Genomic DNA, 913683 nt, shown 5'->3' on the forward strand with positions numbered 1-913683 from the left:
GCGGACCTCGGGACCATCAATTCCCCGATCACGGTCAGCGGCGTCACGGGCAAGGCTCCGGCCCAGCTGGACGTGGAGGTGTACGTCAAGCACCCGGACTCCGGGACCTTGAAGATCGACCTGATCGCACCCGACGGGACGGTGTACCCCATCAAGGACGAGTACACGGACTGGGGCGAGAGCAACCTCGTCGGGCTGTACACGGTGAACGCCTCCTCGGAGACGGCCAACGGGGTCTGGAAGATGCGCGTGTTCGACGCCTTCGCCGGACACACCGGGTACCTGGACGCGTGGGCGCTGCGCTTCTGAACGGCCTGGCGGCGGCGCGCTCCGGGGGCTGAGGCCCCCGGAGCGCGCCGCCGTTCGCACGGGCCGGGTCAGCCGTTGGGGACGGTGTCCACGAAGGCCGTTCCCGCGGTCCGGTAGCCGCCGACCTTGGCGGCCACCTGGGCCGGGGTGAGGACCTGGTCCTTGACGTGCAGGACGTAGTCCACCTTCTGGTCGTAGGCGCGCGCGGTGGATCCCGGCTGTCCGTTGAGGTCGATCAGCCACTGGTTGAAGTTGATCGACATGCCCCGCTCGGGCAGGTACTTGGCGTCGTGGACGCCGAAGACCTGGCCGTCGACGTAGTAGGTGATGGCGTTGTTGTCGATGGTGAGCACCAGGTCGTGCCAGCCCGCGTAGCTCGTCCGGGCCTCGGAGTGCTGGTTGACGGCCACCCACGGGTCGGCCTGGTACGTCTCCCACGACGTGGTGTAGAGGATGTTCGCGGGCTCGCCCCAGCCGCCGTTGGGCAGGTACTCGAAGTCGTACTCCGAGTAGTCGTCGGCCAACGGGGCCTTGAGGTCGTTGATGGGGAAGAAGGTCTGCACGAGGTGGTCCCCGTCCGGGCCGTACTTCGGGGCGTCGGAGAACTTCACCCGCGCCGCGTACGTGCCGTTCTTGAACTTCATCGTCTTGGTGAGGATCTCGGTGTGCTTGGTGCTCTCGCCGGTGCCGGCCGTCGAGGTCTCCAGGTTCATGATGGTGTTGCCGCCCTCGGCGGCGAAGGTGACGTTCTCCGGTGCCCAGGTGGCGCCCGGGACGCCGGGGCCGCCGGCGTTGGAACGCACGCTCCAGCCGTGGGCCCCTATCGCCGGGTCGGTGGAGGAGGTGTACGTGAAATCGTCGAAGAGGGTGGCTCCGGCCGGTCCCGGGTCGGTCGGGGTCGGCGTGGGGCCCGTCGGCGTCGGGGTCGGGTCCGTCGGAGTCGGCGTCGGGTCGGGGACGTTGCCTCCGGGCGCGGTGCCCCAGACGGTGCCGGTGCCCAGCTTGGCGGTCACCTTGTCCCAGTCTCCGTACGCGGTGCGGGACGCGTCGAAGGAGTAGTCGTCGGACTGGCGCAGCGTCTGCCAGTCGGCGCGGTGGAAGCGCAGCTGCATGTCGCCGGTGTCGGCGCCCGGGGCGAGGCTGCCGGCGCCGCCGGTGAAGGCGATCTCCAGGTAACGGTCGGCGGTGGCCGTCGGGGTGGCCATGGTGTGGAAGGTGCCGGTGATGTTGGCGCAGCCCTTGACCGCCCAGGAACAGGCGAACCGGTACTGGGTGCTGGGGCTGTCCGCCTTGAAGTAGTAGCGGAAGCTGACCTGGCTCAGGGAGACGGTGCCGGAGCCGTTGTTGACCACCTTGAACCAGGGCTCCGCCTGGTCGGCGGTGGCCCCGGTCGCGCTGGTGCGGTACTGGACCTTGACGGAGTCGGCCGCCGCGTTGGCGGGCAGGGCCGTCAGGGCGGCCGAGCCGAGACCGGCGGTCAGGGCGATGGCCAGGGCCAGGGCCGTACGGCGCTTGCGCAGGGGGGTGCTGCTCGGGGTGTGGCGCGGGGCACGGGTCGGGGTGCTCATGCTGCGTTCCTCTCGGGGTGGGGGGAGGGAAGGGATCGGCCGCGCACGCCGAGGGCGGCGAGCCGGGTCTGGTGGTGGCCTTGGCGGCGCAGGAAGTCCGGCCAGTCGCGGTGCGCCGACCACGCGGTGTCGGCGAGGGCGCACAGCCGGGGGAAGGCCAGGTATTCGAGCTCGGCGGGGGTGCGCGCGTACTCGGTCCACAGCTGCGCCTGGGTGCCGAGGACGCGGCGCGCGGCCTCGGGCTCCCAGTGCGCGGGGGCGGGGTCGTTGTCGTAGACGCCGCGCAGGTCGAGCACGCCGCCGTCCTGGCCGCGCGGTTCGCCGGGGTCGGCGGACTGCGGGTAGTCGAGGTAGGTGGAGCGGTAGGGGGTCATGATCACGTCGTGGCCGCGCAGGGCGGCGGCCCGTCCGTGCTCCGCGTCGAGCCAGGCCAGGGCCGTGAAGGAGGCGGGCAGTTCGGTGCCGGTCCCGGTCCAGCCGAGCGGGCGGCGGCCGAGCCGGGCCAGGTGCGCGGCGACCTCGCCGAGGAACCAGCCGTGGAGCGCTCCGGGGCCGGCCAGGCCCTCGGCGGCGACCCGGGCGCGGGCGGCCGGGGAGCGTTCCCATTCCACGCGGGGGCATTCGTCACCGCCGAGGTGGACGTAGGGCCCGGGGAACACGTCCGCGACCTCGTCCAGCACGCCCCGGCAGAAGTCGAGCACGGCGTCGTGGACCCCGAAGACGTTCTCGCAGACCCCCCAGCGGGTCCACGTGTCCAGCCGGACGCCGGGCCGGTTGCCGAGTTCGGGGTAGGCGGCGAGGGCGGCGCGGGCGTGGCCGGGCATCTCGATCTCGGGTACCACGCTGACCCCGCGCCGGGCCGCGTAGGCGACGAGCCCGGCCAGTTCCGCGCGGGTGTAGGAGCCCTCGTGCGGGATCCCGTCGCCCTCGGTCTGGGCGCGGCGGCCGCCGGTCGCGGTGAGCCGGGGGTAGGCCTCGACCGGCATCCGCCAGCCCTGATCGTCGGTGAGGTGCAGGTGCAGGACGTTGAGCTTGTGCAGCGCGAGCAGGTCCACGAAGCGGCGTACGTAGGCCACGGGCTGGAAGTGACGGGCCACGTCCAGCAGGGCTCCGCGCCAGGCGAACCGCGGCCGGTCGGTGATCCGTACACAGGGCACCGACCAGCCGGCGGCGGGCGTACGGGGCTGCGCGCCCTCGGCGGCCAGCGCCTCGGGCGGCAGCAGCTGGCGCAGGGTCTGCACCCCGTGGAGCAGCCCCTCGGGGCGGGCGGCGCGCAGCAGGACGGAGTCGGGGCGGACGGTGAGGGCGTACCCCTCGGGGCCGAGGGACTCCTCCCCGGCGGGCGTGTCCCCGGGGGTCAGGAGCAGGGTGATCCGCCCGTCGGGGTCCGGGGCCAGCGGCAACCCGGTGGTGGGGGCGAGCAGTTCGCGCAGCAGGCCGGCCGCCGCCTCGGCGCCGGGTCCGGCGCGCAGTCCGGTGTTCCGGTCCAGGGTGAAGCGGCCCGGCAGGGCGGTGACCGAGTCGGGGCGCGGGACGAGCCCGAGGTCGGGGCGGAGGGAAGCGGCGGCGGCAGCGGCGGTCACGGTCTCGGAGATTCCTCACCTGGTCGTTCCGTCAACTCATCTACCGAGGCGTGGAGTTGACCAACTGACCAATTGGTTAGCTGAGTGGCTAGAAGGTGACACGACCCGAGTGCGCCGTCAACCCCGCACGGCCCGAATAATTTCGACGGACTCCTCGCGCCCCCGCCTCATCGAGTGGTTAGATGCACATGACCAGTTGGACAGGTGAGCAGAGAGAAGAGGGGGCGGGCCATGACGAAGGACGCAACCGACTCGCAAGGATCCGTACTCAAGCGCGAACGGGTCCGTGAGCACCTGCTGGGGCTCATCGACATCCGGCGGCCCGGCGACGCCATCCCCTCCGAACGCACCCTGTGCGCCACCCTGGAGGTCTCCCGCCCCACCCTGCGCGCGGCGGTGGACGAGCTCGTGGCCACGGGGCTGCTCGTGCGCGAGCACGGGCGCGGGATGTTCGTCGCCCCCGCCAAGATCACGCAGGAACTGGCCGCCGACGAGGCGGCCTTCGCGATGCGGCAGGCGTCCGGCCACTGGTCCAGCCGGGTCCTGGAGCACTCCACCGTCCAGGCGGGCGCCCGGATCGGCCGCCGGCTGCGCATCTCCCCCGGTGCGAGCCTGCTCTACATCGCCCGGCTGCGGCTGGTGGACGGCGCCCCGATGGCCATCGAGCACCTGCACATTCCGGCCGACCTGGTACCGGCCCTGACCCCGGCGGAGCTAGAGGCCGGGGACCTCTACGAGCACCTGCGCGACCACCACGGCGTGTACGTGCACGAGGCGCAGCAGTCCATCGAGCCGACGGTGGTGAACGAGGGGGAGGCGGGACTGCTGGACGTCCCGCTGCTCTCCCCCGCCCTGCTCATCGAGCGGCTGACCACCGACTCCACCGGCCGGCCCGTGGAGTACGTGCACTCCGTGTACCGCGGCGACCGCTACCGGATCGTCTCGCGCCTGGCCCTCGGGGTGTCCCCGGGAGCCGGCCGGCCGGGCGGCCACCACCCGGGGATCCCGCCGGGCGACCTCGGCCGCCGGGCGGTCATCACCTCCACCACCACCGGGGACGTCCACACCAGCACGTGACGGTCCCGCACGGGTCGGTACCACACGTGACGGTCCCGGACGGGTCGCTCCCGCACGGGCCGGCACCACACGTGACGGTCCCGCACGGGCCGCTCCCGCACGGGCCGGTCCTCCAACGGTCGGTCAGACGCGGACGAAGACCGCCTTGAGGTCGTGGGCCTTGTCCATCGTGACGTTGACCTGGGCCGAGGTGATCGCGTAGCGCTGCCCGTCGAGCTCCCACGCGGCGATCCGGTACCCGCGCGGCGGGGTGGCCGTCACCTTGATCGAGGTCCCCGGCCGGTACGGGCCCCAGGTGTCGGGGCGCAGTCCCTCGCCCAGGGTCAGGGCGTGGCGCTGGCGCGGCTGCGCGGGGGCGCGGTAGCCGGCGATGACCGGAGCGGTGATCCGCGCGACGGCCGCGTTGTTGTTGTAGGCGTCGCCGAGCGGCTGGCCGTCCCAGGTGTTCTCGGTGTTCGAGTACTGGTTGACGGCCGTGCAGGGACCGCCGCAGGCCGAGGAGTAGGCCATCAGCGTGTGGTGGCGGCGATCGGGCGTGATGTAGCCGGTGCTGTAGGGAGTGGTCAGGTAGGGCCGGTAGTCCTCGCCGCCCATCTGCTCGTCCAGGGTGGCCCGGTCGTGCCACAGCCCGAGGTTGTGGCCCACCTCGTGGCCGAAGTTGTACCAGAGCGCCACGGTCCGGTAGTCGACGACCGAGTACGCCTGGTCGTCGGTCTTCTCGCTCGGCGGCTGCGGGAGGTTGCCCTGTCCGCTGCTCGTTCCGTTCGGGACCTCGATCATCAGGGAGACCAGGTCCGCGCCGTACTTCTCGCGCAGCGCGGCGGCCGGGGCGCCCAGCCGGGGCTCCCTCGGGTTGGAGATCAGGCCGTGGACGACCGGCGCGGTCTCCTGGTCCGCCGGCGCGTAGTAGTTCGCCTTGTAGGTGGCCACGATGTCCACGCTCGCCTTGATGTTGCTGTCGGCGAAGGCGTGGTTGATGCTCGTCTCGGCGAAGGCGATCCGCGCGAGCATCGCCTCCTCTCCGCCCATGCCCCACTCGGCGCGGGGGGTGTAGCCGACCACCATGTCGATGACGACCGGCCCGGCGGACGCGGCGCGGGTCATCAGCTGCCTGCGGGCCTCCGCGATGACCGCGGGGTCGGGGTTCTCGTACTGCGGGTCCGCGTCGTCCTGCGCGGGCTTGACGTGGAGGCCGGGGTCCTCCTCCGTGATCAGCAGCCGGCCCGGTTCGTTGCGGGGCTGCGCGATGCGGTAGGCCCGCTCGCCCAGGTCGAAGAGGGCGTCCACGCCGACGGCGTCCGGTGCGGCTCCGGGGTCGCAGACTCCGGTGGTCGACAGCACCACCCGGCGGTGCACTCCGGGCCCGACCGGGTGCCCGTCGACCTTGACGACCTCACCGCTCCACTTGACGGCTCCCCCCGCCGGGTCGCGCTCGACACCGGACTCCACGACCTCGATGGAGGTGTCGGAGAACGGCCTGAAGGTGTGTCGGCGCGGGGTGCCGAAGGGCTGGTCCGTGCACAGCCAGCGGTAGTCGGCCAGGTCGAGGTCGATGGTGCGGCTGCGCAGCACGTGGCCTGGCGGCGGGGGCTCGGCCGCCGGGTGCGCGGGCGCGGCGGCCAGGGCGGGCGGCAGGCCGAGGGCGGTGGCGGAGAGGGCGGCGAGCAAGCCGGTGGCCAGGCCGAGACGAGAGATGATCATGCGCGTACGAACGCACCTCCACACCGGCCCGGTCCACGCCGACACCCGCTCCCGCGACCGCGTCACCCGGCCACCCCGCCCCGGCTCACCCCGACGGGCCCGGTGGGCACCGGTCGGGCCCTACGTGACGCGGAAGCCGATGGCGGCCGGCGACCGGTCGAAGGTCAGCCGGTCCCAGGTGGGGAAGACGAGATCGGTGACGGCGAGCAGCCGGCCGGCGGCGTCGTGCAGGGTGCGGCGTACGGAGAGCCCGCCGGGGGGCGCGGCCTGCGGCGAGTTGGTCCGGGTCATGGTGATGGTCTCGGCGACCCGGCCGGCCCGCGCGGCCCCCTCCAGCCAGTGGTGCAGGGGCCCCAGGTCCTCGTCCCGGACGCCCGCCACCAAGCGGTCCCGGTAGCGGGCCAGTTCGGGGGTCCGGACGACGGTGCGGGGACAGAGGTACGTCACCGCGTGCCGCCGGGTCTGGCCCGTCGGGCCGCTCTCGCGGTGGTGGTGGACCAGGGTCTGCTCCCCGCCCCGCATGCCGAGCTGCTCGGCGAGCGCCGGAGCCAGGGTGACGAGGGTGAGCCACGCCTGGTCGGTGACCCCGGCGGGCGTCGTCTCCGGCGGGGCCGCCGGGACCGCCGGCGCGGGGGCGAAGACCGGGGTCGGGTCCGGGGCCGGGTCCGGGACCGGGACCGGGACCGGAGCCTGGGCCGGAGCCCGGGCCGGTTGGCCGGCCGGGACCGCCGGGCGGGTGCCGCGCCGGCCGGTGACGACGAGGCCGTCCTGCCTCAGGTGCTGGAGGGCGGCCCGGATGGTCTGCCGGTTGACCTCGTAGCGTGCGGCGAGGCTGCGCTCGGAGGGCAGCCGGGCGCCGGGGGTGAGTGCGGTGAGGTCGAGCTCGCGCCGCAACGCTGCGGCGATCCGCTGGTACTTGGGCATGGCGGCCGGGCCGCCGCCCCGCGAAGGGGAGGGCATGGCTTCTCCTCTGACGGGAGGTCAAGGACTGCGCGGTCTGCTCGACCAACGTAGCATTGGTCTATACCTGTCGGTGAGAGGGGATCCGTTATCCGGACCCTGTTTGGCCGGAACCGCACGCTCCCTCAGGGCCGCAGCGGGTTGGGAAGCGGCAGGTAGCGGGAGTCGGCGCCGTCGGCGCGGGTCCAGCGCAGCAGCAGGTTGGTCTTGGCCGGGAGACTCGGGGCGGCCAGCAGGGCGGCGATCTCGGGAAGGTCGTGGGCGGCGCCGAAGCGCCGGAACTCCGCGCGGGCGGCGGGCCACAGGTCCCCGGCCGCCTCCGGGTGGCTCTGCGCGAGCGCGCCCGCGACCTCGGTCAGGTGGTTGACCACCAGGCAGTAGACGAGGCGCTGCCAGGCGGCCTCCCGGTCCAGGTCCGGGAGGAGCTTCACGCCCTCGGCGTCCCGGAAGAGGGCCTGCGCGGGCACGCCCTGGGCGTCGACGGCGACCAGGGTGTTCTGGAGGTGCGCTTCCAGGACCACGCCGTGCCGGGCGAAGAGGTGCAGCACGGGAGGCACCACCTGGCGCAGGTACGCCCGCCACCACCCGGCAGGGTCGGCCGTTGCCGCCAGCGGGCTGCCCGGATACCCCTCCGCCAGCGCGGCCGCGAGCAGGGGTGTGACGCCGGGCTCCGCGTGCGCGGCCAGCCCGTCGCGGACCAGTACGGCGAGCTCCTCGAAGGCGAAGGAGGCCGTCCGGTACCCCCGGTCGGGCAGCCAGGCCGCACTCGACCCGGACCGGCGCAGTTCCGCGAAGCCCGCCTCGACCGCCGCGTCCGTGCGGCGCAGTTTCAGCAGGTCGTGCCGCCACAGCCTGCGCACGTCGTTGGTGATCCGCACGTCGAGGCTGAACTTCACGAACAGATCGCCGGCGGCGGCGCCCGCCGTGCCCGCGGCGTCTGCGCCACGGCCACTACCGCTGCCGCTGCCGCTGCCGGGAACGTACAGGGTCCGGATCGAGGCGGTCGGCCAGACCGGCACCCGCCCGGCGCCCAGCGACAGCAGTCTCCCGTCCGCGAGGGCCTCGCGGACCGCGGGCCGGCCCGCGACCAGGTCGAGCTGCCAGGGGTGGGCGGGCAGCAGCCGGTAGCCGGCCGGGGCGCGCGGCCCTCCCAGCGCCTCCGCGAGCGAGTCGACCGCGGCGGCCGCGGCCGGTCCGCCCTCCTCGGCGACCTGGTCCTCGCGCACGCCCAGGAAGGCCAGCGGGAAACGGGCGTACGCCTCGGGGGCGTACGGCAGCCAGCCGTTGGCCGGACCGCCGCCCCGGGCCTTGGGGGCCGGGTGATGGGGGTGTCCCATGACCAGGGACTGTTCGGACCGGACGTACGGGTCCGCCGGCGGCGGCGTGGCCGCGCGGGCGGCCAGCAGCGCGGCGATGGTCTCGCGGCTGTCGGCGATCTCGACCGGGAGCTCGTCGTTGGACACGCCGGTGTACTGGCGCAGTTCGTCGGAGACGAGTTTGACCAGCTCGGTATGGGTGAGCGGATGCCAGCCGGCCCCGGTCTCCAGCTCGGGCCGCTCGGGCCTGCGTCCCGCACGCACCCGCAGCGACCGCCCGCTGCCCGACAGCCGGTACGCGCACCAGCCGTCCCCCTCGGAACCCCCCGGCCCGGCGAGCGGGACCGGCTCTGCGGCCTCCCGCAGGAGGCAGTTCAGGAGCGGGGCCGCCGCATAGGCGTCGGCGGCGGCGTTGTCGGTGGCGTTGAGGTCCACGGATTCCATTCGGTACGTCCAGAGCGCCGGAAGTGCGCGGGGGCGTACGACCGGCCGTGATCTTCAGTATCCGCGATGATGAAGTGATCATCACGTCATCCGAGAGGACCGGGGCCCTGGATCCCAGCATGCACCTCCCCGCCACCGCGGCCGAAGAGGCCGTCGCCGCCGAGCTCGCCGCGCTGTCCGAAACCGGTCCCGCGGGACCGGGCCGACCCGCGGGTCCGGGCAGACTCGCCGGACCGGGCGGACCCGCCGGACCGCATGGACCCGCCGGCACGTACCCCGGCAGCCTCGGGTCCGCCTACGCCGCCGCGCTCCCCGGCGCGCGGGCCGCCGTACTGACCCGGCTGTGGCGGGCGTTCGCCTTCGAGCCGCTGCCGTGGATCACCCGCCGGGAGCGGGGTTCCGGTTCGCTCGCGCTCCGGCTCGCCTCCGGCTCCCGGCTGGAGGGCCCCCTTCCCGACCCGTACGCGACGACCTTCTCCGCGGCCCGCGCCTCCGCGCCGCCCGTGGCCGAGCTGCTGCTCGACGGCCGCCCCTACCGGCGGGCCGCCGCGCTGGTGGCGGCGCTCGGGCTGCCGTACGGGGAGGAGTTCGCCGCCGAGCTCGACGAGAGCACGGCCTCCCTCGCCCTGTCCCGGGCCGGCCAGCCGACCGGCCCGGACGACGCCGCGGACCTCGCCGCCTGGGAGTGGGAGCAGCGGGTGGTGGACGGCCATCCGTACCACCCCAACTGCCGCTCCCGCCCCGGTTTCACGGTGGCCGAGCAGCTCGCCTACGGACCCGAGCACCGGCCGGTGGTCACCCTCGGGCTGGCCGTCGTACGGGCCGCGGAGTGCCGGGTGACCGGCGATTGGCCCGACCGGTGGCGGGAGGCCGGGCGGATCCTCGTACCGGTCCACCCCTGGCAGGCGGAGCACGTGGTCAAACAGGGGGCAGCTCAGGAAAGCGGGCACGAGCTGCGGCCCGGGCCCGCCGCGCACCCGCTGATGGCCCTGCGCACCCTCTCTCCCGCCGACGGCGGACCTCACGTCAAGACCGCGCTCAGCACCCGCCTCACCTCCTCCGTGCGGGACATCTCCGTCTACTCCATCGAGACGGCCGCCGCCGTATCCGGCTTCGCCCAGAGCCTGTCCGAGCGGCTCGACGGCCGCCTGCACATCACCCGCACCCTGGGCGCCGTCACCGCCGGCACCCCGGACCTGGCCGCCGTGCTCCGCGAGCCGCCCGAGGCGTACGCGGACCGGGGCGCGGGCGAGCGCGTCCTGCCCGTGGCCGCCCTGGCGCTGACCCCGTACGTGCGCTCCGACACCTGGCGGGCCGGTTTCGCCCGCCTCGCGCTGTCCGTCTGCCTGCGGGTCCTGGATCTCGGGGTGGCCCTGGAGGCCCACGGCCAGAACCTGCTGGTCGTGCTGTCCGCCGAGGGCGCCCCGCTGCGGCTCGTGTACCGCGACCTCGCCGACATCCGGATCAGCCCGGCCCGCCTCGCCCGCCACGGCCTGCCGGCGCCACCTCTGTCGGGCCGGCTGATCACCGATGACGTGACCCTGTTGCGCCGCAAGCTCTTCGGTTCGCTGGTGGCGGGGGCGCTCGGCTCCACGGCCGGTTCGGCCGCCGCGCTCGCCGCGGACCTGGCGGCGGCCGCGCCCGGCCTGCCCGCCACGGCCGACACCCGGGCGCTGCTGACCGGACCGCTGCCGACCAAGGCGCTGACCCTGATGCGGCTGAGCCCGGGGGTGCCTGGCGATCAGTGGGCCGAGCTGGACAATCCGCTGACCGGGGGCTGAGTTCGGGGCTCCGGCGGGCTACTGTCCGGGGGCATGGCATCGACTTCGCACCTGAACTCCGTCCGGTCGTCCTACGACGCCGTCGCCGCCGACTACGCCGCGCTGCTGACCGGAGAGCTGGAGGGCAAACCGCTGGACCGGGCGATGCTGGCCGCCTTCGCGGAGTGCGTGCGCGGGGACGGGCCCGGCGCCGGCCGGGCGGTCGCGGACCTGGGCTGCGGACCGGGCCGGGTGACGGCGCACCTCGACGGCCTGGGGGTACGGGCCTTCGGGGTAGACCTGTCCCCCGCGATGGTGGCGGTGGCCCGCCGGACGTATCCGGGGCTGCGCTTCGAGGTCGGCTCGATGGCCGCGCTGGACATCGCCGACGGGGTGCTGGGCGGGGTGCTGGCCTGGTACTCCACCGTGCACACCCCGCCCTCCGGGCTCCCCGCGCTGTTCGCCGAGTTCGCCCGGGTCCTGGCCCCCGGGCGGGTACCTGCTGATCGCGTTCAAGGCGGGCGACCGGCAGCTCCGGCTGGAACACGCCTACGGGCATCCCGTGGACCTCGACGTGTACTGGACACCGCCCGAGCTGATCAGCGGGCTGCTGGCCGGGGCGGGCCTGACCGAGACAGCCCGCCTGATCCGGGAACCGGACGCCACGGAGAAGTCCCCGCAGGGCTTCCTGCTGGCCCGCCGGGCGGGCTGACCGCGGGGCGGGGGCCCGGACGGAGGCCCGGACGGAGGTCGAGCCGAAGACCCGTACGGAAGCTCGAACGGAAACCCGTACGGAAACCCGGCCGAAGCCACCCGCAGCCGCCCCGGCATGGGCCGTTCGGGGGGCAAGCCCGCCCCCATGGGCCCGCCTTCGCCCCGAACGGGCAAGGCGGTGGCAGGAAGGAGGGATGAGCCTCCACCGCCGCCAGGTCCTCGCGGGAGCCGCCACGGGCGTCCTCGCCTCGATCGGCGCGGCGGCCCCTACGACGGCCCGCACGACGGCCCGCACGACGCCCCGTACGACGACCCGCCGCGCGGACCCGGACTACGGGGCGCTGGCCCGGGCCCTCGACGGCCGGGTGGTGACGGCCGGCGACGGGGACTACGACGAGGCACGGCAGCTGTTCCAGCCCCGCTACGACACGGTCCGGCCGGGCGCCGTGGCCTACCCCGCGCACCCGGGGGACGTGGCCGCCTGTCTGGACTTCGCCCGGCGCTCGGCCGTCCCCGTGGTGCCGCGCGGCGGCGGCCACGGCTACGCGGGCTGGTCCACCCGCGAGGCCGGACTCGTCATCGACACGTCCGCCATGGCGGACGTGGCCGCGGAGTCCGGGACCGGGGTCCGGGTCGGTGCGGGCGCCCGCCTCGGGGAGGTGAACTCCGTCCTCGCCGCGCGGGGCCTGGCCGTCCCGACGGGGCTGTGCCCTTCCGTCGGCATCGCCGGTCTCACCCTCGGCGGCGGGCTCGGCCTCTCCTCCCGCTCCTGGGGCGCCACCTCCGACCGGCTCACGGGGGTGAGCCTCGTGACCCCCGACGGGACGCTCCGCGAAGTCGCCGCCGACCGCGAGCCCGACCTGTTCTGGGCCCTGCGCGGCGGTGGGGGCGGCAACTTCGGGGTGGTCACCGGCTTCCGCTTCCGCACCCACCCGGTCTCCGACTGCGCCTTCGCGGAACTGCGCTGGTCGGCCGCAGACTCCCCCGCCGTCCTGCGCGGGTGGCAGCGCTGGCTGGAGGCGCTGCCCGATCCGTTCTGGAGCCAGGTGGAGTTCACCGTGGACGGCGGCCCGGTGGGCGCCCCGGCGCTGCGGGTGCTCTGCCTGGACGGCGGACGCGCGGAGCTGGAACGGCAGCTGACCCGGCTGTCCGACCTGGTGGGCGCCCCGCCCCGGGACTCGTGGAGCGTCGTACGCGGCTACGCGGACACCGTCCGGGCGATGGCCGGCTGCCTGGACCGGAGCCCCGCCGAATGCCGCCTGCCGGGCACCCTCCCGGGACACGATCCGCGGGGGCGGCTCGGCCGTGCCTCCTACGCCGCCCGGTCCGACTTCTGGGCCCCGGACGGGCTGACCGAAGCGGCCGCCTCGGCGGTACTGGCCGCCCTGCGGCGCTACGCCGGGAGCGTGCCGCGCGGCGGGTTCGGCGTGGTGCAGTTCGACGGGGTCTGCGGCGGAGCCCTCAACCGGATCCCGGCGCGGGCCACCGCCTTCGCGCACCGCACGGCCGGGTTCCTCGCCCAGTACCTCATCTACTGGCCCGGCCCGGCCACGGCCGCCGACATCGGCCGCCACCAGGGCTGGCTCGACGGGCTCTGGCAGGACCTGCGGCCCTGGGCGGGCGGAGCCGCGTACCAGAACTACGCCGATCCGAGACTGACCGGCTGGCGCGAGGCCTACTACGGGCCGAACCTGGCCCGCCTCGAAGAGGTCCGCCGCCGCTACGACCCGGACCGGCTGCTGCGCTTCCCCCAAGCCGTATAGCCCCAGCTCCCAGCCCCTCGCTCTCCCTGCCCATCCCCGAAGAAGGAGACGGACATGCGACGTACGTTGACGGTGGCGGCGGCCACGGCCGCCCTGCTGCTGCCCGGCGGGCCCCTGCCCGAGGCCGAGGCCGGCACCGCCCCGGCGCAGGCCGCGGCGCAGGCCCCGGCCAAGGCCCCCGCCACCGAGCGGTGGTCGGCCCGGGAGGCCGAGTCGTTCTGGACTCCCGACCGGATGGCGTCCGCGGTCCCCATCAGCCGGGGCGGCGCCCCGGCCGCGGTGGACGGGACCGGCCGGGACTTCGACGGCATCCCGGTCGTCGGCCGGATGTTCGTCATGAAGGGCGGCGGCGCGTACTTCTGCACCGCGAGCGTGGTCGCCTCCCCCGGCCGCGACATGGTGCTCAGCGCGGCGCACTGCCTGCTCGGTACGGACGCCCGGCAGGTGGCGTTCGTACCGCAGTACACGGCCCAGAACCCCCAGCCGTACGGGATGTTCCCGGTCCTGCGCGACGCGGCCGGCCGCTCCAAGGTGTGGATCGACCCGCGCTACCGGCAGCTCGGCGCCGACAAGGGCGCCGCCCTCGACGTGGCCTTCGCCCAGGTCGGCCCGGACGCCGACGGCTACCCCGTGGAGGACGTGGTCGGCGGGAACCGGCTGGTCACCGGCGCCCCGTACGCGCACAAGCAGGTCTCGCTGATCGGCTATCCGGCCTCCGCCGCCCGGCCCCGGCTGTGCGTGAACCGGACGACGAAGTTCACCAGCACCGATCCGGGGATCCCCGGATCGTTCCTGCGGATCGACTGCACCGGCTACCCGGGCGGCACCAGCGGCGGCCCGTTCCTGACCGGCTTCGACGAGCGGACCGAGACCGGCGACGTGGTCGGGGTGATCGGCGGCTGGAAGACGGGCGGGGACACCCCCGACACCTCCTACAGCTCCTACTTCGGCGCCGACATCAGGAAGTTGTACGAGAAGGCTCTCGCCGGGGCGCGGGTGGCGTGAGCACCCGCACCCAGCGGGTGCGGCGCGGGTTGCCCACCGTCCTCGGCGTCGCCGGCAGCCCCTCCGCGCTCAGCGGTTCGGCGGGCGCGAGGCCGAACTGCCGGCGCAGGTCCGCGAGGGCGGTGTGCACGGGCCCGAGGATGACCTCGGCCCGCGGATGGGCGTGCGCGAGGGCGTGCGCGACCGTCTCGATGGCCTCGGCGGCGTCCTCGGCGGCGCCCCGGCTCCACCCTCCGGGGGCGGTCCGCCCCCAGGGCGCGAGGGTGTCGTAGAGGTGGCAGGCGGCATCGGCCACGGCGTCGGCCTGTTCACCGACGCCGGGCGCCGCGATCGTCGGGAGCTCCATACCCGCTCAACGAGCGGAGCCCGCCCGGGGAACGAAGGCGGCCCGGACGGCCCGGGTCACGGGGAGAGCGCCTGCAGCCAGAGCGGCAGCAGCAGGAGGCAGACCAGGGAACTCTTGATCACGACGGCGGCTGAGAGGTCGACGCCCACGTCGTAGCGCTGGGCGAAGATGAACAGGTTCTGGGGCGTCGGCATCGCGGCGATCAGCACGAGGTACGTGAGCCACTCGCCCCGGACCCCGAACAGCGCCCCGCACACCGCCCACGCCAGCAGCGGGAAGACCACGCACTTGAAGCCGATGAGCGCCAGCTCCTCGCGGGTGGTCCCCCGGACGTCGAGGCCGATGCCGCCGAGGTGCAGTCCGAGGGCGAAGAGGGCCACCGGGGAGGCGCTGTCGCCGACGAAGGCGGCCCCGTCCAGGACCACCTCCGGGACGTGCACGGAGAGCAGGTTGAGCAGGATCCCCGCGTTGCAGGCGAGGACCAGCGGGGTGACGAGCGAGGCGCTGACGGCGCGTCCCAGGCGCCGGGCGGGGCCGCCGCCGGAGCCGGGGCCGGTGCGGCCCAGTTCCATGATGGCGATGACGACGAGCGACAGCACGCAGACCTGGAAGAGCAGCACCGGGAAGATCGGCGCCGCCGTGCCGAAGAAGGTGATGAACACGGGGACGGCGAAGTAGGCGGTGTTGACCTGGACCCCGGCCATCACGCGCAGCGCCACGGCCCGGGGGTCGCGCAGTCCGGCTGCCGCCGAGACGGCGGCCACCGCCGCGACCGCGAGGGCGGCGGCGGCCGCGTAGCCGCCGATGGCCCGCCAGTCGAAGAGGGCGGAGAGGTCCGCCGCGTAGATGTTGCCGAACAGGTAGCACGGGACCGCGAAGAGGAACGCGTAGTCGGCGAAGGCCTTGGAGGCCTCGGCGGGGACCACCTTGCGCCGCGCGAGGAACACGCCGACGCCGAAGGCCAGCGCCACCGGGATCAGTTTCTCCAGCGCGGCCGCCCCGCCCATGCGTACCCGCTCCCCGCCGTTCAGTGATCTTCCGAGCCGGGCGCAGTCTATGCCGAGCCGGTGCGGCGCCTTGAGCGGGCTTGACCCTGACGTGCGGGTCAGGGTTTAGCTTCGGCGCACCCACCCGCCCCGGCCAGGCGGCGGCCGTCCGCGCCGTCGCCGGCCGCGCCGCTTCGAGGAGCCTCCATGGCCACGGCCGCCCTGCCCCGTACCGCACGCGAGATCCGGCTCGCCGACCGCCGCGAAGGGCCGCCCGAGGGGCCGCGCCTCGCCGTCGTCGAGGTACCGGTGCCGGTGCCAGGTCCGGGCCGGGTGCTCGTCCGCAACCGCCACTTCCTGGTGTTCCCCGGGCTGCTCACCCTGATCGGCGGCGCGGCCGAGGGGCTGCCGCTGCCCCCGCTGCGCACCGGCGACACGCTGTTCGGGCCGGCCGTCGGCGAGGTGGTGGCCGCCCCGGCCGGCAGCCCGCTGCGCCCGGGCACGCTCGTCTCGCACCTGCTCGGCTGGCGGGAGTACGCCTTGGTGGACGCCGCCGACTGCACCCCGCTGGACGACACCCTGCCCGATCCGGTGGCGTACCTCGCCCAGGGCTCGGCCCCGTACGGCGCGCTGACCCGGCTCACCGGGGTCCGGCCCGGGGACACCGTTCTGGTCACCGGAGCGGCCGGCGCGGTCGGGACCCTCGCCGGCCAGACGGCGCGGCTGCTGGGCGCGGGCCGGGTGATCTGCACCACCGGCTCCCCGGAGAAGGCCGACCGGCTGGTCGCGGAGCTCGGCTACGACGCGGTCCTGCTGCGGGGCGCCGGGCGGCCCTTCGCGGAGCAGCTCGCCGGGGCGGCGCCCGGGGGGATCGACGTACTCGTGGACACGGTGGGCGGTGAGCAGTTGTCCGCCGCCCTCGGCGCCGCCCGGCAGGGCGCCCGCTTCGCACTGGTCGGCGCGCTCTCCGGCCAGTTGGCGCCGGGTCGGTCCGGGGGCGAGGCCCCGGTGGAGGTCGACTCGTTCCGCCTGGTCGTCAGGGGCGTCTCGGTGCGCGGGTACCTCGGTACGGAGCATCCTGACGTGGAGGAAGAGTGGACCGCCCGCTTCGGGGCCTGGCTGCGCTCCGGGGAGATCCGTTTCCCGCACGTGCGGATCCCGGGCATCGATCGCGCCCCGCAGGCGTTGGGGGAGTTGACCGGGGGACGGCACTTCGGCGCCGTGGTGGTGGAATTGCCGGAGTAGTCCGGCCGCGCGGGCGGTGCGGTGCGGTGCCGGGCCTCGCGGCGGGGCGGGGCGTGGCGTGGCGTGCGGTACGACTGTGCCGCGTGGCGTGGGGAACACGGAGGTGGCGCGGGATGCGGATCGGTGACGCGGCGGCGGCAGCGGGGACCACGCCCCGGGCGCTGCGGTTCTACGAGCAGCGCGGACTCCTCGCCCCGCAGGGCCGCAGCCCCTCCGGGCAGCGGGAGTACGGGCCCGGGGACGTGGACAGGATCCGGATCATCCGGGATCTGCTGGCTCACGGATTCACCGTCGAGGACCTGTGCGGCGTGGCCGACCGGCTCCACCTGCTCGCGGCCGATCCGCCGCCGAGCTGCGGCTCCGGCGGCGGGGTCGTCGGGCACCGGCTCTCCGTGCTCGACGCGGAGATCGAGCGACTCACGCGCTTGCGCGAGGCCCTCGCCCGGCGGGCAGGGTTCGACGGCTCCGCCGACGCCCCGGAGGCGGAGCCGGACCCGGCAACCGTGCCGGTACCGCGTCCTGTGGCGGTCCAGTCCCCGGATCCGCTTCCGGACCCGGGCGGCCGGTGAGTTCCGGCCGGGGGCCCGGCCGGCCTCGGACGCATACGCTGGGCCGATCATGAGCGAGCGCGCCCGATCCCGATTCCGATCCCTCTTCCGAGCCCGACCCGGATCCCGGTCCCCGTCGGTATCGCCGCATGGATCCCTGTCCGGGTCCCCATCTGGGTCCCCATCCGGGTCTCCGTCCGAACCGCGGCCCGGGTCCCCGTCCGAACCCCGGCCCGGATCCCCGTCCGAACCCCAGCCCGGATCCCCGTCCGAACCCCAGCCCGGATCCCCGTCCGAACCCCAGCCCGGATCCCCGTCCGAACCCCAGCCCGGATCCCCGTCCGAACCCCAGCCCGGATCCCCGTCCGAACCCCAGCCCGGATCCCCGTCCGAACCCCAGCCCGGATCCCCGTCCGAACCCCAGCCCGGATCCCCGTCCGAACCCCAGCCCGGATCCCCGTCAGAACCCCAGCCCGGATCCCCGTCCGAACCCCAGCCCGGATCCCCGTCCGAACCCCAGCCCGGATCCCCGTCCGAACCCCAGCCCGGATCCCCGTCCGAACCCCAGCCCGGATCCCCGTCCGAACCCCAGCCCGGATCCCCGTCCGAACCCCAGCCCGGATCCCCGTCCGAACCCCAGCCCGAGTCCCCGTCCGGACCGCCGCCCCGGTCCGCGCCGGTCGGCCCGGGCACCGCCCCCGCCCCGCGAGGGCCCCGCGCGCCCGGGCGGTTCGCGGTGGCGCTGCGCACCCCCGCGCGGGCCGCCGAACCGCTGCTCGCGCAGGCGCCCGAGGCCTGGCAGCGGCTGTTGCCGTACGCCGTGACCGCCGTGTGCGTGATGACGCTGCTGCCGGTGACGATCGCGGTGCTGACCAACGACTACAAGGCGGGCGGCGGCTGGGCCGGGGCGCTGGGCGTGGCCCAGACCCTGCCGCTGCTGCTCGCCGTGACCCGGCCGCTGCCCGCGTGGGGGATGGTGCTGGTCGCGGACGTCATCGGGGCCGCCGTACTGACCCAGGCCGACCGGGTGGCCGGGCACGCCTGGCCCTGGACGCCGATGGCGATCATCGGCTACCTGGTGCTGATGGCCTGCCTGGGACTGCGCGAGTCCATCCGGACCCTGGTCGGGGTGTGGCTGGCGACCGGCGTGGCCGGGGCGCTGCTGAGCGCCTTCGGGCCGGACGGCGTGACCAACACCGTCGCCCTGCTGTTCGTACTGGCCGGGGTGGTCCTCGCGCTGACGGGAGCGCTGCGCGGGCTCGGCGACGCGCGCCAGAAGATCGCCGAGCAGGAGAGCATCAGCGAAGCCGAGCGGTCCCGGCGCACCTTGCTGGAGGAACGGGCCCGGATCGCGCGGGAGTTGCACGACGTGGTGGCCCACCACATGTCGGTGATCACGGTCCAGGCGGATTCGGCGCCGTACCGGCTGCCCGGCATGGCGGAGCCGGTGCGGGAGGAGTTCGCGGCGATCGCGTCGAGCGCGCGCGAATCGCTGGGCGAGATGCGGCGGCTGCTGACGGTGCTGCGCGGGGACGAGGCGAACGGCGCCGACCGGACCCCGCAGCCGGGCCTCGGCCGGTTGCAGCAGCTGGTGGAGGCGACCGTACGGGCCGGGCAGCCGGTGGAGTTGGCACTGGCCGCGGGCGCGGCCGGGGCGGCGCCGCCGGCCGTGGACCTGTCGGCGTACCGGATCGTCCAGGAGGCGCTGGCCAATGTGGTGCGGCACGCGCCGGGCGCCGCGACGCGGGTCTCGGTGACCTTCGACGAGGAGGAGCTCCTGGTGCTGGTGGTCAACGGCCCGGCGCGGGACGCGGTGGTGGCGGTGGAGACTTCGGGCACCGGGCACGGGCTGGTGGGGATGCGGGAGCGCGTACGGTTGACGGGCGGGACGCTGGACATCGGTCCGCTGCCCGACGGCGGCTTCCGGGTCGCCGCCCGCATGCCCATCAACACCGCTCCCGAGGAACCAAGTTGACCATCCGCGTGATCATCGTCGACGACCAGGCCATGGTGCGGGCGGGTTTCGCCGCGCTGTTGTCGGCGCAGGCCGACATCGACGTCGTGGGTGAGGCGCCCGACGGACGCCAGGGGATCCAGGTCTCCCGCACCGTCCACCCCGACGTGGTGCTGATGGACGTGCGGATGCCGGAGATGGACGGGCTCAGTGCCGCGCGCGAGCTCCTCGATCCCCCGCCGGGGGTGGTGCACCGGCCGAAGGTGCTGATGCTGACCACCTTCGACATCGACGACTACGTGTACGAGGCCCTGCGCGCGGGGGCCTCCGGCTTCCTGCTGAAGGACGCCCCGCCGGCCGATCTGATCGCGGCGGTACGGGTGGTCGCCTCGGGCGAGGCGCTGCTGGCTCCGTCGGTGACGCGGCGGCTGATCGCGGACTTCGTCGAGCGGCGCCCCGCGCCGCGCCGGGACCCGGCGCTGCGGCTGAACGGGCTGACCCCGCGGGAGACCGAGGTGCTGGAACTGATCGCGCGCGGGCTGTCCAACCAGGAGATCGCCGGTCATCTGGTGGTCGCGGAGCAGACGGTCAAGACCCACATCGGGCGGGTGCTGGGCAAGCTGGACCTCCGGGACCGGGCCCAGGCCGTGATCTTCGCCTACGAGGCGGGGCTGGTGCGTCCGGGCGACGGCGGCTGATCCCCCCGCTTCCCCTCCCCCTGTTCTCTCCTCCACCCCCTACCGGGGTATGACATCCGACTTGGCTCCACGGTGCGACGCCCGGTCAGGCACCTCCTTCTTACCTTCCTCCTCGTCACGAGGAGAGGAGAAGGGGCATGGGCCGCTTCGCAAGGACACTGGTCACGGCAGCACTGGCGGCGGCCGTGGTCGCGGGCACCGCGGGATGGGCCTCGGCGGACGCCCAGACCGCGGTCACCGGCCCGCCGCCGGGCACCGCCGCCTGGCGGGCCGACGCGGTGTCCGGGCGGCCGCTGCCGGACCCGGCGCGGGCGACGCCGTCGGAGGTCGCACGGTTCTTCGCCGGGCTGGAGGAGACCCGGGCGCAGGGCCTCGTACGCTCCCACCCGCTGGTGGTGGGCAATCTGGACGGGGCTCCGCTCCCTCTCAGGTACGAGGCCAACCGGCTGGCCGTGCTGGCGACCGGCGAGCCCCGCTTCGCTTCGCTGGCCGCGCCCGGCCGGCAGATCCTGGCCTTCGACCCGCGCGGGCGGGGCACCGTCGCCGAGGTCTTCGGGGACCTGCGGCGAGCCGAGCACGTCTCGGTGATCGTGCCGGGCTCGGACAACGACGCCACCACCTACGACCGCCCGCGGGCCGCCCACACCGGCCCGGCGGGCATGGCCCGCGCCCTGAGGTCCGCGACCGGGCCGGGCGTCGCCGTCATCGCCTGGACCGGCTACACCACGCCCGTCGGGATGGGCCTGGACACGGCCCGGGGGCGGCTGGCGCAGGCGGGCACGGTCCGCCTCGCCCGGTTCACCGAGGGGCTCGGCGCGGTCGGCGCACCCGACCCGGTGCTCTTCTGCCACAGCTACGGCTCGGTGGTCTGCGGGCTGGCGGCCCGGCACGCGGACGCCACCGACATCGTCGCCTTCGGCTCCCCCGGAATGCGCGCCGACAGCGTCGCCGACCTGCACACCGAAGCCCGCGTATGGGCGGCGCGCGGGCCCTCCGACTGGATCTCCGACGTGCCCAACGTGGAGTTCGCCGGGCTCGGCCACGGTGCCGATCCCACCTCGGCGGCCTTCGGCGCCCGCCCCGTCGACGCCGCCGACGTGACGGGCCACACCGGCTACTTCACCCCCGGCACCCGGTCCCTGAAGGCCTTCGCCTCCATCGCGACGGGAGCGGCCCGATGAGCACGCCGTCCCTCCTCACCAAGGCGCGGGCGGCCGCCGGCCGGATCGACGCGAAGACCCCCGCCCACCGGGACCGGGCGATCGACGGGCTGCGCGCGCTGGCCCTGCTGGCCGTGCCGACCGGGCACTGGCTGCTCGGCGGTTTCACCCTCGACCCCGAAGGCGGCCTGCACAACGCCAGCCCCCTCTCCGCCTTCGGCGGCCTGGCCCCGGCCAGTTGGGTGCTGCAGATGCTCGGCGTCTTCTTCCTCGTCGGCGGCTACGCCTCGGCGCTCTCCTTCCGGCGTCACACCGGATCGGCCGGGGCCTGGCTCAAGGGCCGGATCGCCCGGCTGGGGCGGCCGGTGCTCGGGGTCACGGCGGTGTGGGCGCTGGCCGCGCCCGTGCTGTACGCGGCCGGGGTGCCCGAGGCCACCCTGCGGACCGGGGCGAAGCTGGTGATCCAGCCGCTGTGGTTCGTGGGGGTGTACGCGGTGGTGACCGCGCTGACCCCGTACTGCGTGCGCGCCGCGCACCGGCTCGGAGGCTGGGCGGCGGCCCCGCTGCTCGCCTCGGTCGCCGTCGTGGACTTCCTGCGCTACGGGCCCTTCGCGGACTCGGTGCCCGGGTGGGTGGCGCTGGTGAACATCCTGCCGGGCTGGCTGTTCGCGTACCAGCTCGGCGTGGACTGGGGCGAGGGCCGGATCGGGCGGCGCGGAGGCCGGCTCCTGCTGGTGGGCGGTGGCGCGCTGTTCGCGGCCCTGCTGATGCTCTTCCACTACCCGGCGTCGATGGTCGGCGTGCCGGGCGAGGCCCGGACCAACTCGCATCCGCCGTCGCTGCTGGTACTGGCCCTGGCCGCGGCCCAGTCGGGAGCCGCGATCCTGCTGCGGGACCGGCTGGCCCGGCTGCTGGCCCGGCCGCTGCTGTGGGCGCCGGTGGTCGTGATCAACCTGTGCGCGATGACGATCCTGTGCTGGCACCAGACGGCGATGCTGGCGGCCGCCGTACCCGGCTCGTTCGCGGGCGGCCTGGCCGGGCTGACGACGGCGCCGGACAGTGTCGGGTGGATCGTGGCGCGGCTCGCGTGGATGCCGGTGTTCGCGGTGCTGCTGGTGGGCATCGCCCGGTACGCCCGCCGCTTCGAGCAGCCGTGGACACGGGCCTCGGCGACGCGACGGACCGTCGCGGGCCTGCTGGCGGCCGGATTCGCGGTGTTCGCCCTGGGACTGGCGTAGGCCGTCTCTTCCGGATCTTGTTCACCGTCGCAGCTGACCGCGACTGAACGGGCGGACGGCCGGAGCACCCGTATGAAACGAGAGCGCCGCTCCCCGAGGGGAGCGGCGCTCTCGTGCGTTCTCGTGCGCTCTCGGCGAGCCGTCAGGCGATGGAGGCGGCGACGATAGCGGCGACCGCGAGGTTGCAGGATGCCGTCACCCACACGGCGGGGTGCGGCTCGGGGTCGACCACGATGGCGCCGAGCTTGCCCGGGGTCACCAGGTCCAGCACCAGGAAGGCCACGGCCATCAGGATCAGGCCGAGGAGTCCGAAGGCCGCCGTGGAGAGCAGGCCCTTGCCGAAGCTGTCGTACGTGGTCCAGATCGAGGTGAAGACGATGCCGCCGATGCCGAGCAGCGCCGAGGAGAGCATCACGGAGGCGTTCCGGTTGCGCTCTTCCCAGATCTGCTTCGGCAGTTTGCCGGGGGTCAGCACGTCCACCAGGACGATGCCGAGGATGAGCAGCACCAGGCCGACGCCGCCGAATGCGGTGGTGCGGCCAAGTCCGTTGATGATGTCGCTCATTGGGAAGCCGTCTCCGGGGTGGGGTAGGAAGTACGTCGCGTGCCTGTCGTCGCGGTGGCCGAATCTATCGCACGGCACCGCACCCGACCATGGGGAGGTCAGGAAATGGCAGAGCTCAGGGCGGCGCGGCCCGCCGAGGCCGGAGCGCTGACGGAGCTGGTCCTGCGCTCCAAGGCGCACTGGGGGTACGGCGCGGAGTTCCTTGCCGCGTGCGCGCCGGAGTTGCGGATCGGGGCCGGAGACGTGGTGCGGCGGCGGATCGTGGTCGCCCAGGGGGCGGCCGGGGCCCGGTCCGGCGGCGGCCCGGCCGCCGTGCTCGGGCTCGCTTCCCTGGACGGGGAGCCGCCGCTCGGGCGGCTGGGGCTGCTCTTCGTCGAACCGGCCGCCATCGGCTCGGGCGTGGGCCGCCTGCTGTACCGGGACGTGCTGCGGCGCGCCGCCGGGCTCGGCTTCCGCCGGCTGCTGATCGACGCCGATCCGCATGCCACGGGGTTCTACCGGGCGATGGGCGCGGTGGCCTCGGGTCCGGAACCGGAACCGGAACCGGGGCCGGAGCCGGACGCGGGGCCGGATGCCACCGGCGGGCTGGTGCGGTTCGAGGTGGCGCCCGTGCCCCTGGCCGACTGGGCCCGTGCCTGGACGGGCGGCCGGGCGGCCGTGCACGTGGGCAATGTCGCCGAGTACAACGCGCAGTTCGCGGACGCCTCCCTGGACCGGGAGCAGCACGCCGCCCACCACTACGCCTGCCTCGCCGCCTTCTACAGCCCGCGGCCGGCCGCGCTGGTGCTGCCGCGCCCGGTGCCGCCGGGATGGATCTCCTTGCTCGGGCGCCAACTGGACTGGCCCGCCGGGGTGGAGGTGTACGACGGGCTCGCGGAGCGGGATCCGGGCCTCTCGGACGCCGTACGGTCCCGGCCGGCGCTGGCCGCACGGCTGACCGGGACAGCGGCCGAGGCCGGGGCCGACACCGGGGTCGGAGCCGAGGCCGGTGCGCCCCTCGTACCGTGGGGCCTGACCGCCCCCTTCGCACGGCTGGCCCGGCGCCCGTGGCGACCGGACGAGCTGCGGTACGAGTCGAAGTCGGCGGCTCACGGCCTGTTCGGCCGGATCCTCGCGGAGGGCGGGCACCCCGCGATCACACTGCCCGCGCAGTGGCGGGCGGACACCCGGCGGACGGCGGTCCGGCTGCTGGCGTCCCGGACCAAGGCGGGCGAGAGCACCGTTCTGAAATCGGAGCACGGCGTCGGCGGCTCGGGCACCACGGTGATGACCCCCGGGCGGGTCCGCGCGGCCGGCGGCGCCCGGGCGGTGGTGCGGGCGCTGCCGCGCGGACCGCTGCTGGTGGAGGAGTACGTACGCGGTCCGGCGGATCCGGCCGAGCCGCGCGACCTCACGTACGACGGGTTCGTGGACCCGCGGGGCCGCGTGCACGAGGTCGGCGGGGCGGTCATGGACGTGGCGGACGGCGGGTACCGCGGGGCGACGGTGGGTCCGGGGGTGCTCCCCGGGTGGGCGGAGGAACCGCTGCTCGGCTTCGGCCGCGCAGTGGGCCGGGAGCTGTCGGCCGCCGGCTACCGGGGCTGGTTCGACGTGGACTTCGTCGCCGACGGCGCGGGACGGCTCGCCCCGACGGAGACGAACCTGCGCCTGACCGGGCCGTCCGTCGCCTTCGTGGTGGCGGCCCGGCTCGACGAACTGCGGGGCGCGGGGCACTTCGTACGGATCGCGGACCGGGTGGAGCTGGGTGCCCGGCTGCCGGAGGCGGCCTTCGGCGAACTGTGCGAGCGGCTGTCCCGCCGGTGCGCCGGGATGGGCGCGGTGTTCCTCCCCGCCATCCCCACCGGCGCCTTCGAACCGGCGCCCTGGATGGGCGCCCTGGTGGCCGCGACCGGCAGGGAGCTGCTGGACGCGGCCGAACGGCTGGTGCGGGCGGAGGCCCTGTCCGTCGGAGCGATGTTCGGGGAGCCGGCCGGGGCCCGGCCGGCCGGGACTCAGCCGGCCGGATCGGTGGCCCGGGCCCCGTCCCGGTCCGCTCCCTGAGCCGGAACCGAAGCCGAAGCCGACGCTGAAGTCGATGCCGACGCCGACGCCGACGCCGACGCCGACGCCGACGACGCCGGGTCCGGTTCCACGTCGAAGACACTGAGCGGCGGACGTGAGGCGTAGACCGCCACGATCCCGGCGGCGATCATCAGCGGGATGTTGAAGGCGTAGACGAGCGCGGCCTGTTGGGGCCAGTCCTGCTTGGCCGCGAGCCGGTAGAAGTTGTCCTGCGGCCACCACGCGGCCAGCAGGTAGACGATCGCCAGATGGGCGGCCGCGGTGATGCGCGGGCCGCGGCGCCCGTGGCGGCGCATCCGGGACCGGCCGGCGAACAGGAACCACACACCGGCCGCGAACGCCCAGCACTCGAACATGTAGAGGAGGAAGAAGAGCGTCGCGTACGGGTTCGGAACACCGGTGAGGTCCGTGGAACCGGGCCAGAGGATCAAGGTCAGGATCATGGTGAAGCCCGCCACCAGGACCAGCCCGACCGCGATGAAGAAGATGAGGCCGATCCATCCGGCGATGTTGGGCCCCTCGAACCCGCGCACGTACCTGCCGCCGTACTTGCTCCCGCCTCCGCCCGGCTCGTCCCCCGCCGATCCCGGCGGCATCGGGAGCGCGGCCCGCTGCTCGCGGCCGGCCCTGTCCCGGGGAATCCGGGGCAGCCGGAACACGGCACTCGGCATCATGGCCCCCGGAAGCCTGCCCGCCAGGTGCCGGCGCAGTTCCCCGCCGTCGGGGAGGTCGGAGCCAGGGGGCCAGGTGTCGTCCTCCGCGGCCGGGGCGAGGAAGGCGACGAGCATCGGCCGCGCGTTCACCCCCGTACCGGCGCCCTCGACCTCGGCCAGGAGCGCGGCGCCGACCGCCTCGTGGCTGCGGATGGCGGACTCGACGGGATGCGGGTCGAGGACTTTGCCGTCCGCGGTGAGCCGGTCGCGGATCCGGCCCCGGAACTCCAGCAGGCCGTCGGGGCGCAGCACTCCGAGGTCGCCGGTCGGGACCGGTTCGCCGCCGCCGGGCACGGTGAGGTGGATCTCCCCGTCGCGTACGTCCAGTACGCAGCCGGGGAAGGCGGCGCCGATCAGCGAGAGTTCCTCGGCGCCGTCCAAGGGGCCGGCGAGCTGCGGGAGTTCGAAGCGGGCGCCGACACCCGCCGCTTCGGTGGGCCCGTAGACGTTGAGCAGCCGGGCCCCGGGCCGCAGCCGGGCGAGCAGGGCGGCCTGCTCGTCGAGGTAGAGGCGGTCGCCGGTGACCGTGACCATGCGCAGTGACCGCAGCCCTTCGTCGGGGCGGCGCAGGGTCCGCGACAGGGACGCCTCCCGGTCGCGGACGAGGAGCTGGGTGGCGGTGCCGGGGTCGGTGTGCAGGACGGTGACCCGCTCGGCGTCGACGGCGCGGCGCAGCGATTCGGGTGTCCAGCGCGGGTCTTCGGGCAGGACGAGGGTGCCGCCCTCGCACAGGGCCCGCGGCCATCCGGCGGCGAAGCCGGTGAGGTCCGGGGCGGCGGTGATCAGGTGCCGGTCCTCGGGAACGGGCCCCACCACCCGGGCCCACCCCTCGTGGGCGGCGAGGAGCCGGTCGTGGGAGAGGGGGACGGCCCGCCGGTCCGCGCCTCCGGTGAAGAGCACGGCGGCCGTGTTCCCTCGGGGAGTCCGGTCCGGCGGATCGGTGGACAGCCCGCTCGTGGCCGCCGCCTGCTGGGCGTCGAGGCGGATCACCCGCAGGTCGCCGCCGTCGTCGAGGCGGGCCCGGTCGGCGGAGTCGGCGAGCAGGACGGAGGGGCGGGCGGCGGCGAGCTGGCGCTGTCCGGTGCGCGGGTTCTCCACGTCGACGACGGTGTAGGCGGCGCCGGCCTTGAGGATGCCGAGGAGCAGGACGAGGAGTTCGGCCCGCGGGGTGGAACCCACGGCGACGACGGCGTGCTCGGGCAGTCCCGAGCCGATCAGGTGGTGGGCCACCTGGTTGGCCCGTGCGTCGAGTTGTCCGTAGGTGAGACTGCCGGCGCCCGCGGCGAGGGCCTGGGCTCCCGGGGTGTCGCGTACCCAGCGTTCGAAGCGGGAGAGAACGGTGTCGCCGGTGTGCGGGCCGGAGTGCGTGAAGGGCTCTGATCCCTGCGTCATGGACCGATTCTGGCACCGGGCACCGACAGGCACGAGGGCCTCGGAAATCCCTCGTACGAACGATGGTTGATCCACTATCGTCCTGCGCTGGTACGCGGCCGGAGCCGGCCGGTACCGGTGGACAGGTTTCAAGTGGTCGGAGGCAGCAGCATGGCCAAGGAATTCCAGGTGACGTACGACTGTGCCGATCCGGGCGCGCAGGCGGTGTTCTGGGCGCAGGCTCTGGGCTATCGCGTCCAGTCGCCGGAGGGGTCCGCCGACTGGGCGGCCATCTCGGATCCGGACGGCAAGGGGCCGCGGCTCTACTTCCAGCGGGTCCCGGAGGCCAAGACGGAGGCGAAGAACCGCCTGCACCTGGACGTGCGGTCGGCGCCCGGCCTCAAGGGGGACGAGCGGATGGCCGTGCTGGAGGTGGAGGCCGCGAGGCTGGAGGAGCTCGGCGCGAAGCGGCTGTACCGGCTGGAGTCCGACGAGGAGAACGAAGGGATCATCGTGATGGCCGATCCCGAGGAGAACATCTTCTGCCTCGACTGACCTGTCGAACAGGGTTCCTGGTCACCCCGGGGGCATCTGCCCCTTGACCTCAAGTTTGGTTGAGGTCCTACGGTTCGTCTCATGGATATGGAAGTCACCGCCTGGACCTCGCTCCACAGCGCGATCAACGCCCAGCAGGACCGGCGCCCGCTCTCGCGGGCCGGCCTGCGCCGGATCGCCGCCTTCGCCCGCCCGCACCGGCGCGGGCTGACGTACTTCCTGCTGCTCAGCGTGGTGACCGCGCTGCTGGCGGTGGCCACCCCGGTGCTCGCGAGCCGCGTGGTCACCACGATCGTCGAGGGCCGCGAAGGCGGTACGGTCACCCGCCTCGCCCTGCTGATCGCGCTGATCGCGGTCGCGGAGGCGGGGCTGGGGCTGGTCCTGCGCCGGCTGTCGTCCACCCTCGGCGAGGGGCTGATCCTGGATCTGCGGACGGCGGTCTTCGACCACGTGCAGCGGATGCCGGTGGCGTTCTTCACCCGGACCCGGACCGGTGCGCTGGTCAGCCGGCTCAACAACGACGTGATCGGCGCGCAGCGGGCCTTCAGCAACACCCTGTCGGGGGTGGTGTCGAACACCGTGACGCTGCTGCTGACCCTGACCGTGATGCTGGGCATCTCCTGGCAGATCACGCTGCTGGCCCTCGTGCTCCTGCCGGTGTTCGTGCTGCCCGCCCGCCGGATGGGGGTGCGGATGGCGGCGCTGCAGCGTGAGGCGTCGGCGCTCAACGCCTCGATGGGCACGCAGATGACCGAGCGCTTCTCGGCGCCGGGCGCCACGCTCGTCAAGCTGTTCGGGCGGCCCGACGAGGAGTCGGCGGAGTTCGCGGCGCGCGCCGCCCGGGTGCGTGACATCGGGATCCGCACGGCGATGGCCCAGTCGGCCTTCATCACCGCGCTCACCCTGGTCTCCGCGCTGGCCCTGGCGCTCGTGTACGGGCTCGGCGGCCACTACGCGCTCGCCGGCACGCTGGACGCGGGCTCGGTGGTGGCCCTGGCCCTCCTCCTGACCCGGCTGTACGCGCCGCTGACCGCGCTCGCCGGGGCGCGGGTCGAGGTGATGAGCGCGATGGTCAGCTTCGAGCGGGTCTTCGAGATCCTCGACCTGAAGCCGCTGATCTCCCAGAAGCCGGACGCCCGCCGGGTGCCGGAGGGGCCGGTGGCCGTGGAGTTCGACAAGGTCTCCTTCGGCTACCCCTCCCCCGACAAGGTGTCCCTCGCCTCCCTGGAGGAGGTCGCGACCCTCGACGCGCGGGGCGGCACCGAGGTGCTGCACGAGGTGTCCTTCCGCGCCGAGCCCGGGCAGATGATCGCCCTGGTGGGTTCCTCGGGCGCCGGGAAGTCGACCATCGCGCAGTTGCTGCCCCGGCTCTACGACACCGACTCGGGTGCGGTCCGCCTCGGCGGGGTCGACGTACGGGACCTCACCGCGGACTCGATCCGCGAGACGCTGGGCATGGTCACGCAGGACGGCCACCTCTTCCACGAGTCGGTACGGGCCAACCTGCTGCTGGCCCGCCCGGAGGCCGGGGAGGACGAGATCTGGGAGGCCCTGCGCCGCTCCCGGCTGGACGGGCTCGTGGCCTCGCTCCCGGACGGGCTGGACACGGTCGTCGGCGAGCGCGGCTACCGGCTCTCGGGCGGGGAGCGCCAGCGGCTGACCATCGCCCGGCTGCTGCTGGCCGGCCAGCGGGTGGTGATCCTCGACGAGGCCACGGCCCATCTGGACTCCACCTCGGAGGCGGCGGTCCAGGAGGCCCTGGCCGAGGCCCTGTCGGGCCGGACCGCCGTGGTGATCGCACACCGGCTGTCGACGGTGCAGGCGGCCGACCTGATCCTGGTGGTGGAGGACGGCCGGATCGTGGAACGCGGCACCCACGCCGAGCTGCTGGCGGTGGGCGGACGGTACGAGGAGCTGTACCGCACCCAGTTCGCGGCGGCCGGCCCGGACGGGGACACCCCGGCGGCGGATGCCCTCCCGGACGGCGCGGCGGCGGTCTCCGGCGGGTGACGGCCAACGGGGCGGCCGGGGGCGGTATGGGTCCGCTGTGGTGGCCGAACCCCTCGTTCACGGGACGCACTGCGAACACGTCGGAACCACCGGCAGGTGATCGACGGGATTCTTCACCTCGAGCACGCCCGAGCCGTGGCCACCCGATGCGACGAGCGCGGCTACGGCTTCCTCGGCACTGTCACCGCAGAACGCCGCCTGGAGCGGAGACTCCAGGCGGCGGCGATGCGCCCCACCGTTGGCGAGCAGGCCGAGTCCGCGAGGGCGGGTTCAGATCTGGCGGTCGTCGCGATGGCGCCCAAGGGCCCGGCCGAAACGCTCGGAGATGCCCGGCATAAGGCTTTCGCCGTCAGCTGGTCGCTCCAGGCCGAAGACGTAGCCAGGGAAGTCCAGGCCCTTTTGCACGGCCCAGATCGCCTCGTGGTCCTGCGGCGGAAGAATCCGCGCCGGGTCGCCCACGGCCACCCAGCCGATCGGCACCATCGAGTCGGCGGGCAGCACCGTGCGCAGGTGCACGATGCCGTTGATGCGCACCTCTGAGCGCGTCCCGATCCGCGCGCCGTTGAACACCCTGCTGCCGGTTGCCAGAAACACCTCGTCCGCAACCGAGCATCCGGTCAGGTACGAGCCCGGGCCGACCAGGACCTGCCTGCCCAGGCTCAGCGGGTCGCGGCGTGTCCCGCGCAGGACCGCGTTCTCCATCACGATGCAGCCCTCGCCGAGTTCCACCGGGCCGCCTTCGGCGGTGAGCACGGCGCCGAACAGCACCCGGCACCCTGCTCCGACCCGCACGTCCCCGCACAGGGTCGCGGTCGGCGCGACATAGGCCGTGGGATGCACGGTCGGCGAGAAGCCCTCGTGATCGATCAACATGCCCGCGATCATGCCGCAGCCCGGGCCGGCTCCGCGCGCAATTCCACCTGCCGAGATTGCAGACCCCCTGCGCCTGGCTGCTGGGAAAGGAAGGGCGCGTGTGGAGGGAATGGGGGCCGCGTCGCCGGGCGGCCCCTTCACCGATCCTTCGCTTCGAATGCCTGGGCGACGGCCAGGCTGTCCTCGTAGACGTGGTGCCGGGTGACAAGGCCGTCCACGACGGTGAGATGCAGAGCGAACCGCGCCGTGTAGGCACGTCCGGTGGGCCGGGCGGTCTGGCGGATCTCACCCAGCACGACCGCGTCGCTTCCGTCGACAAGGATGCGCTCGACCTCGGTCGCCACACGCTCCGGCACGTGGTGCTCGGCGAGTTCGCGGTAGTGGGCCACGGCGTCAGCACGGGTGGACCGGTGACGGATCCACGGCGTGGCAGTACGGCCGTGCTCGGCCTCCGGCCAGTCGAGCTTCCAATCACCCTGCTCGGCATACAGTTCGGCGATGCGCTCGGGGTCGCCCTCGCCAATTCTGCGCAGCAACTCCTCAACCACGGGGCGCGTGTTGGCAGGTGTGGCTAGGGACATGGCGGACCTCTCCGTCCTGGCCCGCGTCCTGCGACGCGGAGAGATCACCAACCCTGTCAGCATGGGCACGCCGAGACGATTACCTCAGAGGTAAGGGTCCCGGGCCGGAGCACTGGTCGGCCGTCATCATCTGCCTGCACCGGATCACCGGATCGCCGGATCACCGGGGCACCGGGGCACCGGGGCGCCGCTCGGAGTCAGCCGAGAACGTCGCCGGGGGCGAGTCCCGACTCTCCGAGCCAGGTGAAGGTGAGCCCCTCTTCTTCGGCGACGGCGGCGAGCTGCCCCTTGAGACATACGAAGGCGAGCTGGAGGGCTTGGACGGCGTCGATCCCGTGGATCATCCAGACCCTGGATTCTCCGAGCCCGTCGAGCCGGCACGGGCAGACCCAGTCGCCGGCCGGATCGCTGTCACGGCGCGGTGCCCAGAGCCTGACGGCCACGGGGAAGGAGCTCCCGTCCTTGCGGTCGGCGACGACGTCGCGGTGTGCGATGACCTCGCCGAGCTGGATGTCCACCACAGATCCCCCAGTCATTTCGCCCATCGGGTCAAACCATGCTATCGACCGTCAAGTCCGCACCCACTCGTCACCGCGACCACCAGGCGTGCGGCGAGGGGGCAGGGGGACCGACCGGGGTTCCGCTCCGCTCAGCGCGTGCGCTCCTCCGCACCAGTGAGACGGGCGTAGACGACGACGTTGGCCGGGTAGCCGGTCTCCTTCGCGTACGTGCCGCCGCACGTGATGAGGCGCAGTTCGGGGCGGCCCGTGGCTCCGTACACCTGTTGGTCCGGGAAGCCCTTGCGGTCGTGGACCTCGACCGCGTAGACGGTGAACACCGCGGTCGTCCCATCCCGGCGTTCCACTTCTACGCGCTCGCCCTTCTTCATGGCTCCCAGCCGGTAGAAGACGGCAGGGCCCTGCTTGTTGTCGACGTGTCCGGCGATCAGGGCCGTGCCGTCGGATCCGGGGGATGCGCCGTCCGCGTACCAGCCGGCGAGGTTCTTGTCGTCGGGCGGGGGCGCTTGGAGGCTGCGGTCGCTCTCCAGGCCCAGCCCCGCCAGTGGGGCGTCGATGCGCAGCGAGGGTATGCGAACGCGTTCGGGCACGGCCGGGGCCATGGCCTGCGGCCGGGCACTCGCCGTGGGCGCGGGGTCATGCCTGCGGTCGTCGCGCAGCTCTCCGAGGAGGCGGCGTTGAGCACCGAGGAGGCCTTGGCTCTCCGAGGGTTGGGGTGGCGGCTGAGCCGAGTCGTCGGTGGTGATCAGCCAGATCCCCACACCTGCCGCCAGTGCGGTCAGGGATCCGAGCGTCCGGTTGCCCCAACGACGTCCATCCGGCACGTGTGCCCCCCTGCTCCGTGTGCTGTCGATCGATGCTGCGCGGCAGTGCCGGATCCGGGCTCGGGACTCCGGATCCGGCACCACCACACGTGTGCGGCCTGAGCCGCGGACAGGTCAGGCCCGGCCGGATGCCGTCCGGCGGCGTGCCATCCCCTGGACGCGGCCACGGAGCCACCCCCGTGTCAGGCAGGAACCGCGCCTCGGCATCAGCACACGGCCGCCGCACGTACGGCGCATCCCGGAGCACCGTCACCCGTTCGGCGTGTCGTGGACACGGCGAGACGCCGGCATCAACAACCTTGCAGGTGAAGCGATATGTCCAGGCCTGCGATCAAGACCTCGGAAGGTTCGACCGAATGGATGACGGATCTCACCGCCCAACCCGTAGACCAACCCCCTGCGCACGGTGCGGCCGGACTGGCCGTTCATCAGCCCCTTCCGGTCCAGGTCCAGGTCCAGGCCCATCGGCGGCTGCACGGGCCGAGCTCCGTGGAGCAGGGCCCGTACACAGGACGGGGCGGGTCGACGACGGAGCCCCTTCGGGGCGCCGATGTCCCTCTCCCGGGCCTCCTTGGAGGCCGAGCGGATGCGTGCCGGCGGTCAACAACTGCATCCCTGGGGCCCTTTCCAGCAGGCGTCGCAGCCACACACGAGATTCGGCGTCCAGATGGTCGGTGCCGTCGAGAACGAGCAGCATGTCGTGCCCCGCGAGCCACGGAATGGGATCCCCCGTTCCGAACGGCAGAAAGGGCATCCCCTCGACGGAGCCGAGAGCCGTCCACAACTCCGCGAGGCCGCAGGGGCGTTCGATGCCCATCACGGCCACGCCGTCGCTGAAGTTGGAGGCCAGGCGCTCGGCGACTGCCCGCACCAGGCGCGCCCCCGCCCCCTCCGGCCTCGCCACCTCCACGACTCTGGCTCGGCGTACGGCGACGAGCAGCTCGGCCAGCCCTCCCCGGTCTTCCGGTGACCGCCCTGGAGACGGTTCCACTCCCACACGTGCGTGAGTCACGCTTCCCCCCGATATCTACACAATGCTTCGAGCGCGAATGGTCAGGTTCACGCCAATGCAGTGATTATGCGCCACATGGGATCAAGGTCCGTACCTACTCCCAATTCCGGAGAAAGCCCCAATGAACGCGCAGCCGGCATACCGGCACGAGGAACGGCACCCCGCGGACGGCGATTGAGGACCGCTGACCCTGGAGATCCGACCCCGGCGCGATGGGGTCGGATGTTCGGTTTAGGTAGGTCTTAAGGCGGTCGTAAGCCAGCCGGAAGGGCTCCGTTCCCCCGTGGAGCGCTCACTACGTTCGGCGTTCCAGGGAGTCGCATCACGCGGCGCCGACCCCAGGGGACAGGAATCGGCGCCGCTCCTCCCCCGGCTTCCAGCACGTGTGCCACCCGTTCAGGAGATCCGCCAGTGTCCGTTCGCCGTTCAGCCGCCCGTATCGCCACGCTCAGTCTCACGCCGCTCGGCATCGCCGTGTACGCCGCCCTCCCGGCGGCCGCGCACGGCTCGATGACCGACCCGGTCAGCCGGGTCGCCGCCTGCTACGCGGAAGGACCGGAGAATCCGAGTTCGGCGGCATGCAAGGCCGCCGTTGCGGCCAGCGGCAAGCAGGCGTTCTACGACTGGAACGCGGTCAACATCCCCGACGCGGGCGGCCGCAGCAGCCAGATCATCCCCGACGGACGGCTCTGCTCCGCCGGCAACCCCACCTTCAAGGGCCTGGACCTGCCCCGCGGGGACTGGCCCGCCAGCTCGATGACCTCGGGGCAGCGCACCTTCCGCTACAAGGGGACCGCCCCGCATGCCGGCGGCTTCCAGCTCTACATCACCAAGGACGGTTACGACCCCACCAAACCGCTGAAGTGGTCCGACCTCGAAGACGAGCCGTTCGCGAGCGTCAACAGCCCCCAGATGCAGGGCCAGGACTACGTCTTCACCGGTACCGTGCCCCAGCGCACCGGACGCCACCTCATCTACGCGATCTGGCAGCGCTCCGACAGCCCCGAAGCCTTCTACAGCTGCTCCGACGTCGTCTTCGGCGCCGACAACGGCGGCAGCACCACGGGTGGGGCGTCCACCGGAGGGTCCTCCACGGGCGGGAGCGGCACCGGCGGCTCGGGCAGCACCTCGGGATCAGGGTCCACCGGTTCCACGGGGTCCACCGGCGGCACACCGAGCGCCAAGCCCTCGAAGCCGGGCAAGCCCAGCAAGCCGGGCCGCCCCGGGCGCGGCCGCTGGGACCGGATCGGCACGCCCGACTGCCCCTACGCCAAGGCCCCCACCGACACGCAGATCACCCAGGGCGCGCGCATGTCCTCCGTGGAGCACGCGGGCCACGGCGACGACGACCCCGGCACCAACGCCGCGTCCTCCACCCACGGCATCAGGCCCAACGGCGGCTCCGCTCCCCTCGACGGCGAGAACCTCGCCGAAACGGGCGGCAGCAGCACCACCCCTCTCATCGCCCTCACCGGCACCGTCGTCCTCGCCCTCGGCGTCACCTCCAGGATCTTGATCGCCCGACGCCGCCGCACCCGCTGACCGCGACACCGTCCGCCAGGGCCCCCTGGCCGGAGGGAAAGGGACGCGGCCGGGACTGCCCGGAGGGGGCCTCTCCGCCGCTCCCCCGGTGGTGCGTTGGGGTTCCGGTGGCGGGATCGGGCTCCGCACCCGTGGAGACTGTCCTGCAGGGACGCCTGAGGGATCACCGAAGAGGGAGTACGCCATGAGCACCGTCGCGCTGCTGGGGACCGGAATCATGGGGACGGGGATGGCACGGAACCTGCTGCGGTCCGGGCAGGAGGTCCGGGTCTGGAACCGGACCCGGGAGAAGGCGGCCGCGCTGGCCGCCGACGGTGCGGTCGTCGCCGACAGCCCGGCCGATGCGGTGGCCGGGGCGGACGTGGTGATCACCATGCTGGCCGACGGCGCGGCGGTGGCCCGGGCCATGGCCGCCGCCGTGGAGGGGTTGAGCGCCGGTCAGGTGTGGGCGCAGATGGGCACGGTCGGCCTGGCCGACATCGATGAACTGGCCGCCTTCGCCGGCGAACACGGGATGGTCTTCGTGGACGCCCCGGTGCAGGGCACCCGCCAGCCCGCCGAGGACGGGACCCTGGTGGTGCTGGTCGGCGGCCCGGCCGACCCGCGGCTGGACCCGGTCTTCGCCGCCGTCGGGAGCAGCGTGCTGCGGGTCGGGGAGGAGCCCGGGTCCGCGACCCGGCTGAAGCTGGCCACCGTCGGGTACGCGATCACCGTGACGGCCGCGGTCGGCGAGGCCCTGGCGCTGGCCGAGGGGCTGGGGGTGGACCCGGACCTGTTCGCGCGGGTCGTGACCGGCGGCCCGATGGACAGCCCGTACCTCCAGACCAAGATGCGGGCCGTACTGGACCGGGACTTCACGCCGAGTTTCACGGTGCGCGGCGCCGAGAAGGACACCGGTCTGATCGCCGACGCGGCGGAGTCGGCCGGGGTGTCGGTGGACCTGGCCGTCGCCGCGCGGGCCCGTTTCCACCGCGCCGACGCCCTGGGCCACGGCGACGAGGACATGGCGGCCGGCTACTTCGCGGGCTTCCCCGACCAGCCCTGAGCGACGGCCCCGCCCCGGCGTGCGGGGCTCAGCCCTCGTACGGGTGGGGGCGGGTCCGCAGGGTGTGGCCGTGCCGCAGGCCCTCGCGGAAGGCCGCCTCGTACGCCTGGTCGCCGAGCTCCCCGCGTGCCGTGCGCTCGAACTCCTCGCGTACGGAGGCCAGTTCGGGTGTCCCGCGCTGCGGGTGGCCGACGGCCTGCCAGAAGGCTTGGCCCGTGCCGTACGCGCGGGCCGCGCCGGCCCCGTCTCCGGTCGCGGCGCGGGCCGCCGCGAGCAGATCGAGGCCGAGCGCCGTGCCGAAGCTGTCGCCCAGCTCCCGCTTGCTCTCCAGCATGGCGCGGGCGTGTACGGCGGACTCGGCGGGGCGGCCCTCGAAGAGGCAGATCAGGGCCAGTTGGTAGTCGGCGTAGGCCCGGGTCCAGTGTTCGCCCCGCTCGGCGCAGCCGGCGCGCAGCAGTTCGGCCTCTTCCCGGGCGTCGGTGAACAGGCCCGTTCCGGTGAGCGCGAAGACCCGTACGAGGTGGCAGCGGATCCGGGGCCCCGAGTCGAACGGCGTGCCGGGGAAGGCTTCGAGGGCGTTGTCGGAGACGATCCGCGCGGCCAGCGGCCGTCCGGCCAGCAGGTGACTCAGGCCCAGCAGGTACGCGGCGTCCAGCGCCGGGCCCGCATCCCCCTCCGGGCCCTCGTCGAGCCCCGCGGCCAGGGCCTCGCAGCCGATGGCGATCCGGTGGGCCTGCTCCTGTTCGCCCTGGAGCAGCAGGGTCACCCCGAGGGCCCACAGGGCGCGCACCCGGGTCCGCGGGTGCACTTCCTCGGGCCGTGCGGCGGCCAGCGCCCGCTCCAGGTAGCCGCGGGCGGCGTGCAGGTGGCCGCAGCAGGCCCAGTAGAAGCCGGCCCGGGCGGCCAGGTCCAGGGCCCGTTCGGGGGCGGTGGCCAGGTGGTGTTCGAGGGCCGCGCACAGGTCTTTGTGCACCGCCTCGACCCTGCGGTATCCGATCCGCTGGGCGGGCCCGAGCCAGTCCCGCTCGGCGGTGCGCACGAGCTCGGTGAAGTACGCGGCGTGCGCCTCCCGGAGCGCCTCGCGCTCCCCGGCCTCGTCGCGCCACATGGCCCCGTACTCCCGGATCGTGTCCAGCATCCGGTACGAGCCGTCCGCGCCTCGGCGTACGACGGACTTGGCGACCAGCGCGTCGAGCAGCGGCGGGATGTCCGTCTCGGTGAGCGGGGCGGCGCGGCAGACGGCGCGTGCGGCCTCCAGGTCGAAGGAGCCGCCGAAGACGGACAGCCTCAGCCACAGGAGCCGTTCGCGCGGCGTGCACCACTCATGGCTCCAGCCGATGGCGGTGCGCAGCGCGCGGTGGCGCGGCGGCCGGACGGGCGCGGGTGCGGCCAGCGGGCCGATCCTGCGGGCGAGCCGCTCGGCCAGCTCCTCGATGGTGTGGTCGGTCAACTGCGCGGCGGCCAGTTCCAGCGCGAGGGGTACCCCTTCGAGGCGGGCGCACACGGAGCGGGCGGCCTCGAGCCGGGCCTCGGTCCAGGGCGGCGCCTGCCCGGGGGCGGCGGTGGCGGCCCGCCGGGTGAACAGGGATAGGGCTTCCTCGGGGCCCGACGGGTCCGCGGCGTGCGGCAACGGGCCGATGTCCAGCACGTGTTCGTCCGCCAGTCCGAGCGGCTGCCTGCTGGTGAGCAGCAGGACGAGGTGCGGGGCGGCGTCGAGCAACTCCCGTACGAGGCCCCGTACGGCGGTCACCAGATGCTCGCAGCAGTCCAGTACGAGGAGCAGCCGGCGCCCGCCGATCCATTGCCGCACCGCTGCGGCCGGGGTACGGGCGGTGTGGTCGGCGAGGTCCAGGGCGTCGGCCACGGTGGCCACGAGCAGTCGCTCGTCGGGCAGCGGGGAGAGGTCGGCCCAGTGGACCCCGTCGGGGAAGGGGCCCGGCTGGGCGCCGGCCACCGCCGGGCGGCAATCCCCTACCGGGTCGGCGGCGCCCACTGGACCGACGGCGTCCAGTGGGCGCATGGCATCCGCCGGACTGGCGGCGTCCGTTGGACGGGCGGCTTCCGCCGAGCCAGCGGCCTCCAGTGGACCAGCGGCGTCCGGTGGACCAGCAGTGTCGGCCGGACCAGCGGCCTCCGGTGGACCAGCGGCGTCTGCCAGGCCGGCAGGCCCTGGCCCTGGCACGCCGGCCCGGCCGGGGCCGCTCACCCCCGCAGCCCCCGCGAGGTCAACCGCGCGGCGGGCCAGGCGGGTCTTGCCGACGCCGCCCGGTCCGGTCAGGGTGATCAGCCGCCGCTCGCGCAAAGCCCTTTCGAGCAGGGCCAGTTCTGCGGTCCGCCCCACGAAGGAGGCGGAGTCCCCGGCCTCGTACCCGTCGCCATGTCCCAGCACCCGACCAGTGTGGCGTACGGGGCGGGTGCCACGGGTGCGGTCGCTCTCGGCCGGGGTCCCGGCTCAGGGTGCCCGCGGCACGGGGCGTCACCGCTCCGGGCTGCGGATGCGCGGGCGCCCGGGGGGCGTCGCAGGTGACGGCGCGCCCGTTGGTGCCGCAGTGGGTGTGGTGGAGCTTCCCCGTCTTGGTGATGGCCTTGATCTTCACGTCGTTGCCCTGGACGGCCAGGGCGACGGTGCAGACGCCGACGGGGTGGCCGGTGACCGGTGCCCCCGTGAGGTCGGTCCGGTCGAAGTCGCCCCACCGGCCCGCCGATTCGCGGGCCGGACCTGCCCGCGGCCGACGGCCGGCGCTCATCTCACGTGCAGCCCGAAGCCCGTGCGGCCCGCGGGCTCCAGGCCCTCTTTCAGGTGCAGCGAGGGGATCTCGTACTCGCCGAAGTTCTGCCGCCGGAAGGCGATGGGCTCGGTCGACTCCAGGGTGAGCAGCCGCTCCACCCAGGCCTTCGCGACGTCCGCGTAGTCCTCGCCGGACATCCGGTCCGTGCTGTACAGCACGAACGGCGGCAGCGCCTCGATCCCCGGGTAGTAGAGGATCCCGTGGTGGATCGGGAACAGCAGGTCGTCGATGGGGCCGTTGATACCGCGAGCGGCATAGTGCGACTCCGGGCCGCCGACGGTCACCGACAGCAGGGCCCTGCGGCCCGCGAGGGTGCCTTCGCCGAAGCGCTCCCCGTACTGGGTGGCGCTGTGTTCGCCGACTCCGTACGCGAAGCGATAGGTGAACACCCGGTCCACCCAGCCCTTGAGGATCGCGGGCATCGTGTACCACCACAGCGGGAACTGGAAGATGACCGTGTCGGCCCACAGCAGCTTCTCCTGCTCGGCGAGCACGTCCGGGGTGAGCTCCCCGGCCTCGAAGGCCCGGCCCGAGTCCAGGGCGACCTTCAGCGGACTCGATGCGTGGCGGCCGTAGTCCGCGGCGTCCACGACGGCCTTCCAGCCCATCGCGTACAGATCGCTCACCCGCACCTCGTGGCCGGCGCCCTCCAAGGTGGAGACCGCCAGGTCCTTCAGCGAGCTGTTGAGCGACTTCGGCTCGGGGTGGGCGTAGACGATCAGCGTCTTCACGGGAACTCCTCCGGATCGGATGCCTCGATCCTGGGCCCCGCGGCGCCCGGTGTTCAGGGGCGCGCCTTCCATCGGACCGGACTTCCTGGTACCGGCAGGGCCACCTTGGCGGGCGCCGTCGCGGCCATACTGGACCCATGGACGATCTTGCGGGCTTCCTGCGGACCCGGCGCGCACGGGTCAATCCGGCGGCCGTCGGCATCCCCACCGACAGCCGCCGCCGGGTCGAGGGGCTGCGCCGCGAAGAGGTCGCGCACCTGTCCGGTGTCAGCGTCGACTACTACGTGCGCCTGGAGCAGGGCCGTGCGACCCAGCCCTCCGAGCAGGTCCTCGACGCGCTCGCCCGGGTCCTCGGCCTCGACGAGACCGAGCGCGGGCACCTCTACCGGCTCTCCCGGCAGCGCCGCCGCCGCGCGAAGGCGCCGGGCGGGCGGATCCGCCCGGAGGTGCTGCGCGTCCTCGACCTCGTCGCCGGCGCACCCGCGCTGATCATGGACCACCGGCTCGACGCGCTGGCCGGGAACCGCCTCGCCGAGCTCCTCTTCGGCCGGCCGATGCCGGGCCTGAACACCGCCCGGCACATCTTCCTGGAGGAGGCCGAGCGCGGCCTCTACGCGGACTGGGAGCAGTGCACCCTCGACGTGGTCGGGCACCTGCGCCTGGCCGCGGGCCAGTACCCCGAGGACCCCAAACTGGCTTCGCTCATAGGCGAACTGGCGATGGGCAGCGAGCGGTTCCGCCGGCTGTGGGCCCGTGCGGACGTGCGCGCCCGCACCCACGGCCGCAAGGCGTTCCGCCACCCGCTGGTCGGACTGCTGGAACTGCACCAGGAGAACTTCGCGCTGCCGGGCGAATCCGGCATGGAACTGCTGGTCCTGTCCGCGGCCCCCGGCAGCCCCGCCGAAGACGGCCTCCGGCTGCTCGCGGGCCTGGGCGCGGACAGCACCGACGCCCGCCCCCCGGCGAACGTCCCGGTACGGGACTGACCGGGAGGCACTGCTGGAGAGCGACTACGAGGGGACCAGCTCGCTGGAGCGCTTCGCGGCGCGGCCCACCTGGTGGACCCGGTTCTTCGGCACGGTCGGGTGATCCGACCTCCCGGCGGGTCCCTTCGGGGAGATCCGAGACGGACGGACTAGGGAGCGAGTACGTCCAGTTCCTCCAGCGCGCCCACCGCGATCTGCCGCGTCAGCGCCTCCGCGGCGGCCGCGTCGCCCTCCCGTACGGCCTCGGCGACCCGGACGTGCAGGGTGACGGCGGCCGGGTCCGGGTCGTGGAACATCACCGCGTGCCGGGTGCGCCCGGTCAGGACCTCGGCGACGACGTCGCCGAGCCGCGCGAACATCTCGTTGCCGGAGGCGTTGAGCACGATCCGGTGGAAGGCGATGTCGTGGTGGAGGTATCCGTCGAGCTGGTGGCCGCGTGAGGTGCGGACCATGCCCAGGGCAGCCTCGGTGAGCTCGGCGCACTGCTCGGGGGTGGCCCGCAGCGCCGCGAGTCCGGCCGCGACCGGTTCGATGGCCGAGCGCAGCACGGTGAGCGAGCGCAACTGGCGGGGGCGGTCCGCGCCGGCGAGGCGCCAGCGGATGACGCGCGGGTCGTAGACGTTCCACTCCTCCGTGGGGCGGACGGTGACGCCGACCCGGCGGCGGGACTCGACCAGCTGCATCGACTCCAGCACGCGGACCACTTCGCGGACCACGGTCCGGGAGGCTTCGAAGCGTTCGGCGATCTCGTCGGTGCGCAGCACGCTGCCGGGTGGGTGCTCCCCCGCCGTGATCGCCAGGCCGATCGTGTCCAGTACGCGGGAGTGGAGCCCTTGGCCGCCCGGCCCGCCCGCTCCGCCCGGTCCGCCCGGCCCTTCAGTGGTCATGGCGTAAGCGTACGGTGACCACCGAATGGACAAAAGATGTGATGTTTTACCGATGACCCCTTGAATAAGTACTACGTAATGGGCTTCAGTGGAGCCCAGGTCCTCCGGGCCGGTGTCAACGAGGACAAGGACGACGAAAACGAGGTGCGCAATGACGCGCGTCATTGTGGTGATGGGTGTGGCCGGGACGGGAAAGACGACCGTGGGCCGGCTGCTCGCCGACGCGCTCGCCCTCCCCTACGCGGAGGGCGACGCCTTCCACCCGGCGGCCAACGTCGCCAAGATGTCCGCCGGCACCCCCCTGGACGACGCGGACCGCCGGCCCTGGCTGGACGCGATCGGCGAATGGATGCGCAACCGGGCCGGGATCGGCGGCGGGGTCGTCTCCGCCTCCTCCCTCAAGCGGGCCTACCGCGACCGGCTGCGGGCCATCGCGCCGGACACCGTCTTCGTCCACCTCACCGGCGAACGGCCGCTGATCGAGGAGCGCATGGCCGCGCGCAAGGGGCACTTCATGCCCACCACGCTGCTGGATTCGCAGTTCGCCACGCTGGAGCCGCTCCAGCCGGACGAACTCGGCGTCCTCGTCGACGTGTCCGGAGCCCCGGAGGAGATCACCGCGCGGGCGCTCGCCGCCCTGCGCCGCCTCCCGGCGCCGGTCGCGTAACCAGCGGTCGCACGACCACCGGTCGCATAGCCACCGGTCGCGCGACCACCCGGTCCCCCACTCCGTCCCGGCACGTCCCGCCCCCGCCCTACCCCGTCATGCCCTGCCCCAGAACCAGAACGAAGGAACCGTCAACGTGACCAGTCTCAGCGCCGAGACTCTCGCAGCGGCCGCCACCGAGCCGATCACCTCGGCCGGCAACACCCAGCTGGGGATCGCCGTCCTCGCGGGCATAGCCGTCATCGTCCTGCTCATCACCCGCCTCAAGCTGCACGCCTTCCTGGCGCTGACGCTCGGTTCGCTCGCCCTCGGGGTGTTCGCCGGCGCTCCCCTGGCCAAGACCGTCTCCAGCTTCACGGCCGGGCTCGGCGCCACCGTCGCGGGGGTCGGCGTACTGATCGCGCTCGGCGCCATCCTCGGGAAGCTGCTCGCCGACTCGGGCGGCGCGGACGAGATCGTGGACACCATCCTGGCGCGCGCCAAGGGCCGGGCCATGCCCTGGGCGATGGTGCTGATCGCCTCGGTGATCGGCCTCCCCCTCTTCTTCGAGGTCGGCATCGTGCTGCTGATCCCGGTGGTCCTGCTGGTGGCCAAGCGGGGCAACTACTCGCTCATGCGGATCGGCATCCCCGCGCTGGCCGGGCTGTCCGTGATGCACGGGCTGATCCCGCCGCACCCCGGTCCGCTGGTCGCCATCGACGCGCTCCACGCCAACCTGGGGCTCACCCTCGCGCTCGGCGTGCTCGTCGCCATCCCGACCGTCGTCATCGCGGGCCCGGTGTTCTCCCGGTACGCGGCCCGGTGGGTGGACATCCCGGCGCCCGACCACATGGTCCCGCAGCGGCCCTCGGAGGAGCTCGAACACCGCCCGAGCTTCGGGGCGACGGTCTTCACGGTGCTGCTGCCGGTGGCCCTGATGCTGATGAAGGCCCTGGTCGACATCGTGGTCAACGATCCGGCCAACGCGGTCCAGCGGGTCACCGACGTGGCGGGCTCCCCGCTGATCGCGCTGCTCGCGGCGGTGCTCGTGGGCATGTTCACCCTCGGCCGGGCGGCCGGGTTCACCAAGGCGCGGCTGTCCGTGACGGTGGAGAAGTCGCTGGCCCCGATCGCGGGCATCCTGCTGATCGTGGGTGCGGGCGGCGGCTTCAAGGCGACGCTGATCGACGTGGGCGTCGGCCAGATGATCATGGACCTGTCCGAGCACTGGGCGATACCGACCCTGCTGCTGGCCTGGCTCATCGCCGTGGCCATCCGCCTGGCGACGGGCTCGGCGACGGTCGCCACCATCTCCGCGGCCGGACTGGTGGCCCCGCTCGCGGCGGGCATGTCGTCCACGGAGACGGCCCTGCTGGTCCTCGCCATCGGAGCGGGGTCCCTGTTCTTCAGCCACGTCAACGACGCCGGGTTCTGGCTCGTGAAGGAGTACTTCGGCATGACGGTCGGCCAGACCCTCAAAACCTGGTCGGTGATGGAGACGATCATCTCGGTGGTCGGCCTGGGCTTCGTCCTGCTGCTGTCCCTGGTCCTCTGACACCAAGCCGCCCGCTCCCCGGCCGGCTTGCGGTCAGCCCGTCCGCCGGTGCCTGCCCCGCGTCCCCTCCCGGGACCCGGGGCGGGCCAGTTGGGCCGCCGCCAGCTCGAAGCCGCCGGCCGCGGTGGCGCAGCGGTCGGCCAGCGAGGCCACCTCGGCGCGGAAGGCGTCGCCTCCCGGGCCCTGCCAGCGCAGGTCTCCGGCGGCGATGCGGAGCCGTTCGGCGTGCGAACGCAGGGCGGCCGAGTGGGCGCGCAGGCCCTCGGCCGGGGCCGGACGGGTCTCGGCCCGGGGCGCGGGCCCGGCGGTGTCCGTCACTGGGTCCGCCCCGGGACGTAGACGTCGGGATGTCCCGGCAGCCGTACGAGGTGGCTTCCGGTGACCCGGCCGCCGAAGCCCGCGAGGACCGCCGCCGGACCCGGCTCGGGGCCGGAACCCACCCAGGTGACCCGGTACACGGTGGTGAACTCCCGGCTCGCGGCCAGCCGTCCGGCCGTCCGGGCGCCCGGACCGTGGCCGAGCAGGGCGAGTTCGGTCCCGGAGGGCACCAGGCGGCGTACGGTCGCGGCCACGTCCCGGACGTGCGCGGCCGGCTCCTCGTACGGGGCGTCGTTGCGGCCGGACTCCGTTGGCGGTCCGGCGAGTTGGAGCACGCACCGCTCCACCCCGTCCGCGCCGACGACCTGCTGGAGCAGGACCGCGCCCGCGGCTTCACCGATCCGGTCGGCGTTGCCCCGGTACCCGGCCGGGGTGCCGGTGGTGTCCAGCTCGGCGAGGAGGCGGCTGCCCGGCTCGGAGCAGGCGGGGCCCCGGTCGAAGAAGGCCCGCAGGGCGGCGCCGATCCCCAGGAGCGGCTCCGCGGCCACGGGCCTGCCGGTGGCCACCTGCCAGCCGGCGTGATCGTTGAACGGGTTGTCGTCGGTCAGCGCGTTCCAGGCCAGGACGTCGGCGAAGGAGGGGCTGAGCAGGGCGAAGGCGGGACCCTCGCCGCGTCGGTGCACGAGTTCGCGGAACGCCCGGACGGCGTCCGCCTGCCGGCCCTCCTCCGCCGCGAGGAACACCTCGGCGGCGGCCGGGTCCACCGACCGCGCCGGGTTACGGGCGCTCTCGGCCCGGATCCGGCCCCTGAGGCCGCACACCGCGAGGCTGACGGCAAGGCTCTCCCGGCCGGTGAGGACCCCGGCGAGCCACCCGGCCCGCGCCACGCCCCGGCCCCGGGCGGCCCACCCGAGTCCGTCCGGGTCGGTGAGGGCGCGCAGCAGCGTACGCCAGGCCGCGCGGCGGCGACTGCCGAGACCCAGTGCGGTGACCGGCAGCCGGGAGCCGAGGGCCAGCCGGGAGGCGTAGCGGGAGGCTTCGCCGACGGCGTCGGCCGCCTCGGCCAGTTCCCGGCACAGGGCGCCCAGTTGATCGGCGTCCGGGTCGGTGGGCGCGGAGGTCGCGGAGGTGCCGGGGGTCGCGGCGTCGGACATGGATTCCTCGTCGGGTCGGATGAGCGTCGGGCAGGACGGGGCGGGACGAACAGGTCGGTCGGCCATCGGGCGGGCGAGGAGGCGGGCAGGCGGGCCGGGTGGGCCCGATGCCGTGGCGCCGCCCGGGTGCGGGCGAGGCCGGTGCCGCGGTCAGCGGCGGGTCAGGCGCAGGCGGATGCCCTGCGGGTCCAGGGCCGCGGGGAGCGGGCCGTGGGGGTCGAGCACGGGCCGGACGGGCCGGACCCGGTGTCCGCGCAGCACCTCCGCGCAGAGCGCCGCGGTGACCAGCAGCCCCAGCTGTTCGCCGGGGCACCGGCCGCCGGCATGGCTGAACGGGGCCATCCGGACGTCCCGGTCCGCTTCGCGGGAAGCCCACCGGCCCGGTACGAAGACGTGCGCGGCGGGCACGTGCTCGGGGTCGCGCTGGTGGAACAGCACGGGCAGCACCACACAGGTCCCGGCGGGATGCCGCACGCCCCGCCATTCGGTTTCGGCCCGGGTGATCCGTATCAGGTCGGGCACGGCCGGATAGAGGCGCAGCGATTCCCGGACGCAGGCGCGCAGCCGGGGCAGCGCGCCCTGCGCGGAGCCCTGTGTCCATCCGGCGGCGCGGGCCTCGGCGGCGACGGCGTCCTGTTCGGCCGGGTGCGCGCCGAGCAGCAGCAGGGTGCGCAGCAGGACGCCGGGGACGAGGTCGAAGGCGGCCAGCCACTGGCGGACCTGCCCGACCGGGTCCGCCGGTGGCAGGCCCGCCCCGGGCCGGTCCGGCCCGCCGAGGGGGTCCGCGTGGCGGCGGGCCCGCCCGATGAGGGTGTGCGGCTCCGCGAGGTCGGCGTACGCGGCGATCCGCGCGCCGGCCCTGTCGTGGGAACGCCCGAGCCTGCGGCCGAGTTCCGCGTCCTCGGCGGCCGCGTCGCCGAGGACGATGCGCCGGGCCGCGCGGGCCACGGAGTGGCGTACGCGGGCGAGTTCGAGGGAACCCCCCGCCGTCAGGCGCCGGGCCTCGTCGGTGAGGACCGAGAGGAACGCCCCGCACGAGGGGTGCATGGTCAGCCCCGCGGCGAGCACCGACTCGTCGACCGCCCGCCGCCCGGCGCGCGACCCGGCGTGGGCGCAGCTGCCGTCCGCCTCCGCGGCGGGCTGGACGGGGGAGCCGACGGGTTCGGCGTAGAACTGCCGGATGTCCTGCGGATCGAGGATGAGCAGGACGGTGCCGGTCAGCCCCCGTACGAGCACGGGCGCCCCGCCGTGCCGCTCGCGCAGGGCCCGCAGGGTGGCGGCGGACCAGCGCGGCCGGCCGGGCCCCGCGTGCCCGCGCACCGCACGGGGCCGGACGCTCACGAAGCCCCGTACCAGGGCGGGCAGCGCGTGCGCGGCGGCGAACCGGGCGCTCTCGCCGCGCCCCGCACCGGCCGTCATGCGGGGGCCTGGGCGGCCGGGGCCGGCGGCGTGCGCGCCCCGCGGGCGGTCTCGTGGGCCGTACGCATCCGTGTACCTCCACGCAGCCTGGACTCGACGTTCGGTGACCTCGCGCTCACCGTACGTCGACCGTCCCGGGTCCGCGCCCCGAGGACCACGAGGGGGGTACGCAGGGGCCACGGGCGGGCTAGGGGCGCCTCCGGGCGGGCTACGGGCGGGGCGGGGATCCCGGTTCGAGGTCGGCATCGGGGTCGAGTTCGAGATCGACGAGCAGTGCCGCGACCTCCGGACCGGCGGCGAGGTAGTCCGTGAAGGTCGCGTTGTTCAGGGCCCGCGGGGAGCGTCCGAGGCGGACCAGGCCGATGGCGGCGGCCGGCGCCAGGCCACCCTCGACGAGGCACTGGGCGACGACCAGGCCGGAGCGGTTGTAACCGGAATGGCAGCGCACCAGGACCCGCCGTCCGGAGTCGAGTGCGACACGGGCGGCGCGGGCGAGGTGGAGGACGGTACGCAGCTGCGCGCCCGTGAGCGGGCGTCCGGCATCTCGTGCACCAGGTGTTCCACGCGCGGGTCGGGGCCGTGGCCCGGGCGGCTGAAGAGGCTGACGACGAGGTCGAACTCGGCTCCGACGACGACCGGCCGCAGCTCTCCGGCCGGGTCGGTCCAGTAGTGGCCGCCCATCCACAGGCCGGGGGTGATCTCGTCCCAGGGACTCTGCGGACCGGGCATGTCACGGTCCTTCCGGCGGGTCTTCTTCATCGGACTCCGAAGATACAACCACCTTGTGCCGTCCGTGACTTCAGGCGAAGGCCGCTTCCCGGAAGGCCGTACGGAGCGGGGCCGACGGGGTGGTGGGGAGGAGGACCGCCCAGCGGCGCCCGCCCGGGGAGAGCCACAGGGCCGGGCCTTCGCCGTGGGACCAGGACCCGTGTGCGGCGGGGTGCCAGAGGAGGCCCCGGGCGGGTAGCAGTTCGCCGGTGCGGATGCGGAGCGACTGCGCCGTCCAGGCCCGGCTGACGGGGCCGCCCGCCGGGGCGAGGAGGTGACTCAGGAACCGGCCGAGGTCGGCGACGGGCGCACGCAGGGTCCCGTCGGCGGTGAAGCCCGTCCGGGTCATGCCGAGCGGCGCCCAGACCCGCGCGGCGGCGACCCCGGCGAGGGGGCCGCCGCACAGCCGCTCGGCGAGCGCGAAGAGGGCGGGCGACACCCCGGAGCCGTGGGTGAGCAGGTGGTGCGCGGTGGTTCCGGCGGGCAGGCCGTCGCCCGCCCCGTAGGCGGTCAGCGGGGTGTGCAGGGCCAGCTCCCCCGCGTCCACGAGCATCCCGATGACGGGCCACACGGCGAGCACGCCCGCCAGAGCGCCGACATCGGGGGCGGTGTCGGGGTCCCCGGCCTCCACCACCGCGTCCGGACCGTCCGCGCCGCCGACGGCCCAGCCGGCCCCGGGGTCCGCGTCCCGTACGAGGGCCGCGATCCGGTCGACGCCGCCGGCCGGAGCCTGCTGCGTGACCGGCTCGTGCTGCTCGGCCTGCCCGGTCTGACCGGCCCGCCCGGTCTGATCGGCCCGCCCGGTCTGATCGGCCTGTCCGGCCCGGTCGCTCTGGAGCGTCATGGTCAGCCACGGTACGGCGCCCGCCGCACCCGTCCCGCGCGTCGCGCGGTCCGGCCGCGGCGGGCCACCCGAATGCCCCGCGGCCCGCCCGGCACCGCCGGCCCGGGAATGTGGGGCCCCGGCCCGTGCGGGCCGCAGGGGCCCGGATCCGTACGCCCGGTCCCGTACGCCGCCCCCCGCCGCCGGCTGCGACCCGTACGCCGGTTCAGGCCCCGCCCACTGCGCCCACCGCGTCCGCCCCCTCCGCCGGCGGCTCCGCCCGGATGCCCGTGACGACCACGGTGATCAGGCAGAACGCGATGAGGATCTCCGCCCAGAGGAAGGCGAGGTAGTCGAGCAGACAGCCGATCGGCGGTGTGCCCGGGGCGGTGTTGCGAAAGGCGGCCAGCGCGAACAGGGTGGCGGCCATCCAGCCGAGGGCGGGCCAGGTGAGCCCCTTGCGGCGGGTGACGAGGTACCAGCCGCCGATCAGGACGGACACGGCGAGCGCCCACATCGCGATCATCATGAAGACCGCGAACACGAGCACGCTGTTGGAGCGGGCCACCCCGATGTCGAGGACGGCCGCGCCGTCGGCCGCCGTCGAGGCCTCCACCGTGGACGAGAAGAGCACGTCGTTGTTGGAGAACAGGACCCGCACCGGAACCTTCTCGTGGCCCAGTACGGCCGCGAACTCCACGTCCGCCCCGTAGGCGTCGAAGGGGTAGTCCGTGATGGAGCCGCCCGTCATGGCCACCGGCACGTCCAGGGTGGAGATGCGCTGGTGGGCCTTGAAGGACAGGTCGCCGCGGGTGGCCGTCGAGGTCTGGAGGGTGAGGTCGTCGGCGGGTGCGATCCCGCCGGCCTCGGCCAGCGCCCCGCGGGGCGTGACCAGGACCCGCAGCACCAGCTCGCGCCCGGCGGCGTCGACGCGCTGGATGGTCGCCTCCACGTCCACCCGGTCGGGATCGGCCCGGCCCGCGGTGTGGACGGTGTCCTGGGCCTGGCGTTCGCCGAACTGCAGCCAGGCCCCCACGCCGACCGCCGCCACGATCGCGAGCAGGAGCAGACCCGGGAGCAGCGGGAAGCGGCGCCCGGACGGACGGCGTCGCACAGCGCTCACGCGGCGGGCTTGCCGGGCTGGTCGTGGGTCGAGCAGTGGATGCCACCGCCGCCCGAGGCGATCGTGTCGATCACGACGGGGACGATGTCCCGCTTGGGGAAGTGTTCCTGCAGGATGCCGCGGGCCCGGTCGTCGGCCTGGCGGTCCCCGAACTTCGGCATGAAGACGGAGTCGTTGGCGATGTAGAAGTTGGCGTAGGTCGACACGAAGTCGTCGCCCTCTCCCGTGATCTTGTCCAGGTCGGGCTGCGGCAGGTCGATGATCTCGAACTTCCGGCCGCGGGCGTCCGTCGCCTTCGAGAGGACCGACTTCGCCTGGTCGGCGGAGCGGGACCAGGAGTCCTTCGGGGTGTTCGGGTGGGCGCGGTCCAGCAGGACGACACCGGGCGCGGCGAACCGTACGAGGCTGTCCACGTGGGCGTCGGTGATGTCCTCGCCGCGCACGCCGGCCAGCCAGACCACCGTCTCGACGCCCAGGGTCTGCTTGAGCTCGGCCTCGATCGTGTCCCGGCTCTTGCCGCGGTTGCGGTTGTCGTTGACGATCGAGCTCTCGGTGATCAGCAGGGTGCCCTCGCCGTCGGTCTCGAAGGAGCCGCCCTCGGCCACCAGCGGAGCCTGGACCCGGGGGATCCCGTACTTCTGGAGCAGGAGGCGGCCGACCTGGCCGTCGTTCTTGTGCTCCTGCTTGTTGCCCCAGCCGTTGAAGTTGAAGTCGACGCCGATGACCTTGCCCTGCTCCTCGACGAACACCGGGACGGTGTCGCGGGCCCACAGGTCGTCCACGGCCAGCGGGATCACCTCGACCTCGGAGCCGCAGGCCTTCTGCGCCGCGGCCACCTGCTCGGGCCGGGCCATCATGACGACCGCCTCGTACTTCCCGACGGCCCGGGCGATCCGGGCGATGTCCTCGCGCACATAGCGCAGGTCCTCCATCCAGACCGCGTCCAGCGCGGGCCAGGCCATGAAGGTCCGGGTGTGGCTCTCCCACTCGGCGCCGAGCCGGCGCTCGGCACCGGCCGGGGAGGCCTGGGGGGTGCCCGCGGGGGCGTTGGAGCGCGGGGCGCTCGGCGAAGGGCCGCAGGCGGTGGCCCCGAAGGCGAGTGCGCCGAGCCCGGCGAAGGTGCGGAGGGCGGTCCGGCGTGTGGGGGGCAGGTGGGACACGGGGAACTCCGATCGAGGACTGGCGGGACGACTGCGTCCGGCCAGGACGGGCGCGGGAGGCACGGCACGGGCCGACCGCCCCGGGCCCCTGAGACAAGGGTGCGCCCTCCGTCCGCGAAGGGCCGTGACGCGGGGCGGGTGGTGCGGGCACGTGTCGCCCACTCTGGCACTGACTGAAAATTCAGTCAATTCATGGCACGATGCGCGCAGGGCCCCTGCCGCATCGCGGCGCATCTCGCATCGCTTCGTTGAAAGAGCCACCGCATGAGCCACCCCATGTCCGAGCAGCACTCCGGCGCACAGCCGGCCCGTACGGCACTGTCCGCGGACGATCCGCAGGAGATCGGCGGCTACGCCCTGCACGCCCGGCTCGGCTCCGGCGGCATGGGCGTGGTCTACCTGGCCCATACGCCCGGCGGCCGCCCCATCGCGCTCAAGGCCGTCCGCAGGGAGCTCGCCTCCGATCCCGAGTTCCGCCGGCGGTTCGCCCAGGAGGTGGCCAGCGCCCGCCGGATCCACGGGCTGTTCACCGCCCAGGTGATCGATTCCGGGGTCGAGGACCCCACGCCGTGGCTCGCCACCGCGTACGTGCCCGGTCCCTCGCTGCACGAGGTCGTACGGCGGCACGGGCCGCTGCCGGTGCACACGGTCCTGCTGCTCCTGGCGGGCATAGCCGAGGCGCTCCAGGCCATCCACGGGGCGGGCGTGGTCCACCGCGACCTGAAGCCGGCCAACGTGCTGCTCGCGGGGGACGGCCCCAAGGTGATCGACTTCGGGATCGCGCGCGCGGCCGACGCCGCCGCGCTCACCGGTACGGGGCTGCGGATCGGCACGGCGGCGTTCATGGCGCCCGAGCAGGCGCTCGGCCATCCGGCGACCCCGGCGACCGACGTCTTCGCGCTCGGGACCCTGGCCGCGTACGTCGCGTGCGGGATCGCGCCCTTCGGGAACGGGCCGGAGTCCAGCGCCCTCTACCGGGTCGTCCACGAGCATCCCGATCTCACCCGGGTGCCGGACGAGCTGTACGCCCTCGTCTCCTGGTGCCTCGCGAAGCATCCCGAGGACCGTCCGCAGCCGGCCGAGCTGATCGCCTCGGTGCGGGCGCACCCCCTGGTGTGCGGGCGGCCGGAATTCACCGACGGCTGGCTGCCCCGGCAGGTCCGTGAGGAGCTCGGGGGCGGGGGCGACACCGTGTGGCCGTCCGCCCCGGAGCCGTTCCAGGCCACCAGGACGGCGACCGCCCGTCCGGGCCCGGCGGGCCCCACCCCGACCGCCCCCGGGCAGGCCTTCCCCGGGCCGCGCACCGATTCCGGACCCTGGCCGGGCGCACAGGCACCGGCACCCACACCCGCACAGGCACCGGTCCCCGCACTCGCACCCGCGCCCGCACCGGCCCCCGCTCCGGCACCCGCCCCCGTCCCGAGCCACGGCCGGCCGGCCCGCGGGCGCCGGCTCCCGCTGCTTGCGACCCTCATCGTGACCGGCACCCTGCTGGCCGCCGCCGGCGCCGTGTACTACCTGGACGCCCCCACGGACGGGACCCCCGTCACCGGTGGCACCCCCGTCACCACCCCCACCGCCCCCACCGCCTCCTCGCCCACGGCCACCCCCGGCCCCACCCCGCCCGACCCGGCCGCCGGCTACCTGCCCGGCTACACGAAGACCAAGCTCACCGCCCCCGACTCCGGATACGAGTTCGACCTGAAGGCCGGCAAGGTGGTGCCCGCGGAGACGGCCGCCTGGTACCTGGCGCGCGAGGGCCAGGCCCTGGTCCTCTCCGAGGAGTCGGACTCCTTCGTGTCCGACTCCGGGGAACTGACGGTGGCCGCCTGCCTGCACGGCATCGAGACCCGCCCGGCCGCCGATCTGTCCTTCGCCGCACTCGCGAAGTCCCGGCCGTTCTGCGTGCGCAGCCCGGACCGGAGCGAGATCGCGATCGTGAGACTGGTCGAGGCCCCGGCCGACGAATCCGCCACGATCCTGGTGGACCAGTACCGCCGGAGCTGACCGGCCCGTGCGGCCCCGAAACCCGGATGACGGCGGCTCGTGGATTCGGCAGGATCGCCGCATGCCCCTACTGCTCCCGCCCCGTGTCACCGCGTCCGCCGCCCGGCTCCGGGACGCGGCGCACGCGCGCGGGCTGGCCACCGTACAACTGGACGGCTTCGCCGTGCCCGACGGGCTGCGGGCCGACCATCTGCATGCCGGGCCGCGGTTCGCGGATGCCGTGGCCCCCGGGCTCGGGATCGGCCTGCTCGAGGCTCCGTCCGACTGGCTGGCGCGGCTGCCCCGGGAGTTCACCGGGCGGGAGGTCCTGCTGATGCCGATCCGCGAGGCGTACGGGCTGCGCCGGCCCGTCTTCGTGAAGTCGCCGAACGACAAGAACATCCCGGCACTCGTCTACGCCGACGGCTCCCGCCTGCCGGGGCCGGACGCGGTGGATCCGGGGACGGAGGTGCTGGTCAGCGACGTGGTCCGGTTCACGGCGGAGCATCGCGTGTTCCTGCTCGACGGGGCCGTGCACACCGCGAGCCGCTACGCCGAGGACGGCCGCCTCAGCCTCGGCCCGGCCTCGGCCGGCGCCCTCGCCTTCGCGGCCGGCCTGCCCTTCTCCACCCTCCCGTCCGCGATCGTCGTCGACGTCGGCGTCACCGACGGGCGCTGGTCGGTGATCGAAGCCAATGCCGCGTGGGCCAGCGGAACGTACGCCTGCGACCCGGGGCAGGCCCTGGACGTGGCCCTGCGTGCGGCGGCCCCGCTCCGCTCCTTCGCCGACCGCGACCGGAAGTTCCTCCGATGACCACCGGGGGCTGACGGCGAAGGGCGGGGCGCCCGGAGGCGCCCCGCCCGTTGTGCTGCCGCCAGGGTCAGCTCTTGTCCGGGCGGTCCGTCACGCGCAGGGAGTTCAGCAGGGGTTTGCCGAAGCCGGTGTGGGTGACGAAGCGGATGTTCAGGGTGCCGTCGGTGACCGTGACCGTATAGGTGCGGGTCAGGGCCGTGTACGTGCCCGCCTCCAGGGAGACGTCCAGTGAGGGCAGTACCTGGGTGCCCTCCGCCAGTACGTCGAAGACGCGCTTGTTCGGCTTCGTGGAAGAGAGCTCCGCGAAGCCCAGTTCCACGGTGTAGGTGCCGTTCGGGACGGCGTCGAAGCGGTATTCGTACATGCCCTCACGGGCGTTGCGGAAGAGCTTCTGGTCGGCCGTGCCCGCGATCGTACGGCTGGTGGACTGGGCCGAGCTGCTGCCCTGGTAGCCGTACGAGCCCGCCGTGTACTTGCGGTCCGGGGACCAGCCGTCGCCCAGCGAGTCCGTGCTCGCGCCCGTGGCGCCGGCGTCCAGGGCGACCTGGTAGCGCGGGACGACGAGCTTGACGGGGACGGTGAGCACCGGGGTCCGGCCGCTGGCCGAGGTGATCTTCAGGTCGGCCGTGAGGACGGTGCCCGGGGTCAGGCCCGTGGTGTCCACCGCCAGGGTGAGCGGGGCCTTGCCGCCCGTCGGGAGGTCGCCCGAGCCCGGGGTCGCCGTCAGCCAGGCCGCGTCCTCGGCGATGGTGAAGGCCGTGCCGAGACCGGGGTTGGTGAGGTCGAGGGTCCGCGTCCGCTTCTGGCCGGGCGGCAGGACGATCTCCACGGCCGGCTTCGCCGGGGTGACCTTGCCGGTGCGCAGGGACCGGGTGACCGACGTGACGTCGGCCGCCTTGACGTCCACGGTCGCCGACACCGGCTCGTACTGGGCGGCGGTCAGCGCGAGTTCCCGCGCTCCCGACGGGCTCTGGACCACGTACCCGCCGTCGGCCGCCGTGGTGGCGGAGACCGCGGTGGCGCCCGTGCCGACGGTCACGGTGGCTCCGGCGATGCCGTTGCCGTCGTTCGCGTCGAGCACCCGGCCCGCCACCACGCCGCTCTTGGTGGTGCGGAAGGAGACGGACAGGCCGTCCGTGATCACGGGCGTGTTGAAGGAGTACCGGTAGGCGTCGGTGCCCGTCGCGTTCTCCACGCCGATGGTCGCGGTGGAGCCGCCCTTGATGCCGGTGCCGCCGGTCCCCTTGTAGGCGTACCGGACGGTGCCGTCCTCGCCGATCGCCGCCGAGAAGGAGAACTTGTCGGACTGCGCCGACCAGTGCGACACCTCGCGCCACTCGATGACGTAGGTCCGGTGCGGCGCGGTGCCGGTGACCGCCGTGAAGACCCCGGACCCGCTGCCGGCGGCGCCGACGACCAGGTCGTCCCAGAAGGGGTACAGCGCCGCGTTGGGCGTGGCCGCGCTCGGGATGTCCCCGTTGATGTCACCGGTGTTGTTGCCGCCGAAGCTGACGGTGCCGTTCGTGCCGATCCAGGCCTGCCCGTACGTCTTGCCGTACAGCGGCAGCGGGAAGGGCAGGTCGACGCGCTCGGTGGTGTTGTCGCCGGTCAGCGCGAGCTGCCGGTCCCCCGGCTGGTACGGGCCGGCGCTCGAGGTGGCGCAGGCGTAGCCGTAGGTGTCGGTGCGTTCGGGGAGGTTCACCGCGACGGTGGTGTCCCCGGCGAGGGTGACCTTGGCCGTGCCGCCGGTGAGGCAGCGGGAGGAGTGGGTGGCGTTCACGTCGTACGTGCCGTGCGGCAGGGTGACCTCGAAGCGGCCCTGCGCATCGGTGGTCGCGGTCACCGGGGTGTCCGCGACGGTCACCGCGGCGCCGGCCACGGGGCCCGCGGCCGAGGAGACGGTGCCCGTGAGCTTCCCGGAGTCCGCCTGGACCAGGTCGATGTCGCCCGTGGCGGTGGCGTTCTCGGTCACCGACACGGTGGCGCTCTGCTGCCCGTACCCGAACTTCGAGGCGGTCAGCGCGTAGTCGCCCACGGACAGGGTGGTGAAGCGGTACGTACCGTCGGCCGCGGTGGTCGCCGTACGGTCGATCGGTCCGTCGGCGACGACCTTCACGCCGGCGACGGGCTGCCCGCCGGAGCGCACGGTGCCGCCGAGGGCGCCGATCGCGCCGCGCGGGGCGGCGTTGACGGCGGCGAGGACGTCGAGCTTGCCTTCGCCGAAGACGTTGTTGTCGGCGGCGGTGCCGCCGCACTGGCTGCTGTCGGTGTCCAGGGCGGTGCCGTCCAGCAGGGCCGTGGTCTGCGCGATGTCGCCTTCGAGGGCGGGCGCCGCCGACCAGAGCAGGGCCACGGCCGCGGCCGTGTGCGGCGAGGCCATGGAGGTGCCGGAGAAGGACGCGTACGCGCCGCCGGGGACGGAGGAGCGCACGTTCACGCCGGGGGCCGCGATGTTCGGCTTGAGGATTCCGCCGGGGCCCGCGCCGCGCGAGGAGAACGAGGCGATCGCGCCGTTGATGTCGAAGGCGCCGGAGCTGTAGGAGGCGGCGTAGTCGCCGGGCGAACCGCTGGTGGTGCAGCCCGGGCCGGAGTTGCCGTTGGAGAAGGCAGGGAAGATGCCGGCCGCGCGCCAGGTGTCGACGATCTCCTGGTACCAGGTGTCCCCGCCGGGGCCGCCCCAGGAGTTGTTGACGATGTGCGGGGCCAGGTCGGGCCGCGGGTTCTGGCCGTTCAGGTCGGTCGGCGCGACGATCCACTGGCCGGCCGCGAGGAGGGAGCCCTCGGAGCAGGAGGTGGTCTCACAGCCCTTGGCCGCGATCCACTTCGCTCCCGGGGCGACACCGGTCTTGTTGGCGCCGCCGTCGTCGCCGACCATGGTGCCCATCGTGTGGGTGCCGTGGTCGTTGTTGTCGCAGGGAGCCGCGGTGGGGCAGACCCCGGCCGGGTCGAACCAGTTGTGGTTGTGGTCGTAGCTGCCGTCGGCGCTCCTGCCGCGGTACTGATGGGCCACGGCCGGGTGCGTGTGGTCGACGCCGCTGTCGATGTTGGCGACGACGATGCCCTCGCCGCGCACGCCGAGCTGGTCCCAGACCTGCGGTGCCTTGATCCGGTCGATGTTCCACTCGACGGCGTCGGCCGCGGCCTGCTCCCGCTTGCCCTCCGCCGGCTTCGGCAGGTCGACCTTGTCGTCGGCGTCGATCCGGGAGACCTCGGGGCGCTGGGCCAGGGCCCCTGCGAGCTTCTCGGTGCCGACGACGCGGACCGCGTTCACGATCCAGTACGAGGTGTACTCGGCCTTCGCGCCGTCCAGGGCCTTGATCACCTCGGCCTGGCTGCGCGCGGCATGGTCCTTCTTCAGCCGCAGGACCGTTTCCGCCTTCGCCGTGCGGGTCTGCTGTCCGCCTGCGGAGGTGAGGTCGGCGGCGCTGTCGAGATAGACCCAGAAGACGGCCTTCGCGGAGCCGTCGAGCTGGGCGCGGAGAACGGGTTCGATCTTGCGCTCGGCCGCGCCCGGGGCGGGCCCGGGGTCGGGCGCGGCGGCTGCCACGCCCGCACCGAGGGGCAGCAGCAGGGCCGCGGTGAGGGCGGCGAGCCCTGTGCGCAGGGGTCGTAATCGTGAGCGGGAGGCTCGTCGGGTGTCGCTTCGTGCCACGTGTGGTCTCCTCGTACGCCGTGTGCAGGTCGTGCGGAAAGGGTGTGCGTGACGTGCGCGGGCCATGGTGCGGGTGATGTCATGCTCCGTACAAGAGTGCCTAATGAGCCGACCGCCTCCGCCGGGTGGCTGTTCCCGGCCGGGCGGGCCAGCCTGGGGGGATGACCGATCCCGCATCCCCGCCGCCCTCCCCCGGGGTGCGGCTCGGTACCGCGCAGGGCCGGTGGATCGTACTGACCACCGTGCTCGGGTCCGCCATGGCGCTGCTGGACTCGACCGTGGTCAACGTGGCCCTGCCCGCCATCGGGCGGGATCTCGGCGCCGATCTGGCGGTGCTCCAGTGGACGGTCAACGCCTACCTGCTGACCCTCGCGGGCCTGATCCTGGTCGGCGGGGCGCTCGGGGACCGGTTCGGGCGGCGCCGGATCTTCGTGCTCGGGGTGGTGTGGTTCGCGGTCGGCTCCCTGCTGTGCGGGATCGCGCCGAACGCCGGGGTGCTCATCGCCGCCCGCGCCCTGCAGGGCATCGGCGGGGCGCTGCTGACGCCCGGTTCCCTCGCGCTGATCCAGGGCTCGATCCATCCCGGCGACCGGGCCCGCGCGGTGGGCCTGTGGTCGGGTTTCGGCGGGGTGGGCGCGGCCGTGGGTCCGTTCCTGGGCGGCTGGCTGGTGGACGGGCCGGGCTGGCGCTGGGTGTTCCTGCTGAACGTGCCGGTGGCCGCGCTCTGTGTCCCGGTCGCGCTGCGGCACGTACCGGAGTCGCGGGATCCGGCGGCGCACGGGCGGTTCGACGTGGCCGGGGCCGTCCTCGGCGCGGCCTCGCTGGCGCTGCTGACCTATGCGCTCATCGAGGCCCGGTCGGGCGCCGCGCCCGTGGTGGGGGCCGCCGTGGGAGGCGTGCTGCTGGCCGGGGCCTTCGTGGTGGTCGAGCGGCGGCGGGCCGACCCGATGGTGCCTCCGGACATCTTCTCCTCGCGCCTGTTCACCGCCGTCAACCTGGTCACCCTGTGCGTGTACGCGGCCTTCGGCGGCTTCTTCTTCCTCGTGGTGCTCCAGCTCCAGGTGGTGTCCGGGTACTCCGCCCTCGGAGCCGGGGCCGCCCTGCTGCCCACCACGGCCCTGATGCTGCTGCTGTCGGCCCGCTCCGCGCAGCTCGGGGAGCGGATCGGGCCGCGGATCCCGCTCACCTTGGGGCCGCTGCTGTGCGCGGCGGGGATGCTGCTGATGCTGCGGGTGGGCCCCGGGGCCCCGTACGTGCGGGACGTGCTGCCGGCGCTGCTCGTGATGGGCCTGGGCATGGCGGCCCTGGTGGCTCCGCTGACGGCCACCGTCCTGTCCTCGGTGGACCCCGGGCGGGCGGGCCTGGCCAGCGGCATCAACAACGCGGCCGCGCGCGCCGCCGGGCTCCTCGCGGTGGCCGCGCTGCCGCTGCTGGCCGGCATGGGACCGGACGCGTACCTCTCGGCCGGGGCCTTCGACGCGGCCTTCGGGCGGGCGATGCTCTGGTGCGCGGGGATCCTGGTGGCCGGAGCCGCCGTGGCCTGGGCGACCGTACGCTCCCCCGCGCCCGGGGCGTGTCACCCGCAGTGCCGCACGAACTGCGCGGTGACCGCTCCGCCGCTCGAACCCCCGGGAGCGGCGGAGCGGTGACTTCCATCCGCCGGGCCCACCCCTACCAGGGGCTCGGCGCCGGCGGGGTGACGACCGGCGGGCGGTCGTCGCAGGTGATGGTGTTGGGCAGCTCCCAGCCCGCGAACCACGGGCCGGTCGTGCCGCCGCCGTCGTTGCCGCCGCGGTCGAGGAGGCTGAACTCCGAACCGGTGGCGGGGAAGTTGAAGGAGCCGCAGTTGTTGACGCCGACGGCCCCGACGCCCCGGGCGTCGACGTTCTCGAAGCTCGCCGAGCCGGCCACGCGGGCGCTGACCACCGAAGTACCGGTGCCGTCGACCCGGATGTCCTTGAAGTGGACGTTCTCGATGCGGACCTTGTCCTTCACCGGCCAGTCGCTGACCAGCATGATCGCGTTGTAGGTGCTGTCGAGGAAGGAGTTGCCGGTGACCTGGATGTCGGCCTGGTCGATGCTGCGGTCCAGGGCGTAGAACCAGATCGCGCCGAGCCCGATGTTCCAGTTCAGTTCGTACGTGCCGGCGCGGACGGTGGTGTTGCCGTCGAGGCGCAGGCCGCCGGTGAAGGGTTCGGCTCCGAAGCGGGAACCGACGTGCAGGGCGCTGCCCTCGCGGACCGGGTCGGCGACGAGGTTGGCGGTGACGGTGGTGTCGGCGCCGCCGTAGATGGCGATGCCGTTGGCCAGGGTGGGGCTCTGCACGGTGTTGTGGTCGAAGGTGTTGCGGGCGTTCGTGGTCTTCTCGGCCCACATCGCGAGGCCGTCGTCGCCCGTGTTGCGGACGAAGTTGTCCTGGACGAGGGAGTCGGTGACTCCGGTGTGGAAGTTCAGGCCGTCGGCGATCTGGTCGGTGATGACGTTGCGGGTGACCTTCACGTTGCTCATCGGGCCGTCGAACCAGAGGCCGACCTTGGTGTGGTGGATGTAGAGGGAGTCGATGGTGGAGTCGCTCATCGCGCCGCCGACGCCGTTGACCTGGTCGGTGTCCACCCGTTCGCGGACGTCGCCCTCGATGGCGAAGCGGGAGAGGTGGACGCCGCGACTGCCGCCGTCCGCGGCCTCCTTGCCGTAGAAGCCGACGCCCTTGCCCTTGACGGTGGTGTACCAGCTGCCGGCGCCGGTGAGGGTGACCCCGTCCACGATGATGTGGCGGTTGACCTGGTAGGTGCCCGGCGGCAGGTAGACCGGGAGCCGGTGGCGCTTGGCGAAGGCGATGGCCCGGTCGATGGCGTCGGCGGAGTCCCGCCGGCCCGTCGGGTCGGCGCCGAAGAGGAGGGCGTTGGCGGCGGTCGCCTCCACGTGCGGGGCGCCGACGCGCTGCGAGTCGAGCAGGTCGATGACCGTCCAGGCGGCGGGGCTCCCGGCCGGGACCGTGAGCCGGATCGTGTCGCCCGCCCGGTAGGTGCGGCCCAGGAGCAGGCGCTGCTCGTCGTACATGTGGGTGGGGCGGAACGGCTTGGCGATGACCGGGGCCGGGGTGGTGGCCGCCGGGACGCAGCCGCACTCGGTGATCCACCAGTCGGGGTGCAGGAGGTCTGCCTGCGGGTCGTTGCTGAAGGGGTACTGGTTGTACAGCCAGGAGTACTGCGAGGTCAGCGTCATGGAGCGGCGGTTCTTGCCGTTCACGGTGACGTCGAGCGGGGCGGTGATGCCGCCGCCGGCCGGGGCGTCGGGGAGGCTGTAGCGGACGGTGACCGCGTCGGCCGCCGCGGGCAGGGTGAACTCCACGTACTGGCCCGGCACCAGTCGGACCGCCTTGCGGCCGGAGGCTTCGGCGGGCAGCGAGTAGGCGGTGCGGTCGGGGCCGATGAGCGCGCCCGTGGTGACGGCGTTCTCCGCCTCCTGCTCGGCGAAGTCCACCCGGGCGCCGCGGCCCTCGGCCAGTGCGGGGTCGAGGGCGGCCCGGGTGACGGCCGTGGGTGCCGCGGGGTCCGCGGCGGGCCGGGCCGATGCCGGGCCCGCGCCCAGCGCGCCGAGGCCGAGGGCGGACACGGTGATCGCCGCCAGGACGGCGGCGGCACGTGCGGGGACGGCTCTTCTGCTCGCGGCGGGGCTCGCGGCTCTTCTTGGGGGCATGGCCGGGACAGTAGGACCGCAAACGCAAACACGGCAAGGGTCATGCAGGAATCTTCTTGTTTCTGTCGAGTTTTTCCACTGATCCGTGGTGTGGCAGACGCTCGCGCCGCGGCCTACCGTGGAATCGGGAGGGCCTCATGTGCTGGAGCGCGACGGCCGATCTGACGGCGGGCACGGTCATCAGCGCCGTCGGGATCGCCTGCCTGGTGCGGACCCGGCGCGCCCGGGACCTCCCCCTCGCCGCGCTCCCGCTGATCCTGGGAGCGCACCAGCTGATCGAAGCCGCCGTCTGGAACTCCGGGGGCGGCTGCGGCACGGCCACCACCGCCTGGGCGGTGATCGCCCTCCCGCTGCTGCCCGTATGGGTGCCGCTCGGGGTGCTCCTCGCCGCAGAGCCCGAGCTCAGGCCCCGGCTGCGGTGGCCGGCCGCCACCGGCGCGTACCTCTCCTCCTGCCTGGCGACCCGCCCGGTGAGCGCCGAGCTCCGCGGCCACACCCTCGGGTACGGGGTGGACGTCCCCTGGATGCCCCTGGCCCTGGCGGGCTATCTGTTCGCCACGCTCGGCGCCCTGCTCCTCTCGGGGGACCGCCGCCTGCGCCTGCTCGGCCTCCTCATGACGGCCGGGGCCCTCGTCTGCGCCGCGCTGTGGCGGCTGGAGTTCGCTTCGACCTGGTGCTCCTTCGCCGCGGCCGCCTCGACGCTGATCCTGGTCTGGACCGGCGGCCGTGCGCGTTCCCCTTCTGTACGCGCGGACGCCCGGCGGGGTGCGCAGAGCCTGTAACACCGGCCCGGACGCAGAACAGGAGCACCCGCCGAAGGTAAAAAGATTCGGGCGCCGGCCACGGGCCCACCTTGCGGTTTGTCGCTTTTCAGCCTCGGAGCCCACCGGATGCAGCCACGGCGGAGTGGCGGGGTGGGGCGAGAGTCCCGCCGCCTCGGGGCGGCGGGACTTCTCGTAACGCGTTCGACTTCTGACGTGGTGGATTCGGTCGTACACACCTCACCCGAGGGCCGCTTCCGCCGAGCGCTTCCGTCACTCCGGGAGCACCGGCCATCCACAGCGGGTCGTCGTTCCCAGCGTCCGATGGGACCTTCAACTCCCTTCCACAGGGCCCGAATCGGCACCTCGCGCGGCCGCCTCCGACGAAAGATGCCTTGACGTATCTAGTGACTTCGCAAGCGCTCGGCAGTAGAACTCGTTCTCATTCCGCCTAGAGTGAGGAAGCTCACATGAGCGACAAAGGCCTGCACAAAACGAACCAGAACGGCGTCTCGCGCCGAGGATTTCTCGGTAGAACGGGTTCCATCCTGGGCGCAATGGCCCTTGCCGGTCAGATCGCCCCGTCTCAGGCCCAGGCCGCCACGGCCGGCGCGGCCGCCGCCGGCCCCATCGACAACGGAGCGCACGTACCGGCCCTCGTGATCGGTACCGGATACGGCGGTTCCGTCGCCGCCCTGCGGCTCGCCCAGGCCGGCGTGGACGTCCACATGATCGAAATGGGCATGGCCTGGGACACCCCCGGCTCGGACGGCAAGATCTTCTGCAACACGACCACCCCGGACTACCGCGCCTACTGGCTCCGCACCAAGACCAAGGCGCCGCTGAGCAACTTCCTGGGCTTCCCCATCGACAAGGCGGTCCCGCGCTACACCGGCATCCTGGACGCCGAGGAGATGGGCGGGATCATCGTCTACCAGGGCCGCGGCGTCGGCGGCGGCTCGCTGGTCAACGGCGGTATGGCGGTCACCCCGAAGCGCGCGAACTTCGGCGCCGTCCTGCCGACGGTGAACGCGGACGAGATGTACAACACCTACTACCCGCGCGCCAACGCGGGCCTCGGGGTCAGCCTGATCGACCCGGCCTGGTTCGAAAGCGTCGACTGCTACCAGTTCTCCCGCGTCGGCCGCAAGCACGCCCAGCGCGCCGGGTTCCCCTTCGTCTTCGTCCCGGACGTGTACGACTGGGACTACATGAAGCAGGAGGCGGCCGGGACCGTCCCCAAGTCCGCCGTCGCCGGAGAGATCCTCTACGGCAACAACGCGGGCAAGAAGTCCCTCCAGCAGACCTACATCGCCCAGGCCAAGGCCACCGGCAAGGTCACCATCTCGCCCCTGCACAAGGTGACCTCGGTCTCCCCGGCCTCCGGCGGCGGGTACACGGTCGTCATCGACCAGATCAACACCACGGGCGACACCGTCGGCACGAAGACCGTCGTCGCGGACAAGGTGTTCTTCGCGGCCGGCAGCGTCGGCACCAGCAAGCTGCTCGTCCGGCTCAAGGCCACCGGCGCCCTGCCCAACCTGAACAACGAGATCGGCAAGGGCTGGGGCGACAACGGCAACGTCATGTGCGGCCGCGCCAACCACATGTGGGACGCGACCGGCAAGGTGCAGGCTTCCATCCCCTGCGGCGGCATCGACAACTGGGACGCGGGCGGCGCGTTCGCCGAGGTGGCGCCGCTGCCGACCGGCATCGAGACGTACGCCTCGTTCTACCTGTCGATCACGAAGAACCCGAACCGCGCGGAGTTCACGTACAACGCCTCCACGGGCGGGGTCGAACTGAACTGGCAGACGGCCTGGAAGGCGCCGTCCATCGCCATGGCGAAGACCATCTTCGACAAGATCAACTCGAAGGAGGGGACGATCTACCGGACCGACCTCTTCGGCACCAACAAGATCTGGGGCGACCACCTCACCTACCACCCGCTCGGCGGGGCGGTCCTGGACAAGGCCACCGACAACTACGGCCGCCTGCACGGCTACACCGGCCTGTACGTCATCGACGGCGCGCTGATCCCCGGCAACACCAGCGTCAACCCGTTCGTCACCATCACGGCGCTCGCCGAGCGCAACATCGAGAAGATCATCGCCACCGACCTCTAGGGGCGGCGGAGCGCACGAAGACCGGGGCCGTCGGATTCTCCGACGGCCCCGGACCCGTGTGCGCACCGCACGCGCTCCGCGCTCAGTGGCCCGGCAGCACGCAGACGCTGTCGAGGCCCAGCACGTGGTTGAGCCGGCCGAAGGCCAGCCAGGAGCCGATGCTCATCGTCAGCTCCACGATCTCCACCTGGCTGTAGCGGGCCGTCATCCGCTCCCAGAACTCCTCGTCCAGGCCGTGGTGGTCCAGGCAGTACCGCTCCGCGTACTCCGCCGCGAGCCGGGTGCGCTCGTCGAAGGCCTTCGTGGTGCGCCACTCGGTGACGGCCTCGGGGAACTCGTCCTCGACCTTCTCCCCGTCCCGGTCGGTGCGCCAGTCCAGGCAGAAGATGCAGCCGTTGATCTGCGCGACGCGCAGCCGTGCCGCTTCGAACTCCCGCAGCCCCAGGGTGGTGTGGGCGTAGACGGACAGCGAGAAGTTGGCGGCGGCCATTCCGATGCCGGGGACCAGATCGCCCCACACGTACTCGATGGGGTGCTGGCCTTCGGGTATGTCGATCTTCATGACAGTTTCCTTCCGAGTTTGCCGACGGCGGGGCGCAGGGGGACGTCCAGGGCGTCGTAGAGCCCCGGTTCGGCTTCCACCAGCCAGTCGATGGCTCCTACGAGGCGTCCGACCGCGGTGGCGTTGCCGCCGGCGGAGCGGTTCTCTCCCTCGTCGGTGGCCTCGATGGTGACCTCGATGTGCGGGCGGCCCTCGATGATCACCCGGTGGGCGCCGTCACCGCCGTCGGGCGGGGTCGGCCAGTCGGGGGCGCAGGAGGCGTGGATGCGGGTGACGTGCTCGATGACGATGCGGGGTTCGCCCTCGACGATCCCCTGCACCTCGAAGCGGATGGCGCCCTGGGTGCCTCCCTCGAACTCCCCCATCGTGCGCGTGGTGACGGTGGTGTCGAGGGCGCGGCGCTCCACGGTCTCGCGGATGTCGTCGAGTTCGACGCCCAGCGCCCGGGCCATCATCCGTATCTGGCCGCCCCACACCATGGTCGGGATGGAGGGCATGAGCATCATCGGCTCGTAGTCCATGGGCTGGCCCATGCCGATGAGGTAGCGGACGGAGTCCGGCTGGTCGTAGGTGGAGTAGTCGAAGATCTCCTGGCAGCGGATGACGTCGATCCGGGTGCCGAGCCCGCTGAGCAGCAGCGGGAGCACGTCGTTGCCCCATCCGGGGTCGACGCCGGAGGCGAAGAGCGAACCGCCGCCCTCCGCGACCGCGGCGGTCACCGGATCGAGGAACTCCGGCGGGGCGCTGCGGTAGTCGTAGAGCGGATAGAGGGCGGGGCTCACGACGACGGCCCCGGAGCGGATGGCCCGGGTGATGTCGGCGAGCGCGTCGTCGGGGCGGATGTCGCCGGACGCCGCGTAGACGACCGCCTGCGGGCGGGCCGCGAGGACCGCCTCGATGTCGTCGGTGGCGGCGACGCCCGTCTCGTAGTCGAGTTCGCCGAGCTCACCGGCGTCGCGGCCGACCTTTTCTGGATTGTGGACGATGACGGCGGCCAACTTCAGCGCCGGATGGGCCTCTACGGCACGGATGGCCAAACGGCCGACGTTGCCGGTACCCCAGACAACCGTGGAAATCATGCGCGGAGGGTAGCTTCAGGACCTGTAGGTTCCTAGAGCCGTGTACGGAAATTCCGGCCCGCTGTCACTGGTTTTGCGCACCCAGGACAAACAGCAAGTAAACGAAGAACGCGAACAAATGGCCTACGAACAAGTAGGCGATGAGCCGGATGATGAGACCGCGCGGGAACTTCGACTGCTGTGCTTGCGGTGCGTGCTGCGTGTCCTGCGTATCGGGCATGGCGTACGGCTCCTCGCCTATCGGTGGTGTGTGGTCGCGCCCGTGCCGGTGCCGCCGCCGAGGCACAGGCCGGCGAGGCTGCTCTGCAGCAGGGTGTGGACGAACAGCAGCTCCGCCCCGGCGGCCGAGGCCGCGCCGATCCGGTGCGCGGTGAGCGAGTCGAAGTGGGCGCTGTCCCCGGGCTCCAGCAGGTACTCGGTCTCCCCCAGGTGCAGCCGCAGCCGCCCCTGCAGCACGTAGAGCCACTCCTCCCCGGGGTGTACGCGGACCAGCTCGCCCTGGCTGCGGCCGTGCGGGACGTGCACCCGCAGCGCCTGCATCCCGCGGCCGGAGCCGCCGGCCTGCCAGTACGTCCAGCCGTCCGCCTCGCGGGCGCCCGGACCGCCTGCCCGTACGATGGGATCGGCGACGGCCGGGGTCTCCCCGAGCAGCTCCGAGACCGTCGTGCCGTACGTGCGGGCGAGTCCGAGCAGCAGCGGCAGCGAGGGCTGGCGGCGGCCGGTCTCCAGTCGGGACAGGTGCGCCGGCGAGAGCCGGGCCCGGGCGGCGGCGGCCTCCAGGGTGAGTCCGGCCCGGCGGCGCAGATCGCGCAGCTGCGGGGCCACGGTGGGCAGCTCGGCTTCGGCGGGGCCGGGGGCAGGACCGGTTGTCATGCCCCGATTGAGCCAGACTCTTACCTCCCTGGCAATCCGCCTTGCCTCTCAGGCAAAACCCTTACGCGGCGTCGTCGGGTCCGGGTGGCCCGCCGAGCACTGTCTCCACGGTGTCCGCGTCCTGGGCCCGCTTGTCGGGGCGGTGCCGCAGGACGCGCGCGAAGCGCAGGGCGACCCCGGCCGGGTAGCGGGGGGAGCGCTGCAGGCCGTCGTAGGCGATCTCCACCACCAGTTCGGGGCGCACCCGGACCGTGTGGCCGTCGTCCTCGACCGCGAGTTCGCCGAGCCGCTCGGTCTGCCAGCGCAGCATCTCGTCGGTGAGTCCCTTGAAGGTCTTGCCGAGCATGGCGTAGCCGCCGTCGGCGGTCCGGGCGCCCAGGTGCAGGTTGGACAGGAGGCCGGTGCGGCGGCCGTGGCCCCGCTCCACGGCGAGCACCACCAGGTCCAGGGTGTGCACCGGTTTCACCTTGAGCCAGTGTTTGCCGCGCCGGCCGGCCGCGTAGGTGGAGTCGAGGGCCTTGAGCATCACGCCCTCGTGCCCCCGGCGCAGGGTCCGCGTCCAGAACTCCTCCGCCTCGGCGGCCTGCCCCGCAGGGTCCTCGACCACGAGCCGGCCGACCCGCCACTCCTCCGGCACCAGGGCGGTGAGCTCCGCGTACCGCTCGCGCACCGGCAGGTCGAGGAGCACCCGGTCGCCCGCCGCCAGTACGTCGAAAAAGTAGGGGACGACCGGGAGGGTCCGCCGGGCGGCCTCGACGTCGGCGCGGGAGCCGACCCGGCTCGCCACCTCCTGGAACGGCACCGGCCGCCCGTCCGCGGCAGAGCGTCCGATGACCTCCCCGTCGAGGATGAACCGGTCCCCCGGAAAGGACCGCGCCAGTTCGGCCACCTCCGGCAGCCGGTCGGTGATCTCGTCGAGGGAGCGCGTGTACACCCGTACGTCGTCCCCCTCGCGGTGGACCTGCACCCGGATCCCGTCGAGCTTCTCCTCCACCGCACACGGCCCGAGCGCGGCCAGGGCCTCGGCCACCGACTTGGCGGTGTTCGCCAGCATCGGCTGTACGGGCTGCCCCACGCGCAGGGTGACCTCGCGCAGGGCCGCCGCCCCGTCGGCGAGCACGGCCGCCGCCACCCGGGGCAGGGAGCCGTCGAGCATGGCGGCCCGGCGGAGGGCCGCCGCGGGCACCCCTGCCGCGGCGGCCACCCCCTCCAGGGCCACGGCATCGAGCGCACCCTGGCGCACCTCCCCGCCGAGCAGGCTGCGCAGGAACCGCTGCTCGGCCTCGGTGGCCGCGCCGAGCAGACCGTCCAGGATCCGGCGGCGCTCGGCCTGGGCGCCGGCCCCGGACACGGCGGCGAACCGGGTCACGGCCTCGTCGACGGCGGTCACGGTCAGGGTCGGCTCGGCGGCGGGTTCGCTCTCCCCGGCGAGCGCGCGCCAGCCGATCCCCGGGCGGCCCTGGGGCAACCGGCCCGCGAGGTAGGACACCACCAGCGCGGCCTCCTCGGCGGGCGCGGCGGCGAACAGCTCCGCGAGCAGAGCGGTCTTCCCCGACCTGCCGGAGGTTTCGGCAACCGCCCGGGACACACGCGCAACCTCGGCCAGCAACATGCGGCCATCCTCCCGCCGCGCGGCCTGCACCGCAGCCCGGCACAGCCGGCCCCGCCGTCGCTTGAGGCGCAGGGTCCGGGGCGCAGCCCTGCTCATCCACCCCCGCCGGCGCTTGAGACGCAGGGTCCGGGGCGCAGCCCCGCTCATCCACCCCCGCCGGCGCTTGAGGCACGGGATCCGGGGCGCAGCCCCGCTCATCCACCCCCGCCGGCGCTTGAGGCGCAGGGTCCGGGGCGCAGCCCCGCTCATCCACCCCCGCCGGCGCTTGAGACGCAGGGTCCGGGGCGGAACCCTGCTCATCCAGCCCCGCCGGCGTTTGAGGCGCGGGGTCTGGGGCGGAGCCCCAGTTTCGGGAAGGGGCGGGGTGGGGAAGGAAACGCCCCCGGCCCGACCCCGCCGGGCTTTCCACCCCCCCGGTCCGTCCCGGCCCCCGGCCCCCGGCCCGGACTCCCGGTCCCGGCCACCGCACCGGCACGGCACCGGCACCGGCTCCGGCCCGCCGCGTACCGCAGGCGCGGTATGCCGACCGCCCGGCGTAGTCCTTGAGGACGTCCGCAGTTCAGCCTGCGGGAGCGCGGCCGCCGACGGCCTGGCGCTTAGGGTTCCCGTATGAAGCTCCGACTGCCCCGGCGCCGCCGAACCCGCCTGCTCGCGGGCGCGGCCGCGCTCGCCGTCGTCGCGGGGGCGGGCACCCTCACGGCCACCGCCGCGGCCGGCGACGCCCCGTCCGTGCGCCGCGAGGACAAGGTCCTCGACATGCCCGGCGCCGGGATCGACATCTCGTACTTCACCAGTGGGGACACCACGGGGGACGGTGCGGCGAAACGTCCCGCCGTGCTCCTCGCCCACGGTTTCGGCGGCAGCAAGGAGGACATGCGGCCGCAGGCCGAACGCCTCGCCCGCGACGGTTACGCCGTGCTCACCTGGTCCGCGCGCGGCTTCGGCCGCTCCGGCGGGAAGATCGGGCTGAACGATCCCGAGTACGAGGTCAAGGACGTCTCCCGGCTGATCGACTGGATCGCCGCCCGGCCCGGGGTGCGCCTGGACGCGGCCGGGGATCCGCGCGTCGGAATCGCGGGCGGCTCCTACGGCGGCGCGATCTCACTGCTCGCGGCCGGCAACGACCCGCGCGTGGACGCCATCGCCCCCTCGATCACCTACTGGAACCTCGCGGACTCCCTCTTCCCGAACGGCGTCTTCAAGAAGCTGTGGGCGGGCCTCTTCTTCACCACCGGTTCCGCGGGCGGCCTGCAGCCCGGCGCCTCCGCCCAGGGCGCCGCCCCGCAGGCGGCCCCGGCCGCGCCCGGCTGCGGACGCTTCCAGCCGGAGCTGTGCGCCATGTACGAGCGGGTCGCGGTGGCCGGCAAGCCCGACCCCGAGGCCCGCACGCTGCTGGAGCGGCGCAGTCCCTCGGCGGTCGGCGGCGCGATCAAGGTGCCGACCCTGATCACGCAGGGCCAGGACGACTCCCTCTTCCCGCTGGACCAGGCCGATGCCATGGCCCGGGCGATCGCCGCCAACGGCGCGCCCGTCTCCGTGGACTGGGCGGCCGGCGGGCACGACGGGGGCATGCGCGAAGCGGACCGCGTCGAGGGCCGGGTGCAGACCTGGTTCGACCGCTACCTCAAGGACGACGCCTCCGTGGACACCGGTCCCGCCTTCCGCGTCTCGCGCTCCGGCGGCATCGACTCCACCGACGGCCGGGTCACGCTGCGCGGAGCGAGCGGCTCCACCTATCCAGGGCTGCTGTCCGGGCCGCGCGAGTTCGCCCTGACCGGCCGGGAGCAGACCTTCGCCAACCCGGCGGGCGGGGCGCCGCCGGCGCTGTCCGCGCTGCCGGGCATCGGCGGGCAGCTCGCCGCCCTCGGAGGCGGCCTCTCGCTGGACTTCCCCGGGCAGAACGCCCGGTTCGACTCGGAGCCTCTGACCGCCGAAACCCGGATCACCGGGACCCCGACCATCACCCTAAAGGTGAGGTCTACAGCTGAGGACGGTTCGGCCGTCCTGTTCGGCAAGGTGTACGACGTCGGCCCCGACGGGCGCCAGCAGGTGCTGCCCAGTCAGCTGGTGGCCCCGGTGCGGGTGGAGGACGCCCGGCAGGACAAGACCGTCGAGCTGCGGCTGCCCGCGATCGACCACGCCGTCGAGGCCGGGCACCGGCTACGGCTCGTCGTCGCCGCCACCGACCTCGGCTACGCCTCCCCGGCCGCGCCCGCGGCCTACACCGTCTCGGCGCAGGGCCCTCTGGCCGTGCCCGTCGCGGGCGGGGTGCGCACGGCGTCCTCCGGGCTGCCCGCCTGGACCTGGTGGATGCCGCTCGGGGCCGCGCTGCTGGCCGCGGGGCTGGTGGGGATCCGCAGGACCGGCCGGGGGCCGGGCGGGATCCGGGCGGGCGCACCGCAGCCCGACCCCGCGCTGGCCGACGTACCACTGGAGATCACGGGGCTGACCAAGCGGTACGCCAAGGCGCAGGACCGCTACGCCGTACGGGACCTGTCCTTCCGGGTGGAGAAGGGCCAGGTGCTCGGCCTGCTCGGACCCAACGGTGCGGGCAAGACCACGACCCTGCGGATGCTGATGGGCCTGATCACTCCGGATGCCGGGGAGATCCGGGTCTTCGGGCACCAGGTACGGGCCGGCGCGCCCGTGCTCTCACGGGTCGGCGCCTTCGTGGAGGGTGCCGGTTTCCTGCCGCACCTGACGGGGCGCGCCAACCTGGAGCTGTACTGGCAGGCCACGGGCCGCCCCGCCGCGGACTCCCACATGGAGGAGGCCCTGGAGATCGCCGGGCTCGGCGACGCCCTGGAGCGGGCGGTCCGCACGTACTCGCAGGGCATGCGCCAGCGCCTCGCGATCGCCCAGGCCATGCTCGGCATGCCGGACCTGCTGATCCTCGACGAGCCGACCAACGGTCTGGACCCGCCGCAGATCCGCGAGATGCGCGACGTGATGATCCGGTACGCGGCCGGCGGGCGGACGGTCATCGTCTCCAGCCACCTGCTGTCGGAGGTCGAGCAGTCCTGCACGCACCTGGTGGTCATGGACCGCGGCCGGCTCGTCCAGGCGGGCGAGGTCGCCGAGATCACCGGCGGCGGGGACGTCCTGCTGGTGTCGCTGGCGCAGCCGGTGGACGAGGCGGTCGTCGGGAAGATCGCCGCCCTGGAGGGAGTGGAGTCCGTGGCGAGCGCCGAGGACGGTCTGCTCGTACGGCTGGACGGCGCGAGCGCCGCCGAGCTGATCGCCGAACTCGTACGGCTGGAGGTGCCGGTGTCCGGAGTGGGACCGCACCGGCGGCTGGAAGACGCGTTCCTCACCCTGATCGGAGGCGCGGCATGAACACCGTGACGGATGTGGACGCGAACGGGAACGGGGCGGGGAACGCGGACTCGCCCGCGAACGGCGACGTGACGCCGGACGGCATCGGCCGCGAGGTCGCCCACGGCTACCGGGCCGGCCGGACGCTGCCGCTGCGCGTGGAAGCGCTGCGGCAGTGGCGCCGGCGGCGGACGCTGGTGATGGGCGGGATCCTGGCCGCCCTGCCCTTCATCCTGATGATCGCGTTCGCGGTCGGCGGCGGCCCCGGCAGCCGCGGTGGAAACGACGGCCGGATCACCCTCATCGACACGGCGACGGCCTCGGGCGCGAACTTCGCGGCCACCTGCCTGTTCGTGTCCGCCGGGTTCCTGCTGGTGGTGCCGGTGGCGCTGTTCTGCGGGGACACGGTGGCCTCGGAGGCCAGCTGGTCCTCGCTGCGCTACCTGCTGGCCTCGCCCGTGCCCCGGGCCCGGCTGCTGTGGAGCAAGCTGGTGGTGGCCCTCGGGTTCAGCCTGGCCGCGATGGTCCTGCTGCCGCTGGTGGCGCTCGCGGCGGGTACGGCCGCCTACGGGTGGGGGCCGCTGGAACTCCCCGCGGGTGGTTCGCTGCCGGCCGGGGACACGATCGGGCGGCTCGCCATCGCCGTGGCGTTCGTCTTCGTATCGCAGTTGGTCACGGCCGGTCTGGCGTTCTGGCTGTCGACGCGCACGGACGCGCCGCTGGGCGCGGTGGGCGGGGCGGTCGGGCTGACGATCGTCGGCAACGTGCTCGACGCCGTGACGGCGCTGGGGTCCTGGCGGGAGTTCCTGCCGGCGCACTGGCAGTTCGCCTGGGCCGACGCCTTGCAGCCGCAGCTCGAATGGGGCGGGATGATCAAGGGGACGGTGGTGTCGGTGTCGTACGCGGTGGTGCTGTTCGCCCTCGCGTTCCGCGGGTTCTCCCGCAAGGACATCGTGTCCTGAGGACCGGTGGCTGAAGCCCGGGATCCGGCCCGCGGGGCCGTGCGATGACGCACGGCCCCGTTCGGCCGTCGGGGGCCAACCCGGGCGGACCCGCGTGTGCCTGCCGCCCCGGCGGCCCGTACCCCCCAAGAATCGCCTCGGTCAGGACGTACGGACGCGTCCGAACGGCACCGAGGGGTACGACCGATGGACAGAGCAGGACTTCCGCCTCGCAGGTTCGTGCTGACGGGCGGCCTCACGGCCGCCGCGGCCCTGCTCACCGGGTGCTCGGCGAAGAGCTCCCCGAAGCGGACGACGGCCGCGCCGGAGCCTCGGCCCAGCACCCCCGAGGGCGCGTACAGCCGCCTGCTGGAGGGCAACAAGCGCTGGGTGAGCGGCAGTCTCAACCACCCCGACCGGGATCCGGACCGCCGCGAGCTGGTGGCGCAGGCGCAGGATCCGTACGGCGTGATCCTGGCGTGCATCGACTCCCGGGTGCCGCCGGAGCTGCTCTTCGACACCGGGCTCGGCGACCTGTTCGTGCTGCGCACGGGCGGGCAGGCGGTCGGCCCGGTGGTGACCGGGTCGGTGGAGTTCGGGCCGATGACGGCGGGCACCCCGCTGATCCTGGTCCTCGGGCACCAGCGCTGCGGGGCCATCGACGCTTCGTACAAGGCCTTGCGGGACGGCAAGCCGCTGCCCGGCAACCTGCGGGCGATCGAGAAGGCGCTGGTGCCGGCGTACGAGCTGACGGTCAAGGATCCCGGCTCCGACCCGGTCGACACGATGATCCGCAATCAGATCAAGGTGACGGCGGACGAGCTGCGGGCCAACGCGGATCTGGCACCCCTGGTGGAGAAGGGCTCGCTGGCCGTGGTCGGCGCCTACTACTCGCTGGACACCGGTCAGGTGGAGGTGCTGACGGGGGCGCCGACGGGCGGCGCTTCCGCCAGCCCGTCGGCCAGTACGTCGGCCAGTACGTCGGCCAGTACGTCGGCCAGCGCGTCGGCCAGCGCGTCAGCCAGTGCCTCCGGGAGCGTCTCGCCGAGCCCGTCGGAGTCGGCATCGTCCTCGGCGTCCGCCTCCGCGTCCGTCTCCGCGTCCGTCTCCGCGTCCCCGTCGGAGTCCGATTTCGGCAGTCCGTCGCCCGACGCCTCCTGAGGGCGGGACTGCGGTCAGCCGACGGCCCCCGCTACGGCGTCGACCTCCGCCAGGAGTTCGGCGTCGAGCGGCCGGTCGGCGACGGCCGCGTTGGCCCGTACCTGCTCGGCGGAGGTGGCGCCCGCGATGACGGAGGCGCAGCCGGGCTGGGCGGAGAGCCAGCCGATGGCGAGTTCCAGCACGGTGCGCCCGTGCTTGTCGGCGAGCGCCGCCAGGGCTTCCACGATGTCGAGGCGCTCGTCGGTGAGGTAGGCGTCGCGGCCTTCGAGGCGGGAGCCCGCGGGGACGGGGGCGCCGCGGCGGATCTTTCCGGTCAAGAGCCCATTGGCCAGCGGAAAGTAGGGAAGGACCCCGACTCCGTAGTGCAGGGCGGCCGGGACGAGCTCGCGCTCCGCCGACCGCTGGAGCAGCGACCATTCGTTCTGGGCCGATACGAAGGGTGCCGCGCCGGTTTCGCGGGCCACGTGGGCGGCTTCGGCGAGCTGCCAGCCGCTGAAGTTGGAGTGGCCGATGTAGCGGATCTTGCCCTCGGTGACGAGTTCGGTGAGCGCGGCGAGGGTCTCGGCCACGGGAACGGCCGGGTCGGGGCTGTGGAGTTGGTAGAGGTCGATGTGGTCGGTCTGCAGGCGGGTCAGGGACGCTTCGACGGCGCGCCGGATGTAGGCGCGGCCGGCGCGGGAGCCGGCGGCGGGTCCGTAGCCCATGTCCACGCCGTCGTAGCCGAACTTGGTGGCGAGGACGACCTGGTCCCGGCGGCCCTTGAGGGCCTCGCCGAGGTGGGTTTCGGAGCCCCCGGCGCCCCCGTAGATGTCTGCGGTGTCGAGCAGGGTGATGCCCGCGTCGAGAGCGGCGTCGACGACGGTGCGGGTGGCCCGGGCGTCGAGGCGGCCGCCGAAGTTGTTGCAGCCCAGCCCGATCGCCGAGACCTGAAGACCTGAACTGCCCAGGGGGAGATGGCGCATGTCTTTTCGTTCCTCCGCACTCGTCCGGCACATGGTCGACAGGACGGCAGTGTAGATCGCCACCGGTCTCCCCGACCGGGCGGGACGGGACGGGCCCGCGGCACGGGCGGGACGGGTGGGATGGGTGGGGCGGCTGGGACGGGTGGCCCCTGTGCTCGTCGCGTCGCTGACCGGCTGACCGGCTGACCCGATTCGATCGAATCGATCGTTTCGGCTTTCTGTGGTGGAATCGAGCGGCGCGCGCACCACGCGGACGCACCACGGACCACGGACGACGCAGACCGCAGGGGGATCCTTGAGACCACATGTCGACCAGCGCCAGGCCCAGGTGCTCTCCCTCGTCCGGGCCCGGGGCAGTGCCCGCGTCGCGGACCTCGCCAGGGAACTGGGCATCTCCCCCGTCACCCTGCGGCGGGACGTCGAGGCGATGGCGGCGCGGGGCGAGATCCGGCGGATGCACGGGGTGATCAGCCGGCTGGAGTCCGACTCGGTGGGCGCGGAGACCGGCTCCACGGGCGCGCAGGCGGTCTCCGACGCGGCCACGGCCGCGGCCGCCGCCACGGGCCGGGGCGGCGCCGGGCTGGTGATCGGGATGGTCGTGCCGACCACCGAGTACTACTTCGCCGACGTCGTGCGGGGGGCCCGCGAGGTGGTCGAGGCACGGGGCGCGCGGCTCGCCGTGGGGCTGACGCGGTATCTGGCGGGCGAGGACCGCACGCAGGCGGACCGGTTGCTGTCCACGGGGGCCGACGGCCTGCTGCTGACCCCGAACTGGGCGGCCGGGGCGGCCGGACCCGGCGAAGGGGCGTGGACGGCCGAACTGCCCGTGCCCACCGTCCTGGTGGAGCGGTGGGCCCCGCCGGGGCATCCCGCGGCTTCCCTGGACCGGGTGACCTCCGACCACGCGGACGGCGCGGCGCGGGCCGTGCGGCACCTGGCGGAACTGGGTCACAAGCGGATCGCCCTGGCCAGCCGGGAGACCCCGACGTCGGGGCGGCTGCGGACCGGCTACGCGGCGGCCGTGGCCACGCTCGGTCTGGAGCCGGCTCCGGCGTGGCCCGCGGCCGGAGCGGCGCCGCTCGCGGAGGCGGAGGCGTTCGCGCGGACCCTGGACTACTTGTGCGCGGCGGTGGCGGAGGGGGGGGTGACCGCCGCCCTGATCCACAGCGACACGGACGCGATCATGCTGATCCCGCGGCTCCAGGCGCGGGGGGTGCGGGTGCCGGAGGACCTGGCGGTGATCACGTACGACGACGAGGTGGCCGAGCTGGCCGACGTACCGCTGTCGGCGGTGGCGCCGGCCAAGCGCGAGGTGGGGGCGCGGGCGGCCGGAATGCTGCTGGACCGGCTGGAGGACCGCGGGGCGGGGCGGGAGGGGCCGCGGCAGCATCTCGACCTGCTTCCCCGGCTGACCGTCCGGCCGTAGTCCCGGGAGGATGCGGGGCCCGAGCGCTCGCCCCTCCTGCGCGTTTCGATCGAAATGCGGATTCGGTCTTGACGACATGATCGTCCGCACAAAAGGATGAGGCTCGCAACCAGCCCCGGGGCCGCCTCTTTGGGGAGCGGCGGCCCCGGGTCCCATCCGCCCACGCGGGGACCGGGTCGCTCCCGCCCGTGTACCGTTCCCGCCCGCGTACCGTTCCCGCCCCCGTGTCGTTCCCGGCGCCGCGGCCGGGGTTTGTGACCATCGGGACTTCGGATCTCACCGCAGGAGCCGTCAAGTGACCCACCCCGCCTCCGACTCCGTCCCCTCCCCCCTCGCCGCGCCCCGCAGGCCGGTCACCGTGCTCGCCATGAGCCCGGGAACCCGGGCCGCCGTCCTCGGAGAACGGATCCTTCCGGAGCTGGTCCGGGTCGCCGATGTGGACCCCGGACTGCTCGTCACCGACTTCGGCGCCGCCTCCTGCGAGGAGGCCGTGCGGCAGCGGCTGGCCGTGGCCGAGGTCCTGTTCACCGGGTGGGGCTGTCCTGTGCTGGACGCACGGGCGCTGGAGCTGATGCCGGAGCTCCGGGCGGTCGTGCACGCGGCCGGCAGCGTCAAACACCATGTGACCGAGGCTTGTTGGGATCGGGGGCTGCTGGTGTCGAGTTCCGCCGCCGTGAACGCCCTGCCGGTCGCCGAGTACACGCTCGCCGCCATCCTGTTCGCCAACAAGCGGGTACTGGACTCCGCGCACGCCTACCGGGCCGCCCGCGGCCACGTCGACCCGCTGCGGCACTATCCCGCCGTCGGCAACTACCGCCGCACCGTCGGGCTGATCGGCGCCTCCCTCATCGGCCGGCGCGTCCTGGAACTGCTGCGCCCCTTCGACCTGCGGGTGCTCGTGCACGATCCGTACGCCGATCCGGCCGAGCTCGCCGCCCTCGGCGCCGAGGCCGTCGCCCTGGACGAACTGCTCTCCCGCAGCGACGTGGTGAGCCTGCACGCTCCCGAACTGCCGGAGACCCGACGGCTGCTGGACGCGCCCCGGCTGGCCCTCATGCCGGACGGGGCCACCCTCGTCAACACCGCGCGCGGCTCGCTCGTCGACACCGCGGCGCTGACCGGGGAACTGGTCTCGGGGCGGCTGCACGCCGTGCTCGACCACACCGAGCCGGAGGTGCTGCCCGCGAGCTCCCCGCTGTACGACCTGCCCAATGTGCTGCTCACCCCGCACGTGGCCGGTTCCCTGGGCGGGGAGCTGGACAGGCTGGCGGCTTCGGCCGTCGGGGAACTGGAGCGCTACGCCTCGGGCCTCGGCTTCCGCCACGCCGTCGACCGGGACCGGCTCGGCTACTCGGCCTGACGGTCCGTCGCGCGGACCAGCCGCTCCAAGTACTCCCGGCCCGGCCCGAGCCGCTCGGGCAGTTCGCCGGCGCCGGGATACCAGCGCTTCTCGTACTCCCAGCAGAGCCAGCCCCCCGGCGGCAGGAGGGCCACCGCCTCGGCGAGGGGCAGCGCTCCCCCGCCGAGCCCGAGCGGGGTCAGCTCGTGCGCGGACGCCACGTCCTTGACCTGCGTGTACCCCAGGTGCCCGGCGAGGGTCCGGCTCGACTCGGCCGGCGACTCGCCGCCGAGCCAGGTGTGCAGTACGTCCCACAGCGCGCCCGCGCCCGGATGCGCGACCCGGTCGAGGACCCGGGCCGTGCTGGTCGCGGTGCGGTGCGAGTCGTGGGTCTCCAGCAGGATCCGGACCCCGTGCCGCTCGGCGAAGGGCGCGGCGGCCCGGAGCCTGCGGACCGCGTGCCCGTCGGCTTCGGCCGGGGGCAGGTCACCGCCGCCGGGGAAGACCCGTACGTAGGGGGCTTCGAGGTCGGCGGCGAGCCGGACCAGGGCGTGGATCTCGGCGAGGACCGGCTCGTCGGGACCGGGCGCGGCCACCCGGGCGTAGCCGGCGACTCCGAGGACGGTGACGCCGGCGGAGGTCAGCGTGCGCAGGCCGGCCGCACGGTCGCCGGCGGGGCTGTCGGGGTGCAGGGGTTCCTCGGGGTGGGCCCGCAGTTCGAGGCCCTCGTAGCCGTGCGTGGCGGCGAGGTCCGCATTGCGCTCCAGAGGGGTGCCGGGCAGGCCGAGGGTGGAGAAGGCGTACTTCACGGACGGCCCCCTCCGATGGCCGCGGGCGGTCCGGCGGCGGGCGGTCCGGCGGCGGGCGGCGGCGCGGTGGAGGCGCGCACCATCAGCTCGGCGGGCAGCGTGGTGATGCCGCCGGGGGGCAGTGCTCTGCGGCCCGTGACGAGCTGGGCCGCGAGCACCCCGGCCTCCCGCAGCGGCACCCGGACGGTGGTGAGGGCGGGGGCGGTGTCGACGCAGACGGGCAGGTCGTCGAAGCCGGCGACGGAGACGTCCTCGGGTATCCGCAGGCCGGCCTCGCGCAGGGCCGCGGCGACCCCGGTGGCGACGGTGTCGTTGGCGGCGGCCACGGCCGTGAAGGGCGCTCCGCGGCGGAGCAGTTCACGGGTGGCGTCGTATCCGGCGGAGCGCTCGAACCCGGCGTGCACGGTGAGGCTTGCGCAGTGCGCCGGCAGTGCGGGGTCGTGGTCGCGCAGGGCGTCCTGGTGTCCGGCGAGGCGCTCCCGGGTGGTGCTCAGTCCGGGCGGGCCGGCCACGTAGGCGATGTGCCGGTGGCCGAGCGCCAGCAGGTGCTCGGTGAGCCGGAAGGCGCCGCCCCGGTCGTCGAACATGACGGTGGCGACGGGGAGTCCGGCGGGCATGGGCAGCGGGGGCCGCCCGCACAGCACCACCGGGGCGCCGGTGGCCGCGATGCGGGCGAGGCGGGCTGCGAGCGCCCGGGTGTGCTCCGGCTCCTCCACGGCGCCGCCGGTCAGGACGACCCCTCCGGCCCGCTGGCCCTCCAGGAGGGCGAGGTAGTCCAGCTCGGCGGCGGGGGCCCCCTCGGTGTTGCAGACGACGGCGAGCCGCCGTGCGCCGCCCTGGCCGCCGGGGCCCAGGGCGCTCTGCAGGGATCCGGCGAGGATCCCGAAGAAGCTGTCCGCGACATCGTGCACGAGGACTCCGATGAGATCCGAGGTCGCCGCGGCGAGGGCCCTCGCGGGGCCGTTCGCGATGTAGCCGAGGTCCTCGATCGCCCGCTCCACGCGGGTCCTGGTGCCGCCCGCCACCGGGTATCCACCGTTCAGTACGCGCGAGACCGTGGCGGGCGATACGCCCGCGTGCGCCGCCACTTCGGCGAGTGTGACCGCCATCATCCCCTCCTTCCGATCCGTCCCGGGCCATCGTCTCACCCGGCGCGTGGATCTCCATACTCGCCGATGAAGAAAGCGCTTTCTATCACCCGTAAGAGTCTTGCACCGCGACCGTGCGCGGCCCTAGCCTGATCGAAGAGAAAGCGCTTTCTATGCAGCCTTCTCCGTCACGAGACACAAAGAACACGCAACAAGACGAAGGAGGGGGACACCGTGCAGCGCAAGACGATCAAGATCGCCATGAACGGCGTCACCGGGCGGATGGGATACCGCCAGCACCTGGTCCGCTCCCTGCTCGCACTGCGCGAGCAGGGCGGGCTCGACCTCGGCGACGGCACGGTGCTGTGGCCGGAGCCGGTGCTGGTCGGGCGCCGCGAGGAGGCCCTGCGGGCCATCGCGGAGCGGCACGGCCTGGAGCACGTGAGCACGGACCTGTCGGCGGTGCTGGCCGATCCCGAGGTGGAGATCTACTTCGACGCCCAGGTCACCAGCGCCCGCGAGGCGGCCGTACGGCAGGCCGTGGCGGCCGGCAAGCACGTGTACTGCGAGAAGCCCACCGCCCTCACCTTCGAGTCCTCGCTGGAGATCGCGCGCCTGGCCGACGCGGCCGGAGTCAAGCACGGGGTGGTGCAGGACAAGCTGTTCCTGCCGGGCCTGCTGAAGCTCAAGCGGCTCATCGACGGCGGCTTCTTCGGCGAGATCCTGTCCGTCCGCGGGGAGTTCGGATACTGGGTCTTCGAGGGCGACTGGCAGTCCGCCCAGCGCCCCTCGTGGAACTACCGCTCCGAGGACGGCGGCGGCATCGTCGCCGACATGTTCCCGCACTGGGAGTACCTGCTGCACGAGCTGTTCGGCCGGGTCCGCACGGTGCAGGCGCTGACGCGCACCCACATCGGCCGCCGCTGGGACGAGGACGGCAAGCCGTACGAGGCCACCGCGGACGACGCGGCGTACGGGATCTTCGAGCTGGAGGGGGGCGCCGTCGCCCAGATCAACTCCTCCTGGGCGGTCCGGGTCAACCGCGACGAGCTCGTCGAGTTCCAGGTGGACGGGACGCACGGCTCGGCGGTCGCCGGGCTGCGCGGCTGCCGGATCCAGCACCGCGCGACGACGCCGAAGCCGGTGTGGAACCCGGACCTGCCCCTGACCGAGACGTTCCGCGACCAATGGCAGGAGGTCCCGGACAACAACCCCGCCGACAACGGCTTCAAGGCCCAGTGGGAGCTGTTCCTGCGCCATGTCGTGCGGGACGAACCCTGGCAGTGGGACCTGCTGGCCGGGGCCCGCGGGGTACAGCTCGCCGACCTCGGGCTGCGCTCCTCCGCGGAGGGACGGCGGCTGGTGGTCCCGGAGGTGGCGCTGTGAGCATCCGGCTCCCCTCGGCGGACGGCGCGCTGCGCCTGCACGCGCCGGTCACCGCTCCACTGGCGCCGCTCACCTGCGGCCCGGCCCACAGCCGCACCTTCTACTCGGCCGCGCACGTGGTGGCCGACCCCCTTTCCGCCTCGGCCGAATCCGGCCCGGTGATCGACTGGGAAAGCACGCTGGCCTTCCGGCACACCTTGTGGGCGCAGGGCCTCGGAGTCGCCGAGGCCATGGACACGGCGCAGCGCGGGATGGGCCTGGACTGGCCGGCGGCGGCGGAGCTGATCCGCCGTTCGACCGCCGAGGCCCGGTCGGTGGGCGGCCGGATCGTCTGCGGCGCGGGCACCGACCAGCTGGCCGCGGACACCACGCATTCCCTGGCCGCGGTCACCGCGGCGTACGAGGAGCAGCTGGCGCTGGTCGAGGAGTGCGGGGCGACGGCCGTACTGATGGCCTCCCGGGCTCTGGCCTCGGCGGCGCGCGGCCCGGAGGACTTCTCCGAGGTGTACGGGAGGCTGCTGCGGCAGAGCTCGCGGCCGGTGGTCCTGCACTGGCTGGGGCCGATGTTCGACCCCGCGCTGGAGGGGTACTGGGGTCACGCGGACCTGGACGAGGCCACGGACGTCTTCCTGAAGATCATTTCCGAGTATCCGGAGAAGGTCGACGGCATCAAGGTCTCGCTGCTCGACGCGGCGCGCGAGGTGGACATCCGGCGGCGGCTGCCGGCGGGTGTGCGCTGCTACACGGGCGACGACTACCACTATCCGGAGCTGATCGCCGGCGACGGCGAGCTGGCCAGCGACGCCCTTCTGGGCATCTTCGATCCGATCGCCCCGATCGCGGCGCGGGCGGCCCTCGCCCTCGACCAGGGCGACACGGCCGGGTTCCGGGAGCTGCTGGATCCGACGGTGCCCCTGTCGCGGCACCTGTTCGCGCCGCCCACCCGCTACTACAAGACCGGGGTCGTGCTGCTGGCATGGCTCGCGGGACACCAGGAGCACTTCGCGATGGTGGGCGGACTGCACTCGGCCCGCTCGCTCCCCCATCTGGCCACCGCCTACGAACTGGCCGACGATCTCGGCCTGTTCCCCGACCCGGAGCTCGCCGAGGACCGGATGCGCCGGCTGCTCGCGCTGCACGGGGTGGCGTCATGAGCCCGGCAACGACGCCGTCGCCGGCCCGGTTCAGCCTGAACCAGGAGACGATCCGCCAGTGGTCGCTCCCCGAGCTGGTGGCCGGGTGTACCGCCGCCGGGGTCGGAGCGGTCGGGCTGTGGCGCGATCCCGTGCAGCGGTTCGGGGTCCGGGAGGCCGCGAAGCTGGTCGCGGACGCCGGACTGCGGGTCAGCTCGCTGTGCCGGGGCGGCTTCTTCACCGCCGCCGATCCGGTGGGGCGCGCGAGCGCCCTCGAGGACAACCGCCGCGCCGTGGAGGAGGCCGCCGAACTGGGCGCCGACGCCCTGGTCCTGGTCTCGGGAGGCCTGCCGGACGGGGACCGGGACCTGGCGGGAGCCCGGCGGCGGATCGTCGACATCCTCGGCGACCTGGTCCCGTACGCCGCCGGGCACGGGGTGCGCCTGGGGATCGAGCCGCTGCACCCGATGTACGCGGCGGACCGCTGTGTCGTCTCCACCCTCGGTCAGGCCCTGGACATCGCCGAGGAGTTCCCGGCGTCGCGGGTGGGGGTGGTCGTGGACTCCTACCACCTGTGGTGGGACGAGCGGCTGCCTTCCGAGGTGCGTCGGGCCGGTGAGGCCGGGCGGATCGTGTCCGTCCAGGTCGCCGACTGGGTGACGCCGCTCCCTGAGGGCGTGCTGTTGGGCCGGGGACAGCTGGGCGACGGCTCGATCGATCTGCGGGCCTTCCGGGAGCTGACCGACTCCGCGGGGTATTCGGGGCCGGTCGAGGTGGAGATCTTCCATCCCGGGCTGTGGGCCCGCGACGGCGAAGAAGTGCTGCGGGAGGTGATCGACCGCTACCGCGAGCACGTCGCATGAGGTGAAGGGGGGTGCGTGAACCGAAAACCACGGGGGCCACAGCTTTAAAAGCGATGCAGCTTTTCAGGCGATGCAGCGTTTCAGTCAAAGGAGACTGTGATGACAGATGTGTGGAGCCGCCGTGCCTTCCTCACGGCGGTCGGTGGCAGCGTGGTGCTGCTCGGCACCCCCGTCCTCCCGGCGACCGCCGGGACGGTGACCGCTGTGCACGCCGCCATGCGCGCGGTGTGGCAGGGCCTCGTCCTGGGGACCGTGTCCTCCCCCACGGCCGAGCCCTTCCGCACCCGGCTGACCGCGCTGGGCACGCAAGCCGGCCAGTGGCGCTCCTCGATGGCCCCGGCCACCGGCTCGCTCTGGCCCGACCAGGTCTTCACCTCCGACCCCGAGTGGATGGCGCAGAGCTACTACCGGCTGCGGAGCATGGCCGAGGCCTATGTCAGACCGGGGACGGGGCTCACCGGCGACGCCGCGCTGCGCACGGCCGTACTGACCGGGCTGGACCACCTCCACGCCCAGGTCTACAACGCCGGCCAGGCGCGGTACGGAAACTGGTGGTGCTGGCAGATCGGCGCCCCCCAGGCGCTGCTCGACACCGTCGTCCTGATGTACGGCCACTTGTCGGCGGCGCAGCTCGCCGGATACTGCGCCGCCGTGGACCACTTCGTCCCCGATTCGACGGTGGGCTCGTACTCCGGGACCAGCACCGGGGCGAACCGGGTGGACCTGTGCCGGGTGCTCGCGCTGCGCGGTGTGGTGGGCGGTGACGACGCGAAGATCGCCCTGGCCCGGGACGCGCTCACGCCGGTGTTCCCGTACGTCACCTCCGGCGACGGGCTCTACCGCGACGGCTCCTTCATCCAGCACACCTACGTCGCGTACACGGGCTCGTACGGCTCGGTCATGCTCGGCGGACTGGGCATGTTGTTCGGCCTGTTGAAGGGGACGGCGTGGGAGGTCACCGATCCCGGCGCGCAGATCGTCTTCGACGCGGTGGAGCACGCGTGGGCGCCGTTCCTCTACAACGGGCTGATGATGGACGCGGTTTCGGGGCGGGCCCCCAGCCGGGGGGTCCAGGTCGCCGATCCCCTCCAGGCACAGCTGGACGACCACACCCGCGGGCACTCCGTCCTCGCCGCGATCCTGCTCCTCGCCGAGGGCGCGTCCGCCGGCGAACGGACGCGCTGGCGCGGTCTGGTCAAGGGCTGGACGGCGCGGGACTACTACAGCCCCCCGTTGTCGGACGCCACCCAGAGCCTGTCGTCCCTGGCCCGGCTCTCCGAAGTCTCGTCGGACGCCGCGGTCACGGCCTTGCCCGAGCCGGTGGCGCACCGGCTGTTCCCCTCGATGGACCGGGCCACGCACCGCAGACCGGCCTGGGCGGCCTCCCTGTCCATGGCCTCGAAGCGGATCACGCACTACGAGACGGGCAACGGCGAGAACCTGCGCGGCTGGCACACGGGCAGTGGCATGCTCTCCTGGTGGGGCTCCACCTCCGGGAACGGCCAGTACTCGGACGCGTTCTGGCCCACGGTCAATCCGTACCGGCTGCCCGGGACCACCGCCTCCCGCAAGGCGCTGGCCGACGGAGCGGGAGGCGACTGGGGCGCGTCCCGGCCGGACGTCACCTGGGTGGGCGGCACGACCGACGGGGAGTTCGCCTCGGTGGGCCAGCACCTGAAGGGGCTGGGCAGCACCCTCACGGCCCGCAAGTCCTGGTTCTTCCTCGATGACACGGTGGTCTGCCTGGGCGCCGGGATCAGCTCCACCGACGGCGCCGCGGTCGACACGGTCATCGACAACCGGAACCTGGGCGCGACCGGCGCCCACGCCCTGACCGTGAGCGGCACGGTCCAGCCGGCCACGCTGGGCTGGACGGCCTCCTTCCCCGGGCCCGGCTGGGCGCACCTGGCGGGCTTCGGCGGCTATGTGATGTCCGGTTCGGGCACGTTCCGGGCACTGCGGGAGGCCCGTACCGGCCGGTGGAGCGATATCAACCGGAGCGCTTCCACCGCGGTCCTCACCCGGCGCTACCTCACCCTCTGGTACGACCACGGAACGAACCCGGCCGCGGGGAGCTACGTCTACCAGCTGATGCCGGGCGCCTCGGCGGCCCAGACCTCGGCCCGGTCCGCCGCCACCGGTTGGCTCACGGTGCTCTCCAACAACCCGACCGCCCAGGGGGTGACGGTGGGCTCGCTCGGCTTCACCGGGGTGAACTTCTGGCAGCCCGCGACGATCGGCGCCCTGCAGGCGAGCGCGCCGTGTTCGGTCACGGTGCGGGAGCCCGGCGACGGCACGGCCGTGGTCTGCGTCTCGGACCCGACCCGCACCCTGTCGGCACTGACCCTCGTGTGGAACCGGCCCGTCACCCAGGTGCTGTCCCAGCCGGCGAGCCTGGCCTCGGCGAGCACCGGGAGCACCCTCCGGCTCGGCTTCGGCAGCCTCACGGCCCTGGAGGGGGCGAGCCAGGTGGTGAAGGTGAAGCTGGGGTGACCTCCGGACGCTCTCCTGATCGATCTCCGGACCCCCCGCGGGGCGATCGAAGCGGAGCCCACAGGGTGACATAGCGTGACCCGCATGGATCAGGAGCACATATCCGGGGACGGCGAAGGCGCGGGCAGGCGGCGGTTCCTCGCCCTGGCGACGGGGGCGGCTGCCACCGCCGCCGGGCTGGGAGCCGTGGCCGGCTGCGCGAACGGGGACGCCGGGGAGGCGGACGGGGCGGGGCCCGGCGAGAGCCGGGATCCGTCCCGTCCCCCGGAGAAGCAGGAGGGGCCGCGCGGCTTCGACGTCCGGGCCGAGAACGCCCGCCCGGGGAACGCCGACTGGCAGGTCGCCAAGGCCGGCCCGGCCCGCGCCATCGAGGGCTTCACCGACCGGGTCAGCGTGCTGCCCGGCGAGTCCTTCGGCCTGCACGTCTCCACCACCGCGCCCCGGTTCACCGTCTCCGCCTACCGCATGGGCTGGTACGGCGGCGCCCGGGCCCGCCTGGTCTGGCGCTCCGAGGCCCTTCCCGGGGTGCGCCAGCCCGACCACACGGTGGACACCGCGACCCGTACGGTGCGCACCCGGTGGGCCCGTAGCACCACCGTCGAGACCAAGGACTGGCCCGAGGGCTGCTATCTGCTGCGCCTCGACGCGCAGGGCGGGGAGGGCCAGCGGTTCGTCCCCGTCACCGTGCGGTCCGCCGCCACGACCGGACGTACCGTCGTGGTCAACGCGGTGGCGACCTGGCAGGCGTACAACCGCTGGGGCGGATACGGCAGTTACGACGGCCCCAGCGGCGGATACGCCTCGCGCTCGCTCGCCGTGACCTTCGACCGGCCCTACGAGTACGACGACGGCGCGGGCCTCTTCCTGGTGTACGAGGCTCCGCTGCTCGCGCTCGCCGAGCGGCTCGGCATCCCCCTGGCGTACACGACCACCACCGACCTGGCCCGCGAGAAGCGGCTGCTGGAGGGTGCTTCGGCGGTCCTCTCCCTCGGCCACGACGAGTACTGGTCGCCCGAGCAGCGCGCGCACGTCACGGCGGCCCGGGACGCGGGCACCAACATCGCGATCCTGGGCGCGAACTGCTGCTACCGCCGGATCCGGCTGGAGGCCTCCGAGCTCGGGCCGGACCGTACGGTGGTCTGCTACAAGTCCTCCTACGAGCAGGATCCCGGCTTCAAGCGCGGCCACCCGGCCACCGTCGACTTCCGGTCGCCGCCCGCCGCCGACCCGGAGAGCACGCTGCTCGGCGTGATCTACGACGGCTACCCGGTGGACGCCCCGTACGTGGTGACGCACCCGGGCCACTGGCTCTTCGAGGGCACCGGCGCGAAGGCCGGCGACAGCTTCCCGCACCTGGTCGGCGTGGAGTACGACAAGGTCAACACCGGTTTCACCACCCCGCGCCCGATCGAGATCCTGGCGCACTCCCCCGTGGTCTGCGAGGGCCGCCCCAGCCACCAGGACACGGCGTATTACACGACGCCGAGCGGCGCCGCCGTCTTCGCGACGGGGACGATGCGCTGGGTGGAGGCCCTCGACGCGAAGGGCGACGGCCGCAGCGGAGCCAACCACGGCCTGGACGCCCGCTCGGGCGCCCTGACCACCCGGGTGACGGAGAACCTGCTCCGCGCCTTCGCGGCCGGCCCGGCGGGACGGACGCATCCGGCGCAGGACAACGTCAGGGCGGTGTACGGGGGCTAGGGCCCGGTGTACGGGGGGCCGGGCCCCGCCGTACGGGGGCCGGGCCCCACCCACATCGCACTGGACTCCACCCGAAGGGGCTGTTTATGATCATGTCGCGGCATCGCGTGTCGGTCACCGGCTGGGTGAGGCATGGAGGTGCCGGGACGTGCCTTTCGGAGGCATCCACTCATGACGGTTCAGCTCAACCACACGATCATCCACTCCCGTGACCACCGGGAGTCGGCGGAGTTCCTGGCGTACTTCCTCGGCCTGGAGGTCGGAGCCCCCTGGGGCCCCTTCATCCCCATCGAGATCGCCAATGGCGTCACCCTGGACTTCGCGACCATCCCCGCCGAGTCCATCACCGCGCAGCACTACGCGTTCCTCGTCTCCGAGGCCGAGTTCGACGAGGCCTTCGAGAAGATCAAGCGGGCGAGGATCACCTACTTCGCCGATCCGCACGGGCAGCGCCCCGGCGAGATCAACCACAACGACGGCGGCCGGGGCGTCTACTTCGAGGACCCCTCGGGCCACGGCATGGAACTGATCACCGTCCCGTACGGCGGCTTCAAGGAGTAGGACCGGCCCGGCGGCGGGGACTCGCACGCCCCGCCGCCGGATCCCGTGCACACCGCGGTGGCGTTCAGTCGAGCATGCGCCGCATGACCCACAGCGGCAGCGCCGGATTCCGGGCCGCCGCTCCCGCCGTCCGCTCGTCGCCGAGGAGCGCGACCAGCGCGGGCACCGGCAGCCGCGGATGCTCCACGGCTTCCCGGCGGACCGACGGGGACGGGTCCCCGAGCAGCCGCTGCGCCGACTCCCCGGACAGCCGGGGGTCGGTCGCCGCCCGGGCCCGGACCTCCTCGTCCTCGTCCCGGCTGAAGCGTTCCACCAGCTCCGCCGTGGAGTCCGGGTCGTCCAGCGCGAGCTGCCGCAGCCGCCGGTGGGGGTCCTCGGCGTAGCGGAGCAGGTTCCGGCCGGGGAAGTTCGGGTGGCCGTAGGGGCGGTTCGGCGTGGACAAGCTGCCGGTCCACCAGGTGAAGACCTCCAGCAGCATGTCCGCCGGGGCGTCGTCGCACCGCTCCGCGAGGAACAGCCGCACGGTCCGGTCCTCGTCCCGGGCCAGCCGCTCCACGACATCGGCCGGCAGCCGCCGGGCCATCGCCACGCTGCCGCGCAGCACGGGATGCACGGATCCGGCGATCCGCCGCATCGCCCCGGGATCACCGTGCAGGTCCATCACCCACCGTGCGGGGCGGCGCATCGCGTCCAGTTCCAGGCCCGGCAGGAAGCCGGCCCGTTCGTCCTCCGTCAGCTCGGGCCGCAGCGATACGGCGAGGCGTACGGAGCGATCCGGATCGGCGGCGAGTACGGCGACCTGGCCGGGCTCCAGGTACGGGTTCTCCGCGAGGAACCTCCGCCAGGTGGGGTCCGGGCTCCCGCTCAGGCGCTGTACGAGGTCCCGGTCCAGCCGTCTGGTCTCGACGAGGTCGAACGTCACCCTCGCCCTGTCGAAGAGCTCGCAGGTGACCGGGGCCTCCTCGTGCCGGGCCAGCGCGACCGCCGTCCGCACCACCTCGGCGGGATCCTCGGCCAGGCGGGCCCGGATCGCCTCGTCGAAATCCGCCCAGCCCGCCTCGGCCGCCGCCGCGCGCACGGTGGCCGCCGGATCGGCGGCCAGGGCCCGGAGCAGCCGGTGCGGCATGCGGGGCAGGCTCGCGGCGTCCGCCCGGGCCTCGTCGGAGCGGGCCGCCGCCAGCGCTTCGTACACGTCCTCGGTGAGCAGGCCCCCGGCGGCGTCCGCCAGGTACGCCAGCCCGTACCGGCGCCGGTCGTCCGGCTCGCCCCGCACGAGCCGGGACCACTGTTCGGTGGTGAGGGTGACGCAGGTCCGGGTGCCGGTCCTGAGGAACCGCAGCGTGACGCCCCGGTGCTCGGCGAGGCTGCCGCGCACGCGCCGGTCCGGGTGCGCGATCGCGGCCTCCACCACCGCCTGCGGCAGGTCCGCGCGGTACAGCAGCTGGTCGCTGATGCCGAGGAGCCCCACCAGGATCTCGTCGGGCGCGGCCCGGTTCATGCTCAGGCCCTCCCGTCGGTCCTGGCGCAGCCGCCGGCTCACCGCCTCCCCGAACTCCAGGTCTTCCCAACCCGCCGTCACGTCCGTCTCAGTACCCCGTTCGGTCCCCATCCTCCGGAAGGTAGACGATGTTGACCGCGCCCGTCGTCGGGTGGGTGCCGACGCGGGTGCGGACCCCGTAGACCTCGGCCAGCAACGGCTCCGTCAGCACCTCGGCCGGGGTGCCCGAGGCGGCCACGCGGCCGCCCGCCAGGACGTACAGGCGGTCGCAGTACATCGCCGCCAGGTTGAGGTCGTGCAGGACCAGCAGGGCGGTGGCGGGCAGGGCGCGGACCAGGCCGAGGATCTCCAGCTGGTAGCGGATGTCCAGGTGGTTGGTCGGTTCGTCCAGGGCGAGCAGGCCGGGGTCCTGGACGAGGGCGCGGGCCACCAGGGCGCGCTGGCGCTCGCCGCCCGAGAGCCCGTCGAAGCGGCGGCCCGCGAGGGTGCCCGCGCCGACGGTGTCCAGGGCCCGCGCGACGCGGCGCACGTCGTCCGGTCCGTCCTGCTCCCAGAACCGTTTGTGCGGGCTGCGCCCCATGGCCGCCACCTCGCGCACGGTCAGCCCGAAGGTGCCCGCCGCGTCCTGGGGCACCACCGCCACCCGCCGGGCGCGGTCCTTGACGCCCAGCGAGGCCGCGTCCACGCCGTCCAGCAGGACGCGCCCGCCGGTCGGGCGCAGGGTGCCGTAGACGCAGCGCAGCAGTGTCGTCTTGCCGCTGCCGTTGGGGCCGACGACTCCGACCGTCTCGCCGGGGCGGGCGGTGAGGTCGATCCCGTGCAGCAGCGGCTGCCCGTCGATCTCGTAACGCACGGCCTCGACGGCGAGTTCCGTTGCCCCGGCCGTCATCCCACGATCCCTTCGGTACGGGTGGACCTGCGCAGCATCCACAGGAAGAACGGCCCGCCGACGAGCGCCGTGACCACGCCGACCGGAATCTCTTCCGGTGCGGCGGCGGTACGGGCGATCAGATCGGCCAGGGTCAGGAACACCGCCCCGCCCAGGGCGGCCACGGGCAGCAGCGCCCGGTGTCCGGCGCCGACGACCATCCGGGCGGCGTGCGGCACCATCAGCCCCACGAAGCCGATCGCCCCGCTGTAGGCCACCAGTACGCCGATGACGAGCGAGGTGAGGACGAACACGGCGGCCCGGAACCGGCTCGTGTCCAGCCCGAGCGTCCGGGCGCCCTCCTCCCCCGCGAGCAGCAGGTCGAGCGGCCGGGCGAGGGCGACGAGCAGTGCGGTGCCCAGGAGCAGGGCGCCGGCGGGCAGGGCGAGTTCGCCCCAGCGTGCACCGCCGAGCCCGCCGAGGGTCCAGAACAGCACGCTGCGGATCTGGTCGGGGTGGGCTGCCAGCACCAGGATCAGGCTGGTCAGGGCGGACAGCACGTACTGGACGGCGACTCCGGCGAGGATCAGCCGGCCGGTGGTCATGGCGCCGCCGCGCCGGGCCATCGCGTAGACGGCGACGAGCGCGCCCATCGACCCGGCGAACGCGGCGAGCGGTACGGCGGCGCCGCCCGCGAAGCCGAGGAACCCGGCGCCGAAGACGATGACCAGCACGGCTCCGGCCGAGGCCCCGGAGGAGGCTCCGAGCAGGAACGGGTCGGCGAGCGGATTGCGCACGAGGGCTTGGAGCACGGTTCCCGCGACGGCGAGTCCCGCGCCGACGACGGCCCCGAGCAGGACGCGCGGCATCCGGACGTCCCACACGATCGCTCCGAAGGCGCCCGCTCCCCCGCCGGGCCCCGGCCCTGCGAGCACGATGTCGAGCACCTGACCCGGAGGGATCCGTACCGGTCCCAGGGCCAGCCCCGCCAGGGCCGACGCTGCCAGCGCGACGGCGAGCAGGGCCAGTACGACCGGCGTACGGGTGAGCGCGCCGGCGGCCCGCAGCCTCACGCGGCGTCGGGGTGGAGCTGGCCGCCCAGCGACTCGACGGCGTCGGCGATGCGGACTCCGAGCACGGCGGAGGACAGCGGCAGCACGACGAACCGCCGGTTCTTGATCGCGGGTACCTGGGCCAGCGCCGGGTCGTTCAGCAGGCGCTGCTTCTTGGCTTCGACGGTGGTGCCGCCGTAGTCGTAGATGAGGACGACCTCGGGCTTCCGCTCGATGACCTTCTCCCACGACACGTCGCCGAAGGTGTCGTCGAGGTCGGCGAACACGTTGGTCCCGCCCGCCAGCGCGACGATCTCGTTGCCGATGCCCTTGCCGCCCGAGGTGAAGGCGGAGGCCTCGCCCGAGTCGTAGACGAAGACGGCGGGCTTGGCCCGGTCCTTCACGCGTGCGCTGACGGCTTCGATGCGGCGCCGTTCGTCCGCGAGGAGCCGCTCGCCGCGCTCGGGAACGCCGAAGGTCCGCGCCACCTCGGTGATTTCGGTCCTGAGCTGGTCGAGGCCGACCTTGCCCTCGGTGCAGTACTCCACGCTGAGGCGGGAGTTGATGCCGGACTTCGCCAGTCCCTCGCGGTCGCGGCCCTGCGCCTTGTCGAAGGCGCTGGAGTAACCCCCGTACACGAAGTCGGGGTTGGCGCCGAGGAGGATCTCCTTGGAGGGGTACTCCTTCGCCAGGACCTTGATCTTGTCGTACGCGGGCCGGTAGGCGGGCAGTACGGCATCGTCCAGGTAGGCCGTGCCGACCGTCTTCCCCTCCAGCCCGAGGGCCAGGAGGATCTCGGTGGCGTGCTGGTTCATGGCGACCGCACGCTGCGGCGGGGCCTGATAGGTGCTGGTGACACCGCAGTTGGTGACCGTGTACGGGAAGCCGGGCGCGGCTCCCACCGCCGCCTTCGCGTCCTGCGCGGCGGGCGATCCCCCACACGCGGCCAGCGGAATCAGGAGGGGGACGGGCAGGAGCGCGCGCAGCAGCGCACGGGGGTACGAAGACATGGTGAAGCCTCTCCGGGGGATCCGCGTCCCCTGGTCGAACCGAAAGAGGCGGTGCGTCAGTGTCTGACTCCCGGGTCCCCGCGCGGGGGTGTCCGGTCACAGTGGCGGGACCGCACCGGATTCGCACCGGTTTCCTGTCCTGCACCGCCTGGATAACGCGGCCCAGTCTGCCAGAAGGGCGGGGCGTCAGCGCCTCGGGTGCCCCGCGCCGGCCGCCCGCGCCGCTCCCGCCGGCCGGGAGGCGAGGGTCCGCAGCGCTTCGTCGGAGGGTGATCCCGGCTCGGCCGTGTAGAGGTAGAGGGTCTGGTCGGGGTCGTCCGGGAAGGTGAGGGACTCGTACTCCAGGGCCAGTTCACCGACGGCGGGGTGCCGGAAGCGCTTGGTGCCATGAGTGTGTTCGAGCACGTCGTGCCCGGCCCACCAGCGGCGGAAGTCCGCGTCCAGCGCGGCCAGTTCATCGACGAGGGGGCTCAGCGCGGGATCGTACGGGTGCCGGCCGGCGTAGAAGCGCAGCGCGGCGACGGCTCCGCGCGCGGCGCTCTCCCAGTCGGCGAAGAGCGCGCGGGCGGCGGGGTCGAGGAAGAGGAACCGGGCGAGGTTGCGGCCGCGTTGGCCCGGTGTGCCCGACCCCACTGTGACGCCCGACTCCACCGCGTCCAGCTCCACCGTGTCCAGCTCCGCGGCGCCCGACTTCACAGCGTCCGCCCCCACCGCGCCCCCCTCGGGCCCGTCCCCCTCCGGCCCGTCCCCCTCCAGCCCGTCCCCCTCGGGCGCCCCGAAGTCGGCGTAGAGGACCTCCGCGAGCCGGTTCGCGGCCAGGACGTCGAGCCGGCGCCCCATGATCATCGCCGGGGTGCCGTCGTCCAGGGCGTCCAGCACCCGGTAGAGGCCCGCCCGGACCCGCTGCGGTCCGTCGGTTCCCGCGGGGCCCGGGCCGCCGCCCGCCGAGTCGGCGGCGCGCCCCGGGGACCGCTGCGGCCGGGCCAGGTCGAAGAGGTGGGACCGCTCGGTGGCGTCGAGCCGCAGCGCACGGGCCACGGCGTCGAGGACCTCGGCGGATACGTGCAGGGTGCGGCCCTGCTCCAGCCGGGTGTAGTAGTCCACGCTGACCCCCGCGAGCTGCGCGACCTCCTCGCGCCGCAGCCCGGGCACGCGCCGCCTTCCCGGATGAGCGGCGACGCCCACCGCCTCGGGGCCGATCCGGGCTCGGCGGGAACGCAGGAAGTCCCGCAGGTCGGACCGGGGCTCGCGCCCGGCGGTGGCAGTCATTACCCCAGGCTAGGCCGTCCCGTTCGGATCGTGCCGGTCCGCGCCGCCCGGCAGCGCGCCGGGGTGCGGCACCGGACGGCGCGGACCCGACCGGCACGATCCGAACGGGACGGCCGAGGCCGGGCCGTGTCACAGCCCGGTGACAGCGGCCCCACAGGTGCCGGACCCGGGCGATCATGACCCGATGCGCAGACACCATGTGATCATCGCCCTCACCGGCGCCGGACTCCTCGCCCTCACCGGGTGCGGCAGCGACTCCGACGCTCCGGCCCCCGGCAAGACCTCCGCCCCGGCTTCGACCGTGCCGAGCACCGGTCCGAGCGGCAAGCCCAGCGCCGATCCGAGCGCGGCCCGCCCCGACACCGGCCTCCCGCCGAGCCCCGCACCCGCGCAGCGCGCCGCCTACCTGGCCGCGCTCGACGCGATCGACCCCGAGATCGTCAACGGCAAGGACGACAAGGCCGTCTCGCGCGGTCTCGACCAGTGCCAGTCCATCAAGGGCGAGAAGGACCCGGCCAAGCGACTGGCCGGCGCGAACCAGCGCTTCATCGGCCCGAACCACCCCGACGGCTTCGGTCCCGTCAAGTCCGCCCTGATCGTCGCGGCCGTTCAGGCCAACCTCTGCCCGACCTACTGAGCCCCTCCGAGGGCGGGGCGGAATCCGGGCGGTGGCCGGTCGGCCACCGCCTCATGCCGTCTCGTACCGGTCAGCGGCCAGGGTCGCGAGCTCGCCCTCGGACAACCGCAGGCAGCCGGCGGCGACGTTCTCGGCCAGGTGGCCGAGGTCGCCGGTGCCGGGGATGGCCAGAACGTGGGAGCCCTGGTGCAGGGTCCATGCCAGCCGGATCTGGGCTGCGCTCACGCCGTGGGCGCGTGCGACGGAGCGGACTTCACGGCTCGGTCCGGTGGTGGCGCCGGCGGTGCGTCCGGTTCCGGCGATCGAGTAGAACGGCACGAACGCGATCCCCTGCTCACCACAGATGTCCAGGAGCTCCTTCTCTTCGGGGGACGCTCCGATGCCGTACATGTTCTGGACGCAGACCACCGGTGCGATGCTCCGGGCCTCGGCGAGGTGGTGGGTGCGGACGTTGGACAGGCCCAGGTGCCGGATGAGTCCGGCCGTACGCAGGTCGGCCAGTGCGCCGAAGCGCTCGGCGATGGAGTCGCTGCCGACGATGCGCAGGTTCACCACGTCGAGGTGGTCGCGGCCGAGCTGGCGCAGGTTCTCCTCGACCTGGCCGCGCAACTGCTCGGGCGCGGCGTGCGGCAGCCACTGGCCCGAGGGGTCGCGGCCCGGTCCGACCTTGGTGGTGATGACGAGCTCGTCCGGGTAGGGGGCCAGTGCCCGGTTGATCAGCTCGTTGGCCGAGCGCGACGAGGAGAAGTAGAACGCGGCGGTGTCGACGTGGTTCACGCCCAGCTCGACCGCGCGGCGCAGTACGGCGATCGCCTGGTCGCGGTCCCGCGGAACCGCCCCGGCCGCGAATGCCTCACCGTGCTGCGTCAGGCGCATCGTGCCGAAGCCGATCCGGTTGACCGTGAGGTCGCCGAGCGTCCAGGTGCCGGATGCCGCTGCTGTGATCGTCTGTGAGGTCATGGCGCGATCATGTCCGCGCACCCGGCCGGCCTGCCATTGATTAAGGCATGCCCGAATCCGACGCGTCCTCTTCGGTCTTGAAGGTCTGGAACCCTCGGCGGTGGTAGTTGGGCAGCGCGTTCGAGTGGTCGCCCGAGGACGTGTGCAGCCATACCCGGCGCACGCCCGGCACCAGGGTCCAGCCCTGCCGGATCGCGAGCGTCAGCGCGTGGCCGCCGAGCCCCTTCCCGGTGAACTCCGGCAAGAGCCCGAAGGTCCTGATCTCGACGTCGGCGCCCGGATGGAGGTCGTAGCAGACCATGCCGGCCGGCTCGTCCGCCAAGGTCAGCAGCCAGCACGTCCGGCCCGGATGCTCGGCGAACCACGCCTGCCACTCCTGTGGGCCGCGGCGGGCACTGCGCCACTGGAACGGCGCGCCGATCCTTGCCATCAGGTCGGGCACCTGCGACAGGTCCTCGCCCACGGCGACGAGCCGCAAGCCCGGGACCGGAGCGCCGGGGACGAGCTGACTCGGGTCGGTCATCTCCACATAGGTCACGATCTTCGTCACCCAAGGGAGGCTACGCCCCGGGGGCAAGCGAAAAGGGACCCCGGGAGAATCTCCCGGGGTCCCTTTCGATGAAACACCTACGCGAACTTGGCAGGGGCGGCAGGGCTCGAACCTACGACAACCGGTTTTGGAGACCGGTGCTCTACCAACTGAGCTACGCCCCTTCGGTGAGACCAACCATGCCATGGCGCACGCCGAAGATCCACTGAATTCGGTGATCAAACGCGACGAGTCTCCTCCCGGGGTGCGGGCGCCGGCGGACCCGACCCCGTCGATGGGCGGACCGTCTTCGCTGGTCAGGGCGATACCGGAAGGGGCTCATCCCGCCGCGGCCGGTCCGGCTGACGTCCGCACCTTGAGACGAAACGTATTGCGCCGTGGACGGTTGCCTTCGCGACGCGCCCCCGGAGGACGCCGGCGCCCCCCCCTCCGATCACCCCCTGGGGTGCGTCCCCGCGGAACGCACCCTCCCTCTTGTGGCCGTGGAGAACCGAATGCCGTTCCGGGTGCGTGATACCGGCGAACGCGCTGGCGCGCATTCCGAATTGGGGGAAACGGGTGGCATCCAGGACAAGGGCGGGAACAGCGGCGCTCACAGCCGCTGTGGCCGGGACGCTGATCATGGGAACGGCCGCGGCCGGCGCCCAGCCGGCACTGGCCGCGAACTCCACGGCACAGGGCACGCACCAGGACTCGGACCAGGGCACGAAGGCCGCCGCGAAGGCCGGCGCGAAACCGTCGACGGAGGCCACGGTGACGCTGATCACCGGTGACCGCGTGGTCGTCGGCGGCGACGGCGCCGTCGTCCGGATCACCCAGGGTGCCGGCCGCGAGAAGACCACCTTCTCGGTCCGGCGCGAGTCCGGGCACACGTACGTCATTCCGGTGGACGCCCTGCGCCTGGTCGACGACGGGGTCCTGGACCAGCGGCTGTTCGACGTCGCCCAGCTGGCCAGGGACGGGTACGACGACGCGCACCGCGGCGCACTGCCGCTGATCGTCGCCTACCGGAAGGACGGCGCCACGGTGGGTGCCTTCGCGACCGGTGACCCGTTCGCACGCATCGCGCGCGAGCGCCGTCCGCTGCCCTCCGTGGACGGCGAGGCCTTCGACGTTTCCAAGTCCGAGGCCTCGGCCCTGTGGTCGGCGGTCACCGCCGGTACGGACGCCCGTGCGCAGGGAGCCACTCCCACCACGCCCATCGCCCGCGTGTGGCTGGACGGCAAGGTCCGCACCTCCCTCGACACGAGCGTGCCGCAGATCGGCGCACCCGTCATGTGGAAGGCCGGGTACACCGGCACGGGCGTCAAGGTCGCGGTCCTGGACACGGGCGTCGACCAGGCCCACCCGGACCTCAAGGGCATCGAGATCGCCGAGAAGAACTTCAGCGACGCTCCCGACTCCCTCGACCGCAACGGGCACGGCACCCACGTGGCCTCCACCGTCGCCGGGACCGGCGCCCAGTCGGGGGGCCGCTACAAGGGCGTGGCGCCCGGGGCGCGGATCCTGGACGGCAAGGTCATCAACGACGACGGCTGGGGGGTCGACTCGGGCATCATCAGCGGGATGCAATGGGCCGTCGACCAGGGCGCGAAGGTCGTCAACATGAGCCTCGGCGGGCAGGACTTCCCCGGCGTCGACCCGAAGGAGGCGGCGGTCGCCCGCCTCTCTCCCAAGGCCCTCTTCGTCATCAGCGCGGGCAACAGCGGCGATCTGCCCGGAACCATCGCCTCGCCCGGAAGCTCCCCCGCGGCGCTCACGGTCGGCGCGGTCGACAAGCAGAACCTGATCGCGGACTTCTCCAGCCGCGGCCCGACGGCCGACGGAGTCTCCAAGCCGGACATCACCGCTCCGGGCGTCGACATCACCGCCGCCCTGAGCACGCACGCCTGGAACCCCGACGGCAAGAGCTACACCGCCCTGTCGGGCACCTCGATGGCCGCCCCGCACGTCACGGGCGCCGCCGCCCTGGCGCTCCAGCAGCACCCCACCTGGGGCGGAGCCCAGATCAAGGCGCTGCTCACCGGATCCGCCCGGCCCGACCCGGCCCTCAACGCCTCCGAACAGGGCTCCGGCCGGGTCGACCTGGCACGGGCCGCCACGGCCGTCGTCGTCTCCACTCCCGACTCGGTCGACTTCGGTACGCAGCTCTGGCCGCACGGCGACGACAAGCCGGTCGGCAAGCTCCTCACCTACCGCAACTACGGCACCACCCCCGTCACCCTCAAGCTGAGCGCGACCACGACAGGCCCGGGCGGCGGCCCGGCCCCGGCGGGCATGTTCACCCTCAAGGACGCCCAGCTCACCGTCCCCGCCCGTGGCACCGCGACCACCACCGTCACCGTCGACACCCGCAAGGGCACGGCCGACGGCACGTACGGCGGCAGCGTACTGGCCGCCGGCGGCGGCCAGTCGGTGCGCACCGGCCTGGTGGTGGTCCGCGAGGCGGAGGCGTACGACGTCGTCCTGCGGCACACCGATGTCGACGGCGCGGCTCCGACGGGTTACTCCAGCATGTTCACCAAGATCGACCGGGAGATGCCGGGACGCATCAAGTTCCCCTTCTCGGCGAGCGGGACCGTCGTGAAGCGGATTCCCCGGGGTGACTACCAGCTGGAGAGCGTCGTCTTCGGCCCGGACGGCCGCATGGCCGTCTTCGTCCAGCCGGTCGTGAAGGTGACCGCGAAGACCACGATCGCCCTCGACGCCCGGCAGGCCAAGCCGTTGGCCGTCACCGCTCCGGATCCGGCGGCCCGGCTGGTCGGCGGCACCATCGGGTACTCCGATCCGAACGCGCGGGTGGGCAGTTCCTGGAACTTCGACGGGCAGACACAGGTCCGCACCGCGGCGCTCGGCGCGGCGAGCGCCGGTCTGCAGGCGCAGTTCAACGGGCTGTGGAAGAACCCCGGTGCGGCCGGCAAGAACGTCGACTACCGGCTCGCCTTCAACCGCACGGGCAGCTGGTTCACGGGCTTCACCAAGACCGTCACCCGGGCCGAGGTCGCCGAGCTGAAACTCGGCTTCGCGGCGTCCGTCACCGGGGCGAAGGGCCTGATCTGGATGAATCCCTACGACGTGACCGGCACGTCCGCCTTCGGCATGCGCGACCCCATCGAGCAGGACCTGCCGTTGTCCGGCATCCAGTACGTCAGCGCCGTCGGGGTCCGCTGGACCTGGAACGCGTACCAGCTCGATGCCCAGGGTGACACGCGCATGGGCTACGACGTAGGCCTCACCAGCTACAGGCCGGGCGGCAGCAGCGCCGTGAAGTTCAACTTCGGCGTGGTGGGACCCAGCATGGAGGACGAGGGACAGGAGGCGCCCGGCGGGCGGCGGACCGGCGACAACATCTACGCCGATCTCCGGCTGTTCAACGACGGCAGCGGACACGTGGGCGGCTCGGTCGTCACCAGGGGCTTCACCCGGCTGGAGTCCGGCGGCAAGGTCATCGCCGAGGGGTCGGACGGCGGCCAGGTGAACGCGGACGTTCCGGCCGGCTCGGCGGTCTACCGGCTGAGCGCGGAGGCGAGCCGCTCCCCGCTGGACACCACGACCAGCACGAAGGTGGCCGCGGCCTGGACCTTCACCTCGGCCCGGCCGACCGGGGACGAGTCGGTCCGACTGCCGCTGTCCACGGTGCGGTTCGCCCCGACGCTGAGCCTGCGCGGGACGGCCCGGGTGGGAGCCGATCTGAAGGTTCCGCTGCACCTGGGCGGGCCGGCCGCGGGGGCCGGGCAGGTCGCCGCACTGACCGTCCGGGTCTCCTTCGACGAGGGCAAGACCTGGAAGCTCCTCACGGTGACCACCGACGCGGGCGGGGCCCGCTCGGTGAACGTCCAGCACCCGGCGACGGCCAAGTCCGTTTCCTTCCAGGTGGACTTGAAGGACAAGGCGGGCAACACCGTGCGCGAGACGATCACGAACGCCTACCGGCTCGTGCCGTGAGGTGACCGAACCGGTCCGTCTGTCCGTCCGTCCGTCCGACCTGACGTGACGTGACCGTGGAGAACACGGGTGGGCCCTGCCAACGGCGGGGCCCACTCGTGTTGGCCCACCCGTGTTCGCCCACCCCGTTTCGCCCCGCCCCCTTGACCCACTGTGGTCCAGACCAATAGTTTCCGCATGCACAGCGCACGCGCCCCGGCACCACTCACCGCATCCGCAAAGGAAGCCCATGCGCCGCAGCACGCTCGGCAGGCTGGCCGTCGCCGCCTGCTCCCTCTCCCTGCTGACCGCCTTCGCCCCCGCCCACGACGCCGGCCAAGCCGGCTCCGGGCACGGCCGCTCGTACAAGAAGGTCGGCTACTTCACCCAATGGGGCGTCTACGGACGGGACTTCCAGGTCCAGGACCTGGAGAAGAACGGCAGCGCGAGCAAGCTCACGCACATCAACTACGCCTTCGGCAACATCAGCGCGGACGGCAAGTGCTTCACCGGCAACGTCCCCGGTGAGGCCGACGCCTGGGCCGACTACGTCCGCCCGCTGGACGCCGAGAACTCGGTGGACGGCGTCGCCGACGACTGGGTGCAGCCGCTCGCCGGCAACTTCAACCAGCTCCGCGAGCTCAAGGCCAAGAACCCGAACCTCAAGGTCCTGATCTCCCTGGGCGGTTGGAGCTGGTCCACGCACTTCTCGGACGCCGCGCTCACCCCTGCCTCGCGCAAGGCCCTCGTATCCTCCTGCATCGACCTGTACATCAAGGGCAACCTCCCGCAGGACGGCAGCCGGGGCGGCGCGGGTTCGGCCGCCGGCCTCTTCGACGGCATCGACCTCGACTGGGAGTGGCCGGGCTCCTCGGGCGACACCGACACCACCTTCCGCCCCGAGGACAAGAAGAACTTCACCGCGCTGGTGCACGAGTTCCGCACCCAGCTCGACGACTACGCCCGCAGCCAGAAGCGGAAGGCGAAGTACGAGCTGTCCGCCTTCGTCCCGACCGCCCCCGCCAAGATCGACGCGGGCTTCGACGTCCGGCGGATCATGCGCGACCTCGACTTCGTGACCCTCCAGGGCTACGACTTCCACGTCTCCGGTGAGGCGACCACCGCCCAGCAGTCCGCGCTGTACGCGCGGAACGACTTCAGCGTCGACGGCACCGTGGACGCCTGGGAGCGGCGCGGCGCGCCCGCGCACAAGCTCGTGATGGGCATGCCGTTCTACGGGCAGGGCTGGACCGGCGTCAGCGGCGGCGGGGACGGCATGGGCCAGCCCGCGACGGGCCCGGCGCCGGCCGCCTGGGCCAACGGGTACGCGGACTACAAGGAGCTCAAGCAGCTTGCGGCGTCCGGTACTTACAAGCTCCACCGGGATCGCCGCAACGGCAGCGCCTGGCTCTTCGACGGCACCACCCTGTGGACGTACGACGACCCGCAGGTGCTGCGCACCAAGACCCGGTACATCCGCGAAGAAGGCCTCGGCGGCGCGATGTTCTGGTCCCTGGACGCGGACACGGCCGACGGTGAGCTGATGACGGCGGTCGACGAGGGCCTGCGCCGCCACTGACGGCCCGCGCCCCCCGAACAGCGCCGCCGGGCCGAGGAAAACGACCCGGCCCGGCGGCGCCCCAACCCTTACGCTCCCCCGCATGAAGACGAAAACGGTACGGGCGGTCAACGCGCTCACCTCCCGCTGGGCCGGACACGCGGCGGCGGACGGCACGGGCACGGTGTTCACGGCCGCCGGGGTCTGGCCGCTGCTGGCCCTCCTCGCGGACGGCGCCGACGGCCCGGCCCGCACCGAACTGGCCGAGGCCCTCGGCATACCCGCCGACACGGCGGCCGGCGCCGCCCGGGAGCTGCTGACCGGCCTGGACGGCGTACGCGGCCTGAGCTCCGCCACCGGCCTGTGGACCAGTCGGGACCTCCCACTGGAAGAGGCCTGGGCGGCCGGGCTCCCCGCCGGGACCCGGTCCACGCTGACCGGCGACGAGGACACCGACCGCAAGGCCCTGGACACCTGGGCAGCCGAACGCACCGGCGGCCTCATCGAGAGGATGCCGGTCGAGGTCGACCGGGACACCCTCCTCGTGCTCGCCTCGGCACTGGCGCTGCGCCTGCGGTGGATCCAGCCCTTCAATTCCTGGCCGACCTATATCGACGAAGGCCCTTGGGCCGAGGGCGCCGTAGGGGTCGTACAGGGGCTCAGCCGCCGTACGACCCTGCTGGACCGGGTCAGCGTGGCTCACGCGCCGACGGGGCCGGTGACCCTGCTGGAGGTGGTGGGCGACGGCGGCGTGGACGTCCACCTCGTCCTGGGCGAGCCTCAGGCCACACCGGGCCACACCCTCCAGGCCGGTATCGCGGCCGTCACCCGGGCGATCCCGTCCACGGGTGCGAGCCTGCTCCCCGAGGGGAACCCCGGGCCCGGCCTGCACATCGACCAGGTGCCCTCCGTCGACCGCGAACCCTGGCTGAACATCGAGACGGTGGCCTTCGAGGTGCAGGCGGAGCACGATCTCCTCGCCCCCGCCGGGCTGTTCGGGCTGGCGAGCGCCTCGGACACGCGGACGGGACACTTTCCGGGCGTCAGCAGCGAGCCGCTGGCCGTCGGTTCGGCCCGGCAGTCGGCGGTGGCGCGCTTCCACGCGGAGGGATTCGAGGCTGCGGCCGTGACCTCGATCGGCATGGTCGGCGCCGGCATTCCGCGCTTCAAGTACCGAGTCCGACGGGCCCAGGTCGCCTTCCACCGCCCCTTCGGCTTCCTCGCCGTCCACCGGACCTCCCGCCTGGTGCTCGCCGCGGGCTGGGTGGCGGACCCCGTCCTCCACGAGGAGGGGGACCACGCGGCGGAGGAAGCGGAGGCCTGGGCGAAGCTGGATGCCGAGGAGTGGGATTGAGTCGCTTCCTGCCCGCCCGGCCCTTGCCCGTACGCTCCGTTCCATGGACAACTCGACGGTGGGGGCGGTCAACCGCCTGACGGCACGGTGGGCGGCACGATGGTCGGCGCAGTCCGCGGACCGGCCCGAAGGCACGGTGTTCACGGCGGCCGGGCTCTGGCCGCTGCTGGCCCTGCTCGCGGACGGCGCCGACGGCCCGGCCCGCACCGAACTGGAGCAGGCGCTCGGCATACCCGCCGATACGGCGGCCCGCGCCGCCCGGGAGCTGCTGACCGCGCTGGAGGGCGTACGAGGCCTGCGCGCGGCCACCGGCGTGTGGGCGCGGCGGGACCTCCCGCTGGAGACGGCGTGGTCGGACCGGCTCCCGGCCGGGACCCGGTCGGTCCTGACCGGCGACGAGGACACCGACCGCAAGGCCCTGGACGCCTGGGCCGCCGAACGCACCGGCGGCCTCGTCGAGCAGATGCCGGTGGAGGTCGGCCCGCACGTCGACCTGGTCCTCGCCTCCGCACTCGCCCTGTGCCTGACCTGGGAGAAGCCCTTCGCCGAGCGGCAGGTTCAGCCGCCCCACGGCCCGTGGAACGGGCGCCGCCTGCGCGGGCTGGCCGTCACCCACACCTTCCCCGAGCGGCTCCGGGTGGCCCGGGGGCCCGCCGGCCCGGTCACCCTGCTCCGCGTACCCGGTGCCCACGGCACGGACGTGCACCTGCTGCTCGGCGAGCCCGGGGCCGCTCCGGGTGACGTCCTGGCCGCCGGGATCGCCGAGGTCACGGGCGCGCTGGCCTCCTCGACCGCGAGGGAGCTTCCCGACGGCGCCGCGGGCCCCGGGCTGTCGCTCCGCACGGTGGACTCGACCGGCCCCGAACCCCTGGTCCGGATCACCACGGTGGCCTTCGAGATCCGCGCCGAGCACGATCTGCTGCTCCACTCCGAGCTGTTCGGGCTCACCTCCGCGGCCGCGGGCCCCGGCCACTTCCCCGGCATCTCCTCCGTCCCGCTCGCCGTCGGCTCGGCCCGCCAGTCGGCCGTGGCCCGCTTCCACGCGGAGGGGTTCGAGGCCGCGGCCGTCACCGCCGTCGCCTTGCCCCGCGGGGCCGCGAGGGTCAGGTCGCACCGGGTCCGGCAGGCCGAGTTCGAGGTGGACCGGCCCTTCGGCTTCCTCGCCCTCGACCGGGAGTCCGGTCTCGTGCTGTTTGCGGGCTGGGTCACCGACCCCGCTATCCTCCCTCGATGACTTCCGACAAGATCAACGCGGCCGACTCCGGCACCTGGCTCCTCGGCGACCTTCCCGTCCGCCGCATCGGCTTCGGCGCGATGCGGCTCACGCACCTCGCCGACGGCTCCCCCAGCGACCGGGACCGGGTGACCGGGGTGCTGAGGCGCGCTGTCGAGCTGGGGGTCAACCACATCGACACGGCCGCCTTCTACTTCTCCGCGACCCGCTCCGCCAACGAGCTCATCAACCGGGCCCTCGCCCCGTACGCCGACGAGCTGGTCATCACCACCAAGGTCGGGCCGGGCCGCGACACCGCCGGCGACTGGTGGTGGGCCACGCCCGGGCAACTGCGCGGGCAGGTGGAGGAGAACCTGCGCCAGCTCGGCCGCGACCACCTGGACGTGGTCAACCTGCGCGTCCCGCGCCAGGCGGAGACCGGTTCGATCGCCGAGCACTTCGGCGCCCTCGCCGAGCTGCGCACGGCCGGGCTGATCCGGCACCTGGGCGTGTCCAACGTGCGGCCGGACCACCTCGCCGAGGCGAGGGCCATCGCGCCCGTGGTCTGCGTGCAGAACGCCTACGGGATCGGTTCGCCGGCCGAGGAGCACGCCTTCCTCGACGCGTGCGGCGAGCAGGGCATCGCCTTCGTCCCCTTCTTCGCGATCGCGGGCGCGGGCAAGGAGGCCGGAGGGGTCACCGAGGAGGGCCCGGCGGTACGCGACCTCGCGCGGGCCCACGGCGTGTCCCCGGCCCAGCTCCGCCTGGCGTGGACCCTGAGCCGGGGCGCGCACGTCCTCGCCATCCCGGGCACCGGCAACCCGGACCACCTCACCGAGAACGTCGCCGCCGGCGCGCTGCGACTGTCGGCCGAGGACACCGCCCTGCTCGCAGAAGCGTAGGCGGTGGCGTGCCGGTGGCGCCCCCTGTCCCCAGTCCCCGGTCCCCGGTCCCCGACTGCGGCATCACGTCGTCACCCGACCTGTCCTGAGGATGTCTTCGCGGTGCGCGGCCGCGAGGGCGGCCGTTTCGGCGAAGGCGGGGACGTGTCCGGTGCCGCCGCGGCCGGACACGGAGAGGGAGGCCGCCGCCATCGCGTAGGCGACGGCGTCCCCGAGGGTGTCGCCCAGCGCGAGCCGGGCGGTGGCGGTGCCGGTGAAGCAGTCCCCGGCGCCGGTCGCGTCGACCGGGTCGGGGTTGACCGGGACGGGCAGGTACGCCGCCTCCGTGCCGTCGTCCAGCAGCAGCCGGTCGGCGCCCGCGGTGACCACGACGCTGCGGGCGCCCAGGGCCCGGTAGCGGGCGGCGGCCTCGGCCGGGTCGTCGGTGTCGACCATGGCCAGCGCGTCAGCCGGGCAGGAGGTCTTCAGCAGCCCGGCCAGCGGGGCGATGCGGGCCAGGAGGGTGCGTGCCTCGCCCCGACTGGTCAGCCGGGAGCGGAAGTTGGGGTCGTAGGAGAGGTGTCCGCCGGCTTCGTGCACGGTCTCGGCGGCGAGCAGGACGGCTTCGCGGCTGCTCGGCGACAGCGCGCCGGTGATGCCGCTGGTGATGAGGGCGGTGCAGTCCGTCAGCAACTCCCGCCAGGACTCGACGTGTTCCACCGAGAGGGTGGAACCGGCGCTGCCGGTGCGCCAGTACACGAACTCGCGGTCGCCCTCGGTGTCGGCGCAGAGCAGGTAGGCGCCGTTCGGGCGCGGGGAGCGGCGTACGTGGGAGACGTCCACGCCGAGTTCGGCGGCACGGGCCAGCAGCGGGACGCTCAGCTCGTCCTCGCCGACGACCGCGAGCAGGGCGGTGCGGGCTCCGGCGGCGACGGCGGCGGCAGCGGCGTTGAGGGCGTCCCCGGAGAAGGAGACGCGGGCGGGTGTGCCGTCGGCGGCGTCCCGCAGGGCGGTCTCGGCGTGGATCTCGACGAGGACCTCGCCGAGGACGAGGACGTCGTACCCCTGCGGGACGGGGACGGACGGGCTCCGGCTCACGTTCCCGGTTCCGGTTCCGGCCCCGGTCACGGCCCCGGTCACCGTCGCCGCTCCGTGCCCGCGCAGTCGCCGCAGCAGGGCTGGGCGAGGTCGGCGAAGACGGCGGCCAGTTCGCCCGGGTCGGCGGGCAGGCCGCCGCCTATCCCGACGGCGGCGGCCCCGGCGGCGAGCCAGTCGCGGACCTCGCCGGGCTTGATGCCGCCGGTCGGGATGATCACGGCGTCGGGGAGGACGGCCTTGAGGGAGCGGATGAACTGCGGGCCGCCCACATGGGCGGGGAACACCTTCGCCGCGCCGCCGGACCGGACGGCGGAGGCGATCTCGCCGGGGGTGAAGCCGCCTTCGATGAAGGGGGCCCCGCGCTCCCGGGCGACCTCGCGGACCTCGGGGGCCGGATACGGGGAGATGAGGAAGGCGGCGCCCGCGTCGAGTGCGGTCCGCGCGGCCGGGGCGGTGGTGACGGTGCCGACCCCGATGAGGGCGGGCCGCCCCTGCGCGTCGGCGAGCGGCACGGTGCGGGCCACCGCCTCGGCCCAGCCGGGGGTGGAGGTGGTGAGTTCGACGGCGCGGCAGCCGGCCGCGAGCAGGGCGGTGGTGTGGCGGACGGCCTCGTCCGCGTCGGCGCTGCGCAGGACCGGCAGCAGTCGCTGCGCGGTGATGACCGCGTACGGATGACAGGACAAGGAACCCTCCATTTGTTCCACGTAGTGGAACTTGGTATCGTGTAACGGCACACTTCTGGTGCAGACCATACCCACCCATGGAGATCCCTTGCCTACGGACGACAGGCCCGGGAACGCCGGGGCCGAAAGCGGCGCCCGCGGCGGCCGGACCTCCGCCGCGGGTACGGCCCTGGAGAAGTCGATGCGGATCCTGGAGGCCGTGGCCGCGCCCGGCGGCCCGCACCGGCTCACCGACGTCATGGCCGCGGCGGCCGTGCCGAAGTCGAGCACCTTCCGCATCCTGGCCTCGCTGATCGAGCAGGGCTTCGTACGCTCCGAGGGCGAGAGCCGCTACGGCGTGGGCCCCCGGCTGCGCGGGCTGTCCGCCCTGGTCACCGGCGGGGAGCCGGCCAGCATCGAGCGGATTCTGCGGGAGCTGCAGGAGGCCACCGGGCAGGCGGTCCACCTCGCCCTGCACAGCGGGGAGACCATCACCTACATCCGGAAGCTGGAGAGCGAGCAGCCCTTCCGGACCGCCTCGCGGGTCGGCATGCGGATGCCCCTGCACACGACCGCGATCGGCAAGAGCATCCTGGCCCGGCTGCCCGCCGCAGAAGCCCGCGAGCTGGTCGCGGCGGCCGGGCTGCCGCGCCGGACGCCCCACACGCTCACGACGCCACAGGCCCTGGAGGCGGAGCTGGAGGCCGTACGGACACGGGGGTTCGCCCTGGACGACGAGGAGAACGAGGCGACCATCCGCTGCATCGGCGCCGCGATCCTCGACGCCCGCGGCCGTCCGATCGGCGGCGTCAGCGTCACGACCGTGACCTTCCTGGTCTCCCGCACGGAGATCGAGGCCTACGCACCCGCCCTGCTCGCGGCCACCCGGGCACTGGCGCCGCTGCTGTAGCCCGCCGGGGGCGCCGTCAGCCGGGGCCGTGCGCGCGCCGCGAACCCTCCGGCCGGTCGGCGGCAGGGTCCCGGCCGGCGGCAGGGTCCCGGCCGGCGGTCCGGGTCAGCAGCTCCCGGGCCGTCCGCAGGTGGCGGTGGCCCGGTTCCAGGACGGACTCGGCCCGCGCCAGGGCGCCCGCCAGCAGCGCGGCCGCCTCGGGGGCCCGGTCCCGGGCGAGCAGGGCGCGGGCCCATTCCAGGCGGGAGTAGAACACGTGCGGGTGGTCCTCGCCGAGGACCCGGGTCCGGTCGGCGGTGAGTTCCGCCCAGGCCTCGGCCGCCTCCGCGGTGCGCCCGGCGCGGGACGCCAGCGCGGCAAGGCTTCCCCGGATGGCGAGCGTGTGCGGATCGTCGGGCCCGATCCCCTCGGCGGCTTCGGCTTCGGCCAGCAGTCTCTCCAACTCGGCTTTTGCGTGAGCCGGTTCACACGGCCGGAACCAGATCAGGCTGCGCCGGGTCGCCAGCACCTGCGGATGGCCGGCGCCTTGGACCCGTAAGCGGTCGGTCAGGAGCACCTCCAACTGGCCGGCCGGCCGCGCGGGGATCACCGCCCTCTCCGGTGAAGTAGGCCAGCTGGTGACGGGCCGCCAGGGTGTCCGGGTGGTCCGGCCCCAGGACCTCCGCCACGTCCGCGAGCAGTTCCGCGAACTGGGCCGCGGCGGCCAGATGGTCACCGGACTCCCCTACGAAGAAAGCTCGTTGATGCCGCGCCGCCAGGGTGTCGGGGTGCCTCGGCCCGAGCCGGTCGGCGCGCCTGCGGGCGATCCCGGCGAGATCGGCCGCGGCCCGGCGCGGCTTCCCGGAGTCTCCGACGGCGATGGCCAGTGGAAGTTCGGCGCCGGGGACCCCGCCGCGGAAGGCGAGGCCGAGGGCTTCGACGGCCCGCGCGAGACGGCCGTCCTGATGGGCGACGAGCCCCATGTCGTAGGCGTCGGCGGGCTCCACCAGGGGCAGCAGTCCGCGCCACAGATGGTCGGGCACCGGACCGTTGCCCGGCGCGTTCAACAGGTAGTCGAACGCGGTGAATCCGGCGCCGAAGTTGCCGATGAGCAGCCCGCTCGTGGCGTAGGCGGCCGTGCAGGCCCAGTCCATGGCCTCCGCGAACGGCTCGGGCTGCAGGTCCCCGCCGCCCCGGGCCGCCAGGTAGGGGGCGTGCAGCTCGCGCAGCCAGGCCCGGCTCACCGGGCGGCGCAGTCCGGCCCGGCGGCAGTCCACCGCCGCCGCGACCACGGCGGCGCCGCGCGGATTGGCCCCCGGGGCCCAGGCGTTCTCCCAGGCCGCCAGCAGCTCCGGACCGGCCGCCAGCACCTCGGCGACCCCGAACCGCTCGCCCGCGCGCAGCGCGGCCCCGATGCGCGGATCGCCCTGGTGGGCGGCGGCCCGGCCGCGCTCCGCCCTGGACCAGTGCCGGGGCAGCCTGATGACGGCCGCCTGGTGGAGCAGGTCGCGCTGGGCCCGCCAGGCGTCCCGGTCGGATCCGGTGAGCCGGCTCTCCTCGCGGGCGTCGTAGCGCCGGTACTCCTGGACCCGCATCGTCGCGATCACCACGGCCCGCTCCAGGGAGGCCAGTTGTGCGGCGCCGAGGCCGCCCGCGCCGAGGTGGTCCTCCAAGTCGTCGAGCCAGAGCACGGCGCGGCGCCGCCGCCCGGCGATGCGCAGCGCCTCCGGCAGCGCGGCGCGGGAGAGCGGGCGGACGAAGGCATGCCGGGGGTAAAGGCTGCGGGCCACCTCGTAGGCGAGCCGGGTCTTGCCCGCCGTGGACTCCCCGACCACGAGGACGAAGCGGCTCCGCTCCAGGGCGGCGCGCAGCCCCGGTTCGGCGTCGCGCCTGATGTAGGCGGGCGGGGCCGCGGGCGCCTCGGCCGGGTGGGCTCCGGCCAGTTCGGGGCGGTCCACCTGGCGCAGCAGCGGGATCCGGCCCGCCGCCGTGCGCAGCAGCTCCCCCGCGGCCCGGGGGTCGGCGCCCTCCCCGGGAGGCCGCATCCGCTCGGCGGCCAGTCCGGACAGCGTGGTGACGGCCGCGCCGATCCCGGCGGCCCAGGGCCCCGAGGTCCACACCGTCGCCAACGCCACCGCGCCTGCTCCGAGCCCTACCGAACCGAGGTATCCGGCCCAGCCCCGTGCCCGGCCGGATCCCCTGAAGAGCAACGTCGACATGCCGCCCCCAACACGTCCCGTGGGAGCCCCATTGTCACCCCGGACCCGGCCGGGGGAACCCCAACGGAGCCACCCGGAACCGATGTTGATCGTCAGTACGTGACGAAGAGGCGGCGGGCCGGGCCGTCCACCCGGATGCGGCCCCCGACGGGGATCACGATCTGCGGGTCGGTGTGTCCGAGGTCCACGTCGAAGACGGCCATGGTGTCGGGGGCGTACTCGCCGAGGGCCCGCAGGACCGCCTCGCGCTGCTCGTGGCGGTAGCGCTCGCGCCCCTCGGCGTCGAGGCGCTTCTCGAAGGACCAGCTCTTCGCCCGGCCCATCAGGAGGGCGGGGAACTGCCTCAGCAGTCCGCGCTCGCCCATGTTGCGCAGGATCCAGTAGACGTCCTGGGCGCGGGGCATGTCCTCCGAGGTCTCCAGGAAGAGCACCCCGCCCGCGTACTCCTCCACGGGCCGCACGGTGCGGTCGGCCATCAGGAGCCAGGAGATGATCTCCAGGTTGCCGCCCCAGCTGATGCCCTCGACCACCCGGTCGGCGTGGTGCCAGGTCCAGCCCTTGGCCGGGTCCAGTTCCGGTTCGGCGTCGAAGGTACGGGGGTCGTCCCAGGGGCCGTTGACGTCGCCGAAGGCGTCGGTGGCGGTCAACTCGTACTCGCCGGAGGTGAACAGCGCCGCCCGCAGGGACTCGGCCGTCAGCGGGTGCATGGCGCCGGGCCGTCCGAGCTCGACCATCACCGAGCTCCCGTGATAGCCGACCAGCCCGAGGTCCCTGAGGTGCAGGAGCAGGTTGGTGTTGTCGCTGTAGCCGAAGAAGGGCTTGGGGTGGGCGCGCAGGAGATCGGCGTCGAGGTGCGGGAGCAGCGTGATCTGGTCGTCGCCGCCGATGCTGGCGATCACCGCCTTGATCTCGGGGTCGGCGAAGGCGGCGTGGAGGTCGGCGGCCCGCTCCTGCGGCGTCGCACCCATCTTCCGGGTCGTCGGATACTCCACCGGTTCCAGCCCGAACTCCTCCCGGAGCCGGCGCAGCCCCAACTCGTAGGGCTGCGGGAAGAGCGCGGGCAGACCGGCCGAAGGGGAGAGCACCGCGACGCGGTCTCCGGGGCGGGGCTTGGCGGGATAGCGAGGATCCGTCATCCGGTGATCTTAGGAGCGGACCCGGTCGACACCGAAGCGATTTCCCGTTCCCCTCTCCTCCCCGAAACGTCCCCATCATTCCCTATCAGTCCTCATCTGCGTCTCTTGAGGTAAGGTTCGGCTGTATGAGTGATGAAGGACGCGAGCTGTATTCGGTCGGCGAGGTCGCCGAGCTGCTCGGGCTGCACGTGCGCACCGTCCGGAACTACGTGCGCGACGGCCGGCTCAAAGCCGTCCGGATCGGCAAGCAGTACCGGATCAGCCGCGCGGACTTCGAGGCTCTGACCAGCCTGCCCGTCCCGGCCGCCGGGGATCCCTCCGGCGCCGGCCAGGCGCCGCGGCGGCACCTGGAGGTGTCGAGCATCGTGCAGATCGACGCGATCGGTCCCGACGCGGCGAGCCGGCTCGCGAACCTCGTCACGGCGAGCGCGCAGTCCCCGCGGGCCACCCCGGCCGCGCTGCGCGTCCAGACGGTCTACGACAAGGAGCGGGCCCGCATGAAGATCGTGGTCCTCGGCGACGCCACCACCACCGCCGATCTCCTGCAACTGGTCGACGGGGTGCTCGGCCCGGGCAACGGCATGGGGACCGAACCGGACCACGGCGCCGGGGCGGTGCACCGTGACTGACCTCATCCAGGAGCACCACGGCGTACCGGTCCTGGTCTGCGCCGCCGACGGCCCGCCGGTCGCCACCGAGCAGGACGCGCTCGACCAGCTGATCGGCGGCGCCTTCTACCGGACCGACATCGTCGCCGTCCCGGTCGAGCGCCTGGACGCCGGCTTCTTCGACCTGCGCAGCGGGCTCGCCGGGGCGATCATGCAGAAGTTCGTGAACTACCGGGTCCGCCTGGTGGTCGTGGGTGACCTCTCGCACCACCTGGGGGCGAGTCGGGCCCTGCGCGATCTCGTACGGGAATCGAACGAGGGCCGCCACATCTGGTTCCTGCCCGACCTCGACGCCCTGGCCGCCCGGCTCGCCCCGGCCGGGGAAACGGGGCCGGAACCCGGATCGGAATCGGGGCCGGAACCGAGGACGGAACCGGGGCCGGGCGCTCCGGATTCCGCATCCGCGAAACCGATCGACGGATAACCGTTATCAAGGTCCCCCTCGACGGTCTCCCAGGTATTGGGCATCATCGAGCGCCGGTACGGACAGGGACTTTTCTATGAGCACATCGCACACGGCAGCGCTGGTCGCCGCGGCCCGCGCGGGCGATCCCCGCGCACAGGACGACCTGGTCGGCGCCTATCTGCCGTTGGTCTACAACATCGTCGGGCGGGCCCTGAACGGATCCGTCGACGTCGACGACGTGGTCCAGGACACGATGCTGCGGGCACTCGACGGGCTCGGCGGCCTGCGCGACGACCACAGCTTCCGGTCCTGGCTCGTCGCGATCGCCATGAACCGGGTGCGCGCCCACTGGCAGGCCCGCCGGAGCGCCCCCGGCGAGAGCGGCCTGGAAGCGGCCTGGGAGCTCGCCGATCCCGGCGCCGACTTCGTGGACCTGACCGTCGTGCGACTCCAGCTGGAGGGCCAGCGCCGCGAGACGGCCCGTGCCACGCGCTGGCTGGAGCCCGACGACCGGGCGCTGCTGTCCCTGTGGTGGCTGGAGTGCGCCGGGGAGCTGACGCGCACCGAGGTGGCGCAGGCACTGGAACTGTCCGCGCAGCACACGGCGGTACGGGTCCAGCGGATGAAGGCGCAGCTGGAGGCGGCCCGGGTGGTGGAGCGGGCGCTGGGCGCCCAGCCGCCCTGCGAGGACCTGCGGGCGGTGGTGGCGAGCTGGGACGGCCTGCCCTCGGCGCTGTGGCGCAAGCGAATAGCCCGGCACGCCCGTGCGTGCCTGCGGTGCGGCGGGCTGTGGAGCGGCCTGCTCCCGGCCGAGGGTCTGCTGGCCGGGCTGGCGCTGGTGCCGGTCTCGGCGGCGCTGCTCGCGGGCGTACGGGCGGCCGCGGCCTCCGGCTTCACCTCCGCCGGCCTGGCCACCGACGCCTGGGCGTACGACGCGGGCGGCTCCCCCGCCCCGGGCACCGGCCCCACCGGCGGCCCGGCCGACGGTGGCGGTGGCGAGGAGCAGTTCGCCGCGGTGGGCGGCCCCGGGGACGGGCGCGCCTCGCTGCGCAGACAGCGGCGCACCCGTGGCCGGCGCCGGGTGATCGGTGGCGCGGTGCTCGCCGCCTGTGTCGTGGGAGGCGGGCTGACCTACCTCGGCACCCGGCCCGGCGCCTCCCCCGAGCCGCCCGCGGCCGCGCTCGTGGCTCCGGACTCGGGGACCTCGCTGCCCCCGGAGCCGGCCTCCCCCACTCCGAGCCCCTCGGTGTCCCCGTCACCGAGCGCCTCACCGAGCGCCTCGCCGAGCGCCGTCCCGAGCCCGACTCGGAGTGCGCCCCCCACGCCCACCCCGAAGCCGAGCCCGAAGTCCACTCCGCCGAAGAGCCCCGCCCCCGCCCCGCCGGGCGGCAGCACCGCCGCCCAGGTGATAGCCCTGGTCAACTCCGAGCGCGCGGCGGCCGGCTGCGGGCCGCTCAAGGACGACGCGCAGCTGCGTACGGCCGCCCAGGGCCACTCCGACGACATGGCGCGGCGGAACTTCTTCGCGCACACCAACCCGGACGGCGCGGACCCGGGCAAGCGGACCACCGCCGCCGGGTACCGCTGGTCCACCTACGGGGAGAACATCGCGAAGGGGCAGCGGACGGCGGCTCAGGTCATGGATTCCTGGATGAAGAGCCAGGGCCACCGCGAGAACATCCTCAACTGCTCCTTCAAGGACATCGGCGTCGGCATCCACCAGGGCGCCGGCGGCCCGTGGTGGACGCAGAACTTCGGTGCCCGGATGTGACCCGCCCCGCCCGGCCCGGTCCCGTGCCCCGGTCCCCCGCCCCGGCCCCCCGCCCCGGCCTCGTCCGCTGCCCCGGCCCGCTCCACCGCACCCCGTCGGTGCGATCTCCCCGCAATGATTCAAAATGGGGGCAAGATAGGAGCTGGAAGCAAACCGGCAGATCACGGTGGAGGTGGGGCGCATCAGCAGGCAGAAACTCCGTGCGCACCAGCGCGAGGCCGTCGACGCCGCCGTGCGGGCGCTGGAACTGCCCGCCGGGCGCAGGGTCCCACGGACCGGGCTCCGTACGCAGGTGATCATGGCAACGGGCTCCGGCAAGTCGCTGGTCGCCGTGCACACGGCCGAGGAACTGCGGGCCGGCCGGGTCCTGGTCCTGGTGCCCTCCCTGGACCTGCTCGTGCAGACCGCGGCGGCCTGGCGCGAGGGCGGCCGGACCGGCCGCGCCTTCGCCGTGTGCTCGCTGCGCGGCGAGGACGCGGGGGTGCCCACCACCACCGACCCGGCCGAACTGGCCGGCTGGGCGGGCCCGCCCGTCGACCGGGTCACGGTGTACGCCACGTACGCCTCGCTGGGCCTCGGCACCATCGAGAACGCGCACCGCGAGGGGCTGCCCGGCTGGGACCTGATCGTGGTCGACGAGGCGCACCGGACCTCGGGGCGGATCGGCAAGCCCTGGGCGGTGGTGCACGACAACCTCCGGATCCCCTCGGTCCGGCGCCTGTACATGACGGCCACGCCCCGGGTCTGGCAGGACGGCGAGGATTCCGGGCCCGCCGAGAGCGAGGAGCCGGCCGAGGGCTCCGACCGGCCGGAGGCGGTACGCGGCCGGGGCGACCTGGTGGCCTCCATGGAGGACGATCCGGACGGCCCGTTCGGCGCGCGCTGCTACACCCTCACGCTCTCGGAGGCCGTCGACCGGGGCATCTGCGCGCCCTACCGGGTGGTCTGCGTGGACGTCAGCGATCCGGAGTTCCAGGCGGCCGTGCTGCTCGGGCCGGACGGGCGCTCCGACGCCGTGCGCGGGGTGCGGCTCGCGGCACTGCAGACGGCGCTGGTGACGGCGGCCGTGAAGCAGGGGTTCCGGCGCACGCTCGTCTTCCACCACCTGACGAAGGAGGCCGAGGCGTTCGCGGCCGGGCTGCCGGCGGTCGCCGCACGCCTGCGCGCCACGAGCTGGGCCCCGCGGCCGGTGTACCCCCGTACCGTCTGGGCCGACTGGCTGTGCGGACAGCACACGGCGGCGCACCGGCGCCGGGTGCTGGGCGCCTTCGCGGACGACCGGGTCGCGGACAAGGCCTTCCTGGGCAGTGTCCGGGTGCTGGGCGAGGGCGTGGACACCAAGGAGTGCGACTCGGTCTTCTGGGCCGACGTACGCGGTTCCATGCCCGACCTGGTGCAGGCCGTCGGCCGGGCGCTGCGCATCCGGCCCGGGGAGGGCAAGGTCGCCTCCCTCGTGGTGCCGGTGCTGCTGGGGCCGGGCGAGTCCCCCGAGACGATGCTGACCTCACGGGCGTACGGGGACCTCGCGCGGCTGCTGGAGGCGCTACGGGCCCACGACACGCGGCTCGTCGAGTCCCTGGCACAGCCCCAGGCCCCGAGCCGGCGCGCGGCCGCGGGACCGGGCGGCACGGAGTCCGTGGGCGGCCCCGGGCTGCGCGGCGGCGCGCAGTCCCTGCTGAGCTTCTCCACCCCTCGCGACCCGGCGCTGCTGGCGGCCTTCGTCCGGCTGCGCGTCCTGCACCCGGAGCGCGAGCACTGGCGGCGCGGGGTGGAGGCCGCCCGGATCTACGCCTCGGTCGCCGGGGACCTCAAGGTGCCGTTCGCGTTCAAGGTGCCCCGTCCCGCGGCCACGGGCGCGGACGCGGCCGCCGCCGAGGGAGCCGGGGCTCCGTGGCCGCCGGGGCTGGCCCGCTTCCCGCTCGGCCAGTGGATCGCGGATGCCCGGCGCACGTACCGCCGCGGGGCGCTCGGCCGCGTGCGGGTGGCCCAGCTCGACGAACTGGGCATGGTGTGGAGCCACTTCGATGTCGCCTTCGAGGAGGGGCTGGCGGCGGCGAGCGGCTGGGCGGCCGAGAACGGTCACCTGCTGCCTCCGGTGGACGCCACCTGGCGCGGCGCCCCGGTCGGGGTCTGGGTCAAGAACCAGCGGGCGGCGGCCCGCCGGGAGGGTCCCGGAGCGCTGTCCGAGGAACGCCGCGAGGCCCTGGAAGCCATTGACGCGTCCTGGTGTCCGGCCTGGGACATCTCCTGGCAGCGGGCCTTCCACCTGACCCGGGTCCACCTGGACGCGGGCGGCCGGCTCCCTGCGCGCCCCGGGGAGGCCGTCGTCCAGGGCGAGGACCTCGGCGTGTGGCTGCGCGGTCAGCGCGCCTCCTGGGAGCGCCTCGCGTGGGCCCAGCGCTGGCTGCTGGAGCACACCCTCGGGGTGACCCCGGCCGAGGGCCCGGACCGGCCGAAGCCCCGGGTCGCCCACGCGGACGCGTGGGCGGCGCACTTGGAGGCGGCCCGGCGGTTCCACGACCGCGAGCGGCACCTGCGGGTGCCCCGTACGCACGTGGAACGGGTCGGCGACCGGGACCTGCGCCTCGGTTCCTGGATCGCCAACCAGCGTTCCCGCGCCGCGTCCCTCACCCCGGAGCGGACGGCCGCGCTGACGGAGCTGGGGATGCGCTGGCCGGCGCCGTGAGCTCCGGGCCCGCTCGCGGGCGGGCCCGGGGGCCGCGTCAGTGGTGGAAGCCGGACCGGGGCGGGGCCGCGGGCACGGGCTGCGGGTGCGCGATGAGGTGCTCCACGGCGAGGCGCAGGTCGGAGACGAGCAGCGCGATCTGGTCCCGGGTCACCCCGTGCCGGATCAGGACCCGCTGGATGACCGTGTCGTCCCGCTCGGCGGGCAGCGGGTACGAGGGCACCTGCCAGCCGCGCATCCGCAGCCGGTCGGAGAGGTCGTAGAGGGTGAAGCCCGCACCCTGCGGATCGGTGAGCCGGTAGGAGACGGCGGGCAGTGCGCCCTGGCCGTCGTAGAGGAGGGTGAAGGGGCCGATGGTCTCGATCTCGCGGGCCAGGTACTGGGCGGTGTCGGCGCAGGCCTGCTGCACCCGGCGGTAGCCGCCCCGGCCCAGGCGCAGGAACAGGTAGTACTGGGCGATGATCTCGCCGCCCGGCCGGGAGAAGTTGAGGGCGAAGGTGGGCATGTCCCCGCCGAGGTAGTCCACGGAGAAGACGAGGTCGGCCGGGAGCAGGTCGGCGGTGCGCCAGACGATCCAGCCGACGCCCAGCGGGGCGAGGCCGTACTTGTGGCCGGAGGTGTTGACGGAGGCCACGCGCGGCAGCCGGAAGTCCCAGACCACGTCGGGGTGGAGGAAGGGGGCCACGAAGCCGCCGCTGGCGGCGTCCACGTGGATCGGCACGTCCCAGCCGTGCTCGGCCTGGATCCGGTCGAGTTCGGCGGCGATCTCGGCGACGGGCTCGTAGACGCAGGTGTAGGTGACGCCGAGGATGGCGACGACGCCGATGGTGTTCTCGTCGACGTGGGCGGCGAGCTGCTCGGGGCGCAGGCCGGTGGCTCCTGGCTCCAGGGGGAGCTGGCGGAGCTCGACGTCGAAGTACCGGGCGAACTTCTCCCAGCAGACCTGGACCGGCCCGCACACCAGGTTCGGCCTGTCGGTGGGCAGTCCGGCGGCTCGGCGGCGCTCGCGCCAGCGCCACTTGAGGGCGAGGCCGCCGAGCATCGCGGCCTCGCTGGATCCGGTGGTGGAGCAGCCGGTGCCGGTGGTGCCGGCCGGGGCGTTCCACAGATCGGCCAGGATGTTGACGCAGCGGGCCTCGATCTCGGCCGTCTGCGGGTACTCGTCCTTGTCGATCATGTTCTTGTCGAGGCACTCGTTCATCAGCCGGTGGACCCCGTCGTCCGACCAGGTGGTGCAGAAGGTGGCCAGGTTCTGGGCGGCGTTGCCGTCGAGGAGCAGCTCGTTGTGGAGGAGCTCGTAGACCACCTCGGAGGGCGAGTGGTCTTCGGGCATCCGGTACTTGGGGAGGATCTCGCCGCTGAGGGCGGACGCGAACACGTCCGTCTCGGCGTCGCGGGCACGCAGGTCCTTCGTCTCATGGAGAGCCATATCGGGACTATAACGGCCTAGAACCGGACAGATCGCACTTAAGCGGTCTTCCGAATACTTAAGGAAAGGCGCGGAGAAGGTGCAGGGAAGGTGAAGGAGTGCCCCCGAGGGTGGACAGCCGCCCGGGGGAGCCTCACGAGCGTCCGCAACGACCGCCAACCCGGAGGCCCCGGCCGCCCGAACCGGGCCCCGGAGGGCGGTTCCGGCTGCGGCTTCCGGCCGACTCTGCGGTGTGATCCCTCCCATAGCCACCCCGAGCAGCCGCAGGATTTCCCGTCAGTTAAGCTTTTTTACATAGGTCTTCCCGTCCGGGCCGCTGGAGTCGGTCCGGACGGGAAGATCATCCAACAGGTTCAACAGGTGACTTATCCGCGCATGTCCGGATAGCAGCCCTCCGTTCTCCGCGCCCTGATACCTCTTCGGGCCATGAACAAGATCACCCGCCGACAGGCCTTAGGCACCACTGCCGGCGCACTCACCGTCCTCGGCCTCGCCGGCGCCACCGCGCACGCGGCCGTCACCCGGTCCCGCCCCGCCGCACCCGCAGCACCCACCACCCCCGCGGGCACCGTCGACGAGGTCTACCAGGGCCGCCGCATCCGCATAGTCCCCGCCTCGGGCGGGGACGACCACGGCGGCCACCACGGCGGCCACCAGGCCCCCGGCCAGCCGACCGTGCTCATAGACGGCCGCGAACTGCACGTGATGCGCAACGCCGACGGCAGCTGGATCAGCGTCGTCAACCACTACGAGACCTTCTCCGGCCCGCTCCCGCTCGCCCGCGCCGCCGTGCGCGAGCTCCAGGGCGCCTCCCTCGTCCCGATGGGCGGCATGCGATGACCATCCGCAAGAACCAGGCCTCGCTCACCCCCGAGGAGAAGCGGGCGTTCGTCGCGGCGCTCCTCGAACTGAAGCGGACCGGCCGCTACGACCGCTTCGTCACCACGCACAACGGCTTCATCATGGGCGACACCGACTCCGGCGACCGGGTGGGCCACCGCTCCCCCTCCTTCCTGCCCTGGCACCGCCGGTTTCTGCTGGAGTTCGAGGCGGCGCTACAGGCGGTTGATCCGGCAGTCGCCCTTCCGTACTGGGACTGGACGGCCGACCGGACCGCCCGCTCCTCCCTCTGGGCCGCCGACTTCCTCGGCGGCACCGGACGGGCGCGCGACGGGCAGGTCCTCGACGGACCGTTCGCGTACGCGACGGGCAAGTGGGAGATAGCCGTACGGGTGGACGGACGCTCCTACCTGCGGCGCGCGCTCGGCACCGGCGTGGCCCAGCTGCCGACCAGGGCCGAGGTGGACTCCGTCCTCGCCATGCCGGTCTACGACGCGGCGCCCTGGAACAGCTCCTCCGGCGGCTTCCGCAACCACCTGGAGGGCTGGCGCGGGGCCAACCTGCACAACCGGGTGCACGTGTGGGTGGGCGGCCAGATGGCCACCGGGGTCTCCCCCAACGACCCGGTGTTCTGGATGCACCACGCCTTCATCGACAAGCTGTGGGCCGACTGGCAGGCGCTGCACCCGCAGTCGCCGTACCTGCCCGCCGCCGGCACCCCGAACGTCGTGGACCTCAACGACACGATGCGGCCCTGGAACGACGTGACCCCGGCCGACATGCTGGACCACCGGAAGTTCTACACCTTCGACACCGAGCCGGTGCCCGCCCCGGCCGGGGCCGCCGCCAGCCAGCGGTAGTGCAGTTCGGGGCGGCCGACCTGGCCGTACCGGGGGGTGCGGTCCGCACGGCCGGTGTCCACCAGGTGCTCCAGGTACCGGCGGGCGGTGATCCGGGAGATCCCGGCCGCCTCGGCCGTCCCGCCCGCGGTCAGCCCTTCGGGGGCCGCCCGCAGCAGCGCGGCGACCCGGTCCAGGGTCGGGCCGCCGATCCCCTTGGGGAGTTCCGCCGGCCGGGGTGAGCGCAGGGCCGCCATCGCGCGGTCCACATCGTCCTGGCCGGCCGCCTCCCCCGCCGCCGTCGCGCGGAACTCGGCGTAGCGCAGGAGCCGTTCGCGCAGGGTGGGGAAGGCGAAGGGCTTCAGCACGTACTGCACCACCCCGAGGGAAACGCTCTCGCGGACCACCCCCAGGTCCCGCGCCGAGGTCACCACGATCACGTCGGCGGGGTGGCCCGCGGCCCGCAGGCCGCGCGCGAAGCGCAGCCCGTGGCCGTCGGGCAGGGTCAGGTCGAGCAGCAGGAGGTCGATCCGGGTCCGCTCCAGGACGCGGGTGGCCTCGGCGAGGGAGTGGACGACCGCGACGGCGGTGAAGCCGGGCACCCGCCCTACGTACAGCGCGTGCGCGTCGGCGGCCACCGGATCGTCCTCCACGACGAGGACCCGCACCTCGGGCGCGCTCATGCGTCCCCCTCCCCGCGCGCCGGCAGCCGTACGGTGAACCGCGCGCCCCCGTCCGGCAGTTGATCGGCGTCCGCACTGCCGCCGTGCCGGTGGGCCACCTGCCGCACCAGTGCGAGGCCCAGGCCCCGCCCCTCCCCCTTGCCCGACCAGCCGCGCCGGAACACGTCCGCGCCTTCGGGAAGTCCGGGGCCGTTGTCCGCCACGCCGATCAGCATCCCCTGCCCGTGGGGGCCGACCGGTCCGTCGGGGCGGATGGTGACCGAGATCCGGCCCCCGGGCACGCCGGTGAGGGCGTCGACGGCGTTGTCGACGAGGTTCCCGAGGACGGTGACGAGGTCCCGGGCGGGCGGCCCGCCGGGCCCGGCGCCGATGGCTCCGCTGTCCGGGGTCATGACCAGCTCGATCCCCCGCTCGTGGGCCTGCGCGGCCTTGCCGAGCAGCAGGGCGACGAGCACGGGCTCGCCGACGGCGGCGATCACCTCGTCGGTCAGCGCCTGGGCGAGGGACAGTTCGGCGGTGGCGAAGTCCACGGCTTCCGTGCTGCGCCCGAGTTCGATGAGGGAGACCACGGTGTGCAGCCGGTTGGCCGCCTCGTGGGCCTGCGCGCGCAGCGCCCGGGTGAATCCGCGCTCCTGATCCAACTCTCCCGTCAGTGACAGCAGTTCGGTGTGGTCGCGCAGGGTGATCACGGTACCCCGGCGGCCGCCGCCTGCGACGGGCGCGCTGTTGAGCACGAGCATCCGGTCCGCGGTCAGGTGGACCTCGTCCACCCGGGGCCGGTCCGCGAGCAGTGCCCCGGTGAGCGGGGCGGGCAGGCCGAGGTCGGCGATGCCGGCGCCCTTGACCTCCCCGTGCAGGCCGAGGAGTTCGCGGCCCGCGTCGTTGACGAGGGTGATCCTGCGCCGGCCGTCGAGCATCAGGAGCCCTTCGCGGACCCCGTGCAGGGCGGCCTGGTGGTAGTCGTACATCCGGCTCAGCTCGGCCGCGTTCATCCCGTGGGTGTGGCGGCGGAGCCGGGCATTGACGACGTACGTACCCGCCCCTCCGAGGGCGAGGGCGCCGCCGGCCATCCAGGCGAGGGCGGAGAGCCGCTCGGCGAGGCGGGCGCTGACCGCGCGGACGGTGATGCCGGCGGCGACCATGCCGACGACCCGGCCGTCGTCGGTGATCGGGGTGACCACGCGGATGGACGGGCCGAGGGTGCCGGTGTAGGTCTCGCTGAAGGTCTCGCCCCGCAGGGCGGGGGCGGTGTTGCCGAGGAAGCGTTCACCGATCCGCATCGGGTCGGGGTGGGTCCAGCGCCGTCCGTCCGGAGCCATGATCGTCACGAAGTCCACGCCCGCGTCGACGCGAACCCGCTCCGCATAGGGCTGCAGGGCGGCGGTGGGCCCGCCGGGGGCGCCGGCCCCGCGCCCGTTGCCCCGTACGGCTTCGGGGACGGGCTCCCCTCCCGCTGCACGCGCACCCTCCTGCCGCGGCGCGCGCGCCGCGTCCCGTACGGACGGGGCGTCCGCGACCGCGCGGGCCACCGCCCCGGCCTGGCGCCGGGCGGCCTCCTCGGCCTGGTCGCGGGCGGTCGCGTACGCGAAGACGGCGCAGCCGGCGACGACCGCGGCGACCAGCACCACCTGCATGGCGAAGAGCTGACCGGCGAGGCTGCGCGGCGGCCGGAGGAAGCGGAACATGGCGCTCAGTGTGCACCGGGGCGTGAACTCAATGAACGCAAGGGTGACCGGGGTCACAGCGGCGGGCCATGGTCCTCCCGGGACGCCTTCGCCATCGGGGAGGCGAAGGGCACTACCGGGAGGCATCGTGGCCGCCAGGCGCGACAAGACGCATTATCTGTACATCGCGGTGATCGGCGCGGTGCTGCTCGGCATCGCCGTCGGGTTCGCCGCACCCGGCACCGCCGTGGAGCTCAAGCCGCTGGGCACCGGCTTCGTCAACCTCATCAAGATGATGATCTCGCCGGTCATCTTCTGCACGATCGTGCTGGGCATCGGCTCGGTGCGCAAGGCCGCCAAGGTCGGCGCGGTGGGCGGGCTGGCGCTCGGCTACTTCATGGTGATGTCCACGGTGGCGCTGGCCATCGGGCTGCTCGTGGGCAACCTGCTGGAGCCGGGCAGCGGGCTGCACCTGACCGAGGCGGCCCGGAGCGCGGGCGAGGCGCAGGCCAAGGCGGGCGGCGCCGAAAGCACGCCGGAGTTCCTGCTGGGGATCATCCCCACCACGCTGGTGTCGGCCTTCACCGGGGGCGAGGTGCTGCAGACGCTGCTGGTGGCGCTGCTCTGCGGGTTCGCGCTCCAGGCCATGGGCGCGGCGGGCGAACCGGTGCTGCGCGGGATCGGGCACGTGCAGAAGCTGGTGTTCCGGGTGCTCGCGATGATCATGTGGGCAGCGCCGGTGGGCGCGTTCGGAGCGATCGCGGCGGTGGTCGGGGCGACCGGAATGGACGCGCTGAAGTCCCTCGCGGTCATCATGATCGGCTTCTACACGACCTGCCTGCTCTTCGTCTTCGTGGTCCTGGGCACGCTGCTGCGCCTGTGTACGGGCATCAGCGTCTTCGCCCTGCTGCGCTACCTGGGCCGGGAGTTCCTGCTGATCCTGTCGACCTCCTCCTCGGAGTCGGCGCTGCCCCGGCTGATCGCGAAGATGGAACACGTCGGCGTCTCGCGGCCGGTCGTCGGCATCACGGTCCCCACGGGCTACTCCTTCAACCTGGACGGGACCGCGATCTATCTGACGATGTCCTCGCTCTTCGTCGCGGAGGCGATGGGCAAGCCCCTGGCGCTGGGCGAGCAGATCTCCCTGCTGCTGTTCATGATCGTGGCCTCGAAGGGCGCGGCCGGGGTGACGGGTGCGGGACTGGCCACACTGGCCGGAGGACTCCAGTCGCACCGGCCTGAACTCGTCGACGGCGTCGGCCTGATCGTGGGCATCGACCGGTTCATGAGCGAGGCGAGGGCGCTGACGAACTTCGCGGGCAACGCGATCGCGACCGTGCTGATCGGCACCTGGACCAAGGAGTTCGACCGGGTCCGGGCCACCGAAGTCCTGGCCGGGCGACTGCCGTTCGACGAGAGCACGCTCACCGACGACGGACACGAGCAGGCCACGGCCGTACCGGCCCAGCCGGACGGCGCCAAGGACGGCGTCCCCGCCTGACGGGGACGCCCCGCGGACCGGCCGGGCAGGGCTCGCCCCCACGGTGCCCAGCCCGGCCGGACCCGACACGTCGGGCGGGAGTCATTTTTCAGCCAAGATCGGATGAACCGTCTAGCTGTAAAAGGTACTTCCATATCGGGGCACGCTTCTGACATCTTGCGTCCACCACTCGTTTCGTACGGACCGGTAGGTGCCACCCGCACCGCCGGACCGTCTTCGGAGGACGCATTGATACCCCACATATCCAGCCGACCTCGACGCACCCTCGTACTGGCGGCCGCCCTGGGCGCCCTGGTCCTCGGGGCACCGGCCGCGCTCGCCGGCACGGCGCCCGTCTCCCCGGCCGGCATTCCCGGCACCTCCGCCCCCGCCAAGGCACAGGCCCCGGCGCCGACTTCCCAGAGTGCGACCTGGGCTGCCGGCACCCGCGCCTACGTGGTGATCACCGCCGCCGGTGACAGCTCCGCGGTCCGTTCCGCCGTCACGGCGAACGGCGGCACGGTCTTCTCGTACTACGACCAGATCGGCGTGATCGTCGCCCACTCGACCTCCTCGACCTTCGCCGCGACCATGCGCGGGGTCAGCGGGGTCCAGAAGGTCGGCGCGACGCGCACCTCGGACGTACCGGCCGACGCCTACAACCCGGCACTGCCCGCCAACCCGTCCCAGTCGACGACCCCCGCGGGCGAGCCCGCGCGCGTCGACATGACCCAGATCAAGGCCGACCAGGCCTGGGCCGTGACCACCGGCTCGGCCTCCGTCAAGGTCGGCATCCTGGACACCGGCGTCGATGACCAGCACCAGGACCTGGCGCCGAACTTCAACGCCGCGGACTCCGCCTCCTGCGCCTACGGCAAGGCGGACACCCGCGTCGGCGCCTGGCGCGACGTGGACACCCACGGCACGCACGTGGCCGGCAGCGTGGCCGCCGCCAAGAACGGCAAGGGCGTCGTCGGCGTCGCCCCCGGCGTGAAGATCTCCTCGGTGCGCGTGGCCGAGCCGGGCACCTCGCTCTTCTTCGCCGAGAACACCATCTGTGCCTTCGTGTGGTCCGGTGACCACGGCTTCAAGGTCACCAACAACAGCTATTACACGGACCCGTGGCAGTTCAACTGCCCGGACAACATCGACCAGGCCGCGATCATCGAGGGCGTCAAGCGCGCCCAGGAGTACGCGGAGAGCAAGGGCTCGCTCCAGGTCGCGGCGGCGGGCAACGAGAACTACGACCTGGCCAACAAGACCACGGACTCGGCGAGCCCCAACGACTCGACGCCGACCACCCGGACCATCACCAACGCCTGCCTCGACATCCCGACCGAGCTCCCGGGCGTGGTCACGGTCGCGGCCAACGGCACCGGTGTCACCAAGGCCTCGTTCTCCAACTTCGGCCAGGGCGTCATCGACGTCGCGGCTCCCGGCAGCAACGTCTACTCGACCGCTCCGGGCGGTGGTTACAGCACCAAGAGCGGCACGTCGATGGCCACCCCGCACGTCGCGGGCGTCGCGGCGCTCATCGCCAGCGCCAACCCGACCTTCACCCCGGCGCAGATCCGCACCGCGCTGGCCACCCAGGCCAACGACACCGCCTGCCCGTCGGACGCCCGCTGCAAGGGCACCACGGCCAACAACGGGTTCTTCGGCGAGGGCCAGGTCGACGCGCTGAAGGCGGTCGGCGGCTCGACCCCGCCCCCCGGCAAGTACTTCGAGAACCTCACCGATGTCACGATCAACGACAACGCGACCGTGAACAGCGCCATCACCGTCAGCGGAGTGACCGGCAACGCGCCGGCCACCCTCAAGGTGGGCGTGGACATCAAGCACACCTACATCGGTGACCTCAAGGTCGACCTCGTGGCTCCGGACGGTTCGGTCTACGTCCTGAGCAACCGGGCCGGCGGCAGCGCGGACAACATCGTCCAGACCTTCACCGTCAACGCCTCCTCCGAGGTCGCCAACGGTGTCTGGACGCTGCGCGTGAACGACAACGCCAGCCAGGACACCGGCAAGATCGATGCCTGGAACCTGACCTTCTGATCTCCGGGCCCCGCGGCCTTCTGATCAGTGGCGCCACGGGGGCCATCGGGGAGCGGTACGCCGCGCCCCGATGGCCCCTCGCCGCTCACTTGGTCCGCAGTACGCAGTCCCCGCAGAGGCCGCCGCCGGGCACCTTGTAGTACAGGCAGCAGCTGCGGCGCACGAAGGCCACCCCGAGCCCGGGTTCGTGGACGAAGGCGCCGGTCCCGCCGAGCGGGCCGCCGTCGGCGAGGAGTCCGGCGGCCAGCAGCGCCGCCGCCTCGCCCGGTACCCGGTCCGTGAGCACCCGGACGGCGCCGACCAGCCCCGAGGCCGCGTTGCCGCGCAGCACCTGCGGCGAGACGCCGAACCGCTCGCGCAGCGCCGTGTCGAGCACCGCGAGGTTGGCGAGCACGGTGTCCGCCAAGGCCTTCGCCGGGGTTTCCGCGGGGAGTTCGGCGGGCTCGGGCAGCCACAGCTCCAGCGAGCCCTCGCCGGGCAGCCGCCACCGCAGGCGGCCGGGTCCGAGGTCCGGCACCCGCCCGGAGAGCACGGCGCAGCCGAGCCCGAGCGACCAGAGCCGCGAGGCGATCCCGAACTGCGCGGTCGAAGCCGCCACGCGGCCGGGTCCGCTCCCGATCCGCCGGCCGACTTCGCCGACGTAGGCACCGAGGTGTTCCCCGTAGAGCTCGTCGAGCGGCCGGAAGCCGGGGCCGGGCGGTTCCTTCCCGTACGCCACGGTGAAGAAGGGGCCTACGGATCGAAGCTGCCGCAGTACGCCGTCCACCTCAGGCTCCGAAGCCGTCGTCGGGCAGGTCCGGGTCCGGCTCCGGACAGGCGCCGTGGTTCAGGCCGTACGTGCCCGCCTTCTCCAGCGGCCAGTCCGCCGTGACCGGATCCTCGTCGTCGGGCGCGACGAAGACGAAGTCGGCGACGATGCCGGGTACCGGGTCGGTCAGGAGCGTGCGCTGGTCCGGCAGCGTCGGCGACCACTGCGTGCGCCAGGCGATCCCGGCGGCGGTGAGGGCATCGGTGAACCGCGACTCGGTGACCGGCGTGGTGACGGTGTAGCCCGGTTCGCGGCCCGCCCCCGGGATCTCCAGCCCGTCGCGCCAGACGGGTACGAACATCCGGTCCAGCAGGCGGCACCGGCAGAAGACGATCTCCAGACCGCCGTAACAGAACCAGTGCGGCCAGCGGCGCTTGTCCTCGACCCGCCCCGACCACTCGGGCTTGCCCTTCGCCGCGATGAGATCGGGCAACCGGGCACCGACGAAGAAGTCTCCGAACCGGCCGGTGGCGGCGAGGCGGACTAGGTCGGACGACAAGGGATCCATTCCCGCATGATCCCAGGCCGCCCGTGCACGTCCCGCGCCGGGGAGCGGCGCGGGGTGCACCGAGAAACGGACCGCACGTGCCACAGCCCGCGGAATCCGGGGATCCGCGGGCCGTGGAGTCGGTGGCCGGTTGCCTGCGGCCGCGGGTCAGGCCTGGGTGAAGGCCGCGACCTCGAAGTCGGACATGTCGAGGCCGCCCTGCTTGGTGTCGTCGTTGGCGAAGACGAAGGACTCGATCGGGACGTCCCGCTCGGCGCTGAGCTGGGCGACGAGCTCCTGCAGGACCACGGTCTCCAGGACCACCCGGACCGCGTCCGCGACCTCGGGCAGGCGCAGGACCGACAGGCTGTCCGCCGGCTCCGCCTCGGCCGTGGTCATCAGCAGGGTGAGGTGTCCGGCGCCCGCCAGCGAGCGGGCCAGCTCGATCTCGCGGCCGTCGCCGTAGACGAGGTGCAGGGTGTTGCCCGCCGACTCCATCTCGCCGTGCAGGTAGTTGCGGGTGGCCGAGTGCGCCGCGGTCATCCGCACCACCTCGCGCAGCAGCAGCGCACCTTCCTCGGCGGAGGCCCGGGAGGCCCCGGCCGCCACACCGTCGGAGGCGATGCAGCGGGCGCCGCGCTTCCGCAGGCCCGCCACGATCGCGGTGGCCTGCGAGTGGATCGCGGTGGTCTGCTCGGCGATCTCGCCCCACGGGTCGCCCTCGCGGCCCGCGACGGCCCCGGCGATCAGGTCGAGGGCGACGATGGTGCCGGTGTAGCCGATGGTCGAGGCGTACGAGTCGGGCTCGTTGCCGAGGTCCACGGTGAGGTCGGCGAGGTCGCCGAGCGGCGAGGGGACCACGTTCAGGAGCGCGGTCTTCGTGATGCCGGGGGCGGCGCACTCGAAGGCGGCGATGGTCTCGGAGCTGCGGCCGCCCTGGGAGACGGCGATCAGGCAGTCGGTGTCGAAGCCGTCGGTGCCGGTCTCGATCTCGCTGGACAGCACGCGCTGGGTGACGATCCCGGCCTCGCGGAGCTGTTGCACGGGCACGGCGAGGGCGGCGTACGAGGCTCCGATGCCGGTGAACAGGGGGCGTTCGGCGGCGCGCAGCCCGGCGAGTTCCGGGGAGGCGAGCTGGGTACGGACGCGGTCGGCGATCCGGGCGAGGGCTGCGCCCTGGTCGGCCTGGCCTTCGAGGAACGTGATGCGGGATCCGGACATGGTGGGGGGGGTCCTTAGCGAAGTCTGGGGTCGCCCGCCCCCGCCGGCTCGGGCGGGCGGAGGGGGCGGGCGATCGTACGGGGCGGGCGGGCGGAGCGGGGCCTGGTCGGGCGGCCCGGGCGGGCCGGTCGGGTTACCGGCTCGGGCTCAGAGGGAGGCCTCGGTCTTGGAGAGCGGGTTGCCGTCCTCGTCGCGTTCGCGGCCCGGGGTCGGGAGGTCGAACTTCACGATCGCCCAGCGGAAGAGCACGTAGTAGATGGCGGCGAAGGCCAGGCCTATCGGGATGAGCAGCCAGGGCTTGGTCGCGATGCCGAAGTTCACGATGTAGTCGATGGCACCGGAGGAGAAGCCGAAGCCGTCGCGGATGCCGAGGGCGTAGCAGACGGCCATCGAGACGCCGAAGAGGAAGGCGTGGATCGCGTAGAGCAGCGGGGCCACGAACATGAAGGCGAACTCGATGGGCTCGGTCACGCCGGTGACGAAGGAGGTCAGGGCGACGGAGATCATCATGCCCTTGACCATGGTCCGGTTCTCGGGGCGTGCGGTGTGCGCGATGGCCATGGCTGCGGCCGGGAGCGCGAACATGTAGATCGGGAAGCCGCCGGTCATGAACTGGCCCGCGGTCGGGTCGCCGGCGAGGAAGCGGGCGATGTCTCCGTGCACCTCGGTGCCGGTGGCCGGGTTGACGAAGCTGCCCGCCTCGAACCAGGGGAAGACCGAGAAGAAGTGGTGCATCCCGATCGGGATGAGGGCCCGGACGACGAGGCCGAAGAGGCCCGCGCCCCAGGCGCCGGTGCCGACGAGCCACTCGCCGAAGTGGAAGAACCAGCCGCCGACGGTCGGCCAGACCACTCCGAATACCACTCCCATGCCGACGCCCGCGAAGGCGCTGAGGATGGGCACGAGCCGGCGGCCGCCGAAGAAGCCGAGCCACTCGGGCAGCTTGGTCCGGCTGAAGCGCTGGTAGAGGAGGGCCGCGACCAGGCCCATCACGATGCCGCCGAGGACCTTGGCGTCGAGGGGCTCGCCGTCCACGCCCTTGGGGAAGGCGGGGCTGGCGAGTACGGCCTTGAAGACCAGATAGCCGACCACGGCCGCCAGCGCGGTGGAGCCGTCCGACTTCTTGGCGAAGCCGATGGCCACGCCGACCGCGAAGAGCAGCGGCAGGTTGGCGAAGACGGTGTCACCGGCCGCCGCCAGGACCATCGCGAGCTTCTGGACGATCATCGGGAAGTTCTCGCGGCCCAGCAGGTCGGCTCCGCCGAGGCGGGTCAGCAGGGCGGCCGCCGGCAGCGTGGCCACGGGCAGCATCAGGCTGCGGCCGATGCGCTGCATGACCGGCATGATCCGGCCCGGCTTCTTTCCGGCGGCCGGTGTGACCGCGGCGGTGGCCGTACTCATCTGGTGCTCCTCGTCGAGCGGGGTGGTGGGGACGACTCGAAGGTAACCAGTGGTTTTGGATTGGTCAACAGTGGTCTCTTGTGGTCTTTAATAAAATATCAAGGTCGGGTCGTAAGTCCCGGGCGGGTCCCGACGGCCCCCCGATGAATCCCCGCCGCCCCGCGGCCGACAGTGAGGCAAAGTGGTAGCAAGTGGTATGGTTCGAGCCATGACCGACGACGCTGCCATCGCCGCCACCGCCTCGACCGCCCGTGCGGCCGACCCCCTGTGGACCCAGGCCGCGGACCGGATCCGCGAGGAGATCGCCCGTCGCGGACTGTCCGAGGGCAGCAAGCTGCCGCCCGAGCGCGAGCTGTGCACCCGGCTGGACGTCTCCCGCGTCACCCTGCGCCGCGCGCTCGCCCACCTCGTCGATCAGGGACTGGTCACCGCGTCCCACGGGCGCGGCTGGTTCGTTGCGGCACCGGTGGCACCCACGCCCGCCCGCGAATGGCCCAAGGACCTGGAGTCCTTCACCGCCACCGCGCGGCGCAAGCACATGCGCGCCAGCTCGGTGGTCCTGCGCCACGACACCGTCACCGCGTCCCTGGACGACGCCGACCGCCTCGGCGTGCCCGCCGGCACCCCGCTGCTGCGCCTGGAACGAGTCCGGCTGCTCAACGACGTGCGGATCGCCGTCGACCGGACCCTGGTCGTCGCCGAACTCGCGCCCGACCTCGCCCGTACGGACTTCCGCGAGACCTCCCTCTTCGAAGAACTGCGCCGCTGGGGCGTGGAACCCGACCGCGCCGAAGCGACCATCGAGGCGCGCAACGCCGACGGGGAGCTCGCCGGACACCTGGGCATCGCCGAGGGCGCGCCGGTGCTCGTACTCGACCAGACGGTGTACACCAGGGACCAGCGGCCGCTGCTGCTGTCCACGGTGGAGTACAGCGGGGACCGCTACCGGCTGCGCACCACCCTGCAGACAGACTGACACCGGGCGTCCGGCGCCCGGTAGCCCCGTTCGTCACCCTTCGGACAGCCGAAAGCCCCGGCCGGGGCGGTCGTACGCCCGTCCGGGGCCCGGTGGCCGCGCGCGACGCCGTTCAGATTCCCGCGAGGAACTCCAGCAGCGCCCGGTTGAAGGCCTCCGGCTGTTCCACGCCCGGCAGGTGCCCGGCCCCCTCCACCACGGCGAGCACCGAGTGCGGGACCAGCGCGTGCAGGGACTCGGCCTCGGAGACCGGGGTGTAGACGTCGTCCCGGCCGACCACGATCAGGCAGGGCACCTCGGGCGGCAGCGCCGCGAGCACCGGGGCGTAGTCGGGCCGTTCGGCGCGCCCGCGCAGGGCGGCCGCGGCGCCCTCGGGGGCGGTCGCGCACATCATCCCGGTGACCTTGGCCGCCGCCTCCGGCATACCGGTCACGTTGTACGGCGCGAGCATCTTGTCGATGACCTCGTCGGCATAGGGCTTCATTCCCTCCGCGAGGAGCCGTTCGGCAAGGTTCCGGCGGAAGGTTTTGCCGTCCTCGGTTTCCGGCGGAGAGGAGGTGTCGGAGAGAACGAGGGCCCGCACCCGACCCGGGTGGCCGAGCCTCATCTCCATGGCGATCTGGCCGCCCATGGACACACCGCCGACGACCGCCTGTTCGACGTCCAGACGGTCGAGCAGAGCAACCAGATCATCGGCGAAGTCCGCGAGCAGCGTTTTGCCCGGCAGCACCGGACTTTTCCCGTATCCCCGCAGGTCAGGGGTGATCACTCGGTAACCGGCCGTGGTCAGCGCCGCCGCCTGGGGAGCCCACATGGAGTGGCTGAACGGATGTCCGTGGATCAGGATTACGGGTGCTCCGTCACGGGGACCCAAGTCCTCGAAAAAGAGTGTCACGCCATTGCCAATTTGGGGGTTCATGAAAGGAGTCTAAGGAGCTACATTGAGCCACTCGCGTTCACCTGACAGCCCGTTGCCTTTCACTCGTGTTTTGCACGGGGGGCGACGTCAGGGACGCAGACTGTGCAACCACCCCACCGCCTAGAAGGACCGAAGGCTCCGTGCCCGTACCCGTACTCCTCGCCGGCCGCTCCGTGCGGCTTGAGCCCCTCGCCCCCCACCACACCGAGGCCTTGGCCCTGGCCGGGGCCGAGGATCGTACGACTTACGCCTTCACTCCCGTACCCCACGGGCTGCAGGCGTCACACGAGTACATCGACCGTGCCCTCGCCGATCAGGCGGCGGGTCGATCGCTCCCGTTCGCGGTGGTCAGAGCCACCGACGATCGGGTGGTCGGTTCGACCCGGTTCCTGGAACTCGACTACTGGCAGGGGCCCCTGGTGTGGCCCGCCGTGCCGGGCGTCCCGTTCGGCGATCCGGCGACGGCGATCCCCGATGCCGCCGAGATCGGCAATACCTGGCTGTCTCCGGCGGCCCAGGGCACCGGCATCAACACCGAGGCGAAGCTGCTCATGCTCCGCCATGCCTTCGAGACCTGGGGGGTCCGGCGGATCTCGCTGCGCGCGGACGCCCGCAACGGACGCTCGCGTGCCGCGATGGAGCGGCTCGGGTTCACCAGCGAGGGGGTCCGCCGGGCCCATTCGCGGGGCCTGGACGGCGCCGTGCGCAGTACGGCCTTCTACTCGATCCTCGACGAGGAGTGGCCGACCGTGCGGTCGGTCATCGAGCTGCGGCTGTCGGCCGCGGCGCAGCGCAAGCGGCGCCGCAAGACGCTCATCCCGGCGTAACGGTCCTTCGCCGGAATCCGCACGCCCGGCCCCCGGCTGCGCCCACTCCCCCGCCCGCGCCCCTTCGTCCCCGTCCCCGCCCTCCCGGTGTCAGCCGAGGAAGGCGGGGGCGAGGGCCGAGGTCATCAGGCGCGCCGGGGCGCCGGAGCCGTCGGCGGGCAGGGAGTACAGGTCGGCGCCGAAGTCCCCGGGCAGTGAGTAGACGACGGTCCTGTCATCGGTCCACACCACCTGGTCGTCGACGCTGCGCTCCTCCGCGAGCGGGGTCTCGGTCATGGTGGCGAGGTCCAGGACGTGGAGGCGCCAGGGTGCTTCCGGCGACAGGCCCGGCACCCGCTTCTTGAACACCAGCCGGGTCCCGTCGGGCGACAGGGACGGGCATTCCAGGTTCTCGCGCAGCGTGGTCACCGTGCGCGCCGCGAGGTCGCCGCGGACCAGGTGGGTCCGGCCGCCGGTGGCGAGCGTCGCGTAGAAGGTCCGCTCGTCGGCGGCGAAGGTGACCCCCCAGAAGTTGACGTCCGCGTTGCGGTACTGCTTGCCGTCCTTGTGGATGGTGAAGTCCTCCAGCGAGGCATCGTACGTCCCGCTGCGCAGGTCCAGCAGGGAGGTCCGGGTCGAGAAGTTCGTACCGGCGTACGAGTCCCCGCCGACGAAGACCGTCCAGGCGACGAGGTGGCCCCCGGGCGAGACCCGGGCCCGGGTCGGGATGCCGGCCAGCGGGCGGGAGCCGACCTCCTTCAGCCGGGCATCGAGGACCACCGCCTTGTAGCCCTCCTGCACCCCGCCCTTGTCCGACTGGAGGCAGACCCCGGTGCCGGCGGCCGCGTGGAAGCGCAGGCAGCTGACCCCGGAGGCGGTGCGCGGACCTTCGGGTGCGCCGGCCGCCGCGGTGGCGAGCTCGTCGCGGTGCGGTCCCCAGGCCATGTTCCGGAACACGATCCGCCGGCCGCCGTCGCCCGGGGCGAGTGACACCGGGCCGGGGGTGATCGGCGGGCCTCCGGCCTGGACCCGGTTCTTCTCCCCGGCGTGCGAGGAGGCCCGTACGACGGCGAGCGCACCGATGGCGGCGAGCAGGACGACGCCGGAGACGAAGATCAGGATCCGGCGGTGGAGGGGCATACCGAACACGGACGTTACCTCCGGGCGGGTGCAGGGAGCTGGGGGCGGCGCGGGGGTACCGTACCGATCGGCATGTGGAGAGACCAGGGACGGTCCGCGAAGAGACCGGAACCGGGCGCACCCTTTTCGCGCCGGGCAACGCGCTCCCCTACGGAACCCCAAGAGACGTAAAAATCGGGAACCCGTGGGCACGTACGCTCATCTTTCGATCGAAAGCAGTCCCAACCCCGCCCCAACGGGGCAGCACCAGCCGGAGAGCAACCGCACATGTCGCACGCACCCGACGGACAGCAGCAGCCGTACCGCTCGGAAGGGCCCTACCAGCAGCAGCCCTACGGGCCGTACGACCAGCAGTACGGACAGCCGCTCCCGCCGCCCCCGGAGGAGCCGCGCCGGCCGTCCCGGGTCCGGCGGTGGGTGATCGCGGGCGCCTCGGTCCTCGCGCTCGCCGCCGTCGCCTCGCTCGTGATGAGCCACTACGAGATACCGCCCTTCACCGACAAGGGCGACACCGTCTCCTTCGGGCAGCTGCCGCCCTCCGGCTCCGCCGGGGGCGACACCGGTGGAGCGGCCGTCGCCACGCCGCCGCCGAACTCGAAGATGTCGATGCCCACCGGCCCGGCGGCCGACTTCAAGAACTCGATGACCCTGTCCGACGGCACGCACGTCGCCGTCACCACGCTGGACGGCAAGAAGTCCGGCTTCAAGGGCAAGGTCTGGGTGTGGGCGCCCAAGGAGTACAACGACCCGAAGTTCGCCAAGAGCGGCTTCCCGGTCATGATCGCGCTGCCCGGCGGCGCCGGTTACCCGAACAACTACTGGATGGGCACCGACCTCGGCCTCCAGACCAGCATCAGCAAGTGGTACGCGGAGGGGAAGAGCAAGCCCTTCATCCTGGCCATGCCGGTGCTCAACCCGGGCCCGGACGACAAGGGCATCTACTGGGACGGCTCCGACATCCCGGGTCAGGCCAAGATGGGCACCTGGCTGACCGACGACGTCCCGGACCTGATGCGGGCGAACTTCCGCACGGTCAAGTCCCGTGACGGCTGGGCCTACATGGGCTCCTCCACCGGCGGCTTCGCCAGCCTGAAGGCCGTGCTGAAGCACCCGGACAAGTTCAAGGCCGCGATCTGCTCCGGCCCGGACATCGTCCCCGACTCCCCGCTCTGGACGGGCCACGACAAGGAGAAGGCGGAGAACAACCCCGAGCTGCTCGCCAAGGCGCTGATCGCCAAGAAGGGCGGCCCGGACGTCTACCTGGCCTTCCAGGTCGGCACCGACGAGAGCAACAAGAACACCCTGCCGAACGTGCAGAAGTTCATCGCCGCATACGGCAAGGGGCCGATCCACACCAACCTGAAGATCATTCAGGGCGGCAAGCACAACGCCAAGACCTACGTGCCCAACATGGGCGAGGGACCGATCCAGTTCATCAGCAAGGTCATGGCAGGACCCGTCGAGTAGTCGCCGCTCCGACCCGCACCGACTCCTCGCGCGCCGGCTCCTCGCGCGCCGGCTCTTCGCGCCCCGGATCCCCGTGCACCGGCCCGCCGAACACCTTCGGCGGGCCGTCGCCGTTCCAGGGCGCCCAGCCCGGGTCCCCGTCGACGGCGAAGCGCACCCAGGACCCGTGCATCTCCCCGGCCAGTTCCCGCGGGGCGTCCGGCCCGGCCAGCCAGGACGCCTCGGGCACCTCCAGGGTGTCGAAGACGAAGCCCAGTTCCAGGGCGTGGCAGGACCCGAGCCCTTCGACCCCGGACGGCCACGCGAACTCGTACACGAAGCTCGGCGCGCTCCGCCCGGCCGCGCCCGCCAGCACGCGCAGCGGATCGCGCAGCAGCCGGTCGGTGAGCAGGTGGCCGAGGAGGTCGGCCGGTCCCGCGCCGGGCCGCTCCGCGCGCAGCGCCCGTACGGCGGCCCGGTCCTTGCCGGAGCGGACCCGCCCCAGGGCCACGGACAGCGGCCCCAGCCGGTCCAGCAGCCGCATCGCACCGGTCGGAGCCAGCCAGAGCCGGTACTCCTCGGCGGTCCAGCCCAGCAGCAGCGGTACGTCGCCCCGCGCGGCCGCCGCTTCGAGCGGATCGAGCGGCAGCGTCCCGGGGTCCGCGACCAGCCCGAAGGCGGGGCCGCCGAGCAGCGGCGAGGACCGGCGCAGTACCGCCGCCTGGGCGGCCAGCAGGTCGGGCAGGGCGGCCCGGGCGAAGGCCTCGGCGGTGGCGGGCACCTTGAGCAGCGCGGCCATCCGCCGGACCATGGTGCGCACCTTGTCCCGCGGCAGCACCTCGGGGGCGCCGCTCTGCAGGACCGCCTGGCTGAAGAGCCCCGCGGCGCGGGGGGCGGCGAGCAGGGCGCCGATGCTGATGGCTCCGGCGGACTCGCCGAAGACGGTGACCCGGGAGGGGTCACCGCCGAAGGCCGCGATGTTGTCCCGCACCCAGGCCAGGGCGGCGATCTGGTCGAGCAGCCCGCGGTTGGCGGGGGCGTCGGGGAAGAGACCGTAGCCGAGGACGCCCAGGCGGTAGTTGACGGAGACGAGCACCACCCCGTCGCGGGCGAAGGCGGAGCCCTCGTAGACGGGCACGGCCGAGGAGCCGCGGGTGAGGGCGCCGCCGTGGATCCACACCATGACCGGCAGCCGGGCCGAGGGAGCCGGGTCCGGGGTCCACACGTTGAGGTTGAGGCAGTCGTCGCCCGGGAGGTCGGGGTCCGGCAGCAGCGCGGCGAACGCCTCGGGGTAGGGCACCTTGGGCGCGGTGGGGCCGTACGCCCCCGCGTCGCGTACGCCGTCCCAGGCCTCGGGGGGCTCGGGCGCGGCGAACCGGAGGGCTCCGACGGGCGGGGCGGCGTAGGGAACACCCCGGAAGACGGCGATGCCGCCCGGCCCGGTCCTGCCCTCGACCTCGCCGTGGGCGGTCCGGACACGGGGACGGGGACGGGCCCGGTCCGGGGTCTCGCTCGCCGCTGCGGCCATCACGTCCTCCTGGTGTCGGGGATCCCGGGGCAGGGGATCCCCGGGGGTGGGGGCTCCGGGGCCGCCGGGTCCGGTGTTCCGCACAACGCCGGTCGCACGGTCGCACAGGCATGCGCGGGGTGACAAGGCGTGACCCCGCCGGGGGCGCGCCGGGTTGGGCGGGGCATGCGATCCCTGTCTCTCCCCCACACCATTCGGAGCCTCGTCCGGGCCGGATCGGTCCCCGTCCTGCTGCTGGCGGCCACGGCCACCGGCGCGGCGGCGGCCGGCGGCAGTGCCCACGCGGCCGACGGCCCCACCGCCGCCCTCGGGACCCCGACGGCCGTCGGGCCCGCCTTCCAGTACCTGGGCACGGACGACCGCCCGCACGGCATCGACTCCCCCAAGGGCTGCGTGGAGGCACTGGGCGGCGGCGGGCGGGCGGTGACGAACAAGACCGGGAGCTCGGTGGCCCTGTACCGGGAGCCCGGCTGTGTGGGCACCCCGGTGGAGGTGCTGGCGCCGGGCGCGGTCAGGCAGGTGCCCCGCTACTTCTCCTCCGCCCGCTTCTCGGCCGGCTCGTAGCAATTCGAGATCACCAGCGGCCCAGCGGCCGTGACCCCTGGGCGCTCTCCGCGTTGTATGCCATGTCAAACGCCGCAACTTCTGTTTCCTGCGGCACCCCCATTCCTCTCTAGGAGATCTTGATGTCGCGTATCGCGAAGGCGTTCGTCATCACCGCTGCCGCCGGTAGCGCCCTTGCCGCCGGTGCGGGTCTGGCTGCTGCCGATGCCGGAGCGCACGGTGCGGCGGTCGGCTCCCCCGGTGTCCTGTCGGGCAACCTGCTCCAGGTTCCGGTGCACGTCCCGGTCAACGTCTGCGGCAACACCGTCAACGTGATCGGCCTGCTGAACCCGGCGTTCGGCAACACCTGCATCAACGCCTCGGGCGGCGACCACCACACCGAGGGCAACTACGGCGGCTGAATCGCCTGGTGACCCGAAGGGCCCCCGCCGGACGGCGGGGGCCCTTCCTCGTGTCGTCATCTGCGACCGCCCCGCCGGGGCTCACTCGTAGCGGTAGAGCCCCTGGTGGCCGAGCATCTCGCGCGGGGTGACGTCCCACGGCGGCATCGGCTCGTCGAGGGAGACCACCCGGCCGCGCTGGAGGTCGCCGAGCGCGAGCGGGGCCGCCGGCAGGTAGCCGGAAGCCGGGTGCCGCTGCTGCCAGCGGTCCCAGAGCAGGTCCACGAAGGCGTGGTGCAGCCAGAAGGCCGGGTCGTTGGGGGCCGTGCCGCCGGTCATGTGGCCGCCGATCCACTGGTGCACCTTGTTGTGGTTGCGCCACTTCTCGCTCTTCGGGGCGGCCCAGCCCTCCAGCTTGTTGCGGAAGCCGCCGCGCCCGGCCGTCGAGTCCCAGGGCGAGCTGTCGTACAGCGGGTCGTCGAGCGCCCACTGGAGCTCGGCCGGGGTCGGCAGGCTGATCGGATTCGCCGGCCGGCCCAGGTTGCGGGTGAGGAAGGCGGCCTCCGTGATGCCGACGGTGACCGTCCAGTTGCCCGTCCCGTAGGCGAACGGGCCGGTCATCACCTGGCGGTCGCTCTCGCGGCCGGTCCCGCCGAGGAAGTCCTCCGCCCAGAGGGAAGAGGCCGGGCTGGTGTCGGTGGTCCAGTCCCAGTACGGGATGGTGACGCCCGCGTCGACGCTCTGGAGCTGACGTTCGAACTCCAGCAGGTAGCGCCGGTGCCAGGGGAAGAAGGACGGCGACATGTGCCCGACGCGCAGTTTGCGCTCGCGGTCGGGGACGAAGTACTTGTCGTGGGTACGGACGAACGCGTCGTAGGTGCCGTTGCGCTTGAGCTCGATCACGGCCGCCGTGAAGCGCTTCTTCTGCGCGCTGGTCAGGTTCTTCTGGTTCTGCCTGGTGTACACGCCCTGCTACTCCTGTCCCCCGTGGTGCGCGGCGGCGAACGCCAGCTGGGTGGTGCCCAGTTCGTCGACGGCCGCACGGGCCAGCTCCAGCGGGGTCGCGTAGGACTGGAAGTGGTTGATCCCGCTCAGGTACGTGCCGTCGGAGCGGCGCATGACGTGCAGGGCCCGCCCGTCGATGCGGACGGAGGTCCCGGCCGCGTCGACGGCGATGTGCCGGCCCCGGTACGTCTCCTCGCGTCCCGGCAGCGGGGCCGGGGTGAGGGTCTGGCGGGGACGGCGGGCGCGCAGTACGGGGGCCAGCGCCGCGGCCGTGCCGGCGAACACGGCCGCGGTGAAGGCCGTACGGAGGACCGCGCGGCGGGTGAGTGGTGCGGCGGGTGCTGCGTACATACGGTCTCCCTCGCTCGGTGGCCGGTGGCTACGGGTCTAACGCGGCGCGGCGGGCGAGGTCACCGGGAGCACCTACTCCTGTTCGGTGTGTTTGTAGTAGAGGGTGGTCGCCACCAGGCGGCCGGCCGGGTCGGTGGCGTAGTCGGGGATGGAGCCGGCTTCGGTCCAGCCCGCGGCGCGGTACACCCGCTCGGCCGCACTGCCGCTCTCGGTGTCGAGGATCAGCAGCACCACCCCCGCGCGGGCCGCGGCGGCTTCGGCCTCGGCGAGGAGCGCGCGGCCGGTGCCGCGGCCGCGTGCCCCGGGGTGGACCATCAGCTTGCGGATCTCGGCGCGGTGACGGCCGTTGGGCTTCGTCTCCCGGCTCCAGCTGACGGTGCCGTCGACCCGGCCGTCCGGTCCCCGGGACACCCACAGGGCGAGCGAGCCCTCTGCGACAGCGGGGAGCAGGGAGTCCCACCAGGCGGCGGCCGCCCGGTGGTCGAGGTCGGCGAGGAAGCCGATGGAGGAGCCGCCGCGCACCACGGCGAGGAGCAGGTCGGCGAGCTCCTCGCGGTGTGCGGTCAGGGCGGCGGCGTCGTCGATCCGGGTGAGGGAGGGGTTCATCCGCCCGAGGATAGGGATCAGGCGGCGGTGCGCTGCAGCCGGGGCAGGTGCAGGTCGCGGAAGATCGCGGTCATGCGCAGGGCGAAGACGAGGCCGGCCGAGACGGCGATGTTGGCGGTGTCCGGGACGCCGGCCCGGTGCAGGCCGAGGTAGGACAGCGCCCCGGCGAGGGCGGCGGTCGCGTACACCTCTTCGCGCAGGAGCAAGGGCGGGAACTCCCCGCAGAGCACGTCGCGGACCACCTCGCCGGTGACGCCCGTCAGGACGGCCAGGATGAGCACGGCGACGGGGGTGACGTGCGCGTCGATCGCGGCGCGGGCGCCGATCACGGTGACGACGGCGAGGCCGACGGCATCGACGACCATGAGCGCGCGCTGCGGGAGCTCCCGGCGGCGCAGGTAGAGCATGGTGGCGACGGCGACGGACCCGATGAGGACGAGCAGCAGCCAGTCGTGCGTCCAGTAGAGCGGGTGCCGGTCGAGGATGAGGTCGCGCAGGGTCCCGCCGGAGATGCTGGCCGCGAAGGCGAGGACGAGCCCGCCGAAGGGGTCCATGTTGGCGCGGTGCGCGGCGAGGACGCCGGAGGCGGCGAAGGCGGCGATGCCGAGGAGGTAGAGGGCGTGCAGCATGGCGCCTCCTTCGAGGGGCTGGGCGGGGCCGGGGGAGGTGAGCAGGTCTGTGCGACCGGGCTGGGACAGCACCCTGCGAGGGGCCCGGCCGGCCCGGAGAGGTTCGGGGGGACCCGTAGAGGTTGCCGGATCCGCCCGGGCGCCCGCATCGGCCGTTCGGCCAGGACTGCGGCGCGGCCGGGACGGCGACGCCGCCAGGACGGCAGCGCCGCCAAGACGGCGGCGCGCATGCCGCCCGGCCCCCGGACTCGCCCGCGCTCCCAGCCCCGGGCCGCCCGCGAACCGGACCGTGACCCAGCCCGTGCACCCGCCCGTGAGCCGGACCGTCAGGCGTCGTCGCCGAGCCGGTCGCGCTGGATCCGGTGTGCGAGGGTGCGGCGCACGGAGGCCGGGGTGTCCGTCGTGGCGCCCGAGGGGACGTCGAGGCCTCGGGCGATCGCGTCGTACGCCGCGCGGTGGGAGGCGGGCAGCTCCTCGCGGTGCAGCCTGAGGTCCTCCTCGACCAGGCGCCGCAGCTCGTCCACGTCCCGGGGGGTGAAGCGCTTCTTCCCCCGGGCGATGGCGTCGACGTGGCGGGCACAGCGCGCGGTGTCCGGGTACGCCTCTGCGATCTCCTCGGCCAGGCCCCACAGGCGTCCTTCGAGCCATGGCGGGTCGCCCTGGTCGAGGGAGAGTCCGATCGGCGGCAGCGGGTCTTCCGCCTTGTACTTCGCCACCTGCTTCGACACGGCGGGCTGGCTCATGGCGGTGAGCTGGGCGATCTTGTCCTGTGTCCAGCCGAAACCCGTGAACACCTTGATCATCTCGGTGCGCAGCTTGCGCATCTCCTCGCCCGCGCGGATGACCTCGTTCATCTCCGCGAGCATCCGCCCGGCCTGCTCCTCCGTCAGCGACTCCGGGATCCGGCGCACACCCTCTTCACCTGTCATAGCTCGGTTATACACCGGAAGCGAAGGACGGCGGCAGGCCTCCATAACCGGGTTGTATAACTTGGTTATGACTGGCAGGCTGCGTCCATGCCCACCTTTTGCGCACCCGACGGAAGCCGGCTCGCCTACCGCACGATCGGCGCCGCCGACGGCCACGGCGAACCGGTCGTCTGCATCCCCGGAGGCCCCGCGGATTCCCAGTACCTCGGCGACCTCGGAGGGCTGTCCCGGCACCGCCGGCTGATCCTCCTCGACCTGCGCGGCACCGGCCGGTCGGCGGTTCCCGAGGACACCGCCTCCTACCGCTGCGACCGGCTCGTCGAGGACGTGGAGGCGCTGCGCCAGCACCTCGGGCTCGCCCGGACGCACCTGCTCGGCCACTCCGCCGGGGCGAACATCGCGATGGGGTACGCGGCCCGGTACCCCCGCACCATCGGCAAGCTCGCCCTGGTCGGCCCCGGCACCCGGGCCGTCGGGATCGAGGTCACCGGCGAAACCCGGCTCGCACTCGCACGGCTCCGCAAGGACGAGCCCTGGTTCCCGGCGGCCTTCGCCGCCCTGGAGGCCGTTTCCGCGGGCACGGGCGGCGACTGGGACGCCCTCGCCCCCTTCTTCTGCGGCCGGTGGGACAGCGCGGCACGGGAGCACCACGCGGCCGGCCTGCCGGTCAACCGCGATGCCGTCGCCCACTTCGGCGCCGAGGGTGCCTTCACGCCGCAGACCACCCGGGCGGCGCTCGCCGCCTTCGAGGCACCCGTCCTGCTGCTCACCGGGGAGTTCGACCTGAACAGCCCCCCTCGGTCGACGGCCGAGCTCGCGGGACTCTTCCCCGACGCCACTCTCTCGGTACAGCCCGGAGCGGGCCATTACCCCTGGGTCGACGATGCCGAGCGGTTCGCAGCGACCGTCGAGGAGTTCCTGGGGCAATGACCCGCTCGCCGCTTACGGCGCCGGGAGCTCCGCGAAGTCCGCGACCAGGCCGCGGTGGTGCCCGGTCGTGCCCAGGGCCAGGGAGTCGGCCTTGGCCCGCTTGAGGTAGAGGTGCGCGGGGTGCTCCCAGGTCATGCCGATGCCTCCGTGGAGCTGCACGCACTCCTCGGCGGCCCGGACCGCCACGCCCGAGCAGTAGGCCTGGGCCACCGCCACCGTGAGCGGCGCGTCGGCGGCGCCGGCGGCGAGGGCGTCGGCCGCGGCGCGCGCCGCCGCGCGGGCGGAGGCCACGTCGAGCCACAGCCGGGCGAGGCGGTGCTTGACGGCCTGGAAGGAGCCGACGGGGCGGTTGAACTGGTGGCGGGTGCGCAGGTACGCCACCGTCTCCGTCAGGCACCACTCGGCGATCCCGAGCTGTTCCGAGGCGAGCAGCCCGGCCCCGGAGAGCAGTGCTCCGGCGATGGCCGCGCGGGCGGTGGCCGGGTCGGCGAGCCGGGTTCCGGCGGCTGCGTCGAGGGTGACGCCGGCCAGGGGGCGGGTCAGGTCCAGCGCCACGAGCGGGGTCCGGGTGACCCCCGCCGCGTCGGCCGGGACGGCGTACAGCCCGGTGTCGGCGAGGACCAGCAGCACGTCGGCGCAGACGGCGTCGGCGACCGAGGTCACGCTCCCGCTCAGCGACCCCGTGCCGGAGTCGCGGACCGGCGCCGGCAGGGGTGCGCCGGGGGCGAGGGTCAGGGGCAGCGCGGGCACGCAGATGCGGCTGCCCGCCGCGAGCTCCCGTAGGAGGTCCGCGGATTCCGCGCTCTCACAGCCGAGCAGGATCTCCGTCGAAAGGACCGCGCTCGTGAGGTACGGGACCGGCGCCGCGGCCCGGCCGAGCTCCTCCAGGACCACGGCCGCCTCCCGGTGGCCGGCCCCCTGTCCGCCCAGCTTCTCCGGTACGAGGAGCCCCGCCGTGCCGATGTCGGCGGCGAGCACCCGCCACAGGCCGGGGTCGTGGGGGCTGCCGCCCTCGATCCGGTCGAGGACGGCCGCGGGAGCGCAGCGGGCGGCGAGCAGGGACCGTACCGCCGTACGGAGTTCCTCCTCGGCCTCGGAGTACAGCAGGTCCAGCGGGGCTGCGGCGGGAGAGCTCATCGGGCCAGGTCCTTCCACGCGAGGTCCTTGTCGTCGCGCGGCTCGGCGGGCAGGCCGAGTACGCGTTCGGCGACGATGTTGAGGAGGATTTCGCTGGTGCCGCCCTCGATGCTGTTGCCCTTGGCGCGGAGGTAGCGGTAACCGGCGTCGCGGCCGGTGAAATCGACGATCTCGGGGCGGCGAAGGGTCCAGTCCTCGTACAACAGGCCTTCTTCGCCGAGGAGTTCCACCTCCAGCCCGCTGATCTCCTGGTTGAGGCGGGCGAAGGTCAGCTTCATGCCCGAGCCCTCGGGGCCGGGCTGGCCCTGGGCGAGCTGCTGGCGCAGCCGCTCCCCGGTCAGGCGGGCGACCTCGGCCTCGATCCACAGTTCCAGCAGCCGCCCGTGCAGGTCGTGCGTGCGCAGCTCGGGGCGCTCGCGCCAGGCCGCGGCGACCGGGGCGATCATGCCGCCCTCGCGCGGGATCCGCATGCCGCCGATGGAGACGCGTTCGTTCATCAGGGTGGTGCGGGCCACCGCCCAGCCCTGGCCCACCTCGCCGAGGCGGTGGGCGTCGGGGATCCGGACGCCGGTGAGGAAGACCTCGTTGAACTCGGCCTCGCCGGTGATCTGGCGCAGCGGGCGCACTTCCACGCCGGGGGCGGTCATATCGCACAGGAAGTAGGTGATGCCCTGGTGCTTGGGCAGCTCCGGGTCGGTGCGGGCGATCAGGATGGCCCAGCGGGCGGTGTGGGCGCTGGAGGTCCACACCTTCTGGCCGTCCACCACCCAGTCCTCGCCGTCACGGACCGCACGGGTGCCGAGCGCGGCCAGGTCGGAGCCGGCGCCGGGCTCGCTGAAGAGCTGGCACCAGACCTCCTCGCCGGTCCACAAGGGCCGCAGGAAGCGCCGCTTCTGCTCCTCGGTGCCGTACGCGAGGATCGTGGGCGCGGCCATGCCGAGGCCGATGCCGATCCGGCGCGGTTGGTTGTCGGGGGCTCCGGCGGCCTCCAGTTCCGCGTCCACGACGGCCTGCAGGGAGCGGGGCGCACCGAGTCCGCCGAGGCCCTCGGGGTAGTGCACCCAGGCGAGTCCGGCGTCGAAGCGGGCCCACAGGAACGGCCCGCGCGCGGTGGTGGCGGGCGGGTGCGCGGCGAGCAGTTCCCTCACGCGGGCGCGCACTTGGTCGGCGGTGAGCACGGCGGCCGTCATCGGGAACCTCCTGCGGGTGAGCCGAGCAGCACGGTGTCCAGGGCCGGTACGACGACCAGCCGGCCGGTGGTGGTCCCGTCGGCGAGGCGCTGCACGGCGTCCGCGGCGCCGGCGAGCGGCACCCGCTCGCTGACCAGCGGTTTGATGGAGCCCTCGGCGGCGAGCCGGGTGAGCTCGGCGTGGCAGGCGGCGATCGCGGCCGGGTCCTTGGCGGCGTACAGGCCCCAATGGAGGCCGAGGATGGCGTAGTTCTTGACGAGGGCGTGGTTCAGCGCGGGCGCGGGGATGGTGCCGCTCGCGAAGCCGACCACGATGATCCGGCCTTCGAAGGCCACGCACTTGGCCGAGGCGGTGTAGGCCTCGCCGCCGACCGGGTCGTAGACCACGTCGGCCCCGCGTCCGCCGGTGAACTCCTTGACGCGGGCCACCAGTTCCTCGCTGGTGCGGTCGATGACGAGATCGCAGCCGAGCTCTTCGGCGGCGCGCACCTTGGCCTTGCCGCCGACGACCCCGATGACGGTGGCTCCGGCGGCCTTGCCGAGCTGCACGGCCGCGCTGCCGACGCCGCCCGCGGCGGCGTGCACGAGGAGGGTCTCGCCGGCCTGGAGCCGGGCCCTGCGGTGCAGGCCGAACCAGCCCGTCTGGTAGCCAATGTGCAGGGCGGCCGCCTCGGCGTCGTCGAGGGTGTCCGGGGCGGGGAGCAGGGCGCGCGCGGGGGCGGTGACGTACTCGGCGAAGCCGCCGTGCGGCAGGCTCGGATTGGCGATGACGCGGCGGCCGTCATCGGTCTCGCCGCAGATCTCTACGCCCGGGGTGAAGGGGAGCGGCGGGCGGATCTGGTACTGGCCGCGCACGAGCAGCGCGTCGGGGAAGTTGACGTTGGCGGCGAGCACCTTGAGCCTCACCTCGCCCTCGCCGGGCACCGGTTCGGGCACCTCTTCGAGGCGCATCGCCTCGCGGGGCTCGCCGGGGGTGTGTACTCGCCATGCCTGCATCCGGGGCCTCCAGCCGCCGACGGGGAACCACGCCTCGCGGGCATACTAAGCGGTCGCTTGCAGCTCTGGGAACCGGTGGGACGGGATGGAATCCCGGCGGGAGCCCCGACGGGATTCCGAACCGGAACCCGGCGGGAGTCCGGAGCGGGCCCGGTGGACCGGGATCCTCCGCAACCACTCCCGTAAATCCGGCCACTTCCCGCACACCTTCGGGCAGCATGTGGCGTGCACGTGTCATGACTTAACGGGGAACAGCACAAGTCCAGGGGGAACCACCACATGAGAAGAAGCATGTCCGCGACCGCCGCCGCCGCCGTCCTGGCGGGTCTGGTCACCGCGGCGGGCCCGGCCGCGGCCGCCGAGGCGAAGTGCACGCCGAAGATACAGGTACTGGGACATCTGGCGCCCGACACCTACGTCGCGGGCGGTGCACCGACGCAGGGGGTCCTGGATCTCGGCACGGGCAAACTCTCCGTCGGCTTCTCCGGCAACAAGCCGGTGTACTGGACCGGCACCAGGCTCCACCGGGTCCCGCTGGGCGATGCCACCCGCACGGGCGAGGTGATCGCCGTCAACCGGAGCGGTCTGATGCTGGGCCGGGTGACGGGCGAGACCGGTTACCTCTTCACCTACCGGGCCGGGGACGCGGCGGTCACCCCGCTGCCGGGCAGCGGCTGGCCGGGCATCGAGGCCGACGTCAACGACGCCGGATACGTCGTCTCCACCACCGTGCAGGGAATCGGCACGGTCTGGAAGGACGGCCTGAAGGTGCGGGAGCTCCCGCTGCCCGCCGACAGCGGCCCCGGGACGCGGATCAAGACGGTCACCGCCGTCAACACCGCGGGCGACGTCCTGGGCCTGGCGGAGCAGGACTACGAGGTGCCCGAGACGGGCCAGCACAAGTGGTGGAACTATCCGCTGATCTGGCCCGCGGACGGCTCGCCCGCCCGCGCCCTGGCGCCGAGCGGCGGCGGCGGGTTCGAGGACAGCTACGTACAGGACATGGACGAGAGCGGCCGGGTCGTCGGCTACAACTGGCTCGGCCCGTGGTACGAGTACAAGCCGTTCGTCTGGACCCCGCCGCACACCGGCCCCGCCTCCTCCCCCGGGGTGCTGAACACGCACCCGTACGGCACCTTCGAGGCGATCAGCCCGACGACCGGCGTGAGCGTCGGCACGGCCAAGTTCCACCCGGAATCGCAGACCCTGCCCGACCAGGCGCAGCTGTGGCCCGGCTCCGGTCCTGTCCTCGCGCTTCCCCGGCTGTCGGCGAACGGCGCCAGCACGGCGGAGGCCGTCTCCGACGGCGACCGGGTCGGCGGATCGGCCGTGAACGCGAACGGCAAGCTCAGGCCGGTCATCTGGACCTGCGCGAGCAAGCAGGCGTACCTGCCGCAGCCGTAGGGTCCGGCGACGGGACCCAGGCGCAGGGCCCCGCCGTAAGACCCGGCCATAGGGCCCAGCCATAGGGCCCAGCCGCAGGCCCCGGAAGCGGCCGGTGTTGCGGCCATGGCGATCTGAGCGTGCGCACGCTATCGATGGCGCCATGGAAAACGCTCCGCGCGGTCTGCCCGCGCCTCCGCCGCTCGGTTCCGCCGCCCTGCCGCCCGGCACGTTCACCGGCCGGGCGGTGCTCGTGACCGGCGGCGGGACCGGGCTGGGCAAGGCCATCGCCACCGAGTTCGCACGGCTCGGCGCGGATCTGGTGATCGCCGGCCGCCGGATCGAGCAGTTGAAGTCGGCTCAGGAAGAGCTGGCGGCCGTGCCCGGAGCGGGCCGGGTGACGGCCGCCGTCTGCGACATCCGCGACCCCGAGCGGGTCGCGGAGGTCTTCGACGCGGCCGGGGCGGCCTTCGGCGGCGTCCCGGACGTGCTCGTCAACAACGCGGCCGCCAACTTCCCCTGCCCGGCCGAGGACTTGTCCCCCAACGCCTGGCGGGCGGTGGTCGACATCACCCTGACCGGCACCTGGTTCGTGACCCGGGAGTTCGGCCGCCGCCACCTCGCCGCGGGCAGCGCCGGGTCCATCGTGAACATCGGCGCCTCGTACGCCTGGACCGGCGGGCCGGGCTACGCGCACAGCGCCGCCGCCAAGGCGGGGGTGAAGAACCTCGTCGAGACGCTCGCCGTCGAGTGGGGCCCGTACGGCATCCAGATCAACGGCCTGGTCCCCGGGCTGTTCCCGCACGCGGACATGACCGAGGACATCCGGGGCGGGCTGGAGCGGGCCGCCCCGGACGACAAGGACGCCCGGCAGCCCGCCCTGCGGGTCGGCGCACCGCGCGAACTGGGCTGGGCCGCCACCTTCCTGGCCTCGCCCTACGCCCGCTTCATCACCGGCCACACCCTGGTGGTGGACGGGGCGAACTGGCAGCGGCGCTCGCTCGTCAACCCCGAAGTGGTGCCGGTGCGCGAGCAGTTGGGGCGGGGGCCGTTCACTGCGTGAAGTGCCCGCGGAGCGCGGCCAGCCCACCGCCGTAGGTGCCCTCGCCGAAGATCTCCTCGACCTGGGCCGCGACGGCCTCGTCCGCGAGGTAGCGGGCGGACCAGACGATCTCACTGCCGAGCGGGTGGGGGCGTACGGCCAGGGTGGCGACGTACTCCCGGAGCGGGAGCAGGCTCTCCACCACGGCGTACGAGTACGCGCGCGGCGGGGTCCCGGTCGAGCAGCTCCTCGCGGGCGACGACCGTCCCCTCGATGCTGAAGACCCGTACGGCTCCCGGCTGTTCGGGGTCGCTCCCGCCCTCGATGACGGCCTTGGGTACGTACGGGTGCCACGCGTCGAGCGCGCCGAACCGGCCGACGAGCTCCCAGACGGCGTCCGGGGCGGCCGGGACGACGGCGGTCCTGACCAGTTCGCGGGCGGTCACGGCGGGTCCGGAGCCCCCGGACTGCTCGGCGCTCACCAGGCACCGTCCCCGCGCAGCACGGCGTCGGCCCCGCCGTCGATGAAGACGACCTGGCCGGTGACGTGGGTGTTGTCGGGGGCGGTGAGCCAGTCCAGCAGCGGGGCGACCTGTTCGGCGGTGGCGTGGCCGTGCAGGGGCATCGGCACGCTCGCGTCGACCACCTCGCGCATGCCCGCGTCGGCGAGGAGCGGGGCCGTCATGGGGGTGGTGATGGTGCCCGGGGCGATGGCGTTGAGCGGGATCCCCGCGCCCGCCCAGTCGGCGGTGGGCGCGGTGCGGCGGATCCAGCGGGCCACGGCGGCCTTGGTGGATCCGTAGACGAGGTGGCCCTCGCCGCGCGCGACGGCGGCCGCGGCGGCTTCGGCGGCCGCCTCCTCGTCGCCGGCGAGAGCGGCGTCGACGATGGCGGGGTCGGCGGGGTGGATCGAGGCCACGGAGGAGACGACGACGGCGCGGGGGTCGGATCCCGCGGCGAGCAGCGGGCGCAGGCCCTCCAGGGTGGCGACGGCTCCGAAGTGGTTGACCCGGACGGTCAGCGGATCGAAGGCGGCGATGCCGGCGCAGGCGACGACGGCGTCCAGGCGGCCGCCGGTGCGTTCGGTGGTGCGGGCGACGAGCGCGGCGCGGCCGGCGGCGGTGGCGAGGTCGGCCTCTATGTCGGCGCCCTCGAGGTCGGCGCCGATGACGGTGTGGCCCTGGGCGCGAAGCCGGTCGGCGGTGGCGCGGCCGATGCCGGAGGCGGCGCCGGTGACGAGGTAGGTACGAGTCATGGATGGCACGGTACGCCTTCGTGGCACGACATGCCACAGTGCGATCGTGTGGCACATTGGCCCCATCTACCCCTGGAGGTGTTGCGGTGAGCACGGCGAGTACGGGCCGCCCGTCCTTGACGGAGCGGCGCAGGGAGGCGACGCGGTACGAGATCGCGGAGGCCGCGGCCGCACTGTTCTCGGAGCGGGGGTACGAGGCCACGACGGTCGACGACATCGCGCGGGCGGCCGGCATCTCGCTGCGCACCTTCTACCGGTACTGCCCGGCCAAGGAGGACGCGCTGACCCCGGTCCTCACCGCCGGGGTCGCCACCCTGGTGGAGGAACTCGCCCTGCGTCCCGCGGAGGAGCACCTCACCGAGGCCGCACAGGCCGCCTTCACCATCGCGACGGCGGGCGCGCGCTACGAGGAGCCCGGACAGACGGTCCGCCTCATCCAGGTGATGAGCCGCGTCCCGGAGATCCGGCTGCGCTGGCTGGCGGCCGCCCGCGCGATGCAGGACCGCCTGGTGCCGGTCCTCGCCGCCCGTACGGGCCGCCCTGAAGCTGCCCTGGAGACCCGCCTGTTGGCGGCCGTACTCATCGACGCGGTCACCGTCGCCCTCGAACACTGGGCCGCCGAGGACGGCCGCGAACCGCTCCCGGCGGTTTCGGCCCGCGCCCTCTCCCTGCTGCGCCTGGCGGAGTAGCGGGGACCTGCCGTGGGGCGCGTACGCGCCGCGTCAGCCGAAGCTGCGGCGGTAGGCGTGCGGGCTGACGCCGGTGGTCTTCTTGAACCGGTCGCGGAAGGACGTGGGCGAACCGAAGCCGACCTGGGCGCCGATGCGTTCGACGGAGTGCCGGGTGGTCTCCAGGAGGTGCTGGGCCTGGCGGATGCGGGCGCGGTGGAGCCACTGGAGCGGGGTGGTGCCGGTCTGGTCCCGGAAGCGGCGCATCAGGGTCCGGGTGCTGGTTCCGGCGTGGGCGGCGATCTCGGCGAGGGTGAGATCGGAGCCGAGGTTGTCCTGCAGCCAGACCAGCAGCGGTTCGAGGGCCGAACCCCGGGGGGTGGGTGCGTAATCGTGGACGATGAACTGCGCCTGTCCGCCCTCGCGTTCCAGGGGCATGACGGACAGCCGGGCGGCGTCGGCGGCGACGGCCGAGCCGTAGTCGCGGCGAATCATGTGCAGGCACAGGTCCAGGCCCGCGGCGGCGCCCGCCGAGGTGAGGATCTGGCCGTTGTCGACGTACAGGACGTCCGGGTCGACCTCGATGTCCGGGTGGGTCTCGGCCAGGAGGCCGGCCACGATCCAGTGGGTGGTGGCACGCAGGCCGTCGAGTAGCCCGGTCGCGGCCAGGGGGAAGGTGCCCGAGCAGATGGAGGCGATGCGCGTGCCGTTGGCGGCGGCCGCGCGCAGCGCGTCGCGGACGGCGGGGGCGAGCGGGGCCTCGGGGTCGGCGGTACCGGGAACGATGATCGTGTCCGCGGCGTCGAGCCCTTCCAGTCCCCAGGGCGCGCGCAGGGTGAAGGTTCCCGCATCGATCTCCGGCCGCTCGGCGCAGACGCGGATCTGGTAGCCGGGGCGTCCGTCCGGGAGGCGGGTGCGGGTGAAGATCTCGATCGGGGTGGCCAGATCGAAGGGGATCACCCGGTCCAGCGCGAGGACGGCGACGGTGTGCATGGCCAGAAGATACCTCGCCACGGGCGTGCGGACCTGGCCCGGGCAGCTCAGATCCTCTGCTTCGGGCAGCTCAGAGCCCCTGCGCGCCCGCTTGGCGATATTCCGTTGGAAGGTGTCACTAGTGCCACTGGGAGGCGGACCGGCAGCCGATTAGCGTCGGGAACGGCTCCGGCACCGGCCGGACGCCTCCGCCGCATCCGAAGGAACCCCTCCATGCACGCCCAGATCGTCCTGTTCGACGGCTTCGATCCGCTCGACGTCATCGCCCCCTACGAGGTGCTGTACGCCGGCGGCAGCGCCTGCGGCGGTGCGGTGAGCGTGGAACTGGTGTCCGCGGAAGGTCCGCGCGAGGTGGTCAGCGGCACCGGGGGCCTGGTGCTGCGCGCCACCGCCGCTCTCGATCCCCGGCGTGCGGACCTGATCCTGGTCCCGGGTGCCTCGGGCCGCGTGGGAGAGCCCGGCGAGGTCCCCGACCACGACGCGGGGGCCGGGGAGCGGCAGCAGGACGAGTTCATCCCCGTGCTGCTGGGCCGCGCCCTGACGACCGGGCTGCCCACCCTGTTGAAGGCGGCGATGGACGACCCCGGGGTGACGGTCGCCGCGGTGTGCGGCGGCTCGCTCGTGCTCGCCATGGCCGGCCTGTTGGAGGGCCGCCGTGCCACCACCCACCACCTGGGCCTCGACATGCTCGATGCCACCGGTGTCCAAGCGGTGCGCGCCCGCGTCGTCGATGACGGTGACCTCGTCACCGGAGCCGGCGTCACCTCCGGCCTCGACCTGGGCCTGTACCTGCTGGAGCGCGAGGTGGGCCCGCGGATCGCCCACGCCGTCGAAGAGCTGTTCGCCTACGAGCGCCGCGGCACCGTCTGGCGTGATGCGGGCCCGATGCCCGCCGGCTTCTGACCGCGGCTCCCGGCTCCGCACCTCACCACCGCAACCGCACCCGTACGTAAGGAAGAACAGCAGCATGTCCGTAGAAGGCATCTGGGACCTGTCCGTCTCCACCCCCATCGGCCGGATCCAAGCCGTGGTCGAACTCGTGCGGCAGGGCGGCGTCCTGACCGGGTCCGCCCACGGGGCGGGCGAGGGAGTCCCGCTCACCGACATCACCCTCGACGGCGACCGGCTCGCCTGGAAGCAGGCGATCACCAAGCCGGTGCGCCTGAACCTGGCCTTCGCCGTGACGGTCGACGGCGACATCCTGACCGGCACGTCCAAGGCCGGCCGCCTTCCGGCCTCGAAGGTCACCGGACAGCGCCGGACCGTCCACGCCGTCCGCGCCGTCCACTCGGCCACGGAGCACTGATCATGACGAAGCTCTTCCTCTCCCTGCACGTTCTGGCCGCGGTACTGGCCATCGGCCCGGTCACCGTTGCCGCCAGCATGTTCCCCAAAGCGCTGCGGAGCGCCCACGGCAACCCTGGTGACCACGAGGCGCTCGCGACCCTGCCGACGCTGCACCGCATCTGCCGCGTCTACGCCGGCATCGGCGTCGCGGTCCCCGTCTCCGGTTTCGTCACGGCGAGCAGCCTCGGCGTCCTCGGCAGCGGGTGGCTGATCACCTCGATCGTCCTGACCACCGCGGCGGCCGCCACCCTGGCCCTGCTGATCCTGCCCGCCCAGGACGGCGCCCTCGACACCGTGCGGGCGTTGGACTCCGCACAGGCCCCGGGCTCCACCGCCGGCGTCCGCTCCGCCGCCCGCCTCGCCATGCTCACCGGTGTCTTCAACCTGCTGTGGGCGACCGTCACCGTACTGATGGTCGTCCGGCCCGGCTCCACCACGGGAGCGTGACCGGGCGCCTGCGCAAGCCTGCGCGTGCGGGCCCCCTTTGTCAGTGGTCCGGGGCACCATGGACCCCATGTCCCACGCTGATCTGACCCTTGACCGGTGGCGCTCGTTCGCCCTGCCGGACGTACGCCGGTTCGCCCGGGAAGCCGCCGACCTGGTGGGCGGCCGGGTGAGCCTGATCGATGCCGCCCCGCACCTCGGCGGCCCCCTGCACCGCGTGCTCGTCGAGCGGGACGGGCGGGAGTTCGCCCTGATACCCGGGGGAACGGTCCGCCTCGGCTTCGACCTGGACGCCTGGGAGCCGACGCCGGAACAGACCGCCGACTTCGAGCAGAGCCTGGCCGAGGAGTACGGGTACGGCCCCGATCTCAAGTCACACCTCGCCGAGTTGCTGAGCCCGCCCCGGACCGTCACCCTGCCGGCGGTGTTCATGGCCGTGGCGAACGAGCCGCTCACCGCACCCCCCGCCGGCATGCCCGCCGTGCTCGCGGGGCGCGGGCTGCGGATGCCCGGCGCCGACGAGTGGGAGCACGCCTGCGGGGCCGGGGCGCGCACCCTCTTCCGGTGGGGCGACACCTGCCCGATCGGCGAACCGTCCTACGGCAGCGGCTCGGACGGGCCGCGGTGCGAGCCCAACGCCTTCGGGCTGCGCATCGCCTACGACTCCTACGCCGCCGAGATCAGCGCCGACCCGGGCGCCGTGCACGGCGGGGACGGCGGCGAGTCCGTGTGCGGCGGGTACGGGGACCTGTGGGCCTGGCTGACGCTGGCCACGGCGAACCGCAACCCGGCGATGGCCGAGCTCGTGTACGGCACGGAGGGCGAGTCCGCGTGGGAGGCGTTCTCCGTACGTCCGGTGCTCGGCCTCGGCTGAAGTCCGGGCTCGGCCTCTGCTGAAGTCCGTGCTCGGCTTCGGCTGAAGTCCGCGCTCAGCCTCCGGTGAAGTGCGGGGGCCGGCGCTGCGCCTTGGCGGTGTAGCCCTCGCGGGAGTCCTCCGAGGTGAGGGTGAGGGCCGCCGTCATCGCCACGCGGTCGAGGGCCGCGGGCAGGGCGGCGTCCGCGTAGGAGTCGATCGCGCGTTTGATGCCCTGGACGGCGAGCGGGGCGTTGGCCGCGATCTCCGCCGCGAGCGCGCGGGCGACCGGCTCCAACTCCTTTGGCCTCACGACCTGTTGGACGAGGTTCAGGCGCTCCGCCGTCCGGGCGTCGATGCGGCGGCCGGTCAGCGCCAGGAACTTGGCCCACCCGGCGCCCGCCTCGCGGGCGATGCGCAGGTCGCCGCCCGCGTCCACCGCGACGCCCAGCTGGGCCTCGGGCAGGGCGAAGACGGCATCCTCGGCCGCCACCCGGATGTCGGCCATCAGGGCCAGCTCGAAGCCGAAGCCCAGGCAGTACCCCTGCACGGCGGCCACGACGGGCTGGGGCAGCCGGGCCAGGACCGCGAAGCGTTCGTGGACCCAGCGGATGCCCTCGTAGTAGTTGCGGTTGCGCTCGGCCGCCGAGGCACCCGTGATCGCGCCGCCCGGGGCCGTCACGTCGATGCCCGCGCAGAACGCCCGTCCCTCGGCCCGCAGCAGGACCACCCGTACGGCGGGATCGAAGCGGATCCGGTCCGCCAGCAGGCCGAGCTGGCGCGTGGACTCCCAGCTCCAGCCGTTGAGCTTCTCCGGGCGGCAGAGGGTGAGTTCGGCGATCCCGTCCGCGACGTGCAGCCGGATCCGTTCCTCACCCTCCGCGATTTCCGTGCTCAGGGTGTCGATCACGCGGACACCTTAAGCGGTCTCGGGGAAGTGGGGTGCGTTTTCGCGTCGTCCGGTGCGGTGCCTCGGCGCGCTGCCGCATCCCCCGCGTACTGGACGTACTCGGGTGATGCGGCAGTGCGGCGAGGCGCCGTGCCGGGCGGCGCGGAGACGTGGCCCACTTCCCCGAGACCGCTTAGGCGCCCCGTCTAACGCGGGAAGACCTCGAACGGCACTGCCGGACGGCCGCCGAAGCGGGCCGCCGCCTGCTGGGCGTTGCCCGTCAGGAAGGTGCGTACGTACGTCTCCGGGGCCTCGTCCGTCAGCGCGGCGATGTACGCCTTGTGCTCCATCAGGGACTTCACCGAACGCTCCAGACCGGGGCCGGCGTCGGCCGCGTGCGTGGGCGTCGTGGTGCCGGACACCGCCACCCAGCGCACTCCGTTCCACGGCTCCAGGCCCTGTTCCGTGAGGAGTTCGGGGAAGATCCAGCGGTTGCCCGCGTCGCCGGCGGCGTCCAGGGTGGCGCGGCCGACCGCCTTGTGGTCGGGGGTGTTCCAGTAGCCGCCGCCCTCGGCCCCGCCCCACGTGTCGCGGTGGTTCATCGTGATCACCAGCTCGGGGCGGTGGCGCCGGATGGCGGCCGCGATGTCCCGGCGCAGGTCCAGGCCGTATTCGAGGACCCCGTCGCGGTGGTCGAGGAACTCCACCGTGGGCACTCCGACGACGGCCGCGCTCGCGCGCTGCTCCGCCTCGCGCAGCGGGGCGCACGCGGCGGGGTCGATGGTGTCGATGCCGGCCTCGCCGCGCGTGGCGAGCAGGTAGACGACCTCGCGGCCGCCGTCCGTCCAGTCCGCGATGGCCGCGGCGCAGCCGTACTCCAGGTCATCGGGGTGCGCCACGACGGCCAGCGCACGCTGCCAGTCGGTCGGCATGGGCTCCAAGGGGGCGGGCCCGTCCAGTCGTTGGTTCATACCTCGCACAATAGGCGAATGGACACTCAGGGGCAGGTGGTGGCCCTGCTCGACGCCACCGGATCGTTCTTCGAGCCCGCGGCCACGGCCTTCCCGGGGGCGGGCGCCGCCGCCTGGGAACGGGCCGCGCTGCTGGATCCGGGCGCGGCCGGGCCCGAGGGCTCCTGGCGGCTGGACTTCCGGTGCTTCGCCGTGTCCCGGCCGGGCGGCCGCTGGGTGCTGATCGACGCGGGGGTCGGCCCCGCGCAGGGCCCGGCGGCCGGCTGGGCCCCGGTCCCGGGCCGGCTGCCCGCCGCGCTCGCGGAGGCCGGGATCGCCCCGGCCGACGTGGAGTCGGTGGTCCTGACCCACCTGCACGAGGACCACACCGGCTGGACGCAGGACGAGGCCGGCCGGCCGTTCTTCCCCGACGCGCGGTACCTCGTACAGAGCACGGAGGTCGCGGCCCTGGACCGGGCGGATCCCGTGTGGGACTGGACGGTCGCCCCGCTGCGGGCCTCCGGGCAGCTCCGGGAGGTGACCGGCGAGCACCGGCTCGCTCCCGGCATCACCCTGCTGCCGACACCGGGGCACACGCCCGGCCACCAGTCGGTGCTGGTCGAGGGGACGGCCGGGCCCGGCGGCGGGGGCCGGGGCCGGGACGTGCTGGTCACCGGGGACGTACTGGTCCACGCCGTGCAGCTGGCCGATCCGGCGGTCCCGTACTCCCACGAACGCGACCGGGCCGCGGCCCGCACCTCGCGGGAGGAGCTCCTGTCCCTGGCCGTCCGCCGCCGCGCCCTGCTGGCCACGGCCCACCTGACCCGGGCCTTCGTGGAGCCTCCCGGACCGGGTCGTTGAGGTGACCCGCTCAGGCCTCGTCGCGTACGAGCGCCAGCAGCCGGTCCAGGACGCGCGGGCCCGAGGCACGTACGCCGTCGTGCTCGAACTCGTCCGTCACCCAGGTCTTCAGGCCGCGGATCGCCCGGGCGGTGGCGAGGGAGTGCGCGGTGTCCACGTACATGTCGTCGTGGTAGACGGCCGCGGCCACCGGCACCTCGTTGGCGGCGAGGCGCGCCGGGTCGTACAGCGGGGTCCAGCCGGTGCGGGTCGCCAGCAGGTCTGCGGTCTCGCGCAGCGGGGCGAGCGCCGGGTCGCAGTCGAAGTGCCAGGGGTGGATGGTCTCGCCGGTGAAGTACAGCGGCTCCGTGCCCGCGAGGGTCTTCGCGGCGTCGAACCGCGGGTGGCCGGAGCGGACCTCCTGCGCGGCCCAGCCGGTGGGCGCGCCCGGGTCCTGGGCGTAGATCGCCTCGTGGAGCAGTGCGTAGAGGGGGTGCCCGGCGAAGGAGAGCTGGGCGTGCACGGCCTCCAGGAAGGCGTCGGAGAGGGCGGGACCGGCCGGGGTGGGGACGAAGGCGTCCTCCAGCAGGTAGTGCAGCTGGTGGCTGCCGTCGGAGCCGCCGAGGAGCAGACCGAGGGACTGGAAGGCCTCGGCCGTGAGCAGGTACCCGCCGGGGAGTTCGGCCGGGCGCTCGACGAGGTGGGCGGCGATGCGGCGGGCCCGCTCCACGTCCATGGGGTAGCGGGCGTAGTGCGCCCGGTTCTTGCGCTCGACACGGGGGTACGCGGCTTCGTACACCTCGGTGGCGGTGGCGTCGAGGGAGGGCAGTCCGCCCGTGATGAGGGCGGCCGTCAGCCCCTCGGGGGCGGCGCCCAGGTAGTGGGTGACGCAGAAGCCGCCGAAGCTCTGGCCGAGGACCGTCCAGGGCGCGCCGCCGGTGAGGAGGGGGCGGATGGTCTCGGCGTCGCGCACGATGGAGTCGGCGCGGAAGTGGGCGAGGTACTCGGCCTGCTGCGCGGGGCCGCCGCGCAGCGGCAGGGTCTGCCGGTTGACCGGGGTGGAGCGGCCGGTGCCGCGCTGGTCGAGCAGCAGCACCCGGAACTCGGTCAGGGCCCGCTCCAGCCAGGCCTGCCGGCCGATGAACCGGCGGGCGCCGAAGCCGGGTCCGCCCTCCAGGTAGAGCAGCCAGGGCAGGGACTGCGGGTCCTTGCCGGAGGCGACCAGCTCGCGCGCGTACAGGTCGATCCGCTCGCCGTCGGGGCGGGCGTGGTCGAGGGGGACGCTGAAGTGGTGGTCGGTGAGGACGACACCGGGCTGGCGGTAGCTGCCGGCGGCTGCGGTCTCGGAGGTCGCGGGGTTCACGGGGGTCACGGAAGGTCCCAGGGGTCGGCGCGGTGCGGTGGTGTGCGCGGCGGCCGTCCCGGAGCCGGTGGGTGAGGGCGAACCGGGACGACGGGCCCGTCCGAGCTTACGCGAGGCCCCCGCGAGGGGCCGGGCCCCTGGCTCCGCTCCCGCCGGGCTCCGGGCTCGCACCGTGGGGGCGGACCGAGGGGGCCCGGCCTGCGGACGGCTCGACGAGTGCTTCGACTCCGTCCAGCATCCGCGCGAGCCCGAACTCGAAGAGGGTGCCGAGTTCGAGGTCGAACCGCTCGCCTTCGAAGAGGGTGGCCAGGGTCGGATAGGACCCGGCGGTCTGGATCATTTCCATCCGTGGCTCGTTGGAAGCCATCCATTCCTCGGGTGTCATGCCGGTGTCCTGCCGCGCTTGCGACTCCAGCTCCACGGCCGCCGCGACGCCCTGGGCGTATCCGAGAAGCGCGAGGTGGATGTGAATGACCTGGGTCGGTGTCAGCCCCAGGGGGGTCAGGGCGCTGAGGACCCGCTCGGTGTACCGCATCGCGTGGGGCGAGGCCATCGGCCGGGTGAGGGCGGCCATGGCTCGTGCCAGCCAGGGATGGCGCTGGTACAGGCCCCACAACCACCGCGCCTCCCGTTCCAGTCGCGCACGCCAGGCGTACGGTCGCGGCCCCGGCGGTTCTCCTGCGAACACCGTCTCCGACATCAGCCGTACGAGCTCGCCCTTGCTCGGGACGTGGCGGTAGAGCGCCATGGTGGAGACGCCGAAGTCGGTCGCGACCCGGCGCATGGAGAGTGCGGCGAGCCCTTCGGTGTCGGCGAGGGCGATCGCGGCGCGGATGATGCGGTCCCGGGTCAGTGCGTGAGCGGGAGCCGGCCGTTCGTGCCCCGACTCGGCCACGACGGTGCCGACACCGGGTACGGGCCGCACCAGACCCTCCTGGTTCAGGGCGGCGAGCGCCTTCGTCGCGGTCGCCATGGCGACCCCCCACTCCTGCGTGATCCGCCGGGTGGAAGGAACGCGGGCACCGGGCACGAGCTCGCCCGAGGTGATCCGCCGACGGATGTCGCCGGCGATGCGGAGGTAGGGCGGTTCCGTGTCCATGACCGCACTGTACTAGTGCACTTCACGGCATTCAGGCTGCTCGAAGCCCCGGAACGGCGCAGTGCACTAGGTGCCTGTTTGCGGCGTACGCCAGGGCCCCCGTTCCCTCCTGCTCATGGAGAACACACCGGCCCCCCGCGCGGGGCGCAAGGAATGGACCGCCCTCGGCGTCCTGATGCTGCCCCTGCTCCTCGTCTCGATGGACGTCTCGGTCCTGTACTTCGCGATCCCCTACATCAGCCGGGACCTGGAGCCCGGCGCGACGCAGCAGTTGTGGATCCTCGACATGTACGGCTTCGTCCTCGCCGGACTCCTCATCACCATGGGTGCGCTCGGCGACCGGATCGGCAGGCGCGCGCTGGTGCTCGCGGGAGCGGTGCTCTTCGGGGCGGCCTCGGTCGCGGCCGCGTACGCGCACACGGCCGAACTGCTCATCGCCGTACGCGCGCTGCTGGGACTCGGCGGCGCCGCCTTGATGCCCTCGACCCTGGCCCTGATCCGCAACCTCTTCCACGACGAGAAGCAGCGCGGCAAGGCGGTGACCCTGTGGACCGCCGTGATGACGACGGGCATTTCCCTGGGGCCCGTGGTCAGCGGTCTGCTGCTGGAGCACTTCTGGTGGGGCTCGGTCTTCCTGATCAACCTGCCCGCGATGGTGCTCCTGCTGGCGCTGGTGCCTTTCCTGGTACCGGAGTTCAAGTCGGCGCGGCGCGAGCGCTTCGACCTGCCGAGCGCGGCGCTGTCGCTCGGCGCCGTGCTGCTGGTCATCTACGGCATCAAGGAGTGGGCGCGGCACGGGTACGAGCCGCTGCCGGCCCTCGCCATCGGCGCGGGGTTCGTGCTCGGCTCCGTCTTCGTGCACCGGCAGAAGCACCTCGCGCATCCGGTGATCGACCTCGGCCTGCTCGGCCGGCGCACCTTCGGCGGACCGGTGTTCGCCAATCTCCTGGCGATGTTCGCCACGGTCGGGATGGCCGTCTTCCTCACCCAGTACCTGCAGTCCGTCCTCGGCCTGAGCCCGTTCACCGCCGCGCTGTGGAGCCTGGTACCGGCCGCCGGAGTGGCCGTCGCGGCCCCCGCCGGGGCCGTGCTCGCACAGCGCGTGGACCGTGCGGCCGTCAGGCGGCGGCTTCCTCCTCTCCGCCTGCGGGTTCCTCTGGCTGACCCAGGTGCGCACCGGCTCGGCGCTCTGGTTCACCCTCGCCGGCGTCTGCCTCTACGCGGGCGGGCTGGTCTGCGCCATGACCCTCGCCAACGAACTCGCCCTCGGCGCGGCCCCGCCGGAGCGCGCGGGATCGGCCGCGGCGGTCCTGGAGTCGGGCCAGGAGCTCGGTGGAGCCTTGGGCATGGCGATCCTCGGTTCCATCGGGGCGGCGGCCTACAGCCGCGACATGACGGACGCGCTGCCTCCTGGTGTGCCGCAAGCCGAAGCCGTACGCGAAACCCTCGGCGGCGCGACGGCCGCGGCGGCCCGGCTCCCCGAAGGGGTCGCGGACGGCGTACTGACGGCCGCGCGCGAGGCCTTCACCCACGGGATGAACATCGCGGCCGTCGGCGCGGCCGTCGTCATGGCGGGCGCCGCCCTCTTCTCCTTCACGTGGTTGAGGGGTGCGGGCACGGCGAGGCCCCCGGCGGAAAAATCCAGCGACCCGCGGCCCGCGTCCCTCGCCCCGTGACGGGCTGAGGCATCCGGCGGGTGGTCAGACGGGTGGTCAGAACTCGACCACCGAGCGGAGCACCTCGCCCCGCTCCATCCGTTCGAAGGCCGCCTCGACTCCGTCCAGGGCGATGCGCTCGGAGACGAACGCGTCGAGGTCGAGCCGGCCTTGCAGGTAGAGGTCGATGAGGAGCGGGAAGTCCCGCTCGGGCAGGCAGTCCCCGTACCAGGAGGACTTCAGGGCGCCGCCGCGCCCGAAGACGTCCAGCAGCGGGAGTTCGAGCCGCATCTCCGGTGTCGGGACGCCGACCAGCACCACGGTGCCGGCGAGGTCGCGCGCGTAGAACGCCTGCTTGTACGTCTCGGGGCGGCCGACGGCGTCGATGACCACGTCCGCGCCGTTCCCGCCGGTCAGCTCCTGGATGGCCTTGACCACGTCCACCGCGGTGCCGTTGACGGTGTGGGTGGCGCCGAGTCCCCGCGCCCACTCCAGCTTCCGGTCGTCCAGGTCGACGGCGATGATGCGGGAGGCTCCGGCCAGCTTGGCACCGGCGACGGCGGCGTTGCCCACTCCCCCGCAGCCGATGACGGCCACCGAGTCGCCGCGCCCGACGTTGCCCGTGTTCAGGGCGGCGCCCAGGCCGGCCATCACCCCGCAGCCGAGCAGGCCGGCGGCGGCCGGTGAGGCGGCGGGGTCCACCTTGGTGCACTGGCCGGCGGCGACCAGCGTCTTCTCGGCGAAGGCACCGATGCCGAGGGCCGGGGAGAGCGGGGTGCCGTCCTCCAGGGTCATGGGCTGGGTCGCGTTGTGCGTGGCGAAGCAGTACCAGGGGCGGCCGCGCTTGCAGGCCCGGCAGCTCCCGCACACCGCGCGCCAGTTGAGGACGACGAAGTCGCCGGGGGCGACGGAGGTGACGTCCGGGCCGACCGATTCGACGACCCCGGCCGCCTCGTGGCCGAGCAGGAAGGGGTACTCGTCGTTGATCCCGCCCTCCCGGTAGTGCAGGTCGGTGTGGCAGACCCCGCAGGCCTGGACCCGTACGAGCGCCTCGCCGGGGCCCGGGTCGGGCACGAGGATCGTCGTGGTCTCCACCGGTGCGCCCTTGCTCCGGGCGATGACCCCTCGTACGCGATGCGTCACGTGCTACCCCGATCTCGATCACGGTCTCGTCGACTGTAACCGGAGGTCCCTCGAGGGTTCCGCGAGGTTTCCGCCGGTCCGGCCAACGTACACGCGCTGTCCCGCGTGCGGGAGTTGCCCCGCGTCCCGGCGCGGTGTGCTGCCGCCGCGGCGCGCGGTGCCGGTGCGGTGCCGGTGCGGTGCCGGGCAGCGCACGAAAATCCCGTGTGGGGCCGGTGGGGCCGCTGGTCTAATGCACGGATGGACGAAGACCCGAACGCCGCGACCCCGCCCCGCGACCCCTGGCTCACGTACTTCGCCGACCGCGGGCACGCGGGTGTCCGCCGCATCGGCGCCGGCTCCGAGGGCGTCGTCTACGGGCTGGGCGGGGGCCGGGCCGCCAAGGTGTGGAGCGGTCGGCCTCCGGCCGGTCTCGATCTCACCCGCCAGGTGTACGCGGACATGGCACGGCATCAGCTGCCCTTCGCCACCCCGGAGATCTTCGACGTCGAGGACCACGGGGGCGTCCTGGTCACGTACGAGCGCGAGCTGCCGGGAAACCCGATGAGGATCGACTCCGCACACGCCGACTACGAGCGCGAGCTGCCCGCCCGGCAGAGCGAAGCACTGCTTTCCGTTCTGCGCGGCCTGGCCTCCGTCCCCGGCACCGAGGCGATGCGCCGGTTGACCGTCCAGGGTGACGACCGCCCGCTGTGGCGGGATCACGACTCCTTCCGCGACGCGCTCGCGGCCTTGGTCCACCGGGCCGCGGCCCGGCACGGCGACGCCCTGGCCGCCTGCGTACCGGACTTCGAGGCGGGAGTGGAACGGACGCACGAGGCCCTGCTCTCGCTCCCCGACGCCCCGGTGACGGCCATTCACGGCGACCTCGTCCCGCCCAACATCCACACCGACGCGGCCGGCCGGCCCGTCGCGGTGCTCGACTTCGGCTTCTGCACCACCGCGGGCGACCCGGCCTTCGAGGCCGCCGTGACCGCTGCCGTCTGGGACATGTACGGGCCGCACGCCGAGGAGCACACCGCGGAACTCACCGGGCTCTTCGCCCACGAGCTCGGCTACCCGCCGGCGACCCTCACCACCTATCGGGCCGCGTACGCGCTCATGACCTACGACCTCTTCGGCCTGGACGAACGTGACGGGCACTTCCGGTGGTGCGCGCGGCAGCTGCGCCGCAACGCCGTGTTCAACGGCGCACGGACTGTCTGATCGGCAAGCAACCCGCTAGTCCTCGGACAGTTCGGGCGGCAGCGACGTCCGCAGGGCCGCGCTGAAGGCGGCCACGGCGGGGTGGGTCGCGGCGCCGCTGCGGAAGGCCACGTTGGTACGGCGCTCCATGACCAGGCGGGTGAGCGAGACGGCGGGATCCGCGTTTCCGGTGATCCCGAGCTGCGGCACCACCGCCACGCCCTGGCCGGCCGCGACCAGGGCCAGTACGGTGGCGAACTCGTCCACCTGGTGGCGGATCCTCGGCAGGAACCCGGCGTCCTCGCAGGCCCGCACCGTCATGGCGTGGCAGAGCGTGCCGGGCGTGGCGGTGATCCAGGGCGCGTCGGCATGCGTACGGAGCAACGCGCGCTGCCCGGCTCCGCCAGTGCCGGCGGCTGCGGCCGGGGCGCCCCCGGCGGCCGTTTCCGCCGCGCCTCCGGAGGCCGCGGGCGCCCCCGGTGACGGCGTCGCCAGATACATCGCCTCGCGGTAGAGCGGGTCCGTGGCGAGTCCCGGCTCCTGCGGCGCGGGAACGAAGTCGTAGGCGTGGATCAGGGCCACGTCCAGGTCCCCGGCGCGCAGTGCGTGGGCGACCGCCGCCGGGTCGGTTTCGGACACCATCGGCTCCAGTCCCGGGTGCCGGCGGGCCAGCTCGGCCAGGGCCGCCGGAACGATGGCCCGGGTCGCGGTGGGGAAGGAGCCGATCCGCAGGGCGCCGGCCAGTCCGCCGCGCGCCTCCGCGAGCTCGGCGTCGGCCCGTTCCAGCAGTTCCAGCACCGCGTCGGCGTGCCGGACCAGGTTCTGGCCGGCGGGGGTGAGCCGGACCCGGCGCCCGGTGCGCTCCAGCAGCGGCAGACCGGCCTCGCGTTCGAGGACCGAGAGCTGCTGGGACACCGCCGAAGGGCTGAAGGAGAGCGCCTCGGCGACCGCGGCGATGGTCTCCCGGCGGGCGAGTTCGCGCAGCAGGCGCAGGCGTCGTACATCGAGCATCGGATCAGCTTACGGTTCGGATAAGAAACGCGAACTGGATTCGATGCTCGGAGCGGGCCAGGCTCGACCCATGACCCAGACGCCGAGCACGGCCACGTCCTCCCCCGCCGCCCACCGCCCGTTCGCCCCGCACGGGATCCACGTACCGCTGATCACCCCCTTCACCGCCGCCGGCGAGGTCGCCGCCGAGGCTCTGGAGGCGCTCGCGCACGAGGTGCTCGACGCGGGCGCCACCGGGATCGTGGCGCTGGGCACCACCGGCGAGCCGGCCGCCCTCGACGAAGCCGAGCGCGACCTCGTCACCGACGTCTGCGCCCGGGTCTGCCGGGAGCGCGGGGCGGCGCTGACCGTGGGCGCCGGGGCGAGCGGGACCCGGGCGGCCGAGGAGTCGCTCGGCCGGCTGAAGCGGTGGCCCGAGGCGCGGGCCGCGCTGGTGAGCGTGCCCGCGTTCGTACGGCCCTCCGGCGCCGGGGTACTGGCGCACTTCGAGCGGCTGGCGCGGGTGAGCCCCGTACCGCTGATCGTGTACCACGTCCCGTACCGGACCGGGCAGCCGCTGGACGCGGCCCTGCTGCGGGAGGTCGGGGCGCTGCCCGGGGTGGCCGCGGTGAAGTACGCGGTCGGCTCGCTCGACGGGGAGGCGGTGGCACTGCTCGGTGATCTGCCGGACGGTTTCGCGGTGTTGGCGGGCGACGACACCTTCCTGTCTCCCCTCCTCGCGCTCGGCGCGGCGGGCGGGGTCCTCGCGTCGGCCCATCTCGCGACGGCCCGGTTCACCGAACTCGCGACGGCCTGGCGGGCGGGCGAAGCGGTCCGGGCGCGCACCCTGGGCCACGCGCTGGCCCGGCTCTCCGCAACCCTCTTCGCCGAACCCAACCCGTCAGTGATCAAGGGGGTGTTGTACGCGCAGGGCCGTATTCCGACCCCGGACGTACGCCTCCCCCTGCTGCCCGCGAGCACGGAAGCGGTCGCGGCGGCTCAGCGGGAACTGGCGCAGCTGCCCTGACTCGCCCACCGACCGGGGGGCTCGCCATGAGCAGCAAGGCGCCCCCCGGGCGCGGGCCCCCTTGCGCGCACCACATCGTCCGGGGCCCGCTGCCCGGGATCGCCTCCCAGGAGGTCGGCGGCGGGCACCGGTGACGGTGACGGGTGTCGTCCCCGGTCACGTGAGGGTTCCCGCAGGACGCCCGCCACCGCGTGGTGCGGTGCGCTGCGCTGCGCTGCGGTGCGGTGCGGTGCGAGGAGATCGTCTGCACCAACGGGGACCGGCCGGGATCCATCCCGCGATGGACGAGGACGACACGATCACCTTCGAGGGCCGATTGACCCGGGATGGGCGATTCGCCGCCAACGGGCGGCTCGCCCGAATCGGCCCCGGCGACGGGCGACTTGCCCGTATTGGGCCGCCGCCCGCGGGCCCGTGATGTGAGTCACGCCGACGGCGTCAACATCATTTCCCCGCACGGGGCACTTCCCTTTTCCCGGTTGGATATTCGGGAATTCCCGGAGATCTTTTCAAGGTCATCCACCGGGGCGAATGCGGGAAGTTGATCTCCAGGGCGAATTCGTGTCTTGTTCCGGCCCGCCGGACTCGCCTACGGTCGCCTCGTTCCCGGTGGTAACAGCCGAATCCGGTCGCCGCCAGGGATCTCCCGTACCCCCCAGGTGAGGAATTCCGCCATGCCCGCACACGGAAAGCACCGCCGGCCGAAGCAGCACCACGCACTCACCCGCAAGCTGGCCCTCGCCGGTACGGGCGGTGCGGCGCTGGCCCTCCCGCTGATCAGCGCGACCACGGCCGGAGCGGCGGAGGCGACCCTCGCCCCGACGACGTACTCCGTGGTCAGCGGCGACACCCTGAGCAAGATCGCGGCCGAGCACTCCATCGGCGGCGGCTGGCAGAAGCTCTACGAGGCCAACAAGGGCATCGTCGGCGCCGACCCCTCGGCCATCCGCCCGGGCCTGAAGCTGAACCTCACCGCGGCCGCCGCGCCCGTCGCGGCCAAGGCCGCCAAGGCGCCCACCGGCTACGCGAACAACCTCGACGGCTGGATCCGCGAGTCCCTCGACGTCCTGGCCCAGCACGGAATTCCCGGCAGCTACGAAGGAATTCACCGCAACATCATGCGCGAATCCTCGGGGAATCCACTGGCCATCAACAACTGGGACTCCAACGCGGCGGCCGGCATCCCCTCCAAGGGGCTCCTCCAGGTGATCGACCCGACCTTCAAGGCCTATCACGTGCCCGGCACTTCGCTGGATTCGTACGACCCGGTCGCCAACATCACGGCCGCCTGCAATTACGCGGCGGCCCGCTACGGTTCGATCGACAACGTCAACGGCCCCTACTGAGCGAGTTCGCGGCAGGCACACGGGTCGCGTCGCCTCACTCCAGCCCGTAACGCCGCGCCGACTCCTCTTCCTGCGCCAGCCGGTGCAGGGCCTTCAGTACCGGCTGGACGAGGACGACCGCGGCCACCGCCGTCTCGACCTTCTCCTCCTCGGAGGCGTACGTCTCCATGAAGTCGAGGTCGTGCACGGCCGCTCGGTGCATCAGCTCGGCGTACGGAGCCATCCGCGGGGCGTCCCACGGATAGCCGAGCCGGATGAGGGTGGACACCGCCGATACGAGCGAACGGTGGACGGGGGACAGCTCCCCCACCTCCCGGGCCGTCGACCAGCCCAGCGTCTCCAGCAGCCGGTCCACCTCGCGCCGAGCGGTGATCACCGCCGGATCCTCGCCGTCCGGCTCGGGCGCCCGGGGAAGCGCCCACAGCGCCGCGCCGATCCGCATCGTCCGCCCCAGGGACTCGTCGTCCACGTGCGCGAGCACTTCCCGGGCCGTCGCGACCGGAATCCCGCCGACCTGGATCAGCGCGCGGACCAGCCGCAGCCGCCGCAGATGCCCCTCGTCGTAGTCGGCGGTGGTCGCACTGACCCGTCGCCCCGGCGCCAGCAGCCCTTCGCGCAGGTAGTACTTGATGGTCGCCGTGGAGACGCCACTGCGCTCGCTCAACTCCGCCAGCCGCATCCCGTGGACCTTTCCTTGGAGAGCACAGCTATCCAATTGTGCACGGACGGCACGGTTGGCAGGGCCGGGACGGCGACCGTGCTCCGCCTCTCCTGCCGTCAGCTCCGGTAGACCTTCTTGACCTTGAAGTCGGTGCCGGCGAGGACGTAGCCGCCCTGTCCGTACTCGTCGTTCAGGTAGGGCCGGACCGCGGGTGCGTTCATCCAGGGCGAGACGTTGAGATAGCGGAAGCTCGGGTTGTCGACGCCGAGCTCCTTCGTCGACTGGGCCATCAGGGCGGGGAGGGCGTCCCAGTCCAGCACGGCCATGTCCATGAGCGGCGCGTCGGGCTTCACCGTGCCGGACGGTCCGGTGCGCTTGGCGACGCCGCCGCGGTACTGCCAGGAGTCGACGGTCCTGGCTCCGGGCGCGGTGGGAATGTCGGCGAGCACGTACTCGTCGTAGACCTTCATGTCGACGAAGGTGGTGGTGCCCGTCTGCTGCTTGAAGGCCTCGATGGCGGTACGGATGTTGGCCGGGTCGATCAGACTGCCCTTGGGCGGGGTGACCGGCTTCGGCGTGCTCGCCTTCGGAGTGGGCGCGGGGGTCAGGACCACGGCGGTGCCCTGGGCCGGGGAGGCCGGACCGGAAACGGACGGGGTGCCGGAGGACTTGGCGTCCCCGCTCTTGCCCGAGCCGTCGCCCGCGTTCCCGTCGGGCAGCCAGTTGACGAGGCCGACGACCCCGGCGGTCAGGACCACCGCGAGGAGTCCGGCGAGCAGGGCGGGCCGTCGGCGCCGGCGCGGGACGGGCGGCGGCGGCGGGAAGGCCACGGGGACGGTGGACGCGTACGGGTTGCCTGCGCCCGGAACGAACGGCGTCGGCATGGGCGTCGGCGACTGGACGTGCGTCGCCGGTACGGGGCCCAGGCCGAGACCGGCGGCCGGGGTCGCCGGTCCGAAGCTCCCGAGGGCGGTCGGCGGTACCACCGGGGCCGCGCCTCCGAGAGCACTGCTCGCACCGCGGAGCAGCGCTTCCAGCTCCTCGGCGTCGGGCCGCACGGCCAGGTCCCGTACCAGCAGCCGTTCCAGTACGGGTCCCAGCGGGCCGGACCGGACCGGCGCGGGGATCGGCTCGTCGAGCACCGCGACCACGGTGGCCAGGCTGGTGGCCCGGCGCAGCGGGTGCACCCCCTCGGCGGCCACGTACAGCAGCATCCCCAGGGACCACAGGTCGGAGGCGGCCAGCCCCTCCGCGCCGCGCGCCCGCTCGGGCGCTATGTATTCCGGCGACCCGATCAGGGCTCCGGTCGAGGTCAGCCCGGTCGCGCCGTGCAGGGCGGCGATCCCGAAGTCGGTGAGCACCGCGGAGCCGCCCGGCCGCAGGAGCACGTTGGCCGGTTTCACGTCACGGTGCAGCACGCCCTCCGCGTGCGCGGCGCGCAGCGCGGAGAGCAGGTCGAGCCCGAGGCGCAGCACGTCCGCCACCGGCATCGGCCCGCCCTCCAGGCGGTCGGCCAGGGAACCGCCCCTGACCAGCTCCATCACGATCCACGGATGGCCGTCGGAGCCGGGCTCGGGCTCCACGATGTGGTGGATGGTGACCACGTTCGGGTGGGCGAGCCGGGCGAGGGCCCGGGCCTCGCGGACGGCGCGTTCGCGCAGTTGGACGACGAGCCCGGGCTGGGCGGCGGCGGTCGCCGGGTCCGGCGGCCGCACCTCCTTGAGTGCGACCTCCCGGTCCAGCGCGATGTCGCGGGCGAGCCACACCGTCCCCATCCCGCCACTGCCCAGGGGACGGGCGAGTTCGAATCGCCCGTCGATCAACCGTCTGCCGGCCTCACTGCTGTCCATGGCCGGTCATCGTAGGCGCCGCCACCGACGCCGGTGCACCCGTACCGGGACGTGGACAACACGAACCCCGGCCCGCGTGCCGGGCACGGCCCCGGGCCGGGGCGCGTGGCCGGCACGCGGCGTGGGTAGTGTGCCTGCCCGATGTCCCCGAGGGGCCGAGGCCCGGACGGAGGTGGAACGGGGTCCGAGTGGCTCCCGCCCGCCGAGTACGTCAAGACCATCCCCCGGGCGACCGCTTACGCCTGCCTCTACTTCACCGACCCCAACGGCCGCCCGGTACAGCTGCGTGCGACGTACGCCACGGAGACCTGGCAGTGGCCGGGCGGGAACATGGACCACGGCGAGACGCCCTGGGAGTGCGCGCTCCGGGAGTGCCTGGAGGAGACGGGCATCGCCTTCGGGGGCGAGCGCAAGCTGTTGGGCACGCAGTTCCTCGCCCACCGGGGCGAGTCCTGGCCCGCGAACCACATCGGCTTCATCTTCGACGGCGGCACCCTCACCGAGGACCAGATCGCCGCCATCGTCCTCGACCCCGAGGAACACAGCGAGGTACGGGTGCACTCGGTGCGGGAGTGGGAGGCCCTCATGACCCCGTCGAACTTCGCCCGCCTACGGGAGATCGACGCGGCCCGCCGTACCGGCACGGTGGCCTACATGGAGGTCTGACCCACGGCCCCCTGCCCCCTGCCCACGGCCCGCCGGCCCGGCGGTCAGTTTCGGGAGTTGCCGAAGAGGAGGCGGTAGGCGATCAGGAGGACCAGGGAGCCCGCGATGGCGGAGCCCCAGGTGGCGAGGTCGAAGAAGTCGTTCTGGATCGACCGGTCCAGGAACTTCGCCGAGAGCCAGCCGCCGGTGAAGGCGCCGGCGATGCCGATGAGGGTGGTGCCGATCAGACCGCCCGGGTCACGGCCGGGCAGCAGGACCTTGGCGATCCCGCCCGCCAGCAGTCCGAGGATGATCCAGCCGATGATGCCCATGCCCGTTCACTCCGCTTCGATGTGCGCGCGTCTTCGTGCGCGCGACGTCCGTTCAAGTCTCACAGGAGGAGACGCGTGAACAGGCGAAACGGTTCTCAGCCATGCCGCCGGGGCACGGGGGCGGACCGGAGGGCGGCCGCCATCGCCAAGCCCAGCAGCCCCGCTCCCGCCACGCCCGCCGCCAGGAATCCGCCCCGGGAGCGCCGGGACAGCACCGACCACGTCGACTGGGCGGAGGCGAACGAGCCCGCGCTCAGCACGGATCCCACCGAGGCGGCCGACAGCGCCGAGCCGATCGAGCCGACCGACAGCACGCTGCCGACCGATCCGATCGACAGGATCGATCCCACCGAACCGATGGACAGGATCGAGCCCTTGGAGCGGAGCGAGAGGAACGAACCGTCGTCGGCAGCCATGCGGCTCATGCTGCCACACCGGCCATCGGCGCGGCCTGGGGCGCGGCGACCACCGTCTGCTGCGGGGTCCGGGTGAGCAGCAGCACGCCCCGGGCCGCCGCGAGCGCTCCCGCCACTGCCAACAGGACTCCGAGGGCACCGCCTTGGATGCGTTCGCCGAGGAGGATCATCCCGATCGCGGCCGCGGCCAGCGGGTTGGTCAGGTTGACCACCGCGAGCGGGGCGCCCAGCCCGCCCCGGTAGGCCCGCTGGGACAGGAGCATCCCGCCGACCGCGAAGACCACCACGAGCAGGGCCACCGACACGACCCGGACGCTGAGCAGGGAGCCGCCGCGGCCACCCGCCACGGCGACGGTCTGGGTCAGGGCGGAGGCGGCCGCGGAGGCCAGCCCGGACGCCGTCGCGTGGCGCAGCCCCGAGCGGGTGTCGGTCCGTACCGTCAGCAGCATGATCACCGCGGCCGTGGCTCCGGAGACGGCGAGCGCCTCGGCCAGGGTCAGGGTCTCGTCGGGGGACGGGCCGGAGGCGGGCAGCAGGAGCAGGCCGAGGCCGACCACGGTGGCCAGGGTGCCGCGCCACTCGCTGGCCACGACCCGCCGCCCGGCGCCGCGGGCGCCCAGCGGTACGGCGGCGACGAGGGTGAGCGCGCCGAGCGGCTGGACCAGCGTGAGCGGCCCGTACCGCAGTGCGGCGGCGTGCAGGAGCGCGGCGGCGGCGTTCAGGCCCGCCGACCACCACCAGGCGCCGTTGCCGAGCAGGGCCGCGGTGCTGCGGGCGACCGCGCGGCGGGCGAGGCGTTCCTGGGCGACGGCGGCGGCCGCGTAGGTGACGGCCGCGGCGAGGCAGAGCAGGACGGCGAGGAGCGTGGAGTTCACCGGACCGCTCCTACGGGCGCCATGGGATCCGTGGCTGCCGCACCGGCGCCCGCCCCCGGACCCGCACCCGCCTGCCGTGGCACCGGCAGCGCGGGCCGGCCCGGCACGCTCCGCCGGGCGACGAGCGAGCGGCCGGCCGGGCGCGGGACCAGCAGCAGGGCGGCCCCGAGCAGCAGCGTGGCCACGATGGCGTCGAGCCAGTAGTGGTTGGCCGTGCCGACGACCACGAGCAGGGTCACCAGCGGGTGCAGCAGCCACAGGGCGCGCCACCGCGAGGAGGTCGCCGCGATCATGCCCAGAGCCAGCATCAGCGCCCAGCCGAAGTGCAGGGAGGGCATCGCGGCGAACTGGTTGGCCATGGTGTCGGCGGCGGGCGCGGCCCCGTAGACGGTCGGTCCGTAGACCTGACCGGTGTCGACCAGGTGGGCCGCGCCCAGCATCCGCGGGGGTGCGAGGGGGAAGGCCAGGTGGATGACGAGGGCGGCGCCGGTCAGGACGGCCAGGACCCGGCGGGTCCAGAGGTAGTGCGCGGGGCGGCGCAGGTAGAGCCAGACGAGGAAGAGCACCGTGGCGGGGAAGTGCACGGCCGCGTAGTAGGTGTTCGCGGTGTGCACGAGGGCGTCGCTGTGCAGGAGCAGTCGCTGGACCAGGCCTTCGCCGGGCAGGTGCAGGGTGCGTTCGGCGTCCCAGACCCGGGCGGCGTTGCGGAAGGCCTCCTCCGTGCGGCCGGTGGCGAGCGTACGGCCGAACTTGTAGACGGCGAAGAGGCCCACGACGAGCAGGAGCTCGCGTATGAGGCGGCGGCGGGGGCCCGGCCCCGCGCCGGCCCCGGCGGGTGTGGTGTGGGAGGTCATCCCCCGGTCTCGCTTCCTGTACAGCTGCACGGCTCTCAATCGACACACCAGTGTATCGATACATTCTCGTATCGATACGAGTGTGTACCGATACGCTCGCGTTCCCGTAGACTTTCACTAGAGACCGCTGCGGCGCGACCGAAATATCGCGGCGCGGCACCACCTGGCACGCAGCATCGAGGAGAGCCGCCCCATGACGTCGCCGACGCCGGAAGCCGCACCGGCCCCCGCGCGCCGCTCCAAGATCACACCGGAGCGGGAGCAGCAGCTCTACGACGCCGTCCTGGACCAATTGCGCGAGGACGGCTACGAGGCGCTGACCATGGAGAAGATCGCCGCCCGGGCCACCTGTGGAAAGTCCACGCTCTACCGGCAGTGGAAGACCAAACCGCAGCTCGTCGCCGCCGCCCTGCGCGCGGACCGGCGCGGGACCCTCGCCGCGGTGGACACCGGGACCCTGGCGGGCGACCTGCGCGAGGCGGCCCGGCTCGCCGCCTGCACTTCGGGGCGCGACACCCGGCTCACGCAGGCCCTCGGGCACGCGGTGCTGAGCGACGAGGAGCTGAAGGCCGCCCTGCGCGAGGCCCTGGTGGAGCCGGAGCTGGCGGCGTTCGACTCCATCGTGGCGCGGGCCGTGGCGCGGGGCGAGCTCGCCCCCGGGCACCCGGCCGTGGAGTTCTTGCCGGCGCAGCTGATGGGCGTACTGCGCATCCGGCCCGTGCTGGAGGGGCGCTACGCCGACGCCGAGTACCTCGTACGGTTCGTCGACGCCTGCCTGCTGCCGGTGCTGGGCGCGACCCCGCCCGGGGCGGACCGGGCTCCCCGCAGCCAGGCCCCCTGAACCAGCGGACCGCCGTCCCCGATGACCGGGCGGCGACCCGCTCGCGCTGCCTCGTGGGGACGGTGGCAGCGCGGCTCCCGGACCGGACGGCGGGCACTCCCTCGCGGAGTGGCCGCCGACCGGTCCGTGCGGCCATCCCGCGGGGTGGCCGGCCGGCTCAGCTCCGGGCCGCGCCCATCGCCCGCGCGAACTCCTCCGGGTCGGCGTCGAAGCCCCGCAGGACGGGGTCGATCGACCAGACCCCGGCGTCGTCGCGGGTGAACTCGGCCACCGTGACCGCGCTCGCCGCACCGAAGCCCGTGAGGTCGTCCACGGCGAGATCGGTGTAGCCCTCCCGGATGCGCAGTCCCTTTCCCGCGACGTCGGCGAAGGTCAGCGCCCGGCCGCCGCCCGGCCGCTGGATCACCACCCCCACCACGACCCGGGTCAACGCGTCGGCGATCCGGTTGAGTTCGAGGGTCATCACCTCGTCGAAGCCCAGCCCCAGCCCGGTCCGGCTGTCCCGGTTCAGCGTGATGGTGCCGTCGGGCGAACGGCTGCCGAAGTGCACCAGGTGGACGGGCTCCCCGTACGGGTCCGCGGCGGCGTACACCGCCGCCAGCAGGTCGAGGTCGTGGACGGGCGCTCCCGCCGGGCTGGGATCCCACCGCAGCGCGATCTCCACCTTGGCCAGGCCCTTGCGTACTCCACTCACCGAACTCCCCCTCCGAACACCGTGCGTTGCCCTCCCATGCTGTCACGGGCACCGCCCCGGGGCTCGAACGACCGTACGTTCCCGGCCAGTCCCGGGGCGGGGCGAATGCCTGTCGTCACACTCCCGTCGCCGACCGAGGCGGACGGGAGCCTGACGACAGACCCTGGGGCGGCGCCGGCTACCAGTCGCCGTCCTGTACGGGCTTGCCCGGCCGGGGCGCGTTGCCCAGGGGCGCGATCTGACCGGGGGCGGGTTCCGCCCACGGAGCCTCGTCGGCGCCGAGCCATTCGCCCACGGGCTGCACCTTGCCGAGGGTGCCGGAGGCGGCGAGGTCGGCCCCGTCCTCGTCGTAGTAGTCGAACCACGGCAGCCCGGCCTTGGTGTAGGCGGCCCGGTCCACCGGCGAGGGCGGCGGCTCCTCCCCGGTGATCCGGCGCCACTCGGGCGGGGTCACCAGGTGGACGAAGACCCGCGCGGCCGGCTCGGCCGCCCAGTCCTTCGCCTTGCGGTCGTCGCGGTACACCTCCTGCCGCATGGAGCCGCCGACGCCGAGGCCCATCGCCGGAGCCGCCTGCGGGGCGGGCCGGCCGCCCGCGCGCCGCAGCGGGCCCGCGGCCGAAGCCGCGGGCGGGGCCGCCGGCGCCCCGGGAGGCCCGCCCGGCGCCGGGGCCGCCATCGGCGCGGGCATCGCCATCTGCGTCCCCGGGAGGCCTGCGTAACCGCCTCCGTAACCGCCCGCGGGGCCGCCCGGCGGCAGGATCCCGTACGGAACGGCGCCGGTCGGGGCCGCCCCGGCCGTGCGCGCCCGCTCCCGCTCCTCCTCCCGCCACCTCGCCAGCGCCTTCGCTCCGAGCGGGAAGGCCTGGAGCTGCACGCCGCCCGCGGTCTCCTCGCCGGTGACCTGGCCCTCCACGGTGGCCCCGAGCCCCAGCGGGACGGCGACGAACTGGCGGACCGTACCCGTGCCCGAATTGATCCCGTCCAGCCACGGCTGGCGCGGCAGCACGAGGTAGTTCTGCGGCCGGCGCCCGAGCGTGCCCGTCCACCGCTCACCGGAGACGGCGCACACCTTGCCGACCCCGACCTGGAGCGCGGTGGGCTCCCGGGTGCCGCCGAAGCTGAGCCACATCGCCTCGCGCAGGTAGACGGGGAGCATCACCCCGCCCTTGGCGAGCCAGTCCGCCGGAACCGTGTCCGGATAGTCCTCCACCCGCCGCAGCGGAAACTCCCCCAGCCCCGGGGGCAGATTGTGCGTACCGGTCTCCGGGAGCCGCAGCGTCCGCATGAAACGGACCTGCGCCCCCTCGCCCAGCAGCAGTGCGTTCCCCTCGACCCGTACCCCGCCCTTGGCCACCTGACCGGCTCCTCTCCCGTTCAATGCCGGATCCACCGCAGGATCTGCCGCCGTTCCGGATCGTTACCCTCAAGATTTGCTCAGATGTCGTGACACTGCGCCCGACGAGTTCCTAGCTTCCTCATATACGCGCCCACCAGCCTCCGCGGTTCCCCGCGCCCCGGGCCGGTCCCGGTGCTCTCCGCGCGCTCCCGCGCGGCTCCGCTCGCCCGCGACCCCGCGTAACGGCGTACCTCAGGAAAGAGTGCAGCATGAAGGTTCCCAAGGCCGGCGCCATCGCCGCAGTGATCGGTCTCGCCCTGACCGCATCGGCGTGTGGCGGTGACGAGGACCAGAAGACCTTCTCCGTCGGCATCAAGTTCGACCAGCCCGGCGTCGGCATGCGGGAGCCCGACGGCAGCTTCACCGGTTTCGACGTGGACGTGGCGACGTACATCGCGAAGGAGCTCGGCTACCCGAAGGAGCGGATCACCTTCAAGGAGGTCCTCAGCAACGACCGCGAGCTCCTGATCCAGTACAACGAGGTCGAGATCGTGGCGGCCAGCTACTCGATCAACGAGAAGCGCAAGGAGAAGGTCGACTTCGCCGGGCCGTACTTCCTCGCGCACCAGGACCTGATGGTCCGCGCCGACGACCCGAGCATCACCAAGGCCCAGGACCTCAACAACGCCGACAAGCGGCTGTGTTCGGTGACCGGCTCGACCTCGGCGGAGAACGTCAGGAAGAACCTGGCCCCCAAGGCCAGCCTCCTGGAGCTCGGCGGCTACTCCGAATGCGTCGTCGCCCTCAAGGAGGGCCTGGTCGATGCCATGACCACGGACAACTCCATCCTGGCCGGCTACACCGCCCGCAAGGGCAACGAGGGCAAGTTCCGGCTGATCGGGCTGAGCCTGAGCAGCGAGAACTACGGGATCGGCATGAAGAAGGGCAACACCGAGCTCCAGGTCAAGATCAACAACGCGATCCGCAAGATGGTCGAGGACGGCACCTGGGAAGCGGCCGTGAAGAAGAACTTCGGCCCGGACTACAAGTACGAGGCCGCGCCCGCCATCACAACGGGCAGCTGACGACCGTCGAGGCGGTGGCCGGGTCCGACCAGTCCGCGTCGAAGCGGGCGTTGACCACGTAGAGCCGGCCGCCGTACACCGCGGCCGTCGTCGGCTCGTCGAAGCGCGGGTCGGTGATCTGCTTGACGAAGCGGGCCCGGCGGCCGTCCGCGCTCAGGGTGAACACGTCCACGGCGTAAGCCCAGTTGCGTACGACGTACAGCGTCCGCCCGTGCAGCACGAGCCCGTCTCCGTTGCGCACGGAGCCGCCGTCGAGCACGGTCCGGGTGGCGGCGCCGGTGCGCGGGTCCACCCGGAACAGCGCCTCGGCGGTGTCGTGCACCACGAGCAGGGCCCGGCCGTCGGGGGTCCGTTCGATCCCGTTGGCGCCCCAGTACGCGCCGCCGGGCGGGACCGGGTCCCACTCGCCGCCGAGCCGCAGGGCCCGCGGGGCCGCGCCGGGGCCGGTCAGGTCCCGGCCCACGGGCAGGAAGTACAGGACGTCCGCGAAGGAATCGGTGAACCAGGCACCGCCGCAGCCGACGACGGCGTCGTTGACGAAGGCCGCGCCGGTCGCGGCCTGGTGCGTGGCCAGAACCCGACCGTCCCGGGCGTCGATCATCCGGATCTGCCCGCTGGCGCCGCCGGCGACCAGCAGCCTGCCGTACGGGTCGAGCTTGAGCCCCACCGACATGGGACCCTCGCCCCGCGTGATGATCCGCCCGGCGCCGGTGGCGAGGTCGAAGCGGTAGACCGAGCCGTCGATCAGCGAGCCCGTGTAGGCCGTGCCGTGCGCGGAGACGGCGATCCCCTCGGGCTGGAAGCCCGCCGGGATCGCCACCGTGTCGGGCCGCGGCGGCCGGGCCGCCTGCTGCGCCCGAGTTTCCCGCGCCTGGGCGAGCGGCGCCCCCGCACCGACGAGCGCGGCGCCTCCCAGCGCCGCGGCAGCACCGATGAACCCGCGTCGTCCTATGCTTCCCGTCATGACTGACCCTCTCAACTGCCGTGCGCAACAGGTGGGTTGACTCGCACACCCCACCACATCGATGGCGCCCCGGCAGTCTCCGGTCAGGATCTTTCACAAGGGGACGACGAAGCTCACCCTTCCGAAACCGGGGCCTTGACGCGCAGGACGGTCAGGAACTCCCGCATCCAGGCGGAGTGGTCGGGCCACGCGCGGGCCGACACCAGCGTGCCGTCGACCACCGCTTCGGCATCCTCGAACTCGGCGCCGGCCGCCTTCATGTCCAGCTCCAGGGCCGGATACGCCGTGACCCGGCGCCCGTCGAGGGCGCCGGCCGCGGCGGTGATCAGGGGGCCGTGGCAGATCTGCGCGATCGGCTTGTCGGAACCGGCGAAGGCCGCCAGGATCCGCCGCACCTCGGGGTCGTTGCGCAGGTACTCCGGGGCCCGTCCGCCGGGCACCACCAGGGCCGCGTACTGCCCGGGGTCCACGTCGGCGAAGGCGATGTCCGCGGGCCAGGTGTACCCGGGCTTCTCGGTGTAGGTGTCGAAGCCGTCCTCGAAGTCGTGTACGACGAACCGCAGCTTCTTCACCGCCGGCGCCGCGATGTGGACCTCGTACCCCTCCTCGATCAACCGCTGGTAGGGGTAGAGGACTTCGAGGGATTCCGCCGCGTCGCCGGTCACGATGAGGATCTTCGGTGCCATGGGCTGCTCCTGGTAGGGCTGTTCACGGTGTGGCCTCCGTTACCGTGCCCGCGCCGCCCGCTCCTGCATAGGGATTCTTGCGCCAATCACCCGCATGACGCGGTTGATGACGCGCGTAGAAAATCCTGCCTCCGGACACGTGCTTTTTACCTGTAGGGCACATGACAATGTGAACCTCGCTCTGCCACCTGATGCCCCGCCAATTCCCCGGGCGGGAGCGGTGCGTGTGGAGAGGTACCCCCACGTGATGAGAATCTCGCGCCTTACTCCCTGGGCAGCCGGCCTCGCGGCCGCGTCCCTCATACTGCTGCCGGCCTCCGCCTCGGCGGGCCAGCAGAAGGAGGCCGCCCCCACGGCGGCTTCGGCCTCCGTCGCCGTCGACACCTACTACGCCACGGCCGAGGGCAAGACCGGCGCCGCGCTCAAGACGGCGCTGCACAACATCATCAAGACCCAGTCCAAGGTGACGTACGACGGTGTGTGGAACGCCCTGAAGGTCACCGACCAGGACCCCGCGAACTCCAACAACGTCATCCTGGTCTACTCGGGCCGCTCACAGTCGAAGTCCACCAACGGCGGCGGCGTCAACGACTGGAACCGCGAGCACGTCTGGGCCAAGAGCCACGGCGACTTCGGCACCGCCACCGGCCCCGGGACCGACCTGCACCACCTCAGGCCCGAGGACGTCACCGTCAACAGCACCCGCGGGAACAAGGACTTCGACCTGGGTGGCGGCGCGGTCTCCGAGGCCCCCGGCAGCCTGACCGACGCCGACTCCTTCGAGCCGCGGAACGCGGTCAAGGGCGATGTCGCCCGCATGCTGCTCTACATGGCCGTGCGCTACGACGGCGGTGACGGTTTCGCCGACCTGGAGATGAACGACAAGGTCAACAACGGCAGCGCGCCGCTCTTCGGCAAGATCAGCGTCCTGAAGCAGTGGAACCTGCAGGACCCGCCGGACGCCTTCGAGCAGCGCCGCAACCAGGTCATCTACGACACCTACCAGCACAACCGGAACCCGTTCATCGACCACCCGGAGTGGGTCAACTCCATCTGGTAGACGGGCCCACGGCCCTACTGCGCGCCGAGGGCCATCCACTTCTCCGGTGCCGCGAGCGGCTCGAAGCCGGCCTTCGCGTACACCTCGTGGGCGTCCGCGGTCGCCAGCAGGATCCTGCGCAGCCCGTACGGGGCGAGGTGGTCCCGTACCGCCCCCGCCAGGGCGGTCCCGAGCCCCTTGCCCCGTACGCCCCGGTCCACGTACACGTCGCAGAGCCAGGCGAAGGTGGCCCGGTCGGTGATGACGCGCGCGTAGGCCACCTGGAGGCCCGACACGGCGTCGTAGACCCCGTAGTTGAGCGACCCGTCGATGGCGGCGTCCTGCTTCTCCCGGCTCCGGCCGAGGGCCCAGTAGGCGTCCCCGGACAGCCACCGGTGGATCAGCTCCCGGTCCAGGCGGCCGGGGTCGGTGGAGATCTCATGGCCCTCGGGCGAGGGCAGCGCACTGTCGTCCATGCCCGCATCCAAGCAAAGCGGACGGCACCCGGCCAGCGGGTTTCGACAGCCGGGACGCGGCCGGCCCGGCTGCGGGCGGCCGCGATACCGCCGGCCACGTCCAGGCCGGCCGCGCTGCAGCCGGTCGCGCTACAGCCGGTCGGCCAGGGCCTTGAAGGCCGGCCAGTCCAGGGCCGGGGTGCGGGAGTCCCAGACCTTCTGGGACAGGGCGGCGAGCGGGAGCCTGATGCCGGCCGCGACCTGGGCCTGGGTCTGGGCTCCGGCCAGATCGCACCAGACGGCCAGCCGCGCGCCCAGGATCTGCCCGGCGTACCGCGCGGGCACGGCCGCGGTGCCGCGCAGCACGAGCGGGGTCCACCGCTCGTAGATGCGCCGGCCGTCGGGGTACGTGAACTGGTTCGGCTGCCCCAGCACGTAGTAGAGGTACTCGTCGTTGAGGTTGACGACCTTGCGGCCCTCCCGCAGGTACTCCAGTGGCGGCCGGGCCCCGCCCTCCTTGCCCGTCCAGTACTCGACCTGGATGTCCTTGGCGGGCTGGACGAGCCCTCCGGTGAAGAAGCCGTCGTTCCAGGCCGCCGGCGCGCGGCCTGCCGAACGGACCACGTCCGCCCGGTCGTTCAGCCAGCCCGTCGCGAGGTCCTGGACCCGGGCGGTGGGCCCGTACTGCTGCCGGGCGGCGGCCGTCAGCTGCGGGAAGGAGGCCTGCGGATCGCGGTAGACCAGGGCCTGGTACTCGTCTGCGCCCAGGTTCCACAGGGCGCCGGGGAACAACGGCAGGTATTCCCGGAGGAGTTCGTCCACGAGCTTCGCCGCGGCCGGGTTCGCTATGTCGACCGCCCCCTTGACCGCCCGGCCCTGCACGTCGCGCAGCTGCAGTCCGGGGTGGGCGCGCAGGACCGCTCCGAGGTGGCCCGGCGAGTCGATCTCGGGGACGACCGCGATGTGCAGCCGGGCGGCGAGCGCGGTGATCCCGCGCACCTGCGCCTTGGTGAGGTGGGGGGTGGAGACGATCTCGGGGTGGGTGTCGGACTCGATCCGGAAGGCCTGGTCGTCGGAGAAGTGCAGGCCGAGCTGGTTGAGCTTGAGGTCGGCCATCTCGCGCAGCCGGTCCTCGATCCAGTCCGGGGTGAAGTGCTTGCGGGCTATGTCGAGGTTGAGCCCGCGCTGCGGTTTGGCCGGGGCGTCGCGCACGGTGCCCTCCGGGGCCGAACCGCCGCCGCTCACCTCCTGCTTGAGGGTGCGGGTGCCGTAGAACACCCCGGCCTGGTCGGGTCCGGTGATGCGGACCTGCCCGTCGCGCACGGTGAGGGTGTACGACTCGGGCGCGCCGGAGCCCTTCGGCCCGAGGGCCAGCTCCACGTCGCCCTTGCGCGGGGTGGCCGACTCGGCGAATCCGATCCGCAGCTCACCGGCCAGCAGCTTGCCCTCGTCCGCCAGGGCCGCGCTGTCGGCAGGCGGTACGACGACCCGCGCCTCGGGGCCGGGCCGCCAGCCGGGGCCGCGGGCCGCCACGTGTTCCCGTACGGCCGGGACGGTGCGCGGGGCGGTGGACAGCGCAAAGGTCGGCGTCGGCGAGGGCGCCGCGGCTTGCGGGGTGGAGGGGGTGGCGGCGGGGGTGGCCGGGGCGGCGGCGGGGTCCGTCGCGCTCGGCGGGGTGCTCGCCGCGGCCGGGACCCGGGTGTCCGCCGGGCCGGGCGTACCGGACGCACAGCCCGGGACGGCGACAAGGGTGACCAGCGCGACGACCGTTGCCGTCGCGCTGACGTGGCTGCGCCCGTACTGCTTCGTCTGTCGCATCATGCTCCTGTCCCCCGTACCAACGTGGCACGGGGGACAGCGCGGCGCGACCCGGGCGATCGGGCGATCAGGCGAGGGCGCCGAGCGCCGACTCGGCGAAGCCGTGGTCCTGGGCCGGGGCTCCGCCGCCGACGCCGATGGCTCCGACGAGCCGGCCGTCGCGGTGGACCGGCAGCCCGCCCGCGATGAACAGCAGCGGCCGGTCCAGGGCGGTGGGCAGGGTGTGGAAGGGGCCGCCGGGCTGGACGGCGTCGACGAGATCGGCGGTCGGGGCATCCAGCTGCAGCGCCGTGAAGGCCTTGCGGGTACTGGTCTCGCCCGAGATCAGGACGGCCCGGTCGTCGCGCCGGAAGGCGAGCGGGTGGCCGCCCGCGTCGAGCACGGTCACGCTGACGGCGACCCCGGCGGCTTCGGCGGCGGCCGTGGCGGCGGCGACGAGCGTCTCGGCGTCGGCGGTGGTCAGGGGGGCTACGGCGGTGCGGGTGCGGGTGGGGGTGGACATGCGGGTCTCCTGTGACGTGAGGGGAGGTGGTGTGGGGTGGAGTGGAGTGGTGTGGGGTGGACGGTGGATCAGTGGCGGGCCGGTACGGCGGCTGCGGTCACCGTCGGGGCGCCGGCCGCGATGACCCGGCTGCCGCCTTCGCCGCCCGCGCGGGTCCCCGTACGGCGTTCCAGCGCGCCGGAGACCAGGGCGAGGGCCAGGGCGGAGGCGGCCAGTGCCGCGCCGACCCAGTTCGGGGCGGTCCAGCCGAGTCCGGCGGCGATGACGAGGCCGCCGAGCCAGGCGGCGAGGGCGTTGCCGAGGTTGAAGGCGCCGATGTTGACGGCGGAGGCCAGGGTCGGGGCGCCGGCGGCCTGGTCGAGGACCCGCTTCTGCAGCGGCGGCACGGTGGCGAAGCCGAGGGCCCCGATGAGGAAGAGGGTGACGGCGGCGCCGGCCCGGGTGTGGGCGGTGAGGGTGAAGGCGGCCAGGACCACGGCGAGCGCACCCAGGGAGGTGTAGAGCATCGGCATCAGCGCGCGGTCGGCGAAGCGGCCGCCGACGAGGTTGCCCGCGACCATGCCGAGGCCGAGGAGGACGAGCAGCCAGGTGACGGAGGTGTCGGCGAATCCGGCGACGTTGGTCATCATCGGGGTGATGTAGGTGATGGCGGCGAAGACCCCGCCGAAGCCGAGGACGGTCATCCCCATCGCCAGGAGCACCTGGACGTTGCGGAACGCCGCCAGCTCGTGGCGGATCCGTACGCCCTCGGGGCGCGGCAGGTCGGGGACGAGCCGGGCGATGCCGAGCAGGCCGAGGAGACCGAGCGAGGCGACGATCAGGAAGGTGACGCGCCAGCCGAGGTGCTGGCCGACGAGGGTGCCGAGGGGGACGCCGACGACGTTGGCCACGGTGAGGCCGGTGAACATCATGGCGATGGCTCCGGCCTTCTTCTCGGGGGCGACGAGCTCGGCCGCGACGACCGCGCCGATGCCGAAGAAGGCGCCGTGGGCGAGGGAGGCCACGACCCGCCCGGCGAGCATGACGCCGAAGGCGGGGGCCAGCGCGGAGACCACGTTGCCCACGATGAACAGGCCCATGAGGAGCATCAGCATGCGCTTGCGGGGGATGCGGGTGCCGAGGACGGTCATGAGCGGGGCGCCGAGGACGACACCGAGGGCGTAGCCGGTGACCAGGAAGCCTGCCGTGGGGATCGAGACGCCGTAGGTGGCGGCGACCTCGGGAAGCAGGCCCATGATCACGAATTCGGTGGTGCCGATCCCGAAGGCGCCGATGGCGAGTGCGAGGAGTGCGAGAGGCATGAGGGTGCCCTTCAGGAGCTACAGGCGCTCCAGGGGGAGGGAGAGGGAGGCGGCGGGCCCGGCGATTGCCGCAGCGGGTTGCCTGCGTCCACATTAATTGCAGACGCGGGATATTTGCAAGCGCGGGCAATTGCAGACGTGCCCTATCCTGGAGTGACACGCCTTCGAGGAGGAAGCCATGACGGCCACGGACAGCGCACTCACCGCCCTCTCCCAGGGCTGGTGCGCCCTCTCCCTCCTGCACGGGCGGATCGAGACGCACATCGAGCGCGCGCTCCAGGCCGGACACGACCTGAGCGTGCGCGAGTACTCCCTGCTCGACGTCCTCAGCCGCCAGCACAGCGGCCCCGGCGGCCACCTGCGCATGCACCAGGTCGCGGAATCGGTGGTGCTCAGCCAGAGCGCGACGACCCGGCTGGTCAGCCGGCTGGAGGACCGCGGGCTGCTCAGCCGCTACCTGTGCGACACCGACCGCCGGGGCATCTACACCGAAGTCAGCGCGGCCGGCCTGGAACTCCTGGCCGAGGCCCGCCCCACCAACGACACCGCCCTGCGCGAGGCCCTGGCCGAGGCGTCGCACGATCCGGAACTCGCCCTGCTGGTGGCCGCGGTACGGAACACCCCGGCGGCGGACCGGGGGATCCAGGCGAACCAGACGGCCTAGACCCGCCGGGCCAGTACCTGGCCCGGCCAGGTGCCGGAGAGGAAGCCGGCGGTGCGGGTGAAGCCGTTGCGCTCGTAGTACGCGACCAGTTCGCCTGTGCCGCCCGCCCAGCAGTCGACGCGCAGCAGCTCCACGCCGGCCCGCCTGGTCTCCTCCACGGCCCGGGCCAGCAGCGCGGCGCCGATGCCCAGGCCGGCGTGGCGCCGGTCGGAGACCAGCAGCCGCACGTACCGCTCGGGTTCCCCGGCCGGCTCGATCATCGGCATCTTCGGGCTGGGCCCGGAGTCCAGTACCAGGGCTCCGACGGGCATCCCGTCCAGCTCCGCGAGGTACGGGGAGTTCTCGGTCGTGTACCGCTGGACGCGCTCCACCCCGCCGGGAATGCGCGAGTACGGGATCGTCCCCCACTGCTCGGTGTTCCCGCGGGCGTTCATCCAGGCCACCGCGGAGTCGAGCATGTCCAGAACGGCCGGAACGTCCGCCGGACCACCCGGCCGGATCCGTATGCCGTGGGTCGTGGTGTCGTTCATGGGGCGAGCCTAATCGGTGCCGCGGTGGCTCAGCGCGCGGTACTCCGAGGGCGTGAGCCCGTACGCCTCGCGGAAGGAGCGGCTGAAGACCGCGGGTCCGCCGAAGCCCCAGCGGGCGGCGATGGACTGCACCCGGTGGGCGGCGAGTTCGGGCCGGGCCAGGTCGGCGCGGCACTCTTCGAGGCGGCGCCGCCGGATCCGGGCCCCGACGCTCTCCCCCTGCCCCTGGAAGAGCTGGTGGAGCCCGCGCACCGAGATGTTGTGGCGGGCCGCGATGGCGGGCGGGGCCAGCTCCGGGTCCCCGAGGTTGTGCTCGATGAAGGCGTTGATCCGCCGTAGGAGGACCTCCGTGCGGGCTTCGGAGGGGATCCGGTCCTCGGCGTTCAGGTGCTGGGCCAGGCAAGCCGTGGCGAGGTCGACGGCGACCGCGCCGAGCCGGGCCAGTTCCTGCGGCTCGCATTCGGCGGCGTGGTCCTCCAGGGCGGTCATGAAGGAGGCCAGGATCGCCGCGATGCCACGGTCACCCGGTATCCGGCGGGCCAGCAGCCGCTCCAACCGCTCGGGACGCAGCGGCAGCACGTCCCTGGGGAGCATCAGGATCGTCGCCCGCACCTGGCCGCCCTCCGCGAGCATCGTGTTGTCGGAGGGGAGCGAGGTGTCCCACAGCATGAGGTCCCCGGCCCCGACCGTGCACGCGTTGCGGTGCTGGGACATCGACGTGACGCCCGAGCGCAGCAGGGCCAGTTGGTACTGCTCCGGATCGCCGCGCCTGATCAGCGCGGGAGTGCGCCGCGAACGCAGGGGCGACAGGGTGAACTTGGACGCGCGCAGGGGCCCCAGGTCCACTACGGCGGCCTCCCCCTGGAACTCGGCCGGGCGCTCGCTGCTGAGGGCGGCCGGCATCACCTCGCGCGAGATGATGTCGGCGTACCAGTCGAACCGCTCCCCCGCCGGCACCCCGCCCGACGACACCACGTGCCACATCCCGCGCCCCCTGTTCGATCTCTTCGGCCTCTTCGGCCTCTTCGACAGGATCCAAGGATGCGGCCAACCGATCTCCGTCGGCGCATGGTTGGGGCCGCGCGGCGCCCCGCGCCCCGCCCCCCGTCCCGTCAGCGGCGGCTCGGTGAAGCCGTCGGCGGCGGGGACGAAGGCGAGGACGACGGGCGCGACGAAGCGGAGGGGGCGGAACTCGGCTGTGGCGCACTCGTACCGGGCTCCGGAGCCCGCGACGGGCTCACGGTGGGCACGTACGAGTGCGTGGGCGTGGCCGACGGAGCCGAAGGAGGCGTGATCGGCGACGGGGATGCCGACGGGGAAGGAGACGGGGACGGATCGGCCGGGACGGGCCCCGGAGCCGAGCCGGTCGGCGTGGGCGACGGCGGCGCGGCCGGCGGCACCGGTACCGGGCCCGGGCGGACCGAAGCGTCCGGAGCCAGTACGGCGTACCCCACCATCACCGCGGCGGCGGCCGCCAGGCCCGCCAACGGCAGGGTGAAACCGCGCGGCCAGGCCCACGGCACGCTCCGCACCCCCGGCCCGGGCGGCTGCGCCGGGCGCAGTTCGCGCACGGTGATCCCGGCCGCGCGGGCGTCCAGGGCCTGCCGCAGCCGGTGCTCCACCGGCCTCCCGGAGGGTTCGCAGGGCTCCGGCGGCTCCCAGCCCGGCCCCATGGGCGGCTCCTGCCCACGCGTCATATCCGACCCTCCAGAATCCGCTCCAGCGCGTCCAGCCCACGGCTCGCGTTCGATTTGACCGCCCCACGGCTGATCCCCAGCGTCTCGGCGATCTCCGCCTCGCTGAGGTCCGCCCAGTAGCGCAGCACGAGGACCTGCCGCCGCCTCGGCGTCAGCCGCCCCAGCGCGGCGAGGACTTCGCGGTGCGCCTCGTCGAGGACCACGGACGCCTCGGCGGAGGGCACGTCGGCGGGTGCCTGCGGGGTCCACGCGCGGGCGGTCCGACGGCGGCGCAGCACGGACCGGGCGGTGTTGACGACGGCGGTGCGCAGGTAGCCCAGGGCGTTGTCCACCTCGGTTATCCGCTCGCCGTGGCGCCGGTACAGCGCCGTGAAGGCGTCCTGCACCACGTCTTCGGCGGTACCGAGATCGTCGACCAGCAGCACCGCCAGCCGGACCATCCGCAGCCGGTGGGCGTGGTAGAGCTCGGTCACGGTGGGCGGCGGGCCGCCCTCCTCGGAGGGATGGCCGTACGTGTACCCGTGCCGGTACGGCTCCGGCGGCGCGGGCGGGGCCTGCGCCGAGGAGCGCTCACGGCGCAGCAGGAACGACCACAAGCCCCGCCACGGCCGGTCGAAACCGGGCGCGGCGGGGCCGGCGGATGGTGCGAGGTGGAGCACGGGGGTCCTCAGCCGTTGGCGCGGCGCCGCACGGTGTACAGGGTCGCGGCCCCGGCGGTGATCAGCACGGCGGCCCCGGCGCCGAGTGCGGCGTTGGTGGCGGAGGAGCCAGTATGCGCGAGCTCGGACCCGCCGGGTGAGGCGGGGGCGGCGCTCGGAGCCGCGCTCGGGACGGCGGTCGGCGTCCCGCCCGGGGCGACGGTCGGGGACGCGCTCGGGCGGACGCTGGGGGCCGCGCTCGGCGTCGCGCTCGGGGGCCGGCTCACCGAGGGCGCGGGGGCCGAGGGGGCCGCGCTCGGCGCGGTGCTCGGCGCGGGCGCGGGTGCGGTCGCGGTGGGCGTGGCGGACGCCCCTTGTGCGGCGGAGGCCGGCCCGGCCAGCGCGACGGCCACCCCGGCTGCGGCGGCGGCGAGGCCCGCCGCCCTGCGGACGGACAGCGGGGCGCGCTTCAGGTTCTTCACGGTGGTTCTCCACGGTCGGCTGCGGGGGCGCGGGATCACGCCCTTCACCCCCGCACGACGCGCGAGTGCCCGGGAGGTTGCCGCCGTTCCCGAAAAACTTTTCGCGGCCCCCGGCCCCCGGCCCCCGGCCCCCGGCTCCCGGCTCCCGGCTCCCGGCGCCGCCCGCTCAGACCCGGCGCGACGCCCGTGACCCCCGCGAGCCCCGCTCCTCCCGCAGTCGCCGCAGGACCGTGCCGATGACGGCCACCCCCTCCTCGATCTCCCCCACCGTGCCCGCCGCGTAGCCGAGCACCAGGCCCGGCGGTCCCGGGTTCACCCGGTGCCAGGACAGCGGGTGCGCCTTGACCCCGAGCTCCAGAGCCGCGGCGGCGAGGACCGTGTCGTCGAGGGCCGGGGCGTCGGGTGCCCCGCCGCCGAGTGCCCTGTCGTCGAGTGCCCTGTCGTCGATGCCGCCGGGCCCGGGGGCATCCCCGTCGAAGGCGACCATCAGGTGCAGCCCGGCCGCCGCCCCGTGCACCCGCGCGCCGGGCAGTTCGGCGGCGATCGCGCGGAGCATCGCGTCCCGCCGGGTCCGGTGGCGGCGGCGTACGAAGCGCAGGTGGCGCTCCAACTCCCCCGAGGCCATCAGCCGGGCCAGCACCAGCTGGGCGAGAACGGGATTGCCGAGGTCGGCGTAGCGCTTGGCCTCGATCACCGCGTCCAGCCGGCGTCGCGGGACCAGCAGCCAGCCCAGGCGCAGGGCGGGGGCGAGGAGCTTGGAGACGCTGCCGGTGTAGCAGACGGCCTCCGGGAGCAGGGCCCGCAGGGCGGGGACGGGGGCGCGGTCGTAGCGGTGTTCGGCGTCGTAGTCGTCCTCGATGACGACTCCCCCGGCCGCCGCCCAGCCGAGGAGTTCGCGGCGCCGCTCTCCGTCGAGGACGACCCCGGTCGGGAACTGGTGCGCCGGGGTCAGCACCACCGCCTGGGCCGGGCCGGCGGCCAGGGCGGCGGTGTCGATGCCGCCCCCGTCCACCGGTACGGGCAGGATCTCCATGCCCCCGTGCCGCAGCTGCTGGCGCGCCCCGAGCGAGCCGGGGTCCTCCACGGCCACGCGCCGTACGCCCTCCGCGCGCAGCACTTGGGCCAGCAGTCCCAGCGCCTGGGCCACGCCCGCCACCACGACCACCTCGTCGGGGTCGGCGCGGATCCCTCGGTTCAGGGCGAGCCAGCCGACGATCGCCTCGCGCAGGGCGGGGGCGCCCTGCGGGTTCCCGTAGCCGAAGTCGGCGGGGGTGAGCTCGGCGAGGACCCGGCGCTCGGCCTGGAGCCAGGCCGTGCGCGGGAAGGCGGTCAGGTCGGGCGCGCCGGGCGAGAGGTCGATCCGGCACGGGGCGGCGCGCAGCGCGTCGACGGGTCCGCCCCGTGGCCCCGGGGTGAACGGGCCGGCCGGATCCGGGACTCCGGAGGGGCCGGACCGGGCCGGGGTCGGCCGCTCGGTCACCGGCGCGGCGACCACGACGGTCCCGGCCCGGCCGCGGCCGGCCACCTGGCCGGTCTCCGCCAGCCGCTGGTAGGCCTCGGTGACCAGCCCCCGGGAGACCCGCAGTTCGGCGGCGAGGACGCGGCTGGCCGGGAGCCTGCTGCCGACGGCGAGCGTGCCGTCGGCGATGGCGGCGCGCAGCCGGTCGGCGAGCCAGTCGGTGCGGCCGCCGGCCGGGGCGCGGCCGATGTCGAGCTGGAGGAAGTCCGATCCGGCGCTCTCTCCTGGCGCTGCTTCGTTCACCGCTTCTTCGTTCACCGCTTCTTCGTTCACGGCTGCTTCGGACCCCTGGATGGACCCCTGGATGGCACTCTCTTTGGACCTGTCCACGGGTCCATTGTGGCGCCAGGCTCGACGGTATGAGTACCTCGCCCCCTTCGTCCCGGCAGTTGCGCGACCTCGCCCCCGGCATCGCCGGCATGGCCCTGGTCGGCAGCAGCGTCACCGTCTCCCACTCCCTCGTGGACGCCCCGCTCTTCGGCGTGCAGGCCGCCCGGTACGCGGTGGCCGCGCTGCTCCTCTTCGGTCTGGCCCGCCTCGCCCGGGTGCGGGTCAGGGCCCCGCGCGGCCGGGAGTGGCTGTGGCTGGCCGGGGTCGCCGCGACCGGGCTGGTGCTGTTCAACGTGGCCGTCGTACGGGGCGTCGCGCACGCGGAACCGGCCGTCATCGCCGTCGCCGTGGCCTCGGCGCCGATCCTGCTCGGGGTGATCGGGCCGCTGCTGGAGGGCCGCGGGCCCAGCCCCCGGGTGGTGGTGGCCGCACTGGTGGTCGTCGCCGGGGCGGTCCTGGTGGAGGGAACCGGCCGGACCGACGCCGCCGGGGTGGGCTGGGCCGCGCTCGCGCTGGGCTGCGAGGCCGCCTTCACCCTGCTCGCGGTACCGGTGCTGCGGCGCCACGGCCCGTGGGGTGTCTCCCTGCACGCGGTGTGGCTGGGCGCGGTGATGCTGGCGGTGCTCACGGTGTGCGTCGAGGGGCCTTCGGAGCTCGTGTCGGTGAGCCCGCGCCAGTGGGCGGCCGCCGGATACCTCGCCGTCCTGGTGACCGCGGTGGCCTTTCTCCTCTGGTACCGCACGGTGGCCGCGGTGGGCGCCGGCCGGGCCGGGCTGCTGGCCGGGGTGGCGCCGCTCGCCGCGGCGGGCGCGGGAGCCGTCACCGGCGGCGGGGTGCCGGGGCCGGCGGTGTGGCTGGGCCTGGCCGTGGTGGTCGCCGGGCTGGCGGTCGGACTCCGGCCGGAGCGGACCCCGGGCGGGCCGGCGGTCGCACCAGGCGCACCGGTCGCGCCGATCGCACCCGTCGCCCCGGTCGACCCCGGTGCGCCGGTCGCCCCCGGCACGCCGATCGCGCCGCCGGCGCGAATGCCTCGTAACGCCCAGGAGTCCGCGGCCCCTTGAGCACTCCCCGCGTTGTGGATCACAATCCGCAGATGGCAACGCCTCCGTACAGCAGCTGGATGCGGTACTTCTCACCGACCGCCAACCACCGCCGGCTCGGGCTGGTGTGCCTGGGCGTGGGCGTGCAGCAGGGCGTGCTGCCGGTGGTCGGCCCGCGCGCCCTCGACCACCACGTCGCGGTGGTGGTGTGCGCCGGCCGGGGCTGGTTCAGCCACGGTGGACGGGCCCCGCAGCCGGTGACGGCCCCGGCGCTGCTGTGGCTCGTGCCCGGGGTGGAACACCACTACGGCCCCGATCCGCAGACCGGCTGGGACGAGTGCTTCGTGGACTTCGCGGGCCACAGCGTGGAGGCGTACACCGACCTCGGCTACGTCACCCCCGACCGCCCGCTGGTACCGCTCAGCGGCACGGCCGGGGTGCGGCACGTGGTCGACGGGATCGTCCGGGCGGCCCGGCTCGGCGGCCCCCTGCTGGAAGTGGAGGCCGCCGCCGCCGTGCACGGGCTGCTCGTCGCGCTGCGCTACGCCCGGGCCGAGGTGTCACGGCACGGGGACACCGTGATGGACACCCTGGCCCGGGACGCGCTGCTGCCGATCTCGGTGGCCGAGCACGCCGCCCGGCTCGGGATGACCCTCCCCGAGCTGCGCGGCGCGGTGCGGGGCAGTACCGGGGAGGGGGTCAAGGAGTACCTCCTCGGCATCCGCCTGAGCCGGGCGAAGGAACTGCTGGCCCGCACCGACCTGCCGGTCGCCGGGGTCGCCCGGCGGGTCGGTTACGAGGACGCCGCCTACTTCAGCCGGCTGTTCAGCCGCCGGGTGGGCGTGGCGCCCGTCCGGTTCCGCCAACAGCAGTCGGTGCAGCAGCAGTCGCCGCGGTGGCTCCAGGAGCCACCGACGCCCGTCACGGCAGGTAGCCGATGTTGAGCTCCGCGACCGCCGCCCACGGATTGCCCGAAACCTCGCTCGTGGCCTTGAGCTTGACGTAGCGCGCGGTCCGCGCCGTGAAGGCGACGTCCTGCTGCGTGGTGGTGTTGGGATAGGTCCCGGAGGCGGCCGCGGTCCCCCAGGTGACCCCGTCCGTGGACGTGAGGACCTGGTAGTCGGCGATGCGTCCGTTGCTCTGCGTCTGGCGGGGCAGGTAGTGCAGGGCGGAGACGTTGTAGGAGGCGCCGAGGTCGAGGGTGATCTCGTGCGGCATCGCCGCGGTGGCCTGGTACCACTGGGTGTGCCAGATGGTGGCGCTGTCCCCGTCGAGCACGTTGGCCGCGGCGCCGTTCTCGCCGGCGGTCTCCTGGCTGTCGACGGCCTTGATGCTCATCTGCGTCTGCGGGACCAGGAGTTCACCACCGCCCCCGGTGCCCAGGTCGTCGATGGCGAGGTCGTCGAGGATGAAGTCGGCCTCGTTGTGGGAGCCTTCGCCGGTCACCTTCCGCACGCCGATCCAGGCGTCGGTGCCCGCGGTGAAGGTCTTGGTGAAGGTGGTGGGCGTACGGGCCTGGTTCAGCGCGGTGGCCGTCTCGGTGCTGCCGGAGCCGGTGATGAACTGGTAGTCCCCGCTGAAGCCGTTCTCGTAGCCGAAGGTGACCTTGTACGAGCGGCCGGGCGTCAGCCGCAGGGTCTGCGGGAGGGTGCGGTAGACCAGGCCCTGCCGCTCCTCGTGCGATTTGAGCGAGTTCTGCCCGCTGATCACGTCGTCGACCAGCTTCCCGCTCCAGCCGGCCTGGGTGTACGGGGCGTTGCGCTGGGCGATGTGGGTGCGCGGGTCGGTGGCCGCGCCGCCGGCTCCGCCGAAGGCGAAGGGGCCCCAGCCCGCGTCGACGTTCTCGAAGTCCTCCGTGAACCAGTGGCCGTTCAGCGGGGTGCGGGCCGAGCGGACGACCCGTACGTCGTCCAGGTAAACGGTGCCGGAGCCGGAAGCCGCGGACAGCTTGAGGGTGGCCGCCGACTGCCCCGCGGGGACGTCGAAGAGCACCTTCATGCGCTGCATCTTGGTGCCGTTCTTCTCGCTGCCGCCGAGGCTGTTGGTCAGCGTCGAGGAGTCGGCGTAGACGGAGGCGGCCGAGCCTCCGGCGGGGGTCACGGTGAGGGTGGCGGCGCGTCCGGCCGGGGTCGAGACCCAGACGGAGGCGGCGTAGGTGCCGGGGGTGAGCCCGGTGAGCTGCTGGGAGACGGCGGGCGCGGTGCTCGCGGCCATCGTGAGCTCGTTCTGCCCCTGGGCGTTGCGGGTGACGGCGGCGCCGGTCCCGGTGACGGACCAGGCGTTCAGGTTGCCGGAGAAGAAGGAGGGGTCCTTGACGGGGGCGCCCTGGCCCCAGTTCGGGTCGGCCTGGGCGGGGGCGGCGCCGTTGGTGACGACGTAGGCGGTCCTGGCGGCGGCGTTGATGGTGACCTGCCCGCCGGTGACGGCCAGGTCCCCGACCAACTGGCGTCCGGTGTCGGTCAGTTTGTACAGCTTGGGCGAGGACCAGCCCGCCGGCAGGGCCCAGGTGGTGGAGGCGGCCTTGTCGTTCCAGTGGTAGAGCTTGCCGTCGCGCGGGAGCAGGTAGGCGGAGCCGTCGAGGACGGTCCGGCCGGCGGTGGTGATCTTGCGGGTGTTCCCGGAGGTGGTGACGGTGGTGCCGTTGGCGAGGGTGACCGCGCCCGCGGTCCACTTCACGATCGGGGATTCCTGGAGGTACTTGGTCGGCAGGTTCGTCGCGAAGGTGGTGGTGAGGAAGGAGGTGAAGTCCCGCTTGCCCTGCCAGCCCTCGTAGGCGGTGATCTCCGCGCCGCCGAGCAGCGGGTTGGCGGCGATCCAGTCGTCCTTGGTGTGGTTGGCGATGAAGCGGGCGATGTTCGAGTTGATGCCCTTGAGGTCGGTGCCGCCGTAGTTGACGTCGGTGGCCCAGTGGTGCCAGAGGGACTGTCCGGTCATGGAGGCGGGGAACTCGGTGGCGAGCTGGTAGCCGAGGCCGCCGATCTCGCGTTCGAGCTTGCGCGAGAGGTAACCGTCGCCGTACCAGACGTCCACGTAAAGGAAGTCCAGGCCGGGGGCGGCCGCCTTGAGGTCCTGTAGCCGCTTGAGGCGCCCGCCGGACTGGCCGTCCTTGCGGGTGTCCACGTAGTACGACTGGTCGAGCCAGTCCCAGCCGAGCCCGCCGGTCTGGTGCGCCGGGTCGAAGGTGGCCGAGACCGGGTACTCCTCGGTGGCGTTGATGTGGACGCCGAAGTCGGCGTTGTAGGTGTGGCCGACGGTGGTGAGGGTGTTCAGGTCGGTGGCGCCGCCGAGCTTGGAGCCGATGTTCTTGTAGTCCATGTGGGCCGAGTCGTGGCCCTCGGAGGCGTACCCCTTGAGCAGGACGAACTGGCCGAGGCCGTCGGTGGCGAGGTTGACCCGCTTGGTCTCGTCGAGGGTTTCGGAGAAGGGGTGGGTGGCCGCGGAGGCGAAGTTGAAGGGGATGCGCTGCACGACCCGGTCGGCGGTCTGCTGCCAGCCCGTGGGCGCGGTCCAGATGTCGCGGTAGGCGACCGCCGCGTCCTGCCAGTCCACGGTGGAGTCGGCGTTGCGGTCGGCGGTGATCGCGACGCGGACGTAGGGCAACGGCTCGGTGTCGGTGTCGGCTGCGCCCGTGGCCCGGTAGAGCCAGGATCCGCTCCACAGGCCGGCCCGGCGGTAGGTGCCCTTGTCGGTGACCTGCTTGCTGATCCGGCCGTTCTCGTTGGCGGTGCCGCCGGAGGGGGCGTCGTAGTACGAGTTGGAGTCGATGGCCGCGGCCAGCTTGCCGGTGTTGGCCAAGCCGTACATCACGGTCGTGGCGGCGGCGTCCACCGGGGTGTTCGCGGTGACCGGGGTGAAGGTGTCCCCGGTGCCGGTGGTGGCGGTGTGCATCTTCGCGGTGGAGAGCGCGGCGCCGCTCTGGTTGCTGCGGACGCTGACGAGGTTGTGGTGGGGGATGGCGAAGCTGCGGACGCGCAGGGCGGCCGTGTCCTCGACCGCCGTGACCTTGAACTCCACCACCGAACCCGTCACCGAGAGCCGGGACCTGATGGTCACTCCGGAGAAGGCCAGCGCGTAGTCCACGCCCGAGGCGGAGGGGGTGGAGGTGACGGTGGGGGTGTAGGTGGTTCCGTTGACGACGATCGCGCCGATGGTGTCCTCGTTGCCGTTCAGCACGTCCCCGGTGGCGGTGCGGGTGTAGCTGATGACGCGGGGGAAGGCGCTGTCCACGCTCACGGACAGCTCGGGCGAGGTGATCGTCACGGGGCCGGCCGCCGCGGCGGGGGCGGCGGGCACGGCCACGACCAAGGTGGCCACGAGACCGGCCACCGCGGCTGCGGCCGGCCAGAGGGGGGTTCGCATCGGACCTCCGGGAGTCGGCGCTTCCTGGGCGGAAGACCGCACGCCGTGGAGGCAGGCGGTCCGCTCACTGACCTGACAGCCTGCGGACCGCGGCCCGGCAGGCCCATGGACAAAGCCGAACCCCGTCCTGGACTTCTGTGACGGGTGGGTCGGGTGGGCGCGGGGCCGGTGGGCGCACGCGTCACGACCGCACCCGGTCGGCCCCGGTTACACCGGCTACACCGGCTCGACGCCCTCCGCCCCCGCAGGAGTCGCGTACGAGGCCGCGGGCTCGACGCGCCGCATCCACAGCAGGGCGCCCGCCAGCAGCATCGCGCCTCCCGTCAGCCAGGGCAGCGGTCCCCGCGGCAGCACGCCGACGAGCAGGACGGTGAGCGCCCCGGTCAGTTGCATGGCCAGGGACTGGACCGACAGCGCCGTGGCCCGTCCCGCGCTCGGCACCCGGCGGTGCAGGAGCTCGTTCTGGCTCGGTCCCGCCGCGCCGAGGCCGAGGTACACCAGGCCGTAGCCGAGGATCGCGAGCCCCAGGGCGAACGGGCCCGCGGCCGCCGCGGTGGCGCCGAGCAGGAGCAGTCCGCTCGCGCCTGCGCCCAGCCCCAGCAGGACCGCGCGCTCGCCACTGCCCGCGAGCCGGGCGGTCAGGGGTGCGAGGTGGCTGCCGAGCCCCGAGCAGAGGAAGCCGGCGCAGGCGAGGACGGCGTAGAGCATGGCGCCGGACTCGGGCGCCCCGGTGAACGACGCGGCGCGGCCCGGTGTCAGCAGTTCGAGGGCGGCGAGGGCGCCGCCCGCGGCCGCCGCGCTGAGCAGCACCCGGCGGATCAGCGGGTCGCGGCCGCCCAGTCGTACGCCCTCGGCGACGGTGGCCGGTATGCCGTGGAGTACGGAGCGCAGGGTGCTCGGCGGGCGGGGCGGCTCGGGGAGCGCCGCCAGGACGTACAGCACGAAGGCCGTCACCACCACCGCGCCCAGCAGTGGGGGCGTGGAGAGCGGGAGCACCAGCCCGGAGGTCGCCCGGCTCAGGCCGGCGGCGAGCCCGTCGCCCCGGGCGAGCAGCCAGGGGAGCGCGCCCCCGAGCAGGGTGCCCGCCGCGAGCGCGGCCGAGATCGCGGAGCCACCGCGGGCCAGCCCGGTGCGCAGTTCGGCGTCGGGGCCGGAGTGGGCGTGGACCGTGTCCACGTACCAGGCCTCGGCGGGCCCGCTGGACAGTGCGCGTCCCGCGCCCATGAGGGCCATGCCGAGGGCGAGCACCCAGGGCGCGGTGCCCAGGCCCTGGAGGACGAAGGCCGTCAGGTTCAGCAGGCCGGCCGCGGCCAGCACGGCCCGGCGGCCGAGCACGTCGGAGAGTCCGCCCGTGGGCAGTTCCAGTACGGCGGCGGTCACGGAGTGCGCGACGAAGAACGCGGCGACGGCGGCCAGGGACATGCCGCGCTCGGTGAAGAGCAGGATCAGCGGGCTGACGGCCAGGCCCACGGGGAACCAGTAGAGGACGCAGGCGGTCACGTACCGGCGTCCCGCGGTGCGCGGGTCCAGCGGGCCGGTCACTGCGCGGCCCCGGCGGGCGCCCCGGCATCGAGCATGCGTATGAATTCTTCGTGGATCACCACGGGAGGCTAGAGCCTCCTCCCGGTGATCGCCAAGAGTGCTCGTACGGAACTTCCCCGCGGGCCCGGCCCGGCCGGAAAGGCGCTCCCTACGTGCCGGCCGGCACCAGGATGACCGCCGTCCCGTACGCGCACACCTCGGTGCCGAGGTCGGCCGCGTCGGTCACGTCGAAGCGCATCATCAGCACGGCGTTCGCACCGCGCGCCTTCGCCTGTTCGATGAGGCGGTCCATGGCCTGGTTGCGGGTCTCCACCAGGGTCTTGGTGAGGCCCTTCAGCTCGCCGCCGATCATCGATTTCAGGCCCGCGCCGATCTGGCTGCCCAGGTGGCGGGAGCGCACGGTGAGGCCGAAGACCTCCCCGATGACCTGCTCGACCCGGTAGCCGGGGACGTCGTTCGTCGTCACCACCATGACACCGGTCTGCTGCGCGCCGGGGCCGCCGCCGTAATCCTCGATACCCATGGCATCCACTCTGGCGGCGCCGCGCGGTGCCCGCATCCGGAGGAGGGAGCCGGGCCTCCGGCGCAGCCGGACGAAGCCCCGGCCGGCCCCGCACATTGGGCATATCGGGCTAAGTCACGGTGCGTCAGCCGGACCTCCCTGCCCCGCGTCGCCATAGTCATCGGTGGCAACCGCCTGGTTGCCGCCCCGTGCCGCGCGTCGCGGCCGGGAGGACGCTTTCTCGGAGGAGCCGGCTCATGCTGAAGCCCACCAGGACCATCCTCGCCCTCACCGCCGGAAGCCTGGTGCTCGGCCTGGTCGGGGCGGGCACGGCCGTCGCGGCCGACCACTCGGAGCCCCGCGGCCCGGTCCTGACCGCTCCCGTCAAGGACGCCGACGAGGAGGACGACGAGTACGGAGACCGCGATTACGTCCGCGGCGTCGTCATCTCGCGCGGCCCGCTGACCGTCCGCAGCAAGCCGACCACCCACTCCCACAAGGTGGGCCGGGTGCACCCGCACGAGAAGCTCTCCATCGAGTGCAAGGCCCGCGGCGAGCGGGTCGACGGAAACAACCTCTGGTACCTGCTGGAGCAGCGGGACGAGCAGGAGTCCACGGACGAGGACCGCAAGAACGCCATGACCCCGAAGTCGGCGAAGGCCGCCAAGGACCGCGACGACCACTGGGTCTCCGCCCGCTACGTCAAGAACCTGGGCAAGGTCCACTACTGCCGCCTCTAGGCACCGCCCCGCGGGGCCGTACGCGGCACGGCGCCGCCCCGCCCCGCACTAGGTACGCATCTCCGGGCGTACGGTGCGCGGTCCCACGCACCGCGCACCGTACGCCCGTACGCGCATCCGCAACTCCCGGTCCGCCGTGACCACCACGCACCCGCCGCGCTCCGCGCAGGCCGCCGCGAGCTCCACGATCCGGTCGTCGCCGCTGCCCGGCGCCTCGTCCACCCGTACGCCGGGCACCGACGCGACGCCCCGGGCCGCGCCTTCGACGACGAGGACGATCTCCTCGCCCTCGTCGCGCAGCGCCAGCCGGTCGCGCAGCCGCTCGGCGGCGCCGCGCCGGTCCCGCCACCAGCCGTCCGGAACGGACCCGACGACGTTGGCACCGTCCACGATCAATACGTTCGGCTCGTCCACCTCCCCAGTATGGCGAGCCGGCCGGCACGCGCCGCAGCCGGAAGTCGCCGTACTGGAAATCGCCGTACTAGAAGTCGCCGTAGTTGACCTGCCAGGTGGCCAGCCCCATGCGGCGCCAGATGGCAACCACCCGGTCGCGGTCGTCCAGGGAGACCCGGACCGCGTACCGGTCGCGCACGTGCGCGTTGAACAGCTCCGCCTTGACGATGTCGTCGCGGCGCGTGTCGCCCGCCGCCCGCATCCACAGCTCGTCGTACGGGACCTCGTGCTCGCGCAGCCAGGCCTCGGTCGGCTCCCGGTGCTCCTCGCCCCGCCCGGACAGCAGCACGATGGTGTCGCCGTCGGCCCGCCGGAAGGAGTCCAGCGCGTCGCGCACCGGCGCGTTCAGCGTGTCCAGGCCGCAGCGCGAGAAGTCGTACGGGTTGCGGTCGCCGGTCATCGCGAGCGTGCCGTCGATGTCGCACATCACCGCCGTGGGCAGCGCCGGGTCGGCGACGTACGGGGACACGTCCGGCTGGTCGTTGAGCCAGTCCGCGGTGAGCCGCCAGCCGCCCTTCTTGGCCTTCGCGTGCTTGTCCGCGAGTATCCGGATGATCTCCTCGCCGACCTGGCGCTCGCGCGCGGCGTCGCGCCGCAGGCACTCCTCCACGGGCACGTCGGTGAAGTCGTGCACCACGAAGGTGGCCCGTCCCGCGACGGCCGCCTTGAGCCGCTTGGGGATGTGCGAGGTCAGGTGGGTGTTGTCCACGACCACGTCGAAGCCGCCCTCGACGGCCGCGCCGACGGCCGCGTCCTGGATGTCCAGCACGGTCTGCTCGTGCTTGTACGAACGCCCGCGCTCGGGGTCCGGCACGTCGAGCATGGCCCGCAGGTCGTCGAGGTTGACGCGGCGCATCCGGCCGCCGGACTCCGCCTGGAGGACGCGCGCGGCGGTGGTCTTCCCGGAGGCCGGCAGACCCGTCATGACGTGGACCACCGGCAGCGCGGGAGCCACCGGGGACTCGGCCGGGGGCGCGGGGGTCTCGGTTTCGGGTACTTCGGACACGGGTTCAGTTCTCCTCGTCGTGCGTGAAGGGGTCGGACGCCTCGGGCCGCACCTGCCGCCAGGTGACCAACTCGGTCGTCCTGCCGTCGAGACGCTGGAACAGCGCACCGCGGATCCCGCTGTCGCGGATCGTCTTGGTGGCGCGCGCGAACGCGCCCCGGTCGCCGGCCAGGTGGGCCAGCGAGGCGTACGCCTCGTCGATGGCGCGCTCGCGGAGCGCGGCCTCGGCCTCCAGACGTTCGATCACCGAGCGTACCCAGTGGTCGAACTCGTCGGGCACCTGCTCCAGCAGTTCGTCGAGCGGCTTGCCGCCCGAGGCCTCGATTTCGGCGGCGGAGCAGTTGAGGCCCTGGGCGAGCTGCTTGAGGGGCAGGCCGGCGAACCGCTGGATGCCGTGGCCGCGCCAGATGTCCCGCTCGGTCACGCCGGTGAGCACCTTGTGGAGGCGTACGTACTCGGCGATCTTGGCCTTGGCGCGGACGCCCGAGGCGAAGCGCAGGACGAAGCCCTCCGCGTCGGTGCCGGTCGCGGCGGCGCCGCCCGGCAGGGTGCTGGACCCGGTCAGGGCGAGCAGCTCGTCCAGCGGCATGGCGGGCCACACGGTGACCACGGAGCCGATGCCCTCCCAGTGCGCGGCGGCTTCGGCGAGCGGCACCTCGGTGCCGTCCGCTCCGTACGCGGCGAGCAGGACCAGGTCGCGGCGGTCCCCGTAGTCCACGACGATGCGGTTCTGCGGGTACAGGATCTCCGCGAGGTAGGTGGTGCCGGGGACCAGTGCGGAGGTGTCCCGTCCGTCGAGGTGGCGCTGCGCCCAGACGGCCTGGGTGCTGGTGAAGGAACCCTTGGACGCGGCCCGCCACTTGCCCGCGTAGTGGAAGAGGACCCCGAGGCTGCCGTCGACCTTGTCGTACACCTCGAAGGGCTCGTCGGGCAGGGCCGGCGCGTACGGCCGGCCCGACTCGTGCTCGCCGACGTTGAAGAACTTGGGCAGCGGCAGCGCGACGATCTCGCCGGTGACGTCGTCGGCGACGAGTCCGCGGCAGATCGTGGTGACCTGGTTCCAGACCTGCTCGTACTGGGCGGTGCGGGTGTAGCTGTAGAGGGACAGCGGCAGCTGGGGGTGGACCTTGCGGGCCACGTATCCGGCGTCGATGGCCTCGGTCAGCGCCTGCGCGGGCATCAGGTCGTGCAGAGTCAGGCGGTCCTGGCTCATGGGGTTCCTCCCGGTTCGAGATGCCTCATTCTCGGGTGCGGGAGGCCCTGGCCGAAACCGAATATCGGCTCGTCAGCGCGGGTCTCAGTGCTGTGACCGGGAGGGTTTGCCGGGGCGCGGCGTCCGGTGCGGTGCATCGCAAGGCGGAGGGCCGGGGCTCGTACCGGACGTACCTGCCCGGTCCGACAACGCGGCGAGGCGCCGTGCTGGGCGTCGCGACCCGGTGAACCTTTCCGGCCACACCGCTAAGACCCGTGCGGGCCCGCGCCGCCCACCCGGTTGATGTCGCGGGGGCGCAGGATCCGCTGGGTGCCTGCGACGCCGGGACCGGCTTCGGCGACGGCGATCATGGCGCGGCCGATCGCCCGGGTCGTGGTCACGAGGTGGGGAGCGAAGCGCCGCAGGACCGGGAAGAGCGGAGCGGTGACGGCGTACCCGGCGCGGTAGAGCGGGGTCTTGGAGGGAATGCCGCGGTCCGGCTGCACGATCCCCGGCCGGAACATGTACGCCTCAAAGGGGAGCTTCAGCAGGTCGTTCTCGGTCTTCCCCTTGACCCGGGCCCACATGGAGCGGCCGCTCTCGGTGCTGTCGGTGCCCTCGCCGGAGACGTAGGCGAAGGTCAGCCCCGGGTTGGCGGCGGCGAGGGGGCGGGCGGCGGCGAGCGTCAGGTCGTAGGTGATCCGGCGGTACTCCTCCTCCTTCATGCGGAAGGAGGAGATGCCGAGGCAGAAGAAGCAGGCGTCGTACGAGGCCAGGTCCAGGCCGGGCTCCGACAGGTCGGTCGGATCGGCCCGGACGAGCTCGCGCAGCTTGGGGTGGGTGACGGCGAGCGGGCTGCGGCCGATGACGAGCACGCTTTCGACGGACTCGTCGAGCAGGCACTCGCGCAGCACGCCCCGGCCGATCATGCCGGTGGCACCGAAGAGGATGACGTTCACGGGTCCACCCTAGAGCGGGGTGGGAGCGGCGGGCGGCGGCCGCGCTGCGCCTGCCGGAGACTCACCGGGACTCACCGGGAATCACTCGGACGTCGCTTCTCATGGTCCGACGGCCGTTCAGACGGCACCCTGGGAAGCGACGTCTCAGTGGGAGACGCACAGCTCGTTGCCCTCGGGGTCGGCGAGGGTGGTCCAGGTGAAGGGGCCTTGGTTGCCTTCGTGCAGGTGCCGGGCGCCCTTGGCGAGGAGCCGCTCGACCAGGGCCCGCGGGTCGTCCTCGCCGGTGCGGACGTCGAGGTGCACCCGGTTCTTGACGGTCTTGGGCTCCTCGATGAACTGGAAGAGGACGCGGGGCGCCCGCTCGAAGCCCTCGGGGTGGCGGATCCCCTGGCCCGCCTTCCAGACGAGGACACCCCGGTGGGTGGTGGTGTCCTCCTCGGTCGCCCGCCCGGCGGCGATCATCTCGCGGATGAACTCCTCGTCGCTGGGCTCCACTTCCCATCCGAGGGCCTCGGCCCACCAGTCGGCGAGGGCGTGCGGTGCCTCGGAGTCCACGGTCACCTGAAACGTGTAGGCCATGCGGCGACCCTACCCGCGACGGCCCCTGGAACCCGGGCAGGAAGCGCGGCCGCCGGGTCGCTCCTCCGCGCGTGCGCCCGGCATCGCTAGCATTCCCGGGGACGAAGCCCCCTTCGCCCCTGCCCCCTTCCGGGCGCTCGGGCCCCCCTCCGCCCCGACGGCCCGCTCCACTTCCGGCGGCCTCGCCCCCGACGGCCTGCTGCCGGCCGTCGAGGAACGGCCCACGCGATGACCAGAGGTACCCCATGACCTCCACCCCACCCCGGCGACACGGGCTCCTGCGCCCGCTGGCCGCGCGGCTGTTCCCGCCGGAGGCGGCCGGCGCGGAGTCTCCCCACGGGGTGCTGCCGCCGCTGCTGATCGTCCTCACCTTCGTCAGCGGTGTGGTCGACGCGGTGAGCTACCTGGGCCTCGGGCACGTCTTCGTGGCCAATATGACCGGCAACGTGGTCTTCCTCGGCTTCGCGATCGCCGGGGACCGCTCCCTGTCCGCCCCGGACTCCCTGCTGGCCGTCGGCGCCTTCCTGGCCGGGGCCGCGGCCGCCGGACGGCTGCGGCGGACCACCGGGGCGGCCAGGATGTTCGCCCCGCTGGTGGCGGTACAGACCGTCCTGGTGGGCGGGGCGCTCGCCCTGACCGCGCTCGGCGCCGGGCCGCCGGGCGTCATCGCCCTGCTCGCCCTCGGCATGGGCCTGCAGAACGCCGTCGTGCACCGGCTCGCGATCCCCGATCTGACCACCACCGTCGTCACCAGGGCCCTGACCGGCCTGGCGGCCGATCCGTGGGGGCCGGGTCCGCTGCGCCGCCTCGTGACGGTCGCGGCCCTGCTGCTCGGGGCCCTCACCGGCGGCGTTCTGACACTCCGTCATGGTGCGGTGTGGGCAATGGTCTTGGCCGTCGCCCTACTGGCCTGCGTCACCCTCTCCCCGCGGTGGGACGGCACCGGGCGGTAGCCGCACGGAGTGGGGGCCGACTTCGTGACGCGCCGGCCCCACGTGTTCTCCGGGCCCGCAACCACCGCTCCACAGCCCGCCTTTCCGATCCGCAGCCATTCCCCCACGCCATCCCCCGCCGCACACAGCGGCATTCCGGTGGCGGCGCCACGAGAGCGGCATTTTCTGCGGCGGCAATTCAACTCCGCCCTTTCCCTGGCGGTGTTTCCGCGACGGCCTTTCGGTCGTCGCATTCTCCCGCCGGGAAACACGGCTCACTTTCGCGGACGGGGCCCGTGCTCCACGAGGAAGGCCACGAAGGTGAGCACCCAGGCCCCGACCGCCACCCAGAGCAGTACCGTGCCGAGGGGCCGCAGCCACGCCACCCCGGTCGGGGCGGCCGCCGAGAGGCAAGCGGTGGCCGTCATGCCGAGCGGGAAGACGCTCGACCAGCGCCGGATGTCGTAGCGGGGGCGCGGCCGGACCGCTTCGGCGGTGAGGAGCACGGCGTACCAGGCCAGGGAGAGACCGAGGGCCGCCAGGGTGACGGTACGCAGCCCCGTGTGCGTCCACCCCGTCCACAGCGGTGACGCCGTGAGCCCGGATCCGGCGAGGGCGGTGATGGAGAGCGCCCCGCCGGCCACCCAGTGGTCGCCCGCGCCCGAGACGACCTGACGGAAGTCGAAGCGCACCAGGGCCTCGGCGTAGAGCAGCAGGCCCAGGCAGAAGGCGGCGAGCGCGGCCCGCCCCAGCCAGTCGCGGCCGGTGGCGGTGGCCAGGGCGGCCGCCAGGACGGCGAGCCCTTGGGTGGCCACGCAGACGAGGAAGGCCGCACCGGGCATCCGGTAGCCCCAGTGCCGCAGTACGGCGACCATCAGCCCCGGCCAGAGCGCGGCGGCCAACGCCAGCAGCCCGAGGGCCACGGACTGCCATCCGAGGAGGGAGAGCCGGGCGCCCAGCACGGTCGTGGCGGCCACGGCGGTGAGGGCCGCCGGGGTGTCGGCCTCGGCGCGAAACCGGCTTCGGTCCCCCAGGAGCCGGGCGGTGAAGTCGGCGGCGAGCAGGAGCCACAGTGCGGCGGAGACGCCCAGCGCGGTGATCGACAGCGCGTCCCGGCCGATCAGGTGCAGGCCCGCCGAGATGATCCCGGCCGCCATGACGGCGGCGCCGGCGGCCGGCGACAGCTCGGCCCACCACCGGGCACCCGCAATGACTCGCACCCCGCCAAGGGACACCACCGCGCCGCTCCCGGCCGCCGCGGCGCGCCATCGGGGCGGCGGCAATGACCCTTCCGGGCCCGGCGGACACCCTCTCTCCCACCATTCGATATCCGATATTCCGATCCTATTCCCCTCGACTTCCCCTCGACAGGGACGGGAATGGGAATGACGAACACTCTTATGACAACCCGGCCACAGCCCTCCAATTCGCCCCGACACGCCCATCTCCAGGCGGAATTACTCCGATGCGCAGGTACTGTCATCGTCAACGCACCGCTGATTCACGGGCCCTTCAGGGCCCTCTCTTTTTGCACATGGGAGAATGAAATGCAGGCCTTGGCAACGGAGCCCGCACGCCAGGCTCCCCCCGCCCAACCCGCGAGCTTCATCCAGGAAGTTCTGCGCGGCGTCGCCCAGGTCGATTTCATGCCGAGCGCGATCACCGGGATCTTCTTCCTCGCCGCCCTGGCCGCCGCCGGCTGGCAGTACGCCCTCTACGGCCTCCTCGGCGCGGTCGTCGGCACCGCCACCGCCTACGCGTTCGGCATCGACCGCGCGATCGTCTCGGCCGGACTCCGCGGCTTCAACGGCACCCTCGTGTCCCTCGGATTCGCCGTCTTCCTCGGGTGGGACCACCTGTCCACCCTGCTGCTCGCGATCGGCGGCAGCATCACCGTGGTGGTCGTCACCTCGGCGCTGGCCACCATCCTCGGCACCTGGAACATCCCCACCTTCACCGCGCCGTTCTGCATCATCGCGAGCGTCATGACCATCGCGGCGCCCAGCTTCTCCCGGGTGTGGCACACCGGTCCCGACCTGGCGGCGCTGCCCGCGGCCGCCGGCGGAACCACCGCGCTGGACTGGGGACAGCTCTGGCGCGCCTTCTTCGCCAACGTCGGTCAGATCTTCTTCATGCCGCAGTGGTACGTCGGCCTGATCTTCCTCGCCGGCATCTTCGTGGCCAGCCGGGTCGCCGGGGTCATGGCCTGCGTCGGCAGCGTCACGGCCATCTTCGTCGCCTGGGCGATGGGTTCGCCGTCCGAGGCCGTCTCCCAGGGGCTCATGGGCTACAGCAGCGTGCTCGTGGCCATGGCCCTGTGCGGCGTCTTCCTCGTCCGGTCCAACTGGAGCTTCGCGTTCGCCGTCCTGGGCGCCGCGGCCGCGACCGGGCTCACGGCCGCGATGACCGCGTTCTTCGACCCGTTCGGCGGCCACACCTTCACCTGGCCGTTCGTCCTGACCACGGTCGTCTTCGTCGCCGCCGTCCCCCAGATCCCCCGGCTGCAGCGGACCTGACGCCGTCTCAGCCGAAGCCGCGACGCCAACAGCCGGGGCAGCGGCAGCACTTGAACCATCCTGAGAGCCGAAAGTGAGTGACCGATGAATCTCGCTCCCCGTGAGATGGACAAGCTCTGGATCTACGTCGTGGCCGACCTGGCCCGCAAGCGGCGGGACCGGGGCGTCAAGCTCAACTACAGCGAGGCCTGCGCCCTGATCAGCGAGGGCATCCTGGAAGGCGCCCGCGACGGCAGGACCGTCGCCGAGTGCATGGAGCTCGGCAAGCAGATCGTCTCCGCCGCCGATGTAATGAAGGGCGTGCGGGAGATGCTTCCGCTGCTCCAGGTCGAGGCCGCCTTCGTGGACGGCACCAAGCTCGTCTCCTGCCACGACCCCGTCGGCGCCTGAGCGGTGGCGGCCATCGCACCCGAACGGCCCGAACGGCCCGGCCGGGCACCGGAATCGGCGGCCACGGTCATCCTGGCCGGCGGTCACGAGGGCGGCTCCGCGGCAGGCGCCGTGCACACCGGCCGGCCGCTGGCCGAAGCCGTGCGCGCGGCGCTCGCCGCCTCGCCCGAGCCGGTGTGCGTGGTCCCGATGACGCTGGGGCGCGACCCCGGGCTGATCGCCGACTGCGCCCGCGCCCTGCGCTGGCTGAGCCGGGAGGAGGGGCCCGGGCGGCTCGTGCTGGCGCCCCCCTTCGCCACCGTGGACCACCTGACCGCGTGGCTGCGTACCGCCGCCCTCAAGGCGGTGCGCGAGGCGCCCGACACCTCCGCCGTCCTGGTCACCGCGCCCGCGGCGGGTCCCTTCGAGGACGCCGATCTGTTCCGGGTGGCCCGGCTCGTCCGCCAGTACGGCCACCACCGCTGGGTCGAGGTCGCCTTCGACGGCGGTGACCCCGACCCGGCGGAGGGAGCGGAGCGCTGCCGCCGCCTCGGCGCGGGCCACATCTCCCTGGTCCGGGCCGCGTTCGCCCCGCCGGCCGAGCTTCCGGCCGGGGTCCTGGACACCGGTCCGCTGCTGTCCGACGCGGCGATCGCCCAGGTCGTACGGGCCCGCGCGCAGGAGGCGCTGCACCGGCTGGCCCACGGGCAGGACGGCGTGGCCGAGGGCCTGGACGCCGAGCACGGGCACGGGTACGCGCACTCCCACGGCCCGGGCGGCGACCACGACCACGACCACGCGGACGCGGACCCCGACCACACGCACGCGCACGCAGACGGACACGGACACGGCGAGAGCCACCGCCGCGCGCACGGCCGGGATCACGGCCACCCGCACGGCCATTCCCCCCACTGATCCGAAGGAAGGGAAGTACCACCATGTCAGGTGGCGCCACATACCTTTACGGCGAAGGCACCGTAGAGATCAACGCCGGCCGGCGCAAGGCCAAGGTATCCGTCTCCAACACCGGCGACCGTGCCATCCAGGTCGGCTCGCACTACCACTTCTTCGAGGTCAACCGAGCCCTCGACTTCGACCGCAACGCCGCCTACGGCATGCACCTCGACCTCCCCGCCGGCACCGGCGTCCGCTTCGAGCCGGGCGACACCCGCGAGGTCGAACTCACCGCGTACAGCGGCCACGGCCGGCTGATCGGCTTCAGCTCGCTGACCAACGGCGGCCTCGGCTCCACCGACACCCGCATCCGCGCCATGAACCGCGCCGTCGAGCTCGGATTCCTGGGAGCCCGCGTGGAGTCGGCGCAGCAGGCCGCGGCCGCGCAGGCGGCCTCACCGGCCGTGGCGGCCACGGCGAAGCCGTCCCCGAAGTCCGCGGCCAAACCTGCCGCCAAGCCCGCTGCCAAGCCCGCCGCCAAGGCACCCGCCAAGACTGCGGCCGCCAAGAAGGCCAAGACCTCCAAGAAGGGCGACAAGTAGAGATGGCTGTCCTGAGCCGCAAGCAGTACACCGACCTGTTCGGGCCGACCGTCGGCGACCGCTTCCACCTGGCGGACACCAACCTGATCGTCGAGGTCGAGAAGGACCACAACGAGGGCCACTACGGCGACGAGGCCGTCTACGGCGGCGGCAAGGGCATCCGCGACGGCATGGCGCAGGACCCGCAGGCCACGAACCTGCAGGGGGCCCTGGACCTGGTCATCACCAACGTGGTCGTCATGGACGCGATCCTGGGTGTGGTCAAGGGCGACCTCGGCATCAAGGACGGCTTCATCGCGGGTCTCGGCAAGGCCGGCAACCCGCACACGCAGTCCGGGGTGCACCCCAAGCTGGTCATCGGGCCCGGCACCGAGGTGATCTCGGGCGAACACATGATCGCCACGGCCGGCGGCATCGACACGCACATCCACTTCATCTCCCCGCAGCAGGCCGAGCACGGCCTGTCCAACGGCATCACCACCCTCATCGGCGGCGGCACCGGCCCCTCCGACGGCACCAACGGCACCACGTGCACCCCGGGTCCGTGGAACATCGGCCGGATGTACCAGGCGGTCGAGGACCTGCCGGTCAACGTCGGCCTGCTGGGCAAGGGCAACGGCTCACTGCCGGAAGCGCTGATCGAGCAGGTCGAGGCGGGCGTCTGCGGCCTGAAGGTGCACGAGGACTGGGGCACCACCCCGGCCGCGCTCAGCAAGGCCCTCGACGTGGCCGACGCCTACGACGTGCAGGTCGCGGTGCACACGGACACCCTGAACGAGTCCGGTTTCTTCGAGGACACCCGCTCGGCCATCGACGGGCGCACCATCCACACCTTCCACACCGAGGGCGCGGGCGGCGGTCACGCCCCCGACATCATGCGGGTGGCCGGCGAGCCCAACGTCCTGCCGTCCTCCACCAACCCGACGCTGCCGTACACGGTGAACTCGGTCGACGAGCTGCTCGACATGGTGATGGTCTGTCACCACCTGTCGCACGACATTCCGGAGGACGTCTCCTTCGCGGATTCGCGCGTGCGCGCCGAGACGATCGCCGCCGAGACCGTGCTGCACGACGAGGGGGTCATCTCGATCTTCTCCTCCGACTCCCAGGCCATGGGCCGCATCGGCGAGTCCTGGACCCGCGCCTTCCAGACCGCGCACCACTGCAAGGACCAGCGCGGCAAGCTCGACGGGGACACCGAGCGCAACGACAACTTCCGCGCCCTGCGCTACCTCGCCAAGATCACGATCAACCCGGCGATCGCCTCGGGTACCGCCGAGCACATCGGCTCCCTGGAGACCGGCAAGCTCGCCGACATCGTGCTGTGGCCGATCGGCTCCTTCGCCGCCAAGCCGAAGATGGTCATCAAGGGCGGGCTGATCAACTGGGCGCTGATGGGCGACCCGAACGCCTCGCTCCCGACCCCGCAACCGGTCTACTACCGGCCGATGTTCGGCGCGTACGGCAAGGCCAAGCAGGCCACCCGGGTCTCCTTCATGTCGCAGGCCGCGATCGATCTCGGCGTACCGCAGAAGCTGGGCCTGGACAGCAAGGTCCTGCCGGTCCGGCACTGCCGCACCGTCGGCAAGCAGCACATGGTCCGCAACGACGCCCTCCCGGTCATCGCCGTCGACCCGGAAACCTACAAGGTCACCCTCGACGGGGTGCCGGCCACCATCGAGCCGGCCCGCGAACTGCCCCTGAACCACCTGTTCTACCTGGCATGAGCGCTGCCGCCAACGCCCCCGTGGTCAGCCCCGCGGCCGTGACGCCGGTACAGGCCCTGCTGGTCAGCCTCCAGCTCACCGACTCGGCCTTCCCCAGCGGCTTCTACACCCTCTCCCACGGCCTGGAGGGCTACGCCCAGGCCAAGGCCGTGACCCCCGAGGGCGTGCCGGTCCTGCTGGCCGACCTGCTGCGGCATGCGGTGGGGCCTTCCGACGCCACCGCGCTGGCGCTGGCCCACCGGGCCGCGCTGGCCGGTGACTGGGAGGCCCTGGCCGAGACCGACCAGCGGCTGAACGCGGCCAAGCTGAACGAGGGGCTGCGCCGCGCCGCCACCCGCACCGGCCGCCAGCTGCTGGACCTGGCCCGCGAGTGCGTGGGCGGCGAGCCGCTGGAACGGTACGCGGAGCTCGTGGCCGCCAAGCGGGCTCCCGGCTCGCAGGCGGTGGCCGCCGGGGTCGCGTACGCGGCCGCCGGCGTCCCGGCCGAACAGGCTGTCGTGAGCGACCTGTTCGCCTATTCGGCGAGCTTCACCGGGGCCGCGCTGCGGCTGCGGCTCACCGACCACCGCAAGGCGCAGGTGGTGCTGCGCGCGATCGCACCCGTCATCGAGGAGGTGGCGGGCGCGGCCCTGCGCCGTGAAATCTGCGATCTCGGCGGGTGCGTTCCGATGGCCGATGTGATGTCGGGCCGTCACGAGCGGGCCGAGGCACGGCTGTTCGCGACGTAGCCCCTGCCCCACTCCCTTTCATCAAGCTGTCTTTTACTGAAGGTGTGTGACTTTGATGACCGAGGACAACGTCCTGCGCGTCGGCATCGGCGGCCCCGTCGGCTCCGGCAAGACGGCGCTGATCGAGGCCCTGGTGCCGGTGCTCATCGCACGCGGCCACCGGCCCGCCGTGATCACGAACGACATCTACACGCAGGAGGACGCCCGCCAGGTCCGCCGCACCCTGGCCGGGGTGCTCGACCCCGAGCGCGTCGTGGGCGTGGAGACCGGCGCGTGCCCGCACACCGCCGTGCGCGACGACCCGACCATGAACCTGGCCGCGGGCGCCGAGATGCTGGAGCGGTTCCCCGATGTCGACACCCTGCTCTACGAGTCGGGCGGCGACAACCTCACCCTCACCTTCAGCCCGGTCCTGGTCGACCTCTTCCTCTTCGTCCTGGACACCGCCGAGGGCGAGAAGATGCCCCGCAAGCGCGGTCCGGGCATCACCGAGTCCGACATGCTCGTGATCAACAAGATCGACATCGCCCAGTACGTCCGCTGCGACATCAACGTCATGGAGTCCGACGCGCACCGCGTGCGCGAGGGGCGCCCCGTGGTCCTGACCAACTGCCTCACCGGGCAGGGCCTGGAGGACGTGGCCACCTTCATCGACTCCTTCCGCCGGGTGCCGGCGTGAGCGTGGTGGCCGACCCGCCCCACACGCCGCCCCGCGGCCCCCTGCCGCCCGCACGCCTGGAGGCCGCGCACTACGAACCGCCGCGCGTCCCCCTGGAGGTCCTGCGGCACTCCTCGGTGCCCGACACCCTCGGTGTCGGGCGCCCCGGCAAGGTCGGCCTGCTGGAGCTGGCCTTCGAGCGGGTCGGCGACCGGACCGAGCTGGTGCGGCACTACCAGAAGTCCCCGCTCCAGATCATGCGGCCGCTCTACTTCGACCCGCACCGCCCCGACCTGCCCATCACCTTCCTGATGTCCACGGGCGGCGGGGTCATCCAGGCCGACCGGCTGCGCACCGACCTGTCCTTCGGTCCCGGCGCCTCGGGGCACGTGACCACCCAGGCGGCCACCAAGGTCTACCGGATGGAGCACGACTACGCCGTCGCCCAGACCTTCCTGACCGCCGGCCCGGACGCGTACGTCGAATACCTGCCGGACCCGGTCATCCCCTACGTCGATTCCCGGTTCTACCAGCGCACGGTCATCACCGCCGACCCCACCGCCACCGTGCTGGCGAGCGAGACCGTCCTGTCCGGCCGGCTCGCGCACGGAGAGCGCAACGCCTATCAGGTCTTCGCGTCCGACTTCGAACTGCGCAGGCCGGGCGGTGAGTTGGTGGCGCTGGACACCGTACGGCTGGAGCCCGGCGGGGCCGGGAGGTCCGATGGGTCCGAGGGCTGCTCCGTCGACGGCCCCGCCGTACTGGCCGGTCGTTCCGTGATGGCCTGCTTCTTCGCGGTCAGCCCGCTCGCCCCCGCCCGCGAGCTCGCCGACCTGCTGCACGAGGCCCTGGCCGGCCGCGGTCTCCCGTACGGGGTCAGCGTGCTGCCGCAGGACTGCGGGGCCTGGGTGCGGGTGCTCGGCGAGCACACCGAACCCGTGACCCTGGCGCTCGGGGCCGCCTGGGACGCGGTGCGGCGCAGGCTGATCGGCGTACCCGCCCCGGACCTGCGCAAGACCTGAACTCCTCACCCCCTCCAGCCCGTTCACGACCAGAGAGAGCTCCACACATGCCCAGTGGCTACGACACGGGTAATACCGCCTGGATGATGGCGAGCACCGCCATGGTGCTGCTGATGACCCCCGGCCTCGCCTTCTTCTACGGGGGCATGGTCAAGACCAAGCACGTGCTGGTGATGCTCAAGATGAGCTTCGCCTGCCTGTCGCTGGTGACCATCTTGTGGGTCGCGGTCGGCTACTCCCTCGCCTTCGGCAAGGACTCCGGCGGCGGCATGATCGGCAATCTCGACCACGCCTTCTTCCGGGGCATCGGGATGGACTCCCTGCACGGCTCCATCCCGACCGTGATCTTCGCCTGCTTCCAGATGTCCTTCGCGATCATCACGGTGGCGCTGATCAGCGGCTCGATCGCGGGCCGCGCCACCATGAAGGGGTGGCTGGTCTTCGTCGTCGCCTGGACGATGCTGGTGTATGTGCCCACCGCGCACTGGGTGTTCGCCCCCGACGGCTGGATCAACAAGTCCCTGGGCGCGCTCGACTACGCCGGCGGCCTGCCGGTCGAGCTCAGCTCCGGCGCCTCGGGGCTCGCGGTGGCCATCGTGCTGCGCAAGCGCAAGGACTTCGAGCGCGAGACGATCCGCCCGCACAACCTGCCCCTGGTCATCATCGGTCTGGCGCTGCTGTGGTTCGGCTGGTTCGGTTTCAACGCGGGCTCCGCCCTGCAGGTCGAGGGCAGTGCCCCGACCACCTTCTTCAACACCCAACTGGCCGCCGCGGGCGCGATGATCGGCTGGCCGATCATCGAGAAGTGGCGCCTGGGCCACGTGGAGATGCTGGGTGTGGCTTCGGCGGCGGTCGCCGGCATGGTGGCCATCACCCCGGCCTGCGGCGAGGTGTCCCCGCTCGGCGCGCTGATCATCGGATTCACCGCCGGTGTGGTCTGCTGCTTCGCCATCAACATGAAGTTCAAGATCGGCGTCGACGACACCCTCGACGTGGTCGGCGTGCACGGCTGGGGCGGCATCGTCGGTGTGCTCTCCATCGGCTTCTTCGCCACGGCCGCGATGAGCGGCAAGAAGGGCCTCTTCTACGGGGGCGGCCTCGACCTGCTCTGGCGTCAGGCGGTCGCCGTCCTGGCCGTCGGCTCCTTCGCCTTCGCCATGACCTGGCTCATCGCCAAGGTGATCGACAAGGCCGTCGGCTTCCGCGCCTCCGAGGAGTACGAGAACGTACCCGGCCGGGACGAGGAGGTCGCCTACGACAACGAGACCCTGGACGAGATCCGCGACCGGATCGGCGGGGCCGCGGCCGGGGCCCGGGAGCCCGCCGCGGTGGGCGCCTCACAGGCCGCGGCGGAGCAGCAGGACGCCGAACTGCTCGCCGAGATCGTATCCGTGCTGGACCGACGAGAGCGTGACAAGTGACCGCCCACACGATTGCCACCGACGTACCGGCGGTCTGGGCCGCACCCGCCGTCGCCGACTCCGGCAACGCGGCCTGGCTGATGATGGCCACGGCCCTGGTGCTGCTGATGGCCCCCGGAGTGGCCTTCTTCTACGGCGGCATGGTCCGCACCGGCCAGATCGTCGCCATGCTCAAGATGATCTTCTTCTGCATGGTGATCGTCACCGTGCTCTGGTTCGCGATCGGCTACTCCCTGGCCTTCGGCCCCGACGCCGGCGGGCTCGGCGTCATCGGCACGCTCGACCACGCCTTCCTGCGCGGGATCGATGCCGGTTCGCTGACCGGCTCCGTGCCCACGGTCACCTTCGTGGTCTTCCACCTGTCCTTCGCCGTGGTCACCGTGGCCCTGATCGCCGGCTCCATCGCGGGCCGAGCGAAGATGGGCGGCTGGATCGCCTTCGTCATCGCGTGGACCCTGCTGGTCTACATCCCCATGGCGCACTGGGTGTTCGACCCGGCCGGCTGGGTCGCCAAGCAGCTCGGCGCCGTCGACTTCTCCGGCGGCACCGTCGTGGAGATCGGATCGGGAGCCGCCGGACTCGCCCTCGCCATCGTCGCGGGCAAGCGCGCGGACTTCGACCGCCAGGGCATCCGCCCGCACAACCTGCCGCTCGTGGTCATCGGGCTCTCGCTCATGTGGTTCGGCTGGTTCGGCTTCAACACCGGCTCCTCCCTGGAGACCCCGGGCGGCGCGGCGATGGCCTTCCTCAACAGCCAGCTCGCGGCGGGCGCGGCGATGGCCGGCTGGGCGGTGACCAGTTGGTGGCGCACCCGGCAGGTCGGGCTGCTCGACATGTGCATGGGCGCCGTCACGGGCCTGGTCGCCATGACCCCGCTGGCCGGCGGGGTGAGCCCGGTATGGGCCACCGTCATCGGCTTCCTCGCCGGGCTGAGCTGCGCGTTCGCGATCAGCTGGAAGTACCGGCTGGGCGTGGACGACACGCTGGACGTGGTGGGCATCCACGGCTGGGGCGGCATCGTCGGCATGGTCATGGCCGGCCTCTGCGCGACCGGAACCCTGACGGGCCACAAGGGCCTCTTCTACGGCGGCTCCTGGGACCTGCTGGGCAAGCAGCTCACCGCCACGGTGATCCTCGGCCTGTACTCGTTCGTGATGACCGCACTGATCGGCAAGGCCATCGAGGTCACCATCGGGCTGCGCCAGCCCGGCGCGATGGTGGAGAAGGAGCAGGCCTACGCCGACGGCCTCTCCGACAGCCTCGACCAGCTGTCGGGCGACGCCTCCCGCGCCAAGGGCTCCGAGGAGGAGCCGGAGAGCGCCTCCGCCCTGGTCGCCCGGCTGCGCGAGGTCCTGCTGACGGGTGCGCCGGGCGGCGGCGGCCGAAAGGGCGGCGACGACCGCGGCTGAACAGGGTCGCGCGGCCCCACCAGGTGGTCAGGCCCCGTCCGCGATGCGCGGACGGGGCCGGATCACGCGGCCCGCCGGACCAGGTCTCCCGCGTCCAGGGGCCGCCGCCACACGATGCGGCGGCGTACGGCGTCCAGGTCGGCCCGCAGCGGACCGGGCGGCACGGCCAGCACCGGGCAGGGGGCGTGCGCCAGGCAGTACCGGGTCACCGAGGGCCGCAGCGCGCGCAGCAGAGGGCGGCGCGGTCCCGTACCCACCACCAGCAGGTCGCCGGGGTCCCGGGCGGCGCCCACCAGGGCCGCGCCCGGGGTGCCGCGCACCGCCAGCCCGGCCAGGGTCACCCCCGCCGGGGAACCGCCGAAGGCGGTGTCGAGGACCTCCCGCAACCGCTCGACCGCCGCGTCCCGCGAGGCCGTGAGCAGCGGGGTCCCTCCCCCGCCGCGCCGGGCGCCCGGGCCGCCGAGCGGCGGCTGCCAGGCCAGTACGACCCACAGTTCCGCCTCCCGCGCCCGGGCCTCGGCGTGCGCCGCGTGCAATGCCGTCAGGCTCCCGAGGGATCCGTACACCCCCACCACGACTCGTCCCCGCAAGGTGACCGTCCTCCCCGTCCGATGCCGCTCCGTCTCCTCGATGGAACGGCGGCGACGGGGCCTTCGGCCCTCCCCCGGCGGACTCCTGACGGAGCCCTGACGGGGAACGCGGCAGCCCTGACGGGTCCCTGACGCGGGGGCCCGGCGCCCCGCGGGTTCAGCCGGTGAAGCCGAGGCCGCCCAACGCCTCCTCGATGCGGGCGCGGTGCTGCTCCTCCCAGGCGTCCAGGGACTGCCCGGCCTCCTTGGCCAGCTTGTCCAGGGCGGCGCTCAGGACCTCCTCCTGCCGGGCGGCCGGGGTGACCACGATGCCCTCCTCGTCGGCGACGACGATGTCACCGGGGTGCACGCTCACGCCGCCGACCCGGACCGTGCCGCCGAGCGAGCCGAGCTTCTTCTTGGCGCCCGGGATGGGCACGACTCCGCGGGCGAAGACGGGGAAGCCCGCCTCGCGCACTTCCGCGAGGTCGCGCAGGAGCCCGTCGAGCACGAACGCGGCGATGCCCCGGCGCTGGGCGACGGCGCACACGTTGCCACCGGCGAGCGCGTGGTCGAGGTCGCCGGATTCCACGACGATGACCGAGCCGGGCTCGGCGCGGTAGATGGCCGCGTGCAGCATCAGGTTGTCCCCGGGCTCGCACCGCACCGTGTACGCGGGTCCCGCGACGCGCGGGGCGTCCCACAGCGGGCGGATGCCGATGTCCATGACCTGCTCGCGGCCCAGGAGGTCGGCGAGGGTGGTGGGCGGGACGCCCGTGAAACCGTTTGGCATGTCGGTCCTTTTCTTGACTCCGGTTGTCCCGGGCCCGCCGGGCACCGAGATCGTAGAACACGGTGTACGGCGCGTGCTGCGCCGCGTAGCCCGCGGCGGGCACGGGTGCGGGACCGGTCAGGTCCGGCTGACGCAGAGGGAGTCGGGATCGGGTGTTCCCGGGCGGGAGCATTCCGGGGACGGTACGGGCCTCGGGTGACCGTCGGCCGCGGGCTGCCTCACCCACATGGCGGAACCGGCGAGATCTCCGGCCGGACCGGCCTGCACGGTGGGCGCGTACGCCGATGCCAGCGGGCAGTCCTGCCCCGAAGCGGAGCAGCCTCCGTCGGTTCCCGCGCCCGCGCCGGCGGCCGGGCCCGTGTCGCTCGCGGGCATCGCGGGCATCCCCGCCATCACCGGCACCCCGGCCATATCGGCCATACCCGCCATGGGCGTTCCCGTCACGTGCCCCGTGGACGCGGGATGCGTGAACAGCCCTCCGCAGACGAGCAGCAGCACCGCCAGGACGCCCGCGCCGACCGCCGGGACGCGGTGACGGGCAGGGATGGGCTGCATGTCCCGAGATGCTACGACAGGGGCCCGGACACCTCCTGAACAGGGGCTGAACAGTCCGTCCGAGACCCTTCCCACCGGCTGCTTCGCCGTTAGTGTGTCGCCATGGAGACCCCCACCACCGCACCGGCGAAGTCCGCCGGCGCCCACCGTGACCAGGCCTGAGGCCCCGGACATGGACGCGCCCCGCCACGGCGCCTGGCTTCGTACCGGAATCAGCCGGAACGGCGGCCCGCTCCGGGAAACCGAGCACGTCGTATGGCTGCAGACCGACACCCTCTACGCGGACAGCCGCGGGTTCGCCGGAACCACCTCGTACGACGGCCACCAGATCACCTTCCACCACCACGTCGGCGCCCCCGGCCACGACGTCGGAGTCCTGCGTCCCGACGGCGTCCGCCTGATCGAAACGGGCAGCAACTCCGACGGCAGCACGTTCATGGAGGTCTGGTCCCCCCTGCCGTACGCCCAGGGCCCGACCGGATGCTGGTTCGCCGCGGGCACCCAGACCGTGCGCGTGGGCAACCACGTGGTGCACGTGGACGGCGCCGGGCAGGGCTCGCACCACGTCCTCCTGCGCACCGACCCCGAACCGCCCGGACCGGCGACGGATCAGTCCGAGCAGGTGGAGCCGGCGGATCATGCGTGGCAGGCCGGTCAGCCGGACTGACCCGCCCCGGTGTCCCCTGCCGCGGCCGTACGGGCCTGCCCGCGGCCGAGCAGTTCGGCCAGTCCGCGCCGAGTGGAGGCCATGACCACGCGGTCCTGCGGACGCAGGACGTGGCCGGGGCGCAGGTCCCACACCAGGGCGGGCCGCCTGGCCGTGTCGTAGCCCGGCTCCGTGGCGAGTCCGGGGCGGCGGTCCGCCGGGGCGGCGGTGTCCAGGGCGACGACCCGCCAGGCGCCGGGCCGGAAGGATTCCGCGATGGTGCGGCCCTCCAGCTGGGGATGGCCGGCCACCTCCAGCACCGCGAACACCAGCACCCTGCGCTCCACCGGGATCGCGCCGAGCACCTGGCGGCCCATCATCGCCCCGGCGAACGCGGGCGCGGCCAGGTGGGAGACGCTGCGGCTGCGGGTGAGGGCCGCCGGGTGGGCCTCGCGCAGGGTGCGGTAGACGGCGGTGGCGAACTCGTTGTCGTACAGCCGCATCACCACCCGTACGTCGGGTTTCACCGAGCGGGCGTAGAGCGCGGCCTCCAGGTTGGTGGTGTCCGAACTGGTCACCGCCAGCAGGGCGTCGGCGCGATGGATCCGGGCTGCCTCCAGGACCCCTTCGTCGGTGACGTCTCCGAGCACGACGGGCACGTGCAGGCGGCGTGCGAGGGCGATCCCGCGGGCCGTGGGGTCGGACTCCACGCACACCACGGGGATCCCCAGCTCCCGCAGCCGCGCCAGCACCCGGGCGCCGATCTTGCCGAGGCCGAGCAGGACGACGTGGCCGGAGAGTCCGCGCGGCGGCCTGCGCAGCGCCGTGGCGGTCCGGAAGGCGCCCAGTGCTTCGAGCGCCGCCGCGACGAGGACGGGAAGCAGGAGCAGCCCGACGAAACCGGCCAGGATCTGCAGGAGTTGACGCTCGGTGGGCTGGTCGAGGGCGGGGTCGTTGATCGCGAAGACGTCGAGCAGGGTCAGGTAGACGGCGTGCAGCGGGGTGTCCCCCGTGACCAGGGAGGAGGCCACGGCCAGCGCGCCGACGGCGGCCGTGATCCCGGCCAGTGACCAGCGGAGCCTGCGGGAGAACAGCGAACCCACCGGCAGGGAGACCTGGTTGAGGCGGCGCCCTTCCGGTGCGGCGCCGGCGTGGGAGACCGCTTCCAGCGCGACGATCCCGCGCCCGGTCGCGGCCGCCACCGACCGGGCGTCCGGGAGGAGTTGCGGGCCGCGGTCGCCGCCGAGTTCCGATCCGTCGGCGCCGGCCGGGTCGCCGGCGGTGGTGGAGAGCAGGGCCAGGGTGCACAGCCCCGGGTCGGCGACCTCGCCGGGGCCGGGAGGCGTGCGTTCCACCGCGCGCAGGAGCAGCCCGTCGGCCTGGATCACCTTGCTGGTGCCGGCGACGGCGGAGGCGACGAGGGCGGGGGCGGCCGTATCGGCGTCGGAGAGCACGGTCGTGGCGGAGTCGAGCCCCCGCCGGTCGATCCCCGGTTCCGCGACGAGCGCCGCCTGGTCGAGCAACTCCTCCAGGTGCTGGCCGAGTTTGCGGTTGTAGAGGCGGATGACGAGCCGCAGCCTGGGGTTCAGCCGCCGGGCGACCAGGGCGGCCCGTACGTTCGTCTCGTCGTCCTCGTACACGAGGGCCAGCGCGGCCGCCCCGGCCACCCCGGCGGCGGCCAGCGCCTCCTCGTCGGGGGCGGGAGCCTCCAGCACCCGCAGTTCGGGTACGAGCGCCTCCCCCGCGGCGGCCCGGTCACCGGCGGCCGTACGGATCCGCGCGGCCGGGAACCGTCCCAGCAGTGCGCGCCCGGCGCCGACCCGGGCACGGGTCCGGCCCTGCCCGGGCCCCGTACCGGGCCGCACCTCGCGTCCGGCGGGCACGACCAGCGTCACGCGCTCCTCGTACACGTCGCGGAGCTCCGCCGCCAGCCGGTGGGCGAGCCCGTCGTCCCCGCACACGACCATCAGGTCGGCGGAGTCGGTCTGTTGGCGAGGATGCGCGGAAGGAGAGGACACGGCTCCAGCATGCCGTGTCGTCCGGTCCGACCCGCCGTCGGCCCGTCGTCGTCCCGGGCGGCCGCCCGTGCGTCAGTGGATGACGCTGAAGCTGCGCCAGGGCAGTGCCTCGGGGGCCGTGACGTTCGACAGCGTCGTGCCCACATAGGTGCCGTCGCCGCGGTCGAGCTTGCGGCAGTCTTCCGTCTGGTACAGGACGACGTCCACGAGGGTGTTGTTCTCCACGTGGGTCGCCCCCTTGGGCAGGCCGATCTTCTGGCAGCCCTTGACCGAGGTGTTGATGTAGCTCACCTCGAGCGGCGAGTCGTGGCCGCGGAATTCGAGCATCCCGACGGTGCTCCGGCCCAGGCCCGAGCAGGCGGTGGCCGTCAGCAGCAGCGCTGCCGTTCCCGCGATGATGCTGATACGCCTGCTGTGGGACATGGCGCGGTCCTCGTCTGTGCGGTGATGGCGGTCCTACGCACAGAGTGCCCCGGCACGGCGCGGGCGGCTTCCGCTGCTCCGCCGTCCGGGTGAACGCGGCCCCGTGGCCCCGCGGCCCCGCACCCGACGCCCCGCGGCGACGTGCCGGGGGCCCGGAGCCCACGGGCCCCGCCGCAGGTCCGGGCCGGCCGCCGGTCACGGCCGGCCGGCCCGGGCGCCGGGATCAGACGAGGTCGAACCGGTCCAGGTTCATCACCTTGTCCCAGGCGGCGACGAAGTCCTTGACGAACTTCTCCTTCGCGTCGTCGCTCGCGTAGACCTCCGCGAGCGCGCGCAGCTCGGAGTTCGACCCGAAGACCAGGTCGACCCGGCTGCCGGTCCACTTGACCTTGCCCGTGGCGTCGTCGCGGGCCTCGAAGGTGTTCGCGTCCTCGGAGGTCGGCTTCCAGGTCGTCCCCAGGTCGAGCAGGTTGACGAAGAAGTCGTTGGTGAGGGACCCGGGGGTCGTGGTGAGGACGCCGAGCGGCGACTGCTGGTGGTTCGCCCCGAGCACCCGCAGGCCGCCCACGAGGACGGTCGTCTCGGGGGCGCTGAGGTTCAGCAGGTTCGCCTTGTCGAGCAGCAGGTACTCGGCCGGCAGGCGGTTGCCCTTGCCGAGGTAGTTGCGGAACCCGTCTGCGACCGGCTCCAGCGCGGCGAACGACTCCACGTCGGTCTGCTCCTGCGAGGCGTCCACGCGTCCCGGCGCGAACGGCACCCGGATCTCGACACCGGCGTCCTTGGCGGCCTGCTCGACGCCCGCGCCGCCCGCGAGGACGATCAGGTCGGCCAGCGAGACCTCCTTGCCCCCGGTCTGCGCCGAGTTGAAGGACTCCCGGATCCCCTCCAGGGTGCGCAGTACGCCTCCCAGCTCGTCGGGGTTGTTCACCTCCCACCCGCTCTGCGGCTGGAGGCGGATGCGCGCGCCGTTGGCGCCGCCGCGCTTGTCGCTGCCGCGGAAGGAGGAGGCCGCGGCCCAGGCGGTGGAGACGAGCTGGGACACCGTCAGGTCCGAGGCGAGGACCTTGGCCTTGAGGGCGGCGACGTCCGCGTCGTCGACGAGGGAGTGGGTCACCGCGGGGAGCGGGTCCTGCCACAGCAGGACCTCGGAGGGGACCTCGGGTCCGAGGTAGCGGACGATCGGGCCCATGTCGCGGTGGGTCAGCTTGTACCAGGCGCGCGCGAAGGCGTCCGCGAACTCGGCCGGGTTCTCGTGGAAGCGCCGCGAGATCTGCTCGTAGGCCGGGTCGATGCGCAGCGAGAGGTCGGTCGTGAGCATCGTCGGGGCGTGGGTCTTCGACGGGTCGTGCGCGTCGGGTACGGTGCCCGCTCCGGCGCCGGCCTTCGGCCGCCACTGGTGGGCGCCGGCGGGGCTCTTGAAGAGCTCCCACTCGTAGCCGAAGAGGATGTCGAAGAAGGTGTTGTCCCAGGCGATCGGGGTGTTCGTCCAGATCCCCTCCAGCCCGCTGGTGATGGCGTCGCCGCCCTTGCCGGTACCGAAGGAGTTGGCCCAGCCCAGGCCCTGCGCCTCGATCGGGGCGGCCTCGGGGTCGTCGCCCACGCTCTCCGCGGGGCCCGCGCCGTGGGTCTTGCCGAAGGTGTGGCCGCCCGCGATCAGGGCGACGGTCTCCTCGTCGTTCATCGCCATCCGGCGGAACGTCTCGCGGATGTCGCGCGCCGCGGCGAGCGGGTCGGGGGTGCCGTTGGGGCCCTCCGGGTTGACGTAGATGAGGCCCATCTGCACGGCGCCGAGCGGGTTCTCCAGCTCACGGTCGCCGGTGTAGCGCTCGTCGTCGAGCCAGGTGGTCTCGGGACCCCAGTACACGTCCTCGTCCGGCTCCCAGACGTCGGCGCGGCCGCCGGCGAAGCCGAAGGTCTCGAAGCCCATCGACTCCAGGGCGACATTGCCCGTCAGGATCATGAGGTCGGCCCAGGAGAGGCTCTGGCCGTACTTCTTCTTGACCGGCCACAGCAGACGGCGGGCCTTGTCGAGGTTGCCGTTGTCCGGCCAGCTGTTGAGGGGGGCGAAGCGCTGCTGGCCCGCTCCGGCGCCGCCGCGGCCGTCGCTGATGCGGTAGGTGCCGGCGCTGTGCCAGGCCATGCGGATCATGAACGGGCCGTAGTGGCCGAAGTCGGCGGGCCACCAGTCCTGCGAGGTGGTCAGCACCTCGGCGATGTCCCGCTTCACCGCCGGGAGGTCGAGCGTCTTGAAGGCCGCGGCGTAGTCGAACTCCTCGCCGAGGGGGTTGGCCACGGCGGGGTTCTTGGCGAGGATCTTCAGGTTCAGGCGGTCCGGCCACCACTGGCGGTTTCCGCCGCCTTGGGTCGGGTGGGGGGCACGGTCGTGCGCGACGGGGCAGCCACCGCCGCCCTCGGCCTTCGCGTCCGTGACAATTGCATCGTGGTTCTCAGACATGGGAATCCTTCCGGACCGGACCAGGCGGCCACGGTGATCAGGAACTGCATGCAATGGAACATTTTTTGGGGCACGGGACCCGGCAGCGGGCCTCGGTTTCACGGTCGTCCTGACGCCGGGGCGCTCACCTCGCGGACGGTCTCAAGTCCAGCCTCGCGCTGCTCCGGACCGTTCCTGTCCCTTGGCTATCAACACAACCGATCCTACGATGGACGCAATCCAAGTCAAGAACGACACCAAGCCCACATCCTGTCGGATCCCGGACGTCCGCGGGTAGATTCCCGGGTACCCCGCCGGACCGCCCCTGCGAATCTGAAAGTGGTGAGCCGATATGAGTGACCTGTTGGAGCGGCTGCGCGAGCGCGGTTGGCGGATGACCTCCCAGCGGCGCGTGGTCGCGGAGGTGCTCGACGGTGACCACGTGCACCTCACGGCCGACGAGGTGCACGCCCGCGCGGTGGCGCGGTTGCCGGAGATCTCCCGCGCCACCGTCTACAACGCCCTGGGCGAGCTGGTCTCGCTGGGCGAGGTCCTGGAGGTCACCACCGACGGCCGGGCCAAACGGTACGACCCCAACGCGCACCACCCGCACCAGCACCTGGTGTGTTCCGGCTGCGGCCTGATCCGCGACGTCCACCCCACCGGCGACCCGCTGGCCGGCCTCTCGGCCGAGCAGCGGTTCGGCTTCACGGTGTCCGGGGTCGAGGTCACCTACCGGGGGCTCTGCTCCTCCTGCGCATGAGAGGGGCCGGGCCCGCCGCACGGAGCGGCGGGCCCGGCCCGAAGCGCCCGTACGGATGTCCGCGCACGGTGCGTGAAGTGGACGTCGGCCCCGCCGGACGTCAGCCCCGCCGGACGTCAGCCCCGCCGGACGTCGGTGTCGGGCTGGGCCACCTTGAACAGCGCCCGGGCGATCACCGCGGCGTCCGCGTCGCTGAGGTGCGCGGAGAAGTGCTTCTGGATGCTGCGCATGTAGACCGGGGCCGTGGCCCGATGGGCCTCGGCGCCCTCCGGGGTGATGACGGCCCACGAGGCGCGTTTGTCGTGCGGGTCGGGCAGCTTGGACACGAGCCCGGCGCGCACCATCTCGTCGATCAGGCGGCTGACCCGGGTACGGCTGAGGACCACCCGGTTGGCCACTTCCTGCATCCGTAGCCCGTGCTCTCCGGCCGCCTTGAGTTCGAGCAGCACGTCGTACCACGTCAAGGGGATCCGGCCGTCGCGCTGCACGTCGCTCTCGATGGCGCGCACCGCGGTGTTGTGCGCGAGGAGCATCGCCCGCCACGCCTCAAGTCGATCGTCCTGTCCGTTCACACCGCGATCCTAGCCCCATTGCGTGCGCCCGCACATACTTGTTAAGGTGCGTGCGTACGCACTTATTGATCCTTGATTTTCGGAGGCTGGCTACATGGCGGTTCAGAACCTCTCCCGCGACGAGGTCAAGCAGAAGCTCGACAGTGGCAAGGCCGCGGTCGTCGAGGCCCTGCCGGAGCAGTACTACAAGGAGGCGCACCTGCCGGGAGCGCTGCTGCTGCCCGTCGACGACGTCGACGAGCTGGCTCCGGGCCTGCTGCCCGACAAGGACGCCGAGGTCATCGTCTACTGCACCGGTACGACCTGCTCCAACTCGGGGATCGCGGCCAAGCGGCTCGCGGAGCTCGGCTACTCGAAGGTCTTCACGTACAAGGACGGCAAGGAGGACTGGGTCGGGGGCGGCCTCCCGATCGAGTCCGGCGTCTGAGCGGATCCGCGTCCACACACGAGCAGGAGGAACGGACGATGACCTAGGACAGCAAGGTCACCACCCTGCCCGCGCTCGAAGCGGTGCATGCGGCCAAGTCCCAGTCCCTGGAGGCCGGTGAGCGGCTCGACCGCGTGCTGCGCCGCGCCTTCTCGGGCTCGGCGCGGGCCGCCGTGACGGCCCAGTACGAGTCGGCGCGCGAGGGGCGGGTCAACTGCAGCCCGTACGTGTTCCTCCACGACGGCACCGACCTGGCCAACCCCGGCATCGAGGCGCACGGGGTCAACGGCCACTTCGGGCAGGGGTTCCCGGTGATCGACCGGGACCGCCCGGAGGTGTACGAGGAACTCCTCGCGCACGCCGCACGGTTGCTGCCCTGAGGCCCGACCGGTGGTGCCGGGACCGCCTGATGGCGGGCCCGGCACCGGAGCCGGCCGTCAGACGCGGTCGGCCGCGATCAGCACGTACTGGAAGGAGCCGTCCTTGTAGGACTCGATGAACGCCTCCTCGATGCCGGTGACCAGCGAGGACGTGGCCCGCAGCTCCCAGTAGGGCAGGGTCGCGGGGGTCAGGTCGATGACGGCCTGCGGCACGAGGCGGTTGTCGGCCATGGACCGCAGGTACTCCCGGCGGGAGTGGATGTTGCACTCGAAGTGCGCGTTGATCTGGGAGACCCACTTCGAGGGCTGGCCGTAGCGCGGGTTCCAGCAGCCGGTGATGGTCACGTACCGGCCGCCGACCTTCAGGACGCGGGAGTGCTCGGCGAAGAGGTCGTCCAGGTCGACGTACATGCTCGACTCGTTGTTCCAGGACGCCGCGGCCTGCCCGGTCTCGAAGGGCGTGCCGAGCATGTTGCAGACGCGGGCCCGGACGTGGTCGTCGATGCCGAGCTCGCGGGCGCGCTGGTTGGCGAAGTCGGCCTGCTTGGCGGAGAGGGTGACGCCCTCCACCGTGCAGCCGAAGCGCTGGTGGGCCATGACCATCGAGCCGCCGCGGCCGCAGCCGGCGTCCACGAGGGTGTCCTCGCGGCCGATGGGGCCGAGGTGGTCCAGGAGCAGTTCGGCCTGCGCCGACTCCAGCCGGTGGAGCTCGGCGACCAGCTTCTTCTCGTACGCGCTGTCGTCGGTGTCGCCGAGGGCGGAGTGGTCGACGTCGCCGATGCCGTAGTGGTGGTGGTAGAGGCCGTCCACGTCGCCGAGGCGCAGGTTCACGGGCCTGGCCTCGTTGTTCCAGTAGCGGGCGATGTCCCCCTGGTAGGGGGTGGCCGGGCCGGGAATGATCACGGAGGCGGGGGTCGTGCCGTTGGAGCCGGTGGTCAGATCAATGCTGGTCACGAATAGGTCCGTCCTTACCAGAAGTCGGGCAGGCTGTAGCGATAGGTGTTGGTCTGGTGCCAGTAGTGGTTGCCGTCGAGCCAGACGGCGACCCCCCGCAGGAAGCGCAGCACGCTCGGCACGGGGCAGGCCGCGGCCAAGGCGGCGGCCTCCGCTTCGAAGGCGTGCATGAGGTCGTTGTGGACCTCGACCGCCTTCAGATAGCCCTCCTGGTCGGAGGTGCCCTCCCGGTCGGCGATCACCACGGGAAGGTTCATGTGCCGCCCGGGGGCGGCGAGTTCCTTGGTGTACGAGTACAGGTCGTTGACGATGGTGGTGGCGTTCCCCGCAAGGGCGATGACCCGCTGCATGGGCGCCTGGGCGTGCAGATCGGCCGGGAGCTCGTATCCGCCGATGGTGTCGGTGATGGTGGGGCAGGGGCGGAAGTTGTTGAACTGCCGCATGGCCAGGTACTCCCACACCTCCGGGACGTACTCCGTCTGGCTCCAGGCCGCTTCGGCGAGGTATCCCAGGTGCAGCCGGGCCATGTCGTGCCGGTAGCGGTCCGCCTGCGAGGGGCTGGCCTGCGCGAGGAAGTACTCCATGGCGGAGCTGTAGGCGCGCCGGGGCGCGTCCGAACGGAGCGACGCCGCCCACGCGGGCTCGTACTCCTTCGTGGTGTGGAGCGGGTCGATGGCGGTGTGTGCCAGCAGGAGGCGGCCGCCGAGGCCGATGGGCGAGCCGCCGTGGTCCTCGCAGTAGACGTCGTCGACCGCGTTCTCGGCGACCATCAGCCGGGTGGCGACCATCAGGTGCTCGATGGTGGGGGCGTCCGGATGGCAGGCCACCATGTAGCGCCCGACCTGGAAGCCGTCGAACTGCTTCTCCCAGTCCTCGGGGAACAGGTCGACCTCGTCCACCGCCCAGGCCTTGATGCGGCGGCTGACCTCCTCCACGCGCACCGGGTCCGGCTCCGGCACGGGGTGGTGGTAGAGGCCCGGGATCGGGTTTCCGGCCGCCGGCGCCCCGGACTCCGGAGCCGCCGCGGATACGGTCGGCTGCTCCCGGCGGGCCGGGTGCAGGCCCGTCGTACCCAGGCCACTGGGTCCGCCCAGGAGCCGTCGCAGGGCGGGGCTCGGGGCGGGCGGAGCGGGCGGGGCGGATGTGGCCGGCGGGGCCGCCGATGGCGACGGGAAGGACAGGCCGGGCCCTGCCGGCAGGCCCGGCAGTACGGGCGGACCCGGCAGGCCGCCGGACGCGTGGGCCTGGGCGCTGCCGAGGACGTGGGCCCCGACTTGGGCCGCGGCGCCGGGCAGGCTCGACTGCAGAGGGGAAGGCCCGGGCTCGGGCATCCGTGACTCCTTGGTGAGGTGGGTGGTCCGTCCCGGATCCCGGGCGCGCTCAGCCCCTTAGAGGGTCCGGGCCGTCGTCGTACGGGACTTGCGGCCGGTCAGTCGCTCCGGCGGGCGATCTGGACGTTCTCCAGGACGCCGAGGGCGTCGGGCACCAGGATCGCGGCGGAGTAGTAGGTGGTGACCAGGTAGGAGATGATCGACTTCTCGTCGATGCCCATGAAGCGGACCGACAGGCCCGGCTCGTACTCCTCCGGCAGACCTGTCTGGCGCAGCCCGATGACGCCCTGGTTGTCCTCGCCGGTGCGCATGGCGAGGATCGAGCTGGTGTTCTCCTTGCTGATGGGGATCTTGTTGCAGGGCAGGATCGGGACCCCGCGCCAGGCCGGCACCTGCTGTCCGCCCACGTCCACGTGGTCCGGGTAGAGCCCGCGGGCGTTCATCTCGCGGCCGATCGCCGCGATCGTGCGGGGGTGGGCGAGGAAGAGCTTGGTGCCGCGGCGGCGGCAGAGCAGCTCGTCCATGTCGTCCGGGGTGGGCGGGCCGGAGTGGGTCTGGATCCGCTGCTTGAAGGCGGCGTTGTGGAGCAGGCCGAACTCCCGGTTGTTCACCAGCTCGTGTTCCTGGCGCTCGCGCAACGCCTCGATGGTGAGACGGAGTTGCTCTTCGGTCTGGTTCATCGGCCCGTTGTAGAGGTCGGCGACCCTCGTGTGGACCCGCAGGACGGTCTGGGCGATGGAGAGTTCGTACTCGCGCGGCTTGGATTCGTAGTCGACGAAGGTGCCGGGCAGTTCGGCCTCGCCGGTGTGGCCGGCCGACATCGCGATCTCGGCCTCGCCGTGCTTGTTCTGCCGCTGCAGGGGCAGCGAGCTGAAGCGCTGGATGTGCTCCTGGAGGTGCGGCGCCCCGGACACGATGCCTGCGAAGTCGGCGCGGGAGAGCGTGAGCAGGGTGCCGGGGGTCTCGGCGGTGGCGGTGTAGTCCCACCGGGCGTCGGAGTCCAGCAGGGCGTTCTCGCCGAAGCGGTCGCCGTCGGCGAGTACCGCGACGGAGATCTCGTCGCCGTACTTGCCCGCGGAGGTCTGGCTGATCCGGCCGTGGGCGATCAAGTGGATCTGCTCGGCGGGAGCCCCCCGCTCGACCAGCACCTCACCGGCGCGGAAATCGCGCTGGACGCAGCGGCCCGCGATCGCCGCCAGCACTTCCTCGTCGTCGAAGCCGCGCAGCAGGGCCAGCTCGCCGAGTTCGCGCGGGATCACCTGGACGCGGGCACCGTCCTGGACGAACTCGATGCTCCCGTCGCCGACGGTGTAGCTCAGCCGGCGGTTCACCCGGTAGGCGCCGCCCTTGGTCTCCACCCAGGGGAGCATCCGCAGCAGCCAGCGGGAGGTGATCTCCTGCATCTGCGGGGCGGACTTGGTCGTGGTGGCAAGGTTGCGGGCGGCCGACGTGCCCAGGCTGGACTGCTTGGGCGGATCCAGCTGTGCTTCCGGGCTGGTGTCAACGGTCATCGGTCGAGCTCTCCTTCATCGGCGGGGAAGGGAAGGCGAACGTCTGGGCGTCCGTCCGGATCCCGGGGAACCGTAACGGCGCAGATCCCCGCCCCACCGCGAAAAAACGTTGCCGTTGCTTCGTTCTGGTGATCCTGTCCCGCCCGGGGTTTGTTCGGCGGATCGGCGGTATTCAGCCGGGTCCGCGCAGCCTCCGGACGGCCCGCCGCGGCCGGAAAGCCGGGCAGTGTGCCACAAAAGGGCCGGGCGGTCACGTCACGTGATCCCGGGGCGTGCCCCCGGGGTCCGCGGAATGGCGCAATGAGGTCAACGGAAAAGGGCGGACCCGCCGCCCGGCACCCCGAACAAGGAGGACAGCCATGGCTGCCCTGATCCCCCTGCGCAAGTCGCTCCTCATCGCCGTCTCCGCCGTCGCCGCGCTCCTCGGCGCCGGATCGGCCCACGCCGCATCGGGCTCCGCCCACCTGGCGAACGACCCCTCCGGAGCGAAGGTGCAACGCAGCAGTCCGGTGAAGAGCACACTCGGTGGCCAGGACACTTCCACCGCGTACGGCTACTACTACGTACAGGGACGCTAGCCCGTGCTGTCGGCCCGCGTGCCGCCCGGCCCTTCCGGGGCCGGGCGGCACGGCAACAGGCGTGCGTTCGAGCGGGACCGCCTCGGCTTCCTGCTCGACCAGCAGCAGTACGGCGACCTGGTCCGCTTCGACGACGACCTGTACCTCGTGAACTCGCCCGTCCTCGCGGAGCAGGTGCTCAAGCACACCAACACCACCTACACCATCGCCCGCGACCTGCTGGGCGAAGCGACCGACGGAAGCCGCGCCTCGGAAGACCTGGCCCGGTGGATGCGGGCCCGCGCCCTCGCCGGACGCGGCCTGAACCGGACCGGTACGCGGGCCGCCGGCGACCGCCTCGCGGCCACCGTCACCCGGCACGCGGACACCTGGCGCGCACGCGGCAGGATCGAGGCGATCCCCGCACTGGAGGACCTCACCGCCCACCTCATCGCGGAATTCTGCCTCGGGCCCGAGACGGGCGCGGTCCCCGACCTCCTGGCCCGTCTGCAGGACGCGCTGCTGCCTCCCGCCCTGCCCCTGCCCGCGCGCTGGCACGCGCCGCGCCGGCGCCGCCTGAGCCGCGCCTCCCGCGACCTCGCCGAAGAGGTCTCCGCGCTGATGCTCCGGCGCCGCACCACACGGCGGGAGGACTCCCCGCCCGCGGTCGCGGACCTGCTCGACACCGCCTGCGAGGAAGGCGCCCTCACCCGCGAGGGCGCGACCAGCGTGATCGTCGCCAACCTGTTCGCCGCCCACGAGACCACGGCCGCCGCGCTCTCCTGGCTGCTCCTCCTCCTCGACCGGCAGCCGCACCTGCGCCGCCGGGTACGGGACGAGGCCGACCGGGAACTCGCCGGGCGGCCCCCCACCGCGGCCGATGTGCCCGGCCTGGCCGTCGCCGGCGCCGTCGTGAAGGAGACCCTGCGGCTCTATCCCCCGCTCTGGCTCGTCCAGCGGACCGTGGAGGAGCCCACCGAGCTCGCCGGCTACCCGCTCCGCCCCGGCCAGCGGGTCGGTGTCAGCCCCTTCGTCCTCCACCGCGACCCGCACCACTACGACCGGCCCGACGCCTTCGACCCGGACCGCTGGATCGAGCGCCCCGACACCCCCCTGCCCAAGTACGCGTTCATGCCCTTCGGCGGCGGACCGCGCAACTGCCTCGGCACCCACTTCGCCACCACGGTCATGACCATCGCCGCAGCGACCCTCACCCGCGACTACCGGATCAGCCAGTCCCCCGGCACCACGACGACCTTCGACACCCGCACCATCCTCCAGCCGCAGGGCCTCGCCCTCGACGTCGCCGACCGCCCCCGCACCTCCGGCCCCCGGTGACGGCCCGGTCGGGGAACCTGCGGGTCGGCGCCTGGTTTCGCGTACGAATCCGCGCCCCGCACCGTCGCCGGCCTTCGTGGAATCGACCAAGACGTGCTTGACCGATCAATCTTCGGCACGTAACTTCGACCGCACCAACTCGAGAGCCACTGGAAGGAGGCGAAGCCGGATGTCGACCATCTCCGCACTGCTTCGCCTCGCACACCAGACCGCCTGGGCTCCGGGTCGGGTAGCACACGGCTGCTGAACGAGCCCCTTTCCCGGCGTGCCCGATCGCGGCCCCGGAGATTTTCCCTCACCCTGTCACCACTTACGGCGCCTCCTTGCGTGCCGGTTCGCCGCGCTCCGGGTCGTAGAGCCGCGGCCACTGAACGAGAAAGCTCCTGCCATGGCAACTTGGACAGTCCGATCGACCGCGCCCCGGAACGGGGACGTGCCGTGGTAGCCGCGCGGATCACGGTCAACGGGAAAGAAACACCGATCGCTCCGGCCGCAGCCCACACCACGGTGCTGGACTTCCTGCGCGACCGCGGCCTCACCGGCACCAAAGAGGGCTGCGCCGAAGGCGAATGCGGCGCCTGTTCGGTGCTCGTCGCCCGGCCGGGGGTGAACAAGCCCACCGACTGGGTGGCGGTCAACGCCTGTCTGGTGCCGGCCCTGGCACTCGACGGGCAGGAGGTCGTCACCTCCGAAGGCCTCGCCACCGTCGACGCGTCCGGCGCACCCACGGCGCTGCACCCCGTACAGGAGGAGATGGCCGTCCGCGGCGGCTCCCAATGCGGTTACTGCACACCGGGGTTCATCTGCAGCATGGCCTCCGAGTACTACCGGCCCGACCGCTGCGCACACGCGTCCCCGGCTGCCGGGGAGACCGCGGACCCGGCCGAGGGCACCGACCCGGAGCACGGCCCGAACGGCTTCGACCTGCACGCGCTGAGCGGAAACCTGTGCCGCTGCACCGGCTACCGTCCGATCCGCGATGCCGCCTTCGCCGTGGGCTCGCCCACCGAGGACGACGTCCTGGCACAGCGCCGCGAGCAGTCGCCGCCCGAGGCGGCCGCCACCGAATACGCCCAGGACGGGAGCGAGTTCCTGCGTCCCGGCACTCTCGCGGAGACGGTACGACTGCTGCGCGAGCGGCCCGGGGCGGTCGTGGTCGCGGGCAGTACCGACTGGGGCGTGGAGGTGAACATCCGTTCCCGCCGGGCCGATTGCGTGGTCGCGGTCGACCGGCTCCCCGAACTGCGGGAGCTGCGGGTCGAGTCCGGGCACATCGAGATCGGGGCGGCGCAGACGCTCACCGAGATCGAACGCCGGCTCGACGGCAGCGTCTCGCTCCTGGCGGAGCTGTTCCCGCAGTTCGCGTCCCGGCTGATCCGCAACAGCGCCACCCTCGGCGGCAACCTGGGGACCGGCTCCCCCATCGGTGACAGCCCGCCCGTGCTGCTCGCGCTGGAGGCCTCGCTGCTGCTGGCCGGCGCGGACGGTGAGCGCGAGGTCCCCCTGGCCGAGTACTTCACCGGCTACCGGCAGAGCGTGCGCCGTCCCGGCGAGCTGATCCGCGCGGTGCGCATCCCGCTCCCGCTGTCGCCCGTCACGGCCTTCCACAAGATCGCCAAGCGGCGCTTCGACGACATCTCCAGCGTCGCGGTCGCCTTCGCCCTCGACATCGAGGACGGGATCGTCCGCAAGGCGCGCATCGGCCTGGGCGGCGTGGCCGCCACCCCGATCCGCGCCCTCTCCACCGAGGCGGCCCTGGAGGGCAACGCCTGGACGGCGCAGACCGTCGAGGCCGCGGCCCGGATCCTGCGGGCCGAGGGCACCCCGATGGACGACCACCGCGCCAGCGCCCTCTACCGCTCCGCGATGCTCGGCCAGAGCCTGCACAAGCTGTACGCGCGAACCACCGAGGCGGCGAAGTCATGAGCCAGTTGTCCCAGCGTCCCGAGAAGCCCGTCGTCGGGGTTTCGATGCCGCACGAGAGCGCGAACCTGCACGTCACCGGTGCTGCGCTCTACACCGACGACCTGGTCCACCGCACCAAGGACGTCCTGCACGCCTACCCGGTCCAGGTCATGAAGGCCCACGGCAGGATCACGGCGCTGCGCACCGAACCGGCGCTCGCCGTGCCCGGTGTGGTCCGCGTACTGACCGGGGCCGATGTGCCCGGCGTCAACGACGCCGGAATGAAGCACGACGAACCCCTCTTCCCCGACACGGTCATGTTCCACGGCCACGCGGTCGCCTGGGTCCTGGGCGAGAGCGTGGAGGCGGCCCGGCTCGGTGCGGCGGCCGTCGAGGTGGAACTCGACGAACAGCCCTCCGTGATCACCTTGCGGGAGGCGATCGAAACCGGGAGCTTCCACGGCGCCCGGCCCCTGATGGTGACCGGTGACGTGGACGCCGGCTTCGAGGACTCCGCGCACGTGTTCACCGGCGAGTTCCAGTTCTCCGACCAGGAACACTTCTACCTCGAAACGCACGCGGCGCTCGCTCTCCTCGACGAGAACGGGCAGATGTTCGTCCAGAGCAGCACCCAGCACCCCTCGGAGACCCAGGAGATCGTCGCCCACGTACTCGGCCTGCACAGCCACGAGGTGACGGTGCAGTGCCTGCGGATGGGCGGCGGCTTCGGCGGCAAGGAGATGCAGCCGCACGGGTTCGCGGCCGTCGCCGCGCTCGGCGCCAAGCTCACCGGCCGGCCGGTCCGCGTACGGCTCAACCGGACCCAGGACCTGACCATGTCCGGCAAGCGCCACGGGTTCCACGCCACGTGGAAGATCGGCTTCGACGCCGAGGGCCGCATCCAGGCCCTGGACGCCACGCTGACCGCCGACGGCGGCTGGAGCCTGGACCTGTCCGAGCCCGTGGTGGCCCGCGCGCTGTGCCACATCGACAACACCTACTGGATCCCCAACGCGCGCGTCGCCGGCCGCATCGCCAAGACCAACAAGGTCTCCAACACCGCCTTCCGCGGTTTCGGCGGACCCCAGGGCATGCTGGTGATCGAGGACATCATGGGCCGGTGCGCGCCGCAGCTCGGCCTGGATCCGATGGAGCTGCGCGAGCGCAACTTCTACCGGCAGGGCCAGTCGACGCCGTACGGGCAGCCCGTCCCCTACCCCGAGCGGATCTCCGTCATCTGGCAGCAGGTCAAGGAGGACGCCGCGCTGGCCGAGCGGGGGCGCGAGATCGCGGCCTTCAACGCCGCGCACCCCCACACCAAGCGGGCGCTCGCGATGACCGGGATCAAGTTCGGCATCTCCTTCAACCTCACCGCCTTCAACCAGGCCGGCGCCCTGGTGCTGGTCTACAAGGACGGCTCCGTCCTGATCAACCACGGCGGCACCGAGATGGGGCAGGGCCTGCACACCAAGATGCTGCAGGTGGCCGCGACCACGCTGGGCATCCCGCTGCACAAGGTGCGGCTGGCCCCGACGCGCACCGACAAGGTGCCCAACACCTCGGCGACCGCCGCCAGTGCGGGTGCGGACCTCAACGGCGCGGCGGTGAAGAACGCCTGCGAGCAGATCCGCGAGCGGCTGCTGCAGGTGGCCGGCACGCAGCTGGGTACGAACGCCTCGGACGTGCGCATCGTCGAGGGCGTCGCGCGCGCCCTCGGCAGCGACAAGGAGCTGGCCTGGGACGACCTGGTGCGCACCGCGTACTTCCAGCGGGTCCAGCTCTCGGCGGCCGGCTTCTACCGGACCGAGGGCCTGCACTGGGACGCCAAGGCGTTCCACGGCTCGCCGTTCAAGTACTTCTCCTACGGTGCGGCCGCGACCGAGGTGGAAGTGGACGGTTTCACGGGCGCGTACCGGATCCGGCGCGTGGACATCGTCCACGATGTCGGCGACAGCCTCTCCCCGATGATCGACATCGGTCAGGTCGAGGGCGGTTTCGTCCAGGGCGCGGGCTGGCTGACGCTGGAGGACATGCGCTGGGACTCCGGCGACGGACCGAACCGCGGCCGCCTGCTCACCCAGGCGGCGAGCACGTACAAGCTGCCGAGCTTCTCGGAGATGCCCGAGGAGTTCCACGTCAGGCTGCTGGAGAACGCCACCGAGGAGGGCGCGGTCTACGGGTCCAAAGCGGTCGGTGAGCCCCCGCTGATGCTGGCCTTCTCCGTACGGGAGGCCCTGCGGCAGGCGGCCGCGGAGTTCGGGCCCGCCGGGATCAGCGTGGAGCTGGCCTCGCCGGCCACGCCCGAGGCGGTGTACTGGGCGATCGAAGGGGCCCGCCGGGGCGGTGCGCCGCTCGGCGACGGGCCGGCGCCCGAGCGCAGCGGGGTCCTCGCCGACGCAAGCGCTTCGAGCAATGTCTGACATGAGCTGGGTCGCCGCGGTCGCGCGGTTGCGGGCACGCCGGGAAGCCGGGGTGCTCGTGACCGTCGCGGCCGTGCGCGGCCACGCGCCCCGGCGGGCCGGTGCCAAGCTCGTGGTGGGACGGACCGGGACCTGGGGTTCGATCGGCGGCGGCAACATCGAGGCCGTCGCCATCGACCGGGCGCGCGAACTGAGCGGCGCGGCCGATCCGGAGCCGGAGCTGATGGAGTTCGCCCTCAACGACAAGGTCACCAGCCGGCACGGTGTGCAGTGCTGCGGCGGAGCCGTCACCGTGCTGCTCGAACCGCTGCCGGTGGTCCAGGCCGTGGCCGTCTTCGGCGTCGGGCACGTCGGACTGGAACTGGCGCGGATCCTGGCCCGCCAGGACCTCGACCTGCACCTCGTCGACAGCCGCCCCGACATGCTCACCGAGGAACGGCTCAGTGTGCTCGCCGACGCGGTGGCGCAGGTGCACGTGCACCACACCCCGCTGCTTCCGGAGACGGTGCTCGGGGAGCTGCCGCCCGGCACCCACGTCCTGATCATGACGCACGATCACGCCGAGGACGCCGCGCTGTGCGACGCCGCCCTGCGCACCGACGGTCTCGGCTCGATCGGTCTGATCGGCTCGTCCGCGAAGTGGGCGCGGTTCCGGCAGCGCCTGGCCACCGAGGGCGGTCACGACGCCGGCACCATCGACCGGATCACGACGCCGATCGGGCTGACCGAGATCACGGGCAAGGAGCCCGCCACGATCGCGGTGAGCGTCGCGGCGGACCTGCTCCGCACCTTCGAGCGGGACCGTCATTGGGCGGGCCCGGTCCCCGGCCCGGTCCCTGGCCCGGCCCCGGCCCCGGTCCCGGACACGATGGCCGAGGTGGCGTACCCGACGGCGGCGGGCGGCGCATGAGCCCCCCGGCCCACGCGCCGCCGGCCGCCGGGCCGGGCGGTCTCGCGCGCTCAGTTCGCGGCGGCCCGCGCCGGGCGCCTGAGCAGGTAGCCGGCCGCGGTCAGGACGAGCACCGCCATGCAGCCGATGAACACCAGTCCCGCACCCTCCAGCCCGAGGGGGCCTTCCAGTACGCCCACCCCGATCACGGGCAGCGAGATGCCGGTGTACGCGACCAGGAACAGGGTGGAGATCACCGCTGCCCGCTGGTCCGCGGGAGACGCCCCGGCCACCGCGGACAGTGCCCCGCGGAAGGCCAGCCCCTGCCCCAGTCCGCCGACGAGGGCGCTCAGCACCACCAGCGCCAGCAGGTCCCACCACAGCGCGCCCGCGAGCAGCGCCAGTCCGGCGAGGAGCGCGGCGCACCCGAGCGGCAGCGAGCGCTCCAGGCCGACACGGCCGACCGCCAGCTGGCCGGCGGTCGAGGCGAAGAAGGCCAGTGCGACGACCAGTCCGCTCAGGGCGCGGTTGTGCACGTCCAGGGACTGCGCGAGGAACGCCGGGCTGACGGAGGTGAACACGCCGAACAGGGCGAAACCCACGAACGCGGCGATCGCGGCCGGCCCGAACACCGCTCGCACCTGCGGGGGCAGCGCGGGCCGCTGCGGTCGTACGGTGCTCAGCGGCCGCCGCTCACGGACCGTCTCGGGAAGCCGCAGCAGGACCACGGCCGCGACCGCCACGAGCGCGAGGTGCACCACGAACGGCAGGTACAGCGGCCAGGAGGCGTACTGCGAGAGGACTCCGGCGAGCAGCGGACCGCAGCCCAGTCCGCCCATGTTGGCGGCCGTCGCCACGAACGTGGCCCGCGCGGCGCCGCCGGGCGGTGCCAGCTCCATCACGTAGGCCGTGGCGGCCCCGGTGAACAGGCCGGCGGACAGGCCCGACAGCAGCCGGCCCGCGTACAGCCAGGGCATCCCGTCGGCGCACAGGAAGCAGACGGCGCTCAGCGCGGCGAACCCCAGACCCGCCAGCAGGACCGGCCGGCGGCCCACGGCGTCCGAGGCATTGCCCGCCAGCAGCAGTACGCCGATGACTCCGAAGGCGTACACGGCGTACACCACGGTCACCATCAGCGCGGAGAAGCCGAACTTCTCCTGGTAGAGCCCGTAGAGGGGGGTCGGCAGCGTGGTGCCGGCCATGCACACGGCGAACACCGCCCCGCTCAGCAGGCACCGGCTCCAGCCTTGTCGATCAAGGTCCATGCGGCCGACCGTAACCCGGGAGCACCGACTTCGCGTCAGTACACCAGCTTGTACGTCACGTCTTTGGGGACCGGGTCCGGTGCGGTGTCGGTGTAGAGGAGCCGGATCGTGGTGAAGCGCCGGAGATCCGGGTGCTCGGGCCAGGCCTGCGGATCGCTCAGGGTCACCTTGACCGGGTAGGCGTGGAAGCGGCCGGCGGCGCAGTACGGGCGGCAGTCGTTCACCATGTCGGTGCCGGTGGCCGTGGCGCCGGACTGCCCCCAGGTGTCCCAGCGGAGCCGAACGAGCCGGTTGTTTCCGTCGCCGCAGGCCAGGAGGTACTCCTGGGGGCGCATCTGGGCCTGCTCGAAGCAGTCGACGACCACGACCGGGTCCTGTGAGACCGGGGTCCGGGCCGGGGCCGCGGCGCCGGTGTTCGCCGAGGCGGGGAGCACGGCCGCCGTCATCGCCGCCACCGCGCACAGCAGGGTGGCGGTCCGCACCTTGCGCCGGGACGCGGTGCGTCGGGATGCGTCTGCGGGGCGGCCACCTGCGGAAACGTTCACGGAAGACCTTCCTCGCCACTCTGCGTGCCGCCGGCACCACCGGGGTACTCCCAGCTTCCCCCATGGGGGTGAAGCTCGCACCCGCGGGAACCGCGGGTGCGAGCGGCCGGGTCACTTGCGCAGCAGGGCGCAGACGAAGTCCTCCTGGACCTCCCTGACCTGTTCCAGCAGGTCGGGGTTGATGGTCAGGGACGTCTGCGTGGTGATGGAGAAGGTGATCGAGCGCCGGCCGTCCGCCGAGGCCGCCGCGAACTGCGTGTAGCCGGCGGTGTTGCCGGTGTGGCCGTACACCGTTCCGCAGCGCGTGGTGTAGCGGAAGATCGCCAGGCCCGCCTCGGTGCGGCCGGGGCCGGGGGGCTGGGACAGGGCGCCGGGGATGAACCGGAACTGCTGGCGCCGGGTGCGCTCCGAGACGAGGGCGCCGCCCGCGTAGCCCCGGATGAAGGCGGTCAGGTCCTTCGGCGTCGAGACGATGCCGCCGGACGCCCAGGCCCCCGAGGCGCCCACGGCCTCGCTGACGTCGACGGGCCCCTCCTGCGGGTCGATCTGGTAGCCGTGGAGGTAGGGCTCGGGCAAGCGGTACCCCTGGGGCAGGCTCGTGGCCCGCATGCCCAGCGGCTCGTAGACGAGCTCGCGCAGCAGCGTCTCGTACCGGCGTCCGGTGGCGGCCTCGGCCATGAGGGCGATGGCGATGTTGTCGGAGTTGGAGTACGCGTAGCGACTGCCCGGCTGGAAGGCGAGGTCCTGGTCCGCTACGAACTCCAGCAGGCGGCGGGAGTCGAAGCGGTGGCGGGGGTCCTGGGAGATGATGTCGAAGAACCCCTGGGAGGCCGAGTAGTCGGGCAACCCGCTGGTGTGGTTCAGCAATTGACGAAGCGTCACTCCGTGCCACGCGGACGGCTGCCCGGGCAGCACCTCTCCGATCGTGTCGTCGAGGTGCAGCCGGCCGCGGTCGACGAGCCCGAGGGCCACCGCTCCGCTGAAGGCCTTGGCGACGCTGGCGATCCGCATGTGGTCCGTGGCCCGCGGCGGCCGGCCGCTCTCCACGTCGCCGACGCCCGCCCGGTAGACCTCCGTACGGTCGCCGTCGCGCAGGACGGCGATGACCCCGGGGGGACCGTCGGGCCGCTCCACCAGCTCGCGCAGCTCCTTGTGGAGGGCGGACCCGGCGGGCGGATTGCGGTCCGCTCCGGCCTGTGCGGGCTGCACGGAGACGGCGAGCAGGGCGCCGCACGCGGCGGTGGCGGCGGCCAGGCGCAGCGACGGACGGATCCGGCCGGATTGGCCGTGCGGGCGTCGGGACACGGAGGTACCTCCCGGGGAAGACGGACGCGGTGGCCCACGATGACAGGGGCCGCACCGGCGCCGGCGGCGACGCGGCCGCACGCCGGCGGGCCTTGGCCCATCCGGCCCTGGCGGTCCGGCGCGGCGGCGGGGCCGGGGCTGCGGCTCCCCGGGGCCGCCCCGTCACCTACCTCGGCGGCCACGACGCCGGGCCGTGACCGCGGGGCCCCGGCCCGCCCTCCCCCGGCGCGGACCTACCAGACGGGAATGGGCGCGGGCGCCTCCGTACCGAGGTCCGGTGCGTCGCGGAGTTCGACGGTGGTCCCGGACCGGTGGAGTTCGAGGATCACCAGGGTGTTCTCGCCCGCCCGCCACAGGGGGCCCGGTGCGTACAGCGTCTTCTGCGGGCCCCGCTCCCAGAACCTGCCCAGGGCGAAGCCGTTCAGCCAGACCACGCCCTTGGTCCATCCCGGGAGGGCGATGAACGCGTCCGCTGCGGAGTCCAGTTCGACGGTGACCCGGTGGAACGAGGGGCCTTGCGGGAGCGCGCCGTGGCCGAAGTCGAGTCCGGACAGGTCGTCGAGGGGAAGCGGCCTGATCTCCCAGCCGAACTGGTACTGGTTGTCCAGCCTGACCCCGTCGCGGATGCCCTTGCGATCTGCCAGCAGGGGCCCGTAGTTGATCCGCCCCTGGTTCTCCACCAGGATGTCGAGCTCCGCGCCTCCGTCGGGCACGGAGACGGGCAGGGCCGCGAGCGGTTCGTCCCGCTCCAGGAGCCCGATCCCCCGTCCGTCCAGGAACACTTGGGCCCGGTCGGCCAGGCCGTCGATGCGCAGCGCCGCCTCGGGCAGGGGTCCGCGGAGGCGGGTCCGGTAGTGGATCAGGCCCAGGGACTGGCCGGCCTCCTCCATGGTCAGCGGCTCGACGTGGTGCACGGGCTTGGAGAGCGCGTCCAGGGAGTCGGCCAGCGAGACGCGTCCGTCGACGGAGAGGAGCCGGGGAACCACGCGGGGGAGCAGAGCGGGGGGTTCATGGGTGACGGGGCCGGTGTGCCGGGCGATGACCTCGCGGAAGAGGTGGAACTTCCGGGTGAGTTCGCCGGCCTCGCCGACGGGGGCGTCGTAGTCGTAGCTGGTGACGTCGGGCTGGTAGGTGGTGCCGTCGTGGTTGGCGCCGTTCCACCAGCCGAAGTTGGTGCCGCCGTGGCCCATGTAGATGTTCACCGAGGCGCCCGCGGCGAGCAGGCTGTCCAGGGTGGCGGCGGCATCCTCCGGGTCGCGCGTGTGGTGCGGCTCGCCCCAGTGGTCGAACCAGCCGTGCCAGTACTCCACGCAGACCAGCGGCCCCTGCGGCTGGTACGCGCGCAGGGTCGCGAGCGAGCTCTCGGGGCGCGAGCCGAAGGTCCCGGTGGTCAGCACGCCGGGGATGCGCCCGCCGAGCTGGAACCCGTGGTCGGCGCCGTCGGTGGTGAACAGCAGGCAGTCGATGCCCCGTCGGACCAAGCCGTCGCGGAGGTGTTCCAGATAGCCGGTGTCGTTGCCGAAGCTGCCGTATTCGTTCTCGACGCCCACCGCCACCACCGGCCCGCCCCGGCTGCCGAGGAGGGGGGCCAGTACGGGGGCCAGGGTGTCGAACCACGCGTCGACCGCGGCCAGGTAGGCGGGGTCGCGGCGGCGGATCCGGATGGTGCGGTCGGCCAGCAGCCATCCGGGCAGTCCGCCGAAGTCCCATTCGGCGCAGATGTAGGGGCCCGGCCGGACGATGACGTCGAGGCCCAGGTCGCCGGCGGTGCGGATGAAGGCCGCCACGTCGTTGGGTCCGTCGAAGGAGAACGCGCCGGGGCTGGGCTCGTGGACGTTCCAGGCCACATAGGTCTCGATGGTGTTCACGCCCATCGCGCGCAGGCGCAGCAGGCGGTCGGCCCAGAGGTCCGGGTGCACCCGGAAGTAGTGGATGGCCGCGGAGACGATCCGGTGCGGGTGGCCGTTCCGCAGGAAGCCGGTCTCGTCCGTGGCCAGCGTCGTGATCGACGGCGTGACGGGAGTCGCGACCGGCTCCGTGACGGGAGTCGCGGTCGGCGTCTCAGTCGGCGTCGCGGTCGGCGTCTCGGTCGGCGTCTCGGTCGCCGTCGCGGTCGGCGGGTGGGGTGGCTTCACGTGTGCGCTCTCTTTCGGTGACTTCCGGTGGTGCTCGACTCGTCGGCCGACAGGGCCCGGCAGAAGGAAAGCCCCCCATAGAAAGCGCTTTCTACGGGCCTCTGATCACGCTAGGCTGAAGCAGCCCGAGGGGTCAAGGGAGATCGCATGCGGGAGAGGGTGGACGAGCGGCACAAGAGGGCGCTGCGGCTGGTGCGGGAGCACGGGAGCGTGCGGGTGTCCGACCTCGCCACCGAGCTCGGAATCTCCGTGGAAACCGCTCGCCGCGACGTCGCGGCGCTCTCCGACGCGGGGCTCGTACGGAGACTGCACGGGTCGGCGCTGTGGCCGACCGCGCGCCTGAGCCCCCGTGAGGCACGCCTTGCGCGCGAGGCGCCCCCGGTCGCACCCCGCGGGCTCGTGCTCGGGATGGTGGTCCCGGCGGCCGGCTACTTCTACCCGTCGGTCATTCGCGGTGCCCGGGACGCGGCTGCCGATGTCGGCGCCCGGCTGCTCGTCGCGACCACCGAGTACGACAGGGACCGGGACAAGACGCGCATCGACACCCTCATCGAGGCGGGCGCCACCGGACTGCTGCTCACCCCCAGTTGGGGCATGGACGGCCCGGGCCCCGGCGACCTCCAGGAGCTCGCGGACCTGCCGGTCCCCGCCGTGCTGGTGGAGCGGCACGTACCGGCGGGCTCGCCCGGAGCGGAGATCGACCGGGTCAGCTCGGCCCATGCGGACGGCGCCGCCGCCGGCGTACGCCATCTGGCGGCCCTCGGCCATCGCCGCGTGGCCCTGCTGTCCCGCGCCACGCACACCTCGCCCGCCCTGCGGCAGGGGTACCGCGCCGCGGCCGGTTCCCTCGGCCTGCCCGAGGACGACCTCTCCCCGGCCGGAGGGCTGGAGCCCGGCGGGGCCGATCACTTCGAGCGGCGCCTCGACCGGCTGCTCGGACTCGCCTCCGCGGGCGAGGTGCGCGCCGCACTCGTACACCCCGACTCCGCCGCGATCGACCTGCTCCAGCGGCTGACCGCGCGGGGCCTGCGCGTGCCGGAGGACTTCTCGATCGTCTGCTACGACGACGAGTTGGCAACGCTGGCGGACGTGCCCCTGACCTCGGTCGGACCCGTCAAGGGCGCGGTCGGCGAAGCAGCGCTGAACCTGCTGCTGCGGCGGCTGGAGAACCCCGGGGCCGAGAGTTCGCACGTCGCGCTGCTGCCACGGCTGAAGGTGCGGAACTCGTGCGGCGCCCCGGTGACCGCTTCTTGACCGAATGAGAGCGGAGCATTGACTTCCGGTCACCGGAATCGAAGTGTGGCCAACCAGCGAGACCAACGCCGCACCGGATTCCGCCGCACCAGATTGGTTCCTCCATGACTTCTTCCGCCTGGCCCCGCCGTACCTTCCTGCACGCGGCAGGGGGCAGCGCCCTCGCGCTGGGGCTCACGGGATGGGCCACCCTCCCGGCCGCGGCGGCCGAAACGGCCACCACCGGCGAGGAGTTCGCCGCCCTGCGCGCGAAATGGCGGGACCTGATGCTGGGCACCGGATTCAGCCCGACGGCCGAACCCTTCAGAACACTGCTCGCCAACCTCGGCGCCACGGCCCGCGGACACCTCTCCACCATGGCCCCCGCCGACGGCTCCCTGTGGCCCGGCGTGATCTGGACCGACCCGGATCCGGACCTCGACGCGGAGTCGTACGCCTTCTCGGCCCGTATGAACGACAGCTACACCAGGCTGAACGTCATGGCCCAGGCCTTCTGCCAGCCCGGAACCGGGCTCACCGCAGACCCCGCCCTGCTGGAAGCGGTCATCACCGGACTCGAACACGTCCATGACCAGGTGTACAACCCGGCCACCGTCCCGTACGGCAACTGGTGGAACTGGCAGATCGGCTCCCCGCAGGCCCTCATGGACACCTGCGTACTGATCCACGAGCACCTGACGGAGGACCAGAGGGCCAGGTTCTGCGCGGCCGTGGACCACTTCCTGCCCGATTCGGCCGTGGCCTCGTACACCGGAACCAGTACCGGCGCGAACCGTGTCGACCTGTGCCGCGGCATCATCCTGCGCGGGGTCGTGGGCGAGAACCCCGACAAGATCGCTCTGGCCGCCCGGGCCCTGGCCCCCGTCTTCCCGTACGTCACCTCCGGCGACGGCTTCTACGCCGACGGCTCCTTCATCCAGCACACCTCCGTCCCGTACATCGGCGGTTACGGCTCGGTGCTGCACGACGGCGTGGGCCGGATCCTCGCGCTGCTGCGCGGATCCGCCTGGCAACTGGCTGATCCCCACACCCAGCTCTTCCTCGACACCGTGGAATCGGCCGTCGCACCGTTCATCTACAACGGCCTGATGATGGACAACGTCTCCTCCCGGGGCATCAGCCGCCAGGGCGGCAGCGACCACCTGCGCGCCCACGGCCTCCTCGCCACTCTCGTCCTCCTGGGCCAGGGCGCCTCCCCCGAGGAGAACGCGCGGTGGCGCGCCATGGTCAAGGGCTGGCTCCGGCGGGACTACCACTACCCCGCGCTCAAGAACCCGGGCCTGAGCCTGATCCGGGCCTCCCTGCTACAGGCCCTGCAGGACGACACCACGGTCACCGCGGCTCCCGAGCCCGTGGGGCACCGGCTGTTCCACAACATGGACCGGGTCACCCACCGGCGCCGCGGCTGGGCGGCCTCGGTCAGCATGGCCTCGAACCGCATCGCACACTACGAGTTCGGCAACGGCGAGCACGCCCGCGGCTACCACACGGGCGCCGGCTGGCTGTCCTGGTGGGGCAGCGACTTCGGCCTGGAGCAGTACTCCGACGCGTACTGGCCCACGGTCGACCCGTACCGGCTGCCCGGCATCACCGCCTCCCGCAAGCCCCTCGCCGACGGGCAGGGCGGCAACTGGGGCGGTCCCCGCCCGGACGCGGCCTGGGTCGGCGGCACCACCGACGGCGAGTTCGGCGCCACGGGCCAGCACCTCAAGGGTCTGGCCGGCACGATGAGCGCCAAGAAGTCCTGGTTCTGGCTGGACGACTCCATCGTCTGCCTCGGCGCCGGCATCGGCTCCACCGACGGGTTCCCCGTCGAGACCACCATCGACAACCGCCACCTCGGCACCACCGGCGCCCCCACCCTGATCGTCGACGGCAGGCAGCAGCCGGCCACGCAGGGCTGGACGGCCACGTTCGAGGACGCCGGGTGGGCGCACATCGAGGGCCAGGCCGGCTACGTCTTCCCCGCCGGGACCAGGCTCGAAGCCGTACGCGAGGAACGCACGGGCGCCTGGAAGGACATCAACACCGGCGGCTCCGCCGACCCGATGACCCGCCGCTACCTCACCCTGTTCACCGACCACGGCACGGATCCCGTAGCCGCCGGCTACGCCTACGTCCTCCTGCCCGGCGCCAGCGCCCGGACCACCGAGCAGCGCTCCTGCGACCGGGGCCGGCTGAAGATCCTCGCCAACACCGCCGACCAGCAGGGCGTACGCGTCTCCAGGCTCGGCTTCACCGCCGTCAACTTCTGGACGCCGGGCACCGTGGACAAGATCACCACGAACGCCCTCGCCTCCGTCCTGATCCGGGAGAACCGGAACGGAACCGCGACCGTCGTCGTCTCGGACCCCGCCCGGCAGGCGACCTCGCTGCAGGTCCGGTGGAACCGCCGCGTCTCCAAGATCCTCTCCAAGCCGTCCACCGTCACGGGGGCCACGACGGGCGATGCGCTGACCCTCACGTTCGGCGACCTCAGGGGCGCGGCCGGAGCACCGCAGACCATCACCGTCCGACTCGGCTGAACCGCCGGGCAGGTGGGGCCCACCGAGGGCGGCGGGCCCCACCACCGATGGGTTGACAACGTTGCCAGCCCATTCCTTCCACGCCCTTCTCCCCACTCCCCCACTCCCCCACTCCCCAGGAGGACACCATGCAACGAAGCAACGTCCGACTCCTCGCCCCCACCGCCCTGGCCGCCGTGCTCACCGCCGCGACGACGTCACCCGCGCACGCCGCGGTCGAGTGGGACGGCGACGCGGACAACGGAGGGACCGCCGTCTTCGCCACGGTCGTGTGCGACGACCCCTCGTACGTCTACCAGCCCGACTGGAACGACGGCCGCGGCACGATCTTCGCGTTCACCAAAGCGGTGGGCTCCGAACGCTGCGAGGGACTCGGCATCGCCGGCCGGACCCTGACCGAGGACAGAACGTACTGGTTCGGCTGGGAGTCCATGACCAAGACGGGGAACGCGCAGACCGTCTTCCAGTGGAAGTCGTGGGGCACCGATGCGGAGCAGGACCAGAACTACCCCGTGCTGATGAAGGTGGAGGACAGCCTGCTGAAGATCTGGTACGTCGCACCGGGCGAGGAATGGATCGCCGCCGGCAGCATCCCCTGGACCCCGGGCACCTGGAACAAGATCGAGCTCGGCATCAACGCCCGCTCGTCCACCGGCGGTTCCTTCGCCCTCTACGTCAACGGCCAACTCGTGGTCGACCGACACGACGCCCGGACCTGGGACCTCAAGGGCAACGTGCCCCGCTGGGGGACCTACGGCTCGACCATCACCGGCGTCGAGTCGGTCAACTGGGTCGACGGACTCAAGATGGGCACCACACGCGAGGACGTCGACTGAGCGGCTACTGCGAAAGCAGCTGAAACTGCGGGGTGTTCGGCCCGCACCCGGCCCGATCGCTGCCGCGAGCCAGCGCCGGTAAGGAAGCAACGAGCGTTCCACTGTTGGCGCAGTCCGCGGGGCGGTCTGCGATGTGACGCTCGCAGACCGCCCGGTACGCCGGGAAGCGCAGAGCGATCTCGGAAAGCCTGGCAATCATCTCCGTACGTGTGGGCAAGGGGTAGTACTCGTGGTGCAGTGCGATGCTCAGCCGAACGGCGTCGTCTGCCTTCCGTACCCACTCGTCCAGAGTGGACTTCATGGAGGCACCGTTGTCCGTTCCCGACCACGCCGCAACGTTCAGGAACACGATCGCCTGTTCTGTCGACGCCTGGCCGGCCTCCACTGCCGCGGCAACGATCTCGGCGACATCGTCGGCGCCGTAGGCATCAATCAGGTCGTCCACACGGTCGAACAGCTCGTCAGGGAGGTCGACATCATCCCGTTCCGACCATTGCACGGCACACAGCCGGCCAAGCGCCTCGCCCACTACTGACGTCGCCATCAGGCCCCCTGTTGCTCGCCGCTAAGACGGACAGTAGCCGGACCAGCTGCGGGCAACCGCCCCTTTATGACGGCTACCCGCAGTGATCCGAAAGAGCCGGCCCGGCCGTCCCCCTCGAATCTTGCCGGTCAGGGGCCCGGGCCTCACTCGTCGAGGAAGAAGCCGGGATCGCGTACCGCGAGGGACCCGGCCATCGCACGTAGGTCGGCGTCGGCGGAAACCGAGGACGGCAGGATCAGGTAGCCGAAGGTGCCGCTGAACTCGTCGGCCGCCACGAGGTACAACCGGTAGCCGTCCAGGTCGGGGGCCAGCAACGGGGCCTGGGAGAGGGTGAGTTTGCCCATCCTGATACCGCCGCCGTGCTCACACCATGAGTACGGATACCCATCCGCCCGGACCCGGCGGGAGTTCCGCGTGGACGCCCCGACGGGGGACACCGTGGGTACGGCCTCCTTGGCGCCGCGGGAGCGCGAGGGAGAGCCTCCGCAGGGAGCTCAGGATCAGGTGCCGGACGCCCCGGTGCTGCCGAGGTGTTCCGTAGGGCCGGCGAAGGACAGGAACAGGGTCCGGGTGGTGAGCAGCCAGGTTCCGGCCACCCGTCGGAAGGTGTCCTCGTAGTGCCCCACCTGAGTCGGGGGCCGGGGTGGCACCAGGCCCCCGGAGTGGCCGTCGACCCGGTACGTGGCGAAGTAGGCGGTGGCGGTGGCCGTGTCCGGGGAGGTCACGGTGACCAGGACGTTGGTGCACATGCGGCGCGACAGGCGGTCCTCGGGGCGGCCGCCGAAGTAGTCGCGAAGGGCCTCGCGGCCCGTGATGCGGCGGTCCCCGGCGGGCCATTCCCAGATCCCGTCCGGCGTGAACAGGTCCGCCACCGAGCCCGGGTCCCCGAGGTCGAGGCGGTGGACGAACTCGGTGATCAGTCGCTCGCACGCGCGCTCGGCCAGCAGGTGTTCCATCGGATCCAGAGTGCTTTCGACATCCATGATCAACTCTTAGCAGAGCCGAGCGCGGAGGCGAAGCTTCCCCGGACGTACTCGGATGGCCACGGCCGGGGGGCCGCAGGTCCGATGGTCACTCCGTCACGATGCGTCCACGCCGCCGCCTCAACCCGTACCGGATGGCCTAACGTCTCTGGCCCTCGTTCCCGACATCGACCAGCATGGGGGGCGGTGGGACCGGCGGACGGGATGGGCACGCATGCGCGCCACTGATGGCAACCAGGATTCTCCCTTCGCTGTCACGAACACGGCCGCGGCGCTGTTCGACGGTGCCGGGACGGTCGTGGCCTGGACGCCGGCCGCCGAGGCCCTCCTGGGGCGCCGTTCCGCGGACGTGTGCGGGCGGCCGGCGCGGGAGCTCCTCGCGGACCCGGGCAGCTGGGAAGCGGTTCTGGCTCAGGAGAGAGAGCAAGGGGAGGCCGGGTGGGAGGGCCGGGCCGTGCTGCGGCACGGGTCGGGGGGCGAGGTGGAGATCGGCTTCCGCGCCGTTCCGCTGGACGACGGTGCGCGGGGGAATCCGGCCCGCTGCCTCGTGCTCGGCGCACCCCTGGAGCGCGTCGCCCAATGGCGGCAGGACCACGCCTTCACGCAGGAACTGTTCCTGCAGGGCCGAGTGGGCCTGGCCGTCTTCGATGCGGACCTGCGCCTGCTCCGGACGAACACGCACCTGCTGCCGTACTCCGGGGTGCCCGTCGAACTGACCGGCCGGCGCCTCGCCGACTTCTTGCGGGCCGAGGACGCGCGGATCATCGACGACCGGCTGCGGGAGGTCCTGCGCAGCGGGAACCCCTTGATCGGTTTCAACACGACCGCGCGCACCTTGGACGACTCGAGAGGCGGCCGGGTCGTGACCATCCAGGCATTCCGGCTGCAGGAACCGGACGGACGTCCGATGGGTGTGGCGACGGTGTTCACCGACGTCACCGACCACGAGCGCTCGCGCGGGCGCCTGGACCTGCTGTACCGCGCGACCGGGGCGCTGGGCGGTTCGCTGTCCGTCCTGCGTACCGTCGAGGACCTGGTCGGGATCCTGGCGCCCGCGTTCGGTGATCGTGCCGCGGTGGATCTCGCCGAGACCGTTCTGACCGGGGGCGAGCCCGCCGCTGACGGGCATCCCCCGCTGCCGCTGATCCGGGTGGCCGTCGCCGGAGCGGAAGCGGGCGTGCCGCGTACGGGTACGGCGCTCTTCGCCGCGGTGCGGGAGTGCCGGGGAGAGCTGGTCAACGGTCTCGGAGCCCGGTCCACGGGGTCCGAAGGGTCCGGGCAGGAGGCTGCCCCGGAGTGGGCGGCTGCCGTACCGGGTGCGCATTCGGCGATGACGGCGCCGCTGTGCGTTCGGGGCGTCGGGTTCGGCAGGATCACGCTCTGGCGGACGGGGGACGCTCCCCCGCTGGACGGGGACGACCTGGCGCTGCTGGAGGAGATCGCCGCCCGCGCGGCCGTCGCCGTGGACAACGCGCGGCGGTACACCAAGGAACGCCGCACCGCCGTGGGCCTGCAGCGCAGCCTGCTGCCGCCTGCCACCTCGGAAACGCCGGCGCTGGAAGCCGCCGGCCTCTACCTGCCCGCCGACGCGGACAGCGGGGTGGGCGGCGACTGGTTCGATGTCATCCCCCTGTCGTCGGCCCGTGTCGCCCTGGTGGTCGGGGACGTCGCCGGTCACGGGCTGCACGCCACGGCCATGATGGGACGCCTGCGCAGCGCCGTACGTGCGATGGCGGACCTGGAGCTGGAACCCGAGGAACTGCTGGCGCACGTCGACGACATGGTCCTGCAGGTCGCCGCCGAGGCGGAGAGCGAGGACGCGGAGGACGGTGACGCGGGCACGCCGCCGCGCAGCGGGCCGGCCGGTGCCACCTGTCTGTACGCCGTCTACGACCCGGTCACCCGCAGGTGCGTGATGGCGAGCGCCGGGCACCCGCCTCCGGCCGTGGTCGGCCCGGACGGAACCGTGGAGTACGTCGAGCTGAGCCCCGGCCCGCCCCTGGGGGTCGGCGGCTGGCCCTTCGAGCCGGTCGAACGCGAGCTGCCTCCGGGGAGCGTCCTCGCCCTCTACACCGACGGCCTGATCGAACGCGGAGCGGGGGACATCGACGAGGGCATGCGCGACCTGGCGGACCGCCTGCTGCGCGCGGACGTACTCGGCCGGCCGCTGCGGCAGGCCCGGCACGACATCGTGGAAGGGCTGCCGCCGGGGCGGCTGAAGGACGACGTCACCCTCCTGCTGGCCCGTACCCGGGTGGTGGACGGCGGCTCCGTCGCGACATGGCTGCTCGACGCCGACCCGGCGGTCGTCGCCGACGCGCGCCATCTCGTCCTGGAACAGCTCACCGCCTGGGACCTCGACGAGCTGGCCTTCAGCACGGAGCTCATCGTCAGCGAGCTGGTCACCAACTCCATCCGTCACGCCGGTGGCCAGGTCCGGCTCCGGCTGATCCGGGCGGACACGCTGACGTGCGAGGTCTCGGACTCCAGCAACACGCAGCCGAGGATGCGGCGGGCGAGGAGCCACGAGGAGGGCGGGCGCGGCCTGTACATCGTCGCCCAGCTCTCGCACCGCTGGGGCAGCCGCTACACCGTGGGGGGCAAGACCGTCTGGTCCGAACAGGCCCTGCCCCCCGCCTGACGGGCCGGTCGCTACGGAGCGGCCGCCACCGGCATGACGTGTCCCAGCAGGCCCTCCTTCACGTAAGGCCCCTCGCAGTCGGCCCTGTTGGAGACGAAGTGGTCGAACACCGAAGGTGCGTAGCACCGGTAGAGGGGCAACGATCCCGGTACCGCCTTGGTGTACGCGTATCCGACCGCGCCGAGGGGCTGTTGGCCCTCGCATCCCGGGTCGGCGGTCAGCAGCGAGTGGTTCGCCGCCTTGCATTCGTAGAGCCTGACCGTGCCGGGCGCGGGGTCCCGCAGCACCTTCCAGACCCCCTCGTGGGTGAACCCGGCGGGCAGGGAGCGGGAGGACGCCAGGTGCCCGGCGTGGGGGCGGTGGCCGCGGACCAGGGGTACGTACGGGGTGGTGTGGCCGGCGGCTCCCGCCCAGGTGCGCAGGTAGCCCTCGGCTCCCCGCATGAGCTCGTCCACCACGTCCTGGCCGCCGGTGACGCGGATGTCCTCGATCCAGTCGGGTACGAGGCCGTAGTGGGTGCCGCCGCCGTCGGTGTTGACGTCCCAGACCCGCGATCCGGTGACCTGCCGGTCGAGGACCGAACCGCCGTCGGGGCTGCGGAAGGGGTAGCTGACGGGGTTCCCGGCCGCGGCCCGGGGGCCGGGGAGCCAGGCGAAGCCGTTCATGTCCGTGCCGATCCCGTACCCGGCACCGTACTTGGCGCGCAGGGCGGCGTGCCTGCGCGCCTCGGCGGTGAAGGCGGGGGCCTCGTACATGTGGCCCGTGATGAAGCCGCCCAGGCGGTAGACCCGCTCGGTCCAGCTGTCGTCCATCCAGCCGTGGGTGGACAGCACGCCGGAGTAGCGTTCGGCTTCGAGCACGCGCAGCGCCTGGTTGGCCGCCTTGACGCTCATGTGGTCGATCTCCAGCATCATGTTGCGCTGGGTCATGCCCAGTACCGCGTACTCGCCCAGGGCGGTCAGGCCACGACGGTTGCACTGGGCGCCCGCGGCCTGCAAGGAGGCGCCGTACTCAGGCAGTTCGGCCCCCTCCGGCAGGGCTTCCCGGATCCGGGCCTCCGCCTCGGCCTGGGACATGCCGGTGTCCCCGGCCGTCTTCGCGGCGCCCGCCTCCGCATGGCCCGCCTCCTGGCCCTCGGCGGCCAGACCGAAGCCGATCGGGTTGTCGTGCTCGGCGCCGGGGCAGGGCTCCGTGCTCCAGAAGGTGCCCGTCGACAGGAACTGGCCGACGTTGATGGCCATGCCCTGGGTGCCCGAGTCGAACCGGACTCCGCACAGGGCGTTGTCGAACTTGTGGCACAGGAACATGCTGCGCACGCCCAGCCGGTGCAGTTCGTCGAGGCCGCGGTCGATGTCGGCCATGGTGCAGCGGGCGCCGTCCAACACCTGTTTGCAGCCGAAGGGTTCGGAGGTCTCCACCCCGAGGACGACGGCGAGCTTGCCCTCCTGGATGACCTTGCGGGCCTGGCCGGGCTCGGTGACGACCCGGAACCAGCCCTTGCCGGCGCCGCCGTACATGGCGTCGACATGATCCTGGAGCTCGTACGTCTTCTGGATCTGGAGCCTGATCGCGGTCATCTCGTCGCAGCCGCGGTCCTTGAAGAAGTAGAGCGAGCAGATGACGCCGTTGGTGACCATGTCGTTCACCAGGATCCGCTGGCCGCCCCGCCAGGCGCGCTCCACCCAGGCGTAGTACGTCTGCTGGTGGGTGGCGGAGTCGTGGGCCGGCCAGTCGCGGAACGTCGGCCAGCCGGTCGGGTCGTGCCGGCCGTCACCGCCCTTGGTGATCATGTCGAAGAGGGCGAGGACGCCGTTCGGGTAGTGCTCGGGGCAGTCCTTGAGGGCGTCCGCCGCCCCCGCCGCGGAGAAGACCTTTCCGCAGACCAGCCGTCCTCCGAAGCCCTCGTTGGACATCAGGTGGACGTGCCCGTCGACGTATCCGCGGACCCGTCCCTGGGCGTCGGTCCCGGTGAACGGCTCGCCCGTGACGTTGACCTGCGAGTCCGGGGCCGGACGCGCCACGGGCTCCCACCACTGCGGGCCGGCCGTGGCGCCGGCGGTCGACGGGCCGAGCAGCAGGGTGATCAGTGCGAGGACCAGGCCGGTTAACAGGTACCGGCTTCGCCCGAGGGCTCTTCGTCGGTTCATCCCCATCCCTTTCTCCTTCACGATGCGTTCGTGGCATGGCGTGGTGGCGTGCCGCGGCAGGGCGTGGCACGCCACGGGCGCGGGCCGGGGCCGGAGGCCGACCCTAGGAGCCGGCCCGCGGCGCCGTCATTGACTGCGGCGGCCAACCCGTTGACTCTCCGGACCGGCCCCGGTGTCGTCCCGCGGGCGGTGTTGACGGGGGGCGTGCGCCCGCATTGACTGACCGATGTGTCAGCCACCGAGCCGCCCTTCGTCACCGCGTGCTACGCCCTCGCCGTCCTGAGCGCCACGGTGGAGGACTCCGGCGGGGCGGCCGCCCGGACCTTGCCCACGGACCGGCCGGACCAGCCGGATCGGACGGACCAGCCCGACCGGCCGGCGTTCGGCGAGATGCAGGCCCTGTGGGACGACGTGCTCGGCGCCGTGGGCGCCGGCCCGCACACCGGGCTCCTCGCGGGCGACCGCATCAGGCCCGAGGGCCTGCACATCCTGGGCCACCTCGTCCTCACCTGCGCCAGCCTCGCGGACGCCGCGTGGGCGGCCGAGCGCTACCACCCCCTGATGAGCCGGTCGGGCAGGGTGACCCTGCACCGCCAGGACGGCGTCGGCCGGGTCTGCTACCGGCCGACCGTCGACCCGGCGGCCATGCACCCCCAGCGGGTCGAGGCGATCGTCAGCAGCATGGTGCGGGCGGGCCGCTGGATCGCCGGCGACGGCTGGGCGCCCCTGGCCGTGTCGTTCGCCCACCCCCGCAGGGGCTCGGCGGAGCCCTACGCCCACGTCCTGGGCTGCCCCGTCGCCTTCGACGCCCCGGAGACCGCGATCACGGTCGCCGACGAGGACCTCGACCGGCGCCGCCCCCTCTACGACCCGGCGCTCGACGCCCTGCACCGGGCCTACGCCGACCGCCTCCTGCAGAAGCTGTCCGGGACCGTGACCGTCGCCGAGCGCGTACGGCAGTGGCTGGAGGACACCGCGCTCCAGGACGCGGGCCCCGAGGGCCCCGCCAAGGAGCTCAGCCTCAGCGTCCGGACCCTGCGCAGGGCCCTGCAGGCGGAGGGCACCTCGTGGCGCACGCTCCTCGACACCGCCCGCCACGACCGGGCCGGAAGGCTGCTGGATGCCACGGACCTGCCGCTGGACCGGATAGCACCGCTCGTCGGCCTGAGCGGTGCGACGGCCCTGGTCCGCGCCTTCCACCGGTGGGAGGGCATGCCTCCGGGGGCGTACAGGAGCCGGCAGCGGCCCGCGTCCGCGGATCCCCACGGGGCCGGCCGGGGGTGAGGAGGGTCACCGCGGGCGGCGCCCCGGCCCGCCGCCCGCGTTGCTAGATTGTCCGGCGGCCGACCCGATCCACGAGGCCCCGGACGAGATGCGCCGTACCCGGTTACGCACGACGACGCGCGAGGTGCCGCACGAGCGGCGCCTTCCGCTGTCCGCACCCGGGCAGCGTCCTCGTCGAGCAAGATGGGCCTTACGCCATGACCGTGCCACTCACCCGCAGCCTGTACCGGACGACCGCGCACGCAGCCGGAGGCCGTACCGGGTCCGTCCGCACCGACGACGGCCGCCTGGACGTCCGCCTGGCCCCGCCGCGCAAGAAGGTCCCGGGCACCACCAACCCCGAGCAGCTGTTCGCGGCCGGTTTCGCCGCCTGCTTCACCTCCGCGCTCGCGGAGGTCGCCGCCGAGTTCGGGGCGGACGCCTCCGCCGCGCGCGTGGCGTGCGAAGTGCAGCTCGGCACCACGGACACGCCCGCGGGCTACGGCCTCGCGGTGGCCCTCACCGTCAGCCTGCCCGGGTGGCGGGCGGCGGACCTCCAGCCGCTGCTGCACCGGGCGGACGCCGTCTGCCCCTACTCGCAGGCCGTACGGGGCAACGTACCGCTGACGCTCCTGGCCCTGGACGACCTCGCTTCCGCCGACGGGGCCTGAGCAGCCGCTACGGTGACGGCATGAGCGGATCCCGGCGCCTCGTGCGCACCTGGGAGGTCTTCCCCGGCTCGGGTTACTCGACCGCGTGGGTCGACCTCACCCAGGGCGCCTTGACCGCGCGCGGTCGCTCCGTCGGCCTGGACCCCGAGCCGTACTGGCTCACGTACACCCTTGAGACCTCCGATGACTACGTGACCTCGCGCCTCCACGTGACGGTGGAGACGGCGGCGTCCCCCCGCGAGCTGGACCTGCGCAGCGACCGCGGACGCTGGACCGTGGACGGTGCGCACCGCCCCGATCTCGACGGCGCGCTCGACTGCGACCTGGGCCTCTGCCCGCTGACCAACACCATGCCCGTGCTCCGCCACGGCCTGCACCGGCGGCCCGGAACCGGACCGCACCACTTCCTCATGGCCTGGGTCTCGGTCCCGGACCTCGCCGTCAGCCCGAACCGGCAGACGTACACGCCTCTCGCGCGCGCCGAACACGGCGCGCGCGTGCGCTACGAGTCCGGCGGCTTCCGCGCGGACATCGGCTTCGACGAGGACGGTCTGGTCCTGGACTACCCGTCCCTGGCGGCCCCGCTCACAGCATGACGTGCTTGGCCTGGGTGTAGTCCAGGAGGCCGGACAGGGAGAGGTCGCTGCCGTAGCCGGAGTGTTTGACTCCGCCGTGGGGCATCTCCGAGACCGTGGTGCCGTGGGTGTTCACCCAGACGATGCCGGTGTGCAGGGCGCGGGTGGCGCGCATCGCGCGGTCGTGGTCGGTGGTCCACACGCTCGCGGCCAGGCCGAAGCGCACCCCGTTGGCGAGGTGCAGGGCCTCGGCCTCGTCCGTGAAGGACTGGACGGTCACGACGGGTCCGAAGATCTCCTCCTGCACGATCTCGTCGTCCTGGCGGACGCCCGCGACCACGGTGGGCTCGTGGAAGAAGCCGGGGCGCGGGAGCCGGCCGCCGCCGGTGACGATTCCGGCGTGCGCTGGCAGACGGTCCAACAGCCCTCGTACAGAGGCCAGTTGGGCGGCGTTGTTGAGGGGGCCGAAGTCGGCGCCGGCCCGGAGCGCGGCCGCCTCGGCGGCGAAGGCCGCGAGGAACGTGTCGTGGATCCGGCGGTGGACCAGGAGCCGGGTGGGCGCGGTGCAGTCCTGGCCGGCGTTGTAGTAGGCGACCGCGGCGAGGGCGGCTGCGGTGGCCTGCACGTCCACGTCCTCGTGGACGACGACGGGGGCGTTGCCGCCGAGTTCCAGGTGGACCCGCTTGAGGCCGGCCGCGGCGGCCGCCGCGATCTCCTGTCCGGCCCGGACGCTGCCGGTGACGGCGATCAGGGCGACCGCCGGATGGGCGGTGAGGGCCCGGCCGGTGTCGCGGTCCCCGCAGACGACGTTGAGCACGCCCGGCGGCAGGTGGTCCGCGGCGATCCGGGCCAGGAGCACGGACGAGGAGGGGGTGGTGTCGGCGGGCTTGAGCACGGTGGTGTTTCCGGCGGCGATGGCCGGAGCGATCTTCCAAGCGGCCATCATCAGCGGGTAGTTCCAGGGGGTGATCTGGGCGCAGACCCCGACCGGTTCGCGGCGCAGCAGGGAGGTGCGGCCCTCGGTGTACTCGGCCGCGGCGGCGCCCGGGAGGTTCCGTGCGGCTCCGGCGAAGTAACGGAAGGCGTCGGCGATCCCGGGCAGCTCGTCGTCCCGGAACTGCCCGGCCGGCTTGCCGGTGTCCCCGGTCTCGGCGGCGGTGAAGGCCTCCGCGTGCGCCTCGATGGCGTCGGCGATGCCGAGGAGGGCGCGCTGGCGTACCGCCGGGGTGGTGGTGGACCAGTGTCCGTACGCGGCCGCCGCCGCGAAGCAGGCCGCGTCCGTGTCGGCGGGGCCCGAGCGCGGGGCGTGGCGGTGCACGCGGCCGGTGGCGGGGTCGGTGAGGGCCATGGTGGCGCCCGAGGCGGCGGGCCGGTCCACTCCCCCGATGTGGTTGTGCAGGGGCGCTGCGCCGGGGTCGTGCGGGGTGTCAGCCACGGCGCAGGGCCTCCTCGGCGGCGGCGCGTCCGGTGCGTACGGCGCCTTCCATGTAGCCGGCCACCCACTGGTCGGATCCGCAGACGTAGAAGGGGGGTTCGTGGGTGCCGTGCCGGGGGCCGACGGCCATGACGTCGCCGGGGGTCCACTGGGTGACGTACCCCTGGGTCCACGGATCGGTGCCCCACATGCGGATGAACGTGGCGAGCGGCCGGTGCGCCTCGTCGCCGTAGAGGCGTGCGATGTCGGCCAGCAGTTCGGTGGTGCGCAGGGGTGCGGGCGTGCCGAGGAGGACGCCGTAGCGTTCGGGCGGTACGAGGGCCGAGAGGATGCCTTCGCTCTGCGGCCAGGTGCTGCCGAGGATCCCTTCGCTTTCGGAGAGGCCGCTGAGGCCCCGGTCGCGCCAGAAGGGTCTGGCGTACGCGGCGGTGAATTTGGCCGCGAGGGCGTGGCGCTGGCGGTGCAGGGAGGCGAGCCGCTCGTCGGAGACCCCGGTGACGGCGACCGAGCGGAGCGGGCCGGCCGGAAGGGCGCTGACCACGGCGTCGGCCGTGAGGGTCTCACCGCCGGCGAGGCGTACGGAGCTGCGGCCGGGCCGCCGTATCGCGACCTGCTCGACGGGTGAGCCCGTACGGATCCGGCCGCCGAGGGCCTCGGCCATGCGCAGGGCCACGGTCGCCGAGCCCTCGGCGACGCGCAGGCCCTCCCAGGCCTCGTACTCGTAGTGGCCGGTGCCGGGTACGGCGGCGTGTTTGCGCAGGGCCGCGAGCAGGGAGGTCCGCTCGCAGGAGCCGTCGGCGAGGGCGAGTTGGCCGATCTCCCAGAGGCGTACGACGGCCGGGGTGGCGCCCTGGGCGCGGAGCCAGTCGCCGACGGACAGCCGGTCGAGGTGCGCGGCCTCGGGGTGGGACCAGGGGTCGGCCGGGTCGACGGTGGCGGCGAGCGCCGTGAAGGCGGCGGTGACCTTGGTGCGGCAGGCGTCGTCGCCGGGGCCGAACCAGTGGGGCGGGTCGGTGGCGGAGACTCCTTCGGGGGTGGCGCGGACGAGGGCGCCGGGCTCGGCGACGTAGCTGGGGATCAGGGTGAGGCCCAGTTCCGCGGCGAGGCCGGTGTAGGCGGTGTGGGCCCGGCCCACCACCTCCCCGCCGAGCTGGACCAGCCGGCCGTCGGGGAGGGTGGTCTGCTCGACGCGTCCGCCGACGCGGTCGCGGGCCTCGACGACGAGGACGTCGGCCCCGCCCGCGGCCAGGTCCCGCGCGGCGGCGAGACCTGCCAGTCCGGCGCCGAGCACGATGACGTCGTGGTTCATGGGTGTGCTTCCTTCGGTCGGTGACGGAGCCGAACGGCAGTGGGGGGCAGAGGGGCCGGGGGGTCCGGGGACCACCCGGCCCAGGGACCACCAAGGTCGAGTCAGTCGAGGACCAGGCAGTGTTCGGGGTTCCAGCCGATCTCGACCTGCTCGCCGCCGCTCCAGCGGTCCTCCATGCGGGAGCGGACGGTGTTCTGCTCCAGTACGGACACCGTGACCCCGGGGGCCAGTTCGATGAGGTAGGTCGTGGTCGGGCCGGAGTAGACGGTCTCCCGGACGACTCCGCTGACCTGGGCCATGCCCGGTTCGAAGCCGGAGAGCCAGATCTTCTCGGGGCGGATCGAGAGGCTGACCCGGCTGCCGTCGGGGACGCCGGACCGGGGGCCGACGGGCAGGGCGGGGCCCTGGTCGAGGAGGACGCGGCCGGAGCGGTAGGTCCCCGGTACCAGGTTGGAGGTTCCCATGAAGGAGGCGACGAAGCTGCTCGTGGGGCGCTCGTACACGTCCTCCGGCGTGCCGCACTGCTCGATGCGGCCCTCGTTCATGACCGCGAGGCGGTCCGACATGGTCAGGGCCTCGTCCTGGTCGTGGGTGACGAAGACGAAGGTGATGCCGACCTCCCGCTGGATCTGCTTGAGCTCGACCTGCATCCGGCGCCGCAGTTTCAGGTCGAGGGCGGCCAGCGGCTCGTCCAAGAGCAGGACTTGGGGCCGGTTCACCAGGGCGCGGGCCAGGGCGACGCGCTGGCGCTGGCCGCCGGAGAGCGTGGGCGGTTTGCGGCCGGCCAGTTCTCCGAGCTGTACGAGGTCCAGCATGTCGCCGACCCGTTGGCGGATCTCGGCGCGGGGCACGCCGCTGCGCTTGAGGCCGAAGGCCACGTTGTCGGCGAGCGAGAGGTGGTCGAAGAGGGCGTAGCTCTGGAAGACGGTGTTGACGTTGCGCTTGTTGGGCGGCAGACCCGTGACGTCCTCGCCGTCGAGCAGGACGCTGCCCTCCGAGGGGTCGATGAAGCCGCCGATCATGCGCAGCAGGGTGGTCTTCCCGCAGCCGGAGGGGCCGAGGAGGGAGAAGAACTCGCCCGGGGCGATGTCGAGGGTGACGTCGTGGACGGCGTAGGTGTCCGTGGTGCGGTACTGCTTGGCGACCCGGTCGAGGCGGACGGCGGGGTGCGCGTCCACGGCGTTCGGTTCCGCGGGCGGATCAGGGTTCGGGTGCTGCATGGGTGTCACTTCCCCGGAAGCAGATCGAGGCCGCCCCGGCGGCCGAAGAGGCGCGGGATGGCGAGGGCGAACGCGATGAGGGCGATGGAGCCGACGAGCATGAGGGTGCCGACGGCGTTGATGGTGGGCTGGACGCCGAACCTGATCGCCGAGTAGATGCGGACGGAGAGCGGTTGGGGGTCGACGCCGGTGGTGAAGTAGGCGAGGACGAAGTCGTCGAAGACCAGGGCGAAGATCAGTACCCCGGAGGCGAGGATGCCGGGGAGCAGCGCGGGCAGGGTCACCAGGCGCAGGGCCTGCCCGCGGGTGGCTCCGAGGTCCATCGCCGCCTCCTCGACCTCAGGGTTGAGGGCGGCGATGCGGGAGCGCAGGATGACCGTGACGTAGGAGATGGAGAAGGTGATCTCGGCCAGCATCACGGTGGTGGTGGACAGGGTGATGCCGAGGCCCTTGAAGAGCATCATCGCGGCGACGCCGGTGACGATCTCCGGGGTGATCAGCGGTACGAGCATGACCAGGCCGGCGAAGGACCCGAGGCGGCTCCGGCCCCGGACCAGTCCGAGGGCGAGGGCCACTCCGAGGACGAGCGAGACGGCCATCGCGACCAGGGACACCCGCAGGCTCATGCCGAGGGAGCCGATGAGCGCGTCGTCGCGGAGGAACGCGCGGTACCAGCGCAGGCTCACGCCGTCGAAGACGGTGAGGGACTTCTGCGCGTTGAAGGAGAACAGGACGACGACGCCGACGGGGAGGTAGAGCAGCGCGAAGAAGACCGCGGTGACGGCGATGGCGAACCGGGGCCGGCGGTCGGCTCCGCGGCGCCGCCTCCCGGGGCGGCGCGGCCGGGTGGCGGGCCGCTTCTCCGCCTCGCCGGCGGTCCGCGGGGCGGTGGCGCGTACGGTCGGCGCACCGCTCGGCGCGGAAGGTGCGGTACGGGGAACGGGGCGCGGGTTCATCGGACCGCCTCCGCCTCGTCCTTGCGGGTGCGCTTCAGGTAGCCGAGCATCCCGAGCAGCAGGACCGCCATGAGCAGGATGGTCAGGGCCGAGCCGAGCGGCCAGTTCTGGCCCTGGAAGAACTTGTCCTGGATCAGGTTGCCGATCATGATCTGGTCGGGGCCTCCCATGAGCTGTGCGCTGACGAAGTCGCCCATGGCGGGCAGGAAGACGAGGACGCAGCCGGCGGCCGCGCCCTGGCGGGTGGCGGGCACGGTGACGAAGAGGAAGGTCCTCAAGGGGCCGCCGTAGAGGTCGCGTCCGGCTTCGATGAGCGAGGTGTCCATGCGCTCCATGGCCGCGTACAGCGGAATGATCATGAAGACGACGAATCCGTAGACGAGTCCGGCGATGACCCCCGGGGCGGTCTGGAGGATCTTGCTGTCGCCGTCGGCGAGGCCGATCGCGCGCAGGGCCTTCAGCGCCGGCCCGTCGTCGGAGAGCACGACGGACCAGCCGTACATCCGTACCAGGTAGTTGGCGAAGAACGGGACGACGATCGCGGCGATCAGCAGGTTCTTGAAGCGGCCGCCGCGCAGGGCGATGGCGTAGGCGACGGGGTAGCCCACGGCCAGGCAGATGAGGCAGGTGATCAGCGCGTAGCCCAGCGAGCGCAGCAGGACGGTGCGGTAGGCCGGATCGGCGAGCGCGGCGAAGTTCTCGAAGTTGAGCCCGAAGCGCGGATTGCCGAGCGGGTCGGTGGTGCCGAAGGCGAGGGTGGCCACCAGGAGCAGGGAGGCGAGGAGGAAGCCGGTCATCCACAGGGTGCCGGGGAGCATGAACCAGGTCCACAGCCTCCCCTCCGACGCGGCCCGGCCCCTGCGGGGCGGACGGTCCGGGCCGGATCGGTCCTGCGGATCCCGGGGATCAGGTCGTGCCATGTCAGCCGGCCTTCACATCGGTCCAGGCGGCGTCGCGGAGCTGCTCGCCCTTGGCCGTGCCGTTGCGGAAGTAGAGGTCGTTCTTGAGGTCGGCCGCCGTCACCTGGCACTGGGGGAAGGGCTCCACGAGCGCGGCGTACGTGTCCTCGCTGCCGCGGACCGGCATGGGGTAGCCGATGTACTCGATGTTCCTCTTCACGTTTTCCGGGCGGAGCATGTAGTCGATGAAGAGCATCGCGGTCCCGGGGTGCTGCGCGTTGACGGGTATCGCGTAACAGTCGGAGTTGAGGGGAGCGCCCTCGCGGGCGACTTCGAAGCCGAAGACGGACGGGTCCTCCGCCTGGGCGAGCATGGCGGCCATGTCCCCGCTCCACGCCTGGGTCATATCGGCGTTGCCGTTGAGCAGGTTGTTGTAACTGTCGCTGGAGAAGCCGCGCAGGCGGGGGCGGAGCGAGCGCAGGGTGTCGGTGACGCGCGAGAGATCGCCCTGGTCGTCGGTGGTGAGGCCGAGGCCGAGCTTGAGCGCGCCCAGGCCGAGCACCTCGTCGCGGTCGTCGAGTACGAAGACCTTGCCCTTGGCCTGCTCGTTCCACAGGTCGTCCCAGGAACCGGTCAGTTCGCCGAGCCGGTCGCGGCGCCAGCCGATGCCGGTCTTGTACATGGTGAAGGGCACGGTGTGCCGGGAGCGGGGGTCGTACCAGGGGTCGGCGAAGTAGTCGTAGCCGCCGAACACGGCCTCGGCGTTCTTCAGCCGGGTGTGGTCGATCGTGCGCAGCCTGCCCCCGGCGGCGAGGCGCTGGGACCACTTCGCCGTGGGGAAGATGATGTCGTACTGGTTCCCGGAGTTGAGCTTGGCGGCCATGCCTTCCATCGAGTCGAAGTTCGACTGGACGACCTTGACGCCGTACTCCTTCTCGAAGCCTTGGAAGACGGCCGGGTCGACGAAGTCGGCCCAGTTGAAGTAGACGAGGTCGCCGTCGACCTTGACGTCGATCGGCGCCTCCTCGGCCGCTGTGCCGGCCGGATCGTCACCGGACGCGAATCCGCAGCCGGCTGCCGCGAGGCCGAGGGCGGCGGCGGTGCCGGCGCGGAGGAGGGAGCGTCTGGACAGGGGGTGTGCCTCGGGGGACATGCGGGGTCCTCTCCGTAGGGGGCCGTGGGGGGACGGCGGTTGGGACGACGTGCGGGGGGCGGCGTAGCGGGCGTGACGTGGAGGGCGCAGGGCGAACGAAGGGTGTCTCAGGGGTGGTTCAGCGCTCGGCGCCGGCCGCGTCGGCCGCGTCGGGATCGGCGCCGGCGTCCAGGTCCGCCCGGATGCGGCCGGCGAACCAGGCGACCGCCGACTCGCGGCGGGACAGCGGGCCGGGTTCGAAGCCGGGGGTGGAGAGCCCCTTCTGTACGCGGGCGACCAGCTCGACGTCCTCGTCGTTGGTGATCCAGCCGATGTGGATGTTCAGGCGCCGGGCGAGGCGGGTGCGCAGGCCCGTACCGCGCCGGGTGTAGAACGCGCCGGGGACGGCGACCCGGTCCACGGCCGTCGGGATCGCGGTCCAGGCCAGGACGTGGTCGGGGTAGAAGTCGATGAGGGTGTTCGGGTAGATGACCGCGTACCGCCAGATCCGCCGGTCGGCTTCGGTGAGGCCGGGCATGGGGGCGGCGATGCGCTGGTAGAGGCGTTCGGCCCAGTTCGAGGACGGCTTGTCCCGCAGGGGCGAGGCGAAGAGTGCGTAGGACTCCTCGATCTCGCAGGTGTAGGCCTGGTAGTCGAGCAACCGCATCAGGCCGGGGTGGGCCACCGGCACGTGGTAGCCCTCCAGGTAGTTGTCGACCGTCACCTTCCAGTTGGCCTCCTGGACCTCGGCTCCGGCCAGGTCGTGGATCCGGGCGCGGCCGACCGGCACCAGGCCGGCCCCGGCGTAGTGACCGACGGCCTCGGCGAGCCCGGCGCACTGCTGCGCCAGGGGCACGGCATCGAGGTCGAGGTTGACGAAGACGAAGCCGAGGAAGGATTCGACGCGGGCCGGGAGCAGGCCGAGCGCGGGCTTGTCGAGGCAGGGGATCTGCCGCGCCTCCGGGGCTCCGACCAGGCTTCCGTCGAGGCGGTAGGTCCAGCCGTGGTAGGGGCAGCGGATCGCTTTCCCCTCCGGTTCGGGGGCCGTGACCAGGCGCGTTCCGCGGTGGCGGCACACGTTGAGGTGGGCGGCGAGGGCGCCGTCCTCGGTGCGGACCACGAGTACCTCGCGGCCCGCGACGGTGGCGGCGAGCCGGGCGCCCGGGTTCGGCAGGTCGGACTCGTGGCAGACGAGCTGCCAGGCCTTGGCGAAGACCTGGCGGACCTCCTCGGCGGCCGTGTCGGGATCGGTGTAGTAGCGGGCCGACAGGGCGGGCCCGGGGACATCGGGGACCGGCGGGGCGGCGGGGACCGGCTGATCGGTGGGGACCGGCTGGTCGGTGGGGACCGGCTGATCGGTGGGGGGCTTCTCGGGGGCTCTGGAGTGCATCGGGTGACTCCTCCGTACCGGCGGTGCGGCGGTCGGTCTCGGCGGTGGACATCGAGACGACACGGCGGTGGGCAGCGGGCCGGGGCGGACGCCGAGGCCTTGCTGACCGATTGGACAGCCAGATTGCTGGCTGATTTCCGCCGGGTCAAGACTTGTACGCTGACCGATCGGTCAGCTAGCGTAATTCTCGTCGCTGCACCGGAGTTCATCCACTTCTGGGCCCTTTGTCTGGCCGGACGCAGCCCCGCCGCCCTGGCACCCGCCCGGGCCGGCACCCCCTCCTCCATCCCTTCTTGCCGCACGCCGTCGGCGTCCCCCGCGGTGAGCCCGGGGCATCTCCTCCCCGCCCCGGGCTCCCCGTCACCGGCCCGGCGGCCCACGGCACCCCCATCCCTCCCGGAGGCACGCATGAGCGGTCGTCGCCGTCTGGACTGGCTCGGGCTCACCCCCGAACCGGAGCGGGAACTGCCCGCTGCGGTCGCCGCCCTCCGCGCCTCCTCGCGCCATCCCCCTACGAAGCCCACGGGGCCCAGGGAGCCCCCCGGCCCCGCCCGTCCCCTGAATCCCGAACCGCCGGCAGAGCTGGTGGCCTCCGAGCGGCGCCGCCTGGAGCGCCTGATCCTGCGGGGCAGCCGGCGCGGCTGGCTGCGCTACCTGGCCGAGGTCACCACCCTGGTGACCGCCGTTGCCGACGGTGCCGACGGCCCCGGGCAGGGCGACCGCCCGGCCGCCCTCCTCGCCGGCGAGGTGGTCCTCGACCACCACCGGATGCTGATCGGCCTCCCGGGAACGGGCTACGCCACCGCCGCCGGGGACCGCGCCGCACTTGAGCGCGCCGTACGGACCCTGCGCACCAACTCCCCGACAGGAAGCAGCCGATGACCACGATCCGATTCCCGACGGGGCGGCCGACGGGCTCCGTGCTCGGGGCCGCACCGGACACGGCGGAGGACGCGGAGGCGTACCTCGCCACCGGCGGCTACGCCGACGCCACCGGCCCGGACGAGCTGCTGCGCCACCTCGCCGCATCCGGTCTGCGCGGGCGCGGCGGGGCCGGCTTCCCGGCCGCCGTCAAGCTCCGTGCCGTCCGCGAGCACGGCGGGGTCCCGGTGGTGGTGGCGAACGGCGAGGAGGGCGAGCCCGGTTCGGTCAAGGACCGCTGGCTGCTGCGGGCCAGACCCCACCTGGTCCTCGACGGCCTCGCCCGCGCCGCAGCCATCACCGGGGCCACCCGCGGCTACGTCTACGTCTCGGACCCGGTGGCCGCAGCCCGCGTCCGCCGGGCCCTCGCCGAACGGGAGCCGTGGCTGCCCGTGGAGGTCGTCGAGACCGCCCACACCTACGTCGCCGGGGAGGAGAGCGCGGTCGTCCGCCGGATCGACGGCGGGCCCGCCCTGCCGACCGCCAAACCGCCCCGCCCCTTCGAGCGCGGTGTCGGCGGCGCGCCGACCCTGGTGTCCAACGTCGAGACGCTCGCCCGCATCGCCCTCACCGCCACCCGCCCCGGCCTGCGGCAGGCGATCGCCCGCTCCACCCTGGTGACCCTGTCCGGCGGGAGCGCGGTCCCCCTCCTGGCCGAAGTCGCCTACGGAGCCCCCCTGCGCACGCTGGCCGCCTCGCTCGGCGTCCCGGACCCGGCCGGGGCCCTGATGGGCGGACTGTTCGGCGGACTCGTCCACGCCCGCGCCCTGGACCTCCCCCTCGAACCGGGCGCGCTCGCCGCCGCGGGCACCGGGCTGGGCTGCGGAGCGATCCGCTTCCTCGCCGCCGGAGCCTGCCCCGTGAGCACCGCCGCCGACGCCGTCGGCCACCTCGCGGCGGAGAGCGCACGGCAGTGCGGGGTCTGCGTCTCGGGCACCGCGGCGGTCCGCGACGCCGTGTACGCCCTCGCCGCGGGCACCGCCGCGCCCGACATCCCCGCCCGGTTGGAGCGGTGGTCGCTGGGGCTGCGCGGGCGCGGCGCGTGCGGCCTGCTCGACGCTGCCGCCGGCCTCGCCGGCAGCCTGCTGACCGCCTTCCCCGGACCCGTCCGGTCCCACCTGCGGGGGTCCTGTCCGAGCTGCGCCGCCGCCCTGCCCGGGCGTGGCCACGGGGGCCGCCTCGCCGTGGCCGTACCGGAGGTCGCCGGGGCGGCCTTGGACGCCGCGGACGCCGTGACCGTACCCCGCTCGCCCGTGCTGAAAGGAACACCGTGAAACTCCTGCTGGACTCCACCCGCTGCCAGGGCTACGGACTGTGCCAGGAACACGCACCCCACCTGGTCGAACTCGACGAGTGGGGCTACGCGAAGGTCATCGCCGTCGCCGTCCCGCCCGGTGGCGAGGAAGCGGCGCGCGCCTGCGCCGAGAGCTGCCCCAATTCCGCGCTCCGAGTGGAGAAGTGACATGGGACGCGATCTGACCGCCCTCTTCGACCCGTGCTCGGTCGCCGTGGTCGGCGCCAGCGACGATCCGGCGAAGTACGGCCACGCGGTGGCCTCCCAGGCGCTCCGCGCCGATGGCCGGCGCCCGGTGCACCTGGTGAACCGGCGCGGCGGCACCGTACTCGGCAGACGGGCGGCCCCGTCCCTGGCCGCGATCGGCGAACCCGTCGAGCTGGTGGTGATCTCCGTCCCCGGCAGCGGCTTCGAGGCCGCCGTGGAAGACGCCCTGGCCTGCGGGGCGAAGGCGATCGTCGGCATCACCGCCGGCTTCGCCGAGGCCGGACCGGAGGGAGCGGCCCGCCAGCGCGCGGTCGTCGCCCGGGTCCGGGAGGCCGGAGCCGTGCTCGTCGGCCCCAACTGCCTGGGCATCGCCGACAACACGACCGAGCTGTACCTCGCCTCGGACCGTTTCGCGCCCGGCGGCACCGCCCTGCTGAGCCAGAGCGGCAACCTCGCCCTCGAACTCCAGCTGCGCGGCGCTCCGCACGGCCTGGGCTTCTCCCGGTTCGTCTCCCTCGGCAACCAGGCCGACGTCACCCTCGTCGACCTCGTCGAGGACTGCGCCCGGCACGAGGCCACCACGGCGATCGCCGTGTACGCCGAGGACTTCGGCGACGGCAGGGCCTTCGCCGCGGCCGCCGCCGCGGCGGGCAAGCCGGTGGTCCTGCTCACCGCCGGGCGCGGCTCCGCCTCCGCCCGCAGCGCACAGTCGCACACCGGGGCGCTCACCACCTCGGCCGACGTCGTGGCCGCCGCCTGCCGCGACGCGGGGGTGGAACTCGTACGCACTCCACGGGAGATGACCGTCGTACTGGCAGCCGTGAGCAGCCGGCCCGGACCTCTTGGGGGAGGCCGCCGGACCGCGGTCTTCACCGACGGCGGCGGCCACGGGGCGATCGCGGCCGACGCCGCCGAGGACGCCGGGCTCGACGTGCCGGAGCTCGCCGAGGCGACCCAGGCAGGGCTGCGGACCGTGCTGTGGCCGCAGTCCGCGGTCGGCAATCCGGTCGACCTGGCGGGGATGGGCGAGCAGCAGCCCCTCTCGTACGCCGACGCGGTCGGGCACCTGCTCGCCGCCGAGGAGGTCGACGCGGTCCTGATGACGGGCTACTTCGGCGGGTACGCCGCGTCCGAGGGCGGCCTGGGCGGCGGCCAGGCGACCGGCTCCGTGCTCGCGGAGGGCGAGACCCGGGCCGCCGAGAAGATCGTCACCCACCTCGCGGAGTCGCCCAAACCCCTGGTCGTGCAGTCGATGTATCCCGGGTCGCCGAGCTGCCGGGTGCTGGCCGGGGCCGGGATACCGGTGTTCGCCGCCACCGAGGACGCCGCCCGCGCGCTGTCGGCGATGACCGGCCGGGCGGCGGGCTCCGCATCGCGACTGGCCGCGCTGCCCGCACTCCCCGCCGCCGCCGCGCCGCTGCGGGATCCGGGGTACCACGCGGTGCGCGGGCTGCTCGGCGCCGCCGGTGTGCCCTTCCCGGCCGCGCGGGAGGTCACCGACGAGGCCGGAGTGCTGGCCGCGGCCGCGGAGTTCGAGGGTCCGTACGTACTGAAGGCCCTGCACCTCCTGCACAAGTCCGACGCGGGTGGCGTGGCGCTGCGCCTGGCCGGCCGGGAGGAACTCCTCGCCGCCTACCGGGACATGCGCGCCCGGCTCGGCGCCGGCGCGTACTCGGTCGAGGCGATGGCGGACCTCTCGGACGGGGTCGAACTGATCGTGGGCGTGAACCGCGACCCCCGCTTCGGACCGGTGGCCATGGTCGGGCTCGGCGGGGTCCTCACCGAGACCCTGCGCGACGTGGCCTTCGCGCTGGCGCCCGTACCGGCGCGGCGGGCCGAGGAGTTGCTGCGGGGGCTGCGGAGCGCCGCCCTGCTCGCGGGTGTCCGCGGCCGGCCCGCCCTCGACGTGGCCGCCGCAGCCGCCGTGATCGAACGCATCACGACGGTGGCCGCCGCGCATCCCGAGATCGCCGAGCTGGAGGTCAACCCGCTCCTGGTCCGCCCGGACGGCGCCCTGGCACTGGACGCGCGGGCCGTCCTGGGCTGAGCCCGGTACGCCCCTTCCAATCCTCAACTCACCTGCTACTTACGACCCTTAGGCACCGGAGCACGCCATGGACTTCCGCTACACGCCCGAGCAGGCCGATCTCAAGGCCCGCGCCGCCGCCTACGCACGACTCCTGATGGGGTACGAAGACCAGTCCGAGGAAGCGGGCGGCCCGCTGCCCGCCGAGACGGTCCGCGAACTGACCCGCGCCGCCATGGACGCCGGGGTCTACGCGATCAACATGCCCGCCGCCTGGGGCGGGGCCGGCCTGTCCCTGCTGGACCAGGTCATCGTCGAGGAGGAGTTCGGCAAGGTCACCAACTGCCTCTGGGACATCCCCTGGCGGCCCGCGAACGTCCTCGCCCACGGCACCGAGGCGCAGCGCGAGAAGTACCTCCTGCCCGTGATCCGGGGCGAGCGCTTCGATGCGTTCGCGGTCACCGAACCCGGTGCGGGCTCGGACCCCGGCTCGTGCACGAGCACGGCGACACGCACCGAGGGCGGCTGGCTGCTCAACGGTGAGAAGTGGTTCGTGACCTGCGGTGACATCGCCGACTTCCTGCTGGTGCAGGCCGATGCGGGCCCGGAGCGGGCCGCGACCCTGTTCTTCGTGGACAAGGGGGCCGCGGGCGTCGAGATGACGCGGGTCCCCCGGTTCATGCACTCGGCGGTGAACGGGCACCCCGAGTTCACCTTCACCGATGTCTTCGTCGCCGACGAGGACGTGCTCGGCGGGGTCGGCAACGGCTACGAGCTGACGAAGGAGTGGTTCACGGACGAGCGCCTGATGATCGCCGCCCGGACCGTCGGAGCGGCGGAGCGCGCCCTGGAACTCGCCCGCGACTGGGCCGTCGGCCGCCGCCAGTTCGGCTCCCCCATCGCCGACTTCCAGCTGATCCAGGGCATGCTCGCCGACTGCGCCGTCGACATCGCCGTCAACCGCGCCTACACCCACCAGGTCGCCTGGGAGGCCGACCAGCCGCACACCGACCCCAAGACCCTGCACGCCAAGGCCTCGACGGCGAAGCTCGCCGCGAGCGAGGCCGCGGGACGGGTCATCGACCGGTGCGTCCAGATCTTCGGGGGCCGCGGCTACGACCGCTCGTACCCCGTCGAGCGGATGTACCGGGAACTGCGCGTCGACCGGATCTGGGAGGGCACCTCCGAGATCCAGCGCCTGATCATCGCCAACGAGCTCGTCAAGCGGGGTACGGGGGCGCTCGCGCTGCCCGGCCGCTCCTAACGGGCCCCGCGCCACCGCCTGCCACCGCCTGCCACCCCGCAACCACGATCACGATCTCAAGGACGAGGACGAACAGACCATGGACTTCCGCCTCACCGCCCGTCAGGAAGAGCTCCGCGACTCGGCGCGCGCCCTCACCGGGTTCATCATGAAGTACGAGCTCGACTGCGAGGAGAACAACGGACTGCCCCCGCAGGCCCACACCGAGATCCGCGACGCCGTCCTCGACAGCGGCCTCCAGGCCGTCAACATGCCCGCGGAGTGGGGCGGCGCCGGGCTGAGCATCCTGGAGCAGGTCACCGTGCAGGCCGAACTCGGCCGGCTCACCGGCGCCCTGTGGGACATGGTGTGGCGTCCGGCCAACGCCCTGTCCTTCTGCACGCCGGAGCAGCGCGAGCGGTACCTCGTCCCGGTGATCCGGGGACAGCGCCGCGACTGCTACGCGGTGAGCGAGCCCGAGGCGGGCTCCGACCCGCAGAGCCTGCGGACCACGGCGACGCGTACGCAGGACGGCGGCTGGGTGCTGAACGGCGAGAAGTGGTTCGTCACCGTCGGCGACCACGCGGACTTCATGATCGTGCTCGCGGCCGCCGGGGAGGAGCGGGCACCGACCCTGTTCCTCGTCGACAAGGACACCCCGGGCATCGAGATGACCCGGGTGCCCCGCTGGATGCACACCTTCGTCTACGAGCACCCCGAGTTCACCTTCACCGAGGTCCGTCTGCCCGCGGACGCGGTGCTCGGGGAGGTCGGCTCCGGCTACGACATCACCCGCTCCTGGTTCACCGAGGAACGGCTGATGATCGCCGCGCGCACGATCGGAGCGGCCGAGCGCGCCCTGGAACTCGCCCGCGACTGGGCCGTCGAACGCCGCCAGTTCGGCTCCCCCATCGCCGACTTCCAGCTGATCCAGGGCATGCTCGCCGACTGCGCCGTCGACATCGCCGTCAACCGCGCCTACACCCACCAGGTCGCCTGGGAGGTCGACGAAGGCGTCCTCGACCGCAAGACGCTGCACGCGAAGGCCGCCATCGCCAAGCTGTCGGCGAGCGAGGCGTCCGGCCGGGTCATCGACCGCTGCCTGCAGATCTTCGGTGGCCGCGGCTACGACCGCTCGTACCCCGTCGAGCGGCTCTACCGCGAACTGCGCGTGGACCGCATCTGGGAGGGCACCTCCGAGATCCAGCGCCTCATCGTCGCGGGCGAACTCGTCAAGCGCGGCACCGGTGTGCTGCGGATGCCGTCCTCGGTGTGACCCGGAGCGGCGGTCCGGGCCACGCCCGCGGGCCACTGCCCGGACCGCCGCCGCGTCCGCCCGTACGCGAAGCCCCGTACGAGAAGCCCTGTACGCGAAGCCCCGTACGCGAACCGCTCGTACGAGAACCGTCCGTACGAGAACCGTCCGAGTCCGAAGAGGGAGAACCGATGACCGATGTCGAACGCGTCGGGATCGTGGGCTGCGGCCTGATGGGCTCCGGCATCGCCGAAGTCTGTGCCCGCGCCGGGCGGGACGTGGTGGTGGTGGAGACGAGCCGGAGTGCGGCGGACGCCGGCCTGGAGCGGATCACCCGCTCCCTGGCCCGCGCCACGGCGGCCGGAAAGCTGACCACCGCCGAACGCGACGCCGCCGCGGGCCGGATCGCCATGACCACGGACATGGACCGGATGGCCGACCGGGACCTCGTCGTCGAGGCGGTGGCCGAAGACGAGCGGGCGAAGCTGGAGGTCTTCGCCCTGCTCGACCGGACCGTCGAGCGCAGGGACGCGGTGCTCGCGACGAACACCTCCTCCATCCCGGTCATCCGGGTGGCGGCGGCCACGTCCCGGCCGGAGCAGGTCGTCGGCCTCCACTTCTTCAATCCCGTCCCGGTGCTTCCCCTGGTCGAGCTGGTGCCCTCCCTGCTCACCTCCGCGGAAACCGTCCGGCGCGCGCGGGAGTTCGCCTCCGGCGTGCTGGGCAAGCAGGTCGTCCACGCGGAGGACCGGGCAGGGTTCGTGGTGAACGCGCTCCTCGTCCCGTACCTGCTGGCCGCCGTACGGATGGCCGCGTCGCGGACCGCGTCGGCCGAGGACATCGACCGCGGCATGACCCTGGGGTGCGCGCACCCGCTCGGGCCGCTCGCCCTGGCCGACCTCATCGGACTGGACACCGTCCAGGCGATCGCCCGGTCGATGTACACGGAGTACCGCGAGCCGCTGTACGCACCTCCGCCCCTCCTGGCCCGGATGGTGGACGCGGGCCTGCTCGGCCGCAAGACCGGCCGGGGCTTCCACACCTATTCCTGACCTGGGACGGCCCAGGTGCCCCGACAGCCGCGGCCCGGACGCCCCATGCGCGAGGATGGGGGTCCGGCGGGCGGGGCCGCCGGGGCCCTTCCACTTACCCATGCACCCCTTCCGACGGGTGCCGACACGGGGAGCAGCCCACGTGACCAAGGCCGAACGGGCACTCGAAACGCGTGAGCGGATCCTCACGGCCGCGTGCGAAGTGATCGCCGACATCGGTTTCGAGCACGTCAGCATGCGCAAGGTCGCCGAGGCCGCCGGTGTCTCGAAGGCCCTGCTCCACTATCACTTCGAGACCCGCGAGAAGCTCTTCGCCGAGGCGATGACGCATTCCTTCGCCAAGACCGGTACGGATACGGGCAGCGAGGACGATTCGCTCCCGGCCGCCGCCGTGCTGGCCCGGATCGTACGGAGCATGCTGCCCACGGACGAGGAGCTCCGCCAGGACTGGAAGCTCTGGCAGGAGTTGTGGGTGCGCGCCCTGCGCGACGGCACGGCCCGTGACCTCGCCGTCGACCTGTACGACCAACTGCACGCCTGGGTCGCCGGAGTCGTGGAACGGGGCATCGCCTCCGGGGAGTTCACCGACTGCGACGTCGCCGAGGTCGGCACGCTGGTGCTGGCCCTGTGCGACGGCCTCGGCAACCGCCTGATGCTGGAGGACCCCCGGATCGACCTCGCCACGGCCCAGTCGACGATCTGGCGGGCGATCGCGCCGGCCCTCGGGATCGCCCCCGTCTTCCCCGAGGTCGCTCCGGTGGCCCCGGCGGTCTGACGGCGCGGGCGGAACCCGGGCGCCCCGGGCCTGGGTCGCCCCCGGGCCTGGGTCGCCCCTGGCCTTCACCGCCCGCGCGGCCGTCCCGTACGCCGCCGGGAGGCGCGCGGCCCGCGTCCGGACGGCAGGGGCGCCGCCAGGCCGAAGACCACGGTGATCCGGGCGCCGCCGCGGGGTCCGCGGGCGATGCGCACCGAGCCGCCCGTGACGGAGCCGGCCCGGCGGGCGATGTCGAGGCCGAGGCCCGAGGAGCCGCTGCTGCTTCCGCGGGAGAGTGCCTGGTCCGGTTCGGGGATGCCCGGACCGTCGTCCTCCACGACCAGTTCCACGGCCTGGGCGGTACGGGCGACACGTACGGCGAACGGGGTACCGGGCGGGGTGTGCCGGAAGACGTTGCCGATGAGCGCGTCCACCACGGCGGCGACGTCGTCCTCGCAGAGGCCGACGGCCGCGGACTCCTGGGTGAGGTCGAGGGAGCAGGGGCGGTCCTGCTGCTCCGCCAGGACCGCCCAGAAGGCGGTCCTGCGGCGTACGACGTCCGCCGCCTCGCAGCGGGGGCCGGCCGGTCCCGGGCCCGTGGCCTGGTGCGCCGTGCCCGCTTCCGGGCCGAGCATGCCCTGTCCCATGGGGCCCACGGCGAGCGGGGTGCGGGCCGCGGTGATGATGGCCCGGAGTTCCGTCTCCAGTGCGCAGACGGCCGCCTCGACCCTGGCCGACTCCGGTGAGCCGGCCATGCGTTCCGTGGCCAGGTGCAGGGCGGTCAGCGGGGTGCGCAGCCGGTGGGACAGGTCGGCGACCAGTTCGCGTTCGACGGCGAGCAGCTCGGTCATCCGGTGGGCCATGGTGTTGAAGGCGATGCCCGCCTCACGCAGTTCCCTGGGCCCCATGGGGTCCACGCGGGCGTCCAGATTGCCCCGGCCCAGGGCCTGGGAGGCGTGGGCGAGCCTCTTGGAGGACCGGACGACCTTGGCGCCGAGGCGGTCGGCGACCAGGACGGAGCCTCCGACCAGTCCGACGGCGAGGAGGAGCATGACCGCCCAGGAGGCCGTGACCCCGCGGGTCAGCTCCTGTTCGGGGACGAAGTTCTCGATGACGGCGACCTGGTCGCCGGGCAGTACCACCGGCTGCAGGCAGATCCAGCCGCCGGGGATCCGTTCGGATATGGACTCGCGGCCCTGCTGGGCGCGTTCGAGCAGCGCCGCGGGGGCCCGGGACGTGCCGAGGGCGGGGGCCTCCGGCAGGTGGACGACCACGTACTCGGCCGCGTCCAGGCTGGCGGCGGATTCCCGCAGGGCGGACGGATCCGTGGTCAGGGTCAGTACGGGGGCCAGGGCGGCGGCCCGCTGCTCGGCGGCGGTGACACTCTGCTCCTTGACGAGCGACATGACCAGGGCGGCCAGCGGGATGAGGAAGGAGAGGGCGACCATGGACGTGACGGCGAGCGCCACTCCGGCCAGGGAGCGTCTCACCGCGGCGCCACCAGCTTGATGCCGACGCCGCGGACGGTCAGCAGGTAGCGCGGGGCGGCCGCGCGTTCGCCGAGCTTGCGGCGCAGCGAGGACAGGTGCACGTCGACGGTCTGGTCGTCGACGTACGGCTCGCGCCAGACCTCGGTCAGCAGCCGCCGTTTCGAGACGACCTGGCCGGTGTGGTGGGCGAGGAAGGCCAGGAGGTCGAACTCGCGGCGGGTGAGCCGGAGCTCTCGGCCGGACAGGTACGCCGTGCGCGCCCCGGGGTCCACCGCCAGCTCGCCCACGGTGGTGGGGCGCAGCGGTTCGGCCGCCGCCGGCAGCTGGCCCCGGGCGCCGTGCGCGGCGTGGGCGGGCGGCAGGTGGCTGGTGCGCCGCAGGACGGCGGAGAGGCGTGCGATGAGCTGTCCCCCGGAGAAGGGTTTGACCAGGTAGTCGTCGGCGCCCGCGTTGAGGAGCCGGATGATCTCCGCTTCGTCGTCGCGGGCGGTGGCGACCAGCACGGGAACGGAGGAGATGCCGCGGATCATGCGCAGTGCGTCTCCTCCGTCCAGATCGGGCAGCCCCAGGTCGAGGACCACGGCGTCGACGGGCGACTGGGTGACCTCGCGCAGGGCGCCGAACCCGTCGCCCGCGCTGCGTACGGCATACCCGTGCTCCGTCAGGACTTCGATGAGTGACTGGCGGATGCTGGGGTCGTCTTCGACGACCAGGACGCTCGGCATGGGCACACCTTAGGTGAACGTTCGTTCCTATCGGTCCCCGAAGGCCGGGCCCCCGTCGCCGACGCGCAGGTGGACGGGGCGGTCGGAGACCGGAATGGTGCAGCCTTCCTCCGCGCTGCAGCTCGCGTACCCGAGCAGTACGGTCGCGTCGCCGTTGCCGTCCAGGCGGACGGGCAGCGTGGTGGTGACGGGCCCGTCCGGGTAGACGGGGAGCGGGGCGTCGACGCCGGGCACGCTGATCGTCCGTACGTCCGCCGCGGCCGTGAGCTTCCCGTCCGCCCGCAGGACGCCGATGACGTCCATCGAGGTCGGCCGGCCCACGCCGTCGATTCCGGTGGCCGGCAGTTCGGTGCTGTAGAGGTGGAACCCCTTCTCCTCGGGGGTGAAGACCGCGGTCAGGGTGGCCCTCGGCGGATGCCACTCGGACACCGAGAGCGTGACGGTGACCCCGTTCTCGGAGAAGCTCGTCGTGGGCGCGGAGGCGGTCTCGGCGGGCTGCTCGCCGCAGGCCGTGACCGCGGCCAGACAGAGCAGGGCGGCGGCGAGGCGGGCCGTGCGGGAGGAGGGGTGCGCGTACGGGGACACGTTCATGGCCGTGCTTTCGTCAGGGGAGGGAGGGAAGGCGAGGGGGGAGGGAAGGCGGGGGGGGAGGGCCGCGGTCTAGACGGCTGTGGTGTACGCCGCGCTCCACAACTGGAGCCGGTACACCAGGTCGTTCCACACGCCGGTGGCCAGCAGTACGCCGACGAGGACGAGCATGCCGCCGCCGATCCGCAGGACCCACTGGTAGTGCCGTTTGACCAGGCCGAAGGCGCCCAGGGCCCGGCGGAAGGCCAGGGCGGCGAGGATGAACGGCAGGCCCAGCCCGAGGCAGTAGGCCGCCATCAGCAGGGCCCCGCGGGCCGCGCTCGCCTCGCTCCAGGCGAGCGCCTGTACGGCGGCCAGCGTCGGGCCGATGCACGGGGTCCACCCGACCGCGAACACCGCCCCCAGCAGCGGTGCGCCCGCCAGACCGAGCACGGGCCGCCGGTGGCTGCGGAACTCCCGCTGGGTGAAGCCCGGCAGGAACCCCATGAAGGACAGCCCCATGAGCACGGTGAAGACGCCGAGCACCTGCGTGACCACCTCCTGGTGGGCCAGCAGGGTGCGGCCGACGTACCCGAACAGGGCTCCCCCGGAGACGAGGACGGCCGTGAAGCCCAGGACGAACAGCAGCGCGCCGGCCGCCATGCGGCCGCGCCGCCCGCCGCGGGCGTCCGCCAGGTCGGACACCGACAGGCTGGTCACGTAGCTCAAGTAGCCCGGCACGAGGGGCAGTACGCACGGGGAGAGGAAGGAGACGAGTCCCGCGAAGAACGCCACGGGGGCGGCGACGGCCGGCGTGCCGTGGAGGAGGGAGGGGGTCGCGTCGGTGGGGGCGAGCGCCATCGTTTCGGCGACCGTCGTCATGCCGGTGAGCGCCGTCATCTCCATGAGCGCCGCCATGGCGGTGAGCGCCGTCACGACGTCTCCTGCGCCACGCGGGCGACCAAGGGCCGCAGTTGCTCGTCGGTGACCGCTCCCCCGATGCTGACGGCGATCCGGCCGCGGCGGTCGATCACCAGCGTCGAGGGGATGGTCTGCGGGTTGAGGAGCGCGGGCGGGAAGCGGAGCAGGAGCTCGCCGGAGGGGTCGTGGAGGCTGGGGAATCCCAGGCCGTGCGCGCGTACGAAGGACTGCGCCGCCGCGCGGTCCCGGTCGCGGGTGTTGATCCCGAGGAACCGGACGCCCTGCGCCCGGGTCTGCGCGCTGAGCCGCTCCAAGTCGTCGGCCTCCGCGCGGCAGGGCCCGCACCACGATCCCCAGACGTTGAGGACGACGACCTGGCCCCGGAACCCGGCGAGGCCGACCGGCTTTCCGTCCAGGTCGGCGCCCGCCAGCGCGGGCGCCTGCGGTCGGGCGCCCGCGTCCACGACCGCCGCCGCGGCCATGGGTCTGACTGCAACGCTCCCCGGTCCGGACGGCTGCCCACCGCCGCCGTCGCCGTCGTCGTCGGAGGCCGCGCCCGCAGCGGCGTAGAGGCACCCGGCGAGGGCCACCGCGAGCGCGGCACCGGCCAGGGCGGTGGGGCGCGGGACCGCTCGTCTCATGACGCCCACTGGCGGAGGAAGGAGCCGATGCCGTCCGCGGTCAGGGCGGGGTTGCCGGTGACGTGCGTGTCGGTGCGCACGGTGCCGGACGGCGAGACCACGACCAGCACGGGCATCTTGTAGGTCCCGCCCGAGGGGCTGTACTTGCGCAGGAGGGCGGAGTTGGCGGAGCTGTTGCCGCCGATGTCCACCTTGACCAGGTGGTACGAGGCTCCGAGGATCGATGCCGTCTTGGGCTGGGCGAACACCTTGTCGGCCGCCTTGCAGTTGCCGCACCAGTTGGCGCCGAAGTCGAGCAGCACCATCCGCCCGTCGGTCTTGGCCGCGCGCAGCGCGGCGTCGATCAGCTTCTGCGCGTCGGCCGAACTGTCGTAGCCGGGGCCGGGTATCCGGGCCGCCGGGGCGGGCGCGGCGGAGGTGCGGGACGGCTTGGGGGCGGGCTTGGCGGGCTGGGCGCGCGAGGGGGTGGGCGAGGCGCCGGCGGCGGTACTGGCCGACGCGGATGCGGACGGCGACGGCGACGGCGACGCGGACGGCGTGGCGGACCCGGTCGAGGACGCCTCGGCGGACGCCGACTCCGTGCCGGCCGGAAGGGCCTGCGAGGACTGTCCGGCCGTCGTCGGCGCGGCGGCGCCGACGGACTGGGTGGACGAAGGACCGCACGCTGCGGTCAGCCCGGCGGCGAGCACGGCCGCGGTCACCAGGGGGAGCCGCACGCCCAGCGGCACGGCGGAGCGCGGGCTCGTCGTACGGCGGGCTGCGCGGACGGGTCGGAGTATGCGAGAAGTCATGACGAAGACACCCCAAGGCACGGTTCGGACTACGGGAAGCGCGAGACGCCTTCCGGATCGGTGGAGCCGGTGGCGCGACGGCTCGTCGGGCGCCGGGGCAGGTGTGCCCGGGCGCCGGAGGCCGCTCGGCTGACGCGAGCATAGGACGGCCGGGGGCCACCGGAACCGGATGCGCGTGATCTTGAGGTTCCCCTAAGGAACAGCTCACCTTCCGCTTCACCGGGGTCCGGGCGATGGGCGTGCAGAAGGGGGTGAAATCCGTAAAGGGGATCAGGGGGGCGAGTGGTGCGGACCGGTCAGAAGGAGGTCTCGCGCACGCTGGCCCGCGCCGACGGGGTGATCGTCGCCGTGATGACCGAGCGGTGGTTCGCGCTGGTGAAGGTGACGGTCAGGGTGTCGTCCGCGGTCTGCGACGTGCCGGCCTTGTATCCCCGGCCGGGTACGGCCGAGATCAGGCACACGCCGCGGCTGCCGTAGCGCACGGTGACCTTGCCGCCCTCCGAGGGGACGGTGTGCAGGCCCGGTCCGCCCTCGGCGCAGTCGACGGATGGCTTGGGCGCTGTCGGCCGGGGCGTTCCCGGCGAGGCCTTGACCGAAGTGGGCGTCGCGGCCGGGGAGGACGGCCGAATGGTCGCGGAGGGCGAACCGCTGGGGGTGGGGCTCGGGGACTGCGGGCTCGGCGACTGCCCCTGCGACGCCTGCCAGGCCGGCGGAGTGTCGACGACCATGGGGGCGGACCGCGCGACCGGAGGCGTGTGCCTGGTCGAACCGACCACGAACTGGACCGTGGCGAGCACGGCGGTCACGCTGGCGGCGGTGCACGACAGCCATATGAGCAAGTAGCGCGGAATTCGGGGCACGGCCCCATAGTGACCGACCCGGCGGGCCGCCCGTCACCGCCTCCCCCGTAAGAACGCGGCCTGCCGGCCGGACCCCGGCCGGACCCCGATCCGGCCGGGAACGCCGACGTCCTCCCGGCCCGCGTACGGGCCAGGAGGACGTGTTGCCGGGCCCCGTGGGGGCGGGCCCGGAGGAGAGTGGCAGGTGGGGGTGACGGGCGGGAGTGAGGGGTGGGAGCGAGAGGGTGGGAGCGAGAGGTGGGAGTTCCTACCTCGGCGCTCCGAAGTTCTGTGTCCACCAGGGGCCGCCGTCGCCCTTGTGGAAACCTATGCCGATCTCCTTGAACCCGCAGTTGAGGATGTTGGCCTTGTGGCCGGGGCTGTTCATCCACGCGTTCATGACCGCGGCGGCGTCCGACTGCCCGCGGGCTATGTTCTCCCCCAGCCGGGACCAGCCGTATCCGGCGGCTTCCACGCGGGTGGTCATGGTGGAGCCGTCGGGGCCGGTGTGGGACATGACCCCGCTGCGGGCCATCGTGTCGCTGTACGCCCGCGCCGCGGCACTCAGCTTGGCGTTCACGGTCAGCCCACCGCAACCGGCGGCGGCCCGCTCCTTGTTGACCAGGGACAGGACCGCGGACTCCACGCCGGACGCACCGGAGGAGCCGCCCGAACCGCCGGAACCACCGGACCCACCGGAACTGCCCGAACCGCCGCCGCCGGTGGTCGCGGCGGGCGTACGGGTCGGCGGCTTCGGCTTGGCGGCCGGGGTGGATGCCGCGGAGGCCGGGCGGCTCTCCGTCGCCGTCTTCGTGGGCGAGGCCGATCCCGAGGCGGAGGGGGTGGGCGTCGCGGACGGCATCGCACCCGTCGCCGACGCGGCGTCGGCGGAGAGCGTGGGGGCGGCGGACGAGGGACTTGCCGTCGCCCGCTCACCACCGGAACCCGCCGCCGCGGCCTTCGCCCCGGTCGCACGTGCGCCCTCGCCGGAATCGGCCACCGCGACTCCGACCGCCACCACCGCGGCCGCCGTGCCGAGGGACAGCACGATGCGCGTGCGCACCGTCTTCTTCCGTCGCGCCTCGACGCGGGACGGGGCTCCGGGGGTTCGGCTGCGGCTCATGCCTGTGGCACCTCTCGGCGAGAAGGGAGGACGGGTCCCTGAGCGTAGGCCGATGACCAGCGAAAACGGGGGTCCGGAGGCGTTCTTCAAGGTCCCTTAAGGAAGCCCGCAGACTCGGCACAGGAACGCCGTAGGAACTCGACCGTCCGGGCACCCGCCGGCCCGCGCGGCAGCACGGCCACCTCACCCCGCGCGAGGGCCTACGCCTGCGGCGTCATCGCCGCTCACCGGCCTGCTTCGCCTTGGCGGCTATGTCTTCGAGCACCACCTTGGGGTCTCCGCCCGGTTCCACGGCGCGGCCGATGTTGCGCTTGATGGTGTCGCTGACCGCCATCCACGACGGGTCGTTGACCGGGTAGAGCCGGGCGCTGCGCAGCGCGGTGAGGAACTCGGCGTCGGTCTTGTCCATGCCGTCGCTGCCGGCCAGGGCTCGCGAGGCCGAGACGGTCGACGGCAGCAGGTGGTAGCGGCCGGCGAACTCCGACAGGTTCTCGTCCTCGTAGACGAACTCCAGGAACTTGCCGATCTCGGCGCGCTTTCCGTTCTGCTTGAACGCCATCATCCAGTCGGCCACCCCGACCGCCGGCGGTGTCTCGTCGGAGCCGAGGGTGTCCGAGACCGGCATCGGAACGGTGCCGACGCCGATGCCCTTGGCGCGCGCCTCGTGGTAGAGGGAGGGGTAGCCGTTGAGCATGCCGACCTCGCCGCGCAGGAAGGCGGCGAAGGCGTCGGCGCGGTTGAGCTGGGACGGCGGGGTGGGGCCGGTCAGGCCGGGGGTGACCAGTTGGTCCTTCACCCAGTTCCACGTCTTGACGTTGCGGTCGGACGCCAGGCTGTAGTCGCCGCTGCTGTCGGCGTACCCGCCTCCGTTGCTGAGCTCCCAGATCATCGTCTCGGCGTGCGCCTCCTCCGGGCCCAGCGGCAGGGCGTACGGGTACTTCACGCCCTTGGCCTTCAACGCCTTGGCGGCGGCCTTGAGTTCGCTCCAGGTTTCGGGGGCCTTGATGCGGGCCTTGTCGAACAGGGCCTCGTTGTAGAAGAGCAGGCGGCTGCTCGCCACGAACGGCAGGCCGTAGAGGCTGCTGCCGACGGAGCCCGCGTCGGCGAGCGGGGCGAGGAAGTTCGCCTCGGCGTTGACCGAGAGGAGTTCCTCCGCGGAGTAGAGCCGGTCCTGCGCGGCGAAGTCCGAGTAGGAACCCATGAGGGCCATGTCCGGCGCCTTGCCGTCCCTGACCATGGCGGTGACCTCGCGGTCGATGTCGGCCCACGGAAGCAGCCTGACCTCGATCTTGATACCGGGGTTGGCGGCGGTGAAGTCACTGGTCACCTTGGACCAGAAGACCTCGGAACTGGTGGCCGGAGTGTCCCCGTACTCGGCGGCCACCAGGAACAGGGTCCCGTCGTCGCCCGCACCGCCCGGGGAGGTCCCGCATCCGGAGAGTGGTACCAGCAGACCGAGTACGGCCGCGGTGGCGGCCCGCACGAGGATCCTTCGTCGCATGGGTGTGTTCCCTTGATGTTCTTCGGATTCCGTCACTGCTCACGTCGCATCGGGCCGGAGGCTGTTCCGTCGCTACCCGATGGCCGGGATTCTCTCCACGTCATGACGCGTTTGGTGTACCCGGACGAACATGTGTGGGAGATGACCCAAACCGGGCGCTTCCGGATTGTGCGTTCCCACGAGTACTTGACGGATCGGACGCGCGTAGAACACTGGAACACTCGTTTCAGGCAAGCAAGTGGGCTTCGGTGCACCCAGACCCTGGGGCATCAGTCGGTCCAGATGTCCAGCAGTTCGTTTGCCGCACGGAAATGGTCGGGCGCATCCACGTTGCACACGACGGTGACGGCGGTACTGCGGTCCGGGCTCACCTTGAAGGTGCTGTGAAACCCCTCCCAGTCGCCGCGGTGCACCAGGCTCTTGTCGGGGAGGACGAGGATCCCGGCTCCGTACCGCCCTTCCTCGATGCCGCGCGGACGCAGGACGTCGCCCACGCTCACCGATCCCTGCGTGACCCCGGTGAGCAGTTCCGGTCCACCGATGCGACCGGTGCGGTAGTTGTCGGCCCAGCGGACCATTTCCCCGGGGTCGGTCTGGACGGACCCGTCTCCGTACTGTTTCCAGGGGGAGGAAGTGGGAGTGAAGGAGCCGTCCTTCTCCTCGTACGACTTCGCCTTCCCGGGAACGTCCACCGCCGGGGACAACGTCATGCGCAGCTGCAGTGGGGTGAAGAACTCCTGCTGGACGAAGGTGGGGAACGGCTTGCCGGTGACCCGTTCGACGACGTGCGCCAGGAGGATGTAGTTGGAGTTGGAGTAGGAGAAGCGCTTGCCCGGCGGATCTTCCGGCTGCGAGGCGAGGATGGCGGCGATCGCTTCCTTCTGACCGGCCGGATCCGTCAGCTGGACTCCCTTGGCCTCCAGCAGATCCTGGTAGTCGGTTATGCCGCTGGTGTGACGCATGAGGTCGCCCAGGGTGACGTTCCGCATCCAGGCTGGCGGGTCATCGAAGAACTCGGACAGCGGGTCGCTCAGCGCGAGTTGGTGCCGTCCGGCCAGCAAGAGGACGGCATCCGAGGTGAATTGCTTGGAGTTGGATGCCATGTCGAAGACCGTCTTCGAGGTGATGGCGCGCCCTGTCGCCAGATCGGCCTTCCCCTTCCCCGCTTCCCAGACGACGTTCCCCCGCACGCCGACAGCTGCCGCACAGCCCGGGCCGTCAGGAGAAGGCACCAGCTGCCGGAGAACATCCGCGCTGCGCTTCTCCCGGTCATCGCCGGTCGCGTAGGCCTGCTGCGGACTTGCGGCACCGGTCAGCAGGACCACGACCACGGCGCCCCCGGCCGCGCACCATGACGCCATCCGATTCACGGACACCACCTTCTTCTTCCGCCGGGACGTCCACGAGCCACGAGCGGAGCCGCCTTGGCTATCGGAAGGTTCAGCGATGCGGCGCCGCCGAAGAAGGGACGACCGTCACCGGGTCTCCGCCCTGCGGTGGCCGGGGCGCAACACACACCATCAACGCTACCGGGTGGCCCGAAGACGCGCGCGCCTGCAACACGGCCGCGAAGACGTCCTCTCAGGCTGCGGCCGACGTGCGCGCGGGCACGCGCGCGGATGCGCGTACGAGCGCCCCGCAGTAGCGTGGAAGAGGTGCGTTCCGCCCAAAACGCTGCGGCCTGGCCCCGGCAGGGCCGCCGATGCCGGCAGAGGAACGGGATCACATGCCAAAGCACAGCGTCCCCGCGGTGACTGCCGCAGCCGCCCTGCTCTGTCTGGCGGCACTCGGCTCCACACCCAGCAGCGCCGCGCCACGAGCATCCCAGCCCGTTGGGCAGCCCAGCCCGGTGGCCCCGCGCTTCGTACCCGGTGCCTGTCCGAAGACACCCGAGCCGATCGAAGCGCTGAGTACCGCGCAGTGCGGCCGCCTCCAGGTCCCCGAGAACCGCTCCACCCCCGGGAGCCGCACCATAGACCTGGCCGTTGCACGGATTCCGGCCGCCTCCGCGAAGCCCGGCGCCGACCCGGTGGTGTTCATGGCGGGCGGCCCCGGTGCCGATACCTTCGACGACATCCCCTTCCTCGTCGACTCCGGCCTGAACAAGGACCGCGAGCTGATCGTCATGGCCCAGCGCGGCAACCTCTACGACCGGCCGAACCTCGCCTGCCCGGAGGTCGACCGGTTCAACGCGCAGGCCGTGGGCCTGGGTTACGACGCACAGGAGGCGGAACAGCTCTTCCTGAAAGCGGTGAAGGAGTGCCGGGACCGCCTGACGGCCGACGGCACCGACCTCAGCGCCTACAACAGCACCGAGAACGCCGCCGACTTCGCCGACCTACGCAAGGCGCTGGACATCCCCCGGTGGAACGTCTACGGCTACTCCTACGGCAGCAACCTGGCCCTCACGTACCTGCGCCTGCACCCCGAGGGGATCCGCGCGGTGGCGCTCGACTCGGTCGCGCCCTCCCAGTTCGTGACCCTGCCGTGGACATGGGGCAGCACCGCCGAGGGCATCCGCAACATCTTCGAGGCGTGCGCTGCCCAGCCCGCCTGCAAGGACCGGTACCCGGACCTCCCGGGCCTGCTGACGGAGCAGGTGAGCAAGCTGGAGGCCGCCCCCCTGACGCTCGACGTCACACCGAAGGACGGGGGGCAACCGGTCAAGACCGTCCTCGACGGGGGCGCCCTGCTGAATCTGATCGTCGCCTTCACCCCCCGGCCCAAAGACATCCCGGCGGCGCTCGATGAACTGGGCAACGGAAACCCGGAGCGGTTCGCGCAGGCCCGCGCGGCCGGTTCGGTGCAGAAGGTCGGCGAGTTCGCGCACGGCCTGACGAACTCGATAGCGTGCAGCGAATGGGCTCCGGGGTACTCGGAATCCGACGTGCTCAAGGCGGGGCAGAAGGCCTACCCGGGGTGGCCGGACTCGGTCCTGGCCCAGGCGCCGCAACTTCCCTTCCAATATCCGGCATGCGGAGTCTGGAACGTTCCGGATCGCGCGGAGATCCAGCGGGTGCCCACCTTCAGCTCGGTGCCGGCGCTCGTCGTCTCCGGCACGTTCGACGTGAAGACCGGAGCGAGTTGGGCGCAGGGCGTAGCCCGGAACCTGTCCGGCTCGACCGCCGTGCAGGTGCCCGGAATCGGCCACTGGGTGGTCCCGCAGTCGCCTTGCGCGCAAAGCGTGCTGGCCTCGTTCTTCGTCAACCCGACGGCCCCCGACACGAGTTGCGTGGACGATCTGGAGCCCCAGCCGTTCACGATCATCCCGAAGTAACCGGGAGAGCAGATGACACGCCACCACGCGCCCCGTCGTCGGCGCACCGTACGACGACTCCTCGCCCCGTCGGCCGGCATGGCGGCCGGTCTCCTCGTCACCGGCATGCTCACGGCGCCCGCCCAGGCACAGCCCCGCGCCGACGACGGCGCCGGAGCGCCGATCGGCACGGTGGCCCGGACGGTGGGCGACGCCACCTTCACTCCAGGGCCCTGCCCGAAGACCACGGAACCCATCGAGGAACTGAAGGACGCCCGCTGCGGAACGCTCACCGTGCCCGAGAACCGCGCCGAGCCGAGCAGCCGAACGATCAAGCTCGGTGTCGCGATCGTGCCCGCGGTGGCCGACACGCCCAAACCCGACCCCGTCGTGTGGCTCGCGGGCGGACCGGGCGACGACGCGGTGGGAGAGGCGAAGATGGCCGTCGACGGCGGCCTGAACCGCGACCGTGACCTGATCCTCATGTCCCAGCGCGGTACGTACTCCGCCGACCCGGAGCTCCTCTGCCCCAACGTCGACGAGTTCAACGGACAGGTGATCAGCCTCGTCTACGACGCTCCGTCCACCGAGCGCCTGCACGTCGAGGCCACGAAGGCCTGCCGCGACAAGCTGGCGGCCCGCGGGGTCGACCTCAGTGCCTACAACGACACCGAGAGCGCCGCCGACTACGACGCCCTGCGCACGGCGCTGGGCATCAAACAGTGGAACCTGTACGGCATTTCCTACGGCACCCACTTGGCGCTGGTCTCCATGCGCCTGCACCCCGAGGGACTCCGCTCGGTGGGCATCGACGGCATCCTGCCGCCGTCCCGGTCCGGGTCGGCCTCGACCTGGAGCAGCTTCCGGCAGGGCGTCGAGGGCCTGTTCAAGGCCTGCGCGGACCAGCCGGCCTGCAACGAGCGCTATCCGAACCTGCCCTCCACCTTCGAGAAGCTCGTCAGCGACCTCGAAGCCAAGCCGGTCACCACCACCGTCACGCGCCCCGGCAGCGAGGAGCCGGTCAAGGTCGTGATCGACGGCGGAACCCTGGTGAACTGGCTGACCTCCGCCACCCACACGGCCGAGGCCGTACCGCTCTCCCTCGACGAGCTGGCGAACGGCAACCCGCAGCGGATCGCCCAGCAGTGGGCGGGCTGGAGGCTCAACCCCAAGGGCATCGGCGTGGTGTCGCACGGCCTCGCTTACGGCATCTTCTGCAGCGAGTGGACTCCGTACGAGAGCAAGGACGCGGCGCTCCAGGGCGGGCGGAAGGAGTTCCCGTCGTTCCCCGCCTCGGTGCAGGCCCAGGCCCCGCTGCTGACCTTCCTCCCTGCTGACTGCGAAGCCTGGAACGTCCCCGCGGCCGCGCCCTCGATCCGTGACGTCACGACGAGCGACATCCCCACCCTCGCCCTGTCGGGTTCGTTCGATGCCCAGACCGGCGCCGACAACGGCCCGTACGTCGCCCGGACGTTGAGCAAGGCGAAGGTCGTCACGATCCCCTACGAACCCCACGTGGTGATCGCCACGTCGAAGTGCGCCCAGGAGATCGCCGTCTCGTTCTTCGACACCCCCGACACCCCGAAGACCGAATGCCTGAAGGACCTCGCCCCACCCAAGTTCGAGACCACTCCCTAACCACTCCCTGACCACTCCCTGAGGTCCCACCTCGCCGGAGTCACCATGACGCCCACCTGGGAAGCACGTCACCCACCTCGCTCCGGGGCTTCGCTCCTGGCGGTCCTGCTCCCCCTCGCGGTCCTGATCGTGATGGCGGTGGCCCTGGGGTCGTGGTTGCAGTACACCGAGCGGCAGCGGCTCGACACGGTCCACACGGTCGGATCCCAGGCCACCGACCGGGTGGACGTGGAGGCCGACGTCCAACGCGTCGACGCCGCGGCCAGAGAACTGGCGCTACGGGTACGGGTCACCGCGCGCGGGACCCTCGGCGAGGAGGCGGGGACCGCCCCGGTGGCCGATCTCAGCCTCCAGACCTCCGCGCAGACCCTCGGCGACCTGGATTTCACGGCGCACGAGCGGCTCACGATCAGGGACGTGCGGGTGGCGCTCACGGACGGATCGATCAGCGACTATCCGTTCGACACCTACAAGACCGACATCGCCTTCTGGGCGCAGCTGGACGGCGAACAGGTGCCGGTGCGGGTGCTGTTCTCCAACGACGACCCGCTCTTCTCGATCTCCGCGACACCCGCCCCGGCCGGGCAAGAGGCCGCCGGCGTGGCGCTGGGGCTGTCCCGATCGGGCAGCCTGCTCGTCTTCACGGTCTTCATGATGATCGTGATGTGGGCGCTGGCGGCGTCCGTGCTCATCGGCGCCTGGTACGTGACGACCCGCAGGGAAGGCCTGGTCTGGGCCGCCCTGGGCTGGATGGCCGCCACCCTGTTCGCCCTCTCGGCCTTCCGCAACAACGCCCCCGGCACGCCCCCGATCGGCTGCGTACTCGACTGGTTCGCCTTCCTGTGGGCCGAAACCATCATCGCCCTCTGCCTCATCACCGTAGTCATCACGGGCGTCCACACCGCCCTCCAACACGACGACCCCCCATAGCGACTCACGGGACGCGCCGAGGCCCCGCCAGAACGAATTCTGGCGGGGCCTCGGCCTTCGGTCCGGCTGCTCGGGTCATCAGCGATCCCCGCGGCCACGACGGCTCGTACAGCGATCACCACCCGTCCACGACCAACACGAACCCGGCCGCAGGGGTCGGCAGTGCTCAGGGCGCTTCGACCAGCGGGGGCTCCCCCATGGGGATGGTCAGCGCCTCGCGCAGGGCGCCGACCGCGTCGGCGCCGATGCGTTGCGCCAGGACGCCTTCGATGACGGTGAGGGTCTCCCGGGCGCGTCGGTGTACGCGCGCGCCCTCCGCCGTCGGGCGGATCAGGCGGCTGCGGGCGGAGGCGGGGTCGGGTGTCTGCTCCAGCAGGCCCAGGCCGATGAGGGCGTGCACCGCCTGGTGGGCGGTCTGCCGGGTGACGCCCATCCGGCGGGCCAGGCCCGAGACCGTGGTGCCCTCTTCGTCGAGGGCGGCGAAGACGGCCGCCTGCCCGACGGTGACCGGCTGCTCGCCGGCGGCCCGCATGCTGGCCAGCAACGCGTCGTCGAACCAGCGCTTGGCCTCGGTGAGCAGCTGGGGCAGGTTGGGTGCGGGGGTGGTCATGGTTCCTCGGGGGACGGGGATTCGAGGATAGCGACCGTACGGGGACTCCCCCCGAGATTAATGTCAGGTAACCTGACACACCTCGTCCCGTCGTGCCGGAGGTTCTCATGACCATGGAGTTCGCCCGTCCCAGCCGCCCGCGGTCGCACATCCCGGCCGAGCCCGGGAAGCCGTACTTCATCGAGAAGGGCATGGGCGACCGCGCCCACCTGTTCACCGACCTGGTCACCGTCTACGCGGGCGGCGAGCAGACCGAGAACGCCTTCAACTTCTTCACCGTCGAGGGGCCCAGGGGCGAGGTGATCCCCGCGCACGTCCACTCCGACACCTACGAGGTCTTCTACATCACCGACGGCGCGGTGCGGCTGTTCGTCGAGGACCTCGCGGGTGAGCAGCACGAAAGGCTGCTCACCGCAGGCGACTTCGGCTTCGTACCGAAGAACTGCCCGCACGCCTACCGCATCGAGCGCCACCACAGCCGGGTCGTCGGCGTGGCCGCGGGACCCGGCGGCACCTTCGAGCGGTTCTTCGAGAGCCTCGGCGTCCCGACCGAGGAACTCGGCCTGCCCCCCGAGCCGTACGTACCGCGGCCGCAGCAGTTCGCCACCGTGCCGGAGCGGTACGACGTGCGCTTCCTGCCCGGACACCAGTGGCGCACGGGGAGCTGATCCCGTGCCGCTGACGCCCGGCCTCGCCGCGTTCCTCGCGCCGCCCGCCCCCGAGCGGCTGCCGCTTCCGCCCGCCGCGCACCCCGCTCCCGGCGTACGGGTGCTGCGCGGGGTCCCGTACGCCTACCGTGCGGGCATCCGGCCGCTCGAACTCGACCTGTGGCTGCCCGACGGGGCGCACGGGCCGCCCCTGCCGGTCGTGCTCTACCTCCACGGCGGGGGCTGGCGCGCGGGTTCCCGGGCGGAGCTGGGACCGCGCTTCCGGCACTGGAGCCCCGACCCCTTCGCCCGTCTCGCCCGGGCCGGTTTCGCGGTCGCCTCCGTCGACTACCGGCTCAGCGGCGAGGCCGTCCATCCGGCTCAGCTCGACGACGCGACGGCCGCGCTGGGCTGGCTGACCGCCCGGGCCGGCGAACTCGGCCTCGACGCACACCGCATCGTGTCGTGGGGCGAGTCGGCCGGCGCCCACCTGGCCGCCCTGCTCGCCCTCACCGCTCCCGTGAGCGGCTGCGTCGTCTGGTACGGGCCCACCGACCTGACCACCCTGCCCGGCCAGTGCCCGCCCGGCGCCTACGACGCCGCCGACCCCACCACCCGTGAGGCGCTGTTGATCGGAGCCGCGCTCGCCGACGCACCGGACCGGGCCCGCGCCGCGAGCCCGGTCGCCCATGTGCACGCCGGCGCACCGCCGTTCCTCGTCCTGCACGGCGCCGAGGACACGCTCATCCCGCTCGCCCAGGGCGAGCAACTGGCCGCAGCCCTGCACCGGGTGGGCGCCCGGGTCGACTTCCGGCCCGTACCCGGCGCCGACCACGGCTGGGCCGGTCTGCCGGACGAGGAGGCCGAGCGGATCTTCAGCGCGTCCGTGGACTTCGCCCTGGCTTGCACCGCGGGCCCGGCGGGGCCGGCGCACCCGTAGGCCGGGCGCCCTTCAGCGGCGGCGGACCGATCACCGGTCCCCGAAGGCCCGCATGCCCTTCGCGCGGGCGGTCTTCCACGCCGGGCCGGAACCGAGGAAGTCGAGGACTTCGCGGGCCCGGCCCGGCTGGGAGGAGACGGCCAGGACTCCCCCGCCGAACGTCGAGCTGATCGCGTGCTCGCCCGGCAGCGGGCCGACCACGACCACGCCCGGCAGGTCCATCAGCTCGCTGTGCTGCTGGAAGGCCAGGTCCGCCCGGCCGGACGACAGCAGGCTGCCCGCGGGTACGCCGGGTGGCGCCTGCACGAGCCGGTCCCCCAGCGCGTCGGCGAGGTCCAGCCGGGTGATCAGATCGACGAGGGCCGTACCGCTGGGGCCCGTGGAATAGGCGATCCTCTTCGCCGACAGGAGCGCCGCCCGCAGGTCGGATTCCGAGCGCAGTGCCGGGACCGGTGTCCCCTGCGGCACCGCGGCGACGACCTGCGAGACCCACAGCGGGCGCAGCGAATCACCGAGGACGTACCCCTCCTCGGCCAGCGCGGCCAGCGCCCCCTCCGCGAGCACGAGCACGTCGGCCCCGGCGCCCTCGCGCACCCGCCGCGCGATCTCGACGCCACCCGCGGAGTCGAAGCGCACCACGAGCCCTTCGGCGAGCCGGATGTGTTCGGTGAGCTCGGCGAGCACGGGCCGCGTCGCCATCGAGGACAGCCCGGAGATCTCTCGGTCCACGTCTCCTCCTTGGTTTCCGGCAGATGGTACGGCGGATGGTACGGCGCACGGACGGGCAGCTCAACGCGGGTCTGCGAGACTGACCGCGTGAGCGCAACCCGGAACACCGCGGCCGGAAAGGTCCTTCTCGTCCTGTCGGCCTTCGACCGCGAACACCCCTCGCAGACCCTGTCGGAGATCGCCCAGCGGACGGGTCTGGCCCTCAGCACCACCCATCGCGTGGTGGCGGAGCTCGCGGCGTGGGGGGCTCTGGAGCGGGTCGAGGACGGGTCGTGGCACGTCGGGCTGAGGCTCTGGGAGATCGCCTCCGGTTGCCCGCGCACCCAGATCCTCCGGGACGCCGCCCTGCCGTTCATGCAGGACCTCTACGAGGCGACGCACGAGAACGTCCAGCTCGCGGTGCGCGAGGGCCTGGAGCTCGTGTTCGTGGAACGGATCGCCGGACACCGGTCGGTGCAGCTGCTGACGATGGTCGGGAGCCGGTTCCCGATCGGTTCCACCGGAATGGGCCGGGTGCTGCTGGCGCACGCGCCGCGGGAGGTCCAGGAGGAGGTCCTGGAGTCGCCGTTGCGGGCCTGGACCCCGCACACCGTCACGGACCCGAAGACGCTGCGCGCCCAGCTGGACGCCATCCGCCGCGAGCAGGTCTTCGTGAGCGACCGGCAGCTCTCCGAGGACACGGTCGCGGTGGCCGCGACCGTACGGATCGGCCGGACCGGGCCGGTCAGCGCCGCCTTGGGGATCGTCGTGGCGGCGCGTAGTGCGAACCGTGCGCGGGGACTTCGGGAACCGCTGCTCAGGGCGGCGTACGCGATCTCCGACGAGCTCGGCCGGCGGGCCCGCACCGCGGACTGACGCCCGAGGGGCTTCCGCCTGGCGGAAACACCGGCGACCGGCACGGGCTCCGGCTGCCAACGTTCGGGGTGTCCGGAACGTTCGCAGCCGCTCAGGAGATGCCATGGCCGAAGCCCCCGTCGACACCGTCGCCTCGGTACCCGTTGCCGTCATCGGGGCCGGGCCGGCCGGACTGATGCTGGCGCACCTGCTCGGGCGGGCCGGAGTCGAGGCGGTGGCGGTCGACACCCGCTCCCGCCACGAGATCGAGACGACGCAGCGGGCGGGCATCCTCGAAGCCGGCGCCGCCCGCGACCTGGTCGAGACCGGAGTCAGCGACCGGATCCTGCGCGAGGGCCACGAGCACGAGGGCATCGAGCTCCGCTTCGGCGGCCGGCCGCACCGCATCCACTTCAAGGAGCTGGTGGGCGCCTCCGCGTGGCTCTACCCGCAGACCGACGTGTTCGTCGATCTGGCCGATGCCCGGGCCCGCGACGGCGGCACGGTCCATTTCGGGATCAGGGACACCGAGGTCCTCGACGTCACCACCGGCGCCCCCCGGGTCCGTTTCACCGCGCCGGACGGCTCCCGCCACGAGATCCGGGCCCGGTACGTGGTCGGCGCGGACGGCTCGCGCAGCATGTGCCGCGATCTGGTGCCCGAGGAGCGACGGGTGCGCTACGGCAAGGAGTATCCCTTCGCGTGGTTCGGCATCCTGGCCGAGGCGCCCACGAGCGCGCCCGAGCTGGTCTACGCCCACTCCGAGCACGGTTTCGCGCTCATCAGCCAGCGCACCGAGAGCGTGCAGCGGATGTACTTCCAGTGCGATCCCCAGGCGTCCCCCGAGGACTGGCCGGACGACCGCATCTGGGAGACGCTGCAGGCCCGCGTGGCCGGCCGGGACGGCTTCCGCCTCCATGAGGGGCCGGTCCTGGAGAAGACGGTGCTGCGGTTCCGCTCGTTCGTCCAGGAGCCCATGCGCTGGGGGTCCATGGCCCTGGCGGGCGACGCCGCGCACACCGTGCCGCCGACCGGTGCCCGCGGGCTCAACCTCGCGCTGCACGACGTGAAGGTGCTCGCCGACGTCCTGCTGAAGGCGCTCGGCGGCGCCGGCGAGGCCGCGCTGGACGAGTACGAGCCGCGGGCCCTCCAGCGGATCTGGCGGGCGCAGAACTTCTCCTACTGGATGACCCGGCTGTTGCACACGACGGCCGGCGCGACACCGTTCGACCTGCGCCGCCAGCTCGGCGAGCTCGACAACGTGGTGGGCACCCGCGCCGGGCGCACGTACCTCGCCGAGCAGTACACGGGCTGGCCGGCCGGCTCCTCCGGCTGACCCCGACCGCACCACCTGGAGCACGCACATGATCATCGACTGCCACGGACACTTCACCACCGCACCGCCGCAGCTGGCCCACTGGCGGGACCGCCAGATAGCGGCGGTCGGAGCGCCCCAGGACGCGCCCCGTCCCGACGAGCTGGTCATCACCGACGACGACCTGCGCCACGCGATCGAGGACAACCAGCTGCGGCTCATGGACGCGCGCGGCTGCGACCTGACGGTCTTCTCCCCCCGGGCCAGCTTCATGGCCCACCACATAGGCGACTTCGCCGTCTCCTCGACGTGGGCGCGGATCTGCAACGACCTGGTCCACCGCGTCGCCGCGCTCTATCCCACCCGCTTCGCGATGGGCGCGATGCTGCCGCAGTCGCCGGGGGTCGATCCGGCGACCTGCCTGCCCGAGCTGCGCCGCGCGGTCGAGGAGCTCGGCGCGGTGACGGTCAACCTCAACCCCGACCCGTCGGGGGGCAAGTGGACCGCGCCACCCCTGACCGACCGCAGCTGGTACCCGCTCTACGAGGCGATGGTCGAGTACGACGTACCCGCCATGATCCACGTCAGTACCTCGTGCAACCCGGCCTTCCACACCACCGGCGCCCACTACCTCAACGCCGACACCACGGCGTTCATGCAGCTGGTCCAGGGAAACCTGTTCGCCGACTTCCCGACCCTGCGGTTCGTGATCCCGCACGGCGGGGGTGCGGTGCCCTACCACTGGGGACGGTTCCGCGGTCTGGCGATGGCGCTGGGCAGGCCGGATCCCGAGACGCTGCTGGACAACGTCTTCTTCGACACCTGCGTCTACCACCAGCCCGGCATCGACCTGCTCACCCGGGTGGTGCCCAGCCGTTCCGTCCTGTTCGCCAGCGAGATGATCGGCGCGGTCCGCGACATCGACCCGCGCACCGGCCACCACTTCGACGACACGAAGCGGTACGTCGAGGCCACCCCGCACCTCTCCGACGAGGAACGCGCCGCCGTCTACGGCGGCAACGCCCTTCGCGTCTACCCCCGCCTCGCCGCCCGCCTCGCCGCGGCCGGCCACTGAACTCCCAGGAGGAGAAGGCATGGAGCACACCGAGCTGGGTGTCGTCCACACCTCGATCACCCGCGCCGATCCCGAGGCCGTCGCCGCACTGTCGGCCTTCGGTGTCGCCACGATCCACGAGGCCATGGGCCGGGTGGGGCTGATGCGCCCCTATGTCCGCCCCGTCTACCCCGCCGCCCGTCTGTGCGGTACCGCGGTGACCGTGCTGCTGCAGCCCGGTGACAACTGGATGCTCCACGTCGCGGCCGAGCAGATCCGGGAGGGCGACGTCGTGGTCGCTGCCTGTACGACCGAGAGCGAGGACGGCTTCTTCGGCGATCTGCTCGCCACCTCGTTCCGCTCCCGGGGGTGCGCGGGCCTGGTCATCGACGGCGGTGTGCGCGACGTGGCCGACCTGGAGGAGATGGACTTCCCGGTCTTCTCCCGGGCGATCAACGCCAAGGGCGCGGTCAAGGCCACGCTCGGCTCGGTCAACGTGCCGGTGGTCTGCGCCAACGCCCTGGTCAGGCCCGGGGACGTGGTCGTGGCGGACCGCGACGGTGTCGTGGTCGTGCCGCGCGAGCGGGCGGCCGAGGTCGCCGAGGCCTCGGCCCGGCGCGAGGCCAACGAGGAGGGCAAGCGCGCCCGGTTCCGCGCGGGCGAGCTCGGCCTGGACATGTACGCGATGCGCGGCCCGCTGGCCGAGCTCGGTCTGCGCTACCAGGACTGACCGGACGCACGGGACTGACCGCACCCACGGGACTGACGGGACTGAATTGACCGAGATGGATGAGTTGAATGAGATGACGACCTTCGAGAAGACCCCCGGCTGGCTGGACTGGTACGCCGACCCCGGCCGGCCGGAGTTCCAGGTGCCCGACGGCGCCGTCGACGCGCACTGCCACGTCTTCGGACCGGGGGCGCGGTTCCCGTACGCCCCCGAGCGGAAGTACACCCCCTGCGACGCCTCAAAGGACCAACTGCACGCACTGCGCGACCGGTTGGGCTTCGCCCGCAACGTGATCGTGCAGGCGACCTGCCACGGCGCCGACAACAGCGCCATGCTCGACGCCCTGGAGTCGTCGGGGGGCCTGGCCCGGGGCGTCGCGACCGTACGGCCGGGGATCGCGGACGCCGAGTTGCGGAAGCTGCACGAGGCGGGCGTCCGCGGCGTACGGTTCAACTTCGTCAAGCGGCTCGTCGACGCGGCGCCCCGCCAGGACCTGTTGGACGTCGCCCGGCGGATCGCCCCGTACGGCTGGCACGTCGTCGTCTACTTCGAGGCGGCCGACCTCACCGGCCTGCGGGACTTCCTCCTGGCGATCCCGGTGCCGCTGGTCGTCGACCACATGGGCCGGCCCGATGTCACGAAGGATCCGTACGGTCCGGAGTTCGAGGAGTTCCTCGGCTTCCTGCGGGCCAGGCCCGACATCTGGTGCAAGGTGACCTGCCCCGAACGGCTCACCGTGAGCGGCCCGCCCGCCCTCGACGGGGAGCGGCACGCGTACCGCGACGTGATCCCCTTCGCCCGGCGCGTGGTCGAGGAGTTCCCCGACCGGGTGCTCTGGGGCACCGACTGGCCGCATCCGAACCTGACCGGCCACATGCCGGACGACGGCCTGCTCGTCGACTTCATCCCGCACATCGCGCCCACCCCGGCCCTGCAGCGGGGGCTCCTCGTCGACAACCCCATGCGCCTGTACTGGCCGGACGCCGACTGATCCACCCACCACCGGAGACCACCATGTCGCTGGACAAGACCTACAAACTGGTGCCGGGGACCACGGTCTTCGACGCCGAGCAGTCCGCCAAGGGCTACCACCTCAACCAGTTCTGCATGTCGCTCATGACAGCGGAGAACCGCGCCCTGTACCTCGCCGACGAGCACGCCTACCTGGACTCCTGGCCGCTGCGCGAGGACCAGAAGCGGGCCCTGCTCGACCGGGACCTCAACGCCGCCGTGCGCGCGGGCGGCAACATCTACTTCCTCGCCAAGTGGGGCGCGACCCTGGGGCTCTCGTTCCAGCAGATGGCCGGTTCGATGACGGGCATGACCGAGGAGGAGTACCGCGCCATGATGGCCGGCGGCGGCCGCTCCGTGGAGGGCAACCGCATCGACCACGCCGTTCTGGAGGCGGCGCACGCCGACCCGGCGCCCCCGGCCGAGCACGCCGTGGTCACCGGCGCGGTCTTCACCTCCCACGTACCGGCGATCGGCGCGGCGATGGACCACGCCAAGACCGAAGAGCCTTACTGGCGACCGGTCTTCGAGGGGTACGAGTACTCCCGGCGGTGGGAGCGGGAGAACCTCCCCGACGTGATCTTCCTGGTCTACAACGACCACGCCTCCGCCTTCGACCAGTCCCTGATCCCGACCTTCGTGCTCGGGACGGGCGCCTCCTTCCCGACCGCCGACGAGGGGTACGGGCCGCGCCCCGTCCCCGGCGTCGAGGGCGAACCCGACCTGGCCGCGCACATCGCGCACACGCTCATCAGGAGCGACTTCGACCTCACGCTCGCCAACGAGATGGCCGTCGACCACGGACTCACCGTCCCGCTGTCGCTGATGTTCGGCGACGTCGAGAAGTGGCCGTGCAAGGTGATCCCCTTCCACGTCAACGTGGTGCAGTACCCCGTCCCCTCCGGTTCCCGCTGCTTCGAGCTGGGCCGGGCGCTGCGCCGGGCGATCGAGTCGTACGACCGGCCGCTGAAGGTCCAGGTGTGGGGCACCGGAGGCATGAGCCACCAGCTCCAGGGCCCCCGCGCCGGCCTCATCAACCGCGCGTGGGACAACGCCTTCCTCGACCGCCTGATCACCGACCCGGCCGGCCTGGCGCAGGTCCAGCACCTCGAATACGTCGAGGAGGCCGGGTCGGAGGGCATCGAACTGGTCATGTGGCTCATAGCCCGGGGCGCCATGAGCGACGTGGACGGCGAGGGCCGGGCCGAGGTCAAGCACCGCTTCTACCACGTGCCGGCGTCCAACACCGCCGTCGGCCACCTGATCCTGGAAAACCACCCGGGGGCCGAGACGCCCGCCGTGAAGGAGTGACATGACTGACGACCGAACCCTGAGGGTGGCCCTCGCCGGAGGCGGCGCCTTCGGAGCCAAGCACGCCGCCGCGCTCCGGCGGATCGAGGGCGTCGAGGTGGCCGCCGTGGTGAGCGGCTCCCTCGACAGCGCACGGAAGTTCGCCGATGAGCAGGACGCCGGCCGCGGCGTCGCCACCCTCGACGAGGTGCTGGCCATGGACGACATCGACGCCGTCATCCTCGCCACGCCCACTCCGCTGCACGCCGAGCAGACGCTGGCCTGCCTGGAAGCGGGCAAGCACGTCCAGGTCGAGATCCCGCTGGCAGCCTCCCTCGGTGACGCCGAGGCCTGCCTGAAGGCCCAGCAGGGCAGCGGGCTGGTCGGGATGGTCGGGCACACCCGGCGCTTCAACCCCAGCCACCAGTGGGTGCGGGGACGGATCCGGACGGGCGAGTTCTCGCTCCAGCAGCTGGACGTGCAGACGTACTTCTTCCGCCGCACCAACCTCAACGCCCTTGGTCAGCCCCGGTCCTGGACCGACCACCTGCTGTGGCACCACGCCGCACACACCGTCGACCTCTTCGCCCACCAGACCGGTTCGCCGATCGTGCAGGCGAACGCCGTCCAGGGTCCGATCCACCCCGAGCTCGGCATCGCGATGGACATGTCCATCCAGCTGCGTGCGGAGAACGGCGCCCTCTGCACCCTGTCGCTGTCGTTCAACAACGACGGGCCGATCGGCACCTTCTTCCGCTACATCGGCGACACCGGCACCTACCTCGCCCGGTACGACGACCTCGTCACCGGCAAGGACGAGCCGATCGACGTCAGCGGCGTCGACGTGTCGATGGACGGCATCGAGCTCCAGGACCGCGAGTTCGTCGCCGCCATCCGCGAGGGCCGCGAGCCCAACTCCTCCATCGCCCAGGTGATGGCCTGCTACCGGACGCTGGCCGCTCTGGAACAGCAACTCGACCCCTCGGCCCGCCCGGTGGGCTGAAACAGAGACGAGGGAGCGGTACCGACCCGGTGGGTCGGTACCGCTCCCTCGTCTTACTGCCCGGTGTCGTCAGGCGTAGTGGCGGTAGACCGCCTGGGCGACGCAGGCCGGCTTGTCGTTGCCTTCGACCTCGATGGTGAACGTCAGGGGCATCTGCACGCCGTTGCCCTTGACCTCCTCCACGGTGCCGACGGCGCCGTGCAGGCGTATCTTCGCGCCGACCGGCACGGGACTGGGGAAACGGACCTTGTCCAGGCCGTAGTTGACGCTCATCTTGGTGCCGGTGATGGTGAGGAGCTCGCCGAAGAGCGGGATGATCAGGGCGAGGGTGAGGTAGCCGTGGGCGATCGGGCCCCCGAAGGGGCCGTCCTTGGCCTTCTCCGGGTCCGTGTGGATCCACTGGTGGTCGTCGGTGGCGTCGGCGAAGGTGTTCACCCGGTTCTGGGTGATGTCGAGCCATTCGGTGCGGCCGAGGTCGGCTCCGCTGAGGGCTTTGAGTTCGTCGAGGCCGTGGGTGAGCGTGGGCATGGGAGTTCCTTTCGATGGCAAGGGCCTTGGTGTGCAAGGCCCTTGAGGCTGTGCCGCTCGGACTTCCGTTACGGGTGCGGGCGCGCGGTGGGACCGGGTGCGTGGGCGTCGCGCACCGCGGGCTTGATGATCTTTCCGGAGGCCGTACGGGGCAGTGCGCCGGTCACGACGAGGGACCTGGGGATCTTGTACTTGGCCAGCCGGCCCCGGAGATGGCCGAGGATCGCGTCCTCATCGGTGCGGGCGAACGGCCTGAGGACGACCACGGCGCGGCCGACCTCGCCCCAGACCGGGTCGGGCACGCCGATGACCGCGCACTCGGCGACGGCGGGGTGGGTGAGGAGGACCTCCTCCACCTCGGCCGGGTAGACGTTCTCCCCTCCCGAGACGAACATGTCCTTCACCCGGTCGACGATGTAGGTGTAGCCGTCGTCGTCCGTGCGTGCGACGTCGCCCGTGCGCAGCCAGCGGCCGTCGGCGAAGGCGGCCTCGGTGTGCCCGGGCAGGCCCCAGTAGCCGGTCATGACGTGGGGCCCCTCGACCAGGATCTCGCCGCGCTGTCCCGGCCCGGCCGCACTGCCGTCCGGCAGCACGAGGCGGGTGTCGGTGAAGAAGTGCGGCACCCCGGCGGAGCCCGCCTTGGCCGAGGTCTGCTCGCGGTCCAGGAAGAGGACCCCGGGGGACGCCTCGGTCATGCCGTAGCCCTGGCTGAAGGCCAGACCGCGGGCGAGGTAGGCGGCGATGGTGTGGGCGGGCACGGGGGCGCCGCCGCAGTTGACGGTGCGCAGGCTGGAGAGGTCCGCGCTGTGCCAGCGGGGCCGGGCCGCCATGGCGTCGTACATCGTGGGGACGCCGAACATGTACGTCACCCGCAGCTCCTCGACGAGTTCCAGGACGCGGTCGGCGTCGAAGGCGCCGAGGAGGACCACGCGGCCGCCCTTGAGCAGGGTGGGCAGGCAGGTCATGTTGAGGCCCGCGGTGTGGAACAGCGGGGCCACCACGAGGGTCACCTCGTCGCCGGCCAGGTCGGTGTCGACGAGGACGTTGACGCTGTTCCAGGTGATGTTGGCGTGGGAGAGGACGGCGCCCTTGGGCCGGCCCGTGGTCCCGGAGGTGTACATGATCATGCACGGGTCCTCGGGCGCCACGACCTCGTCCAGCGGGCCGCTCCCGGCGCCCGCGAGCAGCGCCTCGTAGTCGAGGGCGCCCTCCTCGCCGGAGCCTGAGCCGGAACCGGAGCCGGAACCGGACCCGCCGACCGCGATCCGGTGCCGTACGCCCGACTCGGCCGCGGCGGCACGGGCCACCTCGGCCTGTTCGGGCGCGTGGATGAGGAGGGTGCTGCCCGAGTCGGCCAGGTTGTACGCCAACTCCGGCGCGGCCAGGCGGGTGTTGAGCGGGACGAAGACCGCACCCACCGTCCCGGCGGCGAACAGGGCCTCCAGGAAGGCCGGATGGTTGGGCCCCAGGTAGGCGATCCGGTCCCCCGGCGCCACTCCCAGCGCGCGCAGGGCGTGGGCGAGGCGCAGGACCCGCCCGTGCAGCTCCCGGTAGGTCCAGGTGCGGCCTTCGTGGACGACGGCGATCCGGTCGGGGGTCTTGCGGGCCCTGCGGGCCGGCCAGGAGCCGATGCCTTGGTTCAACACGAGCTGTTCCTTCAGTCGGTGAGCAGGCCGAGCAGGCGGGCGGCGTTCTCCTTGAGGATCTTCGGCCGGACCTCGGGCTTGATGTCGAGGTTCTCGAAGTCGGCGAGCCAGCGGTCGGGGGTGATGACGGGGTAGTCGGAGCCGAAGAGCACCTTGTCCTTGAGCAGGGTGTTGGCGTAGCGCACGAGTTGCGGCGGGAAGTACTTCGGGGACCAGCCGGACAGGTCGATGTACACGTGCGGCTTGTGGGTGGCCACCGCCAGGGCCTCGTCCTGCCACGGGAAGGAGGGGTGGGCGAGGATGATCCGCAGTTCGGGGAAGTCCACGGCCACGTCGTCGATCAGCATCGGGTTCGAGTACTTGAGCCGGATGCCTCCGCCGCCCGGTACGCCGGCGCCGATGCCGGTCTGACCGGTGTGGAAGAGGGCGGGCACGCCGAGTTCCTCGATGGCCTCGTACAGGGGGTAGGCGAGCGGGTCGTTCGGGGAGAACGCCTGGATGCTGGGGTGGAACTTGAAGCCGCGAACGCCGTGTTCCTCGACCAGCCGACGGGCCTCGCGCACGCCCGCGCGGCCCTTGTGGGGGTCGATGCTGGCGAAGGGGATCAGCACGTCGGCGTGAGCGGCGCAACTTTCGGCGATCTCCTCGTTGGAGATCCGCGGATGGCCGGTGGCGTGCTCGGCGTCGACGGTGAACACCACGGCCGCCATGCGGCGTTCGCGGTAGTGGCCGGCCATCTCCTCGATGGTCGGCTGCCGGTGTCCGTGCGCCTTGAAGTAGGTCTCGGAGGCACCGAACAGCTCGGGGCTGAGCGCCCCGTGGCCGTCCTTGGAGACCTCCGCGTGCGTGTGCATGTCGATGGCGGTCAGCCGCTCGACGTCCAGCGCGAGGGCGCCCATCTCACGCCCCCGGGATCTGGGGCGCGGGAATGCCGTAGGTCTCGGGCTCGGCTCCGACGCCGCCCGGCCATTCGGCGGCGATGGCGTCGGCGCTCCAGCCGCCGCCGGCGAAGGCGACCGCCTTCTCCTGCGGGTGCGTCCAGAGGGCGAGCCGGTCGCCGCCGATGCCGATGGCCTGTCCGGTGACTCCGTCGGAGGCGTCCGAGGCGAGGAAGGCGATGAGCGCGGCGACGTCCTCTACGGTGCCGAGACCCTCGTCCTTGCGCAGCCAGTCGGGCAGCGGCTCGCCGGTGCGCTCGGACTCCTCGATCAGCGGGGCGAAGGCCGGTATGGACTTGGTCATCTCGGTGGCCGCGACGGGCACGACGGCGTTGACGGTGATGCCGGCGCGGCCCAGCTCCATGGCCCAGGTGCGGGCCATGGCGACGATGCCCGCCTTGGCGGCGGCGTAGTTGGTCTGCCCGAAGTTGCCGCGCTGTCCGGCGGGCGAGGAGATGAGGACGAGCCGGCCGCCGGTCCCCTGTTCGCGCATGCGGACGGCTGCCGCACGGGCGCAGGTGAAGGTGCCGCGCAGGTGGACGCGGACGACGTCGTCGAAATCTTCGTCGGTCATCTTCCACAGCACCCGGTCGCGCAGGATGCCGGCGTTGGTGACGAGCACGTCCAGCCGGCCGAACTCCTCGACCGCCGTGTCCACCAGCTGCTGCGCCGATCGGCTGTCGCCGACCGCCGCGACGACGCCGGTCGCCGTACCGCCCTCGGAGGTGATCGAGGCGACGGCGGCGTCGACGACCGCCCGGTCGACGTCGTTGACGACGACGGCGGCGCCTGCCGCGGCGAGGGCCCGGGCGTATGCCAGACCGAGACCTCGTCCGCTGCCGGTGACGACGGCGACCTTGCCGTGGAGATTCATGAGAGGGGCCTCTCGTAGGTACGGGAAGGGGGGAAGGGGATACACCGAGGTGCCGGCCCGAGCCGGGATCGACAGGAATCCTGATGAACGTCAGTCTGTGCAATCAACAGGATTCCTGTCAATGCCCTAGTCTGGGCGTCCTGTCACCACCACGGGAGGACGAACGTGAGCACCTCATTGCTCTACCTGCTCAAGAGGACGGAGCTGGCGGTCCGCGCCCGCCTGGAGGAGCTGGTCAGGCCCGCCGGGATCACGGCGTTGCAGTACACCGCCCTGACGGTGCTGGAGCGGCACGACGGCATCTCCGCCGCACAGCTCGCCCGCGACTCGTTCGTCACCGCACAGTCGATGGCCGACATGGTCCGGGCACTGGAGAGCCGCGAACTGATCCGGCGCGAGCCCAATCCCGCCAACCGCCGCGAACGCCTCATCCTGCTCGCCGACCCCGGGCGGCGACTGCTCGCCGAGTACGCCGAGCCGGCCCGCCTCCTGGAGGAGCGCATGGTGGCCGACCTGAGCGCCGAGGAGATCGGCGTGCTCCGCCAGGCCCTGGTCGGGGCCTGGCGGTCCCTGTCCTAGGGGGTCCCCGCCGATCGGGCCGGGCCCGCTACTTGAGCGCGTACATGCGAATGACCACGGCATTGTCGCCGTCCGGGCGGGCGAGCCCGACGAAGACCGTCTCCGCGAGCCAGCGGTGGGCGGGGGCATCCGTACGGAAGACCGGCGAGGTGCGGTAGTAGTGCCCGGCCTCGGAGACCTGGAGCTCCCCGTCGAACTGGTCCGGGGTGTCGGCCTTGGGGCTGTAGTAGCCGCGGTTGACGATGTCGATCACGGCGCCGTCCTCGGCCTGGAGCAGGTAGCGGGCCTCCAGCTCGCACACCGCCCCGCGCGTACTGCTCCAGTCGCCTCCCCCGGGAAGGACCTTGCCCCGCAGGCGGGGCCCGTCCACGCTGCCCCCGGTGATGGGGGTGAACTCGGCGACCTCCCCGTCGCCGTGGCCGATGTGCAGCGTGTCGGCCACCTCGGCCCGGATCTCGAACGCGAAGTCGAGGGCGGGAGTGAAGGACATGGCGGTTCTCCGATTCTGTGAGGGAGCACGACGGGCCCGCACGGTCGACGACCGAGGGTGCGGGGCCGCGCGACATCGCCGCCGGTCAGGCCGATCGCGGCGCCGGGCCGGGCCAGACGGGGCGAATGCCCGATCCGGGAGAGAGTCGCGCCTTGCTCTTGACGCCCTAGCTCACCAGATGCAAGCGTGACATGCAACAACGTTATATGACGTTCGTTTATGACGGCTCGCGGGCGGCCTCCCCCACACCCCCCGTGTCGAGCGTCCCCCTCCTTCTCACTCCCCTCGGCAAGGAGCATCAGCCATGGCTGCGAAAAGATCGGTGCTGATCGTGCTGACGAGCGCAGGACTGCTGGCTGCCACAGCATGTAGCGGCTCGACGACCGGAAACGGCGCAACCCCCACGGCCTCGGCCGCACGTCTCACCACCACCACGGCGCCCGGCAGCTCCGAGGTGGACCGGATCGCCTGGGCCCTGCCCTACGGCGAACCGACGACCCTCGACCCGGCCAAGATCGGCGACTACTCGCCCCAGACGGTCGAAGCCAACCTCTGCGACACCCTGACCCGGATGAACGCGGACTTCTCCCTGAGCCCCGGCCTCGCCCAGAAGGTCGCCTGGACCGACGACCACAACCTGGTCCTCGACCTTCGCCCGGACGTCACCTTCTGGGACGGCTCGCCCATGACCCCCGTGGACGTGATCCACAGCCTGGAGCGACAGCGGGACCCGAGGACACAGGCCCTCTACGGCAACTACCTGGCCGCCGTGACCTCGATCGAGGCCACCGGCCCCCACCAGGTGACACTGCGGACCGAGAAGTACGACCAGACCCTCCCCAAGGCCCTGTCCACGTCGTTCGGCGCGGTCGGCCAGAAGGCGTACACCGAGAAGGCCGGCGCCGCCTACGGCAGCCCCAAAGGCGGCCTGATGTGTACGGGGCCCTTCAAGCTGGGGTCCTGGAAGTCCGGCACCGGCATCACCCTGGAACGCAACGACGCGTACTGGGACACCGGGCTCAAGCCGAAGGTGAAGCAGATCGAGTTCCGGTTCATCACCAACAACAACACGCTGACCAGCGCCCTGCTGTCCGGCGAGATCGACGGCACGTACGAACTTCCGCCCAGCAGCGCCACCGCGCTCGCCAGGGCGGACAACGGCGAGGTGCACCTGGGCCCGTCGACCCAGAACGTCCTGCTGATCCCCGGCAACGCCGAGTCGCCCGCGGCCGACCGGAAGCTCCTGGACGCCCTGTCCCTGGTCATCGACCGCGACGCGCTGATCAGACACGTCTTCGGGGGCGACGCCACCACCCTGAAGTCCCTCGTCCCGCCCCTGACCTGGAGCGGTGACAAGGCCGCCGCCCAGTTCGACGCGGCCTACGCGGCGCTGCCCGAGGTCCCCCGGCCGGACGTGGAGAAGGCGAAGGCACTGGTCGCACGGGCCCGCCCGGCCGGGCGTCCGCTGGTGGCCGCCATTCCCGCCGGGGACCAGCGCTCGCTGCAGGCCCTGACCTTCATCCAGGCCGCGGCGAAGAAGATCGACGTGGACATCGAGATCAAGCAGCTCCAGCCCACCGAGATGTCCTCGCTCTTCTACGACCCCTCGGTCCGCAAGGGCCTCGACCTCATCCTCACCTTCGGCTACGTCACGATGCCCGACCCGGCGTCCTACGTGGCCGAGAGCGTCACCCCCCGCGGCATCTTCAACTGGACCGGCTACGACAACCCCGACGTGAACCGGCTGCTCGACCAGGCCCGCACCTCCTCCGACCCCGCTGCCTCGGCCGCGGCGTACGCGCAGGCCCAGGCCCTCTTCACCCCCACCACCCCGGCCGTGTTCCTGGCGACCACGCACGAGCGGATGTTCATGAACGAGCGCATCAGCGGTGCGCCGACCTCCTTCGCGTACATGGGCATGCCGTGGGCCGCCCACCTCGGCGGGACCGCCAAGTGACCGCCACCCCTTCGAATCAGGAGACGACGATGACCGACACCACCGGTGGCACCCCCCTGTGGGACCACTCGGCCGCCGAACTGGCCGCCGGCATCCGCGCGAAGACCTTCTCGGCGACCGAGGTCGCGCAGGCCTTCCTCGCACGCATCGAGGAGACCAACCCCGCGCTGAACGCCCTCGTGGACATCCGGCCCGAGGAAGCCCTCGCCCAGGCGGCGGCCGCCGACGCCGCGGTGGCCGCGGGCGGAGAACTGCCCCCGCTGCTCGGCGTCCCGGTGTCCACCAAGATCAACACCTCGCAGCGCGGGTACGCCAGCTCGCACGGGGTCGCCGCCTGGGCCGGCGCCGTCGCCCAGGACGACGCCGTCTGTATCGCCGGCCTGCGCGACGCGGGGGCGACCCTGCTGGGCCGCAGCAACAGCCCGGCCTTCGCCGTGCGCTGGTTCACCGGAAACGAACTGCACGGCACGACCCTCAACCCCTGGGACCCCACCCGCACGCCGGGCGGCTCCTCGGGAGGCGCCGCCGCGTCGGTCGCCGCCGGCATGACCCCCATCGCGCAGGGCAACGACATCGGCGGCTCCGTCCGCTTCCCCGCGTACTGCTGCGGCGCCGTCGGCCTGCGCCCCACCATGGGACTCGTCTCCGGTGTGGAGCCGCGCGGCGCGGAGGAGTTCGACAGCCCGCTGTCCTTCCAGACCATGGCCGTCCACGGGGCGCTCGGCTGGACCGTCGACGACGTCCGGCTCGGCCTGCACGCCATGGTGAGCCCGGATCTGAACGACCCCGTGGGCCTCCCGGTGCGGCCGCCGCTGGGCACCCCCGGCCGGGTCAAGGTCGCGGTCGTCCGTTCCGTCGGAGGCACCAAGCCGCACCCCTCCGTCGACGCGGCCATCGACGACGCGGCCCGGTGGCTGAGCGAGGCCGGCCACGAGGTGGAGGAGATCGAGCTTCCTCTTCTCGGCGAGGCCGCCCGGCTGTGGTCGCTCCTGATCTACCAGGAGCTGAAGACGATGATGTCCGAGATCGAGATGTTCGGCGACGAAGCCGTACGCGTCTCCCTCGCGTCCTGCTTCGCCGCGGCCGCGGAGATGTGGGGCGCGCAGCCCACCCTCGCCGAGTACATCCGCGGGTACGCCCGCCGCGGCACCCTCATCAGCCGCTTCCAGCAGTTCCTGGGCCAGGACCGGGTCGTGCTGACGCCGGTCTGCGCCGAGCCGCCCTTCGAGCAGGACGCCGACCTCGCCGGCGACGCCCGGGTGGGCGAACTGCTGGCCTCACAGTGGCCGATGCAGGCCGTACCCGTCCTCGGGTTCCCCGCCATCTCCGTGCCCACCGGCCTGCGCGACGGGCTGCCGTCGGGCGTACAGCTGATCGGCGGCCGCTTCCAGGAGGACCTGCTGCTGCACGTCGCCACGGCGATCGAGACCCGGGCCACCCGTACCCGGCCGACCCTCTCCTGGGCAACGACCGGCTGACCGACCCGTGTCCCCGGCACACCAACGGCGTGCCCCGGCGGTCTTCCCAGACCGCCGGGGCACGCCGTTTCCCGCTTCCTCCAGCGCGCCGCACGGCTCGCCGGGGGCCTGGAACCTCGCCGGGGAAGGCCTCACCGATACCGGGACCCGGGCGCACGAACCCGAGCGCACGAACCCGGGTGCACAACGACGAAGACGCCCGCCCCCTCACCGGGGCGGGCGTCTTCGTCGTTGTGCGCCGCGTGGCACGCGGGACGTCAGGGGGCGGCAGCCCTGTCCGCCATCCTCCGCGGCTTCCAGCCCGGCTTCGGGATGGAGTCGATGAGGCGCCGGGTGTACGGGGCCTGCGGAGCGCCGAGGACCCTCGCGACCGGGCCTTGTTCGACGACCCTTCCCGCCTGCATCACCAGGACGTCGTCGCTGATGTGCCGGACGGCGCCGAGGTCGTGCGTGATGAACAGCAGGGCGGTGCCGGTGTCCGCACGGATACGGGCGAGCAGGGCCAGTACCTGCGCCTGGATGGACACGTCCAGGGCGGCGATGGCCTCGTCGAGGATCAGTACCCGTGGTTCGGCGGCCAGGGAGCGGGCGATGGCGACGCGCTGGCGCTGTCCGCCGGAGAGGGCCTTCGGCAGCGAGCGTGCCTGCCGCTCGTCCAGGCCCACCATGTCGAGCAGTTCGGTCACCCGGGCGCGCAGCCGGTCGGCGGGCAGCTGCCGGTGCAGCGCGACCGCCTCGGCGACGGCGTCCCCGACCCGCTGACGCCGGTCCAGGGAGGAGTAGGGGTCCTGGAACACCATCTGGATCTGCCGGCCACGGACGTGGCGCTCGCGAGAACGCGCCCGCCCGGCCCGGCGCTCGTCCCCGTCGACGACGACGTGTCCGCCGCTCGGCGCTTCGAGCCCGGCGATCATGCGGGCGGTGGTCGTCTTGCCCGATCCCGACTCGCCGACGATCGCCAGGGAACCGTGCTCCGGGAGCGAGAACGTCACGTCGTCCACGGCGACGAAGTCACCGAACTCCTTGCGGAGGTTGCGTACCTCAAGCACGGCTACCGGCCTCCTCGGTCGAGGGTGTGTGCGGGAAGTGGCAGGCCGCCGTGGCGTCGGCGGTGGTGCTCGGGTGCGGTCGGTCGCTGCGGCACAGGTCCCGTACGCGCGGACATCGTTCCCCGAAGGCGCATCCGTCGGGCGCTTCGAAGCCGGACAGGGGTCTGCCCGGGATCGAGCGGAGTTCCGCGGTGGTGTCGGAGACCGAGGGACGGGAGGCCAGCAGGGCGCGCGTGTAGGGGTGGGCGGCGCCGGAGCGCAGGCGGCCGGCGGGGAGTTCCTCCACGGTCGAGCCCGCGTACATGACCACGACCCGGTCGCACACGGCTGCCGCGAGTTCCAGGTCGTGGGTGATGAACAGCATGGCCAGCCCGCGGGCTTCGCGGGCCTCGCCGATGATGGCCATGACCTCTTCCTGCGTGGTCACGTCGAGGGCGGTCGTCGGCTCGTCCGCGAGGAGCAGGCGTGGTTCGGCGGCCAGCGCGGCCCCGATCATCACCCGCTGGAGCAGACCGCCCGACAGCTCGTGGGGCCGTTGGCGCATGCGCCGGTCGGCATCGGCGATGCCGACTTCCCGCAGGATTCCGGTGACCTTCCGGACCGCCTCGGCGGCCGGCACGCGGCGTGTGGTGGTGAGTCCTTCGATCAGGAAGTCGCCGACGCTGCGGGCGGGGTTGATGTGGGCGCGGGGGTCCTGGAACACCATGGCGACCTCGCCGGCGCGGAAGGCGCGCAGGCGCTCGGGGCTCATCCGCGGGACGGACTCCCCCGCGAACAGCACGTCTCCGTGGATCCGGGCGGTCCGGGGCAGCAGCCCCATGACGGCGCGGGCGGTCAGGGACTTGCCGGATCCGGACTCGCCGACCAGGGCGACGGCCGTTCCCTCGTGGATGGCGACATCGGCGCGGTGGACGACGGTGCGGGCGGCCCCGTCGACGGGCAGGTCGATGCCGAGCGCGTCGATCCTCAGCAGCGGTGTGGAAGTCATGCGTTCTCTCCGAGCAGACGTCGGGACAGGCCCGTCCCCAGCAGGTTGAACGCGATGACGACGACCAGGATGGCGAGGCCCGCGTACAGCGACTGCTCTGGTTGTCCCGCGAGGATGGAGGGGGCCCCGTTGGAGACCATGAGTCCCCACTCCGGGTCCGGGGGCTGGCTGCCGAGTCCGAGGAAGGAGATCGCCGCCACGTCGAGCAGGGCGTAGCCGAATCCGATGGTGGCCTGGACCAGGACGAGCGGGAGCAGGTTCGGCAGGAGGTGCCGCAGCCAGATGCGGGCGGTGGGCGCGCCGAGGAGCTGGAGCGCCGAGACGTAGGGCAGGTGGCGCTCCTTGATCGCGGCGGACCGTACGACACGGGTGATCAGGGGCAGGTAGGCGATCGACAGGGCGACGATCGGTGCGACGAGTCCGGCGCCGAAGACCGCGGCGACGAGGACGGCCATGATCAGCCCCGGGAAGCCGAAGACGATGTCCAGGGCTCCGGAGACGAACCGGTCGAGCCGGCCTCCGCACCACGCCGCCGCCAGCGCGAGGAGGGTGCCGAGCGTGGTGGACACGGCGATCACGACGGCGGGGGCGCAGAGGCTGGCGCGGGTTCCGGCGATCAGCCGGGACAGCAGGTCGCGTCCGGTGTCGTCGGTGCCCAGGAGGTGGGCGGCGGAGGGTCCGGCGTTGACGTTCAGCGGGTCGACGGCATTGGGGTCGTGCGGGGCGAGCAGGGGGCCGAGCACGGCCAGCAGGACGAACAGGGCGACGACGCAGGCCGCCGCGAGCGTCAGGTGGTCGCGCGGGGGGCCGGTGCGCCGTGCGGGCACCGTACGGGTGGACAGGGCGGTGGTCATCGGACCCCCTTCTGCGCGGTTCGGGGGTCGAGCGCGGCGCTGACCAGGTCGACGGTGGTGTTGAGGACGACGAAGACCACCACGAAGACCAGCGACACGGCCTGTACGACGGCCATGTCCTGCTTGGACGCGGCCTCGATCATGAGGGCTCCGAGCCCTCCGGTGCCGAACGCCTGCTCGGCGACGGCCGCGGTGGCGATGAGCCCGGCGACGCCGACGCCGGAGACGGCGAAGACGGGGCCCGAGGCGTTGTGCAGCACGTGCCGCCTGATCACCGTGCGCTCGGGGACGCCGCGGCTGCGGGCGGTCTCGACGTGCTCGGAGCGCATCTCCGCGCGGACGGCGGTACGGGTCACCTGGGCGACGTAGCCGATCCAGGTCAGCGCCAGGGCGACGGCCGGGAGCGTCAGGTGCGTGAGGGTGCCGCCGAAGCCCTCGCCGGAACCGTAGACGGGAAACCACGGCAGCTGCACGGCGAAGAGCCAGATGAGCAGCACCGCCATGATGAAGGTCGGTACCGCCATCGCACCCGCCGTCAGGGTCGTGGCCAGGGTTTCCGTACGTCCGCCGCGCAGGGCGGCGACGGTGCCGATGACGGTGCCGCCGACGAGGACGAGGACGGAGGCGTAGGAGACGAGCGCGAGGGTGTCTCCGGCGCGGGCGCCGATGAGTCCGGCGACGGAGTCGCGGTAGACGAGGGACTTCCCGAAGTCCCCCTGCAGGCAGTTGCTCAGCCAGTGCCAGTAGCCCTGGATGAAGGGGTCGTCCAGGTGGTACTCGCGGTGGATCTGGGCCAGCACCGCGGGGTCGGGGTTCCGGCTGCCGCCGACGAGCAGCGTGGCCGGATCGCCGGGAGTGAGGAACATCGCGCCGTAGATGGCCAGGCTGGAGACGAGCACGGTCACGACGAGCATGCCCAGCCGGGTGGTGGCGAATCGCAGGCTCATCTCGGACCGCCCCCTTCACGGCGGAGCCGCTCCGCGGCCGGGTGGTGCACGGCCGGGTGGTGCACGGCCGAGCCGTCGGGCAGGACGGTCAGGCACAGCCGGGAAGGGTGGGCGGAGCCGGTCCGCAGCGTCTGCAGGCTCGCCTTGGGCGAGGTCGTCAGCCAAGGGCTCTCCAGCGAACCGGAGTTGGGCAGGTGGTTCGGGAAGTCGCTGCCTGCGATCATCAGCGCGAGACGGTGCCCCGGGCGCACCCGGTAGCCGGTGTGCCCGAGGGTGATGTCCAGCTCGCCCGCCCTGTCGGCCTGGGCGCAGCCGCGCACGATCAGGCGCGCCGTGCCGTCCGGGGCCAGGTCGAGGAGACGGACGAACACGTCGAAGGTGGGCGCCGTGCTGTCCACGTGCAGCACCGCGCGTACGGGGCCGGCAAGGTCCAGCGGCCGGTCTGAGGCGGGGCCGGTGAACACGAGGACGTCGTCCCGGTCGAGGGTGCGGCGCTCGTCGGCGTGGTCGCGCAACTGCAGGAAGGTGTCGGCCGCGGCGGACGGCACGAGATCGTCGGGGTCGTACCGCCACCGGGCCGATTGCGGCGGGCCGGCCTGGCCCGGGGCCAGTCTGCCCCCGGGGACCGTTCCGGCCGCCTCGGCCGGATCCGTCAAGTACAGCTCGGCGGACGTGGCTTCGGGCAGCGGCCAGGTCTCCGCGGTGCGCCAGCCCTCGTGGCCGAGCTTCCAGCGCACCCGGGGCAGGGAGTCGGGCCGTGCGGCGCCCTTCAGGAAGATGTCGAAGAACTCGATCGCGGTCCCGGCGTAGGAATCGAGCATGCGCTCAAGGGCGGCATCGCCTTCCCCGTGGTCGGTCTCGGGCGTAGCCGGGGCGTCCTCCAGGAAGTAGTTCTCGTGGTCGATCGTGTCGGCGACCAGGTACTGGACGGCCGCCCACCCGGGGCGCTCGGCCAGCTCCGTGTAGTCGCGCATGTGCGCGATGCCGAGGTTGTCGAACCAGCCCACGCAGTGCAGCACGGGCACGGGGCGGGCGTCGTAGGGGTGCGGACCGTTGTACGGGGCGAGGGGGATGCCGCCGACGATGAGGTCGAAGCCGGCCGAACGCTTCCCGATGGCGGTGAACGCCTCCTCGTAGGCGGCGACGATCGGGCGCCGGGTGAGATCGACGTCGAACTCGTAGGTGTCGTTGTCCGTCCACACCTGCGCCTGATAGGTGGCCCCCTCCAGCCACAGGGGCTGCCGGCCCGAGCCGGAGTCGTAGGCGGCGACGCCGGGGGCGTTCGCGGTGCAGGTCACCCGGGGGACGATGGCGCGCAGCGCGGGATGCTGGCTGGAGACCGCCGACCACTGGGTGAATCCGTAGTACGAGTCGCCGAACATGCCCACGACCCCGTCGGACCAGGGCTGGTGGGTGATCCAGTCGAGGGTGTCGTAGCCGTCGTCGACCTCTCCGGTCCAGCCCAGGGTCCGGCCCTGGGAGCGGAACTTGCCCCGGACGTCCTGGACCACCACGACGTACCCGCGCGCCGTGAACCGCTCCGCGATCCGGTCGAAGAAGACGTACCGGCTGTTCTTGTCGTAGGGCAGGCGGGCCAGGACGGTCGGCGCCGGCGCCGACCCCCCGGCGGCGGCGTACACGTCGGTGGCCAGCCGCACGCCGTCGCGCATCCGGACCATGTGCTGCCGTGCGGACGGAGGGACGGGTTCCGACGTGACCTGTCGGACGGCAAGGTTCATGAAGCCCTCCATGGAAGCAAACCTTTAGAAAACAACGTGATATAACAGCGTTGCATTTAGATGAGTTCAGCGTCAACCCCCTCTGAGCTAGGTTGCTTCCATGCCGATCGACGTCGACGAAGTCCAGCGCCGCAAGGCAATCGCCCACGCGACCCTCGCGGTCGCCGCCCGGGACGGTGCGCGCGCCGTCACCATCCGCGCCGTGGCCAAGGAGCTCGGCGGGTCCACGGCCATGGTCACCAACTACGTGCCCACCCGCACCGAGCTGATCACCAACGCCGTGCGCGCCGCGGAATCCCGCTGGCGCGCCGACCTGGAGGCCCACCTGGGCGAACTGGCCGGCCCGGACCGGCTGCGCGCCACGGTGGAATGGCACCTCAGCACGGAGCCGGAAGACCTGCTGCTCCGTTCGCTCTGGATCGAGATGCTCTCGTCGGCACACTCCGACCCGGGCGGCGTAGACCACCACGAGCCGCGCGAATCGCGCCAGGAGTTCCTGGAGGCGTCCATCGCCGCGGGAGTACCCGACGCCGGCCTCGCGGCCGACCTCCTCTCACTGCTGACCCGCGGCTACTACGTCTCATCAGTGGAAGAGCCGTCCCACTGGACACCGGAGCGCGCGAGCCGCGTCGCCAGGGCCGTCGTGGACGCTCTGATCGAGGCCTGAGCGAGGCTTGATCAAGGCCTGAGCGAGGCCTGACCGAGGCCGGAACCGCCGAGGGGGCACCTGAACCGCCGAGGGTGGTGCCTGAGCTGCCGAGGTCGGGCCTCGGTGTCCGCCATATCGGCCGACACTCAACGGAGTTGGGCAGCCCCGGGACTGCCCGAGCGAGTGGCCGGCGGACCCGTGGTCCCCGCCCGGGGTGCGCCGGCACATCTGACCGGATTGACCGGAAGACCTGGTGCGCCCCGCCCCGCCTGTGGTTCCCTGGGCCCATGACCGTACTCGTGACCCGTCGCCACGTCGACTACGCGCGCGTCACGACCACGGGTTGTCCCGTCACCGGCTGACGCGGCGCCGCGCGGCACAGCCCGCGCTTCCCCTCCCGCACCACGCACCTCGCACCGCTCGCTCCCGCGTACCCGTCGTACGCCGTCCCGTCCTGCCTGGACGCAACGGCCGCCGGGCGGGAGCCGTCGGGCGGGAGCCGTCCGGTGCCGGGGCCTTCGCTCCACGGTGAGCCCCGACGCGCTGCCGCCCACACCGGCTCCCCCGCGCCCGTACCCGTACCGGCCCGCAGGGTGCCGCGCCTCCCTTCCGCGTACCAACGGCCGCCTGCCACCGCTGCCACCGCACCGTTCCGCACCTCCGAGTCACCCGCACCTCCGAGGAGACCCATGAGCCAGCCCATCGACGCCGTCACCGCAGGGCACACCCCCGAGAGCGAGCCCGCCGGATCCGCGACGCCCGCCTGGTCCTTCGAGACCAAGCAGCTCCACGCCGGCTCCGCTCCCGATCCGGCCACCGGCGCCCGCGCGGTCCCGATCTACCAGACCACCTCGTTCGTCTTCCGCGACACCCAGCACGCCTCCGACCTCTTCTCCCTGGCCGAACCCGGGAACATCTACACCCGCATCCACAACCCCACCCAGGACGCCCTGGAGCAGCGCGTCGCCGCCCTCGAAGGCGGCGTCGCCGCCGTCGCCCTCGCCTCCGGGCAGGCCGCGGAGACCCTCGCGATCCTGAACCTGGCGTCGGCCGGCGACCACATCGTCTCCAGCGCCTCCCTCTACGGCGGTACGTACAACCTGTTCCGGCACACCCTGCCGAAGTTCGGCATCGAGGTGTCGTTCGTCGAGGACCCCGACGACCTCGACGCCTGGCGGGCCGCCGTACGGCCGCAGACCAAGGCCCTGTTCGCGGAGACCCTCGGCAACCCGCGCGGCAACGTCCTCGACGTCCGGGCCGTGGCCGACGTCGCGCACGCGGCGGGCCTGCCGCTCATCGTCGACAACACCGTGCCCACGCCGTACCTGCTGCGCCCCATCGAGCACGGAGCCGACGTCGTCGTCCACTCGGCCACCAAGTTCCTCGGCGGACACGGCACCACCCTCGGCGGGGTGGTCGTCGACGCGGGCACCTTCGACTTCGGCGCGCACCCCGAGCGCTTTCCCGGGTTCACCGAACCCGACCCCAGCTACCACGGCCTGCGCTACTGGTCCGCCCTGGGACCGGGCGCGTTCGCGGTCAAGCTGCGCGTGCAGCTGCTGCGCGATCTCGGTCCCGCCATCGCGCCGCACTCCGCGTTCCTGCTCCTGCAGGGCGTGGAGACGCTGAGCCTGCGCCTGGAGCGGCACTCGTCGAACGCCCAGGAGTTGGCCCAGTGGCTCGAACAGCGCGACGAGGTCTCGGCGGTGCACTACCCCGGCCTGCCGTCGAACCGCTGGTACGAGGCGGCGCGCCGCTACCTGCCGCGCGGCGCCGGGGCCGTGCTCTCGTTCGAGTTGCGGGGTGGCGTCGAGGCGGGCCGCCGTTTCGTGGACGGACTGGAGCTGTTCAGCCACCTCGCGAACATCGGCGACGTACGCAGCCTCGTCATCCACCCCGCCTCCACCACCCACAGCCAGCTCGACGAGGCGCAGCTGGCCGCCACCGGCACCACCCCGGGGCTGGTGCGCCTGTCCGTCGGCATCGAGAACCTCGCCGACCTGAAGGACGATCTGGAGGCCGGCTTCCGCGCCTCGAAGGAAGCGTCCTGAACCCCGCCACAGCGGCCCCGGACACCGCGGCCCTCCCTCCGGCCACCGGCGCGTGGCGGGAGGGGGACCCGCCGGGCCGCCGCAAGTGGCACCGGCGCACGCAACCGCTGGCGCTGGAGGCGGGCGGTGTGCTGCCGGAGGTGCGGCTGGCGTTCGAGACCTGGGGGCGGCTCGCACCCGACCGTTCGAACGCGGTCCTCGTCCTGCACGCGCTGACCGGCGACAGCCACGTCGCGGGCGCCGCCGGGCCCGGTCACCCGACCTCCGGCTGGTGGGACGCGCTGGTCGGCCCGGGCCGGGCGCTCGACACCGACCGGTGGTTCGTGGTGGCGCCGAACGTCCTGGGCGGCTGCCAGGGAAGCACGGGGCCCGCCTCCCCGGGCCCCGGCGGGCGCCCCTGGGGCGGTTCCTTCCCGCGCCTCACCCAACGCGACCAGGTCCGTGCCGAGGCCGGGCTCGCGGACGCACTCGGCGTCGACCGCTGGGCCCTGGTGATCGGGGGATCCATGGGCGGGATGCGGGCGTTGGAGTGGGCCGTCGGTGAACCCCGGCGCGTGGCGGCGCTGTTGCTGCTCGCCTGCCCCGCGGCGGCGAGCGCGGACCAGATCGCGTGGGCCACCACCCAGATCCACGCCATCCGCGCCGACCCCCATTGGCGGGGCGGCGATTACCACGATGCCGGGCCCGGGCGGGGGCCGCACGCGGGGCTGGGCATCGCCCGCCGCATCGCGCACATCACCTACCGGTCGGCCGGGGAACTGCAGACCCGCTTCGGCCACGAGGCCCAGGAGGGAGAGCAGCCCCGGCTCGGCGGCCGCTACCGCGTCGAGTCCTATCTCGACCACCAGGCCCGCAAACTCCCCCGGCGCTTCGACGCGGCCAGCTACGTCGCTCTGGCCGAGGCCATGAACACCCACGACATCGGGCGGGGCCGGGGCGGCCCGCGCGCGGCCCTCGGCCGGGTACGGGCCCGCACGGTGGTGGCCGGCGTGGACTCCGACCGCCTCTACCCCCTGGCACAGCAGGAGGAACTGGCGCACGGGATCCCGACCGCGGACGGAGTCCGGGTCATCAGCTCCCCGTACGGGCACGACGGGTTCCTGCTGGAGACGGACCAGGTCGGCGCACTGGTACGGGAGCTCCTCGACGGCGCCCCGGATCCGCGCGCCGGTGTCACGAACTACTGAGGTTTCCGGGTTGTCGTCGGGTGGTGACGGGTCATGATCCCTGCGGTATGACGGTGTGCGGTTCGTGGTGGGTGAGAAGACCGTGGTGATCGCGAAGGATCTGCGGGTGAGTGTCCGATCGGTGGAACCGGCGCCGTGCCTGGCGCGAGGGCGGAATGGAGGCCCTTCGCTCGAGTGGGCCGGCGAACTGCCCGACCGCTGTCGGTGGCGACGGCAGAAATCCGTGGACGGACCCGCGGAAGATCACGTACCGTGTGGCTCCACGCCCTGAGATGAACGGAAGGAGGCGAGTGCCGTGTGGTTCACACCTTTCCAGCGCTCCCTCTTCCAGCATCCCGGCGTGGTTTCTCAGTTCTGACCGGGGGCGCTCCAAGCAGCCTGTATCCCGGAGGAATCCATGACCGATCTGGTCATCCGTACGCTCTCCGCGAGCGACGCACATCTCTTTGACGCACTTCCCGACCCCCTGGGCGCCCGTGAGGGTCATCGGCGTACTCGGTTCCGCCCCCACTGGAAGCGCGTCGCCCTGCGCGATGGCGAAGTCGTTGCACGCGGCGCTTGGTGGGGCGGCCCCGACGACTCGGAGCCCGTCAACATCAACTGGTTCGACGTGGCCGAGGGGGAGGAGGAGGCCGGAGCCGAACTCCTGCGCTCCGCTCCCTGGCAGGTCGAACTCGAGATCAACCTGCCCAGCGGCTGGCGGGACGACCCCGAACTGCGGGCCGGCGCCGAGACGCGCTTCGCCGCCGCACGAGCCGCTGGGTACGAACTCCTGGTGGAACGCTTCCTGTACCGCTGGACCCCGGAGCAAGGTCTGCCCGAGCGGCCCGGACGCCTGCGCTTCAGCGCCGAACCCGACGACGCCGTGTTCTTCGACGCGTTTCGCCGCATCCATTCCGTCACCCTGGACGCCCACGCGCTCAGGGCCATCGAGGAGGGCGGTCTCGACCAGGCCGCCCAGGAGGAACTCGACTTCCTCCACTGGTGCCCCTCCCCACGGGAGTGGTGGCAGATCGCGCACACGCCCGAGGGCGACCTGGCCGGCATCCACATACCGGCCCACAACCCCTCCGGCCCGACCATCGGCTTCATCGGAGTCCTGCCGGAGCAGCGCGGTCACGGCTACGCCTACGACCTCCTCGCGGAGTGCACCCACCTCCTCGTCGAGCACGGCGCGGAGGTCGTCACCGGATCGACCGACCAGGGCAACTTCCCCATGGCCGCCAACTTCACCAAGGCCGGCTTCCCCGTCATCAAGGAACGCATCAACTTCCACGCAGCGGGCCGGGAGGCCTAGCGAGGAGTAGCACCCGGTGCGAGCGGTCCGGTCCGAGGGCAGGTCCGGACCGCTTGCCGTCATACCGAAGGGACCATGAACCGTCACTGCCCGACGCCGAACAGAAAACCTCAGTAACGGGCCGGTCCGCACCTCGCACCCCCCGGAGACCGCGCTCAACTCCGGCAGACGCGTTCCACCAGGTCCTGCCAGGCCTGGGCCATGCGCTCGACGTGATCGGTGGGCTCTTCCTCCGTGGAAGCCGTCAGGTAGAGCAGGAAGGGGCCTTCGAGGGCGGCGGTGAGCTGTACGGCCAGCATGTCGAGGTCCGCGCCGTGGAGTTCCGCCTGCCCGAGCAGCATGCGGATGTGGACCCGGGAGATCGTGCCCTCGCCGGCCGGTACCGGCCGGGATCCGTCCAGGGCGGCGCGGGCGACGGCGTAGTGCCTCAGCTGGAAGTCGATCCGGGTCCGGCCGTAAGCGACCAGCCGCTCCACGGGGCCCGCTCCCGGTCCCAGCGGCGGCGGACCGGACAGCACCTGTTCCTGGAGGGCGCGTTCGTCGTCGTCCAGCAAGGCCTGGAAGATCCCCGCCCGGCTGCCGAACCTCCGGAAGACCGTTCCCTTGCCCAGGCCGGAACGCTCGGCCAGGCCGTCCATCGTCAGCTTCTCCACGCCGTGTTCGGCGATCAGCTCCCGGGCGGTGGACAGCAGCAGAAGGCGGTTGCGCACGGCGTCGGCGCGCTCGGCGCGGGGCGCTCCCACGGGCAGGACGAATCGATTCACAGCATCCACGCTACAACGGGAACGGTAAACGGGGTAAAGTCCGTTTATGCTGGCGTGCGGATGCACCGCCACGATGCCGCCGGGATGAACATCCCGCTGACCTGCGGAGATACAGTCATGAGCTTGCTGCGCCTGGATTTCAGCCTCTTCCCCGACGCCTCGGCCAGTGCCGAGATCGCCGACCTGGTGGAGGCCGAGTGGACCGCCGCCCACCCCGGTGAGCCCGTCGTACGCCGACGCCCGGGTACCGACCCGCTTCCCGCCGACGCCTGGGCCCTGGCCACCGTCGCCGCCTCCACCCCCGAACCCGACCGCACCGCGGCCCAGCGCGAAGCCCTCGCCCTGGCCGCCGGCCTGGCCGGGGAGTTGACCGACGCCGACGCGGTCGTACTGGCCGTACCGCTCTACAACTACGGGGTTTCCCAGCACTTCAAGACCTGGGTCGACCTGGTCATCACCGGAGCCGGCGGCCCCAACCCGATCCTGGAAGGAAAGCCCGCCGTACTGGTCACCGTACGCGGCGGCGGCTACGGCCCCGGCGCCCCGCGGCACGGCTGGGACCACTCCACCGCCTACCTCACCCGCATCCTGGCCGACGTCTTCCAGGCCGACCTGACCGTCATCGAACGCGAGCTCACCCTCGCCGCCACCACCCCGGGCATGGAATCCCTCCGCGACCAGGCCTCCCAACTCCACAAGGAAGCCCTGCAGGCGGCCCGCAAAACCACCCTCACCCCGACCGCCGGCTAACCACCCCACCCCGCCGGGACGCCGCGAACCCCTGCCCAGCGGATCGGATTCCGCTGGGCAGGGGTTCGCGTTGGGAGGGCTCAGCCCCCTGAACACAAAGGTGAAGCGCCCTAAAGCCAGCCGTTCAGGCGGGCCGTCGGCACAAGGTTCCCCACGGTGAGTAGCCTCCTTCGGCGATCAGTCGCACGGGCCGCACAGATACTCGCGCGGCAAGGTGGAGCGGGGATTGGCCACCCCCGGCACGGGGGCCCACCGGCCGCGGCGGGTCCGGTGCGACGGCGGACCGTACGGCGACTGCCAGGCGGGCCGGTCACTTCGGCCCGAGACACCCGGGTCGAGGAGCTTGTGGTGCGCGTTGACTCGGAAGGTGCCGCGTTCCCAGAAGCGCCCGGAGGGGCACCTGTGGCAACGGCGGAGAACGATCGGCAGGCAGGTGGGAACGACCACCCAGGTTCTGGACATGGAGATACACCGGTTCCAGTGAGAAGACCGCAGCGAAAAGGAGCACGGCGCACAGGTGCGACGCGCGACGGTTCAGCGCTCGGGGTGACTCACTTGGTGTACAACGGCACGTCCTTGCCGGGGGCGACTGCGGGCGAGAACACGCTAACGGCCCACGGGAGTACGGCTCCACCGATTTTCGGGCGCGTGTGGCAGGGCCGCCCGCGGGTGGCAGGCGAGCTGCCGGCCCGAGGTGTCGGCTCCCAAAGCGGGCAGACGCGGCGGCGGGCGGGGCGCATGCCCGGATGCCGGCGCGGGCCGGCAGCAGGGAAGCGGGGGCCAGGAGCTCACGCGCCTGCGAACGCAGGAACCCGGCCAGCAAACGAGGCTGGCCGGGCTTCCTACAGGAGCGTCGCTACCGCGGCGCCCCCCATGAAGAGGAAAGGCTTAGGCGGGGGTGATGTTCTCCGCCTGGGGGCCCTTCTGGCCCTGGGTGACGTCGAAGTTCACCTTCTGGCCTTCCTGGAGCTCACGGAAGCCCTGGGCGGCGATGTTCGAGTAGTGGGCGAAGACGTCCGGGCCGCCACCCTCCTGCTCGATGAAGCCGAAGCCCTTTTCCGAGTTGAACCACTTCACAGTTCCGGTAGCCATGTGTCCTCCAAGGGACTAGAAACCGATCCCGCACCATGCGGGAGCCGGAGGTGATCGCCCTGGTCCTCAGAGACTGTGAACAGCAAAATCGCCCGTGAATCCTGCACTCACGGGCGACCGGTACTTCGGAACCATGACAGCTGGCTTTGACGGTACACGCAGAGTGCTCCTCGCACTACAAGAATGTCGGCCAAGAGGAGGACACGGCACGAATCCGCCCCTGGATGGCACCGCCGGCTCCGACGGCCGGAGCGGACTCGCCACCCGGCCTCCGACCCGTCCACGCGCCGAGGTGGACCCCTGCCTTCGTGCCGGAGCGCAGGCGACGAGCAGCGGATGCCGGTTGGTACCGCGGGTGGCGATCACTCGCGGGTGCCTGGCGAATGACCTCATCCACCTCTTGGGTGATCCTCTGATCCACTCAGCTCCCCATGGCCGGATTCCGTACCAGACACCAGTCGCCCTCACAGGTCACGCCTTGGTTCACTGATGCAGGCGCCACCCCGGAACTGCTTGCGGCTCTCGCAGCCTGAGGCGGCGCGGCGGAGAAAGCCCCTGCACGCCGATCGCGGTGTTCGATGTGCAGGGGCTCCGTCAGAGGCGGACCGTTTCGGAGAGGTTGATGGAGCCCCGGCCGCGCGATGGCGGGGGGATGCCACCACGCGGCTCGGGCCCGCTGGGAACTCCGCGCCGCTCACCGCCGCGGACTCCCGTGCCCCTTCGTATGGCCGGTCTCCGGGAGCCCAAACGGTCGGAGTGCAGAAAATCCCGACCCGGCCTGGCGCCCTGTTCAGCAGTAGCGCACCCATGCGTGGGCGTGGGCGTGGACGTAGCGGGCATCGACCCAGCCGGACTTGTCGGCGAGGTGGTACCACGGCGGCCAGTCCGCGTCCGACGAGCAGGACGAGCGCGGAGGGGCTGGGCACGAGGCCGCCTGTTCCCCCGAAAGGGAGGGCTTCCCGGCAGGCGGCCGAACGGGGCTCCGCGCACCCGCCGCCCCCGGAACAGCGGCCGTGCCACCGCTCCGGCCGTCGGGCCGCGCGGACGGTCAGGCGGGGAGGGCGAGCAGGAGCAGAGGACTCGTGGTGGGCTGCGGGGAGCCGCCGGCGGGCTCCAGGGTCAGACCGACGGCGCGAGCACTGCCACGGTCGCCTTGCATGACGGTGGACCCGTCGCCGGGGAGGAGGCCGGCGGGGCGCATGGTGCCGTGGTCGTCGAACCACAGCTGATAGCTCTTGCCGGCCGGCGGGGTCGGCAGGCCCGCGCTGACGAAGACGGCCTTGTCGCGCAGTGCGGAGGTGATCACGGTGGTGGCGGCTCCGTTGGTGGTGCGTCCGTGCACGGTCCGGGCGTCGGGGGCAGCCACGACGGCGGCCAGCTCCTGGGCCTGCCGGCCGGCCTGCTGAGCCTGGGCGCGGGCCTGCTCGGTCTGCTGGTGCTGCCAGGCGGCGAGTCCGCCGAAGGCCGCGGCGAGGGCGATGCTCGCGGCGACGACGAAGGGACCGGCCCTGCGCGTCAGAACGGTGGTGAGGCGGGCAGGGGGCTGAGTGCGCGGGGGCAACTGGCGGACGGTCTCGATGCGGTGCGCGACCGCCTGCCTCATCGGCGCGGGCGCGGGCAGGGCGGCCGCCGCGGCCAGGCGTGCGGCCGTCGCCCGGAACTCGGCGACCTCCTGCGTGCAGGCCGGGCAGTGCCCGAGGTGCGCGGCGAAGGCTTCGAGCTCCTCACCGGTGAGTGCGTCCAGTACGTACGCGCCGGTGAGGGTGTGCAGGTCTTCGTCGTGTTTCATGTGGTCACCCCCATGCAGTCGCGCAGCCGGATCAGTCCGTCGCGCATTCGGGTCTTGATGGTCGGAAGCGGGGAGCGCAGTGCGTCCGCGACCTCGCGGTAGGTCAGCCCCTGGTAGTAGGCCAGGGTCACGGCTTGTCGCTGGAGTTCGGTCAGGCCGCGCAGGCAGCGGCGTACCTGTTCACTGTCCAGGCGGGTTTCGACCTGCTCGGCGACTTCGTCGAAGGGCGTGGGCTGGTCGCGTACGGCGTTGGCGTACTCGCGGTTGGCGGAGGCCTGGGCGGAACGGACGCGGTCCACCGCCCTGCGATGGGCGATCATCGCCACCCAGGTCCTGACGGTTCCCTGCTCCGGGTGGTAGCGGGCGGCCTGGCGCCACAGGTCGATCATCACTTCCTGAGCCACCTCCTCCGACTGCGCACGGTCCCGCACGACCTTGACGGCGATCCCGAAGACCATGGCGGCGACCGCGTCGTACAGGACGGTGAAGGCGTCCTTGTCGCCGTGGCCCACCCGCTCCATCACCTCCTCCAGCCGCGACCCGCCCGCGTCCGCGCCTTCGAACCGCAGCGGCTGCGTCACCGGCATCCCCTCCCGTGTCGCCCGGAGCCGGGCTGTGACCCGACGGCTCGGCAGCCGCGCCCGCACATGTGCCTCGATGCCATCAACCGCTCTTTCGCCGTCGCCGAGAGAAAGACCGGCCCGTGGTCGGGGGCCGGTCATGGTTGCTCTGTCCTGCATCTTCTTCGTAGCGGACCTTTGTACGGATTGCTCCGGTGCGACAACGCCGTACCGCCGGCGCCATCCGATCGAGTGAAACCGGCTTCGACCGCCCAGCCGCCGCAACCACGGTCCGGAAGGTCGCAGGAGTGGTCAAGCCGGACAGGAGTCCTTTCGCGGCGCCCGGCCCACGAGGCCTCCCGTTCCCCGTTCCGGCAGCGGAAACCCGCTGATCCCGACGCGCGACCAATCCGCCGGACGGAGCACAGCGAATGCCGGGTGTGAGGAGCCCACGGGTGACGTCCGCGGACCTTTTCCGCCCCCAGGCTTCTGATTTTTCTTGAAACGCCAGAAACACACGAGGAGATCCTCATGTCCAGCACGCTTCGTTTCCGCCGTACCGCACTCGCTGCCGCCGCCGCGGCAGTCCTGCCCTTCGCTCTGGCCGCCTGCTCCGACTCGGGCAGCGATTCCGCTGCCGGATCCTCGGCGGACAAGAGCGGCAGCACTTCGGCTGCTTCGCAGGCGGCGACGCCGGATGCCTCCACGGCCATGGACACACCGTTCGGCCCGGCCTGTTCCGGCGTTCCCACCGAGGGCGCGGGCTCCTTCGACGGCATGGCCAAGGACCCGGTCGCCACCGCCGCGTCCAACAACCCGGCGCTGTCCACCCTGGTCGCCGCCGTCAAGCAGGCCGGCCTGGTCGACACGCTCAACAACGCCAAGGACATCACGGTGTTCGCGCCGACCAACGACGCCTTCGCCAAGATCCCGAAGGCTGACCTCGACAAGGTCCTCGCCGACAAGGCCACCTTGACCAAGATCCTCACGTACCACGTCGTCGGCCAGCCGCTCGCTCCCCGGCAGTTGGAGAACGGCTCCTTCGACACGCTGGAGAAGAGCAAGCTCACCACCAGTGGCTCGGGCGAGTCCTACAAGGTCAACGGCACCTCCAACGTGGTCTGCGGCAACGTCAAGACGGCCAACGCCAACGTCTACATCGTCGACACCGTCCTGATGCCGAAGTAGCCCCACCACTGGACCGCGGCCCGTTCCGGACGCCCGCCCTGCGTCCCCGAGGCACCCCGGCCGGACGAACCACCTTCGGCATCCGCACTCCCGCGAGGACTCGGCGGGGCCGCCCCCCAGCGGTCTCGCCGAGTCCTCGTTTCGGGCTACCGCTCCTGGCTGAGGGGCAGGGCGATGTCGGTGACCTGCTGCCTGCCCGGGAAGGCGCCCCGGCCGGCGGCCTTGCCGGTGAGCAGGTTGATCTCGTACAGGCCGTAGGAGCTACCCGTGCCGAGGGCGGCGAAGCCCTTGTTCGTGCCGGTCCTGGCGTTGTAGTAGATGTCGAAGCCGGCCTCCGGGCCGGCGTTCGCGCCGAGGTTCCCGGTGGGGGCGAGGGCGCCGCTATTGGCCGGGGACTGCAGGGAGATCCGGTCGGCCATGGTGTCGATGTCGAACAGGGTCGTCGCGGTCGCGGCGTTCAGGTCGTTGTTGGTGTAGGCGGCGCCCGTCACGCCCAGGGCGGTGGAGGGCGGGGTTGTGGGGGTGGTCAGCGTCCCATCGGTGGTGGTGCCCAGGGGTGCGGTGACGTCGTCGATGTTGTGGCGCAGGTTCTGGCCGGTGTCGGAGATGACGCGCAGCCGGTTGGCGGCGGGGTTGAAGTCGACACCGAAGTACGTGCCGGAGAGGGCGACGGTGAGCTGGGAGACCTTCGTTGCCCCGGCGTTGGTGGTGCTGAGCGTGTAAACGCCGCCACGGTCGCCGACTCCGTAGAGCTTCTCGTTCTGTACGCGGAAGTCGATGCCGACGATCTTGGTGTCGCCCTGGAGGCCGGATACCCGGCCCACGGCCGACGTCCTGGACGGCCTGTCGACGTCGAATTCGACGAGCCGCTGGTCGGAGGTGAGTCCGATCGCACTCAGTCCCCCGCGTTCCATGGCCGGCAGGGTCCGCGGCGGCGTATCGGTGGCGGAGGCCGCCGCGAGCGCGGGAGCGGAGCAGACCGCCGCGAGGACGGCGGAGAGGGCGATGACGGTCCTGCGAGTAAGCATGTTCACCTTTCGCGTGGCTGATGGACCTGCCCGAGGTGACGGCGGGTCCGGGCATGGTTCGCAGCCGGCAGCCATGCGGACGTCCTCGTATCGGGAATCCACCCCAACGGCGCAGTGCGGCCGGCCCACGGCAGCCGCCGTCTGCGCCGGCCCCGCGCCCCTTCCCCCGGTCAAGCCCCGCTGCGGGGCAGCAGCGGCAGGCCTCTCGCCGCGCGCTCTCGCTCCGGTCGTGCCCGGGCGGGTCAGTGGGAAGGGGCTCCGAATTCCGCGTGCTGGGTGTGGAAGGCGTACTCCGCGTCGTCGCCTGAAGGCGGGGCGGAGAAGGAGATCCTGCGCACCTCGGCCCGCGCCTGGTCCATGAGCTCTTCGAACTCTTCGTCGGTCATCGTGCTCGCCTCATAAAATCCATCCCCCCTACAGATGATTCGCGGCGAAGCTGCGAGCGGACTGGTGGGTGTGCCGTGGATCGGGGGGCCCTTTCGGAGGAACCCGAAACGGCCCCCCCGATCACCGTCCGTCGTGATGCGGGTAGGACGGATTACCAACTGGGCATGTTAGTAAGCGAATTGTTGGCGAACTCGACATCGGTGGGCGGATCTCGTAGGTACGCTCCCCGGGCGGTTCGGGGAGAGGGCGCCAAGGGGGAGTGTCGGGTGGACGGGGAGACAAGAGTCGTGGAAGAGCCGCGCCTGGCCGTCGGGCGTCCGGTGTCCTCCCGGTGGCCCAGACGCAGGCTGCTGGCGGTCCTGCTGCCCGCGCTGGCGGTCGTGCTGGTCGGCGGAGCGGTGCTGGCCCGGTCGGGGAACGCGGCCCTGCCGACCGAGCGCATCGTCACCCTGGAGGGCCGGATGGCTTCCAAGCGGGACTTCTTCGAGGACCCGGAAGTCCAGCGAATTCTGATGAGGCACCACATACGGCTGCACATCACGAGCTCCGGATCGCGGGAGGTCGCGGTCCGCGACCTGTCCGCGTACGACTTCGTCTTCCCCTCCGGCCAGCCGGCGGGCGACTTGATCACGAACCGGCGCGCGGCGGAGAACAAGTACGCCAAGGTGCACCGGCCCTTCGTCAGCCCCATCGTGCTCGCCACCTACCGCGAGTACGCGGAGACCCTGCGCGACGCGGGGATCGCCATCCCGCAACCGGGCGCCTCCGCCGCGGCCGGCCCGGACCAACCGCTCTACTACGAGCTCGACATGACCAAGTTCCTCGCCGGAATCGACAAGGGGCAGCGCTGGAACGACCTGGGCATCCAGGCGCACGGGATAGCCAACGCCAACCGGATCGTGGTCCAGTCCCCGGACGTCTGCCAATCCAACTCGGCGGGAACCTACCTGGCGTTGGTCTCCTACACCTGGCGCGGAAACGGCAGCGAGGTCCCCACCACCGACCAGGAGGCAGACGACCGCGCCCGGTCCATCAAGCACCTGATGGAGCAGGGATTGCCGGCCGCCGACGTGTTCCGTACGTACATCTCCCCGGAAGGCAAGGGGATCGCCCCGCTCGTGGTGGCGTACGAGCACCAATACCTCACCTATCAGGCCCAGGTGCAGGCCGAGTCGAAGCGGCTGGACACACAGCGGGTGCTGCTCTACCCCTCCACCCAGTTCGTCACCCAGCCGGAGTTCATCGCGCTGAACCGGGACGGCGACCGGCTCGGCGAACTCCTCACCCACGACCCGGGGTTGCGTCGCCGGGCGATGGAACTGGGCTTCAGGATCCTCGACCCGGCGGGCAAGGTGGCGGGCGACCAGCTCACGCACTTCCTGGAGGAGCGCCGCATCCCCGTGCCCTCGGTGGGCGGCAACGACACCCGGTCCCCCCTCCCCCGCATCCGTTACCTGGAGCGGATGATCTCCCTGATCGGCGAATGTCCGGACATCGACGTGGCGGGCGGGTCCCCCGAGTGAGGGGCCGCCGCCGGACGGCCCGGCTGCTCGCGCCGTGCCTGACCTTCCTCTGGCTCTTCGTCGCGACGGCCTGCTCCACCGGCGGGGACGAGCCGGTCACCTTACGGGTGCTGGCCAGTTCGGAACTCGAAGACATGCGACCCCTGTTGGACGAGCTCCGCCGTGACACGGGCATCACGCTGGAGATGGACTACCGGGGTACGGACGACGCGACCCGGGCGCTCGGCGCCGGCCACTACGAGCACGACCTCGCCTGGCTCTCCTCCGACCGCCCCCTCCAGCTGAAGCTGAAGGCCGCCGGCGTCCGTACCGAGAGCCCGATCAGCACCAGCATCATGCGGTCCCCGGTGGTGATCGGGCTCAAGCCGGCCGCCGCGGGCCGGCTGCGCGGGCGTACTCCCGACGGCCAGATCTCCTGGGCCGACGTGGCCGACGCCGCCGCCGACGGCTCCCTGTCCTTCGGCATGGCCGACCCCGGGCACACCGACAGCGGCCTGGCCGCGCTGGTCGGTGTCGCGACCGCCGCCGCGGGAACCGGCGCCGCCCTGCGGCCCGAGGACGTCTCCTGCGAGCGGCTGAACGGATTCTTCACCGGACACCTGCTCACGGAGGACTCCTCGGCCGCCCTGGCCGACGGATTCGTCAAGCGGCAAGGCGAGTTGGACGCGCTGGTCACCTACGAGTCGGAGCTTCTGGCACTCAACGCCGGCGGGCGGCTGCGCGAGCCGCTGGAGATCGTCCACCCGAAGGACGGCATGGTGCTCGCCGACTACCCCCTCCTGCTGCTCGATCCGGCGAAGCGGGCGGCGTACGACCGGCTCGTGGACTGGCTGAAGAGCGGACGGGTGCAGAAGAAGATCATGGAACGGACCCTGCGCCGGCCCGTCGACCCGGCCATGACCCGGATCGCGTCCCTGCGTCCGGCCATCGGCAACGCCCTCTACTTCCCCGACCGGCAGGAGGTGCTCGACCGGTTGCTGTCCGACTACGGCGACGCCAAGAACGCACCCCCTGCCCGGGTGTTCTTCGTCCTCGACTTCTCCACGTCGATGAAGGGCGAGCGCATCGCCGGACTACGCGCCACCTTCGCCGGGCTCGGCGGCGAGGACGGCTCCCCTTCGGGCAAGTTCCTCCGGTTCCACCGGGGCGAGTCGTTCACGCTGATCCGCTTCGCCGGCCGGGTGCTGGACGAACGGACGATCACCTACCGCACGCAGGCGGATCTGGACCTGCTACGGGCGGCGGTGGCCTCCGACGACTTCGGCGAGGCCACGGCGGTCTGGTCCGCCCTCGACCGCGCCTACGGACAAGTGGGCCAACTCGTAAGGGCGTTCCCCGGGCAGGGGGCCTCGGTCGTCCTCATGACGGACGGCGAGAACAACGCCGGGATCGGGCTCGACGCCTTCCTCGAGCGGTACCGCGCACTGCCCCCCGCCGCGCAGGCCGTCCACACCTACACCGTTCGCTACGGTGACGCCGACCCTCAGGAACTCGACCGGGCGGCGCGAGCCACCGGCGGACGCATGGTCGACGCCACCGCCCAGTCACTACTGAGCGCCTTCAAGGAGACCCGTGGCTGTACTGAGTGAGGACTGGTGGGCGGTCTGGTGGCCTTGGATGCTCCTGTGGCTGCTGACGGCGGGCGGCGCGTTGACCCTCCTGGTGCTCGCCGTGTCCTGGTTCACCCGCGGCGGCCGCTCCGCCGGGCAGAGCCTCACGTACAGCATCTGCTTCTACCTGCACGACAAGTCGGTCATGGACCACTACCAGATGCGCGGGTACGCGGCGGCGCTGCGCCGGCAGGTCGAGCAGCGGACCAGCGACAGCAAGGACGGGACGATCCGGACGAGGGTCTTCGGGGTCGGAGCGGACGCGGGCCGGCGGGAGAACCGAGAGATCGTCAGCAGGTACCTGGAGGTCGCCGAGCCCATATCGGTGATCGGCCTGGTCATGGACGTGCTGGAGGAGAAGGACGTGATCGTCCACGTCGATCTCGTCAACCAGACGGTCCTGCGCAACAAGGCACTGGCCAAGGCGCTCGCCGCGGCTCCCGGGGGCGCGGCTCCCGAGGCCCGGACCGGGCGTCCCGGACCGGCGCACCGGGACGTACGACTGCGTGACATCGAGGACTTCGTCCTCATCCGGGGCCGGTTCCGCAAGATCGGCGACACCCCGGAGGGCTCGGTCTTCCTCGCCCCCTACGGGGACCCCGAGGACCCCGCACGCGGACCGCGGGTCCGCGTCACCTGTGCCGCGGAGGGGCTGCGCAACGAGGTGCCGAAGGGCACCTTCTCCGCGCGCTGCCTGGGCAAGGTCCAGGACTGGAACGCCGAGGAGGGGGTTCTCGAAGTCCAGGCCATGGCGATCTTCCGCTGACCGGGGCCGTCATCCCGTCCGGAGGGGCCCTGCGGCAGCCAAGGCGCCGGGGCAGACGGGGCAGACGGGCTGAGCGGTGTCACCCCGTTCGTCGTGGCATCGTGATGCCATGACCATCGCAGTTCACCCCGCCTCCGTCTTCGAGGATGTCCGTACCCTGATCGGCCCGAAGTCGCCCGAGGCCAACGTCTGCTGGTGCCTGAGCTACCGGATCCCGTCCAAGCTCAACAACGAGCTCCGCGGACCGGCCCGCGGTGAACACGTCGCCGAGCTGTGCCGGGTCGGGACGCCCCTGGGAGTGCTGGCCTATGACGGCGACGAGCCGGTCGGCTGGGCCGCCGTGGCACCCCGCTCGGACACCTCCTTCGCGCGCAGCCGGAAGATCCCGTACGTCGACGACCTGCCGGTCTGGTCCCTGTGGTGCATCCGCGTACGCCCCGGTCATCGCAAGAAGGGCATCTCGCATGCCCTCATCGCCGGCGCCGTCGAGTTCGCCCGCTCCCAGGGCGCACCGGCGATCGAGGCGTACCCCCTCGACAACGGGGACGCCAAGGTCGACCTCACGATGGCGTACGCCGGAATCCGGAAGAACTTCGAACGCGCCGGATTCACCCACGCCGCCGACACCACCTCGGTACTGGCCGGTCATCCCAGGGTCCTGATGCGGCTCGACCTGCGCTGACGGGTGACGGCGGGAGACGACGGGAGACGACGGGAGAATGCAGGTGGCGCCGGCCGCCTGGTCGCGGCGGCGGCGCGCGATCCCCGACAGGGCCTCCAGGACGACGCGGTTGGCCAGGGCCGCACGGCGGTCGAGGTCCTCGGGGTGGTGGGCGGTGTGGCGCTGTCTTCGCCGCGGCCGGTGCCTTGCCGGGCCATGGCCTGTTGGCGCCGGGTCTGAGCCTGCCGGCCTAACGGGGCTCTGGAGTGCCGGTCTTCAGGGGGTGTCGCCCTCCCAGAGAAACGGACCCCCGGGATCGGCTTCGGAGGGCTTGTAGAGAGAGCGGCCGCCGGGTCCGAAGAGGCCTCGATCGGTGATCAGGAGCGCTCCTACTGCGCGTTCCTGCGGGGACAGGTCGGTGATGTCGTAGAGCTGGCCGTCGAGGGGGCCGCCGAGCAGGTTCACGTACACGCGTCCGGGCGACGGGCCGGCCCACTGGCCGTCGTCGCCGCAGTACACTCTCGCGTCCATTGTGGTCACCTCACTCGCCTGCCCTCCTCAGGGCCGTGCAAGCAGGTGAACTGGCTCACTCACCCCAGGCGAGCGCCGCTTCGATGCTGTCGGCGACGTGGAACAGGGCGCGGGCTTGCGTGAGTTCGAGTACTCGTTCCAGGGATGTGGGCAGAGGGCCGATGAGGACCAGGCGGCTGTTGCGCCGGAGGCGGAACATTTCGTTGAGCATGGAGGAGTCGGCGAAGGTGACGCGGCTGACGTCCAGGATGATGCGTCGGATGTTCGGATCGGTGATGGCTGCGGTGCCGGCCTCTTGAACGGCCTGCAGGGTCCGCTGGTCGAATTCACCGGCGCAGACGATGACGCGTGCCCCGTCGTTGCGGTCCGGGAGGGCCAGGACCTGCTGCGCTCCTGGTGATTTCTCATGGGCGTCGGGCCTGGGGCCGCTGCTGGCGAGGAGTCCGGCCTGGTTCAGTTCGTGGACGATGATCCAGGCGAGGTCGTCGGGGTTCGGGGCGTCGGGGGGAACCGCGGCGAGGTAGGCAGCAATTCTGGTTGCGACTAGTTTTGCTGTTCCTGCATCACTCATGCGTGCCTGTCTGCTGCTCTTCGGCTGTCCCGAACGCCCTGCGGAGTTGGGGCTGGTGATGGTGTGACGTCGCGTCCGTGCTCTTCAGACGCTGGGTGGTGGTGATGGTCTTCCCACCGCCTGGGAGGGGGGTGATGTCGACGCGTTCGGTGAGGAGCTGGATGAGGGGCCATCCGTAGCCGCCGGGGCGGCCATGGGCCGTGGGGTGGGACCAGGGGTGGTCAGGGCTGGCGTCGCTGGCGGCCAGGTGGAGGACGTCCCCGGTGATGACTGCGTGAAAGTGGGTGATGCCGCCGCCGTGGCGGATGGCATTGGTCACCAGTTCCGAGGTGACCAGGAGCGCGTCTGCGGCAGGAACGCTGTCGGGGCTGATGCCCGCGCGCGCGAGGAGCTCGGCGACCCGGTGGCGGGCGGAAGCCGCCGTGGCAACAGCCGACCGGGCACCGTTCCTGGTGTGCTCCGGACGGGGGGTGTTGTCGGCTGTCGCAGGCGCGTTCATGCCTTCATCGCCTGCCCTTGATGGTGGAGGTCATGCGCCGCACTGATCCGGTCCGGCTGCCGGTGCCGGCAGCCGGTGCCGGCAGCCAGCATGTCATTGCGTCCTCCACGCTGTCCGCCCATCGGCATACGGGCCGAGACCGGTGAGCTGGAAGAAACGGCGGACCCCGCGTTGCAGCGGGCCTGCCAGGACGAGCGTAGTTCCTCGGCGGTACGGGCGCGGGCGAGGTCAGGGGGAACTGTGTCGAGGGTGCGGGACGGCGCGGCGGGGGGCGCGGTTGCCATGGCGATGGATATGGAGGATGGTTGCCGGAAGGCAATTAATCTTCTTCCAGACTATGAGGTGAGGGGTTCGCACAGCGGGCCTCAACGATTTGGTGATTCCCACCCAGGAAGCGGCCCCTTCGGTGCGCGCGCCGTGGAGTGAGGCCCCCTACCCCGTGCTTGTGGCAGATGACCAGGGAACCCTGCTGCTGGTCAACGAGGTTGCCGGTCTGCTTTTCCCTCAGGCCCGCGCGGGGACGCCGATCGCGGACACTGTGCCCGCGTGGCTGTCCGAAGCCCACACCCGCCGTCTTGCCCCAACACGTACCCGGCCTTCGGCCGCTGAAGCCGGCGCCCTGGTGCAGGGCCCGGTCGGCGACCGTTCGTATGAAGCGCATCCGACGTGCCCCGGTGACGGGACGGTGGTGTGGTGGCTCGTCGACGACACCGACCACCGCCTGGCCCGCGAGGCCCTGCGGATGGAGCGCAAGCGCACCGCCTTCCTGGGGGAGGCCTCGAATGTGCTGCTGTCCTCGCTGAATCTGGAGCGGTGCATGGACGTCACCGCCCAGATGGCCGCGGAGCACCTGGCCGACGCAACCGTGGTCATCGCACCCTCACGCGGCCGTGAACTGCCCATCGTGTCCTGCGTGCGCGGCGGGATGCCGGTGGCGTCGAGGGTTGCCGCGCACCCCGAGGCCGTACCGGGGCTGGCGGAAGCGCTGCAGGGGTTCCCGCCCGTCCCGTCGCGCTGGATCGATCCTGCCACCGCCCCGGCATGGCTGGTCCCCGAGGAGTTCGGCACGGTGGGTTCGGTAGTGATCACACCGCTGCCCGGCCACGGCGTCCCCGCGGGAGCGCTGGTCCTGCTGCGCCGCTCGGGCGGCAGCGGATTCACCGAGGGCGAGGAGGTGTTCGCCCGCCTCTTCGCCGCCCGGGCGGGCGCCGCCATGTCGGCCGCGCGCCTGTATGCGGAGCAGGCGTCGATCAGCGAGACGCTGATGCGCGAACTGCTCCCGCCGTCCCTGCATCAGGTGGCGGGGGTCGAGTACGCGGGCGGCTACCGGCCCTCCCTGGACCATGAGCGGATCGGTGGCGACTTCTACGACGTCCACCCCGCCGCCGTGGCGGGTGACGCGTCGCTGGTCGTCCTCGGCGACGTATGCGGCAAGGGTCTGGAAGCCGCCGTGATGACGGGAAAGATCCGGAACACCCTGCACGCCCTGCTGCCCATGGCCGATGACCACCCGCGGATGCTGAACCTGCTGAACACCGCGCTGCTGAGCACGCACAACGCGCGCTTCGCGACCCTGGTCCTGGCCTCCGCGGTCCGCGAGGGCGGCTCCGTCAAGCTGCGGCTGACCAGCGCCGGCCATCCCCCTCCGCTGATCCTGCGCGCCGACGGAACCGTCGAGGAAACCGCGACCTACGGCACGCTGGTCGGAGCGCTGCCGGCCGTGACCGCCGAGACGGCGGAAGTGACGCTCGCCCCGGGCGAGACGTGCGTGCTCTACACCGACGGGATCACCGAGGCTCGAGGCGGACCGCTCGGCGGGGCCATGTTCGGAGACGCGCGGCTCCAGCGAGTGCTTGCGGAGTGCGCGGGGATGCCCGCTGAAGCGGTGGTGGAGCGCGTGCAGATGCTCGCTTCCGAATGGGTCGGCACCGGCCGTCACGACGACATGGCCGTCGTTGCGATCTCCGCGCCCCGAACCAACCACCTCAGTGCCGTAGACGGGCACACGAGGGGCAGGTTCACAGCGTGATAGGAAACGCGACAAGCACGGAACCTCTGGCCGCACGGCTTTGGGACGCGGCCCTGGCCGGCGACGAGCAGGCCGCGGTCACCGCGGTCCGCCAGGCCCTGGAGGACGGAGCCAAACCTCAGGATGTCTTCTTGAACGTGATCGCCCGGGTGCAGGGCCGCGTCGGGGAGCAATGGGCCGCCAATCGGATCAACGTCGCGCAGGAGCACGCCGCGACCGCGATCAACGAGCGGGCCGTAGCCGTCGTCGCCGAGCATCCTGCCGCCCGTACGAAGCCGTCGCGCGGGCGGGTCGTGGTGGCGTGCGTGGACGGGGAGTGGCACGGGCTGCCGGCCCGGCTCGTAGCCGAGGTCCTCAAGCTGCGGGGCTGGCAGGTGGACTACCTGGGCGCCCACGTCCCGACCCCTCATCTCGTCGCGCACATCCACCGCACCGGGCCGGACGTCGTCGCCCTGTCCAGTTCGATCCCCACCCGGCTGCCCACCGCGCACGCCACGATCACCGCGTGTCAGGCGGCCGGGGCCCCGGTTCTCGTGGGGGGAGCCGCGTTCGGCCCGGACGGCGAGTACGCCCGCCTGCTCGGCGCGGACGCTTGGACGCCGGACGCCCGCTCGGCCGCCGACCTTCTCGAGCGCGGGCCGCTGCCGCGTCCGCGGCCCGACCACCAGCCCATCGATGACCTGCCGCACCTGGCCGACCAGGAGTACACCCTCGTCACCCGCAGCCGCCCCCAGCTCGTACGGACGGTCCTGACCGCCCTGGAGAACAGATTTCCGGCGATGCGCGGCTACGACGAGGCGCAGCGGGAACGCACGGCAGAGGACTTGGCTCACATCGTCGATTTCCTCGGTGCCGCCCTCTACACCGGCGACGCCGAGCTCTTCTCCCGCTTCCTGCTGTGGACCGCGGGCATCCTCGAAGCCCGCGGCGTCCCCGCGCAGAGCCTGCCGCCGGCGCTGGACGTACTCGCAGGTGAGCTGAAGGACTTCCCCCGCGCCACCGGCATGCTGCGCCTCGCCATCACGCGCCTGACCAGTACCCCTCTGACCGTTGGCGGAGCCGCCGAATGATCCCCGTACCCGGGCCGCTGCGCCTCACCCGCACCGATACGGCCGGCGCCGTGCGCATCGAGCTGCACGGCGACTTCGACTACCAGGATGCCGACCGCCTCCTGGATGCCGTCACCGAAGTCCTGGCCTGCCCGGGCGGGCTGCGTGATCTGCACCTGGACTGCACAGACATGGCCGGCGTCGACTCCAGCGGGCTGTCGGTCCTGCTGATGATCCGCCGGCGCACGGACGCCGCGGGCGTACGCTTGCACCTGGAGGGGCGGCCGCCGGCGCTGGAGCGGATACTGCAGGTCACCGGCACCCTCAACTACCTCACCAGCGCACACACCGGCAACGCGTCGGCGGCCCCGCCGGCCGAGAGAGCGTCCACCGCCACGCAGGAAGCCATAAAGTCCCGCTCCAGCGGGCAGGACCCCAGCACTTGACCGGCACCGGCGGGCGGGCCGCTCGCACGGAGGGAATGCACATGTCCGTACCGGCCTTCGGGCCCAGCAGTATCGACCCGGACACCGCGCGCTCGGTCAGCGACATCGCCGAACTCCTCGACGTCGTCTACGAGAACGCCCGCCAAGCCGCTACGGCTTCATCGGTCTCCACAACGCAGCTGCGCCTGATGTTCCTCCTCGACCGCCAGCCCGGGATCCGCATGAGCGCCCTGGCCCAGCTCCTCGGCGCCGCAGCCCCCTCCGTAACCCGGCTCTGCGACCGGCTGGAGGCCACCGGATTCCTACGCCGCCACCCCGGCCCCGGCGACGGCCGCGAGCTCACCCCCCGGCTCACCCCAGCCGGTGAGCACCACCTCGCCCAGATACGAGAAAAGCGCCAGCAGACACTCGCCCAGGCCCTCGACACCATGAGCGCCGATACCCGGCAGGCACTCGCCACAGGACTCGCAGCACTCCAGCTGGGCATCACCACGACCGCCGGATCCCCCCAGCAGGACGGCCCCGCCGCCTGAGACCGTGAACGCCATCCTCGCCCGGTAGCTCCGCCGGCGAAGCCGCCCGGGCGGCGAACCGAGCCGTTCGACGTGCGCCCCGCGGCAACAGGTCAGCCGGATGACCGGTGCGCTCCCCGGCCGCACCGGCCCGGGAACGCTCGGCCGACGACCGAACTACCGAGCCAACCGCGCTGCCTGCCCACCAGTTCCTGAAGCCTCGTGATGCAATGAGGCCTGTCCGATGCCGCCTCCGGGCGGATCCTCGCGCATCCGGGACAAGGCCCCGGGGCGGCATCGAGTGGTAAAGGGGTCGCCGTGAGCGCAGGAGAACCAGACAGCGACCGGGGGTCCGGCCCTGACGCGGGCGGAAGCCGCCGGGGTAAGGCGATGACATTGGCGGGCGCGTTGGAGGCTGCTGAGGCCGCCGCGCCCGTGGAGTCGCTGGACGTCGTGGCGCGCATGCTCAAGGACCACCTCCAGGCGGCATCGGTGTCGTTCCTGATCACCGACTTCACCGGCAGTTCCGTCGTACGGCTGGGAACCGCCGACAGCATCGACACCGACGAGCCGCCCCAGCGGATACTGCTGCGCGACACCTTGTACGAAGAGGTCATCCGCACCCAGCAGCCGCAGGTCGAACACCGGGGCGAGGGCCGGCACGTCCGCGTGATCGCCCCGGTGACCAACCGGGGAGACGCCATCGGGCTCCTCGAACTGTTCCTGCCCACCGTTCCGGACGCGGAGGTGATGCGGGAGGTCGGCGAGGCCGCACACGCGTTGGCGTACATCGTCATCGCAAACCGGTCCCACACCGATGTGTACCAGTGGGGCCGGCGCACCAAGCCGCTGAGCCTGGCAGCCGAGATCCAGCACCGCCTGCTCCCCGCGTCCCTGGCGTGCGAGGCGGCGCAGTTCGCGGTCGCCGGGGCGCTGGAGCCCGCCGAACACGTCGGGGGCGACACCTTCGACTACGTCATCGACCGGGACACCGTCCAGCTCTCCGTCACCGATGCCATGGGCCACGACGTCGACGCCGCGCTGCTCGCCACCCTGGTGGTGGGCGCCCTGCGACGGGCCCGGCGGGAGGGCGCCGACCTCGCCGACCAGGCCCGCCAAGCCGACCAGGCCATGCGCGAACACGGCCGCAGCGGCTTCGTCACCGGTCAGCTGCTGCGCATCAGCCTCCTCGACGGCGGGACCGAGTTCGTCAACGCCGGGCACCCCTGGCCACTGCGGATGCGCGACGGAAAGGTCGAGGAGATCGTTCCGAAGGTCGACCGGGCGTTCGGCCTCAACATCCATCCCTCACAGCCCAACACCTACCAGGTGCAGACCTTGGACCTGCGGCCCGGCGACCGGCTGATCATGCTGACCGACGGCATGCTGGAGCGCGACGCCGAGAGCCTCGACCTCTCGGACCTGATCATCCGCACCCGCGAACTACATCCCCGCGAAGCCGCCCGTACGCTCATCAAAGCGGTCGTCGAGGCGGTCAACGGCCACCTCGACGACGACGCGACCGTTATGTGCCTGGACTGGCACGGCGTCCACCACTCCGAACGTGACGCCGCCCACGGCGCTGACGTCACCGACGCCTCGCCACCTGCGACAACGGGACCGCCCGCTCCCTAGTCCTGTGGCCGAGTACGGCCGACAAGGCTGGACCGGTGGCTTTCCCGGCATTCCCGGACTCCTTGCGGCCCGGGGCGGTCAGAAGCAGCTCCGCGACCGGCTGAAGCGCTGCCGCACCCGTGCGGCAAGGGCGATCCTGGCCGACATCGTCAGGGGAGGCGTCCGGCCGGGTCCCCGCCGGGGTCGTCGGCCAGTCCTATCGTGACCTTCACTCGCTTGCCCACGGGCTCGCGCCGCACCTCGAAACTGCGGCACACCGCCATCGCGATCTCCAGGCCGTGCTGCCCGATCCGACTCGGATCGGCCGGGCTCACCGCGGGCAGCTGCGCGTCGGTATCCCACACGCTGATCTCCACGACACCGGCGCCGACCTCCAGCTCCAGCAGACACGGGCCGGGCGCGTACTTGTAGGCGTTGGTCACCAGCTCACTGACGACCAGCTCCACCATGCTCATCGCACGGTCCGACACCGGAATCCCGTGAACACCCTGCACCGCGGTCATGAAACCGCGGGCAGCACGCCTGGCCCCAGCGATCGGTTCGCTGCCGTCCAAGGCCATGGCCGACACGATCGGACCGCCGACTAGCAACTCACCTTGGTGCACCACAGCAGCCATACCGCCACCCTCGTCCTGAGCAAGCCACACGGCCGCTTCCAGCCGGTTACCCCGAAACAGGAGCCATACACGAGAGCACAGAACAAAAATTCGAGCGCCCCGAGCGAAGCCGCTCCGAACCACAGGCCCCGCCGCTCCCGGGCGTGACGCGAACGCTGCGGACAGACAGCCTGCGCGCAGTTCCAGGGCAGGTGTGACGGATGTGTTGACGAGGGCTTTCAGGGGGCCTCCGGGAAGCGTGCGCGGGTCCTGCCGCGCTCTGCCCTACAGGATGCGGGCCGCCTCGACACCCTCTGCGGTCGGGAACAGGGCGGTAGTCCCGGTGAGGTCCAGCAGTCGCCCCATGCGAGGCGGCACGGGGCCGACCAGAACCAGGCGGCCAGTGCGCCGCACGCGCAGCATGAGGTTGAGCATCGCGGAGTCGGCGAAGGTCACGCCGGTGACGTCCAGGACGACCCGACGGACAGCATGATCATCCACAGACGCCACACAGGCTGCTTCGAGGGGTCCAAGAGAGTCCTGGTCGAACTCGCCTGCGCACACGATGACGCGGACGCCGTCCTTGTCAGACAGCACCTGTACCTGCTGTTCCACCATCAACTCCCCAACTCAGCCCGCGGTGCGCTCTCGCACCGCCTCCCCTTCTCTACCCACGACACAACCTCAACCAGAACGCTCCGCCAATCCGAAACACGACCTTCGCCTTGCATGGACGGCCACGGCCCGCCAGCACCGCGCGTCACACCATCCCGGTCGATGGGACGAGCTGCTCCGCGAGCCGCCGGACCCCATCAGGCGGGCGCACCGGAGAGCACGGAGGGGCCCTGGCGCCGATGGCACCGGGGCCCCGAAGGAACTGACTACACCATCCACCGGCCCTGGTGCTGCGCCGGCCCACTATGTCCACACACCCGACTCACGAGCTGCCGGGCCCTACTGTCTCTCCGGACTACGAGAGAAACCATAACCACGCCACAGTCCAATGTCTACTTCAGCCAACACAGATTTTCAGATGCCCGTCACAGAGGTAATCGGGCGTCGTTAGGTTCAACAGCCGCGGGCCCGGGGACAACGCCCGGACAGGCAGGACCCACCACCACGACGGACTGCTTCCCAACCAGAGGCCGGTCCGGCACCGCGGTCGATATGCGTTCGCCGGGGTAGGCGCCCGGCATGAAGAAGCCGACGGAAGACTCCGAGGACCTGCTCGCCGGGTTGAGCGTGGACAACAGCCGCCCGGAGGAACCGGTGCTGCTCGACGCGGGCGGCGCGCCGATCCGGACCTGGCGTGAGAACTACCCCTACGACCGCAAGATCCGCCGGGCGGAGTACGAGCGGGCCAAGCGGATCCTGCAGATCGAACTGCTCAAACTGCAGAGCTGGGTGAGGGCGACCGGTTCCAGGGTGGTGGTCATCTGCGAGGGCCGGGACGCCGCCGGGAAAGGTGGCACGATCCAGCGGTTCACCGAGCGGCTCAATCCCCGCGGGGCGCGCGTCGTGGCCTTGGACAAGCCCACCGAGCGAGAGGCCGGCCAGTGGTACTTCCAGCGCTACACCGCCCACCTGCCCGCCCCGGGGGAGATCGTCTTCTTCGACCGGTCCTGGTACAACCGCGCCGGCGTCGAGAAGGTCATGGGCTTCTGCTCCGACGACCAGTACAAGCTGTTCCTGCGGCAGTGCCCGGCCTTCGAGGCCATGCTCGTCCAGGACGGCATCCTGCTGGTCAAGTTCTGGTTCTCCGTCTCCCGCGCCGAACAGCGCACCCGCTTCGCGATCCGCCGGGTCGACCCGGTACGACAGTGGAAGCTGTCCCCCACCGACCTTGCCTCGCTTGACCTGTGGGACGCCTACACCACCGCCAAGGTCGACATGTTCCGGGCCACCGACACCGACCACGCGCCCTGGACCGTGGTCAAGAGCAACGACAAGCGACGGGCCCGGCTGGAAGCGATCCGCAGCCTTCTCGACCGCATCGACTACGACCGCAAGGACACCACGGCGGTCGGCCGTCCCGACCCCCGGATCGTCGGCGCCGCCGACACGCTCCTGGAAGCCGGCGAGGAACCCGCCGACCTCACACCCACCCCGCTGGCCGGCACGCCCCGAGGACCCGGCAGGCACCCACACCACCCTCTGCCCGCCGACTGCGCTCGGGGAGGAGCATGACGCTCCGGAGGGCCATCTACGTCGCGGTCGGCGAATACCCCAACTTTCGAAACGCTCCACTGGGGGTGAATCAATATCTGCCCCCGCCGCCTGAGAGTTTAACGGGCATCGCGAGGAGAGTTTTTTACCGGAGCACAGGGGGTATATCCATGCGACCCACGCAATCCACTATGACGTGCTACTGTCCATCTCGGTTGCAGTTTTGGTACCCAAAAACTTAAAGCACATCCAGTCGGCCTCTGTGCCGCATGGAAGCGCTTCATATTTCCGGTCAATTTCCGGGCGGGGCATCATCGCGGCGACACGGCGTCCGCACCATGCGGACGCCGGTCTACTGCCCCAAGGAGATATGACATGACTGCTGGCACCGTGAAGTGGTTCAACGCGGCAAAGGGCTTCGGCTTCATCGAGCAGGACGGTGGCGGCGACGACGTCTTCGCCCACTTCTCGAACATCGCCGCGCAGGGCTTCCGCGAGCTGAACGAGGGCCAGAAGGTCACCTTCGACATCGCGCCGGGCCCCAAGGGCCCGACGGCGGAGAACATCGTTCCCGCCTGACGCCGACCCGCGTTTCGCAGTTGGGGCCCGCATCCCTCAGGGTGCGGGCCCCAACTGCACCCACCTCCCGCGGTGCTTCCACCCCGCGGGTCTCAGCAGGGGCTGCCGCCCCCTCGGAGCTGCACCCGAGTTCATTTCTCCGGCTTTCGCATGAAGCCACCCCCGCGACGATCACCCGCATCCGCACACATTCTTCGGGGACCGAATCCGATTTCGCATTCCATTCGACCCGTTCCTCGCATTTTCCCGTGCCGCTCCTACCTGCGGGAATCCCTTGATGCGCGCCGCATCAAGGAAGGTTCCGCATGAATCCCACCCGTACGAACGACCGCATGGAGCGGTAGGCGTTCATCGGCTGGAAGGCACGAGACATGGCTACGGAAACTGGGAAGTGGCCCGGACGCCTTCGCCCACTACTCCGCGATCAAATCCTCGGGCTTCCGTGAGCTCCAACAGGGCCAGGTCGTCACGTTCGACATCACCCACAGGGCCGCGCCGCGTTAGCTGCGCGGCCCTGCTCCACGTCTGGAGCGGGACCGACCGACGGGGCGGCTGACCGGTGGCTGTCCGTCTCGACGGAGGCCGGCGTGCGCCGTGTCCAGGGTCGCGCCCGAAGTCCGCGGCGTACGCACGGCTGGACCGGCTGGACGGCCCCGTGGCCGGCAGGCCGCAGAGCCCGGATTCACCGGGGAAGGGTGGCGGTGATCGCCTTGCCCGTGCCGGTCCCGGCCTGGGCGATGGTGACGTCACGGGCCAAGCGTTGGATCATGGGCCAGCCGAATCCGCCGGTCCGGCCAGTGAGGTCGGGAGTCCGGTCCTGGGGGTGGGCCGGGCTGGGGTCTTCAACGACGACCTGGATGTGGTGGCGGTTCGCGCGGAGCTCCATGGAGGTGACCGTGCCGACGTGCCGGAGCGCGTTGGTCACCAGTTCCGACACCAACAGCACCACGTTCTGAACGGTCGACTCGGGCGGTGGTGGGTTGAGGCGGGCCAGGAAGTCGGATGCGGCCTCGCGGGCCTGTGCCGTCCGCACGGGCCGGCAGGCGGTCTCCAACGGGTGGGCAGAATGACTGTCGGCGTACTCAAAGTGGCGCAAGTCCTTCACCCCGTCCTGCGGCGTCCTCGTGCGGGATCAGTGCCGCTTTGTCCCGCTTACCCCGGGTAGGCAGGGGCACGCAGAACATGGACCGTGAGCCCGGGGAAGCTCGGAGACGTGAGCGGCCGGGATCGGCAACCGCTCGCCGCAGTGGCGTGGCGCACTCGGCGGCGCGTCCGGTGTGCAGGTCCAGCTCGGCAAGCTCAGGGAGCAGCGGACACGTTCGAGCTCGATTTCCTCCTGACCAGCGACGAGGAAATCTATCTTGGCTGGAGTAGACATTGGGCGGTGACGTGGTTATGGTTTCTCTCGTAGCACAGAGAGACCGCAGGGCCGGGCAGAGACGAACTGCCGGGCAGCAGTACGCAGGACGGTGCGGTGGTGGAGTTCCGAAGCCAGGGCTGGTGCAGGACGGCGACGGTGCTGACGACTGGACCGGGTGGCCCGCAGTGATCAGGGGCCACCACGAGTGGTACCCAGCAGTGAAGTCAGTGAGCAGCACCTTGGTGAAGGCGTCGGCTGCGGGCGCGCGCACCGGGAGGTTCGGCAGTGGGGTTCCAAGCCAGAGCAGACGCAGGATGGGCGACGGGGCTGGCTGCCGGAACGTGGCGCCAGGTCGGGCCACGCGCAGCATGAGCAGTACAAGCAGTGAGCAGTACCAGCAGTAGGCGTGACCAGCATGACGCAGTACCCGTTGGGCAAGTAGTTGATCACTGAGGGAAGAACGGAGGAGCTGAGCGCCATCAGGATCGCCCGGGCCGGCAGGTTGGAGCCCGGGTACCGCAGGACATCGATAGTGAGGTGGTCTCCGGTCAAGCAACCGCGATCCCCGCACCCCGCTCACGTATGAGTCGGGTCTGCGGACACAGAGGGCCGGCGCAGTATCAGGGCCGGCAGATGGTGTAGTAGTTCCTTCGGGGCCCTGGTGCCATAGGCACCAGGGCCCCTCCACGCGTTCCAGAAAGAGGTTCAATGACAGCAGGTGACTCGTTCGGCCGTCTCGACGACGACGACTACCCCGCCTACACCATGGGCAGGGCCGCAGCGATGCTCGGCACCACCCAAGGCTTCCTCCGCGCCCTGGGCGAGGCCCGCCTCATCACCCCGCTCCGCTCGGACGGCGGCCACCGGCGCTACTCCCGCTACCAGCTGCGCATCGCCGCCCGCGCCCGCGAGCTCGTCGACCAAGGCACCCCGATCGACGCCGCCTGCCGCATCATCATCCTCGAAGACCAACTCGAAGAAGCCCAACGCATCAACGCCGAATACCGCCGCGCCAGCGAAACCCCCACCCCACCGACCTCGGCCTGAGGTGATCACGCCCGTCGGCATCGACGGCCAGACGATCATCTCGGCCCGCAGACCGGACTCCGGACAGAGTGCTACTCGGGTGCCGAGGCTTCGGCGAGGTCCGCCCCGGCGTCAGCGCTGCGCGTGGCCTCGTGCGTACGGTGCGTACCGTGCCAGTCCAATCCCATGACCGTCGCATCGTCCTGGAGACGGCCGCGAGGAGCAGAGGGTGCCCGGCAGAGCGACGCGCCCAGGGGGCTCGCTGGACTCGACGGGGGAGGCGGATTCCGCTGCCGCGAGCGTGTCCGCAAGATCCATCTGCTCAGGCTGCTGGCCAGACCCTGCACCGCACTCAGGAGATGCCGCCGCAATCGCTGACTGCACTGGCGAGCCGATGTCCGACCACCGGCGTAGCGCGCCCGGAGTGTTCTGCGGACTCGGTTGCGCGACAAGTACGGGGGCATGCGGTCGGGCAGACGCGAACCGGTGGTGCACCGAGCCAGCACGTCCGGTCGTCGAAAACGAGGAGATGGTCTGTGAGCGGAATGTGGATGTACGCGCAGGACAGCGGATACACGTCCGGACAGTCATTGGTGGGATTCACCGTGGAAGCCGCTGACGGTGCCATCGGGCACGTGGACCGCCAGCAGGACCAGTCCGGCATGCAGCACCTGGTGGTCGACACCGGCGTGTGGGTGTTCGGAAAGAGCGTCCTGATCCCGGCCGGCGCCGTCACGCGCATCGATGCCGAAGTGCAGGCGGTGCGGGTCTCGGCCACGCAGGAAGAGATCAAGGCCGCGCCCCGGTTCACCACCGACAGCGAAACAGCCGAGCACGACTACCTGTCCGCGGTCGGCGACTACTACGTCTCCCTCCGCCGCCCGTTCGCGCCCGGATCCGACGCCGGTCGGTAACCCCACCGGCCCCACGCAACGGGACGATCATGCATCGCCACGTCTCGTAATCAGCAGGCGGCGAGCGAGACGGCGACGTAGTACGCGGTGAAGGCTGCCACCGTCAGTGCGGGGAACACCGCGTGGTAGCCGAACCAGCGGGGTGAGGGGTCGGGACGCTGAAGGGCGTACACGACGGCGCCCGCACTGTAGAGCAGCCCGCCCGTCACGATCAGGGCGAGTACGGCCGCGCCACCGCTGTGCAGGTAGCCCACCGCTGCCCAGCCCAGGCGACTTCCTCGACTGCGCCGACGTCATCCGCTTCGTCAAGGTCCAGGCCGCCACCCAGGGCATACGGGTACGCCTGCGCCGACACAGCGGAGTCTCAGAGGCCCAACAGCTCCGCGAGCGAGCGCCCCGCGTCGCGGGCTGACGAGCTACTGCAAGGCGCGGAAGGTTAGCGGGTGGCCTGGGTGGCCTGGGTGGCCCGGGTGATCCAGTCCACATACTCGGCGCGGCCCCCGTCGATCGCGAACGCGATGACCTCCGGCGACTCGTAGGGGAGGACGAGTCCGTGCCTCTCCACGGTAGGACCGTTACAACACTGAGGGCCCGACCCGATACACAGGTCGGGCCCTCAGCCCTGCGGCGGGTGCTCGCCGTAATCTCGGGTCAATTGTCGGAGTAGCTGAAGTCGCCCACGGTCCAGGCGCTGACGTCCTTGATCGAGATGCGGTACATCCCGCCCGTCTCCGGGATGCCCACGGTTCCCTGCAGGATCCGCGCCACATGGAAGTGCAGATGTGTGGGCGGCCCCTCCCTGGGTGTCGTGGCAGTGAAGATGGCGGAGAACTCGCCCAGGCGTGCGGAATCCGTCAGCACCTCCGACACCCGTTCTCTCCACACGGCTTCGGGGGCGAGCCGGCCGGTGATCACAGCACCGCCGGTGACCACGGTCAGGGACATCTGGTTGCTCTGCCCGGACTCCACCAGGGCGGCGACGTTCACGAGCAGCTCGTCAGGCTTCGACATGGAAGTCAATTATATTCCCCACCGCACCCCGGCGTGGCGCCGCCCGTGGTCCCTCTCTCCGCATGCTGAGGCGCCCGGCAATGAATTGGCCGGAAGCCGGCTCCCCATGCCTTGAGTACGGCGGTCGACTTCGCTTGCCGGTTCGCAACGGGGGCGACCGCGGGGACGGTGCCCGGACGTGGAAGCGGCACGCCGGGCCTGAGGCCGGCGCGCCGCGCCGTGACGACACCCTCTAGTGCTCGGGCAGGGGCGCGCGCAGTGCACTTCGTTCGTGGTCCCAGGCCTCTCGGATGTGGCTCGCGAGCCGGTCTTCGAGCAGGACCGTTGCCGCGCATCCGAACGCGATGTCCCCTTCGAGGTCCGGTTCGTCGGCGAGGAGGCCGCCGATGACTTCGTGGCGTACGACCTGCTCGTGGACGGCGTCGGCCTCGACGTGCTCGGCGTAGAAGTGCTCGGCGGCGGGGCCCGCTCCGCAGCGCCGCATGGCCTTGGCCAGGCGGCGGGAGCCGGGTGAGGAGGTGACCTCGACGCAGGCGAAGTGGCCGACGAGCGCTCCTCGCAGGGCCCGGTGCAGCCCGAAGAGGGACATCAGGTTCACAGTGGCGAGCAGCGGCGCCGGGCCTTGCTCGAGGTAGCGGCCGTAGGCGGGATCCAGGTCGAGGTCGGTCATGAGGTCGGCGAAGAGCTGCGCGTGGATGCGGTCGGCATGGCCGGCGCCGAACTCGTCGTACTCAATGGCGACCATCGCGGCCTTCGCCCGGCCGGTGAGCCGGGGGACCACCCACACGTGCGGGTCCGCCTCCTTGAGGTGGTACAGGGACCGCAGAGCCGCGTACTCACGCAGTTGCCAGAGCTCACCCTCGATTTCGAGGCGGTGACTGAGGCTGTCGGAGAGGTCCACGGGCTCGACGAGGAGGGGGGCGAAGGCCTCCTCGACAGTCCGGGGCGCATCGGACAGCTCGGTGCGCAGGGCGTGCAGGAATCGGGCTTCCATGGCCTGGCGCAGGCGGAGCAGGTCCGGGTCCCATTCGCATTCGTCCTCGACTTCCTCGAAGCCGCGGTAGTGCAGTTCGTACAGCAGGTAGAGGGCGAGCTGAAGGTCTTCGCCCCACGGGTCGGCCTTCAGTACGTCGCCGGGGGCGTACACCGGCGGGGTTCCCGTCCGCAGCGCACCGGTGACGGCGTCGGAGAGTTCGCCCCGCCCCTCCACGAGCCGGGGGCCGCCGGCGGTCGCGGTGCTGGTCGGGCTCGTCGGGCTCGGCGGAGGCGTCATTCCGGGTTCCTGTTCTCAGGCGATGGTGCGGCTCGTTCGCGGCGCCGGTGGCTGGTGTCGCACCACGGGTACGTACGGCTGCGGCGGCACATGCAGATGGCGACCATGAAGCGGTCGGACCGGGCGACCGTCCCGTCGTCCAGGACGAACTCGACCGGGCCCTCCACCAGGACCGGGCCGCCGGGCTCCACGGCCACCCGCCGGGCATCCACTGCGCCGGGGACCGGGCACGGCCCGGGATCAGGTTCGCTGGGCACGGATGACCACCAGTTCCTCCCGCTCTTCGGCTTCCGCCGCGAGGCCCTGCTGTTCCAGCCAGGAGCGCCGTGATCGAAGGACGGGGCCCCAGGGTACGGATGCCGTCGCCGTGACCTCGGGGTCCAGCCCTGCCCCCGCCAGCCGATCGAGGGTCTCTCCGGCCCCGCACAACCCCGAGTGCACCATGAGCAGGACTCCGCCGGGCCGCAGCAGTGCCGGGGCGTCCGCGCAGATCCGGTCGATGACCGCCCGCCCGTCGCGTCCGGCGTCCCAGGCCCGTTCCGGGCCGCGCGAGGGCACTCGACCGTCCGGGGCGGGGACGTACGGGGGGTTCGAGAAGACGATGTCGAAGCGTTGTCCGGTGGTGCGTGCTTCGAAATCCCCGTGCAGGACGCGCAAGGGAAGGCGGTGGATCCAGGCGTTCAGTCGCGCTGTGGCAACGGCGGACCAGGACACGTCGACCGCCGTGACCCGGGCTCCCGTGGTCGCGGCGTGCAGGGCCAGGGCGCCGGTGCCCGTACCGATCTCGAGGACCTGGGTATGGGGCCCGAGGTCCTCGTGGGCGAGGGCCGCGGCGAGGAGCCGGGTGTCCGCTTGGGGCTGGTACACGCCCGGCAGGGCCACCAGGCCGCCGGGCAGCGAGGCCAAGGAGAGAGCAGTACTGGGCACCCGTACCTCCATTTTCGCTATGGGTCGCCGAGCTATTCACAGCGATCGATGAGGTAGTGCGCCTGCCCCGTCCCGGTCTCCCCATCCGAAGGCGCGTCGATCTTCGGAGGATCAGACCAAAAATGCACCGCCATTACTGGGGTGGGCTGAACGTTCCGACGGATCCGCCTCGGCGGGCGGTTCCTTTCCGCTTTCGCGACGACACTCCCGCCGCTGGATCCGGCTCTTCGCATCGGCGAGTTCAATAAACCCAGGTGACGCTTGCTATGGTCGCGGATCGCGGGTAAGTGCCGCACATGACTGCTCTCGAAACGCTCGCGGCCGAAGGCCAGGCCTCGCTCTTCCTCATTCTTGCCGGAGTCGTCCTGGTCGTTCTTCTGATCGGTGCGTTCTGGTACGGGAGCCGACGCAGACGCCGGGAGTCACCACCGGCCGAGCAGAATCCCGCCGCGCAGCGCCGCGAGGATTCCTGGCAAACCCCGGAAGAGCGTGTCCGCGATCAAAAAGGCCAGGAGCATCCCCGACCGTGACTCGGATGCAATCCGAGTCACGATGGCTTGACCGGAGGAAATATGTCGCACACAGAGAACGACCGCATCAGCTACCACGATGGGCGGCCGGACCTGCAGAAGGGGCGGATAGAGGAAGTCCGCGACGAGGGCCCGCATGCCGTATACCGGGTGCGTAACGAGGAGACCAACGAGATACAGGTCATCACCCAGGGCCAGATCGACTGAAGCATCCGCCTCCTCGGACCGTCATGAACCCTGAGTTCCGGCGTCCTTGAGTGCCGGCCTGGTGTGGGCCCGATCAGACTCGAGCGGGCCGACACCACGCCGTTCACCTCAGGACCTGCTCCAACAGCGGGTCGGGGGTGTGGTCCGCCGCGTCCCGGATCAGGCAGGCCCCTGGCTTGGCGGCTCTCCCCTGCCGGCGGCCTGTCGTTCGGGTGCAGTCGGGGCCGGCGCGGGATAGCGGCGTGGCAGCGGGTAGGCGTCGTGTATGAACTCACAGACCCTCGACACCTCGCCCACGGCTGGGCAGACCGCGGCCCTCGACACCGCCTCGGCTTGCTGGCTGAAGTCCCTCGACCGGCTCGAACGGGCGACGGCGGCCGATCCGGCCATCAGGGTGCTGCAGCGGGGCATCCGTTCGCTCCCGCTGGGTGGTATGCGCGATCTGTTGCGTGGCAGGCCGCTGGGCCACCCCTTGCACCCCGTGCTGGTGCAGGTGCCCATCGGCTGCTGGCTGTCGGCTTCGGTACTGGACTTCGTGCCCGGGGCACAGCGCGCGACGACCACCCTGACCGCCGTCGGACTGGCGGGCGTCGCCCCGGCAGCGGTCGCCGGCTGGGCGGACTGGGCGGATCTACCGCCGGAGCAGGCCCGGGTCGGTCTGGCCCACGCGGCCTCCAACGCGGCTGCGGTGGCCTGCTACACCGCGTCCCTGACGGCGCGGCTCCGCGGCCGCTCGGCAAAGGGCCGGCTGTGGGCTATGGGTGGGATGGCTGCCGTGGCCGTCAGCGGTGCGCTGGGTGGGCACGTGGCGTACCGACAGGCCGTCGGAGCGCACGCCGCGACGTGAAGGAGCGGAGCTGAAGGAGCCGCCCCCCTGCGGGCCCCCCTTCATCCGCTCCGATGGCCCCCGGTCGGTCAGCGTTCGGGTGGACCTCATGCGCGCCGTAGCCGAGCCGGGCTCCCTCAAGAGGTGGGCGTTGCGGTGTGGTCAGGATGATGGGGGGTACGGCGAGCCGTTTTGAGGCGGGCCTCCAGGAGGTGGTCCCGCCCGCCGGCCAGCTCGTCGACGATGTCGCGTTCCACCGCGGCGAAGGGTTGGTAGTAGGTCTCGTTGTAGGCCTCGATGATCTGGAACGTCCAGTGGCCCGGGATGACGTTGCGGCCCACGATCTCGCGCTCGACCCGGGCGGCCTGCTCCTCGTGGCCGGCCTCGCGCAGGAACCGGACCGCGTCGCCGAGCTCGAAGTCCGCGGTCCCGGTCAGCTGGTGGAACCCGTAGAGGTGGCCACGAGCCCGCTCCGTGGTCTCCAGCGCCTTCGACAGCGCACCCAGAGCGCGCACCGTCTTCTCATCTACGCCGTCCGGAACCTCGTGTGCCGGGTCCATCTCGTGATTGGTGTCCATGGAGGAAGTCCTGCCCGAAGAACGCTTCACCGAGTGGCTGATTGGGCCAGGCGGCGCAAGACAGCCGGGGCGCCACTGCGGAATGCCGGGCAGGATCTCCTGCCCGGCCACCAGGACAGGAAACACATGGAAATCGAATGCATGTCCCGGGTGGGGTCGGGCACACGGTGCTTCGGAGGTTGATAACCATGGTTCCCCTGCTTCTCGTTCTTCTGCTGATCCTGATCCTCTTCGGCGCGGGTTTCGCGGTGAAGATTCTCTGGTGGGTGGCTATCGCGGTCCTGGTCCTGTGGCTGATCGGTTTCGTCGCCCGCCCCAAGAGCGGTAGCGGCCGCTGGTATCGCTGGTAGCGGTACGACAAGGCGCAGTTCCGACACTGCATGGCGGTGGCCGGTCACCCCTTCCCGGGGTGACCGGCCACCGCCATGTCTTCGTCGGCGGACCTTCACGAACGCGGAAGTAATGAAGGCGGGCATCGGGGGCATTCGAAGGGCAGCCGGGGCGGTCGCCGTGACGCAGCAGGGGACCTGCTGACCTCCAATGATCGACGGCCACCCCGGTCCCGATTGCGGATCCGGGTGCGTGAAGCAGAAAAGTCCGGGCAGGCGAGGATCTGGCAGAACGCAGCACGGCTGCCGAGCACGACGTACGGAACAAGGAGGATGGGCGGAGAATTCGTTCTTCGCCCTCCCCCGTTGACCGGAGGAGTTGTTTTCGCGTGACTGAACATGTGTGGAGCTACCAGCCGACCTCGGGCCACCTGGCCGGCACCGATCTGACCGGATACAAGGTCGAGGCGACCGACGGCAGCATCGGCAAGGTCGACAAGCACTCCGACGAGGTCGGTGACGCCTACCTGGTGGTCGACACCGGTATCTGGATCTTCGGCAAGGAGGTCCTGCTGCCGGCGAGCACCGTGGTCCGGGTCGACCCGGAGGACAAGAAGCTCTTCGTCGACCGCACCAAGGAACAGATCAAGAACGCACCGGAGTTCCACCGGGACAAGCACCTCGGCGACGCCGGTTACCGGGAGGAGCTGGGCACGTACTACGGCACCGGCGGCCCCTTCGGCGGCCGCCCCGCCTGATCGCTTCCCCCGCACGGCGACGCCGGTCCCGGCACCCTTCCTGGGTGCCGGGACCGGCGTCGTGCGGTCAGCCGCCCTCGAATTCGAAGGCCTCGGCCAACGCGGCTTCCAGCTGGACTACGTCGGCGGCGCTCCCAGCGATCGCCGCGTACCGCCAGGAACGGCCGTCGGGCGGCACGTCCGCGTAGAGAACCACACCCTCGCCCCGCTCCGGGTCGAACGCCAGGCGTGAAGCACGCAACCGGGCGAGCGCCTTGTCGAAGTCCATGGGACTCAGGGTCCACCCCTTGGACACCGCCCATGCCGGGTGTGCGTTGGCCGATCCATCGGTCAGCCGGATGACCATGCTGTGGGGTGTGGTGGTGGCGGTACGGCGGATGTTGCTCTCACTCGCATGCGCGTCGCCTTCGGTGTCCACCAGCGCGTCGAGCCCGAAGGGCCCGGCGTAGCCGTGGTCGGCCAGGTGGCGGCCCAGGGCCGTCCCCCACTCCTCCAGCTCGCGGGCCACGTGGGCGCAAGACGGCGGCAGCGGAGAGGCGTATCCCGTGAAGGAGCCCTGAAGCGTGCGCATGGCTCCGCTGAAGAGCGCGAGTGTTCCGGAGGCGGTTACCTCCAGTTGGACACTGACCGATTCGGCCACGTCGAGGCACTCCTCCACCACCCACATGCCTTCGGGCCCACCGACTGTTGCGAGCGGCAGGTTCGCCCCGCCCTTCAGGTCGTTGCGGGCCACGAATCGCATACCGTGCCCTCCCGCCGAACGGTCGGGCTTCACCACGACCCGCCCGTGGTCGCGCAGGAGCTCGCGTACCAGGCTCTCAACCTCCGGGCGTCGGCACATCCGCCTACGAGCGGCGTGCTGCCCGAGCCCGTTGCGGCGGAAAGACTCCGCCCTCAAGAGAGGCGGAGTCTTTCCGTACGGAGAGGACGCGTAGGTCAGGCGCGGCGCCTGTTGCCAGTGACCAGTCGGTAGACGGCGAGGAGGAGCATGGAGCCGACGATGGCAGCGATCCAGGTGGAGAGGTCGAAGAAGCCGTCTATGGAGTCGACACCGAAGATGACCTTGCCGAGCCACCCGCCGAGCAGGCCGCCCGCGATCCCGATCAGCATGGTGATGATGATGCCGCCCGGGTCCCTGCCCGGCATGAGCGCCTTGGCGATGAGGCCCGCGAGCAGCCCTATGAGAATCCAGGCCAGAATGCCCATGATGCGTCTCCTACCTCGGGGGATAAAGTTGGTGTTAGCGATCGTCTGCGCCGTTTGGAGATTTCCAAACGCCCCCCGCCCTTGATCATTTCGCTGGGTTCAGGGTGCGCCGATCAGCCGGATTCGTCTGGCCGCCGGCCGCCTTCCACTCCCCTGCGTCAGCTCCCCTGCGTCAGCGTCAGTGGCCGGCTACGACGATCCGCTCATGGATGGCCCTCAGCGAGAAGCCGACGCACTGCGTCCTCCACGGCGCCGTGAGTCGCAAGGTCCCCCTCCGCGGCGCTCGCGCCGAGCGCATCGAGCGCGGGTCGGATCGTCACGCCGTTCTCGAACAGCTCCACCACGCGCGGGTTGATGTAGGACGCACGGCAGACTGCCGGCGTGTTGCCCAGGTAATGGCTCACTTCACGCACGGCCCGCGCCTCCGCGCTCCGTCGGCGGGCAGGAGGTGCTCCGGCCATGTCCTCGGACACGGCGAGGGCCACGGCGGCGAGAACCGTCGCGTGCCACGTGCGGAAGTCCTTCGCGGTGAGATCGGCGCCGGCCCGGTCCCGCAGATACTCGTTCACGTCCTCGGCGCGTACGTCGCGCCAGGCGCCCGCCTGCCGGTAGACGAAGAGCTGCGGACGGTCGTCCCGCCGCAGCAGCGCCCGGACCACCGCGAAGGAAGCCGGGTCCTCGATCGACCGGATCTGCTGCTGCGCGGACTTGCCCGGGAAGTCGAAGCGGACCCGCCCCCGGGCACACCGCGCGTGCTCCCGGAGCAGGGTGGTCAGGCCGTACGCCTCGTGGTCGCGCCGGTAGGAGGCGCCCCCGATCCGGAAGAAGCCGAGGTCCAGCAGCCGCGCCACACAGGCGAGCACGCGGTCCCGTACCAGTCCCCGCCCGGACAGGTCCTCCTCTACGGCCTTCCTCAGGAACGGCAGACGCGCGGACACCTCCACGACGTGATCGTGCTTGGACGCTTCACGCAGCTCGCGGAACCGTTCGTGATAGAGGTACTGGCGCCGCCCGGCGGCGTCCGTCCCCATCGCCTGGATGTGCCCGTTCCCCCAGGGGCAGATCCAGACGTCCTGCCAAGCCGGCGGGATGACCAGCGCCTTCATGCGGGACCGCTCCGCGTCATCCGTGATACGACGCCCTTCGGAATCGACGTACCGGAACCCGCTCCCGGCGCGTCGCCGCGTACATCCGGGCCGGTCGGGGCGACTCGTCCGCAGCCTCACGGCTCACCCCGCTCACCCGAAGGCCCGTACGACTCCTTATTGGACATATCGGGCGCCTACCCGTGGTGTCCGTTCCCACTCCCCCCGCCCGCCGGGACGCCGTGGAACCGTTCCCCGGTGGATGTCCAGGGGAGGGCCCTGCGACGAGAGCGCCCGGCCTGGCTCGCGTGATGCGGCCCGCCCTGGGTACGCGCACCATGACCGTGTCGGCGCACACCACGATGAAGGATCACGTCCTGTCACGCGGATCCGGCGAGCGAGAGCTCAGGGACGTCTTCGGTGTCTGATCGCGGCGGATGCCTGCCCGGCGTGCGCAGCTCCCGTCCGTTTCGGCAGTAGGAGGAGTTCCCATGGCCGTCCGTCATCAACTCATCCGGCGATCGCCACGCACGGTGTGGGCCGTACTCGCCGATCCGAACCGGTACGGCGAATGGGTCGTGGGCCCCTCCGAGTCCACTCCGCTCGACCACACATGGCCCGCCCTGGGGTCCCGGCTGCGCTACACGATCCGGCTGGGGCCGTGGTCCGTCGAGGGCATCACGACCGTCCGCCACCGGGAAACCGGCAAGGAACTGGAGCTGGAGGCGTCCTTCAAGGCCCTCGGCACCGCGAGGATCTTCCTCCAGCTCAGACCCTGGGGGCGAGGAAACCCTCATCGTCTGCGACGAGCACCCCCTGCGGGGTCTGGGAGGAGTCCTGCACAACCCCTTGAGCGAGGCAGCCCTCCAGCTCCGGCACCGGGGCATGCTGGCCCGCCTGGCCAGGGTCGTGGAGGAGCAGCCTGCCGGGGTACTCCGCGCCTGACGCGGTGGTGATCGGCCTTCACGCCGGGTCCGTCGCTGGCCCCCTCCGCCCGCGCCGCTGCAGGTTCGCTGGCGCGTCAGAGGCACCTCAGGGCCACCCCGGCCGGTCCGAACGCGACCGGCCCGTACACCGGCTGACCGGTGCGCGCTCAGGCCCCGAAGGCGTCCTCGACGCTCGGGTGTACAGAAAGGACCGTATCGGCACCGGTCACGGCGAAGAGCCGGCGCAACTGCTCGCCGGGGGCCGCGATGCGCAGGGCCGTCAGATGGTGCAGCCGCAGGAGCAGGTTCAGGAAGGAGGAGTCCCCGAAGGTGATGCCACCGGCGTCCAGAACCACCAGTGGGTACCGGTCCGCAGCGGAGGCGAGAGCCTCCTCCAGCGGAGCCAGGGTGTCCTGGTCCAGCTCTCCGCGGGCCGCCACCACCCACCCGGCCCCTGCCGCGTAGCTGTCGCCGACCACACCTGGCTGGAACGCGTCCCCTGCTCTGATCATGCCCGCCTCCCGGCTCGCCACCTGTAACGTCGTCGTCAAGGGAGTATGCCTGGTCGCTCGATCGACAAGGCCTCCGCAGGGTGCGGACGGCCCCCGGGCGCACGGCGTGGTCCGGGAATCGAAGAGGTTGCCGCGCGAAGGGTGTAGGACCGATGAACCGGGGCACACGCGCCCGGAACGCCATCAGTCAATCGGGAGGGAGTGGCCACCATGTCTCGCTCGGCCACCGTTATGGGACCCATGCTTGCTACAGCCGCACAAGCTCCTGCTCGTGACGGGGGCATCGTGGGAACGCCAATGCCGGACATGGACCGCATCGAGGTCGAGAACGCCCGCGAGATGGCGCCGACCGACGCCCGTGAGCTGTCGCGGCACTTCTTCGCGAGGCTGCGCACCCTGGAGGAGGGCACGCGCGAGTACCAGTACACGCGCAACACCCTGATCGAGATGAACCTCTCGCTCGTACAGTTCGCGGCGCGGCGCTTCCGTGCCCGCGTGCTCGGCGGGGGCCTCGACATGGACGACATCATCCAGGTGGGAACGATCGGCCTGATCAAGGCCATCGACCGCTACGACCTCGAGCGGGAGGTCGAGTTCTCCACGCTCGCCCTCCCCTACATCATCGGTGAGATCAAGCGCTATTTCCGCGACACCACCTGGGCCGTGCACGTACCGCGCCGGCTGCAGGAGCTGCGTACGGAACTGGCCAAGGCCCAGGAGGCCCTGAGCGATGTCCTGGGCAGGGCGCCGACGGTCAAGGAGCTCGCCCTCCACCTCGAATTGTCCGAAGACGAGGTCATAGACGGGCTGGTGGCCGCCAACGGCTACACGAGCAGCTCCCTCGACGCCGCCGTCGACGGCGACGAGGCGTCCTCGGCGGGCCGGAGCGCACGCCCTGCGGCGGAACGCCACGGAGCCGTCGATCCCGGCATGGAGCTGTTCGAGGAGTTCCACACCCTCGCGCCCCTGCTGGGACAGTTGGAGGAACGCGACCGGCTCATCCTGCGGATGCGATTCGGCCAGGAGCAGACCCAGGCCGAGATCGGCGCCGAGCTGGGCATCTCCCAGATGCAGGTGTCACGCATTCTGTCGCGCACGCTGGCCCGGCTGCGCACCGGCATGCTCATGGAGTAGGGGATGGACCCCGCAACGCCCACGGCGCCGTCGACCGCCCAGCCGCCTGCGCGACTGGCCCCGGGGCGCAGCTGAGCGGCAGCTGCGACCGGGATGCCCGGCCCCGTCGTCCACCTCGACCTCTCCGCCGTAGTCCTCCTGGACACGGCCGCGGTCGCCGCCCTCGTAGGGGCGGCGGCCGCCCTCAGCGGGCAGGGCCGGCGCCTGTTGCTCCACGACCCGCCCTACTCGCTCCGCAAGGTCGCGGAGATGTTCCCGGACGAATGCGCCGCGCTGGAGGTCGCAGCATGATCACCGTTCCTGCGCCCGCCGCACCCGGGGCCTCCGCGACGGTGGCCGCCTGGCCGACCCCCTGGCGGGGCGCCGCCGGCCCTCCCTCGCATCGGCGAACGGCGGCCGCGGCCTGTGGATGATCCACCAGCTCTGCGATCTGGTCGGGGTCCGCGCCACCGACACGGGCTTCGCCCTGCGGCTCCCCATGGCAACGCCGTGAGAACGGCGGCCACCTAGACTGTCACGGGGTGGGGCCAGAGAGCACAGACCAGTACCAACGATGGGGGTGAAGGACTTCGGTGGAGACCATCGGACCTGAAACGGGTGATTCGTTGAGCGCGGGCCCTCCTACCGCAGGACAGCGCCGCAGGCTCGCCCTGAAGGGTGTCCGTGGAGCTGTGGCCAAGGGCCGCGACTTCACACGCGAGGCCCTGCGGGACTGGGGCTGGGACGGGACCGAGACCGCCGAGGACACCCTGCTCCTCGTATCCGAGCTGCTGACCAACGCCTCCCTCCACGCGGAAGGCTGTCACGAGCTCGTACTCACGGCCGGGGAGACCCTGCGCATCGAGGTCTACGACGGCTCGACCACACTTCCCAGCCGCCACCCGGCCCCGCAGCGCGGCATCCCGGGCGGGCACGGCCTGCACATCGTGGAGCGCCTGTCCGACCGCTGGGGCTCGCACGCCCACGAGGGCGGCAAGGCCGTATGGGCGGAGATCGAGGCGTCCCGGCTGAAGTCCGGCAGGCCCACCGGTCGATGACCGGTCCGGCGCACTCCCGCTCGCGCGCTCGGGCGTCCGCCCGAGAGGGATTCGATCGCCGCCGTCCGTGGGGACGGAAGTCGGTTCGGCGCTGTTGAGCCCCGCAGGGTCCCACCGGGTTGCGGGTGCCGCCGCCCGACGCGATCACCTCCGTCGCCCCGGAGAGCCGGACGGCGACGGCGTCAGCGACGGTCCGTGCCGCGGCGAGGGCCCGGCTCGTCAGGCGGTGGACACGCGCGCGGCGGCATCGCGGCTGTCCGCTTCCCAGGGCGGGGCTGCGGCCGAGTCGGTCCAGGCGGCCAGGGCTTCGCCGTCGACGCAGACGATGCCGCAAGCGGCGGCGTACTCAAGGGCGGGGGCGGTGTAGGAGCTCGTGGTGACGACGATCGCCACGTCGGCGCCGTGAACGGCGAAGCAGGTGCCGCCGAAGCGCTGCAGGTCCTGCGAGCCGACGCGATGGGTGTCGGCGTAGTGCTTGCACTGAACGACGACACGCAGTCCGTCCGGGGTCGTGGCGATGACGTCGGCCCCCAAGTCGCCCGCACCGCCCACCACTTCCACAGGCGTGCAGCCGTCACGCGCACACAGCGCGGCTATCGTGTGCTCGAAGCCGTCGGCGTCGGCCGCGGCGTGGTCCAGCGCACTGGAACCGACGTCGGGCACCTCTCCGGCGGCGGGCACGTCCCGTACCGCCGTCGCCTCGATCGGGTACGGATCCCCGTGCGCGGCCGGGCCGGGAGCCCCAGGGGTGGTGGAACGCCGGCGGACGGGCGAGACGCTCCACTTGGCCAGCGCCACCCCAACCGCGAGGACCACCGCGGCGGCGACGGGTACGACCCACACCTCCGCCCCGGCCCCCGCTGCGGTCTTGAGGAAGACGGCCAGACCGCCGACACAGATCCCCACGAGCCCCACGGCCAGCACCACATCGCGCCCGAACGGCGCGGAACCGCCCCCGGCCTTCCTTCTGCCTTCCCCCGGCAACGTCATGCGGGAGCCCTCTCTCGATCGGTTCGGACGCGCCGCGGTCCCGGACCCGTGGGGGTCCGGGACCGCGGCGGTGGACGCCGGGCGTGCGGGTCAGTGCTTGAAGACGTCCTTGATCTTTTCCTTGGCCTGGCGGGCGTCGCCCTTTGCTTGCTCCGCACGGCCCTCGGTCGTCAGTCGCTTGTTGCCCACCAGGCGGCCGGCCGTCTCCTTGAGTTTGCCCTTGGCCTGCTCGGTCCTGGCCCGGCTCTTCTCGTCCTTCGACACAGCTGATCACTCCCTGAGGGACGGGGAACTCCTTGCCCTCCTCGTCTGACCCGGATCGCGGCCCGCAAACGCACAGGCCGACTCCTGCGGGAGCACCCGCCCGCCACCCGAAAGCGTGCCTGCCGGCTCAGGGTCGGCGTCGAGTGCTCAGTCGGACTGCCCAGCGCTGGTGATCAGTCCTATCAGCGCCGGCAGCCCGCCGTCGGACACTGCGCGGCGCTGACGGTCTGCCGGGGTGCCTTCCTGGAGCAGCCGGTGCGCGAGGGCGCTGACCTCCCGGAGGTCACCGGCCTCTTCCAGGGCCGGTGAGATGTGGCGGATGAGAGAGCACAGGACGTCGCCGCTGCTTCCGGGGCGGCCGTCCGGCCCTAGGAGGGTGCCGTTCAATCCGTATCGGGCGGCGTGCCAGCTCGAAGCTTGGAGAAGTTCCGCGTCCGCCGCAGTGGCCGGCGGGGTGCCCGCCTTCTCCTCGGCGATCGCCGTGGCGACCAGGGCGCGGACGATGCCGGCGAGCATCACGGCGTCGTCCGGCCTCAGTTGTACGTCCAGGCAGCGCACCTCTACGGTCGGGTAGCGGTCGGACAGCCTTGCCTGCCAGTAGACCTGTCCTCGGTCGGCGATCACTCCGGAGGCCACCAGTGCCTGCAGCCTTCGCTCGTAGTCGGCGATCCCGTCGAAGTGCGGAGGCAGGCCGCTGACCGGCCAGCGGCTGAAGACGATGGTCCGCCAGCTGGCAAATCCAGTGTCGCGCCCGTCCCACAGGGGCGAGTTCGCCGACATGGCCAGCAGCGTCGGCAGCCACACCCGGATGCGGTTCAGTACGGCCACGCCCGTCTCGGCATCGGGAATCCCCACATGGACGTGCATCCCGCAGATGAGGTGCTCGTCCACCAGTTGGCGCGCCTCCCCCTCCATCTTCAAGTACCGGGGTGTCCGTGTGACGGGCACCGGCAGCGCCCCTCGCACCGGCGCCGCACCGGTCGCCGCAACCCGGCAGCCGCTGGCCTCTGCAGCTGACGCCAGCGCATGGCGCAGCCGAAGCAGGTGCCCTCCGACTTCCTCGAGGTTCCAGCAGACGGGAGTGGCCACCTCGATCTGCGCCTGGAGCAGCTCGTCCTGGACTTCGCCCTGTTCCGTGAGGGCGCCGAGGCCAGCCCTACGGCGCACCTCCTCGACCAGCGGAGTCGGGACGGCGGTGTCCGGGTCCAGCAGCAGATACTCTTCTTCGACTCCGAGGGTGATCACCTCCTGCGGCTACCCGCACGTCCCATGATCACCCCCACCTGCCCGGTCGGATCCCGCCACTGGCCAGGGCAGGGGCGTACGCAGGGCACTGTGCCCGTGAAGTGACCTACGAGCGCGCCGCAGGGTTACGGTGAACGGGTGGGCCCGGCTCGGGGAGCGGTTCTCCCTCGCTTTCCGCGAGGGTGCTCCGGTCGCCGGTTTCGGGGTCCCCGCCAGTCGCCGCGGAGGTCTACCCCGGCCAGGTGCCCGTGACCCGCCGGGTCGCGAGGGCCCCGGACCGGTCGACGGCCGCCTTGACGACGGCGAAGATCGCGCCTTGGAGGGCGGCGGCAATCAGGATCTCCTTCCAGGAGCGGTCCTCATCTGTGGCATCTGGGGCATCCCCCTCCCCTTCGATCACCTTCCAGGCCTGCCTGAACGCCATCCCTGCGAGCATGCCGCTCGCCGCCCCCAGCACCAGCCCGACCGGCTTGTACGCGACCTTGGACGCCTTCACTTTCGCCCCCGGCCACGACGCACCAGCAGGATGACGATCAAGGCCGCTCCGATGGCGATCAGCGGAGTGCGGTTGGCCCATGCCCTGGTGGCAACCCGGTCTGCTTCGTCGAGTACCGGGTCCGGTGTCTTGTCCTTCGAAATTCGCGGTCTGCTCCGTCATCACGGACGCCTTCTCCATGGCGTGTGCCGTGAGGTCCTGGGCCTGAGCCTTGGCGTCGGCCGCCACGTCCATGGCCTGCGCCTTGATATCGGCTGCCTTCTCCTTGGCCTGGGCCTTGACGTCGGCCTTGGCCGCAAGTGCTTCGACGGTCTGGCCGAGCTCATCGCGAGTGTGCTCGATCCGGACGCGCAGTTCCTCGGACGAGGGGGTGGAGTCGCTCTTGTGGGAGTGGCTCGGCTGGTTTGGCAGGTTCGGCTGGTTTGGCAGGTTCGGCTGGTTCCTCATCGGTGGGCCCTCTCCTTGATCTCGGCCACATCGGCCTTGACGCTGTTCACGGTCTGCTCGGGCACGGGTGGGACGGACCGCGCGATCCGCTTCTTGCCGACCACCGCCGGCGCGGTCGCCGTTCAGCCGGATGGCGCCGGGCAGGACGCCATCGACCCTTGCCGGGGAAATGCGTGAGGGGGCCCGAACTCGCGGAGTTCGGACCCCCTCACGCGGGGAGTCAGGCGGGCCGACCGCCGAAGGGGGCGCCGGTGCCGTAGTACGTGCCCAGCTCCTCGTGGTATCCCGCGTCCCCGAGGTGCTTGTCCCGGTGGAACTCGGGAGCGCTCTTGATCTGCTCCTTGGTCCGGTCCACGTAGACCTTCTTGTCCTCCGGGTCGACCCGGAGGACCGTGCTCGCCGGCAGCAGGACCTCCTTGCCGAAGATCCAGACCCCGGTGTCCACGACCAGATGGGCGTCACCGACCTCGTCGGAGTGCTTGTCCACCTTGCCGATGTCACCGTCGACCGCCTCGACCTTGAAACCGGTCAGATCGGTCCCGGCCAGATGGCCCGAGGTGGACTTGTAACTCCACACATGCTCAGTCACGCGAAAACAACTCCTCCGGTAAGCGGAGGACGGCAAAGGGATCACCCCTGCCGCCCCTCCATTTCCGATGCCTTGCAGCGGACGGCGTCGCCTTCCGCTTGGACTCCCGCCTGCCCCTGTCCCGGAACCCCATGCCTGCGTCACTGAAGAGAATTCGGAACGGCAGCCGCAGGTGCGTGGCATCAGCCGGTATCGAGGCCACCGATCAGGCCGCTGAGGAACCGGATGCAACCACTGGCCGGGCCCACGCCACGCGTACGGGGAAGGAGGGCTGGTCAGTCCTTGAGAAACGGCCTGGAGCAGGTCGCCGACCTTGGCTCCTCCGCGTCGAACGGACGGACCCCGGCTCGGTGAAGGCTGGTGGCCTCGCCCAGGGCAAGGCCGTCACCATCGGCGCCGACGAACCACCCCAGGCCACGTCTGCCCCGTACTTCAGCGAGCCGCGCACCGGCCTGAGGACGGCCAGGCCACGATGGTTGCCCGCAGGCGCGGACGCGTGCGGACAGCAGAGGAGAAAACCTTGGTCACTGTCGACGTTCAGCACTGCGGCAGCTCGGTCCTGGTCAGAGTCACCGGCGCACTCGACGGGGCCGCGGACGAGAAGCTCCAACAAGCGCTGGACGGTGTCACTGCTTACCAGCGGGACCTTCTGGTGGACCTGCACGGGGTCGCGGTCATGGACGGTGATGGCCTGCTGCACCTCTTGGACCTGCACCGGCGCGCGGAGTGCCTGGGCTTGCGGGTGCTGGTCACCGGCTGGCAGTCGCAGCCCCAGCAGTGCATGGCCGAGGTGGTCGGCATCCCCGGGCCCGGCTCGGCGACCGGAGAGCGGTACGCGCTGGCGGGGTTCCGCCGCCTCATCGAGGACCGGGCGCAGCGCGCCCGGGACCGTGCGGATTCCGCTGCCGGGTGGCCGCCGCTCGCCTAGTGCGGGTGGCCCGCCGGCGTCGCATTCCGCCGCCAAAGAATCGTCGATGTCACGTGATGGACCTCCCCTCGTGCCGCCGATCACGCAGCCCGCTCTTAGCCGAGATGGACGTACTCGGCGTGCCCGCGGCGAAAGGAAGGCGAAGGCTTTCCCCTGGGGCATGACTGCCGCCTGCCGGGTGGACGGCAGAAGTTCTCGCTGGCCCCGCAGGCCGCCCAGGAGGAGACGTAACGCATGGTGCAGAAGAAGGCGACCAAAGCCACGGCCAAGAAGGCCGCGCCTGCCAAGCCGAAGAAGCAGGCCGGCTCCCCCGGCGTGTCTGGCCGAACCGCCCCGCGACCGCACGAGCCATTGCCTGCGAAACCGGACCAGGACGGCCCGGACACCCTCAGCCCCACGGGACAGCCCACCGGCGCGCCCCAGGCCGCGGTGGCGCAGGGCGGTGCGTACCTGACGACCGCGCAGGGGGCCCGGCTGTACGAGAGCGATCATTCGTTGAAGGCGGGTGCGCGGGGGCCGGTGCTGCTGCAGGACCACCACCTGCGGGAGAAGATCACGCACTTCGACCACGAGCGGATTCCCGAGCGGGTCGTCCACGCGCGTGGTGCCGCCGCCCACGGGATCTTCCAGGGCTACGGCACCGCGGGGAAGGTCACCAAGGCGGCATTTTTGGCGAAGGGCGCCGAGACGCCGGTCTTCGTACGGTTCTCCACGGTCCTCGGATCGCGCGGCTCGGCGGACACGGTGCGTGACACGCGCGGGTTCGCCACGAAGTTCTACACCGGTGAGGGCACCTTCGACCTGGTGGGCAACAACATTCCGGTGTTCTTCATCCAGGACGCCGTCAAGTTCCCCGACGTCATCCACGCCGGCAAACCGCACCCCGACCGGGAGATCCCGCAGGCGCAGAGCGCGCACGACACGTTCTGGGACTTCGTGTCCCTGCACACCGAGGCCACCCACCACACCATCTGGAACATGTCCGACCGGGCGATCCCCCGCTCGCTGCGGATGATGGAGGGCTTCGGCGTCCACACCTTCCGCCTCGTCAACGCCAAGGGCGCCACGACGCTGGTGAAGTTCCACTGGAAGCCGAAGCTCGGCGTGCACTCCCTGGTCTGGGAGGAGGCGCAGATCACCAACGGCATGGACCCGGACTTCCACCGCCGTGACCTGGCCGACGCGATCGAGGCGGGCGCGTTCCCCCAGTGGGAACTGGGCATCCAGACCTTCCCCGACACCGCGGACCAGACCTTCGAGGGCATCGACCTGCTCGACCCCACGAAGATCGTTCCGGAGGAACTGGCCCCGGTCCGCCCCATCGGGCTGATGACGCTGAACGCCAACCCGACGAACTACTTCGCGGAGACCGAGCAGGTCGCCTTCCACCCCGGCCACCTGGTCCCGGGCATCGATGTCACCGACGACCCGCTGCTCGCAGGCAGGCTCTTCTCGTACCTCGATACGCAGATCAGCAGGCTCGGCGGCCCCAACTTCGGCCAGCTCCCCATCAACCGCCCGCACGCCCCCGTCAACGACATGCTCCGCGACGGCATGCACCAGACCGCCGTCCACGCCGGGGCCGCGCCGTACCGGCCCAACAGCCTCGACGGAGGCTGCCCCTTCCTCGCCGGTGCCGATACGGGCGCCTTCATCGAGGTACCCGTCGCCCTGCCCGCGGCAGCGAAGGTCCGCGAGGCTCCCGCCTCGTTCGCCGACCACTTCTCCCAGCCGCGCCTCTTCTGGCTGAGCATGACGCCGGTCGAGCGCGAGCACATCATCGCCGCGTATACCTTCGAGCTCACCAAGTGCCACGAGCAGGCCGTCAAGGAACGCGCACTGTCCGTCCTGGCGAACATCGACCCGCAGCTGTGCGAGGAGGTGGCCACCGGGCTCGGACTTCCCGCGCCGGCCCCAACCCAGCCCCTCACCGAACCGGCACCGAGCCCGGCGCTGTCCCAAGTCGGCGGCACCTGGCCGCTCGACGGACGGGTCGTCGGCATCGTCGCCGACGCCGGTTCCGATCTGAAGGGCGTCCGTACCGTGCGGGACGCCGTCCTGAAGGCCGGAATGGTCCCGCTCGTGATCGCCCCCACCGGGGGCACGCTCGGAACCGGGAAGAGCCCGGTCACGGTCCAGCGGACGTTCGCCGCCACGCGTTCCATCGAGTTCGACGCCCTCCTCCTCTCCGGCACGCCCGCGGCCGCGGCCGACGCCCGCGGCGCCCGCGACTCCAAGGCCGGAGCCCCGTACTCGAACGGCCCCGACCCCCGAGTCCTCCTGCTGCTCGCGGAGGCCTACCGCCACGGCAAGGCCATCGGCGGCTGGAACGACTCGTCCCGCATCCTGAACGCGGCCGGCATCCGGGAGGGTGACCCCGGCATCACGTTCGCCGGCAGCCCCACCGCCGCCTTCAAGGGCATCGCCCAGGGGCTGACGGAACACCGCGCCTGGGACAGGTTCCCCACCTCGGTCTGAACAAGGCCCACCGGGTCCGCACGGCCCAAGGAAGCCTCGGCCTCTGCTCCCCTGAAGCAGGGGCCGACCGACGGTCATCGTGCACCGAAGCCGCAGGGATGTACTCGGGCTGCCCGTTGCAAGATCGGGTAGGCGGAAAGGGCTCGTCCCGCGCGGTGGGCCGCGTGCGGCCTGGCGCCGCGCCCGGCGCGTCGGCCGCCCCTCGTGCCGGACCGTGGTTCAGGGGGTAGCGGTGAGCGGGATGAACGCTGTGATCGTCTTGCCGTCGCCATACGGCCGGATCTCCGTATGGTCGGCGATCCGGTTGACCAGCAACCAGCCGAACCCACCCGGTACATCAAGGGGTGTTCCCGGCGTGCGAGGGAACAGCGAAGATCTGTCCGACACTGCGACCGCCACACATCCCGCGAGAGGCACGACGCGGAAGTCGCTGACGCCGCCGGCGTGGCGGTCCGCGTTGGAGACCAGCTCGGAAACGACCAGCAGCACGTCGTTCACCAGGTGGTCCCCCACACCGCTCGCCACCAGGACATCGCGGGCGATCGACCGGGCGTCCTCACATCTCAGACCGGCCGTGCGACGTGGCGCATCCGACATCACCTCTCGCTTCATGACTCGCTTCTTCCCCTTCTCGCCCACTCAACCCACCAGGACGCCTGCGACACATCTCTTCGTCGACTCCGAGCGGGGGCCTTGTCGAGCCGGCGCCGCAGGAACGGGGTGGGCACCCGCCGTTCTCCACCGCCGCCGATGATGCAGCCCTCGAAGGTCGCGCATACCGGTCCCAGACGCGGGCATCCGCACGATATCCAGTCGAGGTGATCATGAGGACAAGGAGTGTCCGTGCTGCCCTTCAACGTGACCGAGAGCGGTGTGCTGATCATCCGACTGCCGGCCGATCTGGATATCGGCGGCCGGGCCGCAGCCGCCTGGGCGATCGACGGATACCTCGCCGCCCACCGGTCCGCACCCGTCATGCTGGAGCTCTCGGACGCGCCGCTGAGTACCGCCGCGGTGAGCACGGTCGTACGAACCCACCGCATGTGCCGCTCGTCAGGAGCACCGCTGGCCGTCCTCGCGGCGACCGCCGAAGCTCGCCGGGCGCTGGAGGCACAGGCGGGGGCCGAGGGGTTGGCCGTCCAACCCACCCGAGCCCTGGCCGCCTCCGCGCTCTCGGCCACCTCGTCGGCGGTAGCCACAGCAGCGTAGGCCGCACCCTGGCCCTGCCGGGGGCTCGCGCCACCCGGCGGCCCGCGCCCGTGAGGAGGCGCGGCTTGCGTACTCCCCCATTGCACGAGGAGATCCCTTCATGAGTACCACCCCGGTCCTGGAAGTCACCCCTCGCCGATCGGTGCACGCAGCCGCCCGTATAGCCGTTGGTCGCCCGCATTCGGCGCTCGACGCGATGCTGGATGCCGCCTACGAGACGCACCGCCGTTTCCGGCACGGCGCGTTCGCCGAGCCGTGCCCGACCTGCCACGTCTCGGCGGGCGAGCTCTGCCTGGCGCGACGCAGTGTGCACGCTGCCCGCCGGCTGGCACACCGCGCCCGGGCAACCCAGAGCGGCCCGGGCTTCCCTCCTTTCACCGCACGGTGACCCGCTGGACGGCGGCGCGATGGACATCGACCGTGCGCCGCTGCTCTACGAAGCCCTGCGCACGCTGATCACCCACTCTCAACACGGCCACCGGCCCGCTCCGTGTCGCCGGGGGCGCAGCAACAGGGCGGGGGCGACAGCGTGTTGCTGCCGCCCCCGCCCTGGAGTGCTTGGTGTCCGCTCGCGCTACAGACGGTGCGGTCCGTCGTAGTAGCCGCCGACCTGGCGCTGGTAGTCGGCATCACCGAGGTGCTTGTCCTTGTCGAACTCCGGAGCGTTCTTGATCTGCTCCTTCGTCCGGTCGACATAGATCTTCTCGTCGTTCGCGTCGATCCGGCTGATCGTGCCCGCCGGCAGCAGGACTTCCTTGCCGAAGATCCACGGACCGGTGTCGACCACGATGTACGAGGACCCGACTTCATCCGAGTGCTTGTCGACCTTGCCGATGGAACCGTCGCTCGCCTCGACCTTGTACCCCGTCAGATCCGACCCACCCAGACGGCCGGCAGTCTCGCGGTAACCCCAGAAATTCTCAGTCATGCGAAAAACAACTCCTCCGGTTATGGGGACGCAGGGAAATGGAAATCCCTACCGCACCTTTCTCTGCTGTGTTCACGGCGGAACTCTCGTTCCGGCCCACCGATCACCTGCCCCGCTTTTCGCCCCGTACACCGGGCCCGATATCCAATGCCACCTGGTAGGCCAAATACAGGCCCCCGCACATGGCGAGGCGGCGGTGGCCTGTGACCCCCGATCGGGGGTCACAGGCCACCGCCACACCACATCTGAACTGCGACTCCGTGAACCAGCTACCAGCGATACCACCGGCCACTGCCACCCTTCGGGCGGGCGACCTATCGACGCAGGCGGGAAAACGTTTCGACCGTCCTCGGCAGCATGAACCGTGCAACCTCGTACCGCGGGCTCATCGTCGTACCGGCGATCGCATCACCGGACGATTCCCCACCGGGCGGCATCGACAGCTCGATGCGGCAGAGCAGACAAGCCCCCGTTTTCAAGCGGCCGCGTGCGGCTTCCGTTTAGCCCACACGGGTGGGGTAGGAGGGCCGCATGTTCAACAAGCACCGAAGTGTTCGTACGACTGCTGTACTTGCCATCAGCTGGGCCGCCTTGACGGGTGTCGAGCGGGTGAGCGAAGGCGCATCCTGGCGGATGGCTCTGCTGCGCGGGCTGGTGTGGGCGGTCGCGATAGCCGGTGCGTGGTGGTTTGCCGAATGGACTCAGATGGGCCGCCGCACCCGGAGCGACCTCGCAGATCCGGCTGCCACCCGCCGGGATCCGAGCGGAACGACGAGGAGCCACACATGACAGACCGACGTCGTAACGCCCTACGGTTCTCCGACGGCTTGCCGCTTCGGCCGCCCTCGCTCGGCCCCCGCCTCCTGACGGAGGCCCTTGACGTCATTTCACGCCGCATACGGTTCCGTCGCGCCGCAGGCACCATAGCCGTCTGCACGTCTGCTTCCGGGGACCGGTCGCACCCCGACCGATGGAGCAGGTCCGGAGGGAGCGCCTCAACCCGGCCCCGGCACCGGAGCCCATTCCCGGGCGTCACGGACCCTCACGAGCGTGCCCGAGAAGTGATCGAGTCCCATACCACCAGCCCCAGCGACCTGGCGTCGCTTCTCAAGATGTTGGGCCTGGCGCCGCCCGAAGAGCCGCACGGAAGCCGATCCCGTACCGAAGGCGACCGAGGCCACCCTGGGCCGCAGTAACGGGCAGCGGTGATCGGGGGCAGGTCTGCCCGGCATCCTCTTCCGCTCCCGGGCAGTGCCGCGCACACCTACGCGTTGCGAGTCGCACTACGACCGAACCCCCGCCCCGTACCCGGGGACAGGCCGATCGGACGAAGTCCCCTGCGCAAGCCATTCGGAGGGGGACCTCAGCGGCAAGCCACGCACGGCGTCCAGAGCGAGCAAGCCCCGAATCGCCAGGGGCGAAGCCGGTGTCAGGCGGCCGCCCCGCCCTCCCAATGGCGTTTCACGTACCGAGTTCCGCCCTCGCCCGGCACGAATCCGGCGTCAGACGGCATATCTGAACCGGGTATCGTTGCTGGCGGCTTGGAACACCGCCCGGAAGCGGTGGGACGAGCCTTTTCCACGCGGGCTCGCGAGCCAGGGGCGGACGGTGAGGAAACGATGATCTCGCAGGGCAGCAGGGAGCGGCCGGTCCAGAGCCTTGGCCATGGGGATCACGTATGTCTGGCGTTCGCCGACGATTCCGAGCAGCGCCGGGTGGTCACCGCCTACGTGTCCGATGGGTTGAAGCGCGGTGAGCGAGTACTGTATTTCGCCGACCGCCAGAAGCCTGCCTCGGTGCTCGACTGGCTTCGGTCGACGCAGACGGATCCGGACGCCGCGTTGTCCAGCGGACAGCTACAGGTGATCGCTGCCAGCGACCGCTACCTGGTTTCGGGACGTTTCGACGCCATGGCGATGGCGGCCACCCTGCGGCAGGAGATGGCAAGCGCTGCGGCCTCTGGCTTCAAGGGATTCCGGGTCGTCGGTGAAATGAGCTGGGTCCTACGTGAGATCGCCGGCGCGGACGAGCTCGCCGCGTACGAGAGCATGGTCAATTCGGTCTTCGAGGGACAGCCTGCTTCGGCCGTCTGCCAGTACGATGCCCGCCTCTTTCACCCCGCTCAACTGCAGACCTACGACCACTGCCACCCGGGCACCGTGGAACTCTCCCCGCTCTACGAAGACAGACTGTTGCGGATCGTTCCCACCTTCGAGGAAGGGGAACGCACGATGCGTGTGATCGGCACCGTGGACGACCGCACCACCGACGCCCTGACTGCGGTTCTGGACGCCACCCTCGACTGGGCCGGGGACGTGCGGGTGGACATGAGTGCGCTCGAGTTCATCGACCTGGCCGGTCTGCGCGCTCTGGCGCACACCGCCGAGCGATACGAGCCGGGCCGCCGCCTGCGGGTGGTGGAACTTGCTCCGCTGCTGTGCCAGGTCATAGCCGTGGCCGGGTTCGACCAACAAGTCGCCCTGGTCGTCACCTCCCCGGGAGCCTCGGCATGAGCAGCGTGATCGACGTGACCGCCTGGCAGCCCGACCGGACCCCCCGGTTGGTGCACCAAGGCCTGGTTTACGGGTCCGACGAGGCGTTCTTGGCTGCGACCGTCCCGTTCTGCCTGGACGGTCTCCAGCATGACGAGGCAGTCCTCGCCGTCACCACACCCGCCAACATCGACCTGCTGCGTCAGCAACTCGGCAGCGCCGCCGACGCAGTTCAATTCATCGCGGCCGACGACTGGTACAAGACTCCCGGCAGCACCCTCGGCGCCTACTACCGCTACGTCGACGAACGCACCGCCACTGGACGCCATTCCCAGGTACGCGTGATCGGTGAGCCCGTCTGGCACGGCCGCGACGCATTGGAAACCGACGAGTGGACCCGCTACGAGGCCGTCATCAACCTCGCCTTCGCCCACTGCCCGGCATGGATCGTCTGCCCCTATGACACACGGACGGTCCCCGACCGGATCGTCACCGACGCCCGCCGTACCCACCCGCAGCTGGTGACCGGCCCGGCTGCCGAAACAAGCGGTCACTACGCCCCTCCCCAGGGCGCCGCCTGGCATCGGAACCCGTCACCGGTTCCCGAGCCGGGAAGCAACGCCGCGATGGGCTTCGGCACCGACTTGCACCACGTGCGCGCGTTCGTCGCCCGGCAGGCCGCGCAGCTGGGGATGTCCCCTCAGGGGGCGGAGCGTTTGACTTTCGCCGTCAACGAAGTGGCCACCAACGCCGTTCAGCACGGCGGAGGACGCGGCGAGGTCTCGGTGTGGCGTACGGGGCACAAGGTCATCTGCGAGATCAGCGACCCCGGCCCCACCCGCTTCCCTGCCGAAACCGGGTGGACGCTCGGCTACCTGCCACCGGACCCCGGCCTGCCCCGCGGGCACGGCCTGTGGACCGTGCGCCAGTTGTGCGACCTGGTCGAAGTCCACTCCGGCACCCCGGCCACGGTCGTTCGCCTCCACCTGAACCTTTCCTGAATCACCCGGCCGGTCAGTGGGTCCAGTCCCGCCCGTGGCCGGGTCAGGGAATCGGGACCCGTGGCCCGGCGTTGTCCCACACATGGACGATGCACCCCGGTACGGCCATGAAGAGCTCGACCCGTCCGCCGTCGCGGCTGCGCGCGACCGCCTGGCGGCTGACCGCGACGACACGCTCGATCGGGTGGCCGCGCTGGGGCGCGACTTCGACGGGATCGTCGCGGCGAACGCCTTGGTCGCGGTCGACGACGAGCACGACCCCGAAGGGGCCAGTACGGCCTTCGAGCGTGCCCACGTGGCCTCCCTGATCGCGCGGGCACACGACCATTTGGACGAGCTGGACCAGGCGCTGGAACGGCTCGAACGGGGCGACTACGGGCAGTGCGAGGGGTGCGGCGCAACGATTCCGCCCGAGCGCCTGGAGATCCGGCCGGCCGCGACCACCTGTGTGCTCTGCGCCGGCTCCGACCCGCGCCGTCCCTCACACTCCACCTGACGCCAAAGGCTTCTCGGCCGACCGCCGCTCATGCTGTCGCCATGTCCACGAGAGACGGCACTCAGCAGTTCTGGTCGGACGGACGGGCTCCTCAGCGAGCCAGGAGCTCGTCGAGAAGCTTGTCGAGGTCGAGGAACTCCTCCCCGGCAGCGACGACTGCGTAGGTGTCGTCCAGGAAGTTCCTCAGCGCGAGGGCGTCCACGAGGACAACGGCGTTGTCCTGCTGATCGGCGCTCATGCCGATCAGTTCGACGCGGAGTTCGTCGCGGCCGGACCCCTTGTCGGGGCGGAACGCGACGTCGCCCTCCCCCACCGGGCGGTGGAGCCCCTCGGCCAGCATCTGCCGGTCGAAGTGCCACCGTGCCAAGACGTTGTCACCGTCCAAGAATTCCGCCTGCACCACGTACGGGTCTCCGCCGTCATACGCGAAGCGGGCAAGGAAATACACGTGACCCGTCGCCGTCTCGAGGCGCACGACGATCAGAGCAGACACACGGGACATCGATGGGCCTCCAGGGTGGGCTGTCAGCCACGCGTGTGCCCCGCTCCGCCCCCACCACACTGCACCGATTGGGGGAACCACGAGACCGCAGGCTCTGGGGACCTCCAGATGGAGATCGTGACGACGGGGGTCTTCGCGCGCCCCCGGCACACCGATACCCGGGCGTCATGGCCGGCCGGTGAGCGGCCGGCCAGCACCTCGGGGTCAGACGAGGTCGAACCGGTCGAGGTTCATCACCTTGTCCCACGCCGCCACGAAGTCACCCACAAGCTTCTCTCCTGCGTCCTTCGCGGCGTAGACCTCCGCGATGGCCCGGAGCTGGGAGTGCGAACCGAAGACGAGGTCGACGGCGGTGGCCGTCCACTTGACCTCGCCCGTCGCGACGTCCCGGCCCTCGAAGACGTTCTCGGCGGAGGCCGACGCCTTCCACTCGGTACCCATGTCGAGCAGGTTGACGAAGAAGTCGTTCGTCAGCATCTCCGGCCGGTTGGTGAAGACCCCGTGCGGGGACCCGCCGAAGCCGGTGTTCAAGGCCCGCATGCCACCGGTCAGCACCGTCATCTCGGGTGCGGTCAGGTTCAACATGCCGGCACGGTCGAGCAGGAGCGTCTCCGGCGGCAGCTTCTCTCCCGTCCGGAGGTAGTTGCGGAACCCGTCCGCCCTGGGTTCGAGCACGGAGAAGGACTCCACATCGGTCTGCTCCTGCGAGGCGTCCGTGCGCCCCGGTGCGAACGGGACCGTGACGGCGTGCCCGGCATTCTTCGCGGCCCGCTCGACGGCCGCGCACCCGCCCAGCACGATCAGGTCGGCGAGCGAGACCTTCGCCCCGCCGGCGGCCTGGGACGCATTGAAGTCCTGCTGGATCCGCTCGAGGGCCTGGAGCACCTCGGCCACCTCGGGCAGGTCGTTGACCTCCCAGTCCTTCTGCGGTGCGAGCCTGATCCGCGCCCCGTTGGCCCCGCCGCGCATGTCGGTGCCGCGGAAGCTCGCCGCCGACGCCCAGGCCGTGGTGACGAGTTGGGGGACGGAGAGCCCCGTCGCGAGGATCCGGCCCTTGAGGTCGGCGATCTCCGCGTCCCCGACCAGTGCGTGATCGACCGCGGGAACGGGGTCCTGCCACAGCTGCGGCCCGGGGACCCACGGCCCGAGGTAGCGCGAGAGGGGCCCCATGTCGCGGTGCAGCAGCTTGTACCAGGCCTTGGCGAACGCGTCCGCGAGCCTGTCCGGGTTCTCGTGGAAGCCCTTCGAGATCGGCCCGTAGACCGGATCCAGCTTCATCGACAGGTCCGTCGTCAGCATCATGGGCGCGTGCCGCTTCGACGGATCGTGGGCGTCGGGCACGGTGCCCTGGGCCGCCGGGTCCGTCGGGGTCCACTGCTGTGCGCCGGCGGGGCTGGTCGTCAGCTCCCAGTCGTACCGGAACAGGTTGTCCAGGTACCCGTTGTCCCACTTCGTCGGCTCGGAGGTCCACGCGCCCTCGAGCCCGCTGGTGAGGGAGTCGACGCCCGCCCCGCTGCCGTACGAGTTCTTCCATCCGAGGGCCTGCTGCTCGATGGGGCAGCCCTCGGGCTCCGGACCGATGTACTCGGCTCCGACCGCACCGTGGCACTTGCCGAAGGTGTGGCCGCCGATGATCAGCGCGGCCGTCTCCTCGTCGTTCATCGCCATGCGCGCGAAGGTCTCGCGAATGTCCCGGGCGGCTGCGAGCGGATCCGGATTCCCGTTGGGCCCCTCGGGATTGACGTAGATCAGTCCCATCTGCACCGCGCCGAAGGGACCGGTGAGTTCCCTGTCGCCGCTGTAGCGCTCGTCCCCGAGCCAGGTGTCCTCCGGACCCCAGAAAATCTCCTCGGGCTCCCAGATGTCCTCCCGCCCGAAACCGAACCCGAACGTCTTCAACCCCATGGATTCGATGGCGCAATTGCCGGCGAACACCAGCAGGTCGGCCCAGGAGATCTTCCGGCCGTACTTCTGCTTCACCGGCCAGAGCAAACGGCGGGCCTTGTCGAGGCTCGCATTGTCCGGCCAGCTGTTGAGGGGCGCGAAGCGCTGCGCGCCGGAACCGCCCCCGCCGCGGCCGTCGGCGATGCGGTACGTGCCCGCGGCGTGCCAGCTCATCCGGATGAAGAGCGGTCCGTAGTGGCCGTAGTCGGCGGGCCACCACGCCTGCGAAGCGGTCATCACCTCGAAGACGTCCTGCTTCAGCTCGTCGACGTCCAAGGACGCGAACTCTGCCGCGTAGTCGAAGTCCTGACCCATCGGATTGGATCCGGGCGCATGCTGGTGGAGAACCTGAAGGTCCAGCTGATTCGGCCACCAGTCCCGGTTCGTCCTGGGGCGAGTCGGCGCGGGGGTCGGGGAGGGGATTACCGGGTTCTCGCTGTCGCTGCCGGACACGTCAGCCCTTCTTCCTGTCTTGGTGTGTTCCTCTGCCGGCCGCGCTGCCCACTCTTGGTGCCGTCCGCTTTGCGAGTCGAGCACGGCGACCCACGCTGCCGACGAGAACATGTCCTCAGGGACGAGGTCGATAATCGAGCGCGTATCGGCGTCCGTATGGTCGCGCACCGCAGACCGCACTGCTACGAGAACACGCAGAGCACCGCTACGTAACAAGCACTCGAAATCCAAGGGTGACATTTTCCGATCATCACGATCTCCCCCGCTGATATGAGAATCGGAAGCGGAATTGACGACCGTCCCGACGTGCAATTGGAGAGGCGAACCGAAATGAGCGACCTGCTGGAGCGGCTGAGAGGGCGCGGCTGGCGCATGACGTCCCAGCGGCGCGTCGTAGCAGAAGCCCTCGACGGCGAGCACGTGCACCTCACGGCCGACGAGGTGCACGCCCGCGCGGCACGGCGCCTCCCCGAGATCGCCCGGGCCACCGTCTACAACACCCTGGGCGAACTGGTCGCGCTCGGTGAGGTGATGGAGGTCTGCGCCCACGGCCGCGCGAAGCGTTACGACCCCAACGCGCACCGTCCGCACCAGCACCTCGTGTGCTCCGGCTGCGGCATCATCCGCGACGTCCACCCGACCGGCGATCCCCTGGCCGGACTTCCGGCGGAGCAGCGGTTCGGCTTCACCGTGTCCGGGGCCGAAGTCACGTTCCGCGGTCTGTGCCCCGCGTGCACTCCCGGTCAGCCACGGGCCGGTCAGCCTTCGACTCCCGTGACCGCATGGGCGGCGCCCACCGGCTCGGATTCGGGTGACCCGCGCTGGCGCAGGTAGACCGGGAGGAGGGCGCCCGAGGAGGCCTCGGTCGGCCTGGCTCGGCGAAGGGCCTCCGGAAAGGATCGCTACGGCATGTCCGGAGAGATCTTCGCGGCGTGCATGGTGAGTCGGCCGATCCGCGTTTCGTGGCTGGTCGCCGTCGTGCTGTGGTCGGTGATCGAGTCCGGCCGGGCGTCCGTGAGGTACCACGTGGTGAGCGGGTCGCCCGAACCCGCCCTCATCTCCTCGATCTTGACGTTGCACGGCTCGGCGGGAGCCTCGGTGGACAGGGCCCATTCCTGCGCCCCGGGCGCGTCGGTGAGGACGCAGTCGTCGAGGGTGAGCGTGAGCACCTGCCCGGGCAGGCCAAGGTCACCCTGGGGACCCAGACCCGTCACTCCACCGCAGGTGAAGCGCTCTCCTCGGACGGTGACGTAGTAGCTGCTGGACACGTTCGCAAGGGATTCGTTCATGCCCACCGCCTGCCCCGTCCGCCCCCCGTCAGACGCCGTGACGGCATGACGTTGCGGGACCCTGGGCATCCCGGCGATCATGCCGCTCACGGCGTCGAGAGGTTTCAGGGCAGGTACCCGGGAGAGCGGGCTGTCACCGAGGCCGGCCAGGAGATCAGCCGGGTCGCGGTAGACGGCAACCGCACCGGCCTCCACGAGGTCGTCACCGGGGATTCCACCGCACAGCAGGCCGACGGCGGCTACCCCGGCCCGGTCGGCCGCCTTCATGTCCCAGACGGAGTCACCGATGAACACGGCGCGGTCGGGCGACACACCCACCAGTTCGAGGGCGTGCCGGACGGGGTCGGGTGCGGGCTTGCCCCGGTCGACGTCGTCGGAGGTCGCGGTGTCGGTGATGGCGTCGTCCGCGCCGATGGCTTTGCGCAGGGCGTCGAGTTCCCGGTCCTTGGCGGAGGTGACGAGCACCACCTTCCAGCCGTCCTCCGACAGGGCGCGGAGCACGTCCGCGGACGAGTCGAAGGCGGTGAGCCGGTCGAAGTACGTGGCGTACAGGGTGTCGTGGGCGGCGCTCAGCCGGGCGTCGCCGGAGTGGTCCCGGTCCTCGCCCAGGAGGTGGTCGAGGAGGTCTTCGCCGGGCAGGCCGATCGCCCGGTGAACGGCGTGCATGGGCACGTGGTGCCCGGCCTGGCGCAGGGCTTCCCACCAGGAGGTGATGTGCAGGTGATTGGTGTCGGTCAGGGTGCCGTCGACATCGAAGAGAGCAGCGCGGTCCATGACGATCGCATCCTCACAGGTCTCGCAGGGCGGGCAGCAGTTTCGTCTCTGCCCACTCCAGGAACGGCGTCTGGTGGTCGCCGCCTATCTGGATGAGGGCGACCTCGGTGAAGCCCGCCTCCGCGTACGGGCGGACCGCCTCGACGAAGGCGTCCACGTCGTCGCCGCACGCGATCGCCGCGGCCACGTCGTCGGGCCGCGCGTGCTGCGCGGCCTGCTGGAAGGCGGCGGGGCCGGGGAGCTCGGCGTTGACCTTCCAGCCGGCGGGCGACCAGCGGAACTGTTCGTGGGCGCGGGCCACCGCCGCATCGCGGTCCGGGTCGTAGCAGACGGGAACCTGCCCGATCCGCGGCTTGCCGGAGCCGCCGTACGCGCCGAACGCGGTCAGCAGCTCCTGCTTCGGCTCGGTGGCGATGAGCAGGTCGCCGTACCGTCCCGCGATCTCACAGGAGCGGTCCCCGGACACCGCGATCCCGATCGGGGGCGGATCGTCCGGGAGGTCCCAGAGTCTGGCGTTCTCGACGTCGAAGTGCGCGCCGTGGTGGCTCACGTACCCGCCGGCGAAGAGGGAGCGGATGATCCCCACGGCTTCTTCGAGCATCTCCAGACGCACGTGGGCGGCGGGCCAGCCGGCGCCGACGATGTGCTCGTTCAGGTTCTCGCCCGAGCCCAGCCCTAGCCGGAACCTGCCCTGGGACAGGATCTGCATGGTCGCGGCCTTCTGGGCGACGACCGCCGGGTGGTAGCGGAAGGTCGGGCAGGTCACGTACGTCATGAGCGGGATCCGGGAGGTCGCCTGCGCGGCCGCTCCCAGGACGCTCCAGGCGTAGGGCGCATGCCCCTGGGACTCCAGCCAGGGGAAGGAGTGGTCCGAGATGACGGAGAAGTCGAATCCGGCGTTCTCCGCCCTCACCACATGGGACACCAGCTCGCGGGGGCCGGCCTGCTCGGTCATCATCGTGTATCCGATTCGCACCATGAAGGGCGCCTTGCCGCTATCGCGCCCTGGAAACCCCCCACCGCGACCATCTCGGCCCTGCGAGGTCCGTCGCCGCCCTCGGACGATCCGCCGGCCGCCGTCGACACGGCCGGGACGCCGTGGAGCCTTCCCGGCGCCGTCGGCCGGTCTACTGTGGGAAGGGTCCCGTCCCACGTGAGCAGCAGATGAGGCCGGCAACTGTGTCGACGTCGAGCCATGAGATCCCCGGTACCCCCTGCTGGGTCAGCCTCCTGGCCCGGGACCTCCCTTCCGCCCAGAGGTTCTACGGTGCCGTGCTCGGCTGGGAATTCCGTCCCACCCATCTCGGCGACGGAGTCGTCATCGCCTTCCGCGACGGGGCCCCCGTCGCGGGCATCGGCGCACTCACCGAGGGTCTCAGCCTGCCCGTGGTCTGGACGCCGTACTTCGCCGTCGAGGACGCCGACGCGACGGCCGCACGGATCCGTGAACGCGGCGCGACCATGGCGGTCGGCCCTCTGCCCTTCGGCACCGGACGAGCCGCCTTGGCAGCGGACCCCGCAGGGGCCGTCTTCGGCTTCTGGCACGGCGAGGCCGTCCCCGACTGGTCGATGGGCCGCGGAAGCGCCCCGGCCTGGCTGGAACTGCGGACCCGGGACGCGTTCGCCGCCGCCATCTTCTACGGAGAGGTGCTGGACTGGGACAGTGAGCGACCCGGCAGCTGCACGGTCTCCTACGAACACGATCACGTCGTGCTGCGCCACGGCCACGACACCGTGGCCCGCATCAGCGGCGGCGCACTCGAAGAAGCCCCGGACCCCGAGGTGCGCCCCCGCTGGCACCTCCATTTCCACGTGCCCGACCTCGAAACCGCGATCGATGCCGCCACCGGCCTCGGCGGCAGGGCCGCCTCTCCCGTACAGACGTCCACCACGAGCCGGTGGATGGTTCTCTCCGACCCCGAGGGAGCGCTCTTCACCGTGGTGGCACCTCAGGACGCGTAGACCTGGCCCGGTGCCGTCGGCAACGTTCGCCGGCCGCAGCGATCGACATGCGGCTGAGGCGCTTCGGGACGGGCGCACTCGTGCGCTGACCAGCGACCCGTCCTCGGTGGCGGCGCAGGCCGGCTACGCGTCCGAGTCCCGCGCGCGGGCCTGGTCTCCTTCGCCGTCCGCTTCACGGAAGAGACGACGATGGTCGGCTACCCGAAGGCCCGGCTATGGGTCGAGGCGGAGGGCTCCGACGACATGGACCTGTTCGTCCTCGTCCAGAAGCTGGACCGCCACGGCACACCCTTGCAGCAGTTCACCGTTCCGAACCACGGGGCGCTGATGCAGGACGTCACCGAGCACGGCGCGTCGGTGCTGCGCTACAAGGGATCGAGCGGACGCCTGCGGGTGTCCGCCCGCCACCTGGACGAGAGCCTGTCGACGGAGGCCGTTCCCGCCCACAGCTTCGACCGGGTGGAGAAGCTGAGCCCCGGCCAGATCGTCGACGTCGAGATCGACCTGCTGCCGATCGGCCTCCGATTCCTTCCCGGCGAGCAGCTCAGGCTGGTCATCAGCGGACACAACGCACTCGGGACGATCATGCCCGCGACGCGCGACTATGTCCCGCACAACCGCGGCAGGCACATCATCCACACCGGCGGGGAGCACGCGTCGTACCTGCAGCTCCCCCTCCAGGGGGCACGACCCACTCAGGCGTGAGCGGCGGTCCGGCGGTCGGGACTGAGCAGGTAGGCGATCGCCATGTCGCCCAGCTCATCCGCGTAACGTCGCTGGGCCGCCTCGCCCGTGGCGCTGTCGGGGCGCAGGGTGTTGTGGAAGCAGGCGCCGAGGATGGAGCGTGCGACGGTGTCCAGCGCCGCTTTCGGGTCGGCTCGCCGGATCTCGCCGGCGTAGGGGGTCGCCGCCTCGATCAGGAGGCGGTGGATCTCGGTGATGGTGTGCGCGCCGCGGTCCAGGGACCTGGGTCCCCGTACGCGCAGGAGTTCCGGGAAGAGGTTGCTGCTGTCGGCGAAGGACTGCAGCAGGGCGTGCGCGTAGGCGTCCATGACGCCGGAGAGTGACGGGTCGGCCTCGCGCAGTCGCTCCGCCACGTACTGCTCGCGGCGTTCCAGCATCCGCTCGACGAGTGCGTTGATCAGCTGTTCTTTGTCTTCGAAGCGGCGGTAGATCGTGCCGACGGCGACGCCGGCGCGTTCCGCGACGCCGGTCATCGTCATCTCCTCCAGCCCGGACGAGGAGGCGATCTCCTCGGCCGCCTGCAGTACGCGGGCCAGTGTCGCGGCGCTGCGCGCCTGCCGGGGCTCCCGGTAGGGCGCTGGGCGGCCCGGCTCATCAGTCATGCCCCGCATGGTATCCGCGGCGGTCTCAGCGGGTCGTCTTGACAAGGGGTGCACTCCCGTGGGTAACCTCGTAACGCGAACATGAATTCACATTCACATTCACATCATACGGAGGTTCCGCCATGACCGACAACCAGACTTCTCAGCCCGTGACCGTCTCCCTCGAGTCGGGGCCCGCCGGTGGCGGGAGCATCGACGACTTCGAGCTCTTCTACGCCCGCCGGGCCGTGGACCGCTTCCGTACGCTGCTGGGACGCGAGGGGCTCCTCGACCTGCTGGCCGCGGACATCGAGGAGGGCAACGCCTTCCTGCGCGAGAGCGCCCTCGCCTCCCACGGCGAGTTCAAGGCGGGCACCACCGTGCTCGCGACACAGGGCCTCACCTCGGGCGAATTCCTGGCCTGGATGGACAAGGCCTTCACCGGCGACGAGCAGCCGCTCCTCGCCGCACACCCCGAGCACTACGCGATGGGCACCGACGAGACCGGCGCACGCGTGGTCGAGAACATCGGCCCCCACATCGCCTCCTTCTACATGGGCGGCTGGGGCACCGACGCACTGGACTGGGCCAAGGACGCGACCGAGCTCCTCCCGGAGGCCGAATATCCCCGCAAGATGTCCTCGAACCTCTTCCTGACCGACGGCACCGTCGTCGGACGCGCCCTCATCCAGTTCGGCGACACCGCCGACGGTTTCATCTCGAACCTGTCTGTGTACTTCCCCGTCGCCTGCCCCGACGAAGTCCTGGACCACCACCTGCGGCACTACGCCGTCGAGTTCCGGAACTGGATCGTCGCCGCGGCGGAAGCCCGCGCCTGAAGCACGACTGCTGCGGCGCCCGGCCCTGCGCCGGGCGCTGCCGAGTCACGTCGTCTTGACGGGGAGCTGCAGGTAGGAGGCACGGTCGCCACCCGTGTGGACGACGTGTCGTCCGCTGTTGGCGGGGGTGTACTCGCTGTTTCCCGGCATCATCGTGCCCAGGAGCGAGCGGCCGCTGACGACGAGGCGGAGCTGCTCACCCGGTTGGAAGACGAGCCCGACCGGGAGCAGGTCGATCTCGAGGTCGACGACCTCGCCCGGTGAGAGCCTTTCGATCCGGTCGAAGGTGTGGGCCGGTGGACCCGCGGCGAGGACCCGTCCGCATCCGGCCAGGACGGCGTCTGGACCGACAGCGGACCCTGCTGACCCGACACGGGCAGATCACGCGCGTGGCCGGGGTCCCGCTGACATCCTGGACCTGATCGAAACGCAGACCCTGCCCGGCCTCGCGTACGAGACCGTCAGCGCCGACGGTCCGCCGGGAGAAGAAGTGATCGCCTCGGCCAGGTGCGCTCCTCGGCACGGACGCCGTCAGGTCGCGACACTCACTCAGCTACGAGATATCCACCGATATGAGGCTATATTCCACATCTCGGAGGGCTACGGCGTCGCGGCCCATGCGTGAACGGGGCTGGGATGCGGGACGAGGAAGAAGGCGAACCACCGGGCCCTCCGGTGCGCGAGCCGTCCCTGCTCGACTCGATCGTGCCCCTGGTGGTGCTGGCCGTACTGGTCGCCGGGTCGCTGGCCCTGTTCGGGCTCGACGCACTGGACGGGCCGATCCAGGTGGCCCTGGTGCTGTGTGCGATGGCCGCGGCGCTGGTGGCGATGAAGAACGGCCATCCGTGGAGCGCGGTGCAGCAGGCGGGCCAGCGCGCCCTTTCCTCGATCACCAGCGCGGTGTTCATCCTCTTGGCGGTGGGCGCCCTGATCGGGGTGTGGAACCTTTCCGGGACGATCCCGACCTTGGTCTACTACGGCATCCAGGCGCTCTCACCGAGTTGGTACTACGCGGCCACGGCCGTCATCTGCGGCGCCATCGCCCTGAGCATCGGGAGTTCCTGGACGACCGCGGGCACGATCGGCGTGGGGTTGGTCGGAGTCGCGGACATGCTCGGCGTGTCCACAGCGATCACAGCCGGCGCGGTGATCTCGGGCGCGTACCTCGGAGACAAACTCTCCCCGCTGTCGGAGACGACGGTTCTGACCGCCCAGATGGTGAAGGTCGACGTCCACGAGCACATCAAACGCCAGGCGTGGACGTCGTTGCCCGCGTTCGTCATCGCCTTCGCGGTCTTCCTGGTGATCGGCCTGGTCAAGAGTGCCGACGTGGTCAACCCGGTGGGAGAGGACATCGAGCTCGCCCGCCTCGGCGACATCTACCACATCACTCCCTTGAACCTCCTGCCGCTCGTCCTCCTGGCCTTCCTGTCGATCAAGAAGGTGCCGGCTTCGCTCGCCCTCATCGGCTCGGCCGTCTTCGCGGGCGTGCTCGGCGCGTTCCTGCAGCCCTCCGTGATGCGGGACTTCGTCGCCGGGTCCGGGAACGTCGTCCTTGAGTCGCTGAAGGGCATCTGGCTCGCCATGGCGAACGGGTTCTCCATCCGGTCCGGCATCCCGCTGATCGACCAACTGCTCTCACGCGGCGGCATGGACAGCATGCTCCTCACCCTCTGGCTGATCATCGGCGCGGTCACCTTCGGTGCCGTGCTGGAGGAGTTCGGCCTCATCGCCCGGCTCGTGGACCCACTGATCCGCTCGGCGAAGAGCACCGGCCGGCTGTTCCTCACCGTGTTCGCCTGCGCCTTCGGCCTGAACGTCGTCGCCGGTGACCAGTACATCGCCCTCGTTCTGCCCTCGCGGGTGTTCCGTCTGGAGTTCGAGAAGCGCGGGCTCGCGCCGACGAACCTGTCGCGTCTCTGCGCCGACAGCGGCACGGTCACCTCCGCGCTCGTCCCGTGGAACTCCTGCGGCGCGTTCATGGGAGCGGTGCTCGGCGTCCCCACTTTGACCTACGCCCCGTTCGCGATCTTCAACTACGCCAGCCCGGCCCTGAGCGTCCTCTACGGCATCACCGGGTTCAAGATCGAGAAAGTCGCACCGCCCGAGGCCGGGTCCGTGACCGGCTCCGAGGGCGGGTCCGGGTCCGGGGCCTCCGTCGGCCCGTAGCCGGCAGCCCCCACCACCGAGAGTCGTAGAGACGAAGGAAGCCATGAGCAACGCCGAGACCAACGACGCGGCGGCGACCACCGCAGGCCGGCCGGCCGTCAAGTTGACGCTGCTGACACTGACCGCGATGGTGGTCGGCTCGATGGTCGGCGCCGGGGTGTTCTCCCTACCGCGCCGCTTCGCCCAGGAGACGGGGGTTGCGGGCGCCCTGATCGCCTGGGCGATCGCCGGTACGGGCATGCTGATGCTCGCGTTCGTGTTCCAGACCCTCGCGGTCCGCAGACCCGACCTCGACGCGGGCGTGTACGCCTACGCCAAGGCCGGGTTCGGGGAGTACCTCGGGTTCTTCTCCGCCTTCGGCTACTGGGCGAGCGCGTGCGTCGGCAACGTCACCTACTGGGTGCTCATCATGTCGACGATCGGCGCCATCTGGCCCGCGCTCGGCGACGGGGACACCCTCCTCGCCGTCATCCTCTCCTCGGTCGGCTTGTGGGCCTTCTTCCTGCTGATCCGCCGCGGGGTCAAAGAGGCGGCCGCGATCAACAAGATCGTGACCGTGGCGAAGGTCGTGCCCATCCTCGTCTTCGTCGTCCTCGCACTGTTCTGCCTCGACACCGACGTCTTCGCGGCCAACTGGGGCGGCGCCGACTACGCCGGTTCACTGTTCAACCAGGTCCGCGGGACGATGCTGGCCACCGTCTTCGTCTTCCTCGGTGTCGAGGGGGCGAGCGTCTACTCCCGGCACGCCAAGCGGCGCGAGGACGTCGGGCGCGCCACCGTCCTGGGATTCCTCAGCGTCTTCGCCGTCTTCGCCTCCGTCACCATCGTGTCCTACGGGATCATGCCGATGGCCGAGATCGCCGAGCTGCGCCAGCCCTCCATGGCCGGTGTCCTGGAGCACGCGGTCGGCACCTGGGGGAAGGTCTTCGTCAGCGTCGGCCTGATCGTCTCCGTCCTCGGCGCCTATCTGGCCTGGACGCTCATGGCCGCGGAGGTGCTCTTCGTCGCCGCGAAGGACAAGGACATGCCTCGTTTCCTGGGGCGGGCCACCTCTGAGGACGTACCGGTTCCCGCGCTGTTGATGACCACGTCCCTGAGCCAGGTCGTCCTGGTCGTCACGATGTTCTCCGAGGACGCGTTCAACTTCGCGCTCGACCTCACCAGCGCGCTGAGCCTGATCCCCTTCCTGCTCGCCGCGGCCTTCGCCGTGAAGGTCGCCTCCGGGCCGGGCCGCGAGGAGACCGTCGGGCGGAGCACGCGCGGAGAGCTGGTGATCGCGGTGGTCGCCACGCTGTACACGGCGTTCCTGCTCTTCGCCGCCGGACTCAAGCTGGTCCTGGTCTCCTTCATCCTCTACGCCCCGGCGACGTTCCTGTTCGTCAAGGCGCGGCGGGAGCAGAACCGGCGCCCGTTCTCCCCCGGCGAGGCCGTCATCTGTGCCGTCTCCATCGCCGGCGCTCTCGTGGGAGTGCTCGCTCTGGCCGTGGGCTGGATCGAGCTGTGATCCGTACCTGACCCCCCGATCCCCGATCGGGTCGCCTGATCCCCGATCAGGTCGCCTGATCCCCGATCGGGTTGCCCGACCCCGGTTCATCCAACGAAAGGCGCAACGCGTTGAGCACCGACAGCACCCCCCGGCCCGCCTTCGGCGTCCACTCCGAGGTCGGCAGGCTCCGCAAGGTCCTGGTCTGCGCACCCGGGCTCGCGCACCGCCGCTTGACCCCCACCAATGCGGACGACCTGCTTTTCGACGACGTCATGTGGGTGGAGAACGCCCAGCGCGATCACGCGGACTTCGTCAACAAGCTCACCCAGCGCGGAGTCGAGGTCGTCGAGCTGCACGACCTGCTCGCCGAGACCATGGCCATGGCCGAGGCCAGGTCCTGGCTCCTCGACCGGAAGATCACCGCCAACGAGGTCGGCCTCGGCCTCCTCGACGGCACCAGGGCCTTCTTGGAGACCCTCGCCCCGCGTGAGCTGGCCGACTTCCTGATCGGCGGGTTGTCGACCGCCGACCTGCCGGACGACTTCCGGTCCGGCTACGTGGCGCTCGCTCGCGAGGCGACCGGTGCGCGGGAGTACCTGATGCCGCCCCTTCCCAACACCCTCTACACCCGCGACACCACCTGCTGGCTCTACGGCGGCGTCACGCTCAACCCGCTGTACTGGCCTGCCCGGCACGACGAAACCCTCCTGATGAAGGCGATCTACACCTTCCACCCCGACTTCAAGGCCTCCACCGTATGGTGGGGCGACCCCGAACAGAACTGGGGACAGGCCACGTTCGAGGGCGGCGACATCATGCCGGTCGGCAACGGCGTCGTACTGATGGGCATGAGCGAACGCACCTCCCGCCAGGCCATCACCCAAGTCGCCGCCTCCCTGTTCAAGAACGGCGCCGCCCAGCACGTCATCGTCGCGGGCATGCCCAAGCTGCGGGCCGCCATGCACCTCGACACCGTCTTCACGTTCGCCGACCGCGACATCGTCACCCTCTATCCCAAGATCATGGACGCGGTGCACACCTTCTCCCTGCGCCCGAGCGACAAGCCCGTGGGCGTCGAGATCACGGACGAGGGATCGAGCCCGTTCGTCGACGTCGTGGCCAAGGGCCTCGGGCTGCCCCGGCTGACGGTCATCGAGACCGGCGGGGACGCGTACGCCTCCGAGCGCCAGCAGTGGGACAGCGGCAACAACGCGGTCGCCCTGGAGCCCGGCGTGGTCTTCACGTACGACCGCAACACGCAAACGAACACGCTGCTGCGCAAGGCCGGTGTCGAGGTCATCACCATCGTCGGTGCCGAACTCGGGCGCGGGCGCGGTGGCGGACACTGCATGACCTGCCCCCTCATCCGCGACGCCGTCTCCTTCTGACGGGCCGGGCACCGTCGCCGCGCGGCCCGTCGAATCCGCCGGGCCGCCCGGCGGTGGGGTGCGGGGGGCTGGTCGTCGCGTACGGCCGGGTCAGGCAGTCAGGCCCTCGTCCGCCTCTCGGTGCATACCCGTGCACAGCGCCCAGATGACGAGGATGTTGATGGCGATGAGCACCAGGGCCCACAGGGGGTAGTACGGCAGCCACAGGAAGTTGGCGATCGCACCCAGCCCGGCGATGGAGACACCGAAGAAGCGCGCCCACAGGGCTCCGCTGATGACGGCGCAGCCGGCGAAGACGAGGACGATGCCCAGGATGAGGTGGATCCAGCCCCAGCCCGCCAGGCTGAACTCGAAGATGTAGTGCCGCGTCGCAAGGAACACGGTGTCCTTGGTGATGGCCGCGATCCCTTCGAAGATCGCCATCGCTCCACCGAAGATCATCAAGGCTGCTGCCATGACAGTGGTGCCGGATACGGGCGCGTGCCAGGGACTCGGGTGCGAGTTGCCTGCTCGGGGTCTGCTGGCGTCACTGGCCATTTCGGTCTCCATGGGTAGCAGAGCCGGCCGACCTCGTGTGCCGGGATCGGCGTGATCCCCTGTTTCAGCGTGTCACGGCGGCCATCCATCGGCATTCCGGACCACGACGTCTCCCCGTGTTCCCGCATTTCCGAGTGCCGGAGAGCCGGGGCTGAGCTCGTCGCCCGGCGCACGCGGCGGTGACGGGATGCTGAAGCCCCCACGGAGGCATAGCGTGCGTTCAGGCCCTGTCGCCACACCACACCGGGAGGCGTTCATGTCGGAGCTGATGGTGATCGGATACGACGATCCCGAGACGGCTCGGCTGGCCTACGCCACCGTGCAGGAGCTTCACCGGGATCACGTCGTCAGCGTGAGCGGGCTGGCGGTGGTGTCGGTGGATGCGCAGGGCGAGACCCACGTGGACACGCCGAGCCGTCTCATCGGTCCGTCGGCCGCGGCCGGGGCGGTGTGGGGCATCGTCTTCGGCGTGCTGTTCCTTCTGCCCGGGGTCGGGTTCGTTGCCGGCGCGGCGGTCGGCGGACTGCTGGGGAAGCTCGGAAAGTCGGGTGTCGATGAGGAATTCCGCCGACGCGTTCAAGATCTCCTCAATCCTGGGTCGGCGGCCGTGGCGATCATGGGCCTGATCGTGTCGGAGGAGAGGTTCTCCGAGGCCATGCGGCAGCACGGTGGCACGGTTTTGAAGACTTCGCTCGACGCCGCTGAGGAGAGCGAACTGGCCGAGCAGCTCGCGGGCTCTCAGCCGTAGGTGCGCTATGCCCCCTTGCGGTCAGGCTTTGCAGGCGCGGAGGCGTGCAGCCGGGTCGAACGAGGCCCGGACCTTGCGGCGCAGTGCCTGGCGGCAGCGCCAACCCGGTCGCTCGACCCCGGTCGCGGCAGGCGAGGACGGCATCGAACATGAGGCGATGCCGACATCGACCCGTCAGCGTGGAAGGAAGCCCTGTGACCGGGTCCGGGAAGCACTCACCGGCTGGGCGGGGTGTGACGGCTTTCGCGCTGACGCTGGTCACCATGGTTTCGGGGGTGGCCGTGCTGGCATCGTGCAGTACGAGTGCGGGAGATCAGTCGACCAGGACGTTCAGCCCCCGGCCGACCCCGCCTGACACGGCTTCCTTCTCCGGCATGCCACCTGCCCCGATGAGTTCGGCCGCGGCCTCCGCACTCGCGTCGGCGTCGGCTGCGGCCTCGTCCGCGTCTGCCGCCGCTTCCGCCTTCGAGGCCTCTGGCGCTCATCGTCAGCATCACCAACCGTACGGACAAGACGGCGTCGTACGCCGTCCAAGTGGACTTCACGGATGCCACCGGCAAGGTCGTAGAGAGCAGGATCGTCGGAGCGGAGAACCTCGAGCCCGGCGAGCCGGCCCAGCCCCTCGCCATCAGCCGCAAGCCCGCCGACTTGAACCTGTCTACGGCGACAAGTGTCCGGACGCCGCCGGCACCGGCACCGGCACCCTGATCCAGCTCTACTCCTGCTCGGGCGGCAGCAACCAGCGCTGGACCCGTACCTGACGACCCGCCGTGGAGTGGAGCCAGGACGATCCTGGCTCCACTCCGTCGTCCATCGCCGGGTGGACGGGACGTGACGATCGTTCAGGAGCAGAGCGCTCCGTTGAGCGTGTAGCGCGCCGGCATCGCGTTGGTACCCGAGTACGTCGCCTGGAAGCCGAAGCTCACGCTGCCGCCGGGTGCCAGTGTTGCGTTCCACCCGGTGTCCCGGGCGGTGACCGTGCTGCCCGACTGGCTCACCGTGGCGTTCCAGGCGTTGGTGATCCGCTGGTCACCTGCGAAGCTCCAGCCGACGGTCCACCCGGACACCGCCGAGGTTCCGGTGTTCTTCACCGTCACCGTCGCCGTGAAGCCGTTGCCCCAGGCGTTGTCGATCCGGTACGCCACCGCGCAAGAGGCCGCCGAAGCGTCGTCGTCCGCCTCCGCCGCCGTGAACGTCGCCGACTGCACGCCAGGACCACCGACCGCGAACGTCGCGCTGCCCGACGACGCGTCGGGGTCCTGCGCGGCGAGGACCGAAACCTGCTGCGCCGTCGCCCAGTCGGCCGGGGTGAACACCAGGGTCGCGGCTGCCGACAGATCCTCGTCGCCCGTGCTCCGGGCCACCGTCACCGTCACGTTCTGCGCGGGCGCTGCCGAAAGCCGCACGCCCACCCGTGCCGAGCCGCCCTCCGCGACCGTCACGGCCGCCGGTGCGACCTGGACCACGGGCACCGCCGGAGCGCCGCGCCGCTCGGCCGCGAAGGCCGCCAGCCAGGCCAGCGAGGCGTTCCAGTTGATGGCCACCTCGTTGGTGGAGTACGAGCCGATGTCGTCCACGTAGCACGCCGCCGGTGCGCAGCCCGCGAGCTTCTCCTTGGCCACCGGGTCCTCCAGCCCCGCGTTCGGCCCGCCCGCGAAGGAACCGGCCGGCGGGTGCGGCAGCGAGGCGTCGTTCTGGTGCGCCCAGAACCGGTGGTGCTGGTTCTCGGCGTAGCGGTCGCCGTAGCCGGTGACGTAGGAGAGGTCGAGTGCGTTTCGGCCGAGCAGGTAGTCCAGGGACTCCAATGCTCCGGCCCGGTAGCGTTGTTGCCCGGTGAGCTCGTATGCGACGGCCAGCACCATCGCGTTGTTGGTGACGGAGCTGTTGGAGCCCCAGACGTACGCGGTGGCGGGAAGCGGCACCGCGTAGCCCTGTCCGGCCATGGTGGTCAGGTGGCCATCGGCGGCCGTGGTCAGCAGGCCGCGCAGCCGGGCCACGTCTGCGGCGGGCAGGGCCGCCCCGGGGACGGTGGCGAGGGTGATCCGGCCGAGCGTCGCGGTGCCGCCCCACCAGAACCCGTCGACGGGCTTGGTGTGGTGCGCAGAGGAGGTGACGGAGTCCCGGTACTGTGACTCGCCGGTGGTGGCCAGGAGTTCCGCCGCCGCCCAGTAGAACTCGTCGGAGACGTCTGCGTCCTCGTACGCACCTCCGCCGGTGTTGTCGGTCGCGAGAGCAAGCACGTTCGGGTTGGCCTTGGCAGCCGTCCAGGCGCGGCGGGCCGCGTCCAGGCAGCGCGCGGCGAACGCGGCGTCGTACGGCGCGTACACCCGTGCACACTGTGCGGCCGAGGCCGCCAGGTTCAGCGTCGCGGCGGTCGACGGCTTGTGCAGCTCACGCTGCTCGGCATCGAGTTCGGGCCGGGTCGGCAGAGCGGTCCACTTGGCGTCGTGCATCTTGTGGAAGGCCATCCCGGCCATCGGCTTTCCCGCGGGAACCTGCATCCGCAGCAGGAACTCCAGTTCCCAGCGGGCCTCGTCCAGCACGTCCGGCGTCCCGTTGCCACGCTCCGGCACCCGCAGCGTCGCACCTCCGAGCGCCGCGTCGCCGCCCGAACGGCCTGCTCGTTCAAAGGAGTTGACCATTTCCCAGACGGAAATGCCCCCGTTGACCACGTACTTGCCTTGATCGCCCGCGTCGTACCAGCCGCCGCGCACGTCCAGTTGGTAGTCGCACACCCCGGCCTGGCAGGGGACGCTGGTGTCGCCCTTGTTCGGGGCGACGCCCAGGTGCCCGGCGGGGCGGGCGTAGGCGCTGCCGCCCGCCAGGGCGGCGTCGATCGCGATTCCGCTGCGCTGCTGGTAGAAGAACGACATGCTGTCGGCGCGCAGTCCGTCGTACAGCGAAGCGGAGACGTCGAAGGGGTGGCTGGTCCGGCCGTCGACGACCAGGGTGAAGCCAGCCCCTGTGCCGGTGTACGCACCGAAGTCCACCAGGTGCGTGGACTGGCCGGACGCCTGATCGGCCCCGCGCACCGTGGTGACGCCCGAGGCGGCCACCGTGCCGGAGGCGTCGCGCAGTTGCCAGGCGAGCGGGGCGGTCGCGGAGCTGGCCACGGTGGCCCGCTTGGGGCCGTCGGGCAGGTAGCCGAGCTGGTTGACCCGTACAGGCGTGTCGGCAGCGGCCGCCACGGTGGCGGCAGCCGCGACCGGAACGGTCAGGGCTGCCGTGGACAGGCCGCCGACGGCCAGCGCGAGGCCGGCGAGCGCAGCGGCCGCGCGACGTGGCACGCCGCGGGCGGAGGTGACAGGAGGCACGGTGAAGCCTTCCTCGGGGGGCGGCTTGGAGTGGGAGCGCTCCCAATCAAGCCAGGCGCCCGGCGGGAACGTCAAGGCGCCTTTCCGAAAAGGCGGTTGAGGGACCTTTCCCCGAGACCAGGCCGCGTTTCAGACACCCGGGGCGTGAGGGACGTTGCCGTAGTAGGCGTCCGGTCCGTGCTTACGGGTGAAGTGCCGCTCCAGCAGGTGCTTCGGCGGTTCGGAGGCTTCCCCGAGGCGGGACCCCAGCGCCAGCGTGTGCAGCGCCATCTCCGCCACGGCCTCGCAGACGATGGCGTTCTCCAGCGCCGCCTGTACGGGGATCGGGCGGCGCGCCTGAGCGAAGGCGACGGCGTGCGTCGAGTGCGTGTGGGTGACGCCGCCGATGGAGGGGAAGGCCCCGTAGAGGCACCGATGGGTGTCGGTGGACGGCCTGAGGCGTCCCCTGAGCCTGGACACGCACTGGTACGAGCGCAGCACCTGGTTGTGCTTCGGCAGCGACTGCTACCCGAGCGACGTCTACCTGTGCCACGGCGAATGCAAGACCTTCGCCGGAGTCACGTACGCGCTCCCGAGGCAGTCCTTCCACGGCACCATGCAGACAGTGGTCGACTTCCTGGCCTCCCATCCGCAGGAGGTGGTGACCGTCTTCCTCGAGGATTACGTCAGCGCCGAGCAACTCCGGCAGTCACTCGGCAGGGTCCGCGGGATCGACCCGCTGCTGTTCCGGCCCGACGAGTGGGGCGTACGGCAGCAGGGCTGGCCGAAGGTGGCCGACCTCGTCACCACCGGCAAGCGTCTGATCGTCTTCTCGGACCGGTCCGACCGCGAGCACTTGGGCGTCATGTACGACAAGTCCTGGACCGTGAGCAACTACTGGAGCCTCGGCGACCTGGGCGACGACCTCGCGTGCGTCACCCGCTGGCCCGACGTGCCCCTGGACCGGCAGGAACCCGGATTCCGGCGGCTGTTCACGATGAGCCACCACCGCAACGTGCCCACGGTCCTCACCGCGTCCCTGGACAACGGGGCCAAGCTCAGGAACCGCATCGCGGAGCAGTGCCGGACCGCCAGCGGGGGCCGCACTCCGAACTTCGTCTCCGTCGACTTCCACCGCCTGTCCGACGGCAGCGGACACACCCCCGCCTCGATCGTCGCGGAACTCAACAAAGGCCCCTGAGAAGCGGCGGCGACCGGACCGCGAGCCGCGAATCCGTCACCCGCCGGACCCTCACCCTACGGACTGAGCTGTGCCGGTCTGGCGCCGGACGTCGTCAGTGCCGGCCGGGTGTGAGCCTCCGCGGCACCGCGGCCACCGGTGACGACTCCGGGCCCCGGGCCGGGCCGAGGCCTGCGTCGGCCGTGGCCCGGCCGACCGGGCAGCGGAGCCGCCCTACACCGTGCGGCCGACTCGCCGTCCCCCCAAAGGGCCAACGGACCGCGTCCCCGGAGCGCCTGCGTGCCCCCCGGGGGGCACGCCTCGTTCCATGGGACGTCTCCCCCCACCGGAACGGCTGCTCCATGACATTCACACCGCACTCCCGGCTCACCCGCAGGGCTCTGGTATCCGCCGCGCTCGCGGTCGGAGCCGCCTCCATCCTGCCCACCGCCGCCGCCTCCCCGGCCAGGGCCTCCACCGGTCCCCGGGCATTCCAGCGCCGCGACGACCACCCGGCACCCGAGATCACCGACTGCGCCGGCTGGGGCGCCCGCGAGGCGTCCGAACCCGTCGTACTGCTCGCCTCGCGGCCCGAGAAGATCATCATCCACCACACGGCCACGGCCAACGTCACGGACTACTCGCGGGAGCGGGCCCTCAGACTCGCCCGTGCCATCCAGACGTACCACATGGACATGCAGGGCTGGATCGACACCGGCCAGCACTTCACCATCAGCAGGGGTGCCTTCGTCCTGGAGGGGCGGCACCACAGCCTCGCCGCGCTGGACGCCGGGGCCCGGACGGTACGCGGCGCCCACTGCGTCGGCCAGAACGACGTGGCCATCGGCATCGAGAACGAGGGCACCTACATGACGGTGCAGCCTCCGCCGGCGCAGTTCTCCGTCCTCGCCGACCTGTGCGCCCGCGTGTGCCGCCAGTACGACGTGCCGGCCTCCGAGATCTACGGGCACCGGGACTTCAACAGCACCGCGTGTCCCGGTGACACGCTCTACGCGCTGCTGCCGAAGCTGCGCGAGGACGTCGCCCGGCGACTCGGAAGCGCCGAGCCCGTGCCGCTGCCGCGCCGGCCCGAACACCCTCCTCTCGACTGGCCCGCCGACCCGGCGGCGGGGGCCGACGCTCACTCGGAGTACGTCCCGGAAGGCCTGCTGGGGTCTCCGCGCCACGGCTGACACGCACGGCGCCGACGGCTCACGTCACGGTTCGGTACGGTCGTCGCCCCCCAACGGCCCGACCGTCAGCAGCAACCGCTCCGTGGGACCGGGGCTCCAGCCGGTCCGGGAGGTCCGGGGTGTCCGGGGTGTCCGGGAGGAATCGGAGGCTCTCCGGGGTGTGGCTCGCACGATTCGTCCCATGGCCGCCCCTCGGCGCATTCGTCGCACTGCGGAGGCGGATCCACGGGTATCCACGGGTATCCACGGGTATCCACGGGTGACGTCGTCCCGCGTCCTGTTCTGCCCGTTCACCTCCCAGTCGTTGGTGCCGGGTACCGGCCTGCTGACGAGCTGATCCGGTGCGGGACCGGTGGATTCGAAGCCGCCGCCCGTCAGCACGCTGCCGGCCGGGCAGGACACCTTTGAGGTCCCCGGCACCGAGCCCAGGTCGATTCCGATGAGCGCGCCTTCGGGACTGTCGATGGTCGCGGAGACGGAGTGGGTGGCGAGGTCGATGACGGATACCCCGTGCGCGCCGTTGGGGTGGCTGACGTACAGCCGGGCTCCGGTGGGGGAAACCGCCGTTTCCGCGGGTTCGTGTGACCGCCCGACCCCCTTGGCGCACCGGCTCGGGGGCCGGCCCGTACCGTCCCCTCACCCGAGGCTGGGGCATTGGGCCGCTCGTGGTCATCGTCTGATGGTCCTGGCTTATGCCCTGTTCTTCCTCGCCTACGCCGTCATCCTGGACCTCTGACCAGCCCGGATGCCCCGTACGCCATCACCGGCCGGTCCCCCCTGCGGTCGACACCCCCACCCCCGCGGGGGACCATGGAGTGACTGCGGCGCGTCGACGCGCGGGCAGGCACAGTGCCCGATCGTGCGCGTCAGGACCCCTGACGAGGAGTAGCACCATGCACCGACGCCCGCACATCACCGCCGCTCTGATCGCACTGGGGATCTCTGCATTCGCCGCGGCGCCGACGGCGACCGCACTTCCCGCTGCGGCGCCCGCCGCCACCTGCACCGTGTCCGCCGCGGACCCGGCGGGGCGGGTCAGCCTCTCGGGCGAGGGGTTCGCGCAGGGCCAGGCCCTGTTGTCCTCGCCGGGTGCGGCGCCGACGACTTTCAACGTTCCCGACGGCGGGGCCTTCACGATCGGGAGCAAGCCCGACGACAGGTACGCGGTGACGCAGGCAGGGAGCACCACGCCGTGCACCGGCGGTGCCAAGCCCTCCACCACGCCGGGCACCACCTACAAGGCCGGGCTGACCGCGGGCTGGGACGCCGTGGCCGACAACTGCGACGCCAGGCCCCCAGCCTCGGCGAACAAGGCGTTCTCGGACGGCTGGACCAAGGGTGCGGCCGTGGCGAAGGAGACCTTCTGCAAGTGAGGGCGCGCCGCAATTCGGTGTTCTGGACGGCCCCGCCGCACGATCATGGAAGGGTCACCGCCACTCGATCGGCTTCAGCTGATTGCGGCGCCACCAGTCGGCAAGGGGGCCCTGGTGTTCGAAGACCCGGGCCTGCCGGATTCGTGGTGGGAGGCGCTGACCTCTTCGCTGGACGCCCTTGCCGCACGGCAGGCGCCACGGATCGCGACACCGGACACCGTGACGATCACACAACCGTGACGATCACACAGGGGAAGGTGACCGCGACCCTCGGGGAGGTCTTCCCCAGCATCACCGATACGCGGATCGAGCGATGGGTACCGGCTCATGCGGATCTGACCTGGGCCAACGTGATGGGACCAGATTTCTCGATCATCGACTGGGAGGACTGGGGTACGGCTCCACGGGGATTGGAAGCCGCAACGCTGTGGGGCAACGCGCTTGCCGTCCCGGCGCTCGCGGACCGCGTCCAGCAGGAACGGCGTGCGGACTTGGAGAGCCGGGACGGGAAGCCGATGTCGCTCTTCTTCCTGTCGAAGATCGTCGGGCTCCACGCATGCAACGAGGATCCGCTGCTGGTGCCGGCCCGAAAGGAGACCGATCGGCTGATGGCCGAGCTTCAGTTCCGACGGTGTGGGTCGAGGGCGCGGAGCCAGCGCTTCGGAGGCCTCAGCTGCACAGATGCCGGACCCTCCGTCCTCCGCCTCAGCCCTAAGGCCTCTCCCCGCTACTGAACATCGAGGAGTGGCAGCCGCAGCACGCCGTCGGAGCCGACACCTCGGCGTTGGTCCCGACGGAAGGTCCACAAAGACGAGCGGCTACTTCTAGGCCCCTACCTGAAGGGTGCCGGCGCCGATGGCGCCTCGGAGGACGTGGGCGATCTCCTCGGGCTTGAGGTCGATGCCGTCGAGGCCCTCCACGGTCAGCGGGACTTCCTCCAGGGCATACGCGCCGCGTCCCTCGGCCCTGAACTCCGGCCCGGTGCGGTCCTCGAAGGACCACGTCGCGATGCGGGCGAGGTAGAAGAGCTGGCGCTCACCGTCGGACTCCATCGTGTGGAGGAGCCGGATGATGTCGGCCTTCCCTGCGATCTCCTCGTGGATCTCCCGGTGGAGGGCAGCCTCGCGAGACCCGTCGCCGTGCTCGACGCCCCCGCCGGGGAGCACCCAGTACTCAGGGATGTCGGGCTTGGTACGGCGGATGACCAGCATCGTGTCGTCAGCGGTGACGAGGACGGCGCGGACTCGTTCCTTCATTTCGGTCTGTCTCCTTGCTTGTTGGTGGTCTCAGTGGAGCAGCCGGCCGCCATCGACGTGGACGGCGTTCGATCATGCCGGGGGTCAGGGCGTGGCAGGTGCGGTAGTGGGCGGTGAGGTTCACGTCGAGGCAGTAGCTCCAGGCGGCTTCGTCGGTGTCCTGCCAGGGGACGCGAGGGTGAGAGCCTGCGTTGTTCACCAGGATGCCGATGGGCCCGATCTCGGCGCGGACGAGATCGGCCATGCTCTGGACGGCGTCGGTATCGGTCAGGTCGGCGTTCACTGCGATGCCGGGGCTGCCGTCGCGCTCGAAGGCGGCGTGGAGGGCGTGGGCGTCGGGGACTTGGCCAAGGTGGTTCACCGCGACGGTCGCTCCGGCTGTCGCGAGCGTGCGCCCGATCTCGGCGCCGATGTCGGTGACCCCGCCCGTGACAAGGGCGGTGCGGCCTTGGAGCGGTCGGGCTTGGAGAGGGGGCTCAAGCAGGGGCAGTCTCGTGGCCACGCACTACGGCCCGTACAACACCATCTGCGGAATCGGCATCACGGTCGGCAACCTCCTGACAGGCGTGGCACCGGACTTCGCGCACGATGCCGGAGTGCCGACACTGCCATGGGTGGCGCTGGGGTTGCTCGGCCTGGCCTGCGCAGTCGCGCTCTACGTCCTGCACCGGACGGGCCGTCTGTCACCCGCCCAGATCGGGGGAGGACGTCAGACCGTCGCCGCCTGACCGGAGCGAGGATGCACCGCTGTTTCCCTCCGTCAGTTCTTGTCGAGCAGCTGGCCAAGCCGTTCGGACCTCTCCGCCCCTGCGGCGGCCCCCCTCCACCGCCGACCCGTTGGCACCGGGCTTGCCCCGCATCAGCGTCAGGTTGGCCAGGGCGCCGGCGGCCCAGCACTGGGTGCCCGCCAACTACGGGCAGAACCACGACCGGCTCCGGTCCCTGAAGCGCCGCTACGACCCCGGAAACCTAGTTCCGCCTGAACCACAACATCACATCGTGATGCACGACGCCTGGGGCTACGCCGCCCAGGCTAATCCCTTAGAAGGCGGCTTAGAGCGAAGGTTCGGATACACCAGCCTCCTTGTTCCAGGCCGCCGCACACACCCTCTCGACCAGTATGGGTACGGTCATGAGTGCGTGCTCCTTCTTCTTTCACCGTCGTGTTCGCCACAGCCTTGCCGCGAGCCGGAGGGAGAAGTTCACTGACCACCGACCTGAGTGCCGCCTGCCCGCGGCGTGGGAGCTCGGTGCAAGGCGAGCTGGCTCCCCTTGCCGTACGTCTGCGCGCTCTCTTCGTCCCCTGGATCACCCCGAACGGCACTCGGGATCCACGGCCGTTCGTCGGCTCTCGAAGCGTTCAGACAGGTGCGCCCTCTGGCGAAGCCCTCCTGGCCAACACGGTGGTGCGCCGCGGTCGGCCTCGGCGTCGCCGCCTGCAGCTGTCCGACACTTCGGCAGTCGCGAGGCCATTGGAGCCCACGCGCCTCGACGCCACTTCGCCATCGAGCAGGGCAGCCGGAGGGGGACCCCGCGCGGGCCGCTGACGCAGGCCGGGGCCATGCCCGTGCGGCGGTTGTGCCCGGCCCGTCCGCAACCCACTACTCGTGTGGGCGGGTCGGCCCACAGCCCCGCGAGCAATCCAATGAACCAGGAGCCGACGTGCCCACTCAACGCATCGACGTGCTGCACCCTGCCGACATGAGCCCGACAGACCTGCAGTTGTGGAGCGCGCTGCGGGCCAGGACGGCGCCCGTCGCCAATCCCTTCATGAGCCCTGAGTTCTGCCAGAGGGTCGGCCGTGTCCGGCCGGGCGCCAGGGTGGCGGTCGTGCGCCAAGACGGCGAGCCCGCCGGCTTCTTCCCCTTCGAGCGGGGCCGGTGGGGCCGCGGCCGTGCGATCGGCCTGGGCGTTTCCGACTGCCAAGGCGCCGTCCTGCACCCCGACGTGCACGTGGATCCGCACCAACTCCTGCGCGCCAGCTCCCTGAGCGTCTGGGAGTTCAACCATCTCGAAAGCGGCCAGGACCTGTTCCTGCCGTTCGCCACAGGGCGATTCGCCTCCCCCGTCATCGATCTCAGCGGCGGCTACACCCACTACGAGAACCTGCTCCGATCACGCTCCCGCACGTTCCTGAAGTCGACCCTGGCACAGGACCGCCGGCTGGGACGCCGGGTCGGGCCGCTGAGGTTCGTGTTCGACGAACGAGATCCGGCGGCCTTGCGGACGCTGATGGAATGGAAATCCGCCCAGTACCGCCGTACAGGCCGGCGCGACCGATTCGCCCAGAATTGGATCAACAACCTGGTGAGCAACCTGGCCAGCACGGACACACCCGACTGTTCGGGCCTGCTATCGGTGCTCTACGCAGGCGACAGGCCTGTCGCCGCGCACTTCGGGCTGCGCTCACGCACCGTGCTGTCGTACTGGTTCCCCGCCTACGACCGGGGTTTCGCCCAGTTCTCCCCCGGTCTCGTTCTCCATCTCCGCATGATCGAGGCGGCTGCTGCCGCCGGCATCGAAATGCTCGACCTCGGCAGGGGGGATGCCGCCTACAAGGATTCCCTCAAAACAGGAGAGCTGACGGTTCATGAAGGCGCTCTTCTGCGGCGCAGTCCCGGTGCGGCTCTCCACTGGTTCAGCCGCGAACCTGCACGTGCTGTCCGCCGCTTCGTGCGAGAGCGGCCCCAGCTCCGGACCGCAGCCGTACACATCCTGGAAGCAGTCGGCAAGACGCGTGACCGCCGCCCTTGAGATGGAGCCACCCGTCGTCGAGTTCCATGAGCCACGTCCTGGCCGCAAGTCGCGGCGACGGCGTCAACACCGCGCATTGTCGACTGTCCACAGCGTCCCGCCCCGGCCTGCGGGACGGGCCGCAAGCCGACCTCAGCCTCGGGCGAGAGCTCACGCAGAACCGTCCATGACAGCCGGAAGGTCCCAGACCTGGCGCCCCCCCTTGGCGTCGCCCTGCTGGACGACACCCCTGAGCTTCCAAGTCAAGAATCTCACTACTCGCCAGTAGCGTCAGCAAAGGGTCAGCATTCGTCCGACCAGGCCTCGCCACACCTTGCCCTACGCGGGGCGCACCCCAAGATCAAAAACGCTGCCGGGAGACCCTAATGACGTCCACCGGGCCACGGAAACCGGAACGAAGCGAAAGTCTCCACCCTGATCCACTCCCGACAGCAGCGGCGCAGCTCAACGCACTCTCCCCCTGGGCTTCAGACGAGTTGGAGGCAGTTCCGGAGCCGGAATCGGAGCGCCGTCGTAGCCCTTGACCTCGCCGTAGCGGGTGCCGTTCATCCAGTCTTCGCGGAAGCCCGCGATGTCCTCCTGGGACCGTCCGATCCAGTTCCAGAACATCACGATCTCCTCCTCGAACGGCTCTCCGCCCAGCAGCATCAGGCCCGCGTCCGAGACCGCGCGCAAGGGAAGGTCCGTGCGGCCGCAGCCGAGGTAGAGCATGGCGCCCGGGAGGAGCGGGACGCCGTCGACGTGGGCTTCGCCCGACATGGACAGGACCGCGTACTCGAAGTCCGGGTTCAGCGGGAGGCGGGTTTCCGTGCCCGACGCCAGGGTCAGGTCCGCGCCGACGATCGGGCTGTACGCGGTTCCGGGTGAGGTCGCCGTGTCCAGGGTGCCCAGGATGACCGTCGCCGTCAGGCCCGGGGCGGTGACCTGCGGGAGGTCGGCGTGGTGCTGGAAGTGCGGGTCCACGTCGCGGTGGGCGTCCGGGAGGGCCACCCACAGCTGCGCGCCGTGCAGGAGGCGGGCGTGCGGGCGCGGGCTCTCCTCGGAGTGGCTGATGCCCCGGCCGGAGGTCATCAGGCCGAGCTCGCGCGGGCGGATCGTCGCCAGGCTGCCGACGCTGTCGCGGTGCAGCACCTCGCCCTCGTGGAGCCAGCTGACCGTCTGGAGGCCCGAGTGGGGGTGCGGGGCCACCGCCATGCCGGGCTCGTCGGCGATGTCGTCGGGGCCGTAGTGGTCGACGAAGCACCAGGCGCCGACCATGCGGCGGCCCAGGTTCGGCAGGAGTCGGCGGACCTCGGTGGACTCGCCGAGTTTGACGGTGCGCGGGCTCAGGAGCTCGCGCACGGGCTCGGCGACGACGAACCCGCGGCCGCCGCAGGTGGAGAGAGCGGGCTGGCGATCGAGATTGCTCATACCGCACAACTTAGTCCCGGCGCCGCCGCCGAGGTCAGGGGAATGTGCGTACGGATCCACGTGTTGAGCAGCCCGACGGAACGACGATCAGGGCAGCAGAGAGGGCCTTCCTCGGTACAGGACCGTACGGAGGAAGGCGAGGAAGGGATCCGATGGACGTGAGCAGCGCGAGGGACGTGACGGGCGCGATCGACGCGCAGCAGGGCTACCTGGAGCACGGGACCACCGCCGAGCGCTGGGACCGCGGCCGGCTCTTCTTCGAGGCGAAGGAGTACGCGAACGCCGCCCGTGTCCTGCACGGCGTGGCGGCCGAGGCCCCCGAGCTGCTGGCTCCGCGGCTGCTGCTGGCCCGCGCCTACTACCACTCCGCGCAGCTTTCCAAGGCCGAGGGCGAGCTCCGCGGCGTTCTGGACCGCTGGCCCGTGGAGGACTACGCGCAGCTGATGCTCGGGCGGACGCTGGAGCGCCAGGGCCGGGCCGCCGAGGCGGCTGCGTACCTGCGGATCGCCGCCGCGATGGCCGGGGATTTCCCGGAGTAGGGGTGGCGGAGCCGCCCCGGGGCGGGGCCTCGGCGGGGGGCGTGTAACGCGCCGCCCACTCTCCCGGCCCCGCCCGTGCGGGACCGGGGGTGTCCCTCGGTTAGCCTGGGGTCAATATGAACCGTCTGACCACGCCCTTCGGCTCCTACGAGCTCGCCCGCTTCCCCGAGGACCCGCGCGACCGGCTCTTCGCATGGGACGCCGCCGACGAGTACCTGCTCCGCCACCTCGAATCCGGTACGGGTGAACGCGGCCCGGTGGATCTGGCCGGCGCCGGGCAGATCACGGTGATCGGTGACCGCTGGGGGGCGCTGACGACGGCGCTGGCCGCGCACCACCCCACCCAGATCACCGACTCCAGCCTGACCCGCTCCGCCACCGCCGCCAATCTGGACCGCAACGGCATCGGGACCGCCAAGAGCACCGTGACGCTGCTCACGACGCAGGACGCGGTGCCCGAGCGGATCGACGTGCTCCTGGTGCGGGTGCCCAAGAGCCTGGCGCTGCTGGAGGACCAGCTCTACCGCGTGGCCCCGCACGTGCACGCGGGCACCGTGGTCGTCGGCACCGGCATGGTGAAGGAGATCCACACCTCCACCCTGCGGCTCTTCGAGAAGATCCTCGGTCCGACGAAGACCTCGCTGGCCGAGAAGAAGGCCCGGCTGATCTTCTGCACGCCCGGGAACCCCGGAGCCGCGCATCCCCGGACCGACGGTCCGTGGCCGGTGACCTACACCGTCGACCAGGACGCCGGGTCGGGCTCCGGGCTGACCGTGGTCAACCACGCCGGGATCTTCTGCGCGGACCGCCTCGACGTCGGCACCCGCTTCTTCCTCCAGAGCATTCCGACCAACACCGACGGCGCCCGCGTCGTCGACCTGGGCTGCGGCAACGGCATCGTCGGCACGGCTGTCGCGGTGGCCGACCCGGAGGCCGAGGTCGTCTTCACGGACGAGTCGTACCAGGCGGTGGCCTCGGCCGAGGCCACGTACCGTGCCAACATCCAAGGACGCCTGGACCGCGCCGAGTTCATCGTCGGAGACGGCGTCTCGATGCTGCCGCCCGGTTCGGTGGACCTGGTGCTCTGCAATCCGCCCTTCCACTCCCACCAGGCGACGACCGACGCGACGGCGCTGCGGATGTTCGCGCAGTCGCGCAAGGCGCTGCGGCCGGGTGGCGAGCTGTGGGTGGTGGCCAACCGTCACATGGGGTACCACACCCACCTGCGCCGCCTCTTCGGCAACAGCGAAGTCGCCGCGAGCGAGCCGAAGTTCGTGGTCCTGCGGGCGGTCAAGCGGCGCGAGCAGCCCCGCGGCGCGTGACCTGTCGCCTTCGCGCGAGGAGGCCCGCCGGTCCCGGAACACTCCGGGGCCGGCGGGCCTTCTCGCTCAAGGGCCGAGGGCCTCAGCGGTGGGCGGGGAACTCCACCACCTGCTGATAGGTGGGCCGGTTCTGCCAGTTGATCTGCGGGTGGGCCAGGCCGCCCACCGGGCGCTGCACGATCGCGTCCGCGCACCACTGGTTGCCCGCGGCGCAGGTTCCGTCCGCCGGATACACGGCGGCGGGGGTGGCGGCCGCCGCCTGCTTGAGCGTCGCCGTCATGGCGTCGCGGCATCCGGAGAGCGAGCCGCCCCCGCAGTACGTCCGGGCCAGCGGTCCGGACACCGGGCGGCCGAGCACCGTACGCAGGTCCTTGTCCACGTAGCTCCACCAGCCGTACTGGAAGGCCGAGCCGGCGTGTGAACCGGTCGGCCCGTGGCCCGCGTTGGGCGCCTCGTCGATGGTGAGCGAGGCGCGCAAGGCGTCGTAGAGCGGCGCCCCGAGGCCGGGCTTGAACTCGGCCTCCACGAGCAGCGGCCACCAGGCGTCCATGATCCGTACGGCGTCCGCGTGCGCGTACGTCTTCGAACCGCGTGCGGTCTCCTTGCGCTCGGTGCCCGCGGCCTGCCAGGCGGCGAGCTTGTCGATCGCGGCCCCGACGGCCGGATCGGTGACGGGCGCGCTGCGGAGCACGGCCAGCAGCTCGGGCAGCAGGTTCTCGGCGCGCAGGTCGGTGACGGCCGCGTCGGCCATGGCCTGGGTGAGCTTGGCCCGGGTCACCCCGCCGGCCGCGACGAGCGGTTTGACGCGCTGGTCGAGGAGGTCCCCGCGGTGCACGGAGCCCATCCCGAAGCCGGCCGCACCGTACCCCTTGGCCTGCTTGTTGTTCCAACTGATGTAGTAGTCCTGGCCGATGGACTGCGGGTGCTCTGACGGCGGGGTGTAGGCCGCGGTGTTGGCGGCCGGGTCGAAGTCCTGCCATTCGTAACCCTGCTTGCCCTGGATGGGCAGCGCCGCGTCGACTCCGGCCGGACGCACCGGGTTCGACCCGCTGTTGTAGTAGGCCGCTTCGCGCGAGTCGGCGTAGAACCAGTTGAAGGCGTAGCCGATGTGCCGGGCCGCCTCCTGGAAGGTGCGGGCGTCCTTCACGTAGGAGGGGTCGTTGAACATCTGGAAGCCGATGATCGAGTCGGCCTCGTGGCGGTACGTGGAGCGCAGCGCGGTGTAGGCCACGGGCTTGCCCGCGATGGTCGCGCGGTGCGTGACGATGCCGTAGTTCGTGCGCCAGACCCGCATCCGGTAGGAGCCGCCCGGGGTGGGGTCGGCGACGGAGGACTTCCAGGTGTTGGTGTGTTCCAGCTTCTCCATGGGCGTGCAGGTGCCGCGGTAGAGGTACGAGGTGCTCGCCCTGGTGGGGGCGCCGCCGCCGGACTCGCACAGTTCGACGGCGAAGGTGTCGGTGATGTCCTGGCCGGCCGAGGTGGCGCTCCAGGCGTAGTCCTGGCCGCGTCCGAGCTGTACGTACATGCTGACGCCCGCGAAGGAGGCGCCGCGCGCGCTGATGCCCGGGCCCTGGAGCTCCTGGAGCATGAGGAGTTGGGGCGCGAGATAGCCGGTCTGCGGGCCGAAGACGGCGACCGGGTGGCCGCTCGCGGTCTTCGCGCCGGAGACGAGCAGGGCGTTGGACATGCTCTGCTTCAACGGCTTGGGCGGGGTGGCCGCGGCCGCCGTCGCGGCCGAGCCCGTACGGTCGTACACCAGCTGCTCGGCGGTGACCGAGCCGGCGTCGGGCAGCGCCGCGCCCTGCGGGTCGGCGGGCTTCTGCGTGTAGGGGAAGCTCGTCCCGTCGTGGACGGTGAGCACGGCTTCGGGGTCCTCGCGCTGGCGGAAGGACTCCCAGACCCGGGTCCCCTCCTCCAGGCCGTACGTCTGCTGCGCGGACAGCAGGGAGAGCGCGGCCTGGACTTCGCCGCCTCCGCCGCCGCCGAACAGGCCGCCCACGACGGAGGCGAGGGCGATCAGGTCGGTGAGCTTGAAGGGCTGGATCTCCCCGGCGTTGGTGATCGAGTTGATGTGCCCGGTCAGCACGTACTCGCCGGGGAAGTAGCGGCCGTTCTTGGACTGCACGCGGTAGGCGTTGATGCCGTCGATGTACGCCTGGGCGTCCTCCATCGCGAGCCGCCCGCGCTCGCCCTCCCCGGTCCGGATCCGGTCAACCTGGGCCTGGAGGTCCGCCTCGGTGTACGGGGCCTGCGGCCAGAACTGCTGCTCCAGGCCCTGGTTGGCGAGGGCGCCGCCCGCGAAGGGGGTGAGGTCGCCCCGGCCGACGTGCCGGAAGAGGTCCATCTGCCAGAGCCGGTCCTGGGCTGCCGCGTAACCGGCGCCGAAGGACGTCCCGTAGCGGGTGGTGCCCTTGATGTGGGGGACGCCGCTCTTCTTGTCCCGGGTGATGGTGACGTCGGAACGCGGGCTGCTGGTGGACTCGACCTGGTCGGCCGGGACGCCGAAGGAGGCGTCGTTGAAGAACTCGTTGACCTTGGCGTCGGTGAGGCCGGGATAGCCGGCCACCAGGGAGTCGTAGCGCGCCAGTTGGTCGGAGGTGTGGGCGGGCAGCGTGCCGAATGCCTTGTGGGCGAGGATCTGGGCGAGGGTGGCGTTGCCGCTCTGGCCGGGCGGCAGGATGTCCGCGCACTGCCCTGCGCAGTAGTCGGCGTAGTCGGCAATGCCTGCGGGGGCGATGGCGATCGGGAGCGGCGCGGGAGCGCCGGCCGCCGGGGCGGCCGGTGTCAGAAGGGCCGCTCCGAGGGCGATGAGTGCGGTGGCGACGGCAGTTCTCATGCGCGTGGTGGGGCGTCGCATACGTGCTCCTCCGTGGGGGGCAGGAACCGGTCACGGGGAGGGTACTGGCAGGTGCTACCACTCAGTAAGATGAACGACCGTCACTTTTTGTCCGTACGGGGCCTCGCACCCCGGACATCCCGCGCCGGACCTCGCACGACGGACCTCGCGCGTGGGAAAACCCGTTGCCCCGGACCGACCCGCCGGGCGAAGCTCCACGGCATGTCACAAAGCACCGCAGAGACCAGCACGCGCACCCGACGCGGCGTCACCGACCTCTTCGCCGCCGACGGCCGCCTGACGGCGATCCCGCGCAAGGCCGCCCGCCGCGAGCAGTTGCTCGCCCACCTCACCGAGACCCTCTTCGCGGCGGACCGCGCGTACACCGAGCCGGAGGTGAACGGCCTGCTGCTCACCGTCCACGAGGACTGCGCGGCACTGCGGCGGTACCTGGTCATCGCCGGGCACCTCACCCGCACCCGCGACGGCTCCGGCTACCGGCGGGCCACGACCACCCTGTAGTGGGTCGTCAGCCGGCCGTCCTCGCCGATCACGTGGAAGGCCACGGCCGGCGGCTCGTCCGCGTGGATGTACTCGTTTTCCCCGGACGCCGCCTCCCACGGGAGCCGCGTCGTGGACACCACGCCCGGCGCCACGAGTAGCGGCCGCCCCGCGAAGGTGGTCGCCGCGCCGGTGTGGGTGTGCCCGCACAGGAACGCCGTCAGGTGCGGGTGCCGCTCGGCCAGCGCCGCCAGCCGCTCCTCGCCGAACTGCCGGATGCCGTCCACGTAAGGGATGTGCAGCGGGACGGGCGGGTGGTGGAAGGCGACCAGTACGGGCACCTCGCGCGGGGTGTCGGTGAGCACCCCGTCCAGCCAGGCGATCGTCGAGTCCTCCAGGTACCCGCGGTGTTCACCGGGCACGGACGAATCGCACACCGCGAGGACGAAGCCGTCACCGCGCAGCACTTGGTCGACCGGGGCCGCGGTCGGGCGCTCCTCCCCCAGCAGACCGCGCCGGAAGGCGGCGCGGTCGTCGTGGTTCCCGGGGCAGACGACCAGCGGATGGCGGGAACCGAGGGCCTTGCGCGCCTCCTCGTACTCCTCCGGGCGTGCGTGATCGGCGATGTCCCCGCTCACCAGCACCGCGTCCAGCTCGTACGGGAGCCCCTCCAGGTACTCCATGACGACGCGGGTCCGCTCGGCGGCCCGCTCCCCGCCGTCGAGGTGGACGTCACTGAGGTGGGCTATCACGATCACGGGCGATGGCTCCTTCGGTTCGGAAGCTGGGATTGTATGCCCGCGGGGCCGCGGTCCGGCCTGGAGTCGGACGGCGATCCGCCGATCCGGCGATCCGGCGATCCGGCGATCCGGCGATCCGGCGACTCGGCAACTCGGCTTCAAGTCCCCCACCCGGAAGCCGCGGTGAGGAAGCACTCGCGGACGAACGACTCAGCTGCTGCCGCTCCGGCGCGCCCCACCGCACCGGCCCGCCCCCCGACGTAGCGTGGGCCGCGGCCGATTGCCCACAGCCCCATCACCCTGAAGCGAAGGTGACCGCGCATGAGGCGGGAACAGGGAAGCAGCCGGGACGTGATCGTGATCGGTGCGGGCGCCGCCGGTCTCGCCTGCACCGCGGACCTGCTGGCCGGAGGCCTGCGCGTCAGCCTGGTGGAAGCCTCGGACGCGGTCGGCGGGCGCATGCGCACCGACCGCTCCTCCGGCTTCGTCACCGACCGTGGTTTCCAGGTGCTCAACACCGCGTACCCGCAAGTCAAACGCCGCCTCGCACTCCGCCCCCTGCGCCTCAGGCCGTTCACGCCGGGCGTGCTCGTCCACACCGGCGGCGGCAACCTGCTGCGCTTCACGGACCCCACCCGGCGGCCGCGCGAGAGCCGCGATCTGCTGCCGGGCCGGCTGGCCACGGCCCGTGACCTCGCCGCGCTCGGATTGCTCACCGCGCAGGACGCGCTCCTGCCGCCGCGCCTCCTGCGCGCGCGGCCCGATCGGACGACCCTCACCGCGCTCGCCGAGGCCGGGCTCTCCGCCGATCTGGTCGAGACCTTCTTCAGGCCGTTCCTGTCCGGGGTGTTCCTCGAAGACGGCTTGGAGACCTCGTCCCGGTTCTTCCACCTGGTCTGGCGCAGCATGGTGCGCGGCACCCTGTGCCTGCCCGCCGACGGCATCGGAGCGGTCCCCGCCCAGCTCGCCGACCGCCTTCCGCCCGGTGTTCTCAGCACCGAAACCCCGATCGCCCGGCTGACCGGCGACGGGGTGGCCCTGGCGGACGGTTCCGAACGCCGTGCCCGAGCCGTCGTCGTCGCCACCAACGCGGCAGCGGCGGTCCGGCTGCTGCCCGGGCTGAGCGTGCCCGGCGGCCGTACGGTCACCACCCTGTACCACGCCGCCGATCGCTCGCCGCTTCGGGAGCCCACCCTCGTGATCGACACGAAGCGCCGGTTCCTCAACACCTGCGTGCTCAGCGAGGTGCACCCCGGCTACGCCCCCGACGGCCGCGCACTCGTTGCCACCTCCGTCCTCGGGGCACCGGATCCCACGGAGGAGGCAGTGGTCCGGGCCGCGCTCGCCGAAGCGTACGGAGCCGACACGGACACCTGGCAGCTGGTGAACCGGCAAACGGTGCGCGACGCGCTTCCCGCCATGCCCCCGCCCCTTGCGCTGATCCGGACGACCAGGTTCGGCCCGCACCGGTACGTCTGCGGTGACCACAGGGCGACCGGCTCGCTCCAGGGCGCCCTGGCTTCCGGGTCCAAGGCCGCCCGCGAAGTCCTGGCGGACTTCGACCGATGAACCCGCCGGAATGCTTCTATACGCTGGCCCGGTGGCCAATACGGATGTGCGAAAGTCCAGCGGAGGTGTCCCCGAAGGGAACGGCGAGGTGGGCCTCCATGCGTTCGCCGTACAATTGAGGCGGCTGAACGGGGAGATCAACCGCCTGGTCCACGGATTCGCGCACGCCCAAGGGCTCCACCCCACGGACGTCCAGGCCCTGTCCGTCATCCTCGACAGCGCCGCACCCCTCACTCCCGGCCGTCTGCGCGAGCACCTCGGACTCACCTCGGGCGCCGTCACGGCCTGCCTCGACAGGCTGGAGCGCGCCGGCCACATCACCCGCTCCAGGGAGAGCGAGGACCGCCGCGTCATCCACATCCGCTACGCCGAACAGGGCAGGGCCGCGGCCCGCTCCTCCTTCACCCCGCTGGCCGAGGCCACCGACAGCGCCCGTCACCGGTTCAGCGAGGAGGAACTCGCGATCGCCCTGAGGTTCCTCGCCGCCATGAACGAGGAACTCGGCGACCTGCGGGCTCCGGGACGCTGATTTCCCGGCCGGCCCGCATCCGTACCGGCCCTTCCGGGGGAAGACGGGGGGTACGAGCGAGCGGCGGCCCTCCGGGACGTCCTCCAAAGATCGATCGCCTAATCTATTTCAGTCATTGAGATTGTTAACTGTTGAGATAGATCCACAGGAGCACCATGTCCGCCTCACCACGGTCCACCCGGTGGCTGATCCCCGTCGTCCTGCTCGTCGCCTGGCTGCTCGTGGGGGGCGGACTGGGCCCGTACGCGGGCAAGCTCGGCGAGGTGGCCACCAACGATCAGACGGCCTTCCTGCCCCGCAGCGCGGAATCCACCCGGGTCGTCGAGGCGCAGAAGGCCTTCCGCCAGGACGAGAGCCTGCCCGCGATCGTGGTGTGGACCGCGAAGACTCCGGGCGGACAGCTGGGCCCCCGGCAACAGGAAGACGCCACACGGGCCCTGGCCGGGCTCGGCGACGCGGGGCGCGGCGACGCCGGTCTCGTGGCCGGCCCCTCCTCCCCCGCCATCCTCTCCGCCGACGGTCAGGCGCTCCAAGGCGTCGTACAGCTCCGGCCCGACCTCGGCGAGGAGCTGCCCCGCGCGCTGGAGGAGATCGCGGCGGCCGCGGCGACGGTCCCCGGGACCGTCGCGCAGGTGGCCGGCCCCGCGGCGACCCAGGCCGATCTCTCCGACGCCTTCGCCGGGATCGACGGACTCCTGCTGGGCGTCGCGCTCGCAGCCGTCCTGCTGATCCTCCTGCTGGTCTACCGCAGCCTGCTGCTGCCCGTGGTGATCATCATCGGGGCCGTGTTCTCCCTGGGACTGGCCTGCGCGATCGTCTACGTCCTCGCCGACCGCGGGATCGTCCGCGTCGACGGGCAGGTGCAGGGCATCCTCTCGATCCTCGTGATCGGCGCGGCCACCGACTACGCGCTGCTGCTCACGGCTCGCTTCCGCGAGGAGCTCCAGGCCCGCTCGGACCGGTTCGCCGCCGTACGGGCGGCCCTGCGCCGGTCGGTCGGCCCCATCACGGCGAGCGCGGGCACCGTCGCCCTCGGCCTGCTCGCCCTGCTGCTGAGCGACCTCACCAACAACCGTGCCCTCGGTCCCGTGGGAGCGATCGGCATCGTGTGCGCGGTGTTGAGCACCCTCACCTTCCTGCCGGCCGCCCTCGTCCTGCTCGGCCGCGCCGCCTACTGGCCGGCCAAGATCGGCCACACCGCCGCCGACGAGGGCACCGGAACCGGCACCGGCCACGGAATCTGGAAGACCGTGGCTGCCCTCGTGGACCGTGCTCCGCGCAAGGTCTGGGCCCTCAGCCTCGTCGCCCTCCTGGCCTGCGCCGCCTTCGCACCCACGCTCAACGCCAAGGGCGTGCCGCTGGACGAGATCTTCGTGAACGACGCCCCGTCGGTGGCCGCCCAGCAGACCCTGAGCGAGCACTTCCCCGGAGGATCGGGCAATCCGGCCATCGTGATCGCGGACGCCGGCCGGATCGACCAGGTCACGCGGGCGGCCGAGGGTACCGAAGGCGTCGCCTCCGTCACCCCCCTCACCGCACCGGGACCGGCGGGCGGCCCCCCGCTCGTGGCGGACGGGAAGGTCCGCCTCAACGCCACGCTCGAAGCGCCCTCGGACAGCAGGTCGGCGCAGCAGACCGTCGTCCGACTGCGTGAGGCGGTGCACGCCGTACCGGACGCGGACGCGATCGTCGGCGGCTACAGCGCGCAGCAGTACGACACCCAGCGCACCGCCGAGAACGACCGCACCCTCATCATCCCGGTCGTCCTCGTGATCATCCTGATCATCCTCGCGGGGCTGCTGCGCTCGGTGCTGATGCCCCTGCTCCTCGTCGCCACCGTCGCCCTCAGCTTCGTCGCGACCCTGGGCATCTCCGCGATCGTGTTCCAGCAGCTCCTGGGGTTCAGCGGCACCGACTCCTCCGTCCCGCTGTACGGCTTCGTCTTCCTGGTGGCTCTCGGGGTCGACTACAACATCTTCCTGATGACCCGGGTCCGCGAGGAATCCCTTCGGCACGGCACGCGCCAGGGCGTACTGAGGGGGCTGGTGGCCACCGGTGGCGTGATCACCTCCGCGGGTGTCGTCCTCGCCGCCACGTTCGCCGCGCTCGGTGTCATCCCGCTGGCGTTCATGCTCCAGATCGCCTTCATCGTGGCCTTCGGCGTGCTCCTCGACACGCTCGTCGTCCGGTCCCTCCTGGTGCCGGCGCTCGTCCGCGACATCGGCCCGGCCGCGTGGTGGCCCGGAGCGCTCAGCCGCACCACCGACAAGGACGATCAGCACTGACCCCACCGGCGGTCACGGCCCCCGGCGCTCCCCCGGAGCGGCCCGGAGCCGCCCGGACCCGCCCGGACCCGCCCGGACCCGCCCGGACCCGCCCGGACCCGCCCGGACCCGCCCGGAGCATTGAACCGTGCTCCGGGCGGGCAGGACACCACCATGGACAAGTCCTCTGCCGGAGACCGGAACCTCCGGGCGCGGCTCGGCTCGACGCTGTTCAGCCGGGTGGCGGGACCATCCGGCCCCGCCAACCGCGCACGGATCCACACGGCACCCGGACCCCGGTGGTTCGGCCCCGACCGCCCCATCCGTACGGTCCACGGCGACGCCTCGATGTTCATCGGAGGCCTCAGCGCCCTCCTGCTCCAGTCCCTGCACCCGCTCGCCATGGCCGCCGTGGCGGCGCACTCCGGCTTCCGCGGCGACCCGTGGGACAGGCTCCAGCGCACCAGCACCTTCCTGGCCGTCACCACCTACGGCACGGCTCAGGACGCACAGCTCGCCGTCGACAGGGTCCGGGCGGTCCACGAGCGGGTGCGGGGCACCACGGCGGCGGGCGAGCCCTACTGCGCGGCCGATCCCCACCTGCTGGGCTGGGTGCACGCCGCGGAGGTCGACAGCTTCCTCCGTGCGCACGAGCGCTTCGGAGCACACCCGTTGAACGCGGCCGGATACGACGCCTACGTCGCCGACACGGCGCGCGTGGCAACGGCGCTCGGCGTGGTGGCCCCACCACGCGACCGGGCATCACTGCTGGCCCTTCTGGCTCAGTACCGGACGGAGCTGCGGGCCACGCCCGAAGCCCTCGACGCGGCGCGCTTCCTCCTGCGCCATCCGCCGGTGCCCCGGCCGGCCCGGGCCCCGTACGCCCTCCTCGCCGCGAACGCGATCGCCCTGCTGCCCCCGTGGGCCCCGGCCCTGCTCGGCCTGCGCCCCGCGACCGGCCCGGCGGGGACCTGCGTATCCGTGTCAGGGCACGCCCTGACCCGGACGATCCGGTGGGCGATGGCCCCACCGCCCCGACAGCCGCACTGAGCCCTCGCGCACGGGCCGGTTCGCCGAGCGGGTACCTGCACACCGGCGACGGCGGTGGCTCCCTCCTGCACCCCTCCTGCGGGACCGGCCCGCCGACCTGCCGGCCCGAGGCCCCGGAACCGGAAGGGCTTCGCCCGCCCGCCCCGGGGGTAAGGGACGCGGACACCGGTGCGACGGGGGCCGCGGCGCGGAAGACGGGGTGACGGGGTGGGGGAACGGGCAGGGGCGCGGGTACGGGCAAGGGTGCGGGTACGGGCAGGGGCGCGGACGTCAGCGGGGCCGCGGGGCGCGGGATGACGGCGCAGGGCCCGGCCCCCGCCCCGGCCAGGGGCATGGTGACCCGAGTGCGCGCGGCCCTGGCCGGGGTCGGCGGTGCACTGGGGATCCTGATCGGGATCTACGCCGACGAGGCCCGCGCCGTACTCGCCTGGGCCGGGGCGCACGCCGTAGCGCCGGCCGGTGCAGCTCTCCTCGCCGCGTGCGCCGGTTTCGGCCTCGGACGGTGGAGCGGCGGCAGGGCGGGTTCGGCCGGCCGGGACGCGGGGCCGGTGGTGGTCGAGGGTTCCTTCGAGATCAGCGCCGACGACTTCGACGTGGACCTGCCGGCGGACCACATGGTCTTCGGCCGCCGGCTGCGCTACCTGGAGCGGGCCACGGCTTCGCGCGACCTGGTGGTCCTGCTGCACGGTCTGGGCACGGACGCCTCGGAGTTCCGCCCGTACATGGTCTCGGCCCGGCCGCACACCGTCGCGCTGACGGCCTTCGGTCACCATCCGGAGGAGGCGCGGGACGCGCGCTACCGGCCGATCGGCCTGGCCACGCACACCGAGTTGATCGCGGGCGCCATCAGGGCGCTCGCCCGGCGCCACCCGGGCAAGCGGCTCGTGCTCGTGGGGTTCTCGTACGGGGCCGACACGGTCCTGCGCCTGGCCGAGCAGTGGGCGGAGCGGCCGGAGCAACGGCCCGCGCTGGCCGGGGTGTTGTTGTTGGATCCGAACATGAACCGCTCCACACTCCCCGTCACCCGGGCCCTGGCCGGGTTGGACCTGTCCGATCCGGCGGCGGCGCTGCGCGGAATCGTGGCGGGGACCCTGGACCTGGACGACTTCGCGAACTTCTGCGATTACCTGCACCGGATCGCCGGGAAGGACCTGGCGCAGGTGTGCCGGCACGCCGGCGAGGTGTGGGAGGACGCGGAGGAGGTGGGGTCCTACGAGCGGTTCGTACGCCGGTGCGAGCGGCTGCGGTCGGTGTGCGGGGGGCCGGTGCGGATCCATTTCTCCACGCGCTTCGAGACGCACTTCAACGATCTGGTCGCACATGCGCGGCGGCGTGGCGTGCGGGGGGTGTTCGACCTGCGGCGGACCGATCACTTCGCGCTGTGCGCGGAGCCCGCGCTGCGGCCGCAGGTGGAGGCCCTGGTGGCGGGCGCTCCGGCCCCCGCTCCCGAGGGGTGAGCGCGGAGTGGGCCGGGCGGGGTACTCGTCCGCGGCGTCGTCCTCCCCGGGACCTGCGCAGACGCTACTCATAGAGGCATGAGCAACGAGAATGCACCCCCCGATGCCCTGAAGGCGAAGCACCGTGCGATGTGGGCGCTGGGTGACTACCCCTCCGTCGCCTCGAACGTGGTCAACGAGCTGGGTGGCGAGCTGGTCCGGGCCTGCGGCATCGAGCAGGGTGACCGCGTCCTCGACGTCGCGGCGGGCTCCGGCAACGCGTCCATCCCCGCGGCCCTCCTCGGCGCCGAGGTCATCGCCTCCGACCTCACGCCCGAGCTCCTGGAGGCCGGCCGCCGACTCGCGGAGACCCGCGGCGCCCGGCTGGACTGGCGGGAAGCGGACGCGGAAGCCCTGCCCTTCGCGGACGGCGAGTTCGACACGGTGATGTCCTGCGTCGGCGTCATGTTCGCCCCGCACCACCAGGAGACGGCCGACGAACTGGTCCGGGTCTGCCGGCCGGGCGGCACCATCGGGCTGATCAACTGGACCCCCGAAGGGTTCATCGGGCAGATGTTCGCGACGATGCGTCCCTACGCTCCACCGCCGCCGCCCGGTGTCCAGCCGCCGCCCCTGTGGGGCGACCCGGAACACGTGCGCACCCTGCTCGGGGACCGGGTGATCGACTTCGACGCCCGCCGGCAGACGCTGCGCGTGGACCGGTTCGCGCGGCCGGAGGAGTTCCGCGAGTACTTCAAGGCCTCCTACGGGCCGACCATCGCCACGTACCGCTTCGTGTCCGAGGACCCCGAGCGGGTGTCCGCCCTCGACGCGGCCCTCGACGACCTGGTCGCGCGGCACCTCGTCGACGGAGCCATGGACTGGGAGTACCTGCTGGTCACGGCCCGACGGGCCTGAAGTCCGCGCCGTCGGGTCCTCAGGCGCACGGTTCGCTACGGGTCACGCCGGCGGCTCCGCCCGCCGCAAGGAGCGGACCGCCGGGACCGACAGCAGCACCGCGAAGGTCACCACCGCGACCAGGGTGGACACGTACAGCAGCGTGCGTGCGCCGATGAGTTCGGCGACCGGGCCCGCCAGGGCCTGGCCGACGGGGAAGGCGATGAGGGACCCGGCGACGTCGTAGGCGTAGACCCGGTTCAGTACGGCCGCGGGGACCTGGGACTGGACGCTCGTGGCCCACATGACGCTCCAGAACGCCCAGGCGGCCCCGCCCACCACGAAGCACACGCACGTCGACCACAGTGGAAGGCCCAGGGCGTTGGAGAGGGGGAGGACGACCCAGGCGAACATCGCGACCGCTCCGGCGGCCAGCGGCCGCTTCGGGCGGAACCGCATGCCGATCAGACCGCCCAGGACGTTGCCCGCCCCGAACGCCGTCCAGACCAGGCCGAGGCCGGTGGCCCCGTGCTCGTTCGCGACCAGGAGCGTGGTGAGGGGGCGCAGGGGACCGAAGGTCGTGATGCCGTTGACGGCCCAGGCCAGGATGACCACCCACAGCCAGGTACGGGAGCGGAACTCGTGCCAGCCTTCGAGGAGGTTGCGCCAGGTGGACGTCGTGCGGTCCGGGGTGGGCGCGGGGGCGAGCCGCAGCAGGAGGAGACAGGCGCCGCTGACGGCGAAGGTCGCCGCGTCGATGGTGAGGACCAGGGCTACGCCGAACACCGCGACCAGGACCGCGGCGATGGTCGGCCCGGCCATCGAGGCGATGGCCTCGGCGATGCGGATGGTGGCGTTGGCCCGCTGCAGGTCCTTCGCCACCTGGGGAACGATGCTGGCGACGCCGGGCTGGAACGCGGCCGAGGCGGTACCGCTTCCGGCCGCGAGGAGGAGCAGGAGCCAGAGCGGGGCGTGCCCGGTGCCGAAGGCGGTCGCGGCGGCTATCTGGAGGCAGCAGCGCGCGGCGTCCGCGCCGATCATCATGCGGCGGGGTGTGAAGCGGTCGGCGAGCACCCCGCCGAACAGGATGAGCACGGCGAACGGGAGCATCTGCGCGGCCAGGACGAAGCCCACTCCGGTGGCTCCGTAGCCGAGTTGCACGACGCCGTACATCAGTGCCACCGGCAGCATGGCGTCACCGAGGAGCGAGACCAGACGAGCGGTGAAGTACAGCCGGAAGTTCTTGCTCCACAGTGGTGGCGCCGCCGCTTCCCCGACGGCGTCGGTGGTCAGGGTCACGGTTGTTCCCTATCCGTGGAGTCGTGGAGACCTGGCCAGTTCGTCCGTTTCCTGACCACGTTTTGCGTCATTGAATCGATCACGAAGGCTAGAGGTCACCGAATGGGCGGAGCAAGTGGAATAGATCGCCTGAGTGACCGTCACCGCCCCTCGCGCAGAACCTCGGTGGCTCCCTGACCGGGGGTTTGAATGTTCATTCATGCGGGGTGGCCGGGCACATGGTGGCCGGTGCATTCGGCGCTACGCACGGGGACGGCCCCTGCCCACCCGGCCGGGGCCGGGGTGAACAGGGGCCGTCCGTGCGCCCTCTCACTCCTCGCAGAGGGTCAGCACTCGTACCGTGTCGTGTGCTTGAACGTGGACGAGGCGCCCTGGAAGCCGTACGTCCCGCGGTAGGACGGCGGGTTCTGGTACTCGCCGACGATGATGACGGAGTCGGCGCACGAGCCCGGCCCCGACCGCTTGGCCTCCAGTCTCAGCTGCTCCCCGAAGGAGCCGCCCGTGATGTCCCACGGAGCGCCGCAGATGCCCGAGGTGATCCGGCCGCCCGTGACCACGTACGGGTAGGTGTTCGGGTTGTAGGTCACTTCCATGTCGAACGTGGTCGGGCCGTTGTGGAGCTGGAGCTTCGTGGTGGTCGAGACGGCTTGCGCCGATGCCTCCCGGGCCGGCGCGAAGGCTTCGTCGCGGGTCTTCACCTCGGCTCCCTGCGAGTTCAGGAAGCGGTGCTCACGGCCGGTCTGCCGGCCCTTCGACGTCTTCTGTGCGTGAACGGTCATGCGGAGAGTCCTCTCCGGATTGCTGACGGTGGTCAGGAACCCTTTCCTGTCAGGCGAGTTGCTCGGCGATCTCGACACGCAGCAGGGTCCGGACGTTCTCGATGTGGTTGGCCACGGTGATGACCTGGGATCCGGCGAAGAGCAGACCCAGCGCGACACCGTCCTGGGAGGTCACCAGCGAACCGGAGTCGCCGCCCGCGGAGATGTTGGTCGTCAGGATCTGGTCCTTGAAGCGCGCGGTGCCCGCCGCCCCGTAGTTCACGTCGATCGTCGCGTCGACCGAGACGATCCGGCCGAAGGTGACGTTCGTCGTCCTGCCGGTCTTCCGGACGAGGTCGCCCACGGCCACGTTGGCCTTGCGCCGCCAGGCCCGCGGTACGCCGCTGAAGTACTGGTCCCGGGTCGCGTCCTGGAACTCGACCGCGCCCAGCGCCGCGTCCACGATGTTGTTGTGCCGCTCCACGGGGATCAGCGGGGCGAACTGGAGGGTGATGAACCGGTCCAGCGTCGCGATCCGGTCGGCGGGATCCCGTCCGCCGTCGAAGGTGCCCGGCTGGACGATGGCGCTTCCCGCCGGAGCCTGGTTCGAGTCCGCCAGCACGTGGTTGTTGCTGAGGATGTAGAACCTCGCGGGCGTGCCGAGCCCCGGGCCCGGCGGGTCGGTGGAGGCACCGGGAAGGAAGTCGTACACCACGCTGCCGAGCGTGCCGGCCGTCACCCGTACGTTGCCGACCGAGAAGCCGGATGGACACGGCCGCATCCTGCGCCTGAGCAACTGCGGCTCGAACAAGCCGACTCCGGAGCCTTCTTGGAGCATCGGCTGCCCGTGCGAGAGCTGCGTCGACCAGTCGCGTGCGCTGCCGTCTGCCCGGTAGGCGAGGTCGTCCTGCTCGATCATCGTCCGGCGCGGCTGCTGGGCGCGCTGGGCAAAGACGTGGCCGACCGCGATCACGTCGGTCGGAGTGCCGTCGTCCATCTGCCGCGGCACGACGTCCCGTTCGGGGAGCATCGACTCGGGCACCTTCTGGTTCACGAAGACCAGCAGTGCGGGCTCGCCGGTCGGCTGTCCACCGGTCCACTTCACACCGTGGCCGAAGCCGACGACGTTGGACATCGGTGCCTGCGGATGCATGAAGTCGGCGAGTGCCTGGCGGCGGGAGCTTTCGCTCACCTGCCCGCCGGTGGGTCCTCGCATCATGTCGGGTCGGCTCATGCCGACCACCCCTTCTCTCGCTCGTACGCGCATCGCGTACGGCCCCAGGGCGGTGCACGGCAGCATCCGCGCGCCGGTATCACCGTCCGCGCGTCCCCACCTGCCACGTCTTGATGCCCTCGGGGCCATGTCGTCGGTCCGCCGCCCGCACGGAACCCGACTGATGTGGACCGGCAACCAGAGCGCCGGTTCCGATGAGGCGACGGACCCGCCGACCAGTGCGCGGTCACGGCGTCCGGCATCCCCGTCATATGTACGGTCCGGCGGGCCTCTCCCTCGCCCGGCCGGTACGACAGGTCTATGCCCAACTGCCCGTCAAGTCAAGGCGTTCAGAGCGTAATTGCGTTTTTCAAGCCGTTCTGTGGATGTTGACCTTGTATGGGAAAATTGTCGGACCCCGGAGGCTACGGGTGGTCGGGCACGTACTTGTAGCCCACGCGCCGCACCGTGGAGATGCGGCCCCGGTGGGCGGGGCCGAGCTTGCGGCGCAGCCGGGCCACGTGGACGTCGACGGTGCGGCCGTCGCCGACGTGCCCGTAACCCCAGATGGTCGAGATGAGCGCCTCCCGTGTGTGGACCGTGTGCGGGTGGGCCACGAAGTGGGACAGGAGGTCGAACTCCAGGTAGGTGAGCTCCAGTTCGCGGCCGGCGACCTCGACCAGCCGGCGTTCCCGGTCGACCTGAATGGCGTCGCCGGAGCGTACGGGCTCGAGGCGGGAGGCCGGTTCCGGATCGGGAGCCCGCTGCGGCCCGGGATCCAGGGGACGCATCTCCGGGCGCACACCGTGCGAGTTCATCAGCGCCACCGGGTCCACGTTCGCCGGCAAGAACACCAGGTATCCGATGCGGCCGCCGTGCGTTCCGTCGGCGGGGACGGCGGTCGGATGGTCACCGACCAGCTGGAGTCGGGAGGCCGGGAAGCGGCGGGTGGCGGGTGCGGGGAGCGCGGTGGTCATGATGAGCCCCTTCGGCTGCTCGGAGTGAACTACGGATGCCGGGCGTTCGGCCACGACAGGGCAGGGCGGATCCATGACGGATCCGGCGGGGTGGCTCAGAGGGGTCGACGCCAGGAGGACCGCCACCGGGAGGAGAGGGTGGCGTACGGAGCGAAGCGGCGGCCGGATCGCCCGCGCGCGGAGTGGAAATGCCCTGCCGGAGAAGCCTTAGACGGGTCGGCAGACGGCGCTGGCGACGAGACGGAGGTCAACGTGCCTGCGGCGTACGAGCAACGGCTGCGACGGGGGCATGGGCACATCGTGAGGTGCCCGACGGGCCCTCGTCAATACTTTCCTATCAATTAGATAGGGAATAGGAGCCGTCCGGTCGCACCTCCGGCGACCACCGACCCCGGCCGTGCCGGCCGGTGGGTCTCCTGACCTTGCGTCATCTCTCATCTCAAGACCGGACTGTCCGCCATGCGGTCAGGCACTTGCCGGGAAGGCCGCTTCGGGCAAGTATCCCTATCAATCCGATGGGAAAGGTGGGGATCCGGTGAAGCGCGGTTCGAGCACCTCCCGCGCCACCCGGCGAGCCACCGGCCGAAGCCCCAACAATCTTCCGGAGTAGTCGACATGACCACCGCCACCCCCCATGGCACCGCTGTCCGCCCAGCCCCAGCGCCACGCGGCGACGCCCGGGTGTGTCGGTGACTCCCATGCCGACGACACCGAGCACCATCGGCCGTCGGTCCGCCGACGAGCAGCGCCGGGCGGCGCTCCTGCGTACCGCCGACGACGTGGCGGACGATCTCGCCGCGGACGCCATCTTCCGCGACCGGGCGGGCAGGCCGCCGACCGACGAGGTGGCCCGGCTCCGGGAGGCCGGTCTGCTGACCGGCCTCACCCCGCCCGGGCCGGGCCGGGGAGCGGACTGGCGTACCGGATGCACCGTCATCCGGAAGCTCTCCACGGCGGACAGCTCCGTCGGCGACGTACTGGCCCGCCACTACGTGCACGCGTGGAGCGGACGCTTCTACGCGAACCACCACCACGCGACCGACCTCGAAGAGCAGTCGGTGCGCGAGCAGTGGCTGTGGACCGGCGCCATCCGCACCCCGGAGCCCGACGACGACACCGGCGGGCCGGACCTCACGCTGCAGCCCCGCAACACCGGCTACGTGCTGAGCGGGCGCCGTTTCGTGGATACGGCGGTGGCCGTCGCCGACCAGATCGTGGTCGACGCCGTCTGCGCGGTGACCGGTGACGTCCTGGTCGTACGGATCCCACCCGGCGTTCCGCGCATGACCATCGAACCCGCCCACGACCGCCTCGGGCAGCGCGTGGTCGGCGCCGGCGAGGTGGCCTTCGACCGGGTCACCGTCACGCCCGGACAGGTGCTGGGCCGCCGCCCGTACGACGAGGAGCCGGCCGCTCCCTTCACCTCGCTCGCCGATCCGGTGCTCCGGCTGGCCCTGTGCCACGTCGGCCTCGGGATCGTCGAGGGCGCCCTCACCGAAGCGCGCGACCTCAGCAGGGGCGGCCACGCATACCGACTGCCCGGTGCGGACCCCGACCTCTTCCTGACGTACGGGGAACTCGCCTCCGCCGCCCAGACGGCCACCGCCGTGGTGGACCGGGCGACCGAGGTGATGGCGCGGGCCCTCGACACCGGTGCGCAGCTCGACGCCGAGGAACCCGCGGGCATCGCCGCCCTGGTCGCCACGGCCGAGACGGTGACGTCGAAGGCCGCCCTGCACGTCACGGCGCGCGTGCTGGAACTCGCCGACGCTCCCGGGCTGGACCGCTTCTGGCGCAACGCCCGCGTCCTGACGGCCCACCACCCTGCCGCGCACCGTCTGCGCTCCATCGGCGAGCACTACCTCAACGGCTCCCACCGTGCGGTGGCGGCGGCCTTCCACTGACCCGAGGCACCGCGCGGGGTGCTGATCCCCGGCCGCGGGGCGGGTGCTCGTACCCGCCCCGTGGCCGGCGGCGCACCCGCGGCGGACGCCGGGCGCGCAGGCATGCGGGATAATGGCCACATGCGGATCTCAGCCAGGGCGGACTACGCGGTACGTGCCGCACTGCAGCTTGCCGCGTCACAGGATGACGGGCCGCTGAAGGCCGAGGCCATCGCCGACGCCCAGGACATCCCGCACAAGTTCCTCGAAGGCATCTTGAACGACATGCGCCGGGGCGGTCTCGTGCTGAGCCAGCGCGGGGGCAACGGCGGTTACTGGCTGGCCAAGCCCGCCCAGTCGATCAGCATCGCGGACGTCATCCGCGTCGTGGACGGACCGCTCGTCTCGGTGCGCGGGGTTCGCCCGCCCGATCTGACGTACACGGGCCCCGCGCAGGCTCTCCTCCCCCTGTGGATCGCACTTCGGGCCAACGTCCGCGAGATCCTCGACGGCGTGACGCTCGCGGACGTCGCATCGTCCGATCTGCCCCCCGACGTGTCCGCCCTGTCCCGCGCTCCCGACGCCTGGACCAATCCCTAGCCCTCGCCGCACCCCTGTCCCACCCTCACCCCACCCCTGCCCCACCTGCGGTTTCTCATATTTCGAGATTCAACCGTCCAGAATGTGGTCAGTCTCTTGGGGCGCGCCTTCCTGTCTGCCAATATGCCTACCAACCAGGTGGGAAAACTAGGAATCAGGGGGTGAGGTGGCCGTGCAGACACTGCAGCGCGCCGGCCGGATCCCGTCCCTGACCTCCCGCCGGCACATCGACCTGGTCCGTACGTCCAGCGCCATCTGTCAGCCTTCCTGACACCGGCCGCAGGGCCCGGTACCCCGCGCAGGGCACTGCCGGGGCACTGAGCAGCCCCTCGCCGTCGGCCGGCCCGGCCCCTCGGCCGACATCACCGCCCGCGCGCTCCCGTGATCCCGCCGCCCACGGCCGGGAACGGCTGCCGCACGTGCCGACGCCTCCGCGCCGCCGTCTCCGTACCGCCTCGTCCCCGTACTTGCCATCTCCGCATCACCGCATCTCCCCCGACCACCACCCGTGAAAGGACACCTCCGTGTCTGCCGCAAGACCGCTCACCACCCTGCGTGCCATCGCCCTGACCGCTGCGCTCCCCCTGCTGCTCACCGCCTGCGGCTACGGTTCCGAGGCCAAGAAGGACGACGCTCCCGCGAAGGAGAACGTCGCCGCCGACGCCGGCAAGAAGCTGTCCGCCTCCGAGGTCCGCATCGGCTACTTCCCCAACCTGACCCACGCCACCGCGCTGGTCGGTCTCCAGGAAGGCCTGATCGCCAAGGAACTCGGCGCCACCGCCATCAAGCCGCAGTCCTTCAACGCCGGCCCGTCCGAGATCGAAGCCCTCAACGGTGGCTCTCTCGACATCGGCTTCATCGGCCCCTCCCCCTCGATCAACGCCTACGTCAAGTCCAAGGGCTCCAACCTGCGGATCATCTCCGGCTCCGCCTCCGGCGGCGTCAAGCTGGTCGTGAACCCGGCGAAGATCAAGACCCTGGACGACCTCAAGGGCAAGAAGATCGCCACCCCCCAGAAGGGGAACACCCAGGACGTCGCGTTCCTCAACTGGATCGCCGAAAAGGGCTGGACGGTCGACCCGGAGTCCGGCAAGGGCGACGTCTCCGTCGTCCGCACCGACAACAAGGTCACCCCCGACGCCTTCAAGTCCGGCTCCATCGACGGCGCCTGGGTCCCCGAGCCCACCGCCTCCAAGCTCGTCTCCGACGGCGGCTCCGTCCTCCTCGACGAAACCACCCTGTGGCCCGACAAGAAGTTCGTGATCACGAACATCATCGTGTCCCAGAAGTTCCTCAAGGAGCACCCCGACGTCGTCGAGGCCGTGCTCAAGGGAACCGTGAAGACCAACGAGTGGATCAACGCCAACCCGGACAAGGCCAAGGCCTCCGCGAACGCCAAGCTCGCCGCCGAAGGCGGCAAGCCCCTCGACGCCAAGGTCATCGACCCCGCCTGGCCCAGCATCCTCATCACCAACGACCCCCTCGCCGCAACCCTCAAGACCCAGTCCGAGTGGGCCGTCAAGGCCAAGCTCATCGAGAAGCCCGACCTGAGCGGCATCTACGACCTGACGCTCCTGAACAAGGTCCTCAAGGCCGCCGGCCAGCCCGAGGTCTCCGACGCCGGACTCGGCGCCAAGTAGCACACGCTCCGCCCGTGCGACGGCCGTCCTCCCGGACCGCCGTCGCACCGGCGTTCGCGCCGCGGATCCCACCGGCATACCGCTGCGGGAGGTCACCGGGCTGCGCACGACGTTCCCCGGCCGGGACCGGACACCCTGCACCCGCGCCCTGCTCGCTGCCGCGCCCCCGCCCTCCGTCTCGAAGGAGCTCCCCTCGTGACCAGCCCGACCACCCCCACGCCCCCCGCCACCCCGAACCGCCGTGATCCCTACGACGGCTTCGCCGGACGCGTGGGCCGTACCTTCGCCGAGTCCGTGCCGTCCTGGCAGCCGCCGCGCCGGCCCGCGGGCCGTGCCCCGAACGTCGTCGTGGTCCTCGTCGACGACATGGGCTACAGCGACATCGGCCCCTTCGGCTCGGAAGTCCCCACCCCCGTACTCGACGAACTGGCCGAGGGCGGCCTGCGCCTGGCCAACTACCACACCATGCCGCTGTGCTCACCCGCGCGCGCCGCACTGCTCACGGGTCTCAACCCGCACCGCGTCGGGTATTCGACGGTCGCCAACTTCGACCCCGGTTTCCCCGGTTACGGCATGGAGGTCGGCGAGGACGTCCCCACCCTGGCCGAGCTCCTGCACGACGCGGGCTACGCCACCTACGCCGTCGGCAAGTGGCACCTGACCCGCGACTCGGCCTCCAACGCCGCCGATGACCGGCGCAATTGGCCCCTGCAGAAGGGCTTCGACCAGTACTACGGCGTACTGGAGGGCCTGACCAGCCTCTTCCACCCGCACCAACTGGTCCGCGACAACAGCCCGCTGGACATCGACGAACTGCCCGACGGCTACTACTACACCGACGACATCACCGACCAGGCCATCTCCATGGTGAAGTCGCTCCGCGCACACGACCCCGACAAGCCGTTCTTCCTCTACGTGGCGCACAACGCCGTCCACGGCCCCCTCCAGGCGAAGCCCGCGGACATCGCACGTCAGCGCGGTCGCTACGACGGCGGCTGGGACGCCCTTCGCCGGACCCGCTTCGCCCGCCAGATCGCCGACGGCCTCTTCCCCGAGGGGACCGCCCTGCCGGACCGCAACTCCGAGGCGGGCTTCGACGTAGGCCCCTGGGATGAGCTGACGCCCGCGCAACAGCGCCGCTACGCGCGCTACATGGAGGTGTACGCGGCGATGGTCGACAACATCGACCAGAACCTCGGCCGGCTCACCGTGACCCTGCGCGCCCTCGGCGAACTCGACAACACCATCATCGTCTTCACCTCCGACAACGGCGGAACCGGAGAGGGCGGCGCCGAGGGCACGCGCAGCTACTTCAGCCGCTTCGTCCACCAGCCCGTCCCGGACGACTGGAACGAGGACGTGGACCGGGACACCGACCTCATCGGCGGCCCGCAGAGCCTGGTGCACTACCCGCGCGGCTGGGGCATGGCCTCCAACACCCCCTTCCGGCTCTACAAGGGCCAGACCCACGCGGGCGGCGTGCGGGTGCCGTTCGTCATCTCCTGGCCCGAGGGCCTGCGCCGGGCCGACGGCGACAGCGGGGTCCGCCAGCAGTACCAGTACGTCACCGACATCACCCCCACCCTCCTGGAGCTCGCGGGCGTACGGCGCCCGGAGCTGTGGCGCTCGCGGCCGGCCCAGGAACCGGACGGCGTCAGCTTCGCCCCCGTGCTGCACGACGGGCGGGCGCCCAGCGCCCACACCGAGCAGTACTGCGAGATGTCGGGCAACCGCAGCTACTACCGCGACGGCTGGAAGCTGGTGACCCTCCACCGCCCCGGAACGCCGTACGACGACGGCGAATGGGCGCTGTACGACCTGCGCACCGACCCGACCGAAACCCTGGACGTCGCCCGGGACCACCCGGAGGTGGTGAAGGAACTGGCAGCGGCCTGGGAGTCGGCTGCCTGGCGCAACGGCGTCTTCCCCCTCGCCGACGGCAGCGGCGCACTCGCCCGGCGGGGCCCCGCCGAGGAACGCTTCCACCGCCCCCTCACCCTGCTGGCGGGCACGCCCGAGCTGGAGCGCTACCGCTCCTCCCGGCTCATCTCCTTCCGCTCCTTCGACATCACCGTCGAACTCGACGAACACGCCGCCCCGGACCAGGGCGTGCTGGTCTCGCACGGCGACCAGGGCGGCGGCTACAGCCTGTACGTGGAGGACGGGCGGCTGCGGTTCGCCTACAACGAGTACGGAGAACTGCACGAGACCGACGCCGGTCCACTGCCCGCGGGCCGCCGGACGATCACGCTCTCGGCCGAGGCGGTGGAGGGCCTGCGCTGGGAGTTCCGCATCCTGCTCGACGGGGTGGAGACCGGCCGGTCGACCAGCGTGCACCAGCTCATCGGCATGGCCCCGCTGCAGGGCATCAGCGTGGGCGTGGACCGCAGGTCCCCGGTCTCCTGGCCGGTCTACGAACGCCACCGCAGCTTCCGCTACACCGGCGGCCTGCGCTCGGTGACCTACACCCCCGGCACGCAGGCGCCCTACGACCCGGCGCTCGTGGCCCGTGCACTGCGGGAGGCGGCGGCCGCCTTCGAGTGACGACGGCGGCCGGCCGGGCTCAGGATGCGGGCCGCACGGTCCGCATCCGCCCGTAGGCATACACGCACCCCGCGAGCGCGAGGTCCGACAGCAGCATGAAGCCGATCGAGTACGAGTCCTTCGCGCTGTAGATCGCGCCCATCACCAGCGGGGGCACGAAGCCCCCGAGGCCGCCCATCGCTCCGACGATGCCCGTCACGCTGCCCACCTGTGGCTGCGGCGTCACCTGCGAGACCAGGGCGAAGACACTGCCGCTGGCCGTCCCGAGCCCGGCCGCCATCAGGAGCAGGGCGCACGTGCCGACGGGGTTCATCGCCGGGTCGAAGGCCTGCACGATCGCGAGGAGGGCCACCAGGCCCAGAGCCCCGGCCGTGACCTGCGCCGGGTGGATCCGGTCCGACAGCCAGCCGCCGATCGGCCGGAAGACCACCGTGACCAGGGCGAATCCCGCCGCCTTGGTACCGGCGTCGGTCGCGGACAGCCCGTACCAGGTCTTCAGGTACGTCGGCAGGTACACCCCGAACGCGACGATCCCCCCGAAGCCGATCGCGTAGAGCGCGGCCAGCTCCCACGTCACCCGAAGGCGCCCCGCGCCGCGTAGGCGCGAGGCGAGCGAGGCCGTCGGTACGGGCCTGTCCGGCCGGTCCCTGAGCAGCAGGGCAGCCAGGACGGCGTACGCGGCGAGCGCCAGGGCCACCACGAGGAAGGGCAGGTCGGGGTCGTGCTTGGCGATGCGCGGTGTGACGTACCCGGACAGTGCGACACCGCCCATGCCCATCCCGAAGACCCCGAGCGCGAAGCCCCGCCGGGCGGGCGGGAACCAGGAGTTGACGAGCGGGATGCCGATCGCGAACGTCGTGCCGCCCAGACCCAGCAGGAAGCCCACCACGAGCGTCAGAGCGTAGCTCTGGCGTGCCGGGATCAGCAGCAGCACGGGCACGATGGTGAGCGCGGACACCACCGGGAACATCAGCCTCGCGCCGTAGCGGTCGGTCAGCGCTCCCACCGGGATCCGCCCGAGCGACCCGACCAGCACCGGCACCGCGACGAGCAGCGACTGCTGGAAGGAGGAGAGATGGAGCCGGTCCTTGTAGTCGCCGGCCAGCGGCGCGATCAGGTCCCACGCCCAGAAGGTGAGCGTGAACCCGAGCGTCGCCAGGGCCAGATTGCGGTACCCGGCGGACGAGGGCCGCGACGTCGACGTGGAGTCCATCCCGTCAGTCAAGACGCCCCGGGTCGTCCGGTCGCGCAGGACTGCGCCAAAAGGACCACGGACGCCGACCCCGGCAGGGCCTCCGGTCTCCCCTTGCACCGGACGCCGTTCGCCTTCGACCGGCGCCACGTGACTCCGCCCGGGCCTCTCCATCGCCATCGACTTGGCGGAGGGAGACCGACCATCGCAACGCCTCTTGCATGTTCTATGCCATACACCATAGATTACCGACAGGTAGCTCACGCGGTGGGCCGCGTCGTCGTCGCGAGGGTGGTGGAGCGGGTGAGTCCGCGCAAGAGTGACAGCCGTGACCGGATGGTCCTCAGCACTGTTGCCCTGCTGCCCGAGTACGGTGCGAGCGGCACCAGCATCGACCGGGTCCTCGCCCACAGCGGAGCCCCTCGGGGCTCGGTGTACCACCACTTCCCCGGCGGGCGGACTCAGCTCATCGACGAGGCGGTGGCGCTGGCCGGGGACTTCATCTCGGGGCTGATCGACACCAAGACGCAAACCGGTGATCCGGTGGATGCCATCGACGCGTTCTTCGTGCTGTGGCGCGACCGGCTCGTGGAGAGCGGCTTCCGGGCCGGCTGCCCGGTCGTGGCGGTGGCCGTGGAGACCAACGACGAGGCCCCTCAGCTCGCCCGCTCCGCCGCCGCGGTCTTCGCCCGCTGGCAGGAGGCCTTCGCGGCCCTGTTCGTCCGGCACGGCCTGACCGAGGAACGCAGCCGCAGGCTGGGCTCCTTCGTCATCGCCGCGGTCGAAGGCGCGGTGATCATGTGCCGGGCCGAGCAGAGTGCCGCCCCGATCGAGGCGGCCGCCGCCGAGATCCACGACCTGCTCGTGTACGCCCTGCGCGACCGCCGCGAGGCCTGACCCCGCCCCGCCACAACCCGAACTCGCTTCACCTGCATCGTCCGAAGGAGCCGCCATGCCCTCGCTCGATCGTCAGGACAACGACTTCGTCCTCGACCCCGGCGACGGAGAGCAAGCACCTCATCCAAGGAGAACGACCGTGACCACCACCGACCTGACCGCCCTGTCCGGCCTGGAGCTGATGCGCTGGGTCCAGACCGAACGCCCGGCCGACATCCCCTCCATCGGCCGCCTGCTCGGCATGCGCTTCGACGAGGTCGAGCACGGCCGCATCGTCGTCTCCCTCGACACGCGCCCCGACTTCGCCAACCCCCTCGGCACGGTCCACGGAGGCATCGCCGCCACCCTCCTCGACTCCGCCATGGGCTGCGCCGTCCACACCACCCTGCCCGCCGGCACCGGCTACACGACCCTCGAACTCAAGGTCAACTACATCCGTGCCGCCCGCACCGACGGTCAGGTACTCACCGCAGAGGGCAAGGTCATCCACGCCGGACGCCGCACCGCCACCGCCGAGGGCAAGGTGCTCGACGACCAGGGCAAGCTGATCGCCCACGCCACCACCACGTGCATGATCTTCTGAACGGCTGGGGTTTCCCGCGTGCTGCCCGGCAACCGTCGGTCGAACTCTGATTCGACTACCCTGCTGGAGCTGTCACACGTGAACGAAGGACGCATATGGCTCGCCCCTACAGCCCCGGACCGAAACAGTTCGTCTTCGCCGTCGGTGACGGCAACGACCAACAGGTCTCCGTGGGCGACCCTCAGGAAGCCTACGTAGCCTTCTCCGCGTTCTTCCGTGGTCGGGATTCCGAGACCTACACCATCATTGACGAGCCGTCGGGGCAGAGTTTGGTCCTCATGCCCGGGCAAGGTGTGATCTCCCGGATCAAGGATGCGGACCAACCTCGATCGGAATACCTCCAGGTCGACAGGGGCAATCGCTACCTTCCGAGCGCGATGCTGTTCTTCGAGAACGGATATGCCGGCCTCGACCGGTTCGGCCAGTGGTTCTCCGACCTCGCCGACCTCGACGCGTCCCCGGAGACTCGCGGTGCCGCCCGCGCCGCCACGATCACGACGGAAGCGGCGGCGATCGAAGAAGTCGCCCGGATCTGGGCGGATTCGGGCTACGTGGACCCGAGCGACCGGTACTACGTCTTCTTCGACTCGCACGGCGTCGACGATGACCGAGCAGAGCGGGCCGAACTGCTCAAGTTGATCGAGTTCCTCGGTATCGAGCGAGTCGACGCCCCGGCCGAGGCCGCCGGGGGCGAAGTCTGGGTGCGCACCGACACGCGTCTCGACGTCGAGTTCGCACGATGGTCGTGAACGACATCGTTTTCACGCGCGGGAGCGGCTGGATGCCGAACGTGATCCGCGAGGACGGCGAGCTGAAGCTGACGCTCGGTGCCGGGGCCGACGCCAACCACGATCCCCGCACGTTCGCGTTCCCGATCAGCGAAGCCCATCTCGCGGTGATCCGGGAGGACCTGGCCAGGCACCTGCTGCTGTGGAGTGCGGTCCTTCCGCTGTGCGACGCCGCCGGAACCCGGGGCCGGCTCGACGAGAACGCCGCCGTCGCGCTCCTGGACCCGATCCTCCTTGCCGCGCCCGCGGACCTCGACGCGCTCTTCCGGCGCATCCCGTGGGACAGGAGCCGGCTCATCGCCCACGGGGCCGACATCGCTCTGCTTGAACGCGGTCAGGTGTGCGCGGCGATGCGCGGGGCGACGGAGACGTCGAACGGGAAGCGGGCGCAGGAGTACCACGCGGACCGCCGTCGCGCCGAGCGCGGAGCCGTACTCGGTCCACTCGACGCCGCGATGCTGAGGTACACGGGCCAGTACGCACACGGCTCGACGGTTCCCAGGCGGATGCCCGATGCCGTCGACCCCGCGCTGCTGCCCGAGGTCACGCGGGTGATCGCCACCGCGGAGCAGGCGTGCGCCGGAATGCGGATCGGCCGCGATCCGCGCCGGGGAAAGCGCGCCACGGACAAGCGCGACTGGGATCGGATGCGGACGACGGTCGAAGCGGCCGTGCGCCGTACGCACCCTGCGCTCGTCGATGACGCGGTGCGCACCGTGAGCTTCCTGATGTGCTCGGAGGCCGCGGACCGCTCCAGGAGCACACCGATGGAGGATGACGAGGAGGCTGCCGGCCACCGCGCCGACTCCGGCGGGAGTGTGGGGAAGACGGCCCTGTCGTTCACCGACGACAAGGGCGTCGAGAAGAAGTGGCTGCGGGACGGTCCCCGCACTGCCTCCGCGGAGTTCTGGGAGTTCGTCGGCGACCGCTCTGCCGCGGACAACGAAGTGTTCACCATCGAGGACGAGGAGATGGGCGAAGGGATCCAGCTCCACTTCTACGCGGACTCCATCGCCCGGGTCACGACGCTGCGCAAGGGTGACGGCGGGTCGGATCCGGAGTACCGGGTCGAGTACGGCCTGGTCGACGGGATCGGCGCGTACCGGAACCTGGTGAGCACCTTCGTCCGCGGCGGCTGCGCCGCACTCGACCAGCACGGTCCCTGGATGCCGGATGCCGCCGAGTTCGAGCGCGCGCGCAGGCGGCGGCGCGAAGCCCGGTAGATACGCGTCGTCCGGCCGACGTTCGATGCGCAGCCTTGCTCGTCAGGCGTCGGCGAAGAGGGGGTCGTACGGCGTACCCGCGCGGCGGCCGGCCATGAAGGAGAGGAAGTCGCCGACGAAGGCGCTCTTGCCGTGGGCGCCGCCGGTGGTGACGAGGTCGCGGTGGAAGGCGGTACGGAAGAGGGTTCGGTACTCGTCCGCGTCGATGCTCCCGTTGCCGTCCTGGTCGGTGGCGTCGAAGAGGACCTCGGCAACCCGGATGAGCGCGGGTCCGGCGAGGGAGGGGACGGCGGTCGCGTACTCTTCGGCGCTGACGCGGCCGTCGCCGTCCGTGTCGAGGGCGGCCTGGAGTTCGCGCCACCAGGCGGCGAAGGCATCGTAGAGCCGGGTCTCCTCGGGCTCGTCCAGGTCGAGTCGGGTGGAGAGTTCGCGGGCCATGGCCGCGAGGTCGGGCCAGTCGAGGTGGCCGTCGCCCGTCTGGTCCAGCACCTGTCGGAAGAACTCCTCCGCCGAGCGTCGGTTCTCGTCCGTTCCCCTCGGGGGTGCCGGTTCGAAGTCGGCGTCGCCGCTGAGCGGTGTGAGGAGGCGGAGCAGGGCCGATGCCCGCTTCATGCGGGCGCGCAGGGCGGTCAAGGTGCGGGCACGGGGGTCATCGCTGTCGGGCGAGAGCGAGAGGGCTTCGATGATGCTCTCGGCGTTGATCCAGCCCTCGGGCAGGAATCGGGTGAGCCCCGCAGCGAGGTACGCGCCCTGCATGAGGGTCGCGGCGCCCGGCATCTCGGGCAGGCCGGACCGGCGCCGGTAGGGCTCGGGGAGCGAGGCGACGGTGATCGCGCCCAGGAGCGGACCGACCACGGCGCGGCCGGCCGCCCACAGCGTCGGCGCGCCGTCGAGCAGCGCGGGAGCGGGAAGGTGGTCGAAGAGCCGGTAGAGGATGACGCGGACCGCCTCGGTGTTCTCCAGCTCGTTCTCGACGACCCGGTCGAAGTACCGCCAGAAGTCGTTCAGGTCCTCGGGGAGTTCCGCGGCGTCGCCGTCGAGCGCGGCGAGGTACGCACGGTACTCGGCGTACATCCGCTCCATCGTGTCCTGGTCGAGCGGCTGGCCGCTCAGCCGGCACATGGTGACGGCGCTCTCGAAGAGGGTGGCGACCACCCAGGCGCGGGTCGCGCGGTCCATGGCGTCGTAGGCGCGCCCGCGGGAGTCGGATCCGCTCATGCGGGCGTGCAGCCGGTTGAGCCGGGCGGCCTCCCGTTCGCGTTCCGCCGGGTCGGCGGCGAACATGCGCCGCATGCTGAGGAAGGTGTTGCGCAGTCGGCGCCAGGGATGGGTGACGAAGGTGGAGTTGTCGGCGAGGGCGGCGCCGATCTGCGGGTGAGCTGCCTCCAGGACGGTGGCGCGGATGATGGCCAATGCCCAGCGCGGGTCGTCGAAGAAGGCGCCGAACTGCGAATCCGGCCCGAACAGGGGCGCCTCATCGGCCGTTCCGGTGGTGTCGGTGATCAAGACGGGTCTCCGTTCGTCCGGGCGGGCACGCCGCCGAAGCGGCGGTCGCGGCGCCGGTAGGTGTGCAGGCAGGCGAGGAAGTCGGGGGCGCGGAAGTCCGGCCAGAGCACCTCGGGGAAGACCCACTCGGCGTAGGCGACCTGCCAGAGCATGAAGTTGGAGATGCGCTGCTCACCGGAGGTACGGACGACCAGATCCACGTCGGGAGTGTCGGGGAAGGGCAGGTGGTCCGCGAAGAGGCGTTCGGTCACCTCGTCGGCGGGCGTCCCGCTGAGGATCAGCGACCTCGCGGCCTCCACGATGTCCCGGCGCCCCCCGTGGTCGAAGGCGACGGTCAGCGTCATCCCCCGGTTCTCGGCGGTCAGGAGCGCCACGTCCTCGAAGTCCTGGGCCAGTGCCCGGGGGATCCGCGGGTCGCTGACCCCGAGGAAGCGGCAGCGGATACCGCGCGCGAGCAGCAGCGGTGCATGCTTGCGCACGACCCGCCGCACCAGACTCATCAGGAATTCGACTTCGCTGCCGGGGCGGTTCCAGTTCTCGGTGGAGAACGCGTACAGGCTGAGCCACTCCACGCCGGCGGCCCGAGCCGCCTCGATGACATCGATGACCGCGGCCTCGGCCGCCCGGTGACCCGCCGTACGGGGAAGCGAACGCCGTTGCGCCCAACGCCCGTTGCCGTCCATGACGCAGGCCACATGCCGCGGCCCCGCACGCAACGCCCGTTCCTCCTGCCAGTGCCCACCGGGTCCGCTGCCGCTCTGTGGCCCGTCCGGCGGACCCTCCATCACCGCACGTGCGCGCGGGACTCCGCGGTCCGTCACGCCCGGCCCCGCCCCGTCCGGAGCGGCGTGACCAGCCGTACCGTGCTCTTTCACGCCCACCCCGCCTCGCCCGATCCCCACCAGCGCATTCCGCCCCCGGAGTCTGGCAGGGCGAAAGGGCCGTGATCGGCCGAACGAGTGGCCATCACCTTTGACCCGTACGTTCGATTCCGTCCGCGTGGTGAAGCAGCGGACTCGCTCGCGCACGGGTCTTTCAAGGTTCAGAGTCGATGTTCGGAAGGCTTCTCCTTCCCACTCCCCGGTGCGGGCAGGGGGAGGGAGAACCAGACGGCTTTGCCCTCGGCCGTGGGCAGGGTGCCCCAGGCCTCAGCGAGGGAGTCGACCAGGAGCAGTCCCCGTCCGGACTCGGCGTCGTGCGGGGCGAACCTCGCCTGCGGGAGTACGGGGCTTCCGTCGCACACTTCGACGCTGAGTTCGCGCCCCGCCTGTCTCACGCGCAGCCGGACCGGGCCGCAGCTGTGGTTCACCGCGTTGGAGAGGAGTTCCGACGCGAGCAGGCACGCGGTGTCGCACAGCTGGTCGTCGCCCCTCCCCCACACGCCGAGGGTGGAGCGCAGGAAACGGCGGCCGGCGCCGACGCTGCTGGGCTGGGCGGGCAGCACCACGCTCTGCGAGGTCACCGGTGAATCGGGGATGTGAACGAGGAGCAGGGTGACGTCGTCCGCGTAGTCGTCGGCGTCGGGGAGCATCTCGCCGAGGAGGCAGTCGGCCATCACTTCCAGGCCGTCGACATGGGTGCAGGTCTTGCCCAGTGCCGAGGACAGCCGGTCGACTTGTTCCTCGATGTCGCTGCCCGGGGTTTCGACCAGTCCGTCGGTGTAGAGGGCGAGGACCGAGCCGGGTTCCACGGCGTGGCGGCTCTCGTGGTGTGGTACCTCGCCGACGCCGAGCGGCACGCTGACGTCGACGGCGAGGCGACTCACCTGGCCGTCGGGGGCGGCGAGGAGCAAGGGGAGGTGCCCGGCCGAGCAGACGGTCAGCTCCGCGGCGTCCGCATCGACGACCAGGTAGCAGCAGGTGACGAACTGATCCGGGAGTTCGCTGACCACCGCGTCGAGGGCGCGCATCAGCTGCCAGGGCGGCATGCCGGTCTTGGCCAGCGCGTGTGAGGCCGAGCGGAGTTGGCCCATGACGGCGGCGGCCTCCAGTCCGCGGCCCATGACATCGCCGATCATGACACCGACGCGGCCGCCTCCCAGGGGGATCAGGTCGAACCAGTCGCCGCCCACACCCGCGCCCTGGCGAGCCGGAAAGTACCGGCTCGCCGTCGGCATCCCCGGGACCGCCGCGGGCGATCCCATGAGGCTGCGCTGCAGGGTGAGGGCGACGTGGCGCTGCTGTTCGTAGAGTTCGGCGAGCTTGTCCTCGGCGGCCTTGCGGTCGCTGACGTCGCGGATGGCGGCCGACACGAGCGTTCCGTCCGGGGTTTCCAGGGGGCTGAGGCTGATCTCGACGGGGAACTCGCGCCCGTCCCGGCACAGCCCGTGCAGTTCCAGCCCGGCGCCCATGGGTCTGACCTGGCGGTCGACGAAGTAGCCCTGCCGGAAGTGGGAGTGATGACCGCGGAACCTCTCCGGGACGAGGATCTCGACGGGCCGGCCCAGGAGATCTGCCCGGGTGTGACCGAAGAGTGCTTCCGTCTGGGCGTTGACGAGTTGGATCGTGCCGTGGTCGTCGACGATGACCATCGCGTCGGGGGCGGCCTCCAGGAGTGCCCGGAACAGCTCCTCGGCCGCCTTGCGCTCGCTCACGTCGCGTACGGCCGCGGAGATGAGCAGGCCGTCGGCGGTCTGCAGGGGGCTGAGGCTGATCTCGACGGGGAACTCGCGCCCGTCCCGGCACAGCCCGTACAGCTCCAGGCCCGCCCCCATGGGCCGGACCTGACGGCTGGCCGCGTAGCCGAGCCGGTGGCTCGGGTGGAGCCCGCGGAAACGCTCGGGTACCAGGACGTCGATGGACCGGCCGAGCAACTCCTGCCGGGGGTGGCCGAACAGTGCTTCCGTCTGGGCGTTCACCAGCCGGATCACACCCGCGTCGTCCACGATCACCATCGCGTCCGGTGCCGCTTCCAGAAGGGCGCGGAAGGGTTCCTCGGTCGTTGTCGTCATGTCGCGCCTAGCACTCGCCGAACACCACCGAAAGCGACATCCGATCACGCCCTCACACGTCACCTCACCTGTTGACTGGAACATGTGCGCAAATGACCGGGTGCGACCACGGGCAGGAGCCGGCCGCGATCACTGATCCGCGAGGAGGCCGGGCAGTCCGCGCATGTCGTCGAAGACGACGGTGCCGGGGCCTTCGAGGCGGTCCGCGGGAACCATCCCCCCGGCGTAGGCGAACGCTCGCATGCCTGCGGCTCGGGCTGCTTGAAGACCGTACTGGCTGTCCTCGACCACGGCGCATGCCTCAGGCGCGATCCCCATCCGTCGCGCGGCGTGGAGGAACAGATCCGGGGCCGGTTTGCCGTGCTTGACCTCGGTGGCGCTGAAGATGCGGCCTTCGAAGCGCGGGTGGAGACCGGTGAGTCCCAGTGTGAAACGCATCTTGTCGTGGCTCCCGCTGGATGCCACGCAGGTGGGGAGACCCGTGAGGGCATCGAGGGCGTCGACGATGCCGGGGACGGGGGTGAGTTCGGCGGCGAGCGCATCGCGGTAGAGGGGCTCGAACTCCTCCTCCCAGTCGGCCGGCAGGCCGTACCCGAGGTGGGCCTCTATCTCCTTCGTCATCGACTGACTCGAACGGCCCATGAACCGGTCGACGATCTCGGCTTCGGTGAGGCTCCATCCCAGCTTGGCCAGGACGAGTGCATCCACGCGCACCGCGATGCGTTCGCTGTCGACCAGCACGCCGTCGCAGTCGAATATGACGAGTTCAATGGGGTGGGCCATCCCCGCAGGATAAGTGGGCTCTCCCAGGACCCACGGCCCGGGACCCACGGCCCTGGACCCACCGCACGGGGGCGGAGGGCCTCTTGCGCGACCGCCGCCGAACCGTTTTGGTGACTCCCGTCACTCAGGGGGCGAACGGGAAGGCAGCCACACATGGCGGACACCACGCGGACGGACACCGTGGGAAGCGAAAACCACGCTCCGCGCAAAGCGAGTTGGCGATCCATCGGCCCCGGAATCGTCGTGGCGGCGACCGGCGTCGGGGCCGGCGACCTCGTTGCCACGCTCCTCGCGGGCAGCAAGTTCGGCTACACACTGCTGTGGGCCGCGGTCATCGGATGCCTCGTCAAGATCTCGCTCGCCGAGGCGGCCGGCCGCTGGCACCTCGCGACCGGCCGTACCCTCTTCGACGGCTGGCACAGCCTCGGCTCCTGGACCACCGTCTACTTCGCGGGGTACGTCGTCATCTGGGGCTTCGTCTACGGCGCCGCCGCGATGTCCTCCAGTGCGCTCCCGCTGGCCGCGCTCTTCCCGGACGTCATGGACCTCAAGCTCTGGGCCGTGCTGTGCGGTCTGGCCGGGCTGGTCTTCGTCTGGTTCAACAGGTACGCCGTCTTCGAGAAGGTCATGACCGTCCTGGTCGGCGTGATGTTCCTGGTCACCGTGTACCTCGCGATCCGCGTCACGCCCCGGCTCGACGCGGCCTTCGCCGGCCTCGCGCCCGTACTGCCGGACGGGTCGCTGGTCTACACGCTCGGGCTGATCGGCGGCGTGGGCGGCACGATCACCCTCGCCGCGTACGGCTACTGGGTGAACGCGAAGGGCTGGACGAACACGAGCTGGATGAAGGTGATGCGGCTCGACAACCGCGTCGCCTACCTCACCACCGGGATCTTCGTGGTGGCCATGCTCATCGTCGGGGCCGAGCTGCTGCACTCGTCCGGCGTGGCCCTGGCCAAGGGCGACAAGGGGCTGCTCGATCTGAGTGCCGTCCTGGAGGAGCGCTACGGAAGGGGGACCGCCAAGCTCTTCCTGGTCGGGTTCTTCGCCACGTCCTTCACGTCCCTGATCGGCGTGTGGCACGGAGTGAGCCTGATGTTCGCCGACTTCGCCGCGAAGTTCCGGCCGTCGCTCGTCCCGGCCGGGACGAACCCGGCGAGGTCCCTGCCCTTCCGGGTCTATCTGCTCTGGCTCACCTTCCCGCCCATCAGCCTGCTCTTCCTGGACCAGCCCTTCGGGCTCATCGTCGTGTACGGAGTGATCGGCGCACTCTTCATGCCCTTCCTCGCCCTGACGCTGCTGTGGCTGCTCAACTCCTCGCGCACACCGGTCCAGTGGCGCAACGGCCTGCTGAGCAACGCGATGCTGGGGGCCGCCGGCCTGTTGTTCGTGGTGCTGTGCGTCCAGCAACTGTGGGACCTGCTCCGGTAGCGCTCACGCAGCAGCTGCGGAACCGAGCATGGCACCCCCTGCACACCGTCGCCTCTCGGCAGGTTGCACGAACTCCGGCCCCACGGCTTGCCGCGATTGCGCAGAGACGGGCTTCGAACCGTGCTCCAGGATGTGCGATCAAACAAGGTGTGAGCCGGATGTGACATCCGGTTCACCGTGACGACATGGGGAGTCGACCGTGCTCTGGAGAAAACTGCTCGTCCCTCTGACCTCGCTCGTGCTGGTGCTGACGGCCTCCGCCGGCGCGGGTGCGGCAGCGGCGCCCGCCGGTTCCGCTTCCGAAGCGGTCGCGGCCGACTACGGTGCTCCCGGCCCCTACGCCACCGCCGTGGAAGTCGGGGTCGTGACCACCCTCTACTACCCGCGCGACATCGCGACCAGCAACCGCCGCCACCCCGTCATCGTGTGGGGAAACGGCACCTTCGCCTTCCCCGTCGTCTACCGCGACCTGCTGCTGCACTGGGCCGGCCAGGGCTTCATCGTCGCCGCCGCCAACACCCCCCAGTCGAACCTCGGCGTCTCCATGCGCGCCGGCATCGACCTGCTCACGCGCCGGAACGCCGATCCCGGCAGCGCCTTCCACGACCACGTCGATCTGGAGCACATCGGCGCGTCCGGCCACTCGCAGGGCGGAGCCGCCGCCATCGTCGTCGGCGCGGACCCGCGCATCGACACCATCCTGCCCATCCAGCCCGGGCCGCTCGCCAACATCAACGAGGTGCACGTACCCGCACTCCTCCTGGCCGGACAGAAGGACAGCATCGTCTTCCCCTTCCTGGTCAGGGCCTTCTACGACGCCGCCGACCACATCCCGGCCGTCTACGGGGAACTGCGCGGCGCCGACCACTTCACGGTCGTGGGCGACCCCGGCCCGTTCGCCGCGCCCACCACCGCCTGGTTCAAGGCGCACCTGATGGGAGATCAGGCCGCGCGTGCCCAGTTCTTCGGGGCCGGCTGCGGGATCTGTACCGACAGCGGCACCTGGTCCGACGTCCGTCGCAACGGCCTCGTCGCCCAGTGACCCGTCCCCGGAGACTTCTTCCGCCCTGACCGGTGGCCGACCCGATCCGCACGTCGCCGCCCGCCCCCGTCCCCGACGCCGTACGGCCGGGGCGGGCGGCCCTCCTCACACGAAAGGACTGCGATGGATCTCATCGCGACCACCGGGCAGGGCAAGGTCCGGGGCCGTTTCCACAACGGGATCGCCACCTTCCTCGGCATCCCGTACGCCGCTCCGCCCTTCGGCCCCCACCGCTTCCGCGCTCCCGCCCCGGTCGAGCCCTGGGAAGGGGTGCGAGACGCGCTGGAGTACGGGCCCACCGCCCCCAAGCGCCCCTACCGTCCGCCCCTCGACCGGCTGATACCCGACCCCTCCATCGCCGGGGACGACTGTCTCAACCTCAACGTCTGGACGCCGTCCGCCGGCGAGGGCCGGCTGCCGGTCATGGTCTGGATCCACGGTGGTTCCCTGCGCAACGGCTCGGCGAGCCTGCCGCTCTACGACGGGGCCGCCTTCGCCCGCGACGGAGTGGTCCTCGTCTCCGTCAACTACCGGCTCGGCGTCGAGGGGTTCGGGGTCTTCCCCGACGCCCCCGCCAACCGGGGCCTCCTCGACCAGGTCGCGGCCCTGCTCTGGGTCCGCGACAACATCGCCTCCTTCGGTGGGGATCCGGCGAACGTCACCGTGTGCGGGGAGTCCGCCGGGGCGATCAGCATCGCGGCCCTCATGACCAGCCCCGCCGCGTCCGGACTGTTCCGCCGGGCGATCCTGCAGAGCGGCCCCCCGCACACGGTGTCGCGCCGCGAGGGCGCGAAGGCGGTGCGGGCGATGGCGAAGAGACTGCGGATCCCGGCCACCGCCGAGGCGTTCGCCGGCGTGGACCGGGACCTGCTGCTGGACGCGCAGGCAGCGGTGGTCGACCGGTCGGACCCCATCGGCGGCGGTCCCGGGTTCCACATCGTGGCCGACGGCGACCTCGTACCCGCCGACCCGCCCCTTCCCCGGGCCGACCTGCTGCTGGGATGCAACCGGGAGGAGTACCGGCTGTGGTTCGTACCCGGCGGCACGGTGGACCGCGTCAGCCGGCTCACCCTGCGGCTCGCCCTGCTCAAGTTCCGTGTCCCGCGGCGGGTGGCACGGCTGTACGGAGCCACCCGACCGCACGCCAAACCCGGTGAGCTCCTCGGGGAGATGGCCACCGACCTGCTGCTGCGGGGCCCCCTCAACCGCCTGGCCGACTCCCGGCCCGACCGCACCTTCGTCTACGAGTTCGCCTGGCGCTCGCCCGTGATGGGGCTCGGCGCGTGCCACGCGCTGGAACTCGGCTTCGTCTTCGACAACCTGCGCGCCGCCGAGGGCCTGACCGGGCCGGACGCCCCCCAGCCACTGGCGGACGCCATGCACCGCGCCTGGGTCGCCTTCGCCGCCACGGGAGACCCGGGCTGGCCGGGCTGGAACGCGGACCGGCCCGTCATGGTCTTCGACCACCCCGGCTCCGGCCCGGTCCTCGCGCCCCGGCACGAGGAACTCCGCGCCTGGCTGTGACCGCCGACGGGCGTCATCCGGCGATGCCACGGTGATCCGCGGGCCCGGCCAGGTCCCTGGCGACGAGCGCTGCCTGGATCAGCCGGGCCTGTGCGGGAACCGCGAGGTCGAGGCCGGTCAGCGTGCTCACTCGCTGCAGCCGGTAGTCCAGGGTGTTGCGGTGCACGCACAGATCCGACGCCGTCCGGCGGCGGTTGAGCCCGTGCTCCACGAACACGCGCAGCGTCTCGAGCAGAAAGGGGTGCTCCTCCAAGGGGTCGAGCTTGGCCGCCAGCCGTACGAGGCCGTCCCCGGGGCGCGCGATCTGGTGCTCCAGCAGCACGTCGTCGAGGCGGTAACACCCGGGCGGGCGTCCCAGGCGCAGTACGAGGTCCAGTACGCGGCCGGCCTCCTGCGCCGCCGCCGGGACGGCGGCCGGGACGGCGGAGCGGGCGGCGGCGGCGCGCACGCTCTGCCCCACGTCCTGCTCCAGCCGGGCCACCAGGCCGGGCACGTCGGTACCGCCCGGCAGCAGGGCGATCCAGGAGACGTGGTCCATCAGCACGGGGATCCCGGTGAAGGCGTCGAGCGAGGACTGCACCAGCCTCGTCGGCGGGTCGGACTCGAACGCGAAGGCGACCACCTCGTGCTCGCCCACCACCGACACCCGGGCCACGTCGGCCAGCTCCTCGTACGGCCGTCCCGCCAGCAGGGCGCCGAGCAGGGCCCGGCGTACCCGCTTGTCCTCGCTGTGGAGGTCCTCCTGGGCGTTCTGGTGGGCGAGGACGACCGCGGGCAGCGCGGCGTGCAGGCAGGCGAGGAGCCTGCCGCCCGCTCCGGCCAGCTCTCCGGGCTCCGCGACCTCGGTCAGCGTCTGCCACCACACCTCGGCGCCGATCAGGTACGCGGTGATCACCGCTTCGAGGGGGACGCGCTCCTCGGCCCGGCGCGCCGACCACTCGATGAGCCGGGTCAGGTCGCCCGGACCCATCGACCCCCCGCCCCCGTCACGCAGGGCCCTGAGCAGCAGCGCGTGCACCGCCTCGATGGAGCGCGCGACCTCGCCCTGGAGGGTGGCGCGGGGCAGTGCCCCGTAGAACGGCGCCTCCGCCGCGCAGCGCGCGACCACGACGGCGGTGAGGTCACCGACGCGGGCGGCCATCCGGGCGTGCAGGTCCGACATCGGCGCATCGTCACACCGCCCCGGCCGTGCCGTCAATCGCGGCTCCCGGTCCGGCGACGGGGGCCGTGCGCGCGGCGTGTGCCCGAACCGCTCGCGGCGCGCGTTCATGCGCAGGCTTCTCGCAGCTCGCGCTTGAGCACCTTGCCGCTGGGGCCCAGGGGCAACTCGGGGAGGAAGCGTACGATCCGCGGGTACTTGTGCCGGCCCAGGCGCTCCCGGCTCCAGGCCACGAGCTCTTCCTCGGTGACTTCGTCGCGCAGCACCACCACGGCGCAGACCTCCTCGCCCCGGGCCGGATCGGGCAGTCCGATGACGGCGACCTCGGCGACGGCGGGGTGGCGGGCGAGCACCTCCTCGACCTCGCGGGGGTAGACGTTGTAGCCGCCCCGGATGATGAGGTCCTTCTTGCGGTCGACGATGGTGAGGAAGCCGTCCTCGTCGCGCACGCCCAGGTCGCCGGTGCGGAACCAGCCGTCGACCAGGACCGCGGCGCTCGCCTCGGGGTCGTCGAGGTAGCCGGCGAAGACGTTGTGCCCGCGGATGACCACCTCGCCGACCTCACCGTCCGGCAGGAGCGCTATGTGCCGCTCCCGCTCGGGGTCGGCGATCGCGGCCTCGACGCCCCACACGGGGTGGCCGACGGTCCCGGGACGGCGGCCGGTGGTGCGCTGGTTGAAGGTGGCGGCCGGGGAGGTCTCGGTGAGCCCGTAGCCCTCCAGGATCTCGGTGCCGAAGGCCGCCTCGAAGCGCTCCAACAGGGCGACCGGGAGCGCCGCGCCGCCGGAGACGCACACCCGGAGCGCCGCGGGGCGTCGTTGGTCGTCCGCGGTGGCCCCGGTGAGAGCGTGGTACATCGTCGGGACCCCCATGAATACGGTGACCCGCTCGTGGATCATGGTGTCCAGGGCGGCCTGGCCGCTGAAGCGGGGCAGCAGGACGAGGGTGGCACCGGCGCGCAGGGTGGCGTTCATCGCGCAGCTCTGTCCGTAGCTGTGGAACAGCGGCAGACAGCCCAGCACGGTGTCGTCGGGTGTCAGGCCGAGCAGGTCGCCCGCGCAGACGGTGGCGTTCATGACCAGGTTGAGGTGGGTGAGCCGGGCCCCCTTGGGCCGGCCCGTGGTGCCGCTGGTGTAGAGGATGGCGGCGGTCTCTGTCGCCGTCACCGTCGCCGTCTCTGTCTCTGTCGCCGTCTCTGTCTCTGTCGCCGTCGCCGTCCGCTCGGCCGCGTAGGGCAGCCGTTCCTCTCCGGCACCGACCTCAAGCACCTCGATGCCCGCCGCGACGGCGGCCGACTGCGCCACCGGCCGCAGGGCCCCTCCGCTGACGAGCGCTCTGGCGCCGCTGTGCCGCAGTACGTACGCCACCTCGTCGGCCACCATCAGTGCGTGCACCGGTACCACGGTCGCGCCGGCCGCGAGGACCGCGTAGTAGGCGCGGGGGAAGTCCGCGGTGTTCGCCAGCAGCACCGCCACCCGGTCGCCGGGGCCGATCCCGCGGGCCCGGAGGACGGCGGCGAAGCCCAGGACCTCGTCCCACAGGCGCGCGTAGGTGAGGCGCAGCTCCCCCTCGACGACGGCGATGCGGTCGGGGTGGCGGCGGGCCGAGTCGGAGAGCAGGGTGGCGACGCTGAGCTGCACGGTGGCTCCTTCATGCGGGTGGTGGCGGCACCGTCAGAATCGGGGACGGGTCCACTGCGCGGCCATGTGCATCCGCACACCGTTCGTACCGTCCGTCTGGGCGTAGGCACCCGGGCTTCCGCGCGGACGGTGCATATGCCTAACCTGCTGCCATGAACGACGAGGAGCGGACGCTGCGTCGGCAGCTTGCGACGGCTCTGCTCGCGGACATCGGCCGCCTCACCGATGCCCTGACCGCCGACATCCGCGCGCACAGCCCCTTCTACGCGTCCGGCCGGACCGTCTCCCATGCGGATCTGCGGGTGACCTGCCGCCGCAACGTGGAACTGGCGCTCAACGATTTCGGCGAGCTGCCGTCCGGCGGCCGCCACATCGAGGCCGCCGCCACCGAGACCGGACGGCTCCGCGCCGAGCAGGGCGTCCCGCTGGCCACCGTGCTCCAGGCGTTCCGGCGCGGCGGCCGGGTCATCTGGCAGGCGCTGGCGGACCGGATGCGCGACCGGCCGCCGGCACAGCAGGCGATGCTCGGCGACATCGCCGGCGCCCTGTGGGAGACCATCGACCGGTTCTCGTCCGCCATGGCCGACGCGTACGGACTCACCACCGTGGAGTTGCAGCACCGGGAGGACTCCCGGCGCGGATCCCTCTTCGAGGCGTTGCTCGACGGGCGCGGCAGCGACCCGGCGGTGGCCGCCGCGGCGGCCACGGCCCTCGGGGTGCCCTCGCGCGACCTGTACGCCGTGGTCGTCGTCGCCCAGAACCCGGCGTCGCCGGCCGAGCCGGGGCCCGCGCTGGAAGCTGCCGGGCTGTGGTCGTTCTGGCGGCCGCGCACGGAGGTCCTCGCCGGCCTGGTGCGGCTCGGCTCCACAGTGCCCGAGGAGTTGACGCGGATCCTCCGGGGGGCGGTGCGCTGCGCCGCGGGGATTTCGCCGCCGTTCGAGGAGCTGACCGCGGCCGACCGGGGGCTGCGGCTGGCGGGGCGTGCGCTCGCGACCCTCCCGCAGGGCACCGGGCAGGTCGCGGCGCTCGACGACCGGCTGGTGCACGCCGTGCTCTGCGCCGACCCGGAGATCGCTCGACGAACGGTGGGGCGCTATCTCGACGGTGTCCTGCGCAGCGGTTCGGAGAGGGCTGTGCTGCTGGAGACGCTGCGCGTCTGGCTCGACGAGGGCTGCTCGGCCTCCCGCACCGCCGAGCGGCTCTACTGCCACCGCAATACGGTGCGGGGCCGCATCGGACGCATCGCCGAACTGACCGGCTGGTCGGCGGAATCCGGCGAGGCCCGGCTGGGCTGGGCGCTCGCCCTGCGGGCACTGGGAGGAGCAGCGACCTGAGTACGAACGATCGGGCAACTGAGTACGAAACCCAGGGCACTTACGGCACCCGGGGCGGTTCAATGGACCCATGGTCGATACGAACAGCGCGCAGACGCAGGCCTCATCGGCACGGCGCACGAGGCCGTGCCAGTGGTGCCGGCGCCCCGTACCGCAGCGCTTCCTGCTGATGCCCAAGCTCCACTGCAACAGGAACCACTGGCTGAACGACGTGCGCGACAATTTCTGGCGCAAGCTGTTCGAGCACGGCTGAGCGCCCGCCCATGACACTGCGAGCGCCCCGCCAACCTAACTACGGTACGTCTCCAGCAGCCGCAGCCAGATCTCGCTGATCGTCGGGAACGCCGGAACCGCGTGCCACAGCCGCTCGATCGGGACCTGACCCGCGACCGCGATGGTCGCCGCGTGCAAGAGTTCGGCCGCGCCCGGTCCGACGAAGGTGACGCCGAGCAGGATCTCGCGGTCCAGGTCCACCACCATGCGGGCCCGCCCCCGGTAGCCGTCTGCGTACAGACCCGCTCCGGAGACCTTGCCGAGGTCGTAGTCCACGGCCCGGACCCGGTGGCCGGCGCGCTCCGCCTCCGCGAGGGTCAGGCCCACCGATGCGGCCTCCGGGTCGGTGAACACGGCCTGCGGGAGGGCTTCCGTGTCGGCGGTCGCCGCGTGCGCGCCCCAACGACCGGTGTCGAGCGGCGTGTTGCCCGCCGCCCGGGCGGCGATGACGGCGCCCACGATCCGGGCCTGGTACTTCCCCTGATGGGTGAGCAGGGCCCGGTGGTTCACGTCGCCCACCGCGTACAGCCAGTCGATCCCCGGGACCCGGCAGCTGTCGTCCACCGCGATCCACCCGCCCGGAGTGAGGCCGACGGTGTCCAGGCCGATGTCCTCGGTGCGCGGGGAGCGCCCCGTCGCCACCAGCAGCTCGTCGCCCTCCAGCGTCTCGCCGCCTTCGAGCAGCACGGTGACGGGCCCGGTCGAGCCGTCCCGTACGACGGACTCGACGGCCACTCCCGTACGGACCACCGCGCCGGCATCGCGCAGCGCCTCGGCGACCAGCTCCCCGGCGAAGGGCTCCATGCGCGGCAGCAGCCCGGACCCCCGTACGAGCAGGGTCACTTGGGAGCCGAGGGCCTGCCAGGCCGTGGCCATCTCCGCGGCCACCACCGACCCGCCGACGATCAGCAGCCGGCCCGGCGCCGCCCGCGCCGACGTGGCCTCGCGGCTGGTCCACGGGCGGGCGTCCCCCATGCCCGGCAGGTCCGGGATCACGGCCCGGGTGCCGGTCGCGACGACGACCGCGTGCCGGGCGGAGAGCACGTGGTGCTCCCCCTCCGGGCTGGTGACGGCGACCTTGCGGACTCCGTACAGCCGCCCGTGGCCCCGGTACACGTGGGCGCCGACCGACTCCAGCCAGTCGATCTGGCCGTCGTCCTTCCAGCTCCCGGTCCAGTAGTCCCGGTGCGCGAACACCGCTTCCGCGTCCAGGGGACCGGCCACGGCCTCCGCGAGACCGGGCACCCGGCGCGCGTCGGCCCGGGCCAGCGCCGGGCGCAGCAGCGCCTTGCTGGGGACGCAGGCCCAGTACGAGCACTCGCCGCCCACCAGCTCGCTCTCGACCAGCGCCGTGCTCAGCCCGGCGGCGCGGGTCCGGTCCACGACGTTCTCGCCGGCCGGCCCCCCGCCGAGGACCACTACGTCGTACTCCACCGCTTCGCTCATCGGGCCAGTCTCACCGCACGACGGGGGCCCGTCACGTAATCAGGCGTCCGGCGTGCCGGGCTCCTCGGCCGTGGCACCGGCGGCGCCGGCCTGCTCGGCGGCGATCTTCGTGCGGACCTCGTCCATGTCCAGGGCGCGGGCCTGGGTGATGAGGTCGGTCAGCGCCGCCTCGGGCAGTGCGCCGGGCTGCGAGAAGATCGCGACCTGATCCCGGACGATCATGAGGGTCGGGATCGAGCTGATCTGGAAGGCCGCGGCCAGCTCCTGCTGCGCCTCGGTGTCCACCTTGGCGAAGAGCAGGTCGGGATTGGCCTCGGCGGCCTTCTCGTAGACCGGGGCGAACTGCAGGCAGGGGCGGCACCAGCCCGCCCAGAAGTCGATCAAGACGAACGAGTTCTCGCTCACCGTCTGGTCGAAGTTCTCCTTGGTGAGTTCGACAGTAGCCACGGTTTTCCAGACCTCCAGAGTGCTGTTCTGCTTGTTTTCCCTGAACGAACGACCGGCTCGAAGCATTCCTGACCGCACCCGATGCACGCAATGCGCGAAATGAGCACAATGAGCCCATGAACCACACCGGCCCCGTCTCCCCCGGCGCCGCCACCGCTGCCGCCGCCCCGCACACCGTGGAGTTCCTCCGCCGGCTGTACCCCGGCGAGGACCCGGACCGTGCGGCCTGGGGTGTCCGGATCGACGGTACGGACCTGCGCACCCTCGTCGCCGAGGCCACCCGGGCCGGCTGGTCGCAGGAGTGGGACACCTCCGAGGAGCCCCCCGACGGGCGGGAGGCGTACCTCATGACCCAGCACGCCCCCCTGGTCATGGACGACGACGCACACGCGCGCCGCCACTTCCTCGGCGACCCCGATCCGGAACGGCGCGAGCCGGGGACCGGCTCCATGGCCCTGCTCGGATGCATCTGCGGAACGGACGAGTGCTGGCCCATGATGGCCACCGTCACCCTGACGCAGGACACCGTCACCTGGTCCGGCTTCCACCAGCCCTACCGTCCCGAGTGGGGCACCCTCGCCCTGGGGCCCTACGTCTTCCCGCGCCCGGCTTACGAGCAGGCCCTGGCGGCTCCGGTCCGGCTCCCCGGGCGCGGGCGGCTCTCCATCTCCGACGATTACTCCGACGAGCACGCGGATGACCACGTGGATGACCACGCGGACGGGGCAAGCGCCGAAGCCTCTGGGGAGACTCCCTAGAACGATTGCCCTAGAACGGCTGCTCTAGAACAGTCGCCCTAGAACGGATGCCCGCCCGGGGTCGCGCGGAGCGTGGTCCAGCGCAGCTCGGTGAAGGCGTCGAGGTTCGCCTCGCCGCCGAAGCGAGCGCCGGTGCCGGACGCGCCGACGCCGCCGAAGGGAGCCACCGCCTCGTCGTTGACCGTCTGGTCGTTGACGTGCGCGATCCCGACCGGGATCCGCCCCGCCAGGTCCAGTCCGCGCGCCGCGTCGCCGGTCACGATCCCGAGGGAGAGCCCGTAGGGGCCCGCGGAGGCCAGCTCCACGGCCTCGTCCTCCGTGGCGAAGGACCGTACGGGCGCCACCGGACCGAAGACCTCCTCCGCGTAGGCGGGGCTGTCGTCTCCGGCGCCCGCCAGCACCGTGGGCCGGTAGAAGAGGTCCTGGTGGGCGCCGCCCGCGACGAGTTTGGCGCCCTGCGCGGTGCTGGCTTCCACCAGGCCGTGGACCCGGTCCAGCTGGGACCGGTCGATGAGCGGCCCCAGGTGCACCCGCTCGCGGTACGGGTCTCCGACCGCGAGCTCCTCCGCGCGGGCGGCGAGCCGCTCCACGTACTCGTCGTAGAGCGAGGCGTGCACGAGGTGCCGGCCCGCCGTCATGCAGATCTGGCCCTGGTGGAAGAAGGAGCCCCAGGAGGCCTGTGCGACGGCCGCCGCCACATCGGCGTCGCGGAGCACGACGAGCGCGGAGTTGCCGCCCAACTCCAGGTGCGCACGCTTGAGGTGACGGCCCGCCAGCTCACCGACGACCCGGCCGCTCGCGGTGGATCCGGTGAACGAGACCACCCTGACCAGGGGGTCGGTGACCACCGCCGCGCCCGTCTCGGCGCCGCCGGGCAGGACGTGCAGCAGTCCGCCCGGCAGGCCGGCCGCCGCGAAGACGGCGGCGAGTGCGAGCCCGCCGCAGACCGCGGTGCGGCGGTCCGGCTTGAGGAGCACCGCGTTGCCGAGGGCGAGCGCGGGCGCGACCGAGCGGATCGAGAGGATCAGCGGTGCATTGAAGGGCGCCACCACCCCCACGACACCGACCGGTTCGCGGCGGGTGAACGACAGCCGCGGCGCCTCGCTCGGCAGCACCTGCCCGGCCGGGCGCGAGGCCAGGGCCGCGGCCTCGTAGCACTCCTGCGCGGCGACGTGCAGCTCGAAGTCGGCCTTGCCGGGGATGGATCCGGACTCCCGGACCAGCCAGTCCCGCAGCTCCTGCGCGTGGGCGGTGAACAGGTCACCGGCCCGGCGCAGCACGGCCGCCCGCTCCAGGTGGGTGGCCCGCGCCCAGTCGCGCTGGGCCGCGTGGGCCCGTACGGCGACCTCCGCGACGTCGGCCGGGGAGGCCAGGTCGATGGTCGCGAGGGTCTGGCCCGTGGCGGGTTCGACGACCGGGGCGGTACCTCCGGTGAGGGTGGGTCCGTCCTGCCAGAGCGTCGGATCGAGGAGCGGCATGGCGCGGGGCCTCCGGGTGCGGGGAGCGTGGCGGGGGGGTGGCGGCAGCACGCGCCATCGTGCCACCCCACCGCACCGGAGGCATCAATTCTCTTCGGTTGTAGAACAGTTGCCGCCCGACTATGACCGGAAACGATCGACCGGCCGGAGTCGGGTCAGCGCTCCAGCACGAGGGCGATGCCCTGTCCCACACCGATGCAGAGGGCCGCGATCCCCGTACCGGATCCGGCCGCCGCGAGCTGGTGGGCCACCGAACCCGCCAGCCGGGCGCCCGAAGCACCGAGCGGGTGCCCGATCGCGATGGCCCCGCCACGCGGGTTGACCACGGCCGGATCCAGCTCGGGCCAGGAGGCGAGGCATCCCAACGCCTGCGCCGCGAAAGCCTCGTTGAGTTCGAAGGCGGCCAGATCGGCGAACCCGCGGCCCGCCTTGGCGAGCGCACGCTCGACCGCCTCCACCGGCCCCAGACCGAAGAGCTGGGGCTCGATCCCGGTGACGGCCGACGCACTGATCCGGGCCAACGGCTCCCGCCCGGTGGCGGCGAGGCCCTCCTCGTCCGTCAACAGCAGTGCGGCGGCTCCGTCGTTGAGCGGCGAGGCGTTGCCCGCCGTCACCGTGCCGGTGCCGTCGCTCCGGAAGGCGGGCTTCAGGCGCGCGAGCGCCTCCGGGCCGGAACCCTCGCGGATGCACTCGTCGCGCGGCAGATCCACACCCGCGTACGGAACCACCTCGGCGTCGTACTGCCCGGCGGCCCAGGCGGCCGCCGCCTTGCGGTGGCTCTCCAGCGCGAAGGCGTCCTGCGCCTCGCGGGTGATGCCGTGCTTGTCGGCGACGAGTTCGGCGCCCTCGCCGAGCGAACCGGCCCACTCCGCGGGCATCCGGGGGTTGGTCATCCGCCAGCCGAGCGTGGTGGACCACATCTGCTGGTGCCCGGCGGGGAAGGCGCGCTCCGGCTTCTGCACCACCCAGGGGGCCCGGCTCATGGACTCGACGCCCCCGGCGATGGCGACGGAGGCGTCCCCGAGCGCGATGGCGCGGGCCGCCTGGACGACGGCTTCGAGCCCGGAGCCGCAGAGGCGGTTGACGGTGACTCCGGGCACCGTCACGGGGAGCCCGGCGAGCAGCACCGCCATGCGGGCCACGTCGCGGTTGTCCTCGCCCGCGCCGTTGGCGTCACCGAAGACGACGTCGTCGATGCGGGCCGGGTCCAGTGCGGGCGTACGGTCCACGAGCGCGCGCACCACGTGGGCGGCCAGGTCGTCGGGGCGGACACCGGCGAGGGCACCGCCGAACTTCCCGATCGGGGTGCGGACGGCGTCGACGACGTAGACGTCGCGGACGGTACGGATGCTCATGGAGTCCCTCCGAGGCGAGCGGGAGACGGCGCGGCACACCGACATCCCTGTCCGGCCCGGGGCACGCTCCGCCCGCGCCCGGTGGGGGCGCGCCCGAAGTCTCCGTCCCCCCGACCCCGCTGTCAACGGCCCCCGACCCCCAGAGGGGCCCCGACCTGCGCCTGCCCTATGTCTGCGCCCTGTCTGCGCCCTGTCTGCGCCCTGTCTGCGCCCTGTCTGCGCCGGCGGGCTGGATTGCCCGCAGGGCCATTTCAGCCCCGCCGGCGTTCGAGGCGCGGGGTCTGGGGCGGAGCCCCAGGGGCCCGGGCGCAGCCCCGGGCCGTCACGGGCGACCGGCCGGCAGCCGGAGCCGGGGTCTGGGTCTGGGTCTGGGTCTGGGTCTGGGTCTGGGTCTGGGTCTGGGTCTGGGCCACAGCGAGGCCGGAGCAGAGCGACCAGCTCACGTCGAGTCCCGCGGCACCGCCACCGCAGCCATCAGGTCATGCCTGCGCACCGCCGCCGAGGGCTCCCGTACCGCTTGGTCGACCAGCGCCGCCAGCCGCTCCCCCGTCGGCATCTCGATCTGCACCGTGCTGAGCCGCGGCCGCAGCAGCCGCCCGATCAGCAGGTCGTCCGCGCCCATGACGGCGACGTCCTCCGGCACGCGCAGCCCCACGTCCTGGAAGGCCCGCATCAGCAGCATCGCGTACTCGTCGTTGTACGCGAACGCCGCATCCAGCCCCAGCGACCCCCACTGCTCCGCCAGCTTGGCCGCCGACTCCTCCGAGTAGGCCATCCGCAGGGCCGCGATCTCCGCCCCCGCCACGGACCGTGCGCCCTCCAGGCGGGGCGTGGAGAACAGCTCCAGCCCCTTTTCCTCCGGCACGACGACCCCGATCCGGCGCCGGCCCTGCCCCACCAGGTGCTCCGCCGCCCGCGCGCCGACCTCCGCCTGGTCCATGACCAGCGCGTGCGCCCCGGCAACGGCCTGCGGCCCCATCGTCAGCACCGCGCGCGCCCCGGCGCGCTTGAGCGTGGCCACGTTGTGCGCGGACAGGGTGATCTCCCCGAGGGAGAGCACCGCGACCGGCCGCAGTTCGGCCCAGGCCCGCGCGGCCTCGTCGCCGGTGAGGCCGAGGCTGCCGTACTGGACCACCGTGTAGTCGAGGCCGCGCAGCGCCCACTGCAGCTCGTTGAGGAAGGTGCTGTAGAGCGGGCCGATCGGCACGTGCGAGGTGGGCAGCAGCACGATGCGCGTGTGCCCGGCGCGCAGGCTGCGGGCGGCCGCGTGGGGGACGTAGCCGAGCTCCTCGGCGGCCTCGCGCACCTTGCGGCGGGTCGGCTCGCTGATGCGTACGGCCTCCGCGTTGTTCAGGACGTACGAGACCGTCGCGCGCGACACTCCGGCGAGACGGGCGACGTCCGCGCTGGTCGGGACGGGCGCCGGCGACGGGGACGGCGACGTGGGGGGCTTCGGCGGCTTCGATGACTGAGACATTGCCGTGGCATCTTTCCAGACCGTTTGTGCCCAGGGGCTAGCGGATGGCCGGAAACCAATGCTACACAGTGGTTACACGATTCACTGACACGTGTAACCACGACGTCACCCGAGCTTCGTCAACGGTGTCTCCACACGTGTTCGTGCCGTGCCCAGCCGTGCCGCCGCCCTGCCGCGTTCCGTCGCACCCCCGCCGTCGCGACAGGGCGGCGCGCACTCCTCCCCACACCCCTCAGTGCACCCCTCCATACCCCTCGCCCCTCACCAAACTGCCCAGGAGGGCACCGTGGCCCTTTCCTCCCCCGGCACCGGCACCGCCGCCGCCACCACCGACGCCCCCGCCTCCCCGCGCGGCCTGCTCCCCTTGCTGCTCGTCGGCAACGGCGCCATGTACGCGCTCTACATCGGCGTCGCCGGCGTACTCCTCGCCCTCCAGGTCGAAGACATCGACGCGGCGAACAAGGTCGCCAACTTCGGCCTGATCGCGGGGGTCTCGGCGATCTTCGCGACGGTCTTCAACCCGGTCGCGGGCGCCCTGTCCGACCGCAGCGGACGGCGCAACCCCTGGATCCTGGGCGGTGGACTCGCCGCGATACCGGCGATGTTCCTGCTCGGCGCCGCGGACACGATCCTGCTCATCACCATCGCCTGGTGCCTCGGCCAGGCCGTGATGAACATCTACCAGGCCGCCATCACCTCCGTGGTCCCCGACCGGGTGCCCATGAGCGCCCGCGGCAAGGCCTCCGCCGCCGTCGGCCTCGGCCTGCCGCTGGGCTCGACCATCGGCGCCCTGATCGGCGCGGCCTTCTCGGACGACTACCGCACCGGATACCTGATCTTCGGCGCGATCGTCGCCGGCGCCGCCGTCCTGTTCACCACCTGCACCCGCGAGGAACGGCGCCCGGCCAAGCCCTCCATGCCGGTCAAGGCGCAGCTGGCCGCCTTCGCGAGCGCCCTCAAGGACCACGACTTCCGCTGGGCGTTCATCGGGCGGGCCCTGCTGGTCCTCGGCTACTTCGCGGTGAGCGGCTACCAGCTGTACATCCTCCAGGACCACACCGTGCTGCCGGAGGGCATGAAGCCGGAGGCGGCGGTCGCCATCATGATGCCGCTGACGAGCGTGGCGATGGTCGTCTCCACCGTCCTCGGCGGCTGGCTCTCGGACAAGTACGACCGCCGCAAGCTCTTCGTCGGCGCCTCCGCCCTGCTGTCCGCCGTCGCGCTGGTGATCCCGGCCCTGTCGACCAGCTGGACGGCCATGCTGGCCTTCGCCGTGATCAACGGCCTCGCCTTCGGCTGTTACATGGCCGTGGACACCGCGCTGGTGACGATGGTGCTCCCCAAGGCGGAGGACGCCGCCCGCGACATGGGCGTACTCAACATCGCCAACGCCGGCCCGCAGATCGTCGCCCCCTTCATCGCCTCGGTGATCGTGTCCCTGAGCGGCGGCTACACGGCCCTGTTCATCGCGGCCGCCGCCCTGGCGGTGGCGGGCGCCCTGGCCGTCAAGCCGATCCGAAGCGTCCGCTGAACAGACCGGGCACCCGAACCTCTCCCTGCGCACCACCCCTGACGATGAAAGGCACCACCGTGCAGCTCCACACCCACACCTGGGGCGAAGGCGACCGCATCGCCCTCCTGATCCACGGGATCATGGCCGACCACCGGACCTGGCGCCGGGTCGGGCCCGCCCTCGCCGAGCGCGGCTACCGCGCCATCGCCGTGGACCTGCGCGGCCACGGCGCCAGCGGCCGGGGCGAGTACAGCCCGGAGGCCTTCGCCGACGACGTGGTCGAAACGCTCCCGGCCGGCGCCGAGCTCGCCATCGGCCACTCCCTCGGCGGCCTGACCCTCTCGAAGGCCGTCGACCGCCTGAAGCCGAAGCGCGCCGTGTTCTCCGACCCGGCCTGGCACCTGGCGGAGCTCGGCGAGGGCTTCGGCCCCGAGATGTTCGCCCAGTTCAAGTCGGCGCCCAAGGAGCAGATCCAGGCGATGAACCCGCGCTGGGAGGAGGCCGACGTGGACGTCGAACTGGCCACCCTGGCCCTCTGGGACGAGGCCACCGCCCTGAGCCTGGCCCCGCTGACGGGCACGGACCTGCTGCCGGCGGCGCCGGTGGTCCCCTCCCTCGTACAGCTGGCGGACCCGAGCTTCCTGATCTCCCCGGAGCGCGCGGCGGTCCTCAAGGAGCGCGGCTTCGAGGTCCGCTCGGTCACCGGCGCCGGCCACACGATCCACCGCGACGACTTCGACGGCTTCATGGCATCGCTGGAGGGCTGGATCTAAAGACCGGCCCCCAACCCTCCCGGCGGAACTCCCCGTTCAGCCGGGAGGGTCGGCCCGCACGATCACCCAACCCCCACGGCCTTGATTCACTTGGCCACATGAAGATCAGAACACTCGTCGACCAGGCACGACGACTCCTGACACACGAGCGGCGACAACTGGCCGGCCTGGCCTTATGGATGACCCGGCGCACGCACGGGGTGGGCGGCCCGGATCTGGCCGTCCCGTATGCGCGGGCCCAGGCCCCGACGGCGTACGCGCTGGTGTTCCTGTGCGCGCTCGATACGGTCGGCGTGTCGATCCTGCTCGCCCCGTACCCGGTCGCCCACTGGATCATGCTGCCACTGGACCTCTACACGGTGCTGCTCTCCCTGGGACTGCACGCCACCGCCGTAACGCGCCCTCACGTCGTGGGCCCCGACGGCGTGCGGATACGACGCGGCGCACGGCTCGACCTGCTCATACCGCTGGACCACATCGCGTCCGCCCGGTACGACCTCCGCTTCCCGAACGCGAACCGTCCCGAGGACGGCGTGCTGGACGTGGCCATCGCCGCCCAGACCTCGATCACCATCGAACTGACCCACCAGATCACCCACGTAAGCCTGTTGGGCCGGTCCAAGAAGGTCCACACCGTCCACTTCCACGCCGACGACCCGCGAACGGTGGTCTCAGCAGTCACCAACGCACTCCAAGCCGGCAGATAGCCTCCCCCTCCCGTCAGTCGAGAACGGCCGTGGCTTCGACCTCGACCAGAAGATCGGGTTCCCCCAGCGCCGCAACACCCAGCAACGTGATCGGCTTGACGGGGTCGATGCCCAACTTGGCAGCCGCCCGGGCCACACCCTCCCCCAGCAGCGGCATCTTCTCGGGGCTCCAGTCGACGACGTAGACGGTCAACTTCGCCACGTCGTCGAAGGATCCGCCGATCCCGGCCAGGGCGGTGCCGATGTTGAGATAGCACTGCTCGACCTGAGCAGCGAAGTCCCCTCCACCAACAGGTCGCCCCTCGGCATCGCGCGCGACTTGACCTGCGAGGAACACCAACTTCGACCCGGTGGCGACCGACAGCTGACGGTACACATCGGGTTTCGGCAATCCCTCGGGATTGACCAGCGTCACAGCCATGGCAACTCCTCGTCATCGACAGCGCAGGGTTCCTGCACCGCCAAACCATAGCGCTGCTATGTAATGTAATGACATGGCGCGAACCAAAGACCCGGCGATCCGCTCCCTCCTGATCGAACGAGCCGCGATGATGCTCCGCACCCGCGAGCCGGTCACCCTCCGCTCCCTCGTGGCCGGTACGGGCGTATCGACGATGGCCGTCTACACCTACTTCGGAGGCATGGACGGCCTGTGGACGGCCATGCGCCAAGAGGGCTTCAAACGCCTCGCAGCCCGGCTCGACGCAGTGTCGATGTCCACGGATCCGGTACGGGACCTGGCCGCCCTCGGAGCCGCCTACGTAACCAACGCCCTCGCCGCTCCCGATCTCTACCGGATCATGTTCGACGCCGGCTTCGAGCTCGAAGACGCCAAGGCCGCAGACGAGACGCTGCATTGCCTGGTCCACGCCGTAGAACGGGCCAAGACGGCCGGCCGCTTCCACGAGGCGATCGACCCCCTGACCCTGGCGACGCAGAGCTGGGTGATCGGCCACGGACTCGCGTCCCTGGTGGCCACGGGCCCCCTGCCGCACCAGGTCCTCGCCCAGGGCGCGCCCATGCTGACCGCACTGTTCACGAGCGCCGGCGACGCAGCCGACTCATGCCGCCGGTCCGTGGAGCAGGGCTGGCAGACGGCACTCACCCCCACGACAGCAGACATCCAGCCGCCGAACCAAGAAGAACCCCCCACCAGCCCGACGCGCCCGCCGGCCCCCAAGACCCTCTGATCACCGCTCACTCCTCCCCCCGCCACCCGGTAACCTCGCCCGAATGACGGCACTTTCCCACCACAGCAACGGTCACATCGAGCAGCCCGGCCGCGACGGCGCCACCGCAACCGCCGAGGCCGATCCGAACGCCATCGGGCCGGTGCAGACCTCGTACGCCCCCGATCGCGACGGGGATCCCGATCCCGGTGAGATCGTGTGGACCTGGGTTCCGTACGAGGAGAACGACGGGCGCGGCAAGGACCGGCCGGTGCTGGTCGTGGCCCGCGAGGAGAGCGGCACGCTCTTGGCCGTCCAGCTGTCCAGCAAGCGGCACGACCACGACCGGGAGTGGGTCCCCATCGGGACCGGACCGTGGGACAGCGCGGGGCGGGAGTCCTGGGTGGACGTGGACCGGGTGCTGCGCGTACACGAGGACGGCATGCGCCGCGAGGCCTGCGCACTGGACCGGGGCCGCTTCCAGCTCGTCGTGGACCGCCTGCGCGAGCGGTACGGCTGGCGCTAGCCCACGGGGGCCGGGGGCACGGCCGGGCCTGTCCCTCAAGCCCCCGGCCAAGACCCCGGCCCGGCTCCCCGCTCCCGGCTCCCCGCTCCAACATGTGCCCTCCCCACCCCCTTGCGACAATGGGTCCATGACCGGCACAGGCGGCCAGAACCCGGGGCGCTACGGCGAGCGGGTCTTCCGCCCCGAGGACGGCGGCGAGGGGGCCCGGATCGACCTCGGCTCCCTCACCTACGACGACACGACCATGTCCCGGCTGCGGCAGCTCGGCGTGGGCCCGGGCTGGACCTGCCTGGACCTCGGAGCGGGCACCGGAACGGTGGCGCGCCGACTGCTGGAGGAGGCGGGGGTCTCGGAGGTCCTCGCGGTGGACCGGGACGTACGTTTCCTCGCCGCGCATCCGGTGCCGGGGCTGACCCCGCTGCAGGCGGACATCACCGCGGACGAGTTCTCCCCGGGCCTCTTCCGCCTGGTCCATGCCCGCTTCGTCCTCATGCACCTGCCGGACCGGCCGCGACTGGTCGCCCGGCTCGCCGAGCTGCTCGCCCCCGGCGGGGTCCTGGTGATCAGCGACGCCGTCGACCTGACGACGGACTCGGCGGCGCCCCTCACCCCGTACACCGACGCCATGCGGGCGATGTGGCGCGGGCTGCGCGACAGCATCGGGACGGACGTGGCGCAGGTGGTCCACCACCCCGAGCTACTGGAGGCGGCGGGGCTGGACGCGGTGGCGGCCGAGATCCACGTACCGCCGCTCCTGCCGGGCAGCCCGATCAGCCGGTTCTGGGCGGACACCTGGAACCGGGCCCGGGCGGACATGCTGGCGACGGGACTGCTCGACGAGGCCCGGCTCACCGAGGCCCTGCGACTGCTGGACTCCCCCGGGTACGCGGGGCTCTCGCCCGGCATGCTCACGGCCTGGGGCTGGAAACCCGGAGCGCCCGAAGCCTCGTAGGCCTCCGGCGCCACCCGGCACCCATCCATCTTGTTACTCAGGGGTAGGCCCACCCCGTCCGGGTGTTGTACGGTCCCTCCCGTCAAAGGGACGCCAGCGGAACGTGATCCGCACGCCGGCGGTACGTGCGGAACGTCATCGGCACGCCAGCAGGACGTGCGGAACGTCCGCCGGACGTCAGCGGAAGGTTGGTGCCGTGCGTCGCCCAGCGCGATCGCGTGCGCCACGGTCGATGAGTGAGGCGGTCGTCCATGGCGGACCATGACCTGTCGGGCTTCGAACGCGACACGTTCACCCACGGGGGCAGCACGCGTCCCGTCCTGCGCCGCGGCAGCGGGCCCGCGGTGATCGTGCTCGCGGAGATCCCCGGAATCACCCCGAAGGTGCTGGAGTTCGCCGAGCGGGTGGCCGCGATGGGCTGCACCGCCGTGCTCCCGGTGCTGTTCGGCACGCCCGGCCGCGACCCCCACCCCAAGGCCCACGGCCTGCTGCGGGGCGCGCTGTACACCGCGTCCAGCATGGGGAACGTGTGCGTGAGCCGGGAGTTCACCGTCCTGGCCACCGGCCGGAGTTCGCCCGTCGTGAACTGGCTGCGCGATCTGTCCGCGTACGAGCACCAGCGCTGCGGCGGCCCGGGCGTGGGCGCCGTCGGCATGTGCCTGACCGGCGGCTTCGCCCTCGCCATGGCCGTCGACGAGCACCTCCTCGTGCCCGTCCTGTCGCAGCCGTCCCTCCCCCTGGCCATCACCGCCGGCCGGCGGGGCGGCATCGACATCTCCCCCGAAGACCTCGCCACCGTCCGGGGACGCTGCGAGCGCGAGGGCCTGCAGGTGCTGGGGCTGCGCTTCAGGAGCGACCGGCTCACTCCCGGCGCCCGTTTCGCGTTCCTGCGCCGCGAGCTCGGTGACGCCTTCGTCGCCGTCGAGCTGGAGGACGAGGCCGCCAACCCCGAAGCCGTGCTGCCGCCGCACTCCGTCCTCACCGAGCACCTCGTCGACCGGCCAGGACAGGCCACCCGCGCGGCGCTGGACCAGGTGCTGGACCTGCTGCGGACCCGCCTGCTCCCGACCGAGGCCCAGGCCGGCCCCGGCTAGTCCTCCCGCGCCTCTTCCCCCGCCCCCGCGAGCACCCGCTCGAACGTCTCCCGCGTCGCCGGCTTCGGATCGAGTACGCCGAACACGACCCGTTCGAACACACCGGCGAACCGCCCCGCCAGCAGCCCCCTGAAGGCCTCCGCCACCTGGGCGGGGTCGTTCTGGAAGACCCCGCACCCCCAGGCCCCCAGCACCAGCCCCCGGTACCCGTGCAGCGCGGCCACCTCCAGGACCAGCTCCGCGCGGCGTGCGAGGGCCGCGGGGATCTCGGGCTCGCGGTCCGGTTCCTGGCGGCGGATCGTGCCCGCGTTCGGGGCGGGCGAGGTGAGGAATCCGGCCCGGAAGGGGGTGTCCAGCAGGTTGCCCCGGTCGTCGCGGAAGACGGGGACCCCGGGCGAGTGAATCACCCGGTCGGTGTAGAAGGTGCTGACCTCGGCGCGGTGGATCTCGTAGTACTCCGGGGCCTCCCGGAGGGTCTCGTACAGCGCCGAGGCGCGGCAGAGGGCCTCCTCCTGGGCCTTGGCCCCGCGGACGTAGCCGCCCCCGGGATTCCGGGCCGAAGCGAAGTTCAGGACGGCCACCGAAACGGTCCCGGGACCTTCCGGGAGCGCCCCGACGAGCCGCCGGGCGGCGACCGTACTGCTCTCGCCGGTGACCTCGACGACGGTCCGGTGGGCACCCTTCGAGGTCGGCTCGCCTGGAATCACCCGGTTTGGCCCATATATCCTGGTTCCTGCCTTGGCCTCCACCACGGCGGCGGCGATCGACACCTGCCGTCCCGACCGCGTCCGGTACCCCCCGGCCGCCACGATCTCCGCATTCTCCCGCGCGATCTCGCGCAATCTGCCGCTCATGCGGCGATCTTCGGCGCTCCGGCAGGGCGCCCGCAATGGGTTTGTGCCCCTAGGGACGGGTAGGCACGGGTGATGTCACAGCCGACGACAGGAGACGAGGGCCCCGTCATGCCCCAGGACTCACTCACCCGACTGACAGAAACCGGCGCCGAGGAGCTGCTCCACGGCATCTGTTTCAAGACCGGCCCGCCCCGCCTGCTCGGTGCGGAGCTCGAATGGCTGGTGTTCGACGCCGAACGACCCGGCCGGCCCGTTTCCCACGAACGCCTGGCCGCCGCGCACGACGCGGCCCGCGCCCTCCCCCTCGGCTCCGGCGTCACCGTCGAGCCGGGCGGTCAGCTGGAGCTCAGCTCGGCCCCCGCCTCCTCCCTGACCGGCTGCGTCGACGGCCTCCAGGCCGATCTGACCGCCGTCCGGGGCGCCCTGCGCGACCAGGGTCTGGTCCTGCGCGGACTCGGTCAGGACCCGCGCAGGCCGTTGCGGCGGATGCTGACAAGCCCGCGGTACGAGGCCATGGAGACCTACTTCGACCGCACCGGCCCGGCCGGGCGCGCCATGATGTGCGCCTCGGCCTCCGTCCAGGTCTGCGTGGACGCCGGTCACGAGGAGCCCGGCCCGCTGGGCCACGGCAGGCGCTGGCGCCTGGCCCACCTCCTCGGCGCGGTGCTGGTCGCCGCCTTCGCCAACTCCCCCGCGCACGAAGGCCCGTACGCCGGCTGGCGGTGCGCCCGCCAGGGGGTCTGGAGCGACCTCGACACCCGGCGCTCCCTCGCCCCGCCGCTGGAGGCGGAGCCGCGCGGCGCGTGGACCCAACAGGCGCTGGACACCGAGGTGATGTGCGTGCGGACGGACGAGGAGGGAGCGCCCTGGGCGGTACCGCGCGGGCTGACCTTCCGCGACTGGCTGCGCTCCGGCGGCCAGGGGGGTGGCGGCCGGACGGCCGGCGCCCACCGGCCACCGACCGCCGCCGATCTGGACTACCACCTGACCACCCTCTTCCCGCCCGTACGGCCCCGGGGCCATCTGGAGCTGCGGATGATCGACGCCCAGCCCGGCGAGGACGGCTGGCTGGTCCCGGTGGCCGTCGTGCACGCGCTGTTCGACGACCCGGAGGCCGCGGAGACCGCGTACCGGGTGGCGAAGGGGCTGGCCGACTCCTACGGCACCCATCCCGCGCCGCGCAATCCGCTGTGGCGGTCCGCCGCCCGCGACGCGCTGTCCGATCCGGAGCTGCGGTCCGCGGCCCGCGCCTGCTTCCGGGCCGCGGCCTCGGCGCTGCCCCGACTGGGAGCCGGTGGCCACGTCATCGACACCGTCGGCGAGTTCACCGAGCGCTACGTGTCCCGCGGCCGATGTCCGGCCGACGACCTGACCGAGCCGCGGCAGCCGCACGCACAGGCCCCGGCGCGCCCGCACCCGCGAACCCGACAGCAGCCGGCCGGCGAGGAGGCACGCTCATGACCGCCGAAGCGGAGCTCCTGCGCGAGCGGGCCGCCGCCGCCCTGACCGCGGCGCGCGTCCGCACGGCCGGACTCACCGATGCCGTCACCGAAGCGGAACTGACGGCCCAGCACTCCCCCTTGATGTCCCCGCTGGTCTGGGACCTGGCGCACATCGGGAACATGGAGGAGCTCTGGCTGCTGCGCAACGTGGCCGGCCGCGAGTCGATGCGCCCCGAGATAGACCCGCTCTACGACGCGTTCGAGCATCCCCGCGCGGAGCGACCGAAGTTGCCGCTGCTGAGCCCGGACGAGGCCCGCCGGTACGCCGCCGAGGTCCGCGGCCGGGTCTTCGACCTGCTGGACCGCACCCCCTTGGAGGGAACGGCCCTGCTGGACGGCGGCTACGTCTTCGGGATGATCGCCCAGCACGAACAGCAGCACGACGAGACGATGCTGATCACCCATCAGCTACGACAGGGCGCACCGGTGCTGGCGGCGCCCGACCCGGACCCCTCACAAGGCCCGCCGCCGCCCGCGGCCGAAGTGCTCGTACCCGGCGGGCCGTTCACGATGGGAACCTCGGCGGAGCCCTGGTCGCTGGACAACGAGCGGCCCGCGCACGTCCGCGAGGTCGAGGCGTTCTGGATCGACACCGTCCCGGTGACCAATGCCGCGTACCAGGAGTTCATGGCGGACGGCGGCTACCACGAAGAGCGGTGGTGGGAGGCGGCCGGCTGGGCGGAGATCCGCCGGCACGGGATCGAGGCCCCGCTGTTCTGGCACCGCGAGGGCGATACCTGGCTGCGCCGCCGCTTCGGGGTCACCGAGCCGGTGCCCGGTGACGAGCCGGTGCTGCACGTGAGCTGGTACGAGGCCGACGCGTACGCCCGCTGGGCGGGGCGCCGGCTGCCCACCGAGGCGGAGTGGGAGAAGGCCGCCCGCCACGATCCGGCGGCCGGGCGCTCCACCCGCTACCCGTGGGGCGACGCGGACCCCACGCCCGCGCACGCCAATCTCGGCCAGCGCCACCTGCGGCCGGCCCCGGCGGGCGCCTATCCGGCAGGGTCCTCCCCGCTCGGGGTGCGCCAGCTCATCGGCGACGTGTGGGAGTGGACGGCTTCGGACTTCCTCCCCTACCCCGGCTTCCGGGCGTTCCCCTACCGCGAGTACTCGGAGGTGTTCTTCGGCCCCGAGCACAAGGTGCTGCGCGGCGGTTCCTTCGCCGTGGACCCGGTGGCCTGCCGGGGCACCTTCCGCAACTGGGACCTGCCGGTGCGCCGGCAGATCTTCTCCGGGTTCCGGACCGCGCGCGGCGCGGGCCCCGCACGCTCCGCCGGGCAGGCCTGATGTGCCGTCACCTCGCCTATCTCGGGGCGCCCGTGAGCCTGGGCCGGGTACTGAGCGAGCCCGAGCACTCACTGGTCCGGCAGTCGTGGGAACCGCGCCGCCAGCGCTCCGGCACGGTCAACGCCGACGGCTTCGGCGTCGGCTGGTACGCGGAGGGGGACCCGGTACCCGCCCGCTACCGCCGGGCCGGGCCGATCTGGGGCGACCTGACCTTCGGCGATCTCGCCCGGGTGGTCCGCAGCGGGGCGCTGCTGGCCGCCGTACGGGACGCCACGCGCCCCGGGGCGGACGGGGAGGCTGCGGCCGCCCCGTTCTCGGAGGGGCTGTGGCTGTTCAGCCACAACGGCTCGCTGCGGGACTGGCCGGACTCCGCGGCCCCGGTCGCGGCCGGGCTGCCGCCCCAGGAGCTGCTGTCGCTGGCCGCCCGTACGGATTCGGCGCTGATCTGGGCCCTGGTCCTGCACCGGCTGCGCAGGGATCCGGACCTCGGTGCGGCGCTGGCCGGGACGGTACGGGAGCTGGCCGAGGCCGCGCCCGGATCCCGGCTGAACCTGCTGCTGACCGACGGCCGGGCCATCGCGGCGACGGCCTGGGGGGATTCCCTGTGGTACCTGACCGACGCCCGGGCGCAGCGCACGGTGGTGGCCTCCGAGCCCTATGACGACGACCCGCGCTGGTGCGAGGTGCCCGACCGGACCCTGCTGACGGCGACCCGCAGCCGGGTCGACCTCGTCTCCCTGAAGGAGACCCCCGGCGACGCACCGCACGCATCGCACACACCTCACGCACCGCACCAAGGAGACGAAGGCCAGTGAACGACTTCCAGCTGACCCGCACCCTCGACGAGCACACCGCCGAGGCGGCGCTGCGCACGGATGTGCGCGATGGGCTGACCCGGTCCCCCAAGTCGCTGCCGCCCAAGTGGTTCTACGATGCGCGGGGCAGTGAACTCTTCGAGGAGATAACGCGGTTGCCCGAGTACTACCCGACGCGCGCCGAGCGGGAGATCCTGCTCGAACGGGCCCGGGAGATCGCCTCGGTGAGCGGGGCCCGCACCTTGGTGGAGCTGGGTTCCGGCTCCTCCGAGAAGACCCGGCACCTGATCGAGGCCCTGCCCGCGCTGGACACGTACGTACCGGTGGACGTGAGCGAGAGCGCGCTGACCGGGGCGGCGAAGATCCTGCTGGAGGAACATCCGGGGCTGCGCGTCCACGCGTTGCTGGCCGACTTCACCCGGGCGCTGCGGTTGCCGCAATCGCCCGGGCCCCGGCTGGTGGTGTTCCTGGGCGGCACGATCGGGAACCTGCTGCCGGCGGAGCGGGCCGTGTTCCTGGCGGACGTACGGGCGATGCTGTCGCCCGGGGACGCGCTGCTGATGGGGACGGACCTGGTGAAGGACCCGGCCGTCCTGGTGTCGGCGTACGACGATGCGCAAGGGGTGACAGCCGACTTCAACCGGAACGTACTGTCCGTGGTCAACCGGGAGTTGGGCGCGGACTTCCACACCGCCGACTTCGAGCACGTGGCGGTGTGGAACCGGGAGCACGAGTGGATCGAGATGCGGCTGCGGGCCCGCGGGCACGTGGTGGTGAAGGTCCGGGCACTGGATCTGGAGGTGCCCTTCGAGGCGGGTGAGGAGATCCTGACGGAGATCTCGGCGAAGTTCCGTCAGGAGGGGGTCCGCAGGGAACTCGCCTCTGCCGGACTTGAGTTGACCCATTGGTGGACGGACGCGGCCGGCCGATTCGCCCTGTCGCTGTCGGTGGCGGACGGCATCGGCGCCGACGGCTGGGAGGGTACCTCGGACAGCCGCGGCGCCGCCGGCCGTGACGCGGGTACCGGTTCGGCGAGCACGGCCGCCTGAGCCGCAGCCGCGAGGTCCCGCCGGTGCCCGTACCGGCCCGGCGGGATCCGCGGCAGCAGCCACACCTCGGCGCGCACCCCACGGGCACGCGCGATCCGCCAGAGGGAGGCGGTCAGCGGATCGTCCCCGACGAAGGCGGGCGCTCCGGCCGGCCCCCCGTCGTCGAGCAGGTAGCTGATCCGTACGGGCTGCACGGGCACCCGCGCGTCCAGTGCGGCCTGGAACGCGGCGCGCCGGAAGGGGCCTTGGACCCGTCCGCACCAGGTGGAGCCCTCGGGGTAGACGGTGACGCGGTCGCCGGCGAGCAGGGCCCGGCCGAGGGCTTCGACGGTGGCGGGCAGGGTGCGCAGGCGCTCGCGTTCGATGAAGAGGGTGCCGGCCTGCCGGGAGAGCGGCCCGAGGACCGGCCAGCTGCGGATGTCGCTCTTGGCCAGCATCCGGGAGGGCAGGACGGCGGCGACGAGCGGGATGTCCAGCCAGGAGATGTGGTTGGCGACGATCAGCCGGCCACCGCCGGGGCCGGGGGTCCCGTGCACGGTGATCCGCAGGCCGAAGGCGCCCAGCAGGGCCGCGGCCCAGGCCCGTACCACCACGTGCCGGTGCCGTTCCGGCAGCAGCCTCAGCGGCGGGGCTCCCAGGATCCCGAGCAGGATCAGGGCGACGGCGCCGGCGAGGCGCAGTACCGCGCGCGGCACGCTCGCGGTGCGCCCCTCATGGGCGGCGCAGACCGCGGGAGTGCAGGGCGAGGTCGGGAGCCAGGCGCTCATGCGCCCGGGGCGAGCGAGAGGAAGTGCTTGAGGTAGCGGGGGTTGGTGCGCCGCAGGGAGAGCAGGACGTACAGGTCGGCGCAGCCGAACTCGGCGTCCAGGGCGGGCTCGCCGCAGACCCAGGCACCCAGACGCAGGTAGCCGCGCAGCAGCGGGGGCAGTTCCATCCGGCCGGGGAAGTCGATGCCTCCGGGGCTCCAGGGGAGGTGCGGGGTGACCCGGTACTCGACGGGGGCGAGGCTGCGGGTGAGGACGTTCTCCCGGGTGGCGGCGGCCAGCACCCCGCCGTCGGAGAGCGGTATGGAGCAGCAGCCGGCGAGCCAGTTGTGCCCGGAGCGGTCCATGTAGCGGGCGAGGCCGGCCCAGATGAGGGCGATGACGGCGCCGTTGCGGTGGTCGGGGTGGACGCAGGAGCGGCCCACCTCGACCAGGTCGGGGCGGATGGGAGCGAGGGCGGAGAGGTCGAACTCGCCCTCGGAGTAGAGGCGTCCGGCGACGGCGGCGCGCTCGGGGGGCAGCAGCCGGTAGGTGCCGACGACCTGCTCGGTCTCCTCGTCCACGACGAGGAGGTGGTCGCAGTAGGCGTCGAAGGCGTCGGAGTCCAGACCCGGCTCCGGTCCGTCGAGACGGGCGCCGAGCTCTCCGGCGAAGACCTGGTGGCGCAGCCGCTGGGCGGCGCGCACCTCGTCCTCGTTGCGGGCGATGCGGACGGCGTAGCGGGGTGCGGGGGCTTCCTCGGCGCGCGGGGCGGGCGCCGCGGAAGGGGTGAAGGCAGGGGCGGGAGCGGGGGCGGGGGCGGGAGCGGAGGAGGACGCGGAGGAGGACGCGGCGGGAAGGACGGACGGGTACAGGGGGGCGATGGTCATGACGGCTCCTGGTCCGGCACGGGAAGCCAGGCCGGCAGGTGTGTGGCCTGGCTTCTTTACTTCTTCCGTGACCGGCTGGATTCGACATGGCCGCTTCGCGGCCCTTGGATGTGCGGACGCTGAACTTGGCGGGCAGGCCTCTCCGCCCCCCTCCCGAGCCCTGCGGAGCCCTCCCCCCGCCCTCCCCACCTCTCCCACCGCCCCCACCGCCCTCTCGCGCCCTTCGCGCCCGGGATCAGCGGTCTGAGCTGAGGACCTTGCTGATGGTGTCCGAGGCCGCCTTCGCCGCCCTCTGCGGGTCCTGGCCGGTGAGGACGGCCGTCATGAAGGGCTTGATCGGGTTCTCGGCCTCCACCTCGGCCCAGCGGGGGGACTGCGGCGTGGCGCGGCCCTGGGCGGCGCCGGGGGCCATCGCCGTGGCGCCGTCGTTGCCCTGGACCACGTGCGCGAGGGTGGTCTTGTTGGGCACGTAGCTCATCGTGCGGGCGAGCTCGGTCTGCCACTTCTCGCTGACCAGGGCCGTGATCACGTCGACGGCGTGCTTACGCTGCTTCGTCTTCTCGGGAATGATCAGGTCCGAGCCGCCGGTGAAGACCGAGCCCACCTTGTCGGCGGTCTTGCCAGGGATCGGGAAGAAGCCGAGCTTGCCCTTGAGGTCCGGGTTCGCGGCCTCGATGGCGGCGACCTGGCCGGGCGGGGCGATGATCTGGGCGATCCCGCCGCGGGCGAAGACGTCGGACTGCGGGGGCGTCTCCTCGTCGGCGTCCTTGGGGCCGTCACCGAGGGCCTGGAGCTGCTTGTAGAACTCCATTCCGGCCAGGGCCTTCTCCTCGTCGAGGGTGCCGAACCACTGGCCGTTGCTCTCGACGGCGAGCTCGCCGCCCTCGTCCCAGACGAACCCGGCGAGGACGTACCAGTTCTGCCCGGCGAGGTAAATACCTTGCTGGGCACCCTTGTTGAGCTTCTGCGTGGACTGGATCCATTCCTGGCGGGTTCTGATCGGCGCCTTGACCCCGGCGCTCGCGAAGAGGTCCTTGTTGTAGATCACCACGCGGTTGGCGGCATACCACGGGACTCCGAACTGGGCACCGTTGACCTTGCCGGGTTCGGAGAGGCCTTTCAGCCAGTCCTTGCCCTCCCACTCGCGCAGGGCTTCCAGGGTGAGTTCGGAGACGCCGCCGCCCTCGACGTACTGGGCGACCTGGGTGTTGCCGACCTCGATGACGTCGGCGCCCTCCTCGCTCTTGCCGGACAGGACGGCGTTGACCTTGTCGCCGATGCCCTTCCACTCCTGGATCTTCACTTCGAGGTCCACGCCCGGGTGTTCCTTCTCGAAGGTGCTGGTGAACTGGCCTATGAACTCGTCGGAGGCGCTGCCCTTCATCAGCCAGAGCGTCACCCTCTGCGGACCTCCGCCCGACCCGTTGAGACTGCAGCCCGTGAGGGCGGCCGCGGCCGCGAGAGCGGTGGACACGACAAGGAAGCGCATCTTCACGAGGGGTCACCTTCTGGGTATGAATCTCAGATGGCTTGAAATTGGCATAGACCAATGGGTGGGTCAAGGGGGTATCGCTATGGATTGTTCACGCATAGCTCGCGGACCCGGACTTACTGGGGCACCGTAGAACAAGGCAACAGCCACCCAGTGTCGGGAGACCCCCATGTCCAATCACACGTACCGGGTGACCGAGATCGTGGGCACGTCCCACGAGGGCATCGACCAAGCCATCCGCAACGGCGTCGCCCGCGCGGGCGAGACGCTCCACAATCTGGATTGGCTTGAAGTCGTCCAAATCAGGGGCCACATCGAGAACGGCGAGATCGCGCACTACCAGGTGGGGATCAAGGTCGGCTTCCGTCTCGACGCCGAGGCCTGAGGGCCTGAGGGCCTGAGGGCCTGAGGCTCGTCTGCTCGGGGCTCTGCGGGGCCCTCAGTGCCTCTACGGACCCCCTACGGGACGCCCGGGGCCCCGCGAGCGCCCGGGCCCCTCGGGCGCTCGCGGGCACCACGGGCACCACGGGCACCGCGGAACCGTCCGCGCGCCTGCGGTTGTGACGGACCCGTCCGTGCGCCTGCGGGTGCCGCGGGCCCGTCCGGCGTCCGGCTCGACCGCCCCGCTCCGCCCTGCGCCGGGCGGGCCGTGGGAGCATGCCGACGGGCCGCGCTCAGGTGCGCCCTTCCCCCTCCTGCGCGTCCTTGAGCTCCGGCGCGTCCGCCGCCCAGTCGGCCACGACCACGCGGAAGCCCGCCGCGCGCGCCGCCTGGCACACCAGCTCGTCGTCGTCCACCAGCATCCGCACCTCGCGGCCCCGCGAGATCCGCCGGAGGACCTCCAGCTTGGTCGTCCGGGCGGGCCGCCGGTCCTGGTTCCCGCGCATCCACAGCCGTCCCTCGGGCAGCCCGTTGCGGACGAGCCAGTCCTCCGTGTCCGCGCGGCACCGCTCCGGACGGCCGGTGAGGTAGACGACCTCGCAGTCGGCCGCGCTCTCCACCGCGAGCGCGATCCCGCGGGCGAGCGGCGGATCGGCCGGAGCCGCACCGAAGAACCCGCTCCAGTCGCGCGGCCGGCGCTCCAGGAAGTGCTGGCGGTGGGCGGTGTCGGCCAGGGTGTTGTCGATGTCGAAGACGGCCAGGGGCCTGCGGTTCTGAGTCTCGGTCACCCCGCCAGCCTAAGCAGCGACGACTTCCGGACGGCGCGGGATTCCCGGTGGCGGCGCCAAGGGCCTTCCATGGGCGCATCAGGGCGGGGCAGCCGGCCGGCCGGCATCGATCGGGCTCGGCCCGTAGCCGGCCGAGCCCGGTAGGGTCGTGGCCCGGTGGTCCAGGGGGGCCTGCTGACACACGGGGGTTGCCACACATGCCTACGCCTGAGGACATCTGGGAGGCCGCCGACCTGCCCGCGCGTCGGCTCGCCGGAGTGGCCCTCAACCCGGCCTCTCCGGAGGACGTCCTGCTGCGTCTGCTCGCCGACGGTCCGCCGGCCGTACACATGGTGCTGTGCCGAGACCGGATCCTGCCCGACGCCGTCGTCGAGGCCGTGCTCCAGCACCCTGACACCCGTACCCGTAGCTTCTTCGCCCGCAACCCCCACGTCGACCCGGCCCAGCGGGCACGGCTGGTGGACGATCCGGAGTGGTTCGTCCGCGCCCACCTCGCCGAGGCACCCAGATTGCCTGCGGGTGGCGTGTGCAGACCACTGCCCGACGAGGTCGTCGTCCACATGATCAGCACGTACGACAACGACATCCTGCACGGCACCCTCTACCGGCAGATCTCCACCGCGCTGGAGCGGTCCATGCCCACCCATCCGGTCGCGCAGGTCCGCCGCTGGGGCGTCGGCAGGTGGGACCAGCTGCCCGCCGAGATCCAGGCCGCGCTGCTGGCCGATCCCGACCAGGACGTCCGGGAGAGCGCGCGGAGGTCCGCGCAATCCCGGGATCCGGCGTGGGTGGAGCGCGAGCTGCCCGACCGGACGTGCCACGCACGCTGGGACATTCTGATGCACCGGGCCCTGAGCAGAACCGTCGTGGACAACGTCCTGACCGCTCCGGTCGCCGAGGAGGAACGGGCGGCCATCGCCGGCAACCCCAGCCTGCCCGCCGACGTGGTGGTCCTCCTGGCCGGCGATCCGGATCCCGCGGTGCGCGAGCACATCGCGCACCGCACGGACCTCGGACCCGCCGAGCGCCGCGCGCTCGCCGTGGACCCTGATCCGGAGGTGCGGCTCGCCCTGTCCGTGCACCCCGAGCTGAGCGAGGAGGAACGGGCGGCGATCGACTACGAGACCCCCATGGACGGTTGCTTCCACGCGTGGCGCGGACCCACCGTGCCCAGGAACCCGCGGCACGTCCGCCGGGACGCGGACTCCGGTCACCCGCTGCTGCGCCGGAAAGCGGCCATGGAGCGGACTCTGCCGCCCGACCTCCTGGAACGCCTGGCCTCCGACGAGGATCTCGGCGTACGCGTCCTGCTGGCCCAGAACCATCCGGACGCGCCGGCCCCGCTCCTGCTGCGCAGCTTCCTCGAATACACCGGCCACGAGCGCGCGCACCTCACCACCCGGCCGAACTTTCCCACGACCGGCCTGGCGGCCTTCGCCGACCACCAGGACCCCGAGGTCCGCGCCCTGGCCGCCCGCGACCCCGACACCGCGCCGGAAACCGTGGAGCGCCTCACCCGGGACCCGGACCCGGCCGTGCGCGCGGCGCTGGCACGCCACCCGAACCTTCCGCGGCCCCGGCTGCTGGAACTCCTCGACGACGAGGAACTGGCCCACGCGGCCGCGGCGAACCCCGCATTGGATCCCGAGGTGGTCCGGCAGCTGGTGGCCATGCGGGGACGGCGGGCATGACCTCTGTGGGGTAGCCGGGCGAGAAGCGGACCGGTGGGTTCGTCGGGGCCTTCGGTATCTTTGGCCTGAACTGGGCGAACCTCGTGGAGCAGACGGCCCGCGAGAGAACGGCTGATCCGCATGAAGACCCGAACCCCGAAGCCCGTGGCCCGCCGACGGCTGATCGCGGCGGCAGCGGTGGCCCTCCTCGCGGCGACAGGCTGCGCCGGTCCGCACCGGGCAGAGGGAACGGCGATGTCGTCGGGGGCGCGCGGGTACCTCACCACCGCGCTGGACGTCATGGAGGACAACTCGCTCTTCGCGGCGGACGCCGACTGGCCCGCCGTACGCCGCGAGGCCTTCGCCCGGGCGGGGAGCGCGCAGGTCCCCGCCGACACGTACGGGGCCGTCAGGGAGGCCTTGCGCACCCTGGGCGACCGGCACAGCCAATTCATGACCCCGCAAGAGGCCGAGCAGGCCCTGAGCCCTGCACCCGGCTCCTCCGCACTGCCGGAGGCAAGGGTGCTCGCCGGTTCCATCGGCTACCTGTCCCTCCCGGCGGTGTCGTCCGACCGGGCCGCCGCGGCCTACGTGAAGCAGGCACGGCAGGCCGTCGCGGAGGCCGACGGACGGGGGGCCCGCGGGTGGATCGTGGACCTGCGCAGCAACACGGGCGGGGACATGTGGGGCCCGCTGGCCGCGGTGGGGGCCGTCCTGGGCGACGGGGACACCGGAGCGTTCGTGGAGGCCGACGGAAAGCGGACCCCGTGGACGATCGAGAACGGTACGCCGCGCCAGTACCTCGCCACCTGGGGCCCGGCCGAGCCGCTGGCGCAGGCGGCTCCCCCCGTGGCGGTGCTCACGAGCAGCCGGACCGCGAGCGCCGCCGAGGCGGTGGTCATCGCCTTCCGCGGCCGCCCCGACACCCGCAGCTTCGGCCAGGCCACCCGAGGCGTCCCCACGGGCAACGACTCCCATGCCCTCCCGGACGGCGCGCTCGTCCTCCTCACGCAGGCCCGGGAAGCCGATCGCACGGGCCGGATCCACAACGGCCCCCTCCCGCCCGACGAGGAGGTCCCGGACGACACCCGCGACCTCGGCAGCGGCCAGGACCGGACACTCGAGGCGGCAGCCCGCTGGCTTCGCGACCGGACCACCCCCGCCCGGACACCCGGGGACTCCTGACGCACAGGCGATCCTGACGCGCGGGGACTCCTGACGCGCGGGGACTCCTGACGTGCGGGCAATCCTGACCTACGGGGAATCCTGACGCCCTCCACGCGTTGACCACGGTGTGATCCGCACACTCTCGATACTCGACCGGTCCCGCACCCGCGAGGGGCACCCCGCCCCTCAGGCCCTGCGCGACACCGTGGAGCTCGCGCGCACCGCCGAGCGGCTCGGATACCGCAGGTTCTGGGTCTCCGAGCACCACAGCGTGCCAGGGGTCGCCGGGTCCGCTCCCACCGTGCTCGCCGCCGCCGTGGCCGGGGCGACGGCCCGGATCCGCGTCGGCACCGGCGGTGTGATGCTGCCCAACCACCAGCCCCTCGTCGTCGCGGAGCAGTTCGGGGTCCTGGAATCGCTCTTCCCCGGCCGCATCGACATGGGGCTCGGCCGCTCGGTCGGCTTCACCGGCGGAATCCGCCGCGCGCTCGGGCGGGCCACCGCCGACGCCGACCGGTTCGAGGAGCAGCTCGCGGAGCTGCTGGGCTGGTTCGACGGCTCCCAGCAGGCGCACCCCGAGGTGCACGCCCGGCCCGCGGAGGGGATGCGGATCCCGGCCTACGTGCTGGCCACCGGCGAGGGGGCGGGGATCGCGGCCCGCGCCGGACTGCCCCTGGTCGTCGGGGACCTACGGGCCCGGGCGCGGGTCGCGGAGATCATCACGGCGTACCGCGAGGAGTTCCGGCCCTCCCCCTGGGGAGCGCGGCCGTACGTCGTGGCGTCCGGGACGGTCGCGGTGGCCGCCACCGCCGAGGCCGCCCGACGGATCCTGGTTCCCGAGGCCTGGGCGGCCGCGTACTCCCGCACCCGGGGCAGCTTCCCGCCGCTCCGCCCCGCCGAGGAGATCGAGGCCCTCGCCATGAGCCCCAAGGAGCGGGAGCTGTACGAGGGCGCCCTCGCGGGGCACATCCACGGCACCGAGGAGCAGGTCGCGGCGGAGCTGTCCGAGGTCGCGGAGCTGACCGGCGCGGACGAGCTGCTGGTCACGACGTCCACGTACGACCGGACGGCGCTGCTGGACTCCTTCGGCCGGCTCGCCCGGCTCACCGGCCTCACGGAGCGGTCCGCCGGCTCCGGACACTAAACTAGGACGAATGCGCCAGCCCGCCTCCCCGCACGCCCACGATCCCTACGTCCGTGTCCGCGGTGCCCGGGAGCACAATCTGCGCGGGATCGACGTGGACATCCCGCGGGACGCGCTGACCGTCTTCACCGGGGTCTCCGGGTCCGGGAAGAGCTCGCTGGCCTTCGGCACGCTCTTCGCCGAGGCCCAGCGCCGCTACTTCGAGTCCGTGGCCCCGTACGCACGCCGCCTGATCCACCAGATCGGTGCGCCGAAGGTCGACTCCGTCACCGGTCTCCCGCCGGCCGTCTCGCTGGAGCAGCGGCGCTCCTCCCCCGGCTCCCGGTCCTCGGTCGGGACGGTGACCATGCTGTCGAACTCGCTGCGCATGCTGTACTCGCGGGCGGGCTCCTACCCACCGGGCGCCGAGCGCCTGGACTCCGACGCCTTCTCCCCCAACACCGCTGCCGGGGCCTGTCCTTCCTGTCACGGGCTCGGCCGCGTGCACCGCACCAGCGAGGAACTGCTCGTCCCGGACCGGAGCCTGTCGATCCGTCAGGGTGCCATCGCGGCCTGGCCGGGCGCCTGGCAGGGCAAGAACCTGCGCGACATCCTGGAGGCACTCGGCCACGACGTGGACGCTCCGTGGCGGGAGCTTGCGGCGGCGGACCGCGAGTGGATCCTGTTCACCGAGGAGCAGCCGGTGGTGACGGTGCATCCGGTACGGGAGGCCGACCGGATCCAGCGCCCCTACCAGGGCACGTACATGAGCGCCCACCGGTACGTCATGCGCACCTTCGCCGACAGCAAGAGCCTCACCCTGCGGGCCCGCGCCGAGAAGTTCCTCACCGATTCGCCGTGCCCGGTGTGCGGGGGCAGGCGGCTGCGTCCGGAGGCGCTGGCCGTGACCTTCGCGGGACGCACGATCGCGGAGCTGGCGGCGCTGGCGCTGACGGAGCTGGACGGGGTACTGGCCGCCGAGCACGGCGGCGGCGAGGCGGCCCGCGTGCTCACGGAGGACCTGCGCTCCCGGATCGGCCCGGTCACGGAGCTGGGGCTGGGGTACCTGAGCCTGGACCGCGGCGCCCCGACCCTGTCGGCGGGCGAGCTGCAACGGCTGCGGCTGGCCACGCAGTTGCGTTCGGGACTGTTCGGTGTGGTGTACGTGCTGGACGAGCCTTCGGCCGGGCTGCACCCGGCCGATACGGAGGCGCTGCTCGGCGTCCTGGACCGGCTCAAGGAGGCCGGGAACACGGTGTTCGTGGTGGAGCACGACCTGGCCGTGGTGCGGCACGCGGACTGGCTGGTCGACGTCGGCCCGCTGGCCGGGGAGCACGGCGGACGGGTGCTGCACAGCGGGCCCCCGCAGGCTCTGGCGGAGGTGGCGGACTCGGCGACGGCCCGGTACCTGTTCGGGGGGCAGCGGGCCCGGGAATCACGCTCGGGGGCCGCACGCAAGGCGACCGGGTCCGTCCGGCTCAGCGGTGTCGACCGGCACAACCTGCGGGACCTGGCGGCCGAGTTCCCCCTCGGTGTGTTCACGGCGGTGACGGGGGTGTCGGGGTCCGGAAAGTCCACGCTGGTGGGCCAGGTGCTCGCGCGGGAGGTCCACGAGCGGCTGGCGGAGCCGGAGTTCCCGGTGCGGCGGCTGGTGGAGGTGGACCAGAAGCCGATCGGCCGGACCCCGCGCTCCAACCTGGCCACGTACACGGGGCTGTTCGACGTGGTCCGCCGGATCTTCACGGCAGCGCCGGAATCGAAGGCGCGGGGCTGGAAGGCGGGCCGCTTCTCCTTCAACGTGCCGGGCGGGCGGTGCGAGTCCTGCCAGGGCGAGGGCTTCGTCTCGGTGGAGCTGCTGTTCCTGCCCAGTACGTACGCCCCCTGCCCGGAGTGCGCGGGGGCCCGGTACAACTCCGAGACCCTGGAGGTCCGTTACTCCGGGCTGAACATCGCGGAGGTGCTCGCCCTGACGGTGGAGGCGGCGGCCTCCTTCTTCGCCGGGGTGCCGGCGGCGGCCCGCAGCCTCGGCGCACTGTCGGACATCGGCCTGGGGTACCTGCGCCTCGGACAGCCCGCCACGGAACTGTCGGGCGGCGAGGCGCAGCGCATCAAGCTGGCCACGGAGCTCCAGCGCGTGCGCCGCGACCACACCCTGTACCTGCTGGACGAGCCGACGACCGGGCTCCACCCGGCCGATGTCACGGTGCTGCTGCGGCAGTTGCACGGCCTGGTGGACGCCGGACATTCGGTGGTGGTCGTGGAGCACGACATGGCCGTGGTGGCGGGCGCCGACTGGGTCATCGACCTCGGGCCCGGCGGCGGCGCGGACGGCGGCCGGGTGGTGGCCGCGGGCACCCCGGCCGAGGTGGCCCGCGCCACGGACAGCCTTACGGCGGCCTATCTGGCGCGGGCCCTCGCCGTACGGGGCTAGTCGCGGTGGTTCACGGGACCCGGCCCGCGCGGCGCACGATCACGTGGCCGGCGGATTCAGGTGCGCTTGGCGTAGTCCCCGTATCCCTGCCAGTCGAGAACGACGCACGGCTCGTCGCCGAGCACCCACGCGTCGTGGCCGGGAGCGATCTGGATGAAGTCCCCCGGCTGGGTCTCGGTGCTCTCCCCGTCGTCCATGACGATCTTCATCCGGCCGCTGACGATGTAGCCCACGTGGGGCGCCTCGCAACTGTCGGTCCCCGCGATGGGCTTGACGTGCTTCGACCACTGCCATCCGGGCTCGAACACGGCCCGCCCCACGGGTCCCTGCTCGGTGTTGAGCAGGTCGAGCCTGCCCATGCCGTCCTCGAACGGACGTGTCTCATCGGCGGAATCGAAACCCCGCCGCACGATTCCTGACATGATCGTCCACCCTCCGGCGCACGACTGCCCCGAGTCCACTTCTCAGCGTACGCCCGTACCGCGCGACCGCCTCCCGGCGTACGGGACCGCTACGCGTCGCCTTGGAGCAGGTGCTGCGGGAGCTCGCGGAAGGCCCAGACGCCCTGCCTCCGGGTGAACATCCACACCAGGTCGTAGCGGTCGGGCCAGGCGGCCGGGAGCCCCAGTACGTCCTGCGCTCCGAGGCCCCGGATCAGCCGGGGCATCCCCTGGTGCTCCCAGCAGACCAGGACGGGCATCCGCGCCGCCAGCACCGCCCGGGCCAGGGCGGGCTCGGCTCCGACCGCGAACTCGGCGCGGACGGGCGTACCCAGTGCGGTGGCGAGCGGCTCGACGGTCTGGCGGCACCGCGCGGGCGCCCCCGCCTTGCCGCCGGTCGCGAAGACGGCTCCGGGACGGGGCAGGGCGGCGCCCCGGGTCGGCGGGAAGAGGGTGGGCAGTTCCTGGGCACGGCGCCGGCCCCGGACGGCGAGGAACCCGGGGTCCTCGTTGCCGTCGTCGTCCTCGCCGGTGTCCCCGGCGTACGGCTTCTCCGCGTGCCGGATGACCATGACCAGCGCGTCCTTGGCGGCCTCGGGGCCGGGGCGCGGCGCGGGGGCCCGCTCCTCCGCGGCGCAGCCGGCCGCCGCCAGCGGGGCGAGGGCGGCGGCCAGCACGGTACGGCGACGCGGGCCGGATCCGGCGGGGGCTTGAGGCATGCGCCCACTGTCACCCATGCCCGGGAGGGCGACCGGTCACGGCGCGGCGGGGGCCGCTGCGATCATCCGATCGGCGGACGCGTCGCGGTCGTGCGCGGACGGTTGACGGTCATCCGCGGACGGTTCGTGGCCGCGCTCGGACGGTTCGCGGCCGCGCGCCGCCGCAGCTTCCCGGAATCCGCAGGTGAATCCGCAGGTCAGCGGGGACCTCGGCGGACGGCCCGCAGCCACTCCTTGTTCATGGCGGCGATCGACGGCAGCGGGATGCCCTTCGGGCAGGCCGTGGCGCACTCGCCGGTGAGGGTGCACCCTCCGAAGCCCTCGGCGTCCATGGTGGCCACCATGTCCAGGACCCGGGTCTCCCTCTCCGGCGAGCCCTGCGGGAGCACGTTCAGGTGGTTGACCTTGGCGGAGGTGAAGAGCATCGCGGAGCCGTTGGGGCAAGCCGCCACGCAGGCTCCGCAGCCGATGCACTCGGCGTGCTCGAAGGCGTAGTCGGCGTCGGGCTTGGGGACGGCCGTGGCGTGCGCCTCGGGGGCGGCGCCGGTCGGGGCGGTGATGTAGCCGCCGGCCTGGATGACCCGGTCGAGGGCCCCGCGGTCGACGACGAGGTCCTTCACCACGGGGAAGGCCGAGGCCCGCCAGGGCTCGACGTCGATGGTGTCGCCGTCGTCGAAGGAGCGCATGTGGAGCTGGCAGGTCGTGGTGCGCTCCGGCCCGTGGGCGTCGCCGTTGATGACGAGGCTGCACGCGCCGCAGATGCCCTCGCGGCAGTCGTGGTCGAAGGCGACCGGGTCCTCTCCGCCGAGGATGAGGTCCTCGTTGAGGGTGTCGAGCATTTCGAGGAAGGACATGCCCTCCGAGATGCCGTCGACCTCGTACGAGGCCATCGCGCCGGGGGCGTCGGCGTTCTTCTGGCGCCAGACGCGCAGGGTGAGCTTCATGCGTAGCTCCGCTGGGTGGGGTGGACGTACTCGAAGACGAGGTCTTCCTTGTGCAGGACGGGGGCGGCGCCGGTTCCGGTGTACTGCCAGGCGGCCGCGTACCCGAACTCCTCGTCGCGGCGGGCGGCTTCGCCGTCCGGGGTCTGGGACTCCTCGCGGAAGTGACCGCCGCAGGACTCGGCGCGGTGGAGGGCGTCGAGGCACATCAGCTCGGCGAGCTCCAGGTAGTCGACGATGCGGTTGGCCTTCTCCAGCGACTGGTTGAACTCCTCGCCGCTGCCCGGCACCTTGATCCGCCGCCAGAACTCCTCGCGGATCTCGGGGATCCGGGCGAGGGCCTTCCGCAGGCCCTCCTCGGTGCGGGCCATCCCGCAGTACTCCCACATCAGTTCGCCGATCTCCCGGTGGAAGGAGTCGGGCGTGCGGTCCCCGTCGACGGCGAGCAGCTTGGCGAGGCAGTCGCGGGTCTCGCGTACGGCGGCCGCGGCCTCGGGGTGGGTGTCGTCGACGGTGTCCCGGTGCGGATGGCGGGCCAGGTAGTCGTTGATGGTGGAGGGCAGCACGAAGTAGCCGTCGCCGAGGCCCTGCATGAGGGCGGAGGCGCCGAGGCGATTGGCGCCGTGGTCGGAGAAGTTGGCCTCGCCGATCGCGAACAGCCCCGGGACGGTGGTCTGCAGGTCGTAGTCGACCCACAGTCCGCCCATCGTGTAGTGCACGGCGGGATAGATCCGCATGGGGACCTCGTACGGGTTCTCCGCGGTGATCCGCTCGTACATGTCGAAGAGGTTGCCGTACTTCTCGGCGACCTTCTCCTTGCCCATGCGGCGGATGGCGTCGGCGAAGTCGAGGTAGACGCCCTGGCCGCCGGGGCCGACGCCGCGGCCCTCGTCGCAGACGTTCTTGGCGGCGCGGGAGGCGATGTCGCGGGGCACGAGGTTGCCGAAGGAGGGGTAGATCCGCTCCAGGTAGTAGTCGCGCTCCGCCTCGGGGATCTCGGCGGCGGGGCGGTTGTCGCCCTTGGCCTTGGGGACCCAGATGCGGCCGTCGTTGCGCAGGGACTCGCTCATCAGGGTGAGCTTGGACTGGTGGTCGCCGGTGCGCGGGATGCAGGTGGGGTGGATCTGGGTGAAGCAGGGGTTGGCGAAGTACGCGCCGCGCCGGTGGGCCCGCCAGACGGCCGTCGCGTTGGAGTTCATGGCGTTGGTGGAGAGGTAGAAGACGTTGCCGTAGCCGCCGCTCGCGAGGACGACGGCGTCCGCGTAGTAGGTGTCGATCTTGCCGGTGACCAGGTCCCGGGCGACGATGCCGCGGGCCACGCCGTCGACGGTGATCAGGTCGAGCATCTCGGTGCGGGCGTGCATCTCGACGTTGCCGGCGGCGATCTGCCGGGAGAGCGCCTGGTAGGCGCCGAGCAGCAGTTGCTGGCCGGTCTGGCCGCGGGCGTAGAAGGTGCGGGAGACCTGGACTCCGCCGAAGGAGCGGGTGTCGAGGAGGCCGCCGTACTCGCGGGCGAAGGGGACGCCCTGGGCCACGCACTGATCGATGATCTCGACGGAGATCTGGGCGAGGCGGTGGACGTTGGACTCGCGGGCGCGGAAGTCGCCGCCCTTGACGGTGTCGTAGAACAGGCGGTGTACGGAGTCGCCGTCGTTGCGGTAGTTCTTGGCCGCGTTGATGCCGCCCTGGGCGGCGATGGAGTGGGCGCGGCGCGGGGAGTCGGAGAAGCAGAACTGGACGACGTGGTAGCCCTGTTCGGCGAGGGTGGCGCCGGCGGCGCCGCCGGCCAGGCCGGTGCCGACGACGATGACGGTGTGCCCGCGCCGGTTGGCCGGGTTGACCAGCTTGGCCTCGAAGCGGCGGCGGTCCCAGCGCTCGGCGATGGGGCCTTCGGGCGCCTTGGCGTCGGCGATCGGGTCCCCGGTGGTGTAGTCGGCGTAGTCGGTGTGGTGCATGGTCTCGCTCAGGATCTCGCTGCTGCTCGTGTTCTCGCTCATGGTCAGCTCACCACTCCGGTCATGACGGCGACGGGGACGGACACGAAGCCCGCGAAGAGGACGAGGGCGAGGGAGTTGGCCAGGAACTTCAGCGTCCTGTCCCGTCGGGCGTTGCCCGCGCCGAGGGTCTGGGCGGCGCTCCAGAAGCCGTGGCGGACGTGCAGGCCGAGGGCGGCCATGGCCACGAGGTAGATGGTGTTGCCGTACCAGGTGGAGAAGGTGGCGAGGACGTTCTCGTACGGATGCCCGGCCCAGGCCCGCTCGTTCACGGTGAGCGTGGTGAGGTCGAGCAGGTGCCAGACGATGAAGAGGGCGAGGATGATGCCGCCCCAGCGCATGGTGCGGGTGGCGTAGCTCGCGCGGCGGCGCTTGTGGACGTACTTCACCGGGCGCGCCTTGATGTCGCGGCGGCTGAGCTGGTACGCGCAGACCCCGTGGGCGATGACGGCCGCGAGCAGGGCCGCGCGGACGATCCACAGGGCCCACTCGTGGTGCAGGAAGGGCGAGCCGAGGGTGCGCAGCCAGTGCGCGTAGCCGTTGAACTCGTCCGCCCCGAAGAAGATCTTGAGGTTGCCGAGCATGTGCACGACGAGGTAGCCGAGCATGATCAGGCCGGAGACGGCCATCACGGACTTCTTGCCGACGGAGGAGTCCCAGAGCGTGCGCGTGGTGGACGGCCGTCGATCCGTCCGCGTTGCCAGAGCCATGACATTGACCGTAAGGACGAAGGTCCCGAAAGGTCCAAGACATGGCAGAGCTCAAGTCGATAGGCTCAGCCTATGTAGCCGCTAGCCTGGGGTCATGCAGTTCCAGCAGCTGGTCTACTTCGTCGCCGTCGCCGAGACCCGGCACTTCACGCGCGCGGCCGAGCGCGAACACGTGGCCCAGCCCTCCCTGTCACAACAGATCAAGGCGCTCGAACGGGAGCTGGGCGCCGAGCTCTTCAGCCGGGCCCGCGGGAACATCACGCTCACCGACGCCGGCGAGACCCTGCTGCCGCTGGCCCGGCGGATCCTCGCGGACGCGGACACCGCGCGGCTGGAGGTGCAGGAACTGGCGCAGCTGCGGCGCGGCCGGATCCGGCTGGGGGCCACCCCGAGCCTGTGCACCGGCCTGCTGCCGGGCGTGCTCCGGGCCTTCCACACCGCCCATCCGGGGATCGAGCTGCTGATCGAGGAGAGCGGTTCGCTGGACCTCGTACGGGAGCTCGCGCGCGGCTCCCTGGACCTGGCGCTGATCGCCCTGCCGCTGCCTCCCTCGGCTCCGGCGCTGACCACGGTGGAGCTGCTGACCGAGGACCTGGTGGTGGTCTCCTCGGCGGCCCTGCCGCCTCCGGCGGGCGGCGGTTCGCTCACGGTGTCCGCGCTGCGCGACGAGCCGATGGTCATGTTCCGGCACGGCTACGACCTGCGGGACCTGACGGTGGCGGCCTGCCGGGCGGAGGGCTTCGAGCCGGTGTTCACGGTGGAGGGCGGCGAGATGGACGCGGTACTGGGCTTCGTCCGCGCGGGCCTGGGCATCGCGGTGGTCCCGGCGATGGTGGTGGCCCACGCGGGCTCCGGCCTCCGCGCCACCCCCCTGACGGGCTCCCCCTTGCGCCGCACGATCGCCCTGGCCCACCGCACGGACGTGGCGCCTCCGCGGGCGGCCCGGGAGCTGAAGCGGATCCTGCTGGGCTGAGGACTCTCAGACCTCGAAAGGAGGCCCTGGCCGGGGTCCGGGCGCGGGTCCGGGTTGGGGTGCGGGTCCGGGTTGGGGTGCGGGTCCGGGTGCGGGTCCGGGTCCGGGTCCGGGTGCAGCCGCCGCGACCACGACTGTGGCCGTCCACGACCCCGGCTCCGACTGCGGGTCCCAGAGCACCACGACCTCTTGCCCGTGGAAGTCCCGGGCGAGCCCCTGCACCATCTCGGCGGCAGCCCGCCGCGCCTCCTCCGGGGTCGCGCCGGACGGGACGTCGGGAAGCCCGCCGCACAAGCCCCCGCCGTTCCCTGTGACCACCCCGGTCCGCCAGCCGTTGATCCCCGTGCCGCCCCGGCCCGCCATGAGGACCAGTCCGGCGGGCAGGCCGAAGGGAGGCTGCCGCTTCTTCACTTTCCTGTTCGTTCGGGCCATGACGTCAGGCCCGGCGCGCGGGCAGCGCCCGGTCGAGGCCTCCGGACAGGAGGGCGAAGGCGCGCTCCGCGTCGGCCACGGCGGCCGGGTGGGCCTCGTCGGCGCTTTGGCCGGCGTCGATGCGGCGCCAGTTCTCCCGGCCGAGTTCCTGCCGGGCCGCCACCAGGGATCCCGCCGCCAGACGGGCCGTGAGCGGATCGGCCCCCTCGGCTTCGAGTACGGCCGCGAGCAGCTCCACCTCGCGGGCGGTGTAGTGGGCCGTCCGGGACGCCAGGCTGGCGGTGCCGTAGAGCAGGCGCTGGAAGGCGAGCACGTTCGGGTGGTCGCAGAGCCCGGTGATCGGGTCCCGCTCGGCGAGCGCCGCGAGGAAGTGCGCGCGCACGGCCGACACCGGGGTCTCGCCGGGCGGCCGCTCGCGCACCAGGCGCGCCGCCTCGTCCTGATGGTCGGCGAACCGGTCGAGGACCAGGTCCTCCTTGCTGGGGAAGTAGCGGAACAGCGTCGGCTTGGAGACCTCGGCGGCCGCCGCGACGTCGGCGACCGACACGGCGTCGAAGCCCCGCTCCAGGAAGAGCTCCAGCGCCGTGGCCGCCAGCTGCCGGCGCGTACGGAGCTTCTTGTTCTCGCGCAGACCCTTCGCGTTCTCCATGCGCCCACCCTAACACGAACGAGTGACTCAGTTAATTTCGTGACCGGGTTGCATTTTCTGTCGCGAGCCGCTTTCCTTGAGGTACCGACGACGAGGGGACATCTCATGACTGACGCAGTGGACGCAACGGACGTGCTGATCGTGGGCTCGGGCCCGACCGGCCTCACGCTCGCCTGCGACCTGGCCCGTCGCGGCATCGCGGTGCGGATCATCGAGGGCCGCCCGGGTCCGCACCACGAGTCCCGGGGCAAGGGCCTCCAGCCGGACAGCCTCGAAGTCTTCGAGGAGCTCGGCGCGGCCGAGTCGGTGAAGGCCAAGGGCCGCGAGGGCATGGTGCTGCGCAAGTACTTCGACGGGGAGCCGGTCAAGGACACCGTCGTCGGCGGGGGCCTGCTCATAGGGCAGTGGCAGGTGGAGGAGACGCTGCGCGACCGGCTGGCCGAGCTGGGTGTACGAGTCGAGTACGGGTCCGGGCTCATCGGAATCGCCCAGGACGCGGGCGGCGTCCGCGCGGAGCTGGCGGACGGCACCGTGATCCGGGCCGGCTATCTCGCGGGGTGCGACGGCGGGCACAGTGCCACCCGCGGACTCCTCGGCATCCCCTTCGAGGGGAACGGGGAGGAGGAACCGGCGATGGTCCTCGGAGACGTCAGGGCGCCCGGACTCAGCCGCGAGTTCTGGCACCAGTGGTTCACGTCGGACGGGGGCGGGATCCTGCTCTGCCCGATGCCGGGGACGGACACGTTCCAACTGCAGGCCCCGCCCGAGACGGACGAGCGGGGTGAGGCACTGCCGCCCTCGCTGGAGAGCTTCCAGCGGCTCTTCGACCGGTACGCCAGGACGCCGGGGATCCGGCTGGCCGACCCCACTTGGCTCTCGTCCTGGCGGGTCAACGTCCGCATGGCCACCCGGATACGCGAGGGCCGGGCCTTCCTCGCCGGGGACGCGGCGCACGTCCACCCCATAGCCGGCGGACTGGGCATGAACACCGGCATCCAGGACGCCGCCGCCCTCGGCCGGACGCTGGCCGCAGTCCTCTCCGGGACGGCCGGGGAGGAAGCTCTCGACGCGTACCAGGCGGAGCGGCTGCCGGTGGCCGCTGAACTCCTGGCCGACACGACACGGCGCTACGAGCGAGTGCTGGCGGCCGTCCGCGAGCCGGGCCGGGGCACGGAGGCGGGCCTGGAGTGAGCCCGGCCGGCCCGGCCAGTGCGGGCCGGGCGGCCAGTGTGGGGCGCCCGGCCGGTGCGGGCGGTGTTCAGGACGTGGGGACCGCGTCCGACAGGGACAGGGTGTGGATGCGGTCGGCGGCGCCCGGGCGGGCGTAGTACCAGCCCTGGGCCGTGTCGCAGCCGAGGGCTCGGAGCTGGGCGGCCTGGGCGCCGGTTTCCACGCCTTCGACGGTGACGGCGAGTTCGAGGCTGTGGGCCAAGGCGACGATGCCCTCCACGATCTTGACGTCGACCGGGTTCGCCGGGGTGTGCTGCATGCCCTTGGTGAAGGAGCGGTCCAGCTTCAGGACGCTGACGGGCAGGCGGCGCAGGTTGGCCAGGTTCGAGTAGCCGGTGCCGAAATCGTCGAGGGCTATGTCCACGCCCAGGGCCGCGAGCCGGCGCAGGGGTTCGAGGAGTTCGTCGTCGGCGCCGATCAGGGCCGACTCGGTGACCTCCAGGCACAGCGTGCCCGGAGACAGGCCCGAGGACTCCAGGACCCGGATCGTGTCGGCCACCAGGCCGGGGTGGTGCAGCTGGGTCGGCGACAGGTTGACGTTGATCCGCAGGGTGGCGCCACCCTTCTGGTGCTGCCAGGCGCGGGCTTGGCGGACCGACTCCTCCAGAACCCAGCGGCCGAGCGGCACGATCAGGCCGGTGCGTTCGGCGAGGGGAATGAACCGGTCCGGGCCGAGCACCCCGTGCTGCGGGTGCGACCAGCGCACCAGGGCCTCGGCTCCGTGCACGCTGCCGTCGTGCATGTGGACCAGTGGCTGGTACTCGATGAAGAACTCGCCGCGTTCCAGCGCCGCCGGGAGGGCGTTGGTCAGACCGTGCCGGGTGATGGCGCGCGCGTCGGCAGCGGCGTCGGCGAACTCGAACCGGTTGCCGCCGGCCGCCTTGGCCCGGTACATGGTGATGTCGGCGCTGCGCAGCACCTCCGCGGGGGTGCGTTCGCGGGCCGGGCCCTCGACGATGCCGATGCTGCCCCGGACCGTCAGCTCGCGGCCCTCCAGCCGGATCGGGACGGAGAGGGCGGAGAGGATCCGGACGGCGAGTTCGGTGGCCTTCTCCTCGGTGTCGGGGCCGGTGGTCAGGGCCACGAACTCGTCGCCGCCGAGCCGGGCGACCACCTCGCCCGGTCCGGTCGCGCAGCTCTGCAGCCGGTCGGCGACCTCCACCAGCAGCCGGTCGCCGGCCGAGTGGCCGAGGCTGTCGTTGACCGCCTTGAAGCCGTCGAGATCGAGGTAGCACAGGCCGAAGCGCGAGCCGCCGGAGCCGCTCAGGGCCTTCTCCAGCCGTTCGAAGAAGAGCGTCCGGTTGGGCAGGCCGGTCAGGGCGTCATGGGTGGCCTCGTAGCGCAGGCGCAGGTTCAGCAGGCGACGCTCGGTGGTGTCCTCCATCAGGGCCAGCTGGTACTGCGGCACGCCCTCGGCGTCGCGCAGCAGCGAGACCGTCAGGTTGGTCCACAGCACGGTCCCGTCGTGCCGGTAGTACGGCTTCTCGACGCGGTAGCTATCGCGTTCGCCGCGGACGAGCTCCCCGTACATCCGCCAGACGTGCGGGGTGTCGTCGGGGTGGCTCCATTCGCTGACGTTGCGGCCGCGGACGTGCCCGTCCATGCCTCCGAACATCTGGAGCAACGCGTCGTTGATCTCCAGGACGTTGCCCTCCAGATCGGCGATGCCGATCCCGACGGCGGCGCCCTCGAAGACCGCCCGGAAGCGGGCCTCGCTGGCGTGCAGCGCCTGCTGCGCGTCGATGCGGGCGGTCAGGGCGGACCGGGCGATGGCCTCCTGCTCCTTGAGGGTGCGCTCGCGCAGTGCGCGGGCGAATCCGGCCGCGATGCCGTGCTGGAGCCGGGCGCAGCGGGACCGGTACTCCTCGGTCCCCTCGACGCTCTCGGCGTCGGGGCCCTCCGGGCCGCAGTACAGCACCAGGTAGGACTCGACGACGCCGAGCGTGCCGGACAGCGCCTCCGGGTCGGTGCAGTGGACGGCGACGAGTTCCTCCCCGACCCGCTGGCCGACGGAGGAGTCGAAGGGGCGGGCGCGCAGGGCCTCGACGAGGGTGCGGGTGAGGGGCACGAGGTGGCGTTCGAACTCGCCGCGGGTGAGCGAGGTCGCGGTGACCGGGAAGATCGCTCTCCCCCAGATCGTCGCGAACCGTCCGATCCGGTCCTCCAGACCACCCTGCGGCGCGGCAGGGTCGTCCGCCGTCTGCGTCGGCAGTCTCACGCCTTGCGTCCCACCCCGGCGAAGCCCGAGAAGGCGTACGGGTCCTCGTCCACGGCCCCGCCCTCCGGCCCGCCGGTCGTGTCGGGCCGCCAGTCGGGCATCGACACCAGTCCGGGCTCGATCAGGCCGAAGCCGTCGAAGAAGCGCCGGATCTGCTCCCCGTCCCGCATGACGAGCGGGTTGCGGATCTCGCGGTAGACGCCGACGGTTCCGCTCGCGACCTCCTCGGAGAGCGGGATCCCCTCGTACGAGGCGTGGGTGAGGATGAGCAGGCTGCCGGGGGCCAGCGCGTCGCGCAGTTCGGCGACGGCGGCGTAGGGCTCGTCCGCGTCCTCCAGGAAGTGCAGGACGGCGACCAGCATCAGGGCCACCGGGCGGCTCAGGTCGAGTCCCTGGGCCACCTCGGGGGCGGCCAGGATGTCCTGGGGCTTGCGCAGGTCGGCGGCGACGACCCCGGTCCGCTCGGTGCCGGCCAGGACGGCCTGGCTGTGGGCGACGGCCACCGGGTCGTGGTCGACGTAGACCACGCGTGCCTCGGGGCTGGCGGCCTGGGCGATCTCGTGGACGTTGCCGAAGGTCGGGATGCCGGAGCCGATGTCGAGGAACTGCGTCACGCCCTCGGCCACGGCGTACCGGACGGCACGGCGCATGAATGCCCGGTTGGCCTGCATGATCTTGGGCAGGCCCGGCATGAATTCCATGGCCCGGCGGGCCGCCTGCCTGTCGACCTCGAAATTGTGGGAGCCGCCCAGGTAGTAATCGTAGATGCGGGACACGCTCGGCACCGATATGTCGATGCCTTGCGGGGCCCAGGCGGGGCGCTCCATCGGGGTCTCCAAGGCTTGGTCCTGCAGCGGTCCGGGACGGATCGGACTCCTGTCCGAGCCGAATGTACTGATCATTGCCCAACGGAGCGAGCGAAAGCGGAAATTGGCGATCCGTTCTTCGTCACACGCCAAAGGCCGGACGGACTACGTCCGGAGAATGATCGAAACCGACAAATACCTTTTGGGAAAAGGTCGGTGAACGACCGGACACGAAGCAACTCTGGCTCAAACCTCTGTAGCCAAAGCCTCACCCGTTCAGGCGAACCAAGGTCAACCTTCCCGCGCGCGGGCGCGCGCGACCCCATGATCCCCGGGTGAAAAGAGCCTCTTCCAGGCGCCTGCTGGCAGTCCCGGTCCTCCTGTGGGCGGCCCTGTCCGCAACACCGGCCATGGCCGATAGCAGCGCATACGCCACGATCGACGCCGGCGACGGGGCGAGCGCCGTCAAGGCCGCCGCGTCCGCCTTGAGCAGCGCGACCGGGGGCACTCAAGGTGGCGGACGTCACGGCGACCAGGGCCGTCGGCGCGACCACGGCAACCAGGGCGGCCGCGGCGATCGCGGCCACCCCGGACTCGGCCAAAGCCAAGGTCACGGCCACGGCCACGGGGGCCACGGGGGCCACGGGGGCCACGGCCATGGCGGCCACCACGGTCATCCGCCCTGCCCGCCACCGCCTCCCCCGCCGTGCCCGCCCAAGCCCACCCCGCCCCCTCCCCCGCCGCCGGCCCCGAAGCCGACGCCCACCCCGACACCGCCGCCACCTCCACCGCCCCCGCCGCCACCCGCTCCGAAGCCGGTGCCCAAACCCCCCGAACCGGCCCCGCCTCCCGCGCGCCCGGCTCCCGTTCCCCCGGCCCCGAAACCGGCGCCCAAGCCGGTCCCCGAACCCGCCGCGAAACCGCCTTCGCCGCCGGCGCCCGCGCCTGCGCCGCCCCGGGTGATCCCCGTGGCCGCGCCCAAGAAGCCGGTCGCGCGCCCCTCGTACCACGCGGCGGCCCGCAAGCCGGTCGAGCGCCACATCTCACCGGTGACCTTCACCTTGATGACCGCGGCCCCCGCGGTGCTCGCGATCGTCGCGCTGCGCCCGCGCTAGAGCCGCCGTATTCCACCCCGTAATCGATTGGGAGTCATCTTGTCGGAATGGCTCGTCCTGTCCCTCGCGATGGCCGCGGCATGTGCCGTGGTGCTGTCCATCGCCTTCTTCAATCAGCGCCGGATCGGCGAGGACGACGATCCCAGCGAAACCCCCGATGTCATCGAGTACATGACGATGATGATCGGCGTGATCTACGCGATCGTGCTGGGCCTGGCGATCGCCGGCGTCTGGGAGGGCCGCGGGGCCGCCCAGGAGTACGTGCGCCAGGAATCGCAGGCCCTGCACGAGATCAGCGTCCGCTCCGAGGTCTACCCGGCCGAGGTCCGCAAGAAGATCAGGTCCGACGTGGACGCCTACGTGACCTACGTCGTCGACACCGAATGGAAGGAGATGGCCGAGAACGGCGAGCTGACGGACCGCAGCGGGGAGCTGCTGGACCGCATCCGCCGTGACGTGACGGACTACGAACCGCAGACCGATCACGAGGGCCAGGCGTACCAGCCGCTCGTGGACCAGGTAGCCGTGGTCGACGACGCCCGCAACGCACGGGGTCAGAGCGCCGGGGCCACCATGCCCGGGGTGGTCTGGTTCGGCCTGATCGCCGGGGCCCTGGTGACGGTGGGGCTGATCTTCACCCTGCAGATCAGGCGCTCGTTCCGGGAACTGCTGCTGGCCGGGCTGTTCAGCGCGCTGATCGCGTTCCTGCTGTTCCTCATCTGGGACTTCGACGCACCCTTCGGCCGGGGCATCGCCGCCACCGCCGAACCGTTCCTCTCCCAGTTCCCGCATCTGGGCCTGGGCGACTGACACCGCGTCGCCCCTGCGGCCGCAGCACAGCGCAGTGCAGCTCACCGCACCGCACCGGGGACCCACCGCGGCCCGGCAAACCGGGGACGGGCCTCCCGTCCCCGGTTCGGCCTACCGCCATGCCCCATTCGCCCGTTCCTGATCGCGGGTCACCGCGTCCGGACCTAGCGTGGCGGACATCGAGGCGCACGACCCCCCACGTGCGGAAACCGTTCCGCGGCTGCTCCTCGGGGATCCGGAGAATCAACCATGGGCGCGATACCCACCTCCCCCACAGCCCTGTTGGGCGCCGCCGCGGCGGGCGCCCTGCTCGTATTCGGCGCGGCGGCCGCGCCCGCCGCGCTTGCGGCCGAGGCCGCGCCCATCACCTCCTTCGGTTTCGCCATCACCCCCTCGACGGTCGCCCCCGGCGGCCAGGTGGTGCTGTCCGTCACCGGCTGCAACGCCGCCTTCGCCACCGTCTCCTCCGGCATCTTCGACACCGTGAGCATCGACCGGGGCAAGACCGCACGGGTCACCGTGGACCGGGACGCGCGGCGCGGAGCCCAGTACTCCGTCTCCTTCACCTGCGCCGGCGAGACCGGCTCGGCCGACCTCACGATCACCGGCGGCACCGGCAGGCCCACGACCAGTTCCACCGTCGGTGCCCGCAAGACCGCGAGCGCGGTGGCCGGTACGAGTACGGGAACCAGCGCCGGCACCGGTACGGGCGCTTCGCGCAGCGCCACCCTAGGCGTCCGCGGCGGCCTCGGCGGCAGTATCGCCGGGCTCGATCCCCTGGAACTCGGCGCCGGCGCGGGGCTCGTCCTCGGCGGGCTGGTCGGTCTCGGATACGCCCTGCGCCGCCGGGACATCCGCCGCATCCACTGACCGCGCCGCGCATCCGGCCGCACCCGGGCCGGCACACCCCCACAGCCCCACAGCCCCACACCCCCACACCCCCACACTCTCCACCCAAACGATCTCCCGAAAACGCCGGTCGCCCCGTGTCCTGGCCAGGACACGGGGCGACCGGCGGTTGTCCGGGCCGACCGGGGAGGTCGGCCGGTCAGGCCCGGCCGCGGATCGGGCGCCGGCGGCGCATCACGTGGGCACCGGCGCCGAGGGCCGCCGCACCGACGAGGCTCGCGCCGATGGCGGTCTCGGTGGTGGACGGGCCGAGGGAGCCGCCGATGCCGCCCTGGGCGCCGCGGCCGTCCAGGATGGTGAAGCGGTGCGTGGCGACCAGGCTGTTGTCGTGGCACTTGACCGACAGCGTGTGGTGCCCGGGCGAGGCGTGGTTGAAGATCCTGACGGTCGCGAAGCCGATGGAGCCGGCCGACAGGTTCGTCTGCGGAAAGTTGCCGTGCGAGAAGACGATGCCGCCGTGGCCGCAGCCGGCCGCGCTGACCTGCATCGTGGAGCCCTGGTGCACGGAGTAGGGGTTGACCGTGACGTTGCTGGGCCCGCCGTTGCCTCCCGAGGGCGGACCGCCCGCAGGGTTCGCGGTGGCGAAGGGGGAACTGAGGGCGATGGCGGCGCAAGTGGCCGCCGCGGTCACGGTAAGAGCGCGGAGAACACGCATGATGGAACCTCCAGCGGGAAGCGCCCCGGAGCGGTGGCCCGGGCAGATCGACGAGAACGCCTCCCATCACGAACCCTCGACCGGGTCCGCAACCAGCGCATTTCCACCTTTGGGCCGCAAGGTTGAGCGACACGCCGAAGCGCGGACGCGTTTGCTGACGGATCCGCAGGTCACGACCCGTCAGGCATTTATGTGACGATTACCTGGATGGGCGCACCCCTTCCGGCCCCACCACCCGTTCGCCCTTCCCCGATCGCCGTCCCGCACGCCCCGCCTTAGCGTGCGTGAAGTAGGGCGTGAAGGGGTGGGACAAGAACGCGGGTCGGGACCCCCGCGTCGGGAAGGGAGAACCATGCTCGAGGACGAGAGCGAGCGGCCACCGAGGAGACGCTCCCCCTGGGGTGCGATCGCGCTGGTCATGCTCAGCGGCCTCGCCATGATGCGCAACGGAGCCGAGGCCGGCGACGGACCCCCGCAGCCGGCCGCCGCCGCCGCGGTCAGCGCGCCGGCCGGGTCGGCGGTCGGGCCACAGGGCGACCAGGCACCCGCGGAGCCGCCCGTGCCGCCGCCGGACATGGAGGTGCTGAACCACTCGTCGGTCCAGCGCATCCGGATCCCGTCGATCAGCGTGGACGCACCGGTGATGACGGTCGGACTGGACGCGCAGGGCTGGATCGACGCGCCGCCCCCGCAGGACAAGAACCTGGCCGGCTGGTACCTCAACGGCATCTCGCCGGGCCAGCAGGGTTCGGCGGTGATCGTGGGCCACGTGGACAACGCTCAGGGCCCCGCGGTCTTCTACGGACTGGGCTCGGTGCAGAAGGGCAGCCGTATCGAGGTGGCGCGCTACGACGGCCGCACGGCGGTGTTCGAGGTGTACGGCGTGGAGGTCTTCTCCAAGAACACCTTCCCCGGATCCCGGGTCTACGGGGACACCGGACACCCGGAGCTCCGGGTGATCACCTGCGGCGGCGGCTACTCGAAGGGGCGCGGCTACGACGGCAACGTCGTCGTGTTCGCGCGGATGGTGGAGGCCCGCTGACCCACTCCCCCACCCGCGCGGCGGCGACGGACCGTGCCGCCGCCGCGCGGGGTACGCCGCTCAGCGTGACGGCAGCTCCGGCAGCGTCATCCGGAATCCCCGTCCGAGCAGGTGCGGCAGGTAGCTCGCCAGCGCCTGCACGCTCTGCGAGCGGTTGCCGCCCGCGTCGTGGTTCAGCACGATCACCCCGGGCGCGGCCTGCTTGAGGACCCGCGACACGATCGACGCGGTGCCCGGCTCCTTCCAGTCCAGGGTGTCCACGGTCCAGGCGAGCGGCTCCATGCCGAGCTCCGCGCCGATCTCGAAGGCGGCCCGGTTCCAGGCCCCGTAGGGCGCCCGGAACCACTGCGGAGCCGTGCCGACGGCCTGCTGGACGACCTCGCTCGTGCGGCCGATCTCGGAGGCCATCGCCGGTCTGCTGATCTTGGTGAGCTGCGGGTGGGTCCAGGTGTGGTTGCCGATGACGTGTCCCTCGGCCACCATCCTGCGCAGCAGATCCTTGTTGTCCACGGCCATTTCGCCGCAGACGAAGAACATGGCGCGGACGCCGTGGCGCGCGAGCGTGTCCAGGATGGCCGGGGTGTAGCGGGGGTCGGGGCCGTCGTCGAAGGTGAGGGTCATGGCGCTCGCCGACCCACTTCCCCGTTGGGCGTCGGCGGGGAGTTCAAGGATCGGCCGGGTCCGTACGGCGGGCTTCGCCGCGGGCGCGCGCTCCGGGGCCCCTGCGGAGGTCATCGGGTCGAGCCGGTACGGGGATCCGCGCGGGAACTGCGGCAGTCCGCCGGGGGCTCCGGTGAGGGGTCCGGGACCTGCGGCTCCGCCGGGTACCGCCCCGGGTCCGGTGCCTGCCGCGGGGGCCCCCGCGCCCGATGTCGGCAGGTCGGTTTCGCCGCCCGTCAGCAGCCCTGCGGCGGCGGCGACTCCGAGGAAGACGGCGGAACGCAGGAGCATGCGTCGCCCTACTGTCGGCTCGTCATTTTTCATTACTACTACGTATCAACGACATCGCCGCAGATGTCGAGAGGCGCGGACGCGGCCCTGGCCGCTCACCCGCTCGGAGCAGTCCCGGCGGTCACCGCCGCCGGTCACCACCGCCGGTCACCACCGCCGGGCGGCGCCCCCGGTCGGACCGCCCGTCAGCCCCGCCGCACCAGCGGGAACGGCAGCGTCTCCCGGATCGTCAGACCCGTGAGGAACATGACGAGGCGGTCGACCCCGATGCCCAGCCCGCCCGTCGGAGGCATCGCGTACTCCAGTGCGTCCAGGAAGTCGTTGTCGAGCTCCATCGCCTCCGGATCCCCGCCCGCCGCCAGCAGCGACTGCGCGGTCAGCCGGCGCCGCTGCTCGACGGGGTCGGTCAGCTCCGAGTAGGCGGTGCCCAGTTCGGTGCCGAAGGCCACCAGGTCCCAGCGCTCCGCGAGCCGGGGGTCCTTGCGGTGCTGCCGGGTGAGCGGGGAGACGTCGGTCGGGAAGTCCTTGTAGAAGGTGGGCAGCTTGGTCCGCTCCTCCACCAGCCGCTCGTACATCTCCAGGACCACGTCGCCCCGGGTGTTGTCGGGCGTGTGCGGCACGGCCGCGCGGTCGCACAGCCGCCGCAGGACGTGCTCCTCGGTGTCGGCGTCGACCTCCTCGCCCAAGGCCTCGCTGATCGCCCCGTACATGGTCTTGACCGGCCAGGGTCCTGAGATGTCGTGGACGACGAGCTTTCCGTCCGGTCCGGCCTTGTGCGCGATGGGCGAGCCGAAGGCGGCCGTGGCGGCGCCCTGGATCAGCTCGCGCGCCAGGTCGAGCATCACGTCGTAGTCCGCGAAGGCCTGGTAGGCCTCCAGCATCGTGAACTCGGGGTTGTGCTTGTAGGAGACGCCCTCGTTGCGGAAGGTGCGGCCCATCTCGAAGACCTTCTCCATGCCGCCCACGCACAGCCGCTTCAGGTACAGCTCGGGCGCGATGCGCAGGTACAGGTCGAGGTCGTAGGCGTTGATGTGGGTGCGGAACGGGCGGGCGTTGGCCCCGCCGTGGATCTGCTGGAGCATCGGGGTCTCGACCTCCAGGTAGCCCCGGTCCAGCAGCCCCTGCCGCAGGGCCTGGACGGCGCTGGACCGGGCCCGTACGACGTCGCGCGCCTCGGGGCTGGCGACCAGGTCGAGGTAGCGCCGGCGGACCTTGGCCTCGGGGTCGGCGAGTCCCTTGCGCTTGTCGGGCAGCGGGCGCAGGCACTTGCCGGTGAGCTGCCAGGAGTCGACGATCACGGACAGTTCGCCGCTCTTGCTGGCGCCGACCTCGCCGCTCGCGACGACGTGGTCGCCGAAGTCCACCTGGGAGGTGAAGGTGTCGAGCACGGAGGCGCCCGCCTCGTCCCGGGTGAACATCAGCTGGACGTCTCCCGACCAGTCCCGCAGGACGGCGAACACCACGCCGCCGAGGTCGCGTACGACCATCACGCGTCCGGCGAGGGTGACGGGCGAGCCGGTGCGGGCGCCGGGCGGGTAGCCGGGGTGCGCGGCCTTGAGCTCGGCGACGGTGTGGGTGCGCTGCGGGATGCCGACGGGGTACGGGTCGGTGCCGGCGGCCCGGATCCGCTCCAGCTTGTCGTGCCGGACCCGGACCTGTTCGGGCAGCCGCTCGGGCCGCCCGCCGTCGGTGTCCTCCTCCCCTACGGATTCCAGCCCTAGGGATTCGATGGGCGGCAGGCCGGCGGTGGTGGCGGGGGCGGTGAGCCCGCGCGGGTGGCCGTTGCCCCACAGGGTGCGCATGCTCGGCACGGAGACGAACCCCTCGGCGATGCCGGAGGCGAGGCTGACCCGGGCGAGCGAGCCGGCGTCCTGGAAGCAGAGGAACCGCGGGTACCACTCGGGGCCGTACTTGACGTTCGAGCGGTACAGCGCCTCCAGCTGCCACCAGCGGGAGAAGAAGAGCAGCAGCTTGCGCCACACCTTCAGGACGGGACCGGCGCCGATCCGGCCGCCCTCTTCGAAGGCGGAGCGGAAGACGGCGAAGTTGAGGGAGATGCGGCGCACGCCCAGGCCCGGGGCGGCCGCGCAGAGCTCGGCGATCATGAATTCCATGATCCCGTTGGGGGCGGCCCGGTCGCGGCGCATCAGGTCGAGGGAGATGCCGTCCTTGCCCCAGGGCACGAAGGAGAGCAGGGCGATCAGCTCGCCCTGGTCGTCGAAGGCCTCCACGAGCAGGCAGTCCCCGTCGGCGGAGTCCCCGAGCCGGTCCAGGGCCATGGAGAAGCCGCGTTCGGTCTCGGTGTCGCGCCATTTGTCGGCCCGGTCCACGATCATCTGCATCTCGTCCTCGGAGAGGGCGGAGTGGCGGCGGATGACGGTGCCGGCTCCGGTGCGCTTGACCCGGTTGACGGCCTGGCGGGTGACGCGCATGTCGCGGCCGTCGAGGTCGAAGTGGGCGACGTGCAGGATGGCCTCGTCGCCGAGCTGGAGGGCCCCGAGCCCGGAGCGGGCGTACGCCCTCGCCCCCTCCTCGGAGGCGCCCATGACGGCGGGCTGCCAGCCGTAGCGGCGGGCGACGGCGAGCCAGGCGTCGATGGCGGGGGTCCACGCGGCGGGGTCGCCGACGGGGTCGCCGCTGCCGAGGCAGACGCCGGCCTCGACCCGGTAGGTGACGGCGGCCTTGCCGTTCGGGGCGAACACGACGGCCTTGTCGCGACGGGTGGCGAAGTAGCCGAGGGAGTCGTTGCGTCCGTAGGCGCCCAGCAGTGCCCGGATGCGGGGCTCTTCGTCCCCGTGCAGGGCGGCGGTCAGCCGCTGGGAGCGGAAGAGGGTGGCGGCGGCGTTCAGCAGGGCGAGGGCGCCGAAGAGGCCGAGCAGGAAGTACAGGGGCCTGGGCGGGTGGCCGTCGAACTGCCGGGCCGAGAAGAGCCCGCCGAAGACCTGCTTGGCGGACCAGTCCAGCCACTGCCCCTTGGGCAGGCTTCCCGGGAACAGCGCGACCAGGCCCCAGCCGAGGAAGACGGCCGCGAGCAGGCCGAGGCCGAGCACGAGCATGGCCCGCCACAGGGCCCCGGGCCGGGAGGCGGCGTTGAACTCCTTGCGCGCGGCGATCAGGATCGCGAGGGCGGCCACGGCCAGGGCCATGGAGGAGAAGCCCACCCAGTAGTCCTCTTCGGCCACGGTCAGCACGTCGACGAGGACCAGCAGGGCCAAATAGGTGACGACGATCCACCAGGCGACCTTCTTGCGCATGCCGAGTGCGGCGGCGAGGAGGAAGAGGAAGACGGCGTAGGCGAGGTTCGCGCTGACCGGCACGACGATGGCGTCGAGGAAGCGCACGACGGGCCGCAGCAGGCGGCGCAGCGTCGGGGAGAGCGCCAGCAGGGCACAGAACAGCCCGAGCGTTCCGAAGAACGCTCCGAAGGCGTCGGGCACCCGGTTCAGGAAGCGGCTGCTGCTCCCGCGCGTCCCGCGCGTCTCCTCCACGGTGGCACTCATGGTTCGCACTGTAAGGAGGGCCGCGCCCGTTCGCGCGGTAAGCCGATTAGCCTCGGAAGGGTGACGGAGCACGTGGGTACAGGATTCGAGCGCGGTACGGACGGTCCGAAGGTGATCCTCGCCGGGGTGGACGGTTCGCAGTCCTCGCTCCGCGCGGCCGCCTACGCGGCGGGGCTGGCCCGGCGGCAGAACGCGCTGCTGGCGCTGGTGTACGTCCAGCCGGTGATGCCGGCCGGGGCCTCGCTGGGGGCTCCGGTGTCCGAGGCCACCGAGGAGATCGCGGAGGGGCTGGTGGCCGAGATCCGGGAGTCCGCGGAGCGGCTGAAGGGCGTCTACGACGTCCGCTGGCAGTTCCACACCTTCCGCGGGGACGCGTACGCCGGGCTCGTGAGCGCGGCGGAGGAGCTGATGGCGGACGCGGTGGTGGTCGGGGCCTCGGAGCAGGCCGGGCACCGGATCGTGGGCTCGGTGGCGATCCGCCTGGTGAAGGCGGGGCGCTGGCCGGTCACGGTGGTCCCGTAGGCCGAGGTCCTTCCCGGCACCGCCCTGCCGCGGTCTGACGGCTCTTCCGGGCCTACTTCGCCATCGTCAGCCCGTCCTTCGCCGCGCCACGGCCGAGGACGGCCTCGGTGATCTCGTCGAGGGCCTCCTCGTATTCCCGGGCGGCCTCGCGGCCGGGCGACTGGGCGAGGGCGGCGGGGAGGTTGACGACGCGGCCCGCGCCGAGGTCCATCATCTGCGGGACGAACTCGGCCTTGGTGACCTGCCAGCGCTGCCCGGGGGCGGCCGGCGGGGCGAAGGTGAAGCGGCCGATGGAACCGTAGTTGCCGCGCATGTCCCGTGCGCCGCTGTGGTTGAACATCTCCCCGGCCACCTGGTCGCCCATGCCGTAGACGATCCAGGTCCCGTTGACCTTCTCGTACGCCTGCGGGATGTGGGCGTGCGTTCCGAGGATCATGTCCACGTCGGGGCGGCCGCCGCTCTGCGAGGCGGTCAGCGCCTTGCCGAGCGCGAGCTGCTTCTCGTCCGGTTCGGTCTGCCATTCCGTGCCCCAGTGGAGACTGACGAGGACCACGTCGGCGCCCGCCTTCCGGGCCGCCCGGGAGTCCGCGATGATCTTCTCCTGCTCCATCAGGTTGACCGCCCAGGGCTGGCCCTCGGGCATCGGGTAGCCGTTGGTGTCGTACGTGTAGGCGAGGTGCGCGACCTTCGCGGAGCCCGCCGCGTACATGGTCACGGTGCCCGCCTCGGCCGCCGTACGGGCCGAACCCGCGTGCTTCAGACCGACCTTGTCGAACCGGTCGAGGGTGCGCTTCAGGCCGGCGCCGCCGCCGTCGAGGGTGTGGTTCGAGGCCGTGGAACAGCCGTCGTACCCGGCGTCCTCGAGGCCGTCGGCGACCTCGGGCGGGGACTGGAAGGCGGGGTAGCCGGTGAACGGGCCGCCGTCCGGCCCGTAGATGGTCTCCATGTGGCATAGGGCCAGGTCGGCGGCCGAGACGATCGGCTTGACCGCGGAGAACATCGGCCGGAAGTCGTAGCCGTCGCCGTCCGCGTCGGAGGCCGCCCGCCGGATGACCGACTCGTGGGGCAGCACGTCGCCGCTCGCGACGAGGGTGAACCCCTTCCCGGCGGGGGCCGTGGTCGATCCGGGAGCGCCGGAGGGCGCCTGGGCGGGCCGCGAGCCGGTGAGGCGGGCCGGCGCGTCCGTACCGGCGGAGCAGCCGGCTACGGCCGACAGCACCACGGCGGTCAGGAGTGCGAGGGCGTGGCGGGTGCGCGCGGTCATCTGTCCCAGCTCTCCTTGATTAGTACGACAACCTGATGTTCCGTCAATCCATAGAAAGAGACGCCTGAAGTCAAGAAGCGGCTCCGCCGCGCGACCGCGCACTCACTCCAATGGCCGTTCGGCGCGCCGTTCGACCGTTCACCGCCCCTCGCGGCCGCCCACCGGATGACGCGGGTGCTTGGGCGCACCGTCCGGGCGGGACGGTTCCGGGCGGGCCCGGTGCAGGTCAGGGTGGATCCGTCGACCTCGACCGACCCCCGCACCGACCCCCGGAAGGAGCCTCCCGTGCCCCTTGCCCCCACCCTGCGACGCACCGATCCCGAGGCACTGGCCGAACTCCAGCACGAACACGGACGGGCCCTGTTCGGTTTCCTGCTGGGCCTCACGGCCGGTGACGCCCAGCGCGCGGAGGACCTCGCGCAGGAGACGCTCCTGCGCCTCTGGCAGCATCCGGAGGTGCTGGGAAGCGACTACGAGTCCCTGCGGCCCTGGCTGTTCACCGTGGCCCGGCGGCTCGCCATCGACGCCCGCCGGGCACGCCTGTCCAGGCCCCTGGAGGTGGACCCCGAGGGGCTGGACCAGGCACCGGCGCCGGGGGACGCGGTGGCGGGCTCGGTGACCGCCATCGACGTACGGCGGGCGGTGGGATCACTGGGCCCGGAGCACCGGGACGTGCTGGTGCAGGTCTACTTCCAGGACCGCTCCGTGGCCGAGGCCGCGGCCGAGCTCGGCATACCGGCGGGGACGGTCAAGTCCCGTACGTACTACGCCCTGCGCGCCCTGCGGAAGGGCCTCCAGGGCTACGGGTACGGACTCGGTGCCTGAGGACCGGCGCCGGAGGGCGTTGTCAGTACCGACAGGGAGACTCGCGGGATGACGAACAGCTCCGAGATCACCGCCTACTGGGACACCGCCGCGCCCCGCTTCGACGAGGAGCCGGACCACGGCCTGCGGCCCCAGGAAACCCGCGACGCGTGGGCCGGTCTCCTCGGCTCCTGGCTGCCTGCCGGACCGCTCGACGTCCTCGACGTGGGCTGCGGAACCGGATCGCTGTCCCTGCTGGCGGCCGAAGCCGGGCACCGGGTCACCGGCGTGGACCTCTCCCCGCGGATGGTCGGGCTCGCCCGGGCGAAACTGGCCGCCGCCGGTCTGCCGGGCCGGTTCCTGGTCGGCGACGCCGCCGCCCCGCCCACCGGCGGCCGGCGGTTCGACGTCCTGCTCTCCCGCCACCTGGTGTGGACCCTGCCCGCCCCCGAGGCCGCGCTCGGCGACTGGACCCGACGACTGCGCCCCGGCGGCACCCTCGTCCTCGTCGAGGGCCGCTGGCGCGAAGCCGGTGCGGACGCGACGCCCTACGTACCCGGCGCCGAGACCCTGCCCTGGGCCGGCGGCATCGGCGCCGACGAACTCGCCGCCGCCGTAAGGCCGCTCGTCACCACCCTGCGCGTCGAACCCCTCGGCGGCAACGCGGCCTTGTGGGGGCGCGCGGTGACCGATGAACGCTACGCCGTGATCGCCACGGTCTGACCGCCCCGGCCCCAGCGGGCGACACCACGGCCGGACGTACGACGAATGCGTCAAAGAATGGCCTGAACGCCCGCGAAGCGGACACGAACCGCATCGAAACCGGCATCGGTGCGTTCAAGTTGAGTAAACATCCCCCGCTCGACGAGCCGCGCAGGGAAGGCTCGGCGTTGACGGCGGGAAGACGCGACGCATGCGGGAGAAGGTGGAACGGTGCAGCCCGAGGGTACGAACGGCACCAGTGACGGTGGGCTCGCGGTGCCCATGGCATGGCTCTACGCGGAGTACATCGCCGACGAACTGCTGCGCACGGGCCGGCTGATCCCGGTCAGCACCCTGGAGTTCCGCGCCGGACGCGACACGCTCGCGCTGACCATCTACCTCTCGGACGCCGCCGGCGAACTCTCCGGGATCCGGGTCGTCTCGCAGCTCGACGAGTGGATGTCGCTGACGGCGTACGGGCACCCCTGGCGCGACTGGGTCCACACCCGGTTCCTCGCGCTGGGCGAGGAGGCCCGCGAGCGCGGCCGGGGCGAGGACCCCGACCTGGAGCTGGCCCGGGCCGCCTGGCGCTGGCTGGACCACACGGAGCTGTTCGCCACCAACCTCGACCCGGGACGCCACGGCCACGCCGACACCCCGCCGGGCCTGGACGAGAACGCCCGGGTCTGGACCCCGGCCTGGCAACTCGGGCTCCCGCTCGGGCATTTGGCGATGCACCTGTTCTGAGCCCGAGGGACCCGCCCCACCGCTTCCCGGCCCGCCGCCGCCCGGCCCGCTACTCCGGTCGGCGCGGCGGCCCCGGCGGCTCCGACGGGTCGGTGACCAGCCCGGTGAAGTCGGCCTCGTTGCGCTCGGCCCGGATCACGTACGCGCGGGCGACCCACCACAGCACCGGGTACACCAGGACCCCGAGCACGACCCAGACCAGCGGGCCCGACGCCACCCGCGGGACCAGGAACAGCAGGGGCAGCAGGCCCACCAGGAGGACGAGCGCGGCCAGGGCGCCGAGCCCGGCGCGGAGCTGGCTGCGCATGAGGGCCCGTACGTAGGTGGCGCCGAGGGTGGTCTGCTCGGAGATCTCGGAGCGGGCCGGCGTGTGCGCGGGGGGCCTGCGGCGGCTGCCGCGCGGGACCCCGGTGACGACCTCCCGCCGGGGCGGCTGCGGCTGCTGCTCCTCGGCCATGGGCCGGAGTCTAACCGGAGCCGGGCCGACCGGAACCCTCCCGGGAAGGCTCCGGAACCTACTTCAGCAGCTTCGACAGCCGCCGGTCGGCGAGCGGCTTCCCGCCGGTCTGGCAGGTCGCGCAGTACTGGAGCGAGGAGTCGGCGAAGGAGACCGAGCGGACGGTGTCCCCGCACACCGGGCAGGGTTCGCCCGCGCGGCCGTGGACCCGCATCCCGCTCTTCTTCTCGGCCTTGAGCCGTCCGGCGGCCACCCCGTGCGCCCGCTCGACGGCCGTACGCAGGGTCTCCTCGACGGCCGCGTACAGCTGGTCCACCTGCGCCTCGTCGAAGGAGGCGGCCAGTTTGAAGGGCGAGACCTTGGCGTGGTGGAGGATTTCGTCGCTGTAGGCGTTGCCGATGCCCGCGATGACGCTCTGGTCGCGCAACACGCCCTTGATCTGCCGCCGTTCCCCGGCGAGCAGCGCGCCGAAGGCCTCGCGGCCGAAGTCCCCGGCGAGCGGGTCCGGGCCCAGCCGGGCGATGCCGGGAACATCCTGCGGATCACGGACCACGTACACGGCGAGCCGCTTCTGGGTCCCGGCCTCGGTGAGGTCGAAGCCGCCGCCGCCCTCCAGGACGAGGCGCAGGGCGAGCGGCCCTTTGCCGGGGCGCGGCGGCCGGTCGGGAACGGTGTCGATCCAGCGCAGCCAGCCGGCCCGGGCGAGGTGGGTGACGAGGTGCAGTTCGCCGATCCGCAGGGCGAGGAACTTGCCGTACCGGGCCGTGGCTCCGGCCCGCTGCCCTTCGAGCGCGGTCAGGGGCGGGTCATACGTCTTGAGCACGCTCACGGCGAGCGGGAGGACGCGCTCCACCACCCGCCCGGCGAGGTGCTCGTCGAGGAACTCCCTCAGGGCCTCGACCTCGGGCAGCTCGGGCATGCCCCCAGCCTGCCGTGGCCTCAGGCGAAGCGCGAGCTGGGCACCGGGCCCGGGGAGCCGATCCGGTCCCGGGGGCCGGTCAGCCAGCCGGGTGCGAGGGCGGCTGCGTAGGCCCGGAAGGCCTCGTCGGTATCGGGCGGGGTCGCCCCGTCGCCCTCGTCCGGGGTGGGGTCGGCGGCGGCGATGTCGCGGGCGATGTCCGCCTCGGGGCGGGCGTCGTCCTTCCACGGCTCCGTGACGAGCTGCGCCTGCAGCGCGCTGAAGTCCGCGCTGACCTGCGGCGGACTGGTCCACCGCGTGACGTGCTCGTACAGGATCTGCCCGTCGGCGCGCTCCCCGAGCCCGGGGTCCGCGTCCGCGAGGTCGTACGCGACGACGAGGGTGTCGGTCCGGCCGGGCTCGTACGGTACGGCGGGCAGCGCGAGTACGGTCGCGGCGGCGAGGCCCAGGATCCGGTCGGAGCGGCCGGGCAGCAGCGAGACCGTGGTGGGGCGGTGCCCGGTGGCCTCCAGGGCCACGGCGAGGCGGGCGAGGCCGTGGCGGCAGGTCTCGTGGCTGTCGCCGAGGAAGGCGTAGCGGCCCCTCATGCCGGCGTCGTAGCCGTACGGAGAGAGGGTGCCGAGCAGGGTCCCGGTGAGCGCGAACTGCCAGCCGCGCAGGTCCGTGGAGTCCAGTGGTCCGACGGTGGCGGCGAGTTCGGCGCGCGCGAGCATCCGGCGCTGGCGGGCGTGGGCCCAGCTCCAGGTGTCCTCCTCGGGGGCGGGCAGTCGGCCGGCGGCGGCGCGGGCGCCGGGCAGGTCCCCGGCGAGGAGGGTGTGGTGGACGAGCAGGTACGTCTCCGGCCAGGCGGGGAGCCGGTCTCCGCGGGCGGCGAGCAGGGCCGCGGCCTCGGCGTGCCGTGCCTCGTCCTCCAGGGCGGAGACGAGCTCGGTGAGCAGCGGGCGCGCGTCCGGGACCAGCGCGAGCGCGGCACGCAGTGGGGCTATGCCGAGGAAGGCGATGCCGTGTTCGACGCAGCCGTAGCCGAGGTGGTAGAGGGCCTGCGGGTCGTCCGGCCGTTTGGCGGCGGTCTTGGCCGCCTTGGCCAGGTCCTTGAAACCGGCCGCATCGGCCAGCGCCCGGACCGCCCGGGCGAGTTCGGTGAGGGGGAGGGTCTCGGCGCGAGGGCGCAGCGACCGTACGGCGCCGGGCAGATCGCCGGATTTCAGCAGGGTGCGGACCTCGTCCAGGGTGTCAGTCATCGCCATCGATCATCGACGCGTACCCGGTGGCCCCGCAACGGACTTTCGGCCCGGCCGGTGCGCCGGAGGACCCGGCCGGCCGGTTCGTGTCACGGCATCGTGAACTCGCACCACACGCACTTGCCGCTCCCCCGCGGTTCCACGCCCCAGACGTCCGCCAGCCGGTCCACCAGCATCAGGCCGCGTCCCGAGACCCCGGAGTCGCCCGCCTCCCTGCGCCGGGGCAGGGCGCTGGAGCGGTCCTCGACCTCCACGCGGAGTCTGCGTTCGGGGCCGGTCAGGACCCGCAGCGTCACGATGGCGGGACCGTCGGTGTGCATGAGGGCGTTGACGATGAGCTCGTCGGCGATCAGCTCGATCTCGTCCGAACGGTCCCGCGCGCCCCACGCCCGCACCGCCGCGCCGATCATGTGGCGGGCCGACACGAGGGCTTCCGGATCGCCGGGGGCCACGTGCTGCTGGAGCCGGCCGCCCGCCTGCTGGGCCTCCTCCGCGTCGCGGCGCAGGAGCAGCAGCGCCATGTCGTCGTCGCCGCCCCGGTCGTCCACGACCTCGCACAGCCGGTCCGCGAGCAGGGCCAGGTCGGCAGGTCCGGTGCGGACGAGGGAGGCGAGGAGGCGGATGCCGTCGTCGAGGTCGGCGCCGGGCTGCTCCACCAGGCCGTCCGTGCACAGCAGAAGCGTTTCCCCCGGTCCCATCTCGACCGTGGTCACCGGATACTCCAGCAGCCCGAACTCCGCGGACAGCCCCAGCGGCATTCCGCCCTCCACCGCGAGGCGCCCGCACTCCCCGTCCAGGGTGCGCATCAGGGGGTCGATGTGGCCGGCCCGGACCAGTTGCAGCACCCCGGTCGAGAGGTCGGCCTCCACGTACGTGCAGGTGGCGAAACGGTCGGTGTCCAGCTCGTGCAGGAAGACGGAGGCCCTGGCCATGACGGTGCCCGGCGAGTGGCCTTCGGCGGCGTAGGCCCGCAGTACGATCCGCAACTGGCCCATGACCGCCGCCGCGTGGGTGTCGTGGCCCTGGACGTCGCCGATGACCGCGCCGACCCGGCCGCCGGGCAGCGGGATGACGTCGTACCAGTCGCCGCCGATGTCCCGGCCCATCCGGGCCGAGCGGTACCGTACGGCGATCTCGGCGCCCGGAACCGAGGGGATCCGGCGCGGCAGCATCGCCTGCTGGAGCCCCTCCGCCAGATCGTGCTCCTGCTCCAGCAGCATCGCCCGCTGGAGGCTCTGCGCGATGCTGCTGCCGAGCGCGACGAGCAGGTTCCGCTCCTCCTGGGTGAAGCCGGCCTTGTCCCGGTAGAGCAGGCCGATCGCGCCGATCGGGCGGGCCTGGGCGATCAGCGGCAGGTAGGCGGCCGCCGAGATGTGCATGGACGAGATCTTCGCCCAGAGCCCGGGGTACCCGGCGGCGAACTCGGCCGCGGAGTCCAGGAAGCGCGGCTGGAGCGAGCGCACCACCTCGCTCATCGGATACTGCTCGTCGATGCGGGTGTAGCGGGTGCCGGGGACGAAGCTGCCCGCGGGGCCCTCGGCGACGAGGTGGATCCGGCCCGCTTCGACCAGTCCCATCACCATGCCCATGGACCCGAGCCGCTCCAGGCCGTGGGCGTCGCCGAGGGCGTCGATGACGTCCTGGACGGTGCGGGCGTGCGCGAGCGCGGCGGTGGTGGACTCGACCACGGAGGTCTGGCGGCGCCGCTCCTCGTCCAGCCCGAGGCGCTCCGCCGAATGACTGAGCTCCTCGGTGGCGTCCCGGACGATTCCGATGATCCGGTACGGGCGGCCGTCCGGGCCGCGCATGACCCGTCCCTGGGTGTGCGTCCAGCGCAGTTCGCCGTCGTGGCAGCGGATCCGGAAGTAGGCGCCGTAGCTGTCGACCCCGCTCTTGAGGGCCGAGGAGACCAGTGCGTCGAGCCGGGCGCCCTCCGCGGGCGGGACGCGCGGCGCCAGGGAGCCGGGCCTGCCGTCGTACTCCTCCGGGGTGGTGTCGAAGACGTCGAGGGCGGCCGAGTCCATGTGCATCAGACCGGTGACCAGGTCCCAGTCGAAACTGCCCATGCGGTTCAGCGAGAGCGACCGGTCCGGATGTGCGGGCCAGTCCTCCGGCAGCGATACGGCGGTCGGCACCGGTCCACCATGACACACGGGCCGGTCAGGCGCTCTCCAGGTACTGGCCGTCGTACGGGTCCGAGGGCTGCTGCTCGGGGACGGAGTAGGGGTCGGCGTACGGGTCCCCGTAGGGCTCGGCGTACGGGTCCGCGTACGGATCGCTCGGCTGCGGCGACGCCCCGTCGGGGCCGACCAGGGTCCCGGGGTCGCTCGGGGTCTGGCCGGGCAGGTCGGAGGGGATGTCGGTGGGCACGTCGGAGGGCTGGTCGGTGGCGGGCGGCGGGGCGGTGGGCGGGCCCGAGGGGATGCCGGACGAGGGCTGGTCGGGCGACACCGGCGTGTTCGGGGTGTTCGGGGCAGTCTGCGGGGGGCTCGGCGGGCAGTCGGCCGCGTTCGGGTCGGGGCTGCGGCCGGGGCTCGGCGGGCCGGTGGGGGGCGGCTCGGTGCGGGCGAGGCTGTTGCTCTCCGGGGTGCGGCACGGGGCGGTCGGCTCGGTGCCGGGCGGGGTCGCGGGCCCGGTGGGGATCCCGTCGGCCGGGTCGAACGGGGGCGGCGTCCGCGGGGTGCGGTCCTGGGCCCCGTCGTCGCCGGCCGTGCGCTCGATCCAGGTGTTGTCGGCGATGTTGACGATGACCAGGTTGTTGATCACCTGCATGGTCGGCTCGATGACCACGACCTGGGTGGGCTGGTAGCCGCTCCAGGGCTCCCCCTTGAGCACCGGCGCGCCGGGTGCGGCCCGCGGCGCGAGCAGCGGGTTCCCGCAGGCGCAGCGGACGCGGGGCATTCCGTGGTCGTCCACGAGGACGGCGGTGCCGGCCTGCAGGACGGACTGGAAGGCGTTGGGCTTGCCGCCGACGAAGCCGTGGTTGGTCACCCGGGTGTCGGCGCGCAGCACGACGGGGGTGAGGCCGCGCAGGAAGTCGGGGATCTGTTCCTGTTGCACCTGGGAGGCATCGGCGAAGGCGCGGGCCTTGGCGTCGTCGGCGGTCAGGGACTGGACCTGCGCCTCCACGTCGCAGCTTCCGAGCCGCTGGGTTCCGCCGTACAGGCCGGGGGTGGCCGCGTTGACGGTACGGATGCCCTGGCCGGTCGCGTTGGGCAGCGGGGGCTGGACGGGGGCCGATTCACCGGTGGCGGAGGAGGAGGTGAAGGGGTCGGGCCCGGCCGAGGCCACGGGCTGGAGGTGGACGTCCTGGCTCTCGGCGGCGGGGCCCTTGGTCCGCCCCTCTTCGCCGGAGGCCCCACAGGCCGCGGCGAGGAGTCCGAGGACGGTGAAGAGGGCCGCACGGGCCGGTGCGTGACGACGCGGCGCCTGACGAGGTGTCGGTGCGTACACGTTGCATCTCCCTTTTCGCCCCGGTTGCTCCCTCTTGTCTGCCGTATGTCCGGAGCCGCCGCAACCGGAGATCACGCACCCGGACCCTCTCTTGAACATGTTCAAGAGAGGGTCTAGGCTCACGATCGTGAGTTGAACGCGTTCAATGCGTTCGTTCCTGGGAGGGGGATCCTCGGTGACCGTGCTCGTGAATCTGATCGTCACCCTGGGCATGCTGTACGTCGTCCCGGCCGGCCTGCGCCTGATCGATCCGGGCCGGTTCGGCCGGACGGCCCGGCTGTGGCCGCTGTTCGCGGCCCCCGGAGCGGTCTGCCTGTGGCTGCCCCGGGGAGCCCCGGCCACCGCCCTCGCCGCGCTCTACGCGGCGGCCACCCTGACCCTCGCGGTACGGGCCGTGGTCCCGGCGGTACGGGCCCTGGCCCCGTCGGCGCGGAGCGTACCCCGTACCGGCGCACCCGGGCGGGCTCCGGGACCCGCCGAGGTGGCCGTGCTCACCGCACTCGTGGCGCCCTCGGTCGCCGGGACCGCCCTGGTCGCCGAACGCGCCGGACACCGGCTCTTCGGCTTCGACCTGGACATCCTGGCCCTGACCGTGCCGCACTTCCACTTCGCCGGTTTCGCCGCGGCCCTTGTCGCCGGGCTGGTGTGCCGGGCCTCCGCCGCCGGGGCCCTCGCGCGCTGGGCGGCGTACAGCGTGCCGGCCGGGACGGCGCTCGTGCTGCTCGGCTACTTCATCGACGACTGGGCCGAACTGGCGGGCGCGGTGACGCTGACCGGCGGCATGTGGGCGGTGGCCCTGCTGACCTGGCGGGACGTCCGCCCCGGAGCCGCCGTGCGCGACCGGATCACCGGGGCACTGCTCGCGACCTCGGCGGCCGTCCTGGTGGCCACCATGCTGCTCGCCCTGTGGTGGGCGCTCGGAGAGGCCACCGGGATCGTGCACCCGACCCTGACCTGGATGGCCGCCACCCACGGCCTCGGCAACGCCCTCGGCTTCGGCCTGTGCTCGCTGCTGGCCTGGCGCCGGCTGACCACCCGCCGACCCGGACCGCCTGCGGGGGCCGCACCACCCGTCCTCCCCGCACCACCCGCCCTGCCCACCCTGCCCGACCGAACGGAGATCCCGGCATGACCCGCCTCATCAGCGAGGGCCGCAGCACCTTCAACTACCCCGACCGGGGCGCCACCGCCCGGCGGCCGCTGCCCGACGGGTACAACTTCACCCACCACCGCGCCCGGGTCGGGCAGGGGCAGGCCGCCTTCCAGGCCGCCGGGGCCGCCCTCACCACCTTCCGCGCGCACCGCGCCTCGGGCATGCTCGTCACCGCCGGTGCGTTCCCCGTCCGGCCCGGCGACCGGGTCGTGGTCGGGATCGGCATCGGCCCGGTGCGGATCAACGCTCCGTGCGAGGTCATCTGGACCGCCTACGAGCCCCGGCGGACCGGTTTCGCGTACGGGACGCTCACCGGGCATCCCGAGTGCGGCGAGGAGTCCTTCGTGGTGGACATGGAGCCGGACGGCTCGGTGTGGTTCGAGGTGACCGCCTTCAGTCGCCCGGGAAGCTGGTATACCCGCCTCGCCGGCCCGGTCGTCCCCTTCCTCCAGCAGGCCTACGCCCGCCACCTCGGGCGGTACGTGCGACGCCTCGCCACGGGCACCCCGCCCGCGCCGGCCCGATACTGGAGGCGATGGACTGGTTCACGGCACCCGGATACTGGCTGGGGCGGCTGATCTTCCAGCGGGCCCTGGCCGGTGTCTACCTCGTCGCCTTCGCCGGTGCCGCCCTGCAGTTCCGGGCACTGATCGGGGCGCACGGGATGCTGCCCGTGCCGCGCCACCTGCGGTACGTGCCCTTCCGCCGCGCCCCGAGCCTGTTCCACCTGCACTACTCCGACCGGTTCTTCGCCGTCTGCGCCTGGACCGGGGCGGCCCTGGCGGCGGCGCTCGCCGCGGGGGCCGGGGACGCGGTGCCGCTGGGTGCGGCGATGGCGATGTGGGCGCTGCTGTGGCTGCTGTACCTGTCGATCGTCAATGTCGGGCAGACCTGGTACTCCTTCGGCTGGGAGTCCCTGCTGCTGGAGGTCGGCTTCCTGGCCGTGTTCCTCGGCAACGCGCGGGCCGGGCCGCCGGTACTGGTGCTCTGGCTGCTGCGCTGGGTGGTCTTCCGGGTGGAGTTCGGCGCCGGGCTCATCAAGATGCGGGGCGACCCCTGCTGGCGCCGGCTCACCTGCCTGTACTTCCATCACGAGACGCAGCCGATGCCCGGTCCGCTGAGCTGGTTCTTCCACCATCTGCCGAAGCCGCTGCACCGGGTGGAGTGCGCCGCGAACCACGTGACCCAACTGGTCGTGCCCGTCCTGCTGTTCACCCCGCAGCCGGTGGCCTCGTACGCCGCCGGGATCATCGTGGCGACCCAGCTGTGGCTGGTGGTGTCGGGGAACTTCGCCTGGCTGAACTGGATCACGATCACGGCGGCCCTGCCGGCCTTCGACTTCAGCGCGCTCGCGGGCGACCCGCCGTCGGCCGCCTCCCGGGAGGGGCCGCTCTGGTACGTGGTGCTCGTGTGCGCGACGACCGCGCTGGTGCTCGTGCTGAGCCGGCATCCGGTGGCCAACATGATCTCCCGCGGCCAGGTCATGAACCGGTCCTTCGACCCCCTCCACCTGGTCAACACCTACGGGGCGTTCGGCACGGTGGGCCGGATCCGCGAGGAGGTGGTGGTGGAGGGGACCGCGGACCGGCGGCCCCGGGAGGACGGCGCGTGGCGGGAGTACGGGTTCAAGGGCAAGCCGGGCGACGTGCGCCGGATCCCGCGCCAGTTCGCCCCGTACCACCTGCGCCTCGACTGGCTCATGTGGTTCGCGGCGCTCTCCCCGGGCTACGCCCGCGACTGGTTCGGGCCGTTCGTGGAGCGACTGCTGGCGGGCGACCGGGACACCCTGAAGCTGATCCGGTACAACCCCTTCCCGGACGCACCGCCGCTCTACGTCCGGGCACGGCTGTACCGCTACCGGTTCACGACCTGGCGGGAACTGCGCGAGACCGGGGCGTGGTGGCACCGCACACTGGTGCGCGAGTACCTGCCGCCGACCCGGCTCGCGGAGGCGTCCTGGTCGCAGCCCCGGTCAGAGCCCGAGTAGCGCCGCCTCCCGCTCCGCCGATATGCCCTTCATCGGCCGGTCGGAGCGCAGGGGAGCGACTCCGCCGAGGGACTGCAGCCAGGTCCAGGTGTCGGCCGCGGTCTCCTCCACGGGGCGGCAGACGAGGCCCGCCGCCAGGGCCTTGGTGACGTCCCCGCCGAACATGAAGTCGTGCATTTCGCCTTCGAGAACCCAGACGGGCAGCTCGATCCAGGGCTCGACGCCGGCCTTCTCGAGCACCTCGGCGTCGATCCAGCGCGGTTCCGCGTCGGAGCCGGTGGCGGCGGCGCAGGCCTCCAGGAAGCCGGCCATGGTGGTGTGGCCGACCGGGGAGATCGCGTTGTAGGCCCCGCCGAGACCGGCCTCCGCCGCGTCGAGGGACCAGCGCGCGAGGTCGCGTACGTCGATGTACTGGAGCGGCAGGTCGGGGCGCCCGGGCGCGAGGAAGGGGCCGCCGCGGGCGACTCGGTTCAGCCACCAGGGCAGCCGGCCGACGTTCTCGTACGGGCCGATGATCAGCCCGGCGCGCACCAGCAGGGCGCGGTCGCCGAAGGCGTCCAGGGCGGCGAGTTCACCGCCGCGCTTGTCCGCCGGGTAGGCGGTGGCCTCCGCGTCGGGCGAGCCCTCCACCAGCGGGCCGCCCTCGTCCAGACCGGCGGGGGCGGGGTAGGCGTACACCGAGCGGCTGGATATGTACACGTACTGGCCGACCCGGCCGGACAGCAGGCGGGCGCTGTCGCGCACGGCGGTGGGCGCGCTGCCCCAGGTGTCGACGACGAGGTCCCACTCCCCCTCGGCGAGGGCGTCCAGGCCGCCGGGGGCGGTGCGGTCCCCGTGCAGGGCCGTGGTCCCCGGCGGCGGCGCGTGGTGCCCGCGGTGGAAGACGGTGACGTCCCACCCGCGGCTCAGGGCGTCTTCGGTGATCGCGCGCCCGACGAATTCGGTTCCACCCAGCATCAGCAGCTTCATGCGGGTCAGCCTGCCCGGGACCGGGGGTGCGCATAACCCTTGATCGCCCACAGCGATGACGCCCACGGCGTACCGCTAGCGGGAACTTCCGGGCGCCCTGCGACATGTAAGGGACCCGCCACCGATCCCCCGCCGAAGGCTTCCTGAGGGCCGGTCAGCCGTGGAGGACAGGCCTCCGCCCGCCGCCCCGGGTCTTCACACCGGGGACGACGGGCGGACCGCACCGTACGGGTCTGGAGGGTGTCTAGTCGATGCCGGGCAGGATGTGCGGCTCCGCGAGGTCGTCCTCGTAGCCGGCGAGACGGATCGGAGCGGACCGGGCCCAGACCTCCAGGTTGCCGAGGGTCTCGGGGCGCTTCGTGCTCCGCGTCCCCGTCCGTTCTCCGGCTGCCTTGTCGGTCGTCGTCAGTTCTGGCGTCACCGCGCACTCCTTTGTGTCGCGTAACCCGGCGCGCGAACCGCGCGTCGGTGCGGGAAGAGGGGTTTCCGGACGCGGTGGCGCCTTGGTGGAGCGAGTGCCCGTGTGGGGCTCTCATGGCGTTCAGAGTACACATATGAGCGCACCCCCGCTCGATGGAAAGGTAAAATCCGCTCCGGACAGCTTGTTTTCTCCACGAGTTCATCACCTCGCACGGCGGCGCGTCGTGTAGGGCTGATCTGCTCGACGGCGCCATACGGGTGATGCGCGGTCGGGCGACGGAAGGATCGACAGTGGCGAAGTCCGAAGTGCCGGTGGACGTCGGAAGCGTCGGGGAACTGATGGACCTGTTGCGCGGTGGGCATGCCGACGAGCATGGCGACGGCCACGGGCTGCGGGTGGCGGCGCTGCTGCGCCGTTCGCACCCCTTCGACAAGGAACTGCAGGTCGCGGGGCTGTTGATCGACCACCCCGCGGAGGCGATCCGCCCCCTGCTGGGCGAGCGGGTGGCACGGCTCGTACGCCTCAACGGACCCGGCGCACCGGCCCCCGGACCGGACCCCGACGCGGAGTCCCTCGCGCACGCGGCCGAAGCGGGCCGGTCCGCGGGCCTGGACGCGGGCGTGCTGGAGGACTGGCGCCCGGTGCTGGAACTGGTCGCCGCGGGGGCCTACGGCCGCACGGCCTGAACGGGGAGCGCCCCCGGCCGCCCTCACGGGGAGGGGGACCGGGGGCGCTCATGTGAGACGGGGCAGGTGGCAAGCGGCACGGGGCAGGCGGCGCGGATCGGGCGCCCCCCGTACGCGCGGCCTACCAGTTGGCGGGTGCGTAGTCCTTGAGGAAGACGCCGTACAGGTCCTCGCCGAGCTCGCCGCGGACGATCGGGTCGTAGACCCGGGCCGCACCGTCGACCAGGTCGAGGGGGGCGTGGAAGCCCTCCTCGGCGAGGCGGAGCTTGTCGAAGTGCGGGCGCTCGTCGGTGATCCAGCCCGTGTCGACCGAGGTCATCAGGATCCGGTCGGCCTGGAACATCTCCTGGCCGCTGGTCCGCGTCACCATGTTCATCGCGGCCTTGGCCGCGTTGGTGTTCGGGTGTCCCGCGCCCTTGTAGCCGCGGCTGAAGACGCCCTCCATCGCGGAGACGTTCACGATGTACGCCCGCCCGCCGTCCGACTTCCGGGCCGCCTCGGCCATGGCAGGCCGCAGCGCGCTGATCAGGATGAACGGCGAGGTGTAGTTGCACAGCTGGGTTTCGAGCAGCTCCACCGGGGAGATCTGGTCGATGGTCTGCACCCAGGTGTTGCTGTCGACGACATCGGGCAGCAGGCCGCCCGCGTCGATGGCGGTTCCGGCGATGTGGCGCTCCAGGCTGGCATTGCCCGCGACCAGGGCCAGGTCGGCGACCTGCTGCGCCTCGAGCCCGCTCACGCCGATGGGCAGGGCCGCCAGGCCGTCGACCGCTCCGGAGTTGAAGGCGCCGATGACGTGGTGGGAGGGAAGCTCGCCGGCCGGCAGCGGGGCGCTCTCCCCCTCGACCAGCGCCGCGTATGCGCTGGGCAGGCGGCGTACGGTCTGCGTCGCGTTGTTGATCAGGATGTCGAGCGGGCCGGCCGCGGCCACCTGGTCGGCGAGGGCCACGGACTGGGCCGGGTCGCGAAGGTCGATGCCGACGACCTCCAGGCGGTGCATCCAGTCCGCGGAGTCCTCCATCGCCTTGAAGCGGCGGATGGCGTCCTTGGGGAAGCGGGTGGTGATCGTGGTGTGGGCGCCGTCGCGCAGCAGCCGCAGCGCGATGTACATGCCGATCTTGGCCCGGCCGCCGGTGAGCAGGGCGCGCTTGCCGGTGAGGTCGGCGCGGGCCTCCCGCTTGGTCCGGTTCAGGGTGGCGCAGTCCTGGCAGAGCTGGTGGTAGAAGTAGTCGACCTCGACGTAGCGCGTCTTGCAGACGTAGCAGGAGCGAGGGCGCTGGAGGATTCCGGCGATCCGTCCGGCCTCCGTGACCGAGGAGGGCAGCAGGCCCTCGGTCTCGTCGTCGATGCGCTCGGCGGAGCCGGTCGCGGTCGCCTCGGTGACGGCCCTGTCGTTGGCGGTCTTGGCGGCGCGGCGGTCCTGGCGGCGGCGCTGCTTGACCGTCCGGTACAGCCCGGCGGTGGCGCGGCGCACGGTGATCGCGTCCGGGTGGTCGACGTCGAGCTTGTCGAGCTCGTCGAGCACGCTCAGGCAGAGGGCCAGGCGGTCCGGGTCGATGCCGGGCCCGAAGGCGTGGCCCTGCTCCTGGCTGTCTTCGGTCACCGTCATACCCGCTGCGTTCCTTGATCAGTCGTCCGCGTCCGCCGGATGCGGAAGTCCCCAAAAGGGCTAGTGTACGGATCCCCCGGGCGGGAAGACAAACGCACGCCCGCGCTCGCGACTACTGCGTTCGGAGTACGACCAGGGGCGTACCCGTGCCCGCCTTCAGGGGGAGGAATAGCTCTCCCGACTCGGGCATTGTGACTTTTATGAGTGCCCTAGCGTTTTCGGTCCTGCTGTGCCTGGTGTCCGCCGTGGCGTATGCGGCCGGAGCGATCGTCCAGGAGCGGGTCGCGTCCGGTACGACGGGCCGGCCGTACGCGCCGGTGCGCCGGCCCGCCTGGTACGCCGCGATCGCGCTGAACGGCCTCGGCGCCCTGCTGCACGTGGTGGCGCTGGCCTACGGGCCGCTGAGCCTGGTGCAGCCGCTCGGTGCCCTCACCATCGTCTTCGCGCTCCCGATGGCAGCTGTTTTCGTACGACGCCGGGCCGGAGCGGCCGCCTGGCGCGGGGCCGTCCTGGCCACGGCCGGGCTGGCGGGCCTGCTGGCCCTGACGGGCGGGGGCGGGCGGGCCGAGCAGTCCCTGTCGGGCGGGGAGCAGAGCCTGCTCCTGACGGCGACCGGCGCCCTGGTGTCCGTACTGTTCCTGGCCGCGCGCCGGGTGCGGCGGGTCACCGCGCACAGCGTGCTGCTGGCCACCGCGGCGGGGGCCGCCTTCGGGATGGCCTCGGTGTTCACGAAGTCGGTGGCGGAGAGCTTCGCCCCGGACGCGCTGGTCACGCTGTGGCCGGAGCTGACCGCGATCGCCGCGCTGGCCGCCACCGGACTGCTGCTGTCGCAGGCGGCCTACCGCGGCGCCGGGCTGACCGCGCCGCTGGCCACCGTGACGGTGGCCAATCCGGTGGTCGCGGCGGCGGTCGGCATCGCACTGTTCGACGAGGGCTTCCGCTACGGGACGGCCGGCGTCGCCGCGGCGCTGGTGAGCGCGGCGGCGGCGGCGACCGGGCTCGTCCTGCTCACCGTCGCGCCCCGGGGCGCGCGTGGGCTCGTACCGTCGGAACCGGCGCCGGCCACGGCTCCGGCCGTGGCCCCGGCCCGGACTCCGGCTTCCGCCGGGGCCCCGGCTCCGGTCCCGTCCTCAGATGGAGACTCCGTGGGCCCGCAGGTACTTCAGCGGGTCGATGTCGGTGCCGTAGCCGGGGCCCGTGCGCATCTCGAAGTGCAGGTGCGGCCCGGTCGAGTTGCCGGTCGAGCCGGAGCGGCCGATCCGCTGCCCGCCGGAGACCGCCGAGCCGGCCTTGACCGAGAGCGCCGAGAGGTGCGCGTACTGGGAGTACCGGCCGTCGGTGTGCCGGATGACGACCTGGTACCCGTACGCACCGGCCCAGCCCGCTGAGACGACCTGCCCGCTGCTGACGGCCTTGACGGAGGTGCCGGTGGCCACCGGGAAGTCCACGCCGGTGTGGTAGCCGCTGGACCAGGACGAGCCCGAGACCCGGTAGCCGGTGCCGAGGCCCGCGTCGACCGGGGCGCTGAAGGCTCCGGAGGGGGTCTGCGGTTTTTCGTCCGGCTTCTCGGCAGGCTTTCCGGCCGGTTTCCTTCCCGCCTGCTCGGCGGGTTTCGTCGGCGCCACGGGCTTCACGGGCTCTGCCGTGCGAGGCGGCTTCTCCGGGTTCGGCGCGGGCGGCGCGACCGGTGCGGCCGTGACGCGCAGGGTGAGCCGCTGCCCGGGGAAGATCAGGTCCGGATCGCCGCCGACGACGGCCCGGTTGGTCGCGTACAGGGACTGCCAGCCGCCCTCGACGTGCTGCTCGGTGGCGATCTCCGACAGCGAGTCCCCGGGAGCGACGACGTAGGGGCTGGGCAGGACGGGAGTCCCGGCCGGGCGGGGCGTCGTGCTCTGCGGAGCGGCCTTCGCGGCCGGCTTCGGAGCGGCCTTCGGGGCGGCCTGAGCCGCGACCTTCGGAGCCGTCGCCTTCCCCGGGCCCGTCGCCTTGCCCTGCGCACCGAGCGCGGGGGCCGGGCCGCTGCGGCTGAGTCCGGCCTGCTTCCCGCAGACCGGCCAGGCCTGCGGCCCCTGACCCTTCAGCACCTTCTCCGCCACGGCGATCTGCTGTTCCTTGGTGGCCAGATCGGCGCGGGCCGCGTACGCGGCTCCGCCGAAGGCGCGCCAGGTGCTCTGGCTGAACTGCAGTCCGCCGTAGTAGCCGTTGCCGGTGTTGATGTGCCAGTTGCTCGTGGATTCGCAGGCGGCGACCTTGCTCCACGTGTCCAGCGAGGCGGCGTGCGCCGTGCCCGCTCCGATCAGGGGCAGTGCTATTCCGGCCCCGCCGGCGGTGACGACGAGCGAAGCACGGTTGATGCTGCTCGGCTGATACCGGCGGTGCCGGCCCCGTACACCCATGGGAGCCCCCATCGAAGACATCAGGAATCTCGCAACCTAACGCCACGACCGGGGCATGACAAGGCGAACAACACAACGCGTTCGGGCGGAAGTTGGTTTCGCGCCGAATGTGGGACACCGGTAAGGATCTCCGCCGGGGTAGCGTCGGTGTTCCTGCATTCCTCCGCACATCGAATGCACTGTCGACGCACTCAGGAGCGCACGCACATGACCAGCAGCACGGCCCAGATCGGCGTCACCGGACTCGCGGTGATGGGCAGCAACCTCGCCCGCAACTTCGCCCGCAACGGCTTCACCGTCGCCGTCCACAACCGCACCACCGCCAAGACCACGGCGCTCGTGGAGGAGTTCGGGCACGAGGGCTCCTTCGTGGCCGCCGGGTCCGCGAAGGAGTTCGTGGACGCGCTGGAGCGCCCGCGCCGTCTGATCATCATGGTGAAGGCCGGTGAGCCGACCGACGCGGTGATCCGCGAGTTCGCCCCGCTGCTGGAGCCGGGCGACGTGATCATCGACGGCGGGAACGCCCACTTCGAGGACACCCGCCGCCGTGAGAAGGAGCTGCGCGAGCAGGGCCTGCACTTCGTGGGCGTCGGCATCTCGGGCGGCGAGGAGGGCGCGCTGCTCGGCCCGAGCATCATGCCCGGCGGATCCGAGGAGTCCTACGCCTCGCTCGGCCCGCTGCTGGAGAAGATCTCCGCCAAGGCCGCCGACGGCACCCCCTGCACCTCGCACGTGGGCCCCGACGGCGCCGGGCACTTCGTGAAGATGGTGCACAACGGCATCGAGTACGCCGACATGCAGCTGATCGCGGAGGCCTACCACCTGCTGCGCGCGGTGGCCGGCTACTCCCCCGCGAAGATCGCCGAGACCTTCCGCTCCTGGAACAGGGGCCGGCTGGATTCGTACCTGATCGAGATCACCGCCGAGGTGCTCGCGCACACGGACGCCGCGACCGGTCTGCCGTTCGTGGACGTGGTCGCCGACGCCGCCGAGCAGAAGGGCACCGGCCGCTGGACCGTGCAGATCGCCCTCGACCTGGGCGTGCCGGTGTCCGGAATCGCCGAGGCGGTCTTCGCCCGTGCGGTTTCGGGCCACGGGGAGCTGCGTACGGCCGCGCGGGGGCTGGCCGGCCCGGAGGCGGAGCCGCTCTCCGCCGAGGCCGCGGACGCCTTCGCCGCCCAGGTGGAGCAGGCCCTGTACGCCTCGAAGATCGTCTCGTACACGCAGGGCTTCCACCAGATCCAGGCCGGCAGCGAGGAGTACGGCTGGGGCGTGGACCCGGGCGCCGTGGCCTCGCTGTGGCGCGGGGGCTGCATCATCCGGGCCGCGTTCCTGGACCGGATCCGCGCCGCGTACGACGCCCGGCCGGAGCTGCCGAGCCTGCTGGCGGACGCGGGCTTCGCCGACGAGATCGGCGCCGCCCAGCACGACTGGCGCGAGGTGCTGGTGGCGGCGGTCCGCCAGGGCATCCCGGTGCCGGCCTTCGCGGCCTCGCTGGCGTACTACGACGCCCTGCGCTCGGAGCGGCTCCCGGCGGCCCTGACCCAGGGGCAGCGCGACTTCTTCGGGGCGCACACCTACCGGCGCACCGACCGCGAGGGCTCGTACCACACGCTGTGGAGCGGCGACCGCTCCGAAGTCCGTACGGACTGACGCGGCAGGGCGACCTGGACCGGCCGGGCCGGTTCCGGGCCGGCTCAGCGGCTCCGCGTCAGCTCAGCGGCTCGGGCGCGGGCTGCGGCGCGGGGCCGGGCGGCGGCGGAATCGGGTCGGGCTCGGGCACCGGACCCGGCGTCGGCGGCTCGGGCCGCGGCAGCGGTCCCGGATCCGGGAACGGATTCGGGACCGGGACCGGGGCGGGGACGGGAGGCTGTGTCATACCTCCAGCCTCCCCCGGTCCCGGTCCCGGCGCCCGCCGGGCAGGCCCCGCGGGCCCGGCAAGATCCGGAAGAGACCGCCTAGTCCCCCAGAGCGGCCGCGAGGCCGGAAGCGGGGCTGGCCAGGACTGGCACGGCGGTGGTGACCAGGGCCTGCGCGCCCGCCATGGACACCTGGGCGAGGACGATGACGTCCGCATCCGCGACCTCGTCCGCCGCGGCGGCCACGAGCCCGAGACACCCGGCCGCGTCGCCCGCCGCGAAGCGGTCCCAGGCCCCGTCGACCACGCGGGTACGGATCGACACCGGGCGGCCGGCCCTCCCGGCCTCCTCCTCCAGCAGCTCCACCGTCGGGGCCAGCGTCGACTCCACGGTGGCCAGTACGAGGATCCGCGGCCCGGTACGGACCGCGGCGGCCGCCAGCGGGCGGTCGACCCGGAGCACCGGCACGCCGAGCTCCCCGGCCAGCGACTCGCCGACGGCGCCGATCGAGGAGCAGGTGACCAGGACGGGCCCGCCGGAGCCCGCCAGCAGCTCCCGCACGGCCGGGGTCTGCGACGCGGGCCCCAGCACGCGGGCCCGATCCAGCAGCTCCGGCACCACCAGGTGGCGCAGGACGGCGCCCGGGTGGTGCCGGTCGCGCAGGGCGTCGAAGACCGGCACGTGCACGGGCGAGGTGTGCAGCAGGGTCAGGTCCGGCGCGGCGGGCGTCACCACAGGTCGGAGTCCGAGTCGAGCTGCGCCTTGGCGGCGGCCACCACCCCGGTCGGCGCCTCGGGCGCCTGCTCGGGGTGTTTGGCGGCCCAGCTCGCGGCATACGGGCAGAGCGGGACGACGGGCACGCCCTCGTCGGCCGCGATCCCGTAGAAGGTCTTCACCAGGTTCCCGGCGATCCCGCGGCCCTCGTGCCCCGGTTCGACGATGGTGTGGACCGCCACGAGGGCGTGGGGCGACTCGGCGAGCACGAAGTAGGCGATGTGCCCGACCACCGCCCCGTCCTCGACGGCCGACAGCCGCCCGGCCGCCCGGTCGTCCACGATCTTGATCGATTCGCTCGACCCGGTCTGCGACATCGTCCCGACTCCCCTCAGACAGCCACGGCGTGGGGGCTGCGCTTCTGGTCCGTTCCCGGAACCGGGGCGGACGGATCCACACCCAGCTCGATGATGCGATTGTCGCCGTCGACGTGAACGACGCGCGGCTCGAACACGCGCGCCTCGGCGTCCTCCATCTGCCCGTAGCTGATGAGGATGACCAGGTCACCGGGGTGCACGAGGTGCGCGGCGGCCCCGTTGATCCCGATGACCCCGGATCCGCGCTCGCCCCGGATGACGTAGGTCTCCAGCCGTGCCCCGTTGGTGATGTCCACGATGTGCACGAGCTCGCCGGGCAGCAGATCCGCCGCGTCGAGGAGATCGGCGTCGATGGTCACGGACCCGACGTAGTGCAGGTCGGCCTGGGTGACGGTGGCCCGGTGGATCTTGGACTTGAACATGGTGCGCAGCATGAACTCACTCCCGGTTTGTCTGCTCCCTGCCTGCTTCGCAGGTCAAGGGCGGTCTCCGCAGATTACAACCCATCGCGTGTCCGGTCAGCTCTTCCACGTCTGCTCATCCCACGCCTGCTCATCCCACGTCTGCTCTTCCCACGTCTGCTCTTCCCAGGACTCTCGGCGCCCTTCTCGCCCCACCGCCCGGGTCAGTGCCCGGCGGGTCCACCCGGAGGGAACCGGATGGACCGGCCGGGCCGGTGACGCGATCGGCTACGGAGATACCGGCGTGCCGCCGAAAGTGACGGCGAGCCGGCCGTCGGCGGCGAAGGACCAGTTCAGGGCGCCGGTGAAGGAGGAGCACCGCGATCCGTTGGAGCCGGACCAGAACTGGTTCGAGCTGTCGGCGTCGCCGATGGTCCTGTCGTTCGTGCCGCTGCCGCTGCGGCACGAGACGTTGTTGCGGAACACCGAAGTACCCGCATCGAAGGAGTAGTTGCGCTGAGCGTTGTCGATGCTGACGTTGGCCGACACCGACATGGTGCCGGGGTTGCTGTTGTACGTGAACCCGTGCTTGCCGTTGCGATAGGCGATGCTGCGCCGGACGACGTGGTCGACCTTGATGTCCTCTCCGCCGAGCTTGTAGCCGTTGCGGTCACCGTTGGAGTTCACGGTGCCGTCGGAGAGGGTGCCGTTGCCGTAGGCGAGGGAGTCCTCGATGGTGACCGGACCGATGGGGCCGGTGTCGGTCTTGGTGTAGAGGTCCCAGCCGTCGTCGATGTTGTTGTGGGCCACCGCGTAGCGGAAGACGTTCCCGGGACCGACGGTCAGCTTCGCCGCGAAGCCGTCGGCGTCCTCGCCGTCGGAATCGGCGTTGTCGTGCGACTCCGCGCTCAGCACGAGGTTGTTGGAGGGCCACTGGTCGCGCGGGGTGGTGGAGGCCATCCGCGAGAGCTGCAGCCCGGTGTCCCGGTTGAAGCGCGTCACCGTGCGCTCGAAGACGTTGTTGCTGCCGCCGACGAAGATCCCGTTGTCACCGGCTCGTTCGACCACGATGCCCTTGACGTGCCAGTACGACCCGTTCACGGCGAGCCCCCGGTTCGCCGGGTCCTCGGCCATGGCCGAGAAGTTCAGCACCGGCTGCTCACCGGGGTAGGCGGACAGCTGTGTGCGGGCGCTCGGCGTCCCGTTCCTGCCCTGCGGGATGGTGATCGTCTGGGAGTAGCGGTAGGTCCCGCCACGCAGGTAGATCGTTCCACCGGCAGGGACGCGGCTGATCGCCGAGGTGAGCGTGGTCGGGGCCGATTGCGTACCGTCCGCGCCATCGCTGCCGTTCGGCGCCACGTACAGCGCGGCGCCCGTCGGCGGCGGGGTGGTGTCGTCCACCTCGACGTCGAGGGAGTCGACGTTGGGCAGGCCCGCGGAGGCCGTGGGGCTGAGCCGGATGGTGTTGCTGCCCGACGCGAGGGGCAGCGCGAGCGTCTTCGTCGCCCATGTCGCCCAGGTGCCGGTGCTCTCGAACGAAGCGGATGCGGCCGCCGAGCCGTTCACCGTGACGGCCGCGGGCCTTGCGGTGGTGGTCCCGTTGGCGAAGCGGACCTTCAGCGTCGCGGTACCCGAGGTGGGGGCGTTCACCGTGAACTGAGCGTAGGAACCGACCGCGTTGGTCCCGTTGCAGAATCCGCTGCCGGAGTAGCCGGCCCAGTCGGAGTCGATGGTGCCGGTACAGAGCGCGGGCGAGGCCTCGGCCTCGTAGCGGACAGGGGCGGCTGTGGCCGTGCCACCGGGCAGCGCCACGAACGCGCCGACCGCCAGAGCGGCGCAGGCGAGTAAGGACAGGGGGGAGCTCGGTTTCATGGGGGGGGTCTCGTTCCTTCTCCGTGGTCGCCTGTATGCAGGCATGACAGTGCGGCTCTCGACCGAGAAACAGAAAGCGCTTGCTGCACAGGGGACGGCCGCGGGTGTTGACGAAAGTACCGAACGAGGCCGTTCAAGCGTCCCCTGCGCCTCTCCGCAGCCCCGTCACGGGGAATGGCATGCGGCGCGCTCGGTGAGATACAGAAAGCGCTTACTATCCTACGAAGACGTCATGTCCACGTCAATACCGGTGAACGGGTGCCGAGGGGCAGATCATGGATGCGTGGAGGCCGGGCAGGCCCTCTCGGGCTGCCCGGCCTCGTCGTACGCGGAGCCGTCTCCGGGCGGGGCGGCTGCTATTCGAGCAGCTCCGCGTACGAGCCCATGGCCAGGGCGATGTCCGCCTGGGCCCAGAACCGGTGGTACGTGAAGACGGGCGCGGCGCCGCCCGCGAGATAGGCCTCGATCTTCGGCCAGGCCGGGTCGTCCTGGTAGAAGGTGCGGATCGAGGCGAAGGTGGACGAGGGGTTCACCGTGTCGCCGTTCGGCATCGTGCCCGTCCACGCGCTGGGCACGTACACCGGGTTGGCGAAGCGGCTGTAGTCGGTCCGCGTCTCCTGGACGGCGACGCCCAGGGGGTCCTGGTGGTGGGCCCACATGCCGTCGAGGAGGGCCTTCGCGACCCGCTTGGCCTCGGCGTTGCCGGACTTCGCGGCGTAGTAGGTGAGGGTCTTGGCGTAGGCGGCGGCCACGCCCACGTCGTCGGTGTAGTCCGCGACGGTGACGTGCAGGCCCGAGTTGGCGCCGGGCGCCGACGCGTTCCAGGTGTCGGGGGCGCCGGACCACTTGAGGGTGGAGGGGATGCGGTAGGTGCCGTCGGGGTTGACCGTGGTCTTCGACAGGGCCCAGCCGACCCACTTGTCGAGCACGGTCTTGGCGGCGGCGTCCCCCGTCTGCTGGTACAGCTCGGCGACCCGCTCCATCGACCAGGCCTGGAACCCGAACCACTGGTTGGACGCCGGGTCCTGGTAGACGGGCTTCTCGTCGTAGAAGAGCCCGTGGAAGGTGGGGGTCCCGGCCGGGGGCTGCGCGTACCGCCCCTGCCAGCTGTTGGTCGCGCCGCCCGCGATGGCGCCCTCGTCGGACTGGAGCCAGCGGTAGAACTCCAGCTGCCGGTCGAGGCTGGTCGCCCAGTCCGCCGAGCCGGTCGCCGACTTGGGCTTCAGCGGGGCGTACTCGCTCAGCGCGTAGGCGGCGAGCGGGTTCTGGTAGCCGCCGTGGGCGTGGCTGGAGCCGATCCGCCAGGACCAGGCGGCCGCGGTGTCGGTGGCGCCGCCCCAGGCGTAGTACCAGGACATCAGGTAGTGCGCGCTGTCCTTGCCCGTGCCGGCGGGGCAGACGGTCGGGCCGACACAGTTCCCGGCCTTCTTGAAGTACTTGTCGAACATGGAGTACCGCAGGTAGTCGCCCATCTTGGCCGCCTTGGAGACGGTCCCGGTGACCTGGGACCCCTTCCCCTGCTGCTTGGCCCAGATGTCCGCCCAGTACGCGGCCTGGACGGCGCGCGCGTCGGCGTCCGGGGCGTTGGTGAACTTCCACTGCTTGGCGTAGGAGGAGTCCCCGGTGAAGAGGTCGAGGTAGCCGTTCCTGCCGCCGTAGGCGAACTTGTCGCAGGTGGGGTGCGGAACGGTCTCCCAGACCGACTCCTCGGGTCCGCGCTGGAAGGTGTTGATGTACGAGGGTCCGGTCGCGGTCGGTCCGGCGGAGCACTTTCCGGGCTCGTTGCCGAAGCCGTAGACGTTGTCGACGTCCTGGAGCCAGTGCATGCCGTAGATGTCGTCCGTGCCGTACGCGCTCTTCAGCTCGCCTGCGATCGGGTCCACGCCGGAGGCGACCCCTCCGTCGAGCTTGGCCGGGTACTGCGAGGGAAGGTCGTGCTCGGGGGCGTAGGTGGCGGGCTTGGAGGCGTTGTAGGCGCCGGTCGTGGGCTGGTCGGCATGGGTGGGGATCATGAACTTCTCCATGACGTCCCACGCGCCGTTGAACTTGGTCCAGTCTCCGGTGATCTTCCCGTACATCGCCTGCAGCCAGATCAGGTAGCTGTAGGCCTCCGAGGTGGTCTCGTGCCCCTGGTCCGGGGCCTCCACGATCAGCGTCTCGACGGAGTGGTACGGGATGCCCTCGGGCGAGAAGTAGCCGTTGGCCGGGTTGGTGATCTTCCCGTGGAGGTCGAGGAAGCGGGCGTCGTACGTGGAGTCGGCGGCCAACTGGGCCACCGTCACCTCGGTTGTGGTGTGACCCGGGGCCGTCGCGGTGAAGACGGCGGAGCCGCTGCCGGTGGCCCCGGCGGTGACGGTCACCTTCTGGGCGGTGTTCCAGTTGGCCGGGGTGAAGGTGAGCTCGGCGGGTGTCGCCGTGAGGTCGGTGTTGCCCGAGGCGCGGGCCACGCCCACCGTGACGTTCGCGGCCGGCTGCTTGGAGAGCTTCAGGTCGAAGGCGGCCGTCTCCCCCCGGCGTACGGAGAGCTGCGCGGGGGCCGCGACGAGGGCGGGGCCGGCGGCGACCGTGATGCCGACGGGAGCCGACTCGCCGGAGGCTCCGAGGCTGTCGTAGGCCTTGGCGTAGAGGGAGTGGGCGCCGGCGGCGAGGCCGGTGGCGCCGAGGGTGAAGGGCGCCGTGGTGTCCGTGCCCAGGAGCGTGGTGTCGCTGTAGAACTCGACCTTGCCCACGGTGGCGCCGTCGGCCGCCGCGGCGGTGGCGGCGAGCGGGACAGCGGCGCCCACCGTGTAGACGGCGCCGGGGGCGGGGCTGGTCAGCACGGCGACCGGGGGCTGGTGGGCTCCGGTGCACGGGGTGCCGTTGACCGCGAACGAGGAGGGGGCGGTGTTGGTCCCGCTGTAGCCGAACTGGGCGCCGGCCGTGACGGCCGCGCCTGCGGCGAGGGTCTTGCTCCAGTCCGGAGCCGCGACTCTGACGGTCTTGCCGGACTGGGTCCACGTGCCGTTCCAGCCGTTGGTGAGTTGCTGGTTGCCCGCGTAGTCGTAGGTCAGGGTCCACCCGTCGAGGGTCGTGGCGGACCGGTTGGTGAGGGTGAGCTCGGCGGTGAAGCCCGAACCCCAGTCGTTGGTCTTGTAGTCGACGCTGCACTGCACCGCCGCGGCCGCGGCGGTGGTGGCGCCGACGGCCGTGAGGCCCAGGGGGAGGGAAAGGGCGAGGGCGGTGGCCGATGCCGTCAGCAGTGTGCGACGGACGCGTGGCCTGGGTGGGGGATGTGCGGACATGCGGATGGTTCTCCTCGCGGCTCGGGGAGGGTGGGGGTGGGGGGCGTGCGAAGAGCGGGAGCACAAGTTCCGAATCAGTGGGAGCGCTCCCACTGTGCAGACCCTGCCCAGCTGCGTCAAGATGCGCGAAGAGTCGAAGGTATTCCTCCGAGGAATTTGCTCAACTGTCCGCTATTTGAAGACAGTTGAGTCCGTACGAAACCCCCGAGCCCGTCCGGGTTCCGTACGGCTCACGCGCTCCGCAGGGCGGCGACAAGGCCGCGCAAACGGTCGAGGCCCGCGAGCGGGACCAGGCCGAGGTGGTAGAGGTGTGCCTCGCTCAGGCCGGCGGCGACCAATCGGGCGGCCAGCGCGCCGAGGCCCTCCTCCTCCGCGGGCAGGGTCTCGGGACGGAAGTAGCCGCCGACGGCGGTGGCGGGTGGCGCCAGATCACGGAGGGCGGCAACCGCACCACCGCCGGGGCCGGAGACGGAGCCGTAGTCGGAGCCGGAGCCGGCCTCGGAGTCGACCGCCCAGCAGTTGGCGACCACCGCGTCGATGCCCTCGGCCACGGTCGGCCCGACGGGCGCGAAGGCCCCGGTGGCCCAGGGGGACGCGGAGCCGTGCAGGGTGACGCGGATGCCGGGCGCGGCGGTTCGCGCGGTGGCGACCAGTCGGGCGTGCAGGGCGGAGGCGGACGCGTCGGCGCCCGCGCGCAGCACGGCGGCCGTCTGCGCCCCCAGGGCTTCTTCGGGACTCTTCGGCGGCGACTGCGGCGGCCCGAGCGCCGCACGGACCTGAGCCGCGACGCGTTCGGGATCGAGGCCGGACGCCCGCTGGAGGCGCCGGCAGGAGGCGCAGAAGCACAGCGAGAGCAACTGGCGCTGGACGGTGGTCCACTGGGCGAACTCGGTCTTGTCGTGATGGCCTCCGTGATCCACTCCCAGCGGACCGGCGGCCTCCAGGATCAGACCGTCGGCCTCGCCGAGCAGGGCGACCTCGTGCACGAGGGTCGCGCAGTAGTCGGCGACCTGGGGTGCCTGCGGGCACAGGGCGTAGGGGTACGGCTCACCGAAGGCGTTGCGCCGCACGAGGTCCGGATTCTCGCGCCCCAGCACGCTGTTGTGGGTGAGGACGGTCCATGCGGCGACCCGCAGTCCCGCCGCGACGAGAGCCTTCCGGGCCACGGTGAAGGAGTCGGGTACGGTCCATCGGGGAACTCGGGGCACCAGCCTCATGCCCTGCCAGGCGGCGGGGCGGACCGGGAGGTAGCAGGCGGCGTGTTCGGCGTCCACCAGCCGGTGGCGCGGGTGGAGCGGGGTGGCGGCGCGGGTGCTGTGGTAGTTCGCGGCGACGGCCACGGTCTCCACGCCGGCCTCGCGCGCCCGCTCGGCCGCTGCGGGATCACCGGCGAAGTCCCAGGGATACGCGTATCCGGTCGCCGTCACCATCGGAACCTCACCGCCTGTGTGTGGATTCGGGAATGTTCAGACCTGTGAACTCCGGTCATGTCCATGAGCGTTGCGAACAGTAGGCACCTGCTCGAGACATCGTCAAGCACCGCCTCCGCCTGGGCGCCTACGGTTGGCGATCTCCGGGAACGCTCTTCCTCGCGTTCACGTATGTGACTACGTTCTCCGCATGGAGACCTCACACACGCCTACGCCCCGGATCATCCTGCTCACCGGTGCGGCCGGGGGCGTCGGCACCCTGATGCGCGAACTGCTGCCCGCCTACGGCTACCGGCTCCGCCTGCTCGACCTGGTACCGGTCGACGGCGCACCGGACGCGATCGTCGCCGACCTCGCCGACCGCGAGGCACTGCGGGAGGCCGTCCGGGGCGTCGACGCGGTCATTCACCTCGCGGGGATATCCCTGGAGTCCACCTTCGAAAAGGTAATGGCCGCCAACGTCACCGGCCTGCACCACCTCTACGAGGCGGCCCGCGAGGAGGGGGTGCGCCGCGTCGTCTTCGCCTCCAGCAACCACGCCGTCGGCTTCACCCCGCCGCCGAGCGGGGACGACCCGCTGATCCCCGTCGGCACCCCGCGCCGGCCGGACAGCTTCTACGGCTTGTCCAAGTGCTTCGGCGAGGATCTGGCCCAGCTCTACTGGGACCTGCACGGCATCGAGACCGTATCGGTGCGGGTCGGCTCCTGCTTCCCCGAGCCGACCACGGTCCGGATGCTGTCGATGTGGCTGAGCCCCGCCGACTGCGCACGGCTCCTCCATGCGGCACTCACCGCCGAGGACGTCGGGCACACGGTCGTCTACGGCTCCTCCGCCAACACCCGGCTGTGGTGGGACCTTTCCTCGGCGCGGTCCATCGGATACGAACCGCAGGACGATTCGGAGCGGTTCGCGCAGCGGCTCATCGCCCGGCAGGGAGTCCCGGGCGAGGACGACCCGGACGGCCTGTACCTGGGCGGCCGCTTCTGCACCGACCCGCCGCGCTGGCCGCACTGACGGCCCCGACCGCGCAGCAGGCGCGCGGCAAGCGCCTGGTAAGCACGTAGTAAGCACGTAGTAAGCACGTAGTAAGCACGTAGTAAGCGCTTTCCACGACTCGTGCGCGAAGCATTGACGAAACACCAACTGCGGCTTAGCTTCTCGTCATTGCTCTTCGTACATCATATATGAGACGCGATACACGAGATCTGAGAGTGCGTCATGGCCTTCGCCCCGAGCCCCATCCCGTCCCGCACCCAGTACGTCCTGGAGGCGATCAAGCACGACATCCTGACCGGAACCCTGAGTCCCGGTCAGGCCCTGGTCGAAACCGAACTCGCCGCCCACTTCGGGGTGTCCAAGACTCCGGTCCGCGAGGCGCTCAAGACCCTCGCGGGCACCGGGCTCGTCGTGGTCAGCCAGTACAAGGGCGTCACCGTGCGCATGGTCGACGCCGACATGGCCCGCGAGGTGTACGACGTACGACTGCTCCTGGAACCGGAGGCGGTCCGCCGCACGGTGGCCGCCCGCGCCCCGCTCGACGCGGCGCGCGAGGCGCTGCTGCGGGCCGCAGGAGCCGAGGACCCCGCGGAACGCTCGCTCGCCAACCGGGAGTTCCACCGGGCTCTCTACCTGCCCTGCGGCAACCCCCTGCTCGGCCGGATGCTCGACGAGGTCCGCGACCAGGCCGCCCTCGTTTCCACCGTCGCCTGGGCCGCCGTTCCTTCCTGGGAGCGCGAGGCCGCCGAACACGAGGAGATCCTGCGCCTCGCCGCCGCCGGTGACGCGGACCTGGCCGGCCGGGCCGTCCACGACCACATCGCCTCCTTCGTCCAGCGCGCCTTCCCCCAGGACGCCTTCCCCCAGGACAGCGAGTGACCATGACCTTCGAGACCCTGAGGACCGCACTCGCCGATGTCGTGGCCATCCCGGTCACGCCCTTCACCGCTGCGGGCGATCTGGACACCGGCGCGCACCGCGCGCTGCTTCGCCGCCTGATCGACGGCGGCGTGCGCACGCTCACCCCGAACGGGAACACCGGTGAGTTCTATGCCCTGACACCCGAAGAACGCTTGCGGGTGACGGAGTTGACCATCGAGGAGGCGGGCGGGAACGCCGCGGTCCTGGTCGGTGTGGGGCACGACGTGCCGACGGCGGTCGCGGCCGCCCGGCACGCACGCGCCTGCGGAGCACCGATGCTGATGGTGCACCAGCCCGTGCACCCGTACGTCTCCGAGGACGGCTGGGTCGACTACCACCGGGCCATCGCCGAGGCCGTGCCCGAACTCGGCATCGTCCCCTACATCCGCAATGCACAACTGAGCGGCGTGCGGCTCGCGGAGCTGGGCGACGCCTGCCCGAACGTGGTCGGAGTGAAGTACGCCGTCCCGGACGCGGCCCGGTTCGCCGGTTTCGCCCGTGACGCGGGGCTGGAGCGCTTCGTCTGGGTGGCGGGGCTCGCGGAACCGTACGCCCCTTCCTACTTCGCGGGAGGTGCGACGGGCTTCACCTCCGGCCTGGTCAACGTCTGTCCCGCGCTCTCCCTGGAGATGCTGTCCGCCCTGCGGGCCGGCGACTACCCGGCCGCCATGAAGGTGTGGGAGCGGATCCGCCGCTTCGAGGAGCTGCGGGCCGCCAACGGCAGCGCCGACAACGTCACCGTCGTCAAGGAGGCCCTCGCCTCGCTCGGTCTGTGCCGGCGCGACATCCGCCCGCCCAGCCGCGAGCTGCCCGTATCCGCGCGCGCCGAGGTTGCCGCGATAGCCGCCGGATGGCGGACATGAGCCTGCGACCCGACCAGTTGCGCAGCCACCAGTGGTACGGGACGGACGGACTGCGCTCGTTCAGCCACCGCGCCCGCACGCGCCAGCTCGGCTACCTCCCCGAGGAGCACATGGGCAAGCCGGTGGTGGCGATCCTCAACACCTGGTCCGACATCAATCCCTGCCACGTCCATCTCCGGGACCGCGCGCAGGCCGTGAAGCGGGGCGTGTGGCAAGCCGGTGGCTTCCCGCTCGAATTCCCGGTCTCCACTCTCTCCGAGACCTTCCAGAAGCCGACGCCGATGCTCTACCGCAACCTCCTCGCGATGGAGACGGAGGAGCTGCTGCGCTCCTATCCCGTCGACGGCGCGGTTCTCCTCGGCGGCTGCGACAAGTCGACACCGGCACTGCTGATGGGCGCGGCCTCGGTGGATCTGCCGACCGTCTTCGTGCCGGCCGGGCCCATGCTGCCGGGCCATTGGCGGGGCGAGACCCTCGGTTCCGGCACCGACATGTGGAAGTACTGGGACGACAAGCGGGCGGGCCTGATCGGCGACTGCGAAATGGCCGAACTGGAGAGCGGGCTGGCCCGCTCCCCCGGCCACTGCATGACGATGGGCACGGCCTCCACGCTCACCGCCGCCGCCGAGACCCTCGGAGTGACCGTGCCGGGCGCCTCCTCGATCCCGGCGGTCGACTCGGGCCACGACCGGATGGCGGCCGCCTCGGGGATGCGGATCGTGGAGCTCGTACGGCAGGACCGGCGACTGTCCGCGATCTTGAACCGGGAGGCGTACGAGGACGCGGTCGCCGCCGTCCTGGCGCTCGGCGGGTCGACGAACGCGGTCATCCACCTGATCGCCATGGCCGGCCGTTCGGGGGTGAAGCTCACGCTGGACGACTTCGACCGCATCGCGCGGACCGTTCCGGTGCTGGCCGACCTCCGCCCCGGCGGGCGGTTCCTCATGGAGGACTTCCACTTCGCCGGCGGCATGCCCGCCTTCCTCTCCCGGCTCACCGACGTGCTGCACCTCGACCGGCCGACCGTCTCCCACGACACGCTGCGGGAACAGCTCGACGGCGCCCGCGTGCACAACGACGAGGTGATCCGGGAGCGCGAACGGCCCCTCGCACCCGAGGGCGGGGTCGCGGTGCTGCGCGGGAACCTCTGCCCGGACGGCGCGGTCATCAAGCACATCGCCGCCGAGCCGCACCTGCTCAAGCACACGGGCCCGGCCGTGGTCTTCGACGACTACCGCACGATGCAGCGGACCATCGACGACCCGGCGCTCGAGATCACCGCGGACCATGTGCTCGTACTACGGGGCTCCGGGCCGAAGGGCGGCCCGGGGATGCCGGAGTACGGGATGCTGCCGATCCCCACGTACCTGCTGGAGCAGGGCGTACGGGACATGGTCCGGATCTCCGACGCCCGTATGAGCGGCACGAGTTACGGCGCGTGCGTGCTCCACGTGGCGCCCGAGTCGTACGTCGGCGGGCCGCTCGCCCTGGTTCGCACGGGCGACACCATCACCCTCGACGTCGAGACGCGCTCCCTTCATCTGCACGTCTCCGAGAACGAGTTGGCGCATCGGCGCGAGGCGTGGACCCCGCCGCCGGCCCGCTACGAGCGCGGCTACGGGGCGCTCTACACCGAGCAGATCACCCAGGCCGACACCGGATGCGACTTCGAGTTCCTGGCCCGGCCCGGGGCGACTCCCGATCCCTACGCGGGCTGATCCCTTCGCGCGAACCGGCGCGACCGGCGCGACCAGCCCGACCGGCCCGACCAGCGCCTCGGCCGCCTCCGCCGCGTCCGCCTGCCCGAAACACCGAGAACGGAGCCACCGTCATGGCCTCAGCTGTGACCCGCCGCACGGGAGCACCCCCCCGCCGACTGCCGTACCTGCTGATCGCCCCCGCCGCACTGCTGATGCTGGGCTTCATCGCCTATCCCGTGATCAGCGTCTTCTACTACAGCGTTCAGCACTACAACCCCACCAAGCCCTGGCGGAACGGCTTCGCCGGCTTCGACAACTTCGTGCGCATCTTCACCGACGACCCGCACTTCTGGGGGACGCTGATCTTCAGCGCGAAGTGGGTCGCCGTCGAGGTGAGCCTGCAGCTGCTGTTCGGCCTGGCGCTCGCGCTGATCGTCAACCAGACCTTCGCGGGCCGCGCCCTGGGTCGGGCGCTGGTGTTCTCCCCCTGGGCGGTCTCGGGAGTACTGACGTCGGCCATCTGGGTGCTGCTGTACAACTCCCAGACCGGCATCACCCGTTACCTCGCGGACATGGGGATCGGCGAGTACGGAACGTCCTGGCTGTCCGACACCTCCACGGTCTTCTCCGCGGTGGTCGTCGCCGATCTGTGGCGCGGCGTCCCCTTCTTCGCGATCCTCATCCTCGCCGACCTCCAGTCCGTACCGAAGGACCTGTACGAGGCCGCCGAGGTCGACGGGGCCGGCCGGCTGCGGCAGTTCCTCCACATCACGCTTCCGCACCTCAAGGACGCGATCATCCTGTCCACCCTGCTGCGGGCGGTGTGGGAGTTCAACAACGTGGATCTCCTCTACACGCTCACCGGCGGCGGCCCCGCGGGCGAGACGACCACGCTGCCCCTCTACATCGCCAACACCAGTGTCGATGCCCACAACTTCGGATACGCCTCCGCCCTCACGACGGTGGCGTTCACCATCCTTCTCTTCTGCTCGATGGTCTATCTGCGCCTGAGCAAGTTCGGAGGCGACAGCAAATGAGACGGCGTCGCGCCTGGGACGAGGTCCCCCGGTGGCAGATCTACCTGCCGCTCGGCATCTATCTTCTCTTCACCCTGATCCCCTTCTACTGGATCCTGCTCTTCGCCCTGCGGCCGGCGGGCTCCACCTCACTGGTGCCGTGGCCCATGACCACCGAGCACTTCGAGAAGGTGTGGACCGAGCGGGGCTTCGCCACCTTCTTCCAGAACAGCCTGCTCATCGGCCTCGCGACCCTGGTGATGACCACGGTGATCGCGCTCGCCGGGGGCTACGCGCTGGCCCGCTTCGACTTCCGGATCAAGAAGGGCTTCATGCTGGCCCTGCTGTGCTCCCAGTTCATGCCGGGGGCGCTGCTGCTCGTACCGTTGTTCCAGACCTTCGCGAGTCTGCGCATGATCAACTCGCTGGGCAGCGTCATCATCGCGGAGACCGTCTTCCAGCTCCCCTTGTCCATGATCCTCATCAGCGGCTTCATCAAGAACGTGCCGTACTCGCTGGAGGAGGCGGCCTGGGTGGACGGCTGCAACCGCTTCGGCGCGTTCCGCATCGTCGTCCTGCCGCTCCTGCGGCCCGGTCTGGTCGCCGTCGGCTCGTTCGCCTTCGTCCACGCCTGGAACCACTTCCTCTTCGCGCTGATGTTCCTCAGCAGCCAGGACAAGCAGACCATCCCGGTCGGCCTGAACACCCTGATGGGCGCGGACAGTGTCGACCTCGGCGCCCTCGCCGCGGGTGGGGTGATCGCGGCGGTGCCCGTCGTGATCGTGTTCGCCTTCATCCAGAGGTGGCTGGTCACCGGCTTCAGCGCAGGGGCGGTGAAGGGATGAGCAACGCCTCCGGCACCCCACGCACCCCCGTGCCCGTGGTCCTGGCGGGTGCGCGCGGCCACGGCCGTTCGCACCTGCGGGGCATCCGCCGGCTCGAACACCTCGGCCTGGTCCGCCTCGTCGGCGTATGCGAGCTGCGGCCGCTCGACGCCGGCGAGTTGGAGGGGTTCGGCGCCCCGGAGCAGTCCTCGGACCTCGACTCGCTGCTGGCCTCGACCGGGGCCGGGATCGCCGTGCTCTGTACGCCGATCCAGACCCACACCGATCTGGCCCTGACCGCCGCCCGCCACGGCGCACACATCCTCCTGGAGAAGCCCCCTGCACCGTCGTACGCGGAGTTCCGCCGGATGGCGGACGCGGTCGCGGAGGCCGGCGTGTCCTGCCAGATCGGCTTCCAGTCCCTCGGATCGCATGCCGTTGCCGCCATCAGGCGGCTCATCGAGGAGGGTGAGATAGGCGAACTCCTCGGAGTCGGCGCGGCCGGGGCGTGGGTCCGTGACGAGGCGTACTTCCAGCGCGCGCCCTGGGCCGGCCGCCGGCGCCTGGACGGCGTCGACGTCGTCGACGGGGCCCTGACCAACCCGCTGGCCCACGCCGTCGCCACCACGCTGGCCCTCGCCGGCAGTACGCGGGCCGAGGACGTCGAGGCGATCGAGGCCGAACTCCTGCGCGCCAACGCCATCGAGTCCGACGACACCTCCTGCGTCCGGATCGTGACCTCGGCAGGCACCCGGCTCACCGTCGCGGCGACCCTGTGCGCCGAGACGGACTCCGAGCCGTACGTGGTGGTCCACGGCAGCCGGGGCCGCATCACCTTCTGGTACCGGCAGGACCGGGTGCTGCTCCAGCGGGCCGGGCACGGGCCGGAGGAGAGCGTCCACGGGCGGACCGATCTCCTGGAGAACCTCGTCGGCCATGTGACGGACGGCGAGGGACTGTACGTACCGCCCGAGGAGACCGGCGCGTTCATGCGGGTCGTGGAGGCGATCCGGCTGGCGCCCGACCCCGTGGCGCTGCCGGACGCGTACTGGCGCACCGAGGCGGGCCGGGCCGCGCCGCGCCGGGTCGTCGACGGGATCGACGCACTCGTCGACAGGAGTGCCCACGCGCTCGGCCTCTACTCCGAGCTGGGCGCCCCCTGGACGCTGCCGACCGGGGCGGGGACCCGATGAACGTGCCCCTCGTCCTGCGCCGCGCCGGCCGCCCGGTGGCGCGTTACACGACCACCCCGGACCTGGCGCCGGACCACTCCCCCCGGCCCTACCTGCATCCGGTCACCACTCTGACGGGGGTCCCCGTCACCGAGCTGATGCCGGAGGACCACCCGCACCACCTCGGCGCGGGCGTGGCCGTGCCCGATGTGGCGGGCCACAACTTCTGGGGCGGGCGCACCTTCGTACGCGACCGGGGACCGACCGCGCTCGACAACCACGGCGTGCAGCGGCACGACGGCTTCAGCCGCCTCGACCAGGACGGCTTCGTGGAGGAGCTGAGCTGGACGGCCGGGGGCCGGGTGCTCCTGCGCGAACGCCGGACCGTGGTGACGGCGGCACTGAGCGACTCGGCCTGGGCCCTGGACTTCACCTTCTCGCTCACCGAGGCGTCGGGCCAGGACCTTTCCTTCGGCAGCCCGGCCACCAACGGACGCCCGGGCGCCGCCTACGGGGGCTTCTTCTGGCGCGCCCCCAAAGAGGCGGCGGCCCCGGTCGTCTTCAGTGCGGACGCGGACGGCGAGGAGGCCGCGCACGGCTCCCGTGCCGACTGGGTCGCGCTGGCCGGCCGGGGCTGGACCCTGGTCTTCGCCGGAGCGACCGAGGAGACCCGGCGCGATCCGTGGTTCCTGCGCGCCGCCGAGTATCCGGGCGTGGGTTCCTCCCTCGCCCCCGGCCGGCGGCTGGCCGTCGCGGCCGGAGCGAGCGTCGTACGGCGGGTGGTCACCGTGGTGGCCGACGGCCGCCTGGGGCGGGCAGAGGCCGCGGCGCTGGTGCGCAAGGCGGTCGCGGCATGAGCCGCACCGCGCCCCGGCCGTGATCGCCCCGCTCCGCATCACCCTGTCCCCCTTCGCACATCCCCGAGAGACCCCGAGAGAAGAGAGTCGACGATGACCGGTTTCCGTCAAGGACGACGCAGAGCTGTCTGCGCCCTCGCCCTGACCAGCGTGCTCGCCCTGACCGTCACCGCCTGCGGAGACGACGGCAGCGGCGCCGCGGGTGACAAGGGCGGCGAGGGTTCGGGCAAGGGCGAGATCACCTTCTGGGACAACAACGGCGGTGTCCGCACCGACGTCTGGAAGGTGATCATCGCCGACTTCGAGAAGCAGAACCCCGGGATCAAGGTGAACTACGTCGGAATCGCCTCGACGGAGGTGCAGTCCAAGTACGACACGGCCATTCAGGGCGGAGGCCTGCCGGACGTCGGCGGCGTCGGAGCGGCGATGCTCGCCGGGATCGCCGTGCAGAACGCCTTGGAGCCGCTCGACGCACGCGTCGACGGCAGCGCGCTCAAGGGCAAGCTCAACGCGGGGATGGTCGAGAGCGTGAAGTCGGCGGGGGGCAAGGACAAGCTCTTCACCGTTCCCACCTCCGCCAGCAACGGTGTGCTCTACTACCGCACCGACTTGTTCGCTGCGGCCGGCCTGCCGACGCCCGACACCTGGTCCGCGTTCTACGCGGCGGCCGACAAGCTGACCCGGAAGGACGCGAACAAGTTCGGCTACACCATCCGCGGCGGTGCGGGATCCATCGCCCAGGCGCTGGACGCCATGTACGGCCAGAGCGGGGTCACCGGCTTCTGGGACGGTGACAAGACCACGGTCAACGACCCCAAGAACGTTGCCGCGTTGGAGAAGTACGTGGGGCTGTTCAAGAACAACACCCCTGCGGCCGACGTCAACAACGACTTCACCAAGATGGTCGCCCAGTGGGACAGCGGCGAGATCGGCATGGTGAGCCACAACCTGGGCTCGTACAAGGACCATGTGAAGGCGCTCGGTACGGAGAAGTTCCGGGGCGTCCCGAACCCGACCACCGACGACGGCACCCGTGTGCAGGTCTCCCACCCGGTCGACGGTCTCGCCCTCTTCTCGTCGAGCAAGAACAAGTCGGCTGCCTGGAAGTTCATCGAGTTCGCCGCCTCGCACGCCTCCAACAGCAAGTGGAACGAGTCGGCGGGCGCCATCCCGGCCAACACCGAGGCGGCCCAGGACCCCTGGATCCAGAAGGCCGAGCCGACCAAGCTCGCCGCCGAGGCCCTCTTCAGCGGCAAGGCCACGATCGTGCAGCTGCCGTACTACCTGCCCGACTGGAACACCATTTCCAAGGCCGACAACGAGCCCGCCTTCCAGAAGGTCCTGCTCGGCAAGTCCACGTCGAAGGATTTCCTGGACAGCCTCGCCGAGCAGCTGAACACGGCGCAGGCCGAGTGGAAGACCCAGAAGAATTGAATCCTCCTCTCCCTAAAGGGAGGGGATTCCTGGCTCACGTGGGCTGTGGACCGGCGGTCCGTCAGCTCTTACACGATCGGCACCAGCCGGGTGGAGACCAGCCCGGACGAGCATCACGCGAGCGGAGTTCTTATCCCTGGGGGACACGGCTCCGCACGCGATGCACGAGTAGGTTCGTTCCGAGAGGGGTAGTGCGTGCTTGGTTCTCGCTCCGCACTGCGCGCAGTCCATGGTGGTGTGCGCGGGATGGACAAGGTGCACGGTCCGGCCGTGCTTTCGGCCCATCTCGATCAGGGCCGTCTTCGTGGCACCGATCGCGGCGTCCGCCGCTTTGCGTGCCAGGGTGGACTTGGCGAGGAACTTCGCCTTGAAGTCCTCAACGGCCAGGGCGTCATGGTCGCGGACCACCTTCTTGGCCCACTTTCGGCCGGTGTCCTGACGCTGCCTGGAAATCTTCATCTGCGCCCTCGCGGCCTGCTGCCGCGCTTGACGATAGCCCCGTGTCTGGGCCTTGCCCTTGGGCGTGCGGCGTCGCGCCATCATGCGCTGGTAGTGCGCGAGGCGGTCGGCGGCTTTCCTGCCGTACTGGGCGTGGGGCAGGTCGTGTTCGTCGGACGTGGTGGTCGCCGTCTCCCTCACGCCCCAGTCGATGCCGATCACCGCACCCGTGGAGGGCAGTGCCTCGACGGTCGTGGGGACGACGAAACTTGCGTACCAGTGCCCGAGGCTGTCTCGGTACACACGCACCGACGACGGCGGCTCGGGCAGATCCCGCGACCACACGACGCTCACGCTGATACCCCCCGCCAGATGCAGGCGCCCGTCCTTCAGCCGGAAGCCGCGCTGCGTGTAGTTGAGCGTGGGGTCCATCATGTGTTTCTTCTTGTACTTCGGCATCCCGGCACGCTGCCGCATCGGAAACCGGGCCTTGATGTCCTTGAGGGCCTTCGTGCGGGATCTGGCGAAGTCGCGGATGATCTGCTGCTGCGGAACGCTGCTGCCCTCACGCAGCCACGCCATCGAGCGTCGGGCCCCGGTCAGTATCTTGTCGAGCTGCGACGGACCACACGTCGCCTTCTCAGCGGCCGTCTTGTTGTGGGTGTGCACCTTGCGGGACATCGCCACGCACTCGTTCCACACCCACCGACACCGCGCCCACTCCGCCTCAAGCCGGCCAAGCGCGGTGGACGACACGCGAAGCCGGAAGGTGTACCGGGCATGCCCGGTATCCCCGTCGCCCATCGCTGCTGTCGGCATGCTCCCCAACCTAACCGCCCCCACTGACAACGAAAGAGAGCGCAGGTCAGAACAGATGCGCAACGAACTCCGCCGCTACGCGGCTCTGCCCCAAGGACCCATTCCTCCCAGGGCTGAATCCCGAGGCATCCTGGGAGAGATCAGGTGACCTTCACCCGCCGCCGGGCGGTCACGGCCGGGGCAGGGCTCGCCCTCGCCCTGGCCGCGGCCCCCGCCGTGACCGCGACCCCCGCCGCGGCCGTCCCCCGGGGAAAGGGGTGCGGGCGCACCCTCTACATCGCCGGTGACTCCACGGCGGCGCAGAAGTACGCCGACGCCGCCCCGGAGACCGGGTGGGGCATGGCCCTGCCCTTCTTCCTGCACCGGGACGTCACGGTCGCCAACCACGCGGTCAACGGCCGCAGCACCAAGAGCTTCATCGACGAGGGCCGGCTGACCGCGATCCTGGACGTGATCCGGCCCGGAGACCTCCTGCTGATCCAGTTCGGCCACAACGACCAGAAGACCACGGACCCCACGCGCTACACCGAGCCCTGGACCACCTACCAGGACAACCTGGGCCGGTTCGTCGACGGCGCGCGCGAGTGCGGGGCCCTGCCGGTCCTCGCCACCTCCGTCGAGCGCCGCAGGTTCGACGCCGAAGGCACCGCTCTGCGCACCCACGGGGACTATCCGGCCGCGATGCGGCAGGTGGCCGCCGAGGAGGACGTCGCCGTCATCGATGTCCAGGAGCAGTCCCTGGCCCTCTGGCAGGAGCTCGGCCCGGAGACCACGAAGACGTACTTCAACTGGACGGCGACCGAGCAGGACAACACCCACTTCAACCCGCCGGGCGCGATCGCCGTGGCCCGGATGGTCGCCACCGGCCTCCTCCACGCCCGCGCCCTCGCACCGGGCGACACCCGCCGCACCGACGAGGAAGTCCCCGCGCAATGGATCACCTGGCCCGATTCCGAGGAGAGCTGAGCATGCGACCCACACGAGCATGGGCGGTGGGCGCCACCGCCCTCGTCCTGAGCGTCACCGGACCCACGGCCGCCGCGCACGCCGGACCCGCGGCGCCCGACCCCGCCCGTCAGGTCCTTGCGGCCGGTGACGGCTGGGCGTCCGAAGGTACGGGAACGAGCGGCGGCGCCGCGGCCGATGCCTCCCGCGTCTTCACCGTCACCACCTGGGAGCAGTTGCGTGCGGCGCTCGCCGTCGCGGGCACCGAGCCGCGGATCGTCAAGGTCGTGGGCACGCTGAACGCCACGGCAGCCGGCTGCGCGGCCTTCGAGGCTCCCGGGTACGACTTCGCGGCGTACCTCGCCGCCTACGACCCCGCGGTCTGGGGGCACGACACCGAGGTCAGCGGGGAGCAGGAGGATCTGCGCGCCGCCTCCGCCAAGGCGCAGGGGAAGGCCATCAAGGCGTACGTCCCCGCCAACACGACGATCGTCGGCGTCGGCAGGAACGCCGGCATCACCGGCGGCAGCCTTCAGATCCAGGGCGTCGACAACGTCGTCGTCCGCAACCTGACCGTGGAGAGCCCTCTCGACTGCTTCCCGCAGTGGGACCCTACGGACGGGGCGACGGGTGCGTGGAACTCCGAGTACGACAGCGTGGTCGCGTACGGCTCCACCCATGTCTGGATCGACCACAACACGTTCACCGACGGGGCCCACCCGGACAGTTCGCTGCCCTCGTACTACGGTGAGCCCTACCAGCAGCACGACGGCGAGCTGGACATCGTGCGCGGCGCCGACCTGGTCACCGTCTCCTGGAACGTCTTCGCCGACCACGACAAGACCCTGATGATCGGCAACAGCGACAGCGCGGGCGCCACCGACCGCGGCAAGCTGCGTACCACCCTCCACCACAATCTCTTCAAGAACGTCGTCGAGCGGGCGCCGCGGGTCCGTTTCGGCAAGGTCGACGCGTACAACAACCACTTCGTGGTGCGCGGTTCGGACTATTCCTACAGCCTGGGCATCGGAATCGAGTCCCAGCTCGTCGCGGAGAGGAACGCCTTCACGCTCGCCGGGGGCGTCCAGGCCGGCAAGATCCTCAAGAAGTGGAAGGACGCCCCGGTCACCACTGCGGGCAACCTCGTCAACGGTGCGCCGCTCGACCTCCTCGCGGTCCACAACGCCCAGTTCCCCGAAGAGATCCTGCGCGCCGACGCGGGCTGGACGCCGTCCCTTCGCACCCGGGTCGACGTGCCGCAGGCCGTGCCCGCCCTCGTCGACCACCGTGCGGGCGCGGGCCGCATCTGCTGACGTTCCGGACGCCGCTTCCTCTCCCCTCCCTTGCAGCGAAGGAGCTCCCGCATGCCCTCGCACCACTCACGGGCCGCTCTCGGCCGCCGTTCCCTGCTCACCGCCGGTGCCGGAGCGGCGTTCGCGCTCGCCGTGTCCGGCGGCCGCGCCGCCGCCCACCCCGGGGGCGGCCCGTTCGGCCGGTTCGGTTCGCCCGCCGCCCGGCTCACCGAGCGCACCCTGTACGTCCACCCGGGCGGCTTCGGAGACCACACCACCGTCCAGGCCGCCGTGAACGCGGCGGACGGCTCCGGCTGGACGCTGGTCCTCGCACCGGGCAGGTACCGGGAGACCGTCGCCGTCAGCCCGGCCCGCACCGCCATGACCTGGATCGGCGCGAGCGAGAACCCCCGTGACGTCGTCGTCGTGTACGACAACGCGGCCGGCACGACACGGCCCGACGGCGGCACGTACGGCACGACCGGTTCGGCAACGACAACCGTCCAGGCGGACGGATTCACCGCACAGTGGATCACCTTCGCGAACGACTTCCTGCGCACCGACCTACCCGGGAATCCCGGCACGCAGGCAGTCGCGATCAAGGTCCAGGGCGACCGGTCCGCCTTCTTCCACTGCCGGTTCCTCGGACATCAGGACACCCTCTACACCGACTCGATGGCGCTGGCCACCGTCGCCCGCCAGTACTTCGCGCACTGTTACGTCGAGGGCGACGTCGACTTCGTCTTCGGCAGGGCCCGCGCGGTGTTCGAACACTGCCACTTCCGTACGCTGCTGCGCGCCGATCTGGCGGGCGCCCCGTACGGCTTCGTCTTCGCCCCCTCCACCGCTCGCGTCAACCCGTACGGCCTGCTGGCCGTCCGCTGCCGGGTGACCAGTGAGGCACCGGACGGCTTCTACAAGCTGGCCCGGCCCTGGGTTCCGGGCTCGGACCCGACCGCATGGCCGTCCCTCGTCGTCCGTGACAGCGTGCTCGGTCCGGGCATCGACGCCACCGCACCGTACGCGAACATGCGCGACGCCTATCCCTGGCAGGCCCAGCGCTTCGCGGAGTACCGCAACACGGGTCCCGGTGCGCGAACCGACATCCCGCAGAACCGCCCTCAACTCGCTTCCTCACAAGCCGCGTCGGCGACGCGCGAGTGCTATCTGGCCGACTGGGCTCCTGACGGCCGGTTCGACGGCGATCGGCTCCATCATGAACCAGGGGGTGTCGTGGGGTCAGTCGACGCCCAGGAGGTGTCGTAGGGATTCGGGGCGGGATGCCAGTTCCGCGGCGGGTGACTGGTGGACGATGACTCCCTTGTGCATGACCGCCACGGTCCGGGCCACGGAGAGGGCGAGGGCGAGGTTCTGCTCGACGAGGACGACCGACATGCCCTGCGCACTGACCTCGCGGATCACCTCGCCCACTTGGGCGACGATCGCCGGAGCAAGGCCGTCGGACGGTTCGTCGAGGAGGAGCAGGCGCGGATTGCCCAGGAGGGCCCTGGCTATCGCGAGCATCTGCTGTTCTCCTCCGGAGAGCTGGTCTCCGCGGTGTCCGAGGCGCTCCCCCAGGCGCGGCAGCAGGTCGAGGACTCGGGTCCTGGTCCAGGGGCCGTGCGCCGGGCGCCGCGAGGCGATGGTCAGGTGTTCGTCCACGGTCAGCGGGGCGAAGACCCTGCGGCCCTGGGGAACGACGCCGACGCCTGCGCGGGCGATCACGTCGACGCGGGCGCCGGCGAGGTCCCGGCCGTCGAGGCCGACGCTGCCTTCGTAGGGGCGGACGAGTCCCATGACCGTCGAGATGAGGGTGGTCTTCCCCACTCCGTTCCGCCCGAGGAGGGCTACGGTCCCGCCCTCGTCGAGGTCCAGGTCCACACCGCCGAGGACGACGCCCCCGGCGTAGCCGGAGCGCAGTCCGCGGATGCGCAGGAGCGGGTTCACGAGGTGACCTCCATCGTGCCCAGGTAGGCGGTCTGGACTTCGGTGGAGGCGCGCACCTCGTCCGGGGAGCCGGTCTTCAGGTGCCTGCCGAGGTGCATGACCGTCACCGTGTCGGCGAGTTCGAAGACCATGTCGAGGTCGTGCTCGATGAGGAGTACGGTCACCTCCCCCGGCAGGGCGGCGATCAGTTCGGTGAGCCGCGCCGTCTCCGCCGGCGACATGCCGGCGGCCGGTTCGTCAAGGAGGAGCAGCCGGGGATCGGTCCCCAGCGCCACCGCGACCTCCAGCTGGCGCCGCTCGCCGTGCGAGAGCTCGGCGGCCGGGAGGTCGTGGCGGGTGGGCAGGCCCACCCGGTCGAGCAGTTCGTGCGCCTTCGCGATCGCCCCGGCGCGGGAAGCGGCGCGGGATCCGGCTCGGGAACCGGCCCCGGAGCTCCTACGGCGTGCCACCGCGAGGAGTACGTTCTCCAGCACGGTTTCGCGCATGAAGAGGCTGGAGTGCTGGAAGGTCGCGGCGACGCCGAGCCCGACCCGGCGGTGTACGGGCAGCCGGGTCACGTCCCGCCCGTCGACGAGGATGGTTCCGGCGGTGGCGGGCAAGGTGCCCGAGATCAGGCCGAACAGGGTGGACTTGCCCGCGCCGTTCGGGCCGATGACGGCGTGCCGGGCGCCCGGCCGCACCGTCAGGTCGACCTCGTCCAGGGCTCGGAAGGAGCCGAAGTGCCGGGATACCGCGCGCAGTTCCAGTAGGCCGTGGTCTTGGCTTGTCACGCCGTCCTCTTTCGGGTGAGCCTGTGCGGGATCCGTACGCCGGCCAGTCCTCGGGGCAGCGCGTAGACGGCGATGACGAAGAGCAGGCCGAGCAGCAACGGCCCGCGTCCGGAGACGACTTCGAGGTTTCCGAGGTAGTCGCGGGTGAGCCAGACGAGCGCGGCGCCCGCGCAGGCCCCGCGCATCGAGCCGGAGCCTCCGATGACCACGGCCAGCAGGGCCAGTGCGGCGATCTCGAAGCCGGCGTCGCCGGGCGAGACGAACCGCTGCACCGAGACCCACAGGGCCCCTGCGGCGCCGGCCAGCGCCCCTGCGCCGCAGTAGGCGGTCAGGGCGTACCGCTGGGTGGGGTAGCCGATCGCCCGCATGCGGGGCTCGTTGTCCCGGATGCCGCGCAGGGCGAGGGCGAACGAGGTCGAGCCCAGGCGGGAGACCGCCGCGAAGAGCAGCAGGAACACGGCCAGGACGTAGAAGTAGACCAGCCCGTCGAGCTCCAGGGCGGGCATGCCGGGCAGGGGGACGACGGGCGGGATGCCCGACATCCCGTCGGTGCCGTTCGTCAGCGACTTCCAGTTGACGGCGGCGCTGTAGGCGATCTCGCCGATGGCCAGCGTGAGCATCAGGAAGACCACGCCCCGGGCTCGTACGGCAAGCCAGCCGGTCGGCACGGCCACCAGCGCGGAGACGCCTGCGGCGATGAGGAGTTGGAGCGGTCCGATGTCGGTGATCCGTGTCGCCGTGATCGCCGCCGTGTACGCGCCGACGCCGAAGTAGGCGGACTGGCCGAGGGTCGGCAGCCCGGTCAGGCCGGTGAGCAGGTTCACGCTCAGCACGAGGAGGGCGAACACCAGGATCCGCGACAGGGTGCCGATCGCGTACGGACCGAGCACGAAGGGGGCCAGGGCGAGTGCGCCGGCCACGGCGGTGGCCGACAGCCGCCGCCGTATCGCGGAGGCGGGAGATGCGGATGCGGTTGTGGGTGCGGGTGCGGGTGTGGGTGCGGATGCCGACGGGCTCATGCGCGCACCGCCGACGCGACCAGGCCGTGCGGGCGGAGCACGAGGACGAGGAGCATGGTGCCGAAGAGGAGGAAGGGGGCGTACTCCGGGAGCAGCGCCACCCCGAGGGTCTGCACCTGGCCGATCAGGAGCGCTCCGGCGAGTGCGCCGCGCACCGATCCGAGGCCCCCCACGACCACGACGACGAGGGAGAGGACGAGGACGGTCTCGTCGACGCCCGGCCCGGGGCCGAGGATCGGCGCCCCGAGGACTCCGCCGACGGCTGCCAGGGCGGCGCCGGACGCGAAGACCCCGTAGAGCACCTTGCGGACGTCCACACCGAGCGCGCGGACCATGTCCCGGTCGGCGACGGTGGCCCGTACGAGGGCTCCGAGCGAGCTGCGCTCGAAGACGAGGTACACGAGGAGGGCGAGGCCGGCCGCGACGGCGATGAACACCAGCCGGTAGACCGGATAGGCGTGGCCGAGGAGACCGACCGTCCCGCGCAGCGCCGTGGGCGGGTCCGTGGGCAGGACGTCTCCGCCGAAGGCCGCGGCGAGGAGGTCGGCCACGATGAAGGTGATGCCGAGCGTCAGCACGGCTTGGTCCAAGTGGCCCCGGTGGGCCAGGGGTTGGGTGAGGAAGGTCAGCGCGGCCCCGCCCAGGGTGCCCACCAGGGCGCCCGCCAGCAGGGCGAGGAGGAGACCCGTCAGGGTCCCGTCGGAGAGGGCGTAGGCGACGTAGGCGCCGGCCAGGTAGAGCGTGCCGTGCGCGAGGTTGAGCACGTCCATCATGCCGAAGACCAGGGAGAGTCCGACCGCGATCGTGAACAGCAGCAGACCGAAGGCGACCCCGTCGATGACGCTGACGAAGTTGCCGTCCAACCATCCGGACATGTCAGCCGCCCAGTCTGCCGAGCTCGGAACTGACGGTGTTGACGCCCTGCTTGACCTCGCGCAGGTACCAGGGCTGGACGGGCGTCCCGCCGGCGTTGAACCGCCAGGTGCCGCGCGGGCTGTCGATTTCCCCCACCCGGGCGATGGCCGCGTTGACCGATTCGGAGGTCACCGCGGCGCCGGCGGAACCGGCCGCCCCGATCGCCTTGTCGAGGACCTGCGCCGCGTCCCAGGACGCCATCGCGTACGTGGTCGGGGCCGCACCGTGGGCGGCCGTGTACGCCGGCGCGAACTGCTTGTTCGCCGAATTGTTCAGGTCGGCACTGTAGTTGAGCGCCGTGAGGATGCCGTTGGCCGCGTCTCCTTGTCCCTTGAGGACGCCTCCTTCGGTGAGGAAGCCGGGGGCGTAGAGCGGGATCTTGCCGGCCAGTCCGAAGTCCCGGTACTGCTTGACGAAGTCGACGGCCGCGCCGCCGGCGTAGAAGCAGAAGACGGCCTTCGCGCCGGACTTCTCGATCTGTGCGAGGTACGGCTGGAAGTTCTTGGTCCCCGGGAACGGCGTGTAGACCTCCTCCCCCGCCTGCTTGCCGCCCGCCGGGAGGAAGGTGGACTTGAAGCCCTCCACCTCGTCCTTGCCCGCCTGGTATCCCGCGGCGATCAGGAAGACGGGTCCGCCGGCCTTCTCGGCCACGTGCTTGCCGAGCGCCTTGCCCGGTTCGTCGTTGACGTAGGAGGTGCGCCAGATGTAGGTGGTCCCGGTCAGGGTCGTGGGTGAGGCGTTCGAGCCGACGAGCGGGACCTTGCCGGTCTCGAACAGGTCCTTGACCCCGTTGATGGTGGCCGAGCTGACCACCCCGCTCACGGCGAGCACCCGGTCCTGTTTGACCAGCTTCTCCGCTGCCGCCTTGCCCGAGTCGGCCGTCTCCCCCTCGTCCGCGACAACGATCTCCACCTCACGGCCGCCGAGCTTTCCGCCGCGCTGCGCGACGTAGAGCTCGAAGCCCTGCTTCATGTCGTCGCCCAGCGCCTTGTAGGTCCCCGACCTCGGGACGAGGAGCCCGATCTTCACGGGCCCGCCCTGCTTCTCCTCGCCGGTCCCGAGGCTCGCACCACCACATGCCGTGGTCAGCAAGAGTGCCGTCGATGCGACGACCAGACCAACGGGACGAAACCGACCTGCCATGGGAACTCCGTACGTAGTCAACCGGCCCTGGAGGGCGGGATGTTGCTGATGGGGGCGCCTCGGGCAGTCCCAGGCGTGGAAGATCCGGCTCTCCGGGATGGCCCGGGCCGTCGGCCGTGGCCGTGATGACACGTGTCTATCGCGTTTTTTCGACGGCCGTCAAGAACTTCGCAAGATATACGCCCACGCCCGCCCCGCACCCCTTGACCCCCACCCCAAGCATGGAGCAATACTGACCCTCGTCAAATTTTCGCTATAGAAATTTCGGCGACGGGCACCCGATCAGTCAGGGAGTGAAGCACCATGACCGACGATCCATCACGGCGCAAAGTCCTCAAGAACAGCGGGGTGTTGGCGGGCACCGCACTGCTCTCCGGGGCGGCGGGCGGGCGCGCGGCGCAGGCCGCCCCGCGCACGGCCGAGCCCTCACCCGTCGTGGAACTGCCTTCGGGGCGGCTGCGCGGCAGCACCGAAGGGGGCCTCGCCGCGTTCAAGGGCGTGCCCTACGCGGCACCGCCGGTCGGCGCCCTGCGATGGCGGCCGGCCCAGCCCCACCCCGGCTGGCAGGGAACGCGCGACGCGACCGCCTTCGGTCCGAGCGCCCCGCAGCCGTACCGGGAGGGTGGCGACCAGGTGCTCGGCACCCATGGCTCGCCCCCCTTCGACGAGGACTGCCTCACCCTCAACGTCTGGACACCCGGAGCCGACGACGCCAAGCGGCCGGTCATGGTGTGGATCCACGGCGGCGGCTTCATCTCCGGATCCGGATCGATGCCGGGCTACTCCGGCGAAACCTTCTCGCGCGACGGGGACCTCGTCGTCGTGACCCTCAATTACCGCCTCGGTCCGTTGGGTTACCTCTACTTCGGCGAGGACGGCGCCGGGGGGAACTTCTGGCTCACCGACCAGCTCGCCGCGCTGCGCTGGGTACGGGACAACATCGCCGCGTTCGGCGGCGACCCCGACGACATCACCCTCGCCGGCCAGTCCGGCGGCGCGCTGTCGGTCGCGGCGCTGGCCGGTGTCCGGCCCAAGCGCCGCCCCCTGTTCCGGCGCGCCATCCTGCAGAGCCCGCCGCTCGGACTGAAGATCCCCACGCGCAGCGAATCCCTCGAACGCACCGCCTCCTTCCTCGACGTCCTGAAGGTCAGGAACGTGACGGAGCTGCGGGCCGTGCCCTGGCCACGCCTGATCGCCGCCACCTTCGAGATGTTCGGGCGCACCGGACGGTGGGGTTACTGGTCGACCCCGTTCCTGCCGGTGCTCGACGGGGTCACGCTGGACCGCGACCCCGCCGACCTGCTGCTCGGCGGAGCCGGGGCGGACATCGACGTCCTGATCGGCTGGACCAGGGAGGAGGCCAACTTCGCCTTCGCGCTGAGCGAGCCGTACGCCGCCTCGACCAGGGAGCAGGTGGTCGCCCGGGCGCGGGACACCTTCGGAAACCGGGCGGAGCAGGCGTACACGGCGTACGAAGAGGCCCGGCCCGGCGCCCGTCCCGTGGACGTACTGATGGACCTGATCACCGACGAACTGTTCCGCATGCCCGCCGTGGCGCTGGCCGAACGGCGAGCGGCCCGGGGACGTCCGGTCTGGGCCTACCAGTTCAACCTTCCGACGCCCGCGCACGGCGGTCAACTCGCGGCGGCGCACTGCCTGGAGCTGCCGTTCGTGTTCGACAACTTCGACAAGTGGTCGCAGGCTCCCTTCCTGGCGGGGCTGAATCCCAGGGTCCGTGACGGCCTCGCCTCGACGATGCACACGGCCTGGATCTCCTTCATCCGCACCGGCGCCCCCCATCACCACCCCATGCCGCAATGGGGCCGCTACGAACAGGACACCCGCACGACGATGGCCTTCGACTCGGTCACCAACGCCGTGGACGACCTCGCGGGTTACTGGCGGCGCCTGCACCATCCGGCAGGGCGCTGACCGTCCGATCGAGGGGGTCGCCGGCGCGGGGCCGGTGACCCCCTGCAGGTGGCGCGGGCCCGGGGCCGCGGGCATCTCGTCGGGCTGCCGGCAGGGGCCACGCTCGTCGCCTCGGGCAACGGTGGTGTCCACCAGGTGAGTTACCGGCCGGAAGGCATAGGTCCGCACGTGAGGATCCGGTAGCTTTCCGTCACGTCGCCGCCACACCCGGGGCACAGGGCCCCACGGGACTTGCGGCGCGAAGGACCCGACACCTGTTGACGACAGCGACCGAAGTCTTCACAGTCAGGCCGTTCACCCCGCACTGCCAGGTGATCCACACCGAAGGCGATCATGCCGTGATCGGCATCTCGCCCGGGAACAGCTACTTCTCCGCCCAGCGTGTCCTCGACCTCGCCCAGTGGGGCCTGCGCAACTTCGCGCAGGTGGACATCATCTACACCGACCTGCACGTGGCCGAGATGTACGAGGCCCTCGGCTACGACGCCGACGAAGCCCGGCGCAAGGCGGTCAAGAACCTGCGCGGCGTCCGCGCCAAGGTCAACAACGCGGCGGCCGAGGCCGACCCCAGCGGCGAGCGCCTGCGCGCCCGCCCCATGTCGGCCCTCACCGACATCCCCGCCTACCGCAGGCTCCACAGCCACCTGTACAACCTGCTCGACAGCGACCCGGAATTCCGCAGCACCTGCAATTCCCTGGTCGACTCGTTCCTCTCCTCCAAGGTGCTGGGCGGCAAGACCGCCACCACCCGGCAGCGCGAGGTCTGCCTGGAGTACGTCTGCGCCGAAGCGCCGCTCTTCCTCGACACCCCGGCCATTCTCGGGGTGCCGTCCTCCCTGAACTGCTACCACCAGCTCCTGCCGATGGCGGAACTGCTCTACTCGCGCGGCTCCGGTCTGCGCGCCTCCCGCAACCAGGGCCACGCCGTCATCACCCCCGCCGAAGGATCAACCGATGTCCACTGAGACCCTCCTCGACTTCCCGTTCTCCGCACGTGGTGACCAACTCCCGCACGAGGTAGAGGCGTTGCGTGACGAGCCGGTCAAGCGGGTGCGCACGATCGCCGGTGACGAGGCCTGGCTCGTGTCCTCGTACGAACTGTGCAAGCAGGTCCTCGAAGATCCCCGGTTCAGCCTGAAGGACACCTCCGCGCCCGGCGTGCCCCGCCAGTACGCGCTGACGATCCCGCCCGAGGTCGTCAACAACATGGGCAACATCACCGGCGCAGGCCTGCGCAAGGCCGTGCTGAAGGCGATCAACCCCAAGACCGACGGCCTCACCGACTGGATGCGCGGCCACGCCTCCGAACTCGTCGACGGCCTCCTCACCCACGGGGCGCCGGTCGACCTGCGCAGCCAGTTCACCAACCCGTACGCCGAGAACCTGCATTGCCGCATCCTCGGCATCCCGCAGGCCGACGCCCCGCGCCTGGCGTCCAGCCTCGACATCGCGTTCATGAACTCGGCCTGCCCCGTCACCGGTGCCAAGCTCAACTGGGACCGGGACATGGCTTATATGGTCGAGCGCCTCGACGACCCCGCCACCACCGGGCTCGTCTCCGAGCTTGCGGCCCTGCGCACGGACCCCCAGTACGCGCACCTCACCGACGAGATGCTCGCCACGGTCGGGGTCACCCTGTTCGGCGCCGGGGTCATCTCCACCATGGGCTTCCTGACGATGGCGGTCTTCTCCCTGCTCCAGAACCCGGACGTGTGGGAGCAGTTGCGGAAGTCGCCGGAGAAGATCCCGGGCGCCGTGGACGAACTCCTGCGGGTCAACCTCTCGATCGCCGACGGCCTGCCCCGTCTCGCCCTCGAAGACCTCACCCTCGGGGACGTCGAGGTGAAGAAGGGGGAGCTCCTCCTCGTCCTGGTCGAGGCCGCCAACACCGACGCGGCCGTGTTCACCGACCCCCACGTCGTCGACATCGACCGGGAGAACGCGGGCACCCACCTCTCCTTCGGCGGTGGACAGCACTACTGCCCCGCCACCGCGCTCGGCAAGCGGCACGCCGAGATCGCCATCGAGGTGCTCCTGGAGAAGATGCCCCGCCTCCAGCTCGCCGTGCCGGTCGACCAGCTCGTCTGGCGCACCCGGTTCATGAAGCGGCTCCCGGAGCGGCTCCCCGTCCTCTGGTAGCAGGACCGTAGTGGACGAGCGGCCCCGCCCGGAACTCCGGGCGGGGCCGCTCGCCGTGGCGGACCGTACCGCGTCACGCGGTGAAGGGGGCGCCGTCCAGGGTCCAGTGGGGATCCAGGCCGATGCCCAGCGCCGCGTACACATGGGCGGCGACATCGGTGTGCCGGACCGCCGGCGGGGTCGCGCCCGCGACCAGGCCGGGACCGCTCGCCGCCACCCAGGCGGTGCGCTCCAGCTCGCTGCGCCCTCCGTGGCCCCCTTCGTCGCGGTGGCCGTGGTCGGTCACCACGATGACCGTCCACTGCTCCCCGGGGTGGCCGGGACGGTCGCGGACCGCCTTGAGCAGCCGGCCCAGGCGCTGGTCCGCCGTCTCGATCGCCCGGCGGTACTCCGGGCCGCAGCCGAGGAAGTGGGCGGTCTCGTCGACGGCTCCGAGGTAGACGAAGGAGGCGTCGAGGTCTTCTCCGGAGCCCAGGACGCGCGCCGCTTCGGCCGTCACGGCCTCGTCGACCTCTTCCCAGCCCTCCGGCGTGTCCGCGCGGGGAGCGATGAAGGCGAGCCGGCTGGGTGCGGTGAAGAGCGGGCCGCCCTGCTGGGCGAGGAAGAGGGGGGCCCAGCCGCCGGCGGCGAAGGTCCGCCGGCCGCATTCGAGTGCCAGACGGGTGGTGAAGTCGGGGAAGACGTCGAGCCGGTTGCCGTCGAGACGGTTGCCCCAGACCCCGTGCTTGGCCACGGTGACCCCGGTGGCGATGGTGGCCCAGCAGGGCCCGGACATCGTCGGCGTGGCCTCGTCGATCTCGACGGGGGCCAGGAAGCCCTCGCCGGCCATCTCGTCGAGGTGGGGGGTGTCCAGCTCGGCCAGCAGGTCGAGCCGTACGCCGTCGATGCCGACGACCAGGACGTGTTGAGTGGGCATGGAAGCGTCCAGAGTGTCCGTGGGTGGATGGGTGGATGGGTGGATGGGCGGGTGGGTGCGCGTGGGCGCGGGGCCGGCCTGGTGTCCCTTGCGCCTACGGGCCAACGGGCCTACGGGGCTGTGGACCTACGGGCCTATGGCCCCGCGGCCCTGCGGCCCCGCGGCCCACAGGGCGAGTCGGCGGCCTACGGAGCCCCCGCCTGCAGGCGGTGCGCGCCCTCCGCCGGGGTGACGGTGAGGAGCCGCGGGAGCCGGTGGCCCGCCGCGCCGAAGGCCGCCGTGACGTGGTCGCCCACCGCGTCCTCGCGCCCCGCCTCCACCAGCGCGATGACGGAGCCGCCGAAGCCGCCTCCCGTCATCCGGGCGCCGAGGGCCCCGGCGTCCAGCGCGGCCGCCACGGCGAGGTCGGTCTCCGGGCAGGAGACCCGGTAGTCGTCGCGGAGCGACGCGTGACCGGCGGTGAGGATCGGGCCGAGGGCGGCCGCGTCGTCCGCCCGGAGCCGGGCGACGGCTTCGGCGACCCGGCCGTTCTCGGTCACCACGTGGCGGACCAGCGGGACGAGTTCCACCGGGAGGTCGTCCAGCGCCGCCGCGAGGTCTCCGGCGGGCAGGTCCCGCAGGGCGCGCAGGCCGAGCAGCCCGGCCGCCCGTTCACAGCCCGCGCGCAGGGCCGCGTACGCCCCGTCGCCCAGGTCGTGGGAGACCCGGGTGTCGATCACGAGCAGTCCGAGTCCCTGCCCCGGGAGGTCGAAGGGCACCTGCCGGTGCAGCTCCGGGGTGCGGGCGTCGAGGTGGAGGGCGGCCCCGGTGGTGCAGCACACGGAGGCCATCTGGTCCATGATCCCGCAGGGCACGCCGGCGAAGGCGTTCTCCGCCCGCTGGGCGATCCGGGCCAGTTCGGGCCCGGGCAGCCCGAGGCCGTGCAGCTCGTCGTAGGCGACGGCGACCACGCACTCCAGCGCGGCGGAGGAGGAGAGGCCCGCGCCGGTGGGGACCGTGCTGTCGAAGTGGAGGTCCGCGCCCCCGACGGGGTGTCCCGCCTCGGCGAGGGCCCAGACCGCACCGGCCGGGTACGCGGCCCAGCCCGGCACGGCTCCGGGGGCCAGGGCGGCCACGGCCAGTTCGATGGTCCGGCCGTCGCCCTGTGCGCTGTGCAGCCGCAGTCGCCCGTCCGTACGGGCGCGGGCGGCGAGCAGGGTGGTGTGCGGGAGGGCGATGGGGAGGGCGAACCCGTCGTTGTAGTCGGTGTGTTCACCGATCAGGTTGACCCGGCCGGGCGCCGCCCAGATCCCGTCGGGAGAGCCTCCGTAGAGCTTCGTGAAGGTGCTCGCGGCCCGCTCGTTCCGGTTCACGCGAGGGCCTCCCGCAGTCGTCGTGCCGCGGTCTCGGGGGCCACGTCGTTGATGAAGGCTTCCGCCCCGGACTCCGTCCCGGCGAGGAACTTGAGCTTGTCGGGGGTCCTGCGGATGGTGAACAGCTCCAAGTGCAGGGCCAGTTCCTCCCCGCCGGTGCGGGGAGCCTGGTGCCACGCGGAGATGTACGGGGTGGGGGCAGGCCCCTGCGGCCGCTCCGCCTCCGTCTCCGACTCCTGATCCGGTACGGGGAACAGCCGGTCGAAGCGGCGCAGCAAGTCGAGGTAGAGGCCGGGGAACTCGGCACGCTCGGCTTCGGTGAGGCAGGTCAGGTCGGGGACCCGGCGGTTCGGGTAGAGGTGGACCTCGTACGGCCAGCGGGCGGCGTAGGGCACGAAGGCGGTCCAGTGCTCCCCTGCCGTCACCACCCGCTCGGTGGCGGCGCGGGCCGTGGCCAGCAGGTCCTCGAAGAGGTTGCGGCCGGTGGCGGCGCGGTGCGCCGCCGCGGCGGCCGTCATCTTGGCGGTGCGCGGCGTGACGAAGGGGAAGGCGTAGATCTGGCCGTGCGGATGGGCGAGGGTCACCCCGATCTCGGCTCCCCGGTTCTCGAAGCAGTACACCTGCTCGACTCCGGGGAGGGCGGAGAGATCCGCGGTGCGGTCGGTCCACGCGTCCAGCACCAGGCGTGCGGCGGCCGGGGTGAGGTCGGCGAATCCGGCGTCGTGGTCGGGGGTGAAGCAGACGACTTCGCAGCGTCCGGCCTCGCCCGCGAGGGAGGGGAAGCGGTTCTCGAAGACGGCCACCTCGTAGTCGGCGGCGGGGATCTCGCTGAGCCGGCCGTCCCGGGAGGGGCAGAGCGGGCATTCGCCGGCGGGCGGGTGGTAGATCCGGTTCTGGCGGTGCGAGGCGATGGTGATCCAGTCACCGGTGGCCTCGTCGCGCCGCAGTTCCGGGCGGCTGTCCACCGGATCGAGCGGGCGCAGGTCGGGCGCTTCGCGCACGGCACCTTCGCCGGCGTCGAAGTAGATCAGTTCGCGGCCGTCCGCGAGTTTCGCGAGGGTCTTCTTCACCCGCCGAGAATAAACACTCTCCAACATTTTCCACCAGCCCACGCCGATCTTTCCCTCAGACTCCAACAACATTGCCGTGTTATCTTGCTGCCTTCTGACCGGTTTCGCCGATTCCCTGGAGCGACCCGTGGCCGAGCAGGCTGCCCAACTGGCCCACCAGCGACGTGCTCTCATCCTGGACGCGGTCCGGCGCGAGGGTGCGGTGCGGGTGGCGGACCTGGTCGGTCAGCTCGGCGTCTCGGACATGACCGTCCGCCGGGACCTGGACGCCCTCGCACGGCGCGGGGTCGTGGAGAAGGTCCACGGCGGAGCCGTCGCCCCGGCCGGGGCGAGCGGGCACGAGCCGGGGTTCGAGGCCAAGTCGGACCTGGAGGGCGACGCCAAGGCCGCCATCGCGGACACGGCCGCGACCCTGGTGGAGCCGGGCAGCGTGGTCGCCGTCTCGGGCGGCACCACCGCGCACGCCGTCGCCGCCCGGCTCCTCGGGGTACCGCGGCTCACGATCGTCACCAACTCCCTCCCGGTGGCGCAGCTGGTGTGGGCCGACGCCCTGGGCCGCGGGGCCGAAGCCCCCACCCTGCTGCTCACCGGCGGCTCCCCCACCCCCTCGGCCGCCCTCGTCGGACCGCTCGCCGACCAGGCGATCGCCTCCCTCCACGTGGACCTGCTCTTCCTCGGCGCGCACGGGGTGGCGCAGGGCTCCGGGCTGACCACCCCGAACCTCATGGAGGCCCAGACCAACCGGGCCCTGGTCGCCTCGGCACGCCGGGTCGCCGTCGTGGCGGACCACAGCAAATGGGGCGTGGTGGGCCTCAGCGGCTTCGCCGCGCTCCACCAGGCCGACTGGTTCATCACCGACGCCGGCCTGCCCGCCCCCGCCCGCGCCGCGCTCACGGATGAGGTGGGCGAACTCCTCGTCGCGGGCGAGCAGCGGGACTGAGCCACCGCTCGGGCGCCGACGCGCTCCTCACTTCTCCCCTCTGGATGCTTCGGGTCGAGCCGAGTGTGACCACGAACGCCGCCGGGGCTCCACCGGCACCGGCGGGTTCGGGCGGGCGGAGCGGAGTGGGGTCAGGAGGCCCGCGGCGGCTATCAGGAGGCAGAGGGCTCCCGCGGCCAGGCTCGTCGACGGGACCCCGTGCCGGGCTGCCAGGGCGGTCAGCGCGGCGGCTCCCAGCGGGCCCGAGGCGTTGTGGACCGTCCAGAAGGCGGAGGTGACCCGCCCGAGCAGGTGGTCCGGGGTGACTTCCTGACGCAGGGTCATGGAGCTGATGCCGCCCAACGTCAGCCCGAACATGAAGAGGGCGGCCATCGCCGCGATCACGGGCACGCTGCTGCTGGCCCCGATGCCCGCCACCGCCACGCCGATCAGCGCGACCGCGCCGAGCCAGCACGGGCCGAAGCCGAGGATCCGGCGCAGCGGCCCGGCCGCGAAGGAGGCGCACACGACGCCGATGCCGCTCACGGCCATCACGTAGCCGACGGTCGCCGGGGCGCGCTCGAGGTCGTCCCGGAGGCGGAAGATCAGCAGGTCGGTGGCACCGACCGTGACGAAGGTGAGGAGGGTCAGCAGGACGGTCAGCGGGCGCAGCAGGGCGTGCGCCCACAGGAAGCGGAAGCCGACCACGAACACCGCGCGCAGGGAGGTCTTCGCCTCCGGCCGGGGAGTCGCATCATTCCCCCGGGCACCGAAACGCACCCAGCGCAGGCTGACCGCCGAGACGAGGAAGGTCGCCCCGTCCAGGGCCAGCGCCCAGGATCCGCCGACCCCGGCGACGAGCAGGCCCGCCACGATCGGGCCGAGGAGGGTGCCGAGGGCGAAGGTGCCCATCAGCCGTCCGTTGGCGGCGGCCAGGTCGCCCGGTTCGACCAGGGAGGGCACGGCGCTCACGTAGGCCACGTCGAAGAGCGTCTTCAGTACGGTGACCAGCGCGGTCAGGACGTACAGCAGCCAGATCTGCGGGCCGGCGAAGGACCACACCAGCGGTACGGAGCCCAGCAGCACCGCCCGCGCGAGATCGCAGCCGATCATCAGGCGGCGGCGGTCGACCCGGTCCACCACATGGCCCGCGAAGGTTCCCGTGGCGATGGCGAAGACCCCGGAGAGGGCCGTGATCAGGCCCAGCTCGACCAGGGATCCGGTGGCGTCGAGGACGAGCAGCGGCAGGGCGAGCATCGATACCGAGCCGCCGAGCACCGACAGGGCCTGGCCGAGCCAGAAGACGGTGAAGGAGCGGTTGTGGATCAGTCCGGGACGTTGGCCCGTCATCCCAGCAGGGCGTAGACGGTGGAGGCCTTCGCGGCCGGTTCTTCGGCGCCCTCGGGCGTCATGGTGATGTCGGCGAAGGCCATCCGCTTGCCGAGTTTGGTGACCCGTACGTCGATCAGCACATCGGCGCCGACCACCGGCCGCTGGAAGCTGGTGGACTGCTGGACGGTGGTCATCGGGCCGTAGGCCCCGCGCGCGGCGGAGATCGCGATGACGGTGGCGGTGTCCGCGGCGGCCATCAGGGCCTGGCCGCTGAGGCCCCCGCCGTCGCGGGCGAGGGTGTCGGACCAGGGCAGCCGCAGTACGGCGTGCCGTTCGCCGGTCTCCTGGACGGTGAGTCCGAGGGCGAGCACCCAGGGGGCGAAGTTGTCGTGGAGGATCTTGTCCGCGTCTGCCGGTGTCAGCGTCGTCACCGGGTGATTGTGGCGGCCCGGCCCGGGCCGCCACAACTCCCTTTGCGCCAGGCGCGCCTCAGAGGGTGGCGGCCAGTTCCGTGCCCTGGCGGATGGCCCGCTTGGCGTCCAGTTCGGCGGCCACGTCGGCGCCGCCGATCAGGTGCGCCTCGATGCCGGCCGCGCGCAGGGCCTCGTACAGGTCGCGGCGCGGTTCCTGGCCGGTGCACAGGACCACCGTGTCGGCGGGTACGAGGCGCTGCTCGCCCTCCACCGTGATGTGCAGGCCCTCGCCGTCGATCCGGTCGTACGCGGCCCCCGCGACGGAGACGACACCGCGGTGCTTGAGTTCCGCCCGGTGGATCCAGCCGGTGGTGGTGCCGAGCCCGGAGCCGACCTTGGTGGTCTTGCGCTGGAGCAGGTGGACCTGGCGCGGCGGGACGGGGCGCTCGGGAGCGGTGAGGCCGCCGGGGCCGGTGTAGGCGGTGTCCACGCCCCAGTGGCGGAAGTAGACCTCGGGGTCCTGCGAGGCGCCTTCGCCGCTGTCGGTGAGGAACTCGGCGACGTCGAAGCCGATTCCGCCGGCGCCGAGGACGGCGACGCGCTGCCCGACGGGGGCGCCGTCGCGCAGGACGTCGAGGTAGCTGACGACGTTGGGGCCGTCGACGCCCTCGATGTCCGGGATGCGGGGGGTGACGCCGGTGGCGACGACGACCTCGTCGTAGCCGCGCAGGGTCTCGACGTCGGCGCGGGTGTTCAGCTTGACCTCGACCGCGTGCTCGGCGAGCTGGGTGCCGTAGTAGCGGATGGTCTCCTCGAACTCCTCCTTGCCGGGGATGCGGCGGGCGATGTCGAGCTGGCCGCCGATGTGGCCGGAGGCTTCGTAGAGGGTGACGGCGTGGCCGCGTCCGGCGGCGGAGACGGCGCAGGCCAGGCCGGCCGGGCCGGCTCCGACGACGGCGACGCGCTTCTTCAACTGGGTCGGAGACAGGATGAGTTCCGTCTCGTTGCAGGCGCGCGGGTTGACCAGGCAGGTGGTGAGCTTGCCGCTGAAGGTGTGGTCCAGGCAGGCCTGGTTGCAGCCGATGCAGGTGTTGATGGTCTCGGAGCGGCCGGCGGCGGCCTTGGCGACGAAGTCGGCGTCGGCGAGGAAGGGGCGGGCGAGCGAGACCAGGTCGGCGCGGCCGTCGGCGAGCAACTCCTCGGCGATCTCCGGGGTGTTGATGCGGTTGCTGGTGACGAGGGGGACGGAGACCGCGCCCATCAGCCGCTTGGTGACCCAGGTGTAGGCGCCGCGCGGGACCGAGGTGGCGATGGTGGGGATGCGGGCCTCGTGCCAGCCGATGCCGGTGTTGATGATGGTGGCGCCGGCCGCCTCGATCTCCTTGGCGAGGTGGACGACCTCGTCGAGGGTGGAGCCGCCGGGGATGAGGTCGAGCATCGAGAGGCGGTAGACGAGGATGAACTCCTCGCCGACGGCCGCGCGGGTGCGCCGGACGATCTCCAGCGGGAAGCGCACGCGGTTCTCGTAGGCGCCGCCCCAGCGGTCGGTGCGCTTGTTGGTGGCGGCGGCGATGAACTCGTTGACCAGGTAGCCCTCGGAGCCCATGATCTCGACGCCGTCGTAGCCGGCCAGCTTGGCGAGGCGGGCGGCGCGGACGAAGTCCTCGATGGTGCGCTCGACTTCGGCGTCGGTGAGCGCGTTCGGGACGAAGGGGCTGATGGGAGCCTGGAGGGCGCTGGGGGCGACCAGGTCCTTGTGGTAGGCGTAGCGGCCGAAGTGGAGGATCTGCATCGCGATCTTCCCGCCCTCGGCGTGCACCGCGTCGGTGACCACCCGGTGCTCGGCGGCCTCCTCCTCGGTGGTGAGGCGGGCGCCTCCCTCGAAGGGCCGGCCGGCGTCGTTCGGGGCTATGCCGCCCGTCACGATCAGGCCGGCGCCGCCGCGGGCACGCTCGGCGTAGAAGGCGGCGAGGCGCTCGAAGCCCCGCTCGTGCTCTTCGAGGCCGGTGTGCATGGAGCCCATGATCACGCGGTTCGGCAGGGTGGTGAAGCCGAGGTCCAGGGGGCTCAGCAGGTGCGGGTACCGGCTCTGGGGACTCATGAGGGGCGCCTCCTCGCGCGGGGGTGATGAACCTGTTCTAGCTGAGCGGGCGCTTATTATGCAACTAGGTGCACAACCGAGTGCGGAACCCCGCGCCCCGGAGATCCGCCGATTCCCAGGGCCAAGGGCCTTCACCGGCGGGACCTGTGGCGCAGTTCACGGCCGGGGTGATCGCGAAGGATGGGGGGATGCCCGCATTCCCCGCCCCCGAGCGCCGTGCCGCCCGCATGCGCCACGGCGCCCCCGCTCTGCGCGCGGCCCTTGCCGGCGCCGCGGCCACGGTGCTCCTCGCCGGCTGCGCCATCGCCGAGTCCGACACCGACCGGCTCGGCCGCAAGGCCGCGGCGGACGCCGTGGACCCCGTGGACACGGCCGCCTCCCCACCGTCGACCGCGCCCGGGCCCGCCCCCGACCCGACCCGCTCCCCCGCGCCCGAGGCCCGGCTCCTGCGGAACCCGCCCCGCCAGGTGCGCCCGGCGATCGCCCCCGCGCACGGCACGACGGTCGGCATCGGCCAGCCCGTCTCCCTGGCCTTCAAGGGCCAGAAGGTGGACCCCGCGCTCCGGGCCGGCATCGAGGGCCGCATGGAGATCAAGACCTCCACCGGGGTCGTCGGCGCCTGGCACTGGGCGGAGGCCAAGGGGGACACGCACCTCCACTTCCGGCCGCGGGAGTACTGGCCGGCGGGCACCGAGGTGACCCTCGACGCCAGGCTCGCGGGAGTGAAGCTGGACGACCGCACCGCCGCCGGAAACCGCAGGCTGACCTTCCGGGTGGGCCCCGCGATGGTCAGCAAGGTGGACCTCGCCGCGCACACGCTCACGGTGGTCAAGGACGGCACGCCCCTGCGGACCATCCCGGTCAGCGGCGGCGACGTCATCGAGGTGACGGGCACGACCGGCAAGCCCATGGACCACTTCGGCAACGGCTACGGCGACTGGAACCTGAGCTGGGACGAATGGCTGCGGGGCAGCACCCTGGGCGCCTCCAAGAGCTGAGCCCGACGGCGCGCCGGAGCCCGCCCGGTCGTGTGCGTACCGCTCGCGCTGCTCCTGGTCGCCGCCAGAGGCTGTTCGGGCGCGACTCGGAGCCGAACGGCATCCAGCCCGGACGTACCGCGGGGTGGGGCCGGTCGGCGGCAACTCCACTGTCCGGCCCTGGCGGACCTCCGTAGCGACCGGCAGCCCCTACATGGCGGACCGCAGCATCCCGGCCGTCTTGGCCATGGCGGCCTTCGTCGCCTCGTCCGTCGCGGTCCGTGCGGCGTCCTCCAGCAGGAGGGCGGCCTGTGTCAGCTCCCGTCGGCGTCGCTGGTCTTCGTCGGCCGACGGAGTAGGGGTACACGCCCTGGGGCCGAGTCCCTGGACGCCGACCCGGCTTCTGGGTTGTCGCGCCTTGCCCGGCCCTGTCACTCGGGTGCGTACGGTCCTGATGCCGCCCGTGTGGTCTGGAGGGCGGCCAGTCTGTGTACGAAGCGGATCGCGAGGAGGGCGGCCACGAGCGACAGCACGCCTTGTACGGCGGCTGCGCCGGCGGCGGCGGAGAGGCCCGCCGCGTCGGTGGCGCTGTCGTACAGGGACCCGTATTACACGCGGTCGGCGAGCAGGGACAGGATCCACATCAGCCACCACCAGGTGATGAACGCGGTCGAGGTGGGCCGGTCGGAGCCGTTGGGGCTGAGCTGGCGGCTCGCTTCCCAGGTCTCCCTGGCGACGCGGACGGGGATGACCAGGTTGCCGAAGGGGATGAACCAGCCGCCGATGGCCCAGCCGCTCGACCGGGTTGCCGTGTCGGGCCTGAAGGCCTTGGCGGTCTTGTGCGCGAGGTAGAACCAGGTGATGAAGACGCCGGCAGTGGCGAGCAGGAGCGGAATCTGGATGAGGGCGGCCAAGGCCATGAGCGCGTCCGGCGGGGTGAGGCTGTCGGCCGTGCCCGCGTCGGGGTACCGGCCGCTCTCCAGTACCGAGCGGACGTAAAGGCCGGCTCCTGCCAGGAGCAGGGCGTACGCGCCGGAGACCGAGAGCAGCACGATCGTGGCGATGGACAGGCCACGGGGCGGGCGGGGCGTGTCAGGCAGCGAGTTCCAGCCCGGCAACGGCTGGACGGGTATCGCTTGGTGGGCGTAGTTGGGGTCAGGCGCCGCGGGTGGCGGCGAGCCGGGCGTGCTGTAGGACATGAAGTGGTACCCCCCACGGGAACGTGAACGTGTGACGCGAAAAGGAGGAAGGCGGCCGGCTGACGCGCGCGGCGCCCCTCGGCACTCCCGGCTATGCCGGAGTTTCGGGTTGGGTGCTGATCCGTACCGCCTGGTGCGGCCGTCCGCCGGACTCTGCCAGTCGGCTGCGGGGAGATCAAGTGATCTTGAGGGGGGACATGTCGAGGCATCAACCCCAAACGGGCGCGAGACGGTCGACCGGCCGTCACCGTCGCGCACTGCGTCCGGACATCGGCCGATGGCAAGCCATCCGGAGCCGCGACCTGGGACGAGCGGCTCTCCTTCGTACCCGACTACCGCGACCGGACTGGACGGCCCTCGGCGCCTTCGCCGAGCGCCTCTACGCCGAGTCCGAGCAGCATCGCCGAAACTGCTCGGCACGCGTCTCCGGCAGGGTGTGCTAGCCGGCTGTCTCCAGCTGCTCGTGCTGACGCTTCATGAGCGAGACCGGAGCGGGTTGTCCATCCGAGGGGGTGAGATAGACGGCCAGTGAGCCACCGGTTCGCACGATCGTCATGATCTGCCGCTTGGCGGGAGCCTCGTCGGCGGTCACGGAGTAGGAGACGGATTCGTCACCCACGTCGACTGCCGGCAGCGCCGCCAGGGTGACCGGGTCCGACCAGCCGCGTTGGGAGGAAGCCGAGAAGCTCTTGCACGTGGTGAGAGCCGCGTTCAGCTCGCTCATCCAGCCCTTCGCCTCACCCGTCGCGAAACTGGAGAGCACGATGCTCCCGCCGGTGTTTCCGTTCTTGTCCTGAAGCACCGCCCAAACCGTCCCGGTGGGTTGGTGCTTGGGCTTGACGCTCGTCAGGTCGGTCAGCGGCCGACAGGCCGGATCGGACGCCGTGACGACGTCCTCTTCCTCCAGCAAGGGATCTCGCTCGGGCATCACGGTGAACCCGGAGTGCTTGCCTGCCAGCAGGGCGTCCGCGAGTTGTGCCGAGGTGAGCATCGCGCGCCCCTTCTCTCCCTCCTCCCCCTTCTGTCCCGTCTCTCCGGTCTTCCCACTGGTGCAGCCCGCTGCTGCGGAGGACAGGACAAGGAGCACCGCCACCCCCCGTATGAAGCCACGCACGCTGTTTCTCCATCGTCGAAGGCAGGAAACCGAGATTCTGTCAGGTGCGGACGGTCCGGCTGTCGGCAGGATGGTTGTTCTCTTGGTGCAGGTGGCGGCCGGCCATCCCGCCGGCCGGATGGCGGGGTGGCCGGCGAGCGGACGGGGCCGCGAGGGCGAAGCGTTGGGCCGGTTCGGAGGGAAGCGGGGCGTGGTGGCCGGGCGGTGGTTCAGGAGGCCTTGCTGAGCTTCTTCCATTCGTCGTAGCCGATGCTCCAGTCGGCGTATCCGTTGCCGGGGCCGTCGGCGTTCTTGATGGCTTCCTGGCCCTTGATCGTGATCAGGTCGCCGAGGATGGTGTTGTCGAAGATCCACTTCGCATCGGCCGGGGTCATGCCGATGCAGCCGGCGCTGTGGTTGGTGTTGCCGACGTACTTCTGCGCCTCGGGAACCCCTTCGTGGATGTAGGCGCCGGTGTCGGTCACCCGCATGCCCCAGTTGACCACCACGTCGTAGTCCACCGGCCCGCCCACGGACGCGGAGGTCATGTGCACCTTGGGTTCCCGGGTCTTGAGGGCGTAGGTGCCCAGTCGGGACTGGCGGCCCTTGACGGGCTGCCCGCCGGACATGGGGATGGACTTCACCACCTTGCCGTCACGCTCGACGATGAGCCGGTGGGTGTCGAGGTCGGCGGTCAGCTGCTGGTCACGGCCGATCTTGAACGTCCGGTTCAGGTCGCGGTCGAAGTGCGCGCCGCCGGGGTCGACCGTGGTGAGCGTGCCCTTGACCGTGACGTCCGTGCCGGGCTTCCAGGGGTCCCTGGGGCGCCAGTCCAGGCGGTCGTGGCCCGAGGGTGTGGTCACCCAGCCCCAGGAACCCTCGGTCGGGGTCGACGCGGTGACCGTCAACGCCTTCTCCACCGCGGCCTTGTCCTTCACCGGCTTCTCGAACTGCAAGGACACCGGCTGACCCGTACCCACCGTCTTCCCCGCCCCCGGAATCAGGTCGAAGTCCAGTACGGCTCCGGTGGTCACCTTCGGCGGAACGGCCGCCTGTGACGCCGCGGCCTGCACACCCGCCACGTCGGCGGACACCTTCGAGTCGTCCGCCCGAACCGTGTCCCCGCCGGAGCCGCAGGCCGTGAGGAGCAACAGCCCGGCGACGGCGGCGAACAGCGGGGCCGCGGCGCGGCCACGACCGCGGACGGAAGCCGCCGGGGTCGTCTGGGGGCGAACACGCATCATGGTGGACGGCTCTTCTCTGGAAAGGGCTGGCTGGTACAGCTGTGAGGACGGCTGCCGTCAGACAAGCGGTTCTTATCTGCTGATGACCGTTGTGTGACAAACGACAGGCCCGTCTCGTCGCGGATCGGCCAGGCCGGAAGCCGGGTCCCCGCTCATGGCTCGGGCAGGCGGCAGCCAGGAGGGGCGTGCCCACGACGTCCGCCGCCACCTCGACAAGCCGGTGGTCGCCCAACGCATTGCGAAGTCCCGGGTGCTCTGAGCCGCGTGCGCTGCCCGCCCACCCGGTGGGCCCGTGGGGCTCTACGTACTAGGGGACACGGTCGGTCAGCACATCGCCAGGCCGGACGCCGCCAAGCAGTTCACCGCCATCCGCTGCCGGACGTTACCCTCTGCCGGATGACGCCGAAGCCCAGCAGCACCCCGCCGGTCGAGCGGCGCACCGTGACGGTCAACGGCGGAGTGCGCCTCGCCTACGAGGTCACGGGCCCGCCGGCCGGACCGCCGGTGCTCCTGCTCCCCGCGCTCGGCGAGACCGCCGCCGACTGGGTGCCCGTACGGGACGAACTCGCGCGGGAGCGGCGGGTGTTCGCGCTGGACCTGCGCGGCCACGGAGCCAGCGCGTGGCCGTCGGCGTACTCGCTGCCGCTCATGCGGGACGACGTACTGGGCTTCCTGGACGCCCTCGGGCTCGACCGGGTGGACCTGGTGGGCCACTCGATGGGCGGGGTCGTCGCGTACCTGGCCGCCGCCGCGCAGCCGCACCGCATCAGCCGCCTCGTCCTGGAGGACGCCCCCGCGCCGCTCCCCCGCGAGGCCTCGGCCCCCGTACGCCCCGAGGGCGAGCTCTCCTTCGACTGGGCGATGGTGCTCGCGGTCCGCCCCCAGCTCGACCGCCCGGACCCGGCCTGGCTGGCGGACCTGTCCCGGATCACGGCCCCGACCCTGGTCGTGTACGGCGGCCCCGCCAGCCACCTGGCGCCCGCCTCCTTCGACGAGGTGGTCCGCCGCATCCCGGACGCCCGCCTGATCACCCTCGCGTACGGCCACCTGATCCACGCGGCGGCGCCCGCGGAGTTCACGGCGGCCGTCGCGGCCTTCCTCACGGAATGATCCCGGCCGATATCACCGGCCGGGGCGTCGCTCAGGCTGCCGACTGCAGGGCCGAGAGGCGGCGCACGAAGAGGATGGCGGCCACCGCCGCCACGGCGTAGATCAGGTCCGAGGCCGCGCCGAACAGGACGGCGTCGCGCACGGCGTCGTCACTCAGAGCTGTGGCCGCGGACCGGTTGGCGGCGACGGACGCCACCATCGCCGCTCCGAACGTTCCGGCCCAGACGAAGACGGGGGCGGGTGAGGTCAGCGCGGCCTTGCCGGGCAGCCTCGACGCGCTGGCCGCCCACACCTTCATCGCGATCAGGCAAGGCAGGACGGTCCAGCCCACGACCGGGATGAACCAGACTCCGATCGCCCAGCCCGCACCGCCCCGGATGGCTCCCCGCGCGTACACCCCGGCGTTCACCCGGACCCGGTGGAACCAGACGATGAAGACCACCGCTGCGGGGATCATGGCCGTCATGAACAGGCTCACCGAGATCGTGAGCAGCGTCCCCGAGTGTCCCAGCCCGACGGGCTCGGTGTGCTCGTCCAGCCGGAAGTACCGGTTGACCCCGGCGGCCACGGCGAGCAGCCGGGTCAGGGCGCACAGGCCGAGCAGCACGGTCAGAGCCGTGGCCAGTCCCTTCGGCGAGCGGAGCAGCGAGCGCGCCGGAGGCGCGCCGAGCGGAGACAGTCTTGCGGAACCGGGACCGGCGGACATGACGAGGGACCCCCCACGGGTGCGTTGACATGCGGAAACCCGCCTGCTGGGGCGGGAAGGCAGAACATACGGCACCGGTGGGCCCGCGCCGCAGGGCGCCCCGGCGCGCGGGCGCCCTGCGGCGGTGGTGTCAGGCCCGGCGGTGAGGTCAGGCCCGGTGGAGGTTTCAGGCCCGGTGGAGGCGGAGCGTGACGATCTGGAACGGGCGCAGGGTGAGCGGGATCGTCCCGTCCGGGGCGGGGGCGGAGACGGCCGTGCCCTCCAGGGGGCGTTCCAGGAGGTCGCTCTCGATGGCCGCCGACAGCGGGAAGCCCGCCGCGAGGGTGGCGTGCGCGCGGCCGCCCCGGGACTCGTAGAGGCGGACGATCACGTCGCCGCTGCGGTCCTCGGCGAGCTTCACCGACTCGACCACCACCGCGTCCGTGTCGACCGCGACGAGCGGGGCGACCGGGCCCGCGCCGCGCAGCACGCGCTCCGGCAGGTTCAGCGCGTGCCCCTCGCGGACCGCGTCGCCGACGGCCGCGCCGGGGGCCAGCGAGAAGCGCAGGGTGTGCGCGCCCTGGTCGGTCTCCGGGTCGGGGTAGCGCGGGGCCCGCAGGAGGGAGAGGCGGACGGTGGTGGTCTGGCCGCCGTCGGGGCGCATGTCGCGGGTCACGTCGTGGCCGTAGGTGGAGTCGTTGAGGACCGCGACCCCCCAGCCCGGCTCCTCCGCGTGGATCCAGCGGTGCGCACAGATCTCGAACTTGGCTCCCTCCCAAGAGGTGTTCGTGTGGGTGGCCCGGTAGACGTGTCCGAACTGCGTTTCGGAGGCGGATCGTTCGGCCTTGACGTCCAGCGGGAAGGCCGCCTTGAGGAACTTCTCCGTCTCGCGCCAGTCCACGTCCGTGACGATGTCCACCGTCTTGGCCCCGGCCCGGAGCGTGAGCGTCTGGACGACGCGGGACAGGCCGAAGGAGCGGGTCACCCGTACGGCGCCCGATGCCGGACCGGCCTCGGCGACCTCCAGCGCGTCCACGTCCACCAGGTCCGTGACCTTGTTGCGGTAGAACTCGTCGATGTCCCACGCGTCCCACATGTTCGGGAAGTCGGGGTGGATCTGGAGCAGGTTCGCGGCGGCCCCCGGTGCGACCGATTCCCGCCCGGCCTCCAGGTCGTACGCGGACACGATCAGCCCGCGGCCGTCGATCTCCACGAGGAGCCGCCCGTTGGCGAGGACATGGCCGCCGCCGTGCCGCTCCTCCACCGTGACGGGGTGCGCGGCCGCCGCCGGCAGGCCGGCCCCGCCGGCCGGGATCCCGCGCCGGGCGTGCGGGGCGCAGTTGAAGACGAGCTCCTCCTCGCCCTCACCCGCGAGAGCGGTCTGCGCGGCCACGGTGATCGCCGTCAGCTCCTCCCGCACCTTGGCGTACGTCTCGCGCGCCTCGCGGTGCACCCAGGCGATGGAGGAGCCGGGGAGGATGTCGTGGAACTGGTGGAGCAGCACGGTCTTCCAGATCCGCTCCAGGTCCTCGTACGGGTACGCGTACCCCGGGACCTTCACCGCGGCCGTGGACGCCCACAACTCGGCCTCGCGGAGCAGTGATTCGCTGTGCCGGTTGCCCTGCTTGGTCTTGGCCTGGGAGGTGTAGGTGCCGCGGTGCAGCTCCAGGTAGAGCTCGCCGGCCCAGACGGGCGCGTCCTCGTACTCGGCATGCGCCTTCTCGAAGAACGCGTCGGGGCGCTCGATCTCCACGCGCGGGGAGCCTTCGAGGTCCCGCTGCCGCTTGGCGCGGCCGAGCTGCTCGCGGGTCGGGCCGCCGCCGCCGTCACCCCAGCCGAAGGGGGCCAGCGAGCGCGAACCCCGGCCCTTCTCCTGGTAGTTGCGCGCGGCGTGGGCCAGCTGGGCGCCGCCGAGGTCGGAGTTGTAGGTGTCCACCGGCGGGAAGTGCGTGAAGACGCGGGTGCCGTCGATGCCCTCCCACCAGAAGGTGTGGTGGGGGAACTTGTTGACCTGGGACCAGGAGATCTTCTGCGTCAGGAACCACTTCGAGCCGGAGAGCTTGACGATCTGCGGCATGGCGGCGGTGTAGCCGAAGGAGTCGGGCAGCCAGACGTTGTTCGTCTCGATGCCGAACTCGTCCATGAAGAACTTCTTGCCGTACAGGAACTGGCGGGCCATGGCCTCGCCGCCGACCATGTTGGTGTCGGACTCGACCCACATGCCGCCGACCGGCACGAACTGCCCGTCGGCGATCTTCTTCTTGACCCGCTCGAAGAGCTCGGGACGGTGGGTCTTGATCCAGTCGAGCTGCTGAGCCTGGGACATGGCGAAGACGAACTCGGGGTGCTCCTCCATCAGGCCCAGCATGTTGGAGGTGGTCCGCGCGACCTTGCGCACGGTCTCGCGCAGCGGCCACAGCCACGCGGAGTCGATGTGGGCGTGGCCGATCGCGCTGATCCGGTGCGCGGAGGAGTTGGCGGGGGCGGCCAGTACGGTGGCGAGCCGCGCGCGGGCGTCGGCCGCGGTGCCGGGGACGTCGCAGAGGTCCACCGCGTCGAGGGCGGAGTCGAGGGCGCGCAGGATCTCGTAGCGCCGGGCATCGCGCTCGTCGAGCTGTGTCATCAGGTCGTAGAGGACTTCGAGGTCCTGTACGAGTTCCCAGACCTCGGTCTCGAAGACGGCGAGGTCCATCCGGGCGAGCCGGTAGAGGGGCTGGTCGCCGCTTGTCCGCTTGTCGCCCTCGTAGGTGACGGAGTGGTCGACGAGGATCGGGTTGGAGGCGCCTTCGACGTACCACTCGATGCTCTCGTCGCCGGCCGCGCGGTCGGCGACGCGCACCCAGTCGTTGTACGGGTTGAGCGCCTTGACCTCGCCGCCGTCGGCGCGGTGGACCAGGCCCTCGCACTGGAAGCCGGGCATCATCCGGTCGAAGCCGAGGTCGAGTACGGCTTCGACGGTGCGGCCGGCCCAGTCGGCGGGGACGGTGCCGGTGACCTTGAACCAGGTGGTGCCCCAGGCCGGGCCCCACAGGTCGCCGATGGCGCAGGGTTCGTAGGAGGCCGCCAGGCCCTCGGCGACGGGGACGGGCTCGCCGGGTGCCTCCCAGCGCTCGACGGTCAGCGGGACCGAGCGCGAGTGGACGGCGGGCTTGATGCGCTCCTTGAGGACACGGCGGAGGCGGTGTTCGGTGATGCTGCGGTCGTCGTGCATGACGGCTGCTCCAAGGTGGGGTGGACTGCGATCCTGCGCTCGGTCGGGCGGTGGGCCGCCGGGGCCCGGTCAGGTCTTGACGGCTCCCTCGCCGACGCCCTTGAAGAAGAAGCGCTGAAGGGCGAAGAAGAGCAGCATCATCGGGATCAGCGCGGCCATCGCACCGGCGGCGATGATCCGCTGGTCGCTGACGGTGGTGGCGCCGGCCAGGGTCTTCAGGCCGAGCTGGAGGGTGTAGTTGTCGCTGTTGGTCAGCACCAGCAGCGGCCAGAGGAAGTCGTCCCAGGCGCCCATGAAGCTGGTGATGCAGACGACGGCCAGGGCTCCCTTGGCGGCGGGGAGGAAGACCCGGGTGAAGCGGGTCCACTCGTTCGCGCCGTCCAGGACCGCGGCCTCCTCGACCTCCTTGGGGACGGAGAGGAAGGCCGAGCGCATGATCATGATGTTGAGGACGGAGACCGCGCCGGGCAGCCAGACACCGATGAGGGTGTCGACCAGGCCCATCTCGCGGACCGTGAGGAACATCGAGATCATCACGGACTCGAAGGGGAACATCAGCGTCGCCACCAGCACGGTGAAGACGATCTTGCGGCCCTTCCAGGCGGCCCGGGAGAGGGCGTAGCCGCCCATGGCCGCGAAGAGCATGTTCGAGGTGATGGCGAGGACCGCCACCGTCAGGGTGTTGCCGACGTACTGGAACAGCGGGAACGACTCGGCGACCCGGAAGTAGTTGTCGAGGGTGGGCTGCGAGGGCAGCACCCCGTCGTACACGTTCTCGGTGCGGCCGCGGATCGAGGTCAGGAACTGCCAGACGATCGGTCCGAGCATGATCACGAGCATCAGGAGGAGCGTGGCGTACCGGCCGGCGAGGCCGATCCAGTACCGCCGCGCGTCGGCTCCGACGCGCTTGCCCGCCTTGTCGCCGAGGGAAGCGAGGGTGCTCAACTTTCGTCTCCCTTCGAGAGACGGCGGCCCAGCAGGCTGAAGACCAGCGTCAGGAGGAACAACAGGATGGAGATGGCGGCCGCGTATCCGGTCTCGCCGGAGAAGCCGAGGCCGACCTGCCGGATGAGGAAGGGCAGCGTACGGGCGCCGCCGCCGGGACCGCCGCTCTCGCCGCCGAGGATGTAGATCTCGGTGAAGACGCGGAGCGCGGAGATCGCGGAGAGGGTGCCGACCAGCAGCATCATCGGCTTCACCTGGGGGACGGTGATGCTGAAGAAGCGGCGGACCGGGCCCGCGCCGTCGAGCGCGGCTGCCTCGTAGAGCGAGGTGGAGACGTTTCCGAGGGCCGCGAGGTAGAAGACCATGTAGTAGCCGAGGCCCTTCCACACGGTCACGATCATCGCGGAGACCAGCAGCATGGTGCTGTCGGTCAGGAACGGGATCGGCTCGGAGATGATGCTCAGCTTCTGGAACAGCGTGTTGACCAGGCCGTCGCTGCGCAGCACCCACTGCCAGATGAGGCCGACGACCACGGCCGAGGCGATCACCGGGGTGTAGAACGCCGAGCGGAAGAAGCCGATGCCGGGGACCCTCGTCTGGACGAGGACGGCGAGGGCCAGCGGCAGGAAGACCAGACACGGGACGACGACCACGAGGTACAGCACGCTGTTGCCGGTGGCGACCCAGAAGTCGGAGTCGGCGAAGGCGTGGGTGTAGTTGTCGAAGCCGACGAACCCGCCGCCGCGCAGGATCTGCGCGTCGGTGAAGGAGAGGATAACGGTGTTGACGAACGGCCAGAGGCTGAACATCGTCACCATGATCAGGCCCGGGGCGAGGAAGAGGTACGGGGTCCACCACTTGCGGTGACGCAGCCCGGTCTCGGCCTCCATGGCCTGCTTGGCCTTCTTCGCCTGCTTGGCCTGCTTGGTGTTCTTCGCCTGCTTGACCTGCTTGGTGTTCTTCGCCTGCTTGGACGGCCTCACCCGCTTCGCCGTCGTGTCGGGAGCGGCACCGGGCGCGTCCCGCGACGGGCCCGCCTTCTCCCGCAGTTCCGTTCCTGAGGATGGACTCATGGCGCCTGCCTCTCCCTTCTCCGCTGCCGCCGTCACTGCTGGACCGACTTGGCGAGCAGCTTGTTCGCCTCCTCCTGCGCCTTCTTCACCGCCGCCTTGGCGTCCTGCTCGCCCTTGATGGCCTTCTGCATCTCGCGCACGACCACGTCGCCGACCTGGTTGGTCCACTGGACGGGGGTGTTGGCGTCGAGTCCGGCGGTCTTCAGCTGTTCGGCGCCGACGGCGCGGGCCAGCGTCTCCGCGTCCTTGCCGTCGCCCTTTTCGGCGAAGAAGGGGTCGGCGAGGCCGGTGGCGTTGGACGGGTAGATGGTGGCGTGCTTGGAGAACTCCACCTGGTTGGGCCCGTTGGTGAGCCACTTGGCGAACTCGGTCGCCGCGTCCATGTGCTTGGTGTCCTTCTTGATGCCGAGCGACTGGGCGTAGATGCCGATGTGGCCGAGCTGCCCGGTGACGGCGTTCGCGACCTGCGTGTTCGCGTAGATCTGCGGGGCGTTCTGCTTGATGTCCTTGACGAACCCCGGGGAGCCGGGGCCGAAGACGATCTTGCCGCCGCCGTAGAGCTGGTTGATGTCGTCCTGCTTGAGCAGGGACTCCTTGGGCATGGCGCCCTTGGCGTAGAGGTCCTTCATCCGCTCGACCCACTCGACGGCCTTGTCGGTGTCGAAGGTGAACCGGTCCTGCTTCTCGTTCAGGATCGGGACGCCCATCTTCTGCCAGTCCCCGGGCAGCCGGCCCTTGGGGTCGGCCATGAAGGCGGAGTACTTGCCCCCGGACTTGGCGGCGATCTGCTCGGCGTAGTCGAAGAACTGCTCGACGCTGGTCGGCGGCTTTGCCGGGTCGAGACCGACCTTCTCGAAGAGGTCCTTGTTGTACGTGAGGATCTCCGGGGTCACGTACCAGGGGTAGGCGAACACGCTGTCGCCCTTGCCGGGCAGCTTGAACTGCTCCCAGGCGCCGGGGACGTAGTCCTTGGCCACCTCGGGGTCGAGCTTCGCGACGTCGGCCAGCATGCCGCGGTCGCCGAGGAGCTGGAAGGAGTCGGTGGAGAGGTTGACCACGTCGGGGAGGGCGCCGGCCTGGGCGTCGGCGACGATCTTCTCGTTGTAGCCGTCGCCCGGCACGTCCTCCCACTTGACCTTCGCGTCCGGGTACTGCTTCTCGAACGCGTCGATGACCCCCTGGACGTACGACGTGAACATGGGCTTCAACTGGAGCGTGCGGAACGTGATCTGACCGGCCACCTTGCCGGTCTTCTCCCCCTCCTTCACGTCTCCGGCGCCACCGCTCATGCCGCACGCGGAGGTCGCGAAGAAAGTGCCGGCCACGAGGGTGGTGATGGCAATGCGGGTCACGTTCTTACGGGTCATCGTCGCCGCCTTCAGGGGGAGTTCCGGCCTCGTCGCCGGATCACTGGGCCAAAACTCACCCGAAATCAAGGTTCCGTCAATATGACCAAAGTCCCGAGAGGGAGGTACCCGTACGTCCCGAATTACCACAGAGGAGGGAAGAGCAGTCCGAAAGTCACTCCATGACCACCACTCTGACCTGCACTGATGCGCTTTAGTCCTTATCGCCTTTGGCGTGATATCGATTCGATAACGAACCAAACCGGGCGGTGCAGGTTGACTTCTTATCGCCGGTTAACGAAAGCTGGCACTAATGCGGTTTACCCAGCACACCCCTCACCCGCATACCGCACGACAGCTCCGCCACTCCTGCCGACCCCACCCACCCGGATCGTCCGGCACGTACCGCCGGTGAAAGAGGGATTGACAGCCATGGCCGAGATCACGTTCCATCAGACGAGCCTCACCTACCCCGGCGCCGACCGCCCCACGGTCGAATCGCTGGACCTCGACATCGCCGACGGCGAGTTCCTCGTCCTCGTGGGCCCCTCGGGCTGCGGCAAGTCCACCACCCTGCGGATGCTGGCCGGCCTCGAAGAGGTCACGTCCGGCTCGATCTCCATCGGCGGCCGCGACGTCACGCACCTGCCGCCCAAGGACCGGGACATCTCGATGGTGTTCCAGAACTACGCGCTCTACCCCCACATGACGGTCGCTCAGAACATGGGCTTCGCCCTGAAGATCGCCAAGGTGGACAAGGAGACCATCCGCAAGAAGGTCGAGGAGGCGGCGAAGATCCTCGACCTCACCGAGTACCTCGACCGCAAGCCCAAGGCCCTCTCCGGCGGCCAGCGCCAGCGCGTGGCCATGGGCCGGGCGATCGTCCGCGAACCGCAGGCCTTCCTGATGGACGAGCCGCTCTCCAACCTGGACGCCAAGCTCCGCGTCCAGACCCGCGCCGAGATCGCGAACCTCCAGCGGCGCCTGGGCACCACCACCGTCTACGTCACCCACGACCAGGTCGAGGCCATGACGATGGGCGACCGCGTCGCGGTCCTCGCGGACGGCCTGCTCCAGCAGTGCGACTCCCCGCGCACCATGTACGACCGCCCGGCGAACAAGTTCGTGGCCGGGTTCATCGGCTCCCCCGCCATGAACCTGCTGGACCTGCCCCTGGCCGGGGACGGCATCCGCTTCGGCGGCTCCACGGTCAAGATCAGCCGCGCGGCCCGCGAGGCGGCCGCCGGCGACACCGTCACCCTGGGCATCCGCCCGGAACACCTGGACTTCCACGCCGCACACAGCGACAAGGGCCTGCCCGTCACCTTCTACTCGGTGGAGGAGCTCGGCTCGGACGGCTTCGCGTACGGCAACCTCGACCTGGGCAACGGCGAAACCCAGCCGCTGACCGTACGGACGTACGGCCGCGAGGAGGGCCTGCGCGGCAAGACCATCCGGGTCATCCCCCGCCAGGAGTCCATCCACCTCTTCCACCCGACGACGGGCGAACGCCTGCCCGACTGATCCGAGTGGCCCGACCGGCCCCGATGGCCCCGGACCGGGGGATGGCGCCGGTCCGGGGCTCTCCCGTGCGGGAGCGGTTGCTCCGGACGCTCCGGACGCTCCGGCAACCCCGTGGCGCCGGCGCCCTCGGCCGGGGTAGGTTCCCTGCCACGGCGTGTAGCTCAGCAGCCAGAGCACCGGCCTGCACAGCCGGAGGGCGCAGGGGCAGGACCTGCCACGCCGACGATGACCGAGAACACGATCCCGTACGCGACGCAGGTCCGAACGGCCGGCGAGGTGGCGCGGCTGCTCGCACGGCGACGACCGAAGCGCGCCCTCGCCGCGGAGCGCGAGGCCCTGACCGTGTGGCGCCCCTTCGAGGACGAGCTCCTCGCGTACTGGCTGCGCGGCGCGGACGCCACCCTCGCGGAGGGTGCCGACCTGCTCGACCGGTACGAGGCCCTCGCGGCGGCGCACCCCCTGACCAGCCGGCACCGCGACCCTCGGTCCCCCGCGGCGATCCTGCGCCGGGCCGTGCGGGAGCGGGTCTCGGGTCGCGAACTTCCGCCCGGGCCGGACGGGTTGGTCCACCACGCCACGGCGTCGATGGTGGCCCGGCACGGAGCCCCCGGTTCCGCCGCGCACACCCGGATGCGCCAGGATCAGGCCCGCCGGGCGGCCCGGCCCGCGCACCACGAACTGGCCGCGCTGGTGAGCCGCCGCCTGGCCCGGCTCGACCAGGACTCCGGACTCTCCGACGTGGACGCACCCGTCGCCCCGGTCACCGCCGAGGAAGCCCGGGAGACCGGCCTGCCCGTCGGGACCCGGGTGCCCGCGTACGTGCGCGCCCTCGTCGCCACCGCCCTGCGCGCCCCCGCGGACGTGCTCGTCCAACGGGGCGTCGCCACCTCGGCGGAGGACACGGCCGGCCTGGCGGGACCGCTCCTCGACGCGGAACTCGCCCGGGGCCTCCGTCCGTACACCGCCGACGGACCGGAAGGACGGGAATCCGCGCGCGCCGCGCTGCGCCGACTCGCCGCGTTCGGCCTGGAGTCCTTCCCCGGAGCCGACCCGACGCCCCGGTTCCTTGCACAACTGGCCGCGCTCGCCGACCGGGCCGGGCTCTGCGCCTCCTTCGTCCTGGACCCCTACGCCGACAACTACACCGGGACCGTGACCGCAAGCGTGCTCCCCGCCGCGCGCGTGAGCGCGGAGCTGCTGCACGGGACCCCGTACGCGCGCTACTACGGCATCGACTTCGTGGCGCTGCGGGAGCTGGCCCGGGCGGACGACCGGGAGGGCTTCCAGCGGCTGTGCGTCGAGCGCGCGGCCCTCCCGCGGCCCGGCCACCGGCCTGAGCGGCCGCCGCCCTCCCCCGCCTTGGCCAAGAACCCCGCGATGGTCGAGCAGGTCCGGATCCTCACCGCAGGCAATCTCGCGCCGCTGATCAGGGAGTTCGGTGTCGTTCCGAGCGCAGGCTGGGACTCCCTTGCCCGCGCCTCGTTCACCGAGGCACGCCACCGGGGAGCCACCGCGAAGCGGATGGCCCGTGCCTGGCGGCACCTGCTGTTCCACCTGTCGCAGTGCGACGCCGAGCGGCGTGCGGCCGTCCTCGACTGGATCGACTCCGAGACCGCCCGTCTGCCGGTCGGCAGGGCCGCCCGGCTCGCGCCCCTGATCGCAGACACCCGCAGCGCTTGCGAGTTGCCCTAGTGCTGTGGCCGGCGAACCTTCCCGGTCACAGCACTAGGCACTACCCCCGTGCGGGCACCACCGCCACCGGGCACAGCGCGTGCAGCAGTACCGCGGTGGACACCGAGCCCATCAGCAGGGAGTCGGCCCGCAGGCGGCGGCGGTGGCGGCCCACCACGATGAGGTCGGCCCGCTGGGAGGCGGTGACCAGACGGCCGGCCGGGTCGCCGGGGGCGACAACCGCTTCGACGGTGACGTCGGGGTAGTGCCTGGTCAGGTACGGCTGGAGGCGCGTGCGCTGGTTCTCGGCGAGTTCCCGGGCCGTTTCGGTGGCCTCGCCGCCGGCCGTGCCCGGCGGGTAGCCGCCGCCGCGTTCCGCGACGAGGGAGCCCACCAGCGTGAGCGAGGACAGCGGGACCAGGTGCGTGGAGACGACCTGGAGCACCGCGCCCCGGCGGCGGGCCTCCGCGAAGGCGAAGTCGACGACGTCCTCGGCGGTCTCGTCGGGTGCCAGGCCCAGCACGACCCTGCGTTCGCCGCCCGGGGCCCGCGCTCCGGCCTCCTGCGTGACGAGCCGCGCGGTGTGCGGGACGACCACGACCGGGCAGGGCGACTGGGCCGCGCACACCCGGCTGTTGGAGCCGAGCAGCAGGCTGGCGAAGCCGCCGAGGCCGCGCGAGCCCATGACCAGGAGCTGCGCTCCCGCCGCCAGTTCGGTCAGGGTCGCGGAGGGGGTTCCGTCGCGGGAGACGTAGGTGACGGGCGGCAGGTCCTCCCGCCCCGCCAGCCGCGCCCGTACCGCGTCCAGCACCGGATCGGTGTCCCGGTCGTGCGGCGGTACGAGCGCCTCCCCGGGGGCGTGGACGCGCAGGGCCTCCGGCCGTACGTGTGCCACGTGGAGGTCGGCTCCGCGCGTGCGGGCGGTGTCGAGGGCCCAGTCCAGGGTCCTCAGGCTGTGTTCCGAGCCGTCCACGGCGGCCAGCACCGGGCGGCTGGAGGCGGGGGCGGGACCGGCCGAGTTGGTCTGCATGCCTCCACCCTCCGGCGGGGCGGACCCGGCGGGCAGGGACCGAAGGCCCTACTTCACGCGGTAGTCGGCCTTCTCGGCGAGCTTGCCGTCCTTGTAGCAGAAGCGCAGCACCGTGTCGCCGTTCCCGGAGTCGGACAGGTACCAGGAGCACTGGCTGCCGGCGGGCACGGCGGGGCCGCCGTCCTTGAGGGCCGAGGTGACGAAGCTTTCGCCGGACGGCAGCTTGGCGCGGACCTCGGCCTCGGAGTCGCCGACCTTGACGGCCTCGTACACCTTCTGGTCGACGAGGGTCTTGTCGGCCACGTCGATGACCTTCCCCACCCCGAACAGCAGCGCCACGAGCAGTCCGATCCCCAGCACCCCGGCCACCGCACAGCCGATCAGACATCCATTGCGTCGCGCCACGTCGAGCTCCTCGTTCCTCTGTCATCGCCGGACGGTTTCCGTCCGTGCTCCCGACTCTCGCAAGCGCGGGCGGCCGCCGCTGTTCTCCAAAGTCTTCGGTCCGCGCAACGATCGTCGTTCGAGGTCGGACCGGGTGCGACGTGTATACAGGGGATGAGAACGATCATTCGGACGAAACGTGAGGAACCATCGTGAGCCAGAACACCGAGCCTCTGATCGTCGTCGGCGTGGACGGTTCGAACCACTCGAAGCAGGCCCTGCGCTGGGCCGTGGCCCAGGCGAAGGCCATCGGCGGCCGCGTGCACGCCGTGATGAGCTGGGACTGGAACACCAACCCCTTCGGCATCAGCCCGGCCGAGCAGACCGATCTGGTGCACGCCGAGGACGCGGCCCGGCAGAAGCTCGCGGACACCGTGGCGGAGGCGGTCGGCACCTCGCCGGGCGTTCCGGTCTTCCGCCGGGTCGAGCAGGGCTCGCCCGCGCAGGTGCTGGTGGAGGCCTCGAAGGAGGCGGCGCTGACGGTCGTCGGCACCCGCGGCTACGGCGGCATCAAGGGCGCGCTGCTGGGCTCGGTGAGCCAGCAGGTGGTCCAGTACGCGGCCAGTACCGTCGTCGTGGTCCGCGAGGACGGCTCCGCCTGAGGGACACGGCCCCGGCCGGGCCGCTCAGGACGGCGCGGCGCCGAGGTCCGCCGGGTCGGTGTTGGCCCCGCAGAGCACCACGGCGACCCGTTCCCCGAGCGGCCCGGGCGCGGTGCGTACGGCCGCCAGGGCGGTCGCCGCGCCCGCTTCGACCACGATGCGGTGCTCGTCCCAGAGCGCGCGCCGGGCCGCGGTGATCGCCGCGTCCGGGACCAGGACGGAGGCGGCGTTGGGGGCCCGCACCGCGGCCAGCGCGTCCGCCGAGACCCGGGTGGCCCCGAGGGAGTCGGAGGCCACCGAATCCACGGGGACGTCCACGAGCCGGCCGGCTTCCAGGGCCGCGTTCAGGGCCCGGCAGTTCTCCGGCTCGGCCGCGACGACCCGTACGCCGTGTTCCCGCGCGGCGGTCGCGATCCCGGCGAACAGCCCGCCGCCGCCGACCGCCACGACGACCGTGTCCAGACCGGGCAGGGCGGCGCGGATCTCGTCGAGCAGGGTCCCGGCGCCCGCCGCGATGAGCGGATGGTCGTACGCGTGACTGCTCAGCGCCCCGCTCCCGGCGGCGAACTCCTGGCATGCGGCGAGGGCTTGGGCGTACCGGTCGCCGACGAGCCGTACGTCGGCCCCGTAGCCGCGCAGCCGCTCCACCTTCACGCGCGGGGCCGTGCCCGGCAGGAACACGGTGGCGGGCACGCCCTCGGCGCGGGCCGCCCAGGCGCAGGCGAGGCCGGCGTTGCCGCCGGAGGCGATGGTGACCCCGGTGTCGGGGAGGCTCCCGGCGGCGCGGTGCGCGGCGAGGAAGTTGCGGGCGCCGCGCGCCTTGAAGGAGCCGGTGTGCTGGAGGTACTCCAGGGCGTACGAGATCCCTCCGCCCGCCGGTATGACCGTGACGGGCCGTACGGCCCCGGCGATCCGGTCGGCGGCGGCGCGCACTGCGCCGTAGTCGAGGGACACCGCGTCGAGCTGCTGTTCCATGGACCCGTACTCCTGTCGTTCGAAACTCTTCTCAGGCGCCGGCGGGCCGGTTCGCCTCGATCAGCTGGCGCAGGGCGCCGTAGTACACCTCGTGGTCGGTCAGGGAGGGCAGTACGTCGGCCAGCCCGGCCGAGAGCACGGGGAACGCGGCGGGGTCCAGGGCGGCCAGCGCCGCGCGCGAGGCGGCGGTGGCGGCGGCCGGGTCCCGGTGGTCGACGAAGGCCGCGCTGCCCAGGGTCAGCAGGTACATCCGCCGGTACACGGTCATCGCCCCGGCGGGGGTCATCCCGGCGGCCACGCTGTCGGCGAGCGCCGGTTCCACGAGCCGGGCGAGCAGCTGCCGGCCGAGCCAGGGGCGGCCGCCGCGCAGGATCATCAGCCCGGGGTGGTCGGCGAGGAGCCGGTAGAGGGCGGTGAACCGCCGCTCGGTGGCTTCGGCCCAGCCCACCCCGGCCGGGATCTCGGGCAGCTGGGCGGCGAGGTGCTCGGTGCAGAGGTCGAGCAGGCCGGCGAGGTCGGTGCAGCGGCGCTGGACGGTGGCGTGCGAGACGTCGAGCCGCTCGGCGAGGGCCCGGAAGCTGAGCGCGGCGGGCCCCTGGTCGTCGAGGATCCGCAGGGCGGCGGCGGCGATCGCCTCGGGGGTGGCGCGGTCCAGGGCGGCTGATCTTCTCGGCATGGGATACATCGTATCAGCCGCTGTCACAGCCAGCGTATCGAGCGACGCATTACCTCCTTCGCGCGTGCTCGACTACACCCATATTGCTGGTCATTGATCAATAACCCCCGACTTATGTTGACAGCGGGTAGTCACACCGCTGCACTGAGCCCTCGACAGCCCCCACGTCAAGGAGACTCCGTGCCGCCTCGCCTGCGTGCGTCGCTCCCCTGTCTGACCGCGGCCGCCCTGCTCGCCCTCGCGCTCTGCCCCGCCCCCGCGGCGGCCGAGCCCCAGGCGACGTCGGACACCCCGCTCGCGCTCACCCCGCCCATGGGCTGGAACAACTGGGCGCACTACATGTGCGACATCGACGAGGCCAAGGTCGTGGCGAACGCGGACGCGCTCGTGGCCACCGGCCTGGCCGCCAAGGGCTACGACACCGTCACCATCGACGACTGCTGGATGACCAAGAGCCGCGACGCCGAGGGCAATCTGGTCGTCGACACGGAGAAGTTCCCGCACGGCATGGCCTGGCTCGGCGCGTACCTGCACGCCAGGAAGCTGAAGTTCGGCATCTACCAGGACGCCGGCTCGCTCACCTGCGAGCGCTACCCCGGCAGCGGCTCCCCCGAGGGCGGCGGCCCCGACCACTACGCCCGCGACGCCCGGCAGTTCGCCTCCTGGGAGGTGGACTACGTCAAGATGGACGGCTGCAACCTCTGGGTGCCCGAGGGCAAGACCAAGGAGCAGGCCTACCGCGACGCCTACAACTCCGTCGCCAAGGCGCTGCGCGACAGCGGCCGGGACATGGTGCTGTCCGCCTCGGCGCCCGCCTACTTCCAGCAGGGCGAGTGGGGCGGATCCGACTGGCACAAGGTGATCGACTGGGTCGGGGAGACCGGCCAGCTGTGGCGCGAGGGCCGCGACATCAAGGTCTACAAGCCGACCGCCCCGGGCACCTCGCGCTGGAGCTCGGTCATGGGCAACTACGGCTACAACCGCTGGCTGGGCCGGTACGCGGGCCCCGGCAACTGGAACGACCCCGACTTCCTGATCGCGGGCGCCCCCGGACTCAGCGCGGCGGAGAGCCGCAGCCAGGTCGGCCTGTGGGCCATGATGGCCGCGCCGTTCATCCTGTCCTCGCAGGTATCCGAGCTCACCCCGGACGGGCTCGCCGCCCTCGGGAACACCGATCTGATCGCGCTGGACCAGGACCCGATGGGCGTCCAGGGCGCGGTGGTCTCCTCGAACGCCACCTTCGACATCCTGGTGCGGCCGCTGGCGAACGGGGACCGCGCGGTCGCCGTGCTCAACCGGTCCGCCACCGCCCGCGACATCCGCGTACCGCTCGACGAGCTCGGGCTGGGGCTGGGCTCCTGCACCGTCGACGCGAAGGACCTGTGGACCGGTGAGACCCGCGAGGTGTCCGACACCTTGACCGGAACGCTGGCCGCGCACGACACGGGCGTCTGGCGGCTCACCCCGCGCACCGGCTGCGCCGAGCCCGTGCCCACCGGGCAGATCGCCGGCCGGGGCTCCGGCACGACCGCCGCCTGCGCCGACGGGGCGAACACCACCGGCGTCGGCGCCGTCGTGATGGCCGCCTGCACGGGGGCACCGGACCAGCGCTGGACCCTGGGCCGGTACGGCAGCCTGCGCCTGGCCGGCGCCTGCCTGTCGGCGGGCGAGGAGGGCCTCGTGGAGCTGGCCGACTGCTCGGGCGATCAGCGGCGCCGACAGCCGGGCCAGAGCTGGACCCCCCGCCGTGACGGGGCGCTGGTCGAGGACGCGAGCGGGCTCTGCCTGACGGCGCCGGCACCCGCGGCGGCCCCCGTCGAACCGGGCACCCCCGCCGAGCGGCTGCGGCTGACGCCCTGCGGCGACCACCAGGTCGACCAGGCGTGGGCCCTGCCGGTCTGACGGCCCCGCCCCATGGGGAAGCAGACGAGGCATCAGACGAGGAAGCACCCACCCACCGAGCCGAGCGAGCCGGCCGCAGCGCCGGGGCCAACCGAGCCGACGAAAACGAGGACGACGCGCATGCCGGTCCCCCTCCCCCGACGCGACCGGGCCGCCCGGCGGGCTCGCCGCCGGGTCACCCTGGCCGCGCTGCCCGCGGTCCTGCTCACCCTGACGGTCGCCGGGGCCGCCCCCGGAGCGACGGCTCCCGCCGCCGGAGCCACGGCTCCTCCCGCCCCGTCCCCATCCCAGCCCCCCTCCCCGTCCCCCGCCACGTCCCCCGCCCGGTCCGGTGCGGGAGGCGCCGCGACGCCGCCCGCGCCCCGGCCGCGGGCGTTCGACGCCTCCCCCGCGCGGGCCTCCCTGCAGCGGCTGCTGCCGCGCCACGCGGGGCAGTTCACGCTGGTGCCCGACCCCGGAGCCGGGCCCGACACCTTCACGGTGTCCGGCACGGCCGGTGCGATCACCGTCCGGGGTTCCACCGGTGCCACCCTGCTCACCGGGGTCGGCTGGTACCTCCAGCACGTCGCCGGAGCCGACATCGGCTGGCCCGGCGACAGCGTCGGCGTGCTGCCCGCCGAGCTGCCGGCGGTGCCCTCCCCGGTCACCCGCAGCGCACGGGTGGCGCACCGGTACGCGCTCAACGACACCGACGACGGGTACTCGGGCCCGTACCGCACCTTCGAGGAGCACCAGCGGCAGATCGACCTGCTCGCCCTGCACGGGATCAACGAGGTGTTCGTGCAGGTCGGCGCCGAGTACCCGTACTACCGGGCGCTCCAGCGGTTCGGCTACACCGCCGAGGAACTGCGGGAGTGGATCCCGGGCCCCGGTCACCAGAGCTGGTGGCTGCTGCAGAACCTGAGCGGCTTCGGCGGTCCGGTGTCCGAGGAACTGATGCGCGGGCGGGCCACCCTCGGCGGCCGGATCGCCGAACAGCTGCGCGGCCTCGGCATGACCCCGGTCCTGCCGGGCTACTTCGGGACGGTGCCCCCGTCCTTCGCCGGGCGCAATCCCGGCGCGGTGACCGTTGCGCAGGGCGACTGGGCGGGCTTCGACCGGCCCGACTGGCTGGACCCGGTCTCGCCGCCCTTCGCCCGGCTCGCCGCCGCCTACTACGCGGAGCAGCGCGCGGTGTTCGGCGACAGCACGATGTACCGGATGAGCCCGCTGCACGAGGGCGGGCAGACCGGTTCGGTGGACGTGAAGGCGGCCGCCGGGGCGGTGCAGCAGGCCCTGTGGGCGGCGCATCCGGGCGCGCTGTGGGCGGTGCTGGGCTGGCAGGACGATCCGACCAAGGAGCTGCTGGCCGGGGTGGACACCTCGAAGCTGCTGATCCTGGACGGGCTCTCCGACCGGTACAACCGGCTTGACCGCGAAACCCGTTGGGGCGGGACCTCGTACGCCATCGGCTCGATCTACAACTTCGGCGGGCACACGACGATCGGCGCCAACACCTCGGTGTGGATCGACCGGTTCCAGTCCTGGAGCGCGAAGCCCGACAGTGCGCTGGGCGGCATCGCCTACCTGCCCGAGGCCACCGGGACCAATCCGGCGGCCTTCGACCTCTTCACCGACCTGGCGTGGGAGCCCGGCCCCATCGACCAGCGGAAGTGGTTCGCGGACTTCGCGGGCCGCCGCTACGGGGCCCCGGACACCGCGGCCGCCGCGGCCTGGGAGGAACTGCGCAAGGGCCCGTACAGCACCTCCTCGGGGCTGTGGTCGGAGTCCCAGGACAGCCTGTTCACCGCCCGGCCGAGCCTGACGGCGGTGGGATCGGCCTACTGGAGCCCCAAGGCGATGCGGTATCAGGCGGGTTCGGTACGCCGGGCCCTGGACCACCTGCTCAAGGTGGACCCCCGGCTGCGCGGCTCCAGCGCCTACCGCTTCGACCTGGTGGACACCGCCCGGCAGGCCCTCGCCAACCACTCGCGGGTGCTGCTGCCCAAGATCAAGGCGGCCTACGAGGCCAAGGACCTGGCCCTGTTCCGGGAACTGACCGCCGACTGGGCCTACCGGGAGAAGCAGCTGGACGCGCTCGTCGGCTCCGATCCGAACTTCCTGCTCGGCTCCTGGCTTTCGGCGGCCCGCTCGCACGGCGCCGATGCGGCCGAACAGGACCGGTACGAGTACGACGCCCGCTCGATCCTCAGCGTGTGGGGCCGGCAGAGCACCAGCGAGGGCGGCTTCCTGCACGACTACGCGAACCGCGAATGGAGCGGCCTGATCAGCGAGTTGTACGCCCGGCGCTGGTCCTCCTACTTCTCCTCGCTGGAGGAGTCCCTCGTGCAGCGCGCCGCGCCGAGGGCGATCGACTGGCACGCCTTCGAGGACGACTGGGCCCGGCTCACCACCCGCCACCCGGCGCGGCCGAGCGGTGACCCGTACGTCCTGGCGTCCGGCATCGCCGCCACCCTTCCCGAGGTCAACTGATCTACACCACAAGGGAAGTGGGGATCTCGCGATGAGGCGCCGCTCACCCTTCGGTGGGAAGCTCCCCACCCGCCCGGGGGACAACCGGGCCGACCGGCCACCGCTCCGGCGCGGTGCTGGGTTCACTGAAGGAAACTGACGGAAACGGATCAGGGGCGGTCACCGGAACCATCATCCGGCGACCGCCCTTTGCGACGCCGGAGCCGTTGCCGCCATCGCCGGAAGGACGCCCGCCATGTCCGAGACCGACCCGCGCCTCACCGCCGCGGCTCCGGAGCTGCTCACGTTCCTCACCGACGGGGCCGCCGCGCCCGCGCCCGCCGCGCTGCCCGCCACCGGCCGGTTACGGCCGCCCTCGGACGCGGAGCAGCAGCCGATCCGCCGCTCCGATCCGCGGGAAGGGCTCACCGACGGGATCGTGGAACTGCGCAAGCGGCGGCCGTGGAGCGGGCCCGGGACCGGCTCGCCCGAGGCGCGGACCCCCGGTTCGGATGCACCCTGGTAGCTGGGGGGCACATCCCACCGAGCGGGGCGGGCGGTGACTCCGCATGATCCGTACGCAAGCGGGGCGGGCCGATCCCGCAGGGCGGGGCCGGGCCGCGCTCGGCGCCGTCAGCGGACTGCTCGCCGCCTTCGCCGGGCTCGCTCTGGCCCAGCTGGCCGCGGCGGCCGTACGCCCCGAGGCCGCCCCGGTCACCGCCGTCGGCGGGACCGTGGTCGACGCGACCCCCGCCGCCGTCAAGGAGTGGGCGGTCCGCCGGTTCGGTACGGACGACAAGCTGGTCCTGACCCTGGGCATCATCGCCGTGCTGGCCGTCGTGGCGATCGCGGCCGGGCTGCTCGCCGTACGCCGCCCGGCCGCGGGCACGGCTCTCGCGGCCGCCTTCGGCGTACTCGGCGCGGCGGCCGCGCTCAGCCGGCCGGAGGCCGCCTGGCAGGACGCGCTGCCCTCGCTGGTGGGCGGGTTCACGGCCGCCGGAGTGCTGTACCTGCTGGTCAGAGCCATCCCCCGGCCCCGCCCGCGGCCCTCGGGAGGCGGCCCGCCCGGCGCCATGGACCGGCGCGGCTTCGGTCGCCTCGCCGTCGCCACCCTGGCCCTCTCGGCCGGTGCCGGGTACGCGGGGCGGCGGCTCGGCGCCTTCGGGAACGCGGGAGCCACGGCCTCCCGGGCCCGGCTCGTCCTTCCGCCGCCCGCCGCCCCGGCCCTACCCGTACCGGCCGGCTCGGACCTGCGGATCCCCGGTACCACCCGCTTCGTCACTCCCAACCGGGCCTTCTACCGGGTGGACACCGCGCTGGTCGTCCCGCGCGTGGACGCGGACACCTGGCGGCTGCGCGTGCACGGGGACGGGGTCTCCAGGCCCCTCGACCTCGGCCTGCGGGACCTGCTCGCCCGCCCCCTGGTCGAGCACGACGCCACCCTGACCTGCGTGTCGAACGAGGTCGGCGGCCCGTACGCGGGCAATGCCCGCTGGCTGGGCGTGCGCCTCGCCGATCTGCTGCGCGAGGCGGGGGTGCGACCGCCGTCGCAGGGCGGCCGGGCCGATCAGCTCGTGGCGCGCTCGGTGGACGGGATGACCCTCGGCACCCCCGTGGAGGCGGTGATGGACGGCCGTGAGGCGCTGCTGGCCGTGGGGATGAACGGCGAGCCGCTCCCCTTCCGGCACGGCTTCCCCGTCCGGATGATCGTGCCGGGCCTGTACGGGTACGTCTCCGCGTGCAAGTGGCTGCGCGAGCTGCGGCTGACCACCTTCGCCGCGTACGACGCGTACTGGGTGCGCCGCTCCTGGGCTCAGCAGGCTCCGGTCAAGACCCAGTCCCGCATCGACACCCCGCGCCCCTTCGCCGAGGTCACCGCGGGCGGGGTGGCCGTCGCGGGGGTGGCGTGGGCGCTGCACCGGGGCATCGCCCGGGTCGAGGTACGCGTGGACGCCGGCCCGTGGCGGGATGCCCGGCTCGGCACGGCGGACGGGGACGACACCTGGCGCCAGTGGGTGTGGATCTGGGAGGCGGCTCCGGGCGGGCACACCCTGGAGGTCCGCGCCACGGACCGCACCGGCGCCGCGCAGACGGGCGACCGCACCGGAACCGTCCCCGACGGGGCCACGGGATGGCACGCGGTGACGGTCCGGGTCCGGGGCTAGGAGGTGGCTGTACGGGCCGGGCCGGGTCAGCAGGCGACGGCCGGGCCCCCGCCCGGCGGGCCCTCGGCCGGGCAGATCATGGCGGACGGGCCCGCCAGGGACCGGGCCTCGTGGAGCAGGCCGGGCGGGGTGGCGGCGCTGAGGGTCCAGACGACGGCGCCGCCGGCGGGCGGCGGGGGGACGGACGCGAAGCGCTCCCTCAGGTCGGCCTCGGCGGTCTGCGGGTGCGGGAGGTGGAGCGTCTCGTAGCGCACCGGGGCGGTGTCCACCGGGAGGATCCCGATCCGGCGGCGTTCGCGCCCCGGGCCCGGGTCCGGGTCCCGGTCCCGGTCCGGCTCCGTGGCGGGGCCTTCAATCAGCAGCTCGGTGAAACCGCGGCCGCCCGACTCTCCGGGGCCGCGGGCGTGCGTGTTGCCGGGGTAGGCGGCGAAGGCGCCGGCGCCGGGGACCAGCCGGTGGTGGACGTGGCCCAGCGCCCAGTAGTCGTATCCGGCGCGGGCCAGTGTCCGCGGGTCGGACGGTGCGCAGATCCGGCGGCTCCAGGCCCCGTGCAGGCTGGTGTGCAGCAGCCCTATGTTGACGGCGCCGGGTACCGCGCGGGGAAGGCCGGCCGCGAGGTCGCGCCGCTCGTCGGGCACGGCCACCGACTGGCCGTGGACGGTGATGCCGAGGTCGGGCCAGGTCACCGACTCGGGGGCGTCGGCGCCGAGCCAGCGCACCGAGGGCGGGAGGTTCAGTTTGTGCGGCAGCGGGGTCTCGGCGTCGTGGTTGCCCGAGACCACCACCGTGTGCAGGCCCGCCTCGTGGAAGGCGCCGAGCGCGTCCTGGCAGGCGGCCAGCGCCCGGGCGTCGGTGTGGCGGCGGTCGAAGACGTCCCCGGCGATGAGCACCGCGTCGTAGCCGCCCCCGACGATGCGGTGCACGGCCGCGCTCAGGGCCTCGTACGGTGCTTCGCGCCGGTCTATCGCGGGCGCCCCGGGGTACTGCGCCAGGCCGCGCAGCTCGGAGCCTATGTGCAGGTCGGCCAGGTGGGCCACGCGTATCGGTGCGGGCGCGGAGGTGTTCACCGGCCGAGGATGAGGTCGGTCTTGAAGGCGTCCCGCTCCAGCAGCCAGCCCTCGGCGCGGAGCTTGCCCATCAGGTCGGAGCGCAGCTCGACCGCATCGCACAGGGTGCGCCCCTTGGCCGTGATCTCGGCGAACCAGGTCAGCTCGCCGGATGCGGTCCGCAGCCGGCTGACTTGCGTCTCCATCGCGTGATCGAGCATCCGGCCAGGATAGTTGGCCTGCCTTACGGGACCGTGGAGTCGGGATGAAGCGGTGACCGACTCTGCCCAACCGGCAGGTTTCGTACCCCACTTGGCGAGCTTGCCGGGGAGGCGATCCAGGACGAGGGCGCGCGAGGCATCGAGCCCGGGCAGTTCGCCGGGCGCCAGTCCCGGCACCGGCCGGCACTTCTTGTTGGTGAAGTCGAGGGTGGCGCGGGTGTGGCTGAGGTTGACCTGGACGGTGTAATTGCCGTCGCCCGCACAGAAGTTGTGCACGGAGGCCTGGTCCATCACGCGCCGCACGGCGGCCGGGTCCGTACCGTCGCCCTCGATGTCGAAGCGGGCCTTGTAGGCGAGGCGGATCCGGTTCTCGTCGTCGTGGCGCCGGATGCGGACGATCCAGCCCTGCCCGTTGAGGCTGCGCCCGGCGTCGTCCATGTACTGGGCGACTTCCGTGCGGCCGGGCGCGCCGAGCGACAGCGCGGCGGCCGCGGCGGGCGTGGGCAGGCCGTCGGCGTCGAGCACCCGGGCCGGGTCGACCAGCAGTTTGACCTGGTAGCCCGCGCGCGACGGCACCACCGGCGACCTTCCGGCCCGCGCTCCGGAACGAATCCGGCGACTCGTTACTTTCGGCGTTTTCTGCAGTTTCCGCATATCCCCGTCGATCATGCCTCATACGACACCAGCCCGCCCGAAAGCCCCGGAACCGCGCAGGTGAACAGGCGGTGAATCTACCGCAGGGCGAAGGTCCTGACCTGCGAGGTCTCCCGGCCCCTCGGTTCGGGATCTTCGCCGTTCGTTCACGCCAGATAAGGATCGTAGATTGTGAATGCATTCACAAGCCCCTGGCAACGGACAAAGGTGCACGTCATGGCCACTCTGCTCACCCCTTCCCGCAAGATCACCGCTACGGGTCCGGCCGCCGGAACGGCCGGAGGTGAGAGCGGCCCCACACTCGCCCTGCCGGCCCGCACCGCCCTCGCCGCCCTCCGCGTCCTGGTCGCCTGGACCTTCATCTGGCCCTTCCTGGACAAGCTGTTCGGGCTCGGATTCAGCACCCCCTCGGCCAAGTCCGTCATCAACGGCGGCTCGCCGACCGAAGGGTTCCTGCTGCACGGGACCAAGGGCCCCTTCGCCCACACCTTCGACTCGGTAGCCGGCGCCGACTGGCTTGACCTGATCTTCATGACGGGCCTGCTCGGCATCGGCCTGGCGTTCCTGCTCGGCATCGGCACGCGGATCGCCGCCGTGTCCTGCGCGATGATGATGGGCTTCATGTGGCTCGTCACGATGCTGCCCGAGACCAACCCGGTCACCGACAACCACTGGATCCTCGCGGTGGCCGGAGCGGCCGTCGCCGCGACCGCCGCGGGCGACCACTTCGGACTCGGCCGGGCCTGGCGCCGGACCGCGCTCGTCCGCCGGTACCGCTTCCTGATCTGAGACCGGCTCCCCGCCCGACCGCTCTCCCCGCCCCTCCCGGTCCCTTCCCGATCCCTTCCCCGGGTCCGACACGATGCGCGCCGCCCTCTCCCCCGGGCGGTGCGCATCGTAGATTTGGCGTATTGTCCGGAATTCTCCATCATTCCGTCGTACGTCAGGAGCCGGCGCAGTGGAGCTGACCAGTACGTCGTTCCTCGTGACGCTGATCGTCGTCACCGCACTCGCGATGCTCGCCGCGCTGCTCCTGTGGAACCGCATCCCCGGCCCCGGCTGGGTACGCTGGCCGGCCCGGCTGCTGATGATCGGCTTGTGCCAGTTCACCGCCATCTGCGTGGTGGCCACCTGGATCAACGGGAGCTACGGCCTCTACTCCTCCTGGGACGACCTGCTGGGCACCGACGCCGGGCAGAACGACGCCGCCATGACCGGGCCGCCGCTGGGGCGGGCCAAGTTCACCCCCGCCAGCGACGGCACCCGCACCACGTACTTCCGCGGCTCCCACTCGAAGCTCGCCGGCCAGGTGATCGTATGGACTCCCCCGGAGTACGACGCACCGGGCGCGGACAAGACCCGGTTCCCCGTGCTGATGCTGCTGCACGGCTATCCGGGCTCGCCCCGCTCCTGGATCGACATCGGTGAGATGCCCGGCGCCCTGGAGAAGCTCGTCCAGCTCGGTGCGGCCCACCCCTTCATCCTGGTGATCCCCGACCTGTATCCCGGAGGGGTCAACACCGACTGCACGGACACCCCGCAGCGGAAGGTGGCGAGCTGGCTCGCCGAGGACGTGCCGGACCTGGTCGCCAAGAACTTCCGCACGCTCCCCGAGCCCCAGGGCTGGGGGCTGATGGGCATTTCCACCGGGGCCTTCTGCGCCGCCAAGCTGCCGCTCCAGTACCCGAAGGCGTTCCGGGCGGGCGCCGCCCTGGACCCGGATCCGCTGACCGGTGACCCGGAGGTGCTGTCGGATCCCGTGCTGCGCGAGCGCAACAGCCCGATGTGGCTGGTCCAGCAGGCGAAGCACGACAAGAACACGGATGTGGGGCTGTTCCTGGCCACCTCCGCGCAGGACAAGGACAGCCCGCCGCAGCAGCTGACCGACTTCACGAAGGCGGCCCAGAACTCCGGGGTCCGGGTCAAGACGCTGGTCCGCCCTCAGGGCGGGCACAACTTCCAGACCTGGATCGCGATGTACCCCGACGCACTGGGGTGGCTGAGCACCGAGATCTCACCGCCCGCCGAAGCCCCGTAGGCGGACCGGCAGCGACTCGACGCTGTTTCCTATGAAGCTTCGCTGGTGCGGGAGTTCGGCTTCGGGGACGGCCAGGTCGAGGTCCGGGAAGCGGGAGAAGAGGGCTTCCAGGGCGATGGTGGCCTCCAGCCGGGCGAGCGGGGCTCCGACGCAGTAGTGGGCGCCGTGCCCGAGGGAGAGGTGGCGGGCCGCGGTGGGGCGGGTCAGGTCGAAGCGGTCGGCGTCCGGGCCGTGGAAGGCCTCGTCGCGGCCGGCCGCCGTGTAACCGGCGAGGACCGGGGTGCCCTGCGGGATCAGGGTCCCGTCGATGGTCAGATCGCGGGTCGGGTAGCGGAACGGGAACCAGCTGACCGGGCCGTCGAAGCGCAGGGTCTCGTCGACCACGTCCGACCAGGTGGCCTTTCCCTCCAGGACCAGCGCGAGCTGGTCGCGGTGGGTGCACAGGGCGCGGACGGCATTGCTGATCAGGTTGAGCGTGGTTTCGTGGCCCGCCACCAGCATCAGCCGCATGGTGCCGGTGAGTTCGGCCTCGCTGAGCCGGTCGCCGTCGTCGTCGCGGGCGGCTATCAGCGCGCTGGTCAGGTCCTCGCCCGGATCGGCCCGGCGGGTCGCGGCGATGGCGCCGATCAGCTCGACGAGCTCGCGCACGGCCGCCATGACCTCGGCCGGCGTGGTGTCGGTGGCGACGATGACGGTGTTGGACAGCTCGTGCAGCCGCCCCCGGTGTTCGGGGTTCACGCCGAGGAGCTCGCAGATCACGCTCATCGGGAGCGGGAGCGCGAAGTGCGTGCGCAGGTCCGCCACCCCGTCGGGGGACGTCTGCGCCGCCCGGTCCAGGCCCTCCAGCAAGTCGGCCGTCAGTTCCTCGATGCGGGGGCGCAGCCGCTCCACCTGGCGGACGGTGAAGGCGTTGCCCACCAGGGAGCGCAGCCGGCGGTGGTCGGCGTCGTCGGCGGTGTGCATCCCCTGGGCGTTGGCGAAGACCCGCAGCGGCCAGTCCGGGGCGATGGTGCCGTCGTGCAGGGCGGGGAAGTGCCGGGCGTCCTTGGCCACGTCGGGGTGGGCGAGGAACTCCTTCAGCGCCTCGTGACCGAGGACGACCGCGCCGGGCACCCCACCGGGAAGCACCACCTCGGCCACGGCGCCCTGCGCGCGCAGCCGGGCGTTGAGCGCGTGCGGGCAGCCGCCGGCGGGGTCGATGACGTGCGGGGGCGTGGACGGGGGCGTCGGCTCGGATGCCTGCGCGGGGTCGGTGGACAAGCCTGTCTCCTGACAATACGAACGGATCTCCGCCAACAGTGCGGCCTGGTGGGCCGGTTGTTCAAGACCGCACCCGTCCCGTCCCGGGAATCCGCAGGCGCGCCGCACCGCCCCCGCCGCGCGCGGGCGTCGTAGGGTCGAGGTCATGGCGCAGGTACAGCGGACTCTCGAAGGCAAGGTCGCCCTGGTGGCCGGGGCGACCCGGGGCGCGGGCAGGGGCATCGCGGTCGAGTTGGGGGCGCGGGGCGCGACCGTGTACGTGAGCGGGCGCAGTACGCGGGGCAGGCGTTCGGAGTACGACCGCCCCGAGACGATCGAGGAGACGGCCGAACTGGTCACGGCGGCGGGCGGCCGCGGAATCGCGGTGGTCGCGGACCACTTGGTGCCCGGTCAGGTCGAGGCCCTCGTCGGGCGGATCGACGCCGAGCAGGGCCGGCTCCACGTGCTGGTGAACGACATCTGGGGCGGCGAGCGGCTCTTCGAGTGGGAGAGCACGGTCTGGGAACACGATCTGGACAAGGGGCTGCGGCTGCTGCGGCTCGCCGTGGAGACCCACGCGGTGACCAGCCACTACGCGCTCCCGCTGCTGCTGCGCGAACCGGGCGGGCTGGTGGTGGAGATGACGGACGGCACGGCGGAGTACAACGCGAGCCGCTACCGGGTCTCCTTCTTCTACGACATCGCCAAGTCGGCCGTGCTGCGCATGGCGTTCGCACTCGGGCACGAGGTGGGACCGCGCGGGGCGACGGCGGTGGCCCTGACCCCGGGCTGGCTCCGGTCGGAGATGATGCTCGACAACTTCGGTGTCACCGAGGCGAATTGGCGGGACGCCCTGAAGACGGTCCCGCACTTCGGCATCTCGGAGACCCCGTTCTACGTCGGCCGCGCGGTCGCGGCCCTGGCCGCCGACCCGGAACTGTCGCGCTGGAACGGGCAGTCGCTCTCCAGCGGGCAGCTCGCCCAGGTCTACGGCTTCACGGACGTGGACGGCAGCCGGCCGGACGCCTGGCGGTACATGGTCGAGGTACAGGACCCCGACCTCCCGGCGGACCCCACCGGCTACCGGTAGGACGCGCCTTTGCGGTCAGGCCGGACCGCGTCCGATCAGCCCCGCTCCAGCAGCCGGGCGATCCCGTCGAGGACGCAGCGCAGGCCGAAGTCCCACACGGTCTCGGGGCTGTACCCGCCGACCGCGCTGCCGACCCGCACGGCGAGGGGGTGGCGCTCCGGATCCATGGCCCGCTCCAGCAGGGGGGCGCTGAGCTCCCACCACTCCTGGTCGCTCTGACGGGCGTTGTGCGCGGCGGTGTCGGCGGCCGCCAGGGCCTGGGCGTGGACGAAGCCGAGGAGGTGGGTCAGGGCCGCGTCCATCTCCACGTCGGTGAGGCCGATGCCGTCGAAGGCCGCGAGCTCGTGCTCGTACTTGCCGATCACCCCGGGGCCCAGCGGGGGGCGGGTGACGGACAGCTCGCCGATCCACGGGTGCCGCAGGAACAGCGCGCGGTTCTCCTCGGCGACGCGGGCCACCTTCTCCCGCCAGGACCCGTCCGGGGACGGTTCGCCGCGCTCCATGGCCAGGTAGACGGCATCCAGCATCAGGTCGAGCAGTTCGGCCTTGCCGGGGACGTAGGTGTAGAGGGTCATGGGGGTGACCCCCAGCCGCTGGGCCAGCGCCCGCATCGTCAGCGCGGCCAGTCCCGACCGCCCCTCGCCCGCCGCCTCGTCGGCGAGCGCGATCGCGCCGTCGACGACGGCATCGACGGTCAGCCCCTGCCGGGGTCCGCGCCGCCCGCTGGGCGCCCCCTGCCCCGGCTCGCGCCACAGCAGCTCCAACGTGCGGACGGGGTCGCCCGCGCCGCTCCGGTCAGTGGTCACTCCAGACCCCTTCCGCCGCCTTCCGGCAGCCCGCCAGCCCGCTCAGTCGAGCTCCGTGCATTTAATCTTCTACGCCGTATAGAATACTGTGTATAATGAAACTCCGAGCCACGATATCAGGAGGACCCCATGCGGATCACCGACACCGCCATCTGCCTCACCGTCGAGGACACCACCACCTCTTCCGCCTTCCTGACCAGGCACTTCGGATTCAAGGAGTCGATGGCCGCCGACGGCTTCGCCTCCCTCTCCCACCCCGACGGCCCGAACGTGGTCTTCGTACGGCGCGGCCTGGAGGTGCTCCCCGAAGACCTCCGCGAGCAGCACGCCGCCGGAGTACTGCTCGCGTTCACCGTGGCCGACCTGCCCGCCGAGTACGAACGACTGCGCTCCGAGGGCGTCCCGATCGTCATGGAGCCCAGGGTCGAGCCCTGGGGCGAGCGGGTGTTCCTGGTCTCCGACCCCAACGGTGTGATCATCGAGCTGGTCGACTGGGTGGAAACCGCGCCCGAGCCGACCACCGACGCCACCGTCGCGGACACCACCACCACCGCCTAGGACAGGAACACGCTCCCGTGCCCCCGCCTGGTTTGGGAGCCGGTCCCGGACTGCCGGCAAGCGACGCTGCGGAGCCGTTCGTCGACATCGTCTGGTGGGTCGACCAGGAACTGCTGCACCACGGGGCCGAGATCGCCCTGATCCGCGATCCGTACCGGGCGCGGGGGCGCTGACGCAAGGCCCCCGCGCCGCGGACGGGCTCAGCCCGCGGCGATCCCGGGGTCGTCCCCGTCGAGCGGGGCGAAGAAGCGGGCCACGTCCTGCTCGGTGACCTCGCCGAGGGTGGCCGGGGACCAGTGCGGGGTGCGGTCCTTGTCGACGACCTGCGCCCGGATGCCCTCCACCAGGTCGGGCGAGGTCAGCGCATTGCAGGAGACCCGGAACTCCTGTTCCAGCACCGGCTCCAGGGCGCCGAGCGCGGCGGCCCGGCGCACGGACTCCAGGGTCACCTTGAGGGCGGTCGGGGACTTGGCGAGGATCGTCGCGGCGGCCTCCTTGGCCTCCGCCTCCCCGTACCCGAGCAGCCGGTCCACGATCTCCTCGACGGTGGCGGCGGCGTAGCAGTGGTCGATCCAGTCCCGCGCCCCGGCCAGCACGCCCGGCGCGGGCTCGGCGGCGTACCGCCCCAGCACCTCCCGGGCCGGGGCCGCGGCGAGCTCGGCGGTCAGCTCCGGCAGCTGGGCGGCGGGTACGAAGTGGTCGGCGAGCCCGCACAGCAGCGCGTCGGCGGCGCCCACCGCGGAGCCGGTGAGGGCGAGATGGGTGCCGAGCAGGCCGGGGGCGCGGGCCAGCAGGTGGGTGCCGCCGACGTCCGGGACGAAGCCGATGCCGGTTTCGGGCATGGCGACGCGGGAGCGCTCGGTGACCACGCGGACGCCGCCGTGGGCGGACACGCCGACTCCGCCGCCCATCACGATGCCGTCCATGAGGGCGACGTAGGGCTTGGGGTAGCGGGCGATGTACGCGTTGAGCCGGTACTCGTCGCGCCAGAAGGCGGCGGAGGCCCGCGTCCCGGCCTTGGCGTCGTCGTGGATGGCCCGGATGTCCCCGCCGGCGCACAACCCCCGCTCGCCCGCGCCGCGGATGAGCACCTGCTCCACTCCCGGATCCCGCTCCCAGCCGGTCAGGGCCCCGGTGATGCGGAGCACCATGGGGTGGGTGAGGGCGTTGAGGGCCCTGGGACGGTTGAGGGTGATCACCCCGGTACGGCCTTCGACGGCGCACAGGACGGTATCGGCGGTGTCGGCCATGTCTACGGTGTCGGCTTCGCTCTTCACGCCGCCCAGTATGGACGGCGCGTAGTCTGGTCCGTTATGGCAAAGATCATCCTGATGTCGCAGGTCTCCCTCGACGGCTACTACGAGGGCCCGGAGCGGCAGCTCGACTGGGGCCTCGTCGACGAAGAGCTGCACCAGCACATGAACGACGAAGTCCGGTCGATCGGCGGCATGCTGATGGGCCGGGTCACCTACGAGCAGATGGCCGCCTACTGGCCCACCGCCGGCGCCGATCCGGACGCGTCCCCGGTGGAGACGGACTTCGCGGGCATCTGGCGCTCCGCACGGAAGTTCGTGTACTCGCGCACCCTGCCCGCCGAGCAGGCCGACCCGAACGCCACCGTGCTCCGGGAGGTCGTACCGGAGGAGGTCGAGGCCCTCAAGGCCGCCCCGGGCGGTGACCTGACCCTGAGCGGGGCGGACCTCGCCGCCTCGTTCCTGCGCCACGGTCTGGTGGACGAGTACCGGATCTACGTGCACCCCGTACGCATCGGCCGCGGCCACCCCCTCTTCCCGCCCTCCGACGGCACGGTCCCGCTCCGGCTGGAGGAGACCCGCACGTTCGGCAACGGGGTGGTGCTGCTGCGGTACTCGCGCGCCTGAGCGGGGTCTTGCCCACCCCTGCCCCGGGATCAGGCGGCGCGGTACCTCGCCAGCACCCCGCGGGCGGTGGAACGCAGGGCGTGGGCCGTGTCGACCGCGCCGATGCGTACGCGGTGCGCGGTTTCCCGCGCGGGACCGAGCGAGCGTCGTCCGGGGCCGCGCCGCAGCAGGTCCCGGTAGAGGTCCAGATGGCGTTCCGCGATGCGGGCGGGGTCGAAGCGGGCCGAGTTCGCCAGGGCGGCTTCGCCCATGCGCCGCCGCAGCTCGGCATCGTCCGCCAGTGCGAGCAGCGCGGCGGCGATGCCGTCCGCGTCGCCGGGGCGGACGAGGCGTCCGTCGACCCCGTCCTCGATGATCTCGCGCGGTCCCACGGGGCAGTCCGTGGAGACGACGGGGAGGCCGCAGCGCATCGCCTCGACGATGGTCATGCCGAACGACTCCTGGTCGGACGTGGACACGGCGATGGATCCCTTGGCCCACTCGGGCTCCAGCGGGTCGACGTTGCCCATGAGATGGGCGTTGCGGCTCAGTCCGAGTTCGCCGATGAGGGCGGCCAGGCTCTCCCTCTCGTTGCCGGTGGCGTCGCCGCTGCCGAAGATGCGCAGCTGCCAGTCCGGATGGCGGGCGACGACCCGGGCGAAGGCCCGGACGAGCAGGTCGTACCGCTTCGCCGGAGTGAGCCGGCCCGCCGCCACGACGACCTTGCCGGTGCCGTCGGCCGGTTCCGCGGAGGCGGCCGGCACGCTGTTCGGAATCGCCTCCACCCTCGTCGAGGGAAGGCCGAGCCGCCGGTAGGCGTGCGCGTCGGACTCGGTCACGGTGGTGACGGCGTCCAGCAGTTGGTAGCGGTGGCGTATCTCGTGGCGCAGGCGCAAGCCGTGGCCCGAGAGGGTGAGGTGCTCCTGCCCCACCCTGACGGCGGCGGAGTGGGCCTGCCGGGCGATGTGCACGTTCAGCCCCGGCCTGGTCCCGACGATCACGTGGGCGTCCAGGGCCGACAGGTACCGTCCGATCCGTTCGTCGGTGAGGCGGCTGTACTGCTTGTGCCGGCCGTCCGCACGGGGGAAGACCCTGGCCGGCAGGGCGTGGTGCGGGTCGTCACCGTCGTAGTCCGGAGATCCGGCGCGCAGGTCGACCAGGGGTGTGAGGCGGACGTTCGCGGGTGCGCTCATGGTCGGCACGTCGCGGTGGCGGAGCACCGAGACGATCTCCACGTCGTGGTGTTCCGCGAGGGTGGCGGCGAGGTTGAACGTCGACCTGATCGTGCCTCCGATGCCGTAGGCATTGTGGAGCAGGAAGGAAATACGCATGGGGCGACAGGTCCTTCGGTATCGGAGGCGGGATCCTCGACGGCGGGAGCCGGGGTGCGCGTACTCGCGCCGGCCCACTGTGCGCAGAACCTGCTTAACCGTTCCTGAAGGCCTGGTCATCCTGGTCGGGAGCTCGTGAGTGGCATGCTGGCAAAGTGGACATTTTGGTGGTGGAGGACGATCCGGTGATCGCGGCCGCGGTGCGCGACGGGCTGGAGGGCGAGGGGTACGCGGTCACCCTCACGGCTGACGGTCTGTCCGCGGTGGAGCTCGGTGCCACGGGCGACTTCGCGGCGATCGTCCTGGACGTCATGCTGCCGTCGCTGAACGGGTTCGCCGTCTGCGGCCGGCTCAGGGCCCTGGGTGTGGACACGCCGGTGCTGATGCTGACGGCGAGGGACGGGGAACTCGACGAGGCCGAGGGCCTGGACACCGGGGCGGACGACTACCTGACGAAGCCGTTCGCCCTACTCGTCCTCACGGCGCACCTGCGTGCGCTGATCCGGCGCAGCACCCGCACGGCCGCGGACCCCGGGCAGCACGAGGTGCTGCGGGCCGGCGACCTCTGGCTCGACCCGCGGGCGCGGACCTGTGGTCGTGGCGGTGAGCGCATCGAGGTCACCGGCCAGGAGTTCGCGGTACTGGAATGCCTGATGCGCGAGCCGGGCCGGGTGCTGTCGAAGGAGGCCGTCCTCGGCGAGGCGTGGGACATCGCCTACCGGGGCGCGGCGAGCATCGTGGAGGTCTACATCAGCCTCCTGCGCCGGAAGATCGACCATCCGTACGGCACCCGGAGCATCGTGACGGTCCGGGGGTACGGCTACCGCCTGGACGAGTCGCATGCCTGAGCTCCCCCAGCCGCCTCGGCTCCCCGAGGTGCCCGACGTGCCCGACGTGCCCGACGTGCCCGACGTGCCGCAGGAGCCTGAGCCCGCTCCCCGGACCCGCGCCCGGATGTTCCCTTGGTGGACCCGGCTGCCCACCCGGGCCCGTACCGCCCTCGCCTCGGGCGCGGCCGCCCTGGTGCTCGCGGGCGGCAGCGCATGGTGGCTGCACCACGACGTCTACTCCAACGAGATGGAAGCCGCCCGCGGCCGCGCCCTGTCCCAGTCCCGCTCGGTCGCGGAGGAGTTCGCCGGCACCCGGGCCAGGGACCGGGAATCCACCAGCGACATCATCGCCCAGAACCCCGTGGTGATCATCGGTCCGCAGGGCCCGTTCCGGTCCTGGCTCCTGGAAGCGTTCCCCGACGCCGTCGACGACCTCTCGCCCGCACCCGCCTCGGCCCGACCCGGCTGGGCCACCTTCGCAACGGTCCGTTTCGGCACGCCGGCCGCCGCGTGTACGGGAGACCCCACGCGCACCACGACCGGACAGCCCGTCCGGGACTGCCTCGCCCAAGCGGCGGAACTGAGCGGGCAGACCGTGGACATGGCCGGCACCAGCATCGAGGCGCACAAGCTCGACCCGAGCGCCCCCAACGAGTCGGCGCCTCCATCCGGCCGCTACACCGTCTACGTCGCCGTCACCCGGGGCGAGGCGGCCCGCGCCGCCGACGCGCTCGTCCCGGCCCTGGCCACCGCGGTACCGCTGGCCGCCCTGATCGTCGCCCTCAGCGCCTGGGTGGCGACCACCCGCGCCTTGCGCCCCGTAGAAGCCATCCGCACCCGCCTCGCCACCGTCGACCAGCCGGGCGCCGGCACCCGGGTCCCGGTCCCCGAGGCCGAGGACGAGATCACCCGCCTCGCCCGGACCACCAACCAGACGCTCGACCGGCTCGACGCCCACGCCGACCGACAACGCCGGTTCATCGCCGATGCCGCCCACGAACTGCGCAGCCCCGTCACCGGCCTGCGCACCACCCTGGAGGTCGCCGTCACCGGGCCCCAGCGGCCCGGCACCCTCGCGGGCGCCCTCCAGGCCACGACGAGACTGCAGTACCTCGTGGACGACCTCCTCACCCTCGCCCGCCTCGACAACGCCTCCGCGCCACCGCCGAAGAGGTCGCCGGTGGACCTCACCGGGCTCATCCGGGAACTCCTCCTCGAACTGCCCCACACCCGGCCCGAAGCCGCCGCACACCTCACCCTCGACGCCCCCGGCGAAGCCGTCACCGTCCCGGGCGACCCTGACCAACTGCGGCGCCTGCTGCGCAACCTCCTCGACAACGCGGCCCGCCACGCCGGCACCCGGGTCGCCGTCTCGCTCGACCTGCGGCCCGGATGGGTGGAGTGCACCGTCCACAACGACGGCGCCCCGATCCCCGAAGCGGACCGCGAGCGCATCTTCGACCGCTTCACCCGCCTCGACGAAGCACGGACCCGTGACACCGGCGGCAGCGGCCTCGGCCTCGCCATCGCCCGGGAGCTCGCGCACCACCACCGGGGAACCCTCGCCGTCACCCCGGCCGACCGGGGCGCGGCCTTCCTCCTCAGGCTCCCTCGGTAGCAGGGCGCCGGTGACCCTCCCCGCCCCCCGCCTCGGCGCTCGGGCTCCGGGGCGGCGGACCGGTCAGGGACGGTAGACCTTGCCGGGCTCGGGGTGGGCGGGCGCGAGGAGTTGGGAGACGGTCACGAAGGTGTACCCGCGGTCGCGGAGTTCGCGGACGATCTCGGGGACGGCGGGGATGGTTCCGGAGTAGCGCTCGTGGAGCAGGATGATCCCGTCCCGCTTGGTCTGGTCGAGTACGCGCTGCTCGATGAGTGCGCTGTCGGTGGTCGCGTAGTCCTTCGCGGTGACGCTCCACAGGATCTGGGCCAGGCCGAGTTCCTTCATCACCTTCTTCACCTCGTCATTGGTGGCGCCGCCCGGAGGGCGCATGAGGGTGGGTGCACGGCCCGTCGCCTTCTCTATGTCCTTCTGCACCGGCTCTATTTCTGCCCGTATTTGGTCAGGGGTGAGTTCGGTGAGGTTCTCGTGCGACCAGGTGTGGTTCGCTATTTCGTGACCCTCGTCGGCCATGCGGCGCACGGTGTCGGGGTAGGTGTCCGTGTGGCCTTTCCCCTGGAGGAAGAAGGTGGCCGGGACGTTTTCCCGTTTCAGGTAGTCGAGCAGGTGGGGCGTCGGCTCGCTCGGGCCGCCGTCGAAGGTGAGGGCCACGCACTTGGCGACGTTGCAGTCCACCGGGCCGGACGCGTGCCCTGAACCGGGCTTGCCGAGGGAGCGGACCGCCTCGGCGCGGACGGCTGCCGGCGAGACGACCCCGTTCAGGGTGGAGCAGCCGGTGAGAGTCGTCACCAGGAGCGCGGCCGCCGCCATGACGATGCGCCGGGAGGAAGTGTCGCGCACGGGGCGCTTGAACGAGCGATTCATGAGGGGAAACCCTGGATTTGTCATAGGAAATGGATCGGTGGACATCTGCGCGGTGGAAATGCCCGCATGGAGAAATGGCGCAGGCGATCTCTCGCGGCGGAACGATGCCGGCATCCCGGCAGATCCAGCGGCCGAAGCAGCATGCGCAGAGCCGCCTTAATGAACCCTTAAGGCGCCTGCCGGAATGCTGTCGGCCGTGCCGCCGGATACGGCGGGGCCGGAGGAGGGGCGGGCAGCAGGAAGGCTGCTACTTCAGGTGCTTGTCGAAGAACGCGGTCGCGTAGCGGATCGCGGTCTCGCGCTGCTCCGCGGGCCCCAGCTGCCGGGGACTGCCCGTCCCGTTCGTGCTCTCGCACCGGCCTCCGGGACGCCGGCGCTTCTCGATGGCGACATCGTCCGTCGCGAAAGCGGGCCCGGTGCCGGGGGTCCAGACCGTGTTGAAGAAGTTGTGGTTGCCGCCGGGCACGTCGTGGTGTTCGACGTCCGGGTTCCCGGCGGCCATCGCCATGGGGACCTTGCTGACCTCCCACATGGCGTCGCAGGTTCCGGCGACCAGCGAGAGGGGAACGCGGGTGATGCGTTCCTTGGCGGCGTCGATGCCGTTCATGGCGGGCGCGAAGGCGAGTGCGCCCCGGAGGGTCACGCCGGGCGGGAGTTCGTGGCTGTCCAGCGCCTGGGCGAGGACGCCCCCGCCGCCGCGCGAGTGCCCGAGCGTGCCGACCCGGTCCAGGTCCACACGGCCGGTGAACCCGCTGAGCGCCCGCAGCGGGCCTTCCCCGGTGGAGAGTTGCTTCCACATCTCCAGGTGCTTGTCCAGCAGGGCCGCACGCGCGGTGTGCCCCTGGTTCTTCTCCTGGGCCTGGATGCCGTTGGCCGCGACCGACACCACGACGTAGCCCTTCTCGGCCAGTGCCTCGGCCAGGTAGGAGTACCCCAGGTGGTTGTCGACCGGCTCGGCGCCCTTGGCGCACGGCCAGCCCTGCCCGCGGACCGGCTCGTCGCCCGCGGCGCAGGTGTCGCCCCAGCCGTGCAGCATCATCACCAGGGGGTGCTTCCCCCCGCCCAGCTCGCGCGGGTAGGTGACGGCGGCCTTCAGCTCCGTGCGCTTGCCGTCCAGGCCGGGAGGCGCGTAGGCGGTGTCACCGAAGTCGTACGTGAGCCGGGCCGAACGGGCCGTGCCGTCCTGCGTGGATATCCGGGCCGAGCCGACGACCTCGGGCTGGGAGCTGCCGCAGGCGGTTCCCAGGGTGACCGCGGCGACGGCCGTCACGGGGAGGACGCAGCGGCGCAGGGAGCGAGGGGGCATACGCATCGGCAAGCAGGCCCTTTCGGGGCACGGATCTCAGGCTGGGGCGGCCGCTCGGATCCGTGGTGACCGCGGCGACCTCTTGAAGGTATGCACCCTGATCATCGGATGTGCATCAATACATACGCATACGCGTATCAATGTCGATGGGATGCCGATCCCGGGACCCCACAGGAAGATCAGAAGCTACCGGCCGCCCTCGGGTCAGGACCCGGGGCCGGCCGGCGCGGACAGCGAGGCCAGGTAGCCGGACAGGGCTGTCGCCGTGCCGGGCAGCGGGAAGCGGGCGCCGAGGTACCCGTCCGGGCGCACGAGGAATCCGGTCGGGCCGTCGGCGCCGTAGAGCCGGGCGAACTCCCCGGCGGCGTCCCGGTATCCGGGGACGGCGGCGGGCAGGCCGGCGGCAGCGTCGAGTGCGGCCTCACGGGCCAGGACGGCCAGGACGGCCAGGACGGCCAGGGTCGGCGGGCCGAGGGTGCCGCTCCCGTCCGCGCCGTCCTCCGCCAGTGGAGACCCCGCGGTCCGGGCCTGCTCGGCGGCCTCGGCCAGGGCCGCGCCGTCGGCCCCGTACAGGATCACCACGTGGCCGACCCGTCCGCGCAGGACGTCGAGCAGCCGCGAGGGGTAGGCGGCGAGCGGCAGGGTCAACCCGGAGCAGTCCGGGGCCCGTTCGCCGGGCTGGGGCGCGCCGTCCGGGCCGAACGGGCTGCCGGCGAGCGGTCCCCCGCGGTAGCCGACGAGCAGCTGGGCCTCGCGGAGCAGCACGGTCCGCGGATCGTCCTCGTCGCTCTCCATGCCCTGGGTCGCGTGCCGCACGGTCCGGCCGACGACCTCCTCGCCGACGGGGCGGCGCTCGGCGTCGTAACTCGCGGGCAGGGCGGGCCCGGCCGAGCCCCGGAGGGTGAGCGCGAGCTTCCAGGCCAGGTTGCAGGCGTCCTGGATTCCGGTGTTCATGCCCTGGGCGCCGGTGGGCGGGTGGATGTGGGCGGCGTCGCCCGCGACGAAGACGCGGCCGTCGCCGTAGCGGTCGACGATGCGGTGGCTGATGCGGAACACGGAGGACCAGCGCATGCCGGAGACCGTGGCCGGGACGGGGGCCAGGCGGTCGACGACGGCCTGGATGTGGGACAGCTCGGGAACCCGGCCGCCCTCCAGCCCGTGCAGCACTCCGTCGCCCGCTCCGGGGCCCCCGGGTGATCCTCCCGCTCGTCCATCGCTCGGCTCCGCGGAGAGTTCGGGCGGGACCAGCATCGACATGCGGTAGCGGCCCCGGCCGGGCAGCGGGATGCACACCAGCAGGTCGTCGGTGGACCCGTCGGCGCCCTGGTGCGTGGAGCGCACGCCGTATCCGCCGGGCAGGTCCCAGTCGGTCACGACGTCGGCCAGCATGTACTCCTCGGCGAAGGCCCCGCCCTCGTAGGAGAGTCCCAGCCCCTTACGCACGGTGCTGTGCGCTCCGTCGCAGCCGATCAGGTAGCGGGTGCGCAGCTCCTCCTCGCCGCCGGAAGCGGTGCGCAGCAGGCTGGTGACGCCGCCGGGCCCGTCCGCGTCGCCGTCCCCGTCCTGGGTGAACGACAGCAGTTCGGTGCCGCGTTCGATGACGGTGCCCAGTGCCGCGAGGTGCTCTTCGAGGATGCGCTCGGTCTCGTACTGAGGCAGCGCGGCGAACCGGTACGGCACTTCGGGGGGCAGCATGAGCTCGATCCGGGCGCGCTCGGTGCCGTTGACGTAGATCAGCTGACCGCGCAGGGACACGGCGGTCTCCAAGACGGTGCGCGCCAGGCCCATCCGGTCCCAGATCTCCAGTGTGCGCGGCTGGATGCCGACCGCCTTCGCGTACGGGAGGCGGGCCGGCAGCCGGTCGACGAGGCGGCAGCTCACGCCGTGCCGGCGCAGTTCCGCGGCCGCGCTGAGTCCGACCGGACCCGCTCCCGTGATCAGCACGTCGGTCGTCGGGGTGTGCGCCATGGGTGCCTCCCAACCGCCTGGCCCCGAACCGGTCCCCTCCTCCCATGCTGACCCGGCGATTCGCGGACGGCCAGACGAAGGCGTCAGCCCCTCTTGGCGTGCGCCCCCGGCGTGTGGCCGAAGGCCCGCCGGAACACGTCGATGAACGCGCTGGTCGAGGACCAGCCGCAGCGGTGCGCGACCGCAGTGACGGGGGTGTCGACCGCCAGCAGCCGCAGCGCGTGGTGCAGCCGCAACTGGGTCCGCCACTGGGGGAACGTCATGCCCAGCTCGGAGCGGAACAGCCGGCTCAGGGTCCGCTCCCCCGCCCCGGCCCCGGCCTGCGCGGAGAGCTCCGCCAGCCCGCGCCGGTCGGCCGGATCGGCGTGCAGCAGCGCGCACACCGCGGCCAGCCGGGGGTCCGCGGGAGCGGGCAGGTGCAGCGGCTGGAGCGGCGAGGCCCGCAGCTGGTCGAGGAGCACCGCGAGCATCCGGCGCCGCTCGGCGGTGTCGTCCTGCGGGGCCCGGGTGTAGGCCAGGATCAGTTCGCGCAGCAGGGGGCCGACGGCGAGCACGGCGGGGGCGGAGAGGGAGAGCGGGTTGAGGCGGGTGGGCAGGCCCACGCTGTGCAGGTCGACGCGGCCGAAGGCGCGGTGCTCGTGCACGGTCCCGGCCGGGATCCACAGGGCTCGGGTGGTCGGGGCCACCCAGGTGCCGGCGTCGGTGGTCACGGACACCACCCCGGAACCGGCGTAGCAGATCTGGTGGTCGTCGTGGCGGTGCGGATCGATGCCGTGGTGGGTGTCGAGCTCGCGGATGCTCGTCGCTGCGCGCGGGGTGTGGCGGATTTTCTGCATCATCCGGCAATTTATCGGAAGCGGGCCAACACCGGCAGGAGCGATTCTCGATCGGTGACCTCCATGAGACCGCCCCGGCCCTCGCCCGCCGCCCCGACGCCCACACCCGCGCCCCCGCCCCCGACCCCGCCCTCATCGACACCCGACCCCGACCCCGCAGCCACGCCGGTCCCCGCGCCCGGCCGCCCGGGCCGGCTCCGTACGGCCGCCTTCGCCGCGGGCCACTCCTGCGTGGACGTCTACCAGGGCGCCGTGGCCGCGCTCGTCCCGTTCCTCGTCTCCGAGCGCTCGTACGGGTACGCCGCCGCGTCCGGCATCGTGCTGGCCGCCTCGCTGCTGTCCTCCGTGGTCCAGCCGCTGTTCGGAGCGCTCGCCGACCGGTGGCCGATGCCCTGGCTGATCCCGCTGGCCACCGCCGCCGCGGGACTGGGCGTGGCGCTGGTCGGACTCGACGCCGGGTACGCGGCCACGCTCGCCGCCGTCGCCCTGTCCGGGCTGGGCGTCGCCGCCTACCACCCGGCGGCCGCCCGGCTGGTCCGTACGGTGGGCGGCGCCGGGCACGGCGCGATGAGCTGGTTCGCGCTCGGCGGCAACATCGGCTTCGCGTGCGCCCCGCTGCTGGTCGTCGGCGCGCTGGCGCTGCCGGGCCCGGCGGGGTGGTGGCTGCTGGCCGCCCCGGCGGCGCTGGGCGTCTTCCTCAACCGGCCGCCGTCCGCCAAGCGTTCGGCCGCCGGCCGGGAGGTGGCGACCCCGCCCCCGGCCGCGTCCCGGCGCCCCCGCGACGACTGGCGGGCCTTCCTGCGGCTGTCCCTGGTCGTCGTCGTGCGCTCGGTGGTCTTCACCGGCCTGAGCACCTTCATCGCCCTGTACGTCCGCGAGCGCGGCGGCGGCGAGAGTGCCGGCGCCGCGGCCCTGTTCGCCCTCTTCGCCGGGAGCGCCGGCGGCACCCTCCTGGGCGGCCGGCTGGCCGCCCGCTGGGGGCGGGTCACCACCGTCCACCGCGCCTACGCGGCGGTGGCGCCGGCCGTCGCGGGCATCCTCTTCCTGCCGCTCCCGTTGGTGTACGTCTGCGCAGCGCTGGCCGCCGCCGCGCTGTACGTGCCCTTTTCCCTCCAGGTCACGCTGGGCCAGGACTACCTGCCGACCCGCATGGGCACCGCGAGCGGAGTCACCCTGGGCCTGACCGTCAGCGTGGGCGGCCTCGCGAGCCCCCTCGTCGGCGCGGCGGCCGACGCCGCCTCGCTGCACACCGCCCTGCTCCCGCTGGCCGCGCTCCCCCTGCTGGCCTGGGCCCTGGCCCGGCGCCTGCCGGATCCCGCGGAGCCGGAGCCCGCGGAGCCGGAGCCCGCGGAGCCGGAGCTCACTGCGGCCCGGGGGTGACGGCGGCCTTCCGGGGGCTGGAGCGGTGCGCCCGCCAGGCGGCCAGGGCCTGCGGGCGGGTGCCCTCGGGGTGCCGGGCGTGCCAGTCCCTCAGGAACCGGTTCAGCTCGAACTGGGCCCCGATCTCCTGGGGTTGCGCCGCCCGCTCCCGGGTGGCGTGCCAGTGGGCGACCGCCTCGGCGAGGGTGCGCCCCGCCCCCTGGGCCACGTAGTCCCGCATGAAGGCGTCGAAGTGGAAGCCGGGCCCGATCTCCCGGACGAAGTACTCCCGCAGCACCTGGCTGCACCGCTGCCCCGGCGGAATGACGCTGGCACCGTCCACGGGCGCGGCGAGCTGCCGGCCCGCACCGCGGGCGGGCCGACCGGCGGCCGGGACCGGCGCCGGGGCCGGGAGCCCGTCCAGCGCGGCGGCGATCCGGGCCGTGACCGCCGCCTTCCCGCCTCCGGTGGAGAGGCCCATCCGGCGTGCCAGCGCGCTGAGTTCGGCCAGAGTCCAGTACCAGCGCGCCAGCTCCGCCCCGCTCAGCTCCGGGCTCGGAGCGGGGCGCACTTCACCTTGATTCGTACTCACGTTCCCATCTTAAACCGCCCGCCTCCCGCGCCCTCCCGCGGTCAACGCGCCGCCGCGTTGCGGCGTTCGCGGCCCCGCAGGACGTCCAGGGCGAAGAACCTCGGGACCGCCCCGCCGAGCCCGTCGAGCCCGGTGAATCCGCGGCGGGCCATTTCGACGTCCGGTGAGGTGCCGCGCCCCTGCCAGTGGCGCAGGAAGAGCTTCGCGCACATCGGCGGCGGCGGGACCACGAGTTTGGGCCGGGTCTCCTCCGCGGCCCCGTCGGCCCGGACGACGAGAGCGGACCACTCGCCCCAGCGCCCGGAGTCCCGCATGCGTGCCAGGACCGTCGGCCGCCAGTCGACCGACTGCCACACCGGCCACACCCGCACCATGAGGAGCCGGATCCGGTCGGCGACGGGGAGCCCGGCCAGTTCCTGCTCCGTGAACCAGCGGGCCAGGGAGTCCGGCAGCGGCGACCGGCCGTCGAGCCCGAGCTTGGCCCGTGCGTACGTTTCGAGCGTCATGCCCCTGGCGCCGGCGAGCTCCTCCAGCAATCCGGTCAGCACCTCCTCGTGCAGCGCGGGGTACCCCTCGTCGAACAGCCGGGCGGCGTCCAGCACGTCGAGGTCCGACATCCACCGGCCGGGAGAGTGCTCCCGGCGGGTCCGCCGGACCAGGGACTGGGTCCGGCTGATGCCGGTGAAGGGCACCTCGGGCGCGACCGGACCGGGGGTCACGGCGCCCCGGCTCGCGATCGCGCGCAGCGCTGCCATCGCGTCGAGCCGTTTGAGGTCCCAGACGCCCGAGGCGATCATCTCCTCCAGGGTCCGCAAAGACTCGTGGTCATCCTCGTCCAGGGCCTGCTCGATGTCCTTCCAGCCGCGGTGGGTGAAGGGCAGCGCCGCGGCCGCCGCCACGATCCGGCGGCCGGCGTCGGGTGCGATCAGCTCGGTCTCGGCGCCCTCCTTGCAGCCGTAGCGGAGGTTCACCAGGGCCACGGTCTGCGCCGGGTACCCCATCTCGGCCGGGCCGTGCAGGACCCCCACCTCGTCGTCCCCGTCGATCTCGCCCGAGGCGTACATGGTGAAGACGGTGCCGAGGCCCCGCATGCCGCACGGGGCGAGCTCCGCGGCCCGCAGTGCGCCCATGCTCGCGGCGCCGATCACCTCCGCGCCCTCGGTGAGCACCTGGAGGATCTCCTTGTGGCCGACGGAGCGGCGCTCCCGGAAGTAGCCGTCGACGACCACGACCACGTCTCCGGGGTGCCACTGCTCGGCGAGGAGGTCGCCCCGGCCCGCGGGCGGCCGTACGTCCGCCCCGGGGAGCACCGCGTGGACGTCGGCGGCCGAGATCGTCGGCCCCGCGTAGACGATCACCCTGGGCCCGCTCACGCCGGCCCCCTTCACGCCGTGCCCCTTCACTACAGCACCTCCGGGCATACGCGGCTCCCCGGAGCCACGACCTTGACGACCGGGACCCCGATCTCCTCGCGCGTCAGGTCGACGAGGAGGGGCGGATGGGAGAAGGCTTCGGCCGCCCGGCGCACCACGTGGGCGAGGGCGCCGGCCAGACTGTCGTGCGGGACGGGATCGTCCACGAGGCCCCTGAGATCGGCGGCCGCCGGGCCGGAGCGCGCGCTCCGCAGCCGGCCGGCGTCCACCTGCCCGAAGTCCTCGCGAAGGTCGTCGCGGGCCCCCGAGATGTACGCGAGCCTGGCCTGCGCCGCTTCGGAGACGGCTCGGGTGAGGGCGATCTCCGGGCTGAGGTGGCAGCCGAAGCCGAACATCAACGCCGGGTACTCCTCGCTCGCGACCCAGGCCAGGAAGCACGGCAGGCCGGTGGGCGACGGGACGAGGCGGACCTCCAGGGTGACGTCGGCCCGTTCGATCAGCGTGCACAGCTCGTCGGCCACCGGCGACCCGAGGGAGCGCGGGTCCACGCGTACGCCCATCTCCCCGCCCCCGGTGACCGCGGCCGTCATCGCGTCGCGCTCGATGACCTCGCAGAGCGCGTGCAGAGCGGCTTCGATCCGGGTGTTCCCGCCGGCCAGGCCGTTGGTCGACTCGAAGAACACCGGCGGGTTCCAGTCGGTGTGCTCCTCCAGCGTCAGCCGGACGACGTTCACGGGGACGAGGGTGCGCGCTCCGTCGACCAGGGATCTGGCCGCCACCCAGTCCAGCGGCAGCCCCTCGTGCAGCAGGCTCGGCGCGGAGGGCGCCAACGCGGATACCTCGTACCCCAGTTGCGTACGGAGCGTGCGGGGGGTCGCGGTCAGTGAGGGCGGGGCCGGCTGTTCCACGTGCCAGGTCTCCACCGACTCCATCACGGCCGAGAGCCTGGCCAGTTCGGGGGTCATCCCCTTGCCCTGGGAGACGGCCAGCGTCCTGGAGAGCGGCCGGATCGCCTGGAAGGTCGGGATGCCGATGGAGTCGAGCCGGGTGATGTCGGCGACCCGGGTGACGCCCACCTTGGCCGCGGCGCGGGTCGCCATCTCCCATGTGGCTTTGGGTGGTTGGGCCCTGTCCGTGCCCGGGAGCCGGTGTACGGAGCGGTCCGCCGGTGTGGCGAGCCAGGCCAGGGGTGCATCGTCGGTCTGCACGGTGGGGAGCTCCTGCGGGTCAGAGGTTCCGGGTGCGCCGCAACAGCGCCCGGCCGGCGACGAAGTTGGCGACGATCGCGACGACGGCGAGCACCACCAGGGAGGGCCAGGCCTTGCCCAGGCCGAAGATCGCGGCGTCGCGCATCCCGGTGACGGCGTACGACACCGGGTTCACCGTCGAGATCCACCGGAGCACGGTGGGGAGTTGCTGCGAGGTGGACAGCGAGGGAGCGGCGAAGACGAGGACGGGCACCGACACGCTGGTGAGCACCATGAAGGTGCGGTAGTCGCTGATGAGGACGGCCGCCGCGAGGTACAGCCCGTTGAACGCCACCGACGAGAGCACCAGTGCCAGCAGCAGCCAGATCCAGTGGGACGCGTGGAAGGGGTAGTCGAAGATGACCGCGGCGACGGCCAGGGCCAGCAGGCTCTGGGCCAGCACGAGCGAGACCCCGGCCAGCAGCTTGCCGGCCAGGAAGCGCGACCGGCGCAGCGGCCAGCTCCAGAGCTGGGTGGACACCCCGCTCATCTCCTCCTGGAACATGGCCATGCCCGTCGTCCCGGAGGCGCTGACCACCGACATGGCCAGCACCATGGGGAGCAGGAAGACCGCGAAGGGGAGGGTTTCGCCGCGGTAGGTGATGTTCCCGACGACGTTGCCGAGCGAGGTGTTCACGAGGAGCAGGTACACGAGCATCGGGGTCAGGCCGAGGATGAGGTTGACCCTGTTGCGGGCGAGGAGCGCGTACTCGCGGTAGAACACGGCGGTGAAGTCCGCCGGTTTGCCCGACGCGACCGGTGCGGTGGTCTTGAATCCCAGGTCGGCCACGGTCTCAGCCCTCGTTCCCGGTCATGCGCAGGAAGACCTGCTCCAGCGAGTCGGTGACGGTGGAGATTCCGGAGATGGCGACCCCGGCGTCGTGGCAGTGCCGGGACAGCTGCGGCAGCACGTCCCGGACCTGCGCGTTCTCGATGCGCACTTCCGCGTCCTGGGCCGTCGCGGTCAGTCCGGCGGTGGCCGCCCACTCCTTGACGACCTTGGCGGCGACCGCGTCGTCGACGCTGACCAGCAGGTGGGCTCCGCCGAACTCCCTGACCAGCTCGCTCGGTTCGGCGAAGCGGACCACCTTGCCCTGGTTGATGACCAGGACCCGCTGGGCGTTGCGCTCCAGCTCCTGGATGATGTGGCTGGTCCAGATCACGGTCATGCCGTACTCCTCGCGGAGCCACCGCACGAAGCGCTCGATCTGGTGCCGGCCGGCCACGTCCAGTCCGGCCGAGGGCTCGTCGAGGATGAGGAGTTCGGGGATGGTCAGCAGGGCCCGGACGAGTTGCAGCCGCTGACGCTGTCCGCCGGACAGCTGGAAGACGAGCCGGGACAGGTGGTCCCCCAGGCCGAGGTACTCGGCCACCTCCATCGCCCAGGGGCGGGTGGTGCGCCAGGACAGGCCCTTGAAGCGGGTGGCGATCAGCAGGTTGTCCAGGGCCGAGAGCATCTCGTCGTAGGGGGCGGACTGGTGCATCGCGCCGATGCCGGTCTTGGCGGCGACCGGGTCGCGGGCCGGGTCCACGCCGAACACCCGGATCCGCCCGGTGGTGGGAGGGGTGACGCCGCAGATCATCTTCATCAGGGTGGTCTTTCCGGCACCGTTGGGTCCCAGCAGCCCGATGGTCTCGCCTTTGGCGATGTCGAATGAAATACGGTCGACTGCCGGCGTTTCTTTCCCGCGGTAACGCTTGGTCAGTTCCTCGGCGTTCACCACACCATTCGCCACGGTCCGCCCTCCACAATGTGATCGATGTTCCGCTTGGTGTTTCTCCTGGATTTCCGATCGGGTTGCTGCGGCTGGACGTTACGCCCGCGGGACGGCGCGGAAGCGGCCGCTGCCCAAGCTGCCTGACAACTGCCTCCGTTCTGCCGCCTGCCGCCCGGCCCCGTTGGCTAGCATTCGCAGCATGAGCCGTTCAGGACTGGCGGAAGACCACGACGGCCAATCCGTTGTGGTTCTGGTGAATTGCGCGGGCGGCCGTGAATTGGAGCTCGTTCGCGATGCTTTGACGGGGCCTCTGGAAACTCCGGCGATACTGATCCGGCAGGACGAACTCATGTCGACGCCCCTGGCTCTGGACGTGGACACCGGTCTGCTGGACGTCTCCGGGCGCCGGGTCAGGCCGGCCGTGGTCTGGGTGCGGCACGGTTCGGCCTGCGCGCTGCTGGCGCAGTCGAGGCCGGTGGGATCGATGCCCCCGCTGCGGGCGGAGTCCTGGTCCGGGTTCCTCCGGCAGGTGTCGGCCGCGGCGGGCGCCGCTCTGCCCGGCGGCACGGTCGTCGGTCCGGGCCAGCTGGTGGAGGCGCGCGGGCTGGGCGTGCGGACGCCCCGTACGGTCGTCACCAATGACGTGGCGGCGGGTGCGCGCACGGTGGGGGCGCCGGTCCTCGTGGTCAAGACTCCGGACTTCCGGCTGTTCGAGCCGGACCGGCTGGGCTGGAAGGCCTGTCTGCCCGCGGTCGTGGGCCGGGAGGCGGTGGAACAGGGCTCCGGACCGGCCCCGGTCGCCGCGGGAGAGCGCCCGGTCGTGGTCCAGGAGTACGTGGAACACGCGCGTGAGCTGCGCGTCTATCACCTCGACGGCGGGATCTGCGCCTTCGAGGTCCGCAAACCCGATCCGTCGAGCCCGATGACGGACCCCGACAGCGTCACCGTGACGCGCGTCGACTGCCCGCCCCCCGCGGCCGAGGCCGTACGCACCCTGGCCGCCGCGTGGAACCTGCGCTACGGGGCGTTCGACCTGCTCGTGTCCGACACCGGGGAGCCGGTGTTCCTGGAGGCCAACCCGGACGGGGACTGGCTCTGGTTCGAACGCAAGGCGCGCTGGCACGGCGTCTCGTTCATGGCCGCCGTCATGGTCCGTGAGTTGTTCGTACGCAGTACGTCGTGAGGAGTGCGTCGTGGGGAGTGCGCCGCGAAGAGAGTGTCCTGAGAAGCCCGTCGTGAGGAACCCGCGCCGGTGACGGCCTTACGGGGTGGCGAGATCTCCAGCCGGGGCCTGGTGCTCGTGGCCCTGGTGGCGCGGGGTCATACGACCGACCGCGTGGCCCGGGCGCTGCGCCTGAGCAGGCACACGGTGGGCGAGGAGATCAGTGTCCTGCTCGACCGGTTCAACTGCAGGAACAGGGCGGAGCTGGTGGCCTACTGCTACGTCCACCGGCTCCTGCCGATCGATGTGTGGCCGCCGCCGTGCGGCCCCGTGAAAGGGGTGGGTGACGTGTTCGATCCTCTGACCGCTCTGCGTGAGGCCGGACTTCCGGTCGACCAGTTGAGCGCCGCTCAGCGCGAGGTGCTGGCAGGCCTGACCGAGGAGGAGACCTCGGTCGTCGTGGCGGTCCAACTGCGGCTGGTCGAGGCGGATTCCGGCGCGGATGCCGAGGTGTGGGCGCACGACCTGAAGCTGCTCTGAGCGCGCATGAGCCGAAGACTGGTGGTCGTGCTCTTCCTCGATCTGGTCGGCTGGACCCGGCTGGCCGAGCGCGTGGACCCGGAGCCGCTGCAACGGCTGCTCGACGAGTACTACGAGATCTGCTCGGCCGCGGTGGAGGAACACGGAGGCGTCGTCGAGAAGTTCATCGGCGACGCCGTCATGGCGGTCTTCGGGGCCGACACCTCGCAGGAGGACGACGCACCGCGGGCGCTGCGCGCGGCCACGCGGATCCGCGCCGAGGTCGCCGGCCTGCGCACGCCGGCCGCCGACGCGGCTCCGGTCGAGGTCCATTGCGGGATCGCGGCCGGCGAGGCGCTGGTGACGCGTTCGGCCCGGGCCGGCATCCGGGTCGTCGGCGACGTGGTCAACCTCGCCGCGCGCCTCCAGTCCCTGGCGGTCGCCGGGGAGATCATCGTCAACGAGACCGTGGCGCACCTGGCCCGTCCGCACTACACCATGGTCCCGGTGCCGCCGGTGGCACTGAAGGGCAAGGCCGAGCCGGTGCCCGTCCTGGTGGTCACCGGTGAGGCCGCCACCGACGGCGCCGACACCGACGAGGGGTCCCTCATGGTGGACCGCGGCGCGGAACGCCACCGGCTCCGCCGGATCTACCACCGGGTGGCCCGGGAGCGGCGCGCGGAGCTGGTGACCGTGATCGGACCGCCGGGCATCGGCAAGACCCGGATGGTCCGGGAGGCCGTGGACGATCTCGTCGCGGCCGGCGCCAGGCCCGTCGCGGTGTTCGGCACCTGTCAGTCCTACGGAACGGACGGGAACTACGGGGCGCTCGTCGAAATGCTGGACGCACTGACCCGGCGGGCGCCGTCCTGTGCGGAGTTGGTGCGCACGGACGAGCGGATCGCCGGCGTCCTCGCGGCCCTGCGCGACGCCTCGCTCCCCCGGAGGGCCGGTACGGTCCCGGGCCCGGGCGTGGAGGAGGTGTCCTGGGCGACCCGCGAGCTGCTCGGCGCGGCGGCCGGCGGCCCGCTCGTCGTGGTGTGGGACAACCTCGCGTGGGCCGGGCAGTCGCTCCTGCGGCTCATCGGCGAGCTCATGGACGGTCTGCGGGACCTCCCGCTCCTGATGGTCTGCGTGTCCCGGCCGGAGCTCACGGGGCGGGAAGGGCCCTGGTCCCGGGAGGGATCCGGGGCGCGGGAAACCTCCGGGGCGCGGGAACCCTCCGGGTCGCAGAGCCCCGGCGCGCAGGAGAGCCCCGGCCCGCGGGAGCCGGACGTGATCGAGGTCGGGGCGCTGGTCCCGGCCGACAGCGCGCGGCTGGCGTTCTCGCTGGCCGGGCGCGGGAGCGGCGACGAGGTGGAGCTGCACGGGCTGGACCTGGCCGAACAGGTCGACCGGGTCGCGCTGTACAGCGCGGGCAATCCGCTGTACATCCGGCTGCTGATGGACTGGCTGAGGAACGGCCGGACCGTCGACGAGGTGCCGCCGAGCATCACGGCCATGGTGGGGGCGATGATCGACCGGCTGCCCGCACCGGGCCGGCGGCTGCTCGGCGCGGCTTCGGTCATCGGCCCCTCGTTCACCCTGGAGCAGCTCGCGCTGCTGGGCGAGCCGGCGCCCGCGGCGGCCCTCGCGGAGCTCGCCGGGCAGCGGCTGTTCCACGCCACGGCGGAGGAGGGCGGCTACCGCTTCGTCCAGCAGCCGGTGCACGAAGTGGCGTACGGCAGGCTGGAGAAGGAGCAGCGCGTCTCCTGGCACCGCAGGCTCGCCGAGCACGGTTTCAGTCCCGGCTTCCACCTCGAAGCCGCCACCCGGCTCCTCGGAGGGCTGCGCCCGGACGATGCGGAGCTGCCGGAGCTGGCCCGGCAGGCGGCCGGGGCCCTGCTGGGCGAGGGCACCGTGGCGCTGCGGCAGCGCGATGTGCCGACGGCGATCGGACTGCTCGGGCGGGCGCTCGTACTGGCGCGGGGCGGGCCGGACCGGTGCCGGTCGGTCGCGGCCGTCCGGCTCAGCGACGCCCTCATGCTCTCCGGGGACACCCGGGGTGCGCTGGAGGTGGTGGAAGAGGGGGCGTGGCGCGATCCGTCGGGTCCCGCCCTGGTACGGGTGCAGCGGCAGCTGCTGGCCGCCCGGCTCGGCAAGGTCACCGCGGCCGACGTGGCGGGACTGCGGACCGCGCTCGACGGCGAGGAGCCCGACCTGTCCGCCCGGTGCCGCTTCGAGCAGCTGCGGATGCTGGTCCACCTGGACCACGGCCGGTTCGGGGCCGCCGAGGAAGCGGCGTGCGCCGCGCTCGACCACGCCCGGGAGGCCGGGGACGCGTACGAGGAGGACCGCCTGCTGGTCGCCCTGTGCGAGATCCGCCAGTGGTCGCCGAGCCCGATGGAGCAGAAGCTCGCGGGCTGTGCGGAGCTCCTGGAGCGGTTCGCCGCCGACCGGTTCCTCGCCCTGCCCGCGCTGGCCGCCCGCGCACGCTGCCTGGCGCTGACCGGGGACCGCAGCGGTGCGCGTTCGGCGCTGACCGAGGCCGAGTCCGTCGTCGTACAGCTCCGGCTGACCATGGGACGGGTCCTGGTCGATCAAGTGGCCGCGCTGGCCGCCTCGCTGGACGGTGAGCACGCGGAGGCCGAGCGGCGCTTCGGCCGCGCTGCGGACGCCCTCGAACTGGCCGGCTACGTACCGGTCGCCCTGACCATGCGGGTCCAGGCGGCACGCGAGTGCGCCCGCCGGGACAGGACGGACGAGGCGGCCCGCCGGATCGCCGAACTGCTGGCACGGCGCGCGGAGATGGACGTCCGGGGGCGGATCCTGTGCCTGTCGGCCGCCGTACTGGGCGCCGCGGCGCAGGGCCGCGCCGAGCCGGTGCGCGCCGAGGTGCTGCGGCTGCTCCGGGACATCGACGACCCGTGTCTGCGGGGCGAGGTCTGCTTCGATCTGGCCCGGGCCCACCGGTGTCTGGGCGAGGGGGCCGAGGCCCGGGCCATGGCCGGGCTGGCCGTCGACAGCTACGCGGCCGTCGGCGCGGTGAAGCCGCTGGAGGCGGTACGGGCATGGATCTGAACGGCGCGCCCTGGCGGCGCGAGCGGCGGCCGCACGCGTCGGGGATGCCCGCATGGAGCATGCCGGCCGGCGGGGACCCCGGTGAGGCCCTGCCGACGGCCCTGTTCGAGGGGATCGGCCCGCACTGGGCCTGGCAGGGCGCGACCGGCGAGGGCGTACGGGTCTGCGTGCTCGACAGCGGTGTCCAGGCGGCGCATCCGCTGGTCGGCGCGGTCGAGCGGGCCTGGCAGGTGGTGAGCGCCGAGGGCCGGGCTCCGCGCGTGGAGGAGTGCGAGCCCCTCGACACGGCCGGGCACGGGACCGCCTGCGCGGGGATCATCCGCTCCATCGCGCCCCGGGTGTCGATCAGTTCGCTCAAAGTCCTCGGTGACGGGAGGGCCGGCAGCGCCTCCGCGCTGATCGCGGGACTCGCCTTCGCGATCGAGGAGGGGTTCGACGTCGTCAGCATGAGCCTGTCGACGAGCAGGGTCGAATTCCGCGACCGGCTGGCCGAGTTGTGCGACCGTGCCTACTTCCGCCGGACCGCGGTGGTCGCGGCGGCCCACAACCTGCCGATCGAGAGCTTCCCCTGGAACTTCGCCTCGGTGATCTCGGTCGCCAGTCATGCCGAGCCGGACGGCATGCGCTTCTACTACAACGCCGCTCCCCCGGTCGAGTTCCGTGCCCGGGGGGTGCGCGTGCCGGTGGCGAGCCTGGGCGGCGGCACGGTCCGCAACACCGGCAACAGCTTCGCGGCGCCGCACATGGCCGGGATCGCGGCCCTGGTCCTGAGCAAGCATCCGTGGCTCACGCCGTTCCAGCTCAAGAGCGTCCTTTACCACTGCGCCGCGAACGTATCGGTCCACCAGGCACCGGTCCAAGGAGAAGGAGGCGGAGAAGAATGAAACCCTGGCCACACGATCTGATGGCCATCGAACGTCAGCTCCTGCAGTCTGTCGTCACGGTGGCCCGCTACATCTACGGGGCCGCCGCGTCCTCGGTGTTCATGGTGAGCCCCGACACCGGTGAGCTGATCTTCGCGGCGGTCGCGGGCGAGGGCGAACAAGGCCTGGTCGGACGGCGGTTCGAGCCCGGTACCGGCATCGCCGGCTGGGTGGCGGCCAGCGGGCAGCCGCTGATCACGGACGACGTGGCCGCGACCGACCGGTTCGCCCGTGATGCCGCAGCCTCCACGGGGTACGTGCCCGCGAGCATCATGGCCGCCCCGCTCATCGCGGACGGGGAGTGCATCGGAGTGATCGAGGTGCTGGACCGCCACGCCCACGACGCGAACGCCCCCGGCCGGGAGCTCGACGACATCGAACTGCTGGGGCTGCTCGCCACGCAGGCCGCCTTGAGCCTGGCGCTGCTGCGGCGCGGCGAACAGGCCGCGGGCGCGGCCCCGCGCATGGGAGAGCTGGTGGCCCGGCTGTCGGAACACGCGGTCATGGACGCGTCCGACCCCTTGGCCGTCTCGCTGCTGCGCATCTCGCTGGACCTGCTCGACCGGGGTGCGCACCCCAGTTCGAAGGTGGTCTGACGGCCGACGGAGACGGAGCGCAGACGTACCGGCGACGCACCGGAGACGCTTACGGAACGGGTCCCTCCTACCCTCCTGGCCTATGGTCCACAGTGCCGAGGCGCAGGCTCCGTCGTTTCCCGAACTGCTCCGCTTCAAGCGCGTGCAGGCAGGTCTCACCCAGCGGACGCTGGCCGACCTGTCGACGATCAGCCCGCGGACGATCCGCGCCCTGGAGTCGGGCCGGGTGAACGCGCGGATGCAGACCGTCCGGCTGCTCGCCGACGCCCTGGGGCTGGAGGGTCTGGCGCGGGAGCTCTTCGTCACCGCGGGCCTGGGCAGCGGCGGGCCCGCTCCGGTCGGCGCCGATCCCTGCCTGTCGGTACCCAAGTCCGTCAACGCCCTCCTCGGGCGGGACGTGGAGGTCCGGGCGCTGGTGGGCGCCCTGGAGTCGGATCACCGACGGCTGATCTCCCTCTCGGGGCTCGCGGGCGTGGGGAAGTCGCGGGTGGCCGCGGAGACGGCGGCGCGGCTGAGCTCCCGGCGCGGCTGGCCGGTGCTGTGGATCGGGGCGGGAGCGGTGGCCCCGGGCGGTCACGGCGCGGTCTTCGGCCCCCTGCTGCGGTCCTTGCGCCTGCTCGTGGAATCGGGTGCGCAGGACGTGTCCGCGGTCTGCCGGCTCATCGGCCGGCACGAGGTGCTGCTCGTCCTCGACGGGGTCGCCGACGCACGGGATCCGTTCGGCGTGGAGGAGCTGCTGGCGTACTGTCCCGGCATCCGGGTGGTCAGTACGTCGCGAGCCGCGTGGAACATCGCCGGGGTCCAGGGGACGGTGCTCGCACCGCTGGCCGTCCCCGGGCCGGACTGGGAGGCGGCGGGCTCCCTGGAGGTCCTGGCCGGCGTCCCGTCGGTGCGGCTGCTCGTGGACCGGCTCTCGGAAGTCCGGCCGGGATTCGTGCTCGGCCGGGCGGACGCGGGGGCGGCGGTACGGCTGTGCCGGACCCTGGACGGCCTGCCGGCCGCGCTGGAGGCGGCGGCCGCACGGTGCGGGGTACTGAGCCTGCGCCGGCTCGCGGACATGCCCGCGTCCGAGTTGCTCGAACTGCCGGCGGCCGCCCGGCCCGCCGGTGTTCCCGGGACGATCGGCTGCCCGATCCGGTCCGGGGTCGAGCGGCTGGACCCCGCCGCCCGCGCGCTCCTTTGGGAGCTTGCCGACCTGGACAAGCCGTTGACGGTGTGCGAGGCCTCGGATGCCCTCGACCGGCCGCTGAACCGGGTGGTGGAGGACCTGAGCGCGCTGACGGGCGGCGGATTCGTCCGGGCGGCGCACGAGGAGACCGAGACCCGCCTGCACCTGCCGAACCTGGTGCGGGCGGTGCTTGCCTGACCCGGGCTCAGGCCAGGTGCTCCGCGAGGAACCGCTCGACCGCGGCGTAGTAGGCCTGCCGGTTGGCGGGCCGGGCCAGGCCGTGTCCCTCGTCGGGGAACAGCAGGTATTCGTGGGGTAGTTGCTTGGCCGCCAGCGCCGCGACGATCTGCTCGGCCTCCGCCCGGGGCACGCGGACGTCGTTGGCGCCCTGGACGACCAGGACGGGGATGCGGATCTCGTCGACCCGCGACAGCGGAGAGCGTTCCCAGAGCATGGCGCGCTCCGTCTCCGGGTCCCCCACCTGGGCGTGCATGAAGGAGCGCAGCGCGGTGCGGTACGGCGCCCCGGCCGCCAGCAGCGTCAGCAGGTTCGACGGGCCGCAGAGGTCTATCGCGCAGGTGAACACCTCCGGGGTGAAGGCCGCGCCGACCAGCGCCGCATAACCCCCGTACGAGCAGCCCATGATGGCGATCCGTGCGGGGTCGATCCCGCCGCCCGCGACGAGGTGGGCGACCGCGTCGAGCAGATCGGTCTGCATCGCGGCGCCCCACTGTTTGGCACCCAGGTTGCGGAACTCCTTGCCGTAGCCCGTCGAACCGCGGAAGTTGACCTGGACGCAGGCGTAGCCCCGGTTGGCCAGGAGCTGCGCCTCCTCGTCGAACGCGAAGGTGTGGCGGGCCCAGGGACCACCGTGCACGTTCACCACCGCGGGCAGGCCCGCGCGTTCGGCGCCGGGCGGCCAGGTGACGTAGCCGTGGACGGTGACCCCGTCGCGCGCGGCGAAGGCGAAGGGCTCCATCCGGGCCAGCGTGTACGCCTCCAGCTCCCACTGGTGGCTGAAGAGGTAGCGCAGCGCGCCGGCCGGCCGGTCGTAGAGGTAGTAGAGGACGGGACCGGCTCCGGTCACCACCGAGACCGTCCACAGCCGTTCGCCGCGGTCGGTGCGGTCCACGTAGACCTCGCCGTCGACCGACAGGAGCGCGAGCTCGCCGCGGATCCGGCCGAGGTCCTTGCCGAACTCCTCGTCGAGGAAGACCCATTCGTCGCGGTCCTTCGCGAACAGCGCCGCTTGCGGCCTGCGGGTCACCGGGTCGAACTCGACCTGTTTGACGTCGTACACCGGATCCTCCGCGAGCAGCGTCCGCCGCCCGGTCGCGAGGTCGACGGCGAACAGGCGGGTGGCGTTGGCCCCGATGGAGGACAGGAGGTGGCAGGTGGCGCCGTCGCGCGAGAAGCCGACGACCCGCGTCCCCATGGCGTCCTCGTAGGGCACCTCCAGCCAGGGCGGGGCGGCGTCCGGACCTCCCGGCCCGCCCGCCGCGTCCGGCGGGTCGAGGTACACGGACAGGCCGCCGTCGGGCTTCATCACCGTGCCGCCGCGCACCCGCAGGTCGGTGTCGACGATCCAGCTCAGGTACCCGGGATTCTCCGCGACCTTGGTGAGCCGGTCGGTCACCAGATCCAGGGCGTAGACGTCGTGCAGCCCCGGCCGGTCCTTGTTCAGCCCGATCAGCACGGTCGTCGGATGCCACCGGTTGTGCGCCAGTATCCGCGCCTGGACACCGTCGAAGGGGGTCGCGCAGCGTTCCCGGCCGGTGAGCAGGTCGACGAGGTGGACCCGCCAGCTCTCGTCGCCGTCCCGGTCGCGCAGGTAGAAGAGGGTCCGGTCGTCGTGGCACAGGCCGTACGTCCGGATGCCGCGGCCCCGGTCACGGGTGACGGGTTTCGCCTCCTCGGGCCGGTCCACCGGCGCCGTCCATACGTTCAGCACGCCCTCGTGCGGGGCCAGGTAGACGAGACGGGTCCCGTCCGGGGAGATCTCGGGCACGAGGTACGTCGGGTTGCCGAACAGGACGGAGTGCGGGATCAGCGGTACGGCTTCCGTGGTCACGGTTCCCTTCCCGGGGTGGGTTGTTGGACGGCGCGCTCCGAGAACCACCAGTCGCGGAGCCCGGGGAACTGCGCGACCGCCTCGTCGGTGTCCAGCGGCGGGGCCGCGGAGGGGCCGGCGGAGGGCCTCGGGGAACCCGCCGGGGCGGGTACCAGCGTCTGGGCTCGGAAGAGGCGGGTCATCAACGCCGGGCTGTTGAGCACTGCTTGGGACACCTTCGCCCGCATCCGCAGCCCGGCGGCGGACACGGGAGGCTCCGCGGACACGGGTCCTTCCTCTGCGGCCGCCCGTACCCGGTCCTGTTCGGTCGCCATCCTCCAGGACTCGCGGGCCACTTCCGCCACCGCGGCCTGGACCGCGGGCAGCGCGGAGGGCCGGGCGCCGCGCTGCGTCAGCTCCCGGTCCAGCCGCACGGCGCCGAGCAGTGCGACGGACATGCCGTGCGAGTAGACGGGGTTCACCGCCGTCAGCGCGTCACCGACGACGAGGAAGCCTTCGGGCAGGGGCAGCCGCTCGAAGAACCTCCTGCGGTTCGCGGTGGCACGGAACGGCCTGACCCCGCCGAGGGGTTCGGCCGCGGCCAGCAGCTCCGCCGCGATCGGCGAGCGCAGCGAGCGCGCGCAGTCCGTGAATCCGGGCTCGTCCACCGGCGGCCGGGCGGCGCGCGTGCCGGTCAGGGTGAAGATCCACCGGCCGTCCTCGATGGGGAACAGCGTGGCTCCGTACCCCGGCCGGCCGCTCGAAGGCCGCGGGTGCAGCATGATCGCCGGGAGGGTGGCGGCGAGGCCGGGCGGGGCCCGGTAGATCCGGGTGGAGTACGCCAGACCCGGGTCGACCACCTCCTCCTCGACCCCGGGTCCGCCGATCGCGGTCAGCCACCGTCCGGCCCGTGAACGCCGGCCCGTCGCGTCCACCACGAGGTCGGCGCGCAGCGTCTCGGCGGAGCCGTCCTCGCCCGCGACCAGGACTCCGGTCACGCGCGAGGCGTCTCCTACGAGTCCCAGGACCCGGGTGCGCTCCCGCACCGTGATCGCCCCGTCGGCCAGGGCCCGCTCCCGGATGACGTGGTCCATGAGCCAGCGGCTGCACGAGACCATGAAGGCTCCGGTCTCGTGGCGGCGGAACCAGCCGTCCGCGCTCAGGATCAGCGCCCCGTCGGGCAGGCCCCGGCGGTGCGCACCCCGGGCGAGGAGCGCCGCCAGCGTTCCCGGGAGCACGGTGTCCAGCGCCTCGGCGCCGGCGGTCACCAGCACATGGCTGTGGAACGCCTGCGGCAGCCCCGGCCGGACCCCCGGGGCGGCCGGGTAGCGGCCGCCCTCGACGACGGTGACCTCGTCGACGTGCCCGGCGAGCACTTTGGCCACCAGCACGCCCGCGAAGCCCCCGCCGAGGACGACGGCCTTGGTCATGACCGCGCGGCCGGCTCGCTCCGCGTCTGGGCGTTCGTCCCGGCATCCGCCTCGGACCCCGTACCGGATTCCGTCCCGGCATCCGTCTCCAGAAGCAGCTCCGCTTCGACCATGGAGCTGATGAAGGCGTCCACTTCGGCGCGGATGCGGGCCGTCATCACGGGGTTGTGCCCGGCGAACAGGAGCGACAGGTTGCTGATGACCGTCTCCCGGTCGCCGTCGCTCTCCACGAGCGCCCAGATCTGGGCGGCCGTGGAGTTCAGGGTGCGGAAGTCGCCGGACTCGCTGTGGTAGAGCGAGATGCCGTCCGCGGTCTCCTGCCAGATCACCGCGTCACTGATGTGCAGGGACATCTCCCAACCTCCTGTTCACCGGCATGATCGGAATCAGTTCGCCCACCTTGATCGCGGGCACGGGGGCCGGCGGGCGGACGTAGGTCTTCCACTGCTCGTGGGCCTCGTGCACCTCCCCGGTGGCGACCAGCCGGGGGACGGTCATCTCGGCGCCGTCCAGGGCAAGTTCGGCGCGGGTCACGCCGGTCTCCTGCCACAGCTGCGTGGTGACCCCGTGGCGCAGGATCCGGCACAGGTGGCGGCTGTTGCGCCGCAGGTCCCCGGACTCCGACATGTGCGCGGCCCGGCAGCCGCCGCCGCAGTTCGCCTTGATGTAGCACTTCTCGCAGTCGGCGTGGAACTCCCCGCCGTACACGGTGCTCTTGCGCATCGAGGTCAGGACCGGGCTGGCGAAGATCTCCGACAATCGCTGCTTCCTGATGTTCCCGGCGAACTCCCCCTTGCCCGTGACGAGTTTGCACGGGTAGACGTCCCCGAGGGAGTTGACGTAGATCTCGTGCCCACCCATGCCGCAGTTGCCCTTGACCGAGCACGCGGTGACCGGCCGCGGGCCGTCCGGCTTGAGCTTCCCGGCGACCGGTGAGGTCCAGACGAGCTGCTGCACGTCCAGGTGGTCCTGCCACCCGAAGTCGTAGGCGTCGTCCGCGCCCCGGCCCAGGTCGTTGTGGTTCATCAGGCGGACGCTGTGGATCTCGATCCCGTCGAGGAAGGAGGCGAAGTCCTCCAGCTCGTGGATGTTGTCCGAGGTGACGATGTGGTTGATGGCCGGCGCCACCCCGGCCTCGTTGAGGAGCTGGATCGCCCGGTGGGTCTTGGCGAAGGCGCCCTTGCCGCGGGTGCGGTCGTGGGTCTCGGCCGTACCTCCGTCGAGGCTCACGGTCACGGCGTCGAAGAGCTCGGCGAACCGCTTGGCCTTCGCCTCGGTCCGGATCATCGTGGCGTTGGTGATGACGTTGGCCTTCAGGCCGCTGTTCTTGGCGTGCTCGACGACCTGGAAGAGGTCCTTGCGGAGCATCGGCTCGCCGCCGGTGAAGATGATGGTCCCGGCGCCGAAGTCGGCGATCTGCGAGACCAGGTCCAGGGACTCGGCGGTGTCGAGCTCGCCCGGAAGGCACTTCTCCGAGGAGGCGTAGCAGTAGGGACAGCGGAGGTTGCAGCCGTCGGTGATCGCGTAGTACGCGACGCCCAGGGGCGGTTCGCCCAGCCTGACCTTGGGCTTGTTGCCGTTGAAGTACACGATCCAGTTCAGGATGAGCTTGGCGAGGACGCGCTCCGTCTCGTCGTTCTGCTCCAGCCCCGGCTGCTCCCCGCGGGCCCGGGCTGACGCCAGGGCTTCGAGGACCCGGAACTCACGTCCGGAGAGCACGCACCGGGCGGCCACCTCCGGGTTGACCACGAGGTGGTCCTCTCCGTGCACGAAGTACGTCAGGTCACCCGGCACCTCGAACAACGACAGGTTCCGAACCAGCTTTCCGCGCATCCCGCCTCCTCTCTGTGGACTGGCACAGGCGCGGCCCGACGCATGAGCCGCCGGACCCCGCCTGTGAAACGGTCAGTTCTCGGCCTGGCCCGATCCCGACCAGAGGCCGCAGGCACAGAGCATCGCGGCGTCGAAGCCCTCCTTCGTGGCCTCGGGGGAGGTCCAGTCCTGGGAGTGCGCCACCACGTCGGGCAGGATCGCCGCGAGGCGGGTCTTCGTCGAGATGAGGACCTTGGTCTCCTCGGGAGTCAGGCTGGCGTAGAACTCTTCGAGAGCGGGCGCCATCGTGCCGCCGATGACACCGGCCGCACGCAGGGACTCCAGGGCGTTGAAGGTCATGCTTCCACCTTTCGCTGTCGCGTTCGATCGGGGACGCAACCGAGACTGCGCGCGGCGGACCGGTGAAACAACCCCACGAATGTGGGTTGTGCGGGAGCGACGAAGGGGACATACGCAACGCGGGCGTGGCGCCTTCCGACAGAGTGTCGGGACGGCTGGAACGCGCCGCGCACGGGTGTTGACGATCTCCAGGCCTTGCCGCACGCTCGTACCACAGCCGTTGTGAAGCTCATGTGAAGCGAACGTGGAAATAGGGATCAATGGAGCGCCCACCCGGCGGCCGGCGGCCCGTCGGACGACCCGAGAGGTGCGATGAATCCCACCGGCTTAGGCATCGTGCACATATCGCTGTTGCCAGGCTTCGTCTGCCGCACCGACCAGCGGGTCACCGATCTCAGCGACATCCAGCAACGGCTCGTCGCCGCCCTGGTGCTCGCCGACCGCCCGCTGCGGCGCGGCGACCTGGCCGCCCGGCTGTGGCCCGATGCCCCGCCGGACCGGGCGGGGGCCCGGTTGCGCCAGACCGTGTGGCGGTTAAATCAGGCCACGGCCGGGGGGCTGCTGAGGGCCTCGCACACCACCATCAGCCTCGCCGATCACGTCGAGGTGGACTACCGGGCGGCGGCCAGGCTGATCGCGGCGGTGTCCGGGGCGGTCGGGACGTCGGGGGCGCCGGGGGCGGCGGTCGGAGCCGCCGGGCCCGCGGCCGGGGCGGCCGCGGGCGCCGAGGACCGGCTGCCGCAGGCGTGGAGCCTCCTGCGGCACCCGCTGCTGAACGACTGGGACGACGACTGGCTCGTACCGTTCCAGGAGAAGTGGAGGCTCCAGCGCGTGCAGACCCTGGAACGGCTCGCCGAGAGGTTCCTCCAGCACCGGCAGCACTCCGCGGTGCTCGAACTGGCCGACGCCGCGACCCAGGCCGACCCCCTGCGGGAGGGGCCCCGGCGGATAGCCGTGCAATCGTGCCTGTTCGTCGGCGAGATCGCCGACGCTCACCGCCGCTACCGCGGCTATCAGGAACTGCTCTCCACCGAACTGGGCGTCGCGCCGAGCGGCGCCATCCCCCAGCTGCTCAGACAGGACCGCGAGCGACAGCTCGCCCTCGCCGCGGAGTTCTGACCGCCCGTCCACCCGGTCAGCGCATGTCGGCCCGTGCCCCGGTGTCGTCGATGAAGCCGCCCGACTGGTGCTGCCACAGCTTCGCGTAGGCGCCCTCCGCGGCCAGCAGTTGGTGGTGCGTGCCCTGCTCGACGATCCGGCCGTGGTCGAGCACGACGAGCTGGTCCATGGTGGCGACCGTGCTCAGCCGGTGCGCGACCACGAGCGCCGTCCGCCCGTCCATCAGCCGCCACAGCGCGTCCTGGACCAGGATCTCGCTCTCGGAGTCCAGGGCGCTGGTCGCCTCGTCGAGGAGCAGGATCGGCGCGTCGCGCAGGATCGCCCGGGCGAGGGCGACCCGCTGGCGCTGCCCGCCGGACAGCTTCACCCCGCGCTCGCCCACCATGGTGTCGAAGCCGTCCGCCAGCCCGTCGGCGAACTCCGTGACGTGCGCCGCCTCGGCCGCGCGGCGGATCTCCGCCTCGGTGGCGCCCGGGCGGGCGAAGGCGATGTTGTCGCGCAGCGTGCGGTGGAACATCGCCGGGTCCTGGGGGACGTAGGCGATCAGGCTGCGCAGGTCGGCCTGGCTCAGCCGGCTGATGTCCTGCCCGCCGATCAGGATCCGGCCGCCGTCGATGTCCGTCATCCGCAGCAGCAGCCGGGTGAGCGTGGTCTTGCCCCCGCCGGACCGGCCGACGAGACCGAGCTTCGAGCCTCCGGGCACGTCCAGGTCCAGGCCCTCGAAGAGGGGCTTCCCGCCCTCGTGGCCGAAGGTCACCCGCTCGAACCGCACATCGGCGGCCGGCGGGCGCCGCAGCGGTTCCGGCTCCACCGGGTCGAGCACGGTCGGCGGTGTCAGCAGCAGTTCGGTGAACTGTGCGGCCTCCGTCATCGAGCTCTCCAGGCGGCGGTAGATCTGGTTGAACTCGAACATGATCCGCGTCGCGCCGGCGTAGTAGGTGAAGGCGACGATGACCGCCTCCACCCCGTGCGCTCCCCCGCCGAGCACGATGGCGAGCATCAGCCCCAGCACGTTGGTCGCCACGGACAGCGGCGCGACCAGCGTGTCGATGCGCAGGTTGCCGTAGTCCCACGAGCGCAGGGTGAGTTTCCTCGACTCCGCGACCCGGGTGCGGTGTTCGGCGGCCTCGCGCGATTCGGCGGCGAAGGCCCGGACGGTGTCCATGTTCATCAGGCTGTCCGCCACGTGGCCGGACACCCGGGCGATCGCCTCCTCCCGCCGGGCGACGAGCACCTGGCGGCGGCGGATCAGGGGCGCCACGCACAGCCCCGTGATCGTGATCATCACCAGGAGCCCGACGACGAGCAGCGGGTCGTACTGCCACAGCACCACCGAGGCGAACAGCAGGGGCACGAAGCTGCCCATGACCGAGAACGTCAGCGTGTCGACGAACTCCTCGAAGCGGGAGGCGAAGCTCAGGACCCGCTTCGTCAGCGATCCGGCGAAGTTGTCGTGGAAGAACGCCGCGTCCTTGGCGAAGAGTTCATCCATACCGGTGACGTAGAGCTGCTCGATCCCGCGGGCGTCGAGGCGGTTCAGACAGTGCAGTCCGAGGCGCCAGAACGCCTCCGCGAGCAGCAGGACCGCGGCGAAGCTTAGGACGTAGGGCATGGCCCAGCCGAGGGCGCCGCCGATCCCCTCGGCGACCGGCTCTCCTCCCGCGATGCGGCCGACGAGCTTCGCGACGACCAGCGGCGCGACGTAGTGGATGCCGATGTTGCCCAGCGCCGGGAGCAGCATCGCGGGCGCCGTCAGCCATCGCAGGCGGACCAGCTCCCGCCCGTAGTAGCGAAGTGCGAGGAGTACCGGACTCCTGCGCGGTGGACTCGTGTTCCGTGAACTATCGTGCGATTCGGGCGATCCCATCCCAACCCTGCCTTCTCGGACCGTCTGGTCGGAGAGCGGAGTGTCCCGCACGGGCGCCCACGCGGTCCAAGGCTTTTCTCCCGGTAGCCCAAAACCGGCCGACCTGGGCTCGAAAGCCGACCGCCGTTCGCCTGGTGTACGCACCCGCGTCACGCCAGGCTCCCTTACCGGAACCCCGGACGCGCTGTGCTGGGGTTGCTCAGCACCCCTCAACCGCGGAGGTCGTTCCCGCCATGGCAGAACTCAATCGTCGGCGTTTCCTGCAGCTCGCGGGCGGCACCACGGCCCTGACGATGCTGGGCGAAAGCATCGCCCGTGCCGCCGCGATCCCCGCGCAGGGGACCACCGGCTCCATCGCGGACGTCGAGCACATCGTGGTGCTCATGCAGGAGAACCGTTCCTTCGACCACTACTTCGGCGCGTTGCGCGGTGTCCGCGGCTTCGGCGACCCGCGCCCGGTGACCCTGCCCAGCGGCAAGTCCGTCTGGCACCAGTCCGACGGCACGAAGGAGACGCTGCCCTTCCGGCCGCCGTCCGAGGACCTCGGCATGGAGTTCCTCCAGGGCCTCAACCACGACTGGGCGGGCGGCCAGAGCGCCTTCAACAAGGGCAAGTACGACAACTGGGTGCCCGCCAAGACCGCCACCACGATGGCCCACCTGACCCGCCAGGACATCCCCTTCCACTACGCCCTGGCGGACGCGTTCACCATCTGCGACGCCTACCACTGCTCGTTCATCGGCTCCACCGACCCCAACCGCTACTACCTCTGGTCGGGCCACACCGGCAACGACGGCCAGGGCGGCGGCCCCGTCCTCAACAACGCCGAGGCCGGCTACGGCTGGACCACCTACCCGGAGCGCCTGGAGGCGGCCGGGGTCTCCTGGAAGGTCTACCAGGACATCGGCGACGGCCTCGACGCCGCCGGCTCCTGGGGCTGGATCAACGACGCCTACCGCGGCAACTACGGGGACAACTCCCTTCTGTACTTCAACACCTACCGGGGCGCCCAGCCCGGCAGCGCCCTGTACGAGAAGGCCCGTACGGGCACCAACGCCGCAGCGGGCGAAGGCTACTTCGACCAGCTGCGTGCGGACGTCGTGAACGGCACCCTCCCGAAGATCTCCTGGATAGCCGCCCCCGAGGCCTTCAGCGAGCACTCCAACTGGCCTTCCAACTACGGCGCCTGGTACATCTCCCAGGTCCTGGACGCGCTCACCGCCAACCCCGACGTGTGGGCCCGTACCGCGCTGTTCATCACCTACGACGAGAACGACGGCTTCTTCGACCACGTCGTCCCGCCGTACGCGCCCGCCGGCGCCGCGCAGGGCCTGTCGACCACGCCCACCGCCTTGGACGTGTTCCCCGGCAAGGCCGGGTACGTGGCCGGACCCTACGGCCTGGGCCCGCGCGTGCCGATGCTCGTGGTCTCCCCCTGGAGCACCGGCGGTTACGCCTGCTCCGAGACCTTCGACCACACCTCGGTCATCCGCTTCATGGAGCAGCGCTTCGGCGTCCACGAGCCCAACATCTCGCCCTGGCGCCGCGCCGTCTGCGGTGACCTCACCTCCGCCTTCGACTTCGCCCGCAAGGACACCGCCCCGGCCCCGCTGCCCGACACCGACGGCTGGTTCCCGCCGGACCGCGAGCGCCACCCCGACTTCCGGGCCAACCCGCCGGCGCAGGGGGCCATGCCCCGCCAGGAGAAGGGGCTGCGCCCCACCCGCGCGCTCAAGTACGCCCCGTACGTGGACGGCGCCGCGCTCGTCGCGGACGGCAAGTTCCGGCTGACGTTCAGCGGCGGCCCGGAGCTGGGCGCGCAGTTCTACGTCACCTCCGGCAACCGCACCGACGCCCCCTGGACCTACACCACCGAAGCCGGCAAGTCGATCGCGGACACCTGGAACACCGCCTACTCGGCCGGGTCTACCGACCTGACCGTGCACGGCCCCAACGGCTTCCTGCGCGGCTTCCGCAACCCGGGCACCACCCCCGGCCCCGAGGTCACCGCCCGCCACAACGCCAGGACCGGGAACCTGGACCTGACCCTCACCAACGCGGGAACCGCCACCGCCACGCTGACCGTCGCCAACGCCTACGGCGGCAGCCCGAAGCGCCTCACGGTCGCCAAGGGCGCCACCGTCACGCACACCGTCTCCCTGAAGAACACCCGCCGCTGGTACGACGTGACGGTCACCGCCTCCGGCTCCCCGGCCTTCCTGCGCCGCTTCGCCGGAAAGGTGGAGACCGGCGCGGCGGGCCTGTCGGACCCGGCGATCCTGACGGACCAGTCCTCCTGACGGACCAGTCCTCCTGACGGCACCTCACGACGAAGTGCCCGCGGCGCCGCTCCAGGCGGCCCCGCGGGCACTTCGCGCCTCAGGCGCGCTTCAGGCGCGCTTCAGCCGCAGGATCCGTCCCGCAACACCCGCCAGGTTGGCGCCCGCGGGGCGGGCGGGCTGATGCAATGCCCTCCAGGGCAGTGGAGCGGCGAGTGGCGGGCGAAGGAGGCACGTGTCGGAACAGGGCGGGCTGGAGGCGCGGCTGCGCTCCATGGAGGAGGCCCTGGAGCAGATCGGAACCTCCCCCGACGAGCGGCAGACCTGCCGGGAGCTGGCCGGATTCCTGTGCCGCACCCTGTCCGACGCCGCGGCCGTGGACCTGACCGGTCCCGGCGCCATCGGCCCGGGCGCCCGTACCGAACGCGTGGCGGTGGCCGGCGCGACGGCCCTCCTGGACGCGACCGGCGCCGGCGGCGCGGCGCTGGTCCGGGCGCTGGACCGCGACCATCCCCTCGAAACGTGGACCGCGGGCGCCGGGGCCACCCGCACGTACCTCGCCTCGGTCCCGCTGACCGCCCGCGGCGAGCTGTACGGCAGGCTCCTCACCTCCCGCACGCGGGGAGATTACGGGGACCACGAGCTGGCGACCCTGCACTTCGCGGCCCGCCTGACCGCCATCCACCTCGGTCACGCCCGGCGCCTCGCGGCGACGGAGACGACCGCGCTCGATCTGCAACGCGCCCTGGTCGCGGAACCCGGCCGGCCCCACCCCAACCTGGAGGTCGCCAGCCGCTACCTGCCCGCCGGGGCCCGCGCCCTGGTCGGCGGCGACTGGTTCGAGACGATCCGCCTGCACTTCGGCCGCACCCTCCTCGCCGTCGGGGACGTGATGGGGCACGGCCTGGAGGCCGCGGTCGACATGAACGCCTACCGCTCCGTGCTGCGCGAGGTCGCCTCCACCGATCTCGCCCCGCACCGGGTCCTGCGCCAGCTGGACTCCCTGTCCGCCTCCGACGACACCCGCAGGCCCGCCACCTGCCTGCTCGTCCGCATCGACCCGGCCCGGAGCATGGCCCTCTACGCCAGCGCGGGGCACCTGCCGCCCGCTCTCTTCAGCCGCGACGGCGTCGGCGAACTCATCGACGTACCCGTCGGCCCGCCCCTGGGCACCGGCGTCGGCGGCTACGAGGCCCTGGCCCGGCCGATCACCCCGGACCAGACCCTGCTGCTGTACACGGACGGCCTCGTGGAGCGGCGCAGCGAGGACATCGAGACGTCCCTGGCCAGACTCGCGGCCCTGCGCCTGGGCTCCCGGACGAGCCTCCCGGAGGTGGTGGACGCGGTCTGCGCCGGACTCGACGCGCAGCACGCCGAGGACGACGTCGCCGTGCTGGCCGCGCGCCTGCGCCCCCGGCTCACAGACTCAGCGTGACGATCCAGTAGTCGTACTCCTCCGCGGTGATCCCGCAGATGCGGCCGCCGGACCGGGAGCGGGCGATGAACTCGACGCGTCCCTGGTCGTCGACGAGCCGGGACACGTCGGCGGTGTCCGTGAGGCGTACCCGGACCCAGCCGACTCCGGAGCTTCCGGTCACGACCGCCGTGAGGAGGAACCTCCCGTCCTCACCGATGACATCGCCTCGACGCGCGTGTTCCAGCCACAGCTCGTGGACTCCCCCGAGGTCCCCCTCCAAGGCAACGGACGCGCTGGGCTCCACGCCGAACCCCGCCACGGCACGCCAGGCCGCGTCCACCGAGGGGCCGGGATCGTTCCCCCAGACCGCTTCCACTTCCAGGCCGCTGCTCCGGATGAGGTCGAGGAGAGCGTCCTCGCTGGTTCGCATGCGGATTCCCTTGCCATCCTTTGGCACCCCGTCAAGGGAAAGCACCTGGTCACGATGTGCGCGCCGGCGCACCGCGGGGGCGAGGCCGACGGGTGCAACGCCCCTCAGGGCCCCGAACGCACGAAAGGCCGCCTTCTCATTTCTGAGAAGACGACCTCCGACTCGCATAAAGCAAAGTCGGGACGACAGGATTTGAACCTGCGACCCCTTGACCCCCAGTCAAGTGCGCTACCAAGCTGCGCCACGTCCCGATGTGCTTCTGATCTGGGGTTTCCCCCGTCTCGGCGGCACATGCAGAACATTACCCCACACCGAGGGGTGTCCATGCACCGGTTATCGGCGGGAAGGGGAGGAAGCGAGGATGGAAGGGTGAACGCACGGGATCGGGACGGTGAGGGGCGGGCGCGGAACGCGCGGCCCAGGGACGGGCTGGGGCGGCCGCTGCCCTACGGGGCCCAAGGAGTGGAGCGGCAGCCCGAGGGAGTGGTGCGGACGCCCGGGGAGACGGTGGTGCAGGCGCAGCTGCTGCTGGACGCCGGGATGCCCTTCCACGCGCACGAGGTGTTCGAGGACGCCTGGAAATCCGGGCCCGATGCCGAGGCACCGCTGTGGCGGGCGCTGGCGCAGTTGGCGGTCGGGCTGACGCACTCCGCGCGCGGGAACGCGGTCGGCGGGGCCCGGCTGCTGCGCCGCGGAGCGGATGCCCTGGCCCTGGCCGGGCGGGAAGCAGCCGGGGGTGCGACCGCCTTCGAGGGCGGCCCCCCGTACGGGATGGACTTGGTCGGGCTCGTCGGCTGGGCCCGGGAGCTGGCGGGGCGGGTGGAGTCCGGGGCGGCCGTCGACGCGGCGGCCGAGGCCCCGCACCTCACGGGCGGGCCCGGCCCGGCCTGAGCGCGGGGCGCCGGCAACGGGCGGACCGGCTCCGGGCGCCCGGGAGGTGCGGAACACCAGCCTCCCCGGCGGTCCGGCCCGGCCGGGGCGGCACGGCGGCCTCCCCGGGTGATCCCGTTCCCATGCCCGGCCGGGGCTACGCCGGCTGGAGGAGGTCCCAGCGGTTGCCGTAGAGGTCCTGGAAGACGGCGACCGAGCCGTACGCCTCGTGGCGCGGCTCCTCCAGGAAGCGGACGCCCTCGGCGGTCATCCGGGCGTGGTCGGCGGCGAAGTCGTCGGTGTAGAGGAAGAAGCCGACCCGGCCGCCCCTCTGGTCGCCGACGCGGGAACGCTGGGCGTCGTCCTTGGCACGGGCCAGCAGGAGCGCGGACTCCTTGGCGCCGGGCGGGCGGACCACGACCCAGCGGGAGCCGTCCGGGCGAGGGGTGTCCTCGGCGAGGTCGAAGCCGAGCGCGCGGGTGTAGAAGTCGATCGCCTCGTCGTAGTCGTGGACCACGAGGGCGGTGAGGGCGAGGTGGGAGGACATGCCCTCATTGTGCGCCGAGGAGGACCACCTCCAGGGTGCGGGGGCCGTGCACGCCCTCCACCCGGTCCAGCTCGATGTCGCTGGTCGCGGAGGGGCCGGAGATCCAGGTCAGGGTCCGGGTGGGGTCCAGCAGCGGCAGGGCGCGGGGGACGGAGTCCACGACCTGGCCGGGGACGCGGACCACGCAGATGTGGTGGTCCGGGATCAGGGTGATCCGGCGCCGTCCCTGCTCCGGGCCGCCGTCCAGGACGAGCGTGCCGGTCTCGGCGATCGCCAGGGCGCAGCCGGTCACCACGCTGTCCACCGCGTCCAGTTGGTGCGCGGTGGAGTCCGCGCGGTCGTGGATCAGGGTCGCGTCGACGGCGGCCGTCCAGGACGGGGGCAGCCCGGGCGGTACCAGGACGGACTCGGAGCCCCGCTCGGCGAGGAGCCGCCTCAGCAGCACGGCGATGCCGTCCTCGTCGACCCGGTGGACCTTGGCCCGGTACTCCGTGAGGTTCGCGGCGAGCAGGTCCACGGTCTCGGCCGGGGTGCGGGCTCCGTGGACCGCGAGGTAGTCCCGGGGGATCCCGGTGTCCGGGCGCGGCTCCGGCAGGGCCCGGCGGATGCGGGCCAGGATCTGCTCCTTGGCGCTCACGGGCGTGCCCCCTTCTCGTGCTCCGGCTTCGCGGGCTCCACCTTCGCGGGCTCCACCTTCGCGGGCCCCGCCTTCTCGCGCCCCGCCTTCTCCCGCCCCGCCTTCTCCCGCTGGGCCCACCAGTCGCGGAACGAGTGCTCCGGGAGCTCCGGCAGCTCCCGGCTGTCGGTCCAGGCCCGCCCGGGCCCCGGCAGCCGGCGCGGTCGCAGCCGCCGGGCGCGGGCCAGCAGCCGCTCCCCCGCGCGCAGTGCACCCGGATGGTCGAGGAGGATCCGGGCGGCCCGCATCGCCGCGCGTTCGGCGGTGTGGCCGTCGGCGGGGCGGATGCGGACCCGGATGCCCTCGCGGGTCACCGGGCCGCCCTGGACCACGCGTTCGCGGAGGTGGAGGAGCACCTCGGGGATGTCGATGGCGACCGGGCAGACCTCGTAGCAGGCCCCGCACAGGGTGGAGGCGTAGGGCAGGGTGGCGTCGATCTCGCTGCCGGTGCCCCGGAGCTGGGGGCTGAGGATGGCGCCGATCGGGCCGGGGTAGACGGAGCCGTAGGCGTGGCCGCCGGCGCGCTCGTACACCGGGCAGACGTTGAGGCAGGCGGAGCAGCGGATGCAGCGCAGGGCCTGGCGGCCCACCTCGTCGGCGAGGGTGTCGGTGCGGCCGTTGTCGAGGAGGACGAGGTGGAAGGCGGAGGGGCCGTCGCCGTCGGCGCCCTTCGAGGGCCCCAGCCCGGTCCACATGGTCGTGTACAGGTTCATCCGCTCGGCGGTCGAGGAGCGGGGCAGGGTCTGGAGGAAGATCTCCAGGTCGCGGAAGGTGGGCACCACCTTCTCGATGCCGACCACCGAGATCAGGGTCTCGGGCAGGGTCAGGCACATCCGGCCGTTGCCCTCGGACTCGAAGACGACCAGGGTGCCGGTCTCGGCGACCATGAAGTTGGCGCCGGACACGGCGACTTTGGCCCGCAGGAACTTCTCGCGCAGGTGCAGCCGGGCGGCTTCGGCGAGCTCGCGCGGGTCGTCGCCCAGCCCTTCCGGGGCCGGACGGCCCCAGCCGCCCATCTCCGCGGCGAAGACGTCGCGGATCTCGCCCCGGTTGCGGTGGATGGCCGGGACCAGGATGTGGGAGGGCCGGTCGTGGCCGAGCTGGACGATGAGCTCGGCGAGGTCGGTCTCGTACGCGGCGATCCCGGCCGCCTCCAGGGCCTCGTTGAGGCCGATCTCCTGGGTGGCCATGGACTTGACCTTGACGACTTCCTTCTCCCCGGTGGCCAGGACCAGTTCCGTCACGATGCGGTTGGCCTCGTCGGCGTCGGCCGCCCAGTGGACGGTGCCGCCCGCGGCGGTGACGGAGGCTTCCAGCTGGAGCAGGTAGCGGTCGAGGTGGGCCAGCGTGTGGTCCTTGACCGCCTTGCCGGCCGCGCGCAGCCGGTCCCAGTCCTCCAGTTCGGCGACGGCGCGCGCCCGCTTGTCGCGGATCGTGTGCGTGGCGTGGCGGAGGTTGGCGCGCAGCACCTCGTCCCGTACGGCCTCGCGGGCCGCTTCGGGGAAGGCCGGCATGCCGAGGTGGGTGCCCGTCATACGAGTCCTTCGAACCCTTGGACGGGCTCCTCTTCCGTCGCGGCCAGGATCTCGGCGAGGTGCAGGGCCCGCAGCGGGGCGCCCTGGCGCCGCAGGATGCCGTCCAGGTGGGCCAGACAGGAGTTGTCGGCCCCGCAGAGGACCTCGGCGCCCGTGGACACCGCGTGGGCGGTCTTGTCGGTGCCCATCGCGGCCGAGACGTCGGGGTTCTTGACGGCGAACGTCCCGCCGAAGCCGCAGCACTCCTCGGCGCCGGGCAGTTCGCGCAGTTCCAGACCGCGTACGGCGGCCAGCAGCCGCCGGGGCCGGTACCCGAGGCCGAGAGTCCGCAGGCCGTGGCAGGACGGGTGGTAGGTGACGGTGTGCGGGAAGTACGCGCCGACGTCCGTCACGCCGAGGACGTCGACCAGGAACTCGGTGAGCTCGTACACGCGCGGTACGAGGCCTTCGGCGAGCGCGGCAAGCCCCGGGCCCCGCCCCTCCGCCTCGGCCGCGCGCCCGATCCGGGTGTAGTGGGAGCGGATCATGGCCGCGCAGGAGCCGGACGGGGTGACCACGTACTCGTACCCGGCGAAGGCCTCGGCGGTACGCCGGACCAGTGGTTCGGCCTCGCGACGGTAGCCGGTGTTGTACTGCGGCTGACCGCAGCAGCTCTGCGCGGCGGGGAAGTCCACGGTGACCCCGAGCCGCTCCAGGAGGCGGACGACGGCGATGCCCGTGCGCGGGTAGATCGCGTCGTTGACGCAGGTGACGAACAGGGCGGCTCGCATGATGGGCACAATAGCCCGGTGAAGAAGTTCTCAGTGATCGGCATAGGCGCGGGCGACCCGGACCATCTGACCCTCCAGGCGGTCAGGGCGATCGGCGCGGCGGACGCATTCCTCATCCTGGAGAAGGGCGAGGAGAAGGCGGATCTGACCGGGCTGCGGCGCGCGATGCTCGACGCGCACGCCCGCCCCGGACACCGCCTGGTGGAGGGCCGCGATCCCGACCGCGACCGGACGCCCTCCGACTACACCCCCACGGTGGACGGCTGGCGCAGCGCGCGGGCCGAGCTCTTCGAGCGGTTCATCGCCGAGGACCTGGCGGAGGGCGAGACGGGCGCGTTCCTGGTGTGGGGCGACCCCTCCCTCTACGACTCCACGCTCGCGATCCTCGACGAGGTGCTGGAGAAGGGCCGGGTCGCCTTCGAGCACGAGGTGGTGCCCGGCATCAGCAGCATCTCCTCGCTGCTGGCCCGCCACCGCACCAACCTCAACCGGGTGGGCCGCCCGGTCCAGATCACCACCGGGCGCCGGCTCGCGGAGGGCTGGCCGGAGGGGGTGGACGACGTGGTGGTGATGCTGGACGCCCGGCACGCCTTCACCGCCCACCTCGACCAGGACCTCTACATCTACTGGGGTGCGTACGTGGGCACCCCCGACGAGATCCTGGTCTCGGGGAAGCTGGCGGAGGTCGCCGGCCGGATCGAGGAGCTGCGCACCGAGGCCCGTGCCCGCAAGGGCTGGATCATGGACACGTACCTGCTCCGGCGCGACTGATTCCTTCCGCGCCCTTCCGCGCCCAGCTGCACGCGCCCCTCTAGGGGAGGTAGGCGGGCAGTATCTCGGCGAGCCGTTCGTACTCCTCGGCCCGGTTGTAGATCTGCCCGCTCACCCGGATCCCGCCGCCGCCCGGCCAGGGCCAGATCAGCACCCGGATCCGCTGCTCGGCCGCGATCCGCTCGCGCAGGTCGCGGGAGGCGTCCGGGGTCTCGGCCACCCCGGGCGGCAGCCGCAGCGTGCGCAGGGCGAGGCCCTCGGTGTACGGGAGCGGGGCGATTCCGGGGAGCTCGGCGAGCAGGGCCGCGCCGTAGCCGGCCATGGAGCTGTTGTGGGCCCGTACCTTCGCGGCGTCGAGCTCCTCCAGCAGGTCGAGCCCGTCCGGGGCGGCGAGCCAGCCGGTGTAGTCGAAGGTGGCCCGGTTCTCCACGGAGCGCGGGAAGCCGTAGTGCGCCTCCCAGGAGGGCACCGGCGGCCGGACCCGGTCGCGGTGGTGCGGGGCGACGGCCAGGATCGCGGTGCCGGACGGGGCGTAGGCCCACTTGTGGAGGTTGCCGAACCAGAAGTCCGCGCCTCCGCCCAGGGGGTCGGGAATCATGCCGGGCGCGTGGGCGCCGTCCACGATGGTGGTGATGCCCCGCTCGGCGAGTTCGGCGAGCAGCCGGGGCGAGGCGATGAGCCGGGCGGTGGGCGAGCTGATGTGGTCGAGCACGGCGACCCGGGTCCGCGGGGTGACCCCGGCCAGCACGGCTTCCCGTACGGCGTCCTCGTCGGGGAGGTCGGTGCCCAGTGCCACGGTGGTGAGCGGGGCGCGCCGGGCGGCGGCCGCGACGACCGTGCCGTAGCCGTGGTCGGTGACCAGGATCTCGTCGCCGGCGGCGAACTCCACGGCGTCGAGGGCCACGTTGGCTGCCTCGGTGGCGTTGGACACGAAGGCGAGCCCGGCCGGATCGGCGCCGAGCCGGGCGGCGATCCGGGTCCGGGCCTCGACGAGCCGGTCGGGCGCGCCGATGAAGAAGGCGTCGGGGTCGGCGTACGCCTGGGCCCGGAGGGCGGCCTGTGTTTCCTGGACGGGGATCGGCACCGCTCCGAACGACCCGTGGTTCAGGTGGCTGACGTCGTGAGAGAGCCGGAACAGCTCCCGCCCGCCCGGGAATTCGGCGGGACGGCGCATCGACCCGCTGCGTGAGGCCGCTCCGGACCGTCCGGCGGCGTCGGCGGGGGCGACGCGGTCGGTGCGGTCGGTGCGGTCGGTCGGCTCGGCGGGCTGGGTCACGTGGGACCTCCGTGGGTGCGGCGCGGCTGTCGGCCCGATCATGCCCCGCCGTCCACCGGAGCGACAGCCCCTCCTCCGGCCATCGCGGGGGCGAAGGCGCGGCGGCACCGCAGGAGCAGCTCCCGTACGGCGGGGCCGCGGGTATCGCGCCAGACCAGGGAGAGCAGGGCCGGGACCTCCACGTCCTCGATGGTCCGGGCGGTGAGCCGGTCCCGGTACGAACCGGCCATCGAAGCGCTCAGGACGGCGACTCCGAGGCCTCGGGCGGCGAGGTCCGCCATGGCGTCGGCGGCTCCGGCCTCCAGGGCGATCGGGAGTTCCCGTCCCTGTCCGGCGCAGGCCAGGTCGAGCACCGTGCGCAGTCCGGTGCCCGGCGGCATGCAGATGACCGGGTACCGGCCGAGGTCGCGCAGGGTCACCCGGTCCGCTTCGGCCAGGGGGTGCCCGTGCGGGACCGCGACGACCAGGCGCTCGCTGATGAGGGTGAGCGCCTCCAGCCCGTCGGGGGTGGTGGCGGCGGTTCCCACCAGGGCGAGGTCGACGGCGCCTGCCCGTACGGCCTGCACCAGGCGGTCGGAGTTGTCCTCCAGCAGGGCGATCTCCACGCCGGGGTGGGCCCGGTGGAAGGCGGCGAGGGCGTCGAAGAGGGGGGTGAGGGTGCAGCCGACCACCATGCCGACGGTGAGGCGGCCGCGGATCAGGCCGGTCACCTCGCCCACCGCCTGGGTGAGGGCCCCGGTGGCGGCGAGGGCCGCGCGGGCGTGGTCGAGGGCGGCCTTGCCGGCGGCGGTGAGGGTGGCGGTGCGGCCGGAGCGGTCGAAGAGCTCGGCCCCCAGTTCCTGTTCGAGGCGGCGGATCTGGGCGCTGACCCCGGACTGGCTGATGTGGACGCGCTCGGCCGCGCGGGTGAAGTTCTGTTCTTCGGCGACCGCGACGAAGTATTCGAGCTGCCTCAGTTCCATGACTGCAGATTCTAGTTACCAGCAGAACCAGCTGTTGGACTTCTGATCGCTGGGTGGCGAGGCTTGAACCGCACCCCGAAGAGCTGACCGACCGCAGGAGGAAGCCGTGCCGGACACCACCGACTACGCGTCGTACGAGAAGGCCCTGCACCCCGAGGACATCACCCGCCTGTTCGTCGAGCGGTCCAACGCCGGTGACGCGGCCGGGGTCGCCGCCCTCTACGAGGTGGACGCCGTGATGGCCTTCCCGCCCGGCGAACTGACGGTGGGGCGGGAGGCCATCCGCGCCCTGTGGGAGCGGGTGCTCGCGAACCGGCCCCGCTTCGAGCCGGAGCCCCCGCTGCCGACGCTGGTGAGCGAGGGCATCGCCCTCACCTCCACCCCTCCGAGCGACGGCGCCGGGGCCCGCGCCCAGGTCGTACGCCGCCAGCCGGACGGCAGCTGGCTGCGACTGCTGGACCAGCCGGAGTTCGCGCCGGGCGCGGGCGGAGCCTCGTAGGCCGTCTCCTGCGGATCGCTCCCGGCCTCAGGCCGCCGGCGGGCGCATGGTCTGGCGGAGCGTGGCCCCCGCGCCCAGTCCCGCGAGCCAGTCGTCCAGTTCGGCCAGGGCGGGCGGGCCCAGGAGGGCCGGGTCCACCGTGGTGCGGAGCTGGTGGGGCACCCCCGAGGCGAGCAGGAGGCGCAGGCTGCGCTCCGCCGAGGCGGCGGCGTGGCCGATGCCGGTGACCTTCTCGTACCGGCCGGGCGGAGCCTTGACGTCGAAGCCGACCCAGTCCAGCAGGCCGGCGTCCAGCAGCCGGGCCAGCCGCCGGGGGAAGGCTCCCCCGGTGTGCAGCCCGACCTCCAGGCCCAGCGCACGGGCCTCCCGCACGGCCTGCGGCAGGCCGCGCTGGAGCAGCGGTTCGCCGCCCGAGAAGACGATCCCGTCGAGCAGTCCCGTCCGGCGGGCGAGGTGGCCGAGCACCTCGTCCCAGGAGACGGCGGCGGGGGCCCGGGCGGGCAGCAGGCCCGGGTTGTGGCAGTAGCCGCACCGCCAGGGGCAGCCCTGGCAGAAGACGGTGGTGACCAGGCGGCCGGGCCAGTCGCAGGTGGACAGCCGGGACCAGCCGCCGATCCGGACGACCTCGCCGGGCGCCGCCGCGGCGGTCACACCGCGGCCTTGAAGTGGACGCGCTCGGCGTGTTCGCCCTTCTTGCCGATGTTGAAGGAGGACACCGGGCGGTGGTAGCCCATGACCCGGGTCCACACCTCGCACGCCGCCCCGCACGTGGGGCAGGTGGGCTGCTCCCCCGCCAGGTAGCCGTGGTCCGCGCAGATGGAGAAGGTCGGGGTCACCGTCAGGTACGGGAGCCGGAAGGTCTCCAGCGAGCGCCGGACCAGCTTGCGGCAGGCCTCCGCCGTCGGGATCCGCTCGGGGGTGTAGAGGTGCAGGACGGTGCCGCCCGTGTACTTGCCCTGCAGCTCGTCCTGGCGCTCCAGCGCCTCGAAGGGGTCGTCGGTCCATCCGACGGGCAGCTGGGAGGAGTTGGTGTAGTACGGGTTGGCGTCGGTGCCGGCCTGGAGGATGTCGGGGAAGCGGGCCCGGTCCTCCTTCGCGAAGCGGTACGTCGTGCCTTCGGCGGGGGTGGCCTCCAGGTTGTAGAGGTGGCCGGTGCTCTCCTGGAAGTCGGTCATCCGGGCCCGCACCCGGTCCAGGAGGCGGACCGCGAGGGCGTGCCCCTCGGGCGAGGTGATGTCGTGCGCGTCCCCGCTGAAGTTGCGGACCATCTCGTTGACGCCGTTGACGCCGATGGTGGAGAAGTGGTTGCGCAGGGTGCCCAAGTACCGCTTGGTGTACGGGAAGAGGCCGCCGTCGATCAGATCCTGGACGGTGACCCGCTTGAGTTCGAGGCTCTCCTTGGCCAGCTCGCACAGCCGGTCCACCTCGGCCAGCAGCCGCTCCTCGTCACCCGCGCAAAGGTGCCCGAGGCGGGCGCAGTTGAGGGTGACCACGCCGATCGATCCGGTCTGCTCGGCGCTGCCGAAGAGGCCGTTGCCGCGCTTGAGGAGCTCGGTCAGGTCGAGCTGGAGCCGGCAGCACATGGAGCGGATCATGTTCGGTTCGAGCTCGGAGTTGATGAAGTTCTGGAAGTACGGGAGGCCGTACTTGGCGGTCATCGCGAAGAGCCGCTCGGCGTTCTCGCCCTCCCAGGGGAAGTCCTTGGTGATGTTGTAGGTCGGGATGGGGAAGGTGAACACCCGCCCGGTGGCGTCGCCTTCCGCCATCACCTCGATGTACGCCCGGTTGATCATGTCCATCTCGGCCTGGAGTTCGCCGTAGGTGAAGCCGGCCTCCTCCCCCGCGATCACCGGGACCTGTTCGCGCAGGTCCTCGGGGCAGGTCCAGTCGAAGGTGAGGTTGGTGAAGGGGGTCTGGGTGCCCCAGCGCGAGGGCACGTTCAGGTTGTGCACGAGTTCCTGGACGCACTGCCTGACCTGGCCGTACGTCATCGCGTCGAGGCGGACGTAGGGCGCGAGGTACGTGTCGAAGGAGGAGAAGGCCTGGGCGCCCGCCCATTCGTTCTGCAGGGTGCCAAGGAAGTTCACGATCTGGCCGACGGCCGAGGAAAGGTGCCTGGGCGAGGCGGAGTCGATCTGTCCGGGGACTCCGCCCAGGCCCTCGGCCAGCAGGGTGCGCAGGGACCAGCCGGCGCAGTAGCCGGAGAGCATGTCCAGGTCGTGGATGTGGAGGTCGCCCTCGCGGTGGGCGCGGGCCACGGCGGCGGGATAGACCCGTTCCAGCCAGTAGTTCGCGGTGACCTTGCCCGCGGCGTTGAGGATGAGCCCGCCGAGCGAATAGCCCTGGTTGGCGTTGGCGTTCACCCGCCAGTCCCGGCGGTCCAGGTATTCGGTCACGGTCTCTACGGCATCGACGGCAGCGGTCACGGCAGCCCTCCCACGAGGCTCGGCACGGAAGAATGGCGGGCCCTCTTCGAAGGCCCGTGCCGGCAGGTGTCGGACTCGTCCGCCGTGGCGGACGTAACCGTTGCGGGGCAGTCCCGGATTCCCACCGGGTTCCCTGTTGCCTCGGTCGGGGCAAGGCCCCGCCGAACCGGCAAGGCCAACACTACATATGGATGCGACAGCAGAGCGCCACCACTACATATGGGGTGACGAAGGTCCCGAACCAAGGGACTTCGGCCCCTGCGGAGAGCAGCCGCAGGGGCCTCGCGGAGTCAGCCCCGGCCGCTGCTGGCGGCGTGGTACTGGAGGTCCTGCACCTCCACCGTGCGGTCCACCCGGTAGGGCAGCTCCACCCGGGCCCCGGTCCTGCCGTCCCGCACCACGGCCGCCGAGCCGGCGCCGGGACGGAGGGGAATCAGCTCGGAGTGGACCCCGGCCGGGGCTTCGTGCGCGTCCCCGGCCGCCCCTACGGCCGTACGGATGCTCGCGGGTGCGGTCAGGAAGCTCAGGACCTCGACCGTATCCCGGGCCGCGGCGCTGCCGCCCCGCAGCGACATCACGAGGGACTGGCCGCCGGCCGGGTCGGCGGCGGCGAACTGGGTGCGCGAGCTCAGGTACAGCGTGTCCCGGACGATCTTCGGCCAGCCGCCCGTCTTGAACCGCGTGAGGTAGTACGAGGAAAGGTCCAGATAGGCGTGGCCGTTGTGCAGGGAGGGCGCGAACTGGCTGCCCTCGCTGTAGTCGTTCCAGGTGGTGAGCTGGACCCAGTCCGCCCCGTCCTCGATGGCGCGGTTCCAAGTGGCTCGCAGGGTAGCGGTGTTGCCCGCCTCGTCGTAGATCCCCTGGTTGGGGCGGGCGTCCTGGACGGATACGGGCTGCATCCAGATCTTGCCCGCGGCGTGGGCGCGCCGTACGTCGCGCGTGGAGCCCTCCTGGCCGACGTAGCTGCGGCTGCCCCACTCGGAGAATCCGTAGCTGATGGACTCGAACGCAACCCTGTGCGCGCCGAAGTCGAGGAAGAGCGGGACGAAGGCGGTACGGATGCCGTGCCGTGACTTCAGGACGTCCATGACCCGGGTCCACCAGGCGGCGCTCTTCTCCTCCGCCTTGAAGGGCGAGACGACCAGCCGCCCGTCGGGGAGCCGGTGGGCGGCCGGTGACGTGCCGAGGTCCGCGAGGAGGTCGGCGAGCACGGCGGGGTCGTCGGTGCCCAGGGAGGTCATGTCCGGCATCAGCATGATCTTGAAGCCCGGATCCACTGAACGGGCCGCCTCCATCAGGAGGTTGCAGCGTTCGAGGTTCTTCCCGGAGAGGGAGAGCAGGTCGAGGGTGAATCCGTCGATGCCGGCGGCGCGTGCCGTGCGGACTTCCTGCTGGAGGTTGGCGAGCTCCCAGTTGCCGGCTTTGGGCGCGACGGGCGGGGGCCGGTCGCGCAGCAGGCCGCCGTAGCGCGCGTGCTTGCCGCTCTCGCCGTCCGGCTTCAGGTAGTTGCGCGTGTAGTAGTCGACGTCGGCGTTCGCGTTGTCCAGGGAGAGCGGGTACGGGGTGAAGTAGTGGGCGAAGACCAGCTTCTTGCCGGCGGCGCCGGAGCGCAGGGCGGCCGGCTGCGGCAGGTCGAAGGGCAGGGCTCCGGTGGGGCGCGTCCCGCCGTCCGTACCGGACCCCTGGGCCTTCGGGTCCGGGGCCGGCCCGCCCGGGCTCTGCGGGGCGGCGCTGCCCGCGCCGGTGGCGGTGGGGCCGGTGGTGGCGGGCGCGGGGCCGTCGCCGGGGGTCCCGGGCAGGGTGGCGGCCGGGCCGGGTCCCGAGCGGGTCCGTGCGTCCGCGACGGTACGGGGCTCCCAGGCGATGCCCGTCGCGGCGCAGACGCCCACGAGGAGGAAGGCGGACAGGAGGAGGCTCAGCAGGGGTCTTCGACGCCGGAATCCCGCACGGCGCCGGTGCGACGCGGGTCTCGCGCCCCGCCCTGCCCGACGCCGGTCCGCACTCATCCTGACCCCTCCCCCGAATATGCCCGCGCCATGCCCGTACATCGGGCGGCACTGCAGCAGTACAGCGGATTCCGGGGCCCCGGACAACTGTTCCCCGGGGGACGGGGCGGAGGTAGGACAGAGATCGGACGGAGATCGGACGGAGACGGGACGGGATTCGGTGCGCTCGCGAGGGAAAGGCCGCACCTCAGAGCGGCACCTCTGCACGCCCGGCTGGACAAAGGCGTGTGACCTGTACAACTGCTGCGATCACCGGGCGCCACGGGCGATTCACCGGAATAGGGAATTCCCCTGGCCTTTCCAGAAAAGTGGCGCATAATCGTCTTCATGCGGCTTGAAACAACCCTCTTGCCGCAGGTCACGCATGCAGGGGGGCATCGTGCCGATGAGGGATTCCAGAGGAGCCGGTACGTTCCCGGCGACCTCCGCGGAGCTGTCCCGTCTTTTCACCGCCGTGCGGAAGGGCAAAGTGCTGACCGTCACCGGTCGGTTCCGTGAGCCCCGGAGCCAGTTGGTGCACGAGATCGGGCAACGGCTCTCGTCCAATTTTTACGACGGCGTGGCCGTGGTGTCCATGGACCGGCGGTTCGGGGTCCGCGACCTGACGGCCGCTCTGGGCTGCGTACCGGGCATGCCGTTCCTGCCGTGCGGTACGTCGAACGCCACGTCGTGGCTGGCGGAGCGCGACATGCTGCTCGTCCTCGACGGCTGCGAGCACCTCGCGTCCGAGGCCCTGGACTGGCTGCGCGAACTGCTCGCCGTGGCCCCCGGGCTGCGGATCCTGGCCGCCGGACGTGACCCGCTGGCCTTCGCGCCGGAGCAGGTGCACCCCCTGTGACCGGACGCGGAAACGGGTTCGCCCCGGCCGGCGACTGCCGACCGGGGCGCACCCGTTGGAGCGGTGGACCTCGGTCCTGACGGACCTCAGCCCTGGCAGGACTCGTTCCTGACGGAACTCAGTCCTGCCGTGGCTGAATTCAGCCGAGGAGCGCGAGCGCCTCGTTCAGCGTCGCGGACGGCCGCATGATCGCCGAGGCCTTGGCGGCGTCGGGCTGGTAGTAACCGCCGATCTCCGCCGGGGCGCCCTGGACGGCGATGAGCTCGCCGACGATCTTCTCCTCGGACTCGGCCAGCGCCTTGGCCAGCGGGTCGAAGGCGGCGGCCAGCTTCGGGTCGCTGGTCTGGCGCGACAGCTCCTGCGCCCAGTACAGGGCGAGGTAGAAGTGGCTGCCGCGGTTGTCGATGCCGCCCAGCTTGCGGCTCGGCGACTTGTCCTCGTTGAGGAAGGTGCCCGTCGCCCGGTCCAGGGTGTCGGCCAGCACCTGGGCGCGGGCGTTGCCGGTGGTGGTGGCGAGGTGCTCGAAGGAGACCGCCAGCGCGAGGAACTCACCGAGGGAGTCCCAGCGCAGGTAGTTCTCCTTGACGAGCTGCTGGACGTGCTTCGGGGCGGAGCCGCCGGCGCCGGTCTCGAAGAGGCCGCCGCCGTTCATCAGCGGGACGACCGACAGCATCTTGGCGCTGGTGCCCAGCTCCAGGATCGGGAACAGGTCGGTCAGGTAGTCGCGCAGCACGTTGCCGGTCACCGAGATGGTGTCCTCGCCGCGGCGGATGCGCTCCAGGGAGTACGCGGTGGCCTCGACCGGCGACAGGATCTTGATGGTCAGACCATCGGTGTCGTGGTCGGCGAGGTACGTCTTGACCTTGGCGATCAGCTGCGCGTCGTGCGCGCGGCCCTCGTCGAGCCAGAAGACGGCCGGGACGCCGGTGGCGCGGGCGCGGGTGACGGCGAGCTTGACCCAGTCCTGGATCGGCGCGTCCTTGGTCTGGCAGGCGCGGAAGATGTCGCCGGCGGCGACCTCCTGCTCCAGGACCGTGGCGCCCGAGGCGTCGACGACGCGGACGGTGCCGGCGGCGGCCAGCTCGAAGGTCTTGTCGTGGCTGCCGTACTCCTCGGCCTTCTGGGCCATGAGGCCGACGTTCGGCACCGAGCCCATCGTGGACGGGTCGTACGCGCCGTGCGCGCGGCAGTCGTCGATGACGACCTGGTAGACACCGGCGTAGCTGCTGTCCGGAAGGACCGCGAGCGTGTCGGCCTCGGCGCCGTCCGGGCCCCACATGTGGCCGGAGGTGCGGATCATGGCCGGCATCGAGGCGTCGACGATGACGTCGGACGGGACGTGCAGGTTGGTGATGCCCTTGTCGGAGTCCACCATCGCGAGGGCCGGGCCCTCGGCGATCTCGGCGTCGAAGGAGGCCTTGATCGCGTCGGCGTCGGGCAGCGCGCCCAGGCCGTTCAGGATGGTGCCGAGGCCGTCGTTCGGGGACAGGCCGGCCGCCGCCAGGGTCTCGCCGTAGCGGGCGAAGGTCTTCGGGAAGAAGGCGCGGACCACGTGGCCGAAGATGATCGGGTCGGAGACCTTCATCATCGTGGCCTTGAGGTGCACGGAGAACAGGACGTCCTCGGCCTTGGCGCGCTCGATCTGGTCGTTCAGGAAGGTGCGCAGCGCGTCGACGTGCAGGACGGACGCGTCCACGACCTCGCCGGCGAGCACCGGTACGGACTCGCGCAGCACGGTGACGGCGCCGTCGGCGTCGACGAACTCGATGCGCAGCGTGTCGGCCTCGGCGATCACGGCGGACTTCTCGGTGGAGCGGAAGTCGTTCTCGCCCATGGTGGCGACGTTCGTCTTCGACTCGGAGGTCCAGGCGCCCATGCGGTGCGGGTGCGCCTTGGCGTAGTTCTTGACCGAGGCGGGGGCGCGGCGGTCGGAGTTGCCCTCGCGCAGGACCGGGTTGACGGCGCTGCCCTTGATCTTGTCGTAGCGGGCGCGGTTCTCCCGCTCCTCGTCGCTCTTCGGGTCGTCCGGGTAGTCCGGAAGCGCGTAGCCCTGGCCCTGGAGCTCGGCGACCGCGGCCTTGAGCTGCGGGATCGACGCCGAGACGTTGGGCAGCTTGATGATGTTGGCGCCCGGGGTCTTCGCCAGTTCGCCGAGCTCGGCGAGGGCGTCCGCGATCCGCTGGCCCTCTTCCAGGTACTCGGGGAAGCTGGCGATGATCCGACCTGCCAGGGAGATGTCACGGGTCTCGACATTCACACCGGCCGTCGACGCGTACGCCTGGATCACAGGCAGGAACGAATACGTCGCGAGGGCCGGGGCCTCGTCAGTGTGCGTGTAGATGATGGTCGAGTCAGTCACCGGATGCTCCGCTCCACAGTCTGCGTCTCTCGTCTGCAACATTGCTCGACATCAAGATATCTCGTGATCGGGCCGGTCTGGACAGCCCCCCGGCGCAAGCCCGTACGAGACACACGTCACGCTCGGTGGCCCCGGGACGGCCCGGAGCCGCCGGATCCGGCCGGAAACGGCGAAAGCGCCGCCACCGGCTGTTTCCAGCCAGGGCGACGCTCAGGCACTGCCGCTTACGGACCTGCTCAGGCGTGGACGGCCTTGGGGCTCGGGCCGTACTCGTTCGGGTTCGGCTGGCCCTCGGTGGCCGTCAGGACGAGCAGCCAGATGCCGCCGACGAACGGGACGAGGCCGATGAAGTACCACCAGCCGGACTTGCCGAGGTCGTGGAGCCGACGGACGGTGACCGCGAGGCTCGGCAGGAACGTGGCCAGGACGTACAGGCCGACGAACAGCGGGTAGGTCTCGAGCGCGAAGTCGATGATCACGAGGACGATCACGATCGGCAGCGAGAGCAGGGTGTACATCCAGTACTCCTGGCGGCGCGCGCGGCCGGAGAAGTCGGCGTACTTCTTCAGAACGTCGGTGTAGTAGTGCATGGGTCCCCCCAGAGAACGGCGTTCCGGCCCGCCCGGACGGAGCAAGCCGGGGCAGAACTTATGCCCCGCTTACGTCGCGGTCAAGCCAGTTGGCAAGGCATCAAAAGGGTTACCTTTCACCGCTTGGTGACTCAAACACACTGGTACCGGACGTCACTTGGGACCCTCCGCCCCCATCTCCTCACCATCCGTGACGAAATGAGCTGACGGAAGTCTTACGGAGGGGCGTGGGAGCCCCCCGCGCTGCCCCGAAGTCCGTAACGTCCCGGTCATGCGCGTACTCGTCACCGGCGGATCCGGGTTCATCGGCTCCCACATCGTTACCACTCTGCGCCTTCGCGGCCACGATCCCCTCGTCCTGGACCTCGTCCCCCCAGCGGACGATGCCGAGTTCGTACGGGCCGACGTCCGCGACCCCGAGGCGGTGCGCCGGGCTCTGCGCGGGGTGGACTCCGTCTGCCACCAGGCCGCGATGGTCGGCCTCGGCAAGGACTTCGCGGACGCCCCGGCGTACGTCTCCCACAACGACCTCGGCACGGCGGTGCTGCTCGCCGCCATGGCGGACGGCGGGATCCGGGACCTGGTGCTCGCCGGCTCGATGGTGGTCTACGGGGAAGGCCGCTACGAGTGCCCCCGCCACGGGGTGGTCCGCCCGGGTCCGCGCCGCGTCGCCGACCTGACCGCCGGCCGCTTCGAACCGCGCTGCCCCGTCTGCGACTCGGAGCTGGCGCCGGGGCTGGTCGCCGAGGACGCGCCGACGGACCCGCGCAACGTGTACGCGACCACGAAGCTGGCCCAAGAGCACCTGGCGGCCTCCTGGGCACGGTGCGTGGAGGGCCGGGCGGTGTCGCTGCGCTACCACAACGTGTACGGGCCGGGGATGCCGCGCGACACCCCGTACGCGGGCGTGGCCTCCTTCTTCCGCTCCTCGCTGGCGCGGGGCGAGGCCCCGCAGGTGTACGAGGACGGCGGCCAGCGGCGGGACTTCGTCCACGTGACGGACGTCGCGCAGGCCAACGCCCTGGCCCTGGAGGCCTCGACACCGCTCGGCGTGTGCACCGCTTACAACACCGGCAGCGGAACCCCGCACACGGTCGGCGACATGGCCACCGCCCTGGCCACGGCCCACGGCGGCCCCGCCCCGGTGATCACCGGCGAATTCCGCCTCGGCGACGTCCGCCACATCACGGCCGACTCCCACCGCCTGCGCACGGACCTGGGCTGGCACCCCGAGGTCGAGTTCACCAAGGGCATGACGGACTTCGCCCACGCCTGACCCCGATCACATCCAGCCCCAGGCCCGCACATCCGGGCCGACGCCGACCACATCCAGCCCCAGGCCCGCACATCCAGGCCGACGCCGGCCACATCCAGCCCCGCCGGCGTTTGAGGCGCGGGGGTCCGGGGGCTGGTCCCCGGCAACGGCGCCGCGCCCGCCCACGGCGGGAACCACCATCCAGCCCCGCCGGCGTTTGAGGCGCGGGGGTCCGGGGGCGGCGCCCCCGGGGACCGGCCCCGGCCGGCTCGGACTAGGCCGGCACCGGCAGGGTCACCTCGAACCGGCACCCTCCGGGAACGTTCCGTACCGCCGCCCGCCCCGCATGCGCCTCCACGATGCCCCGCACGATCGCCAGCCCCAGCCCCGCCCCCGCCGGAGGCGCCGGCACCGAGGCCACCCCCGCCGGAGGCGTCCGCGCAGGGGTGCCCCGCCAGCCCGTGTCGAAGACCCGCGGCAGGTCCTCCGGCGGGATGCCGCCGCAGCCGTCCGTCACGGAGACGACCACCGCTCCCCCGTCCGCCCGTACGGACGCCGCGATCGCCACCGTGCCGTCCGCCGGGGTGTGCCGGATCGCGTTGATCAGCAGGTTGGCCAGGACCCGGGTCATCTCCTTGCCGTCCACCTCCACCGGCACCCGGTCCACCGCTCCGCCGTCGAGCCGCACCCCGCGCTCCCGCGCCAGCGGGTGCACCCCGGACAGTGCGTCGCCGACCAGGTCGTACACGGACATCCGGCTCGGGCTCAGCGCCAGCGCCCCCGCGTGGATGCGGGACAGTTCGAAGAGGTCCCCGACCATGGAGTTCAGCCGGTCCACCTCGGTGCGGATCTGCCGGTGGTACCGCGCCGGATCCTCCGCCATGCCGTCCTCCAGGGCCTCGGACATCGCCCGCAGCCCCGCCAGCGGGGTCCGCAGATCGTGCGAGATCCAGGCCACCAGCTCCCGCCGCGAGGTCTCCAGCGCCCGCTCCCGTTCCCGGGACACCGCCAGCTTCTCGCTCGTCGCCGCCAACTCTCGCGAGAGTGCCGCCAGTTCCGCGGTCGCCAGCCCCGGCGGCGCCGCGAAACTGCCCCCGTCACCGAAGTCCCGCGCGGCCAGGGACAGTTCCCGGCTGCGGGCCACCACCCACCGCCCCAGCAGCAGCGCCACGGCCAGCGAGACCACCGCCGCCATCGCCACGACCAGGGTGACCACCCCGAGGTCGTGCCGGGACAGGAACATCGCCTGGGCCACGGCGAGCGTCCCGGCCAGCATCGCGGTGACCGTCACGGCGGCGATCACGGTCAGGGACACCGCCACCGACCGGTGCCGCACCAGCCTCAGCACGAGCGCGCCGAGCGCCCCCGCGCACACGGCCCCGCCGAACGCGAACAGCGCGATGAGCAGTATGTCCTTCATGCCGCGGCCACCTCGCCCGGTTCGAAGCGGTAGCCGACGCCCCACACCGTCTGGATCAGCTGCGGCCGCCCCGGGTCCTCCTCGACCTTGGCGCGCAGGCGGCGTACGTGCACGGTCACCGTCGACAGGTCCCCGAAGTCCCAGCCCCACACCTCGCGCATCAGCTCCTCCCGCCCGTGCGCCTGGCCCGGATGCCGCAGGAAGTGTGCGAGCAGGTCGAACTCGCGGACCGTGAGGGCCAGTTCGCGTCCGTCCTTCGCCGCCCGGTGGGTGGCCGGATCGAGCGTGATCCCGGCGCCCGTGAGCCGGGCCTCCGCCACCCCGGCCCCCGCGCCGGCCGCGGCCCCGGCGGCCGCCGCGCGCCGCAGCACGGAAGTGACCCGCAGGACCAGCTCGCGCGGGCTGAAGGGTTTCGTGACGTAGTCGTCGGCGCCCAGTTCCAGGCCCGCGATCCGGTCGTCCTCGTCGCCCCGTGCGGTCAGCATGATCACGGGCACCGGGCCGGTCGCGCGGAGCCTGCGGCACACCTCCAGCCCGTCCAGACCCGGCAGCATGAGGTCCAGTACGACCAGGTCCGGCCGGATCAGAGCGGCGTGGGCGAGCGCCGCCGGGCCGTCGGCGACGCTCTCCACCGTGTAGCCGGCGCGCCTCAGGTAGCCGGTGACGACCTCCGCGACCGTCGGGTCGTCGTCGACGACCAGGATCCGCGCGGGGGCCGGCTCCGCGCCGCCACCACCACCGCCCCCGTTGCCACCACTGCCGCTGCTCACGCCGTCACCGCTCATACCGTCCAGCCTCCCACCCGCGAGCTCCGGACCGGACCCCTGAACGCGTCCGTGGGGGCGACGTCCGCGTTTCGTAAGGAGTCCACGGCCCTTTTGCGGGGCCCCGGTTCCTACGGTGAAACCGTGAGCGAAACCGTGACGGTAGACGTCGTACTTCCCTGTCTGAACGAGGCCGAGGCCCTGCCCTGGGTCCTCGCGCGCATTCCGGCCGGCTGGCGGGCCCTGGTCGTGGACAACGGTTCCACCGACGGCTCCGCCGAGATCGCGCGGGCCCTCGGCGCGACCGTGGTCAGCGAGGCCCGGCGCGGTTTCGGCGCCGCCTGCCACGCCGGGCTGCTCGCCGCGGAGGCGGACGTCGTCTGCTTCTGCGACTGCGACGCCTCGCTGGACCCCGGGCTGCTGACCGGCTTCGTGGCGGCCGTCGCCGCGGGCGAGGCCGATCTGGTGCTCGGCCGGCGCCGTCCGCAGGGCCGCGGCGCCTGGCCCGCTCACGCCCGGGCCGGGAACCTGGCGCTGGCCCGGCTGCTGCGCCGGCGGACCGGGCTGCGGCTGCGCGATCTGGGCCCGATGCGGGCGGCCCGACGGGAGGGTCTGCTCGGGCTGGACCTGTCGGACCGGCGCTCCGGCTACCCCCTGCAGATGGTGGTCCGGGCCGCGGACGCGGGCTGGCGGATCCGGGAGGTGGACGTGCCGTACCTGCCGCGTTCGGGCAAGTCGAAGGTGACGGGCACCTGGCGGGGCACCTGGCAGGCGGTGCGCGACATGAGCCGGGTCCTGGCGCAGCCGGCCGCCGGCCGGACCGGCGCGGGCGTGCCCTCCGGCGGCGCACCCTCCGGCGGTGCGCGATGAGCACGACGACCACCCTGCTGGTGATCGCGAAGGAGCCGGTCCCGGGCCGGGTCAAGACCCGGCTCACCCCGCCCTTCACCCCGGCCGAAGCGGCCGCGCTGGCCGAGGCCGCGCTCGCCGACACCCTCGCCGCCGTGGCCGCGGCCCCCGCGCGGCGCCGGGTCCTGGTCCTGGAGGGCCGGCCCGGCCCCTGGCTGCCGTCCGGCTTCGAGGTGGTCCCGCAGTGCGCCGGGAGCCTGGACCTGCGGCTCGCCGCCGCGTTCGGGGCCTGTGACGGCCCGGCCCTGCTGATCGGCATGGACACCCCGCAGGTCACTCCGGAGCTGCTGGACGTCGACTTCTCGGCGTACGGGGCCTGGTTCGGGCCCGCCGTCGACGGCGGGTTCTGGGCGCTCGGACTGGCCGTCCCGGACCCCGCGCTGCTGCGCGGCGTACCGATGTCGGCCCCCGAGACGGGCGCGGTCCAGTACGAACGGCTGCGCGCGGCCGGGCTGCGCACCGGCCGGCTGCCCGTGCTGCGGGACGTCGACACCGCCGAGGACGCGCGTCTGGTCGCCGCCGGGGCCCCGGCGGGCGCCTTCGCCGCGCGGCTGGCGGACCTCACCCGGCCGGTCCTGCGATGACCACGCTCACCTCGGGCGGGGCCCGGGCCGGCGGTCCGGTCACCGCCTGGTCGGCGGACCCGTACACGGTGGCCCTGCGCCGCGGCCGGGGGCCGCTCTACCTGCGGCGGGGCGACGGATGGCTGCTCCCGCTGGACGTGGAGCGCTGGTGCGAGGCTCCGGACGGCGCCGACCGCACGGTGCTGGGCCGCTGCCGGGGAGCCGTCCTGGACATCGGCTGCGGCCCCGGCCGACTGGTGTCCGCGCTCGCCGCACGCGGGCACCGGGCCCTGGGCATCGACGTCAGTCCGGAGGCGGTGGCCCGGACCGCCCGCTCGGGCGCCGCGGCCTTGCACCGGTCGGTCTTCGACACCCTTCCCGGCGAAGGCCGTTGGGACACGGCGCTGCTCATCGACGGGAACATCGGCATCGGCGGCGACCCCGCGGCGCTGCTGCGCCGGACGGCCGAGGTGCTCGCGGTGACGGGCTCGCTGATCGTGGAGTGCGTCCGGCCGGAGGCCGGCGCCGACCTGGACGAACGCTGCGAGGTCCGGGTGGCCGACGGCCGCGGCGGCCTCGGGGCGCCCTTCCCCTGGGCCCGCGTCGGCCCGGCGGCCCTGGCCCGGCACGCGGCGGCCACGGACTGGACCCCGGCCGGCCACTGGACCGCGGCGGACCGGTCCTTCACCGTACTGACGCGCGGGGGCGCAGCCCCGTAGGGCGGTCCGGGGTCAGCCCAGTCCGGCGTACGCGGCCATGACGATCTCCATGCCGCGGTCGTCCTGCTGCCGGTCCCTGTCGATCATCTGGTTCATGACGTAGGCCACCGTCATCCGTGCGTCGGGATCGCTGACCACCAGAGAGCCGCCCCAGCCGCCCCAGCCGAAGGTGTTGCCGAACTTCCCGAAGCCCGCCGTCCAGCACATGGGCGTACCCAGGACGCGGTCGGGACCGGCGAACACCTCCTGCCACGCGGGCTCGCACCCCTGGGGGGACAGCAGTCGCACGCCGCCGGCCGTTCCCCGGTTCGCCAGGGCCGACTGGACCAGGGCGACGGAGCGGGCGTTGCCGAAGCCGTTCACCGCGGGGATCTGCGCGCGGCGCCAGGCCGGGGAGTTGACGTCCCTGCCCCGGACGGCGACGGCTGTGTCCTCGCGGCGTGCACCGTCCGGTCCGGGCGGCGCGCTGGCGGCGTACGCGTCGGTCAGGGACGGCGGCGGGATCAGCGGTGCGACGCGGTGGTCGTGCTCCGCGGGGAGCCCGATGTGGAAGTCCGCGCCCAGCGGCCCGGCGACCTCCTGCGCGAAGAACTCGCCGATGCCGAGGCCGGTGACGCGGCGGACGATCTCGCCGACGAGGAACCCGAAGGTGAGGGCGTGGTAGCCGGCGGCCGTTCCCGGTTCCCATGAGGGCGCCCGCGCGGCCAGCCCCGCCGTCACGGCCTCCCAGTCGTAGAGCTCCTCCACCGACCGCAGCCCGGGGAGGTCCGGCAGACCCGCGGTGTGCGAGAGGACGTGCCGTACCAGCACGCCCTCCTTGCCCGCCGCGGCGAACTCGGGCCAGTAGGCGGCGACCGGCGCGGACAGGTCGAGGAGGCCCCGGTCGGCCAGGATCAGCGCGCACAGGGCCGTCATGTTCTTGGTCGTCGAGTTCACGCAGGTGAGGGTGGAGCCCTCCCAGTCGGCGGAACGGTCCGCATCGGCGTACCCGCCCCAGAGGTCGACCACCGGCTCGCCGTCGATGAAGACGGCCGCCGAAGCGCCCACGTCTTCCTTGGCCAGCAACCCCGCAAGTGCCTCGTGGACCGCGCCGAACTGCGGCTCGCAATATCCCTTAATGTCGTTCATGGGCGTAAGCCTCGGGCAGCGCCACGGCTTGCCGCCCGACAATTCCCGCACGGGATGTGTCGGGTGGGCACGGAAGGACGGACAGCGTGCTGGAGCGGCTGAACCAGGCGTTGGAACACCTGGAGTCCCGCCTCGACCAGGAGATCGACATGGCCGAGGTGGCCCGGATCGCCGCCGTGTCGGAGTACCACTTCCGGCGGCTGTTCTCCGCGCTCGCGGGGATGCCGCTCCCGGTGTACGTGCGCCGCCGGCGGATGACGCTCGCCGGGGCCGAGGTGCTGGCCGGGGAGCTGACGCTGCTCGATGTCGCGGTGCGGTACGGGTACGGCTCGGGCGAGGCGTTCGCCCGGGCGTTCCGGTCGGTGCACGGCATCGGGCCGGGCGAGGCCCGGCGCACGGGTGCGGTGCTCACGGCGCAGCCCCGCATGTCCTTCCGGGTCGTCGTCGAAGGAAGCACGGCCATGCGCTACCGGATCGTGGAGAAGGAGCCGTTCCGGGTCCTCGGCAGGAAGGCCCGGGTGCCGCTCGTGCACGAGGGGGCCAACACGGCCGCCACGGCCCATGTGGAGAGCCTGGACGAGCGGACGGTCCTGCGGATGAAGGAGCTGTCCGGCCTGGAGCCGGAGGGGGTCCTGTCGGCGGTGGTGCACCTGACCGACAGCCGGGAGGAGGGCGCCGAGGTGGACTACTGGGTCGGCGTGGTGACGGGTCCCGGGACGACCGCCGGGACCGCCGGGACCGCCGGGATCGCCGGGATCGCCGACGGGGAACTCGACTCCCTCGACGCCCTCGACGTGCCGGCCGGTACCTGGGCGGTCTTCGACAACCACGGCCCCTATCCGAGCTCCCTCCAGGATCTGTGGCGCGACGTGTTCACCCAGTGGTTCCCGTCGAACCCGTACGCGAGCCGGCCGGGTCCCGAGCTCCTGCTGACGCGGCCGGTGGCGATCGGTGCGGAGACCGACTCCCAGCTGTGGATCCCCGTCGAGCGGGACCGCGGCTGACCCCGCGCAACCACGGTCCGGGTCACTCGTCACCGCGCGCGGCGACTCCGGAGGGACGGGGCCGCGAACGCCGCCACCGCCCCACGGCCGCCATCGCCCCGGCCACCACCGCCACCGCGGCGAGCACCAAGAGCAGGTTCCGCCCGTACGGCAGCGGCAGGGCCGACGGGTTCGGCGGCGTCCCCGGACGCAGCAGCAGGGGCAGGGTGACCAGTACGAGCACGCCCGCCGTCAGCAGGGCTCCCCGTACGAGGCCCCGCGCGGGCACGGCGGCGACCGCGAGGCCTGCCGCCAGGACGAGGGGCGCGATGATCCCGTCGTGCAGGACGAGCGCCCCGCCCATCCACACCAGTACGTCGAGGGGGTCGGGCAGTTCCGCCAGCAGCCGGCCGCCGATGGCGATCAGCAGGAGCCCGGCGCCGCCCAGGAGCAGCCGCACGCCCTTCACAGGACCTCCAGCAGCGTGACCCACTTGGTCTGCAGGACTCCGGGCCGGTTCGGCGCGATGACGCGCGCCGGGTAGCCGTGGTCGGCGGTGAGGACCTGGCCGTTCAGTTCCAGCGCGAGCAGGGTCAGCGGGTCCTCGGCGTAGTCGCGGCCCATCTCCATCACCCGGTAGGCGCCGCCCCTTTCCAGTGAGGTGACCCGCAGCGCGGCCCCCGCCGGGGCGCCGGCCCGTGCCATCAGGTCCCGGATCCGGACGCCGCTCCAGCGTGCTTCCACGCTCCAGCCCTCCACGCAAGCGATCGGCAGCCGCGCCTGCGCCCTGGGCAGGGCGCGGAGTTGATCGAGCGTCAGGGTGTAGGGGGTGGGGCCCCGCACCTCCAGCCGCCAGTCCCGTACCGCCCGCTCGGTGACCCCGGCCGCCGCGGCCGTGCGGTTGACCGGGAGCCCCTGCGGTCCGTGGTCCGGGTGCCGGGGCGCGAGCAGGTCGAGCCGCTTCAGCGGGGTGAAGGACTGGCCGACGGTGGTGAGGGTGACGGCTCCGACGGCCGCGCCGACACCGAGCATCAGGGAGCGCCGGTCCGGGCCGTCCTGGGCGGGGAGTTGGAGCGTTCCGGGCGAACGGCGGCTCCAATGAGCCTTGATTTCCGGCGCCTTGACGGCGAGATGCAGGAGCAGCGAGCCGGTCACCACCCAGGCGAGCGCGAAGTGCGTCTGGATGAAGCCGAACGGCCATGGATACCACTCGGCGATGTTGAGGAGTCCGGTGAAGACCTGGAGGACGGCGGAGGCCACGAGCACCGCCACCGACAGCCGTTCCAGCCCGTGCCGGACACCGCGCACCGGGGGCCACACGAACAGCCTCGGGTACACCGCCCACAGCTTCGCCAACAGCAGCACGATCGCAGCGAGCCCGGTGGCGATGTGCAGGCCCTGGGTGAGCCGGTAGCCCCAGACCGGGCGGCCGGGCAGTGAGTCCGCGGCCCAGCCGGGCGGGTGCTGGAGGTAGTGGCTGATCAGGCCGGTCAGGAAGCAGACGGCGAAGGCCGCGCCGAGCCAGCGGCCGAGGGCGGTGGCGGTTCGGGCGTCGTGCAGACGGCCGCCGAAGGAGGGCGGCCGGAAGGGGAAGCGGGAGGCGGGTTCCGGCGGAGCAGGGGGCGGAGGGGGGCGGAGGAGGCGCCGAGGGAGGCGGAGGAGGCGCGGACGGGGGCACGGGCGGAGTCATGCCCTCCATGAGAGCGCCGCCGGGCCCCGCGCGGGCGGCCCGACACCTTACGAAACGCGGACGCCGGGCCGGGTCGCCCGCCCGGCGGCGCCCCGCGCTGCCAGGCTGGCCCGTATGGACCACCCCCGCGCCCGGACCCTCCTCACCGTGCTGCTGCTCGCCGCGCTGACCGCCGTGCTCGTGCCCGCCGTCGGCGAGGAGGGCTACTTCGCCGACCCGGCGCGGCTCACCTGGTGGTACGCGGCCGCCTGGACGCTGTTCGGCGCGGCCGCCTGGTCGCTGCGGCGGGTGCCCGAGCGGTACGTGGTGCCGCTCGTGCTGGCGGGCGCGCTGGCCGTCTGCGCGGCGGGACTCTCCGGGCCGCCGCTGACCAGCACCGATTCCTTCCGCTACGCCTGGGACGGGCGGGTGCAGGCCGCCGGGATCTCCCCGTACGACCATGCCCCCGCCGATCCGGCGCTGCGCGCCCTGCGCGACGACTGGCTCTTCCCGCGCGGTGCGGCCGCCTGCGCCGGGCCGGACCGGGTGGCCGTCGAGCCGGGGGTCTGCACCCGCATCAACCGGCCCGCCGTGCACACCGTCTACCCGCCCGTCGCGGAGGGGTGGTTCGGGCTGGTGCACGCCCTGTCCCCGGCGGGCGTGCGGCACAAGGCCCTGCAGACCGCCGGGGCCCTGCTGGCGCTCGCCGTCACCGGGGCGCTGCTGCTGGTCCAGCGCCGCCGGGGCGCGCGGCTGCGTACCGCCGCCTATTGGGCCTGGTGTCCGGCGGTGGCGGTGGAGGCGGTGAACAACGCGCACGTCGACGTGCTCGCCGTGCTGCTGTCGGTGGCGGCGCTGGGGGTGGTGGTGCGCCGGCGCGCCCTCGGCGGCGCCCTGTTCGGGCTGGCGATCGCGGCGAAACTGCTGCCCGCGGTACTGCTGCCGGGTGCGCTGGCCGGCGTACGGCGGTGGCGGGACGCGGCGGCGCTGCTGCTGCCCGCGGCCGCGGTGGTGGGCCTGGCGTACCTGCCGTACGTACTGGTCTCGCGCGCATCGGTCTTCGGCTACCTGGGCGGCTACGCGGAGGAGGAGGGGTACGAGGACCCCGGCGCGGGCGGCCGTTACGCGCTGCTGCGCCTCGTGCTCCCGGACTCCTGGTCGGTGCCCGCGGTCGCGGTCGGAATGCTGGCGGTGACGGCGTACGTCTGGCGGCGCGGGGATCCGCAGCAGCCGTGGAGCGCGGCGCTGCTGGTGACGGGCACGGCGTTCCTGCTGATGACTCCGGGCTACTCCTGGTACGCGCTGCTGCTGATCGCGCTGGTGGCGCTGGACGGCCGCGCCGAATGGCTGGGGGTGGCGATCGCGGGGGCGGCGGCGTACGTCTCGGTGCGCGCGCTGGGCGGGGCGACGATCCCGGTGGCGTACGGGCTGGCGGGCGCGGCCGTGCTCGTGGGGTGGGCGCTGCGGCGGCGGGCGGCGGCCCGGGGAGGGAGGGGAGTTGCCCCCGGGCCGCCGCCTCGCGCTCCTCGGAGCGGTCAGCCGATGTGGAAGGGGTCTCCGTAAACCTTCCAGTCCAGGGGGGTGTTGAGGTTGAGGTTGCCCTTCTTGACCCACACCCGCTGGGCCGTGTCGACGCGGCTGGTGTCGCTGTGCGCCTCCTCCTGCTTCATCGCCCAGACGCGGGCGTCGAGGAAGGCGTTGAGCCAGGTGGTCTCGTTGCCGCCCTGGGCCGGGGGCTTGGCCTTGGAGAGGGCGCGCTTGCGGATGTTGCGGAAGCTGGTGGAGTCGTCGCCGTCGCCGTGCATGACGATGGCGTCGTAGTAGATGAACTGGCCGAGCACGCCGACGCCGTCGGACTTGCCGCGGCTCACGGCCGGGTTGAAGTAGACCCGGTCGCGCTCGTGGTCCTGGGCCTTCTTGAAGTCGGAGTCGGAGGCCGCCTTCACCCAGTCCTTGGTGAAGTTGGGGTCGAGGCCGGCGTGCGAATCACTGCCGTCGACCTTGCGCAGCGCCGGGAGGTACTTGGCGAGCACGTTGCCGGGCTTGATCTGCGTGTAGTACTCGACGAGTTCGAGCATGTCATGGGTGCCGGAACAGAAGCCGATGATGCCGGCCGTGTAGCCGCGGCCGTCGTCTATGTCCTCGATGTACTTGTACTGCGCCTTCCAGTTCAGCGAGGAGTTCTCGGCGCTGGAGACGATCTGCATGGCGATGTCCTTCTTCACCGGGTCGTCGAGTCCGACGGCGGCGGCCGACACCTGCGCGGAGGCCGGCGCCGCGGTGGGGGCGGCGGCGGTCGCGTGGGCGGTGACGGGCACGGCGAGAAGGGCGGCGCCGAGCAGGGTACTGACGGCCAGTCGCTTGCGGTGGGGGGTGAACACGGTGCCTCCATGAGGGAGTTGATGCTCGGGCGACTTCGTTAGGAAACTTTACTACCAGAAGTCCCGTCACCTCAAGAGCCCGGGACGACCCGCTCCGAGCGGACGGAATTCACCATGCCCTCCACCGGCATATGAGAGGCTAAGCAGGGCATGCTTACGCAGATGCCACTGATTCCGGCCAATGGAATCTCATATGCACGATCAATGGAAAGCGTCGGACAAGCACGGGCGAGCACCGGGCACGCGCGAGGCGGGCAGGGTCAGGCCGGGCCAAGCCCGGGAGCGGGCGTGAGCACGACGCAGGAAAGGGAGGCGCCCCATGGCCGTCCTCGTCATCGGAGACGCACCCACCGAAGCCATCGAGGCGGCCGGGCTGCGGATCCAGGCGTGCCGGAACGACGCCGACGACCCCCTGCCCGCCACCCTCACCGGGATCGACGCGGTGGTCCTCTCCCCCGGCGCCACCCCTGCCGCCCTCCCCCTCGTCGGGCCGGCGCTGGCCGCCGAAGTGCCCGTCCTGGCACTGGGCGAGGGAGCCCGGCTGCTCACGGAGGCGGCGGATACGAGGCTCCGCTCCGCGGGCGACACCACCGACCCCGTGCTCGGCGGCGGCTCCGCGGTGCACGGGTTCCGCGTGGGCGCCAGCGCCTGGGTGCTGCCCGTCTCCGACGAGGCCGACCGCGCACTACTGGGCCGTTTCGCCGCATTGGTTGCCGCGCGCACCGAAACCACCGCCACCCGCGCCTTCTTCACGCCCCGGGCCGCCGCCTGGGAGGAGCGGTTCGCCTACCAGACCCCGGCCTACGAGGCCGCCGTCGCCCGGATGCGGCTGCGCCCCGGGCAGCGCGCGCTCGACCTGGGCTGCGGCAGCGGCCGCGCCCTGCCCGCGCTGCGGGCCCTGGTCGGAGCCCGCGGCACGGTCATCGGCGTCGACCTCACGCACGCCATGCTCACGGCCGCCGCCCGCGCGGGCCGCGGCGGCCCGGCCCGGCTCCTGCTCGCCGACTGCGGGCGCCTCCCGCTGCCGGCCGGCGCCGTCCACGGCATCTTCGCCGCCGGGCTCCTGGACCACCTGCCGCATCCGGGCGCCGCCCTGCGCGAGTGGGCCCGGGTCACGGCCCCCGGCGGGGAGTTGCTGCTCTTCCACCCCTCCGGCCGTGCGGAGCGGGCGGCCCGCCACGGTCGGGCCGTCAGTCCCGACGACCTCCTGGCCGAACCGAACCTGCGTCCGGCCCTCGAAGCGGCGGGCTGGCACGTGGCCGCGTACGAGGACGCCCCCACCCATTTCCTGACCCGCGCCACCCGCTGACCCCGCCGGGGCGGGGCTCCGCTCAGCCTCCGGAGCGGCCGGCGGTCCGAGCCGCCAGGCGGTCCAGCAGGCCCTGCTTCACGTCCGGCCATTCCGGGCGCGTGATGCTGTACACCGCCGTATCGCGGATCCAGCCGTCGCGCATGACCATGTGGTGCCGCAGCACTCCCTCGGGCTTGGCGCCGATCCGGGTGATCGCCGCCCGGGACTTCGCGTTCCGCACGTCCGTGAGCAGCTCGACGCGGTTCATCCCCAGCGCCTCGAAGGCGTGCGTCAGCATCAGCAGCTTCGCCTCGGTGTTCGCACCGCTCCGCTGCCAGGACGCGGCGAGGAAGGTCCAGCCGATCTCCAGCCGCCGGTTCGCGGTGTTGATCACCATCAGCCGGGTGGACCCGATGACCCGTCCCGTCGCCGCGTCCACGGTCGCGTACGGGATCTGCGTGCCCGCCGCCCGTGCCGCGATCGCGTCCTCGATGAAGCCCCGGACATCGTCCGGGTGCGGGACGATCGTCACCGCGAGCTCCCACAGACTGCCGTCGCGGACCGCCTCGCACAGCCCGTCGTGGTGGCGGAGCTCCAGCGGCTCCAGCCGCACCCGCTCCCCCACCAACTCGGCCGTCGCCGACCCGTCCACGTCCACCTGCTGCATGCCCGACCTGCCCGTTCCTCGTGGTTGCGCGCCAACACGCGGACCCTATCGGCGCGGCTGGGCGCCCTCATCCGGTTTTCCGCCGCCCCGGCCGGGCAGGGTCGGAGCCGGCCGTCGCGCCGAGGGTCGCGGTGGATTCAGAGCCAGCCGTTGCGCCGGAAGCCCCGGTGGATGACGAAGCACGCGACGACCATCACTCCGAGCACGAAGGGGTATCCGTAGGTCCACTTCAGTTCGGGCATGTGCTCGAAGTTCATGCCGTAGACCCCGCAGACCATCGTCGGGACGGCGATGATGGCCGCCCACGCGGTGATCTTGCGCATGTCCTCGTTCTGGGCGACCGTCACCTGCGCGAGATGGGCCTGCAGTATCGAGTCGAGGAGGGCGTCGTACGCGCCGATCTGGTCGGTGGCACGGGTCAGATGGTCGGCGACGTCCCGGAAGTAGGTGCGCATCTCCGGCGGGATGACCGGAATCGGCAGGGTGCTCAGCTGCTGGAGCGGCCGTCCCAGCGGGGCCACCGCCCGGCGCAGTTCCAGCAGTTCGCGCTTGAGCTGGTAGATCCGGCCGGCGTCCCCACGGCCCCCGTGCTCGCTGAAGACCATGGTCTCGACGGCGTCTATGTCGTTCTGCACCGCGTCCGTGACGGCCACGTACTCGTCGACCACGTGGTCGGCCAGTGCGTGCAGGACGGCGACCGGCCCCTTGGCCAGGTGCTCGGGGAAGACCTCCAGCTCCTCGCGGACCGACCCGAGGGTGCCGCGGCCGCCGTGCCGGATGGTGATGACGAAGTCGTTGCCGGCGAAGGCCATGAGCTCGCCGGTCTCCACCACCTCGCTGTTCGCGGTCAGTTCCTCGTGCTCCACGTACCGCACCGTCTTGAACACGGCGAAGAGGGTCTCGTCGTAGCGCTCGATCTTGGGCCGCTGGTGGGCCTGGACCGCGTCCCCGACGGCGAGCGGGTGCAGGCCCAGCAACTCGGCGAGCCCGGCGAACTCCTCCTGCGAGGGCTCGTGCAGACCGACCCAGACGAAACCCTCGCCCGTCTTGCGGACCCGGCGCAGCGCCTCGCCGACATCGGCGTGGCCGTGGCCGTCCTGGCGCACGCCGTCCCGGTACACGATGCAGTTGACGACGGCGCTGCCGAGCGGGGAGCGGACCGGGTGACTGAGGTCGACCGCCCGCCGGTAGCTGCGGCGCACGGCCCGGCGCAGGTTGCTGAACATGGACAACGAACGTACTCCCCTTCGGCGGAACAGCGGCCAGTGTGCCACCGGCACGCGGACCGCGGGACCACGGAGCGGCCGCGTGAGCGTCCGCGTGAGCGGCCTCCGGCCTAGGACCGGTCGATGAAGACGCTCGTGGACTTCACCCGTGCCGTCGCCCTCGCTCCGACCTCCAGGCCCAGTTCCTCCACGGCCTCCCGGGTCAGCAGCGACACCACGCGGTGCGGTCCGGCCTGGATCTCCACCTGGGCGTCGACCGTGCCCAGTTTCACGCCCGTCACGATGCCGGGGAAGGCGTTGCGCGCCGAGGTGTACGCGGCCTCCTCGCCGTCGCCGCCCTCCTGCGCGACCTCCACGCAGAACGCCGCCAGGTCCGGCCCGTCGACCATCCGCCGGGTACCGTCGCGATGCGTCGGGAACCGCTCCGCGTCGGCCCACCGCCGGGCCGTGTCTACGCTGACGCCGAGCAGCCGCGCCGCCTGGCCGATGGTGTAGGACTCCATGCCCGCAGCCTAAGCCCTCCGCGACCGGTCCTCGCAGGCCAGGGGGCCCGCCCGGCCCGCGCGAGATCCCCGTGGGGTCCGACCCGAAAGAGGCGGCCTAGCCGAGCGCCCCCGCCGCCGCCCGCGCGACCGCCGCCGCGACCATCGACAGCGCGGGCGAGTCCAGCTTCCACTGCTGCCAGTACAGCGGGATGTCCAGGCTCCGCCCGGGCGCGATCACCACCAGCTTCCCCGCCTCCAGCAACGGGTCCGCCTGCACCATCGGCAGCATCGCCCAGCCCAGCCCGGCCGCCGTCGCGTCGCAGAAGCCCTCCGAGGTCGGCACGTAGTGACGCACCGTGGACGCCCCGGCCGCCGCGTCCCCCGTCAGCGCCCGCACGAACTCGTCCTGGAGCAGGTCCAGCCGGTCGAACACGACGACCGGCGCCCGGCGAAGGTCCCGCTCCACCGCCTCCCGCAGATGCCGCGCCGCGAACTCCGGGCTCGCCACCGGCAGGTACCGCACGAGCCCCAGCCTGCGCACCGTGCACCCCGCCACGGGCACCGGCTGTGAGGTGACCGCCGCCATCACGCGCCCGTCCCGGAGCAGTTCGGTGGCGTGCGCCTCGTCCTCCCGGTGCAGTTCGAAGGAGACCGGCGGGTCCTGCGGCACCCCCGTCAGCGCGGGCAGGAACCACGTGGCCAGCGAGTCCGCGTTGACCGCGATCGGCAGCCGCACCGGGCCCAGGCCCTCGGCCATGCCGAGCTCGGCCCGCGCGTCGCGCTCCAGCCGGACCAGCTGCCGCGCGAAGCGTACGACGACCTCCCCGGACTCGGTCGCCCGTACGGGCTTGGTGCGCATCAAGAGCACCCGCCCGGTCCGCTGCTCCAGCGCCTTGACGCGTTGGCTGACGGCGGACGGGGTCACGTGCAGGGCGGCGGCCGCCGCGTCGAAGGTGCCCTCGTCGATCACCGCGAGCAGGGTCCGTACCTGGTCGACAGGCAGCTCATCCATCACGCCGGCTAATGGTACGTAAGAATCTTTAGCTGTACTCCTCGCCGCGCCGCTCCTTACGGTCGAAGACATGACACACGGCATCATCACGGCGGCCCTCGCCGGCTTCGGCACCGGTCTTTCCCTCATCGTCGCCATCGGCGCCCAGAACGCCTTCGTCCTGCGCCAAGGCGTACGCCGCCAATCGGTCCTCCCCGTGGTCGCCATCTGCGCCCTCTCGGACGCAGCGCTCATCGCCCTCGGCGTGGCCGGCGTCGGCGCGTTCGTCACCGCCTGGCCGCCCGCCCTCACCCTCGTCGGCCTCGTCGGCGGCGCCTTCCTGATCGGCTACGGGGCCCTGGCCGCCCGCCGGGTGCTGCGCCCCGACCCGGGCGCCGCCCTCGCCGCGGACTCCACCGGCAGGGCCTCCGGCTCCGCCTCCGCCCGGCGCGCCGTGCTGACCTGCCTGGCCATGACCTGGCTCAACCCGCACGTGTACCTCGACACCGTGCTGCTGCTCGGGTCCATCGCCGCCGGCCGCGGCGACCTGCGCTGGGCCTTCGGCGCCGGGGCCGTCCTGGCGAGCCTCATCTGGTTCGGCGCGCTCGGCTACGGCGCCCGGCTGCTGAGCGGCCCGCTCGGCAAGCCCTCGGCCTGGCGGGCCCTGGACGGCCTCGTCGCGGCGACCATGGTCACGATGGGCGGCCTGCTCCTCGTCCGGGCCTGACCCTCCGCCCCCGCGCGTACGTGGCTTCCACCCACCGAGGTCCACCCCATGGACACTCCCCGAGTGGGTACGGATCACCCTGCCCCGCCACCTCACACGTCACCTCGTACGTCATCTCCCCGCCCTTCCAGGAGCCCCCGTGCCGGATCAGCCCCCGCCTCCGCCCGCGTCCCCCTCCACCGATTCGGCCCGCGCCTACTACGCCGCCCAGCCCTCCCCCCTCGTGGCCGCCACCGGCATCGTGCTGGACCAGCGCGGGCGGGTGCTCGTCCTCACCACCTCCTACAAGGCGGAGCTGGAGCTCCCGGGCGGATGCGTGGAGGACACCGAGACCCCGGAGGAGGGACTGGCACGCGAGCTGAAGGAGGAGCTGGACCTGAGCGTGCCGGTCGGGCGGCTGCTCGCCGTGGACTCCCGCCCGCCGGGGCCGCTCGGCCGCTCCCTCGTCGTCCACGTCCACCTCGTCGGACCGCTCACGACCGAGGAGGCCTCGGCGATCTCCTTCCCGGACGGGGAGATCACCGAGGCGCGCTGGCTCAGCCCGGAGGAGGCCTACGAGGCCCTGTCGACCCCGAAGGCCTCCCGCCTGCGCGCCTCCCTTGCCGCCCTGTACTCCGGCTCTCTCGCCCACCTGATCGACGCGGTCCCGCAGCCCGGATCACCGGCCGGCCTCGACCCCGCGCGCCGGGCGGAGCTGGAGCACGCGAACGCCTACGACCCCGCCGGCCACCGCGCCGCCCGCCCCAAGGCCCTCACTGCGGCGAGCGTGCTGTTCACCGACTCCGCGGGCGGGGTCCTGCTGGTGCGGCCCGCGTACGGCGATCCGGACCACTGGAACCTGCCCGGCGGCGGCATCGACAGCGACCTCGGCGAGATCCCGCGCGACGCGGCCCGCCGCGAGATCCTCGAAGAGCTCGGCCTCGACCTCGCCCCCGGCAGGCTGCTCGCCGTCAACTGGTCCCACCGGTCCGGCTATCCGGCCCGGGTCCGCTTCCTCTACGACGGCGGCACCCTCGACGCCACCGCCCTGGCCCGGATCCGCCTGCCCGAGGCGGAGCTCCTCGCATGGCGCGCGGTCCCCCCGGCCGAACTGCGCCGGTTCGCCAAACCGGCGCTCCGCCGCCAGATCGAAGCCTGCCTCTCGGCCCGCACCACGGCCGCCGGCCCCCTCGAACTGCACGCGGGGCGACGGGTGGATCAGACCTAGACAGCGAAGAAGGCGGCGCCGCCGGTCGATCCGGCGGCGCCGCCTTCCTGCTTCGGGTGGGTCAGGTCAGAAGAGGTTGGCGACGCTGGTGGCCCAGCCGCCCCCGCCGACCAGCAGACGGCTCATCGGGGATTTTGCTGCACCAAACAGACGTCCCGGTCCCCTACGGGCTACTTCGGCTCGGTCGCGAGCTGGATCAGGTTGCCGCAGGTGTCGTCGAAGACGGCGGTGGTGACGGGGCCCATCTCCAGCGGCTCCTGCGTGAAGCGGACGCCGAGGCCGCGCAGGCGCTCGTACTCCGCGCTGACGTCGTCGACGGCGAACTGGGCGAGCGGGATGCCGTCCTCGACGAGCGCGTCCCGGTAGGTCCTGGCGGCCGGGTGGGCGGCGGGCTCCAGGAGGAGTTCGGTACCGCCGGGCTCTTCGGGCGAGACCACGGTCAGCCACCGGTGCTCCCCGCCCAGCGGGACGTCGTGCTTCTTCACGAACCCGAGGATCTCGGTGTAGAAGTGCAGGGCCTTGGCCTGGTCGTCGACGAAGACGCTGGTCAGGTGGATCTTCATGGGGTGCTCTCTTCCGGTCCGGACGGGTCGGGCAGGCGCCATCGCTCGGCGATCTGCCGCAGCGGGGCCGTGTTCAGGTCATGGAACTTGTACCGGCCTTCCCGCCTGGTCTCGACGAGTCCGGCGGCCTCCAGCACGGCGAGGTGCTGCGAGACGCCCTGGCGCGAGATGCCGAGCCGATGCTTCATCGTCAGCCGCGAGCAGATCTCGAACAGCGTCTGCCCGGACTTCTCCGCGAGCTCGTCGAGGATGGTGCGGCGGGTCGGGTCGGCCAAAGCTCTGAAGAGTTCGTCGGCCACCCCCACAGGATAGGCAAGCAATCACTTGCCTATCAAGTCGACGACGACTTCGTCCGGAGGCGAATCCTTTTCGGACCCGCCCGCCTCTTGTCCGTGTACCGGCCGACCGGGCCGAGTAGGACACAGGAGGAAACACCCATGATGATCACCAGCCTCGTAGTGCTCGGCACCCTGCTCGTGGGCGCGTGCAGCTGGCACCTGCTGCGGCGCTACAAGGGCCGGATCTGAGCAGAGCCCGTGCCGAACGCCTACCGGGAATGAGCACCACATGAACCAACGCTTCGCCTGGCCGGACGAGCGGCTGATCAAGGCCGCCCAGGACGGCGATGTCACGTCACTCACCACCGTCGTCATGGAATCGCAGCCGCACGTACGCAAGTTCGCCCTGTCGCTCTGCGCCTCGCCGCAGGACGCGGAGGACGCGGCGCAGGAGGCGCTGATCATCCTCTACCGGAAGATCGGCAGCCTGCGGGCCACCGGCGCCCTCGCCTCGTGGATGTTCCGGATCGTGCGCAACGAGTGCCTCCGGCAGCTACGGACGCTCGCCTCGCGGCGCGAGGAAGCGCCGGCCGCACCGGCGCCCACGGAACGGTCCGCCGAGGACGCCGTGCTGCACGGGCTGGAGGCGGAGCGGATCGCGGCCGCCCTCAGCTCCCTCCCCCGCGACCAGCGGCAGATCCTGATCCTGCGGGACGTCCAGGGCCTGCCCGGCAAGACCGTCGCCGATGCGCTCGGCCTGAGCACGGCCGCGATGAAATCGCGGCTGCACAGAGCACGCGCGGCACTGCGCCACTCACTGGCGGCGATCGACCAACCCGTCCAAGGAGACTCACGACCGTGAACACCGTCGACAGCGTGAAGCCCGTCAACACCCCGGGGCCCGCACGACCCTCACAACCCGCAGCGCCCGAAAGGAACTTCGCCAGCGCGTCCGTCCCGCGCCACCTGGCGCGCGGCGCCATCGGCTTCGGCCTGATCATCGGCTCGATCGCCCTGGTGCCCGTCATCGGTCCGGTCGCCCTGCTGGCGGCCGCGCCGGCCCTCGTCGTCTTCCGCGGCTGCCCCACGTGCTGGCTGGTCGGCCTGGCACAGACCGTCTCCCGCGGCCGCCTGGAACGCCAGTGCGCGGACGGCGCCTGCACCCTCACCAAGGCGCACCCGGCAGCGAAGTCGGCGCGGTAGCCGGCAGCCCGGCGGACGAACAACTCACTTTCACCCGTATCGGGTTGAATCAGGATTTTCGTCAAGGCGTCGACGGGTCGCGTGCAAGGATGTCGGCCGTGACCAGTTCGCCCTCCTCGCCCGTGGCCGAGAGCACGCCCCGCTCCTACGGCCTGGGCCCCCGCGCCGCCGCCCTGCTCGTTTTCTGGTCGTCGGCCGCGGTCCTGGTGGTGGAGATCGTCGCCTTGCGGCTCCTGGCTCCCTACCTCGGCCTCACCCTCGAAACCAGCACCATGGTGATCGGCATCGCCCTCACCGCGATCGCCCTCGGCTCCTGGCTGGGCGGGCGCCTCGCCGACCAGGTCAATCCACGCCGGCTCATCGGCCCCTCACTCGGGCTGTCGGGAGCGGTCGTGGCGCTCACCCCCGCCGTGCTGCGCACCACGGCCGAGTGGGCTCCGGCGATGCTCTTCCTGATCGCGGCGCTGACCATCCTCGTGCCGGGCGCGCTGCTCTCCGCGGTGACGCCGATCGTCACCAAGCTACGTCTCACCAGCCTCGCCGAAACCGGCACGGTCGTCGGCCGGCTGTCCGGCGTCGGCACCGTCGGCGCCATCTTCGGCACGGTCCTCACCGGCTTCGTCCTCATCGCGCGCCTGCCGGTCAGCGGCATCCTGATCGGCCTCGGCACCCTGCTGGTGGCCGGCTCGGCACTGACCGAGTGGCGAACCCGGGGGTGGACCGGCGCTCCCGCCCTCGCACTCGTGGTCCTAGCCGGCGGCCTCGCCACGACGGTCGCACCGGGCGCCTGTGACACGGAGACCCGGTACCACTGCGCACGGGTCGTCGCGGACCCCGACCGGGGCAGCGGCCGCACACTCGTTCTGGACGGAGTGCGGCACTCCTACGTGGACGTCGACGACCCGACCTTCCTCAAGTTCGAGTACGTCCGCGCCATCGCCGCGGTCGTCGATGCCTCCTTCCCCAGGGGCGAGGCACTGGCCGCCCACCACCTGGGCGGCGGCGGCCTCACCTTCCCCCGCTACCTCGCGGCCACCCGGCCCGGCACGCGCAGCCTGGTGTCCGAGATCGACAGCGGGGTCGTGCGCATCGACCGCGACCGACTGGGGCTGAGTTCACAGGGCGGCATCGACGTGCGCGTCGAGGACGGCCGGCTCGGCCTGCGGCGCGTGGCCTCGGCCAGCCGCGACCTCGTCGTCGGCGATGCCTTCGGGGGCGTCAGCGTGCCGTGGCACCTCACCACGGTGGAAGCGATGACCGACGTACGGCGGGTGCTCGACGAGGACGGCCTGTACGTGGCCAACCTCATCGACCACGACGATCTGGCCTTCGCACGCGCCGAAGTGGCCACCATCGCCAAAGCCTTCGGACACGTCGCCCTCGTCGGCGAACCGGCCGACATCGGCCTCGACCCGAGCGCCACCCGCAAGGGCGGCAATCTGGTGGTGGTCGCTTCCAACCGGCCGATCGACGCCGCCGCGACCCAGACAGCGCTGGACGCCGGGCAGACGGGCTGGAAGATCACCACCGGCAACGGCCTCACCACCTGGATCGACGGCGCCCGACCGCTCACGGACGACCACGCACCCGTCGACCAGCTCCTCCAGGCCTACGGCCCGCGGAGCAGCGGGTAAGGGGACAACACCCCCGGAAACGGGAAAGGCCGTTCTCTCACGGATGAGAGAACGGCCTCCGACCTGCGTTTCCGCACAGTCGGGACGACAGGATTTGAACCTGCGACCCCTTGACCCCCAGTCAAGTGCGCTACCAAGCTGCGCCACGTCCCGATGCCCGTTGACCTGGGGTTTCCCCTGGTTGAACGCGCAGGAGAACGATACCGCACTTCGGGAGGTGGTCGCGCGCACCTTTCCTCTCCTTGGCGGGGCGAGGGTGAAACGAGCGGGTGTTGACCTCAAGTCCGCTTCAGGTTGCACGATCGGTCCATGACACCGACAGCACCCGTGGACGCACGCCACCGCTACGAAGACCTGCGGGGCCTCATGGCCCTGATGACCGGGGCCGAGAAGCACGGTCCCGCCGCCACCTCCACGCTCGACGCGCTGTGGGTGCTGTACGACCGGGTCCTACGGGTCGGGCCCGCCAGCGCCGGGGATCCGGGGCGGGACCGGTTCCTGCTGTCGAAGGGGCACGGGCCGATGGCCTACTACGCCGTCCTCGCCGCCAAGGGGTTCTTCCCCGTCGACTGGCTCAGCGGGTTCGGCGCGTACGGCTCGCCCCTCGGGCACCACCCGGACCGCACCTTGATCCCCGGCGTGGAGATCGGCAGCGGCTCCCTCGGGCACGGGCTGCCGCTGGCCGTCGGGAGCGCGCTCGGGCTGCGGGCCCAGGGGCTCTCCGACCCGGCCGTGTGGGTGCTGATCGGGGACGCCGAGCTGGACGAGGGAAGCAACCACGAGGCGATCGCGTACGCCGGTTCGGCCGGTCTGGAGCGGCTGCACACGATCGTGATCGACAACGACTCCGCGACCCACGGCTGGCGGGGCGGCATCGCCTCCCGTTTCGAGGCGGCCGGCTGGTCGGCGGTCACCGTGGACGGCCGGGACCACGCGGCGCTGCACGCGGCCTACGCGACACCTCATCCGGGCCGGCCGCACGTCGTGGTCGCCCGGGTCGAGAAGAAGCAGTGAAGAAGCAGGAGCGGCAGCGGTGGAGACGGCATCAGAGAGATTCGAGGGGGAGACATGGACACCATGCGCGAACGGTTCATTTCGGTCACATCGCGTGCGCTCGATGAGGATCCCCGGCTGGCCCTCGTGCTGGCCGAGATCACCATGGACGGCTTCCGGCCCGCCCGGGACCGCCATCCCGACCGGGTGATCAACGTCGGGATCCGCGAGCAGCTGCTGGTCAGCGTGGGCGGCGGGCTGGCCCTCACCGGGCTGCGCCCGGTGGTGCACACCTTCGCCAGCTTCCTCGTGGAGCGGCCCTTCGAGCAGGTCAAGCTCGACTTCGGGCACCAGGGCACGGGCGGGGTGCTCGTCAGCGCGAGCGCGAGCTACGACTGGCCGGCCGGCGGGTTCACCCACATGGCGCCGGGCGACGTGGCCCTGCTGGACACCCTGGACGGCTGGACCGTGCACGTACCCGGCCACCCGGACGAGGCCGAGGCGCTGCTGCGCCACGCCTACGCCGCCGGGGACGACAAGGTCTACGTACGGCTCTCCGCGCAGTCGAACACGGCGGCCCGCCCCGTCACCGGCGGCCCGGAATTCCAGACCGTACGGGAGGGCCGCGCGGGCGTCGTCGTCGCCGTCGGGCCCCTGCTCGACAACGTCCTCGCCGCGACCGAGGACATGGAGGTGAGCGTGCTGTACGCGCCGACCGTACGGCCCTTCGACGACGCGGCACTGCGCGCAGCCGTCGGGCACGGACCGGCCGACGTGGTGCTGGTCGAGCCGTACCTCGCCGGGACCTCCACGGCTGCCGCGAACCAGGCGCTCGAAGCGGTCCCGCACCGGGTGCTCGGCCTCGGCGTCGGCCGCGCCGAGCTGCGCCGCTACGGGACGATCGAGGAGCACACGGCGGCCCACGGACTGGATCCGGCCGCGCTGCGTGCGCGGATCGCCGCCTTCATGCCGCGGTGACCGGCCCCTTCGGCCCGGGGCGGTCCAGTTCCGGATGGGCCGCCGCCAGGCGCTTGGGGGCCGCCTGGCGCCAGGAGTCGATCAGGATCGAGCGCAGCTCCGCCGCGTCCTCCACCGCCGCGAGCCGGACCCGGAGCCACGCGTAGTTGTCGTCGTGGCCGGGTCGTATGAAGAACTTCTCCGGCTCCGCCGCGATCAGCTCGGCGCGGTCCTCCTGGGGACACTTCACCCCGATCGAGGTGTCGTCGTCGGCCAGCGCCGCGAAGATCTTCCCGCTCTTCCCGTTCGCTCCGCCGCCCACCCTGAACGTGGGCATGCCCCAGGCCGGTTTCTCGCTGCTGTCCGGGAGCGACAGCGCGATCTTCCGGACGTCCTCCGCCGTCGTGGCCATCCCCCGACTCCTCTCCGGTCCGCCCCGGTCCGCTCCAGTCCGCTCTGGTGCCGTCCCTCGTCTTCGACCGTAGCCCGGGGCACTGACATTCACCCGCGGGCCGCGAGGTCCTCCCGGTGGTGCACCAGCTCCACCAGCTCCGCCGCCAGCGCCTTGACCTTCGCGAGCCCCGCCAGGCCCCACCGCCTCGGCACCACGTCCACCGCGCACACCGTCCCGAGAACGATCCCGCGACGGTCGGTCAGCGGGGCGCCCGCGTAGGAGCGCACCCCGCTCTCGTCCACCACGGCGTTGCCCGCGAAGCGGGCGAAGTCCCGTACGTCCTCCAGCACCAGCGCGCGCCGCCGTACCACCACGTGCGGGCAGTACCCGTGGTCCCGGGGGAGCGCCCGCGCCGGATAGCCGCTCGCCGGGGCTTCGGGCGCGTGGTGCAGGCCGGCGAAGAACTGCCGTTCCTCGCTGATGAAGTTGATACCGGCATAGGGCGCGTCGAGCTCGTCCGCGACCCGCCGCGCGAACGCGTCCAGCTCACCGTCCACCCGCTCCCCCAGCCCCAGTTCGCGCAGTCTCAGCACGCGCGCGGGCGCCTCCCGGTCCACCGGTGTGAGCAGCAGGTGTCCGGTCGATTCGTAGTAGGTCATGGTGTCTCCCCCACATCGTCGGGTACGGCGTACGCGTCCGGTTCTTCGCATCGAGCAGGTGGTGGACCAGGGCTGCCAGCACCCCCGTCGCGGAGCTCGGCAGGCGTGCGTCGCAGCGCACGACGGGCACGTCCGGGCCGAGCCCCATGGCGTCCCGTACCTCGTCGGCGGTGTAGCCGTGCCCGCCGTCGAACTCGTTGACGCCGACGATGAAGCCGATCCCCCGCCGCTCGAAGAAGTCCACGGCGGGGAAGCAGTCGGCGAGTCGGCGCGTGTCCGCGAGCACCACCGCCCCCAGCGCGCCGGCGCACAGCTCCTCCCAGAGGAACCAGAAGCGCTGCTGGCCGGGGGTGCCGAAGAGGTAGAGCACGTGCCGCTCGTCCAGGGTGATCCGGCCGAAGTCCAGCGCCACGGTCGTGGTCGTCTTCGCCTCGACCCCGTCCAGCGGGTCGGCGGCCTCGCTCAGCCCGCTCAGCAGCTCCTCCGTGCTCAGCGGCTCGATCTCGCTGACCGCGCCCACGAAGGTGGTCTTGCCCGCCCCGAACCCGCCCGCGACCAGGATCTTCAAGGTCGCGGAGGATTCGCGGGCGGCCGGGTCAGAGCCGTTTGCGCAGGCCATCGAGCACCGCCAGGAGGAGGGACTGGTCGTCGTCGGCGAAGGAACCGCCGTTCGGGAAGCAGGGTGCCCGTACCGTCACGGCCCCGTGTTCCATCAGGTCGCCGAGGACGACCTTGACCACCACCGCCGGCAGCCTCAGGTGTCCCGCCACCTCGGCGACGGTGACCGCGGCCGAGCCGGCGCACAGCCGGAGCGCGAGGGCGTGCTCGGCGCCGAGCGGCGCCCGCGGACGCACTCCGGTCGCCGTCACCAGTGACAGCAGGTCGAGGGCGACGGACGGTCGCGTCCGCCCGCCGCTCGCGGTGTACGGACGGATGATCCGGCCCGCCGAATCGTCCAGCCACGGTGCGTCGCGCGGTCCCCCCGGTGCCGTCGCCCCCCTCGCACGGGCCCTCATCGCTCCACGTCGGGGACGGGCCGCCTCGGCGGGGCCGCGAGGTACGGACGGACGCTCTTGACCAGCATGGCCATCTCGTAGCCGAGCACGCCCGCATCGGCCTCCCGGTCGGCCAGTACGGCCAGGCAGGTGCCGGATCCGGCCGCCGAGACGAAGACGAGGGCGGTGTCGAGTTCGACCACCACCTGCCGTACCTCGGCGCCCTCCGCGAACCGGGATCCGGCGCTGCGGCCCAGCGCGTACAGCCCGGAGGCGAGGGCCGCCAGGTGGTCGGCACTGTCGGCGTCGAGCCCGTGCACGCAGGTGACGAGCCCGTCGGCGGTCAGCAGGACCGCGCTGCGCGTGTACGGCACCCGCTGGACCAGGCCGCTGAGCAGCCAGTCGAGGTCCGAGAGCCGACTGGTCGTGGTCGCCACTTCGCCGCCCATGGGGGTGCGCTCCTTCGCTGTCGGGTGAGAGGCCGGGGTCACGTCTGGTGCTCCGACTGGGCGAGGCCGAAGCCCCGTTGGAAGGCGGCCATCAGGCCGGGGTCGTGCACGGGCCGTTCCGCGCCCTCGGCGCCGTTCGGCCGGGGTACGGGGGCCTCGCGCAGCTGGGGCACGAGATGTTCCTGGGCCCGCCGGCGGGGCAGCGGCGGCCGTTCCGCGCCGTCCCGGGCGGCGGGTACGGGCAGTGGTGGCGCGAGCGGCGCCACCACGGTCTCCGGCGGCGCCGTGACCGTGGGCGCGGCAACCGCGGACGCCCCGGCCCTGGTTGCCTCGACCGTGGGCGCCATCACCGTGCCCGCCGCCATCACCGCCGCTTGCGCGACCGCCGGTTCGGCAGCGCGAGGCTCCGCACCGCGGTGCTCGGCACCGGCAGCTCCCGCACGCACCGGTGCCGCGCCCGCACGCCGCGTACGAGGCGCCCTGCCCGGTGCGCCGGCGTCCCAGCCCGGCACCACCGGCGGGGCGCCGGAGGGCTCCGGCGCGGGCGGGGGAACTCGTACGGGCTCCGGCGCGGGTACCCGTACCGGCTCCAGCCGTGGCGCGCCCGTCCCCTCGCCGGTCCCCCAGGAGGTGGCCCGGGAGCCGCCCAGGGCGTCGGCGGCGCTGGGCGCCTCGGCCCCCAGCAGCTCCCGGGGCAGGACCAGTACGGCGAGCACGCCACCGTAGATGTTGGACTTGAGCTCGACGGCGATCCCGTGCCTGCGGGCGAGCGCCGAGACCACGAACAGGCCGATCCGCCCGTCGGCCAGCAGCTGCCGGACGCTGATCTGGTCGGGGTCTCCGAGCAGGGCGTTCATCCGGTGCGCTTCCTCGGGCGGCATGCCGAGGCCCCGGTCCTCCACCTCGACCGCGATCCCGGCCGTGACCCGCTCCGCCCGCACCACGACATCGGTGTCGGGGGCGGAGAACACGGTGGCGTTCTCGACGAGTTCGGCCAGCAGGTGCACGACGTCGGCGACGGCGTGGCCGCGTACGGAACCGCCCGCGGGGGGCACGACCTTGACCCGGGTGTACTGCTCGACCTCCGCGACCGAGGAGCGCAGCACCTCGCTCAGGTCGACGGGCCGGGTCCACTGGCGGCGCGAGGCGGCTCCGCCGAGCACCGCGAGGTTCTCCGCGTGGCGCCGGATCCGGGTGGCGAGGTGGTCGACGTGGAAGAGCTCCTTGAGCAGGTCCGGGTCCTCGACCGTGTCCTCCAGGTCGTCCAGCAGCGAGATCTCGCGGTGCACGAGGGACTGGAGGCGGCGCGCGAGGTTGACGAAGACCTCGACCTTGCGGTCGCTGTCGGAGGGCGCGACGGGGCCGCCGAGGCGGACCAGGGTCGCGTGGGCCTGTTCGCGGGCGCCGCGCAGCTCCTGCGAGAGCAGCCAGAACTCGTCGATCCCCGCCGTCTCCGCACCGAAGGACGGCGCGGCCGGTCCGCCGCGCACCGGGCGGGCGGGCAGCTCGCCGCGCTCCAGCCGGTCGGCGGTGGTGTGCAGCTCCTGGCGGCCCCGGACGCTGGAGCGGCGCAGCGCCTCGCAGCGGTCGCGCACGGTCTTGGCCGCACGCTGGGCCCCGAGAAGGGCGGCCGCGAGCGCGCCCGCGAAGAGCAGGGCGCAGCCGCTGAGCACCGGCCACAGCCGGGGGTCGCGCGCGCCCGCGCCGCCGCCGAGCTGGAGCGCGAAGAGCACCGCGGCGGCGCCGCTGAGCCCGGCGGCGAGCGTGGGCAGCAGGGCGGCGCGGATCAGCTGGGGCCGTATCTGCCGACCGGGACCGGTGACGGCGTGTCTCGACGGGGAGTGGCGGGCGGCGCGGAGTCCGGACATCGGCGTCCTCGGTAGGTGGGGCCCGGCCCCCGGGCTTCCCGGGATCCGGTGTTGATCACCGGATACCCACGCTAGACCGCACGATCGGCCCCAGGACGGCCAGTTGGGGAACTTCGCCCGGGTGCTTCCCGCTCCCGATGGAGCGCTCGTACGACAGCCCGAATGCGCCGGGAGCGCGCACTCCCCGGCGCCATGCGGGCACGCGCCGCCTCCTGGAGCCCCCGCCCGCACCTCGCCCCTCTCCCGCCCCACGACTGCGGCCCGACTACCGGGGAGTCACATGCTCGACCTCGGCACATGCAACTTAAATTCAAGAATTACCTGGGTAGATGCAGCGCTATAGGACTGCTAGAGTCCGCATGCGCTGCTCACAATAGAGTGGCGATATGGCCGAGTCCGTACCCCTGGCCTGCCCCTGAGCGGCGTACATCCGCGAGGCAGGCAGCCGTTGTGATGCCGTGACAGCTCCGCACCGACGACTCCCGTGCCGCTCCGGCTCAGCCGATCGCCCACCCGCCATCGCCACCGCCGCGCCATCGCCCATCAGCCATCACCCATCAGCAGTCACCCACCACATGGGGAGATCCACATGACCGCAGGACTTCTGCGCCGCTTCGCCGCGGGCAGGACGCTGCTCCTCGGCGCCGTACTGACCCTGGCCGTACCGGGAACCGCCCACGCCAACACCGTGAGCGTGACCGTGAAGACCCCCGGGGCCACCAGCGGACCCGCCACCTCCAGCTCCGAGATATCCACCCACGCGGACTGTTCGAGCGGCCTGATCTCCGGCGGCGGGATCGACCAGGCCCTCGGCACCGGGGCGGTGAACGGCAACCACGTCAACGGCACCTCGCCCAGCTCCAACGGCACCAGCGAGTACCTCGGTTCCACCGGGGTCGTCGGAACCGACGTGACGCACTGGCTCGGCATCGGCGGAAGCGGGGGCCAGGTGAACGCCGGCTTCTCCAGCACCCCTTACGCGGTGTGCTTCACCAGCAACCTGATCAACCACACCCAGGTCGTCATGACCAAGGTCGGCGCGCCCACCACCGGCTCGACGGTGGGGCTCGTCACGGCGACCTGCCCGGCCAACACCCGTCTGCTCGGCGGCGGAGCCCGCACCACCCCCGGCAACACCGGCTCCTTGAAGGCGATCGCGAGCTTCCCCACGTTCAACAACTCCGCCCACGGCTACGGCGCGAAGGCCGCGGCGGACGGGGAGACCAACCCCGACTCCTGGTCCGCCGTCGGGTGGGACAACAACAGCAACGCCGCCAACCAGACCTTCGCCTACGCGATCTGCAGCGGGAGCGGCATCAACGTCAGCGGTGTCAACGTGAAGGTCCGCTTCAGCGAGGTGAGCGGCCCGACCACCGGCAGCACGGGCCTGAAGGCCACGGTCACCTGCGGTGGCGGGGACGGGAAGCTGGTCAGCGGGGGCGCCGCCATCAGCGGGGGCAACGTCACCACCACCAACTTCACCGGACCGGCCTCGGGCGGCGACCACCTCAACGGCAGCTACCCCAGCGACTCCAGCGCCAATCCCGTGAGTGACGGGGCCACCACGGCGGCGTCCTGGACGGCCTTCACCCACACCGGTGGATCGTCCTCACCGAACACCAAGACCGACGTGTGGGCGCTCTGTGCCGACGACGGCGTCTGAGTCACCGGCAGCACCACCCGTGCCACCCGCTCCACCCGCACAACGCCGCATCCGAACGACGACCGCTCTCGTGCCACGTCCGCCGCGCGTTGACCCCAGAAAGACAGACAACCGATGAACAAGAAGTCCCTGCGCCGTTCCGTCCTGGCGAAGGCGCTGATCCCCGGCGCCCTGATCGCCCTGGCGGTCCCGGACATCGCCTACGCCGACGTCGCGGGCGTCACCGTGACGGTCCCCGGAGCCACCATGGGCCCCACGACCACCTTCACCGGTGTCTCGTCCCGCGCCGACTGCGCCGACGGACTCGTCTCCGGCGGCGGGGTCAACCAGACGATCGGCACCGAGAGCACGCGCAACGGCAACCACGTGCTGGGCATGGCTCCCAGCCCCGACGGCCTCACCGAGTACACCGAGTCGCCCGGGGTCGTGGGCACCGACGTCAGGCACTGGCTCGCGTTCGGCGGCAGCGGGGGCAACGCCGGCCCCGCCTTCTCCACCACGGCGTACGCGGTCTGCCTCTCCACCCCGCGGATCAGGCACACTCAGGTCGTCATGAACCAGAAGGCCGGGCCCACCGCCCCGCAATCGTCCGAGGCGGTCGTGGCGACCTGTCCTGCCGGCACGATGCTGCTCGGCGGCGGCGTGCGGAACACTCCCGCCAGTGTCGGCAGCCTCAAGCCGATCGGCAGCTTCCCCACCTTCAACGACGCCGCGCACGACTTCGGCCGGAAGCCCGCTGCCGAAGGCGAGGTCAACCCCGACTCCTGGACCGCGGTCGGGGGGATCGGCGGCGGACACGGCAACAACGGCAACACGACGTTCGCCTACGCGATCTGCACCGGGGACCGCGTCAACGTCAGCGGCATGACCACCGAGGTCCACTTCCGCGAGGTGACCGGCCCGACGGGACCCGGTACCGGCCGGACGGCGACCGTCGGCTGCGCCGACGACAGCGGACAGGACCGGCGCGGACGCGGCCGTCACGGAGAGCAGGGCGACAAGAGCCTCCTGATCAGCGGAGGCGCCGCCGCCAGCGGAGGCGACGTGACGACGAAGGGCTTCACCAAGGCCGGCTCGGGCGGCACCCACCTCAACGGAAGCTTCCCCAGCGACTCCGACGGCAACCCGGTCGCCAACGGATCCACCACGGCGGCGTCCTGGACGGCCAGCATCCACGCCGGGGGATCGCCCTCGCCGGACACCTACACCGACGTCTGGGCGCTCTGCCTGACCATGAACCGCGGCCACCGGCACCACTAGCCCTACCCGGGTCACAGCCGACCCCCACAACACCGCGGAGCGGGACCTCCCGACCCGGGAGATCCCGCTCCGCTCACGTTCCAGACCTGCGGGCCTGCGGGCCTACGGGCCTACGGGCCTACGGGCCTACGGGCCTAGGAGCCCACCGCCTCCGGCTCCTCGCGGGTCACGGCCGCCGGCCGCTCTGCCGCGGCGGACGGGGCCGCCGTGACCGGCGGGGCCGAACCCGCGGCCACGAAGGGCCGCCACCACGGCGCGTTCGGCGCGTCCACCGCACCCGGCTCGAAGGGCTGCCCCGGCACCGGCAGGGCGATCGCCGCCCCGGCCACCTCGGCGGCGCTCACCGTGCCCTCGCCCGGCTCGTCCCACGGGTGCGGGGCCAGGTTGAAGGTGCCCCAGTGGATCGGCAGCATCGTGCCGCGCGCCACGCCGCCCTGGAGGTCGAGGTGGGCGCGTACGCCCTCCTCGGGCGTCATGTGGATGTCGGTCCAGAACTCCGAGTACGCCCCGATCTGGATCATCGTGGCGTCGAAGGGCCCGTGCGCCGCGCCGATCTCCTTGAAGCCGGGGAAGTAGCCGGTGTCCCCGCTGTGGTAGATCCGGTGCTCGTCGCCCGCGACGACCCAGGACGCCCACAGGGTGAACTGCTGGTTGCGCAGGCCGCGCCCGCAGAAGTGCTGGGCCGGGGTGGCCGTGAGCGAGAGTCCGGCGACCTTGGTCGTCTCGTTCCAGTCGAGCTCGCGCAGCCGGTCGGCCGGGACTCCCCAGCGCTCCAGGTGCGCGCCGACGCCCAGCGGCACGGCGAAGACCGTGTCCGTGCCCGCCAGGGCCTTGATGGTCGGCAGGTCGAGGTGGTCGTAGTGGTCGTGCGAGATCACCACCACGTCCACCTCGCCGAGCGAGGCCAGAGGCACCGGTACCGGGTGCAGGCGCTTGGGACCGGCGAAGGGGAAGGGGGAGCACCGCTCGCCCCAGACCGGGTCGAAGAGGACCCGGCGCCCGTCGATCTCGGCGAGCACGCTGGAGTGCCCCATCCAGGTCAGCCGCAAACCGCTCGCCGGGGGCTTCGACAGCTCCGCGAGGGTCGTCGGGTAGACCGGGATGGGGGCGCCGGGGCTACGCCGGAGCCGCTGCTCCTTGTGGAAGTAGATCTTGGCGAACTCCGCCATGGACCCGGAGGGCCTGGTCCGGGTCCCGGCCGGGTTCTGGAACACTCCGTCGGCGAAGTTCGGCGAACGCCGGATCCGCTCCAGCCGGGCACCGGACGGGTCCGCGCCGAAGGCTTCGGGCCGCAGTGCGCGCAGCCGTGGACGCAAGGGACGGGAGCCGGTCAAGGCGCCTCCAGTGTGGGGGGTGCGGGCAGGGCGTTCTCATGATTACCACCATCCCAACGCGTGACACTCCCCAAGGATTCCGCCACCCGGCTCCGACCGCGCCCCGGCGCCCCTTCCCGCCCGCCCCGGCGCGCCCCTACAGCGGCAGCAGGTCAGGCCGCTTCGCCTCCACGTGGTCCCCCGAGGACTCCCCGCGCAGCCTTCGGCCGATCCACGGCACCAGGTACTCGCGCGCCCACTGGATGTTGTCGCGGGTGGTGTCCACCGATCCGCGCGGGCGCATCGGCGGCCAGGGCTGGTCCGGGTCGGCCGGCGTGTCGAGGCCGAGCACCTGGGCGGCGCGCAGGGCGACCCGGGTGTGCCCCTCGGGCGAGAGGTGGAGCCGGTCGTCGTCCCAGGCCCGCCGGTCCTGTATGGACTTCAGCGACCAGAGGTCGAGTACGGGGCACTCGTACCGGTCGGCGATCGACCGTACGTGCGCGCTGAACGTCGCGATCTTGCCCCGCATGTGCTTGAGGACCGGCACGTCGCGGGTGTCGAAGCCGGTGGTGATCACGACCAGGCCGACGGATCCGGCGAGGTCGCGCACGGCCGCCTCGTACCGCTCGGCCACGTCGTCCGGATCGCTGCCGGGCCGGATGATGTCGTTGCCGCCCGCGCAGAAGGTCACCAGGTCCGGTGCGAGCTCCTTGGCCCGGGGGACCTGCTCGGCCACGATCTGGTCGAGCAGCCGTCCCCGTACGGCCAGGTTCGCGTACCGGAACCCGCCGGAACCGGCGTACTCGCCGGAGCCGGCCGGCTCGCCGGACGCGCCGGAACCACCGGACGCGCCGGACTCCTCGTGTCGCTCTTCGCGCCGGTCGGCCAGGAGGACGGCCAGCCGGTCCGCCCAGCCCAGGAAGGCGTCCCCCGGTCCCGGGTCCCCCACGCCCTCGGTGAAGCTGTCCCCGAGCGCCGCGTACGAGCCAATGGTCTTGGTCTTGGATGTCGTCGTCGCTGCCACGAGACCCCATACTTCACGGCGGATCATGACCTACGCGACCGTAGCCAGTGCCTTACGGACCGTGATCTTCGCCACCCCCCGGGCGGGGCCCCTGTGGTCAGGGGTTTTCCGGGAGGCCGTAACGGCTTCCGCGAGGCAGGCTGGTCCCATGGGGTCACATCCTCGCCCGCCCGTTCGGCCAGGACCGTTCCCACGGACGGGGGCGGGCGGTCACGGCGCGCTCCTGTTCACACTGGCCAAGTGCGCGCCGTTCGCGATCGCGCTGGGCGTGCTGGGCATCGAGCTCTCGCCCGCACACGATCTGGTCACCGGCCCCATTCTCACCACCACGCCGGCGCTGGCCGCGCTGACGATGGGCCCGGTGGGCACGCTGTCCGCGGCGGCCCTCGCCGCGAGTGTGAACGCGACCTCCGCGACGTACAACCAGTCGTGGGGAACCCAGACCCAGCTGATCATCGGCAACTTCCTGGGAATCCTCGTGGTGTCCGTCGCCAGCGTCACCCTGAGCAACGCGGTCCGCGCGCGCCGGCAGAGCGAGCTCGACCAGGTCCGCCGGATCGCGGTGGCGGCCCAGGAGGTCGTCCTGCGGCCCGTCCCCGAGCTCTTGGGCCCGGTGCGGGCGGCCAGCATGTGCCTCGCGGCCGGGACGGGAGCACAGGTGGGCGGAGATCTGTACGAGGCCGTACAGACGCGCTACGGCGTCCGGCTGATCGTGGGGGACGTTCGGGGGAAGGGGCTGTCCGCCATCCGCGCGGTCGCGGTGACCCTGGGCGCGTTCCGGGAGGCCGTGCACTACGAGGACGAACTCCAGGAGGTCATGAACCACTGCGCGGCCGCGCTGCGGCGGGAGGCGACCGTACCGGGTACCTACTCCCAGGCCGAGCTTCCCGAAGTCCTCTTGGAGGGCTTCACCACGGCGCTCATCGCCCAGGTGCCGGACGCGGACGAACAGGTGGTGCACCTGGTCAGCCGCGGCCATCCCCCTCCGCTGGTGCTCCGCCAGGGCAGGACCGAGGCCCTGATGCCCGCCTTGCCCATGCCGCCGCTCGGTCTCGAAGACCTCGTGAACGATCTTCCCGGCACACCCGAGAGCTACCCCTTCCTGCCCGGTGACCGGCTGCTGTTCTACACCGACGGCGTGATCGAGGCCCGCGACCGTGCCGACGACTTCTTCCCCCTGCCGGAGACCATGGAGCGGATACCCGCGGACACCTCCCCGCAGGAGTTCCTGGACGAACTGCACGCGGCATTGGTCCGCCACACCGGTGGCCTCTTGACGGACGACGTGGCGATGATCCTCATCGACCGGCTCGTCTGAAGCGGGCCGGTACGGATCTTCGACTCACCGCCGCCCCTCCCCCGGGCCCGGCACTGTCGGCCGAGAGCGAGAGCGTCAGGGCGTCACCGTCCCCGAAGGCTTGAGCCCTCGATTGCGGAACCGTAACGTAACTTACCGACTACTCGCTAGGTTTTCGTGGCGGCGACCGCTCGCCACCCTCCTTGGCGCCCCCTCCTCCCCTCCTCGTCCCCGTTCCTCTGCGGCGTGAGCACGTCGTGTGAGCAGTTAGGTGTGCTGTGTTGAGTGAGACCCCGGGTGGACATGATCCGCGTTCACAACGTCCCCCTGAACGCCCGGGCTTCGCGGATGACGGACGCACTGGTCAGGAGCGAGTGATGGCTCCGTTCGAGCTGCCCTTCGAGCTGCCCTTCGAGTGGGCCGATGAGGAGGAGCATCTGGTCGGCCACCTCTCGAACCTCGTACGCCTGGACACCTCCAACCCTCCCGGGAACGAGATCGCCGTCGCCCGGTACCTCTCCCGAGAACTGGACCGCTGCGGGATCCGGCACACCGTGCTGGAGTCCGAGCCGGGGCGGGCCAATGTGGTCGCCCGGCTGCCGGGCTCGGGCGACGGGCCGCCGCTGATGCTGCTCGGGCACGCGGACGTGGTGGGTGCCCAGGCCGAGGACTGGAGCAGGCCACCCTTCTCGGGTGAGGTGACGGACGGCCGCGTCTGGGGCCGGGGCTCGCTGGACATGAAGGGGCAGATCGCGGCGAGCCTGCTCATCATGCAACTGCTGGCGGCGCACCGAGTACCGCTGCGCCGTGACGTCCTGATGGTCGTCACGGCCGACGAGGAAGCGGGGAGCAGGCTGGGGGCCTACTGGCTGTGGGAGCACCACCGTTCGCTCGTGGAGGCGGAGGTGGCCTTCAATGAGGGCGGCGGACAGCGCTTCCTCACACCCGGTGGTCCCGTCTACACGGTGCAGGTCGCGGAGAAGGGCAGCGCCAGGATGCGGATCACCGCGACCGGCGAGGGCGGTCACGCTTCCCTCCCCCGTCCTGATGCGGCGGTCTTCGCCCTGGCCGAAGCCCTGGTACGGCTCCGCGACTTCGCGGCCCCGTCGATCCTGCAGCCCACCTCACGCCGAATGCTCCACACGCTGGCGGAACTTCACCCGGGCGACGCGGGGGCGGCGATCCGACGCCTGGCGCAGGAGCCGACCTGGGCGGGCGCCCGCAGCCTGCCCATCGACCCCCTCCTGCGCGAGTTCGTCGTCGCCGGGCTGCACAACACGGCGACCCCGACCCTGCTGTCCGGCGGACGGCGCCTGAACGTCGTACCGACGGAAGCGTCCGTCGTGCTCGACGGGCGTCTGCTGCCCGGCGAACGCCCCGAGGACTGGGCGGCGCAAGTGCAGGAGGTGGTGGGCAGCGGGGTCGAAGTCAGCCTGCTCCAGGGGCGCGTGAGTGCCGGAGTGCACGACGATCCAGAACTCCTGGGAGTACTGGACCTCGTGGTGGCGGGCCAGGAGCCCGGTGCGCGGGTCCTTCCGTACATCAACTCCGCTTCCACGGACGCCCGCGCGTTCCCCGAGACGAAGGTCATCGGATTCTTCCCGTCGGCGAGCGACGCCGACATCATGCGGTTGATCCACGGAGTCGACGAGCACGCCCGGGTGAGCGACGTGGTGTTCGGCGGGCGATGCCTGCTCGACGCCGTGGTCAGACTGGCCACCTGAACGTGCGGAGCAGGACACTGGGGTGGGACACCCGGCCGGCCTTTCGACGATGTCGCCGTGACGGTGGTCCGGACCGGACAGGGCCGTCAGTGACCCGTATGGACTTGGGCGCCCGGCGTCAAGGTCCCGTCATGGGGTGACCGTGGGCGCGGGGAGGCGGGGATAGCTTCGGTGTCGCGCCCCGGACCGCCTCCCCGCATCCGGGGCCCCATCTGCCACTCGCGGTTCCTCTGGGAGGGCCCCATGTGTTTGTTCCAGTACGACGACGATCCGGAGCCTGAGGAACGCGTCCCGGCCGGACCCCTCTACGTACCGGTCCTGCCGGGAAGGGCGGAGGTGGTGATACGCCTGTTCCGCACCCCGTTGGGGGACCGTACCGCCGTGGGCTTCACGACCGCGGAGCGGCTGGAGGCCACGCTCGGCGCCGGCCGGCCCTGGATCCGGCTCGCCGAGTCCGCGCTCCGCGCGATGGCCGGGCCGGTCGGAGCGTCGCTGCTGACCGTCGATCCGACGCTGACCGCCCCTGCCGCCGCCCCGGTCGCGCCGGTCGCCCAGGTGCCGGCGACCGCTCCCGTCACCACCTCGGCGGCGCAGGATCCCGACGTCGCTGCCCGGACCGCGTGAAGGGGAACCGCATGACCATCACCGACCTTCCCGATGCTCTGACCGCCGCCGGCGAACTGTCCGTGTGGCCCGCGTCCACCACCCTGCTGCCGCACGGCGACCTCGGCGTCGGCGGCGTGTCCTTGGCAGAGATCGCCGACCGGTTCGACACACCGGCCTATGTCCTGGACGAGGGCGAGGTGCGCGACCGGTGCCGCGCCTACCGCTCCGCCCTTCCCGAAGCCCAAGTCCTCTACGCCGCCAAGGCGTTCCTCTCCCGCGCGATGGTGCGCTGGGTGGAAGAGGAGGGACTGGGCCTGGACGTGTGCTCCGCCGGGGAGCTGGAGCTCGCCGTCACCGCCGGTTTCCCCGCCGAGCGCATCGTGCTCCACGGCAACGCGAAGTCGCCCCGCGACCTGGAGTCGGCGCTGCGGCTGGGCGTGGGGCGGATCGTCATCGACAGCCCGTCCGAGATGGCCCGGATCGCGGCCGCCGTCGGGCCCGGCGGGCGTCAGAAGGTGTTGGTGCGCGTCGTGCCGGGCATCTCGGCCGGGGGCCACGCAAAGATCCGTACGGGTACGGAGGGGCAGAAGTTCGGGCTCTCGATCGCCGACGGGTCGGCGCAGCACGCCATTTCGCGCATCCTCGGTCGGCCGCAGCTCGAACTGACCGGCCTGCACTGCCACATCGGCTCACAGATCACCGAGGTGAAGCCCTACGTGGCGGCGGTCCGCCGGATGGTCGGGCTGATGGCCCGTGTCCGCGACGCCCACGGGGTCGTCCTGCCCGAGCTGGACATGGGCGGCGGCCACGGCATCGCCTACCGGCCCGGCGAACCCGCCCTCGACCTCACCGCGCTCGCCCGCCGGATGCGCGCCGAGCTCGGCGAAGCCTGTGCCGCCGCCGGTCTGCCCGTGCCCCGGCTCGTCATCGAACCGGGGCGGGCCGTCGTCGGGCCGGCCGGAGTCGCCCTGTACCGCGTACTGGCCGTCAAACGCACGGGCGAGACCGTCTTCGTGGCCGTCGACGGCGGCATGAGCGACAACCCGAGGCCCGCCCTGTACGGGGTGCGCTACGCGCCCCGCCTCATCGGCCGCCACTCGACGGCCGCCCCGCGTACGACGACGGTCGTCGGCCGGCACTGCGAAGCCGGGGACATCCTCGCGAGCGGCGTGGAGCTGCCGGACGACATCCACCCCGGCGACCTGCTCGCCGTACCGGTGGCGGGCGCCTACCAGCTGTCCATGGCCTCCGGGTACAACATGGTCGGCCGCCCTCCGGTCATCGCCGTCCACGAAGGCACGGCCCGGGTACTCGTACGACGCGAAACGCTGGACGATCTCCGGATCCGCGACATCGGCGATTAGATGTCGCCTCCCACCCGGAAGACCTGACCTCGACGACGCGTTCTTCGCCCTGACCGGCCCGGCCCTACGGGCGCGCTCGGGGGTCAGAGCTGGATGGGCATCGTCCAGCAGTTGGAGTTGGCCGGCTTGCCGGCGAGGCGGTCGGTCAGCCAGGTGACGGCATCACCCTGGTCGGTGATGAGGGGCACGAGGTGGTTGGTGAGGATCTTGTCGCCGAGGTTCGGCAGGACGACGGCTTCGTAGGTGATGTCGCCGCCCTTGCGGCACCAGTCGACGGCGAGTTGCCGGGCCTGCGTGTGGGGAACGATGTCGTCCTGGACGCCGGTGGCCAGACGCACCGGCCCGGCCGGCTTGAGCGTGCCGATCCGCTGCTTGTCGAGGGCGGCCTTCGCCCCGGGGTCGGCCGCGATGACGTCCCCGATGGACCGGCCGCTGTTGGTCCACTTGCTGCTCTTGGTGAAGCCGTAGCCGAAGAGCGCGTCACCGACACACATGGTCGACGCGTCCGCCAGGGCGGCCCTTCCGGTCGCGTTGATGTTGGCCTCGACGACCGCGCGAAGGTCGGGGTCGGCCTGGGCGAAGCCACTGATCGACCAGGCCAGAGCGCCGGCGAGCGCACTGCCGTCGATGCCCTTCATGACGGAGGTGAGGTCCGCCGGGGGCGCGCCGGCGTAGGTGCCGGAGAGCGGGACGTCGGGCGCGTAGGAGGGCTGGAGTTCGGCGGCGGCCGCGCTGGCCCCGCCGCCCTGGCTGTAGCCGTACAGACCGGTGCGAGAAGCCGCCGTGATCGACGCCCCGGGCACGGCGCGGGCCGCGCGGGCCGCGTCCAGCAGGGCGTGGCCCTGGTCGAGCCGGTTGACGTAGGTGTGCAGGCGGTCGGTGGCGCCCAGGCCGACGTAGTCGGTGACGACCACTGCCGTCCCGGTGGCCAGGAGCCGGTAGATCGCCAAGGCCTCGTAGCCCACGGACACCGTGTCGCCGGTGAGGGAGAGCGGGTGCTCCAGGGCGAAGGACGGCGCGCACTGGTCGCCCTGGCCCATGGTGCCCGAGGCCAGCGCGACCAGAGGGCGCGGTCCGGTGCCCTTCCAGGCGGCCGAGGGCTCGATGTAGGCACCGGTCACGGCGACGGGCAGCCCGGCCGAGTCGGTGGACTTGTACATCAGCCGGGTCGCGGTACCCGGCATCGGGCGGCCGTCCAGGCCCGGGATGCTCAGCCCGAGGGGAAGGGCCTCGGTGCGGATCAACGCACCGTTGACAGTGGGGAGTTCGGTCGGCGGGTTGTAGAACGCGGGGATGGGGACCCCGCGGGAGACGACGGGTTCCCCTGCGGCCGCAGCGGCCGGTACCGCCGACAGGCCCGCACAGACGGTCCCGGCGGCGACGACCCCGGCCAGGAGGCGCAGGCCGGCCGATGTGCCGCGGCGGCCCGTCGCCGCGTCCGGGCCGGTGGTGGAGCGGTCCAGTGGGGTGGTGGGGGTGAAACGGGAACGGGTCTTCTTGCGGCTCATGAAGCGGTGCTCCTCGTCGTGTCGATGCGGTGGGTGGTGATGGCGCCCCTCTCCCGTCGGGCATGGCGGCGATGGCCATGGACGGGTTGCGGCACCGGCCGTGCGGGGGATCAGGGCGCCGCCGAGGACGTGGCTCGGTTCGGTCAGCGCACGCCAAACGCCGTGCGAATCAGCCCTGTTACTCGCCGGTCACTTGCGTCAACGTAGGTCTCGATGTCAGTGAGTGACAAGACGTCTGTGTGTGTCAATTCTGTGTGGCTCGCTATGCTGCCGTGACAGGGACAGAGGGCGGGGGCGAGGGCGAGGGTGCACGAAGCGCCATCCGCGGAACGCGGACAGACGACGCAGGCGGACGGCAGACCATCGCTCGCTCAACGACGCAAGACGGCTCTCCGCTTGGAGATCGCCGGCGCGGCCGTCAGGCTTTTCGCCTCACAGGGCGTCACCGCGACGACGGGCGAGCAGATCGCCCAGGCCGTGGGCATCTCCGGCCGCACCCTGTGGCGTCATTTCCCCACCAAGGAGAGCTGCGTACTGCCTCTGTTCTCGGCAGGCCTCGAGTTCGCCGTCGAGCAACTGGGCAACTGGCCTCCGGAGACGGGACTGCTGGACTTCTTCACGGATTCCTGCCGGAACGGCGAGCTGCCCCCGACGGCCCCCGTCCTCCTCGAACTGATCCGAATGACCTCCACCGACCCCGCTCTGCGCGCCGTCTGGCTCCAGGCCCACGACGACGCCCTGCCCGTCCTCGGGGAACTCCTCGCTCGACGATCCGGTGGCAACGCCGACGACCTGAGGATCAAAGTGCACGCGGCAACCCTCAACGGCGCGCTCCGCGCGGCGGCGGAAGACTTCGCCCGCCGGTTCGCCGATGATCCCGAGACGCCGGACGGCGAAATCGCCACGTGCCTCCTCGCAGCCTTGCGCGCAGCTTCGGAGGGCTTGCCCTACTGACCCCCGGCCAGGCAGAGATGTCGCCTGCCGCCGGACAGAGGTGCCCGCCGGAACGACGCGGCGCCCGGGAACGGCGGACGCGGCCGGGGCGGTGGGCGTGGCGCGGGGATTTGTGCGGGTTGTCGGGTGATGATGGCGTAGTGCGACTTGATCATGTGTCCTATGCGGTGGCCCGCGACAGCTTCGTCTCAACCATCCAGTGGATCGGATCGGCCCTCGGCGCCGGGTTCGTCGACGGGGGCGTGCACCCACGATTCGGCACCCGCAATTTCATCCTCCCGCTGAGCGGCGGCACCTACGTCGAGGTCGTCACCACACTCGACCACCCCGCCGCCGACCGCGCACCCTTCGGCCAGGCGGTCGCGCGCCGCGCCGCCGAGGGCGGCGGCTGGCTCGGCTGGGTGGTCTCCGTCGACGACATCACCCCGGTCGAGGCCCGCCTCGGCCGCACCTCGGCCGAGGGTCACCGGGTCCGCCCCGACGGGTTCGACCTGAGGTGGAAGCAGATCGGCCTGCTGGAACTGATGGAGGACCCGCAACTGCCCTACTTCCTCCAGTGGTCGGTCCCCATCGAGGAGCGCCCGAGCGCCGATCCGCGCACCTCCACCACCATCCACGGGGTCTCCCTCGCCGGCGACGCCGCCTCCATCGCCGAATTCCTCGGCGAACCGGCCGACCACCCCCTCGACCAGATCGACGTCACCTGGGTCGAGGATGAGGAACCGGGTCTGGTCTCGGTCGAGTTCGCCACCGCCCACGGCCCGGTCACGATCTGACCGGGGCCCGACTGCCCCGCGTGAGCCGCCGGCCGGGGTCTCCTGGCCGGCGGCGCTGATACCGGCCGACCCGGTCCGTGCACGGCGGTGGGCCGATCCCCCTCGTCACCACCGGTCGCACGGCGAACACTTGGAGGCCAAAAGCCGGCCGGTGCTCCCTCGCGCACAGAAGATCGCGTGGGCAGCCGCCGGCCGGTTCGCGTGTGGAGCGGTCACATGGGGTCGATGCCCCCGCTGCCCCGGTCGCCCTCCTTCTTGCTCTGGTCCAGGATCCGTTGGGCCCTGTCCTTCAGCCGCTGGCGCTCCGCCGGGTCCTTGGCCCGCTCTGCCGCCTTCTCGAACTTCTGCGCCTGGTCGCGCATCTGCTGGGCACGACTACCGGACTCGCCTGCAACGCTCATGATCACTCCTGGGATCTGGGGGGAGAGCGGATGCCACCAGCGAATCAGTACCTCCATCGCCCCGCATCCCGAACGGTTACCCACCGCCATCACCGCAGCACAGACCGGGTGCAGGAGGTCACCGCCCGACGCACTCCACCCCTCTCGGCAGCCGGGCCGGATCGGCCGACTGCGGCTACGGACCGTTCGGGTCCTCCGCGAGGAGAGCCGCCTCCGACCGTGTCGTGCCCGTGGCTCCTACCGCCCCAGGCGGGCGTTGATCAGGTACTCGGCTTCCTCGGAGAGCCTTTGACGCCGCTCGCCTTCGTTCACCTGCCGCAGCTCGCCGCGCAGAGCGAGCTCGGTGCGCAGGATCGTCGTCCTGGGCACCGGGACCCTCTGACCCGGCTTCTCCGTGAACGGCTGGAGTTCCACCGCCAGGGTGTGTGCGTCGTCCGACGTGCCGCGCCGCAGCGAGAGGAACACCCGGGCAAGCCAGTCAGCCGGAATCGGCACCATGAAGTCAGTCATGCCGGGGCAACGAGTCACGGCCTGGCTCGTGACGGCCGATAACCCGCACGGCCCCACCTGCGTGCTCACTTCGCGCCGAGGGCCTCGATGACCCCTTCGGTGGTGCTGACCTTGCCGATGCGGGGGAAGATCTTGGTGAAGGTGTGGGCGTGGGAGTCGGCGTCCGTGTCGGCGGTGGCGTCCTCGGCGAAGACGAGCTCGTAGCTGTGCTCCCAGGCGGTGCGCGCGGTGGATTCGACGCCGACGCTCGTGGAGATGCCGGCCAGGACGATCCGGTGGATGCCGCGGCGGCGGAGCTGGAGGTCGAGCTCGGTGCCGGTGAAGGCGCCCCAGTGACGCTTGGTGATGACGATGTCTCCGTCGGCGGTCAGCTCGGCCGGGATCTCGGAGAACGCGGCAGGCGGGGCGACGGCCGGTCCGGGGCGGTCCACGTTCGTGGTGGGCAGGTCGCCGCCGTCGGGGGACCAGGCGACCCTGACCAGGACCACGGGCAGGTTCTTGGCACGGAAGGCTTCCGCGAGCCGGATGCCCTTCTTGAGGATCTCGTCGGCGGGCCTGGTGGTGGGCAGGCCCAGGATGCCCTTCTGGAGGTCGATCAGGACCAGGGCGGTCTGCGCGTCGAGGTTCAGGTCGGTCATGGGCGTGTCTTCTTCCTCCGGGTGGATGCCCCCGGACTTCGGACTCAGTTCTCGGCCAGGCGCCGGAGCAGCGGGACGGCGGCGGTCACCGTGGCGAGTTCGGCCGCACTGAGGCGCCGGGCCATGAGCCCGGCGAGGCGACCGTGGCCGGCCTCCTTGCGCTCGCGCAGGAAGCGGCGGCCCCGGTCGGTGAGCGTGATCACCCGCTGGCGGCCGTCGGTCGGGTGCGGAGTGCGTTCCACGTAGCCGTCGGCCTGCAGGCCGCCGACCGTGGCGTTCAGCGACTGGGGGCGGATCTTCTCCGCCTTCGCCAAATCGGTCACGGTGCCGGGGCCGTCGCGGTCGAGCCGCTTGAGGACGGAGATCTGCGACAGGGTCACCCCGCTGCCCGCGGAGGCCATCCGCATGTGACGCACCAGGAGGCTGACCGCCAGCTGGAGCTCTTCGGCCGTTTCCCGTAGCTGTGGGTCCAGCTGCTGCTCCGCTGCCATGACACGACCATACCGGACATACAGGCTTACTGCGAAGTCTGCCTTAGTATTTTCGGTCGGGGACCCCGAGGTGCGCTACGCCGTCCGCCTGTACGGACTCCGCCGACATCGGCGGCCCCGGAACCGACCCCGGCCCGCTCCGGGAGGCGACGTACGAACACACGTGCGACGCGGCGGCCTTTGCCCTACGGGACGTTCCAAGCGGAGATGACGGGTTGCCCGTCCTCGGTGGCCAGGAAGCTGAGAGTGCCCGGATGCGGGTGGCCGAGCAGTCGGCTCGCGGAGGCGTCGAGGCCGAGCCATCGCACGGTGAGCACACGCGCCAGGTGGCCGTGCGCAACCACGGCGACATCGCCCTCGCTCAGCAGCGGACGGATGCGGTCCAGCACCGCGTCCGTGCGTGCGGCCACCTGCGCGAGCTCCTCGCCGGGGTGGTCGGCGTCACCGGGAATGACGCCGTCGCGCCACAGGTCCCAGCCCGGCCTCGCCCCGCGGATCTGCTCGGCGGTCAGGCCTTCATAGCCGCCGTAGTCCCACTCCAACAGGTCGGGATCGGGCTCGGCGCCGGTCAGGCCGGCGAGCTCGGCCGTCCGCACGGCGCGGCTCAGCGGGCTACTCAACACGGCAACCAGACGGCGGTGGGTCAGCCTCGGAGCAAGAGCACTGGCCGCAGCCTCGCCCGCTTCCGTCAGAGCAACGTCGGTCCGTCCAGCGTGCCGGCCCGACAGGCTCCACTCGGTCTGGCCGTGCCTGATCACTATCAGCTCCCCCATGGCCGCGCACGCTATCTGATCTTGTGGCACGCCGAAACGGTTTCTTCGCCTTCGCCACCGTCGACGGTCCCTCATCGTCTGCGCCGGGCCCGCCACATGAGATGACCTCTCTGGCAGCGGCGGCGTAGTACGCCCGCCCGTAGCGGGTCATGCCGGTGTCCAGGTCTCCCCCGTCGGGGATCCGCGCCACCCAGCAGGGTCGGGGAACCGGGACCCCCCTCCGGTCCCGGCCCCACGTCTTAGGCGAGCAACCGGGTCTCGGCGCTCGGCAGTTTGCTCCACCAGTGGCCGTAGCGCCGGTAGACCTCCGGTTCGCGGTCGGCCAGGAAGGCCGTCAGGGCCCGGGCCTCGCCCGCGAGGGCCTCCCAGACCTCCTCCGGCAGGGGGTGGAAGGCGGTCGCCTCGATCCCGCCGGCCGCGCCGGCCGGGCGCCACACCCCGGCGACCCGGCCGTCGACCAGCAGGGTCGCCAGGGTGTCGCCGTTCATCCGTGCGACGAGCTTTCGGTACTGCGGCGGGACGATGCGGCTCCGGTCGGAGTACGCGAGCAGCACGCTGTCCCACATGGCCATCAGCCGGGGCGGCGCCGGCGTGTCCTGCGCCGGACGCGGTGCGCCCTGGACGTCGAACAGCTCCTCGCCGTCCGGCCCCGTCAGCCGGTCGAGCCTCCCCGAGAGCTCCAGTGCCCGCAGCGCCTGGCGCACCCTGGCCCGCTGGACCAGGGAGAACTGCGCCACGTCCGCCGCCGATGCCGGCCCGAACCCCTCCAGGTAGCGCAGGACCAGCGTCCGCAGGGACTCCTCCGCCGCCTCCGGGTCCGCCGGCACCGTGCGCGGCCGGCGCGGGGGCGCGACGTACGACGGGCGCTCGCCGAACGACCACGGCGCGGCGGTGGGTGCGTGCAGCAGCGGCGCATACTGCCGCAGCCCCCACCACGCTCCGGGCTGCGGCGCCGCTCCCAGCCGGTGTCCGAGCCAGGCCTCGCACTCCGCCGTCGTACGGGGCCGGTCGGCGAAGTCCAGCAGCTCCGGTACGAGGACGTCGGCGTCCTCGGCCGTCAGCCCGGAGTCCGTGAAGCGGGTCCCGAGCCGGGCGGCCCGTACGGAGGGCTGCACGGCCTCCCGGAAGGGCGGATAGTCCTGCGCGTGCACGGCGTGCAGGGTCAGCCGCATCAAGGTCGACTTGACCACCTCGCGCCCCGTGAAGGCGGCGTCGAGGTCGGCCGGGTCGAAGCCGGAGAGCCGGTTCCACAGCGCGAGGTACGGCGAGGCCGCGTGCTGCGCCTGCAGGGCGACCACCCGGCGGACCGCGTCACCGACGTCCATCACCTCGCGCCGCAGCAGCAACTGCCGTGCGAGCGTGGAGCGGTTGAGCTCCCTTGCGCTGACCTTCATGCCGCGACCGTCCCGTCCCCTGTCGAAACGGGCAGCCTAACCGGCACCTCCGACAGCGCCTCGGATGCAGATCCGGATGCGGCCCCGGGTTCAGACCCGGGTTCAGATGCTGACGCCCTTGGACCGGAGGTAGGCCAGCGGGTCGATGTCCGAGCCGTACGAGGGCCCGGTGCGGATCTCGAAGTGCAGGTGCGGGCCGGTCGAGTTGCCCGTGGAACCGGAGAGGCCGATGGTCTGCCCGCCGGTCACGCTCTGGCCGGAGGAGACGGACAGCTGGGAGAGGTGCGCGTACTGGCTGTACTTGCCGTCGGCGTGCCGGATGACGACCTCGTTGCCGTACGAGCCGCTCCACCCGGCGGAGACCACGGTGCCGGCGCCGACCGCCTTGACGGTGGTGCCGCTGCTCGCGGCGAAGTCGACCCCGGTGTGGTAGCCGCTGGACCACATGGAGCCGGCGGTCTTGTACGCGGTGGAGGTGCCGCCGCCGACCGGGGCGACGAAGCCGGTCGACGCGGAGCCGCCCTGCTGCTTGGCGGGCGCCTTGCGGGCGGGGGCCTTGGCGACGGGCGCGGCGGCCTCGTCGGAGGAATCCGACGAATCACCGGAAGCGGAAGAACCGGAGGAAGCCGAAGAATCGGAGGAAAGAGACTTCTTGGCCGGCTTCGGCGTTTCGGCCGGCGCGGACTCGGCCGCCGCGGCCGGAGCCGAGCCCTTCGCGCCGAGCGTGAGCTTGAGGCCCGGGTGGATCAGCGACGGGTCGGCGCCGACGGCCTCGCGGTTGTCCGCGTAGAGCTGCTCCCAGCCACCGGTGAGCTGACGGCTCTCGGCGATCTTGGAGAGGTAGTCGCCCGGCACCACGGTGTAGACGGTGGGGGCGGCCTGCGCGGCGGCGGGCGCGGCCTGGAAGGCCGACACGGCCTGCGGGGCCTGGACCGGAGCTGCGGCGGGCGCGGCGGCCGGGACGCCCGCGGCGTGGGCGCCGGTGGCGCCGAGCAGCGGAAGCGCGAGGGCCGCGCCACCGGTGCCCGCGACGGCGAACCCGCGGGATATCGAGCGGGACTTGGGACGGCGGTGCTTACCCGTTCCGGACATGGCGAATTCCTCTCCGACGCCTGCGAGGTGAGCTGTCGGGTTCGGACTGGAGATGTCCGGCCGTACGTGCGCCGTTGAACAGCACATGGACGGCTTCACCCCGAGCTGTCCCGTTGTAAAGATCCCGAAGGAGCTCCGGAACAGCGGCTTACCTGGTTCCCCCGCTCCTGCCGCGCGCGTGAATAGTCGGGTGCGGTTTCCGGACGGCGGCAGGATTAGGCGGTCCATCCGGATCGATCGCGAAGGTAATCCAGCCCGGCGGCACGGAACAAGTCCCGAATTCCCCCATGGATTCCAAGTGATGATGGACCGACGGAATTACGGTCACCCTGCGTCCATTCCCCTCCCCCAACAACCGTCCGGACAGGGGAATTCGCCCTTCGCGATCAGGCACTCACGGTCACCGTATGATCTGGCTCACGGGGACGTGTCCGATCTCGCCCCTCGCTATGGCAAGTTGTCAGCAACCAACGTAATTCGGACACGCGCGACGACGACCACACGGAGACACGGAGGAGCCCCTGTGACCCAGCAGATACCCCAGAGCCCCCACACCGATCCGGTGGCGCCGGAACCGGCACTGACGGGAGTCCGCAACTTCCGTGACGTGGGCGGATTGCCGGCCGCGGACGGCCGGACGGTCAAGTCAGGACGACTGTTTCGAAGCGGACATCTGGCGCATGCCACCGAAAGCGACGCGGAGTTCCTCGGATCGCTCGGACTGCACACCGTCTTCGACTTCCGCAACGGCGCCGACCACGCCCTGGAGGGTCCGGACGTGGAGCTGCCCGGCGTGCGCAACGTCGGCATTCCGCTGTCGGATCCGGCCGACGGCCGGGAGTTCTGGAAGATGGTCCGCGAAGGGGACCTGGCGCAGCTCCGCGAGATCCTGGGCGAGGGCAAGGCCGCCGCGCGGATGTCCCGTTCGTACCGGACGATGATCCGGACCCGGACCGCCGAGCACAGCCGGGTGGTGCACGCGCTCGCCGAGGACAGCGTCCCCGCGCTCATGCACTGCGCCGCCGGGAAGGACCGGGCCGGGCTGTCGATCGCCGTCACCCTGCTCGCGCTGGGTGTCGGGCGGGAGGCGATCCTCGCGGACTACCTGGAGTCGAACGCCCCGCACAACCGCTACCGGGTCCGCCGGGGCAACGGCTCGCCCGAGGCCCGCGCCCCCGAGGTGATGGAGCTGCTCGCCCCGCTCTTCGATGCCCGCGCCGCGTATCTGACCGCGGCCTTCGACACCATCGACGAGGAGTGGGGCGGTGTGGAGCGCTACCTCGCCGAGGGCCTCGGGCTCGCGCCCGAGACCCTCGGCAGGCTCCACGACCGGCTGCTGGACTGACGCCCCACGAGGTGGGCCGTCAGCGGTTGGCGACGGCCTGCCTCACCAGTGTCCGGCCGAAGTCCCACATCAGCGCGCCGCCGCCGTGGGCCTCGTCCATGACCGCGCGGAAGGCGCCGACGAAGCGGTCGACGTCCGCCTCGTCCACGATCAGCGGCGGGATCAGCTTGATCACTTCCAGGTGGTCGCCGGAGACCTGGGTGAGGATCCGGTGCTTCTGCAGCAGCGGCACCACCACCATCTGCGCGAACAGCCCCTTGCGCGCCGCCTGCAGCATGCTCCAGCGGCTCCGCAGGCCCAGCGAGGACGGCCGGCCGAACTCGATGCCGATCATCAGCCCGCGGCCCCGTACCTCGTGGAGCAGTTCGTACTCGTCCACGAGCGCGGCCAGCCGCCCGCGCAGCAGGTCGCCCATCGCGCGGGCGTGGGCCACCACCTCCTCGTCCTCCATGACGGACAGGACGGCGAGTCCGGCCGCCATCGCCTGGGCGTTGGAGCCGAAGCTGGCGGAGTGGACGAGCACCCGGTCCATGGAGGAGTAGACCTTCTTGAAGATCCAGTCCTTGCCCAGGGTCGCGCCGACGGGCACGTAGCCGCCGGAGAGCGCCTTGGCCACGCACACCAGGTCCGGTTCGACTCCGGCCTCGTGCTGGTAGGCGTAGAAGTCGCCGGTCCGTCCGAGGCCGGTCTGCACCTCGTCCGCGATCAGCAGCGCCCCCCGCCGGTGCAGCAGCTCCTGTGCGGCGAGCAGGTACCCGGGCGGGGCGGCGAGCACCCCCTTGCCCTGGATCGGCTCCACGACGAGGGCCGCCACGTCCCCCTTCTTCAGCTCCCGCTCCAGCGCGGCCAGGTCTCCGAGGGCGACCTTGGTGTCCGGCAGCAGCGGGGCGAAGCCGTCGCGGAAGCCGGCCTCGCCGTTGACCGAGAGCGCGCCCGTGGTGAGCCCGTGGAAGGCGTGGTCGCAGTAGAGGACCCTGGGCCGCCCGGTGGCGTACCGGGCGAACTTCAGGGCGGTCTCCACCGCCTCGGTGCCGCTGTTGCCGAAGAAGACCCGGTCCAGGTGCGGACTGTGGGAGAGCAGCTTCTCGGCCAGCAGCCCGGGCAGCGGCTGGCAGTCGAAGCGGGTCAGGTCGGCGAGCTGGGCGTCCAGCACGTCGTGCAGGGCCTGCCTGACCACCGGGTGGTGGCGGCCCAGGCCCATCACTCCGAAGCCGGCCAGCATGTCGAGGTAGTCGTTGCCCTCGGCATCCCAGAAGTGGGCTCCCTCGGCCCGCACGTAGACCTTGTCGAAGCCGATGGTGTGCAGCATCCGGGGCAGCTGGTGGTTGAGGTGGCGGGCGTGCAGTTCGTACCGCTCGCCACCCCGCTCGGCCAGCAGCTCGCCGAGGTCGAAGCCGGTCATGCCGACTTGTCCCGGCTCCCGCCCCCCACGGTCTCGCGGACCGCCCGCAGCGACTCCTTCAGCGAACCCATGGTGGCCAGGACGGCCGTGGGCTCGTACCCGCAGTGCGCCATGCAGTTCGCGCAGCGCGGGTCCTTCCCGCGGCCGTACTTGCTCCAGTCGGTTTCCTCGATCAGTTCCCGGTACGAGGGCACGTACCCGTCGCTCATCAGATAGCAGGGACGCTGCCAGCCGAAGAGCGAATAGTTCGGAATGGCCCAGGCCGTGCAGGGGAAATCGGCTTTGCCTTCCAGGAAGTCCAGGAAGAGCGGCGAGTGGTTGAGCCGCCAGCGCCGCCGGTTGCCGCCCGCGAAGGCCTTCTTGAAGAGTTCGCGGGTCTGTTCGACGCCGAGGAAGTGCTCCTGGTCGGGGGCCTTCTCGTAGGCGTAGGCCGGCGAGATCATCATCTCGTCCACCTGGAGATCGTCATTGAGGTAGTTCAGGACCTCGATGATGGTCTGCGGGGTGTCCGTGTTGAAGAAGGTGGAGTTGGTCGTCACCCGGAATCCGCGCTTCTTCGCCTCCTTGATGGCCTCGACCGCCTCGTCGAAGACGCCCTCCTTCGCCACCGACTCGTCGTGACGCTCGCGCAGACCGTCGATGTGCACGGCGAAGGCGAAGTACGGGGAGGGCGTGAACTTCTCGATCTTCTTGCGGAGCAGCATCGCGTTGGTGCAGAGGAAGACGTACTTCCGCTTCGCCACCAACTGGCGCACGATCTCGTCGATCTGCGGGTGCATCAAGGGCTCGCCGCCCGCGATGGACACCATCGGCGCGCCCGATTCCAGCACGGCGCCCACCGCCTGGGCGACGGGCATGCGCTGCTTGAGCACCCCGGCCGGGTGCTGGATCTTCCCGCACCCCTCGCAGGCCAGGTTGCAGGCGTAGAGCGGTTCCAGCTCGACGATCAGCGGGAACTTCTCGCGCTTGCGGAGCTTCTGTTCGAGCAGGTACGTCCCGACCCTGATCGTCTGTCGCAGTGGCATGGCCATCTGGCTCACCTCCGGGGGAGCAGCAAAGAACGGTGCCATTCATAAAACGCGGGCAGTACGGCACGCAGTACGCGAAAGGCCGATATTCCCCCGCGAACAGTGCCGATGCGGACGAGCTCATGCTCCGGAGCGTCCACGATCACCCGGACGGCCGCAACCGGACGGTCCGCGCCGCCCTGGGCGCTCCCGCCCCGGGTCGCGGTCCAGAGGGTGGCGGCCGATTCCATGTCGACCCCGATGGCGCCGCCGGCGCGCAGCTGGGCGCGCTCCTGGCCCCGGACGACGTGGTCGGATCCGGTCAGTGCACCGAGGTGTACGGTCCGGCCGGGTACGGCCCGGGCCAGCGCCTCGGCGAGCAGGGCGGTACCGGCGCAGGCGACCGTGCCGCGCGGGTCCCGGGTCTCCTCGGCGACGATGAGGTCGCCGGGGCTCATGCCGGGCAGCAGCCCGGCGCAGAATCCGGTGGCGAGCACGGCGGCGCCGCGCAGCTCCGGCTCGGCGAGCTTGCTGCCGACGGCGCGCTCCGCCGCGCGCGGGCCCATGCCGGTGCGCAGGACCTCGTACCGCTCGGGCGCTCCCCGCTCGCGGCTGCCGCGGTACGAGGTGCTGCGCAGGGCGGTCCGCTCGATGCGCAGGGCGCAGGCGATCAGCAGCGGCGGCGGGGCGGCCGTGGCGGGGCCGCCGGTCATCACAGCTCCCCGGGGGACGGGGCGGCGTGCGGGAGGCCGGTCGGATCCGCGTACCGCCCGCCGGGGCCGAACGGTTCTCCGTACAGGTAGCGGCCGAGCGCGGTGAGCGGGAAGACCTGGCGGTACAGGTGGTAGTTGATGGAGAAGTCCCAGGGGAAGCCGGTGCCGGTGAAGTACGGCTCGTCCCAGGTGCCGTCGGCGCGCTGGGTGGAGACGAGGTAGCCGATCCCCCGCTCCACGGACGGCGCGTCGCGCTCCCCGGCCGACAGCAGGGCCATCAGCGCCCATGCCGTCTGCGAGGCGGTCGAGGCGCCCTTCCCCGCCCAGGACGGGTCCTGGTAGGAGCGCTGGTCCTCTCCCCACCCTCCGTCCTCGTTCTGTACGGACTCCAGCCAGTGCACGGCCCGCCGGATCGCGGGGTGCGAGGGGGCGAAGCCGGCCGCGGTCAGGGCCGGGACCACCGAGCCGGTGCCGTAGACGTAGTTGGTGCCCCAGCGGCCGAACCAGCCGCCGTTGGGGTCCTGTTCGGCGAGGAGCCAGGCGATGCCGCGCCGGGTGCGGGCGTCGCCCGCCCGGCCCTCGACGGCGAGCATCTCCACCACGTGGGCGGTGACGTCGGCCGAGGGCGGGTCGATGACCTCGCCGAAATCGCAGAAGGGCAGCTTGTTGGGGTAGGGGCTGGTGTTGTCGGCGTCGAAGGCACCCCAGGCGCCGTTCTTCGACTGCATGCCGAGGTTCCAGGACACTCCCCGGGCGATGGCGCCCTCCACGCGTGCCGGGTCGGGATGCTTGACGCGACGCAGGGCGAGGACGACCTCGGCGGTGTCGTCGATGTCGGGGTAGTTGTCGTTGTGGAACTCGAACGCCCAGCCGCCCGGGGCCAGTCCGGGTCGGCGCACGGCCCAGTCCCCGGTGCGCACGATCTCCTCGCCGAGCATCCAGTCGGCGGCCTTGACCAGGGCGGGGTGGTCGGGACGCAGTCCCGCGTCGGCCAGCGCGATGGCCGCCAGGCAGGTGTCCCAGACCGGGGACTGGCAGGCCTCGATCATGCGGGCGCCGTCCGCGCGCCACACCGTGAACCGGTCGAGGGACTCCAGTCCGGCCCGCATCACCGGGTGTCCGAGGTCGTAGCCGAGCAGGTGCAGGGCGATGACGGAGTACACGGCGGGCGGCTGGATGCCGCCCCAGCAGCCGTCGTTCTCCTGCCGCTCCACGATCCAGCGGCCCGCGCTCGCCATGGCGGCGGCGCGCAGCCGGCGCGGGGCGAACCGGCGGTAAACGTGCAGGGCCCTGTCCATCCGCTGGAAGGCGCCGTCCCAACTGGCAAGCGGTGCGAGCTTCTTGACGGGGTAGGGGGTCCGCGCGTCGGTGTGCAGCTCGTCCAGGGCGAAGGGGGCCGGGCGGACCGGGCGCAGCGCGGAGACCACGGTCAGCGGGACGATCGTCTGCCGGGCCCAGCAGCCGAAGTCGTAGATGTTCAGGGGCACCCAGGGCGGCAGGAACAGCAGTTCGGGCGGGAGTTCGGGCAGGTGGTCCCAGCTCCACCAGCCGAACAGCGCCAGCCAGATGCGGGTGAACACGCGGGCTCCCGCGATGCCCCCGTGGGCCCGGATCCAGGCCGAGGCGCGGGCCATGTGCGGGGCGCCCGGGTCGTCTCCGGCGAGGCGCAGGGCCACGTAGGCCTCGATGGTGGCGGAGAGGTCGCAGGGGCCGCCGTGGAAGGTGGCCCAGGTGCCGTCGCTTTGCTGCTCTCCGCGGATGAACAGGGCGGCGGCCCGCGTGGTGGCCTCGTCCCTGATGCCGAGGAACTGGCGCAGCAGCAGGTCCTCGGCGTCCATGGTGACGTTGGTCTCCAGGTCGCCCTTCCACCAGCCGGCCTCGTCCTGCCGGTCGAGCAGGTCCCGGACCGCCCGTTCGGTGGCCTCGCGGACCCCGCGCAGCCCGGCGGGGCCGGGGTCGGGTCCGGTGCCCGGTCCGGTGTCCGGCCCCGCTCCGGGAACCGGGCCCGGCGGCCCGGTGGTCCCGGTGCCGTTCGGGTCGGCGCCGCAGGCATTGGCGCCGCCGTCGGTCGTCGCAGTCATGGCTTCCCCTTTGCGTGCAGTGTCCTCTGCTGTCATCCGCTGTACTGGGGGTTGCCGTCGACCGGTACTACTGGCAGGCAGTACCGGCCGGCGACTGGCGATTCATATGCGCGTACGGGTGGCGATCACCTCTTGCGCACGACGACGAAGTCGGCGAGCGCCACGAGCTGGTCGCGCACGCGCTGGTCCATGTCCACCTCGTCGAGGGCCTTGATGGCGATCTCGTACTGGCGGCGCGCCTCGTCGGCGGTCCACCGGCGGCCGCCGGCGGCCTCGATGAGCGCTGCGCGGGCCGCGAACTCCTCCTCGGAGAAGTTCTCGAAGTCGTTGCTCTTGGCGTCGGCGGCGAGCAGCTGGGTGAGTTCCTCACTGGCCGGTCCGCCGGCGGCGAGGGCGGCGACGACGGGCAGCGACTTCTTGCGCTGACGCAGGTCGCTCCAGGTCTGCTTGCCGGTGGACTCCGGGTCGCCCCAGATGCCGAGGAGGTCGTCGACGGCCTGGAAGGCGAGGCCGAGGTGGTAGCCGTACTCCTCCAGCTTGTCGGCCGTACGGTCGTCCGCGCCGCCGAGCACGGCGCCGATGGAGACCGCGCAGGCGAGCAGGGCGCCGGTCTTGTTGCCCTCCATCTCCAGGCACTCCTCGACGGTGACGCTCTCGCGGTGCTCGTAGGAGATGTCCTGGGCCTGGCCGTCGATGAGCTTGCGGCTCGCGGTGGTCAGGCGGCGGGCCGCGCGGCCGGCCTCGACCGTGCCGAGCTCCAGGAGCACCTCGTTGGCCAGGGCGAACAGCGCGTCGCCGACCAGGATGGCCAGGGCGGGTCCGTGGACCTTCCACACCGTGTCGCGGTGGCGGCGCTGCTCGTCGCCGTCCATCAGGTCGTCGTGCAGCAGCGAGAAGTTGTGGACGAGTTCGACCGCGACGGCGCCGGGGATGCCGACCTCGGCGGCGGCGCCGGCGGCCTCCGCCGAGAGCAGGGCGAGGGCGGGGCGGACGGCCTTTCCGCCGTCGCCGTCCGCCGGGTTGCCGTGGGCGTCGATCCAGCCGAAGTGGTAGGCGGCGACGGTGTCCATGGGCGCGGCGAGCCGGTCCACGGCGGCGCGGAGCACGGGCGTCGAGAGCGTACGGCCTCGTTCGAGGAGGGCGAGCGTGTCCGCCTTCTCCCCGCCGGCCGGGCCCGCACTGGCGTCCGTGTTCTCGACGGCCGGATTCCCCGGGTTCACTGGCTCTCCTCTGGTTCCTGTACGTACTGCGGTGCGTGGTGCTGCGGTGCCGGTCGTGCCGGTACCGGTGGTGGCGGTACCGGTGGTGGCGATGGCGCCGACGGTGCCGGTGGTGGTCATACCGCCTCCTGCAAGGGGTGTTCGCGGTGGCGGCCCAGCGGGACGAGCGCGGCGTGGGCCGCGCTCAGTCCGCTGCGGACGGCGCTCTCCATGGTCGCGGGCCAACCCGTCGCGGTCCACGCACCGGCGAGGAAGAGCCCCGGCGTGTCGGTCCGGGTTCCGGGCCGCAGCCGGCCGACGCCGGGGGTGGGGGCGAAGGTCGCCGTGCGCTCCCGGGTGACGAAGAAGTCGCGCACCTTGGCTCCGCGCGCGGCGGGCAGCAGCCGTTCCAGCTCGGGCAGGTACTTGGCGCGCAGGACCGAGACGGGCTCGTCGATGTCCTCGTGCGCGACGGACTGGGACAGCGCCAGGTACTGGCCGCCGTCGGGGAGTCCGGAGGAGTCGGTGCGGTCGAAGACCCACTGGACCGGCGAGCCGAGCGCCGCGAAGAAGGGCTGCTTGAGCACCTTGCGGTCGTACACGACGTGCACGTTGAGGATCGGCGCGGTGCCGATGTCGAGCAGCTTGTCGGGGTCGGCGAGCGCTCCGGCGGGCAGCAGTCCGTGCGCCTCGCGCTGCGGGACGGCGAGGACGACGGTGCCCGCGTCGAACGAGTCGCCCTCGGTGGCCACCCGCCAACCGCCCTCCTCGGTACGGGAGATGTCCGTGACCCGGGTGCGCAGTTCGGTGCGCACCCCGGCGGCGTCCAGGGCCTTGCGGGCGAGGGTGTCGTGCAGGTCGCCGAGCGGTACGCGGGCCCAGCCGATGTCGGCCGCGCCGTTCTCGGAGAGCAGGCCGGTCTTGAAGACCATGGCGGCCAGCCCCAGCGAGGACTGCGCGGCGGTGGCGTTGAGCGTGGCGATGCCGACGAGGTCCCACAGCGCCTCGATGGTGCGCGGGGACTGGCCGTACCGGCCGAGCCAGGTCGCGAAGTCGACGCCGTCGAGCGCCGGGTCGGCGGGGTCGAGGCGGCGCAGCGCGAGGGCGGCGCGCCCGACGGAGGCCCGCTCGGCGAGCGAGAGGTGCGGGTAGCGGGCCAGCGAGCCGGCCAGGTGCAGCGGTACGGGCAAGGCGCTGCGCCGCAGCCGGCCGAGCCGGGGGCCGCCGGGGTGGGCGACGTCGAGCACGGGCACGTCGAGCCGGTCCTGCAGGGGCGCCAGGTCCGTGCCTTCGACGCGGTCGAGGAACCACCGGTAGGCGGTGCAGCAGCGCAGGTAGACGTGCTGGCCGTTGTCGACGGTCAGTTCGCCGCGCTTGAAGGAGAACGCCAGGCCGCCGAGGCGGGGCCGGCCCTCCAGCAGGGTCACCCGCAGGCCCGCGTCGGCGAGTTCCAGCGCGGCGGTGACGCCGGCGAGCCCGCCGCCGACGACCACGGCGTCGTGCGCGGTCATGCGTCCTCCTCTGTCGCTCCCACAGACGCCGCCGGGCGCTGCGGGGTTGCTCCCGTCCGCCCCTGCGGGGCTCGCCGGCCCGACGCCATCAGAGCCGCCTCCTGGTGCTCTGGCGCGCGATGGTCCGCGCGTCCAGGCCGGAGAGGCCGCGGACGGCCACGTACGCCTTCTCGTGCGGCGGCAGCGAGACCCGGCCGCGGAGCACCGCCTCCGGCTCGCGCTCGATGCGGTCGAGGAGTCGCCGGTAGATGCCGGCCATGGCCGCGACGCAGGCGCCGCTGCGCCGGTCGAGCAGGGGCAGCAGCCGGTAGCCCTCCACGAACAGGGCGCGGGCGCGCCGCACTTCGTGGTGGACGAGCCCGGCGAAGTCGGAGCCGCGGGGCATCCGCTCGCTGCGGAAACCGTCGGAGCAGCCGAACTTGGCGAGGTCCTCGGCGGGCAGGTAGGTCCGGCCGTTGTCCGCGTCCTCGCGAACGTCCCGCAGGATGTTGGTGAGTTGCAGGGCGAGACCGAGGGTGTCGGCGTACTCGCCGGCCCGTGCCGCGTCGTGCGCGCCGGACCCGGCAGATCCGTTGGAGGTTGCGGTGCCGAACACGCCGAGCGAGAGCCGGCCGATGGCCCCGGCCACGCAGCGGCAGTAGACCTTGAGATCGTCCCAGGTCTCGTACGTCTCGCCGCGGACGTCCATGAGGACGCCGTCGATGAGTTCGTCGAGCCCTTCGAGCGGGATCGGGAAGCGGCGCGAGGCGTGCGCGAGGGCGACCGCGACCGGGTCGGTGTCGTCCTCGTCGATCTCCTCGGCGCGGATCCGTCCGAGCAGGGTGCGGGTCTCTTCCAGCCGGGTCAGTTTGACCTCGTGCGGCAGCGTGCCGTCACCGATGTCGTCGACCCGCCGGGAGAAGGCGTACAGCGCGGACATCGCCTGGCGCTTGTCCGCGGGCAGCAGCCGGATGCCGTAGGCGAAGTTGCGCGCCTGCGAGCCGGTCACGGCCTCGCAGTAGCTGTAGGCAGCGGAAATCGGTGCGGACATCGCTGTCGGCGCGCCCGGTGCGGACGCGTGTGTGGGGCCCTCCACGGTCGGGCTCACCCCTTTCTCGGCGCTGTGCGCAGGACGGCGGCCACCTCGCGGAGCAGGCCGCTCTTGGTGGCCTTGGGCGGGCCGGGAAGGACGTCGAAGCCGGCGGCGGTGACGGCTCGCAGGGCGGCGCGTCCTCCTCCCACGAAGCCCGCGAGCAGCAGCCGGAGCCTTCCGTGGACGCTGCCCACGAGCGGCATGCCTTCGTCGAGGAGTTCCCGTGCCCGTTCGGTTTCGAAGGCGACGAGGGCGCGTACGGACGCGCCCGCGGACGGGGCCTTCAGGTCGGTCTCGGTGACGTGGAAGCGGCGCATGTCCTCGCCCGGGAGGTAGATCCGGTCCCGGGCGAGGTCCTCGGCGACGTCCTGGAGGTGTTCGGCGATCTGCAGGGCGGTGCAGACGGCGTCGGAGCGGCGGATCCGCTCGGGGGTTCTGGTGCCGGTGAGGTCGAGCACGAGGCGGCCCACCGGGTTGGCGGAGAGCTCGCAGTAGCCGAGGAGGTCGCCGTACGTCTCGTAGCGCGCGACCCGCTGGTCCTGGCGGTTGGCCTCGATGAGCCCGAGAAACGATTCGGGGGTGAGCCCGTGGGCGCGCACGACGGGCTGCAGGGCCAGCATCAGCGGATGGCGCGGAGGCCCGTCGGTGCCGCCGAAGACCCGCCCGAGGTCTGCTTCGAGGGCGTCGAGCATGGCGGACCGGTCGTCCGTGGCGGCGGGGTCGAGACCGAGCAGCACGGCGTCGTGGCCGCCCGGGGCGAGGTCGCCGTCGCCGATGTCGTCGACCAGGCGGGCATACCCGTAGACCGCCATCAGGCCCTCGCGCCAGGCGCGGGGCAGGAAGGCGGGGGCGACGGGGAAGTTCTCGGAGCGCGCCTTGCCGAGGGTGGCGGCGCCCGGGTGGGCGGGGAAGGAGCCGGAGGCGTCGGGCAGCTCGTGCGGCCGGGGGCTGGTGCCGTTCCCCGGGGTCACCGCCCGCCGCCCGCGGCGGGAACGGCCGTCGTGCCTGGGGGCCGGAGAATTCCCGTAGCCATTGCCGTCACATCTCCCGTTCTACACTGCCAACCCAATACATCCTATTTCGGACACGCCGCCGGGTTTTCCCCTGGACGTCCTGGGCTATTCACCTAGGGGGGAATCGCCCCCTCTTGCCCGCGATTGAGGCCCGGCCCAGCTTACGCTGTACAACGCCGCCGGGGCTCGACGGGTATTCGGTCCACCGCACGATGTCGCCCGCACGCCACCACGCGAAATGCGATCCTCCGGATGCGCCCGCCGGCCGCACGGCATGCGACGGCCCCCGCCGCCGGACGCGGTGGGGGCCGTCGGTGGAAATCCGTCAGCTGGTCGCCTTCTCGTATGCCGAGACGACTTCCTCGGTGGGGCCGTCCATCAGGAGTTCGCCCCGCTCCAGCCACAGCACCCGGTCGCAGGTGTCGCGGATGGACTTGTTGTTGTGACTCACCAGGAAAACGGTTCCGGCCGTCTGGCGCAGTTCGCGGATGCGGGCCTCGGAACGCACCTGGAACTTCCGGTCACCGGTGGCCAGCGCCTCGTCGATCATCAGGACGTCGTGGTCCTTCGCCGCGGCGATGGAGAAGCGCAGGCGCGCCGCCATGCCGGAGGAGTAGGTCCGCATCGGCAGGGAGATGAAGTCCCCCTTCTCGTTGATGCCCGAGAAGTCGACGATGTCGTCGTAGCGCTCGCGGATCTGCGCGCGGGTCATGCCCATCGCGAGACCGCCGAGGACCACGTTGCGCTCACCGGTGAGGTCGTTCATCAGCGCCGCGTTGACGCCCAGCAGCGAGGGCTGGCCGTCGGTGTAGACCTTGCCCGACTCGCAGGGCAGGAGCCCCGCGATGGCGCGCAGCAGGGTGGACTTGCCGGAGCCGTTGGAGCCGATGACACCGATGGCCTGGCCCCGGTACGCCGTGAAGGAGACCCCTCGCACGGCGTGGACCCGGCGGACGCCCGGTGCGTCGCCGCGCCGGCGGACTATCTTGCTGAGCGCCGCCGTGGCACTGCCCCTGCCGGAGCTGCCGGTGTTGACCCGGTAGACGATGTGCACGTCGTCGGCGATGACGGTGGGGACGTGCCCCTGGTTGTTGTCAGCCACGGCCGTAGCGCTCCTCAGCCTTCCAGAAGTACACGAATCCGCCGGCGCCGATCAGGACGGCCCAGCCGGCCGCGAAGGCCCAGACGTGCGGCGGCAGGTTCTCCCGGCCGTACCCGTCGATGAGCGCGAAGCGGATCAGGTCCATGTAGATCGCTGCCGGGTTCCACTGCAGGACGTCCGCGATCCACTCGGGCTTGCCCTCCAGCATCGTCTTGATCGAGAACATGACGCCGGAGGCGTACATCCACGTACGCGTGACGAACGGCATGAGCTGCGCGAGGTCGGGGGTCTTGGCCCCCATCCGGGCGAAGATCAGGGCGAGACCGGTGTTGAAGGCGAACTGGAGGATCAGCGCCGGGATCACGAGCAGCCACGACAGGGACGGGTAGTTCCCGAACCCGACCGCGACCAGGAACACGACGATCATCGAGAACATCAGCTGCTGGAGCTGCTGCAGCGAGAACGAGATCGGCAGCGAGGCGCGCGGGAAGTGCAGCGCGCGGACCAGCCCGATGTTGGACGGGATCGCCCTCACACCCGCCATCAGCGAGGACTGCGAGAAGGTGAAGACGAAGACGCCGATCACCAGGAAGGGGATGTAGTCGTCCTTGGCGATGCCCTGGCCGGCATTCAGGATCAGCCCGAAGATCAAGTAGTAGACCAGCGCGTTCAGCAGTGGGGTCGCCACCTGCCAGATCTGGCCGAGCTTCGCCTGGCTGTACTGGGCCATCAGCTTGGCGCGGGAGAACGCGATGATGAAGTGCCGGCGGTCCCAGAGCTCGCGCACGTACGCTGCCAGGCCCGGCCGGGCTCCGCTGACGGACAGGCCGTACTTCCTGGCGAGCTCCGCGGGGCTCAGCCCGGCGTCTTCGGACGGCCGCTTGCTCGTGGCAAGGGCTCCGTCCTGGGTTGTGTCACTCACAAGATGAAACTTTCCGTCTTCATGATGCGGGAGAAGGTGGCATCGGGACTGAGTCGATCGGTTCGTGATCGCGCCATGGTCTCAGACCCGGACGTGTCAGATGACAGGCGGTCTTCCCAGCCGGGTCAGCCGCCAGACCGTACGCCACTTCATGGGGCGCCGGGGACCACAGGAGGTGGTCCAGCCCTCCTTGAAGCCACCGAACCAGGCCTTGAGCGCGGGCCCCGAGGGCTTGCGCAGGAGCGTCAGCAGGAGCCAGACGCCCACGTAGACCGGGACCAGCGGGGCGGGCAGGTTGCGGCGGGCGAGCCACACCCGGTTGCGAGCCACCATACGGTGGTAGACCGCGTGCCGGGAGGGGGCCGTGGCGGGGTGCAGGAGCACCATGTCCGCCCGGTAGTCGATCAGCCACCCGGCGTCGAGCGCCCGCCAGGCCAGATCGGTCTCCTCGTGCGCGTAGAAGAACTGCCCCGGAAGGTCTCCGACCTGTTCGAACACCTTCGTGCGGACGGCGTTGGCGCCGCCCAGGAAGGTGGTGACGCGCGAGGAGCGCATCGGGTCGGCGGCCCGGAGCCGCGGAACGTGGCGGCGCTGGGTCTCACCGGTCTGCGGATCGGCGATCCGGAAACTGACGATGCCCAGCTCGGGGTCCTCGGTGAAGGCCTGCCGGCACAGCTCCGCGGTGTCGGTGCGCTCCAGCAGTCCGTCGTCGTCCAGGAAGAGCAGGACGTCCACGCCGAACCCGTCCGAGCCGGCGCCGCCCGCGGTGCGGAAGGCCTCGATGCCGACGTTGCGGCCGCCCGGGATGCCCAGGTTCTCGGGCAGCTCCACGGTGCGCACGCCCGCCGCCGGGTCCGCCAGGCCGGTGAGGCGCACGCCCTGGCCCACGACGACCACCTCGACCGGGGCCCCGTCCTGCCGGGCCACCGAGTCGAGGAGCGCCTTGAGCTCGTCCGGGCGGTTGCCCATGGTGATGATGACGGCGCCCAGCCGCAGCGGCGCCGTCACTTGAGCCTGCTGGAGGCCAGGACCGACACCAGGTGCAGCACCGTCTGCAGCATCGCGATGCCCGCGAGCACCGCGACGCCGAGGCGGGAGAAGTACAGGTCGCCGCGCATCTGGTCCAGGACGGCCAGCACCAGGATGAGCAGCGAGGCCTCGATGCCGAGGACCAGGCGGTGGAACTTGAGCGCGGCGGCGGCCCGGCGCGCCAGCGCCATGCCGGAGGAGCGCGGGGTTGCCGCCGCGTCCTGGACCACGGGCTTGCCGGCCTGGTGGCGGGCCACGCCGACCAGGTCGGTCTCGGCCTTGATCAGGATCGCGCCGAGCGCCGCGAGGGTGCCCAGGAAGGCCCACAGCCAGTCGATGCGCCCGGTGCCCCACAGGTCGGAGGCGCGCAGGCCGAAGCCGACGAGCACCGCCGCGTCGCAGAGGTAGGCGCCGACCCGGTCCAGGTAGACCCCGGACAGCGAGAACTGCTTCTTCCAGCGGGCGACCTCGCCGTCGACGCAGTCGAGCAGCAGGTACATCTGGACCGCGACCACACCGAGGACGGCGCCCCAGACGCCCGGCACCAGGAGGGCCGGGGCGGCGAGGACTCCGGCGAGGGTCATCACGTAGGTCAGCTGGTTCGGCGTGACCTTGGTGGTGACCAGGTAGCGGGTGATGCGCAGGGAGATCTCGCGCATGTAGAGGCGCCCGCCCCAGTGCTCGCCGCTGACCCGGTCCTTGACGCCCGCCGGGTGAACGACGGGCCGGAGTTCAGCTACGGATGGTCTTGGCATAGTCGGCGTAAGCGTCCCTGATCTCGGCGGCGGACAGGTTGAGGTGCTCCAGGATCGTGAAGCGTCCCGGACGGGTCTGGGGGGCGTACTCGACGGCCGCGACGAACTCGTCCACGCTGAACCCGATCTCCTCGGGCAGCACCGGCAGCCCGTGCCGGCGCAGCACCTGGACGAAGAGCTCGGACTTGGCCGCTTCCCCCCGCAGGTGCATGGCGAAGGCCGCGCCGAGGCCGACCTGCTCGCCGTGGAGCGCGGAGCGTCCCGGGTAGAGCAGGTCGAAGGCGTGGCTGATCTCGTGGCATGCACCGGACGAGGGGCGGGTGTCCCCGCTGATCGCCATGGCGATGCCGGAGAGGACGAGCGCCTCGGACAGCACCGTGAGGAACTCGTCGTCGCCGACCGAGCCGGGGTGGCGCAGCACGGACTCGCCCGCGGTACGGGCCATGGCGGCGGCCAGGCCGTCGACGGGCTCGCCGTTGAGGCGGTGCGAGAGCTCCCAGTCGGCGATGGCCGAGATGTTGGAGATCGCGTCACCGATGCCCGCGCGGACGAACCGCGCCGGGGCCTCGCGGATGACGTCGAGGTCGACGACCATCGCGATCGGCATGGGCACGCCGTAGGAGCCCCGGCCGTTGTCGTTGTCCAGGATGGACACCGGCGAGCAGATGCCGTCGTGCGAGAGGTTGGTGGCGACCGCCACCATGGCCAGTCCGACCCGCGCCGCGGCGTACTTCGCCACGTCGATGATCTTTCCGCCGCCCAGGCCCACGACGGCGTCGTAACGCCGCCCCTTTATCTCGTCGGCGAGCTTGACCGCGGAGTCGATGGTCCCGTCGACGACGGAGTACCAGTCGGCGTGCGGCAGCAGGGGCTCCAGCTTGGCGCGCAGCACCGCGCCGGAGCCGCCGCTGATGGCGATCGCGAGCTTGCCGGACGCGGAGACGCGCTGGTCGGCCAGGAGGCCGGCCAGATCGTCCATCGCGCCGCGGCTGATGTCGACGACGACGGGCGAGGGGATGAGCCTCGTCAGTACTGGCATGCGATCGTCCGGCCCTTGGCGAGGTCGTCGTGGTTGTCGATCTCGACCCACTTGACGTCACCGATGGGGGCCACGTCGATGGTGAAACCGTCGTTGACGAGCTGCTGGTAGCCGTCCTCGTAGTAGAGGTCGGGGTCGCGCTCGAAGGTGGTCTTCAGCGCCTCGGCCAGCGCCTCGGCGGCCTCCGGCTCGATCAGGGTGACGCCGATGTACTCGCCGGTCGCGGTGGCCGGGTCCATCAGCTTGGTGATGCGCTGCACGCCCTTCTCGCCGTCGGTGATGACCTTCATCTCCTCGTCGGCCAGGCTCTTGACCGTGTCGAGGGCGAGGATGATCTTCTGGCCCTTGCCGCGGGCGGCGAGCAGGGTCTTCTCGACGGAGACGGGGTGCACGGTGTCGCCGTTGGCGAGGATCACACCCTGCTTCAGGACGTCACGAGCGCACCACAGGGAGTAGGCGTTGTTCCACTCCTCGGCCTTGTCGTTGTCGATCAGCGTGATCTTGACGCCGTACTTGGCCTCCAGGGCCTCCCGGCGCTCGTACACGGCTTCCTTGCGGTAGCCGACGACGATGGCGACCTCGGTCAGACCGACCTCGGCGAAGTTGCCGAGCGTCAGGTCGAGCACCGTGATGCTCTCCTCGGCCCCTTCGGGTCCGACGGGCACGAGGGCCTTGGGCAGGGTGTCGGTGTAGGGACGCAGGCGGCGTCCGGCTCCGGCAGCGAGGACGAGGCCGATCATGCTGGTTCTCCTTCGTCATGTACGGCGGGTGCCCCGGAGGACACCCAGAAGCGGATGCTCTCCACGAGCACCACGAGTGCCACGAACACGGCGAGGGCCGTGAGCGCGACGGGGAAGTCGACGGCGCGCGACGCCAGGACGGCGGCCAGGACCGTGATCAACAGGATCCGGCCTTCGTGCCCGCCGATCGTTCGCACCAGCCAGTGCGGGGGCGCGCCGGTGCCACCGCGGATGCGGTAGACCGTGTCGTAGTGATGGTAGGCGACCGCCGCGACCAGTCCGAATGCCGCGGGAAGGGCCCCGGGGACGTCCGCCTTGGCGGCGAGGATCAGGACGGTGGTGTACTCGGCGGCCCGGAAGACGGGCGGCACGAGCCAGTCGAGGGCTCCCTTGAGGGGCGCCATGACGATGCCGCCGGCGAGGAGGACGTACATCCCGGCCGCGGCGACGCTCTTCCAGCTGCCGAAGGGCTGCTGGAAGATCACGAAGACCGCCGTGGCCGACAACGCGAGGCCGAGGATTCCCAGCGGCCTGGCGCGCAGGCGGTTCAGCACCCGGCTGACGAGCTCGGCCAGCGGGCCCGAGTCGGCCAGGTCCGCGAGCGCCCGGGCGGCCCGGTCGGTACGGGTCGCCTTGCGGGTCAGCGAGCGCAGGACGCGGCCGGCCGTCGTGTAGAGGGCGCCGAAGGCGCAGCCGACGAGCAGGGCGTAGAAGACGATCCGCGGGGTGGTGAAGGCGATCAGGACCGCGATCATGGCCCAGCGCTCGCCGATCGGCAGGATGATCATGCGCCGGACCCAGACCGTCCAGCCGACGCTGTCCAGCTTGGCCGAGAGGGCCGCGGTGGGACTGCCGGAAGGAGAGGTCGCAGTGGCCGCGGCGTCGTGGTTGGCCTCGTTGAAGGCGAAGTCCACGACGTGCCGGCAGGTCATGAGGATCATGGCGCCGAGGGCCAGGGCCCAGACGTCGTCGCCGTTCCTGGCCGCGCCGAGCGCGAGGCCCGCGTAGAAGGAGTACTCCTTCGCGCGGTCGAAGGTGGCGTCGAGCCAGGCGCCCATCGTCGAGTACTGGAGCGAGTAGCGGGCGAGCTGCCCGTCCGTGCAGTCCAGGACGAAGGAGACGAGGAGCAGCACGCCGGAGGCGACGTAGCCCCAGCGGTCCCCGGTCGCCGCGCAGCCGGCCGCGATCAGCGCGGTGATCAGCGAGGCGGTGGTGACCTGGTTGGGGGTCAGTCCGCGGCGCGCGCACCAGCGGGCGATGTAGCGCGAGTACGGGCTGACGAAGAAGGTGGTGAAGAACCCGTCGCGGGACTTCACGGCGGTGCGCAGCCGGACGGCCTCGTCGTCGACGGCCGCGACGGCGGCGGTGGCCTCCCGGCGCTCATCGGTCGTGGCGGGCACGGCGGCGACGAGGGTGCCCAGCTCGGGGCGGTGCACGGGGGTGCCGTCGGCCTCGACGGCGGCGGCGAGCCGGTCGGGGTACGGGCCGTCGCCCACGGGGGCGGACGCGTCGAGCGCGGCGGCCCGGTCCAGGGCCGCACGGGCGCCGGGCTGCACGGCGAAGGCCCCGGTGACGGCGCAGGCGTCGAACCGCGGGTCCGTCAGCGCGAGCCGCAGGGCGTGCACGTGACCGACGAACTCCCCGTCCACGACGGCCACCCGCTGATCGGCGGGTACCCGCGCCAGCGCGGCGGCGGTGTCCCACGGGGTGGCCGCGGGGCGGACCTCGAAGCCGAGTGAGCGCAGCTCGTCGGCGAGCGCTGATCCGGGCACCGGCAGGCCGGTAAGGATGACGGTCGGCAGACGAACTCACTCCTTGCACGCACACGGGTAACGGGCGCCAGGTGGACCGGCGGCACGTCGGCAGAGGCTATCGGATGAACGGAAGCAGGGGTTCACCGCCTGTTTACGCATCGATAAGCCAAAAAACGCGGGCCTGTCGGCCCTGTGCCGATCATCATTGACGATCGGGAGGAGCGATCACAAACCGCTGCCGGTACCGCTGCTGTTAGGCTGGCCGCAGACGCGTACGTTTTTCGCACATGCGTCCCGATCGCCCGAATGTCATGTGAGATGTGACGAAAGAAAGAAAGAGGTGGGGTTGATGACCGTCGCAGGCGTCGCCGCCCAGCGCAGCGCACTCCGGTTCATCCCCCTCTCCTTCCGGGCGTCCGGCCGGGTCTGATCACACCGATCACCCCCGTCGGCCGGAGCCCCCTTTCAAGGGTTCACGTTGACCGACAACATCGGTAACACCAGCAACTCCCACCATTCCCACACCACCGATTTCAGCACCGAGAGCGACCTGTTCTTCGAGGCGTTCTTCGCGCTGCACCGCGGTCTGCCCCGGCAGTCCCCCGGTTCCGAGGCGACCACCCGCCACCTGCTGTCCCTGTGCGGACCACTGCCCGAGCGGCCGCGCGCCCTGGACCTGGGCTGCGGTCCCGGCCCCAGCGCCCTGCTGCTCGCCGCGGAGGCGGGCGGCCACGGCGCCGACGTCATCGCGGTCGACCTCCACGAAGGCTTCCTCGACGAGCTCCGTGCGGCCGCCGCCGCCCGCGGGCTCACCGACCGCGTCCGCGCCGTCAAGGCGGACATGGGCGACCTCGGCCACCCGGACGGTTCCTTCGATCTCGTCTGGGCCGAGGGATCCGCCTACAACATCGGCTTCGCCACCGCGCTCGCACGGTGGAAGCCGCTCCTCGCCCCCGGCGGCACCCTGGTCCTGAGCGAATGCGAATGGACCGTCGAGGAACCCTCCGCCGGGGTCCGCGCCTTCTGGGACCCGCACTACGCGCTGCGTTCCACCGCCCGCAACCTGGCCGCCGTCCAGGCCGCCGGCTACCGGGTGCTCGGCGTGCACCGGCAGCCCGACTCCGACTGGGCCGCCTACTACGGTCCGCTCGGCGAGCGGGTGGCCGGGGCGGCGGAGCCCGCCGGGCCCGAGGCCGCGGCCGCGCTGGGCTTCGTACGCGAGGAGATCGAGGTACGGGAGCGGTACGGGCACGAGTACGGGTACACCGCCTACGTCCTGCGGCCGGTGACGGCCGGGGACGGCGGCGCCTGGCCCGTCCGCCCCGAGGCGGACGGGGACGGGGCCGCCGTGCACGCGCTGAACTCGGCCGCCTTCGAGACCCCGGCCGAGGCCGACCTCGTGGACGCCCTGCGCGCGGACGGATCCTGGCTGCCCGGCCTCTCCTACGTGGCCGAGGGCCCGGACGGGTCGGTCGCGGCGCACGCCCTGCTGACCCGGTGCGAGGTGGACGGGGCGGCGGCGCTCGCGCTCGCCCCGGTGGCCGCCGCGCCCGCGCTCCAGCGCTCGGGCGCCGGCAGCGCGGTCGTACGGGCGCTGCTCGCGGCGGCCGCGGAGCGCGGGGAGAAGCTCGTCCTGGTCCTCGGGCATCCCTCTTACTACGGGCGCTTCGGGTTCGTGCCGGCTTCGCGCTTCGGGATCAAGGCACCGTTCGAGGTGCCCGACGAGGCCATGATGGCGCTGGTGCTCGACGATTCGGTGCCGGTTCCCACGGGCACGATCAAGTACCCGTCCCCCTTCGGGGTTTGATCCGGAATCCGGCCCCCGGCCGGCTGAACTGACCGATCGGCACGCTCCGCCCCTCGTCGCATATCACGCGACGGGGGGCGGACATGCGCGGATCACCGAAGTGGGGGCAATCCCGATTTGTACGGCAGACTGAAAGCCGAAGTCCGAAGCGAAGGATGGGTATGCCGACCACACCAGCCACCGCCGCGAACAGCGCGCCCACCGGCGCCGGCGCTCAAGAACCGATCATGCTCGAACTGGTCGACGAGGCCGGCAACACCATCGGTACGGCGGAGAAGCTCTCCGCCCATCAGGCTCCCGGTCAGCTGCACCGGGCGTTCTCGGTGTTCCTCTTCGACGAGCAGGGACGGATGCTGCTCCAGCAGCGCGCCCTCGGGAAGTACCACTCCCCCGGTGTCTGGTCGAACACGTGCTGCGGCCACCCCTACCCGGGGGAGTCGCCGTTCGCGGCGGCGGCCAGGCGGACCCACGAGGAGCTGGGGCTGTCGCCCTCGCTGCTCGCGGAGGCGGGGACGGTGCGCTACAACCATCCGGACCCGGCGTCGGGGCTGGTGGAGCAGGAGTACAACCACCTGTTCGTGGGACTCGCGCAGCGGTCGGTGCGGCCGGATCCGGAGGAGATCGCGGACACCGCCTTCGTGACCGCCGAGGAACTCGCGAAGCGGCACGCGGAGGTCCCGTTCTCGGCCTGGTTCATGACCGTGCTGGACGCGGCCCGGCCCGCGATCCGCGAGCTGACGGGTGACGCGGCGGGCTGGTAGCGGCCGGCCCCGGCCGGTGACGCCCTGCGGCCGCCGGCAGCGGCCGGTCGCCGCCCCGCGCGGGCTCAGACCGCCGAGGTCGGGGTGGCGGCGGGCGACGCCTGGGCCGTGGTGAGCGGCAGGGCCGCCCAGATCACCTTGCCGCCGGTGGAGGTGTGCTCCACGTCGCAGACCCCGCCGGCCTCCAGTGTGATCTCCCGGACGAGGAGCAGGCCCCGGCCGCCGGTCTGGCCGAAATCGGCCTCCAGTGCCTTGGGGCGGTACGGGTGGTTGTCCTCGACGGCCACCCGTACCCACTCCCGGCCGATGGCGACCTCCACCGCGACCTCCGGCGAGAGCAGGGCCGCGTGCCGGACCGAGTTCGTCACCAGTTCGGAGACGATCAGCAGCAGGGAGTAGACCAGGTCCCGGTCGGCCGGCACCTCCTGGCGGCCGAGCAGGTCACGGACCGCACGGCGGGCCTGCGGAACGGATTCTTCTACCGCGGGCGCCGTGAATCGCCACACTCCCTCGTACGCGAGGGGGGCTGCCTCGACCGCCGGCTCCGCCCCCTTGACTGGCGGGACGCTCCCGCTCTTATCCATCTCCCGGCCCCCGTCTTCACGCTCGATCGTCTGCACACGTCAAGAGTGGGGACCGGACCCCTCCGCGCCCGACCACTGACCAGAAGTCAGCATCAATCGGACACTTTCTGACCGCTGGCGTATGACAGAGTCAGTTGTTCGACCGTTCCTGATCTTCTGGGGGACGGTTCCCGGCCGCCTCGTGCGGCTCGGGCGCTGCGACTCCCGCCCCTGCCGGGGTCACCGGAACCTCGTCGTCCCTGACCAAGCCCAGGATGCGGCGGGCTCCCATGCCCACGGCGATCAGACTCAGGCCGTCGAACAGCAGCGCGAGGGAGAAGAACGCTCCGATCACGTACAGGCTGCTGCCGGGCCAGTTGGCCAGGATCAGGAGGCCCAGCAGGATCCCGAAGGCGCCCTGGACCAGGGTCAGCCCGAGGTGCGCGCCGCGCACCACGACGGCGCCGGCCAGCCGGAACACGCCGCCGGTGAGGAACAGCAGCGCGGCGAACATCGTGAGCGCCTCCGCGCTCGCCTCCGGGCGGCGCAGGATCACGAAACCGGCCGCGATGTTGATCGCGGCGACGATCACGGCGAGCCAGAAGTAGTTGCTCTTGCGGGACTGGATCGCCTGGAAGAGGCCCACCACGCCGCCGAACAGCAGCAGCCAGCCGAAGAGGAACATCGTGGTCAGGGTCGCGACACCGGTGTAGACGAGACCCACCAGCCCGGCCACCACCAGGAGCGCCCCGAGCAGGGCCATCCACGCGAAACTGCGGCTGACCTTCTTCTTGTCGGCCTTCATGTCCTGTGGACCCGTACGGTCCGCACGCTCGGCACGGTCTGCGCCCATGGACGCCACCCTTCAGCTGCCCCCGACGGACCCTCGGACCCCGCGACTGCCTGCCGGTCCACCGAGCTGCCGGGTACCGGTCTCTTGATCATAGGTACGACCGTCCGGGATAGCATCCGGCGCATGGACGCAGCCCTCCTCTCCTCCGTCGCCGACGGGGTCGCCACCGTCGTGATCTCGCACCCCGCCAAGCGCAACGCCATGACGGCCGCCATGTGGCGCGGGCTGCCGGAGCTGCTGGCCGGGCACGCGGCGGATCCCGCCGTACGGGTGCTGGTCCTGACGGGGGCCGGCGAGACCTTCTGCGCGGGGGCCGACATCTCCTCGCTGACCGGGGACGAGGACCCGCAGGCCCTGGCCGTGGCGGCGGAGGAGGCGCTCGCCGCCTTCCCCAAGCCCACGCTCGCCGCGATCCGCGGGTTCTGCGTGGGCGGGGGCAGCCAGCTGGCAGCCGCCTGCGATCTGCGCTTCGCGGAGGAGGGTGCCTCCTTCGGGGTGACACCGGCGAAGCTGGGCATCGTGTACCCGGCCTCGTCCACCCGGCGCCTCGCCTCCCTGGTGGGGCCCGCGGCCGCCAAGTACCTCCTCTTCTCCGCCGAGTTGATCGACGCGGAGCGGGCGCTGCGCACCGGGATGCTGGACGAGCTGCTGCCTGTGGGGCAACTGGCCAAACGGGTCTCGGAGTTCACGCGGATCCTGGCCACTCGCTCCCAGCTCACCCAGAGTTCGGCGAAGGAGTTCGCGGACGGCCGCACGGACCGGGACGCCTACTGGGCCGCGCAGGCCGCAGCGAGCGGTGAGGTCACGGAGGGGGTCGCCGCGTTCCTGGAACGGCGCGCGCCCGCCTTCACCTGGACTCCGCCGGCGGAGTGAGCGAGCGGAGCAGGGCGACGATGTGGGCGGGCGCCTTCTCCGGGGAGCCCGCGTCGTAGGGCGGCTGCGGGTCGTATTCGGTCATGAGCTGCACCCTCTGCGCGTACTCGTCGCCCGCGATGCGGCCGAGGAGCGCGAGCCCCATGTCGATCCCCGCGGACACCCCGGCGGCCGTGACGTACTTCCCGTCGAAGACCACCCGTTCCGAGACGGGCACCGCCCCGAACGGGGGCAGCCGGTCCAGGTACAGCCAGTGGCCGGTGGCTCGGCGCCCGTCCAGGAGGCCGGCGGCGGCGAGCAGCGTCGAGCCGGAGCAGACGGAGGTGGTCCACGTGCTGGTGGCGTCGACGGTCCGCAGCCAGTCGAGGACCACCGGGTTCTTCATCTCCCGGTCGGTGACCACCCCGCCGGGCACGAGGACGATGTCCGGCCGGGTCACCTCGTCGAGCCCCTTGTCGGCGACGAGTGCGAGTGAGCTCTGGTCGGTCCGTACGGGCCCCGGGCGCTCGGCCACGAACACGGTCTCGGCGCCCTGGAGCCGGCCCAGGGTGTCGAAGGGACCGATGGCGTCGAGGGCGGTGAACCCGTCGAAAAGCAGTACGGCGATCTGCATGGCTCCTCCGGAGCTGTCGGTTGCCGGGTGTCGGCTTGGCTGCTGGTTGTCGGCTGTCGGGCGTCGGGCGTGTGTAGTCGGTGCGGGCCCGCGGTCAGTGGGTGGTGCCGAAGCGGCGGCGGTATTCGGACGGGGGCTGGCCCAGGGTCTTCACGAAGGCGCGGCGCAGCGCCTCCGGGTTGCCGTAGCCGCAGGCCCGGGAGATCCCGGCGATGCCCTCGCCGCCCTGCTCCAGCAGCCGCCGCGCGTGCTCGACCCGTACCCGCTCCACGTACCGCCCGGGCGTCACGCCCGTCTCGGCCTGGAAGGCCCGCGCGAAGTGCCGGGGCGACAGCGCCGCCCGCGCGGCCAGCGCCTCCACGCTCAGGTCCTCCCCCGGGTTCTCCGTGATCCAGTGCTGCACGTCCCGCAGCGGCTCCCGCTGCGCCGTCTGGGCGGCGAGCTGCGCACTGAACTGCGCCTGGTTCCCGGGCCGCCGCAGGAAGACCACCAGCTGCCGGGCGACGGACAGGGCCAGGTCCCGCCCGTGGTCCTCTTCCACCAGGGCCAGCGCCAGGTCTATGCCCGCCGTGACCCCGGCCGAGGTGGACACCGGCCCGTCCCGGACGTAGATCGGGTCGGGTTCCACGGTGACGGCCGGGTAGTCCCGGGCCATCCGCTCGCACATGTACCAGTGCGTCGTCGCGCGCCGTCCGTCCAGCAACCCGGCCTCGGCCAGGAGCAGGCCGCCGGTGCACACCGACACCAGCCGCTCGGCGGACCCGCCGTGCGCGCGGAGCCAGTGGTTCAGCTCCGGCGCGAAGTCCGCGGTGTACCGGCCGCCCGGCACCAGGAGAGTGGTCCCGGCGCCAGGGCGCTCGCTCTCCAGGTCCCCCTCGGGGACGATCCGCAGCCCGCTGCTCGTACGGATCGGGGCGCCGCCCGGTGAGACGGTGCGCAGGGCGTACCGCGGCGGTCCGGGGTACTGCTCGGCGCCGTTGAACACTTCCATCGGCCCCGTGACATCCAGGCTCTGCACGCCGTCGTAGAGGACGACGAGCACGTTTCGCAGCGACATGACCTCATGGTGTGACACCCCGTGCGATGGCTGCAATGACGTACACCCCACCTATCCAGCCATGTCCGTCCCGGTGCGATCCTGTCCTGGCCCCGCCATCGCCCGTGGGCCCGCCCCGCTTCCCCTCCCCTTCCGGAGCCCGCCCTGTACCCCGCCGCCGCTTGTCTGTCCGTCGCGCTCCTGCTCGGGGTGCTGGCCTTCGCCGTGCTGCGCCCGCGCGGGCTGCCGGAGGCCGTGGCCGCCGTGCCCGCCGCCGGGCTGCTCGTCGTGCTGGGCGTCGTACCGCCCGCCGACGCGTGGGAGCAGACCCGTGAGCTGCTGCCGGTGGTCGGGTTCCTCGCCGTGATCCTGGCCCTGGCCCGGCTCTGCGCCGACGAGGGACTGTTCGAGGCCGCCGGGGCGGCGGTGGCCCGGCGGGCGGCGGGGCGCGGGCCGGTGGCACTGCTCGGCGGGGTGTTCGCCGTCGCCTCCGTGATCACCGCCGCGCTGAGCCTGGACGCGACCGTGGTGCTGCTGACCCCGGTGGTGCTGGCGACCGCCTCCCGGCTGGGGGCCCGGCCGCGCCCGCACGTGTACGCCACCGCACACCTGGCCAACTCGGCCTCGCTCCTCCTGCCGGTCTCCAACCTCACCAATCTGCTCGCCTTCGCCGCGAGCGGGCTGTCCTTCACCCGGTTCGCGGCGCTCATGGCCCTGCCCTGGCTGGCGGCGATCGGCGTGGAGTACGCGGTGTTCCGGCGCTACTTCCGCACCGACCTGGCGGCCGCCCCCGAGCACGCGGCGCAGACCGGGAAGCCCGCGCCGCTGCCCCGGTTCGCGGCCGCGGTGCTCGCGGCGACCCTGGGCGGCTTCGCGCTCGCCTCCTTCGCCGGGGCGAGCCCCGCCTGGGCGGCGCTCGCGGGCACGCTCGTGCTGGCCGTACGGGCGCTGCGGCGCCGGGAGACCACTCCGGCGCGGATCCTGGGCTCGGCGGCGCCGGCCTTCTGCCTGTTCGTGCTGGCGCTGGGGGTGGTGGTGCGGGCGGTCGTGGACCACGGACTCGGGGACGCCCTGGAGCGGGTGACCCCGGCCGGGGACTCGCTGCCGGCGCTGCTCGCGGTGGCGGCGGTGGCCGCCGTACTGGCCAACCTGATCAACAACCTGCCCGCGGTACTGGCCCTGCTTCCGGTGGCCTCGGCCGGCGGCGCGGGGCCGGTACTGGCGGTGCTGATCGGGGTGAACATCGGCCCGAACCTGACCTACGCGGGCTCGCTGGCCACGCTGCTCTGGCGGCGGATCCTGCACGGGGACGGCGGCGGCGCGGATCTGGTGACGCTGCGGGACTTCACCCGGCTCGGGCTCCTGACCACCGTCCCGGCGCTCGCGGCGTCGGTGGCGGCACTGTGGGCGGCCCTGCGCCTCCTGGGCCCCTGAGCCTGCGGCCCTTCGGCCGGGTCGGCGGGGCCGCGGGCGCGGATAGAATCGGCAGATCATGACTGCAACCCTCGTCGCCAAGAAGCTCACCGCCGCGCACGGTGAGCGCACGCTCTTCGCCGATCTCGACCTCGTCGTCGCCCCGGGCGACGTCATCGGCCTCGTCGGCGTCAACGGCGCCGGGAAGTCCACCCTGCTGCGGATGCTTGCCGGGCTCGACGCCCCCGAGACCGGTGAGCTGCGCCTCTCCCCGCCCTCCGCGGCCGTCGGCCACCTGCCGCAGGAGCCCGAGCGGCGCCCCGGCGAGTCGATCCGCGAGTTCCTGGCCCGCCGTACCGGTGTGGCCGCGGCGCAGGCCGAGCTCGACGCGGCGACGCAGGGTCTGGTGGACGGCACCCCGGGCGCGGACGACGCGTACGCGGACGCCCTCGACCGGTGGCTGAACCTCGGCGGGGCCGACCTCGACGAGCGGGCCCTGCAGGTCGCCGACGACCTCGGGCTGTCCGTCGGCCTCGACCTGCCGATGACCGCGCTGTCCGGCGGCCAGGCCGCCCGCGCCGGACTGGCCTCGCTGCTGCTGTCCCGCTACGACGTCTTCCTGCTCGACGAGCCCACCAACGACCTCGACCTCGACGGTCTGGAGCGCCTGGAGCAGTTCGTGAAGGGGCTGCGCGCCGGCACAATCGTGATCAGCCACGACCGCGAGTTCCTCACGCGCACCGTCACCAAGGTCCTCGAACTCGACCTGGCCCAGCAGCAGATCAACCTCTACGGCGGCGGCTACGACGCCTACCTGGAGGAGCGCGAGCGGGCCCGCAACCACGCCCGCGAGGAGTACGACGAGTACTCCGACAAGCGCTCGGCCCTGGAGGACCGGGCCGCGATGCAGCGCGGCTGGAGCGACAAGGGCGTCAAGAACTCCAAGCGCAAGGCCACGGACAACGACAAGTCCGCCAGGAAGGCCGCCGCCGACGCGAGCGAGAAGCAGGCCTCCAAGGCCCGCCAGACGCAGCGCGCGATCGAGCGGCTCGAAGTGGTCGACGAGCCGCGCAAGGAGTGGGAGCTGCGCATGGAGATCGCGGCGGCCCCGCGCTCCGGCTCCGTGGTCGCCACCCTGCGCGAAGCGGTCGTCCAGCGCGGGGACTTCGCCTTCGGACCGGCCAGCCTGCAGATCGACTGGGCCGACCGGGTCGCCATCACCGGCGCCAACGGGGCAGGAAAGTCGACCCTGTTGGCCGTGCTCCTGGGCCGCCTCGCCCCGGACTCCGGCTCCGCCACCCTCGGCTCGGGCGTACGGGTCGGCGAAGTCGACCAGGCCCGCGGCCTGTTCCTCGGCGAGGAACCCCTCATCGACGCCTTCTGCGCGGCCGTACCGGACACCGAGCCCGCCGAAGTCCGCACCCTGCTGGCCAAGTTCGGTCTGAAGGCCGCCCACGTGACCCGCCCGGCGGCCACCCTCTCCCCCGGCGAGCGCACCCGGGCGGCCCTGGCGCTGCTCCAGGGACGCGGGGTGAACCTGCTGGTGCTGGACGAGCCGACGAACCACCTCGACCTGCCCGCGATCGAGCAGCTGGAGTCCGCGCTGGACTCCTACACGGGCACCCTGCTGCTGGTCACCCACGACCGCCGGATGCTCGACGCGGTCCGGGTGACCCGCCGGCTGCACGTCGCGGACGGCAGGGTCACCGAGCTCTGAGGCTCCGGACCGTGATCGCTTAGGCTCCCCGGTATGGACGAACGGGGGGCCGGGACGCCCTGGCACGAGCTCGAAGGGGTGGCGGCGGGGCGGGAGAAGGTTCCCGGCCTGCTGCGCGGACTGCTGATACCGGGGCTGCGGCGCTCTTCCTGGGCGCAGTTGGAGAAGCTGGTCGGCTGGCAGAACGACGAGCCGCTGTTCGTGGAGGTCACCGGGCGGCTCTTCGAGCTGCTTCCGCGACTCGACCGGCACCGGCGGGCCCTGGCCCTCGGTCTGCTGGCCCGGCGCGCCCATGACATCGGCGAGCGCCGCGCCGGCGTGCACCGCCGGGCCTTCCTCGCCTTCGAGGCCGGTGCGCACCACGTCGTCCCGCTGGTTTCGGACCGGTCGGCGGAGGTCCGGACCGGAGCGGCCTGGGTGCTGCGCGGGCTCCGGCTGGAGGATCCCACGATGCCGGACGCTCTGCGGCGGCAGGCCGAGGTGGAGCGCGACCCGACGGCACTGGTCTCCCAACTGCTGGCGGTGGGAGCGCTGTCGGGATCAGGCGAGCGGGCGGCGGTCGCGGAGTGGGCCCGGCCCTGGCTGGACCACCGGCACCCCCTCGTACGGCTGGCCGCCGCGCGGGTGGTGCTGCTGACGGCCGCTCCCGGGGGTGCGGAGGGCGCGGGCCGCCGCGTCGCCGGGGTCTTCGCCGAGATCGGTACCGGGCCGCTGCCGCAGGTGCCGTGGTGGCCCGAGACCTACCCGCCGATGGACCGGTTCGCGGTTCGGGTCGCGCCCCATCCGCGCGAGGGGGAAGCGATGGTCGAGGGCCTGGCCCGGCACCGGGACCCGGCCCTTCGGGCCCAGGCCGTCCGGGCGGCCGGCCTCCAGCTCCGCTCCTGGCGCCGTCCGGCGGCGCAGCTGTGGGAGACGGTGGCCGGCGGGCTGGAGGACGAGGCCGAGGTCGCGGGCGAAGCGCTGATGACACTGGCCGACTGCGGGGAGGCAGCGTCCCCGTACGCGGACCGGATCGCCGGCGCGCTCCAGCGGCCCGGCGGCTCCGTCTGGCCGGCCTCGCACGCCGGGGTCCGGGCCCTGGTCCACATCGGAGACGAGCGGGCGGTGCCCCTGTACCGCGAGCTGTTCGGGGACTCCTTCCTGAAGGTCGGCTCGCTGCCCGTGGGCTGGGCAGCGGAGCTGCTGCCGGCGTTCCGTGGCCGGCTCGCCGAGGGGTCCGGGGCCCGCGGTGCCGATACGGTCCTGCGGATCCTCGCCCAGTGGGGCCCGGCGGCGGGTCCGGCCACGACGGAGCTGTCCGAACTGCTGGACGGCCCTGCCGCCCGGCCGGCCGCCGAGGCCCTGGGCGGGATCGGACCGGCGGCGTCGGCCGCCGCCGGGGCGCTGGCGGGGCTCGCCCGGGGTGACACGGTCCCGTGGCGCTTCGCCCCCGGCACCGAACGCTCGCCGAAGCCGTGGCGGGGCGCGCAGACCGCGGCCTGGGCGCACTGGCGGGTGACCGGCGACCCCGAACTGGCCCTGTGGGTCTGCGGGTCGGTGGCCCGGGCGGGACTGCGCCGTCCGGTGCTGCGCTACCTCGCCGACCTGGGGCCGCTCGCAGCCCCGTACGCCGGTTCCGTGCGGGCTCTGCTCGACTGCCCGGGCGAGTGGACCAGGGTCGGCGCGGCCGAGGCCTGGTGGCGGATCACCGGCGATCCGGACCCCGCCGTCGCAGCGCTGCTGCCCGAGCTGGCTCCGCTGGCCGAACACCGCGTCACCGAGGTGACGTTGCGGACCGTGCGCGCACTGGGGGCGATCGGCCCGCCCGCGGCGGCCGCCCTGCCGGCGCTGCGGGCCGTGGTGGCGGCGCCGCCGCGCCGGTACGGCGCGAGCTTCCTCCTGGACGAGGAGCTGCTCCGGGACGCGCGGGAGGCACTGGACCGGATCGGCGGTCCCTGACGGCCGGGCCGGGCCGGCGCCCTTATCCCGCGTCCGCCGGAGGGCGGCGCGTGCGGGCCATCTTCCGGGCCACGAAGCCGCGCGGAAGGTGGCGGGCGGCCAGCGCGTACGCCCGGTAGCGCCGGCCCGTGATGCTCACCGGGTGGCGCCGGGCCAGGTCCTTCAGGGCCTGGGCCACCACGTCGCGCGGCTCCAGCCACACCGCGTCCCTCAGGGCCGTGACGTCCATCCCGGCGCGCTCCTGGAACTCGGTGCGGGTGAATCCCGGCACCACCGCCAGCACCCGGACCCCGTACGGCTCCATGTCCACGCGCAGCGACTCGCTGAAGGCCGTGATCCAGGCCTTCGCGGCGCCGTAGGTCCCGGTCGGGAGCAGTCCGGCCACCGAGGAGACGTTGAGGACGGCGCCGCGGCGGCGCTCGCGCAGGCCCGGGAGCACCGCGTGGGTGAGCCGCAGCGGCACCTTGACCAACAGGTCCAGCATCCGCTCCTCGTCCTCGACCGGGCTGTACGGGAACGGCGCGGGGAGTCCGAAGCCGGCGTTGTTGACCAGGATGTCCACGGGCCGGGCCCGGTCGGCGAGCCGCTCGGCGACGGCTGCGAGTCCGTCCGCGTCGAGCAGGTCGGCGGGCAACACCTCGCAGACGGAGCCGAATTCCCGGGCGAGCTCCGCGGCGACGCCTTCGAGGCGGCCCTTGTCCCGGGCGACGAGGACGAGGTCGCAGCCCTTGGCGGCGAAGCCGCGGGCGAAGGCCGCGCCGAGTCCGGCGCTGGCCCCTGTGATCAGTACGGTGGTGGTCAAGAGACGTTCACTTCCTGGCAGTCGAGCAGGGTGTGGCGGTCACGGGGTGAAGCCCGTGGTGGCCGGTGAGGCGTAGGCCTGGGCGACCTCCACGAGGAAACGGGCCTCGCCCTCCAGGTCTCCTCCCTCGGCCGAGGTCTGGAGGGCCGCGGGCAGCTCCAAGGCGTTCTCGTCGGACCGCTGTTGCGGGATCCCGGCCAGCTTCGCCTGCCGCGCCTCCTTCAGTACGCAGGCCAGCGCGGCCGCACTGGACCGCTGTTCGGGTACTCCGCTGCCGGACACGTGGCTGCGCGCGAGCTCCGGCACGCCCGGGGCGACGTACTCCCCCAGGATCAGGATGGCGTCGCGGGTCTCGATGACCTTGCGGTAGACGAGCAGGTTGCGCGGGACCGGCGGCCACAGCAGTTCCAGCACCCGGCCGGCGCGCGGCTTGTTGAGGGCGACGTGCGGGACGGCGTGGACCAGGTCGCGCCAGAGCGGCCACAGCCGCCAGGCGGTGGCCATGTCGGCGGCCGTGCGGCGGAAGGTGAACAGCGTCGGGACGAGGATCGCGGCGGCGCGCAGCAGCCCGTGCACGTTCATCAGGAGCGGGTTCGCGGGCATCGCCCAGATGAAACCGAACAGTGCCTTGAGCAGGTACACGAACCAGAACACCCCGGCGAGCGCGGTGCCCAGGCCGAACAGCAGCAGTCCCGCGGCGAGGCCCCGGCTCTCGGCGCGACGGCTGTAGCGCCAGCAGACGTATACGCAGATGGTGTTGGCGAGCAGGTGGGCGGAGATCAGCACCAGCCAGTAGGCGAGGGAGGGCACCGGGTCGCCGGCGGGCGGGATGGTGTGCGTGCCGTGGTCGGGTGCGGCCGTGTCCAGGGCGACGAGGACGGTCAGCCACAGGACCGTGCCGGCGCCCGAGGCGATCTGGAGGCGGCGGCCCCGGGTGGCGGCGGCTACGAAGTAGAGCACGGCGCCGGCGGAGAGGACGCCGATGAGGTTGCGCACCAGCCCGATGGTGTGGGCGTAGTCCGGGTCGCGGCCCATGGCGTAGGCGACGACGTCGGGGAGGTTCAGGGTCATCGCGGCCGCGGCGGTGGCGACGGCGAGCCACAGGCCGCGCTGGTGCGGGGCGCGCAGGGCGCCGGGCGCGCGGAGCAGGACGGCGATCCAGAGGCAGACGACGCTGGGGACGGCGAGCGCGTCGCCGAAGGCGATCAGATCAGAGGCCACGGTGGACCGGCCCCCGTCCGCGCCGCTCGTAGCCCATCGCGGACTCCAGCCGTTCGAGGGTGTCCCGGCCTCCGCCGCCGTGGCCGAGGTGCGGGAAGCGGCTCCCCGTGCGGATGCGGATCATGCTGGCGAGCATCTCCGCCTCCCGCTCCTGGCGGGTGGTGTAGTTGGTGCGTCCGAGCACGGTGGGAACGGATCCGTCCGCCCCGCCGGCGCTCGGGGAGTCCCCGGCGGGGGCTTCCAGCGAGTGGTGCCCGAAGAGGATGTGGCCGATCTCGTGGAGCACGATGTGCTCCCGGTGCAGCGGGGTGGTCTGGGCCTCGTAGAAGACGTAGTCCACGGTGGCGGTGCCGACCCACAGTCCGCACACGCCGGACTCCGCGGCCTCCTTGGGCAGCGGGTGGAGCCGGATGGGGCGGCCCCGCTGCTCGGCTATCCGCTCGCACAGTCCTTCGAGCGAAAAGGGGTGTGTCAGTTCAAGACGGCCGAGAATCGCCTCGCACCGTTTGCGCAGACTGGGTTGAGGGTGGCGCATGTGTTCCCTCTTCGGACCCTTTCTCGGGCAACGACGGTAGGCGTGCGTGGGCTGGGGCATGACGTCCTTAGCCTTCAAGGCGACCTCGGGAGTGCGGTCCTGAGGGGAAAACGCGGAAGCCCGCTCGCCGAAAGACGAACGGGCGTTCCGTCATCCCTACAGATCATCCGGATGAGTTGGCAAGGTATGTACCCATGTCGGGTGCGTATTCGGCCAATCCGGCACGCACTGCCACGAGGGGCTGGGGCGTGTCCTAGCGCTTGCGGCCGCCCCGCTCGTCGGGGCCGCTGAGTCCCGCGCGGCGCAGGGCGTCGGCCATCGCACTGTTGGCGGGGGCCGGAGCGCCGCTCTGACCGCCCTGACGCTGGCCGCCGCCGCCCTGGCGGCGGCCCTTGCCGCCGTCGCGGGAGCCGCCCTGGCTGCCTTGGCCGCGCTCGCCGCCGCCCTGGCCGCCCGCCGGGCCGCGCTGCTGCGGGGGACGGCCGCCGCCCCGGCGCTCGCCGCGTTCCTCGCGCTGCCCCGGGGCCCCGCCGTCGCCGCCCCGCTCCGCCTCGTCCTCCAGGCGCAGCGTCAGCGAGATCCGCTTGCGCGGGATGTCCACGTCCATGACCTTGACCCGGACGATGTCGCCCGGCTTCACCACGTCCCGCGGGTCCTTGACGAAGTTCTTCGACAGCGCCGAGACGTGCGCCAGCCCGTCCTGGTGGACACCGATGTCGATGAAGGCGCCGAAGGCGGCCACATTGGTGACCACGCCCTCCAGGATCATCCCGGGGGCCAGGTCGCCGATCTTCTCCACGCCCTCCTTGAAGGTCGCCGTCTTGAAGGCGGGCCGCGGGTCCCGGCCCGGCTTCTCCAGCTCGCGCAGGATGTCCGTGACCGTCGGCAGGCCGAAGGCCTCGGTGACGAACTGCTCCGGCCGCAGCGAGCGCAGCACACCGGTGTTGCCGATCAGGGCCGCCACCTCGCTGCCCGCCGTCTTGCCCATCGTGCGGACCACCGGGTAGGCCTCGGGGTGCACGCTGGAGGAGTCCAGCGGGTCGTCCCCGCCGCGGATCCGCAGGAAGCCCGCGCACTGCTCGTACGCCTTCGGGCCCAGCCGGGCCACGTCCTTGAGCCCCTTGCGGTTGCGGAAGGGGCCGTTGGCGTCGCGGTGCGCCACGATGTTCTCGGCGAGTCCGCCGCTGATGCCCGACACGCGCGAAAGCAGCGGTGCGGACGCGGTGTTGACGTCGACGCCGACGCCGTTCACACAGTCCTCGACCACGGCGTCGAGCGATCGCGAGAGCTTCACCTCGGACAGGTCGTGCTGGTACTGGCCGACGCCGATCGACTTCGGGTCGATCTTGACGAGTTCGGCGAGCGGGTCCTGCAGGCGCCGGGCGATGGAGACCGCGCCGCGCAACGACACGTCCATGTCCGGGAGTTCCTGCGAAGCGAAGGCGGAAGCCGAGTACACGGAGGCGCCGGCCTCCGAGACCATCACCTTGGTGAGCTTCAGCTCGGGGTGGCGGGTGATGAGGTCCGCGGCGAGCTTGTCGGTCTCCCGGGAGGCCGTGCCGTTGCCGATGGCGACGAGCTCGACCGCGTGCTCCTTGGCGAGGCGGGCCAGCTTGGCCAGCGCGTCGTCCCACTTGTTGGCGGGCACGTGCGGGTAGATCACCTCGGTGGCGACCACCTTGCCGGTGGCGTCCACCACGGCCACCTTCACCCCGGTGCGGAAGCCCGGGTCCAGCCCGAGCGTGGCGCGGGTGCCGGCGGGTGCGGCGAGCAGCAGGTCGCGGAGGTTGAACGCGAAGACCCGTACCGCCTCGTCCTCGGCGGCGGCGCGCAGCCGGGAGCGCAGGTCGATGCCGAGGTGCACCTGGATCTTGGTGCGCCAGGCCCAGCGGACGGTGTCGGCGAGCCACTTGTCGCCGGGGCGGCCGCGATCGTTGATGCCGAAGCGCCGCGCGACCATTCCCTCGTACGTGGACGGGCCGGGCACCTCGCTCGGCTCCTCCGGCTCCAGGGTGAGGTCGAGGACGTCCTCCTTCTCCCCGCGGAGCATGGCGAGCACGCGGTGCGAGGGGAGGGCGGTGAACGGCTCGGTGAAGTCGAAGTAGTCGGCGAACTTGGCGCCCGCCTCCTCCTTGCCCTCGCGGACCTTCGCGGCGAGCCTGCCGCGGCCCCACATGCGCTCGCGCAGTTCGCCGATGAGGTCGGCGTCCTCGCCGAACTTCTCGGTGAGGATGGAGCGGGCGCCCTCCAGGGCGGCGGCCGCGTCGGCCACGCCCTTGTCCGTGTCGACGAACGCGGCGGCCGCCACGGCCGGTTCCTGCGAGGGATCGGCCAGCAGCCCCTCGGCGAGCGGCGCGAGGCCGGCCTCGCGGGCGATCTGTGCCTTGGTGCGGCGCTTGGTCTTGAAGGGGAGGTAGATGTCCTCCAGCCGCGCCTTGGTGTCGGCCGCGTTGATGCGGGCCTCCAGCTCGGCGTCGAGCTTGCCCTGCTCCCGTACGGAGTCGAGGATCGCCGCGCGCCGGTCCTCCAGCTCGCGCAGGTAGCGCAGGCGCTCCTCCAGGGTGCGCAGCTGGGCGTCGTCGAGCATCTCGGTCGCTTCCTTGCGGTAGCGCGCGATGAACGGCACGGTCGAGCCGCCGTCGAGCAGCTCGACGGCGGACTTGACCTGCCGCTCCCGTACGCCGAGCTCCTCGGCGATCCTGCCTTCGATGGACATCGTCACTGTGCGGTCCCGCCTGCCTTCGTACGTATGCGTGATGCTGGTGCTTGCTGCGTGCTGCGTCGGAAGGCTGCCAATTGTGGCAGGTGGCGGCCGCGGACGTCGGAAGCCGGGCCCGGTCCGGGTCTCAGGCCTTGCCCATGAGGTCTCCGGGGAAGGCTCCGGCGACGAAGGCCTGGACGGTGAAGCCGCCGCCGATCTCCGCGAGCCGGGCGACCGAGGCCGCGCCGAGGTGCTCGTACGGAGCCTCGTCCAGGCGGTCGGTCTCCGTCTCCAGGGCTTCGCGCAGCGCCGCGCCCTCGGGCGTGAGCTCGCCCTCGGCGTCGAGCAGGCCGCGCTCGCGCAGGCGGTCCGCGGCCGCATCGAGGTCGGACTGGTCCCAGCCGCGGATGGACTTGAGGTACTTGGGGGTCATGCCGTGGCCGCTGGCCGTGTGGCTGATCAGGGCCTCGACCGGGTCCAGGCCGAGGGTGAGCAGGGCGACGAGGTGCCCGTCGCCGCGGTGCTCGCGCAGCAGGGTGGTGGCGTGCCACAGCTTGAGGTGCGGCTCCTCGGGTACGGGGAGGTCCGCGTGGGCCGAGTAGAGCGTGCGGGCGTGCCGGGTGCAGGCCTCGGTGGCGCGCATCGCCAGCCCGGCGGCCTCGGCGATCTCCGGGGAGGCGATGGCCTCCTCGCCGAGGAGCCGGCGCAGCGTGCTGTCCACGGCCCGCAGCCGGGCGGCGAGGACCTGCTCGGGGGTGGCGGTGTCCCAGACGGCGGGCAGGTGCCGGGCGATGAGGTCGTGGCGGTAGTTGTAGAAGGTGGCCGTCACGGTGCCCGCGCCGACCGAGCCCATGGCGGCGGAGCGGGAGGCGAGGTTGACGGCGTTGCGGTCGGTGATCCCGAGGGCGGCGAACTCTTTGCCGAGGTCGGGCGAGAAGTAGACGGTGGAGTGCAACGGGTTGATCGCCCCGTGCCAGCAGCTGCGGGCGGCGCGCGCCGGAAGTGTCATGGCGTGCAGGCTAACGACTGCTTGGTATGGAGTGAAGGGCCGGGCTCGCACCTGCGGTGAACCGGTGGCGGTGGGGGCCGGCCGCGGAAGCCCCCTCTCCGGCAAGGCCTTCTCGGAGAGGGGGCGGTCCGGCGCTACTTCAGCTCGGCTCCGGTGGCGACGACCACCCCGTAGAGCTCGGTGACCGTGGCGAGGGCCGCCTGGTGGATCTGCTGCGCGGTCAGGGCGCCGGCCGGGCTTTCCAGCGCCCGCGTCGCCGAGGCGTCGGCGACCACCGTCGGGGCGTAGCCGTGCAGGAAGGCGCCCTCGGTGGTGAACAGGGTGCACATGTTGGTCATGAACCCGGCGATGATCAGCTTCTTGCGGCCGGTGGCCTCGATGATCGCGTCGAGGTCGGTCTGGTGGAAGCCGTTCGGGACGGACTTGGTGACGACGGCCTCGCCGTCCCGGGGGGCGACCGAGGCGTGGAGGGTGCCCGGCTCGGTGTCGACGCCGTAGCCGCCGTCCCGGACGTGCACGACGGGGGTGCCGGACTCGCGGGCCCGGGCGAGGAGCCGGGAGGCGGAGGCCAGTGCGGATTCCCAGCCGTCGAGTTCCATGACTCCGCCGGTGTAGGTGTTCTGGTAGTCGACCAGGACCAGGGCGGCATCCTCGAAGGTCGCGGGGGTCTCGTCGAAGCCGTTGAGCTGACGCAGGGTGGTGGTAGCCATGGGGGTGCCGTTCTCACGAGGGTGGGGTTGCGGCCGACTCGGGGCCACGACCTCAACGCTAGGACGCCGCCAACGCGCGGGCAATGACGGCCGACCCGCAGATCCGGACATTCATCGGCGCAGACCAGGAGTGGTGCGCGGGGTGTGGCGGCCGCCCGGGCCGGGTGCGGAATGTGCCCGGACCGGACGTGTTTCGCACGGGCGTTTTTCAGACGCGTGGCGATCATGTGACAGGAGGGGCCGTAGACATGACGCGGGGTCCCGGGCGTGAATACGGTCGAACGGAAGCCACTCCCCTACCACTTGGAGTTCAAGGTGCACCGCAAAGTCATCGCCCCGAGCGTGCTCGCCGCTTCCCTTCTGCTGGTGATCCCGGCGTCGGCGGCGAGTTCCGTTCCGGGCGCACCGGGTATCGGCGATCCCTACTACCCGGCCAGCGGCAACGGCGGGTACGAGGTGTCCCATTACGACCTGCGCCTGCAGTACCAGCCGAAGACCGACCTGCTGGAGGGCACCGCCACCCTGCTCACCACCGCGAAGCAGGACCTGTCCCGCTTCAACCTCGACTTCGGTCTGGACGTCAGCGAGATCCGGGTCAACGGGGTCAAGGCGAAGTTCGCCAAGTCCGGCACGTCCGAGCTGGAGGTCACCCCGGCCTCCCCGCTCCAGCGGGGCCGGCAGTCGAGCGTGGTCGTCAAGTACGCGGGCAAGCCCTCGGAGTTCAAGGTCGACGGCTGGTCGGCCTGGCAGCGCACCCCGGACGGCGGTGTCGCCGCGCAGGAGCCCGATTCGGCGGTCTGGTGGTTCCCGAGCAACGACCACCCGCTCGACAAGGCCACCTTCGACGTATCGGTGAACGTGCCCGACGGAACCCAGGCCATCAGCAACGGCGTCCTGCAGTCGCAGACTTCGCGCCTCGGCTGGACCCGGTACAACTGGCGTTCGAACAAGCCGCAGGCCACGTACCTCGCCACCCTCGCCATCGGCAAGTTCGACATCACCACCGACAAGACGGCGAGCGGGCTGCCGATCCTGAACGCCTACAGCCAGGACCTCGGCGACAACGCGGGCGCGGCGCGCGCCAGCGTGGAGCGGACCGGCGAGGTCGCGGAGTGGCTGGAGGGGGTCTTCGGCCCGTACCCCTTCAATGCGCTCGGCGGGTACGTGCCGAACGTGCCCAGCGGGTTCGCGCTGGAGACGCAGACCCGGCCGTTCTACAGCCCCCGGCAGTTCGCGAACGGCGCGAACGTCTCGGTGGTCGTGCACGAGCTGGCCCACCAGTGGTACGGGGACAGCGTGTCGGTCGACGGCTGGAAGGACATCTGGGTCAACGAGGGCTTCGCCCGCTACAGCCAGTGGCTGTGGTCGGAGAAGGAGGGCGAGGGCACCGCGCAGGAGCTCGCCGACTGGGCGTACGGGCTGCGGGCAGCCGAGGACCCGTTCTGGCAGGTCAAGCCGGGTGACCCGGGTCCGGAAAACCAGTTCCACGGTGCCGTCTACGACCGCGGGGCGATCGCCCTCCAGGCGCTGCGCAACCAGATCGGCGACGAGAAGTTCTTCCGGATCCTGAAGGGCTGGCCGACCGAGCGGGCCTACGGCAACGCCAAGGTCGGCGACTTCGTCCGCTACGCGGAGAAGGTCTCGAACCAGCCGCTCGCGCAGCTCTTCGAGACCTGGCTGTACACCCCGGGCAAGCCGGCCGCCTCGGCGCTGAACCCGGCCGCGGCCAAGGCTCCGGGGGCCCGCACCCTGCGCTCCCCGGCGGCGAAGCCGGCGGCCGAGCCGAAGTCCTGGAAGAAGATCGCCGTGACGAACACCGTGCACGACGACCACTGACCCACCGCGGTACGCGGCTGCGCGCCGTCGCCCCTCAGCGGGCGGCGGCGCGTGCGCGCGCCCGGGCCGCGCGGGCGATCGGCAGGTAGCGCAGGCGCTCCGGCAGGAGGGGTACGAGGATCCGCAGGACCGCGCTGAACCGGCGCAGGCGGCGCTCCTGGGCCGGGGTCCACTCCAGGCCGATGGCGGCGCGCGCCTCGGGCGGCATGTAGCCGGCCGTGACGAAGGCCCGGAAGTGCAGGAAGGCGGCCCGCAGGACGGGCCAGGTCAGGCGCAGCAGGAGCCGGACCGGCAGCGGGCCCCCGGCGGGGCGGGGCAGGGGCGCGTCGGTGGCGAGGAGTTCGCGGGCGACCTTGGTGGGCTCGATCTCCTCGGCCAGCATCCGGTGGTAGTACGGCCAGTACTCCTCGATGCTCTGCGGCATGTCCCGGTCGTGCAGACCGAGGATGCGGCCCACCTGGAGCCATTCGCGGTAAAGCTGCCGCTCCTGGGCCGGGGTGAAGGGGCGCAGCAGGTAGCGCCCGGCGTACAGGTAGACCGGGAAGCCGGTGGCGTGCACCCAGGCGTAGCAGGCCGGGTCGAGGGAGTGGTAGCGGCGCCCCCGGGTGTCGGTGCCCTGGATCTCCTTGTGCAGGCGGCGCACCCGGCGCCCCTCGGCCGCGGCGTCGGCCCCGCCGTACACCCACAGCTGGACGGAGCGCAGGGAGCGCTCGCCGCGGCCCCAGGGGTCGGTGCGGAAGACGGAGTGCTCGTCGACCCCGGCGCCGATGGCGGGGTGGGCGACCTGCAGGGTGAAGGCGGCGGGCAGCATGAGCAGCGCGCGGACGTCTCCGGCGATGGTCCAGAGCACTCCCCCGGGCGGCGGGGGCTCGGGGTCGCTGCGCTCCGTCGTGCCCATGCGTGTGCCCCCAAGGTGTCGAGAATGCCGTTCTCCCAGTATGCAGGGGGTCCGGTGGCTTCCGCCGGGCCCTGTGGACGGTGCATCCTGCGGCCATGAACCTGTCCCCCGAGGCCTGGCTGAAGGCCCTGGCGCCCTGGATGCTGGCCGGTACCGCCGTGACGCTGGCCCTGGTCTTCGCGGTGCTCTTCGCGCTGTTCGCGGTGCCCTACTTCCTGCTGAGGTTCCGTCGGCACCGGGAGAACGCCTCCGGCGCCGCCGAGACCTCCGGCGCCCCGGCGGCACGCGGTCTCGGCGGCTTCACCTGGACCTCCGCGCAGGACGAGGACCGGCGGTCCGGCTGAGGGCACGGCCCCGGCCCCGCCCCCGGAACACCGAAGAAGTACGACTGCGTCCAGAAACCCTTGTCACGGGTGTTACCGCGAAGTAACCCTGGCTGCTTGGATGGCGGAGCCGATCTTCCCCCACAGGAACGAGGGAGACCTCCATGCCCCAGATCCAGCCCCGCAGGGCCCGTGCCGCCGCCGCGGCCGTCGCCGCGATCGCCGTCGGATCGCTCGTCGCCACGACGGCTCCGGCCGCCACCGCCGCCGAGAGCGCCGCGGCGCCGCGGCTCAGCGTCCTGTCGTACAACGCGTTCCTGATGAGCAAGAGCCTGTACCCCAACTGGGGCCAGGACCACCGGGCCGCCGAGATCCCCAAGGCCTCCTGGTACCAGGGGCACGACGTGGTCGTCCTCCAGGAGGCCTTCGACAACGGCGCCTCGGACGCGCTGAAGGCCAACTCCGCGGCGCAGTACCCGTACCAGACCCCCGTCGTGGGCCGCAGCAAGACCGGCTGGGACGCCACGGGCGGCGCCTACTCCTCCACCACCCCGGAGGACGGCGGCGTCGCGATCGTCAGCAAGTGGCCGATCGTGCGCAAGGAGCAGGTGGTCTTCAAGGACGCCTGCGGCGCGGACTGGTGGTCCAACAAGGGCTTCGCCTACGTCGTGCTGAACGTGAACGGCACCAAGGTCCACGTGGTCGGCACGCACGCCCAGTCCACCGACCCGGGCTGCGGCGCGGGCGAGGCGGCCGAGATGCGCGCCCGCCAGTTCCGCAACATCGACGCGTTCCTGGACGGCAAGAACATCCCGTCGAGCGAACAGGTCATCGTGGCGGGCGACATGAACGTCGACTCGCGCACCCCGGAGCTCGCCACCATGCTGGCCAACGCCGACCTGGCGGCCTCCGACACCCGCACGGGGCACACGTACTCCTTCGACACCGCGCTGAACTCGATCGCGAAGTACCGCTACCCGACGGACCCGCGCGAGGACCTGGACTACGTGCTCTACCGCAAGGGCAACGCCCGCCCGGCGGGCTGGGAGAACAACGTGGTCCTGGAGCAGTCGGCGCCCTGGACGGTCTCCAGCTGGGGCACCTCCTACACCTACAACAACCTCTCCGACCACTACCCGTTGATCGGCCGCTGAGCCACCCCCGCGAAAGGGGGGCACCTGCCGCGATCCGGCGGGTGCCCCCCTTTCCTCAGCCTGTAGCCCTCGGCCCTCAGCCGTTGGCCTTCGCCCGCTCCCACTCGCTCGCGTAGTCGTTGAAGATCGCCCGCAGGTGGTGGCCGATCTTCAGATAGTCCAGGTCGTCGAGGTTGGCCAGCGAGACGCGCACCGACCACTGCGGGCCGTCGAAGCCGCCGCCGTTGAGGAGGACCACCGAGGTCTGCTCGGCGAGCCGGAACAGCGGGTCGACCGGCTCGTAGTTCTTCTCCAGGAAGTCCGCGAAGTCCTTGCCGTGGACCCGCTCCGCCTCGGCCAGCAGGTCGAGCTCGATGTAGTACCCGGCCCGCTTGTCGTCCTCGGAGATCTTCATCTGGGCGCCCTCCAGCAGCAGGTCGAGCCTGCGGTGGACGATCTGCCGGATGCGCTCCTTGTAGGCCTGGCCCTCGTCCAGCATGTCGAAGAGCGAGAAGAGCACCATCATCGTCTGCTGCGGCAGCGAGAGGCCGGCGGTGTGGTTGAGGGCCACCGACCGGGAGTCCGCGACGAGCCGGTCGATGAAGCGGATCTTCTCCGGCTCCAGGGTGAGGGTGCCGTACCGCTTGGCGAGGCGGTCCTTCTGGTCCTGGGGGAAGGCCGCGATCATCGCGTCGATGACGTTGTCGTCGTGCAGTCCGATGACGCCGAGCCGCCAGCCCGTGCAGCCGTAGTGCTTGGAGTACGAGTACACGAGCAGGGTGTTGCGCGGCAGGTCGGCGGCGATCGAGCGGAAGCCGGGCACGAAGGTGCCGTACACGTCGTCCGTGACGATCACCAGGTTCGGGTTGCTGGTGGCGACGATGTCCTTGATCTGGTTCGCCACCCGGTCGCTCAGCGCGAGCGAGGGCGGGTTGGAGGGGTTGACCAGGCAGACGAGCTTCACGGAGGGGTCGGCCAGCTTGGCGACCTCCTCCTCCGGGTAGCGCCACTGGCGCACGCCGGTCTCGGCGAAGAGGCTCGCGGAGACGTTGACCACCTCGAACTCGAAGGTGTCGAGCTCGGGGATCTCGATGTACGGGGTGAACACCGGGGTCATCAGGGCGATCTTGTCGCCCTTCTTCAGGACCCCGTTCTTCATCAGGGAGTCGAAGATGTAGCACATGGCGGCGGTGCCGCCCTCGGTCGCGAACAGCGACAGGTTGTTGCCCTCCGGCGGCTTCTTGTCGAACATCTCGTCGGCGACGTAGCCGCGGACGACGTGTTCCGCGTGGGTGAGCATGCGGTCCGGGACCGGGTAGTTGTCACCGGTGATGGCGTCGGTCAGCTCGTGCACGAAGGCGTCCTTGTCGAACGGCCAGCGCGTCAGGGCGTACTGGACGCAGGCGGACAGCATCTCCACGCCGGGCAGGTCCGGGTGGCGCCGTGCCCAGGACTCGAACCGCTCCCCGATGCCCTTCTTCTCCGGCATGCCGCCGAGGTTGTCGGCGGTCCACACCCGCCGGGACTCCTCCAGTGCGAAGTAGCCCAGGGCGTAGAAGGCCTCGCGCGGCCCGGTGGCGATCCAGTTCGGGTTGCCGCGGCCCGCGTTGAGCATCGCCCGGGCCGTGGTGTCCTTCTGGCCCGGCTTGTCGGCCTGGGCGGCCGTGGCGAGCTGGATGAACTTGTCCTTCAGCTCGAAGGGGCTGAGCTGCGCGAAGGACTGGATCTCCTCGCGGCTGAAAGTGGTCTCCGGCACGGTGGTTCGTTCCTTTGCGTCGGGGGCGTTCGGTCGGCCTTGCGGGCGAGGTGGTGGGGGGGGTCAGTGGTGGGGGGATCAGTGGTTGAGGAGGACGATCACGGCGCCCCAGATCGTCAGCAGGACGTTGCTGATCGCGTAGGGGATCGTGTAACCGAGCGTCGGCACCTGGGATTTGGACTCCTCGTTGACGGCTCCGATCGCCGCCGTGGTGGTCTGGCCGCCGGCCAGTACGCCCATGAGGATCGGGAAGCGGATCTTCTGGATGTAGTGGCCCACCAGGAAGCCCACCAGCAGCGGGATCAGCGTGATGACCGCACCCCAGAGCAGCAGCCCCCATCCGGCGGAGGCGAGGCCGCTGGTGAAGCTCGGTCCGGCGTTGAGGCCGACGACCGCGACGAAGAGACAGAGGCCGAGGGTGTCCATGAACCACTGGGCCCCGGGCGGAACGTTGCCGTAGGTCGGGTACCTGCCGCGGATCCAGCCGAAGACGAGGCCCATGATGAGCGCGCCGCCCGAGGTGGACAGCGAGATCGGCACTCCGCCGGCGGTGAGGGCCGGGATGCCGAGGCAGCCGCCGAGGAAGATGCCGAGGCCGACCCAGATCATGTCGGTGGCGAAGCTGGTCGGGACCGGCTTGCCGATGGCCCGGCCGGCCGGGTCCACCAGGCGCTTGGGGCCGGAGAGGATCAGGGTGTCGCCGCGCTCCAACTGGGTGGAGAGCCGGTAGGGGAACTCCGAACCGGACCGGTAGAGCTTGTCGACGTAGACGCCGACCATGAAGGGCTCGGCCCGCAGCTCCGCGATGGTCTTGCCCAGTTGCGCCTTCTCGGAGGCGACCACGTGCAGGTTCTCCGTCTGGTAGCCGAGGAGTTCGACGTCGTCGGCCTCGGCGCCGATGTGCGTGCGTGCGTCGAACGAGACGAGGGATTCGCGCAGGGCGCTGACGGCGACGACGTCGCCCTCGCGCAGAACGGTCTGCTGGGTGTGGTCGATGATCGCGCCGTCCCGGCGGATCCGGGTGATGTAGATCCGCTGGCCCAGGGCCTTCTGCTGGTTCTCGAAGTCGTCGATGGTCCGGCCCACGAGGTCGGGCCGCTGGATGGTGTAGGCCCGCAGGACGACCTCGTAGTAGCCCTCGTGGAGGTCGGGGTCGTCGCTGGGCGCGTCGAGCTCCTTGGCGAGCTGGGCGCTCTCGGCGGCCAGGTTCCGGCGGTAGAGCCGGGGCAGCACGTTGGCCAGGAGCAGCGCGCAGAGGATGGTGCCGAGGGGGTAGGTGACGGCGTAGCCGACAGCGACCAGGTTCTGCTGGTCCGTGATCTCGGACGGGCTGAGTCCGGGAAGGTTCCCGATCGCGTCCTGGGCGACGCCGATGACGGCGGACTGGGTGAGCGCGCCGCCGAGCAGGCCCGCACTGAGCCCGGGGCCGTAGCCGAGCATCACGGCGAAGCCCCAGGAGACGAGCAGGCCGGTGACGCAGACGATCACCGCGTTGAGGACCTGCGGCAGGCCGTCCTTCTTCAGGCCGCGGAAGAACTGCGGGCCGACCTTGTAGCCGAGGGCGAAGAGGAACATCGTGAAGAAGAGGTTCTTCACGGTCCCGTCGATGGTGATCTTGAACTGGGCGCCGAAGATCAGGCCCATGATGAGGCAGCCCGTGACCGCTCCCAGCCCGATGGCCTTCCACCGCAGTTTGCCGACGAGGAAGCCGAAGGCGACGGTGATGAAGACCAGGAGTTCGGGGTGGGGCTTGAAGATGTTCCGTACGAGGAAGTCGATCATGCTGATACCCGTCCTGGTGGGGGGTCAGGCGCCGAGGATCCCGACGAGGATCGGTCCGGTGAGCGGGAGCAGGAAGTTCGAGAGCGCGTAGGTGATCGTGTAGCCGAGCATCGGCACCGAGCTCTGCGCCACCTGCGTGACCGAGGTGATGGCCGGTGTGGAGCACTGCTGGCCGGCGATGGCGCCGATCAGCAAGGGCTTCTCGATCTTCAGGAGCTTGCGCCCGACGAACAGCGAGATCGTGGCCGGTACGAGGACCATGGCGATCCCGGCGAACGGCAGCAGGGCCCCGTACTCCTTGAGCAGCGGCCAGGCCTGCGGGCCCGAGGTCAGCCCGGTGCAGGCGATGAAGACCGCGAGCCCCATGTCCTTGATGGTGGTGGCGGCTTGCGGCGGGAAGGCGCCGAAGGTCTGCCGGCGGGAGCGGAACCAGCCGAAGAGCAGGCCCGAGATCAGGCAGCCGCCGCCGGTGCCGAGCGAGAGCGGGACCCCGCCGGCCCGGACCACGATCTGCCCGATGAGCGAGCCGATCGCGATGCCCAGACCGAGGTAGATGAAGTCGGTGGCGTCGTTCTTGGCCACCGTGCCGATCTTCTCGACGATCCGGTTCAGGCCCGAGCGGGCGCCCACGAGGGTGACGACGTCACCGCGCTCGACGATGGTGTCCGGGTTGGCGGGCAGGTGCTGCTCGCCGCGGAGCACGTCGGTCACGTACACGCCGCTGCGCCCGAACTCCTTGTGGGTGGCGCGGATCTCGTCCAGGGATTTGCCGGCCACCGACTTGTCGGTCATGGCGACCTGCCGGGTGGCCAGCGGGGTGTCCACCCCCGGGATGCCGGGGGTCTCCGGGCCGATGGCCCGGCCCGCCGCGATGGCCTCGGAGCGCCGGCCGACGACGAGGACGAGGTCGGAGAGGAGGAGTTCGAGGTCCGGGGCGGGGGTGAGGTCCTTGGAGCCGCGCCGGACGGCCTCCACGGTGACCCCGCGGCCGAAGGCCTCCTCCAGGTTCCCGATGGTGCGGCCGTCGGCGAGGGTGACCAGGTGGGTGCGGCCGACCAGGCCGGGCATGGCCTCTCGCTCGTCGCTCTCCAGGCCGCCGCCGGAGCCGCCGCCGCGCATCTTCTCCCACAGCGCGCGCGAGGCGTCCGCCAGGTTGATGCGGAGCATCATCGGCATGATCTGGCTGGTGTAGATGACGATGGTGACCAGGCCGAAGAGGTAGCAGACCGTGTACGCGGTGGCCACGTGGCCCTGGTACGTGGAGATCTGCTCCGCGGTCAGGTCGGGCAGCTTGCCGATCGCCTCGGTGGCGGTGCCGACCACGGCGGATTCGGTGGCCGCGCCGGCGAGGATGCCGGAGGCGGTGCCGACGTCGAGGTCGAAGGCCTTGGCCAGCAGGTAGGCGAGGCCGAGCACGCTGACGAGCTCGATGAAGCAGAGCGCGAAGAAGCGCAGGCTCTTGCGGTTGAGGTTGGCGAAGAACTGCGGTCCGGCCATGTAGCCGAGGGCGAAGATGAAGAGCGCGAAGAAGATCGTCTTCACATCGGCGTCGATCTCGATCTTGGCCCAGGCGCCGAGCAGCAGCGACACGATCAGCGTGCCGCAGATGCCGCCGAGGGTGATCGGGCCTACGCGCACCTTGCCGACGAGATATCCGGCCGCCAGGCAGAGGAACAGGGCGAGTTCGGGGTGGTCTTGCAGCACACCCATGGGCGATCAGCCGCCCTTGCCGGGCGGCGTGGCGGATTCAGGGCGTATACACATTCCCTCAGCCTTGTCCGGTGGGCACTCACATGCCCACCGGACGGGGCCATCCGTGTGACGGGCCTCCTACGAGGCTTCGTACGGCTCCGCGTACAGCCCGTCGATCTGCTCCGCGTACTTCTCCCGGATCACCCGGCGGCGCAGCTTCAGGGACGGGGTCAGCTCCCCCGACTCCGGACCCCACTCCTCGGTCAGCACCCGGTAGCGCTTGATCTGCTCGGTGCGGTTGAGCCGGGCGTTCGCGGCTTCGACGGCCCGGGCGATCTCCTCCCGTACGGCCGGGTGCGCGGCGAGCTCCGCGGGTGTGGCGGCCTCGGCGCCGATGCCCTGGGCCTGCGCCCAGGCCGGGGCCAGTTCGGGGTCCAGGACGAGGAGGGCCACGAGGTAGGAGTGGCCGTCTCCGTGCACCAGCGCCTGGCCGATCAGGGGGTGTTCCTTGACGGTGTTCTCCACCAGGGCGGGCGAGACGTTCTTCCCGTTCGAGGTGATGATCAGTTCCTTCTTGCGGTCGGTCAGCCAGAGGAACCCCTCCTCGTCGAGCCGCCCGACGTCCCCCGTCGGGAACCAGCCCGCCTCGTCGGAGGCGCTCTCCACCGAGCCGTCCGGGAGCAGGTACCCGCCGAAGACCGTCTCCCCGCGCGTGAAGATCTCCCCGTCCTCGGCGATCCGCAGCTCCAGCCCCGCGATCGGGCGGCCCACCGAGCCCAGCCGGAAGGCGTCGGGGCTGTTGACCGTGCACACGCCGGAGGTCTCGGTCAGCCCCCACGCGTCCATGATGGTGATCCCCCAGCCCGCCCAGAAGCGCACCACGTCGATCGGCATCGGCGCGGTGGCGCTGGCCGTCCAGACCAGGCGGTCCAGCCCGGCCAGCGTCAGCAGCGGGTCCAGCACCCGTTCCTTGGCCGCGGCGTACGAGGCTTCGAGCCCGGCCGGGACCTCCTCGCCGCGCTCCCGGTGGCCCGCCCGCTCCCGCGCCAGGTCATTGGCGGCTTCGATGGCGCTGCGCTGCTTCTCGGGCAGCCGCCCGAGCACCGCCCGTACGGAGGCGGCCAGCTTCTCCCACACCCGGGGCACCCCGAAGAACTGCACGGGGTGCAGCTCGCGCACCGCGACCGATACGGCGGCCGGGTCGGCGCACAGCCGGACGTGGGCGGCCCGCAGGAGCGGGAGGTAGATGCCGAGGATCCGCTCGGCGATGTGCGCGAAGGGCAGGTAGCACAGGTGCTCGGCGTGCTCGGGCAGCTCGATGTGCCGGTCGAGGCGGACGGACTGGAGCACGATGTTGCGGTGGGTCAGGCGCACGCCCTTGGGGTCGCCGGTGGTGCCCGAGGTGTAGACGACGGTCAGCGGGTCCTCGGAGCGGGACTCCCGCCAGGCCTTCTCGAAGGCATCGGAGCGGTGCAGCCGGGCACCGCCGGCGTACACCGAGCCGTACGTCGAGTGCGGGCCCGCTTCGGCGGCCTCGGCCACGACGAGCCGTTCCAGCGGGGTCCCGGGGTCGGCCAGCAGCGGCTCCCACCGGTCCAGCTCCCGGGCCCCCTCGACCACCGCGAGCCGGGCCCGGCTGTGGCGGGCTATGTGGGCGATCTGCTCGGGCGCGGAGGTCCCGTACACGGTGACGGGGACGGCGCCGAGGTGGACCAGGGCGAGGTCGCTGAGCCAGTGCTCGGGGCGGTTGCCCATCATCATCAGGACGTGCTCGCCGCGTTCGACGCCCAGGGAGGCGTAGCCGGCGGCGAGGACGGCCACCTTGCGGCGGACGTCCGACCAGCTGAGGGTGGTCCAGGCCGTGCCGTCGGGGCCTTCGCGCCACGAGAGGGCGGGAAGATCGCCGTGCTCGGCGGCGTTGCGCGCCAGCAGCGCCGGCAGGGTGAGCTCGTCGGGAGGTGCGGGCAGTCGCAGTTCCGTGGGCATGGGCAGCTCCTTGCCGTTTCACATCGTTGGTGCGACAGCAATACTGTTGAACACGAACCGTGTCGACGTGCTGATCAGAGAGCAGGCGGAGAGCCCATGACCACCCAGGCACCGGAGCCGGCGTCGCTGACCGTCGACGAACTGGCGGCCAGGGCGGGTGTGACCGTCCGCACCGTACGGTTCTACAGCACCCGCGGGATTTTGCCCCCTCCCGTGATCGGACCCCGTCGGGTTGGCCGATACGGCCCCGAACACCTGTCCCGTCTCGCACTCATCGAGGAGTTGCAGCACCAGGGCATGACCCTCTCCGCCATCGAGCGCTACCTCGACGCCCTGCCCGACGATCTGAGCGCGCACGATCTGGCCATCCACCGCGCGCTGGTGGCGACCTGGGCCCCGGACGCGGCGCTGGACTCCTCGCGCGCGGAGCTGGAGAAGCGGGCCGGGCGCTCCCTGACGGAGACGGACATCCGGCGGCTGACGGCCATGAACGTGCTGACCCCGACCCCGGAGGGCTTCCGGGTGGACATGGGGCTGCTGCGGCTCGGGGTCGCACTGCTCGACGTCCCGATCGCCCACGAGACGATCCTGGCCGCCCGCGAGGTACTGCTCGGACACGCCCGGACGGCGGCGCACCAGCTGACCGCGCTGTTCCGGGACGAGGTGTGGGGGCCGTTCACGGAGGGCGAGAGCGATCCGGAGCGGGTGGAGTCGATGAAGGCGCTGTCGGCGCACATGCAGCCGATGGTGGTGCAGGCACTGGTGACCGCGTTCCAGCGCTCGCTCAAGGAGGAGTTGCGGGCTGCCTTCGTCTCGGAACCGGTAGGTTCTGGCCATGGCGATGATCTACAACACCACCATGAAGCCCGGTAAGACGGAGCTTCTGGCTGCCTGGCTTCCGACGCGGCCGTGGTACGCGTCCACGGGGCACTCCCCCGAGCTCGACCGCTCGGGCGGGTTCCGGCTCGACGATCCGCAGGGTGAGGTCGGCATCGAGTTCATGGTGCTCACCGATACCTCGGGCAGCCGGGAAACCTCCTACCTCGTGCCCCTCACCTACCGCGGCGCCCCGCTCGACGGCGCCGGAGCGGCTCTGGTGGGCACCTCCGAACACGGGGTGCTCGGCACCCGGTGGATCTACGACGGCGCCCACGACCCGGTGCTCGTCGGCCAGTTGCTCGCCCTGATCCAGGGCCGCGCCGTGGCGCAGGACCAGTGCGAGAGCAGCCTGAGCGACCCCTCGGTCACCTCCTGGTACGACGGCCCCGAGCTCCCGGAGGTCCCCGAGGTCCTCCCGCGGGCGTGGCTGGAAGTCACCGACACCGCACGGGGTACGGACGTACGCCTGCCGGGCGCCCCGGTGCTCGCGCTGACACGCGTCCTGCGCCCCGGGGCGGCCGGGCCGGCGGACGCCACCGGGGCCGTGGGCCGGCTCACCGCCGGCTGGACCACGCCGGACGGGGCGGCGCAGCAGGGCCTGTTCGCGCAGCTGCGTACCACCGGGCACGCCACCGCCTGATCCGCACCGGCGTACGGCCCGGGGCGGGGTGCCCCGGGCCGCACGCGGGCCGGCTCCGGCCCGTCCCGGCCGCTCGGCCGGGACGGTTCATCCAGTCCGCTCAGTCGGCGTACGTCTCTCCCCGCTCGGCCTTCTCCACCAGGGAGACGGGCGGGGTGAAGCGCTCGCCGTAGTTCTCGGCCAGCTCGCGGGCGCGGGCCACGAAGCCCGCGAGGCCGCCCTCGTAGCCGTTGATGTACTGGATGACGCCGCCGGTCCAGGCCGGGAAGCCGATCCCCATGATGGAGCCGATGTTGGCGTCGGCGTACGAGGTGAGGACGCCCTCGTCGAAGCAGCGGACGGTGTCCAGCGCCTCGGAGAAGAGCATCCGCTCCTTCATGTCCTCGAAGGGGATCTGGTACCCCTCCTTGGTGAAGTGCTCCCGCAGCCCCGGCCAGATCCCGGCGCGCTTGCCGCTCTCGTCGTACGCGTAGAAGCCGCCGCCGCCGCTGCGCCCGGGGCGCCCGAACTCGTCGACCATCCGGTCGATGACGGTGTCGGCCGGGTGCTCCGGCCAGTCCCGGCCCTCGGCCTCGAAGGCCTTGCGGGTCTCGTTGCGGATCTTGCGGGGCAGGGTGAGGGTCAGCTCGTCCATCAGGGAGAGCACCTTGGCCGGGTATCCGGCCTGGGCCGCGGCCTGTTCGATGGAGGCGGGCTCGATGCCCTCGCCGACCATGGCGACGCCCTCGTTGATGAACTGGCCGATGACCCGCGAGGTGAAGAAGCCGCGCGAGTCGTTGACCACGATCGGGGTCTTGTTGATCTGCCGTACGAGGTCGAAGGCGCGGGCGATGGCCTCGTCGCCGGTGCGCTCGCCCTTGATGATCTCGACCAGCGGCATCTTGTCCACGGGCGAGAAGAAGTGCAGTCCGATGAAGTCGGCGGGCCGCGAAACCCCTTCCGCGAGGCCAGTGATGGGCAGCGTGGAGGTGTTGGAGCACAGCAGCGCGTCCGGCGTGAGGAACTCCTGGATCTCCTGGAATACCTTGTGCTTGAGGGCGGTGTCCTCGAAGACGGCCTCGATGACGGCGTCGCAGCCCGCGAGGTCGGCGGGCTCGGCGGTCGGGGTGATCCGGGCGAGCAGCTCGGCGCGCTTGGCCTCGGTCGTGCGGCCCCGGGACAGGGCCTTGTCGAGCAGCTTCTCGGAGTACGCCTTGCCCTTGGCGGCGGCCTCGGGGGTGACGTCCTTCAGCACCACCTCGATGCCCGCGCGGGCACAGGAGTAGGCGATGCCGGCGCCCATCATGCCGGCGCCGAGGACGGCCACCTTGGTGACCTTGCGGGGCGCGACCCCCTGCGGGCGGCTGCGGCCGGCGTTGACGGCCTGGAGGTCGAAGAAGAACGCCTGGATCATGTTCTTGGCGGTCTGCCCGGTGACCAGCTCGGTGAAGTAGCGGGCCTCGATGGTCAGTGCCGTCTCGAAGTCCACCTGGGCGCCTTCGACGGCGCACGCCAGGATGTTGCGCGGGGCCGGGTACGGGGCCCCGTTCAGCTGCTTCTTCAAGTTGGCCGGGAAGGCCGGGAGGTTGGCGGCGAACCGCGGGTTGGACGGCGTACCGCCCGGGATCTTGTAGCCGGGGACGTCCCACGGCTGCTTCGACTCCGGGTTCGCGTCGATGAAAGCGTGCGCCTTGGCGATCATCTCCTCCGGCGTGGCGGCCAGTTCGTGCACCAGCCCGTTGTCCAGGGCGCGCTGGGGGCTGTACTGGGTCCCTTGGAGCAGCACCTTCAGCAGCGCGTCGGCGATGCCCATGAGGCGGACGGTGCGGGTGACGCCGCCGCCGGCCGGGAGCAGGCCGAGGGTGACCTCGGGCAGGCCGATCTTCGAGCCGGGTGCGTCGAGGGCCACGCGGTGGTGGGAGGCCAGGCAGATCTCGTAACCGCCGCCGAGGGCGGTGCCGTTGATGGCAGCGACGACGGGCTTGCCGAGGGTCTCGATGCGGCGCAGCGAGGCCTTGATGGCGGTGCCGGCGTCGAAGGCCAGCTGCGCGTGCTCGGGGCGCAGCTGGATCATGTCCTTCAGGTCGCCGCCCGCGAAGAAGGTCTTCTTGGCGGAGGCGAAGATGATGCCGCGGATGGAGTCCTTCTCGGCCTCGGCGCGGTCGGCGATCGCCGCGATCGAGTCCTTGAAGGCCTGGTTCATCGTGTTGGCGGACTGGTTGGGGTCGTCGAGGACCAGGGTGACGACGCCGGTCTCGTCCTGTTCCCAGCGGATCGTGGTGGACTCGCTCATGGTCACTGCTTTCGTTTCGGAAGGTCCGGGGGGCGGGGATACAGGACGGATCAGAGGCGTTCGACGATGGTGGCGACGCCCATGCCGCCGCCGACGCAGAGGGTGACGAGGCCGTAGCGCTTGTCCTGGCGCTCCAGTTCGTCGACCACGGTGCCGAGGATCATCGCGCCGGTGGCGCCGAGCGGGTGGCCCATCGCGATGGCGCCGCCGTTGACGTTGACCTTGTCCAGGGAGAGGCCCATGTCCTTGACGAAGCGGAGCACGACGCCGGCGAAGGCCTCGTTGATCTCGATCAGGTCGATGTCGTCGATGGTCAGGCCGGCCTTGGCGAGGGCCTTGCGGGTGGCCGGGGCGGGGCCGGTGAGCATGATGGTGGGCTCGGAGCCGGAGACGGCGGCCGAAACGATCCGGGCGCGCGGCGTCAGACCGTTGCGCTCGCCGGCCTCGCGGGAGCCGATGGCGACGAGGGAGGCTCCGTCGACGATGCCGGAGGAGTTGCCCGCGTGGTGGACGTGGTCGATCTTCTCGACCCAGTGGTACTTCTGCAGGGCGACGGCGTCGAAGCCGCCGAGCTCGCCGATGTCGGCGAAGGAGGGCTTCAGCCGGGCGAGGGTGTCGGCGGTGGTGCCGGGGCGGACGAACTCGTCGTGGTCCAGGACCACGAGGCCGTTGCGGTCGGTGACCGGGACGATCGACTTGGCGAAGCGGCCGTCCTTGATGGCGGCGGCGGCCCGCTCCTGGGACAGGGCGGCGTACTCGTCGACATCGCGCCGGGAGAATCCCTCGATCGTGGCGATCAGGTCGGCGCCGATGCCCTGCGGGACGAAGTCGGTGTTCCAGCCGGTCATCGGGTCGCTGAACCAGGCTCCGCCGTCCGAGGCCATCGGGACGCGGGACATGGACTCCACGCCGCCCGCGAGGACCAGGTCCTCCCAGCCGGAGCGGACCTTCGCGGCGGCCATGTTGACGGCTTCGAGGCCCGAGGCGCAGAAGCGGTTTTCCTGGACGCCCGCGACCGTGTCCGGCAGCCCTGCGGCGATCGCCGCGATCCGGGCGATGTCGGAGCCCTGGTCGCCGACCGGGCTGACGACGCCGAGCACGATGTCGTCGATGGTGGCGGGGTCCAGGCCGGGGTTGCGCTCGCGCAGGGCGTGGATGAGGCCGACGACCAGGTCGATCGGCTTGGTGCCGTGCAGGGAGCCGTTGGCCTTGCCCCGTCCGCGCGGCGTGCGGATCGCGTCGTATACGTACGCTTCGGTGCTCACTGGTCAAGCCTTTCGGGGGTGCGGAGGCATGGGGAGGGTCGAGGGAAGTCGGAGGACGTCAGGGAAGAGAGGAGGCCGGGGAAGAGGAAGTCGGGGGAGGCCGGGGGAGGTCAGGCCAGCAGGGAACGGCCGATGATCTCCTTCATGATCTCGGTCGTGCCGCCGTAGATGGTCTGGATGCGGCCGTCCGTGAAGGCCCGCGCGACCCGGTACTCGGTCATGTAGCCGTATCCGCCGTGCAGTTGCAGGCAGCGGTCGGCGACCCGCTTCTGGAGTTCGGTGGCCCACCACTTGGCCATCGAGGCGTGGACGTGGTCCAGCTCGCCGTTGGAGTGGTCGGTGATGCAGCGGTCGAGGAAGGTACGGGTGACCGCGCACTCGGTGGCCATCTCCGCGATCTCGAAGCGGACGTGCTGGAGCTTGGAGAGCGGCCGTCCGAAGGCCTCGCGCTCCTTCACGTACTGCGTGGTGATCTCCAGCAGGTACTCGGCGGCGGCGATGCCGGCCATCGCGATGCCCATCCGCTCCTGCGCGAGGTTGGTCATCAGGTGGACGAAAGCGCCGTTGAGCTCGCCGAGCAGGTTCTCCTTGGGCACGCGCACGTCGTTGAAGAACAACTCGGCGGTGTCCTGGGCCTTCTGGCCGATCTTGTCGAGGTTGCGGCCGCGCTCGAAGCCCTCGGTACCGCGCTCCACGACGAGCAGGGACATGCCGTGCGCGCCGCCCTCGGGGGTGGTCTTCGCGACGACGATCACCAGGTCGGCGAGGATGCCGTTGGAGATGAAGGTCTTGGAGCCGTTGAGCACCCAGTGGTCGCCCGCGTCCTCGGCGGTGGTCCGGATGCCCTGGAGGTCGGAGCCCGCGCCCGGCTCGGTCATCGCGATGGCGGTGATGATCTCGCCGGAGCAGAAGCCGGGCAGCCAGCGGCGCTTCTGCTCCTCGGTGGCCAGCGAGGTCAGGTACGGCCCGATGATGTCGTTGTGCAGGCCGATCGCGAGACCGGCGGCGCCCGCCCGGGTGAACTCCTCGGCGATCACCGCCGCGTAGCGGAAGTCGGTGTTCCCGCCGCCCCCGTACTCCTCCGGGACGGCCAGGCCCAGCAGGCCCTGCCGGCCCGCGGCCCGCCAGGCCTCGCGGCTGACGATCCCGTCCTTCTCCCACTGCTCGTAGTGCGGCAGCACCTCCTTGGTGAGAAAGGTGCGGACGGTCTCGCGGAACGCCTCGTGATCGGCGTCGAAGAGCTGGCGCTTCATCAGACGGCTCCTTACAGCCAGTTCTTCACGGTTTCGATGAGCCGGACCGGCTCGGGGCCCACGGGCGTGACGTTGAGCATGGTCACCCCGGCGGCCCGGAAGGCCTCGACGCGCTCGCGCACGTAGCCTTCGGGCCCGCACAGCGTGGTGAGTTCGCAGAGCTCGTCCGGTACGGCGGCAGCGGCGTCGCGCTTGTGCCCGGAGAGGTAGAGCTCCTGGATCTTGCGGGCCTGCGCCCCGTACCCGTAGGCGACGGCCAGGTCGTTGTAGAAGTTCTTGCCGACCGCGCCCATGCCGCCGACGTACAGGGCGATCTGCGGCCGCGCGAGGTCGCGCAGTGCCGCCGCGTCCTCGCCGATGGCGAGCAGTCCGCCGGCGACTGTGTGCAGCGGGCCGAGTTCCGGCGCGCGCAGGGCCGCGCCCTCGGCGAGCGCGCTCCCCCACACCTCGCCGGCCTTCTCCGGCACGAAGAGGGTCGGCAGCCAGCCGTCGGCGATCTCCGCCGTCATCCGCACGTTGGCCGGTCCCAGCGAGGCGACGTAGACGGGGATGTCCGCGCGGACCGGGCGGGTCAGCATCTTCAGCGGCTTGCCGTGCCGGCCGCCCTTCTCGGGCGGGAGCGGCATGTCGGTGATGCCGTGGTGGTCGATGGTCTCGCGGCGCCAGATGCGGCGGCACAGCTCGACGGTCTCGCGGGTCCGGCCGATCGGCTTGTCGTACGGCTTCCCGTGCCAGCCCTCGACCACCTGCGGGCCCGACGCCCCGAGGCCGAGCATCGCCCGGCCGCCGGACATCGCGTCCAGGCCCGCCGCGGTCTGGGCGATGAGGGCGGGGGTGCGCGAGTAGACGTTGAGGATGGCCGAGCCGATCTTCATCCGCTCGGTCCGGGCGGCCAGGTACCCCATGATCGTCGGGGCGTCGAAGCCCCAGGCCTCGGCCACCCACACCGCGTCGAGCCCCGCCCCCTCCAGCTCCGCCGCCGCATCGGCGGCGCGGCGCGGGTCCGCGGAGTAGTCGAGCATCATCGAGAGTTCCATCAGGCGTCGGCCTCCTTCCCCAGCAGCCCCGGTACGCCCCAGTCGGCCGCCACGGACTCCGTGTGCGCGCCCGGCAGCGCGGGGCCGCCCACGACGGTGGCCGGGGTCGCGGAGAAGCGGGGCGCGGGGGCGGGCTGGGTGATCCCGGCGGCCTCGACGAAGGTGCCGCGGGCGGCCAGGTGCGGGTGGTGCGGGGCCTCGCGCAGCGAGAGGACGGGCGCCACGCAGGCGTCGGTGCCCGCGAAGACGGCCGTCCACTCCTCGCGGGTACGGGACTTGAAGCGTGCGGCGACGGCTTCGCGGAGCTCGCCCCAGCGGGCCAGGTCCTTGCGGGCGGGGGCCTCGTCCTTGATGCCGAGGAGCTCCACGAAGGTGTCGTAGAACTGCTGCTCCAGCGCGCCGACGGCCATGTACCCGCCGTCGGAGGTCTCGTAGCTGCCGTAGAAGGGGCAGCCGCCGTCGAGGAGGTTGGCCCCGCGCCGGTCCTGCCAGCCGCCGGCCGCCATCATCCCGTGGATCATGGCGGTGAGGTGGGCGGTGCCGTCGACGATGGCCGCGTCGACGACCTGGCCGCTGCCGCCGGGGGTGCGGGCGTGCTGGAGGGCGGCGAGGACGCCGATGACGAGGTAGAGCGAGCCGCCCGCGTAGTCGCCGACCAGGTTGGCGGGGACGGCGGGGGGTTCGCCCGGGTTGCCGATCATGCCGAGGGCGCCGGTGACGGCGATGTACGCGATGTCGTGCCCGGCGGTGTGGGCGAGCGGGCCGTCCTGGCCCCAGCCGGTCATCCGGCCGTAGACGAGCCGGGGGTTGCGGGCGTGGCAGTCGGCCGGGCCCACGCCGAGGCGTTCGGCGACCCCGGGGCGGAAGCCCTCGATGAGCACGTCGGCGCGCTCGACCAGGTCCAGCACGCGGGCCGGGCCGTCGGCGGACTTCAGGTCGACGAGGACGGAGCGCTTATTGCGGTTGGTGATGTCGTAGGCCGGGTTCACGGCCAGACCGACGCCGCCGGGCCGGTCGACCCGCACCACGTCGGCCCCGAGGTCCGCGAGGAGCATGGCGGCGAACGGGCCCGGCCCGATACCGGCCAGCTCGACGACGCGCACGCCCGCGAGCGGGCCCCCGCCGCTCCCGGGCACGTTCCCCGCCGCGTTCCCTGTCACTGCCATCGAGCCCCCAGCATCCGGTGGCACCACTGCCGCCACTGTGTGACACAACTGATGTAACACCAGTGATGCTAGGAACCTGTTCCACTCAGCACAAGAGCAAGCGCTTAGCCGGTTCGTGCGTCGAGCTCCTTGACGTCCCGCTTCAGCGCGACGGTCCGGTAGCTCTCCTCCACCCATTCGCACAGCACCTCGGCGGAGGGCGCCCCCTTCTCCCCCAGCGGCACGGAGACCCAGCCGGCCTTCCCCAGCCCGTATCCGGTCGGCTCCGCGCCGGGCGCCGTCATGGCGTGGCCGTGCAGGGCCTCGTCCTTGAGCTTCACGGAGATCCCCGGCGACGGGCCGTCGGTGTTCCCGAGGAAGAGGAAGATCTTCTTGTTGACCTTCACGACGCAGTCCTCGGGCCCCCAGGGGAACTCCTCCCGCGCCTGCGGCAGCCCCAGGGCGAACTCCCGGACCGCCTCCCACCTGCGCACCCCAGCCTTCATGGGAACCTCCGCTCGTCGCGGTCCGCACGCGCCGGCGCGGACCGTCCTTCCCCACGCTAGTGCTGTGACCGGAAAGGTTCACCGCCTCGCGACGGGGCCGGAGGAATCGGCCCCCCACACGGCCGTACGACGGACACCCGCTAGCCTCAGCCACCACCGACACCGTCTGGGAGGCCCCCGATGAACGCAGCTGTCCGGCACGAACCACGCACCGCGGAACGGGAGTACGACCTCGTGCTCTTCGGCGCGACCGGGTTCGTGGGGGCGCTGACCGCCGAGTACCTCGCGGCGCACGCCCCCGCGGACTGCCGCTGGGCCCTCGCCGGCCGGGACCTCGCGAAGCTGGAGCGGCTGCGCGAGCGGCTGACCGCCCTCGACCCGCGCTGCGCGGACCTGCCGCTGCTGCGCGCCGACGCCCAGGACGCCGCGGCGACGCGCGAACTGGCCGCCTCCACCCGGGTACTGGCCACGACCGTGGGGCCGTACGTCTGGTACGGGGCCCCGCTGGTGGCGGCCTGCGCCGCGGCGGGCACCGACTACCTGGACCTGACCGGCGAGCCGGAGTTCGTGGACCGCATGTACGTCGAGCACGACGCCCGGGCCCGCGAGAGCGGCGCCCGCATCGTGCACGCCTGCGGCTTCGACTCCGTCCCGGCCGACCTCGGGGCGTACTTCACGGTCGGCCAACTGCCGGCCGGGGTTCCGCTGACCGTGGACGCCTTCGTGCGCTCCAACGCCCTGTTCTCGGGCGGCACCTTCACCACCGTGCTGACCGCGCTGGGCCGCGGACCGCAGAACCTGGCCGCCGCCCGCGCGCGCCGGATGCACGAGCCCCGGCTGCTGGGCCGTCGGGTACGGGTGCCCGTGGGCGCGCCGCGCTTCAGCCGGGAGACCGGGACCTGGGCCCTGCCCATGCCCGTCCTGGACGTCCAGGTCGTGGCCCGTTCGGCGGCGGCGCTGGAGCGGTACGGCCCGGACTTCCGCTACCGGCACTACGCCTCCGTACGGCACCTGCCCGTCGCGGTGGGCGGTACGGCGGCGGTCGGCGGGTTGGCCGCCCTCGCGCAGATCCCGCCGGTGCGCCAGTGGCTGGCGGGCCGCTGGGAGCCGGGCCAGGGCCCGGACGCGGAGCGGCGGGCACGCAGCTGGTTCAGCGTGCGGTTCGTGGGCGAGGGCGGCGGCCGCCGGGTGTTCACCGAGGTCTCGGGCGGCGACCCGGGGTACGGGGAGACCGCGAAGATGTTCGCGGAGTCCGCGCTCTGCCTCGCCTACGACGCCCTGCCCGAGCTCTCCGGCCAGCTGACCACCGCCGTCGCGATGGGCGACGCCCTGCTGGACCGGCTCCGGAAGGCGGGCATCCGCTTCCGGGTGGCGGCCTCCGACTGAGGCGCCGCGACGGCTCAAAGGCGACAGCTCAAGCGGTGGCTCAAGCAGTGGCCCAAGCAGTGCCTCAAGCGGTGCCTCAGGCGGTGGCTTCGCGCAGGGCCCGGCGGCACAGGGAGTCGGCGTGCCGGGTGGTCTCCGGGATCCGGAAGCGGGGGCTCAGCGCCAGGGCGTGCGCGCAGGCGTTGTCCAGGGAGACCCGGTGGCCCACCGACACGTACACGGGCTTGATGCCGTCCTGCGTGCGCAGCGCCCGCCCGACGACCTCGCCGTCGGGTGCGCGGAGCGGGGAGAGGTCCCCGCGCCGGGCACCCGGTTCCTCGTAGGTGAAGGTGAACGGGTTCTTCGCGACGCCGATGACCGGCAGCCCGGTGACCACCCCGAGGTGGCAGGCGAGCCCGAACCGGCGCGGATGGGCCAGCCCGTAGCCGTCGCACACCACCAGACCGGGCGTGACCGTCAGTGCTTCCAGCGCGGCGAGCACGGTCGGCAGCTCACGGAAGGCGAGCAGCCCGGGCACGTAGGGGAAGCTGACGCGGCCGACGGAGGTGGCCTCCTCGACGACCTCCAGGGTGGCGGCGTCGAGAACGACGGCCGCGGCGGCCACCAGGTCGCGCTCGTCGTCGTAGGCCACGTCGACACCGGCGATCAGCCCTTCGCCGGGCGGGGGTCCGGTTTCGGCCAGGACGACCAGGTCGCGCAGTTCGTCCTGTATCGCCCTGGCTTCGGCCTCGTCGGCCGGAGTCTTCGCACTCGTCATAGTGGTGCGAGAGTAGCCTGACGATCATGTTCGTCATGGAGCTCACCTACACCGCGCCCGTAGAAGCCGTCGAAGAAGAGATGGACGCGCACATCGCCTGGCTGGACGGCTACTACGCGGCCGGCATCTTCCTCGCCTCGGGCCGCAAGGTTCCGCGCGACGGGGGCATGATCCTGGCCGGCGGGGTCTCCCGCGCGGAGATCGAGAGGATCGCGGCCGAGGACCCCTTCACCGTGGCGGGCGTCTGCGCCTACCGCATCACCGAGTTCCTCGCGACGAAGACGTCCGCGGACCTGGCGACGGTGCGGGAGAGCCCGGTGGTGTAGCGGGGCGCGGACCGGCCCGGAGCGGGTGGTCCGGAGCGTGCTTTGGGCCTGTGGAGTGAGCGGGAACCGGCCGTACTACGAGGGCTCCGGGGCCTGCGAACAGACCCCGGATGCCCGCGCCACCCGTCACCCTGTGCGATCACACAGGCGCATTCAGGCCATTCGGTGACACAGCTCACTCCGGCTCGCGTGCACGGATTCACCGAATCGCGCGTCTATCCCGTTGCCGGGCCCCCACCCCGCGGTCCGGCACGAGATCCGCCGCAAGGGAGTCAGCCTTGATCACTGTCATCGAGCAGGCCGTGCAGGCCCGACTGGTCGCCACCGCACCGAAGGTCGACACCGTACCGGTCACGCTCTGCTACGACCGGTCGGATCCCTTCGCCGTCCGGATGGCCTTCCCCGCGCCGGCGACCCTGGAGGGCATCGAGGTCTCGTGGACCTTCTCCCGGGAGCTGCTGGAGTCCGGGCTGGTCCGCCCGTCCGGCCACGGGGACGTGCGCGTGCGCCCGTACGACGCCGACCGGACCACCGTGGAGTTCCACGCCCCCGAGGGGGTCGCGATCGTGCTGATGGTGACGACCGAGCTGCGCCGCTTCCTGGAGCGGGCCTCCACGATCGTGCCGCCCGGCCTGGAACACCTGTACCTCGACATGGACCAGAGCCTCGCGGATCTGATGCGCGGCTCCTGCTGACCCTCCGCACCGGATCCGGCCCCTTCCGATCCGGCGGCCGCGCCCGCTTCCCTTAATTCGTTTGCCGGCGGCTCCGGCCGGCCCGTAGCTTCGTAGACGCCCCATCGCCGTCGAAACGGAGCAGGACGTTGCTTCTCTGAGGTCCGAGACACCGACCACCGCCCTCACCCGCGGTGCGCTGTCTCCCCCGCGTTGCACTCACCACTCACGCAACCTGGAGGCCTCCATGAGTCCTGCTCCCACCTTCATCACCTGCTCCGACCTGTCCTTCGACTGGCCCGACGGCACGCCCGTCTTCGAGGGGTTCCAGTTGACCGTCGGCCCCGGCCGTACCGGCCTGATCGGGCGCAACGGCTGCGGCAAGTCCACCCTGCTGAAACTCATCACGGGGGAACTGAAGCCGAGGGATGGCCAGTTGGCCGTATCCGGCACCGTCGGCCAGCTACCGCAGACCGTCACCTTCGACACCGCCCTCCGGGTGGACGAGGCGCTCGGGGTCCACACCGCCCGGGCCGCCCTGCACGCCATCGAGGCGGGTGAGGCGACCGAGGCGAACTTCGCGGCGGTCGGCGACGACTGGGACGTGGAGGAGCGCGCCCTCGCCACGCTCGACCAGCTCGGGCTCGGCGGGATCGGCCTGGACCGCACCGCCGGCGAACTGTCCGGCGGGGAGTGCGTGTTGCTCCGGCTGGCCGCTCTGCTGCTGAGCCGTCCGGACGTCCTCCTGCTGGACGAGCCCACCAACAACCTCGACCTGCGGGCCCGGCGCCGGCTGTACGCGGCCGTCGAATCCTGGTCCGGGGTGATGCTCCTGGTCAGCCACGACCGGGAGCTGCTGGACCGGGTCGACCAGATCGCCGACCTGCGCGAAGGAGAAGTCCACTGGTACGGCGGCAACTTCACGGACTACGAGGAGATGCTCGCGGCCGAGCAGGAGGCGGCCGAGCGCATGGTCCGGGTCGCGGAGGGCGACGTACAGCGACAGAAGCGCGAACTGGCGCAGGCGCACGCCAAACTGGCCCGGCGCAAGCGGTACGGCCAGAAGATGTTCGACACCAAGCGCGAGCCGAAGATCGTCATGGGTGCCCGCAAGCGTGCGGCCCAGGAGTCGGCGGGCAAGCACCGCATCATGCACACCGAGAAGCTGGCGGAAGCGGAGGAGCGCCTCGACCAGGCGGAGCTGGCGGTGCGCGACGACGCCGAGATCCGGATCGAACTGCCCGCCACCCAGGTGCCGCCGGGCCGCCGCGTGTTCACCCTGAGCGCCTTGCACCCGGTCCACGGCGGCGCGATCCCGGGCGAGTGGGAGCTGCGCGGTCCGGAGCGGATCGCGCTGGTGGGGGCCAACGGCTCGGGCAAGACCACCCTGCTGCGCACGATCGCGGGGGAACTGGCCCCGCTGTCGGGCGAGTCGGTGACCCATGTCCCGGCCCGGTTCCTGCCGCAGCGGCTCGACGTACTGGACGACGAGCGCTCGGTCGTGGAGAACGTGGCGCGGTTCGCTCCGCACGCGACGAACAACCTGATCCGGGCGCGGCTCGCGCGCTTCCTGTTCCGGGGTGCGCATGCGGACCGGCCGGCCGGCACGCTGTCGGGCGGCGAGCGGTTCCGGGCGACGCTGGCGGCGCTGCTGCTCGCGGAGCCGGCCCCGCAGCTGCTCATGCTGGACGAGCCGACGAACAACCTGGACCTGGCGAGCGTACGGCAGTTGACCGATGCCCTGGATTCCTACGAGGGGGCGCTCGTGGTGGCCAGCCATGACGTGCCGTTCCTGGAATCGATCGGCATCACGCGGTGGCTGCTGCTCGACGACGGGCTGCGGCCGACGACGGCCGAGGAGGTCCGCCGGTCGCTGTGGCACGGGTGAGCGCGAAAGCGGGGGCGGGGACGGGGACGGGGAGGGGGACGGGCACGGGGACGAGGACGGGCGCTAACGCGGCATGGGCAGTAACGCCCATGACTTGGTGCCTCCCATCGGGGTGAGCACCGGGGTGAGTCCCCAGTCCCCGCCGCAGGACTCGACCACCGCCTCGAGCAGCCACATCCCGCGGCTGCGCCGGCGCCGGCATTCCTCGCTCGCCTCGGGCGAGGAATGCGCGGGGTGCTGGTCGAAGACGACGATCCGCAGCGCGTCGAACTGCCAGCGGACTTTGAGCACCATCTCCTTGTCGGGCGTGAACCGGTAGGCGCAGGCCACGAGTTCGGAGGCGGCGAGGGCCGCGGTGTCGCACAGGTCGGGCAGTCCGTGCCGGTCGAGCAGGGACCGCAGCGCGCCACGGGCGCTGCCCGCACAGTGGGCGCCGCCCGGCAGGCCTATGGAGTAGCTCAGTTTCTCCGCCCCTGGCGGGGCCTGCCGGATCTCGTGGACGGACCGCAGGCCACGGAGAGTGCCCGTCATCGTGCTGCTCCAAGGTTCTGAGGTGCTGAATGCCTGGATGGCCGTGTGGTCATACAAGAGCTGGAGGTCGCCCCGTGTGAGACTTGCGCTACCGACCGTAGCGCAACGTGGTGCACAGTGCTACTACTTGTACGACGACTTGCCGTTTTCTCATGTCATTTCCGGACTCGTGAGGGCACTCCCGCATGCCCGGCCGGAGGAGGGGGGACCTGTGCCACCGAGGAGTACGCCGACCGCGCGCCAGCAGCGCCTGGGCTCCGAGCTGCGCAAACTCCGCGAGCAGTCGGGCATGTCGGTGCAACAGGCGGCGGCGCTCATGGGGGTGGACCGCACCAGGATCCCCAACATCGAATCGGGCCGGATCGCGATCGGCGCCGAGCGCGTCCGCACCCTCGCCTTCAACTACGACTGCCCCGACACGGGGCTGGTCGACCTGCTCGCCTCGATGGCCCAGGAGCGCGACAAGGGATGGTGGGAGCAGCACCGGGGAATGCTGCCGCCCGCACTCCTGGACATCTGCGAACTGGAGCACCACTCCGTCGAGTTGCATACCGCCGTGACCACGCACATACCCGGACTGCTGCAGACCGAGGCGCACGCACGGGCCGTTTTCGACACCGCCGACCCACCGCTGCCCGAACCCGACCTGCAGGCGCGGCTCGCCCTGCGGATGCACCGCCAGCAGGTGTTCGCGCGCGAGGCGCCGCCGCTGTACGAGGCGGTCGTGCACGAGGCGGCGCTGCGCATGCAGTTCGGCGGTCCGAAGGTGGCGCGGGCGCAGCTCGAACACATACTGGAACAGTCGGAGCGGGCCCGTACGACCGTGCGCGTGATTCCGTTCACCGCCGGCGGGTTCCCCGGCGCCGGCCAGTCCTTCACGTACGCGGCCGCCACGATCAGCGAGCTGGACACCGTGCAGCTGGACAGTTCGCACGGCTCGATGTTGCTGGATTCGCAGATGAAGCTGCTCCGCTACCGGGGCCTGCTGGAGCGGCTGCGCTCCCTGGCGCTGCCGGCCCGCGACTCCCGCGATTTCATCCGCGCCATCGCACAGACCCTCTGACCGGGCCGAACGGCCGACCGGCTGACTGACCACCGAGCCGGATCCGACGAGGAGACGAGAGAACGACATGGGCACGACGACCACGACCGCGACCACGCCGGCGACCCCGTCGGCGACGTCCGGCATCGCCTGGGACGAGGCGTTCTGCAGCGAGGGGGCGAACTGTTTCCGCTTCGGGCGGGACGCCGAGGGGAAGGCTTACATCGGAACCACCGAGTCCGCCGTCTACGTCACGGACTCGATCGATGCGCTCCGTGCGCTGATCTCGGCCGTCAAGGCGGGAGCCGCGGACCACCTGCTCGCGTGACTTTAGTCCCTTCAGGCCACGCCAGGCCCCCTTCAAACTGCATGGATAACCGGACGTAACCGGACAGAGTGACCCTTGGGGCTTGGCTGGTCTTGATGTCGCGCTTAACCTACGACTCCGTAGGCTACGGAACCGTAGGTAATTCGCTTTGCACTCAGGAGTACCCGTGACGATCACCTCTCCCCACCTCGGCAGCTCGGAGGCGTGGACGGACGCCAAGCTGCTGTTCGCGCTGGAAGAAGTGGTCGAGAAGGAGCTCAACCGCCATCTGACGGCCACCAAGGACTGGATGCCCCACGAGTACGTCCCGTGGAGCGACGGCCGCAACTTCCCCGGATTCTTCGAGGACGGCGAGGCCTGGGACCCGGCGCAGTCCAAGGTCACCGAGATCGGCAAGATCGCGCTCGTCGTGAACCTGCTGACCGAGGACAACCTCCCCAGCTACCACCACGAGATCGCCTCGCTTTTCGGCCGCAACGGCGCCTGGGGCACCTGGGTGCACCGCTGGACCGCCGAGGAGGGCCGCCACGGCATCGTGATGCGTGACTACCTGCTGGCCTCGCGCGCCGTGGACCCGGACAAGCTCGAAGCATTCCGGATGCAGCACATGTCGGAGGGGTTCGAGTCCGACAACCGCCACTCGATGCTGCACTCCGTGGCGTACGTGGCCTTCCAGGAGCTCGCGACCCGCATCTCCCACCGCAACACCGGCCACCAGTCCGGTGACCCGGTCTGCGACCGCATGCTGGCCCGCATCGCGCAGGACGAGAACCTGCACATGATCTTCTACCGCAACCTGCTGGGCGCGGCCTTCGAGATCGCCCCGGACCTGACGATGCAGGCCGTGCGCGACGTCGTGGTCGACTTCCGGATGCCCGGACACGGGATGCCCGGCTTCGAGCGGATGGCCGCGCAGATGGCGATCGGCGGGGTCTACAACCTGCGGATCCACCACGACGACGTGCTGAGCCCCGTGATCCGCTTCCTGAAGATCATGGACATCGACGGCCTCGGCCCCGACGGGCAGAAGGCCCAGGAAGAGCTCGGTCTCTTCATGAACGGCCTGGACTCCGAGGCCCGCAAGTTCGACGAGCGGCTGGCCGCCCGCGCAGCCCGCATCGCGGCCCGCAAGGCCTGATCCGTCCCCTGCGCCGCGACTGACCGGTTTCCGCTCGCTCATGCGGGTGACGACGATTGCCCTGGCAGAGCCCCGCTCTGCCAGGGTTTCGCGTCATGACCGCCATGACGCCGCTCCAGGTGGAGATCGACCAGCTGGCCCGCCTCACCAACGCCCTGGACACCTCGCTGACCGCCCTGCGGGAAGCCCGGCGCGAGCTGGAACACGTACGGGCCGACCAGCTGGGCACGAGGGACCTCGACGCGGCGTGCGACGGCTTCCAGGACAGATGGGGCCACGGCACCAAGGAGCTCGCCGGGCGGATCAAGGCCGTACGCGAGGGCGTGCGCCGTAGCGCCGCCGAGTACGCGGAGCTCGACGAGGCCATCCGTGCGGCCTTCCGGCAGGCGGGGCGAGCCCGTGGCTGACTCCCCGGCGCCCAAATCCCCGGCCCCCAACTCCCCCAGCGCCGGCTCCCCCACCGCCGACGGCCCCTCCGTCGACTTCTCCGCGCTCGGCTTCGACCCGGCCCCGGGGGGCCCGTTCGCGGTCCTGGCCCTGGCGAAGAAGCTCCGCTCCTCGGCGGATTGCCTCGGGGAGACCTCCCGCGTCGTCGACGCCCTGGTCTCCCACAGCTCGGCCTGGCAGGGCGAGGCCGCCACCGCCTTCCGCGCCTCGCTGTCGCGGGAGCTCCCCCGCCACCTCAAGGCGGCCCACACCTCACTGGCGGAGGCCGCGCGCCGGCTGGCCGGCTGGCACGACACCCTGGCCGCCCACCGCACCCTGGCCGCCCGCTACGCGTCCCGGGCCGCCGCGGCCACCACCGACGAGGCCCTCACCGACGCCCGCCGACTGGCCGCCGAGCTGGCCTCGGAGCACTCCACGGCGGCCCGCAGGGTGGCGGACAGCCTGACCGCGACGGCCGAGCGGCTGGCGCCGAAGGAGCCCGGGCTGCTGGAATCGGTCTGGAACAAGATCGTCGACGATCCGGCGGACGCCCTCTCGAACGCGGCCGCCATCCTGGGAGCCGCCGGCGCGGCCGTCGCGCTCTTCTTCCCGCCGGCCGGGATGGCGATCATGCTGGTCGCGGGCGGGCTCTCGCTGGCCGCCCTGACCGCGCACCTCGCGGACCCCGGCTTCCGCAAGCCGCTGGCCGACGGTTTCACCCGGGGCAAGTTCGACGCCGCGTTCTGGAAGAACAGCGTGACGCTGCTCGGCGACGGCCTCGGCGCCGTCCCGGGCGTGGCCGCCGTCGCCACCGGCGCGAGGGCCGGTACGGTCGCGGCCCGCGCTGCCATGGCGGTCCCGGAGGCCGGCGCCCTGGCGGGCGTCTCGCCGGGCGCGGGGGCGTTCGCCCGCACGACGTGGAACACGGCGGACGAACTGCGCAAGGTGGAGAGCCCGCTCACCGCGTGGGCCCTGCGGTCGTCGACGCCCGAGGTCAGGGAGCGGGTGGGAGTGGCCGTGGCCGGTACCGGAGCGGCCACGGCCGCCGCCGACTACACGGGCGACGACACGTCCGTGGACCGCGGTTCCACGGCGGTCGACGGCACCCGCGTCGTCGTGGAGGACGCTCCGTCCACGGTCGCGAGGTCGGCCCGGCTCTGGACGCTGGTGCAGCCGTGATCAACCGCTCCGTCCCGCCGGTCTGGTTCCGGCTGCCGCCCGGGTTCCACGACATCCGCCCCGAGGACCGGGAGGTCCTGGAGGAGGTCGCCGAAGCCCTGGGGGCTCTGGGCGGCACGGGCGGCACGGATGCGGGCGCGAGCTCCGGTGGGGGAGCCGGTGCGGATGCCGGATTCGGTGCGGAGTCGCAGCTCGGCCGGCTGATGGACCGCCTCGACGAACTCGCCGGCCAGCCCGGCCTGCACCTGGTCCACACCGCGGTCGGCCTCCACCCCGAGGGCCCGGAGACCGTCTCCACCTCGCTGTTCTCCCTCGCCGTCCGGACCACCGAAGACTCCGGCGCCGGGGCCGGTGTGGCACGCACGGCCCTGGCCCTGGCCCGGTCCGCGCTCGGGAGCGGCGCGACGCGCAGGTTCCTCGACCTGGCCTCCGGGCTCCCGTGCGCGCTGGTCTGCGGGGTCCTCCCCGTGCCCGGCGCCGATCGGGAGCTGTTCCAGGCCAGGGCCGTCACGGCGCATCCCGACGGACGCCACCTGCTGCTGCTCGACCTCACCAGCACGGCCACCGGGCACGCAGATGCGTACACCGCCATCCTGGAGGCGGTCGCGCACACGATCGCCTTCGCCGATCCCGGGCCGGCGCCGCCCGGGCCGCCCGGGCCGCCCGGCGGCGCCGGGACCTCGCGGATCCTGGAGCTGCTGGGGTGAGCCCGGGGCCGCGCGGCGGTCAGGGTCGTCGGCGCAGGGCCTGGCGTTCGGCTTCGGACAGGCCGCCCCAGACGCCGAAGCGTTCGTCGTTGGCCATGGCGTAGTCCAGGCAGGGTTTGCGGCCCTCGCAGGCCCCGCACAGCCGCTTCGCGTCGCGCAGCGAGGAGCCGGGCTCCGGGAAGAAGAAGCCCGGGCCCGTCTGGGCGCAGAGGGCGAGCTCGTACCAGGCCGGTACGGCGGTGACGGTATCGGTATCGGTGGTGTTCATCGACATGCCGCAGAGCCTGTCCGGCGGCGATGGACGTCCGATCAACGCCTGATCAACAGCCACAGAGTGAACGACCGTGCGTGCGATGATTTCGGTACCATGGCGGCATGGCAGACGGACGCGTGGAGCGCGGGAACCAGACCCGGCGGACGGTCCTGGAACGGACGATGAGCATCGCCTCGGTGGACGGCCTGGAAGGGCTGTCCCTGGGGAAGATCGCCACGGATCTGGGGCTGAGCAAGAGCGGCGTGTTCGCCCTCTTCGGTTCCAAGGAGGAGCTGCAGCTCGCCACCGTGCACGCCGCCCGGGACGTCTTCGTCGAGCAGGTCGTGCGGCCCGTACGGGACGAGCCCGCCGGGCTCGCCAAGGTGTGGCGGCTGTGCGAGAGCTGGCTCGACTACTCCGGCCGCCGGGTCTTCCCCGGCGGCTGCTTCTTCTACTCCGCCTCCGCCGAGTTCGATTCGCGCCCCGGGCCCGTCCGCGACGAGATCGCCAAGACCCGCGGTGCCTGGACGCGGTACATCGAGCGGATGCTCGACGAGGCCCGGCTGGCGGGCGGGTTCAGCGAGTCGGCCGCGGCCGACGTCGATGTCGTGGAGCAGCTGGCCTTCGAGATCATCGCGATGATGGAGCTGGCCAACGCGCACTCCGTACTGCTGGAGGACACCACGGCCTACGACCGGGCCGCGCGGGGCATCCTCGCCCGGCTGCGCGCGGCGACGGCCGCCCCGGAGGAACTCCCGGAGCGGCCGCCCGTACTCGTGTTCCCGGTCGCCGGTTTCTCCGCCGGCGACGCTCCGGCCGTCAGCCTCCCGGCCGCTTCGGCCGCGCCGGAGGGCTGAGCCGCATCGTGGCGCCCGTGACCGCCGCGCCCAGCGCGGCGAAGGCGGTCAGCAGGAAGACTCCCCGCCAGTGGTCCCCCGCGCCGGACCCGGTGAGCAGGGCCGCCGTCCCGGCGACGCCGAGCGCGCCGCCGAGCTGGCGGGCCGTCATCAGCAGGCCGGTACCGGCCGCGAAGCGCTGTGGCGGGAGGCCGGCCGAGGCCGTCGTGGACAGCGCGGTCACCACGACCCCGATGCCGAGGCCGCCGAGAAGGCCCGCGGGCAGGAAGATCTGGGCGTACGAGGTGGACTCCCCGACCCAGCCCCACAGCAGCAGGGCATTGGCGGCGAAGAGCAGCGATCCGACGGTGACGGCGGCCCCTTGGAGGCGGGCGGGGACCCGGCGGCCGACGACCAGCGCGCCGGCCATGGCGAGGACGGCGCCCGGCGTGACGCCGAAGGCCGCTTGCAGGACCGAGAAGTTCCAGCGCTCGATGAGGTAGGACGGGCCGGTCAGCAGCCAGGCGTACATGGCCGCGCCGAAGAGCAGGGCGCCGATGTTGGCGCGGGCGAAGAGCGGGTCGTGCCACAGGTCGCGGTCGACGGCCGGGGCGGGGTGGCTGCGCGAGCGGCGCAGCGCGAGGGTGCCCGCCAAGGCGCCGCCGACGACCAGGGCGAGCACCTTCGGATCGGTCCAGCCCCACTCCGCACCCTGGGAGAGCCCGGCCACCACTCCCCCGATGCCGAGGGCGAGCGCCGTCGTACCGACGGGGTCGGGGAGCCGGCGTCCGGTGCGGGGTTCCCGGGGGACGACGCGGACGGCGGCCCAGGCGACGGCCAGGCCGAGCGGGACGTTGATGAGGAAGATCGCACGCCAGTCCCACCACTCGACGAGCAGTCCGCCGATGGTCGGGCCGACGGCGGCGGCCAGTCCGCCCGCCGCCGACCAGGCACCGAGGGCGGCGGCCCGGCGCGCGGGCGGGGTGTGGGCCAGTACGAGGCCCAGCGCGGCGGGGATCATCCCGGCGGCGGCCGCTCCCTGAAGGGCGCGGGCCAGGACCAGCAGCTCGGCGGTGGGGGCCGCGCTGGCGGCGAGCGAGGTCAGGGTGAAGGCGAGGGTCGAGCCGAGGAACAGGGCCCGGCGGCCCAGGGTGTCCGCGAGCCGGCCGGCCGCGGCGAGCAGGGCGGCGAACAGTACGGCGTAGGCGCTGACGACCCAGGTCAGGCGGGCCAGCGACACCTCGGGGAAGGCCCGGCGCAGGTCGGGGAAGGCGACGTTGACGACGGTGGCGTCGAGGAAGGCGAGGAAGGTGACGGCACTGGCAAGCGCGAGCACCCGCCCGCCCCCGGGGCCGCCCTCGACCCCTTGCCATCCGGAATCGGGCACGGAGGACACGGGCGGCGAGGGTACGGGTGGCGAGGGTACGGGCGGGGTGGCCGACTCGGGCGCGGCGGGTTCGGGGCGGGTGGAGGTCATCGGGTGGCTCCCGCGGTCTCGGCCGGGCCCGCCGCACGGGTCTGCGACGGGGTCGTGTTCAGGAACTCCACAGTCGTCGCGATGACTTGTGGGTCGAGGAGGATGCGGCGGTGACCGAGTCCGCTCGTCTCGATCAGGCGGGCCCGCTCCCCGTAGGCCGCCGCGAGGTCGCGGGACTGGGTGGGGGCCGCGGTGTCGTCGTCCGCGTCGTGCACGAGCAGGATCTCCGAGGGGATCTCCTCGGGGTGGTGGCACGCGTCGAAGCGGGGCCAGATGCCGGGCTCGGCCGGGAAGAGCCGACGCTGGATGTGGCGCCGCATGGCGTCCTCGACGGCCTGGTTCACGCCCAGCATCGCCCGGAACCGCGCGGCGAGGAAGTCGAAGTCCGCGATGGCGCCGATGCCGGCGATCCGGTCGGCCCGGATCCCGTCCCGCAGCGCGAAGAAGGTGGACACCACCCCGAAGGAGTGGGCCAGGACGGCCGAGAACTCCCCGTACCGTGCGTGCAGTTGGCGGATGATCTCGCGCTGCCGGAGGATGGTGGTGGCCCGGCCGCCGGACGCGCCGTGCCCAGGTGCGTCGAAGGAGACCACGGTCCGGCCCTCGGCCAGCAGCGCCTCGACGAACCCGGCGAAGCGCGAGGCGCGCGAGGTCCAGCCGTGCACGATGAGAACCGGCCGGTCGCCGTCGCCCCAGCGGTACGTGGTCACGGGTATCCCGTCCACGACGAGCCGGCCGGTCACGGCCCGGGCCATGACCTCCACTTCGCCCGGCTTCACCTTCGGCCGGCCGAGCGGCCGCACGAACAGCGCGAACGCCACCCGCCCGACGGGGCCCGGGGCGACCCGGGCGGTGATGTTGAGGGTCGTGCTCAGGAGTGAAGCCATGGGGTGCATGCCCGGTTCTCCGGATCTCCTCAGAGTGGCCAGACTGCGCTGGCGGGTCAGGGTAGTGAAGAGATATTAGCACGATCGTTCGTGTTGTTATGGATGGATCGCGCGAGCCTGATTCCTGCGCGGTCGCCCTCGCCCTTGCCCTCGCCCTCGCCCTCACGCTCGCCAACGAAGGTAGTCGACGCCGATCCACCGACCAGGCGAACTGCGTTCGCCATCAAGGATTTTGATGACCCACCCCTGCCGGTCGCCCGACCGGATTCGGGGGGTAGCCCCACCCGGGTCGGGTGGGCCGCCGGATGTCCCCGACCCCCGGCCGCCGCGGATCCTGTGACGAGTCAAGAGACTTCGGCGGCGAACAGGGACACCACGATGACCAGCACAGGCACAGGCACTGGCACAGGCACAGGGACAGGCGCAGGCGCAGGCACTGGCACAGGTGCGGGCACACGCACAGGCCCCCGCACGGGCACTCACCGGCGCGCGGCAGCGGCGGCGGTGCTCCTCGCCCTCATGGTCGCCACCGCCGGCCCCGCCGCGGCCGCCACCGCCACCACCGGCCGCTCAACCGCCGGACCGCACGGGCCCGTCGGGCCGGTCGGGATCTGGCGGCTCGACGGCTACGGCACCGTGCTCCGCGTGGAGTCCGGCCGGCTCCAGGAGTACCAGGTCACCGGAATCAGCTGCCTGCCCGGCGCGAGCGCGCAGCGGGTCCCGGGCAGCGGGAGCTCCGCGGCCTTCCGCTACGCCACCGAGGACGGAGAGGTCCTCACCGTGCGCCCCGGAAGCGTGCACGTCGAGGGGTCGGTCGGCGACCGCGCGACCCGCCGCCTCGCCGCCCTGCCCGAGCGGTGCCGCGAGGCCCAGGAGCCCGGCCCCGCCGCGGACCCGGTCGCCACCTTCGACGTGTTCTGGCAGACCTTCGCGGAGAACTACCCCTTCTTCGCCGCCAAGGGCGTCGACTGGAACGCGGTACGCGAGAGCCACCGCCCCCGCGTACACGCCGGGACCACAGAGGACGAACTCTTCGCCGTCTTCCAGGAGATGCTCGCCCCGCTGCACGATGCACACGTCCGCCTCTTCGACGGCGGCGACCGGTTCTTCGGCGAGGTGCGCCCTGGCACCGTGATGCCGACCCTCGAACTCGAGACCCGGGTCAAGGCCTACATCCAGGAGGTGGATCTCGGCGGACACGCGCCGCAGGAGTTCGCCCAGGGACGCATCTCCTACGCCGACCTGCCCTACGGCCGCGGCTACCTGCGCCTCTCCGGCTTCGGCGGCTACACCGAGAGCGGCGACTTCGCCTCCGAGAGCGCCGAGCTCGACCGCGTCCTGGAGAGCGTCTTCACCGCCGAGCGCACCGCCCGCCTGCGCGGCCTGGTCATCGACCTGCGCATCAACGGCGGCGGCTCCGACGAACTCGGCCTGCGCCTGGCCGCCCGGCTCACGGACCGCCCGTACTTCGCCTACGCCAAGCGCGTGCGCAACGACCCCGACGACGCGACCCGGTTCACCCGCCCGCAACCCCTCTACGTCCAGCCCGCACGGGGCCCCCGCTACACCGGGCCGGTCGCCGTGCTCACCGGTGGCTCCACCGTGAGCGCGGGCGAGACCTTCACCCAGGCCCTCCTGGAGCGCCCCGGCCGGACGGTCCGCATCGGCGAGCCGACCCAGGGGGTCTTCTCCGACGTCCTCGGCCGCACCCTCCCCAACGGCTGGGAACTCGGCCTGCCCAACGAGCAGTTCCTGACCCGTACCGGGAAGACCTTCGACGGCCCGGGCATCCCGGTCGACGTCACCACCCCGGTCTTCACACAGGCAGAGTTCGACGCCCACCGCGACTCCGCCTTCACCGCCGCCCTACGGCACCTTCCCCGGACCTGAAGGGCGTTGCAGAAGGCTCCGTGTTGTGCCCGGTCATCCAGCGCCTGCGTCCGCTGCCGGCGCTGGAGCCGGCCCCGCGGCTGGTCGCCGACGTGGACCGGATGCGGATCGTGGACGGAACCCTGACCCCGGTCCGCGACCGCACCGTTGGCGCCTCGTCGAGGAACTACCGGCTCCCGGCGAACGTGCAGGTCATCATCATCTGGTCGTCGCCTCAGCCCGGCCGACGCAGTTCGATCAACCAGCGGCTCGGACCAGCCGGCTCAAGTGCGGGAGCACACCTCGCAGGTCGTCGTCCTCCACCGCAACCGTCGCAGCCATCCGCGCTTGCTTCGAGGCGTTGAATGCCACGGCCACCCCGACCGAGGCGAACAGCGGCAGGTCGGAACGGCTGTCTCCCACTGCCCCGCACGAGAGGGGGTCCAACCCCAGCTCTTGCGCCTGCGTGAGGGCGAAGTCCCGCTTGTCGTACTCGTCGAAGTGGCGGGCGACGCGCCCCGTGAACCGGCCTCCGGCGGTCTCCAGCCGAGGTCCGCTGAACGAATGGAAGCCGAAGCGGTCGGCCAGGTAGCCGCCGACCGGGGACCAAGCCAGGGTCGCCAGGACAGGCACCAGCCCGTTGCTCCAGCACCAGCCCACGGTCTCCGAAATGCCCGAGACCAGGGGAAGCCCGTCGAGCCGGCCGAGGACCTGCTCTTCGGACGCGCCTGCCCAGCCCGCCGCATCCAGCTCCGAGACTTGGCGATTGTCGAGGGCGCCAGAGGCGTACCCGTCCTCCGCCTCGGCCAACTCGTCGCGATATCCGAGAAAGCCGGCCAGGAAGACCGACGAACTCGTCCCCGGGACGAGAGTGCCATCGACGTCGAAGAACACGGCACCTGCATGATCAGATGAGAGCACCGGCCAAGGATGCCACCACCATGTGACGCATCAGATCACCGCGTGCGTCCGGGCACTTCTGCAACACCCTTCAGAGCATTTCGCTTGGATCACCTGCCCGTTGGGCCGGGCGTGTCGGCCTTCGGCTGCCCAGCCCTGCCCCCCGTCAGGAGGGCGAGCGCCTCCCGGAGGTTGTGCTCCGCGATGCCCGTCATGAAGTCGCGGTCGGGGAAGTCGCCGTCGAGGAGGCGCAGCGGTCCGGCGACCAGGGACAGGCGCATCGCCAGCGCGTAGAACGCCAGGCGCTGTTCGTCGAGGTCGCTGCGGTCCAGCGGCGGATAGTGCTCGCCGAAGCGCAGTCGCAGGAACACGTGCTCCCACTCGATGTCGAAGAACATCAGCCCCTCGATGTCGATGAGGACCGGATGCCCGGCGCGGTCCACCAGCACGTGGTCCGGTCCGAGTTCCCCGTGGATGAGCCCGTGCCGCGAGCGCGGGCGTACGGCGGCAGCCAGTGCGCGAAGCGCGCTTTCCAGGTGGTCGCGGGAGCCTGCGATCCGCGTGTCGCGCGAGGCGGCTTCGGAGAGGTCGTCGAGGGCGCGGCCCAGGACGACCTGCGCGCACGAGCTGCCCTCCGACGTACCGCCCCCGTCGATCAGGACGACCTTCCCGAAGCGCGGACCCTCGTGCCCCTGCATCGCCCCGAGCGCCTCGGCGAGTCGCTCCATGGTCGTTCCCGCGCCGCGAGGGTCTTGGCGCAGCAATGCTTCCAGGTTCTCCCCCGGCACGTCCTCGACCACCGCGACGTCCGCCGGGTAGTGGCTCCCGCTGCGGTCGGCCAGGTGGATCCGGGGCGTGCGGATCCCCAGGCCGTCCAGCTTTCGGTGGGCGGCTTCGAACAGCTCGATGCCGGATGCCGGCGAGAACGGGTCCGCGTGGTTGCCTGCGGGGGCGGCCTGTGCCGTTGGCCAGTAGTTCTCGGCGTCGTCCCAGATGTAGACGATGGCGGTGGAGTCGTCGTCGAGGGTGAGGCGGTAGACGCCCTTCTTGCTCCCCCCTCGGAGCCGCGAGGCGCCCACGAGGCGACGCCCGCCGCCCAGACCCGCGTGCGCGAGGCCGGCCAGATGATCCCGCGTGACAGCCCTGCGTATCGCCTCCACGGCGTACCTCCCCTGAGTACCGACTGCGTCATGTCCGGCCCAGAGTCTGGCCGACCACGAGCCGCAGCCGACACCACCGCCGCAATCCACCGACGGGAACACCGTCGCTCCGCACGCCCCACCGCTCTCGGTGTTCCGCGGAACCCGGGTCAGTCCTCGTGCTTCGCGCGGCTCGGCTGGACCCGCTTGGGCTCGCCCGGCATCTTGGGATAGTCCGGCGGGTAGGGCATGTCGCCGAGGCCGTGGTCGTGTTCGTGGCGGTCGGCCAGTTCCAGCGCGGCGTCCAGGGCGAAGGCGTGCTCGTCCATGTCCGCGTGCAGATCGCCCAGTTCCGCGAAGCGGGCCGGCATCGTCACGATGTCGAAGTCGCGCGGCTCCGCATCGTCCAGCTCGTCCCAGCGCAGCGGCGCGGAGACCGGGGCGTGCGGGCGCGGACGGATGGAGTAGGCCGAGGCGATGGTGCGGTCGCGCGCCGTCTGGTTGTAGTCGACGAAGATCCGCTCGCCGCGCTCCTCCTTCCACCAGGCGGTGGTGACCTTCCCCGGCATCCGGCGCTCCAGGTCCCGGCCGATGGCGATGGCGCACCTGCGGACCTCCGTGAAGGTCCAGCGCGGCGCGATCGGCACGAACACGTGCAGGCCCCGGCCGCCCGAGGTCTTGGGCCAGCCGCGCATGCCCAACTCCTCCAGCAGTACGCGCAGTTCGTGGGCGACCGCGACCGCGTGGTGATAGTCGGTGCCCGGCTGCGGGTCCAGGTCGATGCGCAGCTCGTCGGGTCGGTCGGTGTCCTCCCGCCGGACCGGCCAGGGGTGGAAGGTGAGGCAGCCCAGGTTGGCGGCCCACAGGACGGCGGCCGGCTCGGTCGGGCAGATCTCGTCGGCGGTGCGGCCGCTCGGGAAGGCGATGTGGGCGGTGGGGATCCAGTCGGGCAGGTTCTTCGGGGCCCGCTTCTGGAAGAAGGACTCGCCCTCCACGCCGTCCGGGAACCGCTCCAGGGTCGTGGGCCGGTTGCGAAGGGCGCGGGTGATCCCGTCGGCGACCGCGAGGTAGTAGGCGGCGACGTCCCCCTTGGTGAGGCCGCGCTCCGGGAAGTACACCTTGTCGGGGCTGGACAGCCGGACGGTCCGGCCGCCCGCCTCCAGCTCGATCGCTTTGCCCGCTGCACCCATGTGCGCCACGGTAGGCGGACCCGCGCGGGCCCGCACACCGAGCGGGTCCGGGCGTACCACCGCAGAATCGGAGACATGGATCTGCCGGTCATGCCACCCGTGAAGCCGATGCTCGCCAAATCCGTGTCCAAGATCCCACCGGGCATGCAGTACGAGGCCAAGTGGGACGGCTTCCGCGCGATCGTCCACCGGGACGGGGACGAGATCGAGCTCGGCAGCCGCACCGGCAAGAGTCTGACCAGGTATTTTCCCGAGCTGGTGGAGGCCCTGAAGGCCAATCTGCCCGACCGCTGCGTGGTCGACGGAGAGATCGTCCTCATCCAGGGCGGGCGGCTCGATTTCGACCGGCTCAGCGAGCGGATCCATCCCGCCGCCTCCCGGGTGAAACTGCTCGCCGAGACGACCCCGGCCTCGTTCGTGGCCTTCGATCTGCTCGCGCTGGGTGACGACGCCCTCCTCGACGCGCCGCTCGTCGACCGCCGCGCCGCCCTGACCCGCATGCTCTCCACCGCTCGACCCCCCGTCCACCTCGCGCCCGCGACCACCGACCCCGCGCTCGCGCAGGAGTGGTTCGAACGATTCGAAGGCGCCGGGCTCGACGGGGTCGTCGCGAAACCCCTCGATCTCCCCTACCGGCCCGATGCCCGCCTCATGTTCAAGATCAAGCACGAGCGTACGGCCGACGCCGTCATCGCGGGTTTCCGTTTCCACAAGAGCGGTCCGATTGTCGGATCGCTGCTCCTGGGCCTCTACGACGCCCACGGCACCCTCCAACACGTGGGCGTCTGCGCCGCCTTCCCGATGAAGCGCCGCGCCGAGCTGATCGACGAGCTCGAACCGCTCCGGATGCCCGCCCCCGAGGGCCATCCGTGGGCCGCCTGGGCCCAGGAATCCGCCCACGAGAGCGCCCGGCTGCCCGGGGCGCAGAGCCGCTGGACCGGAAAGAAGGACCTGTCCTGGGTACCGCTGCGCCCCGAGTGGGTCTGCGAGGTGGCCTACGACCACATGGAGGGCGACCGGTTCCGGCACACCGCGCAGTTCCGCCGCATGCGGCCGGACCGGGAACCGCGCAGCTGTACGTACGCCCAGTTGGACGAGGTCGTCGGCTACGACCTCGCCGAGGTGCTGGGGTCCGCCGGCTGAGCCGGCCGGGCCGGGCCAGGCCCTCGCCAGGTCTTGAGGGTGCGCACCGCCCACGCGTGGCGGTCGGCGGCGGCGGCGACCGCAACGGTCCCGGGTCCCGGCCGCGGGAAGCCTGCGCGGGTGACGCCCGGGCGAAAGCCTCGCGGCCGAAACCCGTGCGGCCGTCCTGGACGTAAGGTCGCAGCCGGGCCCCGCACCGCCCGCCGCCCAGCAACCCGATCCGCCGAAGGACGCCCATGAGTACCGATCCCGCCGCGCGGCCCGCACCTCACGGACCCGGCAGCCGCGCCGTACCCCGCCCCCACGCCGTCGTAGGAGTCGGCGTGATCGTCGTCGGCCAGGACGGCCGGGTGCTGCTCGGGCAGGCGCACGACGGGCGCTGGGAGCTGCCCGGCGGCAAGGTCGACCCCGGGGAGGGCTTCGAACAGGCCGCCGCCCGCGAACTCGCCGAGGAGACCGGGCTGCGGGCCGCCCCCGGGGAGATCCGGATCGTCTCCATCCTGCTCGACGCCGACGCCGACGCCGCCGATGCCGATTCCGCCCCGACCCGGCTGACGGCCGCGGCCGTCACCTCGGCCGCCGCGGGCACCGCCACGGTGACCGAGCCCCACAAGATCGCCCGCTGGTCCTGGTTCGCCCCGGCCGAGATCCCGGCGGCCCTCTACGCCCCGTCCGCGGCCGCCCTGCGCGCCTGGCGGCCCGACCTCGCGCCGTACCTCCCGCACGTGCCGTCGTACGACTATCCGACCACCGCCGCATCGGGCCCGGCGGACGGCCCGGCACCCCGCTGACAGCCGGCCGCCGCCCGCCGGATTCCGCATCCCGTCGGCGCCGACGCGCACGTGTCGAACGGATCGCGCCGCGTGCTCGGCCTCAAGCGGGACGTACTGCGCCTCGTGGAGGAGGTAATCGACGACGGCGTCTTCCACGGCGGCCGCCGGACGCGCGAGCTGGAGGCGACGATCGGAGCACGCTGGGGAGGCCACGCCCTGGCCGCGAGTTCGGGAACGATGGTGCTGGGGACCGCCGTTCGGGCGCTCGGCATCGGCGTCGGTGACGAGGTGATCATGCCCGCCCTGACCTTCGTGTCGACGGCCTTCGCCGTGGCCGCCGCCGGAGCGGTACCGGTGTTCGCCGACATCGACCCGTACACCCGCTGCATCGACCCGCAGGCCGTCGAGGCGGCCGTCACCTCCCGCACGCGCGCCGTGATCCCCGTCCACATGCACGGCCTGATGGCCGACATGACCGCGATCCGCACCCTGGCCGACCGGCACTCCCTCTCCGTGATCGAGGACTGCGCCCAGGCCGCGGGCGCCACCGACGCGGGCCGTCACGCCGGATCGGTCGGCGACATCGGCTGCTTCTCGATGTGGGTCGGCAAGAACCTCGGCGGCCTCGCCGACGGAGGCCTCCTCCTCGCCCGGGACGCCGCGCTCCTGCCCCTGCTCCGCAAGCTCACCGACCTCGGCCGGGACGGCGAGCGCAACACCCACCACCTGCGCGGAGACAGGGGCCGGATGGGCGAGATCAACGCCGCGGTCATCCGCCACCAGCTCGACCTGCTGCCCGGCTGGACGGATCGGCGCCGCGCCGTGGCCCAGCGGTACACGGACGCCTTCGCCGGCCTGCCCGTCGGGACGCCCGGGGACGCGCCCGGCCGACCGCACACGTACTACAAGTACCCGCTGACGATGCCGGATCCGGCTTCCGCCAGGGCCCTCATGGACCACCTGGGCCGTACCGGGATCAGCACGGAGCAGGTCTACCCCCACACCGTTCCGCACCAGCCGGCCATGCGCGAACTCGCCCACCGCACCGCCGACATCTCCGTCAGCCTCGACCTGCTGCCCCGTACGGTGTGCCTCCCGATCGCCCCCGAAGTCACCGACGCGGAAGTGGACCGGGTCATCGAAGCCGTTCACGAGGTCCACGCCGTACGGGTCTGATTCCGTACGGGTCCGAGCCCGTACGGACCTCGGCCGTCCGGTCCGGCCCGGCGCGGCGCGGTGGCGGGCGTCAGCTCACGCTCACCACCGTGGCCACGGTGATCACGGCCATCGCCATCTGCATGTCACGGATCGCGGCGCGGATGCTCTCCGCCGCCCACTGCCCGTCGGCTATCGCCGCCGTGCGTGCGGTGATCTCCTTCCGCGGGGCTCCCGGGAAGGCCAGAGCGTGCAGGCCGGCGGCGTGGATGACCGTGATGAGGCTCGCGGTGCGCTCGTCCGGTTCCGCGCCCTTGGAGACCGCGGAGGCGAGCCGCTCGCGCAGTTCGCGCTCGATCGTGCCGTCGGCCTCCGGGTAGCGGCGCACCGGGAACACCCCCAGCGCCTTGCGCCGCTCCTCCACGACCACCCCGCGCCCGCTCAGCCGCTCCACGGCCGCGCCGACGGCCTTGGCCTGGTCCTTCGTCAGCCACTCGCCGACCCGGCGCTTGCTCCGGCCGCGCATCCAGGTCCGTATCGCCTCGATCCGGCCGTCGAGCAGTTCCTCCCCCGTGGGCGGGGAGTCCACCAGCTCCAGGTACTTGCCCGAGACCCGCACCCGCTCCGCGAGCACCAGTTCGAGCAGGAGGGCGCCCGCCACGGCCCAGCCCACCGACTGCCGCTGCTTGACCGACCCGGACTCGTCGTCCAGCGACAGCAGCATGATCTCCTCAGCCAGTGTGATCCGCATCCCGGCACCCCCCGCACCCGTAGAACCCGTAGAACCCGTAGAACCAGCAGAACCTGCAGAACCCGTGGAACCTGTTTCCCCATCAGACGTCCACATCCGACGGGAAGTTCCCAGGTCCGAGTTCCAAGATCCGAGTTCCCAGGTCCGAGTTCCCAGGTCCGCCCTACGGCCGCCCCGCCATCGCACGCGGGGCGAAGTTCCCGTCGCCCAGGTCCTCCGCCAGCAGCCGCTTCGCGATCGCGTCCGCCGCGGCCCGCAGCTCCGCGCTGCGCGGGCGCCCCCGGTCCTTCTCCAGCTGGTCACCGAGCCACTTGGCCCACGCGTCCGAGATGACGCCCGCTTCCCGATCCCCCGCCGGGGTCTGCGTGTAGAAGCCGTTCTGCCGCTCCATGTAGCCCTCGTCCACCATCCGTTCGAAGACCGGCAGCAACACCTCCGGGGGCAGGTGCCGGCGCGAGGCGATGAGCCCCAGGCTCGCGTAGCCGACGGTGCGGGTCATCAGGTCCACCTGCATCACCGCCCACGCCCCCGCCATGTCCAGCCGGGTGTCCGAGGAGTTCACGATCCCGCGGGCCGTCTCCGGCCCCATGCTGCGCACCAGCTTGCCGACCGCCAGTTCCAGCAGCTTCGCCGAGTCCCCGGAGGCCGTGGCGGGCGAGCCGAAGCCGTCGCCCATGTCCGTGGAACCGGCCCGCGCGCTGTCGCGCAGCTTGACCTGCTTGAGGAACAGCGCGACGACGAATCCGACCACCGCCACCGGCACGGTCCACAGGAACACCGTGTGCAGCGTGTCCGCGTACGCGTTGATGACCGGCCCGGCCGCCGCCGGATCGAGCCCGTGCACGCCCTGCGGGCTCTGCGCCGCCGCGGCCAGCTGCCGGGGGTCCTGTCCGGTGGCGCGCGCGGCCTCCTCGACCGCCTTCGCCAGCGCGGGCTTCAGGGTGTTGGCGTAGATCGTGCCGAAGACGGCGGTCCCGAAGGCGCTGCCGAGGGTACGGAAGAAGGTGACGCCCGAGGTCGCGGTGCCGAGGTCGGCGTAGTCCACGGTGTTCTGCACGGCGATGGTCAGCACCTGCATGCACAGGCCGATCCCGGTACCGAGGACGAACATGTACAGGGATTCCAGCCAGGCGCCGGACTGCGGCCCCATCCGCGACAGCAGGTAGAGCCCGAGGCCCATCACGGCGCAGCCGACGATCGGGAAGATCCGGTAGTGCCCGGTCTTGCTGGTGACGTTGCCGCTGAACACCGACGCGATCAGCAGGCCGATGACCAGCGGCAGCGTCCGTACGCCCGAGACGGTGGCCGAATCCCCGTCCACGTACTGCAGGTACGTCGGCAGGAAGGTCATCGCGCCGAGCATCGCGAAGCCGACGACGAAGCTGAGGACGGAACAGACCGAGAAGACGGGGTTGCGGAAGAGCCGCATCGGCAGCATCGGCTGCGCGGCACGCGTCTCCACCAGGCAGAACAGTGCCAGCGCCACGGCGCCGCCCACGAAGAGCCCGACGATGAGCGGCGAGCTCCAGGCGTACTCGTTCCCGCCCAGGCTCGTGGCCAGGATCAGCGCGCTCGCGCCGATCGCGACCATCGCGATGCCCAGGTAGTCGATGACCGGCTTGCCGACGGCGCGCACGGAGGGGATGGTCTTCGCGGCGGCCACCACGACCAGGATGGCGATCGGCACGTTGACGTAGAACGCCCAGCGCCAGGTCAGGTGGTCGGTGAAGAGTCCGCCGAGCAGCGGCCCGATCACCGTCGCGACGCCGAAGACGGCGCCGATCGCGCCCTGGTACTTCCCGCGTTCGCGCAGCGGGACCACGTCTGCGATGAGGGCCATCGCGGTGACCATCAGCCCGCCGGCGCCGATGCCCTGGATGCCCCGCCACACGATGAGCAGGGTCATGTTGCTCGCGAGGCCGCACAGGAACGAACCGGTGATGAAGACGATGGCGGAGACCTGAAAGATCAGTTTCCGGCCGAAGAGGTCGCCGAACTTGCCGACGAGCACGGTCGCGACCGTCTCGGTGAGCAGGTACGCGGTCACGACCCAGGACATGTGGTCGCCGCCGCCGAGGTCCGCCACGATCGTGGGCAGTGCGGTGCCGACGATCGTCTGGTCCAGGGCCGCCAGCAGCACGCCGAGCATGATCGTGCCGAACACGATGTTGCGCGATCGCCGGTCGAGCACGGGTGGTGCCGCGGCGGACAGGGCGGGGGCTGCACCTTCGGCTGTGGTCACACTTCGCACTCTCACAGCGCCCCCGCCCGGCCGCATGCGGCGTTAGCCCATCCGGTCAGGGGCGCGGGCGCCCTCACCGCAGGTGGACGGGGTACGGGGCGCGGGCGAGCGGGGTGTCAGCGCAGGTAGCCCAGCCCCGGATGCTCCGCCGCGTACCCGGTCACCAGCCGCCGGGCCACCCCGACGGAGTCCACCAGCGGATGCAGCGCGAAGGCCTTGACCGCGTCAGCCCGCGATCCGCTCGCCGCCGCGGCGAGGACCTCCCGCTCGGCGGCCTTGACCGAGGTCACCAGGCCCACCGCGTGCAGCGGCAGCGGATCGACGGCGACCGGGTGGGCCCCGTTGGCGTCCACGAGGCAGGGCACCTCGATGACGGCCTCGGCGTCGAGCACCGACAGGGTCCCGCGATTGCGGACGTTCAGGATCAGGGTGGCGCGCTCGTCCCGGGCGATGGCGCGCATCAGGGCGAGGGCCACCTTCTCGTACCCGCCGGACTCCAGGTCGCTCTCCTCGCGCTCGCCGACGCCCGCGACCTCGCGGTTCTCGGCCATGTACGTCGCCTCGCGCTCGGCCCGGGTCCGGTCCCAGGCGGCCAGCGCCGCCCCGGGCGCCTGATCCGGCCGCCCGGCCTCGGCGTAGAAGCCCCGCTGCTGGTCGCGCAGGAACGCCCCGCGCGTCTGCTCGGCCTCCTGGTAGGCCCGTACCGTGTCGCGGTTGAAGTAGTAGTAGTGCAGGTATTCGTTGGGGATCGCGCCGAGGGAGCGCAGCCACTCGGCCCCGAACAGCCTGCCCTCCTCGAAGGATTCCAGCGCCTGCGCGTCGGCCAGCAGCCGCGGCAGTTCGTCGCGCCCGCCGATCCGCAGCCCGCGCACCCAGCCCAGGTGGTTGAGGCCGACGTAGTCGATCCAGGCGTCCTCGGGCCGGGCGCCGAGCAGCCGGGCGATCCGCCGTCCGAGCCCGACCGGCGAATCGCAGATGCCGATGACCCGGTCACCTAGCTCCTCGGCCATGGCCTCCGTGACCACCCCGGCCGGGTTGGTGAAGTTGATGACCCACGCCCCGGGGGCGTGACGGGCCACCCTGCGCGCGATCTCACGGGCCACCGGCACGGTCCGCAGGCCGTACGCGATCCCGCCCGCGCCCACCGTCTCCTGGCCCAGCACTCCCTCGGCCAGGGCGATCCGCTCGTCGGCGGCCCGCCCTTCGAGCCCTCCGACGCGAATGGCCGAAAACACGAAGTCGGCGCCGCGCAGGGCCTCGTCGAGATCGGTGGTGGCCGTGACGGCGGGGGCGTCCGCGATCCCGGCGGCCTGGTCCGCGAGCACTCGTGCCATGGCGCGGAGCCGGCCGGAGTCCTCGTCGTACAGGGTCACGTGTGACACCCTGCCCTCGGCGTGATCGCCGAGCAGGGCTCCGTAGACGAGCGGTACCCGGAATCCGCCCCCGCCGAGGATCGTCAGCCGCACGCCCTTACCGCCTTTCGCAGTGCTCCGGTGCCAGGGTCTCGTGGCACCAGTCTCCCCCGCCGGATCAGTCCACCGGCGACGGCACGGCCCTGAGCCGCGGCAGTCGGTGCGGCTGCGCGCCCGGACCGCCCGGCAGCGGACCCGTCGGCCGGCCCTGCGGCGCCGAGAGGACCAGGGTCATCCGGGTCAGCCCCATGCCGTCGAGCATCGGGCCGGATTCCGCCACCATCCGGCAGCGCACCAGGCCCCAGCCCGGGTCCGGGTGGCGCACGGTGCGCACGGCGCCGTCCTGTTCGGCGGCCTCGGCCCCGTGGGTCGTCAGCCAGTGCGGCACTCCGTACCGGTAGGCGGCCTCCATGAACGGGTCACGGGCCACCTCCTGGCGGATGCTGCGCAGCCCCTCGTCGTCGGGGGCGGCGGCCAGCGCGGTCGCGAACCGGGCCAGCAGCGGTACGCACCAGGCCGGTTCGTGGTCCTCCAGCACGGCCGCGGCGTCCGGGTGGAACAGCACGAAGCGCAGGAAGTTGTCGTCCGGCAGGGCGGTCGGATGCGGGCGCACCGACTGGAAGAGGCGGTCGAACGCCGAGTTGGTCAGGGCCACGTCCCAGCGGTGGTCCACGAGGAAGCTCGGGTAGGGCACGGCCTCCATGAGGGCCGCGTAGTCACACAGGTAGTCGCGCTGCGCCGGATCGTCGGGCAGCCGGCTGTCCTCGGCCGCGCGCCAGGTGGGCGGCGGGTCGCGGTCGACCATGATCCGGAAGAGCCAGAAGCACTGCCGTTCGCTCATTTCCAGGGCCTCGGCCAGGGCGAGCAGCTTGCGGTCCGTCCACTCCTTGACCAGGCCGCGCTCCCAGTTCCCGTACGCGCGCACGCTGATGCGCAAACGCGCCGCCAGGTCTTCCTGGCTCAGCCCCAGTTCCTCCCGGCGCTGGCGCAAAATCTCCTTGCGTCGCTCCGACCGCACGGCGCCGCGTGCGGACTCCTCGCCCGCGAGGCGCTCCCCACCGATGTGGGCGAGCCCTTCGGACGGGCCCACCGCTGCGAGATGTGGCACCGAGAGCTCCCCCCATCTTTATTACGGTCTGGATCTTCATTTCCGTGTGGCGATCCTGCTACCGACTTCATTCGAGTGTCAACTATTGTGGCAATTCCAGCCTCTGGGCAGCTCGATCCCGCCACAGATGTGGCACGTTCTAGCCGTACAGACAGAGACCGGATAGATTCCTGGAGCCGACCACGTGCCCGTACCCCGACCTCGCGCGATCTAGGAGAACCACTGGTGACAGACGGCTTCCCGGCTCCCGTCGCGGTGGCCAACACGCTCCTGGCAGCCACCGTCACGCGGGTCGCAGAACTCGCGGGCAAGCTGGGCCGCGACCTGAACCAGGTCTTCGACCTGCGCCGCCTCTCCGAGGCCTCGGGCGTACCCGCCGACGTGGTGCGGAGCCTGCTGGACGGCCGGCCCGCCGGTGAGCCCGATCTCCAGACCCGGTTCCTCCAGCGCCTCGACCTCCTTCGGCGCACCCGCGTCAAGCCCAACGGCCGCCGCTACACGCAGCAGGAGATCGCCGACGGCGCCGCCATGTCGCGCCAGCAGGCCGGGGCCCTGATCAACGGCGACAGACGGCCGACCATGGAACACTGTGACGCGATCCAGCGCTTCTTCGGGGTGCATGCCGGATTCCTCACCGCCCACGACGCAGACGCGCTCACGGACGCCCTCCAGCGCACCGAGCAACAGCTGCTCCAGGACTTCGCGGGCCGTGCGCGGGAAACCGCATCCGCCCCGGCCGCTTCGGCGGGCGATCCGCTGGCAAGACTTCTCCAGAACCACGGCGTACGGGGCATCGCCTGGCGCGCCGCCCAACTGCCCAGCGACAAGCACCGGGACAAGGTGACCGAATGGCTGGACATGCTTCTCGAAAGCGTCAAACCGAACGAATCCTGACCCAGTCGAAAGTCTGGGTCTGATCCTTGAGTCCTGATCCGGATCCGCGCCGACGGGGAGAACGGTGAGCATAGGCAGAGAGCAGCGGCGGTTGTGCGGGGAGCTGGTGGCAGGCATCAGCCTGACCGCGCCCGTGGAGCCCGTGGACCTCTACGCCGCCCTCTGCGAGGGCATGAGCAAGCACCGCGGCCGCCGGGTGGAGTTCCGGATGGCCTCGTTCCCGCCGGGGACGGCCAGCGGCCTGTGGCTCGACATGGCGGACCGCGATCTGGTGGTCATCGAGGAACGCACCGCGCCCGACCACCAACTGGTGATCCTCGGGCATGAGTTGTGGCACATGAAGGCCGGCCACTGCAGTCACCACGTCGACGGCGCCGCCGTCGCCGCGCGGCTGCTTTCGGACGAGGCCGACATCGGCGAGACCGTGCGCCGCGTGGCCGCGCGCACCCGCGCCGACGTCCGGGAGGAGAGCGAAGCGGAAACCTTCGGTCTGCTGCTGGGCAGCAGGTGCAGGAACTGGCTCGCCGGGTCGGCGAGCCACCGCGCACCGGCACAGCGAGATCAACTGGCGGGCCGCATCGAGGCGTCGCTCGGATACCGGGGGCACAGGAACGACCGTTGAACGGCAAGGACTACTACATACCGGCCGCGGCCCTGGCGATCGCACTCGCCTTCAAGCTCCCGGCCCTACGGCACAACTGGCGTGACCCGCTGCTGCGATCGGTCTGCGCCCTGCTCACCCTGGCCGGTGCGGTCTTCACCTTCGCCGCCCCGCCCACCATCTCCGCGGTCAACCGCTGGACCGGCATCACCAACTTCTCGGCCCCCTTCGTCTATTGCCTCATGAGCGCCTTCAGCGCGTCCTGCCTGGTCCTGATCATCAACTGGCGCGGCGGACCGCCCGAGCAGACCCGGCGCATCTCACGCCGGTGGATCCTGGGCTACGGCACGGTCACCGCGACCCTGATGACGCTCTTCCTCCTCGGTGACGCACCGGTCGAGCGCCTGCGCGACTTCGACACGTTCTACGCCAACACCCCGTACTTGGGGCCGATGATCGGCCTCTACCTGCTCGCGCACAACGTGGCCGCCTTCGTGATGGTCGCCATGTGCTGGCGCTGGTCCCTGCAGGTGCGCGGGTGGCTCCGGACCGGCCTGATGATCATCGTGGTCGGCTACGTCCTGAACCTCAGCTACGACGCCGCCAAGCTGAGCGCCGTCATCGGCCGCTGGGTGGGGATGGGCCCCGAGCTCGACGACCTGAGCACCTACGTGGCCCCGCCGCTGGCCGCCCTCGGCGCGCTCGTCAGCGCGGTCGGCTTCGTCCTGCCGCTGCTCTGCCAGCGCCTCTCGGACAGCTGGCAGCACTGGTCCACGTACCGGCGGCTCGGCCCGCTGTGGCACGAGGTCCGGATCTCCGCGCCCGAAACCCCCGTCGGCGTCCAGATGTCCTGGTGGGCCGCCGCCGACATCCGCGTCATCCAGCGCGAGTCCGACATCCACGACGGCTTCCTGCACCTCGGACCGTACTTCGACCGCGACTACCGGGACACGGCCCTGTCCCGGGCCCTCGCCGCCGGCGCCGACGAGGAGACCGCGCGGGCCGTCGCCGACGCGGCCATGGTCGCCGCCGCCGTGCGCGCCCGCGCGGCCGACCCCGAGGGACGGGTCATCGGGGCCAGCGAGGACGGGGCTCCGCCGGCCACCGACGGTCCGCGCGACCTCGTACGGATCTCGCACGCCCTGCGGAACTCGCCGGTGGTGGCCGAATGCCGCCGGCAGGCGGCGCTGTCGGGGCGCTGAGCCCGCGGGGCCCCGCGCCCCGGCACGAGGCCCGGTACGAGGCCCGGTACGCTCACCGCCCGGCGGCAGCCAGGGGCAGGGACGGGAACAGGTCCTGGAACGGCGCCGCCGAGTCGATCCCGTCCCGCCCGAAGGGCGCGTCGAAGCTCCACACCATGAACAGCAGGAACACGATCAGCGCGCTGAACAGGCCCGCGAGCAGCAGCTCCCGCCCCGACCGCCGGATCTGCAGGGTGAAGATCAGCCCGACGGTGACCAGCCCGCCCGCGACCAGCCCCAGCCAGACCACCCCCGGCAGCGTGGACTCGTCGCTCTGCGTCCGCTCGTGACGGGCGTCGTCGGCGGCCGCGATGTGGTCCAGCAGCGGCTGATAGGCCTGGGCCTGCAGCTCGTTGCCCGGGCTCTGGTGGGTGACGTCGCTGCGCAGCTTGCCGAGCAGCTCGCCGCTCTCCGGGGACACCGGCGCCCCCGAGGTCAGCCGCGGCCAGTCCACGCTGACGGTGTGGGACACGTACGCGTTGACCTCGCCGCGGATCCGGTCGCGGACGGCGGCCGGATAGACATCGGCCCGCTGGGTCACCTCGTACAGGGACTGGGCCTCGCGGCGCACGCTGTCCTCGGCGGCGCCGCGCGCCTCCCAGACTCCCGCGATGGCCAGACCGAGCACGATCGCGTAGACCACGCCGACCATCATCACCATGTATTCGAGGACGTCGGGGGTTTCGCTGGTGTCCTCGTCGTCGGCGACCCGGCGGTGCCGGATCGCGGTGAAGGCGAGGACGAGGGCGCAGACGAGCGCCATGGCGATGGCCAGGACCAGCCATTCGGACACGAGGGTTCTCCGTAGGTCGAGATGAGCGGACTGAACGTGGGGCGCGACCAGTGCCGTGACCGGGAAGGTTTGCCGGGGCGCGGCGTCCGGTGCGGTGCATCGCAAGGCGGAGGCCCGGGGCTCGTACCGGACGTACCTGCCCGGTCCGACAACGCGGCGAGGTGCCGTGCCGGGCGTCGCGCCCCGGTGAACCTTTCCGGCCACAGCACTAGCCGCGGCTCCTGGAGCGGGGCCGCAGCGCGACGGCCGCGAGCACCGCCGGGGTCGTGACGACGACCATGAGCATCAGGGTGGACATGCCGTCCGGACCGCGCCGCGCCAGAGCCGCGGAGTGGTACGGGCGCACGTGGAACCGCCCCGCCGCCCCCGCCCCCGCTGCGACCCGGTGCGGAGCCACCGCTCCGCCCGGAGCCGGCTGCGGGACCCCGGCCTCCTCCACCGCGGCCGCCCGCGGCTGCGCCTGCGCGGGCCTTGCCTGCGCCGTCGGCCCGGGGGAGGGCTCCGCCGCCGGCCCGGGCTGCGCGGGGGCGAGCGGCCCCAGCCCCGGGTGGCGCGCCGTCGGCCCGGCCGGGCCGGGCAGCAGCACCCGGGCGGTCGGCCGTACGGCCGGGACCGGAGCGGGCGTCGAGGCCGACGGCGGCGCCGCGGGCGGCCGTGGCCGCGACCCGGCCGGTACGCACAGGTCGACCCGGGCGCCGCGGCCGTGGCCGTCTCCGGCGACCGCCACGTGACCGTGCAGCGGGCAGAGCGCCGCCACCAGGCCGGCCCCGGCGAAGTACTGCCAAGCGGTCACCGCGCGTTCTCCCGATTCCGCAGCAGGGATGAGGGCTACGCCTGAAGAAACGATCACGGCGGTGGTTCGATACGCGCCAGACAGGTCAAGATCAGCCCTCGGCAGCCCACTTCGCGCCACAGCGGGTCCCTGCCGGTCGCCCGCCCGGCCCCATCCGGACCGGACCCCGCCCCGCCCGTACCGGCGGGCGCGCCCGCGCGCACCACTCCACCGCGCCGCCGCGCACCCCAGGCCCCCGCGGCCGGCGTTCACCCGCCCGGCCCACTCCGCCACGGCGCGGCCCGCCCTCCCCGCCGATGATCGGAGAACCCGATCCCGCAGCTCAGCGGGGTCGCCCGGGGAGCACAGGGACGGTGGCAGGTGGACGCGGACGGCTCGCACAACCTCGAAGCACAGGTCGACGCCCTGATGGACGGCCTGCGGGCCGACCTGGAACGGCTCGCGTCGATCCCCTCGGTCGCCTTCCCCGGGTACCCGCCGGAGCCGGTCCTGGAGGCGCACGACCTGATCGTCTCCCTGCTGCGCGAGGCGGGCGTCCCCACCATCGAGCGGATCGACCTGCCCGACACCGCCCCGGTCGTCTACGGCGAGATCCCGCCCCCGCACCCGGGCGCACCGACCGTCCTGCTGTACGGGCACTACGACGTCCAGCCCGCCGGAAACCCGACCCTGTGGCTCTCCCCGCCCTTCGAGCCGACGCCCGTCGCCGGAGTCCCCGGCGGCCTGCGGGCGCGCGGGATCGCCGACGACAAGTCGAACGTGATCGCGCACCTGGGCATGCTCCGGGTGTACGGCGGCCGGCCGCCCGTCGGGATCAAGCTGGTGATCGAGGGGCAGGAGGAGTACGGCAGCCCCTTCGACGACTACCCGCCCACCGATCCGGACCGGTTCGCCTGCGACGCGATGGTCATCGCCGACCTCGGCAACCTGCGGCCCGGCACCCCGACCCTGACCACCGGCCTGCGCGGGGCCTGCGAGGTGATGGTGGAGGTGCGCACGCTCGCGGAGGCACGGCACAGCGGGGAGTTCGGCGGAGCCGCCCCCGACGCCCTGCTGGTCCTGCTCCGGGCGCTGGCCACCCTGCACGACGAGCACGGGGACGTGGCGGTGCCCGGGCTGCGCCGCGATCCCTGGGAGGGAACGACCTACACCGAGGAGGAGTTCCGCGAGCTGGCCTCCGTCCGGGACGGGCTGCCGCTGATCGGCACCGGCTCGCTCGGCGAGCGGCTGTGGAGCGGACCGGCCGTCACCGTCATCGGGCTGGACGCCCCGGACGTGGCGGGCGCCGCCTCCGCCGTGGTCCCGTACGCGCGGGCCAAGCTGAACCTGCGCTTCCATCCCCTCCAGGACCCGAAGGAGGCCCGGACCGCGCTCGTGGAACACCTGCGCGCGCAGCGGCCCTTCGGGATCCCGCTCACCGTGACCCCGGGCGACACCGGCCCCGGCTTCGAGGCGCGGACGGGTGGGCCCGCGTACCGGGCGGCGCTGACCGCGCTGAAGGAGGCCTGGGGCACCGAGGCCTCCTACGTGGCCACGGGCGGCTCCATCCCGCTGGTGAACGGCCTCGCGCGGGCGGCTCCGGGGGCGGAGGTGCTGCTGTTCGGCGCACAGGACAGCATGTGCAACCTGCACGCGCCGAACGAGCGGGTGCTGCTGTCGGAGGTGCGCAACACGGTGGTGGCGATGGCCGCCTTCGTCCGGGAGTACGCGGCGGACTTCGGCGCGGACCCCGGCGCGGACCCCGGCGCAGCGTTCGGCGCGGACCTCGGCGCTGTCGGCGACGGGGCCGCCGCCCAGGACCCCGCCGGAGGCGCCCGGTGACCACCGCGACCCCGCCCCCGGCCGCTCCCCCGCCGCCGGCCGCACCCGCGCCCGTACCGCCGGAAGGGCCGCCGCCGGCGCGGAAGTTCTCCTTCCCCAGTGCGCTGACGATCCTGGCCATCGTCACCGTCGCGATCTGGCTGCTGGCCTTCCTCGTCCCGGCCGGCGAGTACGACCGCAACGACAGCGGCGCCCCCGTGTCCGGCACCTACCACCGGGTCGAGGGCACCCAGAGCTTCACCGATCGCCTGAACGACCTGTTCCTCTCCCCCGTCAACGGGCTCTACGGCCTCCAGGACCCCAAGACCGGCGAGGTCGGGCCCACCTTCAGCGGCGATCTGTACGGCAGTGCGGGCGTGTTCCTCTTCGTGCTCGCCATCGGCGCCTTCATCACCGTCGTGTTCGCCACCGGGGCCCTGGACCGGGGCATCGCCCTCCTCGCCCACCGGCTGCGCGACCGCGGGGCGCTGCTGATCGCCGCCGTGATGGTGGTCTTCTCGATCCTGGGCACCGTGGAGGGCTTCGCCGAGGAGACCCTCGGCTTCTACGGCCTGCTGGTACCGATGATGCTGGCCCTCGGCTACGACCGGCTGGTCGCGGTCGGCGCCGCCATCCTCGGCGCGGGCGTCGGCGTGCTCTGCTCGACGGTGAACCCCTTCGCCACCGGTGTGGCCTCCTCGGCGGCCGGCATCTCGCTCGGCGACGGGATCGGGCTGCGGTTCCTCATGTGGATCGTGCTGACCACCGTGACCGTCCTCTACGTGATCCGGTACGCCCGACGGGTCCAGAAGGACCCCTCCAAGTCGATCTGCGGGTTCCTGCCCGGGGACCGGGAGCAGAAGGCCACCGGCGCCGAGGAGGTGGAACCGGAGCTGACCCGGCTGCACAAGACCGTGCTGGTCCTGCTGGTCCTCGTCTTCGCCTTCATGATCTTCTCGGTGGTGCCCTGGTCGAGCGCGCTGACCGGCAAGGCGGACGCGGCCCCGTACGCCTGGGAACTGGACTGGTCCTTCGCCCAGTTGGCGGCGCTCTTCATCTGCGCGGCCGTGCTGATCGGCCTGGTCGCCCGGATGGGCGAGGCCAAGCTCAGCTCCACGATCATCCAGGGGGCCGCCGACTTCATCTCGCCCGCCCTGGTCATCATGCTGGCGCGCGGGGTCACGGTCATCATGAACAACTCGAAGATCACCGACACCGTGCTGCACTCCATCGAGGGTGTGGTGAAGGGGACTTCGTCCGGGATCTTCGCGATCATCGTGTTCCTCGTGAACCTCCCGCTCGCCTTCCTGATCCCCTCCACTTCCGGGCACGCCACGCTCACCATGCCGATCCTGGCCCCGCTCGCCGACTTCGCGGGCGTCTCCCGCGCGCTGATGGTGACGGCCTGGCAGTCGGCGAGCGGCTGGATGAACCTCTGGGTCCCCACCACCGCCGTCACCATCGGCGGCGTGGCGCTGGCCAAGGTCGGCTACGACAAGTACCTGCGCTTCGTCTGGCCGTTGCTCGGCATCCTCTTCGTGCTGATCTGCGGGTTCCTGGCCCTGGGCGCCGCGATGTGACGGCGGCGTACGCCGCGGGGAACGCACGCAGGGGCGCGACCCCAACGGGTCGCGCCCCTGCGTGCGTTGCTGCCTGGAAGGCCGGTCGGCCAGGCAAGATCCGAAAGATCCGGCCTAGGCGTCCGGGTTGCCGCCGAAGCGCTCGCGGTACGACTCCAGGTCCTCTTCGGAGATCCTGGGGAAGAGCACCGGCGGAACCGTGAACGGCGTGCCCGCCGGCACCGCGTCGAGCGACGCGGCCTGCTCCGGGGTGACCCACGTGGCCGTGTCGTCGGCGAGCTCGAACGCGGAGCGCATGGCGCGCGCCGAGGCCGGGATGAACGGCTCGGAGACCACCGAGTAGAGGTGGATGAGGTTCATCGCCGTGCGCAGGGAGAGCGCCGCACCGTCCAGGTCGGTCTTGACCTCCGTCCAGGGGGCCTTCTCGTCGAGGTACGCGTTTCCGGCCGACCACAGGGCGCGCAGCGCGGCCGCGGCCTTGCGGTACTGGAGCGTGTCCATGTGGCCCTCGTACTCGGCCAGCAGCTCGGCGATCTGCACGCCCAGCTTGGCCTCGACCTCGCCCGCGGGGCTGCCCGCGGGGACCTCGTCGCCGAACTTCTTGCGGGAGAAGGTCAGTACGCGGTTGACGAAGTTGCCCAGCGTGCCGCCGAGGTCCTTGTTCACCGTGGCGGCGAAGTGCTCCCACGTGAAGGAGGAGTCGTCGGACTCGGGCGCGTTGGCGATGAGGAAGTAGCGCCAGAAGTCGGCCGGGAGGATCTCCAGCGCCTGGTCGGTGAAGACGCCGCGCTTCTGCGAGGTGGAGAACTTGCCGCCGTAGTACGTCAGCCAGTTGAAGGCCTTGACGTAGTCGACCATCTTCCACGGCTCGCGGACGCCGAGCTCGGTGGCGGGGAACATCACCGTGTGGAACGGGACGTTGTCCTTGGCCATGAACTGGGTGTAGCGGACGTCCTCGGCCTCGTACCACCAGGACTTGTAGTCGCGGTTCGCCGGGTCGGCGTCCGCCCACTCCTTGGTGGAGGCGATGTACTCGATCGGGGCGTCGAACCAGACGTAGAACACCTTGCCGTCGGCGGCCAGCTCGGGCCACGTGTCGGCGGGCACCGGGACGCCCCAGTCGAGGTCACGCGTGATGGCGCGGTCGTGCAGGCCCTCGGTCAGCCACTTGCGGGCGATGGAGGACGCGAGCTGCGGCCACTCCTCCTCGTGCTCCGCGACCCAGGCCTCGACCTCGACCTGGAGCTTGGACTGGAGGAGGAAGAGGTGCTTGGTCTCGCGGACCTCCAGCTCGGTGGAGCCGGAGATGGCCGAGCGGGGCTCGATCAGGTCCGTGGGGTCCAGGACGCGGGTGCAGTTCTCGCACTGGTCGCCGCGGGCCTTGTCGTAGCCGCAGTGCGGGCAGGTGCCCTCGACGTAGCGGTCCGGCAGGAAGCGGTCGTCGACCGGCGAGAAGACCTGCCGGATCGCGCGCTCCTCGATGAAGCCGTTCGCCTGGAGCCGGCGCGCGAAGTGCTGGGTGATCTCGCGGTTCTGCTCCGAGGAGCTGCGGCCGAAGTAGTCGAAGGACAGCTCGAAGCCGTCGTAGACCGCCTTCTGGGCGTCGTGGGCCTGCGCGCAGAACTCGGCGACCGAGAGGCCGGCCGCCTTCGCGGCGAGCTCGGCGGGGGTGCCGTGCTCGTCGGTGGCGCAGATGTAGAGGACGTCGTGGCCGCGCTGGCGGAGGTACCGGGAGTACACATCCGCCGGAAGCATCGACCCGACCATGTTGCCCAGGTGCTTGATCCCGTTGATATAGGGAAGCGCGCTGGTGATCAGGTGTCGAGCCATCCTCGGATGCTCCATTTCATATATGCCGGTACGACGTGACGTGCGGTTCATCGTATCGAACCGCCGAAACGCCACGCCCCGCATTTCTTCGGGGTGGACTGGGGGTACAGCGCAAAACTGGAGGGTGCAAAGCAAAAGCGAGGACTGTGACCACTCCGTCACGGCCCTCGCGCTGGGGCCATGGTACAGCGGGCCGGGCAGCCCCCGAACCGCCGTCCACGCCGCCGGGACACCGTGCGCGGCGGCCGCGCACGGCGCTCCGGAGGACGGCCCCGGCGCTGCGCCGGCGGTGCCCCGGCGGTGCCCCGGCGATGCGCCGTCAGTCGCGGCCGCCCCGGCCGCCGTCGATCGCGGTGATCCGGACGCCGCTCGCGAGCCTGCCCGTCAGGGTGGCCGCGGGGCCCTGCGGACCGGCGACGGGGACGGTCAGGGTCCGCCCGGCGGCCTCCGCGCGGACGGCCCCGGCCGCCGTGATGCCCGCGACCTCTCGGCTGCCGGCCGCCAGCAGGTACCAGCGTCCGGCCGGGGAGCGCCACCGGGTGCCCGCGAGCAGGTGCTGTCCGAACCGTCCGCACGCGGCGGTCGCGCGGGACCGCGCCACGTCCTGCGGGGGTCCGGCGGGCAGCCGCAGCTGGACCAGGACGTCGCCCGGGCCGGCCCAGCCGGAGGCCCGGGTGCAGGTCCAGACGGCCCGGCCCGCTCCGTCGGGGAGTTCGGAGCCGGCGAAGTCCCAGACGTTGACGGCCCGTACCCCACCCGCCCGGTACTCCCGCAGCCGGCAGGCGACCGGCGCCCACGCGGCCCGCGCGGCCGGACCGGTGGCCTCGCGCGGCTGGCGCGCGGCCACCGCCGCGGGACCGTCGGGCAGCGGCGTGTAAGTGAGGTGTACGGGGGTCAGCGCGCCCAGGTCGGCGAGGACGAAGGCGTGCTTCTCCACGATGCGGGCGGAGGAGGTCAGCTCCAGTACGGGCCACGCCGCGCAGGCTCCGCCGGCGCCGCCACCGCCGTCGGCTCCGTCGGCGCCGCCCATGCGCGGCACCGCGGTCTCCTCGGTGACCCCGTCGGCGGTGACGGCCAGCGGCTTGGCCCCCTCCCCCGTCCGGAGCAGGTCGCGGGTGCCGGCCCGGGCGATCCACGGCGCGAGCAGGTACCTGGCCCGGCCCCCGTCCGCGCTCCCGTTCCCCGGGGTGCGGCTCAGCGTCAGCGCCGCGGCGGTGGTCACGTTCGCCTCGTCGGTACGGGCGAACGCGAGCTCCCGGCCGCGCGGCCCGTCGGCTGCTTCGCCGTAGCGCACCACCCGGTCCCCGTCGAGCAGCAGCACGACGGCCCGCCCGGCGACGTCGCCCGCGTACAGGAGCTGCGGCGCGCGCAGCGGTGCGTCGGTGGCCGTCCCCGGCGCGGCCGTCACCGCCACCTCCCGGGGCCGGGCGGCCCAGGCCGCCAGCGCGCGGGCGAGCAGGCCCCGGTCGGCGGTGCGGGCGCCGCGGGCGGGCCAGGCGGTGAAGTCGACGCGGGCGGTGTCCGCCCAGGCCTCGGCGGGCACGCGGACCAGCCGGGCGGGGTCCAGGGCCCCGGCGACGGCCGGTCCGGCGAGCGGCGAGGCCTCGGGGCGGGGCGGCGATCCGTCGGCCGCGAGGATCCCGGCGGCCAGGGCCAGCGCGGCCGCGGCGGTCCAGCCGGCCCGGGTCCGGCGGCGCCGGCGCAGCAGGTCCGTGGGGCGGGCGCTGACCACGGCGGCGTCGAACTCGACGCCGCCCGGCCCTCGCAGGAGCGTTTCCCCAGCCGCCTCCCCGGCACGGGCGCGCGCACCTGGGGCGATACCGGTACCGCCCCACACCCCCGGTGGCTGCGAGCCCGTCTCCCGCCCCGGCCCCGGGGACCACTCGCGCCAGGCGGCCAGCGCCTCGCGCACGGCGTCCGCCGGGTCGGCCACCCCGGCCTGCCCGAGCAGCCGGGCCACCGCCTCCTCGGGCAGGCCGTCCATGCCGTGCAGGACGAACGCGGCCCGGACCGGCCCCGGAGCCGCGCCCAGCGCCCGCGCGGGCTCGTCGATCCCACCCGCCGGGGGCCACAGCCGCAGCCCCCAGACGAAGGGCGGCACCGGCGGCCACCCGAGCCCGGCCGCGGCCAGACGGGCCCGGCCCGACGGGGCGAGGCTCGCGCGCAGGACCCGTACGCGCACCTCGGTCAGGGGGCCGCCCGGCCCGTCGGGCCCGGCCGGAGCCTGGGTACTGCCGCGTCCGCCGCGCGGGAGTGCTCGCTGGACCGCCTTGTGCGCGAGGAGGACCCGGGCATGGCGGCCCAGCGTGACCGGGAGCGTCACGTAGGCGAGCCGTACCAACTGGGGGTAGTGCTCGACGAGGACGGCCTCGGCCTGCTCCACGGCGGTGGAGCCGAATCGCTGTGTTGTACCCACCCTCCGACAAACGAGTGAATCTTGGGATGGTCACACGCCGTGCCCTCCGGCGGGGAACGAAAGGGACGCACAGGAGAACGGCATATGCGTTTGCGCTGGTTGAGCGTGTGCGTGATCGACATCGATCATCAAGCGATCATCACCGAACGTAATTCTTCCAGCTTTCGTCTCTGCGCCCTCCGAGTGCGCCCGCGCTGATTTCCTTGCCCCGCACACGGGATGGGGTGGAGCGGTGAGCGATGGCAGCGGTCCGGAGGAGTCCGGTGGCGGGGCCGTGGGTCTGCCGAGCCGGCGACGGCGGCCGGCGCCCATGAGCCAGTGGGATTCGACGGCGCGCCTGTCGTACTGGGCCTTCCACGCCGACCGGCGCCCGGCCTACATGCGGTTCGCGTACCTGCAGCTGGGCTCGGACGCGGCGGCCGAGGAAGCGGTCGACGCCGCCTTCGACTCGATCATGGGCGAATGGCTGCGGATGCTGCACATGGACCGGCTCGATGCCTATGCGTGGACCGTCCTCAAACAGCGGCTGATCGACCGGCAGTTCCGCCGCAGCCCCTGGCCGGAGCCGATGGACACCAGTGCCTTCGAGGCGGCGCTCAAGGAGGCCCACGCGGAAGCCGACCAGTACGAGGTGCTCACCGACACCATCCGCTTCTACTCCGCCGTCTCCCGGCTCGCCGAACGCCAGCGCGACGCCGTGCTGCTGCGGTACGGGCTCCAGTGCACCCCCGGCGAAGCCGCCGCGATCATGGGTGTGGACGAGGCCACGGTCCGCTCGCAGCTCGGCCAGGCCCAGCGGCGCCTCGCCCGGCTGCTCGACGCGTCCGCCGAGTCATGAACCGCAACACGAGCCGCGGAACCCGCCGCGAGGACGGCGGACTCCCGCGTTCCCTGGAGCAGTTCCTGGCCCGGGCGAGCGTGCGCGACCGCTATCCGCACTACGACCTGGGCGCGGCGGAGACCCGGCTGCTGCGGGGCGCCGACTCCGTGGCTCCGGCGTCGAAGCCGGGCTCCGCACCGGCCCCCCGGCGCGGCGGCGCCCACGCCCGGCGCCGCACGCTGGGCTGGAGCGACCCCCTGCGCGATCTGCCGCTGGACTCCGAGCGGGCCGGACGCGACCTCAAGGCCGCCTGTCTGGCCTCCGTGTGCGCCACCGGGGCCCGGGAGCGGCTCGACGCCTTCGAGAGCGACGGCCACGCCGACCTGCCCGGAGCCGTGGTCTTCGGCTGTCTGCTGCACCTGGCCGGACTGCGCGAAGGGGCCCGGTTCTGGTGGCAGTTCGCCGCCGGGTCCGGGCGCAGCCGCACCACGCACGCCGCGTACTGCCTCTTCCTCGACCACTCGCGGCGCGGCGAGCACCACGACGCCCGTTTCTGGGCCCGGGAGTTGGGCCGGCGCCGCTTCCGGCCGGGCGGACGGCGGGAGCTCCGGGAGGTGCGGCTGTGCGCGCAGGCGGCGGTCCTGCGCTACGTCGACCAGCTCGACGACCCCGACCTGGGCCCGGTGCCGCTGCCCAGGCCCGGGGTGTCCCTGGCACTGGACGCGTTCCGGCCGCCGGCCGCCCCACCGCTCCCGCCGCGGCCGCCCCGGCTGGGGGCGGGCCCGCTGCGCCACCCCGCGCTGACGGCGGCGGCCCGCGGGACCGTGGTGCAGCCCGGCGGGGGCGAGGCCCTGGCGGCGGCGCGGCGCGCCCTGGCCGTCGTACGGGTCCTGCAGCGGCGGCCGCTCGGCGTACGGTCCGGGCGGCTCGGGCGGGAGGCGGGCCTGGCCGAGGCGGAGCTCGGGCCGCTGCTGTCGATGCTCTGCGAGGAGGAGTACGCGTACCGCTCCGGCGTCGGGGTCTACGCCCCCGGGCCGGCCCTCGACCGGCTCGCGGCCCCGGGCGGCCGGGGCCTGGCGGCCCAGTTGCAGCGCACGCTGGCCCTGGCGCGGGACAGCGCCGGCGCGGCCGTGTACCTGAGCCGGTACGCGGAGGGCGAGGTCCGGATCACCCAGATGGCGGACGGGCCCGGCGCCCCGCCGGTACGGGAATGGGTGGACTTCCGGGACGCCGCGCACGCCAGTGCGGTGGGCAAGTGCCTGCTGAGCCAGCTCGATCACGACGGCCGCGCCGACCACGTGGCCCGGCACCGGCCCGCCCGGCTCACCGAGCGGACCATCACCGACAGCCGGGCCCTGTTCAGCGCGCTCGACGCGGTGGCCCCGGGGGCCCCCGTCTTCGACCTGCGCGAGTACGCCCCCGGCGTGGTGTGCGCGGCCGTGCCCCTCGCGCTCGGAGACGCGGCGGGCAGCCTCGCGCTGTCGCTGCCCGGCGGGCACGCGCACCGGCTGGGCCGGGCCACGGAGGCGCTCCGGCTCAAGGCGGTTCCGGTGCTGCTGGCGCTGCTGCTGGCGGGGGCGATCCCGCCGGACGGCACCGAAGGGACGGACGACGCCGACGGCGCGGACGGTACGGCCGCCATCGACGCCGTGTTCGCGGCCGACGGCCCGGGCGGGACGGGCCCGGGCGGGACGGGCCCGGCCGACGCGGCAGCCGGCCCGGAGTCCTCGCGGGGCCCGGCGGATCCGGAGCCGCTGCCGATGCCGGTACCGGTCACGGCGGAGACCCTGCGCCAGCTGCGCAGCCTCTTCCGGACCCCGCTGACGCGGGCCACGGCCGGGGCGGACGGGCCCCATCTGGTCAGCGACAGCGCCTCGGAGGCGGCGTACCTCTTCGACGCCCCCGAGGGCGACGGGGCCCCGGGCCTGGCGCTCCCGCGCACCTTCGCCCCGCTGGCGCCGGGCAGCCTGCGCCATACCGACGGGCTCGACGGGCTGGTGGTGCTGCACACCTGACCGGAGCCGGTGGGGAGGGGGACCGGGTTCAGGGGGTGACGGAGCCTGGTACGCCGGGTACGAAGGTGGCCACGGCGGTGTCGAAGTGACGCTTTGCTTGGATGAGTTCACCCACCGGGGCGGAGACCCAGATGTCGTACATCCGGCCGTTCTGGTCCCAGCAGAGGTCGTAGGTGTGCCGGTCTCCCTCGGCCGGGGTGAAGCCGTTCCAGGTGAACTCCCACAGTGCCGCCGGAAGTTCGTGGTGGGTCGTGGAGACGACCGTGCCGGCGCGGTAGCCCGGGTTGGTGTCCGGGCCCTTGGCGTGGGCCTGTCGCATCACGCCGAGCGGGCCGCCGGGCACCGGCATCTTCACCCGGATCCCGATGCGGAAAGCCCCGTCCGGGGAGACGTAGAAGACCCGTTGGTCGTCGGTGGCCCGCTGGTACCCCTCGGGCACGGCGATGGCGAAGCCCTGCGGGTCGGCGAAGGTCCGGTACCCGGAGGGCGGCACGCTCAGGGTCCCACCCACCGCACTCGGGGTGGAGCCGGCCCCGCCCGGGGGCGAGGGCAGGGGCGCGGGCAGGGTCGCGGAGCCGTCGGGGGTCGCCACCGCACTCCGCGATCCGCGCCCCGACTCCTCCCCACCGAGCAGTGAGCGCAGCGGGTCGGCGCCCACCACCACCCCGGCCGCCACCAGCACGGCGGCGGCCGCGATCAGCCCGAGGCGCAGGCCCGACCGCCCGGCGACCCGCTGGCGGGCCGTCGGGCGCGGGGGCACGGCCGGGGCGGTCAGCCCCTCGGAGGCGGAGGCGGGCACGGAGGAGGGGGCGGGCACGGAGGCCGGGACCCCGTCGGCGGGTACGGGCACACGGTCGGCCGGTACGGGGCTGTCCCCGCCCGGCACGGGACTCCCCCCGGCCAGATAAGCCGACAGCAGCCGGTCCGCCTCGGCCGCCGCCATCCGCCGCTCCGGGTCGCGTTCCAGCAGGCCCCGGATGACCGGCAGGAGCGGCCCGGCCTGGGCGGGCGGGCGGATCTCGGCGGAGACGACGGCATGCAGGACGCCGCCCAGCGAATCGCGACGGAAGGGGGATTCCCCGGTCAGCGCGGTGCACATGAGCGTGCCGAGCGACCACAGGTCGGCGGCCGGCCCGGCCGCGGCTCCCTGGATCCGCTCGGGAGCCGTGTACTCGGGCGAGCCGACGAAGGCACCCGTCTGGCTGATGGTGGTGGCCCCGGAGAAGCGGGCAATGCCGAAGTCGGTGAGCACCACCCGGCCGGTCCCCGACTCCATGAGGACGTTGGCCGGCTTCACGTCCCGGTGCAGCACGCCCCGGCCGTGCGCCGCGGTCAGGGCGCCGAGCAGGGCGAGGGCGGTCCTGGCCGTCTCGACCGGGGTGAGGGTCTTCCCGGCGGAGACCAGGTCGGCGAGCGAACCGCCGTCGACCAGTTCCATGACGATGCAGGGGCGCCCGTCGTGTTCGACGACGTCGTGGACCACGACGACGTGGGGGTGCCGCACCTGCGCCACGGCCCGCGCCTCGCGCAGCGCCCCCGCGGCCACGCCGTCACCGTCACCCTCGCCCACGTGCAGTTCCTTGACGGCGACCGGACGCCCGAGCAGTTCGTCGGTGGCCCGCCAGACGGTACCCATACCGCCCCGGCCCAGCCTGTCCTCCAGGCGGTACCGCCCGGCCACCACGACTCTGCCGCGCACCTCGTCCTGTGCCACCGCGCTCCCTTCCCCGCACCCGATCCCGTGGCCATGATGCCGCAGCCCGCGATCCCGGCGGCACGGGCGCCGCGCACTCTAGAATCACGACGGCACCGGTCACAGCTCTACGGGGGGGCACACGTGGAACCCACAGCCATCGGCCTCAAGTTGGCAACGTCCGTGATCGGCCCGCTCGTCAGGAAGTTCTTCGTCTCGGACGCCCCGGGCGCGGGTCTGGTCGACAAGCCGGTCCGGCTCTCCGGATACGTCTCGTTCAAGGGTGAGAAGCGCACCCTCACCGAGTCCGACGTACGCACCCTGGCCGCCACCCTCGTACAGCAGGCCCTCAGCACAGGCGAACGCCGGATCCCGGCGGACGAGCAGGAGGCCGTCACCGACGCCCTCGCCGCGACCCTGCATGCCCTGGGCGACCTCACGATCACGGACGTCGACGCCGTCCGCCTCGGCCCGGAGGCCTTCGCCCGCGAACTGCGCCGCGCGGCCGACCGCCCGGAGCGCCACCTCTCGGCCGACGCCACGCACGTCTACGAAGCCCTGCTCGGCCTCGCCTCCCTGCACATCCTGGAGTTCTTCACCCAGCGCAAGACCTTCACGGCCCGTGCCCTGGTCAGCCAGACCCGAGCGATGGACGAACTCACATCAAAAACTGATGAGTTGATCCGCCGCACCCCGCTCCCCGACGCGGCGGACGTCGCGTTCGAGGCCACGTACCTGCCGTACGTGGCCAAGAAGCACTCCAAGCTCACCATCTACGGCATCGACCTCAGCAATTCACCGACGCGCTGGCCGCTGGACGTTGCCTACCTCAGCCTGGAGGCGGCGCCACTGGGGCGCACGGAGATCTCCTGGGACGCCTACGAGACCGCGGAGGACTTCCTCGCGGTGCAGCGGACCCTGGAACCCCAGCCCGCGGATCAGGCGCTGGCCCGCACCCCCCGCGTCCTCCTGCGGGGCGAGGCCGGTTCGGGAAAGACCACGCTCGTGCAGTGGCTTGCGGTCACCGCCGCACAGCAGGACCGCACGGACCTGCCGGCGTACCTCCGCGACCGGATCCCCTTCGTACTCCCCCTGCGCACGCTCACCCGCCACGGCGAACGGCTCCCGGCCCCCAAGGACTTCCTCGCCGCGATCGGCTGCCCCCTCACCGGCTCCCAGCCCGCCGGATGGGAGCACCGGGTGCTCACCGCCGGGCGGGGGCTGGTCCTCGTGGACGGCATCGACGAGATACCGGAGCCCGAGCGCGAGCGGACCCGTCGCTGGCTGCGGGACCTGATCGACACGTACGACGGCGACAACCGCTGGCTGGTCACCTCGCGCCCGTCGGCCGTGGGCCAGGACTGGCTCACGGAAGAAGGGTTCAGCGAACTGGCCCTGTCCTCCATGGGACGCGCCGACACCGCCACCTTCATCAAGCGCTGGCACGCGGCCGCCCGCGGCGGGGCCGAGTCCGCAGCCGAACTCGATGCGTACGAGGCCCAGCTCCTCACCGCCGTCCGCTCGAAGGCCGACCTCGGCATGTTGGCCACCAACCCCCTGATGTGCGGCCTGATCTGCGCGCTTCACCGCGATCGACGCGGCTATCTCCCTCACGGCCGCAAGGACTTGTACGAGGCCGCGCTATCGATGCTGATCAGCCGCCGCGACCGGGAGCGGGACATGAACGTCCCCGACCTCAGGGAGGAGCCTCAACTGGAGCTGCTCCAACGCCTGGCCTACTGGCTGATCAAGAACGGCCGTACGGAAATGGACCGCACCCAGGCCGAGGACATCATCGGCCGCGCCCTCCCCGCCGTCCCGGAGGCGGCGGCACTGGGTGATCCGTCAGCCGTCTTCGACCACTTCCTCCAGCGCAGCGGCCTACTCAGCGAACCGGCCCCGGGAACGGTGGACTTCATCCACCGCACCTTCCAGGACTTCCTGGGCGCGCGGGCCGCGGTCGAGGAGGGCGACTTCGGGCTGCTCGCCAGTCATGCCGCCGACGACCAGTGGGAGGACGTCATCCGCATGGCCGTCGCGCTGGCCCGGCCCCGCGAGCGGGTGACCCTCTTCGAGGGCCTGTTGAGCCTCGGTGACCGCACCGGAGACCGCCGCGTGCACCTCCTCGCCGCCGCATGTCTGGAGCACGCCACGACGCTTGAGCCGGCGGTCCGCGAAGCGGTGGAGGGACGCATCACCCGGCTGATCACGCCGCGCGACAGGTTCGATGCCCGCGACTTGGGTACTTGGGGGCCACTGGTCCTGGACCTTCTGCCCGGCCCCGACGGCCTGGACGAATCGGACTGCTACTACACCGTCATCGCTGCTTCCAGGGTCGCGTCCGATGCCGCCATACCCTTCTTGGCCCGCTACTCCGGACACCCCTCCCTCAAGGTGCGCAGCCAGCTCATGTGGGCCTGGTCCCGGTTCGACAGCGCCCTGTACGCGGATGAGGTCATCGCACACCTCGACCCGGACGGTCTCGACTACAGCATCACCTCCGACGCGCAGCTGCTCCATCTGGAGCGTCTGAACCTCCGCGCGAAGGCGCTGGACGTCAGGAAGGCCGTGTCCGTGGAGGCGCTCACGTCGCACCTTTCCCGGAACAAGATCACGAAGCTCCAGCTGACGAGTCTCCCGCTGACGGATCTGGAATTCCTGCGGGCCCAATCGGACCTCACATCGTTCTCGGCCCTCAGCTGCCCCGCACTCGCGGACCTTTCCCCTCTCATCGGGCTTCCGATCAGCCGCCTGGCCATCGAGGGCTCGACCACCATGGACCTGAGCCCGCTGAACCGGCTGCCGACGCTGACGCACCTCTGGCTCTCCGGCGGCGTACCGCTGGACTGGTCCCCGGAATCCCTCCACCCGCGCGCCCCCCTGCACCACCTGAACATGACGGAGGGAGCCGTCTCGGAGCAGGGCCTGAAGGGACTCTCCCGCTTCGCCGCCCTGACGTCCCTCACCTACCGGTCCGACCGGACATCCGCCGAGGACTGGCAGGAGATGGCAGAGCTGCCCGCACTCCGAACCCTCGCACTGGAGGCCGTCTCGCTGGAGACCCTTCCCCCGGACGTCGTCCTGGCACAGGTCACCGCCCTCGCCCTCCACGACGACGGCGGTACATCCGCCGCACAGCAGGTGCTCGACCGACTGCCGCACGCCTTCCCCGCTCTCGTCTCCGGTGTGTACTCGGGGGCCCTCACGCCCGGCCTCGACGTCTCCCCACTGGGGGACATCGTCAGCCTGGAGTCTTTCGATATCGACCTGCCCACCGACATGCTTCAAGGCGTCGCATCACTGCCCTCCCGCCTCACGATCTCCCAAGAGCGCTGACCAGACCTTCGGTCAGTCCGGATCCACTCGGGCCCCCGCCCTCCGGGTAAGGTGTCGGACCGTGGCTGATCGTCGAACGGCAATCATGGAAGGCGCCGCGCGGGTCATCGCCCGGCGCGGCGTCCGCGGCCTGCGCGTGGAGGAGCTCGCGGCCGAGGCCGGGGTGTCCACGGCGTTGATCTACTACCACTTCAAGGACCGCGCGGGGATCCTCCGCGCCACCCTGGAGTTCATCAACGACCGCGCCGGCCGGTACACCACGGAGCGGGACCCCGCCGATCCCCCGCTCGACCCCATGGGCGAGCTGGAGCAGACGCTCCTGCTGGAGTTCCAGGACGACCCCGCGGTACGGGAGAACAGCACGGCCTGGGGAGAGCTGCGGGCCAGCGCGGTGTTCGACCCCGACCTGCGGGAAGACCTCGCCGGCGCCACCCTCGTGTGGATCCAGGAAGTGAGCGAGCTGCTCGGGCAGGTCCGCCCCATGGCCGGAGCCGGCGCCCTGTCGAGTGCCGCCGAGCGGCTGACCGCCCTGGTGGAGGGGCTGAGCTCGCGCTGGCTCAGCGGCAGCCTGCCCCTGACGCACGCCCGTGAGCTGATGGTGTCGTCCATCGCCGCCGAGCTGGACCGCCTCTCCCGCGCCTGATCCCCCACCGCTGAGCTCCACTGGATCCTGAACCGGTCGGGACCGAACCGAACCGGACCGGACCGGTCACCTCAAGGGATCACGCACGTCGCGCGCCTTGACTGAATTTTCAGTCAGTGACAGAGTCTGGCCATGGCCGCTCTCGGCCGGCTCCCCCACGCGATCCGGAGGCTCATCGATGCCCGACTCCCCCGACGACAGCCGCTCCCTCCTCGGCCGGCTGTTCGGCTCCAACCCCTCCCGCAGGATCGTCCTGGGGGCCGCCGGACTCGGAGCGGCCGGGGTCGCGGTCGGCACCGCGGCCGCCGCGGTCCCGGGCGCGGTCCGGGCGCCGAGCGCGGGGGTGCAGCGCTGGCGGGTGGACCTCGACGACGTTCCCCACACCCGCACCTGGATGTCCTGGCCCTCGCGCTCGTCCATCTGGGGCGGCCGCGCGCTGGCCGGGGTCCAGGAGGACATCGCGCTGATCGCGAAGACGATCGCGCGCTACGAGCCCGTCATCATGTGCGCACCGGACTCCTCGACGGCCGCCACCGCCCGCTCCTGGTGCGGCCCGGGCGCGACCGTGACCACCGCCATCGGCACCGACGACCTCTGGATGCGCGATATCGCCCCGGTCTTCCGCCGGGACGGCCGCGGCGGGCTCGACGCGATCGGCCTGAACTTCAACGGCTGGGGCAACAAGCAGGCCCACTCCTACGACGCCCACGTCGCGGAGAGCGTCGCGTACGAGGCCCATCTCCCCTTCGGCAAGACCGACTTCGTCGGCGAGGGCGGGTCGATCGAGACCGACGGCGACGGAACCGTGATGGCCACGGAGAGCAGCCTCGTCAACAAGAACCGCAACCGGGGCTGGAGTCGCGCCGAGGTCGAGGACGCGGTCCTGCACGCGTACGGCGCCGACAAGATGATCTGGGTGCCGGGCATCAAGGGCAAGGACATCACCGACGACCACATCGACGTGACCTCCCGCTTCATCCGCCCCGGTGTGGTCATGGTCCAGGTGCCGCCGGCGAGCCGCGACGACGTCTGGGCGCGCGATGCCCGCCAACAGTTCGCGATCCTCTCGGCGGCCACGGACGCCCGGGGCCGGCGGCTGACCGTCATCAAGGTCGACGGTCCCGACACCGTGCGGTCGAAGAACCCCGATTTCGTCGACTCGTACATGAACTTCCACGTGGTCAACGGGGCCGTCATCACCGCCCAGTTCGGCGACTCCGTCAAGGACGCGGCGGCGAAGCGGACCCTGGCGGCCGCCTTCCCCGGGCGGACCGTGGTGCAGCTCGACGTCGACCGGCTGATGGCCGGGGGCGGCGGCATCCACTGCTCGACGATGGCCGAACCGCGCCCGTAGAGCCCGTAGAGCCCGCCGATGCCGGTACCGGCAGTTCCGGTACCGGCAGTACACCGGGGCGGTCCGCCCCGCCCTTCACAGATGAGGCCGTATGCGATGCGACTGACACCGACCGAGCGGGACCGGCTGCTGATCTTCACGGCGGCGGAACTGGCCCGCGCCCGCCGCGCGCGCGGCGTGAAGCTCAATGTCCCCGAAGCCACCGCGCTGATCACCGACACGGTGTGCGAGGCGGCGCGGGACGGCCGCCGGCTGGCCGAGGCGATCGCTGCGGGCCGCCACGCACTCAGCGCCGAAGAGGTGCTGCCGGGGGTCCCCGACGTGGTCACCTCGATCCAGGTCGAGGCCGTTTTCGACGACGGTACGAGGCTCTGCGTCATCGACGACCCCTTCCGGCAGGAAGGCTCGCTCGGGGCCGACGCCCCGGGCGCCGGTCTGCCGGGTGACGGCGAGGGCTACGGCCCCGCCGCGCCGACCGTGCGCCTGGCCGTACGGAACACGTCGAGCGTGCCCATCAGCGTCACCTCGCACTTCCACTTCTTCGAGTCGAACCCGCGCCTCGCCTTCGACCGCGCCGCCGCCTACGGCACCCGGCTCGCCGTGCCGGCCGGCTCCTCGGTGCGCTTCGACGTCGGCGCCACCGTCGTGGTGGACCTGCTGCCCATCGGCGGGGCGCGCGTCGCCATCGGTTTCGCCGGTCTCGTCGACGGCCCCCTCGACGCGCCCGGCGCGCGCGAGGCCGCCCTGGCCAAGGCCCGGGCCACGGGATACCTCACCTCGTACGAGGACAGCGCGAATTCGTCCAAGGAACAGGCACAAGGACAGGAGCAGGCATGAGCGGCAGCGTCTTCGACTCCGCGGGCTGCCACGGCCGACCGGGCGCCGCCCCGGCGGACAGCACCGACCCGCACGACTACATGACCGTCCACGGCCCCCGGGCCGGCGACCGGATCCGGCTCGGCGACTCCGGGCTCATCGTCCGGGTCGAGTCCGATTCGCAGAGGCCCGGGGACGAGTTCCTGGCCGGCTTCGGCAAGACGGCCCGCGACGGACTGCACCTGAAGGCCGCCGCCGTCCGCGACACCTGCGACATCGTCATCAGCAACGCCCTGGTCATCGACGCCGTCCTCGGCATCCGCAAGACCAGCATCGGCATCCGCGAAGGGCGCATCCACGCCATAGGCCGGGCCGGCAACCCCGACACCCTCGACGGGGTCGACGTCGTGGTCGGCACGGGGACGACCATCGTCTCCGGCGAGGGCATGATCGTCACGGCCGGCGCCATCGACACCCACGTCCACCTGCTCTCCCCGCGGATCATGGAAGCCTCCCTGGCCTCCGGGGTCACCACGATCATCGGCCAGGAGTTCGGCCCGGTCTGGGCGGTCGGGGTCAACTCGCCGTGGGCGCTCAAGCACGCCTTCAACGCCTTCGACGCCTGGCCCGTCAACATCGGCTTCCTGGCCCGCGGTTCCTCCTCGGACCCGGCCCCGCTGATCGAGGCCCTCGCCGAAGGCGGCGCCTCCGGCTTCAAGGTCCACGAGGACATGGGCGCGCACACCCGCGCCCTGGACACCGCCCTGCGCGTGGCCGAGGAACACGACGTACAAGTCGCCCTGCACACGGACGGGTTGAACGAGTGCCTGTCCGTCGAGGACACCCTGCGGGTGCTGGACGGCCGGACCATCCACGCCTTCCACATCGAGGGCTGCGGCGGCGGCCACGTCCCCAACGTCCTGAAGATGGCCGGCGTGGAGAACGTCATCGGCTCTTCGACGAACCCCACCCTGCCCTTCGGCCGGGACGCGCTCGGCGAGCACTTCGGCATGATCGTCTCGGCGCACGACCTGAAGGTCGACCTGCCCGGCGACGCCGCCATGGCCCGCGACCGGATCCGCGCCGGGACGATGGGGGCCGAGGACCTCCTGCACGACCTCGGGGTCATCGGGATCACCTCCTCCGACGCCCAGGGCATGGGCCGCGCGGGCGAGACCGTACGCCGCACCTTCGCCATGGCCGGGAAGATGAAGACCGAGCTCGGCCCGCTGGACGGCGAGGGCTCCTACGGCACGGCGGAGAGCGGCGACGACAACGAGCGCGTGCTGCGCTACATGGCCAAGCTGACCATCAACCCGGCCATCGCCCACGGCCTGTCCCACGAGGTCGGCTCCATCGAGGTCGGCAAGCTCGCGGACCTGGTGATGTGGTGGCCGGAGTACTTCGGCGCCAAGCCCCAACTGGTCCTGAAGGGCGGCTTCCCGGCCTACGGGGTCACCGGTGACCCGAACGCGTCGACCGACCGCTGCGAACCGCTGGTCCTGGGGCCCCAGTTCGGCGCGTACGGGGCCACCGCGGCCGACATATCCGTGGCGTTCGTCGCGGAAGCGGCCGTCCAGAACGGCGACATGATGCCCACCCGGCGCCGCCGGGTCGCGGTCCGCGGGACCCGGGGCATCGGGCCGAAGCACATGCTCCGCAACAGCCGCACCGGCAGCGTCGACGTCCATCCCGGCACGGGCCTGGTGTCGCTCGACGGGGAGCCGCTGGTCTCCGAGCCGGCCGACTCCATCTCGCTCGGCCGGCTCTACTTCCTCTGAGACGCGGCCCCTCGTACGGGCGGGCGGAAGTCCAGCATGCAGAACACCTTGTCGTAGCGGCGTTCGCCGACGGCGACGAAGCGGGGCAGCCGCCCGTACTCGGTGAAGCCCAGTGAGGCGTACAGCCCCAGGGCCCGGGTGTTGTCTCCTCGCGCATCCAGCGTGAGGACCTCGATCCCGGCCTTGCGGGCGTCCTCGACGAGAGCGGCGGTCAGCGCCCGGCCGAGCCCGAGCCCGTGGGCATCGGCGGCGACCGCGAGCTTCTCCAGGTCCGCGTGCGGCCGGTGCGTGGGGCGGCCGTAGCGCTGCCAGTACCCGAGCCCGACGAGCCGGTCTCCGAGGCAGGCGGCGCGCAGGGCCGCGTCCCCGTTCCGCACGGCGGCCACGACGCCGTCCAGCAGCTGCGCCACCTGGTCCGGCCCGGGCGGTTCGACCCAGCCCAGCGCGGCTCCCCCGGCCACCAGCTCGGCCAGGATCCGGTGCGCCGACGCGGCGAACCGGGCCGCCCGCTCCGGGTCGGACACCAGCTCCAGGGCGTCTACGATCACCGCTCCGGCGGCCCGGTCGGTCATGCGGCCAGTTCCCCGTCGATCGCGTCGGCGAGGAGCCGGCGCGCGTGGTCCAGGGGCAGCGAGCCGCTCAGCCACCGGACGCTGAGGCCTTCGAGGAGGGCCGTCAGGCGTTCGGCGGCGGCCGCGTGCTCGGGGGCCGTGCCGGTGGGGCGGGCCTGGGCGAGGAGGTAGGAGATCTCGTGGACCCAGCTGTGCGTGGCCTTGGCCACGTCCTCGCGCAGGTCGGGATCGAATACGGCGCTGGCCCTCAGCTCACCCCAGGCGGTGCTGTTCTCCCGTACCTCCGGGGCGTCCTGGAGTTCGAGGAGCAGGGTCCGCTTCAGTTCGTCGCGGGGGCTCTCCGGACCGTCCGAGCCGTCCTCGCGTTCGGCGGTGTAGCGATCGGCGCGGTCGCTGATGAACTCCAGCGTGCGGCGCAGGATCCCGGCGCGGTCGGTGAAGTGGTAGTAGATCAGCGAGGTGGACACGCCCGCTTCGGCGGCGAGCTCCCCCACCCGGAGCCCGCGCACGCCGCGGCGCGCGATCACTCGCGTGGCGGCTCTGAGTATTTCCGTTCGACGGTCTGACACGAAGGGTCACTCTACCCGTCGACTCCGTCACCTGGGGCTTTTCCTGACCGTAACATCAGGCACCCCTTTCCGGTGATACCGCCGTGATCATGCCGATTCAGGGGCCCTTCCGTACCCTGCCCGACACCCGGTGTGACCGTTTCCGCATCAGCTTGGCGAGAACCATTGACTGAATTTTCAGTTTGGTGGACGATGCGGGCACCCCTTACAAACACTGACTGAATTTTCAAACAGGAGTGGATCATGACCAGTTTCCGCATGCCGGCCGAGTGGACGGACCACGAGGGCTGCCTGATGGCGTGGCCGACCCGGCAGGAGCTGTGGGGCGACGTCTTCGACGAGGTGAAGGTCGAGTACGCCCACGTCGCCAACGCGATCGCCGCCTTCGAGCCGGTCACCATGGTCGCCCTGCCCGGCAGCGGCGACGAGGCCCGCGCACTGTGCGGTGAGGGCGTCGAGGTGATCGAGCTCCCGATCGACGACTCCTGGTTCCGGGATTCCGGGCCGATCTTCGTACTCGGTGAGGACGGCCGGCGGGCGGGCGTGGACTTCCGCTTCAACGCCTGGGGCGGCAAGCACTTCCCCTACGACACCGACGACAAGATCGCCGGGGCCCTGCTGACCCACCTGGGCGTGGACCGCGTCGACTCCCGGATGATCCTCGAAGGCGGCGCGATCACGGTCGACGGCGAGGGCACGCTGATCACCACCGAGCAGTGCCTGCTGCACCCGAACCGCAACCCGGACATGACGAAGGAGGAGATCGAGGCCGAGCTGATCGCCCGCCTCGGTGTCACCAAGGTCATCTGGCTGCCGTACGGCGGTCTGCTGGACGTCGAGACCGACGGGCACGTGGACGGCGTCTGCGCCTTCGTCGCCCCCGCCACCGTCGTCGTTCAGCTCCCGAGCGACCCCGCCCACCCCGACTTCGAGCGCATGCGCGTCAACCGCGCCGTCCTGGAGGGCTCCACCGACGCCGCCGGCCGCCCCTTCACGATCATCGACCTGCCGCAGAGCAACCTCGTCGAGGTCGACGGCCGGGAGACCGAGGTCGGCTACCTGAACTTCTACATCGCCAACGGCGGGGTCGTCGTCCCGGTCGCCGGCACCACCGAGGACGAGGGCGCCCTCGCCGTCATCGCGTCCGCGCTGCCCGGCCGCAAGGTCGTCGGAGTCCGCTCGCGCGTGATCGCGTACGGCGGTGGCGGCGTGCACTGCATCACCCAGCAGATCCCCGCGGCCGGCCGCACCGTCTGACCGGCTCGCCCCCTTCGCCGTGCCCGGGCCGGCGGCCCGCATCCGAGCCTCCCCTCCTCGACCCGCTCGCCGCCTGCCCGTACCTCCCCGCCCCGCATGGAAGAGAGAGCACCGATGCCCAGATCCCTTCCCTGGTCCAGAGCCGCCAGGTCCTCCGGTCGCACCGACGCCGCCGGCGTCTCCCCCGCCCCCCGGTCCACGCCCCGCCGCTCCACGCCCCGCCGGTTCGCGCTGCCCGTCGCCGCGCTGGCCGCCCTCGGCATGGTCGCCGCGTGTTCCGGCCCGCCCAAGGGCGACGGGAGTCAGAAGGGCGCCTCCTTCAAACTGTCCGCCGGCACCCCCGCCGCCGCGGGTGAGATCGACTCCTTCACCTGGGCCGTCTACGCGGAACCGCCGACGCTGGACTACATCTCGGCCTTCGACTACCCGGCGAACACGATCCTGTCGAACGTCTGCGAAAGCCTGATGCGGTGGACCCCGCAGCTCACCACGGCTCCGGGCCTGGCCGAGAAGGCCACCAACCCCAACGACCTGACGTGGGTCTACGACCTGCGCCCCGGCGTGCGCTTCCACGACGGCGGCACGATGACCGCCGACGACGTGGTCTTCAGCCTGGGCCGTCAGATGGACCCGCAGAACGGGGCCGCCTGGAACAGCAACTTCTCCAACGTCGAGGCGGTCACCAAGACCGGCCCGCTCCAGGTGACGGTCAAGCTGAAGCAGCCCGATTCGCAGTTCCCCCAGTACATGGCGACCGCCGCGGGCGTCGTGTCCTCCAAGGCCGGGGTGCAGAAGGCGGGCGAGGACTACGGCACCACCGGCAGCCTGGACTGCACCGGCCCCTTCAAGCTGGGCACCTGGAACAAGGGCCAGTCGATCGAGCTCCAGCGCTTCGACGGCTACTGGGGCACCAAGGCCAAGTCCGCGAAGGCCGTCTTCACCTTCCTCACCGACCCCAACGCCCGCACGAACGCCCTGCTGAGCGGCGAGGCCGACGGCGGCTACCTGATCCCCACCGAGAGCTACGACCGGCTGCGCGCGAGCGGCGCCGGCACGCTCTACTTCGGCGAGGGCCTCAGCACCGTCAACGTCAACGTCACGAGCATGAAGGGCGCGCTCGGCGACGTCCGCGTCCGCCGGGCCCTGTCCCTGGCCCTGGACCGCCGCGGCTTCGTCAAGGCGGGCCTGGGCGGCGCGGGCACCGTCACCAGCTCGCTCACCACCAAGGCGGTCTGGGCCGGCGCCCCCGCCGCCGCCCGCGCGTCCGCCTTCGACAACCTGCCCTCCCCCGAGCAGAACATCGACGCGGCCAAGCGGATGATCGAGGAGGCCGGCGCCACGGGCAAGACGCTGACCGTGGCCACGAGCTCGATCGGCCAGGACGTCTCGGTGCTGGCCACCGCGATCCAGGACGCCGGCACCAGGATCGGCCTGAAGATCGAGCTGAAGACCATCGCCCCCAACGCGTTCACCGCGCTGTTCACCGACCCCGCGGCGCGCGAGGGCATCGACATGTTCCCGGAGACGTACTACGACTCCATCACCGACCCGATGGACCTGCTGAGCAACTTCCAGACCGGGGCCTACCAGAACTACGCCGGCTACAGCGACGCGTCCTACGACTCGCTGGCCGACAAGGCCCGCTCCGCGTACGACCCGGCCAAGCGCTTCTCGGCGGCCGCCGAACTCCAGAGGAAGGCCTCCGACCAGGTCCTCTGGATCCCGGTCGCCGAGTGGCCGACCGCGGTCTTCCTGAACAAGCGGATCACCGGCGCGCCCACCACCATCTCCTACCTCTACTCCCCGTGGGCCGCGAACATCGGGGCGGCCGCGCGATGACCTTCCTGCGCTTCGCCGTACGCCGGCTGGCCGAAATGGCCGCCACCCTGCTCTGCGCCTCCTTCGTGATCTTCGGCGCTCTGTACCTGGCTCCGGGCAATCCGGCGAGCTTCCTCCTGGGCGGCCGCTCGGCCTCCCCGGAGGCCCTGCAGGCGATCAACGAGCACTACCACCTGGACGACCCCTTCGCGGTGCGGTACCTGAACTGGCTCGGCCAGGTGGTGCAAGGCGACTTCGGCCGCTCCATCACGTACCGCACCGACGTGTCGCGGCTCCTCGCGGACCGGCTGCCCAACACCCTGATGCTGATCTCGATGGCGCTCGTACTGGTCCTCGTGTTCGGGCTGCTCCTCGGCTGGATCGGCGCCGTCCGCGGCGGGGCCGCCGACTCCGCGATCCTGGTGACGACCACCGTCGCCATCGGCACCCCGTCGTTCGTCGCGGCGGTGCTGCTGCAGGGCCTGTTCGCCGTGAAGCTGGGCTGGTTCCCCACCGGCGGGGCCGGCGAGGGATTCGGGCAGATGCTGTGGCACCTGACCCTGCCCGCCATCGCCCTGGCGCTCTACCTGATCGGCATGCTCGCCCGGGTCACCCGGGCCGCGATGGTCGAAGTCCTCGGCCAGGAGCACGTCACGGTCGCCCGCAGCCGGGGCGTGTCCACGAGCCAGGTCATCCGGCGGCACGTCTTCCGCAACGCGCTGGGCACCGTGCTCACCACCGGCGGGCTCATCGTCTCCACACTGCTGGTCTGCACCATCCTGGTGGAGTCGGCGTTCAGTGTGGGCGGCATCGGCCAGCTCCTCGAACTGTCCACCACCACCAAGGACTTCCCCACCGTGCAGGCCATCTCCCTCATCATGGTCGCGCTGTTCATGACGGTGAACCTCGTCGTCGACCTGCTCCATCCGCTGGTCGATCCCCGGGTCACCCTCGGCCCCGCGAAGAAGGCCTCGTGAGCTCCGTCCTGGTGCGCCGGCCGGGCCTCGCCCGGCTCCGGACCTCCCGCGCCCCCCTCTCCCTGTTCTGTGCGGGCTTCGTCGCGCTCGTCGTCCTCGTCGCACTGCTCGCCCCCTGGATCGCGCCCTACGATCCCAACTCCGTCGACCTGGGCAACGCCCTCGCGGGCCCTTCGGCCGACCACCTCCTGGGCGTCGACGCCTCCGGGCGCGACACCTTCTCCCGGCTGGTCCTGGGTGCCCGCACCTCGCTGCTCGGCCCGCTCGGCGTGGTCGCCTTCTCCACCGTGGCCGGCGTGGCGATCGGCACCGCCGCCGCCTGGCGGGGCGGCTGGCTGGACTCGGTGCTCTCCCGCAGCACCGAGCTGGTCTTCGCCTTCCCCGGCATGCTGCTGGCCATCCTGATCGTCTCGGTCTACGGCGAGGGCCTGCTGGCCCCCGTCATCGCCCTGGCCATCGCCTACCTGCCCTACGTCAGCCGGCTGACGCGTTCCCTCGTCCTGGCCGAGCGTTCCCGGCCGTACGTGGAGGCGTACCGGGTGCAAGGACACTCGGGGGCGCAGATCTGCCTGCGCCACGTGGTCCCCGCCGTCATGCCCGTCGTCCTCGCGCAGTCCGCGATCAACTTCGGCTACGCCCTGATCGACCTGGCCGGCCTCGCCTTCCTCGGGCTGGGCGTACCGGCCCTGACCCCGGACTGGGGCCGCATGGTCTTCGACGGCAACGCCGCCATCCAGGCCGGCTACCCGCTCGCGTCGATCGTGCCGTGCGCGGCCATCGTGCTGACCGTGGTCGCCTTCAACGTCGTCGGCGAGGCCTGGGCCGACAAGGTCTCCAGGAGGGACCGATGAACACGCCGAACCCACCGACACCGCCGAATCCGCTGAACACCCTTGAGATCGAGGGCCTGCGGCTGCACCTGCCGGGCGCCGTACGGCCCGTCCTCGACGGCGTCGGGCTCACCGTAGGCCCCCGGGAGACCGTGGCCCTGGTCGGCGAGTCCGGCTCGGGCAAGAGCCTGACCTCGCGCAGCGTGCTGCGACTGCTCCCCGACGGGGCCCGGACGGAGGGCGAGGTCCGGGTGGCCGGTGACGACGTACTCACCATGTCCCCGGGCCAGTTGAGGGTGCTGCGCACCAGCACGGCGGCCATGATCTTCCAGGACCCCCGGGCGGCGGTCAATCCGATGCGCCGCGTCGGCGACTTCCTCACCGAAAGCCTGCGGCTGAACGCCAAGGCGAGCAAGGCGGTCGCCGAGGAACGGGCGGTGGCGATGCTGGAGGCCGTCGGCCTCACGGCGGGCGCCCTGCGCAAGTACCCCGGGCAGCTGTCCGGCGGCATGCTGCAACGGGTCGTGATCGCGGCCGCGTTGATGGGCGACCCGGCCCTGATCCTCGCCGACGAACCCACCACGGCACTGGACGTCACCACGCAGGCCGAGGTGATCGGCCTCCTCGGTGATCTGCGCGAACGCTTCGGAACGGGGCTGCTGTTCGTCACGCACGACCTCGGCCTCGCCGCCGCGATCAGCGACCGGGTGTACGTGATGTACGCGGGCCGGATCGTGGAAACGGGCCCGGCCGCCGAGCTGTTCGCCCGGCCCCGTCACCCGTACACGACGGCCCTGCTGAACTCCACCCCGCGCCTGGACGCGCCCCGGGGGCGGCTCGCCGCGATCGAGGGCCGGCCGCCGAGCCTGCGGGAGGAACTGAGCGGCTGCCCGTTCGCCGCGCGTTGCGTACTCGCGACCGACGTGTGCACGCGTGAGGCGCCGGCCCTGCTCCCGGTCGCCGGTGAGCCGGCCCGGCTCGCCTCCTGCCACCACGGCGACCTGATCGCCGAGCAGGAACGCGAACGGGAGCGGGCGGGGACCCAACGGACGGGGACACAGCGGAAGGAACTCCACCCATGAGTACCGCTACTGACACCAGCGCCGGCACCGCGCCGACCGCGACGAAGACCGTCCTGGAGGTCCTGGGCCTGCACCGGACCTACGGGAGCGTCCGGGCCGTGGACGACGTGTCGTTCCGGCTGGCCGCGGGCGGCTCCCTGGGCATCGTCGGCGAGTCCGGTTCGGGCAAGACGACCACGGCCCGCATCGTCGTGGGTCTGGAGCACGCGGACGAGGGCCGGGTGCTGATCCACGGCCGCGACCGGGGCGAGCACGCGCGCGGCAAGGCGCGCCGCCTCGCACGGGCCCGTGAGGTCCAGATGGTCTTCCAGGACCCCTTCTTGTCCCTGGATCCGCGCACCACCGTGGGCGCGGCCCTGCGGGAGACCCTCGCCCTGCACTTCCCCGGCACGGACCACGCGCGCCGGATCACCGAACTGCTCGACCAGGTCGGCCTCGGCTCCCGCGAGGCGGACGCGCTGCCCCGGCAGCTGTCGGGAGGACAGCGCCAGCGCGTCGCGATCGCCCGCGCGCTGGCGGTCGAACCGGCCGTCCTCGTCCTCGACGAGGCCGTGGCCGCGCTGGACGTCTCGGTACAGGCCCAGATCCTGAACCTGCTCTTCGACATCCGCGAACAGACCGGCATCGGCTACCTGTTCATCACCCATGACCTCGGCGTCGTGCGCTGCGTGACCGACGACGTGATCGTCATGCGCAGCGGCCGGATCGTCGAGTCGGGCCCGACGCAGCAGGTGCTCGCGGCCCCCCAACACCCCTACACGCGACTGCTCCTGGAGTCCGTACCCCGCCCGGGGTGGGATCCCCGGAGCATCGCCGCCGCTCGTCGCGCCCTGTGAGGGGGGGTCGCGGGTGCGTCAGCGCCCGCGACCCATCGGCTCACCCGTTCCACGCCATCGCGCATCCACGCTTGACGAAACGGAGATCAGAGATGAACGAGCACGTAGCAGGGAAGCTCGACAGACGAGGGTTCCTGGCCGCGGCCGGCCTCACGGCCGCGGGCGCCGCGCTGGCATCGGTCGGCGGGCAGGCCTTCGCGGCCGGCCGGCCGGCGGGCGCGGCCGCCGGTGCCTTCTCCGTACCGTGCGAGACCGTCCGGCACACCCGGACCTGGATGGCGTGGCCCGACAGGACCTCCATCTGGGGCAACAAGCTCTCCGGGGTGCAGGCGAACATCGCGCTCATCGCGAAGACCATCGCGAAGTACGAACCGGTCGTGATGCTCGCCAACCCGGCGAGCGTCTCCAAGGCGAAGAGCGCCTGCGGGACGTCGGTCACCGTCATCAGCACGATCCCCGTCGACGACTGCTGGATCCGTGACACCGGCCCGGTGTTCCGCACCAACAGGGCGGGCGGCCTGGACTCGTTCGGCACCAACTTCAACGGCTGGGGCAACAAGCAGAGCCACGCCAAGGACGCCCTGGTGGCGCGCCGTGTCGCCGCCTACGCCGGGGTGGCGTTCAGCACCACCTCGTTCGTCGGCGAGGGCGGCTCGGTGGAGACGGACGGCGCCGGCACGCTCATGGCCACGCGCAGCTCGCTCATCAATTCCAACCGCAACCCCAACATGAGCCAGGCACAGCTGGAGGCGGGCATGTGCGCCGCCTACGGCGCGTCCAAGGTGATCTGGTTCAAGGGGATCTCCGGCCAGGACATCACCGACGACCACGTCGATGCCACGTCCCGGTTCCTCGAAGAGGGCAGGGCCCTGGTGCAGATGCCGCTCGCGAGCGACAACGACATCTGGGCCAAGGACGCGCGCGAGCAGTACCAGATCCTGTCCACCTCCACCGACGCCCAGGGCAGCCCGATCGCGGTCACCAAGCTCCAGGGCCCCGACTACGACAAGATCCGCTCCACGAACCCCGACTTCGTGGCCTCGTACGCCAACTACTACGTGTGCAACGGTGCGGTGATCTCCTCGCAGTTCGGTGACACCAGGGCCGACGCCGCGGCCAAGGCCACCCTCCAGCAGCTCTTCCCGGGCCGGGTCGTCGTGCAGCTCAACACCGACAGCCTCGGCGCGGGCGGTGGCGGCATCCACTGCGTGACCCAGCAGCAGCCGGTCGCGTAACCGCTCCCCCGCACGTCCGGTCCCCCGCTGTCCGGGGGGACCGGATCGCGCTGCGGGGCTACAGCGCCACGTCGTCCCAGGCCATCGCGCTCATCCGCCAGCCTTCGGGCGTCCGTACGTACTGGGTGGTCTTGTGGCCGGTGCCCTCGAACCACGTTCCGTCGAGGTACCCGGACTTGCGGTACTCGCTGAACCGGTGCGCGACCGAACCGAAGACCTCGGTCCGCTCGGCGACCTCCCATTCGCGGAACTCCGTCAGCGTCCCGTCGGTGAGGATCTTCTCCCGGGGCTCGATGAAGCCGTCGAGGTCGTAGATCACGGGCTCGGCCCCGACGTTCTTGATGATCATCCCTTGCGGGATGAACACCTCCCGGACGGCACCCAGATCCGGCCGCCCGCCTCCGGCGTTGGTGAACGCCCCGAGGAAGATGCTCATCAACCGGTCCAGTTCGGCCTTGACTTCGGACACGCGTACCCTCCCGAGGGCGAAGATTCCCGGCCGATCTTCGCCTACCCCCGGCACCAGGGCAATGACCCGGGCGGGCGGACCGCGGGCGGACCCCAGGGCGCCGGATCACGTCCGCATACAACGACAGAGCCGGTCGAAGCGACGTTACGTCGCTTCGACCGGCTCTGTGCGGTCTACTGACCTCTGTGTCCGAGGGGGGACTTGAACCCCCACGCCCGATAAAGGGCACTAGCACCTCAAGCTAGCGCGTCTGCCATTCCGCCACCCGGACTAGGTGGTCGGCCCCGGTTTCCCGCGGCGACATGGACAACAATAGCAAAGGTTCGGCGGGGTTCCGACCAGGTATTTGGCCCGGCCCGAGTCCGACGCGCCGCGCTGACCTGCGGGCATGCCCGGGGCCCGGCACGCGGGCCCGGCCGAGACGTTCCGTCTCGCGAGCTGGGTCCATCCTCCGGGCGCCGCGCGCCGGGCCGTCAGCCCGCCGGGCGGGATCGCCGTCCCTCCCGGGTCGCACGACGGAGCACCGGGGGCTCCCGAATGCTGATACCCGTTGGACAGCGACGGTCCGAGGCGATCGGATGGGCGCCGCATGTTTGAGTCCAGGGGGGAATCACATATGGAATCCGAGCATCGCGTCAGCACGCTGGAGCTCTTCTTCGACCTCGTCTTCGTCTTCACCATCACCCAGCTGACGGTGCTGCTCGCGGACGACCTCACCCTCCGCGGCGCCGGGCGGGTGCTGCTGATCTTCACGGTGCTGTTCTGGATGTACGGCGGCTACGCGTACCTGACCAATCAGGTACCGCCCGACCGGCCCGTGCGCCGCTTGCTGATCCTGCTCGCCATGGGGGCGTTCCTGGTGTGCGCCCTGGCCGTCCCGACGGCCTTCGGGGACGGCGGGGTCGCCTTCGGGCTCGGTTACCTGGTCGTCGTGATCACGCACAGCGCGCTGTACAGCCAGGCCCACGGGCGCGGGGTGCTGTGGTTCGCGCTGCCGAACGCGCTGTCCGCGCTGTCGGTGACGGCCGCCGGGCTGTTCGACGGGGCGGCGGCCCTCGGGCTGTGGGGGCTGGCGCTGCTGTTCCAGTTCGTCACTCCCGCCATCTCGCGGCGGGCGACGGCCTCGGGGGCCGAAGCCGCCGAGGGGACGACCATCGAGGAGCAGCTCGGCGGGATCGGCGCCGCGCACTTCGTGGAACGGCACGGGCTGCTGCTGATCATCGTGTTCGGCGAGTCGATCATCGCGGTCGGCATCGGGGTGGGCTCGCTGCCGCTGACCTTCGGGATCATCGTCGGCGCGTTCCTGACACTGGCCGTCGGGGCCGCGCTGTGGTGGATGTACTTCGTGCGCGACGAGGGGCGCGCCGAGCACGTTTTCGCGGGCTGCCCCCCGGACCGGCGTTTCAAGCTGGCGCTGCGCGCGTACTACTACTGCTTCATCCCGATGCTGCTGGGCATCGCCGCCTTCTCGGCGGGCGTGAAGAAGAGCATCGGGCACCTGGGCGAGCAGCTGCCGGCCGGGCCCGCCCTCGCGCTCGCGGGCGGGGTCGCCTGCTATCTGGCCGGGGACGTCGCCTTCCGGCTGGTACTGGGGATCCGGCCGGTACGGTTCCGCGCGCTCGCGGTGGTGCCCGTACTGGCGACCGCCGCGGCGGGCATGCGGATCGGCGCGGTCTGGCAGCTGACCGCGCTGGTCCTGGTGCTCGTGGCCGCGCTGGCGGCGGAGTCCCGCGCCTCGGTCCCCGGCCCCGTGGGGGACCAGGCCGCGGCGGGGAACGCCGCGGGCTCCGGCCCCGTCGTTACGGGCAGCTGATGACCTGGCCGGCGTAGGAGAGGTTGCCGCCGAAGCCGAAGAGGAGGACGGGCGCCCCGGAGGGGATCTCGCCGCGCTCGACCAGCTTGGACAGGGCCATCGGGATGGAGGCGGCCGAGGTGTTGCCGGAGTCGACGACATCGCGGGCGACGACGGCGTTGACGGCGCCGATCTTCGCGGCGAGCGGCTCGATGATCCGCAGGTTCGCCTGGTGCAGGACGACCGCGGCCAGGTCCTCGGGGGTGATCCCGGCCTTCTCGCAGACCTTGCGGGCGAGCGGGGGGAGCTGGCTGGTGGTCCAGCGGTAGACGGACTGGCCCTCCTGGGCGAAGACCGGCGGCGAGCCCTCGATGCGGACCGCGTTGCCCATCGAGGGGACCGAGCCCCACAGGACCGGGCCGATACCGGGCTCCTCGCAGGCCTCGACCACGGCCGCGCCGGCGCCGTCGCCGGTCAGGACGCAGGTGGTGCGGTCGTTCCAGTCGGTGATCTCGGTCATCTTGTCGGCCCCGATGACCAGCGCCCGGGTGGCGGCGCCGGCCCGGATCGCGTGGTCGGCGGTGGCCAGGGCGTGCGTGAAGCCCGAGCAGACGACGTTGATGTCCATCACGGCGGGGCTGGAGGCCATGCCCAGCTTGGCCGCGACACGGGCGGCCATGTTGGGGGAACGGTCGATCGCGGTGGAGGTGGCCACGAGGACGAGGTCGATGTCGTCCGGGGTCAGACCGGCGCTCGCGAGTGCCTTTCCGGCGGCCTGGTAGGCCAGCTCGTCGACCGGCTCGTCGGGTCCGGCCATGTGCCGGGTCTTGATCCCGACGCGGGATCGGATCCACTCGTCGTTGGTGTCCACCATGGCGGCGAGGTCCTCGTTGGTGATCACCTTCGAGGGTTGGTAGTGCCCTAGCGCCACCACGCGTGAACCGGTCATGGGCGGGGTCCCCCCTTGTAAGGCAGTCAGGATTTACCAGCTTTGCCTGCTACTGATGGGTACAGGGGCGCGTGACCCGACAGGATTCAGTGCCCGGAATTTGGAGCTTCCCGAGGGTCCTCCAGCCGGGAACGGGAACCGGAACGGATCCGGGAGAATGGGTGCTCCAGGCGATAGGAATGGCCGGTCGACGGCAGAACAGGTGGACTGATCACATGGGACGGGTCACCGAACGCCGTCGCGTCGTCCGGATTCGGGGCGGCGTGGCGGGGGCCCGGGCGGACACGCTGGTGGCCGAAGAACCGCTGGAGATACGGCTGAACGGCAAACCGCTGGCCATCACGATGCGCACCCCGGGTGACGATTTCGCGCTGGCCGTGGGTTTCCTGGCCAGCGAGGGAGTCCTCGCCTCGGCCTCGGACGTCCGGGCCGTGACCTACTGCGAGGGCGCCACCGAGGACGGAACGAACACCTACAACGTGGTGAACGTCCAGCTCGCCGCCGGAGTTCCGGTGCCGGACATCACGCTGGAGCGGAACGTCTACACCACCTCCTCCTGCGGCCTGTGCGGGAAGGCCAGCCTGGACGCCGTGCGCACCGCGACCCGCTTCCCGGGGCTCGCGGACGACCCCGTACGGGTGGGCGTGCGGCTCCTCGGGGAGCTTCCGGACCGGCTGCGCGCGGAGCAGAAGGTCTTTGAGCGCACGGGCGCCCTGCACGGCGCCGGGCTGTTCTCGGCCGGGGGCGAGCTGATCGACGTACGGGAGGACGTGGGCCGGCACAACGCGGTGGACAAGATCGTCGGGCGGGCGCTGCAAGCCGGTCGGCTGCCGCTGACGGGTTCGGTGCTGCTGGTGTCGGGGCGGGCTTCCTTCGAACTGGCGCAGAAGGCGGTGATGGCGGGCATCCCGGTGCTGGCGGCCGTTTCCGCTCCGTCCTCGCTCGCGGTGGACCTGGCGCTGGAGTCGGGACTGACGCTGGTCGGGTTCCTGCGGGGCGGGGACATGAACATCTACGCGGGCGAGGAACGGATCGACCTGACGGCGTGAGCCGCGGCCCGGCGGGGCGCGGACGGGACGGCGGGGCGCGGACGGGGCGGCGGGGGCCGTCGTACGGCCCCCGCCCCTTCCCCGCACGGACTACTTGTCGGCCAGGTGCCCCGCGCCGGTGTGCCGGGTGCCCGCCGGGGCCTCGATGGTCTGGCTGTACCGGTTGTCCTTGGACGCGGGCTCGATCTTCTTCGCGGCCACGTGCGGGGTACCCGTCGGGGCCTCGATCGTGTGGCTGTGGGAGGAGCCGTCCTTGGCGGCGCCGTTCTGGTTGTCCGCGGCGCTCGCGGCTCCACCGAGGGCGAGCGTGGCGAGCAGGGCGGCGGCGGAGACTGCGGCGATGCGCTTGTTGAGCTTCATGAGGTGCTCCCTGGTGGTTCGGGGTTTCTTGCTGACACCCAGAACCTAGAAGAACCGGACATTTCCTCGCTCTAACGCTTTCCGCCCCCGAAGCCCCTGCGTCCTTACACCGTCCCGATCAGCGCTTGCGGCGGCCGCGGCGGGAGGTCGGCTCGGCCGGCTTCGGATCCGGGGGGTCGATGCGGTGGAGGTCGAGGGTCGCCGGGAGCGGGACGGCTCCGGGGCCGCCCGCTTCGGCCCAGGCGATGACCTCGTCGGTGGCGGTGTCGTCCAGGGCCCAGCCGAACCAGACCGCGCGGGCGCCCCGGCGGCGGGCCTCCGTGGTGGGCTGGACCACGATGACGTTGGCCTGCGCGCAGGGGCCGAGGCAGTCGCTCGTACGGACGGCCAGGCGCCCGTCGGAGGCCGCCGCGGCCTCGCGCAGCCGGGCGAGCTGTCCCGCGTGGTCGGTGCCGGGGTTCTTGCGGGGGTCGCCGCAGCAGCAGCCCCGGCAGACCACCAGGGTGCAGGGGCGCGGGGCGTGGGCGGAGAGCGGGCGTATCCAGGTCACCGCCGCACGTTACCGGGCCTGCGGGACCGGGTGTTGGGGGGTGTGCGAGACCTCCGCCACATGGCCGGCGGCGAGTTCGTGCTGTTCCGTGGCCTGCGGGTCCTGTGTGGCGTGCGGGTCCTGCCGAGCTTGCGGGTCCCGCGCGCGCCGGCGGGCCAGTACCGCGCAGACCATCAGCTGCATCTGGTGGAAGAGCATGAGCGGCAGCACGGCGAGGCTCGCCTGGGCGCCGAACAGGACGCTGGCCATGGGGAGTCCGGCGGCCAGGCTCTTCTTCGACCCCGCGAACTGGATGGCGATCCGGTCCTCGCGGGTGAAGCCGAGGCGCTTGGCCCCGTACCAGGTGACCGCCAGCATCACGGCGAGGATGACCGCCTCGACGGCCATCAGCCCGCCGAGGCGCGGGAGGCTGATCCGGCGCCAGATCCCGGCGACCATGCCCGCGCTGAAGGCGGTGTAGACGACGAGCAGGATCGAGCCGCGGTCCACGTAGCCGAGCACCTTCTTGTTGCGGACGAGGAAGCCGCCCACCCAGGGACGCAGGGCCTGGCCGAGGAGGAAGGGCAGGAGCAGCTGGAGGACGATCTTCACCAGCGAATCGAGGGAGAAGCCGCCCGCGCTGTTGCCGAGCAGGCCGGCGGCGAGGAGGGGGGTCAGGAAGATGCCGATGAGGCTGGAGAAGGAGCCCGCGCAGATCGCGGCGGGGACGTTGCCGCGGGCGATCGAGGTGAAGGCGATGGAGGACTGGATGGTGGAGGGGACCAGACAGAGGAAGAGCAGGCCGCTGTAGAGCGGTGGCGTGAGGACAGCGGGCACCAGGGTGTGCGCGGCGAGACCCAGGAGGGGGAAGAGGAGGAAGGTCGAGGCGAGCACGGTGAGGTGGAGCCGCCAGTGGCGCATGCCGTCGAGGGCCTCGCGGGTGGAGAGCCGGGCGCCGTAGAGGAAGAAGAGCAGGGCCACCGCCGCGGTGGAGGCGGCCTCGGCCACGGAGGCGGCCGCGCCGCGGGCGGGCAGCAGGGCGGCGAGGCCGACGGTGGCGAGCAGACCCATGATGAACGGGTCCAGCGGGAGCCGGGCGGGGAGGTGCGGGCGGCGCATGGGGATGCTCACTTGCTGAGGTCGACGGGAGGCGGGGCAGAGCCGGACCGGACCGGACGACGGGACGGGGCTCGACGGATTCCCTTCCATTCTCGGTGGCGGGCTGGTGATCGGGAAACCCGCACACCGCTCTCACTGTCATCACGGAACGTGATGAGCGGGGCTAGGGTGAACGCTATGTACGACCCCGTTCAGCTGCGCACCTTCCTCACCGTGGCCCAGACCCTGAGCTTCACGCAGGCCGCCGCCCGGCTCGGCGTGCGCCAGTCCACGGTCAGCCAGCACGTGCGCCGGCTGGAGGAGGCCACGGGCCGGCCCCTCTTCCTGCGCGATACGCACAGCGTCGAGCTCACCGAGGACGGCGAGGCCCTGCTCGGTTTCGCCCGCTCGATCCTGGAGGCGAACGAGCGCGCGGCGGCCTTCTTCGCGGGGACGCGGATCCGCGGCCGGCTGCGCTTCGGCGCCTCGGAGGACTTCGTGCTGACTCGGCTGCCGGAGATCCTGGAGGCCTTCCGGCACGAGCACCCCGAGGTGGAACTGGAGCTCTCCGTGGAGCTCTCGGGGACCTTGCACGAGCGGCTGGACGCGGGGCGGCTGGACCTCGTACTCGCCAAGCGGCGCGGCGAGGGCGACGAGCGGGGCCGGCTGGTGTGGCGGGACCGGATGGTGTGGATCGGGGCCGAGGGGCTGCGGGTGGACCCGGACCGGCCGGTGCCGCTGATCGTCTTCCCGCCGCCGGGGATCACGCGGGCGAGGGCGCTGGACGTGCTGCAGGCGGACGGGCGGCCGTGGCGGATCGCCTGTACGAGCGGCAGCCTGAGCGGTCTGATCGCGGCGGCGCGGGCGGGGCTGGGCGTGATGGCCCACACCCGGGGGCTGATCCCGCCGGGGCTGGTCCGGGTCGGCGGCCTCCCGGACCTCGGAACGGTGGAGTTCGCACTGCTGCGGGGCCCCCGCGGCTCCGCCGCGGCGGAGGCCCTGGCCGCGGCGATCCTGTCGGGCGCGGACCGGCTGACGCGGGCGGCGTAGCCGGGGCCCGGACCCGCTCCCCCCGCCGGGGAGGTTCCGGCTGGGACGGCCGGTGCGCCCTTGCCGCCCCCTTGCCGCCCCCTTGCCGCGTCCGGAACTCCCCCGACCTGGGCACTCGAACACCCGCGGGGCCGAATGTGCCGCCGTTCAGGGCGCCGTGCGCTTAGGGTCGCCGTACGCCAACCGGTCGCGGTCCGGCGGGAATTCGTACGGGACGGGCAGGGGGACGCGCATGAAGATCGCGGTACTGGGGACCGGTGAGGTCGGGCAGCGGCTGGCGGGGAAGCTGGTCTCGGTCGGGCACCAGGTCACGATGGGGTCCCGTACGGCGGACAACGCCGGCGCCGCGGAGTGGGCTGCCGCGACGGGCGGTGCCCACGGGACCTTCGCGGAGGCCGCCGCCACCGCCGAGCTCGTCGTCAACGCGACCGGCGGACTGGTCTCGCTCGCCGTGCTGGAGGCCGCCGGGGCCGGCAACCTCCGGGGGAAGACCGTCATCGACGTCTCCAACGCACTGGACTTCTCCGAGGGGTTCCCGCCGAAGGTGGTCACCCCGGACGGGCACAGCGTCGCCGAGCAGCTCCAGAAGGCCTTCCCCGAGGCGCGGATCGTCAAGACGCTCAACACCATGAACAACGCCGTCATGGTCGAGCCCGGCCGGGTGCCCGGACACCACACCGTGTTCGTGAGCGGCGACGACGCCGGTGCCAAGGCCGAGACCATCGCGCTGCTGCGCTCCTTCGGCTGGGCGCCCGAGCAGATCACCGATCTCGGCGACCTGTCCAGCGCCCGCGCCACCGAGGCCCTGATGGCCTTGTGGCTGCGCCTCTACGGGGTGCTCGGCCCGGTGGACTTCAACATCTCCGTGGTCACCGCCTAGAACACGCCACGGACGCGCCGCTGGGGAGGTCTTGTGGAGGTCTTTCTTCCGTGATCACCAACGGGTGGGCGTGGGATAGCGTCGCCGCGCCGTACGGAGAGGAGCGGGCCTTGCACGAGATCACCGTCCCACCGGTCGTCACGGGCTCACCCGTCGGCGGTCTGGCCGACGCCGTCTTCCTGCACGCACGCGAGGACCCCGGCCGGGTCGTGCTCGGCCGCAAGTCGGACGGGGTCTGGGGGGACGTGACCTCCGGCGAGCTGGCCTCCGAGGTGCTCGGGCTCGCCAAGGGGCTGCTCGCGCAGGGCATCCGCTTCGGGGACCGGGTCGCGATCATGTCCCGTACCCGGTACGAGTGGACCCTCTTCGACTTCGCCCTGTGGGCGATCGGCGCCCAGCCGGTCCCCGTCTACCCCTCGTCCGCCGCCGAGCAGGTGCACTGGATCCTCTACGACTCCGAGTGCACGGCCTGTGTGGTGGAGGACGAGGACCAGGCCATGACCGTCGGGTCGGTGATCGACCGGCTGCCGATGCTGCGCCGGCTGTGGCAGCTGGACGCGGGCGCCGTCGAGGGGCTCGTCGAGGACGGGCTCCAGGTCGCCGAGGACGTCGTGCACCGCCACCGCAGCGCCGTGACGCCCGATGCGACGGCCACCGTCATCTACACCTCGGGGACCACCGGACGCCCCAAGGGCTGTGTGCTGACCCACGGCAATTTCATGTTCGAGGCCGACACGATGGTGACCCGCTGGGAGTCCGTCTTCCGGGCCGGGCCCGGTGAGCAGCCGTCCACCCTGCTGTTCCTGCCGCTCGCCCACGTCTTCGGGCGGATGGTGGAGGTGGCGGCCGTCCGCTCCCGGGTGAAGCTCGGGCACCAGCCGGTGCTGGCGGCGGCCGAACTGCTGCCGGACCTCGCCGCGTTCCGGCCGACGTTCGTGCTCGGGGTGCCGTACGTCTTCGAGAAGGTCTTCGCCGCCGCCCGTCGCAAGGCCGAGACCGAGGGCCGGACGGGCCCCTTCGACCGGGCGGTGGAGACGGCCGTACGGTACGCGGAGGCGCGGGAGCAGAAGGCGTTCGGCGTCGGGCCCGGGCCCTCGGCGAAGCTGCGCATGGAGCACCAGCTCTTCGAGAAGCTGGTGTACGGGAAGGTCCGCGAGGCACTGGGCGGCCGGGTGCGGTACGCCATGTCGGGCGGCTCCGCGATGTCGCGCCGGCTGGGGCTGTTCTTCGACGGCGCCGGGGTGACGGTCTTCGAGGGGTACGGGCTCACCGAGTCCTGCGCGGCCGCCACGGCGAACCCGCCCGGGGCCGTCAAGTACGGCACCGTCGGGCGGCCGATCCCCGGCGGTACGGTGCACATCGCCGAGGACGGGGAGATCTGGCTGTACGGCGCCCACGTCTTCTCCGGGTACCTGAACGACCCGCACGCCACGGAGGCCGTCCTGCGGGACGGCTGGCTGGCGACGGGGGACCTGGGGCGTCTCGACGCGGACGGGTACCTCACGATCACGGGGCGCAAGAAGGAGATCCTGGTGACCTCCAACGGCAAGAGCGTGGCCCCGGCCGCCCTGGAGGAGCGGGTCCGCTCGCACCCGCTCGTCTCCCAGTGCGTCCTCGTGGGCAACGACCGGCCGTACATCGCGGCCCTGCTCACCCTGGACATGGAGGGGGTCGCGCACTGGATGGCGATGCGCGGCCGCCCCCGGCTGCCGACGGCGGACCTGGTGCTCGACCCCGATCTGACGGCGGAGGTCCGCCGGTCGGTGGTGGCGGCCAACACCCTGGTCTCCCAGGCCGAGTCGATCCGCACGTTCCGCGTCCTGGCCGAGCAGTTCACCGAGGAGCGGGGGCTGCTGACGCCCTCGCTGAAGCTGAAGCGGCGGGCCATCGAGAAGGTCTACGCCCAGGAGGTGGCGGCCCTCTACCAGTCCTGACGGGCGCCACCGTCACGATGCGTCGGCCGGCGAAGCGTGATCACGCCAACGGTCCGAACCGTTACCTGACGGGTCGTCACTTTACTTGTCGTTGATATTGACGATGCGTCAGGTCGCGCACAGAATGCGGGGATTCCGACCGGAGGGGATCCACACATGTTGCGACCGATCCGCACCCTGGCCGCCGCGGCAGCGGCGCTCGCGCTCGTCTCCGCCTGCAACTCCGCCTCCAACAGCGCCTCCCCCGACAAGCCGGGGGCCGCCGGCAATTCCCGCGGCGTGACCAAGGACTCCATCAAGGTCGGCGGCCTCGTGTCGATGACCAGCGCCAGCGGCTACAGCAAGAAGGGCACCGACCTCGGGGCCAAGGCCCGCTTCATGAGAGCCAACGCCGAGGGCGGGATCAACGGCCGCAAGATCGACTACATCGGGGCCGAGGACGACGGGCAGGACCCCGCCAAGAACCTGGCCGCGGCCCGCAAACTCGTCCAGCAGGACAAGGTCTTCGCGGTCTCCCCCATGAGCTCGGTCACCTTCACCGGCGCCGACTTCCTGGAGCAGGAGAAGGTACCCACCTTCGGCTGGGGCACCCTCCCCTCCTTCTGCGGACCCAAGTACATCTACGGGTTCAACGGCTGCCTCGTTCCCACCCCCGGCGGCACCATCAACCAGACCTGGCCCGAGGGCATCGGCCAGATCCTCGGCGGCGCCGCGGGCAAGTCGGTCGCGATCATCGCCAACGACAGCGACGCCGGAAAGTTCGGCGTGCGCACCTTCCAGCAGGGCTTCACCAGCGCCGGGTTCAAGGTCGCCTACGCCAAGGCCTCGGTGCCCGGCACCGCCGTGCCGAGCGACTGGTCGGCGTACGTCAAGGAGATCCTGGAGAGCAACGGCGGCAAGGCCCCCGACGCGGTGGTCTCCGTCATGCAGACCCCGAACAACATCGGGCTGTTCACCTCGCTCAAGCGCAGCGGGTACAAGGGACTGCTCTCCGACCCGACCGACTACGACCCGGGTCTGCTCGCCAAGGACGCCACCAAGCAGGCCCTCGACGGCGTGCACGTCCTGCTCCAGTTCGAGCCGTTCGAGTCGACGAACCCGAAGATGGCCCAGTTCAAGGCCGACATCAAGGCGGCGTCGGGCGGGCTGGAGGTGCCGCTCAACATGCACATGATGACCGGGTACATGTCGGCCGACCTGTTCGTGTCGATCGCGCAGAAGGCCGGCAAGGACCTCACCGTCGAGTCCTTCCAGGCCGCCGCGCAGGGCTTCTCCGACACCGGCACCCTCGTCGGCAACCGCGCGGAGCCCAAGGGCCAGAAGGACAGCTTCGGCTGCGGGGCGCTCGTCCAGCTGAAGAACGGCGCGTACGAGGTCTCCGTACCGTTCAAGTGCTACGAGCCCATCCCCTTCAAGTAGGGGTACGGGAAACCGAATGGGAGATCTGCTCGCCTTCGTACTGAGCGGTCTGGTGTCCGGCGCCCTGTACGCACTGCTGGCCACCGGGCTGGTGCTGTCGTACTCGGCGTCCGGGCTGTTCAACTTCGCGCACGGGGCCACCGCCTACCTGTGCGCGCTCACCTTCTACGAACTGCACTCCGGGCTCGGCTGGCCGGCCGTCCCGGCGGCGCTGCTGGTGGTCCTCGTACTGGCGCCCGGGCTCGGGTGGGCGCTGGACCGGCTGATGTTCCGCCGGCTCGCGCAGGTCGGCGAGACGGCGCAGATCGTGGCCACCATCGGGCTGCTGGTGGCCCTGCCGGCGGCCGGGCTGTGGACGGTGGAGCTCCTCACCGAGGCGGGAGCGCCGCTCAAGCCGGCGGAGAACCAGTTCGGACTGCCGGGGGTGGGGCCGAGCCCCGCGAAGTCCTGGCAGCTCACCGCCGACGTGGGCATCGACTCCGACCAGCTGATCACCTGGGTGGCCACCGCCCTGGTGGCGGTCGCCCTGTGGGTGCTGATGCGGCACACCCGGCTGGGGCTGCGACTGCGGGCCGCCGTCGACAACCGCTCGCTCACCGAACTGCGCGGGATCGACGCCGACCGGCTGTCCTCGGTGGCGTGGATGATCGCGTCGGGGCTGGCCGGGCTGGCGGGGGTGCTGGCGACCCCGCTCCTCGGGCTGTCGGCGCACGATTTCACGCTGTTCCTGTTCGTGTCGGCCACCGCGGCCGTCATCGGGCGGTTCGCCTCCGTCCCGCTCGCCTTCGCCGGCGGGCTGGGGCTCGGGGTCCTGCAGAACCTGGTCGTCGGCTACGCGTCCTTCGCCGACTCCGTCACCGGCTTCAGGACGGCCGTGCCCTTCCTGATCCTCTTCGGCGGGCTGCTGGTGCTCACCCGGCGGGCCCGGGCCGCCGGAACCGCCGCCGTGGACGTGGCCTCGCCGGACCATCTGGCCGGGGCCCCGTGGGGACGGCGCTGGGGGGTGTGGGCCGCGGGCGCGGTCCTGCTGGGCACGGCCTTCTACACCGTGACCACACCCTTCTGGAGCGGGCTCCTCGCCCAAGGGCTCGCGCTGGCCCTGGTGTTCATGTCCTTCACCGTGGTCACCGGGCTCGGGGCGATGGTGTCCCTGGCCCAGGGCACCTTCGTGACCGGGGCCGCGCTGGTGGCCGGACTGCTGATGAGCCGCGGCTGGCCGTTCTTCGCGGCGCTGGCGGTCGGCACGTGCGTGGCCGCTCTGCTGGGAGCCCTGGTCGCATTGCCCGCGCTACGGCTCGGCGGGCGCTCCCTGGCGCTGGCGACGCTGGCCCTGGCCTTCCTGGCGGACCAGGTGCTCTTCCAGATGCGGTGGCTGCGCAACGGGGACTCCGGGTGGTCCATCCCGCGCCCCGTCATCGGGCCGGTGGACCTCTCCGACGACCGGGCGCTGGGCGTGGCCCTGCTCCTCCTGGTCGCGGCGGTCGCCGCCGGGCTGAGCGCGCTGCGGGCCTCCCCCTCGGGCCGCGCGATGCTCGCCGTACGGTCGGCTCCCGCGGCCGCGATGGCCTCCGGGGTGTCCGTGCTGCGCACGAAGCTCCTCCTCTTCACCCTGTCGGCGGGGCTGGCCGGCTTCGGGGGCGTGATGTACGCCTCGTACAACACCCGCATCACCGCTACGGACTTCACGGCGATGACCGGGCTGGTGTGGCTGGCGGTGGTCGTCGCGGCGGGCGTGCGCAGGCCGCAGTACGCGGTGGTGGCGGGGCTGGTCTTCGCCGTCGCTCCGCGGGTGATGGCGGACTACGTGACGGAGTCGGCGCACCTGCCGGTGATCCTGTTCGGCCTGGCGGGGTTGGCCTTGGCCAACGACCCCGACGGCTACTGCGCGGCGGTGCCGGTACGCCTGGCCCGCCGCCGGGCCGGCGCCTCGTCCGGCGCCAAAGCCATGGCCTCCGCCGGCACCTCGTCCGGGGCCGAGGCCGAGGCCGGGGCCGGAGCCGGGGCCGGAGCCGGGGCCGGGGCCGGGGCCGGGGCCGGAGCCGGGGCCGGGGCCGGGGCCGGGGCATCGGCCTCCACGGGAGCCGGGGCCGGGGCCGAAGCCGAAGCCGGGGCCGGGGGCGTTCCCGCGGCACGGGTCGGTGGCGGAGCCGGGGTGGGCCCTGCGGGGCTCTCCCCCACCCCGCCCCTTCCCGAAACCGGGGCTCCGCCCCCCGAACGCCGGGCAGGCTGGAAATCAGCCCCGCCGGCGTTTGAGGCGCGGGGGTCCGGGGGCGGAGCCCCCGAAAGGCCCGGGGGGCCGGGGGCAGCGCCCCCGGTTTCGGGAAGGGGCGGGGTGGGGGACACGCTGCCCGCAGGGCAGGCCTTCGCAGCCGGGCACTCCCCGGAGGGATCCGCCCCCGAGCCGCCGGTTCTGGAGGCATCCGTCCCGGAGCCGCCGGCTCCGAACCAGCCCGCCCGGGACCTGGCCGTCCCGGACACAGCCATACCGAACCAGCCCGCCAGGGAGAGGGCGACCTCGAATCCACCGGCGGAGCCGCCCGTGGGGGCGCCCGCCCTGGAGCTGCGCGGTGTCACCGCCGGGTACGACGGGGGGCTCGTGCTGCACGGGGTGGACCTCCTCGTGCGGCGCGGGGAGATCCTCGCCGTGCTCGGGCCCAACGGGGCCGGGAAGAGCACCGCCTGCCGGGTGGCGGCCGGCGCGCTGGCCGTCGTCGGCGGGAGCGTCCACGTGGGCGGGCGGGACGCCACCCGCGACGGCGCCGTGGGCCGCTCCCGGGCGGGAGTGCTGCTCGCACCCGAGGGGCGGGGGATCTTCCCCTCGCTCAGCATCGAGGAGAACCTCGCCCTCTACCTGAGGGACCCGTCCGAACGGGACGCCGTCTACGACCGGTTCCCCCGGTTGCGCGAGCGACGCTCGGTGTCCGCAGGGGCGTTGTCCGGCGGGGAACAGCAAATGCTGGCCCTCGCACCGCTGTTGCAGCGCCCGCCCGGGGTGCTGATCGCGGACGAACCCTCCCTGGGGCTCGCCCCGCGCGTGGTGGACGAGGTGTACGGGCTGCTCATGGAGCTCCGCGCCGCCGGCACCGCGCTCCTGCTGGTGGAGGAGAAGGCGGCCGAGATCCTCGGGATCGCCGACACCGTCGCCTACCTCTCGCAGGGCCGCGTCTCCTGGTGCGGCCCGCGCTCCGAGGTGGAGGCGGACCGGCTGACCGAGGCCTACCTGGGGATGGCGACATGAGCGCGGGCGAAGCCCCGTACGTACTGGAGGCCCGCGGCGTCAGTGTCCGGTTCGGCGGGGTCAAGGCGCTGACGGGCGTGGACCTCGGGATCCGGGCGGGCGAGGTGTGCGGGCTGATCGGGCCGAACGGGGCGGGGAAGACCACCCTGTTCGACGTGCTGTCCGGGATCCGGCGGCCCGATCAGGGCCGGATGCTGCTCGACGGGGTGGACGTCACCCGGCGCTCCCCCGTCTGGCGGGCCCGCCGCGGCATGCGCCGGACCTTCCAGCGCCAGCAGTTGTTCGGACAGCTCAGCGTGGCCGACAACGTCCTGGTCGCGCAGGAGTGGCGGGGCGGGGGCGGCGGCCTCGCCGCCGATCTGGTCGCCTCGCCCACCCGGCGCCGCCGGGAGCGGGAGCGGCGGGAGCGGGCCGCGCGGGTGCTGGCGGACTGCGGCATCGGCGCGCTCGGGGACGCGTACGCCGGCGGTCTGCCGGTGGGGCGGGCCCGGATGGTCGAGCTGGCCCGCGCCGTGGCCGATCCGCCCCGGGTGCTGCTCCTGGACGAGCCCGCGTCGGGCATGTCCGCGCCCGAACGCGAGCAGCTCGCGGCGGTCGTGCGCCGGCTCGCCGAGGAGGAGGGCTGCGCCGTGCTGCTGGTCGAGCACAACGTCGCCTTCGTGATGGACCTCTGCACCCGGGTGGTCGTCCTGGACCTGGGCACCGTGCTCGCCGAGGGCACGGCCGCCGAGGTACGGGCCAACGCGCTGGTCCGGGAGGCGTACCTGGGGGCCTAGCGCGGGGACCCCGGCCTGTTCCCGCCGTACGGATTCACCCGTACGGCGGGAATAGGCCACGCCGGGGCCCGGTTGTCGCCGGTCGTACGGACCCGCGCGCACGAGCGTCCGTACGGCAGTCAGTACCCGTACCAGCGACGACCAGAGGGAACGACCGACGTGAATCAGGTCCCCGGCATCAAGCTCAACAACGGCACGCTCATGCCCCAGCTCGGCTACGGCGTCTGGCAGGTTCCGGACGCCGAGGCGGAGCAGGCCGTCCGGACGGCGCTGGAGGCGGGCTACCGCAGCATCGACACGGCCGCCATCTACGGCAACGAGGAGGGCACCGGCAAGGCCATCGCCTCCGCCGGGGTGCCGCGCGAGGAGCTCTTCGTCACCACCAAGCTGTGGAACGGGAAGTCCGAGACCTGGGGCCGGGACAACGCGCTCCGCGAGTTCGACGCCTCGCTCGCCAAGCTGGGCCTCGACGAGATCGACCTGTACCTGATCCACTGGCCGCGCCCGATGCGCGACGACTTCCTCGCCATCTGGAAGACCTTCGAGGAGATCGCGCAGAGCGGCCGCGCCAAGGCCGTCGGCGTGTCCAACTTCCGCCCCGCCGACCTGGAGCGGCTCGGCGCCGAGAGCTCCCTGGTGCCGGCCGTGAACCAGATCGAGCTGCACCCGCTGCTCCCCCAGAGCGAGCTGCGCGCCCTGCACGCCCGCCTGGGCATCGCCACCGAGGCCTGGTCCCCGCTCGGCCAGGGCAAGGACCTGCTCACCCTGCCCGCCGTCACCGCGATCGCCGCCAAGCACGGCCGCTCGGCCGCTCAGGTGGTCCTGCGCTGGCACCTCCAGCTGGGCAACGTCGTGATCCCGAAGTCCGTGACCCCGGCGCGGATCCGGGAGAACCTGGACGTCTTCGGCTTCGAGCTGGACGCCGGGGACATCGCAGCGCTGGACGCGCTCGGCGCGGGCTCGGCGGGCCGCCGGATCGGTCCCGACCCGGCCGAGTTCGACTACTGAGCCGCCGGTGAGCGAGGCGGCGAGAGAAACGAAGGCGCCCGACGGCGTGTACCTGATCCGCAATGCCGGGAGCGGGCTGCTGCTCCAGGTCGAGAGCGGCAACCGGGTCTGGGTCGGGCCGGACGGCGAGCCGGCCGCGGCCCGGCAGTGGGAGATCACCCCGGTGCACAGCGGCGGCGGGATCTTCCACCTGGTCAGCGTCCACAACGGCAAGCGGCTCGATGTCGCGAACGCGTCCACCGAGAGCGGCACCCGGGTCCAGGTGTGGAAGGCGAACGCCTTCGGGGCGCAGGAGTGGGTCGTGGAGGAGCACCTCGACGACCCGGGCGTGGTCTCGCTGATCGCCGCCATCAGCGGCCTGCCGCTGGAGGCGGACGCGGAGGGCCGGGCCCGGCAGTGCGAGGACAGCGACTCCCCGGCGCAGTGGTGGCGCCTGGAGCCCGCCTGAGGCGGGGACGGGAACGGGGCGGGGGCGGGGAGCGGGGCCCATCGCCACTGCCCCGCCAGCCCGCCCCGCCCGTCTACCCGCCCGTCAGGCCCGTACGAAGCCGCGCAGCCGGTACGTGGGCTCCGCGCGCGGGGTGTCCGGTCCCGGCAGCAGCTGCAGCCGGTCAGCGAGCTCGCGCGGGGTGATCCCGCGCGGGTGGACCCGGGAGGCGTACCGCCCGGCGAGCAGGGCTTCGGCGGCCCCGCGCGGGGTGCGGCCCTGGCCGTGGCCGGTGAAGAGGGTTTCGCCGGCGGGGTGCAGGCCCACCGCGGCCGCGTGGCCGGTGACGGCATGGGCGGAGTCGGCGGGGGTGGCGGTGAGGTGCTCGGCGAGCACCTCGTCGATATCGCTGCCCACGTCGTGGGCGGCGTCCTTGTCGACGGTGGTGACGAACACCCCGCCGGGCCGCAGCACCCGCCCGGCCTCGGCGATCACGGCGGCCACCAGCCCCGGCGAGCGGAGCAGGTGCAGCAGCCAGACCGCGCTGACCGCGTCGAGCGAACCCGAGCGGAACGGGAGCCGGGTCCCGGAGGCGAGGACCACCGGGACCCCGCGGGAGCGCGCCATGGCGGCCATCCCGTACGAGGCGTCCGCGCCGAGGACGCGCAGCCCCGGGCGGGCGGCGGCGATGCGGGTGGTGACGATGCCCGTGCCGCAGCCGAGGTCGAGCAGGGTGTCGGTGTCCGGCGGGAGCAGGCCGAGGACCGCCGCGGCGGCGGCCTCGGCGCGCGGGGCCCCGCCGCGGGTGGCGTCGTAGGCCTCGGCTTCGGCGTCGTAGTCCAGGAGCGGTCTCGGCGTGGGCACGGGGATGGGTGGTGCTTCCGGCATCAGGCGGCGCCGTGGGAGGGGGCCAGGGATTCCACCCGCTCGGCGAGGGTGAAGTCGGCGTCGGTGACGGAGTCTCCGGCGTCGTGCGTGTTCACCGAGAGACGGACGGTGTTGTAGCCGAGGGTGAGGTCGGAGTGGTGGTTCAACTCCTGCTGCACGGCGGCGATGTGGCTGACCAGCGCGCTCGCCGCGAAGTGGCTGCCCAGCCGGTAGGTGCGGATGATGCGGTCGTCCTCGAAGGCCCAGCCGGGGAGTTCCCGCAGCCGGTCCTCGATCTCCTTCTGCGAAAGCGGCTCTCTCGACATCCGCAGGCTCCTTCCCCGTAGACGACTGCCCGATTGGCCTGACGTGGAGTCAAGGTTCCCACAGCACGGGCTGGAGGGAAGGTTTCGCGCCATAGTGCGTGCGGGTGCTTCCCTGCCTTCCGTGACCACCGCGCCACCCCTATGCTCCTGCGCCGGACGTGACTGTTACCGCCGGTAATACCGCTGGGTGCCGACGACATCGAGGGAGCATCACCGTGACGCGCACAGGAAACTCCAGGCGCACGTTCATCGCGGGGGCCGCCGCCACCGCGGGCGCGTTATCGGCCGCCGGGAGCCTCGCGGCCCCGGCCGGGGCCGCCACCGGATCCGCCGCGGCCGGGCAGGCGCGCAGCGTGGCCGTCCTCGGCGGCGGGGTCGCCGGCCTCACCGCCGCGCACGAACTGGCCGAACGCGGCTACGCCGTCACCGTGTACGAGCGGCGGGCGCTCGGCGGCAAGGCCCGCAGCATGGACGTCCCCGGCAGCGCCCGCGGCGGGCGCCGCCCGCTCCCCGCCGAGCACGGCTTCCGCTTCATCCCGGGGATCTATCACAACCTGCCGGACACGATGCGGCGCATCCCCTTCCCGGGCAACGCCAACGGCGTCTGGGACAACCTCGTCGCCCCGCGCGAGATGATGTTCGCCCGGGCGGCCGGCCGCGAGGACCTGCGCGCGCCCATCCCCTGGCCGGAGCACTCCCCCGCCGAGCTGACCCCCGACGAGCTGCGCCGGGCCCTCACCGGGATCCTCCAGTCGCTGGTCCGCCTCCCGCTCCACGAGACGGCGTACTTCGTCGACCGCGCCCTGGTGTTCCTCACCAGCTGCGACGAGCGGCGCGACGGGCAGTGGGAGCGGACCCCGTGGTGGGAGTTCACCCGGGCCGCGCGGATGTCGAGCGAGTACCAGCGGATCCTCGCCATCGGCGTCACCCGCAACATCGTGGCCACCAAGGCCGAGGAGGCCTCGACCCGCACCGTCGGCAGGCTCGGCGAGGCCTTCGTCTTCAACCTGCTGGGCCGCGGCGCCGACGGCCCGCCGGACCGCATCCTGAACCTCCCCACCAACGAGGCCTGGATCGACCCCTGGGAGGCCCATCTGCGCTCGCTGGGCGTGGAGTTCAAGATCGGGTGGACGGTGCGCGAGGTGCGGTACGGGGACGGCCGCGTGAGCGGGGTCCTCATCGAGGACCCGGCCGGAGCCGCGCAGACGGTCACCGCCGACCACTACGTCAGCGCGCTGCCCGTCGAGCACGCCCGCCGCACCTGGAGCCCGGCGCTGCGCGCGGCCGACCCGATGCTCGGGCGGTGCGACCTGCTGCGGACCGACTGGATGACCGGCATCCAGTTCTACCTCACCGAGCGCGCACCCCTCGTACACGGGCACCTCAACTGCATCGACTCGCCCTGGTCGTTGACGGCGATCCAGCAGGCCGAGCACTGGCCGGCGCGGAACTTCCCCGCCGACTACGGGGACGGCGCGGCCGTGGACTGCCTGTCGGTGGACATCTCCGAGTGGGACAAGCCGGGGATCCTCTACGGGAAGACGGCCAAGCAGTGCACCCGCGAGGAGGTGGCCCGCGAGGTGTGGGCGCAGCTGAAGGCCTCGCTCAACGACACCGGGAAGACCCTGCTGTCGGACGGAAAGCTGCACTCGTGGTTCCTGGACCCGGGGGTGGACGGGATCGGGACCCCCCATCCGACCAACGAGGACCAGCTGTTGATCCACCCGACCGGGACCTTCCACAACCGGCCGAGCGCGGGCACCCGGATCCCGAACTTCTTCCTCAGCGGGGACTACGTGTCCGTCGACATCGACCTGGCGACCATGGAGGGGGCCAACGCCTCGGCCCGGGCGGCGGTCAACTCCCTGCTGGACAGGGATGGTTCACCGGCATCCCGGTGCACGGTGCGGCCGCTCTACCGGGCCCCGGAGGTGGAGTCCGCGAAGCGGCAGGACCTGTGGCGCTACCGCCTCGGCCTGCGGAACGTCTTCGACCTGGGGTGACCCGGCCGCGGGTGCCCGGCTGGGCTACCGTCGCGGTATGACGACTGCTGCGCCCTTGACGGTAGGAGCCCTGCTGCGCAACTGGCGGGAGCGGCGCGGGCTCAGCCAGCTGGAGCTGGCGGGCCGCGCCGACTCCTCCTCCCGGCACATCAGCTTCGTGGAGACGGGCCGTTCCCGGCCGAGCGAGGAGATGGTGCTGCGGCTCGCCGACCGGCTGGACGTCCCGGTTCGGGACCGCAACGCCCTTCTGGTGGCGGCCGGTTACGCGCCCCGGTACGCCCACACCCCGCTGGACGACCCCTCGATGGAAGTGCTGCGCGAGGGACTGGAACGGCTGCTGGCCGCCTACGAGCCGTATCCGGCGCTGGTGGTGGACGCCACGTACGGCGTGGTGGCCGCCAACCGGGGCATCATGATGCTGATGGAGGGGCTGCCGGAGCACCTCCTGGCCGGTCCCCTCAACGCGATGCGGCTGACCCTGCACCCGGAGGGCCTCGCCCCCCGCATCCGCAACCTGCGCGAGTGGCGCGGGCACCTGCTGGCCCAGATGGAGCGGCAGATCGCACTGGCCCGTTCGGCGCCGCTGCGCGCGCTGTACGAGGAGGTGGCCGCCTATCCGCTGCCCACCGGAGCGGCGGGGGCCGGCGAGGACGGGCCGCACGGGGAAGGGCCGTACCAGGACGGGCCGCACGGGGACGAGCCGTACCAGGACGGGCCGGTCGAGGCCGTCGCGTACCTCGCGCTCCCGCTGCGGATCGAGCACGACGGGCACCTGCTCTCCTTCGTGTCCTCCATCTCGACCTTCAACACCCCCATGGACGTGACGGTCGCCGAGCTGGCCATCGAGACCCTGCTGCCGGCCGACCCGGCGACGGTGAAGTACCTGCGGTCACTGGCGCCCTGAGCCCGCGCGCAGCGCCAGCTGCTGGAGGAGGGCGAAGGAGGCGACGGTGAGCGCCTGCGCCGGGATCCACACCGCCCCGACGGTGGTGGGCGTGAACCAGACCACGACGGCGACGAGGCTGAGCGCGGCCCAGGCGTAGTTGCCTTCGATGACGAGCCGGACGGGGAAGACCGGGGGCTGCCGGCGCGAGGCCAGCAGGCCTACGCCCGCCCCGTAGAGCACCAGGAACACCCCGAGCCCCAGCAGCAGCCCCTGCCCGACGCCGAGCAGGCGGCCGAGGGGCGCGGAGAGGGCGACGTAGGCGAGCCCGTTGCCGGTGGTGACGACGGAGTCGAGGGCGAGGAACCGACGCAGCGCGGTCCAGGGGACGGCGGTGCGGGCTACGGCGGTGAGCAGGGTTGCGGACATGGCGGATCAGCCTCCGTCGAGGGTCGAATGCACTGGTGGGGTACGAGCGCCCGGGCCCCGGAGCCGAGTGCGCGGCCCCGGAACCCGATGGCTCCACTGTGCCGCCGGAGCCCTGGCGGGTCGATTACCTGCCGGGTAATGGGCGCACGGCCGTCCGGGGTTCGCGACGGGGGCCGATCCCCACGTTTTTTGAGCTGAACGGAAGGAAACGTTGGGAGCCACCCTGTTCCGCCACGGAACCCGGGGTTAGGCTTCACGCAGAGCAACCAGTTCGAACCTTCTCTCTATTGACGGAGCAACACCCGGTGCGAGCCGCCGACCGGCCCGACCTCCGCGCGGTCCGGGCCCGTGTCGTGGCACTGGCGGAGCGCTGCGGCCAGGACCCCGCGCACGTGCTCGCCGTGGAGCGGCTCAGCCAGTTGTCCGGGGTCGAACCGGCCCTCCTGCCCGGGGTGCTGGACGGCACCGCCGCCGAGCTGCCGCTGTGCGAGCGGGTGCACCGGCGTTTCCTGCGGCTGCGCGCCACCCGCCGCGACAAGCACGGCCGGGAGTGGTCGCTCGCGGCCATAGCCGAGGACTTCGACGCCCCCGGCGCCTCCCTCGGTCCGCTCAACGCGGGCACCGGACTGCCCCGGCTCGGCCACGCGGCCGGCGTGCAGCGGTTCTTCGGGGTGTACGCCGGCTTCCTGCTCGCCGACAGCAAGAGCGCGGTCGAGCGCGCCCTGGCCACCACCGGGTCCGGGCCCGGGGGCCGGGCGGAAGGCCCCGCGGACGACCTCGAACGCCTCTCGTACCTCACCGGCATCACCCCGCAGGACATCCGGCTGACGCTCGACGGCAATCCGCCCCGGCTCCCGCTGAAGGAGCAGGTGCGCCGCCGCTTCGAGCACCTGCGCCGCACGCGCCTGCGGGAGGACGGCCAGCCCCACTCCCTGTCCGCCATCGCCGGCTCCTTCGACGCCTCGGGCCAGTCGCTGACCCGCCTCACCCGGGGCGAGGGGCTCCCCAACCTCGCGGCGGCCGCCGGGATCCAGCGCTTCTACGGGGTCGAGAGCGGCTTCCTGCTGGCCGACGACACCGAGGCGCTGGCCGGGGCGCTCGCCGGGATCGAGCGCGAGCTGCGGTCCTCGGAGCGGAACGCCGAGAACCCGATGCTCGCCGTGTTGCGGGCGCACGACGTGCGCAGCATCGTCACCCGGGCCGGCCGGCTCTCGCCGGGCGGCTGGAAGGCGCTGGCGGACTACCTGGACGATCTGCTGGCGCGGGAAGGGCAGTTGGGCCGCCCGGCCGTCCCCCGCCCGCCGGGCGGCGCCGAGGACATCGACCGCAGTGCCGAAGGGGGAGCGTCATGAGGACCACACGGGCCATGCGGAAGCTCGGCGACGATCTGCTGGCGGCGGCGCGCCTGACTCCGGGTACGGACGCCCCCGCCATCATCGGGAGCCTGTGCGCCGCCTACGGGAGCGGCCGCGACCGGCCGGTCGTGTTCCGGTTCGCCGTCTTCCCGCCCGACACGGCCAGCGGGCTGTGGCTGGAGATGGAGGACCGCGACCTCCTCGTCATCGAGGAGCGCACCCGGCCCGAGCACCAGCTCGTCATCGCCTGCCACGAGCTGTGGCACCTGGACGAGGGGACCTGCGACCGGCACGGTCAGGGCATGGCGGTGGCCGCCCGGCTGACCGGCCGGGGCGGCCGCCTGGCGGAGCTGCTGCACTCCGAGGACGGGCTGAGCTCCGTGCTGCGGCAGGCGGCCGCCCGGGCCGACCGCAGCGATCCCGCGGAGATCCGGGCGGAGACCTTCGGCCTGCACCTCGGAAAGATCCTCAGGACCTTCCTGCCACCGCCCCGGGAAGAGCAGGTACCCGAGGTGATCGAGCGCATCAAGACCTCGTTCGGCTGTGGACGTTGAGCGGGCCCCGGCCCACGCCCCCGGCGGCTGACCACCGCCTCCCGCCGACGCACCCATTCCGCCGATGCGCACGCGCACGGCCCTGACAGAGAGCACCACACGATGACCCAGTCCTCCCCGCACCGCCACGCCGTCGTCATCGGGGGCAGCATGGCAGGCCTCTTGGCGGCCGCCGTCCTCGCCGAGCACGCGAGGGTCACCATCATCGACGCCGACACCCTGCCCGAGCTCCCGGAGCCCCGGCGGGGACTGCCGCAGGCCCGCCACGTCCACGTCATGTGGTCGGGCGGCGCCCGCGCCATCGAGGACCTGCTGCCGGGCATCGTGGAGGACTGGACGGCGGCGGGTGCGATCCGCCGCAGCCTGCCCACCGACCTGGTCACCAAGACCGCCCGGGGCTGGATCCCGCGGTACGGGGAGAAGCAGTTCAACGTCTCGTGCAGCCGCGATCTCCTCGACTCCGTGGTCCGCGCCCGGGTGATCGCCCTGGACGGGGTCACCACCCTCCAGCGCGGCCGGGTCCGCTCCCTGGAGGGCACCGCGAGGCGGATCACCGGCGTCCGTGTCGACACCCCGGAGGAGGAGGGCCGGCTGATCACCGCCGACCTCGTGGTCGACGCGAGCGGCCGCGGCTCCCGGGCCCGCGCCTGGCTCCAGGAGCTCGGCGTGGACGGCGTCCGGCAGGCGGAGGTCGACTCCGGCCTGGTCTACGCGACCAGGATCTTCGAGGCCCCCGCCGGAGCCCACGAGCTGGGCTTCCCCATCGTCAACGTGCAGTCCGACCCCCGGGTCCCGGTCCCCGGTCAGACCGCGACGATCGTCCCCATCGAGAACGGCCAGTGGCAGGCCACCCTCTCCGGGACCCGGGGCGGCCAGCCCACCGGCGACCCCGACGAGTTCATCCCGTTCGCCAAGGGCATCCGCGACCCGATCGTCGGCGAGCTCCTGGAGGGCAGGAAGCCGCTGACCGACGTCGCCGTCACCCGGGGCACCGCCAATCGCCGGGTCTTCTTCGAGAAGGCCGAGCTCCCCGGCGGCTTCTTCGCCGTCGGCGACTCGGTCGCCACCTTCAACCCCCTCTACGGCCAGGGCATGACGGTCGCGGCCAAGGGTGTGCTGGCCGTCCGCGCCCTGCTGCGCGCCAAGAGCCCGGCCCACCCCGCCATCGGAATGGAGGCGCAGCGCGCCCTCGCCCCGCAGGTGGCCACCGCCTGGGAGCTCGCCACCGCGCAGGACATCCTGTACCCGGGCGCCACCGCAACGGAGCCGCGCGCCGGCGCCGGCCTGCTCAACTCCTACGTCTCGCGGCTGATGACCGGGGCCACCACCCGGCAGGAGCTGACCGCCGCCTTCCTGGAGGTCAGCACCATGAGCAGCCCGCCCACCCACTGGGTCAAGCCGTCGGTGATCTGGCAGGTCCTGCGCGCCTCGGACCGCGATGCGCTGGACGCCCCGCCGCTGACCGCCGCCGAGCGGGCCGTCGCGGGACTCGGCCAAGAGGCCGACCCCGTCGAAGCGCGCTAGCGCTGTGGCCGGCACCCCATGACGGACGGTCTCATCCTCTACGTTCCGGGGTTCGTGATCGTCCTGGCCCTGGTCATCAAGGCTCCTACGCTGCGCCGTGGCTGGGACCAGCCGCTGATGCGTGCCGTGTGCACACTGCTCGTGGTCGGTTCCCTCGCCATGTTCCTGTCCGGTCCGCCGACGATCGCCGCGGTCAACCGCCTCACCGGCATCGTCAACTTCTCCGCCCCCCTGGTCTACAGCACGCTCACCGCGTTCTCGGCGTCGTGCATCGTGCTGATCCTGCACTGGGGCGGCGGCCCGACGCCGGGGGTCCGCCGGGCCACCCGGATCACGGTGGTCGCGTACGGCGCCGTCGTCGTGACGATCGTCTTCCTGTTCGCGAAGGGGGACGCGCCGGTCGAGCGGCTGCGCGACCTGGACACGTACTACGCCAACACCCCGTGGATGCGCGAGATGATCGCCCTCTACCTGGCCGCGCACACCGTCGGCAGCACGGCGCTGACCCTGCTGTGCTGGAAGTGGCTGCGGCGGGTGGACCCGGCGCTGCGGGCGCTGCGCACCGGGCTGGCGCTGCTCATGTCCGGCATGGTGATGGACGTGGGCTATCTCGTCGCGAAGTGGGCGGCGGTCGGCGCACGCTGGTCCGGCCGGGACTGGGACGGACTGTCCACCCACCTGGCGCCGCCGCTCGCCTCCGCGGCGGCGTTGCTGGTCGGAATCGGGTTCATCGTGCCCCTGGTCGGCGGATCGACGGCCTGGCAGGAGCTCAGCCAGTACCGCCGGCTGCGTCCGCTGTGGAAGGCCCTGCACGGGTTCGCCGCGTCCAGTGTGATGACGGTGCCGATGACCTGGTGGTCCCCCGTCGGGATCCGGCTGATCCACCGAGAATCGGTGATCGACGACGGGCTGCTGGCGCTCGCCTCCTGGTTCGACCCCGCCGTCCGGAGCGAGGCCTACGAGGCCGCGCTGGCCCAGGGACGGTGCGAGCGGGGCGCCGCCCTGGTGGCGGACGCGGCCGTACTCGCGGCCGCGTGCCGGCGCCGTGCCGCCGCCGGCCGGGCGGAGCCGGGCCCCGGGTCCGGTCCCGCCGAGCCCTGCCGGCTCGGCGGCCAGCCGCTGACGGAGCTGGCGCGGGAGTTCCACACCTCGACCATCGTGGCGGAGGCCCGCCGCCGGGCCACGGCCGCCGTCTGAGAACTGGGCCCGGTCGCGTGCGGGCAGGGGCGGGACGGGACGGTCAGGCCGCCACCGCCACCGTTTCCCGGGCGGCGGCCGCCTCGCCCGTCAGGACCTTGAGCCGCTTGGTGAAGAAGACCATCACCGCGCCGGCCGCGATCACCATGGCGCCCTGCCACAGGAAGTTCCAGCTCTGCCCGATGACCGCGTCGAGCCGGGGCAGCTGCGCGCCGATCGCGTCGCCGGTGGCGGCGGCGAGGAACCAGACGCCCATCATCTGGTTGGTGAAGGCCCGAGGGGCGAGCTTGGTGGTGACCGAGAGGCCCACCGGGCTCAGGCACATCTCGCCCATCACCTGGATCACGTACACGCCCACCAGCCACATCAGCGAGACCTTGACCCCGCTGGAGGCGATCGCCGCGGCGCCCGACATGACCACGAAGGAGGCGCCGGTCAGCAGCAGGGCCAGGCCGAACTTGAACGGGGTGCTCATGTGCTTGCCCCGGCGCACCCAGAAGGCGGCGAAGACGGGGGCCAGGACGATCACGAACAGCGAGGGCAGCGACTGGGTCCAGCTGGCCGGGATGTGCCAGCCGAGCAGGGACAGGTCGGTCTTCTGGGCGGCGAACAGGTTGAGCTCGTTGCCCATCTGGTCGTAGACCAGCCAGAACAGCGTGGCGGCCAGGAAGAGCCAGACGTACGCCCGCAGCCGGGTCTTCTCCACCCGGTCGATCTTGGGGCTGCGGTACATCGAGAGCAGCACGCCCGCCGGGACCACCACGGCGACGATCGTCAGCACGAAGGTGATGTTGTCGATGCTCAGCGCGTGCGCGGCGGCCAGCAGGGCGACCAGTACGGCGGTGAAGACCAGGCCGTACGAGGAGGACTTGCGCACCTTGGCCCGCTCGGCGGCGGTGAGCCGGACCACGGGCTCCGCCCGCAGCTGCTCCGACAGGCGCCGGCCGCCGAGGACGTACTGGACCAGGCCGAGGGCCATGCCGACGGCGGCGGCGCCGAAGCCGAGGTGCCAGTCGACCTCCTCGCCGAGGTAGCCGACGACGAGCGGGGCGATGACGGCGCCGAGGTTGATGCCCATGTAGAAGATCGAGTAGCCGGCGTCGCGCCGCTGGTCGTCGTCGGCGGCGTACAGCCGGCCGACCAGCGCGGAGATGTTCGGCTTGAGCAGGCCGGTGCCGATCACGATGAGGACCAGGCCGGGCCAGACGAAGACCGGGTTCGGGACGGCCATCAGGGCGTGGCCGGCCATGATGACCACACCGCCCCACAGGACGGCCCGCCGGGCGCCGAGGAACCGGTCGGCGATCCAGCCGCCGGGGAGCGCCAGCAGCGAGATCATGGCCATGTAGACGCCTTCCACGGCCTCCGCGGTGCCCTCGTGGAGCCCCATGCCCCCGTGGCCGCGGGAGGCGGCGAGGAAGTGCACGAGGATGGCGACCATGCCGTAGAGGCTGAAACGCTCCCACAGCTCGGCGAGGACGAGGGTGGCGAGCCCGCGCGGGTGGCGCTTCCTGCCGACCGCCGCAGCGTCCGGTGCAGCGTCCGACGCCGGGGGCTTGTGCATATCCATCGAAGGCTTCACATATTCAGTGGAGCCCGCTCGCGCCGGACCGGGATCGGTCTTTCGGCCCGTTACCGCGGGAAACGCAGCGCCCCGGACCGAAAGGCCCGGGGCGTTCGCCGTACGACAGGGGGTGCGGGACGGGTCAGAGGTCCGCGAGGGCCAGCCCGGCCTGCGCGGCGGCGGCCTGGACGGTCTGCTCCAGCAGCACCGCGATGGTCATCGGGCCGACGCCGCCCGGTACCGGGGTGATCAGCGAGGCGCGGGCGGCGGCGGACTCGAAGTGGACGTCGCCGACGTTGCCCTCGTTGTAGCCGGCGTCCAGGACCACGGCGCCCGGCTTGATGTCCTCGCCGCGGATGAACTCGGCCTTGCCGACGGCGGCGACCAGCACGTCCGCCTGGCGGACGATGGACGGCAGGTCCACCGTGCGGGAGTGGCAGTAGGTGACGGTGGCGTTCTGCTCCAGCAGGAGCATCCCGGCGGGCTTGCCCAGGATCGCGCTGCGGCCGACGACCACGGCGTGCTTGCCGGTCAGGTCCACGTCGTAGGCCTCCAGCAGGCGCATGATGCCGCCGGGGGTGCAGGAGACGAAGCCCGGCAGTCCGAAGCCCATGGCGGCGAAGGAGTGCATCGTGACCCCGTCGACGTCCTTGCCCGGGGCGATGGCCTCGAAGGCGGCGCGCTCGTCGATGTGGTGCGGGACGGGGTGCTGGAGCAGGATGCCGCTGATCTCCGGGTCCTCGGAGAGCGCGGTCAGGGTGGCGACGAGCTCCTCGGTGGTCGTCTCGGCCGGCAGCTCCACGTGGCGGGAGGTGATCCCGGCCTTCGCGCAGCGGTTCTGCTTCATGCGCACGTAGGTGACGGACGCGGGGTCCTCGCCGACCAGCACGGTGGCGAGACAGGGCGCGGTACCGGTGCGCTCGGTGATCTTCGCGGCGTACTCGGCGGTCTGCTCGGAGATGCGGCGGGCGAGGGCGGTGCCGTCCATCAGCGTGGCGGTCTGGGCCGTCTGGGTAGTCGTCTGAGTGGTCATCGGGGCTCCTGGGCGTCGCTACGGGTCGCGGTTCGCCCAGGCGCGCGGCAGTCGACGTACGGGATGCGCAGTACGCCGGGCCGCTCCCCGGTGGTGATCCACCCGAACGCCAGTCACGGCCCGCCGCCCAGTGTAGGCGAACCCGGGCGGGTTCCGGCGTGGGCCCCGGCCCGGCAATCCGGTGGATGGGCGGCGCCGGACCTGGGACGATCGAGACATGACGCGCACTTTCGACCATCTCGTCGCCGAAGCGGAATCCGTCTCCGTGGACGGCTGGGACTTCTCCTGGCTCGACGGCCGCGCCACCGAGCAGCGTCCCTCCTGGGGCTACCAGGGCCTCCTGGCGCGGCGCCTGGCGCAGGTCGACTCCGCCCTGGACATCCAGACCGGCGGCGGGGAGGTGCTCGCCGGAGCCGGGCCCCTGCCCCGGCTGACGGTGGCCACGGAATCCTGGCCGCCGAACATCGACAAGGCGACGAGGCTGCTGCACCCGATCGGCGCGGTCGTGGTCGCGGACTCCGACGAGCCGCCGCTGCCGTTCGGCGACGAGGCCTTCGAGTTCGTCGCCAGCAGGCATCCGGTCACGGTCTGGTGGGAGGAGATCGCGCGGGTGCTCAAGCCCGGTGGTACGTACCTCTCCCAGCAGGTCGGCCCGGCGAGCGTCTTCGAGCTCGTGGAGTACTTCCTGGGGCCGCAGCCGGAGGAGGTCCGACGGGGCCGGCACCCCGACGACGCGGTCGCCGGGGCCGCGAAGGCGGGGCTGGAGGTGGTCGATCTGCGCTCCGAGCGGCTGCGGACGGAGTTCCACGACATCGGAGCCGTGATCTACTTTCTACGGAAGGTGATCTGGATGGTGCCGGGCTTCACGGTCGGGCAGCATCGGGACCGGTTGCGCGAGCTGCACGAACAGATCGAGCACGAAGGCCCGTTCGTCGCGCACACCGCCCGATTTCTCATCGAAGCCCGCAAAACGGGCTGACAAAACGGGCGGACGCGACCACCCGCGACCGGCTCTCCGGTCACGGCGTGGCGCAGGTCACTCAATTCAGCGCGTAACGAATCTACTCGGGCATGCGATGAACCGACAGGTGTCCTCGTGCGGCCCGGAATACAGACCCCCCTCGGGTCTGTTTCCCGAGTTCGCGCGATGATGTCCCGCCACCCCTTATCTGTTCGCAACGAGAGGCTCCTTGTGTCGCTCAGCCCGTCCCGTACGTTCCCCACGGAAATCGCCGAATCCGAGGCCCTGGTCGCGCTTGTCGAGCGCGGCCGCGAGCAGGGTCACATCAACGGTGATGACGTGCGCCAGGCCTTCGAGGCCGGCCGCATCCCGGTGGACCAGTGGAAGCGGGTCCTGCGCAGCCTGAACCAGGTCCTGGACGAGGAGGGCGTCGCGCTGCACGTCAGCGCCGCCCCCGCCACGAAGGCTCCCGCCAAGAAGGCGCGCAAGGCGGCCGCTCCGGCGCGCACCGTCGCCAAGAAGGCCGCTGCCCCGCCGCGCCTCATCGGTGCGCGCAAGACGGCTGCCACCACCCCCGCCGCGGCGATATCCGACCCGTCGGCCTCCGGGACCGAGGAGGAGGTGGCGGCGGAGGCCGCCGCCGCGCCCAAGAAGCGGACGGTCAAGAAGGCCGCCGTCAAGAAGACCGCCGTGAAGAAGACGGCAGCCACGAAGAAGACCGCCAAGGACGGCGACGAGGGCGACGCCCCCGTGGCCGAGGGCGAGGACTGGGCTGCCGAGGACCTGGACGAGGGCGACGAGAAGGAGACGCCCAAGACGGGCGGCAGCGCCGGCTTCGTCCTGTCCGACGACGACGAGGACGACGCCCCGGCCCAGACCGTCATGGTCGCCGGCGCCACCGCCGACCCCGTCAAGGACTACCTCAAGCTCATCGGCAAGGTGCCGCTGCTCAACGCCGAGCAGGAGGTGGAGCTCGCCAAGCGCATCGAGGCCGGACTCTTCTCCGAGTACAAGCTCGAAGAGGAGGAGGACCACAAGCCCGCGTTCAAGCGCGAGCTGGAGATCCTCGTCGAGGACGGCCGCCGGGCCAAGAACCACCTGCTGGAGGCCAACCTCCGCCTCGTGGTCTCCCTCGCCAAGCGCTACACCGGCCGCGGCATGCTCTTCCTGGACCTGATCCAGGAGGGCAACGTCGGTCTGATCCGCGCCGTGGAGAAGTTCGACTACACCAAGGGCTTCAAGTTCTCCACGTACGCCACCTGGTGGATCCGGCAGGCGATCACGCGTGCCATGGCCGACCAGTCGCGCACCATCCGCATCCCCGTCCACATGGTCGAGATCATCAACAAGCTGGCCCGTGTCCAGCGCCAGATGCTCCAGGACCTCGGCCGGGAGCCCACTCCGGAGGAGCTGGGCAAGGAACTCGACATGACCCCCGAGAAGGTCATCGAGGTCCAGAAGTACGGCCGCGAGCCGATCTCGCTGCACACCCCGCTGGGTGAGGAGGGCGACAGCGAGTTCGGTGACCTCATCGAGGACTCCGAGGCGGTCGTGCCGGCCGACGCGGTCTCCTTCACCTTCCTCCAGGAGCAGCTCCAGTCCATCCTGGGCACGCTCTCGGAGCGCGAGGCGGGCGTGGTCTCCATGCGCTACGGCCTCAACGACGGTCAGCCGAAGACCCTCGACGAGATCGGCCGCGTGTACGGGGTCACCCGTGAGCGCATCCGCCAGATCGAGTCGAAGACCATGTCGAAGCTCCGTCACCCGTCGCGCTCGCAGGTGCTGCGCGACTACCTCGACTGAGAAGTCGGGTCACGCCCCTCAGGCCAGTCGGAAGACCGGCCCGCGGGGCGTGAACGGCAGGGAGGCGCCCTGCGGGACCAGGAAGGCGTGCTCGCGCCGGATCCGCAGGGTGTCGGTCCAGCCGTCGGTGATCACCAGGACCGGGGCCCCGGGCGGGAAGTCCTCCGCCCGCAGCAGCAGGTCGATGCCCGGCTGCAGTACGGTCCCGCCCCGGCCGCGCACTTTCACCCGGCCCTGGGCTCGCCCAGAAAGAACAGCCGGGGGCAGATAGCCCGCGTCGTACGGCGCCGCGTCACAGAACACGACGCGGGCGGCCGGCACGTCGCGGGCTTCGGCGTACGAGGCGATGGCGCCGAGCGCCTTGCCGATCAGGGCGGTGTCCATCGACCCCGAGGTGTCGAGGACCACGCCGAAGGTGCAGCGGGCGGTCTCCTCGGGCGGGAAGTACCGGCCCGCGCGCGGGATGTCCGGCGTGGAGGCCTGGCGGCGGGCCGGGCGCGCGAAGCTGCGTACCGGCTCCGGGCGGGGCACGTACTCGTCGAACCAGCGGGCCAGCCGCACGTCCCAGGGCACCGGCGGGTGGGCCAGCGCCCGGATCTCCTCGACCAGCCCGGCGGGCAGCAGCCCGCGCTCCCCGGCCCCGTGCAGGTCGAAGCCCTGGACCAGGCCGCGCCGGTAGAACTCGTCCAGGTCGGTGTACGGGCCGCTCCCCGGGTGCGGCAGCGGCTCGCCCAGGATGTCCCCGCGGCCCTTGCCGCGCAGGGTGGCGAGCCGGCGCATCCGGCGCAGGTCGCCGGTGATCCGGTCGTAGACCTCCTCCACGGACAGGCCCCGCAGCTCCGCGTCGTACAGCAGCCCCTCGGGCATCTCGCCGACGTCCATCTCCACGAGCCAGCCGTTGACGACGTAGTCGGCGGCCACGTTGTGCAGGTACGGGTCGCGCGCGCCGCACCGCTCCCCGTGGCGCAGGGCGGCGTGCAGCATCTCGTGGGCCAGGATGAACCGCCATTCCCCGTCGGTGAAGGTGCGCAGCGGGTTGACGTAGATCTCCCCGGCGCTCGCGCTGACGGCGGCGATGTCGATGCCCTGGGCGCGGGCCAGCTCGGCGTCGGCGACGAGCCGCAGGCCCGCGGCGAGGCCGCCGAGCAGGGGGTAGGAGGACACGAACCAGTTCAGGGCCCGCTCCCACGGCTGCGGCCGGTGGCCCTCGCGGCCGGCGGCCAGGTCCATGGTGGCGGACACGGACCGGGTGAGGGCGTGCGCGAAGCCGGTCTGCCAGTCGGGGACGGCGCTCCAGTGCGACCAGGCCTCCAGGATCTGGTCGGGGGCGCCGGGGGCGCTCGTACCGCAGTCCTCGTAGCGGGGCGGGACGCCGTCCCGGCGCCAGGCGCCGGCGAGCTGCTCCTCGTCGCCGCCCGGGTACGCCTCGGGCAGCCGGTCGGGGGCCAGGCCGACGGGGAAGTTCAGCAGGAAGCGGTTGACGACGACACAGCGGGCCGCGAGGTCGGCGCGGTCGGGCTGAGGCCGGTCCGCCTCCTTGGCGGCGGGTACGTGCCCGAAGCCGAGGTGGAGCAGGCAGTGCGCCAGGGTCCAGGCCCACTCCGCGGGCTCGGCGCGGCGGGTCGGGTGGGCGTGGATCACCCCGTTGGAGGTGACCACGGCGAGCCCGGCGGCGGCGCAGTGCGCGCACTTCGGGCTTCGGCAGTGGGTGGCGGACACGGCGTTCAGCGCGGGGTTCTGCCGGACCGCGGCCCGCCCTGCCTCGTAGGCGAGGGTGGCCGGATCGGGCTTGGGCTCCTTGCCCTGCTTGGCCTTGCTGCTCACCGGCGGGCCTCGACCAGGCGGGGCATGTCGCGGGCGGCTTCGATGAGGAACCAGGCGGGCAGCACGGGCAGGCCGTCGGCGTCGTCGGCGATGACGGTCTGGGCGACCTCGACGGAGATCTCGGCGAGCTGCACGAGCAGGGACTTGGCGCGGTAGGCGGTCTGCCGGACGGCGGGCGAGACGTGCTCCTTGCGGGCCGGGAGCTCCTTGACCAGGCGGCCCCGGAAGGCCTCGGCGAGGTAGTACAGCAGGTCGCGGTCCTCCACGCGGGCGGGCCAGGAGGCATCGCCCTTGATGACCGCCTCGATGCCGAAGGTGTGCCGGACGATCTTGGCGTAGCCGCGGAAGGACACGGCGTGCGCGGGGGTGAGGGTGCCGTGCGCGAGCACGCCGAGCGTCTGCTCGTCCAGGTCCTGGCCGAAGGAGTGCAGGGCGTCGGAGAGCATGTGCCAGGAGCGCGGCGTGGAGAACGGCTCCTCCGTCTTGGGCGGCTGCGACCACAGGTGGTCGGGCCGGTCGGTGAGGTAGTCGGTGACCCACGGGTGGATGCCGTGCTCGCCGGCCCACACCAGCCAGTCCCCGGCGGAGGCGGTCAGGTGGACGTGGGTGAGGCGGTTGACGAGCGCGGAGGCGATGGGGCGGGCCAGGGCGTTGTCGGTGGCCCGGTTGCCCGCGCCGATGACGATGGAGCCCGCGGGCAGCTCGTAGGAGCCGATCCGCCGGTCGAGGATCAGGGAGTAGAAGGCCTTCTGCACGTCCGGGCTCGCGGCGTTGAGCTCGTCGAGGAACAGGCAGTACGGCTCCTCGCGGGCGATGGCCTCGGGTGGGCAGAACACCGAACGCCCGTCACGGATCTGCGGTACGCCGATCAGGTCCTCCGGCGCGAGCTGGGTACCCAGCAGGCTCACGCACTCCAGCCCCAGCGAATCCGCGAACTTCCGCACGAGCGAGGACTTGCCGATGCCGGGCGCCCCCCAGAGGAACACGGGCCGCACGGTGGCGAGCCCGAGGAGCAGTTCGGGGAGCTGGGCGGGGGTGACGGTGACGGCGGCCTGCACGGGCGACAAGTCCTTAGGGGTCCGGGTACGTGGTGTGCCCAGTCTGGGCACACCACGTGTCCCGGAGCACCCGGTTTTCCGGGCCCCCGAGGGCCCTCCGTCCCTTGCCCTCAGGCCGCGGAGTGCTCCAGCAGGTGCTTGAGCTTCTCCTCGCTGCGGGGCATCTCCTTGCGGACCATGGGCTTGACCGCGAGCGGTACGAGCGCCCTGCCCAGGCCGTGGCCCTCGAAGTCGACGGCGATGGTCACGCGCGAACGGGCCCCGCCGTCGAGCGGTTCGATGCGGCCCCGCACGTCCGGCCGGACCGGACCGTCGATGCCGTGGAGGTGCCAGCTCCTCGGCGGGTCCATCTCCAGGAACTCCATGGTCGTGGGGATCCTGCGCCTGCCGATCTGCCGGGTGACGAGGACCTTCGAACCGACGTGGACGGGAAGGTCCCCCATGGGCACCGCGGAGACGGCGCTGTCCTGCCACTCCGGCAGGTGCGTGGGGTCCGTGACGTACGAGTAGACGTCCTCGGGACTGCGGTCTATGTCGATGCTCTTGCTGATCGCGGACATGGCGACCCCTCGGAGCCCCCCTGATGGACTCTGCTTCCAACGTACGCCCCGGCCGGGCGGGCGCGCGATGCTCCGGCCGGAGGCCTACGCCGGGTCCGCGCCCGGGGTGACGGAGATCTCCGGGGGGACCGGGATCTGGGGCCCGTCCGCCTCGGTGAGCCAGCGGCGCAGGACCTCGTGGACCGCCTCCGCGCCCACCAGCTCCCCGTCGGGCCGGAACACCGGCTCGGAGAGCTCCACCGGCCACATCAGGAACGGGTGGCCCTGCTCCCCGCCCAGGCCGCCGTGCGAGCCGATCTGCTCCTCGAAGGCGTGCACCGCGCCCGTCTGCGGGTCGTAGGCCGAGTTCACCATCACGTCGGCCACGTGCGGGAAGCTGTCGGTCCGCCGGACGGCCCGCGCCGCGCCCGGGCCGAAGGGGGCCAGCAGTTCCTCCACCGCGCCCGGCTCGTCCAGCCGGGCTTCGGCCCCATCGGCCGCCAGGACGGTCCCGTCGACGAGCAGGAAGCCGACGCCGGGGTGGTTCGCCAGGGTGGAGAGCAGCGCCGGGTGCGCGCGGTCGATCCGCTCCCTGGAGGCCCGGCCGGGCAGGTCCGGGAAGGAGATCAGCCCGAGGTTGCCCGAGGCCAGTACCACCGGGTCGGGCCCCGCCCCGGGGCGCACCTCCTCGTCGGTCTCCTCCACCGGCCGGTGGAGCGCGGCCAGTACGGCGGCACGCGCCTCGGCGCCGCTGTGGGTGCGGCCGGCCTTCCGGGACACGGGCAGCCCGCAGCCCGCGCGGACCAGGTCCTTCAGGGTGAGCCCGTACCGGGCCAGGAAGGTCTCCCCCGGGCTCTGGCCGTGGTCCGAGAGCAGCACGATCCGGTACTCCCGGGGCGCGTGCTCGGCGACCCGGGCGATGAGCGCGAGGCTGCGGTCGAGCCGCGCGAGCACCTGCTCGGTGTCCCGGGAGCGCGGGCCCGAGTGGTGGGCGACCTCGTCGTAGGCGACCAGGTCGGCGTAGACCGCGGCGCGCCCGGCCAGCATGTCGCCGATCACGGCGGCGACCACGACGTCGCGCTCCACCACCGTCGCGAAGGCCCGGATCAGCGGGTACAGCCCGCCGCGGGCGACCCGTGGCCGGTCCCCGCGCAGGCGGCCGCGTACCGACTGGGTGATCTCGCGGGCCACCTCGGCGACGAAGGAGAGCGCGGTGCGGACCGCGTTGGCCGGGTCGGAGAAGTACGCGAAGTAGCCCGCGCGGGAGCGGTTGTGCGGGCTCCGCCGGGCCGAGACGGACAGGACGAGCGCCAGCTGGCCGGCGCCGCCGCTGAAGAGGTTGCCGCGGCTGGCCCCGTCGAGGGTCAGCAGGCCCCCGTCCCCGGTGCGTTCGACGGCCCGCCGCTGGAGCTCGGCGGCGCTGGTGGGCCGGTTGCAGACCACCACCTCGCCGGTGTCCTTCTCGTACCAGCGGAAGGCCGGGACGTCGAAGTTGGAGCCGTGCAGGATGCCGAGCTGGCTGGCGCCGGTCTGGCTGGACCAGTCGGTGCGCCAGGAGGTGACGCGGTGGGTGCGGTCGAGCCATTCGGCCACCGTCGGCATCAGACCGCTGCCGGCCGCGCGGCGCAGCACCTCGTACCCGACCCCGTCGAGCTGCAGGAACACCGTGGCGGGGGCGCGTTCGTCGGCCCCGGGCATGCCCTCGCGGCGCTGACGGCGCCGGCGGCGGTCGGCGAGCCGGTAGAGCCGGCGCCGGTAGGCCTCGTCGTCCCGGACGGCGAGCGCGGTGGAGGTGGCGGAGGCGACGGCGGACATCACGGCGGCGACCACCACCGCCGTCTCGGGGTCGGCCTCGCCGCGGCCGGCCGGGATCAGGCTGAGCGCGATCAGCAGCAGCGAGCCGTTGAGGAAGAAGACGAGCAGGCCGAGCACCAGGGCCGGCACCAGCAGCAGGGCACGTACGAGGACCGGCCACACCAGCGCGCTCAGCAGACCGAACGCACCGGCTCCGAGGGCGGCCGTCAGGCCTATCTGCGTGATGCTGTCGCGGTCGGCGCCCGCGCCCGCCTGGAGTCTGAAGTCGGGGAGGATTCCGGCCAGGACGAGCATGGTGAGGGTGGACACCGCCCAGACGATGACCACCCGCACCAGGGCGCCGCCCGCAGTCCGCCACCGGCCTCGCAACACGCCGAACCCGCCTCACCACCGTGGCCCGCACCGCGCCGACGGGCCCCCGTCCCCACGGTGTCCAGGCTCGCACAGCGGCGCCCGGCAGGCCGGGTGACACGGGCGGCGGATGTGCGTACGGGGGGCGGGGCGGGGACCGGCGCGTGCGGCCTAGGTGCCGTCGTATCCGGCGGTCGGCATGGAGAGCCGGCGGTGCACCTCGGCCTTCATCGCGGAGGTGTAGTGCGGTTCGTCGAGACCGGCGGTTTCCAGCCGTACGCCGCGCCGTGCGCATTCCGCGGTGAACTCCCCCACGGAGTGCAGCGCGCGCGTCAGCACCCGGTGGTTGGCGGTGACGAACAGGTCGACGCGCCCGGCGTCGATGTCGTTCCACAGCCCGCAGTGGTCGGCGCGCAGCCCGTAGACGAACAGTTGGCGGGTCACCACGTACCCCCGGTCGGCCGCCCAGCGTGCGCACATCGCGTGCTGGCTCCGGGTGTCCACGGCGAAGGGATCCGCGTCCAGATCCTCCAGCGGGGCCAGGCTGGCGATCGCGGCCACGCGCAGCTCATCCATGCCGCCCGACCCTACTCCGATCCGGCGCCGGGGAGGAGGGGGCGTGGAGGGCCGGTTCTCCGGTTCCGGGCGGTTTGGGCGGGCAGCCTTTAGGCTCGGACGGGACCCGGTGGCGAGCGGGACGAGGGAGGGGATCAGGGGCCGGTGGAGATCACTTGGTGGGGCCACGCGACGTGCACGGTCGAGGACTCCGGGGTCCGGCTGCTCACGGACCCGCTCTTCGCACGCCGGCTGGCGCACCTGCGGCGCCGCCGCGGGGCGGTGCCCCCGCCGCAGGCGGCGGTCGCCGACGCGGTGCTCGTCTCGCACCTGCACGCCGATCATCTGCACCTGCCCTCGCTGGCGCGCCTCGCGCGCGGGACCCGGCTGCTGGTGCCGCGCGGGGCGCCGGGCGCGGTGCCGGGGCTGGCACGGATAGCCGGGGTGCGGGGGCTGGCGGTCACGGAGGTGGCGCCGGGCGACACGGTGACCGTGGGGGACGGTGCGGGGGGCGGCGTACGGGTCCGGGCGGTCGGCGCACGGCACGACGGGCGGCGGCTGCCGTTCGGGCCGCGGGTCGCTCCCGCGCTCGGGTACGTGATCGAGGGCTCGTCGCGGACCTACTTCGCCGGGGACACCGGCCTGTTCGACTCGATGGCCGACGAGGTCGGACCGGTGGACGTGGCCCTGCTGCCGGTGGGCGGCTGGGGGCCCTACCTGGGTCCCGGGCACCTGGACGCGGCGGGTGCGGCGCGGGCGCTGGCCCTGCTGGCGCCCGCGGCGGCGGTTCCGGTGCACTGGGGTACGTACTGGCCCATCGGGATGGACATGGTGCGGCCGCACGAGTTCCACGCGCCGGGCGAGGAGTTCTTGCGGTGTGCGCGGCGGGAGGCGCCGAAGGTGACGGTCCGGGTGCCCGCGCACGGTGAGCGGGTGCGGCTGCCGTGAGGGACCTGTCCCTGCCCCTGTCCCGGCTCGCGGAGGCGGCCGCGCAGGTACCGCCGGAATCCACCCAGCAGGCGATCGGCTACCCGACCCTCTTCGTGCTGGTGGCGCTGGGCGCGCTGGTACCGGTGATTCCGACGGGCGCACTGGTCAGTACGGCGGCGGTGGTGGCGTTCCACCAGGACTCCCTGCCCTTCGGGCTGTTGCTGGTGTTCGCGGTGTCCTCGCTGGCCGCCTTCGCCGGGGACCTGGCGCTGTACTGGCTGGGCCGGCGCGGGGTGCACTCGCGGAACGGATCGCGCTGGCTGGAAGCCCTGCGCCGACGGGCGACCCCGGAACGCCTCGCCCAGGCGCAGCGCAAGCTCGACGAGAACGGCGTACTGGTCCTGGTGGTCTCGCGCCTCCTCCCGGGCGGCCGCATCCCGGTGATGCTGGCCTGCCTCCTCGCGGAGCTCCCCCTGCGCCGGTTCGCCCGCGGCGACGGGCCGGCCTGCCTGGCCTGGGCGGCGACTTACGGGCTGATCGGCATCGTGGGCGGCTCCCTTTTCGCGGAGCCCTGGAAGGGGGTGGCGCTGGCGGTGGCCCTCACGGTGCTCATCAGTGCGACCCCGGGCCTCTGGCGCCGCCTCCGCGGCTGACCTGGCCGGTCGTGGAACCCGCCCCGTGCGGCGCCGTTGCCGGGGACCGGTCCCCGGACCCCTGCGCCTCAAACGCCGGCGGGGCTGGGGGTGGCCTCGGTCCGGCCCGGCTGCGGATGGGGGCCGGTGCCGGGGGCGGGGTGGGGTGTCGGCCTGGACTGCATGATTTAGGCGCCCTCTCCTGAACTCCGACAGGGCGCGACATGCACCAGCGCCACAAATCACGCTCTACGTCCAGGCCGACACCCCACCCCGCCCCCGTCCCCGACCCGGGCCGCCACCAGCCGCCCCCGACCGGGCGAATATTTCAGCCCGGCCGCCTTATCCAGCCCGGGCTGCGCAAACCAGCCTCGCCAGCCCAACGCAGCCGTAATCCAGCCTCGCCGGCGTTTGAGGCGTGGGGTCTGGGGCGGAGCCCCAGGGGCTGGGCGCAGCTTGGGAGACCCTTCCGGACCGGGCCGCGCCAATTCAGCCGTCCGGCGTTTGAGGACCGGGGTCTGGGGCCGAGCCCCAGGGGGCTGGGCGCAGGTTGGGAGTCGCTTCCGGAGCGGGGTGCGCCAATTCAGCCGTCCGGCGTTTGAGGACCGGGGTCTGGGGCGGAGCCCCAGGGGGGCCGGGCGCAGCCCGGGGGCCTTTCGTTTTAGCCCGTCCGGCGTTTGAGGACCGGGGCAGGGCCGGCCCTGGGAACGGGGGAAGGGCGGGTCGGGGACTTCGCCCCGCAGGGCCGCTACAGGGATCGGGACGCCCCGACCGGGAGGTCCCACAGGTGCTCCCGGGGCAGCCCGGTACGGGACCACGCGGCCCGCACCCGCTGCAGCGGCTCCATCACCGGCTCCGACGAGAGCACGAAGGTCCCCCAGTGCATCGGCGCCATCCGCCGCGCCCCCAGGTCCAGACAGGCCTGCACGGCCTCCTCCGGATCCGCGTGGACATCGCGGAGCCACCACCGCGGGGCGTACGCCCCGATCGGGAGCAGCGCCAGATCGATTCCGGGGTGCCGCCGCCCGATCTCGCCGAACCAGTGCCCGTAGCCGGTGTCACCCGCGAAGTAGACCTTCTTCGCGGCCCCGGCCCGCCCGTCACCGCCGGAGGCGGCGGCGGCGCTGAGCATCCAGCCGCCCCACAACGTCCGGCACGCGTCCATCAGCGACCGCTTCGACCAGTGGTGCGCCGGCACGAACTCGAACCGTACGCCGCCCAGTTCGGCCGACTCCCACCAGTCGAGTTCGGTGACCCGGGTGAACCCCCGCCGCCGGCACCAACGCGCGAGACCGGCCGGGACGAAGAGCGGCGTCGTGCGCGGGAGCCGTTTGAGGGTGGGGGCGTCGAGGTGGTCGTAGTGGTTGTGGCTGATCACCACGGCGTCGACCGGCGGCAGTTCCTCCCACCGCACCCCGACGGGGGTCATCCGGGCCGGAGTGCCGAGGATCCGCCGGGACCAGACGGGGTCGGTCAGGACGGTCAGTCCGCCGATCCGCAGGATCCAGCTGGCGTGCCCGGCCCAGGTGGCGGACACCGTCCCGGCGGCCACGGCGGGCAGCGGGGCGGGCGCGTACGGCAGGTCCGGGATGCCGCGCAGCCCTTCGGGGCCGGGCCGGAAGGCGCCTTCGCGGGCGAGCCGGGCGAACGCACGCAGCCCCGGCAGCGGGGTGGTCAGACGGTCCGCGAACGAGCGGGGCCACAGCCGGTGTTCGCCGAGGGGCCGCGGCCGGGCGGGCCGGATGCCGGTGCCGGCTGCGGCACCGGCCCGCGTGGCCGCCGGGGGGATGTCCGGGCCGCTCTCGGCGACCGCCTCGGCCTCGGCCCGGGAAGCCGAGGGGGCGTCCGTCTGATCCCTCATCGAGAAGTCTCCGTTCACCGGCGGCATTCGGGGGTTTCCAGTTCCGCGGCGGGCCTCAGTCGGACAGCCCGGCCAGGACCGACCGGAGCCGGGCCAGGGAGTCCCGTACGTGGGGCAGTGCGAGGGGGTCGGCCGCGGTGAGCGCCGCGAGCCGCTCTTCCGGGGTGGCGCCGAGCAGCGGTCCCGTCGACAGCCGGACCCGCGGGGCGACGGGCTCGTCCGCGAACCGCTGCCCGCCGGGCGTCGGCGCGCCGAGCCGTCCGCCCAGCCAGTCCTCGAGTTCCATCGCGTCGCCGACCCCCTGCCGGGCGAGCCCCGAGCGCAGCGGCGTCAGATCGGCGTAGAGGTGGCGGCCGGCCTGCGGGGGCCGGGCCAGCGCCCCGGCGGCCAGCAGTTCCCGGTGCGCGGCCCGGGCCACGGCGCCGTGCAGGGCTGCGGCCGCGGCGGTGCGTCCCGCGACGGCGGCGGGCTCGTCGAGGGCGTGCGCGGCCGCCCCGGCGACGGGGCCGGCGACGAAGCCGCCGGTGGCGGTGAGCACGTCCAGGGTCCGGGCCCGCAGCCAGGCGCCGTGCGGGGTGCCGGGAAAGCGGATGACGGCGGCGGGCCAGCCTGCGGGCAGCAGTGCGCCGGAGAGGTCCAGGAGCACCGCGGTGTCGTCCGGCAGCATCTCGGCCGGGCTGAGCACGACGAGCCTGTCGTGGGAGCCCGGGCGCCCGTGGAACGGCCGGTGGACGGTGTCGCGCCAGGTCTCGTCGCTGACGACGAACAGCCCCGCGGACTCGGCGGCCTCGCAGGCCTCCCGGAGCAGTTCGGGCGGCGGGACGGTCGCGGTCGGGTCGTCGGCCACGGAGAGCAGCAGCACCCGCGGGTCGCCGCCCTCGGCGCGCACCCGGCGCACGGTCTCCAGCAGGGCGTACGGATCGGGTACGCCGCCGCACTCGGCCGGGGTGGGGACGTGGTAGGCCCGCCGTCCCAGCAGCCGGACCTGTGGTGTCCACCAGGCGGGACAGGGCCGGGGCAGCATGACGTCGCCGCCGTACGCGCCGAGCAGCGCCAGCAGCAGGGCGGGCGCCCCGGGTCCGGCGGCCACGTGGTCGGGGTCGGTGGGCAGCCCGCGCCGCCCCCAGTGCCGGGCCGCGGCGGACCGTACGGGCACTCCCCCGCCGACCGGTTCGGGGGCCGAACGCCAGGCGGCCGCCGCAAGGACGGCCGTGAGTTCGGGCAGGACGGGCAGGCCGGGCTGTGGCGGGGGCGGACCGTAGCGGACCGGGCCCCGGCCCTCGGCCATCGTGCGCTGGATCCCCGACACCGCGCGCCACCTCTCCCTGCCGTTCCGCGCTCCCGATCCATGCCTTTATACGGTTATTCGTTCAGGATCGCCCCTTTTACGTCAGCCGCTCCTCCCCAGCAGTGCGAGCAGCCGGGTCTGGGCGCTCGCCCCGGCCGGGATCTCCAGCGGAGCCGCGTACATGCCGCTCGCGGCCAGCCCGTCGACGTAGGGCATGACCTCCTTGATGGAGAACTCGACGAGGCCGTCGGGCAGCCGGTCGTCGCCGCCGATGCCCCGTGCGAGGTCCCAGGTGTGGACGACGCAGTCGGCGGTCAGCTCCGAGCAGTACGCCGACCCGAGCGCGGGCCCGTACGAGAGCCGGACGGTGCGATCCAGCGCCCCGGGGATCTCGAAGGCGGTGTGCGCGGCGGCGGAGGCCTCGTCCCAGGCGGCGGCCGGATCCGTGCCGAGGACGTCTCCGTTGAAGGTGCTGCCGATGTCCTCGACGGTGCGGCCGTCGGTGACCAGGGGCGGTATCCACAGTTGTTCGGCGGTGACGTGGTTGACCAGGTCGCGCACGCTCCATTCGCTGCAGGGCGTCGGCGCGTCCCACTGCGCGTCCGAGACCGCGTGGACGTACTGGCCGAAGAGTCGCAGCGCTTCGGCGTGCCGCTCCAGCAGCGGGTCCGGCATGGATGGCATGGACCTCACCGTCCTTCGTTCCCGAGTCACTGTCCTCGCGGAATCACTGTCCTCGCCCCCACCACGCCCTGCCACCCGCTCACCCAACCTCCTTGGCGCGCAAGGGTGGTGTCCACATGTCAAAACGCATATCTCAGATGCCGAACTGATCCCTTACGGTGAACCCAACGCCTCGACAGCACTTCGACGACGAAGGAGCCAGGTCCCATGAACGCCTCGGAAGCCACTCGCACGGCAGCTGCCACGGAGCCCGCGCACGAAACCGCGGTCTACACGCACGGGCACCACGAGTCGGTGCTGCGCTCGCACCGCTGGCGCACCGCCGAGAACTCGGCCGCGTACCTGATCGGCGAGCTGCGCCCGGGGATGAGCGTCCTGGACGTGGGCTGCGGCCCGGGCACGATCACGGCGGACCTGGCGGAGCTGGTGGGGCCGCAGGGCCGGGTCACGGCGGTGGACGCGGCGCGGGACGTGGTCGACCAGGCCGCCGCTTACGCGAAGGAACGCGGACTGACCGGCATCGAGTTCGCCACGGCCGACGTCCACGCGCTGGACTTCCCCGACGACTCCTTCGACGTGGTCCACGCCCACCAGGTGCTGCAGCACGTGGGCGATCCGGTGCAGGCACTGCGCGAGATGCGCCGGGTGTGCCGGCCGGGCGGGATCGTCGCGGCGCGGGACGCGGACTACGCGGCGATGACCTGGTACCCCGCGACTCCGGGGCTGGAGGAGTGGCTGGACCTGTACCGGCGGGTCGCGCGCGCCAACGGCGGCGAGCCGGACGCCGGACGCCGCCTGCGCGCGTGGGCGCGGGCGGCGGGCTTCACGGACGTGACCTGCACGGCGACCTCCTGGTGCTACGCGACCGAGGAGGAGGCCGCGTGGTGGTCCTCGCTGTGGGCGGACCGTACGACGGCCTCGGCCTACGCCGGGATCGCGATCGGCGGTGGACACGCGACCCGGGCTCAGCTGTCGGCCGTCGCGGACGCCTGGCACACCTGGGGCGCGGAGCCGGACGCCTGGTTCTCGGTGCTGAACGGCGAGATGATCTGCCGCGCCTGACCCCGGCGGGCGTGCCTTCGGTTCAGGCCGCGAGGCGTACGGGGAGCAGTTCGGGCCGCTTGGCCGTACGGCCGTCTCCGGAGGAGCGCCCGCGCAGCCGGCGCCCGATCCAGGGCCCGGCGAAGCCCACGGCCCACCGCAGCTCCCCGGCGACGCCCCGCAGCCCCGCCGGGGCGGCGGGCGGCGGGCCGGGCAGCGGGCGGGTCCAGGCGTCGTCGCTACCGGGCAGCCCCAGGGCGTGCGCGACACCGGCGGCGATCATCGCGTGGCCGGACGGCGCGGCGTGCAGCCGGTCCGCGCTCCACATCCGGGGGTCGGTGGAGGCCTCGTGGCGGGCGAAGTCGGCGACGGCCACCCCGTGCCGCTGCGCCGCCTGCCGTATCCGCTCGTTGAGCGCGGTGACGCGCGGGGCCGCCCCCTTGGCGAGCGGGACGAGCTTGGCGATGTCGGGGAAGGTGACGGTGGCGACGCGGGCGCCCTGCGCGGTCAGCGCCTCGAACATCGCCTCCAGGTGCCCGGCGACCTCGTCGGCGTCGAAGCGGGGCCGCAGCACGTCGTTGACCCCGGCGACCACGGTGGCCAGGTCGGGGCGGAGCGCGAGGGCCGGCCCGAGCTGCCCCTCGCGGACCCCCGCCGCGAGGCGGCCCCGTACGGCCAGGTTGGCGTAGAGCGCGTCGGGCTCGTGGACCGCGATCAGTTCGGCGAGCCGGTCGGCGCACCCGCGCAGCCCGGTGCGGTCGTCCCCGTCGCCCACGCCCTCGCTCTGGCTGTCGCCGAGCGCCACGTACCGGGTCGGCCGTCGCTGCTCACTGCTCTCCACGGGATGCCCGCCTCTCGTTCAGAATGATCGTGGTGCGCTCGTACCAGGCGCGGTTGGCCCGCTCGAACTCCAGGCCGCGCAGGCAGGTGAGGTAGGGGCCGATCCGTGCGCCGTGGCGCAGGAACTCCTCCTCCGTGCGCTCGCCGCGCATCGAGCGGAGCAGCTTCTCGAACAGCTCGGCCTTGGCCGTCGCGAAGGCGGTCCGCTCCGCGAGCTGCGCGATCAGCGCCCCCGTGTCGACGTACTCGGCCGCCTGGACCTTCACGAGCAGGTCGTCGCGGATGACGCAGGGCTTGGTCTCGGCGGCGGTAAAGCGCTCCAGCTCGGCCAGTCCGGCGTCGGTGACCTTGAACAGCCGCTTGTTCGGCCGGGTGTCCTGGACGACCTCGCGGCCCGCGATGAAGCCCTCCCGCTCCAGCCTGGCCAGCTCGGCGTAGAGCTGCTGGGGCAGGGCGTGCCAGAAGTTGGCCACGCCCGTGCCGAAGGACTTGGCCAGCTGGTAGCCGCTCAGCTCCTCGTCGAGCAGCGCCGCCAGTACGGCGTGACGCAAAGCCATCGGTCGGTCTCCTCGGGATCGTGCGCGGCAGCGTCTTCTCAAGGACGCCCGGACCATGATAGTCAAGAAACTGACTAATCACATCGGTGACTATCGAGGAGTTCTCATGAGTACCGACACCAGCACGGCCGACCGCTTCCGTGCCGCCGTCGCCGGCCGTGACCTCGCCGCGCTGGACGCGCTGTTCACCGACGACGTCCGGCTCAACAGCCCGGTGAAGTCGAAGCCGTTCGAGGGCAAGCCGGCGGTACTGGCCCTCTTCCGCGTGCTCCTGCGCACCTTCGAGGGCTTCCACTACGTCGGCCACTTCGACGGCAGCGTCCAGTCCGCCGGTGTCCCGTTCGGGGCGGAGGGAGACGAGGGACCGGCGACCGTACTGCCGTTCCGGACCACCGTGAGCGACCGGCACGTGCACGGCATCGACATGCTGCACCTCACGCCGGAGGGCCTGATCGACGAGATCACCGTGATGATCCGCCCCCAGACGGCGGTCATGGCGGTCGGCGAGGCGGTCCTGGCGGGCCTGATCGCCGACGGCGTGGTGACCGCCTGAGCGACTGACCGGTTGACCGGTTGACCGGCTGACCGGCTGACCGGACCTCCGACGGCAGCCCAGTAGACTCGGTGCCCGTGGCGGATACCCAGTACGAAGACCTGTTGAAGCTGGTGCTCACCTCCGGGACGGCCAAGGCCGACCGGACGGGCACCGGCACCCGGAGTGTCTTCGGGCACCAACTGCGTTACGACCTGTCGCAGGGGTTTCCCCTGGTCACCACGAAGAAGGTGCACCTCAAGTCGATCGTGTACGAGCTGCTGTGGTTCCTGCGCGGCGAGTCGAACGTCGGCTGGCTGCGCGAGCACGGCGTCACGATCTGGGACGAGTGGGCCGACGAGAACGGCGACCTCGGCCCGGTCTACGGCGTCCAGTGGCGCTCCTGGCCCACCCCGGACGGCCGGCACATCGACCAGATCACCGAGGTCCTGGACACGCTGCGCCGCGACCCGGACTCCCGCCGGATGATCGTCTCCGCCTGGAACGTCTCCGAGCTGTCCAAGATGGCGCTCGCACCGTGCCACGCCTTCTTCCAGTTCTACGTGGCCGACGGCAAGCTCTCCTGCCAGCTGTACCAGCGCAGCGCGGACCTGTTCCTCGGCGTGCCGTTCAACATCGCCAGCTACGCCCTGCTCACCCACATGGTGGCGCAGCAGGCCGGCCTGGAGCCGGGCGACTTCATCTGGACCGGCGGTGACTGCCACATCTACGACAACCACGTCGACCAGGTGACCGAGCAGATCTCGCGCACCCCCTTCGAGTTCCCCCAGCTGGAGCTGCACCGGGCCGACTCGCTCTTCGACTACGCCTACGGCGACGTGAAGATGGCCGGCTACGAGCACCACCCGGCCATCAAGGCCCCGGTCGCGGTATGAGCCCCGACACGAACGCCGGCAGCGACGCCGGCACCGGCATGGACGTCGGTCTGGTCTGGGCGCAGAGCTCCGACGGCGTGATCGGCGCGGACAACGGGATTCCCTGGCGGCTGCCCGAGGACATGGCCCACTTCAAGGCCACCACCCTCGGCCATCCGGTGGTGATGGGCCGCAAGACCTGGGATTCGCTGCCGGCGCGGTTCCGTCCGCTGACCGGGCGGCGCAACATCGTGGTCACGCGTGACCCCGAGTGGGCCGCCGAGGGCGCGGAGCGCGCCGGCTCCATCCCCGAGGCCCTGGAACTCGCGGCCGGGCAGGGCGGGCAGGCCGGGCAGCCCCCGTCCGCCGAGCCCGCCACCGCCTGCTGGGTGATCGGCGGCGGAGAGGTCTACCGCGCCGCCATGGCCCACGCCGTGATGCTCTCGGTGACCGAGGTCGACACCAAGGTGATCGGCGACACCCACGCCCCGGAGCTGGATCCGGCGTGGACCGTCGCCGAGGACGCCGGCTGGCAGTCGTCGGTGACGGGCCTGCGCTACCGCATCTGCACCTACACCCGGTAGGCGGGGCCCCGCCTGCCGCTCCCCGCCCGCCTACTCCACCGGCGGGCGCATCCGGAAGTTGTACGCGGCCGGCAGCGGGCGGTCCGTGAGGGTGGCCCAGACCTCCGAGAGGGTCTCCTCGCCCTCGCGGAGGTCGGGCAGTTCGAAGCCCTCCTCGAAGACCCGCCGGGCCGCGCCCACATGACCCTCGGCCGCGAGCAGCCGGGCCGCCGACAGCCGGAAGCGGCCCTCCTCGCGCAGGGCGGGGCGCAGCCGGTCCCACACCGAGCGGGCCTCCGGCAGCAGCCCCGCCGCCAGCAGGGACGCCAGTGCCTCCCGGCCCAGCGCCGATTCGGCGGCCAGCCAGCCCGCGCCGCCCCGGCTCTCCTCGGCCAGGTCATCGAAGGCCTCGGCGTACCAGCGGGCCGCCCGGGCCGGGTCGCCGGCCAGGTCGTCGGCGACCGCCAGGCACCTCAGCAGGGGCCACCGCGAGGGGGCCAGCGCCAGCCCGCGCTCCCAGCTCCGTACCGCCTGGGCGATGTCCCCGGCGTGCCACTGGGCGACCCCGAGGTGGTACTCGGTCAGCGGGTCCGCCGGAGCCGTCTCCAGCATGTCCCGCCAGTGCGGGGCGACCAGGCTCGGGCCGGGCGGCGCCACCCGGCGCGGGGCGGGGAAGACCCCGGTGCGCCACAGCTCCAGCCAGGGGGCCTGGTCCTCGTCGAGGGTGTCCTCCGCGAAGGGGGTGCCGGGCAGTTTGTGGCCGCCGCACAGAACCTCCAGCGCGCCCCAGCCGGAGCCGGCGGCCAGCCGCTCCCCCGGTTCGGTGTCGGCGCACCCGCGCCACGCCTCGTACGCCGCGTCCACGGCCGGCCCGGGCAGCGCGGACTCCAGCGCCGTCCCGGCCGCGGCGCGGGCCGCCGCCCAGTCGTCCCCGTGCACGGCGACGGGGTCCGCGGACAGGGCCCCGTAGGCCTCCAGCCAGCTGAACTCCGCGCCCGCCTCCAGGCGTACGTGTTCCAGCTGGGTCCGGGCGAGCCCGGCCTGGATCTCCGCGTACCCGGCCGTGCCGGGCTCGGTCAGCCACTCCTGCCAGCGCCGGCCGCCCTCGCCCGCGCCCCAGACGAAGAGCTTGCGGCCGCGCAGCCGGGCCGTGGAGGTCTGGACGAGTCCGCGCCCGTCGGCGTCGAGGGAGGCGATCCAGGGCCGGGTTCCGGCCTCGACCTCGTAGAAGAAGTCGGCGGGGTATTCGCTGCGCAGCGGGTACGTACGGTCAGCGCCCTCCCATCCGGGTACGGGGATGCGCCGCAGGGAGCGCTCGTACCCGAAGTGCCAGGCCTCGTCGGCCGGGGCCAGGACGCGGGTGCCGGCCTCCTCGGGCACGGCGATGTTGGACCACCAGTAGACGGGCGCGGGCCGCTCGTGCGGATTGCGCACGCGGACGCCGACGTAGAGGAACTCCGAGTCCTCGGGCAGCCACAGGTCCACCTGGAACGGCAGGTCGCGCAGCCGCTCCCACTCCCAGAGCCGCACCATGACCCCGCCGTCGGGCGCCGGGACGAGCGCGGCGTGCAACGGGGCGCAGGAAAGGGTGGTGTGGCCGGTGGCACCGAGGTTCCACTCGATGCCGCCGGAGAACCAGGCGCCGTTCAGCGCGAAGTTGGCGGGCTGCAACACCGGATTGCGGTAGAGCAGTTCACGTCCGGTGGGGAGGTGGACGAGCGAATGGATCCGGCCGCCGAGGCCCGGCAGGACGGTGACGCGCAGGTGCGCGTTCTCGATGACGATCGTCTCGAAGTCCCGCTCCGTGCGCACCCGTCGATAGCCGTCCCGGATCCGGACGGGCAGCAGCGAGCGCAGCGGCTCGTACCCGATCTGGCGTGCCATGTCGCGCGGCAGGCCCTCGCGTCCGGGGGCACCTCCCAGCGGTGGCTGGGGGAGGTGGTCCAGCGTGTGCACTCCGCCGGACTCGCGGAGGGCCGGCAGCGGGTTCTCGGGGCCCAACGGGGCTGCGGGGAGGGTCAGTACGGAGCGGCGGACGGTGGTGGCCATGAGGGAAATGGAACACGCCACGGGCTCCGGTGCACAGGGATTCGGCGGATCACCACCGGTCAGGATTACGCAAAACCTTCTCTCGCGCGGGCCGGTGTCCGACCATGAAGGGCATGAGCGACGTGATCAGAAGAGGTCAGTTTTTCGACGGGGAAGAGTCCGCGCGCCGGTTCGCGGGACCGACGACGGGCGACGAACGACGGATGCTCGTCGACGTGCTGCGGGCCCAGCGTGCGACGCTCAGGCTCAAGTGCGCCGACCTGGGGCCGGAGTTGGCCGAGCGGGCGGTGCAGCCGTCCACGCTGTCGCTGCTGGGCCTGGTCCGCCATCTCGCGGACGTGGAGCGCCGCTGGTTCCGTCAGGTGCTGGACGGGCAGCAGGTTCCGCTCCGGTTCTGGTCCACGGCCGCCCCCGACGGGGACTTCGACGGCGCGGTGGCCACGCCCGAGGTGATCCGGGAGGCCTGGGAGGCGTGGCGGGCGGAGGCGGAGTTCGCGGAGGCGTTCACGGAGCGGGCGCCGGACCTGGAGGTCTGCGGGAAGGACGCGTGGCGGGGCGAGGTTTCGCTGCGCTGGGTGCTGATCCACATGATCGAGGAATACGCGCGGCACAACGGCCACGCGGACCTGCTGCGCGAAAGCATCGACGGAGCGATAGGGGTCTGAGCGCGCCGCCGCCGCGGCGGCCGGACCGGTCGGCCGGGCCGCCGGGGTGGGACCGGGCCGGTCCGAGCCGCGGGCCCTACGCGAACGCGCCCGCCACCAGGTCCGCGAGCAGGGCCCCGGCGCGCCCGTCGGGATCCAGGTCCGGGTCGTAGATGGTGACGTTGAGTCCCACGCAGCGCGGGGAGCTGATCAACACCCCGAGCAGTTCGGCGAGTTCGTCGGGGATCAGCCCGCCCGCGTCCGGGCTGTCGACGGCCGGCATCACGGACGGGTCCAGTACGTCGGCGTCCAGGTGGACCCAGAACCCGGCGGTGGCCGGGGGCTGCAGTCCCGTCAGGGCGGTACGGGCCACCGGCCCGGCGCCGCGGTCGCGGATCGCCCCCACCGTGGCCGCGAAGATCCCGGCGGCGCGCAGCTCCGGGAGGTCCGGGTCCCCGTCGCGCAGCCCGAAGAGCCGGACGTCCTCGTCGCGCACGTAGGGCCCGAGGCCCTCCAGGTCCGCGAGGTCCGCCTGGCCGCGCCCGGTGGCGAGCGCCAGTTCCTCGCCGCCGGCCGCTCCGACGGGCCCGTTGACGGCCGCGTTGCCGGGGTGGCGGAAGTCGGCGGAGCCGTCGATCGCGGCGATGCCGTACCGCCCGAGGCGCCGCATGGCCAGGGAGGCACCGAGCTGGATGGAGCAGTCGCCGCCGAGGACGACCGGGAACTCCCCGGAGCGCAGGTGGTCCTCGATCCGGTCGGCGAGGGCGACGGTGTACGCGGCGAGGGGCCCGGCGTGGAACACCCCGTCGCCCTCCTTCCAGTCGCCCCGGTCGTAGCGCGGCGGGACGACCACCCCGCCCTCGCGCGCGCCGAGGCGGGCCAGCAGGCCCTGTTCGCGCAGGGCCCCGGCGAGTTTGTACACACCGGGAACGGCGCCCGGGGCCGGGGGTCGGAGCCCGAGGTTGGACGGTGCGTCGAGGAGCACGAGGGTTCGCATGGACTCATCCTGTGCGATGCGGGGCCCCGGGACATGGCATTTCGGACGTGAGCGCCCAGCGTTCGTGGTCCCGCCAGGCGCCGTCGACCTGGAGGAAGTCCGGCGACAGCCCCTCCAGCCGGAAGCCCAGCCCTCGGACGAGGGCGATCGAGGCGGTGTTTCCCGGCTGGATATTGGCCTCCAGCCGGTGCAGTGCGAGCCCGTCCGCGGAGAAGGCCTGCGCCACGGCGAGGCCGAGCGCCTCCCGCATGAGTCCCCGGCCCGCCGCGTGGGCGAACGCCCCGTAGCCGAGCGCGCCGCACCGGAAGGCTCCGAGGACGATGTTGTTGACGTTCACGAAGCCGGCGATGGCGCCCGATTCCCGCTCGCACGCGAGGAATCCGGCTCTGCCCGGGGCGGCGGCCCCCGTCGCGCCGGCGATCAGCGGGGCGGCGTACGCCTCGTAGGCCTCCGCGGTCGCGGGCGGCGACAGCCACGGGTGGTGGAGCTCCCGGCTCTCGCGCACCCGGGCGGTGAACTCGGCCTCGTCAGCGGGCCGGTAGGGCCGCAGCCCGATCCGGCCGCCCTCGGCCAGGTAGGGAGAATTCGGCATCGCCCCAGGCTAGGCGCTGTGACAGGATCCCGATGTGATCATCACCCCGAACACCGAAGAACTCCTCCTCGCGGCCGCGTACAACAACGCCGCGTGGTGCGCCGCGGTCTGCCGCGACGGCGGCTTCACCGCCCAGGCCTGGAGCAGCCCGCGCCCGACCCCGCTCTACTACCCGGATGCCGTGACCCTCACCCGGGACACCGACACGGCCGCGCTGCTCGCCGGGATCGACACCGCGGCGCCCCGCGCCTCGGTCAAGGACAGCTTCGCCGTGCTCGACCTGGCCCCGGCCGGCTTCGAGGTCCTCTTCGGCGCCGAGTGGATCCACCGCCCTGCGGGCGCTCCCGGCGCCGTCCCGGCCCTGGAGTGGAGCCGGATCTCCGGCCCCGGGGAGCTGGTGGCCTGGGAGACGGCCTGGGACGGCGAGGAGAGCACCGGGCTGTTCCACCCGGGGCTGCTCACGGGGACCACCGGGGAGACCGCGGAGGCCGCGGAGACCGGAGACACCGGGGAGATCGCCTTCCTCGCGGGGCGCGACGCCGAGGGCCGGATCCTGGCCGGGGCCGCCGCCAACCGCACCGGTGAAGTGGTCGGCGTCTCCAACGTGTTCAGCGCCGACGGAACCCCGGACGACGAGGCCTGGACGGGCGCGCTCACCCTGGCCGCCTCGCTCTGGCCCGGCCTGGCGCTCGTCGGCTACGAGTCGGGGGACGACCTCGACACGGCACTGCGCCACGGCTTCACGGCCATCGGCCCGCTCCGGGTCTGGGTCCACTCGGGCTGACCGCGGCCCCGGGCCCCGGACCCCGGGGCTCCCGCTATGTGCGGCGCCGGGCGAAGTAGACCCCGCACAGCCCGCCCAGTACGGCCGCGATCAGCAGGGCGACGTACAGCGGCATCGTCACCTGCGGGATCAACAGCCGGATCTTGGTGGGGCGGGTGTTCTCGAAGATGAACACCAGGGTGAGCACCGCGAGCGCGGCGATGCCGGCGCGGCCCGGGGTGATCGGCCCGCGCCCCTTGCCCCGGCTCTTGGAGGTGTGGGAGCTCATGGCCCCATCGTCCGCTCGCGGCGCCCCGGAGGCTCAGTCGGACAGGGCCAAACGGGGGATGTCCGCCCGCTCGAACCCGAACACCTGCGCGTACAGCGAGAGCTCCGCCTCCAGCGCCCGGACCATCGTGTCCGCGCGCCGGAAGCCGTGCCCCTCGCCCTCGAAGGTCACGTACGCGTGCGGCACCGACCGCCCGCGCATCGCGGCCAGCAGCCGCTCCGCCTGCGCGGGCGGGCAGACCGGGTCGTCCAGACCCTGGAGCAGGACGAACGGCGCGGTGATCCGGTCGGCGCGGGCCACCGGGGAGCGCTCGCGGCTGAGCAGGGCCAGGGTCTGCGGAGGTCCGGCGAGGCCGTCGACGTAGCGGGACTCCAGGTCGTGGGTCTCGGCGGCGAAGCCGGCCAGGTCCAGTACCGGGTAGATGATCGCCGCGCACGCGTACAGGTCGGTGGCCGCCAGCGAGGCCGCGGCCGTCCAGCCGCCCGCGCTGCCGCCCCGGATCGCGAGCCGGTCCGGGTCGGCGGTGCCCTCGGCGGCCAGGGCCCGCGCCACCGCGGCGCAGTCCTCCACGTCGACGATGCCCCACTGTTCGCGCAGCCGTTCCCGGTAGGCGCGCCCGTAGCCCGTGGAGCCGCCGTAGTTGACCTCGACGACGCCGATGCCGCGGGAGGTGAAGTAGGCGATGTGCAGGTCGAGAACGGGCGGCACGTGGTCGGTGGGGCCGCCGTGCGCCCACACCACGTACGGGGGCAGCTCGTCGGCCCTGGCGCGCAGCAGGGGGTGGTGCGGCGGGTAGACGTGGGCGTGGATCTCCCGGCCGCCCCGGCCGAAGAAGGTCCTGCTCTGCGGCTCCGGGTAGTAGGCGGGGTCCGCCCGGTCGGCCGGTCCCGGTCCGCGGGCCTCACCGGGCCCAGCCGCCCCGCCCGTACCGTCGGCCCCTTCCGCCTCGTCCGCTCCCGGGGAGCCGCGGCCGCCCACCACCCGGGCGTGCCCGGTGGCCGTGTCCAGCTCCACCACCTCGTACGCGCTGCGCGGGCTGGCCGCGACCCCGTAGACCCGGCCGCCGCTGACGGCGAGGGTGGGCTGCCAGGCCGTCCACGGCCCGGCCGCGTCGACCAGGTCCCCGCTCTCGGGATCGAGCACGCCGAGCACCGAGGAGCCCCGGCCGTGCAGGACGGCCACCAGTCCGTCGGGGAGCGCCGCGATCCAGCGCAGGCCGGGCTTCCACAGCGGCCCGCCGAACTCCTCTTCCCGGGGGCACAGGTTGACGGCCTCGCCCGTCTCCCGGTCCACCCGGTACGGGTTCCACCAGCCGCCCCGGTCGCTCACCGCGAGGAGGCTTCCGCCGGTGGTCCACTCGACCTGCGCGACGGCCTCCTCGGGTCCGCCGAGCACGGTACGGGGCTCCGCGAGCCGGCCGTCCGCGGTGACCTCGGCGAGCCGCAACTCGGTGCCGTCCCACGGCATACGGGGGTGGTCCCACACCAGCCAGGCCGCCTGCCGCCCGTCGGGAGAGAGCCGGGGCCCGCTGCTGAACCGGTACCGGTCATCGGTCAACTCCCGCACGCGGGACCTGTCTTCCGCGGCCGACCCGTCCAGCGGTACGGCAGCCAGGACGCGGCGCACATCGGTCGGCCCGGCTCCGGTGAACTCCTCCAGCACGCACCAGACTTCACCGTCACGCAGCACCGGGTCGGCCCAGCGCAGCCCGCCGCCCACCGCCGAGACGGGGGTCAGCGCCCGCGGGGCCGGGCCGCCGGGCGCGTCCGGCTCGTACGCGTACAGCCGCTGGTCGGCGAAGTGGACGAAGACCACCAGAGGCCCGCCCAGGGGCCGTTCGGCTCCCGCCCAGGGCAGTCCGCCGTACTCCGTGACCCGGCTGCGCACGTTCCACGGCGCGGGCAGCGCGCAGAGCGCGGGTCCGCCGTCCGCGGGCCGGCGGACCAGGGCGCGGCGGCCGCCTTCGGCCGGCCGGGGCACCGTCCACCACACCTCGGCACCGATCGCGCCGACGTACTCCGGCCTCCCGTCGAGGGAGGCGGCGAGCCCGGCGCCGATCGGCGAGGGCCAACTGCCGTAGGGGGCGGTGCCGTCGCCGCGCGGGGTCTTCACAGTGTGCGCAGGGCTCGGTCGAGGACGCGGACCCCGAAGTGCAGGGCGTCGACGGGCACCCGCTCGTCGACTCCGTGGAAGAGGGACCAGTAGTCGAAGCCGGGCGGCAGCTTGAGCGGGGAGAAGCCGTAGCCGGTGATGCCGAGCCGGGAGAACTGCTTGGCGTCGGTGCCGCCCGCCATGCAGAAGGGCACCACGTGCCCCTCCGGGTCGAAGGCCTCGACGGACTCGCGCAGGATCCCGTACGTCCGCCCGTCCACGGGGGCTTCGAGGGCCACCTCCCGGTGGTGGAACTCCCAGTGCACGTCGGGGCCGGTGAGCTCGTCGAGGGTGGCGGTGAACTCGGCCTCGCCGCCGGGCAGCATCCGGCCGTCCACGTACCCGGTGGCGGTGCCCGGGATGACGTTGAGCTTGTAACCGGCGCTGAGCATGGTCGGGTTGGCGCTGTTGCGGACGGTCGCCTCGACGAGCGCGCCGGCCGGGCCGAGCTTGTTGAGGATCTGGTCGAGCTGGAAACCGGGGTCGCGCGGGTCCACCGACATCCCCTGCAGGGCCGCGAGTTCGGTGATGCAGGCGGTGACGGTGTCGGTGAGGCGGACCGGCCAGTCGTGCTCGCCGATGCGGGCGACGGCGGCGGCGAGGCGGCTGACCGCGTTGGCCCGGTTGGGCTTGGAGCCGTGTCCGGCGGTGCCGGTCGCGGTGAGCTTCAGCCAGGCGGTGCCGCGTTCGCCGGCGGCGATCGGGTAGAGGGCCTGCCCGGGCGCGGCGTGCACGGTGAAGGCACCGGATTCGCTGATGCCCTCGGTACAGCCTTCGAAGAGCTCGGGGTGGTGGTCGGCGAGGAAGCCCGAGCCGTCGATCGCGCTGTCCTCCTCGTCGGCGGTGTAGGCGATCACGATGTCCCGCCGCGGCTTCACTCCGGCCCGCGCCCAGGCCCGTACGACGGCGAGCACCATCGCGTCCATGTTCTTCATGTCGACGGCGCCGCGGCCCCACACCACCCCGTCGCGGACTTCGCCGGAGAAGGGGTCCACGCTCCAGTCGGCGGCCTCGGCCGGGACCACGTCGAGGTGGCCGTGGACCAGGAGGGCGGGGGCGGTGGGGTCGGTGCCCGCGATCCGGGCCACCACGTTGGTGCGGCCCGGGGTGCGTTCCAGCAGCGCGGGCTCCAGGCCGATGGCGGCCAGCCGCTCGGCGACGTACTCGGCGGCCGGGCGCTCCCGGCAGTCGCCGCCGCCGCGGTTGGTGGTGTCGATGCGGATCAGGCCGGAGGTGAACTCGACGGCCTCGTCGAGCGCCCTCTGATCGACGGGGGCGACGGGGGCGGTGGAGGCGGCGGGGGCGGCAGGGCCGCTCCCGGTTCCACCCGGACCGGACATGTCAGCCATATTGCTCCTCCATCGCTGCCGAGACGATCGTGGTGACCGCCTTGAAGGTCCGGATCCCCTCGTACATCGTCCCGCTGGTGTACCCGACCCTACGCTCACCCGATCGCTCGACCCCGGGCACCACCGTGGCGGCCATCGCCAGGTGTTCGGCGTCGAACTCGACCTCCACCGCGAACGGCCCGCCCCGCACCGGTTCGTACCGGACGGCGAGGGCGGCGGCCTCCTTGGCGGCGGCCCGGATGTCGGCGGCCGTACGGGCCGGGGTGCGGCAGACGGCGGCGTAGCGCGAGACGTGGTCCTTGACGGCGACGGTCACCGCGTTGGGGGCGTAGCCGGCGGCGTCGGCGCAGGTCAGGTCGTCTCCGGTGACCAGGATGACCGGGACGCCGTACTCGGCGACCACGTGGGCGTTGAGCAGCCCCTCGCCGGCACGGGTCCCGTTGACCCAGACCCCGGTGATGGAGTTGGCGAGGTAGGTGTGGGCGAGCACGCCCTCGGCGCCGGCGCCCGTGTGGTAGCCGACGAAGGCGATGCCGTCCACGTCCCCGTGCTGGACGCCCTCGACCATGGAGAGGGATTTGTGGCGGCCGGTCAGCATCTCGACGCGTTCGTCGAGGTGCTCCAGCAGCAGGTTGCGCATGGTCCAGTGGGCCTCGTTGACGAGGACCTGGTCGGCGCCGGCGTCGTAGAACCCGAGGACGGCGGCGTTCACGTCGGAGGTGAACATGGTCCGGCAGCGTTCCCACTGCGGGGTCCCGGGCAGCACGTCGGCGGGCCAGGTGACGCCGGTGGCGCCTTCCATGTCGGCGGAGATGAGGATCTTCATCGGGCCCCCGGGCGGTCGGTAGCGCTCAGGGCCCCACCCTAGCCCGCCGGCCCCCGCCGGGCCCCGTGGCCACGCCCGGGCCGTGTCGGGGTCGCACCGGGGGGGCGCGCCGGGTCACCGGCGGGCTCATTTCACCCGATCCGGTGAGGCCCGATCCCCGGCCTCACCGGCACTCACCGACGACCCATCGGCAACGGCCTTGCTCAGCCCTCGACTTCGGCGGCCAGGTTGGCGAGGAGGGTGTCGTAGATGCGGGCCAGTCCCTTGGGCGCGAAGGTGCGCTCGAAGAAACCGCCGATGCCGCCGGCGCCGTTCCACACGGTGGTGACGACGGCCTTGGACTTGCCCTCGCCGGCCGGGGTGACCGTCCAGGTGGTGACCATGGAGGAGTTGCGGTCCTTCTCCACGAGCTGGCCGTCGGTGGGCTCGGTGACCTCCAGCAGGCAGTCGCGGACCCGCTTGCTCGTGGCCTGGAGCTTCCAGTGGACGAGGGTGCCCTCGCCGTCGCCGCCCTCGCGCACCTCGTACTCGCTGAAGTGCTCGGGCAGCACCTTGCCCCGGGTCCCGGTGTAGTCGGCCAGCGCGTCGAACACGGTCTCCGCGTCCGCCCCGATGATGCGTTCCGTGGTGGCCTCGACCTGCGCCATGGCTTTCCTCCAGCAGTTGTGTTCGCTCGTCACCGCGAAGCCAACCACCTCCGGGGCGGGCGCCCAAATCCGGGTCAGACGTGACAGCGGACGGAGACGAGGAGGGTGTCGTCCGGCAGCCCGGCGAGATAGGCCGCCGCGCTGTCCAGCTGCCCCATGGGCGGCGGAGTGTGCGGGCAGGCCGCGGGGTCGTCGCAGGCACCGTGGAGGGGATCCTCCCCCTGCTCGCACCACCAGCCGTCGAGGGTCAGGACGTTCTCGCAGGCGGCTGCCCACCGGCCGTAGTGCCAGACGCACATGTCCCGGTCGTGGAACCGCCCGAAGCTTTCGAGCGGGTCGTCGATGTCGCGGAGGACGGATTCGAAACCGTCGGCCGCCGGGTCGACGGGCAGTTCGGCGGCCCATCGCCGGAAGGGCACTACCGGCGCCTGCGCCAGGTACGCGGCATGGGCATCGCGGAACGCGGCCTCCGTCTCGGCGGACGTCCTCCCCGCGGTCCACTCCGGCCGGAACTCCGACCACGGGCGGGCCGGCGGGTGGGCCCGGAGGATCTCCTGCCAGCGGTCCCAGGCGGCTCCGCCCAGTGCGGCGGTCCGCTCCGAGGACCCGCGCACCACGAGCAGTCCGCGCGGACCGCCCGCGCACCAGCCGGGCTCGCTGTCCTCGCGGGTGCCGTCCCAGCGCGGGTGGTCGTGGACGATCCGGGGGTCCGCCTCGTGACCCGGCCGAACGCGGTAGCCGGACCTCTCCACACCGCCCTGGATCCGCCAGCTGTCCCAGATGCGCAGGTCCAGGGAGATGTCACCGTCCCGGTCCAGCCAGAAGGGCGCCATCGCCTCCCCGACCGCTTCTTCGAGCCGGTCCCGGGCCTCGCCCGGGAGGCACACCGTGTGTCTGTATCCCGCCATGGGTGCAGCCTCACACCCCCGCACCACGCCGACCAGCGAATATGGGGGTCCGCACGATCATGGGAACGTTTGTTCTATTCTCGGGGCGAGCTACCGAGGGAGGCGCACCATGCGCTGGGACAACCTGACCGAGGGCCCCACGGGCCCGGCCGCGCTCTTCGGCGCCGACTCCGTCGTCACCCGCACCTTCGACACCCCCGAATTCCGGGGGATCACCTTCCACGAGGTCCGGGCCCGGTCGATCGTCAACCGGGTCCCCGGCGCCTCCCGCATGCCGTTCGAGTGGACCGTGAACCCGTACCGGGGGTGCAGTCACGCCTGCGTGTACTGCTTCGCGCGCAAGACGCACGGCTATCTCGACCTCGACACCGGGATCGGCTTCGACTCCCAGATCGTCGTCAAGACCAACGCCCCCGAGCTCGTGCGCCGCGAACTCGCCTCGCCCCGCTGGACCGGCGCGCACATCGCGATGGGCACCAACGTCGACTGCTATCAGCGCGCCGAGGGCCGGTACCGGCTCATGCCCGGGATCATCGAGGCGCTGCGGGAGCGCGCCAATCCCTTCTCCATCCTCACCAAGGGCACGCTGATCCTGCGCGACCTCCCGCTCATCCAGGAGGCCGCGGCCGTCGCCGACGTCGGGATCTCCGTGTCCGTCGGCTTCACCGACACCGCCCTGTGGCGCACGGTCGAGCCCGGCACCCCCTCCCCCGCCGCCCGGCTGCAGGCCGTCCGCACCCTCACCGACGCCGGCATCGAGTGCGGGGTGCTGATGGCCCCCGTGATCCCCTTCCTCGGGGACTCCCCGGAGCAGCTGCGGGCCACCGTCCGGGCCGTCGCCGAGTCGGGCGCGACCTCCGTGACACCCCTGGTGCTCCATCTGCGCCCCGGGGCGCGGGAGTGGTTCACGGCCTGGCTGGGCGAGCACCACCCCCGCCTGGTCGAACGGTACGAGCGGATGTACGCGGGCGGCTCGTACGCACCCACCTGGTACCAGCGGATGATCACCCGCCAAGTCCACGAGCTCACCGCCGAATTCGGCATCGGCCCCGGCGGCCCCGCACCGGCCCGGCGGATCGTCGCACCGGAGCGGCCGGACGAGCTCGCGCCCGCGCCCGGGGCGACCCAGCTCAGCCTGCTCTGAGCAGCCGTACGACCGTACGACCGACTGAAGGGTCATCACATCGGGCCAATCGGGGCCCCAATCCCCCCTTCCGAGCACAGGTTCCGGGACGATTCCGCCCAGAACCCTCGGCTGGGAGGCCCCATGCTGCACCCGACGCTGCACCCGACGAAGAACAAGCCCGGTCCCGCTCTGCGGCGCGCCGCCGTCCTGCTGGCGGTGTCCACCCTCGCCGCCGCCCTGGCGAGCCCGGTGACGGCCGCGGCCCCGGCAGCGGCAGCGGCCGCCCCGGCCGCCGAAGCCCTGAAGTGGTCCAACTGCGCGACCTCCCGCTACCCGACGCTCCAGTGCGCCTCCCTCAAGGTCCCGCTCGACCACGACAGCCCGGCCGGCCGGCAGATCTCCCTCGCCCTGACCCGCGTCCCCCACACGGCCGCCCGCTCCCAGGGCCCCCTGCTGGTCAACCCCGGCGGGCCCGGCGGCAGCGGGCGCACCCTGGCCGGTTTCATCGCCTCCGCCCTGCCCAAGGAGGTCGCGGCCCAGTACGACGTGATCGGCTTCGACCCCCGGGGCGTAGGCAAGAGCGAGCCCGCCCTGGACTGCGGCGCGGGCCACTTCACGCCCGTACGGCCCGACTCCGTGCCGCTGGACGAGGCGACCGAGCGGGCCAACCTGGAGCGGGTGAAGTCCTTCGCCGAGTCCTGTCAGACCAAGCACGCCGACGTCCTCCCGTACATCGACACGGTGTCGGCGGCCCGCGACCTCGAAGTGCTGCGCACCGCCCTGCGCGCGGACAAGCTGAGCTACTTCGGCTACTCCTACGGCACCTACCTGGGCGCGGTGTACGCCAAGCTCCACCCCGGCCGCGTGCACCGCCTGGTCCTGGACTCCGTCGTCGATCCGGCCGGGGTCTGGTACGAGGACAACCTCGCCCAGGACCAGGCCTTCGACTCCCGCCACAAGGCCTTCCTGGCCTGGGTGGCCCGGTACGACTCCACGTACCACCTCGGCACCGACCCGGCCGAGGTCGAGTCCCGCTGGTACGAGATGCGGACGGCGCTGCGCACCGCCCCGGCGGGCGCCAAGGTGGGCCCGGCGGAGCTGGAGGACACCTTCATGCCGGGCGGCTACTTCAACGGCTACTGGCCCCACCTCGCCGCCGCCTTCGCCGCGTACTCCGTGGACGGCGACCCGAAGCCGCTGGTCTCCGCGTACGAGAAGTTCGGCGCGGTGGAGCCCTCGGCGGGCAACAGCTACAGCGTCTACACGGCCGTGCAGTGCCGGGACTCGGCGTGGCCCAGGAACTGGAACCAGTGGCGGGCCGACATGTGGCGCACGCACGCCAAGGCACCCTTCATGACCTGGAACAACGCCTGGTACAACGCCCCCTGCGCGTTCTGGCCGTCCGAGCCGCTCCAGGCCCCGGACGTCACCAACTCCGCGCTCCCGCAGGCGCTCCTCTTCCAGGCGACCGAGGACGCCGCGACCCCGTACGAGGGCGCGGTGAGCATGCGGCGCAAGCTCGCGGGCTCGGCGCTGGTGGTCGAGGAGGGCGGCGGCAACCACGGCGTCGCCCTGAGCGGCAACAAGTGCCTCGACGAGAAGCTGTCCGCGTACCTGCTGACGGGCAAGGCCGCGGACGCCGTCTGCCCCGCCCAGGCGGAGCCCACCCCGATCCCGGCGACCCGCGCGGTCCCGCCGTCGGCGGGCGGCGCGGCGCTGCACGGGCTGCTCGGCTTCCGGGGCTGACCCGCAGCGGGCAAGATCGTGCCCATGACCACCTCACAGGACAACCACCTCACCCGCGTCGCCGCTCCCGAGGGCGTGGCCCCGGGCACCGGCTACAACCACGTCGTCTGGGGCACGGGGCGGTTCGTCGCCGTGTCCGGGCAGTGCGCCTTCGACGAGAAGGGCGAGTTGGTCGGCGAGGGCGACGCCGCCGCCCAGGCCCGGCAGGTGTTCGAGAACCTGCGGCTGTGCCTGGCGGCGGCCGGGGCCACCTTCGACGACGTGGTGAAGCTGACGTACTTCGTCACGGACGTCGCCCACCTCCCGGCGGTTCGGGAGGCCCGCGACGAGGTGATCGCCCCGGACCGCCTCCCGGCCTCCTCGGCGGTTCAGGTGGCGGCCCTGTTCCGGCCGGAACTGCTGATGGAGATCGAGGCCTTCGCGGTCCTCCCGGAGCGGACCGGGACCGGATCGCACTCCGGGGCCGAGACGGAGACCGGCTTCCGGACCGGTTCCGGAGCCGGGTTCGGCACCGGGTTCAAGACCGGCTTCGCTAGCTGACGCCCAGCCCCCGCAGGGCCGCCGTCGCCGCCACCGCCAGCCGGGGGTGCGACTGGGCCCGGGTCAGGACCTCCCGGGCGCGCTGGTCCGCCAGCGCGCCCAGCCCCTCCACGCAGGCCAGGGCCACCCGCCAGTACGGGTCGTGCGGCGCGAGCAGCCGCGACAGCGTGCGGATCAGCGCCGGGGCGGATTCCGGCGCCCGCAGCGCCGCCAGCAGCCGGACCGGGTGCAGGGCGTAGGCCGTGCGCAGTTCGTTCGTGGCCAGCGCCGCCGCCGCGCGGGCGGTGCGCGGGTCCCCGAGGACGGCCAGCGCCTGCGCGGCCGCCTCGCAGCGCGGCGGGTCCCGGTGGTTGAGCAGCAGGACCAGGGACTCGAAGGCGCGCCGGTCGCCGGCCAGTCCCAGCCGGTACGCGGCCAGTTCGCGGGCCCACAGGGGCAGCCCGGCGGAGGTCAGGGAGGCCGCCAGGCCGTCCGCGTCCTGCGCGAGCAGCTCCGCGTACCGCGCTTCGCCCTCCGGGGCCCGCCCGGCTTCGGCCCGCAGACGTTCCAACACCTCGTTCACGCGGCCACCCTAGAGCAGCCGGTTGATCGATGATCGATGATCGGTACATTTGGGCGGTACAGGTCACATCTGCGCGCTCTGGCGGACCAGTTGGGGACGGGTTACTGTCCCTACAACACGTACGAGGGCGGCCTGGTGACGCAGCCACCTCGTGCCAGTCGGTTCTGCACGACTCCGCACCACCTCACGGCGTGACCCCGGGACAGGGCTCCGCCGCTTGCGCCCCACCGGCTCCTTGCTGCCGGGTTCCTCCGGGTTCCCCGGTTCTGCCGCCATCCCCGGTCATCCGGGAGCCCCGGGCTTCTCCGCACGCCTTTCGCACGGTTTTCCGCCTGCTCTTCCGCGTGCTCTTCCGCTCGGATCCCCCACGGATTCCCGCACGGGTTCCCATACGGCCTCCGCGCGCGCCGTGCTCCGCGTGCCCCCTCAGTCGTCACCCTCTTCCACTGGAGTCCCGCGATGGACCTTCCGTCCACGTCCAGTCAGTCCTCTTCCCCCTCCTCCCAGCCCGTCCGTCCGGCGCTGCAGACCATCGCCGTCGTCGGTCTCGGCACGATGGGCTCCGGCATCGCCGAGGTCCTCGCCCGGGCCGGCCGCGAGGTCATCGGCATCGACATCAGCGAGGCCGCCGCCCGCCGGGCCACCACGGCCCTCGCGGCGACCACCGCCCGCTCCGTGGCGCGGGAGCAGCTCACCGATCAGGAGCGCGAGGCGGTGCTCGCCCGCTTCCGCACCTTCTCCGAGCTGGGCGCCGCCGCCGACGCCGACCTCGTCATCGAGGTGGTCCCCGAGTCCTACGAGCTCAAGCAGCGGATCTTCCGCGAGCTCGACGCGATCGTCCGGCCCACCGCGATCCTGGCCACCGGCACCAACGCCCTGTCGGTGACGCGGATGGCCGCCGAGTCCCAGCGCCCGGAGCGCGTGGTCGGCCTGCACTTCTTCAACCCGGCGCCGACGATGAAGCTGGTCGAGGTCGTCTCCAGCGTGCTGACGGCCCCGCCGGCCGTCGAGGCGGTCACCACGCTGGCCCGCGAGCTCGGCAAGGAGCCCGTCGCGGTCGGCGACCGTCCGGGCTTCGTCGCCGACGGCCTGCTGTTCGGCTACCTCAACCAGGCCGCCGCCATGTACGAGGCGAAGTACGCCTCCCGCGAGGACATCGACGCGGCGATGAAGCTGGGCTGCGGCCTCCCGATGGGCCCGCTCGCGCTGCTCGACCTGATCGGCGTGGACACCGCCCGCACGGTCCTCGAGGCCATGTACACCTCCTCGGGCGACCGGCTGCACGCCCCGGCCCCGATCCTCGGCCACCTCGCCGAGGCGGGCCTGACCGGGCAGAAGTCCGGGCGCGGCTTCTACACGTACGAGGCCCCGGGCAGCCAGGTCGTCGTCCGCGACCTCCAGACCCCGCCGGACGGGGACCTGGTCCGGGCGAGCCGTCCGGTGAACTCGGTCGGCGTGGCCGGCTCGGGCACGATGGCGAGCGGCATCGCGCAGGTCTTCGCGCAGGCCGGCTTCCCCGTGGTGCTGGCGGCGCGCAGCCAGGAGAAGGCGGACGCGGCGAAGGCCGCGATCGCCAAGTCGCTGGCCCGCGCGGTGGACCGGGGCCGGCTGACGGCCGAGGCCGCCGCCGCCACCGTGAACCGGATCACGGCGGCGGGCTCGCTGGACGCCTTCTCCGACGTGGACCTGGCCGTGGAGGCCGTCGCCGAGGACCTGGAGGTGAAGCAGGAGCTGTTCCGGTCGCTGGACAAGGCCTGCAAGCCCGGTGCGGTGCTCGCCACCACGACCTCCTCGCTCCCGGTGATCGCGATCGCCCGCGCGACCTCGCGGCCCGAGGACGTGATCGGCATGCACTTCTTCAACCCGGCTCCGGCGATGAAGCTGGTCGAGGTGGTCCGGACCGTCCTGACCGCCGACGACGTGCACGCCACGGTCCGCGGGATCTGCGGTCAGGTGCGCAAGCACGCGGTGGACTGCGGGGACCGGGCCGGCTTCATCGTGAACGCGCTGCTGTTCCCGTACCTCAACAACGCGATCAAGATGGTCGAGCAGCACTACGCGGGCATCGACGACATCGACGCCGCGATGAAGCTGGGCGGCGGCTACCCGATGGGGCCCTTCGAGCTCCTCGACGTGGTCGGCCTGGACGTGTCGCTGGCCATCGAGCAGGTCCTGCACAAGGAGTTCCGCGACCCGGGCCTGGCCCCGTCCCCGCTGCTGGAGCACCTGGTCGCCGCGGGCTGCCTGGGCCGGAAGACCGGCCGCGGATTCCGTGAGTACGCCCCCCGCCGGTAATCCGCGGCAGGCGCAGGAGCCCCAGGAGCCCCACAGACAGGATGCGTGGGGAGGGCTGCTCGGGTCCGCCGGACCCTCACGGCGGACACACCCTCCCGAGGAGCACTGTGTGCCCAGTGCCGGCCCTCCCCCGCATCCATCCCCGCCCCACCCCCCTCGGGAGCGCTCTCCCGAGCGAATGAAGTACTTTCGCTCTATGTCCCAGCCCGCCAAGACCTCACCCCGCGCCTCCGCGGCCTCCGACGCCCCGGAGACCCCGGCCGGCACCAAGGCGGCCGCTCAGCGGCTCAAGATGCGCCGCGAGCTGGCGGCGGCCGCCATGGCGCTCTTCGCGAACAAGGGGTACGAGGCCACGACGGTCGACGAGATCGCCTCGGTGGCCGGGGTCGCGCGCCGGACCTTCTTCCGGCACTTCCGGTCCAAGGAAGAGGCGATCTTCCCGGACCACGACGACACCCTGACCCGCGCCGAGGCCGTCCTCGACGTGGCCCCGGCGCACGAGCACCCGCTCGACACGGTGTGCCGGGGGATCAAGGAAGTCATGAAGATGTACGCCGCCTCGCCGGCGGTGTCGGTGGAGCGCTACCGGCTCACCCGCGAGGTGCCGGCGCTGCGGGAGCGGGAGATCGCCTCGGTCGCCCGCTACGAGCGGCTGTTCACCCGCTACCTGCTGGCCCATTTCGACGAGACCGACCACCACGACGGCAACGACGACCCGCTGCTGGCGGAGGTCGCCGCCTCGGCGGTGGTCACGGCCCACAACCACGTGCTGCGGCGCTGGCTGCGGGCGGGCGGGCAGGGCGACGTGGAGGCGCAGCTCGACCACGCCTTCGCGATCGTGCGCAAGACCTTCGGTTCGGGGATCGGCGCGGGGCGCACGCTGAGCACGCCGCCCGAGCCCGCCACCGCGCCGGCCTCGGTGCGTACGCAGGGCGAGGTACTGGTGGCGGTGGCCCGCACGGACGCCCCGCTGGACGAGGTCATGCGGACCATCGAAGAGGCGCTCAGAAACAAGTAGGCGACACACGTCACAGCGGCCGCTCCCGTTCCGGGGGCGGCCGCTTTCGTTTGTCCGAGTTGCCCCTACTCGCGGGTAACTCTGATCGATCATCGCTCATCCGTGCAGGTCAATCGGCAAATGAGAGAAAGTTTTGGCACGCGGTGCCTTGCTGAGTGACACGGGGTGCCATACGTTGAATCTCGTCCGGATGTCCCCGCGGTCCAGCCCACTCGGCACGAACCGCGCCCCGGATGCCTGCGTCACCAGGCCCCCGCACCGCCCCACCACAGGCAACGCGCAGCTCCACCCCAGCCGAATCGACGGCGCCCCGAGCAGCCCCGCTCACCACACCGCTTCGCCATTCAGCAGCTCAACGCACCCCGTTTCCCTCAGCGCACCCTCATCAGCGCACGGCCGGAGGCAACACCGTGAAGGACATCCTGGACGCGATCCAGTCGCAGGCCGCGACGGCCGCCGACTTCGCTGCCCTGCCGCTCCCCGACTCGTACCGCGCGATCACCGTGCACAAGGACGAGGCGGAGATGTTCGCCGGGCTCACCACCCGCGAGAAGGACCCCCGCAAGTCCCTGCACCTCGACGAGGTGCCGCTCCCCGAGCTGGGCCCGGGCGAGGCCCTGGTCGCCGTCATGGCCTCCTCGGTCAACTACAACTCCGTGTGGACCTCGATCTTCGAGCCGGTGTCCACCTTCAGCTTCCTGGAGCGCTACGGGCGCCTCTCGGAGCTCACCAAGCGCCACGACCTGCCGTACCACATCATCGGCTCGGACCTCGCGGGCGTCGTCCTGCGCACCGGCCCCGGCGTGAACGCCTGGAAGCCGGGCGACGAGGTCGTCGCGCACTGCCTGTCGGTCGAGCTGGAGTCCTCGGACGGCCACAACGACACGATGCTCGACCCCGAGCAGCGCATCTGGGGCTTCGAGACCAACTTCGGCGGCCTGGCGGAGATCGCCCTGGTCAAGTCGAACCAGCTGATGCCCAAGCCCGACCACCTCAGCTGGGAGGAGGCCGCCTCCCCCGGCCTGGTCAACTCCACCGCGTACCGCCAGCTGGTCTCCCGCAACGGCGCCGGCATGAAGCAGGGCGACAACGTCCTGATCTGGGGCGCCAGCGGCGGACTCGGCTCGTACGCCACCCAGTTCGCCCTGGCCGGCGGCGCCAACCCGATCTGCGTGGTCTCCTCCCCGGAGAAGGCGGACATCTGCCGGGCGATGGGCGCGACGGCGGTCATCGACCGCAACGCCGAGGGCTACAAGTTCTGGAAGGACGAGCACACCCAGGACCCGAAGGAGTGGAAGCGCTTCGGCAAGCGCATCCGCGAGCTCACCGGCGGCGAGGACATCGACATCGTCTTCGAGCACCCGGGCCGCGAGACCTTCGGCGCGAGCGTCTATGTCACCCGCAAGGGCGGCACCATCACCACCTGCGCCTCGACCTCGGGCTACATGCACGAGTACGACAACCGCTACCTGTGGATGTCCCTGAAGAAGATCATCGGCTCGCACTTCGCGAACTACCGCGAGGCCTGGGAGGCCAACCGGCTGATCTCGAAGGGCAAGATCCACCCCACTCTGTCCCGGGTCTACTCCCTGGAGGAGACCGGCCAGGCCGCCTACGACGTCCACCGCAACCTCCACCAGGGCAAGGTCGGCGTGCTCTGCCTGTCCCCCGAGGAAGGCCTCGGCGTCCGGGACCACGAGATGCGCGCGACGCACCTCGACGCGATCAACCGCTTCCGCAACATCTGAGACCCCTCAAAGGCCAAAGGGACAGCCTGAGATGACAGAGCGCCAGAAGGACCGTCCGTGGCTCATGCGGACGTACGCCGGCCACTCCACGGCCGAGGCGTCCAACGAGCTGTACCGCCGCAACCTCGCCAAGGGCCAGACCGGCCTGTCGGTCGCGTTCGACCTTCCGACGCAGACCGGCTACGACCCCGACCACATCCTCGCCCGCGGCGAGGTCGGCCGGGTCGGGGTCCCGGTCTCCCATCTGGGCGACATGCGGCGGCTGTTCCAGGACATCCCCCTGGAGCAGATGAACACCTCGATGACGATCAACGCCACCGCCATGTGGCTGCTGGCGCTCTACCAGGTGGCCGCCGAGGAGCAGGGCGCGGACATCGCCCAGCTCCAGGGCACCACCCAGAACGACATCGTCAAGGAGTACCTCTCGCGCGGGACGCACGTCTTCCCGCCCGGGCCCTCGCTCCGCCTGACGACGGACATGATCGCGTACACGGTCAACCACATCCCGAAGTGGAACCCGATCAACATCTGCAGCTACCACCTGCAGGAGGCCGGGGCCACGCCCGTCCAGGAGATCTCGTACGCCATGTCCACGGCCATCGCGGTCCTGGACTCGGTGCGCGACTCGGGCCAGGTCCCGCCGGAGCGCTTCGGCGAGGTCGTCGCCCGGATCTCCTTCTTCGTGAACGCGGGCGTCCGCTTCATCGAGGAGATGTGCAAGATGCGCGCCTTCGGCCGCATCTGGGACAAGGTCACCCGCGAGCGCTACGGCATCGAGAACGAGAAGCAGCGCCGCTTCCGGTACGGCGTCCAGGTCAACTCCCTGGGCCTGACCGAGGCGCAGCCGGAGAACAACGTCCAGCGGATCGTGCTGGAGATGCTCGCGGTGACCCTCTCCAAGGACGCCCGCGCCCGCGCCGTGCAGCTGCCGGCCTGGAACGAGGCGCTGGGCCTGCCCCGGCCCTGGGACCAGCAGTGGTCGCTGCGGATCCAGCAGGTCCTGGCCCACGAGAGCGACCTGCTGGAGTACGAGGACATCTTCGCCGGCTCGCACGTGATCGAGGCCAAGGTCGAGTCCCTGGTGGCCGAGTGCCTGGCCGAGATCGACCGGATCCAGGAGATGGGCGGCGCGATGGCGGCCGTCGAGTCCGGGTACCTCAAGGGCGAGCTGGTCTCCTCGCACGCCGCGCGGCGGGCCCGGATCGAGGACGGCCAGGACAAGATCGTCGGCGTCAACTGCTTCCAGCAGACCGAGGAGAACCCGCTCACCTCCGACCTGGACGGCGCCATCATGACGGTGGACGGGGCCCTGGAGGCGCAGACCGTCGAGCGCATCGGCCGCTGGAAGGCCGAGCGCCAGGAGTCCTCGGACCGGCAGGGCGGCGGCGACCCGTTCGTCTTCCCGACGGTGATGCAGGCCCTGGACCGGCTCAAGGATGCCGCCGCCGGGGACGAGAACCTGATGGAGGCCACCCTGGAGTGCGCCCGCGCCGGTGTCACCACCGGCGAGTGGTCGAGCGCGCTGCGCGAGGTGTTCGGCGAGTTCCGGGCGCCGACCGGGGTCTCCTCGGCCCCGGTGGCCGTGACCGCCGAGGAGGGGACCCCCATGGCCCTCGTCCGCGCGAAGGTCTCCCGTACCGCCGACGAGCTGGGCTCCGGCCGGCTGCGCCTGCTGGTCGGCAAGCCCGGCCTGGACGGGCACTCCAACGGCGCCGAGCAGATCGCCGTACGGGCCCGCGACGCCGGTTTCGAGGTGGTCTACCAGGGCATCCGGCTGACCCCCGAGGAGATTTCCTCGGCGGCGCTGGCCGAGGACGTGCACTGCGTGGGACTGTCCATCCTGTCCGGCTCGCACAGCGCGCTCGTCCCGGACGTGCTGGAACGCCTGCGTGCGGCGGGGGCGGGTGACATCCCCGTCGTGCTCGGCGGCATCATTCCGAATGCCGACGCCGTGGCGCTCAAGGAGGCCGGGGTGGCGGCGGTCTTCACCCCGAAGGACTTCGGCATCACGGAGATCATCGGCAAAATCGTCGACGAGATCCGCCGGGCCAACAAGCTCCACCCGCTCGGCGACGCCGACGAGATCATCGACACTGACACCCTTGCAAGCACGGAGGTCCCCGCATGACCACGCCCTCTTCCCCGGTCAACCGGCTGCGGCCGCGCCGCTCCTGCCTCGCGGTGCCGGGTTCCAACCCCCGGTTCCTGGAGAAGGCCCAGGGCCTCCCGGCCGACCAGGTCTTCCTGGACCTGGAGGACGCCTGCGCCCCGCTCGCCAAGGAGGGCGCCCGCCACACGATCGTGGACGCGCTGAACAACGGCGACTGGACCGGCAAGACCCGCGTGGTGCGCGTCAACGACTGGACCACGCACTGGACGTACCGCGATGTGATCACGGTCGTCGAGGGCGCCGGCCAGAACCTCGACTGCATCATGCTGCCGAAGGTCCAGGACGCCCAGCAGGTCGTGGCGCTCGACCTCCTGCTGACGCAGATCGAGAAGACGATGGGCTTCGAGGTCGGCAAGATCGGCATCGAGGCGCAGATCGAGAACGCCAAGGGCCTGGTCAACGTCGACGCGATCGCCGCCGCCTCGCCGCGGCTGGAAACCATCATCTTCGGACCGGCCGACTTCATGGCCTCCATCAACATGAAGTCCCTGGTCGTGGGCATGCAGCCGCCCGGCTACGGCGCGGACGCCTACCACTACATCCTGATGCGGATCCTGATGGCGGCCCGCATGCACGACCTCCAGGCGATCGACGGCCCCTTCCTCCAGATCAAGAACGTCGACGGCTACCGCGAGGTCGCCGGGCGCGCCGCGGCCCTGGGCTTCGACGGCAAGTGGGTGCTGCACCCCGGCCAGGTCGACGCGGCCAACGAGGTCTTCTCCCCCTCCCAGGAGGACTACGACCACGCCGAGCTGATCCTCGACGCGTACGACTGGTGCACCTCCGAGGCGGGCGGCAAGAAGGGCTCCGCGATGCTCGGCGACGAGATGATCGACGAGGCCAGCCGCAAGATGGCCCTGGTCATCTCGGGCAAGGGCCGCGCCGCCGGCATGCAGCGCACCACCAAGTTCGAAATCCCGGAGGCCTGAGCAGCATGCAGTTCGGACGCACCTACGAAGAGTTCGAGATCGGCGCGGTCTACAAGCACTGGCCCGGAAAGACGGTCACCGAGTACGACGACCACCTCTTCTGTCTGCTGACCATGAACCACCACCCGCTCCACATGGACAGCAACTACGCGGAGAACACGACCGACTTCGGCAAGAACGTGGTCGTGGGCAACTACATCTACTCCCTGCTGCTGGGCATGTCCGTGCCGGACGTCTCGGGCAAGGCGATCGCCAACCTGGAGATCGAGTCGCTGCGCCACGTGGCGCCGACCTTCCACGGGGACACGATCTACGGCGAGACCACGGTCCTCGACAAGACCCCGTCGAAGTCGAAGAACGACCGCGGCATCGTCTACGTGGAGACCAAGGGCTACAAGCAGGACGGCACCCTCGTCTGCGTCTTCCGGCGCAAGGTGATGGTCCCGACCGAGACGTACATCAAGGAGCGCGGCGGCGAGCAGCCCGGCCGCCCCACGCTGAAGGAACAGGGGAAGTAGAACCATGAGCCGACTTGCCCAGACCGCCGGCCTGACGGACGACCAGAGGGACATCCTCAAGACCGTCCGGGAGTTCGTCGACAAGGAGATCATCCCGGTCGCGACCGAGCTGGAGCACCGGGACGAGTACCCGCAGCAGATCGTCGACGGTCTCAAGGAACTCGGCCTCTTCGGCCTGATGATCCCGGAGGAGTACGGCGGCCTGGGTGAGTCGCTGCTCACCTACGCCCTGTGCGTCGAGGAGATCGCGCGCGGCTGGATGTCCGTCTCGGGCATCATCAACACGCACTTCATCGTGGCGTACATGCTCAAGCAGCACGGCACCCAGGAGCAGAGGGAGTACTTCCTTCCGCGGATGGCGCTGGGCGAGGTGCGCGGCGCGTTCTCTATGTCCGAGCCGGGGCTCGGCTCCGATGTGTCGGCCATCACCTCCAAGGCGGTCAAGGACGGCGACGAGTACGTCCTGAACGGCCAGAAGATGTGGCTGACGAACGGCGGCACCTCCACGCTGGTGGCCGTTCTGGTGCGCAGTGACGAAGGACACCCCGAGGGCACCGCGCCCCACAAGTCGATGACGACCTTCCTCGTGGAGAAGGAGGCCGGCTTCGGTGAGGTGCGTCCCGGCCTGACCATCCCCGGCAAGATCGACAAGATGGGCTACAAGGGCGTCGACACGACCGAGCTCATCATGGACGGACTGCGCATTCCGGCCAATCGGGTGCTCGGCGGCCAGACCGGCCGAGGGTTTTACCAAATGATGGACGGGGTCGAGGTCGGCCGCGTCAACGTGGCGGCCCGTGGTTGCGGCGTCGCGCAGCGTGCGTTCGAGCTGGGTGTCTCGTATGCCCAGCAACGTCACACTTTCGGCAAGGCCATCGCCGAGCACCAGGCGATCCAGTTCAAGCTGGCCGAGATGGCTACCAAGGTCGAAGCCGCCCATGCGATGATGGTCAATGCAGCACGCAAAAAGGACTCCGGGGAACGAAACGACCTCGAAGCAGGGATGGCGAAGTACCTCGCCTCCGAGTACTGCAAGGAGGTGGTGGAGGACGCGTTCCGTATCCACGGTGGCTACGGCTTCTCGAAGGAGTACGAGATCGAGCGCCTCTACCGAGAGGCACCCATGCTGCTCATCGGCGAAGGTACCGCCGAGATCCAGAAAATGATCATCGGGCGACGCCTGCTCGAGGAGTACCGGCTCCAGGGCTGAAAGTCCCTTTTGCGGTAAATCATCCAGTGGTTTTCCGCAAAAGAGTCACTAGCAGTCACTGGCTCACGGTCATCGACTCGGCTTCTGGCTTGCCCAGTTGTTGCGTGCAACCGATAGCATTCCAGTAAAGCCGCCGTCCCGTCCCCCCGTTTGCGGCGCGGCATCACCCGCTACGAAGGTCATCCATGCCCCACAGCCAAACCTCTGCACCTCGCGTCGGCCTCCTCGGTGGACGCCTCGCGCGCGGAGCATCGCCGTGGCTTCTGCCGACCGTCGCCACCGCCGCCGTCAGCCTCGTCCGGGCCCGCAAGTCCGGACGCTGGGCGGCAGTGGCCGTGCCCACCACCGCGCTCGCGGCGGGCATGCTGTGGTTCTTCCGCGACCCCGAGCGTGAGATCACTCAGGGCCGGGTCATCTCCCCCGCCGACGGTGTGGTGCAGAGCATCATGCCGTGGAAGGACGGGCGGACCCGCGTCGCGATCTTCATGAGCCCGCTGAACGTCCACGTCAACCGTGCGCCCCTCGCGGGCACGGTGACGTCCGTGGAACACGTTCCCGGTGGATTCGTTCCGGCGTTCAACAAGGAGAGCGAGAACAACGAGCGCGTCGTCTGGCACTTCGACACCGAGCTCGGCGACATCGAGATGGTGCAGATCGCCGGCGCCGTCGCCCGTCGCATCGTCCCGTACCTGCCGGCCGGCACCAAGGTGGAGCAGGGCGAACGCATCGGTCTGATCCGCTTCGGCTCCCGCGTCGACATCTACCTCCCCGAGGGCGTCGAGATCGCGGTCGAGGTCGGACAGGCCACCACCGCGGGGGTGACCCGAATTGACCGTGACTGAACCTGAAACCCCGGCGAACCTGTCGACGCCGGCATCGGGATGGGTACCCGAGGCGTCCGAGGAGGAGTCTCCCGAGGACGACATGCCGCTGTCACTGCGGCTGTCGATAGCGGACACCCTGACCCTCGGCAACGCGACGTGCGGATTCATGGCGGTGTACTTCACCACCACCGGGATCCTCATCCCGCACCTCACCGGCAGCGGCGAGTCGGGCATGGCCCGCAGCAGCGCGGCGACCGCCGTGATACTGATGCTGCTCGCCGCGGTCTTCGACCTCTTCGACGGCATCGTGGCCCGCAAGCTGCGCAGCTCGCCGATGGGCGCGGAGCTGGACAACCTGTCCGACCTGATCAGCTTCGGCCTGGCCCCGGCGTACTTCGTCCTCGTCTACGGCATGGTCGCCGATGACGCGGTGCAGAAGATGTCGGCGCTGGCGGCGATCGTCGTCCTGCTGGCCGTCGTCCTGCGCCTCGCGAGATTCAGCTGCGTGGCGATGAAGGACGGCATGTTCCAGGGCATGCCGAGCCCCTTCGGTGCGCTGACGGTCGTCTCGATCGTGCTGCTGGAGCTGCCGTTCATCCCGACCCTGCTGGCGATCGTCGGCGTGGCCTGGCTGATGGTGAGCCGGGTCGAGTACCCCAAGCCGCGGGGTGTCCTCGCGGTGGCGATGCTCAGCTGGATCGTCGCGGCGATGGGTCTGCTGGCCGCGTGGGCGTTCGACGCGCCGGGCGGCGGGCTGCTGCTCCAGACCGGCTGCGCGCTGCAGATCGCTCTGGCGGCGACCATCCCGCTGTTCGCGACGACCCGTCGCGCGAACACGTTCCGCCACAACCGCCGTGAGGCGCGGGCCACCCAGGCCCCGTAGCCCCGGCTGTACGCGCACGCAAGGGCCCCCGGCCGCCACCAGGCAACCGGGGGCCCTTTCGCGTGCGCGGGGGCCCTACGCCGCTGCGGCGGGGTCCGGGGCGGAGCCCCGGGGAACGGTGGAAGGGTGGGGTAGGGGACCTCGCCCCGCGCAGCGGCGCATCCGGTGCCGGGCCCGGCGGCGGGCGCCCGGCCGGGGGGGTCCCCGTAACGTTGGTGTCGGAAAACCGCCAGCCCGGGGACCGGCCGCCCAGGAGGATGGGAGCCATGTACACCGATACGGAGCGTTGCGTGCGGGCAGTCCAGTCGAAGGACGCCCGCTTCGACGGCTGGTTCTTCACCGCCGTGAGGACCACCGGCATCTACTGCCGCCCCAGCTGCCCCGCCGTACCGCCCAAGGTCGAGAACATGACCTTCCTCCCCAGCGCCGCCGCCTGCCAGCAGAGCGGCTACCGGGCCTGCAAGCGCTGCCGGCCCGACACCTCCCCCGGCTCCCCCGAGTGGAACGCCCGCGCGGACGCCGTCGCCCGGGCCATGCGCCTCATCCAGGACGGGGTGGTCGACCGGGAGGGCGTCCCGGGGCTGGCCTCCCGGCTCGGGTACTCCGCCCGCCAGGTGGAGCGCCAGCTGGGCGCGGAGCTCGGCGCCGGCCCCCTCGCCCTCGCCCGGGCCCAGCGCGCGCAGACCGCCCGGCTGCTGATCGAGACCTCCGGGCTCCCGATGGGCGACATCGCCTTCGCCGCGGGGTTCTCCTCGATCCGGACCTTCAACGACACCGTCCGCGAGGTCTTCGCCCTGGCCCCGAGCGAGCTGCGGGCCAAGGCCGCCGGCCGGGGGCCCGTCCGGGGTGCCGGGCCCGCCCAGGTGCCCGGCACCATAAGCCTGCGGCTCCCCTTCCGTGCCCCGCTCACCCCCGACAACCTCTTCGGCCACCTCGCCGCGACCGCCGTCCCCGGGGTCGAGGAGTGGCGGGCGGGCGCCTACCGCCGCACGCTCCGGCTCCCGTACGGCACCGGCGTCGTCTCCCTCACCCCGCAGCCCGACCACATCGGCTGCCGGCTCGCCCTGACCGACCTGCGCGACCTGACCATCGCCATCAGCCGCTGCCGGCGGCTCCTGGACCTCGACGCGGACCCCGAGGCCGTCGACGAGCAGCTGCGTGCCGACCCGCTGCTCGCCCCTCTCGTGGCCAAGGCTCCCGGCCGCCGGGTGCCCCGTACCGTCGACGCGGAGGAGTTCGCCGTACGGGCCGTGCTCGGGCAGCAGGTGTCCACCGCGGCGGCCCGTACGCACGCGGCCCGGCTGGTGCGCTCCTTGGGCGAGCCGGTGACCGACCCCGAGGGCGGGCTGACGCACCTGTTCCCGACCCCGCAGGCCCTGGCCGGGGTGGACCCGGAGTCCCTGGCCATGCCGCGCAGCCGGCGGGCCACCTTCACCACGCTCGTCTCGGCCCTGGCCGACGGCTCGCTCCCGCTCGGCATCGACAGCGACTGGGAGGCGGCCCGCGCACGGCTGGGGGCGCTGCCCGGCTTCGGGCCGTGGACCACCGAGATCATCGCGATGCGGGCCCTGGGCGACCCGGACGCCTTCATCCCGGGCGACCTGGGCATCCGGCGGGCCGCGCAGGGGCTCGGGCTGCCCTCCACGCCCGCGGCGCTGACGGCCCGCGCGGCGCGCTGGCGGCCCTGGCGCGCGTACGCCGTGCAGTACCTGTGGGCCACCGAGGACCACGCGATCAACGTCCTGCCCGCCTGACCCGACCGACTTCAGAGGAGTACGAGCCACCATGAGCAGCAGCACGAGTAGCACCAGGCACCACACCGTCGTGGACAGCCCCTACGGGCCCCTCACCCTCGTCGCCGCCGACGGGGTCCTCTGCGGGCTCTACATGACCGGGCAGCGCCACCGCCCGGCCGAGGAGTCCTTCGGGGAGCGCGTCGCGGCGAGCGAGGCCCCCTTCCCGGAGGTGGAGCGGCAGCTGACCGCGTACTTCGCCGGGGAGCTCACCTCCTTCGACCTGCCGGTCCGGCTGGAGGGCACCGAGTTCCAGCGCAGCGTGTGGGAGCAGCTCGTACGGATCCCCTACGGGCAGACCTGGTCCTACGGGGAGCTGGCCGCCAAGCTCGGCAAGCCGAACGCCTCGCGCGCGGTGGGGCTGGCCAACGGGAAGAACCCGGTCGGCATCATCGTGCCGTGCCACCGCGTCATCGGGTCGTCCGGCTCCATGACCGGCTACGGCGGCGGCATCGACCGCAAGGTCCGCCTGCTGGCCTTCGAGTCCGGAGCCGAGCAGCTCTAGGACTCAGCCGACGGGGGTGCGACCGCTTCGAGGTCCGCGACCGTACCGGACATGACGGCACGGACGTGCCGGGTGAGGTGCTCCACGGGCCAGTCCCACCAGGCGAGGGCGAGCAGGCGGGCGATCTCCTCGTCGGTGTGGCGGGTGCGGATGAGGGTGGCCGGGTTGCCACCGACGATCCCGTAGTCGGGGACGTCGTCCACGACCACGGCGCCGGCCGCGATGATCGCGCCGTGCCCGATGCGCACCCCGGGCATGACCATCGCGTGGTAGCCGAACCAGACGTCGTTGCCGACGACGGTGTCGCCCCGGCCGGGCAGGCCTGCGAGCAGGTCGAAGTGGTCGGCCCAGGATCCGCCCATGATGGGGAAGGGGAACGTGGAGGGGCCGTCCATGCGGTGGTTGGCGCCGTTCATGAGGAACCGGACCCCGGTGCCCAGCGCGCAGAACTTCCCGATGACCAGCTTCTCCGGCCCGTAGTGGTAGAGCACGTTGCGGGTCTCGAACGCGGTGGGATCGTCCGGGTCGTCGTAGTAGGAGTACTCCCCCACCTCGATCAGCGGCGAGGTGACCAGCGGCTTCAGCAGCACCACGCGCGGCTGGTCGGGAAACGGGTGGAGCACCGTCGGGTCCGCGGGGAAAGGCATGCCCTAGATGACCACCAGCGGCACCAGCAGCGCGAAGGCGGCGCCTGCCTCGACCGCGTAGGCGTACAGGGACGGGTGCTGGACGGGGGCCGCGAGCAGGACCACGCTCTGCTGGGCGGCGGCCGCGACGACCCAGTCGGCGTCGGCGCCGAGGCCGCCCTGGTACCAGCCCTCGCAGGAGCCGGGGCCGGTGACGGCCAGGACGTCGTCCTCGCGGCGGTAGAAGGCCTGCCAGCCCTCGGCCGGCACGGACCAGGCCTCGAAGTCGGTGAACTGGGCCCAGCCGCCGTCGCGGATCGCGGTGTCGAACATCCAGACCGGCACCCCGTCCGGGGTGACCTCGCCGCTCTCCTGCTGGTCGGTGGTGAAGTGGACCATGGGCAGGGCGTCGGGCCCGTCGGCGGTGCTGGGCCAGGCGTACATCGTGATCATCTGCTGAATTCTGTCCTGCTCGGTGTAGGCACGGAATAACGAGCGGAGGGCGCTACGAGGCCTGCGGCCTGCGGCCGTTCTCCAGCTCCACGGTGCCCTCGCCGGTCCGCAGGACCCGGCATGCCTCCACGGTGCGCAGGCCCAGGGATCCGAGCAGATGGTCCGTCAGCTCGGCCGGCTCCACCAGCCTCCACGAGATCAGCTCCTCTTCCTGGAGCTTGATGGAGGCGAGCTGTTCGGCGTCGAGCACGCCGCCGTCGTAGAGGTACGCGACGAGCGGGGGCCGGCCCTCGCCGACCGACCAGTCGACGGCGAGCAGCCGGCCGAGCGGTACGTCGATGCCGATCTCCTCGGCGCTCTCCCGGCGGGCGGCCGTACGCGGGGACTCCCCCGTGTCCGACTCGATGGTGCCGCCCGGCAGCGCCCAGCCCTCCCGGTAGTTGGGCTCGACGAGGAGCACCCGGCCCTCCGCGTCCCGGAAGAGGGCGGCCGCTCCGGCCAGCACCCGGGGCAGGCTCGTGATGTAGGTGGCGTAGTCATCGGTGGTGGTCACGCCGCAACCCTACCCAGCCGCCCCGGGTGGCCGGGGATCACTCCTCCCCGCCGCCGCCCGCCGGCCCGTCCTCCCGGTCGCGGTTCCTCGACTCCGCGACGCGGCGCAGGCGGGGGTGGCGGGCCGGGCCCTGTTCGGTGATGGCGTCGCCGACCATGGCCTTGACCGCGTCCCGCAGTCCGTGCAGGGCGTGGTGGCGGACGGGGCCCGCGCCCGGGTCCTCCCGCAGCTCCTTCACCAGGGCCCAGCACAGGAGCAGCATCACGACCACGAACGGCAGGGCGACCAGGATGGTGGCCGTCTGGAGGGACTTCAGGCCGCCCGCGACGAGGAGTACGGCGGCCACGGAGGCCATCAGCACGCCCCAGGTGACCACGAGCCAGGTCGGCGGGTGCAGGGAGCCGCGGCTGGTGAGGGAGCCCATGACGAGGGAGGCGGAGTCGGCGCTGGTGACGAAGTACGTCATCACCAGGAGCATGGCGATCCACGAGGTGACCGTGCCGAGCGGGAGCGCGTCGAGCATCGCGAAGAGCGAGGCCTCGGTGCCCTCCTTGGCCTTGGCGGCCATGTCGGCGACGCCGGTGGAGTCGAGGCGGATCGCGGTGCCGCCCATGACGCAGAACCAGACGACGGTGGCGCCGCTGGGCACCAGGAGCACGCCGACGAGGAACTCGCGGATGGTGCGGCCGCGCGAGATGCGGGCGATGAAGGTGCCGACGAAGGGCGCCCAGGAGAGCCACCACGCCCAGTAGAAGATCGTCCACGCGCCGAGCCACGCGCTGTCGGTGAAGGCGCCGGTGCGGGTGGCCATCGGGAGTAGTTCGTGCAGGTAGCTGCCGACGCTCGCCGGGATCACGTCGAGGATGTAGACGGTCGGGCCGAGGACGAAGACGAAGGTCATCAGGGCCGCGGCGAGCACGATGTTGATCGTGCTGAGCCATTTGACGCCCTTGTGCAGGCCGGAGAAGGCGGAGAGCACGAAGGCGGCGGACAGGGAGCCGATGATGATCAGCTCGACCGTGGTCGAGTCCTCGATCCCCGTCGTGATGTTGAGCCCCTTGGCGACCTGGAGCGCGCCGAGGCCGAGGCTGGTGGCGGTGCCGAAGACGGTCGCGAAGACGGCGAGCAGGTCGATGGCCTTGCCCTGCCAGCCGTTGGCCCGCTCCTCGCCCATGAGGGGGACGAAGGCGGAGCTGAGGCGGTTTCCGCGGCCCTTGCGGAAGGTCGCGTAGGCCAGGGCGAGGCCGGCGATGCCGTAGATCGCCCAGGGGGTGAGGGTCCAGTGGAAGAAGGAGTAGTCGAGCGAGGCCCGGGCGGCGTCGCCGGTGCCGGGGGCCGCGCCGGAGGCCGGGGGCGGGTTCAGGTAGTGGGTGAGCGGCTCGCCCACCCCGTAGAACATCAGCCCGATGCCCATGCCCGCGCTGAACATCATCGCGATCCACGCGAGGTTCGTGAACTCCGGCTCCGAGTCGTCCTTGCCGAGGCGGATCCGGCCGAAGCGGCTGATCGCGAGCACGACGCACATGACGAGGAACACATCGGCGGCGATCACGAAGAGCCACGCGAAGTTGCTCAGCACCCAGGCCAGCGCGCTGCTCGACGCCGAGTCGAAGGAACCCTTCCCGAGGGCCGCCCAGGCGACCACGGCCAGGACGGAGATCACTCCGATGACGACGACGGTACGGTCCGGGGTCCCGTCAGTGCCGCCGACGGGGCCTTCGGACCCGCCACCTGGGGAATCCGGACGTGGCTGTTCCAGTGAATCCGCGCTCATGCGGCCACACTATGCAGGCATATATCCCTATTTAGGGGTATGCCGCGCCGGGTGTGGCCCAGGCCACGCATGGGCATAGGAGGATCCTCCGGATAGGCTCATGGGTGGCGCGACTGCACTGTTCGATAGCAAGGGATTAGCAAGGTGACGGACGGAGCAGTAACTGAGACCGCGCGCGTGCTCATCGCCGCGGACAAATTCAAGGGCTCGCTCACGGCCGTTCAGGTCGCGGAGCGGGTGACGGCCGGCCTTCGCAAGGCCGTACCGGGCGTGGAGATCGAGACCCTCCCCGTCGCGGACGGCGGCGACGGTACGGTCGCGGCCGCCGTGGCGGCCGGTTTCGAACGCCGGGAGGTACGGGTCACCGGGCCGCTCGGTGACCAGGTCACGGCCGCTTTCGCCCTGCGCGAGGGCACCGCGGTGGTCGAGATGGCGGAGGCCTCCGGGCTCCAGCTGCTGCCGGCGGGTGTCTTCGCCCCGCTGACGGCGACCACCTACGGCTCCGGCGAACTGCTGAAGGCCGCACTCGACGCGGGAGCGCGCTCGATCGTCTTCGGTGTGGGCGGCAGCGCCACCACCGACGGCGGTGCGGGCATGCTGGCCGCGCTGGGCGCGGTGTTCCTGGATGCGAACGGTGAACCGGTCGGTCCGGGCGGCGGCGCGCTGGCCGGGCTGGCCTCGGCCGACCTGTCGGGCATCGACCCCCGCATCAAGGAGATCGACTTCGTCCTGGCGAGCGACGTGGACAACCCTCTGACGGGTCCGAAGGGCGCTCCGGCGGTCTACGGCCCGCAGAAGGGGGCGTCGCCCGAGGACGTGGCGACGCTGGACGCGGCGCTGGCGCACTTCGCGGTGGTCCTGGAGAAGTCGATCGGCTCCCTGGCCGCCGAGGCGGCGGTTTCGCCCGGCGCGGGCGGAGCGGGCGGCATCGGCTACGGGGCACTGCTGCTCGGCGCCTCGTTCCGGCCCGGCATCGAGCTGATGCTGGAGGTGCTCGGCTTCGCGCCGGCGCTGGAGCGGGCCACGCTGGTCATCACCGGCGAGGGTTCGCTGGACGAGCAGACCCTCCACGGCAAGGCTCCGGCCGGTGTCGCGGCGGCGGCTCGTGCGGCGGGCAAGCCGGTCGTCGCGGTCTGCGGCCGCCTGCTGCTCACGCAGGAGGCCCTGCAGGCCGCCGGCATCCAGCGGGCCTACCCGCTCACGGACATCGAGCCGGACCCGGCGGTGAGCATCCCGAACGCGGGGCCGCTGCTGGAGCGGGTGGCGGAGAACATCGCGGCCGACGTCCTCTGACCTGGCGGTCGGCTCTTCCGGAGGCCCGGATCCCCTGACGGGGGTCCGGGCCTCCGGCGTTCTCGGCCCTCCGGGCAGGGCGGCCCCGTGGGGGGAGAGAGTCCTCTACCCGCCCTTCCACCGTTCCCTGGGGCTCCGCCCCAGACCCCGCTCCTCAAACGCCGGAGGGGCTGGAATTGCCCTGCGGCAATCCAGCCCTCCGGCGTTTGAGGAGCGGGGGTACGGGCAGCGCCCGGGGAACGGTGGAAGGGCGGGTAGGGGAGCCAGCCCCGCAGGGTCAGGCCCGTACAGAGGCCGGCGCGGCGGTGCGGGCCGCGGTCACGAGTTCCGCGGTTTTGACGATCCGCGCGAAGCCGCCGCCCTGGAGGTTGACCGCGGTGGCGGTGGCGAGCTGGTCGGCCGTCAGCCGGGGTGCGTCCGGGCCGGGTTCGGCGGCCAGGTCGAAGGTGTGCGTGGCGTCGAGCGGCACGAGGACCTCGTAGCCCAGGTTCCCGGCCATCCGGGCCGTGGTCTCGACGCACATGTTCGTCTGGATGCCGGCGACGACCAGCTGTCCGACGCCCTGGGCGGTGAGCCATTCGGCGAGGTCCGGGGTGCCGTAGAAGGAGGAGTTCACGGACTTGGTGATGTGCAGGGCGGCCCCGCCGGCCCGCTCGGCGACGAAGTCCTTGAAGGCGTACCCGGGCTGGTCCGGCGCGAGGACGGAGCCGGCGGTGCGCGAAGCGTGCTGCACGAGCACGACCGGGCGGCCGGTCTCCTGCCAGGCGTCCATCAGCGCGGCGATGTTCCCCTCGGCGGCCGGGTTGTTGCGCGGCCCCCAGAAGTCCGGGTCGTCGAAGCCCTGTTGGACGTCGATGACCAGCAGGGCACTGTTCGCGGCGATCTCGATGCCGCTGTCGATACCGGTCGCGGTCGTGGCCGCCTGCTCGGTCTCGGTCGTGCTCATGGTCTCGGTCGTGGTCGTGGTCGCGGTCTCGATCTCGTTCGTCATGGCCTCATCCTGGGCGCCCCCGCCCCCTCGGACCAGTACCATCCGGCCCGCGAACCGATGGGATCCTGCCAGTGTGGCAGTTCGGGCCAGACGAGCTCCGCGGGCGGGCTCCGCCCCAGGTCGGGGGCCCCGCGGCGGCATTTTCCGGGGGCTCGGGCCTCCCCTTCGGCCGGGCCTGCGTGGCAGACTCACGGCCATGCACCGCGTCGCGATCGTCGCCCAGCCCGGCATCCGCGCTTTCGACCTGGCCGTCATCACCGAGGTCTGGGGGTCCGACCGCGGCCATCTCGGGGTACCGGCTTTCGAGCTGCGCCGGTGCGCCCTCGACACCGGCCCGATCCCGCTCCCCGGCGGGCTGTCCCTGGCTCCCGATCGCGGGCTCGACTGGCTCCGCGAAGCCGACCTCGTCGTGGTCCCCGCGCTGGAGCGGCCCGGCGACCGGACGCCCGAGCCGGTCCTCGCCGCCCTGCGGGACGCCCACGCCCGGGGCATCCCGGTGGCCGCCCTGTGCGCCGGGGCCTTCATCCTCGCCGAGGCCGGGCTGCTGGCGGGCCGCCGGGCCGTGACCCACTGGTCCCTGGCCCCGGCGCTGGCCGGCCGGTACCCCGCCGTGCGCGTCGAGGAGGCCCCGCTCTACGTCGGGGACGACGGGCTGTGGACCTCCGCCGGGGTCGCCTCCGGCATCGACCTCTGCCTGCACCTGGTCCGCGAGGCCCACGGCTCCGAGGCGGCCGCCGCCATCGCCCGCTCGATGGTGACCGGGCCCTTCCGCACCGGCGAACACGCCCAGTACCTGGACCGCCCGACCCCGGTCGCCGACCGGACCGCCGAGGCGCTGGCCCTCGTACGGGAGCGGGCGCTCGGGCGGCTGCACGAGGCGCTGGACGTGGCCACCCTGGCCCGGTGGGCCGGGATGTCGCCGCGTTCCTTCGCCCGGCACTTCGCCGCAGCCACCGGCACCACCCCGCACAAATGGCTCCTGGGCCACCGTCTGGACGAAGCCCGCAAACTGCTGGAACGCACCGATCATCCGGTCACCGAGGTGGCCCGGCGGGCCGGATTCGCCAGCGAGGTCACCTTCCGGCAGCACTTCGCCTCGTACGTCGGCACGAGCCCCCGGGCCTACCGTGCGGCCGCTACCGCACCGGGACCCCCCGGGCCTCCCCCAAACCCCGTCGACAGTGTTAGAAATGGCTCATGACCGGACGTTTTGGCCTAGCCAGGGGCTCTGAAGGAGCGCCGCAGGACAGGCCCCCGCCCGAGGACGGGTCCCCACCCGGAATCGGGCCCGGACGCTCCCGGCTGTTCGCGCGCCTTTCGCTCGGCGCCCGCAGCGTCGCCGGCCAGGTCTTCGCCCTCCAGGCCGTCCTCGTGCTGGTGCTGATCACCGCCGCCGCCACGGCCCTGTTCTTCCAAGCCCGGTACGACAGCCAGCGCGACGCCCGCAACCGCTCCCTCGCCGCCGCCGAGGCATTCGCGCACGCCCCCGGCCTCCCGGCGGCCCTGAAGTCCCCCGACCCCACCGCCGTGCTCCAGCCGCTGGCCGAGGGCGCCCGCCGGGCCTCGGGCGTCGACTTCATCGCCGTCATGACCACCGACGGGATCCGGTACACCGACTCCCGCCCCGAGCTGATCGGCCGGCGCGCCACCGGCGACCTCTCGCGCGCCGTGGCCGGCCAGGCCTTCACCGAGACCTTCGAGGGCAAGCCGAGCGACGTGGTCCGCGCCGTGGTCCCCGTACGGGACTCCGCGGGCGCGGTCGTCGGCCTGGTCGCCACCGGCATCGAGGTCGGGAACGTCGGCGACGGGGTCGAGGGCCAGCTGCCCCTGCTCCTGGGCGCGGCCACCGGCGCCCTGCTCCTCGGCACCGGCGGCGCGGCCCTCGTCAGCCGCCGGCTGCGGCGCCAGACCCGGGGCCTCGGCGAGGCCGAGATGACCCGGATGAACGAACACCACGAGGCGGTTCTGCACGCCGTCCGCGAGGGCGTCCTGATCATCGACGCCGAGGGCCGGCTGCTGCTGGCCAACGACGAGGCCCGCCGCCTCCTCGACCTGCCCTCCGACGCCGAGCTGCGGCACGTGGGCGACCTAGGCCTCGATCCGCCCACCGCCGCGCTGCTGGCCTCCGGGCGGATCGCCACCGACGAGGTGCACCGCGCGGGCGACCGGCTCCTCGCCGTGAACGTCCGCCCGACCAAGCCCTACGGGGGCCGCCCCTCCGGCACCGTGACCACCCTGCGCGACTCCACCGAGCTCGCCGCGCTGTCCGGCCGGGCCGCGGTCGCCCGCGACCGCCTCCAGCTGCTCTACGACGCCGGCGTGCGCATCGGGACCACCCTGGACGTGGTGCGCACCGCCGAGGAGCTCTCCGAGGTCGCGGTCCCGCGGTTCGCGGACTTCGTCACCGTCGAGCTGCTGGAGCCGGTGCTGCGCGGCGAGGAGCCCGGCGGCGGGGTGCACACCGAGATGCGCCGGGCCGCCATCAGCGGGATCCGTGTGGATTCCCCGCTCCAGCCGGTGGGAGACGTGATCCGCTTCGTGGTGCCGACCGCGCCGATGTCGGCGGCCCTGGACGCCGGGCGGGCGGTCCTCGCGGCCGATCTGAACTGCGCCTTCGGCTGGCGGGCCCAGGACCACGACGGCACCCGGGTGGCCCTGGACTACGGGCTGCATTCGCTGATCTCCGTACCGCTCCAGGCCCGCGGGGTGGTGCTCGGCATGGCCAACTTCTGGCGGGCCGACACTCCGGAGCCCTTCGACGAGGAGGACCTGTCCTTCGCGGAGGAGCTGGCGGCGCGGGCCGCGGTCTCCATCGACAACGCCCGCCGCTTCACGCGCGAGCACGCGGTGGCCGTGACCCTCCAGCGCAGTCTGCTGCCGCGGGTGCTGCCCGATCTGAGCGCCGTGGACGTCGCCTTCCGGTACCTGCCCGCGAAGGCGGGGGTGGGCGGGGACTGGTTCGACGTGATCCCGCTCGCCGGGGCCCGGGTCGCGCTGGTCGTCGGCGACGTGGTGGGGCACGGGGTGCACGCCGCCGCCACCATGGGCCGGCTGCGGACCGCCGTGCACAACTTCTCCACGCTCGACATGCCGCCCGACGAGCTGCTGGGCCACCTGGACGAGCTGATCGACCGGATCGACCAGGACGAGTCCTCGGCCGAAGAGGGCTCCGGGGAGAGGGAATCCTCCGGGGTCACCGGCGCCACCTGCCTCTACGCGGTGTACGACCCGGTGTCGGGCCACTGCGCCATGGCCAGCGCCGGCCACCCCGGCCCGGCGCTGGTCGGGCCCGACGGCCGGGTCGCGTACCCCGAGCTGCCGATCGGGCTGCCGCTGGGCGTCGGCGGGATGCCCTTCGAGGCCGTGGAGCTGCGGCTGCCCGAGGCGAGCCGGCTCGTGCTGTTCACCGACGGGCTGCTGGAGGACCGCGACCGGGACTTCGACACCGGCCTCGCCCTGCTGACCGAGGCCCTGTCCCGGCCGGACCGCAGCCCCGACCAGGCCTGCTCCGATGTGCTGGCCTCGCTGCTGTTCCCGGCGCCGAGCGATGACATCGCCCTGCTCATCGCCGACACCCGGCGGCTCCCGGCCGAGCAGATCGCGGAGTGGGAGGTGCGCCCGGACCCCTCGGACGTGTCCCGGGTCCGCCGCGCGGGCTCCGCGCAGCTGACCGCGTGGGGCCTGGGGGACGTCACCTTCACCGCCGAGCTCATCCTCAGCGAGCTGATCACCAACGCCATCCGGTACGGGACCCCGCCGATCCGGGTCCGGCTGCTCCGCGACCGCACCCTGATCTGCGAGATCTCCGACGGCAGCAGCACCTCGCCGCACCTGCGCTACGCGGCCACGACGGACGAGGGCGGGCGCGGCCTCTTCCTCGTCGCCCAGTACGCGGAGCGCTGGGGCACCCGCTACACGGACCGCGGCAAGGTGATCTGGGCGGAGCTCCCCCTGACGGGCGCGGCGGAGCCGGCGCCGCCGGCCGTGGTGGACCTGGACGCCCTGGAGGACCTGGCCTGGTAGCCGGAGGGTGCGCTGTCCCCCGCCCGGCTCAGAGCCGGGCGGCCAGCCGCGCCTTCGCCTCCGGCCATTCGGCCGCCAGCAGGGAGAAGTACACGCTGTCGCGCCAGGTGCCGTCCGGGCGGCGGCGGTGACGGCGCAGGACGCCTTCGCGCTGCGCTCCGAGGCGGGCGATGGCGGCCTGGGAGCGGGTGTTGAGGTGGTCCGTCTTGAGCTGGACCCGGCCCATGCCGAGGTCTTCGAAGGCGTGGGTGAGCAGGAGCAGCTTGGACTCGGTGTTGACGGCGCTGCGCCAGTACGCGCGCCCGTACCAGGTCCAGCCGATCTCCAGGCGTTCGTCGGCCGCGCTGATGTCCAGGTACGTGGTCCAGCCCACGGCCCGGCCGCTTCCGAGGTGGATGACGGCGAAGGGGACGTACTCGCCGCGCTCCGCCGCCTCCAGCACGGTGTCGAGCGTGGCGCCCAGCTCCTCCTGCGTCCGCGGCGCGGGGCCGCCCTGCCAGCGCCACACCTCCTCGTCCCCGCCGCCGGCCGCGTACAGGTCGGGGAGGTGACTGCGGGTGAGCGGCTCCAGGCGGACGTGGCGGCCGGTAAGCGTGACGGGGGACGGCGACTTGGCCGACGTGGACGTGGCAGACATGACGAAGACGCTAGCCGCTCTTTGCGCTAGAGACAACACATTATTGCACTAGTGCATTTACAGGGTCCGGGCCAGCAGCACCGCCACGTCGTCCTGCGGGGCCTCCGGGAGGAGGGCCGCCAGGATCGTGTCGCACAGTGCCTCCAAGGGCTCCCCCGCACCCCTCAGGGCCCCCGCCAGCCCCGCCATCCCCTCGTCCAGGTCCCGGTCCCGGGACTCGATGAGGCCGTCGGTGTAGAGCACGAGCAGGCTGCCCGGTTCGAGCCGGACCTCCTCCGTGCGGAACTCCCGTCCGCCCGTGCCGAGCGGGGTTCCCGGCGGGCCGTGCAGGAAGGTCACGGCCCCGGCGGCCGTGACCACGGCCGGCGGCGGGTGGCCGGCGCGGGCGATGACGCACGCTCCCGACACCGGGTCGTGGACGGCGTAGACGCACGTGGCCATCTCGTCCTCGCCGAGGTCCGCCACCACCGCGTCCAGCGAGCGGAGCATCTCCTCCGGGCTCACCTGATGCCGCGCCAGGGTCCGTACGGCGGTGCGCAGTTGGCCCATGACCGCGGCCGCGTGGATGCCGTGGCCCATCACGTCGCCGATCACCAGGCCGGTCCGGCCGTCCGGCAGCTCGATCACGTCGAACCAGTCCCCGCCGACGTCGTGGTCGCTGGCCGGCAGGTAGCGGCCGGTCAGCTCCAGGCCGGCGACCTCGGGCAGCGCGTTGTTGGTGAGGCTGCGCTGCAGGGTCAGGGCCGCCGCGCGCTGGGTGGTGTACATCCGGGCGTTGTCGATGTTCAGGGCCGCCCGGGCCACCACCTCGTCGATCAGTACGCAGTCCTCGTGGTCGAAGACCTCGCGCCCGCGCACCCGGGTCACCACGACCACCCCGAGCACCCGGCCGCGGGCCACCAGCGGGACCATGCGGGCGCAGCCGAGGGTGGCGAGGTAGGCGCGCAGCGCGCCCGCGCGCGGGTCCTTGATCAGGGCCGGGATGTCGGCGGTGAAGAGGTTCATCGCCACGCCCTCGGTGATGACCTGCTCGTAGGCGGTGCCCGCCGGGATCTGGAAGGTCTGCCCGGCGGTCAGCTTGGCGGTGGGCGCTGCCGGATCCGGGAAGAGGGAGGCCAGGCGGCGCAGCACGCCCCGCGTGGAGGCCCCGGCCTCGTCCGGGTCCAGTACGGCTTCCAGGAGCTGTACGTCGGCCGAGTCCGCGAGCTGCGGTACCAGCACCTCCACGATCTCCTGGGCCGTCTGCCCCAGGTCCAGCGTGGTGCCGATGCGGGTGCCGGCCTCGGAGAGCAGGGCGAAGCGGCTGCGCGCCCGCTCCGCCTCCGCCTGGGCGCGCTGTCCGTCGGTGATGTCGATGAGGGAGGCGATCAGGCCGAGCCGCCGCCCGGAGCCGTCCAGCAGCGGGGCGTAGGAGCAGGACCAGGTCCGGTCGTGGTCGGGGTCGGCGGGGGTGCGGCCGGTGCGGCGGACGTCCACGACGGCGGAGCCGCATTCCAGCACCTTGCGCATGAGCCGTTCGAGCGCGGCGGCGTTGACCCCGGGCACCACCTCGGTGAGCCGTTTGCCGACGTGCTCGGCGGCGGACACCCCGTTCATCCGGGCGAGGGCGTCGTTGACGCGCAGGAAGCGCAGGTCCGGGCCGAGGGTGCCGAGGCCGATCGGCGACTGGGTGAACAGGCTCTGCAGCGCGGCCAGCGAATCGCGCATCCCGAGGACCTCGGAGGTCTCCACGGCGATGAGCATGGAACCGGTGCGCCCCTGCGGATCGGGGGAGGGCAGGATCCACATCTCCATCGGGACCTGGTGGCCGTCGCGGTGGCGCACGGGCAGGGTGCCGACGACGGTCTCCCCGGCCTGGACCCTGCGGGTCAGCTGGTCGGCGAGTTCGTGGTTGGCGTCGGGGACGAGCACGGCGGAGCCCAGCCGGCCGAGGATGTCCTCGGGGCGGTGCCCGAGCAGGTCCTGGGCGGCCAGCGACCACTCGACGACGAGCCCGTCGGCGTCCTCCCGCCACAGGGCGATCGGCAGCAGCTCGCTCAGTACGCCCGCGTACCCGACAGCAGCCACCGGCTGGTCCGGTACCTCGCTCGTCTCCTGGTACGTGTCCAATGCGCCGACCTCACCCCAGGGGGCCTGATTCCTAACGATTCACACTATCCGAGCCTTCGCTGACCGGCGCTGTGTCGCGCCGGATTCCGGCTTCGGGTGGAGCCAGGGCAGGATCACGGTGACCCACATCAGGACGACGTAGAGGATCAGGGCTCCCCACCAGCCGCCCAGCGGGCCCCGCTGGAACTGGACCAGGCCGGCGAGGACCCCCGCGAACAGGGCGGCTCCCAGCACCGGCCCCCACCGCTCGGAGCCGGTGAAGAGCAGCGCGGCGGCCGCCAGCGCGAACAGCGCGCCGACCAGCAGGGTGCGCTCCCAGCCGTCGGCGCCGGGCGGGCCGGGCAGGTGGGCGCGGGGCAGCCACAGGCCGACGACGGGCAGGGCCGGCAGGGTGACGAGCATCAGGAGCACGCGCGGGGCTCCGCCCGGGACCCCGGAGCGGAGCAGGGCCGCCAGGGCGGCCATCGCGAAGAGACAGAGCGGGACGTGCCCGGGCAGCGAGGACCAGTGCCCGGTGCTGAAGCCGACGCCGGTCCACATCAGCGCGGCCGCCACCAGGGCGGGGACGGGGGCGAACGCGGCGATCACCGGCAGCAGGCAGAACAGCGGCTTCAGGGCGGACAGCACGGCGCGCGGCAGCCGGGCCGCGAACCGTCCGGAGGGCTGGAGCGCGGGCCAGGCGATGAGCGCCGTGCGCACGACCGCACGGCACGGATCGGGGGCCCTCAGGAGCCGGTCGACCCGTTCGGCGGCGACCTCGCCGAGCGCGTCGAGCCCCTTCTTCAGGGCGCCGGGGGCGTCGAGGTCGGGCTCCAGGAAGGACAGCGCCCGCGGGATGTCGCCCGGGCGGTTACCGGACGCGGGGCCTTCCCGGTGCAGGGCGGTCAGCAGCGGCAGTTCCTCGTCGAGGATCTCGCGCTGGCGGACGGCGGTCAGTACGTAGCGCACCCGGTCCCAGGGGCACATCCGCGGCCTGAGCCGCAGGGAGTCGGCCCACAGCGCGGCGAAGCGGGGGCAGGGGCCCAGCCGGGCGGCGAGCCGGTCCCTGAGGTCGGGGAGGCCGGTGAAGCCGCCGAAGGCGTGTTCGAGGCGTTCGTCGGTGGCGACGACGGAGACGAGCGAGGCGGCCGTGTCGAGGCGGCCCCAGATCCAGTCGGAGAGCCGCCAGCGGACGCTGAGGAAGGCGGCGAAGTTGCCGAGCTGGTTGCCGCTGAGCTTGCCGTGGACCGTGTCCTGCGGGGTGCGGTGAGGGCCCATGACCCGGTCGGCGGCCCAGCTGTCGTTGGCCGCGGAGACCGTGTGGAAGGAGATGTCGGTGGCCTCGGACTGCGGATCGGGGCGCAGCGGGCCGAGGATCACCTCGGCGTCGGTGAGCGCGGCGCGCATCTCGTCGGCGCCGAGGAGGGCGGCCTCGCCGAGGGCCTGGAAGCCGGCCGGGGCCGGTACCAGGGCCGTCCCGATGGTGCGGCCGAGGCGGGAGATCCGGTCCAGGAGCTCCTGGTAGGGGCCGGGGTCGGCGGCCTCCCCGCTCCCGGCTCCGGTGCCCGGCGCGGGCTGGGGTTCCTCGGTGATCCGGGCGGCCAGGTCCCGGGCCCAGCGGTACCAGGCCTCCGCGGGCTCCCCGTCGGCCGGCACCGCGGGCATCGCGGTGCGCAGCCGGGCGGTGGCGGCGCCATGGGGTCCGAGGGGGCCCGGCGGGTCGCCGGGCACCCGGCCGCTTTCGAGTGCCTCGGCGTAGGCGGTGAGCAGCAGCCGGTCCCGGGCGGCGGTCAGGGTGGAGACGGCGAAGCGGTAGGCGTAGAGGAGTTCCCGGCACTCGGCGATGGCGGCGAGGTGTTCGTCCCGCGCGTCGTCGTTCTCGTAGGCCACCACCCAGTCCATGAGCAGCCGTACGGCGCGGGCCAGGGCCAGCGGTGAGGAGTACGGGGTGGGCGCGAGGGCCGGGGCCGCCTCCCGGAGCCGGGCGAAGAGCACCGGGGCCCGGCCGCCGGCCCGGTCCAGCCGCGCCAGCGGGCCGGGGCCGCAGGGCACCGGGAGCGGATCGGGGCCGGTCACCGCGGCCGGGTCCGACAGCAGCCGGACGAGCCGCTCGGCCCCGGCCAGGCCGACGGCCGGGGAGTACGAGGCCGCGCGCGCGAGCGCCGCCCTCTGCAGCGCGGCGCGGTCCGCGGGCAGCGCGCGGGTGACGGCGCGGGCCATCTGCGTGGCGGCCGCGGCTGCCCTCATCTCGACGGCGTCCTCGTACAGGGACTCCGAGCCGGACTTCACGGCCAGGGATTTCGCGGCGATCCGGACGAGGCGGGTGGCCCGTTTGCGGTTGCCCTTCTCGGGCTCGGGCGGGAAGGGCGGCACGGGCTGGAGGAACAGCAGCCACCGGTCGGCCCTTCCCGTCACCGGGATTCCGGCGACGGCCCGGACGGCCCAGGCGACGGGGATGTTGTCGAGGAGCCCGCCGTCGATGAACTCGGCGCAGCCGTCCAGTTCGCCGTCGGGGTAGCCGCTCTCGCTGCTGATCCCGCGCATGTCCACCCGGGGCGCGGCCTCCTCCCGCTGCGGTGCGTCGTCGCCGACGAAGCAGCGGCCCGGCTCGAAGGCCACGGGGAAGGAGGAGGAGGAGGTGCGGGCCGCGTACGCGAGCCGGTCCAGGGCGTCCCCGCGGGCCTCGCCGTCGGGGAAGTCGGTGAGGCCGCCGCGGTGGCGGAAGTGGAAGTACGCGTTCGAGCGGCCGACCAGCAGCGGCTCCCCCAGGGTGGGCCGCACCCAGTCCGTACGGGGCCGCAGCCGGGTCGCCGTCAGGATCAGCCGCAGCGAGGAGGCGGGCCGCGAGGCGGTGCCGGGCGGCGGGACGAGCGCCTCCAGGGCCGCGCGGAGCCCGCCGTAGAAGACCTCGTCGCCGCGCATCAGCGCGTTGGGGACGTCGAAGAGAGCCGGGCGGCGCAGGAGGTCTTCGAGGTCGCCGAGGCGCAGCCAGACGTCGCGGACCCCGTGGTCGAAGGGCATGCCGTACACGAGGTGGCAGGCGAGCAGGACCCCGTTGAGGCCGCCGGCGCTGGTGCCCGAGAGGACGTCGATGTCGACGGTGCGGTAGCCGCCGGCGTCGAGCAGGGTCCGGTAGACGTCCGGGCAGCCGGGGCCTTTCGTCGGACTCCCGTCGTCGCCCGAGGGGCAGCCGGGCGTTTGACGACAGGCCCGGGCGCCGGGAGCGTCCGGGGCGGCTTCCCGCAGCTTCGACACCTCGCAGCACGCGCCGCCCATCCAGACGGCGAGGCTGACCCCGCCCCGCATGGCGAGGGCCAGCCGCAACTCCGTACCGCGGGGCCCCGGCCGGGTACCGGTCATACCTCCAGCTTGGCCCCGGACCGGGCGCCCCGCAGCCGGGCTCGGCTACTACTCCCAGTCGTCCCAGGGCGGGTCGATGTCCTCGTCCTCCGGGCCGAAGAGCGACTCCTCCGCCCGCGGGGCCGGATGGGGCTGGGCGGGTACGGCGGCCGGCGGGCGCGCGGCGGCCGGGGCGGTCCGGGTGGCCGCCGCGGGGGCGGACACGGCGGCCCGGGGGGCCGCCACCGGGGCGGCTGCGGACTCCGAAGGCTCGGCCCCCGCACCACCCGGTTCGGGCTGCGCTCCGCCCAGGGTCTTCAAGATGCCCTCGGCGTACTTGGCGAGCTTGGCCTCGCCGACTCCGCTGATGGTGCCCAGCTCCGCGACCGTCGTGGGCAGCCCCGTCGCGATCTCCCGCAGCGTCGCGTCGTGGAAGACGACGTACGCCGGGACGCCCTGCTCCCGCGCGGTCTCGGCGCGCCATGCGCGCAGGGACTCGAACACCGGCACGGCGGCCGCCGGCAGGTCGACCGGTACCCGGCCGCCCTTCCCGGAGCGCGATCCGCCGGACTCCCTGCGGGACGAACCGGCCGCCGGCGCCGTCTCCTTGCGCATCGGGACGCTCCGGCGGCCGCCCAGCACCTCGCCGCTGGCCTCGGTCAGCACCAGCGTGCCGTAGTCGCCCTCCACCGCCAGCAGTCCGAGCGCCAGCAACTGCCGGACGACCCCGCGCCATTCGTTCGTGCCGAGGTCCGCTCCGATGCCGAACACCGAGAGCCCGTCGTGGTCGAACTGGATGACCTTGGCGGTCTTCTTGCCCTGCAGGATGTCGATGATCTGGCCGGCGCCGAACTTCTGGCGGCGCTCCTTGGCCAGCCGCCACACCGTGGACAGCAGCTTCTGCGCCGCGACCGTACCGTCCCAGGACTCGGCCGGCGTCAGGCAGGTGTCGCAGTTCCCGCAGTCCGGCGCGCCGGTCTGCCCGAAGTACGCCAGCAGCCGCACCCGGCGGCAGCCGACCGTCTCGCACAGCGCGAGCATCGCCTCCAGGTGTCCGGCCAGCGCCCGGCGGTGCGCTTCGTCGCCCTCGGAGCCCTCGATCATCTTGCGCTGCTGCACCACGTCCTGGAGCCCGTACGCCAGCCAGGCCGTGGCGGGCTCCCCGTCGCGGCCGGCGCGGCCGGTCTCCTGGTAGTAGCCCTCGACCGATTTGGGCAGGTCCAGGTGGGCCACGAAGCGCACGTCCGGCTTGTCGATGCCCATGCCGAAGGCGATCGTGGCCACCACCACGACCCCGTCCTCCCGCAGGAACTTCGACTGGTTCGCCGCGCGCGTCCGGGAGTCCATGCCCGCGTGGTAGGGCACGGCGTCGATGCCCTGCTCGACCAGGGCGGCCGCCGTCTTCTCCACCGAGGCCCGGGAGAGGCAGTAGACGACCCCCGCGTCGCCGGGGTGCTCGGTGCGGATCAGCTCCAGCAGCTGCTTGACCGGGTTGTTCTTCGCCACGATCCGGTACTGGATGTTGGGCCGGTCGAAGCCGGCCACGAAGTGGCGGGCCTCCTCCAGGCCGAGGCGCGCGGCGATCTCGGCGTGCGTGGCCTCGGTGGCCGTCGCGGTCAGCGCGATCCGCGGCACCTTGGGCCAGCGCTCGTGCAGCATGGACAGCGCGAGGTAGTCCGGCCGGAAATCGTGGCCCCACTGGGCGACGCAGTGCGCCTCGTCGATGGCGAAGAGCGAGACCGTGCCCCGGTCGAGGAGCCGCTGCGTCCCTTCGGTGCGCAGCCGCTCGGGCGCCAGGTAGAGCAGGTCGAGCTCACCGGCGACGAAGGCCTGCTCGACCGCGCGCCGGTCGTCGGACAGCTGCGTCGAATTGAGGAACCCTGCCCGCACCCCGAGCGCGTTGAGCGCGTCCACCTGGTCCTGCATGAGCGCGATCAGCGGGGAGATCACCACTCCGGTGCCCGCTCTGACCAGCGCCGGGATCTGGTAGCAGAGCGATTTGCCGCCGCCGGTGGGCATCAGCACCAGCGCGTCGCCGCCGCCGGCCACGTGCTCGATGATCTGCTGCTGCTCGCCGCGGAACGAGTCGTACCCGAAGACGCGGTGGAGCACCTGCTGGGCGTCGGGGATCTCGACGGCTGCTTCGGAAGGGGTCATCCCAGAAGCCTAGCGACCTCCTCGGACACATCCGCCCGGATCCCCCCGACCCTGTGGATATCCCGGAAGGACCCACGGCTCGTCACGCGGCGGCGCGGCCGGGCGCCCGGGCGGCCCGACCGGTGACACAGTGGAAGATCTCCCGTATCTCCAGGCCTCCGAGAGGAACACGCGATGTGGCAGCCCGACGGGTGGGACGTGCGCGTCCGCCTCGGCGTCCTCACCCCGCACGCCGATGTCGGCCCCGAGTCGGAGCTGCGCGCCATGGCTCCGGCCGACGTGGGCCTGCACGCCGCCCGGGTGCCGTTCCGCGCGATGGGGCGCGGCGGCGCGATGGACCCCACCATTCCGCTCGCCCCCGTACGGGCCTTCGCCGAGTCCCCGCACGTGGACGAGGCCGCCGAGCTGCTGGCCGCCGCCCCGGTGTCGGTGATCGCCTATGCCTTCACCAGCTCCGCCTACGTCATCGGCCCGCGCGGGGAGGGGTACATGCTGGACCGGCTGCGCGAGCGCACCCACGGGCTGCCCGTGGTCGCCACCTGCGCCGCCACCGCCCTGGCGCTGCGGGCGCTGGGGGCCGGCCGGATCGCTCTGGTGGACCCGCCGTGGTTCGACGAGACGCTGAGCGATCTGGGCCGGGGCTACTACGAGGACACCGGCTTCGAGGTCCCGTACGCCGCCCCTTGCGGCCTGCCCAGCGGGCAGACCCTCATCGGGCCGCGGGCCCTGCACGACTGGGTGGCGGAGCACGTCCCCGACACCGCGGACGCGGTCGTCATCGGCGGCAACGGCTTCCGCGCCGTCGGGGCGATCGAGACCCTGGAGGCCACCTTGGGCCGCCCGGTCCTGACCGCGAACCAGACCCTCCTCTGGGCGGCCCTGCGCGCCGCGGCCACCCCGACCACCCCCATCACCGCCTACGGCCGGCTGTTCTCGACGGCCTGAGGCGCCGCGGCACCTCCCCGGCCACCTGCGCGCCGTGCGCCGAGCCGAAATATGATGGGCCCGGGTCTTTCGCGCAGCGGAAGCAGAGGCACATGGACACATCCCGGAGCGGTCCGTGACCCCGCGCCGGCCCGCCCGGCCCGCCAGCGCGGACCTGCTGAGCATGCTGGGCCGGCTCACCGCCCAGGCGCGGGAGGGCGCGGAGCTGCAGCGGGCCCGGGTGGAGCTGGCCGAGGCCCTGCAGCGCGAGTTGCTGCCCGCCTCCCTGCCCGTGCTGCCGGGGCTGAGGACCGCGGCCCGGTACGCGCCCGCCCGGCTCGGCCTGGACATCGGCGGCGACTGGTACGACGGCTTCCGGGTGGCGGGCGGAGCCCTCGCCTTCTCCATCGGCGACGTACAGGGGCACGATGTGGCGGCCACCGCCTTCATGGGGCAGGTCCGGGTGTGCCTGCGCGCCGTGGCCGCCGTCGTCCTCGATCCCGGCGAGGTGCTGAGCCAGGCCAATGACGTGCTGCTCTCGATGGACAGCGAGCTGTTCGCGACCTGCAGCCTGCTCCGCTTCGATCCCCGCACGTGGGAGCTCCAGACGGCCCGGGCCGGCCATGTCCCCACCGTCTGGGCCACCGTCGACGGCCGGTACGGCATCGCCGAGGACGCCGGCGGTCCGCCGCTGGGCACGGTCGCCGGAGCCCGGTACCCGGTGACCCGCCGCAGGCTGACGGAGGCGGGCTCCATCGTGCTGGTCACCGACGGGGTGGTCGAAGGGCCGTCGTTCCCCATCGAGGCGGGGCTGGAGCGCGTGGCCCGGATCGTCGCGGAGGAGGCGGGGGCCGATCCCGACGAGCTGGCCGCCGAGGTGATGAAGGTGGCCGATTTCACCGGCCACGCCGACGACGCCGCTGTGCTCGTCCTCAGCCACGACGCGGCCGGACCACGCTGACCCTCCCCCGGGCCGGCCCGGCCCTCTCCAGGACAGGCTGGCCCTCCCCGGACAAGCTGGCCCTCCCCGGACCAGGCGAGATCCGAAAGAGACGGCCCAGCCGCCCGGTCGCGCGTGTCACGCCCCGCCGGGGCGCCGGGCCGTTGTCTGATGCAGTGGTGCGCACCGTGGAATGGCGACGTCCGGCCGAAGCCCTCCTCCGGATCCTCGGGGTCGCCGTCGCCTACTACGCGACCGGTCGGCTCGGCCTGCTGCTGCACGTGAGCGTCGAGGGGGCGGTCGTCACGCCCCTGTGGCTGCCCACCGGGATCGCCGTCGCCTGCCTGTTGTGGTGCGGTCCCCGGATCTGGCCGGGCATCGCGCTCGGGACCTACCTCGCCATCGAGCGGATCAGCGCGTTCGACCCCGTCGACCTCGGCATCGTCGCGGGCAACACCCTCGCTCCGCTGTGCGCCTACGCGCTGCTGCGCCGGGCGGGCTTCCGCCCGGAACTGGACCGGCTGCGGGACGGGCTGGCGCTGGTCTTCCTCGGTGGCCTGCTGCCGATGCTGATCAGCTCCACCACCGGGACCTGGACGCTGGTGCTCACCGGTGACCTGCCGCTGCCGAGCTTCTGGCCGGTGTGGTCGGCCTGGTGGGCCGGCGACACGATGGGCGTCCTCCTGGTGACCCCGCTGCTGCTGGTCCTGCGCCGGGCCCGGCTGCCCCGGGACCCCTACCGGGTGGCCGAGGCGGCGGCTCTGGCGGTGACGGTCAGCGCCGTCACCCTCACGGCCACCCGCAGCTCCCTGTCCCTGCTCTTCCTCGTCTTCCCGCTGCTCATCTGGGCCGCGGTGCGCTTCCGGCTCCCCGGCAGCGCACCGTGCGCCCTGCTCGTGTCGGTCCTGGCGATCACGGCGGCGACCGACCGCGCCGGGCCCTTCGCCGGCCACACCCTCTTCGAGATCATGGTCAACCTCCAGGCGCTCAACGGAGCGGCCGCCCTGACCGCGCTGCTGCTGGCGGCCCTCGTCACCGAGCAGGACAACGTCCGCCTGAAGATCGAGGAGCTCTGTGAGGACCTGGCCGACGTGGTGGCCCGCCTGGCCCCGCCGAAGGAATGACGGACGGCCGAAGAAACCCTTGACTCAGGCGAAATAGGGAGGAAACTCATCAATACACCGGAATACCGGATAGAGCCGCACCTCCTTCTGGAGACGTCCAGAAGCCCGCGTGACCCTTTTCCAGGCTCTGGCCAGGCCCCCGGCAGCAGATGTCGACCATGGGAGCCATCGGCGACGGCGGATGGCTCATGGAATCGACGAACTGCCGGGGACTGTCATGTCCGGACAGCCGGACAACACGGCTAGTGCTGTGGCCGGAAAGGTTTGCCGGGTCGCGGCGTTCGGTGCGGTGCATCGCAAGGCGGAGGACCGCGCCTCGTACTGGACGTACCGGCGTGGTCCGACAACGCGGCGAGGTGCCGTGCCGGGCGTCGCGACCCGGTGAACCTTTCCGGTCACAGCACTAGGCCGGCAGGATCACCCGCGGCGCGTCGGCCGTGTCGAGCACCGCCGCGATCCCCTGCGCGAGGCGGGGAATGCGGTTCGCCGGGATTCCCGCGATGTTGATCCGCCCCGAGGTGGTGCCGTAGACGGCGTGCTGCCGGCGCAGCCGGAGCATCTGGTGCGGCGTGAGCGGCAGCATGGAGAACATCCCCTTCTGCCGTGCCAGCGACCGCGCCTGTTCCGCACGGCCCAGCGCGGTCAAGTGGGCGGCCAGATCAGCCCGGTTGGCCATGATCCGGCCCCGCATGACGTCCAGTTCCGCCCGCCAGACGGCCCGTAGGCCCTCGTCCTCCAGGATCGTGGTCACGACGGCCGCGCCGTGCTCGGGCGGCATCGAGTAGAGCGTCCGGGCCGCGTTCTGCAAGGCCGTCTCGGCGTGCCGCACGGCCTGCCCGGAGGCGCCGAGGACGATCGCGCAGCCGACGCGGTCGCTGTAGAGGCCGAAGTTCTTGGAGCAGCTGACGGCGATCAGCATTTCCGGCACGCGCGACGCCAGCATTCGCGTGGCCAGCAGGTCGGCCTCCAGGCCGTCGCCGAGCCCGTGATAGGCGAGGTCGACGAAGGGGACCCAGCCGATTCGGACGGCCGATTCGGCCAGCGCCTCCCAGTCGTCGAGGAGGGGGTCCACACCCGTGGGGTTGTGGCAGCAGCCCTGGAGCAGGACCACGTCGTCCCGCCGGGCGTCGCGCAACTCCCGCAGCACGCCTGCCGCGTCGAAGCCGCCCTCGGCGTCGCGCCAGCCGTACGGACGGACCTTCAGCCCGGCGGCCTCCAGGATGGGCCGGTGGTTGACGTAGGCCGGATCGCTGACCCACACCGTGGTGCCCGGGCGGGTCCGCCAGATCAGATCGGCCAGCAGCCGCAGTGCTCCGGAGCCCGCGACGGTCTGCACGGCCGCGGCCCGGTCGGCCGGTCCGCCCGAACCGGGGCCCAGGACCAGGTCCAGCAGGGAGCGGTTGAAGGCGGCGTTGCCGGAGAGCCCGCGGTACTCCTTGGACTCCGAGCGCTCCGCCAGGCGCACTTCGGCCTCGCGTACGGCGGCCATGACGGGCGTGGTTCCCGTCTCGTCCCGGTAGACGCCGAGGACGAGGTTCAGGCGTTCGGGCCGGTCGTCCGCGCCGAACTCGTAGGTCAGGTCCCACAGCGGGTCGGTGGGCGGCGGCGGGAGGAGCTCAAGCATCTGCGGGAACCTCGGGTCGGGGGCGGCGGTTGGCGAGGACGACGCCGGCGGTGATGAGGGGTACGCCGATGAGCACGGCGAGGGTCGGGGACTCACCGAGCAGCGGGACGGCGAGCAGGACGACGGCGACGGGGCTGAGGCTGCCGACCACGGAGCTGCGTTCGGCGCCCAGCCTGCGGATGGCGAAGGCGTACAGCAGGCCCGCGCACAGCCCCACCCCGAGCCCTTGCACCACCAGGAACAGCACGATGTCGCTGCCCGCGGCGTGCGCGATGCCCGTCGGGAGCACCCCGGTCAGGACCAGGACTCCGATCACCGCGAAGGAGGGCAGGCACAGCAGTCCGATCGATCCGACGGGATCGAGGTCCACCTCGCGCAGGCCCACCGTGTAGAGGGCCCACAGCCCGCTGGCCACCAGGAGCGTGCCGGCGCCCAGGAGCACGTCCGTGTCCACGGGAACGACGTAGCGCCAGACGAGGGCGACCACACCGGACGCGATCAGGGCGAGCCCGACCGCCTGTGTTCCCCGGGGGGCGCCGTGACCGCGGCCGACCATGATGGCGGAGACGAACAGCGGGACCATCCCGGGGACGATCGAGCCGACGAAGGCCGCGGAGGTCAGCGCGCCGCCGTGCATGGCCGCCAGGAAGAAGGGCACCCCCGCACCGCAGATGATCTTGAGCGCGACGCCCGGCCGCACCGCGGCGATGCGGCGGCGGCGCCGCCACAGGGCCGGGAGCAGGACGAGGAGGGGGACGCCGAACCGCAGCAGGGCCGCGTCGGCGGGGAGCAGCGAGGAGGCGCTCAGGGCGCGGGCGCTGAGCGCGAAGGCCGCCCAGATCGCCACGGTCAGGAGGAGGGCCAGCATGCCCTCGGCTTGCGGGGAGAGCCCGAACCGGCCGGGGTGTCCGGCCTTCGGGCCCGCCGCGTCGGGAGGCGCGGTCGCCGGGGTGGTGTTCGTCGCGACCAAGGAAATTGCTCCAGCCTCTGAGAGCGGACCGGTCCGGCCCGTTCCAGGGCAACGCTAGGGCTTCGGGCGGGGCAGTCGATTGCCAGTTCTGCCTCTCGGACATACGTTTGGGGCAGAATCTGCCAAGGAGTGGCCATGGACGCAGTCGATCTGCAGATCATCAGGGAATTGCAGGCCGACGGACGCCTGTCCAACCAGGATCTCGCCGACCGCGTACGGCTCTCTCCGTCGCCGTGTCTGCGCCGGGTCCGGCGCCTGGAGGAAGCCGGTCTGATCCGCGGCTACACCGCCATGGTCGACCAGGTCGCCTTCGGACTCCCGGTCACCGTGTTCGTCCGGATCCGCCTCGAACGCCACACGGCGGAAGCGGTGCGGCTGTTCGAAGAGCACGTCGCGGTCATCGAGCACATCCAGGACTGCTACCTGATGGCGGGAAGCAGCGACTACCTGCTCCGGGTCGTCATCGAGGACCTCGAAGCCTACGAAGCCCTGGTGCGCCACCGGATCCACGCCATTCCCGGTATCGCCTCGATCGAGTCGAGCTTCGCGTACGGCAGCGTCAAGCAGACGAGGACGTACCCGCGGCCCAGCCCGGGCGCATCGAGGCGATCAGCGTCCTCCTGAGCCCGGTCACGGCGGTCAGGGTCAGGTGGTCTCGGGGCCCGGCCGGCCCGGCCGCTCATCCGCCGATCGGAGCGGAGGCGGCGGCGAGGTGGCGGGCGACCTGCGAGGGGTGGGTGAGCTGGGGGTAGTGCCCGGCCCCTTCGATCACGGCCACCGGGTGGCCGACGGCTTCGACCAGCGGGTCGGCCGAACCCACGACGATCCGGACCGGGACGCTCACCCGGTCCAGCAGTGCGCGCGACCGTCCGCGCTCGGCGACGTCCGTGCGCACGGCCGTGACCACGCGGCGCGCCACGCCTCGACGGCGCAGGTCCGCCGCGGCGCTCTCCACCTCCGGCCCCTCGGGGACACCGAGCGTCCGGGCCAGCCGGGCGGCGGACATGCGGCGCATCATCGGTGCGGCCAGGCCCGAGCGGGCGAGCCGGGGAGCGGGTGCCTGCAGGAACGCCGGGGAGATGAGCACGAGGCCGCTGATGCGGTCCGGGTGGTCGGCGGCGAAGCGCAGCGCGGGTCCGCAGGCCAGGGAGTGCGCGACCAGGGTGGGGCGGGTCCGCACCGGGCCCAGCAGATCGGCCAGCCAGGCGTCCACCGACCGGGTCGTCGCCGCCGAGCGGCCCAGGCCCGGCAGGTCGGGGGCCAGGACCGGGCCGGGGAGATGGCCGGCCAGCGGTGCCCAGAGGTCGGCGTTCATCGGGAGCCCGTGCAGCAGCACGTGGTCGGGGCTGCGCCGCTCACCGCTCACCCAGGTGCGACTGCCCGCCACGGCGTGGAAGCCGTACGGGCTCAGCCAGGGCGACGCGGCACCGAAGCGGGCGGCCACCAGGTCGTCGGCCCACCCGCGCAGGACGTCGGCGACCGGGGGCATCTCCAGACCGGCGCTCGCGGCGAAGGCGCGGGCGGAGGCCGTCGGGTAGCGGTCGGACGACAGGAACGCCAGCGTCTCGGGATCGGCGCCGGTCAGCTTGCGCGGCAGGCGCCGCAGCAGACCGGCGGGAACGGTCCGGCGAGGTGCCCGTACGCCCGCGTGGCCGGCGATCGTGGCGATCAGCTCGGGCAGGAGCGGAGTGCTGTCGTCGAGCACCCAGTAGTGCTCGCCCGCGGGCGATGCGGGGACCTCCGCGAGGAACCGTACGAAGTAGTCGATCGTGGTGATCGGCAGGAAGGTGTCGCGGCCGCCGGGCAGCGCGGGAAGCCGGCCGTTCCACAGGTCCTCGACGAGGGCGGCCAGGCCGATGTACTGGCCCGGCCCGATCACGGTGCTGGGGTTCGCGATGGTCAGCGGGACCTCCAACGCGCGGGCTCGGGCGCGCACCGCGAGATCGCCCTCGCACTTCGACGCCTCGTACGCTCCCAGCGCGGCGTAGTCGGGGTGGCCCTCGGAGGCACTCACCCGGTACCCGCTGATGTGCACCAGCCGCCGCAGCCCGGGGAGTTCGGCCGCCCACTCGACCACGTTGAGCGCCCCGGTGACGTTGACCGCCCGGGCCTCCCGCACGCCGAGGCCGAAGGCGAAGCGACCGGCCGCGTTGTAGACGTCGCGCACCTCGGGCAGTCCTGACAGCGGTCGCGTGATGTCGGCGGCGACTATGTCCAGCCCGCCGGTGTCGACGCCCTGGGAGGTCAGCCAGGGGGTGAGCGTGTCGTTGCGTACGGCTGCCGCCACCCGCTGCCCCCGGGTGAGCAGCTCGGCGACGAGCGAGCGGCCGATGAAGCCGGTCGCGCCGAAGACGATCGCGTCCATCGCGTCCATGAAAGCTCCCAAAATAGATCGGTCTACATATTTTTAGAGCGAAAAAGAAGCCCGCCGGTCACGGCGGGCCGAGTCAGCCCAGCAGGGTGCCGATCTGACGGGAGACGCTGTCCAGCGGCCCCCTGCTGCGGTGCGCCCGGGCCAGCAGGAGCGCCCCTTCCACCAGGGCCAGGATCGTGACGGCGAGGTCGTCGGCGTCCGGGCGGCCCGCCAGCCGTGCGCGCAGGGCCTCCTGCCAGGAGGCGTAGACCTCCGAGCAGGCCTCGTGCAGCGGGTCGCTGGTGGCGGCCATCTCCAGCGCCACGGTGGCCACCGGACAGCCCTTGCGCCAGCCCGACTCCTCCAGCCGGTCGCCCAGGTGCCGCAGCACCCCGCCGACGAACTCCGCCGCGGACGGGCTGGAGTCGGCCAGGCCCTCCAGGGCGTCACCGATCATCCCCCCGGCCCGCCGAACGGACTCGCCGACCAGCTGGTCCTTGCCGCCGGGGAAGTGGAAGTAGAGCGAGCCCCGGGGTGCGCCGCTGGCCGCGATCACCTGGTTCAGCCCGGCACTGAAATAGCCCCCGGTCTCGACCAGCTCCTGCGTCGCGTCCAGCAGTCGGTCCCGCGTCTCGGCGCCCTTCTGTCCCATGGGGCCAGACTAGACCGGTCTACATATTCTTTCAACCGCCCTGTCGAACCGGCCCGGCCTGGCCCGGCCGGGCCGCCGGTCCCGGTCAGGCGTCCACGGCCGCCGCGAAGGCTTCGTAGGCACGCTCGTCGAACAGCACGAACCGCACCTCCTCCACCTCGGTCCGCGCGGACCGCACGGTCTCCACCGCGATCCGCGCCCCGTCGTCCATGGGCCATCCGTAGATGCCGGTGGAGATCGCGGGGAAGGCGACGCTACGGGCTCCCAGTTCGTCGGCGACCCGCAGCGACTCCCGGTAGCAGGAGGCCAGCAGCGCGGAGCGGTCCTCGTCCCGCGACCAGACCGGGCCGACCGTGTGGATCACGTGTTCCGCCGGAAGCCGGCCGGCCGTGGTGGCGACGGCCCGGCCCGTCGGGAGGCCCTTGCCGTAGTGGGAGCGGCGCAGGTCCTCGCAGGCGGCCAGGATCTCCGGGCCGCCGCGCCGGTGGATCGCTCCGTCGACCCCGCCGCCGCCGAGCAGCGAGGAGTTCGCGGCGTTGACCACGGCGTCGGCCTTCTCGGCGGTGATGTCGCCCTGGACGAGGGTGATGCGCGGCATCGGGGTTCCTTCCTGCACGGGTGCGTGCACGCTATCGGGGGTCCCTGGGGCCGGGCCGCCGATTTACCCCCTCAGGCGCCCTTCCCGCGCAGGTGGCGCCAGACGGCCTTGGCCGCGTTGTGTCCCGACATGCCGTGCACGCCGGGGCCGGGCGGGGTGGCCGAGGAGCACAGGAACACGGCCGGATGCGCCGTGTTGTACGGGGACAGGGTGAGCTTGGGGCGCAGCAGGAGCTGGAGACCGGAGGCGGCTCCGCAGGCGATGTCGCCGCCCACGTAGTTGGGGTTGCGGGCGGCGAGCTGTGGCGGGCCCGCCGTGGCGCGGGCGAGCACCAGGTCGCGGAACCCCGGTGCGAAGCGCTCCAGTTGGCGCTCGACGGCTTCGGTGAGGTCGCCGTCCCAGCCCGCCGGGACGTGCCCGTACACCCAGAAGGTGTGCTTGCCCTCGGGCGCCCGGCCGGGGTCGACCAGGCTGGGCTGGGCGGCGATGAGGAAGGGGGTGCGCGGGACCCGCCCGCCGGAGGCCAGTTGCAGGGCCGCGTCGATGTCGCGGGTGCGCGGACCGATCTGTACGGTGCCGGCCCGGCGCGGCTCCTCGGCGGTCCAGGGGACGGGGCCGTCCAGGGCGTAGTCCAGCTTGAACACGGAGGCGCCGTAGCGGTAGCCGTCGTAGACCCGGCCCAGGCGGGCGATGCGGGCCAGCGCCGTCGGAGAGGTGTCGAAGACGTACGCCCGGGCCGGCGGCAGCTCGTCGAGCCGCTTGACCTCGAAGCCGGTGTGGACGGTCCCGCCGAGGTCGCGCAGGTACCCGGCGAGGGCGTCGGAGATCGACTGCGAGCCGCCGCGCGGCATCGGCCAGCCGTTCGCGTGCGCGGCGAGGGCGAAGACCAGGCCGACGGCGCTGGTGCCGATCCCGCCGAGCGGGGCGATGACGTGCGCGACGAGCCCGGCGAACAGGGCGCGGGCACGGTCGTCGCGGAAGCGGCTCAGCAGCCAGGTGGAGGGGGGCAGCCCGGCCAGCCCGAAGCGGGCGAGGGTGAGCGGGTCGCGGGGCAGCGCGGTGTCCGGCAGCGACATGAAGTCCCGGGCGAGGGTGTCCCATTTGCCGAGGAACGGCTCGACCAGCCGCCGGTACGTGCCCGCGTCGCGGGCCCCGAAGGACGCGGCCGTCTCCGCGACGGAGCGGGAGAGCACGGCCGCCGTGCCGTCGTCGAAGGGGTGCGCCATGGGCAGCGGGGCGTGCAGCCACTCCAGCCCGTACTGCTTCAGGGGCATGGTGGAGAAGACCGGCGAACCGGCGCCGAGCGGGTGCACCGCGGAGCAGGGGTCGTGCCGGAAGCCGGGGAGGGTGAGCTCCTCGGTCCGGGCCCCGCCGCCGACGGTGTCCGCGGCTTCGAAGACGGCCACCGAGTAGCCGCGCCGGGCCAGTTCAACGGCGGCCGTCAGCCCGTTGGGCCCGGCCCCCACCACGACCGCATCGAGGATCGACGGCACTTGCGACTCCTTCGTCCGGCGGCGCCACGGCCCCCAGGGTATTGCGCCTGTCCATAGGCGGATCCGCGATCCGCGCCGACTCCGTTCGCCCTGGGCTCAGCGGCGGCCTCGGCCCTGCCCCGGCCGCGGGGTCATGCCCCCCGCAGCAGCTCCCGGATCCGTACGGCGGTGGCCTCGTCCCGGCCGACCGCGAACGGCAGGGCGTTGTCCCGGTCCACCCGGAAGGGGACCCCGTCGACGGTGCTCTGGGAACCGCCCGCCTCGGCGACCAGGAGCAGCCCGGCCGCGTGGTCCCAGGCCGAGGGCCAGTTGAAGGCCAGGCCGTCCATCTCCCCCCGGGCCACCTTCAGGTATTCCAGGCCCGCCGAACCGCACGCGCGGGAGGCCACACCGGGGACGTCGAGGCGCGCCAGGATCCGGCGCTCCTCCTCGGTGGTGTAGAGCGGGTGGGCGGTCGCGACCCGCAGCTCGGCGCCGGGCTCGGGCGAACCGCTCAGGATCCGCTCGCCGTTGACGTACGCGCCCTGTCCGCGCACGGCGGTGGCCATCTCCTCCAGCGCCGGGGCGAAGGTCCAGGAGGCGAGGAGCTCCCCGCGGTGCGCGAGCGCGACCAGGGTGCAGAACTCCGACTCGCCGTTCACGAACTGCCGGGTCCCGTCGACGGGGTCCACGATCCACACCGGGGCGTCGGCGCGCAGCGCCCCGTAGACCCCGGGGTCGGCGTGCACCGCTTCCTCGCCCACCACCGCCGAGCCGGGCAGCAGCCGGGTCAGGGCGACCGTGAGGTACTCCTCGGCCTTGCGGTCGGCGTCGGTCACCAGGTCGTGCGGGCCGCTCTTCTGGTCCACCTCGTGGTCGGCGAGCTGGCGGAACCTCGGCATGATCTCGATCGCCGCCGCTTTGCGAACGGCTTCGTCGACGTCGGACAGGTTCCGGGCGAGGAATTCATCGATCATGCCTCCAGCAAAGCACGCCCGGCTGACAATCCCCACCGCCGGACAGGGCGGGCTGCCGGACCCGGGGTGGACCGCGGGTGAACGCGCCGCCGGGCGGGCGGGGCCCGGTGGGCACGGGGAGTTACGGCGCGCTACGGGAAGCCACGGGGAGCTACCGGGGGCTACGGGGCGGGAGGCCCCGTAGCCCCGTCCGGCTAGTTGGTGGCGAGGTCGCCTACGACGAGGGTCCGCGGGGCGAGGTGCTCGTACGCCCCGTCCGCCAGGTGCTGCGGGGAAAGGTGCTCGTACTCCCCGTCCGTCATGTGCTGCGGGCTCAGGTGCTCGAAGTCGCCCTCCGTCAGGAACTTCGGGCCCTGGTCGCCGAACGTGCCGAGCTGCGGCGCCGTGTGCTCGAAGGCGCCGTCCTGACCCTGCGGCGCGACGCTGATGTGGTTGTCCGCGAAGGCCGGGCCCGTGCCCGGCCCGGCCAGGGCGAAGGCGGCGGTGGCGGTGGCGGCTATGGCGGCGGCTCTGATGTTCATGCTGGTCCCCCGGTCCGGCCGGCCCCTGGTCGGGCCGGCTCGGAAAACAGGCTGTCAGGCACGGCCGGAGTCCTGCAACAGCATCGGGGGGATCCGCTCAGCGCGCCCCCGCGCCGAGTTCCTCCAGGAGCGAGCGCCCCGCCGTGCGGTGCTCGGCGGCCGCGGCCGGGTCCGTGTCGTCGAGCAGGGCGGCGATGCCCTCGTGGGCCAGCGCCTCCTCGTGCCGGTAGCCGAGGCCCGGGGCCAGCTCCAGCGTCTGCCGGTGCAGGCGCAGGGCCTCCTCGGGCAGTCCGGCGAGCTGGCAGGTCTCGGCGTAGCCGCCCAGGAAGCGGACCTTCCAGTGTTCCTCGAACAGCTCGTCCAGCAGCGCGAACGCCTCCCGGTGGCTGGCCAGGGCCTCCTCGTACCGGCCCATCCGGCGCAGCCCGACGCCCAGGCAGTTGAGGGACCACGCCTCGTTGTTCACGTGCCCGTCCTCGCGGGCCAGCGCCAGCGCCCGGTGCAGGTGCTCCGACGCCTCTTCGGGCGACTCCGCGGCGATGGCCATGCCCAGGGTGATGCGGGCCGTCAGGGTGGGCGGCCACGCGGGGTCCGGGTGGGAGACGGCCAGCACCTCCCGGGCCCGCCGCGCCGCCTCCTGCCGGTCCCCCAGCTGGAGCAGGGCCCAGGCCTCCGAGGCGGCCGCGTGGGCCGCGCCCGCGGGGAGGCCCGCTTCCCCGTACAGCTTCCCGGCCAGGCGGAACAGTTCCAACGACTCCTCGGCGCTCCCCCGTCCCCCCTGATCCCAGCTCAGATAGCCCCGGCGCAGGGTCAGTTCGGCTTCCGAGCGGCTGTCCCCCGTCTGCGCCACCCGGAGTCCGGCCGCCTCGTACGCGGCTGCGGCCTCGGCCATCCGGCCCGCGTTGTAGCGGGCGAAGCCCAGGTCGCTGTAGGCCTCCGCCAGGCGCAGCGGATCCCCCAGGCGCTCGGCGGCGGCCAGCGAGCGTTCGAAGAGGTGGTTGAGGTGGCTCGTGCCGCAGCGCCGTGCGAAGTACGCGCGCAGGAAGCGCGGCAGCTCGCACACGTGCGCGTCCGCACCGACGGCGACCGCCGTCTCGAAGGCGGCGATCATCGTCTCGTACTCCGAAGTCAGCCAGGAGCAGGCCGCGTTCTTGTCGGCGAACCGCGGCAGTGCGGCCGGGGGCCGGCCCGCGGTGGGCGGCCGTCCCGGCGAGAGCACCGGCATCGCGGCGTCGGCGGCGGCCGCCGCGTGCACGAAGTAGTCGAGGAAGCGGCCCAGCGCACGCTCCCGATCGGCCGGGGAGTCCTGCTGCGCGCAGGCGCCCCGCGCGTGCTGGTGCACCAGGTCGTGCAGCCGGTAGCGGCCGGCCGTCGGCTGCTGGACGAGGTGTGCGTCGACCAGGTCCTCCAGCATCTCCCGGGCGCCGTGCAGCGGTACGTCCGCCAGGGCCGCGGCCGCGTACGCGTCGAAGGAGCCGCCCGGCAGCATGCCCAGCATGCGGAACAACCGGGCCTGGGACCGGTCCAGTTGCCGTACGGACATGGCGAACGCGGTGTCGAACTCGCTCGCCCCCTCCGCCAGCCGCTCCACGAGGATGCCCACCGTCCAGCCCGGCCGGTGCCGCAGCCGGGCCGCGGCCAGCCGCAGGGCCAGCGGCAGGTGGCCGCACAGCCGCAGCACCTCGGCGGCGGACTCCGGCTCGCGGGCGAGGCGGCCTTCGGGGCCGCCCGGGTCTCCGCTGGCCCGGGCCAGCAGCTCCGCGCTCTCCCGCGGGCTGAGCACGTCCAGCGACACCGGGGGCACCTCGTCCAGGCCCAGCAGCCGGTTGCGGCTCGTGATCAGGACGACGGAGTCGCCGGCGCCGGGCAGCAGCGGGCGGACCTGGTCGGCGTCGGCCGCGTTGTCGACGACCACGACGGCCCGCCGGCCCGCCAGTTCCGCGCGCCAACAGGCCGCGAGCTGTTCGAGGCCCTCCTGCGGGACCCGCTCGGACGGCACGTCGAGCGCCCCGAGCAGCATCCGCAGCGCGGAGTCCGGATCGAGGGGGTCCCGGCCTTCGGTGAATCCGTGCAGGTCCACGTAGAGCTGGGCATCCGGGTAGTCGGCGGCGAGCCGGTGTGCGGCGTGCACCGCCAGGCAGGTCTTGCCGACGCCCGCCATGCCGTCGACGGCGACGCCCCGGTGGCTGTCCACCGCGGCCAGCACGGCGGCCAGTTGGGCTTCGCGTCCGGTGAAGTCGGTTACGTCGCGCGGCAGATCGTTACGGGGCCTCGGCTGGACCTGGCGGCTGGCCTTCGGGGGCGCCGGCAGCTGGTGGGAGGACCCGAGTTCCCAGAGGGGGCGCAGCGGGCGCGGATCGCGTTTGACCAGTCGGCACAGCGCCACCACCGCGGGCCAGGGCGGCACGGTCTGGCCGCTGAGGTAGCGCGAGAGCGAGGAGGAGCTCAGTCCCGCATCCCTCGCGAGGGCCCGTACCCCGAGCCCGGACAGTTCCTGGAGCAGCCGCAGCCGTGCGGCCAGCTCGTCCTGCGGGTCGGCCTCGGCCGTCCGCCGTTCCATGTCCACGGTTCCCCCCGTATCCCTGTCCCGCCGCGCCCGAATTATCCGGGGCCGCATCTGCGCTGGTCAAGGATGTTCCGCCTGTCCCGGGGTGTCCCACCGCCATCGCCGCGGCGGGCCGCTGCGGCTGTTATGGAGTCACACCCCGAGGGGGGAACCGGAAACCCCGGAAGGCCGGAAGCCCGGCAGTCCGGAAACCCAGTAGAGGAGCACACCGAGATGCAGTCCCGCATGCAGAACCCCGCCGTCGTCCTGTCCGGTGCGATGCAGCCCATCCAGGAGATCTTCAAGGCAGTGCACTCCGGTGGGGTGGACGGGCAGATCCTGGAGCTGGTGCACCTGCGGGTGAGCCAGATCAACGGGTGCAGCGCCTGTGTGGACGGCGGCGCGAAGTCGGCCCGCAAGGCCGGGGTGAGCGACGAGCGGCTGGCCACGGTCGCCGCCTGGCGCGAGGCCCCGTACTTCACCGAGGAGGAGCGGGCCGCCCTGCTGCTCGCCGAGGCCGCGACCCGGCTGGCCGACCGTCCCGACGCGGTGAACGACGAGGTCTGGGACACGGCCGCCACCTACTTCGACGAGAAGCAGCTGGCCGCGCTCGTCCTGATGATCGGCGTCACCAACCTGTTCAACCGCCTCAACGCCACGACCCGCCAGATCGCCGGCGCGTGGGGCTGACGGGCGCGAACCGCCCCGCTTCCTAGTATGACGATCCATCCCATCACGCCCACTACCGGGAGGAAACCCGCGATGACGAACACCCAGAAGCCCGCCAAGACCGCGACCCCCGCCAAGACCGCGGCCGAGCCGTCCGCGAGGTTCACGGAGGAGGAGCGGGCCGCGATGAAGGATCACGCCAAGGAGCTGAAGGCGGCGGCCCGCCGCGGATCGCGCGCCGACAAGGCTGCGGCGGAAGAGGCCGACGTGGTCGAGAAGATCGCCGAAATGCAGGACGCCGACCGGGTCATGGCGGAGCGGATCCACGCGATCGTCAAGGAGACCGCACCCGACCTCGCGCCGAAGCTCTGGTACGGGATGCCCGCGTACGCCCGGGACGGCAAGGTCGTCTGCTTCTTCCAGAGCGCGGAGAAGTTCAAGGCGCGCTACGCGACGCTCGGCTTCAGCGACCAGGCGCACCTCGACGAGGGCTCCATGTGGGCGACCTCCTACGCCCTGACGCGGCTGACGGCCGCCGACGAGGTGAGGATCGCCGCACTCGTGAAGAACGCGGCACACTGATACCCAGCCCTGCCGATGCCGATGCGGATGTCGGCGCCGGCGCAGGACCGAGGAGAAGGATCGATCGTGCTGAAGCCCCGTGTCCTCACGATCGGTTCGGATTCCCCGCCCGCCGCGCAGGCGTCGCCGGCCGCGTCGCCGGCCGTGTGGCTGGTCGACACCGACGAGGCGGCCGGCGCGGCGGCCCGGCTGGCCCCGGAGGTCTTGGACCCGGCCGAACACCGGCGGGCGGCGGCCTTCGTGCGCGAGGAGGACCGGCGCCGCTACGTGGCCGCCCACGTGGCACTGCGGGTGCTGCTCGGCTCCCGGCTCGGCCTCGCCCCGGGACGCGTACGGATCACCCGCGCACCTTGCCCCTCGTGCGCCGGCCCCCACGGACGGCCGTTGTCCGAGGACGGGCCCGTCCACTTCTCCCTGTCGCACAGCGACCGGCTCGCACTGATCGCGCTGGGCGCGGTGCCGGTGGGAGCCGATGTGGAGGCGCTGCCCCCGGCATCGGCCGTACGCGAGCTGGCCGGGCAGCTGCACCCTCGGGAGGCCGCGGAGCTGGCGGCCCTGGACCCGGAGGAGCGCCCCGCGGCCTTCGGCCGCGTCTGGGTCCGCAAGGAGGCGTACCTCAAGGGCCTGGGCATCGGGCTCTCCCGGGGCCTGGCCCTCGATTACGTGGGCAGCGGCGACACCCCGGCGAGCGGTTTGCCGGGCTGGTCCCTGAGGGACGTGGCCGTCCCCCCGGGCTTCAGCGCCGCCGTGGCCGTATCGGGAGCGGGGAATCCCTGAACCATGTCGACGTCGCTGTCGGTGTCGGTGTCGCTGTCGTCCGGCTGCCGCTCGCCCGGCCCGGTGTCACACCGCGGGCCGTCGCGCTTACGGTCCTGCGTCCGGTCGCTTCATGGTGTTCGGCTGGGGAACCGGAGGATCCGCGGGGACGGCATGGGGCTTCATGGGACGATCAGGCTGCGCTTGCTTCTCGCTGTCCCCGCCCTCGCGGCCCTTCCCCGTCCGGCCCGAGGACTCGGATTCCGAAGGAACCGGACCCGGTCACACCTCCTCGGCGGCCGGATCGACCGTCGAGGGACGGAGCGCGGTGTTCAGAGAGGAAACCATGAATCATCTCGATGTCTTCCGGCTGCTCGACGTGGTCGCCCCCGGGCGACCGGGGAGCGACGGATACGGGCAGGTCGTGCCCGAGGACTTCGAACTGCTGCTCAACGCCCTCCCGAAGGGCCTGATCGCGGCTTCCGTCAAGCTCACTCGCTCCGAACTCCCCGTGCGTTCCCTGGCGGAGTTCACCGCGAGTGCGGCGCTGCGTCTGGAGGACATGCGGTACTACCTGCGCTCCCGCGAGCAAAAGCTGCCGCAGTCCCTCTTCCCCGAGCCCGGCGGACTGGTCCCGTGGGGCCGCACCGCGGACGACGGTGTGCTGCTCTGGGACACCGCCGCCCCCGATACCGCGGACTGGACGACCGTCCTCGCGGATTCCGATTTCCAGCTCTGGCCGGAACTCCCTTTCCCCACGTCGGAATTCATCGCGCGGGAGATCACGGGGCGCGCCGACGGGACTCCCGCGTTCGAGACGGACGCGGAGTACAGGGCCGGCTCGTGGCACCGGCTCGCGGACGCCAAGCGGGAGACGGCCAAGGCACTGGCGGACCGGGACATCACCGCGCTGGACGAGATCCTCGTCAAGCTGCGGAGCCTCGGCGTCCCGGGCGTCCGGCAGTACGCGCGCGAACTGGTGGAACAGGCTCGGCACGAGTGGCCCACCGCCCTCCCGGAGGACTACCTGGCGATCATGCGGGAGTTCCCCGGCGGGATCATCGCGGGCGCGCGGGTGTTCCCCGTCGCGGGGGCCACCTGGCTGGACGAGGACCGGCAGTTCCTGCAGTGGGGTGAGGTGGAGGGCAGGCTCATCGGCTGGCTCACCATGAAGAGCGACCCCCAGGACTGGCGGATCGCCTCCATCGAACCGGACGGCAGCTCCCTGACCCACCTCGAGGACCACACCTTCGCCACTTTCCTGCGACGCCGGCTGCACGGCAACAACTCCCTGTTCTGACGGGGCTCACGCAGAGGTCCGCCGGGGCCGGCCGCGGGGTCGGCCCCGGTGCGGCGCCCTCTCCCGGCGCGGCCGCCCCATCGAGGTCCGGACCCCTTGTCATGATCGACGTCAGGGGGATAGCGTCGTGGGCGGGCCGAGGCCCGAGGACCGTGCCCGGCCGGACCAACCCTGCGGGGGCATCCGCATGACGCCTCGTCATCGCTGCGCAGCCTCGAGGGGATCGATCGGCAGCCCGGGTTGCCGGTCCTGGTGACCGGCGCTCCACGTGTCGCCGACCAGGAATGGAAACCACAGGTTGAGTACCTCGCGCCATGCCATCCCGTTCAGCCTGATCGACCCTGCGTTACACCCCGATCCCGACGCCTGTGAGGCGTGGAGGACGCTACGGACGGAGCACCCGGTCGCCTGGTGCGAGGCCGAGGGAGACAGCCCCGGCTTCTGGGTGATCACGCGGTACCAGGACATCGCCGCCGTCTACCGCGATACGGCCCGCCTCAGCTCCGAACAGGGCAACATGCTCGGCACGTTGCTCACGGGCGGCGACTCCGCCGGCGGCAGCATGCTCGTGGTCACCGACCCGCCCCGGCACACCGCTGTACGGCGCCTCCTGCAGGGCGGATTCTCCGCCAGAGCCATGGAGCACGTCGTGGACGGCGTCCGGACGGCGACGAAGGGACTCGTCGCGGCCATCGCCGAGAAGGGAGCGGGCGACTTCGTCTCCGATGTCGCCTCGCAGATTCCGCTCATCGCCATCTGCGAGCTGCTCGACGTGCCGGCGGCGGACCGCTCGCGCATGCTCGATCTGACCATGGCGGCGATGGGCGCGGACGGCTCGGCGGAGTCCATGGAGGAAGCCGCCGAAGCCCAGCAGGACATCCTCTACTACTACGCCGGGCTCCTTCCCGCACGGCGCACGTCTCCGGGCGCGGACATCGTCAGTCTGCTGGCGGGCGAACAGGTCGACGGGAAGCCCCTCAGCGATGCCGAGGTGCTTCTGAACTGCTACAACATCATCATCGGTGGTGACGAGACGACGCGCCTGTCCGCGGCGGGTGCCGCGCTCGCCCTGATCGAGCATCCCGAGCAGTGGCAGCGGCTCCAGCAGGACGAGGGCCTGCTCGACTCTGCGGTGGAGGAAGTGCTGCGCTGGACCACTCCGGCGACGCACATCGGGCGGACCGCCACGACGGACTTCACGCTCCGCGGGTCCGAGATCAGGCAGGGCGACATCGTCACGCTCTGGAACACATCGGCCAACCGTGACGAGGACGTCTTCGCGAACCCCTACAGGTTCGACATCTCCCGCACGCCGAACAGGCACCTCACCCTCGGCCACGGACCGCACTTCTGCCTGGGCGGCCCGCTCGCCAGGGTCGAACTGCGCGTTCTGCTGGAGGAGTTGCGCTCCCAGATATCCCATATGGAGCTGGACGGAACCGTCGAGCGCGTCACATCCAGCTTCCTGTCCGGCGTCTGCCGACTGCCGGTGCGCTGCTCGGCCGGCGCTTGATCCCCAACGGCCCGGTCGGGCACGCCCGGAAGGCGGTCGAGACCGCCCCCGGCCTCCCCCTGAGGGAGGCCGGGGGCGGTCCGGCGCGGGCGTCAGCGGCCGCTGATCCAGCGGTCCTCTGCGGCGTAGTCGAAGGAGAGCGGGCCGATCGCGCGGTTCAGCAGGGGGAACGCCTCCTGCCAGGGCTGGTCGCCGGCCTCTCGAAGCAGCCACTCGACCGTCTCCGGCAGGGACTCGGCATAGCCCGTCACCGGGACGTAGCCGAGCTCCCGTTCGGCCGCCGACATGTCGAGGACCACCGGCCGTGGCGTGCACCAGGGAGAGCCGCCGAGACCGTCCTCCGGGAGGCCGTCCATGAGGACGTCCTCGGCCTCGTGGCCCATGACGGCGTCCACCGCCGCCGCGATCTCCCGGACCGTGAGAGCCTGCGGGTCGGCCGCGTTCAGGACGCGGGTACCGGGCCGGGAGGCCGCGAGCCGGATCACCTCGGCGATGTTGGCGGAGGACGAGGTGTGGAAGCGGCCCTCGCCGCGGTAGGGCATCAGGCGGATGCGGCGCTTGTCCAGGGCGCGCTTCACGAAGAACCACTCGCGCGGAAGCGGTGAGCCCGGTCCGTGGATCGCTCCCGGACGGACCAAAGTCACCGGGAGGGAGCCGCCGGAGTGGAGCAGGGTGTGCTCCAGAGCGGCCTTGCGGGTGGGGTTGGAGGTGTCGCCGGGCGCGATGACCGGCTGGTCCTCGCGGATCGGCACCGGGTATTCGGGGAAATGCGCGTCCTGGGTGTCGAATCCCCGGCCGGCGCCGTCCGCGTAGACGTTGACGGAGGAGATCACCACCGCCGAACCGATCCGGTCACCGAGTCCGAGCAACTGCCGGGCGTGACCCTCGCCGTACGCGACCATGTCCACCAGTACGTCGCACCCGTCGCCGAGCGCGGACTCCAGGGCTCCGTCCACGTCCCGGTCCAGGTGGACCGTACGGACGCCGTGGCCGGGCGGCCCGCCGGATGCCGGGGTCCGGCTGATCGCCGTCACGTCCCAGCCGTCCTCGGCCAGCCGTCGGACGACCACCCGTCCGATCTGGCCCGTCGCGCCCACCACCACTGCTGTCTTCGTCATGCAGGTGATCCTGCCCTCGTCGTCGTCGAGCCCCGGGGGCGAGAGCCGCCGGGGCGTGGGCCGGTCCAGGACCGTTCGACACTGTCCAGACAGGACGCGCGGTCGGCCGGGCCGTAGGCGACCGACCAGCCGTCGGGCACGGGTATCGCGGCGGGCCACAGCGAGTGCTGCCCCTCCCCGTTGACCAGGGCGAGGTAGCTGCCGTCGTGGTCGTCGAACGGGCCGTTCACGCGAACTCCTGACAGGTCGTCGATAGCGGACTGGCCACTTAGTCTCCCCCAGGCCGGGGCAGCGCGCCGAGGCGCTCGCCGAGGACGCGGGCGATCTCGGCCAGCGGCTCCGGGCTCAGCATGTCGCCGTGCGCGCTGTCGATCGGGTGGCTCTCGATCCGCCCGCCCGTGTACGGCGCCCAGTCGGCCGGGCGCTCGCCGTCCGGGCCCTTCCCGGCCGTCGCCTCGAAGAAGAGCACGTCCCCGTCGAAGACCTGGGAGACGTGACGCCGCTGCGCGTTGACGTTGTTGGTGAAGATCCGTGCCACCGAGGCCAGTTGGCGGTCGGTGAGCGTCGCCAGGGGGCTCCCGCGGTCCAGCAGGATCGCACGGGCCGACTCGGGTACGAGCGGGTCATGGCCCTCCGGCTGCTGCAGGCCGAGCGAGTGGAGCACTTCGGCCAGCGCCTGCGGCTCGTCGTGGTCCACCGTCCGGGCGTCGGGCCTGCGGGGATAGGCGTCCAGAAGGGCCAGTAGCGCCACCTGTTCGCCCTCGGCGCACAGCATCCGCGCCATCTCGTGTGCGACGACGCCGCCCATCGACCAGCCCAGCAGGTGGTACGGGCCGTGCGGTTGGACGGTGCGCAGGCGCGCCACGTACTCCCTGGCCATCTCCCCCAGGTCCGCGGCGGGGGGCGCGTCGCCGTCGAGCCCGCGGGACTGGAGGCCGTAGACCGGACGATCGCTCTCCAGATGCCGCAGCAGCCCGGAGTAGACCCAGCTGATGCCGACGCCGGGGTGCACGCAGAACAGCGGTTCGCGGCTGCCCTGCGGGCGGAGCGGTACGAGGACGTCCAGCGCGGCAGCCGGATCGCCCGAGTCCCGTTGCTCGGCGAGCAGTTCGGCGATCCCCGCAACGGTCGGTGTACGGAAGAGCGTGCTGATGCCGAGCTCCGCGCCGTAGAGGGAGTTCAGTCTGGCGATCAGGCGGAAGGCGAGCAGGGAGTGGCCGCCGCGTTCGAAGAAGCTGTCGTCGATCCACAGTCGCTCGGTGCCGGACTGGTCGGCACCGAGAACCTCGGCGAACAGGGCGAGCAGCTCCTCTTCCACGGGGGTACGCGGAGCCCTGCGCTCGCGGGTCGGGGCGTC

Annotated in this window: 826 protein-coding genes, 5 tRNA genes, 16 pseudogenes and 5 riboswitches (2 of these 852 only partly in view); of the genes and pseudogenes, 407 read left to right on the forward strand and 440 right to left on the reverse strand. The window is 72.3% G+C overall.

Annotation, left to right across the window (positions count from 1 at the left end):
• A protein-coding gene (locus tag OG276_RS01770) for a S8 family peptidase (protein ID WP_266901971.1) crosses the window boundary here: on the forward strand, positions 1-309 show its final stretch. 1248 nt of this gene lie to the left of the window's left edge; only the last 309 of its 1557 coding nucleotides appear in the window; its start codon lies beyond the left edge, outside the window; it ends in the stop codon at positions 307-309.
• 68 nt (positions 310-377) lie between these two features.
• On the opposite strand, the gene OG276_RS01775 is transcribed toward OG276_RS01770, so the two are convergent.
• Positions 378-1877, reverse strand: a complete 1500-nt coding sequence (locus OG276_RS01775; protein ID WP_266901973.1) for a cellulose binding domain-containing protein — start codon at positions 1875-1877, stop codon at positions 378-380.
• Entirely contained in the window at positions 1874-3460 is a 1587-nt protein-coding gene (locus tag OG276_RS01780) for a beta-N-acetylhexosaminidase (RefSeq protein ID WP_266901975.1), read from the reverse strand. Before OG276_RS01780 ends, OG276_RS01775 begins: the two co-directional genes overlap by 4 nt.
• A 231-nt stretch (positions 3461-3691) precedes the next feature.
• On the opposite strand from OG276_RS01780, the gene OG276_RS01785 reads away from it, so the two are divergent.
• Positions 3692-4537, forward strand: a complete 846-nt coding sequence (locus OG276_RS01785) for a GntR family transcriptional regulator (protein WP_266901977.1) — start codon at positions 3692-3694, stop codon at positions 4535-4537.
• A 123-nt stretch (positions 4538-4660) separates the two neighbouring features.
• Here the strand turns inward: OG276_RS01785 and OG276_RS01790 are convergent, their stop codons facing one another.
• From OG276_RS01790 to OG276_RS01800, 3 genes are all read right to left on the reverse strand, one after another.
• The gene (locus OG276_RS01790; protein WP_266901979.1) at positions 4661-6238 is read right to left on the reverse strand and encodes a reprolysin-like metallopeptidase; all 1578 of its coding nucleotides are present in this window, start codon (positions 6236-6238) and stop codon (positions 4661-4663) included.
• A 120-nt stretch (positions 6239-6358) separates the two neighbouring features.
• Positions 6359-7198, reverse strand: a complete 840-nt coding sequence (locus tag OG276_RS01795; RefSeq protein WP_266901981.1) for a winged helix-turn-helix domain-containing protein — start codon at positions 7196-7198, stop codon at positions 6359-6361.
• Positions 7199-7323: 125 nt separating this feature from the next.
• Entirely contained in the window at positions 7324-8958 is a 1635-nt protein-coding gene (locus OG276_RS01800; RefSeq protein WP_266901983.1) for an IucA/IucC family siderophore biosynthesis protein, read from the reverse strand.
• 119 nt (positions 8959-9077) lie between these two features.
• On the opposite strand from OG276_RS01800, the gene OG276_RS01805 reads away from it, so the two are divergent.
• The 4 genes and pseudogenes from OG276_RS01805 to OG276_RS01820 all read left to right on the forward strand — a co-directional run bounded on the left by OG276_RS01805 (position 9078) and on the right by OG276_RS01820 (position 14200).
• Entirely contained in the window at positions 9078-10739 is a 1662-nt protein-coding gene (locus OG276_RS01805; protein WP_266901985.1) for an IucA/IucC family siderophore biosynthesis protein, read from the forward strand.
• Between the two features lie 33 nt (positions 10740-10772).
• Positions 10773-11430 (forward strand): annotated as a pseudogene (locus tag OG276_RS01810) (class I SAM-dependent methyltransferase).
• 196 nt (positions 11431-11626) lie between these two features.
• Positions 11627-13195 carry an FAD-binding oxidoreductase gene (locus OG276_RS01815; protein WP_266901987.1) on the forward strand — a complete coding sequence of 523 codons (1569 nt, stop codon included), beginning with the start codon at positions 11627-11629 and terminating at the stop codon, positions 13193-13195.
• 54 nt (positions 13196-13249) lie between these two features.
• Positions 13250-14200, forward strand: coding sequence for a trypsin-like peptidase domain-containing protein (locus tag OG276_RS01820; RefSeq protein ID WP_266901989.1), 951 nt, complete (start codon positions 13250-13252; stop codon positions 14198-14200).
• Here the strand turns inward: OG276_RS01820 and OG276_RS01825 are convergent.
• The gene (locus OG276_RS01825; protein ID WP_266901991.1) at positions 14154-14546 is read right to left on the reverse strand and encodes a hypothetical protein; all 393 of its coding nucleotides are present in this window, start codon (positions 14544-14546) and stop codon (positions 14154-14156) included. The genes OG276_RS01820 and OG276_RS01825 overlap by 47 nt on opposite strands.
• A gap of 56 nt (positions 14547-14602) precedes the next feature.
• Positions 14603-15553, reverse strand: a complete 951-nt coding sequence (locus OG276_RS01830; RefSeq protein WP_266901993.1) for an AEC family transporter — start codon at positions 15551-15553, stop codon at positions 14603-14605.
• A 186-nt stretch (positions 15554-15739) separates the two neighbouring features.
• On the opposite strand from OG276_RS01830, the gene OG276_RS01835 reads away from it, so the two are divergent.
• From OG276_RS01835 to OG276_RS01860, 6 genes are all read left to right on the forward strand, one after another.
• A complete protein-coding gene (locus OG276_RS01835; protein ID WP_266901995.1) occupies positions 15740-16777 on the forward strand; it encodes an NADP-dependent oxidoreductase in 1038 nt (345 codons plus the stop codon).
• Positions 16778-16890: 113 nt separating this feature from the next.
• Positions 16891-17346 (forward strand): MerR family transcriptional regulator, encoded by a 456-nt coding sequence (locus OG276_RS01840; RefSeq protein ID WP_266901997.1) that lies wholly within the window; start codon positions 16891-16893, stop codon positions 17344-17346.
• 715 nt (positions 17347-18061) lie between these two features.
• A complete protein-coding gene (locus OG276_RS01845) occupies positions 18062-19300 on the forward strand; it encodes a sensor histidine kinase (RefSeq protein ID WP_266901999.1) in 1239 nt (412 codons plus the stop codon).
• Positions 19297-19977, forward strand: coding sequence for a response regulator transcription factor (locus OG276_RS01850; protein ID WP_266883770.1), 681 nt, complete (start codon positions 19297-19299; stop codon positions 19975-19977). The genes OG276_RS01845 and OG276_RS01850 overlap by 4 nt, the downstream gene beginning before the upstream one ends.
• Positions 19978-20114: 137 nt before the next feature.
• Positions 20115-21158, forward strand: coding sequence for an alpha/beta hydrolase (locus OG276_RS01855; RefSeq protein ID WP_266902001.1), 1044 nt, complete (start codon positions 20115-20117; stop codon positions 21156-21158).
• Complete coding sequence (locus tag OG276_RS01860) at positions 21155-22375, forward strand: acyltransferase (RefSeq protein WP_266902003.1); 1221 nt, start codon at positions 21155-21157, stop codon at positions 22373-22375. Before OG276_RS01855 ends, OG276_RS01860 begins: the two co-directional genes overlap by 4 nt.
• A 142-nt stretch (positions 22376-22517) precedes the next feature.
• On the opposite strand, the gene OG276_RS01865 is transcribed toward OG276_RS01860, so the two are convergent.
• On the reverse strand, positions 22518-22940 hold the full coding sequence (locus tag OG276_RS01865) for a DUF350 domain-containing protein (RefSeq protein WP_266902005.1): 423 nt from the start codon (positions 22938-22940) through the stop codon (positions 22518-22520).
• Between the two features lie 105 nt (positions 22941-23045).
• Here OG276_RS01865 and OG276_RS01870 point away from each other — a divergent pair, with 105 nt between their 5' ends.
• Positions 23046-24980, forward strand: a complete 1935-nt coding sequence (locus OG276_RS01870) for a GNAT family N-acetyltransferase (protein ID WP_266902007.1) — start codon at positions 23046-23048, stop codon at positions 24978-24980.
• Here the strand turns inward: OG276_RS01870 and OG276_RS01875 are convergent.
• Positions 24932-27106: an AMP-binding protein gene (locus OG276_RS01875; RefSeq protein ID WP_266902009.1), complete on the reverse strand. Its 2175-nt coding sequence runs from the start codon at positions 27104-27106 to the stop codon at positions 24932-24934. The genes OG276_RS01870 and OG276_RS01875 overlap by 49 nt on opposite strands.
• A gap of 150 nt (positions 27107-27256) precedes the next feature.
• On the opposite strand from OG276_RS01875, the gene OG276_RS01880 reads away from it, so the two are divergent.
• Both OG276_RS01880 and OG276_RS01885 read left to right on the forward strand, forming a co-directional pair.
• Entirely contained in the window at positions 27257-27640 is a 384-nt protein-coding gene (locus tag OG276_RS01880) for a VOC family protein (protein ID WP_266902011.1), read from the forward strand.
• An 81-nt stretch (positions 27641-27721) separates the two neighbouring features.
• On the forward strand, positions 27722-29650 hold the full coding sequence (locus OG276_RS01885) for an ABC transporter ATP-binding protein (RefSeq protein ID WP_266902013.1): 1929 nt from the start codon (positions 27722-27724) through the stop codon (positions 29648-29650).
• 270 nt (positions 29651-29920) lie between these two features.
• Here the strand turns inward: OG276_RS01885 and OG276_RS01890 are convergent, their stop codons facing one another.
• The 4 genes from OG276_RS01890 to OG276_RS01905 all read right to left on the reverse strand — a co-directional run bounded on the left by OG276_RS01890 (position 29921) and on the right by OG276_RS01905 (position 32446).
• Positions 29921-30523, reverse strand: coding sequence for a gamma carbonic anhydrase family protein (locus OG276_RS01890; RefSeq protein WP_266902015.1), 603 nt, complete (start codon positions 30521-30523; stop codon positions 29921-29923).
• 137 nt (positions 30524-30660) lie between these two features.
• Positions 30661-31104 (reverse strand): nuclear transport factor 2 family protein, encoded by a 444-nt coding sequence (locus OG276_RS01895; RefSeq protein ID WP_266902017.1) that lies wholly within the window; start codon positions 31102-31104, stop codon positions 30661-30663.
• A 197-nt stretch (positions 31105-31301) separates the two neighbouring features.
• Positions 31302-31640, reverse strand: a complete 339-nt coding sequence (locus OG276_RS01900) for a hypothetical protein (protein WP_266902019.1) — start codon at positions 31638-31640, stop codon at positions 31302-31304.
• Positions 31641-31753: 113 nt separating this feature from the next.
• Positions 31754-32446, reverse strand: coding sequence for a class F sortase (locus tag OG276_RS01905; RefSeq protein WP_266902021.1), 693 nt, complete (start codon positions 32444-32446; stop codon positions 31754-31756).
• A 1423-nt stretch (positions 32447-33869) separates the two neighbouring features.
• Between OG276_RS01905 and OG276_RS01910 the strand changes: the two genes are divergently transcribed.
• On the forward strand, positions 33870-35000 hold the full coding sequence (locus tag OG276_RS01910) for a lytic polysaccharide monooxygenase (protein WP_266902023.1): 1131 nt from the start codon (positions 33870-33872) through the stop codon (positions 34998-35000).
• Positions 35001-35184: 184 nt separating this feature from the next.
• On the forward strand, positions 35185-36045 hold the full coding sequence (locus tag OG276_RS01915; protein ID WP_266902025.1) for an NAD(P)-dependent oxidoreductase: 861 nt from the start codon (positions 35185-35187) through the stop codon (positions 36043-36045).
• A gap of 28 nt (positions 36046-36073) precedes the next feature.
• Here OG276_RS01915 and OG276_RS01920 read toward each other — a convergent pair whose 3' ends face one another.
• Positions 36074-38065 carry a regulator gene (locus OG276_RS01920; RefSeq protein ID WP_266902027.1) on the reverse strand — a complete coding sequence of 664 codons (1992 nt, stop codon included), beginning with the start codon at positions 38063-38065 and terminating at the stop codon, positions 36074-36076.
• 723 nt (positions 38066-38788) lie between these two features.
• Complete coding sequence (locus OG276_RS01925; RefSeq protein ID WP_266902029.1) at positions 38789-39565, reverse strand: NAD(P)H-dependent oxidoreductase; 777 nt, start codon at positions 39563-39565, stop codon at positions 38789-38791.
• Positions 39566-39702: 137 nt separating this feature from the next.
• Between OG276_RS01925 and OG276_RS01930 the strand changes: the two genes are divergently transcribed.
• Positions 39703-40551, forward strand: a complete 849-nt coding sequence (locus tag OG276_RS01930; protein ID WP_266902031.1) for a helix-turn-helix transcriptional regulator — start codon at positions 39703-39705, stop codon at positions 40549-40551.
• A 149-nt stretch (positions 40552-40700) separates the two neighbouring features.
• On the opposite strand, the gene OG276_RS01935 is transcribed toward OG276_RS01930, so the two are convergent.
• Positions 40701-41438 carry a FadR/GntR family transcriptional regulator gene (locus OG276_RS01935; RefSeq protein WP_266902033.1) on the reverse strand — a complete coding sequence of 246 codons (738 nt, stop codon included), beginning with the start codon at positions 41436-41438 and terminating at the stop codon, positions 40701-40703.
• 151 nt (positions 41439-41589) lie between these two features.
• Here OG276_RS01935 and OG276_RS01940 point away from each other — a divergent pair, with 151 nt between their 5' ends.
• Together OG276_RS01940 and OG276_RS01945 are read left to right on the forward strand one after the other, a co-directional pair.
• Positions 41590-42105, forward strand: coding sequence for a gluconokinase (locus OG276_RS01940; RefSeq protein WP_266902035.1), 516 nt, complete (start codon positions 41590-41592; stop codon positions 42103-42105).
• A 136-nt stretch (positions 42106-42241) separates the two neighbouring features.
• Positions 42242-43639: a gluconate:H+ symporter gene (locus OG276_RS01945; RefSeq protein ID WP_266902037.1), complete on the forward strand. Its 1398-nt coding sequence runs from the start codon at positions 42242-42244 to the stop codon at positions 43637-43639.
• Positions 43640-43672: 33 nt separating this feature from the next.
• On the opposite strand, the gene OG276_RS01950 is transcribed toward OG276_RS01945, so the two are convergent.
• The 7 genes and pseudogenes from OG276_RS01950 to OG276_RS01980 all read right to left on the reverse strand — a co-directional run bounded on the left by OG276_RS01950 (position 43673) and on the right by OG276_RS01980 (position 50404).
• The gene (locus tag OG276_RS01950; RefSeq protein ID WP_266902039.1) at positions 43673-43957 is read right to left on the reverse strand and encodes a hypothetical protein; all 285 of its coding nucleotides are present in this window, start codon (positions 43955-43957) and stop codon (positions 43673-43675) included.
• Positions 43954-45111 (reverse strand): hypothetical protein, encoded by a 1158-nt coding sequence (locus OG276_RS01955; RefSeq protein WP_266902041.1) that lies wholly within the window; start codon positions 45109-45111, stop codon positions 43954-43956. Before OG276_RS01955 ends, OG276_RS01950 begins: the two co-directional genes overlap by 4 nt.
• A gap of 150 nt (positions 45112-45261) precedes the next feature.
• Positions 45262-46530 carry a cytochrome P450 gene (locus OG276_RS01960; protein WP_266902043.1) on the reverse strand — a complete coding sequence of 423 codons (1269 nt, stop codon included), beginning with the start codon at positions 46528-46530 and terminating at the stop codon, positions 45262-45264.
• 208 nt (positions 46531-46738) lie between these two features.
• A pseudogene (locus OG276_RS01965) lies at positions 46739-47259 on the reverse strand (protein phosphatase).
• Positions 47260-47329: 70 nt separating this feature from the next.
• Positions 47330-48142, reverse strand: a complete 813-nt coding sequence (locus OG276_RS01970; RefSeq protein WP_266902045.1) for a hypothetical protein — start codon at positions 48140-48142, stop codon at positions 47330-47332.
• A gap of 205 nt (positions 48143-48347) precedes the next feature.
• The gene (locus OG276_RS01975; RefSeq protein ID WP_266902047.1) at positions 48348-49244 is read right to left on the reverse strand and encodes a DUF4436 domain-containing protein; all 897 of its coding nucleotides are present in this window, start codon (positions 49242-49244) and stop codon (positions 48348-48350) included.
• A complete protein-coding gene (locus OG276_RS01980) occupies positions 49241-50404 on the reverse strand; it encodes an agmatine/peptidylarginine deiminase (protein ID WP_266902050.1) in 1164 nt (387 codons plus the stop codon). The genes OG276_RS01975 and OG276_RS01980 overlap by 4 nt, the downstream gene beginning before the upstream one ends.
• Positions 50405-50680: 276 nt before the next feature.
• On the opposite strand from OG276_RS01980, the gene OG276_RS01985 reads away from it, so the two are divergent.
• Both OG276_RS01985 and OG276_RS01990 read left to right on the forward strand, forming a co-directional pair.
• Positions 50681-52411, forward strand: coding sequence for a serine/threonine-protein kinase (locus OG276_RS01985; RefSeq protein ID WP_266912467.1), 1731 nt, complete (start codon positions 50681-50683; stop codon positions 52409-52411).
• 61 nt (positions 52412-52472) lie between these two features.
• Positions 52473-53204, forward strand: coding sequence for an ATP-grasp domain-containing protein (locus OG276_RS01990; protein WP_266902052.1), 732 nt, complete (start codon positions 52473-52475; stop codon positions 53202-53204).
• Positions 53205-53271: 67 nt separating this feature from the next.
• Here the strand turns inward: OG276_RS01990 and OG276_RS01995 are convergent, their stop codons facing one another.
• Positions 53272-56856: a S8 family serine peptidase gene (locus OG276_RS01995; protein ID WP_266902054.1), complete on the reverse strand. Its 3585-nt coding sequence runs from the start codon at positions 56854-56856 to the stop codon at positions 53272-53274.
• A 161-nt stretch (positions 56857-57017) separates the two neighbouring features.
• Between OG276_RS01995 and OG276_RS02000 the strand changes: the two genes are divergently transcribed.
• The gene (locus OG276_RS02000; RefSeq protein ID WP_266902056.1) at positions 57018-58505 is read left to right on the forward strand and encodes an MFS transporter; all 1488 of its coding nucleotides are present in this window, start codon (positions 57018-57020) and stop codon (positions 58503-58505) included.
• A 22-nt stretch (positions 58506-58527) separates the two neighbouring features.
• Here the strand turns inward: OG276_RS02000 and OG276_RS02005 are convergent, their stop codons facing one another.
• Positions 58528-60555: a glycosyl hydrolase family 28-related protein gene (locus OG276_RS02005; RefSeq protein WP_266902058.1), complete on the reverse strand. Its 2028-nt coding sequence runs from the start codon at positions 60553-60555 to the stop codon at positions 58528-58530.
• A gap of 137 nt (positions 60556-60692) precedes the next feature.
• Between OG276_RS02005 and OG276_RS02010 the strand changes: the two genes are divergently transcribed.
• The gene (locus OG276_RS02010) at positions 60693-61337 is read left to right on the forward strand and encodes a DUF6629 family protein (protein ID WP_266902060.1); all 645 of its coding nucleotides are present in this window, start codon (positions 60693-60695) and stop codon (positions 61335-61337) included.
• Between the two features lie 449 nt (positions 61338-61786).
• Complete coding sequence (locus OG276_RS02015) at positions 61787-63442, forward strand: GMC oxidoreductase (RefSeq protein ID WP_266902062.1); 1656 nt, start codon at positions 61787-61789, stop codon at positions 63440-63442.
• Between the two features lie 82 nt (positions 63443-63524).
• On the opposite strand, the gene OG276_RS02020 is transcribed toward OG276_RS02015, so the two are convergent.
• The 5 genes from OG276_RS02020 to OG276_RS02040 form a co-directional block, all read right to left on the reverse strand.
• Positions 63525-64004 carry a carboxymuconolactone decarboxylase family protein gene (locus tag OG276_RS02020; protein ID WP_266902064.1) on the reverse strand — a complete coding sequence of 160 codons (480 nt, stop codon included), beginning with the start codon at positions 64002-64004 and terminating at the stop codon, positions 63525-63527.
• Positions 64001-65083, reverse strand: coding sequence for a dihydrodipicolinate reductase (locus tag OG276_RS02025; protein ID WP_250738009.1), 1083 nt, complete (start codon positions 65081-65083; stop codon positions 64001-64003). Before OG276_RS02025 ends, OG276_RS02020 begins: the two co-directional genes overlap by 4 nt.
• 64 nt (positions 65084-65147) lie before the next feature.
• On the reverse strand, positions 65148-65303 hold the full coding sequence (locus OG276_RS02030; protein WP_266902070.1) for a DUF6126 family protein: 156 nt from the start codon (positions 65301-65303) through the stop codon (positions 65148-65150).
• A gap of 17 nt (positions 65304-65320) precedes the next feature.
• Positions 65321-65956, reverse strand: a complete 636-nt coding sequence (locus OG276_RS02035) for a helix-turn-helix domain-containing protein (RefSeq protein ID WP_266902072.1) — start codon at positions 65954-65956, stop codon at positions 65321-65323.
• A gap of 61 nt (positions 65957-66017) precedes the next feature.
• Entirely contained in the window at positions 66018-67568 is a 1551-nt protein-coding gene (locus tag OG276_RS02040) for an ATP-dependent DNA ligase (protein WP_266902074.1), read from the reverse strand.
• Positions 67569-68177: 609 nt separating this feature from the next.
• On the opposite strand from OG276_RS02040, the gene OG276_RS02045 reads away from it, so the two are divergent.
• From OG276_RS02045 to OG276_RS02055, 3 genes are all read left to right on the forward strand, one after another.
• Positions 68178-70904 carry an alpha/beta fold hydrolase gene (locus OG276_RS02045; RefSeq protein WP_266902076.1) on the forward strand — a complete coding sequence of 909 codons (2727 nt, stop codon included), beginning with the start codon at positions 68178-68180 and terminating at the stop codon, positions 70902-70904.
• Positions 70901-71845, forward strand: coding sequence for an ABC transporter permease (locus OG276_RS02050; protein ID WP_266902078.1), 945 nt, complete (start codon positions 70901-70903; stop codon positions 71843-71845). The genes OG276_RS02045 and OG276_RS02050 overlap by 4 nt, the downstream gene beginning before the upstream one ends.
• Positions 71846-72031: 186 nt before the next feature.
• A complete protein-coding gene (locus OG276_RS02055) occupies positions 72032-72985 on the forward strand; it encodes a carbonic anhydrase (RefSeq protein WP_266902080.1) in 954 nt (317 codons plus the stop codon).
• A gap of 14 nt (positions 72986-72999) precedes the next feature.
• Here OG276_RS02055 and OG276_RS02060 read toward each other — a convergent pair whose 3' ends face one another.
• Positions 73000-73947 carry an aldo/keto reductase gene (locus tag OG276_RS02060; protein WP_266902082.1) on the reverse strand — a complete coding sequence of 316 codons (948 nt, stop codon included), beginning with the start codon at positions 73945-73947 and terminating at the stop codon, positions 73000-73002.
• A 295-nt stretch (positions 73948-74242) separates the two neighbouring features.
• Here OG276_RS02060 and OG276_RS02065 point away from each other — a divergent pair, with 295 nt between their 5' ends.
• Entirely contained in the window at positions 74243-75373 is a 1131-nt protein-coding gene (locus tag OG276_RS02065) for a substrate-binding domain-containing protein (RefSeq protein ID WP_266902084.1), read from the forward strand.
• A 367-nt stretch (positions 75374-75740) separates the two neighbouring features.
• Positions 75741-76733: a hydroxyacid dehydrogenase gene (locus OG276_RS02070; protein ID WP_266912469.1), complete on the forward strand. Its 993-nt coding sequence runs from the start codon at positions 75741-75743 to the stop codon at positions 76731-76733.
• Here OG276_RS02070 and OG276_RS02075 read toward each other — a convergent pair.
• Positions 76721-77521, reverse strand: coding sequence for a sugar phosphate isomerase/epimerase (locus OG276_RS02075; protein WP_266902086.1), 801 nt, complete (start codon positions 77519-77521; stop codon positions 76721-76723). The two genes, OG276_RS02070 and OG276_RS02075, sit on opposite strands and share 13 nt — an antisense overlap.
• Positions 77518-78630, reverse strand: a complete 1113-nt coding sequence (locus tag OG276_RS02080) for a LacI family DNA-binding transcriptional regulator (RefSeq protein WP_266902088.1) — start codon at positions 78628-78630, stop codon at positions 77518-77520. The genes OG276_RS02075 and OG276_RS02080 overlap by 4 nt, the downstream gene beginning before the upstream one ends.
• Positions 78631-78843: 213 nt before the next feature.
• On the opposite strand from OG276_RS02080, the gene OG276_RS02085 reads away from it, so the two are divergent.
• The 6 genes from OG276_RS02085 to OG276_RS02110 all read left to right on the forward strand — a co-directional run bounded on the left by OG276_RS02085 (position 78844) and on the right by OG276_RS02110 (position 86746).
• A complete protein-coding gene (locus tag OG276_RS02085) occupies positions 78844-79995 on the forward strand; it encodes a Gfo/Idh/MocA family protein (protein WP_266902090.1) in 1152 nt (383 codons plus the stop codon).
• Complete coding sequence (locus OG276_RS02090) at positions 79992-81149, forward strand: dihydrodipicolinate synthase family protein (RefSeq protein WP_266902092.1); 1158 nt, start codon at positions 79992-79994, stop codon at positions 81147-81149. Before OG276_RS02085 ends, OG276_RS02090 begins: the two co-directional genes overlap by 4 nt.
• Positions 81146-81991, forward strand: coding sequence for a sugar phosphate isomerase/epimerase (locus tag OG276_RS02095; protein WP_266902094.1), 846 nt, complete (start codon positions 81146-81148; stop codon positions 81989-81991). The genes OG276_RS02090 and OG276_RS02095 overlap by 4 nt, the downstream gene beginning before the upstream one ends.
• A gap of 99 nt (positions 81992-82090) precedes the next feature.
• Positions 82091-84484, forward strand: coding sequence for a polysaccharide lyase 8 family protein (locus OG276_RS02100; RefSeq protein ID WP_266902096.1), 2394 nt, complete (start codon positions 82091-82093; stop codon positions 84482-84484).
• Between the two features lie 84 nt (positions 84485-84568).
• On the forward strand, positions 84569-86185 hold the full coding sequence (locus OG276_RS02105) for a N,N-dimethylformamidase beta subunit family domain-containing protein (RefSeq protein WP_266902098.1): 1617 nt from the start codon (positions 84569-84571) through the stop codon (positions 86183-86185).
• A 171-nt stretch (positions 86186-86356) separates the two neighbouring features.
• Complete coding sequence (locus OG276_RS02110) at positions 86357-86746, forward strand: VOC family protein (protein WP_266902100.1); 390 nt, start codon at positions 86357-86359, stop codon at positions 86744-86746.
• A 64-nt stretch (positions 86747-86810) separates the two neighbouring features.
• On the opposite strand, the gene OG276_RS02115 is transcribed toward OG276_RS02110, so the two are convergent.
• The 5 genes from OG276_RS02115 to OG276_RS02135 all read right to left on the reverse strand — a co-directional run bounded on the left by OG276_RS02115 (position 86811) and on the right by OG276_RS02135 (position 92443).
• Positions 86811-88355 (reverse strand): PE-PGRS family protein, encoded by a 1545-nt coding sequence (locus tag OG276_RS02115; RefSeq protein ID WP_266902102.1) that lies wholly within the window; start codon positions 88353-88355, stop codon positions 86811-86813.
• The gene (locus tag OG276_RS02120; protein WP_266902104.1) at positions 88333-89133 is read right to left on the reverse strand and encodes an ABC transporter ATP-binding protein; all 801 of its coding nucleotides are present in this window, start codon (positions 89131-89133) and stop codon (positions 88333-88335) included. The genes OG276_RS02115 and OG276_RS02120 overlap by 23 nt, the downstream gene beginning before the upstream one ends.
• Complete coding sequence (locus OG276_RS02125; RefSeq protein ID WP_266902106.1) at positions 89130-90185, reverse strand: iron ABC transporter permease; 1056 nt, start codon at positions 90183-90185, stop codon at positions 89130-89132. The genes OG276_RS02120 and OG276_RS02125 overlap by 4 nt, the downstream gene beginning before the upstream one ends.
• Positions 90182-91174: an ABC transporter substrate-binding protein gene (locus OG276_RS02130; protein ID WP_266902108.1), complete on the reverse strand. Its 993-nt coding sequence runs from the start codon at positions 91172-91174 to the stop codon at positions 90182-90184. The genes OG276_RS02125 and OG276_RS02130 overlap by 4 nt, the downstream gene beginning before the upstream one ends.
• A gap of 37 nt (positions 91175-91211) precedes the next feature.
• Positions 91212-91349: riboswitch (cobalamin riboswitch) on the reverse strand.
• An 11-nt stretch (positions 91350-91360) separates the two neighbouring features.
• Positions 91361-92443 carry a helix-turn-helix domain-containing protein gene (locus OG276_RS02135; RefSeq protein ID WP_266902110.1) on the reverse strand — a complete coding sequence of 361 codons (1083 nt, stop codon included), beginning with the start codon at positions 92441-92443 and terminating at the stop codon, positions 91361-91363.
• Positions 92444-92627: 184 nt separating this feature from the next.
• Between OG276_RS02135 and OG276_RS02140 the strand changes: the two genes are divergently transcribed.
• Positions 92628-93080, forward strand: a complete 453-nt coding sequence (locus OG276_RS02140; RefSeq protein WP_266902112.1) for a hypothetical protein — start codon at positions 92628-92630, stop codon at positions 93078-93080.
• Positions 93081-93131: 51 nt separating this feature from the next.
• On the opposite strand, the gene OG276_RS02145 is transcribed toward OG276_RS02140, so the two are convergent.
• The 3 genes from OG276_RS02145 to OG276_RS02155 form a co-directional block, all read right to left on the reverse strand.
• Complete coding sequence (locus OG276_RS02145; protein WP_266902114.1) at positions 93132-94040, reverse strand: aldo/keto reductase; 909 nt, start codon at positions 94038-94040, stop codon at positions 93132-93134.
• A 40-nt stretch (positions 94041-94080) separates the two neighbouring features.
• Positions 94081-94590: a GNAT family N-acetyltransferase gene (locus tag OG276_RS02150; protein ID WP_266902116.1), complete on the reverse strand. Its 510-nt coding sequence runs from the start codon at positions 94588-94590 to the stop codon at positions 94081-94083.
• Positions 94591-94678: 88 nt separating this feature from the next.
• Positions 94679-94754 (reverse strand) — tRNA-Trp (locus tag OG276_RS02155).
• A gap of 457 nt (positions 94755-95211) precedes the next feature.
• Between OG276_RS02155 and OG276_RS02160 the strand changes: the two genes are divergently transcribed.
• From OG276_RS02160 to OG276_RS02180, 5 genes are all read left to right on the forward strand, one after another.
• Positions 95212-98535, forward strand: coding sequence for a S8 family peptidase (locus OG276_RS02160; RefSeq protein ID WP_266902118.1), 3324 nt, complete (start codon positions 95212-95214; stop codon positions 98533-98535).
• Between the two features lie 229 nt (positions 98536-98764).
• Entirely contained in the window at positions 98765-100093 is a 1329-nt protein-coding gene (locus OG276_RS02165) for a glycoside hydrolase family 18 protein (protein WP_266902120.1), read from the forward strand.
• Positions 100094-100175: 82 nt separating this feature from the next.
• Complete coding sequence (locus tag OG276_RS02170) at positions 100176-101426, forward strand: serpin family protein (RefSeq protein WP_266902122.1); 1251 nt, start codon at positions 100176-100178, stop codon at positions 101424-101426.
• Between the two features lie 43 nt (positions 101427-101469).
• Positions 101470-102660, forward strand: coding sequence for a serpin family protein (locus OG276_RS02175; RefSeq protein WP_266902124.1), 1191 nt, complete (start codon positions 101470-101472; stop codon positions 102658-102660).
• Positions 102657-103541: an aldo/keto reductase gene (locus OG276_RS02180; protein WP_266902126.1), complete on the forward strand. Its 885-nt coding sequence runs from the start codon at positions 102657-102659 to the stop codon at positions 103539-103541. Before OG276_RS02175 ends, OG276_RS02180 begins: the two co-directional genes overlap by 4 nt.
• Positions 103542-103604: 63 nt before the next feature.
• On the opposite strand, the gene OG276_RS02185 is transcribed toward OG276_RS02180, so the two are convergent.
• Both OG276_RS02185 and OG276_RS02190 read right to left on the reverse strand, forming a co-directional pair.
• Positions 103605-104660 carry a PfkB family carbohydrate kinase gene (locus OG276_RS02185; RefSeq protein WP_266902128.1) on the reverse strand — a complete coding sequence of 352 codons (1056 nt, stop codon included), beginning with the start codon at positions 104658-104660 and terminating at the stop codon, positions 103605-103607.
• Positions 104657-105301, reverse strand: a complete 645-nt coding sequence (locus OG276_RS02190) for a bifunctional 4-hydroxy-2-oxoglutarate aldolase/2-dehydro-3-deoxy-phosphogluconate aldolase (protein WP_266902130.1) — start codon at positions 105299-105301, stop codon at positions 104657-104659. The genes OG276_RS02185 and OG276_RS02190 overlap by 4 nt, the downstream gene beginning before the upstream one ends.
• An 88-nt stretch (positions 105302-105389) precedes the next feature.
• On the opposite strand from OG276_RS02190, the gene OG276_RS02195 reads away from it, so the two are divergent.
• Positions 105390-106190, forward strand: a complete 801-nt coding sequence (locus OG276_RS02195; RefSeq protein WP_266902132.1) for an IclR family transcriptional regulator — start codon at positions 105390-105392, stop codon at positions 106188-106190.
• A gap of 16 nt (positions 106191-106206) precedes the next feature.
• On the opposite strand, the gene OG276_RS02200 is transcribed toward OG276_RS02195, so the two are convergent.
• The 3 genes from OG276_RS02200 to OG276_RS02210 all read right to left on the reverse strand — a co-directional run bounded on the left by OG276_RS02200 (position 106207) and on the right by OG276_RS02210 (position 109524).
• Positions 106207-106632 (reverse strand): tetratricopeptide repeat protein, encoded by a 426-nt coding sequence (locus OG276_RS02200; protein ID WP_266902134.1) that lies wholly within the window; start codon positions 106630-106632, stop codon positions 106207-106209.
• 22 nt (positions 106633-106654) lie between these two features.
• Entirely contained in the window at positions 106655-108304 is a 1650-nt protein-coding gene (locus OG276_RS02205) for a hypothetical protein (RefSeq protein ID WP_266902136.1), read from the reverse strand.
• 176 nt (positions 108305-108480) lie between these two features.
• Complete coding sequence (locus OG276_RS02210; RefSeq protein WP_266902138.1) at positions 108481-109524, reverse strand: S66 peptidase family protein; 1044 nt, start codon at positions 109522-109524, stop codon at positions 108481-108483.
• A gap of 125 nt (positions 109525-109649) precedes the next feature.
• On the opposite strand from OG276_RS02210, the gene OG276_RS02215 reads away from it, so the two are divergent.
• From OG276_RS02215 to OG276_RS02230, 4 genes are all read left to right on the forward strand, one after another.
• Positions 109650-110153, forward strand: coding sequence for a helix-turn-helix domain-containing protein (locus OG276_RS02215; RefSeq protein WP_266902140.1), 504 nt, complete (start codon positions 109650-109652; stop codon positions 110151-110153).
• Positions 110146-110616 (forward strand): DUF4180 domain-containing protein, encoded by a 471-nt coding sequence (locus tag OG276_RS02220; RefSeq protein WP_266902142.1) that lies wholly within the window; start codon positions 110146-110148, stop codon positions 110614-110616. The genes OG276_RS02215 and OG276_RS02220 overlap by 8 nt, the downstream gene beginning before the upstream one ends.
• A gap of 76 nt (positions 110617-110692) precedes the next feature.
• The gene (locus OG276_RS02225) at positions 110693-112369 is read left to right on the forward strand and encodes a sigma-70 family RNA polymerase sigma factor (protein ID WP_266902144.1); all 1677 of its coding nucleotides are present in this window, start codon (positions 110693-110695) and stop codon (positions 112367-112369) included.
• A 181-nt stretch (positions 112370-112550) separates the two neighbouring features.
• Entirely contained in the window at positions 112551-115055 is a 2505-nt protein-coding gene (locus OG276_RS02230; protein ID WP_266912471.1) for a DEAD/DEAH box helicase, read from the forward strand.
• Between the two features lie 37 nt (positions 115056-115092).
• Here the strand turns inward: OG276_RS02230 and OG276_RS02235 are convergent, their stop codons facing one another.
• Complete coding sequence (locus OG276_RS02235) at positions 115093-116484, reverse strand: glutamate decarboxylase (RefSeq protein ID WP_266902146.1); 1392 nt, start codon at positions 116482-116484, stop codon at positions 115093-115095.
• A 426-nt stretch (positions 116485-116910) separates the two neighbouring features.
• Between OG276_RS02235 and OG276_RS02240 the strand changes: the two genes are divergently transcribed.
• Together OG276_RS02240 and OG276_RS02245 are read left to right on the forward strand one after the other, a co-directional pair.
• Complete coding sequence (locus OG276_RS02240) at positions 116911-117324, forward strand: tyrosinase cofactor (RefSeq protein ID WP_266902148.1); 414 nt, start codon at positions 116911-116913, stop codon at positions 117322-117324.
• Complete coding sequence (locus OG276_RS02245) at positions 117321-118184, forward strand: tyrosinase family protein (protein ID WP_266902150.1); 864 nt, start codon at positions 117321-117323, stop codon at positions 118182-118184. Before OG276_RS02240 ends, OG276_RS02245 begins: the two co-directional genes overlap by 4 nt.
• Here OG276_RS02245 and OG276_RS02250 read toward each other — a convergent pair.
• Together OG276_RS02250 and OG276_RS02255 are read right to left on the reverse strand one after the other, a co-directional pair.
• Positions 118124-118846: a response regulator gene (locus OG276_RS02250; RefSeq protein WP_266902152.1), complete on the reverse strand. Its 723-nt coding sequence runs from the start codon at positions 118844-118846 to the stop codon at positions 118124-118126. The two genes, OG276_RS02245 and OG276_RS02250, sit on opposite strands and share 61 nt — an antisense overlap.
• Entirely contained in the window at positions 118843-120531 is a 1689-nt protein-coding gene (locus OG276_RS02255; protein ID WP_266902154.1) for a sensor histidine kinase, read from the reverse strand. Before OG276_RS02255 ends, OG276_RS02250 begins: the two co-directional genes overlap by 4 nt.
• A 127-nt stretch (positions 120532-120658) precedes the next feature.
• Between OG276_RS02255 and OG276_RS02260 the strand changes: the two genes are divergently transcribed.
• Both OG276_RS02260 and OG276_RS02265 read left to right on the forward strand, forming a co-directional pair.
• Positions 120659-122011 (forward strand): cation:dicarboxylase symporter family transporter, encoded by a 1353-nt coding sequence (locus tag OG276_RS02260; RefSeq protein WP_266902156.1) that lies wholly within the window; start codon positions 120659-120661, stop codon positions 122009-122011.
• 228 nt (positions 122012-122239) lie between these two features.
• Positions 122240-124045, forward strand: a complete 1806-nt coding sequence (locus OG276_RS02265; protein ID WP_266902158.1) for a S8 family serine peptidase — start codon at positions 122240-122242, stop codon at positions 124043-124045.
• 85 nt (positions 124046-124130) lie between these two features.
• On the opposite strand, the gene OG276_RS02270 is transcribed toward OG276_RS02265, so the two are convergent.
• From OG276_RS02270 to OG276_RS02285, 4 genes are all read right to left on the reverse strand, one after another.
• Positions 124131-124763: a (2Fe-2S)-binding protein gene (locus tag OG276_RS02270; protein ID WP_266912473.1), complete on the reverse strand. Its 633-nt coding sequence runs from the start codon at positions 124761-124763 to the stop codon at positions 124131-124133.
• A gap of 49 nt (positions 124764-124812) precedes the next feature.
• Positions 124813-125361 carry a hypothetical protein gene (locus tag OG276_RS02275; protein WP_266902160.1) on the reverse strand — a complete coding sequence of 183 codons (549 nt, stop codon included), beginning with the start codon at positions 125359-125361 and terminating at the stop codon, positions 124813-124815.
• 147 nt (positions 125362-125508) lie between these two features.
• A complete protein-coding gene (locus OG276_RS02280; protein WP_266902162.1) occupies positions 125509-126561 on the reverse strand; it encodes an SIS domain-containing protein in 1053 nt (350 codons plus the stop codon).
• Between the two features lie 147 nt (positions 126562-126708).
• Complete coding sequence (locus OG276_RS02285) at positions 126709-127962, reverse strand: PTS transporter subunit EIIC (protein ID WP_266902164.1); 1254 nt, start codon at positions 127960-127962, stop codon at positions 126709-126711.
• 208 nt (positions 127963-128170) lie between these two features.
• Between OG276_RS02285 and OG276_RS02290 the strand changes: the two genes are divergently transcribed.
• Entirely contained in the window at positions 128171-128938 is a 768-nt protein-coding gene (locus OG276_RS02290; RefSeq protein WP_266902166.1) for a GntR family transcriptional regulator, read from the forward strand.
• Between the two features lie 112 nt (positions 128939-129050).
• Here OG276_RS02290 and OG276_RS02295 read toward each other — a convergent pair whose 3' ends face one another.
• A complete protein-coding gene (locus OG276_RS02295; RefSeq protein ID WP_266902168.1) occupies positions 129051-129857 on the reverse strand; it encodes an alpha/beta fold hydrolase in 807 nt (268 codons plus the stop codon).
• Between the two features lie 140 nt (positions 129858-129997).
• Here OG276_RS02295 and OG276_RS02300 point away from each other — a divergent pair, with 140 nt between their 5' ends.
• Entirely contained in the window at positions 129998-130684 is a 687-nt protein-coding gene (locus OG276_RS02300) for a GNAT family N-acetyltransferase (RefSeq protein ID WP_243332231.1), read from the forward strand.
• A gap of 90 nt (positions 130685-130774) precedes the next feature.
• Here the strand turns inward: OG276_RS02300 and OG276_RS02305 are convergent, their stop codons facing one another.
• Positions 130775-131803: a hypothetical protein gene (locus OG276_RS02305; protein ID WP_266912475.1), complete on the reverse strand. Its 1029-nt coding sequence runs from the start codon at positions 131801-131803 to the stop codon at positions 130775-130777.
• A 267-nt stretch (positions 131804-132070) separates the two neighbouring features.
• Here OG276_RS02305 and OG276_RS02310 point away from each other — a divergent pair, with 267 nt between their 5' ends.
• On the forward strand, positions 132071-133270 hold the full coding sequence (locus OG276_RS02310; RefSeq protein ID WP_266902174.1) for an esterase family protein: 1200 nt from the start codon (positions 132071-132073) through the stop codon (positions 133268-133270).
• On the opposite strand, the gene OG276_RS02315 is transcribed toward OG276_RS02310, so the two are convergent.
• Entirely contained in the window at positions 133248-134777 is a 1530-nt protein-coding gene (locus tag OG276_RS02315; RefSeq protein WP_266902176.1) for a carboxylesterase/lipase family protein, read from the reverse strand. The two genes, OG276_RS02310 and OG276_RS02315, sit on opposite strands and share 23 nt — an antisense overlap.
• Positions 134778-134942: 165 nt before the next feature.
• Between OG276_RS02315 and OG276_RS02320 the strand changes: the two genes are divergently transcribed.
• Both OG276_RS02320 and OG276_RS02325 read left to right on the forward strand, forming a co-directional pair.
• A complete protein-coding gene (locus tag OG276_RS02320; protein ID WP_266902178.1) occupies positions 134943-135341 on the forward strand; it encodes a hypothetical protein in 399 nt (132 codons plus the stop codon).
• A gap of 122 nt (positions 135342-135463) precedes the next feature.
• On the forward strand, positions 135464-135742 hold the full coding sequence (locus OG276_RS02325; protein WP_266902180.1) for a chaplin: 279 nt from the start codon (positions 135464-135466) through the stop codon (positions 135740-135742).
• Positions 135743-135823: 81 nt separating this feature from the next.
• Here OG276_RS02325 and OG276_RS02330 read toward each other — a convergent pair whose 3' ends face one another.
• From OG276_RS02330 to OG276_RS02350, 5 genes are all read right to left on the reverse strand, one after another.
• Entirely contained in the window at positions 135824-136687 is an 864-nt protein-coding gene (locus OG276_RS02330; RefSeq protein WP_266902181.1) for a tyrosinase family protein, read from the reverse strand.
• 6 nt (positions 136688-136693) lie between these two features.
• The gene (locus tag OG276_RS02335) at positions 136694-137077 is read right to left on the reverse strand and encodes a tyrosinase family oxidase copper chaperone (protein WP_266902183.1); all 384 of its coding nucleotides are present in this window, start codon (positions 137075-137077) and stop codon (positions 136694-136696) included.
• 72 nt (positions 137078-137149) lie between these two features.
• A complete protein-coding gene (locus OG276_RS02340; protein WP_266902185.1) occupies positions 137150-137683 on the reverse strand; it encodes a GNAT family N-acetyltransferase in 534 nt (177 codons plus the stop codon).
• Positions 137684-137700: 17 nt separating this feature from the next.
• Positions 137701-138312: a trimeric intracellular cation channel family protein gene (locus tag OG276_RS02345; protein WP_266902187.1), complete on the reverse strand. Its 612-nt coding sequence runs from the start codon at positions 138310-138312 to the stop codon at positions 137701-137703.
• Positions 138313-138638: 326 nt separating this feature from the next.
• On the reverse strand, positions 138639-139241 hold the full coding sequence (locus OG276_RS02350; RefSeq protein WP_266902189.1) for a sigma-70 family RNA polymerase sigma factor: 603 nt from the start codon (positions 139239-139241) through the stop codon (positions 138639-138641).
• 87 nt (positions 139242-139328) lie between these two features.
• Here OG276_RS02350 and OG276_RS02355 point away from each other — a divergent pair, with 87 nt between their 5' ends.
• Positions 139329-140171, forward strand: coding sequence for an alpha/beta fold hydrolase (locus OG276_RS02355; protein ID WP_266902191.1), 843 nt, complete (start codon positions 139329-139331; stop codon positions 140169-140171).
• Positions 140172-140183: 12 nt separating this feature from the next.
• Here OG276_RS02355 and OG276_RS02360 read toward each other — a convergent pair whose 3' ends face one another.
• The 3 genes from OG276_RS02360 to OG276_RS02370 are packed head-to-tail and all read right to left on the reverse strand — an operon-like array spanning position 140184 to position 143493.
• Positions 140184-141308, reverse strand: coding sequence for an acyl-CoA dehydrogenase family protein (locus OG276_RS02360; RefSeq protein WP_266902193.1), 1125 nt, complete (start codon positions 141306-141308; stop codon positions 140184-140186).
• Positions 141305-142498 carry an acyl-CoA dehydrogenase family protein gene (locus OG276_RS02365; protein WP_266902195.1) on the reverse strand — a complete coding sequence of 398 codons (1194 nt, stop codon included), beginning with the start codon at positions 142496-142498 and terminating at the stop codon, positions 141305-141307. Before OG276_RS02365 ends, OG276_RS02360 begins: the two co-directional genes overlap by 4 nt.
• The gene (locus OG276_RS02370) at positions 142495-143493 is read right to left on the reverse strand and encodes an NADPH:quinone oxidoreductase family protein (protein WP_266902197.1); all 999 of its coding nucleotides are present in this window, start codon (positions 143491-143493) and stop codon (positions 142495-142497) included. Before OG276_RS02370 ends, OG276_RS02365 begins: the two co-directional genes overlap by 4 nt.
• Positions 143494-143784: 291 nt before the next feature.
• On the opposite strand from OG276_RS02370, the gene OG276_RS02375 reads away from it, so the two are divergent.
• Together OG276_RS02375 and OG276_RS02380 are read left to right on the forward strand one after the other, a co-directional pair.
• A complete protein-coding gene (locus OG276_RS02375) occupies positions 143785-144897 on the forward strand; it encodes a hypothetical protein (RefSeq protein WP_266902199.1) in 1113 nt (370 codons plus the stop codon).
• A 142-nt stretch (positions 144898-145039) separates the two neighbouring features.
• Positions 145040-145939 (forward strand): SDR family oxidoreductase, encoded by a 900-nt coding sequence (locus tag OG276_RS02380; protein WP_266902201.1) that lies wholly within the window; start codon positions 145040-145042, stop codon positions 145937-145939.
• On the opposite strand, the gene OG276_RS02385 is transcribed toward OG276_RS02380, so the two are convergent.
• From OG276_RS02385 to OG276_RS02395, 3 genes are read right to left on the reverse strand one after another with little or no spacing between them, the layout of a single operon-like run.
• Positions 145929-146123, reverse strand: coding sequence for a hypothetical protein (locus tag OG276_RS02385; RefSeq protein WP_266902203.1), 195 nt, complete (start codon positions 146121-146123; stop codon positions 145929-145931). The genes OG276_RS02380 and OG276_RS02385 overlap by 11 nt on opposite strands.
• Positions 146050-146400 (reverse strand): SRPBCC family protein, encoded by a 351-nt coding sequence (locus OG276_RS02390; protein ID WP_266902205.1) that lies wholly within the window; start codon positions 146398-146400, stop codon positions 146050-146052. Before OG276_RS02390 ends, OG276_RS02385 begins: the two co-directional genes overlap by 74 nt.
• Complete coding sequence (locus OG276_RS02395) at positions 146397-147173, reverse strand: SDR family oxidoreductase (RefSeq protein WP_266902207.1); 777 nt, start codon at positions 147171-147173, stop codon at positions 146397-146399. The genes OG276_RS02390 and OG276_RS02395 overlap by 4 nt, the downstream gene beginning before the upstream one ends.
• Before the next feature lie 86 nt (positions 147174-147259).
• Here OG276_RS02395 and OG276_RS02400 point away from each other — a divergent pair, with 86 nt between their 5' ends.
• On the forward strand, positions 147260-147862 hold the full coding sequence (locus OG276_RS02400; protein WP_266902209.1) for a TetR/AcrR family transcriptional regulator: 603 nt from the start codon (positions 147260-147262) through the stop codon (positions 147860-147862).
• A 33-nt stretch (positions 147863-147895) separates the two neighbouring features.
• Here the strand turns inward: OG276_RS02400 and OG276_RS02405 are convergent, their stop codons facing one another.
• A complete protein-coding gene (locus OG276_RS02405) occupies positions 147896-148834 on the reverse strand; it encodes a GlxA family transcriptional regulator (protein ID WP_266902211.1) in 939 nt (312 codons plus the stop codon).
• A gap of 213 nt (positions 148835-149047) precedes the next feature.
• On the opposite strand from OG276_RS02405, the gene OG276_RS02410 reads away from it, so the two are divergent.
• The 4 genes from OG276_RS02410 (at position 149048) to OG276_RS02425 (ending at position 151499) form a co-directional block, all read left to right on the forward strand.
• Complete coding sequence (locus OG276_RS02410) at positions 149048-149737, forward strand: DJ-1/PfpI family protein (RefSeq protein ID WP_266902213.1); 690 nt, start codon at positions 149048-149050, stop codon at positions 149735-149737.
• A gap of 64 nt (positions 149738-149801) precedes the next feature.
• Positions 149802-150140, forward strand: a complete 339-nt coding sequence (locus OG276_RS02415; protein WP_266902215.1) for a hypothetical protein — start codon at positions 149802-149804, stop codon at positions 150138-150140.
• Positions 150141-150142: 2 nt separating this feature from the next.
• Positions 150143-150628: a DUF2269 family protein gene (locus tag OG276_RS02420; protein ID WP_266902217.1), complete on the forward strand. Its 486-nt coding sequence runs from the start codon at positions 150143-150145 to the stop codon at positions 150626-150628.
• Positions 150629-150695: 67 nt separating this feature from the next.
• Positions 150696-151499 carry a hypothetical protein gene (locus OG276_RS02425; protein ID WP_266902219.1) on the forward strand — a complete coding sequence of 268 codons (804 nt, stop codon included), beginning with the start codon at positions 150696-150698 and terminating at the stop codon, positions 151497-151499.
• 55 nt (positions 151500-151554) lie between these two features.
• Here OG276_RS02425 and OG276_RS02430 read toward each other — a convergent pair whose 3' ends face one another.
• Both OG276_RS02430 and OG276_RS02435 read right to left on the reverse strand, forming a co-directional pair.
• Positions 151555-152388 carry an enoyl-CoA hydratase/isomerase family protein gene (locus OG276_RS02430; RefSeq protein ID WP_266902221.1) on the reverse strand — a complete coding sequence of 278 codons (834 nt, stop codon included), beginning with the start codon at positions 152386-152388 and terminating at the stop codon, positions 151555-151557.
• A 185-nt stretch (positions 152389-152573) separates the two neighbouring features.
• Positions 152574-153338, reverse strand: coding sequence for a PIG-L deacetylase family protein (locus OG276_RS02435; protein ID WP_266902223.1), 765 nt, complete (start codon positions 153336-153338; stop codon positions 152574-152576).
• Between the two features lie 18 nt (positions 153339-153356).
• On the opposite strand from OG276_RS02435, the gene OG276_RS02440 reads away from it, so the two are divergent.
• Positions 153357-154178, forward strand: coding sequence for an MBL fold metallo-hydrolase (locus OG276_RS02440; protein ID WP_266902224.1), 822 nt, complete (start codon positions 153357-153359; stop codon positions 154176-154178).
• 10 nt (positions 154179-154188) lie between these two features.
• Here OG276_RS02440 and OG276_RS02445 read toward each other — a convergent pair whose 3' ends face one another.
• Together OG276_RS02445 and OG276_RS02450 are read right to left on the reverse strand one after the other, a co-directional pair.
• Positions 154189-155520: an alpha/beta fold hydrolase gene (locus tag OG276_RS02445; RefSeq protein ID WP_266902226.1), complete on the reverse strand. Its 1332-nt coding sequence runs from the start codon at positions 155518-155520 to the stop codon at positions 154189-154191.
• 106 nt (positions 155521-155626) lie between these two features.
• The gene (locus OG276_RS02450; RefSeq protein ID WP_266902228.1) at positions 155627-156619 is read right to left on the reverse strand and encodes a TetR/AcrR family transcriptional regulator C-terminal domain-containing protein; all 993 of its coding nucleotides are present in this window, start codon (positions 156617-156619) and stop codon (positions 155627-155629) included.
• Positions 156620-156734: 115 nt separating this feature from the next.
• Here OG276_RS02450 and OG276_RS02455 point away from each other — a divergent pair.
• Positions 156735-158295 (forward strand): annotated as a pseudogene (locus tag OG276_RS02455) (MFS transporter).
• Positions 158296-158331: 36 nt separating this feature from the next.
• On the opposite strand, the gene OG276_RS02460 reads toward OG276_RS02455, so the two are convergent.
• Positions 158332-159417, reverse strand: coding sequence for an S-(hydroxymethyl)mycothiol dehydrogenase (locus OG276_RS02460; protein WP_266902230.1), 1086 nt, complete (start codon positions 159415-159417; stop codon positions 158332-158334).
• A gap of 240 nt (positions 159418-159657) precedes the next feature.
• Here OG276_RS02460 and OG276_RS02465 point away from each other — a divergent pair, with 240 nt between their 5' ends.
• Positions 159658-160623 carry an aminoglycoside phosphotransferase family protein gene (locus OG276_RS02465; protein ID WP_266902232.1) on the forward strand — a complete coding sequence of 322 codons (966 nt, stop codon included), beginning with the start codon at positions 159658-159660 and terminating at the stop codon, positions 160621-160623.
• A 15-nt stretch (positions 160624-160638) separates the two neighbouring features.
• On the opposite strand, the gene OG276_RS02470 is transcribed toward OG276_RS02465, so the two are convergent.
• Positions 160639-161613: a LysR family transcriptional regulator gene (locus tag OG276_RS02470; RefSeq protein WP_266902233.1), complete on the reverse strand. Its 975-nt coding sequence runs from the start codon at positions 161611-161613 to the stop codon at positions 160639-160641.
• 70 nt (positions 161614-161683) lie between these two features.
• Between OG276_RS02470 and OG276_RS02475 the strand changes: the two genes are divergently transcribed.
• Entirely contained in the window at positions 161684-162619 is a 936-nt protein-coding gene (locus OG276_RS02475) for a dihydrodipicolinate synthase family protein (RefSeq protein WP_266902234.1), read from the forward strand.
• 674 nt (positions 162620-163293) lie between these two features.
• The gene (locus tag OG276_RS02480; RefSeq protein ID WP_266902236.1) at positions 163294-163965 is read left to right on the forward strand and encodes a LysM peptidoglycan-binding domain-containing protein; all 672 of its coding nucleotides are present in this window, start codon (positions 163294-163296) and stop codon (positions 163963-163965) included.
• A gap of 34 nt (positions 163966-163999) precedes the next feature.
• Here OG276_RS02480 and OG276_RS02485 read toward each other — a convergent pair whose 3' ends face one another.
• Together OG276_RS02485 and OG276_RS02490 are read right to left on the reverse strand one after the other, a co-directional pair.
• Positions 164000-164644: a MerR family transcriptional regulator gene (locus tag OG276_RS02485; protein ID WP_266902238.1), complete on the reverse strand. Its 645-nt coding sequence runs from the start codon at positions 164642-164644 to the stop codon at positions 164000-164002.
• Between the two features lie 98 nt (positions 164645-164742).
• Entirely contained in the window at positions 164743-166476 is a 1734-nt protein-coding gene (locus OG276_RS02490) for a serine/threonine-protein kinase (protein ID WP_266902240.1), read from the reverse strand.
• A gap of 141 nt (positions 166477-166617) precedes the next feature.
• Here OG276_RS02490 and OG276_RS02495 point away from each other — a divergent pair, with 141 nt between their 5' ends.
• Positions 166618-167142, forward strand: a complete 525-nt coding sequence (locus OG276_RS02495; protein ID WP_266902242.1) for an NUDIX domain-containing protein — start codon at positions 166618-166620, stop codon at positions 167140-167142.
• 44 nt (positions 167143-167186) lie between these two features.
• Here the strand turns inward: OG276_RS02495 and OG276_RS02500 are convergent, their stop codons facing one another.
• The 4 genes from OG276_RS02500 to OG276_RS02515 form a co-directional block, all read right to left on the reverse strand.
• Positions 167187-167453, reverse strand: coding sequence for a GlsB/YeaQ/YmgE family stress response membrane protein (locus OG276_RS02500; protein ID WP_266902244.1), 267 nt, complete (start codon positions 167451-167453; stop codon positions 167187-167189).
• A 95-nt stretch (positions 167454-167548) separates the two neighbouring features.
• Entirely contained in the window at positions 167549-167878 is a 330-nt protein-coding gene (locus tag OG276_RS02505; RefSeq protein ID WP_266902246.1) for a hypothetical protein, read from the reverse strand.
• Positions 167875-168744, reverse strand: a complete 870-nt coding sequence (locus OG276_RS02510) for a hypothetical protein (RefSeq protein ID WP_266902248.1) — start codon at positions 168742-168744, stop codon at positions 167875-167877. The genes OG276_RS02505 and OG276_RS02510 overlap by 4 nt, the downstream gene beginning before the upstream one ends.
• Entirely contained in the window at positions 168741-169598 is an 858-nt protein-coding gene (locus OG276_RS02515; protein WP_266902250.1) for a phosphatase PAP2 family protein, read from the reverse strand. The genes OG276_RS02510 and OG276_RS02515 overlap by 4 nt, the downstream gene beginning before the upstream one ends.
• A 193-nt stretch (positions 169599-169791) precedes the next feature.
• On the opposite strand from OG276_RS02515, the gene OG276_RS02520 reads away from it, so the two are divergent.
• Positions 169792-170439, forward strand: coding sequence for a TetR/AcrR family transcriptional regulator (locus tag OG276_RS02520; protein ID WP_266902252.1), 648 nt, complete (start codon positions 169792-169794; stop codon positions 170437-170439).
• 157 nt (positions 170440-170596) lie between these two features.
• Here OG276_RS02520 and OG276_RS02525 read toward each other — a convergent pair whose 3' ends face one another.
• On the reverse strand, positions 170597-171133 hold the full coding sequence (locus OG276_RS02525; protein ID WP_266902254.1) for a TerD family protein: 537 nt from the start codon (positions 171131-171133) through the stop codon (positions 170597-170599).
• Between the two features lie 178 nt (positions 171134-171311).
• Positions 171312-172487 carry a hypothetical protein gene (locus OG276_RS02530; protein ID WP_266902256.1) on the reverse strand — a complete coding sequence of 392 codons (1176 nt, stop codon included), beginning with the start codon at positions 172485-172487 and terminating at the stop codon, positions 171312-171314.
• 251 nt (positions 172488-172738) lie between these two features.
• Here OG276_RS02530 and OG276_RS02535 point away from each other — a divergent pair, with 251 nt between their 5' ends.
• Positions 172739-173554 carry a glutamate ABC transporter substrate-binding protein gene (locus OG276_RS02535; protein ID WP_266902258.1) on the forward strand — a complete coding sequence of 272 codons (816 nt, stop codon included), beginning with the start codon at positions 172739-172741 and terminating at the stop codon, positions 173552-173554.
• Here the strand turns inward: OG276_RS02535 and OG276_RS02540 are convergent.
• A complete protein-coding gene (locus OG276_RS02540; RefSeq protein WP_266902260.1) occupies positions 173538-174518 on the reverse strand; it encodes a superoxide dismutase in 981 nt (326 codons plus the stop codon). The two genes, OG276_RS02535 and OG276_RS02540, sit on opposite strands and share 17 nt — an antisense overlap.
• Before the next feature lie 113 nt (positions 174519-174631).
• Positions 174632-175204 (reverse strand): DJ-1/PfpI family protein, encoded by a 573-nt coding sequence (locus OG276_RS02545; RefSeq protein WP_266902262.1) that lies wholly within the window; start codon positions 175202-175204, stop codon positions 174632-174634.
• A gap of 247 nt (positions 175205-175451) precedes the next feature.
• On the opposite strand from OG276_RS02545, the gene OG276_RS02550 reads away from it, so the two are divergent.
• A complete protein-coding gene (locus tag OG276_RS02550; RefSeq protein ID WP_266902264.1) occupies positions 175452-176264 on the forward strand; it encodes an endonuclease I family protein in 813 nt (270 codons plus the stop codon).
• A 14-nt stretch (positions 176265-176278) separates the two neighbouring features.
• On the opposite strand, the gene OG276_RS02555 is transcribed toward OG276_RS02550, so the two are convergent.
• The 4 genes from OG276_RS02555 to OG276_RS02570 all read right to left on the reverse strand — a co-directional run bounded on the left by OG276_RS02555 (position 176279) and on the right by OG276_RS02570 (position 180319).
• Positions 176279-176719 carry a GNAT family N-acetyltransferase gene (locus OG276_RS02555; protein WP_266902266.1) on the reverse strand — a complete coding sequence of 147 codons (441 nt, stop codon included), beginning with the start codon at positions 176717-176719 and terminating at the stop codon, positions 176279-176281.
• 129 nt (positions 176720-176848) lie between these two features.
• The gene (locus tag OG276_RS02560; RefSeq protein ID WP_266902268.1) at positions 176849-178519 is read right to left on the reverse strand and encodes a glycoside hydrolase family 20 protein; all 1671 of its coding nucleotides are present in this window, start codon (positions 178517-178519) and stop codon (positions 176849-176851) included.
• Positions 178520-178583: 64 nt separating this feature from the next.
• Positions 178584-179018 (reverse strand): heme-binding protein, encoded by a 435-nt coding sequence (locus OG276_RS02565; protein WP_266902270.1) that lies wholly within the window; start codon positions 179016-179018, stop codon positions 178584-178586.
• A gap of 68 nt (positions 179019-179086) precedes the next feature.
• The gene (locus tag OG276_RS02570; protein WP_266902272.1) at positions 179087-180319 is read right to left on the reverse strand and encodes an MFS transporter; all 1233 of its coding nucleotides are present in this window, start codon (positions 180317-180319) and stop codon (positions 179087-179089) included.
• Between the two features lie 178 nt (positions 180320-180497).
• Between OG276_RS02570 and OG276_RS02575 the strand changes: the two genes are divergently transcribed.
• Positions 180498-180983, forward strand: coding sequence for a MarR family winged helix-turn-helix transcriptional regulator (locus OG276_RS02575; RefSeq protein ID WP_266902274.1), 486 nt, complete (start codon positions 180498-180500; stop codon positions 180981-180983).
• Here the strand turns inward: OG276_RS02575 and OG276_RS02580 are convergent.
• On the reverse strand, positions 180980-181513 hold the full coding sequence (locus OG276_RS02580) for a GNAT family N-acetyltransferase (RefSeq protein ID WP_266902276.1): 534 nt from the start codon (positions 181511-181513) through the stop codon (positions 180980-180982). The two genes, OG276_RS02575 and OG276_RS02580, sit on opposite strands and share 4 nt — an antisense overlap.
• A gap of 9 nt (positions 181514-181522) precedes the next feature.
• Positions 181523-182497 carry a helix-turn-helix domain-containing protein gene (locus OG276_RS02585; RefSeq protein ID WP_266902278.1) on the reverse strand — a complete coding sequence of 325 codons (975 nt, stop codon included), beginning with the start codon at positions 182495-182497 and terminating at the stop codon, positions 181523-181525.
• Positions 182498-182581: 84 nt separating this feature from the next.
• Between OG276_RS02585 and OG276_RS02590 the strand changes: the two genes are divergently transcribed.
• Positions 182582-183268, forward strand: a complete 687-nt coding sequence (locus OG276_RS02590; protein ID WP_266902280.1) for a hypothetical protein — start codon at positions 182582-182584, stop codon at positions 183266-183268.
• Here the strand turns inward: OG276_RS02590 and OG276_RS02595 are convergent.
• The 3 genes from OG276_RS02595 to OG276_RS02605 all read right to left on the reverse strand — a co-directional run bounded on the left by OG276_RS02595 (position 183207) and on the right by OG276_RS02605 (position 186107).
• The gene (locus OG276_RS02595; protein WP_266902282.1) at positions 183207-183869 is read right to left on the reverse strand and encodes a SigE family RNA polymerase sigma factor; all 663 of its coding nucleotides are present in this window, start codon (positions 183867-183869) and stop codon (positions 183207-183209) included. The genes OG276_RS02590 and OG276_RS02595 overlap by 62 nt on opposite strands.
• Positions 183870-183877: 8 nt before the next feature.
• Positions 183878-184330, reverse strand: coding sequence for an LPXTG cell wall anchor domain-containing protein (locus OG276_RS02600; protein ID WP_266902284.1), 453 nt, complete (start codon positions 184328-184330; stop codon positions 183878-183880).
• Positions 184331-184496: 166 nt separating this feature from the next.
• Positions 184497-186107 (reverse strand): PLP-dependent aminotransferase family protein, encoded by a 1611-nt coding sequence (locus tag OG276_RS02605; RefSeq protein ID WP_266912477.1) that lies wholly within the window; start codon positions 186105-186107, stop codon positions 184497-184499.
• Positions 186108-186208: 101 nt separating this feature from the next.
• Between OG276_RS02605 and OG276_RS02610 the strand changes: the two genes are divergently transcribed.
• Together OG276_RS02610 and OG276_RS02615 are read left to right on the forward strand one after the other, a co-directional pair.
• Complete coding sequence (locus OG276_RS02610) at positions 186209-187240, forward strand: DMT family transporter (RefSeq protein WP_266902286.1); 1032 nt, start codon at positions 186209-186211, stop codon at positions 187238-187240.
• Between the two features lie 32 nt (positions 187241-187272).
• A complete protein-coding gene (locus OG276_RS02615) occupies positions 187273-188163 on the forward strand; it encodes an AraC family transcriptional regulator (RefSeq protein ID WP_266902288.1) in 891 nt (296 codons plus the stop codon).
• Here the strand turns inward: OG276_RS02615 and OG276_RS02620 are convergent.
• From OG276_RS02620 to OG276_RS02630, 3 genes are all read right to left on the reverse strand, one after another.
• A complete protein-coding gene (locus OG276_RS02620) occupies positions 188141-191578 on the reverse strand; it encodes an endo-alpha-N-acetylgalactosaminidase family protein (protein WP_266902290.1) in 3438 nt (1145 codons plus the stop codon). The two genes, OG276_RS02615 and OG276_RS02620, sit on opposite strands and share 23 nt — an antisense overlap.
• Before the next feature lie 216 nt (positions 191579-191794).
• Positions 191795-193120, reverse strand: coding sequence for an MFS transporter (locus OG276_RS02625; RefSeq protein WP_266902292.1), 1326 nt, complete (start codon positions 193118-193120; stop codon positions 191795-191797).
• Between the two features lie 148 nt (positions 193121-193268).
• Positions 193269-193643 (reverse strand): YbjQ family protein, encoded by a 375-nt coding sequence (locus tag OG276_RS02630; RefSeq protein WP_266902294.1) that lies wholly within the window; start codon positions 193641-193643, stop codon positions 193269-193271.
• Positions 193644-193879: 236 nt separating this feature from the next.
• Here OG276_RS02630 and OG276_RS02635 point away from each other — a divergent pair, with 236 nt between their 5' ends.
• The gene (locus OG276_RS02635; protein ID WP_266902296.1) at positions 193880-194362 is read left to right on the forward strand and encodes a hypothetical protein; all 483 of its coding nucleotides are present in this window, start codon (positions 193880-193882) and stop codon (positions 194360-194362) included.
• Between the two features lie 48 nt (positions 194363-194410).
• On the opposite strand, the gene OG276_RS02640 is transcribed toward OG276_RS02635, so the two are convergent.
• From OG276_RS02640 to OG276_RS02660, 5 genes are all read right to left on the reverse strand, one after another.
• Positions 194411-194776, reverse strand: a complete 366-nt coding sequence (locus tag OG276_RS02640) for an NTP pyrophosphohydrolase (RefSeq protein WP_266902298.1) — start codon at positions 194774-194776, stop codon at positions 194411-194413.
• A 67-nt stretch (positions 194777-194843) separates the two neighbouring features.
• On the reverse strand, positions 194844-195821 hold the full coding sequence (locus OG276_RS02645; RefSeq protein ID WP_266902300.1) for an AAA family ATPase: 978 nt from the start codon (positions 195819-195821) through the stop codon (positions 194844-194846).
• A 4-nt stretch (positions 195822-195825) separates the two neighbouring features.
• Positions 195826-197034, reverse strand: a complete 1209-nt coding sequence (locus OG276_RS02650; RefSeq protein ID WP_266902302.1) for an RNA ligase — start codon at positions 197032-197034, stop codon at positions 195826-195828.
• Positions 197035-197279: 245 nt separating this feature from the next.
• A complete protein-coding gene (locus OG276_RS02655) occupies positions 197280-197972 on the reverse strand; it encodes an epimerase (protein ID WP_266902304.1) in 693 nt (230 codons plus the stop codon).
• 144 nt (positions 197973-198116) lie between these two features.
• Positions 198117-198551 carry a VOC family protein gene (locus OG276_RS02660; RefSeq protein ID WP_266902306.1) on the reverse strand — a complete coding sequence of 145 codons (435 nt, stop codon included), beginning with the start codon at positions 198549-198551 and terminating at the stop codon, positions 198117-198119.
• A 245-nt stretch (positions 198552-198796) separates the two neighbouring features.
• Here OG276_RS02660 and OG276_RS02665 point away from each other — a divergent pair, with 245 nt between their 5' ends.
• A complete protein-coding gene (locus tag OG276_RS02665) occupies positions 198797-199504 on the forward strand; it encodes a YoaK family protein (protein ID WP_266902308.1) in 708 nt (235 codons plus the stop codon).
• Positions 199505-199758: 254 nt separating this feature from the next.
• Here the strand turns inward: OG276_RS02665 and OG276_RS02670 are convergent, their stop codons facing one another.
• On the reverse strand, positions 199759-200703 hold the full coding sequence (locus tag OG276_RS02670; RefSeq protein WP_266902310.1) for a tellurite resistance/C4-dicarboxylate transporter family protein: 945 nt from the start codon (positions 200701-200703) through the stop codon (positions 199759-199761).
• A 327-nt stretch (positions 200704-201030) separates the two neighbouring features.
• On the opposite strand from OG276_RS02670, the gene OG276_RS02675 reads away from it, so the two are divergent.
• From OG276_RS02675 to OG276_RS02720, 10 genes are all read left to right on the forward strand, one after another.
• Complete coding sequence (locus tag OG276_RS02675) at positions 201031-201999, forward strand: urea transporter (RefSeq protein ID WP_266902312.1); 969 nt, start codon at positions 201031-201033, stop codon at positions 201997-201999.
• 84 nt (positions 202000-202083) lie between these two features.
• Complete coding sequence (locus OG276_RS02680) at positions 202084-202389, forward strand: urease subunit gamma (RefSeq protein ID WP_243332378.1); 306 nt, start codon at positions 202084-202086, stop codon at positions 202387-202389.
• A gap of 3 nt (positions 202390-202392) precedes the next feature.
• Positions 202393-203283: a sirohydrochlorin chelatase gene (locus tag OG276_RS02685; protein ID WP_266902314.1), complete on the forward strand. Its 891-nt coding sequence runs from the start codon at positions 202393-202395 to the stop codon at positions 203281-203283.
• Positions 203284-203306: 23 nt separating this feature from the next.
• Positions 203307-203864 (forward strand): urease subunit beta, encoded by a 558-nt coding sequence (locus OG276_RS02690; protein ID WP_266902316.1) that lies wholly within the window; start codon positions 203307-203309, stop codon positions 203862-203864.
• A 2-nt stretch (positions 203865-203866) separates the two neighbouring features.
• Positions 203867-205591, forward strand: a complete 1725-nt coding sequence (gene ureC / locus OG276_RS02695; RefSeq protein ID WP_266902318.1) for an urease subunit alpha — start codon at positions 203867-203869, stop codon at positions 205589-205591.
• Positions 205588-206319: an urease accessory protein UreF gene (locus tag OG276_RS02700; RefSeq protein ID WP_266902320.1), complete on the forward strand. Its 732-nt coding sequence runs from the start codon at positions 205588-205590 to the stop codon at positions 206317-206319. Before ureC ends, OG276_RS02700 begins: the two co-directional genes overlap by 4 nt.
• A gap of 55 nt (positions 206320-206374) precedes the next feature.
• Positions 206375-206998 carry an urease accessory protein UreG gene (gene ureG / locus OG276_RS02705; protein WP_266902322.1) on the forward strand — a complete coding sequence of 208 codons (624 nt, stop codon included), beginning with the start codon at positions 206375-206377 and terminating at the stop codon, positions 206996-206998.
• Positions 206995-207999 carry an urease accessory protein UreD gene (locus OG276_RS02710; protein WP_266902324.1) on the forward strand — a complete coding sequence of 335 codons (1005 nt, stop codon included), beginning with the start codon at positions 206995-206997 and terminating at the stop codon, positions 207997-207999. The genes ureG and OG276_RS02710 overlap by 4 nt, the downstream gene beginning before the upstream one ends.
• A gap of 47 nt (positions 208000-208046) precedes the next feature.
• On the forward strand, positions 208047-209420 hold the full coding sequence (locus tag OG276_RS02715; protein ID WP_266902326.1) for an ammonium transporter: 1374 nt from the start codon (positions 208047-208049) through the stop codon (positions 209418-209420).
• Entirely contained in the window at positions 209417-210829 is a 1413-nt protein-coding gene (locus tag OG276_RS02720) for an ammonium transporter (RefSeq protein ID WP_266902328.1), read from the forward strand. Before OG276_RS02715 ends, OG276_RS02720 begins: the two co-directional genes overlap by 4 nt.
• A 62-nt stretch (positions 210830-210891) precedes the next feature.
• On the opposite strand, the gene OG276_RS02725 is transcribed toward OG276_RS02720, so the two are convergent.
• From OG276_RS02725 to OG276_RS02735, 3 genes are all read right to left on the reverse strand, one after another.
• The gene (locus OG276_RS02725; protein WP_266902330.1) at positions 210892-211419 is read right to left on the reverse strand and encodes a universal stress protein; all 528 of its coding nucleotides are present in this window, start codon (positions 211417-211419) and stop codon (positions 210892-210894) included.
• A gap of 157 nt (positions 211420-211576) precedes the next feature.
• On the reverse strand, positions 211577-212191 hold the full coding sequence (locus tag OG276_RS02730; protein ID WP_266902332.1) for an RraA family protein: 615 nt from the start codon (positions 212189-212191) through the stop codon (positions 211577-211579).
• Positions 212192-212308: 117 nt separating this feature from the next.
• Positions 212309-212746, reverse strand: coding sequence for a hypothetical protein (locus OG276_RS02735; protein WP_266902334.1), 438 nt, complete (start codon positions 212744-212746; stop codon positions 212309-212311).
• 148 nt (positions 212747-212894) lie between these two features.
• Between OG276_RS02735 and OG276_RS02740 the strand changes: the two genes are divergently transcribed.
• Positions 212895-213413 carry a hypothetical protein gene (locus OG276_RS02740; protein ID WP_266902335.1) on the forward strand — a complete coding sequence of 173 codons (519 nt, stop codon included), beginning with the start codon at positions 212895-212897 and terminating at the stop codon, positions 213411-213413.
• Here OG276_RS02740 and OG276_RS02745 read toward each other — a convergent pair.
• From OG276_RS02745 to katG (OG276_RS02755), 3 genes are all read right to left on the reverse strand, one after another.
• Positions 213401-215359, reverse strand: coding sequence for an NAD(P)-binding protein (locus OG276_RS02745; RefSeq protein WP_266912479.1), 1959 nt, complete (start codon positions 215357-215359; stop codon positions 213401-213403). The genes OG276_RS02740 and OG276_RS02745 overlap by 13 nt on opposite strands.
• A 123-nt stretch (positions 215360-215482) precedes the next feature.
• A complete protein-coding gene (locus OG276_RS02750; RefSeq protein ID WP_266902336.1) occupies positions 215483-215833 on the reverse strand; it encodes a hypothetical protein in 351 nt (116 codons plus the stop codon).
• 223 nt (positions 215834-216056) lie between these two features.
• Entirely contained in the window at positions 216057-218288 is a 2232-nt protein-coding gene (gene katG, locus OG276_RS02755) for a catalase/peroxidase HPI (protein ID WP_266902337.1), read from the reverse strand.
• Positions 218289-218619: 331 nt separating this feature from the next.
• On the opposite strand from katG (OG276_RS02755), the gene OG276_RS02760 reads away from it, so the two are divergent.
• Positions 218620-219030, forward strand: coding sequence for a Fur family transcriptional regulator (locus OG276_RS02760; RefSeq protein WP_266902338.1), 411 nt, complete (start codon positions 218620-218622; stop codon positions 219028-219030).
• A gap of 116 nt (positions 219031-219146) precedes the next feature.
• Here the strand turns inward: OG276_RS02760 and OG276_RS02765 are convergent, their stop codons facing one another.
• Complete coding sequence (locus OG276_RS02765) at positions 219147-219602, reverse strand: MarR family winged helix-turn-helix transcriptional regulator (RefSeq protein WP_266902339.1); 456 nt, start codon at positions 219600-219602, stop codon at positions 219147-219149.
• Between the two features lie 94 nt (positions 219603-219696).
• On the opposite strand from OG276_RS02765, the gene OG276_RS02770 reads away from it, so the two are divergent.
• Both OG276_RS02770 and OG276_RS02775 read left to right on the forward strand, forming a co-directional pair.
• Positions 219697-220029 carry a rhodanese-like domain-containing protein gene (locus tag OG276_RS02770; RefSeq protein ID WP_266902340.1) on the forward strand — a complete coding sequence of 111 codons (333 nt, stop codon included), beginning with the start codon at positions 219697-219699 and terminating at the stop codon, positions 220027-220029.
• 83 nt (positions 220030-220112) lie between these two features.
• A complete protein-coding gene (locus OG276_RS02775; RefSeq protein ID WP_266902341.1) occupies positions 220113-220409 on the forward strand; it encodes a hypothetical protein in 297 nt (98 codons plus the stop codon).
• A gap of 57 nt (positions 220410-220466) precedes the next feature.
• On the opposite strand, the gene OG276_RS02780 is transcribed toward OG276_RS02775, so the two are convergent.
• The 3 genes from OG276_RS02780 to OG276_RS02790 all read right to left on the reverse strand — a co-directional run bounded on the left by OG276_RS02780 (position 220467) and on the right by OG276_RS02790 (position 224205).
• Positions 220467-221363: a geranyl diphosphate 2-C-methyltransferase gene (locus OG276_RS02780; RefSeq protein ID WP_266902342.1), complete on the reverse strand. Its 897-nt coding sequence runs from the start codon at positions 221361-221363 to the stop codon at positions 220467-220469.
• Between the two features lie 14 nt (positions 221364-221377).
• Positions 221378-222694 (reverse strand): family 2 encapsulin nanocompartment cargo protein terpene cyclase, encoded by a 1317-nt coding sequence (locus tag OG276_RS02785; protein ID WP_266902343.1) that lies wholly within the window; start codon positions 222692-222694, stop codon positions 221378-221380.
• A gap of 98 nt (positions 222695-222792) precedes the next feature.
• A complete protein-coding gene (locus tag OG276_RS02790) occupies positions 222793-224205 on the reverse strand; it encodes a family 2B encapsulin nanocompartment shell protein (protein ID WP_266902344.1) in 1413 nt (470 codons plus the stop codon).
• Positions 224206-224564: 359 nt separating this feature from the next.
• On the opposite strand from OG276_RS02790, the gene OG276_RS02795 reads away from it, so the two are divergent.
• The 5 genes from OG276_RS02795 (at position 224565) to xdhC (ending at position 231335) form a co-directional block, all read left to right on the forward strand.
• Positions 224565-224783 (forward strand): hypothetical protein, encoded by a 219-nt coding sequence (locus OG276_RS02795; RefSeq protein ID WP_266902346.1) that lies wholly within the window; start codon positions 224565-224567, stop codon positions 224781-224783.
• A 3-nt stretch (positions 224784-224786) separates the two neighbouring features.
• Entirely contained in the window at positions 224787-226100 is a 1314-nt protein-coding gene (locus OG276_RS02800) for a cytochrome P450 (RefSeq protein ID WP_266902348.1), read from the forward strand.
• Between the two features lie 438 nt (positions 226101-226538).
• On the forward strand, positions 226539-228026 hold the full coding sequence (locus OG276_RS02805; protein ID WP_266912481.1) for a xanthine dehydrogenase small subunit: 1488 nt from the start codon (positions 226539-226541) through the stop codon (positions 228024-228026).
• Positions 228023-230425, forward strand: a complete 2403-nt coding sequence (gene xdhB / locus OG276_RS02810) for a xanthine dehydrogenase molybdopterin binding subunit (protein ID WP_266902350.1) — start codon at positions 228023-228025, stop codon at positions 230423-230425. Before OG276_RS02805 ends, xdhB begins: the two co-directional genes overlap by 4 nt.
• Position 230426: 1 nt before the next feature.
• Complete coding sequence (gene xdhC, locus OG276_RS02815) at positions 230427-231335, forward strand: xanthine dehydrogenase accessory protein XdhC (RefSeq protein ID WP_266902352.1); 909 nt, start codon at positions 230427-230429, stop codon at positions 231333-231335.
• A 50-nt stretch (positions 231336-231385) separates the two neighbouring features.
• Here xdhC and OG276_RS02820 read toward each other — a convergent pair whose 3' ends face one another.
• The 3 genes from OG276_RS02820 to OG276_RS02830 all read right to left on the reverse strand — a co-directional run bounded on the left by OG276_RS02820 (position 231386) and on the right by OG276_RS02830 (position 234429).
• Positions 231386-232579, reverse strand: a complete 1194-nt coding sequence (locus OG276_RS02820) for an MFS transporter (protein WP_266902354.1) — start codon at positions 232577-232579, stop codon at positions 231386-231388.
• A 35-nt stretch (positions 232580-232614) separates the two neighbouring features.
• The gene (locus OG276_RS02825) at positions 232615-233124 is read right to left on the reverse strand and encodes a hypothetical protein (RefSeq protein WP_266902356.1); all 510 of its coding nucleotides are present in this window, start codon (positions 233122-233124) and stop codon (positions 232615-232617) included.
• Between the two features lie 111 nt (positions 233125-233235).
• The gene (locus OG276_RS02830; protein ID WP_266902358.1) at positions 233236-234429 is read right to left on the reverse strand and encodes a serine hydrolase; all 1194 of its coding nucleotides are present in this window, start codon (positions 234427-234429) and stop codon (positions 233236-233238) included.
• A gap of 29 nt (positions 234430-234458) precedes the next feature.
• On the opposite strand from OG276_RS02830, the gene OG276_RS02835 reads away from it, so the two are divergent.
• A complete protein-coding gene (locus tag OG276_RS02835) occupies positions 234459-234626 on the forward strand; it encodes a hypothetical protein (RefSeq protein ID WP_266902360.1) in 168 nt (55 codons plus the stop codon).
• Positions 234627-234662: 36 nt separating this feature from the next.
• On the opposite strand, the gene OG276_RS02840 is transcribed toward OG276_RS02835, so the two are convergent.
• The gene (locus OG276_RS02840) at positions 234663-236564 is read right to left on the reverse strand and encodes a beta-galactosidase family protein (RefSeq protein ID WP_323182303.1); all 1902 of its coding nucleotides are present in this window, start codon (positions 236562-236564) and stop codon (positions 234663-234665) included.
• Between the two features lie 147 nt (positions 236565-236711).
• Between OG276_RS02840 and OG276_RS02845 the strand changes: the two genes are divergently transcribed.
• The 3 genes from OG276_RS02845 to OG276_RS02855 all read left to right on the forward strand — a co-directional run bounded on the left by OG276_RS02845 (position 236712) and on the right by OG276_RS02855 (position 241179).
• Positions 236712-237818 carry a substrate-binding domain-containing protein gene (locus OG276_RS02845; protein WP_266902362.1) on the forward strand — a complete coding sequence of 369 codons (1107 nt, stop codon included), beginning with the start codon at positions 236712-236714 and terminating at the stop codon, positions 237816-237818.
• Positions 237819-237922: 104 nt separating this feature from the next.
• On the forward strand, positions 237923-240343 hold the full coding sequence (locus tag OG276_RS02850; RefSeq protein ID WP_266902364.1) for a polysaccharide lyase 8 family protein: 2421 nt from the start codon (positions 237923-237925) through the stop codon (positions 240341-240343).
• Between the two features lie 128 nt (positions 240344-240471).
• The gene (locus tag OG276_RS02855) at positions 240472-241179 is read left to right on the forward strand and encodes a heparin lyase I family protein (RefSeq protein ID WP_266902366.1); all 708 of its coding nucleotides are present in this window, start codon (positions 240472-240474) and stop codon (positions 241177-241179) included.
• A 4-nt stretch (positions 241180-241183) separates the two neighbouring features.
• Here OG276_RS02855 and OG276_RS02860 read toward each other — a convergent pair whose 3' ends face one another.
• The 3 genes from OG276_RS02860 to OG276_RS02870 form a co-directional block, all read right to left on the reverse strand.
• A complete protein-coding gene (locus tag OG276_RS02860; RefSeq protein WP_266902368.1) occupies positions 241184-241723 on the reverse strand; it encodes a hypothetical protein in 540 nt (179 codons plus the stop codon).
• A gap of 143 nt (positions 241724-241866) precedes the next feature.
• A complete protein-coding gene (locus OG276_RS02865; RefSeq protein ID WP_266902370.1) occupies positions 241867-242067 on the reverse strand; it encodes a hypothetical protein in 201 nt (66 codons plus the stop codon).
• Positions 242068-242223: 156 nt separating this feature from the next.
• The gene (locus OG276_RS02870; protein ID WP_266902372.1) at positions 242224-242706 is read right to left on the reverse strand and encodes a nuclear transport factor 2 family protein; all 483 of its coding nucleotides are present in this window, start codon (positions 242704-242706) and stop codon (positions 242224-242226) included.
• Between the two features lie 214 nt (positions 242707-242920).
• Here OG276_RS02870 and OG276_RS02875 point away from each other — a divergent pair, with 214 nt between their 5' ends.
• Complete coding sequence (locus tag OG276_RS02875; protein WP_266902374.1) at positions 242921-245347, forward strand: SpoIIE family protein phosphatase; 2427 nt, start codon at positions 242921-242923, stop codon at positions 245345-245347.
• 11 nt (positions 245348-245358) lie between these two features.
• On the opposite strand, the gene OG276_RS02880 is transcribed toward OG276_RS02875, so the two are convergent.
• Entirely contained in the window at positions 245359-247494 is a 2136-nt protein-coding gene (locus tag OG276_RS02880) for a hypothetical protein (protein WP_266902376.1), read from the reverse strand.
• A gap of 228 nt (positions 247495-247722) precedes the next feature.
• Here OG276_RS02880 and OG276_RS02885 point away from each other — a divergent pair, with 228 nt between their 5' ends.
• The 3 genes from OG276_RS02885 to OG276_RS02895 all read left to right on the forward strand — a co-directional run bounded on the left by OG276_RS02885 (position 247723) and on the right by OG276_RS02895 (position 250024).
• Positions 247723-248778: an AraC family transcriptional regulator gene (locus tag OG276_RS02885; protein WP_266902377.1), complete on the forward strand. Its 1056-nt coding sequence runs from the start codon at positions 247723-247725 to the stop codon at positions 248776-248778.
• A gap of 58 nt (positions 248779-248836) precedes the next feature.
• Positions 248837-248900: riboswitch (guanidine-III (ykkC-III) riboswitch) on the forward strand.
• 75 nt (positions 248901-248975) lie between these two features.
• Positions 248976-249428 carry an Ohr family peroxiredoxin gene (locus OG276_RS02890; RefSeq protein ID WP_266902380.1) on the forward strand — a complete coding sequence of 151 codons (453 nt, stop codon included), beginning with the start codon at positions 248976-248978 and terminating at the stop codon, positions 249426-249428.
• 20 nt (positions 249429-249448) lie between these two features.
• Positions 249449-250024, forward strand: coding sequence for a putative glycolipid-binding domain-containing protein (locus OG276_RS02895; protein WP_266902382.1), 576 nt, complete (start codon positions 249449-249451; stop codon positions 250022-250024).
• Here OG276_RS02895 and OG276_RS02900 read toward each other — a convergent pair.
• The 7 genes from OG276_RS02900 to OG276_RS02930 all read right to left on the reverse strand — a co-directional run bounded on the left by OG276_RS02900 (position 250014) and on the right by OG276_RS02930 (position 258344).
• Positions 250014-251351, reverse strand: a complete 1338-nt coding sequence (locus OG276_RS02900; RefSeq protein ID WP_266912485.1) for an aldehyde dehydrogenase family protein — start codon at positions 251349-251351, stop codon at positions 250014-250016. The two genes, OG276_RS02895 and OG276_RS02900, sit on opposite strands and share 11 nt — an antisense overlap.
• Positions 251352-251430: 79 nt before the next feature.
• A complete protein-coding gene (locus OG276_RS02905) occupies positions 251431-252747 on the reverse strand; it encodes an NAD(P)/FAD-dependent oxidoreductase (RefSeq protein WP_266902384.1) in 1317 nt (438 codons plus the stop codon).
• A gap of 101 nt (positions 252748-252848) precedes the next feature.
• Complete coding sequence (locus OG276_RS02910) at positions 252849-253967, reverse strand: ABC transporter ATP-binding protein (protein WP_266902386.1); 1119 nt, start codon at positions 253965-253967, stop codon at positions 252849-252851.
• Between the two features lie 5 nt (positions 253968-253972).
• On the reverse strand, positions 253973-254923 hold the full coding sequence (locus OG276_RS02915; RefSeq protein ID WP_266902388.1) for an ABC transporter permease: 951 nt from the start codon (positions 254921-254923) through the stop codon (positions 253973-253975).
• Complete coding sequence (locus OG276_RS02920; RefSeq protein ID WP_266902390.1) at positions 254920-255741, reverse strand: ABC transporter permease; 822 nt, start codon at positions 255739-255741, stop codon at positions 254920-254922. The genes OG276_RS02915 and OG276_RS02920 overlap by 4 nt, the downstream gene beginning before the upstream one ends.
• 103 nt (positions 255742-255844) lie before the next feature.
• Positions 255845-256975: a spermidine/putrescine ABC transporter substrate-binding protein gene (locus OG276_RS02925; RefSeq protein ID WP_266902392.1), complete on the reverse strand. Its 1131-nt coding sequence runs from the start codon at positions 256973-256975 to the stop codon at positions 255845-255847.
• 118 nt (positions 256976-257093) lie between these two features.
• Positions 257094-258344: an aromatic ring-hydroxylating dioxygenase subunit alpha gene (locus tag OG276_RS02930; protein WP_266902394.1), complete on the reverse strand. Its 1251-nt coding sequence runs from the start codon at positions 258342-258344 to the stop codon at positions 257094-257096.
• Positions 258345-258752: 408 nt separating this feature from the next.
• Between OG276_RS02930 and OG276_RS02935 the strand changes: the two genes are divergently transcribed.
• From OG276_RS02935 to OG276_RS02970, 8 genes are all read left to right on the forward strand, one after another.
• Positions 258753-259226 carry a hypothetical protein gene (locus tag OG276_RS02935; RefSeq protein ID WP_266902396.1) on the forward strand — a complete coding sequence of 158 codons (474 nt, stop codon included), beginning with the start codon at positions 258753-258755 and terminating at the stop codon, positions 259224-259226.
• The gene (locus tag OG276_RS02940; RefSeq protein WP_266902398.1) at positions 259223-260539 is read left to right on the forward strand and encodes an NADH-ubiquinone oxidoreductase-F iron-sulfur binding region domain-containing protein; all 1317 of its coding nucleotides are present in this window, start codon (positions 259223-259225) and stop codon (positions 260537-260539) included. Before OG276_RS02935 ends, OG276_RS02940 begins: the two co-directional genes overlap by 4 nt.
• Positions 260536-260727 carry a ferredoxin gene (locus tag OG276_RS02945; protein ID WP_266902400.1) on the forward strand — a complete coding sequence of 64 codons (192 nt, stop codon included), beginning with the start codon at positions 260536-260538 and terminating at the stop codon, positions 260725-260727. Before OG276_RS02940 ends, OG276_RS02945 begins: the two co-directional genes overlap by 4 nt.
• A 1-nt stretch (position 260728) precedes the next feature.
• A complete protein-coding gene (locus tag OG276_RS02950) occupies positions 260729-262813 on the forward strand; it encodes an acetate--CoA ligase family protein (RefSeq protein WP_266902402.1) in 2085 nt (694 codons plus the stop codon).
• Positions 262814-262880: 67 nt separating this feature from the next.
• The gene (locus tag OG276_RS02955) at positions 262881-264056 is read left to right on the forward strand and encodes an acyl-CoA dehydrogenase family protein (RefSeq protein ID WP_266902404.1); all 1176 of its coding nucleotides are present in this window, start codon (positions 262881-262883) and stop codon (positions 264054-264056) included.
• A 79-nt stretch (positions 264057-264135) separates the two neighbouring features.
• A complete protein-coding gene (locus OG276_RS02960; protein WP_266902406.1) occupies positions 264136-265311 on the forward strand; it encodes an acyl-CoA dehydrogenase family protein in 1176 nt (391 codons plus the stop codon).
• Positions 265312-265481: 170 nt separating this feature from the next.
• Entirely contained in the window at positions 265482-266342 is an 861-nt protein-coding gene (locus OG276_RS02965) for a 3-hydroxybutyryl-CoA dehydrogenase (RefSeq protein WP_266902408.1), read from the forward strand.
• A gap of 142 nt (positions 266343-266484) precedes the next feature.
• On the forward strand, positions 266485-267117 hold the full coding sequence (locus OG276_RS02970) for a TetR/AcrR family transcriptional regulator (RefSeq protein WP_266902410.1): 633 nt from the start codon (positions 266485-266487) through the stop codon (positions 267115-267117).
• A 65-nt stretch (positions 267118-267182) separates the two neighbouring features.
• Here OG276_RS02970 and OG276_RS02975 read toward each other — a convergent pair whose 3' ends face one another.
• The 10 genes from OG276_RS02975 to OG276_RS03020 all read right to left on the reverse strand — a co-directional run bounded on the left by OG276_RS02975 (position 267183) and on the right by OG276_RS03020 (position 277055).
• Positions 267183-268586: a HAMP domain-containing sensor histidine kinase gene (locus OG276_RS02975; protein WP_266902412.1), complete on the reverse strand. Its 1404-nt coding sequence runs from the start codon at positions 268584-268586 to the stop codon at positions 267183-267185.
• On the reverse strand, positions 268583-269311 hold the full coding sequence (locus OG276_RS02980; protein WP_266902414.1) for a response regulator transcription factor: 729 nt from the start codon (positions 269309-269311) through the stop codon (positions 268583-268585). Before OG276_RS02980 ends, OG276_RS02975 begins: the two co-directional genes overlap by 4 nt.
• A 27-nt stretch (positions 269312-269338) precedes the next feature.
• Entirely contained in the window at positions 269339-269902 is a 564-nt protein-coding gene (locus OG276_RS02985) for a hypothetical protein (RefSeq protein ID WP_266902416.1), read from the reverse strand.
• Between the two features lie 69 nt (positions 269903-269971).
• Entirely contained in the window at positions 269972-270739 is a 768-nt protein-coding gene (locus OG276_RS02990) for a cytochrome c biogenesis CcdA family protein (RefSeq protein ID WP_266912487.1), read from the reverse strand.
• Between the two features lie 71 nt (positions 270740-270810).
• A complete protein-coding gene (locus tag OG276_RS02995; RefSeq protein ID WP_266902418.1) occupies positions 270811-271440 on the reverse strand; it encodes a TlpA disulfide reductase family protein in 630 nt (209 codons plus the stop codon).
• On the reverse strand, positions 271437-272231 hold the full coding sequence (locus tag OG276_RS03000) for a thioredoxin family protein (RefSeq protein ID WP_266902420.1): 795 nt from the start codon (positions 272229-272231) through the stop codon (positions 271437-271439). Before OG276_RS03000 ends, OG276_RS02995 begins: the two co-directional genes overlap by 4 nt.
• 296 nt (positions 272232-272527) lie before the next feature.
• Positions 272528-273091: a hypothetical protein gene (locus tag OG276_RS03005; protein WP_266902422.1), complete on the reverse strand. Its 564-nt coding sequence runs from the start codon at positions 273089-273091 to the stop codon at positions 272528-272530.
• Positions 273092-273338: 247 nt separating this feature from the next.
• A complete protein-coding gene (locus OG276_RS03010) occupies positions 273339-274193 on the reverse strand; it encodes a CAP domain-containing protein (RefSeq protein ID WP_266902424.1) in 855 nt (284 codons plus the stop codon).
• A gap of 214 nt (positions 274194-274407) precedes the next feature.
• Positions 274408-275694, reverse strand: coding sequence for an extracellular solute-binding protein (locus OG276_RS03015; RefSeq protein ID WP_266902426.1), 1287 nt, complete (start codon positions 275692-275694; stop codon positions 274408-274410).
• Positions 275695-275963: 269 nt separating this feature from the next.
• Positions 275964-277055: a serine hydrolase gene (locus OG276_RS03020; protein WP_266912489.1), complete on the reverse strand. Its 1092-nt coding sequence runs from the start codon at positions 277053-277055 to the stop codon at positions 275964-275966.
• Positions 277056-277420: 365 nt separating this feature from the next.
• On the opposite strand from OG276_RS03020, the gene OG276_RS03025 reads away from it, so the two are divergent.
• The 3 genes from OG276_RS03025 to OG276_RS03035 are packed head-to-tail and all read left to right on the forward strand — an operon-like array spanning position 277421 to position 281518.
• The gene (locus OG276_RS03025) at positions 277421-278971 is read left to right on the forward strand and encodes an alpha/beta hydrolase (RefSeq protein WP_266902428.1); all 1551 of its coding nucleotides are present in this window, start codon (positions 277421-277423) and stop codon (positions 278969-278971) included.
• A 12-nt stretch (positions 278972-278983) separates the two neighbouring features.
• Entirely contained in the window at positions 278984-280588 is a 1605-nt protein-coding gene (locus OG276_RS03030) for an alpha/beta fold hydrolase (protein ID WP_266902430.1), read from the forward strand.
• Between the two features lie 45 nt (positions 280589-280633).
• A complete protein-coding gene (locus OG276_RS03035) occupies positions 280634-281518 on the forward strand; it encodes a DUF4436 family protein (protein ID WP_266902432.1) in 885 nt (294 codons plus the stop codon).
• 166 nt (positions 281519-281684) lie between these two features.
• On the opposite strand, the gene OG276_RS03040 is transcribed toward OG276_RS03035, so the two are convergent.
• A complete protein-coding gene (locus tag OG276_RS03040; RefSeq protein ID WP_266902434.1) occupies positions 281685-282128 on the reverse strand; it encodes a MarR family winged helix-turn-helix transcriptional regulator in 444 nt (147 codons plus the stop codon).
• 107 nt (positions 282129-282235) lie between these two features.
• On the opposite strand from OG276_RS03040, the gene OG276_RS03045 reads away from it, so the two are divergent.
• The gene (locus OG276_RS03045; protein ID WP_266902436.1) at positions 282236-282796 is read left to right on the forward strand and encodes a quercetin 2,3-dioxygenase; all 561 of its coding nucleotides are present in this window, start codon (positions 282236-282238) and stop codon (positions 282794-282796) included.
• Between the two features lie 4 nt (positions 282797-282800).
• Positions 282801-283715 carry an alpha/beta hydrolase gene (locus OG276_RS03050; RefSeq protein ID WP_266902438.1) on the forward strand — a complete coding sequence of 305 codons (915 nt, stop codon included), beginning with the start codon at positions 282801-282803 and terminating at the stop codon, positions 283713-283715.
• Between the two features lie 30 nt (positions 283716-283745).
• On the opposite strand, the gene OG276_RS03055 is transcribed toward OG276_RS03050, so the two are convergent.
• The gene (locus tag OG276_RS03055; protein ID WP_266902440.1) at positions 283746-284444 is read right to left on the reverse strand and encodes a substrate-binding domain-containing protein; all 699 of its coding nucleotides are present in this window, start codon (positions 284442-284444) and stop codon (positions 283746-283748) included.
• 87 nt (positions 284445-284531) lie between these two features.
• Here OG276_RS03055 and OG276_RS03060 point away from each other — a divergent pair, with 87 nt between their 5' ends.
• The 7 genes from OG276_RS03060 to OG276_RS03090 all read left to right on the forward strand — a co-directional run bounded on the left by OG276_RS03060 (position 284532) and on the right by OG276_RS03090 (position 291681).
• Positions 284532-285299, forward strand: coding sequence for an IclR family transcriptional regulator (locus OG276_RS03060; protein ID WP_266902442.1), 768 nt, complete (start codon positions 284532-284534; stop codon positions 285297-285299).
• Between the two features lie 103 nt (positions 285300-285402).
• Positions 285403-286614: a 4-hydroxybenzoate 3-monooxygenase gene (locus OG276_RS03065; protein WP_266902444.1), complete on the forward strand. Its 1212-nt coding sequence runs from the start codon at positions 285403-285405 to the stop codon at positions 286612-286614.
• Positions 286615-286642: 28 nt separating this feature from the next.
• Positions 286643-287668 carry an amidohydrolase family protein gene (locus OG276_RS03070; protein ID WP_266902446.1) on the forward strand — a complete coding sequence of 342 codons (1026 nt, stop codon included), beginning with the start codon at positions 286643-286645 and terminating at the stop codon, positions 287666-287668.
• 19 nt (positions 287669-287687) lie between these two features.
• Positions 287688-288377: a 4-carboxy-4-hydroxy-2-oxoadipate aldolase/oxaloacetate decarboxylase gene (ligK, locus tag OG276_RS03075; RefSeq protein WP_266902448.1), complete on the forward strand. Its 690-nt coding sequence runs from the start codon at positions 287688-287690 to the stop codon at positions 288375-288377.
• A 73-nt stretch (positions 288378-288450) separates the two neighbouring features.
• Positions 288451-289368, forward strand: coding sequence for an amidohydrolase family protein (locus tag OG276_RS03080; protein WP_266912491.1), 918 nt, complete (start codon positions 288451-288453; stop codon positions 289366-289368).
• 23 nt (positions 289369-289391) lie between these two features.
• Positions 289392-290699, forward strand: a complete 1308-nt coding sequence (ligA, locus tag OG276_RS03085) for a protocatechuate 4,5-dioxygenase subunit alpha (protein WP_266902450.1) — start codon at positions 289392-289394, stop codon at positions 290697-290699.
• Between the two features lies 1 nt (position 290700).
• The gene (locus tag OG276_RS03090) at positions 290701-291681 is read left to right on the forward strand and encodes a Gfo/Idh/MocA family oxidoreductase (protein ID WP_266902452.1); all 981 of its coding nucleotides are present in this window, start codon (positions 290701-290703) and stop codon (positions 291679-291681) included.
• 69 nt (positions 291682-291750) lie between these two features.
• On the opposite strand, the gene OG276_RS03095 is transcribed toward OG276_RS03090, so the two are convergent.
• From OG276_RS03095 to OG276_RS03110, 4 genes are all read right to left on the reverse strand, one after another.
• On the reverse strand, positions 291751-292209 hold the full coding sequence (locus tag OG276_RS03095) for a MaoC family dehydratase (protein ID WP_266902454.1): 459 nt from the start codon (positions 292207-292209) through the stop codon (positions 291751-291753).
• A gap of 68 nt (positions 292210-292277) precedes the next feature.
• Complete coding sequence (locus OG276_RS03100) at positions 292278-293855, reverse strand: long-chain fatty acid--CoA ligase (protein WP_266902455.1); 1578 nt, start codon at positions 293853-293855, stop codon at positions 292278-292280.
• 11 nt (positions 293856-293866) lie between these two features.
• Positions 293867-294739, reverse strand: coding sequence for an amidohydrolase family protein (locus OG276_RS03105; RefSeq protein ID WP_266912493.1), 873 nt, complete (start codon positions 294737-294739; stop codon positions 293867-293869).
• A 16-nt stretch (positions 294740-294755) separates the two neighbouring features.
• A complete protein-coding gene (locus OG276_RS03110; RefSeq protein WP_266902457.1) occupies positions 294756-295667 on the reverse strand; it encodes an SDR family NAD(P)-dependent oxidoreductase in 912 nt (303 codons plus the stop codon).
• 165 nt (positions 295668-295832) lie between these two features.
• On the opposite strand from OG276_RS03110, the gene OG276_RS03115 reads away from it, so the two are divergent.
• A complete protein-coding gene (locus OG276_RS03115; protein ID WP_266902459.1) occupies positions 295833-296246 on the forward strand; it encodes a MarR family winged helix-turn-helix transcriptional regulator in 414 nt (137 codons plus the stop codon).
• 28 nt (positions 296247-296274) lie between these two features.
• On the opposite strand, the gene OG276_RS03120 is transcribed toward OG276_RS03115, so the two are convergent.
• Positions 296275-296736 (reverse strand): DUF3237 domain-containing protein, encoded by a 462-nt coding sequence (locus OG276_RS03120; RefSeq protein WP_266902461.1) that lies wholly within the window; start codon positions 296734-296736, stop codon positions 296275-296277.
• A gap of 304 nt (positions 296737-297040) precedes the next feature.
• On the opposite strand from OG276_RS03120, the gene OG276_RS03125 reads away from it, so the two are divergent.
• Both OG276_RS03125 and OG276_RS03130 read left to right on the forward strand, forming a co-directional pair.
• Positions 297041-298693, forward strand: a complete 1653-nt coding sequence (locus OG276_RS03125; RefSeq protein ID WP_266902463.1) for an ABC transporter substrate-binding protein — start codon at positions 297041-297043, stop codon at positions 298691-298693.
• Between the two features lie 29 nt (positions 298694-298722).
• Positions 298723-300171 carry an amidase gene (locus tag OG276_RS03130; protein ID WP_266902465.1) on the forward strand — a complete coding sequence of 483 codons (1449 nt, stop codon included), beginning with the start codon at positions 298723-298725 and terminating at the stop codon, positions 300169-300171.
• A 257-nt stretch (positions 300172-300428) separates the two neighbouring features.
• On the opposite strand, the gene OG276_RS03135 is transcribed toward OG276_RS03130, so the two are convergent.
• Genes OG276_RS03135 through OG276_RS03155 form a run of 5 tightly spaced genes read right to left on the reverse strand, consistent with a single transcriptional unit; the run spans position 300429 to position 305748 of the window.
• Complete coding sequence (locus tag OG276_RS03135) at positions 300429-301220, reverse strand: ABC transporter ATP-binding protein (protein WP_266902466.1); 792 nt, start codon at positions 301218-301220, stop codon at positions 300429-300431.
• Entirely contained in the window at positions 301213-302208 is a 996-nt protein-coding gene (locus OG276_RS03140) for an ABC transporter ATP-binding protein (RefSeq protein WP_266902467.1), read from the reverse strand. Before OG276_RS03140 ends, OG276_RS03135 begins: the two co-directional genes overlap by 8 nt.
• A complete protein-coding gene (locus OG276_RS03145) occupies positions 302205-303062 on the reverse strand; it encodes an ABC transporter permease (RefSeq protein WP_266902469.1) in 858 nt (285 codons plus the stop codon). Before OG276_RS03145 ends, OG276_RS03140 begins: the two co-directional genes overlap by 4 nt.
• A complete protein-coding gene (locus tag OG276_RS03150) occupies positions 303059-304009 on the reverse strand; it encodes an ABC transporter permease (RefSeq protein WP_266902471.1) in 951 nt (316 codons plus the stop codon). Before OG276_RS03150 ends, OG276_RS03145 begins: the two co-directional genes overlap by 4 nt.
• Positions 304006-305748: a CocE/NonD family hydrolase gene (locus OG276_RS03155; protein WP_266902473.1), complete on the reverse strand. Its 1743-nt coding sequence runs from the start codon at positions 305746-305748 to the stop codon at positions 304006-304008. Before OG276_RS03155 ends, OG276_RS03150 begins: the two co-directional genes overlap by 4 nt.
• 100 nt (positions 305749-305848) lie before the next feature.
• Here OG276_RS03155 and OG276_RS03160 point away from each other — a divergent pair, with 100 nt between their 5' ends.
• The 4 genes from OG276_RS03160 (at position 305849) to OG276_RS03175 (ending at position 310932) form a co-directional block, all read left to right on the forward strand.
• On the forward strand, positions 305849-306415 hold the full coding sequence (locus OG276_RS03160) for a TetR/AcrR family transcriptional regulator (RefSeq protein WP_266902475.1): 567 nt from the start codon (positions 305849-305851) through the stop codon (positions 306413-306415).
• 671 nt (positions 306416-307086) lie between these two features.
• Entirely contained in the window at positions 307087-308448 is a 1362-nt protein-coding gene (locus tag OG276_RS03165) for a bifunctional o-acetylhomoserine/o-acetylserine sulfhydrylase (protein ID WP_266902477.1), read from the forward strand.
• Positions 308445-309635, forward strand: a complete 1191-nt coding sequence (locus tag OG276_RS03170; RefSeq protein WP_266912495.1) for a homoserine O-acetyltransferase — start codon at positions 308445-308447, stop codon at positions 309633-309635. The genes OG276_RS03165 and OG276_RS03170 overlap by 4 nt, the downstream gene beginning before the upstream one ends.
• A 397-nt stretch (positions 309636-310032) precedes the next feature.
• Complete coding sequence (locus tag OG276_RS03175) at positions 310033-310932, forward strand: GNAT family N-acetyltransferase (protein ID WP_266902479.1); 900 nt, start codon at positions 310033-310035, stop codon at positions 310930-310932.
• A gap of 155 nt (positions 310933-311087) precedes the next feature.
• Here OG276_RS03175 and OG276_RS03180 read toward each other — a convergent pair whose 3' ends face one another.
• The gene (locus OG276_RS03180; protein WP_266902481.1) at positions 311088-311696 is read right to left on the reverse strand and encodes a TetR/AcrR family transcriptional regulator; all 609 of its coding nucleotides are present in this window, start codon (positions 311694-311696) and stop codon (positions 311088-311090) included.
• A 117-nt stretch (positions 311697-311813) separates the two neighbouring features.
• Here OG276_RS03180 and OG276_RS03185 point away from each other — a divergent pair, with 117 nt between their 5' ends.
• Positions 311814-312446 carry an FMN-dependent NADH-azoreductase gene (locus OG276_RS03185; RefSeq protein ID WP_266902483.1) on the forward strand — a complete coding sequence of 211 codons (633 nt, stop codon included), beginning with the start codon at positions 311814-311816 and terminating at the stop codon, positions 312444-312446.
• 888 nt (positions 312447-313334) lie between these two features.
• On the opposite strand, the gene OG276_RS03190 is transcribed toward OG276_RS03185, so the two are convergent.
• The 3 genes from OG276_RS03190 to sigK form a co-directional block, all read right to left on the reverse strand.
• Complete coding sequence (locus OG276_RS03190) at positions 313335-313538, reverse strand: cold-shock protein (RefSeq protein ID WP_114041062.1); 204 nt, start codon at positions 313536-313538, stop codon at positions 313335-313337.
• Between the two features lie 1048 nt (positions 313539-314586).
• Positions 314587-315327 (reverse strand): anti-sigma factor, encoded by a 741-nt coding sequence (locus tag OG276_RS03195; RefSeq protein WP_266902489.1) that lies wholly within the window; start codon positions 315325-315327, stop codon positions 314587-314589.
• Entirely contained in the window at positions 315324-315848 is a 525-nt protein-coding gene (sigK, locus tag OG276_RS03200; RefSeq protein ID WP_266912497.1) for an ECF RNA polymerase sigma factor SigK, read from the reverse strand. Before sigK ends, OG276_RS03195 begins: the two co-directional genes overlap by 4 nt.
• 570 nt (positions 315849-316418) lie before the next feature.
• Here sigK and OG276_RS03205 point away from each other — a divergent pair.
• Positions 316419-317075 (forward strand): fasciclin domain-containing protein, encoded by a 657-nt coding sequence (locus OG276_RS03205; protein ID WP_266902491.1) that lies wholly within the window; start codon positions 316419-316421, stop codon positions 317073-317075.
• 146 nt (positions 317076-317221) lie between these two features.
• Here OG276_RS03205 and OG276_RS03210 read toward each other — a convergent pair whose 3' ends face one another.
• Both OG276_RS03210 and OG276_RS03215 read right to left on the reverse strand, forming a co-directional pair.
• On the reverse strand, positions 317222-318103 hold the full coding sequence (locus OG276_RS03210) for a DUF4394 domain-containing protein (protein WP_266902493.1): 882 nt from the start codon (positions 318101-318103) through the stop codon (positions 317222-317224).
• A 242-nt stretch (positions 318104-318345) separates the two neighbouring features.
• A complete protein-coding gene (locus OG276_RS03215; protein ID WP_266902495.1) occupies positions 318346-318489 on the reverse strand; it encodes a hypothetical protein in 144 nt (47 codons plus the stop codon).
• Positions 318490-318777: 288 nt separating this feature from the next.
• Here OG276_RS03215 and OG276_RS03220 point away from each other — a divergent pair, with 288 nt between their 5' ends.
• The 4 genes from OG276_RS03220 (at position 318778) to OG276_RS03235 (ending at position 323071) form a co-directional block, all read left to right on the forward strand.
• Positions 318778-320013: a hypothetical protein gene (locus tag OG276_RS03220; protein WP_266902497.1), complete on the forward strand. Its 1236-nt coding sequence runs from the start codon at positions 318778-318780 to the stop codon at positions 320011-320013.
• Positions 320010-321602 (forward strand): VWA domain-containing protein, encoded by a 1593-nt coding sequence (locus OG276_RS03225; RefSeq protein WP_266902499.1) that lies wholly within the window; start codon positions 320010-320012, stop codon positions 321600-321602. The genes OG276_RS03220 and OG276_RS03225 overlap by 4 nt, the downstream gene beginning before the upstream one ends.
• Positions 321586-322389 (forward strand): hypothetical protein, encoded by an 804-nt coding sequence (locus tag OG276_RS03230; protein WP_266902501.1) that lies wholly within the window; start codon positions 321586-321588, stop codon positions 322387-322389. The genes OG276_RS03225 and OG276_RS03230 overlap by 17 nt, the downstream gene beginning before the upstream one ends.
• A 109-nt stretch (positions 322390-322498) precedes the next feature.
• The gene (locus OG276_RS03235) at positions 322499-323071 is read left to right on the forward strand and encodes a GNAT family N-acetyltransferase (RefSeq protein ID WP_266902503.1); all 573 of its coding nucleotides are present in this window, start codon (positions 322499-322501) and stop codon (positions 323069-323071) included.
• 255 nt (positions 323072-323326) lie between these two features.
• Here OG276_RS03235 and OG276_RS03240 read toward each other — a convergent pair whose 3' ends face one another.
• From OG276_RS03240 to OG276_RS03250, 3 genes are read right to left on the reverse strand one after another with little or no spacing between them, the layout of a single operon-like run.
• Positions 323327-323581 (reverse strand): hypothetical protein, encoded by a 255-nt coding sequence (locus OG276_RS03240; RefSeq protein WP_266902505.1) that lies wholly within the window; start codon positions 323579-323581, stop codon positions 323327-323329.
• Positions 323582-323636: 55 nt separating this feature from the next.
• A complete protein-coding gene (locus OG276_RS03245; RefSeq protein WP_266902507.1) occupies positions 323637-324152 on the reverse strand; it encodes an STAS domain-containing protein in 516 nt (171 codons plus the stop codon).
• Positions 324145-324651, reverse strand: a complete 507-nt coding sequence (locus OG276_RS03250; RefSeq protein WP_266902509.1) for an ATP-binding protein — start codon at positions 324649-324651, stop codon at positions 324145-324147. Before OG276_RS03250 ends, OG276_RS03245 begins: the two co-directional genes overlap by 8 nt.
• Before the next feature lie 439 nt (positions 324652-325090).
• Between OG276_RS03250 and OG276_RS03255 the strand changes: the two genes are divergently transcribed.
• The 5 genes from OG276_RS03255 to OG276_RS03275 all read left to right on the forward strand — a co-directional run bounded on the left by OG276_RS03255 (position 325091) and on the right by OG276_RS03275 (position 330322).
• Positions 325091-326680 carry a PP2C family protein-serine/threonine phosphatase gene (locus OG276_RS03255; RefSeq protein ID WP_266902511.1) on the forward strand — a complete coding sequence of 530 codons (1590 nt, stop codon included), beginning with the start codon at positions 325091-325093 and terminating at the stop codon, positions 326678-326680.
• Positions 326677-327750 carry a B12-binding domain-containing protein gene (locus OG276_RS03260; protein ID WP_266902513.1) on the forward strand — a complete coding sequence of 358 codons (1074 nt, stop codon included), beginning with the start codon at positions 326677-326679 and terminating at the stop codon, positions 327748-327750. The genes OG276_RS03255 and OG276_RS03260 overlap by 4 nt, the downstream gene beginning before the upstream one ends.
• Positions 327747-328175 (forward strand): STAS domain-containing protein, encoded by a 429-nt coding sequence (locus OG276_RS03265; protein WP_266902515.1) that lies wholly within the window; start codon positions 327747-327749, stop codon positions 328173-328175. Before OG276_RS03260 ends, OG276_RS03265 begins: the two co-directional genes overlap by 4 nt.
• Positions 328176-328216: 41 nt before the next feature.
• Positions 328217-328708, forward strand: a complete 492-nt coding sequence (locus OG276_RS03270; RefSeq protein ID WP_266902517.1) for a MarR family winged helix-turn-helix transcriptional regulator — start codon at positions 328217-328219, stop codon at positions 328706-328708.
• 369 nt (positions 328709-329077) lie between these two features.
• A complete protein-coding gene (locus tag OG276_RS03275) occupies positions 329078-330322 on the forward strand; it encodes a PP2C family protein-serine/threonine phosphatase (RefSeq protein ID WP_266902519.1) in 1245 nt (414 codons plus the stop codon).
• Between the two features lie 149 nt (positions 330323-330471).
• On the opposite strand, the gene OG276_RS03280 is transcribed toward OG276_RS03275, so the two are convergent.
• Together OG276_RS03280 and OG276_RS03285 are read right to left on the reverse strand one after the other, a co-directional pair.
• Entirely contained in the window at positions 330472-330939 is a 468-nt protein-coding gene (locus tag OG276_RS03280; protein WP_266902521.1) for an ATP-binding protein, read from the reverse strand.
• A 264-nt stretch (positions 330940-331203) separates the two neighbouring features.
• Positions 331204-331536 (reverse strand): STAS domain-containing protein, encoded by a 333-nt coding sequence (locus OG276_RS03285; RefSeq protein WP_266902523.1) that lies wholly within the window; start codon positions 331534-331536, stop codon positions 331204-331206.
• 576 nt (positions 331537-332112) lie between these two features.
• Between OG276_RS03285 and ppk2 the strand changes: the two genes are divergently transcribed.
• The 3 genes from ppk2 (at position 332113) to OG276_RS03300 (ending at position 334167) form a co-directional block, all read left to right on the forward strand.
• Positions 332113-333105, forward strand: coding sequence for a polyphosphate kinase 2 (ppk2, locus tag OG276_RS03290; RefSeq protein ID WP_266902524.1), 993 nt, complete (start codon positions 332113-332115; stop codon positions 333103-333105).
• A gap of 354 nt (positions 333106-333459) precedes the next feature.
• Positions 333460-333663, forward strand: coding sequence for a cold-shock protein (locus tag OG276_RS03295; RefSeq protein ID WP_266902526.1), 204 nt, complete (start codon positions 333460-333462; stop codon positions 333661-333663).
• A 384-nt stretch (positions 333664-334047) separates the two neighbouring features.
• Positions 334048-334167 (forward strand): cold shock domain-containing protein, encoded by a 120-nt coding sequence (locus OG276_RS03300; protein ID WP_266912499.1) that lies wholly within the window; start codon positions 334048-334050, stop codon positions 334165-334167.
• Positions 334168-334345: 178 nt separating this feature from the next.
• Here OG276_RS03300 and OG276_RS03305 read toward each other — a convergent pair whose 3' ends face one another.
• A complete protein-coding gene (locus tag OG276_RS03305; RefSeq protein ID WP_266912501.1) occupies positions 334346-334717 on the reverse strand; it encodes an ATP-binding protein in 372 nt (123 codons plus the stop codon).
• A 1014-nt stretch (positions 334718-335731) separates the two neighbouring features.
• On the opposite strand from OG276_RS03305, the gene OG276_RS03310 reads away from it, so the two are divergent.
• The gene (locus tag OG276_RS03310; protein ID WP_266902528.1) at positions 335732-336070 is read left to right on the forward strand and encodes a MerR family transcriptional regulator; all 339 of its coding nucleotides are present in this window, start codon (positions 335732-335734) and stop codon (positions 336068-336070) included.
• A 515-nt stretch (positions 336071-336585) separates the two neighbouring features.
• Positions 336586-336963: a PRC-barrel domain containing protein gene (locus tag OG276_RS03315; protein WP_266902530.1), complete on the forward strand. Its 378-nt coding sequence runs from the start codon at positions 336586-336588 to the stop codon at positions 336961-336963.
• 50 nt (positions 336964-337013) lie between these two features.
• Here OG276_RS03315 and OG276_RS03320 read toward each other — a convergent pair.
• The 6 genes and pseudogenes from OG276_RS03320 to OG276_RS03345 form a co-directional block, all read right to left on the reverse strand.
• A pseudogene (locus OG276_RS03320) lies at positions 337014-337232 on the reverse strand (hemolysin III family protein); the annotation flags it as partial.
• Positions 337233-337399: 167 nt separating this feature from the next.
• Positions 337400-337528: a hypothetical protein gene (locus tag OG276_RS03325; RefSeq protein ID WP_266902532.1), complete on the reverse strand. Its 129-nt coding sequence runs from the start codon at positions 337526-337528 to the stop codon at positions 337400-337402.
• An 86-nt stretch (positions 337529-337614) separates the two neighbouring features.
• The gene (locus OG276_RS03330; protein WP_266902534.1) at positions 337615-337974 is read right to left on the reverse strand and encodes a hypothetical protein; all 360 of its coding nucleotides are present in this window, start codon (positions 337972-337974) and stop codon (positions 337615-337617) included.
• A 232-nt stretch (positions 337975-338206) separates the two neighbouring features.
• Positions 338207-339247, reverse strand: a complete 1041-nt coding sequence (locus tag OG276_RS03335; protein WP_266902536.1) for an iron-containing redox enzyme family protein — start codon at positions 339245-339247, stop codon at positions 338207-338209.
• Entirely contained in the window at positions 339244-339504 is a 261-nt protein-coding gene (locus tag OG276_RS03340; RefSeq protein ID WP_266902538.1) for a CDGSH iron-sulfur domain-containing protein, read from the reverse strand. The genes OG276_RS03335 and OG276_RS03340 overlap by 4 nt, the downstream gene beginning before the upstream one ends.
• Positions 339488-340174, reverse strand: a complete 687-nt coding sequence (locus OG276_RS03345; RefSeq protein ID WP_266902540.1) for a HemK2/MTQ2 family protein methyltransferase — start codon at positions 340172-340174, stop codon at positions 339488-339490. The genes OG276_RS03340 and OG276_RS03345 overlap by 17 nt, the downstream gene beginning before the upstream one ends.
• A gap of 296 nt (positions 340175-340470) precedes the next feature.
• On the opposite strand from OG276_RS03345, the gene OG276_RS03350 reads away from it, so the two are divergent.
• From OG276_RS03350 to OG276_RS03360, 3 genes are all read left to right on the forward strand, one after another.
• The gene (locus OG276_RS03350; protein WP_266902542.1) at positions 340471-340704 is read left to right on the forward strand and encodes a DUF6479 family protein; all 234 of its coding nucleotides are present in this window, start codon (positions 340471-340473) and stop codon (positions 340702-340704) included.
• A gap of 42 nt (positions 340705-340746) precedes the next feature.
• Complete coding sequence (locus OG276_RS03355) at positions 340747-340911, forward strand: hypothetical protein (RefSeq protein WP_266902544.1); 165 nt, start codon at positions 340747-340749, stop codon at positions 340909-340911.
• A 265-nt stretch (positions 340912-341176) separates the two neighbouring features.
• Positions 341177-341758: a DUF2231 domain-containing protein gene (locus tag OG276_RS03360; RefSeq protein ID WP_266902546.1), complete on the forward strand. Its 582-nt coding sequence runs from the start codon at positions 341177-341179 to the stop codon at positions 341756-341758.
• Positions 341759-341874: 116 nt separating this feature from the next.
• Here OG276_RS03360 and OG276_RS03365 read toward each other — a convergent pair whose 3' ends face one another.
• On the reverse strand, positions 341875-342315 hold the full coding sequence (locus OG276_RS03365; RefSeq protein ID WP_266902548.1) for a hypothetical protein: 441 nt from the start codon (positions 342313-342315) through the stop codon (positions 341875-341877).
• Positions 342316-342503: 188 nt separating this feature from the next.
• On the opposite strand from OG276_RS03365, the gene OG276_RS03370 reads away from it, so the two are divergent.
• Together OG276_RS03370 and OG276_RS03375 are read left to right on the forward strand one after the other, a co-directional pair.
• Positions 342504-342665: a hydrophobic protein gene (locus tag OG276_RS03370; protein ID WP_266902550.1), complete on the forward strand. Its 162-nt coding sequence runs from the start codon at positions 342504-342506 to the stop codon at positions 342663-342665.
• Between the two features lie 368 nt (positions 342666-343033).
• On the forward strand, positions 343034-343402 hold the full coding sequence (locus tag OG276_RS03375; RefSeq protein WP_266902552.1) for a PRC-barrel domain-containing protein: 369 nt from the start codon (positions 343034-343036) through the stop codon (positions 343400-343402).
• A gap of 67 nt (positions 343403-343469) precedes the next feature.
• Here the strand turns inward: OG276_RS03375 and OG276_RS03380 are convergent, their stop codons facing one another.
• The 4 genes from OG276_RS03380 to OG276_RS03400 form a co-directional block, all read right to left on the reverse strand.
• Positions 343470-344144 carry a peptide ligase PGM1-related protein gene (locus OG276_RS03380; RefSeq protein ID WP_266902554.1) on the reverse strand — a complete coding sequence of 225 codons (675 nt, stop codon included), beginning with the start codon at positions 344142-344144 and terminating at the stop codon, positions 343470-343472.
• A gap of 194 nt (positions 344145-344338) precedes the next feature.
• Entirely contained in the window at positions 344339-344608 is a 270-nt protein-coding gene (locus tag OG276_RS03385; RefSeq protein ID WP_266902556.1) for a GlsB/YeaQ/YmgE family stress response membrane protein, read from the reverse strand.
• Between the two features lie 203 nt (positions 344609-344811).
• Positions 344812-345834, reverse strand: coding sequence for a DNA topoisomerase IB (locus OG276_RS03390; RefSeq protein WP_266902558.1), 1023 nt, complete (start codon positions 345832-345834; stop codon positions 344812-344814).
• 952 nt (positions 345835-346786) lie between these two features.
• The gene (locus tag OG276_RS03400) at positions 346787-347131 is read right to left on the reverse strand and encodes an STAS domain-containing protein (RefSeq protein WP_266902560.1); all 345 of its coding nucleotides are present in this window, start codon (positions 347129-347131) and stop codon (positions 346787-346789) included.
• Between the two features lie 297 nt (positions 347132-347428).
• Between OG276_RS03400 and OG276_RS03405 the strand changes: the two genes are divergently transcribed.
• The 3 genes from OG276_RS03405 (at position 347429) to OG276_RS03415 (ending at position 349302) form a co-directional block, all read left to right on the forward strand.
• Complete coding sequence (locus tag OG276_RS03405; RefSeq protein WP_266902562.1) at positions 347429-348265, forward strand: SigB/SigF/SigG family RNA polymerase sigma factor; 837 nt, start codon at positions 347429-347431, stop codon at positions 348263-348265.
• A 93-nt stretch (positions 348266-348358) separates the two neighbouring features.
• Positions 348359-348556 carry an STAS domain-containing protein gene (locus tag OG276_RS03410; RefSeq protein ID WP_266902564.1) on the forward strand — a complete coding sequence of 66 codons (198 nt, stop codon included), beginning with the start codon at positions 348359-348361 and terminating at the stop codon, positions 348554-348556.
• Positions 348557-348936: 380 nt separating this feature from the next.
• Entirely contained in the window at positions 348937-349302 is a 366-nt protein-coding gene (locus OG276_RS03415; protein WP_323182304.1) for an ATP-binding protein, read from the forward strand.
• A 219-nt stretch (positions 349303-349521) separates the two neighbouring features.
• On the opposite strand, the gene OG276_RS03420 is transcribed toward OG276_RS03415, so the two are convergent.
• The 7 genes and pseudogenes from OG276_RS03420 to OG276_RS03450 form a co-directional block, all read right to left on the reverse strand.
• Complete coding sequence (locus OG276_RS03420) at positions 349522-350292, reverse strand: restriction endonuclease (RefSeq protein ID WP_266902568.1); 771 nt, start codon at positions 350290-350292, stop codon at positions 349522-349524.
• Between the two features lie 90 nt (positions 350293-350382).
• Positions 350383-350556 carry a CsbD family protein gene (locus OG276_RS03425; protein WP_266902570.1) on the reverse strand — a complete coding sequence of 58 codons (174 nt, stop codon included), beginning with the start codon at positions 350554-350556 and terminating at the stop codon, positions 350383-350385.
• A gap of 147 nt (positions 350557-350703) precedes the next feature.
• On the reverse strand, positions 350704-351801 hold the full coding sequence (locus OG276_RS03430; protein WP_266902572.1) for a glutamate--cysteine ligase: 1098 nt from the start codon (positions 351799-351801) through the stop codon (positions 350704-350706).
• 229 nt (positions 351802-352030) lie between these two features.
• Positions 352031-352297 carry a DUF4235 domain-containing protein gene (locus OG276_RS03435; protein WP_266902575.1) on the reverse strand — a complete coding sequence of 89 codons (267 nt, stop codon included), beginning with the start codon at positions 352295-352297 and terminating at the stop codon, positions 352031-352033.
• 294 nt (positions 352298-352591) lie between these two features.
• Positions 352592-352744, reverse strand: a pseudogene (locus OG276_RS40760) (DUF3618 domain-containing protein); the annotation flags it as partial.
• Positions 352741-352851 (reverse strand): annotated as a pseudogene (locus tag OG276_RS03445) (phage holin family protein); the annotation flags it as partial. The pseudogenes OG276_RS40760 and OG276_RS03445, both read right to left, overlap by 4 nt.
• Positions 352852-352964: 113 nt before the next feature.
• Positions 352965-353333: a PRC-barrel domain-containing protein gene (locus OG276_RS03450; RefSeq protein ID WP_266902577.1), complete on the reverse strand. Its 369-nt coding sequence runs from the start codon at positions 353331-353333 to the stop codon at positions 352965-352967.
• Between the two features lie 520 nt (positions 353334-353853).
• Here OG276_RS03450 and OG276_RS03455 point away from each other — a divergent pair.
• Positions 353854-354261, forward strand: a complete 408-nt coding sequence (locus OG276_RS03455; protein WP_266902579.1) for an STAS domain-containing protein — start codon at positions 353854-353856, stop codon at positions 354259-354261.
• A gap of 234 nt (positions 354262-354495) precedes the next feature.
• Positions 354496-356739: a catalase gene (locus OG276_RS03460; RefSeq protein WP_266902581.1), complete on the forward strand. Its 2244-nt coding sequence runs from the start codon at positions 354496-354498 to the stop codon at positions 356737-356739.
• Between the two features lie 219 nt (positions 356740-356958).
• On the opposite strand, the gene OG276_RS03465 is transcribed toward OG276_RS03460, so the two are convergent.
• Complete coding sequence (locus OG276_RS03465; RefSeq protein WP_266902583.1) at positions 356959-357351, reverse strand: ATP-binding protein; 393 nt, start codon at positions 357349-357351, stop codon at positions 356959-356961.
• A 231-nt stretch (positions 357352-357582) separates the two neighbouring features.
• On the opposite strand from OG276_RS03465, the gene OG276_RS03470 reads away from it, so the two are divergent.
• Positions 357583-357948 carry a hypothetical protein gene (locus OG276_RS03470; protein WP_266902585.1) on the forward strand — a complete coding sequence of 122 codons (366 nt, stop codon included), beginning with the start codon at positions 357583-357585 and terminating at the stop codon, positions 357946-357948.
• Between the two features lie 100 nt (positions 357949-358048).
• Positions 358049-358336, forward strand: a complete 288-nt coding sequence (locus tag OG276_RS03475; protein WP_266902587.1) for a hypothetical protein — start codon at positions 358049-358051, stop codon at positions 358334-358336.
• Positions 358337-358522: 186 nt separating this feature from the next.
• On the opposite strand, the gene OG276_RS03480 is transcribed toward OG276_RS03475, so the two are convergent.
• Positions 358523-358876 (reverse strand): PRC-barrel domain-containing protein, encoded by a 354-nt coding sequence (locus OG276_RS03480; protein ID WP_266902589.1) that lies wholly within the window; start codon positions 358874-358876, stop codon positions 358523-358525.
• Positions 358877-359407: 531 nt separating this feature from the next.
• On the opposite strand from OG276_RS03480, the gene OG276_RS03485 reads away from it, so the two are divergent.
• From OG276_RS03485 to OG276_RS03500, 4 genes are all read left to right on the forward strand, one after another.
• Entirely contained in the window at positions 359408-359665 is a 258-nt protein-coding gene (locus OG276_RS03485) for a hypothetical protein (protein WP_266902591.1), read from the forward strand.
• 830 nt (positions 359666-360495) lie between these two features.
• Entirely contained in the window at positions 360496-361389 is an 894-nt protein-coding gene (locus tag OG276_RS03490; RefSeq protein ID WP_266902593.1) for an MEDS domain-containing protein, read from the forward strand.
• Positions 361386-362369, forward strand: a complete 984-nt coding sequence (locus OG276_RS03495; protein WP_266902595.1) for a sensor histidine kinase — start codon at positions 361386-361388, stop codon at positions 362367-362369. Before OG276_RS03490 ends, OG276_RS03495 begins: the two co-directional genes overlap by 4 nt.
• Positions 362370-362451: 82 nt before the next feature.
• Positions 362452-362865: a TraR/DksA C4-type zinc finger protein gene (locus OG276_RS03500; protein ID WP_266902597.1), complete on the forward strand. Its 414-nt coding sequence runs from the start codon at positions 362452-362454 to the stop codon at positions 362863-362865.
• 91 nt (positions 362866-362956) lie between these two features.
• Here OG276_RS03500 and OG276_RS03505 read toward each other — a convergent pair whose 3' ends face one another.
• Both OG276_RS03505 and katG (OG276_RS03510) read right to left on the reverse strand, forming a co-directional pair.
• Entirely contained in the window at positions 362957-363367 is a 411-nt protein-coding gene (locus OG276_RS03505; protein WP_266902599.1) for an SsgA family sporulation/cell division regulator, read from the reverse strand.
• Positions 363368-363571: 204 nt separating this feature from the next.
• On the reverse strand, positions 363572-365764 hold the full coding sequence (gene katG, locus OG276_RS03510; RefSeq protein ID WP_266902601.1) for a catalase/peroxidase HPI: 2193 nt from the start codon (positions 365762-365764) through the stop codon (positions 363572-363574).
• Between the two features lie 330 nt (positions 365765-366094).
• On the opposite strand from katG (OG276_RS03510), the pseudogene OG276_RS03515 reads away from it, so the two are divergent.
• Positions 366095-366499: pseudogene (locus OG276_RS03515) on the forward strand (Fur family transcriptional regulator); the annotation flags it as partial.
• A gap of 23 nt (positions 366500-366522) precedes the next feature.
• Here OG276_RS03515 and OG276_RS40765 read toward each other — a convergent pair.
• The 3 genes and pseudogenes from OG276_RS40765 to OG276_RS03525 all read right to left on the reverse strand — a co-directional run.
• Positions 366523-366621, reverse strand: a pseudogene (locus tag OG276_RS40765) (DUF6766 family protein); the annotation flags it as partial.
• Positions 366622-367173: 552 nt separating this feature from the next.
• Positions 367174-367827, reverse strand: a pseudogene (locus OG276_RS03520) (HAD family hydrolase); the annotation flags it as partial.
• A gap of 13 nt (positions 367828-367840) precedes the next feature.
• Positions 367841-368806 (reverse strand): LLM class F420-dependent oxidoreductase, encoded by a 966-nt coding sequence (locus tag OG276_RS03525; RefSeq protein WP_266902603.1) that lies wholly within the window; start codon positions 368804-368806, stop codon positions 367841-367843.
• Positions 368807-369057: 251 nt separating this feature from the next.
• On the opposite strand from OG276_RS03525, the gene OG276_RS03530 reads away from it, so the two are divergent.
• On the forward strand, positions 369058-369789 hold the full coding sequence (locus tag OG276_RS03530; RefSeq protein ID WP_266912503.1) for a VOC family protein: 732 nt from the start codon (positions 369058-369060) through the stop codon (positions 369787-369789).
• A 150-nt stretch (positions 369790-369939) separates the two neighbouring features.
• Complete coding sequence (locus OG276_RS03535; RefSeq protein WP_266912505.1) at positions 369940-370494, forward strand: CocE/NonD family hydrolase C-terminal non-catalytic domain-containing protein; 555 nt, start codon at positions 369940-369942, stop codon at positions 370492-370494.
• Here the strand turns inward: OG276_RS03535 and OG276_RS03540 are convergent.
• On the reverse strand, positions 370485-371135 hold the full coding sequence (locus OG276_RS03540) for a TetR/AcrR family transcriptional regulator (protein ID WP_266902605.1): 651 nt from the start codon (positions 371133-371135) through the stop codon (positions 370485-370487). The genes OG276_RS03535 and OG276_RS03540 overlap by 10 nt on opposite strands.
• Positions 371136-371257: 122 nt before the next feature.
• Between OG276_RS03540 and OG276_RS03545 the strand changes: the two genes are divergently transcribed.
• Positions 371258-371953: a hypothetical protein gene (locus tag OG276_RS03545; protein ID WP_266902607.1), complete on the forward strand. Its 696-nt coding sequence runs from the start codon at positions 371258-371260 to the stop codon at positions 371951-371953.
• A gap of 45 nt (positions 371954-371998) precedes the next feature.
• Here OG276_RS03545 and OG276_RS40940 read toward each other — a convergent pair whose 3' ends face one another.
• Positions 371999-372286: a CocE/NonD family hydrolase C-terminal non-catalytic domain-containing protein gene (locus OG276_RS40940; RefSeq protein ID WP_353963465.1), complete on the reverse strand. Its 288-nt coding sequence runs from the start codon at positions 372284-372286 to the stop codon at positions 371999-372001.
• A gap of 303 nt (positions 372287-372589) precedes the next feature.
• Between OG276_RS40940 and nhaC the strand changes: the two genes are divergently transcribed.
• The 3 genes from nhaC to OG276_RS03565 all read left to right on the forward strand — a co-directional run bounded on the left by nhaC (position 372590) and on the right by OG276_RS03565 (position 376996).
• Positions 372590-374122 (forward strand): Na+/H+ antiporter NhaC, encoded by a 1533-nt coding sequence (gene nhaC, locus OG276_RS03555; RefSeq protein WP_266902611.1) that lies wholly within the window; start codon positions 372590-372592, stop codon positions 374120-374122.
• A gap of 43 nt (positions 374123-374165) precedes the next feature.
• Positions 374166-375626, forward strand: coding sequence for a basic amino acid/polyamine antiporter (locus tag OG276_RS03560; protein ID WP_266902613.1), 1461 nt, complete (start codon positions 374166-374168; stop codon positions 375624-375626).
• A 110-nt stretch (positions 375627-375736) separates the two neighbouring features.
• On the forward strand, positions 375737-376996 hold the full coding sequence (locus OG276_RS03565) for an arginine deiminase (protein ID WP_266902615.1): 1260 nt from the start codon (positions 375737-375739) through the stop codon (positions 376994-376996).
• 90 nt (positions 376997-377086) lie between these two features.
• On the opposite strand, the gene OG276_RS03570 is transcribed toward OG276_RS03565, so the two are convergent.
• Positions 377087-377452, reverse strand: a complete 366-nt coding sequence (locus tag OG276_RS03570; RefSeq protein WP_266902617.1) for a hypothetical protein — start codon at positions 377450-377452, stop codon at positions 377087-377089.
• Positions 377453-377789: 337 nt separating this feature from the next.
• Between OG276_RS03570 and OG276_RS03575 the strand changes: the two genes are divergently transcribed.
• Both OG276_RS03575 and OG276_RS03580 read left to right on the forward strand, forming a co-directional pair.
• Positions 377790-378281 (forward strand): DUF1269 domain-containing protein, encoded by a 492-nt coding sequence (locus tag OG276_RS03575; RefSeq protein WP_266902619.1) that lies wholly within the window; start codon positions 377790-377792, stop codon positions 378279-378281.
• 263 nt (positions 378282-378544) lie between these two features.
• Positions 378545-378989 (forward strand): annotated as a pseudogene (locus tag OG276_RS03580) (hypothetical protein).
• Between the two features lie 134 nt (positions 378990-379123).
• Here OG276_RS03580 and OG276_RS03585 read toward each other — a convergent pair.
• Positions 379124-381595 (reverse strand): glycoside hydrolase family 9 protein, encoded by a 2472-nt coding sequence (locus OG276_RS03585; RefSeq protein WP_266902621.1) that lies wholly within the window; start codon positions 381593-381595, stop codon positions 379124-379126.
• A 129-nt stretch (positions 381596-381724) separates the two neighbouring features.
• A pseudogene (locus OG276_RS03590) lies at positions 381725-382045 on the reverse strand (class II aldolase/adducin family protein); the annotation flags it as partial.
• On the opposite strand from OG276_RS03590, the gene OG276_RS03595 reads away from it, so the two are divergent.
• The 5 genes from OG276_RS03595 to OG276_RS03615 all read left to right on the forward strand — a co-directional run bounded on the left by OG276_RS03595 (position 382020) and on the right by OG276_RS03615 (position 386054).
• Positions 382020-382775 (forward strand): hypothetical protein, encoded by a 756-nt coding sequence (locus tag OG276_RS03595; protein WP_266902623.1) that lies wholly within the window; start codon positions 382020-382022, stop codon positions 382773-382775. The pseudogene OG276_RS03590 and the gene OG276_RS03595 overlap by 26 nt on opposite strands.
• Before the next feature lie 341 nt (positions 382776-383116).
• On the forward strand, positions 383117-383947 hold the full coding sequence (locus OG276_RS03600) for a peptidoglycan recognition family protein (RefSeq protein ID WP_266902625.1): 831 nt from the start codon (positions 383117-383119) through the stop codon (positions 383945-383947).
• Between the two features lie 893 nt (positions 383948-384840).
• On the forward strand, positions 384841-385320 hold the full coding sequence (locus tag OG276_RS03605) for a hypothetical protein (protein ID WP_266902627.1): 480 nt from the start codon (positions 384841-384843) through the stop codon (positions 385318-385320).
• Positions 385321-385434: 114 nt separating this feature from the next.
• Entirely contained in the window at positions 385435-385560 is a 126-nt protein-coding gene (locus tag OG276_RS03610; protein ID WP_266902629.1) for a hypothetical protein, read from the forward strand.
• Positions 385557-386054, forward strand: coding sequence for a hypothetical protein (locus OG276_RS03615; protein ID WP_266902631.1), 498 nt, complete (start codon positions 385557-385559; stop codon positions 386052-386054). Before OG276_RS03610 ends, OG276_RS03615 begins: the two co-directional genes overlap by 4 nt.
• A 90-nt stretch (positions 386055-386144) precedes the next feature.
• On the opposite strand, the gene OG276_RS03620 is transcribed toward OG276_RS03615, so the two are convergent.
• Both OG276_RS03620 and OG276_RS03625 read right to left on the reverse strand, forming a co-directional pair.
• On the reverse strand, positions 386145-386576 hold the full coding sequence (locus tag OG276_RS03620) for an NUDIX domain-containing protein (protein ID WP_266902633.1): 432 nt from the start codon (positions 386574-386576) through the stop codon (positions 386145-386147).
• Positions 386539-387078, reverse strand: a complete 540-nt coding sequence (locus OG276_RS03625; RefSeq protein WP_266902635.1) for an SDR family NAD(P)-dependent oxidoreductase — start codon at positions 387076-387078, stop codon at positions 386539-386541. Before OG276_RS03625 ends, OG276_RS03620 begins: the two co-directional genes overlap by 38 nt.
• Between OG276_RS03625 and OG276_RS03630 the strand changes: the two are divergent.
• The 3 genes and pseudogenes from OG276_RS03630 to OG276_RS03640 all read left to right on the forward strand — a co-directional run.
• Positions 387068-387304: pseudogene (locus tag OG276_RS03630) on the forward strand (hypothetical protein); the annotation flags it as partial. The gene OG276_RS03625 and the pseudogene OG276_RS03630 sit on opposite strands and share 11 nt — an antisense overlap.
• A gap of 172 nt (positions 387305-387476) precedes the next feature.
• A complete protein-coding gene (locus OG276_RS03635; protein WP_266902637.1) occupies positions 387477-387785 on the forward strand; it encodes a BBE domain-containing protein in 309 nt (102 codons plus the stop codon).
• A gap of 492 nt (positions 387786-388277) precedes the next feature.
• Positions 388278-389330: a GNAT family N-acetyltransferase gene (locus OG276_RS03640; protein ID WP_266912507.1), complete on the forward strand. Its 1053-nt coding sequence runs from the start codon at positions 388278-388280 to the stop codon at positions 389328-389330.
• 444 nt (positions 389331-389774) lie between these two features.
• Here the strand turns inward: OG276_RS03640 and OG276_RS03645 are convergent, their stop codons facing one another.
• Positions 389775-390740, reverse strand: coding sequence for a pirin family protein (locus tag OG276_RS03645; protein ID WP_266902639.1), 966 nt, complete (start codon positions 390738-390740; stop codon positions 389775-389777).
• 158 nt (positions 390741-390898) lie between these two features.
• On the opposite strand from OG276_RS03645, the gene OG276_RS03650 reads away from it, so the two are divergent.
• Together OG276_RS03650 and OG276_RS03655 are read left to right on the forward strand one after the other, a co-directional pair.
• Complete coding sequence (locus tag OG276_RS03650; protein WP_266902641.1) at positions 390899-391279, forward strand: tetratricopeptide repeat protein; 381 nt, start codon at positions 390899-390901, stop codon at positions 391277-391279.
• Positions 391280-391395: 116 nt separating this feature from the next.
• Positions 391396-392601 carry a methyltransferase gene (locus OG276_RS03655; protein ID WP_266902643.1) on the forward strand — a complete coding sequence of 402 codons (1206 nt, stop codon included), beginning with the start codon at positions 391396-391398 and terminating at the stop codon, positions 392599-392601.
• An 82-nt stretch (positions 392602-392683) separates the two neighbouring features.
• Here OG276_RS03655 and OG276_RS03660 read toward each other — a convergent pair whose 3' ends face one another.
• A complete protein-coding gene (locus OG276_RS03660) occupies positions 392684-395458 on the reverse strand; it encodes a penicillin acylase family protein (RefSeq protein ID WP_266902645.1) in 2775 nt (924 codons plus the stop codon).
• 201 nt (positions 395459-395659) lie between these two features.
• Here OG276_RS03660 and OG276_RS03665 point away from each other — a divergent pair, with 201 nt between their 5' ends.
• Entirely contained in the window at positions 395660-395959 is a 300-nt protein-coding gene (locus OG276_RS03665) for a DUF2087 domain-containing protein (protein ID WP_266902647.1), read from the forward strand.
• Here the strand turns inward: OG276_RS03665 and OG276_RS03670 are convergent.
• Positions 395932-396696 (reverse strand): phosphodiesterase, encoded by a 765-nt coding sequence (locus OG276_RS03670; protein WP_266902649.1) that lies wholly within the window; start codon positions 396694-396696, stop codon positions 395932-395934. The two genes, OG276_RS03665 and OG276_RS03670, sit on opposite strands and share 28 nt — an antisense overlap.
• Positions 396697-396999: 303 nt before the next feature.
• On the opposite strand from OG276_RS03670, the gene OG276_RS03675 reads away from it, so the two are divergent.
• From OG276_RS03675 to OG276_RS03700, 6 genes are all read left to right on the forward strand, one after another.
• Entirely contained in the window at positions 397000-398247 is a 1248-nt protein-coding gene (locus tag OG276_RS03675) for an NAD(P)/FAD-dependent oxidoreductase (protein WP_266902651.1), read from the forward strand.
• Positions 398248-398335: 88 nt separating this feature from the next.
• The gene (locus OG276_RS03680) at positions 398336-398776 is read left to right on the forward strand and encodes a MarR family winged helix-turn-helix transcriptional regulator (RefSeq protein WP_266902653.1); all 441 of its coding nucleotides are present in this window, start codon (positions 398336-398338) and stop codon (positions 398774-398776) included.
• 155 nt (positions 398777-398931) lie between these two features.
• Complete coding sequence (locus tag OG276_RS03685) at positions 398932-401061, forward strand: MMPL family transporter (protein WP_266902655.1); 2130 nt, start codon at positions 398932-398934, stop codon at positions 401059-401061.
• A gap of 153 nt (positions 401062-401214) precedes the next feature.
• Complete coding sequence (locus OG276_RS03690; RefSeq protein WP_266902657.1) at positions 401215-402090, forward strand: oxygenase MpaB family protein; 876 nt, start codon at positions 401215-401217, stop codon at positions 402088-402090.
• A 332-nt stretch (positions 402091-402422) separates the two neighbouring features.
• Entirely contained in the window at positions 402423-403547 is a 1125-nt protein-coding gene (locus OG276_RS03695) for an alpha/beta fold hydrolase (protein ID WP_266902659.1), read from the forward strand.
• Between the two features lie 78 nt (positions 403548-403625).
• The gene (locus tag OG276_RS03700; RefSeq protein ID WP_266902661.1) at positions 403626-404444 is read left to right on the forward strand and encodes a class I SAM-dependent methyltransferase; all 819 of its coding nucleotides are present in this window, start codon (positions 403626-403628) and stop codon (positions 404442-404444) included.
• Positions 404445-404486: 42 nt separating this feature from the next.
• On the opposite strand, the gene OG276_RS03705 is transcribed toward OG276_RS03700, so the two are convergent.
• From OG276_RS03705 to OG276_RS03720, 4 genes are all read right to left on the reverse strand, one after another.
• Positions 404487-405722 (reverse strand): MFS transporter, encoded by a 1236-nt coding sequence (locus OG276_RS03705; protein ID WP_266902663.1) that lies wholly within the window; start codon positions 405720-405722, stop codon positions 404487-404489.
• A gap of 326 nt (positions 405723-406048) precedes the next feature.
• The gene (locus OG276_RS03710) at positions 406049-406501 is read right to left on the reverse strand and encodes a hypothetical protein (protein ID WP_266902665.1); all 453 of its coding nucleotides are present in this window, start codon (positions 406499-406501) and stop codon (positions 406049-406051) included.
• Positions 406502-406550: 49 nt separating this feature from the next.
• Complete coding sequence (locus OG276_RS03715; RefSeq protein ID WP_266902667.1) at positions 406551-407714, reverse strand: hypothetical protein; 1164 nt, start codon at positions 407712-407714, stop codon at positions 406551-406553.
• 404 nt (positions 407715-408118) lie between these two features.
• Positions 408119-408670 (reverse strand): winged helix-turn-helix domain-containing protein, encoded by a 552-nt coding sequence (locus OG276_RS03720; protein ID WP_266902669.1) that lies wholly within the window; start codon positions 408668-408670, stop codon positions 408119-408121.
• A gap of 698 nt (positions 408671-409368) precedes the next feature.
• Between OG276_RS03720 and OG276_RS03725 the strand changes: the two genes are divergently transcribed.
• From OG276_RS03725 to OG276_RS03740, 5 genes are all read left to right on the forward strand, one after another.
• Positions 409369-410574: an acyl-CoA dehydrogenase gene (locus tag OG276_RS03725; protein WP_266902671.1), complete on the forward strand. Its 1206-nt coding sequence runs from the start codon at positions 409369-409371 to the stop codon at positions 410572-410574.
• Between the two features lie 120 nt (positions 410575-410694).
• Positions 410695-411153 (forward strand): Rrf2 family transcriptional regulator, encoded by a 459-nt coding sequence (locus tag OG276_RS03730; protein WP_266902673.1) that lies wholly within the window; start codon positions 410695-410697, stop codon positions 411151-411153.
• Between the two features lie 172 nt (positions 411154-411325).
• Positions 411326-411424, forward strand: a complete 99-nt coding sequence (locus OG276_RS40770) for a putative leader peptide (RefSeq protein ID WP_323182305.1) — start codon at positions 411326-411328, stop codon at positions 411422-411424.
• A gap of 253 nt (positions 411425-411677) precedes the next feature.
• Positions 411678-412793, forward strand: coding sequence for an aliphatic sulfonate ABC transporter substrate-binding protein (locus tag OG276_RS03735; protein ID WP_266902675.1), 1116 nt, complete (start codon positions 411678-411680; stop codon positions 412791-412793).
• Between the two features lie 195 nt (positions 412794-412988).
• Complete coding sequence (locus OG276_RS03740; RefSeq protein WP_266902677.1) at positions 412989-415337, forward strand: arylsulfatase; 2349 nt, start codon at positions 412989-412991, stop codon at positions 415335-415337.
• Positions 415338-415356: 19 nt separating this feature from the next.
• Here the strand turns inward: OG276_RS03740 and OG276_RS03745 are convergent, their stop codons facing one another.
• The gene (locus tag OG276_RS03745; RefSeq protein ID WP_266902679.1) at positions 415357-416550 is read right to left on the reverse strand and encodes a NarK/NasA family nitrate transporter; all 1194 of its coding nucleotides are present in this window, start codon (positions 416548-416550) and stop codon (positions 415357-415359) included.
• Between the two features lie 282 nt (positions 416551-416832).
• Between OG276_RS03745 and OG276_RS03750 the strand changes: the two genes are divergently transcribed.
• The 4 genes from OG276_RS03750 to OG276_RS03765 all read left to right on the forward strand — a co-directional run bounded on the left by OG276_RS03750 (position 416833) and on the right by OG276_RS03765 (position 420020).
• Entirely contained in the window at positions 416833-417426 is a 594-nt protein-coding gene (locus tag OG276_RS03750) for a TetR/AcrR family transcriptional regulator (protein WP_266902681.1), read from the forward strand.
• Between the two features lie 139 nt (positions 417427-417565).
• Positions 417566-418009, forward strand: a complete 444-nt coding sequence (locus OG276_RS03755; RefSeq protein ID WP_323182401.1) for a PaaI family thioesterase — start codon at positions 417566-417568, stop codon at positions 418007-418009.
• 95 nt (positions 418010-418104) lie between these two features.
• Positions 418105-418758, forward strand: a complete 654-nt coding sequence (locus OG276_RS03760) for a DUF6357 family protein (protein ID WP_266902685.1) — start codon at positions 418105-418107, stop codon at positions 418756-418758.
• A complete protein-coding gene (locus OG276_RS03765; protein WP_266902687.1) occupies positions 418755-420020 on the forward strand; it encodes a DUF6357 family protein in 1266 nt (421 codons plus the stop codon). The genes OG276_RS03760 and OG276_RS03765 overlap by 4 nt, the downstream gene beginning before the upstream one ends.
• Before the next feature lie 42 nt (positions 420021-420062).
• On the opposite strand, the gene OG276_RS03770 is transcribed toward OG276_RS03765, so the two are convergent.
• The 4 genes from OG276_RS03770 to OG276_RS03785 form a co-directional block, all read right to left on the reverse strand.
• Entirely contained in the window at positions 420063-421526 is a 1464-nt protein-coding gene (locus tag OG276_RS03770; protein WP_266902689.1) for an oxygenase MpaB family protein, read from the reverse strand.
• The gene (gene uppS, locus OG276_RS03775) at positions 421523-422242 is read right to left on the reverse strand and encodes a polyprenyl diphosphate synthase (protein ID WP_266902691.1); all 720 of its coding nucleotides are present in this window, start codon (positions 422240-422242) and stop codon (positions 421523-421525) included. Before uppS ends, OG276_RS03770 begins: the two co-directional genes overlap by 4 nt.
• A gap of 326 nt (positions 422243-422568) precedes the next feature.
• Positions 422569-424476 (reverse strand): PAS domain S-box protein, encoded by a 1908-nt coding sequence (locus OG276_RS03780; RefSeq protein ID WP_266902693.1) that lies wholly within the window; start codon positions 424474-424476, stop codon positions 422569-422571.
• A 129-nt stretch (positions 424477-424605) separates the two neighbouring features.
• A complete protein-coding gene (locus OG276_RS03785; protein WP_266902695.1) occupies positions 424606-425259 on the reverse strand; it encodes an HAD family phosphatase in 654 nt (217 codons plus the stop codon).
• A 153-nt stretch (positions 425260-425412) separates the two neighbouring features.
• Between OG276_RS03785 and OG276_RS03790 the strand changes: the two genes are divergently transcribed.
• From OG276_RS03790 to OG276_RS03800, 3 genes are all read left to right on the forward strand, one after another.
• The gene (locus OG276_RS03790) at positions 425413-426690 is read left to right on the forward strand and encodes an Nramp family divalent metal transporter (protein ID WP_266902697.1); all 1278 of its coding nucleotides are present in this window, start codon (positions 425413-425415) and stop codon (positions 426688-426690) included.
• Positions 426691-426889: 199 nt separating this feature from the next.
• Positions 426890-427732 carry an acetylxylan esterase gene (locus tag OG276_RS03795; RefSeq protein WP_266902699.1) on the forward strand — a complete coding sequence of 281 codons (843 nt, stop codon included), beginning with the start codon at positions 426890-426892 and terminating at the stop codon, positions 427730-427732.
• Between the two features lie 123 nt (positions 427733-427855).
• Positions 427856-429256 carry a carboxylesterase/lipase family protein gene (locus OG276_RS03800; RefSeq protein WP_266902700.1) on the forward strand — a complete coding sequence of 467 codons (1401 nt, stop codon included), beginning with the start codon at positions 427856-427858 and terminating at the stop codon, positions 429254-429256.
• Between the two features lie 13 nt (positions 429257-429269).
• Here OG276_RS03800 and OG276_RS03805 read toward each other — a convergent pair whose 3' ends face one another.
• Both OG276_RS03805 and OG276_RS03810 read right to left on the reverse strand, forming a co-directional pair.
• Positions 429270-430418 (reverse strand): CdaR family transcriptional regulator, encoded by a 1149-nt coding sequence (locus OG276_RS03805; protein ID WP_266902702.1) that lies wholly within the window; start codon positions 430416-430418, stop codon positions 429270-429272.
• 104 nt (positions 430419-430522) lie between these two features.
• Positions 430523-432055: a long-chain fatty acid--CoA ligase gene (locus OG276_RS03810; protein WP_266902704.1), complete on the reverse strand. Its 1533-nt coding sequence runs from the start codon at positions 432053-432055 to the stop codon at positions 430523-430525.
• Positions 432056-432207: 152 nt separating this feature from the next.
• On the opposite strand from OG276_RS03810, the gene OG276_RS03815 reads away from it, so the two are divergent.
• Positions 432208-433389 carry a CdaR family transcriptional regulator gene (locus OG276_RS03815; RefSeq protein ID WP_266902706.1) on the forward strand — a complete coding sequence of 394 codons (1182 nt, stop codon included), beginning with the start codon at positions 432208-432210 and terminating at the stop codon, positions 433387-433389.
• Positions 433390-433459: 70 nt separating this feature from the next.
• Positions 433460-433642, forward strand: a complete 183-nt coding sequence (locus OG276_RS03820; RefSeq protein WP_266902708.1) for a hypothetical protein — start codon at positions 433460-433462, stop codon at positions 433640-433642.
• Positions 433643-433677: 35 nt separating this feature from the next.
• Here OG276_RS03820 and OG276_RS03825 read toward each other — a convergent pair whose 3' ends face one another.
• Both OG276_RS03825 and OG276_RS03830 read right to left on the reverse strand, forming a co-directional pair.
• Positions 433678-435108 (reverse strand): NAD(P)/FAD-dependent oxidoreductase, encoded by a 1431-nt coding sequence (locus OG276_RS03825; RefSeq protein WP_266902710.1) that lies wholly within the window; start codon positions 435106-435108, stop codon positions 433678-433680.
• A 39-nt stretch (positions 435109-435147) separates the two neighbouring features.
• The gene (locus OG276_RS03830; RefSeq protein ID WP_323182306.1) at positions 435148-435621 is read right to left on the reverse strand and encodes a thioredoxin family protein; all 474 of its coding nucleotides are present in this window, start codon (positions 435619-435621) and stop codon (positions 435148-435150) included.
• Between the two features lie 50 nt (positions 435622-435671).
• Between OG276_RS03830 and OG276_RS03835 the strand changes: the two genes are divergently transcribed.
• Positions 435672-436313, forward strand: a complete 642-nt coding sequence (locus OG276_RS03835; protein ID WP_266902714.1) for a hypothetical protein — start codon at positions 435672-435674, stop codon at positions 436311-436313.
• A 38-nt stretch (positions 436314-436351) separates the two neighbouring features.
• Here OG276_RS03835 and OG276_RS03840 read toward each other — a convergent pair whose 3' ends face one another.
• The 3 genes from OG276_RS03840 to OG276_RS03850 all read right to left on the reverse strand — a co-directional run bounded on the left by OG276_RS03840 (position 436352) and on the right by OG276_RS03850 (position 440623).
• The gene (locus tag OG276_RS03840) at positions 436352-437791 is read right to left on the reverse strand and encodes an aldehyde dehydrogenase family protein (RefSeq protein WP_266902716.1); all 1440 of its coding nucleotides are present in this window, start codon (positions 437789-437791) and stop codon (positions 436352-436354) included.
• 155 nt (positions 437792-437946) lie between these two features.
• Positions 437947-439146 (reverse strand): thiolase family protein, encoded by a 1200-nt coding sequence (locus OG276_RS03845; RefSeq protein WP_266902718.1) that lies wholly within the window; start codon positions 439144-439146, stop codon positions 437947-437949.
• Positions 439147-439585: 439 nt separating this feature from the next.
• Complete coding sequence (locus tag OG276_RS03850; protein ID WP_266902720.1) at positions 439586-440623, reverse strand: LacI family DNA-binding transcriptional regulator; 1038 nt, start codon at positions 440621-440623, stop codon at positions 439586-439588.
• Between the two features lie 286 nt (positions 440624-440909).
• On the opposite strand from OG276_RS03850, the gene OG276_RS03855 reads away from it, so the two are divergent.
• The 3 genes from OG276_RS03855 to OG276_RS03865 all read left to right on the forward strand — a co-directional run bounded on the left by OG276_RS03855 (position 440910) and on the right by OG276_RS03865 (position 443616).
• On the forward strand, positions 440910-442154 hold the full coding sequence (locus tag OG276_RS03855) for an MFS transporter (RefSeq protein WP_266902722.1): 1245 nt from the start codon (positions 440910-440912) through the stop codon (positions 442152-442154).
• Between the two features lie 59 nt (positions 442155-442213).
• Positions 442214-442909, forward strand: a complete 696-nt coding sequence (locus OG276_RS03860) for an alpha/beta fold hydrolase (RefSeq protein WP_266912509.1) — start codon at positions 442214-442216, stop codon at positions 442907-442909.
• 98 nt (positions 442910-443007) lie between these two features.
• On the forward strand, positions 443008-443616 hold the full coding sequence (locus OG276_RS03865; protein WP_266902724.1) for a hypothetical protein: 609 nt from the start codon (positions 443008-443010) through the stop codon (positions 443614-443616).
• Between the two features lie 13 nt (positions 443617-443629).
• Here the strand turns inward: OG276_RS03865 and OG276_RS03870 are convergent, their stop codons facing one another.
• Complete coding sequence (locus OG276_RS03870; protein WP_266902726.1) at positions 443630-444037, reverse strand: RidA family protein; 408 nt, start codon at positions 444035-444037, stop codon at positions 443630-443632.
• A gap of 73 nt (positions 444038-444110) precedes the next feature.
• On the opposite strand from OG276_RS03870, the gene OG276_RS03875 reads away from it, so the two are divergent.
• From OG276_RS03875 to OG276_RS03890, 4 genes are all read left to right on the forward strand, one after another.
• Positions 444111-444806 (forward strand): TetR/AcrR family transcriptional regulator, encoded by a 696-nt coding sequence (locus OG276_RS03875; RefSeq protein ID WP_266902728.1) that lies wholly within the window; start codon positions 444111-444113, stop codon positions 444804-444806.
• A gap of 43 nt (positions 444807-444849) precedes the next feature.
• Positions 444850-445311 carry a type II toxin-antitoxin system PemK/MazF family toxin gene (locus tag OG276_RS03880; RefSeq protein WP_266902730.1) on the forward strand — a complete coding sequence of 154 codons (462 nt, stop codon included), beginning with the start codon at positions 444850-444852 and terminating at the stop codon, positions 445309-445311.
• Positions 445312-445438: 127 nt separating this feature from the next.
• Positions 445439-446263 (forward strand): trans-aconitate 2-methyltransferase, encoded by an 825-nt coding sequence (locus tag OG276_RS03885; protein WP_266902732.1) that lies wholly within the window; start codon positions 445439-445441, stop codon positions 446261-446263.
• Positions 446264-446514: 251 nt separating this feature from the next.
• Entirely contained in the window at positions 446515-447357 is an 843-nt protein-coding gene (locus tag OG276_RS03890) for a dienelactone hydrolase family protein (RefSeq protein WP_266902734.1), read from the forward strand.
• Here OG276_RS03890 and OG276_RS03895 read toward each other — a convergent pair.
• Complete coding sequence (locus tag OG276_RS03895; protein WP_266902736.1) at positions 447354-448211, reverse strand: TIGR02452 family protein; 858 nt, start codon at positions 448209-448211, stop codon at positions 447354-447356. The genes OG276_RS03890 and OG276_RS03895 overlap by 4 nt on opposite strands.
• A gap of 108 nt (positions 448212-448319) precedes the next feature.
• Here OG276_RS03895 and egtA point away from each other — a divergent pair, with 108 nt between their 5' ends.
• From egtA to egtD, 4 genes are read left to right on the forward strand one after another with little or no spacing between them, the layout of a single operon-like run.
• Positions 448320-449672: an ergothioneine biosynthesis glutamate--cysteine ligase EgtA gene (egtA, locus tag OG276_RS03900; RefSeq protein WP_266902738.1), complete on the forward strand. Its 1353-nt coding sequence runs from the start codon at positions 448320-448322 to the stop codon at positions 449670-449672.
• Positions 449669-451000 (forward strand): ergothioneine biosynthesis protein EgtB, encoded by a 1332-nt coding sequence (gene egtB / locus OG276_RS03905; RefSeq protein WP_266902740.1) that lies wholly within the window; start codon positions 449669-449671, stop codon positions 450998-451000. The genes egtA and egtB overlap by 4 nt, the downstream gene beginning before the upstream one ends.
• A complete protein-coding gene (gene egtC / locus OG276_RS03910) occupies positions 451000-451815 on the forward strand; it encodes an ergothioneine biosynthesis protein EgtC (protein WP_266902742.1) in 816 nt (271 codons plus the stop codon). Before egtB ends, egtC begins: the two co-directional genes overlap by 1 nt.
• Positions 451812-452864 carry an L-histidine N(alpha)-methyltransferase gene (egtD, locus tag OG276_RS03915; protein ID WP_266902744.1) on the forward strand — a complete coding sequence of 351 codons (1053 nt, stop codon included), beginning with the start codon at positions 451812-451814 and terminating at the stop codon, positions 452862-452864. The genes egtC and egtD overlap by 4 nt, the downstream gene beginning before the upstream one ends.
• 233 nt (positions 452865-453097) lie before the next feature.
• Here egtD and OG276_RS03920 read toward each other — a convergent pair.
• The 3 genes and pseudogenes from OG276_RS03920 to OG276_RS03930 form a co-directional block, all read right to left on the reverse strand.
• Positions 453098-453631, reverse strand: a pseudogene (locus tag OG276_RS03920) (lysophospholipid acyltransferase family protein); the annotation flags it as partial.
• Positions 453628-454497: a GNAT family N-acetyltransferase gene (locus OG276_RS03925; RefSeq protein ID WP_266902746.1), complete on the reverse strand. Its 870-nt coding sequence runs from the start codon at positions 454495-454497 to the stop codon at positions 453628-453630. The gene OG276_RS03925 and the pseudogene OG276_RS03920, both read right to left, overlap by 4 nt.
• A gap of 235 nt (positions 454498-454732) precedes the next feature.
• Positions 454733-455992, reverse strand: coding sequence for an extracellular solute-binding protein (locus OG276_RS03930; RefSeq protein WP_266902748.1), 1260 nt, complete (start codon positions 455990-455992; stop codon positions 454733-454735).
• Positions 455993-456158: 166 nt separating this feature from the next.
• On the opposite strand from OG276_RS03930, the gene OG276_RS03935 reads away from it, so the two are divergent.
• Positions 456159-456374: a dodecin gene (locus OG276_RS03935; RefSeq protein WP_266902750.1), complete on the forward strand. Its 216-nt coding sequence runs from the start codon at positions 456159-456161 to the stop codon at positions 456372-456374.
• A gap of 289 nt (positions 456375-456663) precedes the next feature.
• On the opposite strand, the gene OG276_RS03940 is transcribed toward OG276_RS03935, so the two are convergent.
• Complete coding sequence (locus tag OG276_RS03940; protein ID WP_266902752.1) at positions 456664-457158, reverse strand: hypothetical protein; 495 nt, start codon at positions 457156-457158, stop codon at positions 456664-456666.
• A gap of 197 nt (positions 457159-457355) precedes the next feature.
• Between OG276_RS03940 and OG276_RS03945 the strand changes: the two genes are divergently transcribed.
• From OG276_RS03945 to OG276_RS03960, 4 genes are all read left to right on the forward strand, one after another.
• Positions 457356-458849, forward strand: a complete 1494-nt coding sequence (locus OG276_RS03945; RefSeq protein ID WP_266902754.1) for a hypothetical protein — start codon at positions 457356-457358, stop codon at positions 458847-458849.
• 120 nt (positions 458850-458969) lie between these two features.
• On the forward strand, positions 458970-460013 hold the full coding sequence (locus tag OG276_RS03950; protein WP_266902756.1) for a S41 family peptidase: 1044 nt from the start codon (positions 458970-458972) through the stop codon (positions 460011-460013).
• 109 nt (positions 460014-460122) lie between these two features.
• Positions 460123-461139, forward strand: coding sequence for an MsnO8 family LLM class oxidoreductase (locus OG276_RS03955; protein ID WP_266902758.1), 1017 nt, complete (start codon positions 460123-460125; stop codon positions 461137-461139).
• A 10-nt stretch (positions 461140-461149) separates the two neighbouring features.
• Complete coding sequence (locus tag OG276_RS03960) at positions 461150-463549, forward strand: excinuclease ABC subunit UvrA (RefSeq protein ID WP_266902760.1); 2400 nt, start codon at positions 461150-461152, stop codon at positions 463547-463549.
• 56 nt (positions 463550-463605) lie between these two features.
• Here the strand turns inward: OG276_RS03960 and OG276_RS03965 are convergent, their stop codons facing one another.
• From OG276_RS03965 to OG276_RS03985, 5 genes are all read right to left on the reverse strand, one after another.
• Positions 463606-463971: a cupin domain-containing protein gene (locus OG276_RS03965; RefSeq protein WP_266902762.1), complete on the reverse strand. Its 366-nt coding sequence runs from the start codon at positions 463969-463971 to the stop codon at positions 463606-463608.
• 89 nt (positions 463972-464060) lie between these two features.
• Complete coding sequence (locus OG276_RS03970) at positions 464061-464708, reverse strand: hypothetical protein (RefSeq protein WP_266902764.1); 648 nt, start codon at positions 464706-464708, stop codon at positions 464061-464063.
• A 197-nt stretch (positions 464709-464905) separates the two neighbouring features.
• Positions 464906-465652: a succinate dehydrogenase/fumarate reductase iron-sulfur subunit gene (locus OG276_RS03975; protein ID WP_266902766.1), complete on the reverse strand. Its 747-nt coding sequence runs from the start codon at positions 465650-465652 to the stop codon at positions 464906-464908.
• Entirely contained in the window at positions 465649-467604 is a 1956-nt protein-coding gene (locus tag OG276_RS03980; protein ID WP_266912511.1) for a fumarate reductase/succinate dehydrogenase flavoprotein subunit, read from the reverse strand. The genes OG276_RS03975 and OG276_RS03980 overlap by 4 nt, the downstream gene beginning before the upstream one ends.
• 44 nt (positions 467605-467648) lie before the next feature.
• Positions 467649-468353, reverse strand: a complete 705-nt coding sequence (locus OG276_RS03985; protein WP_266902768.1) for a succinate dehydrogenase cytochrome b subunit — start codon at positions 468351-468353, stop codon at positions 467649-467651.
• 94 nt (positions 468354-468447) lie between these two features.
• On the opposite strand from OG276_RS03985, the gene OG276_RS03990 reads away from it, so the two are divergent.
• Entirely contained in the window at positions 468448-469326 is an 879-nt protein-coding gene (locus OG276_RS03990; RefSeq protein WP_266902770.1) for a LysR family transcriptional regulator, read from the forward strand.
• A gap of 436 nt (positions 469327-469762) precedes the next feature.
• Here OG276_RS03990 and OG276_RS03995 read toward each other — a convergent pair whose 3' ends face one another.
• Positions 469763-470407 (reverse strand): TetR family transcriptional regulator, encoded by a 645-nt coding sequence (locus OG276_RS03995; protein ID WP_266902772.1) that lies wholly within the window; start codon positions 470405-470407, stop codon positions 469763-469765.
• Positions 470408-470512: 105 nt separating this feature from the next.
• Between OG276_RS03995 and OG276_RS04000 the strand changes: the two genes are divergently transcribed.
• Complete coding sequence (locus OG276_RS04000) at positions 470513-471598, forward strand: FAD-dependent monooxygenase (RefSeq protein WP_266902774.1); 1086 nt, start codon at positions 470513-470515, stop codon at positions 471596-471598.
• Positions 471599-471665: 67 nt separating this feature from the next.
• Here the strand turns inward: OG276_RS04000 and OG276_RS04005 are convergent, their stop codons facing one another.
• Positions 471666-473855: a bifunctional diguanylate cyclase/phosphodiesterase gene (locus tag OG276_RS04005; RefSeq protein ID WP_266902776.1), complete on the reverse strand. Its 2190-nt coding sequence runs from the start codon at positions 473853-473855 to the stop codon at positions 471666-471668.
• A complete protein-coding gene (locus OG276_RS04010) occupies positions 473852-474682 on the reverse strand; it encodes an SAM-dependent methyltransferase (protein WP_266902778.1) in 831 nt (276 codons plus the stop codon). Before OG276_RS04010 ends, OG276_RS04005 begins: the two co-directional genes overlap by 4 nt.
• 947 nt (positions 474683-475629) lie before the next feature.
• Between OG276_RS04010 and OG276_RS04015 the strand changes: the two genes are divergently transcribed.
• The 3 genes from OG276_RS04015 (at position 475630) to OG276_RS04025 (ending at position 477456) form a co-directional block, all read left to right on the forward strand.
• The gene (locus tag OG276_RS04015) at positions 475630-475776 is read left to right on the forward strand and encodes a hypothetical protein (protein WP_266902780.1); all 147 of its coding nucleotides are present in this window, start codon (positions 475630-475632) and stop codon (positions 475774-475776) included.
• A gap of 39 nt (positions 475777-475815) precedes the next feature.
• Positions 475816-476586, forward strand: coding sequence for a DUF4239 domain-containing protein (locus tag OG276_RS04020; RefSeq protein WP_266902782.1), 771 nt, complete (start codon positions 475816-475818; stop codon positions 476584-476586).
• Positions 476587-476835: 249 nt separating this feature from the next.
• Positions 476836-477456 carry a hypothetical protein gene (locus tag OG276_RS04025; protein ID WP_266902784.1) on the forward strand — a complete coding sequence of 207 codons (621 nt, stop codon included), beginning with the start codon at positions 476836-476838 and terminating at the stop codon, positions 477454-477456.
• Positions 477457-477634: 178 nt separating this feature from the next.
• Here the strand turns inward: OG276_RS04025 and OG276_RS04030 are convergent, their stop codons facing one another.
• Positions 477635-478150 carry a hypothetical protein gene (locus tag OG276_RS04030; RefSeq protein WP_266902786.1) on the reverse strand — a complete coding sequence of 172 codons (516 nt, stop codon included), beginning with the start codon at positions 478148-478150 and terminating at the stop codon, positions 477635-477637.
• Between the two features lie 352 nt (positions 478151-478502).
• Here OG276_RS04030 and OG276_RS04035 point away from each other — a divergent pair, with 352 nt between their 5' ends.
• On the forward strand, positions 478503-479192 hold the full coding sequence (locus tag OG276_RS04035) for a class F sortase (protein ID WP_266902788.1): 690 nt from the start codon (positions 478503-478505) through the stop codon (positions 479190-479192).
• A 60-nt stretch (positions 479193-479252) separates the two neighbouring features.
• Here OG276_RS04035 and OG276_RS04040 read toward each other — a convergent pair whose 3' ends face one another.
• Together OG276_RS04040 and lysX are read right to left on the reverse strand one after the other, a co-directional pair.
• Positions 479253-480143 (reverse strand): polysaccharide deacetylase family protein, encoded by an 891-nt coding sequence (locus OG276_RS04040; RefSeq protein WP_323182307.1) that lies wholly within the window; start codon positions 480141-480143, stop codon positions 479253-479255.
• 185 nt (positions 480144-480328) lie between these two features.
• Positions 480329-483643: a bifunctional lysylphosphatidylglycerol synthetase/lysine--tRNA ligase LysX gene (lysX, locus tag OG276_RS04045; RefSeq protein ID WP_266902792.1), complete on the reverse strand. Its 3315-nt coding sequence runs from the start codon at positions 483641-483643 to the stop codon at positions 480329-480331.
• Between the two features lie 60 nt (positions 483644-483703).
• Between lysX and OG276_RS04050 the strand changes: the two genes are divergently transcribed.
• Entirely contained in the window at positions 483704-484165 is a 462-nt protein-coding gene (locus OG276_RS04050) for a universal stress protein (protein WP_266902794.1), read from the forward strand.
• Between the two features lie 52 nt (positions 484166-484217).
• Here OG276_RS04050 and OG276_RS04055 read toward each other — a convergent pair whose 3' ends face one another.
• Positions 484218-485429, reverse strand: coding sequence for a CapA family protein (locus OG276_RS04055; RefSeq protein WP_266902796.1), 1212 nt, complete (start codon positions 485427-485429; stop codon positions 484218-484220).
• A 285-nt stretch (positions 485430-485714) separates the two neighbouring features.
• Between OG276_RS04055 and OG276_RS04060 the strand changes: the two genes are divergently transcribed.
• The 3 genes from OG276_RS04060 to OG276_RS04070 all read left to right on the forward strand — a co-directional run bounded on the left by OG276_RS04060 (position 485715) and on the right by OG276_RS04070 (position 487682).
• Positions 485715-486254, forward strand: coding sequence for a sigma-70 family RNA polymerase sigma factor (locus OG276_RS04060; protein ID WP_266902798.1), 540 nt, complete (start codon positions 485715-485717; stop codon positions 486252-486254).
• A gap of 48 nt (positions 486255-486302) precedes the next feature.
• Positions 486303-486956, forward strand: coding sequence for a class I SAM-dependent methyltransferase (locus OG276_RS04065; protein ID WP_266902800.1), 654 nt, complete (start codon positions 486303-486305; stop codon positions 486954-486956).
• A 261-nt stretch (positions 486957-487217) separates the two neighbouring features.
• Positions 487218-487682: a hypothetical protein gene (locus OG276_RS04070; protein WP_243341408.1), complete on the forward strand. Its 465-nt coding sequence runs from the start codon at positions 487218-487220 to the stop codon at positions 487680-487682.
• Positions 487683-487731: 49 nt separating this feature from the next.
• On the opposite strand, the gene OG276_RS04075 is transcribed toward OG276_RS04070, so the two are convergent.
• The 5 genes from OG276_RS04075 to OG276_RS04095 form a co-directional block, all read right to left on the reverse strand.
• Positions 487732-488139, reverse strand: coding sequence for a hypothetical protein (locus tag OG276_RS04075; RefSeq protein ID WP_266902802.1), 408 nt, complete (start codon positions 488137-488139; stop codon positions 487732-487734).
• A 58-nt stretch (positions 488140-488197) separates the two neighbouring features.
• Positions 488198-489058 (reverse strand): Fpg/Nei family DNA glycosylase, encoded by an 861-nt coding sequence (locus tag OG276_RS04080; RefSeq protein WP_266902804.1) that lies wholly within the window; start codon positions 489056-489058, stop codon positions 488198-488200.
• Positions 489059-489078: 20 nt separating this feature from the next.
• Positions 489079-490299, reverse strand: coding sequence for a hypothetical protein (locus OG276_RS04085; protein ID WP_266902806.1), 1221 nt, complete (start codon positions 490297-490299; stop codon positions 489079-489081).
• Positions 490300-490388: 89 nt separating this feature from the next.
• On the reverse strand, positions 490389-492452 hold the full coding sequence (locus OG276_RS04090; protein WP_266902808.1) for a SpoIIE family protein phosphatase: 2064 nt from the start codon (positions 492450-492452) through the stop codon (positions 490389-490391).
• A gap of 7 nt (positions 492453-492459) precedes the next feature.
• A complete protein-coding gene (locus tag OG276_RS04095; protein ID WP_266902810.1) occupies positions 492460-493752 on the reverse strand; it encodes a DUF6777 domain-containing protein in 1293 nt (430 codons plus the stop codon).
• A gap of 175 nt (positions 493753-493927) precedes the next feature.
• Here OG276_RS04095 and OG276_RS04100 point away from each other — a divergent pair, with 175 nt between their 5' ends.
• The 3 genes from OG276_RS04100 to OG276_RS04110 are packed head-to-tail and all read left to right on the forward strand — an operon-like array spanning position 493928 to position 496892.
• Complete coding sequence (locus OG276_RS04100) at positions 493928-494884, forward strand: YndJ family protein (protein ID WP_266902812.1); 957 nt, start codon at positions 493928-493930, stop codon at positions 494882-494884.
• Positions 494881-495483 carry a DUF1990 family protein gene (locus OG276_RS04105; protein ID WP_266902814.1) on the forward strand — a complete coding sequence of 201 codons (603 nt, stop codon included), beginning with the start codon at positions 494881-494883 and terminating at the stop codon, positions 495481-495483. The genes OG276_RS04100 and OG276_RS04105 overlap by 4 nt, the downstream gene beginning before the upstream one ends.
• The gene (locus OG276_RS04110; RefSeq protein ID WP_266902815.1) at positions 495441-496892 is read left to right on the forward strand and encodes a lipase maturation factor family protein; all 1452 of its coding nucleotides are present in this window, start codon (positions 495441-495443) and stop codon (positions 496890-496892) included. Before OG276_RS04105 ends, OG276_RS04110 begins: the two co-directional genes overlap by 43 nt.
• Here the strand turns inward: OG276_RS04110 and OG276_RS04115 are convergent.
• Positions 496878-497861, reverse strand: a complete 984-nt coding sequence (locus tag OG276_RS04115) for an NAD-dependent epimerase/dehydratase family protein (RefSeq protein WP_266902817.1) — start codon at positions 497859-497861, stop codon at positions 496878-496880. The genes OG276_RS04110 and OG276_RS04115 overlap by 15 nt on opposite strands.
• 244 nt (positions 497862-498105) lie before the next feature.
• A complete protein-coding gene (locus tag OG276_RS04120; RefSeq protein WP_266902819.1) occupies positions 498106-498282 on the reverse strand; it encodes a hypothetical protein in 177 nt (58 codons plus the stop codon).
• 338 nt (positions 498283-498620) lie between these two features.
• Between OG276_RS04120 and OG276_RS04125 the strand changes: the two genes are divergently transcribed.
• Complete coding sequence (locus OG276_RS04125) at positions 498621-498968, forward strand: hypothetical protein (RefSeq protein WP_266912513.1); 348 nt, start codon at positions 498621-498623, stop codon at positions 498966-498968.
• Positions 498969-499089: 121 nt separating this feature from the next.
• Here the strand turns inward: OG276_RS04125 and OG276_RS04130 are convergent, their stop codons facing one another.
• Complete coding sequence (locus OG276_RS04130; RefSeq protein ID WP_266902821.1) at positions 499090-500577, reverse strand: SDR family NAD(P)-dependent oxidoreductase; 1488 nt, start codon at positions 500575-500577, stop codon at positions 499090-499092.
• A 200-nt stretch (positions 500578-500777) separates the two neighbouring features.
• Between OG276_RS04130 and OG276_RS04135 the strand changes: the two are divergent.
• A pseudogene (locus OG276_RS04135) lies at positions 500778-501590 on the forward strand (DMT family transporter); the annotation flags it as partial.
• Between the two features lie 117 nt (positions 501591-501707).
• Here OG276_RS04135 and OG276_RS04140 read toward each other — a convergent pair.
• On the reverse strand, positions 501708-502973 hold the full coding sequence (locus OG276_RS04140) for a transglycosylase family protein (RefSeq protein WP_266902823.1): 1266 nt from the start codon (positions 502971-502973) through the stop codon (positions 501708-501710).
• Positions 502974-503180: 207 nt separating this feature from the next.
• Between OG276_RS04140 and gndA the strand changes: the two genes are divergently transcribed.
• Positions 503181-504626 carry an NADP-dependent phosphogluconate dehydrogenase gene (gene gndA / locus OG276_RS04145; RefSeq protein WP_266902825.1) on the forward strand — a complete coding sequence of 482 codons (1446 nt, stop codon included), beginning with the start codon at positions 503181-503183 and terminating at the stop codon, positions 504624-504626.
• A 305-nt stretch (positions 504627-504931) separates the two neighbouring features.
• Here gndA and OG276_RS04150 read toward each other — a convergent pair whose 3' ends face one another.
• From OG276_RS04150 to OG276_RS04175, 6 genes are all read right to left on the reverse strand, one after another.
• Complete coding sequence (locus tag OG276_RS04150) at positions 504932-505567, reverse strand: arylsulfatase (RefSeq protein WP_266902827.1); 636 nt, start codon at positions 505565-505567, stop codon at positions 504932-504934.
• Positions 505561-505923, reverse strand: a complete 363-nt coding sequence (locus tag OG276_RS04155) for a GNAT family N-acetyltransferase (RefSeq protein ID WP_266902829.1) — start codon at positions 505921-505923, stop codon at positions 505561-505563. The genes OG276_RS04150 and OG276_RS04155 overlap by 7 nt, the downstream gene beginning before the upstream one ends.
• A 14-nt stretch (positions 505924-505937) precedes the next feature.
• Positions 505938-506357: an aspartate 1-decarboxylase gene (gene panD, locus OG276_RS04160; RefSeq protein WP_266902831.1), complete on the reverse strand. Its 420-nt coding sequence runs from the start codon at positions 506355-506357 to the stop codon at positions 505938-505940.
• Between the two features lie 255 nt (positions 506358-506612).
• The gene (locus tag OG276_RS04165; protein ID WP_266902833.1) at positions 506613-508196 is read right to left on the reverse strand and encodes a carbohydrate-binding protein; all 1584 of its coding nucleotides are present in this window, start codon (positions 508194-508196) and stop codon (positions 506613-506615) included.
• Between the two features lie 356 nt (positions 508197-508552).
• Positions 508553-511477, reverse strand: a complete 2925-nt coding sequence (locus tag OG276_RS04170) for a glycoside hydrolase family 48 protein (protein ID WP_266902835.1) — start codon at positions 511475-511477, stop codon at positions 508553-508555.
• A gap of 230 nt (positions 511478-511707) precedes the next feature.
• Entirely contained in the window at positions 511708-512907 is a 1200-nt protein-coding gene (locus OG276_RS04175; RefSeq protein ID WP_266902837.1) for a hypothetical protein, read from the reverse strand.
• Between the two features lie 190 nt (positions 512908-513097).
• On the opposite strand from OG276_RS04175, the gene OG276_RS04180 reads away from it, so the two are divergent.
• The 9 genes from OG276_RS04180 (at position 513098) to OG276_RS04220 (ending at position 522691) form a co-directional block, all read left to right on the forward strand.
• The gene (locus OG276_RS04180) at positions 513098-513922 is read left to right on the forward strand and encodes an NAD(P)-dependent oxidoreductase (RefSeq protein WP_266902839.1); all 825 of its coding nucleotides are present in this window, start codon (positions 513098-513100) and stop codon (positions 513920-513922) included.
• Positions 513923-514126: 204 nt separating this feature from the next.
• A complete protein-coding gene (locus OG276_RS04185; RefSeq protein ID WP_266902841.1) occupies positions 514127-514783 on the forward strand; it encodes a GntR family transcriptional regulator in 657 nt (218 codons plus the stop codon).
• A 2-nt stretch (positions 514784-514785) separates the two neighbouring features.
• Complete coding sequence (locus OG276_RS04190) at positions 514786-515688, forward strand: dihydrodipicolinate synthase family protein (RefSeq protein ID WP_266902843.1); 903 nt, start codon at positions 514786-514788, stop codon at positions 515686-515688.
• Positions 515685-517406, forward strand: coding sequence for an L-arabinonate dehydratase (gene araD, locus OG276_RS04195; protein WP_266902845.1), 1722 nt, complete (start codon positions 515685-515687; stop codon positions 517404-517406). The genes OG276_RS04190 and araD overlap by 4 nt, the downstream gene beginning before the upstream one ends.
• A 113-nt stretch (positions 517407-517519) precedes the next feature.
• Complete coding sequence (locus OG276_RS04200; protein WP_266902847.1) at positions 517520-518425, forward strand: carbohydrate ABC transporter permease; 906 nt, start codon at positions 517520-517522, stop codon at positions 518423-518425.
• Complete coding sequence (locus OG276_RS04205; RefSeq protein WP_266902849.1) at positions 518422-519249, forward strand: carbohydrate ABC transporter permease; 828 nt, start codon at positions 518422-518424, stop codon at positions 519247-519249. The genes OG276_RS04200 and OG276_RS04205 overlap by 4 nt, the downstream gene beginning before the upstream one ends.
• Positions 519246-520421, forward strand: a complete 1176-nt coding sequence (locus OG276_RS04210) for a Gfo/Idh/MocA family protein (protein ID WP_266902851.1) — start codon at positions 519246-519248, stop codon at positions 520419-520421. Before OG276_RS04205 ends, OG276_RS04210 begins: the two co-directional genes overlap by 4 nt.
• Positions 520418-521257 (forward strand): PmoA family protein, encoded by an 840-nt coding sequence (locus tag OG276_RS04215; protein WP_266902853.1) that lies wholly within the window; start codon positions 520418-520420, stop codon positions 521255-521257. Before OG276_RS04210 ends, OG276_RS04215 begins: the two co-directional genes overlap by 4 nt.
• 93 nt (positions 521258-521350) lie before the next feature.
• Positions 521351-522691, forward strand: a complete 1341-nt coding sequence (locus tag OG276_RS04220; RefSeq protein ID WP_266902855.1) for a sugar ABC transporter substrate-binding protein — start codon at positions 521351-521353, stop codon at positions 522689-522691.
• Between the two features lie 12 nt (positions 522692-522703).
• On the opposite strand, the gene OG276_RS04225 is transcribed toward OG276_RS04220, so the two are convergent.
• Positions 522704-523948 carry a transposase gene (locus OG276_RS04225; protein ID WP_266902857.1) on the reverse strand — a complete coding sequence of 415 codons (1245 nt, stop codon included), beginning with the start codon at positions 523946-523948 and terminating at the stop codon, positions 522704-522706.
• Positions 523949-524092: 144 nt separating this feature from the next.
• Here OG276_RS04225 and OG276_RS04230 point away from each other — a divergent pair, with 144 nt between their 5' ends.
• From OG276_RS04230 to OG276_RS04240, 3 genes are read left to right on the forward strand one after another with little or no spacing between them, the layout of a single operon-like run.
• Positions 524093-524914, forward strand: coding sequence for a rhamnogalacturonan acetylesterase (locus OG276_RS04230; RefSeq protein WP_266902859.1), 822 nt, complete (start codon positions 524093-524095; stop codon positions 524912-524914).
• A 2-nt stretch (positions 524915-524916) separates the two neighbouring features.
• Positions 524917-526206 carry a polysaccharide lyase family 1 protein gene (locus OG276_RS04235; RefSeq protein WP_266902861.1) on the forward strand — a complete coding sequence of 430 codons (1290 nt, stop codon included), beginning with the start codon at positions 524917-524919 and terminating at the stop codon, positions 526204-526206.
• A 51-nt stretch (positions 526207-526257) separates the two neighbouring features.
• Entirely contained in the window at positions 526258-527451 is a 1194-nt protein-coding gene (locus OG276_RS04240) for a pectinesterase family protein (protein WP_266902863.1), read from the forward strand.
• Here the strand turns inward: OG276_RS04240 and OG276_RS04245 are convergent.
• The 5 genes from OG276_RS04245 to OG276_RS04265 are packed head-to-tail and all read right to left on the reverse strand — an operon-like array spanning position 527425 to position 531979.
• Positions 527425-528132 (reverse strand): ABC transporter ATP-binding protein, encoded by a 708-nt coding sequence (locus tag OG276_RS04245; protein WP_266902865.1) that lies wholly within the window; start codon positions 528130-528132, stop codon positions 527425-527427. The genes OG276_RS04240 and OG276_RS04245 overlap by 27 nt on opposite strands.
• Positions 528129-528902 carry an ABC transporter ATP-binding protein gene (locus OG276_RS04250; RefSeq protein WP_266902867.1) on the reverse strand — a complete coding sequence of 258 codons (774 nt, stop codon included), beginning with the start codon at positions 528900-528902 and terminating at the stop codon, positions 528129-528131. Before OG276_RS04250 ends, OG276_RS04245 begins: the two co-directional genes overlap by 4 nt.
• Complete coding sequence (locus tag OG276_RS04255) at positions 528899-529921, reverse strand: branched-chain amino acid ABC transporter permease (protein WP_266902869.1); 1023 nt, start codon at positions 529919-529921, stop codon at positions 528899-528901. The genes OG276_RS04250 and OG276_RS04255 overlap by 4 nt, the downstream gene beginning before the upstream one ends.
• On the reverse strand, positions 529918-530796 hold the full coding sequence (locus OG276_RS04260) for a branched-chain amino acid ABC transporter permease (RefSeq protein WP_266902871.1): 879 nt from the start codon (positions 530794-530796) through the stop codon (positions 529918-529920). Before OG276_RS04260 ends, OG276_RS04255 begins: the two co-directional genes overlap by 4 nt.
• Before the next feature lies 1 nt (position 530797).
• Entirely contained in the window at positions 530798-531979 is a 1182-nt protein-coding gene (locus OG276_RS04265; protein ID WP_266902873.1) for an ABC transporter substrate-binding protein, read from the reverse strand.
• A 303-nt stretch (positions 531980-532282) separates the two neighbouring features.
• On the opposite strand from OG276_RS04265, the gene OG276_RS04270 reads away from it, so the two are divergent.
• The 3 genes from OG276_RS04270 (at position 532283) to OG276_RS04280 (ending at position 536050) form a co-directional block, all read left to right on the forward strand.
• A complete protein-coding gene (locus tag OG276_RS04270) occupies positions 532283-533911 on the forward strand; it encodes a carboxylesterase/lipase family protein (protein ID WP_266902875.1) in 1629 nt (542 codons plus the stop codon).
• 257 nt (positions 533912-534168) lie between these two features.
• Positions 534169-534876 (forward strand): tRNA-dependent cyclodipeptide synthase, encoded by a 708-nt coding sequence (locus tag OG276_RS04275; RefSeq protein WP_266902876.1) that lies wholly within the window; start codon positions 534169-534171, stop codon positions 534874-534876.
• Positions 534866-536050 (forward strand): cytochrome P450, encoded by a 1185-nt coding sequence (locus OG276_RS04280; RefSeq protein WP_266902877.1) that lies wholly within the window; start codon positions 534866-534868, stop codon positions 536048-536050. The genes OG276_RS04275 and OG276_RS04280 overlap by 11 nt, the downstream gene beginning before the upstream one ends.
• A gap of 73 nt (positions 536051-536123) precedes the next feature.
• Here the strand turns inward: OG276_RS04280 and OG276_RS04285 are convergent, their stop codons facing one another.
• From OG276_RS04285 to galT, 3 genes are all read right to left on the reverse strand, one after another.
• Positions 536124-536966, reverse strand: coding sequence for an alkaline phosphatase family protein (locus tag OG276_RS04285; RefSeq protein ID WP_323182308.1), 843 nt, complete (start codon positions 536964-536966; stop codon positions 536124-536126).
• Positions 536967-537151: 185 nt separating this feature from the next.
• A complete protein-coding gene (galK, locus tag OG276_RS04290) occupies positions 537152-538318 on the reverse strand; it encodes a galactokinase (protein ID WP_266902878.1) in 1167 nt (388 codons plus the stop codon).
• Complete coding sequence (gene galT / locus OG276_RS04295; RefSeq protein WP_266902879.1) at positions 538315-539388, reverse strand: galactose-1-phosphate uridylyltransferase; 1074 nt, start codon at positions 539386-539388, stop codon at positions 538315-538317. The genes galK and galT overlap by 4 nt, the downstream gene beginning before the upstream one ends.
• A gap of 127 nt (positions 539389-539515) precedes the next feature.
• Between galT and OG276_RS04300 the strand changes: the two genes are divergently transcribed.
• Complete coding sequence (locus tag OG276_RS04300; protein ID WP_266902881.1) at positions 539516-540328, forward strand: DeoR/GlpR family DNA-binding transcription regulator; 813 nt, start codon at positions 539516-539518, stop codon at positions 540326-540328.
• Positions 540329-540355: 27 nt separating this feature from the next.
• Here OG276_RS04300 and OG276_RS04305 read toward each other — a convergent pair whose 3' ends face one another.
• The 3 genes from OG276_RS04305 to OG276_RS04315 are packed head-to-tail and all read right to left on the reverse strand — an operon-like array spanning position 540356 to position 544153.
• On the reverse strand, positions 540356-541657 hold the full coding sequence (locus OG276_RS04305; protein ID WP_266902883.1) for an MFS transporter: 1302 nt from the start codon (positions 541655-541657) through the stop codon (positions 540356-540358).
• On the reverse strand, positions 541654-542070 hold the full coding sequence (locus OG276_RS04310) for a PaaI family thioesterase (protein ID WP_266902885.1): 417 nt from the start codon (positions 542068-542070) through the stop codon (positions 541654-541656). The genes OG276_RS04305 and OG276_RS04310 overlap by 4 nt, the downstream gene beginning before the upstream one ends.
• 58 nt (positions 542071-542128) lie before the next feature.
• The gene (locus tag OG276_RS04315) at positions 542129-544153 is read right to left on the reverse strand and encodes an FAD-dependent oxidoreductase (protein ID WP_266902887.1); all 2025 of its coding nucleotides are present in this window, start codon (positions 544151-544153) and stop codon (positions 542129-542131) included.
• Positions 544154-544341: 188 nt separating this feature from the next.
• On the opposite strand from OG276_RS04315, the gene OG276_RS04320 reads away from it, so the two are divergent.
• A complete protein-coding gene (locus tag OG276_RS04320; protein ID WP_266902889.1) occupies positions 544342-545151 on the forward strand; it encodes an Ig-like domain-containing protein in 810 nt (269 codons plus the stop codon).
• A gap of 189 nt (positions 545152-545340) precedes the next feature.
• Here the strand turns inward: OG276_RS04320 and OG276_RS04325 are convergent, their stop codons facing one another.
• The 4 genes from OG276_RS04325 to OG276_RS04340 all read right to left on the reverse strand — a co-directional run bounded on the left by OG276_RS04325 (position 545341) and on the right by OG276_RS04340 (position 548666).
• Positions 545341-545565, reverse strand: a complete 225-nt coding sequence (locus OG276_RS04325; protein WP_266902891.1) for a hypothetical protein — start codon at positions 545563-545565, stop codon at positions 545341-545343.
• Between the two features lie 173 nt (positions 545566-545738).
• Positions 545739-546329 carry a DUF4328 domain-containing protein gene (locus OG276_RS04330; RefSeq protein ID WP_266902893.1) on the reverse strand — a complete coding sequence of 197 codons (591 nt, stop codon included), beginning with the start codon at positions 546327-546329 and terminating at the stop codon, positions 545739-545741.
• 439 nt (positions 546330-546768) lie between these two features.
• The gene (locus OG276_RS04335) at positions 546769-547320 is read right to left on the reverse strand and encodes a hypothetical protein (protein WP_266902895.1); all 552 of its coding nucleotides are present in this window, start codon (positions 547318-547320) and stop codon (positions 546769-546771) included.
• A 332-nt stretch (positions 547321-547652) separates the two neighbouring features.
• Positions 547653-548666, reverse strand: a complete 1014-nt coding sequence (locus OG276_RS04340) for a L,D-transpeptidase (protein ID WP_266902897.1) — start codon at positions 548664-548666, stop codon at positions 547653-547655.
• A gap of 396 nt (positions 548667-549062) precedes the next feature.
• Here OG276_RS04340 and OG276_RS04345 point away from each other — a divergent pair, with 396 nt between their 5' ends.
• On the forward strand, positions 549063-549776 hold the full coding sequence (locus OG276_RS04345) for an alpha/beta fold hydrolase (RefSeq protein WP_266902899.1): 714 nt from the start codon (positions 549063-549065) through the stop codon (positions 549774-549776).
• A 31-nt stretch (positions 549777-549807) separates the two neighbouring features.
• Here OG276_RS04345 and OG276_RS04350 read toward each other — a convergent pair whose 3' ends face one another.
• The 5 genes from OG276_RS04350 to OG276_RS04370 form a co-directional block, all read right to left on the reverse strand.
• Entirely contained in the window at positions 549808-550482 is a 675-nt protein-coding gene (locus tag OG276_RS04350) for a DUF4328 domain-containing protein (protein WP_266902901.1), read from the reverse strand.
• 166 nt (positions 550483-550648) lie between these two features.
• The gene (locus OG276_RS04355; protein WP_266902903.1) at positions 550649-553672 is read right to left on the reverse strand and encodes a glycoside hydrolase family 38 C-terminal domain-containing protein; all 3024 of its coding nucleotides are present in this window, start codon (positions 553670-553672) and stop codon (positions 550649-550651) included.
• A 69-nt stretch (positions 553673-553741) separates the two neighbouring features.
• On the reverse strand, positions 553742-554617 hold the full coding sequence (locus tag OG276_RS04360) for a carbohydrate ABC transporter permease (protein WP_266902905.1): 876 nt from the start codon (positions 554615-554617) through the stop codon (positions 553742-553744).
• Entirely contained in the window at positions 554614-555507 is an 894-nt protein-coding gene (locus tag OG276_RS04365; protein ID WP_266912515.1) for a carbohydrate ABC transporter permease, read from the reverse strand. Before OG276_RS04365 ends, OG276_RS04360 begins: the two co-directional genes overlap by 4 nt.
• A gap of 215 nt (positions 555508-555722) precedes the next feature.
• Positions 555723-557057, reverse strand: coding sequence for a sugar ABC transporter substrate-binding protein (locus OG276_RS04370; RefSeq protein ID WP_266902907.1), 1335 nt, complete (start codon positions 557055-557057; stop codon positions 555723-555725).
• Between the two features lie 411 nt (positions 557058-557468).
• Here OG276_RS04370 and OG276_RS04375 point away from each other — a divergent pair, with 411 nt between their 5' ends.
• From OG276_RS04375 to OG276_RS04385, 3 genes are all read left to right on the forward strand, one after another.
• Entirely contained in the window at positions 557469-558560 is a 1092-nt protein-coding gene (locus OG276_RS04375) for an ABC transporter ATP-binding protein (protein ID WP_266902909.1), read from the forward strand.
• Positions 558561-558710: 150 nt separating this feature from the next.
• Positions 558711-558783, forward strand: a tRNA-Cys gene (locus OG276_RS04380).
• Between the two features lie 2 nt (positions 558784-558785).
• Entirely contained in the window at positions 558786-560252 is a 1467-nt protein-coding gene (locus OG276_RS04385) for a hypothetical protein (protein ID WP_266902911.1), read from the forward strand.
• 40 nt (positions 560253-560292) lie between these two features.
• Here OG276_RS04385 and OG276_RS04390 read toward each other — a convergent pair whose 3' ends face one another.
• Complete coding sequence (locus OG276_RS04390; protein WP_266902913.1) at positions 560293-561261, reverse strand: universal stress protein; 969 nt, start codon at positions 561259-561261, stop codon at positions 560293-560295.
• 48 nt (positions 561262-561309) lie between these two features.
• Positions 561310-561666, reverse strand: coding sequence for a hypothetical protein (locus OG276_RS04395; protein ID WP_266902915.1), 357 nt, complete (start codon positions 561664-561666; stop codon positions 561310-561312).
• A gap of 191 nt (positions 561667-561857) precedes the next feature.
• Between OG276_RS04395 and OG276_RS04400 the strand changes: the two genes are divergently transcribed.
• A complete protein-coding gene (locus OG276_RS04400; RefSeq protein ID WP_266902916.1) occupies positions 561858-562307 on the forward strand; it encodes a universal stress protein in 450 nt (149 codons plus the stop codon).
• A gap of 24 nt (positions 562308-562331) precedes the next feature.
• On the opposite strand, the gene OG276_RS04405 is transcribed toward OG276_RS04400, so the two are convergent.
• Entirely contained in the window at positions 562332-563282 is a 951-nt protein-coding gene (locus OG276_RS04405) for a serine/threonine dehydratase (protein ID WP_266902917.1), read from the reverse strand.
• A 31-nt stretch (positions 563283-563313) separates the two neighbouring features.
• Positions 563314-563958, reverse strand: coding sequence for a TetR/AcrR family transcriptional regulator (locus OG276_RS04410; protein WP_266902918.1), 645 nt, complete (start codon positions 563956-563958; stop codon positions 563314-563316).
• A 180-nt stretch (positions 563959-564138) separates the two neighbouring features.
• On the opposite strand from OG276_RS04410, the gene OG276_RS04415 reads away from it, so the two are divergent.
• From OG276_RS04415 to OG276_RS04430, 4 genes are all read left to right on the forward strand, one after another.
• Positions 564139-565860, forward strand: coding sequence for an alpha-galactosidase (locus tag OG276_RS04415; protein ID WP_266902919.1), 1722 nt, complete (start codon positions 564139-564141; stop codon positions 565858-565860).
• 120 nt (positions 565861-565980) lie between these two features.
• On the forward strand, positions 565981-568332 hold the full coding sequence (locus tag OG276_RS04420; RefSeq protein ID WP_266902920.1) for an alpha-N-acetylglucosaminidase: 2352 nt from the start codon (positions 565981-565983) through the stop codon (positions 568330-568332).
• Between the two features lie 235 nt (positions 568333-568567).
• Positions 568568-568837, forward strand: a complete 270-nt coding sequence (locus tag OG276_RS04425) for a hypothetical protein (protein WP_266902922.1) — start codon at positions 568568-568570, stop codon at positions 568835-568837.
• A 43-nt stretch (positions 568838-568880) separates the two neighbouring features.
• Positions 568881-570476: a molybdopterin-dependent oxidoreductase gene (locus OG276_RS04430; protein WP_266902924.1), complete on the forward strand. Its 1596-nt coding sequence runs from the start codon at positions 568881-568883 to the stop codon at positions 570474-570476.
• A 26-nt stretch (positions 570477-570502) separates the two neighbouring features.
• On the opposite strand, the gene OG276_RS04435 is transcribed toward OG276_RS04430, so the two are convergent.
• Complete coding sequence (locus tag OG276_RS04435) at positions 570503-571543, reverse strand: DNA repair exonuclease (RefSeq protein WP_266902926.1); 1041 nt, start codon at positions 571541-571543, stop codon at positions 570503-570505.
• Positions 571540-572319 (reverse strand): hypothetical protein, encoded by a 780-nt coding sequence (locus tag OG276_RS04440; protein WP_266902928.1) that lies wholly within the window; start codon positions 572317-572319, stop codon positions 571540-571542. The genes OG276_RS04435 and OG276_RS04440 overlap by 4 nt, the downstream gene beginning before the upstream one ends.
• A 294-nt stretch (positions 572320-572613) precedes the next feature.
• Here OG276_RS04440 and OG276_RS04445 point away from each other — a divergent pair, with 294 nt between their 5' ends.
• Together OG276_RS04445 and OG276_RS04450 are read left to right on the forward strand one after the other, a co-directional pair.
• The gene (locus OG276_RS04445; RefSeq protein ID WP_266902930.1) at positions 572614-573186 is read left to right on the forward strand and encodes a DoxX family membrane protein; all 573 of its coding nucleotides are present in this window, start codon (positions 572614-572616) and stop codon (positions 573184-573186) included.
• A 169-nt stretch (positions 573187-573355) separates the two neighbouring features.
• Positions 573356-574435, forward strand: a complete 1080-nt coding sequence (locus OG276_RS04450; RefSeq protein ID WP_266902932.1) for an esterase family protein — start codon at positions 573356-573358, stop codon at positions 574433-574435.
• Here the strand turns inward: OG276_RS04450 and OG276_RS04455 are convergent.
• On the reverse strand, positions 574412-575695 hold the full coding sequence (locus tag OG276_RS04455; RefSeq protein ID WP_266902934.1) for a cytochrome P450: 1284 nt from the start codon (positions 575693-575695) through the stop codon (positions 574412-574414). The genes OG276_RS04450 and OG276_RS04455 overlap by 24 nt on opposite strands.
• A gap of 145 nt (positions 575696-575840) precedes the next feature.
• Here OG276_RS04455 and OG276_RS04460 point away from each other — a divergent pair, with 145 nt between their 5' ends.
• On the forward strand, positions 575841-576764 hold the full coding sequence (locus tag OG276_RS04460) for an SDR family oxidoreductase (protein ID WP_266902936.1): 924 nt from the start codon (positions 575841-575843) through the stop codon (positions 576762-576764).
• A gap of 35 nt (positions 576765-576799) precedes the next feature.
• Here OG276_RS04460 and OG276_RS04465 read toward each other — a convergent pair whose 3' ends face one another.
• Positions 576800-577570 (reverse strand): TetR/AcrR family transcriptional regulator, encoded by a 771-nt coding sequence (locus OG276_RS04465; RefSeq protein ID WP_266902938.1) that lies wholly within the window; start codon positions 577568-577570, stop codon positions 576800-576802.
• A 129-nt stretch (positions 577571-577699) separates the two neighbouring features.
• On the opposite strand from OG276_RS04465, the gene OG276_RS04470 reads away from it, so the two are divergent.
• A complete protein-coding gene (locus tag OG276_RS04470; protein WP_266902940.1) occupies positions 577700-578128 on the forward strand; it encodes a VOC family protein in 429 nt (142 codons plus the stop codon).
• A gap of 59 nt (positions 578129-578187) precedes the next feature.
• A pseudogene (locus tag OG276_RS04475) lies at positions 578188-578301 on the forward strand (DinB family protein); the annotation flags it as partial.
• A gap of 27 nt (positions 578302-578328) precedes the next feature.
• Here the strand turns inward: OG276_RS04475 and OG276_RS04480 are convergent.
• Positions 578329-579378: an enoyl-CoA hydratase/isomerase family protein gene (locus OG276_RS04480; RefSeq protein WP_266912517.1), complete on the reverse strand. Its 1050-nt coding sequence runs from the start codon at positions 579376-579378 to the stop codon at positions 578329-578331.
• A gap of 63 nt (positions 579379-579441) precedes the next feature.
• Here OG276_RS04480 and OG276_RS04485 point away from each other — a divergent pair, with 63 nt between their 5' ends.
• On the forward strand, positions 579442-580008 hold the full coding sequence (locus tag OG276_RS04485; protein WP_266902942.1) for a dihydrofolate reductase family protein: 567 nt from the start codon (positions 579442-579444) through the stop codon (positions 580006-580008).
• A 29-nt stretch (positions 580009-580037) separates the two neighbouring features.
• Here the strand turns inward: OG276_RS04485 and OG276_RS04490 are convergent, their stop codons facing one another.
• Entirely contained in the window at positions 580038-581318 is a 1281-nt protein-coding gene (locus tag OG276_RS04490; protein WP_266902944.1) for a glycosyltransferase family 4 protein, read from the reverse strand.
• A gap of 155 nt (positions 581319-581473) precedes the next feature.
• On the opposite strand from OG276_RS04490, the gene OG276_RS04495 reads away from it, so the two are divergent.
• Together OG276_RS04495 and OG276_RS04500 are read left to right on the forward strand one after the other, a co-directional pair.
• The gene (locus OG276_RS04495) at positions 581474-582166 is read left to right on the forward strand and encodes a response regulator transcription factor (RefSeq protein WP_266902946.1); all 693 of its coding nucleotides are present in this window, start codon (positions 581474-581476) and stop codon (positions 582164-582166) included.
• Positions 582159-583766, forward strand: coding sequence for a cell wall metabolism sensor histidine kinase WalK (locus tag OG276_RS04500; RefSeq protein ID WP_266902948.1), 1608 nt, complete (start codon positions 582159-582161; stop codon positions 583764-583766). The genes OG276_RS04495 and OG276_RS04500 overlap by 8 nt, the downstream gene beginning before the upstream one ends.
• A 63-nt stretch (positions 583767-583829) precedes the next feature.
• On the opposite strand, the gene OG276_RS04505 is transcribed toward OG276_RS04500, so the two are convergent.
• The 4 genes from OG276_RS04505 to OG276_RS04520 all read right to left on the reverse strand — a co-directional run bounded on the left by OG276_RS04505 (position 583830) and on the right by OG276_RS04520 (position 588740).
• Positions 583830-584630 carry a polysaccharide deacetylase family protein gene (locus tag OG276_RS04505; RefSeq protein ID WP_266902950.1) on the reverse strand — a complete coding sequence of 267 codons (801 nt, stop codon included), beginning with the start codon at positions 584628-584630 and terminating at the stop codon, positions 583830-583832.
• Between the two features lie 247 nt (positions 584631-584877).
• Complete coding sequence (locus OG276_RS04510) at positions 584878-585942, reverse strand: hypothetical protein (RefSeq protein ID WP_266902952.1); 1065 nt, start codon at positions 585940-585942, stop codon at positions 584878-584880.
• A 198-nt stretch (positions 585943-586140) separates the two neighbouring features.
• Entirely contained in the window at positions 586141-587904 is a 1764-nt protein-coding gene (locus OG276_RS04515; RefSeq protein WP_266902954.1) for an FAD-dependent monooxygenase, read from the reverse strand.
• Positions 587905-587987: 83 nt separating this feature from the next.
• Positions 587988-588740 (reverse strand): helix-turn-helix transcriptional regulator, encoded by a 753-nt coding sequence (locus tag OG276_RS04520; protein WP_266912519.1) that lies wholly within the window; start codon positions 588738-588740, stop codon positions 587988-587990.
• 54 nt (positions 588741-588794) lie between these two features.
• On the opposite strand from OG276_RS04520, the gene OG276_RS04525 reads away from it, so the two are divergent.
• Positions 588795-590120 (forward strand): MFS transporter, encoded by a 1326-nt coding sequence (locus tag OG276_RS04525; RefSeq protein WP_266902956.1) that lies wholly within the window; start codon positions 588795-588797, stop codon positions 590118-590120.
• On the opposite strand, the gene OG276_RS04530 is transcribed toward OG276_RS04525, so the two are convergent.
• Genes OG276_RS04530 through OG276_RS04550 form a run of 5 tightly spaced genes read right to left on the reverse strand, consistent with a single transcriptional unit; the run spans position 590101 to position 595047 of the window.
• The gene (locus tag OG276_RS04530; protein ID WP_266902958.1) at positions 590101-590691 is read right to left on the reverse strand and encodes a DUF6434 domain-containing protein; all 591 of its coding nucleotides are present in this window, start codon (positions 590689-590691) and stop codon (positions 590101-590103) included. The two genes, OG276_RS04525 and OG276_RS04530, sit on opposite strands and share 20 nt — an antisense overlap.
• 41 nt (positions 590692-590732) lie before the next feature.
• Positions 590733-592064 carry a TfuA domain-containing protein gene (locus OG276_RS04535; protein ID WP_266902960.1) on the reverse strand — a complete coding sequence of 444 codons (1332 nt, stop codon included), beginning with the start codon at positions 592062-592064 and terminating at the stop codon, positions 590733-590735.
• Between the two features lie 29 nt (positions 592065-592093).
• Entirely contained in the window at positions 592094-593272 is a 1179-nt protein-coding gene (locus OG276_RS04540) for a YcaO-like family protein (protein WP_266902962.1), read from the reverse strand.
• 19 nt (positions 593273-593291) lie between these two features.
• Positions 593292-594101, reverse strand: a complete 810-nt coding sequence (locus OG276_RS04545) for an ABC transporter permease (RefSeq protein WP_250741952.1) — start codon at positions 594099-594101, stop codon at positions 593292-593294.
• Positions 594102-594105: 4 nt separating this feature from the next.
• Positions 594106-595047: an ABC transporter ATP-binding protein gene (locus tag OG276_RS04550; RefSeq protein ID WP_266902966.1), complete on the reverse strand. Its 942-nt coding sequence runs from the start codon at positions 595045-595047 to the stop codon at positions 594106-594108.
• A gap of 331 nt (positions 595048-595378) precedes the next feature.
• On the opposite strand from OG276_RS04550, the gene OG276_RS04555 reads away from it, so the two are divergent.
• The 6 genes from OG276_RS04555 (at position 595379) to OG276_RS04580 (ending at position 602655) form a co-directional block, all read left to right on the forward strand.
• Positions 595379-596212 carry a hypothetical protein gene (locus OG276_RS04555; protein WP_266902968.1) on the forward strand — a complete coding sequence of 278 codons (834 nt, stop codon included), beginning with the start codon at positions 595379-595381 and terminating at the stop codon, positions 596210-596212.
• 69 nt (positions 596213-596281) lie between these two features.
• A complete protein-coding gene (locus tag OG276_RS04560; protein WP_266902970.1) occupies positions 596282-596731 on the forward strand; it encodes a helix-turn-helix transcriptional regulator in 450 nt (149 codons plus the stop codon).
• 6 nt (positions 596732-596737) lie between these two features.
• Positions 596738-599770 carry an adenylate/guanylate cyclase domain-containing protein gene (locus tag OG276_RS04565; RefSeq protein WP_266902972.1) on the forward strand — a complete coding sequence of 1011 codons (3033 nt, stop codon included), beginning with the start codon at positions 596738-596740 and terminating at the stop codon, positions 599768-599770.
• Entirely contained in the window at positions 599761-600654 is an 894-nt protein-coding gene (locus tag OG276_RS04570) for a S8 family serine peptidase (RefSeq protein WP_266902974.1), read from the forward strand. Before OG276_RS04565 ends, OG276_RS04570 begins: the two co-directional genes overlap by 10 nt.
• A complete protein-coding gene (locus OG276_RS04575; RefSeq protein ID WP_266902976.1) occupies positions 600651-601289 on the forward strand; it encodes a GAF domain-containing protein in 639 nt (212 codons plus the stop codon). Before OG276_RS04570 ends, OG276_RS04575 begins: the two co-directional genes overlap by 4 nt.
• A gap of 82 nt (positions 601290-601371) precedes the next feature.
• On the forward strand, positions 601372-602655 hold the full coding sequence (locus OG276_RS04580) for a helix-turn-helix domain-containing protein (protein ID WP_266902978.1): 1284 nt from the start codon (positions 601372-601374) through the stop codon (positions 602653-602655).
• A gap of 7 nt (positions 602656-602662) precedes the next feature.
• Here OG276_RS04580 and OG276_RS04585 read toward each other — a convergent pair whose 3' ends face one another.
• From OG276_RS04585 to OG276_RS04605, 5 genes are all read right to left on the reverse strand, one after another.
• Positions 602663-604528, reverse strand: a complete 1866-nt coding sequence (locus tag OG276_RS04585; RefSeq protein WP_266902980.1) for a S9 family peptidase — start codon at positions 604526-604528, stop codon at positions 602663-602665.
• Positions 604525-605937 (reverse strand): NAD(P)/FAD-dependent oxidoreductase, encoded by a 1413-nt coding sequence (locus tag OG276_RS04590; protein ID WP_266902982.1) that lies wholly within the window; start codon positions 605935-605937, stop codon positions 604525-604527. Before OG276_RS04590 ends, OG276_RS04585 begins: the two co-directional genes overlap by 4 nt.
• Positions 605934-606290, reverse strand: coding sequence for a PqqD family protein (locus OG276_RS04595; protein WP_266902984.1), 357 nt, complete (start codon positions 606288-606290; stop codon positions 605934-605936). The genes OG276_RS04590 and OG276_RS04595 overlap by 4 nt, the downstream gene beginning before the upstream one ends.
• The gene (stsB, locus tag OG276_RS04600) at positions 606271-607770 is read right to left on the reverse strand and encodes a StsB family radical SAM/SPASM domain sactipeptide maturase (RefSeq protein ID WP_266902986.1); all 1500 of its coding nucleotides are present in this window, start codon (positions 607768-607770) and stop codon (positions 606271-606273) included. The genes OG276_RS04595 and stsB overlap by 20 nt, the downstream gene beginning before the upstream one ends.
• A gap of 72 nt (positions 607771-607842) precedes the next feature.
• Positions 607843-608109, reverse strand: a complete 267-nt coding sequence (locus OG276_RS04605) for a StsA-related sactipeptide RiPP (protein ID WP_250741964.1) — start codon at positions 608107-608109, stop codon at positions 607843-607845.
• Positions 608110-608421: 312 nt separating this feature from the next.
• On the opposite strand from OG276_RS04605, the gene OG276_RS04610 reads away from it, so the two are divergent.
• On the forward strand, positions 608422-609228 hold the full coding sequence (locus OG276_RS04610) for a BTAD domain-containing putative transcriptional regulator (protein ID WP_266902989.1): 807 nt from the start codon (positions 608422-608424) through the stop codon (positions 609226-609228).
• Between the two features lie 16 nt (positions 609229-609244).
• Here OG276_RS04610 and OG276_RS04615 read toward each other — a convergent pair whose 3' ends face one another.
• Positions 609245-611095, reverse strand: a complete 1851-nt coding sequence (locus tag OG276_RS04615) for an ABC transporter ATP-binding protein (RefSeq protein WP_266902991.1) — start codon at positions 611093-611095, stop codon at positions 609245-609247.
• A 233-nt stretch (positions 611096-611328) separates the two neighbouring features.
• Here OG276_RS04615 and OG276_RS04620 point away from each other — a divergent pair, with 233 nt between their 5' ends.
• Positions 611329-613395, forward strand: coding sequence for a phosphocholine-specific phospholipase C (locus tag OG276_RS04620; RefSeq protein ID WP_266902993.1), 2067 nt, complete (start codon positions 611329-611331; stop codon positions 613393-613395).
• 214 nt (positions 613396-613609) lie between these two features.
• Positions 613610-614809: a PP2C family protein-serine/threonine phosphatase gene (locus tag OG276_RS04625; RefSeq protein ID WP_266902995.1), complete on the forward strand. Its 1200-nt coding sequence runs from the start codon at positions 613610-613612 to the stop codon at positions 614807-614809.
• On the opposite strand, the gene OG276_RS04630 is transcribed toward OG276_RS04625, so the two are convergent.
• Complete coding sequence (locus tag OG276_RS04630; RefSeq protein ID WP_266902997.1) at positions 614793-615221, reverse strand: hypothetical protein; 429 nt, start codon at positions 615219-615221, stop codon at positions 614793-614795. The genes OG276_RS04625 and OG276_RS04630 overlap by 17 nt on opposite strands.
• Before the next feature lie 177 nt (positions 615222-615398).
• Positions 615399-615472 (reverse strand) — tRNA-Pro (locus OG276_RS04635).
• A 118-nt stretch (positions 615473-615590) separates the two neighbouring features.
• Between OG276_RS04635 and OG276_RS04640 the strand changes: the two genes are divergently transcribed.
• Complete coding sequence (locus tag OG276_RS04640; RefSeq protein ID WP_266902999.1) at positions 615591-616112, forward strand: DUF309 domain-containing protein; 522 nt, start codon at positions 615591-615593, stop codon at positions 616110-616112.
• A 136-nt stretch (positions 616113-616248) separates the two neighbouring features.
• On the opposite strand, the gene OG276_RS04645 is transcribed toward OG276_RS04640, so the two are convergent.
• Genes OG276_RS04645 through OG276_RS04660 form a run of 4 tightly spaced genes read right to left on the reverse strand, consistent with a single transcriptional unit; the run spans position 616249 to position 619619 of the window.
• A complete protein-coding gene (locus OG276_RS04645) occupies positions 616249-616638 on the reverse strand; it encodes a VOC family protein (RefSeq protein WP_266903001.1) in 390 nt (129 codons plus the stop codon).
• Between the two features lie 4 nt (positions 616639-616642).
• Positions 616643-617275 carry an LUD domain-containing protein gene (locus OG276_RS04650; protein ID WP_266903003.1) on the reverse strand — a complete coding sequence of 211 codons (633 nt, stop codon included), beginning with the start codon at positions 617273-617275 and terminating at the stop codon, positions 616643-616645.
• The gene (locus OG276_RS04655; protein ID WP_266903005.1) at positions 617272-618849 is read right to left on the reverse strand and encodes a lactate utilization protein B; all 1578 of its coding nucleotides are present in this window, start codon (positions 618847-618849) and stop codon (positions 617272-617274) included. The genes OG276_RS04650 and OG276_RS04655 overlap by 4 nt, the downstream gene beginning before the upstream one ends.
• Positions 618846-619619 carry a (Fe-S)-binding protein gene (locus OG276_RS04660; protein WP_266903007.1) on the reverse strand — a complete coding sequence of 258 codons (774 nt, stop codon included), beginning with the start codon at positions 619617-619619 and terminating at the stop codon, positions 618846-618848. Before OG276_RS04660 ends, OG276_RS04655 begins: the two co-directional genes overlap by 4 nt.
• An 18-nt stretch (positions 619620-619637) precedes the next feature.
• Between OG276_RS04660 and cobF the strand changes: the two genes are divergently transcribed.
• Positions 619638-620390, forward strand: coding sequence for a precorrin-6A synthase (deacetylating) (gene cobF / locus OG276_RS04665; protein WP_266903009.1), 753 nt, complete (start codon positions 619638-619640; stop codon positions 620388-620390).
• Between the two features lie 40 nt (positions 620391-620430).
• Here cobF and OG276_RS04670 read toward each other — a convergent pair whose 3' ends face one another.
• Together OG276_RS04670 and OG276_RS04675 are read right to left on the reverse strand one after the other, a co-directional pair.
• Positions 620431-621666 carry an aminotransferase class V-fold PLP-dependent enzyme gene (locus OG276_RS04670; RefSeq protein ID WP_266903011.1) on the reverse strand — a complete coding sequence of 412 codons (1236 nt, stop codon included), beginning with the start codon at positions 621664-621666 and terminating at the stop codon, positions 620431-620433.
• Between the two features lie 38 nt (positions 621667-621704).
• Positions 621705-622628, reverse strand: a complete 924-nt coding sequence (locus tag OG276_RS04675) for a LysR family transcriptional regulator (RefSeq protein ID WP_266903013.1) — start codon at positions 622626-622628, stop codon at positions 621705-621707.
• A gap of 106 nt (positions 622629-622734) precedes the next feature.
• Between OG276_RS04675 and OG276_RS04680 the strand changes: the two genes are divergently transcribed.
• The gene (locus OG276_RS04680; protein WP_266903015.1) at positions 622735-623127 is read left to right on the forward strand and encodes a nuclear transport factor 2 family protein; all 393 of its coding nucleotides are present in this window, start codon (positions 622735-622737) and stop codon (positions 623125-623127) included.
• Between the two features lie 27 nt (positions 623128-623154).
• Here OG276_RS04680 and OG276_RS04685 read toward each other — a convergent pair whose 3' ends face one another.
• The 3 genes from OG276_RS04685 to OG276_RS04695 form a co-directional block, all read right to left on the reverse strand.
• Complete coding sequence (locus OG276_RS04685) at positions 623155-623778, reverse strand: anaerobic ribonucleoside-triphosphate reductase activating protein (RefSeq protein ID WP_266903017.1); 624 nt, start codon at positions 623776-623778, stop codon at positions 623155-623157.
• A complete protein-coding gene (locus OG276_RS04690; RefSeq protein ID WP_266903019.1) occupies positions 623775-625553 on the reverse strand; it encodes a ribonucleoside triphosphate reductase in 1779 nt (592 codons plus the stop codon). Before OG276_RS04690 ends, OG276_RS04685 begins: the two co-directional genes overlap by 4 nt.
• A 43-nt stretch (positions 625554-625596) precedes the next feature.
• Positions 625597-625739: riboswitch (cobalamin riboswitch) on the reverse strand.
• 104 nt (positions 625740-625843) lie between these two features.
• Complete coding sequence (locus OG276_RS04695; RefSeq protein ID WP_266903021.1) at positions 625844-627559, reverse strand: glycoside hydrolase family 71 protein; 1716 nt, start codon at positions 627557-627559, stop codon at positions 625844-625846.
• 385 nt (positions 627560-627944) lie between these two features.
• Between OG276_RS04695 and OG276_RS04700 the strand changes: the two genes are divergently transcribed.
• Positions 627945-628397: a hypothetical protein gene (locus OG276_RS04700; protein ID WP_266903023.1), complete on the forward strand. Its 453-nt coding sequence runs from the start codon at positions 627945-627947 to the stop codon at positions 628395-628397.
• A 139-nt stretch (positions 628398-628536) separates the two neighbouring features.
• Here the strand turns inward: OG276_RS04700 and OG276_RS04705 are convergent, their stop codons facing one another.
• The gene (locus tag OG276_RS04705; RefSeq protein ID WP_266903026.1) at positions 628537-630756 is read right to left on the reverse strand and encodes an NADP-dependent isocitrate dehydrogenase; all 2220 of its coding nucleotides are present in this window, start codon (positions 630754-630756) and stop codon (positions 628537-628539) included.
• Between the two features lie 236 nt (positions 630757-630992).
• Complete coding sequence (locus OG276_RS04710) at positions 630993-631346, reverse strand: DUF805 domain-containing protein (RefSeq protein WP_266903028.1); 354 nt, start codon at positions 631344-631346, stop codon at positions 630993-630995.
• 271 nt (positions 631347-631617) lie between these two features.
• Here OG276_RS04710 and OG276_RS04715 point away from each other — a divergent pair, with 271 nt between their 5' ends.
• On the forward strand, positions 631618-632622 hold the full coding sequence (locus OG276_RS04715; protein WP_266903030.1) for an NAD(P)-dependent oxidoreductase: 1005 nt from the start codon (positions 631618-631620) through the stop codon (positions 632620-632622).
• 253 nt (positions 632623-632875) lie between these two features.
• Here OG276_RS04715 and OG276_RS04720 read toward each other — a convergent pair whose 3' ends face one another.
• Together OG276_RS04720 and OG276_RS04725 are read right to left on the reverse strand one after the other, a co-directional pair.
• Positions 632876-634021 carry a sensor histidine kinase KdpD gene (locus OG276_RS04720; RefSeq protein ID WP_266903032.1) on the reverse strand — a complete coding sequence of 382 codons (1146 nt, stop codon included), beginning with the start codon at positions 634019-634021 and terminating at the stop codon, positions 632876-632878.
• On the reverse strand, positions 634018-634806 hold the full coding sequence (locus OG276_RS04725; protein ID WP_266903034.1) for a response regulator transcription factor: 789 nt from the start codon (positions 634804-634806) through the stop codon (positions 634018-634020). The genes OG276_RS04720 and OG276_RS04725 overlap by 4 nt, the downstream gene beginning before the upstream one ends.
• Positions 634807-634929: 123 nt before the next feature.
• Between OG276_RS04725 and OG276_RS04730 the strand changes: the two genes are divergently transcribed.
• The 3 genes from OG276_RS04730 to OG276_RS04740 are packed head-to-tail and all read left to right on the forward strand — an operon-like array spanning position 634930 to position 636976.
• A complete protein-coding gene (locus tag OG276_RS04730; RefSeq protein ID WP_266903035.1) occupies positions 634930-635655 on the forward strand; it encodes a glycosyltransferase family 2 protein in 726 nt (241 codons plus the stop codon).
• Positions 635652-636278 (forward strand): DUF2064 domain-containing protein, encoded by a 627-nt coding sequence (locus OG276_RS04735; protein ID WP_266903036.1) that lies wholly within the window; start codon positions 635652-635654, stop codon positions 636276-636278. Before OG276_RS04730 ends, OG276_RS04735 begins: the two co-directional genes overlap by 4 nt.
• The gene (locus tag OG276_RS04740; RefSeq protein ID WP_266903038.1) at positions 636275-636976 is read left to right on the forward strand and encodes a bifunctional 2-polyprenyl-6-hydroxyphenol methylase/3-demethylubiquinol 3-O-methyltransferase UbiG; all 702 of its coding nucleotides are present in this window, start codon (positions 636275-636277) and stop codon (positions 636974-636976) included. Before OG276_RS04735 ends, OG276_RS04740 begins: the two co-directional genes overlap by 4 nt.
• A 12-nt stretch (positions 636977-636988) precedes the next feature.
• Here the strand turns inward: OG276_RS04740 and OG276_RS04745 are convergent, their stop codons facing one another.
• A complete protein-coding gene (locus tag OG276_RS04745; RefSeq protein WP_266903040.1) occupies positions 636989-638104 on the reverse strand; it encodes a serine hydrolase in 1116 nt (371 codons plus the stop codon).
• Positions 638105-638190: 86 nt separating this feature from the next.
• Here OG276_RS04745 and OG276_RS04750 point away from each other — a divergent pair, with 86 nt between their 5' ends.
• Positions 638191-639108 (forward strand): AraC family transcriptional regulator, encoded by a 918-nt coding sequence (locus OG276_RS04750; RefSeq protein WP_266903042.1) that lies wholly within the window; start codon positions 638191-638193, stop codon positions 639106-639108.
• A gap of 22 nt (positions 639109-639130) precedes the next feature.
• On the opposite strand, the gene OG276_RS04755 is transcribed toward OG276_RS04750, so the two are convergent.
• On the reverse strand, positions 639131-639556 hold the full coding sequence (locus tag OG276_RS04755; RefSeq protein WP_266903044.1) for a hypothetical protein: 426 nt from the start codon (positions 639554-639556) through the stop codon (positions 639131-639133).
• Positions 639553-640647: a molybdopterin-dependent oxidoreductase gene (locus tag OG276_RS04760; protein WP_266912521.1), complete on the reverse strand. Its 1095-nt coding sequence runs from the start codon at positions 640645-640647 to the stop codon at positions 639553-639555. The genes OG276_RS04755 and OG276_RS04760 overlap by 4 nt, the downstream gene beginning before the upstream one ends.
• A 244-nt stretch (positions 640648-640891) precedes the next feature.
• On the opposite strand from OG276_RS04760, the gene OG276_RS04765 reads away from it, so the two are divergent.
• Positions 640892-642319 carry a glycosyltransferase family 87 protein gene (locus OG276_RS04765; RefSeq protein WP_266903045.1) on the forward strand — a complete coding sequence of 476 codons (1428 nt, stop codon included), beginning with the start codon at positions 640892-640894 and terminating at the stop codon, positions 642317-642319.
• Here the strand turns inward: OG276_RS04765 and OG276_RS04770 are convergent.
• On the reverse strand, positions 642292-643137 hold the full coding sequence (locus OG276_RS04770) for a chitosanase (RefSeq protein ID WP_266903046.1): 846 nt from the start codon (positions 643135-643137) through the stop codon (positions 642292-642294). The genes OG276_RS04765 and OG276_RS04770 overlap by 28 nt on opposite strands.
• A gap of 319 nt (positions 643138-643456) precedes the next feature.
• Between OG276_RS04770 and OG276_RS04775 the strand changes: the two genes are divergently transcribed.
• Positions 643457-644446: a methyltransferase domain-containing protein gene (locus OG276_RS04775; RefSeq protein ID WP_266903047.1), complete on the forward strand. Its 990-nt coding sequence runs from the start codon at positions 643457-643459 to the stop codon at positions 644444-644446.
• A gap of 22 nt (positions 644447-644468) precedes the next feature.
• Here OG276_RS04775 and OG276_RS04780 read toward each other — a convergent pair whose 3' ends face one another.
• The 4 genes from OG276_RS04780 to OG276_RS04795 all read right to left on the reverse strand — a co-directional run bounded on the left by OG276_RS04780 (position 644469) and on the right by OG276_RS04795 (position 647818).
• Entirely contained in the window at positions 644469-645095 is a 627-nt protein-coding gene (locus tag OG276_RS04780) for a GNAT family N-acetyltransferase (protein WP_266903048.1), read from the reverse strand.
• Positions 645096-645232: 137 nt separating this feature from the next.
• Complete coding sequence (locus OG276_RS04785) at positions 645233-646321, reverse strand: magnesium and cobalt transport protein CorA (RefSeq protein WP_266903049.1); 1089 nt, start codon at positions 646319-646321, stop codon at positions 645233-645235.
• Positions 646322-646431: 110 nt separating this feature from the next.
• Positions 646432-646824: a molybdopterin-binding protein gene (locus OG276_RS04790; RefSeq protein WP_266903051.1), complete on the reverse strand. Its 393-nt coding sequence runs from the start codon at positions 646822-646824 to the stop codon at positions 646432-646434.
• A gap of 97 nt (positions 646825-646921) precedes the next feature.
• Complete coding sequence (locus OG276_RS04795; RefSeq protein WP_266903053.1) at positions 646922-647818, reverse strand: LysR family transcriptional regulator ArgP; 897 nt, start codon at positions 647816-647818, stop codon at positions 646922-646924.
• Positions 647819-647888: 70 nt separating this feature from the next.
• Between OG276_RS04795 and OG276_RS04800 the strand changes: the two genes are divergently transcribed.
• Both OG276_RS04800 and OG276_RS04805 read left to right on the forward strand, forming a co-directional pair.
• Complete coding sequence (locus OG276_RS04800) at positions 647889-648524, forward strand: LysE/ArgO family amino acid transporter (RefSeq protein WP_266903054.1); 636 nt, start codon at positions 647889-647891, stop codon at positions 648522-648524.
• Positions 648525-648663: 139 nt separating this feature from the next.
• On the forward strand, positions 648664-649731 hold the full coding sequence (locus OG276_RS04805) for an NUDIX hydrolase (RefSeq protein ID WP_266903055.1): 1068 nt from the start codon (positions 648664-648666) through the stop codon (positions 649729-649731).
• 170 nt (positions 649732-649901) lie between these two features.
• On the opposite strand, the gene OG276_RS04810 is transcribed toward OG276_RS04805, so the two are convergent.
• Both OG276_RS04810 and OG276_RS04815 read right to left on the reverse strand, forming a co-directional pair.
• Positions 649902-650294, reverse strand: coding sequence for a VOC family protein (locus OG276_RS04810; RefSeq protein ID WP_266903056.1), 393 nt, complete (start codon positions 650292-650294; stop codon positions 649902-649904).
• Positions 650291-650593, reverse strand: coding sequence for a helix-turn-helix transcriptional regulator (locus OG276_RS04815; protein ID WP_266903058.1), 303 nt, complete (start codon positions 650591-650593; stop codon positions 650291-650293). The genes OG276_RS04810 and OG276_RS04815 overlap by 4 nt, the downstream gene beginning before the upstream one ends.
• 268 nt (positions 650594-650861) lie before the next feature.
• Here OG276_RS04815 and OG276_RS04820 point away from each other — a divergent pair, with 268 nt between their 5' ends.
• The 3 genes from OG276_RS04820 to OG276_RS04830 all read left to right on the forward strand — a co-directional run bounded on the left by OG276_RS04820 (position 650862) and on the right by OG276_RS04830 (position 653409).
• Complete coding sequence (locus OG276_RS04820) at positions 650862-651434, forward strand: RNA polymerase sigma factor (protein WP_266903060.1); 573 nt, start codon at positions 650862-650864, stop codon at positions 651432-651434.
• Positions 651435-651448: 14 nt separating this feature from the next.
• Positions 651449-651775, forward strand: a complete 327-nt coding sequence (locus tag OG276_RS04825; protein ID WP_266912523.1) for a hypothetical protein — start codon at positions 651449-651451, stop codon at positions 651773-651775.
• A 98-nt stretch (positions 651776-651873) separates the two neighbouring features.
• Entirely contained in the window at positions 651874-653409 is a 1536-nt protein-coding gene (locus OG276_RS04830) for a fused MFS/spermidine synthase (protein WP_266903062.1), read from the forward strand.
• Between the two features lie 79 nt (positions 653410-653488).
• Here the strand turns inward: OG276_RS04830 and OG276_RS04835 are convergent.
• Positions 653489-653562: transfer RNA gene (locus OG276_RS04835), tRNA-Pro, on the reverse strand.
• Between the two features lie 156 nt (positions 653563-653718).
• Here OG276_RS04835 and OG276_RS04840 point away from each other — a divergent pair.
• Together OG276_RS04840 and OG276_RS04845 are read left to right on the forward strand one after the other, a co-directional pair.
• Positions 653719-654423: a transketolase gene (locus OG276_RS04840; protein ID WP_266903064.1), complete on the forward strand. Its 705-nt coding sequence runs from the start codon at positions 653719-653721 to the stop codon at positions 654421-654423.
• Positions 654424-654477: 54 nt separating this feature from the next.
• On the forward strand, positions 654478-655380 hold the full coding sequence (locus OG276_RS04845; protein WP_266903066.1) for a transketolase family protein: 903 nt from the start codon (positions 654478-654480) through the stop codon (positions 655378-655380).
• Here OG276_RS04845 and OG276_RS04850 read toward each other — a convergent pair.
• The 6 genes from OG276_RS04850 to OG276_RS04875 all read right to left on the reverse strand — a co-directional run bounded on the left by OG276_RS04850 (position 655367) and on the right by OG276_RS04875 (position 659724).
• On the reverse strand, positions 655367-655771 hold the full coding sequence (locus tag OG276_RS04850; protein ID WP_266903068.1) for an MmcQ/YjbR family DNA-binding protein: 405 nt from the start codon (positions 655769-655771) through the stop codon (positions 655367-655369). The two genes, OG276_RS04845 and OG276_RS04850, sit on opposite strands and share 14 nt — an antisense overlap.
• Before the next feature lie 89 nt (positions 655772-655860).
• Positions 655861-656412: a GAF domain-containing protein gene (locus OG276_RS04855; RefSeq protein ID WP_266903070.1), complete on the reverse strand. Its 552-nt coding sequence runs from the start codon at positions 656410-656412 to the stop codon at positions 655861-655863.
• Positions 656300-656980 (reverse strand): ATP/GTP-binding protein, encoded by a 681-nt coding sequence (locus tag OG276_RS04860; RefSeq protein WP_266903072.1) that lies wholly within the window; start codon positions 656978-656980, stop codon positions 656300-656302. Before OG276_RS04860 ends, OG276_RS04855 begins: the two co-directional genes overlap by 113 nt.
• Before the next feature lie 28 nt (positions 656981-657008).
• Positions 657009-657428: a DUF742 domain-containing protein gene (locus OG276_RS04865; protein WP_266903074.1), complete on the reverse strand. Its 420-nt coding sequence runs from the start codon at positions 657426-657428 to the stop codon at positions 657009-657011.
• Positions 657425-657856, reverse strand: coding sequence for a roadblock/LC7 domain-containing protein (locus tag OG276_RS04870; protein WP_266903076.1), 432 nt, complete (start codon positions 657854-657856; stop codon positions 657425-657427). Before OG276_RS04870 ends, OG276_RS04865 begins: the two co-directional genes overlap by 4 nt.
• Before the next feature lie 38 nt (positions 657857-657894).
• Positions 657895-659724, reverse strand: coding sequence for an ATP-binding protein (locus OG276_RS04875; RefSeq protein WP_266903078.1), 1830 nt, complete (start codon positions 659722-659724; stop codon positions 657895-657897).
• 589 nt (positions 659725-660313) lie between these two features.
• On the opposite strand from OG276_RS04875, the gene OG276_RS04880 reads away from it, so the two are divergent.
• Together OG276_RS04880 and OG276_RS04885 are read left to right on the forward strand one after the other, a co-directional pair.
• On the forward strand, positions 660314-661387 hold the full coding sequence (locus tag OG276_RS04880; RefSeq protein ID WP_266903080.1) for a hypothetical protein: 1074 nt from the start codon (positions 660314-660316) through the stop codon (positions 661385-661387).
• Positions 661388-661501: 114 nt separating this feature from the next.
• Entirely contained in the window at positions 661502-662647 is a 1146-nt protein-coding gene (locus tag OG276_RS04885; protein WP_266903082.1) for a hypothetical protein, read from the forward strand.
• Positions 662648-662781: 134 nt separating this feature from the next.
• On the opposite strand, the gene OG276_RS04890 is transcribed toward OG276_RS04885, so the two are convergent.
• Both OG276_RS04890 and OG276_RS04895 read right to left on the reverse strand, forming a co-directional pair.
• Positions 662782-663981: an MBL fold metallo-hydrolase gene (locus tag OG276_RS04890; protein WP_266903084.1), complete on the reverse strand. Its 1200-nt coding sequence runs from the start codon at positions 663979-663981 to the stop codon at positions 662782-662784.
• A gap of 136 nt (positions 663982-664117) precedes the next feature.
• Complete coding sequence (locus OG276_RS04895; protein WP_266903086.1) at positions 664118-665011, reverse strand: SGNH/GDSL hydrolase family protein; 894 nt, start codon at positions 665009-665011, stop codon at positions 664118-664120.
• Positions 665012-665132: 121 nt separating this feature from the next.
• Between OG276_RS04895 and OG276_RS04900 the strand changes: the two genes are divergently transcribed.
• The 4 genes from OG276_RS04900 (at position 665133) to lysA (ending at position 669975) form a co-directional block, all read left to right on the forward strand.
• On the forward strand, positions 665133-666302 hold the full coding sequence (locus OG276_RS04900; protein WP_266903088.1) for a PP2C family protein-serine/threonine phosphatase: 1170 nt from the start codon (positions 665133-665135) through the stop codon (positions 666300-666302).
• Between the two features lie 356 nt (positions 666303-666658).
• Positions 666659-668005: a M20/M25/M40 family metallo-hydrolase gene (locus OG276_RS04905; protein ID WP_266903090.1), complete on the forward strand. Its 1347-nt coding sequence runs from the start codon at positions 666659-666661 to the stop codon at positions 668003-668005.
• A gap of 243 nt (positions 668006-668248) precedes the next feature.
• The gene (locus OG276_RS04910; protein WP_266903092.1) at positions 668249-668629 is read left to right on the forward strand and encodes an SAV_915 family protein; all 381 of its coding nucleotides are present in this window, start codon (positions 668249-668251) and stop codon (positions 668627-668629) included.
• An 11-nt stretch (positions 668630-668640) separates the two neighbouring features.
• Positions 668641-669975 (forward strand): diaminopimelate decarboxylase, encoded by a 1335-nt coding sequence (lysA, locus tag OG276_RS04915; RefSeq protein ID WP_266903094.1) that lies wholly within the window; start codon positions 668641-668643, stop codon positions 669973-669975.
• 83 nt (positions 669976-670058) lie between these two features.
• On the opposite strand, the gene OG276_RS04920 is transcribed toward lysA, so the two are convergent.
• Entirely contained in the window at positions 670059-671483 is a 1425-nt protein-coding gene (locus OG276_RS04920; RefSeq protein ID WP_266903096.1) for a lipase family protein, read from the reverse strand.
• A 306-nt stretch (positions 671484-671789) separates the two neighbouring features.
• Here OG276_RS04920 and OG276_RS04925 point away from each other — a divergent pair, with 306 nt between their 5' ends.
• Positions 671790-672437, forward strand: coding sequence for a TetR/AcrR family transcriptional regulator (locus OG276_RS04925; RefSeq protein WP_266903098.1), 648 nt, complete (start codon positions 671790-671792; stop codon positions 672435-672437).
• Between the two features lie 140 nt (positions 672438-672577).
• On the forward strand, positions 672578-673213 hold the full coding sequence (locus OG276_RS04930; RefSeq protein ID WP_266903099.1) for a VOC family protein: 636 nt from the start codon (positions 672578-672580) through the stop codon (positions 673211-673213).
• 212 nt (positions 673214-673425) lie between these two features.
• Here OG276_RS04930 and OG276_RS04935 read toward each other — a convergent pair whose 3' ends face one another.
• The 7 genes from OG276_RS04935 to OG276_RS04965 all read right to left on the reverse strand — a co-directional run bounded on the left by OG276_RS04935 (position 673426) and on the right by OG276_RS04965 (position 678512).
• A complete protein-coding gene (locus OG276_RS04935) occupies positions 673426-673614 on the reverse strand; it encodes a DUF6381 family protein (RefSeq protein WP_266903100.1) in 189 nt (62 codons plus the stop codon).
• A 237-nt stretch (positions 673615-673851) separates the two neighbouring features.
• Positions 673852-674124, reverse strand: coding sequence for a hypothetical protein (locus OG276_RS04940; RefSeq protein ID WP_266903101.1), 273 nt, complete (start codon positions 674122-674124; stop codon positions 673852-673854).
• Between the two features lie 65 nt (positions 674125-674189).
• Positions 674190-674762 carry a hydrolase gene (locus OG276_RS04945; RefSeq protein WP_266903102.1) on the reverse strand — a complete coding sequence of 191 codons (573 nt, stop codon included), beginning with the start codon at positions 674760-674762 and terminating at the stop codon, positions 674190-674192.
• A gap of 44 nt (positions 674763-674806) precedes the next feature.
• Complete coding sequence (locus tag OG276_RS04950) at positions 674807-675253, reverse strand: MarR family winged helix-turn-helix transcriptional regulator (protein ID WP_266903103.1); 447 nt, start codon at positions 675251-675253, stop codon at positions 674807-674809.
• Between the two features lie 185 nt (positions 675254-675438).
• Entirely contained in the window at positions 675439-676026 is a 588-nt protein-coding gene (locus OG276_RS04955) for a histidine phosphatase family protein (RefSeq protein WP_266903104.1), read from the reverse strand.
• Between the two features lie 239 nt (positions 676027-676265).
• The gene (locus OG276_RS04960) at positions 676266-677420 is read right to left on the reverse strand and encodes a winged helix DNA-binding domain-containing protein (protein WP_266903106.1); all 1155 of its coding nucleotides are present in this window, start codon (positions 677418-677420) and stop codon (positions 676266-676268) included.
• Between the two features lie 102 nt (positions 677421-677522).
• On the reverse strand, positions 677523-678512 hold the full coding sequence (locus OG276_RS04965; RefSeq protein ID WP_266903108.1) for a LysM peptidoglycan-binding domain-containing M23 family metallopeptidase: 990 nt from the start codon (positions 678510-678512) through the stop codon (positions 677523-677525).
• A gap of 4 nt (positions 678513-678516) precedes the next feature.
• Positions 678517-678711: riboswitch (cyclic di-AMP (ydaO/yuaA leader) on the reverse strand.
• A 324-nt stretch (positions 678712-679035) separates the two neighbouring features.
• Between OG276_RS04965 and OG276_RS04970 the strand changes: the two genes are divergently transcribed.
• On the forward strand, positions 679036-679857 hold the full coding sequence (locus OG276_RS04970; protein WP_266903110.1) for a tyrosine-protein phosphatase: 822 nt from the start codon (positions 679036-679038) through the stop codon (positions 679855-679857).
• Positions 679858-679876: 19 nt separating this feature from the next.
• Here OG276_RS04970 and OG276_RS04975 read toward each other — a convergent pair whose 3' ends face one another.
• The 15 genes from OG276_RS04975 to OG276_RS05045 all read right to left on the reverse strand — a co-directional run bounded on the left by OG276_RS04975 (position 679877) and on the right by OG276_RS05045 (position 697244).
• Entirely contained in the window at positions 679877-681259 is a 1383-nt protein-coding gene (locus tag OG276_RS04975; RefSeq protein ID WP_266903112.1) for an aspartate aminotransferase family protein, read from the reverse strand.
• Positions 681256-682290 (reverse strand): adenosyl-hopene transferase HpnH, encoded by a 1035-nt coding sequence (hpnH, locus tag OG276_RS04980; RefSeq protein WP_266903114.1) that lies wholly within the window; start codon positions 682288-682290, stop codon positions 681256-681258. The genes OG276_RS04975 and hpnH overlap by 4 nt, the downstream gene beginning before the upstream one ends.
• Positions 682291-682295: 5 nt before the next feature.
• Positions 682296-682979 carry a 1-hydroxy-2-methyl-2-butenyl 4-diphosphate reductase gene (locus OG276_RS04985; protein ID WP_266903116.1) on the reverse strand — a complete coding sequence of 228 codons (684 nt, stop codon included), beginning with the start codon at positions 682977-682979 and terminating at the stop codon, positions 682296-682298.
• Positions 682979-685060: a squalene--hopene cyclase gene (gene shc, locus OG276_RS04990; protein WP_266903118.1), complete on the reverse strand. Its 2082-nt coding sequence runs from the start codon at positions 685058-685060 to the stop codon at positions 682979-682981. Before shc ends, OG276_RS04985 begins: the two co-directional genes overlap by 1 nt.
• A gap of 125 nt (positions 685061-685185) precedes the next feature.
• Entirely contained in the window at positions 685186-686280 is a 1095-nt protein-coding gene (locus tag OG276_RS04995) for a polyprenyl synthetase family protein (RefSeq protein ID WP_266912525.1), read from the reverse strand.
• A gap of 116 nt (positions 686281-686396) precedes the next feature.
• Positions 686397-687770, reverse strand: coding sequence for a hydroxysqualene dehydroxylase HpnE (gene hpnE, locus OG276_RS05000; RefSeq protein ID WP_266903120.1), 1374 nt, complete (start codon positions 687768-687770; stop codon positions 686397-686399).
• 88 nt (positions 687771-687858) lie between these two features.
• Entirely contained in the window at positions 687859-688800 is a 942-nt protein-coding gene (gene hpnD / locus OG276_RS05005) for a presqualene diphosphate synthase HpnD (RefSeq protein WP_266903122.1), read from the reverse strand.
• 53 nt (positions 688801-688853) lie between these two features.
• Positions 688854-689774 carry a squalene synthase HpnC gene (gene hpnC, locus OG276_RS05010; RefSeq protein ID WP_266912527.1) on the reverse strand — a complete coding sequence of 307 codons (921 nt, stop codon included), beginning with the start codon at positions 689772-689774 and terminating at the stop codon, positions 688854-688856.
• 406 nt (positions 689775-690180) lie between these two features.
• Positions 690181-690957: an ABC transporter ATP-binding protein gene (locus OG276_RS05015; protein WP_266903124.1), complete on the reverse strand. Its 777-nt coding sequence runs from the start codon at positions 690955-690957 to the stop codon at positions 690181-690183.
• Entirely contained in the window at positions 690950-691879 is a 930-nt protein-coding gene (locus tag OG276_RS05020; RefSeq protein WP_266903126.1) for an ABC transporter permease, read from the reverse strand. The genes OG276_RS05015 and OG276_RS05020 overlap by 8 nt, the downstream gene beginning before the upstream one ends.
• A 96-nt stretch (positions 691880-691975) precedes the next feature.
• Positions 691976-692887, reverse strand: a complete 912-nt coding sequence (locus tag OG276_RS05025) for a glycosyltransferase family 2 protein (RefSeq protein ID WP_266903128.1) — start codon at positions 692885-692887, stop codon at positions 691976-691978.
• Positions 692884-693663 (reverse strand): CDP-alcohol phosphatidyltransferase family protein, encoded by a 780-nt coding sequence (locus OG276_RS05030; RefSeq protein ID WP_266903130.1) that lies wholly within the window; start codon positions 693661-693663, stop codon positions 692884-692886. Before OG276_RS05030 ends, OG276_RS05025 begins: the two co-directional genes overlap by 4 nt.
• Complete coding sequence (locus OG276_RS05035) at positions 693641-694702, reverse strand: iron-containing alcohol dehydrogenase family protein (RefSeq protein ID WP_266903132.1); 1062 nt, start codon at positions 694700-694702, stop codon at positions 693641-693643. Before OG276_RS05035 ends, OG276_RS05030 begins: the two co-directional genes overlap by 23 nt.
• Positions 694690-695442: a phosphocholine cytidylyltransferase family protein gene (locus OG276_RS05040; protein WP_266903134.1), complete on the reverse strand. Its 753-nt coding sequence runs from the start codon at positions 695440-695442 to the stop codon at positions 694690-694692. The genes OG276_RS05035 and OG276_RS05040 overlap by 13 nt, the downstream gene beginning before the upstream one ends.
• The gene (locus OG276_RS05045) at positions 695439-697244 is read right to left on the reverse strand and encodes a DUF5941 domain-containing protein (protein ID WP_266912529.1); all 1806 of its coding nucleotides are present in this window, start codon (positions 697242-697244) and stop codon (positions 695439-695441) included. Before OG276_RS05045 ends, OG276_RS05040 begins: the two co-directional genes overlap by 4 nt.
• 502 nt (positions 697245-697746) lie before the next feature.
• Between OG276_RS05045 and OG276_RS05050 the strand changes: the two genes are divergently transcribed.
• Together OG276_RS05050 and idi are read left to right on the forward strand one after the other, a co-directional pair.
• A complete protein-coding gene (locus OG276_RS05050; RefSeq protein WP_266912531.1) occupies positions 697747-699003 on the forward strand; it encodes a bifunctional class I SAM-dependent methyltransferase/N-acetyltransferase in 1257 nt (418 codons plus the stop codon).
• Between the two features lie 161 nt (positions 699004-699164).
• Positions 699165-699764, forward strand: a complete 600-nt coding sequence (gene idi, locus OG276_RS05055; protein ID WP_266903136.1) for an isopentenyl-diphosphate Delta-isomerase — start codon at positions 699165-699167, stop codon at positions 699762-699764.
• Between the two features lie 65 nt (positions 699765-699829).
• Here the strand turns inward: idi and OG276_RS05060 are convergent, their stop codons facing one another.
• Complete coding sequence (locus OG276_RS05060) at positions 699830-700348, reverse strand: ATP-binding protein (RefSeq protein ID WP_266912533.1); 519 nt, start codon at positions 700346-700348, stop codon at positions 699830-699832.
• Between the two features lie 130 nt (positions 700349-700478).
• The gene (locus tag OG276_RS05065) at positions 700479-701132 is read right to left on the reverse strand and encodes an HdeD family acid-resistance protein (protein ID WP_266912535.1); all 654 of its coding nucleotides are present in this window, start codon (positions 701130-701132) and stop codon (positions 700479-700481) included.
• 171 nt (positions 701133-701303) lie between these two features.
• Here OG276_RS05065 and OG276_RS05070 point away from each other — a divergent pair, with 171 nt between their 5' ends.
• Positions 701304-702053, forward strand: coding sequence for an enoyl-CoA hydratase/isomerase family protein (locus OG276_RS05070; protein ID WP_266903138.1), 750 nt, complete (start codon positions 701304-701306; stop codon positions 702051-702053).
• On the opposite strand, the gene OG276_RS05075 is transcribed toward OG276_RS05070, so the two are convergent.
• Complete coding sequence (locus OG276_RS05075; RefSeq protein ID WP_266903140.1) at positions 702028-702666, reverse strand: DJ-1/PfpI family protein; 639 nt, start codon at positions 702664-702666, stop codon at positions 702028-702030. The two genes, OG276_RS05070 and OG276_RS05075, sit on opposite strands and share 26 nt — an antisense overlap.
• Positions 702667-702760: 94 nt before the next feature.
• Positions 702761-703723 (reverse strand): GlxA family transcriptional regulator, encoded by a 963-nt coding sequence (locus OG276_RS05080; RefSeq protein WP_266903142.1) that lies wholly within the window; start codon positions 703721-703723, stop codon positions 702761-702763.
• A 165-nt stretch (positions 703724-703888) separates the two neighbouring features.
• Between OG276_RS05080 and OG276_RS05085 the strand changes: the two genes are divergently transcribed.
• From OG276_RS05085 to OG276_RS05095, 3 genes are read left to right on the forward strand one after another with little or no spacing between them, the layout of a single operon-like run.
• Entirely contained in the window at positions 703889-705136 is a 1248-nt protein-coding gene (locus tag OG276_RS05085) for an SLC13 family permease (protein ID WP_266912537.1), read from the forward strand.
• A 58-nt stretch (positions 705137-705194) separates the two neighbouring features.
• Entirely contained in the window at positions 705195-706832 is a 1638-nt protein-coding gene (locus OG276_RS05090) for an ABC-F family ATP-binding cassette domain-containing protein (protein WP_266903144.1), read from the forward strand.
• 33 nt (positions 706833-706865) lie between these two features.
• The gene (locus tag OG276_RS05095; protein WP_266903146.1) at positions 706866-708770 is read left to right on the forward strand and encodes a hypothetical protein; all 1905 of its coding nucleotides are present in this window, start codon (positions 706866-706868) and stop codon (positions 708768-708770) included.
• A 22-nt stretch (positions 708771-708792) separates the two neighbouring features.
• On the opposite strand, the gene OG276_RS05100 is transcribed toward OG276_RS05095, so the two are convergent.
• The 6 genes from OG276_RS05100 to OG276_RS05125 all read right to left on the reverse strand — a co-directional run bounded on the left by OG276_RS05100 (position 708793) and on the right by OG276_RS05125 (position 715748).
• Entirely contained in the window at positions 708793-709572 is a 780-nt protein-coding gene (locus OG276_RS05100; protein WP_266903148.1) for an SDR family oxidoreductase, read from the reverse strand.
• A gap of 39 nt (positions 709573-709611) precedes the next feature.
• Positions 709612-710793, reverse strand: a complete 1182-nt coding sequence (locus OG276_RS05105) for an MAB_1171c family putative transporter (protein WP_266903150.1) — start codon at positions 710791-710793, stop codon at positions 709612-709614.
• A complete protein-coding gene (locus OG276_RS05110; RefSeq protein WP_266903152.1) occupies positions 710783-711328 on the reverse strand; it encodes a hypothetical protein in 546 nt (181 codons plus the stop codon). Before OG276_RS05110 ends, OG276_RS05105 begins: the two co-directional genes overlap by 11 nt.
• Positions 711329-711581: 253 nt before the next feature.
• Entirely contained in the window at positions 711582-714050 is a 2469-nt protein-coding gene (locus tag OG276_RS05115; protein ID WP_323182309.1) for a Tex family protein, read from the reverse strand.
• A gap of 124 nt (positions 714051-714174) precedes the next feature.
• Positions 714175-715038 carry a hypothetical protein gene (locus tag OG276_RS05120; RefSeq protein WP_266903156.1) on the reverse strand — a complete coding sequence of 288 codons (864 nt, stop codon included), beginning with the start codon at positions 715036-715038 and terminating at the stop codon, positions 714175-714177.
• Positions 715039-715172: 134 nt separating this feature from the next.
• Complete coding sequence (locus OG276_RS05125; RefSeq protein ID WP_266903158.1) at positions 715173-715748, reverse strand: cysteine hydrolase family protein; 576 nt, start codon at positions 715746-715748, stop codon at positions 715173-715175.
• 315 nt (positions 715749-716063) lie between these two features.
• Between OG276_RS05125 and OG276_RS05130 the strand changes: the two genes are divergently transcribed.
• A complete protein-coding gene (locus OG276_RS05130) occupies positions 716064-717584 on the forward strand; it encodes a M1 family metallopeptidase (RefSeq protein WP_266903160.1) in 1521 nt (506 codons plus the stop codon).
• A 34-nt stretch (positions 717585-717618) separates the two neighbouring features.
• Here the strand turns inward: OG276_RS05130 and OG276_RS05135 are convergent, their stop codons facing one another.
• Positions 717619-718482 (reverse strand): oxygenase MpaB family protein, encoded by an 864-nt coding sequence (locus OG276_RS05135; protein WP_266903162.1) that lies wholly within the window; start codon positions 718480-718482, stop codon positions 717619-717621.
• Positions 718483-718577: 95 nt separating this feature from the next.
• On the opposite strand from OG276_RS05135, the gene OG276_RS05140 reads away from it, so the two are divergent.
• Positions 718578-718826: a hypothetical protein gene (locus OG276_RS05140; protein WP_266903164.1), complete on the forward strand. Its 249-nt coding sequence runs from the start codon at positions 718578-718580 to the stop codon at positions 718824-718826.
• Between the two features lie 143 nt (positions 718827-718969).
• Entirely contained in the window at positions 718970-719959 is a 990-nt protein-coding gene (gene sph / locus OG276_RS05145; protein WP_266903166.1) for a sphingomyelin phosphodiesterase, read from the forward strand.
• A 76-nt stretch (positions 719960-720035) separates the two neighbouring features.
• Here sph and OG276_RS05150 read toward each other — a convergent pair whose 3' ends face one another.
• From OG276_RS05150 to OG276_RS05165, 4 genes are all read right to left on the reverse strand, one after another.
• Entirely contained in the window at positions 720036-721694 is a 1659-nt protein-coding gene (locus OG276_RS05150) for a bifunctional aspartate transaminase/aspartate 4-decarboxylase (protein ID WP_266903168.1), read from the reverse strand.
• A gap of 78 nt (positions 721695-721772) precedes the next feature.
• Complete coding sequence (gene aspT, locus OG276_RS05155) at positions 721773-723476, reverse strand: aspartate-alanine antiporter (protein WP_266903170.1); 1704 nt, start codon at positions 723474-723476, stop codon at positions 721773-721775.
• Positions 723477-723500: 24 nt separating this feature from the next.
• The gene (gene aspT / locus OG276_RS05160; RefSeq protein ID WP_266903172.1) at positions 723501-725186 is read right to left on the reverse strand and encodes an aspartate-alanine antiporter; all 1686 of its coding nucleotides are present in this window, start codon (positions 725184-725186) and stop codon (positions 723501-723503) included.
• A gap of 120 nt (positions 725187-725306) precedes the next feature.
• Positions 725307-727154 (reverse strand): long-chain fatty acid--CoA ligase, encoded by a 1848-nt coding sequence (locus OG276_RS05165; RefSeq protein WP_266903174.1) that lies wholly within the window; start codon positions 727152-727154, stop codon positions 725307-725309.
• A 96-nt stretch (positions 727155-727250) separates the two neighbouring features.
• Here OG276_RS05165 and OG276_RS05170 point away from each other — a divergent pair, with 96 nt between their 5' ends.
• Positions 727251-728027: a MerR family transcriptional regulator gene (locus OG276_RS05170; protein WP_266903176.1), complete on the forward strand. Its 777-nt coding sequence runs from the start codon at positions 727251-727253 to the stop codon at positions 728025-728027.
• On the forward strand, positions 727990-728673 hold the full coding sequence (locus tag OG276_RS05175; RefSeq protein ID WP_266903178.1) for a 1,4-alpha-glucan branching protein: 684 nt from the start codon (positions 727990-727992) through the stop codon (positions 728671-728673). The genes OG276_RS05170 and OG276_RS05175 overlap by 38 nt, the downstream gene beginning before the upstream one ends.
• Before the next feature lie 100 nt (positions 728674-728773).
• On the opposite strand, the gene OG276_RS05180 is transcribed toward OG276_RS05175, so the two are convergent.
• The 6 genes from OG276_RS05180 to OG276_RS05205 form a co-directional block, all read right to left on the reverse strand.
• Positions 728774-730945 (reverse strand): 3-hydroxyacyl-CoA dehydrogenase NAD-binding domain-containing protein, encoded by a 2172-nt coding sequence (locus tag OG276_RS05180; protein WP_266903180.1) that lies wholly within the window; start codon positions 730943-730945, stop codon positions 728774-728776.
• 50 nt (positions 730946-730995) lie between these two features.
• Positions 730996-732210: an acetyl-CoA C-acetyltransferase gene (locus OG276_RS05185; protein ID WP_266903182.1), complete on the reverse strand. Its 1215-nt coding sequence runs from the start codon at positions 732208-732210 to the stop codon at positions 730996-730998.
• Positions 732211-732320: 110 nt separating this feature from the next.
• Positions 732321-733463 (reverse strand): acyl-CoA dehydrogenase family protein, encoded by a 1143-nt coding sequence (locus OG276_RS05190; RefSeq protein WP_266903184.1) that lies wholly within the window; start codon positions 733461-733463, stop codon positions 732321-732323.
• A gap of 11 nt (positions 733464-733474) precedes the next feature.
• On the reverse strand, positions 733475-734500 hold the full coding sequence (locus OG276_RS05195; RefSeq protein ID WP_266903186.1) for an LLM class F420-dependent oxidoreductase: 1026 nt from the start codon (positions 734498-734500) through the stop codon (positions 733475-733477).
• Entirely contained in the window at positions 734500-735666 is a 1167-nt protein-coding gene (locus tag OG276_RS05200; RefSeq protein ID WP_266903188.1) for a CaiB/BaiF CoA-transferase family protein, read from the reverse strand. The genes OG276_RS05195 and OG276_RS05200 overlap by 1 nt, the downstream gene beginning before the upstream one ends.
• Before the next feature lie 104 nt (positions 735667-735770).
• Positions 735771-736151 carry an MmcQ/YjbR family DNA-binding protein gene (locus OG276_RS05205; RefSeq protein ID WP_266903190.1) on the reverse strand — a complete coding sequence of 127 codons (381 nt, stop codon included), beginning with the start codon at positions 736149-736151 and terminating at the stop codon, positions 735771-735773.
• Positions 736152-736331: 180 nt separating this feature from the next.
• On the opposite strand from OG276_RS05205, the gene OG276_RS05210 reads away from it, so the two are divergent.
• Positions 736332-737537 (forward strand): trans-acting enoyl reductase family protein, encoded by a 1206-nt coding sequence (locus OG276_RS05210; RefSeq protein WP_266903192.1) that lies wholly within the window; start codon positions 736332-736334, stop codon positions 737535-737537.
• 76 nt (positions 737538-737613) lie between these two features.
• Here the strand turns inward: OG276_RS05210 and OG276_RS05215 are convergent, their stop codons facing one another.
• Positions 737614-738294, reverse strand: coding sequence for an endonuclease V (locus OG276_RS05215; protein WP_266903194.1), 681 nt, complete (start codon positions 738292-738294; stop codon positions 737614-737616).
• A 26-nt stretch (positions 738295-738320) separates the two neighbouring features.
• Here OG276_RS05215 and OG276_RS05220 point away from each other — a divergent pair, with 26 nt between their 5' ends.
• The 3 genes from OG276_RS05220 (at position 738321) to OG276_RS05230 (ending at position 741182) form a co-directional block, all read left to right on the forward strand.
• Positions 738321-738620: a YciI family protein gene (locus OG276_RS05220; RefSeq protein ID WP_266903196.1), complete on the forward strand. Its 300-nt coding sequence runs from the start codon at positions 738321-738323 to the stop codon at positions 738618-738620.
• Between the two features lie 278 nt (positions 738621-738898).
• Complete coding sequence (locus tag OG276_RS05225; RefSeq protein ID WP_266903198.1) at positions 738899-739315, forward strand: SsgA family sporulation/cell division regulator; 417 nt, start codon at positions 738899-738901, stop codon at positions 739313-739315.
• 226 nt (positions 739316-739541) lie between these two features.
• Positions 739542-741182, forward strand: coding sequence for an ABC-F family ATP-binding cassette domain-containing protein (locus tag OG276_RS05230; RefSeq protein WP_266903200.1), 1641 nt, complete (start codon positions 739542-739544; stop codon positions 741180-741182).
• Between the two features lie 63 nt (positions 741183-741245).
• On the opposite strand, the gene OG276_RS05235 is transcribed toward OG276_RS05230, so the two are convergent.
• Positions 741246-741713 carry an ATP-binding protein gene (locus OG276_RS05235; protein WP_266903202.1) on the reverse strand — a complete coding sequence of 156 codons (468 nt, stop codon included), beginning with the start codon at positions 741711-741713 and terminating at the stop codon, positions 741246-741248.
• A 211-nt stretch (positions 741714-741924) separates the two neighbouring features.
• Here OG276_RS05235 and OG276_RS05240 point away from each other — a divergent pair, with 211 nt between their 5' ends.
• From OG276_RS05240 to OG276_RS05265, 6 genes are all read left to right on the forward strand, one after another.
• Positions 741925-742776, forward strand: a complete 852-nt coding sequence (locus OG276_RS05240; protein ID WP_266903204.1) for a helix-turn-helix transcriptional regulator — start codon at positions 741925-741927, stop codon at positions 742774-742776.
• A gap of 67 nt (positions 742777-742843) precedes the next feature.
• Positions 742844-743083, forward strand: coding sequence for a hypothetical protein (locus OG276_RS05245; protein ID WP_323182310.1), 240 nt, complete (start codon positions 742844-742846; stop codon positions 743081-743083).
• A gap of 166 nt (positions 743084-743249) precedes the next feature.
• Positions 743250-744221: an acyl-ACP desaturase gene (locus tag OG276_RS05250; RefSeq protein WP_266903206.1), complete on the forward strand. Its 972-nt coding sequence runs from the start codon at positions 743250-743252 to the stop codon at positions 744219-744221.
• 95 nt (positions 744222-744316) lie between these two features.
• On the forward strand, positions 744317-744628 hold the full coding sequence (locus tag OG276_RS05255; RefSeq protein ID WP_266903208.1) for a hypothetical protein: 312 nt from the start codon (positions 744317-744319) through the stop codon (positions 744626-744628).
• Positions 744621-745826, forward strand: a complete 1206-nt coding sequence (locus OG276_RS05260) for a hypothetical protein (RefSeq protein WP_266903210.1) — start codon at positions 744621-744623, stop codon at positions 745824-745826. The genes OG276_RS05255 and OG276_RS05260 overlap by 8 nt, the downstream gene beginning before the upstream one ends.
• Positions 745823-746533: a hypothetical protein gene (locus OG276_RS05265; RefSeq protein WP_266903212.1), complete on the forward strand. Its 711-nt coding sequence runs from the start codon at positions 745823-745825 to the stop codon at positions 746531-746533. Before OG276_RS05260 ends, OG276_RS05265 begins: the two co-directional genes overlap by 4 nt.
• A 19-nt stretch (positions 746534-746552) precedes the next feature.
• Here the strand turns inward: OG276_RS05265 and OG276_RS05270 are convergent, their stop codons facing one another.
• Positions 746553-746807, reverse strand: coding sequence for a WhiB family transcriptional regulator (locus tag OG276_RS05270; protein WP_266903214.1), 255 nt, complete (start codon positions 746805-746807; stop codon positions 746553-746555).
• Between the two features lie 101 nt (positions 746808-746908).
• Between OG276_RS05270 and OG276_RS05275 the strand changes: the two genes are divergently transcribed.
• Positions 746909-747643: a TetR/AcrR family transcriptional regulator gene (locus tag OG276_RS05275; protein ID WP_266903216.1), complete on the forward strand. Its 735-nt coding sequence runs from the start codon at positions 746909-746911 to the stop codon at positions 747641-747643.
• Here OG276_RS05275 and OG276_RS05280 read toward each other — a convergent pair.
• Both OG276_RS05280 and OG276_RS05285 read right to left on the reverse strand, forming a co-directional pair.
• Positions 747606-749099: an MFS transporter gene (locus OG276_RS05280; RefSeq protein WP_266903218.1), complete on the reverse strand. Its 1494-nt coding sequence runs from the start codon at positions 749097-749099 to the stop codon at positions 747606-747608. The genes OG276_RS05275 and OG276_RS05280 overlap by 38 nt on opposite strands.
• A complete protein-coding gene (locus tag OG276_RS05285; protein WP_266903220.1) occupies positions 749096-749986 on the reverse strand; it encodes an alpha/beta hydrolase in 891 nt (296 codons plus the stop codon). Before OG276_RS05285 ends, OG276_RS05280 begins: the two co-directional genes overlap by 4 nt.
• 519 nt (positions 749987-750505) lie before the next feature.
• Between OG276_RS05285 and OG276_RS05290 the strand changes: the two genes are divergently transcribed.
• Positions 750506-751876 (forward strand): S41 family peptidase, encoded by a 1371-nt coding sequence (locus tag OG276_RS05290; RefSeq protein WP_266912541.1) that lies wholly within the window; start codon positions 750506-750508, stop codon positions 751874-751876.
• Positions 751873-752102: pseudogene (locus tag OG276_RS05295) on the forward strand (IS5/IS1182 family transposase); the annotation flags it as partial. The gene OG276_RS05290 and the pseudogene OG276_RS05295, both read left to right, overlap by 4 nt.
• Positions 752103-752113: 11 nt before the next feature.
• Here OG276_RS05295 and OG276_RS05300 read toward each other — a convergent pair.
• The 3 genes from OG276_RS05300 to ligD form a co-directional block, all read right to left on the reverse strand.
• Positions 752114-752749: an HAD family phosphatase gene (locus OG276_RS05300; RefSeq protein WP_266903222.1), complete on the reverse strand. Its 636-nt coding sequence runs from the start codon at positions 752747-752749 to the stop codon at positions 752114-752116.
• Between the two features lie 116 nt (positions 752750-752865).
• Positions 752866-753915: a phosphotransferase family protein gene (locus tag OG276_RS05305; RefSeq protein ID WP_266903224.1), complete on the reverse strand. Its 1050-nt coding sequence runs from the start codon at positions 753913-753915 to the stop codon at positions 752866-752868.
• 149 nt (positions 753916-754064) lie between these two features.
• Positions 754065-755084, reverse strand: a complete 1020-nt coding sequence (ligD, locus tag OG276_RS05310) for a non-homologous end-joining DNA ligase (RefSeq protein ID WP_266903226.1) — start codon at positions 755082-755084, stop codon at positions 754065-754067.
• Positions 755085-755159: 75 nt separating this feature from the next.
• On the opposite strand from ligD, the gene OG276_RS05315 reads away from it, so the two are divergent.
• The 3 genes from OG276_RS05315 to OG276_RS05325 all read left to right on the forward strand — a co-directional run bounded on the left by OG276_RS05315 (position 755160) and on the right by OG276_RS05325 (position 758176).
• Entirely contained in the window at positions 755160-756227 is a 1068-nt protein-coding gene (locus tag OG276_RS05315; RefSeq protein WP_266903228.1) for an ATP-dependent DNA ligase, read from the forward strand.
• A 236-nt stretch (positions 756228-756463) separates the two neighbouring features.
• Positions 756464-757018, forward strand: a complete 555-nt coding sequence (locus tag OG276_RS05320; RefSeq protein ID WP_266903230.1) for an NUDIX hydrolase — start codon at positions 756464-756466, stop codon at positions 757016-757018.
• Positions 757019-757090: 72 nt separating this feature from the next.
• The gene (locus tag OG276_RS05325) at positions 757091-758176 is read left to right on the forward strand and encodes a DegT/DnrJ/EryC1/StrS aminotransferase family protein (RefSeq protein ID WP_266903232.1); all 1086 of its coding nucleotides are present in this window, start codon (positions 757091-757093) and stop codon (positions 758174-758176) included.
• A 70-nt stretch (positions 758177-758246) separates the two neighbouring features.
• Here OG276_RS05325 and OG276_RS05330 read toward each other — a convergent pair whose 3' ends face one another.
• The 4 genes from OG276_RS05330 to OG276_RS05345 all read right to left on the reverse strand — a co-directional run bounded on the left by OG276_RS05330 (position 758247) and on the right by OG276_RS05345 (position 763668).
• Complete coding sequence (locus OG276_RS05330) at positions 758247-758906, reverse strand: GPP34 family phosphoprotein (protein WP_266903234.1); 660 nt, start codon at positions 758904-758906, stop codon at positions 758247-758249.
• Positions 758907-759069: 163 nt separating this feature from the next.
• Complete coding sequence (locus tag OG276_RS05335) at positions 759070-761148, reverse strand: MDR family MFS transporter (protein WP_266903236.1); 2079 nt, start codon at positions 761146-761148, stop codon at positions 759070-759072.
• Positions 761149-761264: 116 nt separating this feature from the next.
• A complete protein-coding gene (locus OG276_RS05340) occupies positions 761265-762614 on the reverse strand; it encodes a 6-phospho-beta-glucosidase (RefSeq protein WP_266903238.1) in 1350 nt (449 codons plus the stop codon).
• Positions 762615-762678: 64 nt separating this feature from the next.
• Positions 762679-763668 carry a helix-turn-helix domain-containing protein gene (locus OG276_RS05345; RefSeq protein ID WP_266903240.1) on the reverse strand — a complete coding sequence of 330 codons (990 nt, stop codon included), beginning with the start codon at positions 763666-763668 and terminating at the stop codon, positions 762679-762681.
• A 225-nt stretch (positions 763669-763893) separates the two neighbouring features.
• On the opposite strand from OG276_RS05345, the gene OG276_RS05350 reads away from it, so the two are divergent.
• The 3 genes from OG276_RS05350 to OG276_RS05360 all read left to right on the forward strand — a co-directional run bounded on the left by OG276_RS05350 (position 763894) and on the right by OG276_RS05360 (position 766365).
• Positions 763894-764562, forward strand: a complete 669-nt coding sequence (locus tag OG276_RS05350; protein WP_266903242.1) for a helix-turn-helix transcriptional regulator — start codon at positions 763894-763896, stop codon at positions 764560-764562.
• A 64-nt stretch (positions 764563-764626) separates the two neighbouring features.
• Complete coding sequence (locus OG276_RS05355) at positions 764627-765184, forward strand: toxin-antitoxin system, toxin component (protein ID WP_266903244.1); 558 nt, start codon at positions 764627-764629, stop codon at positions 765182-765184.
• Positions 765181-766365, forward strand: a complete 1185-nt coding sequence (locus tag OG276_RS05360; RefSeq protein ID WP_266903246.1) for an MAB_1171c family putative transporter — start codon at positions 765181-765183, stop codon at positions 766363-766365. The genes OG276_RS05355 and OG276_RS05360 overlap by 4 nt, the downstream gene beginning before the upstream one ends.
• Positions 766366-766417: 52 nt before the next feature.
• Here the strand turns inward: OG276_RS05360 and OG276_RS05365 are convergent, their stop codons facing one another.
• Positions 766418-767197: a DUF4239 domain-containing protein gene (locus tag OG276_RS05365; RefSeq protein ID WP_266903248.1), complete on the reverse strand. Its 780-nt coding sequence runs from the start codon at positions 767195-767197 to the stop codon at positions 766418-766420.
• 208 nt (positions 767198-767405) lie between these two features.
• Positions 767406-767990 (reverse strand): hypothetical protein, encoded by a 585-nt coding sequence (locus tag OG276_RS05370; protein WP_266903250.1) that lies wholly within the window; start codon positions 767988-767990, stop codon positions 767406-767408.
• 360 nt (positions 767991-768350) lie between these two features.
• Between OG276_RS05370 and OG276_RS05375 the strand changes: the two genes are divergently transcribed.
• Positions 768351-769811, forward strand: coding sequence for a M20/M25/M40 family metallo-hydrolase (locus tag OG276_RS05375; protein WP_266903252.1), 1461 nt, complete (start codon positions 768351-768353; stop codon positions 769809-769811).
• A gap of 104 nt (positions 769812-769915) precedes the next feature.
• On the forward strand, positions 769916-771370 hold the full coding sequence (locus OG276_RS05380; protein ID WP_266912543.1) for a YfcC family protein: 1455 nt from the start codon (positions 769916-769918) through the stop codon (positions 771368-771370).
• Positions 771371-771484: 114 nt separating this feature from the next.
• Here the strand turns inward: OG276_RS05380 and metG are convergent, their stop codons facing one another.
• Positions 771485-773200, reverse strand: a complete 1716-nt coding sequence (gene metG, locus OG276_RS05385; protein WP_266903254.1) for a methionine--tRNA ligase — start codon at positions 773198-773200, stop codon at positions 771485-771487.
• Between the two features lie 319 nt (positions 773201-773519).
• Complete coding sequence (locus OG276_RS05390) at positions 773520-775616, reverse strand: hypothetical protein (protein ID WP_266903255.1); 2097 nt, start codon at positions 775614-775616, stop codon at positions 773520-773522.
• Between the two features lie 232 nt (positions 775617-775848).
• On the opposite strand from OG276_RS05390, the gene OG276_RS05395 reads away from it, so the two are divergent.
• Both OG276_RS05395 and OG276_RS40775 read left to right on the forward strand, forming a co-directional pair.
• Positions 775849-776454 (forward strand): RNA polymerase sigma factor, encoded by a 606-nt coding sequence (locus OG276_RS05395; protein ID WP_266903256.1) that lies wholly within the window; start codon positions 775849-775851, stop codon positions 776452-776454.
• Positions 776451-778451 (forward strand): IclR family transcriptional regulator C-terminal domain-containing protein, encoded by a 2001-nt coding sequence (locus OG276_RS40775; RefSeq protein ID WP_323182311.1) that lies wholly within the window; start codon positions 776451-776453, stop codon positions 778449-778451. The genes OG276_RS05395 and OG276_RS40775 overlap by 4 nt, the downstream gene beginning before the upstream one ends.
• Before the next feature lie 28 nt (positions 778452-778479).
• On the opposite strand, the gene OG276_RS05405 is transcribed toward OG276_RS40775, so the two are convergent.
• Positions 778480-780165: a serine/threonine-protein kinase gene (locus tag OG276_RS05405; protein ID WP_266903257.1), complete on the reverse strand. Its 1686-nt coding sequence runs from the start codon at positions 780163-780165 to the stop codon at positions 778480-778482.
• A gap of 123 nt (positions 780166-780288) precedes the next feature.
• Between OG276_RS05405 and OG276_RS05410 the strand changes: the two genes are divergently transcribed.
• The 5 genes from OG276_RS05410 to OG276_RS05430 all read left to right on the forward strand — a co-directional run bounded on the left by OG276_RS05410 (position 780289) and on the right by OG276_RS05430 (position 788074).
• Positions 780289-783480, forward strand: a complete 3192-nt coding sequence (locus tag OG276_RS05410) for an NACHT domain-containing NTPase (protein WP_266903258.1) — start codon at positions 780289-780291, stop codon at positions 783478-783480.
• Between the two features lie 61 nt (positions 783481-783541).
• Positions 783542-784123, forward strand: a complete 582-nt coding sequence (locus OG276_RS05415) for a TetR/AcrR family transcriptional regulator (RefSeq protein WP_266903259.1) — start codon at positions 783542-783544, stop codon at positions 784121-784123.
• Between the two features lie 178 nt (positions 784124-784301).
• On the forward strand, positions 784302-785477 hold the full coding sequence (locus tag OG276_RS05420; RefSeq protein ID WP_266903260.1) for an agmatine/peptidylarginine deiminase: 1176 nt from the start codon (positions 784302-784304) through the stop codon (positions 785475-785477).
• Positions 785478-785573: 96 nt separating this feature from the next.
• The gene (locus OG276_RS05425) at positions 785574-786314 is read left to right on the forward strand and encodes an urease subunit gamma (protein ID WP_266903261.1); all 741 of its coding nucleotides are present in this window, start codon (positions 785574-785576) and stop codon (positions 786312-786314) included.
• An 80-nt stretch (positions 786315-786394) separates the two neighbouring features.
• Positions 786395-788074, forward strand: a complete 1680-nt coding sequence (locus tag OG276_RS05430) for an urease subunit alpha (protein WP_266912545.1) — start codon at positions 786395-786397, stop codon at positions 788072-788074.
• Here the strand turns inward: OG276_RS05430 and OG276_RS05435 are convergent.
• Together OG276_RS05435 and OG276_RS05440 are read right to left on the reverse strand one after the other, a co-directional pair.
• On the reverse strand, positions 788062-788646 hold the full coding sequence (locus OG276_RS05435) for a GNAT family N-acetyltransferase (protein ID WP_266903262.1): 585 nt from the start codon (positions 788644-788646) through the stop codon (positions 788062-788064). The two genes, OG276_RS05430 and OG276_RS05435, sit on opposite strands and share 13 nt — an antisense overlap.
• Complete coding sequence (locus OG276_RS05440) at positions 788643-789215, reverse strand: TetR/AcrR family transcriptional regulator (protein WP_266903263.1); 573 nt, start codon at positions 789213-789215, stop codon at positions 788643-788645. Before OG276_RS05440 ends, OG276_RS05435 begins: the two co-directional genes overlap by 4 nt.
• A gap of 243 nt (positions 789216-789458) precedes the next feature.
• Here OG276_RS05440 and OG276_RS05445 point away from each other — a divergent pair, with 243 nt between their 5' ends.
• The 7 genes from OG276_RS05445 to OG276_RS05475 all read left to right on the forward strand — a co-directional run bounded on the left by OG276_RS05445 (position 789459) and on the right by OG276_RS05475 (position 797250).
• Positions 789459-790472, forward strand: coding sequence for an agmatine/peptidylarginine deiminase (locus tag OG276_RS05445; protein ID WP_266903264.1), 1014 nt, complete (start codon positions 789459-789461; stop codon positions 790470-790472).
• A 114-nt stretch (positions 790473-790586) separates the two neighbouring features.
• The gene (locus tag OG276_RS05450) at positions 790587-792311 is read left to right on the forward strand and encodes an ABC transporter substrate-binding protein (protein WP_266903265.1); all 1725 of its coding nucleotides are present in this window, start codon (positions 790587-790589) and stop codon (positions 792309-792311) included.
• The gene (locus tag OG276_RS05455) at positions 792308-793267 is read left to right on the forward strand and encodes an ABC transporter permease (RefSeq protein ID WP_266903266.1); all 960 of its coding nucleotides are present in this window, start codon (positions 792308-792310) and stop codon (positions 793265-793267) included. Before OG276_RS05450 ends, OG276_RS05455 begins: the two co-directional genes overlap by 4 nt.
• Entirely contained in the window at positions 793264-794118 is an 855-nt protein-coding gene (locus tag OG276_RS05460) for an ABC transporter permease (RefSeq protein ID WP_266903267.1), read from the forward strand. The genes OG276_RS05455 and OG276_RS05460 overlap by 4 nt, the downstream gene beginning before the upstream one ends.
• Positions 794115-795179 (forward strand): ABC transporter ATP-binding protein, encoded by a 1065-nt coding sequence (locus OG276_RS05465; protein WP_266903268.1) that lies wholly within the window; start codon positions 794115-794117, stop codon positions 795177-795179. The genes OG276_RS05460 and OG276_RS05465 overlap by 4 nt, the downstream gene beginning before the upstream one ends.
• The gene (locus OG276_RS05470) at positions 795176-796015 is read left to right on the forward strand and encodes an ABC transporter ATP-binding protein (RefSeq protein ID WP_266903269.1); all 840 of its coding nucleotides are present in this window, start codon (positions 795176-795178) and stop codon (positions 796013-796015) included. The genes OG276_RS05465 and OG276_RS05470 overlap by 4 nt, the downstream gene beginning before the upstream one ends.
• Before the next feature lie 92 nt (positions 796016-796107).
• On the forward strand, positions 796108-797250 hold the full coding sequence (locus tag OG276_RS05475) for an agmatine/peptidylarginine deiminase (RefSeq protein WP_266903270.1): 1143 nt from the start codon (positions 796108-796110) through the stop codon (positions 797248-797250).
• Between the two features lie 58 nt (positions 797251-797308).
• Here the strand turns inward: OG276_RS05475 and OG276_RS05480 are convergent, their stop codons facing one another.
• The gene (locus tag OG276_RS05480; RefSeq protein WP_323182402.1) at positions 797309-797686 is read right to left on the reverse strand and encodes a DUF4440 domain-containing protein; all 378 of its coding nucleotides are present in this window, start codon (positions 797684-797686) and stop codon (positions 797309-797311) included.
• Between the two features lie 219 nt (positions 797687-797905).
• Positions 797906-797990: transfer RNA gene (locus OG276_RS05485), tRNA-Leu, on the reverse strand.
• A 345-nt stretch (positions 797991-798335) separates the two neighbouring features.
• Here OG276_RS05485 and OG276_RS05490 point away from each other — a divergent pair.
• Positions 798336-799532, forward strand: a complete 1197-nt coding sequence (locus tag OG276_RS05490) for a low temperature requirement protein A (protein ID WP_266903272.1) — start codon at positions 798336-798338, stop codon at positions 799530-799532.
• Here the strand turns inward: OG276_RS05490 and OG276_RS05495 are convergent.
• Positions 799519-800460 carry a beta-ketoacyl-ACP synthase III gene (locus tag OG276_RS05495; RefSeq protein WP_266903273.1) on the reverse strand — a complete coding sequence of 314 codons (942 nt, stop codon included), beginning with the start codon at positions 800458-800460 and terminating at the stop codon, positions 799519-799521. The two genes, OG276_RS05490 and OG276_RS05495, sit on opposite strands and share 14 nt — an antisense overlap.
• A 215-nt stretch (positions 800461-800675) precedes the next feature.
• Here OG276_RS05495 and fdhD point away from each other — a divergent pair, with 215 nt between their 5' ends.
• On the forward strand, positions 800676-801509 hold the full coding sequence (fdhD, locus tag OG276_RS05500; RefSeq protein WP_266903274.1) for a formate dehydrogenase accessory sulfurtransferase FdhD: 834 nt from the start codon (positions 800676-800678) through the stop codon (positions 801507-801509).
• 90 nt (positions 801510-801599) lie between these two features.
• Here the strand turns inward: fdhD and OG276_RS05505 are convergent, their stop codons facing one another.
• The 3 genes from OG276_RS05505 to OG276_RS05515 all read right to left on the reverse strand — a co-directional run bounded on the left by OG276_RS05505 (position 801600) and on the right by OG276_RS05515 (position 803517).
• Positions 801600-801869, reverse strand: a complete 270-nt coding sequence (locus tag OG276_RS05505) for a hypothetical protein (RefSeq protein WP_266903275.1) — start codon at positions 801867-801869, stop codon at positions 801600-801602.
• 118 nt (positions 801870-801987) lie between these two features.
• Complete coding sequence (locus OG276_RS05510; RefSeq protein ID WP_266903277.1) at positions 801988-802419, reverse strand: (2Fe-2S) ferredoxin domain-containing protein; 432 nt, start codon at positions 802417-802419, stop codon at positions 801988-801990.
• 9 nt (positions 802420-802428) lie between these two features.
• On the reverse strand, positions 802429-803517 hold the full coding sequence (locus OG276_RS05515) for a bile acid:sodium symporter family protein (RefSeq protein WP_266912547.1): 1089 nt from the start codon (positions 803515-803517) through the stop codon (positions 802429-802431).
• 177 nt (positions 803518-803694) lie between these two features.
• Here OG276_RS05515 and OG276_RS05520 point away from each other — a divergent pair, with 177 nt between their 5' ends.
• The 8 genes from OG276_RS05520 to OG276_RS05555 all read left to right on the forward strand — a co-directional run bounded on the left by OG276_RS05520 (position 803695) and on the right by OG276_RS05555 (position 814249).
• Complete coding sequence (locus OG276_RS05520) at positions 803695-804546, forward strand: LysR substrate-binding domain-containing protein (RefSeq protein ID WP_266903279.1); 852 nt, start codon at positions 803695-803697, stop codon at positions 804544-804546.
• 232 nt (positions 804547-804778) lie between these two features.
• Positions 804779-805426, forward strand: a complete 648-nt coding sequence (locus OG276_RS05525) for an NADPH-dependent F420 reductase (RefSeq protein WP_266903281.1) — start codon at positions 804779-804781, stop codon at positions 805424-805426.
• Between the two features lie 110 nt (positions 805427-805536).
• Positions 805537-807360, forward strand: coding sequence for a long-chain fatty acid--CoA ligase (locus OG276_RS05530; protein WP_266903283.1), 1824 nt, complete (start codon positions 805537-805539; stop codon positions 807358-807360).
• A gap of 156 nt (positions 807361-807516) precedes the next feature.
• On the forward strand, positions 807517-808779 hold the full coding sequence (locus OG276_RS05535) for an ABC transporter substrate-binding protein (RefSeq protein WP_266903285.1): 1263 nt from the start codon (positions 807517-807519) through the stop codon (positions 808777-808779).
• Between the two features lie 16 nt (positions 808780-808795).
• A complete protein-coding gene (locus OG276_RS05540; protein ID WP_266903286.1) occupies positions 808796-812017 on the forward strand; it encodes an ATP-binding cassette domain-containing protein in 3222 nt (1073 codons plus the stop codon).
• Positions 812014-812793: an ABC transporter ATP-binding protein gene (locus OG276_RS05545; RefSeq protein ID WP_266903288.1), complete on the forward strand. Its 780-nt coding sequence runs from the start codon at positions 812014-812016 to the stop codon at positions 812791-812793. Before OG276_RS05540 ends, OG276_RS05545 begins: the two co-directional genes overlap by 4 nt.
• A 159-nt stretch (positions 812794-812952) precedes the next feature.
• Positions 812953-813801: an aldo/keto reductase gene (locus tag OG276_RS05550; RefSeq protein WP_266903290.1), complete on the forward strand. Its 849-nt coding sequence runs from the start codon at positions 812953-812955 to the stop codon at positions 813799-813801.
• A gap of 7 nt (positions 813802-813808) precedes the next feature.
• Positions 813809-814249, forward strand: a complete 441-nt coding sequence (locus OG276_RS05555; protein WP_266903292.1) for an RICIN domain-containing protein — start codon at positions 813809-813811, stop codon at positions 814247-814249.
• A gap of 84 nt (positions 814250-814333) precedes the next feature.
• On the opposite strand, the gene OG276_RS05560 is transcribed toward OG276_RS05555, so the two are convergent.
• Together OG276_RS05560 and OG276_RS05565 are read right to left on the reverse strand one after the other, a co-directional pair.
• Positions 814334-815092: a class I SAM-dependent methyltransferase gene (locus tag OG276_RS05560; protein ID WP_266903293.1), complete on the reverse strand. Its 759-nt coding sequence runs from the start codon at positions 815090-815092 to the stop codon at positions 814334-814336.
• A 23-nt stretch (positions 815093-815115) separates the two neighbouring features.
• Positions 815116-815421, reverse strand: a complete 306-nt coding sequence (locus OG276_RS05565) for a 4a-hydroxytetrahydrobiopterin dehydratase (RefSeq protein WP_266903295.1) — start codon at positions 815419-815421, stop codon at positions 815116-815118.
• A gap of 215 nt (positions 815422-815636) precedes the next feature.
• Here OG276_RS05565 and OG276_RS05570 point away from each other — a divergent pair, with 215 nt between their 5' ends.
• Positions 815637-817424 (forward strand): FAD-dependent oxidoreductase, encoded by a 1788-nt coding sequence (locus tag OG276_RS05570; protein ID WP_266903297.1) that lies wholly within the window; start codon positions 815637-815639, stop codon positions 817422-817424.
• A gap of 37 nt (positions 817425-817461) precedes the next feature.
• Complete coding sequence (locus tag OG276_RS05575; protein WP_266903299.1) at positions 817462-818328, forward strand: helix-turn-helix domain-containing protein; 867 nt, start codon at positions 817462-817464, stop codon at positions 818326-818328.
• On the opposite strand, the gene OG276_RS05580 is transcribed toward OG276_RS05575, so the two are convergent.
• Positions 818314-818736 (reverse strand): hypothetical protein, encoded by a 423-nt coding sequence (locus OG276_RS05580; protein WP_266903301.1) that lies wholly within the window; start codon positions 818734-818736, stop codon positions 818314-818316. The two genes, OG276_RS05575 and OG276_RS05580, sit on opposite strands and share 15 nt — an antisense overlap.
• Positions 818737-819041: 305 nt before the next feature.
• Here OG276_RS05580 and OG276_RS05585 point away from each other — a divergent pair, with 305 nt between their 5' ends.
• The 4 genes from OG276_RS05585 to OG276_RS05600 all read left to right on the forward strand — a co-directional run bounded on the left by OG276_RS05585 (position 819042) and on the right by OG276_RS05600 (position 823366).
• On the forward strand, positions 819042-820088 hold the full coding sequence (locus tag OG276_RS05585) for a hypothetical protein (RefSeq protein WP_266903303.1): 1047 nt from the start codon (positions 819042-819044) through the stop codon (positions 820086-820088).
• Positions 820085-820645 (forward strand): toxin-antitoxin system, toxin component, encoded by a 561-nt coding sequence (locus tag OG276_RS05590; RefSeq protein WP_266903305.1) that lies wholly within the window; start codon positions 820085-820087, stop codon positions 820643-820645. Before OG276_RS05585 ends, OG276_RS05590 begins: the two co-directional genes overlap by 4 nt.
• Positions 820646-820747: 102 nt before the next feature.
• Positions 820748-822169, forward strand: coding sequence for an NAD(P)/FAD-dependent oxidoreductase (locus OG276_RS05595; protein WP_266903307.1), 1422 nt, complete (start codon positions 820748-820750; stop codon positions 822167-822169).
• Between the two features lie 18 nt (positions 822170-822187).
• Positions 822188-823366: an MAB_1171c family putative transporter gene (locus tag OG276_RS05600; protein WP_266903309.1), complete on the forward strand. Its 1179-nt coding sequence runs from the start codon at positions 822188-822190 to the stop codon at positions 823364-823366.
• Positions 823367-823409: 43 nt separating this feature from the next.
• On the opposite strand, the gene OG276_RS05605 is transcribed toward OG276_RS05600, so the two are convergent.
• Both OG276_RS05605 and OG276_RS05610 read right to left on the reverse strand, forming a co-directional pair.
• Positions 823410-824930 (reverse strand): peptide MFS transporter, encoded by a 1521-nt coding sequence (locus tag OG276_RS05605; protein ID WP_266903311.1) that lies wholly within the window; start codon positions 824928-824930, stop codon positions 823410-823412.
• A 142-nt stretch (positions 824931-825072) separates the two neighbouring features.
• Complete coding sequence (locus OG276_RS05610; RefSeq protein WP_266903313.1) at positions 825073-825963, reverse strand: bifunctional 5,10-methylenetetrahydrofolate dehydrogenase/5,10-methenyltetrahydrofolate cyclohydrolase; 891 nt, start codon at positions 825961-825963, stop codon at positions 825073-825075.
• A gap of 27 nt (positions 825964-825990) precedes the next feature.
• A riboswitch (ZMP/ZTP riboswitch) is annotated at positions 825991-826090 on the reverse strand.
• Positions 826091-826180: 90 nt separating this feature from the next.
• Here OG276_RS05610 and OG276_RS05615 point away from each other — a divergent pair.
• Together OG276_RS05615 and OG276_RS05620 are read left to right on the forward strand one after the other, a co-directional pair.
• A complete protein-coding gene (locus OG276_RS05615) occupies positions 826181-826942 on the forward strand; it encodes a methyltransferase domain-containing protein (RefSeq protein WP_266903315.1) in 762 nt (253 codons plus the stop codon).
• Between the two features lie 213 nt (positions 826943-827155).
• Positions 827156-828727 carry an RNA polymerase sigma factor gene (locus tag OG276_RS05620; RefSeq protein WP_266903317.1) on the forward strand — a complete coding sequence of 524 codons (1572 nt, stop codon included), beginning with the start codon at positions 827156-827158 and terminating at the stop codon, positions 828725-828727.
• Positions 828728-828745: 18 nt separating this feature from the next.
• On the opposite strand, the gene OG276_RS05625 is transcribed toward OG276_RS05620, so the two are convergent.
• The 5 genes from OG276_RS05625 to OG276_RS05645 all read right to left on the reverse strand — a co-directional run bounded on the left by OG276_RS05625 (position 828746) and on the right by OG276_RS05645 (position 834890).
• Positions 828746-830551 carry a hypothetical protein gene (locus OG276_RS05625; RefSeq protein ID WP_266903319.1) on the reverse strand — a complete coding sequence of 602 codons (1806 nt, stop codon included), beginning with the start codon at positions 830549-830551 and terminating at the stop codon, positions 828746-828748.
• Entirely contained in the window at positions 830548-831609 is a 1062-nt protein-coding gene (locus tag OG276_RS05630) for an ATP-binding protein (protein ID WP_266903321.1), read from the reverse strand. The genes OG276_RS05625 and OG276_RS05630 overlap by 4 nt, the downstream gene beginning before the upstream one ends.
• Before the next feature lie 110 nt (positions 831610-831719).
• Complete coding sequence (locus OG276_RS05635) at positions 831720-832169, reverse strand: SRPBCC family protein (RefSeq protein WP_266903323.1); 450 nt, start codon at positions 832167-832169, stop codon at positions 831720-831722.
• A gap of 84 nt (positions 832170-832253) precedes the next feature.
• A complete protein-coding gene (locus OG276_RS05640; protein WP_266903325.1) occupies positions 832254-834335 on the reverse strand; it encodes a phage holin family protein in 2082 nt (693 codons plus the stop codon).
• 150 nt (positions 834336-834485) lie between these two features.
• Positions 834486-834890, reverse strand: coding sequence for a hypothetical protein (locus tag OG276_RS05645; protein WP_266903327.1), 405 nt, complete (start codon positions 834888-834890; stop codon positions 834486-834488).
• A 144-nt stretch (positions 834891-835034) separates the two neighbouring features.
• Between OG276_RS05645 and OG276_RS05650 the strand changes: the two genes are divergently transcribed.
• Together OG276_RS05650 and OG276_RS05655 are read left to right on the forward strand one after the other, a co-directional pair.
• Positions 835035-835817, forward strand: coding sequence for an MBL fold metallo-hydrolase (locus OG276_RS05650; protein WP_266903329.1), 783 nt, complete (start codon positions 835035-835037; stop codon positions 835815-835817).
• A gap of 5 nt (positions 835818-835822) precedes the next feature.
• Positions 835823-836452: a DedA family protein gene (locus tag OG276_RS05655; RefSeq protein WP_266912549.1), complete on the forward strand. Its 630-nt coding sequence runs from the start codon at positions 835823-835825 to the stop codon at positions 836450-836452.
• 727 nt (positions 836453-837179) lie between these two features.
• Here OG276_RS05655 and OG276_RS05660 read toward each other — a convergent pair.
• The 3 genes from OG276_RS05660 to OG276_RS05670 form a co-directional block, all read right to left on the reverse strand.
• Positions 837180-838292 (reverse strand): MBL fold metallo-hydrolase, encoded by a 1113-nt coding sequence (locus tag OG276_RS05660; protein ID WP_266903331.1) that lies wholly within the window; start codon positions 838290-838292, stop codon positions 837180-837182.
• 55 nt (positions 838293-838347) lie between these two features.
• Positions 838348-839580, reverse strand: a complete 1233-nt coding sequence (locus OG276_RS05665; protein WP_266912551.1) for an aminotransferase class I/II-fold pyridoxal phosphate-dependent enzyme — start codon at positions 839578-839580, stop codon at positions 838348-838350.
• Between the two features lie 102 nt (positions 839581-839682).
• The gene (locus OG276_RS05670; RefSeq protein WP_266912553.1) at positions 839683-840255 is read right to left on the reverse strand and encodes a TIGR03086 family metal-binding protein; all 573 of its coding nucleotides are present in this window, start codon (positions 840253-840255) and stop codon (positions 839683-839685) included.
• A gap of 216 nt (positions 840256-840471) precedes the next feature.
• Here OG276_RS05670 and OG276_RS05675 point away from each other — a divergent pair, with 216 nt between their 5' ends.
• A complete protein-coding gene (locus tag OG276_RS05675; RefSeq protein WP_266903333.1) occupies positions 840472-841326 on the forward strand; it encodes a class I SAM-dependent methyltransferase in 855 nt (284 codons plus the stop codon).
• A 22-nt stretch (positions 841327-841348) separates the two neighbouring features.
• Here the strand turns inward: OG276_RS05675 and OG276_RS05680 are convergent, their stop codons facing one another.
• A complete protein-coding gene (locus OG276_RS05680) occupies positions 841349-842146 on the reverse strand; it encodes an SGNH/GDSL hydrolase family protein (protein ID WP_266903335.1) in 798 nt (265 codons plus the stop codon).
• Positions 842133-842702 (reverse strand): PadR family transcriptional regulator, encoded by a 570-nt coding sequence (locus OG276_RS05685; protein WP_266903337.1) that lies wholly within the window; start codon positions 842700-842702, stop codon positions 842133-842135. Before OG276_RS05685 ends, OG276_RS05680 begins: the two co-directional genes overlap by 14 nt.
• Before the next feature lie 106 nt (positions 842703-842808).
• Between OG276_RS05685 and OG276_RS05690 the strand changes: the two genes are divergently transcribed.
• The 3 genes from OG276_RS05690 to OG276_RS05700 all read left to right on the forward strand — a co-directional run bounded on the left by OG276_RS05690 (position 842809) and on the right by OG276_RS05700 (position 844693).
• A complete protein-coding gene (locus OG276_RS05690; RefSeq protein WP_266903339.1) occupies positions 842809-843255 on the forward strand; it encodes a nuclear transport factor 2 family protein in 447 nt (148 codons plus the stop codon).
• 77 nt (positions 843256-843332) lie between these two features.
• The gene (locus tag OG276_RS05695) at positions 843333-844130 is read left to right on the forward strand and encodes a thymidylate synthase (RefSeq protein WP_266903341.1); all 798 of its coding nucleotides are present in this window, start codon (positions 843333-843335) and stop codon (positions 844128-844130) included.
• 38 nt (positions 844131-844168) lie between these two features.
• Positions 844169-844693: a dihydrofolate reductase gene (locus OG276_RS05700; protein ID WP_266912555.1), complete on the forward strand. Its 525-nt coding sequence runs from the start codon at positions 844169-844171 to the stop codon at positions 844691-844693.
• 30 nt (positions 844694-844723) lie between these two features.
• Here OG276_RS05700 and OG276_RS05705 read toward each other — a convergent pair whose 3' ends face one another.
• A complete protein-coding gene (locus tag OG276_RS05705) occupies positions 844724-846721 on the reverse strand; it encodes a DUF5107 domain-containing protein (protein ID WP_266903343.1) in 1998 nt (665 codons plus the stop codon).
• 113 nt (positions 846722-846834) lie between these two features.
• Here OG276_RS05705 and OG276_RS05710 point away from each other — a divergent pair, with 113 nt between their 5' ends.
• Entirely contained in the window at positions 846835-847386 is a 552-nt protein-coding gene (locus OG276_RS05710; RefSeq protein WP_266903345.1) for a DinB family protein, read from the forward strand.
• Between the two features lie 76 nt (positions 847387-847462).
• Here OG276_RS05710 and OG276_RS05715 read toward each other — a convergent pair whose 3' ends face one another.
• Complete coding sequence (locus OG276_RS05715; RefSeq protein WP_266903347.1) at positions 847463-848362, reverse strand: arginase family protein; 900 nt, start codon at positions 848360-848362, stop codon at positions 847463-847465.
• Between the two features lie 4 nt (positions 848363-848366).
• Positions 848367-848954, reverse strand: a complete 588-nt coding sequence (locus OG276_RS05720; protein WP_266903349.1) for a GNAT family N-acetyltransferase — start codon at positions 848952-848954, stop codon at positions 848367-848369.
• A 34-nt stretch (positions 848955-848988) separates the two neighbouring features.
• Between OG276_RS05720 and OG276_RS05725 the strand changes: the two genes are divergently transcribed.
• On the forward strand, positions 848989-849738 hold the full coding sequence (locus OG276_RS05725; protein ID WP_266903351.1) for a hypothetical protein: 750 nt from the start codon (positions 848989-848991) through the stop codon (positions 849736-849738).
• Between the two features lie 34 nt (positions 849739-849772).
• On the opposite strand, the gene OG276_RS05730 is transcribed toward OG276_RS05725, so the two are convergent.
• The 6 genes from OG276_RS05730 to OG276_RS05755 all read right to left on the reverse strand — a co-directional run bounded on the left by OG276_RS05730 (position 849773) and on the right by OG276_RS05755 (position 855887).
• The gene (locus OG276_RS05730) at positions 849773-850006 is read right to left on the reverse strand and encodes a LapA family protein (RefSeq protein ID WP_266903353.1); all 234 of its coding nucleotides are present in this window, start codon (positions 850004-850006) and stop codon (positions 849773-849775) included.
• 33 nt (positions 850007-850039) lie between these two features.
• On the reverse strand, positions 850040-852118 hold the full coding sequence (locus tag OG276_RS05735; protein WP_266903355.1) for a prolyl oligopeptidase family serine peptidase: 2079 nt from the start codon (positions 852116-852118) through the stop codon (positions 850040-850042).
• Positions 852115-853497 carry a M20/M25/M40 family metallo-hydrolase gene (locus tag OG276_RS05740; protein ID WP_266912557.1) on the reverse strand — a complete coding sequence of 461 codons (1383 nt, stop codon included), beginning with the start codon at positions 853495-853497 and terminating at the stop codon, positions 852115-852117. Before OG276_RS05740 ends, OG276_RS05735 begins: the two co-directional genes overlap by 4 nt.
• Position 853498: 1 nt before the next feature.
• Complete coding sequence (locus tag OG276_RS05745) at positions 853499-854332, reverse strand: M55 family metallopeptidase (protein ID WP_266903357.1); 834 nt, start codon at positions 854330-854332, stop codon at positions 853499-853501.
• Between the two features lie 203 nt (positions 854333-854535).
• Positions 854536-854979, reverse strand: a complete 444-nt coding sequence (locus tag OG276_RS05750) for an SRPBCC family protein (RefSeq protein ID WP_266903359.1) — start codon at positions 854977-854979, stop codon at positions 854536-854538.
• A 74-nt stretch (positions 854980-855053) separates the two neighbouring features.
• On the reverse strand, positions 855054-855887 hold the full coding sequence (locus OG276_RS05755) for a hypothetical protein (protein ID WP_266903361.1): 834 nt from the start codon (positions 855885-855887) through the stop codon (positions 855054-855056).
• A 109-nt stretch (positions 855888-855996) separates the two neighbouring features.
• Between OG276_RS05755 and OG276_RS05760 the strand changes: the two genes are divergently transcribed.
• The 3 genes from OG276_RS05760 to OG276_RS05770 all read left to right on the forward strand — a co-directional run bounded on the left by OG276_RS05760 (position 855997) and on the right by OG276_RS05770 (position 859299).
• Positions 855997-857031: an Rv2578c family radical SAM protein gene (locus OG276_RS05760; protein WP_266903363.1), complete on the forward strand. Its 1035-nt coding sequence runs from the start codon at positions 855997-855999 to the stop codon at positions 857029-857031.
• A gap of 123 nt (positions 857032-857154) precedes the next feature.
• On the forward strand, positions 857155-858759 hold the full coding sequence (locus OG276_RS05765) for an alpha/beta hydrolase (RefSeq protein WP_266903365.1): 1605 nt from the start codon (positions 857155-857157) through the stop codon (positions 858757-858759).
• 24 nt (positions 858760-858783) lie between these two features.
• Positions 858784-859299, forward strand: coding sequence for a RidA family protein (locus OG276_RS05770; protein ID WP_266903367.1), 516 nt, complete (start codon positions 858784-858786; stop codon positions 859297-859299).
• Here OG276_RS05770 and OG276_RS05775 read toward each other — a convergent pair.
• Entirely contained in the window at positions 859292-859861 is a 570-nt protein-coding gene (locus tag OG276_RS05775) for a HEAT repeat domain-containing protein (RefSeq protein ID WP_266903369.1), read from the reverse strand. The genes OG276_RS05770 and OG276_RS05775 overlap by 8 nt on opposite strands.
• A 459-nt stretch (positions 859862-860320) precedes the next feature.
• Here OG276_RS05775 and OG276_RS05780 point away from each other — a divergent pair, with 459 nt between their 5' ends.
• The 11 genes from OG276_RS05780 to OG276_RS05830 all read left to right on the forward strand — a co-directional run bounded on the left by OG276_RS05780 (position 860321) and on the right by OG276_RS05830 (position 873754).
• On the forward strand, positions 860321-862156 hold the full coding sequence (locus tag OG276_RS05780) for a 3-hydroxyacyl-CoA dehydrogenase family protein (RefSeq protein WP_266903371.1): 1836 nt from the start codon (positions 860321-860323) through the stop codon (positions 862154-862156).
• Between the two features lie 196 nt (positions 862157-862352).
• Complete coding sequence (locus tag OG276_RS05785) at positions 862353-863174, forward strand: TetR family transcriptional regulator (protein WP_266903373.1); 822 nt, start codon at positions 862353-862355, stop codon at positions 863172-863174.
• Between the two features lie 410 nt (positions 863175-863584).
• Complete coding sequence (gene ccrA, locus OG276_RS05790; RefSeq protein ID WP_266885008.1) at positions 863585-864922, forward strand: crotonyl-CoA carboxylase/reductase; 1338 nt, start codon at positions 863585-863587, stop codon at positions 864920-864922.
• Positions 864923-864953: 31 nt separating this feature from the next.
• Positions 864954-867050 carry a protein meaA gene (locus tag OG276_RS05795; RefSeq protein ID WP_266903375.1) on the forward strand — a complete coding sequence of 699 codons (2097 nt, stop codon included), beginning with the start codon at positions 864954-864956 and terminating at the stop codon, positions 867048-867050.
• Positions 867047-868021: a CoA ester lyase gene (locus OG276_RS05800; protein ID WP_266903377.1), complete on the forward strand. Its 975-nt coding sequence runs from the start codon at positions 867047-867049 to the stop codon at positions 868019-868021. Before OG276_RS05795 ends, OG276_RS05800 begins: the two co-directional genes overlap by 4 nt.
• A gap of 5 nt (positions 868022-868026) precedes the next feature.
• Positions 868027-868539 carry a MaoC family dehydratase gene (locus OG276_RS05805; RefSeq protein ID WP_053681718.1) on the forward strand — a complete coding sequence of 171 codons (513 nt, stop codon included), beginning with the start codon at positions 868027-868029 and terminating at the stop codon, positions 868537-868539.
• A 4-nt stretch (positions 868540-868543) separates the two neighbouring features.
• A complete protein-coding gene (locus OG276_RS05810; protein WP_266903382.1) occupies positions 868544-869749 on the forward strand; it encodes an acyl-CoA dehydrogenase family protein in 1206 nt (401 codons plus the stop codon).
• Positions 869750-869934: 185 nt separating this feature from the next.
• Positions 869935-870591: a phosphatidylserine decarboxylase gene (locus OG276_RS05815; protein WP_266903384.1), complete on the forward strand. Its 657-nt coding sequence runs from the start codon at positions 869935-869937 to the stop codon at positions 870589-870591.
• Positions 870592-870673: 82 nt separating this feature from the next.
• Positions 870674-871456, forward strand: coding sequence for a CDP-diacylglycerol--serine O-phosphatidyltransferase (gene pssA, locus OG276_RS05820; protein WP_266912559.1), 783 nt, complete (start codon positions 870674-870676; stop codon positions 871454-871456).
• 266 nt (positions 871457-871722) lie between these two features.
• A complete protein-coding gene (locus tag OG276_RS05825) occupies positions 871723-873210 on the forward strand; it encodes an AlkA N-terminal domain-containing protein (RefSeq protein WP_266903386.1) in 1488 nt (495 codons plus the stop codon).
• Between the two features lie 31 nt (positions 873211-873241).
• On the forward strand, positions 873242-873754 hold the full coding sequence (locus OG276_RS05830; protein ID WP_266903388.1) for a methylated-DNA--[protein]-cysteine S-methyltransferase: 513 nt from the start codon (positions 873242-873244) through the stop codon (positions 873752-873754).
• Here the strand turns inward: OG276_RS05830 and OG276_RS05835 are convergent.
• The 4 genes from OG276_RS05835 to OG276_RS05850 are packed head-to-tail and all read right to left on the reverse strand — an operon-like array spanning position 873751 to position 877160.
• Positions 873751-874401 (reverse strand): CatB-related O-acetyltransferase, encoded by a 651-nt coding sequence (locus OG276_RS05835; RefSeq protein ID WP_266903390.1) that lies wholly within the window; start codon positions 874399-874401, stop codon positions 873751-873753. The two genes, OG276_RS05830 and OG276_RS05835, sit on opposite strands and share 4 nt — an antisense overlap.
• A gap of 3 nt (positions 874402-874404) precedes the next feature.
• Complete coding sequence (locus OG276_RS05840; protein WP_266903392.1) at positions 874405-874833, reverse strand: hypothetical protein; 429 nt, start codon at positions 874831-874833, stop codon at positions 874405-874407.
• Positions 874834-874885: 52 nt separating this feature from the next.
• Positions 874886-875386 carry an NUDIX hydrolase gene (locus tag OG276_RS05845; RefSeq protein ID WP_266903394.1) on the reverse strand — a complete coding sequence of 167 codons (501 nt, stop codon included), beginning with the start codon at positions 875384-875386 and terminating at the stop codon, positions 874886-874888.
• A gap of 37 nt (positions 875387-875423) precedes the next feature.
• Positions 875424-877160, reverse strand: coding sequence for a BCCT family transporter (locus tag OG276_RS05850; RefSeq protein ID WP_266903396.1), 1737 nt, complete (start codon positions 877158-877160; stop codon positions 875424-875426).
• Positions 877161-877304: 144 nt separating this feature from the next.
• Here OG276_RS05850 and OG276_RS05855 point away from each other — a divergent pair, with 144 nt between their 5' ends.
• Complete coding sequence (locus OG276_RS05855) at positions 877305-878453, forward strand: glycerate kinase (protein ID WP_266903398.1); 1149 nt, start codon at positions 877305-877307, stop codon at positions 878451-878453.
• 277 nt (positions 878454-878730) lie between these two features.
• Here the strand turns inward: OG276_RS05855 and OG276_RS05860 are convergent, their stop codons facing one another.
• Complete coding sequence (locus OG276_RS05860; protein WP_266912561.1) at positions 878731-879342, reverse strand: cysteine hydrolase family protein; 612 nt, start codon at positions 879340-879342, stop codon at positions 878731-878733.
• A 298-nt stretch (positions 879343-879640) separates the two neighbouring features.
• On the opposite strand from OG276_RS05860, the gene OG276_RS05865 reads away from it, so the two are divergent.
• Positions 879641-880645 (forward strand): GlxA family transcriptional regulator, encoded by a 1005-nt coding sequence (locus OG276_RS05865; RefSeq protein WP_266903400.1) that lies wholly within the window; start codon positions 879641-879643, stop codon positions 880643-880645.
• Positions 880642-883467 carry a SpoIIE family protein phosphatase gene (locus OG276_RS05870; protein WP_266903401.1) on the forward strand — a complete coding sequence of 942 codons (2826 nt, stop codon included), beginning with the start codon at positions 880642-880644 and terminating at the stop codon, positions 883465-883467. The genes OG276_RS05865 and OG276_RS05870 overlap by 4 nt, the downstream gene beginning before the upstream one ends.
• 28 nt (positions 883468-883495) lie before the next feature.
• Here OG276_RS05870 and OG276_RS05875 read toward each other — a convergent pair whose 3' ends face one another.
• The 4 genes from OG276_RS05875 to recQ are packed head-to-tail and all read right to left on the reverse strand — an operon-like array spanning position 883496 to position 891688.
• Positions 883496-884104, reverse strand: coding sequence for a GNAT family N-acetyltransferase (locus OG276_RS05875; protein WP_266903402.1), 609 nt, complete (start codon positions 884102-884104; stop codon positions 883496-883498).
• Positions 884105-884161: 57 nt separating this feature from the next.
• A complete protein-coding gene (locus OG276_RS05880) occupies positions 884162-886213 on the reverse strand; it encodes a SpoIIE family protein phosphatase (protein ID WP_266903403.1) in 2052 nt (683 codons plus the stop codon).
• 39 nt (positions 886214-886252) lie between these two features.
• Positions 886253-889552 carry a DUF3376 domain-containing protein gene (locus tag OG276_RS05885; RefSeq protein WP_266903404.1) on the reverse strand — a complete coding sequence of 1100 codons (3300 nt, stop codon included), beginning with the start codon at positions 889550-889552 and terminating at the stop codon, positions 886253-886255.
• A gap of 48 nt (positions 889553-889600) precedes the next feature.
• The gene (gene recQ, locus OG276_RS05890; protein WP_266903405.1) at positions 889601-891688 is read right to left on the reverse strand and encodes a DNA helicase RecQ; all 2088 of its coding nucleotides are present in this window, start codon (positions 891686-891688) and stop codon (positions 889601-889603) included.
• Between the two features lie 174 nt (positions 891689-891862).
• Between recQ and OG276_RS05895 the strand changes: the two genes are divergently transcribed.
• The 3 genes from OG276_RS05895 to OG276_RS05905 all read left to right on the forward strand — a co-directional run bounded on the left by OG276_RS05895 (position 891863) and on the right by OG276_RS05905 (position 894676).
• Positions 891863-892633 (forward strand): maleate cis-trans isomerase, encoded by a 771-nt coding sequence (locus tag OG276_RS05895; protein ID WP_266903406.1) that lies wholly within the window; start codon positions 891863-891865, stop codon positions 892631-892633.
• 115 nt (positions 892634-892748) lie between these two features.
• On the forward strand, positions 892749-893573 hold the full coding sequence (locus tag OG276_RS05900) for a PP2C family protein-serine/threonine phosphatase (protein WP_266903407.1): 825 nt from the start codon (positions 892749-892751) through the stop codon (positions 893571-893573).
• A 155-nt stretch (positions 893574-893728) separates the two neighbouring features.
• A complete protein-coding gene (locus tag OG276_RS05905) occupies positions 893729-894676 on the forward strand; it encodes an MASE1 domain-containing protein (protein ID WP_266912563.1) in 948 nt (315 codons plus the stop codon).
• A 403-nt stretch (positions 894677-895079) separates the two neighbouring features.
• Here the strand turns inward: OG276_RS05905 and OG276_RS05910 are convergent, their stop codons facing one another.
• Together OG276_RS05910 and OG276_RS05915 are read right to left on the reverse strand one after the other, a co-directional pair.
• On the reverse strand, positions 895080-896300 hold the full coding sequence (locus tag OG276_RS05910; RefSeq protein ID WP_266903408.1) for an aromatic amino acid transaminase: 1221 nt from the start codon (positions 896298-896300) through the stop codon (positions 895080-895082).
• Positions 896293-897270 carry a DMT family transporter gene (locus tag OG276_RS05915; RefSeq protein WP_266903409.1) on the reverse strand — a complete coding sequence of 326 codons (978 nt, stop codon included), beginning with the start codon at positions 897268-897270 and terminating at the stop codon, positions 896293-896295. The genes OG276_RS05910 and OG276_RS05915 overlap by 8 nt, the downstream gene beginning before the upstream one ends.
• 135 nt (positions 897271-897405) lie before the next feature.
• Here OG276_RS05915 and OG276_RS05920 point away from each other — a divergent pair, with 135 nt between their 5' ends.
• A complete protein-coding gene (locus OG276_RS05920; RefSeq protein ID WP_323182312.1) occupies positions 897406-897894 on the forward strand; it encodes an Lrp/AsnC family transcriptional regulator in 489 nt (162 codons plus the stop codon).
• 55 nt (positions 897895-897949) lie between these two features.
• Here the strand turns inward: OG276_RS05920 and OG276_RS05925 are convergent, their stop codons facing one another.
• From OG276_RS05925 to OG276_RS05955, 7 genes are all read right to left on the reverse strand, one after another.
• On the reverse strand, positions 897950-899644 hold the full coding sequence (locus OG276_RS05925; RefSeq protein ID WP_266903411.1) for an alpha/beta fold hydrolase: 1695 nt from the start codon (positions 899642-899644) through the stop codon (positions 897950-897952).
• A 73-nt stretch (positions 899645-899717) separates the two neighbouring features.
• On the reverse strand, positions 899718-900275 hold the full coding sequence (locus tag OG276_RS05930; protein WP_266903412.1) for a TetR/AcrR family transcriptional regulator: 558 nt from the start codon (positions 900273-900275) through the stop codon (positions 899718-899720).
• Between the two features lie 85 nt (positions 900276-900360).
• A complete protein-coding gene (locus tag OG276_RS05935) occupies positions 900361-900873 on the reverse strand; it encodes an O-acetyl-ADP-ribose deacetylase (protein ID WP_266903413.1) in 513 nt (170 codons plus the stop codon).
• Positions 900874-900944: 71 nt separating this feature from the next.
• Complete coding sequence (locus tag OG276_RS05940) at positions 900945-902366, reverse strand: NAD(P)/FAD-dependent oxidoreductase (protein ID WP_266903414.1); 1422 nt, start codon at positions 902364-902366, stop codon at positions 900945-900947.
• A gap of 131 nt (positions 902367-902497) precedes the next feature.
• On the reverse strand, positions 902498-903322 hold the full coding sequence (locus OG276_RS05945) for an inositol monophosphatase family protein (protein ID WP_266903415.1): 825 nt from the start codon (positions 903320-903322) through the stop codon (positions 902498-902500).
• A 194-nt stretch (positions 903323-903516) separates the two neighbouring features.
• Positions 903517-903843 carry a hypothetical protein gene (locus tag OG276_RS05950; protein ID WP_266903416.1) on the reverse strand — a complete coding sequence of 109 codons (327 nt, stop codon included), beginning with the start codon at positions 903841-903843 and terminating at the stop codon, positions 903517-903519.
• Between the two features lie 97 nt (positions 903844-903940).
• A complete protein-coding gene (locus OG276_RS05955; RefSeq protein WP_266903417.1) occupies positions 903941-906403 on the reverse strand; it encodes a tetratricopeptide repeat protein in 2463 nt (820 codons plus the stop codon).
• A gap of 219 nt (positions 906404-906622) precedes the next feature.
• Here OG276_RS05955 and OG276_RS05960 point away from each other — a divergent pair, with 219 nt between their 5' ends.
• The 5 genes from OG276_RS05960 (at position 906623) to OG276_RS05980 (ending at position 911208) form a co-directional block, all read left to right on the forward strand.
• Positions 906623-907078: a carboxymuconolactone decarboxylase family protein gene (locus tag OG276_RS05960; RefSeq protein ID WP_266903418.1), complete on the forward strand. Its 456-nt coding sequence runs from the start codon at positions 906623-906625 to the stop codon at positions 907076-907078.
• 72 nt (positions 907079-907150) lie between these two features.
• Entirely contained in the window at positions 907151-907639 is a 489-nt protein-coding gene (locus OG276_RS05965) for an iron chaperone (RefSeq protein WP_266903419.1), read from the forward strand.
• Positions 907640-907705: 66 nt separating this feature from the next.
• Positions 907706-908416, forward strand: a complete 711-nt coding sequence (locus tag OG276_RS05970) for a 4'-phosphopantetheinyl transferase superfamily protein (protein ID WP_266903420.1) — start codon at positions 907706-907708, stop codon at positions 908414-908416.
• 325 nt (positions 908417-908741) lie between these two features.
• Entirely contained in the window at positions 908742-909695 is a 954-nt protein-coding gene (locus tag OG276_RS05975) for a hypothetical protein (protein WP_266903421.1), read from the forward strand.
• A gap of 298 nt (positions 909696-909993) precedes the next feature.
• The gene (locus tag OG276_RS05980; RefSeq protein WP_266903422.1) at positions 909994-911208 is read left to right on the forward strand and encodes a cytochrome P450; all 1215 of its coding nucleotides are present in this window, start codon (positions 909994-909996) and stop codon (positions 911206-911208) included.
• Between the two features lie 92 nt (positions 911209-911300).
• Here the strand turns inward: OG276_RS05980 and OG276_RS05985 are convergent, their stop codons facing one another.
• The 3 genes in view from OG276_RS05985 to OG276_RS05995 are tightly spaced (at most 38 nt apart) and all read right to left on the reverse strand, a layout consistent with a single transcriptional unit that may run on beyond the window.
• Positions 911301-912326: an NAD(P)-dependent oxidoreductase gene (locus OG276_RS05985; protein ID WP_266903423.1), complete on the reverse strand. Its 1026-nt coding sequence runs from the start codon at positions 912324-912326 to the stop codon at positions 911301-911303.
• Positions 912323-912556: an MbtH family protein gene (locus OG276_RS05990; RefSeq protein ID WP_266903424.1), complete on the reverse strand. Its 234-nt coding sequence runs from the start codon at positions 912554-912556 to the stop codon at positions 912323-912325. The genes OG276_RS05985 and OG276_RS05990 overlap by 4 nt, the downstream gene beginning before the upstream one ends.
• A 38-nt stretch (positions 912557-912594) precedes the next feature.
• On the reverse strand, positions 912595-913683 hold the final stretch of the coding sequence (locus OG276_RS05995; protein WP_266903425.1) for a non-ribosomal peptide synthetase. Its footprint extends 6072 nt past the window's final position; 1089 of the gene's 7161 nt are visible here — the last part of the coding sequence; the start codon falls outside the window, past its right edge — the gene reads right to left on this strand; the stop codon is at positions 912595-912597.

Source organism: Streptomyces sp. NBC_00086 (genome assembly GCF_026343255.1).
Taxonomy (GTDB): domain Bacteria; phylum Actinomycetota; class Actinomycetes; order Streptomycetales; family Streptomycetaceae; genus Streptomyces.

Coding starts and splice junctions, on each gene's coding strand:
- OG276_RS01775 (WP_266901973.1), bottom strand. CDS start 1,877: ATGAGCACCCCGACCCGTGCCCCGCGCCACACCCCGAGCAGCACCCCC.
- OG276_RS01785 (WP_266901977.1), top strand. CDS start 3,692: ATGACGAAGGACGCAACCGACTCGCAAGGATCCGTACTCAAGCGCGAA.
- OG276_RS01790 (WP_266901979.1), bottom strand. CDS start 6,238: ATGATCATCTCTCGTCTCGGCCTGGCCACCGGCTTGCTCGCCGCCCTC.
- OG276_RS01795 (WP_266901981.1), bottom strand. CDS start 7,198: ATGCCCTCCCCTTCGCGGGGCGGCGGCCCGGCCGCCATGCCCAAGTAC.
- OG276_RS01800 (WP_266901983.1), bottom strand. CDS start 8,958: ATGGAATCCGTGGACCTCAACGCCACCGACAACGCCGCCGCCGACGCC.
- OG276_RS01805 (WP_266901985.1), top strand. CDS start 9,078: ATGCACCTCCCCGCCACCGCGGCCGAAGAGGCCGTCGCCGCCGAGCTC.
- OG276_RS01815 (WP_266901987.1), top strand. CDS start 11,627: ATGAGCCTCCACCGCCGCCAGGTCCTCGCGGGAGCCGCCACGGGCGTC.
- OG276_RS01820 (WP_266901989.1), top strand. CDS start 13,250: ATGCGACGTACGTTGACGGTGGCGGCGGCCACGGCCGCCCTGCTGCTG.
- OG276_RS01825 (WP_266901991.1), bottom strand. CDS start 14,546: ATGGAGCTCCCGACGATCGCGGCGCCCGGCGTCGGTGAACAGGCCGAC.
- OG276_RS01830 (WP_266901993.1), bottom strand. CDS start 15,553: ATGGGCGGGGCGGCCGCGCTGGAGAAACTGATCCCGGTGGCGCTGGCC.
- OG276_RS01835 (WP_266901995.1), top strand. CDS start 15,740: ATGGCCACGGCCGCCCTGCCCCGTACCGCACGCGAGATCCGGCTCGCC.
- OG276_RS01840 (WP_266901997.1), top strand. CDS start 16,891: ATGCGGATCGGTGACGCGGCGGCGGCAGCGGGGACCACGCCCCGGGCG.
- OG276_RS01855 (WP_266902001.1), top strand. CDS start 20,115: ATGGGCCGCTTCGCAAGGACACTGGTCACGGCAGCACTGGCGGCGGCC.
- OG276_RS01860 (WP_266902003.1), top strand. CDS start 21,155: ATGAGCACGCCGTCCCTCCTCACCAAGGCGCGGGCGGCCGCCGGCCGG.
- OG276_RS01865 (WP_266902005.1), bottom strand. CDS start 22,940: ATGAGCGACATCATCAACGGACTTGGCCGCACCACCGCATTCGGCGGC.
- OG276_RS01870 (WP_266902007.1), top strand. CDS start 23,046: ATGGCAGAGCTCAGGGCGGCGCGGCCCGCCGAGGCCGGAGCGCTGACG.
- OG276_RS01875 (WP_266902009.1), bottom strand. CDS start 27,106: ATGACGCAGGGATCAGAGCCCTTCACGCACTCCGGCCCGCACACCGGC.
- OG276_RS01880 (WP_266902011.1), top strand. CDS start 27,257: ATGGCCAAGGAATTCCAGGTGACGTACGACTGTGCCGATCCGGGCGCG.
- OG276_RS01885 (WP_266902013.1), top strand. CDS start 27,722: ATGGATATGGAAGTCACCGCCTGGACCTCGCTCCACAGCGCGATCAAC.
- OG276_RS01890 (WP_266902015.1), bottom strand. CDS start 30,523: ATGTTGATCGATCACGAGGGCTTCTCGCCGACCGTGCATCCCACGGCC.
- OG276_RS01895 (WP_266902017.1), bottom strand. CDS start 31,104: ATGTCCCTAGCCACACCTGCCAACACGCGCCCCGTGGTTGAGGAGTTG.
- OG276_RS01900 (WP_266902019.1), bottom strand. CDS start 31,640: ATGACTGGGGGATCTGTGGTGGACATCCAGCTCGGCGAGGTCATCGCA.
- OG276_RS01915 (WP_266902025.1), top strand. CDS start 35,185: ATGAGCACCGTCGCGCTGCTGGGGACCGGAATCATGGGGACGGGGATG.
- OG276_RS01920 (WP_266902027.1), bottom strand. CDS start 38,065: ATGCGCCCACTGGACGCCGTCGGTCCAGTGGGCGCCGCCGACCCGGTA.
- OG276_RS01930 (WP_266902031.1), top strand. CDS start 39,703: ATGGACGATCTTGCGGGCTTCCTGCGGACCCGGCGCGCACGGGTCAAT.
- OG276_RS01935 (WP_266902033.1), bottom strand. CDS start 41,438: ATGACCACTGAAGGGCCGGGCGGACCGGGCGGAGCGGGCGGGCCGGGC.
- OG276_RS01940 (WP_266902035.1), top strand. CDS start 41,590: ATGACGCGCGTCATTGTGGTGATGGGTGTGGCCGGGACGGGAAAGACG.
- OG276_RS01955 (WP_266902041.1), bottom strand. CDS start 45,111: ATGTCCGACGCCGCGACCCCCGGCACCTCCGCGACCTCCGCGCCCACC.
- OG276_RS01960 (WP_266902043.1), bottom strand. CDS start 46,530: ATGACGGCCGGTGCGGGGCGCGGCGAGAGCGCCCGGTTCGCCGCCGCG.
- OG276_RS01970 (WP_266902045.1), bottom strand. CDS start 48,142: ATGACGCTCCAGAGCGACCGGGCCGGACAGGCCGATCAGACCGGGCGG.
- OG276_RS01985 (WP_266912467.1), top strand. CDS start 50,681: ATGTCCGAGCAGCACTCCGGCGCACAGCCGGCCCGTACGGCACTGTCC.
- OG276_RS01990 (WP_266902052.1), top strand. CDS start 52,473: ATGCCCCTACTGCTCCCGCCCCGTGTCACCGCGTCCGCCGCCCGGCTC.
- OG276_RS02000 (WP_266902056.1), top strand. CDS start 57,018: ATGACCGATCCCGCATCCCCGCCGCCCTCCCCCGGGGTGCGGCTCGGT.
- OG276_RS02005 (WP_266902058.1), bottom strand. CDS start 60,555: ATGCCCCCAAGAAGAGCCGCGAGCCCCGCCGCGAGCAGAAGAGCCGTC.
- OG276_RS02010 (WP_266902060.1), top strand. CDS start 60,693: ATGTGCTGGAGCGCGACGGCCGATCTGACGGCGGGCACGGTCATCAGC.
- OG276_RS02015 (WP_266902062.1), top strand. CDS start 61,787: ATGAGCGACAAAGGCCTGCACAAAACGAACCAGAACGGCGTCTCGCGC.
- OG276_RS02020 (WP_266902064.1), bottom strand. CDS start 64,004: ATGAAGATCGACATACCCGAAGGCCAGCACCCCATCGAGTACGTGTGG.
- OG276_RS02025 (WP_250738009.1), bottom strand. CDS start 65,083: ATGATTTCCACGGTTGTCTGGGGTACCGGCAACGTCGGCCGTTTGGCC.
- OG276_RS02030 (WP_266902070.1), bottom strand. CDS start 65,303: ATGCCCGATACGCAGGACACGCAGCACGCACCGCAAGCACAGCAGTCG.
- OG276_RS02035 (WP_266902072.1), bottom strand. CDS start 65,956: ATGACAACCGGTCCTGCCCCCGGCCCCGCCGAAGCCGAGCTGCCCACC.
- OG276_RS02040 (WP_266902074.1), bottom strand. CDS start 67,568: ATGTTGCTGGCCGAGGTTGCGCGTGTGTCCCGGGCGGTTGCCGAAACC.
- OG276_RS02045 (WP_266902076.1), top strand. CDS start 68,178: ATGAAGCTCCGACTGCCCCGGCGCCGCCGAACCCGCCTGCTCGCGGGC.
- OG276_RS02050 (WP_266902078.1), top strand. CDS start 70,901: ATGAACACCGTGACGGATGTGGACGCGAACGGGAACGGGGCGGGGAAC.
- OG276_RS02055 (WP_266902080.1), top strand. CDS start 72,032: ATGGACAGAGCAGGACTTCCGCCTCGCAGGTTCGTGCTGACGGGCGGC.
- OG276_RS02060 (WP_266902082.1), bottom strand. CDS start 73,947: ATGCGCCATCTCCCCCTGGGCAGTTCAGGTCTTCAGGTCTCGGCGATC.
- OG276_RS02070 (WP_266912469.1), top strand. CDS start 75,741: ATGAGCCCGGGAACCCGGGCCGCCGTCCTCGGAGAACGGATCCTTCCG.
- OG276_RS02080 (WP_266902088.1), bottom strand. CDS start 78,630: ATGGCGGTCACACTCGCCGAAGTGGCGGCGCACGCGGGCGTATCGCCC.
- OG276_RS02095 (WP_266902094.1), top strand. CDS start 81,146: ATGAGCCCGGCAACGACGCCGTCGCCGGCCCGGTTCAGCCTGAACCAG.
- OG276_RS02100 (WP_266902096.1), top strand. CDS start 82,091: ATGACAGATGTGTGGAGCCGCCGTGCCTTCCTCACGGCGGTCGGTGGC.
- OG276_RS02105 (WP_266902098.1), top strand. CDS start 84,569: ATGGATCAGGAGCACATATCCGGGGACGGCGAAGGCGCGGGCAGGCGG.
- OG276_RS02110 (WP_266902100.1), top strand. CDS start 86,357: ATGACGGTTCAGCTCAACCACACGATCATCCACTCCCGTGACCACCGG.
- OG276_RS02115 (WP_266902102.1), bottom strand. CDS start 88,355: ATGGGGACCGAACGGGGTACTGAGACGGACGTGACGGCGGGTTGGGAA.
- OG276_RS02120 (WP_266902104.1), bottom strand. CDS start 89,133: ATGACGGCCGGGGCAACGGAACTCGCCGTCGAGGCCGTGCGTTACGAG.
- OG276_RS02130 (WP_266902108.1), bottom strand. CDS start 91,174: ATGTCTTCGTACCCCCGTGCGCTGCTGCGCGCGCTCCTGCCCGTCCCC.
- OG276_RS02135 (WP_266902110.1), bottom strand. CDS start 92,443: ATGACTGCCACCGCCGGGCGCGAGCCCCGGTCCGACCTGCGGGACTTC.
- OG276_RS02140 (WP_266902112.1), top strand. CDS start 92,628: ATGCGCAGACACCATGTGATCATCGCCCTCACCGGCGCCGGACTCCTC.
- OG276_RS02145 (WP_266902114.1), bottom strand. CDS start 94,040: ATGACCTCACAGACGATCACAGCAGCGGCATCCGGCACCTGGACGCTC.
- OG276_RS02160 (WP_266902118.1), top strand. CDS start 95,212: ATGGGAACGGCCGCGGCCGGCGCCCAGCCGGCACTGGCCGCGAACTCC.
- OG276_RS02165 (WP_266902120.1), top strand. CDS start 98,765: ATGCGCCGCAGCACGCTCGGCAGGCTGGCCGTCGCCGCCTGCTCCCTC.
- OG276_RS02170 (WP_266902122.1), top strand. CDS start 100,176: ATGAAGACGAAAACGGTACGGGCGGTCAACGCGCTCACCTCCCGCTGG.
- OG276_RS02175 (WP_266902124.1), top strand. CDS start 101,470: ATGGACAACTCGACGGTGGGGGCGGTCAACCGCCTGACGGCACGGTGG.
- OG276_RS02180 (WP_266902126.1), top strand. CDS start 102,657: ATGACTTCCGACAAGATCAACGCGGCCGACTCCGGCACCTGGCTCCTC.
- OG276_RS02210 (WP_266902138.1), bottom strand. CDS start 109,524: ATGACGGATCCTCGCTATCCCGCCAAGCCCCGCCCCGGAGACCGCGTC.
- OG276_RS02215 (WP_266902140.1), top strand. CDS start 109,650: ATGAGTGATGAAGGACGCGAGCTGTATTCGGTCGGCGAGGTCGCCGAG.
- OG276_RS02225 (WP_266902144.1), top strand. CDS start 110,693: ATGAGCACATCGCACACGGCAGCGCTGGTCGCCGCGGCCCGCGCGGGC.
- OG276_RS02235 (WP_266902146.1), bottom strand. CDS start 116,484: ATGGCTCTCCATGAGACGAAGGACCTGCGTGCCCGCGACGCCGAGACG.
- OG276_RS02240 (WP_266902148.1), top strand. CDS start 116,911: ATGAACAAGATCACCCGCCGACAGGCCTTAGGCACCACTGCCGGCGCA.
- OG276_RS02245 (WP_266902150.1), top strand. CDS start 117,321: ATGACCATCCGCAAGAACCAGGCCTCGCTCACCCCCGAGGAGAAGCGG.
- OG276_RS02250 (WP_266902152.1), bottom strand. CDS start 118,846: ATGAGCGCGCCCGAGGTGCGGGTCCTCGTCGTGGAGGACGATCCGGTG.
- OG276_RS02255 (WP_266902154.1), bottom strand. CDS start 120,531: ATGTTCCGCTTCCTCCGGCCGCCGCGCAGCCTCGCCGGTCAGCTCTTC.
- OG276_RS02275 (WP_266902160.1), bottom strand. CDS start 125,361: ATGGATCCCTTGTCGTCCGACCTAGTCCGCCTCGCCGCCACCGGCCGG.
- OG276_RS02280 (WP_266902162.1), bottom strand. CDS start 126,561: ATGTCCGGATCCCGCATCACGTTCCTCGAAGGCCAGGCCGACCAGGGC.
- OG276_RS02285 (WP_266902164.1), bottom strand. CDS start 127,962: ATGAGTACGGCCACCGCCGCGGTCACACCGGCCGCCGGAAAGAAGCCG.
- OG276_RS02290 (WP_266902166.1), top strand. CDS start 128,171: ATGACCGACGACGCTGCCATCGCCGCCACCGCCTCGACCGCCCGTGCG.
- OG276_RS02295 (WP_266902168.1), bottom strand. CDS start 129,857: ATGAACCCCCAAATTGGCAATGGCGTGACACTCTTTTTCGAGGACTTG.
- OG276_RS02305 (WP_266912475.1), bottom strand. CDS start 131,803: ATGCCCCTCCACCGCCGGATCCTGATCTTCGTCTCCGGCGTCGTCCTG.
- OG276_RS02310 (WP_266902174.1), top strand. CDS start 132,071: ATGTCGCACGCACCCGACGGACAGCAGCAGCCGTACCGCTCGGAAGGG.
- OG276_RS02315 (WP_266902176.1), bottom strand. CDS start 134,777: ATGGCCGCAGCGGCGAGCGAGACCCCGGACCGGGCCCGTCCCCGTCCC.
- OG276_RS02320 (WP_266902178.1), top strand. CDS start 134,943: ATGCGATCCCTGTCTCTCCCCCACACCATTCGGAGCCTCGTCCGGGCC.
- OG276_RS02325 (WP_266902180.1), top strand. CDS start 135,464: ATGTCGCGTATCGCGAAGGCGTTCGTCATCACCGCTGCCGCCGGTAGC.
- OG276_RS02335 (WP_266902183.1), bottom strand. CDS start 137,077: ATGTACGCAGCACCCGCCGCACCACTCACCCGCCGCGCGGTCCTCCGT.
- OG276_RS02340 (WP_266902185.1), bottom strand. CDS start 137,683: ATGAACCCCTCCCTCACCCGGATCGACGACGCCGCCGCCCTGACCGCA.
- OG276_RS02345 (WP_266902187.1), bottom strand. CDS start 138,312: ATGCTGCACGCCCTCTACCTCCTCGGCATCGCCGCCTTCGCCGCCTCC.
- OG276_RS02350 (WP_266902189.1), bottom strand. CDS start 139,241: ATGACAGGTGAAGAGGGTGTGCGCCGGATCCCGGAGTCGCTGACGGAG.
- OG276_RS02355 (WP_266902191.1), top strand. CDS start 139,329: ATGCCCACCTTTTGCGCACCCGACGGAAGCCGGCTCGCCTACCGCACG.
- OG276_RS02360 (WP_266902193.1), bottom strand. CDS start 141,308: ATGAGCTCTCCCGCCGCAGCCCCGCTGGACCTGCTGTACTCCGAGGCC.
- OG276_RS02365 (WP_266902195.1), bottom strand. CDS start 142,498: ATGACGGCCGCCGTGCTCACCGCCGACCAAGTGCGCGCCCGCGTGAGG.
- OG276_RS02370 (WP_266902197.1), bottom strand. CDS start 143,493: ATGCAGGCATGGCGAGTACACACCCCCGGCGAGCCCCGCGAGGCGATG.
- OG276_RS02375 (WP_266902199.1), top strand. CDS start 143,785: ATGTCCGCGACCGCCGCCGCCGCCGTCCTGGCGGGTCTGGTCACCGCG.
- OG276_RS02380 (WP_266902201.1), top strand. CDS start 145,040: ATGGAAAACGCTCCGCGCGGTCTGCCCGCGCCTCCGCCGCTCGGTTCC.
- OG276_RS02395 (WP_266902207.1), bottom strand. CDS start 147,173: ATGACTCGTACCTACCTCGTCACCGGCGCCGCCTCCGGCATCGGCCGC.
- OG276_RS02405 (WP_266902211.1), bottom strand. CDS start 148,834: ATGCACACCGTCGCCGTCCTCGCGCTGGACCGGGTGATCCCCTTCGAT.
- OG276_RS02410 (WP_266902213.1), top strand. CDS start 149,048: ATGCACGCCCAGATCGTCCTGTTCGACGGCTTCGATCCGCTCGACGTC.
- OG276_RS02415 (WP_266902215.1), top strand. CDS start 149,802: ATGTCCGTAGAAGGCATCTGGGACCTGTCCGTCTCCACCCCCATCGGC.
- OG276_RS02420 (WP_266902217.1), top strand. CDS start 150,143: ATGACGAAGCTCTTCCTCTCCCTGCACGTTCTGGCCGCGGTACTGGCC.
- OG276_RS02425 (WP_266902219.1), top strand. CDS start 150,696: ATGTCCCACGCTGATCTGACCCTTGACCGGTGGCGCTCGTTCGCCCTG.
- OG276_RS02435 (WP_266902223.1), bottom strand. CDS start 153,338: ATGAACCAACGACTGGACGGGCCCGCCCCCTTGGAGCCCATGCCGACC.
- OG276_RS02440 (WP_266902224.1), top strand. CDS start 153,357: ATGGACACTCAGGGGCAGGTGGTGGCCCTGCTCGACGCCACCGGATCG.
- OG276_RS02450 (WP_266902228.1), bottom strand. CDS start 156,619: ATGGACACGGAACCGCCCTACCTCCGCATCGCCGGCGACATCCGTCGG.
- OG276_RS02465 (WP_266902232.1), top strand. CDS start 159,658: ATGGACGAAGACCCGAACGCCGCGACCCCGCCCCGCGACCCCTGGCTC.
- OG276_RS02470 (WP_266902233.1), bottom strand. CDS start 161,613: ATGCTCGATGTACGACGCCTGCGCCTGCTGCGCGAACTCGCCCGCCGG.
- OG276_RS02475 (WP_266902234.1), top strand. CDS start 161,684: ATGACCCAGACGCCGAGCACGGCCACGTCCTCCCCCGCCGCCCACCGC.
- OG276_RS02480 (WP_266902236.1), top strand. CDS start 163,294: ATGCCCGCACACGGAAAGCACCGCCGGCCGAAGCAGCACCACGCACTC.
- OG276_RS02485 (WP_266902238.1), bottom strand. CDS start 164,644: ATGCGGCTGGCGGAGTTGAGCGAGCGCAGTGGCGTCTCCACGGCGACC.
- OG276_RS02490 (WP_266902240.1), bottom strand. CDS start 166,476: ATGGACAGCAGTGAGGCCGGCAGACGGTTGATCGACGGGCGATTCGAA.
- OG276_RS02495 (WP_266902242.1), top strand. CDS start 166,618: ATGTCCCCGAGGGGCCGAGGCCCGGACGGAGGTGGAACGGGGTCCGAG.
- OG276_RS02500 (WP_266902244.1), bottom strand. CDS start 167,453: ATGGGCATCATCGGCTGGATCATCCTCGGACTGCTGGCGGGCGGGATC.
- OG276_RS02505 (WP_266902246.1), bottom strand. CDS start 167,878: ATGAGCCGCATGGCTGCCGACGACGGTTCGTTCCTCTCGCTCCGCTCC.
- OG276_RS02515 (WP_266902250.1), bottom strand. CDS start 169,598: ATGACCTCCCACACCACACCCGCCGGGGCCGGCGCGGGGCCGGGCCCC.
- OG276_RS02520 (WP_266902252.1), top strand. CDS start 169,792: ATGACGTCGCCGACGCCGGAAGCCGCACCGGCCCCCGCGCGCCGCTCC.
- OG276_RS02535 (WP_266902258.1), top strand. CDS start 172,739: ATGAAGGTTCCCAAGGCCGGCGCCATCGCCGCAGTGATCGGTCTCGCC.
- OG276_RS02540 (WP_266902260.1), bottom strand. CDS start 174,518: ATGACGGGAAGCATAGGACGACGCGGGTTCATCGGTGCTGCCGCGGCG.
- OG276_RS02545 (WP_266902262.1), bottom strand. CDS start 175,204: ATGGCACCGAAGATCCTCATCGTGACCGGCGACGCGGCGGAATCCCTC.
- OG276_RS02550 (WP_266902264.1), top strand. CDS start 175,452: ATGAGAATCTCGCGCCTTACTCCCTGGGCAGCCGGCCTCGCGGCCGCG.
- OG276_RS02555 (WP_266902266.1), bottom strand. CDS start 176,719: ATGGACGACAGTGCGCTGCCCTCGCCCGAGGGCCATGAGATCTCCACC.
- OG276_RS02560 (WP_266902268.1), bottom strand. CDS start 178,519: ATGATGCGACAGACGAAGCAGTACGGGCGCAGCCACGTCAGCGCGACG.
- OG276_RS02565 (WP_266902270.1), bottom strand. CDS start 179,018: ATGTCCACCCCCACCCGCACCCGCACCGCCGTAGCCCCCCTGACCACC.
- OG276_RS02570 (WP_266902272.1), bottom strand. CDS start 180,319: ATGCCTCTCGCACTCCTCGCACTCGCCATCGGCGCCTTCGGGATCGGC.
- OG276_RS02575 (WP_266902274.1), top strand. CDS start 180,498: ATGACGGCCACGGACAGCGCACTCACCGCCCTCTCCCAGGGCTGGTGC.
- OG276_RS02580 (WP_266902276.1), bottom strand. CDS start 181,513: ATGAACGACACCACGACCCACGGCATACGGATCCGGCCGGGTGGTCCG.
- OG276_RS02585 (WP_266902278.1), bottom strand. CDS start 182,497: ATGTGGCACGTGGTGTCGTCGGGCGGGGTGCCGGCGGGGGAGCGGTTC.
- OG276_RS02590 (WP_266902280.1), top strand. CDS start 182,582: ATGGTTGGGGCCGCGCGGCGCCCCGCGCCCCGCCCCCCGTCCCGTCAG.
- OG276_RS02610 (WP_266902286.1), top strand. CDS start 186,209: ATGAGTACCTCGCCCCCTTCGTCCCGGCAGTTGCGCGACCTCGCCCCC.
- OG276_RS02615 (WP_266902288.1), top strand. CDS start 187,273: ATGGCAACGCCTCCGTACAGCAGCTGGATGCGGTACTTCTCACCGACC.
- OG276_RS02620 (WP_266902290.1), bottom strand. CDS start 191,578: ATGCGAACCCCCCTCTGGCCGGCCGCAGCCGCGGTGGCCGGTCTCGTG.
- OG276_RS02630 (WP_266902294.1), bottom strand. CDS start 193,643: ATGGGTATCGAGGATTACGGCGGCGGCCCCGGCGCGCAGCAGACCGGT.
- OG276_RS02635 (WP_266902296.1), top strand. CDS start 193,880: ATGCTGAAGCCCACCAGGACCATCCTCGCCCTCACCGCCGGAAGCCTG.
- OG276_RS02650 (WP_266902302.1), bottom strand. CDS start 197,034: ATGAGCCAGGACCGCCTGACTCTGCACGACCTGATGCCCGCGCAGGCG.
- OG276_RS02660 (WP_266902306.1), bottom strand. CDS start 198,551: ATGGCCTACACGTTTCAGGTGACCGTGGACTCCGAGGCACCGCACGCC.
- OG276_RS02665 (WP_266902308.1), top strand. CDS start 198,797: ATGACCTCCACCCCACCCCGGCGACACGGGCTCCTGCGCCCGCTGGCC.
- OG276_RS02675 (WP_266902312.1), top strand. CDS start 201,031: ATGCAGGCCTTGGCAACGGAGCCCGCACGCCAGGCTCCCCCCGCCCAA.
- OG276_RS02680 (WP_243332378.1), top strand. CDS start 202,084: ATGAATCTCGCTCCCCGTGAGATGGACAAGCTCTGGATCTACGTCGTG.
- OG276_RS02690 (WP_266902316.1), top strand. CDS start 203,307: ATGTCAGGTGGCGCCACATACCTTTACGGCGAAGGCACCGTAGAGATC.
- ureC (WP_266902318.1), top strand. CDS start 203,867: ATGGCTGTCCTGAGCCGCAAGCAGTACACCGACCTGTTCGGGCCGACC.
- OG276_RS02700 (WP_266902320.1), top strand. CDS start 205,588: ATGAGCGCTGCCGCCAACGCCCCCGTGGTCAGCCCCGCGGCCGTGACG.
- ureG (WP_266902322.1), top strand. CDS start 206,375: ATGACCGAGGACAACGTCCTGCGCGTCGGCATCGGCGGCCCCGTCGGC.
- OG276_RS02715 (WP_266902326.1), top strand. CDS start 208,047: ATGCCCAGTGGCTACGACACGGGTAATACCGCCTGGATGATGGCGAGC.
- OG276_RS02730 (WP_266902332.1), bottom strand. CDS start 212,191: ATGCCAAACGGTTTCACGGGCGTCCCGCCCACCACCCTCGCCGACCTC.
- OG276_RS02735 (WP_266902334.1), bottom strand. CDS start 212,746: ATGCAGCCCATCCCTGCCCGTCACCGCGTCCCGGCGGTCGGCGCGGGC.
- OG276_RS02745 (WP_266912479.1), bottom strand. CDS start 215,359: ATGGTCGTGTGCGGGGACGACGGGCTCGCCCACCGGCTGGCGGCGGAG.
- OG276_RS02750 (WP_266902336.1), bottom strand. CDS start 215,833: ATGTCCCACAGCAGGCGTATCAGCATCATCGCGGGAACGGCAGCGCTG.
- katG (WP_266902337.1), bottom strand. CDS start 218,288: ATGTCTGAGAACCACGATGCAATTGTCACGGACGCGAAGGCCGAGGGC.
- OG276_RS02760 (WP_266902338.1), top strand. CDS start 218,620: ATGAGTGACCTGTTGGAGCGGCTGCGCGAGCGCGGTTGGCGGATGACC.
- OG276_RS02770 (WP_266902340.1), top strand. CDS start 219,697: ATGGCGGTTCAGAACCTCTCCCGCGACGAGGTCAAGCAGAAGCTCGAC.
- OG276_RS02785 (WP_266902343.1), bottom strand. CDS start 222,694: ATGCCCGAGCCCGGGCCTTCCCCTCTGCAGTCGAGCCTGCCCGGCGCC.
- OG276_RS02790 (WP_266902344.1), bottom strand. CDS start 224,205: ATGACCGTTGACACCAGCCCGGAAGCACAGCTGGATCCGCCCAAGCAG.
- OG276_RS02795 (WP_266902346.1), top strand. CDS start 224,565: ATGGCTGCCCTGATCCCCCTGCGCAAGTCGCTCCTCATCGCCGTCTCC.
- xdhB (WP_266902350.1), top strand. CDS start 228,023: ATGAGCCAGTTGTCCCAGCGTCCCGAGAAGCCCGTCGTCGGGGTTTCG.
- xdhC (WP_266902352.1), top strand. CDS start 230,427: ATGAGCTGGGTCGCCGCGGTCGCGCGGTTGCGGGCACGCCGGGAAGCC.
- OG276_RS02820 (WP_266902354.1), bottom strand. CDS start 232,579: ATGGACCTTGATCGACAAGGCTGGAGCCGGTGCCTGCTGAGCGGGGCG.
- OG276_RS02845 (WP_266902362.1), top strand. CDS start 236,712: ATGCGGGAGAGGGTGGACGAGCGGCACAAGAGGGCGCTGCGGCTGGTG.
- OG276_RS02850 (WP_266902364.1), top strand. CDS start 237,923: ATGACTTCTTCCGCCTGGCCCCGCCGTACCTTCCTGCACGCGGCAGGG.
- OG276_RS02855 (WP_266902366.1), top strand. CDS start 240,472: ATGCAACGAAGCAACGTCCGACTCCTCGCCCCCACCGCCCTGGCCGCC.
- OG276_RS02860 (WP_266902368.1), bottom strand. CDS start 241,723: ATGGCGACGTCAGTAGTGGGCGAGGCGCTTGGCCGGCTGTGTGCCGTG.
- OG276_RS02865 (WP_266902370.1), bottom strand. CDS start 242,067: ATGGGCAAACTCACCCTCTCCCAGGCCCCGTTGCTGGCCCCCGACCTG.
- OG276_RS02870 (WP_266902372.1), bottom strand. CDS start 242,706: ATGGATGTCGAAAGCACTCTGGATCCGATGGAACACCTGCTGGCCGAG.
- OG276_RS02875 (WP_266902374.1), top strand. CDS start 242,921: ATGCGCGCCACTGATGGCAACCAGGATTCTCCCTTCGCTGTCACGAAC.
- OG276_RS02880 (WP_266902376.1), bottom strand. CDS start 247,494: ATGAACCGACGAAGAGCCCTCGGGCGAAGCCGGTACCTGTTAACCGGC.
- OG276_RS02890 (WP_266902380.1), top strand. CDS start 248,976: ATGACCGTGCCACTCACCCGCAGCCTGTACCGGACGACCGCGCACGCA.
- OG276_RS02895 (WP_266902382.1), top strand. CDS start 249,449: ATGAGCGGATCCCGGCGCCTCGTGCGCACCTGGGAGGTCTTCCCCGGC.
- OG276_RS02900 (WP_266912485.1), bottom strand. CDS start 251,351: ATGGCCCTCACCGACCCCGCCACCGGCCGCGTGCACCGCCACGCCCCG.
- OG276_RS02905 (WP_266902384.1), bottom strand. CDS start 252,747: ATGAACCACGACGTCATCGTGCTCGGCGCCGGACTGGCAGGTCTCGCC.
- OG276_RS02910 (WP_266902386.1), bottom strand. CDS start 253,967: ATGCAGCACCCGAACCCTGATCCGCCCGCGGAACCGAACGCCGTGGAC.
- OG276_RS02915 (WP_266902388.1), bottom strand. CDS start 254,923: ATGAACCCGCGCCCCGTTCCCCGTACCGCACCTTCCGCGCCGAGCGGT.
- OG276_RS02920 (WP_266902390.1), bottom strand. CDS start 255,741: ATGCTCCCCGGCACCCTGTGGATGACCGGCTTCCTCCTCGCCTCCCTG.
- OG276_RS02925 (WP_266902392.1), bottom strand. CDS start 256,975: ATGTCCCCCGAGGCACACCCCCTGTCCAGACGCTCCCTCCTCCGCGCC.
- OG276_RS02930 (WP_266902394.1), bottom strand. CDS start 258,344: ATGCACTCCAGAGCCCCCGAGAAGCCCCCCACCGATCAGCCGGTCCCC.
- OG276_RS02935 (WP_266902396.1), top strand. CDS start 258,753: ATGAGCGGTCGTCGCCGTCTGGACTGGCTCGGGCTCACCCCCGAACCG.
- OG276_RS02940 (WP_266902398.1), top strand. CDS start 259,223: ATGACCACGATCCGATTCCCGACGGGGCGGCCGACGGGCTCCGTGCTC.
- OG276_RS02950 (WP_266902402.1), top strand. CDS start 260,729: ATGGGACGCGATCTGACCGCCCTCTTCGACCCGTGCTCGGTCGCCGTG.
- OG276_RS02955 (WP_266902404.1), top strand. CDS start 262,881: ATGGACTTCCGCTACACGCCCGAGCAGGCCGATCTCAAGGCCCGCGCC.
- OG276_RS02960 (WP_266902406.1), top strand. CDS start 264,136: ATGGACTTCCGCCTCACCGCCCGTCAGGAAGAGCTCCGCGACTCGGCG.
- OG276_RS02965 (WP_266902408.1), top strand. CDS start 265,482: ATGACCGATGTCGAACGCGTCGGGATCGTGGGCTGCGGCCTGATGGGC.
- OG276_RS02980 (WP_266902414.1), bottom strand. CDS start 269,311: ATGCCGAGCGTCCTGGTCGTCGAAGACGACCCCAGCATCCGCCAGTCA.
- OG276_RS02985 (WP_266902416.1), bottom strand. CDS start 269,902: ATGAACGTGTCCCCGTACGCGCACCCCTCCTCCCGCACGGCCCGCCTC.
- OG276_RS02990 (WP_266912487.1), bottom strand. CDS start 270,739: ATGGCGCTCGCCCCCACCGACGCGACCCCCTCCCTCCTCCACGGCACG.
- OG276_RS02995 (WP_266902418.1), bottom strand. CDS start 271,440: ATGAGACGAGCGGTCCCGCGCCCCACCGCCCTGGCCGGTGCCGCGCTC.
- OG276_RS03000 (WP_266902420.1), bottom strand. CDS start 272,231: ATGACTTCTCGCATACTCCGACCCGTCCGCGCAGCCCGCCGTACGACG.
- OG276_RS03010 (WP_266902424.1), bottom strand. CDS start 274,193: ATGAGCCGCAGCCGAACCCCCGGAGCCCCGTCCCGCGTCGAGGCGCGA.
- OG276_RS03015 (WP_266902426.1), bottom strand. CDS start 275,694: ATGCGACGAAGGATCCTCGTGCGGGCCGCCACCGCGGCCGTACTCGGT.
- OG276_RS03020 (WP_266912489.1), bottom strand. CDS start 277,055: ATGGCGTCATGGTGCGCGGCCGGGGGCGCCGTGGTCGTGGTCCTGCTG.
- OG276_RS03025 (WP_266902428.1), top strand. CDS start 277,421: ATGCCAAAGCACAGCGTCCCCGCGGTGACTGCCGCAGCCGCCCTGCTC.
- OG276_RS03030 (WP_266902430.1), top strand. CDS start 278,984: ATGACACGCCACCACGCGCCCCGTCGTCGGCGCACCGTACGACGACTC.
- OG276_RS03035 (WP_266902432.1), top strand. CDS start 280,634: ATGACGCCCACCTGGGAAGCACGTCACCCACCTCGCTCCGGGGCTTCG.
- OG276_RS03040 (WP_266902434.1), bottom strand. CDS start 282,128: ATGACCACCCCCGCACCCAACCTGCCCCAGCTGCTCACCGAGGCCAAG.
- OG276_RS03045 (WP_266902436.1), top strand. CDS start 282,236: ATGACCATGGAGTTCGCCCGTCCCAGCCGCCCGCGGTCGCACATCCCG.
- OG276_RS03065 (WP_266902444.1), top strand. CDS start 285,403: ATGGCCGAAGCCCCCGTCGACACCGTCGCCTCGGTACCCGTTGCCGTC.
- OG276_RS03070 (WP_266902446.1), top strand. CDS start 286,643: ATGATCATCGACTGCCACGGACACTTCACCACCGCACCGCCGCAGCTG.
- ligK (WP_266902448.1), top strand. CDS start 287,688: ATGGAGCACACCGAGCTGGGTGTCGTCCACACCTCGATCACCCGCGCC.
- OG276_RS03080 (WP_266912491.1), top strand. CDS start 288,451: ATGACGACCTTCGAGAAGACCCCCGGCTGGCTGGACTGGTACGCCGAC.
- ligA (WP_266902450.1), top strand. CDS start 289,392: ATGTCGCTGGACAAGACCTACAAACTGGTGCCGGGGACCACGGTCTTC.
- OG276_RS03090 (WP_266902452.1), top strand. CDS start 290,701: ATGACTGACGACCGAACCCTGAGGGTGGCCCTCGCCGGAGGCGGCGCC.
- OG276_RS03095 (WP_266902454.1), bottom strand. CDS start 292,209: ATGCCCACGCTCACCCACGGCCTCGACGAACTCAAAGCCCTCAGCGGA.
- OG276_RS03110 (WP_266902457.1), bottom strand. CDS start 295,667: ATGAATCTCCACGGCAAGGTCGCCGTCGTCACCGGCAGCGGACGAGGT.
- OG276_RS03120 (WP_266902461.1), bottom strand. CDS start 296,736: ATGTCCTTCACTCCCGCCCTCGACTTCGCGTTCGAGATCCGGGCCGAG.
- OG276_RS03125 (WP_266902463.1), top strand. CDS start 297,041: ATGGCTGCGAAAAGATCGGTGCTGATCGTGCTGACGAGCGCAGGACTG.
- OG276_RS03130 (WP_266902465.1), top strand. CDS start 298,723: ATGACCGACACCACCGGTGGCACCCCCCTGTGGGACCACTCGGCCGCC.
- OG276_RS03140 (WP_266902467.1), bottom strand. CDS start 302,208: ATGACTTCCACACCGCTGCTGAGGATCGACGCGCTCGGCATCGACCTG.
- OG276_RS03145 (WP_266902469.1), bottom strand. CDS start 303,062: ATGACCACCGCCCTGTCCACCCGTACGGTGCCCGCACGGCGCACCGGC.
- OG276_RS03150 (WP_266902471.1), bottom strand. CDS start 304,009: ATGAGCCTGCGATTCGCCACCACCCGGCTGGGCATGCTCGTCGTGACC.
- OG276_RS03155 (WP_266902473.1), bottom strand. CDS start 305,748: ATGAACCTTGCCGTCCGACAGGTCACGTCGGAACCCGTCCCTCCGTCC.
- OG276_RS03160 (WP_266902475.1), top strand. CDS start 305,849: ATGCCGATCGACGTCGACGAAGTCCAGCGCCGCAAGGCAATCGCCCAC.
- OG276_RS03165 (WP_266902477.1), top strand. CDS start 307,087: ATGAGCCAGCCCATCGACGCCGTCACCGCAGGGCACACCCCCGAGAGC.
- OG276_RS03175 (WP_266902479.1), top strand. CDS start 310,033: ATGACCGATCTGGTCATCCGTACGCTCTCCGCGAGCGACGCACATCTC.
- OG276_RS03185 (WP_266902483.1), top strand. CDS start 311,814: ATGAGCTTGCTGCGCCTGGATTTCAGCCTCTTCCCCGACGCCTCGGCC.
- OG276_RS03190 (WP_114041062.1), bottom strand. CDS start 313,538: ATGGCTACCGGAACTGTGAAGTGGTTCAACTCGGAAAAGGGCTTCGGC.
- OG276_RS03195 (WP_266902489.1), bottom strand. CDS start 315,327: ATGAAACACGACGAAGACCTGCACACCCTCACCGGCGCGTACGTACTG.
- sigK (WP_266912497.1), bottom strand. CDS start 315,848: ATGGAGCGGGTGGGCCACGGCGACAAGGACGCCTTCACCGTCCTGTAC.
- OG276_RS03205 (WP_266902491.1), top strand. CDS start 316,419: ATGTCCAGCACGCTTCGTTTCCGCCGTACCGCACTCGCTGCCGCCGCC.
- OG276_RS03210 (WP_266902493.1), bottom strand. CDS start 318,103: ATGCTTACTCGCAGGACCGTCATCGCCCTCTCCGCCGTCCTCGCGGCG.
- OG276_RS03215 (WP_266902495.1), bottom strand. CDS start 318,489: ATGACCGACGAAGAGTTCGAAGAGCTCATGGACCAGGCGCGGGCCGAG.
- OG276_RS03235 (WP_266902503.1), top strand. CDS start 322,499: ATGACCATCGCAGTTCACCCCGCCTCCGTCTTCGAGGATGTCCGTACC.
- OG276_RS03240 (WP_266902505.1), bottom strand. CDS start 323,581: ATGGACGCGAGAGTGTACTGCGGCGACGACGGCCAGTGGGCCGGCCCG.
- OG276_RS03245 (WP_266902507.1), bottom strand. CDS start 324,152: ATGAGTGATGCAGGAACAGCAAAACTAGTCGCAACCAGAATTGCTGCC.
- OG276_RS03250 (WP_266902509.1), bottom strand. CDS start 324,651: ATGAACGCGCCTGCGACAGCCGACAACACCCCCCGTCCGGAGCACACC.
- OG276_RS03265 (WP_266902515.1), top strand. CDS start 327,747: ATGATCCCCGTACCCGGGCCGCTGCGCCTCACCCGCACCGATACGGCC.
- OG276_RS03270 (WP_266902517.1), top strand. CDS start 328,217: ATGTCCGTACCGGCCTTCGGGCCCAGCAGTATCGACCCGGACACCGCG.
- OG276_RS03275 (WP_266902519.1), top strand. CDS start 329,078: ATGACATTGGCGGGCGCGTTGGAGGCTGCTGAGGCCGCCGCGCCCGTG.
- OG276_RS03280 (WP_266902521.1), bottom strand. CDS start 330,939: ATGGCTGCTGTGGTGCACCAAGGTGAGTTGCTAGTCGGCGGTCCGATC.
- OG276_RS03285 (WP_266902523.1), bottom strand. CDS start 331,536: ATGGTGGAACAGCAGGTACAGGTGCTGTCTGACAAGGACGGCGTCCGC.
- ppk2 (WP_266902524.1), top strand. CDS start 332,113: ATGAAGAAGCCGACGGAAGACTCCGAGGACCTGCTCGCCGGGTTGAGC.
- OG276_RS03295 (WP_266902526.1), top strand. CDS start 333,460: ATGACTGCTGGCACCGTGAAGTGGTTCAACGCGGCAAAGGGCTTCGGC.
- OG276_RS03310 (WP_266902528.1), top strand. CDS start 335,732: ATGACAGCAGGTGACTCGTTCGGCCGTCTCGACGACGACGACTACCCC.
- OG276_RS03330 (WP_266902534.1), bottom strand. CDS start 337,974: ATGTCGAAGCCTGACGAGCTGCTCGTGAACGTCGCCGCCCTGGTGGAG.
- OG276_RS03335 (WP_266902536.1), bottom strand. CDS start 339,247: ATGACGCCTCCGCCGAGCCCGACGAGCCCGACCAGCACCGCGACCGCC.
- OG276_RS03350 (WP_266902542.1), top strand. CDS start 340,471: ATGACTGCTCTCGAAACGCTCGCGGCCGAAGGCCAGGCCTCGCTCTTC.
- OG276_RS03355 (WP_266902544.1), top strand. CDS start 340,747: ATGTCGCACACAGAGAACGACCGCATCAGCTACCACGATGGGCGGCCG.
- OG276_RS03360 (WP_266902546.1), top strand. CDS start 341,177: ATGAACTCACAGACCCTCGACACCTCGCCCACGGCTGGGCAGACCGCG.
- OG276_RS03365 (WP_266902548.1), bottom strand. CDS start 342,315: ATGGACACCAATCACGAGATGGACCCGGCACACGAGGTTCCGGACGGC.
- OG276_RS03370 (WP_266902550.1), top strand. CDS start 342,504: ATGGTTCCCCTGCTTCTCGTTCTTCTGCTGATCCTGATCCTCTTCGGC.
- OG276_RS03380 (WP_266902554.1), bottom strand. CDS start 344,144: ATGCGATTCGTGGCCCGCAACGACCTGAAGGGCGGGGCGAACCTGCCG.
- OG276_RS03385 (WP_266902556.1), bottom strand. CDS start 344,608: ATGGGCATTCTGGCCTGGATTCTCATAGGGCTGCTCGCGGGCCTCATC.
- OG276_RS03400 (WP_266902560.1), bottom strand. CDS start 347,131: ATGATCAGAGCAGGGGACGCGTTCCAGCCAGGTGTGGTCGGCGACAGC.
- OG276_RS03405 (WP_266902562.1), top strand. CDS start 347,429: ATGCCGGACATGGACCGCATCGAGGTCGAGAACGCCCGCGAGATGGCG.
- OG276_RS03410 (WP_266902564.1), top strand. CDS start 348,359: ATGCCCGGCCCCGTCGTCCACCTCGACCTCTCCGCCGTAGTCCTCCTG.
- OG276_RS03420 (WP_266902568.1), bottom strand. CDS start 350,292: ATGACGTTGCCGGGGGAAGGCAGAAGGAAGGCCGGGGGCGGTTCCGCG.
- OG276_RS03460 (WP_266902581.1), top strand. CDS start 354,496: ATGGTGCAGAAGAAGGCGACCAAAGCCACGGCCAAGAAGGCCGCGCCT.
- OG276_RS03465 (WP_266902583.1), bottom strand. CDS start 357,351: ATGAAGCGAGAGGTGATGTCGGATGCGCCACGTCGCACGGCCGGTCTG.
- OG276_RS03475 (WP_266902587.1), top strand. CDS start 358,049: ATGAGTACCACCCCGGTCCTGGAAGTCACCCCTCGCCGATCGGTGCAC.
- OG276_RS03480 (WP_266902589.1), bottom strand. CDS start 358,876: ATGACTGAGAATTTCTGGGGTTACCGCGAGACTGCCGGCCGTCTGGGT.
- OG276_RS03485 (WP_266902591.1), top strand. CDS start 359,408: ATGTTCAACAAGCACCGAAGTGTTCGTACGACTGCTGTACTTGCCATC.
- OG276_RS03490 (WP_266902593.1), top strand. CDS start 360,496: ATGATCTCGCAGGGCAGCAGGGAGCGGCCGGTCCAGAGCCTTGGCCAT.
- OG276_RS03495 (WP_266902595.1), top strand. CDS start 361,386: ATGAGCAGCGTGATCGACGTGACCGCCTGGCAGCCCGACCGGACCCCC.
- OG276_RS03500 (WP_266902597.1), top strand. CDS start 362,452: ATGGACGATGCACCCCGGTACGGCCATGAAGAGCTCGACCCGTCCGCC.
- OG276_RS03505 (WP_266902599.1), bottom strand. CDS start 363,367: ATGTCCCGTGTGTCTGCTCTGATCGTCGTGCGCCTCGAGACGGCGACG.
- OG276_RS03525 (WP_266902603.1), bottom strand. CDS start 368,806: ATGGTGCGAATCGGATACACGATGATGACCGAGCAGGCCGGCCCCCGC.
- OG276_RS03540 (WP_266902605.1), bottom strand. CDS start 371,135: ATGACTGATGAGCCGGGCCGCCCAGCGCCCTACCGGGAGCCCCGGCAG.
- OG276_RS03545 (WP_266902607.1), top strand. CDS start 371,258: ATGACCGACAACCAGACTTCTCAGCCCGTGACCGTCTCCCTCGAGTCG.
- nhaC (WP_266902611.1), top strand. CDS start 372,590: ATGCGGGACGAGGAAGAAGGCGAACCACCGGGCCCTCCGGTGCGCGAG.
- OG276_RS03560 (WP_266902613.1), top strand. CDS start 374,166: ATGAGCAACGCCGAGACCAACGACGCGGCGGCGACCACCGCAGGCCGG.
- OG276_RS03570 (WP_266902617.1), bottom strand. CDS start 377,452: ATGGCAGCAGCCTTGATGATCTTCGGTGGAGCGATGGCGATCTTCGAA.
- OG276_RS03575 (WP_266902619.1), top strand. CDS start 377,790: ATGTCGGAGCTGATGGTGATCGGATACGACGATCCCGAGACGGCTCGG.
- OG276_RS03600 (WP_266902625.1), top strand. CDS start 383,117: ATGACATTCACACCGCACTCCCGGCTCACCCGCAGGGCTCTGGTATCC.
- OG276_RS03605 (WP_266902627.1), top strand. CDS start 384,841: ATGCACCGACGCCCGCACATCACCGCCGCTCTGATCGCACTGGGGATC.
- OG276_RS03620 (WP_266902633.1), bottom strand. CDS start 386,576: ATGAAGGAACGAGTCCGCGCCGTCCTCGTCACCGCTGACGACACGATG.
- OG276_RS03640 (WP_266912507.1), top strand. CDS start 388,278: ATGAGCCCGACAGACCTGCAGTTGTGGAGCGCGCTGCGGGCCAGGACG.
- OG276_RS03645 (WP_266902639.1), bottom strand. CDS start 390,740: ATGAGCAATCTCGATCGCCAGCCCGCTCTCTCCACCTGCGGCGGCCGC.
- OG276_RS03655 (WP_266902643.1), top strand. CDS start 391,396: ATGAACCGTCTGACCACGCCCTTCGGCTCCTACGAGCTCGCCCGCTTC.
- OG276_RS03660 (WP_266902645.1), bottom strand. CDS start 395,458: ATGCGACGCCCCACCACGCGCATGAGAACTGCCGTCGCCACCGCACTC.
- OG276_RS03665 (WP_266902647.1), top strand. CDS start 395,660: ATGTCACAAAGCACCGCAGAGACCAGCACGCGCACCCGACGCGGCGTC.
- OG276_RS03675 (WP_266902651.1), top strand. CDS start 397,000: ATGAGGCGGGAACAGGGAAGCAGCCGGGACGTGATCGTGATCGGTGCG.
- OG276_RS03685 (WP_266902655.1), top strand. CDS start 398,932: ATGTCCGCCTCACCACGGTCCACCCGGTGGCTGATCCCCGTCGTCCTG.
- OG276_RS03690 (WP_266902657.1), top strand. CDS start 401,215: ATGGACAAGTCCTCTGCCGGAGACCGGAACCTCCGGGCGCGGCTCGGC.
- OG276_RS03695 (WP_266902659.1), top strand. CDS start 402,423: ATGGTGACCCGAGTGCGCGCGGCCCTGGCCGGGGTCGGCGGTGCACTG.
- OG276_RS03700 (WP_266902661.1), top strand. CDS start 403,626: ATGAGCAACGAGAATGCACCCCCCGATGCCCTGAAGGCGAAGCACCGT.
- OG276_RS03710 (WP_266902665.1), bottom strand. CDS start 406,501: ATGACCGTTCACGCACAGAAGACGTCGAAGGGCCGGCAGACCGGCCGT.
- OG276_RS03715 (WP_266902667.1), bottom strand. CDS start 407,714: ATGAGCCGACCCGACATGATGCGAGGACCCACCGGCGGGCAGGTGAGC.
- OG276_RS03720 (WP_266902669.1), bottom strand. CDS start 408,670: ATGACCACCGCGCTCCCCGCACCCGCCACCCGCCGCTTCCCGGCCTCC.
- OG276_RS03725 (WP_266902671.1), top strand. CDS start 409,369: ATGCCGACGACACCGAGCACCATCGGCCGTCGGTCCGCCGACGAGCAG.
- OG276_RS03730 (WP_266902673.1), top strand. CDS start 410,695: ATGCGGATCTCAGCCAGGGCGGACTACGCGGTACGTGCCGCACTGCAG.
- OG276_RS03745 (WP_266902679.1), bottom strand. CDS start 416,550: ATGGACTCCACGTCGACGTCGCGGCCCTCGTCCGCCGGGTACCGCAAT.
- OG276_RS03760 (WP_266902685.1), top strand. CDS start 418,105: ATGGCTCGCCCCTACAGCCCCGGACCGAAACAGTTCGTCTTCGCCGTC.
- OG276_RS03780 (WP_266902693.1), bottom strand. CDS start 424,476: ATGACGACAACGACCGAGGAACCCTTCCGCGCCCTTCTGGAAGCGGCA.
- OG276_RS03785 (WP_266902695.1), bottom strand. CDS start 425,259: ATGGCCCACCCCATTGAACTCGTCATATTCGACTGCGACGGCGTGCTG.
- OG276_RS03790 (WP_266902697.1), top strand. CDS start 425,413: ATGGCGGACACCACGCGGACGGACACCGTGGGAAGCGAAAACCACGCT.
- OG276_RS03800 (WP_266902700.1), top strand. CDS start 427,856: ATGGATCTCATCGCGACCACCGGGCAGGGCAAGGTCCGGGGCCGTTTC.
- OG276_RS03805 (WP_266902702.1), bottom strand. CDS start 430,418: ATGTCGGACCTGCACGCCCGGATGGCCGCCCGCGTCGGTGACCTCACC.
- OG276_RS03815 (WP_266902706.1), top strand. CDS start 432,208: ATGAACGACGAGGAGCGGACGCTGCGTCGGCAGCTTGCGACGGCTCTG.
- OG276_RS03820 (WP_266902708.1), top strand. CDS start 433,460: ATGGTCGATACGAACAGCGCGCAGACGCAGGCCTCATCGGCACGGCGC.
- OG276_RS03825 (WP_266902710.1), bottom strand. CDS start 435,108: ATGAGCGAAGCGGTGGAGTACGACGTAGTGGTCCTCGGCGGGGGGCCG.
- OG276_RS03830 (WP_323182306.1), bottom strand. CDS start 435,621: ATGCTTCGAGCCGGTCGTTCGTTCAGGGAAAACAAGCAGAACAGCACT.
- OG276_RS03835 (WP_266902714.1), top strand. CDS start 435,672: ATGAACCACACCGGCCCCGTCTCCCCCGGCGCCGCCACCGCTGCCGCC.
- OG276_RS03840 (WP_266902716.1), bottom strand. CDS start 437,791: ATGCCGCTCCTCGATCCGACGCTCTGGCAGGACGGACCCACCCTCACC.
- OG276_RS03845 (WP_266902718.1), bottom strand. CDS start 439,146: ATGAGCATCCGTACCGTCCGCGACGTCTACGTCGTCGACGCCGTCCGC.
- OG276_RS03850 (WP_266902720.1), bottom strand. CDS start 440,623: ATGTCTCAGTCATCGAAGCCGCCGAAGCCCCCCACGTCGCCGTCCCCG.
- OG276_RS03865 (WP_266902724.1), top strand. CDS start 443,008: ATGAAGATCAGAACACTCGTCGACCAGGCACGACGACTCCTGACACAC.
- OG276_RS03870 (WP_266902726.1), bottom strand. CDS start 444,037: ATGGCTGTGACGCTGGTCAATCCCGAGGGATTGCCGAAACCCGATGTG.
- OG276_RS03875 (WP_266902728.1), top strand. CDS start 444,111: ATGGCGCGAACCAAAGACCCGGCGATCCGCTCCCTCCTGATCGAACGA.
- OG276_RS03880 (WP_266902730.1), top strand. CDS start 444,850: ATGACGGCACTTTCCCACCACAGCAACGGTCACATCGAGCAGCCCGGC.
- OG276_RS03885 (WP_266902732.1), top strand. CDS start 445,439: ATGACCGGCACAGGCGGCCAGAACCCGGGGCGCTACGGCGAGCGGGTC.
- OG276_RS03890 (WP_266902734.1), top strand. CDS start 446,515: ATGGCGGACCATGACCTGTCGGGCTTCGAACGCGACACGTTCACCCAC.
- OG276_RS03895 (WP_266902736.1), bottom strand. CDS start 448,211: ATGAGCGGCAGATTGCGCGAGATCGCGCGGGAGAATGCGGAGATCGTG.
- egtA (WP_266902738.1), top strand. CDS start 448,320: ATGCCCCAGGACTCACTCACCCGACTGACAGAAACCGGCGCCGAGGAG.
- egtB (WP_266902740.1), top strand. CDS start 449,669: ATGACCGCCGAAGCGGAGCTCCTGCGCGAGCGGGCCGCCGCCGCCCTG.
- egtC (WP_266902742.1), top strand. CDS start 451,000: ATGTGCCGTCACCTCGCCTATCTCGGGGCGCCCGTGAGCCTGGGCCGG.
- OG276_RS03925 (WP_266902746.1), bottom strand. CDS start 454,497: ATGACCATCGCCCCCCTGTACCCGTCCGTCCTTCCCGCCGCGTCCTCC.
- OG276_RS03935 (WP_266902750.1), top strand. CDS start 456,159: ATGTCCAATCACACGTACCGGGTGACCGAGATCGTGGGCACGTCCCAC.
- OG276_RS03945 (WP_266902754.1), top strand. CDS start 457,356: ATGCCTACGCCTGAGGACATCTGGGAGGCCGCCGACCTGCCCGCGCGT.
- OG276_RS03950 (WP_266902756.1), top strand. CDS start 458,970: ATGAAGACCCGAACCCCGAAGCCCGTGGCCCGCCGACGGCTGATCGCG.
- OG276_RS03960 (WP_266902760.1), top strand. CDS start 461,150: ATGCGCCAGCCCGCCTCCCCGCACGCCCACGATCCCTACGTCCGTGTC.
- OG276_RS03965 (WP_266902762.1), bottom strand. CDS start 463,971: ATGTCAGGAATCGTGCGGCGGGGTTTCGATTCCGCCGATGAGACACGT.
- OG276_RS03970 (WP_266902764.1), bottom strand. CDS start 464,708: ATGCCTCAAGCCCCCGCCGGATCCGGCCCGCGTCGCCGTACCGTGCTG.
- OG276_RS03975 (WP_266902766.1), bottom strand. CDS start 465,652: ATGAAGCTCACCCTGCGCGTCTGGCGCCAGAAGAACGCCGACGCCCCC.
- OG276_RS03980 (WP_266912511.1), bottom strand. CDS start 467,604: ATGCACCACACCGACTACGCCGACTACACCACCGGGGACCCGATCGCC.
- OG276_RS03985 (WP_266902768.1), bottom strand. CDS start 468,353: ATGGCTCTGGCAACGCGGACGGATCGACGGCCGTCCACCACGCGCACG.
- OG276_RS03990 (WP_266902770.1), top strand. CDS start 468,448: ATGCAGTTCCAGCAGCTGGTCTACTTCGTCGCCGTCGCCGAGACCCGG.
- OG276_RS03995 (WP_266902772.1), bottom strand. CDS start 470,407: ATGGAGAACGCGAAGGGTCTGCGCGAGAACAAGAAGCTCCGTACGCGC.
- OG276_RS04000 (WP_266902774.1), top strand. CDS start 470,513: ATGACTGACGCAGTGGACGCAACGGACGTGCTGATCGTGGGCTCGGGC.
- OG276_RS04010 (WP_266902778.1), bottom strand. CDS start 474,682: ATGGAGCGCCCCGCCTGGGCCCCGCAAGGCATCGACATATCGGTGCCG.
- OG276_RS04025 (WP_266902784.1), top strand. CDS start 476,836: ATGGGCGCGATACCCACCTCCCCCACAGCCCTGTTGGGCGCCGCCGCG.
- OG276_RS04030 (WP_266902786.1), bottom strand. CDS start 478,150: ATGCGTGTTCTCCGCGCTCTTACCGTGACCGCGGCGGCCACTTGCGCC.
- OG276_RS04035 (WP_266902788.1), top strand. CDS start 478,503: ATGCTCGAGGACGAGAGCGAGCGGCCACCGAGGAGACGCTCCCCCTGG.
- OG276_RS04040 (WP_323182307.1), bottom strand. CDS start 480,143: ATGCTCCTGCGTTCCGCCGTCTTCCTCGGAGTCGCCGCCGCCGCAGGG.
- lysX (WP_266902792.1), bottom strand. CDS start 483,643: ATGAGTGCCACCGTGGAGGAGACGCGCGGGACGCGCGGGAGCAGCAGC.
- OG276_RS04055 (WP_266902796.1), bottom strand. CDS start 485,429: ATGACCGCGCGCACCCGCCACGCCCTCGCACTCCTGACCGCCGTGGTG.
- OG276_RS04065 (WP_266902800.1), top strand. CDS start 486,303: ATGACGAACAGCTCCGAGATCACCGCCTACTGGGACACCGCCGCGCCC.
- OG276_RS04070 (WP_243341408.1), top strand. CDS start 487,218: ATGGCATGGCTCTACGCGGAGTACATCGCCGACGAACTGCTGCGCACG.
- OG276_RS04075 (WP_266902802.1), bottom strand. CDS start 488,139: ATGGCCGAGGAGCAGCAGCCGCAGCCGCCCCGGCGGGAGGTCGTCACC.
- OG276_RS04080 (WP_266902804.1), bottom strand. CDS start 489,058: ATGCCCGAGCTGCCCGAGGTCGAGGCCCTGAGGGAGTTCCTCGACGAG.
- OG276_RS04085 (WP_266902806.1), bottom strand. CDS start 490,299: ATGACTGACACCCTGGACGAGGTCCGCACCCTGCTGAAATCCGGCGAT.
- OG276_RS04105 (WP_266902814.1), top strand. CDS start 494,881: ATGACCCGCCTCATCAGCGAGGGCCGCAGCACCTTCAACTACCCCGAC.
- OG276_RS04110 (WP_266902815.1), top strand. CDS start 495,441: ATGGACTGGTTCACGGCACCCGGATACTGGCTGGGGCGGCTGATCTTC.
- OG276_RS04115 (WP_266902817.1), bottom strand. CDS start 497,861: ATGAAGCTGCTGATGCTGGGTGGAACCGAATTCGTCGGGCGCGCGATC.
- OG276_RS04125 (WP_266912513.1), top strand. CDS start 498,621: ATGGACCTGTTGCGCGGTGGGCATGCCGACGAGCATGGCGACGGCCAC.
- OG276_RS04130 (WP_266902821.1), bottom strand. CDS start 500,577: ATGACGGTGACCGAAGACAGCCAGGAGCAGGGCCACGCCTTCGGGCCC.
- OG276_RS04140 (WP_266902823.1), bottom strand. CDS start 502,973: ATGGGTGTACGGGGCCGGCACCGCCGGTATCAGCCGAGCAGCATCAAC.
- gndA (WP_266902825.1), top strand. CDS start 503,181: ATGACCAGCAGCACGGCCCAGATCGGCGTCACCGGACTCGCGGTGATG.
- OG276_RS04155 (WP_266902829.1), bottom strand. CDS start 505,923: ATGTCGCAGACCGGGTCGAGCGAATCGATCAAGATCGTGGACGACCGG.
- panD (WP_266902831.1), bottom strand. CDS start 506,357: ATGCTGCGCACCATGTTCAAGTCCAAGATCCACCGGGCCACCGTCACC.
- OG276_RS04165 (WP_266902833.1), bottom strand. CDS start 508,196: ATGAAACCGAGCTCCCCCCTGTCCTTACTCGCCTGCGCCGCTCTGGCG.
- OG276_RS04170 (WP_266902835.1), bottom strand. CDS start 511,477: ATGTCCGCACATCCCCCACCCAGGCCACGCGTCCGTCGCACACTGCTG.
- OG276_RS04175 (WP_266902837.1), bottom strand. CDS start 512,907: ATGGTGACGGCGACCGGATACGCGTATCCCTGGGACTTCGCCGGTGAT.
- OG276_RS04180 (WP_266902839.1), top strand. CDS start 513,098: ATGGAGACCTCACACACGCCTACGCCCCGGATCATCCTGCTCACCGGT.
- OG276_RS04185 (WP_266902841.1), top strand. CDS start 514,127: ATGGCCTTCGCCCCGAGCCCCATCCCGTCCCGCACCCAGTACGTCCTG.
- OG276_RS04190 (WP_266902843.1), top strand. CDS start 514,786: ATGACCTTCGAGACCCTGAGGACCGCACTCGCCGATGTCGTGGCCATC.
- araD (WP_266902845.1), top strand. CDS start 515,685: ATGAGCCTGCGACCCGACCAGTTGCGCAGCCACCAGTGGTACGGGACG.
- OG276_RS04200 (WP_266902847.1), top strand. CDS start 517,520: ATGGCCTCAGCTGTGACCCGCCGCACGGGAGCACCCCCCCGCCGACTG.
- OG276_RS04205 (WP_266902849.1), top strand. CDS start 518,422: ATGAGACGGCGTCGCGCCTGGGACGAGGTCCCCCGGTGGCAGATCTAC.
- OG276_RS04210 (WP_266902851.1), top strand. CDS start 519,246: ATGAGCAACGCCTCCGGCACCCCACGCACCCCCGTGCCCGTGGTCCTG.
- OG276_RS04215 (WP_266902853.1), top strand. CDS start 520,418: ATGAACGTGCCCCTCGTCCTGCGCCGCGCCGGCCGCCCGGTGGCGCGT.
- OG276_RS04220 (WP_266902855.1), top strand. CDS start 521,351: ATGACCGGTTTCCGTCAAGGACGACGCAGAGCTGTCTGCGCCCTCGCC.
- OG276_RS04225 (WP_266902857.1), bottom strand. CDS start 523,948: ATGCCGACAGCAGCGATGGGCGACGGGGATACCGGGCATGCCCGGTAC.
- OG276_RS04235 (WP_266902861.1), top strand. CDS start 524,917: ATGCGACCCACACGAGCATGGGCGGTGGGCGCCACCGCCCTCGTCCTG.
- OG276_RS04240 (WP_266902863.1), top strand. CDS start 526,258: ATGCCCTCGCACCACTCACGGGCCGCTCTCGGCCGCCGTTCCCTGCTC.
- OG276_RS04255 (WP_266902869.1), bottom strand. CDS start 529,921: ATGAGCCCGTCGGCATCCGCACCCACACCCGCACCCGCACCCACAACC.
- OG276_RS04260 (WP_266902871.1), bottom strand. CDS start 530,796: ATGTCCGGATGGTTGGACGGCAACTTCGTCAGCGTCATCGACGGGGTC.
- OG276_RS04265 (WP_266902873.1), bottom strand. CDS start 531,979: ATGGCAGGTCGGTTTCGTCCCGTTGGTCTGGTCGTCGCATCGACGGCA.
- OG276_RS04270 (WP_266902875.1), top strand. CDS start 532,283: ATGACCGACGATCCATCACGGCGCAAAGTCCTCAAGAACAGCGGGGTG.
- OG276_RS04280 (WP_266902877.1), top strand. CDS start 534,866: ATGTCCACTGAGACCCTCCTCGACTTCCCGTTCTCCGCACGTGGTGAC.
- OG276_RS04285 (WP_323182308.1), bottom strand. CDS start 536,966: ATGCCCACTCAACACGTCCTGGTCGTCGGCATCGACGGCGTACGGCTC.
- OG276_RS04305 (WP_266902883.1), bottom strand. CDS start 541,657: ATGACGGGCCAACGTCCCGGACTGATCCACAACCGCTCCTTCACCGTC.
- OG276_RS04315 (WP_266902887.1), bottom strand. CDS start 544,153: ATGAGTCCCCAGAGCCGGTACCCGCACCTGCTGAGCCCCCTGGACCTC.
- OG276_RS04320 (WP_266902889.1), top strand. CDS start 544,342: ATGCCCGCATTCCCCGCCCCCGAGCGCCGTGCCGCCCGCATGCGCCAC.
- OG276_RS04330 (WP_266902893.1), bottom strand. CDS start 546,329: ATGTCCTACAGCACGCCCGGCTCGCCGCCACCCGCGGCGCCTGACCCC.
- OG276_RS04335 (WP_266902895.1), bottom strand. CDS start 547,320: ATGCTCACCTCGGCACAACTCGCGGACGCCCTGCTGGCAGGCAAGCAC.
- OG276_RS04340 (WP_266902897.1), bottom strand. CDS start 548,666: ATGATGCGTGTTCGCCCCCAGACGACCCCGGCGGCTTCCGTCCGCGGT.
- OG276_RS04345 (WP_266902899.1), top strand. CDS start 549,063: ATGACGCCGAAGCCCAGCAGCACCCCGCCGGTCGAGCGGCGCACCGTG.
- OG276_RS04350 (WP_266902901.1), bottom strand. CDS start 550,482: ATGTCCGCCGGTCCCGGTTCCGCAAGACTGTCTCCGCTCGGCGCGCCT.
- OG276_RS04355 (WP_266902903.1), bottom strand. CDS start 553,672: ATGCACGACGACCGCAGCATCACCGAACACCGCCTCCGCCGTGTCCTC.
- OG276_RS04365 (WP_266912515.1), bottom strand. CDS start 555,507: ATGGAGGCCGAGACCGGGCTGCGTCACCGCAAGTGGTGGACCCCGTAC.
- OG276_RS04370 (WP_266902907.1), bottom strand. CDS start 557,057: ATGACCCGTAAGAACGTGACCCGCATTGCCATCACCACCCTCGTGGCC.
- OG276_RS04375 (WP_266902909.1), top strand. CDS start 557,469: ATGGCCGAGATCACGTTCCATCAGACGAGCCTCACCTACCCCGGCGCC.
- OG276_RS04385 (WP_266902911.1), top strand. CDS start 558,786: ATGACCGAGAACACGATCCCGTACGCGACGCAGGTCCGAACGGCCGGC.
- OG276_RS04390 (WP_266902913.1), bottom strand. CDS start 561,261: ATGCAGACCAACTCGGCCGGTCCCGCCCCCGCCTCCAGCCGCCCGGTG.
- OG276_RS04405 (WP_266902917.1), bottom strand. CDS start 563,282: ATGGAACAGCAGCTCGACGCGGTGTCCCTCGACTACGGCGCAGTGCGC.
- OG276_RS04410 (WP_266902918.1), bottom strand. CDS start 563,958: ATGCCGAGAAGATCAGCCGCCCTGGACCGCGCCACCCCCGAGGCGATC.
- OG276_RS04420 (WP_266902920.1), top strand. CDS start 565,981: ATGCCGGTCCCCCTCCCCCGACGCGACCGGGCCGCCCGGCGGGCTCGC.
- OG276_RS04425 (WP_266902922.1), top strand. CDS start 568,568: ATGTCCGAGACCGACCCGCGCCTCACCGCCGCGGCTCCGGAGCTGCTC.
- OG276_RS04430 (WP_266902924.1), top strand. CDS start 568,881: ATGATCCGTACGCAAGCGGGGCGGGCCGATCCCGCAGGGCGGGGCCGG.
- OG276_RS04445 (WP_266902930.1), top strand. CDS start 572,614: ATGGCCACTCTGCTCACCCCTTCCCGCAAGATCACCGCTACGGGTCCG.
- OG276_RS04460 (WP_266902936.1), top strand. CDS start 575,841: ATGGCGCAGGTACAGCGGACTCTCGAAGGCAAGGTCGCCCTGGTGGCC.
- OG276_RS04470 (WP_266902940.1), top strand. CDS start 577,700: ATGCGGATCACCGACACCGCCATCTGCCTCACCGTCGAGGACACCACC.
- OG276_RS04480 (WP_266912517.1), bottom strand. CDS start 579,378: ATGGCCGACACCGCCGATACCGTCCTGTGCGCCGTCGAAGGCCGTACC.
- OG276_RS04485 (WP_266902942.1), top strand. CDS start 579,442: ATGGCAAAGATCATCCTGATGTCGCAGGTCTCCCTCGACGGCTACTAC.
- OG276_RS04490 (WP_266902944.1), bottom strand. CDS start 581,318: ATGCGTATTTCCTTCCTGCTCCACAATGCCTACGGCATCGGAGGCACG.
- OG276_RS04500 (WP_266902948.1), top strand. CDS start 582,159: ATGCCTGAGCTCCCCCAGCCGCCTCGGCTCCCCGAGGTGCCCGACGTG.
- OG276_RS04505 (WP_266902950.1), bottom strand. CDS start 584,630: ATGAATCGCTCGTTCAAGCGCCCCGTGCGCGACACTTCCTCCCGGCGC.
- OG276_RS04510 (WP_266902952.1), bottom strand. CDS start 585,942: ATGCGTATGCCCCCTCGCTCCCTGCGCCGCTGCGTCCTCCCCGTGACG.
- OG276_RS04515 (WP_266902954.1), bottom strand. CDS start 587,904: ATGGCGCACACCCCGACGACCGACGTGCTGATCACGGGAGCGGGTCCG.
- OG276_RS04520 (WP_266912519.1), bottom strand. CDS start 588,740: ATGCAGAAAATCCGCCACACCCCGCGCGCAGCGACGAGCATCCGCGAG.
- OG276_RS04555 (WP_266902968.1), top strand. CDS start 595,379: ATGTCGACGCCCCTGGCTCTGGACGTGGACACCGGTCTGCTGGACGTC.
- OG276_RS04565 (WP_266902972.1), top strand. CDS start 596,738: ATGAGCCGAAGACTGGTGGTCGTGCTCTTCCTCGATCTGGTCGGCTGG.
- OG276_RS04570 (WP_266902974.1), top strand. CDS start 599,761: ATGGATCTGAACGGCGCGCCCTGGCGGCGCGAGCGGCGGCCGCACGCG.
- OG276_RS04575 (WP_266902976.1), top strand. CDS start 600,651: ATGAAACCCTGGCCACACGATCTGATGGCCATCGAACGTCAGCTCCTG.
- OG276_RS04580 (WP_266902978.1), top strand. CDS start 601,372: ATGGTCCACAGTGCCGAGGCGCAGGCTCCGTCGTTTCCCGAACTGCTC.
- OG276_RS04590 (WP_266902982.1), bottom strand. CDS start 605,937: ATGACCAAGGCCGTCGTCCTCGGCGGGGGCTTCGCGGGCGTGCTGGTG.
- OG276_RS04595 (WP_266902984.1), bottom strand. CDS start 606,290: ATGTCCCTGCACATCAGTGACGCGGTGATCTGGCAGGAGACCGCGGAC.
- stsB (WP_266902986.1), bottom strand. CDS start 607,770: ATGCGCGGAAAGCTGGTTCGGAACCTGTCGTTGTTCGAGGTGCCGGGT.
- OG276_RS04605 (WP_250741964.1), bottom strand. CDS start 608,109: ATGACCTTCAACGCCCTGGAGTCCCTGCGTGCGGCCGGTGTCATCGGC.
- OG276_RS04610 (WP_266902989.1), top strand. CDS start 608,422: ATGAATCCCACCGGCTTAGGCATCGTGCACATATCGCTGTTGCCAGGC.
- OG276_RS04615 (WP_266902991.1), bottom strand. CDS start 611,095: ATGGGATCGCCCGAATCGCACGATAGTTCACGGAACACGAGTCCACCG.
- OG276_RS04620 (WP_266902993.1), top strand. CDS start 611,329: ATGGCAGAACTCAATCGTCGGCGTTTCCTGCAGCTCGCGGGCGGCACC.
- OG276_RS04630 (WP_266902997.1), bottom strand. CDS start 615,221: ATGCGAACCAGCGAGGACGCTCTCCTCGACCTCATCCGGAGCAGCGGC.
- OG276_RS04645 (WP_266903001.1), bottom strand. CDS start 616,638: ATGTCCTCCCACCTCGCCCTCACCGCCCTCGTGGTCCACGACTACGAC.
- OG276_RS04655 (WP_266903005.1), bottom strand. CDS start 618,849: ATGACGGGCACCCACCTCGGCATGCCGGCCTTCCCCGAAGCGGCCCGC.
- OG276_RS04660 (WP_266903007.1), bottom strand. CDS start 619,619: ATGCGAGCCGCCCTGTTCGTCACCTGCGTCAACGACGCGATCTACCCG.
- OG276_RS04675 (WP_266903013.1), bottom strand. CDS start 622,628: ATGGAACTGAGGCAGCTCGAATACTTCGTCGCGGTCGCCGAAGAACAG.
- OG276_RS04695 (WP_266903021.1), bottom strand. CDS start 627,559: ATGAGTGCGGACCGGCGTCGGGCAGGGCGGGGCGCGAGACCCGCGTCG.
- OG276_RS04700 (WP_266903023.1), top strand. CDS start 627,945: ATGAGGGATTCCAGAGGAGCCGGTACGTTCCCGGCGACCTCCGCGGAG.
- OG276_RS04710 (WP_266903028.1), bottom strand. CDS start 631,346: ATGCACTACTACACCGACGTTCTGAAGAAGTACGCCGACTTCTCCGGC.
- OG276_RS04715 (WP_266903030.1), top strand. CDS start 631,618: ATGCGCGTACTCGTCACCGGCGGATCCGGGTTCATCGGCTCCCACATC.
- OG276_RS04720 (WP_266903032.1), bottom strand. CDS start 634,021: ATGAAGGACATACTGCTCATCGCGCTGTTCGCGTTCGGCGGGGCCGTG.
- OG276_RS04725 (WP_266903034.1), bottom strand. CDS start 634,806: ATGAGCGGTGACGGCGTGAGCAGCGGCAGTGGTGGCAACGGGGGCGGT.
- OG276_RS04735 (WP_266903036.1), top strand. CDS start 635,652: ATGAGCACGACGACCACCCTGCTGGTGATCGCGAAGGAGCCGGTCCCG.
- OG276_RS04740 (WP_266903038.1), top strand. CDS start 636,275: ATGACCACGCTCACCTCGGGCGGGGCCCGGGCCGGCGGTCCGGTCACC.
- OG276_RS04745 (WP_266903040.1), bottom strand. CDS start 638,104: ATGAACGACATTAAGGGATATTGCGAGCCGCAGTTCGGCGCGGTCCAC.
- OG276_RS04765 (WP_266903045.1), top strand. CDS start 640,892: ATGGACCACCCCCGCGCCCGGACCCTCCTCACCGTGCTGCTGCTCGCC.
- OG276_RS04775 (WP_266903047.1), top strand. CDS start 643,457: ATGGCCGTCCTCGTCATCGGAGACGCACCCACCGAAGCCATCGAGGCG.
- OG276_RS04780 (WP_266903048.1), bottom strand. CDS start 645,095: ATGCAGCAGGTGGACGTGGACGGGTCGGCGACGGCCGAGTTGGTGGGG.
- OG276_RS04785 (WP_266903049.1), bottom strand. CDS start 646,321: ATGTTCAGCAACCTGCGCCGGGCCGTGCGCCGCAGCTACCGGCGGGCG.
- OG276_RS04790 (WP_266903051.1), bottom strand. CDS start 646,824: ATGGAGTCCTACACCATCGGCCAGGCGGCGCGGCTGCTCGGCGTCAGC.
- OG276_RS04795 (WP_266903053.1), bottom strand. CDS start 647,818: ATGGATGAGCTGCCTGTCGACCAGGTACGGACCCTGCTCGCGGTGATC.
- OG276_RS04800 (WP_266903054.1), top strand. CDS start 647,889: ATGACACACGGCATCATCACGGCGGCCCTCGCCGGCTTCGGCACCGGT.
- OG276_RS04810 (WP_266903056.1), bottom strand. CDS start 650,294: ATGAAGATCCACCTGACCAGCGTCTTCGTCGACGACCAGGCCAAGGCC.
- OG276_RS04820 (WP_266903060.1), top strand. CDS start 650,862: ATGAACCAACGCTTCGCCTGGCCGGACGAGCGGCTGATCAAGGCCGCC.
- OG276_RS04840 (WP_266903064.1), top strand. CDS start 653,719: ATGACACCGACAGCACCCGTGGACGCACGCCACCGCTACGAAGACCTG.
- OG276_RS04845 (WP_266903066.1), top strand. CDS start 654,478: ATGGACACCATGCGCGAACGGTTCATTTCGGTCACATCGCGTGCGCTC.
- OG276_RS04850 (WP_266903068.1), bottom strand. CDS start 655,771: ATGGCCACGACGGCGGAGGACGTCCGGAAGATCGCGCTGTCGCTCCCG.
- OG276_RS04855 (WP_266903070.1), bottom strand. CDS start 656,412: ATGACCTACTACGAATCGACCGGACACCTGCTGCTCACACCGGTGGAC.
- OG276_RS04865 (WP_266903074.1), bottom strand. CDS start 657,428: ATGAGGGCCCGTGCGAGGGGGGCGACGGCACCGGGGGGACCGCGCGAC.
- OG276_RS04870 (WP_266903076.1), bottom strand. CDS start 657,856: ATGGGCGGCGAAGTGGCGACCACGACCAGTCGGCTCTCGGACCTCGAC.
- OG276_RS04875 (WP_266903078.1), bottom strand. CDS start 659,724: ATGTCCGGACTCCGCGCCGCCCGCCACTCCCCGTCGAGACACGCCGTC.
- OG276_RS04880 (WP_266903080.1), top strand. CDS start 660,314: ATGACCGCAGGACTTCTGCGCCGCTTCGCCGCGGGCAGGACGCTGCTC.
- OG276_RS04885 (WP_266903082.1), top strand. CDS start 661,502: ATGAACAAGAAGTCCCTGCGCCGTTCCGTCCTGGCGAAGGCGCTGATC.
- OG276_RS04895 (WP_266903086.1), bottom strand. CDS start 665,011: ATGATCCGCCGTGAAGTATGGGGTCTCGTGGCAGCGACGACGACATCC.
- OG276_RS04900 (WP_266903088.1), top strand. CDS start 665,133: ATGGGGTCACATCCTCGCCCGCCCGTTCGGCCAGGACCGTTCCCACGG.
- OG276_RS04905 (WP_266903090.1), top strand. CDS start 666,659: ATGGCTCCGTTCGAGCTGCCCTTCGAGCTGCCCTTCGAGTGGGCCGAT.
- OG276_RS04910 (WP_266903092.1), top strand. CDS start 668,249: ATGTGTTTGTTCCAGTACGACGACGATCCGGAGCCTGAGGAACGCGTC.
- lysA (WP_266903094.1), top strand. CDS start 668,641: ATGACCATCACCGACCTTCCCGATGCTCTGACCGCCGCCGGCGAACTG.
- OG276_RS04920 (WP_266903096.1), bottom strand. CDS start 671,483: ATGAGCCGCAAGAAGACCCGTTCCCGTTTCACCCCCACCACCCCACTG.
- OG276_RS04935 (WP_266903100.1), bottom strand. CDS start 673,614: ATGAGCGTTGCAGGCGAGTCCGGTAGTCGTGCCCAGCAGATGCGCGAC.
- OG276_RS04940 (WP_266903101.1), bottom strand. CDS start 674,124: ATGACTGACTTCATGGTGCCGATTCCGGCTGACTGGCTTGCCCGGGTG.
- OG276_RS04945 (WP_266903102.1), bottom strand. CDS start 674,762: ATGACCGACCTGAACCTCGACGCGCAGACCGCCCTGGTCCTGATCGAC.
- OG276_RS04950 (WP_266903103.1), bottom strand. CDS start 675,253: ATGGCAGCGGAGCAGCAGCTGGACCCACAGCTACGGGAAACGGCCGAA.
- OG276_RS04955 (WP_266903104.1), bottom strand. CDS start 676,026: ATGGGGGAGCTGATAGTGATCAGGCACGGCCAGACCGAGTGGAGCCTG.
- OG276_RS04960 (WP_266903106.1), bottom strand. CDS start 677,420: ATGAAGGTCAGCGCAAGGGAGCTCAACCGCTCCACGCTCGCACGGCAG.
- OG276_RS04965 (WP_266903108.1), bottom strand. CDS start 678,512: ATGTCCGGAACGGGTAAGCACCGCCGTCCCAAGTCCCGCTCGATATCC.
- OG276_RS04975 (WP_266903112.1), bottom strand. CDS start 681,259: ATGACCGGCTTCGACCTCGGCGAGCTGCTGGCCGAGCGGGGTGGCGAG.
- hpnH (WP_266903114.1), bottom strand. CDS start 682,290: ATGGCCATGCCACTGCGACAGACGATCAGGGTCGGGACGTACCTGCTC.
- OG276_RS04985 (WP_266903116.1), bottom strand. CDS start 682,979: ATGACCGGCGGCCCCGCCACGGCCGCCCCGCCGCCGCTGCTGATCGCC.
- shc (WP_266903118.1), bottom strand. CDS start 685,060: ATGACTGCGACGACCGACGGCGGCGCCAATGCCTGCGGCGCCGACCCG.
- hpnE (WP_266903120.1), bottom strand. CDS start 687,770: ATGACCGCGCACGACGCCGTGGTCGTCGGCGGCGGGCTCGCCGGCGTC.
- hpnD (WP_266903122.1), bottom strand. CDS start 688,800: ATGTCCGCACCGATTTCCGCTGCCTACAGCTACTGCGAGGCCGTGACC.
- OG276_RS05030 (WP_266903130.1), bottom strand. CDS start 693,663: ATGCCAAGACCATCCGTAGCTGAACTCCGGCCCGTCGTTCACCCGGCG.
- OG276_RS05035 (WP_266903132.1), bottom strand. CDS start 694,702: ATGCCAGTACTGACGAGGCTCATCCCCTCGCCCGTCGTCGTCGACATC.
- OG276_RS05040 (WP_266903134.1), bottom strand. CDS start 695,442: ATGATCGGCCTCGTCCTCGCTGCCGGAGCCGGACGCCGCCTGCGTCCC.
- idi (WP_266903136.1), top strand. CDS start 699,165: ATGCCGACCACACCAGCCACCGCCGCGAACAGCGCGCCCACCGGCGCC.
- OG276_RS05060 (WP_266912533.1), bottom strand. CDS start 700,348: ATGGATAAGAGCGGGAGCGTCCCGCCAGTCAAGGGGGCGGAGCCGGCG.
- OG276_RS05065 (WP_266912535.1), bottom strand. CDS start 701,132: ATGAAGGCCGACAAGAAGAAGGTCAGCCGCAGTTTCGCGTGGATGGCC.
- OG276_RS05070 (WP_266903138.1), top strand. CDS start 701,304: ATGGACGCAGCCCTCCTCTCCTCCGTCGCCGACGGGGTCGCCACCGTC.
- OG276_RS05075 (WP_266903140.1), bottom strand. CDS start 702,666: ATGCAGATCGCCGTACTGCTTTTCGACGGGTTCACCGCCCTCGACGCC.
- OG276_RS05080 (WP_266903142.1), bottom strand. CDS start 703,723: ATGTCGCTGCGAAACGTGCTCGTCGTCCTCTACGACGGCGTGCAGAGC.
- OG276_RS05090 (WP_266903144.1), top strand. CDS start 705,195: ATGACTGCAACCCTCGTCGCCAAGAAGCTCACCGCCGCGCACGGTGAG.
- OG276_RS05095 (WP_266903146.1), top strand. CDS start 706,866: ATGGACGAACGGGGGGCCGGGACGCCCTGGCACGAGCTCGAAGGGGTG.
- OG276_RS05110 (WP_266903152.1), bottom strand. CDS start 711,328: ATGCGCCACCCTCAACCCAGTCTGCGCAAACGGTGCGAGGCGATTCTC.
- OG276_RS05120 (WP_266903156.1), bottom strand. CDS start 715,038: ATGACACTTCCGGCGCGCGCCGCCCGCAGCTGCTGGCACGGGGCGATC.
- OG276_RS05125 (WP_266903158.1), bottom strand. CDS start 715,748: ATGGCTACCACCACCCTGCGTCAGCTCAACGGCTTCGACGAGACCCCC.
- OG276_RS05135 (WP_266903162.1), bottom strand. CDS start 718,482: ATGGGCACGACGGAGCGCAGCGACCCCGAGCCCCCGCCGCCCGGGGGA.
- OG276_RS05140 (WP_266903164.1), top strand. CDS start 718,578: ATGAACCTGTCCCCCGAGGCCTGGCTGAAGGCCCTGGCGCCCTGGATG.
- sph (WP_266903166.1), top strand. CDS start 718,970: ATGCCCCAGATCCAGCCCCGCAGGGCCCGTGCCGCCGCCGCGGCCGTC.
- aspT (WP_266903170.1), bottom strand. CDS start 723,476: ATGATCGACTTCCTCGTACGGAACATCTTCAAGCCCCACCCCGAACTC.
- aspT (WP_266903172.1), bottom strand. CDS start 725,186: ATGGGTGTGCTGCAAGACCACCCCGAACTCGCCCTGTTCCTCTGCCTG.
- OG276_RS05165 (WP_266903174.1), bottom strand. CDS start 727,154: ATGCCCACGGAACTGCGACTGCCCGCACCTCCCGACGAGCTCACCCTG.
- OG276_RS05170 (WP_266903176.1), top strand. CDS start 727,251: ATGACCACCCAGGCACCGGAGCCGGCGTCGCTGACCGTCGACGAACTG.
- OG276_RS05175 (WP_266903178.1), top strand. CDS start 727,990: ATGGCGATGATCTACAACACCACCATGAAGCCCGGTAAGACGGAGCTT.
- OG276_RS05180 (WP_266903180.1), bottom strand. CDS start 730,945: ATGAGCGAGTCCACCACGATCCGCTGGGAACAGGACGAGACCGGCGTC.
- OG276_RS05190 (WP_266903184.1), bottom strand. CDS start 733,463: ATGAAGCGCCAGCTCTTCGACGCCGATCACGAGGCGTTCCGCGAGACC.
- OG276_RS05195 (WP_266903186.1), bottom strand. CDS start 734,500: ATGGAACTCTCGATGATGCTCGACTACTCCGCGGACCCGCGCCGCGCC.
- OG276_RS05200 (WP_266903188.1), bottom strand. CDS start 735,666: ATGGCAGTGACAGGGAACGCGGCGGGGAACGTGCCCGGGAGCGGCGGG.
- OG276_RS05205 (WP_266903190.1), bottom strand. CDS start 736,151: ATGAAGGCTGGGGTGCGCAGGTGGGAGGCGGTCCGGGAGTTCGCCCTG.
- OG276_RS05210 (WP_266903192.1), top strand. CDS start 736,332: ATGAACGCAGCTGTCCGGCACGAACCACGCACCGCGGAACGGGAGTAC.
- OG276_RS05215 (WP_266903194.1), bottom strand. CDS start 738,294: ATGACGAGTGCGAAGACTCCGGCCGACGAGGCCGAAGCCAGGGCGATA.
- OG276_RS05220 (WP_266903196.1), top strand. CDS start 738,321: ATGTTCGTCATGGAGCTCACCTACACCGCGCCCGTAGAAGCCGTCGAA.
- OG276_RS05230 (WP_266903200.1), top strand. CDS start 739,542: ATGAGTCCTGCTCCCACCTTCATCACCTGCTCCGACCTGTCCTTCGAC.
- OG276_RS05235 (WP_266903202.1), bottom strand. CDS start 741,713: ATGACGGGCACTCTCCGTGGCCTGCGGTCCGTCCACGAGATCCGGCAG.
- OG276_RS05245 (WP_323182310.1), top strand. CDS start 742,844: ATGGGCACGACGACCACGACCGCGACCACGCCGGCGACCCCGTCGGCG.
- OG276_RS05255 (WP_266903208.1), top strand. CDS start 744,317: ATGACCGCCATGACGCCGCTCCAGGTGGAGATCGACCAGCTGGCCCGC.
- OG276_RS05270 (WP_266903214.1), bottom strand. CDS start 746,807: ATGTCGATGAACACCACCGATACCGATACCGTCACCGCCGTACCGGCC.
- OG276_RS05275 (WP_266903216.1), top strand. CDS start 746,909: ATGGCAGACGGACGCGTGGAGCGCGGGAACCAGACCCGGCGGACGGTC.
- OG276_RS05280 (WP_266903218.1), bottom strand. CDS start 749,099: ATGACCTCCACCCGCCCCGAACCCGCCGCGCCCGAGTCGGCCACCCCG.
- OG276_RS05285 (WP_266903220.1), bottom strand. CDS start 749,986: ATGGCTTCACTCCTGAGCACGACCCTCAACATCACCGCCCGGGTCGCC.
- OG276_RS05290 (WP_266912541.1), top strand. CDS start 750,506: ATGGTCGCCACCGCCGGCCCCGCCGCGGCCGCCACCGCCACCACCGGC.
- ligD (WP_266903226.1), bottom strand. CDS start 755,084: ATGGGTGCAGCGGGCAAAGCGATCGAGCTGGAGGCGGGCGGCCGGACC.
- OG276_RS05315 (WP_266903228.1), top strand. CDS start 755,160: ATGGATCTGCCGGTCATGCCACCCGTGAAGCCGATGCTCGCCAAATCC.
- OG276_RS05320 (WP_266903230.1), top strand. CDS start 756,464: ATGAGTACCGATCCCGCCGCGCGGCCCGCACCTCACGGACCCGGCAGC.
- OG276_RS05330 (WP_266903234.1), bottom strand. CDS start 758,906: ATGCGGATCACACTGGCTGAGGAGATCATGCTGCTGTCGCTGGACGAC.
- metG (WP_266903254.1), bottom strand. CDS start 773,200: ATGGCTCGACACCTGATCACCAGCGCGCTTCCCTATATCAACGGGATC.
- OG276_RS40775 (WP_323182311.1), top strand. CDS start 776,451: ATGAACCGCAACACGAGCCGCGGAACCCGCCGCGAGGACGGCGGACTC.
- OG276_RS05420 (WP_266903260.1), top strand. CDS start 784,302: ATGCCCGACTCCCCCGACGACAGCCGCTCCCTCCTCGGCCGGCTGTTC.
- OG276_RS05425 (WP_266903261.1), top strand. CDS start 785,574: ATGCGACTGACACCGACCGAGCGGGACCGGCTGCTGATCTTCACGGCG.
- OG276_RS05430 (WP_266912545.1), top strand. CDS start 786,395: ATGACCGTCCACGGCCCCCGGGCCGGCGACCGGATCCGGCTCGGCGAC.
- OG276_RS05435 (WP_266903262.1), bottom strand. CDS start 788,646: ATGACCGACCGGGCCGCCGGAGCGGTGATCGTAGACGCCCTGGAGCTG.
- OG276_RS05445 (WP_266903264.1), top strand. CDS start 789,459: ATGACCAGTTTCCGCATGCCGGCCGAGTGGACGGACCACGAGGGCTGC.
- OG276_RS05450 (WP_266903265.1), top strand. CDS start 790,587: ATGCCCAGATCCCTTCCCTGGTCCAGAGCCGCCAGGTCCTCCGGTCGC.
- OG276_RS05455 (WP_266903266.1), top strand. CDS start 792,308: ATGACCTTCCTGCGCTTCGCCGTACGCCGGCTGGCCGAAATGGCCGCC.
- OG276_RS05465 (WP_266903268.1), top strand. CDS start 794,115: ATGAACACGCCGAACCCACCGACACCGCCGAATCCGCTGAACACCCTT.
- OG276_RS05470 (WP_266903269.1), top strand. CDS start 795,176: ATGAGTACCGCTACTGACACCAGCGCCGGCACCGCGCCGACCGCGACG.
- OG276_RS05475 (WP_266903270.1), top strand. CDS start 796,108: ATGAACGAGCACGTAGCAGGGAAGCTCGACAGACGAGGGTTCCTGGCC.
- OG276_RS05480 (WP_323182402.1), bottom strand. CDS start 797,686: ATGAGCATCTTCCTCGGGGCGTTCACCAACGCCGGAGGCGGGCGGCCG.
- OG276_RS05490 (WP_266903272.1), top strand. CDS start 798,336: ATGGAATCCGAGCATCGCGTCAGCACGCTGGAGCTCTTCTTCGACCTC.
- OG276_RS05495 (WP_266903273.1), bottom strand. CDS start 800,460: ATGACCGGTTCACGCGTGGTGGCGCTAGGGCACTACCAACCCTCGAAG.
- fdhD (WP_266903274.1), top strand. CDS start 800,676: ATGGGACGGGTCACCGAACGCCGTCGCGTCGTCCGGATTCGGGGCGGC.
- OG276_RS05505 (WP_266903275.1), bottom strand. CDS start 801,869: ATGAAGCTCAACAAGCGCATCGCCGCAGTCTCCGCCGCCGCCCTGCTC.
- OG276_RS05515 (WP_266912547.1), bottom strand. CDS start 803,517: ATGCGCCGCCCGCACCTCCCCGCCCGGCTCCCGCTGGACCCGTTCATC.
- OG276_RS05520 (WP_266903279.1), top strand. CDS start 803,695: ATGTACGACCCCGTTCAGCTGCGCACCTTCCTCACCGTGGCCCAGACC.
- OG276_RS05525 (WP_266903281.1), top strand. CDS start 804,779: ATGAAGATCGCGGTACTGGGGACCGGTGAGGTCGGGCAGCGGCTGGCG.
- OG276_RS05535 (WP_266903285.1), top strand. CDS start 807,517: ATGTTGCGACCGATCCGCACCCTGGCCGCCGCGGCAGCGGCGCTCGCG.
- OG276_RS05540 (WP_266903286.1), top strand. CDS start 808,796: ATGGGAGATCTGCTCGCCTTCGTACTGAGCGGTCTGGTGTCCGGCGCC.
- OG276_RS05545 (WP_266903288.1), top strand. CDS start 812,014: ATGAGCGCGGGCGAAGCCCCGTACGTACTGGAGGCCCGCGGCGTCAGT.
- OG276_RS05565 (WP_266903295.1), bottom strand. CDS start 815,421: ATGTCGAGAGAGCCGCTTTCGCAGAAGGAGATCGAGGACCGGCTGCGG.
- OG276_RS05575 (WP_266903299.1), top strand. CDS start 817,462: ATGACGACTGCTGCGCCCTTGACGGTAGGAGCCCTGCTGCGCAACTGG.
- OG276_RS05580 (WP_266903301.1), bottom strand. CDS start 818,736: ATGTCCGCAACCCTGCTCACCGCCGTAGCCCGCACCGCCGTCCCCTGG.
- OG276_RS05590 (WP_266903305.1), top strand. CDS start 820,085: ATGAGGACCACACGGGCCATGCGGAAGCTCGGCGACGATCTGCTGGCG.
- OG276_RS05595 (WP_266903307.1), top strand. CDS start 820,748: ATGACCCAGTCCTCCCCGCACCGCCACGCCGTCGTCATCGGGGGCAGC.
- OG276_RS05600 (WP_266903309.1), top strand. CDS start 822,188: ATGACGGACGGTCTCATCCTCTACGTTCCGGGGTTCGTGATCGTCCTG.
- OG276_RS05605 (WP_266903311.1), bottom strand. CDS start 824,930: ATGCACAAGCCCCCGGCGTCGGACGCTGCACCGGACGCTGCGGCGGTC.
- OG276_RS05610 (WP_266903313.1), bottom strand. CDS start 825,963: ATGACCACTCAGACGACTACCCAGACGGCCCAGACCGCCACGCTGATG.
- OG276_RS05615 (WP_266903315.1), top strand. CDS start 826,181: ATGACGCGCACTTTCGACCATCTCGTCGCCGAAGCGGAATCCGTCTCC.
- OG276_RS05635 (WP_266903323.1), bottom strand. CDS start 832,169: ATGTCCGCGATCAGCAAGAGCATCGACATAGACCGCAGTCCCGAGGAC.
- OG276_RS05645 (WP_266903327.1), bottom strand. CDS start 834,890: ATGGATGAGCTGCGCGTGGCCGCGATCGCCAGCCTGGCCCCGCTGGAG.
- OG276_RS05660 (WP_266903331.1), bottom strand. CDS start 838,292: ATGAGGGATCAGACGGACGCCCCCTCGGCTTCCCGGGCCGAGGCCGAG.
- OG276_RS05665 (WP_266912551.1), bottom strand. CDS start 839,580: ATGGCCGAGGGCCGGGGCCCGGTCCGCTACGGTCCGCCCCCGCCACAG.
- OG276_RS05670 (WP_266912553.1), bottom strand. CDS start 840,255: ATGCCGGACCCGCTGCTGGAGCGGCACGCCGAAGCGCTGCGACTCTTC.
- OG276_RS05675 (WP_266903333.1), top strand. CDS start 840,472: ATGAACGCCTCGGAAGCCACTCGCACGGCAGCTGCCACGGAGCCCGCG.
- OG276_RS05685 (WP_266903337.1), bottom strand. CDS start 842,702: ATGGCTTTGCGTCACGCCGTACTGGCGGCGCTGCTCGACGAGGAGCTG.
- OG276_RS05690 (WP_266903339.1), top strand. CDS start 842,809: ATGAGTACCGACACCAGCACGGCCGACCGCTTCCGTGCCGCCGTCGCC.
- OG276_RS05700 (WP_266912555.1), top strand. CDS start 844,169: ATGGACGTCGGTCTGGTCTGGGCGCAGAGCTCCGACGGCGTGATCGGC.
- OG276_RS05705 (WP_266903343.1), bottom strand. CDS start 846,721: ATGGCCACCACCGTCCGCCGCTCCGTACTGACCCTCCCCGCAGCCCCG.
- OG276_RS05710 (WP_266903345.1), top strand. CDS start 846,835: ATGAGCGACGTGATCAGAAGAGGTCAGTTTTTCGACGGGGAAGAGTCC.
- OG276_RS05715 (WP_266903347.1), bottom strand. CDS start 848,362: ATGCGAACCCTCGTGCTCCTCGACGCACCGTCCAACCTCGGGCTCCGA.
- OG276_RS05720 (WP_266903349.1), bottom strand. CDS start 848,954: ATGCCGAATTCTCCCTACCTGGCCGAGGGCGGCCGGATCGGGCTGCGG.
- OG276_RS05730 (WP_266903353.1), bottom strand. CDS start 850,006: ATGAGCTCCCACACCTCCAAGAGCCGGGGCAAGGGGCGCGGGCCGATC.
- OG276_RS05740 (WP_266912557.1), bottom strand. CDS start 853,497: ATGTCCGGTCCGGGTGGAACCGGGAGCGGCCCTGCCGCCCCCGCCGCC.
- OG276_RS05745 (WP_266903357.1), bottom strand. CDS start 854,332: ATGAAGATCCTCATCTCCGCCGACATGGAAGGCGCCACCGGCGTCACC.
- OG276_RS05750 (WP_266903359.1), bottom strand. CDS start 854,979: ATGGCGCAGGTCGAGGCCACCACGGAACGCATCATCGGGGCGGACGCG.
- OG276_RS05755 (WP_266903361.1), bottom strand. CDS start 855,887: ATGGCGGGATACAGACACACGGTGTGCCTCCCGGGCGAGGCCCGGGAC.
- OG276_RS05760 (WP_266903363.1), top strand. CDS start 855,997: ATGCGCTGGGACAACCTGACCGAGGGCCCCACGGGCCCGGCCGCGCTC.
- OG276_RS05765 (WP_266903365.1), top strand. CDS start 857,155: ATGCTGCACCCGACGCTGCACCCGACGAAGAACAAGCCCGGTCCCGCT.
- OG276_RS05770 (WP_266903367.1), top strand. CDS start 858,784: ATGACCACCTCACAGGACAACCACCTCACCCGCGTCGCCGCTCCCGAG.
- OG276_RS05780 (WP_266903371.1), top strand. CDS start 860,321: ATGGACCTTCCGTCCACGTCCAGTCAGTCCTCTTCCCCCTCCTCCCAG.
- OG276_RS05785 (WP_266903373.1), top strand. CDS start 862,353: ATGTCCCAGCCCGCCAAGACCTCACCCCGCGCCTCCGCGGCCTCCGAC.
- OG276_RS05795 (WP_266903375.1), top strand. CDS start 864,954: ATGACAGAGCGCCAGAAGGACCGTCCGTGGCTCATGCGGACGTACGCC.
- OG276_RS05800 (WP_266903377.1), top strand. CDS start 867,047: ATGACCACGCCCTCTTCCCCGGTCAACCGGCTGCGGCCGCGCCGCTCC.
- OG276_RS05805 (WP_053681718.1), top strand. CDS start 868,027: ATGCAGTTCGGACGCACCTACGAAGAGTTCGAGATCGGCGCGGTCTAC.
- OG276_RS05810 (WP_266903382.1), top strand. CDS start 868,544: ATGAGCCGACTTGCCCAGACCGCCGGCCTGACGGACGACCAGAGGGAC.
- OG276_RS05815 (WP_266903384.1), top strand. CDS start 869,935: ATGCCCCACAGCCAAACCTCTGCACCTCGCGTCGGCCTCCTCGGTGGA.
- pssA (WP_266912559.1), top strand. CDS start 870,674: ATGCCGCTGTCACTGCGGCTGTCGATAGCGGACACCCTGACCCTCGGC.
- OG276_RS05825 (WP_266903386.1), top strand. CDS start 871,723: ATGTACACCGATACGGAGCGTTGCGTGCGGGCAGTCCAGTCGAAGGAC.
- OG276_RS05830 (WP_266903388.1), top strand. CDS start 873,242: ATGAGCAGCAGCACGAGTAGCACCAGGCACCACACCGTCGTGGACAGC.
- OG276_RS05835 (WP_266903390.1), bottom strand. CDS start 874,401: ATGCCTTTCCCCGCGGACCCGACGGTGCTCCACCCGTTTCCCGACCAG.
- OG276_RS05840 (WP_266903392.1), bottom strand. CDS start 874,833: ATGATCACGATGTACGCCTGGCCCAGCACCGCCGACGGGCCCGACGCC.
- OG276_RS05850 (WP_266903396.1), bottom strand. CDS start 877,160: ATGAGCGCGGATTCACTGGAACAGCCACGTCCGGATTCCCCAGGTGGC.
- OG276_RS05865 (WP_266903400.1), top strand. CDS start 879,641: ATGCACCGCGTCGCGATCGTCGCCCAGCCCGGCATCCGCGCTTTCGAC.
- OG276_RS05870 (WP_266903401.1), top strand. CDS start 880,642: ATGACCGGACGTTTTGGCCTAGCCAGGGGCTCTGAAGGAGCGCCGCAG.
- OG276_RS05875 (WP_266903402.1), bottom strand. CDS start 884,104: ATGTCTGCCACGTCCACGTCGGCCAAGTCGCCGTCCCCCGTCACGCTT.
- OG276_RS05885 (WP_266903404.1), bottom strand. CDS start 889,552: ATGACCGGTACCCGGCCGGGGCCCCGCGGTACGGAGTTGCGGCTGGCC.
- recQ (WP_266903405.1), bottom strand. CDS start 891,688: ATGACCCCTTCCGAAGCAGCCGTCGAGATCCCCGACGCCCAGCAGGTG.
- OG276_RS05895 (WP_266903406.1), top strand. CDS start 891,863: ATGTGGCAGCCCGACGGGTGGGACGTGCGCGTCCGCCTCGGCGTCCTC.
- OG276_RS05910 (WP_266903408.1), bottom strand. CDS start 896,300: ATGCTTGAGCTCCTCCCGCCGCCGCCCACCGACCCGCTGTGGGACCTG.
- OG276_RS05920 (WP_323182312.1), top strand. CDS start 897,406: ATGGACGCAGTCGATCTGCAGATCATCAGGGAATTGCAGGCCGACGGA.
- OG276_RS05925 (WP_266903411.1), bottom strand. CDS start 899,644: ATGGACGCGATGGACGCGATCGTCTTCGGCGCGACCGGCTTCATCGGC.
- OG276_RS05930 (WP_266903412.1), bottom strand. CDS start 900,275: ATGGGACAGAAGGGCGCCGAGACGCGGGACCGACTGCTGGACGCGACG.
- OG276_RS05935 (WP_266903413.1), bottom strand. CDS start 900,873: ATGCCGCGCATCACCCTCGTCCAGGGCGACATCACCGCCGAGAAGGCC.
- OG276_RS05945 (WP_266903415.1), bottom strand. CDS start 903,322: ATGATCGATGAATTCCTCGCCCGGAACCTGTCCGACGTCGACGAAGCC.
- OG276_RS05950 (WP_266903416.1), bottom strand. CDS start 903,843: ATGAACATCAGAGCCGCCGCCATAGCCGCCACCGCCACCGCCGCCTTC.
- OG276_RS05955 (WP_266903417.1), bottom strand. CDS start 906,403: ATGGAACGGCGGACGGCCGAGGCCGACCCGCAGGACGAGCTGGCCGCA.
- OG276_RS05960 (WP_266903418.1), top strand. CDS start 906,623: ATGCAGTCCCGCATGCAGAACCCCGCCGTCGTCCTGTCCGGTGCGATG.
- OG276_RS05965 (WP_266903419.1), top strand. CDS start 907,151: ATGACGAACACCCAGAAGCCCGCCAAGACCGCGACCCCCGCCAAGACC.
- OG276_RS05975 (WP_266903421.1), top strand. CDS start 908,742: ATGAATCATCTCGATGTCTTCCGGCTGCTCGACGTGGTCGCCCCCGGG.
- OG276_RS05985 (WP_266903423.1), bottom strand. CDS start 912,326: ATGACGAAGACAGCAGTGGTGGTGGGCGCGACGGGCCAGATCGGACGG.